The sequence below is a fragment of the [Micrococcus luteus] ATCC 49442 genome, assembly GCF_010367585.1.
GTDB lineage: Bacteria > Actinomycetota > Actinomycetes > Actinomycetales > Micrococcaceae > Arthrobacter > Arthrobacter luteus_A.
On record NZ_JAAAXP010000001.1, the window covers coordinates 2905972 to 3828717 of the forward strand.

Annotated in this window: 825 protein-coding genes, 4 tRNA genes, 6 rRNA genes, 11 pseudogenes and 5 riboswitches (2 of these 851 cut by a window edge); of the genes and pseudogenes, 468 read left to right on the forward strand and 378 right to left on the reverse strand. The window is 65.0% G+C overall.

The window, feature by feature from the left end:
* The 18 genes from GUV69_RS13230 to GUV69_RS13315 form a co-directional block, all read right to left on the reverse strand.
* Positions 1-262, reverse strand: partial view of a GAF and ANTAR domain-containing protein gene (locus GUV69_RS13230; protein ID WP_164203050.1) — the beginning only. It extends 449 nt beyond the left edge of the window; 262 of the gene's 711 nt are visible here — the first part of the coding sequence; it begins with the start codon at positions 260-262; its stop codon lies off the left edge, out of view.
* Between the two features lie 9 nt (positions 263-271).
* On the reverse strand, positions 272-967 hold the full coding sequence (locus GUV69_RS13235) for a GAF and ANTAR domain-containing protein (RefSeq protein ID WP_164203052.1): 696 nt from the start codon (positions 965-967) through the stop codon (positions 272-274).
* Positions 968-1072: 105 nt separating this feature from the next.
* Positions 1073-1342 (reverse strand): hypothetical protein, encoded by a 270-nt coding sequence (locus GUV69_RS13240; RefSeq protein ID WP_164203055.1) that lies wholly within the window; start codon positions 1340-1342, stop codon positions 1073-1075.
* A gap of 9 nt (positions 1343-1351) precedes the next feature.
* Positions 1352-1573, reverse strand: a complete 222-nt coding sequence (locus GUV69_RS13245) for a hypothetical protein (protein ID WP_164203057.1) — start codon at positions 1571-1573, stop codon at positions 1352-1354.
* 140 nt (positions 1574-1713) lie between these two features.
* Positions 1714-2643: a 4-phosphopantoate--beta-alanine ligase gene (locus GUV69_RS13250; RefSeq protein WP_164203059.1), complete on the reverse strand. Its 930-nt coding sequence runs from the start codon at positions 2641-2643 to the stop codon at positions 1714-1716.
* A 1-nt stretch (position 2644) separates the two neighbouring features.
* Positions 2645-3535, reverse strand: a complete 891-nt coding sequence (locus GUV69_RS13255) for a Rossmann-like and DUF2520 domain-containing protein (RefSeq protein WP_164203061.1) — start codon at positions 3533-3535, stop codon at positions 2645-2647.
* Positions 3528-5132: a PH domain-containing protein gene (locus GUV69_RS13260; RefSeq protein WP_164203070.1), complete on the reverse strand. Its 1605-nt coding sequence runs from the start codon at positions 5130-5132 to the stop codon at positions 3528-3530. Before GUV69_RS13260 ends, GUV69_RS13255 begins: the two co-directional genes overlap by 8 nt.
* Entirely contained in the window at positions 5129-5641 is a 513-nt protein-coding gene (locus GUV69_RS13265; protein ID WP_164203072.1) for a PH domain-containing protein, read from the reverse strand. The genes GUV69_RS13260 and GUV69_RS13265 overlap by 4 nt, the downstream gene beginning before the upstream one ends.
* The gene (locus GUV69_RS13270; protein WP_164203074.1) at positions 5622-6152 is read right to left on the reverse strand and encodes a DUF3180 domain-containing protein; all 531 of its coding nucleotides are present in this window, start codon (positions 6150-6152) and stop codon (positions 5622-5624) included. The genes GUV69_RS13265 and GUV69_RS13270 overlap by 20 nt, the downstream gene beginning before the upstream one ends.
* 2 nt (positions 6153-6154) lie before the next feature.
* The gene (folK, locus tag GUV69_RS13275; RefSeq protein WP_164203076.1) at positions 6155-6691 is read right to left on the reverse strand and encodes a 2-amino-4-hydroxy-6-hydroxymethyldihydropteridine diphosphokinase; all 537 of its coding nucleotides are present in this window, start codon (positions 6689-6691) and stop codon (positions 6155-6157) included.
* Complete coding sequence (gene folB, locus GUV69_RS13280) at positions 6688-7092, reverse strand: dihydroneopterin aldolase (RefSeq protein ID WP_164203078.1); 405 nt, start codon at positions 7090-7092, stop codon at positions 6688-6690. Before folB ends, folK begins: the two co-directional genes overlap by 4 nt.
* 13 nt (positions 7093-7105) lie before the next feature.
* Positions 7106-8026 carry a dihydropteroate synthase gene (gene folP / locus GUV69_RS13285; RefSeq protein WP_164203080.1) on the reverse strand — a complete coding sequence of 307 codons (921 nt, stop codon included), beginning with the start codon at positions 8024-8026 and terminating at the stop codon, positions 7106-7108.
* An 11-nt stretch (positions 8027-8037) separates the two neighbouring features.
* Complete coding sequence (gene folE / locus GUV69_RS13290; RefSeq protein ID WP_164203082.1) at positions 8038-8682, reverse strand: GTP cyclohydrolase I FolE; 645 nt, start codon at positions 8680-8682, stop codon at positions 8038-8040.
* Positions 8683-8692: 10 nt separating this feature from the next.
* A complete protein-coding gene (ftsH, locus tag GUV69_RS13295) occupies positions 8693-10759 on the reverse strand; it encodes an ATP-dependent zinc metalloprotease FtsH (protein WP_164203084.1) in 2067 nt (688 codons plus the stop codon).
* A gap of 121 nt (positions 10760-10880) precedes the next feature.
* On the reverse strand, positions 10881-11852 hold the full coding sequence (locus GUV69_RS13300) for a LacI family DNA-binding transcriptional regulator (RefSeq protein WP_164203085.1): 972 nt from the start codon (positions 11850-11852) through the stop codon (positions 10881-10883).
* A 93-nt stretch (positions 11853-11945) separates the two neighbouring features.
* On the reverse strand, positions 11946-12497 hold the full coding sequence (hpt, locus tag GUV69_RS13305) for a hypoxanthine phosphoribosyltransferase (RefSeq protein WP_164203087.1): 552 nt from the start codon (positions 12495-12497) through the stop codon (positions 11946-11948).
* A gap of 30 nt (positions 12498-12527) precedes the next feature.
* Positions 12528-13598, reverse strand: coding sequence for a tRNA lysidine(34) synthetase TilS (gene tilS / locus GUV69_RS13310; RefSeq protein WP_164203089.1), 1071 nt, complete (start codon positions 13596-13598; stop codon positions 12528-12530).
* Between the two features lie 102 nt (positions 13599-13700).
* Positions 13701-14834, reverse strand: a complete 1134-nt coding sequence (locus tag GUV69_RS13315; protein WP_164203091.1) for a zinc-dependent metalloprotease — start codon at positions 14832-14834, stop codon at positions 13701-13703.
* 190 nt (positions 14835-15024) lie between these two features.
* Here GUV69_RS13315 and GUV69_RS13320 point away from each other — a divergent pair, with 190 nt between their 5' ends.
* Positions 15025-15225: a hypothetical protein gene (locus GUV69_RS13320; RefSeq protein ID WP_164203093.1), complete on the forward strand. Its 201-nt coding sequence runs from the start codon at positions 15025-15027 to the stop codon at positions 15223-15225.
* A 59-nt stretch (positions 15226-15284) separates the two neighbouring features.
* On the opposite strand, the gene dacB is transcribed toward GUV69_RS13320, so the two are convergent.
* A complete protein-coding gene (dacB, locus tag GUV69_RS13325) occupies positions 15285-16706 on the reverse strand; it encodes a D-alanyl-D-alanine carboxypeptidase/D-alanyl-D-alanine endopeptidase (RefSeq protein ID WP_244292873.1) in 1422 nt (473 codons plus the stop codon).
* A 294-nt stretch (positions 16707-17000) separates the two neighbouring features.
* Between dacB and GUV69_RS13330 the strand changes: the two genes are divergently transcribed.
* From GUV69_RS13330 to GUV69_RS13340, 3 genes are all read left to right on the forward strand, one after another.
* The gene (locus GUV69_RS13330) at positions 17001-17489 is read left to right on the forward strand and encodes an inorganic diphosphatase (RefSeq protein ID WP_024818962.1); all 489 of its coding nucleotides are present in this window, start codon (positions 17001-17003) and stop codon (positions 17487-17489) included.
* A 214-nt stretch (positions 17490-17703) separates the two neighbouring features.
* Positions 17704-19032, forward strand: a complete 1329-nt coding sequence (locus tag GUV69_RS13335) for a carboxylesterase family protein (RefSeq protein WP_164203097.1) — start codon at positions 17704-17706, stop codon at positions 19030-19032.
* Positions 19029-19784 carry a DUF429 domain-containing protein gene (locus GUV69_RS13340; RefSeq protein WP_164203099.1) on the forward strand — a complete coding sequence of 252 codons (756 nt, stop codon included), beginning with the start codon at positions 19029-19031 and terminating at the stop codon, positions 19782-19784. Before GUV69_RS13335 ends, GUV69_RS13340 begins: the two co-directional genes overlap by 4 nt.
* Positions 19785-19799: 15 nt before the next feature.
* Here GUV69_RS13340 and GUV69_RS13345 read toward each other — a convergent pair whose 3' ends face one another.
* Positions 19800-22229, reverse strand: a complete 2430-nt coding sequence (locus GUV69_RS13345) for a phosphoketolase family protein (RefSeq protein ID WP_244292717.1) — start codon at positions 22227-22229, stop codon at positions 19800-19802.
* 184 nt (positions 22230-22413) lie between these two features.
* Here GUV69_RS13345 and GUV69_RS13350 point away from each other — a divergent pair, with 184 nt between their 5' ends.
* Positions 22414-23013 carry a hypothetical protein gene (locus GUV69_RS13350; RefSeq protein ID WP_164203103.1) on the forward strand — a complete coding sequence of 200 codons (600 nt, stop codon included), beginning with the start codon at positions 22414-22416 and terminating at the stop codon, positions 23011-23013.
* A gap of 55 nt (positions 23014-23068) precedes the next feature.
* On the opposite strand, the gene GUV69_RS13355 is transcribed toward GUV69_RS13350, so the two are convergent.
* Entirely contained in the window at positions 23069-23926 is an 858-nt protein-coding gene (locus GUV69_RS13355) for an HAD family hydrolase (RefSeq protein ID WP_164203105.1), read from the reverse strand.
* A 170-nt stretch (positions 23927-24096) separates the two neighbouring features.
* Positions 24097-25377 (reverse strand): serine--tRNA ligase, encoded by a 1281-nt coding sequence (gene serS / locus GUV69_RS13360; RefSeq protein ID WP_164203107.1) that lies wholly within the window; start codon positions 25375-25377, stop codon positions 24097-24099.
* Positions 25378-25466: 89 nt separating this feature from the next.
* On the opposite strand from serS, the gene GUV69_RS13365 reads away from it, so the two are divergent.
* Positions 25467-26525, forward strand: a complete 1059-nt coding sequence (locus GUV69_RS13365; RefSeq protein ID WP_164203109.1) for a diacylglycerol/lipid kinase family protein — start codon at positions 25467-25469, stop codon at positions 26523-26525.
* A 24-nt stretch (positions 26526-26549) separates the two neighbouring features.
* Here GUV69_RS13365 and GUV69_RS13370 read toward each other — a convergent pair whose 3' ends face one another.
* The 3 genes from GUV69_RS13370 to GUV69_RS13380 form a co-directional block, all read right to left on the reverse strand.
* Entirely contained in the window at positions 26550-26756 is a 207-nt protein-coding gene (locus GUV69_RS13370) for a hypothetical protein (protein WP_164203111.1), read from the reverse strand.
* Between the two features lie 84 nt (positions 26757-26840).
* Positions 26841-27821: a prephenate dehydratase gene (pheA, locus tag GUV69_RS13375; protein WP_164203113.1), complete on the reverse strand. Its 981-nt coding sequence runs from the start codon at positions 27819-27821 to the stop codon at positions 26841-26843.
* 42 nt (positions 27822-27863) lie between these two features.
* Positions 27864-28190, reverse strand: a complete 327-nt coding sequence (locus GUV69_RS13380; protein ID WP_164203115.1) for a rhodanese-like domain-containing protein — start codon at positions 28188-28190, stop codon at positions 27864-27866.
* Between the two features lie 155 nt (positions 28191-28345).
* Between GUV69_RS13380 and GUV69_RS13385 the strand changes: the two genes are divergently transcribed.
* From GUV69_RS13385 to GUV69_RS13395, 3 genes are all read left to right on the forward strand, one after another.
* Positions 28346-29788 (forward strand): amidase, encoded by a 1443-nt coding sequence (locus tag GUV69_RS13385; RefSeq protein WP_164206532.1) that lies wholly within the window; start codon positions 28346-28348, stop codon positions 29786-29788.
* Positions 29789-29873: 85 nt separating this feature from the next.
* On the forward strand, positions 29874-30077 hold the full coding sequence (locus GUV69_RS13390) for a hypothetical protein (RefSeq protein WP_164203117.1): 204 nt from the start codon (positions 29874-29876) through the stop codon (positions 30075-30077).
* 141 nt (positions 30078-30218) lie between these two features.
* Positions 30219-30608: a hypothetical protein gene (locus GUV69_RS13395; RefSeq protein ID WP_164203119.1), complete on the forward strand. Its 390-nt coding sequence runs from the start codon at positions 30219-30221 to the stop codon at positions 30606-30608.
* Here GUV69_RS13395 and GUV69_RS13400 read toward each other — a convergent pair.
* Together GUV69_RS13400 and GUV69_RS13405 are read right to left on the reverse strand one after the other, a co-directional pair.
* A complete protein-coding gene (locus tag GUV69_RS13400) occupies positions 30605-31159 on the reverse strand; it encodes a DUF4190 domain-containing protein (RefSeq protein WP_164203121.1) in 555 nt (184 codons plus the stop codon). The genes GUV69_RS13395 and GUV69_RS13400 overlap by 4 nt on opposite strands.
* Before the next feature lie 54 nt (positions 31160-31213).
* Positions 31214-32101: a nuclease-related domain-containing protein gene (locus GUV69_RS13405; protein ID WP_164203123.1), complete on the reverse strand. Its 888-nt coding sequence runs from the start codon at positions 32099-32101 to the stop codon at positions 31214-31216.
* Between the two features lie 256 nt (positions 32102-32357).
* Here GUV69_RS13405 and pgm point away from each other — a divergent pair, with 256 nt between their 5' ends.
* Entirely contained in the window at positions 32358-34016 is a 1659-nt protein-coding gene (gene pgm / locus GUV69_RS13410; protein ID WP_164203125.1) for a phosphoglucomutase (alpha-D-glucose-1,6-bisphosphate-dependent), read from the forward strand.
* Positions 34017-34195: 179 nt separating this feature from the next.
* Here pgm and GUV69_RS13415 read toward each other — a convergent pair whose 3' ends face one another.
* A complete protein-coding gene (locus GUV69_RS13415) occupies positions 34196-34801 on the reverse strand; it encodes a malonic semialdehyde reductase (RefSeq protein ID WP_164203127.1) in 606 nt (201 codons plus the stop codon).
* 200 nt (positions 34802-35001) lie between these two features.
* On the opposite strand from GUV69_RS13415, the gene GUV69_RS13420 reads away from it, so the two are divergent.
* Complete coding sequence (locus GUV69_RS13420; RefSeq protein ID WP_164203129.1) at positions 35002-36354, forward strand: uracil-xanthine permease family protein; 1353 nt, start codon at positions 35002-35004, stop codon at positions 36352-36354.
* Position 36355: 1 nt separating this feature from the next.
* Here the strand turns inward: GUV69_RS13420 and GUV69_RS13425 are convergent, their stop codons facing one another.
* The 4 genes from GUV69_RS13425 to GUV69_RS13440 form a co-directional block, all read right to left on the reverse strand.
* The gene (locus tag GUV69_RS13425) at positions 36356-37219 is read right to left on the reverse strand and encodes an SGNH/GDSL hydrolase family protein (RefSeq protein WP_164203131.1); all 864 of its coding nucleotides are present in this window, start codon (positions 37217-37219) and stop codon (positions 36356-36358) included.
* Complete coding sequence (locus tag GUV69_RS13430; RefSeq protein WP_164203133.1) at positions 37216-38034, reverse strand: GAF and ANTAR domain-containing protein; 819 nt, start codon at positions 38032-38034, stop codon at positions 37216-37218. The genes GUV69_RS13425 and GUV69_RS13430 overlap by 4 nt, the downstream gene beginning before the upstream one ends.
* Positions 38035-38179: 145 nt before the next feature.
* On the reverse strand, positions 38180-38695 hold the full coding sequence (locus GUV69_RS13435) for a hypothetical protein (protein WP_164203135.1): 516 nt from the start codon (positions 38693-38695) through the stop codon (positions 38180-38182).
* 42 nt (positions 38696-38737) lie between these two features.
* On the reverse strand, positions 38738-39637 hold the full coding sequence (locus GUV69_RS13440; protein ID WP_164203138.1) for an SDR family oxidoreductase: 900 nt from the start codon (positions 39635-39637) through the stop codon (positions 38738-38740).
* Between the two features lie 195 nt (positions 39638-39832).
* Here GUV69_RS13440 and GUV69_RS13445 point away from each other — a divergent pair, with 195 nt between their 5' ends.
* Together GUV69_RS13445 and GUV69_RS13450 are read left to right on the forward strand one after the other, a co-directional pair.
* Positions 39833-40330, forward strand: coding sequence for a DUF6328 family protein (locus tag GUV69_RS13445; protein ID WP_164203140.1), 498 nt, complete (start codon positions 39833-39835; stop codon positions 40328-40330).
* Between the two features lie 53 nt (positions 40331-40383).
* Positions 40384-41046, forward strand: a complete 663-nt coding sequence (locus tag GUV69_RS13450) for a DUF6766 family protein (RefSeq protein WP_164203142.1) — start codon at positions 40384-40386, stop codon at positions 41044-41046.
* A gap of 96 nt (positions 41047-41142) precedes the next feature.
* Here the strand turns inward: GUV69_RS13450 and GUV69_RS13455 are convergent, their stop codons facing one another.
* From GUV69_RS13455 to GUV69_RS13465, 3 genes are all read right to left on the reverse strand, one after another.
* The gene (locus GUV69_RS13455) at positions 41143-42267 is read right to left on the reverse strand and encodes a glycerate kinase (protein WP_164203143.1); all 1125 of its coding nucleotides are present in this window, start codon (positions 42265-42267) and stop codon (positions 41143-41145) included.
* A gap of 65 nt (positions 42268-42332) precedes the next feature.
* Positions 42333-43151 carry a class I SAM-dependent methyltransferase gene (locus GUV69_RS13460; protein WP_244292718.1) on the reverse strand — a complete coding sequence of 273 codons (819 nt, stop codon included), beginning with the start codon at positions 43149-43151 and terminating at the stop codon, positions 42333-42335.
* 54 nt (positions 43152-43205) lie between these two features.
* Entirely contained in the window at positions 43206-43592 is a 387-nt protein-coding gene (locus tag GUV69_RS13465; protein WP_164203145.1) for an STAS/SEC14 domain-containing protein, read from the reverse strand.
* A 146-nt stretch (positions 43593-43738) separates the two neighbouring features.
* Here GUV69_RS13465 and GUV69_RS13470 point away from each other — a divergent pair, with 146 nt between their 5' ends.
* The 3 genes from GUV69_RS13470 (at position 43739) to GUV69_RS13480 (ending at position 48147) form a co-directional block, all read left to right on the forward strand.
* Positions 43739-45355: an ATP-binding protein gene (locus GUV69_RS13470; RefSeq protein WP_244292719.1), complete on the forward strand. Its 1617-nt coding sequence runs from the start codon at positions 43739-43741 to the stop codon at positions 45353-45355.
* A 19-nt stretch (positions 45356-45374) separates the two neighbouring features.
* Entirely contained in the window at positions 45375-46919 is a 1545-nt protein-coding gene (locus GUV69_RS13475; RefSeq protein ID WP_164203149.1) for a putative bifunctional diguanylate cyclase/phosphodiesterase, read from the forward strand.
* Positions 46920-47094: 175 nt separating this feature from the next.
* Positions 47095-48147: an EAL domain-containing protein gene (locus tag GUV69_RS13480; protein ID WP_244292720.1), complete on the forward strand. Its 1053-nt coding sequence runs from the start codon at positions 47095-47097 to the stop codon at positions 48145-48147.
* A gap of 25 nt (positions 48148-48172) precedes the next feature.
* Here GUV69_RS13480 and GUV69_RS13485 read toward each other — a convergent pair whose 3' ends face one another.
* On the reverse strand, positions 48173-48373 hold the full coding sequence (locus GUV69_RS13485; protein WP_164203153.1) for a DUF6480 family protein: 201 nt from the start codon (positions 48371-48373) through the stop codon (positions 48173-48175).
* 143 nt (positions 48374-48516) lie between these two features.
* Between GUV69_RS13485 and GUV69_RS13490 the strand changes: the two genes are divergently transcribed.
* Positions 48517-48915: a hypothetical protein gene (locus GUV69_RS13490; RefSeq protein ID WP_164203154.1), complete on the forward strand. Its 399-nt coding sequence runs from the start codon at positions 48517-48519 to the stop codon at positions 48913-48915.
* A 41-nt stretch (positions 48916-48956) separates the two neighbouring features.
* Here GUV69_RS13490 and GUV69_RS13495 read toward each other — a convergent pair whose 3' ends face one another.
* The 3 genes from GUV69_RS13495 to GUV69_RS13505 form a co-directional block, all read right to left on the reverse strand.
* Positions 48957-49703: a glycerophosphodiester phosphodiesterase family protein gene (locus tag GUV69_RS13495; protein WP_164206536.1), complete on the reverse strand. Its 747-nt coding sequence runs from the start codon at positions 49701-49703 to the stop codon at positions 48957-48959.
* An 86-nt stretch (positions 49704-49789) separates the two neighbouring features.
* Positions 49790-50038, reverse strand: coding sequence for a hypothetical protein (locus tag GUV69_RS13500; protein ID WP_164203156.1), 249 nt, complete (start codon positions 50036-50038; stop codon positions 49790-49792).
* A 103-nt stretch (positions 50039-50141) separates the two neighbouring features.
* Positions 50142-50960, reverse strand: coding sequence for an HAD family hydrolase (locus GUV69_RS13505; RefSeq protein ID WP_164203157.1), 819 nt, complete (start codon positions 50958-50960; stop codon positions 50142-50144).
* Between the two features lie 214 nt (positions 50961-51174).
* Between GUV69_RS13505 and GUV69_RS13510 the strand changes: the two genes are divergently transcribed.
* Positions 51175-52353, forward strand: a complete 1179-nt coding sequence (locus GUV69_RS13510; protein ID WP_164203159.1) for an ABC transporter substrate-binding protein — start codon at positions 51175-51177, stop codon at positions 52351-52353.
* A gap of 101 nt (positions 52354-52454) precedes the next feature.
* Here GUV69_RS13510 and GUV69_RS13515 read toward each other — a convergent pair whose 3' ends face one another.
* A complete protein-coding gene (locus tag GUV69_RS13515) occupies positions 52455-53096 on the reverse strand; it encodes a DNA alkylation repair protein (protein WP_164206538.1) in 642 nt (213 codons plus the stop codon).
* A 190-nt stretch (positions 53097-53286) separates the two neighbouring features.
* Here GUV69_RS13515 and nhaA point away from each other — a divergent pair, with 190 nt between their 5' ends.
* Complete coding sequence (gene nhaA / locus GUV69_RS13520; RefSeq protein ID WP_164203161.1) at positions 53287-54627, forward strand: Na+/H+ antiporter NhaA; 1341 nt, start codon at positions 53287-53289, stop codon at positions 54625-54627.
* A gap of 29 nt (positions 54628-54656) precedes the next feature.
* On the opposite strand, the gene GUV69_RS13525 is transcribed toward nhaA, so the two are convergent.
* Positions 54657-55595, reverse strand: a complete 939-nt coding sequence (locus GUV69_RS13525; RefSeq protein WP_164203163.1) for a carbohydrate kinase family protein — start codon at positions 55593-55595, stop codon at positions 54657-54659.
* A 67-nt stretch (positions 55596-55662) separates the two neighbouring features.
* On the opposite strand from GUV69_RS13525, the gene GUV69_RS13530 reads away from it, so the two are divergent.
* The 10 genes from GUV69_RS13530 (at position 55663) to GUV69_RS13575 (ending at position 67914) form a co-directional block, all read left to right on the forward strand.
* A complete protein-coding gene (locus tag GUV69_RS13530; RefSeq protein ID WP_164203165.1) occupies positions 55663-57378 on the forward strand; it encodes a sialidase family protein in 1716 nt (571 codons plus the stop codon).
* A 163-nt stretch (positions 57379-57541) separates the two neighbouring features.
* Positions 57542-59164 carry an ABC transporter substrate-binding protein gene (locus GUV69_RS13535; protein WP_164203167.1) on the forward strand — a complete coding sequence of 541 codons (1623 nt, stop codon included), beginning with the start codon at positions 57542-57544 and terminating at the stop codon, positions 59162-59164.
* Positions 59165-59277: 113 nt separating this feature from the next.
* Positions 59278-60234, forward strand: a complete 957-nt coding sequence (locus GUV69_RS13540; protein ID WP_167525093.1) for an ABC transporter permease — start codon at positions 59278-59280, stop codon at positions 60232-60234.
* Between the two features lie 3 nt (positions 60235-60237).
* Positions 60238-62373, forward strand: coding sequence for a dipeptide/oligopeptide/nickel ABC transporter permease/ATP-binding protein (locus GUV69_RS13545; RefSeq protein WP_164203169.1), 2136 nt, complete (start codon positions 60238-60240; stop codon positions 62371-62373).
* Positions 62370-63176, forward strand: a complete 807-nt coding sequence (locus tag GUV69_RS13550; RefSeq protein WP_164203170.1) for an ATP-binding cassette domain-containing protein — start codon at positions 62370-62372, stop codon at positions 63174-63176. Before GUV69_RS13545 ends, GUV69_RS13550 begins: the two co-directional genes overlap by 4 nt.
* A gap of 37 nt (positions 63177-63213) precedes the next feature.
* Positions 63214-64131 carry a dihydrodipicolinate synthase family protein gene (locus tag GUV69_RS13555; protein ID WP_164203171.1) on the forward strand — a complete coding sequence of 306 codons (918 nt, stop codon included), beginning with the start codon at positions 63214-63216 and terminating at the stop codon, positions 64129-64131.
* Positions 64132-64165: 34 nt separating this feature from the next.
* Positions 64166-65113 (forward strand): ROK family protein, encoded by a 948-nt coding sequence (locus GUV69_RS13560; RefSeq protein WP_164203172.1) that lies wholly within the window; start codon positions 64166-64168, stop codon positions 65111-65113.
* Between the two features lie 29 nt (positions 65114-65142).
* Positions 65143-65826, forward strand: coding sequence for an N-acetylmannosamine-6-phosphate 2-epimerase (locus tag GUV69_RS13565; RefSeq protein ID WP_164203174.1), 684 nt, complete (start codon positions 65143-65145; stop codon positions 65824-65826).
* 65 nt (positions 65827-65891) lie between these two features.
* Positions 65892-67040, forward strand: a complete 1149-nt coding sequence (locus GUV69_RS13570; protein WP_164206540.1) for an N-acetylglucosamine-6-phosphate deacetylase — start codon at positions 65892-65894, stop codon at positions 67038-67040.
* Positions 67041-67185: 145 nt separating this feature from the next.
* Entirely contained in the window at positions 67186-67914 is a 729-nt protein-coding gene (locus GUV69_RS13575; RefSeq protein ID WP_164203176.1) for an IclR family transcriptional regulator, read from the forward strand.
* Here GUV69_RS13575 and GUV69_RS13580 read toward each other — a convergent pair.
* The gene (locus GUV69_RS13580; protein ID WP_164203177.1) at positions 67895-69829 is read right to left on the reverse strand and encodes an FAD-binding monooxygenase; all 1935 of its coding nucleotides are present in this window, start codon (positions 69827-69829) and stop codon (positions 67895-67897) included. The two genes, GUV69_RS13575 and GUV69_RS13580, sit on opposite strands and share 20 nt — an antisense overlap.
* A gap of 273 nt (positions 69830-70102) precedes the next feature.
* On the opposite strand from GUV69_RS13580, the gene GUV69_RS13585 reads away from it, so the two are divergent.
* The 13 genes from GUV69_RS13585 (at position 70103) to GUV69_RS13645 (ending at position 84893) form a co-directional block, all read left to right on the forward strand.
* A complete protein-coding gene (locus GUV69_RS13585; protein WP_164203180.1) occupies positions 70103-71338 on the forward strand; it encodes a CaiB/BaiF CoA transferase family protein in 1236 nt (411 codons plus the stop codon).
* Positions 71339-72214, forward strand: a complete 876-nt coding sequence (locus tag GUV69_RS13590; protein WP_164203182.1) for a hydroxymethylglutaryl-CoA lyase — start codon at positions 71339-71341, stop codon at positions 72212-72214.
* A gap of 113 nt (positions 72215-72327) precedes the next feature.
* Entirely contained in the window at positions 72328-73707 is a 1380-nt protein-coding gene (locus tag GUV69_RS13595; RefSeq protein WP_164203186.1) for a 2-hydroxycarboxylate transporter family protein, read from the forward strand.
* A gap of 93 nt (positions 73708-73800) precedes the next feature.
* Positions 73801-74340: a gamma carbonic anhydrase family protein gene (locus GUV69_RS13600; RefSeq protein ID WP_164203189.1), complete on the forward strand. Its 540-nt coding sequence runs from the start codon at positions 73801-73803 to the stop codon at positions 74338-74340.
* Between the two features lie 33 nt (positions 74341-74373).
* Complete coding sequence (locus GUV69_RS13605) at positions 74374-76056, forward strand: thiamine pyrophosphate-binding protein (protein ID WP_244292721.1); 1683 nt, start codon at positions 74374-74376, stop codon at positions 76054-76056.
* Between the two features lie 22 nt (positions 76057-76078).
* Positions 76079-76732, forward strand: coding sequence for an IclR family transcriptional regulator (locus GUV69_RS13610; protein ID WP_164203191.1), 654 nt, complete (start codon positions 76079-76081; stop codon positions 76730-76732).
* A gap of 133 nt (positions 76733-76865) precedes the next feature.
* Entirely contained in the window at positions 76866-78353 is a 1488-nt protein-coding gene (locus GUV69_RS13615; protein ID WP_164203193.1) for a fumarylacetoacetate hydrolase family protein, read from the forward strand.
* Positions 78350-79030 (forward strand): GntR family transcriptional regulator, encoded by a 681-nt coding sequence (locus tag GUV69_RS13620; protein ID WP_164203196.1) that lies wholly within the window; start codon positions 78350-78352, stop codon positions 79028-79030. Before GUV69_RS13615 ends, GUV69_RS13620 begins: the two co-directional genes overlap by 4 nt.
* A 28-nt stretch (positions 79031-79058) precedes the next feature.
* Complete coding sequence (gene hpaE / locus GUV69_RS13625; RefSeq protein ID WP_164203198.1) at positions 79059-80573, forward strand: 5-carboxymethyl-2-hydroxymuconate semialdehyde dehydrogenase; 1515 nt, start codon at positions 79059-79061, stop codon at positions 80571-80573.
* 112 nt (positions 80574-80685) lie between these two features.
* Entirely contained in the window at positions 80686-81771 is a 1086-nt protein-coding gene (gene hpaD, locus GUV69_RS13630) for a 3,4-dihydroxyphenylacetate 2,3-dioxygenase (protein ID WP_164203205.1), read from the forward strand.
* A 2-nt stretch (positions 81772-81773) separates the two neighbouring features.
* On the forward strand, positions 81774-82559 hold the full coding sequence (gene hpaH, locus GUV69_RS13635) for a 2-oxo-hept-4-ene-1,7-dioate hydratase (RefSeq protein ID WP_164203208.1): 786 nt from the start codon (positions 81774-81776) through the stop codon (positions 82557-82559).
* A complete protein-coding gene (locus GUV69_RS13640; protein ID WP_167525094.1) occupies positions 82544-83350 on the forward strand; it encodes an HpcH/HpaI aldolase family protein in 807 nt (268 codons plus the stop codon). The genes hpaH and GUV69_RS13640 overlap by 16 nt, the downstream gene beginning before the upstream one ends.
* A gap of 22 nt (positions 83351-83372) precedes the next feature.
* Positions 83373-84893 (forward strand): NAD-dependent succinate-semialdehyde dehydrogenase, encoded by a 1521-nt coding sequence (locus GUV69_RS13645; protein WP_164203211.1) that lies wholly within the window; start codon positions 83373-83375, stop codon positions 84891-84893.
* A gap of 110 nt (positions 84894-85003) precedes the next feature.
* Here GUV69_RS13645 and GUV69_RS13650 read toward each other — a convergent pair whose 3' ends face one another.
* From GUV69_RS13650 to GUV69_RS13660, 3 genes are all read right to left on the reverse strand, one after another.
* Entirely contained in the window at positions 85004-85771 is a 768-nt protein-coding gene (locus tag GUV69_RS13650; protein WP_208786643.1) for a glucosamine-6-phosphate deaminase, read from the reverse strand.
* 90 nt (positions 85772-85861) lie between these two features.
* Complete coding sequence (locus GUV69_RS13655; RefSeq protein ID WP_373458682.1) at positions 85862-86587, reverse strand: FadR/GntR family transcriptional regulator; 726 nt, start codon at positions 86585-86587, stop codon at positions 85862-85864.
* A 132-nt stretch (positions 86588-86719) separates the two neighbouring features.
* Entirely contained in the window at positions 86720-87523 is an 804-nt protein-coding gene (locus tag GUV69_RS13660) for an alpha/beta hydrolase (RefSeq protein ID WP_164206544.1), read from the reverse strand.
* A 415-nt stretch (positions 87524-87938) separates the two neighbouring features.
* Between GUV69_RS13660 and GUV69_RS13665 the strand changes: the two genes are divergently transcribed.
* The 5 genes from GUV69_RS13665 to GUV69_RS13685 all read left to right on the forward strand — a co-directional run bounded on the left by GUV69_RS13665 (position 87939) and on the right by GUV69_RS13685 (position 90857).
* Complete coding sequence (locus GUV69_RS13665) at positions 87939-88670, forward strand: GAF and ANTAR domain-containing protein (RefSeq protein ID WP_164203216.1); 732 nt, start codon at positions 87939-87941, stop codon at positions 88668-88670.
* Positions 88667-88912, forward strand: a complete 246-nt coding sequence (locus tag GUV69_RS13670) for a hypothetical protein (protein WP_164203219.1) — start codon at positions 88667-88669, stop codon at positions 88910-88912. The genes GUV69_RS13665 and GUV69_RS13670 overlap by 4 nt, the downstream gene beginning before the upstream one ends.
* 11 nt (positions 88913-88923) lie before the next feature.
* Complete coding sequence (locus GUV69_RS13675) at positions 88924-89700, forward strand: GAF and ANTAR domain-containing protein (protein WP_164203221.1); 777 nt, start codon at positions 88924-88926, stop codon at positions 89698-89700.
* A 142-nt stretch (positions 89701-89842) separates the two neighbouring features.
* Entirely contained in the window at positions 89843-90583 is a 741-nt protein-coding gene (locus tag GUV69_RS13680; RefSeq protein ID WP_164203224.1) for a GAF and ANTAR domain-containing protein, read from the forward strand.
* Positions 90570-90857, forward strand: coding sequence for a hypothetical protein (locus tag GUV69_RS13685; RefSeq protein ID WP_164203226.1), 288 nt, complete (start codon positions 90570-90572; stop codon positions 90855-90857). The genes GUV69_RS13680 and GUV69_RS13685 overlap by 14 nt, the downstream gene beginning before the upstream one ends.
* A gap of 168 nt (positions 90858-91025) precedes the next feature.
* Here the strand turns inward: GUV69_RS13685 and GUV69_RS13690 are convergent, their stop codons facing one another.
* The 5 genes from GUV69_RS13690 to GUV69_RS13710 form a co-directional block, all read right to left on the reverse strand.
* Positions 91026-91895 carry an IclR family transcriptional regulator gene (locus GUV69_RS13690; RefSeq protein ID WP_164203229.1) on the reverse strand — a complete coding sequence of 290 codons (870 nt, stop codon included), beginning with the start codon at positions 91893-91895 and terminating at the stop codon, positions 91026-91028.
* An 11-nt stretch (positions 91896-91906) separates the two neighbouring features.
* A complete protein-coding gene (locus tag GUV69_RS13695; protein ID WP_164203231.1) occupies positions 91907-92731 on the reverse strand; it encodes a creatininase in 825 nt (274 codons plus the stop codon).
* Between the two features lie 96 nt (positions 92732-92827).
* A complete protein-coding gene (locus GUV69_RS13700) occupies positions 92828-94084 on the reverse strand; it encodes an aminopeptidase P family protein (protein ID WP_164203234.1) in 1257 nt (418 codons plus the stop codon).
* 50 nt (positions 94085-94134) lie between these two features.
* Entirely contained in the window at positions 94135-95487 is a 1353-nt protein-coding gene (locus GUV69_RS13705) for an MFS transporter (RefSeq protein ID WP_164203237.1), read from the reverse strand.
* Positions 95488-95754: 267 nt separating this feature from the next.
* On the reverse strand, positions 95755-96426 hold the full coding sequence (locus GUV69_RS13710) for a GntR family transcriptional regulator (RefSeq protein WP_164203239.1): 672 nt from the start codon (positions 96424-96426) through the stop codon (positions 95755-95757).
* A 141-nt stretch (positions 96427-96567) separates the two neighbouring features.
* Here GUV69_RS13710 and glyA (GUV69_RS13715) point away from each other — a divergent pair, with 141 nt between their 5' ends.
* The 7 genes from glyA (GUV69_RS13715) to purU are packed head-to-tail and all read left to right on the forward strand — an operon-like array spanning position 96568 to position 105421.
* Complete coding sequence (glyA, locus tag GUV69_RS13715; RefSeq protein WP_164203241.1) at positions 96568-97917, forward strand: serine hydroxymethyltransferase; 1350 nt, start codon at positions 96568-96570, stop codon at positions 97915-97917.
* Positions 97914-99134 carry a sarcosine oxidase subunit beta family protein gene (locus tag GUV69_RS13720; RefSeq protein WP_164203244.1) on the forward strand — a complete coding sequence of 407 codons (1221 nt, stop codon included), beginning with the start codon at positions 97914-97916 and terminating at the stop codon, positions 99132-99134. Before glyA (GUV69_RS13715) ends, GUV69_RS13720 begins: the two co-directional genes overlap by 4 nt.
* A gap of 20 nt (positions 99135-99154) precedes the next feature.
* Positions 99155-99577, forward strand: a complete 423-nt coding sequence (locus GUV69_RS13725) for a sarcosine oxidase subunit delta (RefSeq protein WP_164203246.1) — start codon at positions 99155-99157, stop codon at positions 99575-99577.
* Positions 99574-102519 carry a sarcosine oxidase subunit alpha family protein gene (locus tag GUV69_RS13730; RefSeq protein ID WP_164203249.1) on the forward strand — a complete coding sequence of 982 codons (2946 nt, stop codon included), beginning with the start codon at positions 99574-99576 and terminating at the stop codon, positions 102517-102519. The genes GUV69_RS13725 and GUV69_RS13730 overlap by 4 nt, the downstream gene beginning before the upstream one ends.
* A complete protein-coding gene (locus tag GUV69_RS13735) occupies positions 102512-103147 on the forward strand; it encodes a sarcosine oxidase subunit gamma (RefSeq protein WP_164203252.1) in 636 nt (211 codons plus the stop codon). The genes GUV69_RS13730 and GUV69_RS13735 overlap by 8 nt, the downstream gene beginning before the upstream one ends.
* Complete coding sequence (locus GUV69_RS13740; RefSeq protein ID WP_164203255.1) at positions 103148-104521, forward strand: L-serine ammonia-lyase; 1374 nt, start codon at positions 103148-103150, stop codon at positions 104519-104521.
* Between the two features lie 3 nt (positions 104522-104524).
* Positions 104525-105421, forward strand: a complete 897-nt coding sequence (purU, locus tag GUV69_RS13745; protein WP_164203258.1) for a formyltetrahydrofolate deformylase — start codon at positions 104525-104527, stop codon at positions 105419-105421.
* A 146-nt stretch (positions 105422-105567) separates the two neighbouring features.
* Here the strand turns inward: purU and GUV69_RS13750 are convergent, their stop codons facing one another.
* Both GUV69_RS13750 and GUV69_RS13755 read right to left on the reverse strand, forming a co-directional pair.
* Complete coding sequence (locus tag GUV69_RS13750; RefSeq protein ID WP_164203261.1) at positions 105568-106524, reverse strand: DUF559 domain-containing protein; 957 nt, start codon at positions 106522-106524, stop codon at positions 105568-105570.
* 162 nt (positions 106525-106686) lie between these two features.
* The gene (locus GUV69_RS13755; protein ID WP_167525095.1) at positions 106687-108228 is read right to left on the reverse strand and encodes a helix-turn-helix domain-containing protein; all 1542 of its coding nucleotides are present in this window, start codon (positions 108226-108228) and stop codon (positions 106687-106689) included.
* Between the two features lie 107 nt (positions 108229-108335).
* Here GUV69_RS13755 and GUV69_RS13760 point away from each other — a divergent pair, with 107 nt between their 5' ends.
* A complete protein-coding gene (locus tag GUV69_RS13760) occupies positions 108336-109865 on the forward strand; it encodes a purine-cytosine permease family protein (protein WP_164203263.1) in 1530 nt (509 codons plus the stop codon).
* A 79-nt stretch (positions 109866-109944) separates the two neighbouring features.
* Here GUV69_RS13760 and GUV69_RS13765 read toward each other — a convergent pair whose 3' ends face one another.
* Genes GUV69_RS13765 through uriH form a run of 3 tightly spaced genes read right to left on the reverse strand, consistent with a single transcriptional unit; the run spans position 109945 to position 113350 of the window.
* Entirely contained in the window at positions 109945-110931 is a 987-nt protein-coding gene (locus tag GUV69_RS13765; RefSeq protein WP_164203266.1) for a ribokinase, read from the reverse strand.
* Entirely contained in the window at positions 110928-112352 is a 1425-nt protein-coding gene (uriT, locus tag GUV69_RS13770) for a uridine transporter UriT (RefSeq protein WP_164203269.1), read from the reverse strand. The genes GUV69_RS13765 and uriT overlap by 4 nt, the downstream gene beginning before the upstream one ends.
* The gene (gene uriH / locus GUV69_RS13775) at positions 112349-113350 is read right to left on the reverse strand and encodes a uridine-preferring nucleoside hydrolase UriH (protein WP_164206548.1); all 1002 of its coding nucleotides are present in this window, start codon (positions 113348-113350) and stop codon (positions 112349-112351) included. The genes uriT and uriH overlap by 4 nt, the downstream gene beginning before the upstream one ends.
* Before the next feature lie 291 nt (positions 113351-113641).
* On the opposite strand from uriH, the gene GUV69_RS13780 reads away from it, so the two are divergent.
* The 5 genes from GUV69_RS13780 (at position 113642) to GUV69_RS13800 (ending at position 119249) form a co-directional block, all read left to right on the forward strand.
* Positions 113642-114685: a LacI family DNA-binding transcriptional regulator gene (locus GUV69_RS13780; RefSeq protein WP_164203272.1), complete on the forward strand. Its 1044-nt coding sequence runs from the start codon at positions 113642-113644 to the stop codon at positions 114683-114685.
* A gap of 142 nt (positions 114686-114827) precedes the next feature.
* The gene (locus tag GUV69_RS13785) at positions 114828-115937 is read left to right on the forward strand and encodes a GTP pyrophosphokinase (protein ID WP_164203274.1); all 1110 of its coding nucleotides are present in this window, start codon (positions 114828-114830) and stop codon (positions 115935-115937) included.
* Positions 115938-116115: 178 nt separating this feature from the next.
* A complete protein-coding gene (locus GUV69_RS13790) occupies positions 116116-117438 on the forward strand; it encodes a glycosyltransferase family 87 protein (RefSeq protein WP_244292875.1) in 1323 nt (440 codons plus the stop codon).
* A 61-nt stretch (positions 117439-117499) separates the two neighbouring features.
* Entirely contained in the window at positions 117500-118726 is a 1227-nt protein-coding gene (locus GUV69_RS13795) for a glycosyltransferase 87 family protein (RefSeq protein ID WP_208786644.1), read from the forward strand.
* A gap of 310 nt (positions 118727-119036) precedes the next feature.
* Positions 119037-119249 (forward strand): hypothetical protein, encoded by a 213-nt coding sequence (locus tag GUV69_RS13800; protein WP_164203281.1) that lies wholly within the window; start codon positions 119037-119039, stop codon positions 119247-119249.
* Positions 119250-119292: 43 nt separating this feature from the next.
* Here the strand turns inward: GUV69_RS13800 and GUV69_RS13805 are convergent, their stop codons facing one another.
* The 3 genes from GUV69_RS13805 to mptB all read right to left on the reverse strand — a co-directional run bounded on the left by GUV69_RS13805 (position 119293) and on the right by mptB (position 122803).
* A complete protein-coding gene (locus tag GUV69_RS13805; RefSeq protein WP_164203284.1) occupies positions 119293-120504 on the reverse strand; it encodes an MFS transporter in 1212 nt (403 codons plus the stop codon).
* Positions 120501-121100, reverse strand: coding sequence for a TetR/AcrR family transcriptional regulator (locus GUV69_RS13810; protein ID WP_164203287.1), 600 nt, complete (start codon positions 121098-121100; stop codon positions 120501-120503). The genes GUV69_RS13805 and GUV69_RS13810 overlap by 4 nt, the downstream gene beginning before the upstream one ends.
* An 83-nt stretch (positions 121101-121183) precedes the next feature.
* Complete coding sequence (gene mptB / locus GUV69_RS13815) at positions 121184-122803, reverse strand: polyprenol phosphomannose-dependent alpha 1,6 mannosyltransferase MptB (protein ID WP_164203291.1); 1620 nt, start codon at positions 122801-122803, stop codon at positions 121184-121186.
* A gap of 214 nt (positions 122804-123017) precedes the next feature.
* On the opposite strand from mptB, the gene GUV69_RS13820 reads away from it, so the two are divergent.
* Complete coding sequence (locus GUV69_RS13820; protein WP_164203294.1) at positions 123018-124544, forward strand: SulP family inorganic anion transporter; 1527 nt, start codon at positions 123018-123020, stop codon at positions 124542-124544.
* Between the two features lie 19 nt (positions 124545-124563).
* Here GUV69_RS13820 and GUV69_RS13825 read toward each other — a convergent pair whose 3' ends face one another.
* Positions 124564-125715 (reverse strand): GGDEF domain-containing protein, encoded by a 1152-nt coding sequence (locus GUV69_RS13825; protein ID WP_164203297.1) that lies wholly within the window; start codon positions 125713-125715, stop codon positions 124564-124566.
* A gap of 260 nt (positions 125716-125975) precedes the next feature.
* Between GUV69_RS13825 and GUV69_RS13830 the strand changes: the two genes are divergently transcribed.
* Complete coding sequence (locus tag GUV69_RS13830) at positions 125976-126551, forward strand: NADPH-dependent FMN reductase (RefSeq protein ID WP_164203300.1); 576 nt, start codon at positions 125976-125978, stop codon at positions 126549-126551.
* Positions 126552-126679: 128 nt separating this feature from the next.
* Positions 126680-127183: a MarR family winged helix-turn-helix transcriptional regulator gene (locus GUV69_RS13835; RefSeq protein ID WP_244292722.1), complete on the forward strand. Its 504-nt coding sequence runs from the start codon at positions 126680-126682 to the stop codon at positions 127181-127183.
* Between the two features lie 41 nt (positions 127184-127224).
* Here GUV69_RS13835 and GUV69_RS13840 read toward each other — a convergent pair whose 3' ends face one another.
* Together GUV69_RS13840 and GUV69_RS13845 are read right to left on the reverse strand one after the other, a co-directional pair.
* Complete coding sequence (locus tag GUV69_RS13840) at positions 127225-127878, reverse strand: response regulator (protein WP_164203303.1); 654 nt, start codon at positions 127876-127878, stop codon at positions 127225-127227.
* On the reverse strand, positions 127878-129170 hold the full coding sequence (locus tag GUV69_RS13845) for a sensor histidine kinase (protein WP_164203305.1): 1293 nt from the start codon (positions 129168-129170) through the stop codon (positions 127878-127880). Before GUV69_RS13845 ends, GUV69_RS13840 begins: the two co-directional genes overlap by 1 nt.
* A 165-nt stretch (positions 129171-129335) precedes the next feature.
* Between GUV69_RS13845 and GUV69_RS13850 the strand changes: the two genes are divergently transcribed.
* Both GUV69_RS13850 and GUV69_RS13855 read left to right on the forward strand, forming a co-directional pair.
* A complete protein-coding gene (locus GUV69_RS13850; RefSeq protein ID WP_164203309.1) occupies positions 129336-130475 on the forward strand; it encodes an ABC transporter permease in 1140 nt (379 codons plus the stop codon).
* A gap of 32 nt (positions 130476-130507) precedes the next feature.
* A complete protein-coding gene (locus tag GUV69_RS13855; protein WP_164203311.1) occupies positions 130508-131269 on the forward strand; it encodes an ABC transporter ATP-binding protein in 762 nt (253 codons plus the stop codon).
* A 69-nt stretch (positions 131270-131338) separates the two neighbouring features.
* Here the strand turns inward: GUV69_RS13855 and GUV69_RS13860 are convergent, their stop codons facing one another.
* The 4 genes and pseudogenes from GUV69_RS13860 to GUV69_RS13875 all read right to left on the reverse strand — a co-directional run.
* On the reverse strand, positions 131339-132124 hold the full coding sequence (locus GUV69_RS13860) for an amino acid ABC transporter ATP-binding protein (protein ID WP_164203314.1): 786 nt from the start codon (positions 132122-132124) through the stop codon (positions 131339-131341).
* Positions 132111-132770 carry an amino acid ABC transporter permease gene (locus GUV69_RS13865; RefSeq protein ID WP_164206554.1) on the reverse strand — a complete coding sequence of 220 codons (660 nt, stop codon included), beginning with the start codon at positions 132768-132770 and terminating at the stop codon, positions 132111-132113. The genes GUV69_RS13860 and GUV69_RS13865 overlap by 14 nt, the downstream gene beginning before the upstream one ends.
* Positions 132771-132810: 40 nt before the next feature.
* Entirely contained in the window at positions 132811-133632 is an 822-nt protein-coding gene (locus GUV69_RS13870; protein ID WP_164203316.1) for an amino acid ABC transporter substrate-binding protein, read from the reverse strand.
* A gap of 258 nt (positions 133633-133890) precedes the next feature.
* A pseudogene (locus tag GUV69_RS13875) lies at positions 133891-134307 on the reverse strand (suppressor of fused domain protein); the annotation flags it as partial.
* Between the two features lie 579 nt (positions 134308-134886).
* Between GUV69_RS13875 and GUV69_RS13880 the strand changes: the two are divergent.
* The 5 genes from GUV69_RS13880 (at position 134887) to istB (ending at position 140348) form a co-directional block, all read left to right on the forward strand.
* On the forward strand, positions 134887-135702 hold the full coding sequence (locus GUV69_RS13880) for a hypothetical protein (protein ID WP_164203319.1): 816 nt from the start codon (positions 134887-134889) through the stop codon (positions 135700-135702).
* The gene (locus tag GUV69_RS13885) at positions 135702-136898 is read left to right on the forward strand and encodes an XRE family transcriptional regulator (RefSeq protein ID WP_164203322.1); all 1197 of its coding nucleotides are present in this window, start codon (positions 135702-135704) and stop codon (positions 136896-136898) included. The genes GUV69_RS13880 and GUV69_RS13885 overlap by 1 nt, the downstream gene beginning before the upstream one ends.
* 153 nt (positions 136899-137051) lie before the next feature.
* Positions 137052-137618: a recombinase family protein gene (locus GUV69_RS13890; protein ID WP_164203324.1), complete on the forward strand. Its 567-nt coding sequence runs from the start codon at positions 137052-137054 to the stop codon at positions 137616-137618.
* 403 nt (positions 137619-138021) lie between these two features.
* Entirely contained in the window at positions 138022-139563 is a 1542-nt protein-coding gene (istA, locus tag GUV69_RS13895) for an IS21 family transposase (RefSeq protein ID WP_164198843.1), read from the forward strand.
* Positions 139560-140348: an IS21-like element helper ATPase IstB gene (istB, locus tag GUV69_RS13900; protein WP_164198841.1), complete on the forward strand. Its 789-nt coding sequence runs from the start codon at positions 139560-139562 to the stop codon at positions 140346-140348. The genes istA and istB overlap by 4 nt, the downstream gene beginning before the upstream one ends.
* 91 nt (positions 140349-140439) lie before the next feature.
* Here the strand turns inward: istB and GUV69_RS13905 are convergent.
* Positions 140440-141704, reverse strand: a pseudogene (locus tag GUV69_RS13905) (ISL3 family transposase).
* An 872-nt stretch (positions 141705-142576) separates the two neighbouring features.
* Here GUV69_RS13905 and GUV69_RS13910 point away from each other — a divergent pair.
* The 3 genes and pseudogenes from GUV69_RS13910 to GUV69_RS13920 form a co-directional block, all read left to right on the forward strand.
* Positions 142577-143086 carry a flavodoxin family protein gene (locus GUV69_RS13910; RefSeq protein ID WP_164203327.1) on the forward strand — a complete coding sequence of 170 codons (510 nt, stop codon included), beginning with the start codon at positions 142577-142579 and terminating at the stop codon, positions 143084-143086.
* Entirely contained in the window at positions 143083-143970 is an 888-nt protein-coding gene (locus GUV69_RS13915; RefSeq protein WP_164203330.1) for a hypothetical protein, read from the forward strand. Before GUV69_RS13910 ends, GUV69_RS13915 begins: the two co-directional genes overlap by 4 nt.
* A 20-nt stretch (positions 143971-143990) precedes the next feature.
* Positions 143991-144200, forward strand: a pseudogene (locus GUV69_RS13920) (helix-turn-helix domain-containing protein); the annotation flags it as partial.
* Positions 144201-144319: 119 nt separating this feature from the next.
* Here GUV69_RS13920 and GUV69_RS13925 read toward each other — a convergent pair.
* Together GUV69_RS13925 and rarD are read right to left on the reverse strand one after the other, a co-directional pair.
* A complete protein-coding gene (locus GUV69_RS13925) occupies positions 144320-145339 on the reverse strand; it encodes a LacI family DNA-binding transcriptional regulator (RefSeq protein WP_164203333.1) in 1020 nt (339 codons plus the stop codon).
* Entirely contained in the window at positions 145312-146250 is a 939-nt protein-coding gene (rarD, locus tag GUV69_RS13930) for an EamA family transporter RarD (protein WP_164203336.1), read from the reverse strand. The genes GUV69_RS13925 and rarD overlap by 28 nt, the downstream gene beginning before the upstream one ends.
* Before the next feature lie 284 nt (positions 146251-146534).
* Here rarD and GUV69_RS13935 point away from each other — a divergent pair, with 284 nt between their 5' ends.
* The 6 genes from GUV69_RS13935 (at position 146535) to GUV69_RS13960 (ending at position 152609) form a co-directional block, all read left to right on the forward strand.
* Positions 146535-147365, forward strand: a complete 831-nt coding sequence (locus GUV69_RS13935) for a mycofactocin-coupled SDR family oxidoreductase (protein ID WP_164203339.1) — start codon at positions 146535-146537, stop codon at positions 147363-147365.
* A 23-nt stretch (positions 147366-147388) separates the two neighbouring features.
* Positions 147389-148165, forward strand: a complete 777-nt coding sequence (locus GUV69_RS13940) for an SDR family NAD(P)-dependent oxidoreductase (RefSeq protein WP_208786646.1) — start codon at positions 147389-147391, stop codon at positions 148163-148165.
* A complete protein-coding gene (locus GUV69_RS13945) occupies positions 148162-149172 on the forward strand; it encodes a Gfo/Idh/MocA family protein (RefSeq protein ID WP_164203342.1) in 1011 nt (336 codons plus the stop codon). Before GUV69_RS13940 ends, GUV69_RS13945 begins: the two co-directional genes overlap by 4 nt.
* Before the next feature lie 304 nt (positions 149173-149476).
* The gene (locus GUV69_RS13950) at positions 149477-150586 is read left to right on the forward strand and encodes an ABC transporter substrate-binding protein (protein ID WP_244292877.1); all 1110 of its coding nucleotides are present in this window, start codon (positions 149477-149479) and stop codon (positions 150584-150586) included.
* A gap of 239 nt (positions 150587-150825) precedes the next feature.
* Positions 150826-151407 (forward strand): TetR/AcrR family transcriptional regulator, encoded by a 582-nt coding sequence (locus tag GUV69_RS13955; RefSeq protein WP_164203348.1) that lies wholly within the window; start codon positions 150826-150828, stop codon positions 151405-151407.
* Positions 151404-152609, forward strand: a complete 1206-nt coding sequence (locus tag GUV69_RS13960) for an MFS transporter (RefSeq protein ID WP_164203351.1) — start codon at positions 151404-151406, stop codon at positions 152607-152609. Before GUV69_RS13955 ends, GUV69_RS13960 begins: the two co-directional genes overlap by 4 nt.
* Before the next feature lie 1032 nt (positions 152610-153641).
* Here GUV69_RS13960 and GUV69_RS13965 read toward each other — a convergent pair.
* The 7 genes from GUV69_RS13965 to mftA all read right to left on the reverse strand — a co-directional run bounded on the left by GUV69_RS13965 (position 153642) and on the right by mftA (position 160874).
* Complete coding sequence (locus GUV69_RS13965; RefSeq protein WP_164203353.1) at positions 153642-155348, reverse strand: GMC family oxidoreductase N-terminal domain-containing protein; 1707 nt, start codon at positions 155346-155348, stop codon at positions 153642-153644.
* A 72-nt stretch (positions 155349-155420) separates the two neighbouring features.
* On the reverse strand, positions 155421-156833 hold the full coding sequence (gene mftF, locus GUV69_RS13970) for a mycofactocin biosynthesis glycosyltransferase MftF (RefSeq protein WP_280113750.1): 1413 nt from the start codon (positions 156831-156833) through the stop codon (positions 155421-155423).
* A 376-nt stretch (positions 156834-157209) separates the two neighbouring features.
* Positions 157210-157965 carry a mycofactocin biosynthesis peptidyl-dipeptidase MftE gene (gene mftE / locus GUV69_RS13975; protein ID WP_164203356.1) on the reverse strand — a complete coding sequence of 252 codons (756 nt, stop codon included), beginning with the start codon at positions 157963-157965 and terminating at the stop codon, positions 157210-157212.
* The gene (gene mftD, locus GUV69_RS13980; RefSeq protein ID WP_164203359.1) at positions 157962-159164 is read right to left on the reverse strand and encodes a pre-mycofactocin synthase MftD; all 1203 of its coding nucleotides are present in this window, start codon (positions 159162-159164) and stop codon (positions 157962-157964) included. Before mftD ends, mftE begins: the two co-directional genes overlap by 4 nt.
* A gap of 59 nt (positions 159165-159223) precedes the next feature.
* Positions 159224-160408 (reverse strand): mycofactocin radical SAM maturase, encoded by a 1185-nt coding sequence (mftC, locus tag GUV69_RS13985; protein WP_244292725.1) that lies wholly within the window; start codon positions 160406-160408, stop codon positions 159224-159226.
* Between the two features lie 41 nt (positions 160409-160449).
* On the reverse strand, positions 160450-160746 hold the full coding sequence (gene mftB, locus GUV69_RS13990) for a mycofactocin biosynthesis chaperone MftB (RefSeq protein ID WP_164203365.1): 297 nt from the start codon (positions 160744-160746) through the stop codon (positions 160450-160452).
* Between the two features lie 17 nt (positions 160747-160763).
* Positions 160764-160874, reverse strand: coding sequence for a mycofactocin precursor MftA (gene mftA / locus GUV69_RS13995; protein ID WP_208786648.1), 111 nt, complete (start codon positions 160872-160874; stop codon positions 160764-160766).
* Between the two features lie 120 nt (positions 160875-160994).
* Between mftA and mftR the strand changes: the two genes are divergently transcribed.
* Positions 160995-161585, forward strand: a complete 591-nt coding sequence (gene mftR / locus GUV69_RS14000; protein WP_164203368.1) for a mycofactocin system transcriptional regulator MftR — start codon at positions 160995-160997, stop codon at positions 161583-161585.
* Position 161586: 1 nt separating this feature from the next.
* On the opposite strand, the gene GUV69_RS14005 is transcribed toward mftR, so the two are convergent.
* The 5 genes from GUV69_RS14005 to GUV69_RS14025 form a co-directional block, all read right to left on the reverse strand.
* Positions 161587-161913 carry a Dabb family protein gene (locus GUV69_RS14005; protein ID WP_164203371.1) on the reverse strand — a complete coding sequence of 109 codons (327 nt, stop codon included), beginning with the start codon at positions 161911-161913 and terminating at the stop codon, positions 161587-161589.
* A 74-nt stretch (positions 161914-161987) separates the two neighbouring features.
* Positions 161988-163160: an ABC transporter substrate-binding protein gene (locus GUV69_RS14010; protein WP_164203374.1), complete on the reverse strand. Its 1173-nt coding sequence runs from the start codon at positions 163158-163160 to the stop codon at positions 161988-161990.
* Between the two features lie 21 nt (positions 163161-163181).
* Complete coding sequence (locus GUV69_RS14015; protein WP_164203376.1) at positions 163182-164132, reverse strand: ABC transporter permease; 951 nt, start codon at positions 164130-164132, stop codon at positions 163182-163184.
* Positions 164125-165033, reverse strand: coding sequence for an ABC transporter permease (locus tag GUV69_RS14020; RefSeq protein WP_164203379.1), 909 nt, complete (start codon positions 165031-165033; stop codon positions 164125-164127). The genes GUV69_RS14015 and GUV69_RS14020 overlap by 8 nt, the downstream gene beginning before the upstream one ends.
* A complete protein-coding gene (locus GUV69_RS14025; RefSeq protein WP_244292726.1) occupies positions 165030-166172 on the reverse strand; it encodes an ABC transporter ATP-binding protein in 1143 nt (380 codons plus the stop codon). The genes GUV69_RS14020 and GUV69_RS14025 overlap by 4 nt, the downstream gene beginning before the upstream one ends.
* A 516-nt stretch (positions 166173-166688) precedes the next feature.
* On the opposite strand from GUV69_RS14025, the gene GUV69_RS14030 reads away from it, so the two are divergent.
* The 3 genes from GUV69_RS14030 (at position 166689) to GUV69_RS14040 (ending at position 169872) form a co-directional block, all read left to right on the forward strand.
* Positions 166689-167300 (forward strand): cupin domain-containing protein, encoded by a 612-nt coding sequence (locus GUV69_RS14030; protein ID WP_164203382.1) that lies wholly within the window; start codon positions 166689-166691, stop codon positions 167298-167300.
* 108 nt (positions 167301-167408) lie between these two features.
* Positions 167409-168044 (forward strand): 3'-5' exonuclease, encoded by a 636-nt coding sequence (locus GUV69_RS14035; RefSeq protein WP_164203385.1) that lies wholly within the window; start codon positions 167409-167411, stop codon positions 168042-168044.
* Positions 168045-168054: 10 nt separating this feature from the next.
* A complete protein-coding gene (locus GUV69_RS14040) occupies positions 168055-169872 on the forward strand; it encodes a putative nucleotidyltransferase substrate binding domain-containing protein (RefSeq protein WP_164203388.1) in 1818 nt (605 codons plus the stop codon).
* 169 nt (positions 169873-170041) lie between these two features.
* Here GUV69_RS14040 and GUV69_RS14045 read toward each other — a convergent pair whose 3' ends face one another.
* The 4 genes from GUV69_RS14045 to GUV69_RS14060 all read right to left on the reverse strand — a co-directional run bounded on the left by GUV69_RS14045 (position 170042) and on the right by GUV69_RS14060 (position 175504).
* Complete coding sequence (locus GUV69_RS14045) at positions 170042-171580, reverse strand: APC family permease (protein ID WP_164203391.1); 1539 nt, start codon at positions 171578-171580, stop codon at positions 170042-170044.
* Positions 171581-172030: 450 nt separating this feature from the next.
* Positions 172031-172894, reverse strand: coding sequence for a creatininase family protein (locus tag GUV69_RS14050; protein WP_164203394.1), 864 nt, complete (start codon positions 172892-172894; stop codon positions 172031-172033).
* Positions 172895-172940: 46 nt separating this feature from the next.
* On the reverse strand, positions 172941-174107 hold the full coding sequence (gene iolM / locus GUV69_RS14055) for a scyllo-inosose 3-dehydrogenase (RefSeq protein WP_164203398.1): 1167 nt from the start codon (positions 174105-174107) through the stop codon (positions 172941-172943).
* A gap of 59 nt (positions 174108-174166) precedes the next feature.
* Positions 174167-175504 (reverse strand): Tm-1-like ATP-binding domain-containing protein, encoded by a 1338-nt coding sequence (locus GUV69_RS14060; protein ID WP_164203401.1) that lies wholly within the window; start codon positions 175502-175504, stop codon positions 174167-174169.
* Between the two features lie 271 nt (positions 175505-175775).
* Here GUV69_RS14060 and GUV69_RS14065 point away from each other — a divergent pair, with 271 nt between their 5' ends.
* A complete protein-coding gene (locus tag GUV69_RS14065) occupies positions 175776-176393 on the forward strand; it encodes a cupin domain-containing protein (protein WP_164203405.1) in 618 nt (205 codons plus the stop codon).
* 60 nt (positions 176394-176453) lie between these two features.
* On the opposite strand, the gene GUV69_RS14070 is transcribed toward GUV69_RS14065, so the two are convergent.
* Complete coding sequence (locus tag GUV69_RS14070) at positions 176454-177467, reverse strand: mycofactocin-coupled SDR family oxidoreductase (RefSeq protein WP_280113751.1); 1014 nt, start codon at positions 177465-177467, stop codon at positions 176454-176456.
* Between the two features lie 49 nt (positions 177468-177516).
* Positions 177517-177611, forward strand: a riboswitch (glycine riboswitch).
* Positions 177612-177732: riboswitch (glycine riboswitch) on the forward strand.
* Between the two features lie 50 nt (positions 177733-177782).
* Between GUV69_RS14070 and gcvP the strand changes: the two genes are divergently transcribed.
* The 10 genes from gcvP (at position 177783) to treS (ending at position 192958) form a co-directional block, all read left to right on the forward strand.
* Positions 177783-180674, forward strand: coding sequence for an aminomethyl-transferring glycine dehydrogenase (gcvP, locus tag GUV69_RS14075; protein ID WP_164203408.1), 2892 nt, complete (start codon positions 177783-177785; stop codon positions 180672-180674).
* Positions 180675-180684: 10 nt separating this feature from the next.
* Positions 180685-181806, forward strand: coding sequence for a glycine cleavage system aminomethyltransferase GcvT (gcvT, locus tag GUV69_RS14080; RefSeq protein ID WP_164203412.1), 1122 nt, complete (start codon positions 180685-180687; stop codon positions 181804-181806).
* Positions 181807-181840: 34 nt separating this feature from the next.
* Positions 181841-182224: a glycine cleavage system protein GcvH gene (gene gcvH, locus GUV69_RS14085; protein ID WP_164203415.1), complete on the forward strand. Its 384-nt coding sequence runs from the start codon at positions 181841-181843 to the stop codon at positions 182222-182224.
* Positions 182221-183525: a serine hydroxymethyltransferase gene (glyA, locus tag GUV69_RS14090; protein ID WP_164203418.1), complete on the forward strand. Its 1305-nt coding sequence runs from the start codon at positions 182221-182223 to the stop codon at positions 183523-183525. Before gcvH ends, glyA (GUV69_RS14090) begins: the two co-directional genes overlap by 4 nt.
* A 97-nt stretch (positions 183526-183622) precedes the next feature.
* Positions 183623-185035, forward strand: coding sequence for an L-serine ammonia-lyase (locus GUV69_RS14095; protein ID WP_164203421.1), 1413 nt, complete (start codon positions 183623-183625; stop codon positions 185033-185035).
* Positions 185036-185048: 13 nt separating this feature from the next.
* On the forward strand, positions 185049-186047 hold the full coding sequence (gene lipA, locus GUV69_RS14100; protein WP_164203424.1) for a lipoyl synthase: 999 nt from the start codon (positions 185049-185051) through the stop codon (positions 186045-186047).
* A gap of 709 nt (positions 186048-186756) precedes the next feature.
* Positions 186757-187557 carry a hypothetical protein gene (locus GUV69_RS14105; protein WP_164203427.1) on the forward strand — a complete coding sequence of 267 codons (801 nt, stop codon included), beginning with the start codon at positions 186757-186759 and terminating at the stop codon, positions 187555-187557.
* Between the two features lie 163 nt (positions 187558-187720).
* Positions 187721-188887, forward strand: coding sequence for a scyllo-inosose 3-dehydrogenase (iolM, locus tag GUV69_RS14110; protein ID WP_164203398.1), 1167 nt, complete (start codon positions 187721-187723; stop codon positions 188885-188887).
* Between the two features lie 46 nt (positions 188888-188933).
* On the forward strand, positions 188934-189797 hold the full coding sequence (locus GUV69_RS14115) for a creatininase family protein (RefSeq protein ID WP_164203394.1): 864 nt from the start codon (positions 188934-188936) through the stop codon (positions 189795-189797).
* An 851-nt stretch (positions 189798-190648) separates the two neighbouring features.
* Positions 190649-192958, forward strand: coding sequence for a maltose alpha-D-glucosyltransferase (gene treS / locus GUV69_RS14120; RefSeq protein ID WP_164203431.1), 2310 nt, complete (start codon positions 190649-190651; stop codon positions 192956-192958).
* A gap of 284 nt (positions 192959-193242) precedes the next feature.
* Here the strand turns inward: treS and GUV69_RS14125 are convergent, their stop codons facing one another.
* Positions 193243-194565 (reverse strand): ISL3 family transposase, encoded by a 1323-nt coding sequence (locus GUV69_RS14125; protein WP_164200960.1) that lies wholly within the window; start codon positions 194563-194565, stop codon positions 193243-193245.
* Positions 194566-194823: 258 nt separating this feature from the next.
* Here GUV69_RS14125 and GUV69_RS14130 point away from each other — a divergent pair.
* Positions 194824-194934 (forward strand): annotated as a pseudogene (locus GUV69_RS14130) (IS481 family transposase); the annotation flags it as partial.
* Positions 194935-195069: 135 nt separating this feature from the next.
* Here GUV69_RS14130 and GUV69_RS14135 read toward each other — a convergent pair.
* The 6 genes from GUV69_RS14135 to GUV69_RS14155 all read right to left on the reverse strand — a co-directional run bounded on the left by GUV69_RS14135 (position 195070) and on the right by GUV69_RS14155 (position 202954).
* Entirely contained in the window at positions 195070-195942 is an 873-nt protein-coding gene (locus GUV69_RS14135) for a Gfo/Idh/MocA family protein (protein WP_164203434.1), read from the reverse strand.
* A gap of 424 nt (positions 195943-196366) precedes the next feature.
* Complete coding sequence (locus GUV69_RS14140) at positions 196367-198586, reverse strand: N,N-dimethylformamidase beta subunit family domain-containing protein (RefSeq protein ID WP_208786649.1); 2220 nt, start codon at positions 198584-198586, stop codon at positions 196367-196369.
* A gap of 95 nt (positions 198587-198681) precedes the next feature.
* Entirely contained in the window at positions 198682-199149 is a 468-nt protein-coding gene (locus GUV69_RS23690; RefSeq protein ID WP_488759612.1) for a N,N-dimethylformamidase alpha subunit family protein, read from the reverse strand.
* The gene (locus tag GUV69_RS14145) at positions 199124-200311 is read right to left on the reverse strand and encodes a sugar ABC transporter permease (protein ID WP_164203439.1); all 1188 of its coding nucleotides are present in this window, start codon (positions 200309-200311) and stop codon (positions 199124-199126) included. Before GUV69_RS14145 ends, GUV69_RS23690 begins: the two co-directional genes overlap by 26 nt.
* Entirely contained in the window at positions 200308-201891 is a 1584-nt protein-coding gene (locus tag GUV69_RS14150; RefSeq protein ID WP_164203442.1) for a sugar ABC transporter ATP-binding protein, read from the reverse strand. Before GUV69_RS14150 ends, GUV69_RS14145 begins: the two co-directional genes overlap by 4 nt.
* 25 nt (positions 201892-201916) lie before the next feature.
* A complete protein-coding gene (locus tag GUV69_RS14155; protein WP_164203445.1) occupies positions 201917-202954 on the reverse strand; it encodes a substrate-binding domain-containing protein in 1038 nt (345 codons plus the stop codon).
* 787 nt (positions 202955-203741) lie between these two features.
* Here GUV69_RS14155 and GUV69_RS23695 point away from each other — a divergent pair.
* From GUV69_RS23695 to GUV69_RS14165, 3 genes and pseudogenes are all read left to right on the forward strand, one after another.
* Positions 203742-203963: pseudogene (locus GUV69_RS23695) on the forward strand (DUF7973 family transport facilitator); the annotation flags it as partial.
* A gap of 205 nt (positions 203964-204168) precedes the next feature.
* Entirely contained in the window at positions 204169-204489 is a 321-nt protein-coding gene (locus GUV69_RS14160; protein WP_244292728.1) for a hypothetical protein, read from the forward strand.
* 481 nt (positions 204490-204970) lie between these two features.
* Entirely contained in the window at positions 204971-205675 is a 705-nt protein-coding gene (locus tag GUV69_RS14165; protein ID WP_164203448.1) for an alpha/beta fold hydrolase, read from the forward strand.
* Here GUV69_RS14165 and GUV69_RS14170 read toward each other — a convergent pair.
* From GUV69_RS14170 to GUV69_RS14225, 12 genes are all read right to left on the reverse strand, one after another.
* Entirely contained in the window at positions 205635-206690 is a 1056-nt protein-coding gene (locus GUV69_RS14170) for a HoxN/HupN/NixA family nickel/cobalt transporter (protein ID WP_164203451.1), read from the reverse strand. The two genes, GUV69_RS14165 and GUV69_RS14170, sit on opposite strands and share 41 nt — an antisense overlap.
* Positions 206691-207575, reverse strand: coding sequence for an urease accessory protein UreD (locus GUV69_RS14175; protein ID WP_164203454.1), 885 nt, complete (start codon positions 207573-207575; stop codon positions 206691-206693). It abuts the gene before it with no gap.
* Positions 207572-208189 carry an urease accessory protein UreG gene (ureG, locus tag GUV69_RS14180; protein ID WP_164203457.1) on the reverse strand — a complete coding sequence of 206 codons (618 nt, stop codon included), beginning with the start codon at positions 208187-208189 and terminating at the stop codon, positions 207572-207574. Before ureG ends, GUV69_RS14175 begins: the two co-directional genes overlap by 4 nt.
* Before the next feature lie 25 nt (positions 208190-208214).
* Positions 208215-208883 carry an urease accessory protein UreF gene (locus GUV69_RS14185; RefSeq protein ID WP_164203460.1) on the reverse strand — a complete coding sequence of 223 codons (669 nt, stop codon included), beginning with the start codon at positions 208881-208883 and terminating at the stop codon, positions 208215-208217.
* Between the two features lie 97 nt (positions 208884-208980).
* Entirely contained in the window at positions 208981-209466 is a 486-nt protein-coding gene (gene ureE, locus GUV69_RS14190) for an urease accessory protein UreE (RefSeq protein ID WP_164203463.1), read from the reverse strand.
* A 44-nt stretch (positions 209467-209510) separates the two neighbouring features.
* On the reverse strand, positions 209511-211289 hold the full coding sequence (ureC, locus tag GUV69_RS14195; protein ID WP_164203466.1) for an urease subunit alpha: 1779 nt from the start codon (positions 211287-211289) through the stop codon (positions 209511-209513).
* Positions 211286-211624, reverse strand: coding sequence for an urease subunit beta (locus GUV69_RS14200; RefSeq protein WP_164203470.1), 339 nt, complete (start codon positions 211622-211624; stop codon positions 211286-211288). Before GUV69_RS14200 ends, ureC begins: the two co-directional genes overlap by 4 nt.
* 8 nt (positions 211625-211632) lie before the next feature.
* Complete coding sequence (locus GUV69_RS14205; RefSeq protein ID WP_131134833.1) at positions 211633-211935, reverse strand: urease subunit gamma; 303 nt, start codon at positions 211933-211935, stop codon at positions 211633-211635.
* 104 nt (positions 211936-212039) lie between these two features.
* The gene (locus tag GUV69_RS14210; protein WP_164203473.1) at positions 212040-212990 is read right to left on the reverse strand and encodes a hypothetical protein; all 951 of its coding nucleotides are present in this window, start codon (positions 212988-212990) and stop codon (positions 212040-212042) included.
* Positions 212991-213100: 110 nt separating this feature from the next.
* On the reverse strand, positions 213101-215254 hold the full coding sequence (locus tag GUV69_RS14215; RefSeq protein ID WP_164203476.1) for an iron ABC transporter permease: 2154 nt from the start codon (positions 215252-215254) through the stop codon (positions 213101-213103).
* 12 nt (positions 215255-215266) lie between these two features.
* Entirely contained in the window at positions 215267-216244 is a 978-nt protein-coding gene (locus tag GUV69_RS14220) for an ABC transporter substrate-binding protein (protein ID WP_164203479.1), read from the reverse strand.
* Positions 216241-217098, reverse strand: coding sequence for an ABC transporter ATP-binding protein (locus GUV69_RS14225; protein WP_164203481.1), 858 nt, complete (start codon positions 217096-217098; stop codon positions 216241-216243). Before GUV69_RS14225 ends, GUV69_RS14220 begins: the two co-directional genes overlap by 4 nt.
* A gap of 83 nt (positions 217099-217181) precedes the next feature.
* On the opposite strand from GUV69_RS14225, the gene GUV69_RS14230 reads away from it, so the two are divergent.
* The 3 genes from GUV69_RS14230 to GUV69_RS14240 all read left to right on the forward strand — a co-directional run bounded on the left by GUV69_RS14230 (position 217182) and on the right by GUV69_RS14240 (position 220355).
* A complete protein-coding gene (locus tag GUV69_RS14230; RefSeq protein WP_164203485.1) occupies positions 217182-218300 on the forward strand; it encodes an aminotransferase class V-fold PLP-dependent enzyme in 1119 nt (372 codons plus the stop codon).
* A gap of 227 nt (positions 218301-218527) precedes the next feature.
* On the forward strand, positions 218528-219235 hold the full coding sequence (locus tag GUV69_RS14235) for an SDR family NAD(P)-dependent oxidoreductase (protein WP_164203488.1): 708 nt from the start codon (positions 218528-218530) through the stop codon (positions 219233-219235).
* A gap of 136 nt (positions 219236-219371) precedes the next feature.
* Positions 219372-220355 (forward strand): trypsin-like serine peptidase, encoded by a 984-nt coding sequence (locus GUV69_RS14240; protein WP_164203491.1) that lies wholly within the window; start codon positions 219372-219374, stop codon positions 220353-220355.
* A 93-nt stretch (positions 220356-220448) separates the two neighbouring features.
* Here GUV69_RS14240 and GUV69_RS14245 read toward each other — a convergent pair whose 3' ends face one another.
* From GUV69_RS14245 to GUV69_RS14280, 8 genes are all read right to left on the reverse strand, one after another.
* Positions 220449-221966, reverse strand: a complete 1518-nt coding sequence (locus GUV69_RS14245) for an aldehyde dehydrogenase family protein (RefSeq protein WP_164203493.1) — start codon at positions 221964-221966, stop codon at positions 220449-220451.
* On the reverse strand, positions 221963-222712 hold the full coding sequence (locus GUV69_RS14250; protein WP_164203497.1) for an HD domain-containing protein: 750 nt from the start codon (positions 222710-222712) through the stop codon (positions 221963-221965). Before GUV69_RS14250 ends, GUV69_RS14245 begins: the two co-directional genes overlap by 4 nt.
* A 40-nt stretch (positions 222713-222752) precedes the next feature.
* Positions 222753-224066: an NAD(P)/FAD-dependent oxidoreductase gene (locus tag GUV69_RS14255; protein ID WP_164203500.1), complete on the reverse strand. Its 1314-nt coding sequence runs from the start codon at positions 224064-224066 to the stop codon at positions 222753-222755.
* Between the two features lie 2 nt (positions 224067-224068).
* A complete protein-coding gene (locus tag GUV69_RS14260) occupies positions 224069-224389 on the reverse strand; it encodes a 2Fe-2S iron-sulfur cluster-binding protein (protein ID WP_164203502.1) in 321 nt (106 codons plus the stop codon).
* Positions 224390-224436: 47 nt separating this feature from the next.
* Positions 224437-225234: an SDR family NAD(P)-dependent oxidoreductase gene (locus tag GUV69_RS14265; protein ID WP_244292729.1), complete on the reverse strand. Its 798-nt coding sequence runs from the start codon at positions 225232-225234 to the stop codon at positions 224437-224439.
* Entirely contained in the window at positions 225227-227095 is a 1869-nt protein-coding gene (locus tag GUV69_RS14270; RefSeq protein ID WP_164203506.1) for a PEP-utilizing enzyme, read from the reverse strand. Before GUV69_RS14270 ends, GUV69_RS14265 begins: the two co-directional genes overlap by 8 nt.
* 71 nt (positions 227096-227166) lie before the next feature.
* Positions 227167-228246 (reverse strand): PEP/pyruvate-binding domain-containing protein, encoded by a 1080-nt coding sequence (locus GUV69_RS14275; protein WP_164203509.1) that lies wholly within the window; start codon positions 228244-228246, stop codon positions 227167-227169.
* Positions 228247-228251: 5 nt separating this feature from the next.
* Positions 228252-229529 (reverse strand): cytochrome P450, encoded by a 1278-nt coding sequence (locus GUV69_RS14280; protein ID WP_164203512.1) that lies wholly within the window; start codon positions 229527-229529, stop codon positions 228252-228254.
* Positions 229530-229782: 253 nt separating this feature from the next.
* Here GUV69_RS14280 and GUV69_RS14285 point away from each other — a divergent pair, with 253 nt between their 5' ends.
* The 3 genes from GUV69_RS14285 to GUV69_RS14295 all read left to right on the forward strand — a co-directional run bounded on the left by GUV69_RS14285 (position 229783) and on the right by GUV69_RS14295 (position 233170).
* Complete coding sequence (locus tag GUV69_RS14285; RefSeq protein ID WP_164203515.1) at positions 229783-230952, forward strand: hypothetical protein; 1170 nt, start codon at positions 229783-229785, stop codon at positions 230950-230952.
* 104 nt (positions 230953-231056) lie between these two features.
* Positions 231057-231947 (forward strand): helix-turn-helix transcriptional regulator, encoded by an 891-nt coding sequence (locus GUV69_RS14290; protein ID WP_164203518.1) that lies wholly within the window; start codon positions 231057-231059, stop codon positions 231945-231947.
* Between the two features lie 182 nt (positions 231948-232129).
* Positions 232130-233170, forward strand: a complete 1041-nt coding sequence (locus GUV69_RS14295; protein ID WP_164203521.1) for an NAD(P)-dependent alcohol dehydrogenase — start codon at positions 232130-232132, stop codon at positions 233168-233170.
* Between the two features lie 18 nt (positions 233171-233188).
* Here the strand turns inward: GUV69_RS14295 and GUV69_RS14300 are convergent, their stop codons facing one another.
* The 4 genes from GUV69_RS14300 to GUV69_RS14315 all read right to left on the reverse strand — a co-directional run bounded on the left by GUV69_RS14300 (position 233189) and on the right by GUV69_RS14315 (position 237346).
* Entirely contained in the window at positions 233189-234388 is a 1200-nt protein-coding gene (locus GUV69_RS14300) for a cytochrome P450 (RefSeq protein WP_164203525.1), read from the reverse strand.
* 46 nt (positions 234389-234434) lie between these two features.
* Complete coding sequence (locus GUV69_RS14305; protein WP_164203528.1) at positions 234435-235400, reverse strand: PDR/VanB family oxidoreductase; 966 nt, start codon at positions 235398-235400, stop codon at positions 234435-234437.
* A gap of 155 nt (positions 235401-235555) precedes the next feature.
* Positions 235556-236395 (reverse strand): IclR family transcriptional regulator, encoded by an 840-nt coding sequence (locus GUV69_RS14310; RefSeq protein WP_164203531.1) that lies wholly within the window; start codon positions 236393-236395, stop codon positions 235556-235558.
* A 150-nt stretch (positions 236396-236545) separates the two neighbouring features.
* Positions 236546-237346: an SDR family oxidoreductase gene (locus GUV69_RS14315; protein ID WP_164203534.1), complete on the reverse strand. Its 801-nt coding sequence runs from the start codon at positions 237344-237346 to the stop codon at positions 236546-236548.
* Between the two features lie 159 nt (positions 237347-237505).
* Between GUV69_RS14315 and GUV69_RS14320 the strand changes: the two genes are divergently transcribed.
* The 4 genes from GUV69_RS14320 (at position 237506) to GUV69_RS14335 (ending at position 242656) form a co-directional block, all read left to right on the forward strand.
* Complete coding sequence (locus GUV69_RS14320) at positions 237506-238885, forward strand: aldehyde dehydrogenase family protein (RefSeq protein ID WP_164203537.1); 1380 nt, start codon at positions 237506-237508, stop codon at positions 238883-238885.
* A 27-nt stretch (positions 238886-238912) separates the two neighbouring features.
* A complete protein-coding gene (locus GUV69_RS14325; protein ID WP_164203540.1) occupies positions 238913-239839 on the forward strand; it encodes an MBL fold metallo-hydrolase in 927 nt (308 codons plus the stop codon).
* Positions 239840-239886: 47 nt separating this feature from the next.
* Positions 239887-241170 (forward strand): MFS transporter, encoded by a 1284-nt coding sequence (locus GUV69_RS14330; protein ID WP_244292730.1) that lies wholly within the window; start codon positions 239887-239889, stop codon positions 241168-241170.
* Between the two features lie 79 nt (positions 241171-241249).
* A complete protein-coding gene (locus GUV69_RS14335; protein WP_164203543.1) occupies positions 241250-242656 on the forward strand; it encodes an MFS transporter in 1407 nt (468 codons plus the stop codon).
* Positions 242657-242722: 66 nt separating this feature from the next.
* Here the strand turns inward: GUV69_RS14335 and GUV69_RS14340 are convergent, their stop codons facing one another.
* The 6 genes and pseudogenes from GUV69_RS14340 to GUV69_RS14365 all read right to left on the reverse strand — a co-directional run bounded on the left by GUV69_RS14340 (position 242723) and on the right by GUV69_RS14365 (position 250116).
* Complete coding sequence (locus tag GUV69_RS14340; RefSeq protein ID WP_164203545.1) at positions 242723-243517, reverse strand: IclR family transcriptional regulator; 795 nt, start codon at positions 243515-243517, stop codon at positions 242723-242725.
* A 47-nt stretch (positions 243518-243564) separates the two neighbouring features.
* Positions 243565-244299: an HD domain-containing protein gene (locus tag GUV69_RS14345; RefSeq protein ID WP_164203548.1), complete on the reverse strand. Its 735-nt coding sequence runs from the start codon at positions 244297-244299 to the stop codon at positions 243565-243567.
* A 109-nt stretch (positions 244300-244408) separates the two neighbouring features.
* Positions 244409-246181, reverse strand: a complete 1773-nt coding sequence (locus GUV69_RS14350; RefSeq protein ID WP_164203551.1) for an acetyl/propionyl/methylcrotonyl-CoA carboxylase subunit alpha — start codon at positions 246179-246181, stop codon at positions 244409-244411.
* A 7-nt stretch (positions 246182-246188) separates the two neighbouring features.
* Positions 246189-247916, reverse strand: a complete 1728-nt coding sequence (locus GUV69_RS14355; RefSeq protein WP_164206582.1) for a 5-oxoprolinase subunit B/C family protein — start codon at positions 247914-247916, stop codon at positions 246189-246191.
* Positions 247917-247935: 19 nt separating this feature from the next.
* A complete protein-coding gene (locus GUV69_RS14360; RefSeq protein WP_164203554.1) occupies positions 247936-249288 on the reverse strand; it encodes an MFS transporter in 1353 nt (450 codons plus the stop codon).
* Between the two features lie 70 nt (positions 249289-249358).
* Positions 249359-250116: pseudogene (locus GUV69_RS14365) on the reverse strand (LamB/YcsF family protein).
* Between the two features lie 106 nt (positions 250117-250222).
* On the opposite strand from GUV69_RS14365, the gene GUV69_RS14370 reads away from it, so the two are divergent.
* From GUV69_RS14370 to GUV69_RS14395, 6 genes are all read left to right on the forward strand, one after another.
* Positions 250223-250915, forward strand: a complete 693-nt coding sequence (locus GUV69_RS14370) for a GntR family transcriptional regulator (protein WP_164203557.1) — start codon at positions 250223-250225, stop codon at positions 250913-250915.
* A 17-nt stretch (positions 250916-250932) separates the two neighbouring features.
* Complete coding sequence (locus GUV69_RS14375) at positions 250933-251268, forward strand: hypothetical protein (protein WP_164203560.1); 336 nt, start codon at positions 250933-250935, stop codon at positions 251266-251268.
* A 316-nt stretch (positions 251269-251584) separates the two neighbouring features.
* Complete coding sequence (locus tag GUV69_RS14380; protein WP_208786651.1) at positions 251585-252862, forward strand: ABC transporter substrate-binding protein; 1278 nt, start codon at positions 251585-251587, stop codon at positions 252860-252862.
* Between the two features lie 38 nt (positions 252863-252900).
* Positions 252901-253839, forward strand: coding sequence for a carbohydrate ABC transporter permease (locus GUV69_RS14385; RefSeq protein ID WP_164203563.1), 939 nt, complete (start codon positions 252901-252903; stop codon positions 253837-253839).
* Complete coding sequence (locus GUV69_RS14390; protein ID WP_164203565.1) at positions 253836-254726, forward strand: carbohydrate ABC transporter permease; 891 nt, start codon at positions 253836-253838, stop codon at positions 254724-254726. The genes GUV69_RS14385 and GUV69_RS14390 overlap by 4 nt, the downstream gene beginning before the upstream one ends.
* Positions 254727-254817: 91 nt before the next feature.
* A complete protein-coding gene (locus GUV69_RS14395) occupies positions 254818-256491 on the forward strand; it encodes a glycoside hydrolase family 13 protein (protein ID WP_431197131.1) in 1674 nt (557 codons plus the stop codon).
* 71 nt (positions 256492-256562) lie between these two features.
* On the opposite strand, the gene GUV69_RS14400 is transcribed toward GUV69_RS14395, so the two are convergent.
* A complete protein-coding gene (locus GUV69_RS14400) occupies positions 256563-257366 on the reverse strand; it encodes a LysR substrate-binding domain-containing protein (RefSeq protein ID WP_164206586.1) in 804 nt (267 codons plus the stop codon).
* Between GUV69_RS14400 and GUV69_RS14405 the strand changes: the two genes are divergently transcribed.
* On the forward strand, positions 257365-257769 hold the full coding sequence (locus GUV69_RS14405; RefSeq protein WP_164203571.1) for a DUF5997 family protein: 405 nt from the start codon (positions 257365-257367) through the stop codon (positions 257767-257769). The two genes, GUV69_RS14400 and GUV69_RS14405, sit on opposite strands and share 2 nt — an antisense overlap.
* 86 nt (positions 257770-257855) lie before the next feature.
* On the opposite strand, the gene GUV69_RS14410 is transcribed toward GUV69_RS14405, so the two are convergent.
* The gene (locus GUV69_RS14410; protein ID WP_164203574.1) at positions 257856-258236 is read right to left on the reverse strand and encodes a VOC family protein; all 381 of its coding nucleotides are present in this window, start codon (positions 258234-258236) and stop codon (positions 257856-257858) included.
* 159 nt (positions 258237-258395) lie between these two features.
* On the opposite strand from GUV69_RS14410, the gene GUV69_RS14415 reads away from it, so the two are divergent.
* Positions 258396-258986 carry a hypothetical protein gene (locus tag GUV69_RS14415; RefSeq protein ID WP_164203576.1) on the forward strand — a complete coding sequence of 197 codons (591 nt, stop codon included), beginning with the start codon at positions 258396-258398 and terminating at the stop codon, positions 258984-258986.
* 53 nt (positions 258987-259039) lie between these two features.
* Positions 259040-259642: a DUF6919 domain-containing protein gene (locus GUV69_RS14420; RefSeq protein WP_164203580.1), complete on the forward strand. Its 603-nt coding sequence runs from the start codon at positions 259040-259042 to the stop codon at positions 259640-259642.
* An 83-nt stretch (positions 259643-259725) separates the two neighbouring features.
* Here the strand turns inward: GUV69_RS14420 and GUV69_RS14425 are convergent, their stop codons facing one another.
* The 5 genes from GUV69_RS14425 to GUV69_RS14445 all read right to left on the reverse strand — a co-directional run bounded on the left by GUV69_RS14425 (position 259726) and on the right by GUV69_RS14445 (position 263851).
* A complete protein-coding gene (locus tag GUV69_RS14425) occupies positions 259726-260208 on the reverse strand; it encodes a pyridoxamine 5'-phosphate oxidase family protein (protein ID WP_164203583.1) in 483 nt (160 codons plus the stop codon).
* A gap of 102 nt (positions 260209-260310) precedes the next feature.
* Positions 260311-260715 carry a universal stress protein gene (locus GUV69_RS14430; RefSeq protein ID WP_164203586.1) on the reverse strand — a complete coding sequence of 135 codons (405 nt, stop codon included), beginning with the start codon at positions 260713-260715 and terminating at the stop codon, positions 260311-260313.
* A complete protein-coding gene (locus tag GUV69_RS14435; RefSeq protein ID WP_164203589.1) occupies positions 260712-262247 on the reverse strand; it encodes a tripartite tricarboxylate transporter permease in 1536 nt (511 codons plus the stop codon). Before GUV69_RS14435 ends, GUV69_RS14430 begins: the two co-directional genes overlap by 4 nt.
* Before the next feature lie 9 nt (positions 262248-262256).
* On the reverse strand, positions 262257-262841 hold the full coding sequence (locus GUV69_RS14440; protein WP_164203592.1) for a tripartite tricarboxylate transporter TctB family protein: 585 nt from the start codon (positions 262839-262841) through the stop codon (positions 262257-262259).
* Between the two features lie 5 nt (positions 262842-262846).
* Positions 262847-263851 (reverse strand): Bug family tripartite tricarboxylate transporter substrate binding protein, encoded by a 1005-nt coding sequence (locus tag GUV69_RS14445; RefSeq protein ID WP_164203595.1) that lies wholly within the window; start codon positions 263849-263851, stop codon positions 262847-262849.
* Between the two features lie 139 nt (positions 263852-263990).
* Between GUV69_RS14445 and GUV69_RS14450 the strand changes: the two genes are divergently transcribed.
* From GUV69_RS14450 to aceE, 15 genes are all read left to right on the forward strand, one after another.
* A complete protein-coding gene (locus GUV69_RS14450) occupies positions 263991-264878 on the forward strand; it encodes a LysR family transcriptional regulator (RefSeq protein WP_164203599.1) in 888 nt (295 codons plus the stop codon).
* 152 nt (positions 264879-265030) lie between these two features.
* Positions 265031-265945: a 5-dehydro-4-deoxyglucarate dehydratase gene (gene kdgD, locus GUV69_RS14455; RefSeq protein WP_164203601.1), complete on the forward strand. Its 915-nt coding sequence runs from the start codon at positions 265031-265033 to the stop codon at positions 265943-265945.
* Positions 265946-265970: 25 nt separating this feature from the next.
* A complete protein-coding gene (locus tag GUV69_RS14460) occupies positions 265971-267578 on the forward strand; it encodes an aldehyde dehydrogenase (NADP(+)) (RefSeq protein WP_164203604.1) in 1608 nt (535 codons plus the stop codon).
* Positions 267575-268903 (forward strand): enolase C-terminal domain-like protein, encoded by a 1329-nt coding sequence (locus GUV69_RS14465; protein ID WP_164203607.1) that lies wholly within the window; start codon positions 267575-267577, stop codon positions 268901-268903. The genes GUV69_RS14460 and GUV69_RS14465 overlap by 4 nt, the downstream gene beginning before the upstream one ends.
* 141 nt (positions 268904-269044) lie before the next feature.
* The gene (locus GUV69_RS14470) at positions 269045-269965 is read left to right on the forward strand and encodes an AEC family transporter (protein WP_164203610.1); all 921 of its coding nucleotides are present in this window, start codon (positions 269045-269047) and stop codon (positions 269963-269965) included.
* A 120-nt stretch (positions 269966-270085) separates the two neighbouring features.
* Positions 270086-271129, forward strand: a complete 1044-nt coding sequence (locus GUV69_RS14475; protein ID WP_244292732.1) for a LacI family DNA-binding transcriptional regulator — start codon at positions 270086-270088, stop codon at positions 271127-271129.
* Positions 271126-272100, forward strand: a complete 975-nt coding sequence (locus GUV69_RS14480; RefSeq protein ID WP_164203612.1) for an ABC transporter permease — start codon at positions 271126-271128, stop codon at positions 272098-272100. Before GUV69_RS14475 ends, GUV69_RS14480 begins: the two co-directional genes overlap by 4 nt.
* A gap of 7 nt (positions 272101-272107) precedes the next feature.
* Positions 272108-273067 (forward strand): carbohydrate ABC transporter permease, encoded by a 960-nt coding sequence (locus GUV69_RS14485; protein ID WP_244292733.1) that lies wholly within the window; start codon positions 272108-272110, stop codon positions 273065-273067.
* Between the two features lie 70 nt (positions 273068-273137).
* Complete coding sequence (locus GUV69_RS14490) at positions 273138-274742, forward strand: ABC transporter substrate-binding protein (RefSeq protein WP_164203616.1); 1605 nt, start codon at positions 273138-273140, stop codon at positions 274740-274742.
* 119 nt (positions 274743-274861) lie between these two features.
* The gene (locus tag GUV69_RS14495; RefSeq protein ID WP_164203619.1) at positions 274862-276367 is read left to right on the forward strand and encodes a glycoside hydrolase family 32 protein; all 1506 of its coding nucleotides are present in this window, start codon (positions 274862-274864) and stop codon (positions 276365-276367) included.
* Between the two features lie 28 nt (positions 276368-276395).
* Positions 276396-277373, forward strand: coding sequence for a carbohydrate kinase family protein (locus tag GUV69_RS14500; protein WP_164203622.1), 978 nt, complete (start codon positions 276396-276398; stop codon positions 277371-277373).
* A 215-nt stretch (positions 277374-277588) separates the two neighbouring features.
* On the forward strand, positions 277589-278230 hold the full coding sequence (locus GUV69_RS14505) for an AmiS/UreI family transporter (protein ID WP_164203625.1): 642 nt from the start codon (positions 277589-277591) through the stop codon (positions 278228-278230).
* Between the two features lie 28 nt (positions 278231-278258).
* On the forward strand, positions 278259-278810 hold the full coding sequence (gene uraD / locus GUV69_RS14510) for a 2-oxo-4-hydroxy-4-carboxy-5-ureidoimidazoline decarboxylase (protein ID WP_348272255.1): 552 nt from the start codon (positions 278259-278261) through the stop codon (positions 278808-278810).
* Positions 278807-279148, forward strand: coding sequence for a hydroxyisourate hydrolase (gene uraH, locus GUV69_RS14515; protein ID WP_164203628.1), 342 nt, complete (start codon positions 278807-278809; stop codon positions 279146-279148). Before uraD ends, uraH begins: the two co-directional genes overlap by 4 nt.
* A gap of 154 nt (positions 279149-279302) precedes the next feature.
* Complete coding sequence (aceE, locus tag GUV69_RS14520) at positions 279303-282062, forward strand: pyruvate dehydrogenase (acetyl-transferring), homodimeric type (RefSeq protein ID WP_244292881.1); 2760 nt, start codon at positions 279303-279305, stop codon at positions 282060-282062.
* Between the two features lie 258 nt (positions 282063-282320).
* Here aceE and GUV69_RS14525 read toward each other — a convergent pair whose 3' ends face one another.
* The gene (locus GUV69_RS14525) at positions 282321-282530 is read right to left on the reverse strand and encodes a hypothetical protein (protein ID WP_244292734.1); all 210 of its coding nucleotides are present in this window, start codon (positions 282528-282530) and stop codon (positions 282321-282323) included.
* Between the two features lie 325 nt (positions 282531-282855).
* On the opposite strand from GUV69_RS14525, the gene pucL reads away from it, so the two are divergent.
* Together pucL and GUV69_RS14535 are read left to right on the forward strand one after the other, a co-directional pair.
* On the forward strand, positions 282856-283764 hold the full coding sequence (gene pucL / locus GUV69_RS14530) for a factor-independent urate hydroxylase (RefSeq protein ID WP_164203634.1): 909 nt from the start codon (positions 282856-282858) through the stop codon (positions 283762-283764).
* 131 nt (positions 283765-283895) lie between these two features.
* Positions 283896-285404: a nucleobase:cation symporter-2 family protein gene (locus GUV69_RS14535; protein WP_164203637.1), complete on the forward strand. Its 1509-nt coding sequence runs from the start codon at positions 283896-283898 to the stop codon at positions 285402-285404.
* An 85-nt stretch (positions 285405-285489) separates the two neighbouring features.
* Here the strand turns inward: GUV69_RS14535 and GUV69_RS14540 are convergent, their stop codons facing one another.
* A complete protein-coding gene (locus GUV69_RS14540) occupies positions 285490-286245 on the reverse strand; it encodes an IclR family transcriptional regulator (RefSeq protein ID WP_164203640.1) in 756 nt (251 codons plus the stop codon).
* Between the two features lie 208 nt (positions 286246-286453).
* Here GUV69_RS14540 and GUV69_RS14545 point away from each other — a divergent pair, with 208 nt between their 5' ends.
* From GUV69_RS14545 to GUV69_RS14610, 14 genes and pseudogenes are all read left to right on the forward strand, one after another.
* Entirely contained in the window at positions 286454-287902 is a 1449-nt protein-coding gene (locus GUV69_RS14545) for an NAD-dependent malic enzyme (RefSeq protein ID WP_164203642.1), read from the forward strand.
* 38 nt (positions 287903-287940) lie between these two features.
* Positions 287941-289554, forward strand: coding sequence for a malate synthase A (gene aceB, locus GUV69_RS14550; RefSeq protein WP_164203645.1), 1614 nt, complete (start codon positions 287941-287943; stop codon positions 289552-289554).
* Positions 289555-289557: 3 nt separating this feature from the next.
* The gene (locus GUV69_RS14555) at positions 289558-290835 is read left to right on the forward strand and encodes a DUF6986 family protein (protein ID WP_164203648.1); all 1278 of its coding nucleotides are present in this window, start codon (positions 289558-289560) and stop codon (positions 290833-290835) included.
* 15 nt (positions 290836-290850) lie between these two features.
* Positions 290851-291663, forward strand: a complete 813-nt coding sequence (locus GUV69_RS14560) for a bifunctional allantoicase/(S)-ureidoglycine aminohydrolase (protein WP_164203651.1) — start codon at positions 290851-290853, stop codon at positions 291661-291663.
* Positions 291664-291882: 219 nt separating this feature from the next.
* Complete coding sequence (locus tag GUV69_RS14565; RefSeq protein WP_164203654.1) at positions 291883-292683, forward strand: hydroxypyruvate isomerase family protein; 801 nt, start codon at positions 291883-291885, stop codon at positions 292681-292683.
* Between the two features lie 102 nt (positions 292684-292785).
* Positions 292786-293685, forward strand: a pseudogene (locus GUV69_RS14570) (2-hydroxy-3-oxopropionate reductase); the annotation flags it as partial.
* A 153-nt stretch (positions 293686-293838) separates the two neighbouring features.
* Positions 293839-295617: a glyoxylate carboligase gene (gene gcl / locus GUV69_RS14575; RefSeq protein ID WP_164203657.1), complete on the forward strand. Its 1779-nt coding sequence runs from the start codon at positions 293839-293841 to the stop codon at positions 295615-295617.
* Between the two features lie 2 nt (positions 295618-295619).
* On the forward strand, positions 295620-296828 hold the full coding sequence (locus GUV69_RS14580) for a glycerate kinase (RefSeq protein ID WP_164203660.1): 1209 nt from the start codon (positions 295620-295622) through the stop codon (positions 296826-296828).
* Positions 296821-298164, forward strand: a complete 1344-nt coding sequence (gene allB, locus GUV69_RS14585) for an allantoinase AllB (protein ID WP_164203663.1) — start codon at positions 296821-296823, stop codon at positions 298162-298164. Before GUV69_RS14580 ends, allB begins: the two co-directional genes overlap by 8 nt.
* Positions 298165-298268: 104 nt before the next feature.
* Positions 298269-298856 carry a winged helix-turn-helix domain-containing protein gene (locus GUV69_RS14590; RefSeq protein WP_244292736.1) on the forward strand — a complete coding sequence of 196 codons (588 nt, stop codon included), beginning with the start codon at positions 298269-298271 and terminating at the stop codon, positions 298854-298856.
* A gap of 80 nt (positions 298857-298936) precedes the next feature.
* Positions 298937-299416: a thioredoxin-dependent thiol peroxidase gene (gene bcp, locus GUV69_RS14595; RefSeq protein ID WP_164203668.1), complete on the forward strand. Its 480-nt coding sequence runs from the start codon at positions 298937-298939 to the stop codon at positions 299414-299416.
* A 100-nt stretch (positions 299417-299516) separates the two neighbouring features.
* Complete coding sequence (locus tag GUV69_RS14600) at positions 299517-300644, forward strand: L-talarate/galactarate dehydratase (protein WP_164203671.1); 1128 nt, start codon at positions 299517-299519, stop codon at positions 300642-300644.
* A 10-nt stretch (positions 300645-300654) separates the two neighbouring features.
* Positions 300655-301359: a FadR/GntR family transcriptional regulator gene (locus GUV69_RS14605; protein ID WP_164203674.1), complete on the forward strand. Its 705-nt coding sequence runs from the start codon at positions 300655-300657 to the stop codon at positions 301357-301359.
* Positions 301360-301531: 172 nt separating this feature from the next.
* Positions 301532-302902, forward strand: a complete 1371-nt coding sequence (locus tag GUV69_RS14610) for an MFS transporter (RefSeq protein ID WP_164203677.1) — start codon at positions 301532-301534, stop codon at positions 302900-302902.
* 51 nt (positions 302903-302953) lie between these two features.
* Here the strand turns inward: GUV69_RS14610 and GUV69_RS14615 are convergent, their stop codons facing one another.
* Positions 302954-303892: a LysR family transcriptional regulator gene (locus GUV69_RS14615; RefSeq protein WP_164203680.1), complete on the reverse strand. Its 939-nt coding sequence runs from the start codon at positions 303890-303892 to the stop codon at positions 302954-302956.
* Between the two features lie 132 nt (positions 303893-304024).
* Between GUV69_RS14615 and GUV69_RS14620 the strand changes: the two genes are divergently transcribed.
* Both GUV69_RS14620 and GUV69_RS14625 read left to right on the forward strand, forming a co-directional pair.
* The gene (locus tag GUV69_RS14620; RefSeq protein ID WP_164206598.1) at positions 304025-305326 is read left to right on the forward strand and encodes a glucarate dehydratase family protein; all 1302 of its coding nucleotides are present in this window, start codon (positions 304025-304027) and stop codon (positions 305324-305326) included.
* The gene (locus GUV69_RS14625) at positions 305323-306405 is read left to right on the forward strand and encodes a 2-hydroxyacid dehydrogenase (protein ID WP_244292737.1); all 1083 of its coding nucleotides are present in this window, start codon (positions 305323-305325) and stop codon (positions 306403-306405) included. The genes GUV69_RS14620 and GUV69_RS14625 overlap by 4 nt, the downstream gene beginning before the upstream one ends.
* 5 nt (positions 306406-306410) lie before the next feature.
* Here GUV69_RS14625 and GUV69_RS14630 read toward each other — a convergent pair whose 3' ends face one another.
* The 6 genes from GUV69_RS14630 to GUV69_RS14655 are packed head-to-tail and all read right to left on the reverse strand — an operon-like array spanning position 306411 to position 312825.
* Complete coding sequence (locus tag GUV69_RS14630; protein WP_164203684.1) at positions 306411-307136, reverse strand: sulfite exporter TauE/SafE family protein; 726 nt, start codon at positions 307134-307136, stop codon at positions 306411-306413.
* Positions 307133-308155, reverse strand: a complete 1023-nt coding sequence (locus tag GUV69_RS14635) for an ABC transporter ATP-binding protein (protein ID WP_164203687.1) — start codon at positions 308153-308155, stop codon at positions 307133-307135. The genes GUV69_RS14630 and GUV69_RS14635 overlap by 4 nt, the downstream gene beginning before the upstream one ends.
* The gene (locus tag GUV69_RS14640; protein ID WP_164203689.1) at positions 308148-309305 is read right to left on the reverse strand and encodes an ABC transporter ATP-binding protein; all 1158 of its coding nucleotides are present in this window, start codon (positions 309303-309305) and stop codon (positions 308148-308150) included. Before GUV69_RS14640 ends, GUV69_RS14635 begins: the two co-directional genes overlap by 8 nt.
* Complete coding sequence (locus GUV69_RS14645; RefSeq protein ID WP_164203692.1) at positions 309302-310300, reverse strand: ABC transporter permease; 999 nt, start codon at positions 310298-310300, stop codon at positions 309302-309304. Before GUV69_RS14645 ends, GUV69_RS14640 begins: the two co-directional genes overlap by 4 nt.
* A gap of 8 nt (positions 310301-310308) precedes the next feature.
* Positions 310309-311238 carry an ABC transporter permease gene (locus GUV69_RS14650; protein WP_164203695.1) on the reverse strand — a complete coding sequence of 310 codons (930 nt, stop codon included), beginning with the start codon at positions 311236-311238 and terminating at the stop codon, positions 310309-310311.
* 27 nt (positions 311239-311265) lie between these two features.
* Complete coding sequence (locus GUV69_RS14655; protein ID WP_164203698.1) at positions 311266-312825, reverse strand: ABC transporter substrate-binding protein; 1560 nt, start codon at positions 312823-312825, stop codon at positions 311266-311268.
* Between the two features lie 306 nt (positions 312826-313131).
* On the opposite strand from GUV69_RS14655, the gene GUV69_RS14660 reads away from it, so the two are divergent.
* The gene (locus GUV69_RS14660) at positions 313132-314082 is read left to right on the forward strand and encodes a 2-hydroxyacid dehydrogenase (protein ID WP_164203701.1); all 951 of its coding nucleotides are present in this window, start codon (positions 313132-313134) and stop codon (positions 314080-314082) included.
* Positions 314079-314480 carry a universal stress protein gene (locus GUV69_RS14665; RefSeq protein ID WP_164203705.1) on the forward strand — a complete coding sequence of 134 codons (402 nt, stop codon included), beginning with the start codon at positions 314079-314081 and terminating at the stop codon, positions 314478-314480. The genes GUV69_RS14660 and GUV69_RS14665 overlap by 4 nt, the downstream gene beginning before the upstream one ends.
* Positions 314481-314497: 17 nt before the next feature.
* On the opposite strand, the gene GUV69_RS14670 is transcribed toward GUV69_RS14665, so the two are convergent.
* Positions 314498-316015, reverse strand: a complete 1518-nt coding sequence (locus GUV69_RS14670; protein WP_164206602.1) for an APC family permease — start codon at positions 316013-316015, stop codon at positions 314498-314500.
* A 99-nt stretch (positions 316016-316114) separates the two neighbouring features.
* Positions 316115-317515, reverse strand: coding sequence for a flavin monoamine oxidase family protein (locus GUV69_RS14675; protein ID WP_164203708.1), 1401 nt, complete (start codon positions 317513-317515; stop codon positions 316115-316117).
* A 108-nt stretch (positions 317516-317623) separates the two neighbouring features.
* Here GUV69_RS14675 and GUV69_RS14680 point away from each other — a divergent pair, with 108 nt between their 5' ends.
* Complete coding sequence (locus tag GUV69_RS14680) at positions 317624-318361, forward strand: TetR/AcrR family transcriptional regulator (protein ID WP_164203711.1); 738 nt, start codon at positions 317624-317626, stop codon at positions 318359-318361.
* Positions 318362-318425: 64 nt separating this feature from the next.
* On the opposite strand, the gene GUV69_RS14685 is transcribed toward GUV69_RS14680, so the two are convergent.
* Positions 318426-318508 (reverse strand) — tRNA-Leu (locus GUV69_RS14685).
* A 331-nt stretch (positions 318509-318839) separates the two neighbouring features.
* Here GUV69_RS14685 and GUV69_RS14690 point away from each other — a divergent pair.
* From GUV69_RS14690 to pknB, 7 genes are read left to right on the forward strand one after another with little or no spacing between them, the layout of a single operon-like run.
* Positions 318840-319583 carry an FHA domain-containing protein gene (locus tag GUV69_RS14690; protein ID WP_164203714.1) on the forward strand — a complete coding sequence of 248 codons (744 nt, stop codon included), beginning with the start codon at positions 318840-318842 and terminating at the stop codon, positions 319581-319583.
* Between the two features lie 5 nt (positions 319584-319588).
* The gene (locus GUV69_RS14695) at positions 319589-320071 is read left to right on the forward strand and encodes an FHA domain-containing protein FhaB/FipA (RefSeq protein ID WP_164206603.1); all 483 of its coding nucleotides are present in this window, start codon (positions 319589-319591) and stop codon (positions 320069-320071) included.
* A gap of 2 nt (positions 320072-320073) precedes the next feature.
* The gene (locus GUV69_RS14700; protein ID WP_164203717.1) at positions 320074-321732 is read left to right on the forward strand and encodes a PP2C family protein-serine/threonine phosphatase; all 1659 of its coding nucleotides are present in this window, start codon (positions 320074-320076) and stop codon (positions 321730-321732) included.
* Complete coding sequence (locus GUV69_RS14705; RefSeq protein WP_164203720.1) at positions 321729-323126, forward strand: FtsW/RodA/SpoVE family cell cycle protein; 1398 nt, start codon at positions 321729-321731, stop codon at positions 323124-323126. The genes GUV69_RS14700 and GUV69_RS14705 overlap by 4 nt, the downstream gene beginning before the upstream one ends.
* On the forward strand, positions 323123-324580 hold the full coding sequence (locus tag GUV69_RS14710) for a peptidoglycan D,D-transpeptidase FtsI family protein (protein WP_164203723.1): 1458 nt from the start codon (positions 323123-323125) through the stop codon (positions 324578-324580). Before GUV69_RS14705 ends, GUV69_RS14710 begins: the two co-directional genes overlap by 4 nt.
* The gene (locus tag GUV69_RS14715) at positions 324577-326304 is read left to right on the forward strand and encodes a protein kinase domain-containing protein (protein WP_164203726.1); all 1728 of its coding nucleotides are present in this window, start codon (positions 324577-324579) and stop codon (positions 326302-326304) included. The genes GUV69_RS14710 and GUV69_RS14715 overlap by 4 nt, the downstream gene beginning before the upstream one ends.
* A 15-nt stretch (positions 326305-326319) precedes the next feature.
* Complete coding sequence (gene pknB / locus GUV69_RS14720) at positions 326320-328272, forward strand: Stk1 family PASTA domain-containing Ser/Thr kinase (RefSeq protein ID WP_164203729.1); 1953 nt, start codon at positions 326320-326322, stop codon at positions 328270-328272.
* A gap of 48 nt (positions 328273-328320) precedes the next feature.
* Here pknB and GUV69_RS14725 read toward each other — a convergent pair whose 3' ends face one another.
* From GUV69_RS14725 to GUV69_RS14730, 3 genes are read right to left on the reverse strand one after another with little or no spacing between them, the layout of a single operon-like run.
* Complete coding sequence (locus GUV69_RS14725) at positions 328321-328962, reverse strand: aminodeoxychorismate/anthranilate synthase component II (RefSeq protein ID WP_164203735.1); 642 nt, start codon at positions 328960-328962, stop codon at positions 328321-328323.
* On the reverse strand, positions 328959-329129 hold the full coding sequence (locus GUV69_RS22870; protein ID WP_167525096.1) for a hypothetical protein: 171 nt from the start codon (positions 329127-329129) through the stop codon (positions 328959-328961). Before GUV69_RS22870 ends, GUV69_RS14725 begins: the two co-directional genes overlap by 4 nt.
* Complete coding sequence (locus GUV69_RS14730) at positions 329129-329935, reverse strand: class E sortase (protein ID WP_164203738.1); 807 nt, start codon at positions 329933-329935, stop codon at positions 329129-329131. Before GUV69_RS14730 ends, GUV69_RS22870 begins: the two co-directional genes overlap by 1 nt.
* A 174-nt stretch (positions 329936-330109) precedes the next feature.
* Between GUV69_RS14730 and GUV69_RS14735 the strand changes: the two genes are divergently transcribed.
* The gene (locus GUV69_RS14735) at positions 330110-330364 is read left to right on the forward strand and encodes a cell division protein CrgA (protein WP_164203741.1); all 255 of its coding nucleotides are present in this window, start codon (positions 330110-330112) and stop codon (positions 330362-330364) included.
* Between the two features lie 19 nt (positions 330365-330383).
* The gene (locus GUV69_RS14740; protein WP_164203744.1) at positions 330384-330998 is read left to right on the forward strand and encodes a DNA-3-methyladenine glycosylase I; all 615 of its coding nucleotides are present in this window, start codon (positions 330384-330386) and stop codon (positions 330996-330998) included.
* 241 nt (positions 330999-331239) lie between these two features.
* Here GUV69_RS14740 and GUV69_RS14745 read toward each other — a convergent pair whose 3' ends face one another.
* The 3 genes from GUV69_RS14745 to GUV69_RS14755 form a co-directional block, all read right to left on the reverse strand.
* Entirely contained in the window at positions 331240-331710 is a 471-nt protein-coding gene (locus tag GUV69_RS14745; RefSeq protein WP_164203747.1) for a carboxymuconolactone decarboxylase family protein, read from the reverse strand.
* Positions 331711-332525: 815 nt separating this feature from the next.
* On the reverse strand, positions 332526-333407 hold the full coding sequence (locus GUV69_RS14750; RefSeq protein WP_164203750.1) for a rhomboid family intramembrane serine protease: 882 nt from the start codon (positions 333405-333407) through the stop codon (positions 332526-332528).
* 9 nt (positions 333408-333416) lie between these two features.
* The gene (locus GUV69_RS14755; RefSeq protein ID WP_164203753.1) at positions 333417-333962 is read right to left on the reverse strand and encodes a peptidylprolyl isomerase; all 546 of its coding nucleotides are present in this window, start codon (positions 333960-333962) and stop codon (positions 333417-333419) included.
* A 155-nt stretch (positions 333963-334117) separates the two neighbouring features.
* Here GUV69_RS14755 and GUV69_RS14760 point away from each other — a divergent pair, with 155 nt between their 5' ends.
* Together GUV69_RS14760 and GUV69_RS14765 are read left to right on the forward strand one after the other, a co-directional pair.
* The gene (locus GUV69_RS14760; RefSeq protein WP_164203756.1) at positions 334118-335101 is read left to right on the forward strand and encodes a hypothetical protein; all 984 of its coding nucleotides are present in this window, start codon (positions 334118-334120) and stop codon (positions 335099-335101) included.
* A gap of 136 nt (positions 335102-335237) precedes the next feature.
* Positions 335238-336113, forward strand: coding sequence for a glycosyltransferase family 2 protein (locus GUV69_RS14765; protein ID WP_164203760.1), 876 nt, complete (start codon positions 335238-335240; stop codon positions 336111-336113).
* 66 nt (positions 336114-336179) lie between these two features.
* On the opposite strand, the gene GUV69_RS14770 is transcribed toward GUV69_RS14765, so the two are convergent.
* The 12 genes from GUV69_RS14770 to dnaA form a co-directional block, all read right to left on the reverse strand.
* Complete coding sequence (locus tag GUV69_RS14770) at positions 336180-337133, reverse strand: DMT family transporter (protein WP_164203763.1); 954 nt, start codon at positions 337131-337133, stop codon at positions 336180-336182.
* Positions 337134-337202: 69 nt separating this feature from the next.
* A tRNA-Ala gene (locus tag GUV69_RS14775) sits at positions 337203-337278 on the reverse strand.
* A 72-nt stretch (positions 337279-337350) separates the two neighbouring features.
* Entirely contained in the window at positions 337351-337518 is a 168-nt protein-coding gene (locus tag GUV69_RS23010) for a DLW-39 family protein (protein WP_244292738.1), read from the reverse strand.
* A gap of 19 nt (positions 337519-337537) precedes the next feature.
* A tRNA-Ile gene (locus GUV69_RS14780) sits at positions 337538-337611 on the reverse strand.
* 98 nt (positions 337612-337709) lie between these two features.
* On the reverse strand, positions 337710-338414 hold the full coding sequence (locus tag GUV69_RS14785) for a DUF3566 domain-containing protein (protein WP_164203765.1): 705 nt from the start codon (positions 338412-338414) through the stop codon (positions 337710-337712).
* Positions 338411-341089, reverse strand: a complete 2679-nt coding sequence (gene gyrA, locus GUV69_RS14790; RefSeq protein ID WP_164203768.1) for a DNA gyrase subunit A — start codon at positions 341087-341089, stop codon at positions 338411-338413. The genes GUV69_RS14785 and gyrA overlap by 4 nt, the downstream gene beginning before the upstream one ends.
* Positions 341090-341145: 56 nt before the next feature.
* Positions 341146-343236, reverse strand: a complete 2091-nt coding sequence (gene gyrB / locus GUV69_RS14795) for a DNA topoisomerase (ATP-hydrolyzing) subunit B (protein WP_164203770.1) — start codon at positions 343234-343236, stop codon at positions 341146-341148.
* 374 nt (positions 343237-343610) lie between these two features.
* On the reverse strand, positions 343611-344168 hold the full coding sequence (locus GUV69_RS14800; protein WP_164203773.1) for a DciA family protein: 558 nt from the start codon (positions 344166-344168) through the stop codon (positions 343611-343613).
* A complete protein-coding gene (recF, locus tag GUV69_RS14805) occupies positions 344161-345378 on the reverse strand; it encodes a DNA replication/repair protein RecF (RefSeq protein ID WP_164203776.1) in 1218 nt (405 codons plus the stop codon). Before recF ends, GUV69_RS14800 begins: the two co-directional genes overlap by 8 nt.
* Positions 345379-345423: 45 nt before the next feature.
* Positions 345424-346308, reverse strand: a complete 885-nt coding sequence (gene gnd / locus GUV69_RS14810) for a phosphogluconate dehydrogenase (NAD(+)-dependent, decarboxylating) (RefSeq protein WP_164203777.1) — start codon at positions 346306-346308, stop codon at positions 345424-345426.
* 103 nt (positions 346309-346411) lie between these two features.
* Positions 346412-347536: a DNA polymerase III subunit beta gene (dnaN, locus tag GUV69_RS14815; protein ID WP_164203780.1), complete on the reverse strand. Its 1125-nt coding sequence runs from the start codon at positions 347534-347536 to the stop codon at positions 346412-346414.
* A gap of 526 nt (positions 347537-348062) precedes the next feature.
* The gene (dnaA, locus tag GUV69_RS14820; RefSeq protein ID WP_164203784.1) at positions 348063-349484 is read right to left on the reverse strand and encodes a chromosomal replication initiator protein DnaA; all 1422 of its coding nucleotides are present in this window, start codon (positions 349482-349484) and stop codon (positions 348063-348065) included.
* 467 nt (positions 349485-349951) lie between these two features.
* Between dnaA and rpmH the strand changes: the two genes are divergently transcribed.
* From rpmH to GUV69_RS14860, 8 genes are all read left to right on the forward strand, one after another.
* Positions 349952-350089, forward strand: a complete 138-nt coding sequence (gene rpmH, locus GUV69_RS14825) for a 50S ribosomal protein L34 (RefSeq protein WP_003800212.1) — start codon at positions 349952-349954, stop codon at positions 350087-350089.
* A 40-nt stretch (positions 350090-350129) separates the two neighbouring features.
* Positions 350130-350540 (forward strand): ribonuclease P protein component, encoded by a 411-nt coding sequence (gene rnpA / locus GUV69_RS14830; protein WP_164203787.1) that lies wholly within the window; start codon positions 350130-350132, stop codon positions 350538-350540.
* Positions 350533-350928, forward strand: a complete 396-nt coding sequence (gene yidD / locus GUV69_RS14835) for a membrane protein insertion efficiency factor YidD (RefSeq protein ID WP_164203790.1) — start codon at positions 350533-350535, stop codon at positions 350926-350928. The genes rnpA and yidD overlap by 8 nt, the downstream gene beginning before the upstream one ends.
* A 16-nt stretch (positions 350929-350944) precedes the next feature.
* Entirely contained in the window at positions 350945-351919 is a 975-nt protein-coding gene (gene yidC, locus GUV69_RS14840) for a membrane protein insertase YidC (RefSeq protein ID WP_164203793.1), read from the forward strand.
* Positions 351919-352485, forward strand: a complete 567-nt coding sequence (locus GUV69_RS14845; RefSeq protein ID WP_164203796.1) for a Jag family protein — start codon at positions 351919-351921, stop codon at positions 352483-352485. Before yidC ends, GUV69_RS14845 begins: the two co-directional genes overlap by 1 nt.
* Before the next feature lie 20 nt (positions 352486-352505).
* Entirely contained in the window at positions 352506-353156 is a 651-nt protein-coding gene (gene rsmG / locus GUV69_RS14850; protein ID WP_164203798.1) for a 16S rRNA (guanine(527)-N(7))-methyltransferase RsmG, read from the forward strand.
* Between the two features lie 86 nt (positions 353157-353242).
* A complete protein-coding gene (locus GUV69_RS14855; protein ID WP_164203800.1) occupies positions 353243-354310 on the forward strand; it encodes a ParA family protein in 1068 nt (355 codons plus the stop codon).
* Positions 354311-354377: 67 nt separating this feature from the next.
* The gene (locus GUV69_RS14860) at positions 354378-355730 is read left to right on the forward strand and encodes a ParB/RepB/Spo0J family partition protein (protein ID WP_164203801.1); all 1353 of its coding nucleotides are present in this window, start codon (positions 354378-354380) and stop codon (positions 355728-355730) included.
* 5658 nt (positions 355731-361388) lie between these two features.
* Here GUV69_RS14860 and trxA read toward each other — a convergent pair.
* The 5 genes from trxA to GUV69_RS14890 form a co-directional block, all read right to left on the reverse strand.
* Positions 361389-361715 (reverse strand): thioredoxin, encoded by a 327-nt coding sequence (gene trxA / locus GUV69_RS14865; RefSeq protein WP_164203803.1) that lies wholly within the window; start codon positions 361713-361715, stop codon positions 361389-361391.
* A gap of 36 nt (positions 361716-361751) precedes the next feature.
* Positions 361752-362708 carry a thioredoxin-disulfide reductase gene (gene trxB, locus GUV69_RS14870; protein ID WP_164203805.1) on the reverse strand — a complete coding sequence of 319 codons (957 nt, stop codon included), beginning with the start codon at positions 362706-362708 and terminating at the stop codon, positions 361752-361754.
* 249 nt (positions 362709-362957) lie between these two features.
* A complete protein-coding gene (locus GUV69_RS23015) occupies positions 362958-364538 on the reverse strand; it encodes an ABC transporter substrate-binding protein (protein WP_208786653.1) in 1581 nt (526 codons plus the stop codon).
* Positions 364539-364720: 182 nt separating this feature from the next.
* Positions 364721-366880 carry a murein biosynthesis integral membrane protein MurJ gene (gene murJ / locus GUV69_RS14885; RefSeq protein WP_164203812.1) on the reverse strand — a complete coding sequence of 720 codons (2160 nt, stop codon included), beginning with the start codon at positions 366878-366880 and terminating at the stop codon, positions 364721-364723.
* Between the two features lie 98 nt (positions 366881-366978).
* Entirely contained in the window at positions 366979-367479 is a 501-nt protein-coding gene (locus GUV69_RS14890) for an NUDIX hydrolase (RefSeq protein ID WP_164206605.1), read from the reverse strand.
* A 207-nt stretch (positions 367480-367686) separates the two neighbouring features.
* On the opposite strand from GUV69_RS14890, the gene GUV69_RS14895 reads away from it, so the two are divergent.
* The 15 genes from GUV69_RS14895 (at position 367687) to GUV69_RS14965 (ending at position 386730) form a co-directional block, all read left to right on the forward strand.
* The gene (locus GUV69_RS14895) at positions 367687-369192 is read left to right on the forward strand and encodes a CCA tRNA nucleotidyltransferase (RefSeq protein ID WP_164203814.1); all 1506 of its coding nucleotides are present in this window, start codon (positions 367687-367689) and stop codon (positions 369190-369192) included.
* Entirely contained in the window at positions 369192-369776 is a 585-nt protein-coding gene (locus GUV69_RS14900) for a histidine phosphatase family protein (protein WP_164203816.1), read from the forward strand. The genes GUV69_RS14895 and GUV69_RS14900 overlap by 1 nt, the downstream gene beginning before the upstream one ends.
* 573 nt (positions 369777-370349) lie before the next feature.
* Positions 370350-370493: a hypothetical protein gene (locus GUV69_RS14905; RefSeq protein WP_164203817.1), complete on the forward strand. Its 144-nt coding sequence runs from the start codon at positions 370350-370352 to the stop codon at positions 370491-370493.
* Positions 370494-370555: 62 nt separating this feature from the next.
* Positions 370556-372022 (forward strand): glycosyltransferase family 87 protein, encoded by a 1467-nt coding sequence (locus GUV69_RS14910; RefSeq protein WP_164203819.1) that lies wholly within the window; start codon positions 370556-370558, stop codon positions 372020-372022.
* Positions 372015-373457 (forward strand): phytoene desaturase family protein, encoded by a 1443-nt coding sequence (locus GUV69_RS14915; RefSeq protein WP_164203822.1) that lies wholly within the window; start codon positions 372015-372017, stop codon positions 373455-373457. The genes GUV69_RS14910 and GUV69_RS14915 overlap by 8 nt, the downstream gene beginning before the upstream one ends.
* 51 nt (positions 373458-373508) lie before the next feature.
* Complete coding sequence (locus GUV69_RS14920; RefSeq protein WP_164203824.1) at positions 373509-375494, forward strand: penicillin-binding transpeptidase domain-containing protein; 1986 nt, start codon at positions 373509-373511, stop codon at positions 375492-375494.
* Positions 375495-375563: 69 nt separating this feature from the next.
* Positions 375564-377246, forward strand: a complete 1683-nt coding sequence (locus tag GUV69_RS14925) for an ABC-F family ATP-binding cassette domain-containing protein (RefSeq protein WP_164203826.1) — start codon at positions 375564-375566, stop codon at positions 377244-377246.
* A gap of 157 nt (positions 377247-377403) precedes the next feature.
* Positions 377404-378618, forward strand: a complete 1215-nt coding sequence (locus GUV69_RS14930) for an MFS transporter (protein ID WP_164203828.1) — start codon at positions 377404-377406, stop codon at positions 378616-378618.
* A 74-nt stretch (positions 378619-378692) separates the two neighbouring features.
* A complete protein-coding gene (locus tag GUV69_RS14935) occupies positions 378693-380189 on the forward strand; it encodes a bifunctional phosphatase PAP2/diacylglycerol kinase family protein (protein ID WP_164203830.1) in 1497 nt (498 codons plus the stop codon).
* A gap of 182 nt (positions 380190-380371) precedes the next feature.
* Positions 380372-381358: an ABC transporter ATP-binding protein gene (locus tag GUV69_RS14940; RefSeq protein ID WP_164203833.1), complete on the forward strand. Its 987-nt coding sequence runs from the start codon at positions 380372-380374 to the stop codon at positions 381356-381358.
* A gap of 5 nt (positions 381359-381363) precedes the next feature.
* Positions 381364-382260, forward strand: a complete 897-nt coding sequence (locus GUV69_RS14945; protein WP_164203835.1) for an ABC transporter permease — start codon at positions 381364-381366, stop codon at positions 382258-382260.
* Between the two features lie 20 nt (positions 382261-382280).
* A complete protein-coding gene (locus GUV69_RS14950) occupies positions 382281-383636 on the forward strand; it encodes a sensor histidine kinase (RefSeq protein WP_164203836.1) in 1356 nt (451 codons plus the stop codon).
* Complete coding sequence (locus GUV69_RS14955; RefSeq protein WP_164203838.1) at positions 383633-384322, forward strand: response regulator; 690 nt, start codon at positions 383633-383635, stop codon at positions 384320-384322. Before GUV69_RS14950 ends, GUV69_RS14955 begins: the two co-directional genes overlap by 4 nt.
* A gap of 94 nt (positions 384323-384416) precedes the next feature.
* A complete protein-coding gene (locus GUV69_RS14960; RefSeq protein ID WP_164203840.1) occupies positions 384417-385322 on the forward strand; it encodes an intradiol ring-cleavage dioxygenase in 906 nt (301 codons plus the stop codon).
* A 70-nt stretch (positions 385323-385392) separates the two neighbouring features.
* The gene (locus tag GUV69_RS14965) at positions 385393-386730 is read left to right on the forward strand and encodes a M18 family aminopeptidase (RefSeq protein WP_164203842.1); all 1338 of its coding nucleotides are present in this window, start codon (positions 385393-385395) and stop codon (positions 386728-386730) included.
* Between the two features lie 41 nt (positions 386731-386771).
* Here GUV69_RS14965 and GUV69_RS14970 read toward each other — a convergent pair whose 3' ends face one another.
* The 3 genes from GUV69_RS14970 to GUV69_RS14980 form a co-directional block, all read right to left on the reverse strand.
* Entirely contained in the window at positions 386772-387431 is a 660-nt protein-coding gene (locus GUV69_RS14970) for an acetyltransferase (protein WP_164203844.1), read from the reverse strand.
* Positions 387428-388594, reverse strand: coding sequence for a DegT/DnrJ/EryC1/StrS family aminotransferase (locus GUV69_RS14975; RefSeq protein ID WP_164203847.1), 1167 nt, complete (start codon positions 388592-388594; stop codon positions 387428-387430). Before GUV69_RS14975 ends, GUV69_RS14970 begins: the two co-directional genes overlap by 4 nt.
* Before the next feature lie 122 nt (positions 388595-388716).
* A complete protein-coding gene (locus tag GUV69_RS14980; RefSeq protein ID WP_164203849.1) occupies positions 388717-391407 on the reverse strand; it encodes a helix-turn-helix transcriptional regulator in 2691 nt (896 codons plus the stop codon).
* 536 nt (positions 391408-391943) lie between these two features.
* On the opposite strand from GUV69_RS14980, the gene rpsF reads away from it, so the two are divergent.
* From rpsF to rplI, 4 genes are all read left to right on the forward strand, one after another.
* Positions 391944-392249 (forward strand): 30S ribosomal protein S6, encoded by a 306-nt coding sequence (rpsF, locus tag GUV69_RS14985; protein WP_013602900.1) that lies wholly within the window; start codon positions 391944-391946, stop codon positions 392247-392249.
* A gap of 73 nt (positions 392250-392322) precedes the next feature.
* Entirely contained in the window at positions 392323-392901 is a 579-nt protein-coding gene (locus GUV69_RS14990) for a single-stranded DNA-binding protein (protein ID WP_131132000.1), read from the forward strand.
* Positions 392902-393028: 127 nt separating this feature from the next.
* Entirely contained in the window at positions 393029-393268 is a 240-nt protein-coding gene (gene rpsR / locus GUV69_RS14995; RefSeq protein WP_003800144.1) for a 30S ribosomal protein S18, read from the forward strand.
* Positions 393269-393285: 17 nt separating this feature from the next.
* Positions 393286-393738: a 50S ribosomal protein L9 gene (rplI, locus tag GUV69_RS15000; RefSeq protein WP_056341694.1), complete on the forward strand. Its 453-nt coding sequence runs from the start codon at positions 393286-393288 to the stop codon at positions 393736-393738.
* Between the two features lie 99 nt (positions 393739-393837).
* On the opposite strand, the gene GUV69_RS15005 is transcribed toward rplI, so the two are convergent.
* The gene (locus tag GUV69_RS15005) at positions 393838-394260 is read right to left on the reverse strand and encodes a DUF1801 domain-containing protein (protein WP_164203851.1); all 423 of its coding nucleotides are present in this window, start codon (positions 394258-394260) and stop codon (positions 393838-393840) included.
* Positions 394261-394342: 82 nt separating this feature from the next.
* Here GUV69_RS15005 and GUV69_RS15010 point away from each other — a divergent pair, with 82 nt between their 5' ends.
* The 3 genes from GUV69_RS15010 (at position 394343) to GUV69_RS15020 (ending at position 396355) form a co-directional block, all read left to right on the forward strand.
* Positions 394343-395203 carry a PhzF family phenazine biosynthesis protein gene (locus GUV69_RS15010; RefSeq protein WP_208786654.1) on the forward strand — a complete coding sequence of 287 codons (861 nt, stop codon included), beginning with the start codon at positions 394343-394345 and terminating at the stop codon, positions 395201-395203.
* 100 nt (positions 395204-395303) lie between these two features.
* A complete protein-coding gene (locus tag GUV69_RS15015; protein WP_164206609.1) occupies positions 395304-395933 on the forward strand; it encodes a CE1759 family FMN reductase in 630 nt (209 codons plus the stop codon).
* A gap of 59 nt (positions 395934-395992) precedes the next feature.
* Positions 395993-396355 (forward strand): TFIIB-type zinc ribbon-containing protein, encoded by a 363-nt coding sequence (locus GUV69_RS15020; RefSeq protein WP_244292739.1) that lies wholly within the window; start codon positions 395993-395995, stop codon positions 396353-396355.
* 14 nt (positions 396356-396369) lie between these two features.
* Here the strand turns inward: GUV69_RS15020 and GUV69_RS15025 are convergent, their stop codons facing one another.
* Positions 396370-396942 (reverse strand): hypothetical protein, encoded by a 573-nt coding sequence (locus GUV69_RS15025; protein ID WP_164203855.1) that lies wholly within the window; start codon positions 396940-396942, stop codon positions 396370-396372.
* 2 nt (positions 396943-396944) lie between these two features.
* Positions 396945-397400, reverse strand: coding sequence for a hypothetical protein (locus tag GUV69_RS15030; protein WP_164203857.1), 456 nt, complete (start codon positions 397398-397400; stop codon positions 396945-396947).
* A gap of 669 nt (positions 397401-398069) precedes the next feature.
* On the opposite strand from GUV69_RS15030, the gene dnaB reads away from it, so the two are divergent.
* Positions 398070-399452, forward strand: coding sequence for a replicative DNA helicase (gene dnaB / locus GUV69_RS15035; protein WP_164203859.1), 1383 nt, complete (start codon positions 398070-398072; stop codon positions 399450-399452).
* Positions 399453-399480: 28 nt separating this feature from the next.
* On the opposite strand, the gene GUV69_RS15040 is transcribed toward dnaB, so the two are convergent.
* Positions 399481-400449 carry an acyl-CoA thioesterase gene (locus tag GUV69_RS15040; protein WP_164203861.1) on the reverse strand — a complete coding sequence of 323 codons (969 nt, stop codon included), beginning with the start codon at positions 400447-400449 and terminating at the stop codon, positions 399481-399483.
* A gap of 81 nt (positions 400450-400530) precedes the next feature.
* Between GUV69_RS15040 and aztD the strand changes: the two genes are divergently transcribed.
* The gene (gene aztD / locus GUV69_RS15045; protein ID WP_164203863.1) at positions 400531-401841 is read left to right on the forward strand and encodes a zinc metallochaperone AztD; all 1311 of its coding nucleotides are present in this window, start codon (positions 400531-400533) and stop codon (positions 401839-401841) included.
* A 135-nt stretch (positions 401842-401976) separates the two neighbouring features.
* On the opposite strand, the gene GUV69_RS15050 is transcribed toward aztD, so the two are convergent.
* On the reverse strand, positions 401977-402411 hold the full coding sequence (locus tag GUV69_RS15050) for a DoxX family protein (RefSeq protein WP_164203865.1): 435 nt from the start codon (positions 402409-402411) through the stop codon (positions 401977-401979).
* A 138-nt stretch (positions 402412-402549) separates the two neighbouring features.
* On the opposite strand from GUV69_RS15050, the gene GUV69_RS15055 reads away from it, so the two are divergent.
* The 3 genes from GUV69_RS15055 to GUV69_RS15065 all read left to right on the forward strand — a co-directional run bounded on the left by GUV69_RS15055 (position 402550) and on the right by GUV69_RS15065 (position 404979).
* Positions 402550-403899, forward strand: coding sequence for an MATE family efflux transporter (locus GUV69_RS15055; RefSeq protein ID WP_164203867.1), 1350 nt, complete (start codon positions 402550-402552; stop codon positions 403897-403899).
* A 25-nt stretch (positions 403900-403924) separates the two neighbouring features.
* Positions 403925-404515 (forward strand): hypothetical protein, encoded by a 591-nt coding sequence (locus tag GUV69_RS15060; RefSeq protein ID WP_208786655.1) that lies wholly within the window; start codon positions 403925-403927, stop codon positions 404513-404515.
* Positions 404516-404619: 104 nt separating this feature from the next.
* The gene (locus GUV69_RS15065; protein WP_164203869.1) at positions 404620-404979 is read left to right on the forward strand and encodes a hypothetical protein; all 360 of its coding nucleotides are present in this window, start codon (positions 404620-404622) and stop codon (positions 404977-404979) included.
* Between the two features lie 91 nt (positions 404980-405070).
* On the opposite strand, the gene GUV69_RS15070 is transcribed toward GUV69_RS15065, so the two are convergent.
* Entirely contained in the window at positions 405071-405616 is a 546-nt protein-coding gene (locus tag GUV69_RS15070; RefSeq protein WP_164203872.1) for a CGNR zinc finger domain-containing protein, read from the reverse strand.
* A 71-nt stretch (positions 405617-405687) separates the two neighbouring features.
* On the opposite strand from GUV69_RS15070, the gene GUV69_RS15075 reads away from it, so the two are divergent.
* Positions 405688-406701: an EamA family transporter gene (locus tag GUV69_RS15075; protein WP_164203874.1), complete on the forward strand. Its 1014-nt coding sequence runs from the start codon at positions 405688-405690 to the stop codon at positions 406699-406701.
* 71 nt (positions 406702-406772) lie between these two features.
* On the opposite strand, the gene GUV69_RS15080 is transcribed toward GUV69_RS15075, so the two are convergent.
* Positions 406773-407036, reverse strand: a complete 264-nt coding sequence (locus tag GUV69_RS15080) for a WXG100 family type VII secretion target (RefSeq protein ID WP_164201313.1) — start codon at positions 407034-407036, stop codon at positions 406773-406775.
* Positions 407037-407249: 213 nt separating this feature from the next.
* Between GUV69_RS15080 and GUV69_RS15085 the strand changes: the two genes are divergently transcribed.
* Positions 407250-407522 carry a DUF2277 domain-containing protein gene (locus tag GUV69_RS15085; RefSeq protein ID WP_164203876.1) on the forward strand — a complete coding sequence of 91 codons (273 nt, stop codon included), beginning with the start codon at positions 407250-407252 and terminating at the stop codon, positions 407520-407522.
* A 26-nt stretch (positions 407523-407548) separates the two neighbouring features.
* Here the strand turns inward: GUV69_RS15085 and GUV69_RS15090 are convergent, their stop codons facing one another.
* The 6 genes from GUV69_RS15090 to GUV69_RS15115 all read right to left on the reverse strand — a co-directional run bounded on the left by GUV69_RS15090 (position 407549) and on the right by GUV69_RS15115 (position 413071).
* Positions 407549-409867 carry a heavy metal translocating P-type ATPase gene (locus tag GUV69_RS15090; protein ID WP_164203878.1) on the reverse strand — a complete coding sequence of 773 codons (2319 nt, stop codon included), beginning with the start codon at positions 409865-409867 and terminating at the stop codon, positions 407549-407551.
* A gap of 27 nt (positions 409868-409894) precedes the next feature.
* Positions 409895-410125: a heavy-metal-associated domain-containing protein gene (locus tag GUV69_RS15095; protein ID WP_164203879.1), complete on the reverse strand. Its 231-nt coding sequence runs from the start codon at positions 410123-410125 to the stop codon at positions 409895-409897.
* A gap of 74 nt (positions 410126-410199) precedes the next feature.
* Positions 410200-410547: a metal-sensitive transcriptional regulator gene (locus GUV69_RS15100; RefSeq protein WP_164203881.1), complete on the reverse strand. Its 348-nt coding sequence runs from the start codon at positions 410545-410547 to the stop codon at positions 410200-410202.
* Positions 410548-410822: 275 nt separating this feature from the next.
* Positions 410823-411341, reverse strand: a complete 519-nt coding sequence (locus GUV69_RS15105) for a universal stress protein (protein ID WP_164203883.1) — start codon at positions 411339-411341, stop codon at positions 410823-410825.
* Positions 411342-411406: 65 nt separating this feature from the next.
* Positions 411407-412123, reverse strand: a complete 717-nt coding sequence (locus GUV69_RS15110; protein ID WP_164206614.1) for a class F sortase — start codon at positions 412121-412123, stop codon at positions 411407-411409.
* Between the two features lie 213 nt (positions 412124-412336).
* The gene (locus tag GUV69_RS15115) at positions 412337-413071 is read right to left on the reverse strand and encodes an LPXTG cell wall anchor domain-containing protein (RefSeq protein WP_164203885.1); all 735 of its coding nucleotides are present in this window, start codon (positions 413069-413071) and stop codon (positions 412337-412339) included.
* 347 nt (positions 413072-413418) lie between these two features.
* On the opposite strand from GUV69_RS15115, the gene GUV69_RS15120 reads away from it, so the two are divergent.
* The 3 genes from GUV69_RS15120 (at position 413419) to GUV69_RS15130 (ending at position 415118) form a co-directional block, all read left to right on the forward strand.
* Positions 413419-413619: a hypothetical protein gene (locus GUV69_RS15120; RefSeq protein ID WP_164203887.1), complete on the forward strand. Its 201-nt coding sequence runs from the start codon at positions 413419-413421 to the stop codon at positions 413617-413619.
* Between the two features lie 73 nt (positions 413620-413692).
* Entirely contained in the window at positions 413693-414838 is a 1146-nt protein-coding gene (locus tag GUV69_RS15125) for a WD40/YVTN/BNR-like repeat-containing protein (RefSeq protein ID WP_164203889.1), read from the forward strand.
* Positions 414831-415118, forward strand: coding sequence for a MoaD/ThiS family protein (locus GUV69_RS15130; protein ID WP_164203890.1), 288 nt, complete (start codon positions 414831-414833; stop codon positions 415116-415118). The genes GUV69_RS15125 and GUV69_RS15130 overlap by 8 nt, the downstream gene beginning before the upstream one ends.
* A 2-nt stretch (positions 415119-415120) precedes the next feature.
* Here GUV69_RS15130 and GUV69_RS15135 read toward each other — a convergent pair whose 3' ends face one another.
* Entirely contained in the window at positions 415121-415357 is a 237-nt protein-coding gene (locus GUV69_RS15135; protein WP_164203892.1) for a hypothetical protein, read from the reverse strand.
* Between the two features lie 189 nt (positions 415358-415546).
* Here GUV69_RS15135 and GUV69_RS15140 point away from each other — a divergent pair, with 189 nt between their 5' ends.
* Entirely contained in the window at positions 415547-416026 is a 480-nt protein-coding gene (locus tag GUV69_RS15140; RefSeq protein WP_164203894.1) for a hypothetical protein, read from the forward strand.
* A 21-nt stretch (positions 416027-416047) separates the two neighbouring features.
* Here the strand turns inward: GUV69_RS15140 and GUV69_RS15145 are convergent, their stop codons facing one another.
* Both GUV69_RS15145 and GUV69_RS15150 read right to left on the reverse strand, forming a co-directional pair.
* On the reverse strand, positions 416048-417742 hold the full coding sequence (locus tag GUV69_RS15145) for an alpha-amylase family protein (RefSeq protein ID WP_164203896.1): 1695 nt from the start codon (positions 417740-417742) through the stop codon (positions 416048-416050).
* Positions 417739-418767, reverse strand: a complete 1029-nt coding sequence (locus GUV69_RS15150; RefSeq protein ID WP_164203898.1) for a TIGR03885 family FMN-dependent LLM class oxidoreductase — start codon at positions 418765-418767, stop codon at positions 417739-417741. The genes GUV69_RS15145 and GUV69_RS15150 overlap by 4 nt, the downstream gene beginning before the upstream one ends.
* Positions 418768-418873: 106 nt before the next feature.
* Here GUV69_RS15150 and GUV69_RS15155 point away from each other — a divergent pair, with 106 nt between their 5' ends.
* Complete coding sequence (locus GUV69_RS15155; protein ID WP_164203900.1) at positions 418874-419962, forward strand: ATP-dependent DNA ligase; 1089 nt, start codon at positions 418874-418876, stop codon at positions 419960-419962.
* Here GUV69_RS15155 and GUV69_RS15160 read toward each other — a convergent pair.
* Genes GUV69_RS15160 through GUV69_RS15175 form a run of 4 tightly spaced genes read right to left on the reverse strand, consistent with a single transcriptional unit; the run spans position 419919 to position 424960 of the window.
* Entirely contained in the window at positions 419919-421622 is a 1704-nt protein-coding gene (locus GUV69_RS15160) for an ATP-binding cassette domain-containing protein (RefSeq protein WP_244292741.1), read from the reverse strand. The two genes, GUV69_RS15155 and GUV69_RS15160, sit on opposite strands and share 44 nt — an antisense overlap.
* On the reverse strand, positions 421619-422449 hold the full coding sequence (locus tag GUV69_RS15165; protein WP_208786656.1) for an ABC transporter permease: 831 nt from the start codon (positions 422447-422449) through the stop codon (positions 421619-421621). The genes GUV69_RS15160 and GUV69_RS15165 overlap by 4 nt, the downstream gene beginning before the upstream one ends.
* Positions 422442-423383 carry an ABC transporter permease gene (locus GUV69_RS15170; RefSeq protein ID WP_164203904.1) on the reverse strand — a complete coding sequence of 314 codons (942 nt, stop codon included), beginning with the start codon at positions 423381-423383 and terminating at the stop codon, positions 422442-422444. Before GUV69_RS15170 ends, GUV69_RS15165 begins: the two co-directional genes overlap by 8 nt.
* A 20-nt stretch (positions 423384-423403) precedes the next feature.
* Positions 423404-424960: an ABC transporter substrate-binding protein gene (locus tag GUV69_RS15175; RefSeq protein ID WP_164203906.1), complete on the reverse strand. Its 1557-nt coding sequence runs from the start codon at positions 424958-424960 to the stop codon at positions 423404-423406.
* A gap of 199 nt (positions 424961-425159) precedes the next feature.
* Between GUV69_RS15175 and GUV69_RS15180 the strand changes: the two genes are divergently transcribed.
* Positions 425160-425834 carry a haloacid dehalogenase type II gene (locus tag GUV69_RS15180; protein ID WP_164203908.1) on the forward strand — a complete coding sequence of 225 codons (675 nt, stop codon included), beginning with the start codon at positions 425160-425162 and terminating at the stop codon, positions 425832-425834.
* 25 nt (positions 425835-425859) lie between these two features.
* Positions 425860-426846, forward strand: coding sequence for a D-2-hydroxyacid dehydrogenase (locus GUV69_RS15185; protein WP_164203910.1), 987 nt, complete (start codon positions 425860-425862; stop codon positions 426844-426846).
* 180 nt (positions 426847-427026) lie between these two features.
* On the opposite strand, the gene GUV69_RS15190 is transcribed toward GUV69_RS15185, so the two are convergent.
* Positions 427027-428346, reverse strand: coding sequence for an MFS transporter (locus GUV69_RS15190; RefSeq protein ID WP_164203912.1), 1320 nt, complete (start codon positions 428344-428346; stop codon positions 427027-427029).
* A 351-nt stretch (positions 428347-428697) separates the two neighbouring features.
* Here GUV69_RS15190 and GUV69_RS15195 point away from each other — a divergent pair, with 351 nt between their 5' ends.
* The 17 genes from GUV69_RS15195 (at position 428698) to GUV69_RS15275 (ending at position 444470) form a co-directional block, all read left to right on the forward strand.
* Entirely contained in the window at positions 428698-429438 is a 741-nt protein-coding gene (locus GUV69_RS15195) for an IclR family transcriptional regulator (protein WP_244292888.1), read from the forward strand.
* Positions 429439-429579: 141 nt separating this feature from the next.
* A complete protein-coding gene (locus GUV69_RS15200; protein WP_164203916.1) occupies positions 429580-430461 on the forward strand; it encodes a shikimate dehydrogenase in 882 nt (293 codons plus the stop codon).
* A complete protein-coding gene (locus GUV69_RS15205; protein WP_164203918.1) occupies positions 430461-432407 on the forward strand; it encodes a sugar phosphate isomerase/epimerase and 4-hydroxyphenylpyruvate domain-containing protein in 1947 nt (648 codons plus the stop codon). The genes GUV69_RS15200 and GUV69_RS15205 overlap by 1 nt, the downstream gene beginning before the upstream one ends.
* A 55-nt stretch (positions 432408-432462) precedes the next feature.
* Positions 432463-433362, forward strand: a complete 900-nt coding sequence (gene pcaH, locus GUV69_RS15210) for a protocatechuate 3,4-dioxygenase subunit beta (protein ID WP_373458714.1) — start codon at positions 432463-432465, stop codon at positions 433360-433362.
* A gap of 1 nt (position 433363) precedes the next feature.
* Positions 433364-433924 carry a protocatechuate 3,4-dioxygenase subunit alpha gene (gene pcaG, locus GUV69_RS15215; RefSeq protein WP_164203923.1) on the forward strand — a complete coding sequence of 187 codons (561 nt, stop codon included), beginning with the start codon at positions 433364-433366 and terminating at the stop codon, positions 433922-433924.
* Positions 433925-433935: 11 nt separating this feature from the next.
* Entirely contained in the window at positions 433936-435411 is a 1476-nt protein-coding gene (locus GUV69_RS15220; protein WP_244292742.1) for a lyase family protein, read from the forward strand.
* Positions 435404-436222: an alpha/beta fold hydrolase gene (locus GUV69_RS15225; RefSeq protein ID WP_164203928.1), complete on the forward strand. Its 819-nt coding sequence runs from the start codon at positions 435404-435406 to the stop codon at positions 436220-436222. The genes GUV69_RS15220 and GUV69_RS15225 overlap by 8 nt, the downstream gene beginning before the upstream one ends.
* Positions 436219-436680, forward strand: a complete 462-nt coding sequence (gene pcaC / locus GUV69_RS15230) for a 4-carboxymuconolactone decarboxylase (protein ID WP_164206618.1) — start codon at positions 436219-436221, stop codon at positions 436678-436680. The genes GUV69_RS15225 and pcaC overlap by 4 nt, the downstream gene beginning before the upstream one ends.
* Positions 436681-436761: 81 nt before the next feature.
* The gene (locus GUV69_RS15235; protein WP_164203930.1) at positions 436762-437958 is read left to right on the forward strand and encodes a thiolase family protein; all 1197 of its coding nucleotides are present in this window, start codon (positions 436762-436764) and stop codon (positions 437956-437958) included.
* A gap of 3 nt (positions 437959-437961) precedes the next feature.
* Complete coding sequence (locus tag GUV69_RS15240) at positions 437962-438621, forward strand: 3-oxoacid CoA-transferase subunit A (RefSeq protein WP_164203932.1); 660 nt, start codon at positions 437962-437964, stop codon at positions 438619-438621.
* Between the two features lie 2 nt (positions 438622-438623).
* Positions 438624-439292, forward strand: a complete 669-nt coding sequence (locus GUV69_RS15245) for a 3-oxoacid CoA-transferase subunit B (RefSeq protein ID WP_164203935.1) — start codon at positions 438624-438626, stop codon at positions 439290-439292.
* Positions 439293-439321: 29 nt separating this feature from the next.
* On the forward strand, positions 439322-440134 hold the full coding sequence (locus GUV69_RS15250) for an IclR family transcriptional regulator domain-containing protein (protein ID WP_164203937.1): 813 nt from the start codon (positions 439322-439324) through the stop codon (positions 440132-440134).
* Between the two features lie 121 nt (positions 440135-440255).
* Complete coding sequence (locus GUV69_RS15255) at positions 440256-441494, forward strand: Re/Si-specific NAD(P)(+) transhydrogenase subunit alpha (RefSeq protein WP_164203939.1); 1239 nt, start codon at positions 440256-440258, stop codon at positions 441492-441494.
* The gene (locus GUV69_RS15260) at positions 441494-441796 is read left to right on the forward strand and encodes an NAD(P) transhydrogenase subunit alpha part 2 (RefSeq protein WP_164203941.1); all 303 of its coding nucleotides are present in this window, start codon (positions 441494-441496) and stop codon (positions 441794-441796) included. The genes GUV69_RS15255 and GUV69_RS15260 overlap by 1 nt, the downstream gene beginning before the upstream one ends.
* Positions 441793-443166 (forward strand): NAD(P)(+) transhydrogenase (Re/Si-specific) subunit beta, encoded by a 1374-nt coding sequence (locus GUV69_RS15265; protein WP_164203943.1) that lies wholly within the window; start codon positions 441793-441795, stop codon positions 443164-443166. The genes GUV69_RS15260 and GUV69_RS15265 overlap by 4 nt, the downstream gene beginning before the upstream one ends.
* Positions 443167-443221: 55 nt before the next feature.
* Complete coding sequence (locus GUV69_RS15270; protein WP_164203945.1) at positions 443222-443476, forward strand: hypothetical protein; 255 nt, start codon at positions 443222-443224, stop codon at positions 443474-443476.
* Positions 443477-443552: 76 nt separating this feature from the next.
* Complete coding sequence (locus tag GUV69_RS15275) at positions 443553-444470, forward strand: diacylglycerol/lipid kinase family protein (protein ID WP_164203947.1); 918 nt, start codon at positions 443553-443555, stop codon at positions 444468-444470.
* A gap of 80 nt (positions 444471-444550) precedes the next feature.
* On the opposite strand, the gene GUV69_RS15280 is transcribed toward GUV69_RS15275, so the two are convergent.
* On the reverse strand, positions 444551-445390 hold the full coding sequence (locus tag GUV69_RS15280) for an ACT domain-containing protein (RefSeq protein WP_164203949.1): 840 nt from the start codon (positions 445388-445390) through the stop codon (positions 444551-444553).
* 165 nt (positions 445391-445555) lie between these two features.
* On the opposite strand from GUV69_RS15280, the gene GUV69_RS15285 reads away from it, so the two are divergent.
* The 3 genes from GUV69_RS15285 to GUV69_RS15295 all read left to right on the forward strand — a co-directional run bounded on the left by GUV69_RS15285 (position 445556) and on the right by GUV69_RS15295 (position 448711).
* The gene (locus GUV69_RS15285; protein WP_164203951.1) at positions 445556-446608 is read left to right on the forward strand and encodes an FUSC family protein; all 1053 of its coding nucleotides are present in this window, start codon (positions 445556-445558) and stop codon (positions 446606-446608) included.
* A gap of 42 nt (positions 446609-446650) precedes the next feature.
* Entirely contained in the window at positions 446651-447430 is a 780-nt protein-coding gene (locus GUV69_RS15290; RefSeq protein ID WP_164203953.1) for an IclR family transcriptional regulator, read from the forward strand.
* 90 nt (positions 447431-447520) lie between these two features.
* Positions 447521-448711, forward strand: coding sequence for a 4-hydroxybenzoate 3-monooxygenase (locus GUV69_RS15295; RefSeq protein ID WP_164203955.1), 1191 nt, complete (start codon positions 447521-447523; stop codon positions 448709-448711).
* 50 nt (positions 448712-448761) lie between these two features.
* Here GUV69_RS15295 and GUV69_RS15300 read toward each other — a convergent pair whose 3' ends face one another.
* The 7 genes from GUV69_RS15300 to GUV69_RS15330 form a co-directional block, all read right to left on the reverse strand.
* The gene (locus GUV69_RS15300) at positions 448762-449403 is read right to left on the reverse strand and encodes a thymidine kinase (RefSeq protein ID WP_164203957.1); all 642 of its coding nucleotides are present in this window, start codon (positions 449401-449403) and stop codon (positions 448762-448764) included.
* A 32-nt stretch (positions 449404-449435) separates the two neighbouring features.
* Positions 449436-449849 (reverse strand): hypothetical protein, encoded by a 414-nt coding sequence (locus GUV69_RS15305; RefSeq protein ID WP_164203959.1) that lies wholly within the window; start codon positions 449847-449849, stop codon positions 449436-449438.
* Positions 449850-449895: 46 nt separating this feature from the next.
* Entirely contained in the window at positions 449896-451749 is a 1854-nt protein-coding gene (locus GUV69_RS15310; protein ID WP_244292743.1) for an ABC transporter permease, read from the reverse strand.
* Complete coding sequence (locus tag GUV69_RS15315) at positions 451746-452813, reverse strand: ABC transporter ATP-binding protein (RefSeq protein ID WP_164203961.1); 1068 nt, start codon at positions 452811-452813, stop codon at positions 451746-451748. Before GUV69_RS15315 ends, GUV69_RS15310 begins: the two co-directional genes overlap by 4 nt.
* A gap of 67 nt (positions 452814-452880) precedes the next feature.
* Positions 452881-453945: an extracellular solute-binding protein gene (locus tag GUV69_RS15320; RefSeq protein ID WP_431197113.1), complete on the reverse strand. Its 1065-nt coding sequence runs from the start codon at positions 453943-453945 to the stop codon at positions 452881-452883.
* Between the two features lie 234 nt (positions 453946-454179).
* Entirely contained in the window at positions 454180-454614 is a 435-nt protein-coding gene (locus tag GUV69_RS15325; RefSeq protein ID WP_164203965.1) for an acyl-CoA thioesterase, read from the reverse strand.
* Positions 454615-454675: 61 nt separating this feature from the next.
* Positions 454676-455179: a GNAT family N-acetyltransferase gene (locus tag GUV69_RS15330; protein ID WP_164203967.1), complete on the reverse strand. Its 504-nt coding sequence runs from the start codon at positions 455177-455179 to the stop codon at positions 454676-454678.
* Between the two features lie 158 nt (positions 455180-455337).
* Here GUV69_RS15330 and GUV69_RS15335 point away from each other — a divergent pair, with 158 nt between their 5' ends.
* The 3 genes from GUV69_RS15335 (at position 455338) to GUV69_RS15345 (ending at position 457093) form a co-directional block, all read left to right on the forward strand.
* A complete protein-coding gene (locus GUV69_RS15335) occupies positions 455338-455847 on the forward strand; it encodes a MarR family winged helix-turn-helix transcriptional regulator (RefSeq protein WP_164203969.1) in 510 nt (169 codons plus the stop codon).
* A gap of 71 nt (positions 455848-455918) precedes the next feature.
* Positions 455919-456227 (forward strand): hypothetical protein, encoded by a 309-nt coding sequence (locus GUV69_RS15340; RefSeq protein ID WP_164198702.1) that lies wholly within the window; start codon positions 455919-455921, stop codon positions 456225-456227.
* Positions 456224-457093 (forward strand): serine/threonine-protein kinase, encoded by an 870-nt coding sequence (locus GUV69_RS15345; protein ID WP_244292744.1) that lies wholly within the window; start codon positions 456224-456226, stop codon positions 457091-457093. The genes GUV69_RS15340 and GUV69_RS15345 overlap by 4 nt, the downstream gene beginning before the upstream one ends.
* Here the strand turns inward: GUV69_RS15345 and GUV69_RS15350 are convergent.
* Positions 457090-457770 carry a histidine phosphatase family protein gene (locus GUV69_RS15350; RefSeq protein WP_164203971.1) on the reverse strand — a complete coding sequence of 227 codons (681 nt, stop codon included), beginning with the start codon at positions 457768-457770 and terminating at the stop codon, positions 457090-457092. The two genes, GUV69_RS15345 and GUV69_RS15350, sit on opposite strands and share 4 nt — an antisense overlap.
* 245 nt (positions 457771-458015) lie before the next feature.
* On the reverse strand, positions 458016-459458 hold the full coding sequence (gene purB, locus GUV69_RS15355) for an adenylosuccinate lyase (protein ID WP_164203973.1): 1443 nt from the start codon (positions 459456-459458) through the stop codon (positions 458016-458018).
* A gap of 549 nt (positions 459459-460007) precedes the next feature.
* On the opposite strand from purB, the gene GUV69_RS15360 reads away from it, so the two are divergent.
* A complete protein-coding gene (locus tag GUV69_RS15360; RefSeq protein WP_164203975.1) occupies positions 460008-461387 on the forward strand; it encodes a hypothetical protein in 1380 nt (459 codons plus the stop codon).
* Positions 461388-461448: 61 nt separating this feature from the next.
* Here GUV69_RS15360 and GUV69_RS15365 read toward each other — a convergent pair whose 3' ends face one another.
* The gene (locus GUV69_RS15365; RefSeq protein ID WP_164203977.1) at positions 461449-461877 is read right to left on the reverse strand and encodes a phage holin family protein; all 429 of its coding nucleotides are present in this window, start codon (positions 461875-461877) and stop codon (positions 461449-461451) included.
* A 139-nt stretch (positions 461878-462016) separates the two neighbouring features.
* Here GUV69_RS15365 and GUV69_RS15370 point away from each other — a divergent pair, with 139 nt between their 5' ends.
* The 5 genes from GUV69_RS15370 to GUV69_RS15390 all read left to right on the forward strand — a co-directional run bounded on the left by GUV69_RS15370 (position 462017) and on the right by GUV69_RS15390 (position 467712).
* Positions 462017-463135: a histidinol-phosphate transaminase gene (locus tag GUV69_RS15370; protein WP_164203979.1), complete on the forward strand. Its 1119-nt coding sequence runs from the start codon at positions 462017-462019 to the stop codon at positions 463133-463135.
* A 148-nt stretch (positions 463136-463283) separates the two neighbouring features.
* Positions 463284-464558, forward strand: a complete 1275-nt coding sequence (locus GUV69_RS15375) for a thiamine pyrophosphate-dependent dehydrogenase E1 component subunit alpha (RefSeq protein ID WP_164203981.1) — start codon at positions 463284-463286, stop codon at positions 464556-464558.
* Positions 464555-465535 carry an alpha-ketoacid dehydrogenase subunit beta gene (locus GUV69_RS15380; protein ID WP_164203983.1) on the forward strand — a complete coding sequence of 327 codons (981 nt, stop codon included), beginning with the start codon at positions 464555-464557 and terminating at the stop codon, positions 465533-465535. Before GUV69_RS15375 ends, GUV69_RS15380 begins: the two co-directional genes overlap by 4 nt.
* Before the next feature lie 52 nt (positions 465536-465587).
* Entirely contained in the window at positions 465588-467093 is a 1506-nt protein-coding gene (locus tag GUV69_RS15385) for a dihydrolipoamide acetyltransferase family protein (RefSeq protein WP_164203985.1), read from the forward strand.
* Between the two features lie 31 nt (positions 467094-467124).
* Positions 467125-467712 carry a phosphatase PAP2 family protein gene (locus tag GUV69_RS15390; RefSeq protein ID WP_164203987.1) on the forward strand — a complete coding sequence of 196 codons (588 nt, stop codon included), beginning with the start codon at positions 467125-467127 and terminating at the stop codon, positions 467710-467712.
* Positions 467713-467788: 76 nt separating this feature from the next.
* On the opposite strand, the gene GUV69_RS15395 is transcribed toward GUV69_RS15390, so the two are convergent.
* The 3 genes from GUV69_RS15395 to GUV69_RS15405 form a co-directional block, all read right to left on the reverse strand.
* Positions 467789-468136 carry a hypothetical protein gene (locus GUV69_RS15395; RefSeq protein WP_164203989.1) on the reverse strand — a complete coding sequence of 116 codons (348 nt, stop codon included), beginning with the start codon at positions 468134-468136 and terminating at the stop codon, positions 467789-467791.
* A 167-nt stretch (positions 468137-468303) separates the two neighbouring features.
* Positions 468304-468732: a universal stress protein gene (locus tag GUV69_RS15400; protein WP_164203991.1), complete on the reverse strand. Its 429-nt coding sequence runs from the start codon at positions 468730-468732 to the stop codon at positions 468304-468306.
* 52 nt (positions 468733-468784) lie between these two features.
* Positions 468785-470089 (reverse strand): aminotransferase-like domain-containing protein, encoded by a 1305-nt coding sequence (locus tag GUV69_RS15405; protein ID WP_164203993.1) that lies wholly within the window; start codon positions 470087-470089, stop codon positions 468785-468787.
* A 104-nt stretch (positions 470090-470193) separates the two neighbouring features.
* Between GUV69_RS15405 and GUV69_RS15410 the strand changes: the two genes are divergently transcribed.
* Entirely contained in the window at positions 470194-471030 is an 837-nt protein-coding gene (locus tag GUV69_RS15410) for an isocitrate lyase/PEP mutase family protein (protein WP_164203995.1), read from the forward strand.
* Positions 471031-471064: 34 nt separating this feature from the next.
* Here GUV69_RS15410 and GUV69_RS23020 read toward each other — a convergent pair whose 3' ends face one another.
* Together GUV69_RS23020 and GUV69_RS15420 are read right to left on the reverse strand one after the other, a co-directional pair.
* Entirely contained in the window at positions 471065-471898 is an 834-nt protein-coding gene (locus tag GUV69_RS23020) for a GerMN domain-containing protein (protein ID WP_244292745.1), read from the reverse strand.
* A 266-nt stretch (positions 471899-472164) separates the two neighbouring features.
* Positions 472165-472722, reverse strand: a complete 558-nt coding sequence (locus tag GUV69_RS15420; RefSeq protein WP_164203998.1) for an NAD(P)H-dependent oxidoreductase — start codon at positions 472720-472722, stop codon at positions 472165-472167.
* 124 nt (positions 472723-472846) lie between these two features.
* Between GUV69_RS15420 and GUV69_RS15425 the strand changes: the two genes are divergently transcribed.
* The 6 genes from GUV69_RS15425 (at position 472847) to GUV69_RS15450 (ending at position 481047) form a co-directional block, all read left to right on the forward strand.
* On the forward strand, positions 472847-473455 hold the full coding sequence (locus GUV69_RS15425) for a TetR/AcrR family transcriptional regulator (RefSeq protein WP_164204000.1): 609 nt from the start codon (positions 472847-472849) through the stop codon (positions 473453-473455).
* A gap of 359 nt (positions 473456-473814) precedes the next feature.
* Complete coding sequence (locus tag GUV69_RS15430) at positions 473815-474798, forward strand: ABC transporter permease (protein WP_164204002.1); 984 nt, start codon at positions 473815-473817, stop codon at positions 474796-474798.
* 2 nt (positions 474799-474800) lie between these two features.
* Positions 474801-475775 carry an ABC transporter permease gene (locus GUV69_RS15435; protein WP_164204004.1) on the forward strand — a complete coding sequence of 325 codons (975 nt, stop codon included), beginning with the start codon at positions 474801-474803 and terminating at the stop codon, positions 475773-475775.
* Positions 475772-478009, forward strand: coding sequence for an ABC transporter ATP-binding protein (locus tag GUV69_RS15440; protein ID WP_164204007.1), 2238 nt, complete (start codon positions 475772-475774; stop codon positions 478007-478009). The genes GUV69_RS15435 and GUV69_RS15440 overlap by 4 nt, the downstream gene beginning before the upstream one ends.
* 49 nt (positions 478010-478058) lie before the next feature.
* On the forward strand, positions 478059-479777 hold the full coding sequence (locus tag GUV69_RS15445) for an ABC transporter family substrate-binding protein (protein ID WP_164204008.1): 1719 nt from the start codon (positions 478059-478061) through the stop codon (positions 479775-479777).
* Positions 479778-479988: 211 nt separating this feature from the next.
* The gene (locus GUV69_RS15450) at positions 479989-481047 is read left to right on the forward strand and encodes a Gfo/Idh/MocA family protein (protein WP_164204010.1); all 1059 of its coding nucleotides are present in this window, start codon (positions 479989-479991) and stop codon (positions 481045-481047) included.
* Positions 481048-481123: 76 nt separating this feature from the next.
* Here GUV69_RS15450 and ald read toward each other — a convergent pair whose 3' ends face one another.
* Complete coding sequence (ald, locus tag GUV69_RS15455; RefSeq protein ID WP_164204012.1) at positions 481124-482242, reverse strand: alanine dehydrogenase; 1119 nt, start codon at positions 482240-482242, stop codon at positions 481124-481126.
* Between the two features lie 234 nt (positions 482243-482476).
* Between ald and GUV69_RS15460 the strand changes: the two genes are divergently transcribed.
* Positions 482477-483694 (forward strand): PucR family transcriptional regulator, encoded by a 1218-nt coding sequence (locus tag GUV69_RS15460; protein ID WP_164204014.1) that lies wholly within the window; start codon positions 482477-482479, stop codon positions 483692-483694.
* Here the strand turns inward: GUV69_RS15460 and GUV69_RS15465 are convergent.
* Positions 483691-484080, reverse strand: a complete 390-nt coding sequence (locus tag GUV69_RS15465; protein ID WP_164204016.1) for a helix-turn-helix domain-containing protein — start codon at positions 484078-484080, stop codon at positions 483691-483693. The genes GUV69_RS15460 and GUV69_RS15465 overlap by 4 nt on opposite strands.
* Positions 484081-484129: 49 nt before the next feature.
* Between GUV69_RS15465 and GUV69_RS15470 the strand changes: the two genes are divergently transcribed.
* Entirely contained in the window at positions 484130-484912 is a 783-nt protein-coding gene (locus GUV69_RS15470) for an alpha/beta fold hydrolase (RefSeq protein WP_244292746.1), read from the forward strand.
* Between the two features lie 98 nt (positions 484913-485010).
* Here the strand turns inward: GUV69_RS15470 and GUV69_RS15475 are convergent, their stop codons facing one another.
* Together GUV69_RS15475 and ptsP are read right to left on the reverse strand one after the other, a co-directional pair.
* Complete coding sequence (locus GUV69_RS15475; protein WP_164204018.1) at positions 485011-485289, reverse strand: HPr family phosphocarrier protein; 279 nt, start codon at positions 485287-485289, stop codon at positions 485011-485013.
* A gap of 53 nt (positions 485290-485342) precedes the next feature.
* Positions 485343-487028 (reverse strand): phosphoenolpyruvate--protein phosphotransferase, encoded by a 1686-nt coding sequence (gene ptsP / locus GUV69_RS15480; RefSeq protein ID WP_164204020.1) that lies wholly within the window; start codon positions 487026-487028, stop codon positions 485343-485345.
* A 161-nt stretch (positions 487029-487189) separates the two neighbouring features.
* Between ptsP and GUV69_RS15485 the strand changes: the two genes are divergently transcribed.
* The 9 genes from GUV69_RS15485 to GUV69_RS15525 all read left to right on the forward strand — a co-directional run bounded on the left by GUV69_RS15485 (position 487190) and on the right by GUV69_RS15525 (position 496336).
* The gene (locus GUV69_RS15485; RefSeq protein WP_164204022.1) at positions 487190-487918 is read left to right on the forward strand and encodes a TetR/AcrR family transcriptional regulator; all 729 of its coding nucleotides are present in this window, start codon (positions 487190-487192) and stop codon (positions 487916-487918) included.
* Between the two features lie 49 nt (positions 487919-487967).
* Positions 487968-490055, forward strand: coding sequence for a PTS mannitol transporter subunit IICBA (locus GUV69_RS15490; RefSeq protein ID WP_164204024.1), 2088 nt, complete (start codon positions 487968-487970; stop codon positions 490053-490055).
* Positions 490055-491218, forward strand: coding sequence for a mannitol-1-phosphate 5-dehydrogenase (locus tag GUV69_RS15495; protein ID WP_164204026.1), 1164 nt, complete (start codon positions 490055-490057; stop codon positions 491216-491218). The genes GUV69_RS15490 and GUV69_RS15495 overlap by 1 nt, the downstream gene beginning before the upstream one ends.
* A 293-nt stretch (positions 491219-491511) precedes the next feature.
* Positions 491512-492462, forward strand: a complete 951-nt coding sequence (locus GUV69_RS15500) for a siderophore ABC transporter substrate-binding protein (protein ID WP_164204029.1) — start codon at positions 491512-491514, stop codon at positions 492460-492462.
* 29 nt (positions 492463-492491) lie between these two features.
* Positions 492492-493499 carry an ABC transporter permease gene (locus tag GUV69_RS15505; protein ID WP_164204031.1) on the forward strand — a complete coding sequence of 336 codons (1008 nt, stop codon included), beginning with the start codon at positions 492492-492494 and terminating at the stop codon, positions 493497-493499.
* Positions 493492-494550, forward strand: a complete 1059-nt coding sequence (locus GUV69_RS15510) for an iron chelate uptake ABC transporter family permease subunit (protein WP_164204033.1) — start codon at positions 493492-493494, stop codon at positions 494548-494550. Before GUV69_RS15505 ends, GUV69_RS15510 begins: the two co-directional genes overlap by 8 nt.
* Positions 494547-495305 carry an iron ABC transporter ATP-binding protein gene (locus GUV69_RS15515; protein ID WP_164204035.1) on the forward strand — a complete coding sequence of 253 codons (759 nt, stop codon included), beginning with the start codon at positions 494547-494549 and terminating at the stop codon, positions 495303-495305. The genes GUV69_RS15510 and GUV69_RS15515 overlap by 4 nt, the downstream gene beginning before the upstream one ends.
* A gap of 212 nt (positions 495306-495517) precedes the next feature.
* Entirely contained in the window at positions 495518-495766 is a 249-nt protein-coding gene (locus tag GUV69_RS15520; RefSeq protein WP_164204037.1) for a hypothetical protein, read from the forward strand.
* Between the two features lie 54 nt (positions 495767-495820).
* Positions 495821-496336 carry a GNAT family N-acetyltransferase gene (locus GUV69_RS15525; protein ID WP_373458777.1) on the forward strand — a complete coding sequence of 172 codons (516 nt, stop codon included), beginning with the start codon at positions 495821-495823 and terminating at the stop codon, positions 496334-496336.
* Positions 496337-496345: 9 nt separating this feature from the next.
* Here GUV69_RS15525 and GUV69_RS15530 read toward each other — a convergent pair whose 3' ends face one another.
* Together GUV69_RS15530 and rraA are read right to left on the reverse strand one after the other, a co-directional pair.
* Positions 496346-497785, reverse strand: coding sequence for a sugar porter family MFS transporter (locus tag GUV69_RS15530; protein ID WP_164204039.1), 1440 nt, complete (start codon positions 497783-497785; stop codon positions 496346-496348).
* 218 nt (positions 497786-498003) lie between these two features.
* Complete coding sequence (gene rraA, locus GUV69_RS15535; protein ID WP_164204041.1) at positions 498004-498498, reverse strand: ribonuclease E activity regulator RraA; 495 nt, start codon at positions 498496-498498, stop codon at positions 498004-498006.
* Between the two features lie 130 nt (positions 498499-498628).
* On the opposite strand from rraA, the gene GUV69_RS15540 reads away from it, so the two are divergent.
* The 6 genes from GUV69_RS15540 (at position 498629) to GUV69_RS15565 (ending at position 504215) form a co-directional block, all read left to right on the forward strand.
* On the forward strand, positions 498629-499951 hold the full coding sequence (locus GUV69_RS15540) for an MFS transporter (protein ID WP_164204043.1): 1323 nt from the start codon (positions 498629-498631) through the stop codon (positions 499949-499951).
* 101 nt (positions 499952-500052) lie between these two features.
* Entirely contained in the window at positions 500053-500661 is a 609-nt protein-coding gene (locus tag GUV69_RS15545; RefSeq protein WP_164204045.1) for a TetR/AcrR family transcriptional regulator, read from the forward strand.
* Positions 500662-500953: 292 nt separating this feature from the next.
* Entirely contained in the window at positions 500954-502153 is a 1200-nt protein-coding gene (locus tag GUV69_RS15550) for an NAD(P)-dependent malic enzyme (RefSeq protein WP_164204048.1), read from the forward strand.
* Positions 502154-502300: 147 nt separating this feature from the next.
* Positions 502301-502801: a DUF456 domain-containing protein gene (locus GUV69_RS15555; protein WP_164204050.1), complete on the forward strand. Its 501-nt coding sequence runs from the start codon at positions 502301-502303 to the stop codon at positions 502799-502801.
* 33 nt (positions 502802-502834) lie between these two features.
* Complete coding sequence (locus tag GUV69_RS15560; protein ID WP_164204052.1) at positions 502835-503800, forward strand: hypothetical protein; 966 nt, start codon at positions 502835-502837, stop codon at positions 503798-503800.
* 55 nt (positions 503801-503855) lie between these two features.
* Positions 503856-504215, forward strand: a complete 360-nt coding sequence (locus GUV69_RS15565; protein WP_164204054.1) for a nuclear transport factor 2 family protein — start codon at positions 503856-503858, stop codon at positions 504213-504215.
* Here the strand turns inward: GUV69_RS15565 and GUV69_RS15570 are convergent.
* Positions 504212-504865 (reverse strand): LysE family translocator, encoded by a 654-nt coding sequence (locus tag GUV69_RS15570; protein ID WP_164204056.1) that lies wholly within the window; start codon positions 504863-504865, stop codon positions 504212-504214. The genes GUV69_RS15565 and GUV69_RS15570 overlap by 4 nt on opposite strands.
* A 105-nt stretch (positions 504866-504970) precedes the next feature.
* Here GUV69_RS15570 and GUV69_RS15575 point away from each other — a divergent pair, with 105 nt between their 5' ends.
* Positions 504971-505426 carry an Lrp/AsnC family transcriptional regulator gene (locus GUV69_RS15575; protein ID WP_164204058.1) on the forward strand — a complete coding sequence of 152 codons (456 nt, stop codon included), beginning with the start codon at positions 504971-504973 and terminating at the stop codon, positions 505424-505426.
* A gap of 18 nt (positions 505427-505444) precedes the next feature.
* Here GUV69_RS15575 and GUV69_RS15580 read toward each other — a convergent pair whose 3' ends face one another.
* Positions 505445-505912 (reverse strand): Lrp/AsnC family transcriptional regulator, encoded by a 468-nt coding sequence (locus GUV69_RS15580; protein ID WP_164204060.1) that lies wholly within the window; start codon positions 505910-505912, stop codon positions 505445-505447.
* Positions 505913-506234: 322 nt separating this feature from the next.
* Between GUV69_RS15580 and gluQRS the strand changes: the two genes are divergently transcribed.
* Entirely contained in the window at positions 506235-507134 is a 900-nt protein-coding gene (gene gluQRS / locus GUV69_RS15585; RefSeq protein WP_164204062.1) for a tRNA glutamyl-Q(34) synthetase GluQRS, read from the forward strand.
* Between the two features lie 47 nt (positions 507135-507181).
* A complete protein-coding gene (locus GUV69_RS15590; RefSeq protein WP_164204064.1) occupies positions 507182-507787 on the forward strand; it encodes a phosphohydrolase in 606 nt (201 codons plus the stop codon).
* Here the strand turns inward: GUV69_RS15590 and GUV69_RS15595 are convergent.
* From GUV69_RS15595 to GUV69_RS15635, 10 genes are all read right to left on the reverse strand, one after another.
* A complete protein-coding gene (locus GUV69_RS15595; RefSeq protein ID WP_280113753.1) occupies positions 507784-508995 on the reverse strand; it encodes a carboxylesterase/lipase family protein in 1212 nt (403 codons plus the stop codon). The two genes, GUV69_RS15590 and GUV69_RS15595, sit on opposite strands and share 4 nt — an antisense overlap.
* The gene (locus GUV69_RS23445; RefSeq protein WP_280113754.1) at positions 508995-509291 is read right to left on the reverse strand and encodes a carboxylesterase family protein; all 297 of its coding nucleotides are present in this window, start codon (positions 509289-509291) and stop codon (positions 508995-508997) included. Before GUV69_RS23445 ends, GUV69_RS15595 begins: the two co-directional genes overlap by 1 nt.
* Before the next feature lie 87 nt (positions 509292-509378).
* Complete coding sequence (locus tag GUV69_RS15600; RefSeq protein WP_164204066.1) at positions 509379-510626, reverse strand: low temperature requirement protein A; 1248 nt, start codon at positions 510624-510626, stop codon at positions 509379-509381.
* 62 nt (positions 510627-510688) lie between these two features.
* Positions 510689-512332 carry an HNH endonuclease signature motif containing protein gene (locus GUV69_RS15605; RefSeq protein WP_164204069.1) on the reverse strand — a complete coding sequence of 548 codons (1644 nt, stop codon included), beginning with the start codon at positions 512330-512332 and terminating at the stop codon, positions 510689-510691.
* A gap of 101 nt (positions 512333-512433) precedes the next feature.
* Complete coding sequence (locus tag GUV69_RS15610; protein ID WP_164204071.1) at positions 512434-513750, reverse strand: ATP-binding protein; 1317 nt, start codon at positions 513748-513750, stop codon at positions 512434-512436.
* 163 nt (positions 513751-513913) lie between these two features.
* Positions 513914-514162, reverse strand: a complete 249-nt coding sequence (locus GUV69_RS15615; RefSeq protein ID WP_164204073.1) for an SCO4226 family nickel-binding protein — start codon at positions 514160-514162, stop codon at positions 513914-513916.
* A 164-nt stretch (positions 514163-514326) separates the two neighbouring features.
* Positions 514327-515847: an amino acid permease gene (locus GUV69_RS15620; protein ID WP_164204075.1), complete on the reverse strand. Its 1521-nt coding sequence runs from the start codon at positions 515845-515847 to the stop codon at positions 514327-514329.
* Positions 515848-515856: 9 nt separating this feature from the next.
* Positions 515857-517290, reverse strand: coding sequence for an aspartate ammonia-lyase (locus GUV69_RS15625; RefSeq protein ID WP_164204077.1), 1434 nt, complete (start codon positions 517288-517290; stop codon positions 515857-515859).
* An 8-nt stretch (positions 517291-517298) separates the two neighbouring features.
* Positions 517299-518423, reverse strand: a complete 1125-nt coding sequence (locus GUV69_RS15630) for an asparaginase (RefSeq protein ID WP_164204079.1) — start codon at positions 518421-518423, stop codon at positions 517299-517301.
* A gap of 26 nt (positions 518424-518449) precedes the next feature.
* Entirely contained in the window at positions 518450-519184 is a 735-nt protein-coding gene (locus GUV69_RS15635; protein ID WP_164204081.1) for a FadR/GntR family transcriptional regulator, read from the reverse strand.
* 124 nt (positions 519185-519308) lie between these two features.
* Between GUV69_RS15635 and GUV69_RS15640 the strand changes: the two genes are divergently transcribed.
* Positions 519309-519722 (forward strand): hypothetical protein, encoded by a 414-nt coding sequence (locus GUV69_RS15640; RefSeq protein WP_164204083.1) that lies wholly within the window; start codon positions 519309-519311, stop codon positions 519720-519722.
* Between the two features lie 34 nt (positions 519723-519756).
* On the opposite strand, the gene GUV69_RS15645 is transcribed toward GUV69_RS15640, so the two are convergent.
* The 3 genes from GUV69_RS15645 to GUV69_RS15655 all read right to left on the reverse strand — a co-directional run bounded on the left by GUV69_RS15645 (position 519757) and on the right by GUV69_RS15655 (position 524023).
* Entirely contained in the window at positions 519757-521604 is a 1848-nt protein-coding gene (locus GUV69_RS15645) for a glycoside hydrolase family 15 protein (RefSeq protein ID WP_164204085.1), read from the reverse strand.
* 96 nt (positions 521605-521700) lie between these two features.
* On the reverse strand, positions 521701-522738 hold the full coding sequence (locus GUV69_RS15650) for a hypothetical protein (RefSeq protein ID WP_164204087.1): 1038 nt from the start codon (positions 522736-522738) through the stop codon (positions 521701-521703).
* A gap of 199 nt (positions 522739-522937) precedes the next feature.
* Complete coding sequence (locus GUV69_RS15655; protein ID WP_164204089.1) at positions 522938-524023, reverse strand: thermonuclease family protein; 1086 nt, start codon at positions 524021-524023, stop codon at positions 522938-522940.
* Between the two features lie 256 nt (positions 524024-524279).
* Between GUV69_RS15655 and GUV69_RS15660 the strand changes: the two genes are divergently transcribed.
* Both GUV69_RS15660 and GUV69_RS15665 read left to right on the forward strand, forming a co-directional pair.
* The gene (locus GUV69_RS15660) at positions 524280-524558 is read left to right on the forward strand and encodes a helix-turn-helix transcriptional regulator (protein ID WP_164204091.1); all 279 of its coding nucleotides are present in this window, start codon (positions 524280-524282) and stop codon (positions 524556-524558) included.
* Entirely contained in the window at positions 524555-525808 is a 1254-nt protein-coding gene (locus GUV69_RS15665) for a type II toxin-antitoxin system HipA family toxin (RefSeq protein ID WP_164204093.1), read from the forward strand. The genes GUV69_RS15660 and GUV69_RS15665 overlap by 4 nt, the downstream gene beginning before the upstream one ends.
* A 14-nt stretch (positions 525809-525822) precedes the next feature.
* Here the strand turns inward: GUV69_RS15665 and GUV69_RS15670 are convergent, their stop codons facing one another.
* The gene (locus GUV69_RS15670; RefSeq protein ID WP_164204095.1) at positions 525823-526755 is read right to left on the reverse strand and encodes a hypothetical protein; all 933 of its coding nucleotides are present in this window, start codon (positions 526753-526755) and stop codon (positions 525823-525825) included.
* Positions 526756-526823: 68 nt separating this feature from the next.
* Positions 526824-527441: a uracil-DNA glycosylase gene (locus GUV69_RS15675; protein ID WP_164204097.1), complete on the reverse strand. Its 618-nt coding sequence runs from the start codon at positions 527439-527441 to the stop codon at positions 526824-526826.
* Positions 527442-527567: 126 nt separating this feature from the next.
* On the opposite strand from GUV69_RS15675, the gene GUV69_RS15680 reads away from it, so the two are divergent.
* Positions 527568-528068: a hypothetical protein gene (locus GUV69_RS15680; protein ID WP_164204099.1), complete on the forward strand. Its 501-nt coding sequence runs from the start codon at positions 527568-527570 to the stop codon at positions 528066-528068.
* Positions 528069-528075: 7 nt separating this feature from the next.
* Here the strand turns inward: GUV69_RS15680 and GUV69_RS15685 are convergent, their stop codons facing one another.
* From GUV69_RS15685 to GUV69_RS15705, 5 genes are all read right to left on the reverse strand, one after another.
* Positions 528076-528456 (reverse strand): RNA-binding S4 domain-containing protein, encoded by a 381-nt coding sequence (locus GUV69_RS15685; protein WP_164204101.1) that lies wholly within the window; start codon positions 528454-528456, stop codon positions 528076-528078.
* Between the two features lie 54 nt (positions 528457-528510).
* On the reverse strand, positions 528511-529170 hold the full coding sequence (locus GUV69_RS15690; protein WP_164204103.1) for a GntR family transcriptional regulator: 660 nt from the start codon (positions 529168-529170) through the stop codon (positions 528511-528513).
* Between the two features lie 119 nt (positions 529171-529289).
* Positions 529290-530288, reverse strand: coding sequence for a transketolase family protein (locus GUV69_RS15695; protein ID WP_164204105.1), 999 nt, complete (start codon positions 530286-530288; stop codon positions 529290-529292).
* Entirely contained in the window at positions 530285-531151 is an 867-nt protein-coding gene (locus GUV69_RS15700) for a transketolase (protein ID WP_164206629.1), read from the reverse strand. Before GUV69_RS15700 ends, GUV69_RS15695 begins: the two co-directional genes overlap by 4 nt.
* A 50-nt stretch (positions 531152-531201) precedes the next feature.
* Positions 531202-532539: an MFS transporter gene (locus GUV69_RS15705; protein ID WP_164204107.1), complete on the reverse strand. Its 1338-nt coding sequence runs from the start codon at positions 532537-532539 to the stop codon at positions 531202-531204.
* A gap of 186 nt (positions 532540-532725) precedes the next feature.
* Between GUV69_RS15705 and GUV69_RS15710 the strand changes: the two genes are divergently transcribed.
* The 4 genes from GUV69_RS15710 (at position 532726) to GUV69_RS15725 (ending at position 536806) form a co-directional block, all read left to right on the forward strand.
* Positions 532726-533550, forward strand: coding sequence for a sugar phosphate isomerase/epimerase family protein (locus GUV69_RS15710; protein ID WP_164204109.1), 825 nt, complete (start codon positions 532726-532728; stop codon positions 533548-533550).
* Between the two features lie 153 nt (positions 533551-533703).
* Positions 533704-534477 carry an SDR family NAD(P)-dependent oxidoreductase gene (locus GUV69_RS15715; RefSeq protein ID WP_164204111.1) on the forward strand — a complete coding sequence of 258 codons (774 nt, stop codon included), beginning with the start codon at positions 533704-533706 and terminating at the stop codon, positions 534475-534477.
* Between the two features lie 41 nt (positions 534478-534518).
* A complete protein-coding gene (locus tag GUV69_RS15720) occupies positions 534519-536288 on the forward strand; it encodes a dihydroxyacetone kinase family protein (protein ID WP_164204113.1) in 1770 nt (589 codons plus the stop codon).
* Entirely contained in the window at positions 536285-536806 is a 522-nt protein-coding gene (locus GUV69_RS15725; protein ID WP_167525097.1) for an RpiB/LacA/LacB family sugar-phosphate isomerase, read from the forward strand. Before GUV69_RS15720 ends, GUV69_RS15725 begins: the two co-directional genes overlap by 4 nt.
* A gap of 24 nt (positions 536807-536830) precedes the next feature.
* On the opposite strand, the gene GUV69_RS15730 is transcribed toward GUV69_RS15725, so the two are convergent.
* The 5 genes from GUV69_RS15730 to GUV69_RS15750 all read right to left on the reverse strand — a co-directional run bounded on the left by GUV69_RS15730 (position 536831) and on the right by GUV69_RS15750 (position 542181).
* Entirely contained in the window at positions 536831-537937 is a 1107-nt protein-coding gene (locus GUV69_RS15730; protein ID WP_164204115.1) for a sulfite oxidase, read from the reverse strand.
* A 116-nt stretch (positions 537938-538053) separates the two neighbouring features.
* The gene (locus GUV69_RS15735) at positions 538054-538914 is read right to left on the reverse strand and encodes an SDR family oxidoreductase (RefSeq protein WP_164204117.1); all 861 of its coding nucleotides are present in this window, start codon (positions 538912-538914) and stop codon (positions 538054-538056) included.
* Between the two features lie 9 nt (positions 538915-538923).
* Positions 538924-539928: an aldo/keto reductase family protein gene (locus GUV69_RS15740; protein ID WP_164204119.1), complete on the reverse strand. Its 1005-nt coding sequence runs from the start codon at positions 539926-539928 to the stop codon at positions 538924-538926.
* 93 nt (positions 539929-540021) lie between these two features.
* Positions 540022-541086 (reverse strand): aldo/keto reductase, encoded by a 1065-nt coding sequence (locus GUV69_RS15745; RefSeq protein WP_164204121.1) that lies wholly within the window; start codon positions 541084-541086, stop codon positions 540022-540024.
* A gap of 192 nt (positions 541087-541278) precedes the next feature.
* Positions 541279-542181: a hypothetical protein gene (locus GUV69_RS15750; protein WP_164204123.1), complete on the reverse strand. Its 903-nt coding sequence runs from the start codon at positions 542179-542181 to the stop codon at positions 541279-541281.
* Between the two features lie 231 nt (positions 542182-542412).
* Between GUV69_RS15750 and GUV69_RS15755 the strand changes: the two genes are divergently transcribed.
* A complete protein-coding gene (locus GUV69_RS15755; RefSeq protein WP_223883812.1) occupies positions 542413-542814 on the forward strand; it encodes a YchJ family protein in 402 nt (133 codons plus the stop codon).
* Here GUV69_RS15755 and GUV69_RS15760 read toward each other — a convergent pair.
* From GUV69_RS15760 to GUV69_RS15770, 3 genes are all read right to left on the reverse strand, one after another.
* Positions 542811-543686 carry a TIGR04086 family membrane protein gene (locus tag GUV69_RS15760; RefSeq protein ID WP_164204127.1) on the reverse strand — a complete coding sequence of 292 codons (876 nt, stop codon included), beginning with the start codon at positions 543684-543686 and terminating at the stop codon, positions 542811-542813. The two genes, GUV69_RS15755 and GUV69_RS15760, sit on opposite strands and share 4 nt — an antisense overlap.
* A gap of 51 nt (positions 543687-543737) precedes the next feature.
* Positions 543738-545768, reverse strand: coding sequence for an acyl-CoA dehydrogenase family protein (locus GUV69_RS15765; protein WP_164204129.1), 2031 nt, complete (start codon positions 545766-545768; stop codon positions 543738-543740).
* A 63-nt stretch (positions 545769-545831) separates the two neighbouring features.
* On the reverse strand, positions 545832-546134 hold the full coding sequence (locus GUV69_RS15770) for a hypothetical protein (RefSeq protein WP_164204132.1): 303 nt from the start codon (positions 546132-546134) through the stop codon (positions 545832-545834).
* Between the two features lie 244 nt (positions 546135-546378).
* On the opposite strand from GUV69_RS15770, the gene GUV69_RS15775 reads away from it, so the two are divergent.
* The 4 genes from GUV69_RS15775 (at position 546379) to GUV69_RS15790 (ending at position 552978) form a co-directional block, all read left to right on the forward strand.
* The gene (locus tag GUV69_RS15775) at positions 546379-547842 is read left to right on the forward strand and encodes a DUF3375 family protein (protein WP_164204133.1); all 1464 of its coding nucleotides are present in this window, start codon (positions 546379-546381) and stop codon (positions 547840-547842) included.
* Positions 547842-548672 carry a DUF4194 domain-containing protein gene (locus tag GUV69_RS15780; protein WP_164206633.1) on the forward strand — a complete coding sequence of 277 codons (831 nt, stop codon included), beginning with the start codon at positions 547842-547844 and terminating at the stop codon, positions 548670-548672. The genes GUV69_RS15775 and GUV69_RS15780 overlap by 1 nt, the downstream gene beginning before the upstream one ends.
* On the forward strand, positions 548669-552100 hold the full coding sequence (locus tag GUV69_RS15785; protein ID WP_164204135.1) for an ATP-binding protein: 3432 nt from the start codon (positions 548669-548671) through the stop codon (positions 552098-552100). Before GUV69_RS15780 ends, GUV69_RS15785 begins: the two co-directional genes overlap by 4 nt.
* 194 nt (positions 552101-552294) lie before the next feature.
* Positions 552295-552978, forward strand: a complete 684-nt coding sequence (locus tag GUV69_RS15790) for a hypothetical protein (RefSeq protein ID WP_164204137.1) — start codon at positions 552295-552297, stop codon at positions 552976-552978.
* A gap of 146 nt (positions 552979-553124) precedes the next feature.
* Here the strand turns inward: GUV69_RS15790 and GUV69_RS15795 are convergent, their stop codons facing one another.
* Both GUV69_RS15795 and GUV69_RS15800 read right to left on the reverse strand, forming a co-directional pair.
* Positions 553125-553694 carry a TetR/AcrR family transcriptional regulator gene (locus tag GUV69_RS15795; RefSeq protein WP_164204139.1) on the reverse strand — a complete coding sequence of 190 codons (570 nt, stop codon included), beginning with the start codon at positions 553692-553694 and terminating at the stop codon, positions 553125-553127.
* Positions 553691-555664, reverse strand: a complete 1974-nt coding sequence (locus GUV69_RS15800; protein ID WP_164204141.1) for an MFS transporter — start codon at positions 555662-555664, stop codon at positions 553691-553693. The genes GUV69_RS15795 and GUV69_RS15800 overlap by 4 nt, the downstream gene beginning before the upstream one ends.
* A 205-nt stretch (positions 555665-555869) precedes the next feature.
* Between GUV69_RS15800 and GUV69_RS15805 the strand changes: the two genes are divergently transcribed.
* From GUV69_RS15805 to GUV69_RS15830, 6 genes are all read left to right on the forward strand, one after another.
* Positions 555870-556961 carry an iron-siderophore ABC transporter substrate-binding protein gene (locus GUV69_RS15805; protein ID WP_164204143.1) on the forward strand — a complete coding sequence of 364 codons (1092 nt, stop codon included), beginning with the start codon at positions 555870-555872 and terminating at the stop codon, positions 556959-556961.
* 10 nt (positions 556962-556971) lie between these two features.
* Positions 556972-558078: a FecCD family ABC transporter permease gene (locus tag GUV69_RS15810; protein WP_164204145.1), complete on the forward strand. Its 1107-nt coding sequence runs from the start codon at positions 556972-556974 to the stop codon at positions 558076-558078.
* A 119-nt stretch (positions 558079-558197) separates the two neighbouring features.
* On the forward strand, positions 558198-559181 hold the full coding sequence (locus tag GUV69_RS15815) for a FecCD family ABC transporter permease (protein ID WP_164206634.1): 984 nt from the start codon (positions 558198-558200) through the stop codon (positions 559179-559181).
* Position 559182: 1 nt separating this feature from the next.
* The gene (locus tag GUV69_RS15820) at positions 559183-559998 is read left to right on the forward strand and encodes an ABC transporter ATP-binding protein (protein ID WP_208786658.1); all 816 of its coding nucleotides are present in this window, start codon (positions 559183-559185) and stop codon (positions 559996-559998) included.
* Entirely contained in the window at positions 559995-561050 is a 1056-nt protein-coding gene (locus tag GUV69_RS15825) for a siderophore-interacting protein (protein WP_164204149.1), read from the forward strand. Before GUV69_RS15820 ends, GUV69_RS15825 begins: the two co-directional genes overlap by 4 nt.
* A 148-nt stretch (positions 561051-561198) precedes the next feature.
* The gene (locus tag GUV69_RS15830) at positions 561199-562041 is read left to right on the forward strand and encodes an SGNH/GDSL hydrolase family protein (protein ID WP_164204151.1); all 843 of its coding nucleotides are present in this window, start codon (positions 561199-561201) and stop codon (positions 562039-562041) included.
* Here the strand turns inward: GUV69_RS15830 and GUV69_RS15835 are convergent.
* On the reverse strand, positions 562038-562325 hold the full coding sequence (locus tag GUV69_RS15835; RefSeq protein ID WP_164204153.1) for a YciI family protein: 288 nt from the start codon (positions 562323-562325) through the stop codon (positions 562038-562040). The genes GUV69_RS15830 and GUV69_RS15835 overlap by 4 nt on opposite strands.
* A 69-nt stretch (positions 562326-562394) precedes the next feature.
* Between GUV69_RS15835 and GUV69_RS15840 the strand changes: the two genes are divergently transcribed.
* From GUV69_RS15840 to rrf (GUV69_RS15905), 15 genes and pseudogenes are all read left to right on the forward strand, one after another.
* Entirely contained in the window at positions 562395-562886 is a 492-nt protein-coding gene (locus GUV69_RS15840; protein ID WP_164204155.1) for a MarR family winged helix-turn-helix transcriptional regulator, read from the forward strand.
* A 2-nt stretch (positions 562887-562888) separates the two neighbouring features.
* Positions 562889-563650 carry an SGNH/GDSL hydrolase family protein gene (locus GUV69_RS15845; protein WP_164204157.1) on the forward strand — a complete coding sequence of 254 codons (762 nt, stop codon included), beginning with the start codon at positions 562889-562891 and terminating at the stop codon, positions 563648-563650.
* A 253-nt stretch (positions 563651-563903) separates the two neighbouring features.
* Complete coding sequence (rpmB, locus tag GUV69_RS15850; protein ID WP_011693744.1) at positions 563904-564140, forward strand: 50S ribosomal protein L28; 237 nt, start codon at positions 563904-563906, stop codon at positions 564138-564140.
* On the forward strand, positions 564140-564307 hold the full coding sequence (gene rpmG / locus GUV69_RS15855) for a 50S ribosomal protein L33 (RefSeq protein WP_164204159.1): 168 nt from the start codon (positions 564140-564142) through the stop codon (positions 564305-564307). Before rpmB ends, rpmG begins: the two co-directional genes overlap by 1 nt.
* Before the next feature lie 3 nt (positions 564308-564310).
* Positions 564311-564616: a 30S ribosomal protein S14 gene (rpsN, locus tag GUV69_RS15860; RefSeq protein ID WP_164204161.1), complete on the forward strand. Its 306-nt coding sequence runs from the start codon at positions 564311-564313 to the stop codon at positions 564614-564616.
* A gap of 676 nt (positions 564617-565292) precedes the next feature.
* A 16S ribosomal RNA gene (locus GUV69_RS15865) occupies positions 565293-566816 on the forward strand.
* Positions 566817-567343: 527 nt separating this feature from the next.
* Positions 567344-570482: ribosomal RNA gene (locus tag GUV69_RS15870) — 23S ribosomal RNA — on the forward strand.
* Between the two features lie 236 nt (positions 570483-570718).
* Positions 570719-570835 (forward strand): 5S ribosomal RNA (gene rrf, locus GUV69_RS15875).
* The 16S, 23S and 5S rRNA genes sit together here, the layout of an rRNA operon.
* Positions 570836-571234: 399 nt before the next feature.
* A pseudogene (locus GUV69_RS23285) lies at positions 571235-571832 on the forward strand (IS1634 family transposase); the annotation flags it as partial.
* Positions 571833-572524: 692 nt separating this feature from the next.
* The gene (locus tag GUV69_RS15880) at positions 572525-573847 is read left to right on the forward strand and encodes an ISL3 family transposase (RefSeq protein ID WP_164200960.1); all 1323 of its coding nucleotides are present in this window, start codon (positions 572525-572527) and stop codon (positions 573845-573847) included.
* 192 nt (positions 573848-574039) lie between these two features.
* Positions 574040-575362 carry an ISL3 family transposase gene (locus GUV69_RS15885; RefSeq protein ID WP_164200960.1) on the forward strand — a complete coding sequence of 441 codons (1323 nt, stop codon included), beginning with the start codon at positions 574040-574042 and terminating at the stop codon, positions 575360-575362.
* A gap of 81 nt (positions 575363-575443) precedes the next feature.
* A pseudogene (locus GUV69_RS15890) lies at positions 575444-575876 on the forward strand (dihydrofolate reductase family protein); the annotation flags it as partial.
* A 1324-nt stretch (positions 575877-577200) separates the two neighbouring features.
* Positions 577201-578723 (forward strand): 16S ribosomal RNA (locus GUV69_RS15895).
* A gap of 507 nt (positions 578724-579230) precedes the next feature.
* Positions 579231-582369 (forward strand): 23S ribosomal RNA (locus tag GUV69_RS15900).
* A gap of 236 nt (positions 582370-582605) precedes the next feature.
* A 5S ribosomal RNA gene (gene rrf / locus GUV69_RS15905) occupies positions 582606-582722 on the forward strand.
* Positions 582723-582935: 213 nt separating this feature from the next.
* Here the strand turns inward: rrf (GUV69_RS15905) and GUV69_RS15910 are convergent.
* Entirely contained in the window at positions 582936-584258 is a 1323-nt protein-coding gene (locus tag GUV69_RS15910) for an ISL3 family transposase (RefSeq protein ID WP_164200960.1), read from the reverse strand.
* A gap of 346 nt (positions 584259-584604) precedes the next feature.
* Between GUV69_RS15910 and GUV69_RS15915 the strand changes: the two genes are divergently transcribed.
* The 3 genes from GUV69_RS15915 (at position 584605) to GUV69_RS15925 (ending at position 589165) form a co-directional block, all read left to right on the forward strand.
* On the forward strand, positions 584605-584892 hold the full coding sequence (locus tag GUV69_RS15915; protein WP_056341443.1) for an HU family DNA-binding protein: 288 nt from the start codon (positions 584605-584607) through the stop codon (positions 584890-584892).
* A 107-nt stretch (positions 584893-584999) separates the two neighbouring features.
* Positions 585000-587147 carry a bifunctional copper resistance protein CopD/cytochrome c oxidase assembly protein gene (locus GUV69_RS15920; protein ID WP_164204163.1) on the forward strand — a complete coding sequence of 716 codons (2148 nt, stop codon included), beginning with the start codon at positions 585000-585002 and terminating at the stop codon, positions 587145-587147.
* A complete protein-coding gene (locus tag GUV69_RS15925; protein WP_164204165.1) occupies positions 587147-589165 on the forward strand; it encodes an NHL domain-containing thioredoxin family protein in 2019 nt (672 codons plus the stop codon). The genes GUV69_RS15920 and GUV69_RS15925 overlap by 1 nt, the downstream gene beginning before the upstream one ends.
* A 26-nt stretch (positions 589166-589191) precedes the next feature.
* Here the strand turns inward: GUV69_RS15925 and GUV69_RS15930 are convergent, their stop codons facing one another.
* The 4 genes from GUV69_RS15930 to catA form a co-directional block, all read right to left on the reverse strand.
* Entirely contained in the window at positions 589192-590184 is a 993-nt protein-coding gene (locus GUV69_RS15930) for a hypothetical protein (protein ID WP_208786659.1), read from the reverse strand.
* Between the two features lie 127 nt (positions 590185-590311).
* Positions 590312-592015: a helicase HerA-like domain-containing protein gene (locus tag GUV69_RS15935; RefSeq protein WP_164204167.1), complete on the reverse strand. Its 1704-nt coding sequence runs from the start codon at positions 592013-592015 to the stop codon at positions 590312-590314.
* A 9-nt stretch (positions 592016-592024) separates the two neighbouring features.
* On the reverse strand, positions 592025-593362 hold the full coding sequence (locus GUV69_RS15940; protein WP_164204169.1) for a benzoate/H(+) symporter BenE family transporter: 1338 nt from the start codon (positions 593360-593362) through the stop codon (positions 592025-592027).
* Between the two features lie 106 nt (positions 593363-593468).
* Positions 593469-594365: a catechol 1,2-dioxygenase gene (gene catA / locus GUV69_RS15945; protein ID WP_164204172.1), complete on the reverse strand. Its 897-nt coding sequence runs from the start codon at positions 594363-594365 to the stop codon at positions 593469-593471.
* 317 nt (positions 594366-594682) lie between these two features.
* Between catA and benA the strand changes: the two genes are divergently transcribed.
* The 5 genes from benA (at position 594683) to GUV69_RS15970 (ending at position 602060) form a co-directional block, all read left to right on the forward strand.
* Entirely contained in the window at positions 594683-596071 is a 1389-nt protein-coding gene (gene benA, locus GUV69_RS15950; protein ID WP_164204174.1) for a benzoate 1,2-dioxygenase large subunit, read from the forward strand.
* A 36-nt stretch (positions 596072-596107) separates the two neighbouring features.
* Positions 596108-596644, forward strand: coding sequence for a benzoate 1,2-dioxygenase small subunit (gene benB, locus GUV69_RS15955; RefSeq protein WP_164204176.1), 537 nt, complete (start codon positions 596108-596110; stop codon positions 596642-596644).
* A 124-nt stretch (positions 596645-596768) separates the two neighbouring features.
* On the forward strand, positions 596769-598340 hold the full coding sequence (gene benC / locus GUV69_RS15960; protein ID WP_164204178.1) for a benzoate 1,2-dioxygenase electron transfer component BenC: 1572 nt from the start codon (positions 596769-596771) through the stop codon (positions 598338-598340).
* A complete protein-coding gene (locus GUV69_RS15965; protein ID WP_164204180.1) occupies positions 598340-599167 on the forward strand; it encodes a 1,6-dihydroxycyclohexa-2,4-diene-1-carboxylate dehydrogenase in 828 nt (275 codons plus the stop codon). Before benC ends, GUV69_RS15965 begins: the two co-directional genes overlap by 1 nt.
* A gap of 61 nt (positions 599168-599228) precedes the next feature.
* Positions 599229-602060: an AAA family ATPase gene (locus GUV69_RS15970; RefSeq protein WP_164204182.1), complete on the forward strand. Its 2832-nt coding sequence runs from the start codon at positions 599229-599231 to the stop codon at positions 602058-602060.
* A 76-nt stretch (positions 602061-602136) separates the two neighbouring features.
* On the opposite strand, the gene catC is transcribed toward GUV69_RS15970, so the two are convergent.
* From catC to GUV69_RS15990, 4 genes are all read right to left on the reverse strand, one after another.
* Positions 602137-602415 carry a muconolactone Delta-isomerase gene (catC, locus tag GUV69_RS15975; RefSeq protein WP_164204184.1) on the reverse strand — a complete coding sequence of 93 codons (279 nt, stop codon included), beginning with the start codon at positions 602413-602415 and terminating at the stop codon, positions 602137-602139.
* A 25-nt stretch (positions 602416-602440) separates the two neighbouring features.
* On the reverse strand, positions 602441-603544 hold the full coding sequence (locus GUV69_RS15980) for a mandelate racemase/muconate lactonizing enzyme family protein (protein ID WP_164204186.1): 1104 nt from the start codon (positions 603542-603544) through the stop codon (positions 602441-602443).
* The gene (locus GUV69_RS15985; protein ID WP_164204188.1) at positions 603541-604500 is read right to left on the reverse strand and encodes a LysR substrate-binding domain-containing protein; all 960 of its coding nucleotides are present in this window, start codon (positions 604498-604500) and stop codon (positions 603541-603543) included. The genes GUV69_RS15980 and GUV69_RS15985 overlap by 4 nt, the downstream gene beginning before the upstream one ends.
* 127 nt (positions 604501-604627) lie before the next feature.
* On the reverse strand, positions 604628-606013 hold the full coding sequence (locus tag GUV69_RS15990) for an MFS transporter (protein WP_164204190.1): 1386 nt from the start codon (positions 606011-606013) through the stop codon (positions 604628-604630).
* 284 nt (positions 606014-606297) lie between these two features.
* Between GUV69_RS15990 and GUV69_RS15995 the strand changes: the two genes are divergently transcribed.
* Positions 606298-606996 (forward strand): maleylpyruvate isomerase family mycothiol-dependent enzyme, encoded by a 699-nt coding sequence (locus GUV69_RS15995; RefSeq protein WP_164204192.1) that lies wholly within the window; start codon positions 606298-606300, stop codon positions 606994-606996.
* On the opposite strand, the gene GUV69_RS16000 is transcribed toward GUV69_RS15995, so the two are convergent.
* Both GUV69_RS16000 and GUV69_RS16005 read right to left on the reverse strand, forming a co-directional pair.
* Complete coding sequence (locus GUV69_RS16000; protein WP_431197132.1) at positions 606982-607458, reverse strand: GNAT family N-acetyltransferase; 477 nt, start codon at positions 607456-607458, stop codon at positions 606982-606984. The two genes, GUV69_RS15995 and GUV69_RS16000, sit on opposite strands and share 15 nt — an antisense overlap.
* Positions 607459-607581: 123 nt before the next feature.
* Positions 607582-609597, reverse strand: coding sequence for an FAD/NAD(P)-binding protein (locus tag GUV69_RS16005; RefSeq protein ID WP_164204196.1), 2016 nt, complete (start codon positions 609595-609597; stop codon positions 607582-607584).
* 288 nt (positions 609598-609885) lie between these two features.
* On the opposite strand from GUV69_RS16005, the gene GUV69_RS16010 reads away from it, so the two are divergent.
* From GUV69_RS16010 to GUV69_RS16045, 8 genes are read left to right on the forward strand one after another with little or no spacing between them, the layout of a single operon-like run.
* Complete coding sequence (locus tag GUV69_RS16010; protein WP_244292748.1) at positions 609886-611001, forward strand: amino acid ABC transporter permease; 1116 nt, start codon at positions 609886-609888, stop codon at positions 610999-611001.
* Positions 610998-611855 (forward strand): amino acid ABC transporter ATP-binding protein, encoded by an 858-nt coding sequence (locus GUV69_RS16015; protein WP_280113760.1) that lies wholly within the window; start codon positions 610998-611000, stop codon positions 611853-611855. The genes GUV69_RS16010 and GUV69_RS16015 overlap by 4 nt, the downstream gene beginning before the upstream one ends.
* Positions 611856-611866: 11 nt before the next feature.
* Positions 611867-612916, forward strand: coding sequence for a transporter substrate-binding domain-containing protein (locus GUV69_RS16020; RefSeq protein WP_164204198.1), 1050 nt, complete (start codon positions 611867-611869; stop codon positions 612914-612916).
* Entirely contained in the window at positions 612913-614061 is a 1149-nt protein-coding gene (locus tag GUV69_RS16025) for an LLM class flavin-dependent oxidoreductase (protein WP_164204200.1), read from the forward strand. The genes GUV69_RS16020 and GUV69_RS16025 overlap by 4 nt, the downstream gene beginning before the upstream one ends.
* The gene (locus GUV69_RS16030; RefSeq protein WP_164204202.1) at positions 614045-614866 is read left to right on the forward strand and encodes a DUF1684 domain-containing protein; all 822 of its coding nucleotides are present in this window, start codon (positions 614045-614047) and stop codon (positions 614864-614866) included. The genes GUV69_RS16025 and GUV69_RS16030 overlap by 17 nt, the downstream gene beginning before the upstream one ends.
* Positions 614863-615990, forward strand: a complete 1128-nt coding sequence (locus GUV69_RS16035) for an LLM class flavin-dependent oxidoreductase (RefSeq protein WP_164204204.1) — start codon at positions 614863-614865, stop codon at positions 615988-615990. The genes GUV69_RS16030 and GUV69_RS16035 overlap by 4 nt, the downstream gene beginning before the upstream one ends.
* Before the next feature lie 10 nt (positions 615991-616000).
* Complete coding sequence (locus GUV69_RS16040; protein ID WP_164204207.1) at positions 616001-617374, forward strand: NtaA/DmoA family FMN-dependent monooxygenase; 1374 nt, start codon at positions 616001-616003, stop codon at positions 617372-617374.
* A complete protein-coding gene (locus GUV69_RS16045; protein ID WP_164204209.1) occupies positions 617371-617508 on the forward strand; it encodes a hypothetical protein in 138 nt (45 codons plus the stop codon). The genes GUV69_RS16040 and GUV69_RS16045 overlap by 4 nt, the downstream gene beginning before the upstream one ends.
* A 5-nt stretch (positions 617509-617513) precedes the next feature.
* Here the strand turns inward: GUV69_RS16045 and GUV69_RS16050 are convergent, their stop codons facing one another.
* A complete protein-coding gene (locus GUV69_RS16050) occupies positions 617514-618755 on the reverse strand; it encodes a multidrug effflux MFS transporter (protein ID WP_164204211.1) in 1242 nt (413 codons plus the stop codon).
* A gap of 75 nt (positions 618756-618830) precedes the next feature.
* On the opposite strand from GUV69_RS16050, the gene GUV69_RS16055 reads away from it, so the two are divergent.
* Positions 618831-619271, forward strand: a complete 441-nt coding sequence (locus tag GUV69_RS16055) for a MarR family winged helix-turn-helix transcriptional regulator (protein WP_164204213.1) — start codon at positions 618831-618833, stop codon at positions 619269-619271.
* 92 nt (positions 619272-619363) lie between these two features.
* Here GUV69_RS16055 and GUV69_RS16060 read toward each other — a convergent pair whose 3' ends face one another.
* The gene (locus tag GUV69_RS16060; RefSeq protein WP_164204215.1) at positions 619364-620311 is read right to left on the reverse strand and encodes an ABC transporter substrate-binding protein; all 948 of its coding nucleotides are present in this window, start codon (positions 620309-620311) and stop codon (positions 619364-619366) included.
* Positions 620312-620611: 300 nt separating this feature from the next.
* Between GUV69_RS16060 and GUV69_RS16065 the strand changes: the two genes are divergently transcribed.
* Complete coding sequence (locus GUV69_RS16065) at positions 620612-622957, forward strand: coiled-coil domain-containing protein (RefSeq protein ID WP_164204217.1); 2346 nt, start codon at positions 620612-620614, stop codon at positions 622955-622957.
* 231 nt (positions 622958-623188) lie between these two features.
* Complete coding sequence (locus tag GUV69_RS16070) at positions 623189-624199, forward strand: LLM class flavin-dependent oxidoreductase (protein ID WP_164204219.1); 1011 nt, start codon at positions 623189-623191, stop codon at positions 624197-624199.
* On the opposite strand, the gene GUV69_RS16075 is transcribed toward GUV69_RS16070, so the two are convergent.
* The gene (locus tag GUV69_RS16075; RefSeq protein ID WP_164204221.1) at positions 624196-625221 is read right to left on the reverse strand and encodes a DUF808 domain-containing protein; all 1026 of its coding nucleotides are present in this window, start codon (positions 625219-625221) and stop codon (positions 624196-624198) included. The genes GUV69_RS16070 and GUV69_RS16075 overlap by 4 nt on opposite strands.
* A gap of 283 nt (positions 625222-625504) precedes the next feature.
* On the opposite strand from GUV69_RS16075, the gene GUV69_RS16080 reads away from it, so the two are divergent.
* The 6 genes from GUV69_RS16080 to GUV69_RS16105 all read left to right on the forward strand — a co-directional run bounded on the left by GUV69_RS16080 (position 625505) and on the right by GUV69_RS16105 (position 633676).
* Positions 625505-626548, forward strand: coding sequence for a LacI family DNA-binding transcriptional regulator (locus tag GUV69_RS16080; RefSeq protein ID WP_164204223.1), 1044 nt, complete (start codon positions 625505-625507; stop codon positions 626546-626548).
* Positions 626549-626603: 55 nt separating this feature from the next.
* On the forward strand, positions 626604-627914 hold the full coding sequence (locus GUV69_RS16085; protein ID WP_164204225.1) for an extracellular solute-binding protein: 1311 nt from the start codon (positions 626604-626606) through the stop codon (positions 627912-627914).
* Positions 627915-627926: 12 nt separating this feature from the next.
* Complete coding sequence (locus tag GUV69_RS16090; protein WP_164204227.1) at positions 627927-628892, forward strand: carbohydrate ABC transporter permease; 966 nt, start codon at positions 627927-627929, stop codon at positions 628890-628892.
* Positions 628892-629824, forward strand: coding sequence for a carbohydrate ABC transporter permease (locus GUV69_RS16095; RefSeq protein WP_164204229.1), 933 nt, complete (start codon positions 628892-628894; stop codon positions 629822-629824). The genes GUV69_RS16090 and GUV69_RS16095 overlap by 1 nt, the downstream gene beginning before the upstream one ends.
* Positions 629825-629827: 3 nt before the next feature.
* Positions 629828-630913: a glycoside hydrolase family 130 protein gene (locus GUV69_RS16100; protein WP_164204231.1), complete on the forward strand. Its 1086-nt coding sequence runs from the start codon at positions 629828-629830 to the stop codon at positions 630911-630913.
* 123 nt (positions 630914-631036) lie between these two features.
* Positions 631037-633676 carry a trehalase-like domain-containing protein gene (locus tag GUV69_RS16105; protein ID WP_164204233.1) on the forward strand — a complete coding sequence of 880 codons (2640 nt, stop codon included), beginning with the start codon at positions 631037-631039 and terminating at the stop codon, positions 633674-633676.
* Positions 633677-633741: 65 nt separating this feature from the next.
* Here the strand turns inward: GUV69_RS16105 and GUV69_RS16110 are convergent, their stop codons facing one another.
* From GUV69_RS16110 to GUV69_RS16125, 4 genes are read right to left on the reverse strand one after another with little or no spacing between them, the layout of a single operon-like run.
* Positions 633742-634920: an FAD-dependent oxidoreductase gene (locus GUV69_RS16110; protein ID WP_164204235.1), complete on the reverse strand. Its 1179-nt coding sequence runs from the start codon at positions 634918-634920 to the stop codon at positions 633742-633744.
* 13 nt (positions 634921-634933) lie between these two features.
* Positions 634934-635860 carry an AEC family transporter gene (locus GUV69_RS16115; protein ID WP_164204237.1) on the reverse strand — a complete coding sequence of 309 codons (927 nt, stop codon included), beginning with the start codon at positions 635858-635860 and terminating at the stop codon, positions 634934-634936.
* Positions 635861-635911: 51 nt separating this feature from the next.
* Positions 635912-636337 carry an aspartate 1-decarboxylase gene (panD, locus tag GUV69_RS16120; RefSeq protein ID WP_191080222.1) on the reverse strand — a complete coding sequence of 142 codons (426 nt, stop codon included), beginning with the start codon at positions 636335-636337 and terminating at the stop codon, positions 635912-635914.
* Positions 636338-636389: 52 nt separating this feature from the next.
* Complete coding sequence (locus tag GUV69_RS16125; RefSeq protein WP_164204239.1) at positions 636390-637304, reverse strand: LysR substrate-binding domain-containing protein; 915 nt, start codon at positions 637302-637304, stop codon at positions 636390-636392.
* A 156-nt stretch (positions 637305-637460) separates the two neighbouring features.
* Between GUV69_RS16125 and GUV69_RS16130 the strand changes: the two genes are divergently transcribed.
* Together GUV69_RS16130 and GUV69_RS16135 are read left to right on the forward strand one after the other, a co-directional pair.
* On the forward strand, positions 637461-638924 hold the full coding sequence (locus GUV69_RS16130; RefSeq protein WP_164204241.1) for an amino acid permease: 1464 nt from the start codon (positions 637461-637463) through the stop codon (positions 638922-638924).
* Between the two features lie 270 nt (positions 638925-639194).
* Positions 639195-642674 (forward strand): bifunctional proline dehydrogenase/L-glutamate gamma-semialdehyde dehydrogenase, encoded by a 3480-nt coding sequence (locus tag GUV69_RS16135; RefSeq protein WP_164204243.1) that lies wholly within the window; start codon positions 639195-639197, stop codon positions 642672-642674.
* A 112-nt stretch (positions 642675-642786) separates the two neighbouring features.
* On the opposite strand, the gene GUV69_RS16140 is transcribed toward GUV69_RS16135, so the two are convergent.
* Positions 642787-643101 carry a hypothetical protein gene (locus tag GUV69_RS16140; protein WP_164204245.1) on the reverse strand — a complete coding sequence of 105 codons (315 nt, stop codon included), beginning with the start codon at positions 643099-643101 and terminating at the stop codon, positions 642787-642789.
* 145 nt (positions 643102-643246) lie between these two features.
* Positions 643247-644101 carry a LysR family transcriptional regulator gene (locus GUV69_RS16145; RefSeq protein WP_164204247.1) on the reverse strand — a complete coding sequence of 285 codons (855 nt, stop codon included), beginning with the start codon at positions 644099-644101 and terminating at the stop codon, positions 643247-643249.
* A gap of 158 nt (positions 644102-644259) precedes the next feature.
* Here GUV69_RS16145 and GUV69_RS16150 point away from each other — a divergent pair, with 158 nt between their 5' ends.
* Positions 644260-645651 carry an MFS transporter gene (locus GUV69_RS16150; protein WP_164204249.1) on the forward strand — a complete coding sequence of 464 codons (1392 nt, stop codon included), beginning with the start codon at positions 644260-644262 and terminating at the stop codon, positions 645649-645651.
* Positions 645652-645724: 73 nt separating this feature from the next.
* Here the strand turns inward: GUV69_RS16150 and GUV69_RS16155 are convergent, their stop codons facing one another.
* Positions 645725-646606, reverse strand: coding sequence for an SDR family oxidoreductase (locus GUV69_RS16155; RefSeq protein ID WP_164204251.1), 882 nt, complete (start codon positions 646604-646606; stop codon positions 645725-645727).
* Between the two features lie 16 nt (positions 646607-646622).
* A complete protein-coding gene (locus GUV69_RS16160; RefSeq protein WP_164204253.1) occupies positions 646623-647768 on the reverse strand; it encodes a N(5)-(carboxyethyl)ornithine synthase in 1146 nt (381 codons plus the stop codon).
* 207 nt (positions 647769-647975) lie between these two features.
* Here GUV69_RS16160 and GUV69_RS16165 point away from each other — a divergent pair, with 207 nt between their 5' ends.
* Positions 647976-648353 (forward strand): hypothetical protein, encoded by a 378-nt coding sequence (locus GUV69_RS16165; protein ID WP_164204255.1) that lies wholly within the window; start codon positions 647976-647978, stop codon positions 648351-648353.
* Positions 648354-648376: 23 nt separating this feature from the next.
* On the opposite strand, the gene GUV69_RS16170 is transcribed toward GUV69_RS16165, so the two are convergent.
* Positions 648377-648450, reverse strand: a tRNA-Gly gene (locus GUV69_RS16170).
* Between the two features lie 254 nt (positions 648451-648704).
* Here GUV69_RS16170 and GUV69_RS16175 point away from each other — a divergent pair.
* Positions 648705-649148, forward strand: coding sequence for an SRPBCC family protein (locus tag GUV69_RS16175; protein WP_164204257.1), 444 nt, complete (start codon positions 648705-648707; stop codon positions 649146-649148).
* 55 nt (positions 649149-649203) lie between these two features.
* On the opposite strand, the gene GUV69_RS16180 is transcribed toward GUV69_RS16175, so the two are convergent.
* Positions 649204-650922, reverse strand: coding sequence for a CAP domain-containing protein (locus GUV69_RS16180; RefSeq protein WP_348272256.1), 1719 nt, complete (start codon positions 650920-650922; stop codon positions 649204-649206).
* A gap of 143 nt (positions 650923-651065) precedes the next feature.
* Here GUV69_RS16180 and dcd point away from each other — a divergent pair, with 143 nt between their 5' ends.
* Positions 651066-651641: a dCTP deaminase gene (gene dcd, locus GUV69_RS16185; protein WP_164204259.1), complete on the forward strand. Its 576-nt coding sequence runs from the start codon at positions 651066-651068 to the stop codon at positions 651639-651641.
* A gap of 186 nt (positions 651642-651827) precedes the next feature.
* Positions 651828-652796: a type IV toxin-antitoxin system AbiEi family antitoxin gene (locus GUV69_RS16190; protein ID WP_164204261.1), complete on the forward strand. Its 969-nt coding sequence runs from the start codon at positions 651828-651830 to the stop codon at positions 652794-652796.
* A gap of 36 nt (positions 652797-652832) precedes the next feature.
* Here GUV69_RS16190 and GUV69_RS16195 read toward each other — a convergent pair whose 3' ends face one another.
* The 3 genes from GUV69_RS16195 to GUV69_RS16205 form a co-directional block, all read right to left on the reverse strand.
* Positions 652833-654014 (reverse strand): cation:proton antiporter, encoded by a 1182-nt coding sequence (locus GUV69_RS16195; RefSeq protein WP_164204263.1) that lies wholly within the window; start codon positions 654012-654014, stop codon positions 652833-652835.
* A 5-nt stretch (positions 654015-654019) separates the two neighbouring features.
* Positions 654020-654502 carry a cation:proton antiporter regulatory subunit gene (locus GUV69_RS16200; RefSeq protein ID WP_164204265.1) on the reverse strand — a complete coding sequence of 161 codons (483 nt, stop codon included), beginning with the start codon at positions 654500-654502 and terminating at the stop codon, positions 654020-654022.
* 81 nt (positions 654503-654583) lie between these two features.
* Entirely contained in the window at positions 654584-655990 is a 1407-nt protein-coding gene (locus GUV69_RS16205) for an MFS transporter (protein WP_164204267.1), read from the reverse strand.
* A gap of 191 nt (positions 655991-656181) precedes the next feature.
* Here GUV69_RS16205 and GUV69_RS16210 point away from each other — a divergent pair, with 191 nt between their 5' ends.
* The 6 genes from GUV69_RS16210 to mnhG are packed head-to-tail and all read left to right on the forward strand — an operon-like array spanning position 656182 to position 662688.
* Positions 656182-659280, forward strand: coding sequence for a Na+/H+ antiporter subunit A (locus tag GUV69_RS16210; RefSeq protein ID WP_164204269.1), 3099 nt, complete (start codon positions 656182-656184; stop codon positions 659278-659280).
* The gene (locus GUV69_RS16215) at positions 659277-659870 is read left to right on the forward strand and encodes a Na(+)/H(+) antiporter subunit C (RefSeq protein ID WP_164204271.1); all 594 of its coding nucleotides are present in this window, start codon (positions 659277-659279) and stop codon (positions 659868-659870) included. The genes GUV69_RS16210 and GUV69_RS16215 overlap by 4 nt, the downstream gene beginning before the upstream one ends.
* Positions 659867-661474 (forward strand): Na+/H+ antiporter subunit D, encoded by a 1608-nt coding sequence (locus GUV69_RS16220; protein ID WP_164204274.1) that lies wholly within the window; start codon positions 659867-659869, stop codon positions 661472-661474. The genes GUV69_RS16215 and GUV69_RS16220 overlap by 4 nt, the downstream gene beginning before the upstream one ends.
* A complete protein-coding gene (locus GUV69_RS16225) occupies positions 661471-662016 on the forward strand; it encodes a Na+/H+ antiporter subunit E (protein ID WP_164204277.1) in 546 nt (181 codons plus the stop codon). The genes GUV69_RS16220 and GUV69_RS16225 overlap by 4 nt, the downstream gene beginning before the upstream one ends.
* Positions 662013-662291, forward strand: a complete 279-nt coding sequence (locus GUV69_RS16230; protein ID WP_164204279.1) for an MrpF/PhaF family protein — start codon at positions 662013-662015, stop codon at positions 662289-662291. The genes GUV69_RS16225 and GUV69_RS16230 overlap by 4 nt, the downstream gene beginning before the upstream one ends.
* The gene (gene mnhG, locus GUV69_RS16235) at positions 662281-662688 is read left to right on the forward strand and encodes a monovalent cation/H(+) antiporter subunit G (protein WP_164204281.1); all 408 of its coding nucleotides are present in this window, start codon (positions 662281-662283) and stop codon (positions 662686-662688) included. Before GUV69_RS16230 ends, mnhG begins: the two co-directional genes overlap by 11 nt.
* A 13-nt stretch (positions 662689-662701) precedes the next feature.
* Here the strand turns inward: mnhG and GUV69_RS16240 are convergent, their stop codons facing one another.
* Positions 662702-662965, reverse strand: a complete 264-nt coding sequence (locus GUV69_RS16240; protein ID WP_164204283.1) for a DUF4235 domain-containing protein — start codon at positions 662963-662965, stop codon at positions 662702-662704.
* Between the two features lie 68 nt (positions 662966-663033).
* The gene (locus GUV69_RS16245; RefSeq protein WP_164204285.1) at positions 663034-663576 is read right to left on the reverse strand and encodes a heme-degrading domain-containing protein; all 543 of its coding nucleotides are present in this window, start codon (positions 663574-663576) and stop codon (positions 663034-663036) included.
* Between the two features lie 57 nt (positions 663577-663633).
* Positions 663634-663770: riboswitch (TPP riboswitch) on the forward strand.
* A 72-nt stretch (positions 663771-663842) separates the two neighbouring features.
* On the opposite strand from GUV69_RS16245, the gene GUV69_RS16250 reads away from it, so the two are divergent.
* Genes GUV69_RS16250 through GUV69_RS16260 form a run of 3 tightly spaced genes read left to right on the forward strand, consistent with a single transcriptional unit; the run spans position 663843 to position 666864 of the window.
* Positions 663843-664463 carry an ECF transporter S component gene (locus tag GUV69_RS16250; protein ID WP_164204288.1) on the forward strand — a complete coding sequence of 207 codons (621 nt, stop codon included), beginning with the start codon at positions 663843-663845 and terminating at the stop codon, positions 664461-664463.
* Positions 664463-666073, forward strand: a complete 1611-nt coding sequence (locus GUV69_RS16255; protein WP_164204290.1) for an ABC transporter ATP-binding protein — start codon at positions 664463-664465, stop codon at positions 666071-666073. The genes GUV69_RS16250 and GUV69_RS16255 overlap by 1 nt, the downstream gene beginning before the upstream one ends.
* Positions 666070-666864 carry an energy-coupling factor transporter transmembrane component T family protein gene (locus GUV69_RS16260; protein ID WP_164204292.1) on the forward strand — a complete coding sequence of 265 codons (795 nt, stop codon included), beginning with the start codon at positions 666070-666072 and terminating at the stop codon, positions 666862-666864. Before GUV69_RS16255 ends, GUV69_RS16260 begins: the two co-directional genes overlap by 4 nt.
* A 28-nt stretch (positions 666865-666892) precedes the next feature.
* Here the strand turns inward: GUV69_RS16260 and GUV69_RS16265 are convergent, their stop codons facing one another.
* Positions 666893-669805: a GNAT family N-acetyltransferase gene (locus GUV69_RS16265; protein WP_164204294.1), complete on the reverse strand. Its 2913-nt coding sequence runs from the start codon at positions 669803-669805 to the stop codon at positions 666893-666895.
* A 260-nt stretch (positions 669806-670065) separates the two neighbouring features.
* Here GUV69_RS16265 and GUV69_RS16270 point away from each other — a divergent pair, with 260 nt between their 5' ends.
* The 3 genes from GUV69_RS16270 (at position 670066) to GUV69_RS16280 (ending at position 674217) form a co-directional block, all read left to right on the forward strand.
* Complete coding sequence (locus tag GUV69_RS16270) at positions 670066-671589, forward strand: UDP-N-acetylglucosamine 1-carboxyvinyltransferase (RefSeq protein WP_164204296.1); 1524 nt, start codon at positions 670066-670068, stop codon at positions 671587-671589.
* A 78-nt stretch (positions 671590-671667) separates the two neighbouring features.
* Positions 671668-672891 carry a glutamate--cysteine ligase 2 gene (locus GUV69_RS16275; protein WP_164206646.1) on the forward strand — a complete coding sequence of 408 codons (1224 nt, stop codon included), beginning with the start codon at positions 671668-671670 and terminating at the stop codon, positions 672889-672891.
* A gap of 120 nt (positions 672892-673011) precedes the next feature.
* On the forward strand, positions 673012-674217 hold the full coding sequence (locus GUV69_RS16280; RefSeq protein WP_244292749.1) for a glycoside hydrolase family 26 protein: 1206 nt from the start codon (positions 673012-673014) through the stop codon (positions 674215-674217).
* On the opposite strand, the gene GUV69_RS16285 is transcribed toward GUV69_RS16280, so the two are convergent.
* Positions 674176-674802, reverse strand: coding sequence for a hypothetical protein (locus GUV69_RS16285; RefSeq protein WP_164204298.1), 627 nt, complete (start codon positions 674800-674802; stop codon positions 674176-674178). The genes GUV69_RS16280 and GUV69_RS16285 overlap by 42 nt on opposite strands.
* 45 nt (positions 674803-674847) lie before the next feature.
* Positions 674848-675471 (reverse strand): LysE/ArgO family amino acid transporter, encoded by a 624-nt coding sequence (locus tag GUV69_RS16290; RefSeq protein ID WP_164204300.1) that lies wholly within the window; start codon positions 675469-675471, stop codon positions 674848-674850.
* A 69-nt stretch (positions 675472-675540) separates the two neighbouring features.
* Between GUV69_RS16290 and GUV69_RS16295 the strand changes: the two genes are divergently transcribed.
* Both GUV69_RS16295 and GUV69_RS23645 read left to right on the forward strand, forming a co-directional pair.
* Positions 675541-676437 (forward strand): LysR family transcriptional regulator ArgP, encoded by an 897-nt coding sequence (locus tag GUV69_RS16295; protein ID WP_164204302.1) that lies wholly within the window; start codon positions 675541-675543, stop codon positions 676435-676437.
* 30 nt (positions 676438-676467) lie between these two features.
* Positions 676468-676662: a DUF1905 domain-containing protein gene (locus GUV69_RS23645; protein WP_164206650.1), complete on the forward strand. Its 195-nt coding sequence runs from the start codon at positions 676468-676470 to the stop codon at positions 676660-676662.
* On the opposite strand, the gene GUV69_RS16305 is transcribed toward GUV69_RS23645, so the two are convergent.
* From GUV69_RS16305 to GUV69_RS16315, 3 genes are read right to left on the reverse strand one after another with little or no spacing between them, the layout of a single operon-like run.
* On the reverse strand, positions 676625-677833 hold the full coding sequence (locus GUV69_RS16305; RefSeq protein WP_164204304.1) for an O-succinylhomoserine sulfhydrylase: 1209 nt from the start codon (positions 677831-677833) through the stop codon (positions 676625-676627). The two genes, GUV69_RS23645 and GUV69_RS16305, sit on opposite strands and share 38 nt — an antisense overlap.
* Positions 677834-678244, reverse strand: a complete 411-nt coding sequence (locus GUV69_RS16310; protein WP_164204306.1) for a rhodanese-like domain-containing protein — start codon at positions 678242-678244, stop codon at positions 677834-677836.
* A complete protein-coding gene (locus GUV69_RS16315) occupies positions 678241-678516 on the reverse strand; it encodes a DUF1737 domain-containing protein (protein ID WP_164204308.1) in 276 nt (91 codons plus the stop codon). Before GUV69_RS16315 ends, GUV69_RS16310 begins: the two co-directional genes overlap by 4 nt.
* A 13-nt stretch (positions 678517-678529) precedes the next feature.
* Positions 678530-678643, reverse strand: a riboswitch (SAM riboswitch).
* Between the two features lie 267 nt (positions 678644-678910).
* On the opposite strand from GUV69_RS16315, the gene opgC reads away from it, so the two are divergent.
* The gene (gene opgC, locus GUV69_RS16320) at positions 678911-681382 is read left to right on the forward strand and encodes an OpgC domain-containing protein (RefSeq protein ID WP_164204310.1); all 2472 of its coding nucleotides are present in this window, start codon (positions 678911-678913) and stop codon (positions 681380-681382) included.
* A gap of 39 nt (positions 681383-681421) precedes the next feature.
* On the opposite strand, the gene GUV69_RS16325 is transcribed toward opgC, so the two are convergent.
* Positions 681422-682660: an acetyl-CoA C-acyltransferase gene (locus GUV69_RS16325; protein ID WP_164204311.1), complete on the reverse strand. Its 1239-nt coding sequence runs from the start codon at positions 682658-682660 to the stop codon at positions 681422-681424.
* 191 nt (positions 682661-682851) lie between these two features.
* On the opposite strand from GUV69_RS16325, the gene GUV69_RS16330 reads away from it, so the two are divergent.
* Positions 682852-684456, forward strand: a complete 1605-nt coding sequence (locus tag GUV69_RS16330) for a flavin monoamine oxidase family protein (protein WP_244292750.1) — start codon at positions 682852-682854, stop codon at positions 684454-684456.
* Positions 684453-685175, forward strand: a complete 723-nt coding sequence (locus GUV69_RS16335; protein ID WP_244292751.1) for a Rid family hydrolase — start codon at positions 684453-684455, stop codon at positions 685173-685175. Before GUV69_RS16330 ends, GUV69_RS16335 begins: the two co-directional genes overlap by 4 nt.
* 58 nt (positions 685176-685233) lie before the next feature.
* Here GUV69_RS16335 and GUV69_RS16340 read toward each other — a convergent pair whose 3' ends face one another.
* Genes GUV69_RS16340 through GUV69_RS16350 form a run of 3 tightly spaced genes read right to left on the reverse strand, consistent with a single transcriptional unit; the run spans position 685234 to position 687136 of the window.
* A complete protein-coding gene (locus tag GUV69_RS16340) occupies positions 685234-685698 on the reverse strand; it encodes a pyridoxamine 5'-phosphate oxidase family protein (protein WP_164204313.1) in 465 nt (154 codons plus the stop codon).
* 10 nt (positions 685699-685708) lie between these two features.
* Positions 685709-686191 (reverse strand): NUDIX hydrolase, encoded by a 483-nt coding sequence (locus tag GUV69_RS16345; RefSeq protein WP_164204315.1) that lies wholly within the window; start codon positions 686189-686191, stop codon positions 685709-685711.
* Positions 686192-686197: 6 nt separating this feature from the next.
* Positions 686198-687136, reverse strand: coding sequence for an aminodeoxychorismate lyase (locus tag GUV69_RS16350; protein WP_164204317.1), 939 nt, complete (start codon positions 687134-687136; stop codon positions 686198-686200).
* Between the two features lie 97 nt (positions 687137-687233).
* On the opposite strand from GUV69_RS16350, the gene cls reads away from it, so the two are divergent.
* Complete coding sequence (gene cls, locus GUV69_RS16355; RefSeq protein ID WP_164206657.1) at positions 687234-688706, forward strand: cardiolipin synthase; 1473 nt, start codon at positions 687234-687236, stop codon at positions 688704-688706.
* A gap of 22 nt (positions 688707-688728) precedes the next feature.
* Here the strand turns inward: cls and GUV69_RS16360 are convergent, their stop codons facing one another.
* The 6 genes from GUV69_RS16360 to GUV69_RS16385 form a co-directional block, all read right to left on the reverse strand.
* Positions 688729-690894 (reverse strand): chorismate-binding protein, encoded by a 2166-nt coding sequence (locus tag GUV69_RS16360; RefSeq protein ID WP_164204319.1) that lies wholly within the window; start codon positions 690892-690894, stop codon positions 688729-688731.
* Entirely contained in the window at positions 690891-691451 is a 561-nt protein-coding gene (locus GUV69_RS16365) for a low molecular weight protein-tyrosine-phosphatase (protein WP_164204321.1), read from the reverse strand. The genes GUV69_RS16360 and GUV69_RS16365 overlap by 4 nt, the downstream gene beginning before the upstream one ends.
* A 128-nt stretch (positions 691452-691579) precedes the next feature.
* Positions 691580-692203, reverse strand: a complete 624-nt coding sequence (locus GUV69_RS16370) for a LysE family transporter (RefSeq protein WP_164204323.1) — start codon at positions 692201-692203, stop codon at positions 691580-691582.
* Between the two features lie 40 nt (positions 692204-692243).
* Complete coding sequence (locus GUV69_RS16375) at positions 692244-692705, reverse strand: hypothetical protein (RefSeq protein WP_164204326.1); 462 nt, start codon at positions 692703-692705, stop codon at positions 692244-692246.
* 90 nt (positions 692706-692795) lie between these two features.
* Positions 692796-693617 (reverse strand): methyltransferase domain-containing protein, encoded by an 822-nt coding sequence (locus GUV69_RS16380; RefSeq protein ID WP_164204328.1) that lies wholly within the window; start codon positions 693615-693617, stop codon positions 692796-692798.
* Positions 693618-693750: 133 nt separating this feature from the next.
* Positions 693751-694269: a MarR family winged helix-turn-helix transcriptional regulator gene (locus tag GUV69_RS16385; RefSeq protein ID WP_164204330.1), complete on the reverse strand. Its 519-nt coding sequence runs from the start codon at positions 694267-694269 to the stop codon at positions 693751-693753.
* A gap of 207 nt (positions 694270-694476) precedes the next feature.
* On the opposite strand from GUV69_RS16385, the gene GUV69_RS16390 reads away from it, so the two are divergent.
* Positions 694477-696678: an MMPL family transporter gene (locus GUV69_RS16390; protein WP_164204332.1), complete on the forward strand. Its 2202-nt coding sequence runs from the start codon at positions 694477-694479 to the stop codon at positions 696676-696678.
* 22 nt (positions 696679-696700) lie between these two features.
* Here GUV69_RS16390 and GUV69_RS16395 read toward each other — a convergent pair whose 3' ends face one another.
* A complete protein-coding gene (locus tag GUV69_RS16395) occupies positions 696701-697630 on the reverse strand; it encodes an NAD-dependent epimerase/dehydratase family protein (protein ID WP_164204334.1) in 930 nt (309 codons plus the stop codon).
* Positions 697631-697755: 125 nt separating this feature from the next.
* On the opposite strand from GUV69_RS16395, the gene GUV69_RS16400 reads away from it, so the two are divergent.
* The 14 genes from GUV69_RS16400 to betT (GUV69_RS16465) all read left to right on the forward strand — a co-directional run bounded on the left by GUV69_RS16400 (position 697756) and on the right by betT (GUV69_RS16465) (position 713369).
* The gene (locus GUV69_RS16400) at positions 697756-698493 is read left to right on the forward strand and encodes a TetR/AcrR family transcriptional regulator (RefSeq protein ID WP_164204336.1); all 738 of its coding nucleotides are present in this window, start codon (positions 697756-697758) and stop codon (positions 698491-698493) included.
* 127 nt (positions 698494-698620) lie between these two features.
* Positions 698621-698866 carry a hypothetical protein gene (locus GUV69_RS16405; protein WP_164204339.1) on the forward strand — a complete coding sequence of 82 codons (246 nt, stop codon included), beginning with the start codon at positions 698621-698623 and terminating at the stop codon, positions 698864-698866.
* Between the two features lie 256 nt (positions 698867-699122).
* Entirely contained in the window at positions 699123-701012 is a 1890-nt protein-coding gene (dnaK, locus tag GUV69_RS16410) for a molecular chaperone DnaK (protein WP_164204341.1), read from the forward strand.
* Between the two features lie 2 nt (positions 701013-701014).
* Complete coding sequence (locus GUV69_RS16415; RefSeq protein WP_164204343.1) at positions 701015-701707, forward strand: nucleotide exchange factor GrpE; 693 nt, start codon at positions 701015-701017, stop codon at positions 701705-701707.
* Between the two features lie 168 nt (positions 701708-701875).
* Positions 701876-702847, forward strand: coding sequence for a DnaJ C-terminal domain-containing protein (locus tag GUV69_RS16420; RefSeq protein ID WP_208786660.1), 972 nt, complete (start codon positions 701876-701878; stop codon positions 702845-702847).
* Positions 702848-702862: 15 nt separating this feature from the next.
* Positions 702863-703288: a heat shock protein transcriptional repressor HspR gene (locus GUV69_RS16425; RefSeq protein WP_164204345.1), complete on the forward strand. Its 426-nt coding sequence runs from the start codon at positions 702863-702865 to the stop codon at positions 703286-703288.
* Between the two features lie 56 nt (positions 703289-703344).
* Positions 703345-703794, forward strand: coding sequence for a hypothetical protein (locus tag GUV69_RS16430; protein ID WP_244292752.1), 450 nt, complete (start codon positions 703345-703347; stop codon positions 703792-703794).
* Positions 703795-704078: 284 nt separating this feature from the next.
* Complete coding sequence (gene urtA / locus GUV69_RS16435; protein WP_164204347.1) at positions 704079-705344, forward strand: urea ABC transporter substrate-binding protein; 1266 nt, start codon at positions 704079-704081, stop codon at positions 705342-705344.
* A 36-nt stretch (positions 705345-705380) separates the two neighbouring features.
* A complete protein-coding gene (gene urtB, locus GUV69_RS16440) occupies positions 705381-706265 on the forward strand; it encodes an urea ABC transporter permease subunit UrtB (protein WP_164204349.1) in 885 nt (294 codons plus the stop codon).
* Complete coding sequence (urtC, locus tag GUV69_RS16445) at positions 706262-707434, forward strand: urea ABC transporter permease subunit UrtC (protein WP_164204351.1); 1173 nt, start codon at positions 706262-706264, stop codon at positions 707432-707434. The genes urtB and urtC overlap by 4 nt, the downstream gene beginning before the upstream one ends.
* The gene (gene urtD / locus GUV69_RS16450) at positions 707431-708234 is read left to right on the forward strand and encodes an urea ABC transporter ATP-binding protein UrtD (protein WP_164204354.1); all 804 of its coding nucleotides are present in this window, start codon (positions 707431-707433) and stop codon (positions 708232-708234) included. Before urtC ends, urtD begins: the two co-directional genes overlap by 4 nt.
* Positions 708234-708926 (forward strand): urea ABC transporter ATP-binding subunit UrtE, encoded by a 693-nt coding sequence (urtE, locus tag GUV69_RS16455; protein ID WP_164204356.1) that lies wholly within the window; start codon positions 708234-708236, stop codon positions 708924-708926. Before urtD ends, urtE begins: the two co-directional genes overlap by 1 nt.
* A gap of 109 nt (positions 708927-709035) precedes the next feature.
* Positions 709036-710934, forward strand: coding sequence for an FAD-binding monooxygenase (locus GUV69_RS16460; protein ID WP_164204358.1), 1899 nt, complete (start codon positions 709036-709038; stop codon positions 710932-710934).
* Positions 710935-711107: 173 nt separating this feature from the next.
* Positions 711108-713369, forward strand: coding sequence for a choline BCCT transporter BetT (betT, locus tag GUV69_RS16465; protein ID WP_164204360.1), 2262 nt, complete (start codon positions 711108-711110; stop codon positions 713367-713369).
* An 86-nt stretch (positions 713370-713455) separates the two neighbouring features.
* On the opposite strand, the gene GUV69_RS16470 is transcribed toward betT (GUV69_RS16465), so the two are convergent.
* The 3 genes from GUV69_RS16470 to GUV69_RS16480 all read right to left on the reverse strand — a co-directional run bounded on the left by GUV69_RS16470 (position 713456) and on the right by GUV69_RS16480 (position 716597).
* Positions 713456-714313 carry a prephenate dehydratase gene (locus GUV69_RS16470; protein ID WP_164204362.1) on the reverse strand — a complete coding sequence of 286 codons (858 nt, stop codon included), beginning with the start codon at positions 714311-714313 and terminating at the stop codon, positions 713456-713458.
* 111 nt (positions 714314-714424) lie between these two features.
* Positions 714425-715837: an aldehyde dehydrogenase family protein gene (locus GUV69_RS16475; protein ID WP_164204364.1), complete on the reverse strand. Its 1413-nt coding sequence runs from the start codon at positions 715835-715837 to the stop codon at positions 714425-714427.
* A 166-nt stretch (positions 715838-716003) separates the two neighbouring features.
* On the reverse strand, positions 716004-716597 hold the full coding sequence (locus GUV69_RS16480) for a TetR/AcrR family transcriptional regulator (RefSeq protein WP_164204366.1): 594 nt from the start codon (positions 716595-716597) through the stop codon (positions 716004-716006).
* Positions 716598-716802: 205 nt separating this feature from the next.
* Here GUV69_RS16480 and GUV69_RS16485 point away from each other — a divergent pair, with 205 nt between their 5' ends.
* The 3 genes from GUV69_RS16485 to GUV69_RS16495 all read left to right on the forward strand — a co-directional run bounded on the left by GUV69_RS16485 (position 716803) and on the right by GUV69_RS16495 (position 720100).
* The gene (locus GUV69_RS16485) at positions 716803-717147 is read left to right on the forward strand and encodes a cupin domain-containing protein (RefSeq protein ID WP_164204368.1); all 345 of its coding nucleotides are present in this window, start codon (positions 716803-716805) and stop codon (positions 717145-717147) included.
* Between the two features lie 9 nt (positions 717148-717156).
* The gene (locus tag GUV69_RS16490; RefSeq protein ID WP_164204371.1) at positions 717157-718500 is read left to right on the forward strand and encodes a flavin monoamine oxidase family protein; all 1344 of its coding nucleotides are present in this window, start codon (positions 717157-717159) and stop codon (positions 718498-718500) included.
* A gap of 124 nt (positions 718501-718624) precedes the next feature.
* Positions 718625-720100: an APC family permease gene (locus GUV69_RS16495; protein WP_164204373.1), complete on the forward strand. Its 1476-nt coding sequence runs from the start codon at positions 718625-718627 to the stop codon at positions 720098-720100.
* A gap of 62 nt (positions 720101-720162) precedes the next feature.
* On the opposite strand, the gene GUV69_RS16500 is transcribed toward GUV69_RS16495, so the two are convergent.
* Together GUV69_RS16500 and GUV69_RS16505 are read right to left on the reverse strand one after the other, a co-directional pair.
* Positions 720163-721122, reverse strand: coding sequence for an AraC-like ligand-binding domain-containing protein (locus GUV69_RS16500; RefSeq protein WP_164204375.1), 960 nt, complete (start codon positions 721120-721122; stop codon positions 720163-720165).
* 142 nt (positions 721123-721264) lie between these two features.
* Entirely contained in the window at positions 721265-721855 is a 591-nt protein-coding gene (locus GUV69_RS16505) for a TetR/AcrR family transcriptional regulator (protein WP_164204377.1), read from the reverse strand.
* 122 nt (positions 721856-721977) lie between these two features.
* On the opposite strand from GUV69_RS16505, the gene GUV69_RS16510 reads away from it, so the two are divergent.
* From GUV69_RS16510 to GUV69_RS16550, 9 genes are all read left to right on the forward strand, one after another.
* Positions 721978-723939, forward strand: coding sequence for a primary-amine oxidase (locus tag GUV69_RS16510; protein WP_164204379.1), 1962 nt, complete (start codon positions 721978-721980; stop codon positions 723937-723939).
* A 7-nt stretch (positions 723940-723946) separates the two neighbouring features.
* Entirely contained in the window at positions 723947-724402 is a 456-nt protein-coding gene (locus tag GUV69_RS16515; RefSeq protein WP_164204381.1) for a hypothetical protein, read from the forward strand.
* Positions 724403-724527: 125 nt separating this feature from the next.
* Positions 724528-725865 carry an NADP-specific glutamate dehydrogenase gene (gdhA, locus tag GUV69_RS16520; RefSeq protein WP_164204384.1) on the forward strand — a complete coding sequence of 446 codons (1338 nt, stop codon included), beginning with the start codon at positions 724528-724530 and terminating at the stop codon, positions 725863-725865.
* 171 nt (positions 725866-726036) lie between these two features.
* The gene (gene glnT, locus GUV69_RS16525; RefSeq protein ID WP_244292753.1) at positions 726037-727491 is read left to right on the forward strand and encodes a type III glutamate--ammonia ligase; all 1455 of its coding nucleotides are present in this window, start codon (positions 726037-726039) and stop codon (positions 727489-727491) included.
* Positions 727492-727533: 42 nt separating this feature from the next.
* A complete protein-coding gene (locus GUV69_RS16530) occupies positions 727534-728442 on the forward strand; it encodes a class II glutamine amidotransferase domain-containing protein (RefSeq protein ID WP_164204386.1) in 909 nt (302 codons plus the stop codon).
* The gene (locus tag GUV69_RS16535) at positions 728430-729158 is read left to right on the forward strand and encodes a GltB/FmdC/FwdC-like GXGXG domain-containing protein (protein WP_164204388.1); all 729 of its coding nucleotides are present in this window, start codon (positions 728430-728432) and stop codon (positions 729156-729158) included. The genes GUV69_RS16530 and GUV69_RS16535 overlap by 13 nt, the downstream gene beginning before the upstream one ends.
* 9 nt (positions 729159-729167) lie before the next feature.
* Positions 729168-730535, forward strand: coding sequence for an FMN-binding glutamate synthase family protein (locus GUV69_RS16540; protein ID WP_208786661.1), 1368 nt, complete (start codon positions 729168-729170; stop codon positions 730533-730535).
* 82 nt (positions 730536-730617) lie between these two features.
* Entirely contained in the window at positions 730618-731250 is a 633-nt protein-coding gene (locus GUV69_RS16545; protein WP_244292754.1) for a helix-turn-helix domain-containing protein, read from the forward strand.
* Between the two features lie 204 nt (positions 731251-731454).
* Entirely contained in the window at positions 731455-732744 is a 1290-nt protein-coding gene (locus tag GUV69_RS16550; protein ID WP_164204390.1) for an ammonium transporter, read from the forward strand.
* 169 nt (positions 732745-732913) lie between these two features.
* On the opposite strand, the gene GUV69_RS16555 is transcribed toward GUV69_RS16550, so the two are convergent.
* Entirely contained in the window at positions 732914-734734 is a 1821-nt protein-coding gene (locus tag GUV69_RS16555) for an HNH endonuclease signature motif containing protein (protein ID WP_164204392.1), read from the reverse strand.
* A 326-nt stretch (positions 734735-735060) separates the two neighbouring features.
* Here GUV69_RS16555 and GUV69_RS16560 point away from each other — a divergent pair, with 326 nt between their 5' ends.
* On the forward strand, positions 735061-735804 hold the full coding sequence (locus GUV69_RS16560; RefSeq protein ID WP_167525098.1) for an HNH endonuclease family protein: 744 nt from the start codon (positions 735061-735063) through the stop codon (positions 735802-735804).
* Positions 735805-735816: 12 nt separating this feature from the next.
* On the opposite strand, the gene GUV69_RS16565 is transcribed toward GUV69_RS16560, so the two are convergent.
* Positions 735817-739275: a DEAD/DEAH box helicase gene (locus GUV69_RS16565; RefSeq protein WP_164206671.1), complete on the reverse strand. Its 3459-nt coding sequence runs from the start codon at positions 739273-739275 to the stop codon at positions 735817-735819.
* A 192-nt stretch (positions 739276-739467) separates the two neighbouring features.
* On the opposite strand from GUV69_RS16565, the gene GUV69_RS16570 reads away from it, so the two are divergent.
* Entirely contained in the window at positions 739468-740319 is an 852-nt protein-coding gene (locus GUV69_RS16570; RefSeq protein WP_164204394.1) for a DMP19 family protein, read from the forward strand.
* 87 nt (positions 740320-740406) lie between these two features.
* Here the strand turns inward: GUV69_RS16570 and GUV69_RS16575 are convergent, their stop codons facing one another.
* Entirely contained in the window at positions 740407-741000 is a 594-nt protein-coding gene (locus GUV69_RS16575; RefSeq protein WP_164204396.1) for a DUF5655 domain-containing protein, read from the reverse strand.
* 183 nt (positions 741001-741183) lie between these two features.
* Here GUV69_RS16575 and GUV69_RS16580 point away from each other — a divergent pair, with 183 nt between their 5' ends.
* From GUV69_RS16580 to GUV69_RS16590, 3 genes are all read left to right on the forward strand, one after another.
* The gene (locus GUV69_RS16580) at positions 741184-741864 is read left to right on the forward strand and encodes a protein tyrosine phosphatase (protein ID WP_164204398.1); all 681 of its coding nucleotides are present in this window, start codon (positions 741184-741186) and stop codon (positions 741862-741864) included.
* 93 nt (positions 741865-741957) lie between these two features.
* Entirely contained in the window at positions 741958-742536 is a 579-nt protein-coding gene (locus GUV69_RS16585; RefSeq protein ID WP_164206673.1) for an RNA polymerase sigma factor, read from the forward strand.
* The gene (locus GUV69_RS16590; RefSeq protein WP_164204400.1) at positions 742529-743341 is read left to right on the forward strand and encodes a hypothetical protein; all 813 of its coding nucleotides are present in this window, start codon (positions 742529-742531) and stop codon (positions 743339-743341) included. The genes GUV69_RS16585 and GUV69_RS16590 overlap by 8 nt, the downstream gene beginning before the upstream one ends.
* Before the next feature lie 18 nt (positions 743342-743359).
* Here the strand turns inward: GUV69_RS16590 and GUV69_RS16595 are convergent, their stop codons facing one another.
* Positions 743360-743890 carry a COG4315 family predicted lipoprotein gene (locus tag GUV69_RS16595; RefSeq protein ID WP_164204402.1) on the reverse strand — a complete coding sequence of 177 codons (531 nt, stop codon included), beginning with the start codon at positions 743888-743890 and terminating at the stop codon, positions 743360-743362.
* Between the two features lie 226 nt (positions 743891-744116).
* On the opposite strand from GUV69_RS16595, the gene GUV69_RS16600 reads away from it, so the two are divergent.
* Both GUV69_RS16600 and GUV69_RS16605 read left to right on the forward strand, forming a co-directional pair.
* Positions 744117-744617, forward strand: coding sequence for a sigma-70 family RNA polymerase sigma factor (locus tag GUV69_RS16600; protein WP_164204404.1), 501 nt, complete (start codon positions 744117-744119; stop codon positions 744615-744617).
* On the forward strand, positions 744614-745279 hold the full coding sequence (locus tag GUV69_RS16605) for an anti-sigma factor family protein (RefSeq protein WP_164204406.1): 666 nt from the start codon (positions 744614-744616) through the stop codon (positions 745277-745279). Before GUV69_RS16600 ends, GUV69_RS16605 begins: the two co-directional genes overlap by 4 nt.
* Before the next feature lie 37 nt (positions 745280-745316).
* Here GUV69_RS16605 and GUV69_RS16610 read toward each other — a convergent pair whose 3' ends face one another.
* Positions 745317-746135, reverse strand: coding sequence for a DUF1206 domain-containing protein (locus GUV69_RS16610; RefSeq protein WP_244292755.1), 819 nt, complete (start codon positions 746133-746135; stop codon positions 745317-745319).
* A 269-nt stretch (positions 746136-746404) separates the two neighbouring features.
* On the opposite strand from GUV69_RS16610, the gene GUV69_RS16615 reads away from it, so the two are divergent.
* Both GUV69_RS16615 and GUV69_RS16620 read left to right on the forward strand, forming a co-directional pair.
* Positions 746405-747979, forward strand: coding sequence for a hypothetical protein (locus GUV69_RS16615; protein WP_164204410.1), 1575 nt, complete (start codon positions 746405-746407; stop codon positions 747977-747979).
* A gap of 43 nt (positions 747980-748022) precedes the next feature.
* On the forward strand, positions 748023-748469 hold the full coding sequence (locus tag GUV69_RS16620; RefSeq protein WP_164204412.1) for a hypothetical protein: 447 nt from the start codon (positions 748023-748025) through the stop codon (positions 748467-748469).
* 71 nt (positions 748470-748540) lie between these two features.
* Here the strand turns inward: GUV69_RS16620 and trmB are convergent, their stop codons facing one another.
* Positions 748541-749464 carry a tRNA (guanosine(46)-N7)-methyltransferase TrmB gene (trmB, locus tag GUV69_RS16625; protein WP_164204414.1) on the reverse strand — a complete coding sequence of 308 codons (924 nt, stop codon included), beginning with the start codon at positions 749462-749464 and terminating at the stop codon, positions 748541-748543.
* A 137-nt stretch (positions 749465-749601) separates the two neighbouring features.
* Between trmB and GUV69_RS16630 the strand changes: the two genes are divergently transcribed.
* From GUV69_RS16630 to GUV69_RS16675, 10 genes are all read left to right on the forward strand, one after another.
* The gene (locus tag GUV69_RS16630) at positions 749602-750900 is read left to right on the forward strand and encodes an MFS transporter (RefSeq protein ID WP_164204417.1); all 1299 of its coding nucleotides are present in this window, start codon (positions 749602-749604) and stop codon (positions 750898-750900) included.
* A 359-nt stretch (positions 750901-751259) separates the two neighbouring features.
* Positions 751260-752456: a substrate-binding domain-containing protein gene (locus GUV69_RS16635; protein ID WP_244292757.1), complete on the forward strand. Its 1197-nt coding sequence runs from the start codon at positions 751260-751262 to the stop codon at positions 752454-752456.
* An 83-nt stretch (positions 752457-752539) separates the two neighbouring features.
* The gene (locus tag GUV69_RS16640) at positions 752540-753304 is read left to right on the forward strand and encodes an ABC transporter ATP-binding protein (RefSeq protein WP_164204419.1); all 765 of its coding nucleotides are present in this window, start codon (positions 752540-752542) and stop codon (positions 753302-753304) included.
* Positions 753301-754116, forward strand: a complete 816-nt coding sequence (locus GUV69_RS16645; protein ID WP_164204421.1) for an ABC transporter ATP-binding protein — start codon at positions 753301-753303, stop codon at positions 754114-754116. Before GUV69_RS16640 ends, GUV69_RS16645 begins: the two co-directional genes overlap by 4 nt.
* The gene (locus GUV69_RS16650; protein ID WP_164204423.1) at positions 754113-754988 is read left to right on the forward strand and encodes a branched-chain amino acid ABC transporter permease; all 876 of its coding nucleotides are present in this window, start codon (positions 754113-754115) and stop codon (positions 754986-754988) included. Before GUV69_RS16645 ends, GUV69_RS16650 begins: the two co-directional genes overlap by 4 nt.
* Before the next feature lie 119 nt (positions 754989-755107).
* Positions 755108-756175 carry a branched-chain amino acid ABC transporter permease gene (locus GUV69_RS16655; RefSeq protein WP_164206678.1) on the forward strand — a complete coding sequence of 356 codons (1068 nt, stop codon included), beginning with the start codon at positions 755108-755110 and terminating at the stop codon, positions 756173-756175.
* Positions 756172-757779 (forward strand): class I adenylate-forming enzyme family protein, encoded by a 1608-nt coding sequence (locus GUV69_RS16660; protein ID WP_164204425.1) that lies wholly within the window; start codon positions 756172-756174, stop codon positions 757777-757779. The genes GUV69_RS16655 and GUV69_RS16660 overlap by 4 nt, the downstream gene beginning before the upstream one ends.
* Positions 757776-758435: a TetR/AcrR family transcriptional regulator gene (locus GUV69_RS16665; RefSeq protein WP_164204427.1), complete on the forward strand. Its 660-nt coding sequence runs from the start codon at positions 757776-757778 to the stop codon at positions 758433-758435. The genes GUV69_RS16660 and GUV69_RS16665 overlap by 4 nt, the downstream gene beginning before the upstream one ends.
* Positions 758432-759337: an alpha/beta hydrolase gene (locus tag GUV69_RS16670; protein ID WP_164204429.1), complete on the forward strand. Its 906-nt coding sequence runs from the start codon at positions 758432-758434 to the stop codon at positions 759335-759337. Before GUV69_RS16665 ends, GUV69_RS16670 begins: the two co-directional genes overlap by 4 nt.
* Positions 759338-759443: 106 nt before the next feature.
* A complete protein-coding gene (locus tag GUV69_RS16675; protein WP_164204431.1) occupies positions 759444-760817 on the forward strand; it encodes an MFS transporter in 1374 nt (457 codons plus the stop codon).
* Here GUV69_RS16675 and GUV69_RS16680 read toward each other — a convergent pair.
* Positions 760810-761535, reverse strand: a complete 726-nt coding sequence (locus tag GUV69_RS16680; RefSeq protein WP_164204433.1) for an SAM-dependent methyltransferase — start codon at positions 761533-761535, stop codon at positions 760810-760812. The genes GUV69_RS16675 and GUV69_RS16680 overlap by 8 nt on opposite strands.
* A gap of 419 nt (positions 761536-761954) precedes the next feature.
* Between GUV69_RS16680 and GUV69_RS16685 the strand changes: the two genes are divergently transcribed.
* Positions 761955-763898 carry a DEAD/DEAH box helicase gene (locus tag GUV69_RS16685; RefSeq protein WP_164204435.1) on the forward strand — a complete coding sequence of 648 codons (1944 nt, stop codon included), beginning with the start codon at positions 761955-761957 and terminating at the stop codon, positions 763896-763898.
* A 96-nt stretch (positions 763899-763994) separates the two neighbouring features.
* Here GUV69_RS16685 and GUV69_RS16690 read toward each other — a convergent pair whose 3' ends face one another.
* The 7 genes from GUV69_RS16690 to GUV69_RS16720 form a co-directional block, all read right to left on the reverse strand.
* On the reverse strand, positions 763995-764645 hold the full coding sequence (locus tag GUV69_RS16690; protein WP_164204437.1) for an MBL fold metallo-hydrolase: 651 nt from the start codon (positions 764643-764645) through the stop codon (positions 763995-763997).
* 25 nt (positions 764646-764670) lie between these two features.
* Complete coding sequence (locus tag GUV69_RS16695; RefSeq protein WP_164204438.1) at positions 764671-765666, reverse strand: aldo/keto reductase; 996 nt, start codon at positions 765664-765666, stop codon at positions 764671-764673.
* Positions 765667-765824: 158 nt separating this feature from the next.
* Entirely contained in the window at positions 765825-766478 is a 654-nt protein-coding gene (locus GUV69_RS16700) for a nucleoside/nucleotide kinase family protein (RefSeq protein WP_164204440.1), read from the reverse strand.
* A gap of 9 nt (positions 766479-766487) precedes the next feature.
* Positions 766488-766850 carry a DMT family transporter gene (locus GUV69_RS16705; RefSeq protein WP_164206680.1) on the reverse strand — a complete coding sequence of 121 codons (363 nt, stop codon included), beginning with the start codon at positions 766848-766850 and terminating at the stop codon, positions 766488-766490.
* Positions 766850-767173, reverse strand: coding sequence for a DMT family transporter (locus tag GUV69_RS16710; protein WP_164204442.1), 324 nt, complete (start codon positions 767171-767173; stop codon positions 766850-766852). The genes GUV69_RS16705 and GUV69_RS16710 overlap by 1 nt, the downstream gene beginning before the upstream one ends.
* 10 nt (positions 767174-767183) lie before the next feature.
* Positions 767184-767249: riboswitch (guanidine-III (ykkC-III) riboswitch) on the reverse strand.
* A 145-nt stretch (positions 767250-767394) separates the two neighbouring features.
* The gene (locus GUV69_RS16715) at positions 767395-767925 is read right to left on the reverse strand and encodes a ferritin (protein WP_164204444.1); all 531 of its coding nucleotides are present in this window, start codon (positions 767923-767925) and stop codon (positions 767395-767397) included.
* Positions 767926-768007: 82 nt separating this feature from the next.
* On the reverse strand, positions 768008-768631 hold the full coding sequence (locus tag GUV69_RS16720; protein WP_164204446.1) for a HutD/Ves family protein: 624 nt from the start codon (positions 768629-768631) through the stop codon (positions 768008-768010).
* Positions 768632-768683: 52 nt separating this feature from the next.
* Between GUV69_RS16720 and GUV69_RS16725 the strand changes: the two genes are divergently transcribed.
* From GUV69_RS16725 to GUV69_RS16735, 3 genes are all read left to right on the forward strand, one after another.
* Positions 768684-769523: an aminoglycoside phosphotransferase family protein gene (locus GUV69_RS16725; RefSeq protein ID WP_164204448.1), complete on the forward strand. Its 840-nt coding sequence runs from the start codon at positions 768684-768686 to the stop codon at positions 769521-769523.
* A gap of 82 nt (positions 769524-769605) precedes the next feature.
* Positions 769606-770205 (forward strand): phosphoribosylanthranilate isomerase, encoded by a 600-nt coding sequence (locus GUV69_RS16730; protein ID WP_164204450.1) that lies wholly within the window; start codon positions 769606-769608, stop codon positions 770203-770205.
* Positions 770206-770294: 89 nt separating this feature from the next.
* Entirely contained in the window at positions 770295-770696 is a 402-nt protein-coding gene (locus GUV69_RS16735) for a YccF domain-containing protein (protein WP_164204452.1), read from the forward strand.
* A gap of 46 nt (positions 770697-770742) precedes the next feature.
* On the opposite strand, the gene GUV69_RS16740 is transcribed toward GUV69_RS16735, so the two are convergent.
* On the reverse strand, positions 770743-771612 hold the full coding sequence (locus tag GUV69_RS16740; RefSeq protein ID WP_164204454.1) for a DUF4031 domain-containing protein: 870 nt from the start codon (positions 771610-771612) through the stop codon (positions 770743-770745).
* A gap of 65 nt (positions 771613-771677) precedes the next feature.
* On the reverse strand, positions 771678-773012 hold the full coding sequence (locus tag GUV69_RS16745; protein ID WP_164204456.1) for an FAD-binding oxidoreductase: 1335 nt from the start codon (positions 773010-773012) through the stop codon (positions 771678-771680).
* Positions 773013-773206: 194 nt separating this feature from the next.
* On the opposite strand from GUV69_RS16745, the gene GUV69_RS16750 reads away from it, so the two are divergent.
* The 6 genes from GUV69_RS16750 to GUV69_RS16775 all read left to right on the forward strand — a co-directional run bounded on the left by GUV69_RS16750 (position 773207) and on the right by GUV69_RS16775 (position 778770).
* Complete coding sequence (locus tag GUV69_RS16750; RefSeq protein WP_164204458.1) at positions 773207-774814, forward strand: FAD-dependent oxidoreductase; 1608 nt, start codon at positions 773207-773209, stop codon at positions 774812-774814.
* Positions 774815-774848: 34 nt separating this feature from the next.
* Complete coding sequence (locus GUV69_RS16755) at positions 774849-775259, forward strand: TOBE domain-containing protein (protein WP_164204460.1); 411 nt, start codon at positions 774849-774851, stop codon at positions 775257-775259.
* Positions 775256-776053 carry a molybdate ABC transporter substrate-binding protein gene (gene modA, locus GUV69_RS16760; RefSeq protein ID WP_164204462.1) on the forward strand — a complete coding sequence of 266 codons (798 nt, stop codon included), beginning with the start codon at positions 775256-775258 and terminating at the stop codon, positions 776051-776053. The genes GUV69_RS16755 and modA overlap by 4 nt, the downstream gene beginning before the upstream one ends.
* Before the next feature lie 8 nt (positions 776054-776061).
* Positions 776062-776916: an ABC transporter permease gene (locus GUV69_RS16765; protein ID WP_164204464.1), complete on the forward strand. Its 855-nt coding sequence runs from the start codon at positions 776062-776064 to the stop codon at positions 776914-776916.
* Positions 776913-777977: a sulfate/molybdate ABC transporter ATP-binding protein gene (locus tag GUV69_RS16770; protein WP_164204466.1), complete on the forward strand. Its 1065-nt coding sequence runs from the start codon at positions 776913-776915 to the stop codon at positions 777975-777977. Before GUV69_RS16765 ends, GUV69_RS16770 begins: the two co-directional genes overlap by 4 nt.
* Positions 777978-778098: 121 nt before the next feature.
* Complete coding sequence (locus tag GUV69_RS16775) at positions 778099-778770, forward strand: hypothetical protein (protein WP_164204468.1); 672 nt, start codon at positions 778099-778101, stop codon at positions 778768-778770.
* Between the two features lie 6 nt (positions 778771-778776).
* Here GUV69_RS16775 and GUV69_RS16780 read toward each other — a convergent pair whose 3' ends face one another.
* Positions 778777-779118, reverse strand: coding sequence for a hypothetical protein (locus tag GUV69_RS16780; protein ID WP_164204470.1), 342 nt, complete (start codon positions 779116-779118; stop codon positions 778777-778779).
* Positions 779119-779351: 233 nt separating this feature from the next.
* Here GUV69_RS16780 and clpB point away from each other — a divergent pair, with 233 nt between their 5' ends.
* Entirely contained in the window at positions 779352-782006 is a 2655-nt protein-coding gene (clpB, locus tag GUV69_RS16785; protein ID WP_164204472.1) for an ATP-dependent chaperone ClpB, read from the forward strand.
* A gap of 9 nt (positions 782007-782015) precedes the next feature.
* Here the strand turns inward: clpB and GUV69_RS16790 are convergent, their stop codons facing one another.
* Positions 782016-782558, reverse strand: coding sequence for a GNAT family N-acetyltransferase (locus GUV69_RS16790; RefSeq protein WP_208786662.1), 543 nt, complete (start codon positions 782556-782558; stop codon positions 782016-782018).
* 170 nt (positions 782559-782728) lie between these two features.
* Here GUV69_RS16790 and GUV69_RS16795 point away from each other — a divergent pair, with 170 nt between their 5' ends.
* Entirely contained in the window at positions 782729-783802 is a 1074-nt protein-coding gene (locus GUV69_RS16795; protein WP_488759616.1) for a DNA polymerase IV, read from the forward strand.
* Positions 783803-783856: 54 nt separating this feature from the next.
* Positions 783857-785179, forward strand: a complete 1323-nt coding sequence (locus GUV69_RS16800) for an alpha-amylase family glycosyl hydrolase (protein WP_164204474.1) — start codon at positions 783857-783859, stop codon at positions 785177-785179.
* Between the two features lie 34 nt (positions 785180-785213).
* Here the strand turns inward: GUV69_RS16800 and GUV69_RS16805 are convergent, their stop codons facing one another.
* A complete protein-coding gene (locus tag GUV69_RS16805) occupies positions 785214-785651 on the reverse strand; it encodes a VOC family protein (protein WP_164204476.1) in 438 nt (145 codons plus the stop codon).
* 35 nt (positions 785652-785686) lie between these two features.
* Here GUV69_RS16805 and GUV69_RS16810 point away from each other — a divergent pair, with 35 nt between their 5' ends.
* Together GUV69_RS16810 and GUV69_RS16815 are read left to right on the forward strand one after the other, a co-directional pair.
* Positions 785687-786151 (forward strand): DUF1801 domain-containing protein, encoded by a 465-nt coding sequence (locus tag GUV69_RS16810; protein WP_244292758.1) that lies wholly within the window; start codon positions 785687-785689, stop codon positions 786149-786151.
* A 114-nt stretch (positions 786152-786265) separates the two neighbouring features.
* Entirely contained in the window at positions 786266-786847 is a 582-nt protein-coding gene (locus GUV69_RS16815) for a dihydrofolate reductase family protein (RefSeq protein WP_164204478.1), read from the forward strand.
* On the opposite strand, the gene GUV69_RS16820 is transcribed toward GUV69_RS16815, so the two are convergent.
* Complete coding sequence (locus GUV69_RS16820; RefSeq protein WP_164204479.1) at positions 786833-787192, reverse strand: iron chaperone; 360 nt, start codon at positions 787190-787192, stop codon at positions 786833-786835. The two genes, GUV69_RS16815 and GUV69_RS16820, sit on opposite strands and share 15 nt — an antisense overlap.
* A gap of 14 nt (positions 787193-787206) precedes the next feature.
* Positions 787207-788091: a class I SAM-dependent methyltransferase gene (locus GUV69_RS16825; RefSeq protein WP_164204481.1), complete on the reverse strand. Its 885-nt coding sequence runs from the start codon at positions 788089-788091 to the stop codon at positions 787207-787209.
* A 142-nt stretch (positions 788092-788233) separates the two neighbouring features.
* Between GUV69_RS16825 and GUV69_RS16830 the strand changes: the two genes are divergently transcribed.
* The 3 genes from GUV69_RS16830 to GUV69_RS16840 all read left to right on the forward strand — a co-directional run bounded on the left by GUV69_RS16830 (position 788234) and on the right by GUV69_RS16840 (position 791798).
* Positions 788234-789025 (forward strand): alpha/beta fold hydrolase, encoded by a 792-nt coding sequence (locus GUV69_RS16830; RefSeq protein ID WP_164204484.1) that lies wholly within the window; start codon positions 788234-788236, stop codon positions 789023-789025.
* An 816-nt stretch (positions 789026-789841) separates the two neighbouring features.
* Positions 789842-791140, forward strand: coding sequence for a vanadium-dependent haloperoxidase (locus GUV69_RS16835; protein ID WP_164204486.1), 1299 nt, complete (start codon positions 789842-789844; stop codon positions 791138-791140).
* Between the two features lie 292 nt (positions 791141-791432).
* Positions 791433-791798 (forward strand): YciI family protein, encoded by a 366-nt coding sequence (locus GUV69_RS16840; RefSeq protein WP_164204488.1) that lies wholly within the window; start codon positions 791433-791435, stop codon positions 791796-791798.
* 451 nt (positions 791799-792249) lie between these two features.
* Here GUV69_RS16840 and GUV69_RS16845 read toward each other — a convergent pair whose 3' ends face one another.
* Positions 792250-792804 carry a GNAT family N-acetyltransferase gene (locus GUV69_RS16845; protein ID WP_164204490.1) on the reverse strand — a complete coding sequence of 185 codons (555 nt, stop codon included), beginning with the start codon at positions 792802-792804 and terminating at the stop codon, positions 792250-792252.
* A gap of 592 nt (positions 792805-793396) precedes the next feature.
* Between GUV69_RS16845 and GUV69_RS16850 the strand changes: the two are divergent.
* Positions 793397-793840: pseudogene (locus GUV69_RS16850) on the forward strand (recombinase family protein); the annotation flags it as partial.
* 28 nt (positions 793841-793868) lie between these two features.
* On the opposite strand, the gene GUV69_RS16855 reads toward GUV69_RS16850, so the two are convergent.
* From GUV69_RS16855 to GUV69_RS16875, 5 genes are all read right to left on the reverse strand, one after another.
* Positions 793869-794705, reverse strand: coding sequence for a hypothetical protein (locus GUV69_RS16855; protein ID WP_164204494.1), 837 nt, complete (start codon positions 794703-794705; stop codon positions 793869-793871).
* A 57-nt stretch (positions 794706-794762) separates the two neighbouring features.
* Positions 794763-795827, reverse strand: a complete 1065-nt coding sequence (locus tag GUV69_RS16860; protein ID WP_164204496.1) for a spore photoproduct lyase family protein — start codon at positions 795825-795827, stop codon at positions 794763-794765.
* A gap of 34 nt (positions 795828-795861) precedes the next feature.
* Positions 795862-796473 carry a hypothetical protein gene (locus GUV69_RS16865; RefSeq protein WP_164204498.1) on the reverse strand — a complete coding sequence of 204 codons (612 nt, stop codon included), beginning with the start codon at positions 796471-796473 and terminating at the stop codon, positions 795862-795864.
* Positions 796470-797294, reverse strand: a complete 825-nt coding sequence (locus GUV69_RS16870) for a CPBP family intramembrane glutamic endopeptidase (protein ID WP_164204500.1) — start codon at positions 797292-797294, stop codon at positions 796470-796472. The genes GUV69_RS16865 and GUV69_RS16870 overlap by 4 nt, the downstream gene beginning before the upstream one ends.
* A 112-nt stretch (positions 797295-797406) precedes the next feature.
* Positions 797407-798051, reverse strand: coding sequence for a septum formation family protein (locus GUV69_RS16875; protein WP_164204502.1), 645 nt, complete (start codon positions 798049-798051; stop codon positions 797407-797409).
* Positions 798052-798325: 274 nt separating this feature from the next.
* Here GUV69_RS16875 and GUV69_RS16880 point away from each other — a divergent pair, with 274 nt between their 5' ends.
* Both GUV69_RS16880 and GUV69_RS16885 read left to right on the forward strand, forming a co-directional pair.
* A complete protein-coding gene (locus tag GUV69_RS16880) occupies positions 798326-798559 on the forward strand; it encodes a DUF3073 domain-containing protein (RefSeq protein ID WP_164204520.1) in 234 nt (77 codons plus the stop codon).
* A 237-nt stretch (positions 798560-798796) separates the two neighbouring features.
* Positions 798797-799576: a VOC family protein gene (locus GUV69_RS16885; RefSeq protein ID WP_164204522.1), complete on the forward strand. Its 780-nt coding sequence runs from the start codon at positions 798797-798799 to the stop codon at positions 799574-799576.
* 80 nt (positions 799577-799656) lie between these two features.
* Here the strand turns inward: GUV69_RS16885 and purM are convergent, their stop codons facing one another.
* The 3 genes from purM to GUV69_RS16900 all read right to left on the reverse strand — a co-directional run bounded on the left by purM (position 799657) and on the right by GUV69_RS16900 (position 802882).
* Entirely contained in the window at positions 799657-800814 is a 1158-nt protein-coding gene (gene purM / locus GUV69_RS16890) for a phosphoribosylformylglycinamidine cyclo-ligase (RefSeq protein ID WP_164204524.1), read from the reverse strand.
* On the reverse strand, positions 800811-802499 hold the full coding sequence (gene purF / locus GUV69_RS16895) for an amidophosphoribosyltransferase (RefSeq protein ID WP_164204527.1): 1689 nt from the start codon (positions 802497-802499) through the stop codon (positions 800811-800813). Before purF ends, purM begins: the two co-directional genes overlap by 4 nt.
* A gap of 68 nt (positions 802500-802567) precedes the next feature.
* Positions 802568-802882, reverse strand: coding sequence for a hypothetical protein (locus GUV69_RS16900; protein ID WP_164204529.1), 315 nt, complete (start codon positions 802880-802882; stop codon positions 802568-802570).
* Positions 802883-802976: 94 nt separating this feature from the next.
* Here GUV69_RS16900 and GUV69_RS16905 point away from each other — a divergent pair, with 94 nt between their 5' ends.
* Positions 802977-804236, forward strand: coding sequence for a GAF domain-containing sensor histidine kinase (locus GUV69_RS16905; protein WP_164204531.1), 1260 nt, complete (start codon positions 802977-802979; stop codon positions 804234-804236).
* Here the strand turns inward: GUV69_RS16905 and GUV69_RS16910 are convergent.
* From GUV69_RS16910 to GUV69_RS16925, 4 genes are read right to left on the reverse strand one after another with little or no spacing between them, the layout of a single operon-like run.
* Complete coding sequence (locus GUV69_RS16910; RefSeq protein ID WP_164204533.1) at positions 804233-804658, reverse strand: ATP-binding protein; 426 nt, start codon at positions 804656-804658, stop codon at positions 804233-804235. The two genes, GUV69_RS16905 and GUV69_RS16910, sit on opposite strands and share 4 nt — an antisense overlap.
* A complete protein-coding gene (locus GUV69_RS16915) occupies positions 804651-804983 on the reverse strand; it encodes an STAS domain-containing protein (RefSeq protein WP_164204535.1) in 333 nt (110 codons plus the stop codon). The genes GUV69_RS16910 and GUV69_RS16915 overlap by 8 nt, the downstream gene beginning before the upstream one ends.
* Positions 804973-806943 carry a glycosyltransferase family 2 protein gene (locus GUV69_RS16920; RefSeq protein ID WP_164204537.1) on the reverse strand — a complete coding sequence of 657 codons (1971 nt, stop codon included), beginning with the start codon at positions 806941-806943 and terminating at the stop codon, positions 804973-804975. Before GUV69_RS16920 ends, GUV69_RS16915 begins: the two co-directional genes overlap by 11 nt.
* Entirely contained in the window at positions 806940-808055 is a 1116-nt protein-coding gene (locus tag GUV69_RS16925; protein ID WP_164204539.1) for a PP2C family protein-serine/threonine phosphatase, read from the reverse strand. The genes GUV69_RS16920 and GUV69_RS16925 overlap by 4 nt, the downstream gene beginning before the upstream one ends.
* 205 nt (positions 808056-808260) lie before the next feature.
* Here GUV69_RS16925 and GUV69_RS16930 point away from each other — a divergent pair, with 205 nt between their 5' ends.
* Positions 808261-808587 (forward strand): hypothetical protein, encoded by a 327-nt coding sequence (locus GUV69_RS16930; protein ID WP_223883796.1) that lies wholly within the window; start codon positions 808261-808263, stop codon positions 808585-808587.
* A gap of 214 nt (positions 808588-808801) precedes the next feature.
* Here the strand turns inward: GUV69_RS16930 and GUV69_RS16935 are convergent, their stop codons facing one another.
* Positions 808802-809374, reverse strand: coding sequence for a GNAT family N-acetyltransferase (locus GUV69_RS16935; RefSeq protein ID WP_164204541.1), 573 nt, complete (start codon positions 809372-809374; stop codon positions 808802-808804).
* 38 nt (positions 809375-809412) lie between these two features.
* Complete coding sequence (gene bcp, locus GUV69_RS16940) at positions 809413-809892, reverse strand: thioredoxin-dependent thiol peroxidase (protein WP_164204544.1); 480 nt, start codon at positions 809890-809892, stop codon at positions 809413-809415.
* A 255-nt stretch (positions 809893-810147) separates the two neighbouring features.
* Between bcp (GUV69_RS16940) and GUV69_RS16945 the strand changes: the two genes are divergently transcribed.
* Positions 810148-810546 carry a cupin domain-containing protein gene (locus GUV69_RS16945; protein WP_164204546.1) on the forward strand — a complete coding sequence of 133 codons (399 nt, stop codon included), beginning with the start codon at positions 810148-810150 and terminating at the stop codon, positions 810544-810546.
* A gap of 57 nt (positions 810547-810603) precedes the next feature.
* Here GUV69_RS16945 and GUV69_RS16950 read toward each other — a convergent pair whose 3' ends face one another.
* A complete protein-coding gene (locus GUV69_RS16950) occupies positions 810604-811200 on the reverse strand; it encodes a dTMP kinase (RefSeq protein WP_164204548.1) in 597 nt (198 codons plus the stop codon).
* 172 nt (positions 811201-811372) lie between these two features.
* Complete coding sequence (locus GUV69_RS16955; RefSeq protein ID WP_164204550.1) at positions 811373-811711, reverse strand: hypothetical protein; 339 nt, start codon at positions 811709-811711, stop codon at positions 811373-811375.
* Between the two features lie 212 nt (positions 811712-811923).
* Between GUV69_RS16955 and GUV69_RS16960 the strand changes: the two genes are divergently transcribed.
* On the forward strand, positions 811924-812886 hold the full coding sequence (locus GUV69_RS16960; RefSeq protein WP_167525099.1) for an SMP-30/gluconolactonase/LRE family protein: 963 nt from the start codon (positions 811924-811926) through the stop codon (positions 812884-812886).
* Between the two features lie 19 nt (positions 812887-812905).
* On the opposite strand, the gene GUV69_RS16965 is transcribed toward GUV69_RS16960, so the two are convergent.
* Both GUV69_RS16965 and GUV69_RS23450 read right to left on the reverse strand, forming a co-directional pair.
* A complete protein-coding gene (locus GUV69_RS16965; RefSeq protein WP_164204552.1) occupies positions 812906-813565 on the reverse strand; it encodes an SRPBCC family protein in 660 nt (219 codons plus the stop codon).
* A gap of 104 nt (positions 813566-813669) precedes the next feature.
* A complete protein-coding gene (locus GUV69_RS23450) occupies positions 813670-813804 on the reverse strand; it encodes a hypothetical protein (protein WP_255527066.1) in 135 nt (44 codons plus the stop codon).
* A gap of 194 nt (positions 813805-813998) precedes the next feature.
* On the opposite strand from GUV69_RS23450, the gene GUV69_RS16970 reads away from it, so the two are divergent.
* Positions 813999-814610 carry an NADPH-dependent FMN reductase gene (locus GUV69_RS16970; RefSeq protein ID WP_164204554.1) on the forward strand — a complete coding sequence of 204 codons (612 nt, stop codon included), beginning with the start codon at positions 813999-814001 and terminating at the stop codon, positions 814608-814610.
* Between the two features lie 24 nt (positions 814611-814634).
* On the opposite strand, the gene GUV69_RS16975 is transcribed toward GUV69_RS16970, so the two are convergent.
* Positions 814635-815108: a sensor histidine kinase gene (locus tag GUV69_RS16975; protein ID WP_164204556.1), complete on the reverse strand. Its 474-nt coding sequence runs from the start codon at positions 815106-815108 to the stop codon at positions 814635-814637.
* Positions 815109-815297: 189 nt separating this feature from the next.
* On the opposite strand from GUV69_RS16975, the gene GUV69_RS16980 reads away from it, so the two are divergent.
* Both GUV69_RS16980 and GUV69_RS16985 read left to right on the forward strand, forming a co-directional pair.
* The gene (locus GUV69_RS16980) at positions 815298-815477 is read left to right on the forward strand and encodes a hypothetical protein (RefSeq protein WP_164204558.1); all 180 of its coding nucleotides are present in this window, start codon (positions 815298-815300) and stop codon (positions 815475-815477) included.
* Between the two features lie 128 nt (positions 815478-815605).
* A complete protein-coding gene (locus GUV69_RS16985) occupies positions 815606-816370 on the forward strand; it encodes a hypothetical protein (RefSeq protein ID WP_164204560.1) in 765 nt (254 codons plus the stop codon).
* 24 nt (positions 816371-816394) lie between these two features.
* Here GUV69_RS16985 and GUV69_RS16990 read toward each other — a convergent pair whose 3' ends face one another.
* The 7 genes from GUV69_RS16990 to GUV69_RS17020 form a co-directional block, all read right to left on the reverse strand.
* Positions 816395-817252 carry a 3-hydroxyacyl-CoA dehydrogenase family protein gene (locus GUV69_RS16990; protein ID WP_164204562.1) on the reverse strand — a complete coding sequence of 286 codons (858 nt, stop codon included), beginning with the start codon at positions 817250-817252 and terminating at the stop codon, positions 816395-816397.
* Positions 817249-818037 (reverse strand): enoyl-CoA hydratase/isomerase family protein, encoded by a 789-nt coding sequence (locus GUV69_RS16995; protein WP_164204564.1) that lies wholly within the window; start codon positions 818035-818037, stop codon positions 817249-817251. Before GUV69_RS16995 ends, GUV69_RS16990 begins: the two co-directional genes overlap by 4 nt.
* Entirely contained in the window at positions 818037-819248 is a 1212-nt protein-coding gene (locus GUV69_RS17000) for a thiolase family protein (protein ID WP_164204566.1), read from the reverse strand. The genes GUV69_RS16995 and GUV69_RS17000 overlap by 1 nt, the downstream gene beginning before the upstream one ends.
* 98 nt (positions 819249-819346) lie before the next feature.
* Positions 819347-819967: a TetR/AcrR family transcriptional regulator gene (locus tag GUV69_RS17005; protein ID WP_164204568.1), complete on the reverse strand. Its 621-nt coding sequence runs from the start codon at positions 819965-819967 to the stop codon at positions 819347-819349.
* Positions 819968-820017: 50 nt separating this feature from the next.
* A complete protein-coding gene (gene paaK / locus GUV69_RS17010) occupies positions 820018-821382 on the reverse strand; it encodes a phenylacetate--CoA ligase PaaK (RefSeq protein WP_164204571.1) in 1365 nt (454 codons plus the stop codon).
* A 6-nt stretch (positions 821383-821388) separates the two neighbouring features.
* Positions 821389-821871: a hotdog fold thioesterase gene (locus tag GUV69_RS17015; RefSeq protein WP_164204573.1), complete on the reverse strand. Its 483-nt coding sequence runs from the start codon at positions 821869-821871 to the stop codon at positions 821389-821391.
* 96 nt (positions 821872-821967) lie between these two features.
* The gene (locus GUV69_RS17020) at positions 821968-822414 is read right to left on the reverse strand and encodes a PaaI family thioesterase (protein ID WP_164204575.1); all 447 of its coding nucleotides are present in this window, start codon (positions 822412-822414) and stop codon (positions 821968-821970) included.
* A gap of 141 nt (positions 822415-822555) precedes the next feature.
* On the opposite strand from GUV69_RS17020, the gene paaZ reads away from it, so the two are divergent.
* The 8 genes from paaZ to GUV69_RS17060 all read left to right on the forward strand — a co-directional run bounded on the left by paaZ (position 822556) and on the right by GUV69_RS17060 (position 831144).
* On the forward strand, positions 822556-824667 hold the full coding sequence (gene paaZ, locus GUV69_RS17025) for a phenylacetic acid degradation bifunctional protein PaaZ (RefSeq protein ID WP_164204577.1): 2112 nt from the start codon (positions 822556-822558) through the stop codon (positions 824665-824667).
* A 107-nt stretch (positions 824668-824774) separates the two neighbouring features.
* Positions 824775-825800: a 1,2-phenylacetyl-CoA epoxidase subunit PaaA gene (gene paaA / locus GUV69_RS17030; protein ID WP_164204580.1), complete on the forward strand. Its 1026-nt coding sequence runs from the start codon at positions 824775-824777 to the stop codon at positions 825798-825800.
* Entirely contained in the window at positions 825797-826180 is a 384-nt protein-coding gene (gene paaB / locus GUV69_RS17035; protein ID WP_164204582.1) for a 1,2-phenylacetyl-CoA epoxidase subunit PaaB, read from the forward strand. The genes paaA and paaB overlap by 4 nt, the downstream gene beginning before the upstream one ends.
* Positions 826177-827091, forward strand: a complete 915-nt coding sequence (gene paaC, locus GUV69_RS17040) for a 1,2-phenylacetyl-CoA epoxidase subunit PaaC (RefSeq protein ID WP_164204584.1) — start codon at positions 826177-826179, stop codon at positions 827089-827091. Before paaB ends, paaC begins: the two co-directional genes overlap by 4 nt.
* Positions 827088-827612, forward strand: coding sequence for a 1,2-phenylacetyl-CoA epoxidase subunit PaaD (gene paaD, locus GUV69_RS17045; RefSeq protein ID WP_370590702.1), 525 nt, complete (start codon positions 827088-827090; stop codon positions 827610-827612). Before paaC ends, paaD begins: the two co-directional genes overlap by 4 nt.
* A gap of 9 nt (positions 827613-827621) precedes the next feature.
* Complete coding sequence (gene paaE / locus GUV69_RS17050; RefSeq protein WP_164204586.1) at positions 827622-828863, forward strand: 1,2-phenylacetyl-CoA epoxidase subunit PaaE; 1242 nt, start codon at positions 827622-827624, stop codon at positions 828861-828863.
* 20 nt (positions 828864-828883) lie between these two features.
* Complete coding sequence (locus GUV69_RS17055) at positions 828884-829675, forward strand: enoyl-CoA hydratase/isomerase family protein (RefSeq protein WP_164204588.1); 792 nt, start codon at positions 828884-828886, stop codon at positions 829673-829675.
* Positions 829676-829809: 134 nt separating this feature from the next.
* Positions 829810-831144, forward strand: coding sequence for an MFS transporter (locus tag GUV69_RS17060; RefSeq protein WP_164204590.1), 1335 nt, complete (start codon positions 829810-829812; stop codon positions 831142-831144).
* A gap of 286 nt (positions 831145-831430) precedes the next feature.
* On the opposite strand, the gene GUV69_RS17065 is transcribed toward GUV69_RS17060, so the two are convergent.
* The gene (locus GUV69_RS17065) at positions 831431-832366 is read right to left on the reverse strand and encodes an SRPBCC family protein (RefSeq protein WP_164204592.1); all 936 of its coding nucleotides are present in this window, start codon (positions 832364-832366) and stop codon (positions 831431-831433) included.
* A 285-nt stretch (positions 832367-832651) separates the two neighbouring features.
* Here GUV69_RS17065 and GUV69_RS17070 point away from each other — a divergent pair, with 285 nt between their 5' ends.
* The 5 genes from GUV69_RS17070 to GUV69_RS17090 all read left to right on the forward strand — a co-directional run bounded on the left by GUV69_RS17070 (position 832652) and on the right by GUV69_RS17090 (position 839163).
* The gene (locus tag GUV69_RS17070; protein ID WP_164204594.1) at positions 832652-834808 is read left to right on the forward strand and encodes an amylo-alpha-1,6-glucosidase; all 2157 of its coding nucleotides are present in this window, start codon (positions 832652-832654) and stop codon (positions 834806-834808) included.
* Positions 834809-835351: 543 nt separating this feature from the next.
* Entirely contained in the window at positions 835352-835732 is a 381-nt protein-coding gene (locus tag GUV69_RS17075; RefSeq protein WP_164204595.1) for a cupin domain-containing protein, read from the forward strand.
* Between the two features lie 137 nt (positions 835733-835869).
* Entirely contained in the window at positions 835870-836154 is a 285-nt protein-coding gene (locus GUV69_RS17080; RefSeq protein WP_164204597.1) for a hypothetical protein, read from the forward strand.
* Positions 836138-838234, forward strand: a complete 2097-nt coding sequence (betT, locus tag GUV69_RS17085; protein ID WP_164204599.1) for a choline BCCT transporter BetT — start codon at positions 836138-836140, stop codon at positions 838232-838234. Before GUV69_RS17080 ends, betT (GUV69_RS17085) begins: the two co-directional genes overlap by 17 nt.
* 341 nt (positions 838235-838575) lie before the next feature.
* Positions 838576-839163: a TetR/AcrR family transcriptional regulator gene (locus tag GUV69_RS17090; protein ID WP_164204601.1), complete on the forward strand. Its 588-nt coding sequence runs from the start codon at positions 838576-838578 to the stop codon at positions 839161-839163.
* A gap of 26 nt (positions 839164-839189) precedes the next feature.
* On the opposite strand, the gene GUV69_RS17095 is transcribed toward GUV69_RS17090, so the two are convergent.
* From GUV69_RS17095 to GUV69_RS17145, 11 genes are all read right to left on the reverse strand, one after another.
* Positions 839190-839627: a DMT family transporter gene (locus GUV69_RS17095; RefSeq protein ID WP_164206706.1), complete on the reverse strand. Its 438-nt coding sequence runs from the start codon at positions 839625-839627 to the stop codon at positions 839190-839192.
* Positions 839627-839950, reverse strand: a complete 324-nt coding sequence (locus tag GUV69_RS17100; RefSeq protein ID WP_164204603.1) for a DMT family transporter — start codon at positions 839948-839950, stop codon at positions 839627-839629. Before GUV69_RS17100 ends, GUV69_RS17095 begins: the two co-directional genes overlap by 1 nt.
* A gap of 262 nt (positions 839951-840212) precedes the next feature.
* Complete coding sequence (locus GUV69_RS17105) at positions 840213-840869, reverse strand: DUF5134 domain-containing protein (RefSeq protein ID WP_164204605.1); 657 nt, start codon at positions 840867-840869, stop codon at positions 840213-840215.
* Positions 840870-841018: 149 nt separating this feature from the next.
* On the reverse strand, positions 841019-842962 hold the full coding sequence (locus GUV69_RS17110; protein WP_164204607.1) for a primary-amine oxidase: 1944 nt from the start codon (positions 842960-842962) through the stop codon (positions 841019-841021).
* A gap of 291 nt (positions 842963-843253) precedes the next feature.
* Positions 843254-844255, reverse strand: coding sequence for a heme-dependent oxidative N-demethylase family protein (locus GUV69_RS17115; protein ID WP_244292760.1), 1002 nt, complete (start codon positions 844253-844255; stop codon positions 843254-843256).
* Positions 844252-845238 (reverse strand): PDR/VanB family oxidoreductase, encoded by a 987-nt coding sequence (locus GUV69_RS17120; protein WP_208786663.1) that lies wholly within the window; start codon positions 845236-845238, stop codon positions 844252-844254. The genes GUV69_RS17115 and GUV69_RS17120 overlap by 4 nt, the downstream gene beginning before the upstream one ends.
* Entirely contained in the window at positions 845235-845717 is a 483-nt protein-coding gene (locus GUV69_RS17125) for a dimethylamine monooxygenase subunit DmmA family protein (protein ID WP_164204611.1), read from the reverse strand. The genes GUV69_RS17120 and GUV69_RS17125 overlap by 4 nt, the downstream gene beginning before the upstream one ends.
* Before the next feature lie 9 nt (positions 845718-845726).
* Positions 845727-846107 carry a cupin domain-containing protein gene (locus GUV69_RS17130; protein WP_164204613.1) on the reverse strand — a complete coding sequence of 127 codons (381 nt, stop codon included), beginning with the start codon at positions 846105-846107 and terminating at the stop codon, positions 845727-845729.
* 307 nt (positions 846108-846414) lie between these two features.
* Positions 846415-847896, reverse strand: coding sequence for an APC family permease (locus GUV69_RS17135; protein WP_164204615.1), 1482 nt, complete (start codon positions 847894-847896; stop codon positions 846415-846417).
* A 362-nt stretch (positions 847897-848258) separates the two neighbouring features.
* Positions 848259-848966, reverse strand: coding sequence for a cache domain-containing protein (locus tag GUV69_RS17140; protein WP_164204617.1), 708 nt, complete (start codon positions 848964-848966; stop codon positions 848259-848261).
* On the reverse strand, positions 848963-849724 hold the full coding sequence (locus GUV69_RS17145) for a FadR/GntR family transcriptional regulator (RefSeq protein ID WP_164204620.1): 762 nt from the start codon (positions 849722-849724) through the stop codon (positions 848963-848965). Before GUV69_RS17145 ends, GUV69_RS17140 begins: the two co-directional genes overlap by 4 nt.
* Positions 849725-850021: 297 nt before the next feature.
* Here GUV69_RS17145 and hxlB point away from each other — a divergent pair, with 297 nt between their 5' ends.
* The 8 genes from hxlB to GUV69_RS17185 all read left to right on the forward strand — a co-directional run bounded on the left by hxlB (position 850022) and on the right by GUV69_RS17185 (position 858677).
* Complete coding sequence (gene hxlB, locus GUV69_RS17150; protein WP_208786664.1) at positions 850022-850621, forward strand: 6-phospho-3-hexuloisomerase; 600 nt, start codon at positions 850022-850024, stop codon at positions 850619-850621.
* Positions 850622-850704: 83 nt separating this feature from the next.
* Positions 850705-851328, forward strand: a complete 624-nt coding sequence (gene hxlA / locus GUV69_RS17155; RefSeq protein ID WP_164204622.1) for a 3-hexulose-6-phosphate synthase — start codon at positions 850705-850707, stop codon at positions 851326-851328.
* 238 nt (positions 851329-851566) lie between these two features.
* The gene (locus GUV69_RS17160; RefSeq protein WP_164204625.1) at positions 851567-851782 is read left to right on the forward strand and encodes a hypothetical protein; all 216 of its coding nucleotides are present in this window, start codon (positions 851567-851569) and stop codon (positions 851780-851782) included.
* Between the two features lie 46 nt (positions 851783-851828).
* Positions 851829-853397 carry a glucose-6-phosphate dehydrogenase gene (gene zwf, locus GUV69_RS17165; RefSeq protein WP_208786665.1) on the forward strand — a complete coding sequence of 523 codons (1569 nt, stop codon included), beginning with the start codon at positions 851829-851831 and terminating at the stop codon, positions 853395-853397.
* Positions 853394-854386 carry a glucose-6-phosphate dehydrogenase assembly protein OpcA gene (locus GUV69_RS17170; protein WP_244292761.1) on the forward strand — a complete coding sequence of 331 codons (993 nt, stop codon included), beginning with the start codon at positions 853394-853396 and terminating at the stop codon, positions 854384-854386. The genes zwf and GUV69_RS17170 overlap by 4 nt, the downstream gene beginning before the upstream one ends.
* A gap of 105 nt (positions 854387-854491) precedes the next feature.
* Positions 854492-855598 carry an S-(hydroxymethyl)mycothiol dehydrogenase gene (locus GUV69_RS17175; protein WP_164204627.1) on the forward strand — a complete coding sequence of 369 codons (1107 nt, stop codon included), beginning with the start codon at positions 854492-854494 and terminating at the stop codon, positions 855596-855598.
* On the forward strand, positions 855595-856215 hold the full coding sequence (locus GUV69_RS17180; RefSeq protein WP_164204629.1) for an MBL fold metallo-hydrolase: 621 nt from the start codon (positions 855595-855597) through the stop codon (positions 856213-856215). Before GUV69_RS17175 ends, GUV69_RS17180 begins: the two co-directional genes overlap by 4 nt.
* A 107-nt stretch (positions 856216-856322) precedes the next feature.
* Entirely contained in the window at positions 856323-858677 is a 2355-nt protein-coding gene (locus GUV69_RS17185) for an FdhF/YdeP family oxidoreductase (RefSeq protein WP_164204631.1), read from the forward strand.
* A gap of 84 nt (positions 858678-858761) precedes the next feature.
* Here the strand turns inward: GUV69_RS17185 and GUV69_RS17190 are convergent, their stop codons facing one another.
* Positions 858762-860030 carry a helix-turn-helix transcriptional regulator gene (locus GUV69_RS17190; protein ID WP_164204633.1) on the reverse strand — a complete coding sequence of 423 codons (1269 nt, stop codon included), beginning with the start codon at positions 860028-860030 and terminating at the stop codon, positions 858762-858764.
* A gap of 201 nt (positions 860031-860231) precedes the next feature.
* On the opposite strand from GUV69_RS17190, the gene tkt reads away from it, so the two are divergent.
* The 5 genes from tkt to fbaA all read left to right on the forward strand — a co-directional run bounded on the left by tkt (position 860232) and on the right by fbaA (position 865967).
* Entirely contained in the window at positions 860232-862385 is a 2154-nt protein-coding gene (tkt, locus tag GUV69_RS17195; RefSeq protein ID WP_244292762.1) for a transketolase, read from the forward strand.
* Between the two features lie 111 nt (positions 862386-862496).
* Positions 862497-863618: a transaldolase gene (tal, locus tag GUV69_RS17200; RefSeq protein ID WP_164204635.1), complete on the forward strand. Its 1122-nt coding sequence runs from the start codon at positions 862497-862499 to the stop codon at positions 863616-863618.
* A gap of 34 nt (positions 863619-863652) precedes the next feature.
* On the forward strand, positions 863653-864372 hold the full coding sequence (rpe, locus tag GUV69_RS17205) for a ribulose-phosphate 3-epimerase (protein ID WP_164204637.1): 720 nt from the start codon (positions 863653-863655) through the stop codon (positions 864370-864372).
* A gap of 10 nt (positions 864373-864382) precedes the next feature.
* Positions 864383-864856, forward strand: a complete 474-nt coding sequence (locus GUV69_RS17210; RefSeq protein ID WP_164204639.1) for a ribose-5-phosphate isomerase — start codon at positions 864383-864385, stop codon at positions 864854-864856.
* Between the two features lie 91 nt (positions 864857-864947).
* Complete coding sequence (fbaA, locus tag GUV69_RS17215; RefSeq protein WP_108598986.1) at positions 864948-865967, forward strand: class II fructose-bisphosphate aldolase; 1020 nt, start codon at positions 864948-864950, stop codon at positions 865965-865967.
* 7 nt (positions 865968-865974) lie between these two features.
* On the opposite strand, the gene GUV69_RS17220 is transcribed toward fbaA, so the two are convergent.
* The 3 genes from GUV69_RS17220 to GUV69_RS17230 form a co-directional block, all read right to left on the reverse strand.
* Positions 865975-867000 carry an ATP-dependent 6-phosphofructokinase gene (locus GUV69_RS17220; protein WP_164204641.1) on the reverse strand — a complete coding sequence of 342 codons (1026 nt, stop codon included), beginning with the start codon at positions 866998-867000 and terminating at the stop codon, positions 865975-865977.
* A gap of 147 nt (positions 867001-867147) precedes the next feature.
* Entirely contained in the window at positions 867148-867378 is a 231-nt protein-coding gene (locus GUV69_RS17225) for a hypothetical protein (protein ID WP_164204644.1), read from the reverse strand.
* Positions 867379-867392: 14 nt separating this feature from the next.
* The gene (locus tag GUV69_RS17230) at positions 867393-868886 is read right to left on the reverse strand and encodes a glyceraldehyde-3-phosphate dehydrogenase (protein WP_164204646.1); all 1494 of its coding nucleotides are present in this window, start codon (positions 868884-868886) and stop codon (positions 867393-867395) included.
* A gap of 249 nt (positions 868887-869135) precedes the next feature.
* Between GUV69_RS17230 and GUV69_RS17235 the strand changes: the two genes are divergently transcribed.
* The 3 genes from GUV69_RS17235 to GUV69_RS17245 are packed head-to-tail and all read left to right on the forward strand — an operon-like array spanning position 869136 to position 871571.
* Complete coding sequence (locus GUV69_RS17235) at positions 869136-869498, forward strand: cupin domain-containing protein (RefSeq protein ID WP_164204648.1); 363 nt, start codon at positions 869136-869138, stop codon at positions 869496-869498.
* A gap of 25 nt (positions 869499-869523) precedes the next feature.
* On the forward strand, positions 869524-870531 hold the full coding sequence (locus GUV69_RS17240; RefSeq protein ID WP_208786666.1) for an HAD-IIA family hydrolase: 1008 nt from the start codon (positions 869524-869526) through the stop codon (positions 870529-870531).
* A complete protein-coding gene (locus GUV69_RS17245) occupies positions 870528-871571 on the forward strand; it encodes a Gfo/Idh/MocA family protein (protein WP_164204650.1) in 1044 nt (347 codons plus the stop codon). Before GUV69_RS17240 ends, GUV69_RS17245 begins: the two co-directional genes overlap by 4 nt.
* 4 nt (positions 871572-871575) lie before the next feature.
* On the opposite strand, the gene GUV69_RS17250 is transcribed toward GUV69_RS17245, so the two are convergent.
* From GUV69_RS17250 to GUV69_RS17270, 5 genes are all read right to left on the reverse strand, one after another.
* Positions 871576-872001 (reverse strand): hypothetical protein, encoded by a 426-nt coding sequence (locus GUV69_RS17250; RefSeq protein WP_164204652.1) that lies wholly within the window; start codon positions 871999-872001, stop codon positions 871576-871578.
* A gap of 179 nt (positions 872002-872180) precedes the next feature.
* Positions 872181-873362 carry a cation:proton antiporter gene (locus tag GUV69_RS17255; protein ID WP_164204654.1) on the reverse strand — a complete coding sequence of 394 codons (1182 nt, stop codon included), beginning with the start codon at positions 873360-873362 and terminating at the stop codon, positions 872181-872183.
* Between the two features lie 64 nt (positions 873363-873426).
* Entirely contained in the window at positions 873427-874086 is a 660-nt protein-coding gene (locus tag GUV69_RS17260) for a DUF5134 domain-containing protein (protein ID WP_164204656.1), read from the reverse strand.
* A 127-nt stretch (positions 874087-874213) separates the two neighbouring features.
* Entirely contained in the window at positions 874214-875713 is a 1500-nt protein-coding gene (locus GUV69_RS17265) for an APC family permease (protein WP_164204658.1), read from the reverse strand.
* A gap of 201 nt (positions 875714-875914) precedes the next feature.
* Complete coding sequence (locus GUV69_RS17270; protein ID WP_164204660.1) at positions 875915-877855, reverse strand: primary-amine oxidase; 1941 nt, start codon at positions 877853-877855, stop codon at positions 875915-875917.
* Between the two features lie 629 nt (positions 877856-878484).
* Here GUV69_RS17270 and GUV69_RS17275 point away from each other — a divergent pair.
* Positions 878485-879957, forward strand: coding sequence for an APC family permease (locus GUV69_RS17275; RefSeq protein WP_244292763.1), 1473 nt, complete (start codon positions 878485-878487; stop codon positions 879955-879957).
* Positions 879954-880697, forward strand: coding sequence for an IclR family transcriptional regulator (locus tag GUV69_RS17280; RefSeq protein ID WP_164204662.1), 744 nt, complete (start codon positions 879954-879956; stop codon positions 880695-880697). The genes GUV69_RS17275 and GUV69_RS17280 overlap by 4 nt, the downstream gene beginning before the upstream one ends.
* 72 nt (positions 880698-880769) lie before the next feature.
* Here the strand turns inward: GUV69_RS17280 and katG are convergent, their stop codons facing one another.
* From katG to GUV69_RS17295, 3 genes are all read right to left on the reverse strand, one after another.
* Positions 880770-883064, reverse strand: coding sequence for a catalase/peroxidase HPI (gene katG / locus GUV69_RS17285; RefSeq protein WP_164204665.1), 2295 nt, complete (start codon positions 883062-883064; stop codon positions 880770-880772).
* Positions 883065-883171: 107 nt separating this feature from the next.
* Positions 883172-883492 carry a DMT family transporter gene (locus GUV69_RS17290; RefSeq protein ID WP_164204666.1) on the reverse strand — a complete coding sequence of 107 codons (321 nt, stop codon included), beginning with the start codon at positions 883490-883492 and terminating at the stop codon, positions 883172-883174.
* Positions 883489-883845 carry a DMT family transporter gene (locus GUV69_RS17295; protein ID WP_164204668.1) on the reverse strand — a complete coding sequence of 119 codons (357 nt, stop codon included), beginning with the start codon at positions 883843-883845 and terminating at the stop codon, positions 883489-883491. Before GUV69_RS17295 ends, GUV69_RS17290 begins: the two co-directional genes overlap by 4 nt.
* Positions 883846-884055: 210 nt before the next feature.
* Here GUV69_RS17295 and GUV69_RS17300 point away from each other — a divergent pair, with 210 nt between their 5' ends.
* From GUV69_RS17300 to GUV69_RS17315, 4 genes are all read left to right on the forward strand, one after another.
* Positions 884056-885189: a tyramine oxidase subunit B gene (locus GUV69_RS17300; protein WP_164204670.1), complete on the forward strand. Its 1134-nt coding sequence runs from the start codon at positions 884056-884058 to the stop codon at positions 885187-885189.
* A 130-nt stretch (positions 885190-885319) separates the two neighbouring features.
* Complete coding sequence (locus tag GUV69_RS17305; RefSeq protein ID WP_164204672.1) at positions 885320-885784, forward strand: MarR family winged helix-turn-helix transcriptional regulator; 465 nt, start codon at positions 885320-885322, stop codon at positions 885782-885784.
* The gene (locus GUV69_RS17310; protein WP_164204675.1) at positions 885781-887082 is read left to right on the forward strand and encodes an MFS transporter; all 1302 of its coding nucleotides are present in this window, start codon (positions 885781-885783) and stop codon (positions 887080-887082) included. The genes GUV69_RS17305 and GUV69_RS17310 overlap by 4 nt, the downstream gene beginning before the upstream one ends.
* Positions 887083-887300: 218 nt before the next feature.
* Positions 887301-888584 carry a M20 family metallo-hydrolase gene (locus GUV69_RS17315; protein WP_164204677.1) on the forward strand — a complete coding sequence of 428 codons (1284 nt, stop codon included), beginning with the start codon at positions 887301-887303 and terminating at the stop codon, positions 888582-888584.
* A 63-nt stretch (positions 888585-888647) separates the two neighbouring features.
* Here GUV69_RS17315 and GUV69_RS17320 read toward each other — a convergent pair whose 3' ends face one another.
* From GUV69_RS17320 to GUV69_RS17330, 3 genes are read right to left on the reverse strand one after another with little or no spacing between them, the layout of a single operon-like run.
* A complete protein-coding gene (locus GUV69_RS17320) occupies positions 888648-889913 on the reverse strand; it encodes an ArgE/DapE family deacylase (RefSeq protein WP_164204679.1) in 1266 nt (421 codons plus the stop codon).
* Positions 889914-889921: 8 nt separating this feature from the next.
* Positions 889922-891247: an MFS transporter gene (locus tag GUV69_RS17325; RefSeq protein ID WP_164204681.1), complete on the reverse strand. Its 1326-nt coding sequence runs from the start codon at positions 891245-891247 to the stop codon at positions 889922-889924.
* Positions 891248-891249: 2 nt separating this feature from the next.
* A complete protein-coding gene (locus tag GUV69_RS17330) occupies positions 891250-892938 on the reverse strand; it encodes an amidohydrolase (RefSeq protein ID WP_164204683.1) in 1689 nt (562 codons plus the stop codon).
* A gap of 125 nt (positions 892939-893063) precedes the next feature.
* Here GUV69_RS17330 and GUV69_RS17335 point away from each other — a divergent pair, with 125 nt between their 5' ends.
* The 3 genes from GUV69_RS17335 to GUV69_RS17345 all read left to right on the forward strand — a co-directional run bounded on the left by GUV69_RS17335 (position 893064) and on the right by GUV69_RS17345 (position 898176).
* The gene (locus tag GUV69_RS17335) at positions 893064-894263 is read left to right on the forward strand and encodes a PucR family transcriptional regulator (RefSeq protein WP_164204686.1); all 1200 of its coding nucleotides are present in this window, start codon (positions 893064-893066) and stop codon (positions 894261-894263) included.
* Positions 894264-894370: 107 nt separating this feature from the next.
* On the forward strand, positions 894371-896119 hold the full coding sequence (locus GUV69_RS17340) for an ABC transporter ATP-binding protein (protein ID WP_164204688.1): 1749 nt from the start codon (positions 894371-894373) through the stop codon (positions 896117-896119).
* Positions 896116-898176 (forward strand): ABC transporter ATP-binding protein, encoded by a 2061-nt coding sequence (locus GUV69_RS17345; protein ID WP_280113761.1) that lies wholly within the window; start codon positions 896116-896118, stop codon positions 898174-898176. The genes GUV69_RS17340 and GUV69_RS17345 overlap by 4 nt, the downstream gene beginning before the upstream one ends.
* Positions 898177-898246: 70 nt before the next feature.
* Here the strand turns inward: GUV69_RS17345 and GUV69_RS17350 are convergent, their stop codons facing one another.
* The 3 genes from GUV69_RS17350 to GUV69_RS17360 are packed head-to-tail and all read right to left on the reverse strand — an operon-like array spanning position 898247 to position 901517.
* Positions 898247-899362, reverse strand: a complete 1116-nt coding sequence (locus tag GUV69_RS17350) for a threonine aldolase family protein (RefSeq protein ID WP_164204690.1) — start codon at positions 899360-899362, stop codon at positions 898247-898249.
* Positions 899359-900117: an SDR family NAD(P)-dependent oxidoreductase gene (locus GUV69_RS17355; RefSeq protein ID WP_164204692.1), complete on the reverse strand. Its 759-nt coding sequence runs from the start codon at positions 900115-900117 to the stop codon at positions 899359-899361. The genes GUV69_RS17350 and GUV69_RS17355 overlap by 4 nt, the downstream gene beginning before the upstream one ends.
* The gene (locus GUV69_RS17360; RefSeq protein ID WP_164204694.1) at positions 900114-901517 is read right to left on the reverse strand and encodes a DUF6421 family protein; all 1404 of its coding nucleotides are present in this window, start codon (positions 901515-901517) and stop codon (positions 900114-900116) included. Before GUV69_RS17360 ends, GUV69_RS17355 begins: the two co-directional genes overlap by 4 nt.
* Before the next feature lie 487 nt (positions 901518-902004).
* On the opposite strand from GUV69_RS17360, the gene GUV69_RS17365 reads away from it, so the two are divergent.
* Positions 902005-903588: an amino acid permease gene (locus tag GUV69_RS17365; RefSeq protein WP_244292764.1), complete on the forward strand. Its 1584-nt coding sequence runs from the start codon at positions 902005-902007 to the stop codon at positions 903586-903588.
* A gap of 60 nt (positions 903589-903648) precedes the next feature.
* Here the strand turns inward: GUV69_RS17365 and GUV69_RS17370 are convergent, their stop codons facing one another.
* Positions 903649-903798: a hypothetical protein gene (locus GUV69_RS17370; RefSeq protein ID WP_164204696.1), complete on the reverse strand. Its 150-nt coding sequence runs from the start codon at positions 903796-903798 to the stop codon at positions 903649-903651.
* A gap of 272 nt (positions 903799-904070) precedes the next feature.
* Here GUV69_RS17370 and GUV69_RS17375 point away from each other — a divergent pair, with 272 nt between their 5' ends.
* The gene (locus GUV69_RS17375) at positions 904071-905891 is read left to right on the forward strand and encodes a glycoside hydrolase family 15 protein (protein WP_164204698.1); all 1821 of its coding nucleotides are present in this window, start codon (positions 904071-904073) and stop codon (positions 905889-905891) included.
* Between the two features lie 21 nt (positions 905892-905912).
* Here the strand turns inward: GUV69_RS17375 and GUV69_RS17380 are convergent, their stop codons facing one another.
* Positions 905913-907352 carry a GntR family transcriptional regulator gene (locus tag GUV69_RS17380; RefSeq protein ID WP_164204700.1) on the reverse strand — a complete coding sequence of 480 codons (1440 nt, stop codon included), beginning with the start codon at positions 907350-907352 and terminating at the stop codon, positions 905913-905915.
* Positions 907353-907724: 372 nt separating this feature from the next.
* On the opposite strand from GUV69_RS17380, the pseudogene GUV69_RS17385 reads away from it, so the two are divergent.
* Positions 907725-908339: pseudogene (locus GUV69_RS17385) on the forward strand (ABC transporter ATP-binding protein); the annotation flags it as partial.
* Between the two features lie 74 nt (positions 908340-908413).
* Here the strand turns inward: GUV69_RS17385 and GUV69_RS17390 are convergent.
* The 3 genes from GUV69_RS17390 to GUV69_RS17400 form a co-directional block, all read right to left on the reverse strand.
* Entirely contained in the window at positions 908414-909736 is a 1323-nt protein-coding gene (locus GUV69_RS17390; protein ID WP_164204702.1) for an ISL3 family transposase, read from the reverse strand.
* A 168-nt stretch (positions 909737-909904) separates the two neighbouring features.
* Positions 909905-911650, reverse strand: coding sequence for an ATP-dependent nuclease (locus GUV69_RS17395; RefSeq protein WP_164204704.1), 1746 nt, complete (start codon positions 911648-911650; stop codon positions 909905-909907).
* Between the two features lie 79 nt (positions 911651-911729).
* Positions 911730-913487: an AAA family ATPase gene (locus GUV69_RS17400; protein ID WP_164204706.1), complete on the reverse strand. Its 1758-nt coding sequence runs from the start codon at positions 913485-913487 to the stop codon at positions 911730-911732.
* A gap of 492 nt (positions 913488-913979) precedes the next feature.
* On the opposite strand from GUV69_RS17400, the gene metH reads away from it, so the two are divergent.
* Together metH and GUV69_RS22875 are read left to right on the forward strand one after the other, a co-directional pair.
* Positions 913980-917630: a methionine synthase gene (gene metH, locus GUV69_RS17405; protein WP_164204708.1), complete on the forward strand. Its 3651-nt coding sequence runs from the start codon at positions 913980-913982 to the stop codon at positions 917628-917630.
* 43 nt (positions 917631-917673) lie between these two features.
* Positions 917674-917826 (forward strand): hypothetical protein, encoded by a 153-nt coding sequence (locus tag GUV69_RS22875; protein WP_167525100.1) that lies wholly within the window; start codon positions 917674-917676, stop codon positions 917824-917826.
* 510 nt (positions 917827-918336) lie between these two features.
* Here GUV69_RS22875 and fdhA read toward each other — a convergent pair.
* Positions 918337-919554, reverse strand: a complete 1218-nt coding sequence (gene fdhA, locus GUV69_RS17410) for a formaldehyde dehydrogenase, glutathione-independent (RefSeq protein ID WP_164204710.1) — start codon at positions 919552-919554, stop codon at positions 918337-918339.
* Positions 919555-920304: 750 nt separating this feature from the next.
* Here fdhA and GUV69_RS17415 point away from each other — a divergent pair.
* Entirely contained in the window at positions 920305-921684 is a 1380-nt protein-coding gene (locus GUV69_RS17415; RefSeq protein ID WP_164204712.1) for an MFS transporter, read from the forward strand.
* A 289-nt stretch (positions 921685-921973) separates the two neighbouring features.
* Positions 921974-922746, forward strand: partial view of an amylo-alpha-1,6-glucosidase gene (locus tag GUV69_RS17420; protein ID WP_164204714.1) — the 5' portion only. The gene runs 1387 nt beyond the window's last position; only the first 773 of its 2160 coding nucleotides appear in the window; its start codon is at positions 921974-921976; its stop codon lies beyond the right edge, outside the window.

Here is a 922746-nt window from a genome sequence, read left to right on the forward strand (position 1 = left end):
AGTAGCACTCCACGCACGGGCCGGCCCCTGCCTGCAGCTGCAGGACCTCCACGAGCCGGCTCTCCTCGCTCGTGGACGCCACCACCTGCAATTCTCCGCTGGGATCAGCGAGCAGCAGTCCCGCGGCCGCGACGTCGAGGAGCCCCACAGACTCCTCCACCAGGGTGTGGAGGAGGTCCAGGACGTCATAGTCCGCCACCAGTGTGTCCGTGAGCTTCACGAAAGCCACACTGACGCGCTCCGCGCGCGTATTCGTTACCATGGCGCCATTTTACTGCAGTGCATGCCCGCCGGGCCGGTCATCCTGCGGGCCGAAGCTAAGCCGGCCATCAAGCACAGCGGCCGCAGTCGCCTTCAAGCTCAGGTCGTTGGCAAAGGCGTATGCGCGCAGCATGAGCAGGGATTCGGCCGCTGAGGCGCCGGACTGGGCCAGAACCATGCCGGTGGCCTGATGGATCTCCCGGCGCGACATCAAACCGGGCTCCAGAGAAGGATCGGCGTCAGCCGAATTGACGTTGAGGATCTTGCGCAGGAGATACCAGGCGGTCTGCCCCGCCAGCACCGCGGCAGTTGACTGGTCGGAACCGCTCAGGGCCCCCGGCGCGGTGTGATAAAGCTCCACGACTCCGAGGTCCACCGCCCCGACTGTCAAAGGGAAGACAAACAACGCCGCTGCCGCCGTTCCCTCGAGGGCTTTGTGGAACACCGGCCATTCGCCGTCTACGGTGGCCTGCGCGTCGCCAAGCAGGACGGGCAGCCGGGTCTTCAGTGCCCGCCACCGCGGGCCCTCCCCCAGGTTGAACTGCAACTCGTCCAGGCGCGCCGCCAGATCGTCGCTGGCGGCTACCAGAGTCTCAGCGGCTGTTCCGCCGAACAGGGATACAGCCACACCGGTGACGGGCAGGTTCGAGAGATAGGGAGCACAGAGGTCGTCTTCACCCTCGACCACGCCGGGGGCAATGTCCATGGTCTGCCTCTGATCCCTGATTCGTCCCGCTGTGTAGGGTCCGGCTGCAGGCTGAACCGGAACGGCGGAGTCGTCCCTTCAAGAATACATTTGCTGCCAACCGGCTCAGGCCACCGGCAGGCCTTCAACAGGCAGGCCGCCACCCTCGGCGTTAGCGATCCGGGAGGTTTCCATCAGGTGGGCCAGCAGCGCCCTCTCCGGGGCGTGCGGGTAGGCAGCCAGGCACCTCTGCAGCCGATGTTTAACCTCGTCCAATTCCGGGCACGGATCATCAAAGATGGAGGCGATGATGTCATACGCCTGCCCTTGGAGCGGGGTTCCTGCAGTCAATATATGGCGCTGCACGAGTTGCAGCATGCCATCAGCGTCAGGCATGAGTGGTCCCTAGAAATCCAGCCGTTCACGCGTTTCACCGAACGGCACGGCCTCGCTGACTGCCACGGTGTAGGTATCGTGCGCGTGGCGGGTCACCAGGATGCCGCAGAGGGCAGTGGTGGCCGCATACTGGCGGGCCAGATCCACGGCTGAATTCAGATAGTCATCCACCAGGGACGCGTCAGTGACTTTGACGAGGTAAGACAGACCGTCGTCTACGGTGCGGATCATGGGGTTTGCTCCTCCGGGGGTCGCCAAAGATGAGGCGATGCCAGGGTCCGGGGCACTACGTCCAGCCTAGCCGATCCGCAGGTAATCCAACAGATATCCGGGCCCGTACGGGCCTCAGGGGCGGGACCGCAGGGCAGGCATCAGGAACTCAGCGGCGCATTGTCAATCAGCCGGACCGGCCCGACTTTGGCCGCGATGAGAGCCAGCCCCTCACCGCGGAACGGGACTTTCCGGCAGTTTTCGGCGAGCGGCTCAAGGGTATCCGGGTCCACGACGTCGAAGTAGTCCAGCGCAACCAGAGGCTGGGACTCAATCAAGGCACGGGCGGAGTCCAGGTCCAGGGGCTGGTGGGCGTTGGCCCGCTCTTCGATGAGCCGCAGTGCGCGTGACAGTACCAGGGCCGCGTCCCGCTCCTCGTCGGAGAGGAACCGGTTACGGCTGGACAGGGCCAGCCCGTCGTCAGAGCGCACCGTGGGTACGGCAACTATCTCAACCGGGAAGTTCAGGTCCGCCACCATCCGCCTGACCAGCGCCAGCTGCTGGGCGTCCTTCTGGCCGAAGTACGCACGGTAGGCGGGCAGGCCGGCACCGGCACCCGAGACGAAGGCCCCGGCCGGCGGAAGTCCCGCCCCCGGGATGCCGTAGTGCAGCAACTTGGCAACCACGGTGAGGGCGCCGTCGAAATGCCCGGGGCGCGAGGCCCCTTCCCACTTCTCCCCCAGGGACCCGGCCGTCACGCGCACCAGCGGCTCGCCGCCGGGGTAGACCTCCTCCACCGAGGGTGCGAACACCAGGTCAACGCCTTGCTCCTCGAGCAGGGACACATCAGCCTCGAGCGTGCGCGGATAGCGGTCCAGATCCACCGCGTCACCAAACTGCAGCGGATTCACAAAGATGGTTGCCACCACCACGTCGTTTTGTTCGACGGCGATACGCGCCAACCGGGCGTGCCCCTCGTGGAGTGCGCCCATGGTAGGCACCAGGCCCTGGGACCTGCCACCTCGTTCGGCCAGAAGCAGGGCACTCGCTGCCCGCAGTTCCGCCGCCGTCCGCACCAGTTGCGCCACCATGTCAGTCTCCTTCTTCCAGGGCCGCACGCATGGCGTCCACTTGATCCTCTTTCAGCAGCCCGCGGCTTTCGGCCCGCCGTGCCGTGGCACGGGCCATGGCGAGGTACGCCTCGAGCACATCGCCGTGCGTCCCGGCGTCGTACTCCCGCAACGCCTCGGCATGGGCCGCCACGGTTCCCGCGTCACCCCTGGCCACGGGGCCGGTCAACGCCGATTCCCCGGAGGCGAGGGCGTTCTCCAGCGTGGCCCGCAGCAGCGGGCCAAGCATCCGGCCCGGTTCGTCCACACCCACATCGCGGAGCAGCTGCGATGCCTGGGCCACCAGCGTGACAAGGTGGTTGGAACCATGGGCAAGGGCCGTGTGGTAAAGCGTCCGGTCACCCTCAGCGATTGCTACCGGTTCCGCCCCCATCTCCACAACCAGGGCCTGCGCAATGGGCAGCATGGCGGCATCGGCTGTTACCCCGAAGGTGCAGTCAAGCAGTCGGGTGAGGTCGAGGCTCATGCCTGTGAACGTCATGGCCGGGTGCAGTGCCAGCGGAATGGCGCCGGCGCTTCGCACCGGGTGCAGGACGCCTACGCCAAACCGGCCGGAGGTGTGGGCCACCAGCTGTCCGGGCTGCCAGGCGCCAAGTTTCGCCAGCCCGTCCACCAGGCCGGCCAGCGCGTCGTCGGGAACGGCCAGGAGCACCAGTTCGGCACGCTCCACAATCTCCTGAATCTCAAGGACGGGAACTCCGGGCAGCAACGCTTCCGCGCGTTCGCGGCTGGCCTCCGACACAGCGGACACCCCGACGACGGCATGTTCTGCCCCGCGGAGGGCGGCGCCAAGCACCGCGCCGACTTTGCCGGCACCGATGATTCCGACGCCGAGACGTCCGGGCTTAACCACGGCGGGGGCCTTCCTGTTGGGGACTGGTTTCGACCGGCTCAACCACCGGGGGTTCGGCCGGAGGAGCCTTCGGGGCCGGATCAGCCACCGGGGCCACTTGCGCCAGCCATTGTTCGCTGGTCTGCCGTTTACGGGCCAGCCGTGCCCGTGCTGCCTGTTCATCAAAGAGAGCCCTCGCCTGGTCAACACCGGCCTGGGTCAGGCGCGGTGAAACCGGCCCCGCCGTGGTGTGGAGGACGAGGTCCGCCACCCCGAACCGGCGTGCAATGGGCCCCTGGTGCACGGCCAGGGACTGGGTGCGCTGGTGCGGGACCATGACCAGTTGCCGCCACCACCGGCCCGAACGGATCAACAGAGCCGTGCCGGTGACGGCGAACCCGTTGCGGCGCCAGCCAAGCGGGGCCAGGAACCGGCCACGGCGCGGCGTGGTGACAAATCCGCCGTCGGAATCCAGTCCGCTGAGCCCCGCCGCGAAAATGCGGCCGGGCTCCGGTGTTCCGGGGTCCGGCACGACCAGGGCGATCATGCTCATCACATCCGGCAGCTTACCCACGGGCAGGAGCGTGGTCCGCGGCGAGGCCTCGCCGTTGCTGCCCACGGCACCGTAGCCGGCAACATTGACCTGGATGCGGTACCAGCCAAAGATCCGCCAAAGCGGAGACTGGGTCACTGACAACGCCTGGATCCTGCCGGGCGGGAGGGTCTGTGCCTGTGTGTCCAGCAGGCCGTACCGGAGCCGGATCCCGTCCGGCGAAATGGCCGCCGTGAAGTTGTAGCCCTTGTTGAACGAGCCCCAGTAGGCAGCGGCGAGGCCGAGCGCGGCAGGGATCAGGTAAAAATAGAAGCCCTGGTTATCCGTCACAGCGGACAGGATCACTGAGGCAATGCCACCCACCACCACGAAGAAACTCTGCTCACTCAGCAGCAGCGAACCGACCAGGCGCGACGGCGGGACGGACAGCACCGGGTGTTCGGGCGCCTCGGGCGGGGCTTCCTGCGGCCGGGCAGGGTCCGGGACAATGCCGGCGGCCCGCGCCAGGATGGTGGCCCGAAGCTGCCGCGCGTCGTCCATCCGCAGGTAGGCAAGCTTCACCGCCGATTCGCCGGCGTCTGCCACCTCGAACTTGAGTTCTGCGAGGCCGAAGATCCTGGCCAGCAGGGGCTGGACGATGTCGATGGCCTGGACGCGGTCCAGCCGGGCCTGCCGCTGCTGGCGGAAGAGGAAGCCGGAGTTGACCCGGACGTACCCTTCGGCGACCTGGTACTTGGTGAAATACCAGGTCAGGATGAACCCCAGCACTGCCAGCACCAGCATGATCCCGCCACCGGCGACCAGCCAGGGTGCGCGGCCGGCGAAGTCCTCCTCGACGAGCGGCCTGCCCTGCAGCAGCCGTTCGAAGATATCCCGGCCAAAGAAATAACCGATGGCTGCCAGGGCTACCCACCCACGCACAAAAGGAGAGGCCGGGTGCACCCGCAGCCACTCGCCTTCGGGCGCTGACGCGGGCTCGGGTGCAGACCCGGGCTCGGGTGCAGGTGCCCCCGACGACGCGGGGGGAACGTCCGGCGCACCGCGCTCCGGAACCCCAGCGGTCACAGCCCTGCCAGCCTGGCTTCGCCCCGGGCGGCGAGCTGTTCACGCAGGCGCGCCCCCTCTTCGGCGGGCAGGCCGGGGATGATTGCCTTGGTGCCGGGGGCGGCGGTGTGGAGTTTGAGTGTGCACAGGCCGAGGCCGCGCTCCACCGGCCCTACGCCGATATCCACATACTGCATCCGGCCGTAAGGCACTGCCATGACCCGCTGGAAGAAAATGCCGCCGCGGATCAGCAAGTCGTCATCCCGTTCGGCATAGCCGATGGCGCGCACCTGCCGCGGGATCAGCAGCAGCCGCCAGATGGCCAGCACAAAGGTTGCCGCCGGCACCAGGATGGCCAGCCATAACGGCGGCCATCGCCACCAGCCCAGGAGCACGAAGACAAGGGGCAGGCTCAGGACAAGCACGGCAATGACGTTTCCGATGGCCCACTCCACCAGCCGGACGGTGACGTACTTCGGTGACACCCGCTGCCACGTCACGCCCGCCGGATCAATCGCCCCGGTATGCATATTCGCCTTCCCCTGCAGCTTCCCCGCGTACCTTGCGGCCGGGTTTCCCGTCGCCGGATGCTTCAGTGTCTTCGGGCGGGATCCTGCAGCACCTCTCCACCAGCAGGCCCACAACGATCATCACGAGCCCGCCGCCGGCTACGGCTACGGCTACCCAGGTAATGCCTTGGTCGCTGCGCAGGTTCCAGATGCGCAACTGGTCCAGAAAAATCCCCGCGTGCCAGCCGAGCAGAACGGTGCCGGCGTAGGCGCAGGCCTGCGCGAGCACCAGAGTTCTCGCGGCAAGGATCGGGTCCAGCGCTTTCTTGCGTTTGGTGCTGTTGCGCCACCGGAGGACCCTGATACCCAGAATCAGGGTGATGGCTACGATCACGGCCATGGTGGCCAATGCTGTGGCCGGCAGAACCGGAGTTGCCATGCTGTAGCGGGTGGTCACCACCGTGGCTGACCAGCCGGCCACGGTCAGGACCAGCCCGATGAACAGGAGGCGCAGGGGGTTGATGGGTTTCACGGCTACTCAACCGCCCCTGCGGTAGGGGCGCCGTCGTAGTCGCCGAAGCCGTCAAACGGGACCAGATCCGGGAAGTCGGCGGCGCGGGCGGCCAGCTCACTGATCCGTTCGCCGCCCAGTGTGGCTCCCGGTTCAATGAGGGACCAGGGGTACAGGACGAAGGCCCGCCCGGCAGCCTGCGGATGCGGCAAAGTCAGTATTGGATCGTCACTGGTGACATCGCCGTACGTGATGATGTCAACGTCGAGTGTCCGCGGCCCCCAATGCACTTCCCGGACGCGGTGGTGTTTGTTCTCCACAGCCTGGCAGTGCTCCAGGAGGGCCTCCGGGGACAGGGTGGTTTCCACCGTCATGACCATGTTCAGGAAGTCCGGCTGGCCGGCCGGCCCGCCAACAGCTTTGGTTTGCACCACCGGGGAAACAGCCAGCAGGCGTACCTCCGGCGGGTCCACGAGGTCCGCGACCGCCCCGGACAGGGTGTCGTTCCGTTCGCCCAGGTTACTGCCGAGGGCCAGGACCGCTTTGGTGTAGCCGGTCATGGCCGGGTTCCGTAATGCGGAGCGTGGTCTGGAGGGACATTGTGCTGCCGGGCACGGTGCACGCTGACCGCAACATCGCCAAAGGGCACCTCGATGGGCGCCTGGGGCTTGTGGACCGTGACGTCCACGGCCCCGATGTTGAACCTGGCCAGCAGGTCGTCTGCGATCCGGACAGCAAGGGCTTCGATCAGGTTCAGGGGCTCGCCCGTGATCCAGTCCTTGATCCGTTCGGCCACTTCACCGTAGTGCGCGGTGTCCCGGACGTCGTCGGATTCGGCAGCCTTGGTGAAGTCCAGGTGCAGGACGGCATCCACCACGAAGGGCTGGCCCTCACGGCGCTCAAAGTCGAACACGCCGTGATGGCCGACGGCGGTGACGCCGCTCAGCGTAATCCTGTCCATGGGTCCCCCGGCCCTAGTGTGTGGTGCGGGCAGCCGCCACGCGTGAAGCTACCTTAACAGCGTCAAGGCTTGGTCCGACGTCGTGCACGCGGACAGCCCAGGCACCGCGGAAGGCGCTGATGGCGGTAATGGCCGCGGTGGCGGCGTCACGTTCCTCCGGGGCGGCGGACTTGCCGGCCACGGTCAGCAGCGTACCCAGGAAGCGTTTGCGGGATGCAGCCACCAGAACCTTGTGCCCCAGGCTGTCCAGCTGGTCCAGGTGCTGCAGGAGCTCCCAGTTCTGGGCGTCGTTCTTGGCGAAGCCCAGCCCCGGGTCAACGATGATCTGCTCGGGGCTCACACCCGCGGCGTACAGCTTGTCCCGCACGCCGGCCAGTTCCGCCACCACTTCGCCTGCCACATCCTGGTACTCGGCCAGGGAATTCATGGTGCGGGCATCGCCACGGCGGTGCGTCAGAACATAGGGCACCTTGGACGAGGCCACCAGTTCCGCCATTTCGGGTTCCATGGTCAGCCCCGAAACGTCGTTGATGATGGCGGCGCCGGCCTTCAGTGCGGCCGCCGCTGTGGAGGTGTGCGTGGTGTCGATGGAAACCAGGGCGCCGGCCTTGACCAGGGCCTCGATAACGGGCACCACCCGGCGCTGTTCTTCCTCCGGGCTGACATCCTCGGCGCCGGGGCGGGTGGATTCGCCGCCGACGTCAATGATGTCCGCCCCCGCGTAGAACATCCGCAGGCCGGCCGCGATGGCAGTGTCCGCCGTCGCGTGCTTGCCGCCGTCACTGAACGAGTCCGGGGTGACGTTCAGGATGCCCATGACCAGGGTGCGGTCAGTGGGTAGTCCTGCGAACGTCGCGGCCCGGCGCGGTTTGCGCAGGATGGGCAGCGGAGAGGTTGCGGGCCCGGTTCCCGGGGCTGCAGCTAGTGAATCCATGGTCTGAGTAGTTACCTTCCGAGGATGAGGCTCATGGCTTCGGCGCGGGTGGCCGGGTCATGGAGCTGCCCGCGTACCGCGCTGGTGACGGTCTTCGCTCCGGGCTTGCGGACACCGCGCATGGACATGCACATGTGTTCGCATTCGATCACAACAATCGCGCCACGCGGCTTGAGGTGGCTGACCATTGCTTCAACAATTTGGGTGGTGAGGCGCTCCTGGACCTGCGGGCGCCGGGCGTAGATGTCCACGAGCCGTGCCAGCTTGCTGAGGCCGGTCACTTTGCCGTCGTGCGAGGGGATGTAGCCCACGTGGGCCACCCCGTGGAACGGCACCAGGTGGTGCTCGCACGTGGAGTAGAACGGGATGTCCTTGACCAGGACCAGTTCTTCATGGTCAAGGTCAAAGGTGGTGGACAGGACGTCGGCGGGGTCGTGGTGCAGCCCGGCGAAGACCTCGGCATAGGCCTTGGCCACGCGCTTGGGGGTGTCCTGGAGCCCGCCGCGGTCCGGGTCCTCACCAATCGCCAGCAGGATTTCACGGACGGCGGCTTCGATCCGAGGCCGGTCCACTTTCTCGTGCTTTTTGTGGTGGGATCCGTCCTCCGCCGGATGTCCGGCGGAGGCATGAGTGTCGTCGTCGTCGAAGTGGTTCACAGAAGAAAGCTTAGCCGCGCAGGGCGTCTGGCCCCGAGCCGGGGATGCCGCCCTGGAACGGAGCATCCTCCGGCACACCCTGCGGGTGCGGGGGCTGGGCGTCGAGCGGCTCGTCCAGGCGGGCCTGCTTGGCTTCCTCCTGGGCTTCGCGCTCTGCCTTTTCCTGGCGGGATTCCACGGGGCCTGCCTGCTGCACCGGGCGGGTCTCCTTGGACAGCCACACTTCGCGGAAATCGCGCTTGCGGATGTCGCGGAAGATATCGGCGATCTCGGCCTGGTTGAGGGTTTCCCGTTCCAGGAGTTCCAGTGCCAGGAAGTCCAGGACATCGCGGTTGTCAGTCAGGATGGCGTAGGCCTCGTCATGTGCCTGATCGATCAGGCGGCGGACTTCCTCATCGACGACGTACGCGATCTGGTCCGAGTAGTTGCGCTCGTGCCCTGCGTCGCGTCCCAGGAAGGGCTCGCCGCCGCCCTGGCCGAGGCGCACAGCGCCCACGCGCTCACTCATGCCGTACTCGGTGACCATCTTGCGGGCCGTGGCCGTGGCTTTCTCGATGTCGTTGGAAGCGCCGGTGGAGGGATCGTGGAAGACGATTTCCTCCGCCACGCGGCCGCCCATGGCGTAGGCCATCTGGTCCAGCAGTTCGTTGCGGGTGACGGAGTACTTGTCGTTGTCCGGCACCACCATGGTGTAACCCAGTGCACGGCCGCGGGGAAGGATGGTGATCTTGGTGACCGGGGCCGAGTTCCGCAGGGCCGCCGCCACCAGGGCGTGGCCGCCTTCGTGGTACGCGGTGATCTTGCGCTCGTGTTCCTTCATAACGCGGCTGCGCTTCTGCGGGCCGGCCATCACGCGGTCAATCGCCTCGTCGAGGGCACGGTCGTCAATAAGGTTGGCGTTGGAGCGGGCCGTCAGCAGTGCCGCTTCGTTGAGGACGTTGGCGAGGTCGGCGCCCGTGTAGCCGGGGGTCTTCTTGGCCACGCTCTTGAGGTCGACGCCGGGAGCCATCGGCTTGCCCTTGGCGTGGACCTGCAGGATCTGGTCTCGGCCGATCAGGTCCGGCGCCTCGACTGTGATCTGGCGGTCAAAGCGGCCCGGGCGGAGCAGCGCCGGATCCAGGACGTCGGGGCGGTTGGTTGCAGCGATCAGGATGACGTTGGTCTTGACGTCGAAGCCGTCCATTTCAACCAGCAACTGGTTGAGGGTCTGTTCACGTTCGTCGTTGCCGCCACCGATGCCGGCGCCGCGGTGGCGGCCTACGGCGTCAATTTCATCAACAAAGATGATGGCGGGCGAGTTGGCTTTGGCCTGCTCGAAGAGGTCGCGGACACGGGACGCGCCAACACCGACGAACATTTCGACGAAGTCGGAGCCGGAGATGGAGAAGAACGGCACGCCGGCCTCGCCGGCAACGGCGCGGGCGAGGAGGGTTTTACCGGTTCCGGGAGGGCCGTACAGCAGCACACCCTTGGGGATCTTGGCACCCACGGCCTGGAATTTCGCCGGCTCCTGCAGGAACTCCTTGATTTCCTGGAGTTCCTCAACGGCTTCGTCGGCACCCGCAACGTCAACGAAAGTGACCTGGGGCATGTCCTTGTTGACCATCTTGGCCTTGGACTTGCCGAACTGCATGATCTTGGAGCCGCCGCCCTGCATCCGGGTCATCAGGAACCAGAACAGCGCACCGAGCAGGATCACGGGAATCAGCAGCGAGAGCAGGCCGGAGAACCAGTTGCTTTCGATCGGCTGATCCGTATAGCCGTTGGCCGGCCTGGAGTCCGTGACTGCCTTGACGACATCTGCGGCGCGGGCATCAACGAAGAAGAACTGGACGCTCTTGCCCTTGTCCTGCCCGTCGAGATTCAGGCTGTCCTTCAGGACCAGGTCAACCCGGTTCTCGCCGTCGAAGATCTTTGCCTGCTCAACCTGGCCGTTCTCGGCGAGGAGCTCAAGGCCCTTGTCGGTGTCGATCCGTGCCGCACCGCCGGGAGCCAGTGTTGCAAAGGCCACAAGCAGCATGGCGATCACAACAACGATCCAGATGCCCGGGCCCTTGAAGAAACTCTTAGCTTTCATCTGATCGGGGGCTGGCCCCGTCCCTCCTGGTAGTGCTGCACGGCGAGTGGTCTTCGCACGTGTGGGTGCTGCATCAGCTACTAGCTATACACCGTTCCGAGTAAATCACGCACGGTGCCGCTCAAAAGTTCCCTCTGGGCGTAGCGGACAGGCCCGGCGGGGCCACCGATCCGCGGGCCGTCAGCGTCCAGGCGAAGACAGCGGAATGCTGCTTAAATACGGCGGGGCCGGTCTTTTCCTCGATGGCGTCAATCAGGATATCCGTGGCCCGGACAGCCATCTCATAACGGGACACTGTCACCGTGGTGAGCGCCGGGGCCAGGTTTTCGGCAAGGACGTCGTGGTCGGAGAGGGCAATGACGGACAGGTCTGCCGGGATGACGAGCCCCAGTTCGTCGGCGGCACGGTAGACCCCCATGACCATCGCCGCGTCCGTGCAGACAAGTCCGGTTGGCCGGTCCACACCGGCCAGGATCCGGGCGGCTGCAGCATGGGCGCCCGGATCCGGATCGCTGGTGTTGCCGATGAACCCTATCCGCGTGTGACCGGCTGCGGCGAGACAGTCGGCGGCGGCCCGGACGCCGTCGTCGTCATTCGCGATTACCGCAGCGATGCTGCCGGCGCTGCGGGCGGAGCCCAGCAGCACCGCGGGAACGCTGGCGAGGTTGGCGGGCGGCTGGAGCTGCCGGTGGCGCCCGGGGGCGTAAAGGATGCCGTCCACGCGGCGCGCCAGGAGGGACCCGACGTCGGACTCCCGGGATTCGGGGCCCGCCGCTCCGGAGGTGTTGAGGATCAGGAGGTTGTAGCCGCGGGCCCGTGCGGCGTCGTCGGCACCCAGGATGATTTGCCCGGCGTGGGGACTGGTCCCGACGTCCTCGACCACCAGCCCAAGCAATGTTGTCCGGTTGGTACGCAGGGCCCGGGCCACGCTGTCGGGCCCATAGCCGAGCTGCCCGGCCGCCGACCTGACCCGCTCCCGGGTTTCGGGGCTGATCCGGGCGGAGGCTACATCATTCAGGACATGCGAAACGGTGGTCGCCGAGACGCCGGCAGCGGCCGCTACATCCCTGATGCCGATGTTTTTGCCGCTCATCCGTCCCCGGTCCGCTTAAATGCCGCAGGATGGCACTTCACGGGATGCCCGGTACCGGGACTGCCGTGAGATGCCATCCCGGCGGGAGGAAGGTTACTCGTAGACGTGCGGGGCGAGGGTGCCCACGAAGTCCAGGTTGCGGTACTTCTCGGCATAGTCCAGGCCGTAGCCCACCACAAACTCGTTGGGGATGTCGTAGCCGACGTACTTGACGTCGATCTCCACCTTCGCGGCCGTGGGCTTGCGGAACGCAGTGCAGATCTCCACGGACGCGGTGCCGCGGGATTCCAGGTTGGTCTTGAGCCAGGACAGGGTCAGGCCGGAGTCAATGATGTCCTCGACAATCAGGACGTCCTTGCCCATCAGGTCCGTGTCGAGGTCCTTGAGGATGCGGACCACACCGGAAGACTGCGTGCCGGAGCCGTAGGAGGACACTGCCATCCAGTCCATCGAGACGTGGCTGTGGAGCGCACGGGCGAGGTCGGCCATGACCATCACGGCACCCTTGAGGACGCCGACGAGCAGGATTTCACGGCCTTCGTAGTCCTTGTCGATCTGGGCAGCGAGCTCGGTGATCCGCTGCTCGATCTGTTCCTTGGTGTAGAGAACGTGCTTGAGGTCTGCCTGGACGTCGTTTGAATCCACCAATGGCTCCTGTGTAGATGCGGGGTGCGACTATTCTTGGGGCGGCTTTTGAGGCCGGAATACTAGCTTCCCACAGCGGGCCGCTTCGCGGGGAACGGGAATGCCTTGCTCCTGCGCCCCTGCAGCCTTGCGCCCGGCCTTGCGTCCCTGTCCGGCGCCCAGCTGTGCCAGCGACAGCCGGTACACGCTCACTCCGCCCGGGAGCTCCACGGGACCGGCGGAACCCTGCCGCCGCAGCAGCGCTTCCGCCGCCAAAAGGCGCTGGTAGCTGGGTTGTTGACCCCCGACGTCGGCCGCTGCCTTGGCGATGACACGGAACCTGATGGCCGGGGAGAGTTCGCCGAGGGCATCCTCGGGAAGGCTGATTTCCGGGCCGGACCGCTGCGCCAAACCGGCGTATGTGCGTTCTGCCACGTCCTCCAGGTAGTCGGCATCCAGCTGCAGGATCGACGCCGTCCGGGCGAGGGATTCAGCCACGCCCGGTCCAAGTTTTTCCTCCAGGAGCGGGAGCACTTCCACCCGGGTCCGCGACCGGGCAAAAGCCGGATCTGCATTGCTGGGATCGTGCCAGGGCTCCAGCTCCTCGACGTGGCAGATCTCCAGGGTGTCCTCGCGGCGCAGCCCCAGGAAAGGCCGCATAAGCAGGCCGCGGGAGGGCCGCATGCCGGCCAGCGAGCGTGTCCCGGAGCCGCGGGCCAGGCCGAGGAGGACCTGTTCTGCCTGGTCGTCCAGCGTGTGGCCCAGCAGGATGGCGGCGGCGCCCTGTTCGCGTGCGGCTGTTTCCAGTGCTGCGTGGCGGGCATCCCGGGCGGCGGCTTCAGGACCCATGCCCGTGCTGGCGACGTCCACGGTCCTGACCTCCACCGGGGTGAGCCCCAGCTCCTTCAAGGCCTGGGCGGCGGCGGCGGCTACCTGGGCGGACCCCTCCTGCAGCTGGTGGTCCACTACCACGGCGCCTACCGTCAGCGGGTGTCCGTCAACGTGGCCGCGGCGGGCGAAATAGGCTGCCACGGACGCAAGTGCCAGTGAATCCGGCCCGCCGCTGCAGGCCACCAGGACGTGGGCCGGATAGCCGGCCTCCGCCAGGGCGTTCTGGAGCATTTTTCGCGCTTTGCCAACGACCGGCGCCAGCCTGCCGGGCCGCCGTCGGCCGCTCGCCTGCGGCGCCTGCGGCACTTCCTTCAGGCGGGGGGAATCCGGCACCTACAAACCCATCCGGTCAACCCAGAGTTTGGGCTCGTGGATCTCGGGCTCGGTGGGGAGGTTGTCAGCGGATTCCCAGACCCTGTTGAACCCGTCCATCCCGGCGACGTCAACCACTGCGCGGACAAACTTGGCGCCGTCGGAGTACTGGCGCATCTTCGCATCGAGGCCGAGCAGGCTGCGGATGAATTTCTCGATGACGCCGCGGTCCTTGCCGCGGTCGGTGAAGCGCTGCCGGATGGTTTTGACCGAGGGGACAATGCTGGCGTCGACGGCGTCCATCACCACGTTTGCGTGGCCTTCCAGCAGGCTCATCACGGCCGTCAGGTGCGAGAGGGACTCCTTCTCCTCGGGATTCTGCAGAAGGTCGAGGATGGCGCCGCGGCCGGGGGTATTGCCCGTGGCCGAGCGGTCCTTGAGGGAGCGGGCGGCTGCGGAGGCGCGCTCCATCAGGGAGTCGACGTTTCCGAGCAGGTGAACGCTGAGGTTGTCGATTTCGGAAAGCATGTGGTGGCGGAGCCAGGGTGCGGCGGCAAACTGGACGCGGTGTGTCTGCTCATGCAGGCAGACCCAGAGCCGGAAATCCTCGGGCGTGACATTCAGTTCCCGCTCCACCGACACAATGTTGGGGGCCACCAGAAGCAGCCTGCCACCGGCCGGGGCCGTGGAGCCTTCGGCCAAGGCGGCGAAGGGATCGTACTGGCCAAGGACCTTGCTGGAGAGGAAGGCCAGGACTGCGCCCAGCTGGCTGCCGGTGATGGCGCCGCTGACGCTGGCCGCTGCCGGGCTGACCGTGCCGCGGCGGCTTTCCAGCATTTTCTCCATGGCGGGCCTGAGCATTACCGCAAAGCTCTGCGTGTTGGCCTTGGCCCAGTTTGCCCGGTCCACCACCAGGACGGACGAGTCCCGGAGATCCCTGGCGGCTTCCAGGCCGGTGATCTCGTGGACATGCGGGACAGAGGCGTCAGCCAGGCGGCGAAGGCTGTCCACTGCCTCGCCGATTTCAGCCGAACCAAGCGTTGGCCCCGCGGAGGCCAGCCGGGCCGCGGTGGATGCGGCCAGGTCCCAGTTGATCAGGGCCTGGGCCGGGCTGGATGACGCCGGTGCGGACGAATCACGTGCAGTGGACTCCATAGCCCCATCACATCACAGCCCGCGGCGGATGGTCCTTAAGTTCGCTGACCGGCGAACGCCGGCAAGCCCGCTGCAGTTCCGCCGGCGGGTCCACAGGGTGCGCACAGGATGCCGAAAGCGGAGTGCTAAGGGGCGCTTGCACACTCGATGGAACAGGAAGCGTGACCACCGCCCTACCGAAGAGAACACCATGATTCCATACCGTCCCATCGCTCCGCTGGCCCTCGGACCCGGCAGGGGCTGGAAGTCGGTGGTGGCCGCCGTCGTGGTGGCCGCATTGCTGGGAACCAGCGGCACACCTGCCGTGGCCGCCGGGCGTGCCGAAACATCAGCGTCGGCCCCTGCGCCCGATTCCGGCGAGCGGTCCGACGTGCGGCAGCAGATGTCCTGACGCAGTTATCGCGCGTCGGCCCCTGCGGCCGGGTAACTGCGGCCGCCACTGCCGCCGCCTTACCGGCAGCCGCAGGCAGCGAGCGCCGCAGCGGCACGGTCCACGGCCTCGCGGTTCCCGGCGGCACCTGGCTTCAGGCCGTTCCCAATGAACGAGAACACCAGAAGGCGGCCGTCGGCGTCCACCACGTAGCCGCTCAATGCGGTCACCGTGTTCAGGGTGCCGGTCTTGGCCCGGACCAGACCGGCGCCGCGTGCCGTGGCGGCATCTTCGTAACGGGAGTCCAGGGTCCCGGTCAGCCCTGCCACCGGGAAGCCGTCCAGAGCTGTTCGCAGTCGCGGATCGGTCCCTGTAGTGATGGCCCGGACCACCTCGGCGAGCTGGCCGGCGGTGACCTGGTTCCCGATTGCCAGCCCGGACACGTCCGCGAACCGCATGGATCCGGTGGGAATGCCGAGCTCCCCGACCTGTGCGCGAACGGCGGCGGTGGCACCGTCGTTGCTGGCCGGCTCCCCCGATGCCGCAGCGGCCATCCGTCCCAGGACCTCGGCCAGGTAGTTGTCAGAGGACTCCAGCATCAGGCCCACCTGGTCCCCAACCGTGGCGGACTTCACCTCGGCAAGCACTGCGCCCGGGCCGGGGGACGCGGTTTCGGGTGCACTGGCGACAGCGCCGGGGGGTTGGGAACCAGGAGAACGCCCGACGCCGGCCGCTACCGTGAGTCCCACTGCGGCACCCGCCGCCTTGAGCTGCGCGGCGAACGCGTCCGCGGCGGTCACGGCCGGGTCCTGCGGGCGCGGACCCGTGGTGACGGCCGGGTTGTAGCGCGCCGAGTTCAGGGCGAGCGGAGACAACGGAGCAACTTCGCCGGCCGCAACATCACCGTCGGCCCAGGCCGGGTTGAGGGCCGGCCCGCTGAACAGGGAATCGTCCACCAGGACTGTGAGCTCGCCCGTGGTTCCGCGGGCTTGGAGTGCCGCCACGGTGGCGGCGGCCAGGGTGGCGAGTCCGGCGTGGCCCATAACCTGGCCAGGGGCGGATTCGCCGGCACCGAGAAGGACATCGCCGCCGCCTGTAAGCACTACCTGGTTGGCCGTGGCCCCGGCCACGGCCTTGGTGCTGAAGCGATGGTCGGGCCCGAGCAACCGCAGGGCGGCCGCTGCAGTGAAAAGTTTCATGTTGGAAGCAGGAACGCGGTTCTCCGACCCGCCCCGGTCAAACAGGACATCGCCGGTGAGCGCATCCTGGACCAGCCCTGTGAAGCTGCCCTCGCCGTCGGGCGTTAACACTGAGTCCAGCTGCGCCGTGACCGCGGACGGCAGCGGCACCGGAGCGTTAACCGGGACCGGAGCCAGTCCCTGCCGCGCGGACAGTGTGGCCGGCAGCAGCTGCCAGGCCGGAGTTGCGGGCGCGGCGGGCGGCTCAGGATTGATGAATCCCGGGGCAACCACCAACGCTGCAGGGAAGGCGAGCGCAAGCATCAGGGCAACAAGGAAGGCCTGAGGCAGCAACTTCCGCGCCCTGCCGTCGGCGCGCGTTACCACCGGGGCGCGTCTTATGACAGAGAGAAAAGCGTCCTTGAACCCCGCTTTGGAACCGCCGGGGCGCGATGTTTCCTTCATGCTGCTGCTGGTCCTCAAGTCCTGAAATTTCCCCGCAAGTTCCTGAAACCTGGGCCTCTCGCTATATCCTCAATAGTAGTCGGCGGCACCGACACTCCTTTTGTGGTTCGTCTCCTGTGCCGCGAACCCCCTGCAATTGCCGAGGAGCATTCCATGAAGCATGACGTGACCATCGAGATCCCCAAGGGATCACGCGTCAAGTACGAAGTTGACCACGAGACCGGCCGCGTCCGCCTGGACCGCGTCCTCTTCACCTCCATGCAGTACCCCACGCACTACGGATTCTTCGAGAACACGCTGGGCGAAGACGGCGACCCGCTGGACGCACTGGTGCTCCTGCAGGACTTCGATCTGCACCCGGGCGTCATCGTTGAGTCCCGCCCCATCGGCGTTTTCAACATGACCGACGACGGCGGCGGCGACGCCAAGGTCCTGTGCGTCCCCGTTGACGCCCGCTTTGACCACATCCAGGAAGTCAGCGACGTCAGCGAATTCCTGATCAAGGAAATCGAGCACTTCTTCACCCGTTACAAGGACCTGGAGCCGGGCAAGTGGGTCAAGGCCGAGGGCTGGGGCGACCGCGCCGCGGCCGAGGCCGAGCTGGAAGCCTCCATCAAGCGCTACGTGCCGGCAGCGCACTAGTCCCCACCGCGCTTCGCCCGGTCAGGGAATCCTGGCCGTGTTAGCGCACATTAACTACGACGGCGGGTGCCGGCTTGCGAGAGCCGGCACCCGCCGTCGTTGGTTCCCGGGTTTTTGTCCGGATCGCGTTTTTGTCCGGATAACGTCGCTTAGGCGGCCGCAAAGCCGCAGTAAGTGGACAAAAACTCTCAGCAAACTGTGGAATCGTTGGGCTGTGAGTTCTGAGCCTTCGTTTAATCCTCCGTGCGGGCCTGTCACCGGTTGGCGGGATGGTGGGGTGCTGCGCGCCACCGGCATTCCCTACGCCACCGCGGGCCGTTTCCAACCTCCTGTAGCTGCGCCTGGCTGGACCGCCCCCTTCGCTGCGACAAGCCTCGCGCCCGCCTGCCCCCAGGGACCCGTCCCCTTCCTCGACGACGTCCTGGGCACCCGCTACGGCGAACTTCCCGGCAGTGAAGACTGCCAGCGCCTGTCCATCACCATCCCGTCCGGGCTTGCCGACGACGAGCGGGTCCCTGTCATGGTGTGGCTGCACGGCGGTTCCTACACCTCCGGTTCCGGGGACCTGGCGATCTTCGATGCCTCCGCGTTGGTTCGCGAAAACCGGGTCATCGTGGTCTCCGTGACCTACCGCCTCGGCCTGTTCGGCTACCTGGCCACCGGAACCGGCCGGCCGGCGAACCTCGGCCTCCTGGACCAGCTGGAGGCCTTCCGCTGGGTGCAGCGCAACATAGCAGCCTTCGGCGGCGACCCGGGACGTGTCACCGCGTTCGGCCAATCGGCAGGCGGCGATTCCGTGGCCCACCTTATGGCGACGCCCGAAGCGCCGTCCCTGTTCCAGCGGGCCATCATCCAGAGCGCTCCCCTTGGCATTACGCGCGGCCGGCACAAGATGAGCCGCGCCATGGGCATTGCCGCGGAAGCGGTCACCGAGGACACCCCTGCCATGGACGTTGTGGCTGTTGAAAACCACGTCTCGCAGGTAGCCCGGAAGTACGGGCTGATTGCGGCCATGCCATTCGGCACCCAATACGGACATGCCCCGCTGCCCCCGGAAGCCGCAATCGAGGACGCCTGGAACGCGACGGCACCGGACATCGAGGTCCTGATCGGGCACACGTCCGACGAAGCCCGGCTGTTTATGCCTCGAAATGGCGTCCTCAGCCGGCTGGGCAGGGTTCCGTTGGCAGGCACCGCCGCGGTCAGGGCCATCAACTGGGCCGTGACGAACGCGGTGTATGGGAGGGCTGCGCGGAAGTTTGCCCGCCGCCACGCCCGGGCCGGAGGCAGAGCCCACAGCTATGTGCTGTCCTGGGGTGCGCCCGGGAACTTCTACCGTGCCGCCCATACGGTCGACCTCCCGCTGCTGTTCGGCAACCGGCAAACCTGGGCTGCTGCAGGGCTCCTGGCAGGCGCATCCTGGGAAGAGATCGACGCCGTTGGCCGGGAAGTGCGCAGGCTGTGGGCTTCCTTCGCCCGTGGCGAGAGCCTCGGCGGGACGGGCGGCATCCCGGGGGCACTCCAGTACCGCGCGGCTGCATGAGGACCCTGGGCGTCGATCTTGCGGCGGCGACCAAAAAGACGGCCGCCGCTGTCCTGGCCTGGGACGTCGGCACCGCACGCCTCGAGCACCTCGCCCTGGACGTGCATGACCGGGAAATCGTAGAGCTCTTCGGCAGCAGTTCGATGACGGGAATCGATTGCCCGGTCGGCTGGCCGGACGCGTTCCTGCCGTTCCTCGCCGGGCATCTGAACCTTGATGCTGGTCCGGTCCTGGACCACGACGGCATCGAAGGACGCCGCCTGCTGGCTTACCGGGACACGGACCGCTTCGTCACGGGGCACACCGGGCTGATCCCCCTCAGCGTCTCCGCCGACAGGCTCGCCCACCCGGCCATGCGGTGCGCCGTGATCCAGGCCAGGATCGCCGCGGAGCACGGGCCGCAGGCCAGGGACGGGTCCGGCCGTCTGGCGGAGGTCTATCCTGCCGCCTCCCTGAAAATCTGGGGCCTCCTGGCCCGTGGCTACAAGGGCCGGGGCGCCCCCGAGGCGGAGCGGCTTGGCGTGATCCTGGAACACCTGAAAGCTGCGGCACCCTGGCTGGACCTTGCCGGCCAGGAGGACCGGCTGGCCGCATCCGACGACCTCTTTGACGCGGTGATTGCGTCGTTGACCGCCCGGGCTGTCGCGATCGGCCAGACCCTGCGCGCCCCGGACACTCATGCCGCCGCAGCTCTGACCGAAGGGTGGATTCACGTGCCATCCGGCGGGCTCGCCAGCCTTGGCGGTTCCTAAGGACTCACCTCCGGCTCAGGCTTTTAGCGTCCAGTTGCGGATGTCCTCAGGGTCCTCGCCTTCGCTGCGTGTGTGTTCGCGGGCCTGCATCCGCCGGTCCTGGAGGTTCTGGCGCAGCAGCGAGTGCTTCTCTGCGAGTCCGGGCACGCGGTCGATCGCGTCGATGGCCAGCTGGAACCGGTCGATGCCGTTGAGCATGGCCATGTCGAACGGCGTGGTGGTGGTCCCCTCCTCCTTGTAGCCGCGGACGTGCAGGCCTTCCTGGTTGGTGCGCCGGTACGCCAGGCGGTGGATCAGCGCCGGATAGCCGTGATAGGCGAAAATGACGGGTTTGTCCGGAGTGAAGATGCCGTCAAAGTCCCGCGATGTCAGGCCGTGCGGGTGTTCACTCGCGTCCTGGAGCCTCATCAGGTCCACCACGTTGACAACCCGGACCTTCAGGCCGGGCGCCCCGTCCTTGAGGAGCCCGGCGGCGGCGACGGTCTCCACCGTGGGCACATCCCCTGCACATGCGAGCACCACGTCAGGCTCCTCGCCCGGCACTTCTGAACCCGCAAACTCCCAGATGCCCAGCCCCCGCCGGCAGTGGTTCGCGGCGTCGGCCGGCCCCAGCCATGTGGGTGACGGCTGCTTGCCGCTGACCACGATGTTGACGTAGTCCGTTGATGCCAGGCAGTGCTCCATGACCGAGAGCAGTGTGTTCACGTCCGGCGGCAGGTACACCCGGATGACCTCGGCCTTTTTGTTCACCGCATGGTCGATAAAACCCGGATCCTGGTGCGAGAACCCGTTGTGGTCCTGCTGCCAGACGTGCGAGGACAGCAGGTAGTTCAGCGATGCCACCGGCTGCCGCCACGGCAGTTTCCGGTGGACCTTGAGCCATTTGGCGTGCTGGTTGAACATCGAATCCACAATGTGGATAAAGGCCTCGTAGCAGCTGAACACCCCGTGCCGGCCGGTCAGCAGGTACCCTTCCAGCCAGCCCTGGCAGAGGTGCTCGCTCAGCACCTCCAGCACCCGGCCGGACCGCGCGAGGTGCTCGTCGACGTCGTCAATCCGGTACTGCCACACCTTGTCCGTGACCTCGTAGACATCCTGCAGCCGGTTGGACGCGGTTTCGTCCGGCCCGAAGAGGCGGAAGGTCTCCATGTTCAGCGAGATGACATCGCGCATCCACGAACCGAGCGTGATCATGGGGCTGATGCGCTCGGTTCCCGGCTGATGAACCTCGACGGCGTGGGCTGAGTAAGCGGGCAGCTTCAGCGGTGTGCGCAGCAGTCCGCCGTTGGCGTGCGGGGTGGCGCTCATCCGGAGGTTCCCGGCAGGCGCGTTGAGGGCGACCTCGGCCCTGAGCCGGCCGTCGGCGCCGAACAGTTCGTCCGGGCGGTACGAGGCCAGCCACTCCGCCAGCTGCCTCAGGTGCGTCTCGTTGGTGCGGACCTCTGAGAGCGGGACCTGGTGGCTGCGCCAGGTGCCCTCCACCTGCTTCCCGTCCACCGTCCGCGGCCCGGTCCAGCCCTTCGGCGAGCGCAACACGATCATGGGCCAGCGCGGCGCGGTGGCGCTGTCCGGTGTACCCGCGCCAGCACCGCCGTCGTCCGTCCCATCCGGCCGGGAGCCGGCGCGGCGGGACTCCTGGATGGTGCGGATCCCGGCCACACACTCGTCGAGTGCTGCGGCGAAATCTCGGTGCGCCTGCGCTGTGTCGTCGGGATCTTTGACCGTGACGAAGTAAGGCTCATGGCCGTAGCCGCGCAGCAGCTGCTCCAGCTGTTCCTCCGGCATTCGCGCCAAAACGGTGGGGTTGGCGATCTTGTAGCCGTTCAGGTGCAGGATGGGGAGCACGGCACCGTCGTGTACGGGGTCCAGGAAGTTGTGCGAGTGCCAACTTGCCGCCAGCGGCCCGGTTTCCGCTTCGCCGTCGCCAATTACGACGGCGGTGATCAGCCGGGGATTGTCGAACACCGACCCGTAGGCGTGGGCGAGCGCGTACCCCAGTTCGCCGCCTTCGCTGATGGACCCGGGCGTCTCCGGCGCGGCGTGGCTGGGAATGCCGCCGGGGTAGGAGAACTGGCGGAACAGCTCTGCTATTCCTTCTTCAGCGGGCCCCACCTGGCCATAAATCTCCGAGTAAGTCCCCTCAAGCCAGGCGTTGGCCACCACAGCGGGCCCGCCATGCCCGGGACCGGCCACGAAGAGCATGTCCTGGGAGTCGCGACGGATTACCCGGTTCAGGTGGGCGTACACAAAGTTCAAACCCGGGGTGGTCCCCCAATGCCCCAGGAGCCGGGACTTGGTGTGGTCTGCGGCGAGGGGGTCGCGCAGCAGCGGGTTGGCCCGCAGATAGATCTGCCCCACGGAGAGATAGTTCGCTGCCCGCCACCAGCGGTCCACCAGCTCCAGGTCTTCCTGCGTCATTCTGGCCTGGAACAATTTGTCCTGCATCAATTCGTCCTCCGGGTTCGCCACCATAACCGTCCTCACGTTGCTGCGCGCCGCCCGCGGGAAGCCGTTCCCCCATCGCAACACCTTCGGCGCAGCGGCACAACCCGGACGCGCCGTTGAACTGCTGCAGGACCCCTTATTGGCTTGCCCGGAGCGTGCTACTAGCGGGTAGTCTGTTTTTCACATGTTCACGTTGACCATCAACCAGACCGATAGCCGGCGCGACGGCGACCGCGTCCCTCAGCTGCTGAAGGACCTGCGGCACATTCCTGCGCGCCTGGATTTTGACCGCTCGGTGGAGGACGAAGTCCAGGGAATTGTGGACTTCCCGCACCAGGCCGTGGAGGCGGCGCTCATCGCCCTCCGCTGCGGCTCCTGGTACGTGGGCGTAGGGGTGGGACCGGTCAACGAGCCGCTGCCCAACCAGATCAAGGACGCCTCCGGACACGGCCTGGTCTACGCCCGGCGCGCCGTTGACCGGCTGCGGAACGGCAAGGAACGCATCCCGGTTGCGGTGGAAGGGCCCCTCACGGACCTCGCCCAGGAGGCCGAAGCTGTCCTCCGGCTCCTGGGCCACCTTGTCCGGGGCCGGTCCGGCGCAGAGTGGCGGGTTTTGGATCTTATGACGCCTGGGGTCCGCGGACAGCAGAAGGCTGTGGCGCAGGAACTGGGAATCACCACGCAGGCGGTCAGCAAGGCCGTGGCCCGGGCCCAGTGGACCGAGGAGCATGCGGCCCGTCCGGCAGCCGCCCGGCTGCTCGCGCTCATCCTCGAGGTTCGCTGAGCAGTTTTGCTGTTACTGGCGTGCGCTGCGTGGGCCGCCGCAGCCGGAAGCAGTCCTACGAAAGGAGGCTGCGCAGCACGTGCGCCGCGCCGTCCTCGAACACTGACGCGGTGACCTCGTTCGCGGCGGCGATGACTTCCTCCGGGGCCTGCCCCATGGCGACGCCCCTTCCGGCCCAGCCCAGCATTTCGATGTCGTTCCGGCCGTCCCCGATGGCAACGGTCTGGTGGGATTCGATCCCCAGCGTGCCGCGAAGCCGCTCCAGCGCACTGGCTTTGGTGACGCCGGCAGCGGCGATATCCAGCCACGCGGTCCAGCCGACGGAGTAGGTCACGCCGGCCAGGCCGATCTGCTGGATGGTTTCGGAGAACTCCTCTGGCGTGTTCTCGGTACTGAACACCACCAGGCGGACGGCAGTGGCTTCCAGCAGCGTGTGGAAGTCCACAGGGATGGACTCGACGCCGAAGCTGGCGTCCTGGAACCGCTCGGTGGCAAGGAAGTTTCCATCCTCGTCCTCCAGCGCGTACTTGGCGGTGGGAAGGCGTTCGCTGAGGGCACGGAGGGCCGGGGCGGGATCAAACGTGGACTTGTGGATGATCTCGTAGCCGTCGGCCAGCTCCGGATCCAGCCGGAGGGTGACGCCGCCGTTGCAACAGACGGCGTAGCCTGCGTCCATGCCGATCTGCTCGATGATGGGCAGCGTGGCGTTCAGGGAACGGCCGGTGGCGATCAGGACGTCGTGTCCTGCGGCCACCACGGCCCGCGCGGCGTCACGGACCGGCGCAGACATGTGGCCGTCATGGTCCACCAAAGTGCCATCCACGTCCAGGGCCACCATGAATTTAGTGACATTTTCGGTTGCGATCCGCTGGTCATCGGTGCCAGCAACTGTGGTTTCAGTCAATGTAGTCATACACCAAGTAGACCAGAGCCCCCTGATACCGGCTAGGACGCACGCCACAGCACTCCGTGAACAGGTGGTTAATACCCACAGGTTATCCCCGCTGTGAGTGTTAACGTTCGGCGCCGGGGCCCGCCACTCCAACTACGACGGAGTGGCGGACGCCCGTGTGTCAATGGGACCTAGAGGACCGGGAGGACTTCCAGTCCGCCGAGGTACGGCTGCAGTGCGGCCGGGACGTTGACCGAGCCGTCAGGGTTCTGGTGGTGCTCCAGGATGGCCACGATCCAGCGGGTTGTGGCCAGCGTACCGTTCAGGGTGGCCACGGCGCGGGTTCCCTTGGCTACGCCTTCGTCGTTGATGACGCGCTCACGGATGTTTAGGCGGCGGGCCTGGAACGTGGTGCAGTTCGAGGTGGACGTGAGTTCGCGGTAGGCGCCCTGGGTGGGGACCCACGCTTCGCAGTCGAACTTGCGGGCGGCGGACATGCCGAGGTCACCGGCAGCGGTATCGATGACCCGGTAGGGCAGCTCGCACTTGGCCAGCATTTCCTCTTCCCAGGCCAGGAGCCGTTCGTGTTCGGCGGCGGCCTCTTCAACGGTGGTGTAGATGAACATCTCCACCTTGTTGAACTGGTGGACGCGGATGATGCCGCGGGTGTCCTTGCCGTGGGAGCCGGCTTCACGGCGGTAGCACGAGCTCTGGCCGGCGAACCGGATGGGGCCGGCGGTCAGGTCGAGGATCTCGTCCGCGTGGTACCCGGCCAGGGGCACCTCGGAGGTTCCCACGAGGTAAAGGTCGTCTTCGGCGAGACGGTAGATCTCGGCGTCGTGCTTGACATCAAAACCGGTGCCCTGCATGGTCTCCGGGCGCACCAGGGTGGGCGTGATCATGGGCACGAAGCCGGCCTCGATGGCCTGGTCCATGGCCATCCGCAGCAGCGCCATCTCGAGGCGCGCACCCACACCGCGCAGGAAGTAGAAGCGGGCGCCGGATACCTTGGCGCCACGCTCCATGTCGATCGCGCCGATCAGTTCGCCAATTTCCAGGTGGTCCTTGGGCTTGAAATCGGGGAACTCGCGGGGCGTGCCGACGGTCTTGACCACAACGTAGTCGTCCTCACCGCCTGCCGGGACGCCGTCCTCAATGAGGTTGGGGATGCTGCGCAGCAGTTCGTCCTGCTTTGCCTGCACAGCGTCGGCCTCAGCGGAGGCGGCCTTGACCGTGTTGGCCAGTTCCTTCACTTCGGCCAGGAGCGCCTTCTTCTCGTCACCCTTGGCCTGCGCCACCTTCTTGCCGAAAACGTTCTGCTCGGCGCGGAGGTTTTCAAAGCGGATCAGGGCGGCCCTCCGGGCGGAGTCTGCGGCGATGATCGCGTCCACCACGGATTCATCGGCGCCGCGGGCGCGCTGGCTGGCACGGAACTTGTCCGGGTTTTCGCTGAGGTCTTTAACGTCGATCACCAGACAAGAGTATCGAATCCCGGGCGGGCAGGACCGCCGCGCGGACGCGGCAAGGGGCGGCGGCGCGGCCGGGATACTGTTGAGGCACCATGAACGACTGGCTCCTTTACCTCCTGAGTGCGGCAGCGCTGGCTTTCGCCGTCTCCAGCTGGTGGGGGGTGCGGAAGCTCAAAGCACTGCACATTCGCAGCGCCGTGCATGAAGACGCGCACGAAGCCGACCTCAGCAACCAGCGCGTGGCCGTCATCCTCAACCCCGTCAAGGCGCGTGCCGCCGAAGCGAAGGCAGCCATCCAGCGCGCGTGCCTAGCAGCAGGCTGGGACGATCCCCTCATTTTGGAAACCACGGCGGAGGACCCGGGGTACTCGCAGGCCAAAGCGGCGCTGGACTACAACGCCGACGTCGTCCTCGTGGGCGGCGGAGACGGCACCGTGCGCGTCGTGGCGGAGTCCCTCGCGCATACGGATGTGGCCATGGGGCTTATCCCGCTGGGAACCGGGAACCTGCTGGCGCGCAACGTTGACATTGACGTCTACGATCTCCACGCCAGTATCCACACTGCGTTGTTCGGTCAGCAGCGCTACATAGACACCGCACGGATGGGCATCGAGAATTCCCGCACCGGCCACTCCGCCGAACACTTGTTCCTGGTAATCGCCGGGATCGGCATGGACGCTGAGATCCTGGCGGACACCAACGATGGCCTCAAAAAAGCGGTGGGATGGCTGGCCTACACCGAGGCCGGCATGCGGCACCTGCCCGGGCGGCGGAGGAAAGTGTCCGTGGCCCTGGATGACAGCCCCGAGCAGGTCCGGAACATCCGCAGCGTGCTTTTCGCCAACTGCGGGCTGGTGCCCGGCGGCATCGACTTCATACCGGAAGCCATGATCGACGACGGCATGCTCGACGTGGTGGTCATGAGCCCGCGGAGCGCCATCGGCTGGCTGGCCATGTACGCCAAAATCCTCTTCAAGCACAAAGGCAACCTGCCCATCATGACGATGTACCGGGCAGGGACGATAGTCATCAAATGCCCGGAGCCAATGCCGACACAGATCGACGGCGATACGGCCGGCCTGGCCACGAAGCTCACCGTCCGGGTGGCGCCGCGGTCCCTCCTGATCAGGGTCAAGGGGCAGGCAGCCTGAGCAGGGCCTGCCCCCGCGTTCACCTTAAGCAGTGGCTTTCTTGGCTGCTTCCTCCGCGGCGGCCTTAGCGGCACGCGCTTCCGACTGCTCGCGGATCATGGCCTGCTCTTCTTCAAAGCGGAGGCGGTCGGCCCGGTCAGCCTCATCGCCGTCCCAGTCCTGGTTGTCAGCGGTCGGTTTGGGGTTAACGATCATGCCCTGGCCGTCATCGTCTGTGCTGCTGGTGTTCATGACATGCTCCCTTCGTTAGGGGCCGTCCCCCAAGTGGATCAAGCAAGCATACGCACAGTACCAATCGCGCGGAAGTACCCCGGCCTACGCTGTGGGCGAAGCTTCGGAAGCCGTTTCGGGCGCAGTGTATGCCCCGCCCAGTATTCCGCCCACCCATTGATGCGCTGCACGGAATGCCTCGTCAGAGGTGTGCGGGGCCACGAGAACGGTCTGCGCGTCCGCCCGCCCGTAAGAGCCCAGGAACCGGGTAGCCGGGCTGATGCGGTGCAGTCCGGCCAGCGCATCAGCCACCCGGGCGTCCTGCACATGTCCATCGGCGTCGATGCTGAAAAAGTAGTGGCCGAGATACTGGCCGGTGGGCCGGGATTCGATCCGGCTGAGGTTGACCCCGCGGGTGGCGAACTGGTCCAGGATTTCCATCAGGGCCCCGGGCCGGTCCTCGGGCAACGGGACCACCACGGTGGTCTTATCCGCGCCGGTCCGTTCGGGCAGGACACCGGGCCGGCTGACAAGAATGAACCGTGTCACGGCTCCCGGGTTGTCACCGATATTTTCCGCCAGGACGTCCAGGCCCGGCTGTTCCCGGGCGACGATGGGTGCGCAGATAGCGGCGTCGTAGTGGGTGTCCTCTTCCAGCAGCCCCATGGCTGCTGCGGCTGTCGAGGACCCGGGGACGTATTCTGCACCCGGAATGTTCGCGTCGACCCACAGCCGGCATTGCGCCCAGGCGTGGCCGTGGGTGGAGATGCGCCGGACCGCGGCGGCCGGCGTGCCCGGACGGGCCACCAGCACAAAGCTGATGGGGACAAGGACCTCGCGAATGATCCGGAGTTCCTGCCCGCTGGCAATGGCGTCCAGCGTGGCCGTGACTCCGCCTTCAACCGAGTTCTCAATGGGGACCATGGCCGCGTCCGCACTACCGTCGCGGACCAGGTCCAGTGCCGCGTTCACGTTAAAGGCCGGGATACGGTGAGCCGCCGCCGCGCCCGGCACCTGCATCAGCGCCGCTTCGGTAAAGGTTCCCTCGGGACCGAGGAACGTGTAGGTAGCGGGTGACGCCGGCATGGAATATTCCTCAATGGGGATGGACGGGAGCGGGGCCTGCCGCTAGAGAATGAGCGGCTTCAGCCCGTTGTCAGACACCAGAGGCTTCCCCGACTCAAGCCACTGGTCCATCCCGCCGGCAACGTTGATGGCCGCATAGCCCTGGCCGGTAAGCCACTGGGCGGCGCGGAAGGACCGTCCGCCAGTGCGGCAGATGACGTAGAGGTCCTGGTCCGGGTCGAGTTCGCCCAGGCGTGCGGGCAACTGGTCAAGCGGAATGTGAAGGGCACCCTCTGCGTGTCCCGCTACCCACTCGTAGTCTTCGCGGACGTCCAGGATGGCGGCGTCGGCCGGAACGTCGCCCACTGGCACGGATTCGAAATCGCTCACGGGAGTCCTCTTTCGGATGGTGTTGGTCTTCTTCCAGCCTAGCGCGAGCGGCAGCCATGACTGCCGAAACCCGGGCAGGTTACGCTTCTAGTTGATCCTGAGGAGGAGCCTTGCCCGCTGCGCAGACAACCGCTTCCACAGCCGAGATCCACGGCATGTCCGCCGTCCAGCTGCGGAACTCGCTTCGGTCCGGGGAGCTTTCGGCCCGGGAAGCCACAGGTCACTTCCTTGCCCGCATCGCCGAGCGGAATCCGCTGCTGGGCGCTTTCGTCACCGTCACCGCGGAACAGGCAATGGCCGACGCCGGCGCAGCCGACGAGCTTTATGCCCGCCTTCGGAAGGGCTTGGGAACCGCGGGGGCAGCGGACCACGCCGGAGGCACCGCCGACGGCCTCCCGCTCCTGCACGGCATGCCGCTGGCCTTCAAGGACCTGACTGATGTGGCCGGCGTCGTGACCACTCATGGCAGCGCAGCACTGGACCATAAACCAGCCCCCATCGACGGCGCGCTGGCGGCGGCCCTAAAGGCTGAGGGGGTGATCTCGCTGGGCAAGACCCAGGTTCCGGAATTCGGCCTCACCGCGTACAGCGAAAACCGCATCGCCCCGCCGTCGCGCAATCCGCATGCCCCCAGCCGCAGCTCCGGCGGTTCCTCCGGCGGCAGCGCTGCCGCAGTGGCCGACCGGCTGCTCCCCTTCGCGCCCGGGACGGACGGCGGCGGCTCCATCAGGATCCCCGCGGCTGCCTGCGGGCTGGTGGGCCTCAAGCCCGGACGCGGTGTGGTGCCGTCCGGCGAGAGTCTGGGAGACCCCGCCGGGCTGGTGGTGGCGGGACCGCTTGCCCGCAGCGCCGCCGATGCTGCGCTGCTGGTGGACGCGCTGGCGCCGTCCCCTGAAGGCAGCCGTTACCTCGACGCCGTCGCACAGCAACCCCGGCCGCTGCGGATCGGCCTCACCCTGGACAGTCCCTGGTCCGCCACCTTCCCGTTCACAACGGAACCGGAAGCCCTCGCGGCACTGCAGGCGGGCCGGGACATGCTGGAACACGCCGGACATGCCGTGACCGAAGCGGCCATCCGCTACGACAACCGCTACCCGGACGCCTTCACCACAGCCTGGACAGCCGCCGTCGGAAGCGCCCGGATCAGCCCGCACCGTGAAGCGTTGCTCGCACCCCTGACCCGGACGTTCCGGCGCAGGGCCCAACAGCGCAGCGCGTCCAAGCTGAACGAATCGCTGGCCTTCCTGCGGCAAATCCAGCGCGACTCCATCACCCAGTACGCGGCGTGGGACCTGATGCTGATGCCCTCACTTGCCCAGACACCAAGGCCGGTGGGCTGGTTCACCGGCGCCTCTCACGGGGACGGGCGCTGGCCCGCCGCGGCGTGGGCCGGCGACGCCGACGACGACTACCGGAGGCAGTGCGAGTTCGCGCCGTGGTCCTCGATGGTGAACGTCTGCGGCCTGCCCGCCATCACCATTCCCGTGTACTGGACCGGTGGCCAACCCGGCACCGGACTCCCAATGGGCATCCAGCTGGTGGGACCAGAGGGGTCAGAATTGCTCCTGCTCCAGGTGGCGGCGCAGCTGGGGTTCTGAAGCCGGTGCGGGCTGGCTAGAGGGTGTCGACTCCACGGCCAAACGGGTGGAACATTAAAAGGCAGTCACTTTGAGGAGGTCTGTGATGTGCTATTCATCAAGCAAGGATTTCGGGTGGGGCACTAAGAAAGAGTCCGCCCGCGAACCCGAAGTGCGCCAGCAAACTCCGCCGGACCGTACTGAACCGACATTCACGGCCAAGGATTTCACCTTCTGGGCGTTCCCGCGCCGGCGGAAGAACCACGAGGCCGGGGAACCCGCTGCTGAGCGCACCCGCGAGAGGGTCTGACCCGTTGGCCAAGCCCGCTTGACGAAAGGCCCCATACCGGGGCCTTTCCACTGCCCGGTCCGGCACCGCACCCGCCCGCCCGCCGAACAGCCTGGCCGGGAAACCCACACAAAACCCGTCGTGGAGCAGGAGGAACCCTGAATGCGCGGACAGTACGTTCACGAAGCATCGTTGCTGATGGCTGCCGGGTCCGATCCCGCGGCACCGGGTGCGGCCATCACCCTTGAACTATGCGGAAGCTGGGAGCATGAACCGCCGTGCCCCCTGGCCCCGCATCACACCGAACACTCCCGGGAAGGCGACGGGGTCCGGCTAAGGGTGGTCTTCGCTGCCGAGCCGGACAAGGAAGACGAGGTCCGCCGCCGGATCGAGAACGCCCTGGCCGGCGGGTCACTCACCGGGCCTGGCGGAGTAAAGACGAACTGGACTTTGCAGCACACAGGTTCCGGTGTGCTCACCGGGACAGAACGCGAACGGGCGCAACGGATCGCGGCCGCAAACCCGTCGCCGGAAACGTCTCCGGAAGCCTAGTAGCCGTAGCCTGAACTGGAGCTGTAGGCCGCCAGCCCGATGATGAGGAACAGCCAGATCGCTCCATACCCGACGAGGCAGAGGTAGCCCAGGACCAGCCCGGTGATGGAGAACCCCTTGCCGGCCGGTTCGCGGCTGAGGCCCAGGTGGCCGGTGATAATCGCAACGACCTGCGGAATCATGAACCAGCCCAGGAGGACCGAGGAAATTCCGCAGACCATGCTGGTGATGCTCAGGCCCTTGGGTTCGGCGGCCGGCATGCCGTAATAAGCCGGCTGGCCGTACTGATTGGGCTGGCCATACTGATTGGGCTGGCCGTAGCTGTTCGGCGGACCATACGGGCTGCCGGGCTGAGCGTAGGGCGCGCCGTACTGCTCGGCAGGCTGGCTGTACTGGCCTGCCCCGGGCTGGTTCCAGTCGTAGAGGGGCGGCGCCGGGTTGGTGGAACCCTGAGGCGGCACGAACTGCGGCGGTTCGTAACCGTATGAATCGCCCGATCCCTGGGCGCCGGACCCCTGCGGATCCGGGCGCGGCGTTGTCTGGTCACTCATTTTTTCCCCAATCGAAGTCTTCGCTTCCAGCCTACCGCCGCCTCCGGCCCAGTCCTACTGGCCAAAATACGGCAGCGCGTACACAGCGAAAACCACAAATCCGGCGAGGCACAGCAGCCGGGCCATCGCGCCGGCGGCGTGTTGCTGCGCCTTCGTTTTCCGGCCGGTTCCCGAGGCGGCCCTGTACACTCCATGGCCGCCATGGGCTGATTGCCTCGTTGGTTGCCTGTCATTTGGCCGCACGACCGGCCGGGTACCGTGCCGGGCCGGCGGATGCTGGGACGCGTCAGGCCGGACCGCGGACGGCGTCACCACCACGCGGTGGGCAGTCAAGGACTTCAGGGCAGGACTGTCCGGGGCCGGGTCCTGCGTGAGCTGCCGCGCAAGATGCGAATACAGGCCCAGCACTGACTGGTGGTCGAGCACGGCAGGCAGCGCCAGGACGGCATCCACAATCCGGTCGACACCGGCCACAGCAACGTCGGCGTTGGTGATGGCGAAGACGTCTGGCTGGCCCGCGAGGCAGATCAAGGGGCGGACAAAGCGCCGGTGCGGCGGCTCCAGCACCGAGGTGACGGCGGCACACTGGGCCAGGGCGCCCTCCACTGACTGTGTGCGGGCAAACCGGCCCTGCCAGAGGACCCCGCCGGACACACGGACTTCACCCGTCCAGTTCTTGGCATCCACGACCACCACGCCGCCGGGTCCCACCAGCACGTGATCCAGGTTCGCCTTCGGCCGGCCGGGCCAGTGCACGTCCTGCAGCAGGAACCAGCCGTGCGGGACGAGCTGGCTGAGCCGGTCGGCAACGATCCGCTCGCCCACGGCCCCGGCGTCCCAGGATTTTGTGGCCCGCTCGGCCTGGTCCAATTGGCGTTTCAGCCGCTGGACGCGCTCTGCCGCGAGTCGTGACTGTTCGGCTGCGCCGTCCCCTGCCCCCATGACCGGTCCCCACTTCCTGTAGCGGCTGCTTGCGCGCGCCGCTGCTGACTGCCGCAATGCGCGACGACGGTGCTGCCGCCGTCGTGCGCTGCTGCCTGACTTTTCCGAACGTAACAGCGGCGCGGTGAGCCGGTATATAGGTACTTTTCGACCAAGTACTCAGGTTTCACTACTTGTTCATGACATTCCGCGTCACAGGGTCCGCGATTTGGACCGGGTCGTATTGCCGCCCGCCCGGGTCTGGCATGCTGGTCCCATGGCTAGCCGCGCGGGCACAGTTGCCCAACCCCAGGACCTTGTTGACATCACTGCGCTCCTCGACGCGTACTACGATATTTCGCCGGATCTGGGTGATCCCGGCCAGCGCGTAGCGTTCGGCACCTCGGGACACCGGGGATCCAGCCTGAAGGCTTCGTTCAACGAAAAACACATCGTGGCCATCACGCAGGCCATCGTCGAATACCGGGCGGGCCAGGGCATTACGGGCCCGCTGTTCCTGGCGAAGGACACCCACGCCCTCAGCGAACCGGCACAGAACTCCGCGCTTGAGGTGCTGGCTGCCAACGGCGTGAACGTGCTGGTGGACGCCCGCCACGGCTACACGCCGACGCCGGCTCTGAGCCACGCCATCCTTACGTACAACAACAACCGCGCTGCCGGCGCCCCGGAAGCGGACGGCATCGTTGTTACGCCCAGCCACAATCCCCCGGCCGACGGCGGCTTCAAGTACAACCCGCCCCACGGCGGCCCGGCCGATTCCGACGCCACGGGCTGGATCGCCAACCGCGCCAACGAACTGCTCGAAAACGATCTTCGCGGCGTCAAGCGCATCCCCGTGGCGGACGCCCTCGCCGCTGACAGCACCGGCAAGTTCGACTTTCTCAGCAGCTACGTAGACGACCTCCCGTCCGTCCTGAACCTGGACGCCATCCGCGAAGCAGGCGTCCGCATCGGCGCCGACCCCATGGGCGGCGCCTCCGTGGATTACTGGGGCGAGATCGGCGAACGCCACCACCTGGACCTGACCGTGGTGAACCCCACCGTGGACCCGCAATGGGCATTTATGACCCTGGACTGGGATGAAAAGATCCGGATGGACTGCTCCTCGCCCGCCGCCATGGCGTCTCTTATCAAGCGGATGTCCGACGGCGGCGCGGGCTCCGCGTTCGATGTCGCCACCGGGAATGACGCGGACGCCGACAGGCATGGCATCGTGACACCTGACGGTGGCCTGATGAACCCGAACCACTACCTCGCCGTCGCCATCGATTACCTCTACCGCAACCGCAGCGGGTGGAACCCCAACTCGGTGGTGGGCAAGACCCTGGTGTCATCCTCGATCATCGACCGCGTGGCCGAGAGCCTGGGCCGCAAACTTGTGGAGGTCCCCGTGGGCTTCAAGTGGTTTGTGCCGGGTTTGCTGTCCGGTGAAGGCGCGTTCGGCGGCGAGGAATCGGCCGGCGCCTCCTTCAACAAACTGGACGGCAGCGTCTGGACCACGGACAAGGACGGCATCCTTCTGGCACTGCTGGCCTCGGAGATCACGGCCGTCACGGGCAAGTCCCCGTCGCAGCTCTACAAGGGGCTGACCGACCAGTTCGGCGCGCCCGTCTACGCGCGCATCGATGCAGCAGCCACGCGCGAGCAGAAGGCGGCACTCGGCAAGCTGTCGCCGTCGGACGTCACGGCCACGGAACTGGCCGGCGAACCCATCAAAGCCAAGCTGACGGAGGCGCCCGGCAACGGTGCGTCCATCGGCGGGCTCAAAGTGGTCACGGAAAACGCCTGGTTCGCCGCGCGCCCGTCCGGCACCGAGGATGTCTACAAGATCTACGCCGAGTCTTTCAAGGGCGAGGAGCACCTCAAGCAGGTGCAGGCTGAGGCCAAGGCCCTGGTGGACGGCGTGATCGCCTAACCCCCGCCTACCGCACCGCACCGGGACCCTGGCCCCCACCCCCACAGACGCTCTCTCACTTAATGCGCTTTAAACGCCGATGCTCTCTCACTTTCTTGAGGAAAGTGAGAGAGCATCGGCGTTAATGCCGCATTAAGTGAGAGATCATTCCCCGAAAAGCCGCATTAAGTGAGAGAGGGTCAGACGGTGCGGACGACGTCCTCGTAGGCGAACTTGGGCTTTGCTGCACCCCAGGCATCTTCACCGGGCTGGCCGATGTTGACCACCAGGAAGCTCTTCTGCTCGCCGGCCGGGAAGAGCTGGGCGTCGATGGCGTTGAAGTCGGCACCGGTCATGGGGCCTGCGGCGAGGCCGAGGGACCGGACGGCAAGGATGAAGTAGCCGGCCTGCAGGTGCGCGTTGTTGTTGCCGGTGGCCGCAGCCAGGTCCGGAGCGGCGTCGTACATGGCCTTCGGTGCGCCGTACTCGGGCAGGAAGGTGTCCCACTGCTCGGCCCAGGCGGTGTCGTAGCTGAGGACGGCAACCAGCGGAGCGGAGGCGGTCTTGGCCTTGTTTCCGTTCGCCAGGGCGTCAACCAGCTTGGCGCGGGCCTCGTCCGAGCGGACATAGGTGACGCGGAGGGGCTGGGAGTTGAAAGCCGTGGGGCCGAACTTGGTGAGCTCGTAGATGGCGCGGGCCTGGTCCTCGGTCACCTCGCCGGTGAAGGAGTTGGCGGTGCGGGCTTCGGCAAAGATGGCGTCGACGGCTGCTGAGTCGATGACTGCTTCTTCGTGGGCAATAGTCATGTGCGTACCTTTCGCTGGGCCCGCTCATCGGGAAGATGGGCCGGCGGTCTGCTTTCCATAGTTGCAACTTCAAGCGTTCGTGTCTTCTTCCCGTGACGGCACGTGACGTCCGGCACACCGGGTCACCGGACCCTGCATCGCGGTATTGTTGCACCGGAACATCCCCGGCCCAGCGGCCAACCCCCTGAAAGGCCCAGCCCATGAGCATGCTCGGAATGAAATGGAAGCTGCACGGCAACGGCAAATCAATCAAGCCGGGCCACGTGGTTGCCCCGGACGAGCGGCTGGCCTGGCCGCTGACCATCGGGGTGGGTATGCAGCACGTCGTGGCCATGTTCGGCGCGACGTTCCTGGTCCCCATCATCACCGGTATGCCGCCGGCCACCACCCTGTTCTTCTCGGGCATCGGCACGCTGCTGTTCCTGGTCATCACGAAGGGCCGCGTCCCCAGCTACCTCGGCTCGAGCTTCGCGTTCATTGCGCCCATCATGGCGTCCCAGCAGCAGTTCGGCGTACCCGGTGCGCTGGGCGGAGTGCTGCTTGCCGGCGTCGCACTGGCCGTGATCGGTGCGATTGTGCAGAAGTTCGGCGCGGGCTGGATCAACCGGCTGATGCCGCCGATCGTCACCGGTGCCATCGTGGCGCTGATCGGCCTGAACCTGGCCCCCGCGGCCAAGATGAACTTCGACGCCGCCCCTGTCACCGCCGTGATCACGCTGGCCACGATCATCCTGGTCAGCGTCCTGTTCAAGGGAATCATCGGCCGCCTCAGCATCCTGGTGGGCGTGGTGGTTGGCTACCTGGTGGCCATGCTGCGCGGCGAAGTGAGCTACGCCAAGATGGACGCTGCTGCGTGGATCGGCCTCCCCCAGTTCCAGACACCGGAATTCCACGTTGGCGTGCTTGGCCTCTTTGTCCCGGTGGTGCTTGTCCTGGTGGCTGAGAACATCGGGCATGTGAAGTCCGTGGCGGCCATGACCGGACAGAACCTCGACGGCGTCTCCGGCCGTGCGCTGATGGCCGACGGCGTCGCAACAGTCCTCGCCGGAGCCGGCGGCGGTTCCGGCACCACCACCTACGCGGAAAACATCGGCGTTATGGCGGCAACCAAGGTGTATTCAACGGCGGCGTACTGGGTTGCCGGCGTCTTCGCCATCGTGCTGAGCTTCTCGCCGAAGTTCGGCGAACTGATCGCCACGGTCCCCCAGGGTGTGCTGGGCGGCGCGGCCACCATGCTCTACGGCATGATCGGCATCCTGGGTGTGAAGATCTGGGTCCAGAACAAGGTGAACTTCTCCAACCCGATCAACCTGACTACCGCCGCCGTCGCCCTGATCATCGGCATTGCCGACTACACCTGGACCATCGGCGAGCTGACCTTCACCGGCATTGCCCTAGGCTCCGCGGCGGCCCTGGTGATTTACCACGGCATGAAGGCCATCGCGAGGGCCCGTGGCACGGTGGCGGAGCCGGAATCGGAAGTGGCAGGCCTGCCGCCCGCCGCGAAGGCCGCCCTCAACGCCGCCACGAAGCGGACCCCGAAGAAGCGCTGACTCAGGCCGCGTGGCTGCCCCCGATAAACGGGCCGGGCGGGCTGCCAATGCCAAAGACCGGCCCCGGCTCGGGCCGTTTGGGGGCCAGGGCCGCTTCTGCAGGGTGCCTCAGCTGCCGGATCACCCAGGGGACCAGGTATTCCCGTGCCCAGATCAGGTCCTCGGACCTGGCCTCCTTCCAGCTCCGGGCCCGCGGGGGTTTGGGTTCCAGGGGCACCAGCGTGTGCGGGACGCCGAGGGCCTTCAACACGGCCGCCGCGATGGTGTGGTGCCCCAGCGGCGAGAAGTGAAGCCGGTCCGGATCCCACATGCCGGGGCTTGAGAGCTCCCGCAGGAACCACAGGTCAACCATCACGGCGTCGTGGCGGGAGGCCACGGTGTGGAGGTTCTCGTTGAAGATGGCAACCTTGCCGCGGATCTGGCTGAAGACCGGTGTGGCGCCCCAGTCGGGTCCGGCGAAGAGGACCACCGTGGCGCCGGACCGGGTCAGCTGGTCAACGCCTGCGTCGATCTTTTCCGCGAGCCGGTCCGGGTCGCTGCGCCGGAAGACAATATCGTTGCCGCCTGCGGAGAGCGTCACAAGGTCGGGCTTGAGGGTCAGCGCGGGCTCCAGTTGCTGGTCCAGGATCTGCTGCACCAGCAGGCCCCGGACGGCAAGGTTGGCGTAGGCGAATTCCCGCTGGTTGGCACTGAGTTCTTCGGCCACACGGTCAGCCCAGCCGCGCAGACCTCCTTCGCTGCGGGGTTCGGGGTCGCCGATCCCCTCGGTGAACGAGTCACCCATTGCCACGAGCCGGTGCCAAGGGTGGGGCGGAGCCTCCGCAGCCGCGTTTCGGACTTCTTTGTCCTGCTTCCAGGCGTTCATCCTGTTCTCCCTGTTGTGTAGGGTCCCTCGTTTCGGCCTGGGGGTTTGGCCGAAATGAGTCCAGTGAAGCCGGCATTGTCCGGGCCCGGTTCTGCCGGTCCCGTGTGCGATGCGGCCACAATGTTCATGGCTGTTTCACGGAGTCCCTGGTTGGTGTGCCGTGCAACAGTCCTGAGGTATTGAAGTGCTGCTTCGTGGCCGAGCCCGTAGTCAGCCGTGAGGACGGTGACCGCCAGGTCCATCAGCACCATGGAGCTCTGGGCAACCGCCAACTGTGCGCTTGCCTCTGCCCGTTCCGCCACCCGCGCCACCATGTGCAGGGACCTGGCCACCTGCCGCACATACCGGCGCGTCTGGATGATGTCTTCGCTGGTGAAGGCGTGGGAGGTGGCCGCGTAGAGGCTTAGTGCGGCACTCCAGCCTGCGCGGGCCACGATGGGTATGGACAGCAGTGACCTGACACCGTGGTCGGCGGCAACATTGGCATAGCCGGGCCACCGGCGGTCACGGGCGACGTCAGCCAGATGAACAAAATCACCGGTGCGAAGGGATTCCAGCACGGGTCCGTCCGCAAACGAACACTGTTCTTCGTCAGCTGCCCGGGCGGCGGCGCTGCCCGCGGCGGCGGTCCGGGTTACGCCGGGGCGGAAAAACGTGACGGCCCAGCTGATGCCGCGGAGGTCACCGTCAATATCGCGCATGAACTCGTGGGTGACTGCAGCAAGGAAGTCCTCGACATCCGTGCTGTCGAACACCATATCCGGGGGGTCGGGAAGTGATTCCCAGACCGTCGCCCCGGGGGTTGCCGCGGCCATGAGCACGCCTAGCTTCGATACGCTCGGCCCACTGCAAAACCTGTTACTAGGATACGTCCTGAGATGGCTCCGCGGGCGGGACCGGGCACTAAAAGGTCCCGGTCCCGCCCGCGGCGGAAAGACTCAGTCAGCCCGCACCAGACTGTCAGCCGGCGTCGAAACTTTCGTCGCCGTCGTCGTTCGGTGACTTCTCCTTGGGCAGGTCGTTGCCGCTGCCGTCCGGCAGGCCTGCAGCGTCCTGGTCCGACTCCGATGAGAAAGGCTCCGAACCCTGCGAATCGGCGTTGGATTCATCGATTTCGGCCTCGGCGGAGGGCACGTCAGCGTCCCGCGGAACGGGCGGCTCCCCCGGTTCAAACCCGGGGTCATTTGAGTCCGTTTCGGCATGGTGCTGTTCGTCCGTACCGCCGAACCGGCCCGCCCCGGGCTCGCCGGCGCTGTCCTGGTCCTCTTCATTAAAGTGGCTGAGGTTGGGGGTTCCCGTGGCGAACGTTTCGCCGTCCGGGCTGTCCTGGTTCAGGCCCGCGGCGTCGAAATCCTCTTCGTCCCGCGGCTGGGCGAACTGCTTGTTGTCCGCTCCGCCCATCTCCTGTTCGGCCGTCGGCGTTCCGTATCCGCCCACTTCTTCTTCCGGCTCCGTGCGCTGGTTTTCCTGACTCATGGTTCCTCCTGTTGTGGATGTGGATGAATCTGACGGGCAGTTCTAGAGACCCTTGCCGCCGGTGACCGGCAGCACGGCGCCTGAGATGTAGGACCCCTGTTCGGATGCCAGCAGCACATAGGCGGCAGCAAGTTCAGCCGGCTGGCCCGCCCGCTGGAGCGGGGTGTCCTGGCCGAACGTGGGGAGCTTGTCCGGCCACTCGGTTGCCGGAATCAGCGGAGTCCAAATGGGGCCGGGGGCCACGGCGTTGACGCGGATGCCTTTGGGTCCCAACTCCTGGGCCAGCGCCTTGGTAAACGCCACCTGCGCGGCCTTGGTCATGGCATAGTCAATCAGCTGCGGGGACGGGTTGAAGGCCTGAATGGAGGCTGTTGTGATGATCGAGGCACCGGCCTTCAGATGCGTCACCGCAGCCCGCGCCGTCCAGAGCAGCGAGTACAGGTTCGTTTTGAACACCCGGTCGAATTCCTCGGTGGGGAGGGTTTCGAGGCTCTCACGGTTCTTCTGGTAGGCGGCGTTCAGCACCACCACATCGAGTCCGCCGAACTCAGCCACGGTGTCCGCCACGATCCGGGTGCTGAAGTCCTCTTCCCGCCCGTCACCGGCGAGCAACAACGCACGCTGGCCGGCTTTGCGGATCCAGTCAGCGGTGTCCTGGGCGTCTTCTTCCTCTTCGGGAAGGTATGAGATTGCGACGTCGGCTCCCTCGCGGGCGAACGCGATGGCGGCAGCCTTGCCGATCCCGGAGTCTCCGCCGGTGATCAGCGCTGCCTTGCCCTGGAGTTTGCCGTGGCCTTCGTAGCTGAGTTCGCCGTGGTCCGGTTTGGGATCCATGGGAGCGGTCAGTCCGGGCTGTTCCTGCTCCTGCTTCGGGAAACCGCCGGAATGGTAGCTGCCCCGGGGGTCTGCTGGCGGTTCTGTCTGTTTCTGGTTGTCGCTCATAGTCCACCTCTTCACTGAATCGGTTTCCAAAGGGCCCATGCTGTACCAGCCCTTCGAAACTATCCCGCCCGGAGGAGCAAGTCCACCGTGCGGAGCAAACAATAAGCAAGCTTAGCAATTGTTGATCTTGGCGCAACTTCGGCTTAGCTTTGGAGCACGCGGCTTGGCGGCCATGCCCCGGAGCTAGGAGAACCAATGTCGGATGTGGAGGACTTCACCGGCCATAACAGCGGACGGAACGAAACCCGCGAGGAGCAGCTGGACCGGAACTGGGCCGAGCTGCTGCAGGAACTCCGGGTGCTCCAGACCGGAGTCCAGATCCTCGCAGGCTTCCTCCTGACACTCCCCTTCCAGGACCGGTTCGAGGAATTGGACGAGTTCCAGGTGGTCCTTTACCTCGTCAACGTGGTCATCGCGACGCTGACAACGGCCTTCATCCTGCTTCCCGTCAGCGTCCACCGCCGCCTGTTCCGCCAGCGCCTCAAAGCGATGCTGGTCTCCAGCGCAGACAGCATCACCAAAATTGCCCTCGCCGGAGTGGGGATGCTCAGCGTGGGAACAGCAGCCCTGGTTTTTGATGTCACGGCCGGCCGAACAGCCGGGCTGACCGCCGGGGGAATCCTGCTGGCTGTCCTCCTGGTCCTGCTGATCTATGTCCCGCTCCGGCTCAACCGCCGGGCGCAGGGACGATAACCGGCCCGACCCAAGGCACGCGGCGGACGGGGCCATCGAGCGAAGGAGCGGACATGCGCAAGTGGGCCAAAGAACACGGACTCCTGCTCGCCAACGCCGGACTGTTCCTGGCCTTCTTCGGCGGCATGGTTCTCTCCGGTGCGGCCACCTACAGCGAGGAACAGGCCACCCACGGCCAGCCCGGCGTCTCCGTGCTGGAGTACCTGTCAACGGGCGATTTTGTGGAGGCCACGTTCGAGAACTGGGAGTCCGAGTTCCTGCAGATGGCCATGTATGTGATCCTGACCGTGTTCCTTTTCCAGAAAGGTTCCTCCGAGTCCAAACCCATGGGCAAGGCCGCGCCGCAGGACCAGGATCCGCGCGATGCCACCATCAAGGACGCCACACCGTGGCCGGTGAAGCGCGGCGGGCTGGTCCTGAAGCTCTACGAACACTCGCTCTCCATCCTCTTGCTGCTGCTGTTCCTTGCCTCCTTCAGCATGCACGCGGCCGGCGGAACCGCCGCGTACAGCGACGAACAACAAAGCCACGGCCAGCCCGCCGTGACGTGGCTGCAGTACCTGGCCACCAGCCGGTTCTGGTTCGAGTCCTTCCAGAACTGGCAGAGCGAATTCCTTGCCGTGGCTGTCCTGGTGGGCGCGTCCGTGTATCTCCGCGAAAGGGGCTCTCCGGAATCCAAGCCGGTGGCCGAGCCACACTATGAGACCGGCTCCTGAGCGGTCTCGCCGCCCGGCGCGGCCCGCGGCAGCCGCGCAGACCGGTGCGGGCGCGCAGACTGGTGCGGGCGCGCAGACTGCGGCGGGCGCAGGGCCCTAGGCGCCTTCCAGGACCTGGGTGGTAGCCCAGGCCAGATACTTCGCGGCGTGCGCGACGGCGTCTTCCGGGCTGGGAGCCACATCGAGCAGTTGCGCGGCGGCTACGACACCATGGGCGGCCAGGTCTTCCGGCGTCACCAGGATTCGTCCCGCCACCACGATCACCGGAATGCCCAGCTCCCGGGCGGCGTCGGCGAGCGCAATGGGCGCCTTCCCCGTCAGCGACTGGGAGTCCATGGACCCTTCGCCGGTAATCACCAGGTCCGCACTGTCGAGCTGCCCGGCCAGGCCCGTGAGCCCGGCGACCAGCGCAAACCCGCTTTCCAGCCTGGCGTTGCTGAAGGCAAGGAACGACGCCGGGAAGCCGCCTGCCGCGCCCGAGCCCGGGACGTTGACGTCCCGGCCGGTTGCTTCACGGAGCAGGGACGCCCAGTTACGGAGGCCGGCGTCGAGCAGTTCCACGGCCTCGTCGTCGGCACCCTTTTGGGGCCCGAAGACGTGGGCGGCTCCGGTGCTGCCGAACAGCGGGTTCTGCACGTCCACGGCGATCCGGAAGGACACCGCGGACAGCCGCGGGTCCAGGCCGGACGTATCCAGGGCCACTACCTCGGCCAGCGATCCGCCGCCCAGGGGGACCACGTTTCCCGCGCTGTCCAGCGGCTTCAGGCCCAGCGCACGCAGGGCGCCGCTGCCGGCGTCGGTCATGGCGGAGCCGCCCAGGCCCAACACAATTTCGGTGGCACCGGCGTCCAGGGCGGCGGCGATCAACTGCCCGCAGCCGTAGCTGTGGGCCCGCAGGGCATTCGCGGGCGTGGGCTCCATGTGCGCCAGGCCCGACGCCTGCGCGGTTTCAATGACGGCGGTAGCACCGCCGTCGGAAATTTTGCGGATAGCCCAGGCGGCGCCGACAGGCTTAAGGATGGGCCCGACGACGGCATTGAGCCGCTCCTCGTAGCCGGCAGCGACGGCCGCCTCCAGGGTTCCCTCGCCGCCGTCGGCGATCGGAAACTGGCTGGCCACCGCCTCAGGGTATACACGCAGTGCGCCTTCGGCGATGGCGGCTGCGGCCTCTGCGGCGGTGAGCGAGCCTTTGAATTTGTCCGGGGCGATGAGAATGCGCATGCCGCCCATCATGCCAGCAACGCGCCGGAAAGCGCTTGCCCGATCCGGGATGCGGACAGCCGCGCTTACTGGCCGGGGGCCTTCCCCTTGAGGACGGCGAAGTAGCCGGGGACCCTGCTATCGCCGTCGGCGTCCATGAGGGGGTTTGTTTCGATGGTGGCGGGCCCGTCCTCCACCAGGGTCCAGCGGTCCGGCGGCATGACCCGGGCAAGCTCCTCCGGGCCGAAGCGGCCGGGCATGGGCAGTTTCCGAATGGCCATCTCCAGCGGCGCCGGGATGCTCCGCCGTGACGCTCCCAGATGCGAGACGTATTCCACCGGGTTTCCGCTGAAGTTCGTCTCGGCCAGGAAAACCCGGCCGCGGACACCCACCAGGCGGCGGAGGTTTTCCAGCAGCGCGGCCTGGTCGGCTACGTTCAGGACGTGAAGTACGCCGCGGATGAACACGTTCGAGTCCATGGACTCAACCAGCCCGGCACATCCGCCCGGCCGCGTCATGTCGCGCGCCAGAAAGCTGACGTTGGTGATGCCGGCGGACTCGTGCCGCGCCCGGGCCACCGCATGGCCGGATACATCCACCCCGATGACCCGCGGGGAGAATGCGGCGAGGGCCCGGCTGAAGCCGCCGTGCCCGCAGCCCACATCCACCACGGGGAGACTGGAATCAAAGTGCCGGTCCAGAATGCCGCGGTAGCCGAGGAGTTCGTGGTCGGAGCCGGAGTCCCACAACACTTCGCTCTGGGCACCCGTACTGGCGATCCCGGCCCAATACCTGTCCCAGGCAATCGCCCGGTCCTTCGGGGCAGAGCGGGACAGGCTGAGGAGCTTCGGCAGGATCAGGTACTTGCGCCAGGCTGCGGGGATCGACTTCAACGGGGAGGACACCGTTCAAATATAGGTGCCCGGACCGTTGCGGCCTGCGTGCGGGACTGATTGCGGTCAGACTGTCTCCGGCTGACCCTTCCGCAGCCAGGCCATCGCCTCATCCCTGGCCGTAAAGAAACGCGTGGGGCAGGGCAACTTGTTCAGGCCAAGGATGAAGTTAGCCAGGACCTTGTCAACCGGGGAAGAGCCCAGCAGCGCAATGCGGGACGCCTGGCAGGGCCTGCCGAAGACGGTCCGTGCACCGCGGCTGACCTGTGCCGTGGTGGCCATGTCCACCAGCATGGGATGGCGCAGCTCCCCGCACAGTTCATTCACGCCGCGCATCGCTGCCTCGGCGTCGGTTTGTGAGATGGACACCCCGCGCGGCCACTTCAACTGGACAACACCCTGCGCGTCCAGTGTCAGATCCGCCTTGGCAGCTTCAGGAGGCTGACTCGTCACTATTACCCCTCCGCAGATCTTTTATAAGCACCAGGTGTGCCCCGTCACCCTACAATGTACTCATTCAGGACTGATCCGGTACTAAATCAACAGCGAGGGGGACGGGGTTGCCTACGGACACGCCACATGTTGCGACTGTGCCATACGTGGCCGTTGTTGCAGACCCCGACGCCGGCCGCCGGGACGTCAGCGCGGCAGCCCTGGAAGCCGGGGGCTTCACCGTCCGCACCGCCGGCAGCGCCGCCGGCCTCAGCGCCCTGCTCGATGACGGTGAGCCCTCCGTACTCGTCCTGGACAGTTCTCTTTCGGACATCGACGCCGCCGCTCCCGTGCTGGTGCTCGTAGACCTGGACAATCCCGCGGAAGTCAAGGCCGTGGAGCATGCCGGCGTGCGGGACTGCGTGGCCAAGCCGCCCTCGGGCAAGGAACTGGTGCACCGCGCCACGGCCCTGATCAACCTGGTTTCCCGCCGGGCGGAGGCACGCCAGGAAGCGGAGGCACTGCGGGAAAGGCTCCGCCACGTCTCCGCGGCAATCCGCGGAACCAACGATCCCCAGCTGATCGCCGACTTTGTGGTGAAAGGCTTCGGGGAGACTTTCGGCGCGGACCGGGTCTGGCTGACCACGTTCGACGACTACAGGGTGCCGCGCATTACCGCCCAGTGGCACCGTTCCCGGCTCGCGCCACTGCCTGACACCCTGTTCGCGGACGTGGACGACGCACGCACGGCCGCTGATCTCCTCTGGTCACGGGCAGAGTCCCTGACCGCGGAAGCTGCGCTGGTGCAGGGCGGCAGTAACGACGTCGTACTGCCCCCGGAACTTGCCTCGCTCGGCGCGGCGGCGTCCGTGGCCGTCGCGATGGGTGAGGGGAGCTCGTCGCTGGGCATCATCTGGATTGCGCTGCTGGACTCGCCGAGGGAATGGTCACGGGCCGAGCTCGGACTGATCCAGCACGTGGCTGGCAACGCCGCCCACGGCCTGATCCAGAGCCACCTGATCACCAGCCAGCAGCAGGTGGTCAAGCAGCTCCGGCAGCTGGACAAAGCCAAGACCGATTTCCTTGCCACGGTCAACCACGAGCTCCGCACCCCGCTGACCTCCATCATGGCGTACCTGGACATGATCCAGGAGAACACTTCCGACCCTGTGTCTACGGAGGTCCATCAAATGCTGGACATCGTGGTCAGGAACACCGAACGGCTGCGCTTGCTGATCGAAGACATGCTGAGCGTTTCCCGCAACGGGCATGAGCTAAGCCCCCTGCAGCTGACACCGTTCCGGCTGGACCGGACACTGGGGATTGTCACCGCCGCACTCACGCCGCTCGCGAAGCTGCAGAACGTCACCATCGCCCTCGCACCCTCGGCTGACAATCCGGAAATCATGGCGGATGAAGTCCAGCTGCAGCAGGTGTTCACCAACCTGGTCTCCAACGCCATCAAGTTCACGCCAAGCGGCGGCCGGATCGACGTCGCCAGCCGCTCGAACACGGAATCGGACGGCAGCCGCTGGGCGGTCATTAGCGTCTCAGACACGGGCATGGGGATCTCCAGCGACGAGATAGCCCATATCTTCACCCGCTTCTATCGCGCGTCCAATGCCATGTCCGGGGCGGTGCCCGGTACCGGCCTCGGACTGGCCATCACCCAGGACATCGTCGACCGCCACGGCGGGCGCATCGAGGTGGCGTCGGAACTGGGGCACGGCACAACGGTCACAGTCGCACTCCCGCTCACCGCCCGGGCATCGCAGAATCCCTGAACCCCGGAGAGGAGGACCCATGTTCGCGGACGATGACCCCAGGCTGTCCCAACTTTTGGAGGGCATAGTCCGGCTTGCCTCCGGCGACCTCCAATCGCGGATTGACGTCTCACCGGCCCGGGACGAACTCGATGCCATCATCATGGGCACCAACCTCCTGGCTGAGGACCTGCAGATCATCTACGAGGAACTTGAACAGCGCGTTGAGGACCGGACGCAGCTCCTCCATGAAGCCCACCGGGAAATGCAGATGATGGCCATGCAGGATCCCCTCACCGGACTTGCCAACCGTTCCGCACTCCTGGCCGCAATCAAGTCCGCCCAGGACGACGACGGCGGGGCTGCCAGCCAGCCCGTGGCATTGCTCCTGGACCTCGATGCCTTCAAATCCATCAATGACACCCTTGGCCATGATGCCGGGGACCAGGTGCTGATCACTGTCGCCAGGCGGATCCGCGACGCTGTCCGGACCACCGACGTGGTGGCCCGGCTGGGCGGGGATGAGTTCGCCGTCGTTATGCCTGCCACAGGAGCGGACCAGGCCGCCGTCGTAGGTCAACGCATCCTCGCCGCCCTGAAGGAGCCGATCGACCTGCCCGACCGGACCATCCGCTGCGGAGCGAGCATTGGGCTCAGCGTCGGGGAAGCCGGCGGGTCGGCGGAGGACCTGCTGATGGAGGCCGACGTTGCGATGTACGCGTCCAAGGCCGAGGGCCAGAACCGGCTCCATGTGTTCGAGCCGGGGCTCCTGCTGGTCCGCCGGCTCCGCAGTCAACTGCTTGATGACCTCCGGGCCGCCGTCAAGGGCGAGGGCCTGGTGCTCCATTACCAGCCCGTCATTGAGCTTGAAACCGGACGGATCGAAGGCGTCGAAGCGCTGGTCCGCTGGCAGCACCCCACGCGCGGGCTCATCATGCCGGACGAGTTCATCCCCCTCGCCGAGGACGCCGGGCTGATCTCGGAGCTGGGGTTGTGGGTCCTCACCACGGCTGTGGGCCAGTTGCGGCACTGGATCGACGAGGCCGTGGTGGACAGTACGTTTTCCGTCCGGATCAACATCTCGGCAACAGATTTGCAGAGCCTGCAGTTCATCGAAGACGTCCGGGGGGTGCTCAAGGAGACCGGTGTCCGGCCGGAGCAGGTGGTCCTGGAACTGACGGAAGTGGCCATCGTCAGGGGGAATGAACTGGACCGGTACTCGCTGGGCGGCCTCCGCGGACTCGGGGTGGGAATCGAGATCGACGATTTCGGCACAGGCTACTCCTCCATCAGCTATCTTCGCCGGCTGCCTGTGGACCGGGTCAAGGTGGACCGTTCCCTGATTGAGGGGCTTGGAACAGACCCCAGCCAGCCGGCGCTGGTGGCGGCAGTTCTGCAGCTTGTGCGGGCCTGCGGGCTGGAGGCTGTCTGGGAAGGTGTGGAGACCGCCGAGCAAGCCGAGCAGCTGCGGAACCTCGGCTGCCTCAGTGCGCAGGGATATTACTTCAGTAAGCCGGTTCCCCCTGAACAGATGCGCGGGCTGCTGGCCAAGGCCGCAGGGGAAGTAATTACGGATAATCGTTGAGGGGCTGCGCTTTTGGGCCGTAGCGATATACGATCAACATGCGGTATTCTATTCGCCGCGGCCAGGGGACCGGCCACATCACGCAGCAAATTCCGAAGGCGTCTGGAAATTTGAAAATAAAATGGCCAATGGGCCGTTACTTCGTCACTGGGGGGCGTTGCTAATGACTGTTCGGGTGCAAGCATGGGGAGTTATCGCTGCCGTATTGGCGGATTCGGATCCTGCAGGGGCAGCTATCCGCCAACGCCTTAGCGACCGCCTGGGCGAAAACCCGGGCGTGCCGGAACGGGCGTTGCTGGAATACCTTTTGGAGCGGCGCCAGCTGGACGCCGCACAAGAAGGCGCTGTTGACGCAGCACGCTTTCCTCAGCCCATGAACGCCATGCCGCCACAACTGGTTGAGCGGCTGGACTCGCTGCGGAGCCTCTCACGGATCAGCGCGCTGCTGGAGAAGCAAATGCTCATGACGGCTTTCCAGCCGATTTATGGCCTGGACTCCAAAACCGTGATGGGCGTAGAGGCATTGTCGCGGTTTGTCAGTGACGACGGCGCCGGCGCCGAACTATGGTTTGCCGAAGCTGCCGCCGTTGGACTTGGCGCCAACCTGGAATTCTCCGCTCTCGGCTCAGCAGCGTCAGCCGCCGCAAATCTCCCGGCGCACCTTTATGTCGCCATGAACATCTCCCCCACGTCCTGCCTCGATCCACGGCTGCCTGAATTGTTTGACCACATCGAGTTGCCGATAGACCGCATTGTGCTGGAATTGACGGACGGAATTCCCGACGAGCAATACTCGCATTTCATTTCCGCAATTACTCCCCTGCGGGACCGCGGACTGCGTATCGCCATCGACGATTCACACTCCAGCGCCGGCACCCTGAGCCGGATGCTCCACCTCCGCCCGGACTTTATCAAGCTGGGCAGAAGCGTGATCAGCGGTGTGGACCGGGACGCCTCCCAGCGGGCCGTTGCCGCCTGCATGGTGGATTTCGGGACGCAGCTCGGCACTGTCCTGGTGGCGGAAGGCGTGGAAACCGCCGATGAACTGCGTGTCCTGACCGAGCTGGGCTTCAGCGCCGGCCAGGGCTACCTGCTCGGCCGGCCCTCAGTACGGCCGAAGGACTGGGAGTCCTGGAACACTCCCCTCGATCCGGACGAACTTCGGCACCTCACCGCTTCCGAAACCGGGCACGCCTACCCGGGCCACGGCGGAGCTGACCGGCGCTGATCATCACGGGACCTGCGAAGCCGTGCTACTCGTCGTGCCCCTGATCGCCGCTCATCTGGTCCTCCATGGGAGGAGTCTCACCCGGCGGCACTCCCCCGCCGGGCTCCAGGCCGGTGACGTTCCCCTCCGCAGGGTCCGGGTTGGCCGAGCCCCCGGAGTCCTTCGCGGGCGGACGGGGCTCGTTCACTGAACCTGCAGGGTCTTCTTCCGGTTGGTTGCTGCTCATGGGACCGGTTCCTTCCTCGGGTCGGCTGCGGCTGGTCCCCAGCTCTGGACTAATTGTAAGCATGCTGATAATTCTGGAGGATAGGCTCCGGCGGGAATTCATTCGGTAGCGCCGGGCTCTCATTTTCAGGAAGGAGCGGTTTGATGGGCATTGGCGACAGCATCAGCAAAGCGGCCGAGAACGCGATGGAGGACCTGGCAGGTACCTCCAAACCGACTGAGGGCACAGACGTCCCGGAGCCAACGGATCCCAACAACGACGTTGAAGTGCACTCATCCATCAGCGAGGGTTCCAATGCCATGGAAGCCGAGAAGGAGAAGGCTCCTGGCCTGAAACCCGGCAGTGCCACTGGACCGGTGTCCGCCAACCCTGTCCCGGCCGCCAACGAACGCGGGACCACAGATTCCGGGGCCACCGGCACGCCTGATGCTCCCCGCCACGTTCCGGGCCCGGCAGGATTGCCGGAAGGCGATCCAGGCGGGCTTCGCGCCGATCCGGGAGAGGGCGACGAAGATCCTTCCACGGGGCTTGGCCGCGGCTGACCCGGGTTGGCGGGGGCGTAAGCGGCGGGCGCGTGGCACGGTCAGCTGCCCGGCCACTCGCCCCGCTCCTGCAGCACCTGCTTGAGTAGATCCGCCCGGTCCGTGACGATCCCGTCCACGCCGAGGTCCAGCAGCCGGTGCATCTCTGCTGGCCCGTTGATGGTCCAGGCATGGACCACCAGGCCGAGGCGGTGCGCACGCCGGACGAAGCCCGCCGTGACCACAGGAATGACACCGTGGCGGACCGGAACCTGCAGCGCCTGGACATCGCGCAACGGGCGCCGAAGCACAAGGCGCAGCAGGCCGGCCGGAAGCAGCGGGCCGAGCAGGACGAACAGTCCGTTCGTCATCACCCCTGCCGACGACGCGACCGGCCGGCTCAACAGTTTCAGCACCGCCCGGCGTCGGCGGTCCGAAAAACTTGCTACCAGGACCCGGTCGTGGGCCCCGTGCCGTTCAATGGCGGCGGCGAGGCTGCGGACGGAGGCCCGGTCTTTGACGTCCAGGTTCACCCGCGCGTGCGGGAACGCCGTAAACAGCTCATCGAACAGCGGGACGGGCTCGAGTCCGCCGATCCGGGCAGCTGCCACCTCGGCGGCCGTCAGGTCGGAGATGCGGCCGCGGCCGTCGGTGACCCGCTCCAGGGTGTCGTCGTGGAAGAGCAGCAGGACGCCGTCGGACGTGGTGTGGACATCCGTTTCGAGATGCTGATACCCGAGATCGACGGCGGCGCGGAACGCGGCCATCGAGTTTTCGAGTCCATTCCGGGAGAATCCCCGGTGGGCCATGGCCACGGGGCGCGGGGGACGCGAAGCATCGCCGGACGTTTCAAAGTAGGGCCAGGTCACGCTGTGAGCGTACCGGAACCGGCCCACTACGCCTCCTGCAGCACAATCTCCACATCGTCACTGCAGTGCAGCAGGGTGCGCCCCCGTCCGTCGTCGAGATCCACCCAGATGGCGGTGTGGTCCGAGGTTTTGGCGTCCACAAGTCCGCCGGTTTCGTAACCGGGGCTAAGGAAGACCCGCACGCGGTCGCCCTCTTTCAGCGCTTTCCAGTGGGCGGCCGGTTCTGCCGGCCGCAGCGGTGCGTCAGCCGCGCGTTGGTTGCCGTTCTTTGCCATAACTTCCCCTCGAGCTGTGGATGAGAATATCCACGGCCCACTTTAGGGCGTGAAAGTGAACGTCAGGTGAGCGGAAGCTGTGAAGACCGGCGTGCGTGCGGGATCAGGAGAGTTCCAGCCCCAGCGCTGCGAGCCGGGCCTCAAGAACCTGGGCAACGCCGTCGTCGTCGAAATGCGGAGCCTGCTGCCCTGCGGCGCGGATGGCTGCCGGATGGCCGCTGGCCATGGCGTACCCGTGGCCGGCCCAGCGCAGCATCTCGACGTCATTGGGCATGTCACCGAAGGCCACCACATCGTCGGCGTCGATGGCGAGGGACTTCGCGTACTCGGCCAGGGTGACAGCCTTGTTGACGCCGGGAAGGGACAGTTCCAGCATGGCAACGCTGGGGGCGGAGTGCGTCGCGTAGGCCAGGTGCGCCACGGCGGGCCGCACGGCAGCGAGGAAGTCGTCCGGGGTGCCCTCCCGGACGATGGCAAGGAACTTCACGACGGCGTCGTCCGCGGTCAGCGTGTCCGTCAACGGGGCGGGGGTGAATTCGGACAGCAGTTCGCTGGAGCCGTTCTCGATGAAGCCCGGCTCCAGGTGGAACCCGGTGAGGGTCTCTGCGGCGAACAGCGCGGCCGGGCGCAGGCCCTTGATGATCCGCCGGATCTCCCGCACCGCCTCCAGATCCAGGGTCTGGGCGGAGACCAGCCGGTCCGCTTCGAGGTCCCACACCACGGCGCCGTTGGAGCAGATGACAGTGCCGGTGTGGCCCAGCTGTTCCTCAAGGGGGTGGAGCCAGCGCGGCGGACGGCCGGTGACAAACACGAGTTCGATGCCGGCGTCCCGGCAGGCGTGGAAGGCGCGGATGGTGCGGTCACTGATCTTTCCATCGTGCCCAAGGATGGTTCCGTCAATATCACTTGCTACCAGCCGCATGCTGCCAGTCTACGTGGGGCAGCGGGCAGGCCGAACCGGCGGCTTTGGCTTGGGCGGAGGGTTCGTTGGAGTCCTCCCGAGACGTTTTCTTACTCTCCGCGACGCCGTGTTGAGCCTGCGCTACGTCCGGTGAACGCCCGTGTCCGGAACCGTTGTGGCGGGTCAGGGCCGTCCGTAATCTCGTTTCAACACCTCCCCCAGCAAAGGAATTCCAGTGAGCAATCCCCACGACCACAGTCCGCAAAACCAGCCGGCTTCCACCCGTATTGTGGCCGGGCAGGCAGCAACTCCGAAGCGGCCGCTGGGCCTGAAAGTCGGCATTGTGGCCGGCGTCCTGGCCCTGATCGGCGGCGGCGTTGCCGTGGCCTCGGCCGTCAACAACAACGCTGCCGCACCTGCCGCGTCCGTTGCGGCTCCGGGCAATGCCGCCGCCGAGCTGAAACTGGGCTACTTCGGCAATGTCACCCACGCCCCCGCACTTGTGGGCGTCAGCCAGGGTCACATCGCTGACGAACTGGGCGGGACCACGCTCAGCACGCAGGTCTTCAACGCCGGGCCTGCCGCGATCGAGGCCTTGAACGCCGGCGCCATCGACGCCACGTACATCGGACCGAACCCTGCCATCAATTCCTTCGTCAAGAGCGGCGGGGAATCGGTGAACATCATCGCCGGCGCGGCTGCGGGAGGTGCTCAGCTGGTGGTCAAGCCGGAGATCACCTCCGCGGCTGATCTCCGCGGAAAAACCTTGGCCTCGCCGCAGCTTGGCGGCACGCAGGACGTGGCGCTCCGCGCCTGGCTGGCCACCCAGGGCTACAAAACCAACGTTGACGGCAGCGGCGACGTCGCCATCAACCCCACCGAAAATGCGCAGACCCTGAAGCTGTTCCAGGACGGAAAGCTCGACGGCGCGTGGTTACCTGAGCCCTGGGCGTCCCGCCTGGTGCTGACCGCCGGAGCGAAGGTGCTGGTGGACGAAAAGGACCTCTGGGACGGTTCGCTCTCCGGCAAGGCGGGCGAGTTCCCCACCACCATCCTGATTGTGAACAAGAAGTTCGCCGCCGACCACCCGGACACGGTCAAGGCCCTCCTCCGCGGCCACGTGAAGTCAGTCGAGTGGCTGAACGGGGCGGCCGCCGGCGAGAAGGCCACCGTCATCAACGCGGCACTCAAGGAAGCAGCCGGAGCCGAGCTCAAGGGCGACGTGATTGAGCGGTCCCTGCAGAACATCGTCTTTACCGTGGATCCGCTGGCCGGAACCTACCCCAAGCTGCTGAAGGACGGCGTGGAGGCGGGCACCACCAAGCAGGCTGACATCAACGGCATCTTCGACCTCAAGGCCCTGAACGAAGTCACCGGAGAGAAGACCTCGGCGGCCGGGCTGGGCAAGGAGTAGCCTCTCGCTCGACGGGCCCGGCCAGGCCCGTCGAGTGGCGAGCTCTCGGCGCTAAGCGCCGGTCTTAGCGCCGAGAGCTCGCCGCTCGATCAGCCAACCCCCTATTGCTGCTGCCGCTTCACCATCTCGGTGATCCAGACGGGCGCGAACGGAGAGGTGCAGTTCGGCGGCGTCGGGTAGTCCTTGAGCACCTGCAGGCGCTCCCCGATGTCCAGGGCGCGGGCCCGGTACCCGGCGTGCTCAATGCCGATCTGTGCCAGGCAGTGGTTCATGGCCCACTGCAGCCGGTCCGGTGCGGCCTGCATCTCCGCTTCGATGATGTCCAGGAGTGCCGGCAGGTCGAGGCCCTCGGGCTTTTTCACCACACGGTCGCTGGTCAGAGCCCAGCCGGCACTGGCCACCACCGGATCCCGGTCGGTGAACCAGAGCTCACGCAGAGCCTCTGCGTGCGGGCTCTTCTTCACAACATAGTTCACCAGCCAGTCCTGTACTTTGGGCGTCCCCGCCTGGCGCAGCATGGCGTCCAGCTCAGCACTGTCGAACGCCTTCGGTCGGCAGATCAGCAGGGCCAACAGCCGGGCCGCTGTATCCCCGGTGGCCCACAGCTCAAGCGCAAGGTCCTGCCGGGTCTTGAGCCGCTTGGCCACTGCCCGCAGCTTGCCGAGGTTTATCCCGTGGTCGTCGCCGTGTTTGGCGTTTACCTCACGGGCCCTCGGGTCCTCCAGCGCGGCCAACTCGGCCATCACCTCATCCAACGTTGTTCCTGCCGCTGCCGTCGTCCGGTCCACCTCGGTCTCCTGTCCATCCTGTGGACTTCAGCCTACGACGGGCACGCCGCGGAAAGCGCAACGGGTCCCGCAGGTAGACTGGGTGGAGGTGAGCCGGGAAGTCTGGTCGGCATGATTTTGTCGAGCCTACTTAAGGACGCCTCCTGTGAGCCAAAACCGTACTCCACCCCGCATTTCTGTCTTCGGACGGGGAAGTTACGCCGAGTCGTTGAGAATTGGCGAGATTCTCCGGAAAGAAACCGTTGGCGGGGCCTTGCTCGTAGCAGGCGCCATCATTGCCCTGATCTGGGCAAACTCTCCCGCCTCGGAAAGCTATTTCTCCTTACGGGACTACCGGATCGGCTATGAGCCCTGGCATCTGGAGTTGAGCCTGGGCGCGTGGGCAGCGGACGGCCTGCTGGCTGTTTTCTTCTTCCTCGTGGGACTTGAACTCAAGCGCGAATTCGTCGCCGGGGACCTCCGCCGGTTCAGCACGTCAATTGTGCCCATCGCCGCGGCAGCCGGAGGCGTGGCCATCCCCGCGGTGATCTATGCCGCGGTCAATGCTGCCAGCCCGGAAACGCTGCGGGGCTGGGCCATTCCCACTGCCACGGACATAGCCTTCGCTGTGGCGGTACTGGCCATTATCGGGTCCCACCTCCCCAGCGCGCTCCGGATCTTCCTGCTGACGCTGGCCGTTGTGGATGACCTGATAGCGATCAGCATCATCGCCGTGTTCTACTCAAGCGACATCCAGGCGGGGCCGCTGCTGTTCGCGTTGGTTCCCCTGGCTCTCTATACCTTCCTGGCCCAGAAGTACCGACGCTTCTTCGGCATCAGGGCCGCCGCCGCCTGGGTCATCCTGCTTCCTTTGGGAGTGGCCACCTGGGCGCTGGTGCACGCGTCCGGTATCCACGCCACGGTGGCGGGGGTGCTGCTGGGATTCGCCGTGCCGGTGATCCGGTCCAAGGCAAGCGGCGGCCCGGCCGCCGGCCCCGGGCTCTCGGAGATCTTCGAACACCGGTTCCGGCCGATTTCCGCAGGCATTGCCGTCCCCGTCTTTGCCTTTTTCTCGGCCGGCGTCTCGGTTGGCGGCTGGGAGGGCCTCGGTTCTGCGCTCACCGACCCGGTGGCGGTGGGCATCATCCTGGCGCTGGTCCTGGGCAAGCCGGCCGGCATCCTGGGAACCACGTGGGTCCTCACCAAGGCAACCAGGGCGTCCCTCGACAAATCCTTCAAGTGGATCGACATTTTTGGCGTGTCACTGCTGGCCGGAATCGGCTTTACTGTCTCACTGCTCGTAGCCGAACTGAGCTTCGGACACGGCAGCCTGTATGACGACCATGCGAAGGTTGGCATCCTCACTGCGTCACTGCTCGCAGCCGCCCTTGCCTCCATCGTGCTGAGCACACGAAACCGCCAGTACAGAATCGCGGAAGCCGAAGAAGCCATCGATTCGGACCACGACGGCATCCCGGACGTCTACCAGGCTGACCGGCGCCCCTGAAAAGGGCGCAGGAGCCGCGGCTCCTGCGCTTACTCCTCGGGAACCGAGTTCAGTTCCGCCCGCGTGGGCGGGTTGGCGCCGGGCCGGGAAACTGTGACGGCGGCCGCGCGCGAAGCGTGGGCAAGGAGCTCGGCAAGGCCCTCGGCCGGAAGCTCACGCAGGTCCTTGCGGTTCTGCGCGCCATCCAGGCCGCGGTCAACGATGCCGGAGAGCAGGGCGGCCATAAACGAATCGCCGGCGCCGACGGTGTCAGCGACCTCGACGTCCGGCGCCGGGCACTCCGCCTCGCCCGCAGCGGTGATCCCCCACGGACCGGCCGCGCCCCGGGTCACCACCACCACCGCCGGCCCTTCGTCACCACCCAGGGCAAGCCACCGGCGGGCCGAATCCAGCGGATCTGCCCCCGGGTAGAGCCATTCCAGGTCTTCATCCGAGGCCTTAACTACATCCGCCAGGGACGCGAACTTCTCCGCCTGCTTCCGCGCATAGTCCACGTCGGTAATGATGCTGGGCCGGCAATTGGGGTCGAAGCTGATGGTGGCGGACGGGTGGGCGTACTCGACGGCGGCGAGCACCGCCGTCGCGCCCGGCGCCAGCATGGTGGCGATGGACCCGGTATGCAGCAGCGTGGTGCCCTGCAGCATAAAGGCGAGCCGGTCGGCCAGGTGGGGAAGCTCCCAGGTGAGATCGAACGTATAGGTGGCGGCGCCGTCGTCGTCTATCAGTGCCGTGGCCACGCTGGTAGGCAACTCATCGGGGCCCTGCGGCAGCATCACCGAACTGGTGCGCAGGTGGGCGGCAACGGCGTCCCCATAGGCATCGCGGCCGTAACGGCCGATGAACTGCACCGGATGGTCAAGACGGGCCAGGCCCACCGCAACATTGAGCGGGCTGCCGCCTACATGGGCTTCGATTCCGGAGGCGCGCTGGACAACGTCAACAAGGCCCTCGCCAATTACAGTGAGCATGGTCATACTCTGCCAGAGGAGCGGCCTGGCCACGCAGGTTTGTTTACCCATCACCTACCATAAAGATATGACATCCCATGTCCTGCCGATGGCGGCCGCAGTGCCCGACGTCGAACACGTGCTCGCAGTCCGGGGTGCCGGCGGCTACCGCCAATACAGGATCCCCGCCCTCGCCGTCTCGCGCACGGGCACCGTCCTGGCTGCCTATGACGGCCGCCCCAACCTCGACGACCTGCCCAACCCGATCGATCTCCTGCTCCGGCGCAGCACCGACAACGGCAGGACGTGGGGACCCCAGCAGGTGGTGCGGACAGGCGGCGGCCTCAACGGCTACGGCGACCCGAGCCTGCTAGTGGACATGGTGACGGGACGGATTTTTATGTTCCACGCTGCCGGAACCTGCGCCGGCTTTTTCGAGGCCGTGCCCGAACTCGAGCCGGACGACCTCGTCCAGCACTGCGACCTGAGCTTTTCCGATGACGACGGCCTGACCTGGCAGCACCGCCGGATCACCGCCCAGCTCAAGCTCCGGCCGCCGGTGCGCCCGGATGAGCCCGTCATCACCGGGATCTTCGCGGCGGCGGGCCAAGGCATCCAGGTCCATACAGGGCCATTCAGCGGCCGACTGGTGCAGCAGTTTGTGGTCCTTGCCGGCGGCGGGATCATGGCCGCATCCGCTTTCAGCGACGACCATGGCGAGAACTGGACGCTCGGGGAGCTGATCGGCGCCGGCACCCACGGCTTCAGCCCGAACGAAAACAAGGTTGCCGCCCTCGCGGACGGCCGGCTTCTCCTCCACAGCCGCGGTACACCGCGCCGACTGTCCGCAACGTCCGACGACGGCGGCGCCACCTGGAGTGCGCTGGTCCCCATTGAGGACCTCCCGGACCCGGGCGACAACGGTTCCCTGGTCCGCTTCGACGGCCGGCCATCGGTGACCTCCTTTGCCGGGGAAGGAACCGGTTCGTGGCTGCTGGCCACGAACAACCACGACACGGCTCTGCGACGGAACACCGTCCTGAGCCTGTCCACTGACGATGGGCGCAGCTGGCCGGCCAAGCTGGTGCTGTGCCCGGGAAGCTCGGCCTATTCGACGGCCGCCCGCCTTCCGGACGGCAACATCGGCATCCTGTATGAGCGGCAGGGCTACCGGGAGATTGTGTTTGCGTCTGTTCCTGCGGAGCAGCTGACGGGGCAGCTGACCGGGCAACTCAGCGGGGGCCTTTCAAGCAACGGCGCGGCGGACGGTGACGGCTTCCTGCCCGGCGAGGACGCCCTCGTCTTCGACATGGAGCTCCGTTCCATCACCCCCGGCCGTCCGCCTGTCTGGCAAAACGCGGGCGACTTCTACGTGATGCCGGCCGGCGGCGACGAATGGGGCGTGCACACCTGGAAGGAGATCGGCCAGGGCTACACGGCCGAAGCGGCTCAGGTGATCGGTACCCGGGAAGCGCAGGACCTCAACTACGGCCCCATTATTCCGGGCTATAAAACCGGCGACATCCTTGCCTTTACCGGCCGCGCCCGCAACGACGGACCCTCGCTGCTGACGGGCGTCCGGCTGTCCGGACCCGGCGCGGACGCCTTCGCCGCAGCGGATCTGGGCCCCGGCGAGGAAGCCCTCTACTTCAGTCCGGGCTACACCATCACCGAGGCGGACGCCGCACGCGGCAGCGCTGACGTGGTGTTCGACGTGACCGCCACGCGGGGCACCACAGCCGTGCGCCGCCGTCGGGCGTTCAGCTTTGACACCCGCACAGGGCGCGTCAGCACGTCGGACTGAGAGAGCGTCCGGGAAAAACCCACATTAAGTGAGAGAGCGTCCGGCCGGGGAACGGGCGAACGGGGCGGGCGGCGCTTGACGGGAGGCTGTGATGCGACTTACAGTCATCCTACGAGCTCGGACGTCCTACATCCGATAAACCTTCTGGAATGGCGAGGCTTTAATGAACAACATCACCAAGAATCTGCCGCTGGTCAATGACGCCAGCCGCCGGAACTTCCTCAAGCTGACCGGCGCCATGGGTGCCGCCGCAGCATTCACCGCCTCAGTTGCCGCCTGCGGCAGCCCGGCCCCCACCAGCACCGGAAGCTCCGCGAGCGCCGCTGCAGTAAACAAGGACCTCACCATCGAGGCGGGCATCTCCTACGCCCTCTCTACCGGCTTCGACCCGCTGAGCTCCTCCGGCGCCACGCCGATGGCCGCCAACCTGCACATCTTCGAAGGCCTCATCGAACTGCACCCGGCCACCCGCGAACCGTACAACGCCCTCGCCGCGGCAGACCCCAAGAAGGTCAACGACACCACCTACCAGGTGACCATCCGCGACGGTGCCACGTTCCACGACGGCACCCCGGTCACCACCGAGGACGTTGCCTTCTCCTTCACCCGCGTGATGGACCCGGCCAACAAGTCGCTGTTCTCGCAGTTCATCCCGTTCATCCAGGACGTGAAGCCCGTCGACGCCACGACGGTCGAGTTCACCCTGAAGTACGCGTTCCCCGGCTTCGGCCCCCGCATCTCCGTGGTCAAGGTTGTCCCCAAGGCCTTGGCCACGGACCTCAAGGCCTTCGACGCCGCGCCCGTCGGCACCGGCCCCTACAAGCTGATCTCCGCCGTCAAGGACGACAAGATCGTCTTCGAAGCCTTCGCCGGCTACAACGGCCCCAAGCCGGCACTGGCCAAGAGCATGACCTGGCTCCTCCTCTCCGACGCCGCAGCCCGCGTCACCGCCGTCCAGTCCGGCCGCGTCCAGGCCATCGAAGACGTTCCCTACCTGGACATCGACGGCCTCAAGTCCAGGGTCAAGGTTGAATCAGTCCAGTCCTTCGGGCTCATGTTCCTGATGTTCAACTGCAACAAGGCGCCGTTCAACAACAAGCTGGTCCGCCAGGCCCTGCACTACGGCCTGGACAAGGACGCCATCATCAAGAAGGCCCTGTTCGGCAACGCCAAGCCCGCCAGCTCCTACTTCCAGGAAGGCCACCCGGACTACGTCAAGGCCAAGAACGTCTACGGCTACGACGCCAAAAAGGCCGAGGACCTGCTCAAGGAAGCCGGCGTGACCAGCCTCGAATTCGAGCTGCTGACCACCGACACCGCCTGGGTCAAGGACGTCGCCCCGCTGATCCTCGAGTCCTGGAACAAGATCCCGGGCATGAAGGTCTCCGTCAAGAGCATCCAGTCCGGCGCCCTGTACACGGACCGTGTCGGCGCCGGCGATTACTCCGTGGTTGCCGCCCCGGGTGACCCGTCAGTCTTCGGCAACGATGCTGACCTGCTCCTGAGCTGGTTCTACTCGGGAGCCACCTGGATGGAAAAGCGCGCCTACTGGACCACCCCGGAACGCACCAAGCTGCAGGAACTGATGGATAAGGGCTCCCAGGCTTCCGGAGCTGACGCCAAGAAGATCACCGGCGAAATCGTGGACCTCGTCTCCGACGAACTCCCCCTCTACCCGATCTTCCACCGCCAGCTGCCCTCCGCCTGGGACGACAAGAAGCTCAACGGCTTCAAGCCGCTGCCCACCACCGGCATGTCGTTCATCGACGTCGGACGCACCTCCTAAGCAGCCCCCTTGCGTTGCGAGGCCTGCCCTGCGCCCCTCATCCCCGGGGGAGCAGCGCCGAGCAGGCCTCGCAGCATTCTGAACTGCAGCACCCAAACACACCGGAGAACAAATTGGTCACGATATTGCGTCTGCTCGGCCGCAGACTCGCAGCACTGCCATTGATGATCCTGGGCATCACCCTGCTCGTCTTCCTCGTACTGCAGGCCGCCCCCGGCGACCAGGCAAGCTCGGCCCTCGGCGATGGCGCCTCAGAAGAGGCGAAAGAGCAGTACCGCCAGGAGAACGGCCTGAACGATCCGCTGGTCCTCCAGTACGTCAGCTTCCTCGGCAAGCTGCTGCAGTTCGACCTCGGCGTCACCACCCCGCCGGCCAAATCAGTGGCCTCGATGATCGGCTCCGCGTTCCCCCTGACGCTCCAGCTGACCTTCCTCGGCGTCCTCATCGCCATCGTCCTGTCCCTGACGTTCGGCATCCTCGGCGCCCTCTACCGCGACAAGTGGCAGGACCAGCTGGTCCGGGTCTTCTCGATCGCCGCGATCGCCACGCCGTCATTCTGGCTGGGCATCCTGCTGATCCAGTGGTTCGCCCTGGGCGCCAGCCCGATGTTCCCCTCGGGCGGCATCGCGACGCCGGAATCCGGCTTCGGCGGCTGGCTGAACTCCATGGCACTCCCCGCCCTCGCGCTCGGCATCCCTGTCTCGGCCTCGCTGATCCGCGTGGTCCGCACCTCGATGGTGGAGGAACTGGACCGGGACTACGTCCGCACCGCCATCGGCAACGGCGTCCCCTACCGCGAGGTCGTTTCCAAGAACGTCCTCCGCAACGCACTGGTGACTCCCGTGACCGTGCTGGGACTGCGCGTGGGCTACCTGCTCGGCGGCGCCGTCGTGATTGAAATGATCTTCGCCCTGCCCGGCATGGGCCAGCTGATCCTCAACGGCATCACCAACCTGGACGTGAACCTGGTCCAAGGCGTGGTGCTCACCATCTCCGTCACCTTCGTTCTGGTGAACATCGTGGTGGACCTCCTGTACCTGCTCATCAACCCCCGAATCAGGACGGTATAGCTCATGCGCAGCAAGCTTGCTGAACGGCTGAGTGCCCCGGGCATCCGCTTCAAGGCCCTCCCGTGGGGCTCCCGCATCGCCCTCCTCTTCCTCATCATGATTGTGCTCGCGGCCGTGTTCGCCCCGGTTATCGCCCCGCACGATCCGCTGGAAACCTTCATCCCGGCCACCCCGCCCGGCGCCGAGCACTTCTTCGGCACCGACCGCCTGGGCCGCGACATCTTCTCACGCATCCTCTTCGGCGCGCAGTCCTCGCTGATGATCGGCCTCGGCGCCGTCCTCCTGGCCATCCTGGCGGGTGCCCTCCTGGGCTCCCTGGCCGCGACCTCCAGCAAGGCCGTGAACGAACTGATCATGCGCCTGATGGACATCCTGATGGCGTTCCCGGGCATCGCCCTGGCCGCGGTGCTGCTGGCCGCGTTCGGCAACTCGGTTCCGACCATCATCATCGCGATTGCCATCATCTACACGCCGCAGCTGGCCCGCGTGGTCCGCGCCAACGTGCTCTCCCAATACGGCGAAGACTACGTCCGTGCCGAGCGCGTGATTGGTGCCGGCCGCTTCTACATCCTGCTCAAGCACATCGTCCGCAACACCGCCGCCCCCGTGCTGGTGTTCGCCACGGTGATGGTGGCCGACGCCATCATCCTCGAAGCCTCGCTGTCCTTCCTTGGCGCCGGCGTCCAGGACCCCGCACCGTCCTGGGGCAACGTGATCTCCTACGGCCGCAACCTGGTCCTGTCCGGCGGCTGGTGGGCCACCACCTTCGCCGGCCTCACCATCCTGCTCACCGTGCTGTCCCTGAACATCCTCGCCGAGGGCCTCACCGATGCCATGGTGAACCCGAAGCTGCGCAAGGCACCCGTTGTGAAGGACGACGACGGCACCGCAGCCGCCGTGTCCGGCGCTGCGGTGGGTGCCGCCGTTGACACTGAGGTGGCCACCTCGGTTGCCCAGCCCTCGGTGGTGGAGGAGCACGAGCTCGACGGCGTCCGCGCCGCCTACGGCGACGTCCTCACCGAGGAGCGCTACACCGAGTCCGCCATCCTCTCCGATCCCAAACTGGCCGCGGTCAACCCGCACCTCCTGCTGGACAGGGAATTGGAACTGCTCGCAGCCATCGAGGCCAAGCGCACCGACCGGCTCCCCCAGGTCCCGGCGGATGCCCGCAACGTCCTGGAGGTCAGGAATCTGTCCATCCGTTTCCCCGGCCGCTTCGGCGACACCGCGATCGTGGATAACGTCTCCTTCACCGTCCGCGAAGGCGAAACCATGGGCCTGGTGGGCGAATCCGGCTGCGGCAAGTCCATCACGTCCCTCGCGGTCATGGGCCTGCTGCCCAAGACCGCTGTGGTCACCGGGTCCATCAAGTTCGACGGCAAGGAACTCCTCGATCCGGCCACCAAGCACAGCAGCGTCAAGGCCTACGAGGGCCTGCGCGGCGAGCAGATCGCCATGGTCTACCAGGACGCCCTGAGCTCCCTGAACCCGTCCATGAAGATCAAGGACCAGATGGTGCAGCTGACCAAGCGCGGCGGACGGAAGACCCCGGCGGAACTGCTGGAACTGGTCAAGCTTGATCCGGTCCGGACACTCGCCAGCTACCCGCACGAGCTCTCCGGCGGCCAGCGCCAGCGTGTCCTGATCGCCATGGCCCTGTCCCGCTCGCCCAAGATCGTCGTCGCCGATGAGCCCACCACCGCCCTGGACGTCACCGTCCAGAAGCAGGTTGTGGACCTGCTCAACGAACTGCGTGAGCAGCTCGGCTTCGCCATGGTGTTCGTCAGCCACGACCTTGCCCTGGTGGCCTCCCTGGCCCACCGCATCACGGTGATGTACGCCGGCCAGGTGGTCGAATCCGCGCAGGCTTCCGAGCTGCTGCAGAACCCCAGGCACGAATACACGCGAGGCCTGCTCGGCGCTGTCCTCTCCATCGAGGCCGACGCCGTCCGGCTGCACCAGATCCCCGGCACCGTCCCGTCCCCGCGCGACTTCGCCCCGGGCGACCGCTTCGCCGCCCGTTCACTGCGTGCCGACGCCGACCCGAATCAGCACCTGGTCCTCACCGCGGTTTCGTCCGCACAGGGCGGGGATGCCGACCACTACTGGGCCAGCCACCTGAAGGAGGACTCCAAGTGAGTGAATCAACCGGCAAGCCGGTCATCGAACTCAAGGACGTGAAGGTCTACCACCACGCCCGCGGCGGCGGGCTCTTCCGCCCCAACATCGTCAAGGCGGTCGACGGCGTCGACTTCAGCATCAGCCGCGGCGAAACCGTGGGCATCGTGGGTGAGTCCGGCTGCGGCAAGTCCACCCTCGCGTCAGTGCTCGTGGGACTGCAGACGCCGACGTCGGGCGACGTGCTCTTCCACGGCAAGCCCGCCATCAAGCGGAACGCCCACATGCGCAAGGAATTCGGCCGCTCCGTGTCCGTGGTCTTCCAGGACCCGTCCACTGCGCTGAACCCGCGCATGACAGTCCAGGACATCCTCACGGACCCGCTTCAGATCCACGGCATCGGCACGGCGGCAACCCGCGCGGCCAAGGTCAAGGAACTGTTGGCGCTCGTGGGCCTGCCGCAGTCCGCGGCCGAGGTTACGCCGTCGCAGGTTTCCGGCGGCCAGCGCCAGCGTGTGGCGATCGCCCGCGCGTTGGCGCTGGATCCGGACATCATCGTGGCGGACGAGCCGACCTCGGCCCTGGACGTTTCGGTGCGCGCGCAGGTGCTGAACCTGCTCTCCGACCTGAAGACCCAGCTGAACCTCGGCATGGTGTTCATCTCGCATGACATCCAGACCGTCCGCTACGTCTCCGACCGGATCTGCGTTATGTACTTCGGCAAAATCGTCGAACAGGGCACCGCCGCACAGGTCTTTGACAGCCCCACCAACGACTACACGAAGAAGCTGCTGGGCGCCGCCCCAAGCCTGCTCCACGTCTAACACTTCCCTTTATCAGTACCAACCAACGGAGAATTCTGTGTCTACCCAGTTCCAGGGCGTCATCCCGCCCGTCGTCACCCCCCGCCACGCCGACGGCAGCATCGACACGGCGTCGCTGACCAACGTCACCAAGCACCTGCTCGACGGCGGGGTGGCCGGGCTGTTCGTCCTGGGCTCCTCCGCCGAGGTCCCCTACATGACCAACGCCGAGCGTGAACTGGTGGTCAGCACCATCGCCGCCGCGAACGCGGGCGCGGTGCCGCTGATCGTGGGCGCCAACGAGCAGACCACCAACCGCGTGATCGAGGAAGCGCGCAAGGTTGTGGATTTGGGTGCCGACGCCATCGTGGTCACCTCCATGTATTACGCCATCGGCAACGCCGCGGAAACGGAAACCCACTTCCGCACCATCCACGCCGCCGTCGACACCCCGATCTTCGCTTACGACGTCCCGGTCCGCACCCACTTCAAGCTCCCCACCGACCTCCTGGTCCGGCTGGGCCGCGACGGCGTGATCGCCGGCGTCAAGGACTCCTCCGGCGACGACGTCTCCTTCCGCCAGCTGGTCCTGGCTGCCAAGGACATCCCCAGCTTCGACATCTTCACCGGCCACGAAGTAGTTGTGGACGGCGCCCTTCTCGGCGGCGCCCAGGGCGTTGTCCCGGGCCTCGGCAACGTGGACCCGGCCGGCTACCGGCGCCTCTTCGACGCCGCCCAGGCCGGCGACTGGGCAGGCGCGGCCCGCGAACAGGACCGCCTCGCCGACCTCTTCGAGATCGTCTACACCCCCAACGGCCGCGTCTCCGGCGGCGCGGCAGGACTCGGCGCCTTCAAGACCGCCCTCCAGGTCATGGGCATCATCGAATCCAACACCATGAGCGTGCCGATGCTGTCCCTGAACGACGACGAAACGTCAGCAATCCGCGGCATCCTGGAACGCAACGGGCTCGTCTAGTCAGCCGCGTTGGGTTGGCACTGTGAGGAAGAAAATGACGTACGCGATCGGTGTTGACCTTGGGGGCACTAAGACTGCTGCCGGGGTTGTTTCCGGGGACGGGACGGTCCTGTTTTCGGAGACTGTTCCGACGCTGAACCGGGATGGCGGGGACGCCATTTTGGATGCTACCGCTGCGCTGGTTTCTTCGCTCATGTCCAAGGCTCAAGCAGAGGGCCTGGAGGTGGCGGGGGTCGGTGTTGGTTCTGCCGGTGTGATTGATGCCGGGCGCGGCGTGGTGGTTTCGGCGACTGATGCGATCCTTGGGTGGGCCGGAACGGAGCTGACGGCTGGCTTGGCGTCGCGGCTCGGTTTGGATCCGGCGGCCGTGCGGGCGGTGAACGACGTCCATGCTCATGCAACCGGCGAGGCCTGGAACGGGGCCGCCGCGGGGACGGCAAGTTCGCTCCTGGTGGCCTTCGGCACCGGCGTCGGCGGCAGTTTTGTGCTCGACGGGCAGCCGGTCCTGGGGCACCGGTACGTTGGCGGGCACGTGGGCCACTTTGCGTCGCCGTACGCGTTCCATGACGGTAAAGCTGTTCCCTGCGTCTGCGGCGGAGCCGGGCATGTTGAAGCCATCGCCTCCGGCCCCGCTATCCGGGAGGCGTACCTGCGCCTCGGCGGCGCGTCACCTGCAGCCGACGCGCGGGCCGTGTTCGGCCACGCCGGACACGGAGATGCAATCGCTATCCAGGCCGTGGGCAGGGGCGCCGCCGCGGCAGGCCAGGCTGTGGGCGGCCTCGCCAATATCCTGGACCCGGAAGTGGTGGTGGTGTCCGGCGGACTGGCCGACGCCGGGGCGCCCTGGTGGCGCCCGATGGAACGCGCCCTCCGCGCCGAACTCCTGCCCGCTTTGGCCGGACTTCCCGTTCTCCCCGCTAAACTCGGCAACGCAGCCGCCATTGTGGGCGCCGCGCGGCTGGTCCTCACCGCAGACTCCTAATCCACTCCCGTATCCCAGAGGAATTCACCGTGATCCTGACCCCCGAAGCCCTCGAAGCACTCCGCGGGCAGCTTATCGTTTCCTGCCAGGCGTACCCGGGCGAGCCTCTGCGCGATCCCCGCACCACGGGACAGATGGCCGCATCGGCCGTTATTGGCGGGGCTGCGGCGATCCGCGTCCAGGGGCTGGCCGACGTGCAGTTCACACGGACCGCCGTCGAGGTTCCCGTCATCGGGCTGTGGAAGGACGGGCACGACGGCGTTTTTATCACCCCCACCCTCCGGCACGCCTTGGCTGTGGCGAACGCCGGCGCACACGTGGTGGCGATCGACGGCACCCGTCGCCGGCGTCCCGACGGGCTGACCCTGGCGCAGACCGTTGCAGGGCTCCACGCCGAATCGCACGCGCTGGTCATGGCGGACTGCGGCTCCTTCGACGACGCCGCTGCCGCCGTCGAGGCCGGAGCTGACCTGATCGGCACCACATTGTCCGGCTACACCGGCGAGCGCCCCAAGACCGACGGACCGGACCTCGAACTGATCGAGCAGATCGCCGCAGCCGGGTTTGGTGCGCCGCTCGTCGCCGAAGGCCGCCTCCACACCCCCGCGCAAGCCAGGCGGTGCCTCGATGCGGGCGCCTTTGCCGTCGTCGTCGGAACAGCCATCACGCATCCGGCCACCATCACCGGCTGGTTCGCGGAGGCCTTGTCGTGACACCGCAGGCGGCGAACCCCGGCAGCTTCCTGCTGGCGGGCACGGTCCTGACGGACGGACTGTCCATGGACAACGCCGTCGTAGCGGTTGCGGGCGGACGCATTGCGTATGTGGGACCGTGCGCCGGGCTGGACGCCGCCCTCTCTGACCTTGAGGAACTCGGTCTGCCGCCGGGCAGCATGATCCTGCCCGGCCTTGTTGACCTGCACTGCCACGGCGCTGCGGGCGGCGACTTCCCCACCGGCGACAGCCAGGCCGCACGCACCGCCGTGGACTTCCTGCACCGCAGCGGCACCACCACGCTCCTGGCAAGCCTGGTGACCGCGGGGCGCGGAGACCTGCTGAGTGCCTTGGGAACGCTCAAGGCACTCGCCCGGGAAGGCCTCATCGCGGGGATCCATTCCGAGGGCCCCTTCCTGTCCCACGCACGCTGCGGCGCGCAGGATCCCCGGTTCCTGCGCGACCCCGACGTCGGCCTGCTCGGCGAGCTGATCGACGCGGCCGGCGGATACCTGCGCACCATGACCTTCGCCCCGGAACTGCCCGGTGCGGACGCCGTGGTGCGGATGCTCGCCGAACGCGGCGTCACGCCGTCGCTGGGACACACCGATGCGGATGCGCGGACGACGGCGGCCTCCCTCACCGAGGCGGCGGAGTTGCTCGCGGCGTCCGGACTGGACACGGTGTCACGCCCCACGGTCACGCACCTGTTTAACGGGATGCCTCCGCTGCACCACCGCAGCCCCGGCCCGGTCGCCGCCTGCCTCCGGCTGGCAGGATCCGGAACGGCCGCCGTCGAGCTCATTGCCGACGGCGTGCACCTTGACCCTGAGACCACCCGGATGGTGTTCGACCTGGTGGGGGCCAAAAACGTGCTCCTGGTGACAGATTCGATGGCCGCCACCGGGCTGCCTGACGGCGATTACGAGCTGGGCCCCCAGTCCGTTTCCGTCAGCGGCGCCGTGGCGCGGCTCCGGAGCAACGGTTCCCTGGCGGGCGGGACGGCCACCCTGCTGGACGTTGTGCGGCGAACGATTGCAGCCGGTGTGGACCCGGCCGCCGCAGTCCGATCCGCCACCGCGGTGCCGGCCGCGATCATCGGCCGACGGGATATTGGCAGCCTCCGCGCGGGCCTGCGCGCCGACGTCGTGGCGGTGGACCGGGACTTCCGCCGGGTCATGGTCCTGCGCGAGGGGCAGCTGCTGAACGCGTAAGCGTTCACCAACGGCGTCCGCCGCAGCTCGTTCGGTAACCGCAAAGCATGTTCTAATATGGGACTGCCGGTCCTGGCCTGCTCCACCGAGCCAACGCACTGGACAACGGCAGGATGACCGGGCAACGACAGGGGGGCAGGGCGCAATGGCAGACGCAGCACTTCAGGGCGGGAGGGCGGCACCGGCCCACTCGCAGACGCTGTCCCGCGGCATCAGAATGCTTGAAATCCTGAGCGAGGCAACGACGGCGCTCAGCATCGGGGAAATTTCAGCCCGGATGGGCGTGCACCGTTCGATTGCGTACAGGATCCTGCGCACCCTTGAAGACCACGGACTCGTCGCCAGGGACAGCTCCGGGGGCATCGTCCTGGGCACCGGCCTGGCAACGTTGGCCCGCGGTGTTGCCCGCGACCTGCAGACCGCAGCACTCCCTGAGCTGACATCCCTCGCCAACGAGCTCGGTGCCACCGCCTTCCTGGTGGTGCTGGACCGCGGGGACTGCACCACGCTGACCAGCGTGGAACCGCGGCACAGCCGGGCCGCGGTGGTCCAGCGGCCCGGCACCCGCCACGCGCTGAACGTCGGGGCGCCGGGGCTGGCCATCCAGGCGATCCTGGACGATTCGCAGTGGGAGGCGATTTCTCCAGACCAGCCCCGCCGTCCGGAAGTAGCTTCCGTCCGCGAAGCGGGATTCGCCGTCAGCCACCACGAAGTCCTGCCGGGGGTCACAGGCGTGGCCGTCCCGCTCAAACCCACGCAGGGACTCCAGCCCGCCGCCATCGCCGTCGTTTATCCCAGCGCCCAGCTCGCTCCCGACCAGGTTGGAAGCTCAGTCAAAGAAGCAGCCCGGCGGATCAGCGAGCAGCTCCACTAGCCAGCGATGCCTCCAGGCGAGGGGCCAGCAAGGGAGCGAAGAAGGCCCCGAGCTCAGCTGTCGAGGTCAGCGGCAGGACATTTGCCACGTACTGGTCCGGCCGCACCACTACCACCACACCCTCGCGGCTTAGGCCGCGCAGCTCAAAAATATCGGCGGCGGGATCGGTGGCGTACACCTTTTCGTAGTCGGTGAGCTTGAACGGCCCGACCGCCGGTTTGAACACGGCCGGAACAGCGCCGAAGTCCAGGCCGGCATGCTCCTGCTGGTAGATCACCTTCACATCGAACCAGGCGTCAGGATCAGCGCCCGACGGCGTGGCGGCCAAGGGTGATTCCGGCGAGGTCGCGATCCACTCGGCAAACCGGTCCGTGGCGGATACTGTCCCCGGCTTCCCTCCTGACGGAAGGGCCTGGTCCGCGAAAACGTAGATGCGCCAGCGGCCGTCCGCCGTGGCGTGGTGGCCCAGGTGGACCGGGTTGGTATCTCCCACCCGCACAACGGGCGCTGACTTGAACCGCTTTCCCACCGGGAAACCCGTGGCAAGGTCCTGGTGGTCGGCGGGTGCCACCAGCAGGGACGGGGCATACTCTGTCATGAACCCGGCCGGAAACTCGGCTGTGCTGACGTAGAAGTTTTCAAGCTCGGCGGGGTCCCCGAATTCCTCCGGCTTCTTCGCCATCATCGTGGACCACTCTTTATCAAAGTCGATGAGGTTCTTCGCCACCACCTGCCGCTCTTCCGAATAGGTGGAGAGCAGGGCTTCCGGGCTGCGGCCCTCGAGCACGTGTCCCAGCTTCCAGGCGATGTTAAAGCCATCCTGCATGGAGACGTTCATGCCCTGGCCGGCTTTTGCACTGTGCGTGTGGCAGGCGTCCCCGGTAATGAAAACGCGCGGGGTACGCGTGCCGCGATCCTCCGGAAGGACGTCGTCGAACCGGTCCGTGAGGCGGTGCCCCACCTCGTACACGCTGTGCCACGCGACGTTCCGCACGTCCAGGGTGTAGGGGTGCAGGATGGCGTTCGCCTTCTGGATGATCTCTTCAATGGTGGTGTTGCGCACCGCACCGTTGTCGTCCGGGTCCACTTCGCCGAGGTCAACGTACATCCGGAAGAGGTGGCCGCCTTCGCGCGGGATCAGGAGGATGCTGCCGCCCGAGCCGGACTGGATGGCGCATTTGGTGCGGATATCGGGGAAGTCCGTGACGGCGAGGGCATCCATCACGCCCCAGGCGTGGTTGGCGGCGTCACCGGCAAGGGTGCAGCCGATCGCCTGCCGCACTTTGCTGCGGGCCCCGTCGGCGCCCACAACGTACTTTGCCCGGACGGTGCGCTGCCTGCCCTCAAGGGGACCGGACGTGTGGAGAAGCGTGACGGTGACGGGGTACTCCCCCTCGCTGGAGACCTCAAGGTCCTGGAACTCATAGCCGTAATCGGGTGTCATCCGGGTGGGTGAATTGGCCATGAACTCAGCGAAGTAGTCCAGCACCCGGGCCTGGTTCACGATGAGGTGCGGAAATTCGCTGATCCCGGCGGGATCGTCCGGCGTGCGCGCTGTCCTGATGATGCGTGAGGGGTCAGTGGCGTCGGGCTTCCAGAACGCCATCTCGGTGATGGCGTACGCCTCGTCGATGATCCTCCCGGCGAATCCAAAGGCCTGGAAGGTTTCGACGCTCCTGGCCTGGATTCCGTCGGCCTGCCCGATGGCCAGCCGTCCCGGCCGGCGCTCCACAATCCGGGTGGTGACATTCGGGAACTGCGACAACTGCGCGGCAGCAAGCATCCCGGCAGGTCCGGTGCCAACAATCAGCACGTCAACTTCTTCCGGGAGCTCAGCCGGGCGGTCGATGCCGACACCGGCGGCGGGCTGAACCCTGGGGTCTCCCGATACGTAACCGTGGTGGTGGAACTGCATGGACTTTCCTCACTTCGCTGTGGGTTCACTGATCATCCAGCTTCGTTCTATATAAGAACTTGCATTTCTATATTAGAAAGCAGTGGCTTGATCCACGACTGTACGGCATCTGTGACGCCGCCTACAAGTGGCGGGAGGCGGGGTGGGGGTGTCGGTCAACATGAGCCAATCTGTTGCGCACGTCACACAGTGGTGCCAATGTCTATCCGCCGAATGACAAGCATCTCCCACTAGGTGGGAAATCTTGCACTCGAAGACGCAGGCAGGAACCTCATGACGCAGGAACTTCATCTGGAGGGCAACGCCCTCCCCCTTCAAGGCATCCGTGTGCTGGAACTCGGCAGCTTCATCGCGGCCCCGTTTGCGGCGCGCCTTTTCGGCGATTTCGGTGCCGAGGTCATCAAAATCGAAAAGCCGCAGGGAGGCGACGAACTGCGGGACTGGCGCAAGACCCGCGGCACAACCTCCATGCTGTTCCGCACCATCGGCCGCAACAAGAAATCCGTGGTGCTGGACCTCCGCTCCGATGCCGGACGCGAGGCGGTAAAGAAAATTGCCGCACAGTGCGATGTGGTGATTGAAAACTTCCGGCCGGGCACCCTCGAGAAATGGGGCCTGGGCCCGGACGTGCTGCAGGAACTCAACCCGGACATGGTCATGGTGCGCATCTCCGGCTACGGGCAGACCGGCCCGTACAAAAACCGTGCCGGCTTTGGCAGCTCCGCGGAGTCCTTCGCCGGACTGCGCTACATCACGGGTGAACCGGACCGTCCTGCCGGCCGCGCGGCTGCCAGCATGGGTGATACTGTCGCCGGCCTCTACGGGGTGATTGGCGCACTGATGCTCATGCTGCAGAAGGCCCGCGGGCTGCCCTCCGGCCCGTCGCAGGTGGTCGATGTTGCGCTCTATGAAGGTGTCTTCAGCCTGCTTGAGTCCCTGGTCCCGGACTACGATGCGTACGGCATGGTCCGCAAGCGCACCGGCGGCGCCCTGCCCGGCGTCGTACCCACCGGCTCCTATCTGTGCGGGGACGACCTTGAGGTGGTCATCGGCGGAAACTCCAACTCGGTGTTCGTGCGGCTTATGCGGGCCATCGGCCGCGAGGACCTGGCCGAGGACCAGACCCTGCTCGCCACCGAGGCCCGCGGGGCCCGCGAGGCAGAACTCAACGGCGCCATCTCCGCCTGGACGGGAAGCATGCCCCTCACCGAAGTCCTGGACAAGCTCGACGACGCCGGCGTACCGGCCGGCCCCGTCTACGACGCGCCCAGCATCGCCGTGGACAAGCACTACCTGGCCCGCGACATGATCCAGACCCACGAAGTGGTTATCGAAAACGAGCCCGAATTGATCCGCTTCCCGGGCGTTGTTCCCAAGATCCCCGGCCACGAAGGCCGCGTCAAATGGGTGGGCCCCGAACTGGGCCAGCACACAGCAGAGGTACTCAAGGAGCTCGCCGGCATGACCACAGACGAAATTGCCGGGCTCGAACTGCAGGAGGTGCGGTAGATGAGCGTGGAAATCACCGACGTCTTCCTGCGCGACGGGCTGCAGGACGAACCGGTCATCGTATCAACGGCACACAAGCTCGAAATCGCGGAGGCCCTCGTCGAAGCAGGGCTCAAACGTATTGAAGCGGCGTCCTTCGTCAACCCGAAACGCGTGCCGCAGATGGCCGACGCCACCGACATCATCTCCACCCTGCCCGCAGTTCAAGGGGTCACATACACGAGCCTGGCGCTCAATGGCAGGGGCATTGAACGGGCCGTCACCGCCGGCGCAACCGACATCCAGGTGGTCACCTCCGCCAGCCAGGCGCACAGCAATGCCAACGCCGGGCAGGCCATCGAGGATGCCCTCGCCGGCCTCGCCTCGACAGTATCGAAGTACCCGGAGACGCGGTTTTTCGCCGGCATCTCCACCGCCTTCACGTGCCCGTTCGAAGGGAGCATCGACCCCGGCCACCTGCTGCGCGTGGTCCGCACCTTCAAGGACATGGGCATCAGGGACGTCGGGCTTGCCGACACCTTGGGCACTACGCCTACGGAGCAGGTGATGGCAAGTCTGCGCTACGTGCGCGACGCCGAACCGGACCTCATTTACTATCTGCACCTGCACAACGCCCACGGCCAGGCGCTGGCGACCGCCAGCGCCGCCGTGGATACCGGCATCATGCGTTTCGACGCCGCCCTCGGCGGATTCGGCGGCTGCCCGTTCGCGCCCGGCGCGCACGGCAACATCGCCACCGAGGAACTGGTCCGGCACCTGCACGCAGAAGGCCACGACACCGGCATTGACGAGGCCCGCCTTGCCGAAGCCGTCCGGCTGGCCAGGGACATCGTCGCGCACTCCCCCGCCGCCGGCCTGCTGGACCCGGCCCGCTAAAAGCCCCTCCCCGAAAAACAAGCGCATCTCACAATTCCTACTCACATTTGGAGACGATGATGTCTACAAGTCCACGCACCACGGAATCCTCTACCCAACCAACGGATCCAGCCATGAACGAGTCCTCCCACGGCCCCGCCGGCGGAATCGAACATCCGGTGACCCGGACCGCTGGCCCGCGGCCCGGGACGCACTACCCCGGCCGGCAGGGCCTACGCATCGCCAGCCTTCCCGCTCCGCTGTACCTCGTCCTCGCGGGCCTTGTCCTGACCGCCGCCTTCACCGGGAACCTTCCGGACACCATGGTGGCCGGCTTTGCCACCACCATCCTGCTTGGCGGCCTGTTCATCTGGATCGGGAACCTGTTCCCCGTGGTCCGCGACTTTGGGCTGCCGACCGTCCTGTGTACATTTGCCCCCGCCACGCTGGCCTTCCTCGGCCTGATGCCCGGGAACCTGGTCACCGTAGTGCAGAACTTCATCGACGGCCACGGCTTCCTGGACTTCTTCGTCGTCGGCATCATCGCCGGTTCCATCCTGGGCATGCCGCGGGCACTCCTGCTCAAGGCGGGACCACGCTTCGCGGTGCCCATCGTGGGGTGCCTCATCGCCACCTTCGTCCTGGTGGGGCTCATCGGGGCCCTGACCGGCTTTGGGTTCATCGAAGGCATTCTCTTCGTCGCCGCACCCATCATGGCCGGCGGACTGGGCGTCGGCGCGCTGCCAATGTCCGAGATGTACGCCTCCGCCACCGGCGGCGACTCCGCCACCTTTATGGGTGACCTTATGTCCGCCGTGGTTATGGCCAACGTCGTCTGCATCCTCATCGCCGGAATTTACAGCGGACTGGGCAAGCGCAAAAAGCAGCTCTTCGTTGGCTTCAACGGCCACGGCCAGCTGCTGCGGATCAAGGGCCGCTCCGACGAACTCACCCTGCCGCCGAAGCGGGACACCTCCTCCTTCATCGCTTTAGGCAAGGGCCTGCTCATCGCCGGCAGCCTCTTTGTGTTCGGCAACCTCGTCGCCGGCTTCCTTCCCGCACTGCACCCCTACGCCTGGGCCATCCTCGCGGCCGCCGCCGTCAAGATCTTCGGGCTGCTCCCGCAGGACGTCGAAGACTCCACGGCGGACTGGGGCGACCTGATCGGCGCCGTCCTGGTTCCCGCACTCCTGGTGGGCGTCAGCCTTACCTATATCGACATCACCGACGTCCTCGCCTCGCTGGGCAACCCGCTGTTCATCCTCCTGACCATCTGCACCGTGGTCATCGCGACCCTGACCTCCGGCATCCTCGGATGGCTGGTGAAGTTCAACTTCGTCGAAGCATCCATCACCCCCGGCCTGGTCATGGCGGACACCGGCGGCAGCGGTGACGTGGCAGTCCTCAGCGCCGCGAACCGCATGCACCTGATGCCGTTCGCCGCCCTGACCAACCGCCTCGGCGGGGCACTGGTCCTCTTCGTGACGTCACTGATCGTCCCGTTCCTCGCCTAGCAGCGGCCTTCTCACCCGGCACCACGGAATGACGACGGCGGTGCCCCGCACGTTCTGTGGGGCACCGCCCTTCCACCTCACCTAAGGAACCCCATGACCTCCCACGTCCTTGCCATCGACGGCCGCAACCCCGCACTCACGGAAGACACCTGGATAGCCCCCACCGCCGTCGTCGTCGGCTCAGCGACCATAGGCGCCGGCACCGGAATCTTCTACGGCGCCGTGGTGCGGGCGGACACGGAGGACATCAGCATCGGTGCCGGCAGCAACGTGCAGGACTGCGCCGTTGTCCATGCCGACCCGGGGTACCCGGCCCGCATCGGCAGCCGGGTCAGCGTGGGGCACGGGGCCGTGCTGCACGGCTGCACCGTCGGCGACGGGACCCTGATCGGCATGAATGCGACGGTCCTTAATGGCGCCGTCATCGGCGCCGGCTCCCTGATCGCAGCCAACGCGCTGGTGCTCGAGGGCATGGAGGTTCCGCCGGGATCGCTGGTTGCAGGAGTCCCCGGAAAGGTGCGCCGCCCGCTGACGCCCGAAGAAATCGAGCACTGCAGCCGGAACGCCGCCACCTACCGTGAGCTCACCCGGAAGCACCGCGGCGCCGCGCCGCTGGTCGCTTCCGCCAGCTAGAGCCTGCCCGGACCCAGGACCATGAAAGAAGCCATGACCAGCACCAGCACTGACCTTGCAGTCGACATGCCCGCCCTCCCCGACGAGGGTCACGTCTCAGCGATGGTCGCCGACGTGGTGGCCGAACGGGCCAGCCACCTGTTCGGCCTGATGGGCAACGGCAACGCCCACCTCATCAGCCGGCTCACCCGCCGGGGTTTCCCGTTCACGTCGGCCCGGCACGAGGCCTCAACGGTGGCCATGGCCGATGCCTACTACCGGGCCACCGGAGACATCGTCGCGGCCACCACCACCTACGGCGCCGGCTTCACCAACGCGTACACCACGCTGACCGAAGCCCGGATGGCCCGCATTCCGCTGGTCCTCGTGGTGGGAGACGCCCCATCCACCGGCCTGCGGCCGTTCGACATCTACCAGGTCAAGGCAGCCGAGGCCGCCGGCGTGGTGACCCTGGTAGCCGGCCCGGACAACGCCGCCGCCATCACCCACCGCGCGTTCGACCTCGCGCTGCAGACCGTCCAGCCCGTGATCGTGGCCATTCCCTACGACCTCGCCACCGCCCCGCCCTCTGACCCCGAACCGCTCGAACCCCTGCCGGCCAAGCCCTCGTGGCCCGCAGAACCGGGAGACCTGGACCGCGTCTCCAGCCTGCTCGCCGCGGCGGAACGGCCGCTGATCCTGGCGGGGCGCGGCGTCCTGCTGGCGCAGGCTGCGGAGGGACTTCGCGGCGTGGGGGACCGGCTCGGCGCGCTGTTCATGACATCGGTCATGGCCGCCAATGCCTTCAACAGCCCGTGGGACCTGGGCATCGCAGGCGGCTTCACCCGCAGCCACCGCCTCGACGTTGCCCGCCAGGCCGATGTTGTCCTCGTGGTGGGCGCCAGCCTGAACACCTTCCAGACCCGGTACGGAACCCTGTTCGCGGACGGCACCAAAATTGTCCGGGTGGACAACGAGCCGGACCCGGGACACCCGGACGCTGAGTACATCCGCGCGGACATCCTCCCGTTCATTGAGGGCCTGCTGGAGCGGGTCCCCGCGGCCGCCCCAACCTGGCGCGATCAGGTCCCGGAGGCGTCCGAGGCCAAGTTCCGGTCCTCCGTGCCGACCGAAGACCCGGGCGAGTACGGTGCTGATGGACGGCTGAACCCGCGTGCCGTCGTCGCCGCGCTGGACCGCATCCTCCCGGCAGAACGGTCAGTGGTCATGGACGGCGGACACTTCATCGGCTGGGCCCCGATGTACCTTTCGGTTCCGGACCCGCATGCCATGGTCCTGGTGGGCACCGCCTTCCAATCGATCGGCCTGGGTTTCGGCTCCGCCGCGGGCGTCTCGGTGGCCCGCCCGGAACGCACCACCGTCCTGGTCAGCGGCGACGGCGGCGGACTGATGGGCCTGGCCGATTTCGAGACTTTCCTCCGGGCCACCCGAAAAGGTGTGGTGGTGGTGCTCAACGACTCCGCCTACGGGGCCGAACTTCACCAGTATGCCGCCAAGGGACTCCACAGCGAGGCCATGCTGATTGACGAGGTGGACTTTGCCGCCGTCGGCCGCGCCTTGGGGGCGGAAGGCTCCAAGGCCCACACGCTGGCTGATCTGGGCCGGTTGCAGGAGTGGCTGGCCACCCATGAGGACGGCGTCTATGTCCTGGACGTTGCGATCTCCCAAAAAGTGGTGGCGGAGTTCATGGCGGAGTCCGTGGCCGCCAAGGGCTGAGCGGACGCCATAAGCTGGCCGTATGCCCTCCTCTGAGACCAACGGAAGCAACCGCACGCTCGAACGCGCCGCCGCCATCCTCGACGCCGTGGGCCGGTCCGCCGTGTCAGCCAGTGAGCTGTCCCGGCGGACCGGCCTGTCGCTGTCGACGGCGCACCGGCTTGCGCTGCAGCTGGCGGACTACGACTTCCTGCGCCGTACGGACAGCGGCGCCTTCCGGATCGGTGACCGGTTCGTCCGGTCAGCCTTGGAGAACGCGGGCATACCGGTCCTCAATGACCTCAGGGACCAGACCGGCGAGACCGCCCAGCTGTGGGTACGCCGGGGTGACGAACGCGTTTGCCTCCTTAGCGCCGACAGCCGGCACGAACTCCGCGCCACCCTTCCGCCGGGCTCCAGGCTGCTCCTGCCCCAAGGCTCGAGCGGCCGCCTCCTCGCGGCAGAGGAAGACGCCCTGTCCGAGCTGGACCGCACCGGGTGGATTGAATCGGTGGGTTCCCGCACGCCCGGGCTCGGCTCCGTCAGTGCTCCCGTGCGCACCGGGGAAGGAATTATCGCCGCAGTCTGCCTGGCGATGCCCCTTGCCCGGGTATCTGAATCGCCCGGCACGGACCACGGGAACCTGGTGGTCACGGCAGCGCGGCGAATCGCGGAGGCAGTGGAACTCCGGACCTAGAAACCAGGCAACGTTCCAGCCGGTTTGGACCTGAACTGACGCCCCTCAACTGAATTCAAGTTAGGGGTTGACAGCCCCCGAGTGGTGCGCAATAGTCATCGTATACGATTTCGTACTTGATGAGGAGACGGTTTTGGAGCAGGTCAACGGGGACATCCTCGAAGCGGCACGCAAGGTGATCGCGGTTCACATCAACTACCCCAGCCGGGCAGCGCAGCGCGGACGCACGCCGGAGCAGCCGTCCTACTTCCTCAAGCCGTCGTCCTCGCTCTCCCTCAGCGGCAGCGCCGTGGAACGCCCGGCGGGCTGCGAGCTTCTCGGCTACGAGGGCGAGATCGCCCTGATCATCGGCAAGCCCGCCCGCAGGGTAGGACTCGCGGACGCCTGGAGCCACGTAGCCGCGGTGACCGCCAGCAACGACCTGGGCGTCTATGACCTGCGCTACGCCGACAAGGGCTCGAACCTCCGGTCCAAGGGCGGCGACGGCTTCACCCCGATCGGCCCGGCACTGATTCCGGCCGACGCCGTGGACCCCGCCGGTCTGCGCATCCGTACCTGGCACAACGGCGGAATCGTCCAGGACGACACCACCAAGGACCTGCTCTTCCCGTTCGCCCGGCTGGTGGCGGACCTGTCCCAGCTGCTCACCCTCGAAGAAGGGGACATTATCCTGACGGGCACTCCGGCCGGCGCCTCCGTTGCCAAACCAGGCGACGTGCTCGAAGTCGAGGTCAGCACTGCTGACGGCCACCTCACCACCGGGCGGCTGGTCACCTCCGTGGAGGAAGGCACGACGGCGTTCGCCGAGTTTGGTGCCGCACCCAAGATTGATGATCTGCAGCGGGAGGAGGCCTACGGTTCTCGTGAAGCGGCGGGTCTGGCACCCGCGGAAGCGGCCGCCGTCGGGCCCTCCCTCTCCCCCGAACTGAAGGCGAAGCTGGAGAGCGTCGCCACCGCCACCCTGTCCTCCCAGATGCGCAAACGCGGCCTGAACAACGTCAGCATCGACGGCCTGCAGGCAACCCGCCCCGACCGGCGCGTGGTGGGACTGGCCCGCACCCTCCGCTATGTTCCTAACCGCGAGGACCTCTTCACGACCCACGGCGGCGGCTTCAACGCCCAGAAGCGCGCCATCGACTCCGTCAACGAAGGCGAAATCCTGGTCATGGAGGCCCGCGGCGAGAAGGGCACGGGGACGGTCGGCGACATCCTGGCCCTCCGCGCCCAGGTCCGCGGCGCCGCTGCCATCATCACCGACGGCGGCGTCCGCGACTACTCCGCCGTGGCCGGCCTGGAGATGCCTACCTACTTTGCCAACCCGCATCCTGCCGTGCTGGGCCGCCGCCACATCCCGTGGGACACGGACATCACCATCGCCTGCGGCGGTGCCACGGTCCAGCCGGGGGACATCATCGTGGCCGACTCCGACGGCATCCTGGTGATCCCGCCGGCCATCGCCGAGGAACTGGTGGAGGACTGCATCCAGCAGGAAAAGGAAGAAGCCTTCATCTTCCAGATGGTCCAGGAAGGCAACAGCGTTGACGGCCTGTATCCCATGAACGCCGAGTGGCAGAACAGGTACGCAGAGTGGGAACGAATGGGAAGCAGGCAAAGCCAATGACTGAGACTGCAGTGACAGAAACGACAGCGGCCACCGGCAGCAAGTCCCAACAGGCCTACGAAGCAGTCAAGACCCGGATAGTGGGAGGCGCCTACACTCCCGGTTACCGGCTGGTCCTTGGCAGCATCGCCAAAGACCTGGGCTTCAGTGTGGTGCCGGTCCGGGAAGCCATCCGCCGGCTCGAGGCCGAGGGCCTGGTGAAGTTCGAGCGGAACGTCGGCGCCACCGTCGCCGGGATCGACCCCACCGAATACCTCTATACGATGCAGACCCTGAGCATCGTCGAAGGCGCCGCCACCGCGTTGTCCGCCCCGCTCATCGGCGAGGCGGATCTGGTCCGGGCCCGCGCAGTGAACGAGGAAATGCGCGCGTGCCTGGAACACTTCGATCCCGTCCGCTTCACGCAGCTCAACCAGGACTTCCACAGCGTCCTCTTTGAACACTGCCCCAACCCCCACATCCTGGACCTTGTCCACCGGGGCTGGAACCGGCTCGCCTCACTGCGGTCCTCCACCTTCCGCTTTGTGCCCGGCCGGGCCCACGATTCCGTGGACGAGCACGAGCAGATCCTCCGGCTCATCGAATCCGGGGCCGCCGCCGAGACCATAGAGAAAGCAGCACGACTCCACCGCAGCGCCACCCTTGACGCCTACCTCTCCCAAGCCAAAAGCATCTAAGCAATCCCACAGCAGTAAGGAAACAACAATGACGTTCGCTGCCTCAGAAACCAGCACCCATTACGTGCCGCAGGACCTGCCCACCCACATCCAGCACTACATCAACGGACAGTTCGTTGACTCCGTGGGCGGTGCGACCTTCGACGTCCTGGACCCGGTATCCAACACCAACTACGCCACCGCCGCCGCCGGCCAGAAAGAGGACATCGACCTCGCCGTCGCCGCGGCCCGCGAAGCCTTCACGAACGGTCCGTGGCCGAGGATGAAGCCCCGCGAACGCGCCCGCGTGTTGAATAAGATCGCCGATGCCGTCGAGGCCCAGGAAGCCCGGCTCGCCGAACTGGAAACCTTCGACACCGGCCTGCCCATCACGCAGGCCAAGGGCCAGGCCCTCCGCGCTGCCGAGAACTTCCGGTTCTTCGCGGACCTGATCGTGGCCCAGTTCGACGACGCCATGAAGGTCCCCGGTTCCCAGATCAACTATGTGAACCGCAAGCCGATCGGCGTCGCCGGGCTCATCACGCCGTGGAACACCCCGTTTATGCTCGAGTCCTGGAAGCTGGCCCCGGCCCTGGCCACCGGCAACACCGTGGTCCTCAAGCCCGCCGAATTCACCCCGCTCTCCGCCTCACTGTGGGCGACCATCTTCAAGGATGCCGGGCTGCCGGACGGTGTGTTCAACCTGGTCAACGGCCTCGGCGAGGAAGCCGGCGACGCCCTGGTCAAGCACCCCGACGTCCCGCTGATCTCCTTCACCGGCGAGACCACCACGGGCCAGACGATCTTCCGCAATGCGGCCGCCAACCTCAAGGGCCTCTCCATGGAGCTCGGCGGCAAGTCCCCCTGCGTCGTGTTCGCCGACGCCGATCTGGACGCCGCGATCGATTCAGCCCTGTTCGGAGTCTTCTCCCTCAACGGCGAGCGCTGCACCGCCGGCTCCCGCATCCTGGTGGAACGCGCCATCTACGACGAGTTCTGCGACAAGTACGCCGCCCGGGCCAAAAACATCGTGGTGGGCGACCCCCACGACCCCAAGACCCAGGTGGGTGCGCTGGTCCACCCCGAGCACTACGAAAAGGTCGCCTCGTACGTGGAGATCGGCAAGTCCGAAGGCCGGCTCCTGGCCGGCGGCGGCCGCCCCGAACACCTCCCCGAAGGCAACTACATCGCACCTACGGTGTTTGCCGACGTCGCCCCCGACGCCCGCATCTTCCAGGAGGAAATCTTCGGCCCCGTCGTCGCCATCACCCCGTTCGACACCGACGACGAAGCCCTCGCTTTGGCGAACAACACCAAATACGGCCTGGCGGCCTACATCTGGACCCAGAACCTGACCCGGGCGCACAATTTCTCCCAGAATGTGGAGGCCGGCATGGTGTGGCTCAACAGCCACAACGTCCGCGACCTGCGCACCCCGTTCGGCGGCGTCAAAGCCTCCGGCCTGGGCCACGAAGGCGGCTACCGCTCCATCGACTTCTACACCGACCAGCAGGCCGTCCACATCACCCTCGGCACCGTCCACACCCCCAAGTTCGGCGCCTAACCACCGCTTGCAGCCCAACTGGGTAGCAGCAAATGTCGTTATGAGCCCCCAAAACGACATCTACTGCTACCTAGTTGGGTCCCCGCAACCCTTTCAAAGAAGAGAGAATCCCATGACAAACTTCGTCCCCACCCCTTCTGTCCCGGCACCGGACATCGTTCGTTGCGCCTACATGGAAATCGTGGTCACCGACCTCGCCAAATCGCGTGAGTTCTACGTGGACCTCCTCGGCCTGCACGTGACCGAGGAAGACGAAAACGCGATCTACCTGCGGTCCCTGGAGGAGTTCATCCACCACAACCTGGTGCTCCGCAAGGGGCCCATCGCCGCCGTCGCCGCGTTCGCCTACCGGGTGAAGTCCCCCGCCGAGGTGGACGCCGCCGAGGCCTACTACCGCGAGCTGGGCTGCCGGGTTGAACGCCGCAGGGACGGCTTCGTCAAGGGCATCGGCGACTCCGTCCGCGTGGAGGACCCGCTGGGCTTCCCCTACGAATTCTTCTACGAGGTGGAGCACGTGGAACGCCTCACCCAGCGCTACGACCTCTACTCCGCCGGTGAACTGGTCCGCCTGGACCACTTCAACCAGGTCACCCCGGACGTCCCCCGCGGCCGCAAGTACCTCGAAGACCTCGGCTTCCGGGTCTCCGAAGACATCCAGGATTCCGACGGCGTGACCTACGCCGCGTGGATGCACCGCAAGCAAACCGTCCACGACACCGCCCTGACCGGCGGCAACGGCCCGCGCATGCACCACGTGGCCTTCGCCACGCACGAGAAGCACAACATCATCCAGATCTGCGACAAGATGGGCGCCCTGCGCATCAGCGACCGGATCGAACGCGGCCCCGGCCGGCACGGGGTGTCCAACGCGTTCTACCTCTACATCCTTGACCCGGACGGCCACCGCATCGAGATCTACACCCAGGACTACTACACCGGCGACCCGGACAACCCCACCATCACCTGGGACGTGCACGACAACCAGCGCCGCGACTGGTGGGGCAACCCCGTGGTCCCCTCCTGGTACACCGAGGCCTCCCTGGTCCTGGACCTCGACGGCAACCCGCAGCCCGTGATCATCCGCGAGGAAAAGAGCGAAATGGCCGTCACAGTCGGTGCCGACGGCTTCTCCTACACCCGTAAGGACGGCTCCCCTGAAGGGGACCGGACGGGCTTCAAGCTCGGGGCGCAACTTTAGCCATGCTGGACGCGAAGACGATCGAGGCCATCGCGGACGAGCTGCTCGAGGCCGGGCGTTCCCGGACCCCCGTCCCCCGGCTCACGTCCCGCTACACGGACATGACGGTGGAGGACTCCTACGCCGTCCAGCAGTTATGGCGGCGCCGCAACGAGGAAGCCGGGCGGACGCTGGTGGGGCGCAAGATCGGCCTCACGTCCCGGGCGATGCAGGCCGCCACCGGCATCACCGAACCGGACTACGGCGCCATCTTCGATGACATGGTGCTGGAGACCGGCTGCTCGGTGGAATGGGACAAGTACACCCACCCCCGGGTGGAGGTGGAGCTCGCGTTCGTCCTCAAAGACGCGCTCAAAGGCCCCGGCTGCACCATCTTCGATGTCCTCAACGCCACCGACTACGTGGTTCCGGCCCTCGAAATCCTTGACTCCAGGATCGAGATGGAGGGCCGGACCATCGTGGACACCATCGCGGACAACGCCGCCATGGGCGCCATGGTGATCGGCGGCCGGCCCGTCAAGCCGGACGCCGTGGACCTCCGCTGGGTCTCTGCGATCCTCTACAAAAACCAGACCGTCGAGGAAACCGGCGTGGCCGCCGGTGTCCTGGACCACCCGGCCAACGGCGTGCACTGGCTGGCCAACAAAATCGCCGCCCACGGCGACGGCATGAAGGCCGGTGACATCATCCTCGCCGGCTCTTTCACCCGGCCGATGTGGGTCTACAAGGGTGACACCGTCCACGCGGACTACGGACCGCTGGGGGTTGTGACATGCCGCTTCGAATAGAGGACACCTTCCGGGATGCGCTTAGGGAGGCGGACCGGCCACTGGCCGGGATGTGGGTCTGTTCCGGCAGCCCGCTGATCGCCGAACTCTGCGCCGGGTCCGGCCTGGACTGGCTGCTGATCGACGCCGAGCACAGCCCCAACGGCCTCGAATCCATCCTGTCCCAGCTCCAGGCCGTCAACGGCTACCCGGTCCAGGTCCTGGTCCGTCCGCCGGTCAACGACACCGTGGTGATCAAGCAGTACCTTGACCTCGGGGTCCAGAACCTGCTGATCCCCATGGTCAACTCGGCAGCGGACGCCGAAGCCGCGGTGGCGGCCACCCGGTACCCGCCGCACGGTGTCCGCGGCGTGGGCTCTGCCCTGGCCCGGGCCGCACGCTGGAACCGGGTCCCGGACTACCTCTCCCGCGCCGGGGAAACCATCAGCGTCACGGTCCAGATCGAATCGACGGCGGCTGTTGAGGCCGTGGAGGAGATCCTGGCCGTCGATGGCGTGGACGCCATCTTCCTGGGACCGTCAGACCTCGCCGCTTCGATGGGGGTCCTGGGACAGCAGGAACACCCCGAGGTGCGCGCCGCCGTCGAACACTGCCTGGCAGCGGCAAAAGCGGCCGGGAAACCCGCCGGCGTCAACGCCTTCAACCCCGAAACCGCCCGGCACTACATGGACAACGGCGCCCGTTTCATCCTGGTGGGCGCCGACGTCGCCCTCCTGGCCCGCGGCTCCGAAGCCCTCGCGGCAGCGTTCATCCCGGCAGCCGAGCCCGCGGACACCAAAACCAGCTACTGACAACTCTTTAAGGACTTTTCCGATGACAGTTACTTCTGCGCTGCCCCCTGCCGTCATGCCAGCCGTCTCACCCGAGCGTGAGGCCGCGCTCCTCGCTTCCGTTCCGACCGGTTTGCTGATCGGGGGGCAGTGGGTGGACGCGTCCGACGGCGGCACGTTCGATGTGCATGATCCCGCCACCGGGGAGGTGCTCGCCACCCTCGCCTCGGCCACCAGCGCGGACGCCCTGGCCGCGTTGGACGCAGCCGACGCGGTGCAGGCCTCGTGGGCGCGGACCGCGGCCAGGACCCGGGCCGAGATCCTACGCCGGGCCTTTGACCTGGTCACCGAACGCGCCGAGGACTTCGCCCTGCTGATGACCCTCGAAATGGGCAAACCCCTGGCCGAGGCCCGCGGCGAAGTCACCTACGGGGCCGAGTTCCTGCGCTGGTTCTCCGAAGAAACCGTCCGCGACTACGGCCGCTACCTCACCACCCCTGAAGGCAAAAACAAGATCCTGGTCCAGCACAAACCCGTGGGCCCGTGCCTGCTCATCACCCCATGGAACTTCCCCCTGGCCATGGCCACCCGCAAGGTCGCCCCCGCCATCGCCGCCGGCTGCACCATGGTCCTCAAACCCGCCAAGCTCACCCCGCTCACGGCCCAGTACTTCGCGCAGACCATGCTCGACGCCGGCCTCCCGCCCGGGGTCCTGAACGTCGTCGCTTCTTCTTCGGCGTCCGGGATTTCCGGGCCGCTGTTGAAGGATTCCCGGCTGCGGAAGGTCTCCTTCACCGGCTCCACCCCCGTCGGCAAACGGCTCATGGCCGACGCGGCGCACAACGTGCTGCGGACCTCGATGGAGCTGGGCGGGAACGCACCGTTCATCGTGTTCGAGGACGCCGACCTCGATGCCGCGGTCGACGGGGCGATGGCGGCGAAGATGCGGAACATGGGGGAGGCCTGCACCGCGGCCAACCGCTTCCTCGTTCACGAATCGGTGGCCCAGGAGTTCACCCGGAAGTTTGCCGCCGCGATGGGCGCCCTGACCGTCGGCCGCGGCACCGACCCCGCCACCCAGGTCGGCCCGCTGATCGACGCCGGGGCACGGGATGACGTGCACGCCCTGGTCTCCGCCGCCGTCGCCGCCGGAGCCACCGCCATCACCGGCGGATCACCCGCGGACGGACCCGGCTACTTCTACCCACCCACCGTCCTCGGCGGCGTCCCCAACGACGCCGCGATCCTGGGCCAGGAGATTTTCGGCCCCGTCGCCCCCATCACCACCTTCGTCACGGAGGACGACGCGATCCGGTTGGCGAACGCCAGCGAATACGGCCTCGCCTCCTACCTCTACAGCCGCGACTTCAACCGACTCCTCCGCGTCGCGGAACAGATCGAATTCGGCATGGTCGGCTTCAACGCCGGCGTCATCTCCAACGCCGCCGCACCCTTCGGCGGCGTCAAACACTCCGGCCTCGGCCGCGAAGGCGGAACCGAAGGCATCGCCGAATACACCACCACCCAATACATCGGCATCAACGACCCCTACGCGAAGGATTAGGAGCAGACCAGGCAGGCCGCCTCGGTCCAGTGCGCCGGGCCTTCCCTGTCCCGGCACCTTGGACCGGGACGTACGACCGCGACGTAAGACCGCGACGTAAGAACGCGACCTTAGGCCGCGGCGGTTGCGCCCGCCACGCGGACCGCAACCTGGCCGCTTCCCGGTGTCAACCGGGAAGCGGCTGCTTCGTCGGCCACCACGGTCACGTGCGGGTGCCGCTGCAGGACGGACGCCGGGCAATCAGCGGTGACAGGGCCGTTCAGGGCGTCCGCCAGGATGCCTGCCTTGTCCGCGCCGTTGACCACAAGCAGGAGGTGTCCGGCTTCCATGATGGTGCCCAGGCCCTGCGTGATGCAGCGGAGCGGGACCTGTTCCGGGGTGCTGAAGTAGCGGGCGTTGGCCTCGCGGGTTCGATCGGTGAGGACCTCAACACGGGTGCGGGAATCCAGGGCCGAACCGGGCTCGTTGAAGGCCAGGTGTCCGTTGTGGCCGATGCCGAGGATCTGCACGTCAATGCCGCCTGCCGCCGCAATGGCCGCGTCATAGTCAGCGGCAGCACGCTCCGGGTCTGCAGCGCTGCCGTCCGGCACGGCAACGTTGGCCGGGTCCAGGTGCAGCCGTTCAGTCACTTCGCGTCGGATGACTTCGGCGTAGCTCTCAGGGTGACCGGCGGGCAGGCCCACGTATTCGTCCAGGGCGAAGCCACGGATTGCGGACATGTCCACCGTGTGGCCTGCGAGCGCAGCGTAGATGGGCAACGGCGAGCCGCCTGTGGCCAGGCCCAGGACGGCGTCGGGCTTGCTGCGGATGACGGCGGCAAGGATCCCGGCCGCAACGGAACCGGTGGCTGAGGCGGTAGGCACAACAAAAATTTCCACGTCAAAGGCACTTTCTACGAAATTCGGGCAGGACTGCATGCGCCCGGGCGGCGGGCGGCGGAAGAAAGAATGGGCTTAAGGAAGGGCGGGCTAGCTGGCCGCTACATCCTTCAGTTTCTGGCGGATGCCATCAAAGTGCCGCTGCAGGCGTTCGGAGGCCAGCGCCTTGTCCTTGTTGGCTACGGCCTCGTAGATTTCCCAGTGGTCCTTGGTCTGCTGCTCGAGGTTCACCGGCCCGGTACCGAGCGCCAGGTGGATCTTGCGGTACACCTGCCAAAACACGTCCATCAGGTTGATCAGCAGTTCGTTATTAAGCGGGGCGTAAAGGCGTCGGTGGAACTCGGCGTCGTGCACGTACAGGTGCTCGCCCGCCTTGGCGGCAGCTTCCATGGCCTCCATGGTGACGCGCAGATCGGCCAGGTGCTGGTCCGTGAGGAGGTCGATGGCGGAGCCGATCAGCCCGGATTCGAGGGCCTGCCGCACGTCGATGAGTTCCATGGCCTCTTCGCCCTTGTGGCGGAGGGACAGCCGGCCGCGGAAGGTCAGGCCGGACACCAGGGCGCTGAAGTTGTTAGGGGCCACAAACATGCCAAACCCGTGACGGATCTCGATGACGCCAAGTGCCTGCAGCACCTTCAGCGATTCACGGACGGTATTGCGGCCCACACCGAGTTCGGCGGAGAGCTCGCTTTCCGTGGGCAGTGCGTCGCCGACGTCCAGCCCGCGCTCAAGGATGAGGTCCATAATCCGCGTCTGCAGGGCATGCGAACGGAGCTGCGCGCTGAAGCGGGCGGGCGATACTTCTTGCGATGCGATGGCCACGTGATCTCCTCCTTGCGGCGCCAACGGGCGACGACTTCTCTTACGTATCAGAGTACAGGAGATGGGACGTCCAATGTCTAGGGTGAGGTACCTAATTCGTGGAGTTTGTACCCCCAGGAGCCGAATCTAACCCAAAAGGCTCCGAACCAGCTCGCGGCACGTCCGGTAGGCGGGTGTCTTCGTGTCAATCATTGCGTAATGATCGCCCGGGACCATGACCAGCCGGGTCTCCATGTGCGCTGCCGCTCCGGCGTTAACGTAGGACTCCGACTGGCTCCGCGGAACGTCGTCGTCGTGTGTTCCATGGACTGCGATGAGGGGCACGGCCAGCGGCAGCGTGGTCATCGGATCCGCGTATCTGTGGCGGAGCGGATATTTCGACGACGATCCGCCCAGGAGGTTGCTGACCGCACCGTTGCTGAGATTGAGCTGTTCTGCCTCCGCGAGATTCAGGACACCGGACTGGCTGACAACGCCGGTGAGGTGCACCGCGGAGGCGTCCTGCCGGCGCGGTATTTGCCGGTCCGCATCCGGCAGGCCCAGCTGGGCAAGCTTGCCGCGCCCGGCGGCCCAGGCCGCGAGATGCCCGCCGGCCGAATGGCCCAGCGCCACGACGTAGCCCAAATTCAACCTGTGTTTGGCGGCGAGATCGTGCAACATGTCAATTCCCGCAAGCACATCGATGAACGTGTTCGGCCAGCCCCCGCCATTTCCGGCCCGCCGGTATTCGAGGTTCCAGGCGGCCATGCCGTGGGCAGCAAGGTCCTTGGCCAGCGGCTCACCCAGTTCGGCGCCGTATTGCGGGCGCCAGTAGCCACCATGGATCACCACCACCACACCGCGGTGCTCACCGCCCGCGGGCACTTCCGGCAGGAAGAGTTCACCCCATTGGCTGGCATCCTCGCCGTACTGGTACTTGTGCCGCTTCACTGCATCCCCCTTGCCGCTCATATCCCCCTCGGCGGCTGGCGAACACGCGGCGGCCCGGCTTCCAACGGCCGCCGCTGCCGCGCCCGCCAGGGCGCGCACCACAAACGTGCGACGCCGGAACTCAGCCATGTGCCGAGCCTACAGCGAAGGGGCCGGAAGATTTCCGCACCCGTCCCGCTGTGGGCCTCCAGCGGGACGGGTGCGTTACCAACGTCCAGGTCCGCTGCTTGCGCCCTACGGCAACTAATACTTCCCCCGGCCGGCCCGCGGCGACCTGCAAAGAGCGTAGTGTCGATAGTAGGAGATTTCGGGTGGCACAGAGGTCCGGGATTATCTACCCGGGCCGCGCGCGCAGAGAGCGCACAGCCGTCAGCCGGGTCGTGTGACCCCCGGCGATCCATGGAATCGAGGCCGCATGGCCGAGAACGACGCCCTCCCCACGGCAGAACAGCTGCAGGACCTGCTACTCGAGAGCCCGGGCTTCACGGAATTCCTTCTGGAACTCACCGCTGTTTCCGCATCCTTGCTCGGCGGGGACGCGCCCATGCTTTGCGCCATTACGGTGGAACAGGAGACCGGCCCGGCAACGGTAGCCAGCAGCTCCGCGGAAGCCCGCAGCCTGGACGAACGCCAATACGCTTACGACGACGGCCCCTGCCTGACAGCCTTGCGGCATCAGCGCACCGTCCACATCCCTGACCTTCAGGCTGACGACGGCTGGGCCTGGTATGCGCAGGCCGTCTCCGACGAGGGAATCCAGACCATTTTGGCCGTTCCCATTCCCACCGACAACGGCTCGCGCTCGGCGTTGAACTGCTACTCCACCAAGGTCCATGCCTTTGCTCCGGAAACGGTGGCTGCTGTGGAGGAGCACGCCGCATCACTCTCAAGGATCCTTCGCCTGGCCATGCGTGTGCATGCTCCGGAGCCCTACCCTCAACACCTCAGGTCAGCGCTCCGCTCCCGGGCGATCGTGGACTCGGCCGTATCCCTGATCATGGTGCACAACCGCTGCGGCCGCGAGGCCGCCGTCGAACTCCTGCAGGTGGCCTCCCGCAGCAGCAACCGGCGGATGCACGAGATCGCGCAGGACATCCTGCGCAACGCTTCCGACATCCCGGTTGTTAGCGGACGTGGCGAGCCATGATCAACGACGGCGTGCCCGGTCAGGAGCCCGCCTTCGAACCGGACCCGCGCCAGATTGCCGCCGCACAGTTTCAGCGCGCAAACGTGACTCTCCCCGAGCTGTGGACCTACTACTACGGGATCGGCGGCAGTGCCGATGAAGTGGTGCTGGACGCCTATCTGAACGAAATGGCGGAACTGCCTCCCCTGCAGGTAGACCTCCTCCATACCGCCCTCAAAGAGATCACGGCGGAAGGAAACTGAAGGGAGTGCCCATGTCCGAAGGCATCGATACGAAGCAATTCCAATACGGCGGAGACCGTGCGGAGAGCCTGGAGGACTTTATCCTCCAGCTGCAGGACCTCGTCCTGGACAGCCCCGACGTCCGCGAGTTTATGACGGATATGGCCGCGATCATTGCCGATCGGCTATCGCACAGCGGAAATGCCATCTCCTGCGGGATCACGGTGATTCGGCACAAACGCCCCTCAACGGTGGCCACCAGCGATTCCAGGGCCCGGAGCCTGGACGAACTGCAGAACAGCTTCGGCGACGGACCGTGCCTGACGGCTCTTCGGACGAATACCGTGGTCTACGTACCGGACCTTGCGGCCGATCTTCGCTGGCCAAAGTACACAACGGCTGCCCGCGGCGCGGGAATCGGTTCCATCCTCGCCGTGCCCATGCAGCTCCAAACGCCCGCGCAGGCTGTGGTGAACTTGTATGCCGCCTATGCGCATGGCTTCCCGGAGACCGGCATTGACACGGCCCAAAGCCTCACCGGTACCGCCGCGAAAGCCCTGGACCTGGCCCTCAGCGTTGCCCACCTGCGCGATGCCCGTGACGACCTGTCCGCCGCGCTGCAATCCCGAACCGTCATAGACACAGCAATCGGGGTGATCATGTCGCAGAACAGGTGCAGCCGCGATGCGGCATTCCAGATATTGGCCAAGGCATCAAGCCACCGGAACCTCAAACTGAGGGACGTAGCAGCCATCATTGTTTCGTCCGTTTCCGGCGAGCAGGAGATTCGCACAAGATTTGACGAGTAGCGCGTCCGCCTGAAAGTCGCGCCGCCCGGGGCACTTAGTCCGGCAGAGGCGTTAGGCTTTATCTGAAGCGCTGAGCGGCCCAAAGACAGGGTTATCCGGCCCATTGCAGGCCGGTCACGCTGAATGGCCGGAGGCATTAACTATGATCAAAAAGTATCCCTTGGACGAACTTTCCACTGCCGTCGGCAGAATCATGGGGCTGCTCCTCACCGAAGAGAAGGTGGACCACGCCGTCCAAATCCTTTCCCGGGCCGTCAGGGACTCCATCCCCGGCAGCATCGGCGCCGGTATCTCAATTCTTGATCCACAGGCCCGGCCGCTCAGCTCCGGTTCCACTGATGCCACGGTGGAGCGTGCCGACGCGCTTCAGTACCAACTCGTCCAGGGTCCCTGCCTCACTGCCTGGGCAACCCAGCAAAGCGTGGTGATCACCGACGTCGCCGCGGACACCCGGTGGCCAAACTGGAGCGCCGCCGTCGTCGATATGCCAATCCGGTCAGTGGTGAGCAGCCCCCTCATGGCGAACGGCGAGGCCATTGGCGCCATGAAGATCTACGCTGCCATGCCGCGCGTCTTCGATGACGCCACGGCAGCGCTTATGGAGCTGTTTGCGGAGCCGGCGGCAACCCTCCTTTCGCACATCCAAACGTCCGAGGTACCTGAGCGCATCAGTGAGAGCCTCCAGGCAGCGCTGTACAGCAGGGACGTGATCAACCGGGCGTGCGGCGTGCTCATGGAGCGCCACACCCTCTCGGAAGAGGGCGCCCTTCAACTGCTGATGCAGGAAGCGCGCGCTTCGCGGTCCACGCTGGGTGAAGTCAGCGCCGCCCTCCTGGGTGTGGACTCTGATCCGCACAGAGGTACGAGTGATGGGCTTCGATAGCAGCGAACCCGAGCAGCGCCGCCGGCTTCAGGCAGCGCTGACGGCAGCACAGGTCAGCACCGGCGACCTGTGGCTCTACTACTTCGGCATCGGCGGGGCCGTGGGCGAGTATGAAGTGGAGGCCTACATGCAGGGACTCCTGTCCCTCCCCCAACTGCAGCGGGACCTCCTGGCCATGGCCGCCAACGAGCTTTTTACCGACCACAACGGCCCCCGCGCGCCCTACTCGGACGAGATCGACGCCGAGGATCCCCCCGGCTCCGAACAGGCCTGACGCTCTCTCACTTAATGTGGCTTTTTCCCCGACGCTCTCTCACTTAATGTGGCTTAAGCCGGGATCCTCTCTCACTTTCCTAAGGAAAGTGAGAGAGGCTCCCGGCTTTTCCTACATTAAGTGAGAGAGGATCCCGGCTTGGTCAGCGACTGGCGCGTTGGGGGTGGGTCAGCGGCTGGCGCGTCCGGCGCTGCCCGCTCCGCCGTCGCCGGGCACTTTGCCGCCCAGCCGGGCGGTGACTTTGTTGGCCGCTGCCAGGCAGGATTCGCCGAGGCTCTGCAGCCGCTCCTGGGAGACGCGGAACCGCGGAGCAGGAATCAGGACGGCGGCCACAACATCGCCGCGGTGGTCATAGACGGGCGCGGCCACGCCGACTTCATCCAGCGAGGACTCGCCGTAGTTGACGGCCCACCCGCGGCGGGCGTCGTCTTTGAGGCGGAGCAGGTAGCCCTCAAGGCTGGCCTCATCCAGCCCGTGAAATTTGATGGCTCCGCTGAGCAGGAGGGAACGGACGCGCTCCTCGGGCTCCGTCCCAAGGAACACCTGTACCGAGGAGCTCAGCGCATCGTTGTACCGGGCCCCCAGCGGAGTGGTGTGCTTGATCTGGTGGCGGCTAGCGATCTGCTCCACACAGATTGACTCGTTGCCCTCCCACATCATCAGGGCACTGGTTTCGCCCGTCAGCTCGGTGAGTTCGCGCAGGACCGGATAGGCAACCCGCCGTTCCTCCAGTTCGGCCAGAAGCGGCCCGGCGACGGCGATCAGTCCCAGTCCCAGGCGGAAGCGGCGGGTATCATCGTCCCGCTCCACGAGGTTTTCCTGCTCGAAGGTGGCCAGGATCCGCGACACCGTGCTTTTGTGCAGGCCCACCCTGTTGGCAATTTCCGTGACGCCCAACAATGGCTCGTCTGCGGTAAAGGACCGCAGGACGGCGATGGCGTTGACGATGACCGAGGTGCCCTTGGCGTCGCTCTTGCCGTTCAACTCGATGCTATTGGTGTCATTGCCGTTGGTGTCGCGGGAGGCTGTTGTGGTCATGGTGCTCACTATCATCGCGCATAGTCAGCGGAAAGCGGGGCAGCCGCCGGGGCAACGGGTTCGCGGTTCAGCTCGCGGGCCAGGTCCACGGCCAGATCTTCGACAACCTGCCGGTACAGCAGTTCGCCCTTGGCAGCGCTGGATCCGGCAGCCGAGGAGAGGCAGCCTGTGGCCGGCGTGCGTTCAGGGACCACCGGGAGCCGGTCGAAACGCGGCAGCACCGCGGCCGGACCATCGACCAGGCGGTCCATGCCAACCCGGGCCGGTTCAAGGTGGAGCATCAGCGAGGTTTCCAGGACGCCGCCGTGCTCGATGTCCCACCCCGGGAAGCCGTCGGGGTAGACCTCGGTGAGCGTGTCCTGGCTGACAAAGTCCCAGTAGGAGAGCAGCAGCACGCTCTGCTCCGCTCCGGGCTTGATTCCCAGGTCTTCCAGGGCCAGGTCAATGCCCTCGTAGAGGAACTGGTAGTTCTCGAAGTGGCCGTTGACAAAGACCACATGCCGGACGCCCTGGTTAAGGAAGGACTTGACCAGGTTGCGCGCCACACCGATCAGCGTGGCACCGTCCAGGCTGGTGGTTCCGGAGAGGTGATTGCCGCCCCCGGACTTCTGCTGCGATTTGTACCCGTACGCGATCGGCTGGGCAACGAGCGTCCCCAGGCGCCTTGCGACGCCCTCCGCAAAGTGCGACGACAGGAGGGTGTCAGTGCCCAGCGGCAGGTGCGGCCCGTGCTGCTCCAGCGACCCGACAGGTATCAGGACGATCGCGTCCCCGGAGGACAGGACTTCGCGGTAGGCAAAGGCGTCCAGGTCTTCCAGAAATACTGACTTGTCCATGCGGGTGGTGCTCCTTGGTGGGTGGTACGGAGTTCGGTGGGGGAAGGCGGTGCCGTGCCGGGCACGGCACCGCCTTCCTCGCCTGCTGTTAAGGTGTCAGGCTCCGATGATGTTGTATTCGGGGCCGAACGGGAACTTGGTGATGTTCTCCGCACCATCTTCGCCGACGACGAGGATGTCGTGCTCACGGTAACCGCCGGCGCCCGGCTGGCCGTCCAGGACGGTGATCATCGGTTCCATGGAAACAACCATGCCCGGCTCCAGCACGGTGTCAATGTCCTCGCGGAGTTCCAGCCCGGCTTCACGGCCGTAGTAGTGGCTGAGGACGCCGAAGGAGTGTCCGTACCCGAAGGTGCGGTTGGCCAGGAGGCCGTAGCCGACGTAGATCTCGTTGAGCTCGGCGGCGATGTCCTTGCAGACCGCGCCGGGCTTGATGAGTTCCAGGCCGCGCTTGTGGACCTCGACATTGATGTTCCAGAGTTCCAGGGAGCGGGCATCCGGTTCGCCGTAGAAGAGCGTGCGCTCCAGGGCGGTGTAGTAGCCGGAGGTCATGGGGAAGCAGTTCAGGGACAGGATGTCGTGTTCCTGGATCTTGCGGGTGGTTGCCCAGTTGTGGGCTCCGTCGGTGTTGATGCCGGACTGGAACCAGACCCAGGTGTCGCGGATTTCGGAATCGGGGAAGGTGCGGGCGATCTCGTGGACCATGGCTTCGGTGCCGATCAAGGCAACCTCGTACTCGGTGATCCCGGCGGTGATGGCGTTACGGATGGCTTCGCCGCCGAGGTCGCCGATGCGTGCACCGTGCTTGATGACCTCGATTTCCTCGGCGGACTTGATCATGCGCTGGCGCATGGCGGCCTGGGCCACGTCCACCAGGGTTGCGCCGGCGAAGGCGGCCTGGATCTTGTTGCGGTTGTCCAGCGGCAGCGAGTCGTCCTCGACGCCGAGGCGGCGCGGGTTGATGCCGCGGGTGCGCAGGACTTCCTGGATGGCGAAGATGTAGTTGTCCCGGCGCCAGTCCGTGTAGATGATGTTGTCGCCGTAGCTGCGGCGCCAGGGCATGCCGGCGTCGATATTGGCGGTGACGGTGACGTTGTCATCCTTGGTGACCACCATGGCGTAGGAGCGGCCGAAGGTGGTGAACAGGAAGTCGGAGTAGTACTTGATGGAGTGGTAGCTGGTCAGGACGACGGCGTCCAGGTCCTTCTCCGCCATGATGCGGCGGAGGCCCGCGAGACGGCGTTCGAACTCGGTGTCGGAGAACGTGAGGCTGACCTTCTTGCCGTTCTTCAGGACCTTGGTGCGCTCCAGTTCGGCGACGGTGGTTGCGTTTTCGGATGTTGTGGTGGTCATGGTGGTGCCTTTCTGTGGTGCAGTTTCGTGAGGTAGGAAGAAGAAGTCTGTTATTCGTGGCGCAGCGGTTCCTTGCACGTTTCGCGGGAGAGTGCGACGGCGATCAGGGAGATGACAGCTGCGCCGACGAGGTACCAGGCCGGTGCCAGGTCGTTGGCCGTTGCCGCGATAAGGAGCGTTGCCATGAACGGCGCGGTGCCGCCGAACAGGGCGTTGGAGAGGTTGAAGCTGACCGCGAACCCGCTGTAGCGGACCCGGGTGGGGAACATTTCGGCCAGGAAGCTGGGCAGTGTGCCGTCATTGAGGGTGAGCATCGCGCCGAGCAGGATCTGAACAAGCACGATGACCAGGAAATTGCCTGTTCCGAGCAGGGCGAATGCCGGCACCGTCAGCAGGATGAAGGTAATGGAGGCGCTGATCAGCACCTTCTTGCGCCCAAAACGGTCCGAGAGCATCCCCGTGAGGAAGATAAAGCCGATGTACGTCAGCAGCGCAATCGTGGTGGCCAGGAACGATTCGGTTTCGCCCAGGCCCAGTTCCGAGGACAGGTAGGTGGGCATGTAGCTGAGGATGACGTAGAACCCAACGGCGTTGAGCAGCACGGCTCCGACGGCCTGCAGCAGCTGGCGCCAGTGGTTGCGGAACAGGCTGGACACCGGCGCCTTGACCGCCTGGTCCTCCTTTGCCAGCTCGCGGAACACCGGGGTGTCTTCAAGCTTGGTCCGGATGTAGCGGCCGATCAGTCCCATCGGGGCGGCCAGCAGGAACGGCAGGCGCCAACCCCAGCTCTGCATCGCATCGGATGCCAGCAGGGTGGTCAGCAGGCCCGCGACGAGGGACCCCAGAAGCAGGCCGGCCGCGGTGCTGGCGGGAACAACCGCCGCGTACAGGCCGCGCTTGTTGGCCGGAGCGTACTCCACGAGGAAGGCCGAGGCGCCGGCGTACTCACCTGAAGCGGAGAAGCCCTGCACTACCCGGATGATCAACAGCAGGACCGGAGCCCAGATGCCGATCGTGTCGTACCCGGGAATAAGCGCAATACAGAAAGTTGCTCCGGACATGATCAGGATGGACAGCGACAGTGCCGTCCGCCGGCCGACCTTGTCACCGATGTGGCCCCAGACGAACCCGCCCAGCGGGCGCACCAGGAATGAAATGGCGAACAGGGCGAAAGTCAGCAGGAGTCCGGTCTGCGGATCCGATTCGGGGAAGAACACGGTGGCGATCGTGACGGCCAGGTAGCCGTAAACGGCGTAGTCGAACCATTCAACGAAGTTGCCGATAAAGCTGGCCGCAATAACCCGGCGGCGGGTTTCCTTGCTGACAGCGTTGTCAGCAGGCGCGGCGCCCGGCTTCTTGACCATTGTCCGGTCCGAAGCCAGGGAAGGATTTTCGTTACTCATGTATCCACCAAGTTGTTGTGGTTGCATTCAGCGCAACGCTGTTGCAACAGACTATGACGTGATTGAGGACACAGTCAATGGCTTTCTGAAAACAATTTTTAGCGTCTTCAGGCGCGGCGGCAGTCATCGGGGCACGGGCGCAGTAATGCCCATTGGTTGCGTGGGGTGAATCGTCGTTGCGCGAACAGCATCACCGGCAAACAAAAAAATGGCGACTCCCACGAATGCGTGGGAGTCGCCATTGCCAAAGAGTGGCCGGGTTGGGCCTTACAGCACCTTGCGGACCGTTTCCTCAAAGCTGGTGACATGGTGGAGGGCCAGCTCGGCAGCCCTGTCGGCGTCACCTTCAGCAACCGCCTTGAGCAATTCCACGTGTTCGGTGATGTGGCCGCTGACCGAGGGCAACTTGTCCAGGACCAAGCACCAGATGCGGGTGGCAAGGTTGTCGTAACGGATCAGGGTGTCTTCCAGGTGCGGATTCCCGGCCGCCTTGTAGATCAGACGGTGCACCGTCAGGTCATAGCGCATCAGGTCCCGGGATTCCGAGGGGCCGGGTTCCAGGGTGGCGATCGCCGCGGCAACGTTCAGGAGTTCCTGCCGCATGGAAACGGAGGCCCTTAGGGCGGCGCTTCGCGCGGCGAGGGGTTCCAATAACTCCCGGACTTCGGAGACATCTGCCAGCTCCGTAAAGTCCACGGAGGTGGCAAACGTCCCGCGCCGCGGATACGAGATGACCAGGTGGTCCACCTCAAGCCGCTTGATCGCTTCCCGCACAGGGGTGCGGCCGAAACCGAGCTCCACCGCCAGCTGCCCGTCATTGAGGGGCTCGCCTGGCCTGATCTCAAGCATGATCAGCTTGTCGCGCAACTGCCTGTACGCGGCCTCGGCCTGGGAGAGGACAGCATCCTCCACCTGCGGCAGGGCGGGAAGTGCGTTCACGTAAACTCTCCGATCTCATTTCCCGCGGCGGCGGGAAGTAACTTTGCCGGGCCTCTTGACTCTGCTGTGATCCTAATCATACCATTGACCTCACACTGATATATCAGTCATAACAGCAGTGGTATTTCAAAAGGAGCATCCGTGGTTGAGCAGTTGAACGAGCGACTTTCCGTAGTCGATCCCGAGGTCCAGCAGGCCATCGCCAATGAACTGGGCCGCCAGCAGTCCACCCTGGAAATGATCGCGTCGGAGAATTTCGCCCCGTCCGCCGTCATGGAGGCACAGGGATCTGTGCTGACAAACAAGTACGCCGAGGGCTACCCGGGCAAGCGCTACTACGGCGGCTGCGAACACGTGGACGTCATTGAGCAGCTTGCCATTGACCGCGTCAAGGCACTTTTCGGCGCAGAATTCGCCAACGTCCAGCCGCACTCCGGCGCACAGGCCAACGCTGCTGCCATGTTCGCCCTGCTGAACCCGGGCGATACCATCATGGGCCTGAGCCTGGCCCACGGCGGCCACCTCACGCACGGCATGAAGATCAACTTCTCCGGCAAGCTCTACAACGTGGTTCCATACGAGGTCCGCAAGGACACCCACACCATCGACATGGCCGACGTTGAAGCACTGGCACTGGAGCACCGCCCCAAGCTGATCGTGGCCGGCTGGTCCGCCTACTCCCGCCAGCTGGACTTCGCCGAGTTCCGCCGCATCGCGGACCTGGTGGGCGCCTACCTGATGGTGGACATGGCCCACTTCGCCGGCCTGGTTGCCGCAGGACTGCACCCCAACCCGGTGCCATACGCCGACGTCGTCACCACCACCACCCACAAAACCCTCGGCGGCCCCCGCGGCGGAGTCATCCTCGCCAAGGAGCAGTACGCCAAGAAGATCAACAGCGCAGTCTTCCCCGGCCAGCAGGGCGGTCCCCTGGAGCACGTCATCGCCGCCAAGGCCGTGGCCTTCAAGCTCGCCGGCGCCCCTGAATTCAAGGAACGCCAGGAACGGGTCCTGCAGGGCTCCAAGCTCCTCGCCGAACGACTCCTCCGCGACGACGTTGCCGCGGCAGGAATCTCCGTGGTCAACGGCGGTACCGATGTGCACCTGGTCCTGGTTGACCTCCGCAACTCTGAACTGGACGGCCAGCAGGCCGAAGACGCCCTGCACCGGATCGGCATCACGGTGAACCGCAACGCAGTCCCCTTCGACCCCCGCCCGCCGATGGTCTCCTCCGGCCTCCGGATCGGCACCCCGGCACTGGCCACCCGCGGCTTTGGCGCCGAGGAATTCACGGAAGTTGCAGACATTATCGCGACGGCGCTGATCGCCTCGGCGGGCGACGGCACCACGGGGACAACGTCCCTGAGCGACAGCACCGCCGTCGAACTCCGCGCCCGCGTCACTGCCCTGGCTGAGAAGTTCCCCCTTTACCCCCACCTCAATGACGGCACCGCCGTCCTCGACGCAGACCTGATTGGAGCAGCCCAGTGAGTGCAGATCTCCTCCCCGAGCACCCGGATTTCCTCTGGCGCAACCCGGAGCCCAAGTCCTCCTACGACGCCGTGATTGTGGGCGGCGGCGGACATGGCCTGGCCACCGCGTACTTCCTGGCCAAGAACCACGGCATGACCAACATCGCCGTCCTGGAAAAGGGCTGGCTCGCGGGCGGCAACATGGCCCGTAACACCACCATCATCCGCTCCAACTACCTCTGGGACGAGAGCGCGGCCATCTACGAGCACGCCCTCAAGCTCTGGGAGATCCTGCCCGAGGAACTCGAGTACGACTTCCTGTTCAGCCAGCGCGGCGTGATGAACCTCGCCCACACCCTGGGTGACGTCCGCGAGAGCATGCGGCGCGTCGGTGCGAACAAGCTCAACGGCGTCGACGCCGAGTGGCTGGACCCCAAGCAGGTCAAGGAACTCTGCCCCATCCTGAACATCAGCGACAACATCCGCTACCCCGTCATGGGCGCCACCTACCAGCCGCGCGCCGGCATCGCCAAGCACGACCACGTGGCCTGGGCCTTCGCCCGCAAGTGCGACGAAATGGGCGTGGACATCATCCAGAACTGCGAAGTCACCGGCTTCATCAAGGACGGCAACCGGGTCACCGGCGTCAAGACGAACCGCGGCACCATCAACACCGAAAAGGTGGGCCTCGCCGCAGCCGGGCACAGCTCCGTACTCGCCGAGATGGCCGGCTTCGAGCTCCCCATCCAGTCCCACCCGCTTCAGGCCCTGGTCTCCGAACTGCACGAACCGGTCCACCCCACGGTAGTCATGTCCAACCATGTGCACGTCTACGTTTCGCAGGCACACAAGGGTGAACTGGTCATGGGGGCCGGCGTGGACTCCTACAACGGCTACGGCCAGCGCGGGTCGTTCCACGTGATCGAGCACCAGATGGCCGCCGCCGTCGAGCTCTTCCCGATCTTTGCCCGGGCACACGTGCTGCGTACCTGGGGCGGCATCGTGGACACCACCCTTGACGCGTCGCCCATCGTGGGCAACACCCCGGTGGAGAACATGTTCGTGAACTGCGGCTGGGGCACCGGCGGCTTCAAAGCCACGCCTGCCGCCGGCATGACCTTCGCGCACAACATCGCCACGGGCACGCCGCACCAGCTGAACAAGCCCTTCGCGCTGGAACGCTTCGAAACCGGCGCCCTGATCGACGAACACGGCGCAGCCGCCGTCGCCCACTAGCACCCAGAAAGAAGACGCACATGCTGCTCATCTCCTGCCCCAACTGCGGCTCGCGCGACGAGACCGAATTCCATTACGGCGGCCAGGCCCACGTGGCCTACCCGGAAAACCCGAACGAACTGACCGACAAAGAATGGGCCCATTTCCTGTTCTACCGGGAGAACACCAAAGGCATTTTCGCCGAACGCTGGCTGCACAGCACCGGCTGCCGCCAGTGGTTCAACATGCTCCGCGACACCGTCACCTACGACATCAAGGCCGTGTACCAGATGGGCACGCCCCGCCCTGACCTGACGGCAAAGGCCGCCCCGGAATCCGGCACAGCGAGCCTGGCCGCGGACAGCACCACCACCGGCACCTCCGCGCCCAGCATCTCGGGCACCAGTATCGCCCCGGCCGATTCAGCCCCCAGCACCACCGCCCCGAAGGGAGCAACCAAGTGACTTCCCAGAACGCCCGCCTCGCCGCCGGCGGACGCATCGACCGCACCATCTCCTGGCGTTTCACCGTGGACGGCGAGGAGTTCACGGGCCACCCCGGCGACACCCTCGCGTCGGCCCTGATTGCCAACGGGCGGATCTCCGCCGGCAACTCGCTGTACGAGGACCGCGCCCGCGGCATCATGTCCGCCGGTGTGGAGGAATCCAACGCGATGGTCAAGATCTCCCCGCGCTTCCCGGGCGATGTTGCCGAGTCCATGCTGCCTGCCACCACCGTCACCCTGGTGGACGGCCTGAAGGCTGAACTGCTCAACGGCCTCGGCAAGCTGGACCCGGACGAGGACCGTGCTGAATACGACAAGAAGTACGTCCACACCGACGTGCTGGTCATCGGCGGCGGCCCCGCCGGCCTGGCCGCGGCCCGCGAGGCCGTCCGCACCGGCGCCCGCGTGATCCTCATGGACGACCAGCCCGAACTGGGCGGTTCCCTCCTGTCCGGCGCCACCGCCCCCGGCCTGGCCGAGACCATCGAAGGCAAGCCGGCCCTGGAATGGGTGGCGGATGTGGAAGCCGAGCTCGTGTCCGGCGCCGAATCCACCGTCCTGAATAGGACTTCCGCTTTCGGCGCGTACGACGCCAACTACGTCATCGCCGTCCAGAACCGCACCGATCACCTGTCCAGCCCGGCCGCCCCCGGCGTGTCCCGGCAGCGCATCTGGCACGTCCGCGCCAAGCAGGTAGTCCTGGCACCCGGCGCCCACGAACGCCCGCTGGTGTTCGAGAACAACGACCGCCCCGGCATCATGCTCGCCTCCGCCGTCCGCAGCTACCTCAACCGCTACGCCGTTGCCGCCGGGCAGCGCGTTGTCATCAGCACCACCAACGACAGCGCCTACGCCCTGGCCGCGGACCTGCGCGCCGCCGGCGTCAAGGTCGCCGCCGTCGTCGACGCCCGCCCGCAGCTCACCGCCGTGGCAACTGCCGCCGTCGAAGCCGGCACCCGGGTGCTGATCGGCAGCGCGGTGGCCGACACCGCGTCCAAGGCCGCAGACGGCCGCGTTGAGAGCGTCACCGTCCGCAGCATCAACGACGACGGCGAACTTACCTCCGGCGTCGAAGAGATCGCCTGCGACCTGCTGGCAGTGTCCGGCGGCTGGAGCCCGCTGGTCCACCTCCACTCCCAGCGGCAGGGCAAGCTGCGCTGGGACGACGAGCTGGCCGCTTTTGTGCCGAGCACCGTGGTCCCCAACCAGCAGACCATCGGTTCCGGCCGCGGCAGCTACGAACTCGCGGACGTCCTGGCCGAGGGCATCTCGGCCGGCGCCACGGCGGCGATCGCCGCGGGCTTCGCCTCGGAAACCAAGCCGTCCGTCATCGGCGAGCCGAAGGCCTCCGCCCCGACGCGCCAGCTGTGGTTGGTCCCGGGCCAGGCCGGCACGCCGGATGACTGGCACCACCACTTTGTGGACTTCCAGCGCGACCAGTCCGTGGCCGACGTCCTCCGCTCCACCGGGGCCGGGATGCGCTCGGTGGAACACATCAAGCGCTACACCTCCATCAGCACCGCCAACGACCAGGGCAAGACCTCCGGCGTCAACGCGATCGGCGTCATCGCCGCCGCGCTGCGTACGGCCGGCGAAGCGTCCCGGGGCATCGGCGACATCGGCACCACCACGTACCGGGCACCCTTCACGCCGGTGGCTTTCGCGGCGCTGGCCGGACGCCAGCGCGGCGAACTGTTCGATCCCGCCCGCAAGACCTCCATCCACCCGTGGCACGAGGCCAAGGGCGCCCTCTTCGAGGACGTCGGGCAGTGGAAGCGGCCCTGGTACTACCCGCAGGCCGGGGAAGACATGGATGCGGCAGTACTGCGTGAGTGCGCAGCAGTCCGCGACTCCGTGGGCTTCATGGACGCCACCACGCTCGGCAAGATCGAAATCCGCGGCAAGGACGCCGGTGAGTTCCTCAACCGGATCTACACCAACGCATTCAAGAAGCTCGCCCCGGGTTCTGCACGCTACGGCGTGATGTGCATGGCAGACGGCATGATCTTCGACGACGGCGTGACCCTGCGCCTGGACGATGACCGCTACTTCATGACCACCACCACCGGCGGTGCCGCGAAGGTACTGGACTGGCTGGAGGAATGGCTGCAGACCGAATGGCCGGAACTCGACGTGCACTGCACCTCGGTGACCGAACAGTGGTCCACCATTGCCGTCGTCGGGCCTAAATCCCGGGCGGTCCTCGCCAAGGTAGCCCCGGAACTGGCCAAGGACCGCGGGCTGGAAGCCGAAGCCTTCCCGTTCATGACCTTCCGCGAAACCACCCTCGCCTCCGGCGTGCAGGCCCGGGTCTGCCGGATCTCGTTCTCCGGTGAACTGGCCTACGAGATCAACGTGCCGTCCTGGTACGGGCTGAACACCTGGGAGGCCGTGGCCGCCGCCGGGGCCGAATTCAACATCACCCCCTACGGCACCGAAACAATGCACGTGCTCCGCGCCGAAAAGGGCTACCCGATCGTCGGGCAGGACACCGACGGCACCGTCACCCCGCAGGACGCGGGCATGGACTGGATCGTCTCCAAGGCAAAGGAGTTCATCGGCAAGCGCTCCTACGCCCGGGCCGATGCGCAGCGCGAGGACCGCAAGCACCTGGTCAGCGTCCTGCCCGTGGACGGCTCCATCCGGCTCCCGGAAGGCACCCAGCTCGTCGAGAAGGGCATCAGCACCAGCCCCGCCTACGGCCCCGTCCCCATGCAGGGCTTCGTGACCTCGAGCTACCACAGCGCCGCCCTAGGCCGCTCCTTTGGCCTGGCACTGATCAAGAATGGCCGCAACCGCATCGGCGAGACCCTGGTGGCCGCAGCCGGCGACCAGCTGGTTGATGTTGTTGTCGCAGAAACCGTACTGTTTGACCCCGAAGGGACCCGCAAAGATGGCTAATTCAGCAGCACTCGAAGGCATCAATGGACTCCGGGAAATCCGCCGCAGCCCCGCCTCGCACCTGGCGTCAGCACTGGAAGCGGGCTCCGTCCAGGGCAAGGTGGTCCTCGCCGAGGGCCCCTTCCAGACCATGGCCGGGGTCCGCGTAGACCCCAAGTCTGAAGAAGGCGCACGAATTGCCGCCGCCACCGGCGGCCTGCCGGCACGCTGCGGCGAGGTGGGCGGCGCAGACGGCGTCAGCGTCCTCTGGCTGGGACCGTCGGAGTTCCTGGTGGTTGCACCGGAAAAGGCCCACGACTCCCTGGGCGGAAACCTCATCGGTTCCCTCACCGAAGCGCTGGGCGACGCCCCGGGCCAGGTGGTGGACCTGTCCGCCAACCGCACCACGTTCGAACTGTCCGGTCCCCGCGCCCGGGCCGTCCTGGAAAAGGGCTGCGCCCTGGACCTGCACCCGCGCAGCTTCACCCCGGGAACCGCCCTGAACACCGAGGTAGGCAACATCCCGGTGGTCCTGCAGAAGACCGGGGAGGAAAGCTTCCGGCTCTTCCCCCGCGCCTCCTTCGCGGACTTCCTGGGCCGCTGGCTCCTCGATGCAATGCGGGAGTACGCCTCCCCCGAGGTCCCCTAAATGGCGCTCAGCGTCCTGGACCTGTTTTCTGTTGGCATCGGGCCCTCCTCGTCACACACGGTGGGCCCGATGCGGGCAGCGAAGCAGTTCGCCGACGGGCTCAAGGGCGGCGGGCTCCTGAGCTCCACCACCCGGGTCCAGGCTGAACTGTTCGGTTCGCTCGGTGCCACCGGCCGGGGCCATGGCTCCGACAAAGCCGTGGTGCTGGGCTTGCAGGGCCTGGACCCGGAAACCGTGGACACCTTCACGGCCGACGACCAGGTGGCTGCTGCCGCGCTCAACGCCGAACTCCTGGTGGGCGGCGACCACCGGGTGGATTTCAACTGGGATGAGGACGTGGTGCTGCACCGGCGCAAGTCCCTTCCGGCCCACCCCAACGGCATGACCTTCCGGGCGCTGGACCACGCCGGGACCGTCCTGAGTGAACGGAGTTTCTACTCCATCGGCGGCGGCTTTGTGGTGGACGGCGACGCGGACGCGGGCGACCGCGTGGTGGCCGACGCCACCGTCCTCCCCTACCCGTTCACAACTGCCGACGAACTCCTGGCGATCTGCAAGCGCGAGGGCATGTCCATCTCGGACGTTATGCTCGCCAACGAACTTACATGGCGCAGCGAAGCGGAGCTCCGGGAGAAACTGCTGGCACTCTGGGCAGTCATGCGCGAATGCGTGGACAACGGCTGCGCCGCGGAAGGCATCCTGCCCGGCGGACTCAACGTCAGGCGGCGCGCGCCGTCGTTATTCCAGACCCTGTCAGCGGACACGGGGGTCACCGATCCGCTGCGGGCGATGGAATGGGTGAACCTGTTCGCCCTCGCCGTCAACGAGGAAAACGCCGCGGGCGGGCGCATCGTCACGGCCCCCACCAACGGTGCGGCGGGAATCGTCCCCGCCGTCCTGCACTACTACGTCAAGTTCGTGCCGGGAGCCAACGACGACGGTGTGGTCCGCTTCCTGCTGGCCGCGGCCGCCGTCGGAATCCTGTTCAAGATCAACGCATCCATCTCCGGCGCCGAAGTGGGCTGCCAGGGCGAGGTGGGTTCCGCCTGTTCGATGGCTGCCGCCGGGCTCTGCGAGGTCCTCGGCGGAACCCCCGAGCAGGTGGAGAATGCCGCCGAAGTGGGGATCGAACACAACCTTGGCCTGACCTGCGACCCCGTGGGCGGGCTGGTGCAGATCCCTTGCATCGAACGAAACGCCATCGCCAGCGTGAAGGCGATCAACGCCGCGCGACTGTCCCTGCACGGGGACGGCAGCCACAAAGTATCCCTCGACAAAGCCATCAAAACCATGCGCGAGACAGGAGCGGACATGAAAACCAAGTACAAGGAGACCTCCCGCGGGGGTCTCGCCGTCAATGTAATCGAGTGCTGAGCCATGACTGCCATTCAGACTGAATCCTCCCCCGCTCCGGCGGAAACCACCGTGGAGCACGTCCTGACCCTCGACTGCGCGGAGACCCCCGGGATCGTCCACGCCGTCTCCGGGTTCCTGCTGGAGCACGGCTGCGACATCCTGGACAGCAAGCAGTTCGGCGAGCGCGACGAGCGGCACTTCTTTATGCGGGTGCATTTTGTGTCCGACGGCGATGCCTCCACCGCGGACACGCTTCGGGCCGGCTTCGCCCCGGTTGCCGAACGCTTCGGCATGCGCTGGCGCCTGGAGCCGCAGGGCGCCAAACGCCGCGTGCTGATCATGGTGTCCAAGTTCGGGCACTGCCTGAACGACCTGCTGTTCCGGGCCAGGACCGGTGAGCTGCCCGTGGAGATCGCTGCCGTGGTCTCCAACCACACGGACCACCAGGCGCTGGTGGAATGGCACGGCATCCCGTTCTTCCACGTCCCCGTCACTGCCGAGACCAAGCCGTCGGCAGAGGCCCGGCTGCTGGAACTGGTGGACGAGTACGACGTGGAGCTGGTGATCCTGGCCCGCTACATGCAGGTCCTCAGCGACGAACTCACCCGGAAGCTGGACGGCAAGGCCATCAACATCCACCACTCGTTCCTGCCCAGCTTCAAGGGTGCCAAGCCGTACCACCAGGCCTACGCGCGCGGGGTCAAGACCGTGGGCGCCACAGCGCACTACGTCAACGCCGAGCTGGACGAGGGCCCGATCATCTCGCAGCAGACCGTGGATGTGGACCACACCTACGGCCCCGAAGACCTGGTTGCGGCCGGACGGGACACCGAGTGCAAGGCACTGTCCAACGCGGTGCGCTGGCACTGCGAAGGCCGGGTCATCCTGCAGGGCAACCGGACAGTAGTGCTCCGCTAGCCCTCCCTGCCCACCCCGTCCCTCCAACCGCCCCCCCCGGACGCTCTCTCACTTAATGTGGGTTTCCGGGCGACCCTCTCTCACTTAATGTGGGTTTTGGCGTGACGCTCTCTCACCCTGGTGAGGGAGCGTCACGGCGTTAACGCTCAAACGCCGGCGAACCCAGACGCTTGAGGGTGGTCAAGCCAGCCGTTGCGCAGCCCCTTTTTGATCTTCACAAGTGCGCGCTGGAAATCGTCGGCAAGATCGTTCTTGTCGAAAACGAGGACTGTCCAGCCGGCTGATTCAAACGCTTTATCCCGCCTCCTGTCACTGAAGATCTGCGCGTCACCAAGGTGATGACCGCCGTCGTACTGGATGGCGATCCGGCGGTGACGGTAGCCGAGATCGGCCGACGGCGATCGCTCATCTCCGGTGCGCAATCGCACCTGGAGTTCGGGCTCGGGCAGCCCCGCATCGGTCATGGCCAGGCGAAGCAGCGATTCGGGGCCGGAATCGGCCCCAACCCTCATCAGGTCAAGTGCTTCACGAGCCCGCACGATCCCTTGGAGGTTCGGGTGGCGGTCAACCAGGATGCGCAGCCCGGCCAGCGTGTCGTAGGGCTGCATCCTTCCCTCGAGATCCACCCGCGGGATGCGGATCAGTTCATCGCCCATGCTCACCAGGTCAGGGAGCGGCAGGGTTCGGGCCAAATCGAGCCAGGTCCGGGACCGCGTGCTCAGCCGGATGCCGTCCACCGTTTCGAGCTCGTCTGCCAGCGTCAGCACGGTGTGGCCAAACACGCCCTTCCGGCGGACTGATGGCAGTGAACGCGGTTTGCTCAGGTGCAGCTCTGTCGAATCGGCAAGCCAGGGAGGCAGCACCTGACAACGAAGCCGGGCCGCGGTCACATGGGATATCCAAGCTCCCGGCGACGCCGCCGACAGCGCCCTGGCAGCACCCTCCAGATCAAAGTTCCAGTCAGCGGGCCGGTAGAGGCCGCGGCCCACGTTGACCATGTCCTTCCGCCGAAGCCGGTTCAGGGACACCCCGGCAGTCACGGCTGAGTCGAAAGTGAACGGAGCCGCCGCCAGCGGCCGGGGCAGAAAATCTTGCTTTCGCATGCTGGCATTGTGCACCGTATCGGCAGGAGGCTGCAGAACTTATCCACAGGGCGGCCCTGGCACCGGGGCAGGTGAGAGAGGGTTCCCCGAAAACCCACATTAACTGAGAGAGGGTTCGCCAAAAAACCCACATTAAGTGAGAGAGCGTCCTGGCTGTTTGGGCTAGACGGCGGCGAGGCGGGTGGCCAGGTGCAGCGCTGCGAGCCGGCCGGTGCCGCGGGGGTCGCCGCCGCAGAGGGAGAAGATCCGCTGCAGTCGCTGGTGCATCGACTGCCGCTCCAGGTGCAGTTCCCGTGCGGCCTGCGCCGTGTTGCAGCCCGAATTCAGCCAGACCCGCAGCGTCCCCACGAGGGCTGAATGGCGCAGGTCGTCGTGCTCCAAGAGGGCCCCGAGCTGCTGGCGGACAAAATCTGTCCGCTGCACCTCGTCCAGGGAGTGGAAGGCAAGCCGTTCCACGGCGAAGGCCTCGGCGTCGAGCACGGCACCGGTCTGCCGGGGTCCGGCTGGCCGCGGCTTATCGCCTGCCCCCACTTCCAGCGTCAGCCTGGCCTCCGTCAGGGACCAGGGAGCGGCAGTGATCCCGGCAGCTACGGGGCCAAGCGCACTGATGCTTCCCTCCGGCAGTTCCAGCGACTGGAGCCCGGCCAGGATATCGTTCCGGTCTTCCTGCGCCTTGCCCGTGCGAAGGACGGCGAGCGCCAGCAGCTCCTCATTGTCCGCGTAGCTGGCGCTGTGCCGGCCCACCCGGTCCAGCAGCTGTTCCACCGCTGTGCGGAGCTGCCGGGAGCCCGGGGACCGGATCACCACAGCCACCAGCTCGGCGGCCGGGGGAATCCCGGCGGCCGGCGCAAGCTGCTGGAGCCGCCAGTTCTGGGTGCCGGAGTCGACGGCGCGGATCAGGGCCGCACCGGCCATGTCCTTAAGCCCGGGCGGCATGCGCTGCAGCAGGGCCAGCGCCAGGATGTCTACCGAGCGGTTCCCGGCGATCCTCGCCAGGTTCACATCTCCTCCTGCCAAGGTGCGGAGGCTGAGGCGGGCGGACGGAATGCCCCGGACGGAGACATCGATGTGCGTGGTGCGTGCGCGGTCCTCCTCGGTGTCGGGAGCCGGTGCCTGGTCGGCCTCCGCGGCGTACTCAGCAGGCAGGGCGCTGCCCAGCGGAGCGCCCGAGTTGGAGGTCAGCACCACTTCCGCGCCGGTGGCATCGGCGAGGACAGCCAGGATCCGGTCAAGGCTGCCGCCGTGGGCCAGCTCCACCGCCATCGCGTGGCTTGCCCGGTCAGCCTGCTGCAGGTGCGCTGCTGATTCGCTCACCAGCAGGGAGTTGATGGCCTCCATCACGCCTACGAAAGGCACCACTTTGCGGAGCTCTATCAGCGGAAGCCCGGCGGCTTCTGCAGCGCCCACCATGGACGACGGAATGGATGGCAGGGCGGTACCCGTCTCGATGGCCAGCGCAGCCACGCCACGCTCCGCCAGCTCCCAGATGTAGCCAATACGCCGCTTGTCCGTTGCCGAAGCGAGCGCCTGGCCGCCGGTCAGCAGCAGTTCGCCGCCGCCAAGTAACGGGGCGATGTCCAACACCTCACTGGAGTGGATCCAGCGCAGCTGGGTCTGGGCCGCATTGGCCGCCGCTGCGCGGATGACAGGGTCCGCGGGGGTGAGCGTGGAATGTTTCAAAACATCCAGCAGGCGTATGGGCATGACACTCCGTCGTATAGAAGGCTAATCTTCATGACACATTGTATGTGGTGGATGTGGTCTGAGCCACATAATCTGGAACTATCCCTTTCACTCATGGAGGCTCCCCCATGCAAGACAACCTCTCCACCAAGCAGTCCGAGTCGGCAATGACGCCGGCCGAGGACTGCGAAGCCTGGCTCCAGCCCATTCCCGAGTCCCAGCGCACGCACAAAGTTTCCGGCCAGTTCTGGATCTGGGCCGGCGCCAACCTTGCTCCCATCAACTGGGTGCTCGGCGCCCTCGGCATCCACCTCGGCCTCGGCTTTGCCGATACCGTCACCGTTCTGGTTTTGGGGAACCTGATCGGCATGCTGCTGTTCGGCTGCTTCGTCCTCCTCGGCCAGAAGACCGGCGCCACCGGCATGGTCCTGGCCCGGGCAGCCTTCGGCCGCCGCGGCAACTACCTCCCGGCAACCATCCAGGCTGTCCTGGTGATCGGCTGGTGCGCGGTTAACACCTGGATCATCCTTGACCTGGTCATGGCCCTTTTCGGCACCCTCGGCTGGGTGGATCCCACTGCCCAGAACTACGCCTGGAAGATCGGTGTGGCCACCGCCATCATGGCCGCACAGGTAGCCATCGCCTGGTTCGGCTACAAGGCCATCGCAGCCTTCGAAAAGTGGACCGTGCCGCCCACCATCATCATCCTCGCCGTGATGTCCGCCGTAGCCTGGTTCGGCATGAAGATCGACTGGGGCTACGCAGGCCCGGCCGGCCAGATCCTGGAAGGCTCAGAGCGCATCGCCGCCATGAGCGCCGTGATGACCGCCATCGGCATCGGCTGGGGCATCACCTGGTTCACCTACGCCGCCGACTACTCACGGTTCGTCAGCACCGAAGTCCCCAAGAAGAAGGTCTACCTGGCCTCTGTCCTGGGCCAGTTCATCCCCGTGGTGTGGCTCGGCATCCTCGGCGCCAGCCTCGCCACCAACAGCGGCGAGATCGATCCCGGCAAACTCATCGTCCAGAACTTCGGCGTCCTCGCGCTGCCCGTACTGCTGATGGTGCTGCACGGACCCATCGCCACCAACATCCTGAATATCTACACGTTCTCGGTGGCAACCCAGTCGCTGGACATCACCATCAGCCGCCGCAAGCTCAACCTGTTCGTCGGCGTCTTCTCCCTCGCCGCCGTCATCTTCTTCATCTTCCAGGAAGACTTCGCCACGGTGCTCGACGCCTGGCTCATCGGCCTGGTCGCCTGGGTTGCCGCCTGGGGCGGAGTCATGCTGGTTCACTACTTCTGGCTCGAGAAGCGTCATCCGGGCAACCCGGAAAGGCTCTTCGACGCGGTGGGCACCAAGCGGCTCCCCGACGTCAACTGGGCCGGCGTGGTCTCCCTCCTGGTGGGCATCTTCGCCACGTGGCTGTTTATGTACGGACTGGTTCCCGCCATGCAGGGCCCCATTGCAGTAGCCCTGGGCGGCTGGGACCTCTCCTGGCTCGCAGGCGGCCTGGCGAGTGCCGGCAGCTACGCCATCCTGGGCCCGAGGTTCCACCGCAGGCACCTGGACTCCGCTTTGCCGGCCGCCACAGTTGCCAAGGCGACCGCCGACCTCCGCTTCGCCACCCAGCCCAGCGCACCGGCCGGACACTGACAACACCCCACACACAAAGAAGCGCCCGACGGCGGCAGGTCACCTGCCGCCGTCGGGCGCTTCTTGCGTTGTGAAACCGTCAGGCGACGCCCGCGGCGAGCACCCGCCTGACGTCACCCTCGTCCGGGTACGCGGCCTGCGTCCCCTTGCGGGTGGTGGCGAGCGCGGCAGCGATCGAGGCAAAGGCCGCGGCGTCGGCCAGGGACGCCCCGGCTGCCAGGCGGGCGGCCACGGCACCTGTGAACGCGTCGCCGGCGCCGGTGGTGTCCACCGCATTGACCTTGACCGGTGCAATCTGGACGAGCTGCCGGTCCTCGGCCGCGAGCGAATCAAGCACCACGGAGCCGTGGGCCCCGAGGGTGACCAGGACCTGCTGGAGCCCGCGCTCGGCAAAGCGAAGCCGGACCGCTTCCCAATCGCCGGCGTCCCCGCCGCTGCCCGGAATCTCGGCCGAGCCAAGGAACTGCGAGGCTTCGTGGGCGTTGACCAGCAGGACGTCAGTCAGGTCGGCCAGCCGCTGCGGGATCTCCGCATAAGGTGAGAGGTTCAGCACTACTGTTGCGCCGGCGTCGTGCCCCGCCTGTGCGGCCGCGAGCACTGTCTCCATGCTGACTTCCAGGCAGAGGCACATCACTGCGGCGTTGTTGATGTCATCCGCAGCCGCGGCGACGTCCGCCGGCGACAAGGTGCCGTTGGCGCCCGCCGAGATGATGATGTTGTTCTCGCCGTTGGCGTCCACGGCGATGACCGCGACGCCGGTTGCCGTGGGTGCCGTGCGGACATACCCGAGGTGGACTCCCGCGCCGGACGCCGAGGTGATCAGCATTTCGCCGTTGGAGTCGTCCCCCACTGCGCCGACAAGGCTGACGTCCGCGCCCAGCCGGCTGGCAGCCACCGCCTGGTTGGCGCTTTTGCCGCCCGGATTGACGGCAAAACCGTTGCCGTGCACCGTCTCGCCGGGCAGCGGCAGCCGCTCGCAGTAGATGGTCAGGTCAGCGTTCAGGGAGCCGACGACGACGATCCTGCCGTTCTTTTCGACGGCGGGGCCTGCAGTTGCGGCGCTCATTCGGTCACCTCAGCCTCAACGGGCTTGGGGATCAGGAGCGAGGCGCCGAAGGCGGCGACCGTGATCACGAGACCGGTGACCACAACGCTGAGGTAGGACGCCTTGGCATCCCCAAGCGCCGACGTCGCCACCAAAACTGCGGGCAGCACCAGGAAGCTCAGGCCGGCGCCGAGGTTGAAGGCGCCCGCGTTCATGCCGGGCAGGAAGCCCGGGTTTCCGGCGGGGGAAAGGACAACTCCGAGACCGTTCAGCATGATGTTGACCGTACCGGCGTACATGATGCCCAGCAAGACCGTGCCGGCGATCATCATGGGCAGGCTGCTGAGGCCGAAGAACGCGATGATGGCCAGGGCCACAATGCTGCCCAGCATGCCGATGCGCAGCACCTTGGTGTAGCCGAGCACGGGAGCGAGCCTGCCGCTGAGGGGGCCGACCAGCCAGCCGAGCAGGGCGTAGGGGGTGAGGATGATGAGTGACATTTCGGTGGGGCCGATGCCGAAGCCGGGGTCGGCCGCCTGGACGTAGGCCGGGACGATGCCGTTGATGACGGCGAAGATGCCGGTCATGGTCAGGGTGGTGGTCAGCAGCGGCGCCCAGGTGGAGCGCTGGCGCAGGTGGATGATCTCCACCATGGGCTGGCTGGCGCGCTTTTCGGTCCGCCAGAACAGGTAGAACGCGGCGGCGGCAACAACCACCAGCCCGATCGCCAGCATCAGGGTGCCGGATTCGAAGGCGCCGACAAGTTTTGAGCCTTCGTTGAGGGCCGTGAGCAGGGCGCCCACTGCAACCACGATGAAGAACACGCCCAGCCAGTCCATGGTGGTTCCGGCGGCCGGCTTGCTTTCGCCGGCGAGGAACGCGATCAGGGCGGTGGCGACGACCGCCAGGACCACCATCAGCCAGAAGATGCTGCGGAAGCCGTAGTGCTCGGCGAAGTATCCGCCCACGAAGGAGTCCACACCTGCCACGCCGCCGTTGACCGCGGTGATGAGGCCCATCAGCGCACCGTACTTCTTGGGGCTGCTGACGGCGGAGCGCAGCATGATGAGGCAGAGCGGGACAGTGGGGCCGCTGACACCCTGGATGATGCGGCCCACAAAGAGCCAGGTGACGTCCGGGGCCAGCGCGGCGATGACCGAGCCGATGGCCATCAGGACCATCATGCCCAGGAGGATCTTCTTGCGGCCGATGATGTCGCTCAGGCGGGGCAGGAAGAGGGAGAAGAGGGCGGCCGCGGTGAAGAACCAGGTCTGGGACAGGCCGATGGTTGCCTGGTCCGTGTTGAGCTCCTCGCCCATGGTGACCAGGGCGGGGCTGAGCATGGAGGCGTTGAGCTGGAAGGCCACGCAGGCAGCCAGCAGGGCCACCATCAGGGCGGTGACGTTGCTGGTTTTCGTGTTCGTGAGGGCGGTGGTGCTCATGCCGTGGCCCCTGCGGTAACGGTTTCAGCGGCGGCGGGAGCGCCGACGTCGGGCTCTCCGATGCGCACCAGAGCGTCCGTGACGAGATCCCAGAACTTCTTATGGTCCAGGTCGACAGCCACGGAGGTGTGGCAGTCCTCAGGCGCGGGGGCACGGAAGTCGGCCACGGTCATACCGAGGGTCAGCGTGCCCTGCAGTTCGATGTCCACGGGGACCTTGCGGGTGGTGACGATGCTGGGGTCGATCACGTACGCCACGGCGCAGGGATCGTGGACGGGCGGGTAGTCGAAGCCCTGCGCGTCCTTGTAGGTCTGGGTGAAGAACTCCATCAGTTCCATCACGAACTGTGCGGGCTTGGTGCCCACGGCTGCGATCTTCTCCACCACCTCGGGGGTGGCGAGGGCCTGGTGTGTGAGGTCCAGGCCAACCATCACCACGGGCCACTTTTCGTTGAACACGATGTGCGCGGCTTCGGGGTCGATGATGATGTTGAATTCGGCCACTGCGCTCCAGTTGCCCACGTGGTAACCGCCGCCCATCAGGACAACTTCTTTCACGCGTTCCACGATGCGCGGTTCCTTGCGGGCCGCCAGCGCGATGTTGGTGAGGCCGCCGGTGGGGACCAGGGTGACGGTGCCGGGTTCGTGGGCCATCACGGTGTCGATGATGAGGTCGACGGCGTGGCGCGGGTCCAGTTCGATGGCCGACTCGGGCTGGGCGGGGCCGTCCATGCCTGATTCGCCGTGGATGTCCGGCGCGTTTTCGATGGTGCGGACCAGGGGGCGGGCGCAGCCGGCGGCGAACGGAACACCGGTGATGCCGGCGATGGTGCCGACGGACAGGGCGTTTTTAGTGACCTTCTCGAGGGTCTGGTTGCCCACTACCGTGGTGACGGCCAGCAGGTCGATGTCAGGGTTGCCATGTGCAAGCAGCATTGCGACGGCGTCATCGTGCCCGGGGTCGCAGTCGAGGATGATCTTCCTGGGGGCGGGTTTCATCGAGTTGGATTCCACGTCTATTTTCTCCACGTCATTGGGGCCTGCAAGAGCAGCGGGCGCACTTATCACAGTGATCATGACATCCGAAAAGCGTCAACGTCAAGCGCTTAACGTCGCTGCAGGTCAAGCGCTTGACGTCAGTGGCCGCAATGAACTTGGCTGGCCTGGCTTGGTCCTGGACGTGCCCGCGCTATACCTGCGTGCGCAGCCCGGTGACGGGCCCCCTGGCTGAGTAGCGGTTGCCCTTGGGGAACGGCCGGAGACAGGCCCTCCCCCTATTACGATCGAGGTATGGAATCCGCGGAACAGTTGCAGCATCCCGCGCGGTCGCGGCGGGTCACGGCGGCCATGGTTGCGGCGCGTGCCGGAGTCTCGACGGCGACTGTGTCGCTGGTGGCCAACGGCAAGACCGCGGGCCGCGTCTCCGAGGAGAACATCAGCCGCGTGCGGGAAGCCATTTCGGAGCTCGGGTATGTGGTGGACGGGATCGGCAGCTCGCTGGCCAAGGGCGTCAGCTCGATCGTGATCCTGGTTGCCCCGGACATTTCCAACCCGTTCTTCGCCAAGGTGATCGCCGGGGTGCGGGAGTCCCTGGGCTCGGAGTATCAGCTGTTGCTGTCCGTCACCGACGCGGGCGAGTTTCCCCAGGCCGCCGACGTCCGGCGGCTGATGTCGCTGCGTCCTGCCGGGCTCCTGGTGGACGCACCCAACGCAGGCTTCCTGGAGGATCTCTCCGTCGCCGGCCCGCTGGTCCTGCTCGATGCCCCGGGCCTGGAGGCCTACGCGCCGTCGGTCAACCTGGACGTTGCCCATGGCGCGCGGCAGTTGGCAGCGCACCTGGCTTCGTCCGGCCACCGGAAGGTGGCTTACCTGGACAGCGTCACCGGAACCGCAACGTTTGAGGTCAGGCGCAGCGCCTTCCTGGCCGAGGCCGAGGCGCTGGGAATGTCGGTGCCGGACGGCGGGTTTGTCAGCACCACCATCGACGTCGGTGCGGCAGCGGCTGCCTTCGCAGACGCCTGGCCGCAGTGGCAGCGGAACGGAATTACCGCCGTCGTCTGCGCCACGGATACCCATGCTTACGGTGTGCTGCAGGAAGCCCGCGTGGCGGGTGTGCGGATTCCGGAGGAGCTGGCCATCGCCGGGTTCGACGATCTGCCGTATTCCGCCACGAGCAACCCCAGCCTGACCAGCGTGCACCTGCCCGCAACGTCTTTGGGAGCGCAGGCGGGCGGGCAGCTGCGGCGCCTGATGGAAGGCAGCCCGCTGGAACAGCCCCAGCTGACGCTCGAAAGTTCCCTGGTGGTCCGCAACTCCACGTCCGCCCCCTTCTGACGCTCTCTCACTTAATGTGGGTTTTTCGGCAACGCTCTCTCACTTTCTTGAAGAAAGTGAGAGAGCGTTGCCGTTTTTCCCACATTAAGTGAGAGAGCGTCCTGATGGGGGACGTGTCACACCGCCGCCGTAAGCTGGGACCATGCCGAGTAACTGGGACAGCCTGGACGTCAGCCTCCGCGAATCCGTGCAGGCGAATGTGGAGATCTACGAGCGCGTCCGCCCTGCGTTGAAGCTGGTCACCCGGGACGTCCTGCTCATCCTGCGCCGCATGCTCAAGGACAGCGAGGTGACGCCGCTGTTTGTCACCGGGCGCACCAAAACGGTGGAATCGTTCCGTGAAAAGATCTCCCGGATTGAAGAACCGCTGGAGCCCGGCGGGCCTCCGGTGCTGAAGTTTCCGGACCCGTTCCGCACGCTCAATGACATGGTGGGCGTCCGCGTCATTACCAAACTGCCGGCCGAAAACGCCCTGGCGGCCAACATCATCAAGCGAGAGCGGCAGGTGTTCGACTGCCGCGGGGACCGGGAGAAGGACATCGGATCCATCGAATCCGGCACCTACGGCTACTCCAGCCGCCACCTCATCCTGCGCACCATCCAGAACGAGACCGTCAAGGAGTATCAGCAGGTTTTCAACCCGGACCTTCCGCCCAACGGCAGCTACTTCTTCGAATGCCAGATCCGCACCGTGTTCGCCCACGCCTGGAGCGAGATTGAGCACGACATCCGCTTCAAGGCCGAGGACCCGCGTGCCTGGACACCGCACTTTGACCGCCAGTTCACCGCCACCGCCGCCATGCTGGAAACCGTGGAAACCGCCTTCGCGGACCTCCACGAACGGTACGAGGAAGTACGCAGTTACTGGGACATGGACGGAGAGGGCGCCGCGCAGCTCACGCCCAACCGCATCCGCGACGTCTGGCGCACGCTGCTGCCGCACGTGGACCGCAAGGTGGACGACGACTGGGGCTGGGCGGCCGAGCTGATGGCGGCGCACGGGCTGAACCAGACCGTCCAGCTGGCCGGCCTGCTCAGCGCCCAGCGCATCACCGAGGTCCGCAAGGCCCTGGACCACCGCTACTCCCCCGGCCCGGACCGGCTGCTGGATGACCTCCTGCTCTGGCAGTACGGCACCAAACATATTGACCTCACCGCGGAAGCGCCCGACGCCGTCCCGCACCCGCGGCGCGACAGCCTCCTGCGGCGCCTGAAACAGATTGAGCGCTACCGCCACGCCAAGGCCACGTAACCATTTCAAGCCGTGAAAAGAGACGGGCACGGGGCCGCAGGATTATTGGGCGCCCCGGACCGTCAACTACCCTTGACTGGTAGGGGCGGCTGTTGCAAACGTGCCCCCAATGCTTCCGGTTCCCGCCACGCGGCACGATCCGGCACCCGTTTTGCCCCTCTCTGACAAGGATTCCGCCATTTCCACGGACGCATTCTTCGCCTCGCTCACACGGATCCGCAACGTCATCCTGCCGGCACCCGTTCGGTCCTGGCTCAACACTTCCCGCGGGCTGCTCACGGGCTTCATCCTGGTGCACCTGGGGTTCCTGATTTTCGGCGCCCTGCTTTCCCTCCGCGGCGAAGCATTCAGCGATACGTTCATTTACCGCGACTGGGCAAGCGCCGGTTTCAACGAGGCGAACCTCAGCGGCGGTCCGAGCCCCTGGGTTTACCCCATCCTGGCGCTGATCCCCATGGCGCTGGCCGGTATCGCCGGCCCCGGACCGTTCTTCTTCCTCTGGGTGCTGATGACCACGCTCCTGAACGGCTGGGGACTGGCGAAGCTCACAGACCGTGGCCGGAACCAGGACGCGATCCCTGCGGGCTGGTGGTGGCTGATCTTCACGCTGCTGATGGGCTGGCTCGGGTTCGCCCGCGTGGACGGCCTCACGGCACCGATCGTCCTGGTGGCTCTTGCGTACGGCGTGGGCCGGCCGTTCATCGCCTCGGTCATTCTCGCCGCCGCCACCTGGGTCAAGGTCTGGCCGGCGGCAGTGATGCTGGCCCTGTTCGCCGTGGTCAAGAACCGGCTGCTCGTGGTGCTGGCAGGCGTGGCGACGTCGGCAGCCGTGGTGGCGCTGGCCGCCGTCGTAGGCAGTGTGCCCAAGCTGCTGAACTTCCTCACCCAGCAGGGCGACCGGGGCATGCAGCTCGAGGCCACCTTCACCACGCCGTGGCTGTGGCTTTCCGTGCTGAACATCGGCGACTCCCGGATGTACATGAACACCGACATCAACTCGATGCAGGTGGATGGACCCGGTACCGCCGTGATGTCCGTGCTGATGCAGCCGCTGCTGATCCTGGCGGCGCTGCTGGTGGCAGGCCTGACATTCTGGGCGCTGCACAACGGCAAGCTGAACCACGACGCAAACGGCGGCGGCGTGGACCGCACCGAGCTGCTGCTCGCCGGCGCCCTCACGCTCACCACCGCTTTTGTGGTCTTCAACAAGGTGGGCTCGCCCCAGTTCATGGTGTGGCTGGCCCCCGCGGTGGCAGTGGGCCTGGCGCACAGCTGGCGTGAATGGCGGGTCCCCGCGGCCATGCTCATCGCCATCGCCGTGGCCACCTTCTTCATCTACCCCTTGTTCTACGATGCACTGAGCCACAACAACCCGCTGATGGCCGGCGTGCTGACCATCCGCAACGTCCTCCTGGTGGTGCTGTTCCTGTGGTCTGTCCGGCGGCTGTACTCGCTGGGCAAGAAGGCTCCCGCGTCCGTCCCCGCGCTCAAGGAGTCCTGACATTTCCACGACGTTCTTCGACCGGCTGGTCACTGTCCGCAGCACGCTCCTGCCCGCCCGCGTGGTGGACTGGTTTGCCCGTCCGTCCAGCATCTGGTGGGGCTTCGCGGTTATCCACCTGTATTTCCTGGGCTGGATGGCGTCGTTCTTCCTCAGCGGCGATACGTTCAGCGACACCGAGCAGTACCGGCAGTGGGCCATGGACGGCTACAACCCGGACAGCCTCGACGGGAAGATCAGCCCGTGGGTCTACCCGGTGCTGGCACAGATCCCGATTTTCCTCGCGAACATCGCCGGATCCAGCCTGTACCTGCTCTGCTGGTTCCTGATTATCACGGCCCTCAACGCCGTCGGCCTCGTGTACCTGACCCGCGGTCCGCGGAAGGTGCGCGGCATTGCCCCGGCCTGGTGGTGGCTTTTTTTCACCGTCTTTATGGGGTATCTGAGCTTCGCCCGGGTGGAAGGGATCACCGCTCCCCTGGTGCTGATCGCCCTGCTCTACGCCGCTGAACGCCCCGTGGTGGCGGGCGTCCTGCTGAGCGTCGCCACGTGGATCAAAGTGTGGCCGGCGGCCGTGCTGGTGCCGATTGTGATCGCCAGCCGGAAGCGCATCCAGGTGCTGGCCTCCGGCGTCGCCGTTACCGCCGTGGTGGGCCTGGGCACGTACCTGTCCGGCGGTTTGCCGCACATCATGGACTTCCTCACCAACCAGGGCGAGCGGGGCATGCAGCTTGAGGCCACGTTCTCCACGCCGTGGGTATGGCTGAGCGTGTTCAACATTGCCGGCTCCAAAATGGCGGACAATACGGCCATCAACTCCACGGAGGTCTACGGCCCGGGCGCTTCGGTGGCGGCGTTCCTGATGCAGCCGCTGCTGATCGTCGCCGCGGTGGTGGCGGCCATCCTGCTGGTCCGGGCTCTGAAGCGCGGGGCCGAGCGGGAAGAACTCTTCCTCGAAGGCGCCCTGATGATGACCACGGCGTTCATCGTGTTCAACAAGGTGGGTTCGCCGCAGTTCATCATCTGGCTCGCGCCGGTGATCATCGCCGGGCTGACCCACGACTGGGACCGCTGGAAGGTCCCGGCCGCCCTGCTGATGGGGATCGCCATGACCACGTTCGTGATCTACCCGCTGTTTTACACCCCGCTCATCCACGCCCATCCGGTGATGGCCGCCATCCTCACCACCCGCAACGTGCTGCTGGTGGTGCTGCTGTGGTGGTCGGTGAAGCGGACGGCGGAGCTGGGCCGGAAAAAGGCGGCGGTGCCGGAGGCCAGGACCGCCTAAAGCGGACCGGCAAGGGTATGCGGTACCCGTGTTCTTCCTCGCTCACAGGCAGGGAGAGTACGCTGTGATGATCACCGTTATGCAGCGTGCGGCGCCACAATTTTTAGCTTGGGTGTAGATCTTCCCCGGCGTTCCGGAGTGATGCGTAGCAGCTGCCCAACCTCCCACCCACAGTCGTCTTCCGCTGCTGGTTGCCCTTAGGGATGCCAGCCACGTGTAGCGGGCAAGGTCATTACCCTCCCGTCCTCCAGCCAGCCGCGCGGCTTGCATCACGGCACCAAGGAATTACGAAAAGTAAAGAGGAGCCCCCATGGATCCCGGGGCAGTTTCGGCGTTGATTGTCGGGTACATCGCCGCTATATCTGGTGTTTTCCTGCTGTACTCACCACTGATTGTTCTCGCGGTCGTCTTGTTGCTCGCCGGCGGCCTGCTGCAGCTATTGGCCTGGCCCTTCCTTGCCCTGATCCATAAACTGCGCCGGAAGTCTGAACCGCCCCAGGACACATCATGGCTTCTGCACTAAATCGCCGCAGCAGGATTCGCTATCCGCCGCTACACGCCAGGCCTTAGACGGCGTGACTGGCGCTGATCACCCTGTCACGCCCGGCAAGAACCCCGGTCACCGCAAGGAGCACCATGATGCCTGCGGTGACGAGAAGCGGAAGCGTCCAATCTCCGCTTACGTCGCGAAGCGCGCCGAACATCACGGGGCCCACTGCAGCCAGGGCGTAGCCAACAGATTGCGCCATGCCGGACAAGGACGCTGCCTGCGGGTAATTCACCGACCGCAGGCTGAACAGCGACAGGGCAATGACGATCAGGCTTCCGCAGCCCAGAGCCCCAAGGAGGACCCACAGCAGGATGAGGTCCGGCGCAAGGGCCAGGCCGAGGAAGGTCACGAACATCAGCGCGCCGCTCGCGAAGGACACCAACCTCTGGTCCGAGCCCCGGTGGAGGATTCCGCCTGCAACGAGGCTGGCAAACACGCTGACGAGCAGGAAAAGGGACAGATGGAAGCCCGCAGTGGCTGCCGGGACACCGCGGCTTTGTTCGATGGTGGGCAGCCAGGCCATCAGGACGTAGAACGCGATCGACTGAAGTCCCATAAAGATCGTCACCTGCCAGCCCAGGGCTGAGCCCCAGGGCGAGCGGTAGGAGACGGCCGGCTTGGCGGCCTCGGCGGTGCCGTGGCTGTGCCGGCGCAGCCACGGCAGGAGCACGGCCATGGCGATGAGAGCCAGCCCCACCCAGATGCCGAGGGCAAGCCGCCATCCGGCCGGGGAGGTTTGGGCCAAGGGCACGACGACGGCGGCCCCGATCGCCGCGAACGCGGCCTGTGTGGCGGTGTAGCTTCCGGTGACCTGGCTGACCTTCATCGGGAAGTCACGTTTTACGAGGGAAGGCACCAAAACGTTGAGAAACGCGATGGCGAGGCCGATCAGTCCGGTGCCCGCCCAGATGAAGCCGGGCACGGGAAGTGAGCGAAGCACGATGCCCGAAGCGAGGATCAGCAGGGACATCCACAGCGCCCGGTCCAGGCCAAGCCTGGCAGCAAAGCCGGGCGCCACGGGTGAGAACACGGCAAAAACAATAAGCGGCAGACCGGTGAGGAACCCTGCCGCTGCACTGGAGAGCTCAAGTTCGCCGCTGATGTTCGCGAGGACCGGCCCCACGCTGACAAAGGAGACCCGGAGGTTGACTGCGATGAGCAGAACACCGATGAAGGCGACGCCGAACCTTGCAGTGCGATCCGGTGCGGTCCGGGTGGCGGGGATCATGAGTTCAGGCCATCGGGCCGGTGTTCGGCAATGAGTGCTGCGGCCATCTTCCGGGCCCGGCGAGCGGCCAGCTTGTCGCCTTCGGCAGCGGCAATAATGGAGCCCTTCATGAGGATGTGCCAGGACAGTGCGAACGCCTCGGAGTCCTCCAGTCCCGCTTCGTCGGCGAGGATCCGGACCTGCTGACGGATCCTGGCCAGGTACTCGATGCTGGCCTTCCCCAGCGGATGCGACGCCCCCATTTCCAGCAGCACCTTCACGAATGAACAGGCTTCGAAGTCGTCGTCCTGGAACCACTGGTGGTAGACATCGAAGATGGCCAGCAGCTGGTCCTCGGGGTTGTCCGCCCTGCTCTTGGCCTCCGGAACGACGGACCCCAACATCCACAGCTCGTCGCGCCGCTTCAGGAAGGCGAGCACCAGATCATCCTTCGACGGGAAGTGCCGGTAGAACGTTGCCTTGGCGACGCCTGACGCGCGGATCAGCTCATCCACACCGACATCGCGGATGCCGCGGCGCGAAAACAATCCGTAGGCCGCCACCACGATGCGGGTATGGACGTCAGGAGCTTCAAGGTCGTCGGCGATTGTCCTCATGCCAGCGAATTCTACCTTCGCCATACGAGATTCAACCGTCGGCTGAAGGTATGGCGACCGGCAGAGGACCCGCTCACCGGCAGTCAGCGCCGCGCGGCCCGCTGTTCCTGCAGCCAGCCCCACGCATGCCGGGCCCAGTCAAGCGGTTTGCCTTCGATCAGCAGCTTCCGCGTGTGGATGTCCAGGACCAGCAGGTAGAACGTGAAGAGCAGGGCCGTCACGAACGCCAGTGACGACGCATCAATGGGGAGCTCCACGAAGGACCAGACCGAGAGCTGGTCCTGGGCGCCGAACACCACAAAGAACGTGACGCCTACGTAGAGGCTTCGGATCTGCCAGTCGTTCCGGATGCCGGTGACGGCCAGGAACGGGAGGAACCACAGGATGTACCAGGGCTGGATAATGGGCGAGAGCATCACGACGGCGGTGAACGCCAGGGCCAGCCGGCGCACCGCCCGCGAGTAGTCGCCGCGGAACATTAGCAGCAGGACCAGCCCGATGGCAGTCCACTTCATCCCGGTACGCAGCAGGTCCGCGAAGGTGCCGCCGGGCAGACCCAGCACGTTGCCGAGGAACTCAACCTGCTGCCCCAGGAACCCGGACGGCGAATAGCCGGTGTACCCCGGCGTCGGGTCCATGATGGCCCATACCCAGCCGAGGCCAAGGTTGTACGGGATGCCGCTGAGGGCAAGCACAGCGAAGCTGATTCCCGCCGTCGCGCCCCAGATCAGGAACTTTCGCGTCCAGGACGCGGCGGGCCCGGCCCACATGACCCCGATGAACGGGAGCAGCAGGACGGTGATCGGCTTGATGCCGATGGACGCGGTGACCAGTAATATGCCGGTGAGGTAATGTTTCGTCGCGGCGAAGTAGACACCGGCGACGGCGAGGCCCACCATGAGTGCATCGTTGTGGGCGCTGGCCACGAAACTGATCAGGAACAGCGGGTTGGCCACCGCAATCCACAGGGCCCTCGCGCCGTTGATGCCGTGCAGTTCGGCAAGTTTGGGGACGTAGATGACGCAGAGCAGCACCCCGACACCGGCCAGCAGCCGGAAGAGGAAAACGGATACGTCAGGCTGGGCGCCGGTAAGCCCCACAACGCCGCGCGCGAGCCACAGGAAGTAGGGCCCGTAGGGAGTCCTGTTCTCGGCCCAGGCGGGGTCCGCGCCAAGCGAAAACCAGTTACTGAGGGTGGAGATGCCCACCTCGTAGGGGTTTTGGCCTTCCATGACCAGGCGCCCCTGGCCGGTGTAGGCATACACGTCGCGGGAGAAGATGGGAACGGCGAGGAGGAGGGGGAAGGACCAGGCGGAAATGGCGATCACCACCGACCGCAGGGAATGCTCACCCCAGTCCCCCAGCCGCTGGCCGAGCCGCAGCCAGGAACGCATCAGCAGCATGGCTCCCACCGTGAGCAGGACGGTGGACAGGGTGACGCCCCAGCCCTCGGTCCGCAGCGCGATGACCACCGGCTGGCGGATCATGGGTGAACCGTTGGCGATCCAGCCGGTGCCGATGGAACCGACGAACATCATCAGGGCGCCGAGGAACCCCTGCCAGATGGCGATGTAAGCCCGGCGCTTGGCAGGCACGGTGGCTGGGGGCGCGGCGGACTTCGGGACTTCCGTCGCGGCCGGCGTCTTTTTCGACGGGCCCGGGAAAGTCTCCGAAGTGCTGAGGTGCGAACCGCCTGCCGTCATGTTTTGTGTGGTCCCCTACTTACGTTACGGCGCTGGCTGAACCAGCTATAGGCCGGTCTACAACCCCGCCATTTTAGCAGTTGGGATGCGGCGTGCCCCAGACTGGTAGGGGCGGACGCGCCCGTCGTTATCCGAACGAAGCGGCATGCGGTCCCGCCAACTTATCGGCAGAAGCTGCAGATGTGCGCTTCACCAGCACGAATGGACGCACACCATGCCCGCACGCAGCGCCCGGGACGCCCGGACCGGCACACCCCAGCAGCTCCAATCCGTCCGCGCCACATTACGGTCTCCGCGTCGGCTGAAGACCGAGGCACTCGCCGGGCTGGTGGTGGCGCTGGCCTTGATTCCGGAAGCCATCGCTTTCTCGGTCATCGCGGGCGTGGATCCGCGGATCGGCCTGTTCGCGTCCTTCGTCATGGCCGTCACCATCTCGTTCGTGGGCGGCCGGCCCGCCATGATTTCTGCTGCCACCGGCGCCGTGGCCCTGGTCATCGCGCCGCTGATGCGCAGCCACGGCCTGGACCACCTCATCGCCGCCGTGATCCTGGCGGGCGTCTTCCAGATCCTCCTGGCAGTCCTGGGAGTGACCCGGCTGATGCGCTTTATCCCGCGCTCGGTGATGGTGGGCTTTGTAAACGCGCTGGCCCTCCTGGTGTTTATGGCCCAGATCCCGGAACTGATCGGCGTCCCCTGGATGGTGTATCCGCTTGTGGCAGTGGGCCTTGTCATCGTGGTGGGGCTGCCAAGAATTACGACGGCGGTGCCCTCACCTTTGGTGGCCATTGTGGTGCTCACCCTGTTTGCCGTCCTCGCCGGGGTGGATGTCCCCACGGTTCAGGACAAGGGCCAGCTCCCGGAGAGCCTGCCGTCCCTGTTCATCCCCAACGTCCCGTTGACGTGGGAGACGTTCCAGGTCATTGCCCCGTTCTCGCTGTCGATGGCCCTGGTGGGCCTGCTGGAGTCCCTGATGACAGCCAAGCTGGTGGATGACATCACGGATACGCGCTCCAACAAGACCCGCGAGTCGTGGGGCCAGGGCGTGGCGAACATCGTCACCGGCTTCTTCGGCGGCATGGGCGGCTGCGCGGTGATCGGCCAGACGATGATCAACGTGAAGGGCTCCGGCGCGCGGAGCCGGGTGTCCACGTTCCTGGCCGGCGTCTTCCTGCTGGTCCTCGTGGTGACGCTGGGCGACGTGGTGGGCCTGATCCCGATGGCCGCCCTTGTGGCCGTGATGATCTTTGTTTCGGCCATCACCTTCGACTGGCACTCCATCGCGCCGCGGACCCTGCGGAGGATGCCGAAGTCCGAGACCGGCGTCATGCTGATCACCGTTGCCGTGGTCTCCGTGACGCACAACCTGGCCATCGGCGTGGGCGCCGGCGTGCTGGCGGCCATGGCCCTGTTTGCCCGGCGGGTGGCGCACTTCGCTACGGTGGAGCGGACCGTCGTCGAGCTCAACGGCGAACACGTGGCCAAGTACACCGTGGACGGCGAACTGTTCTTCGCCTCCTCTAACGACCTTTACACCCAGTTCGAATACGCCCTGGACGCCGAGCCGGACATCAGCCGGGTAATCGTGGACCTGCACGCCTCGCATCTCTGGGACGCGTCCACCATCGCGGTACTGGACTCGGTCACTGAGAAGTACCGCCGGCATGGCCGGGACGTGGAGCTGATCGGGCTGAACGAGGCGAGCATCCAGATGCGCCAGCGGCTGGCAGGGAAGCTGAACTGACGGGCTGAGCCGCCGCGCATTATCGGCGGCGGTCGCTGTGTACCGTGCGGTTGCGGCCCAGGGATTTGGCCGTGTACAGGGCCTCGTCCGCGGCGGCGATGACATGGTCTATGTCCGTTGTCCCGGCATCATAAAGTGCCACGCCATAGCTGACGGTGGGCATTTCAAGTCCGTCGGCAGTAGGCACCTGGGCCAGGCGGCGGCTGATTTCCTCCGCAATGTGTTCAGCCCGTGCAGAGGAGGCGCCCGGAATCAGGAGCACAAATTCCTCCCCGCCATAGCGTCCTACAAGGTCCGTGGACCGGACGGTGTCCTGGCATGCCCCGGAGAAAGCCTGCAGTGCGACGTCGCCGGCAGCATGCCCGTAGGTGTCGTTCACTGCCTTGAAATTGTCCAGGTCGGCGAGGATCAGGGCGCCGGTTCCCTGCGTGACAGCGCGGTCATTGAGCAACCCGGCGGCGAGGTCGAGGAAGGCTTTGCGGTTCAGCAGGCCGGTGAGGTCATCGCGGGTGGCCACCATACGCAGGGCGCGGGTCTGCTGTTCGGTGCTCAGCCCGGCCATGCTGAAGGAGACCACCACCAGCAGCACCATGGTGACCATGGTGGTCACAGCGGACCCGAAGTATGTGACAAAAATGGGGCCGTCCTGGCCGTCCAGAAGGAAGAAAACCAGCCGGCCGAAGTAGAAGACGGCCATGACCGCGGCCGCGGCAGCCATCGGCACCCGGACCCGCGAATAGCCCGGCTCCAGGCGCCAGAGTTCCTGCGATGCCAGAGCCAGCGTAAGGCACATGGCCGCGAGGAACACCACGCCGCCGGCCCAGACGTTGGTCCCGGGATCGTCGAGGGCCGTGGCAAGCAGGGTGACAAGCGGCAGCCCCGTGAACAGCCAGCGTTTCGGCGCTACTTCCCGGAGCGACCGCGCCCCCGCCCAGACGGCAACACCGCCGTGGACCAGCAGCACGTTGCCCAGGATGTTTGCCCACCACTGGTGGGAGGTCCCGTTGAGGAGGAACGCGGCGGAGCCGCCAAGGAAAAACACCAGCGCGAGGCACCACCAGCCGCTATACGGAGACCGGGTGGTGCGGTACGACGAAAAGTAGAACAGCAGACCCAGCACCAAGGCCATCACGCCAAAGGCGATCCTCAAGGTTGCTGTATCAAGGACCATTTCCGAAGTTCCCCCAACGTCATTGTGATGCAACCCTCAGTATCGCACCGCCGTCGGACAAAATTGACGCGCTGGGGCACTCCCGAAACAGCACCCGGTGCAGCACCGGCGCGGGCAAGCGCCCTTCATCTCCCGAAGCAGCCCTCGGTGATGAGGACCACACAAAGATAGTATTTACAGAAATAGTTTCCACGGATATAGTTGTATCTTGAAGCGTTGCGGAGGATCGTCCGCGATTCGTTCCATCAGAGGAGTAGTTCATGACTAAGATCGCCATCGTCACCGGCAGCACCCGTCCCGGCCGCAACAACGCCGGCGTTGCCGAGTGGGTTCTCGCCCAGGCACAGCTGCGCACCGACGCTGAGTTCGAGATCGTCGACATCGCCGATTACAACCTGCCGATGCTGGACGAGGCCTACCCGGCCGCGTACCAGAACTACCAGAACGCCCACACCATCGCCTGGGCCGACAAGATCGCCGAGTTCGACGGCTTCGTCTTCATCACCCCTGAGTACAACCACTCCGTGGCGCCGGCACTGGCCAACGCCCTGTCGTACCTGAATGCCGAGTTCGCGAACAAGGCAGCCGGCATCGTTTCCTATGGTTCGGCCTTCGGCGTCCGCGCCGTTGAGCACCTGCGCGGCATCCTGTCCGAGCTGCAGGTCGCCCACGTGCAGAAGACCGGCATGTTCTCCCTGTTTACCGACTTCGAGAACTTCTCGGTCTTCAAGCCCACCGAACTGCAGGCACAGACCCTGGCTCCGGTCCTGGACCAGCTCGTGCCGTGGACCAAGGCCCTCGAAGCCGTCCGCGCCGAAGCATCTGTCGCCGCGTAACTTACGCACACCCCGAGCGCCGGTGCTTTCGGCGGGCCACCCGCCCGCCGGAAGCACCGGTTTTCGCTGTTAAGTGGGAGGCCAACCGGCCCTCCTCATCCTGAAATCTGACGAGAAAAGGCATTTACGTGGAGCGTATTATGGGCGTGGAAAGGGATTCCATGCCGGCCACGCAGAAGCACACCCCGACCACCGGGGACCTTGATGTGATTTCGCAGTGGGGGCTGGTCATCGAGGGCTTCCAGCACACCAACAAGAAGGTGCACGCGGAAGTTTCTTCCGCTTTCTCGCTGGAACCTGCCGAGGCCGAAACGCTCCTGCGGCTGGTCCGCACTCCCGGTGCGCGGATGCCGATGGCAAAACTGGCCCGTGAGGTGGCATTCAGCAACGGCGGCTTCACCAAGATCGCCGACAGGCTCGCTAAGCGGTCCCTGGTCCAGCGCAGCCCCTGCGCGGAGGACCGCCGGGTTGTTTACCTGGAGCTGAGCACCGAGGGTACGGCGACAGCCAACGAACTGGCCTGTTTTGTGGCCGGTCTGGTCTATGCCAACTTCGTGGACATCCTGGGAGCCGAACGGGCGCAGCTTGTTGCCGAAGCCATGGCCGAGCTGCGGGACGCCAACAACACCTGATTCGACGCCCACCCGCGCATCGTACGCGAAGGCGAAGGGCGCTACTGCCCCGGCGCCCGGATGATCCGGCGTTGCGCAGCCACGGCAATGGCGGACGTTCGGTTGTCGACGCCGAGCTTGCCGAAGATGTGCACCAGGTGGGTCTTGACTGTGGCCTCGGAGATGAACAGCTGCCGCGCGATGGCCCTGTTCGTCAGCCCGGTGGCCAGCAGTTCCAGCAGCTGCACCTCACGCGGCGTCAGGGCGGTTCCCGGGCTGCTGATCCGCCACATCAGCAGCGCAGCAACCGTCGGAGCGAGCGCCGTCTGACCAGCCGCAGCGGACAGCACCGCCTGGCGGATCTGCTCCGGCGGCGCATCCTTGAGCATGTACCCGCTGGCGCCCGCCTCCACCGCGGCCAGGATGTCCGCCTCGGTATCGTACGTGGTGAGGATCAGGACCGGCGGCGCGGAATCCAGCTGCCTGATCGCCGCCGTGGCAGTGACCCCGCCCATTCCGGCGCCCATCTGCAGGTCCATCAGGACAACATCCACGTGCTCCCCCAGCGTTCGGAGCCGGGCGAGTTCACGCAGCGCCGCGTCCCCGTCCGCGGCCTCGGCGGCAATGCTGAAGTCCTCGAATTCGGTAAGCATGGCGCGCAGGCCGGCGCGGACCACGGGGTGGTCGTCCACCAGCAGGATGCGCAACGTCCCCATCAGCGCTGCTCCCCTGTGAGCGGGAGCCGGATTGCGACGACGGCCCCCTCCCCCGGTGCAGACTCGACCTCCAGTGAACCGTTCAGTTCCGTCACGCGGGCGGCCAGCGAGCGCAGCCCGAAGCCGCTCCCGTCCGCGCGGCCAGCCACACTGGAACCCGGCGCGTCGGGCTCAAAGCCCGTGCCGTCGTCGTACACGTCCAGCGTGACCTCGTCACCGAGGAACGCGAGGGTGACGACGGCGGAGCTTGCCTTCGCGTGGACTCTCACGTTGGCGAGGCTGGCCTGCGCGGCGCGGAGCAGCGTGACGCTGTACTGCGGCGGCAGCTCGGCCGGGTCACCCACGAGCTCGAACCGGCAGTGGAGCCCTTCGCCGCGCGCGGCGGCCAGGGTTTCGGTTTCGGTGCAGAGCCTTTTAAGGGTTTCGGGCAGAGAGGACTCCTGGAGCCGGGGCGCGGTGAGGTCGCGGACGAAACTGCGGGCCTCGGACAGGTTTTCCGACGCCGTCTGCTGGACCAGCGCAAGCCGTTCGGCCGCCGTGCCAAGATCGCCGCTGGCCAGGGACTTCTCCGCGGCCCGGGCCACCAGGACGATGCTGGACAGGCCCTGCGCCAGGGTGTCGTGGATTTCGCGGGCCAGGCGTTCGCGCTCGGCGGCCACTCCGGCCTCGTGCTGGGTCCTGGCCAGCTCGGCGCGGGTCCGCCGGAGCTCCTCCGCGGCGAGGCGCTGCGCTTCGCCCTCCAGATACAGTGCGCGGTAGGCGAGCCCGGTGACCACGGCGAACCCGGCGCCCAGGACCGGACCCAGGACCATCGGCAGGGCGGGTGAGGGCAGCCCGCTGGCCACCCATTGCGAAGCCACAACTGCCGCTGTCATGACCGTGATGGTGACCAGGGCGGCGGGGCGGGGCAGCACATGCAGGTGCAGGAAAAACAGCGGGAAGGCCACCCAGGAGAACTCGGCACTGCCGGCGAGGAGGACACCCCACAGCGCCGTGACCAGGCCCAGCCACGGGACGGCGTAAGGATGGGGATTGAACGTTGAGCGGCCGGCGTCGTACCGCTTCTCCAGCAGGGTGCCGGCGAGGTAAGCCCCGGCCAGGGCGACGGCGAGCGCGGACCAGAGGTAGCGCCGCACACCCGCGTCCGCGCCGCCGTCGGCCATTCCCTGCAAAAGGTGAAGCCGCAGGATGGCGACAAGCAGCAGCACAGCGAAGCCCACATGAAGTGTCACCCGCAGGAACCGCAGGACAGCGGCACCCGACGGGGTGGTCTGTGGGTCCGCGGCAGGCATTCCTTCAGCTTAGGCGCCGAAGTCCGGGCCTGGATCAATCAAAAGGTTGACCGGCGCTTCAACCTTTCGTCACCGCGGGATCAACCGCCTTCCCGATGTGGGCCGGTCCGGCGCACGGGAGGGTGGATTCAGAAGGAAATCCACCCTCCCCGAAGGAAGTGCAACGTGTTTCTCGCTATTCGTGATATCCGGTTTGCCAAAGGCCGGTTCGCCCTGATGGGCGGAGTGGTGGCCCTCGTGACGCTGCTGCTCGTGCTCCTGTTCGGGCTCACTGCCGGACTGGGCGACCAGTCCACCTCCGCGATCGGCAAGCTCGGGGCCGGGACCGCTGGCGGGTCCGGCGACAGTTCACGGTTGGTGGACAGCATCGTGTTTGGCGCGCCGGGCAGTAACGAGCCGACGGCGTCGTTCACCGAGAGCGAGGTGACAGCCGCGCAGGTGGATGCGTGGCAGCGCGTTCCCGGCGTGGCGCGGGCTGAGCCGCTGGGCATCAGCCAGACGCGCTTCCAGGCGGGCGACGGCGGGACCACCGATGTGGCGGTGTTCGGCGTTGCGTCGGACGGCGGGCTGGCACCGTCACCGGTGCGGGCGGGGACGGTGGTGATCGGTTCCACGGTTGCGGCAGATTTGTCCCTCGACGTCGGCGACACCGCCAGGGTGGGCGGCAATGAACTGACCGTCACTGCTGTTGTGGATGACCAGTGGTACTCACACACCGGTGTGGTGTGGACGGCGCTGCCGTCCTGGGCTGAGGTGGCGCACATTTCACCGGCTGGTGGTGCGGCGGCGAATCCGCCGGTGGCCACCGTCGTCGCGGTCACCTACGAGCAAGGTGCCGCGGTGGACGAAGCGGCCGCCAATGCCGCGGCGGGCACGGTCAGCGCGAGCCGGACGGGCTCGTTCCAGGCGCTCGGTTCCTTTAAGAGCGAGAACGGCTCGCTGATGCTGATGCAGGGCTTCCTCTATGGAATTTCTGCGCTGGTGATCGTGGCCTTCCTGACCGTGTGGACCGTCCAGCGGACCCGCGACATCGCCGTCCTCAAGGCCATGGGCGCGTCCGGCAGGTATGTGCTGCGCGATGCGATGACCCAGGCCTTGCTTGTGCTCGTGGCAGGCGCGGGGATTGGCGGGGCGGTGGGTGTGCTGGGCGGGTTCGCCGCGGCGCAGGCCGCGCCGTTCCTCGTTACTCCGGCCACCACCCTGCTGCCTGTCCTGGGAATTGTTGCCCTCGGGCTGGCGGGCGCCGCGCTGGCAGTCCGCCGGGTCACCACGGTGGACCCGCTCATCGCCCTCGGCGGCAACTGAAAACCCCTCCCCTCCACGAAAGGTCTTTTTCGATGACTGTCTCTTCTTTGTCCGTCACACCGCTCGCCGCGTCGGCAGACAGCGCCTCACTCCCCCTGATCCTGGACAACGTCACCCTCGAATACCCGGACGGCGGCGGAACCATCAAGGCCCTGGACAGCGTCAGCCTGGGGGTCGCGGCCGGTCACATGGTCTCGCTCGTTGGCCCGTCCGGCTCGGGCAAGTCCAGCCTCCTGGCGGTGGCTGCCACCCTGGTCCGCCCCACGAGTGGGCGCGTGCTGATCGATGGGATCACGACGGCGGATCTGAAGGATGCCGACCGGACCGCCGTGCGCCGGGAGAAAGTGGGCATCATCTTCCAGCAACCCAACCTCCTGGCGTCGCTCACCGCCGTCGAGCAGCTGATGATTGGGCACCATTTGCGCGGAAAGCCGCTGAGGGCTGCGCGGTCCCGGGCTTTGGAGCTGCTGGGTCTCGTGGGGCTGGAGGCGTCTGCGGACAAGCGGCCGCACCAGCTTTCCGGCGGGCAGCGGCAGCGCGTGAACATCGCCCGCGCGCTGATGGGCAGCCCCAAAGTGCTGCTGGTGGATGAGCCGACGGCGGCGCTTGACCATGAGCGTAGCGCGTCGATCGTCGGGCTGCTTCGCCGGGTCACCGACGATTTCCGGGTGGCCACGGTGATGGTCACCCACGACACCGAATTCGTTCCGCTGACCGACGCGGTGGCGGTGATGCGCGACGGCGGGTTGGCGGCGCCGGCGGTGCCGACGCAGCCGGGCGCTGGCCTTGGGTGATACCGGACGGCCCTATGGTGCTCCGTTATCGTGCCCGCGCGAGCGTCGAGGTTGGCAGGGCAATGGCGATCAGAACGGGTTCAGCAGCCGGTCCACGAACTGCCGGGTGCGTTCCTCCCGAGGGTTACGGAGCACCGTGTCGGGGTGGCCGCGCTCCACCACCACCCCGCCGTCCATGAAGATGACCTCATCGGCGACCTCACGGGCAAACGCGAGCTCGTGCGTTACCACCACCATGGTCCAGCCCTCGTCCGCCAGCTCCTTGATGACAGTCAGGACGTCGCCGACCAGTTCCGGATCGAGCGCCGATGTGGGCTCATCAAAAAGCAGGAGCTGCGGACGCAGGGCCAGCGCCCGCACAATTCCGACGCGCTGCTGCTGGCCGCCGGAGAGTTCGAAGGGATAGCTGTTTTCCTTGTCTTCAAGCCCTACCCGGGCCAGCAATTCCCTGGCTTCCTTCACGGCCTCGGCCTTGGACCGCTTCTGCACCTGCACCGGGCCCTCAATGACGTTTTCCAGGGCGGTCCTGTGCGGGAAAAGGTTGTAGTGCTGGAACACCATCGCACTACGGTCCCTCAGCGCCGCCAACTGCTGCTTCGACACCGGGCCCGAAAAGTCGACGGTCAGCTCACCGGCGAAGTCCACCACTCCGGCGTCGGGAACCTCAAGCCCGTTCAGGCAGCGCAACACAGTGGTCTTGCCGGAACCGGACGGTCCAATCAAGGTGACCACTTCACCTCGGCTGACGTTCACGTCAATAGACTTCAAAACCTCATGGCCGCCGAACGCCTTGCGGAGTCCACGGACGCCCAGGAGCTGGGACCTCTCCGTGGACCCGGAATCAGTGGGCAACATAGCGGTCCAATCTCTTCTCAAGGGCGAACTGTCCGCCGGCGAGGACCAGGCAGATGATCCAGTAAATGACGGCCGCTTCCAAATACAGGAGCATGAATTCCTGGCTGAAGGCCGCTACCTGCTGCGCCTGGCGGAACAGTTCGGTCACGAGGATCAGCGAAGCCAGCGAAGTGTCCTTGACTAGGCTGATAAAGGTGTTGGACAGGGGCGGGACGGAGACCCGCGCGGCCTGCGGCAGGATGATCCGGACCAGCGACTGGCGGCGGGACATCCCGATCGTATGGCCGGCCTCCCACTGGCCTTTAGGTACGGACAGGATGGCTGCCCGGATGACCTCCGCGGCGTAGCCGCCCACGTTGAGGGAAAAGGCGATGATGGCGCTGGGCCAGGGGCTGATGGTGACCCCGATGGAGGGCAGCCCGTAAAAGATGACAAACAACTGCACCAGGAGGGGCGTACCCCGGATCACCGAAATGTAGATCCGGGCGGTCGTCGAGAGGACCCGGTTACGGCTTAACCGCATCAAGGCGACGATCAGGGCCAGCAGCAGCCCAAAGGCGAATGAGACCAGGGCCACAGGAATGGTCCCGGTAACGGCACCCAAGAGGATCGGTCCCAGTGCCCCCCAAACGAGTTCCCAGTTGATCATGACCCGGCGCGGCGTTCTTGAACGATGTGCATCGCCGCTACTTGGTCACGTCCGCGTCGAAGTATTTCTGCGAAATTTTGGCCAGGGTACCGTCGGATTGCAGTTCGGTGAGCGCCTTGTCGACAGCGCCCGTCAGGCTGGTTGAGCCTTTCCGAAGCGCGACGGCACTCAATGACTTGTCTGTGGTTTCGGCGGCAATCTTGATGCTGTCATCGCGTGAAGCCTTCTGCTGGTCCAGGTAGGTCAGTTTGTCGTTGATTGTTGCATCGACCCGTCCCTGCTTGAGCAGCGCGATGGCCTGCGCCCAGCCCTCAACTGCCTCGACGTTGGCGCCGCTCTGCTGGGCCAGCTTGTACCAGTTGCTGGTCAACGATTGCGCCGTGGTTTTGCCCTTAAGACTGTCAAAGGAAGTGATGCTGTTGTTATCGGCCTTCGTGACGATGACGCCCGTACTGACCGTGTAGGGGGTCGAGAAATCATATTTTGCCTTGCGTTCGTCAGTGATCGAGACCTGGTTGGCTACGACGTCGAACCTCTTGGCTTCCAGGCCCGCAAAGATGGCATCAAACTGGGTTTCCTGGAACGTGGCCTTGACGCCCAGCTTGTCGGCCACTGCCGTGATGATCTCCACGTCGAAACCGGTCAGTTCGCCGCTGCCGTTGGCGTGGAACGAGAAGGGCTTGTAGGTTCCCTCGGTGCCGACCTTAAGCACGCCTGCGCTCTTGACGTCACTCAAAGAAGTATCCGTCCCACCGGCGGGCGCCGAGCTGGCTGGGCCCGTGGACGCGGAACCGCATCCGGCCAGGGCCAGTCCCGCAGCCGCGATGAGGCCAATGACGGAAACTCGTGTGCGCTTCATAATGATCCTTCGTCCAGGAGCAGCAAGGGCTCGCCGACTTGGCGGCACCATCACTTGCGACGATAGCAACACTGCAGAAAGATCGCAGGCACCGGCTTCATCCAACCTCACGAAGTGGCTCCGACAACAGTTCACAGGGTTCGCCGATCACTGCCGCCGAGCCCGGGATCGCTGGCCCGCTATCGGCAAGTCGGTGTGCGAGGTGCGACTGCCGAGCTTTGAATGTGGAGCGTTGTTCCGGTGGAGCGGCCCTGAAGGTCAGATGATTGATTCCCGATCGGCCTGCCAGTAGCGCAAGCCGGCTTCCTCAAATCTGGACTCGAGGGCATCGAGTCCTGCAGACATCTTCAGCGTTCGCTCGCGCTCAGTAGTTGGAAGCAGCCAATGGAAGCCGATGTGACAGTCGCCGACATGGCAGGTCTGGAGGTCGGGGCCAAACGGATAGGGCAGGGAGATAAGCAGGTGATCACAGACCGACCCGGGTAGCCATGCCTCTCCGATGGGCACCGTGTGGCCGAGGCCGAGCTGGCCGGTTCTGTTGTAATACACAGTCATGGCTAGTAGTACGATTGCCCGGACATCGTCTGCCTCCGTGCAGAGAATGAACTCCTGCCCGTAGTTTGTGCCCTCCGTTGTGGCCCACCCTCCAATCGAAACATAGGTCCAAACGCCTCCGTCTGATGCGGGGCAACGCGTAGGACTCTAAAATGTGGATTCTCTTGGTTCGGGCCGCCGCTCAAGCTAAGTGCCTCTACTAATTGGCCCTCGAAGAAGTGCCGTACGTGGTCTTCCAAGGCGCTGCAGACGTCGTCGCAGGGAAGGATATCGGTCATCCCCCGAGTCTAGGACTCCGGCGAGAACAGCGCGGTCCCGGTCTACAGCGGCAAGTAAAGAGCTGCTGCCGCGGCGTCCAGAGAACATCTAAGGCCGGCGCGGCGCACGTGTGCCCTGCCGTCTGGCCGGCCGCGCCGAAGCTCTGTTCCGCCAGGTCGCGCATGAGCGTCTAGACCGAACGCTGATAACGGACGTTACGTAAACCTGTACTCTGCGTATCTCATCAGATGAATCATCCGGGTCCTCTCCCGCCGAGTCTCCCTGATCGCAAAAGTGAGCCATCAAGGAAAGACCGTTCCGCTACCGAAGCCCCCGCGGCCTACTCCCGTTGATTCCGCTCCCTAATCAAGATTTCCGCAAGATTTCTAGTAATGGTGTTGTTTGCGCACACCATTACTGCGAACCGTGTATGTTTGATCCATGACCGAACGAGAAGATCTTCTCCGCAGACTTGAACATGCAGGCATCCTTGGCGCAATTAGCTGGGCCTATCGCTCCGCTGCGCGGCAAGTGGCAGAAGATTATTCCGAGGAATCCGGACACGACGCGGCGTGGGTAGGACAGACGCGGTATACCCTGTTTCGCGATCGGCTAGACCGAGTGTTCTCCTGCGGCCGCTACTCACTCGCTGCGGACGCATTGCCCGGCGAAGGTCGAGATGTCGTAACAGCGACACTGCCCCAGGCTGAAATCGACTCGATGCCTCCGATCGAAGCGGACGTTGTCCGACGTTCAAACTTGAATAAAAGCGTCGGCTGGGCCTTTGAAGACATCCGGTGGTTGTTGGCATCCGGTCCATACCGGAAGCTGGACGCCATTCGGTGGGACAGGAAAAGTCAGACCAAAAAGCTAGTCGCGCAACAGCGAACTTTCAATCCAGACCAGGCCTCGCTGTTCGAGACCCTTCCCGAAGACGAAACAGCAGCGCTGTTCGACGCCACCGCATCCCCGGATATTGATGATTTGGATCGTCTGACCCTTGTTGTTGCTCATTCGCAAGACGTCCTGTCTTGGCTCGGCGAACTGGGGATCGGGATGCCTAGGCTAAGTCAGGGGGACGGATCGGCATGGAACTGGTTCTCAAACCTCCTCGCCGCACCCCCCGTCAGGACAAATTCTCGTCCTGTTGTCCAAGTTGCCTCGACTGACGACCATCTGAACGAGCCCGACGCGCCCGTCAAGCTAAAAAGCAGGAACACTGCAAGCAACCGACTCCAAAAGAACGCTAATAATTGATGAACAGCATCGTTGATGGACCCAGCCGAGCAGCCGACGTCGCCGCCTTTTTCGACGGTTCCCGTCTTACAATTGCGCGCAAATTAGCCGGTTGGCGGAAGAGCAGCCTTGCCACGGCAATCGGTATGAGTCCTGCAGCGGTTAGCTCATGGGAGTTTGGAGACAAGCGTCCTAGCCCAGCCGCGATTGCTCAACTGGCGCTCACACTGCAAGTGGACCCCAGCTTCTTTTCTTCGCGGCCGGGCTCGCTCTCTTTAGCGAAGAGCACCCCACATTTCAGGTCTCTCCGGTCGACCAGCCAGATTGCTCGGGACCAAGCGGACGCATACGGGCTACTGGCCGTTGATGTAGCCTCGGCGCTGGAAACTCGCGTAGAGCTTCCAGCTGTCAACATACCGGTCTTCCCCGTAGACGAAAGTGGTTTGGAAGGCAACGGTCCCGAGCTGGCCGCCAGGCATGTACGGGAGGGGTGGAGCCTGCCAGCCGGCCCCATCAGGAACATGGTCCGTCTGCTCGAGAACAACGGCGTCTTGGTGGTCTTCAGTCCTGAGCAGACTGCTTCCGTTGACGCGTACTCATTCTCTACCGCCGTTCGTCCTGCCATTGTCTTGAATCCAGTAAAGCGCGACTATTATCGCCAGCGATTCGATGCCGCACATGAACTGGGTCATCTAGTTATGCACGGAGATGCGGAACCAGGTGGCCGCCTTGTTGAAGAGCAAGCAAACAGGTTTGCATCCGAATTTCTTGTTCCCGAAGCCGAAATTAAGGATGAGCTGCCAACGGCTATAAACGCCGCCGCTTGGAGGACACTTGGACGGTTAAAGGAGGAATGGCGCGTGAGCCTTCAGTCGCTCCTGTTTAGGGCGCGCCAGCTCGGGCGGCTATCGGATGTCTCGTACAGAAACGCCATGATGACAGTCTCTGCAAAGGGTTGGCGTCGGGCTGAACCAGGCCTAATTTCAACCGTCGAAACACCGTCGCTACTCGCTCGTTCAGTCGAGTTGTTAACCGCAGAAGGAGTGAGTGAGCAGGCGCTGATACACGAGTGCGGAGTGCCCGCCGAACTCTTTCGCGTTATGACGGCGCGCACTCCTGAGTTGACGCTAGCGACGCCAGACTCCATGCACCCACCTGAGGGCAAGCCGCAGAAGGCACAAGTGATTTCGCTGCTCCACCGCCGCGAGCTTCATTAGAGCCGAGAATGTTCATGCCGCGTTATCCGTGGCCAGTAGCTGAAGGATCCCCGGCAGCATCCCGCGCCCTTATACGAGCCGGGCCGCATGTCTTGACTTTCTTTATGGGACGGGCTTAGAACTCAACCTGACAGGACGAGGTTTGGAGGTGCCATGGTCGGTCAGCGGATCGGGTACGTGCGCGTGAGCACGCTGGACCAGAACGAGAAGCGCCAGCTCGAAGGCCAGGTTCTGGACCGGATCTTCATGGACAAAGCCTCGGGCAGGGACACCGTCAGGCCAGAGCTTACGGAACTTTTGCGGTTCGCCCGAGACGGGGACACCCTGGTGGTGCACAGCATGGACCGGCTCGCACGCAACCTCGATGACCTGCGCGCCCTCGTCCATAATCTAACTCGCAAAGGCGTACAGGTAGAGTTCATCAAAGAGAACCTGGTCTTCACCGGCGAGGACTCCCCTATGGCTAACCTCATGCTCTCCGTCATGGGCGCCTTCGCTGAATTCGAACGTTCCCTCATCAGGGAACGCCAGCGGGAAGGCATCGCCCTGGCCAAGCAGCGCGGGGCGTACAAAGGCCGAAAGAAGACCCTGACGCCGGAACGTGCCGCCGAGCTGGTCCAGCGCGCCGGCCGCGGCGTTCCAAAAGCCCTCCTTGCCCGTGACTTCGGGATCAGCAGGGAGACCGTCTACCAGTACCTCCGGAACGCCAAGCTGGAATGAGCGTTACCCCGCACTCCCCATCGTCGTGCCCCATAAAGACGCAGCCATAGTTTGACGGAATCTTCATTATCGGCGTTTGGTATTGGGCAGGGGAGTGCCTGCAAGGGGGCGGCTTCGTGGCTCTTCCACTTTTAGCGTGGCGGCAGGTGTTCAGCATGCTTGTTGGGCTGCTGTGTACAACAATAACCGGAGCCTGTAATGGTCATGGTTGTTAGCGGCCATGAAAAACTGCCCATAGGCGGCCACGAAATTGCCCGCTGGCGGCCAGTAGAACTGCCTGCCGGTGGCCATGAGATCTGCCCACTTCCTTACTGAACCGACCGCGTCTTAAGCGGTGGGGGCCTCTCCCTGGGGTTTGATGACGGTGTCTAAGCGCACCAAGCGAACCAGGAAGAGGCCCTGTATGAAGTCTGACGGAGAAATCATGGAAATACTTGCTGCCTACGATCTGACCGGGTCGTTGCGCGCTACCGCGGAGCTCACCGGCTGCTCGCACCACACCGTTGCCAAACACGTCCAGGCCCGCGACGCGGGCCGGCCGATCGGGGAACCCGCGGCCCGCGGCCGGGTCACCGACGGGTTCCTGCCCAAGATCGAGGAATGGATCGAAGCCTCCAAGGGCCGGATCCGTGCCGATAAGGCCCACGAAAAGCTCCTCGCCCTGGGCTACACGGGTTCGGAACGCTCGACCCGCCGCGCGATCGCACAGGTTAAAGCCGCGTGGCGGCTGGGCCATACCCGCGTTCACCGGCCCTGGATCACCGAACCGGGAATGTGGCTGCAGTACGACTTCGGCGACGGCCCAAAGATCGGCGGGGTGAAAACCATCCTGTTCGTGGCCTGGCTGGCGTTCTCCCGCTTCCGGATCGTGATCCCGCTGCGGGACCGGACCGCGCCGAGCGTGTTCGCGGCCCTGGACCGGTCCTTCCGGATCCTCGGCGGGGCACCGACCTATGTCCTGACGGACAACGAGAAGACCGTGACCACGGCCCATGTTGCCGGGGTCCCGGTCCGGAACCAACAGACCCTGGACTTCGCCCGGCACTACGGGATCACCGTGCTGAGCTGCCAGCCCGCGGACCCTGCCACTAAGGGCGGAGTTGAAGCGTCCGTGAAACTCGCCAAGGCCGACCTCGTGCCGAAGGACACCAACCTCCGGGCCGAGTATGGCTCCTTCGCCGAACTCGAGGCCGCCTGCCAGGTCTTCATGGACGAGGTCAATCACCGTGAGCACCGGGTGACGCGGCGTAAACCCGCGGCGGTGCTCGCCGAGGAAGCCCCCAGGTTGCACCGGATCCCGGACACCGCCCACACGGTCGCGTTCGGCCTGGCCCGCAGCGTTCCGGAGAACACCCCGATGGTCACCTTCGAAAACGCCCAGTACTCGGTCCCGGCCCACCTGCTCGGCGCACGGGTGTTCGTCCGCACGCACGGCACCGGACCGGACGAGCAGGTCATCATCGTCCACCACGGCGCCGGGGGACCGGTCGAAGTCGCCCGCCACGGACGGGCACGGCCCGGCAGCCCCGCCATCAACGATGAACACTTCCCCGGAACCAGGGCAAAGGTTCCTGGCGATTATGAGGTCAGGGCCCGCAGCGCTGACGAAGCAGCGTTTCTGGCCATCGGCGAGGGCGCCAGGACCTGGCTGATCGAAGCCGCCGCGGCCGGGACGGCACGGATGAACGTGAAAATGGCCGAAGCCGTCACCCTGGCTAAAATCGCCGGCACTGACCACGTCGATCGGGCACTCGGCGATGCCGCCCTGCACGGCCGGTTCGCGCACCCGGACCTCGCCTCGATCCTGAACGCCAACATCCGCCGCACCACCACGCACGCCGCCAACGAAGCGACCTCCCTGACCCAGGGAACCAGCGCGTGGGCCGCTATCGGAAACCCCGCCCTGAACACCACCGCCAACATCACGCCGGAGGAGGCCCGATGAGTCCCGTGACCACGACCAACACCGCGGCTCCGCCGCTGCCAGCGGACCTGGAGGCCCTGATGCGGTCCCTGAAAATGCCCCACGCCCGGGCGCTGGCCCCTGAACTGATCGCGACCGCCCGCGCCCAGCGCTGGGAACCTGTCGAGGTCATCAAAGCCCTCTTCACCGAGGAAGCCGCCGGCCGGGCCCGGTCCATGCTCGCCTCCCGCCGCAAAGCTGCTGGCTTCCCGACCGGCAAAACCTTCGACGCCTGGGACCCGGACGCGTCCTCCATCCCCGCCCCGACCCAACAGGCCCTCCGGACCCTGGAATGGATCAACCGGCGGGAAAACCTGGTGGTCTGCGGACCCTCCGGAACAGGGAAAACCTTCTTCCTCGAAGCCCTCGGCCAGCAGGCCGTCGAAGCCGGGATGCGCGTGGCCTGGTTCAGGCTCGAGGACCTCGGCGTCCTGATCCGGGCGCACCGCACCGACGACAGCGTCACCCGCGCCGTCACCCGGATCCTCCGCGCGGAGCTGGTGGTGATCGATGACATCGGCCTGTTGCCGGTGGCCACGGACGCGGCCGAAGGCCTCTACCGGGTCGTGGACGCAGCCTACGAAAAACGGTCCGTCGCGATCAGCTCCAACCTCCACCCCGCCGGCTTCGACGAACTCATGCCGAAAACCCTCGCCACCGCCACCGTTGACCGGCTCCTGCACCACGCCCACGTCTGCCAGACCAGCGGCGATTCCGTCCGCCTCACCCAAGCCCTCGCCGGAAAAGGAGTCACCCGCCTGACCTAACCAACCCAAGAATGGCCAACCCCGCCGAACCAATCAGTGGGCAGATCTGTTGGCCATCACCGGGCAGTTTTACTGGCCACCAGCGGGCACATCAACTGACCGCCCGTGGGCAGAACGTAATGGCCATTGACACATGGTTCCGATATCCGCGTGCCGCGCGTTTGAGGTTTTTCGCGCTGAGGTTCGCCGCCTCGCTGCGGGCGTTTGTGACCCGTGTCCGGCAGAACGTGAGCAGCTCTCTCCGCCACATCCGCAGGGTCAGAAACAGTGATTTGGCCTCCCGCATCCTGGTTGCTTTCACGGCGTGTTCGAGTTCGGCCCAGGCGCGGTGGAACGCGTCGATGTGATCGGTCTTTAGCAGTTGGCGGACGTGTTCTTTGATGCCCCAGACGACGCCGAGCTCGATGTCGGAGGCGATGATTTCCTGCATCCGTCCGCGCTGGGCGCCGGACATATTTTCCTGATTGCACGTCAGCAGCTTCCGGGATTTCCATGCCGGATCCGTGGCCCGGCCGCGCCTGCCATGCAGGTCGTGGGCCGGCGCCGCCGGACCTCGGTGACCATCTGATTCGCCCGGGCCACCACATGCCAGTGATCGACGGTGATTGCTGCCTTGGGCAGGGCCTTGCGCACTGCCCGGCGGAACTCGGTGGACATATCCATCGCCACCAATTCCACCCTGTTCCGCCACCACCGCGGCCGGGCCCCGATCCAGTCCCGCACCGCCTGGCCGCGACGGCCATCCACGATATCGAGGATGGCCCCGGTATCCAGATCGGTGAACACGATCGACCAGGGCTCGACCCGGGTGACCTTGCCGGCCTCATCCTTCAAGTATCTGACCCGCCGGAAACGGTGTTCATCCACGCCCAGCCGGCGAACAAGTCTTCGGTCCACGCCCCCGTCCAGGACGGCCGTGTCAGCTGTGACCCGCATGACGGTCGTCCATGACACGCCGGCGGCTGCAGCGACCCGGGAGACGGCACGCAGCTCTGTGGACAGCCCGGTGACGATCCCGGCCACCAGCCTGCTGGTCAGCCGGGACCGCAACGGAATTTCATCTGTGGTCTGCACGAACGACCGCCGCGGACACTCTGGTTCCAAACAGGCCAGCCGCCGCTTCCGGACCCGGACTTCCAGCGGCGCCCCGCCGCACTGGACATCCCGGACGCGATGAATCGGGCGAGCCTGGACCCGGGACGACAGCACACCGCAGTCCGGGCAGGCGCCTTCGCGTTCGACGGGTTCGACCAGCACCGCCCGGGCCTCGCCGGAACGCTCGGCGGAGAGCACAACATGGCCCTCCAAATTGAACAGAATCGACGCGGCATCACACGTCTGCGTAATCTGTAACAAGGCTCGTAGTCCTCAGCAATAGATGTCTCGACAACACCTATGCTCGCAGGGCTACGAGCCCCTTCATTTGAAGGACACCACGCTAAAAGTTGATGAGCCGGTTTCGTCCCGCCCCGGAAGTCGGAACTTGTTCGGCATCCAGCGGCAGGGAGGTCCGAGAACTACCTCGGCGGTCTGGGAAACGAGGGCCTCCGACGCCTGCCGTTCAGGAGCTCCTGCCTAAGCCCGTTATTGACGTCTATGCCGTCGATCCTCAGACGTAATGGGGTGCTCAGTCATCTAAGTTGGTGGTGGTCTCGGAGTTCGCACGCAGGGAGAAATCCGGACGGCCGGGCCCCGCACTCGTATTCCTGAGTGCGGGGCCCCATCATGAACGTATGCAGGAACACGGCAAGTTAATCCAAGCGGTGAAGATGTTTCATACGCTTGCCTGGTTCATAATCGAGGCTTGCATGCTCTACGTCCTGTACTCGGGCATCCGCGGACGCACGGATCGGAGGGCAGGGCTTGCAGCCTCTGTCGTAGCCCTGGAGACATCAGTATTTGCCGCCAACGGATTTCACTGCCCGCTAACTGCCGTCGCCCGCAACCTCGGAGACAGCACCGGCTCCGTCACTGACATTTACCTTCCGCAATGGCTGGCGAGGAATCTCCCGGCCATCCATGTCCCGTTAATAATCATGGCGGTAGCTCTTCACTGGCGAAACCTTTCGGCTATGAGACGGCGATAAAGCCCAACGAACCATCGCGGGCGTTGCGCGTGTAGACGCGGGCACTGAACGTTTATGCCCCAGCAGCGCACGAAGCGTGTGTTGCTGGGGCATAGTCTGTGAGGACGGCCTTAATCGTGGGTCCTTACCTTAGGAGTAACGATGCGCGCACTTGTGGTCTACGAGTCTTTGTGGGGCAATACCGAGAAGGTTGCGCGGGCCATCGGCGCCAGGCTTGCCGCCAACGCCGACGTTGAAGTGGTGAACTCGGATGACGCACCAGAATCAGTTGCCGGATACGACCTTTTAGTGGTCGGTGGCCCGACGCACGCTTTCTCGATGACACGCAAAGCCACCCGGGCCGACGCAGTCAAATCCCACTCGGCCCCGCACGAGCCGACTCGTGGAATCCGGGAATGGCTCAATGTGGTTGAACGACCCAGTACCGTGATTGCCGCAGTCGCCTTCGACACCCGGGTCGACAGCCCGAGGCTGCCCGGTTCAGCGGCCAAGGCGGCAAAGCATGAACTGCGCTCACTCGGATTCGACACGTCCGTCAAGCAGCAAACCTTCCGCGTCCATGGCTACGAAGGGCCACTCCTTAACGGTGAGCTCGAACGGGCGACGGCGTGGACCGGCGATGTACTTGCGCGCCTTGGCGACGACTCATGAAGCCACACCTTGATCTCAAGGCCCAGGACCGCGTTGAAGTTTCCTCCGGCAGGTTGCCTCTTATTTGGACGTGGCTCTCTGCCTCCGCCGGTGTGCTCGCGTTCACCGGCAGCGTTCTTGGCCTCCTCCACCCGGCAGCGTTTTACGGGCGTGAGACGGATCTGCTATTCAACGCGGCTATTGCCCAAGATGTGGTGAACGGCCTGCTGGTTGCTCCGTTGCTCGTGATCCTCGCCTGGCTGGCCAGAAGAGGATCGATCAGTTCGTGGCTGTCATTGGCCGGTTTTCTTGGTTTTACCGCGTACAACTACTCGATCTACGCTTTCTCGATCCAGTTCGGTCCAATGTTCCTGATGTGGGTAGCCGTGCTTGGCCTCTCCATATTCGCGCTGGCTGGCACCCTGGCCAGCGTAGTGCCGGAGGCTACTTCCTTGATCGGGCGAACGGCTACCCGTCTTACCGGGTGGGTCCTTATCGTGACCAGTGTCCTGTTCACACTTCTCTGGCTGAGCGAGATCGTCCCTGATCTTCTGGCGGGTGTCCCGTCGACCAGTGCCTCGACCTGGAATGTGCCGACTAACCCGGTACACGTACTTGATCTGGCGTTCTTCCTCCCAGCGGTAATCACATCCGGAGTGCTCCTAATTCGTGAACACGTATGGGGACACGCAACAGCGGTAGGGTCCCTTGCTTTCCTTGGACTGACGACCCTACCGATACTCGCGACGCCCATCGTCTCTTATCTTCGGGCTAGCCCTCCCGGATGGCTGATAATGATGCCGATCGGCGCCCTCTCCGTAGCCCTCTGGGCGGTCTTCTTTCGGCAACTCCGCTCAACACGTCGACAACAACATACGCGTTCAATGGGTAGCGACCAGCGCTAGGAGCAAGGCGGAGGGCGGGCTCCCTCATTAGGGAACGCCAAAACGAAGGCATTGCCCTGGCCCAGCAGCGCGGCGCCTACAAAGGAAGGAAAAGGACCCTCACCACGGACCGGGCGGCCGAACTGGTACAACGCTCCGGCAGCGGTGTCCCGAAAGCCCTCCTTGCCCGTGACGACGGGATCAGCAGGGAAACGGTCTACCAGTACCTGCGCCACGCCAAGCTGGCGTGAAGCACTCCCCCGCCGGCACAACCGCATGCTTTGCCCGATTGGCGATAGCTTGACGAAAGGCTGGTTATCGGCGCTTAAAGCACGGGAGTAGTGCTGGCGAATTTCAACTTTTCCTGTGGCTATGAGGAATGGGGCGCTGTCCCTCGGACCATCAGCTCCGGCGTGAAGCGACGATGCTCGAAGGGCCGCTCCCTGTCATCAAGTCGCAGAAGCACCAAGTCCACGCCGAGGTCGGCGATCGCGTTGACCGGCTGCGTCAGGGTTGTCAGGTCAAAAACATCCCAGGACGCCATCTGAATGTCGTCATAGCCGATCACCCAGACATCGTCTGGAACCGCGAGTCCCAGTTTCCTCGCGGCATCGAGAACCCCAAAGGCGACAACGTCGTTCGTGCAAAAGATCGACCGCGGCCCATTCGGCTTGGCCAGGACCGTGAGGGCTACAGCCCGCGCTGAATCGTGAGAGAACTCGCTGTCGAGGATGTGCTCGGGAGGGACATCGATGCCATGGTCACGCAGATGATCGAGGAATCCTGCGCGCCTTTCGTGCCCAGTGCTGACGCTGTTATTGCCGCCGATCACAGCAAAGTCCGTCCGTCCAGCTGCCATAAAGTGCGCGGCGGCAAGTGCGCCGCCGGCACAGTTGTCGCTAGTCACCAGGTCACAGCTTGCGCTCTCGATGCTGCCGACCACCAACACGACCGGAAGATTCAACCGCATCGCGGCAGCCAAGCTGGCAGACCCCTCGGTCGCGGAAGTAAAGATCACACAGTCGATAAGGCCACCCTGCATTGCCTCTACAGCGGCAGTCTCCCCCGAATCCGCATCCGACGCCCACAACACCATCTGCAGGTTACGCCGGGTGAGCACCGTCCCGAGAGCATCAATCAACTCCGGATAAAAAGGGTTAGTGATACGCCCCGTCACGACCCCGACCGTGCCCGTCCGTCCAGTACGCATCGCGCGCGCCTGCTGGTTAGGGACATACCCGGTTCCCTCCAGAGCCGAGAGCACACGATCACGCGTCTCCTCACGAACATTCGGGCTATTCCGGAGGACTCGGGACACCGTCATCTGCGAAACACCGGCCAGCCGCGCAATGTCCCTGCTCGTCAGCACCGGCGGTTCTTCACAAGCCATCGATGATGGATGCTATCGGCGCTAAGGGCGAGCAGAGCAAGCCAGACGACTCCGAAGCCGATCCAGCGTTCCGTGCTTAGGCGCTCGTCAAGGACGGTTATGGCGATCGTGAACTGCAGTATGGGGGTCGTGTATTGCAGCAAACCAATGGTTGTCATCGGAAGTCGCCGGGCTGCTGCGCCGAAGAAGAGAAGGGGTACCGCTGTGATGAGTCCACCGGAAGCCAGCAGCCAAAAGTGGGTCGGTCCGTTCTCGAAAATGGTCAGCCTCTGGTGGGCAGCTAAGGCGCACATGACGGTAACGGCCAAGGGCGCCAGGATGAGTGTTTCGGCCGTTAGGCTTGTGGCCGCATCGACTAGGCCGCCGATTTTCTTTTTGACTAGACCATAGGAACCAAAACTGCACGCCAGGGTCAATGCTATCCAGGGCAGTTGGCCGTACGACGCTGTGAGGACGAAGACGGCCGCACCACCCAGACTTACGGCCACCCATTGCATGGGGCGAAGCCGCTCTTTGAATACAAGGACGCCTAGAAGAACGCTCACTAGAGGATTTATGAAGTACCCCAGCGAAGCTTCGACAGCTCTACCGCTGATGACGCCATAGGTGTAGGTAAGCCAGTTGATCGAGATCAAAACGGCGGCGAGCACGAGGGCGGCCAGGACCTTGGGGCTGAGGAAAGCGGACCGGAGGGCTTTCCAGGAACGGGACAGTGCGACGAGCAGGGCGCAGACAACAACGGAAAAGATGACCCGGGAGGCGACAATTTCTATTGGACCCGCTGGCACCAAAATCGTGAAGTAGAGGGGAAGCAGCCCCCATAGCCCATAAGCGCCCAATCCATATAGCAATCCGGATGGAATTGCTCGTGCCCCCAATACGGCAGTGGGTGCTTTTTGCTTTACGGACATGCCTGCTCCAACGAACGATCAACAGTCGAGCCGGCGGCTCATGAAGGGCGGGGTGGTTCCTGGCAGATATCGACGTGTTCCAGGCACTGCCGACCCCGCTTAAAGAACACCTGTTCCTTTCGACTATACCGAACGTTTTACCTTAAAAACTAGTTTCGGGTCAACTATTGACGGACGTATTTATCGCCCATAGCGTTTGCTATCAGCACCAGAGCACAAGTGTTGTCCGGTGTTATCGAACGATGCCGCATAGGGTGGGCACGCAAAACTTAAGGAAACAGGACATGGGTTTGCTTCAATCGAAGGTTGCTTTCGTAACAGGAATTGCCCGCGGTCAGGGCCGCTCGCATGCTCTCACACTGGCGAAGGAGGGGGCAGATATTATCGGGCTGGACCTTTGCGAAAAACTCGATTCCACGGTGTACCCCGGATCTACGCTTGCCGATCTACAGGAAACCGTCCGCTTGGTGGAAGAGACCGGCCAGCGGATCGTCGCGGAGGTAGCCGATGTCCGTGACCTCCCGCAGGTAGAGAAAGTATTCCAGCGCGGTATCGAGGAGTTCGGACACGTTGACTTCGTAGTCGCCAACGCCGGCATCTTCGCCTCCGGAAAGTTCTGGGAAATTGAACCGGCAGCATGGCAAGAAATGCTGGACATCAATCTCACCGGCGTATGGAACACGGTCCGCGTTGCGGCGCCCTCGATGATTGCCCGCAATCAGGGTGGTTCCATCGTCATCACAGGATCAACGGAATCTATCAAGGGCATGGCCAACACTGCCTCCTATTCGGCAGCCAAGCACGGCGTCACAGGGCTCATGCGGACGATGGCCAATGAGCTCGGTGAATACGGCATCCGGGTCAACACCGTCAACCCCACATGCGTGGATACCAACATGATTCAGAACGAAGGTGTTTACCGCCTGTTTCAACCGCAGGCCGAGACCCATACGCGAGAATCAGTTGCCGGCGCTTTCGCCTCCACAAATGTCATCCCGGTGCCTTGGATTGAGCCGAGCGACGTCAGCCAGTCCATTTTGTGGCTGCTGTCCGATGCCTCCCGGTATGTCACCGGCGCTGCCCTGCCCGTTGACGCCGGCTTCACAATCAAGTGAGCCTTGAACGAAGAGGACATGACATGAACGACTACGGGATGCGCCGATTTGAAGGTAAGAACGTCGTGGTAACGGGTGGAGCGCAAGGCATCGGCAAGGCCATCGCTCAACGCTTCACCCGGGAAGGGGCCCGCGTCTTCATCGCCGACCTCCAGGAGGAAAAGGCGAAAGAAGTTGCTCTCGAGCTGGGCGGCTTCAGTACACGATGCGATGTCAGCAGTGCCCAGGACGTGGACCAAATGATTGCAGAAGCCATTTCCGCTCTCGGCTCCATCGACATACTCTGCAACAACGCTGGAACCATCACCATGCGGTCAACAGTCGAATTAACCGAAGAAGACTGGGATCAGAACATGGACGTCAATGCCAAGGGGACATTCCTTTGCACCCGCGCCGTCCTCCCTCACATGCTTGAACGGAAGCAAGGCGCGATAGTCAATACGGCGTCCCAGGCCGGTAAACGCGGTTACAAGTTGTTCACCCACTACAGCGCCTCCAAAGCGGCAGTGATCCTCTTCAGCAAGGGTGTAGCGCTGGAGGTCGCGCCTTACGTTCGCATCAACTGTGTCTGCCCGGGAATTGTCAGCACAGACATGATGGAACGGGAATATGCCTGGGAGGAAGAGATGACGGGCGATTCCAAAGCCAGTATCCAGGAACGTTGGATGTCGGGGATCCCCATGCAGCGCTTTCAGACACCGGATCATGTCGCCGGGGTGGTTGCCTTCCTCGCCTCCGAGGACGCCAGTGAGATGACCGGCCAGGCCATCAACGTTACTGGCGGCATGGTTATGGAATGAGTGCCGCAACGAACCGCCCACTCCGATGGGGGATCCTTTCCCCGGCTCGCATCGCTGATGACGTCCTGCCCGGCTTGATTTCTTCAACCCGGAATCAGCCTGTGGGTGTGGCCAGCCGCGATCCACAACGGGCGAAATCATTCGCGAAACGGTTCGGCCTTGACCGCACGTACGCCTCGTATCAATCCTTGCTCGAGGATCCTGATATCGACTGCGTCTACATTCCTCTACCGAACAGCCTTCATGGCGAATGGGTACGACAGGCGATCAACCACGGGAAACATGTTCTCTGCGAAAAACCGCTCGTCACCACGGCGGCTGAGGCTCAAGACCTTTTCGCACTTGCTGATTCACAAGGCGTCCATCTGGCAGAAGCGTTCATGTTTCGCCATCACCCCAAGACGCGCACCCTGATTGATTTGGTCCAGTCAGGAGCCCTTGGTGCGATTCATACAGTCCGCTCATCATTCAATTTCATGACAGAGACTCCGGAAGACGACATCAGATTCCGGTCAGATTTGGGCGGAGGTGCCCTCCGGGACGTTGGGTCCTACTGTGTGAGCCTCAGCAACCTGTTACTCGGCGACGCTCCTGTTGAAGTCCAGGCAGCATCAGTACCATCCCCCCTGGGCGTCGCTGAGCGCTTTTACGGAACGATGCGCTACACGAATGGTGCCGTGGCACAGTTTGACTGCTCCATGCGTTCTCCCCTGTCGGTACATGTTTCCGTGCTGGGCGAAAAGGCAGAGGCGATCGTGTCCATGCCCTGGTACGCCCACAAGGCACCACACTCCATTCAGCTCAAAGCGCACGGAGGGGATGAAACGCTCCTCGCCGTGCCCGACACGAATGCTTACTTCCTCGAAACTGAAGCCTTCGCTGCGACAGTGCGCGGTGAGCGGCCACCGGAAATTCCGGGATCAGAAACAGTCAGAAATCTGGAGACCCTGGAGCGTTTAGCGGCATCGGCGACTCCAGGCCCCACCATTCCCGCAACCACGCCATAACCACCCGGGTTTGCCGGCGCTGTCCCAGCCGGCTTCCTGCCTGAATGCGCAGTCAACGGACATCAGTTTTCAACACTACGCAAAAGACCTTCCCTCGCTGTTTGCGCCGGCAGGCGAAGCACCACGGGGATAACAGTTATGCCGGAGAACCAGGGGGAGAAAATTCCCCGCTGCACGGCCGCACAGGGCCGGAGCAGCCTCCACCTCCACGAGCGACCAGGATTCATAATCCGATTGAGAGGAAGAGATGCGCAGATACAAAGCAAAGATGCTTTCAGCCGGCGCCCTCATAGCGTCAGCAGTGATGGCGCTGACGGGGTGTTCCGGCTCTACCGCCGGTTCAGGCAATGAGGGCGGGGAAACCTTGAACGTGCTGTCATGGGAGAGCTACCACGATCAGAAACAGATCGACAAATTCACTGCAGAGACCGGCATCAAGGTGAACGTGGTCAACGTTGGCTCGCCGGATGAAATGTTCGCCAAGGTGAAATCAGCACCCGGCCAGTGGGACGCTGCCCTCGTGACTTCCGGCTGGTACGACAACTACACCACCAATAACCTCCTGGAACCAATCGATCGCTCAAAGGTCGATGCTTTGAAGGACTTCAAGCTTGGCTTCGACTGGGAGGGGGCCGCAAGTTCGGAGGGCTCCCTGTACGGCGTCCTCTATAACTGGGGCAATCAGCCGCTGGCGTGGACGGACGACGAGGTGCTCAGCTCCCCGGCTCTGGATAAATACAAGAACGAAAAGGGACAGTTCGACGACTGGAATGTGTTCTGGGATCCTGCCCTCAAGGGCCGCCTCTCCATATTCGATGACAGCCAAGCCGTGATCACCATGGTCGCCCTGACACTTGGAATCGAGGACCCCTTTCGCTTGTCGGACCAGCAGTTCGAAGCAGTCAAGGCGAAGCTGGCCGAACTCCGACCCCAGATAAAGCGGCTCACCAGCGGCTACAACGACCAAACAGACCAGATTGCACGGGATGAGGTCTCCATGGCCTACCTGAATCTGTCGGTGGTGGTCGGGGGTGTTGAGAAGGCCGGCAAGACCTTGCACGTGAACAACATCATCAAACAGGGTGTTCCTGCATGGAGCGACAACTACTCCATCATCAAACACGACACCATGAAGCTCGACGCGATCTACAAATTCATCAACTACACACAGTCCACCAGTTGGCAGGCGGAATTCATTACGAGGACCGGAAGTGCCGGCATTCTGGACTACGAGCGGGCAACTTCTCCCGAAGGCGTGGAAGCAGGTCTTACCCCTGAGGCCCTGGAAGCCACTTTGATACCTGCAACGCGGGACGGCGAAGCCTTCTTCTCGAAGATGGTTTTCGGGAGGACCCCGGAGAACCTGGAAAAGCGGGTCGAGATGTGGAATGAGTTCAAGATCGGCACCAGCTGATATGACCGGGGTCGCTCTGCGGTTTCAATGGGGACGGAGCGACCCCTCCCACCGCGACGTTGCCAGGCACTTTCGCAAAGAAAACACCCAGCACCGGGACAGCACAGCAGGGCTGTCCCGGTGCTTCGTGCCTGGCTTACTCAGCGCCCCCAGCTCACCAGGGTCAGCAATAAAGGCAAACCAGCACTATATGCAGGTATCACCCGCCATTAGTACGAACGTTCTGATAGTTTGAGGCCATGGCTCGTAACCCTTCACCGGAACAAACCCGTCGCACTGATCCACTCCGCCGTGAGCGAATCATCGACTGCACCCTGGACATCATCGCCCGGCGTGGCACGCGCTTTGCCACGTACCGGACAGTGGCAGAGTCGATCCAGGTCCCCCTGGGCTCGATGACCTATCACTTCCCCAGCCACGACGACTTGATCTTCGCTGCCTTTGAAAAATTTGCTGACGAGCTGTTCACCCCCTTGAGGGGCTTAGAGGACGGTCAGGGCGGCGGTGATCCTCGGGAGCGGCTGGTGAAAGTCATCATCTCCACTGAGCGCGACCGTCAAAGGGACATGGTCATCCTCGCAGAGCTGTACGTGCTGGCTTTCCGGCACGAGCGGTACGCGGATCTGATGCGGCAATGGATGCGGAAGACCAGAGGTGTTATTTCCCGGAGTATCGACGATGAGCGTGCGCAGGTTATTGATGCCGTACAGGAGGGCTTGTCGCTTCACCGGTATTTCACGCCCGAAGAGTTCAGCGAGGATACCGTCCGGCGCACCTTGGTCGATCTTGTTCCGGAACTAAGCCGGAAGACTCGTCCATGACTGTTGGGACCGTCGGATCTGCTGACCACGTTCGAGCACTGGAAAGATGCCGTGCGGCACTCGTCGCGGCCTTTCTGATTACCGGCATTGGAATGTCCACTTGGATTACCCGGACGCCCGCTATCCGGGACACGATGGAGCTGTCCAATGCCGAGATGGGCCTGCTGCTTGCAGCCATCGCGGTGGGATCGGTAGCTGGCATCGCGTTGGGCAATCCGTTTTTGGCCTTCCGCGGTGCCCGGTTTGTAGTTGGGTGCGGCATGCTCAGCATGTCGACAGGTGTAGCCCTCATAGGACTGGGAACCGCCCTGCAATCCGGTCCAATGGCAGCGATGGGGTTAGCCCTTTTTGGCTGCGGCATGGCTTTTGGCGAAATCGGGCAAAACGTTGAAGCTGTCGGACTTGAAGCAGCAATGGGGCGGAGTATGGTTCCGGGACTGCAAGGCTGTTACAGCTTCGGCGTCTTCGGCGGGGGCCTTGCAGGAGTGTTGGCCAACAGCCTGGAAATCCCTGTCGTTACACACCTCGCGGGTGCAGGGCTGGTGGTCCTGGGGGTGTCCGGCTGGCTGATCGTCCGCTTGCCTGCCGCCACGGGGACCGCGCGGACGCCACGCCGCGGACCGGCAGGGGGCGGATCGACACGGGGCGGCTCCCCGTGGATTGATCGACGCCTCTTGGTATTGGGTGTCATTGCCTTGGTGATGGCGCTTTCGGAAGGGGCCGCCAATGACTGGCTTCCCTTGATTGTCGTGGATGGCTTCGGGCACACCGCCGCCACAGGTTCCCTTATCTATGCCTTCTTCGGTCTCGCTGTAGCAATCGGCCGGTTTTGCGGTGGACCCGCCATCGACCGATTTGGACGCGTACAAGTCATCCGGGTCAGCGTTCTGACCGCGGCGTCGGGCATCGCGCTTGTTGCTTTTGCGGCGGATCTCCTGCTGGGAGGAATAGGGGTAGTCCTTTGGGGCTTGGGCACTTCGCTTGGATTTCCGATAGCGCTTTCCGCTGCGGGTGATCACCCCACGCACGCAGCCAGACGCGTCGGCCTCGTGGTCGCGGTGGGCTATGCCGGCTTCCTCATTGGTCCGCCGCTGCTGGGCTTCCTGGCTGAACACGCTGGTCTTCGCGCAGCCATTCTGATTGTGCTCCTTGCTGTGGTTGCCGCATTGTTCTTCAGCAGATCGGTCCAGAAGGCGGGTTGAACCCAAGAACAAGTGTCGGACCCACATCTGGAGTTAGGCGCTCGTCCTGTCTGGAAGAGCCCCGGAATGGTATAGCAGCACGTTGCAGGCGGGATGGAAAACCCACAAGACCGACAGGATCCGGTTTCAAGTCTCATGCTGTCTGTTGTCCTTGTGAAAGGAAATGCGGCCGGTCGTAACCGCGGAGTGTTCCGTAACGATTGGGCACGAGCTGGTTGTGGATCGCGACGGGCGGCGCTGCAGATCTCCTGGCGGCAGTGCAGGCCTGCTCGCTGGCCTGATGCATCCAGCAGGGGGCGGCGTCGTGTGAGCGAAAGTTTCAGCCCGCTTAAAAGCTGGGCACTGATAGAAAGGCGAACACCGTTCCGGCCCCGGCAAGGAAGCAAGCAGCCGCTGCGGACGAAATATCTCCGGTCTCAGCAATGCTGCGTGCGGAGGCAGCCTGCGGGGTAGCACCAGGCCGCCGCAGCCCTGGCAGATTGCGCGATGGCGCCGTCTCTCTCTGAAGCCTGCCCACCAGCCAAATTCCCGCGGACGCCGCAAAAAGGAACAGTCCGATGAGGGCCGTATCAAGCTGGGTCATAGCCACAGGCCTCCTCCAACCGAGGGAAGCCTTGCCTCAACGCCCAAGGGCGGACAAAAGGACGAATGACATGCCGGTAGCTGCGGTGAGGAAGGCGGCAGCCTGAGGGCTTACTGCGGATTCGGAGGGTTTGGCCGGGACCCACGCCCTGGGCATCGATGCCTGCTTCAAAGCGCGCCGCGAAAACCACAAACCGGCAGCAGCAAGAAGCAGGAAGATTCCAAAGAACGCCATGAACGGACCGAACATCATTTCACTCCTGTTTCGTGCCGCTCACCGTCGAGTGGCCTAGGTATGGCACCAAGTGCCAGAAAACGTGTTATCCATCACTGTACGGTGTAATCGAACGAGCTGGCAAGGGATTGGGGTTCACTGCGGCTCAATTGGCCTACACCATAGCGATGAGGGCCACGGTGTTCGCTTGCACCACGCATGGCCATAAGCGGCACCTAGGGCGTCTTTTGGCCTTGCCTGGCGGATGGCAGTCGACGGATGAAATCGGCAACGCGTTCGCCGATGAGCACGGCTGTTGCTGCTGGGCCTCGGGTAGGGGCGGTGGGCAGGAGTGAGGTGTCGGCTATCCAGAGCCCTTCCGTGCCGTGGACCCGTCCGTACTGATCTGCCACTGCGTTTGGATCTGCCGATGGCCCTAATTTCGCACTGCCGCACAGATGGAAGGCAGTCCCAAGGTGGGCATGCATCCAGGCGTCAAGCAGGTGGTCCTCGCGCAGTGTTTTCTCCGGAAGGTTGGTTATGTGGTCGAAGATTTCTTCGTGGGCCGACGACTGGAGGAGGGCAGCTGCGACGCGGATGCCCTCGCGCAGCCGCTCCCGGTCGGATTGTGTGGACAGGTAGTTGAAGTCGATGCGTGGTTGAACAGCCGGATCTGCTGATTCAAGAGTAATGTCCCCGCGCGATGTCTCCGCCTGAAGGGAGACGAGTAGGACCAGGTCCTCTTGTTGAAGTACTTGGCGGGCGAATTTTTGTGGGGAGACGCCGGTCATTGCTGTCCGAAAGCGGTTCTCGTCCGGGATCAGCGGGGCAGCAGCGGTGTTGTTGTTGGGCGGGCCGCCGGTCAGCATGTAGCCCATCGGTTTAAGGAGCGGCAGTATCTCAAGATCGCCAACAAAGGGGGAGCCGGTGGCCGTGAAGTTGAGGACGCCTGCCATGGACTGTGTCGAGCAGTAGTCAACGAGAGGGATTTTGGGTTTCCAGCTGAGTGCGATGTTGGGGTGGTCACTGAAGTTTTTGCCCACGCCCGGCAGATCGCTGATTACGGGGATACCGAAGCGCTGCAGCTCCTTTTGGGGTCCGACTCCCGAGACAAGCAGGATGTGGGGGGTCTTGACTGCACCGGCGGCCAAGACGACTTCTCTTGCCTTGTGGGTAATCAGGGTGCCTTCGCAGACTGATTCGACTCCTGTCGCGCGGGTACCCTCAAAAAGGACGCGACGGACGTACGAGTTTCCTCGTATTGTGAGGTTGGGCCGGTTGGTTGCCGGGGTGAGGTAGCCAAGGTTGGTGCTGATTCGCACACCATTGAGGCTATTCGTGGGTACGGGGCCGTAGCCCGGTTCGTGTTGGCTGTTCTTGTCTGGTTCCGCAGGATAACCGGCTTCTTCGACAGCGCGGGCAAAGGCGATAGCGGCGGGATGGTCCTGGGCTGGGCGGGTGACTGTCATAGGCCCCGCATGGCCGTGCTCTTCACCGCCGCCAAAGTCGAGGTCGTTCTCAAGTTTTTGGTAGTAGGGCAGTGCTTTTTCCCACGTCCATTCGTCGTTGCCGCCTGCTGACCATCTTGCAAAGTCATCTTTCGCTGCCCGAATGAAGTAGGTCCCGCTAATGGATGTGGATCCGCCGAGGATGCGGCCCCGGGCAATCGAATAGGGCCGGTGCGGTGTCAGGTAGCCCATGAACGACCAGTTGTTGGGATGTCCAGGCATTGCGCCTTGCACTGTCCCGGCGTCGAGCAGTTCGGGCGGAACACCGTCTGGGCCTCCGGGTGCGGGCCCGGCTTCCAGCAGCAGAACGGACCGGCGCGGGTCCTCGCTGAGACGGGCGGCCAGAGGGGCCCCGGAGCCACCGGCTCCCACAACGATGACGTCGTACCCTTCGTGCGGATTTTCATCCGCGAGCCCACGCTGTGAGCTATTCATGGGCATTGAAACCGGGGCATCCGCCAAGGACGCGCCGAGGTCATCTTGGGGCGCGATCGCGTGCTGGACATGTCAGTTGGGGTTCTTGCGAATATCCGGAAGGAGGCATTTCAAGGATCTACCCTTGATGGCACTGAGCCAGACTCCTGCTCCATAGGCAAGGTCGTCCAACCGGCGTGCGATAGCAAACCTGAAGGGATCAAGTTGCGGGCGGGTGCGTCGGTATTCCCATGCGGCGTCAAGCAGACACGAAAAGAGGAGCGCTCGGCGCACTCGTCGGGAATAGAGGCTGGCGGTGAGGGCCAGCGGCCACCAGTGCCGTACCATCAAAGCCATCGTCTGGGTTTCCGCGGCCAATACTCCCCGCGCAGCCAGGCTGGCCGCCAGTAGTGCGGGGCGCTCACTTTTGCGGAGCTTCCGGTAGATCCGCCAGCCAGCAAAGGCTGTAAGGGCTCCAGCTGCAGGAACGGACCACGGGCGTTGGGCCATCGTTGCCGCGACAACCAAAACCGACCAGGGGGCGAACACTGCTGGCGCGACTGCCTTACCGTGACGCAGAGCAAGGGCATGTGCCGACGTTCCATAGAAGGCCTTTCGGGAGAGCCATTCACCGACAGTCTGCCGGTGTTCATGCCACACTTTCGCCTCTGGTTCAAAGCGCACGCGCCAGCCTTGTTCAACGACCCTCCAAACAAGGTCCACGTCTTCACCCACACGGCTGCCAGACGAGAAACCTTCCCCTATGGCCTCCCGCCGGGCGAGAAGGAAAGCGCCGGGCAGCCAAGACACCGGTGAGCGCGGGCGGACCGTTGCCGGGTAAATCCCCAGATCAAGGGATGACCGCGCCTCCTCGTAGCGCTCAATCCAGTTCATGCCCCGTCCGCTGTCCAGACCGAGGACCCGGGGCCCCGCCAAGCCGACTTGAGGGTCCTCGAAGTGCCGCAGCAGCACACCTATGGTGTCAGGGTTGACCACGACGTCAGAATCGGCGAAAGCAACAAATGGTGTTGTCACCCTGCTCAAGCCTTCGTTGCGCGCCTCGGCAGGTCCCCCATTGGCGGCAAGCCGCACCAGCTGGACATCGTACTTCTCTGTGACGGCCCTAATGGCTTCAGGCTGCGGAGAACAATCATCCACCACAATGACCTGGTGTTGGTTCCCGATACTGGCCAGCAGCCGGTCCAGCGCCCTGGGGCGCCCGAAAACCGGTACGACAACCGTAACCGAGGACGGATCCGGTGCAGGGAGGGAACTCAAAACAGGATCGGCCATTCCGGCCTCCAGAAGACGGTCAACCAGCAGCGCGCTGTTCCGGTCAGTGACTGTCACCGTCCTATCGGCAATCATTCGGCTGGCTGCCTCTGATAGGTACAAAACCCTTGTTGGAGAACCCCCGACCAGCTCCTTTCCTCCGCCTGCGACCTTCACCCGCCGGTTCAGCCTGACGTTTAGACCCAGCGGAAGACGTTGGGAGGATATTGTCACTTCGTACTTCCAGGTTTGTCGTGCCGGTCAGCAGGCGAAGGCTCATGCTGCGTGGCGCTGTCGTCCCTGAACAACTCCCCGCTGCCTGCGTCGGGGAGTGTCTCCAAGGCGTGTATGGAGTAGCCTTCGCCTTGCCAGATCAATTCCCGGCCGGCAGAGCCGTATGCGGCGAGCCAAAGGCCGGATCCGTCCGGCATCGAGTCCTCAACCCATCCCCGCCGGTATGGGCGGCAGTTATGGCGTACCTCAACGACTTGTCCTTTCAGCACATGCCATTCAAGCACTTCGGGCCCGGTTTCGGCTTCGTAGGGACCGGCCATTGCAGCGGTTGGCTGCCACAGTGCAGCCGCTTCAGTTCTGTTCTGTGTCACCGTCTTCATGCCGGCGTCCGCTCCAGCGCCTGGTCAGCGTCCATGGTCAGCATCCCATGGCAGTTGGTGGTGCCCTCCATGATGCGCAGGAAAGCGTCCTGCACCATGCTTTGCAGGATCCGTGAACCCTCGGCGGCGGTGGCCCCTGTGGGGTCACCTAGTACTCCTGATGGTGAAACAGCACGGACTCCGCCGGACCTGAGCGCCGGGAGTATATCCGGCAATGGTCTCCGGTCCCCCGGTGCTGATCGTTCCAACCGAACTTTTTGCGGCCGAAGATGAAGCATCAGTGATGTCTCCAGTCTTCCGGCGTGCAGGTCACCGCCTTCGCCCACGCAGGGAACCCAGGCGACATCGTGACTTTCCACAGCGAGTTGGTTTACTGCAGCGGAAAGCGCCGCAACATTGCCCCCGTGGGCGTTGACGAGGACGATGCGGTCCGCCCATGTTGACAAAGACCTTACAAGTTCAACGACCAGGAACCGCAGGGCGACAAACCCGATGGACGCGGTTCCGGGAAATGACTGGTGCTCACCGCTGGATCCATAATTCACAGGTGGTGCCACCAGTACGTCTTTGCGCGTCCGGAGGGCTATAGCGTCGGCAACTGCGTCTGCCACCGCGGCCGCCACAACGGTGTCGGTGTCTAAGGGCAGATGGGGACCATGCTGCTCTGTCGACCCAATCGGGACTAAAACGACAGATCCGCCCGGGATGTCGGGCCAGCTGGAGTCACCCAATGCGTGCTGGCTGAGGCTCATGACCGGACTGTTGTAGGAATGCCGAGTTCTCGGGCGAACCCGAGAGGAATGAGGACGTGCTCAGGCCGAAGGTCCTGCACGGAAGGGACGCCAAGGCCCAGCAGGGCAGAGTCGATACCGCCGTGAAGGATGTCGAGAACATTTTCGACACCGGCCTGGCCATTGGCGGACAGCCCCCACAGGTAGGCCCGGCCGATCATGACCGCCCTGGCCCCAAGAGCCAAGGCCTTGACTACATCGCTTCCGCGGCGGATTCCGCCGTCGAGAACGATCTCCACATGGTCGCCGACTGCGTTGGCGATCGATGGCAGTACACGGATGGCGGCCGGAGTCCCGTCCAGGTTGTTGCCGCCGTGGTTTGACACCGAGATGGCGGTAACACCTGCATCCACAGCACGCAGCGCGTCATCAACACGGCAAACTCCCTTCAACATTACTGGGCCGCCCCAGACGGTGACCATCCATTCAATGTCTTCCCAAGTTGGCGGGGGAGTTTTCATCCATTCGTAGTAGGCGCCAAAGAATGTTGGCCCCTTCTCTCCAATGGGGGCGAGATTGGGTGCGGTGAGGTCGGGCAGGCTCCGGGCGAACGATGCCAGCCACCGAGGTTTGAGGGCCACCTCGGGGGCGAGCCTGATGGCTGCCTTCAGATTGACCTTTTCCGGAACTTCCGGGCTTCCCCAGTCCCGGCCCATGGAAAAAGACCAGTCAGTGGTGATGATGAGGCCTTTGGCGCCTGCCGCCCGGGCGCGATCCATGCGGGCTACCATTTGCTCGCGCGTACCGGTCCAGTACATCTGATAGAACGTCTTGTCGTTCGCGGCGGTAACTTCCTCAACCGGCTTGGACGCGAAGGAACTGAGTCCGACGATAGTTCCCCGCGCCGCAGCCGCACGGGCCACTGCAACCTCACCGTCAGGATGGACAGCCTGAACCCCAGTCGGGGACATGATGACGGGGAGCGAGATTTGTTGGCCCATGACGGTAGTCGACAAGTCACGATGCGCCGCGTGTCCCACTACATGAGGAGCGAAACCGAGCTCGGCGAACGCGGCCGTGTTGTCGTCGACGGTGACACCACGCTCGGACCCGGCCACCAGAGCGGCATAAACGGAGGCGGGGAGACGCTTCTTGGCGCGGCGCTGCGCCTCTGCAACCGACTCAAACCAAGGATTCTGCGCCCAGGGATTCTTAAACATACTTACCTTCCAAACGATGATCTGTGATTAGGGCTGAAAGCCAGCCAGATGATCTGTGATTAGGGCTGAAAGCCAGCCAAGGGACTGGCCGCACAGGCTGAAACGGGTGGGGCGATGGGATCGGGCCGAGTCATGCTGAGTTGGACCATGACGGGCTGCGCCCGCTTAGGTAGGGCAGAGCGTGAATGGTCCTGGCTCGGTTGAGGCCGTGTACGGTCCCCGGCCAGAGCCGCTTCGCCGTAGCCCTGGACACATTCCGGGTCGGGCCCGTCCAGCGGCAAGCCGGTAAAGAACTTGGCCGCCATGCAGCCGCCTCGGCAGCTGTCGAAGAAAGCACACTTTGTGCACGCGCCGGAGGTCTGTGGGGAACGCAGTTCCGTGAAGAGTTCCGAGTCTTGCCAAACCTCCTTGAATCCCCCTTCGCCGAGCACGTTGCCTGCCAAAAAGGTCTCGTGGATCGCAAAGGGGCAGGCGTAGACGTCACCAATGGGGTCAATGAGGCACACGACCCTGCCGGCGCCACAAAGATTCAGGCCCGGAAGACTTTCACCAAACGCCGCCAGATGGAAGAAAGAGTCTCCGGTCAGGACGTTGTCGCCGTTGGCCATCAGCCAGTTGTATATGGTGCGCTGCTGTTCCGGTAAGGGGTGGAGTTCGTCCCAGACGTCCGCTCCCCGGCCGGAAGGACGGAGCCGGGTCAACCGCAGTGTGGCGTTATGCTCATCAGCGATCTTCTTGAACTCGTCGAGTTGGTCGACGTTCTGCCGGGTGACGACAACGGAAATCTTCGCATCTTTGAAGCCGGCGTCGTTGAGGTTCTCAAGGGCGCGGATTGCTGTGTCGTAAGATCCGGGTCCGCGGACATAGTCGTTTACTTCAGCCGTGGCGCCGTCGAGTGAGATCTGGACGTCGACGTAGGGGGTTGAGGCGAGAAAGGCGGCCTTTTCCTTGTCGATGCGGATGCCGTTGGTGGAGAATTTTACACCGACCTGATGATCAACCGCGTACTGAAGCAGATGCCAAAAATCCGGGCGTACCGTCGGCTCTCCCCCGCCAATATTGACGTAAAAGACCTGCATGCGCTGCAGTTCATCAATCACCGCTTCGCATTGCTCCGTGGTCAGCTCGCGCGGGTCCCGCCGGCCGGAGGAGGAAAGACAGTGGACACAGGCCAAGTTGCAGGCGTAGGTCAGCTCCCACGTCAGGCAGATGGGGGCGTCAAGGCCGAATTCAAACTGGTCCACCAGGGATCCGCCCACTGGGCGGGCTATGGGAGTGCTGAGAGTCATGAGTCTTTTCCTTCACTGGGGCGAATCATGTCGGTTCCGGCGAGGCCGCGCAGCGCCTTGACGTAGGCGGGCCACTGGCGCTCGGGGATGCCGACCTCGGACAGCACCTGCCGTAACGTCGCGCCGTCTTTCAGCGTGCGGATCACCTGTACGAGTTCGGGCCTTTTGAGAAAAGTGAGCTTGCGGTTACCGAAGTGGTAGGCCATCGCGCCGAACGGCTCCGGCCGCAAAGCGACGGCCGGGGACAGCACCCACACCTCATCAAGCATGGTGCCTGTGCTGACTGTCTCCATCGAAGTGGTCCCTGCTCTTAGTACACGCCGCACATGCCGTCAATTGACACGTCCTCGATGAGGTCATCAACAACCAGCTCGGTATCCTCTGCCTTCATTGCTTCAACATCCGGGTTGATGTGTTCCATGGGTCTCTCCTGTCCTGATGAACCTCCCTGAGATGTGTGGGAGGGATTACACACAAGAATAATGGCACTCAGCGCCAAAAAGCTAGAGGGGGTGGAAAGACTGCTAAATTTGTCTTCACCATGACCGCAACGATGAAGCGCCGCCGGGGGCGTCAAGCCATCACTGACCACGGCTCGATCGAGCGTGCCGCGTTCGCCCTCTTTGAGGAGCAGGGGTTCGATGAAACCACGATGGAGCAGATTGCTGATGCCGTCGGAGTAGGGCGAAGGACGTTGTTCCGGTACTTCCCCTCCAAAAACGACATCCCTTGGGGACAATTTGACGACAGTCTTCGCAATTTTGCTGAACACCTCGCTGCCGTCCCCCTGAGCGTGCCCGTTGCGGACGCCGTGCACCTTTGCGTGGTGGCCTTTAACGACTTCGATGAACAGTCGTTGCCCCAGCACCGGATTCGCATGAGGCTGATCCTGGAAACGCCGACCCTGCAGGCGCACTCCGCGCTGCGGTATGGCGCTTGGCGTGGTGTTATTGAGAACTACGTGGCATCCAGGCTGAGACTGCCCGTGGATACGCTTCTGCCGCGCCTGGCTGGCCATGTAAGCCTGGCATTGGCCGTCAGTTCCTACGAACAATGGCTCCTTGAACCTGACAGTGAACTGACGGACATCTTGGAGCTCGCGATGCAGGAACTGCGGCAGTATCTGCCCTAGTTCAAACGCGTGTGGCGTCACCGGCTGACGTTTCGACCTGTAAGGCGGCAACCCTGGCGGCCGCCGGCCGTAGGACTTCCTTGACGTACCTGCTGTGCTCGGGGTCTTCGCGGTAGGCGAGGTAGTCGTCGGCGGTGGCAAAGTCCGCCACCACCGCGAAGTCGAAGCTGGGTTGTCCGAGGCCCAGGGCCGGCCCTGCTTCAAAACGTATGGCCGCCGTTTTTGCGGCGATGATCATCAGCTCGCGGCTCACCGTTTGCGGATTGATGGCTGCCCCCTCGTTCCAGCGGAACAGGGCGATGTGGCGGATGTTTTTGACTGTAGACATGAACATGCTTTCCTTAAATGCGAAAACGGGGCTGCTTCGGGGTGTGATACCCCGAAGCAGCCCTATGGTGTGTCCTAGGAGCCCAGTCCGAGTTTGAATTCGTTCCAGATCTCGACCCGTTTACCAGCGTCTTCGGGAGTCTGGCCGAACACCATCTTCGAGAAGAAGGCCTCCCCGTCGCGTGTTGCAGGAATGAGGGTTCCGCTCAGCACCTCGTCGGTGAGCCCTGCGGATTTTGCGGCGTCGGATGTCGCCTGAGCGTAGTCCAAAATCCCGTTGTTACTGCTGTCTGTGACGAATTTGGCCTGCCATTCGGGCGTCATGGTGTAGTTGATGAACTCGTAGGCAGCATCGAGCTTTTTGCCTCCGCCTTCTTTGACAATGGAGTAGTTGTCGCTCCAGGCGGGAACGCCCTGCTTGATGAGGTTGTTGACGTTGAGCGTCTTGCCGGCGGCTTTCACTGCCTTGGCGCTGGCGATGTTGTTCAGGTACGCAAGGGAGGCTTCCCCGCCTGCCAGCTGGTCAGTTTGGTCGTTGAACCCACTGGTCAGCCGCTTTATTTGGGGACGGAGTTCGGCCAGCTTCGCTTTTACCTGGTTGAACTGTTCCTCGGACAGGTTGAACGGGTCCTCAAAGCCAAGAGTCAGGCAAACCATGTTCAAAACCGCCTGGGATTCATCGAACATGGACACTTTGCCGGCCAGGGCAGGATCCCAGAGTACGTTCCAGTCGTTGAACTGGCCCTTTTCGTCCTTGTACTTGTTCAGTCCGGGAGCTGCAAGTGCGGCGTCGTCGGTCCACGCGAGGGGCTGGTTGCCCCAGTTATACAGGACCCCATAGAGTTTGCCGTCTTTACTGCTGGCGGCAGCTTTCCAGTCAAAGCCAAGCTTCATGTCGTTCAGGGCAGTCACCTTGGACGTGTCGATGGGCTCAAGCAGGTTAGCGTTCGTGTAGTTGTCGTACCAACCGGAAGTAACCAGAGCCAGATCCCACTGCGAGGGAGCGGATTTCACCTTGGCGAACATCTCGTCGGGTGAGCCGACGTTGACGATGTTGACTTTTATTCCTGTCTTTTCCGTGAAGGCATCCAGCTGGGCCTTGTCGTGGTAGGTCTCCCACGACAGGACATTGAGCGTCTTGTCGTCTGTACTGCCTTGGCCGCTTGGCCCCCCGCAGGCTGTCAGGGCCATGGCAGCGGAAGCCGCAACCGCACCTGCGATCAACTTCAGTGATGCACGTTTGCGCATTTTTTGTCCTCTCAGACGGTCTCATTGATGGGTTGCCGGTTCCACGGCGCCAGGTGCGGGGATGGGCCCCGTGCCGGCATGTCCGAGTTCGCGTGCCAGGTCCTGCTCCTCGGCGGCTTCGAGCTGATCGTTGGTGAGGCTTGCCCTCCGTTTGCGGGCGTTGAACCACAAGATGATGCCTGCCAGCGCGATGCAGGTCAGTGAGCCGCCACCAATCAGCGTGAACGCGGCGTTTACCTCGGGCGTGAAGCCGAACCTCACCAGGCCCCAGACATAAACGGGAAGGGTTGGTTCGGTGCCGGCCAGGAAGAACGTGACGGCGATTTCGTCCATTGACATGGTGAACCCGAGCAGGGCTGCTGCGACGAGGGAAGCCCGGATGCCTGGGAGCGTGACGTGCCAGAAGGTGGCAATCCTGCCGGCGCCGAGGTCGAAGGATGCTTGTTCGAGGGACGGATCCGCGACCTTTAGCCGTTGGAGAACCAAAAACATGACGAGCGGTGTGATGAAGGCCGTGTGCCCGATGACGATGGTCCAGAAGCCGGTGTTGATTTTTGCGAAATTGAAGACGGCCAAAAATGAGATGCCCAGCACCATGCCCGGTGCCACAAGCGGGCTTGTCAGGAGCAGGTCAAGGAGTTTTCCGCCCCGCAAACGGATACGGTGCGACGTCAGCGCGAAGACGGTGCCTGCGGTGATGCTGATGACTACAGCCGTGAACGCCACCTGAAGGCTGTACAGGATCGCGGAGATCATCTCCGGGTCCCCGAAGAGGTCCTGATACCAGCGAAGCGTGAGCCCGGACATCGGGAGTGTCTGGATTCGACTGTCATTGAAGCTGAAAAGCGCGGTCACAATGAGAGGCAGGTAGAGGAACAGATAGACCAGGCCGAGGCCGAGAAGTCCGATACCGGTGCCGATGAACGCGAGATTCCGCGGCCGCCGTGCACCGGGGTGCAGTTGATTAGTCAAGGGGTGTCTCCAATCGCGTGAACAGCGACACTATGGCGAGAACGACGAGCCCTGTAGCAACGATGGTGAGACCAATCGCCGCTCCCATGGGCCAGTTGTTGGCCGCTCCGAACTGCTGCAGGACCAGGGACCCGAGCATGGTTCCCTCCAGGCCGCCGACCATTGCGGGCGTGACATAGTCGCCGAACGTCAGGACGAAGGCGATGCCGAAGCCCACGGCGGCACCGGGGCGGCTCAGAGGCCAAACGATGCGACGGAACGTTGTCCAGGCATTCGCTCCGCAGTCTGCGGACGCCTGAAGGAGGTGCCCGGGAATGCGGTCAAGCGAGGTGTAAATCGACAGAAATGCGTACGGGATGGCCACGTAAGTCAGAGTGATGATGACTGAGGTCTGTGAGTAGAGGAATGCTTTGGAAGCCTCACTTATGCCAAGGGCACCGGCAACCCCGGCCAGGACCCCTTCCTCGCCAAGGATGATCTTCCATGCAAAGACGCGCATAAGGTACGACACCCAGAGCGGTACGAGGATAAGCAAAGCGCCCAGCGCCTTGTATCGGCCGAAGGTGCGGACAACAACGTAGGCGGCGCCGTACGCGATTACGGTCGCTATGAGCGAGGAGGTTATTGCGATGAACAGGCTGCGTCCGAACAGACTTTGAAAGACTGAGGACGAAAAGGTTGCCTGGAAGTTCTCCAGGGTGAGTTGCGGTGTAACGGTTCCAAAGTCGTTGGTCCAGACGCTGTACAGCACCAGGAACAGGTTTGGCAGCAATACCAGGACGATGACCCAAACGATGGCAGGCAGGGCAAGGAGCTTGTGCTTCCAGCCCGGCTTGTGCGCCGGGCGGGAAGGAACAGGACCGAGCCGCTCGTCGGGCCGTGGTTGGGCCAGTGTGGTCATGGCTTCCCCTCAACCACTACTGATGCGTGTGAGGGCCAACCCACGGTGATGGTTTGTCCGCGACGAACATCAGCGCCTCTAACCCGGGCAACAACCGGTTCACCCTCAACCAGGAGCGAAAGCTCCTGCTCGTGTCCGAAGTAGATGACTTCTTCGACGACGGCGTTAAAAACGTTGTCGGACTGCTGGGCGGCGGCCCCGACTTCAATACTCTCTGGGCGGACGCTCACGGTTGCCTTTGCCGAGGTGAGGCTCTCGGAGACGGCGATGCTGAGGTTTCCCTTCCGGGCAGTGTGATCGGACTCGCGGTCGCAGTGGAACAGGTTTGTCTTGCCGATGAAGCTGGCGACGAAGGAGGTAGCGGGATTCTGGTAAATTTCCTGCGGCGAACCAATCTGCTCGATGGCGCCGTTGTTCATGACCGCGACACGATCACTCATCGCCAGGGCTTCCCCCTGGTCGTGGGTCACGTAGACGAATGTGATGCCCACATTGCGCTGCAGATTTTTCAAAACAACAAGCATGGTCTCCCGAAGCTTGAGGTCGAGAGCGCCCAGGGGCTCGTCGAGCAGCAGCAGTTTGGGGCGGCCGACCAGCGCGCGGGCAAGGGCGACGCGCTGTTTTTGCCCACCGGAAAGCTGGTGGGGCAGCCGCTGGTCGTATTCGGCCATCGCGACTTTCGACAATGCTTCATCCACCCGCGGCTTGATTTCAGCCTTGGGCACCCGTGCCATCTGGAGCGGATACGCAACGTTTGCCCTCACAGTCATGTGCGGAAACAGTGCATAGTTTTGGAATACGGTATTGACATCGCGTTTGTTCGGTGGGACACCCGTGACGTCCTGCCCGTCGAGCAGGATCACACCGTCTGTGGGGTGCTCAAAACCGGCGATCATTTTCAGCGTGGTTGTCTTACCACTGCCGCTAGAACCGAGAATCGAGAAAAATTCGCCCTTGCGGATTGCAACGTCCACCCCGGCGACGGCCGGCTTTTCGGTGTTAGGGTAGGTCTTCCTTACCGACTGGAGCTGCACTACAACCTGTGAATCGTCCAACGGCGGCCTTTCGGAAGCCAGTGTGTCACCGGGCTCTGTTTGAATTTGGGCTGCCGCAGACATGTTCTGCGCGGAATGGGTCATGAAGTTCTCCTGAAGAGCATCCGGGGGCCGGAATTGACGGTTCTAGCGGGACTGGCTGTCAGCGCCAAAGCGCGCTGGGGTGTGCAAATGTCACTTCCGCGTTGATCCCGGGATCCTGAGTTGCCGGCAATCCGGGACATCGTGAGCCTAGCGTCGGGGCATTGCCATGCATCGCGCAAGGACCAATCCGTTAACGTTCGGTTTGCTCGAACGCTGCTAAGCTTCATTGCTTGGCTCATGTAATACACGTTATGTTCACACCTAGCACAGGTCAAGACCTTTTTCGCAAAAATGTACGCTGGTATCGAACAATATTTGCATTTGATGGGGTAAGCGTTCGATTGCACATGTCGGAACCCTAGTTGAAGACCTATCGGCCGGGGTTACAGCGAGGTAAACTAAAATCCGGTGGCACCGAACGCATACGAGGTGTGGCAGGTAGCGCACGGATGTTTGGCCGCCCCTGCCGAGACTCTTGTCTCACTGCCCAGGGCCAGGACATGGAAAGTGATGGCTATGACTGACATCTTTGAAGTTGACGCGGAATCTAAATCGGCCGATCTGATTGGCGGGCGCCTGCATGAGCTGCGAACCCAGTACCAATACAGCATTCGCGGCCTGGCGACCCGGGCAGGGGTTTCGGCATCGCTTGTCAGCGATATAGAGAAAGGCAAGGTCGAGCCGTCAATATCGACGCTGAAGCGCATAGCAACAGCGCTGGGTACGACGCTTACCTACTTCTTCTCCGAACAGACCCAGGACAAAGGCAGGGTTATCCGGTCGACCGAACGCACCCAGCTGTCGGGCAGTAATCTGGGCAAACGTTCTGGCATGGCGTCAACAGGGGTCCGTTTCGAACTGGCTACACCGGCGGAATCGGAGGCGCTGGAAGCCATCTATGGGCGCTACGAAGTTGGAGCTTCCACCGGAGATGAACCGTACACCCATGAGGGCGAAGAGTGGGGCATGGTGCTTTCGGGAAGACTCAAAGTAGTCCTCGAGGATCAGGTTTACTTCCTGGAACCAGGTGACTCGATCTGGTTCCACAGCTCGATCCCGCACTACATGGAGAACGTGGCACAGACAGTGACCGAGTACATCTGGATAGACACACCAAAGAGCTTCTAGCGTGTCCGCATCCAGCTCGGGCCGCCTCTGGCCACTATTCGGCAGTGGCGCGATCATTTGGGGAGAGAGGTTCACAACGTGCGAAGGACTATCCAGGAAGGGACGTCCGTGCCCTGGACGCGGGCCCGGTTCTGCGTTCTTGACCTGGAAACCACTGGGTTGGATCCCAAGAGGGATGAGATTATCTCGTTTGGGGCGGTCCCCGTTGATGAAGGCCGGGCGCACCCCGCTGATGCCGTGCACTTCCTGGCGAAGCCGCGCCGACCCATTAACCCCGGTTCAGTCAAGATCCATACCATCCGCGATTGTGACCTGCAAAATCAGCCACCTCTTCAGGAACGGCTTCAGGAGATCAGATCTGCGGTAGAAGGCAGATTCCTGGTAGCCCATTCCGCCTGGCTGGACGCTGCCTTCCTGGCCAAGGCATTCAAAGGGCAGCCGGCATTTCCCCGGGCCATGATCGACACCGCTCAACTCGCAACAAAGAGCATGGAATGTCCCCCCCTCGGAACGGCCGACATTTCCCTGGAATATGCCTCCACCATGCTGAACCTGCCCGTGCACGCTCCCCACACCGCGCTCGGCGATGCGATGACAACCGCACAGCTCTTTTTGGCCCTGGCGCACCGGTTATCCAGGAACGAGGTTGTGTCGGTGGCTGACTTGCATGATTTATCCCGCCGCCAGCCTCTCCCATGGCATCAGCACCTCCCGCCTGCCCTTAAGTTTGGGCTAGGCCAGTGACGGGGACAGCGTGAAAGAATTTGTGGACTTCCTGGCCAGCCATTCCCCGTATTCCAACCTTGGCCCGGGAGACCTTGAGCGGCTTGCCAGAGTCGTGGAAGTAGAGTTTTTCCCCGCAGGACATGAAGTCATCAGGTCAGGTGAAACCGGGCTGGAACACATTTATGTCATCCGGACCGGTGGCGCAGAGGTTTCCGACCGCGGCCGCGTGGTTGACGTGCTGGGACCGGGCGACACGTTCGGGCATATAGCGGTTTTATCGGGACTACCCCCTGCGATGTCAGTTTCTGTTCTGGAAGACACATTGTGCTATCGACTTCCCGACCCGCGGTCAGTTGTCGCCGAACCGGCAAAACTCCAGTTCAGGCACTACAGCACGCTGGTGGTGCGTCAACGGCTCATTGAAGCGGCGAGTGTACACACCCGAACGGAGACCAAGGTCACCGCCGAAATGCGGCCGGTCACTTGGTGCGCTAAAGAAGCAAGCGTGCGCGAAATCGCGAGATTCATGACCGATCAAGGTCTTCGCTCGGTCCTCATCGGGATGGGCTCCGGCTTCGGAATCGTCACCGATGATGACTTCCGATCCAAAGTAGGAACCGGGGACGTGGGCCTTGACGCGCCCATCGAGCGGATAGCCAGCTTTCCCGTACACACAGCCCCTGAATCATCAACCATGTGGGAGGCCTACCTGCGCATGGTGAAGGAAGATGTCCACAACATGGTCCTCGTAGACCAGAACGACCGCCCGGTGGGAACGGTCAACGTCATAGATCTGGCAACGTCCGACGTTAGACACCCACTGTTAGTGCGGAGCATGGTGTCATCGGCACAAAACGTGCAGCAGCTCGGTGAAGCCTGCGATCTGCTGAAGCCGACAGTTGTGGAGCTGTGGGAAGCGAAAGTTCCCTCAGTGCAAATCAGCGCCGTCATCTCCACCGTTGTTGATGCAGTCCTGCTGAAGATCCTTGAGCTTGGGGTGGTGCCCCACTCAGAGCTCGACCAGTCGTGGATCCTTACAGGGTCAATGGCCCGGCAGGAACCTCTCCCGGACTCGGACGTGGACACAGCTGTTCTCTGGCGACCAGGAGGACCGCGGCCTGGCGAAATCATGCAGCAACGGGCTGAAGACTTCATATTCAAGCTGGACGGCACCGGGCTGCGGCCGTGTGCAGACGGTGCCAACGCTTCATCCCCCCTCTTCAACCGATCCAAAGAAAATTGGCGTGCGGCGATCGAGCAATGGGTCACCAACCCACAGGTGCCCAAACACCTGGTTATGGCTTCAACTGCCATGGACTCCAGGCCGATAACAAAACCCTATCTGGGTAATCTCATCAGCGAACACGTAGTTGACCTTGCCAAGACCCACCGGCCCTTTCAGCGTGCCTTGCTGCGCTCTGCCCTGCAGGATCGTCCACCGATGGGCTTTGTCCGTAACAGCGTGATTGGCCGTTTCGGCGAGGGACAAAGATACCTGGACCTAAAGAGTGCAGGCCTACGTCCAATAGCATCCCTGGCCCGGGCCCTTGCGGTCCAAACAGGAGAAACGAAAGGGTCAACGGTCCAGCGGCTCGAAACTGCAGCTTCCGCCGGCCTGCTCAGCACCGACGAATCGGACACCCTGATAACCGCCTTCACGATGTACCACGGTCTTCTCACTGAACAACGAATCCTGGGCAGTAGAAAGTCGCAGCAGCCCGGGACATCAATTGTTCCCGCTCAGCTGGACACCTTGACGCGGCGCCACCTTCGCGATGGCTTCCGGGCAACGGCGCAAGTACAGGAACGGGTCGGAAAAGAGATTGCGGGCCCATACCGCTTCTGACGAGCGCACTGTGTCCTGGTGGCTACTTTCCAAAACCAGTCAGGTTGTCCCGGCCTGAAGCTGAGACAGAACCGAATTTGGGATCTTAGCAGAGTTGACGAATTTGGCTCTGTGACCGCCCAATGGCGGTCACAGAGCCAAAGTCAAATGGAACAGGCAGAAGATCAGCTCAATCTGATGCCATGGCTCCCCGGCGCAGCTTGTCCGCTACCTCGATGGCGTCCCCTTCTGGCGCCCTTGAGCGGCGGTGCGGTTTGGCGATCAGCAGGTAGGCGATGCCAGTAGCGGCGACGATCGAGAAACCGAGAAGAGCGATCCACTGGTCGTACCAGGGAAGAGCGTCTGTGCTGAGGTCTGGCTTACCGAGCACCACCATTCCTGCAAGCAGGTATAAAAGGGCTCCGATGTTGGCGAGGAAGCCCCAGCGCCCGAGGCTGAACTGCCCGGCCGGCCGCCAGCCTCTGATGCGGGCTCGTAGGGCGGCCAAAATGACGATAGCGAAAGCGCAGTAGCCTGCGAGCATCTGGAATGCCGCGATGCGGAACAGCGCATCCGGGGAGAAATAGACGTAGATCACCAGGAGCACGGGGAGAACATTGGTAATCAGGAGGGCATTGCGAGGCAGGTGGGAGTCGCTCGTTTTGGCGATGATGTGGCTGCCAGGGAACATGTCGTCACGTGCGAATGAGTAGACGAGACGTGACACGGCTGTCTGCTGCCCCATAACTCCGGCCAGGAAGGAGATCAGCACGATGACCAGGAAGCACTTCATCCCGAAGGTCCCGAGCGAGCTCTGCAGGATGCCGGGAATGGGGTTGGTTTCCTCGCCGCTGACAATCTGTGCCAGGTTTGGCGCAGCCATGATGTAACCGGCGAAGGCAAAGACTGCCGCCACAGCACCAACACATACGGTAAGGACCATGGCCCGGGGAACGCTTCGAGCCGGATTGGGAGTTTCCTCGGCAACTTCCCCACAGGCTTCGAAACCGTAAAACATGTACAGGCCCACCAAGGATGCGCCCAGGAATACTCCGAAGTAGGACCCATCCCCCGCCGTACCCATGGCGTCAAAAAACACGGACCAGTCGTTCTTACGCTGAAAAACCATGAGATAAAAGCCAACTGCGATAATTCCGATCAACTCACCGGCCAAGCCAATCTGACTGATTCGGGCCAGGGCCTTGCCGCCGCTGAGATTGAAGAGAAGCGCTACGCCGATGACACAGAGGGTGATGATCAAGGTCTGCAGCGGGCTTGCCTCTAAAGAAGGTTCTTCCGCCGTTCCGAACAGGAGGCTGGCGATAAAGCCCGAGCTGAACAAAGCAGTGCTGGTAATACCGACGGTGATCCCGCCGATATAGATCCAGGACATAAGCCAGGCTGCCCGCCCGTTCCATAGACGGCGCGTCCACTGATAGAGCCCGCCGGCAATGGGGAACTGCGAGACAATCTCCCCGAATACGAGGGCTACCAGAAGCATTCCCAAGCCGACGATGAGGATCCAGAAGATGGATGCCGCCCCCGCCTGTGTCAGGCCCAGCCCAAAGATCGCCACGACACTGACCATCGGTGAAAGATAGAGGAAGCCGAGGGCGAAGTTGGCAACCAGGTTGATCTTGCGGTCCAGCTGGGGCTCGTAACCCAGGGCACGCAAATGGTCATCGTCACTGTGCCCGGCACGCTCAGTCGATAGGTCGGGGTGGGACATCAGTCCTCCTCGGAATAGTGAAATGCTCGAAATAAGAATGAGGCTTGCTCCCAGCCAAACATGAGCCCGGAGTCAAGCGATAAAACGAAATCACGCCCATCATGTTCTATGAGAAGCATTTAGGTCGAGTACAAATTTTTGGGTCCCTGACCGGTGCTCTCCCGCGGGAGGAACAACATCAGCTTCACAGCGGTCCGCGGACCTCGTTTTTCCAGCCAACTGGGCCCGATACTGTGCTCCGGTGCGGCTGACTGCTCTGCTTGATGTTCAGTGACCCCGGAAGATCATGGGCGACCTTGCGCGATGTAGCGCGAAGGCGGAAGGGAAAACACCGTCTTTGGATAACCGCCGCAAACTGCCAGGCCAGCAGGAGAAGGGTCTCTTTGATGATGTGGCAGCTCCGGCCCCAGCCATGGTGTGGATGGGGCCGGAGTCGTCGTTGTTTGCGGGTTAGGCTTTGAGGTCGAAGGCGCGCTGTGTGACGTTGACCTTGACGGTTTCGAGTTCGGCGATTGCTTCTGCGAGGTAGGTGGAGAAGCGGTCGAAGATCTGTTCGCCCTTTTCGGCGGTGGCGCGGAAGGGGTTGCCGATCACGCCGTGGTCGGCCATTTCATCGTGGTCCATGGGGAAGTAGAAGTATTCGTAGCCCTTGAAGGACGCGTCCGGGTTGGCGTCGTTCTTCTTGAAGCTGTCCGGCAGCCAGGCCGGGGCGTGGCCTTCGGCTGTGACGGCCCGTTCCATGTTCACGTTCTCGGGCCGGTAGGCCATCATGATGGAGGTTTCCTGTTCGCTGGCGTGCCAGCCCGGGGTTTCCTCTTCGGGGTTTTCCATCAGGTCATCAATGATGCCCAGGTAGCGCTCTCCGTAGGGCTTGAACATGCCCAGGAGTGCACCGGTTTCGTAGCGGAGGCGGCGGAAGACTTCGTCGGTGACCTTGGTGTTGGAGGTGTGGCCGTTGGCGAAGATGATCCGGTTGAAGCCGTGGTGGATCAGGGAGCGGACCGTGTCGTAGATGACGGCGCGGACGGTTTCACCGCGGAAGGTGAGGGTACCCATGCCGTTCTCGGGTTCGCGGAGGTGCTGGGGGCTGTAGCCGGTCCAGATCGGCGGGCCGTAGAGGACGCCGGCTTTTTCGGCAGCGCGCTTGGAGACTTCCATCGCGTTGTAGATGTCGGTGCCCAGCGGGCAGTGGTATCCGTGCATCTCTACCGAGCCCAGAGGAATGATGATGGTGTCCTTGCCGGAGGCCAGGTACTCCTGGATGTCCGGCGGTGCAAGGTCGGTGAGGAGCCGTGAGTGCAGTGGCTGAGTCATGTCATTTGCCTTTCGTGCGTATTGCTTTGGTTTATTGGTTTGATTTTTAGAAGAGCTGAGGTTTGACGAGGATTTTCCCGTTGCTCCGGCCCTTGGTTTCGTCAATGGCGGAGACGACCTCAGATAGCGGGAACTTTCGGGTTACTGCTTTTTCCATCTGGATCTTCCCGGATGCCATCAACGCGATGACGTTCGGGAAATCCCAGGAGCCGGAGTGGCCGACGGTTCCGTAGATAGAGCCTGCCTTCAGCTGTTGCCGGATGAGGTTCATTTCGACCGGTCGGGCATCCATTCCCACCACCGCGATTTTTCCGCCGACCCCGATGGACTCCTCAATGGTTCCCATGACCGCTTTGAAGTTTCCGGTCGTCTCCACTGCCATGGCCACGCCGTTGCCGCGGGTGAGTTCTTGGATCGTGGCAGCTACGTCGGTGGTCGCAGGGTCGAGGGTGGTCGTGGCACCCATCGCTTCGGCCAGCGCCCGGCGCTCCGGGAGCATTTCGGCAACGAACACCTGGGACGCGCCGGCGGCTGCCGCGAGGGCTGTTGCGGCGAGGCCGATGGGTCCGGCGCCGAAGACTGCCACGGCACTGCCTGGCTTGAAGCCACCGGCGCGGGTGAACATGCCTTCATAGGCGACGCTCGTTGGTTCGGTCAAGGCACCGATTTCAAGCGCTTTCTCTTCCGAGCCCACCCGCTCCGCCACAGCTGTCAGGGACCAGCAGAACTTTGCGTCCACCTTGACGTATTCAGCGAAGCCGCCATTGATGGTGAAACCCAGGTCTTCAATGTTGCGGCACTGGTTAAGAAAGCCGCCTCGGCATTCCCGGCAGCGGCCGCACCACTGGATTTCTTCGACCGCCACGAGCTCGCCGACAGCGATCTCTGAAACGTTGGAACCGACCGATACGACCTTCCCGGCGAATTCGTGTCCGATGACGACCGGGGCCTTCAGATGATAGGGAAGGAGGAGGTAGTTGTCCTCATCAGTTTCGATCATGTGAACGTCGGATCCACAGATTCCGCAGGCCCCGACCTGCACGATCACCTCGTCCGGGCCCGGAGCGCCCGGATCCTCGATGGTCTGCAGGGAGATGCTCGGATTGCGGTATGCCTGGCTGGCATTAAACGCCCACTGCCGGGCAGCGTCTGCGTCACTGATCCGGGCCCCATTACGGGGCGCCCATTCAGCTTCCAGGACGATGGCTTTCATCACTTCTCCTTCGGGGATATCCCCTGAATAAAACGGAAACAGGTCTAAGGGTTTCCAAATCAGTTGTTTGCGGCTGCTGCCGCATTAAGTGTGGATGGGGTGTCTGATAACAGGCGGCGCAGCTCCGCAACCACTTCGGACACAAACTCGTCGTCATTGATATGGCGATCGCTGTGTACGACTTTGATGTCGGGCCGAAGTTCGCTTCTGAGGGATTTGATGAACGCCTGGTTGGCTGAAGGGGACCAGAACCGGCCACCCTCGCGGTCATTGATGGAGAAGCCGCCCTCGGGGATGCAGATAACGGTGGGGCCGGTGGACAAGTTTGCCTTCTTAGCGAATTCCTGTCCGAGGATGCTCATCTCCCGGGCGTCCAGACGTACCAAGGTCAGCTCGGGGTTGTGGCCGAACATTGTTCGTCCGGGATACTGCCGCTGGGTCTCCGCCAAGTCGCCGCAGGTGATGAAGTCCAGGCACCCCGGAACCAGAACCTGCGGAAGGCCCAGGCGGCCAGCGGTTTCCATACGGTCAGGCCCGGCATCCATGAGCCCGCCGATCTTGGTACCGGCCAATTCGGTCAGGGTGAAGTCAAGGACGGCGGCGACCTCGCCGGAAGCCACAAAATTCTCCAGGGCCCGGCCGCCCACACCATTGGCGTGGAACGCCACCAGGTCAAAGCCGTCCCCTTCGATTTGGTCTCGGGCTCTCATCACCGCGTCCGTGGTGTTGCCATTCAGCGAGACGGCGATTGCCGGGCGGGGGTTTTCGTCGCGCTGGACATGGGCTGTGGCGGCGGCCGCGCCGACTACGTAGCCCGCTGCGGAACGAAAAACCGCGGAGGTGATGGAGTTCAGACCGACAATATCCGCGACCGAATGCAGGGTGGCGACGTCCCTCGTCCCGACGTATGGCTCGAACTTCCGGTTACCCGAGGCCAGGGGCGAAACGACCATTTTGGGAAAACCTACCGGGGATGCCTCAAACGCAGTGCGGGTGACGTAAGCGCCCGCTCCCCCGACACAGAGCGCAGCCTGGATGCGGCCGTCGCTTACCATCTTCGAGAAGGAAGCGGCGACGCCAGCCCGGAGTGCGGCGACAGCCTCACCACGGTCCATACTGTCAATTTGCTCGCTGGAATAGCCAGCCGCCTGGGCTACTTCCTCCCGGCTGATGAGCGGCCGTCCCCCGCTGAGCTGAGCCCCTGTGAGGTGAGGGTGCGCGCGGCCGGAAGTGTCGAGCAGGATCACGCTTGCGCCAAGCTGTTCTATTTCCGTCGCAACGGCCGCCAGTTCGACTGACTTAGTGTCCAGAGTGCCAATCACGAGAACCGTAAGCCAGGTTCCGATGCTGCCCCGTTCGACTTGTCGAACACCTTCAGGCTTCTTTGCTTGCTTCATGCCACTCACGTTATGTGGATTTGGCGTACAACGTCAAGAGCTTTTGCCACTTTTTGTTCGATCACGCCGAACACATAATGCTTTTTGGTTGCACAACGTTCGACGCAGCTTGTTGCAGGGAGGTCGAATTCCCGGCGTGGGTGCAGTGACGCCCGGAGCGCGATGCGTAAAATAGATTCGGTAAGACCGAACGAAGGTGCGTTTCAGGCTGTGAGCAGGTGTGATGAGCAGCGCTGAGCCGATGTACCCAGGGATGAGGGAGTGGACGCGGATGAGCGAAACCAGCGAGATCGAAGAAGAAGCGGACCCTACGGTCCAGATTGGCGCCCGCCTGCGCGAGCTTAGGAACCAGTACAAGTACAGTATTCGCGGGCTTGCCGGACGCGCAGGGGTTTCTGCCTCGTTGGTGAGCGACATCGAAAAGGGTAAGGTCGAGCCGTCAATCTCGACATTAAAGCGCATGGCGGCAGCACTCGGAACGAACATCACATACTTCTTCTCTGAGCCAACCCAGGACAAGGGCAGGGTCGTCCGGGCAGCCGAACGAACTCCCATGGGTCCAAAGTCGTACCTGAGCGGCAGCCGCTCAGGCATGGAATCCAGCGGCGTCCGCTTTGAACTCGCTTCCCCTCCAGAGTCGGAAGCCATCGAAGCCATCTATGGACGCTACGAGGTCGGCGCGTCCACTGGCGATGAACCCTATACGCACGAGGGCGAAGAATGGGGAATGGTCTTGTCCGGCCGGCTCAAAGTTGTCCTGGAGGATCAGGTTTACTTCCTCGAACCTGGCGATTCAATCTGGTTTCACAGCACGATTCCCCACAGGATGGAGAACGTGGCCACAACAGTCACCGAATACATTTGGATTGACACGCCCAAAAGCTTCTAAAAGCGTGGTTGGAAACGGCGGGCCGATACTGCTGCAATCAGCACCGGCCCGCCGGGTCTTTTACTTGGCCAGCAATCCCAGGTCAATGGGAAGCGTGATACCAGTGATGTAACGCGCTTCATCGGAAGCAAGCCACTTAACCGCGTTCGTGACATCTGCAGGCGCGATCATGGGAACCTTCATCAGGTGGTGCTCCACGAAGCCGGAGTGCGCGTCATCCGCGTCCGGGTTCTCCAGATCGGGGCGGAACATCTTGAAGACGCCCGGGTTATTCAGCATGATCGTGTCGACGTTGGTCGGCGCAAGCGCGTTGGCCCTGATGTTGTGGGGAGCGAGCTCGTTGGCCAAATTCCGCATCAGACCGATGACGCCGTGTTTCGCGGCGACGTAGTGGCCAAGGGTGTGGAGGGCCTTTAGCCCCGCCGTGGAACTGGTCAAAATGATGGACCCGCCGTTTCCGGCCTCGATCATCGACGGGACAGAAGCCCGCACTGTCTTCCAGACGCCGGTGAGGTTGACATCGATCATCGTCTGCCACGTCTCTTCATCTAGTTCGGCAAGCTGACCATAAGAGACGACGCCGGCGTTCGCCAGGATGATGTCCAGGCGGCCGAATTCGCTGACTCCGTCCTTGACGGTTGCTGTCAGGCTGTCCAGATCCCGAACGTCCACCTGGCGGGCCATAATTTTGCCGCCGACAGCTTCCACTTGACGGACTGTCTCATCAAGTTCCGCCACCGAGGCACCTTCATAAGGGATGGTGCTGATAGGCGCGCAGGCATCCACCGCGATGATGTGGGCCCCCTCGGAAGCCAAGCCGACGGCGTGCGAACGCCCCTGCCCCCGCGCAGCGCCGGTAATGAAGGCAACTTTTCCATCAAATCGTCCGGCCATCTGGACTCTCCAATCAGTAGAAATTCTGAACGCTCGGAGCGTACAGTTTGGTTTGATATCTCTTACGATACACGCCGCAGCCGAACAAAAGGAGGTCTTTTTGAAGAAAATACTCTCAAGACAGCCCAGCGACGAGTCTCCCGCGGCGCGGAAGCCAATATTTTCGGCACTGGTTGCCATTATGCTTGGCTCAGGTGTAAGTTGTGTTCGTAATCACGAAATGAGCCACTAAGCTGCAGCGGGAGAGCCTGGCACACCCCCGCCGGCGCCGTAGGAGCAAACCCTCCCTAGGAATCTCTCAGGCCCCCGTACCGCTGCAGCGCGGCAACTCTGGAAAGCAGCCCGCTAAATCCCTTCTTTGGGATGGGCTCACCGACGGTGCAAGCCGCTTCCCGCCACGACGAGGAGCAGCGGAAACTCTCAGGTCCAATACAGAGCGGGGAGGAACTCAAAATTACCGGCGCCTCATGGCGCAGGAGACAACTGGAGTTCCTAATGACCCCCAATTCCAAAGGCGCAACGTTCGTCGACCGGCATATCGGCACCCGCAAGCAGGATCATGTCGAAGTCATGCTGAAAGTTGTTGGCTACGACTCCGTCGATGCCCTGGTCGATATGGCAGTGCCGTCTAACATCCGGCAAGACTCCACCCTCGAACTGTCCCCAGCTCTTAGCGAGGTGGAGGTCCTGGCCGAGCTGCGCAGGCTCGCGGCCAAGAACAGGACCGCGGTCCAGATGATCGGGCAGGGCTACTACGACACCGTGACGCCTCCGGTGATTCGCCGCAACATCCTCGAAGCCCCGGCCTGGTACACCGCCTACACACCGTACCAGCCCGAAATCTCCCAGGGCCGGCTCGAGGCGCTGCTGAACTTCCAGACCATGGTCCAGGACCTGACTGCGCTGCCGGTGGCCAACGCGTCCCTCCTCGACGAGGCCACCGCCGTGGCTGAAGCCGTGCTGCTGATGCGCAGGGCCAACAAGGACAAGTCCGGAAAAGACGGCAGGACGGTCCTGGACGCCGACCTGCTCCCCCAGACCATCGCCATCGTCCAGGGGCGCGCCGAGGCCCTGGGCTTCGAGGTGGAAGTTGCCGACCTCACCGATGGCTTGCCTGAGGGCGCGATTAACGGGATCATTTTGCAGCAGCCAGGTGTGTCCGGCCGGGTGTGGGACCAGTCCGGTGTGATTGCCGAGGCGAAGGAACGCGGCGCGCTGGTCACCGTGGCTGCCGACCTGCTCGCCCTTACCCTGGTCACCCCGCCGGGTGAACAGGGCGCCGATATTGCCGTCGGCTCCACGCAGCGGTTCGGCGTGCCGCTGTTCTTCGGCGGCCCGCACGCCGCTTATATGGCCGTCCGGCAGGGCATGGAGCGCAACCTGCCCGGCCGGCTTGTCGGTGTTTCCAGGGACGACGCCGGTGTCCCCGCCTATCGCCTGGCCCTGCAGACCCGCGAGCAGCACATCCGCCGCGAGAAGGCCACCTCCAACATCTGCACGGCGCAGGCACTGCTGGCCATCGTCTCTTCCTTCTATGCCGTCTACCACGGCCCCGACGGACTAAAGGCGATCGCGGAAACAACGCACGGTCACGCCCGTACGCTGGCGGCATCCCTGAAGGCCGCAGGCCTTGACGTTCTGCATACAAGCTTCTTCGACACAATCACCGTACGGGTGCCCGGGAAAGCCATGTCTGTAGTCGCAGCCGCAAATGCCAAGGGAATAAATCTTAGGGCGATTGACCGAGACCTTGTCGGTGTTTCGACAGATGAAACGACTTCTGCCCAGACGATAGCGGACGTCATGTACGCGTTTTCGGTGGCCGCTGCTTACGGTGCGGGCCTAACGGACATCACAGACGGCTTTTCCTTGCCCGAGTCCGTGCTGCGCACATCGTCCTATCTGCAGCATCCGGTGTTCAACACGCACCGGTCCGAAACCCAACTTCTGCGCTACATCCGAAAGCTCTCGGACCGTGACCTTGCTTTGGACCGCACCATGATCCCGCTGGGTTCCTGCACGATGAAGTTGAACGCCACCGCCGAGATGGAAGCCATCTCCTGGCCGGAGTTCGCCTCCATCCACCCGTTCGCTCCGGACTCCCAGACTGCGGGCTGGCGTGAACTGATTTCCGGGCTGGAGGCTGATCTTGCGGAGATCACCGGCTACGACCAGGTCTCGGTCCAGCCTAATGCCGGGTCCCAGGGTGAGCTGGCCGGGTTGCTGGCGATCCGCGGTTACCACCATTCCCGCGGTGACAGCCAGCGCAACATCTGCCTGATCCCGGCCTCGGCGCATGGCACCAACGCTGCCTCAGCCGTGCTCGCGGGCATGAAAGTTGTTGTGGTGGCCACCGCAGCCGACGGCACCATCGATCATGCTGACCTCTACGCGAAGATCGACGCGCACAAGGATGCCCTGTCCTGCATCATGATCACCTACCCGTCCACCCATGGTGTGTACGACGGGGATGTCCGTGAAGTTTGTGACGCGGTGCACGATGCCGGTGGGCAGGTGTACATCGACGGCGCGAACCTCAACGCCTTGGTGGGCCTGGCCCAGCCGGGCAAGTTCGGCGGGGACGTGTCGCACCTGAACCTGCACAAGACGTTCTGCATCCCGCACGGCGGCGGCGGACCCGGTGTCGGCCCCGTCGCAGCCAAAGCCCACCTCGCACCCTTCATGCCCGGTGATGCCACCAAGGCGGCACATGAAGCGGGCCACGGTGTTGCCATCTCGGCTTCGCGCTTCGGCTCTGCCGGTGTACTTCCCATCTCATGGGCGTACGTGAAGCTGATGGGCGGCGAGGGCCTGACCGAGGCCACCAAGTTAGCGCTGCTGGCGGCAAACTACGTGGCATCCCGGCTGAACGAGTACTTCCCCGTCCTCTACACCGGCGAGGGCGGGCTGGTGGCGCACGAGTGCATCCTTGACCTGCGCGAACTCACCGCCAGGACCGGGGTCACGGCAGAGGATGTGGCCAAACGGTTGATCGACTTCGGCTTCCACGCCCCCACCCTGTCCTTCCCGGTGGCGGGCACGCTGATGGTGGAGCCCACCGAGTCCGAGGACCTTGCAGAGATCGACCGCTTCATCGAGGCCATGGTCACCATCCGCAAGGAAATCGACCAGGTGGCCGCCGGGGACTTCTCCGTGGAGAAGTCCCCGCTGCGCCGGGCACCGCACACCGCAGCCGCCGTCGTCTCCTCCGACTGGGACCGCACCTACCCGCGCGAACAGGCCGCCTTCCCCACGACCTCGCTCCGGCAGGACAAGTACTTCCCGCCGGTCGGCCGGATCGACGGCGCAGCAGGGGACCGCAACCTTATCTGCTCCTGCCCACCCCTCGAAGATTTCGAGGACAGCACCGCCGAACATGAAAACTAAAGGACTTCCCATGACTGAGAACTACACAGCACTTTATGAGCAGCACAAGAAGGCCGGCGCGTCCTTCACCGACTTCGGCGGCTGGCAGATGCCCCTGAAGTACACCTCCGAGCTGGCTGAGCACCACGCCGTCCGTAACGCCGCCGGCCTGTTCGACCTCTCCCACATGGGCGAAGTCTGGGTCACCGGCCCCGACGCCGCCGTGTTCCTGGACTACGCCCTGGCGGGAAAGCTGTCCGCGGTGGCCGTGGGCAAGGCCAAGTACTCGCTGATTTGCCAACGAGATGGGGGCATTATCGACGACCTGATTTCCTACCGCCGTGCAGAGGACCGCTACCTCGTGGTGCCCAACGCCGGCAATGCCAAGGGGGTGGCAAGGGCACTGGCCGAAAGGGCAGCCGCGTTCGACGTCACAGTCGAGGACGCCTCCACCGAGACGTCCCTGATCGCCGTGCAGGGGCCGAACGCGGAGAATATCCTGCTCAAGCTCGTCCCCACCGAACAGCACGCCCTTGTCACGGAACTGAAGTACTACGCGGCCGTCGAAGTAGAGATCAACGGTCAGCAACTGTTGCTTGCCCGGACCGGCTACACGGGCGAGGACGGCTTCGAGATTTACGCCAACAACGTGGAAGCCCCAGCGCTGTGGGATGCGCTGCTGAAAGCCGGGTCAGGGGAAGGTCTGGTCCCCGCCGGTCTCGCTTGCCGCGATTCGCTCCGCCTCGAAGCCGGAATGCCACTCTACGGCAACGAGCTCTCCCGGCACGTCAACGCCTACACAGCAGGGCTGGGCCCGGTGGTGTCGCTGGCGAAGGAAAGCGACTTCGTAGGCAAGGAAGCACTGGCAGCGGTCAAAGCTGCCGGCGTCGGCTCCACCGCGGGCCAGAAGCTTGTGGGCCTCAAAGGCACCGGCCGCCGTGCAGCCCGCGCGCACTACCCGGTCCTTATGGACGGCACCCTGGTTGGTGAGGTGACCTCCGGCCAGCCCTCCCCCACCCTCGGCTATCCGGTGGCCATGGCCTATGTCGACGTCGAACACGCCGCACCCGGCACCGTTCTGGACGTGGACCTCCGCGGCAAACCCGAACGCTTCGAGATCGTCGAACTCCCGTTCTACAAGCGCCAAAAGTAACCAAACAAGACCCAGCAAGCAAAGGAAAAGCATCATGAGCAAAGTTGTTGCAGAACTGAAGTACTCCGCCGAACACGAGTGGGTTGCTGGGGACGGATCCGGGCCTGCCGGAATCGGCATTTCCGCCGTCGCCGCCGATGCCCTGGGCGACATTGTGTATGTGGACCTGCCCGAGGTTGGCTCCACTGTGACTGCGGGGGAGACCTGCGGCGAGGTGGAATCCACGAAGTCCGTCTCGGACCTCTACGCCCCCGTCACCGGCGAAGTAGTGGAGATCAACGACGACGTGGTCTCGGACCCCGCCCTGATCAACTCCGATCCGTACGGTGCCGGCTGGCTGTTCAAGGTCACCGTGACCGAAGAAGGCCCGCTGCTCTCCGCCCAGGAATACGCCGAGGCCAACGGCGGCGAACTGTGAGCACGGCAACCACAGCTTTCGAGCAGGTAGTCTCCGCCAGCCTGGACGCGGACCTGTCCGCGCTGGACCCGGAAATCGCCGTCAAGATCAACGACGAACTGGGCCGCCAGCGTGACGGCCTGGAAATGATCGCCTCCGAGAACCACACCGCCGTTGCTGTTATGCAGGCGCAGGGCTCGGTCCTGACCAACAAGTACGCCGAGGGCTACCCGGGCAAGCGCTACTACGGTGGCTGCGAGCACGTTGACGTCATCGAGCAGCTGGCCATCGACCGCGTCAAGGCACTCTTCGGTGCCGAGTTCGCCAACGTGCAGCCGCACTCCGGTGCACAGGCCAACGCCTCGGTGATGCACGCGCTGATCAAGCCGGGCGATACCATCATGGGCCTGAACCTGGCTCACGGCGGGCACCTCACGCACGGCATGAAGATCAACTTCTCCGGCAAGCTCTACAACGTGGTCCCGTACCAGGTCCGCGAAGACACCCACACCATTGATATGGCCGAGGTGGAGCGCCTGGCGCTGGAGACGAAGCCGCAGCTGATCGTTGCCGGCTGGTCGGCCTACGCCCGCCAGCTGGACTTCGCCGAGTTCCGACGGATCGCTGACCTGGTGGGCGCTTACCTGATGGTGGACATGGCGCACTTCGCCGGCCTGGTGGCAGCCGGCCTGCACCCGAGCCCGGTGCCGCACGCCCACGTTGTCACCTCCACCACGCACAAGACCCTCGCCGGTCCGCGCGGCGGCATCATCCTCTCCAACGATCCCGCGATCGCCAAGAAGATCAACTCTGCTGTCTTCCCGGGCCAGCAGGGCGGACCGCTGGAGCACGTCATCGCCGGCAAGGCGGTGGCCTTCAAGATCGCCGCCACGCCGGAGTTCAAGGAACGCCAGGAGCGCGTCCTGTTGGGTGCCGGCATCCTGGCCGACCGCCTGGTCCAGCCGGACGTCACGGCCAAGGGAATCTCCGTGATTTCCGGCGGCACCGACGTCCACCTGGTCCTGGTTGACCTGCGCAACTGCGAGCTGGACGGCCAGCAGGCCGAGGACCGCCTGGCCGCTATTGACATCACCGTCAACCGCAACGCCGTGCCGTTCGACCCGCGCCCGCCGATGGTCACCTCCGGCCTCCGCATTGGCACCCCCGCCCTGGCCACCCGTGGTTTCGGCGAGGCAGCGTTCCGTGAAGTTGCGGACATCATCGCCGAGGCACTGATTGCCGACGCCGACGCGGACCTTTCCGGTCTCCGTCACCGCGTGGAGGCCCTCGCCGCCGCGCACCCGCTTTACCCGGGGCTCTAGCCCCAACCACGGATCGAGAGTGCAGTTCGCGGCAGTGTTTCACAAGAGCATCAGCGCGAACTGCGCTCTCGGCACAAACTTTAGTTAGGAAGTCATCATGGCCGTTGGAGTCTTTGATTTGTTCTCCGTCGGGATCGGGCCTTCGAGCTCGCACACGGTTGGGCCCATGCGGGCTGCTGCCGTGTTTGCCGAAGAGCTCCGGGGCGCCGGCGTCCTGGAGAAAGTGGCGGGGCTGCGGGTGGACCTGTACGGGTCGCTCGCTGCAACGGGCCACGGCCATGGCACCATGACGGCCATCCTGCTGGGCCTTGAGGGGTTCCACCCCGAAAAGATCCTGCCGGCCGAGGTGGAGGAGCGGCTCGCCGCGATCGCCGAGACCGGGATGCTGAACCTTGCCGGCGCCGGTGAAGGGGGAGGCGTGCAGCTTCCCTACGGCGTGAAGGACATCATCCTGCGCCCGCTGACCATCCTGCCGCGCCACACCAACGGCATGACGTTCACGGTCACCGACGAAAACGGCGAGGAGCTGCACAAGGCCACGTTCTTCTCCGTCGGCGGCGGCTTCATTGTCCGCGAAGGCGAAGAGGACGCGGCCCTGAAGGAGCTCGACGAGTCCAAGAAGGAGCTGCCGCTGCCCTTCCGCACCGCGGCGGAGCTGCTGGGCCGGTGCCAGTCCAAGGGCCTGTCCATCGGCGAGATCATGTTCGTCAACGAACGTGCCTCCCGCACCGAGGAAGAGATCCGCGAGGGGCTGCTGCACATCTACTCCGTCATGGAGGAGTGCGTGGAAGTCAGCCTCAAGCGCGAGGGGCTGCTGCCCGGGGGACTGAAGGTCCGCCGTCGTGCGCCTGACTGGCACGAACGCCTCCTCAAGGAGGACAAGGACCGGGACCCCAAGTACTGGCAGGAATGGGTGAACCTGATCGCCCTGGCGGTCAACGAGGAGAACGCGTCCGGCGGCCGCGTGGTCACCGCCCCCACCAATGGCGCGGCCGGCATCATCCCCGCGGTACTCTATTACGCGCTGCATTTTGCGCCCGGAATGGATAAGGCAACGCAGGAAGATCGCGACGACGTTGTGGTCAAGTTCCTGCTCGTGGCCGGTGCCATCGGGGTGCTTTACAAGGAGCAGGCGTCCATTTCGGGCGCCGAGGTGGGGTGCCAGGGCGAGGTGGGCTCGGCGTCGTCGATGGCGGCGGCAGGGCTCGCGGAGGTCATGGGCGGCACACCGCAGCAGGTGGAGAACGCCGCGGAAATCGCGATGGAACACAACCTGGGCCTGACGTGCGATCCGATCGGCGGCCTGGTGCAGGTTCCCTGCATCGAGCGGAACGCCATCGCGGCGGCGAAGGCCATCAACGCGGCAAAGATGGCGCTCTGGGGAGACGGCACGCACCGCGTGTCCCTCGACGAGGTGATTGTGACCATGCGGGAAACCGGCAGGGACATGAGCTCCAAGTACAAGGAAACAGCCATGGGCGGCCTCGCCGTCAACGTAGTGGAATGCTAAGGAAAGAGTACTGATGACACTGGCACCAGAAGGCCGGAAGCTGCTGCGCGTTGAGCAGCGTAACTCCGCTGTACCCGTGGAGCGGAAGCCGGAGTGGATCAAGGCCAAGGTCCAGATGGGTCCTGAGTATGTCCAGCTCAAGAACCTGGTCAAGAAGGAAGGCCTGCACACGGTCTGTGAAGAGGCCGGCTGCCCGAACATTTTTGAGTGCTGGGAAGACAAGGAAGCCACGTTCCTGATCGGCGGGTCCGAGTGCACCCGGCGCTGTGATTTCTGCCAGATCGATACCGGCAAGCCCTCCCCGGTGGACATGTTCGAGCCCACGAAGGTGGCCCGGAGTGTCCAGGCCATGCAGCTGCGCTACGCCACCGTGACCGGTGTGGCCCGTGATGACCTCGCCGATGAGGGGGTGTGGCTGTACGCCGAGACGGTCCGGAAGATCCACGAGCTGAACCCAGGCACCGGGGTGGAGCTGCTGATCCCGGACTTCTCCGGCAAGCCCGAGCACATCGCGGCGATCTGCGATTCCAAGCCCGAGGTCTTCGCGCACAACGTCGAGACCGTGCCGCGGATTTTCAAGCGGATCCGGCCCGCGTTCCGGTACGAGCGGTCCCTGGATGTCATCACCCAGGGCCGGGCCCTGGGCATGGTGACCAAGTCCAACCTGATCCTGGGCATGGGCGAGACCCGCGAGGAAATCTCCGAAGCCCTGCGGGACCTGCACGAGGCCGGCTGTGACCTGATCACCATCACCCAGTACCTGCGCCCGTCCGAGCGGCACCTGCCGGTGGACCGCTGGGTCAAGCCCCAGGAGTTCGTGGACCTCCAGGACGAGGCCAACGAGATCGGGTTCCTCGGTGTCATGTCCGGGCCCTTGGTCCGGTCCTCCTACCGTGCCGGCCGGCTCTGGGCCACCGCGATGCGCAAGAAAGGCTGGGAAATCCCCGCCGAGCTCGCCCACATCGAGTCCTCCGGCAGCACCCGCCAGGAAGCCAGCTCACTCCTCAGGTAATGGCATTCGCCCGCTTAGGAGGCCTGCATGAGCTTTCTGAGGCGGCATCCATAGCATTGCGTCCTTGTGTTCAAAGCAGGCTCTTCTGCAGGCACAGATAGCTCTTGTAGCAGACCGGACGATCCCGACGACAGCAGCACGGAAATGTCCCTGCTGGAGAAGCGAACCCTGCGCGCAGAATTGCTGATGCCTTCGCCCGGTTGGGAGTCGAGCCAGCCTTCCCCCACATCACGGCCGTTGCCCGACTGACTTGAATGTCGAAGCCTACGGCGTCGAGCACGTCATCCATCCGCTCCTGAGGGAAGCATGCGTCGAAGTTTGCCCGCAGCGCGCCCGAGAAGCCGCCAGCCGGCCGCCCCCTATGCGCGGTTTACACCGGGGATCCCGGGGTATTACGGCGAACTAGGCAAGTCCTTTCTCCAGCAGTGCGACCGAAGCGGGGTCACTCCCGTTCGGCGGATCACTCTTGGGGCGCAAGCCCAATCGTCACAGCCAGATACGTTTCCCTAATGTGTCCGCCCTGGGCCAACACTGGGTCTTGACTGTTCGGTACAACCGTACTAATCTTCCAACATAACGCAAATACGTTCGGTGGGAACCATCGAGCAGCGTCACTCAGAAGGAATGACGTTGTTGATCCGGCCAAACATTGACGCGTTGCGGCAGCGGCGGGAGTTGTGGTCCCAGCGCAGGGAAATGCACTGAAGCTGTGATCACAGTTCAAGAAATCGCCGCCTTAACCATGCCGACGAACGGTTGCGCCAACGCAACAGCAGACATCCCAGTGGACGAGTCGGTCCAGACCAAGAAACTTAGAAGGGGCATCATGACCGAATTGATTGCCATGCTGACGCACGACGACAAAACCGTCGAGAACGCTCGTGCTGTCTTCAATAGCGCCGTTGAGGCACCCACCAAGCAATGGGGATTCAAAGACACAGGACTCCCGCAGAAAGAGCAGGCACTGCTAGCACGCGACATGAAGCAGGCAGGCAAGACAGTGCACTTTGAATCCCTTAAGGAGGAAGAGTCGGAGTGCTTGGCCGCCGCGCAGTTCGCTGTCTCGGAGAACCTCGACTACCTCATCGGCATGGCATATCACCCATCTGTCGCTGACCTCCTGTCGAGTTCAGGAGTCCGCTACTTGCCCACGTGTGGCGCTCGAAGTGGAGTCCCTCGAATGCTTCACGGAACGATCTCCGAGATAGTGGCTGACGCACACTCGGTCCGTTCGAGCACAGACGGAGTGACCTTGTCACTCTATCGATGGACAGACGGCGACCCCTCAGATCTTGGCGAGACCTTCATCCGAGAGGTTCCCTCTCCAGTGATCGTCACGGGATCCATCAACAGCACGAAGCGTCTCGACGAAATCGCACGGTTCGCGCCATGGGGGATCACCGTAGGCTCGGCGATCTTCGATGACGCCTTCGGCGTCGGGGACTTTGCCGCAACCCTTAAATGGATGCGTGAATACCTCGACGTTCGCGACGCCTCTGACGTCCGGTAGAACTTCGTTGGTTAGGTACGGGCTGCCGAGGCCAGGGGCAGTGGCACGGTGACTGCAACCTAGAAGCATTTCAGGACCGGTGCGCCCACAGTTGAGGCAGCCGTCCTGGAAACCCTTAGACCTGTTTCCGTTTTATTCAGGGGATATCCCCGAAGGAGAAGTGATGAAAGCCATCGTCCTGGAAGCTGAATGGGCGCCCCGTAATGGGGCCCGGATCAGTGACGCAGACGCTGCCCGGCAGTGGGCGTTTAATGCCAGCCAGGCATACCGCAATCCGAGCATCTCCCTGCAGACCATCGAGGATCCGGGCGCTCCGGGCCCGGACGAGGTGATCGTGCAGGTCGGGGCCTGCGGAATCTGTGGATCGGACGTTCACATGATCGAAACTGATGAGGACAACTACCTCCTCCTTCCCTATCATCTGAAGGCCCCGGTCGTCATCGGACACGAATTCGCCGGGAAGGTCGTATCGGTCGGTTCCAACGTTTCAGAGATCGCTGTCGGCGAGCTCGTGGCGGTCGAAGAAATCCAGTGGTGCGGCCGCTGCCGGGAATGCCGAGGCGGCTTTCTTAACCAGTGCCGCAACATTGAAGACCTGGGTTTCACCATCAATGGCGGCTTCGCTGAATACGTCAAGGTGGACGCAAAGTTCTGCTGGTCCCTGACAGCTGTGGCGGAGCGGGTGGGCTCGGAAGAGAAAGCGCTTGAAATCGGTGCCTTGACCGAACCAACGAGCGTCGCCTATGAAGGCATGTTCACCCGCGCCGGTGGCTTCAAGCCAGGCAGTGCCGTGGCAGTCTTCGGCGCCGGACCCATCGGCCTCGCCGCAACAGCCCTCGCGGCAGCCGCCGGCGCGTCCCAGGTGTTCGTTGCCGAAATGCTCCCGGAGCGCCGGGCGCTGGCCGAAGCGATGGGTGCCACGACCACCCTCGACCCTGCGACCACCGACGTAGCTGCCACGATCCAAGAACTCACCCGCGGCAACGGCGTGGCCATGGCAGTGGAGACGACCGGAAACTTCAAAGCGGTCATGGGAACCATTGAGGAGTCCATCGGGGTCGGCGGAAAAATCGCGGTGGTGGGAATGGATGCCCGACCGGTCGAAATGAACCTCATCCGGCAACAGCTGAAGGCAGGCTCTATCTACGGAACCGTCGGCCACTCCGGCTCCTGGGATTTCCCGAACGTCATCGCGTTGATGGCATCCGGGAAGATCCAGATGGAAAAAGCAGTAACCCGAAAGTTCCCGCTATCTGAGGTCGTCTCCGCCATTGACGAAACCAAGGGCCGGAGCAACGGGAAAATCCTCGTCAAACCTCAGCTCTTCTAAAAATCAAACCAATAAACCAAAGCAATACGCACGAAAGGCAAATGACATGACTCAGCCACTGCACTCACGGCTCCTCACCGACCTTGCACCGCCGGACATCCAGGAGTACCTGGCCTCCGGCAAGGACACCATCATCATTCCTCTGGGCTCGGTAGAGATGCACGGATACCACTGCCCGCTGGGCACCGACATCTACAACGCGATGGAAGTCTCCAAGCGCGCTGCCGAAAAAGCCGGCGTCCTCTACGGCCCGCCGATCTGGACCGGCTACAGCCCCCAGCACCTCCGCGAACCCGAGAACGGCATGGGTACCCTCACCTTCCGCGGTGAAACCGTCCGCGCCGTCATCTACGACACGGTCCGCTCCCTGATCCACCACGGCTTCAACCGGATCATCTTCGCCAACGGCCACACCTCCAACACCAAGGTCACCGACGAAGTCTTCCGCCGCCTCCGCTACGAAACCGGTGCACTCCTGGGCATGTTCAAGCCCTACGGAGAGCGCTACCTGGGCATCATTGATGACCTGATGGAAAACCCCGAAGAGGAAACCCCGGGCTGGCACGCCAGCGAACAGGAAACCTCCATCATGATGGCCTACCGGCCCGAGAACGTGAACATGGAACGGGCCGTCACAGCCGAAGGCCACGCCCCGGCCTGGCTGCCGGACAGCTTCAAGAAGAACGACGCCAACCCGGACGCGTCCTTCAAGGGCTACGAATACTTCTACTTCCCCATGGACCACGATGAAATGGCCGACCACGGCGTGATCGGCAACCCCTTCCGCGCCACCGCCGAAAAGGGCGAACAGATCTTCGACCGCTTCTCCACCTACCTCGCAGAAGCAATCGCCGAACTCGAAACCGTCAAGGTCAACGTCACACAGCGCGCCTTCGACCTCAAAGCCTAACCCGACCTGATGAGCAGTAACGGAGCGTCCAGCCAAACCCATGGCTGGACGCTCCAGCTTTTCCAGCACCTCGTCCTGGCACCGCGGACCCAGAAGCTTCACTTGCGTCCGCTCAACAGGACAGCAAATTAGATAGAAGAAGGCTTAGGATGACGAACGACATGCTCATTGCAGACTTCGTTGTAGCAACTGTTCAAGAGCGGGACTTCGAACTCGACCGGGCGCTCACCACAGCAAAGTTCAGGGCGTCCATGGGCCGAAAACTAGGCATAGTCGTCACACGACATAACTTCTGCCGTTACTCGGTCACACTCACTGCTGATGTTTCGTACGGCATGATTCAGGAACGGGATCACGCACAAACACATTCGCGTCCCGGGAAACTCGCAGACTAAGTGTCGGTACGGAAAGATCGACCGGGGCAAGTTGCACCATCCATTCGAAAAGAGCTCACGCGGAAATGGGACTAACATCGCTCTATCGCCTGTCCTCCATTAGGGCCGTTACGGCAAGTCGCCGATTAATCGCCGAACTTATGGAAACCAGTGCGCCGAACTTTACGGTCAGCCCATTTACAAGGGTCGGCCGCTTCACCAGTTCCCCGGAAAGAGCAAGGTTGGAGGTTGCGTTTTCGAATGTGCTCCTTGGCCCTCCGACGCCAACCTCGATATCCCGACCTAAGGCCGGGACCGCAAGGGCAGTATTTGATCATTCAAACAGAGAAAACCAGATCGTTTCATATGACGAGCAAATCAGAAGCAGCCCCGACACCCCTGCACTGGATGGATCGACGCTCGGCCAGCGATAAATGGGGGCAGAGTGGAACGAAGTCGAATTGAGGGAGAAACTCAGTGTCTGAACCGGAAAAAGCTGCCCTTACCGTCTCTGAGGGTGATTCAGTAGAGCCGACGGCGGAAACCGGCGATGCGGCCGAAGTGGAGGCAGCGGAAGCTACAGAGCAAACGGAGGCCCCAGTCGCGCCGGAAATCACCTTCGATGAAAAGTTTTATCCCGCGCGGCCCAAAGCGTTGCGGCCCGTGGCCCGACGACGGCAGTACTCTGCCAACGCGCCGTCGCTGGAACTCGACGGGCTCAACAAAACCTACGTGGAGTGGCTCAGGAATCAGGCAATGCTTGGCGACGCCAATGTCCTTGCCAGGCAGCTGTCAGGGCAGGCGAGCATGTGGCAGCACTCATTCGCGCACCCCAATCCGCGGGCCGCCGTTGAGCGCGCCTCGGTGTGGTTCACGGCCTACCCGCTCTCTTTCATGACGGCGCCGGGGCAATCCTTCCTAGGGGCGCTCGGGGATCCGGAATTGTGGAAAATGTTCAGCCAAATTGGCATCAGAGCCATCCACACAGGGCCGGTGAAGAAGGCCGGTGGGCTGGAAGGATGGGCGGAAACGCCCAGCGTTGATGGCCATTTTGACCGCATCAGTATGGCTATCGATCCGCTGTTCGGCTCTGAAGATGAGTTCCGCCGGATGTGTGACGTTGCCGGTGAGTATGACGGCACCATCATCGATGACATCGTCCCAGGGCACACCGGCAAAGGTGCCGACTTCCGCTTGGCCGAAATGAATTACAGGGATTACCCCGGCATTTATCACATGATTGACATACCAGAATCGGACTGGGACCTGCTGCCGGATGTTCCGTCGGGAGCGGACTCTGTAAACATCAGCCCTCATGCGGAAAAGGCTCTCCAAAAGGCCGGATACATTATTGGACGGTTGCAGCGGGTCATTTTTTACGAACCCGGAGTGAAGGAAACCAACTGGAGCGCCACCCGGGCCATTATGGACACCAACGGCCAGAAGCGTCGCTGGGTGTATCTGCATTATTTCAAAGCCGGCCAGCCCTCGATCAACTGGCTCGATCCAACTTTCTCGGGCATGCGCCTGGTGGTGGGTGACGCACTGCATTCGCTTCTGGACTTAGGTACCGGGGCGCTGCGTTTGGACGCTAACGGCTTTCTTGGCGTGGAAAAGAGCGCAGAGGAACAGCCCGGTTGGTCCGAAGGGCACCCACTATCCGAGGCAGCCAACCAGCTCATCGGCAGCATGGTGCGCAAGGTGGGAGGCTTCTCATTCCAGGAACTCAACCTCACGATCGATGACATCAAGGCTACATCCGAAACTGGTCCGGACCTGTCCTACGATTTCATTACCCGGCCCGGTTACCACCACGCCTTGGTCACCCAAGATACGGAATTTCTGCGGCTGACCCTGCGGCTGGCGATGCAAATCGGCGTGGACCAGGCGTCGCTGGTACACGCGTTGCAGAACCATGATGAGCTGACCTACGAGCTGGTGCATTTCGCCACCCGGCACAAGGACGATGTCTTCCACTTGGCTGGTTCCGACCTGACCGGCGCGGAGATGACTGAACTCATTCAAGACACACTGCGGAACAAGCTCACGGGCGAAAACGGCCCGTACAACGCACTCTTCACTACCAACGGCATTGCCTGCACAACAGTCAGCGTCATCACTGCGGCCCTTGGCATCAAGGACATCTCTGCCGTAACTGACCAACAGATCCAGACAGTGCGGGAAGCCCACCTGCTCCTGGCGATGTACAACGCCCTGCAGCCAGGGGTCTTCGCGCTTTCAGGGTGGGACATGGTGGGCATGACAACGCTGGACAGGACGCAGGTAAGGGACCTTACAGCCCAAGGCGATACCAGATGGATTAACCGGGGTGCCCACGACCTGATGGGTACCAACGCCGAGGCCACGGTGTCGGCTTCCGGGATGCCCCGCGCACGCAGTCTTTACGGTCCGCTGCCTGAACAGCTCAAGGACGACCAATCCTTCGCGCGGAGGCTCCAGAAAATCCTCAAGGTGCGGGAGGGATGGGGGGTTGCCACGGGCTTGCTCCTTGACGTTCCGGACGTTTCCCATCGGGGTTTGTTGGTCATGGTGCACCGCCTAGCATCCGGGCAGGTCCAGGTGACCGTCCTGAATTTCTCTGGTGAAGACATCAACAGCAGCGTCAACTCCACTTACCTGAAGGCTGGTGCGAAGGTCCATGACCTCTTCGCCGAGAAGACAGTGGGCCAGGTGGACGACTTGCACAGTTTCTTCATCAAGCTCGGCGCATATCAGGGGACGGCATTGCTGATCGTGGATCCGCCCAACGTCGAGAATGAAGCGTAGGGGCAACAAATGCCGAGTATCGGCGTGGGTCGCACCCGGAATCATGATCCCAGAATCTGGCACAGAGGCTGAGTGTTCGTCCGACTAGGGCACCCCCGAACCCGACACAGTGTGCGTCGGCTTTCGGCGTGGGCGTGAGTCCGTGCTTCAGAGTTGGCTTCTTCCCAACTTGGAGCGCATGAGCCGGGACGGGTTGTTGTGTGATCTGAAATAGTGCCAGGCCGCTTCAATGAGAAGCCGGCGGGCGTATCTGTTGCCCGTCTTCGTAATCAGGCCCTTCGCATTTACGCATGGTTGGTTTGTTTGATCCGGTAGTGCCGGTGGCCGCCGGCGGCGAGTAGGCATCTGAGCCGGTAGTTGGTGAAGTTGCGGAAGCCTCGGGCTATTCTGCGGGTGGTTTCGATGACTCCGTTGATTGCTTCGGTAGGCCCGTTGGAGGCGCCGTTCGTTTCGAAGTAGGCCAGGATCGCGGTTTTCCATTGTTTGAGTGTCCGGCCGAGGCGGGCGACTTCCGGGATTGGGCAGGACGGGAAGGACCCAATGACTTCATTCACGAGTTCCCTGCCCCGCTCCGGCCGGGCGTGATAGATGTTGCGGAGCTTCTGGTAGCACTGCCATGCGAGGGTGACTTCGTGGTCGGGGTCTCCGGCATTGAGTTTCGCATCGAGCCGGGCGGACTGCTTGTCGGTCAGATGTTCGGCGCCGATCTGCAGGGTCCGGCGGATACCGTAGAGCGGGTCACCCTTGCGTCCGCGGTGGCCGAGAGTGTTCTGCTGGACCCGGCGGCGGACTTCGTCGACCATGGCCGATCCGAGTTTCACGACGTGGAAGGCGTCCAGGACCGTGATGGCTTCGGGCAGTTCGTCGCGGATCGCGTTGGCGTAGCCGCGGAACGGATCCAGCGCGGCGGTCTTGATCCCGGCGGTGAACCCGGGGCCACGGTCTTTGAGCCAGTCGGCGTAGGCCTTCCCGGACCGGCCTGGAACCAAGTCAAGTAGCCGTGCGTGCACCACGCCGTTCTCGTCGCGGGTGTGGTCCACGATTCCGGTGACCATGCCGGATCCCGGCGGGCCGGTGTGTGACCAGACGTGCTCATCCACCCCGAGCGCGTCAACGCCGGCGAGCCGATCGGAGTTCCTGATGCGGCGGGTGGCTTCTGCTCTGATGGCGTCCCAGACGGTGTGCCAGGAGACCCCGAGCTGGTGGGCCAGGGCCGAGACCGAGGTATCGAACCGCTGCAGCGCGTCGGTCGCCCAGTGGGCGGCTCGGGCGGTGAGTTTCGCCCGCGGCCCGGCCAGCGGGTGTTCTTCACTGAATGTTGTTTTTGGGCAGTCCAGGTCCGGGCAGCGCCAAACACGCTTGGCCCACAGCAGCCGCACCGGCTGGCCGAAACAGGGAATGTCATGGAGCCGGACCTGGCGGCGTCCGTGGCCGACCGCGACGACGCCGCAGTCCGGGCACCCGGCGAGGTCCACACCGGTTTCGACGCCCAGTACGAGGCCAGTCCTGGTTGCCGTGACGGAGCTGACGTGGACGCCCTCGACACCGAGCAGCGCATCCGCGCGCATGCACCAGCGGCCAGCAGAACAAGACATAGAGTTATTCATGTCAGGGTCTCTTTTTGGTTTTGGTTGCTTGGTCGCTACCAATTCAAAGAGGCCCTGACCTCTTTCCTGCCGCACCACGCCGCACCACAGAATACCTACGCGATGGCGCCATCCTCAGACTGCGCATCCATGCTTATCTGCGAAGGCCCCGTAATCAAGCCTTGGGACCGGGACGCGCCTGAGGAATGCTCAGTAGGAATCAGACCCAACTAAGCTCCGATCGTGGATCCTGACCGGCACCACGGCGAACCGACGACGGGGCTACGCTTTCCTCACAACGCTGTCGATGACCCCTCCCGGCTCGCCTGCACCGAGATCCTGGCCGGGGAGAAAAGGGACACCGCAGCAGGATTCTGGGCACGCGCCAACTAACATCCGTGGTCAATACATCTAGGCCCGGAATACTCCCCTTACCAACCCCGCTCCCTGCGGCCAGATTTGGCTTCGCGAATCACAGTCCTGCTGGGATCGCAGCGGCATTCTGGGACTCTAACTTCTAGCTCCTCAAGGCTTGGCCGCCTGTTCCAGGAGTCGCTGAACGTGAAGCGCTCGATTGACGTCAATTACGTGTGGGAGGTTGTTTTTGACGGCATTCACCAGATCGTCCCTAATTATCCTTAGAATCTCCGGGTCACCGTCGATTCCGCTGAACGCCACGGAGAGCTCACCCTCGTCGGTGAAGAGATGAACACCGGCTACATCCCTCCGGACCGGGGCGACAAGCGAGAGCGAACCGATGCTCTGCGCGCCAGACTCATGACGGGCCTGAAACGTGAAAAATTTCGTTGGATCGCCTTGTCCCTTTATGTCCACAATGGGGCCAGCGGTCGCGTCGAGAAGGTCAACGACATGTGGTCCCAGGTCGAGCAAGGCGCCAGCCTCTTTGCGCCAAGGCGCTGCAAAGAATCCGCCCGGCAGACATGAGCCATTGATGAACGTGCCAATAGCCCCGAGCGGTTTTCGCTGCCGTGAGCGGGAGACGAATTCTCGCACGGTGGGGCTGAATCGATTCGTAAGAGTGACCAAGTTGATTACGCCAGCCTCATTTATGTCATCGGCAAGCCGCTGCGCTTGGTCCAGATCAAGCCCCAAGGGCTTTTCCAACAGCAAAGCCTTTCCCGCTTTGGCAGCTAGCGATGCGTACGGTGCCTGAATGTCCGGAGGAACTGCAAGTACCACTGCCTCACACTGGTCAAGGAGCTCCTCGAAGGAACTCACACTGGTGGTGCCGAACTTTTGTGCGAGCTCTTCAGCCGACTGACTGCGCCGCGCCCAAACCGCCACCAGATCTGTTTCTTCCTGATTGGCAAACATTGGAGCATGGAATGATTGCGCCCATGCTCCGGCGCCCACCAAGCCAATCCGAAGCTTTGTCACGACGTTCCTCCAATAAACCGAGTTTTGATTCTGTTTTTATGAAGCCCAGGGTCTGAACGCCGCACAAAGCGCCGGCAGGTCCTTCGCCGCCCGCTACGCGGCTCTCTGCAGAGATACACTCCCGATCCGTGCTCCCGCCGATGTAGGAGAGCACGAGCTCCAGCTAGTGCCCTCCTGCCCTCCTCGCCGGGCCGCACCGTTTACTTGTGCCCCGGCTGTCCGAGCTGGCCATCCCTTCCATACTTGGCCCTGCCCTTGTGGCAGGTTGCCGTGCAGGAGGGTTTCGGGAAGCCAGTATTAATACCACGAACCATGTAAAAGCTGAAAGCCGGACGAGTTTGTCGTCACGGTGGCCGCCCTTGTTCAGGCCGGACCACCTAGTGGTGCAAGTACCTTTCGCGCTGGGACCTAAAACGCTATCTCATCAGAGGACCGGAGGGATGGGATCCTTCTCAGCGAAACGTCTCACGACGTTCGCGGTGATGCGAGCTACATCATTGTCGTAGCCGTCGGTTGGCAGGCTATGGATCCACGAGATCGACGATGTCGCGAACATGGCGCCACCTCCCGAGGTGGTGAAGTAGGTCATATCGGCTCGCACATTGTAGTTACGGTCCCCTTGCGTCTCCGTATCGGTGCCCGAATCCTCAGGGACAACGATCGCGTACGGGCCATGTTCGATTGAGCTGGCGAGCAGCATCGTGTTTGGTGGAGTCCCCAGGGACAAGTCGTAGCGGTCCAGCTCCACGCCTGCAGCACCCCCGTACTCCAGCCCGAAGTCCCCAATGCGCTCACGATCCCGTACCCCGTCGAGGATCCAAGCCACCCGTTCGTCGGCCGCGTCGGGCATGGGGACGAAGTAAGTGCCCTGCTCAAGGCCATGCGCGCAGTAGCTCGTGCCCCAAATCTTGTATCCCGCCCGGCCCCGGAAGCGCCAAGGACCACTGCGCTCTCCTGTAGAGCTCATGTAGCTCTCGCCAGGGGCATCTTCCCAGCCGCCGTCCCCGCCAATGCCGCGGCGCATCTCCATCACCCACGGCTTCTCGGGGTGTTCAGCCGTGACCCAATACATGCCATTGCCGCCCAGATAGAGCCCCCGCCCACCCTGGGCAAGGTAGTTCTCCCACGCGTCATTGAAGCGGTCGGTGCAGTATTCGGGATGCGACACAGTCAGCACGACGGAGTACTGGCCTAGTAGATCGGCGCCCTCGCTGTGTACGTCGTGGTCGGTGAGTACGTCGTAGCCGATGCCTTCGTTGTCCAGAAAATGCAAGAGCTGCAGGTCGGCCGGGAAGTTCCACGCGGGCATCGTACCCGGCCGCAGGGTGAGTAGTGGCCGTCGCCAAGTCACATATGCCGCGCCCTCGCCGTCCGCGTGGACGTCATAGCTTGACAACCCCCACGGAGCGGGGTGTCCGTGAACCACGACGTCGCGCTCATAGAGCGGCCGGAACCCCGCCCAAACAAGGTCACTTGTATCGACCCCGGTTGAGCCGACCTGAAATGGATTGTGCCCAGTCTCATTTCCGTATGCCATGTAGGTGTAGGTCGACATCAGGACCGCGACTCGGGCCCGCTGTGCCCCTGGCGAAGGCACCACGAAGAACGGGACGTAATCCTCCAATCCATCGCTACGCAGTCTTACCGCATACACCCCGCTCTGGAGATCCCCAGGAACATCAACGGAGAGAGAGGAGTCCCAGCGGCAGTCATCGAAGGAGTCATCATGGAACCAAAGGGCCCCGTACTGCTCAGGGGCCAGCCGGTAATTGTCGTCCCGACCACGCCAGTTGTGGCCTGTGCAGCCCCGGAAGGGCTGATTCACGCATTGTCCGTGATGGTCACCCGCGACATCCGTGATCCGGTCGGTGCCGACCCCTTCGGGGCCGATTTCCTGTGAGAAGTTCCAGAGGGCCAACGGATCCGAAGGGAACACTCCAGCGAGTGCGTCCGAGACCTCCGCCTCGGATAATGACCGTCCATAGACCCTGGGAGCCTCGATTTTTCCGTTGAAGGCAGCAGTCACCCAAGTGCGACCCGCCGTGTCGGGAGCCCCCTCGGCAAGACCCCCTATGACCAACGAAACACCGGGGTCGGTCAGCCGAATTCCGCTGGTGGACTGCTCACTGCCGGTTCCATCGAACGGGACGACAGGCCCGAAGCGACTGTTATATCCATTTACAACCCCGGTCTGGCGCAGCGTCAGGTTGCCCGATGCCGCGTCGTATGTAGTGACAACTGAGTACCAAACCCGAGTGAACAACGCCTGTGCGGAACGTACGCGCGCCACCCCGCCCTCACCGTCACCGACGGTCCATTCCAAATGTCCATCGGCATCCAATGACAACGCCCAACCCGCCGACTGGTCGTCTGCCCAGCAGGAGATGATTCCCTGCCTGCCACGATCCGGCAGGGTTGCCTGAATGTAGGCGTGTACCGTGATCCCCGTTTCTGGAACGAAGGCGGGATCAGCTGGCACTTCGACATAGCTGCCCGCTTGAGTGCGCTGCGGCCGTCCGCTGAATGTACCGAGCGGCATTACGTTCTCGATGACCACTCCCGCGCCGTTCGGGTCCGGGTTGATGTTTCGGAAACGAACCAGCGCCGCGTCATACTCGCTATCCGCCGCCACGTGTACCTGCACGGATGTTCCCTGAGCGACATTCGGGCGGTCCGTGTAGCCGACTAGGCCGCCAGTGACCGTACTTCCAATCGGCACGGGACGTCCCTCCGCCACGTTCACCGGCCCTCCTCCAAGTCCGCCTCGAGCTGTGCTACCCGGTGTAGGAAAGCGCCATGCCGCGCATCGTCTAGCGTCGCGAACCGGGCACCCGGCAGCGTCTGTGGTGTAAGACCTGGACGGGTCACAGCGATGCCCCAGACCTCATCCCCGCCCAATCGGCACGCGACGTAGCGGCCGTCGGAAGGGTGCGAGCGGAAGTATCCGAGGACTTGCTGCAACGCTTTGCTGTGGAAATTCGGCCGACGACCGATAGGGTCGTGCGCGTGCTCGGCTATCAGCTCATCGGTGATAAGGGCTCGCACGGCTTGCTTCTGTATGCGGTCCCTGAACGGGTACCAGTGCGCAGCATCTTTGTCGATGTAGCGATGCGGGTCACATACTTTCTGGGCCGCAGGTTGCTCTGACACGGACATAGATCCTTTCGAAGTTTTGGGCAAGTTAACGGCGGCGGAGCAGGTAGGCATTTATGCCTAGGGCTCCTAGCAGCACAAGCCCCTTGACGATCAGCTGGGCGGATGAGGAAACGTTCATGAGGCTCATGCCGTTGTCGATTGTTGCAAGCAGTAGGGCGCCGATCATTGCGCCGGGAATTGTTCCTACCCCGCCCACGAGCGCCGTCCCACCGATCACAGCGGCGGCGATAGCATCCAGTTCGAGGTTCGTACCACTGCTTGGGCTTGCCGCGGAAAGGCGGGCCGTCAGGAGAACCCCGCCGATGCCGTAGAGTGCTCCCATTATGAGGAAGCCCCCGAAGATGTGCTTCTTAACACTGATGCCTGCGAACTCTGCGGCTTCTCGGTTGGATCCGATGAGATAGGCGTTGCGGCCGAATGTGCTACGGCTCATCACGAACCAGAGGACAACACCGACTGCTACTGACCACATCAGCGTAAACGGAATGCCCAAGAAGCCGCCGGCAGCCCAGGCCAGCAGCCCCAGACCAATGGCGAAGACACCCAGTTGGGTGGCAGTACGGACAATGTCCTCGCGGCGCATCTCCGCTGGTTCACTACGATGTAGCACGAGGCGCCGAAGGGCGAGCCCGACCACTGCTACGAACACAACAACGATCAGCCCGATCGACCCGTTCGGCGGAATGAAGGCCTCGGAGAGTGCTTGGAGCTCAGGCGGGACTGGCCCGACCGTAGAGGAATTTGTCCACACGAGTCCGATGCCGCGGAAGGCGAGCAAGCCAGCCAAAGTCACGATGAATGACGGAATTCCGAAGCGTACTACCCAGAAACCCTGCCATAATCCCAGGGCCAATCCCAGGACAATGGCCGCCACGACGGCGACGCTAGTTGGGAGCCCCCATTGTACGGTAAGCACGGCGGATGCCACCCCGCAGAGGAAGACAGAACTACCCGCGGAGAGATCGATCTCCCGCATCACCATGAGCACACAGGCTCCAGCTGCAAGTACCGCTACAATGGACGCCTGACGCAGCAACAGCGACAGGTTACGGGGAGTGAAGAAAATTTCACCTGTCTGCAGGTGGAAGAAGATTGCTAGGACTACGAACACCAGGCCGAGCGAGATGGACAGTAGCTGCGGGCCTGTCAGGCGGGACAAATCGAGACGTCGACGGGATGACATCCTCGGCGGCCCTTTCAGGGAAGCTGTCATATCTGCCTCACCCCCGTAGCAGCAGCCATCAGCTCCGCTCGAGTGGCATGCGGTCCAAATTCGCCGGTTATCCGGCCTTTGTACATCACGAGTATCCGATCGCTCTCCGTAGTGACTTCCGCGATGTCACTACTAATCAATAGCACTCCGCGCGAGCTGTCGGTCAGCTCGCGGATAATGCGGAAAATCTCGAAACGGGCGCCGACGTCGACCCCGACGGTCGGCTCGTCGAGAATCAGAACTGAAGGATGAGCGGCTAAGCAACGGGCCAGCAGAACCTTCTGCTGATTACCTCCGCTTAGGGTCTCTATGTTGACATCCAGCCGTGGTGGCCGTACGTCCAGGTCCTCGATATAGGCGCGGTTGCGCTCCTGCTCCGCCGCTCGATCGAGGAGGCCACCTCGGGAGATCCTGCTGATGCTGCTGGCGCTCATATTTTTGCGAACGCTCTGGCCGGCGATGATCCCGTTGACTTTTCGGTCCTCAGGCAGCATCGCAATCCCACGCGACATTGCCTGTCGCGGAGAAGTCGGCCTCCCGAGTCCGTCTGCCAGTTCCACGCTGCCCTCGATGTGTCCAGACCATGCACCAAAGAGTGCCCTAGCCATCTCCGTCCGGCCTGCGCCGACAAGCCCATAAATGCCGAGGATCTCCCCGCCATGCAAGTCCAAGTCGACACCGTCGACCCGGGGGACGCTCTTTGTGTTTCGCCCTTCCCATGCCCGGAGTTCGCGGACCGACAGAACTCTGTCGTGCCGTTTCCCAGACTGGCGGTGGACCACCGTCGCGGGATCACGTCCAATCATGGCTCGGATCATCTCGGGCCGATTCCCCCGGGCTTCCTCCAGCTCGGCGGCCACACGCCCATTGCGAAGCACGACGACCTGGTGGGCATACTGCTCCACCTCGTCGAGTCGGTGAGTGATGTGGATGCAGCTAACCCCTCGGTCGTGCAAATTGGCAACGTGCTCAAAAAGACGCTCCGACTCGGGTTCTGTCAAGGAGGCCGTGGGCTCGTCAAGGATGAGCAACTTCGCGGATTCCGACAGAGCCGCAGCGATCATAGCTAGGCGCTGCGTGGCTGGAGAGAACTCCCCTGCCAGCCGACGGGGGTCGGCATCCACGCCGAAATCGGCCAGTGCATCGGCCGCCAAACAGCGAAGCCGGTCGCGGTCAACGGCAATGCCCATGCGCCGCGGAAGGCGCCCAGCGAACATGTTCTCCTCCAGACTCAGTCCAGGTGAAAACATCAGCTCCTGCGGCACGTAAACCACGCCAGCCCGCAGTGCGTCTCGCGGGTGGGCGAAGGCCGCTCGCTCGCCCGCGACCTCCACCTCACCTCCGTAACTCCCCGCAGGATGGATACCGGCGACGATCTTCATTAGTGTGGACTTACCTGCTCCGTTCTCGCCGACCAGGCCGAGAGTCCTGCCCGGCGCAAGCCCCCAAGTGACATCCGACAGGACTGTCACGCCTGAGAATGACATCGTTACGTCGCGTAGCCGGAGGATGTGGCCCTCTGCGTCTGCGGCAGGGCCACCAGCCTGTGAGCCATCAGTGATGTCGATCGGTGACGACATGGGTTCTTCCTTTGCTTCATTACGCTCAGGCCGCTGGGCAGGCATTCGCTTTGTCCGGGAAGACGTCCCCTACGGTCACCCATCCTGGCGGCGCGACCTTCGTGATGAACTCGCAGAGGTTGCTCTTGTCGACGGTCATCACGCCGATTTGCCTGGTCGGGACCGCCTTGAGACCGTTATCGGTCGTGGTGTCCGAAGCGACTGGCTCCTTGGCTGCCAGCTGGTGAGCACCGGCAGCGGCGGCCGCCGCCTCTTCCTGTATGTTTGTGAACACCGTCATCGTCTGGTCGCCGGATGCAACGAGCGCCAGTGACCCTGGCTCCGCATCGAGGCCAGAAACGAATACCTTGCCATTGAGTTTCCGGCCACGCAGCGCCTGCACGACTCCGCTCGCCATGTTGTCACTGGAAACGACGAAGGCAGCTATTTCGTCGTTGTGGCGGCTGAGAATGTTCTCGGCACTAGACAATGCAGTCTCTGTTGACCAACGCGGCGTCCATTGGTCGGAGACGACCTTCACCCCCGGTCCGGCAGCCCCGAGGATCTTGGCCGTCTCGTTGCCGATCTGCTGGGCGACGGTATTTGCCGAGTCGCCGCGCACTATTGCGAAGTTGCCCTCGGGATGTGCGGCGATCGCCGCCTTAGCCTGGAGCTCACCGACTTTGGCATTATCTCGGGTCACCTGGAGATCGACGTCCGCGTTCTGGATTCCGAGGTCGTAGGCGATCACGGGAACACCCTGGCTCTTCGCCCGTTGCACGGCCGTGGCTGCGGCAGACGCGTCAACGGCTGCAATTACCAACACATCAATCCCTTGGCTAAGCATGTTCTCAACCTGCGTGTTCTGCAGGTTGGGATCATTGTTAGCGAATTGCACTAGCGTCTTGTCGCCGGCTTTGGCGGCCGCATCCGTCAGATATTTCGCATCGAACGCCCATCGGCGCTGGACTTGGGACGGGAAGGCAACGCCAATCTTGTATTCCTTCCCTTCACCGCCAGAGGGGGTACCACCGCTGCCTGAGCATCCGGTGGCGACTACTGTGACGGCAAGCGTCGCGGCCACTGACCCGAGAATTCGGGCCCACATCCTTCTGGGGGTTCGTACCTTGGCGCAGTTCCTCATCAAGTCTTCCTTTCGATGGAACGGGGAAGGTGCACTTCTGCCCTTCGTCGAGCTAGAGATCGTGTGAGCCGTTCTCCCGGAAGGCGGCACTAGGTACGACGTCATCCAAGTGGGAGCGTAGAGCAGTTTTACGGGGGGACGAGCGTTCGGTCATATCGAACATCTAATGGAGGTGGCAACTCGCTGGTATGTCGATAAAGCTAGAACAGCACTGTGAGGGATGTCAATGATTTTTTCGATAGTGTCCGGTAGAACCGGGCATTGATGGCAATTGCATGTCAAATTGCTCGGTCACAACGAAATATTTGGCTGCGGCTATGATACGACTCCTTGTGTTGTAAGGTCGAACAACACGCGATGATTGGCGCTTTCCCGCCAGTTTGAATCGAACGCACGCTGAATGCTGCTGGCCTTATGCTTCGGGGCGGGCGTGAAACATTGCCGCCGGTACCGCGTCTATTCAGGCGCTGCTCACACAGGGTAGGGATCGGCGGAGCCGACCCTGCAGATATCCGTTCAAGCAGTACGACGACCTGACGCAAAGGATCCGCAATGGACGTCAGCTTTTTTCTCCATCCTCGCCGCCGCCGGTGGCGGCTTTTGGAGCCGCGCTAGGACGGCTTCAGGCATTCATTTTTACCGGGTTACTGGCGATCATCGGAGTGCTCGCGCTGGTGGCCGACCCGAATTCGACTGTTCTCAGTGAGATAACCTTCGGCCCCACGTTTCTTTCGCCGGCGCTGTGGCCGCCGCCGCTTGGGTCGCACGCAAGAGCGAAGTGTCCGGAAAGGATATCGTCACTCCGCTATCGAAGTTCGCCCGCCCTGATGTTCTCCTGGTAGGAGCAGCACTCGGCATGTTTGGCTATTTCATCCAGAAACTGCTCGCCCTGATCCCCTCGTTCGGCAGCAACACCGACTCAGGCGCGCTGACGGTTGTTATTTCGGCGATTGCGGTGCGGGGTCCTCTTTGGCGAGAGCGGCCTCTTTATGCCCAACGGCACAGGCGCCTCCGGATGGGCGCTTACTCCCCCACCGACAAGGATCGGTGGATTGCGGGGCAGGAGCGGTTCGTGCCCAATACGGTGCTCGGCATCTTCGTGGGCCTCCTGTCAGCTTTCGTTGGCTTGGAACGCGTGCGACCGATGCCGCAGCTTGGGGGTAACGCACCAGTTTTCATGTTCGGCAGGGATCAGTGCGGCCGGGTTCTCTATCACCACCGAACTGGCGCCCGAACAGCAGGCCGGATGGCGCCGGCTGGGCGAGCACCTGCTGCGCCTGCTGGACGCCCAGGGAACCGGGCTGGCCATCACGCTGGACGAGATCCACGGGGCCGACCGGGACGAACTGGCCCAGCTCGCCGCCGCCGTGCAGCACTTCATCCGCGACGGCCTGCCGATCGCCCTGGTGTTCGCAGACCGCCCCGTCATAGAACGGGCCTCCCGGGTGCTCACCGCGGCCGGAATCAGTATCTAGGCCGACCAGCGGAGAGCACTACCAGCCACAAGCCATGACCACGTCCAGCTAGGGCACACCCCAACCTGACGTCAGATAGCCGCTCACTCATCGTCAGAATAGGGTCCCTAAGGCGGTTCCCTTACACCCCCGGTGAACGGTCTCAGAGTCAAACCTGACAGAGGCCCTTCAAAGAGCCGCACGTCAATCTTTACCTTCAGTCGGGAAATCCGAACGCCGCGCGGCGCGCAAGCTCGCCCTGCGGTGGTGACCGGGTGCCTGTTCGGAACCGATCTGGAGGCTGCCGCCCTCCTTCCAATTCGTTCCCGGAACTGGCTCGGCAGTGCACGTCCGATCTGAGCTCGACTCCGCATACCTTCCGGAGCCGGCCAATCTCAGGACAAACGCCAAGGCGTCGTCCCGGTGCGGACACCACAGCTCGGGCCGCCTTGTCGCTCCGCCTCCTTACCCGCTGTCGGTACCGCGGAGTAGGGTTTCCGTCATGGACATCATCCTCGTACCCGGTTTCTGGTTGGACGCTTCATCGTGGGAGGAGGTGACCCCTGCACTGGAAGCGGCGGGGCACACGACCCACCCCCTGACCTTGCCCGGCCTTGAATCCGTCGACGCACGGCGTGCCGGCATCACGCTGAAGGACCACATCGCCGCCGTCGTGGACGTCGTGGATGGCCTCGAGGGAAAAGTGGTTCTGGTGGGGCACTCCGGCGGGGGCGCGGTGATCCACGGCGTGGCTGACGCCCGGCCCGACCGTATTGCGCGGAACATCTACGTGGACAGCGGACCGCTCGGCGAGGGCGATGTCATCAACAATGAGCTGCCCGCCAAAGGCGACGATGTGCCCTTGCCGCCGTGGGACGGCTTCGAGGACGCCGACCTGGTGGACCTCACCGATGAGCTGCGCAAAAAGTTCAGGGCACGCGCCATCCCCGAGCCCAAGGGCGTAGCCTACGGCAAACAGCGCCTGCACGACGTCCGCCGGTACGAGGTCCCGGCGACTGTGATCGCGTGCGAATTCCCGTCGTCGCTCCTCACCGAATGGATCGACGCCGGACACCCCTTCACCGCCGAACTTGCCCGCATCAATGACGTTGATTTGGTGGACCTCCCCACCGGCCACTGGCCCCAGTTCACCAAACCAGCCGAGCTTAGCCAGGCAATCCTGAGGGCGGTGGAGCAGACCTCTTAAGGCTGGCCGCGCCCCACACGGCGAGCAACAGGGCGATGAGCAACAGCCCGGCGTCGCCAAGGTCGATGGCACCAAGCCACGCGGTGAGCGGATCCTGCAGCCCGAACGCGGTGTTGACGAATCCACCCAGCGTGATCGCGGCGATGAACAGAGCCGAGAGCGCGGAAATCCCGGTCACCGCCGCGTTGAGGCCGAGCCTGCGCCGGGGATCGTCCAAGGCGGAGCGGTACATTCGCATCATGGCCACCCCGTTGAGCGAATCGCACAAGGTCATCGCGGCGGTGAACGCGAGGGGCAGCGCGATCAGGGCGAGTGGTGAAACGCCAGCCAGCGACGCCGCCGTCGTCATCACGAGCAAGCCGATGGTGGTGGCAGTGTCAAAGCCCAGCCCGAACAGGAATCCGATCACGTAGATGTTCCGCGGCCGCCGCACCTTGGACAGCGGCTTGGTGAGGAGCCGCGCCACGAATCCTTGTGACTCAAGATCGGCGGCGTCTACGTTGCCGCCGGCACGTGCACGACGGTACGCGCGCGTTGCGCGGACAAAAGCCGAGCCATTGAACAACCCCATCGCCAAAAGGAACAGCCCGGAAACCCCGCTGCCGACCAGGCCGAGTACCAGGTTCCCGGCCGAACCATCCTCCATAAACTGCCCCACCAGGCTGGCGCCGGCCACCACCAGGATGCCGGCCAGGATCACCACCGAACTGTGCCCCAGGCTGAACGCGAAACCCACGCTGACAGGATCCTGCCGCTGGGCCACGAACTTCCGGGTGGAGTTATCGATCGCGGCCAGGTGGTCCCAGTCGTAGCTGTGCTTCACTCCGGCCAAATAGGCAGTCAGAATCAGACCAAGTGCCAGCGGCTGGCCGCCCCCTGCGGTTCCGCCGAACAGAAGTACGACGGCGGCGAAGTGCAGTGCGGCCACCGCGCCGAAAGTGAAGAGCAGCCGGGTCCGGACCGGCAGTGAGTCCCGCTCGCGGTACATCACGGCGAACCGGGTCAGCGCAGTCATTCAGTACTTCCTCAGGTTTAGGGGCGCCTGCCCGTGCCAGCGGTCCCGCAGCAGCGCGGTGCACGCGCCCAGCAGGCTGTTCAGTTCCCCCGTGCTGCTGGACAGTGCCCGCAGCACTAGCCCGGTGGTTCCGGCCACGGTGCGCGTGAGGGAGATTCCCGTGTGGGCGTCGTGGCCAGCGGTCAGGGCGTGGAGCTCGTCGGCGAGCGCCTGGTTTACGCGCGTGTCCACCACCACCAGCGAGCCCAGGTGGCTGAAACCCTCCATAAAGCCCAGCCCGGTGACATCGTTCAGCGGCGGCCGGATCAGCAGATTATCCAGGGCAAGCAGCTCCGTCCCGCCGTCGGTTTCAACGTGAATCTCGTTACGCAGCCGCAGCTCCTCGTACTTGAACGACGCCCCGTCCGGCGACCACCCGGGGGTGATCACCTCAGCCATCACCAGGCTCGACGCCGGCCGCACCGTAATGTGCGTGTTCTGCCGGTAGCTGGCTTCTCGGTAAGCAATGAGCTGATCAGGCATCAGCTCCAGCCGGGCCCCCTCCCCCAGCCGCAGGCTCATCCGCTGCTCAGCAAAAGACCCGGGCGTCCGATAAACCTTCGTCGCCGACTGCGTAGTCAACAACAAAGAAGCCCCCTCCTCAACCTCCACATCAAGCAAAAAGAGATCGGCGCCCAAATAGGCCCCGCCAGGATTCACGAGAACATAACAAACCTGCCCGGACTCATCCAGGTAGTGTGGCCGAAGAACCCGGAGCGCGCCCTCATGAAACTGGGTGGAAGCGACGGACTTACCATCCCGGACTTTGATGCACAGCTCCAACCGCCCTCTAACTGGGCGACCCTCGGGCGCCGGGGAGATGACAGCGGAACTGGTTTGGCTCATGTCGCGAGGTCGAGCATCAGGACGTCCCGCCGCACCCAGTCGATGACGGCGTCGAGCCCTTCGTCGGTCTTGAGGTTGGTAAAACAGAAGGGCTTGGTGCCGCGGAACTCGCGTGAGTCCCTTTCCATCACGGAGAGGTCGGCGCCGACGTGGGGGGCGAGGTCGGTTTTGTTGATGATGAAGAGGTCGGACTTGATCATGCCCTGGCCCGCTTTGCGGGGGATTTTCTCGCCCTGGGCCACGTCGATGATGTAGATGGAGAAGTCCACGAGTTCGGGGCTGAAGGTGGCGGAGAGGTTGTCGCCGCCGGATTCGACGAAGATCACCTGCAGGTCCGGGTGCCGGGCTTTGAGTTCCTCGATGGCGGCGGTGTTCATGGAGGTGTCTTCGCGGATGGCGGTGTGCGGGCAGCCGCCGGTTTCCACGCCGATGATCCGGTCCTCGGGCAGGATGCCGTTGGCGGCCAGGATCTTGGCATCCTCGATGGTGTAGATGTCATTGGTGATGGCGGCCATGGAGATCTCGCGGCTCATATGGCGGGTGAGCCGCTCCACGAGCTGGGTTTTGCCCGCCCCGACCGGTCCGCCGATGCCGATTTTGATGGGTTCAGTCATGTGTCCTCCTCAGTGAAATGCACAGCTAGCTCATGAACATTCGGGCGCGCTGCCGCTCGTGCCGCATCTGCGAAATTTCCAGCGCGGGGCTGAGCGCCCCGAAATCGTCCGGCGTGAGGTGCGCGATCCGCTCGACGGCGGCAGTGACGTCGTCGGCCGCTTTCCGCAGCAGCCGCTGCCCGGCGTTCTGCCCCAGCGGGATCGCGCGCACCGCGTTCTGCGTCAGCGACGTGACCGTGGCGAAAAGGTAAGCGGCGAGCGCTTCCGCCAGCGGCACACCGAGGGAACGGGCGACGACGGCGAACGCCAGCGGCTGATGCCCTGCAGCCCGTCCCGTGGTCACCAGGTCCCGGTACAGTGCGAGCTCCGCCGACGGAAAAACCTCGGTCCCGATCTCCAGCAGCCGCCCGCCCATCTTCGAGCTCGCCTCCCGAACCTGCCGAGGCAACAGAGAGGCAGACAAAAGAGCATCCAACTCCCCCACAGCAACACCTTCATACAAGAACCGAATAGCCAGTCCGTCGGAGTAAGAAAGCTGCTGCCCCACAAAAGCAGAAAGCCAAACCCCAAAAGAAGCCTCGTCATGAACGAGCTCACGGTCGATGTACGTCTCAAACCCCAAGGAGTGTGCAAACGCCCCCGTAGGAAGCGCCGAGTCAGTCAACTGCTGCAGCGCTAACTGGTAGCTGGGCACAGCGGCGGAGGCGGGTGAAGGGGGCTGCGGTGTGGTGGGCACCGCGAAGCGGGCACAGCCCCCTTCACGCGCTGGAGCCGCAAGCGGCTCACTCGAGTCAGTGCGAGTGCTCGGCATGGCGGAAAGGCACAGGCATGACGCGTTCCTGGCGGGCATAGGCAACACCCACGAGCTGAAGGTAGTCCTCGACGGTGTGGTCATACGCGCACACCATGACCTCGGCCCCGTACTCCGACGAAGAGTCGAAGAACTGGGCCTGCAGGTGCCGGTTACCCAAAGAATGAGCCACGACCCCCATTTCGTAGACGGAGCGGGGCGTGATGATCAGGACGTCGGTGGGCAGCACGGAGACGATGATCATGTTGGTGTCGGCCACGTGGAGGATGTCGCCGTCACGCAGGTCGCCGGAACCTGACGGGAGCCTGATCCCGATCTCCTTCCCGTGGTCGGTGGTGACGCGCTGGATCCGTTTGACCAGCTGGGCGCTGGGCAGGACCACCTTCTCGCGGTGCAGGCCGACGTACGCCGCGAGGTCTGTGGCGGGCAGTTCGTGCAGGTTGCCAAGGACTTTTTCGATGATCACATCAGGCTCCGGTGGTCAGTGGTCGGTGGTCTCTGGGAAGGAGATCAGAAGAGGAAGTAGCGCTGGGCCATGGGCAGGACGTCTGACGGCTCGCAGGTGACGTCCTCGCCGTCGACCGTTACCTGGTAGGTTTCCGGGTCCACCTGGATGTCCGGGGTGGCGCCGTTGTATTTGAGGTCGGCCTTGGTCAGGGACCGGATGCCCGAGACGGCGCGGATGTTCTTCTGCAGGCCCAGCTCCTCGGGCACACCGGCGTCGATCGCTGCCTGCGAGAGGAACGTGATGGACGACTGCTGCACTGCCTTGCCGAACGCGGCGAACATGGGCCGCATGGTGCGTGGCTGCGGAGTGGGGATGGAGGCGTTGGCGTCGCCCATCAGCGCGTAGGCGATCTGACCGCCCTTGAGCACAAGTTCGGGTTTGACGCCGAAGAAGGCAGGATCCCAGAGCACCAGGTCCGCGAACTTGCCCTCCTCAACGGAGCCGATGGAATCAGCCATGCCCTGCGCGATGGCGGGGTTGATGGTGTACTTCGCCACGTAGCGCTTGAGGCGGAAGTTGTCGCTCTCCGCACCCAAACCAGCAGCGGAACCGTGCGTCCCGCCGTCGGGATCCTGCAAAACGCCGCGCTGCTTCTTCATCTTGTCCGCCACCTGCCAGGTGCGGGTGATGACCTCGCCCACGCGGCCCATGGCCTGGGAGTCGGAGGACGTGATGGAGAAGATGCCCATATCCTGCAGGACGTCCTCGGCGGCGATGGTCTCGGCGCGGATGCGGGAATCGGCGAACGCCACGTCCTCGGGGATGTCCGGGTTGAGGTGGTGGCAGACCATCAGCATGTCCAGGTGCTCTTCGATGGTGTTGCGGGTGTACGGCAGCGTGGGATTGGTCGACGCCGGGAGCACGTTGGGCAGCCCGGCGATCCTGATGATGTCCGGAGCGTGTCCGCCGCCGGCGCCTTCGGTGTGGAAGGTGTGGATGACGCGGCCGTCGATGGCGCGGATGGTGTCCTCCACGAACCCGCACTCGTTGAGGGTGTCGGTGTGGATGGCCACCTGGACGTCGTACTCGTCGGCGACCTTCAGCGACGTGTCGATGGACGAGGTGGTGGAGCCCCAGTCCTCGTGCACCTTGAGCCCGATGGCGCCGGCGCGGATCTGCTCCGCGAGGGGCTCGACGGCGGACGCGTGGCCTTTGCCGAACAGCCCGATGTTAATGGGCATCCCCTCGGTGGCCTGCAGCATCCGCTGGATGTGCCACTTGCCGGGCGTGACTGTGGTGGCCTTGGTGCCTTCGGCCGGTCCCGTGCCGCCTCCCACCATGGTGGTCACGCCGCTGGTGAGGGCGGTGGGGACCTGGTCCGGGGAGATGAAGTGGATGTGGGAGTCCACGCCGCCGGCGGTGAGGATCTTCCGTTCCCCGGCGATGATTTCGGTGCTGGCTCCGACGACAATGTCCACACCGTCGGTGATCTGCGGGTTGCCGGCTTTGCCGATCTTGAAAATGTGGCCGTCCCTGAGCGCCACGTCGGCCTTGTAGATGCCGGTGTAGTCCAGGATGACGGCGTTGGTGATGACGGTGTCCGGGACGTCGCTGCGGGAACCAATACCGTCGCCTTCCGGGCCGCCGTCGCGGGTGGCCTGGCCGTTCTGGCCCATGCCGTCGCGGATCACCTTGCCGCCGCCGAACACCACTTCCTCGCCGTAGACGGTGAGGTCCTTCTCGATTTCGAGGAACAGGTCGGTGTCCGCGAGGCGGATTTTGTCCCCGGTGGTCGGGCCGTAGAGGTCGGCGTATTGCCGGCGGGGAAGGTCGAAACTCACTGGACATCCTCTCCTTGGCGAGCGCCGCCGTCGAGCTTTCCGTTGACGGCGTTACTCAGGCCAAAGACTTCGCGGTTGCCGGCGAGTTCAATCAGCCGGACGCTCCGGCTGTCCCCCGGTTCGAACCGCGCTGCGGTTCCGGCCGGGATGTCCAGCCGGCGGCCGTAGGCGGCCTGGCGATCAAACTGAAGGGCGGCGTTCGCCTCGGCGAAGTGGAAGTGCGAGCCCACCTGCACGGGGCGGTCGCCGGTGTTAGTCACGACGATGGCGATCGCCTCCCGTCCGGCGTTCAACGTCACCGGTTCGGGCCTGAGGATGTACTCGCCTGGGATCATGGGCTGCCCTATCGGATGGGATCGTGGACGGTGACGAGCTTGGTGCCGTCCGGGAACGTGGCCTCGATCTGGACATCGTGGATCATCTCCGGGACACCTTCCATGACGTCCTCGCGGGTGAGGACGGTGGTGCCGTAGCTCATGAGGTCCGCCACGGTTCGGCCGTCCCGGGCGCCCTCGATGAGTTCATAGCTGATGATGGCAACGGCCTCGGGGAAGTTCAGTTTCAGGCCGCGCGCCTGCCGGCGCCTTGCCAGATCGGCCGCCACCACAATCATGAGCTTTTCCTGCTCACGGGGCATCAGATGCATCAGGTTCCCTTCGGCGGCGGGGCACAGTCCTACGTTTATAGACCCGGAAGATCCTGCACCGCCAGCATTTCCGGTGCATCGCCCTCCGTGGCGGCTTGTCGGGATCAGCGTAGGCCGGTCAGGTTTCCGTCAGATTTCCGGCGGCCGACAGGCCGGATCGCCTGAACGTAAGGCACCGCGACGAGGAGGACACCCGCCAGCGCCGCAGACAGCGCGGCAATACTGAGCGCGAACTGCGCCTGGCCCGTGTACGCCTGGAAAACACTGACCGCCAGAACCACCGCGTAACCGGCCGCTGCGCTCCACACCGCGCTTCGGCGCCGGGCGTCTGGCCAGGCGGAACGCTGGACGAGCCAGCCCAGCAGTGGCAGGACCTGGATGGCGTGCAGGGCTATGCCGTGCGGCGATTTGAGGATGCCGGCGGCACCGAGGACAACGCCCTCCGGGCCAAACACCGCCGCCTCGTTTCCGGACAGCGCCGCGGATTCACCGACGACGATGATTGCCACGCCGAGGACCTGGCCGGCGACCAGCAGCATCAGGCCGGCGCGGATGGCCAGGGTGAGGGCCGGGGCGCCTGGTTTAGCGGAGGTGAAACTCAGGACGGCCAGGCCGACAATCACCACCACGATGACCGCCACCGTCATGCCCATCGCCGAGAAGACGAGCGAGTCGAAGGGAGTGGCGGCGTTGAAATGCGACGGCACTCCACGCCAGGCCTGCAGGGTCACGAGGAAGGCCTCGAGCACAAAGGCCGCACTGAGGGCGCCAAGCAGGAGCCACGACACCACGGGTCTCAGCCGGAGGCGGGATTCGATCAGGGCCAGCGTGACGGCGGTGAGTGCCAGGGACAGGCCGAATGCTACGGGTTTCCGCCATGAGACGGCGCCTTCCCAGGCAGTGCCCGATTGAAGGAACACCACTGCATGGAACAGGGCGGACGCGGCCATGAGGAGGCCGACGGCGGCGAGCAGTTTGGCGGGCGCCGACAGGTGCTGCCAGCCGCGGAGGAGGTACGAAGCAAGGGGATGCCGGGTCAGGGTAGCTGTTTGCACCAGGTCAGATTAAGACTGCAGCCGTGCCGTCAGGATCGGGGACTCCCCTGAGCCGGGCCCTCGCAGCACCCTCGTTTAACCCCGATGGCCCGGAGCAATGGCTCCGGTGGTTACCCCGCCCGGTCCACCCGCGAGCGCCATAGCAGGTACACGAAGTACGGCGCGCCCACCAGGGCGGTCATGATGCCGGCCGGGATCTGGGCGGGCGCAATAACAGTCCGTCCGATCACGTCCGCGAACACCACCGTGCAGGCTCCGATCAGGGCTGCCACGGGGAGCACGCGCGTATGGCGCGCCCCTACCAGGGTCCGGGCGGCATGCGGCGCAACGAGGCCAACGAACGCGATCACGCCCACTGATGACACTGCGCCGGCGGTCAGCAGCACGGCCACGGAGAGCAGCAGGAGCCGGGAGCAGGACAGCCCGATGCCGAGCACGCGGGGGGAATCGTCGTCGACCGCTATCAGGTCAAGGTCGCGGCGCAGGCCGGCCAGCACTGGCAGCGCAATAACCAGCGCGGCAAGTGGCGGCAGGACGGAGGCGAACGTCCGCCCGTAGGTGGAGCCGGAGAGCCAGGTCAGGGCCTTCGTCTGGTTGTAGGGATCGGTGGTGACCAGGAGGACGGTGATCAGTGCGGCCAGGCCGGCCGAGGCGCCGATGCCGATCAGCACCAGCCGGTTCTGCTGCAGTCCCCCGCGGAACGCCAGCCCGAACACCAGCAGCGCGGCCAGCGCCGCCCCCACCAGCGCCGACCCGGTGACGAACCAGGCGCTGGCCAGCGGGACGGAGGTGATGACGATGATCGCGGCCAGGCCGCCACCGCCGGAAACGCCGATGATGCCGGGTTCGGCGAGTGAGTTCCGGGACACCGCCTGAATCAGGGCGCCGGCGATGGCGAGCGCCGCGCCGGCCAGCACTGCCGCCACAACACGCGGCATCCGGGTGCCCAGCACGGCGCTGACCAGGTTGCCGGACTGCCCTGTAAGCCAGTTGAGGAGGTCGCCGAGCAGAAGCTTCGCGTCGCCGAGGAGTGCACCGGCCACCAGAAGGCCAGCGAGCAAAACCAGAAGCGAAATCAGTACGGTCAGGAAGAACCTGCGGGAACGCAGCCGCGCCAGCGCATCCCCGGCAACGCTCAGGCCGGCGTCGGACATCCGCAGCGCAAGAACCACCAGGAACACCGCACCAAGCACGGTGGTGACCGCTCCGGTGGGCACTTCCACTCCGGCCTGCGCGCCGAACACAACGCGGACCAGCACGTCGGCGCCGATCACCACCACCGCACCGGCCAGGCCGGAAATGGGCAGCAGAGCCCGGTGCCTGCCCAGGCCGCGGACGCGGGACGCCAGCAGCCGCACGATGGCCGGCGCGCACAGGCCCACAAAACCGATCGGGCCCGCAACGGTCACCGCTGCTGCGGACAGCAGGACGGCAAGGACGACGGCGGCAATCCGGGCCAGGCGCGGATCGGCGCCGGCGAGCCGGGAGGCGTCGTCCCCCAGGCCGAGCAGATCCAGCCGGCGGCCGAGGACCAGCAATCCGGCGACAGCCACCAAGACCACCGGCGTGAACTGCAGCAGTTCGTCCGGGCGGGACTGGGCGAGGCTGCCCTGGCCCCAGGCGTAAAGACCTGTGGTTTCCTGGCTGAACAGCAGCAGCAGCGCGCTCGTGGCCGAATGCAGGCCCAGAGCGAGGGCGGTGCCGGCCAGCACCAGCCGGATGGGCCCGCCGTTGCCGTTGCCACCAGCGCCGGAAAGGGCAATCACCAGCAGCGCCGCGGCGAGGCCGCCTACAAAGGCGAGCCCTCCGGACAGCAGCGCGGGAAGGGTCACCCCGAAGGCAGCGACGGCCACGATCGCGAGATGGGCACCGGCGTTGACTGCCAGAGTGTCCGGCGATGCCAGGACGTTGCGGGTGGCCGACTGCAGGGCCGCGCCGGCCACCCCCAGGGCCACACCCACCAGCAGCCCCGCCATCAGCCGCGGCACGCGCGAGGCCACCAGGACGGCGGCCTCTTGGTCAGAGCCGCTGCCGGTGAGGAGCCCCAGCAACTCGGCAGGGCCGACGTCGGCCGTTCCCTGCGTGAGGTGGATCAGTGCGAAGAGGACCAGGACTATCAGTCCGCCGCCGGCAGCCAGCGCTGCGGGCGGACGACCCCGCGCACCCTTGGGTGCCGGAGCGGGCGCCCCGGCCACGGCAGTCGGCTCGACAAGGGCCGCCGGTCCAACGGCGGCCGGGGCGGTCCTCTTCACAGTTTCGGTCATGACGCGGACGAGCTACTTGGTGAGGGCGGCGGTGACGGCATCGACGTACTGGGTCATCGAGGCCGGGCCGCCGAACATCCAGATGCCGTCGGAGAGGCGGTGCACGTCGCCGGATGCCACGAACGGCAGCGACTTCCACACTGGGTTGCCGGCCAGTTCCTCAGTGAAGTCACCATCGGCGCTGTTGGTGATGTAGACAAAGCTGTCGGCGTCGATGGCGGTCAGGCCCTCGACGTCGGTGGAGGCCAGCCCGTAGGCGGGGTCCCCTTCCATGGTCCACGGTGTGACCAGGCCCAGCTCGGTGTTGATGTCGGTCAGCAGCGAGCCCTTGACGAAGGGGCGGACCGAGACCTTTCCGTCGGCCACCCAGCCGTCGGCGAAGGCCACGCGGGAGCCGGCCAGCCCGGCCTTGTCCAGTGCTTCCTTGCCCTTGGCAACGGCGGCGTCGAACGCTGCGATAGCTTCATCTGCCTTGGCCTCCGTGCCGGTTGCCTTGGCCACGAGGTTCAGGTTGTCCTTGGCCTGGTCGATCTGGCGGCTGGCATCGGCGGATTTCAGTACGACGACGGGGGCCAGGTCTTCAAGCTGCTTGATGACCGCTTCGGGCAGGTCAGCCGTTGCCACGATCAGGTCCGCGTCCAGGGAGGCGATGGTGTCGAGGCTGGGCTCGCCACGGGTGCCGATGTCGGTGGCAGCGCCGTCCAGCTTGCCGGCGGTGACCCAGGCGCTGTAGCCCTTGATGTCAGCGACGCCAACGGGCTGGACACCGAGGGTGGTCAGGTTCTCGACGACGTTCCATTCGGTGCCGACAACGCGTTTGGCCGGGCCATCAAGCTTCACGTCAACGCCGCGGGAGTCCGTCACGGTGACGGCTTCGCCGGTGCCGGCACTGTTCGACGCGGAACTGGCGGGGCCTTCGGTGGTGCCGCAGCCTGTCAGCAGCAGTGCCAGGGCGGCGGTGGCGGCCAGGGCGGCCTTGGGGATCTTCATGGACGAGGGGTCCTTTCGGTGTGGTGGGTCTGACTGTCGCTGTGCCGTCCGACGGCGCGGGTGCGCAGCCGGCCGGTGAGCGGGTCGGTATGGGTGACGATGGGAATGGAATAGACGTTCGTGAGCAGCCCGGCGTCGAGCGCCTCGTGCGCAGGGCCGGACGCAGCGATGCTGCCCTCTGAAAGGACCACCACGTGGTCGGCCAGCGCAGCAGCCTCGTCGAGGTCGTGCAGAACCACGCCGATCGCGACGCCGTGTATGCGCGCGAGGTCATACATCAGGTCGAAGATCTCCACCTTGTAGCGGAGATCCAGGTGGTTGGTTGGTTCGTCGAGCAGCAGTACGGACGTGTCCTGTGCCAGGCAGCTAGCCAGCCAGACGCGCTGCAGCTGGCCGCCGGACAGTTCGTGCACGCCGCGGTGGGCCAGCTCAGTGATTCCGGTGAGGCCCATGGCGCGGTCGACTGCGGCTGGCCCCTCGGGATCGGCGGCCCGCCAGCGGCCGCGGTACGGGTGGCGGCCGAACTCGACGACGTCCCGGACGCTGAGCCCGTGCGGCACTGGGCGGCTCTGCGACAGCAGTGTCACGTGCCGGGCGAAGTCGCTGCGCTTTATCATGAGCGCATCGGCGGCTTCGCCGCCGGCGGGCCGGACGGTGACGGTTCCGGAGGACGCCTCATGCAGCCTGGCGAGGGCGCGCAGCAGGGTGGATTTGCCGCTGCCGTTGGGCCCGACGAGGGCAACGATCCGGCCGGGCTCAAGCTGCAGCCCTGCACCGTGAACCACGTCCTTGTCCCCGTAGCGGAGCACCAGGTCACTGGCCTCGAGCCCGAAGAGTTCGCTTTGCTGAATCACGAAATGAAGATTAGCTTAGGCTTACCTAATACTTCTAATTCATGGCGTCACGTTAGGACGCCTCCGCGAGAGGGTGGTCGGACATGGACGCCAGTGAGATCCGTCAGCTGTTCCCGGGGCTCAAAAATACCGTCTATCTCAACACGGCCAGCATGAATGTCGGCTGCGCCCCTGCGCGGGCAGCCTACGAGGAGGCTCTCGAGCGCTGGTCCACGGGCCGGTTCGACTGGGCCGAGGCGGAGCGGGCGGGTGAGCATGCCCGCGCCCTGTTCGCCGAAATCGTCGGCGCCACGGCAGCGGAGATCGCCATCGTCCCGGCGGTGAGTGCAGCTGCCGGGCTGGTGGCTGCCAACCTGCCGCCGGCGTCATCCGGTGAAAACGTCATCGTGGCAGAAAATGAGTTCGCCTCGAACTACTACCCCTGGCGCATGCTGCAGGAGCGGGGCTACGAGGTGCGCGCCCTTGCGTCGCGAGGCACCGGTGTTTCCGTCGAGGATTTTGGCAAAGCGGCCGACGGCGGAACTCGCCTGATCGCTGTCAGCGCCGTCCAGTCGGCCAACGGCTACCGGTCCGACCTGGCCGCCATCGGCCGGGTGGCCGCGAGCTCGGGAGCCTGGTTCTTTGTGGATGCCTGCCAGGCGGCGGGAGCCGTGCCCCTGGACGTCGTCCGCGACGGCGTGGATTTCCTTGCGACGTCCAGCCATAAGTTCCTGCTCGGATCCCGGGGCATGGGTTATCTCTATGTCCGCCGGGAGTTGCTGGACGGCCTCCGTCCCGTGGGCCCCGGATGGAAGGCGGCCCGATCGCCGGCCGCGAGCTTCTATGGGCCGGCAATGGACCTCTCGCCCACCGCGTCGAAGCTCGATACCTCGCTGGCGTGGTTTCCGGCCATGGCCGATCAGGCCGCATTGGGCGTCTTCCGCCGCTTCGGAACCAGCGTTCTCCTGGAGCGCAACGCCCGGCTGGCCAAGCATTTGCAGGATGCGCTGGCCACGAGCGTTCCAAATTTCCGCCCGCTCGGTGACGCAGAGAGTTCAACCATCGTTTCCGTCCCGGTCAGCGATTCCGACGCAGTACTGGAGCGTTTCCGCCAGGACAACGTTGTGGCCTCCGTCCGCGCTGGAAGGATCCGGCTGTCCGTACATTTTTACAATCTGGAGGAGGAGCTCGAGCGGGTGGCCGAGCTGATCGGACGGCCGTGAACTATCCCGAGTGGCCCTCGCGGCCCGTTGCCCGGTAGCGCGCTCCAGTACGTCCGGCCCCCGGCCTGGTACCGGCAGCCGGTGTGGCATTCTCCGGTCTTGGGCAGACGGCGGCGCTCCGCGGAGCGGCCGGGAGCAGGCTCCGCGAAGCCTTCGCAAGCCCTGCCGAGCTGCTTAGCTGACCCGGTGTCATCGTTGGGGTGAATAACTAACTGAGGGAAGAAGCAATGGCACGCATTTTTATCACAGGTTCCGCCGGCGGCCTCGGACGGGCCACGGCAGAACAGCTCCTCGACGACGGCCACCAAATCATTGTGCACGCGCGCAGCGTTGACCGGCTGAGTGCGGTCCCGGATCTTCTGGACCGCGGCGCCGCAGGAGTTGTGGGCGACCTGTCAGACATGGAGCAAACGCGCGACGTCGGCAAACAGGTTAACAAGATCGGTCGTATTGATACCGTGATTCACAACGCCGGGGTTCTGGGCAGCCGGCACATCTTTCCGGTCAATGTGGTGGCTCCCTATCTCCTCACGGCTCTCATCCAGCGGCCGGAACGGTTGGTCTACCTCAGCAGCGGCATGCACCGCGGCGGCCACCCCGGACCTGGGACGAAGGTGATCTATTCGGACAGCAAGCTCTACATCACGGCCCTGTCAGCCGCCGTCGCACGGTTGTGGCCGGACGTCCTCAGCAACGCCGTCGATCCCGGGTGGGTGCCCACGAAGATGGGCGGGCCGGGCGCTCCGGATGACCTGCGGCTCGGCCACCTGACCCGGGAATGGCTGGCCGCCAGCGATGACCCGGAAGCACTCACGAGTGGCGGCTACTGGTTCCATCAGCGCCGGCACCAGGCGCACCCCGCAGTACAGGACGAGCAGTTCCAGAACCATCTACTGGCCCACCTCAAGGGCATCACCGGCGAGCGCCTTACCTGACTCTCAGGCAATACTTTTGAGGTTGCACAAATAACTAGTTTAGAAAATCTTATTTACAACTTTGTCATAACGCTATAGGTTCATCCCCAGCGAACCACACCCAGGTCCGCTGCACCCGAACCAACAGAGGACAGCTATGACATCAACCAGGACTCTGGCCACAAGCCTCATGAGCCTCACAACAGCAGCACTGTTCGCCCTTTGCTCGGCAGGGCAAGCCACGGCGGCGCCCGCACCGTCGGACAACAAAGACGTTGCCGGCGTCAGCAGCTCAACCGTCACCGATTCAACCGGCGCCGAGTACTGGACGCCTGAACGCATGCGCGCAGCCATCCCGGGCGACGTTCTGGCGAAGAAGGCCATGGACCGGGAGAAGGCCAACAAGCCCGACCTGCCGGCTCAGGCCAAGGGCGCCGAGACCAGGATCCAGGGCTCCGCACCGCAGGTCCAGCAGAAGGCCAACGCCAGCGAGACACCTGTTTCCCACATAGGCAAGGTCTTCTTCACCCTGGGCGGAGCGAACTACGTCTGCTCGGCAAACTCGGTTGCCTCCACGAACCGGAACACCGTCTCCACCGCCGGCCACTGCCTCAATGAAGGCCCGGGAGCCTTCGCCACCAAATTCACGTTTGTCCCTGCCTACCTCAACGGCGCAGCACCCTACGGAAAGTGGACTGCAAAGGCGCTCTACGCTCCCACCCAGTGGAGCTCGTCAGGCAGCATGCAGTATGACACCGGCTTCGCCGTGATGAGCCAGCTCAACGGCCGGAACCTCGCCGACGTCGTGGGGGCCTCAGGAGTCCAGTTCAATGCAGCCCGGGGCCTGGCCTACAAAGCCTTCGGCTACCCTGCAGCCTCGCCGTTCAACGGAGAATCCCTGAAGAGCTGCACCGGCACCGCCACGAACGATCCCTACAACCCCCAGTTCAACTCCCAGGGCATCCCGTGCAACATGACCGGCGGATCATCAGGCGGCCCCTGGTTCATCGGCTCCAGCTCCGGCGGGTACCAGAACTCGGTCAACAGCTACGGTTACGGCAGCAAGTCCACCACGATGTACGGCCCGTACTGGGGTTCAGTAATCCAGACCACGTACACCACTGCGTCTTCAGCCCCCTGAGCGCACATAGCGGGTGAATGAACGACGGCGGCCGTCCCCTCTGGAGCGGCCGCCGTCTGTTGCGTCGGGGTAAGTTGTGCTCAGGACATGAGCTCAGACCTTCCGGTGGATCGACTTGTAGCTCAGGTAGGCGTTCAGGCCCTCGATCCCGTACTCCGTTCCCAGCCCGGAATCGTGCCGGCCGCCGAACGGTGCGGCGTGGTTGGAGGCGAAGAAGTTCAGGCCCACCGAGCCTGTATCCATCCGGTCCGCCACGGCAAGCGCAGCGTCTTCGTCAGCGCCAAACACCAGCCCGCCCAGGCCGAACTCGGTGTTGTTGGCGAGCGCCACCGCCTCCTCAACGCTGCCGCCGGCGTCGTTGTACTTCAGGATGGTGACCACGGGCCCGAAGATCTCCTCGCGGGAAATGCGCATGTCCGGGGTGACGTCGGCGAACACGGTGGGTTCCACGAAGTAGCCGTTTTCCAGTCCCCCACCCAGGGATGCAGCCCGCCCGCCGGTGGTGGCGCGGGCGCCCTCGGACAGTCCGGATTCCACGTATTCCAGCACGGTCCGGTACTGCGACTCGGTGGCGCAGGGGCCGAACACAGTGTCGGGTTCCAGCGGGTCCCCCTGCTTGCCGGCGGCGATGGTGGCCGTGACCATGTCCACCACCTCGTCGTAGCGGCTGGCGGGCGCCAGGATGCGGGTGGAGATGTAGCAGGTCTGTCCGGTATTGCGCATGGAGGACTTGATGAGGACCTTGGACATGGCGTCCAGGTCCGCGTCGGGCAGCACGATGGCACTCGACTTGCCGCCCAGCTCCAGCGTGACCGGGCGCAGCAGTTCACCGCAGGCCGCGGCAATCTTCCGGCCCACCGGCGTCGAGCCCGTGAACGCCACCTTGGCGACGCCGGGATGCTTCACCAGCACATCGCCCAGCCTGCCGGAGCCGGTGACCAGGTTGACGACGCCGGCGGGCACCCCGGCCGCGGCGACGGCGTCGATGATCACGCGGATGGACAGCGGCGTGGGCGACGCCGGTTTGATCACCACTGTGCAGCCGGCGAGCAGTGCCGGCGCCAGTTTGATGATTACCAGGTTGATGGGGAAATTCCACGGCGCAATCAGGGCGCAGACTCCGAGCGGTTCGCGCCGGACCACTGACTCGCCGCCGCCGCGGGGGAACGGCCGGACGTCCTCCCGCTCAAGGTACTCCGCGAGGGTGGCGAAGTAGCGGAAGATGCCGGCGGCGTTGACTGCCGCCCCGGCGGATTCGGCCACCGGTGAGCCGTTTTCTCGGGAGTTTGTCAGGGACAGCTCCTCTGCCCGCTTCTCCACCTCGTCGGCGATCCGGAGCAGGTAGGCGGCCCGCTCCGAAGGGGTCAGCCGGGGCCACTCCCCCTGGAACGCGCGCTGGGCGGAGCCGACGGCGGCGTCCACGTCGTCCGGGGTTCCGTCCGGTACCGAGCCCCAGACTTCGCCCGTGGCGGGATCGGTGACGGGGTTCCGGCCGGTGCCCCGCGACGGCTGCCAGGCGCCGTCGACGAAGACGGTGTCCACATGGGTGTGCGGCAGGGACAGTTCCGTGCGGGCCAGCAGCGCAGGGGCATCATGCGTAGCGGAGGTCATCGGATCACTCCCGTCTTGAGCAGGGCGTTGGAGCGGCCGAGGTCGGCCGACGCCATGTCCACGGCGGCCTGGGTGATGAGCTCGGGCACAATTTCAGTGACCAGCCTGTCCGTGTAGGTGGCCGGATCCATGGCGAACCATGAGGACGCGAGTGAGATCCCGGCGCGGTCGAAGCGCCACAGCCTGTCGGCGTCGCGCATCAGGGCGTCCTCCAGTGACCGGGCCACCGGCCGGGTGTCATGGCCGTCGATGATGTCACAGACGCGTTCCACGAACTCCGCGGAGTAGCCCAGCCCCGGGAGTACCCGGCGTGCAACGTGGCAGCCCTGCTGCTCGTGTTCGTACCGGATGGCTGCCTTGCGCCAGTCGCCGGTGAAGCCTTCGGAAATGATGCGGGACTCGTCCACGTGGGCCCAGCCGGTGTCGTGCAGGAGGGTTGACACCCGCACCAGTTCGGCGTCGGCGTCGGGGTAGGCCCGGCACAGCCGTTCGGCGTAGGCCAGGGAGATGGGCAGGTGGATGTCGTTGCCGCGCGTCCGGGTCTCGTGGACAACGGCCTTCCACAGTGCGTCGAGCTCCTCAAGCGCAGCGGGAGTGTTGCAGATGGCGGAGGTGTCCACCGGGCCTGCAGCGGGGACGGGCCGGACACTGTATTCCGCGGCGAATGCCTCCGCCGGCACATCCGGTCCGGCGGCGGGAACGGCGTCTGTGGTGCCGGTAGCTACCGGAGTCTTGGGGGTGCTCATAATGCTCCTTCGGGTGTGCCAGCCGACTGTCTCAGTACGGCTAGCTGTCCGTGGTGATGGTCTTGAGTTGCGTGGCGGGATCCGCCGCGGCGTCGGCCGGGATGTTCCGGCCCTTGGCCAGGGCGTTCTTCACGGCCATAAAATCCAGCGGGGCGTTGACGCAGTCGGCCGCGATGACCTGGCCGTGACGGTAGTAGAGGACGCTGAACTTCCCGCGTTCCTCGTCGCGGCGGAGGACGGTCTGGTCGTAGCCGTTGCAGAGCCCGGCGATCTGGAGTTTGAGGTCGGCCTGGTTGGACCAGAACCAGGGGATGCCGGCGTACTCCTCGCGCCGGCCCGTCAGCGAGTAGGCGGCCACCTTGGCATGCTCGATGGCGTTGTTGACGCTTTCCAGCCGGATCCGCTCCCCCGGCTCCGAGCCGGGGACAGGGTTGGGCATGTTGGCAACGTCGCCCACCGCAACGGTGGTGCCGTCGGACGCCAGGGCAAAGCGGTCCACCACCACGCCGTTGTCCACGGCCAGGCCAAGCTGTTCGGCCAGTTGGGTATTGGGGATGACGCCGATGCCGATCAGCACGATCTGCGCGGGCAGCACCGTTCCGTCCTGAAGCTCGACGGCGGCGACGTGCGCCTGTTTTTCACCTGCGGCGGCATCAGCGGTAAACCGCGCCGCACTCGTGTTGAGCCGGATGTCCAACCCGCGGGAGCGGTGCGCCTGCAGGAAGTACTCGGCGGTCTCCTCCCCCACGGCCCGGCCCACCAGCCGCGGCCCGAATTCAAGCACGGTGACGTTCTTGCCCATTTTCTGCAGGCTGGACGCGGCTTCGAGGCCGATGAAGCCGCCGCCGATCACCACCACATCGGTGGCGTCCCCCACCCGGGCCTTGAGCGCCAGGGCATCGTCGGCGTTGCGCAGGTAGAGCACGCCGTCGAGGTCGCCGCCGTCGATCTCCAGCTTCCGGGCGCGGGCACCTACGGTGAGGGCCAGCCGCTTGAAGGGGAACTCCCGGCCGGAGGACGCGTGCGCCACCCCGGAACCGTCCGCTTCCTTGTCGATCCGGACGATGTATTCGCCCTTGACCAGGTCCACGTTGTGCTCGGCCCAGTACTCGTTGGAGCGGAAGATCAGCGATTCGCTCTCCACCGTGCCCTGTAGGAACTCCTTGGACAGCGCCGGCCGCTGGTACGGCCGGTGGTCCTCGTCTCCGAGGAGCGTGATGTGCTCATCGAAGCCGAGCGCCCGGAGGGACACCGCCAGCTGGACACCGGACTGGCTCGCGCCGATGATGAGGAGCCCGGTCCGGGTGGGCACGGTTGTGGCACTGGCTGGCTGCGCCGCTGCTTGCGTGCTCATCGCTACACCTGGGTTTCCGGGGTAGTGACAAACAGTTCGATCTCATCGGTCAGGCGCAGCTGGCAGGACAGCCGTGAGTTGTCCTCACGGTCCACCGCGGTGCCGTAGAGCATTTCGTCCTCCATGTCCTCCATGGGCGGGAGCTGCGACACGCAGTCCTCGCGGACAAAGACGTGGCAGGTGGCGCAGGACAGCGAGCCGCCGCACTCGGCCACGATTCCGGGAACGCCGTTGCGTACCGCGGTTTCCATGACCGAGTCGCCCACGTTGCCCTCGACGTCGCGGACGGCGCCTTCTGCATCAGTGAAGTGAACCGTTGGCATTGGTCCTCCTTGGGGTTGAAGTTGGTTGCTGGTGAAGGGACGGGCCATCAGATGAACTGCCGGCCGCCGTCCACCACCATGGTCTGTCCGGTGTAGTACGAACTGTCCGGTCCGGCGAGGAACAGCGCGGCCCCCACGATGTCCTCAGGCTGGCTGGCCCGCTTGATGGCACCGCGGTCCACGCCGTAGTTCTCGGCGTTTTCCATCAGCCCGTAGCTGGCCTCCGTGAGGGTGAAGCCGGGGGCGATCGCGTTGACCGTGATCCCCCGCCGGCCCAGTTCCTTGGCCATGACCCGGGTCAGGGCCACCACGCCGCCCTTGGAGGCGACGTAGTGCAGCCACTGCTCCGAGCCGCTGAAGATGGTGGCGCTGGAGAGGTTGATGACCCGCCCGCCCTCCGGCAGGTAGGGACTCGCGGCGCGGGTGACCAGCCAGGGGCCTTTGAGGTTTACGTTCATCACCAGGTCCCATTCGTCCGGGTCGATGTCCTCGAACGGCGTGCGGGTGACCGTCGCGTACACGGCGGCGTTGTTAAGGACGACGTCGATGCTTCCGTTTCCGAAGTCTGCGCACTTTTTTGCGAGGTCCTCGGTGGAGTCCACGCTGGTGACGTCCGCGGCGAAAGCGGCGGCTTCGGCGCCGAGCTCACGGACCAGTTTGGCGGTCTGCTCGGCACCTTCGAGGTTGATGTCCGCTACCGCCACGCGGTAGCCGCGGCCGGCGAAGCCAAGCGCGAACGCCCGGCCCAGCCCGCCGGCGGCACCGGTAATGAGGACGGTGCGGCTGTTCGCCGCATCCATGCCTTCAGTCGTATATTCCGTCTTAGGCATGTTCAGCTCAGACATGGCTGTGGCTGTGGGCGCCCGGACCGGTCACCAGCAGTTCGTCTTCGGCGTCGAGGATTTGTACGGTGCCCTTGGTTCCGTCAACGCGCAGCCGCTGGCCGGTTTTGATGGTGGTGGACGCCGAGCCCGTGCCGGTGACGGCGGGCAGGCCGTATTCCCGGCAGACGATGGCGGCGTGGCTCATCATGCCGCCGATGTCCGTGACGGTGGCCTTGATCTTGCCGAAGATCGGGCCCCAGGACGGTGCCGTCACCGTGGCCACCAGGATTTCACCCTGCTGGATTTCGGAGAGCTGATCGGCGTCAGTGATGACCCGGGCCAGGCCTTCCACCACGCCGGGTGAGGCGGCCATGCCGCGCAGTCCGCCGCCTTCCACTTCCTCGCCGGCACCGAGCCACTGCTGGACCTGCTCGGTGGTGATTCCCCACAGCATCCGGGTGAAAGGTTCGGTGATGGACTCCGGCGGCGTGTTCAGGGCCGGGGCCGGGCGGGCGGTCTTCAGCGCGTCCACGATGCCGCGGCGGCGTTCGATCTCCTCCGGCCAGTAGTCGGGACCGATGGGCTTGGCGCCCACGCCCCAACCGGTCACCAGGTCAAAGAGGGCGTCCCGGACCTCGTTGCGGCCCAGGTAAAGCAGGTCATCCGGTTCGGTCCAGAAGCCCTCTGCTTGCATCATGCGGGAGAGCTCACGGACCTTGCGCCAGAAGACGCCCATGGTCCAGTGCTCGATGTAGAAGTTGTGGTTCTCCACGTACGGGTAGGCGGTGGCGGCCAGGCCGCGCTTTGCGTCGAAGATGGCCTGGTTGTCGCCTTCGAGCAAGTCGCGGTATTCCTCGATGATGCGGTCGCGCTCGGCGATCAGGGCAGCGACGGGGCGCATGATTTCCTGGCCCTCGTCCACGCGGCGGATGTAGTCCGCGATGTAGCCCAGCGGGATTTCCTGGTGCTCGTTCCAGTACTTGTCGTGCCCATAGAAGCCGTTACCCACGGTGAAGTTGAACCACGGATCCTTGGCACCCTCGTACTGTGTCATCCACTGTTCGCCGCCGGGAGCCGCGGCGATGGCACCCAGGGTGGCATCGACGTCGTCCGTGTTCCCGAAGTGGGACTGCAGCCCCAGCTCCACGGCGAGCTTGGCGAGGCCCTTGAGCTCGTCATCCGGGCGGAAAAGTTCCATATCCACGCCCTGCACCATGGTGGCGATGGACTGGTCAGGGACGTTGGGAAAGACCTGCTTGCAGAAGTTGAAGAAGTCCAGGTACGCGATGTAGCCCAGGTTCAGGAACTCGAAGTGGTACTGCCAGTTCTGGTAGGCAAGCTGGATGAGGCGGTCATAGCTTTCCAGCAGCTTCTCGGAGCCGTCCTTGCCCTTGCCGGACGTGATGTCCTCCATGGGGACCATGTCCGGGAGCTTCGGGAAGGAGATGGTTTCCATCTCGGCGATGGTGCCCTTGACCTTGACGTGCCAGTCCTTGAGGAGCTGGTCCCAGTTCTGGAAGTAGTGGCCCACGCGCTGTTCGAACAGGGGAACACGTGCCGCGATCTGGTCCTCCGGCACCGGAATGGGTGACATGTAGAGGTAGCCCAGGTGGACGCGGAACTCGATGCCGTTGGCGTTGGGGATCATCAGGTGGCGGGCGTTGTACTGGCCCAGGCACTTGACCGCGAATTCGCCGCCAATGGTTTCGAACGGCTTGTACACGGTGGGCCAGTGCTGGCTGTCGCAGAACCAGAACTTGGCGTCTTCCTGCTCCTTGAGCTTGTCCTGGAAGACTAGGTAGTAGGGGTAGATCTTTTCCCAGCCCTCGGCGCCGGCGGGGACCGGAAGCTCGGAGGGTTTGGGGAAGGACTTCAGGGACATGGCGGTCCTTTCAGGAGGGCTCAGCGGTGAGCCTTGGTGGGGCCTTGCTGGTGTTCTTGCGCTGACACGGTTTAGGCGGAGGGTTTCAGCGTTGGGGTGCTGAATCCGCTGAAGTAGCCGCCGGTGACGACCGGCTGCGGGGCGGTCTGCGGGGCCGGCTTGGAGGAGTGCACGGTTTCGGGGCGGGACTGCAGCAGCAGCAGGTTTTCGCCGTCGGGCAGGTCCGCGTCGAGGGCCCATTCGATGTCCTGCGGGCACTTGTAGTGCTTTTCGGCGCGCTTTGCCATCTGCGCGACGGCGGTGAGTTCCGCGTCGGTGAGGCTGCGGCGGCCGCGGCGTTCGTCGTCGACCTCCCGTTCCACCAGGCGCTTGGCGCCGGCGTCCGGCACGAGTTCGGCGTGCTTGTCGCCGAGGTGGTCTGTGACGACGGCGAGCGTGACCTTGTCCAGGACGATGTTGTCCGGGGTGACCTGGCCCGAGACCACCATCTCACCTACCCCGTAGGAGGAATCGATGGTGATCTTGGAGCGGTCCCCGTTGGTGGGATCCATGGTGATGGCGACGCCGGAGACGCGTGCGTTGACCATCTTCTGGACCACGACGGCCATGGACAGGCCTTCGTTGGGGATGTTGTTTTTGAGCCGGTAGATGATGGCCCGGGACGTGAACAGCGAGGCCCAGCACTGGCGGATGTGCTCGGTGACTGCCTTGACGCCCTCGAGCCAGAGGTAGGTGTCCTGTTGGCCGGCGAAGGAGGCGTCCGGCAGGTCCTCCGCCGTGGCACTGGAGCGGACGGCCACCGGGACAGGGGCATCGAACCGGTTCATGAGGGATTCGTAGGCGCCCACGGTCAGTTCCCGCATAGCCTGCGGGACCGGGCGGGAGCAGATGTCCTCGCGGATCGCGGCAGAGACCTTATCCACCTGGTTCATGTCCTCGGGATCGAGGCCCGCGAGCAATTCGTGGATGTGGCGTGTGATGCCGGCTTCGTCCATAAACGTATCGAACTGCGCGGTGGTGACCACAAAGCCGGGCGGGACGGGCATGCCGGCGGAGGTCATGGTGACCAGGGATGCTCCCTTGCCGCCAAGGTTTTCGAGCTTGGGTTCGATGCCGCCGTCGAAGAACTGGATGTATTCATTGCTTTGCATGGTGGTTAGGCCTTCCAGCTGACAGGAACGGTCTCGGGGACACGGAAGGAGAGGTTTTCGCGGAACGCGATGCCGTCCGGATCCTCAAGCTGCAGCTCCGGGGCGAGCCGGGCCACTTCCTCGAGCGCGATTTTTGCCTGGAGCTTGGCGAGCATGTTGCCCAGGCAGTAGTGGATGCCGAACCCGAAGGAGAGGTGCTCGCGGGCGTTGGGGCGGGAGATGTCGAAGTCCTCGCCGGCTTCGAACTTGCTTTCGTCGCGGTTGGCGGAGCCCATCAGGAGCAGCAGCTGTGAGCCTTCCTCGATGGCCACACCGCCCACCTCGGTGTCCTTGAGGGCCTTGCGGCGCCAGCCGACGATGGAGCCGGCGTAGCGGAGGACCTCATCAATGGCGGCGGGGATTTTCTTGGGTTCCTCGACGAGCTGCTGCCACTGCTCGGGACGTGCCAGCAGCTCGCGCAGGGCGTTGGAGATCAGCGTGGTGGTGGTCTCGTGGCCGGCGAAGAGCAGGCTGTAGAGGACGGAGGCGATCTCGTGGTCCGAGATCTCAGCACCTTCCTGCTGGGCTTTGACGAGGTCTCCGGTGAGGTTATCGCCGCCCTTCTCTTTGGCTTCTGCGACGAGGCGCTGGCATTCCTGCCAGTACTCCACCAGGTTGTGGGCGTGCGGGATCTGTTCCTCATCGCTCAGGTCGCCCCAGGTCATGGCGGCGCGGGAATCTGACCAGCGCTTGAAGGTGTCCACCTGGGAGACGTCCGCGCCGATCAGCGTGAGGATGGTGATGGTGGGGACGTCGTAGGCGAGGTCCTTGACCAGGTCGCCGCGCCGCTCTTCGCGGGAGAGCATCTTTTCGAGCAGTGTGACGACGTTTTCCCTGATGAAAGGCTCCAGTGCCTTGTACCGGCGGGGCGTGAAGGCCTTCTGGACGACGGCCCGGATGCGGGTGTGCTCCGGCGGCCGCCTGGCAGAAAGGCCGGAGTAGGCCGTGAAGCCGCCCTCTTCCATGATCTTCTTCGCCGCGGGGCCGCGTTCGCGGACGGGCGCCTGGGCGTTTTCACTGGAGAAGGTTTCCCAGTCCTCGAAGACTGCTTTGATGTCGTCGTAGCGGGAGACAACGTAGAGGCCCATGCGCTCATCGAACATCACGGGCTGCTCGGCCCGGAGCTCGGCGTAGGCGGTGAAGGGATCCTTCATCTGGAAGGGCTCGTAGCCGTGGTGCCCGGCGGGGGCTTCGGCGCCGTATCCGAAGGGACAGCGGCCGGCCGTGTCTGTCGACGATGACATCTGGACTCCTGGTGTCTTGGTGGCGGCACCCGTTGGGGCGGCGGGGCTTCTTAAGGCACCAGTGTGGTCCACATCACCGGCCCGGGATACCATCGGCTTCCACTGAGCGGAAGCGAGATGCAAGGCTGCGAGTTGGATAACGCTGGAGTAACAGGCGACTCTCATAATGTGGCTGACTGCTCCCACAAAATTTCAAGGTGAGACTCGCACATGGCTGTTGGACAAGTATTGGAAGAAATGAGGACAGTCGCTGATGGCTGAACCAGCAGTGTACGGAGACCGTGAGGTGATGCTGAAAGACCATGCGGCTACTACAGATCTTTTCAAGACTCTTGTGGATATCAGGTTCAAGCTGCTGACATTCGTACCAACGGTGACAACCGTGGCCGTAGGAGTTATCTCTTTGGACAAACAACAAAAAATATTCGACGAGGGGGCGACGCTTGTTGTCGGCGCTGCGGGAGTACTCATATCGCTGGCGATCGTTGTGTACGAGATCAGGAATTCACAAATACATGATCGTGCAGCGCATCGCATAAAGCACCTGGAGCGACTACTGGGATTCACGCCTTCGTATGCGGGTGAAACCTCTCGGGGCATGTTCCAGGAGCGCGGAACAGGCAACCCCTTCTTGGGACTCTTCGTCGTGCAGCACGACCGTGCACTCTCCATTGTCTATGGAGTTGTCATGACGCTGTGGACTTGGGTTCTGCTGACAGGTCTAGGCGATTTTGTCGGGTGGTTCGACGGACAGAACGAGTGGCCAGGGCCCTGGGGGACGGCCGCTATTTCAATCGGAGTCGGCTTGACTGTTGGAGCCGAGATCACGCGCCACGGCGGAATGGGACGGGAGAAGGCGATCACCTACACGCTGGCAAACATCCTTCCAGCAGGAACAACGGACTCCGATGCACCCGGCGGCGAACAGCTCTGGAGAGGGCTCAAGCGCATTGATGAGCTGGTTTCGTGTCATTTGCGGGACAAGATCTCCGTCTATCAACTCCTCCAGAGATTGGATGAGGAGCCTTTCGATGCGAAAGGAATGATGGATCTCGCTATTGCCAGTGGTTTGCTCACGGTGCAACAGCGACTGCGACCTCCTTGGCAACCTGGGAGGGGCGAAAAGCGGGACGAGAGGAGAAATCGAGCCCTGAATATCAAAAAGGAACAATTACCATCCTCCGCACAACTTTGCGCGGCAATGGCCGGCGGCCAGGAGCTTTTGGAACACTTTACGCAAGGGCAAAAGATTGCCCTGAACAATAAGTTCACGAAGGAAAGAGCCATTGCCCTCGTCCGGGCTGATTTGATACAGCGGTACGGTGTTAAAGCACCGTGGTGTTCCCCTGAGGAGGTTCGTTTGCGCTGGGAACTCCTCGCCGCTGCTGCGGCTGAGCCGAAAACCGTCCTATCAGAGTCGTAACCCGCAACCGGCCAAGCATCTTCGACGCGGCGGTGAGCCCCTCTGCCAAGGCGTGCCCCAGCAGGGCCTCCCACCGCGTCCCGGATTCCCCGTAGCGTAGTCCCATGGATAACCGAGCAGAGGTACGGCAGTTCCTGTCCTCACGCCGCGCGCGAATTACCCCGGAGCAGGCAGGCATCGAACCCTATGGCGGCCGGCGCCGTGTACCTGGACTGCGGCGCGAAGAAGTGGCCCGCCTGGCGGGTGTGAGCGTCGAGTACTACACCCGCCTGGAGCGGGGAAACCTTGCCGGCGTCTCGGACAGCGTCCTGGATGCGATTGCGGGTGCCCTCGAACTGGACCGTGCGGAACACGATCACCTGTACGACTTGGCGCGCGCCGCCACCACCTCAGGCCGCACGAGGCGTCCCGCCCGCTCCGCGTCGAAGGGCGTGCGCCCCGTGCTGCAGCATCTGCTGGACGCCATCACCGGCGCGCCGGCGTTCATCGGAAACAACCGGCTGGACATCGTCGCCGCCAACACCCTGGGCTACGCCCTCTACTCGGACATGTACCGCGGTACCGCCCGCCCGGCAAACCACTCGCGGTTCATCTTCCTCGATCCGCGTTCGCACAACTTCTATACCGACTGGAACAGCGCGGCCAGCGCCAACGTGGCCATCCTCCGCCGTGAAGCCGGCCGCAATCCGCACGACAAAGGCATTGCCGAGCTTGTGGGTGAACTTTCCATGCGCAGCGACGACTTCCGCACCCGCTGGGCAGCGCACAACGTCAGGCGCCACTACTCCGGGACCAAGCTGTTCCAGCACCCCGTGGTGGGGCTCCTTGAACTGGACTACCAGGTCCTGGAACTGGACGAAGATCCCGGCCACACCCTGACTGTCTATCCCGCCGTACCCGGCAGCGCCGCAGAAGAAGCCCTCAATCTGCTGGCCTCCTGGGCCGCGACGGAAAACATCGTGCAGGCCTCACAGACACCTGCCCGGAACCTGTAAAAGGCCAAGAGCGCACGGCACAATCCAGGGGGACCCTGCCAGTACCCCTCAGGGCAGAGTCTCCCTCAGATCTGCGCAATGCGCTTTGATGGAATAGTGCCCGCGTGGCGCCACCCGCCGCAAAGTCCAGAAACCCGGCAGCGCCACCCAAACGCTGTCTGCCCTCTCACACAGGAGAAATATTGCTTATCGCTAACGCCTACGCCGCCCCGTCCGCCGACGGGGACCTCATCCCCACCACCATCGAACGCCGCGACGTCGGCCCCCACGATGTGCTGATTGAGATCAAGTACGCAGGCATCTGCCATTCGGACATCCACACCGTCCGCGGCGACTGGGGACCCCAGCAGTACCCGCTGACTCCGGGCCACGAGATCGCCGGCATCGTCACCGAGGTGGGCACCGCCGTCACCAAGCACTCCGTCGGCGACCGCGTCGGCGTCGGCTGCATGGTCAATTCCTGCGGCGACTGCGTCAACTGCAAGAAGGGTGAGGAGCAGTACTGCCTCGCCGGAAACACCGGCACCTACGGCGCCGTTGACCGCGACGGCACCATCACCCAGGGCGGCTACTCCACCCACGTGGTGGTCACTGACGACTTCGTGGTTACCATCCCCGAAGGCATAGAGCTCGACGTCGCCGCTCCCCTTTTGTGCGCAGGGATCACCACGTACTCCCCCTTGCGGCACTGGGGCGCAGGTCCCGGCAAGAAGGTCGCCGTCGTCGGCCTCGGCGGACTCGGCCATATGGCGGTCAAGATCGCGCACGCCATGGGCGCTGATGTCACGGTGCTGTCGCAATCACTGAAAAAGCAGGAAGACGGCCTCAAGCTGGGCGCGGACCACTACTACGCCACCAGCGACGAGACCACTTTCACGGACCTGGCCGGCAGCTTCGACCTGATCATCAACACCGTCAGCGCATCGATCGACATCAGCTCCTACCTGCAGCTGCTGTCCCTCGACGGCGCCCTGGTGAACGTCGGTGCCCCGGCCGAACCGCTGCCTGTGAACGCGTTCGCACTGATCGGCGGCCGCCGGTCCTTCGCCGGCTCCATGATCGGCGGCATCCGCGAAACCCAGGAAATGCTCGACTTCTGCGCCGAGCACAACCTGGGCGCCGAGATCGAGGTCATCCCGGCAAGCAAGATCAACGAAGCCTACGAGCGCGTCCTCGCGTCTGACGTCCGCTACCGCTTCGTCATCGATACCGCCACGCTCTAAAGCAACGGGGCCAAACCCCTAAGCGGCCGTGATCCGCACCGGCAGGGACTCGAACCCGCGGAGCACGTTGTGCAGGATCGGCACCGGCGCGCCGTCCGGTTCGATGGTGGCTACCCGCTGGAGCAACTGCTGCAGCACGATTTCCATTTCGAGCCGGGCGATGGGCTGCCCCACGCACTGGTGCAGGCCCATGCCGAACGCGACGTGGCCCGACGCATTGCGGTTGAGATCGAACTCATCGGCGTTCTCTCCCCACTTGCGCGGGTCACGGTTCGCGGCCCCGAGGAACACCAGGACCTTGGCCCCGGCGGGCAGGTGCACCCCGCCCAGAACGGTGTCCACGGCCACGGTCCGATGGAATTTCTGGAACGGTGACTCGAGGCGCAGCGCCTCATCCACGGCGAACTTCGCCATCTTCGGGTTCTCCCGCAGCTGGGCCCAGGCCTCCGGGTACCGAGCCAGCACCGACAGCGTGTTCCCGATGCCGAAGATGGTGGTGTCCACCCCCGCGGACAGCAGGGCCCTCACGAGCAGCGTGGCCTGCTGCTCGGTGATCAGGCCGTCCTCCACGCGCTTCCAGATCTGGGCGCCAAAGCCGACGTCGTCAAGGTTTTCGCGCTGGCAGTTCCGCATCACCGCGGCAGCGTGCTCATCGCCTTGGGCGAAAGCCTGCTTGAAGATGTAGTTTTCCGGGCCGAACGCGTTGAAAACCATGTTGCCGTAGGGCAGCAAGTGCTCACGGCCGACGTCGGGAATCCCCACCGCGTCCGGGAAGACACGCAGGGGGTACTTTTCGGCGAGGTCCGTGATGGCGTCGAACGTCTTGCGCTGCGCCAGCTGCTCCGTCAGCTCCACGGCGGGCGGCGTGAATGGCTCGCGGAGGGCGCGGACTGTGCTGGGATTGATCACGCCGGTCAGCGCCCGGCGCATCACGGTGTGGATGGGCGGATCCGATTCCAGGATGCTGGGCGGGCGCCAGCCCGAGTCCTTGCGGATGTCCCGCGGGCCCAGGCCACCGGAGGAGATGTAGGTTTCGAAGTCCGTCAGGACCTCATAGACCTCCTGGTAGCCGGCCACGGCGTAACTGCCGGTGCTTTCCAGGTAGGAGACTGCGCCGGCATCGCGGAGCCGCCCCAGGAACGGGTACGGGTCCAAGAGGTTCGCCGTCTCGAACGGGTCCTCGCCCAATACGTTGGCTTCATGGGTGGTAACGGTCATGGGAAACACTCCTGGTGAGGAAAACTTGGCGGGTCAGGGAAAGTGGCTAGAGGTCCAGGACAAGGCGCGGGCAACCGGCAGCTGCGCGGGAAACGCACACCAGCATGACTTCGCCGGCTTCACGGTCCTCTTCGGACAACACGGCGTCGCGGTGCTCCGGCTCACCCGAGATGATCTGGGTTTCGCAGGTCCCGCACAGACCGCCGCGGCAGGAGGACAGGACGCGCACGCCCACCTCCTCCACCGCTTCGAGGATGGTTTTGTCATTCGGTACGGTCACGGTGGTTCCGGTCCGGGCCAGCTCCACCTCAAACGGTGCGTTGGCGGCGGCGGCGCCCAGTGTGGAGGCCACGAAACGCTCTGTGTGCAGGGCGCCTGGCGGCCAGCCCATGCAGCGTTCCTCCACGGCGCCGAGCAGCCCGCCCGGGCCGCACGCGTACACCAGCATGTGCGCCCGCGGCATGCCCAGGATCTGGTCCAGGTCCAGCCGGCCAACTTCATCCTCGGCAATGATGCGGATGCGGTCCGGTCCGTATCTGTCCTCCAGCTGCTGCGCGAAGGCCATGGTGTTCCGGCTTCGGCCACCGTAAATGAGCGTCCATTCCTTGCCGGCGGCCTCGGCCGCCTCAAGCATCGGAATCAGCGGAGTAATGCCGATGCCACCTGCGATGAACAGGTAGCGCCGCGATTCACGCATGGGGAAGTTGTTGCGGGGTTCGGAGATGGTCAGCGGCGTTCCGGCCAGCAGCGCGTGCACTGCCTTTGACCCGCCGCGGGAATCGGGCACCTGCAGCACACCGATCCGGACGTGGTCCAGTTCCTCGGGCGATGAACAGAGCGAGTACTGGCGCACCAGCCCGTCGCCCACATGGACGTCAATGTGTGCGCCCGGCTGCCAAGGCTGGAACTGCCGGCCGTCGGCCCGGCGCAGCACCAGGGACACCACCTGGTCCGCCACAATGTCCACCTGATCGACCACTGCGTCGATGGTGGCTCCTGCAGATGCACTCATGGGTCTTCACTTCCTGTGGAACGGCTGGCCTGCCAGGCAGGCTTCGGCCGGAGATCCGGCCGCTATAGGGCTTACTTGAGGTTAGGTGTTCCACACCACAGGCAGGGTGCGCCTTTCCATCCAACGGAAAGATTGGAGGTAATCGGAGCCTTTGCCTACTGCGGAAGATGCTCCACACCCAGCCGTCGCGCGATTCCCCGGGAGGCGATGTTGAGCACGGGCACCACACTGCCCACCGGGGCCGGGCGACCCCGGGTGACGATGCCCAGCGCAGCCACCACCTGTTTGTTGGGCAGGAACACCGGGACGGCCAGTCCGTAGTTGTCCGGCCCGGCCTCCTCCTCGGTGGTGGCGTACCCATTGGCCCGGACCCGCTCGATCTCGGCGGCCAGCAGGCCGGGGTGCGTGATTGTCCTGGGCGTATGCGGCTCGAGCCGCTGGACAGCGGAGGAAAACAGGTCCTTGGCACCGTAGGCAAGCATGATTTTGCCTGCGGCACTTGCGTGCAGCGGCAGGCGCGCGCCCACGCGCCGGAAAGGCTGGCCCGCGCCGGTGCCGGACATCCGCTCCACCAGCAGGACTTCCTCCCCATCCAGGATGAACAGATTCACCACGTTGTGGGTGACAAAAAGGACGTCCTGCATAAACGGAGCCGCCACCTCGGCAATGTTCTGCTGCGCGGGCGCCAGCAGGCCAAGCCGCCAGATCCGCTGGCCTACCCGGTATTCGCCGTTCAGCTTTTCCAGGCCGCCCCAGGCCACCAGATCACCGGCAAGGCGGTGGGCGGTGGCCACCGGCAGCCCTGCACGCCGGGCCATGGAGCTGAGGCTCTGGACGGAGTGCTCGGTATCGAAGGTGCCGAGCAGGGCCAGGGCGCGCGAGGTGACACTGGCCGCGTGGTGGGTGGCAGCACCGCCCTCGTCGGCCGGACGCTTGGGCGCGGCAGCCGTACCCGGTCGGCGGGCAGTCCGGCCTGCCGGGGCAGCGTTTGCCATGAGGTACCCTTCTGAGCGCTAGACGGCGCGGAGCCGCCGTTGGCGCGGCACCGCATCCTGCCATTTTAAGGCCCGACGCCGGTGCCCCCTAGCGCGGGAGGTGAGGCACCGGCGTCGTACTTCAGTTCATCCTCCGCGGGATGGCGGCGCTCAGCCGGGCACAGACGTGAGCCCGGATCCGCGGTAGGCCCCCAGGCCGCCGTCCACGCGGATATCCGAGCCGTTCACCCAGCCCGATTCGGGGCGGAGCAGGAAGTCGATGACGGGCGCAATATCGTCCGGATCGCCGAAGCGGCCCAGCAGGGCACCGGCGCCCTCCACCTTGTCGCGGCCGTGGTCTTTTTTGAAGTCTTCAAGGATGGGCGTGGCCACGGGTCCCGGGCTGACGCTGTTGACGCGGATCCGCTGCGGCAGCAGTTCAGCGGACAGGTGCTCGGTGAGGACGCGGACGCACTGCTTGGAGAAGAGGTAGGACTCGGCGGTGACCTCGTGATCGTCCGCAACCGAATCCAGCGCAGCGGCCTGATCGTCAGCGAGTGCGAAAGCGGAACACTTCGCCTTCACTTCCCGCCAGTTCACGGCGACGCTGGAAGCGAGGTTCACCACGGCGGAGCCCTCGCCGAGCAGGGGTGCAAGCGCGCGGACCAGTCCGCGGACGCCGAAGACGTTGACGGCCAGCACAGTCCGCCACGGTGCGGTGCCGGGGACCCCGGCGATGTTCGCCAGGCCGGCGATGCCGCTCGGCGCTGCGGCTGCCACGGCGGCCGCGGCAGCATCGATGCCGGCCTGGCTGGAAAGGTCTGCCTGGACGAACGTGCCGGAAAAATCCGTGGGCGCGTTACGGTCGATGCCGATCAAGGGGACTCCGCGGCCGGCGAGGATCCGGGCCGTCCGGGCCCCGATGCCGGAGGAAACCCCGGTGAGTACGATGGGCAGTTGCTCGTGGGACATGCAGACTCCTCGTTAGTGCGTGACGTGCTTCACTCCATAGTGGCAAGCGGGCGGCGGTGCTCGCGGTTGACTTTCCGTTGGATGGAAAGCCCGCCCATGGATTGTGACCGGTGCCATGACACTGGGATAAGAATTCCCTCCCGGCCGAAAGGACAAACCATGACGGCAGCCCAGTATGAGGTCCATGACCCGGCCACCCTCGAGCTCATTGGATACGCTCCCGAAAACACCGCTCAGGATGTTGAGCTCGCGGTCACTGCCGCCCGGAACGCCTCGGCCGGCTGGGCCGCCGACCGGGAGGCGCGCCGCAGCGCCCTGCGCGCAGGTGCCGCCCTGATCCGCCGCGACCTGGATGCCCTGTCCACCCTGCTCTCCCGGGAACAGGGCAAGCCCAAGGCCGAGGCCGCCGGTGAATTCTCCGTAGCCGCAAATCTTTTCGACTACTACGCGGACCTCGGCTGGGACGAAGCGGAGTCACTCGCACCGCGGGCCGACAGGACGCTGGAAGTCCAGTACCGGCCCGTCGGCCTGGTCGGCACCATCACGCCGTGGAACTTCCCCATTTCCCTGCTCTGCGTAAAACTCGCTCCTGCCCTGGTGGCCGGCTGCACCGTGATCGCCAAGCCCTCGCGGTCCACACCCCTGTCCACCATCGCCCTGGTCAACCTGCTCAACGAGGTCCTCCCGGCAGGCGTCCTGCAGGCCCGCACCAGTTCACGGCGGACAGTGAACGTTGCCCTGAGCACCTCGCCCGGCATCCGCAAGATCTCCTTCACCGGCTCCACGGACGTGGGCATCTCCATCGCCCAGCAGGCTGCCTCAACGGTCAAGCGCGTCACCATGGAACTCGGCGGAAACGATCCTGCCATCGTCCTGGACGACGCCGACATCGCCGTCACCGCCCGCGGCATTGTGGGCAGCGCCTTCCGCAACGCCGGCCAGGTCTGCATGGCGGTCAAGCGTGTGTACGTCCCGCGCAGCCGCAGCGCGGAACTGGCTGAAGCCATCGCCGCCGAGGCCGCCCGCCATGTTCTGGGCCACGGGATCGCCGATGGCACCACCATGGGCCCGATGCACAACGAGTCCCAGCTCAAACTGGTCCACGGCCTGGTTGATTCCGCCGTGGGCGCCGGTGCCCGCATCCTCTCCGGCGGCACGGCCGGCTGCGACCTGCCCGGCTACTTCCTCTCCCCCACTGTGGTGATAGACGCCGAGCCCGGCATGGACCTGGTGGAACAGGAACAGTTCGGCGCGGCACTGCCCATCGTGGCCTACGACAACCTCGACGAGACCATTGCCGGGTTGAACGCCGGCGAATTCGGCCTCGGCGCTTCTGTCTGGAGCCCGGACCAAGACCGGGCCTACGCCACCGCCTCACGCCTCGAGGCCGGAACCGTCTGGGTCAACCAGCACACCCTGGTGGAACCGGACGCGCCGTTCGGCGGCTGGAAGGCCTCCGGCGTAGGCCGTGAACGCGGCCGCTGGGGACTCGAGGAATACCTGGAAACCCGCGTCATCAATGCCCGCCCCCACGCCTGACCCCGCACTTCTGCAGAAGGACTTCCTGTGAGCGTCGAACTGATTACTCTTGGCACCGCCGCCGGCCCGGCCATCCGCGGACCGGAAAACGGCATCTCCAGCGCACTGGTTGTAGGCGACGCCTTCTACATGGTGGACTTCGGCCTGGGCTGCTCCCGCGCAGCCCATGAAGCCGGGCTGCGGGGCAAGGACTTCGTAGCTGGTTTTGTCACCCACCTGCACTCGGACCACGTTGTGGAACTGCCCGGGTTCCTGCTGTGGAACTGGGGGAACCCGGTGGAAGGCTTCACCGGGCCCGTCTCCATTGTTGGTCCGGGCAAAGATGCCACCCGCGCCGGCGGCAGCGGACTGTCCGGCACCGGCGGGCTTGTGTCGCATTCCCTTCAGGCCTTCTCCTACGACATCGATATCCGGGTGCATGACGAGGCCCGCCCGGACCTTGCCTCCCTGGTGCGTACCGTGGATCTGGCCACGCCCGCGCACGGGTCCGCGGAGGCGGCCCGCCCCTTTGACGTGTACGAAGATGACAGGGTCAAGGTCACCGGCATCCTGGTGGAGCACCCGCCCGTCCGGCCCGCTTTGGCTTTCCGCTTCGAGACCGACGCCGGCTCCGTGGTGTTCTCCGGCGATACGGCCGAATGCGACGCCATGGTTGTGCTCGCCAACGGTGCGGACGTCCTGGTGCATGAAGCCGTCAATCTGGGCTTCTATGCGGACAAGGGCTTCGCGCCGGAGTTCCTGAACCACCAGCGGATCGCCCACACCGCACCGGACGGGGCCGGCCGGGTGGCAGCGGCCGCCGGCGTGGGCCGGCTGGTCCTGTCACACCTTGCCGGCCGCGCCGAGCCGCAGTGGTGGCGCAGCCAGGCCGCCTCTACCTTTGATGGCCCCGTGGACGTAGCCGTCAGCGGCCAGCGGTTCCGCATCGGCAGCCCCGTCCTGGCCCCCGCCTAAGAGGAGCCTGATCCCGGGAACCTGTCACCCTCCAGCTAGGACACCTTTTGGCACTGCCGTCGCACACCTCACCAGTCACTGACGCCAAAGCGACGGACGGGGCCTGGCTTGCCGTCCTCGCCGCAGGCATCGCAGCGGCCATGCACATCTGGAAGCTGCCTGCCGCACTGGCGGGCATCCAGGCGGATCTTGGGACTTCACTGGTCCAGGCCGGGCTGCTGCTGGGCATCATCCAGCTTGCGAGCGTGGTGGGCGGGCTGGCCACGGCCGTGGGCGGGGAGATGGCCGGCCTGCGCAGGCTCCTTGTTTCCGGGCTCGTCCTCCTGGCCGCTGCCTCCGCCCTGGGCGCAACCGCACCCGGCACCGGACTGCTGATGGCCGCACGCACGCTGGAAGGCGTCGGATTCCTGCTGGCCGTGGTGGTGGCCCCTGCCCTCATCCGCAAGGTGGCCCCGCCGCAGCGGTTGAATATCGCACTGGCGAGCTGGGCAACGTTCCAGGGAGCTGCCACGCTGATCGGCCTGTCCGCAGGTGCGTTGTTCCTGCAGGTTGCCGGCTGGCGGGAATGGTGGCTGGTGATGGCATTCCTGACACTGCTCCCGGTGCCGCTGCTTCTCCGCAGTGTCCCGACGGATCAAGCGCCTGCCGAAACCGGCCTCCGGCCCGCGCTGCTGCGGGTTGGCCGGACCGTGGCCACGCGTCCGCCCTGGATCATCGGCATGGTGTTCGCCTGCTACACCGCGCAGTGGATGGCGGTACTGGGGTTCCTGCCGTCGATATACCGCTCAGCAGGACTCGACGGCCCCTGGCCGGGCATCCTCAGCGCGGTGGTGGGCGGCGTGAATGCGATCGGCGCCCTCAGTGCCGGTCCGCTGATCCAGCGCGGACTCTCTGAGCGGAAGATTATCTTTTGGACCTTCGCGTCGATGTCCGCCGCCTCGGTGGCGACATTTGCCGTCGACTGGGGCCGCTTCGGGAACGGCCTGATAGTCCAGGTTGTCCTCATTGCCCTCTTTTCCGCCGTCGGAGGCCTCATCCCCGCCGCGGTGACCAGCTACTCGGTGCGCATCGCACCTTCGGACGGCTCTGTCACTGCCGTGCTCGGGCTGACGCAGCAGATCTTCAACGTGGGAAACTTTCTGGGGCCCATGATGTTCGCCCTGCTCGCCACCAGCACCGGCGGCTGGGGCACCACGTGGTGGCTGACGTGCGGACTGAGCGCCGTAGGGATGGTCCTGCTGGCATTCCTGGGACGGGCCCGCGGCGTGAATCCGGCCGCGGCGCGACGCGCAGAAAAGCGGCTTTCCGCCCAACGGAAAGCTTCAATGTAAGGCCGGTCACACGAGCCTAAAGTCAAGGAAACGCCGCTGAAATAACGGCAAAAGCTCCCCTTCAACGATTGGGCCAACTGTGTCTGAAACTCCCCTTTCCGGTGTGACGCCGGGCGCCGCGACCTCCCGTGATCCCCGGACCTGGTCCCGGGCCAAGCGCAACCGCTACGGCTGGTTCATGACGTTCAGCCTCCTTTTCCTGATGATGCTCAGCTGGGCGGACAAAGCCGTCCTGGGCATCGCGGCAGTGCCTCTGATGAAGCAGCTGGGCATCACGCCTGAGCAGTTCGGTCTCGTTGGCAGCGCCATGTTCCTGACCTTCGGCGTGGCCCAGATCGTCGCCGCCCCCATCGCCAATAAGGTCTCCAGCAAATGGATCCTGCTGGTTCTGTGCCTGCTGTGGTCCGTGGCGCAGGTTCCCATTCTGCTGTTCGCATCGCTGCCCGCGCTCTGGGCAAGCCGCCTGCTCCTGGGTGCCGGCGAAGGCCCGCTGGCTCCGGTGCTGATGCATGGCATCTACAAATGGTTCCCGGAGAAGAAGGGCGCCACGCCGGCGGCACTGGCATCGTCCGGCGTGACGCTGGGCATCGTGGCGTTCGCCCCGGTCCTGGCCTGGGTTATCGGACAGTTCGGCTGGCAGACTGCGTTTGCCCTGCTGGCCATTGTGGGCCTGATCTGGTCCGTCTTCTGGGTCATCGTGGGCAAGGAAGGCCCGTACACCAGCCGGAAGGCTGAACAGGAAATCGACGGCGTCGCACCGGCAGAGTCTCCCGTGGTGGCCGAAACCAAGATCCGCTACTGGCGCACCATCCTGTCCCCCAGCTGGATCTTCGCAGTCCTGGCATCCTTCTTCGGTTACTGGACCTTTACGCTCGCCATGTCATGGGGGCCGGCATATTTCCAGAATGTCCTGGGCTTCAGCGGGCAGCAGTCCGGCGCCATGATCGCCCTCCCGGCCGCCTGGGGCACCATTGCCACGGTGGGCCTCAGTGCCCTGACGCAGCGCCTGCACCTGAAGGGTGTTCCCACCAGGAAGGCCCGCGGCTGGGTACTCGGCGGCGCCGGAACCTTCGCCGGCGCGTGCCTGGTGGCCGCAACCATGACCGCGTCCCCGGTCCTGTCCATCGCCCTGATGGTCTTCGGCTTCGGAACGGCCCCGGCTCTCTTTGCCATCACGTACCTGGTGGTGGCTGAGCTGACCACCATCGCCCAGCGCGGCGCCAACCTCTCCATCGCGAACGCGGTCCTCACCACGGGCGGCGTCTTCGCCCCGGCAGTCTCCGGGTTCCTGATCGGTGGCGCAGCCACCCCGGGAGACGGCTACCGTGCGGCGTTCGCCCTGGCCGGCGGTCTGTTGCTGACGTTCGGCGTCCTGGCCCTGCTGTTCGTCAACCAGCAGCGTGACCGCCGTCGGCTAGGCCTGGATGCACCTGCGGTCCATGGTCCGGCCGTGGCCAGCCCGGCTGCTTCCAGCCTTGCTGTCTAGCCAATCAATCAAACAGGGACGGCCCCCGGACATCAAGTCCGGGGGCCGTCCCTGTTGAGGCGTGTGTCAGGCCTTGCCCTCGCGGTGCACGCCGATCAGCGTCTCCAGCGGGATGCGGGCGGTGGCCCGCTCAATCTGGGCTGAGATCCCTTTGAGGACGGGGAGGTGCCGTGTCAGGGTCGAAGCGTGCGACGTCGGCAGCACCAGCCCGAGAGCTGCGCCGATCCTGCCCGTGTGGAACACCGGGACGGCGATGGAGCACGAGCCCAGCCGCATTTCCTCCATGGTTGTGGCGTACCCCTGCTCCCGGATCCGGGCCAGCTCGTCGGCGAACCGCCGCGGGTCGATGTGGGTGTGCGCCGTGGGCCGCTCCAGGTCCCGGTTGAGGTAGGCGTCGCGGACCCAGTCGTCCTCGAACGCGAGAATGACCTTCCCGACGGCGGTGGCGTGCATGGGCAGCCGTCCTCCCACGCGGGAGGCGCGGGGGACGCGTTTGGAGCCGTAAACCCGGTCAATGTAGAGGACTTCGTGCCCGGCCCGAATGGCGAGGTGCGCGGTCTCACCGGTCAGGGAGAACAGGTCCTGGACGTACGGCCGGGCCGCGTCCCGCAGCTGGCGTCCGGTGTTCTGCGCGAGCTCCCACAGCCGGATGCCCAGCTGGTAGCGGCCGTTGGGCTCGCGCGAAAGGAATCCCCAGTCCGTCAGTTCGTTCACCAGGCGGTGCGCAGTGCTGAGCGGCAGTCCGGACCTTTCGGCGATGTCCGTCAGGCTCAGGGCACCGCGGGACGTCTCAAACGCTTCCAGGATGGCCAGCACCTTGGACGTGACGGTCCGTCCCGGTTCGCGGCTGCCGCCGGCCATCGTGACCTCCTCTTTCCGGGTCCGCGTGTCAGCGCCCGGCTTCGAGTCTAGACGGCAGTCCCGCCGTCGCCCCCGGCCGGATCTGCGGCGGCATCCCCGGCGCCCTGAAGCAGCCGCTGGCGCTGCGGCCACAGCGTCACCGATTCGAGCGCGGACAGCGCCCGCGCCATGGCCTGCGCCTCATCGGTAAAGAGGTGGCCATGGACGCGCTGGCTGCACAGACGCAGCGCCTGCCCGCGGTCCAGCCCGAACCAGTCCATCACCGTATTGATGCCGTGCGGGCTGAGCCGCCAGGTCTTGTCCGCATCCTTGACGATCGCGTCCTCGATGGAAAGGGCCTCGCGGCGGGAATCATGGCCATCAATAATCTCCAGGATTGCGGGGATTTTTGCTTCGTCATAGCCGCGCTCGGCGAGGATCCCGGCGGCCAGCCGGGCGCCCTCCTTTTCATGCAGCAGGACCAGGTCAGGCCTGCCGCCGCCCGGCGCGATCGCCTGCAGGACCTCCGCGGGCGGCACCTGGGACCAGCCGATGTCATGGAGCATGATCGCAGGAAGCACGACGGCGGCATCCGCTTCCGGGTGCGCTTCCAGCAATGCGCTGGCCAGGCCGAAGGCGTAGAGCGTGTGGGCGTCGTTGTCGCGCACCCGAAGCAAGGGGGCAGCGAGTTCCCAGATGGCCGCGAGGTCCGGATCCAAGCCGATCACGCCGTCAGGTTCCGCCTCGATGCCGGCCGAGACGTCCTGTCCGTAGCGGTTCGCTGCCGCCTGCAACTTCGTCATCCCTCAACCTTGTGCTGCCGAGGGCGCGGCGGCAACCGGACACTCCCGCTCAGCGGAAGCCGAACCGGTCCAGGCATCCGGCGAGGCCGGACCTTTCGCTTCTAAAAACCTACTGAATCAGCGCCAGCACCGCGCCGACAAAGACAACCCCGCCGGCCTCCGCCCGCATGTCAGTGACCGTCCCGTCGCGGTGCGCGGCAACCTGGGTCTCCATTTTCATCGCCTCAAGCACCACGATGGGGTCCCCGGCAGATACCTCGGCGCCCGGTTCCACCAGCCACTTCACAACGGTTCCGGCCATGTCCGCCCGCAACTCACCCGGATCGGCGGCACCTGCCGCAGCGCCGCCGTCGTGCTCCCCGTTCGAGGAATCCCCTGCCAGGGAAATCCCCGCCGGAACAGGACCGCCGGAACGCGCCCAGCCGTCCAACAGCGCAGCGGGAAGCCCGACGGCGAGGCGCCGGCCATCGACGTCAACGGTAATGGTGCGCCGCTCACCGTCCGGAACGGCCGTGCTGAACTCAGGGTCCGCGAGGGCCCCGGCAAAATCGGTCTCGATCCAGCGCGTATGGATCCCCAAAGCGGTTTCGGAGGTAAAGTCCGGCGCCTCCACCACCGCGCGGTGGAACGGCAAAACGGTGGCCACGCCGCTGATCTCCATCTCGGCGAGGGCGCGTCGGGCCCGGCGAAGCGCCTGCTGGCGGTCCGCGCCGGTGACGATCAGCTTGGCCAGCAGGGAATCGAACTGCGGCGCCACAACCGACCCGGCCCGGACGCCGGAGTCCAGGCGGATGCCCGGACCCGTGGGCCCGCTGAACGTGGCCACAGTTCCGGGCGAGGGCAGGAAGCCCCGGCCCACGTCCTCGGCGTTGAGCCGGAACTCGAACGAGTGGCCGCGCGGCGCTGGATCGGATGTCAGACGAAGCGGCTCACCCGCGGCGATCCGGAACTGCTCCTGGACCAGGTCCACGCCGGTGGTCTCCTCCGTGATGGGGTGCTCCACCTGCAGGCGGGTGTTCACCTCGAGGAACGCGACCGTGCCGTCGGCGGCCACCAGGAATTCCACCGTCCCGGCCCCTGAATAGGAGGCTTCGCGGCACACTGCCTTGGCGGCGTCGTAAATCTGCCGGGTCTGCTCATCCGTGAGGAACGGCGCGGGCGCCTCCTCCACCAGCTTCTGGTGCCGGCGCTGCAGCGAGCAGTCGCGCGTTCCCACCACCACCACGTTGCCGTGTTGGTCCGCCAGGACCTGCGCCTCCACATGCCGGGGCCGGTCAAGGTACCGCTCCACAAAGCATTCGCCGCGGCCGAAGGCCACCACTGCCTCGCGGACCGCGGAGTCGAAGGCCTCCTCGATCTGGTCCAGCTCGCGGACCACCTTCAGGCCGCGCCCTCCGCCGCCGAAAGCTGCCTTGATGGCGATGGGCAGGCCGTGCTCTTCCGCGAAGGCGCGCGCTTCGGCAGCCGATTCCACCGGGCCGTCGCTGCCCGCAACCAGCGGGGCACCGGCACGCACGGCGATCTCGCGCGCTGTGATCTTGTTGCCCAGCTGCCGGATGGCCTCGGGCGCGGGGCCAATCCACGTCAGGCCGGCGCCACGCACGGCCTCGGCGAACTCAGCGTTCTCGGACAGGAAACCGTAGCCCGGGTGCACCGCATCCGCACCGGACTCCGCGGCGACCCGCAGCAGGTTGGGGATATTAAGGTACGTGTCCGACGGCGCGTTGCCGCCCAGGCTGTACGCCTCGGTGGCGGCACCGACGTGCATCGCATCGGCGTCCACGTCCGCGTACACCGCCACGGATTCGAGCCCGGCGTCCTCACAGGCACGGGCAATACGGACGGCGATTTCTCCGCGGTTGGCGATCAGGACCTTGCGCATCAGTTGCTCACTTCGTCTGGGAATCTTGTGTCTGGGTTTCGGCGGGTGAATCCGGGGAAGAATCGGCGGACAGGCCGTAGCCGGGGGCCCAGCGGAACCGGATGGACCCGCCGATGGGAATCTGCGCGGCGAGGTCCAGCTGGTGGTCCACCACCACGCCGATTACGGGGTAGCCGCCGGTGATGGGGTGGTCGGCCAGGAACAGCACGGGCTGCCCTTCCGGCGGAATCTGGAGCGCGCCGGCCATGGTTCCTTCACTGGCCAGTTCGCCGTCGCGGCTCCGGGCGAGCGGTTCACCCGCCAGGCGCATGCCCACCCGATTGGAGCGGGGCGTCACTTCCCAGTCCTGGGCGCAGAGCGAGTCCAGCGCGGCGGCGTCGAACCAGTCGTCGCGGGGTCCGGGAACGATGTCCAGGACCGTCACGCCGGCATCCGGGAAGTCCGGCTGCAGTTCGGGATTGCCCACCACGTTGGACGATGTTGCGGCGCCGGCGCCCAGCATCTGCCCTGCGGCCAGGGGTGCCGGGCCGATTCCGGACATGGTGTCCGTGGACCGGCTGCCGAGCACCGGTTCGGCAGCTGCCCCGCCGCGGATGGCCAGATAGCTGCGGAAGCCGCGCTCGGGCGCACCGATGGTCAGGATCTCGCCGTCAAGCAGGGCGAACGCGGTTGCCATTGGCACCTCGCGCACCTGCTCGGGCTGGTTTTCTTCCTGGGTACTGTCGTCGTCTGCGTCCCCGGCGGAAGGCACGTCCGACGGCGTCACAACAGTCAGTGCCGCCGGCGCGCCTGCCACGGCCAGCACCTGGTCGCCCACGGCCTGTACGCGCAGCCCGCCGGCAACGGTTTCGACGGCGGCGGCCGAGGGCTGGTTGCCGACGACCCGGTTGGCGCGGCGCAGTGAGGCACGGTCCAGGGCGCCGGCGGCGGAGACGCCCAGGCCGGCGTGGCCGGGGCGGCCCAGGTCCTGGATCAGGCTCTGGAGTCCCGGCGACAAAATGCGGAGGCCCGACTGGATTTCGGTATCGCCGCCAGCAGGGGCTGCCGCCTCGGTTCCGGCAACTTCAATGAGTTCCCGCACAGCACGGAACTGCACCCGGTCACCCGGCGCGGCCAGGGCAGGCTGCACCCGGCTGAGGTCCCACATACGGGCTGCGGTGCGGCCGATCAGCTGCCAGCCGCCCGGCGATTTCCGCGGGTACACGGCCGAATAATTGCCGGCCAGGGCCACGGAACCGGCGGGCACCGCGGTCCGGGGCGAACTCCGGCGCGGGACTTCAAGCATCTGGTTCTCCCCCACCATGTACCCGAATCCCGGTGCGAAGCCGCCGAAGGCCACAGTCCAGACCTGCCCGGTATGGGCTGCCACCACTCCCTCGGCCCCCAGGCCGGTGAGCCGCCCCACTTCGGCGAGATCCTCGCCGTCGTACACGGTCTCGATGGTGACAAGCTTCCCTTCGGTGTGCGAATGGACCGTCAGGTCCATCTCCAGCAGCCGGGCCGCCATCCGGCGCGCGGCTGCGGGCGAGTCGGCCTTGACCATCACGGTTTCGGCGGCGGCCAGGACGTCCACCTGGCCGGGCAGCGGCTGCTCCAGCAGGAGGGCCTGCAGGGCCAGCACGTCGTGGAGCCCGGAGAGTTCGGCGAGTACCGCCGTCGTACCCACCGTCCTGACGGACAGCACGCGGGCGGCGAGCACGCGGCTCGCCGTGGCGGGGTTGCTGACTGTTTCCATGGGGATCAGGCCGCGCCGCTCAGGCGTGGCTGCCCTGGACGTTGCCGTCGTGGAGCAGCCGGAGGTCCGCTTCCGGCTGCGGGTCACGGCCAAGGCGCATGCCCACGATGGTGATGACGGCGGTCAGGGCGATGTATCCGGCGATCAGGTACCAGCCGCCGTTCGCTACCCCGTAGAGGGCGGTGAAGATCAGCGGAGCCACGGCGCCGCCGATGACACCGGCCAGGGTGTAGGCGAGGGAGCTGCCGGCGTAGCGGAGGCGGGCCGGGAACTGCTCGGTGATGAACGCGGCCTGCGGGCCGTACATAAAGGCGTGCAGGGCCAGGCCGATCACTACGCCGATGGACAGCATCACCACGGACTTGCCCTGGATCATCAGGAAGAACAGCGGAATGTAGAGGGCGGTCGCCGCGGCGGCAATGCCGTACACCCAGCGGCGGTTGAAGCGGTCCGTGAGGGCGCCGGCGAGCGGGATCAGGAAGAGCTGGAAGGCGGAGCCGATGAGGATGGCGGCCAGCACGTTGCCCGTGGTCATGCCCAGTTCCTTGGTGGCGTACACGGCCACGAACACGGTGAACAGTGCGTAGAGGACGTCGGGGCAGAGGCGGGAGAGGGCTGCCGACACCAGGGCCCGGGGCTCGGTGGTGAAGACTTCCTTGATGGGGGCCTTCGGCTGGTCGCCGTGGGCAGCGATGGCCTTGAAGACCGGGGTTTCCTCGAGCTTGAGGCGGATGATCAGGCCGAAGACCACCAGCAGGGCGGAGGCGAGGAAGGCTACGCGCCAGCCCCAGGAGAGGAAGGCTTCGGTGCTGAGTGAAGCGGCAAGGATGGCCAGGACACCGTTGGCCATGAGGTTGCCGGCAGGCGGGCCGATCTGGGCCGCGGAGGACCAGAAGCCGCGCTTGTTGGGGTCGCCGAACTCGCTGGACAGCAGCACAGCGCCGCCCCATTCGCCGCCGACGCCAATGCCCTGGGCCAGGCGCAGGAGGACCAGGATGATGGGTGCCCAGACGCCGATGACCGAGTAGTCAGGCAGCGCACCGATGAGGACGGTTGCGACGCCGATCAGCACCAGGGTGAACACGAGGACGTACTTGCGGCCCACCTTGTCGCCCAGGCGGCCGAACACGATGCCGCCGATGGGGCGGGCGAGGTATCCCACTGCGAAGGCCGAGAAGGACAGGAGGAGCCCCACGAACTCATCGTTGGAGGGGAAGAAGATCTTGGGAAAGACGAGGGCCGAGGCCACCGAGTAGATGGCGAAATCGTAGTACTCAAGCGAGGTGCCGGTGAGGCTGGCGACGTACGCCTTGAGGGCGCCGGCCGGCGGCTTCCTTGCCGCCGTTTTGGCTGCTTTGCTGGTGCTGGTCATGGGTTTCCTCCGGGGTGAGGTGATGCAGGGGGTCTGTGAATGCCCGTCGAACGGGGCTGGGCGAAACTGGCTAGACGAACGAGCCGATGCTGACACCGGCGTCGCCGAGAGCGGACTTCACTGCAGTGGCCATCGCTACGGCCCCCGGTGAGTCACCATGCACGCAGATGCTTTCTGCGCGGATTTTGAGGGTGGACCCGTCGATTGTGCGGACGGCGGATTCCGTGGCCATCCGCAGGACATGTTCCGCCACTTGGTCCGGATCCTCAAGGACTGCTCCCGGGATTGACCGGGAGACGAGTGTGCCGTCCGGGTTGTAGGCGCGGTCCGCGAACGCTTCCGTCACCGCCCGCAGGCCCGCTTTCTCCGCGAGCCGCAGGACTTCCGAGCCGGGCAGCCCCATGATCGGCAGGCTGGGGTCCACCGACTTCACGGCATCGACGACGGCCTGCGCCTGGGCATTGTGGGTCACGATGGTGTTGTAGAGGCCGCCGTGCGGCTTTACGTACCGGACCCGCGCTCCCTCAGCCGCGGCGAGGGCCTGCAGCGCGCCGATCTGGTACACGACGTCGTCGGCCAGTTCTCCGGGGCTGATGTCCAGGAAGCGGCGGCCGAATCCGGCGAGGTCGCGGTAGCCGACGTGGGCCCCGATGACGACACCGGCCGCGGCCGCCTCGCGGCAGGTCCGGCGGATCACGCTGGGATCGCCGGCGTGAATCCGCAGGCCACGTTGGCGCTCGAGACCGAGCGGAACATCGCTTGGTCATCGCCCAGGGTCCAGCGTCCGAAGGACTCGCCGACATCGCTGTTCAGGTCGATGGTAGTCATTTGTGATCCCCGTCTCATTGGGTGGTCTAACTAGGATGCACTAAATTTAGCGATTGTTCAACAATCCTTCGATTCAACGATGTGACGATCGTGTAAATTCTCGAGTATGGCCACTACAGATCCCACCGTCCGCACCGCCGCAGGCCGCCTTCGCGTAGCGGTTCCGTCCGTAGCAGAGCGGGTGGCTTCTGAACTTCGCCTGCAACTGGCCGAGGGAGCCCTGCTTCCCGGGGCGAGGCTGACCGAATCCACCATCGCCGAAGACCTGGGCGTCTCCCGCAACACCGTGCGCGAGGCCTTTGCCGAACTGGCCAGCGAGCGGCTGGTGGTCCGGCATCCCAACCGCGGCGTTTTTGTCGCCAGCCTGGAAGCGGGGGACATCCACGATGTCTATACGGTCCGCCGTGCCATCGAGGTCAGCGCCCTGCGCGGCGGCGGCAGCCCGCAGGATGTGGCCGCCGTCCGGGCCGCCATCGAAGAGGGCAAGCGGGCCGCCGCGGCCGGCGATGAGGAGGCCCTGGGCACCGCAAACCAGCATTTCCACGGCGCCATCGTTGCCCTGGCCGGAAGCCCGCGGCTGAACACCATCATGGCCCAGGTCCTGGCCGAGATGCGGCTGTTTTTCCACAAGGCCACCGTGGATGCGCAGTTTTATCGGCGTTACCTGCCGGATAACGAAGCGATCTGCGCGGCGCTGGAAGCCGGTGAACCGGACCGCGCGGCAGACCTTCTGCTGGCGTACCTGGACCGGTCCGAGGACAACCTGGCGGACGTGCACGGGGAAGCCGGAACAGCCTGAGCCGGTAGGCTGGACCCATGAAACGCCGCCTCGCCGCCCTGTCCACCGTCCCCCTGCTTCTCTTTGTTGCCGGCTGTGGTTCGGTGCAGGAAGTGGCCGAAAGCGCGGCGAACGATGCCGCTACCAAGGTGGCCACCGCCGCCGCGGACGAGGTACGGAAGCAGGTCTGCACAGTTGTGGAAGACGGGCTGGTCAGCGTCTCGGACAAGGCCCTCCTGGCCGGCTTGGTCTCCGCCGCAGACGCCGCCGGCGTGCCTGCCGAAATTACGACGCCGCTCGGCCAGATCGCCGAAGCCGGCGACCAGGTGCCGGCCGAGTCGGTCGACGCCCTGACGGAAGCCTGCGCAGCTTAGCAGCGGACCGGCAACAGAACCGGCGCCCCGGAACGCGGGCCGCTCCGCCGGCGTCCCAGTGACCCTGGCCCCCTTCGACCTTTCCTGAAAGAACAGAACTCCCTCGCGGGCTCCTGAAGCGCGCCCTGAGTTCCCCTGCCAGGCCGGCTGCCAATCGCCCGCCTGCGATCAACCCTGCCTCATTTTCTGCCGTGACAGCCGGGCCGGGATCACTGTCTTTCCAAAAATCCCTTGACGATGGCCCTACTGTCATCCATCCTTATATAGGACCTAAATATAAGTCCAAAATAAACTCTGTGAGACACCTGAGGAGCCGATGTTGCCACCTTTGACGTCCGCCGGGACGCAAGTCTCCCGACGCACCTTTCTAACTGCCGCCGGAGGCGCGCTGGCCGCTTTCGGCCTCGCGGGCTGCGCGCCGGGAGGTACCCCGGCGACCATCACGTTCCACCAGTCAAAACCGGAAGCCGTGCCGTACTTCCGTGACCTGGCGGCGAAGTTCACCGCGTCCCAGGACCGGTTCCGCGTTCTGCACGACATGGCGACCAATCTCTCTGCCAGCTTTGTGCGCAGCAGCCCGCCGGACCTCGGGTGCCTCAACTACAACCTCGAGATGGCCCGGTTCATGGAGCGCGGGGCACTCTCGGATCTTTCCGACCTCCCCCAGGCAGCTTCCATCCGGGACGACGTGCTCGACCTCACAAACTGGTACCCCACCTACCCGGGCCGTACGAGCGTCATCCCCTACTCGGTCATGGCTGCGTCGGTCATCTACAACCGCAGGATCTTCGAAGAGAACAGCCTGGCCGTCCCGACAACCTGGGATGAACTGATTGAGGTGTGCGAGGCGCTCAAGGCAGCTGGCATCACTCCGATTTACGGCACCTTCCGCGACCCTTGGACCATCGCGCAGGGCCTGTTCGACTACACGGTGGGCGGCATGGTCAACGTGCGCGAGTTCTACACATCAATGCACAGGATCGGCGAGAATGTCGGACCGGATTCGGAAGTGTCGTTCCAGAAAACGCTGCTCGAACCCGTGAAGCGCATGCTCCAGCTGGCGACGTACGTGAATCCCGATGCGTCGAGCCGCGGCTACGGAGACGGCAACACAGCCATGGCGCAGGGCCAGGCGGCCATGTACTTCCAGGGGCCCTGGGCCTTCGGGGAGATTGAAAAGTCCGGCACGGATGTCGACCTCGGCACGTTCCCGCTGCCGATGACCGATAACCCCGCCGATCTCAAGGTTCGCGTCAACATCGACCTCTCGCTGTGGGTCCCCGAAGTCGCGAACGGACGTGACGGGGCCCGCGCCTTCCTTCAGTACCTCATGCAGCCGGAGATCCAGAACCCCTACAACGCCGAATTCCTGGGTTTCGGCACGAGCAAGGACGCGCCGGCGGTCACCGACCCCCGCATCGTTGAAATGCAGAAGTACTACGACGAGGGCCGCTTCTACATGGGGGCCTCACAGTTCATCCCGAACTCGATTCCCGCAGCCAACTACTTCCAGTCGATCATCGGCGGAGCCGATGCCGAGAGTACGCTGCGCCGTCTCGACGCCGACTGGGCGCGCTTGGCTTTCCGCGCGTGATCACTCTTCCGATCTAATGCACGAAACGAGGACCATCCATGTCATCAATGACGAGACCTTCCACTGACGCGGGGGTGACGGCCCGGGCAGCGAGCAAAGCGACAAAAGCGAGCAAAAGCCGCGTCGATCCGCTCTACTACTTTTTCCTGTTCCCCTCACTGATCATTTTCACCCTCGCCGTCACGCTGCCGGCCGTACTCGGATTCATCTACAGCTTCACGAACTCTGTCGGCTTCGGTGAGTTCCAGTTCATAGGCATCCGAAACTTCATCGCTATCTTCCGCGATGAGGGAGTCCTTGGCGCCTACGGCTTCACACTCGGCTTTTCACTCGTGACGGTCATCATCGTGAACGCCCTGGCCTTCCTTCTGGCTCTTGGCCTCACGTCCCGTGTCCGCTTCCGGGCCGCCCTGCGCACGGTCTTCGTGATCCCGATGGTGATCTCAGGCATCGTTATCGCGTTCGTCTTCCAGTACCTCTTCTCGAACTCCCTGCCACTGGCCGGCCAGGGCCTGGGGATTGAAGTCCTGTCGACGAGCATCCTCGCCAACCCGGACCTCGCCTGGCTGGCGATCGTCGTCGTCACGGCGTGGCAGTCGATTCCGAGTGCCATGCTGATCTACATCGCAGGGCTCCTCACGGTCCCCACCGAGGTCTACGAGGCGAGCTCCATCGACGGAGCAACGCACTGGCAGAACCTGCTGCACATCACCTTGCCCCTCATTGCCGGGTATGCCGTGATCAATACGATTCTCGGCTTCAAGAACTACCTCAACGCCTACGACATCATCGTCGGCCTCACGGACGGCGGCCCCGGGGTCTCCACACGCAGCGTCGCGATGGCCATCTTCCGTGGCTTCGAAGGCGGCGACTACGCCTACCAGATGGCCAATGCCGTGATCTTCTTCCTCATCAGCATCGTCATTGCACTCATCCAGCTTCGCGTCACACGTGGCAAAGGAGGGATCGCAGCATGAGCAGCGCCCCCAGCACTATCCCCGCAGGACCCGCTACCGCCGGAAAGAAACTACGGGTCCGCGCCCGCCAGGAGAACACCAACTGGCCCGCTACCATCACCCTGATCGTCTGCGCCCTCAGTGTGCTCGTCCCCCTGTATGTCACCATCAGCATGGCGTTCAAAACCACAGGCCAGGCGGTGGAGGGCAGCGCCTTCTCGCTGCCGAACCCGCTGACTTTCGACAGTTTTGTCCAGGCGTGGACGCTCACCAACTTCCCACGCGGCTTCGCGATCTCGGTGTTTGTCTCTGTGATTGCAGTGGCCGGCGAGATTGTCGTGTCGGCGCTGGCGGCCTACGCCGTGGTCCGCAACTGGAACCGCCGGCTTTTCCGATGGTCCTTCTTCTACCTGCTCGCGGCGATGTTCATCCCGTTCCCCGTGGTGGCGCTGCCGCAAATCCAGCTCACCGGCCTCGTCGGGCTCGACAACCCGTTCGGCGTCGCCATCCTGCACATCGTCTTTGCGCTGGCCTTCAATACGATGCTCTTTACCGCGTACCTGCGCTCCATCCCGCTGGAACTGGAAGAAAGCATGCGGATGGACGGCGCCGGCACCTGGCAGGTGTTCTGGAAGCTCATCTTCCCCCTGCTCGGACCCATGAGCGCCACAATCGGCATCTTTGCCTTCATCGCATCGTGGAACGACTTTATGATGCCGTCCCTCATCATCTCCGACCCGGAACTGCAGACCATCCCCGTGCTGCAGAAGATCTTCCAGACACAGTTCAGCAACAGCTACAACGTCGCCTTCGCCTCATACCTGATGGCAATGGCGCCTGCGATCGTCGTCTACCTGTTCACCCAGCGCTGGGTGCTGTCCGGCCTCACCCAGGGCGCCGTCAAGTGACTCCAGCCGCGACACCGACCACCAAGAAAAAGTAAAGGAAGCAATCTTGTCCTCCACCGTCAGCACGGCAACCCGCACCGAGCCCAAGAACATGGCCGATCCCAACTGGTGGCGCCAGGCCTCGGTCTACCAGATCTACCCCCGCAGTTTCTCTGACTCCAACGGCGACGGCATCGGCGACATCAACGGCATCACCGCCAGGGTCCCCTACCTGAAGTCCCTGGGAATCGACGCGGTCTGGCTCAGCCCCTTCTACCCTTCAGCCCTCGCCGACGGCGGCTACGACGTGGACGACTACCGCAACGTGGACCCGCGGCTCGGCACGCTGGAAGACTTCGACGCCATGGCGTCCGCCCTGCACGCCGCCGGCATCAAACTGATCGTGGACATCGTGCCCAACCACTCCTCCAACCGCCACGAGTGGTTCCAGGAAGCCCTCGCCTCGCCCAAGGGATCCCCGGAACGCGACCGGTACATCTTCCGCGACGGGCTGGGCGAAAACGGTGAGCTGCCGCCGTCGGACTGGGACTCCGTCTTCGGCGGTCCCGCCTGGGAGCGCATCACGGAGCCGGACGGAACCCCGGGGCAGTGGTACATGCACATCTTCGCCAAGGAACAGCCGGACTTCAACTGGGACAACCCGGAGGTCCGCGAAGACTTCCTGCGGACCCTGCGCTTCTGGTCCGACCGCGGCGTGGACGGCTTCCGCATCGACGTCGCCCATGCCTTGACCAAGAACCTCGAAGAATCCCTGCCCACCAAGGCTGACCTCGAAGACCAGGGCGAGGCGCTTTACCTTGCCGGCTCGCATCCATACTGGGATCGCGATGAAGTCCACGAAATCTACGCCGAGTGGCGCAAGGTCTTCAACGAATACAACCCGCCGCGCACCGCCGTCGCCGAAGCGTGGGTCCACGCGGACCGCCGCGCCCGCTACGCCAGCCCGGAAGGACTGGGCCAGGCCTTCAACTTCGACCTGCTGCAGGCAGACTTCGACGCCGCCCAGTTCCGGAAGATCGTCACCAAGAACCTCGCCGAGGCTGCAGCCTCCGGCGCTTCCTCCACCTGGGTGTTCTCCAACCACGACGTCGTCCGGCACGCCACCCGCTACGGGCTCCCCGTGTCCGGGCCGTCGGCCGAGGGCGGGATCATGGCCGGCGAGGCAGGCAAGCAGTGGCTGCTCGCCGGCGGCAAGCAGGAAGACGTCGACGTCGAACTCGGCCTGCGCCGGGCGCGCGCCGCGTCGTTGCTGATGTTTGCCCTTCCGGGCTCCGCGTACCTCTACCAGGGCGAGGAACTGGGACTGCAGGAAGTCGGCAGCGAAATCCCCGATGCCAGGCGCCAGGACCCGGCCTTCTTCCGCAATAAGGGCGTGGAAATCGGCCGTGACGGCTGCCGCGTCCCGCTGCCCTGGACATCCTCGGGGAGCTCATTCGGCTTCGGGACGGGCGGCGCACACTTGCCGCAACCGGAATGGTTCGCCCGCCACTCAGTGGAAGTCCAGGAAGCCGAGGACGGCTCGACGTTGTCAATCTACCGCCGGGCACTGGCCCTGCGGTCAGAGCTACAAGCCGGCGAAACCCTGGAATGGCTGGAAACCGGACGGCCTGACGTCCTGGCCTTCCGCCGCCCCAACGGCTGGACTTCCGTAACGAACTTCGGCACGGAAGCCGTCAACCTGCCTGCCGGCACGGTACTGGTCTCCAGTTCGCCGCTGGAGGCGGATTCGCTGCCCGGAGCGACCACGGCCTGGCTGCAGGCTTAGCACTACCATTCAAGGAGATGCCTCCCGCCGTCCAGGCGCCGGGAGGCATCTCCTTGCTCATGAGCACGTCCCTAGCGCTTGCCCTTCTTCCGCGAACCCTTGCCGCGGCCTTTGTCCGGGTTGGGCGCATACCGTTGCGCAACCTTCGGCTTCTTGACGGCCGGTCCGCGCCGGTCCGGCTTCGGTTCCTTCTTGGGCTTTTCCTGCTGGGCCGAGGGCTGGCGGGAGCTCGCCGCGGTCCGGCCGCGGACAATCCCGACGAACTCCTCGATGATTTCGTCCGTGGAACCGCTCGGCCAGGCCAGCGCGATCTCCGTGACGGGCGCACCCGTCAGGCGCCGTGCCACGGTGTCCTTGACGTTAAAATGGCGGGCCACGGACATCGGCAGGATCACCAGGCCGGCGCCGGATGCCACCACCTGCATGGCCATTTCCGGGCCGCCGAGTTCCGCGACGTCCAGGAACGTCTCCTGGGCAAGGTCTTCCAGTGCGACTTCTTCAAACACCGAAATTTCGTGCCCCTTCGGTGCGACCACCACCGGCTGCTCCTCATACAGGGGGATCACGCTGAGGCCTTCGCGCTCCACCGGAAGCCGGACGAAGCTGAGGTCCGCGGAACCGTCCGTCAGGACGGACAGCTGCGCGCCGTCGTCGGACATAAACGATTCCAGCGGGATGTCCAGCACGCGTTCTTCCCAGCGGCGGATCCACTTCCCGGGCGTCACGCCGGCCACGTAAGCGAACCGCAGCACGCGGGGCGCTTCCTCCTCCGTCTCGTCGGACGGGCTGTTATCAAGGGGCCCGGTGGTCTGCGGGGATTCATTGTCGGCTGGCACGTCTTCACAGTACCGCCCGCCCGGATACCCTTGAAGCATGACCTCTGCAAACTCCCAGTCCATGAAGCCGGCCACCGTTGCCAAGAAACTCGGCATCTACCTGCCCGCAACACCGCAGGAGTTCCAGGATTCAACCATCAGCCGCGCCGATTTCGCCGAACTCCAGGCCAATCCGCCGGAGTGGCTCGCAGAACTCCGCCGCAACGGCCCGCACCCCCGCCCCGTCGTGGCGCAGAAGCTGAACGTCTCCATCAGCGGCCTCGCCCGCGGCGGCGTTGAAGAGGCGCTGACGACGGCGGAAATCACCGCGCTGCTGCAGGCTCCCCCGGCGTGGCTGGTCACCGAGCGCGCCACCCACGCCGCGGTCCGCGCCGAAGCCCAGCGCGTCAAGGACGAGGCCGCCAAGAAGGACGCGAAAAAAGCCCGCGCCCAGGCCGAGTAGAACCAAAGAACCCCCAGGCCTGTCCGCGGATCCGAACCTGTAAGGTCAGGATCCTCGGACAGGCTTTCGTTTTCTCCGGATCCGGCTCAGTCCTGGTGTATCTGGACCAGGTTGCCGCAGCCGTCCTCGAAAACGGCACTGGTTCCGTAAGGATCCTCCGTCGGCTCGCCCTTGAACTGGACGCCGGCAGCCACCAGCCGCTCGTACTCGGCCTGTACGTCCGGTACGCCGAAGACGATGGCCGGCATCCCGGCGTCGTGCACTGCGTTCATGTAGTCTGCGCCGATCGGGTTGTCGCTGGGCTCCAGCAGCAGCCCCGCAGATTTATCGTCCGCGCCGGGATCCTTGATGATGAAGAGGTTGTGTTCGGGCATCGCCATCAGCGTGTCGAACCCGAGGGTCTCCGTGTAAAAGGTGTGGGCGGCCGCGGGATCCTTGACGTGGATGCTGCACATTTTCAGTCTCATGGTCCCAAGCTACCCGGCCCGCTGCAGGCGTGAGAACCTCCGGCGCCGAATCCATGCCGCCGGCAGCACGGCGGCCCATTGACCCCAACGGCCGCAGGGGATGCAATGGAATCAGCAGTCCGGAATCCTGGGCCGGGCCTGATACGGGGAGGTGCCGCGGTGCCGGCATTTGCAGAATCCGCCCTTGTGGGAGCATTTCAGCTGGTGTTTTGGGGTGCGGTGCTGGTGTGCGCGGTGACGGCCACCGTCCTGGCTGTCCGCCACCATTCCGCCGCGGACCCGGAAACCCGGGCATCGGATCCTGTGTTCTGGGACCTGTTTATGGGCTCTGCCGTGGCCGTGCCGGCGCTCCTGATCCCCACGCTGGCGGCGCCCTGGTCCGGTGCGGTCCTTACGGCGCTCGGCGCCGGTGCGGGGGTGGCCGCGTACCGGGGCAGCCCGCGGATCCTCGCGTGGCACGCAAACCTCCGGCAGCAAAAGGAAAACCAGCCTGTGTACACGGCGGCGCAGGTTGAGCATGACACCTTGCTGGCCCGGTGGAGCCGCTACGAACTGGATCCGGCCTGCTGCATCGACTATCCGGCCATGACCGATGTCCGCCGTCCGGAGACATCGGCCCTGATCAAAGCGATGCGGGAGGCCGAGCAGCTGCGTTCCGGGCGGCACCAAGGGTACGCATCCGCCGTCGGGCGCTTTGCCTTGGCCCTCAGCGCAGCGGAACAGGCCGCGGGCATCCCGGCGCGAGGTTAACTGCTGTGTCGCTGCCACTGGAGTCCGGCCTCGGTGCCCCGTAGCATCCGAGGATGGAACCCACAGAAGCGGACATCCGTGACCAGTTCGGCAGGCGCCTTGAGGATAAGGGGGCCTGGCGCCAGGCCACTACCCTCGCCGCTGCCGGGGAGCTGACGGCCCGGTGGCTGGAGGGCCACAGCGAATACCAGGCCGCCACCTTCACCGTCCGCTACGACGACGAAACTGAACCGATCGCCGCCGAGTTGGCAGCCCTCAACCGGAACGGGCTGTTCACCAAGGAATCCCAGCCGGGCCTGCACTCCGACGGAACCTCCCAGCGCGCGTACGTCACGGCATTCTGCAGCGCTGAGATCGCGGCGGACCTGCTGGTCCTCTCCACGCGCACCGAGCTGGTGACCGTGGCGCATGCGCCCGGCGAATCCAGCAACGCGGCCATCCCGGTAACGCTCGACGGCGGCGAAGTAGTCACCGTCCTCGGCTCCAGTGAGAACCCGGTGGACGAAGAGCAGATCCAGGACTGGGCGGACGAAACGAACGACACCCTTGCCCTGCTGCTTGCCGACTCCTGGTACGTGGAGATCCTGGACCCCGTCTGGGGCCGGAATGACGTGCTGCTGCCGGCCGTCTTCGCCACGCTGACCGCGCGGCAGTAGATCCCCCGTTAACCACAGGCGGCCTTAACGAAAAGGACGGGCCCGCCGCTTGCGCGGCGGGCCCGTCCGCCTGCTTAAGATCCCTACAGCTCTACCGTGCCGCTTTCGCCCACGCTCATGCGGCTGTGCGTCACCTTGGACTTCACCCACTGGAAAACGGTGGCCGCGGTCCCGCCGGGGCTGGTCCAATACTCGGCAGAGTCCGAGTCCACCCGGAGCAGGCACACCTCAGGAGTGTCCGGTCCGTCCGGGAACCAGGCTTCAACGGTCTGGTTCCACATTTCGTGGATCTTGGCGCGGTCTGTCACGACCTCGGCGGTGCCTGCCAGGGACACCCACTCTGTGCGCTTGCCGAACGACACATTCACCCGCGGATCGGCGCGGACGTGAGCCACCTGCGACGTGCCGATGCCGGTGAAAAACCAGAGGTCGCCGTCTTCCTTGACTTCCTGGACGGCGAGCGGGCGGCTGACCAGCGCACCCTCTTCGTTGATGGTGGTCAACATCCCGATGTGGGAATCGTTGATGATGTCCGTAACTTTGCTGATGTTCTCAGTGTCCGTCATGCTCTCACCTCGTTCTGATTGGAAGGGAAGTTCCCTCCGCCCAGCCTATTGGTAAGCATGCTTAGAATCCACCCTCAGCACGCAATGCCCGCCGTCAGGCGCTTAGAAGTGGGAGTTGCCGGCCTTGACGGCGAGCACCGGCCGGTCGGCCTGCATCAGGATCCGCTGGGCGTGGCTGCCGAGGATGAACTTGCCCACCTGTGAGCGGTGGCGCAGCCCGATGACAATGAGTGACGCGTCCACCTGGCGGGCCACCTCAAGGAACTCATCGGCCAGGTCGTTCAGGTAGGGCGGCTGCATCACGGTTGCCTTGACCCCTGCCTCCGTCGCCCGGCGGGCCGCGTCTGCCAGCAGGTCCGACGGCGCCACGGACTTGTCCACCAAGGCGCCTTCGCGTGCTGAATTGACGATCACCAGGTCCTCTTTGCGGAGGGTGGCCTCAGCGATGCCCGCCACCAGCGCGGCCTCACCGGCAGGGGTGGGGACGAATCCAACGATGATGCTCATACCTTCTCCTTGATTTCTGTGGTTGCCGGGCCGGCCGGGGCGGAGGCGGCTTTGCGCTTTGCCATGGCACTGCGGATGAACGGCAGGACGGCTACCAGGACGAACACCAGCAGCAGGGTGGCCGAGATGGGGCGGCCGAAGAAGCCGGTGGGGTCGCCGCCGAAGACCAGCAGGGAGCGACGCATCGAGCTTTCCAGCAGCTCGCCCAGCACGAAGGCGAGGACCAGCGGCCCGGGCTCAAACCCGAACTTCTTCATGAGGTAGCCAACGATGCCGAAGACCACAACGAGTGTCACATCGAACATGCTGTTGTTGATGGTGTACGCGCCCAGCAGGGTGATCAGCGCGGTGACGGGTGCCAGGATGGCGGCCCGGACGCGGAGGATCTTTACGAAGATGCCCACGAGCGGCAGGCTCATGATCAGCAGCAGGATGTTGCCGATGTACATGGAGTTCACCACGCCCCAGAAGAGCTCCGGGTTCTGTTCCACCAGCTGCGGTCCGGGCGTGACGCCCTGGATGAGCAGGGCACCGAACATCAGGGCCATGGTGGCGTTGGCGGGGATGCCCAGGGTCAGCAGCGGGATGAAGGAGGAGGTTGCGGCGGCGTTGTTCGCGGTTTCCGGGCCGGCCACACCTTCGGGAGCACCCTTGCCGAAGCGCTCAGGCTGCTTGGCCCGCTTTTTCTCCATGGCGTAGGAGGCCATGGAGGCGATGGTTGCGCCGCCGCCGGGGAGGATGCCCAGGAAGAAGCCGAGGACCGAGCCGCGGCCGATCGCGCCGGAGGCCTGCTTCAGGTCCTTCCGGGAGGGCCAGACGTTGGCAACTTTCGACGGCGCCTTCGCGGCCCTGTGCCGTTCCTCCAGGTTGTAGAGGATCTCCCCGAGGCCGAAGATGCCCATGGCGATCGGCACGAAGTCGATACCGTCCGCGAGTTGCAGGCTGCCGAACGTAAAGCGGCTTTCACCGGTGAAGATATCCCGGCCCACCGTGGCCAGCAGGAGGCCCAGGGCCGCGGCGATCAGCGCCTTGGCCTTCGATCCGTTGCTGATGGTGGCCACAAGGAGGATGCCAAGCAGCGCCAGGGCGGTGTACTCGGGCGGCCCGAAATCCAGGGCGAAACCGGCCACGATGGGGGCGAGGAAGGTCAGGCCGATAATGGCTGCCGTGCCGCCGACGAAGGAGCCGATTGCTGCCAGGCCCAGCGCGGTGCCGGCCTTGCCCTGCTTTGCCATCTGGTAGCCGTCGAAGACGGTGACCACCGAGGACGCTTCGCCGGGGAGCCGGAGCAGCACGGAGGTGATGGTGCCGCCGTACTGGGCACCATAGAAGATGCCGGCCAGCATGATGATGGCGGTGACTGGCTCAACGTTGTAGGTGAGCGGAAGAAGGATGGCGATGGTTGCCGCGGGCCCCAAGCCGGGCAGCACACCGATCAGCATGCCGATCACAACGCCGATCAGGCAGTAGAGGAGATTGGTCGGCTCCAGGACAACGGAAAATCCGTTGATCACGGGATTAAGAAAATCCACGGGGGTCTCCTAGAAGAGGTGGGGAATGGAGGTGCCGAGCGCGAGGACGAAGATGCCGTAGAAGGCAATGACCACACTTGCACTGACAACGAGGGTGGAGCGCCAGGTTTCGCCGCCGAGGAAGCGCATCCAGATGACACACAGGACCAGGGCCGGGATTTCAAAGCCAATCAGCGGCATCAGGGCCACCATGGCGGCGAGCGTCACCAGCCCGGTCAGCGGAGCCGCCGACATGCGGGTGAATTTCTCCGCATCCCGGTTGTGCCTGCCGGCGATCAGCTGGAAGAGCCCAAGGGCCACCATGACGCAGCTGATGATGAACGGCCAGAGGCCGGGCTGCGGTGCCGCCGGTGTGCCCAGCCCCATCACGATGGCCAGGACGGCCGCGCCGGTCCCCACGCCGATGACCACCAGGGAGGAGGCCGCGTTGGCCAGGGCGCCTGCTGCCGGCGGCTTTTCTTCTTCCCATTGGGCAGCGAGCTGTTCGGGCGTCAGATCATCCAGGACGTCGTCGGGAAGTGATCGGGGGGCGTCCCCGCCGGCGGCAGCGGTTTCGCTGCTGCCACCGGCGGGCACTGCGGGTGTTCCTGTCATAAGAGTCACTTATTTCCGCTGAGGCTGATGTCGTACTTCTCCACCAGTTCCTTGTACTTGGCCGCGTAGGCCTTCCACTCCTTGACGACTTCCTCGCCGGAGATCTCCTTGGGCGTCAGCATGTTCTTTTTGTTGAATTCCTTGTAGGCGTCCGACTGGGTGGCCTCCTTGAAGGCGGCAGTCAGCTTGTCTTTGACGTCCTGCGGGGTGCCCTTGGGAGCGGCGACGGCGCGGTACTGGGCCACCGGAACGTCATAGCCGGCTTCCTTGGCCGTGGGGGTGTCCGGCAGGAACGTGTTCCGCTCTTCCGAGAAGACCAGCAGCGGGGCCACCTTCCCGGCCTCGATCTGCGGCATGGCTTCACCGAGCTGGATGGTGGCGAGCTCCACCTGGTTGCCCAGGGCTGCGGTCAGGGCGGGCTTGCCGCTGTCGAAGGGGATGTCGGTGCCGGTGACGTTGGCCTGCTTGAAGAGCACAGTCTGGGCCAGTTGGCTGCCGGTGCCTACGCCGGTGGTGCCGAAGGTGACGTTACGGCCGGCGTCGGTCACATCCTTGAAGGTCTTGAACCCGGATCCGGGGCTGGCCACCAGGACGTAGTCGTCCTGCGACAGGCCGGCAATGATGTCCAGGTCGTCAATGTTCACGGCTTCGTCGGCTGAGACGGCCAGCGGCGTGATGGTAATCAGGGATGCGTTCAGCAGGACCAGTTCCTGGCCGTCGGCGGGCTTGCCGGCAACTTCCTTGGTTGCGAGGGCGCCGTTGGCACCGGGCTTGTTGACCACCGGCATCGGCTGGCCAAGGGTTTTGGAGGCACCTTCGGCGAGGGCACGGGCGATCAGGTCGGTGCTGCCGCCGGCGGCCTGGCCAACGGAGAGGTTGACGGGGCCAGACGGGTACTTGGCTGAATCTGCGCCGCCGCTGCCTGCGACGTTGCCGCAGGCAGTCATCGCCAGCAGCGTGAGGGCCGACGCGGCTCCGAGAATGGTGCGGCGGGTGGGGAAGTGCTTCATTGGAACTCCTCATAGGGACTCCGGGATCATCCCGGACAGTTGTGAACCGAATCACGTTGGCTCGCTGGAACGAGTTTAGGGACGAGCTATGATGCATGTCTAAGCCCATGTAAGCATCGAGTGATACCCGGAAGGCATCATGTTTACGTTTGACCAGCTGGCCGGATTCATCGCCGTGGCCGAGGAACTGCACTTCGGCAGGGCCGCCGAACGGCTCAACATGACCCAGCCTCCCCTGAGCCGGCAGATCCAGAAACTGGAAAAAACCATCGGGACCGAACTCCTGGAGCGCGACAACCGGAAAGTCCAGCTCACCCCTGCCGGTGAAGCATTCCTGGAGGAAGCCCGGCGGCTGATGGCCCTGGCCACCCGCGCGCCCATCACCGCACGGCGGATTGCCACCGGCCGCTCGGGCATGCTGCGTGTAGGCTTCACCGCCGCCAGTGGCTTCAGCATCCTCGGCCCCCTGCTGGAGGAGATTTCGGAGATCATCCCGGATGTGGACATAGACCTGCAGGAACTCGTCACGGGCGAACAGATCCAGGGCCTCCTCAGCGGCGGTCTCGATCTGGGCCTTGCCCGGCCTCCGTTCGACCGGGAGATCTTCGACTCGCACCTGCTCTATACGGAGCCGATGATGCTGGCGGTTCCCAGCGGGCACCGGCTCGCGGATCTTTCCCGCCCGATTGAAGACACTAACCTCCGCGACGAGCCGCTGATTATGCACTCACCAACGAAGGCGACGTATTTCTACGACCTGGTGGTCAAGATGCTTCCCATCCAGCACGCCAACGTGGTCCACACAGTCAGTCAGATCCTCACAATGGTGTCCCTGGTGGCAGCCCGCCGCGGAGTGGCCTTCGTGCCACACTCGGCCACCCTGCTGGCCATTAAGGGCGTCGAGTATCTGCCATTGGCCGGGCTGGAAAGTGAGCAGCCCGTGGAGCTGCACGCAATCTGGAACCGCAAGGTGGTCAACCCCGCGCTGCGGCGACTCCTGCAGGATCTGGAGTTCCGCACCGAGTAGCAGCACCGCCGTCGGGAGCCAATACCCTTTGGGTATCAACAGATACACAAATACACTTAGACAGGCATCACGTCCTCTGCCTAACCTGATCAGGAACCAACACCAACCGCCCGCGGCACTCAGGACGCGGCGCTCTCACAGAGGACAACATCGTGGCAAAGTACACCCCTCAGGAACTGGCAGACACCCTCAAGGAAGGCCTGCTGTCCTTCCCGGTGACCTCTTTCGACGCCAACCTCCAGTTCGATGAAGAAAGCTACCGCAAGCACCTGGCCTGGCAGGCCAGCTTCCCGGTAGCCGGCCTCTTCGCAGCCGGCGGCACCGGCGAGGGCTTCTCCCTCACCCCCGCAGAATCAGAGCGCGTGGTCCGCGCCGCCGTCGATGAAGTCGGCAGCATTGTCCCCGTCCTCGCCTCCGCCGGCGGCTCCACCGCCCAGGCCATCGAAAACGCCCGGGCTGCCGAAGCCGCCGGCGCCGACGGCCTCCTGCTCCTCCCGCCGTACCTGACCGAAGCAGACCAGGACGGCCTCGTTGACCACGTCAGCGCCATTTGCAGCTCAACCTCGCTGGGTGTCATCATCTACAACCGCGCCAACGCCATCTACAAAGACACCACGGTGGCCACCCTTGCCGACCGCCACGAAAACCTCATCGGCTTCAAGGACGGCGTGGGCGACCTTGAACACGATGCCCGCGTCTACGCCAAGCTCGGCGACCGCCTGTTCTACCTCGGCGGCCTGCCTACCGCGGAAACGTTCGCCCTCCCGCTGCTGCAGCTGGGCATGAGCACCTACTCCAGCGCCATGTACAACTTCGTCCCGCAGTTCGCCCTGGACTTCTACCAGGATGTCCGCAACAACGACCGCGTGGCCGTGAACAAGAAGCTCAACGACTTCGTGATCCCGTACCTGGACATCCGCGACCGCGTAAAGGGCTACTCTGTCTCCATCGTCAAGGGCGGCCTGGACGCGATCGGCCGCTCGGTCGGCGGAGTCCGCCCGCCGCTGCAGAACCTGGCGCCGCAGGACCTCGCGGACCTCAAAGCCCTCATCGCCAGCATCTCCTGATCACCCTCTCCAAGGAGTAACCACAGTGACACTCACCGGACATTCCCTGATCGCCGGCCAGCCCGTCGTCGGCGGCGGCAAAACGGCCTTCGGTTTCAACCCCGCCACCAACGAACAGCTCGATCCCGCGTATTCGCTGATCACCGAAGATCAGCTCACGACGGCGACCTCCGCCGCCGCGGCTGCCTACCCGTCCTTCAGCACGCTGGACCCCGCAGCCCACGCAGCGTTCCTGGATGCCATCGCGGACAACATCGAGGCCATCGGCGAGGAACTCATCATCCGCGCCGGCCAGGAAACCGGCCTGCCTGCCGCCCGCCTGACCGGCGAACGCGCCCGCACCACAGGCCAGCTGCGCCTCTTCGCCAACGTTGTCCGCCAGGGCGACTTCCGCGGTGTCCGCGTCGATCCGGCGCTGCCGGAGCGCACCCCGATGCCCCGCGCCGACATCCGCCAGCGCCAGATCCCGCTGGGCCCTGTCGCCGTGTTCGGCGCGAGCAACTTCCCGCTGGCGTTTTCGACGGCGGGCGGAGACACCGCGTCCGCCCTCGCCGCCGGCTGCCCGGTGGTTTTCAAGGCGCACAACGCCCACCCGGGCACCAGTGAACTCGTGGGCCAGGCGATTGCCAAGGCTGTTGCAGATAACGGCCTGCACCCGGGTGTGTTCTCCCTGATCTACGGCCCCGGCGCCAGCATTGGCCAGGCCCTCGTGGCTGACCCCGCCATCAAGGCCGTGGGCTTCACCGGCTCCCAGGCTGCGGGCATCGCGCTGATGAACACCGCCGCCGCCCGGCCCGAGCCGATCCCCGTCTACGCCGAAATGTCCTCGCTGAACCCGGTGTTTGTGTTCGAGGGCGCCCTCAGCGGCTCCGCCGAGCAGATCGATGCCCTTGCCGCCGCCTACGTCACCGCCGTCACCGGAAGCTCAGGACAGCTCTGCACGTCTCCCGGACTCCTGTTCGCCCCCGCCGGCGAGCTGGGTGACAAACTTGCTGCCGCCGTCGGACGCGCTGTTTCGGCCTGTGCGGGACAGACGATGCTCACCGAGGGCATTGCCGGATCCTGGAACGCCGGCGCCGAGGCGCTGGGCTCCGCGGACGGCGTCACCGTCGTCGGGCAGGGCACCGCCGGCCCCACCGAGAACGCCCCGGCGCCCACCATTTTTGGTACTCAGGTCCGGGACTTTGTCACCAACCACGTCCTGCACCAGGAGATCTTCGGCGCAGCGTCCCTGGTGATCCGCTACGCCTCCACCGCCGAACTGCTGGAAGCCATCGGCCGGCTCGAGGGCCAGCTGACCGCTTCGCTGCAGCTCACCGAGGCGGACTACGCGACGGCGGCACCCCTGGTCCCGGCGCTCGAGCAGAAGGTGGGCCGCATCATCGTCAACGGCTGGCCCACCGGCGTCGAAGTGGGCCATGCCATGGTCCACGGCGGCCCGTTCCCGGCCACCTCGGATTCGCGCACCACCTCCGTGGGCACCCTCGCCATCAACAGGTTCCTGCGCCCCGTCGCCTACCAGAACCTGCCCCAGGAACTGCTGCCCGCTCCCCTGCGGGACACGAACCCGTGGCAGCTCAACCGGCGGGTTGACGGCACCGTGGTGGCGGCAGATGCAGAGGTCAGCGCATGAGCACCCAGCCCACTATTGCCCGCGTTGAAGTGGTTCCGGTAGCCGGCCACGACAGCATGCTGATGAACCTCAGCGGCGCGCACGGCCCGTTCTTTACCCGCAACGTGGTCATCATTACCGACTCCGACGGCCGCACCGGCCTTGGCGAGGTGCCCGGCGGCGAGAAGATCAAGGCCACCATCGAGGAAGCCGGCGCCCTGATCAGCGGCAAGCCGGTGGCACGCTTCCGGTCGCTCCTGCGCGAGATTGCCGCGGAATTCGCCGACCGCGACGCCGGCGGCCGTGGACTGCAGACCTTCGACCTGCGCACCACGGTCCACGCAGTCACCGCCGTCGAGTCCGCCCTGCTGGACCTGCACGGCCAGTTCCTTGGTGTTCCCGTCGCGGAACTGCTCGGTGACGGTCAGCAGCGCACCTCGGTCCCCATGCTCGGCTACCTCTTCTTTATTGGTGACCACGCCCGGACCGACCTTCCCTACCTGGTGGAGGACGCGCCGTCAGACCGCTGGGAGAAGCTGCGGCGCCAGGAGGCCATGACGCCTGAGGCCGTGGTGGCCCTGGCCGAAGCGGCGCAGGAGCGGTACGGCTTCAGCGACTTCAAGCTCAAGGGCGGCGTGCTGTCCGGGGACGACGAGGTTGACGTTGTTACCGCACTGCACAAGCGCTTCCCGGAAGCGCGCGTCACCTTGGACCCGAACGGCGGCTGGCTCCTGGAGGAGGCCATCCGGCTGGGCAAGCGGATGCAGGGTGTTGTGGCGTATGCCGAGGATCCGTGCGGTGCCGAAGGCCGGTTCTCCGGCCGCGAGGTGATGGCCGAATTCCGCCGCGCCACAGGCCTAAAGACCGCCACCAACATGATCGCCACGGACTGGCGCGAGATGTCGCATGCCATCCGCAGTAACGCCGTCGATATTCCGCTGGCTGATCCGCACTTCTGGACCATGTCCGGGTCGGTCCGGGTGGCGCAGCTGTGCAACGAGTTCGGCCTGACCTGGGGCTCGCACTCGAACAACCATTTCGACATCTCCCTGGCCATGTTCACCCACACAGGTGCTGCCGCCCCGGGTGAGATCACCGCGCTGGACACCCACTGGATCTGGCAGGACGGGCAGGGGCTGACTAAGAACCCGCTGGAGATTAAGGACGGGGCCATCGAGGTGCCCTCCGCCCCTGGGCTGGGCATCGAACTGGACCGTGCCGCCCTGGACAAGGCGCACGAGCTGTACCTGCAGCACGGCCTGGACGCCCGGGACGACAGCGTCGGCATGCAGTACTACATCGACGGCTGGTCCTTCGACCCGAAGCGGCCCTGCCTGGTGCGCTAGCCGCCTTTGCTGCTGCGGCCGCTGCGACTGCAGTACCGAAGCTTCCGCACGGCCGGACCTCCTTCGCAACAGGAGACGGCCGTGCGGGGTTCCATGCCCGAGAGCTAAACAGCCAGACAGCTAAATAGAAGGGCGCACTTTGTGGGCGGCGTAGTTTCCGGAATCCTGATTGTCTCCGCCGTCATCTTTGTGGGCTACCTCGCCGCCCGGCTGCGGATTCTGGGACCGGAGGTCCAGGGTGCCCTGACCCGCACCGCCTACTACGTCACCAACCCCGCCCTGCTGTTTACGGTGGTGGCGGGCAGTGACATCCGGGCCGCGCTCGGAACCGACGCCCCGCTGGCGCTGCTCTCGGCAGCGATAGTGGGGCTCCTCTATGCCCTGGCCAGTTTCCTGTTCTTCCGGCGCCCGGTGGCGGAGACCGCCGTCGGGGCCATGGCCAGCAGCTACGCGAATGCCAACAACATCGGCATCCCCGTTTCGCTGTACGCGGTGGGCACGGCGCAGCACGTGGCGCCGGTGCTGCTGGTTCAGCTCCTGGTGATGGCCCCGTTCTACCTCACCCTGATGGGGCTGGCTTCGGGGTCCCGGCTGTCGTGGCGGAAGGTTTTGCTCACGCCGTTCGCGAATCCCATGATCATTGCCTCGGCACTGGGCGTGGTGGTGGCACTGACCGGCTGGGATGCCCCTGACTTGCTGCAGAAACCCATCGACATGCTGGCCGCCGGTGCCGTGCCCATGGTCCTGCTGGCGTTCGGTTTGTCCCTCGCCGGCCGTGCGCCGCTGCAGAAGGGAGACGGCCGCACTGAAACGCTGGTGGCCACGTTCCTCAAGATTGCCGGGATGCCTGCAGTGGTGTGGGTGCTGGGCCGGTTCGTCTTCGGACTGGAAGGGCAGCACCTCCTCGCCAGCGTGATCATGGCCGCGCTGCCCACCGCCCAGAACGTGTTCCTCTTCGCCTCCCCCTACGGCCGAGGGATGACGGTAGCCCGCGACGTCATCCTGTGTACGACGGTGCTCAGCGTGGGGGCGCTGCTCGTGATCGCCTGGCTGCTGGGGTAGGCCGCGGCGGATCCTGCGGACCTCAGCCTGGGAAGCGCTCTTGACGCTCAAAGTGACGCAGGCTACAGTTATGCAAGTTATACGAATAACCAGACCCGAAGATGGCCCAAGGAGGTGCCCATGGCTGGATCACGGCCAAAGTCAGGACCGACAATGCACGACGTCGCTGCTGCCGCCGGCGTCTCCCAGGCCACCGTTTCCCTCGTATTGAATTCTGCTTCCGGATCACGCTTCTCGGAGGAGACGCGGAAAAAGGTCCAGGATGCCGTGACCCGGCTGGGCTACCGCACCAATGCCCACGCCAAGACCTTACGTGAAGGCGTGGCCGGGATGATCGGGTTCATCGGCGATACCGTTGCCACCACTCCTTTTGCCGGCGCCATCATCGAAGGTGCTCAGCAGCGGGCGTGGGAGGACGGGCTCCTCCTGCTGACGGTCAACACCGGCGGCGACAAGGAGCTTGAGGCCGCGTCCTTGGAGACCATGCTGTCCTACAAGGTTGCGGGCGTGGTGTACGCCGGCATGTACCACCGGCGACTGGACGTCCCGGAGGTTCTGGCGGGCGTCCGGTCCGTGGTGCTGAATTCCCAGGATCGGGCCGGGCGGGTTGCGAGCGTCGCTCCGGACGAAGCCAAGGGTGGATATTCGGCCACTCGCCGGCTGCTGGATGCGGGGCACCGCCGGATCGCACTCATCAACATCGAGAGCCTCGAAAGCGAACTGCCGGCAGCCGTCGGGCGGTACGACGGTTACCGGAAGGCCCTGGAGGAAGCGGGGCTGGAACTGGATCCGGACCTGGTCCGCTTCGGCTCGGGCGGCGAGGAAGACGGCTACAAGTACACGATGGAGCTGATGACCTCCGGCAACGTGCCGACGGCAATTTTCTGCGCCAACGACCGCGGCGCCTGGGGTGCCTACCAGGCCGTGTCGGACCTGCGCCTTTCCATTCCTGAGGACGTGTCCATCGTGGGCTTCGACAATCAGGCGACTTTGGCGCCGTTCCTCCGCCCGGGCCTGACTACCTTTGAACTGCCGTTCGTCGCCATGGGCCGGCGCGCGGTTGAACTGATCCTCCAGGACGCGGAACCCGATGGCCGGGTCGAGCTCATGGACTGCCCTCTGATCGAACGGAACTCAGTGACTCATCCCAAGGAGATGCCATGAGCCGCACCATCCCGGCCAGACGCGGGCGTCCTGCTGCGGCACCGCTGCCGCAGCGGAAAAATTCTCTTTCGCTCCGCCTGAAGAGAATTTCCCGTGCCTGGCAGTTATACGTATTACTAGCTCCGGCCGTGATCTACATCCTGGTCTTCAAGTACTGGCCGATGTACGGCGTGCAGATCGCGTTCAAGAACTACAACCCGGTGGACGGGTTCACGGACAGCCCGTGGGTGGGCCTGACCCACTTCATCAGGTTCGTGAACTCCTACCAGTTCGGCCAGGTGGTCGGGAACACGCTGTGGATCGCCGTCCTGGGCCTGCTGCTGGCCTTTCCCATCCCGATCATCCTGGCCCTGCTGGTCAACCAGCTGCAGAGCGAGCGGTTCAAAAAGTTCACCCAGACGGTGCTGTATTCGCCCGCCTTCATCTCCACGGTGGTGGTGGTGGGCATTATGTTCGTAGTCCTCTCCCCCAGGTCCGGGCTGGTCAACAACGCCATCCAACTGGGCGGCGGAGAGCCGGTCTTCTTTATGGGATCGGCGGAGTGGTTCCGCCCCATCTACGTGATCTCCGATGTCTGGCAGAACGCCGGCTTCTCCATGATCGTCTACCTCGCTGCACTGGCGGCCATCGACCCGGCCCTGCATGACGCGGCCAAGGTGGACGGCGCCTCCAAGCTCCAGCGCATCCGGCACATTGACCTGCCCGGCATCATGCCGGTGGTGACCATCCTGTTCATCCTGGCCATCGGAAACCTGCTTAACGTCGGATTCGAGAAGGCCCTGCTGATGCAGACGCCCCTGAATATCTCAACGTCGGAGATCATCCAGACCTACGTTTATCACGCGGGTCTGCAGCAGGCGCAGTTCAGCTACTCGGCCGCCATCGGCCTGTTCAACTCCCTCCTCAACCTGGCGCTGCTGCTTGTTTTCAACACGATTGCGCGCCGGGCCAATCAAGCGACCCTGTGGTGATGCCGAAATGTCTCTGACAACCAACCCCCGCCCCACCGACATCCCGACGCGGCCCGCCACCCAGGGCCGCCCCAAGCCGACCCTCCGGGACAAATATGGCGACCGGGCCTTCACCATCGGCGCCACCGCTGTCCTGCTGCTGTCCATCCTGGCCGTGGTGTACCCGCTGTACTTCATCGTCATCGCCTCCATCAGCGACCCGAACGCCGTCTACGAAGGCAAGGTCTGGCTCTTCCCCTCCGGCATCACCACCGAAGGCTACGAGCGGATCTTCGCCGACAGCCGGATCTGGAACGGCCTGGGCAACACCGTCATCTACACCGTGCTCGGCACGGCCATCAGCGTCAGCACCATCCTGTGCGGCGCCTACGCCCTGTCCCGCAAGGACATGCCGGGCCGAAAAATCCTGATGCTCCTGTTCGTCATCACCATGTTCTTCGACGGCGGGCTCATCACCAAGTACCTGGTGGTCCGCGACCTGGGCATGCTGGACACCGTCTGGGCCGTGGTCCTGCCGGGAGCGGTGGGCGTGTGGAACCTGATCATCGCCAGGTCCTTCTTCGAACACACGATTCCGAACGAACTGCGTGAAGCCGCGCAGATGGACGGGGCAACCGACTTCACGTTCTTCTTCAAAATGGTCCTGCCCCTGTCCAAGCCACTGATCATGCTCATGATCATGGTCCACGTCGTGGCCCAGTGGAACTCATTCTTTGACGCGCTGATCTTCCTCAACGACGACTCCAAATACCCGCTGCAGCTCGTCCTGCGCAACATCCTGATCCAGTCAGATGTCTCCTCCACCGGGACCACGGGCGGAGACATCGAATCCTATGCCGCCGCGCAACGGATCGCAGAGCTCACCAAATACGCCATGATCGTCGTCTCGAGCCTGCCACTCATGATTGCCCTGCCCTTCATGCAGAAGCACTTCACCAAGGGCGCCATGATCGGCGCCGTCAAATAGCTCCTCCCCGCATCGGCCGTCCGGGCACCCGCCGCCGGACGGCACCATCCCCCTCAGAATAGGAATGACCATGGCATTTAGCCGCAAATTCACTGCCCTCGGCGCCGTCCTGGCCGGAACACTGATGTTCACCGCCTGCTCCGGCGGCGGCTCAGGCACGGAGATCAAAGACGCCTCCGCGGACTTCGGCTTCCAGGAAACAGGCTTCCCCATCGTCAGCAAGCAACTCGACCTGACCTTCTCCGGCACCAAAGCCGCCCTGGCCCCGGACTACAACACCATGACCGTGGTGAAGGAATGGGAAAAAGCCACCAACGTCCACATCAAGTGGGAGAACCTGCCCGAGACGGTCTTCCAGGAGAAGAAGAACCTGATCCTCGCCAGCGGTGACCTTCCCGACGCCTTCTTCAATACCGGCCTGACCGATGCCGAGATCGCCACGTACTCCGCCAGCGGCACGCTCATCCCGCTCGAGGGGCTCATTGAGAAGAACGCTCCCAATCTCTCCAGGCTGCTCTCGGACCGGCCCGACATCAAAGCCGCCATCACCTCCTCGGACGGGCACATCTACTCCCTGCCGTCCATCGAGGAACTCGGCCTGGTCCAGTTCCCCAACGAACTGGCCATCAACACGTCCTGGCTGAAAAAACTCAACATCCCCATGCCAAAGACCATTGACGAGTTTCACGAAGCGCTGCTGGCCTTCAAGACCCAGGACGCCTCCGGGACGGGCAAGACCATCCCCCTCAGCTTTATGCCGGGCTCCTGGTGCGGGGACATTGTTGACCTGATCGCCGCCCTCGGCGGAGTGCCGGACAACATGGACCACCGCATCGTCCAGGACGACAAGGTCATCTTCACCCCCACCCAGGATGGCTACAAGAAGGCCATCCAGACCCTGCACGAGTGGTACCAGGAAGGCCTGATCGATCCCGAGTCCTTCTCCCAGGACGACAAGGCCTACCTGGCCAAGGGCAAAGCCGCCACCGAAAACCTCGGTTCATTCGTCTGGTGGGAAGTCCCCGAGATGGTCGGCGCTGACCGCGCCAACAACTACTCGCTCGTCCCGGTCCTGGAAGGCGTAAACGGACAACGCATCGCCAGCCAGTCCAACAACCAGGAAATCGCCCGCGGCGCTTTCGCCATTACGCGGAACAACAAATACCCGGCCGCGACCATGCGCTGGGCAGATAACCTCTACGACCCCATCCAGTCCGCCCAGGCGAACTGGGGACCCATCGGCGAAACCCTGCAAAAGGATGCCAGCGGGTTGCTGACCCAAATCCCCGCCCCGGCCGGAACCAGCGAAGGCGAACGCCGCCAGAAAGTCGCCCCGGGCGGCCCGAAGGCGAACACCGCCGAGAACTTCACCACCGTCGTCGCTCCCGAACCACGCGCCGCGGAACGCCAGAAAACCGTCAACGACCTCTACAAGCCCTTCGCCGGCAACGACGGCTACCCTCCGGTGGCCCTCTCCAACGAAGAGCTGCAGCAGATCAGCACCATTCAGACCGACACCACTTCACTGGTCAAGCAGAACATGGCCAAGTGGATCGTATCCGGGGGCATCGACCAGGAATGGGACGGCTACGTCGCCCAGCTCAAGAACGTCGGCGTCGACAAAATGATCGAGGTCTACCAGCAGGCCTACGACCGTTACAAAAAGAACTCCTAGACCGCGGAATGGGCGGGGCCGGCGATTCCGCCGGCCCTACCTCCCCCGCTCATCCGCGTGCAGCCTTCCCCCAAGGACCTGCAGAGACCAGCCCTGCCAAGAAATGAGACGTCATCTCCATGACTGCCGCGATCGCCACGACAGCCGAGACCTTCCGGCCGGCCCTGCACTATGCAGCCCGGAACACCTGGCTCAATGACCCCAACGGCCTGATTTTTCATGGCGGCGTCTACCACCTCTACTACCAGAGCAACCCGCTGGGCAACGTGTGGGGAAACATGTCCTGGGGACACGCCACCTCCCCGGACCTGCTCACCTGGACCGAACACCCGACCGCCATCGCCTGCGACGACAGTGAAGACATCTTCTCCGGCAGCATCGTCTTTGACCGTGACAACACCAGCGGCTTCGGCACCGGCACCATCGCCCCGCTTGTTGCCGTCTACACCAGTGCGTTCAAACCGGGCTCCCCGCATGAGGGCCTCCAGGCCCAGTCATTGGCCTACAGTTTGGATGGCGGCTACACCTGGACCAAACACGCAGCCAACCCGGTGCTGAACCGCGGATCAGCAGAGTTCCGTGATCCCAAAGTCATCAGGTACGACGGCGGCGCCGGCAGCTACTGGGTGATGGTCGCCGTCGAAGCCACAGACTTCCAGGTGGTGCTCTACAAGTCCGAGGACCTAAAAAACTGGGAGCTGCTGAGCAGCTTCGGCCCGGCAAACGCCACCGGCGGTGTCTGGGAATGCCCCGACCTGTTCCCCCTGCCCGTTGACGGCGACCCGGAAAACCTCAAGTGGGTCCTCACCGTCAACCTCAACCCCGGGGGCCCCAACAACGGCTCAGCCGGCCAGTACTTCGTGGGAGATTTTGACGGGAAAACCTTCGTCTCGGCCACCACCGTCACCGAAGGCCTCCAGGACGCTGACCGGCTGGGCGAGTACCAATGGCTGGACTGGGGCCGGGACTATTACGCCGGCGTCTCGTTCAGCGATGCACCGGACAACCGGCGCCTCATGATGGCGTGGATGAATAACTGGGAATACGCCAACCAGATCCCCACCTCACCCTGGCGCAGCCCAATGACGCTCGCCCGCGAAATATCCCTCCAGATCACCGACGGAAACCTGCGGCTGGTCCAGCAACCCGCAGGCGACTGGACTGCCCTGGCCGGCGCGGAGCCGTTCTGTCTCTCCGCGACGACCGTCCACGACGGCGTGCAGGAACTGACCGGCGCGGCCGGCACAGTCCAGCGCATCGACGTCGCCTTCGCCCCGGGAAGCGCCGAGGAATTCGGGCTCATCCTGCGTGGGGACGGCGTAAAGGGAACTCGTGTCGGCATCCGCCCCGGCGAAGGTTCCCTCATCGTTGACCGCCGGGAATCCGGCCGGACGGACTTCCACGAATCGTTTCCGTCCATCGACACAGCCCCCATCCAAGCCGCGGCAGGGTCCTACCACCTCACCATCTATGTGGACCGCTGCTCGGTTGAAGTCTTCGCCCGGGGCGGCCAGGTCACCCTGACGGAACTGATCTTCCCGGCCGAAACCAGCACCGGACTCTCCCTCTACGCCAGCGGCGGAACAGCAACCGTCGACGAACTCGTGGTCACTCAGTTCGCGTAAGGCGGCACCCAAGCCAGGAAAGACAGACATGCACAACACCGGCAAGCAGAACCCTCTGCGGCAGGTGACGGACGTCGTCGTGATCGGGGAAGCCCTTACCGACGTCGTCAGCACCCCCGCGGGCACCAGCAACCACCCCGGCGGGTCCCCGGCCAACGTCGCCTACGGCCTGGCCCGGCTGGGAGTCAGCACCGGGCTGCTCACCGCCGTCGGCGCTGACCGCCGCGGCGAGGCGATCGAAAACCACCTTGCAGGCGCCGGCGTGAGGCTCCTCCCCTGCTCCCGTTCCCTGGCGAGAACGTCCACGGCGACCGCCACCATCGCGGAGGACGGCTCAGCCAGCTATGCCTTCGACATCACCTGGGATGTTGAACCACAGGACCTTGCGCAGGCCCCGCCCAAAGTCCTGCATACCGGTTCGATCGCAAGCTTTCTGGCCCCCGGCGCCGCCAAGGTCAAGGCAATCCTTCAGCAGCTCCGCGGGGAATGCACCATCACCTACGACCCCAACATCAGGCCCGCACTGCTCGGAACCCATACCGAGGCAAAGCGCGTTTTCGAGGAACTGGTGTATCTCACCGACGTCGTGAAACTCAGCGACGAGGACGCACGATGGCTCTACCCGCTACAGGCACCCGAGGAAACCGCCACCCACATCCTGGGCCTGGGAGCGGAGCTCGCCGTCATCACCAAAGGCTCATCCGGCTCATTGCTGGCTACGCGAGCCACTCGCCTCAGCATTCCGGCAGCGGCATCAGAGGTCGTCGACACCATCGGCGCCGGCGATTCATACATGTCCGCACTGATCCTGGGACTCCTCACCCGCGGAACCGACGGCCTCGCACCCTCCGTCCTGGAACAAATCGGACGCACGGCAGCCATGGCGGCCGCCATCACCGTGGGCCGGGCCGGCGCAAACCCTCCTACCGGCGACGAGCTCCGCGCGGGCCTCCGGGCGTCAGGTGACCGCCGAAGGCGTCCCGGACCACCCCATTCCCGTTCCTGAAGCCGGCTGCCTGAGGCGGGACAGTCACAATCGCCAAATAGCGGAATTTCTTGACCCTGCCGAAGGGCGAACGTAGCCTGACTCACATCATCCTGTGGCACCACTGCGCGCCGGAAAATCCCCTAAACAGCACAGAAGCGGCACTTCAGGTGCGCCGCTTTCGTCGTGATCTCCGCCCTAAGCGGCGATCACTGCAATTCACGAGAGTAGGCCGCATGATCCATCTGTGTCTCCTTCTGTCCGGAGCGGCACTGCTGGTAAACGGGCTCGCGCTGCTCGGCCGGGTTTCCCTCCGGGACTCAGCTGTCTTCAGTATCCTTATCGGTTCCACCCAGCTTGCGCTGGGCCTTACCTATGCAGGGCTCATCGCCAGCCTTTCGCCCCAGCTCTTCCTGGGTGCATCGGGCGTGTTCCTGTTCGGGTTGACGTACCTATATGCCGGGCTGGACGTGCTCCTGGACCTCGGGTCCAAGGGCGTCGGGTGGTTTAGCGGGTTGGTGGGCGTACTTGGGATCATTCTTGCGATTGCGTCGTTTCCCGGGGATCCTCTGCTCGGTGTCCTGTGGCTGTGCTGGGCTTTCCTGTGGATGCTGTCCTATGTCCGCGCTGCGCTCGGCCGCTCGGGCATCACACCGTTCAATGGTTGGTCACTCGTGCTGACCAGTCAGATAACAACCACAATTCCCGCGCTCATGGGTCTGCTGGGGTCATGGCCCGTCGACTGGCCGGCCGCTGCGGGAACCGCTGCACTGGTCAGCCTCCTCCTTGTCGTGTCGGCGTACCTCGGCCGCGTCAAGCGCCTTTCCTGCGGGCGTCCCCTGCGGTTGACATCGAAAAATTCCTACGCTTCACTTTGATAATGGAATCAAAGTTTCACATTGTGAAATGTTGATTCAGTCATTGCCAGTTGTTGCCAACGCCCAGACAGAAGGATTTTTGATGTTTCTCCAAGAGTTCAACGAGGCCGGACGTGCAGAGATTACCGCCGTGCTGCGGCCCTGCCTCGACATCCCTCGGTGGTTCGAAGAGATTGCCGATGCCCGGCCATTCTCGTCAACTCCCGACCTCCTGCTCGCCGCCCGTCTCGCCGCTTCCCCGTTCACCAGTGGCGAAGTGCAGTCTGCACTGTCTCACCACCCGCGGATTGGCGAACGTGCCGAAGGCGATAGTTCCGAGGCCCGGTTCTCACGTGATGAACAAGATGCTCTCGGCGCTGCCTCCGCGGCCGTGACGGCCGCAATCTCCGAAGGAAACCGGACCTATGAAGAGAAGTTCGGACAGGTTTTCCTGATCCGCGCAGCCGGCCGCAGCAAGGAAGAAATACTGCAAGCCCTCCAGGACAGGCTCTCCAACACGGCAGGCGAGGAAGAGCAAGTAGTCCAGCAACAACTGCGGGAGATCGCAGTCCACAGACTTGAAGGAATGATTAGCCAGTGACAACTTCACATGTAACCACCCATATTCTCGATACCGCTACAGGAAAGCCGGCGGCGGGAGTTCCCGTCGGGCTGCACGCCCTGGTCAATGATTCGTGGTCGGAGATCGCCGTTGCACAGACAGATTCTGACGGGCGCGTAAAGGACATCGGGCCGGAATTCCTGCCCTCCGGGACCTACCGGCTAATGTTCACCACCGCAGACTACTTCGCAGAACGAAACACTCCAGCCTTTTTCCCCGAGGTTGTGCTCACCTTCACTGTGGACAGGAACGAACCGCACTACCACATCCCCCTACTGTTGAGCCCCTTCGCCTTCTCGAGCTACCGCGGGAGCTGAGCAGTGCCCGCGCCCGTAGCTTGACCCCATCCCGGCTTGTGCCGGGTTGGCGGAGCTGGGAGTTTCGCAATTTACCCGGCGACTCAGCTCAACTATTCTCATAAGACAAGAAATCTTTCTCGCAATGCGAAAAAGAACACTCGAATATTCAATGATGAAACGAGGCTTGGACGTGGCTGCAGGAGAAGATACCTCCCATATCCTCAGCGGGTTGACTAACCAGCTGCCTGATCGTGATCCGGAAGAGACCGCCGAATGGGTTGAGTCCCTGGATGCGTTGATCAGGGAACAGGGCACCGAGCGTGCCCAATACATCATGCGGAGCCTGCTGCAGCGTGCCGGCGCGCAAAGCGTGGGCGTGCCGATGGTGACCACCACGGACTACGTGAACACCATCCCGGTGGACCAGGAAGCACAGTTCCCCGGCAACGAGGAATACGAGCGCCGCTACCGGGCGTATATGCGCTGGAACGCGGCGATCATGGTGCACCGGGCGCAGAAGGCGAACATTGGCGTGGGCGGGCATATTTCCACCTATGCCGGGGCCGCGACGCTGTACGAGGTGGGCTTCAACCACTTCTTCCGCGGCAAGGACCACCCCGGCGGCGGTGACCAGGTCTTTTTCCAGGGCCATGCCTCCCCCGGCATGTACGCCCGGGCGTTTATGGAAGGCCGGCTGACCGAGCAGGACCTGGACGGGTTCCGGCAGGAGAAGTCCAAGGAAGGCCACGCGCTCTCCTCCTACCCGCACCCGCGGCTGATGCCCGGGTTCTGGGAATTCCCCACCGTGTCCATGGGCATCGGCCCGATGAACGCGATCTACCAGGCCCAGTCCAACCGGTACCTGCACAACCGCGGCCTGAAGGACACCTCGGACCAGCAGGTCTGGGCGTTCCTCGGTGACGGGGAAATGGACGAGCCCGAGTCCCGCGGCCTGCTCCAGCTCGCCGCGAACGAGAACCTGGACAACCTGAACTTCGTGATCAACTGCAACCTCCAGCGCCTGGACGGGCCGGTGCGCGGCAACGGCAAGATCATGCAGGAACTCGAAGCGTTCTTCCGCGGCGCGGGCTGGAACGTCATCAAGGTCGTCTGGGGCCGGGAGTGGGATGACCTGCTCACCCAGGACACCGACGGGTCGCTCGTGAAGATCATGAACGAGACCCCGGACGGTGACTACCAGACCTACAAGGCAGAATCCGGCGGGTTCGTCCGCGAGCACTTCTTCGGCAAAACCCCGCAGACCAAGGACATGGTCGCGGACCTTTCCGATGACGATATCTGGAACCTCAAGCGCGGCGGGCACGACTACCGCAAGGTCTATGCCGCGTACAAGGCAGCCACCGAATTCAAGGGCAAACCCACCGTGATCCTGGCCAAAACGGTCAAGGGCTACGGCCTCGGACCGAGGTTTGAGGGGCGGAATGCCACCCACCAGATGAAGAAGCTGACGGTGGAGGACCTCAAGGAATTCCGGGACTACCTCCGGATACCCATTTCGGACGCACGGCTTGAAGAGGACCCCTATAGCCCGCCCTATTTCCACCCTGGCCCGGACGCCCCCGAGATCGCCTATCTCCTCGACCGGCGGAGTGTGCTGGGCGGAGCGGTCCCTGAACGGCGGCCGAAGCACCAGCCTGTTGAGCTGCCGGAGGCCAAGACCTTTGAGGTCGCCAAGCGCGGTTCCGGGAAGCAGCAGGCGGCCACTACCATGGCGTTCGTCCGGCTCCTCAAGGACCTGCTCCGCGACAAGAAGTTCGGGCACAGGATCGTTCCCATCGTGCCGGATGAATCACGGACCTTCGGCATGGATGCGTTCTTCCCGACCGCCAAGATCTACAATCCGGGCGGCCAAAACTACCTGTCCGTGGACCGGGACCTGGTCCTGGCCTACAAAGAATCCGCCCAGGGCCAGCTGATCCACCCCGGCATCAACGAAGCCGGCGCCGTCGCAGCGTTCACCGCCGCCGGCACCGCGTACGCCACCCACGGCGTGCCGCTGATCCCGGTCTACGTGTTCTACTCCATGTTCGGCTTCCAACGCACCGGCGACGCCTTCTGGGCCGCCGCTGACCAGATGGCCCGCGGCTTCATCATCGGCGCCACCGCCGGACGGACCACCCTGACCGGCGAAGGCCTCCAGCACGCAGACGGACACTCCCCCATCCTCGCCGCCACCAACCCGGCCGTGGTCACCTACGACCCCGCCTACGGCTACGAAATGGGCCACATCATCCGGGACGGCATCGAGCGGATGTACGGACCGGAATCTGTTGACCGTAACCTCATGTATTACTTGACGGTCTACAACGAGCCCATCACCCAGCCGGCCGAACCCGAGAACCTCGACGTCGAAGGTGTGCTGAAGGGCATCCACCAGGTCTCGGCGTCGGACGTTGACGGTCCCAAGAGCCAAATCCTGGCGTCCGGCGTCTCCGTCCCCTGGGCCATCGAAGCCCAGCGGCTCCTCGCCGAAGACTGGGGAGTTTCCGCGGACGTCTGGTCCGTCACGTCCTGGAATGAGTTGCGCCGGGACGGGCTGGCCGCCGAGGAAGAAGCCTTCCTCAACCCCGGCCAGCCTGCCCGTGTTCCGTTCGTGGCGAAGCAGCTGGCGGATGCGCAGGGGCCCGTGGTGGCTGTCTCCGATTACATGAAGGCCGTGCCGGACCAGATCCGCCAGTTCCTCCCCCACCAGTTCGCCACGCTTGGAGCCGACGGCTTCGGCTTCTCCGACACCCGCGCAGCAGCCCGCCGATACTTCAAAAACGACACGCACTCCATCGTCGTGAAGACCCTGCAACTGCTCGCGGCGAGGGGCGACGTTGAGGAGGGCGCACCGTCGTACGCCATGGACCGCTACAAGCTCCTGGACGTGAACGCAGGAACCACCGGCGGAGCGGGCGGGGACGCCTAACCGGTAACACTGGAGGCAGGTTGGCAGCAGAGCTGGTTAGTGCGGCTGCCAACCTGCCACTTTCATGATTGACGAGCGGTTATGGCGACGGGAGCCGCACCAAGGCCCACGGATGATTCGCCCACGGAGGAGCACTGCTGGGAGTTCCCGGGGGTCGGGGCTCCGGGGCACTTGTCCGGAATTGTCGAAGTCGGCGGCACTGGAACAGTGCCGCCGACTTCACCTGCTTACGAACTGCAATCCTGCAGCCCTGGGACGCTACCGATTGAAAACGGGCAGCGCCCGAAGCCATCGGGAGAACCCGCCGCCCCGCCGAAGACGCTCCGCGTCTGTGGGCACATAAAAGTCCGGATCCGTTCCGCTGCCCAGGGGGAAGTAGAACTCCTGGGCTACGAGGGTTTCAGCTTGTGCCGGTATCACCGGCGTCTTGTCCTGCGGGCACATCTGATCCTCCTCTGGATGGTTCATATGGATTCCATATTATGGAACTAAAGTTTTACTATACGAAAAGCATAGATGTCCCGTCCCTACTCGTCAACGGATCCGGGGAGCCGGCAGTCACAAACCGATTTTTCAATTTGTGATGTACAACACGGCCAGGCTGGGCTACGCTAATTGTCAATTCGTGGCCGAAAGCCACGTAACCTGGGAGCAGCAGGCAGGGTCGTAATGAGCTGACATCTATCGATGTCGGCTCTTTTTTATGGGCCGACGGTACAAGAAACGTGCGGGTAACGCGCGCTTACTTTCTATGTGGACGCAGTGCCACGTACCTGAAGTTGGGAATCTGACCATGAGCAGCAAAATCATCCTCGGCCACAACCAGTACGGCAAGGCCGAAGTCCGGGTTGTAAAGATCACGCGGGACTCGGACCGCCATGAGATTGAAGACCTGAACGTCACCTCGCAGTTGCGCGGAGACTTCGCGGCCGCCCACCTGGCGGGCGATAACGGACATGTGGTGCCAACCGACACCCAGAAAAACACCATCTATGCCTTTGCCCGTGACGGCGTGGGCTCTCCCGAGGCCTTCCTCCTGCGCCTGGGCGAACATTTCACGTCCGGCTTCGCCTGGGTCACGGGAGGCCGTTGGGAAGCCGAGTCCTACAGCTGGGACCGCATCCAGGCGCACGGTGAGGGGCACAACCACTCATTCGTGCGCAACGGCCAGGAAGTCCGCACGGCGGTCCTGGTCCGGGACGGCGCCGACGCACACCTGATCTCCGGCCTGAGGGACCTGACCGTCCTGAAGTCCACGGAGTCGGGCTTCGTGGGCTACCCGAAGGACAAATACACCACTCTCGCCGAAACCACGGACCGTATCCTGGCCACCGACGTTTCCGCCCGCTGGCGCTTCAAGACCGGAACCGATTTCAATACCGTGGACTTCAACAAGAGCTACGACGACGTCAAAGCGCTCCTGCTCGAAGGATTCACGGAGAACTACTCCCACGCCCTGCAGCAGACCCTGTTCGATATGGGCACGAAGGTCCTGGAAGCCCACAGCGACATTGACGAGATCAAGTTCTCGATGCCCAACAAACACCACTTCCTCGTGGATCTTTCGCCATTTGGCCTCGACAACCCCAACGAGGTCTTCTTCGCAGCAGACCGTCCCTACGGCCTGATCGAAGCCACAGTCCAGCGTGACGACGCCATCCCCGCTGACATCGCCTGGTCCGGCATCACCGGCTTCTGCTAAATCATCGGTACTCCCGACGGGCTCAATCACAGGCCACCGGACGTCGCTGAGCAAGTGATTGAGCCCGTCGAATCCACAGCCAGACCACGTTAGACAGACGAAGACGTCTGCCATGAACCAGAAAGTCTGCCATGAACATCAAGAAACCTCTTAAAGCCGCCACTCCGCGCACCAAACGCCCTGTTGCGGATCGTCCGGAAGACCAGCGCCTTTCCGTCGGCAGCAGCTTTGCCTACGGCTTCCAGCACGTCCTCACCATGTACGGCGGGATCATTGCCGTCCCGCTGATCGTCGGCCAGGCGGCCGGCCTCTCCCCCGCAGACATTGGAGTGCTCATCGCTGCGGCACTCTTCATGGGTGGCCTTGCCACCCTCCTGCAGACCATCGGCGTTCCGTTCTTCGGCTCGCAACTGCCGCTGGTCCAAGGCGTCTCCTTCGCCAGCGTCGCCACAATGGTGGCCATCGTCAGCGGGGGTGGTGGCCTGCCCTCGGTCTTCGGAGCGGTGATGGTTTCGGCAGCAATCGGCCTGCTGATCGCGCCGGTCTTCTCCAAGATCGTCCGCTTCTTCCCTCCCGTAGTCACCGGCACTGTTATCACCACCATCGGGCTGACGCTGATGCCTGTGGCAGCCAACTGGGCCATGGGTGGAAACCGGAAAGCAGAGGACTACGGAAGCATGGCCAATATCGGGCTGGCGGCCATCACCCTCGCGCTCGTCCTCCTCCTGAGCAAGGTCGGCAGTGCCACGATCTCCCGCTTGTCCATACTTCTGGCCATGGTGGTGGGCACCATCGTGGCGGTGCTGGCCGGCATGGCGGACTTTTCCAAGGTGGGCAACGGGCCTATCGTGGCATTTCCCACGCCGTTCCACCTGGGTGCGCCAACGTTCGAAATCGCAGCCATCATCTCCATGGTGATTGTGGTGCTGGTGATCCTGACCGAAACCATGGCGGACATTCTCGCCGTCGGTGAGATCGTTGGCACACGGACGGACTCCAAGCGGATCGCAGCCGGGCTGCGCGCCGACATGGGCTCCAGCCTGATCGCACCGATTTTCGGCTCGTTCACCCAGAGCGCGTTCGCACAGAACGTCGGCCTGGTGGCGGTCACTAAAATCAAAAGCCGCTACGTGGTGGCGGCCGGCGGTGTGATCCTGGTGCTGCTGGGCCTGCTGCCCGTCCTGGGCCGCGTGGTCGCAGCCGTTCCGACCGCCGTTCTTGGTGGCGCGGGGATCGTCCTGTTCGGTACCGTCGCGGCCAGCGGCATCAGGACCCTGGCTAAGGTGGAATACCGCAACAACATGAACCTGATCATCGTGGCTGCTTCGATCGGCTTTGGCATGATCCCGATCGCCGCACCCACCTTTTACGACAAGTTCCCCACCTGGTTCGGCACCATCTTCCACTCCGGCATCAGCTCGGCAGCGGTCATGGCCATCCTGCTTAACCTGCTGTTCAACCACCTAAAGGCCGGCAACTCAGAGAACCAATCCGTGTTTGTTGCCGGCACCGGCCGTGTGGTCCGGGAAGAGGACCTCAAGTGCCTGGCCGACGGCGACCGTTATGAAGGCGGCAAGCTCATCGACTGCGACGGCAAGGAAGTTGCGGTCCAGTCATCCGGGAAGGCACCTGAACACTAGAAGCACAGTTAACGACGACGGCGGCCCTCACGAAAGAAGGGCCGCCGTCCGTCGCGCTGCAAGCCGAACCGCGTCAGAGACAGGATCAGGTGCGGTTGAGCTCGTCCGAAATCGCCTGCGCGGCTTCCCGAAGCATAGGGACGGCGCGGTCGCCGAAGGACCGGTCAACACGCGAAACAGGTCCGGAGACCGAGATCGCTGCGGGGGTGGGGGCGTTGGGTACGGCCATGGCAAAGCACCGGACGCCCAACTCCTGTTCCTCCTCGTCAATGGCGTACCCGCGTTCCCGGATCCGGCCCAAGTCCGCCAGGAGGGATTCGATGTCGCCAATGCTTTTGGACGTCGGCGTGGGCATTCCGGTACGCGCGACGATCCCGCGGACCGCCGTGTCATCAAGCTGGGCCAGGATGGCTTTACCCACGCCGGTGTCGTGGGTATGGGCGCGGCGTCCAACTTCGGTGAACATCCGCATGGAATGCAAGGAGGGAACTTGAGCCACGTAGATCACCATGTCCGAATCCAGCACGGCCATGTTGGCCGTCTCCCCCAAGTGATCCACGAGGGATTTGAGCTGCGGCCGGGCCACGGCACCCAGCTGCTTGTTAGCGCCGTCGCCGAGCCTGATCAACCGGGGGCCCAAGGCGTACCTGCGGTTGGGCAGCTGACGGATATAGCCAAGAGTGACCAGGGTGCGCAGGAGCCGGTGGATGGTGGGCAGGGGAAGGTCGGTCGAGGACGAGAGTTCACTGAGCGTGACATCCCCGCCTGCATCAGTAATCAGTTCCAACAGTTCAAAGACACGCTCAACAGACTGAACGCCTCCGGGGGATTTCTCAGCCATGGGACTGCTCCTGCGACTCGGTTTCCGACAAATCTTATCCGCATCGTGAAAAGAATGCCCTAGACGTCTCACGATACCGCATCGGACATAAGCCGGCGGGACTCGGTTTCGAGGCTTGTAATTCCACGAAGTAGATAATAATATCCATAATACGAAAACATCTTTCCAGTAGACCGGCCATCCATGGGCCAGAACAGAGGACTCTTCAATGGCGAACCCCAGCCCCGGAAATTCGATTACCCTGCGCGTGGAAGCGCCGTCCAGCTTCTCGGCCACCAGTGAGCTGGCCGCGGCAGTCGGAGCGGCAGGTGCAGCCATCACGGCATTGGACGTCACCGAGTCCCACCACGAGACCCTGGTTGTCGACGTCACCTGCAACACCACTGACGACGCCCACGCCGCGCGGGTCAAGGACGCACTCAACGCCCTCGAGGGCGTTTCCGTCCAGCACGTCTCGGACCGCACCTTTTTGATGCACCTCGGCGGCAAGCTTGAAGTTGTCCCCAAGGTCGCCCTGCGCAACCGTGACGATCTTTCCCGCGCCTACACTCCGGGGGTCGCCCGCGTGTGCATGGCTATTGCCGAGGATCCCGCATTGGCCCGCAACCTGACCGTCAAGCGCAACACCATCGCTGTGGTCACGGACGGTTCGGCCGTCCTGGGCCTGGGCAACATCGGCCCGGCCGCAGCGCTGCCCGTCATGGAAGGCAAAGCGGCACTGTTCAAGCAGTTCGCCAATGTCGATGCCTGGCCCGTCTGCCTGGACACCCAGGACACCGAGGAAATCATCAAAATCGTCAAAGCTCTCGCTCCTGTCTACGGCGGCGTGAACCTTGAGGACATCGCCGCACCCCGCTGCTTCGAGATCGAGAACCGCCTCCGCGAAGAACTGGACATCCCCGTCTTCCACGACGACCAGCACGGCACCGCGATCGTCACCCTCGCCGCCCTGGTCAACGCCCTGCGCGTCGTTGACAAAAAGCTTGAGGACGTGAGGATCGTCGTCTCAGGCGTCGGTGCCGCCGGCTCCGCCATCATCCAGCTCCTCAAAGCCCAGGGCGCCCGCCATATTGTGGCCGCCGGCCGTTCCGGGGCCATTCACGCCGGCCAGGAATATGCCGACGAGCACCGAACCTGGATCGCTGCCAACACCAACGAGGAAGGCTTCGCCGGCACGCTGCACGAAGCCCTCAAGGGCGCGGACGTGTTCATCGGCGTGAGCGCACCGCACGTGATCGGCGAGGAACACGTTGCCTCCATGGCCAAGGACTCCATCGTGTTCGCCATGGCCAACCCCACCCCGGAGATCGACCCCGCCGTCGCGGCACGCCACGCTGCAGTCGTAGCTACCGGTCGCAGTGATTTCCCCAACCAGATCAACAACGTTCTGGCCTTCCCGGGATTCTTCCGCGGACTCCTGGATGCCGGAGCCTCGGACATCACCCCCGAAATGCTGGTGGCCGCGGCCGAGGCAATCGCCAACCGGGTGGCAGACGATGAGCTCAACGCCAGCTACATCATTCCCAGCGTCTTCGATCCGCACGTTGCGGCCGACGTCGCAAGTGCGGTGGCACAAGCCGCAGGACATGCAGCAAACGCCGCCGCACCGCATGATGCTGCCCCGACGGGCGACGCGGTCTACGCCGCCGCACTCTGATGACACCGCCTGACCCGCAGCCAACGAAAGGACCAGAAATGGCCATCACCGTCACAGACCCCCGGCCAATCGAGCGGGCTGAGGAAATCCTCACCCCCGAGGCACTGGCATTCATCGAAGAACTCCACCAGCGCTTCGCCGGCACCCGCAACGAGACGCTCGCTGCCCGCGGCGCCAAGCGCCAGAAGGTCGCAGAAACCGGCAAGCTGGATTTCCTGCCTGAAACCCGGGACGTGCGCGACGGCGACTGGAAAGTTGCAGCGGCACCGGCACCTTTGCAGGACCGCCGGGTGGAAATGACCGGCCCCGCCTCCCCGGCGAAAATGGCCATCAACGCCCTGAACTCCGGCGCCAAGGTGTGGCTGGCCGACCTCGAGGACGCCAGCACGCCAACCTGGGGCAACGTCATTGATTCGATCCTGAACCTCCGGGACGCGGCCCGGGGCACGCTCAGCTACAGCTCCGCCGAAGGCAAGGAATACAGCCTGCGCACCGACGGGCCGCTGGCCATAGTGGTGGCCCGCCCGCGCGGCTGGCACCTGCCGGAGAAGCACGTGCTGATCGACGGCGAACCCGCGGTGGGTGCGCTGGTGGACTTCGGCCTGCACTTCTTCCACGTGGCCAAACAGCTGGTGGAGAACGGCCACGGCCCCTATTACTACCTGCCCAAGATGGAGAGCCACCTCGAGGCCCGCCTCTGGAACGAGGTCTTCGTCTTCGCCCAGGACTACCTCGGCATCCCGCAGGGCACGGTCCGGGCCACCGTCCTGATCGAAACCATCCCCGCCGCGTTCGAGATGGACGAAATCCTCTACGAACTCCGGGACCACGCCTCCGGACTCAACGCCGGCCGCTGGGACTACCTCTTCAGCATCATCAAGTACTTCCGCGACGCCGGTGAGCAGTTTGTCCTCCCGGACCGCGCCTCCGTGGCCATGACCGCACCGTTCATGCGCGCCTACACCGAACTGCTGGTCAAGACCTGCCACCATCGCGGCGCCTTCGCCATGGGCGGCATGGCCGCGGTGATCCCCAACCGCAAGGAGCCGGACGTCACGGCCGCTGCTTTCGAGAAGGTACGCGCGGACAAGACCCGTGAAGCCAATGACGGGTTCGACGGTTCCTGGGTGGCGCACCCGGACCTGGTGTCCACCTGCCGGGACGTGTTCGACGCCGTGCTTGGCGATCCGGAAAACGGCGGCCGGCCCAACCAGCTGGACAAGCAGCGGCCCGACGTCTCCGTGACGGCTGACCAGCTGCTGGATATCGCCTCGGCCGACGGCCAGATCACGGAGGCCGGGCTCCGCCTGAACCTCTACGTTGCCGTCGCCTACACCGGCGTCTGGCTCTCCGGGAACGGCGCCGTAGCCATCCACAACCTGATGGAAGACGCGGCCACCGCCGAAATCTCCCGCTCCCAGGTCTGGCAGCAGATCCGGAACAAGTCCCTCCTGGCGGACACCGGCAACACCGTGACCCGCGAACTCGTGGAGCGGATCCTGGCCGAGGAAACCGAGCGGCTCCGCACCGAAGCCGGCGACGAAGCTTTCACCCGCTACTACCGGCCGGCCAGCGACCTGATAGCGAAAATCTGCCTCTCCGAGGACTACACGGACTTCCTCACCACCCCGGCCTACGAACTGGTGGGCTGAGCCATGGCTGCCTCTTACACCCCGTCGCTCACCGCGGCGGATATCGCAGGCATCAATGCCCGGCTGGCCGCCACGGACCAACTGCTGGAGCGGAACTATCCGGGCGATGACGGCTCACGCCAGCCCGTCCACACCGTCTACGTACCCGCCGACCGGTTCACGCCCTCCTTCGCCGCCGATTGGGGTTCCCAGGCGCTGACCACGGCGGCAGCCCACGGCGGGCTCGAACGCCTGGGCGCGCTGCTGGGCCAGGACGCCCACCTCGCCGGAGCGGTTGCGTCACGGGTCAGGGCCAAGCTGGAAAGCGAACCCATCGAGGACCTCCGCCTGGACTTCGAGGACGGTTACGGGGACAGAGGCGATGATGCCGAGGACGCCGCCGCGGTTGCCGCCGCGTCCGCCGTGGCCGCCGCAGTCGCGGCCGGCGCCGCTCCCCCATTCATCGGCATCCGGTTCAAGTGCTTCGAGGCGCCCACCCGGGCCCGCGGGCTCCGGACGCTGGACCTCTTTGTCTCCGGGCTCGCAGCGGCCGGAGAACTGCCCGAGGGCCTGGTCCTGACCCTGCCCAAAGTCACCACCGTTGCCCAGGTCCAGGCCATGGATTATGCGGTCTCCCGGCTTGAGGAAGTCCACGGGCTCCCCGCCGGCCGGCTCCGCTTCGAGGTCCAGGTGGAAACCCCGCAGCTCATCCTGGGGCCGGACGGCACCTCCCCCGTGGCGCAGCTGCCGCACCTGGTCCCGGGACGCATCAGCGCCCTGCACTACGGCACCTACGACTACTCCGCATCGCTGCAGATCTCCGCCGAATACCAGTCCATGGAACACCCCGTGGCCGACTTCGCCAAGGAAGTCATGCAGCTCGCTGTCGCGGGAACAGGCATCCGGCTCTCTGACGGTTCCACCAACATCATCCCCGTGGGCGACAACGTCGAAAACGCCTGGGCGCTGCACGGCCGCCTGGTCCGCCGGTCGCTGGAACGCGGCTACTACCAGGGCTGGGACCTCCACCCCGCCCAACTGCCCAGCCGCTTCGCCGCCACCTACGCCTTCTACCGCGAAGGACTCCCGGCTGCCGCGGCCCGGCTGCGGAACTACGTGGAGCAAACCGACGGCGGCGTGCTGGACGAACCCGCAACGGCCCGCGCGCTGGCAGCCTTCGTGCTGCGCGGGTTCCAGTGCGGCGCCGTCGGTGCCGACGAGATCCAGGTGCTGGCCGGCGTCGAGCTCTCCCGGCTGACCGCACTGGCCCACCCGCGGCTCGCCGCCCCTTCCAACTCTTAAGTAAGGATCATCCCGATGGGAAAGTACTACTCCCCTGAGGGCGGCCTGCCGCCCCAGACCCACCTCACCACCGAGCGCGCCATCGTCACGGAGGCGTACACCGTCATCCCCAAGGGCGTCATGACGGATATCGTCACGTCCAACCTGCCCGGCTTCAACAACACCCGCTCCTGGATCATCGCCCGCCCCATCTCCGGCTTTGCCACCACCTTCTCGCAGCTCATTGTCGAGATCGGCCCGGGCGGAGGTGCCCCCAAGGCCGAGTTCGAGGCCGGGGTGGAAGGCGTCATTTTCGTTACCCGCGGCACAGTCAACCTCGCCCTCGACGGAGAACTGCACCAGCTGGAGGAAGGCGGCTACGCCTATCTGGCTGCGGGCTCGGAGTGGGGCCTGGAGAACGTGTCCGATGACGTGGTCTCGTTTCATTGGATCCGCAAAGCCTACGAACGCCTGGAAGGCTACGAAGCCAAATCCTTCGTCACCAACGAAAAGGACGTGGAACCGACGTCCATGCCGGACACGAACGACGTCTGGAAGACCACCCGCTTCACGGACTCCAACGACCTCGCCCACGACATGCAGGTGAACATCGTGACGTTCCAGCCCGGCGGCGTGATCCCCTTCCCGGAGACCCACGTGATGGAGCACGGCCTGTACGTCCTTGAAGGCAAGGCCATGTACCTGCTCAACAACGACTGGGTGGAAGTGGAAGCCGGGGACTTCATGTGGCTCCGCGCCTTCTGCCCGCAAGCCTGCTATGCCGGCGGCCCGGGCGAGTTCCGCTACCTGCTTTATAAGGACATGAACCGGCAAGTCCGCCTGACCTGACCGCGACCAACTGAAACGGGCGGCCCTGCCGGGGCCGTCCGTTTTTGTTTGTTGTGAATCCGGGAGGGGCCTCTCCGCTCCCTGCCGCCGCCCCTTGACTCCAGCTTCACCATTCCCTAGACTTTTCATAAAGCAGAATCTAAATTCCACAAAGCGGAAACGGATAAACCGGGACGCGAATGGGAATGTGGACACAAGCCCTCCCCGGAAGGACCTACGATGACGTACACAGTGAACTGCTCCATCCTCCTCACGGAGCTCCCCCTGCTCGAGCGCCCCGCAGCCGCGAAGGCCGCAGGCTTCGACGCGGTCGAGTTCTGGTGGCCTTTCGAAACCTCCGTCCCCACGGACGCCCAGGTCGCCAAATTCGAGAACGCCATCAAGGACGCAGGGGTCCAGCTCACCGGCCTGAACTTCAACGCCGGCAACATGCCCGGGGGCGACCGCGGCCTGGTCTCCTGGAAGGGACGCTGCTCCGAGTTCAAGGACAACATCGACGTTGTGGCCGGCATCGGTGAGCGCCTGGGTTGCCAGGCTTTCAACGCCCTCTACGGCAACAGGCAGGACGACTTCACGCCCGAAGAGCAGGACGAACTGGCGGTCAAGAACCTGGCCGCAGCCGCTGAAGGTGTCGCCCGGATCGGAGGCACCGTCCTCCTGGAACCTGTCAGCGGCGCCCCCCGGTACCCGCTTCTCACCGCAGCGGATGCCCTCAAAGTAATTGCCCGCGTCAAGGAAGCCTCCGGCGCAGAGAACGTCAAGCTCCTCGCCGACTTCTACCACCTGGCAGTCAACGGCGACGACATCGCAGCCGTCATCGACAACCACGCCAAGGACTTCGGCCACATCCAGATCGCCGACAATCCCGGCCGCGGCGCCCCCGGCACCGGCGAGCTTCCCCTCGGCGAATGGATCGCCCGCAGCCGCGAACTCGGTTACGAAGGCTACATCGGCCTCGAGTACAAGGAACCGCAGGAGACCGCGTTCAACTGGGCCATCCGCGAACACGCCTCCCGCTAACCAACCGCCCAGCCCAACTGAGTAGCGCTAACTGTCGTTTAGAGCACTCAAAACGACAGATAGCGCTACCTAGTTGGGTTCGGCTTCCGCAATCACCACAGACTTCCAGGAAAGAGAACCATCATGAGCAACGTTGCAGTTATCGGACTCGGAATCATGGGCCTGCCCATGGCCATCAACCTGGTCAAGGCCGGGCACACCGTCACCGGCTTCAACCGCAGCCAGGACAAGATCGACAAGCTCGTCTCCGAAGGCGGCAAGGGTGCCACGAGCATTGCTGGTGCAGTTAAGGATGCCGACGTCGTCATCACCATGGTGCCGGACTCCCCCGACGTTGAGGGCGTAGTCAGCGGCACGGACGGCGTCTTCGCCAACGCGAAGAAGGGCACCCTCTGGATCGACGCGTCCAGCATCCGCCCGGACGTTGCCAAGAGGCTCGCCGACGACGCCCGCGAAGCCGGTATCCGCCCGCTGGACGCCCCGGTTTCCGGCGGCGAGCAGGGCGCCATCGACGCCGTCCTGTCCATCATGGTGGGCGGCGAAAAGGCAGACTTCGAGGCAGCACAGGACATCCTGAACGCCGTCGGCAAGACAATCGTCCACGTGGGTCCGTCCGGCTCCGGCCAGACCGTCAAGGCAGCCAACCAGCTGATCGTGGCCGTCAACATCGAAGTCCTCGGCGAAGCCATCGCGTTCCTCGAGGCTTACGGCGTGGACACTGAAGCTGCCCTCAAGGTCCTCGGCGGCGGGCTGGCCGGCTCCAAGGTCCTGGACCAGAAGGGCCAGAAGATGCTCGACCGCAACTTCGAACCCGGGTTCCGCCTCGCCCTGCACCACAAGGACCTGGGCATCGTCACTGCCGCCGCCCGCGAAGCCAACGTCGCTGTACCCCTGGGCGCCGTCGTCGCACAGTTGGTCGCCGCCACTGTCAACCAGGGCGACGGGTCCCTGGACCACTCCGGACTCTTCAAGCAGGTCCTCCAGCTCAGCGGCCGGAAGTAACCCGGCGCACCCCAGCCACCAGAATTCCTTCGAGTTTTTGTCCAGATAATCGCCCCAAAAGGCGCCATATCCCCCATTATCTGGACAAAAACTCGCTTCAGCACACCCAAAAACAGCCCGCACGGGCCCCCAAAGTTTCACTAGGAGCACACCATGAGCAAGATGCGTACCGTTGATGCAGCGGTTGCCATCCTGGAAAAGGAAGGCGCCATCGAGGCGTTCGGCCTGCCAGGGGCAGCAATCAACCCCTTCTATTCAGCCATGCGGGCCCACGGCGGCATCCGCCACACCCTGGCCCGCCACGTCGAAGGTGCCAGCCACATGGCCGACGGCTATAGCCGCGCCAAGGACGGGAACATCGGCATCTGCATCGGTACCTCCGGTCCTGCCGGCACCGACATGATCACCGGGCTCTACGCCGCCTGGGCCGATTCCATCCCTATGCTGTGCATCACCGGCCAGGCCCCCGTGGCCAAGCTGCATAAAGAAGACTTCCAGGCCGTGGACATCGAATCCATCGCCAAGCCCCTCACCAAAATGGCCATGACCATCCTCGAACCCGGCCAGGTTCCCGGCGCGTTCCAGAAGGCGTTCCAGCTGATGCGCTCCGGCCGCCCGGGCCCGGTCCTGCTGGACCTGCCCATCGACGTGCAGATGGCCGAAATCGAATTCGACATCGACACCTACGAGCCCCTGCCCGTCGAAAAGCCCAAGGCCAGCCGCCGGCAGCTCGAAAAGGCACTGGACATGCTGACAGCCGGCGAGCGTCCCCTGATCGTGGCCGGCGGCGGCATCATCAACGCCGGCGCCTCCGCGCAGCTGGTGGAACTGGCCGAGATCCTGAACATACCGGTCATTCCCACCCTGATGGGCTGGGGCGCGATCCCGGACGATCATCGCCTGATGGCCGGAATGGTGGGCCTGCAGACCTCGCACCGTTACGGCAACGAAAACTACCTGCGCAGCGACTTTGTCATCGGCATCGGCAACCGCTGGGCCAACCGCCACACCGGCGGCCTGGACACCTACACCGCCGGCCGCACATTCGTGCACATCGACATCGAGCCCACGCAGATCGGCCGCGTCTTCTCCCCGGACCTGGGCATCGCCTCTGACGCGGGCGCGGCGCTGGCCGGCCTGATTGAACTGGCTGCCGAACGCAAGGCTGCCACGTCCCTGCCGGACTACAGCGCCTGGGTTGCCGAATGCCAGGAGCGCAAGGCCTCCCAGCACCGCAAGACGCACTTCGAGAACATCCCCATCAAGCCCCAGCGCGTGTATGAGGAGATGAACAAGTCCTTCGGCCGCGACACTATCTATGTGTCCACCATCGGCCTGTCCCAGATCGCCGGCGCCCAGATGCTGCACGTCTTCGGACCCCGCAAGTGGATCAACGCCGGCCAGGCCGGACCCTTGGGCTGGACCGGACCGGCAGCCCTCGGCGTCGTCCGCGGCAAGCCCGAGGAAACCGTAGTGGCCCTCTCCGGAGACTACGACTTCCAGTTCATGATCGAGGAACTGGCCGTCGGCGCGCAGTTCAACCTGCCGTACATCCACGTGGTGGTCAACAACTCCTACCTGGGCCTGATCCGCCAGTCCCAGCGCGGCTTCCAGATGGAACAAAACGTGTCCCTCGCGTTCGACAACATCAACAGCCCCGAGACCAACGGCTACGGCGTTGACCACCTCAAGGTTGCGGAGGGCCTCGGCTGCAAGGCCGTCCGGGTGCAGGACCCCAACGACCTCGCCGCAGCCTTCGACAAGGCCAAAGCCCTCATGGGCGAGTTCAAGGTCCCCGTGGTGGTTGAAGTGATCCTGGAAAAGATCACCAACATCTCCATGGGTGTTGAAATCAACGCCGTGAACGAGTTCGAGGAACTGGCAGCGACGGCCGCCGACGCTCCCACCGCGATCCTTGCGATGCAGGGCTAACCATGCGCATTGTGATCGCCCCGGACAAGTTCAAGGGATCGCTGTCCGCCCCGGACGTCTGCCTGCACCTGGAAAAGGGACTGCAGCGCGGGGCCGCTACGGCGCACATCAGCGACCTGGACATAGTCCGTATACCGGTGGCCGACGGCGGCGAGGGAACCCTCGATGCCGCCGTCGGCTCCGGCTTCAGCCGCCGCACCGCACGGGTCTCCGGACCTACCGGTGAACCGGTTGACGCGGAGTACGCTGTCCGGGGCAGCGAGGCCGTCATCGAGATGGCAACAGCATCAGGGCTCGCGGTTTTGCCCCGGGTCATCAGCGGAAACCAACCTGATACGGTGTCCGCCACTACCGCTACCAGCCTGGGAACGGGCCAGCTGATCCGGGCAGCACTGGATGCAGGCTGCCACCGGATCATCCTCGGTGTGGGTGGCAGCGCCAACACCGACGGCGGCGCCGGCGTCCTTCAGGGCCTGGGGGCGCGCTTTCTGGATGCGGACGGCAATGAACTGCCTGCCGGCGGCGCAGCCCTTGCCCGCCTTGACACCATCGACTTCACCGGCTTTGAGCCCCGGCTGAAGGACACACGCTTTGTGCTGGCTTCCGACGTCGACAATCCCCTGCTCGGCGCACAGGGCGCCGCAGCGGTTTTCGGCCCGCAAAAGGGCGCCGCACAACAGGACGTCGGCATGCTCGACGCCGCCCTGGCCAGGTTTGTCGAAGTCCTGGCCAGGGAAATCGGTCACCGCGCCATCAAGGCCGCGGAAGCTCCGGGCGCGGGAGCTGCCGGCGGAGTAGGTTACGCCGCCATTGCCGTGCTGGCAGCAACCCGCCGCCCGGGCATCGATGTTGTCCTTGAATTCACCCGACTCGCTGAACGCCTGGCCGGGGCGGACCTGGTCATCACAGGAGAAGGCAGCCTGGACGAGCAAAGCCTGCTGGGCAAGACTCCCATTGGCGTTGCACGGGCCGCTGCCGCTCAGGGCGTTCCGGTCATCGCCGTCTGCGGACGCACCACCTTGGCGCAGGAGCAGGCAACCGCCGCGGGGTTCGAGGACGTCTACGCGCTCACCGAGCTTGAAACCAACGTCACCACGTGCATGGCAGAGGCAGGAACGCTTCTGGAGCAGGTGGGAATTCACATCCGCGAACAGCTGGCAGCAAAAAAGCTGTCCCGTTCCCCCATCAGCAAGGAGGACCTCCATGTCTAAAGAAGGCTTTGACCTGGTCATCCGTGGCCAGCACGTCCTGACCACCGCCGGCCTTGCACCCCGTGAAGTGGGCGTCCGCGGCGGGAAAATCGTCGCAATCGCACCTCTCGGCAACGGCCTCTCCGGAACCGAGCTGATTGAGCTCGCCGACGACGAAACCCTGATCCCGGGTTTGGTGGACACCCACGTCCACGTCAATGAGCCCGGCCGCACCGAGTGGGAGGGTTTCGCCTCCGCCACCCGGGCTGCCGCCGCCGGCGGCGTCACCACCATCATTGACATGCCGCTGAACTCCATCCCGCCCACCACCACCGTGGACGGGCTAAAACTCAAGCGGGAGGTGGCCGAGGACCAGGCGTTCGTGGACGTCGGGTTCTGGGGCGGGGCCATTCCAGGCAACAAAGCGGACCTGCGCCCGCTGCACGACGAAGGCGTGTTCGGCTTCAAATGCTTCCTGCTGCATTCCGGTGTGGACGAATTCCCTCATCTGGATGCGGATGAGATGGAGGAGGATATGGCCGAACTCAGGACCTTTGACTCTCTCATGATCGTCCATGCGGAGGACTCGCACGCCATTGACCGGGCGCCGCACCCGGGTGGGGACCACTACGAAACATTCCTGGCCTCCCGCCCGCGCGGTGCAGAAAACAAGGCCATCGCCGAGGTCATTGAACGGGCACGCTGGACCGGTGCCCGTGCGCACATCCTGCATCTCTCGTCGTCGGACGCCCTGCCCATGATCGCCAGCGCGAAGCGTGACGGGGTAAAGCTCACCGTTGAGACGTGCCCGCACTACCTGACACTGACGGCCGAGGAAATCCCCGATGGCGCCACCGCCTACAAGTGCTGCCCGCCCATCCGCGAGGCCTCCAACCGGGAACTGCTGTGGCAGGGACTGCAGGACGGCACCATCGACTGCATCGTCTCTGACCACTCGCCCAGCACGCTGGACCTGAAGGACCTGGAAAACGGCGACTTCGCCGTGGCCTGGGGCGGCGTGTCCTCGCTGCAACTGGGCCTGCCGCTGGTCTGGACCGAGGCCCGGCACCGCGGCATCCCGCTCGAACAGGTCATCTCCTGGATGTCCGAAAAGCCGGCCGCCCTGGCCCGCCTGGCCACGAAAGGCCAGCTCGCCCTAGGCTACGACGCCGACTTCTCCATCTTCGCGCCCGACGACGCCTTCGTGGTGGATGTCGCCAAACTCAAACACAAGAACCCCATCACCCCCTACGACGGCACGGCCCTCTCCGGCGTGGTTCGAAAAACCTTCCTGCGCGGCAGCCTGGTGGACGGTCAGTCCCCCACCGGCAAGCTCATCCGCCGCGGCGGCATCTAAGGCAAGCCATGGCAGTACATGTGCATCACCCCGGGCGCCGTGCCGGTCAGGCTTTTCCCCGAGAATGCCCGCCTCCAGCCGTACGCGGTCTGGCGGTCTGGATCATGTGCGGATCCGAATCCGACGTGGATGGAGCGGCGCTGGCGCGTTCCGCCCGACTGGTTCTCGATTACGCCCTTAAGTTTGCTCCGGAGGCGGAAGTCCAATGGCCTGCCCCCGGGGCTGCCACGTCCGCCGTGGAAGAAGCCGCAGCCGACTCCTCTCAGCTTCCTTCCACGGCGGAGCTTCCTTCCGCTGCGGGAAAGGGTGCAGTGTGGGCACAAACCGCGGACGACCGCGGAATCCGGCTGCCGCCTTCCGCCGGTCCGGTCAGCCACGTGACTGTTGACCTCGCTGCCAACCAGGTCCTCCTGGACGGAAAGCCTGTGCACCTCACCGGTGTTGAATACAAGGTCCTCCGATATCTGGTGACGCACCTGTCCTGCATCGTGGGGCGGGAGGAGCTTCAGCAGTTCCTGGACACATTTGAAACCCCCGGCGCTGCCACCCGTTCCATTGATACGTACGTGGGCAGGATTCGGCGAAAGCTCGGAAACGCCCGCCAAGCCGTGGCCACCGTCCGCGGGAAGGGCTACCAGTTTGTACCCGGGGAACACGCCACCGTCCGCGGCCCCGCGGAATACTGCATTTGACACCGGCTCGGAGTCCCAGCGGAAACCCGCCCTCCTGCATGTCTGCCGGCTACCCCTACCATCCCGAAACGGAAAATCCCATGAACCCCACCATCACAACCAAACTGCAGCCCGGAACCCAGGCCCCTGAATTTATCCTCAAGGACGCCCGGGGCCACGAGACAGCCCTGGCCGGGTACCGCGGGAAGAACGTCATCGTGTATTTCTATCCCAAAGCCGCCACGCCCGGCTGCACCACCGAAGCGTGCGACTTCCGCGACAGCCTGGCCTCGCTGCAGGGCAAAGGTTACGAGGTTATCGGGATCTCCCCCGACGGGCCCGAAGCACTTGCCGGCTTCGCAAGCGATTTCTCCCTGACATTCCCCCTGCTCTCCGACGAGGATCACTCCGTGGCCGTCGCCTATGGCGCGTGGGGCGAAAAACTCATTGACGGGCGCATTACTGAGGGCGTCCTCCGTTCCACTGTGGTCCTGAACGCCGATGGAACGGTAAATTTCGCGAAGTACCACGTCGACCCGCAGGGCCACGTTGCAGCATTAAGGAAAGAGCTGGGCCTCTAAGGGCACACCGCAAACCGGAGCACTTGTAATACAAGCGGTACACTTGTATCCTAAGTAGCAGGGCACTGCAGCCCGGACAGCCTGCTTCCGAGGAGCATCAATGAGTACCGTCGACTTCATCCGGCACGTCAAACTTTCCACCGCGCGGCTCCCGCTGGCCGTCCCCATCAGCGACGCCAAGGTCTTCACGGGCCGCCAGAAGCCGATGACCGAGGTGGTGTTCCTGTTCGCGGAGATCACCACCGAGCTCGGCCACACAGGCCTGGGCTTCAGCTATTCCAAGCGCGCCGGCGGTCCCGCCCAGTACGCCCACGCCAAGGAAGTGGCCGAAGGCCTGATCGGCGAAGACCCCAACGACATCGGCAAGATCTACACCAAGCTCCTCTGGGCCGGCGCCTCCGTGGGCCGCTCCGGCGTGGCCACCCAGGCCCTCGCCGCCATCGACATCGCCCTCTACGACCTCAAGTCCAAGCGCGCCGGCCTGTCACTGGCCAAGTTCCTGGGTGCCTACCGGGACTCTGTCCAGACCTACAACACCTCCGGCGGTTTCCTCAACGCCTCGCTCGACGAGGTCAAGGCGCGCGCCACCGTCCTCCTCGAAGAAGGCATCGGCGGTATCAAGATCAAGGTTGGCCTCCCCGACACCAAAGAGGACCTCCGCCGCGTGGCTGGCATCCGCGAACACATCGGCTGGGACGTCCCGCTGATGGTGGACGCCAACCAGCAGTGGGACCGCGCCACCGCCCTGCGCATGGGCCGCCAGCTGGAGCAGTTCAACCTCATCTGGATCGAGGAACCGCTGGATGCCTACGACTTCGAAGGCCACGCCCACCTCGCCAACGTCCTGGACACGCCCATCGCCACCGGCGAGATGCTGGCTTCCGTGGCCGAACACAAGGGCCTCATCAACGCCAACGGCTGCGACATCATCCAGCCGGACGCACCGCGCGTCGGCGGCATCACCCAGTTCCTGCGCCTCGCCGCCCTCGCGGACGAACGCGGCCTCGGCCTGGCCCCGCACTTCGCCATGGAAATCCACCTGCACCTCGCGGCGGCCTACCCGCGCGAACCCTGGGTGGAGCACTTCGACTGGCTGGACCCGCTCTTCAACGAACGCCTCGAAACCAAGAACGGCCGGATGATCGTGCCGGACCGTCTCGGGCTTGGCGTCACCCTCAGTGACCAGGCCCGCGCCTGGACCACCGAGTCCGTGGAGTTCGGCGCGTAACCTTGAACGCATGACCCGGAACCTGACCGCGGACCTCACCGCAGAGCTTCGCACGCGCATCGTGGACGGTGCCATCCAGCCCGGCGACAAACTCCCGAGCGAGAACGAGCTGATGGGTGAGTTCAGCGTCAGCCGCACCGTGGTGCGCGCCGCACTGACGCGGCTCCAGGCCGAGGGCCTCGTGGAAACAGAACGCGGGCGGGGCAGCTTCGCACTGACCCCGCCCGACGACGGCCCCCAGCCGGTTCCCGGCAGCCGCCCGGTTGCGAGCGTCGAGGACCGCCTCCACCTGCTGGAGTTCCGGCTGGGCGTGGAGGCTGAGGCAGCAGCTCTGGCCGCCCGCAACCACTCGGACCGCCAGCTCAGGACCATCAACTCCGCACTGGACCAATTCACGGCCAGCGCTGATCATCCCGGTCACGCCATGAAGGCCGATTTCGAATTCCACCGCGCCATCGCGGCCGCCTCCGGCAACCCCTTCTACTCCGACTGCCTCTCAGCACTGGGCCAGACGATGATCGCGATGCCGCGTACGCGGCTGATGACCGGCGTCGAGCATTACGCGCGTGACCACTTCGACCAGGTGGTCCACGAACACAAATCAATCGCGGCCGCCATCGCTGACGGTGACGAAAGCGCCGCCGCCGCTGCCATGCGGAGTCATCTGGCGAATTCCCGACGCCGGTTCAAGGCGTCTGTGCGCCCGGCGCCGTAGTGCCGCCAAGTTACGAAGTGCTGTGATGCCCCCAAGGCATCAGGAGATGCAAAATGCGTGTTGGACGCGCATCGAAATCCCCGAATACAGTGGACCCATTTGCTGTGGTGCGCACCACAGCGCCCAAAATGGTCACCGGACCTACGCGCTAAGATTCGAAGGATTTTCCCCCATGCAGTCTGTCGACACCGCTGTCACGGATGTGGCCCTCGCCACGAAGAAGTTTTTCAAGCGGGTCCTGCCCCTCATGCTGGTCATGCTGGTGTGCAACCAGCTCAACCGCTCCAACATCGGCTACGCCCACGAGCACTTGGAAGCCGACGTCGGCATCGGGGCTGCGGCCTACGGCTTCGGCGCAGGCCTGTTCTTCATCGCCTACGCCATCTTCGAGCTTCCCAGCAACGTGATGATGGAGAAGTACGGCGCCAAGGTGTGGCTCGCCCGCATCATGGTCAGCTGGGGCATCGTCTCCTTCCTGATGGCCTTCGTCCAGAACGAAATGATGTTCTACGTCCTCAGGTTCCTGCTCGGCGCCGCCGAAGCCGGCTTCTTCCCGGCCGTTATCTTCTACTTCGCCCGCTGGGTTCCCGCAGGCCAGCGCGGCAAAGCGACCGCCATCTTCATTGCCGGCTCGTCCATCGCGGCCGCACTCTCCGGGCCTATCGCCGGCATGCTCCTGAGCCTGCACGATGTCCTGGGGATCCGCGGCTGGCAGTGGCTGTTCGGCTTCGAGGGCCTGCTCTCGGTGGTGGTGGGCATTGTGGTGTTCTTCCTGCTGGATGCCAGGATCCAGGACGCCAAATGGTTGTCCGCCGGTGAAAAGACGGCCCTCGTTGAGGCGATCGCCGCGGAAGACGCCCGGCACACCACCGAGACCGGCGGAAAGGTCAACCGCTGGAAGATGCTCCTGAACCCGCAGATCCTGCTGCTGTGCGGCATCTATTTCTCCATCCAGCTCTCCATCTACGCCAACACATTCTGGCTGCCCACCATCGTCAAGCAGATTCCCGGCACCACGGACCTGAGCGTTGGCTTCCTGTCAGCCATCCCGTGGGTGTGCGCCGTCGTCGCCATGTATTTCGCTGCCAAGATGCAGGACAAGGCGAAGTCCAAGCGGCCGCTGCTGGTGGTGGCACTCCTGGTGGCCGCCGTCGGAACCCTGGCCGCCGCCGTCGCCACCCCAGTGCTGGCACTGGTCTTCCTGGCCATTGCCGCCATGGGCTTCAAAAGCGCCTCGCCGCTGTTCTGGACCATCCCGCAGTCCGGCCTGCACCCCATGGTCCTGGCCCCGGCCATCGCCATCATCAACTCCCTGGGCAACCTCGGCGGCTTTGTGGCGCCGTTCGGGTTCGGCCTGATCAAGGAGGGCACCGGCAGCGTTGTGCCCGGCCTGTTCGCCCTCGCTGCAGCCTCCACGCTGGCCGCCGGTCTGGTGTACTTCCTGAAGGAACGCCGCAGCACCCCCACGCCGGACGGGGAGACGGGGCAGCAGCGCGAACCGGCAGCCGCCATCGCGGACCTGGAGCCCGCCCCCGCCCGCTAACGGTGCGAAGGGAAGCCCCGGCCCGCAGCGGCGGCCGCAGCAGCAGCCGCTTCAGCCCGCCGTCGGCAAGGCTGCTGCGGCGATCGGCTCGATCAGCTCCAGCAACCTCAGGACAGCCGGGTTGGCCGTCTCCTCATTCCACGCCACGTCCAGCTCCACCCGGTTCAGCTCAAACATGCCGTGCCGCCCGTCGATCTCGTGGAACTCCACGCCGGCGGGCGCGAAGGCCATCGCGGAGGCAGGCACCAGGGTCACGCCCAGTCCGGCCTGGACAAAGGCCAGGAGCGCCGGAACCTGACTGGCGTACTGGGTGATGTTGGCGTGGGCGCCGGCACTGGCAAACAGCCGCAGCACCAGGTCATGGAAGTAACGTGCCTCCTTGGTGGAGTACATCAGCAGCGGCAGGTGGTCCAGCAGGCCCAGCGGCAGCGGCTCGCCGGACGGCGGCGCCATGTTCCCCAGCAGGGTGCTTCCCATGGGCAGGGCCACCACCAGGCGGTCCTGCATCAGCGGCCGGCACACCACGCCGGGCCGGGCCACGATGGGCCGCAGCAGGCCAATGTCCACACTGCCCTTGACCAGCCCGTCCATCTGGTCCGTCGACACAAGTTCCCGGAGCACAAAGGACACTCCCGGCATCCCTTCGGCGGCCGAGCGCAGCATCAGCGGCAATGCACTCTGCCCGGCGATGGCTGTGTAGCCCACCGTAATGGTGCCCGCCTGGCCCGACGAAACCCGACGCACGTCCAGGTCGGTCTTGATACACATGTCCAGGATCTGGCGCGCCCTCGGCAGCAGGGTGGCGCCGGCTGCCGTGAGTTCCACCTTCCGACTGGTCCGGCCGAACAGCTGGGTCCCCAGCTTCTTTTCAAGCATCTGGATCTGGCGGCTCAACGGCGGCTGCGTCATGTTCAGCCGCTCGGCTGCGGCACCGAAGTGCAGCTCCTCCGCGACGGCGACAAACGCTTCTAACTGGGGCAGCGAAAACATCTATACCCTTACTGAATTGTTGAGTGCATAAATTAGCTTGGACTTGGATCGATGGCTCACCTTATGGTCGGTGAACAGGGCGCGGAAATCAACCCTCCGGAGCCCACAAGCCAACCCAAGGAGCACAGCGCAGTGGACCAGGCATACGATCCAGCCCGCAACCTCAACCAGGCCCGGATTACCGGCGTGACCATCACCCCGGTCGCCTTCAAGGACCCGCCGCTGCTCAACACCGTTGGAGTCCATGAACCGTTCGCCTTGCGGGCCATCGTGGAGGTCCACACGGATTCCGGCGTGTCCGGCATCGGCGAAACCTACGGCGATGCCGGGCACATTGCCCGGCTCCGGCTGGCCGCCGCCGCCCTGACGGGGACGGACATCTTCAACATCAACCAGATGTACAGCAGGATCTCCCAGGCGCTTGTCCAGGACACCATCCAAGGCGGCCACGGCATGAGCGGCATGGTCACAGGCTCCAGCACGGCGGACCGCGTGCTGTCAGCGTTCGACGTCGCCGCCCTCGACATCCAGGGCAAGCTCCTCGGCCGGCCGGTCAGCGACCTCCTCGGCGGCGCCGTCCGGGACACAGTCCACTTCAGCGGCTACCTCTTCTACAAGTGGGCCGGCCACCCCGGCCAGGAAGATGACGCCTGGGGAGCGGCCCTGGATCCTGCCGGGATTGTGCAGCAGGCCCGCACCATGGTGGACCAGTACGGATTCAGCGCACTCAAACTGAAAGCCGGCGTGTTCCCGCCCGAGGAAGAGATCGCAGCCATCCAGGCGCTCCGTGCGGAATTCCCCGACCTGCCGCTCCGTATCGATCCCAACGGCGCCTGGACCGTGGACACCTCCATCCGCGTGGGCAAGGAACTCGACGGCGTCCTGGAGTACCTGGAGGACCCCACCCCCGGCATTGAGGGCATGGCGGCCGTGCGCCGCGAAGTGGGCATGCCGCTGGCCACGAACATGTGCGTGGTCAGCTTCGCGGATGTGGCCCCCGCGGTGGCGGCCGGCGCCGTGGACGTCATCCTCTCGGACCACCACTTCTGGGGCGGACTCCGCCGGACGCAGTTCCTGGCCGGCATTACCGACACGTTCGGCCTGGGGCTCTCCATGCACTCGAATTCCCACCTTGGCATCAGTCTTGCCGCCATGGTTCACCTCGCGGCTGCCACCCCGAACCTCGACTACGCGTGCGACACGCACTGGCCGTGGAAGGACCCGTCCGAGGACGTTATTGCCGGCGGTGTTTTCACCTTCAAGGACGGCGCGGTGCGGGTGCCCACCGGACCTGGCCTGGGCATCGAGCTGGACCGCGATGCCCTCGAACGGCTGCACCGCCAGTACCTGGACTGCGGGCTGACGAGCCGGGACGACACCGGCTACATGCAGCGGCTCCACCCTTCCTACCAGCTGCAGAGTCCGCGGTGGTGACCGCCGCCCAGGGAAGCTCCCACGCCAGCATCCCCCCGAGGGACGCAGAGCGCCCGGAGTCCCTGAAGATCGTGGTCACAGACCCCATCATCAGCCGCTTCGAGGAGCGGTTAAAGGTCGACGGCGGTGCGCACCGATGGGACATGGCGGCGGCGTGGACTCCGGAACGCAGGCTGGACGCCCTGGCGGGTGCCGACGTCGTAGTCTGCTCCTCCCTCGGCCCCGCCGAAGCGGCGGCCGCGGCACAGGCGAGGCTGGTCCATGTCACGGGCGCGGGCTATGACAAGATTTCGTTTCCGCACCTGGCACCGTTCGCAGTTGTGGCCAACACGTTCCACCACGCACGGCCCATCGCCGAGCACGTCCTGATGGTCACGCTGATGCTGACCCGGAACGTGGCGGCGGCGGACAGGGCTGTCCGGGCGGGGCAGTGGCGGACCATTGCCACGGCCGACGACGTCCCGTTCCACCCCGTCCTGGCCGACCTGACGCTGGGGCTGGTGGGCCTCGGATCCATCGGCTCTGAGGTAGCGCGCGTGGCCACGGCACTGGGCATGAAGGTCCGCGCTGTGCGGCGCAACGCTGCAGCCCCGCCTCCGGAAGGAGTCAGCCTGGACTGGGTGAGCGGACATGACGGGCTCCACACTCTTTTGGCCTCCTCCGACGTTGTGGTGGTGACGGTCCCGCTGGATTCCGCCACGGAAGGGATGATCGGGCCCGCCGAGCTCGCGGCCATGAAGCCCTCGGCCTTCCTTATTAACGTCGCCCGCGGTCCGGTGGTGGACCAGGCCGCGCTGTTCGCCGCCCTGACGGAACGGCGCATCGCCGGCGCCGGGCTAGACGTCTGGTGGGGATCGCCTGCGGACGGTGTGGTGCCGCCGGCGGAACTGCCGTTCGCCTCCCTGCCGAACACCGTGCTGACCCCGCATCATTCCGGCCACGCCCGCGTGACCTTTGAGCGCCGGGCGGCAGACATCGCCGCCAACATCGGCCTGCTGGCCCGCGGCGGAGAACTCAGGAATGTGGTGGCCAGGCCGGCTCCGGTGATGAGTGTCGTGCCGGCCAGCCCGGCTAGATAGCCCCTCTAAATAGCCGCAAAAACCAGCTGCACCATCAGCAGGACGCTTCCCAACGCCGAGGCACCGAGGGCCAATGCCTTCAGGCGCCCGGCGTTGAGGAAGCGGTTCACGTACCGGGACGCCACGTAGCCGGCCACGGCCGCCGGAACCATCCACAGCGCCAGGGCCAGCATCTCAGCCGTGACGGCGCCCGTGATCCAGAGCATCATCATAGAAATTGACGATCCCACCATAAAGAAGGCGCTCATGGTGCCCCGCAGGCGTGGCCCGTCGTGCCCCTGCCAGACCAGGGCCATCGGCGGGCCGCCGATTGACGTGGCAGTTCCCATGATGCCTGAGGCCGCACCGGCAGCGATCAGGGTTCCCCGCACCGGCGGGGGCGCCCAGCCGCGCAAGGCCAGCACCAGGCCGGTCAGCACCACTGCCACCACCACCCAGGCCATGCCTTCCCTGGACAGAACCGTCACCAGCCACGCACCCAGGAAGCTGCCGGGTACCCGCCCCACAAGCGCCCAGCCCGTGCCCCGGAGGTCCAGGCTCTGCCGTTCCCGGACGGTCACCATCACGGTGACCAGGAACGCCAGGATGATCAGTGTGGCCGGCAGCAGCGCCGGATCCACCATGGCGATCACCGGCGCCGCGAGCATGCCCATGCCGAATCCGCTGGACGCCTGCAGGCAGGCGGCCAGGAAGATCACCCCGGCGATCAGGGCATACTCGCTGCCGGTCACTGGGCGGAGGCGATGGCGCCCGTCAGGCCTTTGATGGAGTCGAGCGGGAAGTGGCACTCCGCAACGTGCCGTGTGCCGTCCGGGGCGGCCAGCACCTGCGGTTCCGGTGCCACTTCGGCGCAGATGTCCTGCGCCTTCCAGCACCGTGTCCGGAACCGGCAGCCCGACGGCGGATCCAGCGGTGAGGGCAGCTCGCCTTTCAGGACGATCCGGTCCCTCGTGATTCCGCTGACGTCAAGCTTCGGCGACGCCGACATCAGGGCCGCCGTGTAGGGGTGCCGGGGGTGGTCAAAGACCTCCTCGGTAGCCCCTGTTTCGATAATCCGGCCGAGGTACATCACGGCCACCCGGTCAGCGACGTGCCGGACCACGGTCAGGTCATGCGAGATGAAGATGTAGGACACACCAAGCTCCTGCTGGAGCTCGTTGAGGAGGTTCAGGACCTGGGCCTGGACTGAAAGATCGAGGGCCGAGACGGGCTCGTCGAGGATGATGACATCCGGGTTCAGGGCGAGGGCGCGGGCGATGCCGATGCGCTGGCGCTGGCCGCCGGAGAACTCCTGCGGCGACTTGCGGGCGTCCGAAGGGCGGAGGCCCACCATGTGCAGGAGTTCGCGGACCCGGGCCTCGCGTTCCCGCGATGTCGGATACAGGCTCCGGTGCGTGGCCCACGGTTCGGCGATGATGTCCCCGGCGTTCATCCGGGCGTTCAGGGACGCGAACGGGTCCTGGAAGACCATCTGCACCCGCCGGCGCCAGGCCAGCAGTTCCTTTCCCTTGAGCCCGAACGGGTTGGTCCCCTCGAAGCTCACGGTCCCTTCATCAGGCGTTTCCAGCATCATCAACGTCCGCGCCAGCGTGGACTTGCCGCAGCCGGACTCACCCACCAGGCCAAGGGTCTCCCCGCGGCCCACCGTCAGGCTGATGCCGTCCAGCGCCTTGAGCCGGGTGTTGCCGCTGGCGCTCTTGGCCACGTGGAAGGTCTTGGTCAGGCCCTCAATTTCCAGAAGCTCAGGCATTGTTGATCTCCTCGCTGAAGTGGCACGCGGCGGTACGGGCGGGCCGCGGCTGATCCCCTGAAAGGGAGGTCCCCCGGGCGGCACTGACAGGGGCGGTGTGTACCGGGCCGCTGCCGTCCCCGTCGGGCACGCCCACCGGGCGGAGTACGGGCCGTTCGGCCCGGCAGATGTCCTGCACCAGCGGGCAGCGGGACTGATACACGCAGCCGCTGGGGATGTCGTGAAGCTCAGGCGGGCTGCCGGGGATGGACTTCAGCTGGGCGCCGCGTTCCAGGTGGACCGGCACGGATTCCAGCAGCCCCTTGGTATAGGGGTGCCGGGGGTCGGCGAAGACCTCGGAGACAGGGCCGCTCTCCACCACGTTGCCGGCGTACATCACGGCTACGGAGTCGGCTTCCTCTGCCACCACCGCAAGGTCGTGCGTGATGAGGATGACAGCCATCTGGCCCTCTTCGCGGAGTTTCCGCAGCAGCTGCATGATCTGCGCCTGGACCGTGACGTCCAGGGCAGTGGTCGGCTCGTCAGCGATCAGCAGGCGCGGGTTCAGCGCCACCGCCATGGCGATCAGAATGCGCTGCCGCATGCCGCCGGAGAACTGGTGGGGGTAGGAATTAACCCGTGATTCCGGCTCGGGAATGCCGACGCGCTTCATCAGGTCAATCGCCTCGGCCCGTGCCTGTTTGGCGTTCAGGCCGCGGTGGATGCGGAAGGCCTCCCCCAGCTGTGTTCCAACTGTATATACAGGGTTGAGCGCTGTCAGGGCGTCCTGGAAAACGATGCCCAGTTCCGGCCCGGCAAACTTGAGCCGCTCCTTCGGGCTCAGCGCAGCCAGGTCCGTTCCGTTGAGCATGATCTGCCCGTCAGCCAGGTCGCAGACCGGGTCCATGATCCCGGCCAGGGCCTTGGCTGTCATGGACTTTCCGCAGCCCGATTCGCCCAGCAGCGCCAGGGTCTCGCCGGCCCGGGCTTCGAAGGCCACGCTGTTGACGGCGCGCACGGTACCCCGGTGGGTGCGGATGTCCACGGCGAGGTCGCTGACCTGCAGGACGACGTCGTGGGCCTTAGCCTGGCCGGCTGCGGCACGGGCGCCTGCGGCGGATGCTGCGGCGCGGGTGCCCCGGGTGGGTACTTGTTCGGCAGCTGTTTTCACGGCTGTGCCTCCTTGGCTGGGATGCGGGCAATCAGCCGCTTGCGGGGAAGGGCCAGGCGCCAGCGCTGGGCCGGATCCGTGGCGATCCGCAGCCAGGCGGCGAGGACGTTGGCGGCGATGGTGGTCACCACAATGGCGACGCCGGGGAAGATGGACAGCCACCAGGCCGTCTGCAGGTATTGCCGGCCCTGGGAGACCATCAGCCCCCAGCTGACGTCCGGTGGCTGGATGCCGATGCCCAGGAAGCTCAGTGAGGATTCGGCGAGCATCACGTAGCAGAATTCCAGCGTGGCCAGCGTCAGCAGCGTCGGCAGCACCACGGGGATGACATGCCGGACAATGATCGCGTTGGGTTTGGCGCCGAAGGTGCGTGCCGCGTCCACGAACGTGCGGCTCTGCAGCTCGGCGCTCTCCGCCCGCGCTGTCCGCAGGTAGATGGGGATGCGGGTCAGGGCAAGGATCAGGACGATGTTCGCTGCGCTGGGGCTGAACACGTAAAGGACCACGACGGCGAGGAGCAGGGAGGGGAAGCTCATGATCACATCAGCGATGCGCATGGAGACGTTCTCCCGCCAGCCGCGGTGGTAACCGGCCCAGACCCCCCACAGGGAGCCGATCAGCAGGGCGACGGCCACCGCAGGCAGGGCGACGGACAGGGTGGTCCTGCTCGCCACCACGAGCCTGGCGAGCATGCTGCGGCCCAGGGAATCGCTGCCCAGGAAGTATTCCCAGCCGTATGCGGGATTGAACGGTGCTTTGTTGGCGAAGAGCAGATTCTGTTTTGTGGCGAGGTCACCCATCAGCGCAGGGCCCACCAGCGCTGTCAGGCCGATGAAAACCAGGATCAGTGCCGAGACGGTGGCGAAGCGGTCCTTGAGCAGGAGCCGGAAGAGGCCCGGCTTCGCGTCCTTGTTGTTGGGCCCGTCTTTCTCCGCGGGATGGAAATCGGCTGGCACGCGCTCCGGCGCCGAACCCTCGTTCAGTGAACTTTTCATGGCTACTCCTAGGCCTTTACCGTGACGGGACGGACGCGCGCGTCCAAGAGTGCGTAGCCCATGTCGATCAGGATGTTCAGCGCGAAGATCGCGACGGCGGTGAGCAGGACGGCTGCCTGCAGGACCGCGAAGTCCCGCTGCAGGATCGAATCGATCATGAGCTTGCCGATGCCCGGCCAGCCGAAGATGGTCTCCACCACCACGGCGCCGTTGACCAGGCCCACGGTCAGGTCACCGGCAACCGTGAGGGCCGGGGCAGCCGCGTTGCGGAGCGCATGGTGCGTGACCACGCGGAGCTCTCCTGCACCGCGGCTGCGGGCCAGCTTGATGTACGGCTCCGAGAGTGCGGAGACCATTGAGCCGCGGACAATCTGGACCAGCACACCGAACGGCCGCAGAAGCAGCGTGGCGATCGGCAGCACCCAGGCGCTGGCTCCCGACACACCGGATGTCGGCAGCCAGCCCAGGGTGATGGCGAAGACCCAGATGCCCACGATCGCCAGCCAGAAGTCCGGGATCGATGCGGCGGCCATGGAGACGAAACTTGAAATGCGGTCCGCGATGCCGTTCGGCTTCAGTGCCGCCCAGCAGCCCACCACCACGGCCAGGATAACGGCCAGCACCATGGTGGTGGCCGCCAGCTGCAGGGTGGCCGGGAAAGCACGCAGCGCCATCGCGGCGGCGTCCTGCCCGGTCCGCAGCGACTGCCCGAAGTCGAGCCGGAGCACGCCACCGAAATAGTCGGCCATCTGGACCAGCAGCGGCTGGTCCAGGCCGTTGCGTTCGGTGAAATCATCGCGCATCTGCTGCGTGGCGTTCAGCGGCAGGTACAGGCTGGCCGGGTTGCCGGTCATCCTGGCCAGCGCGAACACTCCGACAATCACCACCACCAGCGGCAGAGCGCTGGAGACTATCCGCTTCCTCAAGTAGATCAGCATGGCTGTCCTTCTCTCCCGGAGTACGGGTTAGCTTGCCGGGGTCATTTCCGAGACACGCAGTTCATCGCCGCTGGACGAATTGGGCGTGTAGTTCACGGATTTGGCCTTGCCGATGATGCCGGTCTGGTGGGAGATGTGGGCGAACTGGACAACCTTGTCGTTCTGGTAGGCGAAGATGTCCTCGAAAGCCTTCTTCCGCTCGTCGCCTGAGGCCGCATCGGCTTTCTTGATCATGGCGTCGAACTCCGGGGTGCCGAAGTAGCTTTGCGCCCCGGTTGAGAGCATGTACTGGTCCACCGTGAAGGCTGCGTCGCCGGCCTGGTTGCCGTGCTGGGTCATCAGCGCCACTGCGCCTTCGTCCCCGGGGAAGGGACGGACCTGGTAGGTCAGGTGCTGGCTGGTCTCAAGCATCTTGAGCTTGACGTTCAGGCCGGCCTGGCTCAGCTGCTCCTGCAGGACCTGGCCCAGTTCGGTGATCTTGGGGAACTGGGCGCTGCGGACCACCATGGAAATCTGCTTGGACGTGTCAACGCCGTCGGCCTTCGCTTCCGCAACGAGTGACTTGGCCTTGTCCAGGTCGAATGCCCAGCCTTCCAGCGCGGAGTTGTGCCCCACGATTCCCTCCGGGACCAGCTGCGCGGCCACCTGGTGCTTGCCCTGGTAGAGCGAGTTGACGATTCCCTCTTTGTCAATGGCGAAGTTGATGGCCTGGCGGACGCGGATGTCGTTCAGCGGCGCCTCGTTGGCGTCAAGGCGCAGGGCCACAGTCTCGTTGTTGGGATAGTCCAGGCCGAGGTCGCCGATGTTGTCGTCCGGGCTGAGCCCCATGGCCACGTCCGCTTCGCCGCTGGTGATCATGGCAGCGCGCACGGAACTTTCGGAACGCCACTGGTACTCCGCCTTGGCGTAGGCGGGTTTGTCGCCCCAGTAGCCGTCCCAGCTGGCGAGGGTGATCTTCTGGCCGGCGTCCCACGTCTCGATCTTGTAGGGGCCCGTTCCGATCGGCTCGCGGACCTTTTCGGTGGCGCTCGTGGAAGTCGGCACTACTTCAAGGAACGAGAGCCGCAGCGGCAGGATGGGGTCAGGCTCCGGAGTGGCGACGGTGAGGGTGGTGGCATCCACGGCCTTTACAACAAGGTCTGCATCACCGAAGACGTAGCCTTCCACGTTGCAGCCGAGCTTCGAATTGATGGCCCGTTCGATGGTGAACGCGGCGGCATCGGCGTTGAACGGCGTGCCGTCCTGGAAGGTCACGCCTTCGCGGAGCTTGAGTGTCCATTCGGTGTCACTGGTGGCTTTCCATTCGGTGGCGAGCTTGGGTTCCAGCTCGCCACTCTGGGGATTGCGCTCGATCAGCGGTTCGGTGACGTTGGACCGCATCACCACACCGGTGGACGTCAGGTTCGATTCACACGCTTCCAGGGTGGGCGGCTCCTGGCCGAGCACCACACGGACGGTGGTGGAGGAGCTGCCGGTCGCTTCGGTGTTGGCAACCGAACAACCGCTTAGGCCCAGCACCGCAACGGAGGCCAGGGCCGGCCATTTAAGTGCGGCAGCGGGAAAGGAGAGCTTTGAAGAAGACATCATTGGGTTCCTCCGAATTGGATATTGCGGCAGCGGGCTGATTCCGGAGCCCGGGACGGGTCATCGGGAACAGCTGCTTGGGCCGCGCTGGACTCAAGCTATTTCAGGTGAGGGGGCTCCACAAGGTTGGAGCGTCCCGCCGGGGACGTGCGGCCGGACCGCGGCACGGCTGGCAGGACCTGTGATGGCCGCCACTCCGCCCCGAAATCCGCGCCGTTCCGCCAGAGTCGTCCGATCAATCCACTTCGGGCATCGAACCATGCCATTTACATGTTGGACGCGTATGGATCAGAAACCTAGTGTGCAGATATGAAGAACATCGCCGTCCTCCAGGTAGGGCCCCTCATGCCAGCCGTCCAAGAACCCATCACCAGCGAGTACGGGGCTGTCCGGCTGCCGGAGCCCGGCCCGGGGCGGGAAGAATTCCTGCAGCAACACGGCGGCACCTTCGACGTCGCCGTGACGTCCGGAAAAGTCGGTGTCGGCACCGACCTTATGCGCGCACTGCCGAACCTTCGCGCCGTCGTCAATTTCGGCGTCGGCTACGACACCACGGACGTGGCTCAGGCCGCCGAACGCGGCATCGCCGTCAGCAACACCCCTGATGTCCTCAACGACTGCGTGGCTGACACTGCCATGGCTCTGTACTTGGACGTGCTGCGCCAGACCAGCGCGGCGGACAGGTTCGTCCGCCGCGGCGACTGGCTCGGCACGGGAAACTTTCCCCTTGCCACCAAAGCGAGCGGAAAGCGGGTCGGCATCCTCGGCCTGGGCCGGATCGGGCGGGTCATTGCGCGCCGGCTGGAAGGGTTCGATTGTGCCATCAGCTACCACAGCCGCAATCCCGTGGACGGCGTGGCATACGAGTACAAAGCGTCACCCCGCGACCTCGCGGAGGGCTGTGACGTCCTGATTGTCGCCGCCGCGGGCGGACCTGATTCGGCGCGGCTCGTTGACGCCGGTGTTATTGAGGCGCTCGGTCCCAATGGCTACCTCATCAACATCGCCCGGGGATCCGTGGTTGACGAGGATGCCCTTGTTGCTGCCCTGCTTGGCGGCCGGCTCGCAGGGGCAGGCCTGGACGTTTTTGCCGATGAGCCGAAGGTCCCCGAAGACCTCCTGGCACTCGACAACGTGGTGCTCCTGCCCCACTTGGGCAGCGGCACCCACGAAACCAGGGCGGCAATGGCTGAACTGACCCTCGCCAACCTTCGCCGGTTCGCGGCCGAGGGAACACTCGTGACGGCGGTCCAGCCATGAGCGTGGCGGTGGGCTACGTCGCCACGCAGGAGGGCCGGGCCGCCCTGAGCGCAGCAATCCGGGAAGCAGCGCTTCGGCGGACGGACCTGCAGATCCTGGGTCCGGTCCCCGGCCAGGGTTCCAAGGACGCGGAAGCGGACATCCGCAATGCCATCGCTGACGCAGCGGCAGCAGGCGTGCCGGCGTTCCTTCGCGAAGGTGACGGCGACGAGGCGGCAGACCTCATGATCGACATGATCGACGCGTCCTATGAAGAGGACGTTGAGCTGGTTGTCATCGGTGTGCGCCGGCGTTCCCCCGTGGGGAAGCTCTTCCTCGGCAGCACCGCCCAGCGGGTCATCCTGGAAGCCGGCTGTCCGGTGACCGCTGTTAAGGCCGACGTCGGCCCGCGCACCTGAGCGGCACGGCTGCCCGCTCAGTTTCCGCGGGCCAGCACCTGCCCCTTGAAAAACCCGGGCTGCAGCCGGGACATCACCAGCATGACCACCACGCCCAGCAGGATCACGCCCATGCCCAGGATGAACACCATCCCCACCCCGCCCACCGATGATCCGGAGCCGTACCCGGGATCCATGGAATCGGACGCGGTCTTGAAGAACATCACCAGCAGGATGACGCCGCCCAGCAGAGGCGCCAGGAACTTGAAGAAGAAGGAACGGCCGTTGCTGAATGCCTGGGCCCGGAAGAACCAGACGCAGGCCAGTGCTGTGATGCCGTAGTAGAAGCAGATCATCATCCCCAGCGCCGTGATGGTGTCCCAGAGTGCGTTCTCCGAGGTTGTCCGGGTGATGACGTAGAACGCTGCGGCGGCCACCCCGGCGGCGATCGTCGCGTAGCTCGGGGACTTGAACCGCGGGCTGACCTTGCCGAAGCGCCCCGGGAGTGCCTTGTAGTGACCCATCGACAGCAAGGTCCGCGCGGGCGAGACAAACGTGGACTGCAGCGAGGCAGCCGAACTGCTCAGGATCGCGAGGGACATCAGGATGGCGAACGGTCCCATCACCGGCCCGGCGAGGACAGCGAAGATGCTCGACTGGTTCTCCGGATTTCCGGCGCCCAGGCCCGTGTCGCCGACGCCCGCGAAGGACAGGGTGGCCAGCGCCACGGTCATGTAGATCGCCACGATCACCACGACGGTGACGGTGGCCGCCCGCCCCGGAGTCTTCTCCGGGTTCCTGGTTTCCTCGTTCATGGTCAGGGTGACGTCCCAGCCCCAGTAAATGAAGATGGACAGGGAAACTCCGGCCGCGAAGGCCGAGAAGGAGCCCACCGCGAACGGATTGAACCAGTCCGGGGAGATGGCCGTCGCATCAAACGCCGTCCCGTTGGCCACGTGGCTGAAGGCAGCAACGGCAAACCAGCCCAGCACCAGCAGCTGGAACGCCACCAGGACATACTGCACGCCCTTGGTGGCTTCCATGCCCCGGTACGAAATCCAGCAGGCCACAGCAATGAATACCAGCGTGGTGGCGATGTTCAGCGGAAGGTTCTTGCTCAGCTCGCCCAGCTCCGGGTTCCCGAACAGCTGGGCCAGCATGAGGTAGAAGAAGTCGACGGCGACGGCCGCCAGGTTGGACAGCACAATAATGGTGGCAGCGATCAGCCCCCAGCCGCCCATCCAGCCAATCCACGGACCAAAGGCGCGCGATGCCCACGTAAACGAGGTGCCGGCGTCGGGCATTGCATTGTTCAGTTCCCGGTAGCCGAGCGCCACCAAAATCATGGGGATAAAGCCCACCAGGAAGATCGCCGGCAGCTGGACTCCAACCTCCGAGACCGTTGGCCCCAGCGCCGCCGTCAGCGTGTACGCCGGCGCAATGCAGGAAACCCCGATGACGACGGCCCCCACCAGCCCCACTGCCCCGGCCTTCAGGCCCTTGCTGCTCAGGCCATTCCCGGCCGGATCTTTACCGGGCAGGTCATTACCGGGCATTTTGTCGGGGCTGCCGGGCAGCTGCGCAGTCACTTCTTTGGAACTCATGGCCTTGCCTCTCTTGGTTCATTCGACGCTGAATGGATGTGAGCGCTGCGCTCAGCCGACGGCTGCCACGGCCTCGTGAGCCGCGCGGGATGCCCCTGCCGCCGCCAGGATGGCCGCCGCCGTGCGCCGCCCCATGCGGACGGCGCCGTCAACATGCTGGTAGCCTTCTGCGGCGATGTCCGAGGAGCACCAGTAGATGGGGCCGACGGGGGCGTGCTGGTCCTTGCCGTAACGGTGCAGCCCGCCCAGGTCATAGCTCGCTGCATAGGCGCCCCGGGTCCACTCCTCAGAGCCCCAGTCGGATTCGTAGTACACCTCGGGCGTCAGGGCTTTGTCCCCCAGGAACCCGGCGATCGATTCCAGGATGGCGCGGCGGCGGTCTTCGGCACTCAGCTCGAAGACGGCGTCGGCCTTTTCATCCGACACGAAGCCCACCAGCGTTCCACGTGAATCACCGTGGTTGGTGTTGTCGTAGACCTCCTGGACCAGCGATCCGGCACCGAATCCCGTGCCGGACAGGCCCTCTTCACGCCAGAACGGAGTGCTGTAGACGGCATGGACCTTGATGACGAGGCCCAGCGACTGGTGCTGGTGCATCTGGTGCTGCCGCCGCGGAAGCGGGGGGTTAAAGGACACCCGTGAGTAAAGGTTCGGCGGCACTGCCATGATCACAAACCGGGCGCTTACTGTGGCGCGCTCCGAAACAACGGTGACGCCGTGCCCGCTCTCCTCCCAGATGACGGTGCCCACCGGACTGTTAAGTACGACGTCGGCGCCCAGCTCCTGTGCCTGCAGCAGTGAGACCTGCTGCATCCCGCCGATGACCCGTTTGTCCAGGATGAAGTCTTCGTCGGTGAGGTGGCTGAAGGACCCGGCGGAGGCTGCCATCAGGACCGCCTGCAGTGCCGAAAACGCGTGTGCCGGCTTGGTGAGCATGCCGCCGGCGATGAACAGGCCAATGTTGTTGCAGGCCTCCTCGTCGCTGGAGTTTTGGCGCAGCCAGTGGTGGAAGGAAATGGTGTCCAGTTCGCGGGCTTTGGGGTGTGCCCAGGGTTCGGTGGCGCCGATTTCCGCGGCGAGGCCGTCCAGGATGCCCACCAGCTTGTCCATTTCCATGCGGGTGGCTGCACTTACCGGAAAGGAATCGCCGGTATACCGGGTTTTCCGGCCGTCCGCTCCGATGTAGACGGACTCGCCGTCACGGAAGCGGGAGTAGGTCTCCAGGCCGAGTTCGGCCAGGAGTTCCAGCAGCGCTGTCTGGTCCGGCGAGACCCACTGGCCACCGATTTCCAGCATGGCCCCGTCGATGCTGTCGGTCCAGGTCCGGCCGCCCACGCGGTCCCGCGCTTCAAGCACTGCCACGCTGAGGCCGGCCTTCTTCAGCTCGCGGGCAGCGGTGAGCCCGGATGGTCCGGCGCCAACGATTACAACGTCGCGGTCAAAATTCAACATGATGTCCTCTCTCCGGCGCTTCGAGTGATACGAAGCACTAAATGAATGCTATTCATTTAGTAGGACTATAGCTGGTGCGCGACCGGCGGGGAAGGGGCCGGTGGAATAATGCTGGGGACACTGCCCGCAGAAAGGCCAGCAATGCCGGCATCACCAGCCGATTCGCCCAGCACGAGGGAACGCGCAACGGCACCGAATACCGGTGCGGCACGGCGCCGCGCGGGTCGGCCGCCTGCTGCCATCCTGGACCTGGCGGGAATAACCACTGCGGCGCTGCGGCTCGTCAGCAGGAACGGCTACGCCGGACTCACCATGGCCGCGCTGGCCCGCTCACTGAACGTGGCGCCGTCGGCCCTCTACAACCACGTGGCATCCAAACGGGACGTGCTACTGCTCGTCGAAGACCACCTGACTGCCCTGGTGGACGTGACGGCCTTCGCCGCGGAACCCTGGGAGTCGGCGGTGCGGAAATGGGCGTGGAGTTACCGGGACGTCTTCGCGGAGCACACGCCCCTGATCCCCGTCATCGCGGTACTTCCCGTGACGGACGCCCCCCAGACGCTTGCCATGTATGAGACGGTCAGCGCCGGCTTCCGGGCGGCCGGTTTTCCTGAGGAGCGGATTGTGTCCGCCATCGTGGCCCTGGAATCGTTCATCTTCGGCTCGGCCTTCGACGTCACCGCCCCGGCGGACATTTTCGATTCCGGCACCATGGCCGAATCTACGCCGAGCTTCACGGGGGCAGTCCGGAGCCTGGCCGCCCAGGGATACGAGAACCCTGCAGACGTGGCGTTCAGCCTGGGGCTCGAGGCCCTGATTGCGGGCTTCGGCGCTTTGCGGCAGTAGGCCGGCGTTAGACGGCGTTAAACAAAGGAACCCCGGTCCGAAGACCGGGGTTCCTTCAATTGCGTGCGCGAGGGGGGATTTGAACCCCCACGCCCTTTCGGACACTGGCACCTGAAGCCAGCGCGTCTGCCGTTCCGCCACTCGCGCGCAACTTCTTTTCCTCGAATCGCGGCCGGTTTCCCGTATCCGCAACCTTGTAAAAGCAGCGAGATCAAGCATAACGGACACCACCGGTAAAACACCAATTGAGCTCCGGAGGCCGCCGGGTCCGCCGCCGCGGAAGCCCCGCTTCGCGCGGAAATCCGAACTTTTCCGGCCGCCCGGCCGGTCGGGATTAAGGTCATTCACAGGCCTGCCCAGTAGTATCTGATGTAGTAGTGCCTGCCGCTGCACGGCGGAGCACTGCGTACTTAACTGCACTGCCGGTTGAGTTCCGGAACGAATACTGCCCCGCTGCCGGGGGGAAAGGAGAAGGACCATGGGATTGCTGGACAAGGTCGAGCGCGGCATCGAAAAGGCCGTCCGCGGTGTCTTCTCCACCGGCTCACGGGCCCAGGTGGAACCGGTGGAGATCGCCAGCCGCCTCCGCCGGGAATTGGACCACAAGTCACTCACGGTTGCGGCCGGCCGCACGCTGGCACCGAACGTGTTCGACGTCCAACTTAGTGAGAACGACTTCACCCGGGCGCAGGAGTGGGGCACACCGCTGGCTGAAGAGCTGTGCGACGTTGTCATCAACCACGTCCGCAGCCAGGGCTACACCCTGCAGGGTCCGGTCCGGATTTCTTTCCGCCGCGCCGAGGAACTCCGTGCCGGCGATTTCGAAATTGCCTCGTCCACGGAGAAGTCCTCCGGCGGTTCGGGCTCACCCGCCCCCCGGCCCAACATGCCGGCCGCACCAACCCGCCCGCCGGTCCGGCTGCAGCCCGTCCTGGACATCGACGGCCAGAGGTACTCCCTCAATGCCCCGTCCATCGTCCTGGGCCGCTCCTCGGAAGCCGACATCCTGGTTGACGACACCGGCGTGTCCCGCCGCCACCTGGAGATCCGCACAGCCAGCGGCGTCACCAGTGCTGTTGACCTGGGCTCCACCAACGGCAGCTACGTCAACGGCCACAAAGTAGCGGGCAGCACCGAACTGACCGACGGCTCCACCATCACGATGGGACGGACAAAGATCATCTTCCGCCTGCTTCCCGCCAACCCTGGTGGCCGCGCATGAGCGACATGAGCGAACTGACCATCACCGCCCTGCGGTTTGGTTTCCTGATCCTGCTCTGGGTCCTCATTTTCAGCATCGTGTCGGCCATGCGCCGCGACCTGATGGTAGGCCGGAAAGCGGCCGCCGGGACTCCCACCGCGAGGCAGGTCCGCAAAAACCCTGAGCTGGCCGAGGCTCCCCCGCAGCCGCTCAAACAGCAGGCCCACCAGCTGGTGGTCACCGAAGGCCCGCTGAAAGGCACCACAGTTCCGCTCGCCGCCAGCCCCATCCTGTTGGGCCGGGCCCAGGAAGCAACCTTGGTCCTCGAAGACGACTACGCCTCGGGCCGCCACGCCCGGCTGTTCCCGCAAGGCAGCCGCTGGTTCATCGAGGACCTCGGCTCCACCAACGGCACCTATCTGGCCGACCAGCAACTTACCCGGGCCCTGCCCGTTGAGCTTGGCGTACCCGTGAGAATCGGCAAGACGGTCATCGAATTGAGGCCATAGCAATGGCCGCCGAAACCCCCGCAGACGAGGCCCGGCCCGTTCAGCGGCCCCTCATCATGCGCTATGCAGCGCGATCCGATGTGGGCCGCATCCGGGCCAAGAACGACGACTCCGCCTATGTGGGCCGTCATCTGGCAGTGGTAGCGGACGGCATGGGCGGACACGCAGGCGGCGATGTTGCCTCGGCCGCCACCGTCCTGGACATGCTTCACCTGGACCACGGGGACTACCACGGTGACGCCCTCACGGTCCTGGCCGATGAAATCCAGACGGCAAACTCGCTGCTGTCCGAACTGGTCCACATCAATCCCAAACTTGCCGGCATGGGCACCACTGTCACGTCCCTTCTTCTTGCCGAGGGCAAACTGCACTTCGCCCATATCGGCGACTCCCGGGCCTACCGTCTCCGCGACGGTGAGTTCGAACAGGTCAGCGTGGACCACACCTTCGTGCAGCGCCTCATCGACGAAGGCCGGCTCCGGCCCGAGGAAGCCGAGACCCATCCGCACAAGAACGTCCTGATGCGCGTCCTGGGCGACGTCGATGCCAGCCCCGAACTGGATCTGGACACGCTGGACGTCAAGCCGGGTGAACGGTGGCTGCTCTGCTCTGACGGACTCAACTACGTGGCCGGGCACGTGGTGGAACGCACCGTCCGGGAAACAAAGGACCTGCGCGAGTGCGTGGAAACCCTGGTTGACCTCACCCTTGAAGCCGGTTCACCGGACAACGTCACCGTGATCATGCTGGAAATCGTGGAGGAAACGCACGACGACGTCAGTACCGCCGCCGTCGACGTCATTCCTCCCGGCCTGCCCGCCGCTGCCGCCACACCTGACGGGGCTGGCGAAACGGCGAAGAAAAAGGCCGCGGACGAAGAGGCGGCCACGGCTGGAACCACGCCGGCAACCAACCCGGACGGCCAGCCGGCGGCTACCGAACCGTCCGCCTCCACCGATCCCCATCTGGGCGAGCACCTGTCGGCCGAGGTCCTGCGCCAAGAGCTGGCCTCACGGCCCCATGAACTTGTCGGAGCTGCGGCCACTGCGGCGGAATCCGGGTCCATTCCCACCATTGCCGGCCGTACCGTAGCCAGGCGTGCCGCCACCGTCCTCACGCACAAGGCGGAGCCCGCCGACACCGAAACGGACGAGATCCTGGAGCCGGCCAAACCGCGCCGCTGGGTCACCTGGACCATCGCCGCCTCCGTGCTCCTGGTCCTGACCGTGGGCCTTTGGCTTGGCTATGCCTGGACCCAGACCCGTTACTACATCGGGGAATTCGATTCGCGCGTGGCAATCTACAACGGGGTTTCGCAGCGGCTTGGCCCCATCCAGCTCTCTACCCTCGAGGCCGTGACAGAAATCCGGATGGACTCCTTGCCCCAGTTCTCCCAGCAGCGGGTGCGGCAGACGGTGCCGGCACGGGACCTCTACGATGCCCAGCGGATCGTGAAGAACCTCGAAGGCACCGGCACCATTGCCCCGTCCGACGAATGCCTCACCGCGTCCCCGTCGCCGACCGCTGCTGCCACCACTCCGCCGGCTGATGAAGCGAGTCCCGCCGCACCCGCGCCGTCGCCGGCTGCGTCTGACCCGGCTGCCGCGCCGGCCCCTGCCGCAACACCCAGCCCGACCGTCACCTGCGAGGTGGGCCAATGAGCCAGCTGAACACCATGCCCAAACCCCGGCGCAATGTGGAGCTGCTGCTGCTCCTGCTGGCCCTTGCTGTCGGCATCGGCGCGAACATGCTGGTGGGTGTGGACCAGGAGAAGGCCTTCGACTCGGACTTCTGGTTCCAGTCCAGCCTCCTGGCGGTCGCCGCGATCGTCTTCCACCTGGTTCTGCGCGTCAGGGCGAAATATGCAGATCCGGTAATACTTCCAATTGTGGTTGCCCTGAACGGCATCGGCCTGGCAATGATTCATCGCCTCGATGCCCCCGGCGATGACACCGGCAACAACCAGCTGCGCTGGACCGTTATTGCCATGGCCGTTGCGATCGGCGTGATCTGGTTCCTCAAGGACCACCGGATCCTCCGCCGTTTCACCTACATTTCGCTGGCTGTGAGCGCATTCCTGCTGATCCTTCCCCTGGTCCCCGGCATCTCCGCCGGCGAAATCCTCGGCGCCCGCGTTTGGATCAGGGTGGGACCCATGACCTTCCAGCCCGGCGAAATTGCCAAGATCACGCTCGCCATATTCTTTGCCGGGTATCTCTCGTCAAACCGTGACCTGATCCTGCTGGCCGGCCGCAAGATCGGCCCGCTGCAGTTCCCCCGGTTCAAGGACATGGGCCCCATGATCACCGCCTGGCTGGTCAGCATCGGTGTGCTGATCTTCCAGCGTGACCTCGGGTCCTCCGTCCTCTTCTTCGGCCTGTTCATTGTGATGATCTATGTGGCCACCAGCCGCATCAGCTGGGTGGTGATCGGCGTCGCGCTGATCCTGGGCGGAGGCTTTGTTGCCTCGCGGGTCTTCTCGCACGTCGGCCTCCGCATTGACGGCTGGCTTAATGCCTTCACCGCCGAGGTCTACGACCGTTCCCCCGGCGGCAGCCACCAAATCGTGCAGGGGCTCTTTGGCATGGCCAACGGCGGACTGGTGGGGACCGGACTGGGCCAGGGCAGGCCCAACCTTGTCCCCTTCGCCAACAGCGACATGATCATCGCCTCCCTCGGTGAGGAACTGGGCCTGATCGGGCTCTTCGCCGTGGTGATGATGTACCTGCTGCTGTTCACGCGCGGTTTCCGGGCCGCGCTGGGCACCCGTGATGCGTTCGGTAAACTCCTCGCCTGCGGCCTGTCCTTCGCCGTGGCCCTGCAGTGTTTTGTGGTCATCGGCGGTGTGACCCGGCTGATCCCGCTGACCGGGCTGACAACCCCGTTCCTCGCAGCCGGCGGTTCCTCACTGCTGGCCAACTGGATCATCGTGGGCCTGCTGCTCATGATTTCCCACACGGCCCGGGGCCCGGTTGACACGACGCCCATGCCGCCGGGGGCCGGGACTGAAAACGAAGCAACCAAGACACAAACCGAGGCGGTGAAACCCCTGTGAACCAGGCCATCAGGAACTCATGGGTTGCGGCCATCGCGCTCTTCGCCCTGCTCTTCGGTGCACTGAGCTATGTCCAGGTGGTTGGCGCCGACGATCTCAAAGCCAACGCCTGGAACAACCGCGCCATCCTGCAGGACTACTGCAACGATCGCGGGGCCATCATTGTGGGCGGGGACCCCGTGGCCGAATCCGTTGAGGCTACGGAGCAGTGCGGGTTCCAGCGGACCTACCCGCAGCCCGAGCTGTATGCGGGCCTGACCGGTTTCTTCTCGCAGAACCACGGTGCCACCGGACTGGAGCAGGCCATGCGCGAACAGCTCGCGGGCAGCTCGGACCAGCAGTTCCTGGACCGTGTCGGACAGCTCTTCCTGGGCAGCCAGCCAAAGGGTGCATCGGTGGAACTCACCATCGACCCTGCGCTCCAGAAGCTGGCATATGACCTGATTCCGGACGGCCAGCGCGGATCCATCGTGGTTACCAATCCCAAGACCGGCGCCATCCTGGCCATGGCTTCCAAGCCCTCATATGACCCTAATCTCATCGCCGTCCAGGACCCCGCAGCCGAGACCGCCAACATCAATGAGCTGCTCCAGGTTCCCGGGATCAACCTGTACCAGAACGTCAGCGGACCCACGGGAGAGATGCTCGCCCCGGGTTCTGTGTTCAAGCTGGTGACCACCGCCGCGGCCCTGAGCTCCGGGAAGTACAACAAGGACAGCGAGCTGCCCAATCCAGCGCAGATGCCGTTCCCCGGAATCGCCTACACGCTGCCCAACTACGCCGGCGGCAACTGCTACACCCGGGACACCGCCGGCTTTGCCTTCGCCCTGCAGCAGTCCTGTAATACCCCGTTCGCCAGCATCGCCCTCGACATCGGCCGGGACGCCATCGCTGAACAGGCGGCGAAGTTCGGGTTCGGCGAGGACATGGGCGACCAGCTCAAGCTGGCCTATGCAAAGGGCAGCGGTTTCCCGGAAGAACTGGACGGACCGGGCCTGGCCCAGTCCGTGATCGGCCAGAAGGATGTGCGCACCACGCCGCTTCAGGTGGCCATGATGACCGCGGCCATTGCGAACAACGGCGTCCAGATGAGCCCCAGCCTGGTCAAGACCCTGCGGTCCCCGGATTTGCGCGTTATCGATGAGCCCAAGCCTGAAGCACTGCGGACGTCGACCACACCGGAAATTGCCAAGCAGATCACCGAGTGGATGACCAGCGCGGTGAGCCAGGGGATCGCCGGCGCCGCGGGCGTCCCCGGGGTCCAGGTGGCCGGCAAGACCGGAACCGCCGAATTGGGCAACGGCCTGAACAACTCCTGGTTCACGGGGTTTGCCCCGGCGAACAACCCGCAGGTGGGTGTCACCATCGTCATGGAGGGCGTAGACATCACCACCGGCGCACAGCTAACCAGTCCGAACGCGAAGAAGATTTTTGAGGCGGTGTTGAATAAGTGAGGCCAACAACAGGAATCACCCTCGGCGGCAGATTCCAGCTGACCACACGGATTGCGATTGGCGGGATGGGCGAGGTCTGGAAGGCCAAAGACCTGGTCCTGGGCCGCATCGTCGCCATCAAGGTGTTGAAGGAGGAGTACACCGGCGATCCCGGGTTCCTCCAGCGCTTCCGAGCCGAGGCACGCCACACCGCACTGCTGAACCACGTGGGCATCGCCAACGTCTTCGACTACGGCGAGGAAGAAGGCTCGGCCTACCTGGTCATGGAACTGGTCCCGGGCCAGCCGCTGAGCAGCATTATCGAGCACGAACAGGTGCTGTCCCCGGACCGCACCCTGTCCATGATGGCCCAGACCGCCCGCGCCCTCTCCGTGGCCCACGCCCAGGGCCTGGTGCACCGCGACATCAAGCCCGGCAACCTCCTCATCACGCCGGAGGGCCGGGTGAAGGTGACCGACTTCGGCATTGCCCGCCTGGCTGACCAGGTGCCGCTGACGCAGACGGGCCAGGTGATGGGCACTGCCCAGTACCTCGCTCCGGAGCAGGCCACCGGCCAGACAGCCACCGGCGCCTCGGACATCTACTCGCTCGGCGTGATCGGCTACGAGTGCCTCACCGGGCACCGGCCGTTCTCCGGCGAATCCCAGATCGCCATCGCGCTGGCCCAGGTCAACGATGCCCCGCCGCCGCTGCCGGAGTCCCTGCCCAAGCCGGTCCGCGCGCTCCTGATGTCCATGCTGGCAAAGGATCCCAAGAACCGTCCGGCCAATGCGATCAAGCTGGCTGAAGCCGCCGAAGCCATCCGCAACGGCGACATCAGCGCCGCACATGCCGCCGTCCCGGGCATGCTCCTGTTCGAAGCGGCCACGGGCCCCATCACGGCACCGGTGGACATTGCCACGGCTCCCACGGGCGTCATCGGGCCGAAGGACAGCAACACGACGTCGACGTCCGCGCTGCCGGTGCTCGGCGCCGCTGCCGGGGGTGCTGCCGCCGGTGCCGCCGCAGCGGGGGCAGCCGGTGCGGCAGCTGACGGCCCGGCCACCAGCGCCATGACCAGTACCGGAAGCACGCTGTCGCGGGCTGACGCGCTGGCCGCGGAGCGCAGCTGGATCCAGGAAGAGGATACGTACGACGACGAGCCCGCCGATGAGCCCGAACGCCGCGGCCGCAGTCCCTGGACCTGGCCGCTGATTGCGCTGATCCTGCTGGTGCTGTTTGCGCTGGTGGGGTTCTTCCTGACCCAGCAGGGGATTTTCTCCCCCGCCCAGAACGCAGCCACCACCTCCGCGTCGACCAGCCCGCCGGCGACGAGTGCCAGCCCCACCCGGACCTCACAATCCGCTACGGCTACGCCCACGCAGACCAGTGCTGCGCCCACCCAGACAACCGCAACGGTGAATATTATTCCCGAGGCATATCTTGGAAAGAACTTCCAGACGGTGCAGTCGGAGCTTTCCGCCATGGACCTGGACGTAACCGTCCAGTCGCAGGTGGACCCCAACTCCGCACCGAATACGGTCATCGCCCTGTCGCGGTCGGGACGGGTGGAAGTGGGTTCCCCGATCACAATCACTTACGCCGTCGCGCCCCCGGCCCCCGAACCGACGCAGACCACTGTGGAGCCCCAGCCCACCTCGACCCAATCAGCGCCGGCAACGGCCGGACTGCCTACCTGTAGCCCCGGCGCAGAGCCGGTACAGCCACCTACCTGCGCACCGTAGCCGCCTGGATTGCACGTGAACGATTCGCCCCGCACCCCGCTCCACCGGGAGGACAGCCTCCCGGTGGATAATCAGCGTGTCCTCAGCGGCCGCTACGAACTCGGCGCCCTGATCGGCCGCGGGGGGATGGCGGACGTCCACAGCGGACTGGACACCCGTCTTGGCCGGACAGTGGCCATCAAGCTGCTCCGCCCGGATATGGCCAGGGATCCGCAGTTCCAGGCCCGGTTCAAGCGCGAAGCCCAGTCCGTTGCGGCGCTGAACCATCCGTCCATTGTGGCCATCTATGACACGGGCGAACATCTGGTCCAGGACGGCTCCGAGGACAATGTCCGCGTGCCTTACATTGTGATGGAGTTCGTGGAGGGCAAGACTCTCCGCGATCTCATCCGGGCCAAGGAAGTGAGCATCGACCGGGCCATCGAGTTCTGCCTCGGTGTCCTCTCGGCCCTTGAGTACAGCCACAAAGCGGGCATCGTCCACCGGGACATCAAACCGGCCAACGTGATGTACTGCGAGGGATCCAACTCGGTCAAGGTCATGGACTTCGGGATCGCCCGGGCCATGGCGGATTCCTCGGCCACCATGACCCAGACCCAGGCAGTGGTGGGAACCGCCCAATATTTGTCGCCGGAACAGGCCCGGGGCGAAACCGTGGACGCGCGCAGCGACCTCTACTCGGCGGCCTGCCTGCTCTACGAAATGCTCACCGCACGCCCGCCGTTCGTCGGCGACAGCCCGGTATCGGTGGCCTACCAGCATGTCCGGGAGATCCCCCAGCCGGCCAGCAGCTTGAACCCCGAGGTGTCCCCGGCGCTGGACAGCGTCCTGGCCAAGGCGCTGCAGAAGAACCGCGACGACCGCTTCCAGGATGCCGCGGCGTTCCGTCGTGCGCTGCGGGCGGCCCGGGCCGGCGTCCCGGTTCCCGCGCTTCCCGCCACCGAGGCACCCACGGATCCCAACGACCACGTCCCCACGCCAGATTCACCCGCCACCGAGGCGTTCGGCCTCACCGGAGCCGGCCACTTTGATGACACACCCACGGGCCGGTACAACCTCGCGGACATGCACAACGAGGGCACAAGCGTCCTTGCGCAGTCGTCAGCACCGCTGGAAGTGCAGGAAGCGGACGTACTGCCCCTCGGCTTCCCGCCCGAACGTGAGCGGACTGTACGGCAGAAGTCCCGGCGTCGTACGTGGATTGCCACCCTGGTGGTTCTGACGCTGCTGGTCCTCGCGGGCGGTGGCCTGTGGCTGTTTCAGATCATGAACCAGCCCCCGCCCCCGCCGCCCAAAGTGGAGGTGCCCGTGGTTGCCTCCCTCACGGAATCGGCGGCCTTGCAGCGATTGTGGGAGGCCAACCTCCGCCCCAAGACAGAACGCCTGACCCATGAGACGGTGCCCAAGGGGTCCGCCATCGGAACCGATCCGGCGGCGGGCGCATCCCTGGATCCCAATGCCGAAGTGATCCTGAACATCTCCGAAGGTCCAAGCGCCCTGAAGATCCCCGAAAACCTTCCCGGCCAGACGGAGGCGGCGGCCCGCGATATCCTGCGCCAGACTGGGCTGGTCGGCGCCCCGTCCACTACCGAGGCGAACAGCGCCACGGTTCCCCGCGGCCGGGTGATCACCACCAGCCCGTCGCCTGGCCAGATGGTGGCTCCGGGCAGCACGGTGGAGATTGTCGTTTCCACTGGCAAGGTCGCCATGCCGGAGCTTCGTGGCCGCACCCGTGCAGAGGCTGAAACGGCGCTTCAGGACCTGGGACTGGTACCCAACGTGCAGGAAGTTGAGAACTCGCAGGTGGAACCTGGCCGGGTGACCGACCAGAGCGAGCCCGGGAACGTTGCCGTTGACCAGGGTACGACCGTCAACGTGGTGGTGGCCAAAGCACCACCGCCGCCGCCCACACCAACGCCAACACCCACTCCCACCCCGACCCGCACCGGCGACAGGGACAGGGACTGACCGCACCCGCCAAAGCAGCGCGGGACAAAAAGCCGCGCGGAGTTCCTGTCAGTGCTGGATAAGCGGGCTCAACGTGGCCGCCCGGGCGGCCGCACCCGTCATGCCGAGGGATTCCAGCCAGTTGCCCAGCATCTGGTAGCCGCCCTCGGTCAGGACTGATTCAGGGTGGAACTGCACGCCGACCAGCGGTGCAGTGCGGTGCTGCAGGCCCATGATTACGCCCGACGACGTCTCGGCAGTGATCTCCAAAACGTCCGGGATGGTGTCCCGCACCGCTGCCAGGGAGTGGTACCGCGTAGCCGTCACGGGGGAGGGGAGCCCGGCAAAGACACTGGTTCCGTTGTGCTCCACGAGGGACGTTTTGCCGTGCATCAGTTCCGGCGCGTGGGTCACCGTGCCGCCATAGGCTTCGGCCAGCGCCTGGTGGCCGAGGCAGACACCGAACATTGGCTTGTTGTTCGCGCCGCACCATTTGATCAGCTCAATGCACACCCCTGCTTCAGCGGGGTTGCCCGGGCCGGGCGAGACCAGGACGCCGTCGCGGCTCTCTGCGAGCTCGATGGCCTCGGCAAGGGTGACGTCATCGTTGCGGACAACGGTGGTTTCGGCGCCCAGTTCCTGGAGGTAGCCCACCAGGGTGTAAACAAAGCTGTCGTAGTTGTCTACGACCAGGATCTTGGTTGTGGTCATGGCTGGCTTGTGGCACCAATCGTTGAGTCGGTGAATTGGGTGAGATCGGACATCCAGGGGAACAGGAACTGGACCATCAGGACCAGGGCGCCGGCGATGAGCACCAGTGAGGTGAAAATGCGCAGCCAGAGGGGTCCCGGAAGGTGGCGGAAAATCCAGCCATACATCAGCTTCCCCCTACGGCTGCGGCAACCTGGGCCGCGATTTCGGCCGGCGGACCCGCCGAGGCAGGCCGCCAGCTGTCCAGCATCGCGTAGGCGATGATGCGTTCCTCGGCGCCGAAGCGCGGGTTGCAGCTGGTCATGGTGAGGTAGCTTTCGGTGGGGGTTACGCCCGGGCGGGTGGGCACCGGTTCCAGCACGTTGGTCTGGGACGGCATCACTATCTGGTTGTTCCGGAACACGTAGACGTAGTATCCGTCCTTGGTCTGGACGTAAATCTTATCGCCAGGCACCAGGGTGTGGATGTTGTCCAGGACAGCCCCGTGCGTCTGCCGGTGGCCGGCCACCGCAAAGTTACCCACCGAACCCGGCATTGCCGTGGTGGGGTAGTGACCCAGCCCAAGCGTGTCCAGGACATCGTGAGTGGTTCCCTGCACGATGGGCCGGGTGTAATTGGCGCCGAACCTGGGGATATACATGATGCCGATGGTGCCGGCGTGGCCCGGTGCTGTGCCGACCACGGGCTCTCCATAGTCCACCGGCTCCGCCTGCGTTCCGGTAACGGGGGCCGGCTCCGATGGGGCCGCACTGCCGAGTTCCTGGGCGAACTCCTTGATGACCGCACTCTGCCGGGCATCTGATTCCACGTTGGTCCACCACAATTGCCAGGCCACAAACAGCAGCAGGATGATCCCGGCCGTGATGAGCAGTTCGCCGAACACCTGCACGGTCCCGCGCAGAACGGAGGCGCGGGCCGGCCTCAAACCGGCAGGCGGCCTGGCGGCACGCCTCGCCCTCTCCTGCACTACCACGCGTTCTCCTCGGGGCTGCCGCCTCGGGCACAAGTGCGCCCTGAACTGCGGCTAGAATTGACTGCTAGTAAGAATCCAGATTTGACCAAGATCGCGCAGACCGCTGGCAACTTCCTTCTTGCAGGATATCAAGCCCTCGGCGCCGAGCTTGTTCCAGCCCGCCAAGGAGAGCACGTGCCCGAGTCAAAGCCACGCCGGAAGTCTTCCAGCGCAGCCCAGCCCGCATCCACGACGCAGGCGTACAAGCCCAACGCAGTCTGGTTCAAGCCCGTGATGTTTGGCCTGATGATCATTGGACTCCTGTGGATCATCACCTTTTACATCAGTGAAGGCCGGTTCCCCGTCCAAGCCTGGGAGTCGTGGAATATTGTGGCCGGCTTCGGCATCGCCATCATCGGCTTCCTGATGACAACACGCTGGCGCTCCTGACGCTGGCCGCGGTACCGGCATGACCCCCGCCGCCGCGCGTACGGACGGCACCATAATTGGCGACGACGGACTGGCCCGTCCGCCCTGGGCCTCCGTGGATCCCCTCCTGCGTGAGTACTACGACTCTGAGTGGGGCCTTCCCGTCCGGGATGAGCACGGACTGTACGAACGAATCAGCCTGGAAGGATTCCAGGCCGGCCTGTCCTGGGCCACCATCCTCCGCAAGCGTCCGGCCTTCCGGAGCGCCTTCCATCATTTCGACCCGGACGCTGTTGCCGCCTTCACCGAGGCGGATGTTGAGCGTCTCCTGCAGGACCCCGGCATTGTCCGTAACCGGCTCAAAATCCGGGCCACCATCAACAATGCCCGCGCCACCGTCTCGCTCCGGGAACGGGGAGGCCTGGTTGATTTCGTCTGGCAGTTCCAGCCCGGCACCACGCCCCGGCCGGCCACCCACGCCGACATCCCCACGCAATCTCCCGAGTCCGTAGCGCTGTCCCGGGCACTGCGCAAAGAGGGCTTTTCGTTTGTTGGCCCCACCACCATGTACGCGCTGATGGAGGCCATCGGCATGGTGGACACACACTTGCTGGCCAGCCACCGGCGCGGGTCCTCGGGTGTCTGGCCGGAATGACTGACCTCCTTGGCTGAGCTGCCTGATTTCCTGCGTGACTGAGCAGTATCACTGCCTGCCGTGGAGGCAGTTGTCCCCAGCTGTTGGGATAGTTATCCACAATGTGCATAACTTTTGTGCAAATGCGGGCCGCCGGTTCCTGCACAGGCCCTGACGCGCGGGAGGGAACCCTGCCGGTTCAGCGACGCAGTTATTAACAGTGTGGATTAGCTGTGGATAACACCGACGCGGGGCGTCCCCGCTAGGGCTCCTGGCGGACCGGGTGGTGGCTGGTGATGGAAACGCGGTTGAAGGCATTGATGGCGATCGCCAACCAGCTGACGGCGGAAAACTCCTCGTCGCTAAGATGTTCGCGCGCCTCTGCTTCGTTGTGCTCGCGGGTACCGTAATCCGGGAGTTCGGTAACGGACTCGGCCAGGGACAGGATCGCCCGTTCCTTGTCGGTGAACAGGGCAGTGTCACGCCAGGCGGGCAGCACGGCAAGGCGCTGCGGCGTCTCGCCGGCCTTGACCGCGTCCCCTACGTGCATATCAAGGCAGTAGGCGCAGCCATTGATCTGCGAGATCCGCACGTAAAGCAGTTCAATGGTCTTCCGGTCGATCCCTGCCTCTTCAGCGGCATCACGCACTTTCAGGCCGAGTCCGTTGAGAGCGCGCCACACCCCAGGGTGCTGTTTGTCGAGAAAGATGTGTTGCGGCGCGGTGGCGCTCATGGCGGGTCCTCCTGGCTGGGGGAGATCTTTTGAGTGGACGTCTACAGAAATACCCTCCCACAGGCCGTACTTTTCCACTTACTAACACGCGGCTACCCACAAGTTATCCACAGTTGTGGACAAGAATCCACAGGCCCGGCCTAAGTGAAGCTCTCACAGGCCACGAGCCGGGAAACCGGGATCTCTAACTACGCGTCTGTAAGTTATTAACACTGTGAATAAGCCTGTTGAAAGACGGTGGCGCCACGGCGGTCGACAGCCTGAAGAGGCCAAGAATCGTCCAGTTATCCACACTATGTGTCAAACCAGGCAGTTTTTCCACTTAACCACAGGCCCATCCCCAGAGGTTATCCACAATTGTGGACAGCCGAGACGGTACGGCATGGAAAACAGCTGGCTTTCGGGGGCTGGGAGTCCCACGCTCTGTGAACTACACCTGTGTAAGTTACCAACAGTGTGGATAACCCCTGTGGATAACCAAGTATGCGGCAGCGCGGAAAGTTTTTACGGTCAAAGAGCTGCGTGTGCCGCCTGCGTCAGGCGGCGTGAGCGCAGGCGCCGCAAGAGCCCTCAGAGGACGGGTGCAGTGCCCGGTCAGCCCCCCGCAGCCGGCAACGCGCCCACAGGCGGACAAGAGCCGTCACAGTCGAGAAACGGGGAGCACCGGACCCCGGATGTATCGACGCGGGCTGTTTCGAACCGGGGAACGAATCGCAGTTCAAAAAGGCGCTGCTTCCCCGGAGATACAGAAAGACCCCGCCGTCCACTGGGGACGCCGGGGTCTGCTGTCTGGATGTTCGCGTAGCGGGGCGCAGCTAGCCTGTGGAGACCTTGACCCAGCTCACGGCGATCAGGAGAACCAGCACGGCCACGAGCCCCGCCGCCTGGATCAGGCCTTGGCGTGGACCGCGGGGTGTGTAGGCAATGACGGCAGCGCAGAGGCCGCCGGCGATCAGTCCGCCCAGATGCGCCTGCCAGGCGATCTGCGGGACCACAAAACCAATGACGCCGTTGATGGCTATGAGTACCCAGAGCTGACGCGTGTCGCCGCCGCGGTGCCGCTGCACCAGGAGCATCGCCCCGAAGAGGCCGAAGATGGCACCGGAAGCACCCACCACCCCGGTGAGCGGTACGCCAGGCTGATAGCCGGGGGTAAGCGCAAGGTAGCCGACCGATCCGCCGATGGCCGAGATCAGATACAGCGCCAGGAAACGGATCCTGCCCATGAGCGGTTCGAGTGCCTGGCCGAAAATCCACAGCATGTACATGTTCAGCAGAATGTGGAGGACGAACCCTTGGGAATGCAGGAAAGCGGCCGTCACCATGCGCCACGGTTCGAACTGGCCGTATTCCGGCACAGCGAAGATGTTGGCGAATGCCAGGTTTTGGTACATCCAGTCGTTCGGAAGAATCCATTGCAGGACGTACATCACCGCGCACACCACAATGATGCCCAGCGTCACCATTGGTCTGCCCGTAGCGACGGCGCCGCCATAGACACTCTTAACAGCCGGCGTCGACCGTGCTGTTTCGTTAACGCAGTCAACACATTGGAATCCGACGGCGGCCGCCCGCTGGCAGTCCGGGCAGGCAGGGCGCCCGCAGCGCTGGCAGCGCACATAGGAGGGCCTGTCCGGGTGCCTGGGGCACACCGGAATCTGCGCGGACGGCTCAGCCGCCGGAATTCCGTAGCTCATGCGATGAGGTTAGAGCTGTTCGATGTCAATGCTGTTGATGGTGACATCCTCCACCGGACGGTCGCCCATGCCGGTACGGACGCCCTCGATGGCGTCGACGACCTTCTTGGATTCGTCGTCGGCGACCTCGCCGAAGATGCTGTGCTTGCCCTGCAGCCAGTCGGTGGGGATGGTGGTGATGAAGAACTGTGAACCGTTGGTTCCCTTGCCCATCTGGATGCCTGCGTTGGCCATGGCCAGCTTGTAGGGCTGGTTGAAGCTGAGCTCCGGGTGGATTTCGTCGTCGAACTTGTAGCCGGGTCCGCCGACGCCGCGGCCCAGGGGATCGCCGGCCTGGATCATGAAGTCCTTGATGATGCGGTGGAAGATGGTGCCGTTGTACAGCGGCGTGCCGGTCTTGTCCTCGCCGGTCTCGGGGTGGGTCCAGGCCTGCTCGCCGGTGGCCAGGCCAACAAAGTTCTTGACCGTCTTGGGCGCGTGGTTGCCGAAGAGGTTGACGACGATGTCGCCGAGGCTGGTGTGGATGGTTGCTTTTGCAGTTGCGATGGCAGTCATAGGCCCATTCTTTCACGGCAGGTCAACGCGGAAAGCTGCTGCACCGGTAGTTCCGCGCTGGGTGAAATCAGCCGTAAATCCCTTGGAAGAATAGCCGGTGCAGGTCAATCCACGTAGGCTAACAACAGAACCGTCACATTAATCGGGAGGTAGTTGTGAAGAAATCGGATCGTATTGCCCGTGACCTTGAACAGTCAGTCAACAACGCAGTTGAGTATGCGAAGGACTGGGCATCCCCCCGCGTGGAAGCAGCAGTGGATTGGGCAGTCCCGCGCCTGCAGCACAGCCTGGACACCGCATCCCCCCGAATTCAGGAGGGGCTCAAAACCGCAGCCCACAACCTGGCCGACGGCGTCGCAACAGTGACACCTCGTATCCAGGACGGTCTGGCGCACCTTGCTCCGAAGATCCATGACGCCGTGGAGGGCACCACCCCGCGGCTGCATGACGCCGTGGACAAAGCTGCCCCCGTCATCCTGAACGCCCGGGACCGCGTGGTGGTGGAATACCTGCCGCGTCTCTCGGACCAGATCGGCCACGCCTCCGAGGCTGTGCACCGGACACTGGAAAAAGCTCCCACGCATGTGGATGCTGTGGCGAAGAAATTGACCGACTCCGGTGTGGTGCATGCCCTCCAGGAGCAGGCACAGACAGCCGGCACGCAGTTCCGCGCCGCTGCACATGAAGCAGGCAAGGCTGTGGGCATCCAGATCGCGGAGCCTCAGAAGCCGAAGAAGCGCGGCTGGCTGGTATTCGGCATCATCGCGGCCGCCGTAGCCGCGGGGGTTGCCGCCTGGAAGGCGTCCAAGCCTGTAGAGGATCCTTGGAAGACACCCTCACCGGTGACGCCCACCCCGGCTCCGGTTCCCGCCACCACGGTGACCGATGCGAAGGGCACTACAGAGGACGCCGAGGCCAAGGCTGCAGCTGCCACGGCTTCAGCCACAGGCGCTGTTGCTGAGAAGGCGGAGGACGTTGCCGGAGAAGCCAAGGACACCGCGGATGAGGCTGCCGACAAGGCCAGGCACCTGGCCGATGAGTCAGGCGACGCCGAGGCCAAGGGTTCCACGGACGCCAAAACAGCCATGAAGAACATCGCGTCCAACATGAACGGTTCCGCGGACAAGAACACCATCTAGTTATTCCGGCGCTGACGCGCCGTCCACTGAAGGGGTTCCGCCTGGTGCGGGACCCCTTCAGTGTTTTCCCGGAGTTTGCCCGGGCCCGGCCCGGTCTCCGCCGGGGAGAACCCCGATGGGTGCTAAATTTGGACTGATGTCAGCCGATAAATCCTCCGGGGATGCCTTGAACGACGCAGCACAGCTGCCGCGCGTGTCCATTGTGATCCCGGCTTACAACGAGGAAAGTGTCATCCGGCAGTGCCTGATCGCTGCCGTTTACCAATCAGTGCCGGCCCACGAAATCATCGTGGTGGACAATCTCTCCACGGACCGTACCGCAGCGATTGTGGCGCAGATGCAGCTGGAGTATCCGGAAAGCCCCATCATCCTGCTCAGCCAGGACCGGGACCAGGGCCTCATCCCGACCCGAAACTTTGGCCTGAACCACGCCACCGGCGACATCCTGGGCCGCATCGACGCGGACTCCGTGGTGGAACCGGACTGGGTAGAACAGGTCCAGAAGGCATTCCAGGACCCGTCAGTGCAGGCGGCAACCGGCCCGGTGGTCTATTACGACATGCCCATGCGCCGATTCGGCCTCAAAGCCGACGACAAGATGCGCCAACTGATGCTGAAGCTGGCCAAGCACCAGTACCACTTCCTCTTCGGTTCCAACATGGCCCTGCGTGCCACCGCCTGGGAAACCATCCGGGATGAAACCTGCCGCGACGAGAAGGATGAGATGCACGAGGACATCGATCTCTCCCTGCACCTCGCCGACCACGAACTCAAAGTCCAGTACTGGCCCCAGATGGTCTCCGGCATGTCCGCCCGCAGGCTGGAAGACTCACCGCGGGACTACCGCTACTACGTGACCCGCTTCGACCGCACGTACAAAGCGCACAACGTCAAGAAGATGGCCCTCAAGGCCCCCATGGTGGTGTTTTTCTCCGTGTACTTCCCGGCCAAACTCCTGCGGGCCATCCACACGGTCAACACCGCGCAGCCGGTCCGCCGCGGCGGACAGTAGCCAGGGGCAACTGCCCTTTCGGCGGGCGGCAACGCCAGCGGGTTCCCGGCTCAGTCGGTTCCCAATTCAGTCGGTTCCCAGTTCGGCAAGACGGTCCGACGGCGGTTCCCCTGCCTGGGTGCCAGCGGCGGCCGCGGCACGCCGCTTACGGCTGAAGCCGGACTTCTGGCCCATCACCACCACGGCGAGGCCCACGAGGATAAGCGCCAGTCCGGCGTACGTACCGGCCGGAAGCGTCTCGTTCAAGAACACTGCCGCCAGAAGAGCCGCGCCGGGGATCTCCAGCAGGATGATCATCGATACCAGCAGCGGGCTCATGGTGGCGAGCAGATGGTTAAACGCGGTATGGCCAACGAGCTGGGCGCACACAGTGATCGCCAGGATCCCAAGCCAGCCTGCGGCGTCGAACCCCACCAGCGGCTGGCCGCTGAACAGCGCCAGCACCGCCACAACGGCGGCGCACATGCCGTAGCAGAGCGTGGTGTAGGTCCCCGTTGACATGGTCTGCCGGGCCTTGCCGCCAGCCAGCGTATAAAGGCCGGCCAGCGCCCCTCCGGCCACGGCCAGGACATCGCCCAGGAAGGCATCCGGCGAGGACCCCATGTCGAACCCTGTGATGGCAACGACGCCGCCAAAGGCTATCCCCAGCCCTGCCAGCACCTGCCAGCGGTGCCTGGTGCCGCGGAAGAGCTGGAAGACAGCGATCCATGCCGACTGCAGGCACACCAGGGCAGTGGCAGCAGCAACGGAGGTGAGTTGCAAGGAGGTGATAAAGCAGGCGAAGTGCAGGGCAAGGGCGATGGCGGCCAGCAGGGCCCAGCGGAACTCAGGTCCGGTGATGCGGCCGAACTGCCGAGGTTCGCGGACCAGTGTGGGAGTGGCCATCACGGCCGCTGCGATCGCGTTGCGCCAGAAGGCGATGGCGAGGGCACTGACTGTGGTGGCTCCGAGGGTAGCGGCGATCAGTGGCCCGGAGGAGGCCACACCCAGCACCCCGAGGGCTGCAAAAAGGAGATTCACTGTTCAACCCTACTGTCAGGCACAAACGAAAAGTCCCGGACAGCGTTTCCGCTGTCCGGGACTCTCTTATGGTGGAGGCACGGGGACTCGAACCCCGAACCCCCTGCTTGCAAAGCAGGTGCGCTACCAATTGCGCCATGCCCCCATAAGAAGCAACCCGTCAATCATACCCTAGAACCTCGAAGCCTTTAGCCAGCTTCCGTTCCGGCGATCCGGCCTAGTCGACCTGATCCGTCGACTCGCTCCAGACTGTTTTCCGGGCTTCGGATTCCTGTGCTTTCCTGTAGAGCAGGACGCCTGCGACCGCAGCTGCGAGTACCAGCAACTTCTTCACATGCAACCCCGTTCCGGCCCTGCCTGCCGCTAAGCAAACCGGACCTTCCATGAAACCTGCACAGGTTCCGTGGGCGTACCAGGACTTGAACCTGGGACCTCTTCGTTATCAGCGAAGCGCTCTAACCGCCTGAGCTATACGCCCCGATGCCTCATCGGGCCGAGATATGACTGTACAGCACATCCCGGCCCGATCTCAAATCGAGGCTTTTCGCCGGAAAATATCCGGCGAAATTGAGGATTTCAGTCGTCCGTGAGGGTCACTCCGATGCCGCCCACGAGGGTGGCAGAGATGTTGTACAGCACCGCGGACAGCATGGACAGGGCCGTCAGCAGGACAACGTTCACCACAGCGATGATGGTTGCAAAAGAAGCCACCTGGCCCAAGGATGCGACCTTCTTGAGTTCAAAGCCGCCGCCTTCGGAACCTGCCAGCGTGCCCAGGAGGCTGTCCACCTGGTCAAAGATCCCCGTAAGGTCCAGGACCGTCCACAGCACGATCGCAGCCACTACCGTGACGATTCCCAACGCCACGGAGAGCAGGAACGCCATTTTCAGCACGGACCAGGGATCCACCTTGCTGACCAGCAGCCGGGCACGCCTGACCTTGGCTTTGGGAGCAGGCTTGACCAGGCCGGGCTGGGCGGTCTGTCCCTGCCCGGGGCGGACACCGGGACCTGCCGGGCGCTGGCCGGGCTGGCCCTGCACGGGACGCTGCCCTGGCTGGCTTTGAACGGGCCGCTGGCCGGGCTGACCCTGCGCCGGCTGACCCTGCGCCGGCTGACCCTGCGAGGGACGCTGGCCGGGTGCGCCGGCAGGGGCACTGGCGGGAGCTCCCGGCCTCTGCTGCGGACGGGTGGGCGCGTTCACCCGGGGAGCGGCCGCGGGTTGCGGGGTTCCGCCGGGAACGGTGCTGCTCGGCTTGGGATATGAGTCGGGATTACTCACTCGTTACCTCCGGTGTAGTCTTCGTTCGGCTCAGCGTCGCCGGAGGCGTCCTCTGACTCAACAGCCGGTGATGCTTCTTGTGCTGATGCTGACTCTGCGGCTCCCTCGGGGGACCCTGCGTCTTCAGCCAACGTTACGTCATCCTCCGCGGATTCCTCGCCCTCAAGGCCGCGTTCGCTGTTGCGTGCCACCTCGATGATGCGGTCATTTTTGTCCGGTTTGGCGAAGATGACGCCCATGGTGTCGCGGCCCTTGGCCGGCACGCCGGCCACGGAGGAGCGGACAACCTTGCCGCCTTCCATAACCACCAGGACCTCATCCTCTTCCTGGACAATCAGGGCACCGACGAGATGGCCGCGTTCCTCCTGGTACTTGCCCACCTTGATGCCGAGGCCGCCGCGGCCCTGGAGCCGGTATTCCTCCACGGCGGTCCGCTTGGCATAGCCACCCTCGGTGACGATGAAGACAAACGAGCCGTCCGTGACGACGTCGGCGGCCAGCAGTTCGTCGTCTTCGCGGAACTTCATTCCGGTGACGCCGGAGGTGGCCCGGCCCATGGGGCGCAGCGCGTCATCGGTGGCGGTGAAGCGGATGGACTGGCCCATTCGCGAGACGAGCATCAGATCGTCCGTTTCGGAGACCAGCTGGGCGGAGACCAGTTCGTCCCCGTCCCGCAGGTTAATGGCAATGACCCCGGCGGAGCGGTTGGTGTCATAGTCCTCAAGCCGGGTCTTCTTGACCAGGCCCCGCTTGGTGGCCAGCACCAGGTACGGGGACTGCTGGTAGTCCTTGAGGTCCAGGACCTGGGCAATGTGTTCGTCCGGCTGGAAGGCCATGAGGTTCGCAACGTGCTGGCCCTTGGCGTCCCGTCCGGCTTCCACCAGCTCGTAGGCCTTGGCGCGGTATACCCGGCCCAGGTTCGTGAAGAAAAGGAGCCAGTGGTGGGTGGTGGTCACAAAGAAGTGCTCCACGACGTCGTCGCCGCGCAGCTGGGCGCCCTTGATGCCCTTGCCGCCACGCTGCTGCGACCGGTAGTTGTCACTCCGGGTGCGCTTGACGTAGCCGCCGCGGGTGATGGTGACAACCATTTCCTCTTCCGGGATCAGGTCCTCCATGGACATGTCACCGTCGAAGCCCATCAGGATCTTCGTGCGGCGGTCATCGCCGTGCTTGGCCACGATCTCGGCCAGCTCGGTGCTGATGATTTCGCGCTGGCGCGACTCCGAGGCCAGGATCGAGTTGTACTCAGCGATCAGGGCTTCGAGTTCCGAGTGCCGGTCCTGGATCTTCTGCCGTTCCAGGGCGGCGAGGCGGCGCAGCTGCATGTCCAGGATGGCCCGGGCCTGCAGCTCATCGATGTCGAGCAGCTGCATCAGGCCGTCGCGGGCAGCTTCGGTGGTGTTTGACGCACGGATCAGGGCGATGACTTCATCGAGCATGTCCAGGGCCTTCAGGAGCGCGCGCAGGATGTGCGCCTCTTCTTCGGCCTTGCGCAGGCGGTACCTTGTCCGGCGCGCAATGACGTCCATCTGGTGCGTGACCCAGTGGCGGATGAACGCGTCCAGGCTCAGCGTCCGCGGGACCCCGTCCACAATGGCCAGCATGTTGGCGGAGAAGTTGCTCTGCAGTTCGGTGTGCTTGTAGAGGTTGTTCAGCACCACCTTGGCCACGGCGTCGCGCTTAAGGACGATGACCAGGCGCTGGCCGGTGCGGCCGGAGGTTTCATCGCGGAGGTCCGCGATGCCGGAAATCTTGCCGTCCTTGACCAGTTCGGCGATCTTGATGGCCAGGTTGTCCGGGTTGGCCTGGTAGGGCAGTTCAGTGACCACAAGGCAGGTGCGGCCCTGGAGTTCCTCCACGTTGACCACGGCGCGCATGGTGACGGACCCGCGGCCTGTCCGGTAGGCGTCCTCGATGCCCTTGTGGCCAAGGATGGTGGCTCCCGTGGGGAAGTCCGGGCCCTTAACGCGGAGGAGCAGCTCTTCGAGCAGCTCCTCGCGTGTGGCCGTCGGGTTGGCCAGGTACCACTGGACGCCGTCGGCTACTTCGCGCAGGTTGTGCGGCGGAATGTTGGTGGCCATGCCGACGGCGATGCCGGAGGACCCGTTGACCAGCAGGTTGGGGAAACGGGCCGGCAGGATGGTGGGTTCCTGGTTCTTGCCGTCGTAGTTGTCCTGGAAGTCGACGGTTTCCTCGTCGATGTCCCGGACCATTTCCATGGCGAGCTGGGCCATCTTGGTTTCGGTGTAACGGGGCGCGGCAGCGCCGTCGTTGCCCGGGGAACCGAAGTTGCCCTGGCCCAGGGCCAGCGGATACCGCATGGTCCAGTCCTGGATGAGGCGGACCAGGGCATCGTAGATCGCGGTGTCGCCGTGGGGGTGGTACTGGCCCATGACCTCGCCCACCACACGGGCACATTTGTTGAACGACCGGTCCGGCCGGTAGCCGCCGTCGAACATTGCGTAAAGCACACGCCGGTGGACGGGCTTGAGCCCGTCGCGCACGTCGGGAAGGGCGCGGCCCACAATGACCGCCATGGCGTAATCCAGGTAGGACCGCTGCATTTCCGTCTGCAGGTCCACCTGCTCCACGCGGTCGATCAGCACATCGCCTTCAAGTACGTCTTCCGGAAGATCGGCGGAATCCGCCGGGTTCTCGGGTGTCTCGTCACTCATTTTATATTTTCCGTTTCAGGTATATGTCGGTTATGGAATATCTACGGATGAACCGGCTAGATATCCAGGAACCTGACGTCCTTGGCGTTCTGCTGAATGAAGTTTCGGCGGGATTCCACGTCCTCGCCCATCAGGGTGGAGAACGTCTGGTCCGCGGCGAGGGCATCGTCCATGGTCACCTGCAGGAGGGTCCGGTTGTCCGGGTCCATGGTGGTGTCCCACAGTTCGGTGTAGTCCATCTCGCCAAGGCCCTTGTAGCGCTGGATGCCGTTGTCCTTGGGGATGCGGCGGCCGGCGGCCTGGCCGGAAAGGAGTTTGGCGTCGCGCTGCTTGTCACTGAAGACGTAGTCGTGCGGGGCGTTGGACCATTTGATCCGGTACAGCGGCGGCTGTGCCAGGTAGACGTAGCCGTTTTCGATCAGCGGCCGCATGTAGCGGAACAGGAGCGTCATCAGCAGTGTGGTGATGTGCTGGCCGTCGACGTCGGCATCGGCCATCAGGACGATCTTGTGGTACCGGAGCTTGGCCAGGTCGAAGTCCTCACCGATGCCGGTGCCGAACGCCGTGATCATGGACTGGACCTCGGCGTTGCCCAGGGCTTTGTCCAGCCGGGCACGCTCCACGTTCAGGATCTTTCCGCGCAGCGGCAGGATGGCCTGGGTTTCGGGATTGCGGCCCCGCTTTGCAGAGCCACCTGCGGAGTCGCCCTCCACGATGTAGACCTCGCAGCGGGCAGGATCCTTGGAGGAGCAGTCGGAAAGTTTGCCCGGCATGCCGAAGGATTCCAGCGGGCTCTTGCGGCGGGCGTTGTCGCGGGCCTTGCGGGCCGCCATCCGGGCCTGCGCCGCGGAGATGGCTTTGCGGATCACGTCGCGTGCGGGGCCGGGGTTGCGTTCCAGCCAGTCGCCCAGGCCGTCGGTGACAACGCGCTGGACGAAACCCTTGACCTCTGAGTTTCCGAGCTTCGTCTTGGTCTGGCCTTCAAACTGCGGCTCGGCCAGTTTGACCGAGATAACAGCCGTCAAACCTTCACGGATGTCATCGCCCGTGAGGTTGTCGTCCTTTTCCTTGATGATTCCCTTCTCCCGCGCATAGCGGTTGATGAGGGAAGTCATGGCGGCCCGGAAGCCCTCTTCGTGGGTTCCGCCTTCGTGGGTGTTGATGGTGTTCGCATACGTGTGAACGCTTTCGGAGTACGCACTGGTCCACTGCATCGCCATTTCCAAGGCGATTTTGCGGTCCGTGTCCTCGGTTTCGAAAGCGATGACGTCCTCGTGGACAACGTCAACCTTCTTGCCCGAGTTCAGGTGCTTCACATAGTCCAGGAGGCCGTCGTTGTACTGGTACACCACAGTGCGGTGATCGGCGGTGACTTCACCGTCGGTGACAACGGCGTCGAGGTCAAGGTCCTCGTCAGAATCGGACTTCACCGCAACCGGACGCTCGTCCGTGAGGGTGATGCGCAGGCCCTTGTTCAGGAAGGCCATCTGCTGGAAGCGTGCCCGGAGGGTCTCAAAATCGAACTCTGTGGATTCGAAAATGTCCGCGTCGGGGTAGAACGTCTGGGTGGTACCGGTCTCGGTGGTTTCCTCACCCTTGACCAGGCTGCCCTGGGGCTTGCCGCCATCGGCGAAGGACATCCGCCAGACGTGGCCCTGACGGCGGACCTCGGTGTCCACGCGGCTGGAAAGCGCGTTGACCACGGAGATACCCACGCCGTGGAGGCCACCGGAGACCGCATATCCGCCGCCGCCGAACTTTCCGCCGGCGTGCAGGATGGTCATGACCACTTCGACGGTGGGTTTGTGCTCGGTGGGGTGCATGTCCACGGGGATTCCGCGGCCGTCGTCAACAACCTTCACGCCGCCGTCGGCCCGCAGGACGATTTCGATGTGCGTGCAATACCCGGCCAGTGCCTCGTCAACGGAGTTGTCCACCACTTCATAGACCAGGTGGTGCAGGCCGCGCGGGCCGGTGGAGCCGATGTACATACCCGGACGCTTCCGGACAGCCTCGAGGCCTTCAAGTACTGTGATGTCGCTTGCGCCGTATTCCCGTGGGGCCGCGGTCTCTGCGGGTGTGTCGGGGGTAGGGACATCCTCCGCTGCGCGTTCCATTTCCTGGGTATCTGTATTGTCGTTAGCCACAGGTGCTGTCGACTCCTCTTTTTCGATGATGGCCGGCGGTGCCCTTCCCTAGGGAAAGCGGCCGCCAACAGGCACAAGCTGATGGCGCTGACGAGTAGGTCGACCTGAAGAACCGAAGTCCGCTTGCTGAAAACGCGCGGAGAACGGACTCAGTCAACGTTTCACCGGCGCCCAGTTATCTGATGTGATTCTATCGTGAATCAGGCGGTTTACCCGCATTCCAGGGCCGATGCGGAGGGCCGACATGCCTGTGTGAGGCCATTGGCCCCGCCTTGGGCGCCCTCGCGGTCCCTCCTCCGGGTGCCTATACGCCTCATGGGCGTTAGACCGCCCTACACGCCGCCGGACCAATATTCAAGAGTCGACGGCGGTGGCTAGCCGTACGTATCCCTCGGACCACGGCCGTTGACTGTCCGTCCGCCCTTGCGCCAACTCGGTGCCGATGGTCCGAGCACCTGGATGCTGGTGACCACGCCGTCCCCGAGTTCGGTGCGAAACTTCTCCAGCAGGCTGATGCTCAGCAGCCGCAGCTGTGTGGCCCACGCCGTCGAATCGCAGCGGACGTGGAGTGTGGTGTCGGTGAAGCTCTCCGGCGTGCAGTGCGCCGAAATTTCCGGACCCACCAGCGTGGCCCACTCCGCCATGACTGACCCCACCGCCACCGGTGAGCTCCAGCCGCGTTCCGCGACAAGGCGCCCCACCACCTTGCCCAGCCCCAGCGGATCCCGGCCCGTGGAATGGAACTGGCTGAAGCCCCGGGTATCCCTGATGCCGCGTTTCGTTTTTGCGGCCCCGCCAGCGGGAGGTGCCTTGCGGCGGATTTCACCGCGTGCTGCAGCGGCCTCGCGCATTCTGTTCAATGCAGCCTGGGGCGCATCGATGTTGTCAGGATCGCGGCCGGGCTGCAGCCCGCCCTTGTCGTCCTTATTCATCGATTCCTCCCGGGATAACCTTCACCCGCCGGCCGGAGAGCTCCTCCGGAATATCGGCGTCGACGGCGGCGGTCACCAGGACCTGTTCCGCGCCTGAGACTATTGCCGCCAGTTTACGCCGCCGGTGGACATCCAGTTCGGCAAAAACGTCGTCCAGGATAAGGATCGGCGCGGACCCGCCGGTGCGGGCGTCGTCCAGCATCACGTAATAGGAAGCAAGCCGCAGCGAAAGGCACATGGACCACGTTTCACCGTGCGAGGCGTATCCCTTGGCTGGCGCTTCCCCGAGAACGAGTTCCAGTTCATCCCGGTGCGGTCCCACCAGGGAAATGCCGCGCTCCAGTTCTTTGCGGCGTGACGCCGCGAAAGCCTGGACGTAGCGGCCGGTGAGTTCTTCGACGGTGAGGAACCGAAGATCCTCAATTCCGGCAGAACCGGAAACGCCAGAGCCAGCCACCGCGGAACTGCCGGCGGCACCGGGTGCTGCGCCGCCGTCGTCGTCCATCAGGTTCTGCAGTGTGGACCGGTAGACCGCACCGGCTTCCTTGGAACCGTCTGTCAGCTGGGCGTAAGCCTTGGCCAGATGCGGGCGCAAGCGTTCCACCAGGTCCAGCCTGGCGTGGAGCAGCTCCGCACCCGCCCGGGCCATGTGCTGGTCCCACACATCAAGGGTGGCCTCATGGCCGGCGGTGAACTTGCCGGTGCGGGCGGATTTGAGGAGCGCGTTGCGCTGCTTCAGGACGCGGTCATAGTCCGTGCGTGTGGCGGAGTGCCGGGGTATCAGGCTGACAAGCAGTTCGTCCAGGAACCGGCGGCGGTTTGATGGATCCCCCTTGACCAGGGCCAGGTCCTCGGGGGCGAAGAGCACGGTCTGGCAGATTCCCAGGAGATCCCTGGCCCGGACCGGATTGCTGCGGTTGATCCGGCCGCGGTTGGCCCGGCTGGCGTTGATCTCGAGTTCCAGCACCGTGGTCTGGCCGCCGCGGACTACCCGTGCCCGGACCAGCGCGCGGTCCGTCCCGAACCGCAGGAGCGGTCCGTCGGAACTCACCCTGTGCGAACTGAGCGTCGCCAGGTAGCCGATGGCTTCCATGAGGTTGGTTTTACCGATTCCGTTGGATCCCACCAGCACGGTGACGCCGGGCTGGAGCGGAAAGTCAACCTGGGCGTAGCTGCGGAAGTCGGTCAGCGAAAGGTGTTCTAGGTACACTCGGTCTTCAGAATTCTCGGATCCCCCATGGATCCGGGGCGGTTGCTACTTGGCTGGGCGGGTGGCGTGCCCGCCGAACTGGTGGCGCAGGGCGGAAACCATCTTCATGGCAGGCGAGTTGTCTTCCCGGGATGAGAAGCGGGCAAAGAGCGCGGCGGTGATGGCCGGCGCCGGAACAGCGTTGGCGATGGCTTCCTCCACGGTCCAGCGTCCCTCGCCGGAATCCTCAACGTAATCATCAATGGAGGCCAGCCCCGGATCCTCGTCCAGCGCCTTGACCATCAGATCCAGCAGCCAGGACCGGACTACGGTGCCCTTTTGCCAGGCACGGAATGTTCCGGGCAGGTCAGTAACGATGTCCTTGGCGGCGAGCAGTTCGTAGCCTTCGGCGTAGGCCTGCATCAGGCCGTATTCAATGCCGTTGTGGACCATCTTGGCGTAGTGCCCGGCACCGATGCCGCCAACGTGGACAAAGCTGTCGGCGCGTTCGCCTTCCGGACGGAGGACATCAAACACCGGCAGTGCCCGCTCGATATCGGCAGCGTCCCCTCCGGCCATCAGCCCGTAGCCGTTCTGCAGACCCCAGACGCCACCGGAAACACCGCAGTCAGCGAAACGGATGCCCTTTTCGGCCAGCGCCGCGCCGTGCTTCTGGTCTTCCGTGAAGCGGGAGTTGCCGCCGTCGATTACGAGGTCGCCGGCGTCGAGCTTGGTTCCCAGCTCGGTGATGACGGTATCGGTGATGTCGCCGGACGGGACCATGACCCAGATCAGCCGCGGAGACGGGACCGCGGCGATGAGCTCGTCCACGGTCGCGACGTCGGTTACTTCGGGATTGCGGTCAAAGCCGGTGACTTCGATGCCGCCCTTTCGCAGCCGTTCGCGCATGTTGAACCCCATTTTGCCTAGGCCGATCAGTCCGATGTGCACGTGACTCTCTTTTCTGCGCGGGGTTGGCGGGTTCTGAACTGGTCAGCCCAACTAGGTCGCTCTAACTGTCGTTTTGGCGACTCAAAACGACAGTTGGCGCTACTCAGTTGGGGAGGCGGACGGGCATAACCAGGTACCGGTAGTCGTCCTGGTCCTCACCATCGGCGTCGGCCTGGGCCGTGATCATGGCGGGCTTCGGGGCGGTGGTGAAGGAGAACCTGACGAACTTCGTTTCGATGACGGCCAGCCCTTCCACCAGGTAGTGCGGGTTGAACGCCACAGTGATGTCGTCGCCGGAAAGCTGGGCTTCGAGTTCTTCGGATGCCTGGGCGTCCTCGCCGGTGCCGGCATCCAGGTGCAGAAGGCCCTGCGTGAAGGCGAGCCGGACCGGGGTGTTGCGTTCAGCCACGAGCGACACGCGGCGGACAGCCTCAACCAGCTCCTGGGTCTGGACTGTCGCATGGATCGGGGTTGAGTCCGGGAAGAGCGAACGGATCTTGGGGTAATCGCCGTCAACCAGCAGTGATGTGGTGGTGCGGCCGCCGCTTTCGAAACCAATCAGCCGGCTGTCGTCATCAGCGAGGGCGAGGTTGATGTCGCCGCTGTTACCGAGGGTTTTCGCCACTTCGTTGAGAGTCTTTGCCTTGACGAGCGCACTGGTGGAAATCCCGGGGGTGGCTGGTTTCCACGGCACTTCCCGCATGGCCAGGCGGTAGCGGTCTGTGGCCAGGAGGGTGATGAGATCGTCCTCGATCTCCATGCGGACGCCGGTGAGGATGGGAAGTGTGTCGTCCTTGCTGGCCGCGATTATCACCTGGGACACCGCCTGGGCGAAAGCGTCGCCTGGCACGGTGCCGCTAATGGTGGGCAACGCCGGCAAGGGCGGGTATTCGGCTTCAGGCATGGTGGCGAGATGGAAGCTGCTGCGCCGGCAAGTCAGCGTGACCTTATTGCCATCTGTCTCAACATCCACCGGAGCGGACGGAAGACTGCGGCAGATGTCAGCAAGAAGGCGGCCGGAGACCAGGATGGTGCCTTCGGTGCGGATGTCCGCCGGGATTTCCAACCGTGCAGAGGTCTCGTAATCGAAGCTGGAGAGACTCACGGTGCCGGCTTCAGCCTTCAGAAGAAGGCCGGACAGCACTGGAACCGGCGGCCGCGGAGACAACGACCGGGCTGTCCAGGTGACGGCTTCTGCCAGGACGTCCCGTTCGACTCTGAACTTCACGGAAGGGTGCCGCCTTTCATTGCTGCTGCCATATCTGAACCGGAAACTCCGCAGGGAGTCCAAAAGTAGTCGCGCTCCAACGACGGGACCTGCATGGTTCCCCGATTGCTGAACCACAAAGAAACCCAAGGATGGGAGCGCTGCTGACAGCTTAGCCGGAAGACCGCCGATTAACCCATCCCCGGCAAGGACCCCGTCGACGGCTTGGGCCCTTGGGCCCCTGCCGGTTTGGCGTGCGGATCGAGATTGTTATTTGAGGAACTCAATTAATTGGGATTAGTAGTGTTAATAACTGCTGTGGAAACTGTGGATAACTCGATCCGACCGCAGGATCCAGCGGTTAAGCCCTGTTCATCGATTGTGGGCTGACGAGTTTTAAACAGCCTGTGGATGGGGATAACTATTTTTGGGATTTTGCTGATCCACAGGCGGCTTAAGGGTTTTAAGCCCATTAAGCGCGGTTGTCCCCTTAACTATCCACAGGGTTATCCACATGCACCTGTTAATAAGGTATAGAGGCGACGCCTCAGGAGTCGCGCTGCTGCTGCTTGATGCGGTTGGTCAGCTCGGTGACCTGGTTGTAGATCACACGCCGCTCAGCCATCAGCTCCCGGATCTTGCGGTCGGCGTGGATCACGGTGGTGTGGTCCCGGCCGCCGAGCTCCTGGCCGATCTTCGGCAGCGACATATCCGTCAGTTCCCGGCAGAGGTACATGGCGATCTGGCGGGCGGTGACCAAAGTCCGGGTGCGGGACTTGCTGCAGAGTTCTTCCATGGTGAGTTTGAAGTAGTCTGCGGTCTGGATCAGGATCTGGCTTGACGTGATCTCCTGGGCTCCGTCGTCGGTGATGAGGTCTTTTAGGACCATCTCAGCGAGGGCGACGTCCACCGGCTGGCGGTTCAGGCTGGCGAACGCCGTCACCCGGATCAGCGCACCTTCAAGTTCCCGGATGTTGCTGGAGATCTTGGAAGCGATGTATTCGAGGGCATCGTCGGGGGCGGACAAGCCTTCGCTCAGGGCTTTCTTCCGCAAAATAGCAATGCGGGTTTCGAGTTCAGGCGGCTGGATATCCGTGAGGAGGCCCCACTCGAAGCGGGATTTCATCCGGTCCTCGAAACCGGCCAGCAGCTTGGGCGGCTGGTCCGAGGTGATGACCACCTGCTTGTTGTTGTTGTGCAGCGAATTGAAGGTGTGGAAGAACTCCTCCAGCGTCCGGTCCTTGCCGGCCAGGAACTGGATGTCATCAATCAGCAGCACATCCACGTTGCGGTACGTGGTCTTGAAGCTGGCGCCCTCGTCATCACGGATGGAGTTGATGAAGTCGTTGGTGAACTCTTCGGAATTTACGTAGCGGACCCGGATGCCGCTGTAGAGGCGCCGGGCGTAGTGGCCGATCGCGTGGAGCAGGTGGGTCTTGCCGAGCCCTGAATCCCCGTAGATGAAGAGGGGGTTGTACGCCTTGGCGGGTGCTTCGGCCACGGCCACGGCCGCGGCGTGGGCAAAACGGTTGGATGAACCGATCACGAAGGTATCGAAAACATACTTGGGGTTCAGCCGGCCGAATTCGTGCGAAGTGCTCGGCAGCATGGGCTGCGGCTTCTGCTCGATGAGCTGGTCAGGTGAGTAGGAAGGCTCGACGACGGGTTCCGGCTCCACGTGGAGAGGCACCAGATCGGTGTCCACGTCGATCGCGCAGCGGATGTCCTCGGAGAAGACGTTGTGCAGCGCGTCATCGAGGGCGTCCTTGACCTGGGTCTGCAGGACCTCGCGGGTCAGTTCGTTCGGGACGGCCACCAGGAGCGTGGATCCGATCAGGCCCTGGGCCTGGGCCAGGATGACAAAGCCCCGCTGCCGCGGCGAAACGCGATGGTCCTGCTCGAGGAGGGTCACAACGCGCCGCCAGGAACTTCCGACAGTATTGGCGTGGTTGGCTTCGTCTACTGTCATAAATCAGTTCCTCAAAACTTGCGTGCCTGCATTACGTGCAGCCCCAAGTCCGGAACCAGGATGTTGGTCCAGCTTCATCCACAGGGTTATGCACAGTCCGTGGATAATCGGCTACTGAGCCACTCTAGGGGATCAAAACGCTAGAAGATAGCTGGGAAGTAGCTTGTGGATAATTACACCGTTGTGGTTCGAAAACAGGCCCTGTGAGCCAGTTCATCCACAGGCTGTGGGGCAAGGTTAGCCACAGCCATGGGCAGGTGCGAAGGCACTGTCCGGTTTGACTCCGGGGCGCATTTTGCCTAATGTTGTGAAGTCCTTTGTGTGCGCTTTCCGCCCCCATCTGAATCTCTCCGACGCTTTGCGTTTGGGCAGCCGGGGGAAGCGCGCATATACAAAACTTAGCGTCGGCCAGTTCTTCCCTTTTACTGATCGGGTGGGCGCACCTTTGATCCACTGGAGTAACTAACGTGAGCAAGCGGACTTTTCAGCCGAATAACCGCCGTCGAGCCAAGAAGCACGGCTTCCGCCTTCGTATGCGTACCCGTGCCGGCCGTGCCATCCTGGCAGCCCGTCGTGGCAAGGGCCGCACCGAACTGTCGGCCTAGATTCTGACTCGTCGGTTTACTGTTTCTTTGCGAGTTTAAGGTGCTGGCCACCCGTAACCGTTTGAGGACCTCAACCGATTTTTCCACAACTGTACGTTCCGGTGTCCGCAATGGACGCCGGAACGTAGTGTTATATGCGGCAGCTCTGGCTGCCGACGAACCCAGCCGGATCGGGTTCATCGTTTCCAAAGGTGTCGGGAACGCTGTGGTCAGGAACCTCGTTAAGAGGAGACTGAGAGAAGCCGGTGCCGCCTCGCTGCGCGAGTACGGTACCGGGTTTGCCATAGTGGTCCGGGCCCTGCCTGCGTCGGCAACCGCGAGTTGGGATCAACTGCTCGCGGATTACAACGCCGCACTGGAATCGACCATGAACCGGTTGGGCAGCCGCCTTCCGCGGGCTGCTGTAAACGGTTCAACCGGTACAACACAGGAAGGGACACCGCGTGCGTAACGTGACTGCCGCCGTCGTCCGCTACGTTCAACCTGGTGTTGCAACTGTGTGCGCGTTCCTTTGGAACCTGCCCAAGAACATTCTTATTCTGGTGCTGATGGCCTACCGCAAGGTGATTTCCCCCTTGTACGGCCAGGTCTGCCGGTTTTTTCCTTCCTGCTCCGCCTACGCCCTTGAGGCGATCACTGTCCATGGCGCAGTGAAAGGCAGCTGGCTTGCCGCCCGCCGTCTGGCGCGCTGCCATCCGTGGAACGCCGGCGGCGTGGACCATGTCCCCGCCGGTCACCGCCACTGGCCCGATGACCGGACCCCCACAATTGTTGTGCTGAACAACCCGGACAAGTACTTGGCTGCTCAGACTGATGGAGAAGGCCGCGTTGCGGCCTGACGAATAGGGATATCGTATGGACTTCTTTGAAACAATCATGTTTCCGTTCAAGTGGCTGGTTTCCATCATCATGGTGGGCTTCCACGAGGGCCTGAGCACTATCGGCCTGCCTGAAGCGTCAGGCTGGACGTGGACCCTGTCGATCATCGGCCTGGTGCTGGTGATCCGCGCCGCCCTGATCCCGGTGTTCGTCAAGCAGATCAAGGCGCAGCGCGGCATGCAGCTGCTGCAGCCGGACCTGAAGAAACTCCAGGACAAGTACAAGGGCAAGACCGACCAGCTGTCCCGCCAGGCCATGGCACAGGAACAGATGGCCATGTACAAGAAGCACGGCACCAACCCGTTCTCGGCCTGCCTGCCCATGCTGATCCAGATGCCCTTCTTCTTCGCTCTCTTCCAGGTGCTGTCCGGCATCAGCGCTGCCCGCGACAAGGGTGCCGGCATTGGGGCCATGAGCCACGAGCAAGTGGTGCAGTTTGATGACTCCACCATCTTCGGTGCCACCCTGTCCGCTTCTCTCCTTCACGGTGGAGAAGGCAACCTGACAGCCGTCTGGATCCTCTCGATCGTGATGATCCTGGCCATGACGGCCTCGCAGTTCATCACGCAGAAGCAGATTATGGCCAAGAACATGTCCGAAGAGGCCATGGCCAGCCCGTTCATGCGGCAGCAGAAGATGATGCTTTACATCCTGCCTGTCGTGTTCGGCGTGGGCGGCATCAACTTCCCCATCGGTGTCCTCATCTACTGGACCACCACCAACCTTTGGACCATGGCGCAGCAGTTCTTCGTCATCCGCCGCATGCCCACGCCGGGATCCCCCGCTGCGAAGGCACTCGCCGAGCGCAGGGCGGCCAAGGGCCTGCCGGCCCTGCCCATTCTGGGCGGAAAGAAGGCCGACGCCGAAGCGGAGGCAGCTGCCGCTGCGGCGGTCATCGAGCAAAAGGGACAGCGCGTCCAGCCCCAGCGTAAGAACAGGAAGAAGAAGTAATGTCTGCTGAAAGCACCGAACACGCCCTTTCCGACGAGGTCATTGACGACCAGGACGAAACCACCACGGACACCGACGCCAACCCCAAGGGGACTGCCGCAAGCCGCCTCGAAGAGGAAGGCGACGTCGCCGCGGACTATCTGGAGGAGCTCCTCGACATCGCGGACATCGATGGTGACATTGACATCGAGGTGCGCAACGGCCGCACGTACATTTCCATCGTGGCTGAGGAAGAAACGGACGGCCTTGACGCCCTGGTAGGCGAAGACGGCGAAGTCCTCGAGGCCCTGCAGGAGCTGACACGGCTTTCCGTGCTGTCTGCCACGGAGAACCGCTCACGCCTGGTGCTGGACATCAACGGCTACCGCCAGCAGCGCGCCGGCCACCTGCAGAAGATTGCCGAAGATGCGGCCGCCGCAGTGAAGGAGACCGGCAAGGCCGTGGCTCTGGAACCGATGAGTGCCTACGAACGCAAGATTGTTCACGACGCCGTTGCCGACCTTGGCCTGGTCAGTGAATCTGAAGGCGAAGGCTCGGGCCGCCACATCGTAGTTTCCGCTGACTAGAGAATTGCTGAACGTTGACCATGGTTGATATCACGGCGGCAGAACTGCTGGCGGCTGAGAAGATCTTCGGTGACCGCCTGGATCTCGCCAAGCGGTATGTCGAGCACTTGGCTACTTCCGGTACTGAGCGCGGGCTTATCGGGCCTCGCGAGATCCCGCGTCTGTGGAGCCGGCACGTGCTCAACTGTGCCGTCATCGAAAGCGAGATCGCCCACGGCAGCCACGTTGCCGATGTGGGGAGCGGGGCCGGACTGCCGGGGCTCTGCCTCGCCATCGCGCGGCCTGATCTTGAGCTCACCCTGATCGAGCCGCTGGAACGCCGCGTGATCTGGCTCCAGGAAGTGGTGGACGATCTGGGCCTGACAAACGTCACCATCATGCGGACCCGGGCTGAACTTGCAGTCGGCATGGTTGATGCCGATGTGGTCACTGCCCGTGCCGTCTCCGCACTGAGTAACCTGGCCGGCCTGACCATCCCCCTGCTGGCCGGCCAGGGTGAAGTTGTGGCGATCAAGGGCCGCAGCGCCGGGGAAGAAATCGAAAAAGCCGCGAAGGTTATCCGCAAACTCGGCGGCGTCCAGACGTCGGTGTTGACCGTCGGGGAAAGCCTCTTGGAGGAACCCACCACGGTGGTCCGAATCGTTGTAAACAAGTCCCGAAAGATTGCGTAGTCCGGGCCCGGTAACCTTGGTCTGCAGGACGAAGCGGTTAGGCTAGACAACGGCAGCAACAGCTGAACGAGAGTGAGTGTGTCCCAGTGACCAGTAGCGAAGCCTCCACACAACGGATCCCCCCGTTTGTGTCTTTGGGGTCAGCACGTTCATTTGCTGGCATGGGTTCTGTACCGGTACGAGGGGAAAATCACCCTACTCCGGTTGCAGGCGTGGCAAAGTTTCCCGCTGTTTCACGTGAAACAGCGTCGGGCGGCAAGACAAACGTCATTGACACGATGGATGACTCCAGCCCCATAGCGCGTGAACTGGCACACGAGACGAAGCGCCGGGAGCGCCTGGTTGGCAGGGAACTGCCCAAGCCTGACAAGACACGTATTTTTACCGTGTCCAACCAGAAGGGCGGAGTGGGTAAGACAACCACTACCGTGAACATTGCCGCGGCCCTTGCCGCCGCTGGCTTGAACGTTCTGGTCATCGACATCGATCCGCAGGGCAACGCCTCCACCGCCCTCGGCGTGGAGCACCACGCGGATGTGGACAGCATCTACGACGTCCTGATCAACGATTTCCCGCTGGCTGATGTGGTGGCACCCTGCCCGGACATTCGCAACCTGATCTGTGCTCCTGCCACCATTCATTTGGCCGGCGCTGAGATTGAGCTCGTCTCCCTCGTAGCCCGTGAACAGCGGTTGCGCAGGGCAATCGACGTTTACGCCAAGACCCGGGCGAAGAATGGCGAGGAACGGCTCGACTACATCTTCATTGACTGCCCGCCAAGCCTGGGGCTTCTCACGGTGAACGCCTTCTGTGCTGCCGGCGAGGTCCTGATCCCCATCCAGTGTGAGTACTACGCCCTGGAGGGACTGAGTCAGCTCCTCAAAAACATCGAAATGATCCAAAAGCATTTGAACGCGGATCTCGTGGTTTCCACGATTCTTCTGACGATGTACGACGGCCGGACCAACCTAGCAGCACAGGTCGCGGCTGAGGTTCGCCAGCACTTCCCGGACCAGGTCCTGGGTGCAGTGGTTCCCCGCTCGGTACGGATCTCGGAAGCACCCAGCTACCAGCAGACTGTGATGACGTACGATCCTTCCTCCAGTGGTGCCTTGTCTTATCTGGAAGCCGCAGCGGAAATCGCTGAACGCTAAAATCTTCAAAATACTGCAACAACCGGAGTCCGGCAGTGCCTGACTCTTCCATCGGAGGGATTTATCCATGAGCGAGAAGCGACGCGGCCTGGGCCGCGGACTTGGCGCACTCATTCCAAGTTCCGCCGCTGGTAGTGGGTCGGGCAATGGGACTGCTGTTTCGCGGCCCGTGGACCTCTTCTTTCCCGAAGGCCGGAAGAAAATTGATTCCTCACCGGGCGTTGTAGAAGACGATGCGAAGCCGGGGGGCGCCAGGACCCGGTCGACCCCCGGCTCAGCACCGGCAGGGGCACCGCAAAAGCGGACAGCGGTTGCTTCGGCGAAGCAGACAACGCCCCGGGATGACCAGGCAGCCAAAGATGCGGCCGCCCCGGATTCCGGCTCCCCCATCAAGCCTGCGCCGACGGCGACTGACAAACCTGCCGTGACGGAGGCTCCGGCTAAGACCTCCGCCAAGGGTCCGGCCAAACCCACGACGTCCTCCGGTACCCCAGCAGCCGAGGAGGCTTTGGAAGCTGAGCCTGCCGCGACGCCGTCCTCTGTTGCCAATGACACTGAGGACCTCAACAACCGAGTGGACAACGGGGTTGACCTTATAGAGGTCCCCGGGGTTCGCTTTGCTGAGATCCCGGTCTCCGACATCCACCCAAACCGGAAACAGCCCCGTTCGGTCTTCGATGAGGACGACATGGCGGAGCTGATTCACTCTGTCCGTGAAATAGGCGTCCTCCAGCCAATTGTGGTGCGTACTTCAACCGAAAAGGGTGGAGAGCCATATGAACTGGTCATGGGTGAGCGCCGCTGGCGTGCAGTACAGGCCGCAGGTATGGAAACCATACCGGCCATCGTGCGGGATACCACCGATGATGACCTTCTCAGGGACGCACTCCTGGAGAACCTCCACCGCAGCCAGCTGAACCCCCTTGAAGAAGCGGCCGCCTACCAGCAGCTGCTCGAGGATTTCGGAACAACGCACGAACAGCTCGCTGACCGTATCGGCCGTTCCCGTCCTCAGGTATCGAACACGCTTCGTTTGCTTAAGCTGCCTCCCCTTGTGCAGCGGCGGGTTGCGGCAAACGTTCTTTCTGCCGGCCATGCGCGTGCTCTGCTGGCTCTTCCGGACGCGGCAGCAATGGAACGCCTCGCGCAAAAGATTGTGGCGGAAGGTATGTCTGTGCGGGCTACTGAAGAAGCCGTGACCCTGTACCAGGATCCGACCAAGCCTGCCAAGAACAATATCCCTCGTCCGGGGGCACGCCATGAGCGTCTTGACTACCTGGCATCGTCCCTCTCGGATCGCCTGGACACCAATGTGAAGATCTCCCTAGGTGTCCGCAAGGGCCGGGTAAGCATAGAGTTTGCCAGTGTTGAAGACCTGAACCGCATCATGGAGGTTCTTGCGCCGGGGGCCGAAAACTAGCCGGCATGACGATGCTTGCAGCCTAGACTGTGGGTTAGTCACCGAGGGAGGGACTGTTTCACGTGAAACAGCCCTCCCTTTTTGCTGTTCACATTGTGCGAGGTGAATCTCCCTTTTGGGCTGCTACGGTGCATTCGCTCCTGATAATGCTTCAATGGCCCGCCGCCCGCCGCACGCCGCCCGCCGCACGCCGCCCGCCGCACGCCGCCCTCCGCCGCCCGCCGCCGACTGCGATCGTCCTTTAGCTAAGTGCTGCCCTACTCCTGCTTGCCTTCCCTCGTATACACTCCGCTCGCTACCTCGGATGGCTCGCTGTTGCGTAGCATTAGTGGCACTTTGATTGCGTGCAAGGTAACCGTCCCTGACTGGGTGCGTGGATTCTAGTTCGCGGATCTGGTCGCTGGGCTTCTGGCTCCGTTGCTTTGGTTGATTGAAGTTGGTTCCGGTGCTCTTTAGCTTTGTACGTAGAGGAACGGCCATGGTTTGTTGGAGCACTCGATGACAATGACACCAGCGTAAGTAGGACTAGCGGCCAGGACACACGCATTTGGCTCCTATCCATGGCCTCGTCACTGCCTTCGTCTCTTTGCAGTGGCCCGTGCGCGGCAGTTTCACGTGAAACAAGCGACTTGAACCCCGCGGGGCTGCTTCTGTTTGGCAGACTGTTTGTCGCCGTCATCGGCTCCGTCTAACAAGCGCGTGCACTTTCGGAGCTTCGGCAGCACGGGCGAGGAGGTCACGTGGTGGCGATCTGTGTTCCCGATAGCTCTTGTAAACTGAATGTTTTCACAGCATCACACGACTACGCGGGCTGAAACTATCATTGACTCGACGCCGGCGGTCCCCCGGTGTATCCCGGATCTGCATGAGGGGCAGTAGCATTTGCCGAGTTAGCTGACATTCCATCCACGCCGTGGATGCGTTTCACGTGAAACGTCGCGCACGTTGGGCTGGTACCCTGGAGCAGACGTTCACGAATCCAGGCATCGATCCTCTATACCGGGACCCGTACCGCGTAGGTGTACAGATCTAAGGAATTCAGGATGGTGTTCGCGTAGCGCCCCCGAAAGCGCACCAGCTTGTCGCCTGCTATGTCGGTGGAGGCCCTGGATATGAATGGTCCTGCTGACTCCCATGATGGATGCACAGGATGATCCTCGGCGTGTTTGTGGGAAGGCAGCTGTCCCCTGCTGCGTGGACGTGTACTGCGTGGACGGCAGAACCTTACGAACGCCCTCTCAGGCGCTCTCAGGCGCTTCCACGGGCTCGCACATGCCGCATGTAGTCGTGGGCCGCTCCGCCAGGTCGGACGAATCAAAGGGCGGGCTGTACGGGGCAGCATCTGTATCTGTGAGGGCGCATAGATAGTCCACAGTGATCCCTGCCCTGCTTCGAAGCCCTTACGCGAAGCTACTACCCACGGCCCTTGTCCCGGGTTTCGAGCCGCGTCACCCCCTTAGCCACGTGGCAGTTATAGTGCGCCGGCAGACCAAGGCCGATGTTGGTCTCCTCGGGGTACCCATGGCTGTGCGGAGCCCCTCCCCCCGAGCTCGGCGTGGGCGGTTGTGGCGTTCCCGGGACTTCGTGGCCGGGTTCCGCTGAGCTGCTGAGGACCGCACGGCTGACTGGCACCTCATGGATAGTTTTAGTTTTTCATCAATAGAGCCGATGAGAAGGGCGATGATGGTCCCCGTACTTGCTTGCTGTGCGCAGGCACCAAAACCCGGGCCTCGTGGCACTGGTTGGTCACGGTCAGGGGATGGTAGCGGGAGGCACAGAAGACGTAACAGCGGATTCATACGAGTCCGACATTAGACCCGCTTTTAGTGCAGTGTCACGGTCCTTGCCTTGCCGGCATGAGGGAGTCTTTTCGGAACGCAGCTTGTTGCACAGCACGCCAAAATCGCGCATTAGATATATCGCGCGTTCCGGTGGTCGTCGGCTGGCGGAGCGGGCTTAACATTCGAAACGGTCTAGGGCCTGGGTGGCCTTGGGCTGTTGTTGTGACATGACGCCCTGCGATCGCGGGAACATCCACAAGATTCGTGAGGGCCAATTTCGAGCGGTGGGCCGTAGGAGGCTGCCCGGCTATGCGGGGGCTTCAAATGGTCGGAAGGGGTGCGACTCCGAGAAGCTGTACCTGCCCTTTGTGCAGTCCAGTCGCTCGCCTGTCTCATGGTCCCTCGCTCGACGGGGAGACGGGAGGGTCGTTCACGTGCGCCGATCGTCCACCGGGAAAGCACGAGCGCGTTCTTGGCGGTTCACCTTCCCAACGACTTCTTTCGATTTCGACGGTGGATATTCCTGTGGATAACTTTGTGGATAGTTGCCAGCGACGTGTGACGGTAAGGGAGAGCCCCAACGAATCCAATTAGCGACGCTCGTAGGCGAAGCAAACTCCTGACTCGCCCGGGCAGTAGCGTGTTTCACGTGAAACATCGCCGGAACTGCTGCAATCGTTACCAGAAGCGGCAAATCGTCCGTATATGACCGATTTAGCCCGCGTTTTCGATCCGACCAGCGGAATTTTCCGGCTGCCCGATTGGATGTGATCGGGCGTACACTCGGCAGCGCAACTTGGGAGATGCCTCACCTTCCCACGTGTAGCCGTGATCTCGATTATTGGCTGCTCGTATCGGTGGATAAGTCTGTGGAAATCGATGTGGATATTGCTGTGGATAACTCCTGGGGATAACTCGCGAGGAATGACGATCTCCAGGCCGAATTCCGCCGTGGAGATCGCTGGCTGCAGATGGAGCTTCCTCTGTACAGCTCCTATCGCTGGCGCCCTCCGTAGGAATTCACCGTGCGTGGACACAGGAGAACGATAGCCGAGTGATTGTCGATCACTGCTTCGCAGACCTGCGGAGCTCCGCGGTTTTGACATACCTTGAAGAGTTTTCAGGGTGCGAGGTCCGTACTTAGCGACGATCACACTCCGACTCTGACCCTGACTCTGACCCTGACTCTGACACTGCATCCACTCCCGTCGCCGTGATCCGAGGGCACCTACCCCCGTGGAGTGCCCGAGCTTCGGCCCTTCTTTCGGCGGTGAGGTGGGTTGGCTCGTGCGTACCGGATGCCGGTGCAGCTAATCCAGGGTCTTCGGCTGCACCTCTTGGGCGGATAGATTCGTGCGCTGTTCGCTCTCGTGCATGCAAGGACGGTGTCTGGCTTTAGAGGCTCGATGAAGCTCTTGGTGACGCCTACGCGTGTGCCCTCTCCTGGGTAGCCTCAAACGCCGCACACCGGGTCTTGCGGCCTTGGGCGGGGATGTCCCCTGACCGCCCTCTCATTGTGGGTGTGTTGACGTAGGAATTCGTTCCGTGGCATGTGAAGTGTCCGCCGTACGTGCCCGCGCTGGGCGCCAGCGACGTGGTGTGCCGGCGTCGTGATGTGCTGACCACCGTGGGTTGCGGTGCGCGGTGTGATGAGCAGAGGCTTGGGGTGTTAGCCGCGGTTAGACGTTGGGCGCGTTGTGTATGACCGCCCCGGGCAAGCAACGCTGCGTCCCCGTGCTATGGAGGTGCCGCGGTGGCTGCGTGGAAGGTCTGGCCCAGAGTACAGAGACTCCAGGCTCACGTTATCCGGGAGGGTCGTCGTTTCACGTGAAACATTGAAGGCCACGGAGCGGACCTCAGCTGGCCTAAACTACTTCGTTTCACGTGAAACATGAAGCTGGGCGGCGGATCTGACCTGGGTGCACGGCATAAAGAGGTGTTGGCAAGCGGGGTTTGCTCTCACCGCCGCCGGAGCTGAACTCTTACAGTACCTAGATATTGGCAATCCGGCATGCGCCCTGGAGGACCGCCTCTTCGGCAGACTGAAGCTTTGTACGCTGCCGGGTGGAGCCGACTGGGTGCTCCGCGTGGGCCAGAAGTGAGGATGCTGCTGTTGTCATGTTGTACGACGCGAATGCATGGGTCGCCACCGCCCCAACTTAAGGAGTTGGGCGAGTTTTCTGTCTGCGGAGTCCTGCTCGATCTTGGAAGTGGTCAACACACCGCCGGCCGGAGCCCTGTGCAGAGCCCCAACTGATCCCCTACGCTCCGGGTTTCCCGGTAAACTCTCCCAACGCCTGAGACGTCAACGTCGTCATCCTCTTTCGCCTTCATGGTGTTCTTGCATGGGTGCTTCATGTTCCGTTCGTTGCAGGCGACCTACTAGCCACAGAATCTGCAGGGCATATTGGGTATGATTTCTGCAATGGAACGCTTTGTCTCCTGCTCGACAACTCAGCCACAGGTTTCAGCGAAGGACCCTGTCCAAGGATTCATCTCGAGGAACTCGTGTCACCGAGTGGTCTCCCCCAATCGAAGCGGTTGGCGTCACCATTCCGGCGAGCTTGGTTCCACAAACGTGAACGGCATGAGTGGTGGAGCTCGTTTCCCGGTTCCATGAGTCCTGGCAAGCAGCCAATGGCCTACTAAGGGTTTCCCGCATCATTCCTTTGTGCCGGGCGTTGTTGTCCTGGCAGCGCCTTGTCCTTCTGCTGCGGCAAGGCCTTTCGACGAGTGGACCCTCGTCTGTTGTTGTTGTGCACTTGGGCTTTGACAGGATTGCCATGGGAAGTGGGCGGTTTAGCAGATGGAGTTTTCGAGAATCTGGGCGCTTTCAATCCGGTAAATCAATGGGTTCTAGTCGCATACCGCTAGATTCCGCGGCTGCGGGGCCCTGGTAGGACTTTGCAGATAGAACGTGGTGATCATCAGGTGTATCCTCGCTCTTCGTCTATTTAGAACCAGACAAGGTGTCCCGGTGGACCACCTCGGTGGTGAGGACGCGTCGATGGAGTCACCTCTTGTACCGGTGGCGCTTTGACTACGTTTCACGTGAAACAGTGCTGCAGTCGACGATTGATCCCGGCCGAGCCGTGACGGAGGTGAATCGCCCCATCGCCCAGGTTGTTCTAGGGGCCATATGGTCACCACGCTGTCGGATCGGATCGTGTTCCTGCAAAGGAGCTCTGTTGATTTGAGATGCCAAGGGAAAGGGATGTTAGAGCAGAAGAGTGCGGATTCGAATATTTCGCAGCACAAACCTTCTCTCACGTTTGAACCGGACAAGAAGCACCATTCCCTGATGTGCGGAAATGCGGGGAGCTTCAGCATCGTTCGTCGGTGTGTTTCACGTGAAACACTCTTACCCAAATTCGTCCCAAACCGACGGTTGAGGTGGGGCGGTTCGGAGTGGTCCCAGCCGAGGAAAAAACACTACTGTCGACGACGCCGCGCGAAACTGGCCATCCCGTGCCGACCGAGGGAAATGGCATACTTCAAAGTGCCCGCGGGCAAGAGTATGGCACAGTTCCGACGTCACACTCCCCGCAAGCCAGGAGGAGTTTCACGTGAAACATAGAGTCGCCCAGCGAAGAGAACTCATCGGGCTCTGACTGAGAAATCTCCCGCTAACTTGCCTGGACGCCGCCCATGGACTCAGGCAGTATCTGCCGCGGTTCACGCTCTCGTAGCAATGTGCCCAGGGCAGAATTTGTTCGTTCTGAAACCGTGTTTGTTTGTTTCGTCAGCACGGAAACCGCGACTTAAACATTTGTGGCCACTGCTTCAGGGAAGCAGTGGCCACAAACGCTATTAAACACTTATCGCAAGGACGCCTTCTTTGAGGGCCGGCGTCACGAACCGACAGCTTTGAGTCCGGTTACGACAGGACGTCAGCGAATTCCTTTTCAAAGAACTGTTTGGGTCGGGCTCCAATAACGGTGCCCTTCACCTCGCCACCCTGGAAAAGGTATACAGCCGGAATCGACGTGATGCCGTACTCGGCGGCAATGCCAGGGTTGTCGTCAACGTTGACCTTAACGACATCGACCTTCTCGCTGTACTCCACGGAGATCTCGTCGAGGATGGGTCCCAGCTTGCGGCAGGGGCCGCACCATTCGGCCCAGAAATCAACAATCACCGGTTTGTCAGCGGACAGCACGTCCGTGCCGAAGCTTGCATCTGTTACGTCTTTAGCGTTGCTCATAGCTTTGTCTCTCTCTTCGAATGGCGGTGACGCGGATTACGCGTGCAGGTCTGCGAGGTAATGTTCCACATCAATGGCAGCGACACAGCCGGAACCGGACGCCGTGATCGCCTGACGGTAGGTGGGGTCAACAACGTCGCCGGCGGCAAAGACGCCCGGGACACTGGTTCTGGAACTCCGGCCCTCCACGGCGATAGTGCCCTCTGGCGTAATCTCCAGCGTGTCTTTGACCAGGTCGGTGCGGGGATCGTTTCCGATGGCTACGAACACGCCCGTGACGGCGAGATCGGATACGGTCCCGTCCTGCAGGTTCTTGATCTTGAGGCCGGTGACTTTATCCTCGCCGATGACGTCGTCCACGGTGCTGTTCCAGATAAACGAGATTTTCTCGTGGGCCAGCGCCCGGTCGGCCATGATCTTTGAGGCCTTGAGGGTGTCGCGGCGGTGGACTACCGTGACAGACTTGGCAAACTTGGTCAGGAAGAGGGCTTCCTCCATGGCGGAGTCTCCCCCGCCGATGACCGCAATGTCCTGACCCTTGAAAAAGAAACCGTCGCAGGTTGCACACCAGCTGACGCCGTGTCCGGAGAGCCGTTTCTCATTAGGCAGGCCCAGCTCGCGGTAAGCGGATCCGGTGGACAGGATGATGGACCGGGCCTGGAAAGTCTCGCCGGTGCCGATGGTGACGGTCTTGATGTCGCCTTCGAGGTCGAGCGCGGTGACGTCCTCGAACTGGATCTCCGTCCCAAACCGGGCGGCCTGCTTTTCGAAGTTCTCCATGAGGTCCGGTCCCATAATGCCGTCAGGGAAGCCGGGGTAGTTTTCGACGTCGGTGGTGTTCATCAGTTCGCCGCCGGCGGTCACTGAACCCGCCAGGAGCAGGGGCTTGAGGTTGGCTCGGGCCGTGTAGACCGCGGCCGTATACCCTGCCGGGCCCGAGCCGACGATGATGACATCACGTACTTCGGACGCGGTGTTTTCTGCGTTGCTCACTGAACGGTGAACCTCTTCCTTAGTCGATGCGCCGGTTTACTGGACCGGCCACATGGCACAACTGAATCCTGGTGGTGAATATTCCGGGCACCGCGCGAACGGAGTAACCATGAATGGTCATGACGGAGTCGCCTCAACAGGTGCCCTCCCAGATTACCGCCTGAAAACAGCTGAGCCGCATCTGTTACCGTCGGGGCCATCCCCTGGCAGAACAGACGCGGCTCGGCGGCGGCGTGACGCAGGCCCCCGCTACTGGACCTTGATTTCTGCAAGGCGGATGCCGAAGCCGTAGCGGGTCTTCGGGGCCGCCAGCCTGGGCAGCGCCTTGATGGACACAATGACGTACTGTGCCTTCACGGGTTCAGCCAGCGGCAAGGTCAGATCGGTTGACGTGAAGCTGTTTGTTCCCACGAGCTTGGCACCATCCAGTGACGGACGGTCGTTCGTGTAGACACTCAGGTTTCCGCCGGAAGCTCCAAGCTGGGTCAGGGTGATGGAAGAAACCGTGGCCGGGCTCTTCAGCTTCACAAACAGCGGCACACCGTCGGCGGCCAGGCCGCCCCATCCTTCGGTAGCGAATTCCATATCGGACCAGTAGCTGGCTGCATTGCCGTCGAACGCCTTCACGAGGTCCACATCATAGGTGGCTGCGAAGTCGAAATTACCCTGGCGGGTGATGTTTTCGATGGACGGCGGGGCTGCCGGCGGTGCTGAACTCGGGTTGGCTGTGGGCGTCCCCGTGCCCGGACCTGTTGCCGGCGCGCCTGTCGAAGCCGGCGTGGGGTCGGCCTGCGGGCCGGACTGGAACAAGCTGCCCAGGTTGGTGAGGGCAAACACCAGCCCTGCGATGAGTACTACGGCAAGAAGGCCGCCCACGAGCCAGCGCATGGATCGCGGCTCACGCTCGGGCTCGTCGTCGTCGTCATCGTTGTAAGCGCCTGTACCGCCTGCGGGCGGTACTGCTGCCGCCGGGGAGGTCTTTCGCGCAAGGGAAGGGAAAGCGGCTGCGGCACGATTGGGCTTGGCCGGCTTGGCCTCCGCTGCTGTGTCGTAGCCGGTGTCCTGGTCCTCGTAGGAGTAGTCGTCCTCAGACCACAGCGAGACCTTGGGCTGACCCTGTTCCTGTCCGTTGTGCGGCCGGCTGGCAACCGGTGCACCGGAACCCGAAACCGGCTCACGCTCCGCCGGCTGGACTGGATGCGGGGCGGTGGCCTGTTGGTGGGCGGCAGCTGCTCCCGCGGCGGCACCTGCAGCAGCGCCAGCCGCTCCGGCACCGGCGGCCCCGGTCGATCCCCCGGCAGGGCGAGTGGTCGGACCGACCGGCGGCCGGGGCGGAACCACCGGCGGAACCGAAGGAGCCGACCGGTAAGGGTCCACCTGGCTGGGGTGGTGGTCGGCGTAGTTGATGTAGCCGGCGTCGACGTTCTCTTCTTCGTCGTACGGCTCGGGCTCGTGTGACCGCGCCTGGCCGAAAATCTCGCTGCCCAGGGTGTCGGTAAAGAAGGGCTCAACGTAGGGCGCATCGGAAGCGACGACGAGGTCGAGCAGGTCTGCCGCAGACGTGTGGTTCGTGATGAGGTAGGTGGCGGCTTCGGTGACGCCAAGATCGAGTACCTGGACGCTGCCGGGACGCTCCCCGGTAGCAACCTCGCGGGCACTCTGCGCAACCTGCTCCGTGTTGTGCGGGCCTGCAACCAGAATGCTGACAGGCCGGTTGAGTACCTGGTCCACCCCGTCCAGCACCAGATCATGGTCGTGTGAGGTCAATACCGTGGCTGTGACCTTGTAGCGGCCGCCGAGTACTGATCCAACGTCGATCGGGTGGGACACGTGTTCCTCCTAGACTGTCCGGGAATTACCGGCGTAGATGATGCCACCGGTGGTCAGAACCGGTCAGAAAGCCGGGCGTCGAGCCGGTTTACTCTTGCCTGCAACTACCCCTGTTCATTGTCGATCCTAGCCGATTGGCCCTACCCGCCGCGGGCGACAGGCAGCCGGAAACCCGGGGAAGGTCACTTTTTGCGGGGCCGCCGTGACCTGAAATGCGGGTTCCGTCCGGGCTGCCCCTGGAACGTGCGCCGGCCGGGGAGCGGGATCTCGTCGCGGAGGAAGCCGCCACGGGCAGTTCCCGGCACATCTTCGGCCGGAAGATATTCACCGGCAGGCATGTTTACGTCATCCGTGGAACCGGCAGGAATCGTAGGTGCCGCAGGCCTGTGCCGCTCTGGCTCTGGTCCGGCGCGGAAGGACGTCGCGTCGAATTCGCCCGAGATGCGCGGAATCAGTCCGGTGTCCACCGAGACGGTGGCGCGTTCCGGCGTCGGACGTTCCGATTCTGAGGAAGAGTCGGTGGCAGATGATGCCGACGGCGGCCCTCCCGCCGTGTCCGACGGCCCCCCGCCGCGGCGCCCAAGCCGCCCGAGGAGGGGGCGCAGCAGATCGCGGAGCTCCGCGACGTGGAAAACTTTAAGCAGGAGTACATAGACCACGAGCATGATGGGCCCGACGACGACCAGGGTCACCAGGGCCGCGAGACGGTCGGTCCAGGCGAAGCCGTCCGGGCTGTAGCTGCCCATTAGCCACAGGGCGCCGGCACCGGCAAGAGCGGAACCGAGCGCCGCGTAACCCATTCGGATGTACGAGTTGGCGATGCGGGGACCGTCGAGGTGGCCGAGCAGGCGGCGCAGGAAGAAGGCGCTGATGACCACCGAGAGGATGTTGCCCACCATGTACAGAATGGCGATCGCGTAGATGATCCGGCCCACCGGCATGAACTGGATGGCAAAAGCCCCGGCAACATAGACAACGGCGAGCAGGAGCTGGATGTAGAACGGTGTGCGGGCGTCCTCGTTGGCGTAGAAAACCCGCGACATCATGAAATTTGCACTCATAAACGGCGTGCTCAGCGCCAGAATGGTCAGCGTCTGGGCCAGCATCACGCCATCCTGGCGAAGGCCGCCGGAGAAGAACATACCCAACGGTCCGGCCAGGGCGAACAGTGCCAGCGCGCCGAAGACGGTGGCCACTGCCATGGTCCGGAGCCCGTGCGAGAGCGCATCACGCAGTTCGGCACGGTTGCCGTCCTGCGACGCGCGGGTCATCCGGTTAAAGAGGACGGTGGCGAGGGACAGGGCAATGATCGAGTGCGGCAGGAGATACAGCTGGCTGGCAACCTCCAGCACAGCGTTACCGGGGAGTATCTCAGCCGCCGGGTCCCCGGCCTGCTTCAACCGCAGGCGCTCCGCACCGGGAATGGTGGCAATACGCATGACATACAGGAACGCCAACTGCCCGACGGCGGCGGTCAGCAGCGTCCAGACGCTCAACTTCGCTGCCTGGCCAAGTCCCACTCCCCGCCACCCGAACTTCGGCCGGAGGCCTAGTTTCAGCCGGAATACCGGGATCATCAGGATGGCCGTCTGGGCCACCACGCCGATGGTGGAGAAGCCTGCCACGAGCAACGTCTGGTTGGGACCCCAGTTGTCCAGCGTGTGCGCGTTGACGGCGTTCTGGCCGAAAATCCAGATGAACATGCCCAGGCCGGCGATGCCCACCACGTTGTTCAGGATAGGGGCCCACATAGCCGGGCCGAACGCGCCGTTGGCGTTGAGGATCTGGGTGAGGAGGGCGTAGAGGCCGTAGAAGAAGATTTGCGGCAGGCACCAGAAGGCGAACGTAATGGCCAGGGCCTTTTGCTGCGGCGAATAGCCCTGGGTAGTCAGCTCAATGACCCACGGCGCGGCCAGGGTGACCAGCGCGGTCAGGCCCAGCAACAGCAGGACCGCCAGGGTCAGGAGCCGGCTGATGTAGTCGGCTCCCCTGTCCGGAGCCTTGCTCGCCTTGATGATCTGCGGAACCAGCACGGCGTTAAACACGCCGCCGGCCACCAGCAGGAAGATGAGGTTGGGCAGGTTGTTTGCGTTGATGAACGTGTCATTAACGGTGGAACCCAGGCCGAGGGCCGCACCCAGCATCCAGGTCTTGCCGAATCCCAGGAAACGCGAAACCAGGGTACCGGCGGCCATGATGGCGCTGGACCGTGTCTCACTCGCGCCTGTGGGAGGGCCGGGCTCGGCGGGACCCGGAGCATCGGCTGGAGCTGTTGGCACGGCCTCAGGCGCGGGCTGACCTGCCTGGCCTGTTCTATCGGAAGGGAAATTGGAAGCTGACATCGAGTTCATCGTCTCACCCGGACCCTGTTTGTTCCGCACCGGACGGCCTGCGCGGCCCGCATTCACCCGCAACGGGGCACAAGCCCCTGGCCGCAGGCTCAGAGGTGTTCGGGCAGGACGTCCCGGGCCAGGTCCGCGATGCGGCGCTCATTGGGAAAAGAGAGCTTCCGTGCAAGTTCCTTGATGGGCACCCAGGCAACGTCCACAGCTTCCTGGTCAGGATCGTTTTCGATGGTGAGCTCACCGCCGGTAGCACGCAGTAAATAGTGGTGGACCGTTTTGTGGACCCGGTGCCCGCTGACGGTGAACCAGTAGTCGATGCTGCCCAGCGGGGCGAGGATGTCGCCTTCGATGCCGGTTTCCTCGGCAATCTCGCGCACTGCCGCCTGCTCGTTGTTTTCCTTGCCCTCCGGATGGCCCTTCGGGAGGCACCACTCCAGACGCCCGCCCCTGTTAAGGCGCGCGATGATCGCAACCCTGAGTTCGCCGTCGGACGTGTCCACCACAACGCCGCCGGCGGAAATTTCCTCCACCGTAGGGAGCGAGGCCGGAGCCGAGTGCAGGGCAGGCGCGACGTGGGCACCGATTGCCGACGGCAATGGTGCGTTCGTCCTCCTGCCGGGAGCGCTCGGTACGGGATGGGCCATGCAGTCCACTCTAACGACTCTTGCCCAATCTTGATGACCGGAACATGACATCAAGATGGACTGCGTATGACGCAGTTTGAGAGACCGTGAGGGAATCGGCACGATCTTGACCGGATTTTGGCCTGCCAAGCCGCTGGTTTCTGCCAAGCTTAAGTAACTATGGCGCACGCACATCACAAGACTGATTCCCACACCGTCGATTTCCAGGTGGACCCGGTGGTCCTGGAGCTCGGCCAGCGATTTGTCGACGCCGGCCATGAACTGTCGCTGGTGGGTGGTCCGGTGCGGGACCTCTTCCTTGGCCGCACCTCCCCGGACCTGGACTTCACCACGGATGCCACGCCAGACCAGACCGTCGCCCTGATCAAGAAATGGGCGGACAACTTTTGGGAAATCGGCCGGGCCTTCGGGACCATCGGCGTGCGCAAGGCGGGTTTCCAGATCGAGATCACCACATACCGGGCCGAGGCGTACGATCCCGAATCGCGCAAGCCGGTCGTGGCCTTCGGCACCTCATTGACAGATGATCTGCTGCGCCGGGATTTCACCATCAACGCCATGGCGCTGCGGCTGCCGTCCCTTGAACTTGTAGACCCGTTTGGCGGCGTCCGGGACCTGCATGCTTCTGTTCTGACTACCCCGGGATCCCCTGAGGACTCGTTCTCCGACGATCCCCTGCGCATGATGCGTGCCGCCCGGTTCGCCTCGCAGCTGGGCATTTCCGTGCACCCTGCTGTCCGTCAGGCGATGACCCAAATGGCAGAACGCATCAAGATCATCTCTGCTGAACGCGTCCGCGATGAACTGGTTAAACTCATCTGCGGCGCCCGCCCGAGGATTGGTGTGGACCTGCTGGTGGACACCGGACTGGCCGAATTTGTGCTGCCTGAAGTCTCGGCCCTGCGTCTGGAATCAGACGAGCACCACCGCCACAAGGACGTTTACCAGCACTCCCTGCAGGTCCTGGAGCAGGCTGCCGCCCTGGAGACCGATGCGGACGGCGCCGTACCGGCTCCGGACTTTGTGCTGCGGTTCGCAGCGTTAATGCACGACGTCGGCAAACCGGCGACGCGTCGTTTCGAACCGGGCGGCGCGGTCAGCTTCCGCCACCACGACATGGTGGGCTCCAAACTCACCTCGAAGCGGATGAAGACCCTGCGCTTCGACAACGACACCATCAAAGCCGTAGCCCGGCTGGTGGAACTGCACATGCGCTTTTACGGCTACGGCGACGCCGGCTGGAGCGACTCCGCTGTCCGGCGCTACGTCACCGACGCCGGGCCCCTGCTGGAGCGGCTGCACCGGCTGACCCGGTCCGACGTCACCACCCGCAACCAGCGCAAGGCCGAACGGTTGGCCTTCGCGTATGACGATCTGGAGGACCGGATCGCCGCGCTGCGTGAGCAGGAGTCCCTGGAGGCGGTCCGCCCGGATCTGGACGGGGCCCGGATCATGGCTCTCCTGGACCTGAAACCCGGTCCCGTGGTGGGCCGTGCCTACAGGTTCCTGCTGGAGGAACGCATGGAGCATGGTCCGTTGCCGACCGAGGACGCCGAAGCGCGGCTGCTCGCCTGGTGGGCTCAGCAGCCCGAGGCGGCACCCCCGGTTCCGGACGCAACAGAACCAGCCGCCGCCGTCGAGCTTTCCCCGAATGAGGAGTCATAATGACTGTGTCGAATTTTGCGCCCCGCCCCCAGCTGTGGATCCTGCGCCACGGTGAGACCGAGTGGTCCAAGAGCGGGCAGTACACCGGTCTCACGGACCTGCCGCTGACCGTTGAAGGAGAGCAGCAGGCCGTGGAAGCCCGAAAGGTGCTGGACCAGGTGGACTTTGACCTGGTGCTGACCTCACCGCTGCGCCGCGCCCGGCGGACAGCCGAACTGGCAGGCTACCCTGACGCGCAGCATGAGCCGCTGGCTGTGGAATGGAACTACGGCGATTACGAGGGCATCAGCTCGGACCTGATCCGAAAAGACAACCCCGACTACCTGATCTGGACCCACGGCGTGCCCAACGGTGAAACCCTGGACGAAGTGGCGGCCCGCGCGGACAAGATTGTGGCCCGGGTACTCGAATCCGGACTCGACAACGTGCTGATCGTGGCCCACGGACACTTCTCCCGCATCCTGACCGCGCGCTGGCTTGAATTGGCCCCCACCGAAGGCCGGCACTTTATTCTGGGTACCGCCAAAGTCTGCACGCTTGGCTGGGACAAGAAGACCCCGGCCATTGTCCGTTGGGGCCTGTAAACCGTAATTCATAAACATTCTTGAAGATCTTTGTGAATTAGGTAGCGGATCGTCGCATTCGTAAGGTATTTTTATTCCTGACCCCAGAGCGTTCTGCCGGGGTCGTGGCGCACGTTGTACAGCCAATCAGCTGATGCGACGGCTTGAGCAGAAAAGGAGGTTGGGAAAAATGATTACTTTGACTAGCGGATGGAAGATGACCATCACCGCCACCCCGGCCCCTGACGCTTCTGCGCGCCATTTTCGCGGAGTGTTTGCCTCCTAGAGCCATTCTCTGATCAGCCTCCGGGCTGGATCACTGGCTCAGGGACCCACCTCCAGGCACATCCGGCTGACCGTCAGGTAGCGCTTCAGGCGCACCATCACGGCTGGTCGGGCGTGATCGCAGAAATCCCTGGTTCTGGTCCCTGCTTTTGTCGGGTCCCGGCAACCGCATTCGCCGGGCCTGCTTTCGCATTTGTAAACCATTCATAAGCACCGGGCATTTCTATGTCCAATTACCGCCTTTATTGTCCCGACTTTATGTGGCGCTATTTGCCATGCCCAATTACTTTTCGAAAGGAGGTGACCGCCATGATCAAGAAGATCAAGAAGGCGATGCTTCAGCTGCGCCGGCCTGTCCGGGCTGACCGCCGCGAATTCAACGGGGAGCTGCTGGACCAACGACGCGACGACGTGTACGTGCTGATGCATCAGCACATGGCCGGCATGTACTGAATCTTCCTGCCGAGGCCCTGTCCCCCGACCTGTCCGGATGCCACCCCGGTAAGCTCGGGGACATGCAGGAGACGAAGCCGCCGGGCCGCCCACAGCGTGCCCGCCTGGTTGTTCCCAGCCGCAGTGACCTGCTGCTGAAGAACTTCACGGAACTCATTGGCGGGCCGATGGGCGCCCGGTCGGCACCTGGCCTGGTCTCCCCCGGTGTGTTCACGGTGGAACGCGTGCTGATCATCCTTACAGTTCTGGCGGCGTTGGTGAGCCTTGCCATCAAGAACTACTGCCGGACCAACGGCTGGCAGACGCCCGGCCAGTTCTACTCCACGTGCTACTCGGACTTCCCTGAATTCTTCCGGAACCGGGGCCTCGGCGAAGATCCGTTCGCGTTCCTCAACCAGGGCAGCGTCTTCGACTATCCGGTTCTTGTGGGACTCATCGGCGGTGCCGCAGCCTGGCTTATTCCGGGTGAGGGGGTTACCGACGCCCGGGTCCTTGGATACTTCGACGTCAACGCGACACTGATCGCAGCCGTCTGGATCGTCGCAGTCGTGGCGACCGCCCGGATATCCCAGCGGCGCCCGTGGGACGCGGCCATGGTGGCGGTTGCTCCTGGCATCGTTCTGTCCGGCACCATCAACTGGGACCTCTGGGCAGTGGCGCTGCTGGCTGTGGGCATGTTGTGTTTCGCGCGGGACCGGCTGGTGCTCGCGGGCATCCTGATTGGCCTTGCCACTGCCACCAAGCCGTACGCCGCCCTGATTCTTGCTGCCGTCTTCCTGCTGTCCGTCCGCACAGGGCGGATCAGGGTATTCCTTGTGGCCGCCGGCGCTTCAGCGGCTGCCTGGCTGGCCGTCAATATCCCCGTAGCCCTCGCTAATCCGGCCGGGTGGGGGTCCTTCCTGGGATCCACGCAGTCCGGGGAAGCCGGCTACGGTTCGGTGTGGTTCGCCTACAATCTGGTGGCGAGGCGCCTCCGCTGGCAAACGCTTGATCCTGCGGTCATCAACGTGCTGGCCCTGGCCTGTTTCCTGCTGGCCTGCGCTGCGGTGGCCTATGTGGCGCTGACGGCGCCGAGGCGGCCGCGCCTGGCCCAGCTGGCATTCCTGCTGGTGGCTGCCTTCATCCTCACCAATAAGGTGTACTCTCCCCAGGTTGTGCTGTGGCTTATTCCGCTGCTGGCACTTGCACGGCCGCGGTGGCGGGACTTCCTGGTGTGGCAGGGCATTGAGGGGCTCTATTGGGCAGCCATCTGGATGTATCTGGGCCAAGTGACCAGCCAGGGCCCGACGCAGCACAATATTGACATGCCCTACTACGTTTTGGCGGTGGCAGCACACATGCTCGTGACGGCATATCTGATGATCCGGGTGGTGTGGGACATCTACGACCCCAACTACGACCCCGTACGCCGGCACCACGTAGACGATCCTCACGGCGGCCCGTTCAACGGGTTGCCTGACTGGTTGCGCTTCAGTCCGCGGAAGCCCTTGCTGGCCGTCCTCCCCTGGCGGGCGAAACACCATGCCTGATGTCGCCGTCGTAGGGTCCGGGCCTAACGGACTGGCCGCCGCCGCTGTGATGGCACGGGCCGGGCTGTCCGTAGAGGTCTATGAAGCTGCCGGAACCATAGGCGGCGGCACACGCACGCTCGAGCTGATGCAGCCGGGGCACTTCCACGATATTTGCTCGGCAGTGCACCCCATGGCTTCGGCATCCCCCTTCTTCCGTGCCTTCGAGCTCGAGCGCCGGATCGACCTGGTGGTCCCGGAACTCGGGTTCGGATCCCCGCTCGACGGCGGACGGGCAGCCCTGGGCTACCACTCGCTCGACCGGACAGTCGAGGGACTGGGCCGCGACGGTCAGGCTTACCGCAGGCTGCTCGGGCCCCTCGTGAGGCGCATTGACGGGGTCATGGACCTGACCCAGCACCAACTGCTTCGGATCCCGCATGATCCAACAGCGGCAGCACTCTTCGGGCTGGCGACCTTCGAACAGGGGTCCCGGCTGTGGAACGTGCGGTTCCGGGAGCCACTCGCGCCCGCCCTGCTCAGCGGTGTGGCAGCCCACGCGGTGTCCCACCTGCCCTCGCTGGCTGCCGCCGGTGCCGGCCTGATGCTGACTGCCCTGGCCCACGCCCAAGGGTGGCCCATCCCCCAGGGCGGATCGGCCGCCATCGCCGGCGCCTTAGCCGACGACATCAGGGCCCACGGCGGCGTGATCCGGACCGGTGAGCCCATTGACAGCCTTCAGCAACTTGGCCGGGCCCGCGCCACACTGCTCGACGTTGCGCCACAGGGGCTGCTGGACATCGCCGGCGACCAACTGCCCGGGAAGTACCGGCGCTCCCTCGAATCGTTCCGCTACGGAAGTGGTTCCTGCAAGGTGGATTACATCCTGTCCGGGCCCGTCCCGTGGGCAGCACCGGAACTGGCGGACGCCGGAACCGTGCACGTTGGCGGCACCCGGGAGGAGCTGGCGCGCTCCGAAAATGAGGTCATCGCCGGGAGGCACCCGGAGCGTCCCTACGTGCTGGTGGCCCAGCCGTCCCGGTTCGACAGCGGACGGGCTCCGGACGGGCGGCATATCCTCTGGGCCTACTGCCATGTTCCCGCCGGATCAACGCAGGATATGAGTGAGGCCGTCACCGCGCAGCTGGAACGGTTTGCGCCAGGGTTCCGGGATCTGGTGGTTCAGACGCACGTCACCACTGCGGCGGGACTCGCCAGCTACAACCGCAACTACATCGGGGGTGACTTCAGCGCGGGGATCATGGACGTGCGGGGCCTCGTGCAGCGGCCTGTGGTCTCGCCCGTTCCATGGCGGACACCCGTTCGCGGCCTCTACTTGTGCTCATCGTCCACGCCTCCCGGCCCCGGAGTAACGGGGATGCCGGGGTTCTTCGCCGCAAAACATGCCTTGAAGGACATATTCGGGCTGCAGGTCCCGGCGCTGGGGAAATCTTAAGGGTTACGCGGCCTCGACGGCGCAGTTGCCGCGCTGGGGGATAATAACGCCGTGGGGAACTCAAAGAAACTTTCACTTGCCATAGCTGGTCTCATTCTCGGCGCCTCTCTGGTGTCCTGCGACGACGGCAGAGGAGGTGCCGAAGCCGCGGCTGAACAGTTTGCCGCGGCGGTGTCCGCGCTCGACGTCGGCCCTGTCGCCTTTGACGGCAAGGACTCCGGCGTGGCCAGGCAGCAGGTCCAGGACATTTTCAAATCACTCGACCCGGACAGGCCCGCCGTGGAAACCGGTGACCTGTCGCTGGAGGGCAATACTGCTACTGTCCCCCTGAACTACATCTGGAAGATCGGCTCGGGTGAGTGGAAGTACACCACCTACGCGGAGTTCACGAAGTCCGGGGATAAGTGGCTCACGGTGTGGAACCCGTCGTCGCTCGTCCCGGATCTGGCAGAAGGCGAAATCCTCACCAAGGGCACTCAGTCACCCCAGCGGGCAGACATCCTCGGTGCGGGCGACGCGCAGCTGGTCACGTACCGCCCCGTGGTGAAGGTGGGTATCGACAAACCCCTCCTCGGTTCAGCGGATCCGGCCGCGTCGGCCACAAAACTCGCCGAACTGGTAGGCATAGACCCCGCCGGCTACGCCCAGCAGGTCTCCGCCTCCGGTGCCCAGGCCTTTGTCGCTGCCATCACGCTGCGTGAAGAAGGCCGCACCATTACGGACGAGCAGATCACGGCCATCCCCGGGGGCCGCGCCATCAAGGAAAGCCAGCCCCTGGCGCCGAGCCGCACGTTCGCCCGCGCTGTCCTCGGGTCCGTCGGCGAGGCCAGTGCTGAACAGATCGAAGCGTCGGACGGCGCCCTGACCGCCGGTGATGTGACGGGCATCGGCGGGCTGCAGCAGCAGTACGACGCCCAGCTGCGCGGCAGCGATGCCATAGTGATCCGGGCACACCGTGCGGACCTCACCCGCGAGCAGATCAACGCCGCGGCAACGGATCCGCGACGCGTGGTCTATGAGACCGCCCCGACGCCGGGCACACCCCTGAAGACCACGCTGGATCCCGCCCTCCAGTCCCTCGCGGAGAGCACGCTGGCCGGCGTGGGACCCGCCTCTGCCATCGTGGCCCTTCGCCCGTCCACAGGTGCGGTCCTCGCGGCCGCCTCGGGACCGGGAAGCAACGGGTACAACACCGCGATGCTGGGCCAGTACGCACCGGGATCCATCTTCAAGATCGTTGATTCACTCGCGATGTTCCGCAACGGACTCACTCCGGATTCGAAGGTGGAGTGCACTCCCACCCTCGAGGTGGACGGCCGGACCTTCAAGAACTCGGAAGGCTACCCGGAGGGATCCCTGGGATCGGTGACGCTCCGCGATGCCTTCGCCCATTCCTGCAACACGGCGTTCATCGCTGCAAGGGACACTGTCACCCAGACCCAGCTCGAGGCCGCCGCGGTGTCCATGGGCGTGGCCGTTGAAGCACCGTCCCTGGGTGCCGTGGCCTTCCTCGGTTCCGTGCCCGGCGAGGCTGCCGGTACCGAACACGCGGCGTCTATGATCGGCCAGGGCAAGGTGCTGATGTCCCCGCTGGCTGCCGCAATCATGGCAGGTTCCGTGGCCAAGGGGTCTCCCGTCTCACCGCAGCTGGTCCTGAACCCCAACGCCGGCGCCGCAGGAGGCACACCGGGCGAGCCGACCGCGGAGGCTGTATCGCCGTCGTCGGGCGTTACGCCTGAAGCACCCTCCGCAGCCTCTGACAAACCGATCACGGCTGAGGAAGCCGCGGCCCTGTCCGAAATGATGCGCGCGGTCATCACCTCGGGCCACGCCGGCTTCCTGTCCACCGTGCCGGGAGAACCCGTGGGTGCCAAGACCGGGACAGCGGAGTACGGCAAGGAAACCCCGCCGAAGACGCACGCCTGGATTGTGGCCGTCCATGGCGACCTGGCTGTCGCCGTGTTCGTTGAGGACGGCGGCCTCGGCGCCACCACATCCGGGCCGCTGCTCAAACAGTTCCTGACCGCGGCCGGCTAACCCGTGTGCTGACCCGCCTGTGCAGCCGGCCGATGAGCCCGGCTGCACGGGCGTGGGAAGATTGTTGGCGTGGCCCACATAGACGTTTCCGGTATTGACTACTTCCTCTCCGACGGCACCCAGCTCCTGAACGGCGTGACTTTCAAGGTCCCGGAAGGCACCAAAACCGCCCTGATCGGCCCGAACGGCACCGGTAAGACCACGCTCTTCCGGATCATTTCCGGGGACCTTGTCCCGGACGAAGGTGTGATCGGGCGGTCCGGGAACATGGGCATCATGCGCCAGTTCGTGGGCCAGGTCCGGGATGATTCCACCGTCCGCGACCTGCTGGTATCGGCCGCGCCGCCGGCCCTGGCCGCCGCTGCCCGCGAGGTGGACGAGGCCGAGCTTGCCATGGTGGAGCTCGACGACGAACCCTCCCAGATGCGGTACGCCCAGTCCATCGTGGACTGGGGAGACGCCGGCGGCTACGACGTGGAGACCGTCTGGGACGAGGTCTGCATGGCCGCGCTGGGACTGCCCTTTGACCGCGCACAGCACCGCCCGGCGTCGAGCCTTTCCGGCGGCGAGCAGAAGCGCCTGGTCCTTGAGGCGCTCTTCGCGGGGCCCGACGAACTCCTGCTTCTGGACGAACCGGACAACTACCTCGATGTGCCCGGGAAACGCTGGCTCGAGGACAAGCTCAACGAGTCCAAAAAGACGGTTTTCTTCATCAGCCACGACCGCGAGCTGCTCAACAATGCTGCCGGCCGCATCGTCACACTCGAACCGGGCATCAACGGCGCCGGCGCCTGGGTCCATGGCGGCAGCTTTGGTTCCTACGTGGACGCCCGTGCGGACCGGAACGCCCGGTTCGAGGAGCTGCGCAAACGCTGGGACGAGGAGCACGTCAAGCTCAAGGAACTCGTCAACATGTACAAAAACAAGGCGGCGTTCCGCTCGGACATGGCCAACCGGTACCACGCTGCCCAGACCCGGCTCGCGAAGTTCCTGGAGGTGGGTCCGCCCGAGGCGCTGCCCATCGAACAGAACGTGCAGATGCGGCTCAAGGGCGGCCGGACCGCCAAACGCGCCATCGTGGCGGAGAAGCTGGAACTTACCGGGCTGATGAAGGCGTTCTCCACCGAGGTCTGGTTCGGCGACCGCGTCGGTGTGCTCGGCTCCAACGGGTCAGGCAAGAGCCACTTCCTGCGGCTGCTTGCCACCGGCGGCACCGATCCGGAACGGGAGCACCTGCCCGTGTCCGACGTCGAAATCGCCGAAGTGCCGCACGAGGGCACAGTGAAACTCGGCGCCCGCATCCGGCCCGGCTTCTTCGCCCAGACCCATGTCCGGCCGGACCTCCTGGGCAAGACCCTGCTGGAAATCCTGCACCGCGGTGACGAACACCGCTCCGGACTGGGCCGCGAGGCCGCTGCCGGGGCGCTGGACGGTTACGGCCCGGCCTCACAGTCGGAACAGAAGTACGAGTCCCTGTCCGGTGGCCAGCAGGCCCGGTTCCAGATCCTGCTCCTCCAGCTTTCCGGTGCGACGCTGCTGCTGCTGGACGAGCCAACCGACAACCTGGACCTGCACTCGGCCGAGGCGCTGGAAAAGGCCATCGACCACTTCGAAGGAACCGTCCTGGCCGTGACGCACGACCGGTGGTTCGCCCGCACGTTCGACCGCTTCCTGGTATTCGGCTCCGACGGCAAGGTCTACGAGTCGGCCGAGCCCGTGTGGGACGAAAAGCGCGTCGTCCGCGCCCGCTAACCCCCGGACGCTCTCTCACTTAATGTGGGTTTAACACTGACCCTCTCTCACTCTCCTCAAGAGAGTGAGAGAGGGTCGGCTATTTAAGCACATTAAGTGAGAGAGCGTCCGGTGGGGGTGGTGGGTGAGGGCACCCGCCGGTTGCTAGTCTTCCAGCATGAAGACTGACATCACCAGAACCGCGGCCGGACCCTCGCTTCGGGCGGCGGCCGCCGCCACGTTTGTGGTCTTCGGTGTCAACGGATTTGTTTTTGCCAGCTGGGCGGCACGGATTCCGGCGGTCACAGAGACGCTGCACCTCACGTCCGGGCAGATGGGGACGCTTCTGCTGTGCACAGCCATCGGCTCGCTGCTGGCGCTTCCGACGGCGGGACTGGTGGTGGGCAGGATCGGTACGGCCAACGCCGTACGCGCCGCCGGGGTGCTGGCCGCCCTGGCGGGAGTCGGGATTGCCCTCTCCCTGTCGGCTGAATTGGTGGTGGGGACCGCCATTGCCCTGTTCTTCTTCGGCATCGGCATCGGGCTGTGGGACGTCTCGCAGAACATCGAAGGCGCAGACGTGGAGCACAGGCTGCGGCGGACCATCATGCCCCAGTTCCACGCCGCCTTCAGCGGCGGGGCCTTCGTTGGTGCGCTGATCGGTGCGGGGCTGTCGACCATCGGTGTCGGGCTGCCGGAGCACCTGCTGGTGATCGCTGTGGTTGTGGTGGTGGTGGCGCTGGTAACGCCCCGCTATTTCCTCCCCCACATGGCAGAGCCGGCTCCCCTCGACGGCGAGCCCAAGACCGCTAAGGGCCCATCCGCCTGGCGTGACAGCCGCACCCTGCTCATCGGTGTGGTGGTCCTCGGCGCGACCCTCACCGAGGGCGCCGGAAACGACTGGATCGCCAAGGCCACCGTTGACGGCCTGGGTACGTCCGAATCCACCGGCGCCCTCATGTTCGCCCTCTTCGTCCTTGCCATGACCGCAATGCGCTTCTTCGGCGGACAGGTCATCGACGCATACGGCCGCGTCGCAGTACTCCGGGCCAGCATGGCCGCCGCCGCCGCGGGCCTTGGCCTGTTTGTCCTCGCCGGGAACGTCTGGCTGGCGGGCCTGGGCGCCGCGCTTTGGGGCGTCGGCGCGGCCCTCGCGTTCCCGATGGGAATGTCCGCGGCCGCGGATGATCCGAAGCATGCAGCGGCGAGGGTTTCGGTTGTATCCACCCTGGGGTATGTTTCCTTCCTTGCCGGCCCGCCGCTTCTGGGCTATCTGGGCGACCTCACCGGAATCCATCTGGCCCTGCTGGCCATCCTCGCCCCCATCGTGGTGGCCCTGGTCCTGGCGGGAGCCGCGAAGCCGCTGGCATCCGGCCCAGCCAGGGAACACTAAGCAACGGCGCCAGGGAACACTAAGCAACGGCCGGGTTCCTCCCGGGCCGGAAGCACCGGCATTAGGGTGGGGAGATGCACACCAAATGGCGCAAGGGAACGGGATGGATCAGCCGTCTTGACCGGCATCTGGTCCGGGGCGTCTCGGCGTTCCCCGGCGGGAACCATGACACGTTCTTCCGACGACTCTCCGCGTCCGCCAACCACGGCAAACTCTGGATGGGCGCGGCCGCGGTCATGGCACTGTTTCCCGGGCGGCCCCGCCGGGCAGCGCTTCACGGTCTGATCGCCCAGGCAGTGGCTTCGGCCGTCACCAACGCAGGATTCAAGACGCTGTTGCCACGCACCCGGCCGCTGCCGGAACACCTTCCGGTGTTCCGGTTTGTCCACCCGCAACCCACCAGTTCCTCCATGCCGTCCGGGCACTCGGCGTCCGCCATCGCCTTTGCGCTGGGCGCGGGACTGGTCAAACCGGCCCTCGGTACGGCGCTGGCACCTGCGGCTTTGGGCGTTGCCTATTCACGCGTCCACACCGGTGCGCACTGGCCATCGGATGTGTTTTTCGGTTCCGCCATCGGCGCGGGAGCAGCACTTGCCACCCGGAAATGGTGGCCGGTCCGGCCACCCTTTCCCGAGGTGGCCCGCACCGAGGCTGACGCCCCTGAGTTACCCGGCGGCGCCGGCCTGAGCATTGTGGTGAATACACTTGGCGGTTCCTTTACCGAGCAGACTGCCGCAGCGCTCCAGGAAGTATTCCCGGAAGCGCATATAGAGTCGGTGCAGCCCGGCGAGAGCCTGGCCGAAGCAATCCAGGCTGCCGCTGCCTTCGACAACACCAAGGCCCTCGGGGTGTGGGGTGGCGACGGTACCGTCAGTGCGGCGGCAGCGGCCGCCATCGAGCATTCCCTGCCCTTGCTGGTGCTGCCCGGGGGCACCTTGAACCACTTTGCCCGGGACACCGGAATCGGGAGCCTCAAGGAAGCTGTTGCCGCTGCCACTAACGGTGAGGCCGCGTGGACGGACGTGGGGATAGTGACCGTGGAACGCGGGCTGGCAGAGAATCCGGAGACGGCAGAACTGATCATGGTCAACACCGCCAGCGTGGGCCTCTACCCCAACCTGGTCCGGCGCAGGGAACAGCTGCAGCCGGCGCTCGGCAAACCCCTGGCCGGAGTGGTGGCCATGTTCCGGACCTTCGCCGTGGGGACGCCCACCACGCTGGTCGTCGACGGTGTGAGGCACAAGGTCTGGATCGCGTACGTGGGCCGCGGCCGCTATTACCCCCGGGACCATGCACCCCTGCTGCGGCCCGTGCTCGACGACGGCGTCCTGGACGTCCGGATGATCACTGCCGATGAATCCTTTGCCCGGCTGCGGCTCCTGTGGTCCGTCCTGACCGGAACCGTGGCGACGTCACGGATCACGCACCTGAGGGAAGCCACGGACGTCCGCATCGAATCGGCGGGCCCCCCGATGGCCCTGGCAGTGGACGGGGAAGCGCTGGCAGGAGTCCGCAGTGTCCGGGTACGGGTGGAGCCTCGGGCCCTGGCCTACTACTCGCCCAGGTCCTGAATCCGGCTGACCAGGTCTGCACACCGGAGTGATCCCTGATCATCCGTCCGGATTACCCTGATTCGCCCCTGAATCATCCCTGAGACAGGCGAAATCGGCGATGGCCGTCGGTAGCGTGGAGCGTACACACCAAATGTCCGAGCATCCCGCAGCCCCTTGGCTGCTGTTCGAAGGAACACTCCATGATTGAGGCAACAGGCCTGAGCAAGGTCTATGGCAGCAAAACGGCCGTTGACGGCGTCAGCTTCACCGTCAACGCAGGGCAGGTGACGGGCTTTCTTGGCCCGAACGGCGCCGGCAAATCCACCACGATGCGCATGATCATGGGACTGGACCGGCCGACGTCGGGCTCGGTCACTGTGAACGGGCTGCCGTACGCGGACCACAGGGCGCCCCTGCATGAGGTGGGTGCACTGCTGGACGCCAAGGCGGTCCACACCAGCCGCAGCGCCTACAACCACCTGCGCGCCATGGCAGCCACCCACAACATTCCCACAGCCCGCGTCCATGAAGTCATCGAAATGACCGGGCTGGAAGCCGTCGCCAAGAAGAAGGCCGGCGGATTCTCACTGGGCATGGGACAACGCCTGGGCATTGCGGCCGCGCTCCTGGGGGATCCGCAGACCCTGATCCTCGATGAGCCTGTCAATGGCCTCGATCCCGAAGGCGTCCTGTGGGTCCGCAACCTGGTCCGCTACCTCGCCAACCAGGGAAAGACGATCTTCCTGTCCTCCCACCTGATGAGCGAAATGGCGCAGACAGCGGACCACCTGATCGTGATCGGCCGCGGCAGGATCATTGCCGACGCTCCCGTGCAGGAAATCATCGCCGGTACACGCCAGGTCCGGACCCTGGTGCGGACATCGGCCGCCACCCAACTCGCCGCGCTGCTGGCCGGCAACGGCGTCACTGTGGACCAGAACGAGCAGGAAACCCTGGAAGTGACTGGCCTGGATTCCCGTCAGATCGCCCAGGTAGCCCTGGAAAACCGCGTCCTGGTCTATGAACTCACCCCGCAGCACTCGTCCCTGGAAGACGCCTACTTCGACCTCACCAAGGACGAAGTGGAATACCACTCGCACCTGACCGGCGGACCTGCGGGCGCGCCTGCATCAGTTGCATCGCCGGCAGCAGCACCGGAAACAGCCCCCGCAACGGCAGGAAAGTAAGGACCATGACCACCATGACTGATACCCAGACTTCCCGGGTCCGTTCCACCGCCGGTACCAAAGGCGTGACTTTCACAGGCGTGCTGCGCTCCGAATGGATCAAGCTGTGGTCCCTGATGTCCACCCGCATCCTGCTGCTGCTGACCCTGTTGGCGATTGTCGGCGTCGGGGCCCTTGCCGTCCTCATCCGCTTCACCTTCCTGGACGAAATGTCCCGGCAGGCGCGGGAAGCCGGCCAGACCATGACGCCGGAAATGATGGCGGAGTCCTTCCCGCCCGGATCCGGCTTTGACCTGTACAACCTGCCCAACGCGGGCCTGCAGATCGGCATCCTGGTGCTGGGTTCGCTGGCTGTCCTGTTCATTTCCTCGGAATACGCCACCGGGATGATCCGCTCCACCATGAACGCCGTGCCGCGCCGTACGCCCGCGTTCGTGGCAAAGGCGATCATCCTCGCGGTGATTTCCTACGTCATCACCACCATCGCCGCCGTGGCCACCTTCCTGATCGCCATGCCGGTGTTCCAGGGGCTTGGGTTCGACCTTGACTGGTCCACGGAAGGGGTGCTGTACAGCGTCTTCACGGGCGGACTCTACGTTGCCGGTGTGGCACTGATCGGCCTCTCCCTGGGGGCGCTGCTGCGCAACTCCGCCGGCGGCATCACCGTGCTGGTGGGCCTGTTCTTCGTCCTGTCCATCGCCGCGAGCTTCCTGACGCTCATCCCCGGCGACTTCTGGAAGTACGTCCCCCAGTACATCCCCAGCGACGCCGGCGGACGGTTCCTCTCGATCGGCCACACGGACGGCGTCATTGACCCCTGGCAGGGCGGCCTGGTCTTCCTGGGCTACGTTCTTCTGTTCCTTGTGCCAGCCATGATCGTGATCAAGAAACGCGATGTGTGAGCTGAAACCAGGCTCAAAGCATGACTGAAGCGGTACAGGCAAAGGACGCGTCGGCCGGACTGGCCCACGCGTCCTTTGCCGAGCTCACGGCCAAGCGCCGTGGCCTGTTCCGGCGGTATCTCTACCAGCATCCCCGCGTGATGGATGCCGTGGTCGCCGGAAGCTACATCCTGCTGGTGGCACCCACCGTGGCGGACGCCGTCATGAAGGGCGCCTGGCTGGCGGCTGCCCTCCTGGGTGCCGTGGCGGGAGCGCTGTTTTTCCGGCGTACCCATTCGGTGGCAGTGGCCGCGTTTGTAGCGGTGATGGAGGTCGCGGTCACGCTCCTGCACCCGTGGGGCTCCAACGTCTCGGCCGGGCTGTGGTTCTCGCTGTACGCCGTGGCGGTGGTGCACACGCGCCGGTTCGCCCTGGTGGCCATGGCCGCGGCAACCGCACCGCTTGCCCTCCTCTACCTCCTGGCCGCCGTGGGCCCCATGGAGAATTCCTTCCTCCACGTTGAGGCCAATAATCCCGGCGACTTCCACCTCCTGACGAGCATCGCCACGGGTGCCACCATCGCCCTCTCCAACGTCATCGCCACCGGGATCGGCATTTCCGTGCGGCAGCGGCGGGAGCATGAGCAGGAAATCGCGGCGTGGGCGGCGCGGACCGCCAGCCTGGCCTCGGTCACCGAACGGAACCGGATCGCCCGCGAGATGCACGACGTCGTGGCCCACTCCCTGACGGTGATGGTCAGCCTCTCCGACGGTGCCGCCGTCGTGGTCCGGAAAAGTCCCGACCGCGCCGGCGAGGTGCTCGGCGAACTGTCGCGGACCGGCCGGACCGCACTGGCGGACATGCGCCGTGTCCTGGGTGTCCTCCGGGACGACGCCGGAACCATGCCGCTGCAGCCCCTCGCATCCGGCGACAGCCTGGCGAAGCTCCTGGAAGGCTTCCGCACGGCCGGCCTGCCCCTCCACTATTCCCACACAGGGCCCGCGCTGCCCAACGACGCAGCGTTCCAGCTGACCGTGTACCGGATTGTGCAGGAGTCGCTGACCAACGTGCTCCGCTACGGCCGGTCCCTGGGGCGGGTGGATGTGAGCATCGTCCGCGACGGTTCCGCCGTGACCATTGAAGTGCTCGACGACGGCGCAGGGGTTGGGGGGCCGGGCACCGCCGACGGAGGCGGTCCGGGTTCCGGGCACCAGGGTCCGGTCGGAACCGGGACGGGCCAGGGCCTGGCGGGCATGGCGGAACGGGCACGCATCTACGCCGGCACCGTGGAGGCCGGGCGGAGCGGCCGCGGCTGGCGCGTGCGGGCCGTCCTGAGCTGGCCGGGCGACGACACTCCGGAATCCCGCCACGTTCCCCAACTGCAAGGCAGAGCATGACTGAGACCCAACCGATCACCGTCCTGCTGGTGGATGACCAGCCGTTACTGCGAATGGGGTTCCGCCTCATCCTGGAAGGGGAGGATGACCTCAGCATTGTGGGGGAAGCGTCCGACGGCGCCGAAGCGGTCCGGCAGGTGCGGGACCTCGCGCCTGACGTGGTGCTGATGGACGTCCGGATGCCGGTGCTGGACGGCATCGAGGCCACCCGTGCCATCACTGCCGCCGGGGCGTCCGCACGGGTCATCATCCTCACCACCTTCGACGTGGATGAATACGCGTTCGCCGGGCTCCAGGCGGGGGCCTCCGCGTTCCTGCTCAAGGATGTGGCGCCGGCGGAGCTGATCCAGGCCGTCCGGGTGGTGGCCAGCGGGGATGCCGTGGTGGCCCCGCGGGTGACCCAGCGGCTGCTCGAGACATACGTCCGGGGCGCTGCGAGGCCCGCCGCCTCCACGCCCCGCGATCCCCTGCTGGAAGAACTGACTCCGCGCGAAACCGAGATGCTCGAAGCAATGGCTGAGGGCCTGTCCAACGCTGAGATCGCGCACCGGTATTTCCTGTCGGAAGCCACCGTGAAGACCCACGTCCGCCGGATCCTCACGAAACTCCACCTGAGGGACCGTGTGCAGGCCGTGGTTTACGCCTACGAGACCGGCCTGGTGGTCCCGAGCAACCCCGACTACTGACCCGGCTGTTTAACTCGCGCGCGGCCGGCCGAGGCACAGCGTCCGCACAGCCCCGCCCTATGCAAGCGACAGGGGCGGCGGGTTGGATAGAACCATGAGCAACCACGTTCCCCACCCCAACCATGACCGCGGCCTCGAGTTTGACCTCTCCACCCTCGTAAGCCGGCGCTCGCTCGGCATGTTCTTCGGCGCCGGCGGCGCGGCGGCAGCACTGGCCGCGTGCACCCCCGGCGGGTCGGGAAGCGGCGGGTCGGGCACCACAGCTGGCACACCGACGTCGACCGTCACCGGAAGTGCTACCGCATCCGCCGCAGCCAGCACGACGGCGTCGCCCACCGCGTCCCCGACGCTCACCCGCGCGATCGCCGAGTGCGGCGTGGAGATTCCGGAGGAGACGGCGGGTCCGTTCCCTGGCGACGGATCGAACGGGCCCAACGTCCTGGCCGCCTCCGGGGTGGTGCGGCAGGACATCACCGCAAGTTTCGGCACCGGCAGCGCCAAAGCCGAGGGCGTGCCGCTGACCTTCACCCTGACCCTGCTGGACAACGCCAACGGCTGTGTTCCGCTGGCCGGGGCCGCCGTCTACGCCTGGCATTGTGACCGCGAGGGACGGTATTCGCTCTACGATTCAGGACTGTCCAACGAAAACTACCTCCGCGGAGTGCAGGAAGCCGACGCCAACGGCCAGGTCACTTTCACCTCCATCTTCCCGGGCGCCTATTCCGGACGCTGGCCGCACATCCACTTCGAAGTGTTCGAGTCCATGAGCAACGCCACCGCGGCCGGACAGGTGCTCGCGGTGTCACAGATTGCACTGACCAAGGCCGCCTGCGACGACGTCTACGCCACGCCGGGATACGAGGACAGCGTCGCCAACATGAAGCGGACCACGCTGCAGAATGACAACGTCTTCCGGGACGACGGCGGGATCTACCAGCTCGCCACGATGACCGGCTCCGCCGCCACCGGCTACACGGCCGGACTGAACGTCACGCTGTAGGCGGGCACGCTGTGGTTGCAGGTTGCAGGCTGCGGGGTTCGCCGGCGGACGCGGCGTTAGACTCGGAACCATGCCTTCACCTTCCGCCGCTGCAGACCACATCCAGGACCTCGGCGCGTACGTCAGCGCATCGCCGTCGAGCTTCCACGCCGTCCACGAAGCTGCACGCCGGCTCGACGAAGCAGGGTTCACCGGCCTGGATGAGAGGCAGCCCTGGACCGGCGGGTCCGGCGCCTTCTATCTGGTCCGCGACGGTGCGCTGATCGCCTGGGTGATACCGGAGAACGCGGGGCCCACCACCGGGTTCAACGTCCTGGGGGCGCACACGGATTCGCCGTCCTTCAAGCTCAAACCCAAGCCCACCACGGGTGCGTTGGGCTGGCTGCAGGCCGGCGTCGAAATCTACGGCGGCCCGCTCCTGAACTCCTGGCTGGACCGCGAGCTGCAGCTGGCCGGCCGGCTTGTCATGCTGGACGGAACCGAGCACCTCACGGCCACCGGCCCCATGCTCCGCTTTCCGCAGCTGGCCATCCACCTGGACCGCGCCGTGAACGACGGCCTCACGCTGGACAAGCAGCGGCACATGAACCCTGTGTGGGGCCTGGGCAACCCGGCCGATTTCGATCTGCTGGCTGTTCTGGCGTCCCATGTGCCGGGCGGAACTGCGGTGCACGCTGCGGAGATCGGCGGGTACGACGTCGTTATTGCGGACACGCAGCCGCCGGCGGTTTTCGGGGCCGGCAGTGAGTTCTTCGCGTCAGGGCGGCTGGATAACCTTTCCGCGACGCATGCCGGGCTGGCGGCGCTGATCGCGCACGCTGCTGCTGCCTCTTCCGACGGCGGGGGATCCGACGGCGTCACGGGCGCGGGTGCGCCGATCGCCGTCCTGGCAGCCTTCGACCACGAGGAAATCGGCTCCAACTCCCGATCGGGAGCCTGCGGGCCCATCCTCGAAGACGTGCTGGTGCGGATCTCCGACGGCCTCGGCGCCACGGTGAGCCAGCGGCGGCAGGCGCTGGCGGCGTCGTTCTGCGTTTCGGCTGATGCCGGCCACGCCGTCCACCCCAACTACCCCGAACGGCACGATCCGGCCAACCACCCCGTCCTGAACGGCGGCCCGCTGCTGAAGATCAACGCCAACCAGCGGTATGCCACCGATGCCACCGGCGCTGCCTTCTGGGCACGGCTCTGCGGTGAGGCCGGTGTGCCTTACCAGGAATTTGTGTCCAACAACGTGATGCCCTGCGGCTCCACCATCGGGCCGCTGACCGCCACGCGCCTGGGAATCCGCACGGTCGACGTCGGAGTGCCGCTGCTCTCCATGCACTCCGCGCGCGAACTCTGCGGTGTGGAGGACCCGTACCGGCTTGCCACGGTAACTGAGCTGTTTTTCCGGACTGCGGCGTAGGCTCCTGCCGGGTCAGCTACCTTCCCCCGACCGGGGCAACCTCAGCGACCCTGCCCGTAACGGGAGGGTTCGTGGTCAATTCCGCGTGCCGGGACGCCGACCCAGGTTTCGCCGTCAGGCACGTTGCTGAGGACCGCAGCACCCATGCCCACGGTCGCGTAGGCTCCCACCGATGTCCCTTCGCGGACACTGGAATTCATCCCCAGGTAGGCTGACCGGCCAATCCGGACTCCGCCGCCCAGCGATACCCCGGCGTCGAACGTCGCGAAGTCCGCCACGTCGTCGTCGTGCGTGAACGTTACCGACGGCATCGCCACCACATGTGAGCCGAGCGTGACGGAGGCTGTCAGCGTCACATTGCGCATGAGGATGCTGCCCCGGCCAATCCGGCACCCCTCCGGGCACTCCACAGACGGATCTATCGCAGTCGCGTACCGCGCCTCGTGGAGTCCCAGGGCCGTGAGCCGCTCCACCACTTTTTCACGTGATTTGCCGGAGTTGAGACAGACCAGGACGAAGGCGTGCAAGTAGGCGGGGGCGTCGTCGATGGTTCCGAGGACCGGCGCACCGTCCACAGTTAGTCCTGCCATTTCCTTGTCATCATCAAGCAGCCCTACGACGTCGTATTGACCGCTGCTCCGCACCATCGCCAAGACTTCCCGGGCCAGCCCGCTGGCGGCAATCAGGATAAGTTCACTCACCTGCCACTCCAGTCGCCGGCGGTCTGGATAGTGTTGATAATGCGCTTGATGCTGACCGTATCCAGCTCGTGAAACATCGGAAGGATGACTGTGCTCTCAGTCAGCCGTTCTGTGTGCTGCAGCCGCGCGCCGCCGGTGTCACGCCAACGGTAAGCCGGTTGCCGGTGGGCCGCCATGATGCCACGGGTGGCCGAGATGCCGGCGTCGGAAAGACGGGAGAGCAGCCCTTCGCGGCTGGTGGCGAAACCGGGCAGGACCTCAACCCAGAAGGACTGGAAGTTGGTGGTGCCGTAGGGCGGGTCTGCCACCAGGCGCAGGCCCTTCAGTCCGGTCAGTCCGGCAGCATACATCGCGGCGATCTCGCGTCGCCGGGACACCACCTGCGCAAGCCGGCGCAGCTGTACGACCCCCACTGCGGCCTGCAGGTCCGTCATCAGATAGTTGAACCCGATCTCAAGATAGACATCCGGGCGGGGCTTGACCGACTCGTGCCCGTCGGTCGGGGTGGGGCCTTTGGAATGCTCCCGGAGCATACGGGCCCGAGCCGCCCAATCCGCCCGGTGTGTGGTGAGCATGCCCCCCTCACCTGTGGTGATGACGCTGTCGGAATGGAAAGACCAGACGGTCAGGTCCGCGCCGCTGCCGACAGGCCGGCCCTTGTAAAGGGAACCAACAGCGGCCGCGGCATCCTCGATCACGGTGATCTCGTGGCGGTCACAGAGTTCCCGGATGGGATCAAGGTCCACCGGCACGCCGCACTGGTCAACAACAAGGACGGCACGGGTATCCAGTGTGAGCGCCGCATGAATGGTCTCGGCCGTGACGTTACCCGTGGCCGGATCAACGTCGCAGAACACCGGCCGCGCGCCTACGTAGGTTACTGCGTTGGCGGTGGCTATGAAGGACAGCGACGGAACCACCACGTCGTCACCCGGACCTATGCCCGCAGCCACGAGCGCAAGGTGAAGCGCAGCCGTGCAGCTGGATGTTGCAATGGCATAGCGCAAGTCCTGCGCGGCACTGAAACCGGCCTCGAACTCCTTGACCTTGGGCCCCTGCCCTACGTGGCCGGAGGCAACCACTTCGGCCAGGGCCGTGGCTTCCTCATCCCCGAACCACGGCTTCACGAGGCTGATCCGGGCAAGGACAATCTCCGCCGTCATGGGGCACCAACTTTCTTGGTCGCGGTCATCTCGTGTGCTGAAAAGGTGGTCCTCAACTGGCCCTTCTTACTGGAAAGTCCTGGGCTGAGTGGATGGAAAAATGGTGGGAGTTTCGTTGGCGGTCACAGAAGAGGCAGGACGTACGGTTCCCGGGTGGCGGCCATCTTCCCGGATGCCAAGGCGGACAGTTGTGCGCGGGACTCCACGCCGAGCTTGCGGTAGATGCTGGTGAGGCGAACTTCCACGGTCCGGACGGAGACGAAGAGAGTGCCCGCAATTTCCTTGTTTCGCATGCCACGGGCAACCATCTGGGCAAGAGAGCGTTCGTGGTCGGTGAGCATCAGCATGGCCGGATTCGCAGGCACACCGGCAGGCCTGATCCGTTCGTCGAGAAGGAGGGAATCGACGCGCTGTGTCCAGGCATCAGCCCCGCATTCATCGAACAGGACCTTCGCCTGCAACAGGCCCTCCCGGCCTTCACCGAGCCGTCCGAAGGCGCTGAGCCGTTCCGCGTAGCAGAGCAGGGTCCTGGCGCGCTCAAGCAGCGACTCCTGGGAGCCGCTGCTCTCCAGCGCCGCGTTGAACAGCCGCAGCGACTCCTCCCCGTCGGACAGCATGGCGCGGCTGCGCGCCGTAGCTGTCATCAGCCACGATGATCGTCGCCCTATGGAACGGCTCTCCAGCCGGCCAAAGACCCGGATGGCTTCGCTGTGCCGCCCGAGCCGGATGAGAACTTCCACCAGGTCAGCTTCGCTGCGGAGAAGCGTGGGGTTGGCGAAGACGGTGCCGATCTCGGCCGCCCGTGACAACTGGGCGAAAGCCTCGGCCAGGTCGCCGCGCATCAATGCGAACTGTCCTTGGCAGGCGGCCAACTGAGCCGTGACGGCAGGATGGCTGGCCTCGCTCACGAAATGCTGGGCCTCGGCAAAAAACCTCTGGGCAAGGGCCTCATCGCCCAGTGAATGGGCGCGCCACACCCGGAAGATGTGCCGCATCCCCCGGTGGTACTTTGTTTCGGGGTCGGAATGCTCCAGGCGGTCGATGAGCAGGATGGCCCGCCGGACGTTTCCTGCCCTGATTTCGTTGTCCACGGCAAAGTGCGCGGCGGTTTGTCGCCAATTGAGGTCGACGGCCTCACCGGAGCTCCTCACGATCGCGTGCGCCTCATGGGCCGCGCCATGGTGCTCGGCGTAGGTGAGAGCGCGGCCCTCCACCAGTACGGTGGCCAGCGTGGTGCCGGCGGCTTCCCTGGTGCGTGGGAGAAGTACGGATTTACCCCGGATCGCGTCAACGAGCCGGGCTGCGCAGTCTGCCATGGCAAGGCAGTCGCTGGACGCGGCGTCCCGGAATTCCTGCACGTGCTGCAGCAGCGTGAGGGCATCGTCCAGCTCCCAACGCTCGGCGTAATACAGGGAACCGACAGCCAGTAGTCTGGCCGAATAAGCGGGATCATGCTGCCCGAACTCTTTCACCAGGCGCAGGACCATGCTGGGTCTCACGGAGGTGCCCTGCATGAACTGGAGTTCAAAGCCGAGTCCGGCCAGGCGCAGAACCAGGGCCGGGTTGCATGTCACCCGTTGTGCCCATTCCAGGTACCGCCTGGCGAAGACGAATTCCCCCCTGTTGAACAGGAGTTCGGCGGCAGTGGCCAGCCGGACCGCGGACTCCGCCCCGCAGGGGCCGACAGTGAGCGCACGCTCGATGTACTCCAAGGCAAACGGGACTTCTCCGGTGCGGATCAGGTCAACCGCGAGCCGGAGGAGTCCTAAAGGCGTCTCGCGCTCCGGCGCGCTGAAGCTCTGGTGCCACCGCTGGGCATAAGGGTCGTCGGCCCCCGCCGCTTCTGCGAGTGTGCGGTGCCCGGCGGTCCGGGCGACGGGCGGCATAGCGGAATAAACGTAGCCCCGCAGCAGCTGGTCCGGAATCCTCACGTGGGGCCCGGACTGGCTGGCCAGGCCGTTTCTCAGCAGCTCATCCAGGCCTGGCCAAAGCTCGCCACAGACCTTTTCCAAAGTGGCGATGTCGCTCCGGCGGGAGAGAGACAGGAGGTTCAGTACCTGCCGCGCTGCCGCACCAAGCGATCCCACTGCAGTGGCATATTCGGAGTCAAAACTGCTTCTGCAGGCCAGGGGAATAGGGAAGGCCCACGTTCCCTCCGCTTGCCGATCCAGCAGGCCGGTGTAGAGCTCGACGGCGGCGGCCAGGTTTCCCTGGCTGGCTGCTGCTACCGCATGGATCGCCGCTGTCGCGGTCTGCCTGGCCGGAAAAGACTCAAGTATGCGGACGGTGTCCTTGTAGTCCAGGGCAGAGAGGTGCAGGGCGGGGATGCTGTGGAACGGGCTGCCCGGCCCTTGCTCTCGCACACTGGTGAACAGGGCAATGTCCGTTCCGGCCAAGCGGCGCGAGAGGAATCCGAGGACGGCCTGAGTGCTCGGATCCAGCTGGTCGGCATCATCAACCACAATGACGGTCCGTCCAGATGAGCGCTTGTGGAGTCCGTCGAGCAGCATGGTGGAAACGGTGGAAACATTCATGTCCGCCGTCGAGGTGCGCAACAGTTGGTCTGTAAACCGGCTCAGGATTGGATCATCGATACCGTTGAGAAGCGCTGTGAGACCGGAAAATGGCCAGTCGGCCTCAGCCGCGTTTGCCTGCAGAAAGACGGTCCGATAGTCGGACAGGCGCGGGATCTGGGACAGCAGCGCTGATTTGCCCGCCCCCCGCCGAGCCACAATCGACAGGGCGGACTCCTTGGAAGCTCCGATCACTGACCGGATCCGGTCCAACTCGCTGGTCCGACCTGTCAAGTACATGGGTCCCCGTTCATCGATGAAGGAGACCTGTTCTTCTAGCGTGGCGGATCACATACAACCGTGCCCCTGCGGCCACGTAAATGACCGTTCGAGCCAACGCTGTACGCGTCACCGCGTTCAGTACGGTACCCAGCCGATGGGTGCAAATATAGCCGCCACGCCTGCCCTGCACCAGCGAAATTGAGCCCTTCCGGTACTCACTTTTCGGCCCCCGCAGCACTTGCTTGCGGCCGGTGTACGGAGGCGGTTCCCGGCCCCCACGGTCCCCGGAACTATGGCCGGGGACCGCCTGAGTGATGTCCCTGGAGACTACTCATTGTTATCCACATAGGAGATTCCCCGGCTTCCGGGCCGGATGAGCGCGGCATAGCCTCGAGTCAAGCGCGAATCGCCTATCCGGTCCAAATGCACTAAGATATTGAAGTCTGTGCTGCGCCCTGCCTTCGTTCCGTTGGCCGGGCATGCATGGCATCGCAAATGAACCTCCTGTTACGGAAATGCCGTAACCGCTTAGCCCAAAGGAGGTGGGTTCACATATGCGTCCTTACGAATTGATGGTAATCATCGACCCCGAGGTCGAAGAGCGTACCGTTGAGCCGTCGCTTCAGAAGTTCCTGAATGTCATCACCAACGATGGTGGAACCATCGAAAAGGTTGACATCTGGGGCCGTCGTCGACTGGCTTACGAAATCAAGAAGAAGTCCGAAGGTATCTACGCCGTGGTGAACTTCACCGCCAAGCCGGAAACCGCCAAGGAACTTGACCGCCAGCTGTCTCTTAACGAGACCATCATGCGCACCAAGATCACCCGTCCCGAAGAGCAGAAGGTTGTTGCTGAGTAATTTCAGCTCCGATTTTCATTCTTCACCCCGCAGGATCGAATTCTTCACCCAGGATCGAACAAGGAGGCAGTAGATGGCAGGCGAGACCACCATTACGGTCATCGGTAACCTCACCAATGACCCGGAATTGCGGTTCACACCGTCAGGTTCGGCAGTAGCGAACTTCACCATCGCTTCCACCCCACGCACCTTTGACCGCCAGTCCAACGAGTGGAAGGACGGGGAAACCCTGTTCCTCCGCGCAGCGGTATGGCGTGAAGCAGCCGAGAACGTCGCCGAATCCCTCACCAAGGGCATGCGCGTTATCGTTTCCGGCCGCTTGAAGAGCCGTTCCTACGAAACAAAAGAAGGCGAAAAGCGCACCGTTATCGAGCTCGAAGTCGATGAAATCGGCCCGAGCCTGCGCTATGCCAATGCCAAGGTCAACCGCACCCAGCGCTCCGGCGGTCAGGGTGGTCAGGGTGGCTTCGGCGGCGGCAACAGCGGCGGTGGCTTCGGAGGAGGCAACTCTGGTGGAAACCAGGGCGGCAACTCCGGCGGAGGCTTCGGTGGCGGCAACCAGCAGGCTGCACAGGAGGATCCCTGGGCAACGCCCGGTGTCTCCAACGCAGGCGGCTGGGGCAACGGCCCCGATTCCGAACCTCCCTTCTAAACCACCAAATTAAGGCCCGACGCCGGGACCGCCGAAGATGCCGCAAGGCACCAGGTGACTGCCGCCGTCGGACCACCACCATCCCGTGGATCACGATCCACGGGCTCCATAGAATAGGAGCTCCACGATGGCTAAGGCTGAACTCCGTAAGCCCAAACCAAAGTCCAACCCCTTGAAGGCCGCTGACATCACTGTCATCGACTACAAGGACGTAGCATTGCTGCGCAAGTTCATCTCCGACCGCGGAAAGATCCGCGCCCGTCGCGTCACTGGCGTCACGGTGCAGGAACAGCGCAAGATCGCCCAGGCAATCAAGAACGCCCGCGAAGTTGCTCTGCTGCCTTACTCCGGCGCTGGCCGCGGCTAAGGAAGGGATTAACTAACATGGCAAAGCTCATTCTGACCCACGAAGTAACCGGTCTCGGTGCTGCTGGCGACGTTGTCGAGGTCAAGGACGGTTACGCACGTAACTACCTGCTGCCCCGCAACTTCGCCCTGACCTGGTCGAAGGGTGGCGAGAAGCAGGTTGAGTCCATCAAGACTGCCCGTGCCGCCCGCGAGCACGCTTCCCTGGAAGATGCTCAGAAGCAGGCCGCTGCACTCTCCGCCAAGCCGGTCAAGCTCGTTGTCAAGGCTGGCGAGACCGGACGCCTGTTCGGCACCGTCAAGCAGGCCGACGTAGCCGACGCTGTTGAGGCCGCTGGCCTTGGCAAGATCGACAAGCGCAAGGTTGAACTGCCGGCACACATCAAGTCGGTTGGTTCCTACCAGGCCAACGTCCGCCTCCACGCTGACGTTGCCGCTGTGATCGAACTCAACGTAGTAGCAGGTAAGTAGTCTTCACGGCTACGCAGTCCTGAACTGCACGAAAACCCCCGTTGCCGGATTCCGGCGGCGGGGGTTTTCTGTGTCTCCTTCGCTGTTGGGCCCGGGATGTCAGGGGCTGTGAAGAACCGTGGTCACATGCCGGTAGCCGGCCCTGATCAGCTCGGCCAGTACGGCTTCGTCGACGTCGTCCAGCTTGTTCACGTACAGGCATCCTGCGCCGGTCTTATGCTTTCCGAGCCGGGGCAGCAGGTCCGCAGCCTCGGGCCCGTAGGTCAGCCCGTAGAGCGAGAGGCTAGCCTTCCGGGGTGAAAAGCCCACTGCGGCCGCGTCCCCTTCCCTGCCGCTCCCGTACTTGTAGTGGTACTGCCCGAAGCCCACGATGGTAGGGCCCCACATCTCGGGCTCTTCGCCGGTGATGTCCCGCATCAGCTTAAGCAGCCGCAGCCCGTCACGGTGCCTGACCGGGTGTTCCACTGCGGCCAGGAATTCCTCCACTGACGCGCCGGTTGCCTGGGTCTTGTTTTCAGCCATGACGGAAGTCTGGCAGAGCCAACGCCGCTTGTCAGTCGCGCCGCCCCGGTGGCTCGTCCCACCCAGGTGATAGCCTGCGGCGGTGACCCGGAACCTTGCCCCTGCCCGCCGCCGTCGTCCGTTCACCCAGGTGGACGTGTTCACGGACGAGCCGTACCGCGGCAACCCCCTCGCGGTGGTTGCCGATGCCGAAGACCTCAGTACGGAACAGATGCAGCAGTTTGCCAACTGGACCAACCTGTCGGAGACCACCTTCCTCCTGCCGCCCACCCACCCCGATGCCGACTACCGCGTCCGCATCTTCACCGCCCACGAGGAGTTCCCGTTCGCTGGGCATCCCACCCTGGGGTCGGCGCATGTCTGGCTGGAGGGGGGCGGTGTCCCGAAGCATGAGGGCGTCCTGGTCCAGGAATGTGCGGCAGGCCTGGTCCGGGTGAAGCGCGACGGCGGGCAGCTGGCTTTCGCCGCGCCGCCCCTGACGCGCTCCGGGCCCGTGGCCGAGGCGGACCTGGCACGCATCGCGGCGGGCCTGCGCGTGCCCCGGCAGGCGCTGCTGGACGCCTCCTGGCTGGTCAACGGGCCCGGCTGGATCGGCGTACTGCTGTCGTCCGCCGCGCAGGTGCTAGCCATCAGACCGGATCTTGCCGCCATGGGGGACCTGAAGGTGGGTGTGATCGGACCCCACGATGCTGACGCTGAGGCTGACTTCGAGGTGCGGACCTTCATCCCGGGTGACGCCGCGGCCGAGGACCCCGTCACGGGCAGCTTCAACGCCGGCGCAGCGCAGTGGCTGATCGGCAGCCGCCGTGCGCCGTCGTCGTACACCGCAGCGCAGGGCACCATGCTGGGCCGGGCGGGACGTGTCCGGGTAGAGGCCGTGGACGGCGACATCTGGGTAGGCGGCAGGTCCACCACCTGCATCAGCGGAAATGTGCTGCTCTAGCCCTGTGGATGAATCCCGGAATAAATGCGGAAGCCGCCCTGTTACCTCAGTACATGCAAACACATGTAATATGAAACTGTACCGATCTTAGGAGTCCATGGTGGAAACCCGCCGCATCACCGTATTGTCCGCCGGCCTGGGCGTCCCGTCCTCGAGCAGGCTGCTCGCCGACCAGCTCGCCGCTGCCGCAGAGCACCAGCTTGCCGACGCCGGCTATCAGGTGCGCGTGGACGTCGTCGAACTCCGGGACCTCGCCGTGGACATCGCAAACAACTTCGTGACCGGCTACGCCGCCCCGCGGCTGGCTGACGTCATATCCGGCGTGGAGGCATCCGATGGCATCATCGCCGTCACCCCGGTGTTCAGTGCGTCCTACAGCGGCCTCTTCAAATCCTTCATCGACGTCCTGGACCCCAAGTCCCTGGAAGGCAAGGCTGTCCTGCTGGGCGCCACCGGCGGCACGGACCGCCACCAGATGGTGCTGGACTACGCCATGCGTCCGCTGTTCACATACCTGCGAACGCGGATCGCCGCGACCGCCGTTTTCGCCGGCCCCCAGGATTGGGGAAACACGGACGACGGCGGCTCGCCCCTTTCGGAAAGGGTGCAGCGGGCAGCGGCAGAGTTCGCCGCGCTCCTGGAGGGTGCGCAGCCCGGCCGGAAGCCTGCCGTGGCGGAGTCCCTGCCGTTTGAACAGCTCCTCGCCGGCATCTCGGGCGCACGGTCCTGAAATAGCGCTTCCCGAACTAATCGGGGCTCCCGGTCGTTGACCGGGACATGAAATGTCCTGTGGATTCAATTGACCTGATCATGAGCGAACGCAGCGGCGTGGAGATCGATTATTGCCCGCAGTGCCGCGGCGTCTGGCTGGACCGCGGTGAGCTGGACAAGATCATCGACCGCGCCAACGAGGCAATGGGCGGCAGCGCTTCAACCCCACCCCGCACTGCGGCCGCGGCTCCGGCTCCTGTTCCGCCGCCCTTGTATCCGAACTTTGAACCGCGCCGCGAGCAGCCGCGGTACGACCAGCCCCGCCATGACGACCGGAAATATGATGACCGGAAATACGGCAAACAGGGCTATGACCGCGACTATGACCGGCGGCGTCCCAAGAAGAAGGAAGGCTGGCTGGGCGACCTGTTCGACTTCTGACCGCCCGGAGACTGCTAATCGTCCAGGAGGGCGATGAACTCCCGGGCCTGCTTAAGCGAAATATCTGAGTGCTTGGTCAGGGCAGTCGCCGCACCCTCGACGTCGCCACTGCGCGCCAGCGTCCGGATCCGCCCGTAGATCTCATCGTTGAGCATGTTGCTGCTGACCTCACGCGTCACATCGCCCTTGCTGGCGATGGCACGGTAGCGGTACGGGAACCGCTGGGGCGTGTCGTCGTCGTCCGGCTCCACGTCTGCGGGCGCGGCGTCCGGGCTCCGGTAAGGCTGCGGGTGGGCGGCCAGGGCGCCCACGGCGTCCCTGGCGGCCCGAAGTCCGTCCCCGGTGGACTCGTAGTAGAACTTGATGGCAGCCATGGCCTGCCCCTGCGCGATCAGGGCGTACAGCCTGCGGTGCTGGTCCTCACTGAGCTTGCCGGCTGCCACCCGGGCCAGCTCAGCCGCGTCCGGAGCAGGGGCGGCTCCCGCCTGGTGCGCCGTGGCCTGACGTTTGCTGAACGCACGGGCTGCCAGTGCTACTCCGGCGGCCACGACCGCAAGGATGATGACGGGGATCACGAGCGATTCCATTTCTAAAGCCGATCTATGTACTTCTTGGCGGTGGCCAGGTCTGTGTGGGTTGCTTGGCGCAGGAGTTTTATGGCTTGGATTTTGTGCCCGTCCCGCGCCATCGTCTGCAGCTGCATCGCAAGCTGCGGATTCAGCTGCCCGCCCGGGAGGGCGGAAAATCCGTACATGCCGTTGTGCGGCCCAGCCTGTCCGTGTTGTGCGGCGCGGGCGTGGGCTTCCTGCTGGGACTGCTGTTGCTCGTTCTGGCTTGGCCGCGTACTGGCTTCGAGGCGGGCGCGCACTGCCGTAGCCACCCGCACCTGCTCGGCGTAGTGTTCAGCGGAGCGCCTGGCGAGGTCCTGCTGGTACTTTTCAGCATCCGAGGTCCCGGAATCGCGTGGCCTTAGCGCTGTTGCGAGCGTCCACAGAACTGCCACCAGGATTCCGGCCGGCAGTAGCACCATCAGTATGTCGCCCATGCTTAGAGCTTATGCCAGATGGGCGTTATCCACAGCACATTTACCCGCGTTCCATACAGTGCTTTGGCCGCACGGTCAAAACCTCAGCAGCTGGTGTGAGGTTCATCATCAGGCCTGCACGGACCACGCTCCAGGCCTCTCAATACGCCCCGGTATCAACAGCGTCCCGCTGCAAGCTGTGGATGAAGGTTTCACATAAAAAAATCCCGTCCACATACTAGAAGGACGTTTGCGCAGGTCAGACGCCTGATGCACGTCAAAGTTTTTTTGTATCCACAGGGTCATGCACAGGCTGTGCACAAGCTACGCCGTGTAGTGCACAGGTTATCCACAGGCTGCGGTGACTGCTGGCTTGGAGGCTGGGGCGGGGACGGCTACCGTTGCGGAATACCTGTTTTTGGGGAGCGAGGGAACGCCGCCGCCGACGGGTGGGACCACCGCGCAGGCCTTGGTTCTTGGCACTGACGGCATCTTCTGTGGATAACTTGTGGATAGTGGGGATAACTCCCGCGCGCGCCGCGCTGATCCCGTTCAGGCCGGCCGGTCCTGGTTGTCGGTGGCCACTGGTAGACCTGAATGTACGCCGCTCTGTGGAAGCTCCACAGGACGGTCCCCGGCAGGATAAATGGCTTACCCGCCGCGTCAGCGGCACAACGGAGGACGGCAGCTTTGTCAGTAACGCACCTGGACTCGCTCGAGGGCACCCGCAGTTCGGAAGGCAGCCGAAAACCTCCGCAGGATATTCCGGCGGAACAGTCCGTCCTCGGCGGCATGATGCTGTCAAAGGACGCCATCGCCGATGTTGTGGAAATCCTCCGCGGCCAGGATTTCTACCGTCCCGCACACGAGACCATCTATGAAGCCATCCTCGATCTCTATGGCCGAGGTGAGCCGGCCGACGCCGTGACCGTCTCAGATGAACTGACCAAGCGGGCGGAAATCAACAGGATCGGTGGCCCCGCCTACCTTCACGAGCTCATCCAGACGGTTCCGACGGCCGCCAACGCCGGCTACTACGCCGAGATTGTGGCCGAGCGTGCCGTCCTGCGCCGCCTGGTCAACGCCGGTACCAAGATCGTCCAGCTGGGCTACGGTTCCGACGGCGAAGTGGAGGACCTGGTCAACCAGGCGCAGGCCGAGGTCTACGCCGTGGCTGAGCGGCGCACCGCCGAGGATTATGTGCTCCTCAAGGACGTCATGGAATCCACGGTGGACGAGATCGAAGCGTCCGGACACCGGGAGGAAGGCATGACCGGGGTGCCCACGGGATTCTATGAGCTGGATGAGCTCACCCACGGGCTCCACCCGGGTCAGATGATTGTCATCGCAGCCCGCCCGGCCGTTGGCAAGTCCACGTTTGCCTTGGATTTCGCCCGCTCGGCGGCGATCAAGAACAACCTGGCCACTGTGATGTTCTCGCTCGAAATGGGCCGGAACGAAATTGCGATGCGCCTCCTGTCCGCCGAGGCGACCATCGGCCTCCAGGACCTTCGCAAAGGCACCATCAAGGACGAGCAGTGGTCCAAGATCGCCACCACCATGGGCCGGATGAATGATGCCCCGCTGTTCATCGATGACAGCCCCAACATGTCGCTCATGGAGATCAGGGCCAAATGCCGGCGCCTCAAACAGCAGCATGACCTCAAGCTGGTCATCCTGGACTACCTGCAGCTCATGAGCTCCGGCAAGAAGGTGGAGTCGCGCCAGCAGGAAGTTTCCGAGTTCTCCCGCGCGCTCAAGCTCCTGGCCAAGGAGCTCCAGGTCCCGGTCATTGCCCTGTCGCAGCTGAACCGTGGCTCCGAGCAGCGCCAGGACAAGCGGCCCATGGTCTCCGACCTTCGCGAGTCCGGCTCCATCGAGCAGGACGCGGACATGGTCATCCTGCTGCACCGCGAGGATGTGTACGACAAGGAGTCGCCGCGTGCCGGTGAGGCGGACATCCTGATCGCCAAGCACCGTAACGGCCCCACGAAGGACATCGTGGTCGCATTTCAGGGCCACTACTCGCGGTTCGCCAACATGGCGGCCGACGCCGGCGGCGGAGGTTTCTAAGCGGCCCTCGGGGGCTGAGCCGGCCGGCTCAGCCCTGCTGCAGCAGGTGGTTGGGCAGCCGGTTCCCCGGCGCGGTCCCGCGGATCTCCAGCAGTTCGCGCGCATGGGCGTGCAGGCGTTTGTCCTCGTCCGTCACCGGCACCCAGGTTGGGACGGGCACTGAGTTGCCGTCGGCGTCGCGTGCCACCATTACGGTGAGGCAATACGTGGTGAGGTTCAGTTCCCTGCCCCTGGCGTCCCCGGAGCGGACGTGTACGGCAATGTGCATGCCTTTGGTCCCGGTGTAGACCAGCCTGGCTTCGACTTCCACCACGTGGCCGATCAGCAATGGCCGGTAGAAGCGGACGCCGCCGGAAAATACCGCGACGGTGTCCTTCCCGCAGTAACGTGACGCGCACACATAGGCCGCCTCGTCGATCCACTTCATCACGATGCCGCCGTGCACTTTCCCGCCCCAGTTCACGTCCGTAGGGGCGGCCATAAACCGCAGCGTCACGCGTTCGGCCGTCCCGGCGTCGGTATATTCCTGGGCGCTCATGGCTTCGACGATCTGCTCGCGGATCCTGATCCGCGCCAAGGCATGGTCGCGCTCTTCAATTTCGGCCGGAGTCACCGGTTCGAACTGCCTCACCGGCACGGGTTTGCCGTCGTCGCCCACCGCCACAAAGATCACCATGCACTGGCTGCGCATCGTGGCCCCGCCGCCTTTCGGATCACCGGATGACACAACGGTGCGGATATGCATCGAGGAGCGTCCCGTGTAGACGATGGTGGCTTCCACCTCCACCATGTCGCCAATGTTCACCGGGTCCGCGAAGTGGATGTTGCCCACGTAAGCCGTCACGCAATATGACTTGGCCCAGCCCACGGCGGCGGCGTACGCAGCCTTGTCCACCCACTCGAGGACAGTGCCCGCATCAACAGAGCCGCTGTGGCCCACATCCATGGGCGCTGCCAGGAATCGGAGGGTCACGGAGTTGGCGGCGGTCTCATTCATGCTGCGATCTTACTGAGGGAAAAGGGTTACTTAGCGGTAACGCCGATTTGCTACGCTAATGATAATCACTATCATTAAGCCATGCTGATAACTCCTCCTTCCCATAGCCGGGCCCACCGCCCGGCACTCCTCCTGCCGGCCTTGCTCGCCGTGACAGCTGTGGCCCTGGCCGGTTGCGGCACGGGTGCCCCCGGATCCGGGGCGGCCCAGGCGTCCGCCTCTGCCGCCGGCAGTGAAGAAGCCGTCGAGGCCAAGGAGACGCCCGGCCGCGCGCCGCGCCTTGTCCTGACCCACGACGAAGGCATCTCCGTCCTGGACGCCAAGACGCTCGAAGCCGTGGGGGAGCTGCCCCTGGCCGGCTTCAACAGGGTGAGCCCCGCCGGCGACGGCCGCCATGTCCTGGTGGCCACCGGGGATGCCTTCCGGATCCTCGACGCGGGCGTATGGACGGAAGCCCACGGAGACCATGGACATTCCTATGCCGGTGAACCGCGGATGAGGGACCGGGCCTTCGATGCCAGCAAGGCGGGCCATGTGGTTAACCACGCTGATCAGACAGTCCTGTTCAGTGACGGCTCGGGCAGGGTCGATATCTTTGACCCCGCCGCACTGACGGACGGCCTGGCCGCCGGCCTGCCTGCCACAAGCACATACATCACACCTGAAGCCCACCATGGCGTGGCCATCGGGCTCCAGGGCGACCAGTTGCTGGTTACGCTGGGCAATGCCGAGGGCCGCTCCGGCATGGCTCTGCTGGGCGCCCCGGCGGCTGGCGACGGACAGGACCGCGCCGAGCTCCTGCGGAACGAGGACTGCCCCGGCGTCCATGGCGAGGCGGTGGCTGGCGCGGACACGGTGGTGGTGGGCTGCGAGGACGGCATGCTGGTCTACCGCGCCGGGGCCTTTACCAAGGTGGCAAGTCCGGATGCTTACGGCCGGATGGGTAACCAGGCCGGCAGTGCTGCCTCCCCGGTGATCCTGGGGGACTACAAGGTGGACCGGGATGCCGAGCTCGAGCGGCCCACCCGGGTTTCATTGGTCAACACTGACACCGGCGAGCTCAAGCTGGTGGATCTTGGCGTCAGCTACTCCTTCCGCTCACTGGGCCGCGGTCCGGCAGGGGAGGCGCTGGTGCTGGGAACGGACGGCGCCCTGCATGTGATTGACCCGCTCACGGGCGCAGTCACTGCCAAAATCCCCGTAGTGGGAGCCTGGGAGGAGCCTGAGGTCTGGCAGGACCCGCGGCCTACGCTGTTTGTCCTGGGTTCGCGGGCCTATGTCACCGAACCGGCTACCTCCAGCATCCACGCCGTGGACCTGAAGGCGGGCAAGGTGGTCAAAAGCGCTGAGCTGGCGCACGCGCCGAACGAAATGACCGGAGTCACGGGCTGACCGTTCCCTCTCCCCATCGACGCTCTCTCACTTAATGCGCTTAAACGCGCAACGCTCTCTCACTTTCGTCAAGAAAGTGAGAGAGCGTTGCCGGTTTACCTGCATTAAGTGAGAGAGCGTCTGAGGGGGATTGGGTCAGGCGAGTACTGCCAGCTTGTTGTTCATGCGGCCGAAGAGGGCGCGGTCCACGGAAACGCGTCCGGCGCCGGTCAGGGCGAGGGCCAGGGCGGCTGCGCCGAGGAGCAGGACAAGCTCGTATCCGCCCTTGTCGGCAAAGACGCCGGCTGCGGCGTGCACCAGGAAGAGCGCGCCGATCATGTTGACGGCCAGCAGGGCGGCGACAACGCGGGTGAGCACGCCCAGGATGAGGGCGATGCCGCCGACGAGTTCGAGGCCTGCCACCAGCGGTGCGGTCAGGTTGGCAGCGGGCACGCCCATCTGGGTGAAGGCGGCCTGGGTGCCGGCGATGGTCCATTCGTTGAACTTCTGGAAGCCGTGGGCGGCGAAGAGGAAGCCAAGGGCAACGCGGAGGATGGTCAGGGCGGCGGTGGTGAGGCGTGACTGGTTCATGCTTCAAGTGTCCCCTGCAATTGGTTGAAGTGTCAACTAATTATGATGTTTTGTGTCCTTTGTCATGACGAGGGGAGTCATGAAGTCTGTGGCGTAACGCCGGGCGCGGATGCCGGTGGACCCCGTTAGGCTGGCCCTGTGCCGCACCAATCCGCCCCCGCCGTAGAACGTCCCGCCAGCAATACCCGCGACATTCTGCGCCTGGCTGTGCCGGCTTTCGGCGCGCTGATCGCCGAACCGCTCTTCCTGCTGGCGGATTCTGCCATTGTGGGCCACCTGGGCGTTGCCCAGCTGGCAGGAGTGGGGCTCGCCTCCGCCGTGCTGCACACCGCCGTCGGCCTGATGGTTTTCCTGGCTTACTCCACAACTCCCGCAGTGGCCCGCGCCATGGGCCACGGCCAGTTGGGCAAGGCCCTCGCTGCCGGGCGCGACGGCGTCTGGCTGGCGCTGCTGCTGGGGCTTGTTCTCGCGGTGGGCGGATTCTGGGCCGCCGAACCGCTGGTGACCCTGATGGGTGCCGAGGGCGACGTGCGTGCCTTCGCGGTGGACTATCTCCGCTGGTCAATGCCCGGGATGGTGGCCATGCTGCTGATTTTTGCCGGCACGGGTGTCCTTCGCGGCCTGCAGGACACCAGGACGCCGCTGGTGGTGGCCACGGCCGGCTTCACCCTGAATATTCTCCTCAACCTGTGGCTGGTTTACGGCCTGGGCTGGTCGGTGGCCGGCTCGGCGATCGGCACCAGCGTGGCGCAATGGGCCATGGCTGCTGTCTATCTGGTCATGGTTCAGCGGAATGCCGTCCGGCACGGAGTGAGCCTGCTGCCAAGCTGGAGGGGAATCCGGACCATGACGCGCGTCGGGTCATGGCTGATGCTCCGCACGCTGAGCCTGCGCATCGCGATCCTGGCCACGGTTCTTGTTGTCACCGGCCAGGGGGCCGTGAACCTGGCCGCGCACCAGCTGGCCATGACCATTTTCTCCTTTCTCGCCTTTGCCCTCGATGCCCTGGCAATCGCCGCGCAGGCCTTGATCGGCAAGGAACTGGGCGCATCCCACCCCGCCAAGGCGCGGCTCCTGACCCGGACGATGATCCGCTGGGGCCTCGGATTCGGGGTGGTTACCGGGGCAATGCTCGCCATTGCTGCGCCGTGGGCGGGGGCGCTGTTCACGTCCGACGCCGGTGTCCGGTCGGCCCTGATGTATGCGCTGTGGATCCTGGCGGCGGGCCAGCCGCTGGCCGGGTACGTTTTTGTCCTCGACGGCGTGCTGATCGGAGCCGGCGACGCCAGGTACCTGGCGCTGGCCGGCGTGGCCAACCTTGCCGTGTACGCCCCGCTGCTGGCGGCCGTGGCAGCCTCGGGAGTATCCGGAACCGCAGGGCTTGGGTGGCTGTGGGCCGCCTTCGCCGTGGCCTACATGGCTGCCCGCGCCGTGACGCTTGGGCTCCGCGCCCGGACGGACCGCTGGATGGTGCTGGGTTCGCCATAGCATCCGCGGCCACTAAACTGGACCGGTGAACCCACCACTGACACCCGCAAACACAGCCGCCGGCACCGCCCAGCGGGCTGATCTGTGGAAGCCGGTACTGCTCCGTGCCCTGGCTGCACTCGCCTTCGGAACCGTAACGATTTTCTGGCCCGCGCCGTCCATCCAGGTCATGGGCTGGGCCGGCGGCCTGTACCTGCTGGCCACCGGGCTTGTTTTGCTGTGGGGTATCCCCTTGGCGGGCTTTCCGCGGGACGGAATGCCGGGCAAGATCCTTTCCGCGGCCGGGGCCGGACTGACGGGTGCGGGCGCTGCGCTGGTCCTGCTGCATGGAGACATGGTCTTCGGAACAGTGGCGACCGTGGGCCTCGCGCTACTGGGAGCGGTGGAGCTTTACTGCGGTATCCGGTACCGGGGCCGGCACCTGCTGGCCCGCGATTGGCTGGCATCGGGCATCATTGGCCTCGGCACGGCGGCCATTCTCCCCTTTTTCATCAGCCTGGGAGCCCATGCGCTGCTCGGCGTCGCCGGCGGCGGGGCCATCATCTCCGGTGTGCTGTGGGTCCTGTCGGGGCTGACGCTGCGGCACGATGCCCGGACTGCCTCCGCGAAGCCGTAAACTAGAAGCAAACGTTTCTACCCTGCGTAGAAAACCCGGGCGGACAACCGCACACATTCAAGCCAGCAGGCCCATCCGGCCCGGCTGATAGGAGAGGAATTATCGTGGCAGACCAGAAACCAGGCAAACCGCGCAAGCTGCGGACCTCGGTGAAGGGGCCGCTGATGTTCTCCGCGTTCTGGGCCGTCCTCACCTTCGGTTCAGTGCTGATTTTCGCCTCCGGCGGCAGTTCCCGTGCCCCCCGGTTCGATCTTGCCTTCACCGGCGCCGGCATCGCGTTTATCGTCACGCTGGTGATCGCGGCCATGCTCTCGATGAGCCACAAGGAAAACGCCGAGTACCTGGGCAAGGGCTCCGGAGTGAACCTCAGCTCGGCCAAGAAGCCGTCCCACGGGGTCGGTGGCCACCGCCAGCCGGGCAGCACTTCGGGTGCCTCCGACGCTGACGGCCCGGGCAACCCGTAGCCGCTGACGGCCAGGGCAGCCATTACGGTCCGGGCCGCCCGTCGCCCCTAGGGTCCCGCCCTTAGCGAACCAGCGCCTGGCCAGCAGACCCCTATCGCACTGCAGCCTGCCTCGCTCGATAGGCCGCCACGTGTGCGCGGTTGGCGCAGTTCCCCGTATCGCAGTACCGTTTCGACCGGTTCCGGCTGAGGTCCAGCAGCACCGCGTCGCAGTCACTCGCCTCGCACACCAGCAGCCGGTCCATTTCCTTGCTACGGATGACATCCACCAGTGCCATGGCTGCTTCGGTGCTCATCCGGTCTGCCAGGGGCGCTTCCATCGTGGTGGCGTGCAGATGCCAGTCCCAACCGTCGTGCTTTATAAGCTGGGGGAGGGCGTTGGCGTCCCGCAGCAACTGGTTGACCGTGGCCACCGCGGTGTCCTCGTCAGCGGTCCAGAGCGCTGCCAACCTGCTCCGTAGCGCGCGGACGCCCTCCAGTTCCGCCGCGTCGCGCGTCCGGGACCCGCTGAATCGTTCCGTTTCGGTGAAATGGTCCAGGTCAGCCACGGTGGCCAGCGCTTCCCGCCCGTTCGCGGCCGTGTTGATCAGATTGACCACCGTGCGCAGGGCAACCTCGGTGTCAGGGGCAAAGACCATCTTGACTCCTTACTTAGTCCAAGCGTAGTGTCAGGACCAATACCCCACTTTACTCCTGACAGGAGGCGACGGTGTCAGCCGCCCTCAATCCCGCAACAGCGCGGGGAATCCTTGGTTCCGGCCTGGGCATCGCGTTGTTTTCTTCGGCCGTTTTCGGCCTGTCCGGCTCATTTGCCAAAGCACTCCTGGAGAGTGGCTGGTCGCCGGGCGCGGCCGTCACGGCCCGGCTGAGCGGCGCTGCGCTGATCCTAGCCATCCCGGCCATCCTGGCACTGCGGAGGCGGTGGCATCAGCTGCGGGACAACTGGGTCACCATCGGCCTTTTCGGACTGATCGGCGTGGCCGCGTGCCAGCTCTTCTACTTCAACGCTGTGGAGCGTCTCTCGGTGGGCGTGGCGCTGTTGCTGGAGTATCTGGCCCCCGTACTGATTGTGCTGTGGCTGTGGGCTGCCAGCCGCAAACGGCCCCGCGTTCCGACCATTGCGGGAACCCTGCTGTCCCTGGCCGGCCTGGTCCTGGTGCTGGACCTCACCGGGGCCGTCAAAATCGACGTCGTCGGGGTCCTGTGGGGATTGGCTGCCGCGGTCTGCCTGGCCATCTATTTCTTCATCACCGCAAAGAAGAACGATTCCCTGCCGCCCATCGTCCTTGCGTCAGCCGGACTCATGGTGGGGGCCGCTGTTATGTGGCTCTCGGCAGCGACAGGCCTGCTTCCCATGGCATTTACTACAACGGACACCCGGCTCGGTGCCTGGATCGCGCCATGGTGGGTTGCCCTGGCCGGACTGGTCATCCTGGCGACAGTCCTTGCCTACGTTTCCGGGGTCATGGCTGCGCGCGCACTCGGCTCCAAGGTGGCGTCCTTCGTGTCGCTGACCGAGGTGCTGTTCGCCGTCATTTGGGCCTGGCTGCTGCTGGGTGAGCTGCCCGGCGCCATCCAGCTGATCGGCGGGTTGCTGATCGTTGGGGGCGTGGTCCTCGTGCGCCTGGACGAACTGCGCACCGCTGCCGCTGCCCCCGATGCCGTACCCGCCGGGACGGTGGAGCAACTGGATCACTCGAATGACGTCGAACCCGTCCCCTGAGTGCCGACGCGCCTTAAATGGCCGAGGGCCCGGACACTTTGCTGTGTCCGGGCCCTCGGTTCATGCTGTGGTTAGCGTGAAGCCTGGTCCTGCTCGTTGGCGTTCTTGGTTGCCTTGGTGCCGGCATCCTTCAGCGCCTGGATGACCTGGTTCAGTGCACTGGTGTGCGTGCCGGACCATTCGCTGCGGAAGTGCTTCGCGTCCGGGCCTTCCCAGGTGGTGCTGTCCAGCAGGCGGGACAGGTTGGTCCGCTGCTGCTCGATCTCCGAAGCACCGGCCTGCAGCTTCGTGCCAAGAGTCCTGAGCTGCTCTACATCTGCGCCCCAAATAGCCATCAGTTTCTCCTCATGTGTTCGTTGGATCCGATCCAGATCGGCATCCCCAGCGGCCCCCGGCTCATCCGGAAGATCCATTACCTAGAACCTATCCCGGCCCCAAAACACTGTCGATGGGCACCGCTGCCCATGCACCACTCCCCATAAGCGGGCACCCCCAAAAAGCGTAAGGCAAGGGTCGATTCCAGGCGTTCCAGAGCCTAGCATGGCGGTATGTGCCGGAATATTCGAACCCTCCACAACTACGAACCGCACGCCACCTCCGAGGAGGTGCATGCCGCCGCCCTGCAGTACGTCCGCAAGATCAGTGGCAGCACCAAGCCGTCCAAGGCGAACGAGGACGCCTTCGAAGAGGCCGTGCACGAGATCGCCAACATCACCCAGCACCTGCTGGACGCCCTGGTGGCTCACGCGCCCGCCAAGGACCGGGACGAAGAGGCGGCCAAGGCGAAGGCCCGGGCCGCAGTCCGTTTCGGCACCGCCTGAGCAATCCCTGGTTGGGCCGGTCGCGCCTATTTACCGAAGCTTCGCAGCCGCAGCGAGTTGGCCACCACCAGGACCGAACTCGCGGCCATCGCAGCACCGGCAAGCATGGGATTCAGGAGGCCCAGGGCTGCCACCGGAATGCCGATGGCATTATAGAAGAACGCCCAGAACAGGTTGGTTTTGATGGTGGCCAGCGTCCGGCGTGACAGCTCGATGGCCTGGGCCACCTGGCCAAGGTCGTCACCCATCACCGTGAGGTCCGCCGCCTCAATGGCCACGTCCGTGCCTGAGCCCATGGCGATGCCGAGGTCGGCCTGGGCCAGCGCCGCGGCGTCGTTTACGCCGTCCCCCGCCATGGCTACGGTGGCACCGCCGGCCTGGAGTTTCCGGACGGCCTCGACTTTTCCGGCCGGCAGCACACCGGCGTAAACGTCGGCCGGGGCGATTCCGACGGCGGCCGCCACCTGGGTGGCCACTGCGGCGTTGTCCCCGGTCAGCAGAATGGGCCGCAGTCCCAGCTTCTTCAACCGTTCGATGGCGGCTGCCGAGCCGGGTTTAACGGTGTCCCGCAGGCTGATGATCCCGGCGGGGGTCCCGTCCACGGCCACCCAGATGGCGGTGGCCCCGGTCGCCTCCGCCCTGGCCAGCGCCTCCTGCTGCGCCGGGGAAATGCTGATGCCGTTTTCGTTGAGCCAGCCGGTCCGGCCCGCGAGGATGACGCGCCCTTCCACGGTTCCGGCGACGCCGCCGCCCGGTGCTGACCGGAAGCGTTCGACGGCGGGAAGCCGGCCGCCGTCGTCGTGCGCGGTTTCTGCCGTCTGCGCGGCAGCCGCGATGGCGTGCGCGATGGGATGCTCCGATGCGGCCTCCACCGCGCCGGCCAGCCGCAACACATGCCCGCCCTGGTAACCGTCAAACGCCAGCGTGTGGTCCACCGCGAGTCTTCCGCTGGTGATGGTGCCGGTTTTGTCGAGCAGGATGGTGTCCACAGTGCGGGTGTCTTCGAGGACCTGCGGGCCTTTGATCAGGATGCCCAGCTGGGCTCCGCGGCCAGTGCCGGTGAGCAGGCCTACCGGCGTGGCAAGCCCCAGTGCGCAGGGGCAGGCAATGACCAGGACCGTAACGGCGGCAGTGAACGCGGCGCGAAGCTCGGCCGGAGTGATCACCGGGCCGCTGAAGGCGAGCCAGAGGCCAAAGGTCAGCACCGCGATGGCGAGGACGATCGGGACAAAAACGGCGCTGATCCGGTCGGCGAGCCGCGCAATCGGTGCCTTGCCGGTTTGGGCCTGCGATACCAGCCGGGCCATCTGTGAAAGGGTGGTCTCGGAACCCACCCTTGTGGCCCGGACCAGCAGGCGGCCGGAGGTGTTGATCGTGGCGCCGGTGACTTTGCTTTCGGGTCCGACTTCCACCGGGACGGATTCGCCCGTCAGCAAGGAAGCATCGACGGCGGAGGTGCCGTCGATCACCACGCCGTCCGTGGCGATCTTCTCGCCCGGGCGGACCACCACAACATCTCCCACCCGGAGCTGATCGGCCGGGATCTTATGCTCGGATCCGTTGTGCAGGACGGTGGCGTCCTTAGCACCCAGATTCAGCAGGGCCTTGAGTGCGTCGCCTGCCTTCTGCTTGGCGTTCGCCTCCAGGAACCGGCCCAGCAGCAGGAAGGTGGTGACCACGGCGGCAACTTCGAAGTACAGGCCGCCGGTCTCCATTCCTTCCATGCCCGGGTGCTCCGTCATCCGCGGATCAAGGGCCAGCTGCCAGACGCTGAAAACGTAGGCGGCCGCCACGCCGATGGAGACAAGTGTGTCCATGGTGGACGCCAGGTGGCGCGCGTTGACGGCCGCAGCGTGGTGGAAGGGCCACGCGGCCCAGCTCACCACGGGAAGGGCCAGTACGCCCGCAACCCAGCCCCAGTTCGGGAACTGCAGCGCCGGAACCATCGAGATCAGGAACACCGGCACAGTCAGGATTGCGGCCACGATCAGCCGCGGCCTCAGCTCGGCTGCCGTGCCGCCGTGCTGCAGGTGATCTTCGTTGTCCTCGCGGGCCGGGTGTTCGTGGAACGGGTGTTCGCGGGTGCGGGGACTGGAGGCGTGGGACTGGCGGAGTGTGGCCTTATAGCCCGTGGCGTTGACCGTGTCCACGATCTGCTGGTCGGTGATGCCGGCCGGAACCGTGACGTGGGCGGACTCAAGGGGAAGATTCACCGAGGCTTCCACGCCGTCGAGCTTGCCGAGTTTGCGCTCCACGCGGTTGACGCAGGACGCGCAGGTCATGCCCTCGATGTCCAGCTCAACCACCCGGCTGGCAGTCGGGTTCAGGAGGTGTTCGGTGCTCACGCTGTGATCCTCGATTTTTGAATGTGGTTAGGCGTTGTTGGCTACGACCAGGTAGCCGGCCTCGGCCACGGCTTCGCCGATCTCCGCCGGGGACAGTTCCTGGCTGGACGTGATGGTGACAGTGGAAATACCGCCGGCGTTGAGGTCGATGTCCACCTCTTCAACCCCTGCCAGTGACTCAATTTCCTCGGTGACCGAGGAAATGCAGTGGCCGCAGGTCATGCCGGACACGCTGACTGTGGTGGTGATGGTGCTCATGATGGCTCCTTGGGGATGCGCCGGCGTGTTGCCGGCTGGGGAAATGGGTCTTGGGGGCCTGCAGGCCGGACACGTCAGCGAAGGAGGCGGCCGATGGCCTCCGCTGCCTCCTTGACCTTGACGTCGATGGCTTCCGCCCGGAGGTCAGGATCGGGTTCTGCGGCCGCGCCCACCACGCAGTGTCCTATATGTTCTTCCACAAGGCCGAGGCTGACGGCGTGAAGGGCCTTGGTGACCGCTGAGACCTGGGTCAGGATATCGATGCAGTACTTGTCCTCGTCCACCATCCGGGCGATGCCGCGGACCTGGCCCTCGATGCGCTTAAGCCTGCGAAGATAGGCCTCTTTGTTGGCTGTGTAGCCGGGCGACGGGGCCGGGACGGCGCCTTCGAGCCCGGCAACGGCTGCTGGGGGAGATTCCATAGACCCAACCTATACCCCTATGGGGTATCACGGCAAGTACCCCCTAGGGGTATTGCGGCGAGCCGTTTTCCGGGCACAAAAAAGCTCCGGAGTGCGTTATTGGGGGATACGCACTCCGGAGCAGTCTTTGGGCAGATTCGTCCCCGGCTAACAGCCGGATCTCTCTGCTTGAATTAGCTTACTTGCCGGTATGGCCGTCCGCCACCACCTCGAATAACTACTTTCGCTTTATTATCCCGGGGCCGCTCATCAGCCTTCGGCAGGGCTGATGGAGCCTATTCCCGGTCCTCGTGGGCCGGCCTCCGGTAAGGGACAACCAGCACCGGCCTGCTTTGATGATGGGTCAGCCACAGCCCCACCGAACCATTGAGCATCTCCGAGAGCCGGTGCGACAAACCCCGCTCCGACGTCCCCACGATGATCATGGGGACGTTGCTTTCCGCAGCGAGCCGGGCGAGGGCGCGCGCCGGGTCTCCAGCAAGAGTGCGCAGGGTCCACTCCACGTGCGCGCTCCCCGTCCCCGCGTTGGCCACAGCCTGTTCGATGGTTGCCCTAAGCCCGCTGGTTACCGCGCGGACATCGTCGTCATCCTGGCCCGGGTGGAGCGACAGCCGGTGCGCCGATTTGCCCGGATCCCATTCGACCAGGTAGCTGGCCTCGTCAACGTAGGCGCACAGCAGGGGCGCCGACAGCCGGGCCGCCAGGTTTGCTGCCGTGGTCAACACTTCGGGATGCTGATTGGGCAGCACGCCCACCAGGAGAGGGGCAGGGCCGCTGAACCGTTCTGGAGTCATAAACCCATTTTGTGCCCGTACGAAGCCCTTGAACAGTGCCGGCCGGGCAGCTACGGGCCAGCGAGCTACGGGCCGGCGGGGGACGCCGAAACCACCACGTTTTTCCCCCAGGGATCTTCGGTGTAACAGCTGATGAGCACAACGCGGTTGGGCACCATCTCCCAGATGGGGCTGTCCTTGAGGCTGTCCTTGAGGTACGTGGTGACAGTATCCACGCGGTAGCGGATGGTTCCAGTAGCGGTGATGACGTTGAACTCGTCGCCTGCGGCCGCGCTTGAACTGAGGTGGTTGAACGGCGCGTCCCGGTCTTCCCAGCTGTGTCCAATGACGTACGTGGTGTTGCCCGAGCCGTTGCCAGGGGTTCCGAACGGGGTCAGCCAGTAGCCGTCCATGGTGGACGGCGGCACCACGGTGCGGCTGGCCGCCGCGGCGCCGTCGGGTTCCAGCGGGTGGACCGCTGTGTCGATGGCCGCTCCGGGGTAGAGGATGCGCAGCGGCGCGGACGCGTCGGGCAGTGGGGGTTCGGCTGCCGGTGACGTCGCTGTGGCGGCAGCCGTCGTCTCCGGATCCGTTCCGGCCGGCGGCAGGGGAAGGGACGACGGCGGGCCAAGGGGGAGTGCCGGCCTTTCGGCCGCCGCGACGCTGGCAGTCCCGTGGTTGCCGGTGTTCATACCGTGGAGCAGCGGGCCGCCAAAGGTGAGCGAGAAGAACCCGAGGACCCCGCAGATGAGGATGGCGATGTCTCCCCGGTTCCATCCCCGGGCCCTGCGCGTCCCCCTCAGCCGGAGCCGGCTCCAACCCCGGGCGGGACTGGCGTCGGAGGTGGCGACGGGGCGCCTGCGGGGGACATGCCTGCCGGACGGCTTTGCCACGATACCCCCTTGGTATGCGGTGGTTGGTGGGATGGCCGGTGGTGGACAGCGGCCGTGTGCTGAGGGCGTCCCGCCCAGGTTCGGCGGGACGCCCTCAGTGGTGTCGGCGGTACTCCGGGGGCGTCAGCCCGCCGTCGGCGATTCCGAACGTGACCTGCGCCGGACCGCAACAACGCCGCCTGCACCCAGCAGGAGGCCCAAGCCAGCCAGCCAGGTGGTGCTGTCCCCGGCTCCGCCTACCGCCGTTTGTGCGTTGTAGCCCTGGTTGGTGCCACGGCTGACGGCTGCGGCCGGCGCCTGGACAACTGCACTCTGAGGGGCAGCGACATGGCCCGCGGGGGCCTGGACCGCCGGAGTTTCAACGACCGCTGGCGGCTGCTCCTCCTCCACTGGTGGCTGTTCCTCCTCAACCGGCGGGGGCTGTTCCTCGCCGGGAGGTTCCTCCACCGGCGGCTGCTCCTCCACCGGCGGCTGCTCCTCCACCGGCGGCTGCTCCTCACCCGGGGGTTCTTCTTCGCCCGGGGGTTCTTCTTCACCGGGTTCCTCGTCGACGGGCGGTGGCGGCGTCACGCAGTATTTGTAGTAATCGGCCATTCCGGCAGCCCAGTTGTGCCCGCCCTTCAGGACCGGATTGGGGGGAACAATGTCCCCGGTCTCCAGCCTGTGGCTGCCCAAAGCATTAAGGCTGACGGGGGTGGCAACATACGGGTTGCCCGCACTGCCGGTCATGTGGCAGACGATGACCTTCCCCAGGTTCCCGTCTGTATCCCCGTGCTTGTCATCCCCTGCGTAGGCCGGTGCGGAGACGCAGAGCAATGCCAGCCCCGCGACCCCCAAGATTGGTATGGCTCGTTTCATGGTGTTCTCCCCAGTCTGTTTGAAACGGACCATGGCGAGGGGGAGTGGCAGTTTGCTCACGCCCCAGCACGGTCAGCTTGCTTGCTATTTCAGGCTAGGGGCGTGGCCGGTACCGGTCGCGAGTAGCAGGTACTCGTCTTTCGCCGCGTTTGACCTGCGACGATACTTGTTCCTACGCAAATGTGGAACTCAACTCCCGAAAAGGTACGCGGACCGGAAAGACATGCAGGGGGCATGGAGGTGCACCCCGGACCTCACAGCGGCCGAGGGCGAAGTGAGAGCCGGCGCCCTTGAATGCCACCCTGCCCGCGCCTAACGTTGAATCATACGAAAGGTGCGTGACGGGCATGGAAATCTACATGTGGTGGCTGGACCTGGACCTGGACAGTAAGGAATGGCTGCGGGAGAACCTCCGCGCGGCGGAACTTCCGCTGAACGTGCTGCAGGGCATTGCCGAGGCAGGGGGGCCGCACCCCGATACTCCCGTCGCCGTCCTCACCGAGGCGGACTGGGACTTCATCGAGACCCAGTCTGAATTCGTTGACTGAGCCGTCCCCGCCTGGCGGGCCTGGCCCCACATAGCCGAAAAAACCGTTGCGGCCTCCCGGGCGGGGTGGTTGCATGGGGTGCATGGCTACCGCAGAGAACTTTGTCCTGGCGATCGGAACCAAAAAAGGCCTTTGGCTGGCAACGAGCCAAGACCGGCAGCAGTGGTCGTTCTCGGGCCCGCACTTTCTCATGAGCGAAATCCCCAGCATCGGTATCGACACCCGGGACGGCCGGACAAGGATCATGGTGGGCGTCAGATCCGAGCATTGGGGCCCCACCGTTGCGCACTCGGACGATCTTGGCGCCACCTGGTCCGAGCCCGAAAAAGGTGCCATCACCTTCCCCGAAGACACCGGTGCGGCGGTGGAAAGGATCTGGCAGATCTACCCGGACTCAGCGGCGCGGCCAGGCGTGGTCTGGGCGGGCGCCGAGCCGATTTCAGTCTGGAAATCCACCGACGGCGGCGAGCACTTCGAGCTCAACCGCGGGCTGTGGGACCATCCCCACCGGAGTGAATGGGGCGCGGGTTACGGCGGAGCGGCCGCCCACTCCATCGTGGTCAATCCTGCGGGGGACAACGTCCATATCGCCATGAGCACCGGAGGTGTGTATCGCTCGCTCGACGGCGGAACCTCCTGGGAGCCTCGAAACAAGGGGATTTCGGCCTACTTCATGCCGGACCCCAACCCTGAGTTTGGCCAGTGTGTCCACAAGATCGCGGCGGATGCCGCCGTCGAAGGCCGCCTCTACGCCCAGAACCACCACGGCGTCTACCGCACGGACGATAACGGCGAGAACTGGAATTCCATCGCCGAAGGCCTTCCCGCGGATTTCGGTTTTGTGATGCTGACCCATCCCCGGCGGGAGGGGACCGCCTGGGTTGTGCCGCTGAAGGCCGACGGGGAAAGGATCCCGCCGGACGGCAAGCTGGCAGTGCACCGCACTGACGACGCCGGAGCCACCTGGAAGCGGCTGGATTCCGGGTTGCCGGCCAACGAATATAACAGCGTGCTGCGCGACGCCGCGTCCGTGGATTCCGCCGAACCGGCAGGGGTGTACTTCGGGACACGCGGCGGCGCTGTCTACGCCAGCGCCGACGAAGGCGAAACGTTCGCGGAAGTGGCTTCACACCTTCCGGACGTCCTGTGTGTCAGGGCGGCCGTAATTTCCGGTGCGGTGCTGCCGGTTCCGGAAACGGCAGCGGCCCACGGTGCCTGAGATCAGTGTGGTGCTCCCCGGTGTCCTGCAGCCACTTGCCGGCGGGCAGTCCATCCTGACTGCGCCCGCCGAAGGGCCTCTGACGGTGGGGAAGTTGCTCGAAATGGTAACCGGGGACTACCCGGTGCTCGCTCGGCGCCTGCGGGATGAAACCGGGGCACTCCGACGCTACGTGAATATTTACGTGAACGGCGACGAAGTGCGGCGGCTCCAAGGCCTGGAGACCGAGGTGGCTGCCGGTCAGGAGGTGCTTGTCATCCAGTCAGTGGCCGGCGGCTAGCATCAGGCAACGCGCCATACGCTGCACTCGTCCGTATTGATGGCCTTCCGGGAACCGCTGTGGTGGTCCATGATCCACACAACGCCGATCCCCGGTGCGGTTTCCTGGACGCTGCCGCGGCGGATCACCACGTCGTCGTAGTTCGGGCCTACCGAGAGGCGGGCTTCGATTTCATCGCCGCGATGGAGCTGATCCAGGGCGCGGACTCGGGTCACATGGGCTTTGGCTTCCTTCAACATGGCGGGGGCCTCCTGGCTGGAGCTGGTGCCTGCACTTGCCGGCTATTCCAGTGTGGCTGCGCATTGTTGCGGCTTGGTTTCCGCGCTGTTAGGGCGCGGTTAGTTCTCCGCGCCGGGCTGGTTTCGGCCGCCGCTAATTCATTGGGCTGCCTCAGTCCCGTTGTCATGCTTCGAGCCTAAGGTGGTGGCATGGAGTTCGCAGAGGGGATCTGGACCGGGGTGCTGGCTGCGGCGGCAGTGGCACCGCTGGCAACATTCGGGGTGGTCCTCGTGGCATACCTGACCTACCGGCAGAAGGCCCACGCGGACAAGCGGGACCAATGGTGGAAACGCGCCCAGTGGGGCATCGACTCCGCCCTGAACGACGCCGATCCGCAGCGCCGGCTGGCCGGGATGAAAGTCCTGGTGCAGCTGATCGGCAGCGACCTCGCCACGCCGGAGGACGCTGACCTGATGAGCGCACTTGCCGTGGGAATCCAGGACCAGGAGCTCCACCGGCCGCCGCGTGCGTCCGCGACGGCGGGTGTGCCTGCCGGCGGGCCTGCCGAAACCCGTCACGAAGTGCGGCTGGACTCGCGGGACCAGACAGTGGTGGTGGAGTCCGCGGCGGGGGCCCGCATTCTCCGGGAGGCCGAGAAACTCATCGCAGCCGCCCGGCCACGGGCCTGACCGGTGCCGTGTGTCAGCCCCTCACGGCGCCAGCCGGTCGCCCGGCTGCTGCACCCGGAACCACCGGTAGCCGTAACGGCCCAACTCAACCGTGAAGCCGCCGTCGGGCTCCATCGGCACGTTGCCGCCGTCGAGGACATCCAGGAGCACGGCGCCCCTGTAGGTGCGCTTTGGGCCGTCCTCGGGTGCCACCGTCCCGGTGACCTTCACCTTTGCGGTGCCGAAGTTGTGGAGCAGGACCATCGTGCCCCCGTCCGAGGTGCAGCTGTGGGCAAACACCGCGGGCTCGGGCTGGTCGATCAACGCGAATTCGCCCCAGCCCAGCTCCGGCGACTCCCGGTAGCGCTGGATCAGCGTGGCCATGAAATTCCACAGGGACTCCGGGTCCCGTTTGGCGGCAGCAGCGTTCACGTGGTCCGGACCAAATTCTCCCCGGACCAGCGGGGCCACCAGTTCGGAAACCTTGGCGTCGGAGAAGCCGCCATTTTTGGTGTTGTTCCATTGCATGGGGGTGCGCACGGCTGACCTGCTCTTCTGCCGCAGGTCCTCGCCCATGCCGATTTCCTCGCCGTAGAAGAGAACCGGGGTCCCCGGGAGCGAGAACAGCAGCGAGTACACCATCCGGATCCTTTCGGCGTCACCGCCGAGCATCGGCGGGATCCGGCGGCGGAGGCCGCGGCCGTAGACCTGCATGTTCTTCTCGGGACCGAAGGCGGCGAAAACCTCTTCCCGTTCGGCGTCACTGAGCTTGTCCAGGGTGAGTTCGTCATGGTTGCGGACAAACATGGCCCACTGGTTGTCGGGATGCAGCGGCGGGCGGCTCTTCAGGTTTTCCGCCAGAGGACGTGCATCCTTCCGGGCGAGGGCAAGGTAGAGGTGCTGCATGGTCATAAAGTCGAACTGCATGTTCAGCTCGTTGCCTTCGGTGCCGCCGAAGTACTCCAGCTGCTCCTTGTACGGCAGGTTCACTTCGCCAAGCATCACTGCGCTGCCGTTGCGCCGGTTCAGGAAGCTGCGGAGCGCACTGAGGTACTCATGCGGGTCGCGGTTCGCGGCGTCGTCCTTCGGCTGGCCCCGGGTTTCGAGGAAGAACGGCACAGCGTCCAGCCGGAAGCCGTCCAGCCCCAGCTCCAGCCAGAGTCCCATGGCTTTGGCGATTTCGTTGCGGACTTTGGGATTGGTCACGTTCAGGTCCGGCTGGTGCTCGGCGAACATGTGCAGATACCACTCGCCCGTGGCTTTGTCTTTGGTCCACAGGGAGGTCTGTTCGCCCGGGAACACCACTTCCGAGGACGTGTCCGGGGGAGTGTCCGCGCGCCACACGTAGTAGTCCCGGTAGGGATTGTCCTTGGACTTCGTTGCTTCCACGAACCACGGATGCTGGTTTGACGTGTGGTTGACCACGAAATCGGCGATCACCCGCATGCCCCGGTCTTTCGCGCTGCGGATGAATTCCACCAGGTCCCCCATAGTGCCCAGCCGGGGATCCACGGTGAAGAAATCCGTCACGTCATAGCCGTCGTCGCGGTCCGGTGACGGGTAGAACGGCATCAGCCAGATGCACGTCACGCCCAGTGCCGCGAGGTAGTCCACACGCTGGGTCAGGCCGGCGAAATCACCGGTGCCGTCGCCGTCGTCGTCGAAGAAAGTCTCCACGTCCAGGCAGTAGATGACCGCATTCTTCCACCAGAGGTCAGAGGTCTCGGCAATTCTCACGGCCTGGCCTCCGCGGGTGACGGGGCCGCAGACGCCCGCGGCAGGGCCGCTGGCGCCGGGACGGGATCCGGGCGCAGCTGCGGCAGCACCTCGGCTGCGAACGCATCGATGAACGGGGCCTGGTGCTGCCCCACAAAGTGCAGGTACAGCTCGTCGAACCCCAGCGCGGCGTAGCCGGCCAGCCACTCGGCGTGCCGGTCCAGGCTGGCGGAGATGTTCACCGACTTCCGGACCTGCTCCTCGCCGATATGGTTGCTGACGCCGTCGAAATGCGCGGCTGTGGGCAGATCCCACGGGACGGGAGGGGCGAACGTGTTGGTCCGCCACTGGTCCAGCGCAACGGCCAGGGCATCTGCCTCGCGCGGCGCCCATGAGAGATGAACCTGCAGGACCGCCTTTCCCTGTCCGCCGTTGTCCCGGTAAGCGGCGAGCATGTGCTTCAGCTTTTCCGGCGGCTGGTTCACGGTGACCAGGCCGTCAGCCCAGTCTGCGGCCCGGCGGGCCGTCTCCACACTGATGGCCGGGCCGATCAGCGGCGGGGGAGGCCCCGGAACATCCCAGATCCGGGCCTGTTCCACGGTCACCAACCCGTGGTGGGTGACGTCCTCACCGCGATGCAGGCGGCGGATGATGTCCACGCACTCCTCAAGCCGCTGCTGCCGGGTCTCCTTGGGCGGCCAGGCATCCCCGGTAACGTGCTCGTTCATGTTTTCACCGCTGCCCGGCGCCATCCAGAACCGCCCAGGAAACATGGCTGCCAGGGTTGCCGAAGCGTGGGCGATGATGGCCGGATGGTAGCGCTGGCCCGGCGCCGTCACCACCCCGAAGCGAAGGCCTGTTGTTGCCAGCGCGGCTCCCAGCCAGGACCAGGCAAAGCCGGAATGACCCTGCCGGGCCGACCACGGCTCGATATGGTCGGAGCACATGGCGGCATCAAAGCCTGCCTGCTCCGCGTGCTGGACGTCCTTGAGCAGTTGTCGGGGGCTGATCTGTTCATGGGAGGCATGGAAGCCGAGGGTGACCATCCGTTAAGGTCTACAGTCCCCCGGCGTTCCGTGTCGAGGCTTTCAGCTGGGCTTTTGCCGGGCCGGGCCTTCCGCCCGCTGCCTTGCGCGGGCAAGAATGGGCAGTATGCGACTTCCCGTGATGCCCCCCGTCCTACCTATGCTCGCCAAAGCCGTCAGCGGCATAGACGGTATTCCCGGAGCGGGTGACTTCAGCTTCGAACCGAAATGGGACGGTTTTCGGTCCATCATCTTCCGGGACGGCGATGAGCTGGAGATCGGCAGCCGGAACGGGAAACCCATGACCCGGTATTTTCCTGAGCTTGTGGTGGCCCTGAAGGAGAACCTCCCCCCGCGGTGCGTCCTGGACGGGGAGATCGTCCTGGTGGGCCAGTCCGGGGACAGGCTGGACTTCGACGCCCTGCAGCAGCGGATCCACCCCGCCGCCAGCCGCGTGAAGATGCTCGCAGAACAGACCCCGGCCAAGTTCGTCGCCTTCGACCTGCTGGCTTTGGATGATGAGGACTACACCGGCCGGCCCTTCTCCGAACGTCGGGTTGCGCTGGAAAAGGCACTCGCCGGCAGCAAGGCGCCCGTCCACCTCACGGCCGCCACCCTGGACAAATCCACCGCCGGGACGTGGTTCCGGCAGTTCGAGGGCGCAGGCCTGGACGGGATCGTGGCCAAGCCGCTCGCCGGCAGCTACCAGCCGGACAAACGCGTGATGTTCAAGATCAAGCACGAACGCACCGCCGACTGTGTGGTGGCCGGCTACCGCGTCCACAAAAGCGGCCCGGATGCCATCGGCTCGCTGCTGCTCGGTTTATATAAGGACGACGGAGGCCTGGCCAGTGTGGGCGTGATCGGCGCCTTCCCGATGAAGCGGCGGCAGGAACTGTTCCGGGAGCTGCAACCGCTCGTCACGGATTTCGACGACCATCCGTGGGCCTGGGCCAAACAGGCGGAAGGCGAACGGACGCCGCGCAACGCCGAGGGAAGCCGGTGGAGCGCCGGCAAGGACCTGTCCTTTGTGCCACTGCGGCCGGAACTCGTGGTGGAAGTCCGGTACGACCACATGGAAGGCGAGCGGTTCCGTCACACAGCTCAGTTCTCACGCTGGCGGCCGGACCGGGACCCGGAGTCCTGCACTTACGCGCAGCTGGAAGAACCCGTTAACTTCGACCTGGCGTCGGTGCTGGAGACGGGCCGGCCGTAGCACCCAGGCCGCCCGCAACGGGCAGGCGTGGTGCGCGGGCAGGTTCCCCGGCGTCCAGGACCGTCCACAGGCCGTCGGCCCGGCACGGGATCGCCGCCGAGACCAGCGCCTGGCTATGCGGATGCCGGGGCGCAGCGAAGAACATCCCGGTTTCAGCCACCTCGATCACCCGGCCGTGCAGCAGAACGGCAACCCGGTCGCACATGTAGCGAACCACGTCCATGTCGTGTGAGATGACGATCAGGGACAGGTCACGCTCGCGCTGGAGCCGTAAAAGCAGGCTGAGAATGGTGCGCTGTGTGAGTGCATCCAGCGCCGACGTGGCCTCGTCGCAGATCACGATCTGCGGTTCAAGGAGGAGCGCGCGGGCGATCGTTGCACGCTGGAGCTGGCCGCCGGAGCATTGCCCGGGACGCTTGTCCAGCAGGCTCCTGTCCAGCTCCACCTCGTCCATGGCGCCGGTGATCCGGGCCTCGCGCTGCTGCGGTGAGAGGCCGGGACGTTTCCGGAGCGGCGCCTGCAGGCTCGTGCGCAGCGTCATGCGCGGGTCAAATGCGCTGTGAGGTTCCTGGAACACCAGCTGTACCGCCGTCGTATCGCCACTGCTTGCTTCCAGCTGCCGGATGATGGAGCCTGTGGAGGCCGCCTCCAGCCCAACGATGGTGCGGGCCAGTGTGCTTTTGCCGGATCCGGATTGGCCCAGGACGCCCAAGATCTCGCCGCGTTTGAGGGTCAGGGAGACGTCCGTCAAGGCGGTGTGGCCGGTTTTCCGCCGCCGCGGCCCGAACCGCTTGCCCACGCGATCCAGGACCAGGACCTCGCGTTCGGTGGACGGCGGACGGCGGCGGGTCTCGGGCGCCAGGCGTGCCGCCGCCAGGAGTTCCTGGGCGTAAGCGGTCCGCGGCCGGGTCAGCAGCTCATGTGCAGGACCCGCTTCGACGATGCTGCCGGCATTCATCACGAGCACCCGGTCGGCGTAGGAGGCCACCGACGCGATGTTGTGCGTGATGTACAGGACGCCCAGGCCGCGTTCCCGCCGTTCCCTGTCCAGCAGCTGCAGAACCTGGCGTTCCAGCACCTTGTCCAGTGCCGAGGTAGGCTCATCGGCCAGCAGGATCTCAGGCTCTCCGGCCAGCGCAAGGGCCGTCATGGCCCGTTGGGCCATGCCGCCCGAGAGCTGGTGCGGGTAGGCCCTGACCCCCTTGGCGGGGTCCGCGAAGCCCACCTCCGCCAACAGTTCCAGGGCCTTGGCACGCGCTTTCGCGCCCCTGAGGCCGGCGTGGAGCCGCAGCGGTTCCTTCAGGTGCTGTTCAATGGTCCGGTTCGGATTGAACATGCGCTTGGGCTGTTGGAACAGCATTCCCAGCCGGCCGCCGCGCACGGAATTGAGCTCACTTTCGGACGCCTTTGTCAGGTCCAGGCCCCCGAGCCGGATGGATCCGCCGGTGATCGCCAGCTGCGGAGGGAGGAGCCGGAGCGAGGACATTGCGGTCAGCGTCTTACCGGAACCGGAGCTGCCAACCAGGGCCACAAATTCCCCGGGATCTACCGACAGGGAGACACCGGAAAGCAGCGGGCTGCCCTGAGCGCCGCCGTCGGGCTCCCTGTGACTTACCTCGAGACCGTCCACTACCAGGCGGCTATTCCGTGTGGCGCTCAATTTTCTGCCGCCTGCGGCATGAGCAGGGGCGCCGCGGCCATGTGGGCTGCCCGCTGGCCAATGAGGGTCACGCAGAGAGCCGCGGTGAAGATGACCAGGCCGGGGGCAAGGATCCCCATCGGCGCGCGGTCCGCGAAAGGTTGGGCGGCTGCCAACATGGAGCCCCAATCCGATTGGGGCGGCTGGACGCCGAGGCCAAGGTAGGAGAGCGCGCCCACACTGATGAGCAAGTGCCCGAAACGCAGCGTCGCCTGGCCCAGGATCGGCGCGGCAAGGTGGGGCAGGACGTGCCGGAAAATGATGAACGACGGCGGGCAGCCCACGACGCGGGCTGCCTCCACGAAGCCGCGGGCTGACACGTCGTACGCCAAGGTCCTCGCGAGCCGGGCAAAGGGCGTCCATCCGGTGACGGTCAGGGCGAGCAGCAGCGGCCCGAAGCCGGTGCCGAGCGCCGCCACGATGAACAGCGCCACCACCATTTCCGGCAGCGCCAGGAGCACATCGTTGGTGCGGGTCAGGAATTCGTCTACCCAGCCGCGCCGCCTGGCACTGAGGATACCGATGCCGACGCCCAGCAGGCAGGTCAACAGGGTGGCCAACGCGGCCACGGACATGGAGAACTGGCCGCCCTCAAGGATCCGGCTGAGGGTGTCCCGTCCCAGGTTGTCCGTGCCCAGCCAATGCTCCGCTGAGGGCGGCGCCAGCCGTACTGCCAGGTTCTGTTCGGCGGGCGGGTAGGGCGAGATCCAGGGCGCCAGCACCACGGCCAGCACAATGACGGCAAGCACAGCGGCTGCGATGGTGGTAACTGTCAGCCGGCTACGCAAGGGTGCCGCCCACCGTGCGGCTGAGGAAACGGTGCACAAAGTCGGCCAGGGTGGTCACGCCGACTGCGAGGGCAACCACAACCACGACGCCGCCCTGGGCCAGGGGGATGTCGCTGTTGACGACGGCATCGAAGAGCAGCCTGCCCATCCCCGGTACGGCGAAAATGACCTCCACAATGACCGATCCTCCCAGCAGGCCCGCGAACCACACGGCGAACAGGGTTGTCAGGGGCACGAGGCCGTTTGGCACCACGTGGCGGAGGATGGCCTGGCCCTGGCTCAATCCCCTGGCGCGCGCCGCCGGCACGTGCTCCGCGGCCGCGGCATCAATGATGCCGGACCGTACGGCCGAGGTGAAGAAGCTGATGGGACGCAGGGCCAGGGTCAGGGCGGGCAGGACCGCGGACGAGAGATCGTTCCAGCCGGCGGTCGGCAGCACGGACAGCTTGAGCGCGAACACCAGCACGAGCAGAGGAGCCACCCAGTATTCCGGCATGGCGATCAGGGCCTGGGTGACCGCGGTGATGCCCTTGTCAGCGGCGCTTCCCGGCCGCAGCCCGGCAATAATTCCCAGGGGAAGCGACACCGCCGCCGCCAAAACCAGGGACATGGTGACCAGGCTGAGTGTGACGGAAAGTGCCGGCAGCACCTGCTCTGCCACGGGGGTACGGCTGACAAAGGAAAGCCCCATGTCTCCGCTGAAGAAATCCCCAAGCCAGCGGAGGTACCGGACCGCCAGGGGGTCGTTCAGGCCCAGGCTTTCACTCAGGCCCTGCACCGCATCCTCGTCCACCGCGTCCCCGGCCACCCGGGACCGGATGATTTTCCGGACCGGGTCACCCGGCGTGAAGTAGGGGATCAGGAAGACCGCAAACGAGGACACCACAACGGCGGCCACCAGGGTGGCCGTCCGTTTGGTGATGAACTGCAGCATTCGGGGCGGGCTTCGGGGTTCTAGGAGCCGGACTTCGCCGTCTTCGCCGTCAGGACGTAACGGGACAGCGGGTCCTGGACGTAGGAGAGGACGTTCGTGCCGATGGCGTCGGTTGCCTGTTCGTTGACAAGCCAGGCGTTGACCGCCTTGTCCTGGAGAATCCGGCCCGCCTCTGCGTAAAGCGTGTAACGCTCGGTGGTGTCCACAGTGGTGGCAGCCTGGGCGATGATCCTGTCGTACTCCGGGTCGCAGAAGTGGCTCAGGTTGTAGGTGCCCTTGCACGTGTAGTCGGCGGTGAGGAACCCGATGGGGTCGGCGATGTCAATCAGCCGGTTCCGCTGGCTGAGCAGCATGTCGTAGTTCCCTGCCAGGACGTCCGGCTCCGCTGCCGCGTACTCCTTGGACTGGATGGTGACGGGGATGCCTACGTTCTTGAGGTTTTCCTGTACGACGGCGGCCACGTCGGCGAATTCAGCCCGCTCCACGATGGCGATGATTTCCAGCGGACGGCCGGCGGTGTAGCCTGCGCTGGCGAGCAGTTTGCGGGCTTCCTCAAGGTTCTGCTGCTGTTTTTCCTGGTTTTCGCCCGCCCAGGGCTCGGATGGGGCAAACGGTCCGGTGGCCGGGAGGGCTGCACCTTCATAGACGCTGGCAGCGAGGGCATCGAGGTCCAGGGCTTCCCGGATCGCCTTGCGGGTGTCAACGTTGTCCAGCGGTGCGCGGCCGTTGTTCATGTAAAGCGTGGCAGTGCGGGGGGAATCGGCACCCAGGACGGTGACGCCGTCGTCCGCTTTCAACGCTGCGAGGCTGGCGACGGGAATGGACAGCGAGATGTCCGCTTCGCCGGTCTGGACCTGCGCGGCCCGGGTGGCGCCGTTGGTGATGAAGCGGATTTCGGCGCCGGCGAGCTGCACGTCCCCGCCCCAGTAGTTCTCATTGCGGTCCAGGGTGAGGGACTGCTTCGCCTTCTCGGAGACGGGGGTGAAGGGCCCGGTGCAGTGGCCGAAGGGATCTACGCCCTCCGCTTTGTAGGCAGCCGGTGACAGGATGCCGGTGTTGACGCTGGCGAGCCGGTAGGGCACCAACGGGTTTTCGGCGGGCGTGCTGACCCGGACGGTCCGGGCATCCACCGCGGCGACACTGCTGATCATGGCGCGGTTGAAAGCGCGCGCCGGAACCTTTGCGTCGAGCACGTGGTTCAGTGCCGACACTACGGATTCGGCGGTGAGCTCCGTTCCGTCCTGGAACTCTACGCCCTGGCGGATGCTGAAGTCCCAGTCAAGGGGTGTCGACTGCTTCCATTCGGTGGCGAGGGAGGGGACCACTTTGCCTGCGCCCCGGTCATAGCTGGTCAGCGTCTCCAGGCAGCCGGACAGGGACAGGATGTAGGCGGCGTCGGACTCAACAGCCCAGTTGGCGACGGGCGCCCGGAAATTGTCGACGACGATCCGCTGGCTGGTGTCTGCCGTGGCGGCCGGCTGTTCGGGCTGTGACTGGTTGCCGCTGAAACCGCAGCCCGCCAGGGTGAGTGTCAGCGCTGCAGCGATGAGGGGGAAGAGCCGAAGGGAGGAACGCACACGAAACCGCCTTGCAGGGCCGCCTCGGGGAAGGCAGCGAAAAATGATGACTACTTAGGGTAGCCTCACCTGAGCATGATCAAGAACTCCGTGTCATCCCCTTTCCGTTTCATGTCGGTTCATGTCCGTTCAGGCACGCCACCGTCGAAAGGGCAGCCTAAAATTCTGGGAGCCCCCTTGCGAACGGAACGGACCAGACATGGCTGACGCCACTTTGCGGCCGGAGTACATCTCCTTTGATTGCTACGGCACCCTGATTAACTTCAACATCGTCCCCGCCACCCGTCAGTTGCTGGCCGGGCGGATCCCCGAAGAGCAGATGCAGCAGTTTCTCCGTGACTTCCGGGCCTACCGCTATGACCAGGTGTGCGGTGACTACTACGGCTACCAGCAGGTGCTCCAGGACGCATTCGACCGGGTCTGCCGTAAGTGGGAGCTGGCCCGCAGTGACGATGCCGGCGCCCGGTTCGCCGAAGCTGTCCTGGGCTGGGGGCCGCACGCCGATGTCCCGGCGGCACTGAGCACCATGGGGGAAAACTACAAACTCGTGGTTCTGTCCAACGCGGACACAAGCTTCCTGGACGTCAGCGTGCCGAAGCTCGGCGCAGCTTTCCATGCCGTGTATTCCGCAGAGCAGGCGGGCGCCTACAAGCCCCGCTACCAGGCCTTCGAGTACATGCTCGATCAGCTGGATGCTGTTCCGGAGCAGTTCCTGCATGTGTCCTCGCACACCCGCTATGACCTGATGCCTGCCCACGATCTGGGGTTCACCAATACCGTCCTCCTGGACCGGGGGTATGACCCGCCGGGGCCGGGCTACAACTACGCCACCGTCCGTTCCCTCGAAGAGCTCAACAGGATTCTGGGCTTGTAGGCCGGCTGCGACAGGAAGGGCTCCCATGACATCGCGTCCCCTCAGCGGCAGGCGTCCGGCCGTTGCGGTCCTGTACCGGGAAGCACCGCCGCCATACCTGGCAGAGATCGGGGAACTGGCAGACGTCCGGCTCACGCGGGCGGACGGCCTGGCATCGGCGCTGGACGGGGCGGATGTCCTGTTCCAGTGGCACTCGTTCTCGCCGGCCCTGCGCGCGAACTGGAGCGCCGCTTCCTCGCTGAAATGGGTCCATGTTTCCGCCGCCGGCGTTGACAGGCTGCTGTTCGGTGAACTCGCCGGCAGCGGCGTCACCTATACAAATTCCCGGGGCGTGCTCAGCAGGGCGATGGCAGAGTTCGTGCTGGGGATGATCCTGGACCTCGCCAAGGACGTCCGCGGGTCCTTCAGGCTGCAGCAGGAGCAGCGCTGGCAGCACAGGCTCACCCGTGCCATCCAGGGCCGGCCGGTGCTTGTGGTGGGCACAGGCTCCGTGGGGCGGGAAGTGGCCCGGCTGTGCCGTGCAGTCGGTATGACGGTGGACGGCGCCGGCAGGACGGGACGGGCGGGGGATACAGATTTCGGACGAATTCACTCCTCGCAGGACTTGCGGCGTGTTATCTCGGACTATGACTATGTCATTCTGGCCGCGCCCCTGACGGCGGATACCAGGGGCATGGTTGACGCCGCTGTCCTTGCTGCCATGAACCCCGCGGCCTGCCTGGTCAACGTGGGACGGGGAGAGCTTGTGGAAACCGAGGCCTTGGTTGAGGTGCTCGCCGCCGGTGGGATCGCGGGGGCAGCGCTGGATGTGGTGGACCCTGAGCCGCTCCCTGCCGGGCATGCACTCTGGCGGATGGAAAATGTCATCATCACACCCCACATGAGCGGCGACACCGAGGGTCACCTTGAACGCCTGGGCGAGTTGTTCCTGGACAACCTGCAACGCTACTGCGGCGGCCGGCCCCTGCTAAACGTGGTGGATAAAACACTCGGTTTTGTTCCATCGACCTGACGCTAGCCCGGCCGCGGCCGGGTGGCCGCCGGTCGTCCGGCGCGAGCCCGAGCCCCGTGCGTTCCCGCCCGGTTCGTTCGACAGGGACACGGAAAAGCCCGCCGCGTCCTGGGACACGCCGGGCTTTTTCGGTGGGCAACCGGGCTGGAAGGGCCGGGCTGCCCGTCCAGAGCCGCAGGCCTACTTCAGGCCGAGCTGCTTGGTGGGGACCTTGAAGGTTTCCTTGGCCGTCAGGGCAGAGATCGCCGCAATACCGCAGATGATGGCGGTGAAGATGCTGATCTGGACCCAGCCGCCGGGCTTGATGCCGCCCATCGCTGCCACGATGGCGGGGGCGAAGCCTGCCATCAGGAAGCCGAGCTGGGTACCGATGGCCAGGCCGGAGAAGCGGACCTTGGTGCTGAACATCTCGGCGTAGAAGGACGGCCAGACGGCGTTGGAGGCTGCGTAGCCGAAGGAGAAGAACCCGATGGCGGCGAGGAACATCAGCGGGGTGCTGCCGGACTCCAGGCTGAGCAGGAACACAGGGGTGAGGATCGCGCTGGCCACCGCGCCGTAGATGAACACGGGCTTGCGGCCGATCTTGTCGGCGAGCATGCCGAACAGGGGCTGGGTGCCGAGTGCTACCAGGTTGGCGCCGACCACCAGCCACAGGGTGGTGGTGCCGTCAACGCCGGCGACGGTCTTGGCGTAGCTGATGGCCAGGGTGCCGAACACGGTGGAGACGGCCGCGATGAACGCGCAGGCAATAACGCGCAGGACGTCGCGCCAGTGTCCCTTAAGGAGGTCGGCAACGGGGAGCTTGGAGATCTGGGCCGTCTTCTGTGCTTCCGCGAATGCGGGGGGCTCGTGCAGCGTGCGGCGGATGAAGAACGCAACAACAACAACGGCGGCACTGAGCCAGAACGGGATGCGCCAGCCGACGCCGTACTTGATCTCGTCCGGGAGGGCGAGGACGGGGATGAAGACGAGGGCCGCCAGGATCTGGCCGCCCTGGGTCCCGGTGAGGGTCCAGGAGGTGAAGAAGGAGCGGCGGTTGTCAGGGGCGTGCTCCAGCGTCATGGAGGAAGCGCCGGCCTGCTCGCCGGCGGCGGAGAGGCCCTGGCAAAGGCGTGCCAGCACCAACAGGGCCGGCGCCCACCAGCCCACGGTGTTGAAGTCGGGCAGGCAGCCGATGAGGAAAGTCGAGGCGCCCATCAGCAGCAGCGTGAACATCAGCACCTTCTGCCGGCCCACGCGGTCACCGAAGTGGCCCAGGATCACGGCGCCCACCGGCCGCGCTACGTAGGCAAAGCCGAAGGTGGCGAAGGACATGACGGCCGCGTTGGCGCCGGCGTCCGGAAAGAACACCGTGGGAAAGATCAGTGCCGCCGCAGAACCGAAGATGAAGAAGTCGTAGTATTCGACGGCGCTGCCCAGGAAGCTGGCGAGGGCTGCTTTCTTGGGCGTCCCGGCCGGGGCAACAGTGCCCTGCCCGGCGGACGGAAGTGTCTGGCTCATGGAGTTCCTTTGATGTGACGACATTGTCGCGGATGGATCTGGGGAAGCGCAGCCGCACCTGCCTGTGGTGGCAGAGGGCGGTGCGGCTGGTGTCCGTGGAAAGACCCGGACCAGTAGCCACATAGTGGGAGCTACTTGTGTGATACGACAATGATGGCTGTGAGCGCAGTCACTTGTCAAGAAAATAATCACCATCTAGAAATAGCTCCCACGATGTGGCAACATCGAGCTATGAGTGTGAATCAAACCACAGCCCCCGACGGCGTTGTTTCCGGCGATGTTGCCTCCGGCGGTATTGGCGGTGACACCGTCCCTGCCGAGTCAAAATCATCCAAGGGTGATCGCACGGACATGGTGGGCAAGGCCCTGGGCCTGCTGGTCCTCCTGGGCGACGAGCCCCGCGGTGCCAGTGCCGCGGAGATCTCGCGCCGCGCCAACCTTCCCTTCAGCACCACGTACCGCCTGCTGGGCTCCCTGACCCGGGACGGCTTTGTGGACTATGAGCCGGACGGCCGCCGTTACCACCTGGGCCTGCGCATCTTCCAGTTGGGGCAGCGGGTGTCCCAGCATCACGGCTTCGCCGGCGCGGCCATGCCGGTGCTTCGCCGAGTGACCGAGCAGACGGGGGAGGCCACCATCCTCAGCGTCCGGGACGGCCATCACCACCTCACCGTCAACAAGGTGGACGGCCCGCAGATGTTCCGGGTGACCAGCGACCCTGGCCATCTGGGCGCCCTGCATGCGACCGCCGTCGGGAAGGCTCTCGTGGCGTTTGCGGACGATGCGGAGCGGGAGGCCCTCATCGAGGAGCTGGAACTCGAGCCGCTTACCGAGCGCACCATCACCGACCGCACCGCCTTCCGGGCGGAAATGGACCGGGTCCGCCGTCAGGGATATGCCGTGATGGATGAGGAAAACGAGAACGGGATGCGCGCAGTGGCCGTGCCGCTGCTCAACTCCCAGGGCCACGCCTTCGCGTCGCTGGCCACGGCGGTCCCTGTTTTCCGCCTCAGTATGGAAGGCCTTTTGGCCCACGTGCCCCTGCTGCAGGAGGCCGCTGCCGAGCTTGCTGCGCGGCTGCCCCAGCGCTAGCCGCAAATGTTCGCATGTTCGCATGTAGAACAAGCGTGCGATAAGTGAACAAGTGTTGTACTGTAATCCCTATCACCTGGCCCGCCGCGTCCTCCTTGAGCGCCGCCGCCCGCCACGTGCCGTATCAAAGGAGCTGCCCGGATGAGCAATCGAACTGAGTCCTACCTTGTGGGACTGGTCGGCGATGGCGTGATGCCGTCACTCACTCCTCCCATGCACGAACGCGAAGGCGATGTCCAAGGCCTGCGCTACCTCTACCGCCCCATCGACCTGCTGGAGCTCGGCCTGACCGGCGACGCCGTGGGGGAGCTCCTCAAAAGCGCCCGCAGCCTCGGCTTCAACGGCCTGAACATCACCCACCCCTGCAAGCAGCTGGTCCTCCAGCACCTGGACGAGGTCTCGCCGGATGCGCTCCGCCTCGGCGCCGTCAACACCGTGGTGATCGAGGACGGCCGCTTCATCGGGCACAACACCGACTTCTCCGGCTTTGCCGCCGCCCTGGCGTCCGGCCTTCCGGGCGCCCGGCTGGACCGCGTGGTCCAGCTCGGCGCAGGAGGTGCCGGGTCCGCCGTCGCCTACGCCCTGCTCACCGCAGGCGTGAAGGTGCTCGACCTGGTGGATACGGACGCAGCCCGCTGTGCGGCGCGCGCCGCGGAACTGGCCGGCTTCTTCCCGGACCGCACCATCACACCGCGTACGACGGCGGAGCTGCCGCAGCTGATGCCGCCGGCCGACGGCCTGGTCCACTGCACGCCGGTGGGCATGGCCGCCCACCCGGGCGTCCCGCTGGACCTTGACCTCCTCGAATCCCGGCACTGGGTGGCGGACATTGTCTACCGCCCCATCGAGACCGAGCTTGTCCTGGGTGCCCGTGCCAAGGGCTGCGCGGTCCTGGATGGCGGCCGCATGGCCGTGGGGCAGGCGGCTGACTCCTTCCGGATCTTCACCGGGCTGGAAGCCGATGCTGACCGCATGCGCGGACACTTCCTGGAGCTCGTGGCCCAGGAAGAAGTGGCCGCCTGATGCGCACCGGAATCGCCACCGTCTGCCTCTCCGGCACACTGAAGGAAAAGATGCAGGCCTGCGCCATCGCGGGCTTCGACGGCATTGAAATCTTTGAGCAGGACCTGGTCACCTCGCCCGTTAAGCCCGAGGACGTCCGCAAGATGGCGGCGGACCTTGGCCTCACGCTTGACCTCTACCAGCCGTTCCGTGACTTCGACAGCGTGTCCGAGGACCTCCTCACGGCCAACCTCCGCCGTGCTGAAGCCAAATTCAAGCTGATGGCCCGCCTGGGCATGGACACCATCCTGGTCTGCTCCAACGTGGCCACGGCCAGCATCGACAGCGACGACCTCCGGGCTGAGCAGCTTGGCCGGCTGGCAGCACTGGCAGGGGACCACGGCGTCAAGGTCGCCTACGAAGCCCTGGCCTGGGGCAAGTACGTCAGCGACTACGAGCACGCCCACCGGCTGGTGGAAGCCGTGGACCACCCCAACCTGGGCACCTGCCTGGACTCCTTCCACATCCTTTCCCGCAACTGGGACACCGCGCCCATCGAGGCCTTCAGCCCGGAGAAGATCTTCTTCGTGCAGGTGGCGGACGCCCCGAAGCTCTCCATGGACGTCCTGTCTTGGAGCCGGCACTACCGGGTGTTCCCGGGCGAGGGGCAGTTCGAGCTCGCCAAGTTCATGGGCCACGTTGTCAGGGCCGGCTACAGCGGGCCGGTGTCGCTGGAAATCTTCAACGACGTCTTCCGCCAGTCGGACGTGGAGCGCACCGCCGTGGACGGCATGCGCTCGCTCATCTGGCTGGAGGAACAGAGCGCCAAGTGGCTCGACGCCAACGCACCCGCTCTGTCCGTTGCGGGCGCCGGGCCCACCGGTGCTGGTGGTCCTGCGGCCCCGTTCCGCCGTCGTTATCCCATGGAACTGGCCACCCTCCCGCAGGTGGCCGAGCCGGCAGGCTACAACTTTGCCGAGGTCAGGGCCGCCGACACCAAGGGCCTCGAAACTGTCCTCGGCCAGCTCGGCTTTGAATTCAACGGCCGGCACCGCACCAAGGTTGTGCAGCTGTGGACCATGGGCCACGCCCGGGTGATCGTCAACGAGGCGGCCCCCGGGTTGGGGGAGAGTGCCGCGGATGCGTCACCGGCCATCGCGGCTTTGGGATTTGACGTCGACTCACCCGTGATTGCCTCCGCCCGGGCCCGGCAGCTCAAGGCCCCCGCGGTTCCGCGCACGAGCCAGGCCAACGAGGAGGTGTTCCAGGGCTTCGCGGCGCCGGACTCCACGGAGGTTTTCCTGTGCCAGGGCAGCCCGGACGGCACTGCCGCCTGGACAAGCGAATTCGGCGAGACGGCGGAGCCCGGCGAGGGGCCGGTAGCGCCCGCGGCCGGAGCCGCTGCGGTGATTGATCACGTCAACCTGGCCCAGCCATGGCAGCACTTTGACGAGGCCGTTCTCTTCTACACCAGCGCCCTCGCCCTGACGCCCCAGCCGTTCGCGGAGGTGCCGAGCCCCACCGGCCTGGTCCGCTCGCAGGTCATGGCCACGGACGACCGCTCGGTGCGGCTGGTGCTGAACCTGGCGCCGCTTATCCAGCAGGACGGTTCAGGCGCAGGCCAGCGCAAAACCTACCAGGAGCACATCGCGTTCGCCGTGGATGATCTGGTGGCCACCGCCCGGGACTGCAAGGCCCGCGGACTGGAGTTCCTGGAGATCCCGGCGAACTACTACGAGGACCTGGACGCCCGGTTCGGCCTGGCCCCGGACTTCCTGGCAACGCTGCAGGAGCTGAACCTCCTGTACGACCGGGACGCCGACGGCGAGTTCCTGCACTTCTACACCGCCACCGTGGGCAGCGTGTTCTTCGAAATGGTGGAACGCCGCGGAGCGTATGACGGCTACGGGGCGCCCAACGCGCCCGTCCGGCACGCCGTCCAGTACGACCTCCTGCACCGCCCCTAAGACCCGCTCCGGAACCAGCACAGCTACCAGAGCAACAAGCCCTACCAAACCAGCAATGCACCAACGAAAGGAGCCAACCGTGCCGCAGGACATCAAAGCCCACCAGCTTGAGACCGACGAGTTCGTACCGGCCGCCGAACCCCACGCCGCGCACCTCCCCCTGGACAGTGCCGTCGAAACCCAGGCCGATCTCAGTGCTGAGATCAACGCCCTGGGCGAGGCCTATGCGCGGGCGCTTAAAGACGGCGCCGCGGCCGAAACCCAGCCCCGGCTGGACTACGCCCCCTACCGCAGCAGCATCCTCCGGCACCCCACCAAGAGCCTGCACCACGCAGACCCGGAAACCATCGAACTGTACTCGCCCGCCTTCGGGCACCAGGACGTGCACGCGCTCGAAGCGGACCTGACCATCCAGCACAACGGCGAACCCCAGGGTGAGCGGATCATCGTGGCCGGCAAGGTCCTGGACGGCGACGGCCGCCCCGTGGCCGGCCAGCTCGTGGAGATCTGGCAGGCCAACTCGTCCGGCCGCTACATCCACAAGCGCGACCAGCACCCGGCACCGCTGGACCCCAACTTCACCGGCGTGGGCCGCTGCATCACGGGCCCGGACGGCTCCTACCGGTTCACCACCATCAAGCCCGGTGCCTACCCGTGGAAGAACCACCTCAACGCCTGGCGCCCGGCGCACATCCACTTCTCGCTCTTCGGCCAGGAGTTCACCCAGCGGATTGTCACCCAGATGTACTTCCCCGGCGATCAGCTCTTCCCGCTGGACCCCATCTACCAGTCCATCGTGGACCAGGACGCCCGCGACCGCCTCGTGGCCACCTACGACCACAGCCTCACCGAGCCCGAGTGGGCCCTGGGCTACAACTGGGACATCGTCCTGACCGGTTCCAAGCGGACCTGGACCGAAAACGAAGCGCTGGGCGCAGAAGGAGACCAGGAATAACGTGACCACCACCAAACTTGTTGCCACCCCCGGCCAGACCGTTGGCCCGTTCTACGGCTACGCCCTGCCGTACGAGAAGGACAACGAACTCCTGGCCCCCGGCTCGGCAGGTTCCATCCGCCTCCAGGGCACCGTGTACGACGGCTCCGGGGAAGCGATCCCGGACGCCATCCTGGAAATCTGGCAGCCCGACGCCGACGGCAAGATTGTGCAGCGGACCGGCTCCCTGGTCCGCGACGGCTACACTTTCACCGGCTGGGGCCGGGGCGCCGTGGGTAACTCCGGAGTGTTCACCTTCACTACCGTGAACCCGGGCCCCACCGAGCCCGGTGCAGCGCCCTTCATTTCCGTGGCCGTGTTTGCCCGCGGCCTGATGAACCGGCTCTTCACCCGGATCTACCTGCCCGAAAACGAGGAAGCCCTGGCCAAGGACCCGCTCCTGAGCTCCCTGGACCCGGAAAGCCGGAAGACCCTGATCGCGCGCCGTGATCCCGACGGCGGACTCACCTGGGACGTCCGCCTCCAGGGTGAGGGCGAGACGGTCTTCCTGGACTTCCAGTGACGGACGCCGCCTTGGGTGATTTCGGTAGCGCGGCGGACGGCGACGTCGGCCTGCTGAGTCCCGTCTCGGCGTCGCCCCTGGTGGCGGCGCTGACCGGTGACCGTGCGGTGCTCGCGGCGATCCTCGCCGTGGAGTCCGGCTGGGCCGCGGTGCTGGAGAAGGCGGGCCTCGCGCCCGCCGGTTCCGCCGCCGTCGTGGCTTCCGCCGCGCAGCCGGGCCGCTACGACGCAGCGGCCATCGCGGCCCGCGCCCAGGGCGGCGGCAACCCCGTCATCCCGCTTCTCGCTGACCTGCGGAAGCAGGTTTCGGCGCTTGACACCGCCGGCATCGGCGCCGGGAACGCCGTCCATATCTCACTGACCAGCCAGGACGTCCTCGACACGGCCCTGATGCTGCTCGCGCGCAACACCGTGGAAGCGCTGCTTGCCGACCTGAAAACCACGACGGCGGCGCTCGCAGCCTTGGCGGAAAAGCATGCGGACACGCTGGGGGTGGGAAGGAGCCTGACCCAGCACTCCCTCCCGTTTACGTTCGGGCTCCGGGCGGCGCAGTGGTTCCACGGTGTGGCCGCCGCGGCCCGGCAGCTGGAGAGCGTCACGTTCCCGGTGCAGTTCGGCGGGGCTGCGGGAACCCTCGCCGCTGGCACCGTGCTGACCGCCGGGAGCCGCGCCACTCCCTTTACGCTTGCCGATTCCCTGGCCAAGCAGCTGGGCCTGGCTCCCGCCCCCGCTCCCTGGCACACCAACCGGCTTGTCATCACGTCCCTCGGCAACGCCCTGGCGGCCGTGCTAGGCTCCGCGGGCAAGATCGCCACGGACGTCCTGTTCCTGAGCCGGCCCGAAGTGGCCGAACTGGCGGAACCGCGCGCCGCGGGCCGCGGCGTGTCCTCGGCCATGCCGCAGAAGCAGAACCCGGTGCTGTCGGTCCTGATCCGCAGCGCCGCCCTCCAGGCCCCGCAATTGGTGGCGCAGCTGCATCTGGCCTCGGCCAACTTCAACGACGAACGCCCCGATGCCGCCTGGCACACCGAATGGCCGGCCCTGCGTGAACTCCTGCGGCTGGCGTTGGGCGCGGCGGGGCACCTCCGCGAACTCGCCGCAGGACTCCAGATTTACCCGGACGCCATGCGCCGCAACCTGGACCTCGCCGGCCCGCTGCTTCTGGCGGAAGGGGTGGGCGCCGCCGTCGCCCCGCTTTTGGCAGAGAAGGACGGGCGCACCGGCAAGGAGCAGCTGCAGGACGTGGTGGACCGGACCCTTGCCGCGCCCGCTGCCGAGCAGGGTGCCACCTACCGGCGGCTGGTCCGGGAAGCGGTCCCCGTGGGTGCGCTCACGGACCTGCGGCTGGACGAACTCCTGGATCCCGCCAGCTACCTGGGCCAGGCCGCCGAAATTTCCCGCCGCATCCTGGCCGAGTACCCCGACTATTCCCGTGCCCGCCCCGCATCCTCAACAGACCCCGACCAGAACGGAGCCAACCGTGGCTAAACCGACCCTGAAGGCAGTGCTGCTTTCGCCCGAACGAGCCCTGGGCGAACGCCCGCTGCTGGTGGTGGGCCCCTCGCTGGGCACGTCCTCCGCCGTTCTGTGGGGCGGGACGGCTGCGCTGCTGGCCAACGACTACGACGTGGTGGCCTGGGACCTGCCCGGCCACGGCGTCTCACCCAAAGCCACCGAAACTTTCGATGTCGCCGCACTGGCTGACTCCGTGGTGGACCTGGTGGATTCGATCGCCCCTGGCGAATCCTTCCACTACGCAGGCGTCTCCCTCGGCGGAGCCACCGGCCTGCAGCTCGGCATCAAGCACGGCGAACGCCTTAAGAGCCTGTCCGTCCAGTGCTCCGGCGCCAAGATCGGCACCCCTGAAGGCTGGCTGGACCGTGCGGAACTGGTGCGCGGCCAGGGAACTCCGGTGGTCATCCAGGGTTCGGCGGAACGCTGGTTCGCACCCGGCTTTATGGACCGCCAGCCGGACCTGAGCAGCAAGCTCCTCCACTCCCTCCGTGATGCCGACCGCTTCAGCTACGCGTTCTGCTGCGAAGCGCTGGCCGGCTACGACGTCCGCGCGGAACTCGGCAGCATCACGGTCCCCACGCAGGCAGTGGCAGGCGCGGCGGATGCTGTTGTGCCGCCGTCGTTCGCGGAAGAAATCGCCGCCGGCATCACCGCCGGGGGAGGCACGGCGAATGCCGTTACCCTCGAAGGTGTGGCGCACCTTGCCCCCGCCGAGGCACCCGCCCACGTTGCAGAACTGCTGCGGAGCCTCATCACGTGGAGCGAATCGCGGTCTGCGAAATGAGCGGCACGGAACGCCACGGTGTGGTCCAGCCGGACGCCACCAGCCAGGAAATTTACGACGGCGGCATGGTGGTCCGCCGCGAAGTGCTCGGCACCGCGCATGTGGACCGGGCCAACGCCACCAAGGACGGGTTCACCGAGGACTTCCAGGACATGATCACGCGGATCGCGTGGGGTGGGATCTGGACCAGGCCCGGCATTTCCCGGCAGATGCGCTCGGCCGTGACCATCACGGCCATGGTGGCGCACGGTCACTGGGAAGAGCTGGCCATGCACATCCGGGCGGCCATCACCAACGGCCTGAGCCGGGACGAGATCAAGGAAATCCTGCTCCAGACCGCCATCTACTGCGGCGTCCCGTCCGCCAACACAGCCTTCAAGACCGCCCAGCAGGTCTTCCGCGCAATGGACGACGCAACCACGGACATCCCCACAGACACCCCCACCCCGCCCAACTAAGTAGCGCTAACTGTCGTTTTGGACCCCCATAACGACAGTTACTGCTACCTAGTTGGGACCCACAGAATCAAGAGGAGCATTTTGAACCAGGCATTTGTTTACGACGCCGTACGCACGCCGTTCGGGAAGTTCGGCTCGGGCCTCGCGGCCGTCCGCCCGGATGACCTTGCCGCGCACGTGATCAAGGAATCCGTGAAGCGCGCCCCGGGGCTGGACCCCGAACGGATCGATGAGGTCGTATTTGGCAACGCCAACGGCGCCGGCGAGGAGAACCGCAACATCGCCCGGATGGGCACGCTGCTCGCCGGTCTGCCGGTATCCATCCCGGGCACGTCCGTGAACCGGCTCTGCGGATCCTCCCTGGACGCCGCGATCATCGCCTCGCGCCAGATCAACGCCGGCGACGCCGAGCTGATGCTCGTGGGCGGGGCCGAGTCGATGTCCCGGGCCCCCTGGGTGCTGCCCAAGACCGAAAAGCCCTACCCGGCCGGGGACATGACCCTGGCCTCCACCACGCTGGGCTGGCGCCTGGTGAACAAGGCCATGCCCAAGGAATGGACCATCTCCCTGGGCGAGGCCACCGAACGGCTCCGCGAGAAGTACGGCGTGTCCCGCGAGCAGCAGGACGAGTTCGCCGCGAACTCGCACAACCTCTCCGCCGCCGCGTGGGACGAAGGCTTCTACGACAACCTGGTCACCCCGGTCCCGGGCACCGACCTGGTCCGGGATGAAAGCATCCGCGCCGGATCCTCGGCGGAGAAGCTCGCCGGGCTCAAGACCGTGTTCCGCACCGAGAATGGTACTGTCACCGCCGGGAACGCGTCCCCGCTGTCCGACGGCGCCTCCGCAGCCTGGATCGGGTCCGAGAATGCCGCCGGGCTGCTCGGGCTCGAGCCCTTGGCCCGCATCGCCGGCCGCGGCGCGCACGGCAACGATCCCCAGTTCTTCGGCTACGCCCCGGTGGAGGCCGCGAACAAGGCCCTCGCGAAGGCGGGCATCAGCTGGGACCAGGTGGGCGCCGTCGAACTTAACGAGGCGTTCGCCGCGCAGTCCCTGGCGTGCATCAACGCCTGGGGCATTGACCCCGCCATTGTTAACCGGCACGGCGGTGCGATCGCCATGGGCCACCCGCTCGGCGCGTCCGGCACCCGGATCCTGGGCACCCTCGCCCGGTCCCTGCAGGCCTCCGGCGAACGCTGGGGCGTCGCCGCGATCTGCATCGGCGTGGGCCAGGGCCTCGCCGTCGTACTTGAAAATGTAACTTCTGTGAAGGGCTGAGCAATGCTGACATTTGTAGACACCGTCAACGAGGCCGTAGCCGGCATCAAGGACGGCTCCACCGTGATGATCGGCGGGTTCGGCAACGCCGGGCAGCCGTTCGAACTGATTGACGCGCTGATGGACTGCGGCGCCAAGGACCTGACCGTGGTCAACAACAACGCCGGCCAGGGCGATCAGGGCCTGGCCCTGCTGATCAAGGAGGGCCGGGTGAAGAAGATGATCTGCTCCTTCCCGCGGCAGTCCGATTCCTGGCACTTTGACGCCAAGTACCACGCCGGCGAAATCGAGCTGGAACTCGTCCCGCAGGGCAACCTGGCTGAGCGCATCCGCGCGGCCGGCGCCGGGATCGGCGGGTTCTTCACGCCCACGGGCTACGGCACCATGCTGGCCGAGGGCAAGGAAACCCGGATCATCGATGGCCGCGGCCAGGTGTTCGAGACCCCCATCCACGCCGACGTCGCCCTGATCAAGGCGCTGAAGGCCGACGGCGTGGGGAACCTCGTGTACCGCAAGACCGCCCGGAACTTCGGCCCCATCATGGCCGCCGCCGCCAAGCACACGGTGGTCCAGGTCTCCGAGATTGTCCCCACCGGAGGCCTTGACCCGGAAAACGTGGTCACCCCCGGAATCTACGTCAACAGCATTGTGAAGGTGGCATGACCATGAGCACCGCAACTTCCATCCAGACCAGTGACAAGCCCCTGGGCCGTGACGCCCTCGCCGAACTGGTGGCGCGGGACATCGCGCCCGGCTCGTTCGTGAACCTCGGCATCGGCCAGCCCACCCTGGTGTCCAACTACCTCAAGCCGGAGCAGAACATCACGCTCCATACCGAGAACGGCATGCTGGGTATGGGCCCGGTAGCCGAGGGTGACCAGATCGACGGCGACCTCATCAACGCCGGCAAGATCCCGGTCACCGAACTCCCGGGCGCGTCCTACTTCCACCACGCCGATTCGTTCGCGATCATGCGCGGCGGCCACCTGGACATCTGCGTCCTCGGCGCCTTCCAGGTCTCGGCCACGGGTGACCTCGCCAACTGGCACACCGGCGCCCCGGATGCCATCCCCGCCGTGGGCGGCGCCATGGACCTCGCCACCGGCGCCAAGGACGTCTTTGTGATGATGACTTTGTTGACGAGGGAAGGGGCGTCCAAAATCGTGGACGCGTGCACCTACCCGCTCACCGGCGTCGGCTGCGTGACCCGTGTGTACACCGACAAGGCCGTCTTCCTGACCGGACCCGACGGCGTCACAGTCCGCGAGACGTTCGGCTGCACCTTGGAGGAACTCCAGGAACTCGTGCCCGTCCCGCTCAAGACCGCAGCCTAGCCCCATCCGCCACCCTAGAATTGATAACCATGACCAACGCGCCAGCAGCTGCACGCACCGCTCCCCAGGCGAGCGATCAGTACGTGCAGTCGCTGGCGCGGGGGCTCGCTGTCATCCGTGCTTTCGACAACGACCATCCCGTCATGACCCTCACAGAGGTGGCGGCCCGGACGGGCCTCACCCGTGCCACGGCGCGCCGGTTCCTGCACACCCTCGTTGAGCTGGACTACGTCCGGACCGACGGCAAAACGTTCGCGCTCACGGCCAAGGTCCTCCAGCTCGGCTACGCCTACCTCTCCGGGCTGTCCCTGCCCCAGCTGGCCCAGCCGCACCTGGAAGAGCTGTCCCTCAAACTGGGCGAATCCACCTCGGCGGCGGTTCTGGACGGGACGGACATCGCCTACATCGCCCGGGTGACCACACGCCGGATCATGAACGTCGGCATCACGGTGGGCACCCGGTTCCCGGCCTACGCCACGTCCATGGGCCGGGTGCTGTTGGCTGCCCTGCCGCCGGCTGCACTCAAGGAGTACCTGGCCGCCGCGGAGATCAAGCCGCTGACGCCGCGTGCCCTGGCATCGGTTCCGGAGCTGCTGGCGGTGCTGGAAACGGTCCGGGAGCAGGGCTGGTGCCTGCTGGACCAGGAGCTCGAGCCGGGCCTGATGTCCGTCGCGGCACCGGTCTACGACGGGCCGGCCAAGGTGGTGGCGGCGGTCAACGTCTCTCTGCAGGCCCAGTCTGTGGCGGACCAGGCGGACCCGCAGGCGTACCTGGCCGCGGTTGCCCGGGAAATTGTGGCGACGGCGAAGCTGATTTCGGCCGACCTGACCGCGCGCGGGTAGGCCCGCCCCAACACCGCCGGCCCCCAACACCGCCTGCGCCAAATACCGTCACCAAATGCGTGCGGATCCCGCATTAGGGGCCATAGACTCAAGCCAACTACGTCCGTAAGGGAGCTGGCGGTTGAAACTGGGCATACCGCGGGAACGGCATGAGGGTGAACGCCGTGTTGCCGCCACACCGGAAACGGTCACGCAACTTGCGGGGCTTGGCCTCGAGGTCCTGATTGAAGCGGGTGCCGGTGCCGCCGCCGGCCATTCCGACCACGAATATGATCACGCCGGCGCCCGGATTGTCCCCGCCCTCCAGCCCGCTGACCTGGACATCCTGGTCCACGTCCGCCCCCTGGAACCCGCGACGGCGGCAGCCCTGAAAAAGGGCGCGGTCACCGTGGGCCTGGCCTCGCCGTCGTCCGAGCTGGCCACGGTACAGGCGCTCGCCGAGGCCGGCGTCACCTCCTTCGCCCTGGAGCTGGTGCCCCGCATCTCCCGCGCCCAGTCCATGGATGCCCTCAGCTCCCAGGCCCTGGTGGCCGGCTACCGCTGTGTGCTGGAGGCCGCCATCCGGTTCCCCCGGTTCTTCCCGCTCTACATGACGGCGGCAGGCACCGTCCCGCCCGCCCGCGTCCTGGTACTTGGTGCCGGCGTGGCCGGACTGCAGGCCATCGGCACCGCCAAACGGCTCGGTGCGCGCGTCTCCGCCAACGACATCCGGCCCGCCTCCGCCGACGAAGTGGCGTCCATGGGCGGCACATTCATCAAACTGGACCTGGAAACGGCCGAGGCGTCCGGCGGCTATGCCCGCGAACTCAGTGCCGACCGCGGTGCCCTCCAGCGCGAACTCCTCGCCCCCCACGTCGCCCAGGCAGATGTGCTGATCACGACGGCGGCCGTCCCCGGCAGGCGCGCCCCGCTCCTGGTGAGCCACCAGATGGTGCAGGGCATGCGCCCCGGTTCCGTCGTCGTCGATCTCGCCGCTGAGTCCGGCGGCAACGTGGAGGGTGCCGTCCCGGGCGAGGACATCCTGGTGCCCACCGCCGACGGCCAGGGCCACGTCACCCTGGTGGGGCTGAAGGACGCGCCGTCCGCCATGGCCTCGGACGCGTCCCGGCTCTACGCCAAAAACGTGGCCAACCTGCTCGCCCTCATGGTCCGCGACGGCACGGTGGCGCCGGATTTCGACGACGACGTGATCGCCGGTGCCTGCCTCACGCACGACGGCGGGGTGCGGCATGCGCCGACGGCCGAGGCTCTGGCGGCGCTGATCCCCGCCCTGCCGGACCATGAGCCGAGAGTGCGGGACGACGCGCTGCAAGATGATGCTGTGCGGGGCACCAGGGTCCGGAACGAGGGGGGAATCTGATGGATGGCATGAGCCTGCTGACAGTCACCGTGCTGGCGGTGTTTGTGGGCTTCGAGGTGGTTTCCAAGGTCTCCAGCACCCTGCACACACCCCTGATGTCCGGTGCCAACGCCATCCACGGCATCATCCTGGTGGGTGCCATCATCGTAGCCGGCCAGGCCGCCGACCCCTGGGTCCTGGCCATTGCGCTGCTGGCCGTGGTGCTGGCCACCGCCAACCTGGTGGGCGGCTTTGTGGTCACGGACAGGATGCTGCACATGTTCCACGCCCGGAAGGAACCTGTCAGGGAGGACGGAAAGTGAGCCTCCTCGACCCGGTCTGGACCTCCCTGCTCTACCTCGCCGCCGCCGTCTTTTTCATCCTGGCCCTCCGCGGCCTCAGCTCACCGCGCACGGCACGGCGCGGCAACCTGATCGGCGCTTTCGGTGCGCTGCTCGCCGTCGTAACCGTCTTCCTGTCCGCCCGGCTGGAGAATATCCCCTGGATCATCGGCGCCATCGCGGTGGGCGCCGCCGTGGCCGCCCCGGTGGCCCGGCGCGTGAAAATGACCCAGATGCCGCAGCTGGTGGCGCTGTTCAACGGCGTTGGCGGCGGCGCCGCCGCTCTCGTCGCGCTCCTGGAGCTCGGGCACAATGCAGATCCGTGGGTCCGCCTGGCCATCGTGTTCACCCTCCTGGTGGGTGCCGTGTCCTTCGCCGGCTCCGGGGTCACCTTCGCCAAGCTCCAGGAACTCATGACCACCCGCCCGGTGGTGTTCCCCGGGCTCCCTGTGGTGATGGCGGCGGTCCTGCTCGCCGCGGTGGGCACCGCCGTCGCCGTTGTCCTCACGGGTTCCCTGGCGCTCGCGGTCCTGCTGATGGTGCTGGGCCTCGCCGCCGGCGCGCTGCTGGTGCTGCCGGTGGGCGGGGCCGACGTGCCAATCGTCATTTCGCTCCTGAACGCCTTCACCGGCCTGGCGGTGGCTGCGTCCGGCGTGGTGCTGGGCAACGTCCTCCTGGTGGTCGCGGGCACGCTGGTGGGCGCCTCCGGTACCATCCTGACGCGTGCCATGGCCGCGGCGATGGGCCGCAGTGTGGCGGGCATCCTGTTCGGCGCCTTCAAGGGCGGCTCGACGGCGGGGTCCACCGCCGTGAGCGAACGTCCGGTCAGATCCTCCAGCGCTGAGGACGTGGCAGTGCTCCTGGGCTACGCCCAGAGGGTCATCATCGTGCCCGGCTACGGCCTCGCCGTGGCACAGGGCCAGCACACTGCCGCCGAACTCGCGCAGGCCCTGGAAGCCCGCGGGATCGACGTCGATTTTGCCATCCACCCCGTAGCCGGCCGGATGCCGGGGCACATGAACGTGCTGCTGGCCGAGGCGAACGTGCCGTACGAGTCGCTCAAGGAAATGGGCGAGATCAACTCCGAATTCCGGACCGCGGACGTGGCGCTGGTGGTGGGCGCCAACGATGTGGTGAACCCGGCCGCGAAGACCTCGTCCGGCTCGCCCATCTACGGCATGCCCATCCTGGAAGTGTCCGACGCGCGCCAGGTCATCTTCCTGAAGCGCTCCATGCGGCCCGGATTCGCCGGCATTGAGAATGAGCTCCTGTACGAACCGCAGACGTCCCTGCTCTTCGGCGACGCCAAAGATTCACTCGCCAAGGTGCTCGGAGCCGTGAAAGCGCTGTAGCGTGCAGACCGTAGCCCTTTCCGCCGCGCCTTCACGAGTTCCAGGAGACACACCCATGAGCGACCCGCAGACCACCGGTTCCCCCGCCGACGCAACCAGCCCGGCCCGTCCGGTATGGCTGCTCCCCGTCATCATGACTGTTGCCACCGGGCTAGTGGGCATGTTCCTCGTGGCGGGCCGGGGACTGTACTGGCTGGTCGCCGTCATCGCCGTTGTGGATGCCCTTGGTGTTTACACCATCATCCGGTCAGCCCGGATCAACGCCCGCACCAAGGAAACCCGCAGCCAGGAACTCCCTAACCGTCAATAGGGCGGCGCCGACGGGGTACCGGAAAACGGCAAGTACCCTTTTCATAGAGGCACATTCACTTTCACCGAAGGACACCATGACTGCCAACCCGTCCACCGATCTCAAACGTGCGGCCATCATCATCAATCCTGCCAAGCCGGTGGACATTGATGTCGAGGCGCTCGCGGCAAAGCACTGCACGGCCAACGGGTGGGGGGAGCCCATCTGGCTCGAGACCACCAAGGAAGATCCCGGCGTCGGGCAGGCGAAGGAGGCACTCAAGCAGGGGGCCGACGTCGTTATTGCAGCCGGCGGCGACGGCACCGTGCGGTGCGTGGCCGAGGTCCTGGCCGGCGGCGATGTGCCCATGGGGCTGCTTCCGTTCGGGACGGGCAACCTCCTGGCCCGCAACCTGGGCATGGACGTCACGGACTTTGACGGTGCCATGGCCGGGGCTCTGGCCGGAACCGACCGGAAAATCGACGTTGTCCGTGCCCGCCGGAACGACCCCGACAAGGAGCAGATCTTCCTGGTCATGGCCGGCGTCGGCTACGACGCCACCATCATGGCCGACACCAACGAGGACCTCAAGGACAAGGTGGGCTGGCTGGCCTACGTGGACGCCGGGATCCGGAACCTTCCCGGCAAGCCCGTGAAGGCCACCATCGCGATCGACGGCAAAGACGTTGTGCACCGCGGTATCCGCAGCGTCATGGTGGGCAACTGCGGCAAGGTCCAGGGCGGTCTGGAGATCTTCCCCGACGCCAAGATGGATGACGGCCTGCTGGATGTGGCGGTGCTGGCCCCGCAGGGGAAGCTGGGCTGGTTCTCCGTGATCGCCGGCATGATCGGCAAGGGCCGCGGCAAGGACACTGCAGTGGAGTACTACCAGGGGAAGTCCGTGGAGATCACCCTGGAACACAACGACGACTACCAGCTGGACGGCGACCACGAGGGCGAAGGCAAGCACGTCCTGATGACCATGGAACCGGGGGCGCTCACCGTCCGCCTGTAGCCCTCCCAACTAAGTAGCGCTATCTGTCGTTTTGAGGGCTCAGAACGACAGATAGCGCTACTTAGATGGTCTGGGCCGGTCTACATGCCGTGCGCCGGGGCGGGGCGGTGGGCGAGGATCTCCGCGAGCTCGGCGAGCCGGTGCGCGCGGGCGGACTCGGCAGGCGTGAACGGCTCGCCGGGACGGGCGAAGATAATGGGTCCGTGCCAGGCGGTGGGGATCTTCAGCCGGGTGCCGGCGTCGTGGTGTTCCAGCACGGCCTCCGCCGGCGTGAGGACCCGGGCTCGCAGCAGTTCGGCCACCGCAAGCGGCAGCTCGTCCGGTGCGTCGGCGATCCTGGCCGCCAGGCTCAGCGCCTTGGTCTGCCCGTCCGCCATGGCCAGCGCTGTGGTGGGCCACACCTTGGAACGGGACCCGCCGCCGTCGTCCAGCGCCTCCAGCAGTTGGCGTTCAGCCAGGTTGCCCGGCGCCGAGAGCACAAATTCGTCCAGCACTCCGCCGGCCACCGGGTGGACGTGGATGCTCAGGATGTTGGTGTCCAGGCGGGCCAGCGCCCGGGTGACCTTCTGCAGCGCACCCGGCTGGTCCAGCAGGACAGTGCGTGCCCGCCACAAGGCCGGTGCGGTGCCCAGCTTCCTGCGGTGACGGAGCGCCGGCGCGTGCAGCCAGCCACGCAGGATCCGGGCTGCGGACGGCTCCGCCACCCAGATCACCAGAACGGTGGCCGTGAGCGTAAGCACCAGTACCTTGGCCAGATACGGCAGGTGGGTTTCCACCACAAGGGCGTGGACCAGCAGCTCAATGGGGAGCATCACGGCGACATTCGCCAAGGTCAGGCGGGTCTTGGTGGGTTCGGGCATCAGGCCGCAGACTTCGCAGCTCAGATCAGCCGTGGCAGGGATGCGTGCGGTGGGCGTCATGCCCTAAGGATTGCGTGGGGGTGTTTCGGTGGTGTTGCCCTGCCGTTCCGTTTATGGGAACAGGCCGCGGCGTAGGATCGATGTGGACGTCAGCGCGGCCGCCCGTCAGAGATGTACCAGTTTCTACTGGTGTACCGGTTGTTTGCAGGAAGGCGCCATCAGCACGTGAAGATCCTCGCTGAGATGTTCAGCATCGCTCCCGCCAACAAGGACCACCACCCGGCCATCCGGTGTGCGGTGGGGATCTTTGTCCCGTTGATCACGCTGGTGTTGCTGGGCCGGCTGGACCTGGCGATCTTCGCGTCTTTCGGTGCGTTCACGGGAATCTACGGGCGGGGAGAACCCCACGGCACGCGGTTTGTGCTGCAGCTCCGGGCAGGCCTGCTGATGCTGGTTGTCATCCTGCTGGCTGCGCTCGCGGCCCGCGCCGGAGCAGCCTGGGGACTGGACAGCGCCAACACCACCTGGCTCCTGGTCCTGGCCACAACGCTGGTGGCCGGAACATGTTCGGTGGCCATCTCCTGGCTTCGGCTGCGTCCTGCCGGCTCGTTGTTCCACATTTTCGCTTTCGCGGCCATCGCGTCCATTCCCAACCAGCCGCCGGTATGGGAAGGCATGCTGGTGGCAGCCCTCACCACCGCCTTCTGCCTGCTGATCGGGTTCTCCGCACGTGTCCTGCCGCGTCACCGCACGCCGTGGGTTCGTCCGCGCCCGATCCGGCGCACTGCTGATGAGCGTCGAACGGCCTGGCTCGAGGGCCTGGGTTACCTGGTGGCTGCCGGCCTGGCCGGTGCCCTCGCCACCTGGGCCGGGCAGTGGCTGGGTTTCGGCCACAACTACTGGGCGATGGTGGCTGCGGTGGTCCCGCTTGTGGGGCATTCCACCCGGCACCGTGTCAGCCGCGGTGTGCAAAGAATCATCGGTACCGTCCTCGGCCTGGCGCTGCTGGCGGGCATCCTGCTGCTCGGCCTCGCGCCGTGGCAGACCGTCCTGGTCATAGCCGCCTGCCAGTTTGGTGCGGAGCTCTTTATTGCCCGCCAGTACGTGCTCGCGCAGCTCTTCGTCACGCCGCTGGCGTTGATCTCCACGCTACTGGTGGTGCCGGCGTCGCCCACGGTTTTGCTGCGGGACCGCATCATCGAGACATTCATTGGTGCCGCCGTCGGAATTGCCGTGGTGCTGGCACCGGGCCTGTGGCGGCGCCTGCGCGGGGTGTAATCTGGGGACACTTCAGCGAAGCCATTCAATGGAAGGGGTATTGTGGCAAATTCTCTCTCCGGCGACTCGGTTGTTGACCGCGTCGTCCGCGTGATCTCCGCCTTCCCCGAGGGGTCCGGAAGCCTGCAGCTCTCCGAACTGGCCACCCGCTCGGGCCTCCCGCTCACCACTGCCCACCGGCTGGTCCGGCAGCTCGCCGCGCATGGACTGCTGGAAACCGGCAGCGGCGGAACAGTAAGGCTGGGGTTGCGGCTGTGGGAACTGGTGAACCGGAACTCGCCCACCCTGGCTTTGCGCCAGGCTGCCATGCCGTTCATGGAAGACATCCAGCAGGTCCTCAACCAGAACGTGAACCTGGCCGTGCTGGATGGCTGGGAAGCCCTCTTCGTGGAGCGGCTTTCCCGCAGGGGCTCCGTGGCGAACCGGGCCCGCATCGCCGGCAGGATGCCGGTCCACGTCTCGTCCGCCGGCCTCGCCCTGATGGCGCACCAGGGCAAGGCGGTGCAGGGAGAGTACCTGACGCAGTTCGTGGATCCGGACGGAAAGGTGACGGCGGAAGCCGTGCGGACGCTGCTCGCCGAGACCGCGCACACAGGCTTCGCGCAACTGGCCGGTGTGGTCGATCCGGACACGTGGGGCATTGCCGTCCCCGTGATCGACAGCCGGCAACACGCGGTTGCAGCCCTGGGTGTTGTGGTGCCGCTCCACGAGGTACGGCTACAGGCTCTGGTTCCAGCGCTGCAGACCGCGGCCCGGGGCATTGCGCGGCGGCTCGGGGATCTTAGCCCGCAGTTCGCCTTCCGTTCAACGGAATTCGTATAACGCTAATCACAGCTATCGGCGCAGACTGTTAGCCAGATCCACTTACCGGCCCCGGCAGCGCGGGCCCCGCAACGAAGCGAGAAAACAGTCATGGCAGCACGTAAAGTCATCACCACCCAGGTGGCCATCATGGGCGCCGGTCCCGCCGGCCTGATGCTCTCCCACCTCCTGGCCAAGGCCGGCATCGAATCAACCGTGATCGAGGTCCGCAGCCACAAGGAGATCTCCGAAACGGTCCGCGCCGGAATCCTGGAACACGGCACGGTGAACCTGCTGGTGGACAGCGGAGTCTCGGACCGTGTGCTGCGCGACGGCGACCGGCACGATGGCATTGAGCTGCGGTTCAACGGTGAAAGCCACCGCATCGATTTCAAGGACCTCGTGGGCGAATCCGTGTGGCTCTACCCGCAGACCGATGTGTTCCTGGACCTCGCCGCACGGCGGAAGGCCGACGGCGGCGACGTCCGCTACAGCGTTACCGACACCACTGTCCACGACCTCGAAGGCAAGCCGAAAGTCTGGTTCACCGACTCGGAGGGTGTGGAATACGAGATCCAGGCCGAATTCCTGGTGGGCGCCGACGGTTCACGCAGCCACTGCCGGTTCCAAATTCCGGAGGCCGACCGCAAGTGGTACTTCCACGAGTACCCCTTTGCCTGGTTCGGCATCCTGGCCGAGGCGCCGCGCAGCTCCGATGAGCTGATCTACGCCAACTCGGACAACGGCTTCGCCCTGATCAGCCAGCGGACCGAAACGGTCCAGCGGATGTACTTCCAGTGCGATCCCAAGGAGAACGTTGCCGAGTGGGACGACGACCGGATCTGGGCCGAGTTCCGCAGCCGGGTCAACGGCAACGGCTTCGAACTGAAGGAAGGCCCGGTCATTGACAAGATGGTCCTGCCCTTCCGGAGCTTTGTGCACACGCCCATGCGGCACGGCAACCTGTTCCTGGCCGGCGACGCCGCCCACACGGTGCCGCCCACCGGCGCCAAGGGCCTGAACCTGGCAATCCACGACGTCAAGATGCTCTTTGAGGGTCTGGAATCGTTCTACGGGAACGGGTCCATGGCCCTGCTGGACAGCTTCAGCGACCGCGCCCTTGAGCGCGTGTGGAAGGCGCAGCAGTTCTCCTACTGGATGACCACCATGCTGCACACGCCCACCGATGCGGACGACTTCTCCCGTGCCCGCCAGCTCGGCGAACTCAACTCGGTGGTTTCGTCCAGGCATGGCATGGCCTACCTTGCCGAGGCCTACACCGGCTGGCCCGGAGCGCAGTAGTCCCCGGCTGGCAGGTGTAAGCGGCCGGCAGGTGGGAAGCGTGCCGGAGGCTAAGCCTCCGGCCGCTGACCGCCGAGCCGTCCGCCGGATACCTCGAGATAGCAGGACCCGCACAGGGATTCGTACCAGACGTCCTGGCCGTCGATGGCTACCTGGTCGCCGTCGAACACCACCTCGTTGCCCACGCGCCGGGTGTTGAAGATGGCTTTGCGCCCGCAGCGGCAGATCGTCTTGAGCTCCTCCAGGGTGTGGGCCACCTCCATGAGCCGGCGCGAGCCCGGGAAGGCGTGCGTGAGGAAGTCGGTCCGGATGCCGTATGCCAGCACCGGCACGTTGTCCAGGACAGCAATGCGGAACAGATCGTCCACCTGGTCCGGGGTGAGGAACTGCGCCTCGTCCACCAGCAGGCATGCCACCGGCTTCTGGTCCACATGCTCCAGCAGGGCATTGGGGTCATCTCCCGCCGCGTGCGCCGCGTACAGGTCGCGGACGGACGTCTCCGGGGAGATCAGGAAGTCCACGGACCGGGTCATGCCCAGCCGGGACACGATGTCGGTATCGCCTTTGGTGTCCACATCGGGCTTGGCCAGCAGGACCCGCTGGCCCCGCTCCTCATAGTTGAAGGCAGCCTGCAGGAGTCCGGTGGACTTGCCCGAGTTCATGGCACCGTAGCGGAAGTAGAGCTTGGCCAAGGGGGTCCTTTCATAGGGTCCGGCTATTGATCCTATGCTTTTGAGCCCCGGGGATTCTCGTCGGGACCCCAGAGCGGGACGTCATATCTGCCTTTGTCGCCGCCGCGCCGGATCCAGTCCTTGTGCCAGCGCGGGGTGAGCCAGTGCGACCACCAGAAACGGGTCACGATCGCTGCAGTCATCGCCACAAGGGCGAATGCGGTCCAGAGGTTCCCGGCGTGCTCCCAATGCTCCAGCGTGGCTGTCAGCGGCACCATGGCGCAGAGGATTATGAGTCCTGCGAAGCCGACCTGCAGCGGCAGGTAATTCCTCTTTGTATGGAAGCGCCAGGATACATAGTTTGGCGCCCACGAACGCCACCGGCCACTCCACGCCACTGCACCGGTTCCCACGGCCCCCAGGCCGGGCACGCCCAGGAGCAGGGCCATCACGAGGTAGTCGTTCATCGGCACCCAGTGTAGCCGCGCTGAAGTGCGGCGGCGCAGGCGGACCTCATGGCCTGCCGGCAGGCAGCGGCGCGGCGTCGGGCACGGGAGCAGCCTCAGCCACGGTCACCCTGGCCTGCGAACTGCGGCGGCCCTTGCCGGACTTCCGCCCGCCGGACTTCCGCCCGCCGGACGTGCCGGCACCGCGCCGGTTGGTCCGGCCGTAGACCAGGTACATGGTCAGCCCCGTGATGACCATCAGCAGCACGGTGTACACAAACGTGTTCGCCACGCCCTGCACCCCTTCGGCGCCGTCGGTATTCGCTTTGATCACCAGGCCCAGCGGCTGGACGAGGGGGTGCGCCAGGAATATCGCGGTGTCGTAGTCATCCAGGAGGGTATTGAAGTTCAATGCCGCAATCGCAGCCGCTGCCGGAAGAACCAGTGGCAGCAGGATGCGGCGGAACACGTACAGCGTTTTAGCTCCCATGATGGCGGCGGCTTCCTCCATTGAGGAGTTGACCGACGCGAACGATGCTTTGAGCATGCGGAGCGTGAAGGGGATCTTGACTGTGACGAAAGCGATCAACAGGATCACGGTGGTCCCGGTCAGGACGGCGCCGCCCACGAGGGGGTTGGGGTGGTCATAGCTGATGATGAGCCCCAAGGCGAGCAACGCGGAGGGCAGAATCCAGGGGATGTGGAGGAGGTATTCGAAAGTGGTGGCGACCCAGTTTTTGTACTTCTGCAGCAGCCGGGCCACGAACAGCAGGCCGCCCACAGCTATCACCGTAGCCAGCGCACTGTACACGACGCTGACAACGAAGGGCCGCAGGCCCGACTCCTGGGTGAGGACCTGTACATAGTTGTCGAAGGTCAGGCTGCCCAGCGAGATCCGGCCTGTTTGGATCGCGGCGCCGTCGGCAAAGGAATACAGCACAATAAGCACAACAGGCAGTGTGTACAGCGCAAAAAGCAGGTAGGCGATGACGTGCACGGCAGCGTTGGCAACAGGACTGGTGATTTGCTGCTTCTGCAAGGCCGAGGACACCTTGGACAGCGAGTAATACGTGCCCCGCTTCTCCAGCCGCGACATGACCGCAAGCATGAGGATGGTGGAGACGCCCAGGATAACGGCCAGCAGGGCAGCCAGGTCCCGGGAGGTTGCGCTGTTGGCAAACGTCAGGATCATCGGCGTGATGGTCTGGAAATCACGGCCGCCGAGCACCTGCGGTGCGCTGAGGGCGCCCAGCCCGGTCAGGAAGGACAGGATGGTGACGGCGAACAGTGTGGGCTTGAGCATGGGCAGGACCACCCGGCGCAGGATGGTCCAGGTTGAGGCGCCCAGGTTCCTGGCGGCCTCGATGGTCTGGTAGTCAATGCCCTTGAGCGCATTGCCAACGAACAGCATGTGGTTGGTGGTGGTGGCAAAGGTCATGACAACCAGGACCGCGAAGAACCCGGAGAACCAGGCTGCGTCCATGCCCGGGAACACGCTCACCAGCAGGGACGTGACGATTCCCTTGTCCCCGTAGATGAATTTGTACCCGGCGGCCAGCACGATGCCGCCGTAGATAAACGTGGTGGCGTAGCCCAGGAAGAGGATTCTGGAACCGCGGATCTTGAAGTAGTGCGTAACCAGCACAATGAAAACGCCCACCACATTGACCGTGATGGACAGGGCCACGGCCAGCATAAAGCTGTTGCCGAGGGACTTCATGGCGCGCTGGGAGGAGAACAGCTTTTCCGCGGCCCGGCCGGAGAAGCTCCCGTCCGGGAAGAACGTTGCGATCAGGACGTTCACGTTGGGCCAGACCAGGAACGCGGCGATAAACCAGGTCAGCACTGCGCCCACGATAAGGACGAAGGGGGAGCGGAGCATGCTCTTGGTGGAGGGCCCGCCCGCCGAGGACCCGCTCATGGCAGGGTCACCGCTTCTTCCCGCCTGTCCAGGGCCTTGCCGGTATCCGGGTGGTACTGCAGCACGTGCCCCGGCTGGACGTACACAGTGGTTTCCGCTCCCGTGTCCGGGTGGGCGGCGCCGTCTTCCTTCACCAGCAGCCGGAGGTCTGCGCCGTGGCTCCGCACAATGTAGCGGCTGTGGAGCCCGTGGTAGGTGCGGGACACCACCTGTCCGGAAAGTCCGACGGCGGTGCCCCCGTCCGCGGGCTGCGTCAGTGACGCCTTTTCCACCCGGAGGTAGGAGTTGGCGGCGGGGCTGAGGCCGGCGCCTGAGAGCCTGTTGAGCTCAGCGATGAATTCCGGGGTCAGCGGCGAACTGTCACCGATGAAGTTGCAGACGAATTCGGTGGCGGCGGAATCGTAAATGGATTGTGGTGTTCCCACCTGTTCCACCACGCCCTTGTTGAAGACGGCCACCCTGTCACTCATGGCCAGCGCTTCGTCCTGATCGTGCGTGACGTACACGGTGGTGATGCCGAACTCGCTCTGCAGGTCCTTGAGCTGCTGCCGGAGCTGGTGCCGGAGCTTGGCGTCCAGGTTGGACAACGGCTCATCCAACAGGAGGATCTTGGGCCGCAGCACCAGGGCCCGGGCCACGGCCACACGCTGCTGCTGGCCGCCGGAGAGTTCCGCCACGTTTTTGTGCAGCTGCTCATCGCTGAGCTCCACCCGGCGCGCGATATCGCGCACCAGGCGGTCACTCTCGGCGGATTTCTCCTTGCGGACCCGGAGCCCGAAGGCGATGTTCTCCCAGACGCTCATGCTGGGGAACAGGGCATAGTTTTGGAACACCATGCCCACCTGACGCTTGTCACTCGGAAGCCGGGTGACGTTCTTCCCGTCCACATGCACCGTCCCTGCGGAAGGTTCGATGAACCCCGCCAACGTCCGCAACGCCGTCGTCTTGCCGCACCCGGAAGGCCCGAGCAGCGTGAAGAACTCGCCGGGTTTCACGTGCAGGTCAAGGTTCGGGATGGCTACAAAATCGCCGAAGGTAACTTCGATGTTGTCTAGGCGGATCATGGGGTACCTGTCTGGGGAAAGCCGGCTGACCCGGCTACGGTGCGGGGGCGGGGCGGTAGGGGGGGTCCTACTGCATGTATTCGAGCTCGATCTTTTCCACCCAGGCACCCATGTTCTCCTGGACGAACTCCCAGTCGATGTCCTGCTGCTTGACGGTGGCGAAAAACTCCACCACCTCCGGGTTGGCCTGCTCTGCCGCGACCTTGTTGACAGGCATCGAGTTGAACTGTTTGGCGAAGGCGGCCTGGACGTCCGCGCTGCCGAACCAGTCGATGAACTTTACTGCTTCAGCCTTCTTGTCCGTCCCCTTCACCAGGGCAATCTGTTCAACAGCAAGCGGAACACCGACCGAGGGAATCACCGTTTCGGCCTTGACGTTGAAGGACTTCTCCCGCTCGGCAATGATCGAGGAAGGCATCTGGCCCATGTCCACTTCGCCGGAGGCTATCCGTGCGAAAAGGTCGGTCTTGGCCACGGCCGGGCTGCCGTTCTGGAAATACTGCTCAACCTGCTTCCAGCCCTCATCGGAGATGCCAAGATCACCGGAATCGTCTTTGTAGCGGGAGAGGATGCCCGCGAACACCAGCTGCGCTGTTGCGGTTCCCAGGCCGGTGACCCGCTCGTAGCGGGACTTGAACTCGTCCTTGGTCCAGAGGTCTGACCAGTCCTTGGGGGCGGCGTCGGCGCTGAACTTGTCCGCGTTGTAGCCGAGGAGGATTGCCTGCTTCACCAGCGGCCAGTACGCCTTGCCGTCACCGGTGTCCCCTACGGCCGTGTCCACTTCGCCCGCCCACGCCGGGTCAAAAGCTTCGAGCGCGCCGGCGGCCTTGATCTGGGCGAAGTACATGTTGTTCAGCCCGAAGGCAACATCGGCAATGGGGTTGTTCTTTTCGGCGATGAGTTTGTTCGTGGCGTCTGCGCCGCCGGCCCCCACCACCTCGATTTTGAAGCCGGCTTTGGTGGCCTCCGCGGTCAGCCAGTCGCCGCGGCCTTCACCGTTTGAGTTCGTGTAAACCACCAGGGTTTCGCCGGAAGGAGCCGTCGAAGTGGAGGAGGGGGCTTCGGACGCTGCGGGGGTTGCGGTACCGCCGCCGCAGCCGGCCAACATGGTCGCGGCGACGGCGGCCGCCATTAAAGTCTGGAATTTACGCACGATCAGGACTCGTTTCTGGACTCGACTCGGAGCATAGTCCGGCAAGCCTATAGCTGGACTCGACTAATGGGGGCGTTTATAGCTATCAATTCGATAAACAGCCAGGCTGTCGAGTCTGGCCCCATTGAGGTAACATTCAGGGCACAGTGCGTAAACGCGCGGTGAACGTTGCGAAGCAGGTGCGCTCGGGCGCACAGGCGAGTCCCGCCGTCGTCAGTCCTGATTCAGGGTTTCAGTCAGGTGGTGCGTGGGAATCCTGTCACGGTCATACGTGATTTCGGTGTAGCCGTGCGGTTCAGGCTGGCCGGACGGGCTGAGGTTCACAAAGACGATCTGTTCGATGGTGAGGATGCTCTGCCGGGTGATCATGTTGCGTACTTCCGCCCGCATGGTCAGCGACGTCCGGCCAAACCGCGTAGCCGTCAGGCCCATCTCGATCAGGTCCCCCTGTACTGCCGAGCTGACGAAGTTGATCTCGGAGATGTACTTGGTCACCGCGCGCCCGTTGCCGAGCTGGAGGATCGCGTAAATGGCCGCTTCCTCATCGATCCATTTCAGCAGGCTGCCGCCGAACAGTGTGCCGTTGGCGTTGAGGTCCTCGGGCCGCACCCATTTGCGCGTCCGGAAAGTGATGTCTGCTGATTCCATAGGGCGAGGTTAGCCGACCCCGGCGCGCGGTGCGCATTGCCAGGCGCCGTGTGACGCATGGTTAGGCCATCGCAGTGTGGGCGGCACTGTGGGAGTCGATCAGCTTCGCATAGCAGTAGGAGTGCTCCACCCCGATGTAGGCGCCAAAATTGGGCACCGGTTCAAACCCTGAGTTCTGGTAGAAGTTCCGGCCATCGGGCTGGGCTGAGCCCGCTTCGGCCTTGATCCTGGTGATTCCTTGCTTGTAGGCCTCGGCCTCGAGGGCGGCGAGGATGGAGCTGGCAACGCCTGAACCGCGCGTGTAAGGGAGGACGTACAGCCGCTTGATTTCTGCCGTTGAGTCGTCCAGAAGCCTGAGTCCGCCGCAGCCCACGGGCTGGCCGGAACCCTTGTCATACGCCACAAGGAATACAGCGCAGTCAGCGCCCGACGGCGGGGTCCCGGGTTCGTGGTCCGGCGTACCGAAGCGGGCGTCCAGTTCAGCCTGCTGGGCCCTGCGCAGATCGGCGCCAACAGGGTTGGCCCAGGTAACGGCCCTGATGTTGAGACGCGGGTTGGTCTGCATGACTGCCTCGATTCGCCGAAGGGATATGCCTGATGAGCCTACGGGCGCCGGGTTACGCGGGTGTTTCCCCGTCGTAAGGGTTTGGCTAACAGGCCGGTGCGGCCGCGCTAAGGCAACATTCTCGATGGCCTAGTTATAAGACCGTCTAAGATCATTGCATGGGCTCCAAAAATGAAGGTTCCGGATATTGGTACGGGCCGGACGGCCAGTTGGACTACAGCGCGTTAGTGCTCAAGTCCCTGCGCGACTACCGCACCGCCGAGACGGCCGTCCGGCGCTCCACGCGCGACTCCATGGGGATGGGGGAGACGGACATCCTGGCTTTGCGGTACGTCCTGCGCGTCCAGGCGTCGGGAGGTGCCGTGGTGCCGAAGGATCTGAGCCTGTTCCTGGGCATAACAAGCGCCTCCACGACATCCCTCATCGACCGGCTGGTGGCCAGCGGCCACGTGCGGCGGGAGTCGCACCCCACAGACCGCCGCTCAGTGGTGGTGGTACCCACGGTGGAATCCGACCGTGAGGTGCGCGAAACCCTTGGGGCGATGCACCGCCGGATGATGTCCGTGGCGGAGGGCCTGTCCGCTGAGGAGGCGAGGGTGGTTGTGGAGTTCCTCGCGCGGATGACCCGCGCCATCGAGGCGGAATCCGGCGACACGGAAGCCAAATAGCTAGGGCAACTAGTTAGCCCGTCTAGTAATATGTATGCTTACGACTAGTCCTGAATATTCCAAGGGGAGTCATGAGCGCGATCAACATTTGTTTTGAGGCAGTCCCGCCGGGTTCTTCATCGGCACCTGACACCTACGACGGAGCAGAATGGCCCGTTCACTGCGCCACTGAGATGGAAATGGTGATTCCTGCGGTAGGCGCCACCGCCGTGGGCTACACCTTCGAGGCTGCCGACGGACCCGTCCAGTTGCCTCCGGTCTGGCGCTGCGGCTGCGGCTTCCAACTCGACGCCTGGGCCACCGGATGGCCGGACCTTTCCAACGAGCCGCAGGCGCCGGAGCGGCGGCTGCCGGTCCTCACCGGCACCGTCGCAGAGTGACGGCCCTGGCGGTAGCGCCGTCGGCAGTTGCCTCCGGGCATGGCACGATGGCCGGGGAGATCCTGGTGTCGGGACGCTTCCTACTGAAGGAGCGGCTCGGGCGGGGTTCCATGGCCGAAGTCTTCCGTGCCGTGGACCTCGCCGGCGGCCGTGAAGTAGCAGTGAAAATCGCTGCCGACCCCTCTCCCAAGCACCGGGAACGGATCGCCAACGAAGCCGGCATACTGGCCGGCCTCGATCACCCGTCTGTCATCAGCTTCATTGCGGAAGGAACCGTGCCGCCGAGGGGGCCGCTGTCGGGAAGGCCCTACATTGTGGAAGAACTCGCATTTGGACCCAGTCTCGCGGACGTGTCCCGGGGCCCGCTGCGTTCTCCCCATGACGTAGCCGGATGGGCCGGCGCCCTTTATGACTCGCTGGGCTACCTTCACGGCAAGGGTGTGGTCCATCGGGACATCAAGCCCGGCAACCTTATGCTCAGCGGGCTCCGCCGCAGCCCTGTCCGGATTGTTGACTTCGGCATTGCGGCGGCTGCCGGTGCCGCGCCCGAGCCCGGAATGTCATCGGGGACCGTGCATTACATGAGTCCTGAGCAGGCGTCCGGTGGAACGGCGCAGCCTGCCTGGGATGTCTATGCACTGGGCCTGGTCCTCCTGGAACTCCTGACCGGGGCCAGGGCCTACACGGGTACGGCAGTGGAATCCCTCGTGGCACGGACACTGCGCAGTCCTGTCATCCCGGCCGGTCTGGGCCCGGGCTGGGGCACCTTGCTGCGTGCAGTGACAGCCATGTCCAGCGCTGAACGGCCGTCCGCAGGTGAGGCTGCAGTCATGGCCCGAAAGCTGGCCGGTTCCCCGGTGCGTTAGGGCCCGGCCACATCCGTGCCCGTAGGGTCCCCGGCTGTGGGATCCGCGAGGGCAAGGCCACCCACGGGGCTGCCGTCCCAGTGGATCAGCTTCCATCCGGAGTCGGGGTCGCCTTCAACAGCAACGATACCGGTGTTGGCCAGAACGTGGCGGGCCGCGAATTCGTGGTCGGCGCCCTGTGCACGCAGGCCTGCCCAGGTACGGATCGCTGCGCCGTGGCTGACTACGGCGGCCACGGCAGAGTCCCCGCCTCCGGCCACGCGTTCGGCAATCCGGGCGATATCGGCGTCGTACCGTGCAAAGAACTCGCGGCCGTCCGGGCCGGCAGGCATGCGGCGGTCAAGGTCGCCGGCGGCCCAGGCAAAGACGGTGGTCATGTACCGCTTGTGGGCTTCATGGTCTGTCAGCTTCTCCAATGCCCCGGCCTCGATTTCGTGGAGGCCGTCCAGTACCTCAACTTCAATGCCGTGCAGCCGGGACAGCGGGGCAGCGGTGATCTGGGTCCGCACCAGCGTGGACGCGTACAGCGCGCCGATCTGCTCATTGGCCAGCGAGCGTGCCATCGCCGCAGCCTGCCGCTCGCCGAGCTCCGTGAGCCCCGGCCCCGGGTGGGCGGTGTCCAACTGGCCAAGTACGTTGCCGGGGGTCTGTCCGTGACGGATGAGGAGCAGCTTCATGAGTCCAGTTTCGCACCCCGGAGTGGGCCGTGCCGCCAGGACGTCTGGGGCGTCGTGCGTTCCCGCCCGGTTGCTGCTGCGCTTACGCGGCGGGACACGGCGTGTTGGACCCGAAATGCCGGAATCCGGGCCGGCAACCGGGCAGGAACGCACCGGCCCGCGGCCACAACAACCCAAAACGGCGGCGCCGGGCCCTGATGAGCCCGGCGCCGCCGTCGTACTTTTCAGTTGTCCGGGAACACGGCCTACTTGAGGTGGTCCACCAGCTGGTCCGCGATGCCGGTGTATTTTCCGGGCGTGAGGGCGAGCAGCCGCGCCTCGGCGTCGGCGGAAAGGCCCAGGCTCTGGACGAATTCCTGCATGCGGGCAGCATCAACGCGCTGTCCGCGGGTGAGGTCCTTGAGGCGCTCGTACGGGTTCTCCATGCCTTTGACGCCGGCGATCGCTTCGGCGCGCATGACCATCTGGATGGCCTCGCCCAGGACTTCCCAGTTGGTGTCCAGATCCCCGGCGAGGACGTCTTCGGCAACATCCAGCCGGTCCAGGCCCTTGGCCACGTTGGAGATGGCAAGCAGGGAGTGGCCGAATGCCACGCCGATGTTGCGCTGGCTGGAGGAATCCGTGAGGTCGCGCTGCCAGCGGGAGGTCACCAGGGTGGAACCGAGGACGTCCAGGAGGCCGGAGGAGATCTCCAGGTTGGCCTCGGCGTTTTCGAAGCGGATCGGGTTGACCTTGTGCGGCATGGTGGAGGATCCGGTGGCGCCGGCAACGGGGATCTGGGCGAAGTAGCCGATGGAGATGTAGCTCCAGATGTCCGTGCAGACGTTGTGCAGGATCCGGTTGAACCGCGCGACGTCGGCGTACAGCTCGGCCTGCCAGTCGTGGCTTTCGATCTGGGTGGTCAGCGGGTTCCAGGTCAGGCCCAGGCCCTCAACGAACGATTTGGCCACCTGCTGCCAGTCAGCGCCGGGAACGGACGCGACGTGCGCGGCGTACGTGCCGGTGGCGCCGTTGATCTTGCCCAGGTATTCGGTCTTCGCGATCCGGTCCAGCTGGCGGGTCAGGCGGTGGGCGATTACCGCCAGCTCCTTACCCAGCGTGGTGGGAGTGGCGGGCTGGCCGTGCGTGCGGGACAGCATGGGAACGGCGCGGTTCTCCTCGGCCATCGTGCTGATCTGGGCCACGAGGGCACGGGCGGCGGGCAGCCACACATCCTCCACAGCGCCCTTGACGCCGAGGGCGTAGGAGAGGTTGTTGATGTCCTCGGACGTGCAGCCGAAGTGGACCATGGCGGTCAGGTTTTCGATGCCGATGCCGGGCAGGCGGCGGCCGATGTAGTACTCCACGGCCTTGACGTCGTGGACCGTAACGGCTTCGATTTCGGCCAGCTCGGCTACTGACGCCGCGTTGAATTCCGTGACGACGGCACGGAGTTGGTCCTGCTGCTCCTGGGTCAGCGGGCCGGCCCCGGGGAGGACGTTGTTGCTGGTCAGGTGGATGAGCCACTCGACTTCCACTGCCACGCGGTCACGGTTGAGGGCCGCCTCGGACAGGTAATCAACGAGGGGTGCGACGGCGGACTGGTAGCGGCCGTCCAGCGGGCCCAGGGCGATCGGCTCCGGGGAGGCGGCGAGGGCCAGGCGTCCGGAGGGCGTGCGGGTATCAGCTGGGGCGGCAGTTTCAGGCATGTGCTGATTCTTTCATGAACTCCGGCCGCGGCTTAAGCGGCAGGTTCCGCGTGACCTGTCCTCCCCCCGCGGGGTGTTCCGTTTATCGGCGCTGCCGCCGTGTTTGTCCACATAGCCGACGGCGGTGCTTCCGTAGCGTGAGCGGCGGACCGTAGCGTCGGGGTTCAGTAGATCGGGTTCAGGAGACAGGGGTTCGGGTGATCCGGCAGGACGTGCTGTGCAGCAGGGAGGGGGACGCGTGGGCGGGGACTTGACGGCCGCTGATCTGGCGGCGCAACTGAGTCGCGGATACGAGGTTCAGAATTTGGCGCGGCGGGTAGCCGTATGCGGGGACAGTGTGGCGCGGGTCCTTGCCGGGTTCCGGGAGATCCAGTTGTTGGAGTGGCAGTCACCGGCCGGGCGGGCGTACCGGGATTCCGTGGCCCTTCAGGAGGTAGTGCTTGGCAGGGCGCGCGTCGCGATTGAGGAGGCGGTGGCGGCAGTGAGCCGGCACGCGCAGGACGTTGCCTCCGCTCCAACCGCCGCGGCTGCTCCCGCGGGGCAATTTCCGTGGCCGAGGTAACGCCGTCCGGTGCCGGCGGGCCCATAAGGCTCACCGGCCCTGCTGTGGACAGCGGCCTGGAAATCAGGGGCGGAATTGGCGGCATGACCTTCCAGCTTGAGGAACTCGTGGGCGGTGCAGAGAAGCTTGACCTCCTTGCCGAGGAGTTGGCCCACACAGAGGGCGAGGTGCAACGTATCCAATCCAATCTGGGGTCTTACCAACTCAGCCAAACACCCACGTGGACAGGGGCGGTGTCGGCCCTGAGCTGCGCCAGGCTGGGAGTCCAGGCCGTCCGCTTGGAACTGCAGGCAATCAGCAGCCAGGTCCGTGCCAGCAAGCGGGACTATGAGGCTGCCGAGGCGGCGACAAGCCTGTTCGCCACCATGGGCATTCCTTCGTTCCGTGACTTCGAACATGTCCGCCTTGACGATCCGCTGTGGCCCGACCTTCGCGGCACGGATTTGGCGCTGCGCAACATTGTGAAGGCCAGGCACCACATCCTGGGCATCGCCGGCGCCCTCGTTCCAGCCTTGGAACCGCGCCGCATTGTGGTGGACCGGAAGGAAACCATGCCCGTTGATTTCGATGGATCCCCTGCTGCCCTCCTGGAGCGGGCGCGGATTATTGACGAAAGGGGCCCCGGCCATATCGAGGTCATCGAAACAGATACGGGCGGGCACAAGGCCTATGTCGTTGTTATTCCCGGAACCCAGGCCGGGGATGACATCGGGGGAGCGAACCCGTTCGATCCGGCAGGCATCGCGGAAGCCGTCGGTCACCGGTCTGCTGAGGTCAACGTCGCTGTGCGGGCTGCGCTGCAGGAAGCCGGGGCAGAAAAGGGGGCGCCGGTGGTGGCGGTCGGCTACAGCCAGGGCGGGATCCATGCCATGAACCTTGCGGCCGATCCTCTGTTCCGCAAGGAATACGCCATGAAATACGTGCTCACGGCGGGCTCCCCGGTCGGAAGCATCGAGCCGGCCGGTGATGTCAGCGTCCTCCATCTCCAGCACCGCCAGGACTGGGTGCCCGGAACGGACGGGACCGCGAACCCGGATACGCGGAGCCGGGTGACGGTAACGCTCCTGGACCAGGTGACAACGCCGGAAGGCAAGGATCCGGGACTGGGCCCCGGCCACAATCTGGGCAACTACCAGGAGGCGGCCAGGCTGGTGGGTGCCAGCGAGGACCCCACGCTGGTGCATTCGACCGCGGTCCTTGCCGGCGTCCTCGGAGCCGGCGGCACGGCAACGGCCACACGCTTCGCTTTGTCACGGACCCCGATCCAGGAGGCGAGTGCGCCCGGGCCAAGGCTGCAGCCCGCCCAGCGGTCACCACAGCGGTCCGAGGCAGAGAACCAGGTGGCCACCGGAAGGATGCAGGGCTGAACGGCGCTGCCCGGCAGCCGCACCGGCGACCTGCTGAAAGCCGTTCGGTCTTGCTCGAGGCTTAGCGCCGGCGGCCGCCCGGAACCCTGCCTGCGACCAGGGAGATGAGCGTGATGATGATCGCGGCGAGGACCGCCGTCCAGAAAAAGGAGTCAATGGAGAAATGCACCGGCGTGTAGCTGCTGAGCCAGGACGTCAGGTACAGCATGGCGGCATTGATGACGATCGTGAACAGGCCCAGTGTCAGGATGGTGATCGGCAGCGACAGGAAGCTGACCAGGGGCCGGACAAAAGCGTTCACCACGCCAAAGATCAGTCCGATGAACAGGTAGGCCAGGATGATGCCGATGGTCTCCGTGCCCTGCGTTACGCCCGAGTTGGCCACAGCCTCGGTGGTGGCGGACGTGGAGATATCAAGGCCGGGCAAAATCCAGCTGGCAATCCAGAGGGCCAGCCCGTTGATCAGGACCCGAAGAATAAAAGAGCGCATAGCCCAATGCTTTCACACGGCCCTGTGAGGTGCCGGGCCGCACTGCGAGGCCCCGGTGTGCTGTGCCCGTTCCGCCGCCGTGTATCAGCCCCGGGCGGGGGCGGCGCCGCACGACGCGGGAGAAAGTAGGCTAGTTTGCATGACGTCATCAGAGATTCTGTCTGGGGAAATCCGGCCTCGTCCCGTAGTGGGCCGGCTTCCCCGTTACGCCGCAGGGAAGCCCCCGGCCGCCGTGGAAGGCCTGGCCAGCTACAAGCTGTCCTCCAACGAGAACCCCCTGCCGCCGCTCCCGGCCGTGCTTGCGGCCATTGCCGGACAGACGGACTTCAACCGCTACCCGGACCCGCTCAGCAGCAAGCTGCGTGCGGCGCTCGCGGACTTCCTGGACGTCCCGGCAGCGGACATCGTCACCGGCGCGGGCAGCCTGGGTGCCCTCAGCCAGATCCTGTCCACGTTCGCCGGACAGAACGACGACGGCAAAGCCGACGAAGTGATCTACGCGTGGCGGTCCTTTGAGGCCTACCCCATCAGCGTCGGCCTGTCAGGTGCGGAAAGCGTGCGGATCCCGTTGACGGCTGAGGGCCGCCACGATCTTGCAGCCATGGCTGCAGCCGTCACGGTCCGAACCAAGGTCATCCTGCTGTGCACACCCAACAACCCCACCGGCCCCGCCCTGACTGCTGCTGAAACGGAACGCTTCATTCAGTCCGTCCCGTCAGACGTTGTGGTGGTTATCGATGAGGCCTACCAGGAGTTCGTGCGTGCTGAGGATGCTGTGGACGGCCTGGCGCTGTACCGCAAATATCCCAACGTTATTGTGCTCCGGACGTTTTCCAAGGCCCATGGACTGGCGGGCCTTCGCGTGGGCTACAGCGTCTCGAACCCCGGCCTGACAGAGTACCTGCGGGTGGCCGCCACACCCTTTGCGGTGTCACAGATCGCGGAAAAGGCCGCAATAGTGTCCTTGCAGAACTACCCCCAGGTTGTAGAAAGGGTACAAAGCATTGTGGACGAACGAACCCGCGTAACGGCCGGGCTGAAGGAGCTGGGCTGGTTTGTGCCGGAGGCGCAGGGCAACTTCGTCTGGCTGGATCTTGGTGCCAACAGTATGGAATTTGCCGATCTGGCCGGGGAACAGGCGCTCTCGGTGCGGGCATTCGGCAGTGAGGGAGTGCGCGTGAGCATCGGCGAACCGGAAGCCAACAGCCGTTTCCTCCAGCTCTGTGCAGGCTATACAAAGCCGCCACGGCGTTCCTAGCGCTTAACATGCGTCAGCAGCGGCACCTACTGAAGATAAAGTAAGGACCAGTAAGCCAAATATATGCCAACAAAGGAATGCATTCCTTGCGGGGCATATATCCCAGCGACATTGCAACGCATCCGCGTGCAGCAAGCAAGGAGACGGTATGGGCGCCACACATCTGCCCTCCACCGAGTTCGAAGGAACAGCGGTAGACGACCAGCTCGAAGCCGAGGCTGAGGCCAGGCTGGGCGACCCGGCCGAACCGATGGTGCAGCTGTTGGCGCCGGACGGCACCCTAAGAACAGACCCGCAATTCTCCGCGTACGCGGACCGTCTGGACGCCGAAAAGCTCCGGGGCTTCTACGCTGACATGGCAAGGATCCGCCGCTTCGACGTTGAGGCAACGGCGCTGCAGCGCCAAGGCCAGCTCTCGCTGTGGGTCCCGCTCACGGGCCAGGAAGGCGCGCAGATCGGATCCGGGCGGGCCAGCCAGCCGCAGGACTACATCTTCCCCACGTACCGGGAACACGGTGTGGCGCTGACACGCAACGTGGACCTTGCCGAACTTCTTCGCCAGTTCCGCGGCGTCTCCAACGGCGGCTGGAACCCCAAGGACACCAACTTCCACCTCTATACGCTGGTCCTTGCTGCCCAGACCCCGCACGCCGTCGGCTATGCCATGGGGATCCAGCGGGACCAGAAGCTCGCAGCCGCAGCTGCCGGCGGAGAGCCGGGCCGGCCGGCTGAGCCGAAGGCCGCGGTCATGGTCTACTTCGGTGACGGCGCCAGTTCCGAGGGCGACGTCCACGAATCCATGGTTTTTGCGTCCTCGTACAATGCGCCTGTGGTGTTCTTCTGCCAGAACAACCACTGGGCCATCTCCGTACCCAGTTCCGTGCAGACCCGTATTCCGCTGTCCAACCGGGCCAAGGGCTACGGCTTCCCTGGCGTCCGGGTGGACGGAAACGATGTCATCGCCGTCCATGCCGTCACTGAGTGGGCCCTGGAGCATGCCCGCGAAGGTAACGGCCCGGTGCTGATCGAGGCCTTCACATATCGTGTGGGCGCGCACACCACCGCCGATGACCCCACGAAGTACCGGGAATCATCCGAGGAAACGCTCTGGCGGGCCAAAGATCCGCTCGACCGCCTGGAAAAGTACCTTCGTGCCCAGGGCCTGGCGGACGACGCCTTCTTCGAGAAGGTCAAGGCCGACGGCGACGAACTGGCCGCCTACGTCCGCAAGACCACGCACGATCTGGAAACCCCTGACATCCGGACTGCATTCGCCAACACGTACGTCGAGGCCCACCCGCTTGTGGCCGAGGAACTGGCCTGGTTCGAGGAATACAGTGCCGGCTTCGCTGACGAGGCAGAGACCGGCCCGGCCGGGCCCGGGACAAACGATGACGCAGCGACAGGAGCGGCCCGCTCATGACCACCATGACCATAGCCAAGGCCATCAACGAGGGCCTGCGCGAAACGCTGGGCAGTAACCCCCGTTCCCTGCTGATGGGCGAGGACATTGGCGCCCTGGGCGGCGTGTACCGCGTGACCGACGGCCTCCTTGCGGAGTTCGGTGAAGACCGCGTAGTGGACACTCCGCTCGCCGAATCCGGCATCATCGGGACGGCAATCGGACTCGCCCTCCGCGGTTACCTGCCCATCTGCGAGATCCAGTTCGATGGCTTTGTGTTCCCCGGCTTCAACCAGATCACCACCCAGCTCGCCAAAATGCACGCCCGCAGCAACGGCAACCTGACCGTTCCCGTGGTCATCCGCATCCCGTATGGCGGCGGAATCGGCTCGATCGAACACCACTCCGAATCGCCGGAGGCGCTGTTCGCCCACACGCCGGGCCTGCGGATCATCACGCCGTCGAACGCCCATGACGCGTACTGGATGATTCGCCAGGCAGTCGAGTGCCAGGACCCCGTGATCTTCTTCGAACCGAAACGCCGCTACTGGCTCAAGGGCGAGGTGGATACGGTGTCGCCGGGAGCATCGGCCGATCCGTTCAAAGCCCACGTGGTCCGCGAAGGTACAGACGCCACCGTTGTTGCCTATGGGCCGCTCGTGCCTGTGGCCCTTGCGGCAGCGGACGCCGCTGCCGAGGACGGACACAGCATCGAGGTCATCGACCTCCGCTCCATTTCCCCGATCGATTTTGATGCCGTCACGGCCTCCGCCAAGAAGACCGGCCGCCTTGTGGTTGCCCATGAGGCGCCGACGTTCGGCGGCATCGGCGGGGAGATCGCGGCCCGGATCAGTGAACGTGCGTTCCTTTCCCTGGAGGCACCCGTGATCCGCGTGGGCGGGTTCCACATGCCGTACCCCGTGGCTAAGGTCGAGGAAGACTATCTTCCCGGCATTGATCGCATCCTCGAGGCGCTGGACCGCGCCTTGGCCTACTAGGCACCCCGCCCCGCCTGCGCCCGCCGCAAAACCCGTCGCAAAAGAGGACACCATGGCTCTCAACAAGTTCAATCTGCCCGATGTGGGCGAAGGCCTTACCGAGGCGGAAATCGTCACCTGGAAGGTCAAACCCGGGGATATGGTCGCCGTCAACGACGTCCTGTGCGAGATCGAAACCGCCAAGTCACTGGTTGAGCTGCCCTCACCTTTTGCCGGTACGGTTACCGAACTGTTGGTTCCCGAAGGCGTCACGATCGACGTCGGGACCGCCATTATCAGCGTCTCGGATGCCATCTCCGGTGATCCGAGTCCCGCCGACGTGCCGGCTCCCGCAACTCCGGTTCAGCCGTTGTACGGCAAACTTCCCGCGGACGACGGCGATGCATCCGGTGGTGCCCCGGCCGGCGGACCGCTGGTGGGGTCAGGTCCCAAGGCAGACGCGGTCAAGCGCCGCCCCCGCAAGTCGGCGCCTGCCGCCGTCTCGCCCGCCGACGCCGTGTCGCGCAATGCCCCCGAGGTGGAACCTGTACAGCCCCATACGGCGGCGGAAGTCTCCCCGCCGGTGGCCGCGCCTGCCGGGGCGCGGATGTCGGCTGGCACAGTCACCGGAGCGGTCGACAACCGGCCAACCCTGGGCGGAACCATCACAGGCCTCGTGAACCGCGTCCTGGCCAAGCCGCCCGTCCGCAAGATCGCCCGGGACCTGGGGATCGACCTCGCCGACGTCGTGGCCACCGGTTACCGCGGCGAAGTAACACGCGATGACCTGGTCAGCTACCAGGCCCAGCGTGACGCCGAGCTCGACAAGGCAGACGGCTTCTGGGGCAAGGCCGGCAAGCCGCAGGACCAGCGGATTGAACGCATCCCCGTCAAGGGCGTCCGCAAGGCGACTGCCAAGGCCATGGTGGAATCGGCGTTCTCGGCGCCGCACGTCAGTATCTTCGTTGATGTTGACGCCAGCCGCACCATGGAGTTCGTTAAGCGGCTGAAGGCTTCCCGCGATTTTGAGGGGATCAAAGTTTCACCGCTGCTGATCCTTGCGAAGGCCGTCATCTGGGCCGCAGCCCGGAACCCCAGCGTCAACGCCACCTGGGTGGACAACGTGGACGGGACCGACGCCGCCGAAATCCAGGTCAAGCACTACATGAACCTGGGCATCGCCGCCGCCACCCCGCGGGGACTCATGGTCCCCAACATCAAGGACGCGCAGGACCTCTCGCTCAAGGAGCTGGCGCTGGCGCTGAACAACCTGGCCACCACGGCCCGTGCGGGCAAGACCCAGCCGGCTGAGATGCAGGGCGGGACACTGACCATCACCAACATTGGTGCGCTGGGGATCGACACCGGAACACCCATCATCAACCCGGGCGAAGTAGCTATCGTGGCCTTCGGAACCATCAAGCAGAAGCCGTGGGTCCTGGACGGCGAGGTCATTCCGCGCTGGATCACCACGCTGGGCGGCTCCTTCGACCACCGGGTGGTTGACGGTGACCTGTCAGCCCGCTTTATGGCCGACGTCGCCGCCATCCTTGAGGAGCCGGCGCTCCTTCTTGATTAGGGATTCCAGAGCCACCGCCGCGGCGCTCCGGGTGAGGAACCGGACCGCCAGATGGCTGACCGAGGTGTTCCAGCCGCCCGTGGTGGTGACGCTGCAGTTGCTCATCAGCCCGGTGATTGAACCGGGTTTCCCGGGCACGCTCGGTTACGGCGCGCTGGCGGCACTCTTCGTGTGCGTCCTGCCCCTGCTTGTGCTGCTTGGGCTCGTCAGGCTGGGCAAGGTCACGGATCACCACGTCAGCAACCGCCGCCAGCGTGCGCCCGTCCTTCTCATGGCGCTGGCATCCGTCATCGCCGGGCTGGTGGTGCTCGGGGCCGTTGGTGCGCCGCGGAGCGTGGTGGTCATGGTGCTGGCGATCGTCGCGGGCATTGTGGTGCTGGCCGCTGTCAGCCCGTTCTGGAAGATCAGCGGGCACGCGGCGGCCATGTCGTCGGCGGCCGCGATTTACGTCCTGATGCTCGGTCCGGCCTGGCTGCCGCTGCTCCTGCTGATCCCCGCCGTCGGCTGGTCCCGTGTGGTGCTCCGGGCGCACACGCGGGCCCAGGTGGTCGCCGGCTCGCTCTTCGGCATGCTGGTGATGGCTGGCCTGTGGTGGCTGCTGCGCGGCTGGCTGCTTTAGCTGCCGGCCGCGCTGGCGAGCTCAACGTCACGTCGGCGCACAGGCCATACGCCGTGTCCGCGCGAGAGGTCAGGGCTCAGTACGTGTAAGAGGAATAGGCCGTCAGGACTTCGACCATCTCCGGGCTTCCGGCCCAGGTTCCGGCAAGGGCCGCGCATGTGCCAAACAGGAGGCCGCCCAGGATGACGGCGCCGGATGAAACGGCTGCGAAGAGCTTCCAGTCCTCGCGCAGCACGCTCCGGATGGTGGCCGGCAGGCACAGGTCCGGTGAGATGAGGTTGGGGGCGCTGTCCAGAGAGCCGTCGTCGAGGAGCGCGATGACCCGGCCGTTGCTGTGGTCCACGCGCATCGAGCAGATGTGGTTGCCGTGACGGGCAAGGAGGATGTCGTGGCCGACAAGCTGGCGGCGCTGAAGAGTAATCAAGGGGCCCCTTTGGGTGACGTGGAGAGTGGTGACCGCTCCGTTGGGGGCACTTCCATTTTATCGCCCGGCCCATGCCGAATGTGGCCTTGCGGGGGTGAGAACGGACACCATGGACCGGCGCCGGGGCGGTCCATGGTGTCCGGTGTCTCAGTCCGTGAGGGAGGCTCTCAGTCGGCGTCGTACGTGTTGGCAATGTAGACGTCGCAGGTGGCGTTATGGGCCACGCTGTTGGCGACGCTTCCGAGCACCCGGCCGATGCCGCGCATCCGCCGGTTGCCCACCACGATCATCTTGGCGCCAAGGCGCTCGGCTTCGCTGATCAGCGCTTCGGCCGGCTTGCCGCGGGCGGCTGAGTACGTCACCTTGATGGAACCGGCGAGGGAATCGGCAACGGTCTTCGCAACGTGCTCGGCGCCGTCGGCGTCGGAGACGATCCACTGGTCGCTGCCGGAGCCGAACACCTCCGTGCGGTCACTGTCGAAGGCTGAGACTACGTGCAGCGAGGCACCCACGGCGACGGCGAGATCGCGGGCCGCTTCGGCGGCCTTCTTGGCGGTTCCGCTGCCGTCAACGCCTACAACAATAATTCCGCTCATGCTTGTGACTCCTTGGTCGAGGTAAAACTGGCCGTTCTCAGTCCCGCCAACGTTACAACGCAGCGAGCGATTCCCGCAGTACCCCGGCCAGCCGTCGCACGCCTTCCCCGATGGCGGCCGGCGGCACGGCGCTGAATGCCAGCCGGAGCCTGTTGGACGGCCCGTCCGAAGGGGTGAAGGCGGCGCCCGGGATAAAGACGACGCCGGCATCGATCGCCTTCTGCAACAGGGGGTACGTGTCCACGCCCTCCGGCAGTGTCACCCACACAAAGAAGCCGCCTTCGGGGCTGGTCCAGCTGGTGCCTGCCGGCATGTGTTCGTCCAGGGCGGTCAGCATGGCCGCGCACCGCTCGGCGTAGAGGCCGCGGTAGGTCTCGATCTGGCCCTGCCAGTCGTACTCCCGCAGGTAGGCGGACACAAGCATCTGGTTGAAGGTGGGCGGGCACAGCGTGACGGACTCGGAGGCCAGGTAGTAACGTCGCTGGAGGTGCTCCGGCACAAGCGCCCAGCCGATGCGCAGCCCCGGGGCGAAGATCTTCGAGAACGAGCCCAGGTAGATGACGTCGGCGGGGTTGGCTGCGCGCAGCGGCTCCAGCGGTTCGCCGGTGTAGCGGAGCAGGCCGTAGGGATTATCCTCCAGCACGAGAATATTCGCGTTGCGGCATATATCGACGATCCGCTGACGGCGCTCCCTGGCCAGCGTTATCCCTGAGGGGTTGTTGAAGTTGGGGATGGTGTAGAGGAACTTGATGCTTTTGCCGGCCGTCTGCAGCGCTGCGATCTTCGCCTCCAACAGTTCAGGCACCAGGCCGTCCTGGTCCATCGCCACAGTGGCCACTTCCACCTGGTAGGACTCGAACGTGTTGAGGGCCCCGACATAGGTGGGGTCTTCCACCAGCACCACGTCCCCGGGGTTGCAGAACACCTTCGTTGCCACGTCCTGGGCAGACTGGGAGCCGGCAGTGATCACCACGTTCTGCGGCACGGCGTCCATGATTCCTTCGGCCGCCATGACCTCGCAGATCTGGGCACGCAGTTCGTCGGTGCCCTGCCCCCCGCCGTACTGCAGCGCTGTCAGTCCGTCCGTGGCGATGATGCCGGCTGCCGTGGCCGCCAGCCGCTCCAGCGGGAGGGATTGCAGGTAGGGGCTGCCCCCTGCCAATGACACCAATCCGGGCCGCAGTGAGATATCGAAGACGTCCCGGACGGCGGATTGCTTAATGTTGGCCGCCCGCTCGGAGAACAGCGCCTCGTGCGGATGCGCCGCCCGGTGGGCAGATGTCGCCGCACGTTCGATTGCGTCAATGGCTTCGGCTGGAAGCGCCGCTGCTGCAGCGTCAAGTGTTTCGTGGGTCACACCCACAGGATACAGCCGCTAGTTGCTAATAAGGCAACACCCGTTGTTCAAGATCACCCCGGACGCCTCTTTACGGGCGGGCCGGGAGGAGTTGGAATGGACCAATGACAGCTTCCGCCGCACGCACAGCCGAGTTCCACGCCCTCCACCAGGCCGGCCGTCCGCCGCTCCTGCTGGTCAATGTGTGGGATGCAGCCTCGGCAAAGCTGACAGAGGAGGCCGGAGCGGCCGCGATCGCCACGTCCAGTTCCGCCATCTCATGGAGCCTCGGATATCCGGACGGCAACAACCTGCCCCGGGGACTCGCGCTGGACGCGCTAAGGAGGATTGTTGCGGCCACCCGCCTTCCCGTCACGGCGGATATTGAAAACGGCTATGCGGGCGAGGCTGGCAACTACCGCCAGGCCCTCCTCGGGGACACCATTCGCGCGGTGATTGACGCCGGCGCTGTCGGCGTGAACTTCGAGGACGCCAGCGGCGGGACGCTCACCGCGATCGACGAACAGTGCCGCCGTCTCACCGTAATCCGGGAGACTGCCGCAACAGCCGGCGTCGACCTTTATCTCAATGCCCGCACGGACACATACCTGTCCGGCACCTTCGCCGATCACGCCTTTGAGGAGACGGTGCGCCGCGCCGAGGCGTATCTGGCAGCCGGGGCCAGCGGCATCTTTGTGCCCGGCGTGACCGATCTTCATGTGCTGCATGAGCTCGCCCGCCGCCTTCCCGCGCCCCTGAATGCACTCGCAGGAGTGGGAGCGCCGTCGGTGGGGGAACTGCACGACGCCGGTGTGCGGCGCATCAGCATTGGCGGCAACACTGCGAAGGCCGCCTATGCAACTGTCTTCAGGGTGGCCGAAGAAGTTTTCGGTGACGGCAACTGGTCAGAGCTGGCCGGAGCCCGCAGCCACGCCGACATGGACGCGTTGTTCGAAAAATGAAAACCGAGGATCCGGACTGCTGGGCGGTGCAGCGCTACTTGAGGCTGAGGGCCTCTGTCAGGCCCACGCCGTTGACGTAGATATCTGCGCGGACGGCGCCGACCGAGGCCACGGCGGTCTGGGTGAGTTGGGCTTCGATCCGCGGGACGTCGCACACACCGCCGGGACGAAGCGCGCCGGACAGGTAGACGGTGACGGTGGTGCCGTCGAAGGTACCGGACAGGAACGTCAGCGTTGAGGTCGCCAAAGCGTTGTAAAGCCCGGGCGCAGGCTTAGTGGATCCGTCCAGCAGGGCGTTCATGGCGGCGGGCAGCGGTTCGGCCGGTCCTTCCGCGGTGCGGCGGACACTGGCCAGGCTGTCATTGCAGCCAAAGCGCACACCGGCGGCACCGCCGTCGTCAAGCAGCACATAGTAGGCCGTGACCTGCCTGGTGCCGGACTCCTGACCGGGCGGAACGGCGGAGGACCCGGCGGATGACGGGGCCTGCGGCGGCGCGGAAGTCTCCGGCGTTGGCGACGGTTGGGGCACTGCGGAGGGGGTGGCACTGGGAGCAGACACCACGCCGGGCGCAGGAGTGGTGACGGTGCCGGTCTCCGGCGACTCAGCGGAGCGGGTAGGTGTGGCCGATTGCTCCGGGGGCGGCGCGGCGGCGTCGACGGTTGCCGACAGCGGCGGCGGAGGTGCCTGCGGCTGTGGAACGGGAACCGGAACCTGCGCGGCAGGCGCCGCGGGTTCAACGGCGGTGGCACCGGCGGGGATGCCGCTGCCGATGGACGGAGGGGGGGCGGGAGTGCAGGAGCCGAGCCACAGCGGAAGCGTCAGCGCCGCCGTCGCCATGAATGTCCCGGACCTCAGGATGCCTGCCATGCCCGCACCGCGTTCCCATCCCCGTGCTTACCGTGTATTAACGTTACGGCTGCCTTGGACGCTTGAGTATGTCCGCGGGGTACCGGTTGGAGCAAGAGTTGGTCACGCCCGGTCCCGATAGGCGCCCGCGCGCTCACGGTGCGGTAACAGAATGCCCCGGACAGACTGATGCCCCGGGCACCTCGTGGGTGTCCGGGGCATCAGCCGGCATGCCGGGGGTTGTGGCCCGCGGCGGGCCTGACAGGGCAGGCCTTGCCGGGCGGGCCTTAGGCTGCCGGCCGGGCTGCGGTCAGCGGGGCGAAGATGCCCTTGATCTGGTCAACAACCTCGGCGTCGTCCTTCGGGTGCAGTTCGGCGAACCGGACCATCGAACCCGGAACGGCCAGCTTGACGTCCTCGAGGACCTGGGCGCCGGCGATGCCGACGGCCTTGCGGGCCTCGTCCTGGGCCCAGACGCCGCCGAACTGGCCAAAAGCGGTGCCGACGACGGCGGTGGGCTTGCCGGCGAGGGCGCCTGCGCCGAAGGGGCGGGACAGCCAGTCGATGGCGTTCTTCAGGGATGCCGGCAAGGTGCCGTTGTGCTCCGGGGTGACCAGGAGGATGGTGTCGGCTTCGTTGGCGGCGGCGCGGAGGGCGGCGGCGGCAGCGGGGACCTGGCCCTCGACGTCGATGTCTTCGTTGTAGAACGGGATGTTGCCCAGGCTCTCGTGGATGACCACATCAACCTGCTCGGGGGCGTTGAGCTGGATGGCCTCTGCCAGCTGCTGGTTGGTGGATCCAGCGCGGAGGCTGCCAACAAGGGTAAGGACGGTGTTCTTTGACATGCGGACTCCTGTGGTCGGGCTGCGGCGGGGACCGCTGGCCGGTGGAAGGGTAGAGGCGTTGCTGCCTTCATGGACTAAACGGACTGCGGTCCGATTAAAATTCCCCAGCCGCTAAGATATGGGTGTGAGTTACATCCCATTGCTGCCAGGCTCCCTGTCGGGCCCCGTTGCGGAGCGCAGTGACGCCGCGCGGAACCGGGAGCGGCTACTGGGTGCGGCACGGGAACTGATCGCAGAATGCGGCGTGGACGCCCTCACAATGGACCGGCTCGCCGAGCGCGCCGGCGTGGGCAAGGGGACCGTCTTCCGCCGGTTCGGCAGCCGGACCGGCCTCATGATGACGCTGCTGAGCGACGCCGAGGCCGCCTTCCAGACCGGTTTTATGTTCGGCCCCCCGCCCCTGGGTCCGGGGGCTTCCGGGGTGGAGCGGCTGGTCGCTTTCGGAGCGGCGAGGATTGAGTACGTCCTTGAACACGGGGACCTCGTACGCGCCGCGGAGAGTACGGCGCCCAACCGTTTCGAGGTGCCCGCGGCCCTGCTGTGGCAGCGGCACGTCGAGGTCCTGCTGCGGGCGGCGGGGATGGAGGCTGACCCCGCGGTGATGGCCGCTGCGCTGATCTCCACCCTTGAGCCGGAGCGGCTGCTCTACCTGGTCCGCATCCAGGGCCTGGCACCCGAGAGAGTGATTGGCACATGGCGCGAACTTGTCACACGCGTTATTGGCGGGCCGTAGGCTACGCGAGATTTCGGGCACCCGTCCAGTCACATGAGTTTTACTGATCCATTCATAACAATCTGATACGGTCGGGCGGATTTGGTGCTACGGCCCGTACTTAGCCTCCCTCTATGTGGTAGTTTCCTCTGGAATGTGACCCAAAACATAGCCCGCTAACCCGGACATGACTGTGGTCACTGGAGGCCGGCAGCGCGCTGGTGGACACCTGGCAGCCGCGAGACCCGCGGTGAGCCGGACATCGGAAGGATCTGGGACATGGATGTAGTCAAGGCGAATAATCCGGGGCCAGCCCAAGGCGATCCCTTGGGGTTTCCTTCCGCATCCCGGGTGGCCCCGATCCTGAAGTAGACGCCCCTATGCTCAGGTACCTCGCCAAACGCGGCATCACGTACGTATTCATGATCTTCCTGACCACTTCGGCCGGATACTTCCTGGCGGTCAGTTCCCTCAAGCCGGCGCTCCTCGAACAAGAGCGGATTCCCCGCCCCACACCGGAGCAGGTTGCAAATTCCATGCGACTGAAGGGCCTGGACCCGGACCTTAGCCCGTGGGAGCGCTACGTGGAGTGGCTGACCGCGGTGGTCACCCGGTGGGACTGGGGACGCAGCCCCAACGGGGCCTTCATCAACGCCGAATTCGGCGACCGCGTCTGGATTTCCACCCGGCTTTTCCTCGCCTCCATCATCCTGACGCTCGTCATCGGCGTTGCCCTCGGCGTGTACTCGGCTGCCCGCCAGTACAAGTTCCAGGACCGGGTGATCACGTCCTACAGCTACCTCGCCTACATTGTGCCCGCGCCCATCGCCTACTTCCTGGTGCAGCTGGGGGCCATCAACATCAACGAGACGGTCGGCGAACGTATCTTCTTCGTCACCGGCATCTCCACGCCAGGCATGGCGCCGGGATGGGCACAGTTCGTGGACATGCTGGCGCACTACGCGGTGCCCACCATCGCCATCACCCTGGTGGGCTGGGGCTCGTACCAGATTGCCCAGCGGCAGTATCTGCTGGACAACGTCAACGCCGACTTTGTCCGCACAGCCCGTGCGAAGGGCCTGACCCGTAACCAGGCCATCACCAGGCACGCCCTCCGGGTGTCCTTCATCCCCGTGGCCCAAAGCATCGCCTTCACCATCCCCGCCATCTTCGCCGGCGGTTTCTTCGCGGAGAAGATCTTCGCCTGGCCCGGCGTGGGTTCCTGGAGTATCGACGCCATCTCGCTGCAGGACGTGAACGCCGCCACGGCCACGCTGGCCTACGGATCGGTCATTTTCGCCCTCGGCGCTATCCTCGCCGATTTCGCCACCACGCTTGTTGACCCGAGAGTGCGGGTGCAGTAGCCATGACCAACCTCAATGCCGTAGACCCGGCAGCTGTAGCCCAGGACGCGCACCTGGAGGGCGACGATGTGGTGATCGCCAAATCCACCATCATCTTCCGCCGATTCATGCGCAACAAGACCGCCGTGGCGGGGCTGGTAATTTTCCTGGCACTGACTCTCTTCTCCTTCGTGGGCGGTTTCTTCACGTCGTGGGACAAGGAGACCATCGACCCCTTCAACATCGGTATGCCGCCCTCCGGCGATCACTTCCTGGGCACATCCCAGGCAGGCATCGATCTCTACGCCCTGACCGTTGAAGGTACCCGCATATCCATCCTCATCGGCCTGATTGTTGGCCTCGTCTCGGTCCTGATTGCCGCCGTTTACGGCTGCACCATGGCCTACTTCGGCGGGAAAGTGGACAAGGTGATGCTCTTTGTCCTGGAGGCGCTGATCATGATGCCGGCACTGCTGGTGGTGGCGGTGGCCACGAGCGGCGGCGGGGCTACCCTGCAGCAGAACCTCCCCAGCTGGCTGCTCCTGATCATCGTGCTCCTGGTCTTCAGCTGGATGGGCACGGCCAGGCTGATCCGCTCCCTGTCCATGTCGCTGATGCAGCGGGACTTCGTCAAGGCGGCCCAGTACATGGGTGTCCCGCCGCGCAGGATCGTCTGGCGGCACTTGGTGCCCAATATCGGGTCGCTGCTTGTCCTGGACATCACCCGCGGCGTCACCGGCGCCATCCTTGCTGAAGTTGCCTTCTCATTCATCGGCATTGGCATCAAGCTCCCCGATGTCAGCCTGGGCGTGCTGATCGGCGGGGCTACGTCCCAGGTCCAGACCTTCCCGTGGATGTTCTGGGTTCCTCTGACGGTGATGTTCCTGCTGACGGGGTCCCTGGCCATGATGAACGACGGCCTGCGTGACGCCTTCGACCCGAGCTCCAGTTCCGTTGGCCGGGCAAGGAAGAACAATGGACGGAGGAAGGGCAAATGAGCAACGGAACCTACATCGAGCCGGCTGACCAGGCCCCCGCGCCAGCCGAAAGGCTCCACGTGGCAGGCCTGCACTCGCAGTCGGACGCGGTGCTGTCCGTCCGGGACCTGAACGTCAGCTTCAACTCGGAAAACGGGTCAGTCCACGCCGTCCGCGGCGTCAACTTTGACCTCCTGCCCGGCAAAACGCTGGGAATCGTCGGCGAATCCGGGTCCGGTAAATCAGTGACGTCGCTGGCCATCATGGGCCTGCTGCCGGCCACTGCCGATGTCTCGGGCTCAGTCCGGCTCAACGGAAAGGAACTGCTGGGCCTCAGCGACAAAGCCATGTGCGCCTATCGCGGCAACGATATAGCCATGGTGTTCCAGGACCCGCTGTCCTCCCTCACCCCCGTGTACACGGTGGGAACCCAGATCACCGAGGCCCTCACCATTCACAACCCCGCCATGAGCAAACTGGCGAAGGAGGCCCGCGCCGTCGAACTTCTGGCGATGGTGGGCATCCCCAGCCCCAAGAACCGGCTCAAGGCCTTCCCGCACGAGTTTTCCGGCGGCATGCGCCAGCGCGTCATGATTGCCATCGCCATCGCCAACAACCCGCGGGTGCTGATCGCTGACGAGCCGACGACGGCCCTGGACGTCACCATCCAGGCCCAGGTGCTGGAGGTGCTGCATACCGCGCAGGAGGAGACGGGTGCCGCCGTCGTGATGATCACCCACGACCTGGGTGTGGTGGCGGGCATTGCCGACGACATCATGGTGATGTACGCCGGGAAGCCGGTGGAAACCGGCAGTGTGGACGACATCTACTACAACCCCCGGATGCCCTACACAATGGGGCTGTTGGGCGCCGTGCCGCGTGTTGACGTGGCGGAGAAATCCTCACTCGTCCCCATCGACGGCATCCCGCCGAACCTGCTCCATACGCCCACGGGCTGCTCCTTCGCCCCGCGCTGTCCCCTGGTGAGCGACGCCTGCCTCGACGGCGAACCGCCGCTGCTTCCCGCCAATGGCAGCACCGTGCACAAAGCGGCCTGCATCAAGTCGGATGACCTCGGCACGGACGTGGACGTGCTCGAAATCTTCTCGGCACCGCCTGTTGCCGTGTCCCGGTTTGACGCCATCCCCCGCGGGGAACGCGCCAAGGTGCTCGAACTCAAGGACGTCCGCAAGCACTTCCCGCTGACCAAGGGTGCCCTCCTGAAACGGCGCATCGGCACCGTCAAGGCTGTGGACGGCCTCAGTTTCGATATCCGCGAAGGCGAGTGCTTCTCCATCGTGGGGGAGTCCGGCTCCGGAAAGACCACCACCCTCCTGGAAATCATGGAATTCCACAAGGACCAGGACGGTGAGGTGATCATCGGCGGGATCAGCAACAAGCAGGCCGCTGATGCCAGGGCCAAGAGCGCCATGCGCAAGGAAATGCAGATGGTCTTCCAGGACCCCACCGGTGCCCTGGATCCGCGCTTCACGGTCTATGAGGTCCTCGCCGAACCGCTCCAGAACGCGGGCATGGACAAGAAAGCCATCAGGAAGCGCATCATGGAACTGATTCAGCTCGTGGGGCTCCAACCGGACCACGTCAACCGTTTCCCCAACCAGTTCTCCGGCGGTCAGCGGCAGCGCGTCGGCATTGCCCGTGCCTTGGCCGTGAACCCGAAACTGGTGGTCCTGGACGAGCCGGTGTCCGCGCTGGACGTCTCGGTCCAGGCAGGTGTGATCAACCTGCTTGATAAGCTCCGCGCTGAACTGGGCCTCAGCTACCTGATGGTGGCGCATGACCTTTCCGTGGTGCGGCACATTTCCAACCGGGTGGCCGTGATGTATCTCGGCAAGATCGTGGAGATCGGCGAGGTGGACCGGGTCTTCGACAACCCGCGCCACCCGTACACGCGTGCGCTGCTCTCCGCCATCCCCGTTCCGGACCCGCAGATTGAGCGCACCCGGGAGCGGATCATCCTGAAGGGCGACCTGCCCTCCCCGCTGGATGCCCCGAAGGGCTGCAACTTTGCCACCCGCTGCCCGGTGTTCGCCGCCCTGCCGGCAGCCAAGCAGGAGCGCTGCCTCACGCTGGAGCCGCCGCTTGAGGCGGTCCTGCCGTCGCCGGCGGTCAAGGTCCTGGAAGCAGGTCCCGTCCCTCCACTGGACCAGCAGTTCGCCTGCTTCTTCCCGGACGGCGAACTGGACGAGGACATGCTGGTGGTCCACGAAACGGCGGACCCCCATGCGCCCTAGGTTTTCTATACCCATCACAAGCACCACCCGCACCTATGAAGGGAAAACAATGAGGAATCTGACCAAGATCGGCGGAGCCGCGGCAATTGCCGCGGCGCTGACGCTAACAGCCTGTGGCGGTGGTGGCACTCCCACCGGACCGGAAACGGCTAAGGGACAGGAATCGGGCAGTGATCTGTCCAAGCTCATCAGCATCAATGAGAAGCCTGCCGCGGATCTTGAGCAGGGCGGCAAGGTCACCCTGCCGCTGGGCAACATCGGCCCGGATTTCAACGGGTTCTCGAACAACGGCAACAGCGCAGACAACTCTGCCCTCCAGATCCCCATGAACCCGGTGGCCGTCAACAGCGGCGGCATCGGCGGCTGCTGGAAGGTCAGCTTCATCGGCAAAGTGACGCCGAATACCGATTTCTGCGAGTCTGTGGAAAGCGAAGTCACCGATGGCAAGCAGACCATCACCATCAAGGTCAACGACAAGGCCACGTACAACGACGGCACCCCGATCGACGTCAAGGCCTTCCAGAACACCTGGAACATCCTGAAAAGCCCGGATGCCGGCTACGACATTGTCAGCTCCGGTGCCTACGAATTTGTTGAGTCCGTTGAAGCCGGCAGCAGCGACAAGGAAGTCATCGTCAAGACTTCCCAGCCGGTCTACCCCGTGGACTCACTCTTCTTCGGCCTGATCCACCCCGCCGTAAACACCCCCGAACTCTTCAATGAAGGCTTCAACGGCGAACTCCACCCGGAGTGGATGGCCGGCCCCTTCAAGCTGGACCAGTACGACTCTGCTGCCAAGACCGTCACGCTGGTCCCGAACGACAAATGGTGGGGAGCCAAGCCGGTCCTTGAGAGCGTGGTCTTCCGCCAGCTGGAAACCAGCGCGCAGATCGCGGCCTTCAAGAACGGTGAGATCGATGGCATGTCCGCCAACACCATCTCCCTCTACAAGCAGCTGGAAGGCACCAACAACTCCGAGGTCCGCCGTGGCCAGCGCCTCTTCGCCGGCGGCATGAACCTGAACGCCCAGCGGATTACCGATGTGGCCGTCCGCAAGGCCATCTTCGCTGCCGTGGACCGTGAAGCTCTCCGCAAGGTCCGCTTCAACGGCCTGAACTGGGAAGAGCCCAGCTCCGGTTCCATGATGCTCCTGCCGTTCTCCGAGTACTACCAGGACAACTACCCCGTCAAGGAAACCGGCGCGGACGCGGCCAAGAAGGTCCTGACCGACGCCGGCTACACCGCCAACGCCAACGGCATCATGGAGAAGGACGGCAAGCCCGCCGCCTTCAAGATCAGCAACTTCGGTGATGACCCCACCACCCTCGCCTTCACCCAGACCCTGCAGAAGCAGCTTCAGGCCGGCGGCATGGATGTCGGGATCGACCAGCGCGCCTCCGCCGACTTTGGCAAGGTCCTTGGCAGCCGCGAGTTCGATATGAGCGTCTCGGGCTACACGGTGGGCCCTGACGCCACGGATGCCGTCAAGCAGTACTACGACTCCAAGACGAACGAGAACCAGCTCGGCGATGCCGAACTGGACAAGAAGATCGCCGACCTCGCTTCCATCGAGGACAATGCCGAGCGCAACAAGGCGGCCATGGAAGTTGAAAAGGAGCACATGGCGAAGTACTACTCCATGGGCGTGGTGATGAACGGCCCGCAGATCTCCTTCGTCCGCACCGGCCTGGCCAACTACGGCCCGTCCCTGTTCCAGAGCCTGTCCCAGGTCCCGGACTGGACCACCATCGGCTGGGAAAAGAAGTAACTCCTCCCGCCTTAACGGCTAACTGAACAAGGCACCACGGCCAAGGCCGGCACCTCCGGAACTCCAGGAGGTGCCGGCCTTCGCTGTTGCCGCCCGCCCCGTCAGACGCTCTCTCACTTAATGTGGGTTTTTCACGGACGCTCTCGCACTGATCGCCCGGTTGCTCCGAAACATGCAGTAAGTGGGAGAGCGTCCGGGTACCGTTCTCCCTATGACTTCGACTGAACCTGAACGCATGATCCGGACCGCCGTCGTCGGGTATGGCCTCTCGGGCAGCGTTTTCCACGCGCCGCTCATCGCGGCGGACCCGCGCTACTCGCTGGACGTCATCGCAACGTCCGACGCCGGCCGGCAAGCGGCCGCGACCCAGCGGTACCCGGGCGTCAAAACAGTGCGCGACGGCGGTGCTGTCCTTGAGCTCGCCGGTGACCTTGACCTCGTGGTGCTAGGGACCCCGCCGGCCACGCATTTCCCGCTGGCGCAGGCAGCGCTGGAAGCCGGCCTGGACGTGGTGGTGGACAAGCCGTTCGCCGTCACCAGTGCCGAGGGCCAGGAACTGATCACCTTGGCTGAGCAGCTCGGCCGGGTCCTTACCGTGTTCCACAACCGGCGTTGGGACGGTGACTTCCTGACAGTCCGGAAGCTCCTGGCCGGCGCAGCACTGGGCACCGTCACCCGCTTCGAGTCCAGCTTCGAGCGCTGGTCCCCGGAGATCGCCAAGGCATGGAAGGCCAGTGCCACGGCGTCAGACGGCGGCGGCGTGCTCTTCGACCTCGGCACACACCTGATCGACCAGGCCCTGCACTTGTTCGGTCCGGCCGCGGTGATCCACTCCGAACTGCGGATCCGGCGTCCCGATGAGAAGGCCGACGACGACGCGTTTGTGGCCCTTCAGCACGAATCGGGCGTTGTCAGCCACCTGACCATGAACATGCTCTGCGCCCAGCAAGGCCCGCGTTTCCGCGTGCTGGGCACCACCGGCGCCTTCACCAAGCACGGGATCGACCCGCAGGAACCCTACATCCTTGCCGGCGGCAGCCCGCTGGATTCCGACTACGGCGTTGAGGCGCCGGAATGGGCCGGATCACTGGGCCGCGACGGACACCTGGACGCACTGCCCACCGAACGAGGCGCCTACCCCGAGTTCTACCGGATTCTGGGAGACAAGATCCGCGGCGGCGGAACCACCTCCGAACTCCCGGTCCCGGTAGACCCAACTGACGCCGTCGAGGTCCTCAAGGTAATAGAAGCAGCCCGGGAACTGGCTTAAGAAAGAAATCGGCTGCTCCGTAACGGCCGTTCTGGGGGTCCAAAAGGGCGGTTACGGAGCAGCCGATGAAAACTGACTAGGCCGAAACGAGTTCGTGCCAGTCCGCGACGAGGGGCAGGTTGTGGGCCTCGGAGACGGAGTGGTGCGCCACGTGGCCGCCGGCGATGTTGAGCCCTGCGGCGAGGGCGGGATCACGGTCGAAGGCTGCCCGGACACCCAGGTTGGCCAAGGCCACGGCGTAGCGCAGGGTGACGTTGGTCAGGGCGTACGTGGAGGTGTTGGGAACGGCGCCGGGCATGTTGGCTACGCAGTAGAAGATGCTGTTGTGCACCTTGTAGGTGGGTTCCTGGTGCGTGGTGGGGTGGGTGTCCTCGAAGCAGCCGCCCTGGTCCACGGCGATGTCCACGAGGACGGAGCCCGGCTTCATGCGGGACACGAGTTCGTTGGTGACCAGCTTGGGGGCCTTGGCGCCGGGGATCAGCACGGAGCCGATGACCAGGTCGGCATCAACGACCGACTTCTCGATCTCGTACTTGTTGGACGCCACGGTCTTGAGCCGGCCGGCGTACTGGGCGTCCAGTTCGCGGAGGCGGTTGATGTTGATGTCCAGGATGGTGACGTCGGCGCCGAGACCAAGGGCCATTGCGGCGGCGTTGGTGCCGGCCACGCCGGCGCCAAGGACAACGACCTTGGCCGGGCGGACACCCGGGACGCCGCCGAGGAGGACGCCTTTGCCGCCGGCGGGTGCCATCAGGGACGTGGCGCCAACCTGCACGGACAGCCGGCCGGCTACCTCGGACATCGGTGCCAGCAGCGGCAGCGCGCGGCCTTCCTGCACGGTTTCGTAGGCGATGGCGGTGACGCCGGAGTTGATGAGCTCCTGCGTAAGTTCGGGCTCCGCGGCGAGGTGGAGGTAGGTGAACAGCACCAGGCCTTTGCGGAAGCGGTGGTACTCGGCCTTGATGGGTTCCTTGACCTTCATGACCATGTCTGCCCGGCCCCAGACGTCATCGGCGTCGGCCACGATCTCTGCGCCGGCGATCGCGTATTCCTCATCCGTGATCCCTGATCCGAGCCCGGCACCGCGTTCCACCAGGACGGTATGGCCGCTGCTGCGGAACTCGTGAACCCCGGCGGCGGTGATGGCGACGCGGAATTCGTTGTTCTTGATCTCTTTGGGGACACCGATGATCATTTGGGGCTCCATGTTCTCGGACCGGATGGGTCCGAAATTGCGGGGAAAGGTTGTGATTCCAGAATAAATCCGGCTGTGACCCACCTGACAGGAAAGTGGGATCCTGCCCTGGCGGCATCCGCGTAATTCCGGGCTTTTCGGTTTTCTTAGGTCGACAAATGTTTAGCCTGGGGGCGTCAGGTGTCGCCTCGTGTTTGTTCGCCGGAAGAGCCTGCTGAGCAGTACTGTTAGCCCATGCAGCAGGATGTGGAAGCGCTCGTAGAGCAGGTGGCCCAGAAGCTCGGACGCGGTCTCTCACTGGAAGATCTGGACGGCCTGCTGCTCGCCTACAGCTCCAACCAGTCCCACGCCGACCGGGTCAGGGTGAACTTCCTGTTGAGTAAAAGGGTGCCGGCCGATGTCAGTGCCTGGCAGCTCTCCCATGGCATCGCCACAGCCGTCCGCCCGGTGATAATTCCCGCCAACCCGGACCTGGACATGCTCGGCCGCGTCTGTGTTCCGCTGATGGTCCGCGGGTTCCGCGTGGGGTACCTGTGGGTGCAGCAGGACTCCGCAGAGGAAAGCCCGACGGCGATTGTCTCCCAGTTGCCGGCGGTGACCCATGAGATTGAGCTGCTTTCCGGCATGCTCCTGGACTCCAACACCGCAGAGTCCGAATTCCGGCGCAGCCGCGAACGCGAGTTCCTGGCGGCCTGCTCCGGCGAGGCGAACGCGGTGGCGGCCATTGCCGGCTGGAAGGAAATCCAAGGCAAGGGTCCGTGGCAGGTGGTCACAGTGCTCGACGCCGACGGCTGGGCAGGCGGTCCTGACCCCATCGCCTCCACGCTGATCCACCGCTCGGCCGCGCTCCAGGCCACCATCGGTGTGGACAAGGCGTTGTTCAGCGCGGGTACCGAAACCCACTCGGTGGTGCTGTTCAGTGAGTCGGTGGGCCGCGCCAACCACGCCCAGGTCCTGGTCCACTACCAGTTGGAGCTCGCCAAACGTTCCGGCCGCCCGGTGCACCGCATCATCCTGGGCATCAGCGAGGGTTTCGCGAAGCCGCGCGAGCTGGCAGAGGCCTACCGGCAATCCCGGCAGGCGGCCCAGGCGGCCGCGGTGGATCCCCAGCTGGGCGAACTGGTGGACTGCCGGTCCACCGGGGTCTACCAACTGCTGGCATCCGCCGGCGGCGGCGCGGGCGCCTGGGCCGACTCCGCGTCCGTCTACGTCCGGATGCTGGAGGACCACGACCGGAACCATGAGCTCCTCCCGGTGCTGGAGCTCATCTACGACAACGACGGCTCCGTCCAGGACGTTGCCACCAAACTCCACCTGCACCGCAGCAGCGTCTACAACCGGCTGGGCCGCATCCGCCAGCTCCTCGGCGTCGACCCCCTGAAAGGCATGCCCCGCCTGGAACTCCACGCCGCGCTGAAGATGCGGCGCTGGGCGCTGCGTCCCCGGATCTAGCTGGTCCCGGCCGCCTGCTCGTTTTTCTTCTGCTGGTCCAGCCACGCCATGATGGCCGCCAGCCTGATCCTGCGGTGCGTGCCGCGGTATTCCACCGGGATTTCGCCGCGGTCTGTCATGTTGCGCAGATACGTGTGGGAAATGCCGGCGAGTTCGGCCGCCTGGGAGGTGGTGAGCATCTCCTCCACGCTGCTGACAGTCACCGCTTCGCCGCGGCTGAACCGGCTGAGAAGGTCGACGACGGCGTCCCTCGCCTCGGGCGTCAGCCGGTGGACGGTGCCGTCCACAAAGACCGTGATGTCGTGGCCGCCTTCCAATGCCTGCCGCAGTTTTCCTGCGTCTTCGGCCGGCAGGCCGGCAGTCATTCGGGGAGCTATCAGTGCCATGCCAACAGCCTAACCCGGCACCTGCAGGGGAGGGCGGTATGCTCGCTGGGTGAAGCTCACCGGTGGCAGGGACATTGAAACAGGCGGCCTGACAGGCCGTTTGTACGCTTCAGTTGCGCCCGGGGACGACGGTCCGCGCCGGACCTATGTCCTGCTGCACGGAATTGGTGTCTCCCACCGCTACCTTGCACGGCTGCACCAGGAGCTTTCGCTGACGGCCGACGTCTATTCCTTTGACCTGCCGGGTTTCGGCGATGCGCCCAAGCCTCCGCGCCAGGTACCGGTGGGTGAGTTCGCCGCTTTTGTACGCACCGCGCTCGCGGCTGCCGGCGTGACATCCTGTGTGGTGGTCGGCCACTCCATGGGCACCCAGCATGCTGTGGAACTGGCGCTGCAGGAGCCGGATCTCGTGGCCGGGCTGGTGCTGATGGGACCGGTGGTGGACCCCCGCCGCAAATCAGTTGCGAGGCAGGCGCTCGCCCTGACCCGCGACGCCATGTTCAGCGAAAGCCTGTCCGCGAACGCCATTGTCTTCTCGGACTATTTCCGGGCCGGCCTCCGCTGGTACCTCACCGAGTTGCCCGTCATGATGCAGTATCCGCTGGAGGCCCGGATCAGCGGCGTCAGCCAGCCGCTGCTGGTCCTCCGCGGCAGCAAGGACCCGATTGCCGGCCGCGACTGGTGCCGCCTGCTGGCAGCCCGGACCCCCCAGGGCAGCGCAGCCGAAATCCCCGGCCACGGCCACGTTTTCCAGCACACCGCCACGGGGCCCGCGGCCGCAGCGATCAGCAGTTGGGCCCGGGCAGTGGACGGCTTCGGCGTGACAGCCTGAACGGCGGCACCTTCTGAATGCGCCACCGCCGCAATGAACCGGCAACCGGCGCGCACCGCGTGAGGTGAGCGCCGGCGTCGTACTCTTCGTGGCGCCGCCTATTCGGCGTCCAGGTCCGTTTCCAGGAGCTTGACCAGGGAGTCCAGCGCCGCGTCGGCGCCGTCACCTTCGGCGCGCAGCACCACCACATCACCCTTTGCGGCACCGAGGGTCATCAGCGAGAGGATGCTCGAAGCGTCCAGCGCGTCATCCTCCGGGTCGCCCTGCATGGCGATGGTGACGTCCACTCCCACATCGCCGGCAGCCTCGGCGAAGAGCGCGGCGGGGCGGGCGTGCAGGCCGGAGCGGCTGGCGATGGTGGCGATGCGTTCGGGCATTGTTCCTCCTGGTAGGTGTTTGTAGTGGTTGGCGGGGCGCCGGAGCCGGCTGCTCAGAGCCCGAGCTCTTCAAGCACGGGAAGCTTTTCGCGGACCCAGGCACGCGCCTCGGTGGCGCTGGGCGCGGACAGTGCCAGCTTGGCCAGCTGCTGCGCCTCGGCCAGGGTGACCGTCTTCAGGACCGCGGCCACGGCGGCAAGGGAACGCGCCGTCATGGACAGCGTGGTGACGCCCAGGCCGGTGAGTACGACGGCGAGGGCCGGATCCGCGGCAGCCTCACCGCAGACGCCCACAGGCTTGTTGTTCCCCTCGGCGCGGGAGCCTTCCACCGTAAGCCCCACGAGGCGGAGGACAGCCGGCTGCCACGGCGTGTTCAGGTTGGCGAGCGGGCCCAGCTGGCGGTCGGCGGCCATGGCGTACTGCGTGAGGTCGTTGGTACCCAGGCTGGCGAAGCCCACTTCACGCAGGATGGCTTCGGCGGTCAGTGCAGCGGACGGGACCTCCACCATCACGCCGGGGGTCCTGATCCCGGCGTCGGCGCACATGGACGCAAAGCGCGCAGCCTCTTCCGCGGTCGAAATCATCGGAGCCATTACCCAGACGTCCGCGTCGGACTGCGCCTCTGCCAACGCGATGGCTTCCAGCTGGCGGTCCAGGACGCCGGGGGTGGTGAAGTCCGTCCGGTAGCCGCGGACGCCCAGGGCCGGGTTGGGTTCCGTGGAGTCGGTCAGGAACGGAAGCGGCTTGTCGGCGCCGGCGTCGAGCGTGCGCAGGACCACCTTCTTGCCCGGGAACGCATCAAAGACGCTCTTGTACGCGGCGGCCTGCTCTTCGACGCTGGGCTCGGTGTCCCGCTCCAGGAAGCAGAACTCGGTGCGGAACAGGCCCACGCCCTGGGCGCCAAGTTTTGCGGCTGCCTCGGCATCCTTGCCGCCGCCAACGTTGGCGAGCAGGGGCACCAGGTGGCCGTCCGCCGTCGCACCCGTGCCGCTGAATTCAGCCAGCAGGGAGGCGGTGGCCGCCCACGCCTCCGCTGCGGCACGCAGGGATTCATCGGGCTCGGCCGTGATGGTCCCACCCGCGCCGTCCACGTAGACTTCCGTGCCCTCCTCGAGTTCGTCCACGCCGACGGCAGCCACTACTGCCGGCAGGCCGAGGGAGCGGGCAATGATGGCGGTGTGGGACTGCGGGCCGCCGCCGGCTGTCACAAGTGCCAATACCTTGTTCGGATCCAGCGTGGCGGTGTCCGCCGGCGCCAGGTCCTCGGCCACCAGGACGAACGGGGTACTGGAGGCCGGAATGCCGGGCGCGGGGACGCCGCGCAGCTCGGCAACGATCCGTGCACGCACGTCCAGGACGTCGGTGGCGCGTTCGGCCATGTAGCCGCCGAGGTTATGAAGCATTTCGGAAACGGAGGAACCCGACTCCCAGATGGCGCGCTCGGCGGAGGTGCCGCGGGCCACGAGCTTCGCCGCACCCTTGATCAGCATGGTGTCCTTGGCCATCAGTGCCGTGGCTTCCAGGACTGCCTTGCCGTCACCGGTGGCGTGGGCGGCACGGTTCTTCAATTCGTCGTGCACGGCCTGGGAGGCGGCCTTGAGGGCGGCTGTCGCGTCCTCGGCGGTGACTCCGGCGGGCAGCGGCTCACCTGCCGGGGGTTCGCTGATCGGTTTGGGCATCTGGCGGATGGTTCCGATGATGCGGCCGGGGCTGACGCCTACTCCTGGGAAGGTCTGCACTGAAGGTCCTCATTCTCTGCCGTTTGCCAGGCCCGCCCAAGGTGGTCCCGGCGCCATGCCGGGGCCGCCGCGACAACCATGTGCGACGGCGGAAACGTGCCTGAAAAAATTGTATGTGATTCAGTTCATATAGCAATGCTATAGGTGATAGGGTAGCGGCTATGAGTTTGGATGGCCAGCTTCCCCCCAAAATGCGACTGCTCAAAGCAGCGGCAGAATTGCTGGCAAAATCCGCGGGGGCATCCGTTTCCACCCGCCAGATCACGCAGCTGGCAGGAGTCACGGCGCCCACGCTGTACCACCACTTCGGTGACAAGGAAGGTCTTTTCGACGCCGTTGTCGCCGCGGGATTTGAGGAATACGTTGCGGGTGAGAGGGATTTCGCCCCGTCCGGACAGCCGCTGGAAGACATCCGGCGGATGTGGGACAACCACGTCCAGTTCGGGCTCAACCAGCCCGAACTGTATTTGGTGATGTTCGGCAATATCCGTCCGGAAAGCCGCCCCGCCATCGTTGCCGATGCCGAGGCTTTGCTTGAAGAAATGTTGACCAAAGCAGCAGCGGCAGGCCAGCTGAACGTCCAGCCCCGGGAGGCCGCCAGGTCCATCCTGGCCGCCAACGTGGGTGTGACGCTCATGCTGATCGCTGAGCCCGTTGCTGAACGAAACCTTGAACTGTCCACCATGACCCGGGACGCCATGATCTTTGCGGTGTCCACGGAGCAGGCCGCAGGAGCTTCCCCGGAAGACTCGGGAAAGTCCTCGGTGGTGGTGGCTGCGATCGCCCTGAACGCCGCACTCCAGGCATCGCACTCGGACCAGCTCTCCAGCTCGGAACTCAAACTGTTCCTCGAATGGCTCCACCGGATCTCCACCAGCACTTCGTCGTAAATATCGGACCCATCCTGCGCAGCAGCAGGAATGACGGTTAGGAAATCACATGGCAACAGAGACAGTTGCAAAACCCCGCACCAGCGTGCGGGTCGGCGTCCAGAAGTTCGGGACGTTCCTGTCCGGAATGATCATGCCCAACATGGGGGCGTTCATCGCCTGGGGCCTCATCACCGCGCTCTTTATCGAGAAGGGCTGGATCCCGGTCCCAGGGCTGGGAGGCTTCGGCACCAACGCTGACGGCGATCCCAACGTTGGCCTGGTTGGCCCCATGATCACCTACCTGCTGCCCCTTCTGATCGCGTACACGGGCGGCCGGATGGTCTATGACGTCCGCGGCGGCGTCGTGGGTGCCATCGGCACCATGGGCGTCATTGTGGGCGCCGGTATTCCGATGTTTATCGGCGCCATGATCATGGGTCCGCTTGGCGGCTGGACCATGAAGAAGATCGACTCCCTCTGGGACGCCAAGATCCGGCCCGGCTTCGAAATGCTGGTCAACAACTTCGCCGCAGGCATCTGGGGCGCCCTGCTGGCCATGCTTGGCTTCTACGGCATCTCTCCGCTGGTCACAGCGTTCAGCACAGGCGCCGGAAACGTGGTGCAGTTCCTGGTCAACAACGGCCTGCTGCCGCTCACCAGCATCTTCATCGAGCCAGCCAAGGTGCTGTTCCTGAACAACGCCATCAACCACGGTGTGCTGACTCCGCTGGGCATCCAGCAGTCACTGGACCAGGGCAAGTCCATCCTGTTCCTGCTCGAGGCCAACCCCGGCCCCGGCCTGGGCATCCTGCTGGCGTACATGTTCTTCGGCAGGGGTGTGGCCAAGGCGTCAGCCTCCGGTGCTGCCATCATCCACTTCCTCGGCGGCATCCACGAGATCTACTTCCCCTACGTCCTGATGCGCCCGCTCCTGATCCTGGCTGCGATCGCCGGCGGCATGACCGGCATCGCCACCATGGCCATCACCGGTTCCGGGCTGGTTGCCCCCGCGGCGCCCGGATCGATCCTTGCAGTACTCGCCCAGACCTCGCGTGACAGCTACGTCGGGGTGATCCTGGCGGTAATTCTTGCCACCACGGTTTCCTTCCTGGTGGCCTCCGTGATCCTCAAGACCACCAAGCACAGCGACGAGACGGACCTGACTGACGCCACGTCCAAGATGGAATCCATGAAGGGCAAAAAGAGCTCAGTTTCCTCGGCCCTGACCGGCGCGGGTGCAGGCGCCGGTGCGGGTGTTGGCACGGCCGTCCTCGCAGGCCCCATTAAGAACATTGTGTTTGCCTGCGACGCCGGCATGGGCTCCAGCGCCATGGGCGCCTCGGTACTGCGGAACAAGATCAAGGCCGCCGGTTTCCCCGACGTCAAGGTCACCAACGCGGCCATCGCCAACCTCAACGACACGTACGACGTTGTCATCACCCACCAGGACCTGACCGAGCGGGCCAAGCCGGCCACGTCCAGCGCGGCGCACTTCTCGGTGGACAACTTCATGAACAGCCCCCGCTACGACGAAATTGTGGAACTGGTCAGAGAGCACAACGCCGGGGGTGCAACGCCCGACGCCGGTGCTGCCGCCGCCAGTGCTGCCACTGCCGGAGCAGCCGCGGCAGGCCACGGCGCCCACGTCGCCGATGCCCCCGTTGACGGCGCAGGTGCTGCCGGCAGCGGGACCGCAGCTGCCGCCGGGACCCAGGCGCCGCCGTCGGACATCCTGGTTGCCGAGAGCGTCATCCTCAACGGCCGCGCCACCACCCGTGACGCCGCCATTGACGAAGCGGGCCGGCTCCTGCTGGACCGCGGCGCTGTGGACGAGGGCTACCTCGCGGCGATGCACGAGCGCGAAGAGTCCGTGTCCACGTACATGGGCAGCTTCCTGGCCATCCCGCACGGCACCAACGCAGCCAAGGACCACATCATGAAGTCCGCGGTGTCCGTGATCCGCTACCCGGACGGCATCGACTGGAACGGCAAGCAGGTCAAGTTCGTGGTGGGCGTTGCCGGCATCAACAACGAGCACCTCCACATCCTGTCCTCCATCGCAAAGGTCTTCACCAACAAGGCCCAAGTGGCCCAGCTGGAGGCCGCGACGTCCGTGGACGAAGTCCTGGAGCTGTTCGGAAAGGTCAACGCATAGTGAAGGCAGTACATTTTGGCGCCGGGAACATCGGCCGCGGGTTTGTTGGGCTGCTGCTGCACCAGGCCGGGTATGAGGTGGTGTTCGCCGACGTCGCGGACGACCTCATCACCCAGCTGGCGGCAGCGGACAGTTACAACGTCAACGAGGTGGGCGAAAACCCCACCGTCCGGACAGTGGACAACTTCCGGGCGCTCAATTCCGCCACCCAGGAAGCGGACCTGGTGCGGGAAGTCGCGACGGCGGACATGGTCACCACCGCCGTGGGGCCGCACATCCTGAAATTCGTGGCGCCCGCCATTGCCAAGGGCATCGCCGCGCGGGACGCCGGACTGGCGCCGCTGCAGGTCATGGCCTGTGAGAACGCCATTAATGCCACCGACATCCTGCGGACCGAGGTGGCAGCCCTCTGGGACGACGCCGCCGGCTCGCTGGACTCCCTGGCGGTGTTTGCCAACACGGCCGTGGACCGGATCGTGCCCAACCAGGAACCCGGCCAGGGCCTGGATGTCACGGTGGAGACGTTCTACGAGTGGGTCATTGACCGGACCGCGTTTGGCGACGCGGCGCCGGTGATTCCGGGTGCCACGTTCGTGGACGAGCTCTCGCCCTACATCGAGCGGAAGCTCTTCACCGTGAACACCGGGCATGCCTCCGCCGCGTACTTCGGGTTTGAGGCCGGGCTGGAGAAGATTTCCGACGCCATGGCCGACCAGGATGTGGCGGAGGACGTCCGCGCCGTCCTGGAAGAGACCAAGCAGCTGCTGGTGGCCAAGCACGGATTCAACAACGACGAGCAGGAGGCCTACGTCCAGAAGATCCTGGTCCGGTTCTCCAACCCGCACCTGCCGGACACGGTCAACCGGGTGGGCCGCGCCCCGCTGCGGAAGCTCAGCCGGCACGAGCGGTTCATCGGTCCGGCGGCTGAGCTGGCCGAACGCGGAATCGTGCCGGAGGCCCTGCTGGGTGCCATCGCCGCTGCCCTGCGCTTCAACGATCCGGCCGACGCCGAGGCCACGGAACTCGCGCAGATCCTGGCATCGTCCACGCCCGCGGATGCCACCGAACGGATCACGGGGCTGGAACCCGGACACCCGCTGTTCGCCGCCGTCTCCACCCTTGTGGAGGAGCGCCAGCAGGAAGGGGCAATAGCCCCGGCCTAACGCGGCCGTGCCCCTCCTCCCGTCCACCCATACCCCCGCCCACACCCGGACGCTCTCTCACTTAATGCGGGTTTTTCGGGAACCCTCTCGCACTTAACGTGGGTTTTCGGGCAACCCTCCCGCACCAAACCGCGACGCCGGCACTCACCCGAGTGCCGGCGTCGTGCGTTGTGATCCCAACCACAATCAGCCCGCTATGGCCGTTACGTTTTGAAGTTAGCCTCACCTTACTTATAGAGTGCAGGTACATTAGGCAACAAACGTGTGACCTATTAGCGGACTGGAGAATTGACGTGAAGAAGAAGCTTTCGAGCTACCTGGGGGCACTGGCGGCGGGAGCTGCGCTTCTGACCATAACCGCCTGCGGCGGCGCTGCCACCGCAACCCCCGCCTCCGAGGCGGCCCCCAGCATCACGGTGGAGCATGCCCAGGGCAGCACCGCCGACGTGCCGGTCAACCCGGAGAAGGTCTTCACGTTCGATCTCGGCGTTCTGGACACCCTCGACGCACTGGGCGTCGAGCCCGCCGGCGTCCCCGAGGCCAGCTACCCGGAGTCGCTCTCGAAGTACGCGGACGCGAAGTACGAGAAGATCGGTTCGCTGAAGGAACCCGACTTTGAAGCCGTCAGCGCCGGCGCCCCGGACCTCATCATCATCTCCGGCCGCACCGCCGGCGCCTACGAGGAACTGAGCAAGATCGCCCCCACCATTGACCTTTCCATCGATGCCAAGAACCCGATGGAGAGCTTCAAGGACCAGACCAAGAAGCTAGGCACCATCTTCAACAAGTCGGCGGACGTTGAAGCCAAACTGGCTGACGTGGATGCCACCATCGCCGAGACGCAGTCCAAGGCCAAGGACGCCGGCAAAGGCCTGATCGTGCTGACCTCCGGCGGCGAAGTCACCGCCTACGGCGCGGGCTCGCGCTTCGGCATCATCCACGACGTCCTGGGCGTTCCCACCGCTGCCGACGTCAAGTCTGAAGGAAGCCACGGCGAGTCCGTGTCCTTCGAATACATCAAGCAGGTCAACCCCGACCTCCTCTACGTCATCAACCGCGACACGGCCATCGGTGCCGAGGCCGCAGACGCAAACCCGGTCCTGGACAACGAGCTGGTCCAGTCCACCAACGCCGCCAAGAACAACAAGGTCATCAGCCTGGACCCCGCCGCCTGGTACATCGTTGGCTACGGCCTGAACAACGTCCAGGCAATGGTTGAGGCCGTTGCCGAATCGGTGGCCTGAGCTCCCTGACCACTGACTAACGCCCAATCATGACAACGACGGCGGTGCGGACCGCCGCGCCGGTAAGCCGCAGCCGGTCCCGCGAGTACGTGGGGCTGGTTGCGGCTGCCGCCGTTGTGCTGGCCCTGGCCACCGCGAGCATGTTCGTTGGGGTCAGTGACGTGTCGTTGCCGGCGCTGCTCGCCGGCGATCCCGCCGCCGTCGAAATCTTCTGGGTTTCCCGCGTCCCGCGCACCATGGCCGTGGTCCTGGCCGGCATGGCGGTGGCCGTGGCCGGGCTGATCATGCAGCTGATGGCCCGGAACCGTTTTGTGGAGCCGTCCACCGTGGGGACCGTCGAGTCCGCCACGCTGGGCATCCTGGTGGTCACTGTGGCCATTCCGACGGCACCGATCCTCCTGCGGATGGGTGTTGCCAGCATCTTCGCGGTCCTGGGCACGGCGCTGTTCCTTGCCATCCTGCGGCGCCTGCCCACCCGGAACACCCTCCTCATTCCGCTGGTGGGCATCATGCTGGGCGGGGTCATCGCGGCCGTCACCACGTTCTTCGCCTACCGCTACGACCTGCTCCAGACCCTGAGCAACTGGATGATCGGGGACTTCTCCGGCGTGCTCCGCGGCCGGTATGAGCTGCTGTGGATCGTGGCCGCGCTGATGCTCGTGGGGCTGCTGGCCGCCGACCGGTTCACGGTGGCCGGCATGGGCGAGGACTTCACCACCAACCTTGGCCTCAACTACAGGGTGACCATGCGGCTGGGCCTCATCATCGTCTCGCTGATCTCGGCCGTGGTGGTGACCACCGTGGGCGCCGTGCCGTTCCTTGGCCTGGTGGTACCCAACATCGTTTCGCTCCTGTTCGGCGACAACCTGCGCCGCGCCGTACCGTGGACGGCCCTCTTCGGGGCCGGATTTGTGCTGGTCTGCGACATCATCGGCCGCACCATCCGCTATCCCTACGAAGTTCCCGTGGGCATGGTGATGGCCGTGGTGGGGGCCATCCTGTTCCTCGTCCTGATCCTGAGGAAACGCAATGCCTGAAACCGCCACACCCAGTCCTGCCATTTCAGGCACGCCCGGTGCGCCCACGCTGAAACCTGCCGCGCCGAAGCCCGGCGCGCGCCTGCGGAACAGCATCCGGAACGCGCCGCCGCGCCTGGTGATCGGCATACTGCTGGCCGCCACCGTCGCCGCAGTCGTGTTCTTCCTGTTCAGCGACCTCAAAGGCAACGTGGGCTACGTGCTTCCACGGCGTGCCCTGAAAGTGGCCGCAATGCTGCTGGTGGCCGTCGCCGTGGGCGTTTCCACCCTGCTGTTCCAGACCGTCACCGCCAACCGGATCCTGACGCCGTCCATCATGGGCTTTGATTCGCTCTACATCCTGGTGCAGACGGCGCTCGTCTTCACCGTAAGTGCCGCGGCAGTGACCGCTGCGCCGCCCACGCTGCAGTTCGGCGTCGAAGTTGTCCTGATGGTGGCCTTCAGTGCCCTGCTGTACCGCTGGATGTTCACCGGCGCCACCCGGTCGCTGCACCTCCTGCTGCTGGTGGGCATCATCCTGGGCAGCCTCTTCCGTGGGTTCTCCTCGCTCCTGCAGCGGCTCATGGAGCCCAGCGAATTCATCATCCTTCAGGACCTCTTTTTCGCCAGCTTCAACAACGTGGATCCTGCCCTGCTGGGCGTCTCGGCCGTAATCATCGGCGTTGTCTGCGTCGGCGTATGGCGGGCGCGGCACACGCTGGACGTCCTGGCCCTGGGCCGGGAACTGGCCATCAATGTGGGGGTGGACCACCGCCGTGTGGTCATGCGGAGCCTGCTGGCCTGCTCCCTGTTGGTTGCCGTGTCCACCGCTCTGGTGGGGCCCGTGACGTTCTTTGGCCTGCTGGTGGTCAGCCTCGGCTACCAGCTCTGCCGCGACTTCAACCACGCCCGGCTGATCCCCATTGTGGTGCTGATCGGTGCCGTGGCGCTGGTGGGCGGGCAGCTGATCCTGGAGCGCGTCTTCGGCTTCGCCACCGCCCTGAGCGTGGTCATCGAGTTCGCCGGCGGCATCCTGTTCCTCTACCTCCTGCTGAAAGGCTCGCTGAAATGATTGACGTCCGGAACGTCTCCAAGAGTTACGGCGGCCAGCAGGTCCTCGACGACGTCACCTGCATGATTCCCCGCGGCGGCATCACCTCAATCATCGGGCCCAACGGCGCGGGCAAGTCCACGCTGCTGTCGCTGATCAGCCGGCTCCAGCCGCTGGAAAGCGGTGCCGTCTCCGTGGCCGGGCTGGACATCGCGGCCACGCCCAGCCGCGATCTGGCCCGCACCATGGCCATCCTCCGCCAGGAAAACCACCTGACCATGCGGCTGACGGTCCGCGACCTCGTGGCCTTCGGCCGCTTCCCGCACTCGGGCGGCCGGCCCACTGTGGAGGACCTGGCCAAGGTGGAGGAGGCCATCGCGCACCTGGACCTGAGCTCCATGGCGGACAAGTTCGTGGACGAGCTCTCCGGCGGCCAGCGCCAGCGCGCCTACATCGCCATGGTCCTGGCGCAGGACACCGAATACCTGCTCCTGGACGAGCCGCTGAACAACCTGGACATGAAGCACTCGGTGGAGATGATGCGGCTGCTGCGCCGGCTGGCTGACGAGTTGGGCAAGACCATCGTCCTGGTGGTCCACGACATCAACTTCGCGTCCTGCTACTCGGATACCATCCTGGCCATGAAGGACGGCCGCCTGGTCCATCAGGGCACTCCGGCGGAGATCATGCAGGCCGCCATGCTGCACGACGTCTATGACATCGACATCCGCATCGAAGAGATCGACGGCAACCGCATCGGCGTCTACTTCGCCTGACCCCCGACGCTCTCTCACTTGATGTCGGTTTTTCGGCGACGCTCTCTCACTTAATGCGGGTTTTTCCGAAACGCTCTCGCACTTAACGCACGACGCCGGCACTCACCGTGAGTGCCGGCGTCGTACTTCATCTGTGGCTGGCCTAGTCCGTTGGCGGCAGGGCGTCGAGTGGTGTCTGCGCCCGCGGCGCGAGTGCCGCGTCAAGATGGCGCATGACCAGCGAGGCAGCAACAGGGCGGCGGAAAACGCAGGAAGAAGAGCGTGACGAGCTGAAAAAGCACTTGGAGGACTGCGCCGAGTGCCTGGGAATAGCTGGGACCAAGCACCAACAGCTGCATGATCTGTGGAGCAAGAATGACTGCGAACGCGCCGATGGCACCCGTGATAATTCCCGCGTGCAGCGTCTTCCTTGGCAATCCGGAAACCGTGGTGTGATCCATGACAGGCTCTCCCCCAATTGACTGTAGGTGCCAGCGTACGGTCCTCCGGCGGTGGCGGTGTGGAATGCTGGTGGGGTGAATACCGGTGCCGTTGCCCCCTTGCTGACTGCCGACGTCGACGGCGGGGCGATCAGTCTCCGGCGCGCCTTACCGGCGGACCTCCCGGCCATCGTGGCGCTGTTGGCCGACGACTCGCTGGGCGCAGGCCGTGAACAGAGCCAGGACATGACGCCGTATGAGCAGGCCTTCGAAGCGATCGACGCCGACCCGGCCCACCTTCTGGTGGTGGGGGAGCTGGTTTCCCCAGGCGCTGAGACAGGCCAGGTGATCGCAACTTTCCAGCTGAGCTTCCTCCCCGGCCTCTCGAGGCAGGGCGCGTGGCGCTCTCAGCTTGAGGCGGTGCGGGTGGCCGAGAGCCTCCGTGGCCAGGGCATCGGCAACCTGATGGTGCAGTGGGCCATCGACGAGTCGCGCCGCCGCGGCTGCACTCTGATGCAGCTGACCACCCACAAATCCCGGACGGCCGCCCACCGCTTCTACGAACGGCTCGGCTTTGACGCCAGCCACGAGGGCATGAAGCTCACGCTCTGAGGGTGGCGGTCAGGCCTTCCTGGAACCCTTGGCCACAAAGAGGGTCTCTGCCTGCTCCAGGGACATGCCATTGGTCTCCGGCACCTTGAACATCACAAAGAAGAACGATGCCGCAGCGAACAGCGCGTACATGGCGTAGGTCAGGGGCAACGAAGCGGCGGCCATCACCGGGAAGCTGAGTGTGATGGCGAAGTTTGCCACCCACTGCGCCGCGGCAGCCAGGCCGAGGGCACGGGCACGGATCCGGGACGGGAAGATCTCGCCGAGGAGCACCCAGACCAGCGGGCCCCAGGACGCCCCGAAGCTGACCACAAAGATGTTGGCCGCGACCAGGGCCACCGGACCCCAGGCGCCCGGCAGGGAAATTTCGGACGCGGTGCCCACTGCAGAGGAGAATGCCAGCGCCATCGTGCCGAGTGAGGCTGCCATGCCGATGGAACCGGCCAGCAGGATGGGGCGGCGGCCGATCCGGTCCACGAGGGCGATGGCCACGAGGGTAACCAGGATGTTGGTGATGGAGGTTGCCACGGAAATGGTGAGCGAGTCCTTCTCCTGGAATCCCACGGCCTTCCACAGGGTGGTGGAGTAGTAGAAGATCACGTTGATGCCCACAAATTGCTGCAGGACGGAGAGGATGATGCCGATCCAGACCACGGCCTGCAGGCCGAAGGTCTTGCCCCGGAGCGAGCCCTTCTGGCCGGCCAGCTTGTCCTCTTCGATGGCGTCCTGGATCTCGCGGATGTGCCGGTCCGTGACCTCAGACGGGGCGATGGACTCGAACACCTTGCGGGCTTCGTCTTCCTTGCCCTGGACCACCAGGAACCGAGGGGATTCGGGCAGCGTGTAGGCGATCCAGCCGTAGACCACGGCCGGAACCGCTGCGGCGAGAAACATCCACCGCCACGCCTCGATGCCCAGCCAGAACGCCTGGTCTGCGCCACCGGCACTGGTGGCGAAGACGGCGTCGGACAGGAGGGCGGCGAAGATACCCGTGGTGATGGCCAGCTGCTGCAGCGAGGCCAGCCGGCCGCGGACGTGCCGCGGGGAAATCTCGGAAATGTAGGCCGGCGCAATCACTGAGGCGAGGCCGATGCCCAGGCCGCCCACCAGGCGCCAGAAGATCAGGTCCCAGACGCCGAAGGCGAAGCCGGTCCCGATGGCGCTGACCAGGAACAGCAGGGCGCCGAGCTTCATCGCGGGGATCCTGCCGTAGCGGTCGGCGACCTTTCCGGCGAGGAAGGCGCCGGCCGCGCAGCCCAGGAGGGCAATGGCCACGGCGAATCCGGTAACGGCCTCTGACAGTGCGAACTCATCCTTGATCGCATCCACCGCGCCATTCACCACGGAGGAGTCGAAGCCGAACAGGAAGCCGCCAACAGCACCCGCAAGTGCCAGCCAGATCACCCGCTGCGGGATTTTGGCGGCTGTCTGCTCCGTGGCGGTGGACATAGTTCTCCCTGGGTTTGGGGGTGGGTGGCTGCGGTGCGGACGTCGTCGGCTGCGGTACCGGCGCAGATTGGCCGGTGTGCACGTGCCAGTGTGGCACGTCACCGCCCGTCGTTCCACTTGGCGGCGGGCCGCCCGCCTCGCGATCGAGCGGTGAGATCCCGGCGCTAAGAGGCGCGCTTAACGCCGGGATCTCACCGCTCGATCGGGAGGGGAGGACCTCAGCGCTCCACGAGGATGCCGTCCGGATCGCACCAGACGGTGACACCGGGACGGAAGGTCACGCCGTCGAGCACTACATCCACGTCCACCTCGCCGGCGCTGGCCTTGGCGCTCTTGCGCGGATTGCTGCCCAGCGCCTTGACGCCGAGGTCCAGCCCGGCGATCGCCTCACGGTCGCGGATGGCGCCATTAATAACGACGCCGGCCCACCCGTTGGCGACGGCACTCTCGGCAATCATGTCCCCCATCAGGGCCGTGCCCAGGGAACCGCCGCCGTCCACCACCAGGACGGCGCCGTTGCCCGGGGTGGCCAGGGTGGACTTGACCAGCCCGTTGTCCTGGAAGCAGCGGATGGTCCGGACCGGGCCGCTGAAGTGTGAGCGTCCGCCGAGGGACTGGAACTGGAGGGACACGGAGGCGAGGTCCTCGCCGCGCTCGTCGTAGAGATCGGCGGTATTGACGGCGTCGGCGGGGCGTTGGGCGGGTGCGTTCATTGCATCTCCAGGTGTCCGGTGTCTGGTGTCCAGGGCGGTCCCCGCACGGCGTGCGCCGTATGACAAGCGGGGCTTGATGCCCACGATAGTCTGTCTCCAGAATTACCTACCGTTCCAGGGGGAACCAGCTATGAGCCTGCCCGACACACCCGCAGCGGCCGATCCCGGCCGTGCATCGGATCCAGGCTCCACGGGACAGCCCTTGGCAGGAGCAGGAAGTACGACGGCGGCGCTCGCCGAGCCGACGCAGAGGGTCACCGCGCGCTGGGTGACCGGCTTGGTGCTGGTTAACGTTGGCATCAACGCCGCGTTCTTTGGGCCCATCAACGTCTTTATCGCCGAGCAGGCCATTGGCATCGACGAAGCCAACAAGGAAGCCATCGCCTCCCTCGTACTTGGGTGCGGCGCCGCCGTATCCCTGGTGGCCAATCCGCTGTTCGGGGCGCTGTCCGACCGGACGGTTTCGGGTTTCGGCCGTCGTTCCCCCTGGGTCCTGGCCGGTGCCGTCCTGGCCACGGCAGCGTTGCTGGCAATGTCCGGGGCCACCTCTGTGGCCCTGATGGTCCTGTTCTGGTGCCTGGTCCAGCTGGGCGCCAACGCAGCCTACGCGGCCATCACCGCCGCCATCCCGGACCAGGTGCCGGTGCTGCAGCGCGGCGGAGTGGGGGGACTGGCGGCCCTGGGCCAAACGGCGGGCATCCTCCTGGGCGCCGTCTTCGGGGCGGTGGTGTCGGGAAACTTCATGGTGGGCTACACCATGTGTGCGGCCGCCCTGCTGTTCTCCGTGGTGCCGTACCTGTTCCACCGCAATGACCCGCCGCTGTCCAGGGAACTCCGGCCGCCGTTCTCGTGGGGCAGTTTCCTCAGCGGCTTCTGGATCAGCCCGGCCCGCCACCCTGACTTCGCCTGGGCGTGGCTCACCCGCTTCCTGGTCAACGTCTGCAACCAGCTGACGATTGTGTACCTGATCTTTTTCCTCGGGGACGTCCTCAAGCTGGAGAACCCGGCGCTGGGAGTCCTGATCCTGACCGGCATTTATGCGGTGCTGGTGATGATTACTGCGGTGATTGCGGGGCCGTGGAGCGACCGGGTGGGCAAGCGCAAGCCCTTCGTGATCGGATCCTCAGCCCTCATTGCCCTCGCGGGCCTGACCATGGCCTTCTTCCCGGTGTGGACCGGCGCCCTGGTTGGCGCCGCCATCCTGGGCATTGGGTTCGGCGCCTACCAGGCCGTTGACTTCGCGCTGCTGACGCAGGTGCTGCCGCAGGCCGCTGATCGTGGCAAGGATATGGGGGTCATTAACGTGGCCGCCTCGCTGCCGCAGGTGTTCGCGACCGGCCTCGCGTTCCTCGCGGTGACGTACTTCGGAGGGTACTTCACGCTGTTCATTACTGCGGCCGTCCTTGGGTTGCTCGGCGCCGTGTTCGTGGTCAAGATCAAAGGCGTGGACTGAGCCGGTAAGTTACCGTGCCGTATAGTTGAGGCCGACTGCAGGGCAACCGGGATGGGGACCCGCCTGCCGCTGCACCGTAAGTTCACTACCCCGGAATGCTGATGCCCGAGACCTTTCCCGACCATCCGCCCATGGCCGCCCGGCCCTCCACTCCACGGCAGAGGCTGCGTTATACACGCGTCCTCGAATCCGCCGGAGGGTTTGCCCGGAAGGGGCTGGAGTCAGTGGACCTGGCCGGGATCTCGGAGAAGTCAGGTGTTCCGCTGGGCACCGTCTACCGGTATTTTCCCTCACCCGCACACCTGATGCTGGCCCTCTATCGCCAGCAGTTGGATGAGCTCCAGTCGCGTGCCAGCACGTCAGCTGCCAGCTTTGGCGGCCGCGCCCTCACCGGCGTGGTTATGGAGATCTTCCACATGCGGGTGATGCAGCCCGCCGTTGAACAGTGCCTGGCCCGCAGCGTGTACCTCAAGGGCAGGGACACCACGGCCCTTCTGGAGGAGATCGACACCCTCAGCGAAAAGGCAGTGACAACCGCCTCCGCCGACGCCGTGGCGGCCCGGGTGCTCCTGCTGACGGTCACTGGTCTGGTCCAGTCCGTCCGAAACCGCCGGTTATCGCTCTTCGAGGCCGAAGAGGACCTGAAAAAGGCCTGCACCCTGCTTGCTCCGGTCGCTCCAGGCGCCCGCAGGGCCCATCGATCAGCGTAACTGGTCTAGACCAATGGGCGATTAAATACGCCTTTATGCAGTGATGTGGATCACAAATTGCAGTGACAAAACGATTTGGCGCGCTCTTCCGGTCACGAAACACAACTTTGCGCCAGTGAGCGCTGTTTATTATTGCAGGACCGGAGAGGATGGGAACCTGCCTCTGCAAAGGACTTCACCCCGGGCCCGCCACAACTGGGCCCACGAAGCGCCGAATTAGACCACCTTGAGCCTCCCTGCGCTTGAGCCATTCCGCGCCGTACGCCCACGGCTAGCACCAGGAGACAACGAAGTGTCCATTGACGCAATCGCACCCACTGACAACTCCGCCGCAACGGCCCTGACCGAAGCCGAGATTTTCGATGCCCACCAGGGCGGCAAGCTTTCGGTCACCAGCACCGTCCCCCTGTCCAACAAGCGCGACCTGTCCATCGCCTACACCCCGGGTGTGGCCGAAGTCAGCCGTGCCATCCACGCCAACCCTGAGCTCGCCAAGACCCTCACCTGGGCTCAGCGCCTGGTGGTAGTGGTCAGCGACGGCACCGCCGTCCTTGGCCTGGGCAACATCGGGGCCAGCGCCTCACTGCCGGTCATGGAGGGCAAGTCCGCCCTGTTCAAGACCTTTGGCGAACTGGATTCCATCCCGCTCGTCCTCAACACCACGGACGTGGACGAGATCGTGGAAACCCTCGTCCGGCTCCGCCCCAGCTTCGGCGCCGTCAACCTCGAGGACGTCTCCGCCCCGCGCTGCTTCGAACTCGAAGAGAAGCTCATCGAAGCCCTGGATTGCCCCGTTATGCACGACGACCAGCACGGCACCGCCGTGGTGGCCCTCGCTGCCCTGACCAACGCCGCCAAGGTCACCGGCCGCGAACTGTCCGGCCTTCGGGTGGTTGTTTCGGGTGCCGGCGCGGCCGGCATCGCCGTGGCCGAAATCCTGCTCACCGCAGGCATCGGGGACGTTGTGCTGCTCGACTCCAAGGGCGTCATCAGCAGCGCCCGGGCGGACATTGTGGCTGATCCGCAGAGCAAGAAGTCCCAGATGGCCCAGCGGAGCAACCCGCGCGCCATCACCGGCGGCCCGGGCGATGCACTGCTCGGCGCGGACGTCTTCATTGGTGTCTCCTCCTCCAAGCTGGATGAAGAGCACCTGAAGCTGATGAACGCCGGTTCCATCGTGTTCGCCCTCTCCAACCCGGACCCCGAAGTCCTGCCCGAGGTTGCGGTCAAGTACGCCGCCGTTGTGGCCACCGGCCGCAGCGACTTCCCCAACCAGATCAACAACGTGCTGGCTTTCCCGGGCATCTTCCGCGGTGCCCTGGATGCCGGCGCCCGCCGGATCACTCCCGCCATGAAGCTTGCCGCGGCACGCGCCATCGCCGAGCTCGCCGAAGAGGACCTGTCCGCTGACTACATCGTGCCCAGCCCGCTGGACCCGCGGGTTGCCCCCGCAGTGACGGCCGCCGTGGCTGCCGCTGTGGAAGCTGAGTAACCTCACCAGCCACACAGTTCCCTAACGTCCGACGGCGGTGCCTCCCATTCAACGGTGGGGCACCGCCGTCGTGCGTTGAGCCGGGCACAAGCCGGAGTGCCCGCCCCGTTGCCGGCGGGCCGGCGACGCCACCCTAAACTGGGGCTCATGAACTCCGAAACTGTTGTAAGCATCCTCTGTGGCCTTGCGATCCTGGTGGGAGTGGCCGGGACCATCATCCCGGTCTTGCCGGGCAGCTTCCTGATCGGCCTCAGCCTGCTGGCGTGGGCCATCTGGGGCGGTGCAGGAACGCTGGGCTGGGTGGTCTTCGCGGTGGGAATGGTGTTTGTGGTTGCCGGCATGTCCGCCAGCGCCGTCCTGGCCGGCCGGAAGCTCAAGCAGCACGGCATCCCGAACCGGAGCGTGGTCGTCGGCCTAATTGCAGGCGTCATCGGGATGTTCATCATCCCCTTCGTGGGCCTCTTTGTGGGGTTCGCCGCCGGTCTGCTGCTCAGTGAGCTGCACCGGACGCGACACATCCACACCGCAACCACCACCAGCTGGGCGGCGCTGAAGGCCACCGGACTGGGCATCCTCGTAGAGTTCGGGCTGGCCTGCCTGGCCGCCAGTACCTGGGTGATCGGGCTCTGGATCGCCGCCGTCACGTAGGGCGGCGACGCGCTCTCGCCGTAGCATGGAGAGATGACCGTGGGGGATGCCAGAGGACCGATTTACCGGGACACCCGGGATTTGACGCCGTTCGGAAACGTCCAGTTCCAGACTCCCGTCCGGGAGCTTGCCGGCAGCGTGGGCGGGCTGATCAACGGTGTTTTCGGTGGCCGTGATGCTGCGCTGATCGCCGTGGACGGCGACGTCCCCAGGCTGGGGATCATGCCCGGCCGGACGGTCAAAGCAATCCATAACGCCATCTTTACGAGCCGGGAACCGGAGCGGCTCATTGCCGTGGGCCGCACGTACCCGGGCTGGGCCGGCCTGTGTTCCGTTATGGCCGGCCTCCTGGCATACCAGCACGGCGGCTACCTGCGCGCTTCCGAGCTTCTCCAGCGGGGCCTGTCCATCAGGAACGACGACGACGCCAACCAGTATGCGGCCACGTACCTGACGCGGGTGGTCACCCGGGTCGAGGTCGCCGAGCGCATTGAAGTCCCCGTCCTGTTCGGGCAGGAATCCGTCTTCCTGGCACTGTCCCACTCCCTGCGCGAGACGGGCCAGCTGGAAGCCGCCCTCCAGACGGTAGCCGGCCTGCCGCCGTCGCTGCCCTCAGCGCTGGCCCGCTGTTCACTGGCGTTCGCGCTGGGGCGGGACAAGGAGGTGGTGATCTGGACTGAGGGCCTGATGAATTCCGATGACCTCTCGGCTGCGCTGCTGCTCCTGCGGGGCCGTGCGCTGCGGCGGCTCGGGGCGCACGCAAAGGCACACGAGGCGCTGAAGGAGGTGCTTCGCCGTCGGAAGACGGACGTGGTGCTCCGCAACGACGCCCTGACGGACCGCGCTCTTCTGGTGCTGGACAACGGCCGCAAATCCCTCAACCCGCGGGACTGGCTCCGGGGCAGGCCGGCGGAGCTGGAAACGTTCGAGGTGATCCGCAAGGACGTGGACGAACGCAGGCTGTGGGAGCAGGAGTGGGAGAACCTGGACGGGAAATAGGCTTGCCGGCCGCGGACGCCTTGTGGTGCCATCTGCCCCGGAGTACAACGGAGGGATGAGCGACGCAGTCCGGACCTGGATGGAAAAGTACATCGCGGCGTGGACCACCAACGAGCCCGCGGACATCAAGGCACTGTTCACTGAGCAGGCCGTCTACGCCACCCGGCCGCACGATCCGGATGCCTGGCGGGGGCGCGAGCAAATCGTCGAGCGCTGGCTGGTTGAGCGGGATGAGCCGGACGAATGGTCGTTCGACTGGAACCTGCTGGGGACCGACGGCGGCCTGGCGTTCGTTCAGGGCTTCACGCACTATTTTGGCGACCGGCCCAGCTATGACAACCTGTGGGTGATCCGGTTGGAGCCGGACGGCCGCGCGTCGGAGTTCACCGAGTGGTTCATGGAGCGCAAGGTCTAGGCGTGCCGGGCAAGGCCGGCCACCACGGGGACCACCTGCTCGGCCAGGAGTACTGAACCCAGCCCGATCATGATGATGCCGCTGGTCAGTGTGACTGCGCGCGCGGCGCCGGGGCGGGACTGCAGGAGCTTCCGGGCCATGAGTGCCACGCAGGTGTAGACGGTTCCGGCAAGCAGGACGAAGGTCAGTCCCAGCAGTCCGGACTGGACGGGCAGCGGGAAGGCGGCGTCCGGGCTGACGAACTGGGGGACCAGCGCGACGTAGAAGAGCAGTCCCTTGGGGTTGATGCCGCTGGTGCCCATGCCCTGCAGGAAGGTCCGGAGCTGGTTGACGGGCTTCCCGACGGCGTCTGCCGCACTGAAGGAGGCCCCGCGCCAGGAGCGGAGGGTACTGATGCCCAGCCAGAGGAGGTACCCGGCCCCCGCCACGGTGAGCCAGCCGAGGAGGCCTGGCATCCCCGACAGGAGCGCCGCCAGGCCCACCACCATCAGCAGGGTGTGCAGGACGTACCCGCCACACAGTCCGGCCACTGCCGGGACGAAGCTGCGCTGCCGCAGTCCGGCGGTGATCGAGTACGCCCAGTCCAGGCCGGGCGTGCAGGCGAGGGCCGCGGCAACCAGCACGAAGGCGAAAAACAGCTGGGGGTTCATGGGTGGGCTCCTGTCCGATGGCTACAGCACAAACCCTATGAACTTTCCGGCCATAAGTGCTTACCTTTTTCGCTGTCATCGGATCTAAATTGGTAAGCTTCTTGCGTGATCGACCATATTGACAGGAATATTTTGCGCTATCTCAAAGAGGATGGCCGAATGACTGCCACGGCGCTCGCCGCCAAGGTGGGTTTGACGGTGGCGCCATGCCACCGGAGGCTCCGTGACCTGGAAGCGTCCGGGGTGATCCGCGGCTACAAGGCGGACATCGATCCCGCCGCCGTCGGGCTCGGTTTCGAAGCAATTGTTTTCGTCACCCTGCGCCAGGTGGACCGCTCCACCATGGAGATCTTCGAGAACCGCGTGGCTGACTCACCCAACATCGTGGAGGCGCAGCGGCTCTTCGGCTCACCGGACTACCTGCTGAAGGTCATCGCCGAGGACCTGCCGGCCTATCAGCGTTTCTATGACGCCGAGCTCACGTCGCTGCCCGGCGTAGAACGGCTGACATCCACGCTGGTAATGAAGAACCTCAAGTCCAACGCGGGGCCGCCCGTCTAGATTCAGCCCCCGGGACCTCTACTCCTTCAGCAGCCCCGTGGTCCTGTATGGGATGACCTCGCGCAGGAACATGCTGGTGGACGTCCGGACGATCCCCGGGCAGAGTCTGATTTCCTCCGAGACGCGGTACAGATCGTCAGGGCTCGTGGCCACTACCCGGATCACCAGGTCGGTGTCGCCGGCGGGGGCGTGGCATTCCAGGACTTCGGGTATTTCACGGAGCGCGGCGATGGCTTCGTTGAGGTGGCTTTGGTCCAGTTCGGCACTTACTGCGGCCGCCACGCCGCGGCCCAGAGCGGACGGAAGCACGCGGCTGCTGTTGGGCCGGAGCGCACCCGACGCCGTCATCCGCTCCAGGCGTGACTGAACGGTTCCACGCGCCAGGCCCAGCCGTTGGGCCAGAACCATGATCGGAAGGCGGGGATCCTCGTCGAGGGCGTTAAGGATCCGCTTGTCGGTGGCATCCAATTCCTGCAATGTGATCATTCTCCGTCGGTCCATGCCATCTGCATTGATCAGTCTGACCAATGATTCCTATGCCGGTTGTGCCAACTGTAGGCTGTCTGGTCAAATGGTGGCAACAAGCAGGCAAAGGCTACCGCCGAATCCTGCTGGCTGACAGGCTCCCCGGCACACCACCCGGAAACTGGACACCGCTTCCCGCAAGGAGGCTGCCGCTGATGACACTTGTTCACACCACGGTCATTCTGCAATCACGACAAGAGCCCCTGAACTCCCGGGCGCCGAACCTTCGGCGTCAGCGGTAGCTGAGGGGCTTTTGTGTTGCCCCAATGCGTAGGGTTGATTCATGACTCCAGCCGGGCGCTTTGCCCCCAGCCCCTCAGGGGAACTCCACGTCGGCAACCTCCGCACCGCCATCCTTGCCTGGCTGTTTGCGCGTTCCACAGGCCGGGACTTCCTGCTCCGCGTTGAGGACCTTGACCGGGCTCGTGCGGGCGCGGAGGCAGAGCAGCTCCGCGATCTGGCGGCCATCGGCGTGACCTGGGATGGCGCCGTCGTCCGCCAGACAGACCGCGGTGCGGTGTACGACGAGGCAATCCGCCGTCTCAGTGACGCGGGACTGACGTACGAATGCTTCTGCACCCGGCGCGAGATCCAGGAGGCGCCATCGGCGCCGCACGCACCGCAGGGCGCCTACCCCGGAACGTGCCGCAATCTGAATCCCGCCGAGCTTGAATTCAAACGCTCCATCCGGCCTGCGGCGATAAGGCTCCGCGCGGACGTCGCGGAGTTCACGGTGCACGATGTATTGCACGGCGGGTTCACCGGGGTGGTGGACGATTTTGTCCTCCGCCGAAACGACGGTGTGACCGCGTACAACCTTGCGGTGGTGGTGGACGACGCTGCGCAGGGCGTCGATCAAGTGGTCCGCGGGGATGACCTGTTGCCCTCCACCCCTCGTCAGGCGTACCTTGCGTCTTTGCTGCATATTCCAGTTCCGGAATATGCCCATGTGCCGCTGGTTGTTAATCACGACGGCGCGCGGCTGGCTAAGCGCGACGGCGCCGTCACGCTGGCCGACCTCGCGCTGGCCGGCGTTGATGTGGCGGAGGTCCGGAATCACCTCCTGCAGTCCTTGGGGCTGCCGGCCGGCAGCCTGGAGAAGGCCCTTGCCGCATTCGTGCCGGGCAAGCTCCCGCGCGAACCGTGGGTGTGGAGTGGCTTGGGTGCGGACCGCCCGCGCTAGTTTAGGACGTGCCCGGCTAGGACGTGCCCGGCGCGTAGGCTGGAACCATGTCGGAACCTGAATTCACTGAAGCGCACGTCCCCCAGCCGGGATTCACCGTCGAGACCGCCCGGGTTTTGGCAGAGGTGGCGCACAACCGGCAGAAGGACAAGCTCAAGCGGCCCTACCGGGACCACGTGATCGCCGTCGGGGATGCCCTGGCGGATTTCGACGACGATATCCGGATTGCCGGCTATCTCCATGACATCGCTGAGGACACCCCCATCACCCGGCAGGCACTGCTGGAGATGGGCGTTCCGGAGCGGGCCGTGGACATCATCGAGCGGGTCACCAACCGGCTGCACGACAACCCCGATGACTATCAGGCCGGCATCCGCTACATTGCTGAGGACCACGACGCCGCCCTCGTGAAGATCGCGGACAACGCCCACAATTCCATGCCAGAGCGCGTGAAGGCGCTCGCCGAGAAGTGGCCGGACAAGCCGCCGGTAACGAAATACCGTGACGCCCGGCCGGTGCTGTATGCAGCCGTGGAGACGGAAGAAATCCGCAAGATCCTTGCCCGCGTCAACCCGTGGCTGCTGGAGGAACTTGATGACCGGTTGGATGAGCAAGACGACACTGACTACGAGAACCTCTCCTACGAGTCCTAGCGGACGTCCCTCCAGAGGTCCCGTTCCCAGGCGCGGGGGTCACGGATGAGGCGTGGTTCGGCCTCAAAGAGCATGGTGGTCCGGCTCCCGTGATTGTAGCGCGGCCAGCCCGGATCCCCGGTGGCGGCGAACGAAATCCAAGCGGAGTGGACGGTGTTGGCCAATTCCTGCGGCGGATCTGTGCCCAGGAGCGGCCCGAACAGCCTGGAGCCCTTGTGCAGGGCGTCGAAGACGAACGGCACTTCCATGGCGTGGACCGCGCCGAGCCCCGGGGCGGGCCAGCCAAACTCGTACATGTAGGTGCGGGCGGAGGCGGCCTGCGCCCCTGCGTGCGCGTCTGCCAAGCGGATGACCGGAATCCTCACCCACCAGTCGGTCTCCACGGCGGCCAGCAGTTCGCCGGGGGAGCTCGCAGGGTAGTGGGAACGATACTCGCGGAGTGCCTTTTCGGCCGGAAGGCCGTACGCGGATATGCGTGAGAAGACATCCACGCTCCTGACTTCCGCGAGGTCCTCTTCCGTGACTTTGGCAAGCACGCCGGTGATTGCCAGGAACAGCTTCCAGTCCTCGGCATTAGTGCCCACTATGAGGTCTACGGCCGCGCCTGAGCCGGCAGCGATCCGATCGATGGGCCGGCCGGGAATGACGTCGCCATCGATGGTCGGCTGCCACAGCATCAAGCTGGCAACGGCATCCTGTCCCCAGTGTTGCGGATCGGGCCGGGCGATGAGATCGGCCTTTAGCTCCGCTTGCGCTGCGAGCAGGCGCTGGGTGGGCACCGCCGCCATCGCGTCCCGGGTTGGCGGTACTCCGAGCTTTTCGGCGAGGAACCCTGCGATCCTCCGGGCGGTCCCGGTGGGGATCGCGTGGTGGGCAGCGCCGCTTTGCAGGATGGCCCGCCGGAACAATCCTTCTGCGCGGGGCGTCGCGAGGAGCACTCCGATGCTCATGGCGCCTGCGGACTGGCCGAAGACCGTGACATTGCCGGGATCACCGCCAAACGCTGCAATGTTGTCCCGGATCCATTCCAGGGCCGCGACCTGGTCGAGGAGACCGGCATTGGCGTTGCCGTCACCAAGGTCCAGGAAGCCGTCGGCACCCACACGCCAGTTGATCACGACGCACACCACACCATCCCTGGCGAAAGTTGTCCCGTCGTATGCGGCCGTTGAGCCGAATTCGAACGCGCCGCCTTGAATCCACACCATCACGGGCAGTCCTGCTGCGCCCGGGCCCGGGTCCAGACATTTAGATTCAGGCAGTCCGCGCCGCCCAGCCCGCTGTCCCACTCCGTACCTGCACTTTCCGGGGGCGCCAATTGGAAAGGGGCTGCACCGTACTGGCCGGCATCGCGGATTCCGCTCCAGGGCTGCAGCTGCTGCGGCGGACGGAACCGGTTGGCACCAGACGTTGGCGCCGCGTACGGAATGCCAAGGAAACGGTGGATGCCGCCGTCGGCGGTCCCGCGCAACTGCCCCTGCTTCGTTCTAACTACCGTGCTCATGCCTGCCGCCTCCACGGCCCGACGTTTCGGGTCATACCGTCACGTTGGCAGCTGTTGCGGGGCCGGTGCAGGGCCGAAAGTCACAGCCTACGAAGCAGCCTCCGCTTCCAGCTTCTGAAGGGCCTGATGGAGCCGTTCCGAGCCCCGGCGTTCGTCAATGACGATTGAGGCGGCAAGCGCCAGGACAATCACCAATAAGCACACCGGGACGGATGCCCCGGCGGCAGCCAGGCCGATGGATCCGGCCAGCACCACCAGCACGAAGGCGGCGACGGTGATGATGGTTCGGTCCGCGCCGACCATCGCGCTGTAAAGCCACGTCAGTGAGAGTTTGAACAGGGCGACGGGTACGGCGATGCTGGCCACAGCTATTGCCGCACTGATGTGCGCCTCATGGTCGATGAAGTAGGCGGCCACGTGCAGGCCTGCGCCGGTGGCCGCTATTGCCGCGAAGATGGGGATATGGCCGTAGCCGAACAGATATGACCGGTGCCGTCTCAAGTGCAGGGCACGGCCGGCGGGAAGCATGAAGTAGATCCACCACATGCCGAATGCCAGGGCGGTTCCACCGAAGCCAACAAGGGCGGCGTCAACGCTCCAGCCGTGATTGGCCACTATTGCCCGCAGGGTTTCAATCGCCCCGATAAGGCATTCACCCAAGGCGATGATGGCGAGGAGCCCGTAGCGTTCGGCAATGTGATGGGCGTGCCATGGCGTCGTAGCCTTACGTTCCGCGGCGTATGGTGTGGCCATCTCCAGCACGATCAGCGGCACCGTCATGGCGAACGTGGTGGAGATGTCCGCTTCGATGATGAGCACAGCGATCCAGCCAAGCTGGACTACGGCCAGGTACTTCGCGTAGCGCAGGCAGGTCTCGCGGCGGGCAGGGTCCTGTCTCGAAGCCCGCACCCACTGCGTCACCAGGGCAAGGCGCATCAGCACGTAGCCGGCAACAATGACCCTGTTGTCGACGTGGTCTCCTTCCACGAGGGAGTGGAACATGGGTTCGATGCCCATCGTCAGGATCAGAACGCCAACTATCTGCACCATGGTGACTACACGGAAGACCCAGTCGTCGGTGTCGTAGGCGCTCGCGAACCAGGTGAAGTTGATCCAGGCCCAGATCACCGCGAACATCGCAAAGGAGAATCCCAGCAGGCCAACGCCGACGTGGGCTTCCGCGATTTCGTGGGCAAACTGGCTGCCTGCGACTCCGAAGGCAATGACGAAGGTCAGGTCAAAGAAGAGTTCCAGTGGTGTGGCGGCACGGTGTTTTTCGTGCGGGTCCCGGCCACCCATGCTGGCCAGGGCGTGCCGGAGGGGATTGGAGGGCATGCGTCAAAGATTACCGCCGCAGAAACGGGCCTGCCCTATATTTCGAGGCTGCGCGACACGGCTCATCCGGTGCTGCCGCAGAGGCCTTGATGCGGCGCGGTGCCCCTCGGCTGTTCAGTCAGCCACAGAAAATCAGGGACGGAAGGACAAAGAAACGATTCCGGTTCCTGGAGCCGGCGCCCTAACCAAGCCCACTCCGTCACCGGATCTGCCTGTAGCTGGCTGTGGGGCAGTGAGGAGCCAAATTCCCCGTTGTGGAGTCCGTCCGCCATTTGGTCCGGCCAGTGGGGTGGTTCCCGGTCGGGTTGTTCGCTTTGGTAGTGGCGGCCGGTGGGTGAGATCCAGCCGGGCGGCTCGTCCGTGGTGGCTTCGGTGGGTTGCCAGGGTCTGGCGTGTTTGAGTCGGTGATGTTTGGGGCAGAGCTGGGCCAGGTTTGAGATCCCGGTGCTCCCGCCGTTGGCCCAGGCCTTCAGGTGGTCTGCTTCGTTGTCCAGGGATGGGTTGGAGCAGCCGGGGAACTGGCATTTGCCGTCCCGGAGGCGGAGCCATTGACGCAGCGCTTTGGGGATCCGGTAGCTCTCCCGGCCGATCTCCAACGGTGCCCCGTCCCGGGGATCGGTCAGGACCCGGCGGAACGACTCGGCACCATTGGCCACGAGAGCGCGGGCCATGGACGGCGGGATCGGTCCGTATCCGTCGAGGATGGCGGGTTCATCGGTCAGGCCCATCAGCGCGAACACCGGAACCGTGACGAGGACCTGGGCTGTCGGCGACGGGATCATCCCGGAAGCACCATTCAGAGTGCCGTCCCGAGTGCTGTTCAGGCCGCTTGCCCCACCGGTGGTCCCGTCCGTGTGATGGTCCGCGCCGAGGAGTAAGCCGGCGAGGATGTCCGTGCGTAGCTGGGTGAGGGTCCGGCCTTCGGTAGGGCACTGGAGGGCGCGGGCGTCTGCGGTGGTCCGTGCCCAGATCCCGGAAGCCTGATCGGCGGGCAGGTAAGCCGAGAGCCAGGCCATCCCGTCCCGGTCCGGACAGAATTCGACCCGACGGTCCGCGGCAGACCGGGTGTGGCGTGTTTCGATACTGACCGGGTGATGCCGCTCCCGCCACGTCCGGGCTTTGGCCCGGAACCGGCCCGGGACCATCCCGCCGGCCGCACCGCGGGCCGGGTTCGGGGCCTCCGGGTCCAGGAAGTGCGCTTCCAGGGCGTGGGCGGCGGCGGGCTCGAGGTTGGTAGTTTCGTCGACCATGATCCGGGCATGCTGCCACGACAACGTCCCCGCCTCCAGGGCCGCCAGCGTCAGCGGCAGAGCACGACGTAAGCGGTGAGCCTCGCCCAGCAGACTGCCGGCCGTGCGTTCACTGACCGTCAGGGCACAGGCGACCTCAGCCACGATACTCATGTCCTGGGCGGTGTGCTCCTGCGGGGACATGATGGGCCCCGCGATCACTTGGGCGGCTTCGTCGTAGCCGCCGGCCGCATGGACCTTCACAGCGGCGACCATCGCCTCCAACGCCGCCGCGCCGGACAGGACCGTCAGACACGCCTCAGCCTGCCAGCCCAACGGGTCCGAGTCAGCCGCCGAAGGGCCAGCTACACGACGTGCGTCGGCCGGTATATCCGCCAACCCCCGGAGCACACCGGCCAGCTGTAAAGCAGAAGCCGCGATGGCCTCCAACACCTCTGCACCTGCCCTGTTATCCATACCTCCAGCATGACAAGGGGGTACGACATTCAAGCGGTGCCAGGGGGTCCACCTCTAAAAGGAAATTGAAAAGTTCTTCGTGTCTCCGGGCCAGACCCGGGCTAGACCCGGCCGAGTGCGTCGATGTCCTCGAGGAAGTCCTGGTGCACTTCCTCGCTGACGGTGGTCCGGGTCTCCCCGATAGCGTCCAGGTAATCCTGCGTGGAGGGCCCCTTCCGGACCGCCTCCCGGACTGAAACGCTGCCGCCGGAAGCAGCGCCGCCGTCGTCGTACACTGCCTTTTCGAGCGCCCGCTGGGAGGCGCTGCGGGCGGCGTATTCGATGTCTGCGGGGGAGAAGCCCTCGGTCCGCTCCACGAGGAGTTCCACATCGACGTCGTCCACCACGGCGGCGGGGATGAAGCGCTGCCACATGGCTTCGCGGGCCTGGCGGTCGGGGAGGCCGATGGGGATGACGTAGTCGAACCGGCCGTGCCTGAGGAAGGCGCTGTCCAGGGCCTTGATGAAGTTCGTGGCGCAGACCAACAGGCGGCCCGGCTGCTCACGGAACGCCGGGATGATTTTCAGCAGCTCGTTGGTGACCCCCTGCAGCGGCGACGGCGGCTCGCCGGACCGCTGGGAGGCGATCTCCTCCACCTCGTCGATAAACACCACGCAGTGCTCCAGCTCGGCGATCTCCAGGAATGTTTCGCGCAGGGCACCGGCGAGTCCCTGGGGATCGGAGGCCAGGCGTGACGGGAAAACCTCCACGAACGGCCACTCCAGCCGGGACGCGATCGCCTTCGCGAACGTGGTTTTGCCGGTTCCCGGGGGACCGAACAGCACCACGGCGCGGGGCGGCACCACGCCGTATTCGTCGGCGAGATCGGCTTCCGCCAGGGGGAGGACCAGGCGCCGCTCGAGGAGCTCTTTTTCCTTGCGCATGCCGGCAACGTTTTCCCAGAGGTCCCGGGCCAGGATCCGGCCTCCCAGCTGGCCCAGCGCGCCGAGTTCCTGGCGCTGCACGGGAATGGTCCGCTCAAAGTAGCGGAGGTTTTTCTTGAGCGCGAAGCCGCGGCTAAGGAACGCCTCCACGCGGGTTTCGGCCTCGGGCATCAGGGCGGACAGCTTGTTGAGGCCGTGCGGCGCCATCCGGTTTTCGACGGCGGCGAGCAGCGAAGTGCCGATGCCCCGGCCGCGGTACTCCGGCAGCGTGGCGAGGAAAACGATCCAGCCCTGGTCATGCGCCGCACGTCCGACGGCGGCGCCCACCACCATGTCTCCCTGCACCGCCACCACGGCGTGGTCCTTCTCGCACGACGCGAGGACTTCGGAGAGGGCATAGACGGGCTCCACGTCGGAGGCTTTGAGGGTCTCCCACAGGTGCAGGATCCCGTCCAGGTCCGCTGAGTGGAAATCCCTGATCCGCCAGTTGGTCATGCAGTGTCTCCCGGGTGGTTCGTCGTTGAACTGCAGGTCGTGATGCGCGCAGAGCAGCTAGCCAGGCGCTCTGCTGAGCATAAGCGATCTGCCCGCCACGATGGGTTGCGGGAGGGTTGCGTTACACGGCGGACCCTAGGGGCCGCGACTGCGGTGGTCTGAATCAGACCTTGATCGGGACAGGGTGGATCTCGTCGGCGGGATGGCCTGCCCGCTCATGTATGCGCCGAACGGCATCCGCTGAGGGGGCCTCCGAGAGGCAGTAAACCAGACCCGATTCGGGGTCGGCCCAGGCGGATTTGAAGTCAACCTTCTCGTCTTCTTGGATGGCGAGATCGGCGTTGTGGGCTTCCCGAAGGGCCTCCTGGGTGATGCCAACCATGTTGCGATGTACATCCATGAATTCAGGCATAGTGCCAATGCTCCTTGACTTGGTTTCGCCGTTGAAACAGCCGGATGTGGCTGACGTTAGACCCGCATCTTTTCGGCGTCAAGAGGATCCGTTAAGCGACGACGGCGGCACCCGGGTTCTGTGGAAACAGAACCCGCGTGCCGCCGTCGGGCGTTACTGCCGCCTTACTTCCTGAAGGTGTCTGCGGCCGGGTTGGCGACCACCGGGGCGATGCCCGTGAAGCCGTCGCGGGCCTCGGCGATTTCGCGGATGCGGTGGCGGCAGGCGTACCAGCCGAACACCATCAATACCGAGGCGATGGCCGTGACCAGCATGGTGAGCGGGGACTCGATGAAGACCATAACCAGCACGCCCACCAGGAACAGCAGGGAGAGGTAGCCGGTGTACGGGGCGCCGAACATGCGGAAGGAAGGGCGTTCGAGCCAGCCCTTGTCAGCCCAGCGTTTGAGCTGGATCTGGCAGAGCACAATGGTTGCCCAGGTCATGATGATGCCCACGGACGCCACGTTGAGCACGATCTCGAAGGCCTGTGCGGGCACCAGGTAGTTCAGCGGAACGCCCAGCAGGGAGACTCCGGCGGTGATGGCAATGCCGCCGTAGGGGACGCCGGCTTTGTTCATCCGCCCCGCGAACTTCGGCGCGGAGCCGTTCACGGACATGGAGCGAAGTATGCGTCCGGTGGAATATAGGCCTGCATTGAGGGAGGAGAGCGCGGCGGTGAGGACCACCAGGTTCATGATGACGTCCACGCCCTGGATGCCGATGGAGCCGAAGAAGGTCACGAAGGGGCTGACGCCCTTCTCGTACGACGTGTACGGCAGCAGCAGGGCGAGCAGGATGACGGAGCCGACGTAGAAGACGGCGATGCGGAAGACCACCGAGTTGATGGCCTTGGGCATGATCTTTTCGGGGTTCTTGGTCTCGCCGGCTGCGGTGCCCACGAGTTCGATGGAGGCGTAGGCGAACAGGACACCCTGCATCAGGATGATCATGGGCAGGAGGCCGTTGGGGAACACGCCGCCGTTGTCGGACAGGAGGCTGAGGCCAACCTGCTGGCCGTCCACGGGGGTGCCGAAGATGACGAAGTAGGTTCCCACCACGAGGAAGACCACCAGCGCGGCGACCTTGATCAGGGCGAACCAGAATTCCATTTCGCCGAAGACCTTGACGGAAACGAGGTTCAGGGCGAGCACCACCAGCAGGGCGATCAGTGCCCATGCCCACTGCGGAACCGCTGCCATCCAGGGGATGTAGTTGCCGAAGAAGTTCATGTACAGGGCGGCCGCGGTGATGTCCACGATGGTGGTGGTGGCCCAGTTGATCCAGTAGAACCACCCGGAGACGAACGCGGCCTTCTCGCCGAAGAATTCACGGGCGTAGGAGACGAACGAGCCCGACGACGGCCGGTGGAGCACCAGTTCGCCCAGCGCCCGGAGGATGAGGAAGGCGAAGAAGCCGCAGACCGCGTAGGCGATGACGAGGGACGGCCCGGCGGCGTTGAGCCGGCCGCCAGCTCCAAGGAACAGGCCGGTGCCGATGGCCCCGCCGATGGCGATCATTTGGATCTGCCGGGGCTTGAGGTTCTTGTGATAGCCCTTGTCCTCCGCGTGCAGGGCGGATTCGGTGGCGTGGGCGTGGCCGCCGTCGATGATGTGGTCGGGGAGGGGGGTGGGGGGATTAGTCATGCGTGTGCCTTACTTGCTGAGGTTGGCGAGGCGTTCGGGGCTGAGCAGGTCCTGGAGCTGGGTGTCCGTGAGCAGGCCGTGTTCGAGGACGAGTTCCGCTACGCCCTTGCCGGTGGCGAGGGCTTCCTGGGCGATGGCGGTGGCGGTGGCGTAGCCGAGATGGGGATTCAGGGCGGTGACCAGGCCGATCGACTGCTCGACGGTGAGGCGGAGGTGTTCGGTGTTGGCGGTGATTCCCCGGACGCAGCGGGCCGTGAGGGTGCGGCAGGCGGCTTCCAGGTGGGAGATGCTCTTGTGGAGGCTGTGGACAATGATCGGTTCGAAGGCGTTGAGCTGGAGCTGGCCGGCCTCGGCGGCCATGGTGATGGTGACGTCGTTGCCGATGACCTCGTAGGCCACCTGGCTGACCACTTCCGGGATCACCGGGTTGATCTTGCCGGGCATGATGGAGGAGCCGGACTGGACGGCGGGGAGGTTGATTTCGCCGAAGCCCGCGCGCGGGCCCGAAGAGAGAAGGCGGAGGTCGTTGCAGATCTTGGAGAGCTTCACGGCCACGCGCTTGAGCACGCCGGACAGGTGCACAAAGGCGCCGACGTCCTGGGTGGCCTCGATGAGGTCGACGGCGGTGACCAGGGGCAGGCCGGTGACTTCGGCGAGGTGCCGGCAGGCTGCCTCGGCGTAGCCAGCGGGGGCGTTCAGGCCGGTGCCGATGGCTGTGGCGCCGAGGTTGATTTCGTGGATGAGCAGTTCGGCCTCAGCCAGGCGCAGGCGGTCCTCGCCAATGGTGATGGCATACGTGCCGAATTCCTGGCCCAGGGTCATGGGTACGGCATCCTGAAGCTGTGTTCGGCCCATTTTCACCACGGTGCGGAATTCCAGCGCCTTCTCACCGAACGCCTCCTCGAGTTCGGCCAGTGCGTCCAGCAGTTTCCGGGCGGCGAAGATGGTGCCCAGCTTCACGGCCGTGGGGTAGACGTCGTTGGTGGACTGGCTAAGGTTCACGTGGTCGTTCGGGTGCAGGCGGGCGTAGTCGCCCTTGGGGTGGCCGAGGATTTCCAGCGCCCTGTTGGCAATGACCTCGTTGGCGTTCATGTTCGACGACGTCCCGGCCCCGCCCTGGATCACGTCCACCACAAACTGGTCGCTGAGTTTCCCAGCCATAACGTCCTGGCATGCCTGTTCGATGGCTTCGGTGCGTTCGGCGTCCAGCAGGCCCAGCTCGTGGTTGGTACGTGCAGCCGCGAGTTTCACGGCCGCAAGGCCGCGGACCAGGTGCATGTTGGAGGACAGCGGCTGCCCGGTGATGGGAAAGTTCTCCACGGCGCGCAGCGTGTGGACGCCCCAGTATGCGTTGAAAGGGATATCCCGGTCGCCCAGGAGATCGTGCTCGGAGCGGGTTTCCGGTACAACGTCAGTGGACTCAAGAGTGGTCAGGGTTGGCATGAGGGTCCTCAGCGGGTTTCGTTGTCGGGGTTGGACAGTGTTGGTGCAGCCAGGAAATTCAGGGATTGCAGCAGGCCGACGTGGTGGCCGCCGCCGAAAACGGGGGCCGTGCTGATACCGGCCAGCGGCGCAGTATTCACGCCGAGGAACTCAAGCATGTGGACGGCGGCGGGCATCCGGGCGCGATCGCCGCCGTCTGAAATCTTGATCGCGACGGCGCGGCCGTCGGGCAGGCCCACGAGCTGGACACCCTCAAAACCGTCCTTCGCCACGGCGCCGGGGAGCAGCCGCATCAGTTCGGTGACGTCGCGGCGCTCGCCGGCCACCATGTCCGGGTGCTGCCGCATGGCAAGTCCGACGGCGGCTTCCGCCAGCAGCGGGGCCGCCCCGCCGTCGTCGGGGGTTCTTGCAGGAGTATTGGCGGCGGCGGCAGCTGCAGCGATGGTGCCGAAGGCGCGGGCCATGCCGCGCAGGGTGAGGGCGAACAGCGGAGTGCCGCAGCCGTCGGTGCTGAGGGCCAGTGGCTGCTCGCCGGTCAGGTCGGCGACGGTGGCCGCGACAGCCTGCTGCAGCGGGTGCGACGGGTCCAGGTAGCCCTTGACCGGCCAGCCGTTGATGACGCAGGTGGCGGCCATGGCGGCATGTTTGCCGGAGCAGTTTTGGGTGACCTGTGTGGCGTGGAGTCCGGAACGCAGCCAGTTTTCGCGCTCGCTGGTGCCGTAGGGGAGGTCGGTGCTGTTCTCCAGGTCGTTGGCGGTGAGGCCGTGCATGGCGAGGATGCGCTGGGTACCGCCGCGGTGCCTGGCTCCGCCTGAGTGGCTCGCTGCAGCCAGGGCGAGCAGGTCGGCAGGCAGTTTCAGGCCGGCGCGGACCATGGCCACGGACTGCAGCGGCTTGAGCGCAGAACGGGGGTAGAACGGAGCCAGGGGATCACCCGCCGACGCCAGGATAGAGCCGTCCGGGGCCGTGGCGATGGCCGATCCGTAGTGGATGCTTTCCACGAGTCCGTCGCGTGTGGCAACCACGAGGGGTGCGTGCTGCGGAAGGTTTCCGCTGTTGATTCCGGACCGGAATCCGTGTGGAGCTGTGCCGGGGACGGCGGTTTGGGCAGCAGAAAGGGCAGCGGCAGGCATGAGGTCCTAGGAGTCTTGTTCAGGGATTACTTGCTGAGGATGGAATCGAGGGCAAGGCCCACGGCGCGGAGATGTTCTGCCATCGCTTTGCTGGCTTCGTCTGCTGAGCCTGCTTCGATGGCTTCAAGGATCCGCTGGTGTTCGGTGTCCGAGGCGTGCTGGCGGTCGGCCACCATGTTCAGCGTCTCGGACTGGAAGGCCAGGGCTCCCCGGATATCCGCAACCACGCTGGCGAAAACCTTGTTGCCGCTGGCCCGGGCGATGGCGGCGTGGAAGCTGGAGTCCAGGGCAACCCACGATTCCGGGTCGGTTTCGGCGGTCATCGCGGCGACGATGCTCCGCAGCGTCTCCAGTTCCTCGCCTGTCCGCCGCTGGGCGGCCAGTCCGGCGGCGGGGACTTCGATGTGGGGCCGGGCCTCGGTGAGGTCCCGTGCGGAGTACTGTCCCAGCGTGAGGTCGTTTGCGACCTTGTCGGCCACCACAAAGGTGCCCTTCCCGGTCTTGGTTACGGTCAGGCCTAAGGCCGTGCAGGAACGCAGGGCTTCCCGGATCACTGAGCGGCTGACGCCGTACTGCTGCGAGAGGGACGCCTCGGAGCTGAGCTTCCCACCCACGGCCACTTTGCCGGATTCGATGTCAGCCCGGACGGCATTGAACACCGCTTCGGCAGCGCTGAGCCTTGCGAGAGGCAAGGTTCCGGCACTCTGCTCGTCGTGGGTGCTAGCAGGCTGTCCTGCTGTCCGGCTGTCTGACAGGTTCACGCCTTAAATATGGCACGGGTCACAGGGCGTGTCAATGTCGGCGCCAGGCCGCGGGCGGTATCTGCCCGGAGTGTCACCTGCCGTAAGCAGCATTTTTGCAGTGGCGGGAGGTTAGCCTCCTGCCATGGATGAATACTCTGAGGAACTTCGCAACCTGGCCTTTATGGCTCTGGACCATGCCATCGACTCTGTTGTCTCTTCCGGCACCGACCTGGTGCCCTTCGTTATTCGGGAAACCGGAGATCAACGGAATCTGCAGCGCTATCTCGCCGGAAATCAGCTCGAGGAAGGCGTGGCCGCAGCCAGGCGGTCGGTCAGTGAGGATCCACGTCCTGACCGTGCAGCCCTTGCCTGGGATGGATTTATGACCACCTCGGAAGGCCGGCAGGAGGCCGTCTTTGTTGAGTCCTACGAACACGGCACGCCCGCCGGGTTCATCCTGGCCCAGCGCTACCAACGGGCCGGTTTCCTTAAACGGAAGCGGGAACCGGTGGGGAATCCCGCTCTGGTGGAGAAGAATACGGTGCCGCTCTTCTAGCCTTCAGCGTTGGGATTCCGGGGCCCGCAGCGGATCAGGACTGCGAGGCCTTGCGGCGTTGCGCTTTCAGGAGCCGCAGTCCGCTGGACAGGACGCCCACGTGGCTGAAGGCCTGCGGGAAGTTGCCGAGGAACTCCCCGGTGTCCGGATGGATCTGTTCGGGGAGCAGGCCGAGGGGATTCGCCCGGCTGCACAGGGATTCGTACAGTTCATGCGCCTCATCCAACCGTCCTTGCCCCGCCAGGTTATCCACCAGCCAGAAGCTGCACAGCAGGAAGGCGCCTTCGCCGCCGGGCAGTCCGTCCGGCGACTCCTCGGGCAGGTAACGGAAGAGAAGTCCGTTGCCTGCATCCAGACCGGAAGCGATGGCCCTGGTGGTGGAGACCATTCTTGGGTCGTCGAACCTGATGACATTCCGGATGGGCAGTGACAGCAGGGCAGCGTCCACGCCGCCCGTCCCACCGAGCTGTTCAGTAAAAGTGCGGCGCTCCGGATTCCAGGAGAGTCCCAGGGCGGCGTCATGGATCTCCCGTGCGGCGGCAGCCCAGCGCCGGGTGGGATAGGGCAGCTTGTGCTTTCGGGCGATCTGGATTGCCCGGTCCAGGGCCACGTGGCACATGGCCGCCGAGTAGGTGAAGGGACGCCCGGCGGTCCGGACCTCCCAGGGGCCGCTGTCCGGCGTCTTCCAGCTGCTGATGGCTGCTTCCACGATGGGGATGAGTGCCGCCCAGAGGTGCTTGTCCACGGGCTGGCCGCTGTTGGACCACTGGTAGGCGATGTCTACGATTTCACCGTAGACATCGTGCTGCACCTGGTGGATGGCGCCGTTCCCCCATCGCACCGGGGCGGAGCCCCGGTAGCCCCGCAGAATTGGATCCACAACTTCCTCGGGCGGCTGCGAACCGTCCAGCGCGTACATCACGTGTGGAACGCCGTCGCGCTCTACATTGGTGAGCACCCAGGCGAGGAACACGTCGGCATCACTGCGGTCACCGATCCGCCGGAAGACGTAGTTGGAGAAGGACGCGTCCCGCACCCAGGTGTAGCGGTAGTCCCAGTTGCGCGGGGCGCCCGGCCATTCGGGCAGGGACGAGGTGGCCGCTGCCATGATGGCACCGGTTTCCGCATGATCGAGGAGCTTCAGGGTCAGGGCCGAGCGCTTCATCAGCTCGGCCTGCGAGCCCTCGCAATTGAGGCCGGAGGACCACTCCCGCCATGCCCGTACTGTCTGGTCGATGAGCTTTTTGGCATCCGGCCGTTGCCGCAGCCGGAAGCGCCCTGACCAATGCAGCGAGACCGTCAGTGTCTCGCCTGCGCGGAGCGTCAGCTCGGCGCTAAGTCCCCGTCCGTCAGGCCGAAGCTCTACGGAGGACCATAGGTAGACCTCGGCCGTACCGTTCACCGGCCAGTCGAACCTCCACCCGCCCGCAAGCTGGTCAAAAGTGGTGCCAATCTTGGGGACCAGGCGAACGCGCACCCGGATGTCACCGCCCACCGCCTCCGCATAACGCAGAAGCTCATGCCTGCCCGCCGGAACCGGTTCAGCGAGATTGGCACCGGAGCGGAGGGTCATGCAGGCCGTCACCTTGAGCATGCCGTGGTCCGATAGCAGAGACGTGACAACGACGCCGGAGTCCTCCGTGTACCGCTGCGTGGAGGAAAGGAGCGGCAGGGGAGCGATCTCCAGGAGGCCGCCGGCGTCCGTGTCCAGGATTCCGGCAAGGAACGGCGGGCTGTCGAACTCGGGGAGGCAAAGCCAGGAAATACCGCCGTCGCGCCCCACCAAGGCACACGTGGATCCGTCGCCGATGAGGCCGTGATCCTCGATGGGCAAGTACCCGTCGAGGCGCTCCACCGGGCGCAGCGATGCCGGAGCATGCATGCTCGCTGGCTCCTTCAGATTCTGCTTACCTGTGACTTAATTGTCTCGCCATATCGGGTGCGGCGCCACCGGCCGGGGACGGTCTGGGACGGTTGTTCACCCGTAGGTTTCGACTGTGGGGGCGATGGTTTCGCGAACCTCAGGGCGGTCTTGGAACGCCGCCGGCAGGCTTCCCACTGCGCCATCTCCGATAAACGTCAGGATCTCATCAGCCGTAAAGAGACCGACGCCGCGTGGCGACCATCTCTCGGGTCCGATGGTCGCTGCTCCGGAGGCGATGGCAATGATGGGGACAACGTTGACGCCGGGGCCCAGAGCTGAGCGGTAGTGGTCTGCGGCATCAGCGATTTTGGTGTGCCGGTGACCGTCATCGCCTTTGGAAAAGACCGCGAGCCCTTTCCTGTTCGGGTGCCAGCTGTAATGCGCGGGCAGGTCAATCCATGAGTCGATCAAATAGACACTGTTTCCGTGGGTTACCGCGTGCTCCACGCCGATCCTCTTGGCTCCGGGCGACTTCAACCCGTGGAATACGTAGATGCCGGGAATCCTGACGAGCCTATTCAAAAGCAGGCCCATCACCCATATGCCGCTGCGACTCGAGTCACCGGAACCGCGGCCCCATTCGGTTGGCTGCGTCCCGTAGACATACTGGCTGTTGGAAGCCGCAACCTCAGTCCTTCTAAAGAGCGGGGCTCCGAACAAAGCCACCGCAAATGCGGCAGCGAGAGTGCAGAGCCCAATCACGCCGTCGGCGCTGGCACCCGCGCCGAACAACGAAGCCAGGAAGCCAACCGCAAACAGGGCGGATACCGCGGCGCCGAGGATGACGAATATCCGGCTCCTGCCCCAGACCATAAGCGCCGCTATCAGCATCACGAAGGAGCGCAACATATGAATGGGGACGTCGTCATATCCCAATAGAGGGGTAAGAAGAAAGGGGACCAGGAAGACAAAAGCCACGAATGCTGCAAGAAAGCAGATCGCTTTACCGGACATGGCCGGCTCCTTAACGACCGCGCTCCCCACGGCTGATCTGGCTGACGAGTCTCTGTATCCGGCGAAATCGGTGCTTAGCCACCTGCCCTGCGTGATTGTAATGCCGCGGTTGGCCAATTCCTTCTCCGCGTTTTCCACGAGATATTCCACCTAGGGTTTGATGAGTGCGTGTCTACTTCCTATCACTCCACAAGACATCCAAAGCTCAAGGAGCTTTCATTCCCTGAGGTGCCCGCCGCGTGCCGGCATTCTAAGTGGGCACCTTCGGCTCCTCACCGGCTCTGATGAAAACAGCGGGCCCCCAACGCACTGGTGACCCGCTGCCATCCCTTTATCGCTAACAGGGTCGCCAGCTCTTCCCGCCCGGTGCGTAGCAGCGCGGGCCCGTGTACTTCGTGGCCGGTGGTACATAAGGGGCGGGAGCGGGCGGAATGTACGGTTGCGGTGCCGGCGGGACGTAGGGTGCGGGTGCCGGCAGCCTGCGCAGGCGCTCGGCTTCGGCCTGACGGGCCGCTTCAGCTGCTGCCGCGTCGTCCACCGCCTTCTTTTCAGCCGCCGCACGTTCCTCTGCAGCTTTCTTTTCTGCTGCAGCCTGCGCTTCTGCGGCCACGCGGTCCTCGTGGGCCTTCTTCTCCGCTGCGGCGAGGGTGCCTTGCAGCGTCACCGTTTCGTCCCGCTTCTTCTCTGCGGCTGAAACCTTGCTATCCAGCGTCGAAAGGTACGCGGCGGTGACGGTGGCGGTCAGGCCGGCCCAGTAGATTGCCCTCTGGGCGTCCTTGCCTGCGGCAATAACTGCTCTGAGGGCCTTTGCGGCCGCCAGCTGCGTGACTAGTGCTGCCGCAGCCGCGCCGGCATTAGCTGACGTGGCTGCGGGCTCGGCTGTAGCCGCGGCCTCGAGCGCCTCTGTCGTCTGCGCAAGCCGGGCAGGTATCGTGCAGTCGACCTGATCGGAAAAGAGTCCGCTCTTCGCCGCCCTGGCCTCCGCGTACGCCGCTTCGACCGGCGGCAGGAACTTAATGTTGCCGTCGAACTGCACGGGGATGCCCAGACCTTCCCGGGCTATGTTGGCGTTGACAAGTGATCCGTCAGGCGCAAAAACCCCAGCGAGAGTCCGGCCGTATTTGTCGTGGCGCTTGGCGTCGAACTCTAGCCTGACCTGCGTGCCTTTTGGCAGCAGGCCCTCCAAGTATTCCGTGGCTTGCGGGCCGAGGCACTCGACAGGCTGGGCGGGGTCCTTCGTCTCCGGGGTGTCTATATTGAGCAGCCGAATCGTGTGGTCCCCGTTATTTATCGACACCACCAAGGTGTCACCATCGATGACCCGGACCACGGTTCCGGAATCTGCATTCGCTGCAGACGCGACGACCACTGAGCCCGCCACCAGCGCGGCCGTGGCGACTGATGCGACGAGTAGTTTCTTCATTCAAAACTCTTTTCTGAAACAGGCGGTCGGGGTGGAAGGCTACGGGCAACCTTGGTTGAACCTGAAAGTTTCCTTCCAACATGCTGGACGCTCCCGGACAAGGAATCGTCAAGACTTGCTCAAGATGTTGCAAGCTGTCAGTGAAAGCGATGCTTGAGCGGTACGTTCGTACCGTTGTTACCCTTTTACTTCATCCGCTACCGGCGTAGACTCCCGGTGAGCACAGAAACGGCACGATCGTACCTATTGGAGAGTCATGGCTAAGCAACTCGCGGGCCTCCTGGCCGCTGAGGTCCGCTCGCGGCGCGGGCAGCTGGGCCTCACCCAGCGGGATCTTGCCGATATGGCCGGAGTCTCCGAACGCTTTGTCCGGTTCGTTGAGCAGGGCAAGCCGAGTGTGCAGCTGGATTCGCTGACTGCGGTCCTGGAGACCCTGGGTCTCGAACTCCGGCTCGCCACCAGAACCAGCCAGGCAGCGCTCACTCCCGGCGGCCCCGCGGCTGCCGCAGGCAGCGTCAAAGAAGCACAGCCATGAAGCACCGCGTCGCCGACATCTACAAGGCGGGCGTTCTGGCCGCGAGGCTGGAACGGCACGACGGCGGCACCCGGTTCAGCTACCTGCCGGGGTACCTCACCTCCGGGGGGCCCGCCGTCGCCAGTTCCCTCCCGCTCACCAGCGAGCCGGTGCTCTCAGCGGCGGGAGCGGCACCGCCGTATTTCACCGGGCTGCTGCCGGAGGGCCGCCGGCTCAATGCGCTGCGGCGCTCCATCAAGACCAGCGCCGATGACGATCTGTCCCTGCTCATCGCTGCCGGCGGGAACCCGGTGGGTGACGTTCAGATCGTGGGTCACGGCGAACCGCTGGACCCGGACGAGCACGCCGTCGAATTGGACCCAAAGCTGCCCATGGACTTCGACCAGCTGCTGGGGGATTCGGACCTGATCGATCCCGTGGCCCTCGCCGGTGTGCAGGACAAGTTGTCCGCCGGCATGATCTCGCTCCCCGTGGCCAGGGCCGGCAAGCGCTACATCCTCAAGCTCAACGCGCCTGAGTTCCCGCACGTGGTGGAGAACGAGCTGGTGATGTTCCGGTATGCGGCCAAACTGCGCATCCCCGTGAGCCCGGTGCAGCTGATCCGGGACGTAGCGGGCCGGCCGGGTCTGCTGGTGGAGCGGTTCGACCGGATCCCCGTTCCCGGCGGAGGGGCCAACGAGGTCCAGCGGCTGGCCGTGGAGGACGGCGCCCAAGTGCTGAAGCTGTACCCGGCAGACAAGTACAACGTGGGGTACGGGACGGTGTGCCGGGCGCTGGCCGATCACTGTTCTGCACCGCTCCCCGCGCTCCGCAACCTCGCCATCCAGGGGGCATTCGCGTGGCTAAGCGGCAACGGGGATCTGCATGCCAAAAACGTCTCCATGGTCCAGCTGCCGCACGGGGAGTGGACCATCGCCCCGGTGTACGACATTCCCTCCACAGTGGTCTACGGCGACAAAACCCTGGCGCTGACGTTGAACGGAAAGCGGAGCGGCATCTCGCGCCGGCACTTCCTGACCTGGGCCGAAGACCTTGGGCTCACCCACCGCACCGCCACGCAGGTGATCGAGCTCGCCCTGAAGGCATCAGGCCCGCTGATCGCCGATCTGGACGCCGGCACCGCCTTCGCCGCCGCGCCAAGCGCGCCAGGTAAGGGAAGGAACGACGACGGCGGCTCACCCTTTCCGGACATGGTCACCAGGGCATGGGTCAAGGAACTGAAACACCGCCGGAGGCTGCTGGAGGGCTGAACGGGGGAGGACCATCACAAACCGTCGAGCCACTTGAGGACACGCAGGGCGCGGAGGGTATTCCACCGGCTTGGTTGCCCGTCGCCGTCGTCCACGGCGAAGTGGACCTTGCCCGGGTGGGTGTTCTCCAGCAGCCAGGTGCCGTCGGGCTGCTGCTTGGAGCGCACCACCTCCGCTGCTTCCCGCAGGCGTTCGTCCGGGCTGCATCCCGTGGCGCGGAAGTAGTCCAGGCCGCGGAGCACGTCGTAGAACCAACGGGTGGGGTAGGAGAACTGCAGCCAGTCGGGGCTGATCAGCTCGCCGGAGGACTTTCGCCGCAGCAAGCTGCGTTCCATCAGGAATTCTTCTCCGGCCCGGCGTACGTCCCGCGACCGGGAGTTCCCGCCGGTGGAACGTTCGTGTTCCAGGAAGCCCTCCAGGACACAGATGGTCGTGTGGAACGAGGATCGGGTGGATCCTCTTTCCGCCTCACAGTTCCAGCCCCCGTCGTCGAGCTGTTCCCGGCACAGCCTCTCCACCACGGAGTCAACGTTTTCGCCGAAGTACGCGCCGAGTGCCACGGTCATGCCGTTGATGCAGGGTTCGGTTTCGCCCTCGAAGAACGGCTGGTTGCCTTCTTCCCAGCGGCTGTTGTCCCGCACCAGGGTGATCGCGTGCCGGGCCTCCCGGCTGCCGGGGTCCAGCCCGAAGTCCCGCAGGAGCAGCAGGCTGTAGGTTGTGGCGGTCCAAGGCTGGCTGTCCGGATCGTCGTCCTGCGCCGGCCAGTAGGTACCGCCGTCCCATTGTCCGTCGGGGCCCTGGAGCTGAAGCAGCCGGGCGCCCCAGCCATGAGTGGCAATGCGGCTCCGCTCGGCCAGGATCTCTTCAGCCGGAGCCCCGGTAAGGTCGCGCAGGACCTGCCAGCGGATCGCGGGATCGGAGTCCAGAAGCCAGCCGAGCACGTCCATTCGCCCAACCTAGCACCGCGGCGGGCGGCGCCACAGAGGGGAGTCCCGTCGCGGTGCGTTCCCGGGAACTAAAGGTGCTGGATGCCCGCCCGCTGCATGGCGTCCTTGTAGACTTCCACGCTCTTGGCCAGCAGATCCTCCTGCTTCGCTTCGGAAACAGCAAAGGCCCGCCCGCCGAGCGCGCTGGCCTTATAGATCTTGATGCCGCTGTTCTTCAGTGAAGAGTGGTAGGTCTTCTCGAACAGGGTGAGGAACGTGGACGCGTCCGTGCCGTGCGCAATGACTGCGGAAACGCGGCGGTTGATTTTCAGGAATTGCCGGAACGGGCGCAGGCCATCGGTTTTTTCCTGGACGTTCAGGGCCGAGGGCAGTTCCGGATCGCGGACCCACGGGTAGGCGTTCCACGGCATGACGTACCGCGGATCGAGTTCCGCGAGTTCGTAGATCTGGGTGGCGCGGCGGGCTGCCTCGTCATCGTTGAAGTGGGAGACAAACCCCGATTCAGTGCCCTTGCCGGGGCTCACATGGAGGCTGACGATCCGGCATTCGTCCTCGTCATGCACGGGGTCGATGTACGGGACGACGGACCCTGGCTTCTTTTCCATGAGTTCATCGCAGAGCTGCGTAACAGCCGCGATGTTTGGTTCCTGTAGCAGGGCCTTTTTTTCGTCCCAGTCAATCGTCACGATCTCTCCCTCAGCAGCACGGCGTCCAGAATCAGGCGTCTTAACCCACTCTACGCTTTTGGACGTTTGGGTGCGCGGTGCTGATTCCTGCACCCGCGCCGGGCCGGGCCGGGTAACGTCGTCAGGATGAACAGGAAAACGCTCAAGTCTGACGGCTTTGTTGGGTTCAGGCCGTTCGACAGCCTGGAGATCATCAGGGTTCCCCAGGGCCCCGGCCTTTTCGCCGTCCTGCGGCCCAACGAGTTCGAGCCGCACTTCCTCAAGAGAAGCACCGCAGGGGTCTTCAAAAAGAAGATCCCCACCCTGCCGGCGGACGCTATTTGGACTGAATGGGTGGACGGCGCGGACATTCTCTACATCGGCAAAGCGGGGCCAGGCAGCAAAGGCAACCGCGGGCTCCGCATCCAGATCAAGGAGTTCCTGGACTTCGGGCGCGGCCTGCCACCGGGCCATTGGGACAGCCGGCTGATCTGGCAGCTGACCCACGCGGACGAGCTGATCCTCGCGTGGAAGGAACTCCCCGCGGAGGAAGTGAGTCAGGCCGAGGCCCGCTATCACGCCGCCTTCGTTGCGGACCACGGCAAGCTGCCGTTCGCGAACCTTGTGCAGGCGAAATCCAAGAACTAGCCCGGGCCTAGGAACCTTTGAGCCGTTCCATTTCGCGCCGGTCCTTTTTGGTGGGCCGTCCCGCGCCACGGTCCCGCTGCGGGAGACCCAGTGCCGGCGCGACGGGCCTGGGCGGGGTGTGGTCGGTGAAGCAGTGCGATGCCGCTTCCGCCCCCACGCGTTTGGCGATCAGGCGGCGGACTTCGAGGATGCGTTCAAAGCCGGACATGCGAATGGTGACGGTCTCGCCGGTGACAAGCGTGGCCGATGCCTTCGCAGGGCTGCCGTTAAGCCGCACGTGCCCGGCCCGGCACGCGGCCGTGGCTGCGGAACGGGTTTTGTAGGCGCGGATCGCCCACAGCCACGCGTCGAGACGGACGCTGGCGGGGGAGGCGGGAAGGCTGGTCATGGCTGGCACCGAGTATACGGGCTTTGGTTGGGGCGGCGACTAAAGCCCGCCCGCCTACGCCACCAGGTTCGCGGCAGCAGTGTCCATGTGTTCGCGGATAGTATTCCGGGCCAACGTGGCATCGCCGGTCTCGATCGCCGCAACGATGTCGTAGTGCCGGTCAGTGCTCATGTTCCTCACGCCCTTCTCCTGGCCCGCGAACATGATGGACATCCGGATGGACCCCTCCAGGGCCTCCCAGGAATGCAGCAGTGTCTCGTTGCCTGTGAGCCTGCACAGGGTCCGGTGGAACTCCAGGTCGGACTCAACCCTGTCCTGCATACTGGATTTCTCGGCTGCGGCCATGGCCTCGATGGCGGTCTTCAGCGAGCCGATGACGTGCTGGCGGTCCGGGAGTTCACACAACGTGCGTGCCGCCAGGGATTCCAGGGCCGCCCGGACGGAGTAGATGTCCCGGATTTCCTTGGCGTCCAGGTGCCGGACGGACAGCCGGCCGCGGGGTCCGGCTGACAGCAGGCCTTCCTGTTCCAGCTGGCGCAGCGCTTCCCGAAGGGTGCCGCGGCTGATCTGGAGCATTTCGGACAGTTCGGTTTCCACCAGGTGCCGGCCCGGTTCCAGTTCCCCGCTGGTGATGGCGGCGCGCAAAGCGGCAAGTGCCTGCTCGCGCAGGCTCTTCTTCTGCAGTCCAAGCAATGGTGCTGTAGCTCCGGCCATGGCGATACTTCCTCAATGTCAGTGGTCGACTGTTTACAGTCGATCTGTTAACAATCGATGGTACGGCAGAAGCGCGACGCCGGGTGGTTTCGGCGCCGCGCTTCTGATCTGGATGGGTCCTACTTCAGTTCGGCGAGTACCTTCGCCACGATCTTCTGGACGGTCAGTCCGTAGCGGTCGTGCAGGGTGGGCAGCGCGCCGGCGTCGAGGAATTCGTCCGGCAGTGCCACGGGCACTACGCGTTTGCCGATTCCGGCGGTAACGACGGCGGAGGCGACGGTTTCGAAGAGGCCGCCGATCACGCTGTGGTTTTCCAGGGTGACGGCGAGCCGGTCGGTGTTGATTTCAGCCAGGACGGTCTCGGCGTCGAACGGCTTGATCGTCGGCGTGTGGACCACCGCGACGTCCACGTTGTGCTCGGCCAGGGTCTTGGCCGCCTGCAGGGCGCGCATGGTCATCAGTCCGGAGGAGATGAACACAACGTCGTTGCCGCCGCGCAGGACCTTGGCTCTGCCGAGTTCGAAGGTGTAGCCGTACTCATCCAGGACGGTGGGCACGTTGCCGCGGAGCAGCCGGAGGTAGGTGGGGCCCGCGGAGGCGGCGAGCTGCGGCACGGCCTGTTCGATGTCGATCGAGTCGCAGGGGTCCACTATGGTCAGGTTGGGCATGCCGCGGAAGATCGCCATGTCCTCGGTGGCCTGGTGGCTGGGGCCATAGCCGGTGGTCAGGCCGGGCAGGCCGCCCACGATGTTCACGTTCAGGTTCGGCTCGGCGGAATCGAGGCAGAGGAAGTCGTAGGCCCGGCGGGCCGCGAACACGGAGTAGGTGGACGCGAACGGGACCAGGCCGGTTTCGGCGAGGCCGGCGGCGGCGCCGAAGAGCAGCTGTTCGGCCATGCCCATCTGGAAGAACCGCTCCGGGAAGGCCTGGGCGAAGATGTGCATGTCCGTGTATTTGCCCAGGTCCGCGGTGAGGCCCACGATCTTGTCGTTCTCCTGCGCGGCCTTGACCAGGGCGTGGCCGAACGGTGCGGACGCGGTCTTCTGGCCGGGGTCCGCGAAGGAGGCGATCATCGCCGAGGTCTTCAGCTTCGGCTTGGTGACGGCTGAGGTGCTCATGCTGAAGCCTTTCCTTCGTATCCTGCGGTGAGTTGTTCGCGGCAGGTCTGCCATTCGTGTTCTTCGATGCGCATGAAGTGCGCCTTTTCGCGCTCCTCCAGCAGGGTCACGCCGCGTCCTACCTTGGTGTCGCAGAGGATTACGGAAGGACGTCCGACGGCGGCGGCCTGGGCGGCTGCGTTGTCGAACGCTGCGAGCAGCGCGGCGATGTCGTTTCCGTCCACCCGCTGGGTGTACCAGCCGAAGGATTCCCACTTTTCGGTGACGGGTTCGGTGCGGAGTACGGTGTCGGTTTTGCCGTCGGCCTGGAGGGCGTTGATGTCCACCATGGCGGTGAGGTTGCCGAGCTGGTGGTGGTGGGCGCCCATGGCTGCTTCCCAGGTGGAGCCTTCGTCGAGTTCGCCGTCCGAGAGGAAGTTGTAGATCCTCGCGTCGGAGTTCTGGTAGCGCAAGCCCAGGGCCATGCCCACGGCGATGGTGAGGCCGTGGCCCAGGGAGCCGCCGGAGATTTCCATGCCGGGGGTGTAGGTGGACATCCCGGACATCGGCAGGCGGGAATCGTCTGATCCGTAGGTTTCCAGTTCGGAGACGGGGACGATGCCGGCTTCGGCGAGGGCTGCGTAGTGGCCGATTGCGTAGTGGCCGGTGGAGAGCAGGAACCGGTCCCGGGCCTCCCATTCTGGGTCCTCGGCGCGGTAGCGGAGCTGGTCCGCGTAAACCACGGCGAGCATGTCCGCGGCGCCGAGGGCCTGGCCCACGTAGCCCTGGCCCTGGACCTCGCCCATGTTCAGGGCGTGGTGGCGGATCCGGTACGCCGCGGCGCTGACGCGTTCGAGGCGTTCTGAAGCAGTTTCCTGGGGCATTCGTTCCTTCTGCGGGAGTTCGGGCGTGTGCAGTTCGTGCGTGGCAGTCATCAGACGTTCACCGACTGGGGGGTGCTTTTGGTGGCCTCATCTGCCAGCTGGCGTTCGCGCTTGCCCCAGGTTTCCCGGGTGACGAGGGCGGCCCAGAGGCCGATCGCTGCGTAGAGGCTGAAGAGCAGGGCCGGGCCCATCCAGCCGAGGGCCACGAACAGCAGGGTGGTGATGAAGGGGGTGAAGCCGGAGACCATGGCGGAGATCTGGTAGGCCAGCGAGGCACCGGAGGAGCGGGTCTTGGCCTGGAACAGTTCGGGGAACCACGGGCCCTGGGCGCCGGCCAGGGAGTTCTGGCAGACGGCGTAGGAGATGACGATGGTGGCGATGACGAAGATGAACATGCCGGTGTTCACCAGCAGGAACATCGGGATGCCGAAGAGCAGGGCGAAGGCGGTGGACCAGATGTACAGCGGCCGGCGCCCGATCCTGTCCGTGAGCCGTGCCCACGCCATGGTGGCGAAAATACCGATGAAGGACGCGATGCAGAGGGCCACAAGGGTCTGGGTCTTGTCAGCGAGCTGCTGGGTGTGAAGGTAGGAAATCATGTACGTGATGGAGACGGCGTAGCCGGCCGTCTCGGCGATGCGCAGGCCGATGCCGCGGACGATGTTGCGCCAGTCGGTCTTGATGACCTCGATGATGGGGTTCTTGACGATCGAGCCGCTGTCCTTGACCTCATCGAATACGGGGGACTCGGGGACCTTCGAGCGGATGATCAGGCCAACTGCCACCAGCACGATGCTGGCCAGGAACGGGACGCGCCAGGCGAGTTCGCCGCCGAGGTTCACGCTGACCAGGAAGACGAGGTTCGCCAGGAGAAGGCCGACCGGGAAGCCGGCCTGGACGATGCCGGTGTACTTGCCCTTGGACTTCCAGGGTGCGTGCTCGTAGCTCATCAGGATGGCGCCGCCCCATTCAGCGCCGAAGGCCAGGCCCTGGACCACTCGGACGAAGACCAGCAGGGCCGGAGCCAGCAGGCCAACCTGCTCGTAGGTGGGCAGGAGGCCGATGAGGAAGGTGGCCACACCCATGAGGATCAGGGAGGCTACCAGGACGGGCTTGCGGCCCACCTTGTCGCCGAGGTGACCGCCGATGATGCCGCCGATGGGGCGGGCAGCGAAGCCGACGCCGAGGGTGGCGAAGGCGGCAAGGGTTCCCGTGACTGGATCGCCGGTGGGGAAGAATGCCGTACCGAAGTACAGGGCAGCGGCCGTACCGAAGCCGATGAAGTCATATGTCTCAATAACGGCGCCAACACCGGAACCAATAGCGACGCGCTTGGCGTCCTTGGTGCCATGCACGTGGCCGCGCATCTTCAGAGCTTCATTGCTCATTGCTGTTTCCCTTTCGAAAAGCCGCCAACGCTTCCGCGCCGCTGTCGACTGTTAACAAATGATATGCCCCAGTGTGACCCGCATCATGCTGCAATGTCAACAGTCAATGTTTGAGGTTGACTGTCAACAATAAAATGACCTACAGTGATTCACATCACCACCCGCTCATCCAGAGGATCAACGACGATGTTCAACTCCCGACTCGGCTGCTCGTCCATCAGCTTCAGGCATCAGGACCTGCCGGCCGCCCTGCGGACCATCAGCGGCCTGGGCTTCGAAGAAATCGATCTCGGGGCCCTCCCGGGTGTGTGCGACCACGTGCCGTACAACCTTGACGCAGCCGCGGTTACCGCGGTGACAGCGGAGGTGGCCGCTTCCGGCCTACGGGTCCGTTCAGTCAACGGGGACATCGGCGACCTGAATGCAGTGCTCGACGCCGGCGCAAGCGAAGCGCGCGAACGGCACCTCGAGGCGCTGCTTACCCTCACCCGCAACACGGGTGCCAAAGCGCTGGTCCTCCCGTGCGGCGCACTAAACCACAACCCGGTGCGGAGTCTCGACGAGGACCTGGACCTCATCGCCGCCCAGCTGACCCACGCCGGACAGCGTGCGGCGGAGTTCGGCGTCGAACTGTGGACCGAATCCCTGCACTTCCTCCGTTTTTGCTGGAACCTTGAGCGCGCGGAACTGCTGGCACGGCGGCTCGCGGGTACCGGCGTCGGCATTGTGATGGACTTCAGCCACATTGTTGCCGCCGGCGAAGACCCGCTGCAGTACCTCAAACGCCACCAGGGCCGGATCTCCCACGTCCACCTGCGGGATGCCGTGCCGGGAAACATCAACCTCAGCATCGGCAACGGGCAGGCGGACTTCGCCGCCGGGCTCCGCGCCCTCGCCGTCCAAGGCTATGCGGGCCACTTCTCGCTCGAACTCGAAACCCGGGACGTCACCCACGACGAACGCCCCGCCGCCGCAGCCAAAGCGGCAAGCTTCATCACCGACCTCATCTGACCCATCGATTGTCCCTACCGGCTCCCGGCCTTCGCAAGCTCAGGCCGGGTCCCTCGCCGGCAGGGGCCCACCCCGCCGTTTTGAGCACTCAAAACGGCGCTTGTGGAGCAACCGATTCCAAACACACACCACCCACGCAACCCAAGGAGCATCATGACCACCATCCAGCGCACCGCCGTCCTCACCGGAGCCACCTCCGAGCGGGGCATCGGCATCACCACCGCCCGCCGCTACGCCAGCCAGGGCTGGGGTGTGGTGATCCTGGACCTCGACGGCGAGAAGTCCGCCAAGGTCGCCGCCGAAATCGGCAATGAATTCAACGTGCCGGCATTCGGCCACGAGATCGACGTGGCCAACGAGGGCTCCGTCAACGCCGCCTACGCTGCCGTCAAGAAGGAAATCGACGCCGGCATCCTTCCCCCGGTGGGCGCCCTTGCCAACATCGCCGGCATCACCTCGCCGGTCCCGTTCCTCGAGACCACGCTTGAGCTCTGGCACAAGGTGATGGACGTCAATGCCACCGGCACCTACCTGGTCACCAAGGCGTTCCTGCCGGACATGATCGAGAACGGCTGGGGCCGGATCGTGAACATGTCCTCCGTCTCCGCCCAGCGTGGCGGCGGAGTCTTCGGCAAGGTCCCCTACTCCGCCGCGAAGGCCGCCATCCTCGGCTTCACCAAGGCCCTGGCCCGCGAACTCGGCACCGCAGGCGTCACGGTCAACGCCATCACCCCCGGCGCCGTGGACACCAACATCCGCGTGGGCAGCACCGAGGAACAGGAAGCCGCCATCAATGCCGGCATCCCCCTGGGCCGCAACGCCACCACCGAGGAAGTGGCCGCCGTTATCACCTTCCTGTCCTCCGAGGAATCCGCGTACCTCACCGGCACCACCATCGACATCAACGGCGGAAGCCACATCCACTAGCAGCCCGCCCCGAAGACCAAGTCCACGTCAGAGAGCCCACCATGACCAAGATTTTCAACGATCCCTCCGAGTTCGCGGAAGAAGCCCTTGCCGGGTTCTGCGACATCCACTCCGGCCTTGTCCGCCAGGTCCCCGGCGGCGCAGTGCGGCGCCACCGTCCGGCCAAGGCAAAAGTGGCGGTCCTCGCCGGTGGCGGGTCCGGGCACTATCCCGCGTTCGCCGGGCTGATCGGGCCCGGACTGGCCGACGGCGCCGTGGTGGGCAACATCTTCACCTCGCCTTCCGCCCAGCAGGCCTACGCCGTGGCCAAGGCCGCGGAGTCGGGCGCCGGCGTCGTGTTCACCTACGGCAACTACGCCGGCGACGTGATGAACTTCGGCATGGCCAGCGAACGCCTCGCCGCCGACGGAATCCGGGTTGAAAATGTCCTGGTCACGGACGACATCGCCAGCGCACCGCCGTCGGAATCAGAAAAGCGCCGCGGCATCGCAGGTGACTTCACGGTCTTCAAAATCATGGGAGCCGCAGCCGAAGCCGGCGCGGACCTGGCGGACGTTGTCCGGCTGGGCCGGAAGGCCAACAGCCTGACCCGCACCATCGGCAGCGCCTTCCACGGCTGCACCTTCCCCGGCGCGGACGCACCGCTGTTCGCGCTCAAGGACAAGCAGATGGGTCTCGGACTGGGAATCCACGGCGAGCCGGGCCTGTTCGACACCGACCTGCCGTCCGCCAAGGAACTAGGCCAGGAGTTCGTCACCCGGCTGCTGGCGGAAACGCCGGAAGGCGCCGGTGACCGGCTGGCCGTCATCCTCAACGGACTTGGCTCCACCAAGCATGAGGAACTTTTTGTCCTTTGGCTGACGGTGGCTCCGCTGCTCCGGGAGGCCGGCTACACGCTGGTCATGCCCGAGGTGGGCGAGCTGGTCACCAGCCTGGACATGTCCGGTGTGTCCCTCACCATCACGTGGCTGGATGACGAACTGGAGCCGCTCTGGACCGCACCGGCCGAGACACCCGCGTACCGCCGGGGAAATGCCGCCATTCAGTCCGGTGATGCGTCCGGTGAGGAAACGTCCGACGACGCCGGCGAACCGGCCGCCTTCGAGGCCACGCAGGATTCGCGTGAGTACGCCGTCCGTTGCGTTTCGGCGCTGGACGCCGCCCGTGACTGCCTGCACGGCGCCGAAACGCGGCTAGGGGACATGGACGCCATCGCCGGCGACGGCGACCACGGCCGCGGAATGGTCCGCGGGATCGACGCCGCGACCTCCGCCGCGTCAGCCGCGGCCGGGCAAGGCGCCGGGGCCGGTTCGGTCCTGATCGCCGCGGGTGACGCGTGGGCGGACAAGGCCGGCGGCACCTCCGGCGTCCTCTGGGGCGCGGGATTGCGGGCGTTCGGGGAGTCGCTGGGGGACCTGCAGAGCCCTGACGCCGACGAACTGGCAGCCGGCGTGCGTGCCTTTTCAGACAGGATCACCGGTCTCGGCAAGGCAGAGCCCGGCGACAAAACCATGGTGGATGCCCTGGTGCCGTTCACACAAACCCTCACCCGCCTGGCAACCGAAGGCGCGGAGCCGGGCCGGGCGTGGGACGCAGCGGCCCTTGAAGCAACAGCGGCGGCCGGGGCCACAGCATCGCTGCGCCCCCTGAAGGGGCGGGCGCGGCCGCTCGCGGAAAAGAGCGTGGGCACACCGGATCCCGGGGCTACCTCCCTGGCGATGATCTTCACCGTGATGGGACCGTTCCTGGCCGCGTCCGGGCAGCCCGCCGCCGCAACCACCAACAGCCAGCCGGCAGGAGCACTCTCATGACCACCACAGCAGCACGCACAACGGCAGCACCCCCCGCGGCAGGGAAGGCCGGGCTGCGTCTGGTCCTGGGCGCCGACGAAGCCGGCGTCGACTACAAAAACCGCATCCTGGCCGACCTGCAGGCCGATCCAAGGATCAGCGAAATCATCGACATCGGGGTCAACCGGACCGACGCCCCGGCGGACTTCGTCAGGCCCTACCCCTATGTGGGCATCGCCGCGGGCGAGATGATCCGTGACGGTAAGGCGGACCGGGCCATCCTGTTCTGCGGCACGGGTATCGGGGTGGCCATCGCTGCCAACAAGGTGGACGGAATCCGCGCCACCACGGCCCATGACTCCTTCTCCGTGGAGCGCTCGGTCCTGTCCAACGACTGCCAGGTGCTCACCATGGGGCAGCGGGTGGTCGGTGTGGAACTGGCCAGCAGGCTGGCGAAGGAATGGATCGGCTACACCTTTGATCCCGCATCGGCCTCGGCGGACAAGGTCAAAGTCCTCACCGACTTCGAAGGCTGCTGACGCGGCTGGACTCCGGAGCGGAGGTTATTCCACCGTGACCCTCACCCGCTGAACCATGTTGTTGCCCATCCCCTGGTAATTCCAGTTCTGCGCCAGGGGCTGGCTGGCGCCGGTGCTGTCGGTAGCCCGGCAGGCGAGTTCGTGTTGGCCTGGATCCGCCACCCACGGCAGTGTCCATTTACACCAGGCAAACGGCCCGGCCGGCTTCTCCAGGTGCGCCGGAATCCACTGCCCGTCAATCCCCACCTCAACTCCGGTCACCGCACCCTGTCCGGACCAGGCCCTGCCCTGCAGCATCACGGGCCCGTGCGGCAGGACGCGCTTGCGTTCGAAGAAGTCCGGGATGCCCGGGGGGACCATCAGCGAACGGATCCGGATCCGCGAAACCGGCACACCGGCGTCGTGCGCGGTCTCCTGGTACCGGTACGCGACTGCCTGCTGGTAACCCCCGAACGGGACAGTCACCACGTCGATCGACTGCAGCCATTTAACACTGGCCATGCCGTACCAGCCAGGGACCACCAGCCGCAGCGGATAGCCGTGCTGCGGCGGAAGGTCGCTGCCGTTCATCCTGTAGGCAAGCACGACGTCGGGACGCATCGCCTCGCGGATCGGGAGGCTGCGCGCGTACTGTTGCGGGACGCCGCCCTGGATGCCGGCGTCGGCTCCGGTGAACACCACCTCCACCGCACCCGGCAGGACCCCTGCCTTCGCGAGCAGGTAGGCCAGCGGCACGCCGGTCCATTCGGCCGTCCCCACCGCTTCGAGGACCCAGGGCTGGCTGAGCGGCCTGGGCTTGAGCAGTGAGCGGCCGTTGCCCGCGCACTCAAGGGTGACAGGCACAGTAATGGCAGGATCCCGTTTCAACGCTGCGAGGCTCAGCTCCAGGCATTGCTTTACGGCGCCCTTGATCTGCAGGTGCCAGCCCGCCGCCGCGGTGTCCGGGATGTCGAAGTGCGTGAGCACATAGTGCAGGCCCGGGGGAGTGAGGTTATGGCGGAGGGCTTCGAGCGGCATCGAATGGTTTCGTGCCGCCAGTTGCAGTTCCTCCGCAGTCAGGGGGCCCGTGGTGGGCTCGCCGGGATGCAGGGTGAGGCGGTCGGACAGCCGGTGCTTGTAGATCTGCTTCATGGCGGTGCGATTCTGCTCGGTGCGGCCAGGCGTTCCCCCTCTTCACAGGTTTACGCCCGGCCGCCCGCCGGGTCAACGGCGTCTTGCTTTCCGCCTCCGGCAGAAGCGTCCGCCGGCTACAGCTGCGGCTGCGCGAGGAACTCCGCCAGGCTCAGCGGGTCCCGGCCGGTGAGCGCGCGAACGTCCGGTGACAGTCCGGCAAGCTCGCCGGCGGCAATGGCCGTGTACGTGCTCACCCACGCGTCCACCTGCCAGGGCGGTGCCCCGTAGGAAGCGCGGGAGGCGTACGCTTCCTCAACGGTTTCCGGGTGATACGTGACCGTCCGCCCGGTGTGGGCCGTGAGGACTTCCGCCGCGGTGCCCAGCGAAATCTCCTCGGGCCCGGTCAGGTTGTAGGTGGTCCCCACATGGAGCGCAGGATCCCGCAGAATGGATACCGCTGACCGGGCGACGTCCTCGCGGGAGACTGCCGAGACCAAGCCGTCCCCGGCCGGCCCGCGGATCACGCCGTCCTCCCCGGCCAGGAGCGGCAGGAAGTCCAGGTAGAAGTTGTCCCGGAGGAACGTGAAGTCCATCCCGGATGCCCGGATCCTCGCCTCGGTGGCGTAGTGGTCCCTTGCCAGGGTGAATGTGGCGTCCGGGGCCGCGCCGTAGAACGACGTGTACACCACGTGCTGCACTCCGGCGCCGGCCGCGGCATCGATGAAACTGTAGTGCTGCTCCAGCCGGTCCTCGGCCTCGGCCGCGGACACCATAAACAGGACCTTGGCTCCCTCCAGGGCCTGGCCGGCCAGGACGCTGTCCGCATAGCTGAACACCAGCGGGACCGCACCCTCGAGCTCAGGGGCGCGGCCGGCGTCGCGGACCAGCAGGCGCTGGGCGGTGCCGGCGTCGGCGAGTTGCCGGGCCACCATCCCGCCCAGGGCACCGGTGGACCCGGTGACCGCCAGATCGGGCAGGGCCGGAACAGGCGTCAAGGGATCCCCTTACCTTTCGCGGGTAGCGGGGGACGTGGTCTTCGCCGGATCGCGCTCCGCGAGCGAGCCGATGGCGTCGTCGATCTTCTTCAGCACCTCGGGCTCGAGGGTCACCCCTGCCGCAGCGACACTGTCGGCGATCTGCTCCGGGCGGGAGGCGCCCACGATGGCAGAGGCCACGTTCGGGTTCTGCAGGACCCAGGCCACCGCAAGCTGCGGCATCGAGAGCCCGGCCTCCTCGGCGATGGGCTTGAGGGCCTGGACGCCGGTGAGGACGTCATCGCGCATCCAGCGTTCGATCATTTTGGCGCCGCCCTTGTCATCGGTGGCGCGGCTGCCTTCAGGCGCAGGCTGGCCGGGCAGGTACTTTCCACTCAGGACCCCCTGCGCCATGGGGGACCAGACGATCTGCGAGACGCCCAGCTCTTCCGATGCCGGCACAACCTCAGCTTCGATGACCCGCCACAGCATGGAGTACTGCGGCTGGTTGGAGATCAGCTGGAAGCCCAGTTCCCTGGACAGGGCATGGCCTTCGCGGAGCTGCTCAGCCGTCCATTCGCTGACACCGATGTACAGGGCCTTGCCCTGCCGGACGATGTCCGCGAACGCCTGCATGGTCTCTTCCAGCGGTGTTTCAAAGTCGTAGCGGTGGGCCTGGTAGAGGTCCACATAGTCAGTCTGGAGCCGGCGCAGCGAGCCGTTGATGGACTCCATGATGTGCTTGCGGGACAGGCCCAGATCGTTCTTGCCTTTGGGGCCGGTGGGGCCGAAGACCTTGGTGAAGATCTCCAGTGATTCGCGGCGCTCGCCCTTCAGCGCCTCGCCGAGGACGGTCTCCGCGGCCGTGTTGGCGTAAACGTCCGCCGTGTCAAAGGTGCTGATGCCGGCGTCGAGCGCTGCCCGGACGCACTGGGTGGCGACGTCGTTCTCCACTTGGGAGCCGTGGGTCAGCCAGTTGCCGAACGTGATTTCCGAGACTTTGAAGCCGCTGTTTCCGAGGTATCTGAATTCCATGGTTTCCACGCTAACGGAGTTGGTTGCTCAGGGTAAGGGCTTGGCGGGGTGCGGCTTGGGGAACCTACGACGACGGTGCGCCAGGTACCGCGGTCAGCGGCGGCGGAGCTCCGCGTACTCAAGGGACGGCACCACGGCACCCGCATCACGTTCCACGAAGTTGGTCCCCGGCGGGACCAGTTCGTCGATTGCATCCAGCACGGGCTCACTCAACAGGGTGTCGGCGGCCTTGAGGTAGGCCTGGAGATGGGGTTCGGTGCGCGGGCCGATGATCACGCTGCTCACTGCGGGGTGGTTCAGGGCGAACCCGATGGAGAGGTCCACCAGGGAGATCTCCAGCTTGTCGGCCAGCCGGGCCAGCGAATCCGCGGCCAGGAGCTTCCGTTCGCTGCTGGGCCCGGAGATGTCGTAGCGTCCCGGCAGCGAATGAACGCGGGTGGGCGGCTGTCCGGGGTCCAGGACAAACTCGCCGGACAGCCAGCCCCCGGCCAGCGGACCGTAGGCGAGCACGCCAAGGCCGTACTGCTGGGCGATGGGAAGGACGTCGCGTTCGTTGCCGCGGACCAGCATGGAGTAGGGAACCTGGTTGGCCACGGGCGGGATCAGGTGGTTTGTGGTGGCAAGCCACTGGGCCTCCACCAGCTGAGCCGGGGTGAACACGGACGTGCCGTAATAGAGGATCTTGCCCTGCCTGATGAGGTCGTTCAGGGCGGTGATGGTCTCAAGGACATCCGTGTTGTAGTCCGGCCGGTGCGCCTGATAGAGATCGATCCGGTCGGTCTGCAGGCGGCGGAGGCTGCCTTCAACGGCCTGCATAATCCAGCGCCGGGAGTTGCCGGAGTGGGCCGGGTTGGGGCTCATCTGCCCGTGGAATTTGGTGGCCAGGAAGACGTCGTCACGGCGGCCGCGCAGCGCCCGGCCCACCACTTGCTCGGACTCGCCCTGCGAGTAGACGTCGGCGGTGTCCACGGCGGTGATGCCGGCGTCCAGTGCCGACTGGATGATGCGGATGCTTTCGTCCGCCCCGGTAGGAGCCGCGCTAGTCAGGCCGCCGCCCGAAGCACCGCCGGGGCCTTCGCCAAAGTTCATGGTGCCCAGCGTGAGCGGGCTGATGGGTGTGCCCGAGCGGCCGAACACCCGAAGTTCGCTGAGGCTCATCCCCGGCTCCTGACGGTTGATTTCCACGCGGATTGCTGTGGATCGTCATGACGCTACACAAATTCGATGGAGCGGAAAACGATTCGCGCCTTAGTAGTTCGCTTTTCGTAGCGGGACGTAACGCGGCCGGGCGCCGTGACGTTTTGTGAACGTTTCCTCGCCCTGTAAACGTTTCCTTTAGCCCGGCCGGGCTCAGGTGTCCGCGGGCAGCTTGGCTTTGAGGACCGTCGCATGGCCGGAGAGCGACACCAGGGAGCCGGTGTTCAGCAGTGACATGGGCGCGGCGGCCGGTGGCTTCGTGAAGGACCGGGCCGCGCCGCGGCCGTCCCGTCCAGGACTGACGCGCTCGGGAACGTCCCTGTGCAGAGCCGACTCCACCAAAGGTGCCACGGCCTCCACCTTTGCCGCGGGGACGGACGGGGCGGGAAGCTCGCGGACAGACACTTTGATCTCCGGGGCGGAGGCTCGCGCGCGGGCCATGGCCCGGGCGTCGGCTTCGGCGACGGCGGCCGCCCAGTCCTCGGCGAGCACGGGCTGCTCACGGCGGGCGGCGGTGAGCAGGGGGTGATGCTCCACGGCCTCCCGCAGCCGGGGGCGGAACTCGGATGGTTTCAGGAGGTCGCGGCCGTTCCGCGCAGCCTGACGCCAGTCCCGGGGCGCAAGGAGCGCGGCGGTCATGGCACTGCACCAGGCAGCCGCCATCGAGAATGCTGCCCTGCACCGGGCACGGGCTTTGGACAGGGCCGCGCGGGTCCTAGCCCGGAGGGCAGCAGCTTTGGCCCGGAGGGCAGCGGCTTTTGCGCGGAGGGCGCGGGCGCGGAGCACCCCGGCGCGCGGCGGTTTGGCGGAGGAGGGGGCAGCGTCGTCGTCGTGTGACGGCGTGCCCTGTTCTCCGGTAAGGCGGACCAGCGGGAGGGATTCGTGCTTGGGGAGGCGGCCAAACAGGGCCAGGACGGTCAGGACCATCAGGCGCCCGACACCGGCCAGGACCAAAGTGGCCACCACCAGCAGGAACAGGCCCAGGAACATCAGGAACGCCAGCCCCAGTGTGCCGAAAAACGTCAGGTTGAGAGCGATCGTCGTTGAATCTCCCACGTCATCTCTCCAATCTGCCACCGGCGGAGTCCGTCCCGGCACTCATCACCACGGGCACCAAAACCCCCTACTACCTTACGGACTAATTTTTGGCCGCGCCGCCGCCTGCAGGGTGATTCAGAGGTTGTTTCAAAGCTGTTACCGGATATGACGAAGGGCCCTTCGGCCTATAGTCGGAAGAGACCACCACGCCGCCGCGATGCGGCCCGGACCACTGCCGAAGGAGCACCATTGCCCGAGAACCCAGGCACGGCCGGCAACTGCTTTTGCCTTTCCGGCGAGGCATACACGGACTGCTGCGGACGCTTTCACAGCGGCGGTGCAGACGCCGCCACGGCAGAACAGCTCATGCGCTCCCGCTACAGCGCGTTTGTCCTGCTGGACGCCGGTTACCTCAGGAAAACATGGCATCCGGACACGGTGCCGGCGGACCTGGAACTGGACCCGGCCATGGAATGGCGCCGGCTGGATATTCTCGCCACGCACCGCGGCGGACCGCTGGATACGGAAGGCACGGTGGAGTTCAAGGCGCATTTCCGGCACGACGCCGAACGCGGCGTCCACCACGAAACCAGCCGTTTTGTGCGCGAAAACCGGCGCTGGTACTACGTGGACGCCGTTCTGCCCGCCTAGGCCTCGCTGTACGTTTCGTCCGGGGTGAACCCGGCTTTGTCCACCTTGCGGTGGAAGTGCATGCCCGCCAGGCCGCCGAGCACCGCCCCCACGAGGGCAACCGCGGCCACCACTACTGCGGCGATGATGCTGGTTACTGTCAGTTCGCCCTCGTTGACGGGGATCCGCGGAAAGCTGTTGAGGTTGGCCAGGACGTTGAACTGCTGCCCGGCAAGAAGGCCCAGCAGCGCCACCACAACAGCGGCGATCAGGGCCCAGACCCACACCATCATGCCCTGCTTGGCACCGTTGAACCGGGCCATCCGGCCGGCCACGTAGCCGCCTGAATAGTAGGAGACGAAGAGGATCACCAGCAGGATGACGATGCCCGCCACGCCCACGGTGCCGTTGGTGGCCATCTGGTTGACGGCCTCATTGACATCCGTGTTGTTGGCCAGCCCCACCGCAGTGCCCGCCGCGGCCACGAAGGCCGTCAGCAGGACAGCCATGCCGGTGGCGGCCAGCCAGCCAAAGAAGGCAGAGCCAACCTTGACGCCGCCGAACTGTTCCTTCTCGCGGGCGACGGCGGTCTGGCGGTCGGTCAGGCGCGGGTCGGTCAGCCGGGGGTCGATTACCGGTGTGGCCCCTGCCGGTTCGGCGGCGTACGGCTCAGCCCGGTAGGACCGCTCCGCGCTTGGCTCCTGATCCCCGGTGGCCCGCGCCGCGTACGGCTGCTCCACGGTGGACTGCTCAACCCTGGGCGGGTTGGTCTGATCGAGAGCACGCGTTGGCTCACCACCTGCGAAGGACGCATCACGGGCAGTTTCGCTCCGCAGATTGTCATTGCGGGCGCGCCGCGGAAGACCGTCCCCTGGTTCCATGTGGTTGCTCATAGGTCAACTCAACCACTGCTGCCCGGCGATAACAAGGATGCTTACTATTCGCTAGCGGTAGTCCCGGTGCAGGTTTTCCTTGGTGGACGCGCCCGGCGTCGCATCCGCGATCCACGGCCCGGTGCCCTCCGACTGGTCCAGCACGCCGGCCTCAAGCCAGGTGTAGTCCCCGGCCAGGACCTTGCGCGTGAGCCCCTGGTCGCCGTCGTCCGTGTTGCGCCAGAGCTGGTCGAAGTACTCGTCCACGCGGACCCGGGCCTGCTCGCAAAACGCCTCCGCCAGTTCGTAGGCGCTCGCCGCATTCTCCGGCGCCGTGTGCAGGATCATCTCGGCGCGTGAGCAGCATGCCGCCATGGCAAACAGTTCGGCACCGATGTCCACCACCCGGCCCAGGAACGCCTGCTTGTACGCCAGGTTGGCCTGCCAGCGGCCCATTCCGTAGAAGGTCTGGCGGGCAAGCCGGCGCGAAGACCGCTCCACAAACCGCAGTTGCTTGGCCAGCCGCCCGAACTCCCCGTAGGAGCGGGGATCCATACCGGCGCCGGCCACCAGCTTTGGCAGCCACTTGGCATAAAAACCTGACGCCCCGACGGCGGCCTTCGCCTTGTCCTGCAGGCTCGCCGTGACGGAGGCGAGGTCGCCGGCCGCGGCGAGGTGGGCATCCACCGCCTCGCGCGCGATGAGCAGTTTCATGATCTCCGAGGATCCCTCGAAGATCCGGTTGATCCGGAGATCGCGAAGCTGCTGCTCAGCCGCGACGGCCCGCTCGCCCCGGGCTTCCAACGAGTCCGCTGTTTCGAAGCCGCGGCCGCCGCGGATCTGCACCAGTTCATCCGCGATGCGGTAGCTGATCTCCGTGGACCACAGCTTGGCCAGCGCGGCTTCGATCCGCACGTCCTTCTGCCCGGCGTCGGCCATTTCGGCAGACAGTTCGAAGACGGCGTCGAGGGCGAAGGCCGTAGCCGCAATGAACGCGATCTTCTTGCTGACGGCCTCGTGCATGCCCACCGGCTGGCCCCACTGAACGCGGGCACTTGACCACTCGCGGGCAATCTTCAGGCTCCAGCGTCCGGAAGCAACGCACAGCGCCGGAATGGAAAGCCGCCCGGTGTTCAACGTGGACAGGGCTATCTTCAGCCCCTGGCCTTCACGCCCCAGCCTGTTCGCTGCAGGCACGCGCACCTGATGGAACCGGGTCACGCCGTTTTCAATGCCGCGGAGCCCCATAAAGGCGTTGCGGTTCTCCACAGTGATGCCGGGGGAATCCATCTCGACCACAAAAGCGCTGATGCCGCCCTTGTGCTCAGTGCCCTGGGCATCGGTGTGCGCGGGGACTACCGCCATCACCACCACCAGTTCGGCGATCACCCCGTTGGTGGTCCACAGTTTCACGCCGTCCAGAATGTAAGCCCCGCCGTCGTCCGTTGGCACTGCCGTGCTGCCCATCCGGGCCGGATCGCTGCCCACGTCCGGTTCCGTCAGCAGGTAGGCGGTGATGGCTCCCGCTGCGCACCGCGGCAGGTATTCCCGCTTCTGCTCCGGGGTGCCAAACTCCTTCACCGGCTCGGGGACACCGATCGACTGGTGGGCGGACAGCAGTGCACCCAGGCTGGGGTGGACGCTGCCCAGGAGCGCCAACGCCCGGCCGTAGTACACCAGCGACAGGCCCAGTCCGCCGTACTCCCGGGGGATCTTCATGCCAAAGGCGCCCAGGTCTGCCAGGCCCCGGAGGTATTCGTCCGGGATCTTGGCGTCGCGTTCAATCCTCCGGCCGGACATGGTGCGGGCGTATTCCGTCAGCCGCTCCAGAAAGGCTTCGCCGCGCTCCACGTCTTCGGCCTTCGCCTTGGGCCACGGGTGGACCAGGCCCAGGTCAAAGTTTCCGAGGTAGAGCCCCTTGGCAAAGCTGGGCCGGTCCCAGCCGGTCTCGCGGGAGGCCTCGGCCAGCGCGCGGGCATCCTCTGCAGTGGCTTCCGGGCCGAGGTTGTCCGCGGCCACGGGAACGTCACTGGCCGGAGCATCCTTGGGAGGGGCGTCGGTGACTACTGCCTTGGTTGCGGGACTGTCAGTGGCGGAGCTCATGGGGTATCTCCTCTGCCCGGGATGGCCGGCTCAAGCCATGGATCCGCCGGGTTGGAGAACCCTTTAGCTGTCTCCCAACATTACCCGCGGGTAGCTTCCGGTGCTAGGGGAAGGCTGCCCCTGAAACTCCCCGGGAAGCTCAACCGTGGCGGCCTTGCGGACCAGCCGTTCCCAGCCCAGGTTGATGCCGTGCACCGTGGCCACCAGCGACGTGGAGACAACAACCCAGGCCAGCTTGCCCAGCCCCACCAGGATGAGGGCCAGGAAACCCGCCACCAGGACGAAGGCCGTCAGGGCCACTGCGAACACCAGTGTTCCCATAAAGACCATGGTGGCCGTTTCCATTGAACTTAAGTCGAACTGCATTGTTCCCCCTGCTGCGCCGTTGCCTCGGTTGAATCAGTAGGACTGAGCGTAGGGGGTCCCGGACGTCCCAAACCAGACACAGGCCGCGCGGAATCCGGGTTGATACGGGATCGAAATGCTACCCGCAGGTAGGTCACGGCGCGGTCGCGGAACGCTCACTGTTAGGGGTGCAGGGCGTCTGCGTTAACCTTGTAGTTGGCAGTTTTCCTGCCCAACCATCCCCTTAACAGTTGAAGGAGAGTGCGTGCCCCGCTCCGCCAGGTCATCCGCTGACGCAATCAGCGCCCGGCTCCGGGACCTTGAACTCCTCACGAAAGGACCCGCCTGGGCCCTGACCCGCTCCGCACCGTGGGTCATCGCCGTGCTGCAGGCTTCCTTTACCCGCACCCGTCCGCAGCTTCCGCTCGAGGAGTTCCACGCCGACGTCGACTCCTTCCTTGAGCAGCTGCGGCGCCAGGAGCAGGAGCTGGGTTCCTCCGCCCCGGGGACGTCCTCCGGGCGGAACTACGCGGACGAATGGACCCGTAAGAACTTCCTGACCCGGCGCAACCAGTCAGGGCAGATCGTGTACGAGGTCACCGAGCCGGCCGCCCGCGTGCTCGCATTCCTGGACAGCCTGTCCAGCGAGCGGTCCACGCTGAACGGTTCACGGCTGGGCACGCTCCTGGGCGACGTGGAGAAGCTGGCCAACGAGACCAACCCGGACCAGAGCGCCCGGCTGGAATCCCTCGGCGAAGAGATCGAGGAGAGGCAGCAGCTGATCCAGGACATCAGCTCCGGCGACTTCGACGGCCTGCTGGACGATGACGAAGCCGTGGAGGCCGCGGGCAACATTCTTGACCTGGCCGCGAGCCTGCCCGCCGATTACAAAAAGATGCGCGACCGCATCGAGGAACTGGTGGGCGCCCTGCGCAACCAGATCATCGAGGAGTCGCTCAGCAAGGGTGCCACCATGGCCCAGGTGCTGGAGGCGGACAAGCGGCTCAGGCAGAGTCCCGAAGGCAGGACCTTCCGCTCCTTCACCGCATTTCTGGAGGATCCGCAGCAGCAAATGCGGTTCCGCTCGGCGATCGGCGAGGTCCTGAGCAGGCAGTTCGCCGATGACCTCTCACCGGAGGACCGCGAGACCCTGAAAAACCTCGTGGCCGAGCTCCGCCACCAGCACGGCCAGATCCAGCGCATCTACGGCAAGCTCAGTGAAAGCCTGAACACCTACGTCCAGAGCGACGACTTCCGCCAGTCCGTCCGGCTCCGGAAGGTCCTCCGCGAGGCCGAACAGGCCATTAGGTCGCTGCCCTACGAGCGCGAACGGCCCGGCCTGGTCCGCGGCCCGGCACTGTTCAACGCAGGGTTCGAATCCCTGGCCATGGTCAAGCTCTACGACCCCGACGAGTTCGCCGTCCCGCCCAGGCTCGCGGACCCCATCGCCTTCAGCGACTCGGACCGCGTGCGCTCGCCGAGAACGCGGAAGGCGAGCCCCGACGCCATCCGCACCGCCGTTGCCGGCGCGTCCACCCTGGCCGAAGCCTGGGAGCAGCTGCCGGCCGGGGAACAGCACATCAACTCCATCCGCGCCCTCCTGTCCCACGCACTGCACGAAGGCGCAGCCTTCGACCGCGGAGCCTGGGACGGCCTGGACTTCGAACAGATAGACGGCACCACCCGCAAGGCGTACCTGCCCGTGGTCACGCTCACAAAGGATTCATGATGACTGAAGAGATCACGACGGAGGCGCCTCCCGTTGAAGCAGACGCCCCCCGTTCGGAGGTGCCCGGGCACGCGGAACGTCCTTTCGCCGTCGCGCCCCGTGACACTTTTGTGGACGGCGCAGCGCTGTTCCCCGGTGACACCGGCGTGCTGTCGATGAAGGTGCGGCAGGCACTGGTGAAGCTCCTGAAGGGCCCGTACGTCGATGGTGGCCGGGACGAAAAGCTGTGGACCACGCTGCTGGACAACCAGCTCATCCTGCGCAGCCGCCTGTCCGAGGTCTTCCTGACGCTGCAGCTTGATCACGAACGCAAAATCGCAGTCCTGCGCCCGGTCGACCCCGAGGCCATCGGCGGCAGCACGCGGTCGAGCATCCTGCGCCAGCAGCGTGCGCTGAGCCGGGTCGAAACCATCGTGCTGCTCCGCCTGCGCCTCCTGCTGAACCGCCACGTCACGGCCCAGACCGATCCCACCATCACCCGCGAAGAAATCGCAGACCTTGTGGCCCACTACCAGCCGGCCGGCCAGCAGGACGCCCTGCGCGATTCAGATGTTGTCACCCGCGCCATCACCAAGCTCCTGGCCCGCCAACTCCTCCTCACCACCGGCCTGGAGGACGTCTACACCATCTCCAATGCCCTCCCACTGGCGCTCCCGTTCGAAAACATCGGCGACATCCCGGCCCAGATCGAAGCCCTGGTGGCAGCCACAACAGATCCGACAGGCACCGAACCGCTGCTGGACCTCGACAACGACACGGGTGCCGAGGACGACGACGCCGATGCCGCCCCCGCCGACGCGAACCCAGCCACAACAACGGAGAACAAGTGAGCATCGCATCCATGTTGCCGATGGGCGACGTGACGAACCCCGGCCAGATGCGCCTGGCGTTGGTGCAGGTAGTCAACTGGGGCACGTTCCACGGGGCACACACGATGCATGTGGACCGCAACGGAACGCTGCTGACGGGCAACTCGGGCGTGGGAAAGTCCACGCTGTTTGATGCCATGCTGCGGGTGTTCGATGCCCGGCCGCGCTCCAACGAGGCCGCGGCACAGCGCTCGGGCGGGGCCGTGGAGGACAAGAGGACCACCTTTACCTATATGCGCGGCAAGGTGGGCGACAAGGCTGTGGGCGAAGGCTCGGCCAGTGCCTTCCAGCGCCCTGGGGCCACGTGGTCAGCCGTCGCGCTGACGTTCGATAACGCCGCGGGCACGCGCGTGACCGTGTCGGCACTGTTCGATGTGCCGAAGAACGGGACGGAGTCCAGCGTCGGGCGCTTCTACCTGATCGACAGCAAGCCGCTGGACCTGCCCGCCATCGAGGACATCGCGGACAAGCGCTTCACCAAGGCAGCGCTGGAGGCCGTCTTCCCGGATGCCCAGATTTTCGACGTCCATAAAGCCTTCGCCGAGCGCTTCCGCCGGCTGCTGGGCATCAGCTCGGACCAGGCCCTGCCGCTGCTCCGCGTGATCCAGGCCGGCAAGGGCCTGGGCGGCAGCGTCAATACGTTCTTCCGTGACCAGGTGCTGGACGCCCCGGCCACCCTTGCGGCGGCGGACGATGTGGTGGAGGAATTCAGTAACCTCATGTCCATCCGGCAGCGCCTGGAGGATGTGCGGCAGCAGCGGGACCAGCTGGCCCCCGTGCCCGGCCTGAACAAGGAGTACGCACAATCGCTGCTGGACGCGAACCGGCTGCGGGAGCTGGCCGGCGAGGAATTCGAGGCCTACAAGCAGCAGCTCGCGGTCACGGTGCACCAGAAAACCCTCGTGCGGTTCAAAGAACTGGCCCAGGCCAAGGCCAGGGAACTCGGCGCGGAGCGCCTGGTGCGCGATGGGCTGGCCAAGGAACTCCGCCAGCTCGAAACCGACTACAACAACCAGGGCGGCAACGCGATCTCCGCGATCGAGCAGTCGCTGGAAAACGCCAAAGTTGGCCTGCGGCTCCGCGAACAGGTGGAGGAGGCCGCCCGCAAGGCCCTGTCCGACGCCGGGCTGAAGCTTGAGTGGACCGCCGAGGGCTGGGAACAGGCCCACGAGCAGGCCGCCGCCAGATCTGCCGAGCTCCAGGACGACTCCCAGGCCCTGCAGGAACTCCGCTTCGAAGCCTTCGACGGCCACGCCACCAAGAAACGCGAGCTGGCGGCGGCACAGCAGGAACTGCTCTCGCTACAGACGCGCAAGTCCCTGCTGCCGCCGTCGAGCATTGAAAACCGTGCCGCCATCGCGGCAGCCACCGGGGTGCCCGAGGACCGGATGCCGTTCGGCGGCGAGCTGATGGACCTCGCCGAGGGGGAGGAACAATGGCGGCCTGCCGCTGAGCGGGCGCTCCGCAACCTGGCCACCACCCTCCTGGTGCCCGGCGAGCACTTCGCCGCAGTGACCCGGTACCTGAATGAGAACAGGGTGCGCGGTGCCCTGCGCGCCGTGGACGTCTCCAAGCCGCTTGCCGGCGGCGCGCTGGCCGTGGAGGACGTGCGCGACGGCGACCTGCTGACCAAGCTGGACATCCTCGCCAGCGGCGCGGCGGCCGACGCCGGGGAATGGATCCGTGAGCGGATCGCCCTCGACTTCGCATACCCGTGCGTGGAGGACCCCGACGAGCTCGCGAAGCTGGACAAGGGCCTGAGCCTGGGCGGTGTGGTCAAGCGCAACCGCCACACGGTGGAAAAGGATGACCGCTTCACCGGCCGCCAGGACTACGTGCTGGGTTTCGACAATGCCGCCAAGCTGGAGCTCGTGGCCGCCCAGGTGGCGGATCTGCAGCAGGAGCTGGCGAAAGCGGCCGAACTGGCGCAGAGCCGCGAAGAGTCGCACCAGGGCATGAGCCGGCAGTTGGACGCGCTTCGGCGCATCGCCGAGGACCACCGGCCCTGGGAGCAGGTGTCAGCTGCCGTGGCAACGGAGGAACTCAGCCGGATTGAACAGCGGCTCAAGGACGCCCTGGCGGCCCAGGCGGACCTGGAGCCGCTGCGCGCCAACATCGAGACGGCGCGGCAGAAACACCAGGCCAGCACCGAGGCCGCGGCAGTCCTGCAGAGCGAATACAAGGCACTCGACCGGCAGCTGACCACCGCCGATTCACTGCTGGAAGGTGCGCGCGCCCGCCTGGAGCAGGCGCCGCCGTCGGACGCCACCATCACCGCGCTGGCGCCGTACTTTACGGACTTCGGCGACGTCAGCGAGATGCATGAGCTGGACAACCTGGCCAACCGCGTCCGGACCGCCCTGCTGGGGGAGCTGCACACCGCCGAAACGCGCGGGCAGGCCACGTCGGAGCGCCTGACCCGGATCTTCGAGGGCTTCGTTCGTGAATGGGGCTCGGCGATCTCGGCGGACCACGGCACGTCCATCGGCGCGGCCGGCGAGTTCGAAGCCCGCTACCACGCGATTGTCAGCGACGGCCTGCCCGCACAGGAGACCGAGTTCCGGCAATTCTTCAACCAGCGGACGCACGAATCGTTCAGCACCCTGCTCCATTTGCTGGACGAGGAGCGGCGCTCGATCACCAGCCGCATCCTTCCGCTCAACGGCATCCTGTCCGAGGTCAACTTCCACGAGGGCAGCTTCCTGGAACTCGACATCAAACAGACGCTGCCCGCCACGGCGAAGCAGTTCAAGGACGCCATCCAGAATGCTTTGAAGGCCCGGCACACGCGGCCCGCCCGCGGTGCTGCGGACTCCGGCGGGGACGACGACGCCGAACTGACCGCGCGCTACAAGACCCTGGAAACGCTGGTGAAACGGCTGGGATCGCCCACGCCCGAGGACCGCCGCTGGCGTGCCGAGGTGCTGGACGTCCGCGGCCACCTGTTTATCCAGTGCAAGGAGCACCGGGAAGCAGGCAAGCGCACCGACGTCTACATGCACGCCGATACCGGCTCCATGTCCGGCGGCGAGCGTCAGCGCTTCACCGCGTTCATCATGGCCGCGGCACTGAGCTACCAGCTGGGGATCGCCGAGCAGGGGTTCACCACGTACGGCACGGTGATGATGGACGAGGCATTCGTGTTGGCGTCCGAGGAATTCGCCGGCGCGGGGATCAAGGCGCTGCACGAGTTCGGGTTCCAGCTGCTGCTGGCAGCCCCGGAAAACGTGATCGACCTGTCCCGGCACCTGGGCTCGGTCACCGAAATCCTCCGCGACAAGCGCACCAACCGGTCCGGGGTCCTGACGGCGCCGGTAGTCCGGCCCCGCCCCGGCAGCGAGGGAGAATGGCGGTCCGAGGCGAACCCCGTGGACATTATTTTGCGCTAGCCGTTATCAGCGGACCGCGGTTATAACAAATCGATGGATATATTGTCCGGATGCTGTTGGAGGGCGTTGTCCTGGTGCCATGCTTGTCGGCATCAAACACTCGCCTTCATCCTCTTACCGGGTACATGCGGAACGCTGGGTCCTGCATCTGACGCCTGATGAGGTTGGCGGCCTTCCCTTGAAAGGCATGACAAATGCGCCCAGCACGCCGCGCCGCCACCTACATGGCGCTCACCGCCGTCGCAGCCCTCACCCTCGCAGGCTGCGCGGCCAACGTCTCGTCGGAAAGCCCTGATTCCCCGGTCCCCGAGGCATCGGCCCCGGCATCTCCGAGCCCCTCTCCCGCGGCCGGCACGCCACAGCCGGCTGTCCCTGGCGACAGCCTGGCGACCTACACCTTTCCGGACGGCCGGCTTTCCTTCCAGCACCCGAAGGACTGGCGGGTGGAGCTCTTCGAGGCATCCGCCTCGCCCTTCGTGGGCACTGCCACGGTCTACGACCCTGCCGGCCGGATGCGGGTCACCGTCTACACCGGCGAGATTGCCGACGTGGTGGCCGGCTCCGGCGCCCGGACCGTGCTCGAGACGGACCCGGTCCTGGGCCCGCGGGGCCATGCTGTTCCAACGCCCCATTCGTCGTTCTTTGTTGATCGCAGCGGTGGCGCTGCACAGTATCGAATGGGTCTTACAGCAGGATTGCCCGTCTCGCCGGACGGTCAGGTGCAGAACGGGCTCATTATGCTGGGCAACCGCGTCCTGACTGCCGACGTGCTGTTCGACGGTCCGCCCTTCGCAGGTGATGATGCGGCGAAAGACTGGTACTGGGGAGCTGACGGCAAAACCCTGAAGGCTATTCTGATGAGCTTCACCTACCGCTGACCCCACCCCCGGACGCTCTCTCACTTAATGCGGGTTTGACGCCGACGCTCTCTCACTTTCCTAAAGAAAGTGAGAGAGCGCTGGGGAATTTCCCACATTAAGTGAGAGAGCGTCGGTGTTTTAAGCGCATTAAGTGAGAGAGCGTTTCAGGGGGTGGAGGTGGCGGCAGGGGCAGTGGGGGTGGTGCAGGCATCGATCTGGGTCTGGACAATTTCCCCGTAGTGCGCCACCAGGTCGTCAAAGTCCCAGCCGGCGAAGAGATTCAGGGTGCGGACGGTCTCGCCGAAACCCGTCATCAGGGCGGTCACGGTCGAGGCGTAGCGGCGGTCCGGCGTTGTGTCACCGATCAGCCGGGCGATGGCGGTGACGTAGCGTTCGCGGATGTCAGCCCGGGCGGCTTCGGGGTCGGGGGAGTCCAGTACGGCGAACGGAATGATGGCCCACGGCTCCTGGACGCCGCGTTCCCGGCGCATCAGCACCCGGAACACGAGCGCCCTGCCGAGTTCCGGCGTCGGGACCTCCAACTCGGCGAGCAGCGACTCGTCCGGCTGCACGGCAGCGTACAGCTTTTCCTTGGACAGGAACAGTTTCATGACCAGGGCGGCGGAAACTCCGGCGTCCGCCGCGATGTCCCGGACGGTCACGGCCCGGTATCCGCGTTCCCCGAAGAGGCGTCCGGCGGACTGGAGGATCGCGTCGTGGCTGGGGCTGCTCACGCTCCCACCCGCTCGCCGGAGGTTTCCTCCACGGGCGGAGCGGCGAAGTCCAGCGTCACCGAACGGTTGTCGACAGCGAGCTTCCGCGCCACCGCCTGAAGCGTTGAGGGGTGAAGCATTGTCACGACGTAGCGTCCGGCGATGGGCAGGGGAAAAGCGTACATCCCGTTGTCGTCCGTCCGGGTGGTGGCCAGATGCTCGCCGCTGGCTTCCAGGAGCGTCACCATGGCGCCGGCAACGGGCGTGCCGCCGGCTACAACGGAGCCGCCGAGCTCCAGGCGTTCCCGCAGCATGAAGTTCTGTGTAAGGGTGCGGCCGTCAAAGTCGAAGACTTCGGCCATCGGGGCCCACCCGCCCGCATTGGCCACCATAAGGTATTTCCCGGCGCCGGGCAGGGCCACTGAGTAGTTGCCCTCCGTGTCCACGCGGCTCCAGTCCACCGGATCGCCGTCGGTCCGGAGAACGGTGACGACGGCGGGGGTGAGGGGGCGGTGATCCGGCGCCAGGACGCGCCCCTGCACCACCAGTTCGGCGGCGCCGGCAACGGTTGCCGGCGGGCGGCGGACACCGGCGGCGCGGGGGATGAAGACGGCGGCCAGCATCGATGCTGCCGAAGCGGCGGCCGCCAGCCAGAAGATATCCCGGAACGCGTCGAAGGACGGAAGCCGGGCATCGCCCACTGCGATGGTGACCGACGTGAAGACCGCGGCGATCGCCGCGCTGGATGTTGAGGTGCCGATGGCACGGACCAGGCTGTTCAGGCCGTTCGCGGACGCCGTCTCGGTGATGGGCACCGCGCCCATGATGAGGGTGGGCATCGCCGCGTACGCGATGGCAGTGCCCACGCTCACCACGGTGGAACCGATGATGACCCAGGCGATGGAATCGTAGAAGAAGACGCGGCCCACATAGCCCACAATCATCACCAGCGCCCCTGCCATGAGCGCCGTCTTGCCGCCGAAGATCCGGATTATGCGTCCGGACAGCGGTGCGAACACCACCATCGCCAGCCCGGACGGGACCATGCACAACCCCGCGGTGATCACATTCAGTTCGAAGCCGTAGCCGGTGACGGCGGGAAGCTGGAGCTGCTGGGTGGTGAGGAGCATGTTGGCGAACATGGCGAAGCCGATCAGCAGCGAGGCCAGGTTGGTCATCAGTACGGGGCGGCGGGCAGATGTCCGCAAGTCAACCATCGGCTGGCGGACTTTCAGTTCATACGGGACCCAGACGGCCAGAAGTATCGCAGCGGTCAGGAACAGCAGCAGGACGGGTTCGGATCCCCAGCCCCAGGAGCCGCCCTTGGAAATCGCCAGGAGCAGGGCTGCCAGCGCCGCAGACAGCACCAGGGCGCCTGCATAGTCGAAGCTTCCGCGCGTGCGGACCTTGGATTCCGGAACGATCAGCACCACGGCGAGGAGCAGCAGCACTCCCGCGCCAGCCGAGACCCAGAAGATCGAGGCCCAGCCAAGGTTTTCGTACAGAACTCCTGCCAGCGGCAGGCCCATGGCGCTGCCGATGCCCAGGGTGGCGCTCATGAGGGCTACCGCGGAGCCCATCTTCTCCTTAGGCAGTTCATCACGCATGATGCTGATGCCCACCGGGATCAAGGCCGAGGAGAACCCCTGGAGTGCCCGGCCGATGATCAGCCACACGAAGGCCCCGCCAACGGCTGCCATGACGGATCCCGCCACCATGATGGCGAGGCACACCACCATCATTTTGCGCTTTCCGTACATGTCCGCACTGCGGGACACAATCGGCGTTGCCACGGCGCTGGACAGGAGGGTGGCGGTCACCAGCCAGGAGGCGTCGTCGGCCGTGACGCCCAGGATCCCGGGGAAGTCCGGAAGGAGGGGCACCACCAGAGTCTGCATCAGCGCCACGAGCGTGCCACTGAGGGCCAGGACTGCGGTGATGGCGGACGGAGACGGGCGCCGTCGCGAGTCGGGGGCTTGGGAGCGCGGCATGTACTGCTTTCAGGGGTCAGGCGTGGATTGGGCGGGGTGAACGCACGTTTACCCGCTTCCAGTGAACCACCGTTCACCCCACGCCAGCAATGTCGGCGTAGTGTTTATTGCGTCACAGGAGCAATTAGGCAACGCAAAGCTTTCGTAATAGTGAGCAGGCTAGGCTACCCTTACTTAGGTTTGCATCATTCACCTAAGGAGTTCCGTGACTTCCCCCCTTTTCCGTGGCCCCGGCGCCACCCGCCGTACGCTGTTCAAGTCAGCCGGCAAGGCCACAGCGGTCCTGGCCGCCGCAGCGCTCACGCTCTCTGCCTGCTCCACCGGGCCCGCGGCCGGCACCCCTGACGCCAGCGCCTCCAGCTCAAGCAGCGCCCAGTTCCCCGTCACCATCAAGCACGTCTTCGGCGAGACCACCATCAAGGAACAGCCCACCCGCGTAGCCACCGTCTCCTGGGTCAATGACGACGTCGCCATTGCCCTCGGCGTTGTACCCGTGGGCGTCCCCAAGAACGAATGGGGCGGCAATGAACAGGGCTCCACTCCGTGGAAGGATGCGGCACTGACAGAACTCGGCGCCGGCTTCGGCACTGAGAAGGCTCCGGTCCAGTACTCCGACGCCGACGGCATCAACTTCACCGAGATCGCCAAGCTCACCCCTGACGTCATCCTGGCCGCCTACTCCGGCCTGACCGAAGAGGACTATAAGAAGCTCAGCGAGATCGCCCCTGTGGTGGCCCACCCCGAGGTCGCGTACGGAACCTCCTGGCAGGACTCCACCGCCATCATCGGCAAGGCCCTGGGCAAGGAGTCGGAGGCCACCAAACTTGTCTCCGACACCGAAGCCACCATCAAGGACAAGGTCTCCAAGTACCCGCAGATCGCCGGCAAGAGCTTCATCTACGGCAACCTCGAGCCAGCATCGGCTGAGGGCGTCAACGTCTACACCGCCAACGACAACCGCCCCCGTTTCCTGAGCGCGATCGGCATGAAGCTCGCTTCCGTTGTGGAGGAAAACTCGAAGGGTTCCAAGGAATTCTTCATCCCGTGGTCCGCCGAGAAGGCCAACGAACTGGACTCCGATATTTTCGTCACCTGGGTTCCGGATGCCGCCACCACCGATTCCATCAAGGCAGACCCGCTCCTCGGCCAGATCCCGGCCATCAAGGACGGCGCCCTCGTGGCTGATTCGGACAACACCCTGACGCTGTCCATCTCGGCATCCTCGCCGCTGAGCCTGCCGTGGTCACTGGACACGTTCCTGCCGCAGCTTGCCAGCGCAGCGGATGCAGTGAAGTAAGCACCGTCCCATGACGGAAAGTACGACGACGGCGGCCGCCCAGGGGCGAGATCTCACCGCTTTGGCGTCGCCAAAGCGCCGGGATCTCACCTCTCGAAACCCCGACGCCGCCCGCCCGGGCTCCCGGGGCAGGCAGGCAGCCTGGCTGCTGGCCGCCGTCGTCGTACTTATGGTCCTGACCGCCGCTTCGTTGGCCATCGGCGCCCGGGGACTTTCCCTCGCCACGGTGTGGCAGGCCCTCACCCAGTTCGACCCCGCCAACGGCGACCATGCGGTGGTTCACGCCCGCATTCCGCGCACTATCCTCGGGATCCTTGCCGGCGGTGCCCTGGGCCTCGCGGGCGCCGCCATGCAGGGCGTCGCCCGCAACCCCCTGGCTGACCCCGGCATCATGGGCGTCAACGCCGGAGCTGCGCTGGCCGTGGTTACCGGCATCTACCTCTTTGGCGTCACCTCCCTCAGCGGCTACATCTGGTTCGCCTTCATTGGCGCCGCAGCAGCCGCCGTTGCGGTGTACCTCATCGCCTCGATGGGCCGGGACGGAGCGACGCCGGTCAAGCTGGCCCTCGCCGGGGCGGCGCTGAACGCCGGACTTTATTCGCTGATGAGCGTCATTCTCGTCTCCAGCCAGGACACCTACGACCGCTTCCGCTTTTGGCAGGTAGGCGGGATAGCCGGCCGCGACTGGGCAGTGGTCCTTCCGGGCCTGCCCTTCCTTGCCCTTGGTGCCCTCATCATTCTTTGCACCGGCCGAATCCTCAACAGCCTGGCACTCGGTGATGACATCGCCCGCGGCCTCGGCCAGCGCGTAGGCCTTTCACGAGGCCTGACCGCACTGGGCATCGTCCTGCTGTGCGGGTCAGCCACCGCGCTGGCCGGACCGATCGGCTTCATCGGCCTGGTGATCCCACATGCGGTCCGGTCACTCACCGGCCCCGACTACCGCTGGATCCTGCCGTTCTCCCTCGTCCTGGCACCGGCACTGCTGCTGGGCGCGGACATCATCGGCCGCGTGGTCCTGCTGCCGGGCGAAGTTCCGGCCGGCATCATGACCGCCCTGGTTGGCGCGCCCGTCTTCGTCTGGCTGATCCGCCGCGGCAAGGGGGTTGGACTGTGAAGGCCCTCAACGCTCCCGCCACGGTGGCACGTGCCGGCAACCCAACACGCAAACATTGGCGCGAGCTGCCGTCCCGCGCACTGACCCGCACCGCGCTTCTTGGGTTTGCCGTCGTTGTCATGTTTGCCGTCTACGTCCTGCTCGGCAGCTACACCGTGACCATCCCCGACTTCTTCACAATTCTGATCGCCCACCTCACCGGCGGCGAAAGAATCCCCGGCGCCAGCTTCATCGTGATGGAGAACAAGCTGCCCCGTGCGGTCATCGGCATCCTGATCGGCGCCGGATTCGGCCTGTCCGGCGGACTGTTCCAGACCATGCTCCGCAACCCCCTGGCCAGTCCGGACGTGATCGGCATCAGTTACGGTGCCAGCGCCGCGGCCGTCACCGCCATCGTGGTCTTCGGCGCCACCGGTCCGGCCGTGTCCGGGGCGGCACTCGGCGGCGCGCTGGGCATTGCCGCCCTCATCTACGCCATCTCCCGCGGGCCTGCGCTGGGGTCAGGCGGCGGCAACCGTGGAAACGCTGCCGGGAGCAGGCTCATCCTGGCGGGTGTGGGCATCGCCGCCGCCCTGCACGCCGTGGTCAACTTCCTCATGACCCGCGCGGACATCCGCACGGCAGCCGACGCACTTGTGTGGCTCAACGGGTCCCTCAATTCAGCCAACTGGGAACGCGCAGGCCTGCTGGCACTGGCACTTCTGGTCCTGGTCCCTGCGGTCATCACCCTGGCCGGCCCGCTCCGCATCCTGGAACTGGGCGATGACGCTGCGGCCGGCCTGGGCATCCGTGTCGGGTTCACCCGCCTCGCCGTGGTGATCACCGCCGTCGGACTTGCAGCGGTGGCGACGGCGGCAGCCGGCCCGGTCTCGTTCGTCGCCTTCCTCTCCGGTCCCATAGCCCGGCGCTTCACCCGGAAAGCCAGCCTCCCGGCGTCGGCATTTGTCGGTGCGCTGATTGTCCTCGCGGCCGACTACTTCGCCGCCAATATTGCCCCCTTGCTGCTGGACGGCACCGTGCTTCCCGTCGGCGTCATTACCGGTGCCCTGGGTGCCCCCTTCCTGCTGTGGCTCCTGGTCACAGCCAACCGAAAGGATGCCTGACATGGCCGTTCTCAAGGCTCAGGACCTCACGCTGAAGTACGACCAGCGCTGCGTTGTGGAAGGGCTCACCGCGGAGATCCCGGAGGGCAAGGTGACCATGATCGTGGGCGCCAACGCCTGCGGGAAGTCCACGCTGCTCCGCGGCCTGTCCCGCCTGCTCAAACCCGCAGCCGGCGCCGTGACCCTTGACGGCAAGGACATCCACTCCCGCCCGGCCCGGGAACTGGCCCGCACGCTTGGCCTCCTCCCGCAGCACCCCACCGCGCCGGACGGCATCACCGTCCGTGACCTCGTGGGACGCGGGCGGTACCCGCACCAGGGCTTCTTCCGCAGCTGGAGCCCGGACGACGACGCGGCGGTGCGCCGAGCGCTCGAAAGCACCGAAACGCTGGAACTCGCTGACCGCAACGTGGACGAACTCTCCGGCGGCCAGCGGCAGCGCGTGTGGATTGCCATGGCCCTGGCCCAGGAAACCGACGTCCTGCTGCTGGACGAACCCACCACGTACCTTGACCTGGCCCACCAGGTGGAAGTCCTGGACCTGGTCACGGACCTGAACCGCAAGCGCGGCACCACGGTGGCGATCGTCCTGCACGACCTGAACCTTGCCGCACGCTACGCGGACCACGTCATCGCCATGAAAGCCGGCGGGATCGTGGCCCTCGGCGCCCCCGGAAAAGTTGTTACCGAAAAGCTGGTCCTGGACGTCTTCGGACTCGAGTCCAGGGTCATCCCCGATCCCGTGTCCGGAACCCCGCTGATCATTCCCATCGGCCGCCACCACACCACCGCCAACGAACTGGAGCTCGTTTCATGAAGACCCGCGAAACTGCCGCCGCAAAGACCATGAACACCGAGCCCATGACCCTCGCTTTTGAAGTGACGGTTTCCTCGGTGGAGGAGCTCAGCCCCAACTTCCGACGCATCACCTTCGGCGGCTACTCACTGCGCGACTTCGGCGTTTCCGGAGACACGCAGGACCTGCGGATCAAACTGATGATCCCCTCGCTTGACGACTCCGGCCAGCAGATCCCGCTGCCCGCCTTCGATATGAATGCCTCCGGCTGGTACCAGGCATGGCTCGCGATGGACCCCGCCCTCCGCGGTTCGATGCGCACCTACACGGTTCGCCGCGAACGCCTGGATGCGGTCTACCCGGAAATCGACGTGGACTTCGTGATGCACTTCGACGCCGATGGCCACGGCGGGCCTGCCGCCAACTGGGCGCAGAGCGCCAGGCCCGGCGACGCCCTCACCATCATCGGACCCAACAACCGTGCCGCGCAGTGCCAAACCGCCGAAACGTACGGCGGCATCGAATGGCGTCCCGGCCTGGCCCAGCGGGTGCTGCTCGCCGGCGACGAAACCGCCGTTCCCGCCATCTCCGCCATCCTTGAGAGCCTGCCGTCCTATATGAGCGGCCACGCCTTCCTGGAGGTCCCGGAGGCCGGTGACTTCCTGGATCTCAAGACCGACGCCGACATCGAGATCACCTGGCTTGCCCGCGGCGCGGCCATCGGCCGCTCACGCCCGCACGGCGAGCTGCTGCAGCAGGCCGTGCAGAGGGCGGTGCCGGTGCCCGGCTGGGTAGGCATCAAAGCGGCCGACGGCGGTGCGGGCCCCGAGCCCGAGGACGTCAACGTGGACGTGGACATCCTCTGGGAGACTCCCGCGCGGATGGAGACGGCCGAGATCGAGGCCAGCCGAAACCCCGCCCTGCCCGCCGGTGCCATGCCCTTCTACGCCTGGATCGCCGGCGAAGCAGCCGTCATCAAGGACATGCGCCGGTACCTCGTACGCGACGTCGGCATTGATCGGAAGCAGGTCGCGTTCATGGGGTACTGGCGCAAGGGGAAGGCCGAGGGCTGAGTCTTCCAGGCACGGAGGGGACGCATCCTCGGCGTGCTCGCTCGTTCCTCGCTTAGACGCACGCTGCCGGATGCCTCCCCTCCGTCCAGTCACCTTGCATTCACCTCACCTTTCCCTGGCCGCTTTTTCGGATAGTTAGGGTGGCCGGGTGGTTGGTGATCCTTTGTTGCCCCAAAGCGGGCGGCGCGTCTTCGTAGCCCTGGGGGATTCCTTTACCGAGGGCGTCGGGGACCGGGATGAGCGGCTGCCCAACGGCGTGCGTGGCTGGGCCGACCGGGTGGCTGAGAAGCTGGCAAAGGCCGAGCCGGGCTGGGAGTACGCCAACCTGGCCATCCGGAGCAAACGCCTGTGCCACATCTCGGGCGAACAGCTGGAACCGGCGCTGGCCATGAGACCGGCACTGATCACCCTTTACGCCGGCGGCAACGATCTCCTCGACATCGGCACGGACATGGCCGTCCTGATGGATGAGTACGAAGACCTCGTGGCGCGGCTTGCCGGGAGCGGAGCCACGCTGGTCCTGTTCACGGGCTTCGACGTCAAGGTGTCGGCAGTGCTGGAGCTGCTCAAGAAGCGGAACACCATCTACAACCAGCGGGTCCGGGAGATCGCCGCGAAATACGGGGCCGTCCTCGTGGACTACTGGTGCCTGGACGCCTTCCATGACCGGCGGATGTGGGATTCGGACCGGCTCCACATGTCCAAGGCGGGCCACAAGTACCTCGCCGGGCAGGTGCTGGACCATTTGGGGGTGCCGCACAAGATCCGGCCCAAGGAATGGGACCCGCCGGCGAGGCTGAGCCTGCGCGAGTGGGAGCAGCGGCAGCGGCGGTGGGTGAGTGACTGGGTGCTGCCACTCTTCGGCCGCAAGATCAGGGGAATCACGCTGGGGGATACGCTCAGTCCACGCTGGCCCGAGCCCGTCAAGGTACCGCGGAAAGGCGGCCTCAGGAAGCTGGCCGGGAAGCGCGCAAAGGCGAAAAAGACCTAGGTGTCCAGCAGGTTCTCGTAGCCCTCCGCCACCGTGGTGGCAGTGAACTCGATGACCTCGAACTCGGCCACGCCGTTGCTGTAGAAAGGGTCCTTGGCCAAAGCCGCATCAAGGGTGGCCCGGTCCGCCTTGGACAACAGCACACCGCCAACGGCTGGAACTAAACGTCCGGACGCGAGGAAGACGCCGTCGTCGAACGCCTGTTTAACCCAGGCCATGTGCGCGGGGCGGTGATAATCGACGATGTCTTCGGGCACCTTGTAGGTCAGCGACACAACAAACATAGGGCCAGCCTACCCGTGCCCGCGCGGGGCACTTGAACCGTCAAGGAGTTTGTCTCCTAGACTGGACCTATGACCGAACCGCGCTGGCTCAACGCCGATGAACGCCGTGCCTGGCTGGCGATCCTGAGCATCAACACATTGCTTCCCGCCGCCCTGGACAGCCAGCTCCACACTGCCGGCAAAGTGTCGCTGTTCGACTACAACGTCATGGCCATGCTGTCAGAGGCCGAGGGCCATTTTCTCCCCATGAGCCAACTGGCAGCCCGCACCAGTTCCTCGCTGTCCCGGCTTTCGCACGTCGTGTCCAAGCTGGAAAAGCGCGGCTGGCTGGAGCGGCGCCCGCATCCGCGTGATGCGCGTGTCACCACGGCGCACCTGTCCGACGTCGGGATGGCCACCCTGGTGGAACTCGCACCGGGGCACGTGGAGGCAGTGCGCACCAAGTTCCTGGACGCCCTCACCGACCGTGATGTCAACGACCTGGCCCGCATCAGCGAGAAAATCGTTGCGCGCCTCGACGAGGACCACTGGATCCTCCGCGAAAAGGACGGCCAGGCTTAGGCATGGATTTCTCCGCCCGCTATGTGGCCCTCGGTGATTCGTTCACGGAGGGCGTCGGCGATGATGACCCCGGCCGCCCCAACGGGCTGCGTGGCTGGGCCGACCGTGTGGCGGAGCAGCTGGGCGCGGCGGATCCCGCCTTCGGCTACGCCAATTTGGCGATCCGCGGCAGGAAGCTCCGCCAGATCATGGCAGAGCAGGTGGACGCCGCCGTCGAACTTAACCCCACCCTGGTGACCATTTATGCAGGTGCCAACGACATCCTGCGGCCCAGGATCGACATCGATGACCTGCTGACTGAGTACGATGCCGGCATCCGCAAACTGGCTGCAACCGGTGCCACCGTGGTGATGTTCACGGGCTTTGACGCCCGCGGTTCCAAGGTGTTCAGCACCATGCGCGGCCGCACTGCCATCTACAACGAGCTGGTCCGAGGCATCGCCGGTGACCACGGTGCGCTGCTGGTGGACTACTGGCGGTTCAGCGAGTACTACGACTGGGGCATGTGGGCCAAGGACCGGATGCACATGTCCGCAGCCGGGCACGCCAACATGGCCAAGCGGGTGCTGACTGTGCTGGAACACGACCACTCGATCGATGTTCCGCCCATGACCCCGGTTCCGGAACTGAGCCGCGCCGAAGCCATTCGCGCAAACGCCCGGTGGGTCCGCGAATTCGCCGGCCCGTGGGTGGTCCGCCGCGTCACTGGCAAGTCCTCCGGTGATGGACTGTCACCGAAGTACCCCCGGCTCACACGCCTCTGAAGGGCCGCCGCCTTATACACCGTCCGAGCCCGGATTGGTCTTTAATTGCGTGAACTCGTAGACTTGGTAGGCGCTAAGTGCGCGGAGCGTGCGCAATTGCTCCGGTGGCCCGGTAAATTTCTCCAGGGTAGCCGGTAGTTAGGGGCTCAAGTTGCGTGACTAACCGTTCACCCTGATCATTTTGGGTCGCACTCAGACGCATGATCCTGCAGCAGATATGCGGATCATTACTTTCAATTCTTGAGGAGAAGTCATGGCAGCACACTGCCAAGTGACCGGAGCCGAGCCGGGCTTTGGGCACAGCATTTCGCACTCGCACCGCCGCAACAAGCGTCGGTTCGATCCGAACATTCAGAAGAAGCGCTACTGGGTTCCGTCCCTGCGCCGTAACGTCACGCTGCAGGTTTCTGCTCGTGGCATCAAGACCATCGACGTACGCGGCATCGACGTTGTCGTCGCCGCAATCCTGGCTCGTGGGGTGAAGCTCTAGTGGCTAAGGACAAGGACGTACGTCCGATCATCAAGCTCAAGTCGACTGCGGGCACGGGTTACACCTACGTAACGCGTAAGAACCGTCGTAACAACCCGGACCGTATGGTTCTGAAGAAGTACGACCCCAAGATCCGCCAGCACGTCGAATTCCGAGAGGAGCGCTAAACCATGGCTAAGAAGTCCAAGATTGCTCGCAATGAGCAGCGCAAGGTCATCGTTGAGCGTTACGCTGCAAAGCGCCTCGAGCTGAAGAAGGCCCTGGTTGACCCCAACTCAACCGACGAAGCACGCGAAGCTGCACGCCTCGGCCTGCAGAAGCTGCCCCGCAACGCGTCCCCGATCCGTCTGCGTAACCGCGATATCATCGACGGCCGTCCCCGCGGTACCTTCCAGAAGTTCGGTATCTCCCGTGTTCGCTTCCGCGACATGGCTCACCGCGGTGAGCTTCCGGGCATCACCAAGTCTTCCTGGTAATCCAGCACCGCTGATTCCAGCTGCTTGAGAAGGGCCGGCAACCGTTTGGTTGCCTGCCCTTCTGCTTTTAACCGCCGCAAGTGCATTTGCTCCGGATTGTCGGGATCCATGGCTGTGCTGCACCACACAAAGGGAATGCACGACGGCGGCGCCTATCCTGGGTGCCTAGTGACCGCATCTTCCGCGGAATCACGGGGAACAGGACCTCTGCCGGGGATGATTTGCGGTGGGGCGCCAGCGGGTGTATTGTTTTCTAAGTCGCCGCAGGGAGACAGCGAAGAGCTGGTAACCGCGGATGGCAAAAACCCCCAAATTCAAGACCAAATTCTGGTAGTTCTTTCGAGCGCTTCAGATTGGGTTGAGAATGTGTTTTCCGCTGATGCGGGTCCTGAAAGATGGATTTGCATCGCAGCGAGGAACCGGGTAAGTTTGAAAAGTTGCTCCGGAGCGATCCACGGCTGTTTAGTGCTGGTGGTGGTGCCGGGTGTGTCTGTTGTTTGAGAACTCAATAGTGTGCCAAGTTTGTTGATACCAATTTATTGTATTGAATTGGTTGAATTTGCCGGGTCATGCCGCCCCTGTGGTGTGGTCTGGTTTTTACAGCTGGTTTCAAATTTTGCAGCCTTCGTCTTCCGTTATTTCCGGGGGTGTTGGTTGTGTTCGTTTTTGTTTTACTTCAACGGAGAGTTTGATCCTGGCTCAGGATGAACGCTGGCGGCGTGCTTAACACATGCAAGTCGAACGATGAACCTCACTTGTGGGGGGATTAGTGGCGAACGGGTGAGTAACACGTGAGTAACCTGCCCTTGACTCTGGGATAAGCCTGGGAAACTGGGTCTAATACCGGATATGACTCCTCATCGCATGGTGGGGGGTGGAAAGCTTTTTGTGGTTTTGGATGGACTCGCGGCCTATCAGCTTGTTGGTGAGGTAATGGCTCACCAAGGCGACGACGGGTAGCCGGCCTGAGAGGGTGACCGGCCACACTGGGACTGAGACACGGCCCAGACTCCTACGGGAGGCAGCAGTGGGGAATATTGCACAATGGGCGAAAGCCTGATGCAGCGACGCCGCGTGAGGGATGACGGCCTTCGGGTTGTAAACCTCTTTCAGTAGGGAAGAAGCGAAAGTGACGGTACCTGCAGAAGAAGCGCCGGCTAACTACGTGCCAGCAGCCGCGGTAATACGTAGGGCGCAAGCGTTATCCGGAATTATTGGGCGTAAAGAGCTCGTAGGCGGTTTGTCGCGTCTGCCGTGAAAGTCCGGGGCTCAACTCCGGATCTGCGGTGGGTACGGGCAGACTAGAGTGATGTAGGGGAGACTGGAATTCCTGGTGTAGCGGTGAAATGCGCAGATATCAGGAGGAACACCGATGGCGAAGGCAGGTCTCTGGGCATTAACTGACGCTGAGGAGCGAAAGCATGGGGAGCGAACAGGATTAGATACCCTGGTAGTCCATGCCGTAAACGTTGGGCACTAGGTGTGGGGGACATTCCACGTTTTCCGCGCCGTAGCTAACGCATTAAGTGCCCCGCCTGGGGAGTACGGCCGCAAGGCTAAAACTCAAAGGAATTGACGGGGGCCCGCACAAGCGGCGGAGCATGCGGATTAATTCGATGCAACGCGAAGAACCTTACCAAGGCTTGACATGGACTGGAAATACCTGGAAACAGGTGCCCCGCTTGCGGTCGGTTCACAGGTGGTGCATGGTTGTCGTCAGCTCGTGTCGTGAGATGTTGGGTTAAGTCCCGCAACGAGCGCAACCCTCGTTCTATGTTGCCAGCGCGTTATGGCGGGGACTCATAGGAGACTGCCGGGGTCAACTCGGAGGAAGGTGGGGACGACGTCAAATCATCATGCCCCTTATGTCTTGGGCTTCACGCATGCTACAATGGCCGGTACAAAGGGTTGCGATACTGTGAGGTGGAGCTAATCCCAAAAAGCCGGTCTCAGTTCGGATTGGGGTCTGCAACTCGACCCCATGAAGTCGGAGTCGCTAGTAATCGCAGATCAGCAACGCTGCGGTGAATACGTTCCCGGGCCTTGTACACACCGCCCGTCAAGTCACGAAAGTTGGTAACACCCGAAGCCGGTGGCCTAACCCCTTACGGGGAGGGAGCTGTCGAAGGTGGGACTGGCGATTGGGACTAAGTCGTAACAAGGTAGCCGTACCGGAAGGTGCGGCTGGATCACCTCCTTTCTAAGGAGCACCTACAGTCACCGTGCCTCACGTTATGTGAGTGTGGCGGGGTTGTCAGGAGTATATGCCCGTTGCGCAGACGTAAGTTCTGCGGCGGGTGCTCACGGGTGGAATATCAACAAATAGGTGCCTGGTGGCACGGACCGGTTGTTAGTACGGACATTGTTTTTCTTCGGAAGATCAGTTGTCCTGGAACGCTCGCTGGTTCGGGTTGCTGGGTAGTGTTTGGCACACTGTTGGGTCCTGAGGCAACAGGGCCGGGGAGGGATGCGTCGTGGCTTACGGGTTGTGATGTGTTGTGTTCCTGGTACTTGTTTGTTTCTGGTTTCCTGGCTGCACCGATCGCGCATGTTGTGTGTGTGGGGTGTGTGGTTTGGGGTTGTTGTTTGAGAACTACATAGTGGACGCGAGCATCTTTTATAAGAAGCAATTTCCAAGAATATGAACCTGGATCTGTTGTTCTGTCTTTCGGGATGGAGTGATGGTTTTCATGGTTCTCTCGTGAAGTAGTTTTTTTGATCTTTTGTGGTCAAGTTTTTAAGAGCACACGGTGGATGCCTTGGCATTAGGAGCCGAAGAAGGACGTAGGAATCTGCGATAAGCCTGGGGGAGTCGATAACCGGACTGTGATCCCAGGGTGTCCGAATGGGGAAACCCCGCCAGGGGAGCGATCTGCCTGGTGACCCGCATCTGAACACATAGGGTGCGTGGAGGGAACGCGGGGAAGTGAAACATCTCAGTACCCGCAGGAAGAGAAAACAATAGTGATTCCGTTAGTAGTGGCGAGCGAACGCGGATCAGGCTAAACCGTTCCATGTGTGATAGCCGGCGGGCGTTGCATGGTCGGGGTTGTGGGACTTTCCATACTGTCTCTGCCGGGACAGTGGGGTGTGATGTGCAGGCATAGGTGAACGGTCTTGAAAGGCCGGCCAGAGAGGGTGTGAGCCCCGTAACCGAAATGTTTTGTGCCGCCTGGAGAGTATCCCAAGTAGCACGGGGCCCGAGAAATCCCGTGCGAATCTGTCAGGACCACCTGATAAGCCTAAATACTCCCTAATGACCGATAGCGGACCAGTACCGTGAGGGAAAGGTGAAAAGTACCCCGGGAGGGGAGTGAAACAGTACCTGAAACCGTGTGCTTACAATCCGTCGGAGCCAGTCTGATTCTGGTGACGGCGTGCCTTTTGAAGAATGAGCCTGCGAGTTAGTGTTACGTCGCGAGGTTAACCCGTGTGGGGAAGCCGTAGCGAAAGCGAGTCTGAATAGGGCGTTGCAGTGGCGTGATCTAGACCCGAAGCGAAGTGATCTACCCATGGCCAGGTTGAAGCGACGGTAAGACGTCGTGGAGGACCGAACCCACTTCAGTTGAAAATGGAGGGGATGAGCTGTGGGTAGGGGTGAAAGGCCAATCAAACTTCGTGATAGCTGGTTCTCCCCGAAATGCATTTAGGTGCAGCGTTGCGTGTTTCTTGCTGGAGGTAGAGCTACTGGATGGCTAATGGGCCCTACAAGGTTACTGACGTCAGCCAAACTCCGAATGCCGGTAAGTGAGAGCGCAGCAGTGAGACTGTGGGGGATAAGCTTCATAGTCGAGAGGGAAACAGCCCAGACCACCAACTAAGGCCCCTAAGCGTGTGCTAAGTGGGAAAGGATGTGGAGTTGCGAAGACAACCAGGAGGTTGGCTTAGAAGCAGCCATCCTTAAAAGAGTGCGTAATAGCTCACTGGTCAAGTGATTCCGCGCCGACAATGTAGCGGGGCTCAAGTACACCGCCGAAGTTGTGGATTTCAAATATTAGCCAAGCCGCTCCCTTGTGGGGTTGGTTCAGGCGTTTGGAGTGGTAGGGGAGCGTCGTGTGGGCAGTGAAGTCGCGGTGTAAACCAGCGGTGGAGCCTACACGAGTGAGAATGCAGGCATGAGTAGCGAAAGACGGGTGAGAAACCCGTCCGCCGAATGATCAAGGGTTCCAGGGTCAAGCTAATCTGCCCTGGGTAAGTCGGGACCTAAGGCGAGGCCGACAGGCGTAGTCGATGGACAACGGGTTGATATTCCCGTACCGGCGAAAAACCGTCCATGTTGAACAGGGGATACTAACCGCCCGAAGCCTGCCTGACCGCCCTTGTGGTGGAAGGGTTTTGGTGGAGCGCGGGACCTGATCCTGGGAGGCAAGCGTATTAACAGGTGTGACGCAGGAAGGTAGCCAAGCCGGGCGATGGTTGTCCCGGTCTAAGGATGTAGGGCGAACGGTAGGCAAATCCGCTGTTCATGATGCCTGAGATCTGATGGGACCCCCGTGAGGGGGGATTTGGTGATCCTATGCTGCCGAGAAAAGCATCGACGCGAGGTTTTAGCCGCCCGTACCCCAAACCGACACAGGTGATCAGGTAGAGAATACTAAGGCGATCGAGAGAATTATGGTTAAGGAACTCGGCAAAATGCCCCCGTAACTTCGGGAGAAGGGGGGCCCCAACCTTGAACACCACACGCTGGTGGGAGGGGATCGGGGCCGCAGAGACCAGGGGGAAGCGACTGTTTACTAAAAACACAGGTCCGTGCGAAGTCGCAAGACGATGTATACGGACTGACTCCTGCCCGGTGCTGGAAGGTTAAGAGGACCGGTTAGCCCTTACGGGCGAAGCTGAGAATTTAAGCCCCAGTAAACGGCGGTGGTAACTATAACCATCCTAAGGTAGCGAAATTCCTTGTCGGGTAAGTTCCGACCTGCACGAATGGAGTAACGACTTCCCCGCTGTCTCAACCATAAACTCGGCGAAATTGCAGTACGAGTAAAGATGCTCGTTACGCGCAGCAGGACGGAAAGACCCCGAGACCTTTACTATAGTTTGGTATTGGTGTTCGGAGTGGCTTGTGTAGGATAGGTGGGAGACGTTGAAGCCCGGACGCCAGTTCGGGTGGAGTCATCGTTGAAATACCACTCTGGTCACTTTGGACATCTAACTTCGGCCCGTAATCCGGGTCAGGGACAGTGCCTGATGGGTAGTTTAACTGGGGCGGTTGCCTCCTAAAAAGTAACGGAGGCGCCCAAAGGTTCCCTCAGCCTGGTTGGCAATCAGGTGTCGAGTGTAAGTGCACAAGGGAGCTTGACTGTGAGAGAGACATCTCGAGCAGGGACGAAAGTCGGGACTAGTGATCCGGCGGTACATTGTGGAATGGCCGTCGCTCAACGGATAAAAGGTACCTCGGGGATAACAGGCTGATCTTGCCCAAGAGTCCATATCGACGGCATGGTTTGGCACCTCGATGTCGGCTCGTCGCATCCTGGGGCTGGAGTAGGTCCCAAGGGTTGGGCTGTTCGCCCATTAAAGCGGTACGCGAGCTGGGTTTAGAACGTCGTGAGACAGTTCGGTCCCTATCCGCTGCGCGCGCAGGAAATTTGAGAAGGGCTGTCCTTAGTACGAGAGGACCGGGACGGACGAACCTCTGGTGTGTCAGTTGTACTGCCAAGTGCACCGCTGATTAGCTACGTTCGGATGGGATAACCGCTGAAAGCATCTAAGCGGGAAGCTCGCTTCGAGATGAGATTTCCATACACCTTGTGTGTGAGAGGCCCCCAGCCAGACCACTGGGTTGATAGGCCGGATGTGGAAGCGAGGACTAACGACTCGTGAAGCTGACCGGTACTAATAGGCCGATAACTTACACCACACACTCTCCTCGTGAACGGATTCAAAAGACGTTCACACCCATGGGGAGAGTACAAAGATAACAAGACTGCTTGCGTCCACTATGTGGTTCCCAAACAACAAACCAATTTGTTGCAGGGAACAAAAAACACAACACAATAATCAACACCACACCTGCCATCACCGGCAGGAAGCATGTTGTAACCACAGATTTCCCACCCCACACGGCCCTAGGCCCGAAGGGTGCGGAGCAAGGGTTACGGCGGTCATAGCGTGGGGGAAACGCCCGGTCCCATTCCGAACCCGGAAGCTAAGACCCACAGCGCCGATGGTACTGCACCCGGGAGGGTGTGGGAGAGTAGGTCACCGCCGGAACACCATTAGGTCGAGACCCCCCAACACACACGTGTCGGGGGGTCTCCCACATTTAACCGTCCAGAGCCTCCAGCCACACCCTGGAGGCTCTCCCGCTTTAACCACCCCACCAAAAAACCGGCCAAACCAAGCCCACCCGCAAACCCTCTCTCACTTAACGTGCGAAAACCGCTGACCCTCTCTCACCCAACGCGGGCAAAATCACCCCGAGGTGCACAGGCCTAGTGCCCCACACCCACAGCACCGCCGTCGAACATTTAGCCGGTACCGCTCGGCCAGGTCATACGGGCAGATCGTGACAGCGTTTAGCTTGACGACATGTCGGGAGCCATAATCGGTCGTTGCATCGGAGCAGTGCCTTGAGAGGGGACGGATGTTGCCTCCATCATCGACGGCACGTTACCCACCCGCTGCTTCGAGGGCAACAAGGCCGAAACCGGGACCATCGTCCCGATCATCGAGCAGTTCCAAGCCCGCCACGGCTTGGCCGACATGGTCGTTGTCGCCGATGCCGGCATGCTCTCAGCGGGCAACCTGCGCGAGCTGTACGAGGCGAACCTGCGGTTCATCGTCGGCTCCCGGATGACGAAAGCGCCGAATGACCTGGCCTCGCATTTCCGCTGGCACGGCGATGCGTTCAGCGCCGGGCAACTGATCGACACACAACTCCCAGGACCGGCCACACGAACGAGAACAACCCCGACCTGGGCGCAGAACCCGTCTGGGAACCTGCCGCGCACCCCGGCTCCTGGCGGGCAGTTCGGGCGTACTCCCGCAAACGGGCCGTCCATGACAACACCCCGCTCACGGCCCAGGAGAACCGGGCCCGCGAGGTCATCGAGGGACAGAAATCAGCCCGGACCCCATGTCCCACCGCACCCGCGACGCTATCGAGGCGCACCTGACCACCGTTTTCACCGCGATTGCGGTCTCCCGGACTGTCCAGAACAAGACAGGCCTGGCAGTTCGTAACGTCATCAAACAACTCAGGTCCCTGTGATCAGCGACCATCGCCATCAACGGCGCCAACCAGGCATTTTGCCCGGGACATCGCCGCCGAGCAGCAGGCCATTCTCGACGCCCTCCACAACCCGAAACTCACGCGCAAAGCAAATGAGCCAAGTCAGGTCGAAGACTTAGCCAGTACCGCTCGGCCAGGTCATGCAGGCAGGTCGTGACAGCGTCTATCTTGACGACATGTGCGGAGCCACAATCGGTCGTGGCATCGGAGCGGTGCCTTGATAGCGGACGGATGTTGCCGCCGTCATCGACGGCGCGTGCCCAAGCCCCAAGGTACCTAACGGTGGCTACACCGTTCTCGAACGCCCCTCGCGGGAGCTGCCGTCGGTTGGGCCGCGAAGATCGCCGTCGCCTGCCGATGCCCGCAAGAGCTCCGACAGTTCCAGTACGACCCGGCCAGCTGCGGCGGGCAACTATCACCCGGCACCCCGCGCGTTTGCCGTTGATCGGCGCCGGTCGGCCCTGGCGCCCAACCGACAACCGGAAACACCCCGGTGCCTCCCGAGGAGCCCCGTAAACGGGGCCTTCGCAGATAAGCATGGATGCGCAGTCTGAGGATGGCGCCATCGCGTAGGTATTCTGTGGTGCGGCGTGGTGCGGCAGGAAAGAGGTCAGGGCCTCTTTGAATTGGTAGCGACCAAGCAACCAAAACCAAAAAGAGACCCTGACATGAATAACTCTATGTCTTGTTCTGCTGGCCGCTGGTGCATGCGCGCGGATGCGCTGCTCGGTGTCGAGGGCGTCCACGTCAGCTCCGTCACGGCAACCAGGACTGGCCTCGTACTGGGCGTCGAAACCGGTGTGGACCTCGCCGGGTGCCCGGACTGCGGCGTCGTCGCGGTCGGCCACGGACGCCGCCAGGTCCGGCTCCATGACATTCCCTGTTTCGGCCAGCCGGTGCGGCTGCTGTGGGCCAAGCGTGTTTGGCGCTGCCCGGACCTGGACTGCCCAAAAACAACATTCAGTGAAGAACACCCGCTGGCCGGGCCGCGGGCGAAACTCACCGCCCGAGCCGCCCACTGGGCGACCGACGCGCTGCAGCGGTTCGATACCTCGGTCTCGGCCCTGGCCCACCAGCTCGGGGTCTCCTGGCACACCGTCTGGGACGCCATCAGAGCAGAAGCCACCCGCCGCATCAGGAACTCCGATCGGCTCGCCGGCGTTGACGCGCTCGGGGTGGATGAGCACGTCTGGTCACACACCGGCCCGCCGGGATCCGGCATGGTCACCGGAATCGTGGACCACACCCGCGACGAGAACGGCGTGGTGCACGCACGGCTACTTGACTTGGTTCCAGGCCGGTCCGGGAAGGCCTACGCCGACTGGCTCAAAGACCGTGGCCCCGGGTTCACCGCCGGGATCAAGACCGCCGCGCTGGATCCGTTCCGCGGCTACGCCAACGCGATCCGCGACGAACTGCCCGAAGCCATCACGGTCCTGGACGCCTTCCACGTCGTGAAACTCGGATCGGCCATGGTCGACGAAGTCCGCCGCCGGGTCCAGCAGAACACTCTCGGCCACCGCGGACGCAAGGGTGACCCGCTCTACGGTATCCGCCGGACCCTGCAGATCGGCGCCGAACATCTGACCGACAAGCAGTCCGCCCGGCTCGATGCGAAACTCAATGCCGGAGACCCCGACCACGAAGTCACCCTCGCATGGCAGTGCTACCAGAAGCTCCGCAACATCTATCACGCCCGGCCGGAGCGGGGCAGGGAACTCGTGAATGAAGTCATTGGGTCCTTCCCGTCCTGCCCAATCCCGGAAGTCGCCCGCCTCGGCCGGACACTCAAACAATGGAAAACCGCGATCCTGGCCTACTTCGAAACGAACGGCGCCTCCAACGGGCCTACCGAAGCAATCAACGGAGTCATCGAAACCACCCGCAGAATAGCCCGAGGCTTCCGCAACTTCACCAACTACCGGCTCAGATGCCTACTCGCCGCCGGCGGCCACCGGCACTACCGGATCAAACAAACCAACCATGCGTAAATGCGAAGGGCCCGTAAACGACGACCACCCCACCCCGATATGGGGGCCTTCGCAGATAAGCATGGATGCGCAGTCTGAGGATGGCGCCATCGCGTAGGTATTCTGTGGTGCGGCGTGGTGCGGCAGGAAAGAGGTCAGGGCCTCTTTGAATTGGTAGCGACCAAGCAACCAAAACCAAAAAGAGACCCTGACATGAATAACTCTATGTCTTGTTCTGCTGGCCGCTGGTGCATGCGCGCGGATGCGCTGCTCGGTGTCGAGGGCGTCCACGTCAGCTCCGTCACGGCAACCAGGACTGGCCTCGTACTGGGCGTCGAAACCGGTGTGGACCTCGCCGGGTGCCCGGACTGCGGCGTCGTCGCGGTCGGCCACGGACGCCGCCAGGTCCGGCTCCATGACATTCCCTGTTTCGGCCAGCCGGTGCGGCTGCTGTGGGCCAAGCGTGTTTGGCGCTGCCCGGACCTGGACTGCCCAAAAACAACATTCAGTGAAGAACACCCGCTGGCCGGGCCGCGGGCGAAACTCACCGCCCGAGCCGCCCACTGGGCGACCGACGCGCTGCAGCGGTTCGATACCTCGGTCTCGGCCCTGGCCCACCAGCTCGGGGTCTCCTGGCACACCGTCTGGGACGCCATCAGAGCAGAAGCCACCCGCCGCATCAGGAACTCCGATCGGCTCGCCGGCGTTGACGCGCTCGGGGTGGATGAGCACGTCTGGTCACACACCGGCCCGCCGGGATCCGGCATGGTCACCGGAATCGTGGACCACACCCGCGACGAGAACGGCGTGGTGCACGCACGGCTACTTGACTTGGTTCCAGGCCGGTCCGGGAAGGCCTACGCCGACTGGCTCAAAGACCGTGGCCCCGGGTTCACCGCCGGGATCAAGACCGCCGCGCTGGATCCGTTCCGCGGCTACGCCAACGCGATCCGCGACGAACTGCCCGAAGCCATCACGGTCCTGGACGCCTTCCACGTCGTGAAACTCGGATCGGCCATGGTCGACGAAGTCCGCCGCCGGGTCCAGCAGAACACTCTCGGCCACCGCGGACGCAAGGGTGACCCGCTCTACGGTATCCGCCGGACCCTGCAGATCGGCGCCGAACATCTGACCGACAAGCAGTCCGCCCGGCTCGATGCGAAACTCAATGCCGGAGACCCCGACCACGAAGTCACCCTCGCATGGCAGTGCTACCAGAAGCTCCGCAACATCTATCACGCCCGGCCGGAGCGGGGCAGGGAACTCGTGAATGAAGTCATTGGGTCCTTCCCGTCCTGCCCAATCCCGGAAGTCGCCCGCCTCGGCCGGACACTCAAACAATGGAAAACCGCGATCCTGGCCTACTTCGAAACGAACGGCGCCTCCAACGGGCCTACCGAAGCAATCAACGGAGTCATCGAAACCACCCGCAGAATAGCCCGAGGCTTCCGCAACTTCACCAACTACCGGCTCAGATGCCTACTCGCCGCCGGCGGCCACCGGCACTACCGGATCAAACAAACCAACCATGCGTAAATGCGAAGGGCCCGATATGGGGTACTTCGGAGATACTGAGGCGCTAATCCGGGGCACCTCAAAGCATAAAAGAGCTCCCCCATGGGCAAGGTGGTCATGTACGGCTCGGTGTCGGTGGACGGGTTCATCGCGGACGGAAACGACAAGCCCGGACGCCTGTTCGATTGGTTGTCCAGCGGTGACGTGGGTCGGACGATAACGGGGCATTTGAAGGTGTCGCAGCGGTCCTCCGACTACACCCGGGCGCACTGGGCCCAGATCGGGGCGACCGTTGCCGTCCGCCACGTTTTCGACACGGCGGACGGCTGGGACGGGAAGCCTCAGGCAGGGGCCGACTATGTGGTCGTGGTGACGCATCGGCCCGAGTGACTCTGAGGGGTGGAACGCCGCGGCGCCGTTTCGCTTCGTCGGCGGCCAGGTGCTTGCCGCGGGTCTGGTCGACGAGGTGCGCATGGACGTCGTACCTATCGTGTTCAGGTCCGGCAGGCGCTACTTCGGGTCGGTCCACGCGCAGCGGTGACACAGATCAGGCCTCGCTCGCTGGCCTAGCACCTGTGCGGCTGCCCGGTGTACGTGCCGCCGTTGCCCCCACAACCAGCGGTTCGCCGGTAGGCGGCAGGATTACGAACGTTCAGTTCGCGGGCTCTCAGTCGAGGGCCTCTGGTACGGGAATCTGGCCAGGCTCTTGCGGTTGGCGGCGGATCTCGCCTCCGGCTCGGTTGTCGCCGGCAGGGGTTCTACCGTTGGCGACCTAACTGGTACGGGTGCGCCAAATGGCGTCCGCAACTTGGGGGGCGGCCGGTAAAAGCTCCATGCCAGCCTGGCTGCCGTCACTCATCGAGCCGGCGTATCCCTTGCTGGTCAGCGCCATCGCTATGTTCCACCGGCCGGCAAGGAGATCACCAGGCTGCCTCGCGACAACCGGCTCCTCTATCGGAACGAGTACGTTCATAGGCGAATTTCGCCTCATTTTACCCGCGGAGGATGCATACGCCATCGGGCGGCCGCATTTCTGCATTGGTTGTCTTGGCCCTAGACCTCTGACGCGATCCGAGGCTTAGTGGTCCTCTTCGGTGTGACTCATGCCTGGAGCGGAAAGCCAACTTAGTTTGGGTGACTTGGTTAGCGTGCCTGAAGGCCTTGCCCCGGTCAGCCTGGCCGTTAAGGCCGGGACGGTCTTCCACGGGGCAGGCTAGTTTGCCGGGCGCTTGCGGTGACGGTTCGGTGTGACCCATAGGAAATGGGGTGGAGCGCCGCTGGCTTGGAGGCACCATGGGGTGTGATTCAGGGAACAGTGTCGGATGCCGGCTGTGGGGGCCTGTTTTGCGTTGGGGAGGGTCCGGGTTTGGTGTGTTGGCGGGGTTTTTGGGGGTTTGGGGGTGGTGTTGGTGGTGGATTTGCGGTGTGGGTTGGGGGCGTGTATTGTTTTCTGAGTCGCCGCCGCTGATGCGGGAAAATAGCGACAAGCCCCCTTCTTCAACGGCCTGAGAATGGCGCACTTTCTGGTGTGCCAGGTACGGGTGGGGCCGGTTCGTCGGAGCAGGAAATCGCGGAAACGCTGATTTGCAAAGCTTCCTGGGATCGGGTAAGTTTGAAAAGTTGCTCCGGAGCGATCCACGGCTGTTTAGTGCTGGTGGTGGTGCCGGGTGTGTCTGTTGTTTGAGAACTCAATAGTGTGCCAAGTTTGTTGATACCAATTTATTGTATTGAATTGGTTGAATTTGCCAGGCCTGTCCACCCCGTGGATTGGGTCTGGTTTTTACAGCTGGTTTCAAATTTTGCAGCCTTCGTCTTCCGTTATTTCCGGGGGTGTTGGTTGTGTTCGTTTTTGTTTTACTTCAACGGAGAGTTTGATCCTGGCTCAGGATGAACGCTGGCGGCGTGCTTAACACATGCAAGTCGAACGATGAACCTCACTTGTGGGGGGATTAGTGGCGAACGGGTGAGTAACACGTGAGTAACCTGCCCTTGACTCTGGGATAAGCCTGGGAAACTGGGTCTAATACCGGATATGACTCCTCATCGCATGGTGGGGGGTGGAAAGCTTTTGTGGTTTTGGATGGACTCGCGGCCTATCAGCTTGTTGGTGAGGTAATGGCTCACCAAGGCGACGACGGGTAGCCGGCCTGAGAGGGTGACCGGCCACACTGGGACTGAGACACGGCCCAGACTCCTACGGGAGGCAGCAGTGGGGAATATTGCACAATGGGCGAAAGCCTGATGCAGCGACGCCGCGTGAGGGATGACGGCCTTCGGGTTGTAAACCTCTTTCAGTAGGGAAGAAGCGAAAGTGACGGTACCTGCAGAAGAAGCGCCGGCTAACTACGTGCCAGCAGCCGCGGTAATACGTAGGGCGCAAGCGTTATCCGGAATTATTGGGCGTAAAGAGCTCGTAGGCGGTTTGTCGCGTCTGCCGTGAAAGTCCGGGGCTCAACTCCGGATCTGCGGTGGGTACGGGCAGACTAGAGTGATGTAGGGGAGACTGGAATTCCTGGTGTAGCGGTGAAATGCGCAGATATCAGGAGGAACACCGATGGCGAAGGCAGGTCTCTGGGCATTAACTGACGCTGAGGAGCGAAAGCATGGGGAGCGAACAGGATTAGATACCCTGGTAGTCCATGCCGTAAACGTTGGGCACTAGGTGTGGGGGACATTCCACGTTTTCCGCGCCGTAGCTAACGCATTAAGTGCCCCGCCTGGGGAGTACGGCCGCAAGGCTAAAACTCAAAGGAATTGACGGGGGCCCGCACAAGCGGCGGAGCATGCGGATTAATTCGATGCAACGCGAAGAACCTTACCAAGGCTTGACATGGACTGGAAATACCTGGAAACAGGTGCCCCGCTTGCGGTCGGTTCACAGGTGGTGCATGGTTGTCGTCAGCTCGTGTCGTGAGATGTTGGGTTAAGTCCCGCAACGAGCGCAACCCTCGTTCTATGTTGCCAGCGCGTTATGGCGGGGACTCATAGGAGACTGCCGGGGTCAACTCGGAGGAAGGTGGGGACGACGTCAAATCATCATGCCCCTTATGTCTTGGGCTTCACGCATGCTACAATGGCCGGTACAAAGGGTTGCGATACTGTGAGGTGGAGCTAATCCCAAAAAGCCGGTCTCAGTTCGGATTGGGGTCTGCAACTCGACCCCATGAAGTCGGAGTCGCTAGTAATCGCAGATCAGCAACGCTGCGGTGAATACGTTCCCGGGCCTTGTACACACCGCCCGTCAAGTCACGAAAGTTGGTAACACCCGAAGCCGGTGGCCTAACCCCTTACGGGGAGGGAGCTGTCGAAGGTGGGACTGGCGATTGGGACTAAGTCGTAACAAGGTAGCCGTACCGGAAGGTGCGGCTGGATCACCTCCTTTCTAAGGAGCACCTACAGTCACCGTGCCTCACGTTATGTGAGTGTGGCGGGGTTGTCAGGAGTATATGCCCGTTGCGCAGACGTAAGTTCTGCGGCGGGTGCTCACGGGTGGAATATCAACAAATAGGTGCCTGGTGGCACGGACCGGTTGTTAGTACGGACATTGTTTTTCTTCGGAAGATCAGTTGTCCTGGAACGCTCGCTGGTTCGGGTTGCTGGGTAGTGTTTGGCACACTGTTGGGTCCTGAGGCAACAGGGCCGGGGTTCTTCCCTTGGGGAGGGTTCCTGGTACTTGTTTGTTTCTGGTTTCCTGGCTGCACCGATCGCGCATGTTGTGTGTGTGGGGTGTGTGGTTTGGGGTTGTTGTTTGAGAACTACATAGTGGACGCGAGCATCTTTTATAAGAAGCAATTTCCAAGAATATGAACCTGGATCTGTTGTTCTGTCTTTCGGGATGGAGTGATGGTTTTCATGGTTCTCTCGTGAAGTAGTTTTTTTGATCTTTTGTGGTCAAGTTTTTAAGAGCACACGGTGGATGCCTTGGCATTAGGAGCCGAAGAAGGACGTAGGAATCTGCGATAAGCCTGGGGGAGTCGATAACCGGACTGTGATCCCAGGGTGTCCGAATGGGGAAACCCCGCCAGGGGAGCGATCTGCCTGGTGACCCGCATCTGAACACATAGGGTGCGTGGAGGGAACGCGGGGAAGTGAAACATCTCAGTACCCGCAGGAAGAGAAAACAATAGTGATTCCGTTAGTAGTGGCGAGCGAACGCGGATCAGGCTAAACCGTTCCATGTGTGATAGCCGGCGGGCGTTGCATGGTCGGGGTTGTGGGACTTTCCATACTGTCTCTGCCGGGACAGTGGGGTGTGATGTGCAGGCATAGGTGAACGGTCTTGAAAGGCCGGCCAGAGAGGGTGTGAGCCCCGTAACCGAAATGTTTTGTGCCGCCTGGAGAGTATCCCAAGTAGCACGGGGCCCGAGAAATCCCGTGCGAATCTGTCAGGACCACCTGATAAGCCTAAATACTCCCTAATGACCGATAGCGGACCAGTACCGTGAGGGAAAGGTGAAAAGTACCCCGGGAGGGGAGTGAAACAGTACCTGAAACCGTGTGCTTACAATCCGTCGGAGCCAGTCTGATTCTGGTGACGGCGTGCCTTTTGAAGAATGAGCCTGCGAGTTAGTGTTACGTCGCGAGGTTAACCCGTGTGGGGAAGCCGTAGCGAAAGCGAGTCTGAATAGGGCGTTGCAGTGGCGTGATCTAGACCCGAAGCGAAGTGATCTACCCATGGCCAGGTTGAAGCGACGGTAAGACGTCGTGGAGGACCGAACCCACTTCAGTTGAAAATGGAGGGGATGAGCTGTGGGTAGGGGTGAAAGGCCAATCAAACTTCGTGATAGCTGGTTCTCCCCGAAATGCATTTAGGTGCAGCGTTGCGTGTTTCTTGCTGGAGGTAGAGCTACTGGATGGCTAATGGGCCCTACAAGGTTACTGACGTCAGCCAAACTCCGAATGCCGGTAAGTGAGAGCGCAGCAGTGAGACTGTGGGGGATAAGCTTCATAGTCGAGAGGGAAACAGCCCAGACCACCAACTAAGGCCCCTAAGCGTGTGCTAAGTGGGAAAGGATGTGGAGTTGCGAAGACAACCAGGAGGTTGGCTTAGAAGCAGCCATCCTTAAAAGAGTGCGTAATAGCTCACTGGTCAAGTGATTCCGCGCCGACAATGTAGCGGGGCTCAAGTACACCGCCGAAGTTGTGGATTTCAAATAATAGCCAAGCCGCTCCCTTGTGGGGTTGGTTCAGGCGTTTGGAGTGGTAGGGGAGCGTCGTGTGGGCAGTGAAGTCGCGGTGTAAACCAGCGGTGGAGCCTACACGAGTGAGAATGCAGGCATGAGTAGCGAAAGACGGGTGAGAAACCCGTCCGCCGAATGATCAAGGGTTCCAGGGTCAAGCTAATCTGCCCTGGGTAAGTCGGGACCTAAGGCGAGGCCGACAGGCGTAGTCGATGGACAACGGGTTGATATTCCCGTACCGGCGAAAAACCGTCCATGTTGAACAGGGGATACTAACCGCCCGAAGCCTGCCTGACCGCCCTTGTGGTGGAAGGGTTTTGGTGGAGCGCGGGACCTGATCCTGGGAGGCAAGCGTATTAACAGGTGTGACGCAGGAAGGTAGCCAAGCCGGGCGATGGTTGTCCCGGTCTAAGGATGTAGGGCGAACGGTAGGCAAATCCGCTGTTCATGATGCCTGAGATCTGATGGGACCCCCGTGAGGGGGGATTTGGTGATCCTATGCTGCCGAGAAAAGCATCGACGCGAGGTTTTAGCCGCCCGTACCCCAAACCGACACAGGTGATCAGGTAGAGAATACTAAGGCGATCGAGAGAATTATGGTTAAGGAACTCGGCAAAATGCCCCCGTAACTTCGGGAGAAGGGGGGCCCCAACCTTGAACACCACACGCTGGTGGGAGGGGATCGGGGCCGCAGAGACCAGGGGGAAGCGACTGTTTACTAAAAACACAGGTCCGTGCGAAGTCGCAAGACGATGTATACGGACTGACTCCTGCCCGGTGCTGGAAGGTTAAGAGGACCGGTTAGCCCTTACGGGCGAAGCTGAGAATTTAAGCCCCAGTAAACGGCGGTGGTAACTATAACCATCCTAAGGTAGCGAAATTCCTTGTCGGGTAAGTTCCGACCTGCACGAATGGAGTAACGACTTCCCCGCTGTCTCAACCATAAACTCGGCGAAATTGCAGTACGAGTAAAGATGCTCGTTACGCGCAGCAGGACGGAAAGACCCCGAGACCTTTACTATAGTTTGGTATTGGTGTTCGGAGTGGCTTGTGTAGGATAGGTGGGAGACGTTGAAGCCCGGACGCCAGTTCGGGTGGAGTCATCGTTGAAATACCACTCTGGTCACTTTGGACATCTAACTTCGGCCCGTAATCCGGGTCAGGGACAGTGCCTGATGGGTAGTTTAACTGGGGCGGTTGCCTCCTAAAAAGTAACGGAGGCGCCCAAAGGTTCCCTCAGCCTGGTTGGCAATCAGGTGTCGAGTGTAAGTGCACAAGGGAGCTTGACTGTGAGAGAGACATCTCGAGCAGGGACGAAAGTCGGGACTAGTGATCCGGCGGTACATTGTGGAATGGCCGTCGCTCAACGGATAAAAGGTACCTCGGGGATAACAGGCTGATCTTGCCCAAGAGTCCATATCGACGGCATGGTTTGGCACCTCGATGTCGGCTCGTCGCATCCTGGGGCTGGAGTAGGTCCCAAGGGTTGGGCTGTTCGCCCATTAAAGCGGTACGCGAGCTGGGTTTAGAACGTCGTGAGACAGTTCGGTCCCTATCCGCTGCGCGCGCAGGAAATTTGAGAAGGGCTGTCCTTAGTACGAGAGGACCGGGACGGACGAACCTCTGGTGTGTCAGTTGTACTGCCAAGTGCACCGCTGATTAGCTACGTTCGGATGGGATAACCGCTGAAAGCATCTAAGCGGGAAGCTCGCTTCGAGATGAGATTTCCATACACCTTGTGTGTGAGAGGCCCCCAGCCAGACCACTGGGTTGATAGGCCGGATGTGGAAGCGAGGACTAACGACTCGTGAAGCTGACCGGTACTAATAGGCCGATAACTTACACCACACACTCTCCTCGTGAACGGATTCAAAAGACGTTCACACCCATGGGGAGAGTACAAAGATAACAAGACTGCTTGCGTCCACTATGTGGTTCCCAAACAACAAACCAATTTGTTGCAGGGAACAAAAAACACAACACAATAATCAACACCACACCTGCCATCACCGGCAGGAAGCATGTTGTAACCACAGATTTCCCACCCCACACGGCCCTAGGCCCGAAGGGTGCGGAGCAAGGGTTACGGCGGTCATAGCGTGGGGGAAACGCCCGGTCCCATTCCGAACCCGGAAGCTAAGACCCACAGCGCCGATGGTACTGCACCCGGGAGGGTGTGGGAGAGTAGGTCACCGCCGGAACACCATTAGGTCGAGACCCCCCAACACACACGTGTCGGGGGGTCTCCCACATTTAACCACCACACCAAAAACCCACGGCACCCACGGTCCCCGCACCGCGGCACCCCCGCCCGCACCGCCGTCGGACACCACACACTGCGAGAGCGTTCCCCAAAACCCCACATCAAGTGAGAGAGCGTTCCCCAAAAAACCCGCATTAAGGGCCCTTCGCATTTACGCATGGTTGGTTTGTTTGATCCGGTAGTGCCGGTGGCCGCCGGCGGCGAGTAGGCATCTGAGCCGGTAGTTGGTGAAGTTGCGGAAGCCTCGGGCTATTCTGCGGGTGGTTTCGATGACTCCGTTGATTGCTTCGGTAGGCCCGTTGGAGGCGCCGTTCGTTTCGAAGTAGGCCAGGATCGCGGTTTTCCATTGTTTGAGTGTCCGGCCGAGGCGGGCGACTTCCGGGATTGGGCAGGACGGGAAGGACCCAATGACTTCATTCACGAGTTCCCTGCCCCGCTCCGGCCGGGCGTGATAGATGTTGCGGAGCTTCTGGTAGCACTGCCATGCGAGGGTGACTTCGTGGTCGGGGTCTCCGGCATTGAGTTTCGCATCGAGCCGGGCGGACTGCTTGTCGGTCAGATGTTCGGCGCCGATCTGCAGGGTCCGGCGGATACCGTAGAGCGGGTCACCCTTGCGTCCGCGGTGGCCGAGAGTGTTCTGCTGGACCCGGCGGCGGACTTCGTCGACCATGGCCGATCCGAGTTTCACGACGTGGAAGGCGTCCAGGACCGTGATGGCTTCGGGCAGTTCGTCGCGGATCGCGTTGGCGTAGCCGCGGAACGGATCCAGCGCGGCGGTCTTGATCCCGGCGGTGAACCCGGGGCCACGGTCTTTGAGCCAGTCGGCGTAGGCCTTCCCGGACCGGCCTGGAACCAAGTCAAGTAGCCGTGCGTGCACCACGCCGTTCTCGTCGCGGGTGTGGTCCACGATTCCGGTGACCATGCCGGATCCCGGCGGGCCGGTGTGTGACCAGACGTGCTCATCCACCCCGAGCGCGTCAACGCCGGCGAGCCGATCGGAGTTCCTGATGCGGCGGGTGGCTTCTGCTCTGATGGCGTCCCAGACGGTGTGCCAGGAGACCCCGAGCTGGTGGGCCAGGGCCGAGACCGAGGTATCGAACCGCTGCAGCGCGTCGGTCGCCCAGTGGGCGGCTCGGGCGGTGAGTTTCGCCCGCGGCCCGGCCAGCGGGTGTTCTTCACTGAATGTTGTTTTTGGGCAGTCCAGGTCCGGGCAGCGCCAAACACGCTTGGCCCACAGCAGCCGCACCGGCTGGCCGAAACAGGGAATGTCATGGAGCCGGACCTGGCGGCGTCCGTGGCCGACCGCGACGACGCCGCAGTCCGGGCACCCGGCGAGGTCCACACCGGTTTCGACGCCCAGTACGAGGCCAGTCCTGGTTGCCGTGACGGAGCTGACGTGGACGCCCTCGACACCGAGCAGCGCATCCGCGCGCATGCACCAGCGGCCAGCAGAACAAGACATAGAGTTATTCATGTCAGGGTCTCTTTTTGGTTTTGGTTGCTTGGTCGCTACCAATTCAAAGAGGCCCTGACCTCTTTCCTGCCGCACCACGCCGCACCACAGAATACCTACGCGATGGCGCCATCCTCAGACTGCGCATCCATGCTTATCTGCGAAGGCCCGCATTAAGTGAGAGGGCGTCCGCTGTGGGCGCAATTCCCCCGCAAATGCCCGGAAATCCCGTGATTTAAGTCAAAAAGTCGCGGAAACACGCGGAATTTGCGGACCTCGGCGGCCCAAGCTGGTAAGTTTTCGAACAGTGGCTTGCACGCATGCCGCGTTCAGGCTCCAGAAATCGTGACCGTCCAGGAGGACATCAATGGCTAAGAACCGTAGTGAACTTGTTTCAGAGGTAGCAGGCAAGGCCGGCACCAGCCAGGCAGCCGTCAACTCCGTCCTCGATGCACTGTTCGAGGTTTTCGAGACGTCTGTCGCCGCCGGCGAGAAGATCACCATCCCGGGCTGGCTTGCAGTGGAGCGCACCGACCGTGCAGCCCGCACCGGCCGTAACCCGCAGACCGGCGAGACCATCCAGATCGCAGCAGGCCACAGCGTCAAGCTGACCGCCGGCTCCAAGCTGAAGGCTGCCGTCGCCAAGAAGAAGTAGTCTTCTTCAGCACCAGCAAAGGAGCGGCAACCTCAGGGTTGCCGCTCCTTTGCGTGGGCGGCGATGGCCGATTCGCCGCCTCGGCACGCTTAGCGGACAATGGATAAGTGCCTTCTGCAGCAAAGTCCCGTTCCACAGCACCCCAACCGGCCTCCGGCAGGGGCGATACAACGCTGGCTGCCGGCGCCGTGGGCATTTCCCGGCGGTGGCAGCTTCTGGGGCTCGCAGCCCTGTTTGTGGGACTGGCAGCAGCACTCCTTTTCTCCGGCGCTGCCGCAGCCCGGGCCGTATCAGACCCGGGCGCCCTTGTGCGGTGGGGACTCCCCATCAGCAAGGCCGTCCACAACGTGTCCCTGGCTACGGTCATCGGCGGGCTGATCTTTGCGATCGGCATCCTGCCCCGGGCCGCAGGACCACGAACCCGGACCCACGATGGTGAGGCTCCGGAACACCCGGCCTTCGCCCGTGCCCTGGCCATAGCGGCCGCCGCCGGTGCAGCCTGGACGCTTTCAGCGATTACGGTACTGGTGCTCACCTACTCGGACGTCGCGGGCCAGGGGCTCTCCGGGGACGCTGAATTCACCCGTGCCCTGGTCTACTTCATGACCGATATCGACACCGGCAGGGCCTGGCTCGCCGTCACGATCATCGGGGCCGTCGTGACCACGGCCCTGTTCGGGGTCAGGTCCCTTGGAGGCCTCGCGCTCACGCTGGCCCTGGCGCTTGGCGGGCTGGTACCTGCCGCCCTGATCGGCCACTCGTCGAGCTCCTCGGACCACTCCGCGGCGGTCAACTCCCTGGGCCTGCACCTGGTGGGCGTCAGCGTCTGGGTTGGCGGCATCATCCTGCTCGCGTTGCTGTCCGGCATCCTGACCGGTTCGAAGCCGGGATCGGGTGCCGACATCACCGAGCCCACGCTGCGGCGCTTTTCAGCCCTGGCCGGTTTTGCCTTTGCCCTGGTGTTCGCCTCCGGTGTCATCAACGCAAGCGTCCGCATCACCAACTGGGCGGACCTCTTTGGGTCCCCGTACGGCCAACTGATCCTCGCCAAGTCGGCCGCCACCCTGGTGCTGGGCGGCATCGGCCTTATGCACCGGCAGTGGGTTATCCCGCAGCTGGGCCGGAAGGGCTCGTCTCTGTCGTCCCGGCATGTGCTCTGGCAGCTTGTGCTTGTGGAACTCCTGATCATGGGAGCCACTTCGGGGGTCGCCGTCGCGCTGAGCCGCTCGGCGCCGCCGGAGCCCACCACATTCGCCCCGGATGCAACGCCGGCATTCATCCTCTCCGGCTACGAGCTGCCGCCCGAACTGACCCCGGAGCGCTGGCTGACCGAGTGGCGCGTCGACTGGCTCTGGGCAGCCGTGGTGCTCTTCGCCCTGGTGTCCTACGTCCTCGGCGTCGTCAAGGTCATGCGGCGCGGAGACAAATGGCAGTGGTTCCGTACGGTGAACTGGGTGATCGGTCTGCTGGTGCTGACCTACATCACGTCCGGGCCGCCCACGGTGTACGGCATGGTGCTCTTCTCCGCCCACATGGTGGGCCACATGGCGCTCACGATGGTGGCGCCCATCTTCCTGGTTCTTGGTGCTCCGGTGACGCTGGCCATGCGGGCCCTGCCTGCCCGGACTGACGGCTCCCGTGGCCCGCGAGAGTGGCTGCTGGTCTTTGTGCACTCCAAGTTCTCGCAGGTAGTCACCCACCCGCTGTTCGCCGCAGCCAACTTCGCCGGCTCCATCGTGCTGTTCTACTTCTCGGACGCCTTCGGCTTCGCGATGCGCGAGCACGTGGGACACGAACTGATGAACCTGCACTTCCTGCTCACGGGATACATCTTCGTCCTGAGCATGATCGGCACGGACCCGCTGCCGCGCCGCGCCCCCTACCCCATGCGGTTGCTCCTCCTGCTGGCCACCATGGCTTTCCACGCCTTCTTCGGCGTCACGATCATGGGCGGGACCGGCCTGCTGGCTGCGGATTACTTCGGAAACCTCGGACGCCCCTGGGGACCGTCGGCCCTCGCGGACCAGCAAATAGGCGGTGCGGTGACGTGGGGCATCGGTGAAGTACCCACGCTGCTGGTCGCCCTTGGTGTGGCGATTATGTGGTCCCGGTCCGATCAGCGGGAGACCAAACGCGTAGATAGGGCGGCGGACAGGAATAACGACGCCGACCTGACTGCTTACAACGATATGTTTGCCAAATTGGCCGAACGCGATGCCAGATTGGCTGAACGCAACAAGCTGGAAGGACGCTGATGAGCGAAACCGTACGCACCCAACTCCGGGTCCGCGCCTCCGAACTGGTGGGCCGTAACTGGCTTAACACCGGCGGGAAGTCGCTGGACCTCGAAGCCCTGCGCGGCAAAATCGTCCTGCTCGACTTCTGGACTTTCTGCTGCATCAACTGCCTGCACGTCCTCGATGAGCTGCGCCCGCTCGAGGAGAAGTTCTCCGACGTCCTGGTCACCGTGGGTGTTCATTCGCCCAAGTTCGAGCACGAGGCCGATCCTGTAGCCCTGGCCGCAGCCGTCGAGCGCTACGAGATCCACCACCCGGTGCTGGACGATCCCGAGCTGGACACCTGGAAGGCGTACACGGCGCGCGCCTGGCCCACCCTGGTGGTCATCGACCCCGAGGGCTACATCGTGGCCCACCTGTCCGGTGAAGGCCACGCCGACGGCTTGGCGGTACTCATCCCCGAACTGATCGCCGAACACGACGCCAAGGGCACGTTGCACCGCGGTTCCGGCCCCTACGTGGCGCCGGAAGCCACCTCGGGCACGCTGCGCTTCCCCGGCAAGGCGCTTTTCCTCCCCGCCGGCCGCGGAACGTCGGATGCCCGCACTTCCGGGACGGGAACTCCTGACGCTGAAACGTCCGACGCCGGTACCTGGCTCGTGACGGATACCGGCCACCACCGTCTCGTGGAGCTGGGCACCGACTTCCAGACGGTGCTCCGCACCTACGGGGCAGGCACCAGGGGCTTCGCCGACGGAGACGCCGCTGATGTCGACTCGGTGACACCGGCCGCCCGGTTCAACGAACCGCAGGGCCTGGTGCTGCTTCCGGAGGACGTGGCAGCGAAGGCGGGGTACGACGTCGTCATTGCCGACTCCGTCAACCACCGCCTGCGCGGACTGTCACTGACGGACGGAACAGCCACGACGGTTGTGGGCAACGGCATCCAGAGGCTCCTGGAAACGGGCCCGGCACGGGTGGATGAGGACGCGGCAGGGTTCACCGGCCAGCTCAGCGACCACCCGCTGGATGTTTCACTCAGCTCCCCGTGGGACGTTGTCTGGTCCACCAAACTCAACGCGGTGCTGGTTGCCATGGCCGGCACACACCAGATCTTCAGCTTCGACCCGCTGACCGGGACCGTGGCGATTGTCGCGGGCACCGGCCTGGAAGGTCTGTTGGACGGCCCCGCCCACCAGGCCTGGTTCGCCCAGCCATCCGGCCTCGCCGAGGACGCCGACGGCAACGTCTGGGTGGCGGACTCCGAAACCTCCGCCCTCCGGAAGCTGGCAATTGACGACGCCGGCACGGTCACCGTGGAAACCGCCGTCGGCAAGGGTCTCTTCGACTTCGGTTTCCGTGACGGTGAAGCGGCCGGGGCGCGCCTGCAGCACCCGCTGGGCGTGACGGTCCTGCCGGACGGCTCCGTGGCCATTGCCGATACCTACAACGGCGCCGTCCGCCGCTACGACCCGGCTGCAGGCAAGGTCTCCACGCTTGCGCGGGGCCTCTCCGAACCCTCCGACGTGATTGTGGACCACACACACGCGACCGGCTCCGAGCCGCTCCTGGTTGTGGTGGAGGCCAACAAACACCAGCTGGTCTACGTGCCCATCCCCAAGGAAGCCCAGCAGGTGGACGAGGGCGCATCGCAGACGCAGCGGCCCAAGAGCCCGGTAGCCCCTGGACTGCTGGAGCTGAACGTCCGGTTCACAGCGCCCACCGGCCAGAAGCTCGACGACCGCTGGGGCGATCCCACCCAGCTGAAGATCTCCTCCACACCGCCGGAACTCCTGGTGGCCGGCGGCGGGACCTCAGTGGGCCTGCTCCGGACGTTGGAACTGGCTGAGGGGATTCCGGAGGGTGTCCTGCACATCACCGCCCGTGCTGCGGCCTGCGACGGCCCCGAAGACGCGGACGGCGAAATTCCGGACCACGCCGCCTGCCACCTGTACCAGCAGGACTGGGGCATCCCGGTGCTGCTGACCGACGACGGCGACACCGAGCTGGTCCTGGACCTGCGCGGCATGGACTGATCACCGGGCAGTTTTCGGAGCGGGGCCTAGTAGGTCAGGAGCGGGGTGACCTTGATGGTGTCGCCGTCCACGTCCAGGCGGGTGGTGAAGCTGAAGTCCACCTCTTCGTCCAGCGGAAACCAGGCCCCTGTGAAAGCGCTCTGCTGGACGGCCTCCACGCGGGCTTTGCCATCGAGGGGAGCAACCACCCACCGGCCGTCAAAGGGCTCGATGGAAATCTCCGGGTACTCCGTGATGGTCCACTTGATGGTGCCGTCGTCCACGTTGTTGGTGCTGGAGAAATAGAAGGGACAGTCCGGCTGGAGTTTCTGCTGTTTCACGGCCTCGGCGGCGCAGCCATCGAGGAACTCCCGCACGCTCCGGCCCACGTCCTCCCGCAGCCGGTCCGTCGCCTCGGTCAACAGGTTCAGCGGAGCCGCCGGAGCATCACGGGACGTGATGGTGGCGCGGGTGGCAGGGGCGGCGAAGTATTCACCGTTGAGGGACGCTTCGTACTCGCCGGGATAGAACACGGCGAACGAGTTCTTCCCGTCGGGCATGTTCACCGGGACGCCGTTGAGGCTCGCTTCGCTGGCGTTGACCACCGTGACGCCCACTGTGGGCAGCCGCGACGGCACAAACGCCCACGTATTGAAGAACAGCCATTCGGTTCCGGTCTGCTGCAGCAGGAAGTCGGTGCGGAGCCTGCTGCCGTCAATTGTGTACTGGACCGGGACCATGACCTGGCTGTTCGGGCGTTCCTCGGGCTCGCCGATGGTGATGTTCGCCAGGCGCGACGCAGCCGTCTGCAGCCCCGTCCCGTCAAGCATGGCGGCATTGCCGGGCGGCACCGTGGCGCGGAGCAGGCCGAGGGCCTTTCCGCCGTCACCCGCGCGCAGCGCATCCAGATATTCGCGGACCGGCTGCTGCGGGCTGGCCACGGTATTGTTCACCACGTTGATGGCCACAATGGCAGCGGCCACGGCAAGCATGAGGCCCAGCAGCCACCCTGCCGCTATCCTCACCAACGCCTGACTCATCTGCACGCCCCTTACGTTACCTGTAAGCCCGGTGAACACAGGTGTAGGGGCTACCCCTTCTGAAGGGGGCGGGGGCTTCCTGACGCCCGACGGCGGGGGCGCAGAGTGAGACATCGTCCGGTTTTGCCTAACGGCGGCGCCGGGACGAAGTGCCAAACACGCCGCGGAGCAGTTCGCGGCCGAGCTGGGTGCCCATGGACCGGACCATGCTCTTGAGTCCGCCGCCTAACGCTCCGCCGAGGGCACCGGCGAGATCGCCTGCGAACCCGCCGCCCGCCGGTGCGGCCCGTTCAGGTGCGCGCCGTGCCCGTTCGGGGGCGCGGTCCGGGGCCGGTGCCGGGCGGCTGCTTGGCCGGCCGAGGATCTCTTCTTCGATGCGGCGGGCTTCAGCGTCGACGTCGGCCTGGCCGGTACCGGCGTCTCCCACGCTGCCGGGGACCGGGGGCTCACCCGGGGCGGCGTCGCCGGTGGAGGCTGCGGCCTTGCCGGTGAGCTTCTCGTAGGCGGAGACGTTGTCCACGGCGGTACCGTACTTGGCCAACAGTGCGGACCCTGCGACGGTGTTTTTGATGAGCTCGTCAGTGCTGGGGCCCATCACGGATTCCGGGGCCCGGAGACGGGTGTGGGCCACCGGCGTCGGCGCACCCTTCTCGTTCATCACCGTGATGACAGCCTCACCGATTCCCGCGGATGTGAGGGTTTCCTCGAGGTCGTAGTCGCTGACCGGGAAGGTGGAAACGGTGGCTTTCAGGGCCTTCGCATCCTCGGGGGTGAACGCGCGGAGGGCGTGCTGGATGCGGTTGGCCAGCTGGCCCAGGACGTCGGCGGGCACGTCCTTGGGGGTCTGGGTGACGAAGAAGATCCCCACACCCTTGGACCGGATCAGCCGGACGGTGGTGGTGATGGCGTTCAGGAAGGCCTTGGATGCGCCGTTGAAGAGCAGATGGGCCTCGTCCAGGAAGAACACCAGCTTGGGCTTGTCCAGGTCGCCCGCTTCAGGCAGGTCTTCGAACAGGTCAGCCAGCAGCCACATCAGGAAGGTTGAGAACAGCATCGGCTTGGTCTGCAGCGTGGGCAGCTCCAGGCAGGTCACCACGCCGCGGCCGTCCGGGGCGGTCCGGAGCAGCTCGGCGGTATCGAACTCGGGCTCGCCGAAGAACCTCTCCAGGCCCTGGGCCTCAAGATTCACCAGTTCCCGCAGGATGACGCCGGCCGTGGCCTTGGACAGGCCGCCGAGTTCCTCCAGGTCATCCTTGCCTTCGTCCGAGGTGAGGAACTGGATGACGGCGCGGAGGTCCTTGAGGTCGATCAGCTCGAGGTTGTTTTTGTCCGCAAAGTGGAAGACCAGCTGCAGGCTGGACTCCTGGGTGTCGTTGAGCTCCATCACGCGGGAGAGCAGGATGGGGCCGAACGAGGTGATGGTGGCGCGTACCGGAATGCCGTTGCCGTCCCCTCCCAGGGCAAGGAACTCCACCGGGTAGGTCTTGCCTGCCCACGCCTGGCCGATGCTGTCGGTGCGGGCCTTCAGTTTCTCGCTGCCGGTTGCCGCCGTCGCCAGGCCGGACAGGTCGCCCTTGATATCTGCAAGGAACACGGGAACGCCGGCCGCGGACAGCTGCTCAGCCATCATGTGCAGGGTGACGGTCTTGCCGGTGCCGGTGGCGCCGGCCACCAGCCCATGGCGGTTCATCATGGCCAGCGGCAGCCGGACCTGCGCTTCCTTGTGCAGTTCGCCGTCGACGATGGCGGCACCCAGTTCGATGGTGGCACCTTCCAGGGTGTAGCCCTTCTGGATGGTGGCGAGCTTCTCTGCAGCGGTTTTGTTGGCCATGCCGCTAGCTTAGTTGGCCGAGGCCTTTACCGGTGGTGCAGACGTGCGGCTTGTCGGTTTGGCGTTGTGGGCGGCATGGTCTGCGTGCTCAAGGACGCGGGACACCGTGTAACCGATGACCAGGCCCCAGAACGCGGGATGGATGTTGAAAAGGCTCAGGCCGGACATGGTCACCACGAACGTCACCAGGGACCCCAACGTGAACGCCGTGGCGAATGCGGCCACGAACGCCTGCTGGAGAGCCCGCAGCATGGCAATGCCGCCCAGGGCGAGGATGAATTCCGTAGGCGCGGCGAGCATGAGCTGCGTGAGCGCGGGAGCCAGGAGTGCACAGGCCATTGCCAGGACGCCGAACACCACGGCAGCAGTGTACTGGCGCCCCTTTGTTCCGGAAGACGTCAGGAGGGCGTTGGTGGGGCCGGTCACGCACGCTGAGACAGCGCCGCAGCCTGCGTTGAGCAACGAAAAGGCGCCCGAAACGATGGCGAAGACGTTGACCGGCGGATGGTGGCCGGCGGCGCGGAGAACGGCGATGCCCTGGCCATTCTGAACGAACAACACGGTGAGGGCCAGGGGAACCACGAGCTCAAGCTGGGCGGCCCAGGTGAACTCCGGAAGGGTGAAGACCGGGGCGGCCAGGACCGGTCCGCCCGCATGGAAGGAGAACTGACCGCTTGCCGCGACGGCGAGGCACCCCGCCACCAGGGTGCCGAGTACCGGTGGAAGGTACCGGCCAAGGGCGGGCACGGCGGTGAGGACCAGGAAAGCGACCACCATGGGGGCGGCCACCACCGGGTTCGCCTGGGTTGAGGCGACGATGTCCGTGCCGAATTTGAGGAACACGGCGGCCACCATGGCCATAACAATCGGCATCGGAACCGCTGCCATGATCCGACGGATTACCCCGGTGGAGCCCAGCGCGAGGACGAGAAGTCCGGACGTGAAGAAGGCCCCCACCACTTCCGCGAAGGACAGGTGCTGCAGGGACGGACCCAGGAGCACGGTCCCGGGAATGGACCAGGCGAAGCCCAGCGGCTGTCGGTAGAGGAGGGACATCACCACGGTGGCCGCCCCGCCCGAAAAGAGGATGCCGAACACCCAGGACGCGAGCTGGGCTTCGGTCAGTCCTCCCGCGGTCCCGACGGCCAGGGTTACTGCTATGGGACCGGAGGCGGAGAAGACGAGGCCGATTACCCCGTTGGAGACATAGGGCAGGCCCAGGTCGCGGATAACCTGGCGTACGCCTGCAGGGCGCACACCCGGGCGCTCCAGCAGTGGCTGGCGGCCGTGGGCCGCAACGTTTTCCGCGGGAGGGGTGACGTGCGGGTCCTGATGGGATGGCAGCATTGGGGCTCCTGGCGACGGCGGCAAAAAACAGGCGCCCCGGAGTTTTCACTCCGGGGCGCCTGCGGTGCCGGGCCGAGGCGCCGGCACCGATTGTCAGCGGTGGTTCTTACTTGTGCTGGCCTTCCTTGGCGAGGACGTAGTCGTAGACCACTTCCTCCCCGGCGCCGCCATCCGTGCGCGGCTTGGGGTCGAGCATCAGTTCGGGCTTGACTGCCGAGGCGATGTCGTCAGCGTTGTGCGGGTCGCCGGGGAAGTACAGCTGCTGGGTTACGGGCTGGAAGCCGGGTGCGGAAACCTTGATGTGGATGTGTGCAGGGCGCCAGGCGTGCCAGCCTGCGGCGTTGATCAGCTGCCCGCAAGCACCGTCCGTCGGAATCTGGTATGGCGCAGGGCGCATCGTGTTGATTTCGAAGCGGCCGTCGTCGTCTGCCTTGATGGTGCCCCGGAAGAGCCAGTCGGGCAGGCCCGGTGCGTACTGGGAGTAGAACCCGGCGCTGTCGGCGTGCCAGATTTCCACCTGGGCATTCTGGATGGGGTTACCGTCTGTATCGGTGAAGCGGCCGCTGAAGTGCAGCGGTGTGCCCTCCTCGTCCTCACGCATTTCGACGGTGCCGGGGGTCTGGAGCACCGGGGAGTCCGGGACGTAGTAGGGCCCTTCGATGGTGCCCACGGTGCCGGGACGGTCCTGGGAGTTGACGTCCTCCACGGTGTGCTCGAGCCACACGTCAAGGAACAGGGGCCATTCCCCGTCAGTTCCCACCTTGATGAGCCAGGCTTTGAGTGCGTTGTACTCCTCGTAGGTGACCTGGTGTTCCACGACGATGTCGTTGGCGGCCTTGATGAGTGCCCCTGCCAGCAGGCTCACTCGTTCCTTCGGTACATCCAGGTGGGAGAGCTTGCCTGAGGCGGCGAAGCGTTCGGTGGCCTTGGAGCCGGCTTCGACGGCAGTGCCCTCGTCCTCTTTGCGGGTGTCTGCTTGGGTCTCGGTCATGGTGATGTCCATACTCCTCTTTGAATGGGGACAGGAACTGCTCCTGGACCCGGAGTCAACCGGAGGGGGCAGGATCTGAACCTGCCGCGGCGCAGTTCGGTGATGTCAGTTTCATCGTAGGCGTGAAATAAGGACGCTACAAATATCGATTTGGCCTGTTTTCTGTCATTAACCAGACATAAAGACACCCTTGGCCGAAGCTAGGTGTTTGCCTGATGTGAGTGCGGTCACCGTAAGGAAGACTGGCGTAACAACGTCCCCCTGGGCACCGCGGGTTGGCCCGGACCTCCCGCTCATCCGTCCAGCACCCTCCATCGAAGGAGCACGCCATGACCGAGAACCTGGCCCATGTCCGCGAGGTCCTTGCCGACGCCGTGATCGATGACCGTGAGAACGGCGTCATCCGAGCCAAGCGCGAAATTTTCACCGACGAAGAGATCTTTGAACTGGAGATGAAGCACATCTTCGAGGGCAACTGGGTTTATCTCGCCCACGAATCCCAGATCCCCAACGTGGGGGACTACTTCACCACCAACATCGGCCGCACGCCGGTGATGATTACCCGCGACAAGGACGAAAAGCTCAACTGCCTCGTCAACGCCTGCTCACACCGCGGCGCCATGCTGTGCCGCCGCAAGACGGACAACCGCACCACTTTCACGTGCCCGTTCCACGGCTGGACGTTCAAGAACTCCGGTGAGCTGCTGAAGGTGAAGGACTCCCGAAACGCGGGCTACCCGGAGACCTTCAACAAAGAGGGCTCCCACGACCTCACCAAGGTGGCCCGCTTCGAGTCCTACCGCGGCTTCCTCTTTGGTTCCTTGAAGGCGGATGTGCTCCCGCTCGAAGAACACCTGGGTGACGCCACCAAGGTGATCGACTCCATCGTGGACCAGTCCCCGGAGGGACTGGAGGTGCTGCGCGGTGCGTCCACGTACACCTATGACGGCAACTGGAAGGTGCAGGCAGAGAACGGCGCGGACGGTTACCACGTCACCGCCGTGCACTGGAACTACGCCGCCACCACGGCACGCCGTACCGCCGGTGACTCCGCCAACAAGACCAAGGCCATGGATGCCGGCAAATGGGGCAAGGTCAAGGGCGGTTTCTATTCCTACGACCACGGGCACCTGCTGCTGTGGCAGGAATGGACCAACCCGGAGGACCGCCCGCTGTGGGACCGCCGTGACGAGCTCGTTGAGAAGTACGGCGAGGAGATGGCCAACTTCATGATCAATATCTCGCGCAACCTCTGCCTGTACCCGAACGTCTACATCATGGACCAGTTCTCCTCGCAGATCCGCCACTTCCGTCCCATCTCTGCGGACCAGACCGAGGTGACCATTTACTGCATCGCGCCCAAAGGTGAATCGCAGGAGAACCGGTCAAAGCGGATCCGCCAATACGAGGACTTCTTCAACGCCACCGGCATGGCCACTCCCGATGACCTCGAGGAGTTCCGGTCCTGCAACAAGACCTACTGGGCCACTTCGGCGCCCTGGAACGACATGACCCGCGGTTCCACGCACGAGATCGCGGGCCCCGATGAGCAGGCGCAGGCGCTGGGCATGACCAGGGTCATCGCGTCCGGCATGCGCACCGAGGATGAGGGGCTGTACCCCATTCAGCACGGGTACTGGAAGGAAGTCATGGACCGGGCGCTGGCGGAGGCCGAGACCGAAGCCTCCGCGCTGGACGCCGTTCCAGTCATCGCCTGACCCAGCCCACGTGGAACCAGAGAGAGTGCAGAACCCATGACCAACCTGACAAAACCCGCTTCGGCGCTCAAGAGTGCCGAGGAGATCGCCGCCCTCGAAACCGTCCGCTCGTTCCTGTACAAGGAAGCCCGCCTGCTGGATGACCGCCGGTTCGATGAGTGGCTTCAGTGCTACCACCCGGACTCTGAGTTCTGGATGCCCGCCTGGGACGTCGATGACCGTCTGACCGAGGACCCGCAGAACGAGATCTCGCTCATTTACTATGACAACCGCGGCGGCATTGAAGACCGCGTCTTCCGGATCAAGACGGACCGCTCCTCGGCCACGTCCCTGCCGGAGCCCCGCACGGGGCACAACCTCACCAACATCGAAATCATGGAGCACGACGGCGACCAGGTGAAGGTGCGCTTCAACTGGTTCACCCTCTACTTCCGCTACAACACCACGGACACGTACTTCGGGACCAGCTTTTACACGATCGATCTCTCCGGCGGCGAGCCGGTCATCATGAAAAAGAAGGTTGTCCTCAAGAACGACTACATCCACCACGTTGTGGACGTCTACATGATCTGACGGCCAGCGCCGGTGCCCGGCATGTGCCCGGCACCGGCCTTGGCCGTTTCACCACCCGTGCCCCCGGAGGGCACATCCGCACTACCCCGGGTCGCATCGAGGCGCCCCCAGCCAGGAGGAAACCATGGGCCACAAAGTAGCCCTCAGCTTTGAGGACGGCGTCACCAAGGTCATCAAGGTCGGCGATTACGAGACCGTGATGGACGCCGCCTATAAAGCACGCATTAACATTCCGTCGGACTGCCGGGACGGGGCATGCGGCACCTGCAAGGCTTTCTGCGACTCCGGCACCTTCGATCCGGGCGACTACATCGACGACGCGATGACGGAGGAGGAACTCGACAAGGGGTACCTGCTCACCTGCCAGGCGGTCCCTGAGTCGGATCTGGCCATTCAGATTCCTGCCACGTCGGAATCCGCCAAAACCTCAGCAACCACCTTCACTTCCACCATGACGGAACTCAACAAGCATTCGGAAACGACAGTTTCCTTCACCCTGGCGGCGGAAAACCGGGAGGCCCTGGCTTTCCTCCCGGGCCAGTACGTCAACATCAAGGTCCCCGGAACGGACGCGGAGCGCTCCTATTCGTTCAGCAGCGGCCCCGAGGTGCAGGATGCGTCGTTCATGGTGCGGGTGACGCCGCAGGGTGCGATGTCCGAATACCTGCGGGACAGGGCGGCCGTGGGCGACACGATCGAGTTCACGGGTCCCTATGGATCCTTCTTCCTGCGTGAGCCCAAGCGGCCCCTCCTCCTGCTGGCAGGCGGCACCGGCCTGGCCCCGCTCCTGTCCATCCTCGAGAAGCTTTCCGAGAACCCGGCGTCGGTGCCGGTCCACCTGATTTACGGCCTGACCAGGGAAGCGGACATCGTTGGCCTGGACTGGTTGCGCGAGTATGAGGCGAAGCTGCCCGGATTCACCTGGGACTACATTGCCTCCGAGCCGGGCACGTCCGCTCCGCACACGGGTTATGTCACCCAGATCATCGAGCCAAAGCACCTGAACGACGGCGACGTCGACATCTACCTGTGCGGTCCGCCTCCCATGGTGAACGCTGTGTCGAAGTGGCTGGATTCTGAGGGCATCAAGCCCGCTAACTTCTACTTCGAGCGCTTTGCCCCGAAGGAAACCACCGGGGGCGACGCGGAAACAGGCGCACCGGCACCAGCAGAGAAGATCGAGGCCGAGGGCGACAAGATGAGCCGCAGCGAGGCGGTCTCTTCCCTCGAAACCGGCCGGCTGGACTTCCGCAAAGAGGACAGCTTCGCCCAGCTGGACGCGCGCATGGGACTGGAGCTCGCGGTGAGCGAACTGATGCTGGGCCGCCTCAGCGAGGAGCAGCTGCAGCAGTTCCGGCGGCTCGCCGAGGCCACCGGCCGCTCGGTGGCTGCCGGCACCATCCAGGAACCGGATGAGTTCGCACGGACCAACGAGGAGTTCCACGAATACCTTTTTGTGGTCTGCGACAATCCCATGCTGCTTGAGTCCTACCGCCGGCTCGACGTCCACGCACAGATGGCTGCAGCCTTCGAAGCCGGAACCGCAATCTTTGAGCGGGTCACACAGGACCATCTTGATGTGGTTGACGCCTTTGAGCGCAAGGACAAGGCACGGGTCCGGGAGGTCATAATGGCCCACGCCCACGATGCCAAGGAAACGATGGCCGGAGCGATCGACGCGAAGGCGGGCCGCTGATGACCCGGGCATACGCGGGACAGTTCATTACTCCCGGCCGGTACGCCGGCAAGGTCGCCGTGGTGACCGGTTCCGCCCAGGGCATTGGCCGGAAGGTGGCCGAGCGCATCGGTGCCGAGGGCGGCGCCGTCGTCCTCGTAGACCGGGACGAATCGGTCCATGAGGTGGCGCAAGGAATCCGGGACGCCGCACAGGGTTCCGGTTCGGAAGGCTCTGCCACATCGGTGACCGCGGACCTGGAGACTTTCGCCGGAGCGCAGCAGGCAGTGGACGCGGCACTGGCCGCCCACGGCCGGGTGGACGTCCTGGTCAACAATGTTGGCGGCACCATCTGGGCCCGCCCGTATGAGGAATACGACGAGGACAAGATCGAGAAGGAGATCCGCCGCTCACTCTTCCCTACCCTCTGGACCTGCCGCGCGGTACTGCCGGCCATGCTGGAGCAGGGTTCGGGCACCATCGTCAACGTTTCATCCGTGGCCACCCGCGGCATGCACCGTGTGCCGTATGCGGCGGCGAAGGGCGGTGTCAACGCCCTGACCCAGTCACTGGCGATGGAGGTTGGCGGTCGCGGCATCCGCGTGGTGGCGGCGGCCCCCGGCGGCACGGAGGCGCCGCCCCGCAGGGTCAAGCGGGGACCCGAGGCCGAATCTGCCACGGAAAAAGCCTGGTACCAGGTGATCGTTGACCAGACCGTGGACTCGTCGTTCATGAAGCGCTACGGGACATTGGACGAACAGGCTGCACCCATCGTGTTCCTGGGTTCGGATGAAGCGTCCTACGTGACCGGCAGCATCCTCCCCGTCGCCGGCGGCGACCTGGGCTGAGGACAGCATGTCGGATGGCCGCCGCCGGGGCCGGAACGGCGGCTCCGGTAGAGTTGCGGCCATGACGGCGCCCTCCATCCACGGTGAAATGGCGGAGGACTTACCGCTTGTTGGCCGGTCGGGGGTCTTTGAGGAACTGTTGGCGGTTTTCCGGACCGTCCGCAAAGGCAAGGTGGGTGCCGTGGTGGTCTCCGGTCCCGCCGGGTCCGGGAAAACCGCGGTTCTGGAGCTGTTCCTTGAGCACTGCCGCACCGGGGCCCGTGGCGTCCGGGTGCTGTCCGCCATGGGCGACGAGTGGGAGGCGCAGTTTCCCCTCGCCGGCTACTCCCAGCTCATGCTCACCTCGCCGCTCCGTTCGGCCAAGGATTACGACGGCGGACCGGCCCTCCCCGCGGGTCCCGTCGCGGCTCTTACCCCCGCCCAGGTTGTTAATTACGCTGCCACCCTCAGCACGCATCTGGAGGCACTGCAGTCCCACGGAAGCGTCGTTGTCGCCGTGGACGACGTCCACAAACTCGATGTGGAGAGCCTGCGCATCCTGACTTTCGTTATGCGGCGGTTGCACGGAAAACGGGTTCTGTTTGTCCTGACGCTCAACCCCGACGATTCCTTACGCGTTCCTACCGGTGTGCTGGACTTCCTGACGGGCCATCAGGTGGCCACTATCCCGCTGGAGCCGCTCACGCCGCAGCAAGTGCAGGATCTCGCCAGGAGGATGCTCGGCATCGACCTGAGTGCGACGGCTGCCCACGGCCTGGTCCGGCACACCGGAGGGCTTGCACAGCCGGTCGTGGAGCTGCTCCAGGAGTTGCCGCCGGAAACCTGGCAGACGTGGTTTCCCTCTCTGCCTCCAACGTCCCGTGTGCGCGCCCGGGTGCGGAGCGTCCTCGCTGCAGCGTCCCCCGGGCTGGTTGCCGTCGCGGAGGCCGCGGCAGTGCTCGGGAGTGCCCCAAGCATGGCAGACGTTTCCCAGGTCAGCGGGGCGGAATCCGTGATGGAAGCACTCGATGAGGGACACCGTGCCGGGCTGCTGGGGCTGACGGTTGACCAGGCCCGTTCCGCCGTTGTGTTCTTTGGACCGGGCACCGCGGAGGCCATCTATGAACAGATCGTTCCCAGCCGGCGCATCGCGCTTCATCGGCTGGCCGCTGAGGCGGTGCAGCCCGAGGGTGAGCGGTTGGGCCACCGCGTCTCCGCCACACCGGGCGCGGATGAGGCCCTGGCGGAGGAGCTGGAGGAATTCGCCCGGCGTCAGGCCCGGGTAGGGGCGTGGCAGGATGCCTCCACGGCTTTGTTCTCGGCGTCCCGGCTTTCCCTGGACATCCGTTCCCGGAATGACAGGCTCCTGAGGGCCGTGGATGCCCTGGTGGGTTCCGGCAACATTGCCCAGGCCCAGATGTGGACGGCGGCAGTGGACGCCCTGCCGCCGTCGCCGCTCCGTTCCTCCGTCCTGGGCTACCTCTCGACAGCGTCGGGACAGAACGACAGCGCACAGACGCAGTTGGAGATGGCCTGGCGCACGTCCAGCCCGCAGCATGATCCGGCAGCCGCCGCGCAGGTGGCTCAGCGCTTCGTCCTGCACGGCGTGGCATCCTGGGACGGCCCGATGATCACAACCTGGGCTGAACGGGCCATGGAACTTACCGAGCCGGAAAGCCCCGCCCACATCGAATCGGAGGCCATCTACGGCCTGGGCCTGTATGCGCAGGGCAGGCTTTCGGAGGCGGAGGCCTCCTATCACCGGGCCTTCGAACACGCTGCGGAGAACGCCCAAAAACAGCGGGTCCAGATGGGCGCGGGCTGGCTGGCACTGCGGCTGGACAACGCTGAGACGGCGCTGGTGAACTTCGAGTCAGCAGCCCCCACGGAATACCGTGGCGGCTCGATGCGGATTTCCCTCTGGGCCGAGGCCTGGCTGGCGCGCACCCACCTGGTGCTCGGCAACTGGGATGCTGCGGCCGCTACAGTGGCACGCGCCTCCGTACGCCTGGAGACCTCGCGAATGCCGCTGATCCGCCCGCTGCTTTACTGGACTGCCGCTGAGCTGTGGTCCCTGCGCGGAGACTGGGAGCGCGCCCGTTACTACGTCTCCCAGGCCGCCGTGCAGCCCGGGACATACCGCGCCATGCAGGTGCCGGCGAGCCTCGCCCGCGCCCGCTTCCACGAGGCGAGGGCGGATTATGAAGGCGCTTTGGCCGTCCTCCAGCCGCTGACGGAGCTTGACCCGTGGACCGAGCACCGGGTGTCCTTCTGGCCATGGCAGGACACCTACGTCAACGCCCTTGTCATGACGGACCAGCTCGACGCCGCCGACTCCTTCCTCACCGCGTTCGAGCGGGTGCCCCGCGAACGGGAGATACCTTCGGATATGGCGCGGATGGCGTGGGCGAGGGGACGGCTCGTGGCGGCGCAGGGAGACCCGGACACCGCCAGGGAACATTTCGAGGCGTCCCTGGGGCACCTCAGGGGCCTGAACCGCCCATATCTGCGGGCACGGGTTAGTTTCGCCTTCGGCCAGAGCATGCGGCGGGCGGGCAAGCGGCGCCTGGCGTCGACCGTCCTCCGCGCGGCCCGCGACTTATACGACTCCCTGGGGGCGGCCACCTACGTGGAACGGTGCGACCGGGAGCTCAAGGCAACAGGGCTCGACGCCGGAAACGTTCCGGACCCTGCCGACCCCGTTCTGACCGCAGTCAGCAACCACCATCTCCAGCTCACGGCACAGGAACGGGCGGTGGCCGAACTGGTGGCGGGCGGTGCCACCAATAAGGAAGCGGCCCGCGCGCTGTTCCTGGCCGAGAAAACCGTGCAGTACCACCTGACCCGGCTCTACCGAAAAATGGGGATCCGCTCCCGCAGCGAGCTCGCGGCCGCGTTCCGGGCCAAGGATTGACGCTGGAACACGGCCGCGCTTTACGTGCTTCTGCACCGGCGTTTACTTGACGCCGGTGACTACCTGACGCCGGCGTCTACTTGACGTCTGAGGGGTGCTTCGCGAGCGGCACCACCGAGATGTCCATGTAGGGGAACAGCGGCAGGTTCTGCAGGATCTCGTGGAGTTCGTCGTTCGAATCGACGTCGAAGATCGAGTAATTGGCGTATTCGCCCACCACGCGCCAGATTTCCGGCCACTTGCCGGAGCGCTGCAGCTGCTGCGAGTAGGCCTTCTCCGTGGCCTTGATCTCCGCGGCCTCATCGGCCGGCAGGTCGGCGGGAATGTTTACGTCCATGTGGACCAGGTACTTCATGAATGTCCCTTCGGTAAAGCGGTTGCTATTTGTCGGTGCGGTAGAGGGAGAGCTTGTCTTCGTCAACGGCGGTACCCACACCGGGGCCCTCAGGGACACGGATGCGTCCGCCGGTGATGGCCAAAGGCTCAGCCAGCAGGTCGTCGGCCATGTCCAGGTAGTTGGAAAGTTCCGCTGCACGTTTGGCCGTGTGGGCGAAGGCTGCGCCGAAGGTCACCGAGGCGGCCGTCCCGACCTGCGTGTCGATCTGGTTGCCGATGTAGACGTCGATGCCCATGCCCTCGGCCATCCCGACGATTTTGGCGGCCTCCGTAAAGCCGGACCGGGCCGTCTTTACCGCCAGGAGGTTGGCGCCGCCGGTGAGGATTTCCCGTGCGGCTTCACCGAGGTTCGGGGCGGATTCATCTGCGGCGATGGGAATGGGGGAGCTGGCCACCAGGCGGCGGCGGCCCAGGACCTCGCGGGCGTCGTCGGGCTCCTCGAGGAACTGCAGGCCCAGATCCGCCGTGCGGCGAAGTACTTCGGCCGCCTCGTTGGCGGACCAGCCGCGGTTGGCATCCATATAGAGCTCGGCGTCTTCGCCCAGGCCTTCGCGCAGTACCCGGGCGGCCTCGACGTCGAGGTGGAGGGGGCGCCGGCCGGTCTTGAGTTTGAACGTGTTGATGCCGTACGTCCCGCGGAACTCCAGGGCCAAAGCCAGCAATTCCTCGGCCGGCTTGAAGCCGAGCATGTGGGAGACGCGCAGCGAGTCCGTGTACCCGCCCAGCAGTTTTGTCACGGGCTGACCGAGCGTCTTGCCGATGACGTCCCAGAGCGCGATGTCCACTGCGCCCTTGGCGGTCTGGTTGTGCACCGTGCGGTACAGGATGGCCTGGACCTTTTCGCGGTCGAAGATGTCGACGCCGATCAGCTGCGGGGCAAAAATGTCCTCCACCACCGCAACGATCGACTTTTGCGTCTCACCGTAGGTGTACGGGCGCGGCGGGGTGTCAGCGATGCCCACCACGCCGTCGTCCGTGCGAAGCCTGATCAGCACGTGGTCCGCCTCGTGCACGGACCCGGACGCGAAGTGCAGCGGATGAAGGTAAGGGATCGAGTACGGAATCGCCTCAATGGCTGCGATCTTCATGCGTGGGTAAGCCTTTCATCTGTAGGAAACTCATCCGTGGGAACCGGCGCAGGGCCGGGGGCCGGGGCAGGCGCCGCGGCTCCCGCGGTTGCGGTCGCCACGACTTCCAGGAAGTTGTGCAGCAATGCTGAATGATGTCCGCGCAGCCAGGCGACAGCGAGCTCCACTTCGGGGACGTTTTCAATCTCCCGGTAGGCCACGCCTTCAAGCTGGAACGCCTGCACGCTGGACGGCATGACCGCCACCCCGCCGCCTGCGGCTACGAACGCCAGCATGGTCGAGGTTTCCCCGACCATCTGGGTGATGCGCGGCTGGAAGCCCGCCTGGCGGCACAGGTCCGCGGTGGTGCGGTAGAGCACGGACTCGGGTCCGTAGGCGATGAAATCCTGGTCCTGCAGCTCGTGCATCGCCACCGGCCGGTCCACGGCCAGGGCGCTGAACGAGGGAAGGGCGACAACCAGCGGCTCCCGGGTCACAGTCCTGTAGTCGATGTCCTGCGAAGCGACGGGGGGCCGGAGCAGTGCTGCGTCCAGGGTGCCGTCCCGCAGCCCCTCTTCCATGGAAGGTGTGAGCATTTCGCCGTGCAGGGCAAGGGACAGGCCCGGCAGGACCTGTTTCGCAAGCCGGGCGATCCGGGGCATCACGCCGTACGTTGCCGACCCTGAGAAGCCCACCCGCAGGACCCCGGTTGCGCCCCGCCCCACCTGGTAGACATCGGCCTGGAGGGTGGCGACGTCGTTGACGATCTGCCGCCCGCGGTCCAGCAGGAGCTGGCCTGCCGCTGTGAGGTCAACCCTGCGGGTGGTCCGGTTGAGCAGCTTGACGCCCAGCTGATCTTCCAGCTGCCGGATCTGCTGTGAGAGGGGTGGCTGGGCCATATGCAGGCGCTTGGCGGCACGGCCGAAGTGCCGCTCCTCGGCGACTGCGATGAAATAGTTCAGCTGGCGGATGTCCAAAGGTGGTCCCGTCCTTCCGCTCACCGGCCCCGATGCCGTTCTACGATTTATTCAAAGAATAACCATAATAAGCCCCACTAGGATATTTTGCAGACGTAATGTTGCTCAGCCGGCCATGCCAAAGCACCTACTTCAGCTGCACCGCCGGAATGCTGTCCTCTGTCCGGCCTTCGACGAGCTCCTCCACCTGGTGCCCGGCCTCTTCCAGCTTGCGCTGGCGGGGCACCAGGACAGTGACCAGGGCGCCGACCAGGGCCACGGCCCCGTAGATGTAGAAGGCTGTGGATCCGCCGATGCCTGCGGCGGCCAGCCACCCGCCGATGATCGGACCGAGCACCCCGCCGAGCCGCCCCACGCTTGCGCACCAGGCCACACCCGCGGCCCGGGCATTGGTGGTGAAGTAGTTGGACTGGAAGCCGTAGATCAGCACCTGGGTTCCCAGTGTGCCCACGCCGGCGAGGGCGATGAAGGCAAAAAGCAGCGGCAACGGAAAGCTGAAGGTCATGAGTGCCAGGGAAATGGTGGCCAGCGCGAACGTGGCCGCGATGACCCGCTGGGGGCCGCTCTTGTCCGCCAGCCGGGATGCGAGCAACCCGCCCGCCACCGCGCCGAGGTTCAGTGCCAGCGGGAAGAACAGGGAGTACGTCCGCCCGTAACCGTAGCCCTCCATGATTTTGGGCAGCCACGTGTTGAGCCCGTACGTCAGCAGAAGGCCGCAGAAGGACATCAGGCCCAGCAGGACGGCCGCCACAGCGAACTGGCGGGAAAACACGGCTGCAAAGCCTGATTTCAGCGGCGCGGCGCCAGCCTGCAGGATGACCCGCTCTTCGATCAGCGGGACGCCGGTGCGCTGTGCGGCGGCCAGGGCCTCCTGTTCGCGGCCACGGGACAGCAGCCACCGCGGTGACTCCGGGAGTTTGCGCCAGGCGATGGGCAGGAGGATGACCAGCGGCAGCGAGCCGATGATGAAGAGCCCGCGCCAGCCGATGCTGTCGAGGAAAAGAATGCCCAGGACGGAGGCAAGGACACCGCCTGCCGGGATGCCCGAATACACAATGGCGTTGTAGAACTGCCGCCTTCCCGCTGGCGCGAATTCGGCCATGGTGGCGCCGGCGCTGGCGATGACTATGCCCAGCCCGAGCCCGGTCGCAAACCGCAGGGCACCAAAGGCAGGGACGCTGGTGGCAAAGGCCGTGGCGAACATGCCGACGGAGAACCAGGCGATGCCCAGGAGCATCAGCCGGCGACGGCCGAAAAAGTCACCGATAGCCCCGCACACCAGGGAGCCGACGAGTACCCCGATGAGCGCCCAGGATCCCAGGAGGCCGGCGGTGACTGCATCAAACGCTCCGATCTGGCCTGCGTCCGCGAGCAACCCTGGCAGGACCGTGCCGTAAATGACGAGGTCGTAGCCGTCGAACAGGAGGGCTGTGCAGATGATGAAGGCCACCCAGTTGGCAGTGCGTGCCTCCTTTTGTGGGTTTTCGGCTAGTACGGCATGCGGTTGTGACATGGTCTCCGAGTCCTCTCTGACTGAAGGGGAAGCCGGCGGCGCCGGAAGTGTCCGGCGGGGCCGTCCTCTGATTGCTTTCAGCCTGACAGGAGTGTGACCCAAGCCATATGAGGGGATTCCCCGGCTTTCCGCCCGGGGGGTATTCATAGGCTGCCGGTCTCAAACGGACGGTTTTGGGGAGTCAGTGCCCCGGGTGCGCTGTCCGTATCAGTCCAGACGATCTGGATATGGAAGGCGGGGCCGGAACGGTGGTTTGTCAACCGGCCCGTGGGTAGGCTGGCAAAATGATCAACCCTGCGCGCCTTTACTCGGACCTGTCCCGCCTCGGCCGGGAATCGGACATGTTTTTTGCCACCGTTGAGTCCCTTGCCGACGACGAGCTGACCGTTCCCTCGCTGTGCGAGGGATGGACCCGCGCCGAGGTCATTGCCCACGTCGCATCCAGCGGCCGGGCGCTGGTAAACCTCATCGACTGGGCAACCTCCGGCGAGGAGCGTCCCCTGTACGCCTCAGGCGAGGCCCGCGCCGCGGAGATCGCAGCCTTGGCGGCACTGCCGCGGCAGGAGCTCATCGGGGAAGTGCGGGAGTCCGCCCGTAATTTTGCCGAACAGGCACAGCGGCTCAGCGGGGAACTCGCAGCCACGGAACTGCAGGTAAACGGCAAGGCAGTCCCTGCCACGTCCATCGTGGCGCTCCGGATTGCCGAGGTGGTGATGCATCACCATGACCTCGACACCGCCTGGACCATCGAGGAGGCGGATCCGGATTCGCTGCTGAACGCCCTCGAAGCCGTAGTGCGGTCCCTGCGCGCCAAAGGCGCTCCCGGGATGACGCTGGTGACCGAAGAGCGTGACGAATGGGTCATCGGCGACGGCGGAGTGCGCGTTGTGTCCGACCGCGAGGGCCTGCTCCAGTGGCTGGCGCGCGGCGACGCTGAACATGTCGACATTGAAGGGCCCGTGCCGGTGCTACCGGCCTGGTGAGGCACACCCCCGCAGGTCCTTGGTAAATGCGAGGGACCCGATTAGTTCAGGGTCCCGGTCAAGGTCGAACTGTGCCTCATATCCCGTGGTGAGGTACAGGTGCCTGGCTTCGGGCTGCCGGGGACCGGTGGTGAGATACACGCGCCGGTAGCCGCGCCGCGCTGCCAGCGATTCCAGTTCCGCCAGCACCAGGCGGGCCAGTCCGCGCCGGCGGTGCGCCGAGTGTGTCCAGATCCGCTTGAACTCCGCGGTGTCCGCGTCATAGTGGCGGAACGCACCGCCCGCCACGGACGCGCCGTCCTCCTGGATCACCAGCAGCGCACCGCCCGGCCCTTCGAATTCCGACGCCGGGTAGCGGTTGAGCTCCTCGGCGGCGGCGCCGCGCCCAAACCGGTCGCCGTACCGGGAATCGTATTCCACGGCCAGCTCGTCCAGGAGGGGGCGGACGCGCGGATCGTGCATGGGCAGGTTCAGGACTGTCAGCGCCGCAGGATTCAGCGGCGGCCGCAGGGTGCCGGCCGGATCCGCTGAAGCATGCTCCGGCACGTCCGGTCCGGCAGGAAAACGGGTTGTTGCATTCATCCTTCAGGGCCTTCCGACGGCGGCAGGTTGGGCAGGTGCGTCCTGTCCGGGGGAGTGGGTGGACGTTGGGCGCCTGGACGTCGGGCGTCTCGAGACCAGCGACGCGGCAACGCCCAGCACTGTCCGGGCGAGGGCGTCATTTTCGCGGAACGGGGCCGCGTTTGTCCCCGGCCGGGCAAAGGCGCCGGCGCCCCAGCCCGACGTTCCCGGGCCCACGGCGAAGAGGCGGCCTGCCGGCCGGCCCTGCCCGTCCAGGAGCGCGTGCCGGTCAGAGACGAGCAGTTTTCCGGTTGAATGGATGCCGTCCGCGGTGAGCAATTGCTGCTCGGTACCCAGCCCGGCGGAGTGCAGCGCGGCCAGCATCGGGTTGAGTGAGCGGACCACGGACGTTGAAGGCAGCCGGGCCTCGATGAAGGCCTTGGCCCGGACAACGAAGCCGGTCTGCGCCGACCCGGCCACAAACTCCCCGGTGGACTCGTCGGCCGTCACGCTCAGCCCGGGACCCAGGAAGCGAAGCAGTCCGGCCCGGTGCAGTGCCAGCATCTCGCGCAGCCGGCGCGGCGGCGGCCCGGAGTCCACAAAGCTGAAGAATCCGTGCCACCAGCCGTGGACCGTCTGCTGGGACCTGGCGTTGAGCCGCTCGGCCGGGACAAGCCGGCCAAGGTCCATGTACACCTTCAGGAGCGCCACAAAAAGGGCCATCGTCTCGGGATGGTCCGGGCTGTCGCGCAGCGCCAGATCCTCGTCAATGTAGCGGGCCACTGCCTCCTGGACGTCGGCGGATCCGCCGAACTGCCTCCGGGCGAAGGGCCGGTCCAGGGCGTCGAGGTCAAGGCGAAGGGCAGGGTCCGGAACGGCCGAGGCCACCAGTTCCTCCCGTGCGGGGCTGTCCCAGTCCAGTCCGGCAAAACGCGCGGAAAACTCCGGCCAGCCCGTGCGGACCCGCTCCGGGCTGCCGGTGAACAGTTCCCGGTAATACCCGTACCCGGCCTCCTTGGCGATGAGTGGCCACAGGTGCTCCCGGAAATCCAGCTCGGCATGGCTGTCCAGCAGGGCGTCCACCGCGTCGGAGGTGAAGAAGCGCAGCGCGCCGGGCGCCTCACCCTGCAGGGAGGCGGAGATTTTGGAGTGGTACGGCACGCCGCGCCTTGATCCGGCCCACAGCCGCGGTTCGCGGCCGGACGCCAGATACCTCAGGCCGCCGCCGGCGGTTTCCTCGAACCGGCCGCCGCGCCCCTCCATCAGCAGGACCAGCAGGTCCACAAACGCCAGGCCCATGCCGGCGACAATCACGTCCTGGCCGGGTGCCAGGGGTGAATAGTCGACGTCGGTGGTGTAGCTGGGTGGCACATGGAAACCGCCGTGCCGGGCGGCAAAGCCGGACCAGGAAGCGGACGCGGCATCGGGCCGCGAGTCTGTGTGGCCCAAGGCGTTCACCACGACGTCGGCGTGCAGCGTCCCGCCGTTGGCCAACCGCACGACGTGCGAACCGTCGTCGTGCGCGTCCAGGTGCGGACCGTCTTCGGGGGCGCGGCGGGGCGCAGGCTCCACCGCCACCGCGGTGGAGCGGTGGACCGTGACGGTGCCGCCGAGCTTCGCAACGGCCCGGCGGAAGAACCACTCCAGGTACTGGCTGTTCAGCTGGCGGGTGGGGAACGTGGCGCCGGTGAGCGTGCGAAGCTGCTCGCGCAGGGCCAGGGGAAAGTCCGGGACGTCCGTGATGGACCCGTCCAGCACGCCGGCCGCCCACTCGGCGAGTCCCGGCCCGTCGGCGGCGGGGCCCTCGCAGGCAACGGAGGAGTCGGTGAACATGGTGACGTCCGCGGCCGCCGAGTTCAGCATCAGGCCCGGGTGCTGGTCGTACCGCCAGATGCGGCCGGAGCCGGGCTCGTAGGGTTCCACCACATGGATATCCAGCGGTCCCGGGAACAGCGCCCGGTTGGCGGCAAGCCGCTCCAGCACTCCTGCCGTCCGCGGACCGCCGCCGACAAAAACAACGGAGGGTGCGTGCGCTGGCATGGGGGCTCCTGGTTCCGGACGGCGGTTGAGTGCCCATGCTAGGCAGCGCGTCCGACGTCGGTCGAGGGCCTGGTCACGCCCGTTAACTCCGCGTCACAGCACGTCAAACGGCGCAAGAAACCGACTCATGACGCCGCATGTAGCCCGGTGAAGTAATGCAACCAGGCGCCTTGCTGCCCCTTTCCCGGCGGCCCTAGATTTGCAGCCAGCACGCCGGAGCTTCCCGCTCCGGCATCCTTTCCGGGCATCCCTCCGCGGACGCCCCCGACAGACGAAACGAGGTGGCGCATGAGTTCAGCAGCAACCAACGTGGCCCGGCCGGCAGAGTCAGCACGGACCGAGCCAGAGGCAGCACAAGCACAGCCGGAACAGTCGCTGTCCGCCCAGGCCCGGCCGGCTGCCGGACCGTCGCCTGCCGGGGCAGGAGCGTCGGGTCGAGGCCCGTCCGGCCCGTCCGGCACCAACCCGGGACGCGGGCCCGCCACCGACTACTCGGGGTACCCGCTGGTGGCTTCAAAGCATCCCTGGCGGTGGGCGGGAACAGCAGTGGTGGCCCTCGGTGTGGCCGGGATAGCGTGGTCGCTGGCCACCAACCCGCGCTGGGAGTGGGGAGTGGTGGCGCAGTGGTTCACCGCCCAGTCCGTGGTCAACGGGCTCCTGGAAACCCTGAAGCTGACGGCCATTTCCGGCCTGCTGGGGTTTGTGCTGGGCTTCATCCTGGCGCTGATGCGGCTGTCCGCGTCACCGCTCCTGGTCTCCGTCTCGTGGACGTTCTCCTGGATCTTCCGCTCCACGCCGCTCCTGGTCCAGATGCTTCTTTGGTACAACCTTGGCTACCTGTACGAGAAAATCAGCCTGGGTGTCCCGTTCACGGACGTCCGCTTCTTCGAGGTGCAGACCACCACCCTGATCAGCCAGTTCGCGGCGGCAGTGCTCGGCCTGACCCTGAACCAGGCCGCCTACTCGGCGGAGATCATCCGCGGCGGGATCCTCTCCGTGGACCAGGGGCAGCTTGAGGCAGCCGCCGCGCTGGGCATCCCGGCCTGGCGACGCTCCACCCGGATCGTCCTGCCGCAGGCCATGCGCGCCATTCTGCCCACGGCCTTCAACGAGATCATCGGCCTGGTCAAGGGCACCTCGATTGTTTACGTCCTGGCCTATTCGGAGCTCTTCTACACCGTCCAGGTCATCTATAACCGGACCCAGCAGGTGCTGCCGCTGCTGCTCGTGGCCACGCTCTGGTACGTGGTGATCACCTCCGTCCTAAGCGTTTTCCAGTACTACATTGAGCGGCACTACTCCAAGGGTGCACTGCGGAGCCTGCCGCTGACGCCGCTGCAGAAAGCCCGGAAATTCTTCGCCACCCACGCCGCGGCACCCAGCCGAGCAAGGAGCCCCCGATGAGCACCGCCGTCGCACACGCCACGTCCGGAACGGCCACGGCCGCCGGCAGCGCTGAATCCGCCTCCCCGGCAGCCACCCGCGGCCTGGTGGAAATCACCAAGGTCCGGAAGTCGTTCGGCGCCACCGAAGTCCTGAAGGGCATCACCCTGACGGTCGAGCCCGGGGGAGTGGCCGTGATCGTGGGTCCGTCCGGCTCCGGCAAGTCCACCCTGCTGCGCACCATCAACCACCTTGAAAAGGTGGACGGCGGGCACATCGCCATCGACGGGAAGCTGGTGGGCTACGAGGTCCGGGGCAAGCGGCTGCACGAGCTGCGCGAGCGGGACGTCCTGAAGCAGCGCACCGAAATCGGCATGGTGTTCCAGAACTTCAACCTGTTTCCGCACCTCACCGCGCTGGAAAACGTGGTGGAGGCGCCCGTTGTGTCGCAGGGCCGTTCCAAGGAGGAAGCGCGGCGCCGCGGACTGGAACTGCTGGACAGGGTGGGCCTGAAGGACCGGGCCGGCGCCTACCCCCGCCAGCTCTCCGGCGGCCAGCAGCAGCGCGTCGCGATCGCCCGGGCGCTTGCCCTGGATCCCAAGATACTGCTGTTCGACGAGCCCACCTCCGCCCTTGACCCGGAACTGGTCAACGAAGTGCTGGACGTGATCCGCGAACTGGCTAAGTCCGGCACCACCCTGATCATCGTCACCCACGAGATGGGGTTCGCCCGCGACGTGGCGGACACCGTGGTGTTTATGGACGAGGGCCGGATCGTGGAACAGGGCAGCCCCCAGGAACTCTTCACCAACCCCCAGGAACCACGCACCCGGAGCTTCTTCTCCAAAGTGCTCGAACCGGCTTTCAACATCTAAAGGAACATCCCATGGCTTTCTTCACCCACACCACCCGCCGCAACGGCCACGTGCGCACCCTGGCGGCCCTGCCCGCCGTTGTGCTGCTTGGAACTGCGGCGCTCGCCGGCTGCGCTGATCCCGGCGCAACGGCTGCCGGGTCCGCCACCGGAGGCGCGCAGACGACGGCGGCACGCAACGGCGTGGTCTACAACACCGCCCCTGACCAGCAGCGCATCCGGGCAGAGAAGGATGCGGCGCTAGCCGCCAAGGTCCCGGAGCTGATCGGCAAGGACGGCAAGCTGACCGTGGCCACCACGGCCGGTTCCATCCCGCTGTCCTTCCACGCCACCGACGACAAAACGCCGATCGGTGTGGAGCTGGACCTGGCCCAGCTGGTGGCGGACAAGCTGGGGCTGGAACTGGACGTCCAGATCACCTCGTGGGAGAACTGGCCGCTGAAGACCCAGTCCGGCGATTTCGAAGCGGTGTTCTCCAACGTGGGCGTCAACAAGGACCGCGTGAAGCTGTTCGACTTCGCCACCTACCGCGCGGCGTACATGGGCTTCGAGGCCAAAAAGTCAGCAACCTATGACATCAAGGGCGCGGATGACATCTCCGGGCTGAAGGTCTCTGTAGGCTCCGGAACGAACCAGGAGAAGATCCTGCTGGCGTGGAACAAGGAACTGGAAGAGAAGGGCAAGGCTCCCGCGACGCTGCAGTACTACTCCTCCGACGCGGACACCATCCTGGCTCTCTCCTCCGGCCGGACCGATCTCAACATCGCCCCGTATCCCTCCACCGTGTACCGGGAAAACACCCGCGATGACCTGAAGGTCGTGGGCAAGGTCAACGCCGGCTGGCCCTCCGAAACGCTGGTGGCCGCCACGACGCTTCGCGGCAACGGCCTCGCGCCTGTCCTCGGGGACGCGCTGAACTCAGCCATCAAGGACGGGTCCTACGCCAAGGTCCTGGAACGCTGGGGACTGACCGAGGAAGCCCTGCCGGAATCCAAGACCATCACGGAGGAAACCTTCGCCGCGGCCCAGGCCAGCGCAACCCGGACCGGGGCGGCAAAATGAAGTTCCAGGTCCTGGACATCATCCCGCACCTGAAGAATCCGCTGACGGGAGAGATCGTGTCCACCGCGGACCGGCTCAACCAGGTGGTGGAAACGGCCCTCCGAGCCGAAGAGCTTGGCTTTGACAGCTTCTCGGTAGGGGAACGCCATGCGGGCGAGTTCATTTCCTCCTCGCCCAGCACGGTCCTGGCGGCCATCGCCGCCGTCACGGACAGGATCCGGCTGCAGAGCGGCGTCACGGTGCTGGCTGTGCTGGATCCCGTCCGGGTGGCCGAGGACTATGCCACCATCGACCAGCTCAGCCGTGGCCGGCTGGAACTGGTGATCGGCAAGGGCAACGAAGTCCTCCAGTACCCGCTCTTTGGCCTGGACCTGGATGACCAGTGGGACCTTCTGGCCGAGAAGTACGGACTGCTGCGGCGGCTCTGGCGCGAGGAGGGCGTGACCTGGTCCGGCCGGTTCCGCGCGCCGCTGACCGAGCCAACCACCACCACGCCCAGGCCCTTCGCTGGTCCGCCCCGGATTTGGCACGGGTCGGCTACAACGCTGACATCGGCCGCGCTTGCTGCCCAGTGGGGCGACCCGCTGTTTACCGCGAACGCCATCCAGCCGCGCGAAAACTACAAGGTCCTGATCGAGCATTACCGCGAGGAGTATGAGCGCCACGGCCATGATCCCAAGCTGCAGTTCCTGGGTTCGGGCAGCGGTGCCGGCGGTGTGTTTATCGCGGACACCACCCAGGAGGCCATCCGCCAGTACGGCCCGGTCTACGAGGCCCTGACGGCCAACCGCAACGTGCCCGGGAACAATTCGCCGTTCCGCGACATCCAGCACGCCGTGGCAGAAGGCCCCGCCCTGGTGGGCAGCCCCGAACAGGTCATCGACAAGATCCTCAGCTACCACGGGCTCTACGGACACGACCTGCAGTCCATCTCCCTGCCCACCACGCTGCCCTTCGAGCAGCAGCTGGACATCCTGGAACGGTTCGCCCTGGACGTCATTCCCGCCGTCCGGGCAGCAGCGCCCACCACTTTGTGGGAGGCCGGGGATCCTTACGGCAGCCGCCCCGAATCCGCCGCCAGCCATGCAAACAGCCTTTCAAGCAGCCATCTAAGCAGCAGGAGTGAGAATGCCCTTGTCCACTGAAACAGCCCAGGAATCCTTCGACGCCGACTGGCAGGAATGGCACGCGGCGCACGAGCGCCACCGCGCACACCCGCACGGCTTCCTTGCCGTAACCCACCTGCACTGGCTGGGCAGCGAACCCGCCCGGCTGGAAGGTGCCCCCGGCACCTGGAGTGTGGAGGACGACGTCGTCCGTGTGGTCCTCGAGGCGGGCGAAAGCCTGCAGCGGGACGGGCAGGAGCTGAACGGCGCGGTGACGCTGGGCTCCATCGAGGAGCGCGGCGGCATCAACCTGGTGGCCGGCGAGACGGTCATTGAGGTGGCCAAGCGCGGCGGCGAGTACATTGTGCGGCCGCGGAATCCGGAGAACGGGCTGCTGCGTGACTACCAGGGGACGCCGGCCTATTCGCCGGATGCGGCGTTCGCCGTCCGTGGAACGTACGTGCCGTTCGAGGTGCCGCGGCCCACCACGGTGGGTGCCGCCGTCGAGGGCATTCAGCATGTCTACGAAGCGCCGGGCGAAATCCGCTTCAAGCTGGCCGGCCAGGAGCTGGCGCTGACGGCGTTCAACGGCCAAGCCCCGGGCTCGCTGTCGGTGCTGTTTACCGATCAGACCTCCGGCACGACCACGTACGCAGCCAACCGCTCACTCTCGGTGGTTCCGGCCGCGGACGGGTCTGTGCAGCTTGATTTCAACAGGGCCGTGAACCTGCCCTGCGCCTACACCGGCCTCGCCACCTGCCCGCTGCCGCCGGCGGAAAACCGGCTGCCGGTGGCCATCGCGGCCGGCGAGAAGATTCCCTACGAACGGCAGGACCAGCTGTGAGCACCTCTGAATCATCCGCAGTAGAACCACACGCCGCTAAAACACGCCGGGCGGGATTCCTCGCCATCGAGCTCGACGGCGCCGGCCGGGAGGGCGTGGACATTTCCCGTGCCGTGCTTGCCGCGGAGTCCGCCGGATTCCACGTAGCCACTTTTGCTGACGCGCCCGCTCCCGGCCGGGCCAACGCGCTGCAGCGTGCCGCCTTCGCCGGCCCGGTGACCCGCACGATTGCCCTGGTCCCGGAACTGGACACCGTCTACACCGAGCCGTTCCACGTCTCCACCCAGCTCGCGAGCCTCGACTACGTCTCCGGCGGCCGGGCCGGGTGGATTGCCACCGCAGCAGAGTCTCCCCAGGCGGCCGCCGCCGTCGGACGCACCAGCGCCACGGGTGGGGCCCTCAGCCAGGAAGCCGCGGCATCCATCGAGGTGTCCCGCCGGCTGTGGGACTCCTGGGAGGACGACGCCGTGATCCGCGATGTTGCCACCGGGCGGTACATCGACGTGGACAAGCTCCACTATGCGGACTTTGAAACGCCGGCCGGGTTTGCCGGCGCCGGCTACTCGGTCAAGGGTCCGTCCATCATTCCCCGGCCGCTGCAGGGTCAGCTTCCGGTGATTGCCGCCGCGTCCCTGGTGGGCGAAGGGCAGGTTCCCGCTGACGCCGTGGACGGCGTGCTTGTCAGCGCGCCGACACCTGAATTGCTCGCCGCCGAGGTGCGCGATGTCCGCGTACGGCTGGGCGGGTCCGTGGCGGTCATCGCCGAACTCGACGTCGTCCTGGACTCCCGCGGGCAGGCTGCCGCTGAGCGGGCGGCCGCTGGTCGGTTGGCGGGCTCCGGTTCTGATGGTTCCGAAAGTGGCCGCGCGCGTTACGCAGGCACTGCGGCCGGACTGACTGACCTCCTGGCGGAGCTGCTGTCGGAGGCCGACGGCGTCCGTCTCCACCCGGCGTCGCTCGCCCTGGAGCTGGACGAACTTTCCCGCCTGGTCCTGCCGGAGCTTCGGCGGACCGGCGCCCTGCGGGCGCCGGTCCAGGACGGAACCTTCCGTGACCTGCTGGGCCTCACCCGCCCGGCCAGCCGCTACGCACACTCAGCCGCGGCCGTTGCCGCCGGAAACTAAGGGGCAAACCATGACACAGCACAACCGTGCTAAATCCTCGGTCTTCACGCCGTCGGGCAGGATCCAGTTCGGCATCTTCTTCCAGGGCGTCAACTCCGGCACCATATGGAAGGCGGCCGAATCCGGCTCGCAGACCGATTTCGAATCGTTCCGCCGCCTGGCTCAGACCGCCGAGCGCGGGCTGTTCGCAGCTTTCTTCCTGGGCGAGGGCCTGCGCCTGCGCGAGCACCTGGGCCGGCCGCATGCGCTGGACGTGGTGGGAAGGCCGGACGCCCAGACCATGCTGGCAGCACTGGCATCGGTGACCAAAAACATCGGGCTCGTGGCCACGCAGAACACCACCTATAACCACCCCGCGGACCTGGCCCACCGCCTCTCGTCCCTGGACCTGATCTCCGGCGGCCGGGCCGCGTGGAACATCGTGACCACGGACAACGCCTGGACCGGCGCGAACTTCCGCCGCGGGGGCTACCTGGACCATGCCGACCGCTACAAGCACGCCGAGGCCTTCGTGGAGACCGCCAAGCGGATCTGGGATTCCTGGGAGACCGGGGCAGGTCCCGCCCGCCGGGTGCTTCATGAAGGTCAGCACTACACCGTGGACGTCACCCCGCGGCTGCCGAGAAGTGCGCAGTACAGGCCGGTGCTCTTCCAGGCCGGCGACTCCCCGGCGGGCCGGGACTTTGCCGCCCGCCAGGCGGACGTCATCTTCTCGGCACACCCCAAGTTCGAGGCCGCCGTGGAGTTCCGCAAGGACCTTGTTGAACGTTCGCTGGCCGCCGGCCGGGGAGCCAACGCCGTGCAGATCATGCCGGCCAGCGAGTTCATCCTGGCCCCGACTGCCGAAGAGGCGGCCGCGAAGAAGGAATGGGTGCGCAGCCTGCAGATCGGCCCGCAGCAGGCAGTGGCTTACCTGGAACAGTTCTGGGGCCGCGAGCTGTCCGACTACGATCCGGACGGCCCGCTGCCGGAGATCGATCCCGTGGTGGAAGAAACGTCCGAGACCCGCGGCAGCGGCTTCCACGGCGCCAAGGCGCGGCAGCTGGCAGACCAGTGGCGGGCTGAGGCCAAGGACAAGGGCCTGTCCATCCGCCAGTTCGTCACATCCAAAACGGCCCGCATTGATGCGACGTTCACGGGTTCGTACACGGCGGTTGCCGACCAGTTGGCCGAGTACGCCCGCGTAGGCGCTGTGGACGGCTTCAACATTTCGCCGTGGCTGGTTCCCACCGGCCTGGACGATATCGTGAACCACCTTGTCCCGGAACTCCAGGAGCGGGGTGTGTACCCGACGGAGTACGCGGGCGCCACGCTTCGGGAGAACCTGGGCCTGGAGATTCCGGCGCGTACTGCGGATGAGGCCGCGGAGACGGTCCGGGCGTGATGCACGTGGCTGCTTTGGGGAGAAGGGCGGCCGACGGCGGCGGGGCGGGTGACGCCGTCGACCGTTCCGCCGACGACGCCGGCACCCGCGGTATTGTCAGGCTGCAGCTGACGGTGTGGGAGCTGTTGCTGTAGCGGGGTCAGCGGGCAGCAGTTTCCAGGTGCCGTTCCGCCTGCCCGGCGGCCGGCAGGGCCGGGCCGCCGCGGGTGAGCGCCAGCAGGCTCAGCAGGGCGATGATGCCTGCCACGAGCATCACGATGGCCATCGGCACGGCGCTCTCTTCGCCGGCGAGGCCCACCAGCGGCGAGGCGATGGCGGCCAGCGTGAACTGGAGCGCGCCCATCATTGCGGATCCGGTGCCCGCGTACTTCTTGACCTGGTCCGTCGCCAGGGCTGCGGCGTTGCCGAAGATGAAACCCAGTGAGGAGATCGCCAGGAAGAGCAGCACCAGGGTCGGGAACAGCGGGGTGTTCCCTGCCGTGACGACGGCGAGGAGGCCGGCGCTGAAGACCACCAGGCCGGAAACGCCGATGTATGTCATGCGAAGCGGACCCAGCGTACCGACCAGCCTGACGCCAACGATGCTGGTGACGGTGATGCCCAGCGCGTTCAGCGCGAAGAGCAGCGAGAACGCGGTGGGGTTCAGCCCCAGGATATTTTGGTAGACAAAGGGCGAGGCTGAGATGTAGCCGAACATGGCCGCCATGGCGAAGGCGAACGCGAACGTGAAGCCAAGGTAGCGCCGGTTGCCCAGCACGCGTCCGGTGCTGGCGAACAGCTCCTTCACGCCGCCCTTGCTGCGGTGTTCCCGCGGCAGGCTTTCCTTCACGATGATGATGGAACCGATCACCATCAGCAGGTTCAGGACAGCCAGGGCCCAGAACACACCGCGCCATCCGGCGAAGCCGATGACACCGCCGCCGGCCAGCGGCGAGAGGACCGGAGCGATGCCGCCCACGGCCATCAGGATGCCGAATTGCTTGGCGGCGTGCACACCGCGGGCTGAATCAGAAACGATGGCGCGGGCCAGGACCACGCCTGCCGCTCCGGCGAACCCCTGGAGGAAGCGCATCCCAATCAGGGTTTCGATGTTCGGTGCCACGGCGCAGAGCACACTCGCAGCCAGGCAGACGAAGGCGCCGATCAGCAACGGCTTGCGCCTCCCGAACTGGTCCGACAGCGGGCCGATGACCAGCTGGCCGACTGCCATGCCGAGCATAAAGGTGGTGAGCGTCAGTTGGATACTGGCTGCGCTGGTGTTCAGGTCCGCCATCATTTTCGGGAAGGCGGGCAGGTACATGTCGATGGCAAAGGGGCCCAGGGCGCTGAGCAGTGCCAGCATGGTCATCAGGGATGCTGATGCTTTTGTAGACGTGGTCATGTGATGGATCGGTTCACTCTCGTTCGACGGCTTCATTATGTTGACATATGTATGTCTGCATAACAAAATTGAAGAATGGAAAAAGTGCATGAGGTAGCGAAGGCGCTCCTTGACCTCGCCTGGTGGGTTCAACGCAAGGGACCCATTCGTGCCGGGTTGGAACCACTGCCTGTCACGGAGCGGGTCATCCTCGGATATCTGGAAGGCCATGACAGGTCCAGCGTCACGGAAGTGGGGGCCGCGCTGGACATCAAACCGTCGAATGTTTCGGCCGCCGTCCGTGAACTGGGCGCACGCGGGCTGGTGGAAAGGGTCCCGGATTCGGACGACAAGCGGAAGTCGTTGCTCTCCCTGACGGAGGAGGCGCGCCGGAACAAGCGCAGCATCGACGCCGCGGTGACGGGTTCGCTCGAAGACGTCCTGGAACAGCTCCCGCCCGAACACCGGGAAGCCCTCTACGCCTCCTTGGAGGCCTTCAGTGACGTCGTTGACCGCCTGCGGACCACGGACCGGTAGCGCAGCAAAAATCCCCGCCTCTTTGGAGCAGGACGGGGATTCTTCGCGCGGGCGGGCTACTTCTTGGGCAGGCCGGGCGGGTTGAGTTCGGACTACTGGATGGCCTCCGAGGACAGGCCCCAGCGGTCCAGGATTTCGGCGTAGCTGCCGTCCCCGATGATCGTGTTCAGCGCTGCCTGGGCTGCGGCGGCCAGGCCGTTCCCTTTCTGGGTGGTGAACGCGATTTCGGCCGTCAGCGGCCAGCCGCCGTTCAGCGTTCCCACTTCCTTGGTCTTGCCGTCTTTGGCGGCCTTGTAGGCGGCGCCGGCGTTGGGGCCGAACGTCAGGTCCGCACGGCCGGACTGGAGGGCCAGCGTGGAGGCCGAATCGTCGTCGTAATACTGGAACTCAACCGGCGCGAGGCCCTTGGCCTTGTTCTCCTCATCCCAGCGCACCAGGATGGCTTCCTGGTTGGTGCCCGAGCCGACGATGATGCGCTTGCCGGCAACATCCTTGGCTTCCTTGATCTCGCCGATGGATGAATCAGTCTTGGCATAGAAGCCCAGCAGGTCGTTGCGGTACGAGGCGAAGTCGAACTTCTCCTTGCGTGCCTCCGTGACCGTGACGTTGGACAGGACGGCCTCGTACTTGCCGGATTCGACGCCCAGCGGCCAGTCGGCCCACGCCACGGGAAGCACCTCCACCTCCAGCCCCAGGGTCTCGCCCACCGCGTAAGCGATGTCCACTTCGCTGCCGATGAGCGTTTTGTTATCCGTGGCGAACAAGCTCAGCGGCGCGGTGCCGCCGGTGGTGACCACGGTCAGTCTGCCATCGGCCTTGATGGCTTCCGGGACCAGCGCTGCAGCGGCCGCATCCACGGTCACCTTGACGCGGTTCTGTTCCGGCGTCAGGTTGAACGTCTTGCCGCCCGCATTGGCGGCGGAGGCCGACGACGGTGCTGTCGCCGCCGTTGCGCCCGGGTCCGAGCAGGCGGCAAGCGCCAGCAGCGACGAAATTGCGAGGGCCGTCCCGACAGCCTGTTGTATCTTGATCCTGACCATGATTGCCCCTTGGAAGTGAGTAGTGATGCAGCGGAAATTCGCTTGTTGCAGCAACTATCCGGGAGCCTCCGGGGCCAATCAAAGCCCGCCGAAACGGAGCGAGACGAGGGGTAACTCCGGTTAATCGGACGTCAGGGTCCGTCACAAAACAAGTAGTGCCCTGGGTGGTTCCTTCGAATGTGAGTACTCGCGGCAAAAAGACGGGTGGCGACTACGCGTGTGCACCTTCGGCTATCCCTCTACGGTGGGGTGGAAGCGGCCGGAGGGGGCCGCATCCACGGTCTCACCAGGAGTATCTTCATGCCTACTGCAGCGCCCAAGTCCGTCTTCGCCCGTCGCCTCGCCGCCGCGGTTGTCCTGCCTGGTCTGCTGACCAGCACCCTGGTTTTTGCGATGCCGGCCACCGCCGCGCCGGGCCCGGCCAGCGGTATCTGCAACGGGGTGGTGAACCAGCAGGCGCACCGGGGCTTCGTGCAGGAGAACCTGCTGAAGGCCGCAGCCAGGAAGAATGCAGCCGTCATCGCTGACCTGCAGGCCGAACGCGCCACGCTTGAGACTGCTGCCGAATCCCTGAAGGCTGAAATCGCCGCTACGGACCAGCAGATTGCTGGCTTGGAGGCGGAGGAAGAAAGGGTGGCTTCGGCCGAGGCGGCTGCACAGAAGGAGCTCACGACTCTTGATGCCGACGCAGCAGCCATGCGGCAGGCCGTGGCAGATGCCGAGGCCGCCATCAGTAAGCTGCAGGCGGACGGGGACGCTGTTGCCGCGGAGCTGTCGCCGCTGCAGGCGGAGCTGGACGCCGCGAAAGCTGACGCCGCTGTCCTCCATAAGGAGGCTGATGACCTGACCCGACGGATTGAGGCCAACATTGAAGCCCTCGTTTCAGCCGAGGCTGACCTCACCGGGCTGCAAGAGGCCGCCACTCGGGCCAGCAATGACCTGTCCGTCAAAGAAGCCGAGATCCTGGCTGCAGAGGGCCAGCTCGAGACGCTGGTGACGCAGGCGCAGCAGGCGGCTGCCGCCGCCGACACTGCTGCCACGGCCGTGAGTAACGGGGAGGCAACGCTGACCGACTTGGAACAGGCTGGCACAACCGCCCAGACAGAACTGGACGAGCAGCTGGACTGGGTAGCCGGCGCCCGCGCACTACTCACCAGCCTCCAGGGAGCTGCCGCAGAGGCGGACGCAGCCGTGACGAACAAGAAGGCGGAGATCAGCACTGCGGAGGGTCAGTTGGCCATCCTTGTGGCAACGGCAAACGATGCCGACGCGGCCCTCGACAACCAGAACACCACGATCGGGGCAGCCCAGGAAGAACTGAAGGCGCTGCAGGTAAAGGCGGCAGCCGCAGCCGCGGCTGCGAAGGCCAACGCTGACCAGTTAGCGACGGCCCAGGCTGCCATCGCCACTCTCCAGGGCCAGATTAATACCGCTAACGCCGCAGTCACCGCCAAGCAGTCGGAGCTCACCCAGGCCAAAACGGAGCTTACGGCTTTGGAGGCAAAGAAGGCTGGCCTTTTATCGGACATTGCTGACTTGGAGGCTCAAATCGCCGCCATCAAAGGCGGTGACAACTCGAATTCGAGCAAAAAGCGCGAGCTTCAGGAGAAGCTCGCAGGCAAACAGGCGGAGCTTGCCAATGTAACCATCGACATCAGCGGCAAGAACAACCAGATCGCGCTCCTTTCTGGTGATCTCACCAAGCTGCAAGCTGCCGTCGATACGCTCAACGGCCAACTGCAGGCCAAGCAGAAAGAAAGCAGCGCCCTCCAATTGCAGACGGTGCCGCTGCAGGCAGCGCTGGATGCTGCGAATGCCGCCGTCACGTCCAAGGAAACGGCGATCGCAGCACTGAAACTGCAAGTGCCAGCGCTCCAAACAGCCGCGAGGGAGGCGTACAGCGCAGTTGAGGACAAGCAGGACGAATTGACCGACCTTTACCATCAGCTGCCCGGCCTGGAGGACGCTGTCGCAACTGCCGCCAGCGCCGTGGCAGCCCAGGGGAAAGTCGTAGCAGACCTCGAAGCGGAACTGCCGACCCTCAGGGAAGGCGTGGAGGCGGCGAACGCGGCAATCGCCACTCAGAAGGAAACCCTGAAAAGCCTCAATGCTGCCCTCACTCAGGCACTGGACGCACAGGCGGCCGCAGACAAAGCTGTCGCGGACAGGATCGCCGACCTCGACTCCCTGCGGGAACAATTGCCGGCACTCCAGGCAGCTCTGATCGCAGCCGACGACGCCGTCACACAGCAGGCCACCGAAGTTAACTCGCTGAACACGCTTGGAGAGGCTCTTGCAGGGAACCTCGCCGGCCTCAACGCAAAGATCACGGCCAGGGAAGACGAAGTCCTGGACCTGCAGACCAGGGTGGCGCCGCTTCTGGACCAGCTGACGAAGATCAACGGAGAGATCGATGCAGCAGACGCCGCCCTCAAGTCCCTACAGGCGCAGCTCACCACAATGGACGGGCAGGTTACAGCAGCCCAGGACACTCTCCGGGTTCTGCAGGCGAAGAAGGGGAACAACAGCGGGCCGATCAAGGTGCAGAAGGACGTCGTAGCCGACCTCCAGTCCAAGATGGCGGACGTCCAGAACCAGATCAAGGCCATTGACGGTTCAATCCTGTTGGGCGGCTGCGTCGCCTGACCTGATTCAACCTGCATCCCGGCGCGCGATGGAGGGCGTCAGGAAGGGAGGGGCCCGGCCGGTGGATCAGTCCACCAGGCCGGGCCCCTCTCGCACGTCCTGCAGGCGGACGTGACCGGGCAAACGTGCAGGGCAGAAATATCCCGGCGCCCGTGGCGGTTGACCACAGTGAGCGCGCCGTGACCCGGCGTGCCCACAACTACGCAACGCATTCGAAAGGCCGGCACCGACGTGACGCTTCCCCTCTCCATCCTTGACCTGGCAACCATCGGCAAAGGCCAAACGGCGGCGGAGAGCTTCGCGGGCAGCGTCGCCATGGCGCAGCGGGCGGAGGAGCTTGGCTACCGGCGGATCTGGTACGCCGAGCACCACAACATGTCCGCCATAGCATCCTCGGCCACCAGCGTCCTGATCGCACACGTCGCTGCGCACACCAGCACCATCAGGCTCGGCGCGGGCGGGATCATGCTGCCCAACCACTCGCCGCTGACCATCGCCGAGCAGTTCGGCACCCTGGAAACGCTCCACCCGGGCCGGATCGACCTTGGCCTGGGCCGCGCCCCCGGCAGCGACCAGAACACCATGCGCGCACTGCGCCGGGACCCGATGTCCGCCGACAGCTTCCCGCAGGACGTCCTGGAACTGCAGGGCTACCTCACCGGCCCCACCCGGATCCAGGGCGTCGAGGCCACCCCTGGCAAGGGCACCAACGTGCCGCTGTACATCCTGGGATCCTCGCTGTTTGGCGCGCGCCTCGCGGCCCAGCTGGGCCTGCCCTACGCCTTCGCTTCGCACTTCGCCCCCAACGCCCTGCAGGACGCCGTGGCTCTCTACCGCCGCGAATTCAAGCCGTCCGCCCAGCTCGATGCCCCGCACGTGATCGCCGGCGTCAACGTAATTGCGGCCGACACCGCCGCCGAAGCGCAGGCAGCCTTCCGGGCAACACTGCGCGCCAGGGTGGGGCTGTTCTTCGGCGGTGGCCGCGAGTTCACCGATGACGAGGCGGACATGGTCCTGGACTCACCGCAGGGCCAGCATGTTTCACAGATGATGACGTATTCGGCTGTGGGCACGCCGGACGCGGTGATCGATTACCTGGACGGGTTCGCCAAGCATTCCGACGCCGATGAACTCATTGTGGCGCACCAGAACACCGGCACCGAAGCCCGGATCCGCTCCGTTGAGCTGCTCGCCGAGGTTGCCGGGCTGGCCCGGGTAGGAGCTAATTCGGCTGGGAGCTAGGCGGGAGGATCGGCCTTGTGCGGCGCCGGCGGGTGGCCGGTGGCCGCTGCATCGGTGCCGCCCTCTTCGTGGCCGGCCTCCTTCTTGCCGAACGGCAGTGCCTTGAGCAGCGGACCCACGACGGCCATGACCACAAGGCCCCAGGCGAGCCCCAGAACGGCCGAGCACAGGGTGTTGACGAGCCAGGCCAGCGAGGCGCCCACTACCGCGATGCCCTCGACAGGGTGCTCGAGGACATGGACCAGGTCGTACGGCGCGTGCCAGCCGAGGTCGTACGCCCCCTGCAGCATGATGTGGCCACCGACCCACAGCATGGCGACGGTCCCGATCAGGGTGATGCCGGCCAGCACGGCGGGCATGCCCTTGACGAGCAGCTCACCGAAGCGCTGGGAACCCGCGGAGTCCTTGGCGGCCAGGTGCAGGCCGATGTCGTCCATCTTGACGATGAGGGCGACGGCTCCGTACACAAGCACCGTGATCACGAGGGCCACGAGCACCAGGATGAACGCACGGACCAGCAGGGACTCGGCGGCCACCTCGTTCATCGAGATGACCATGATCTCGCAGGACAGGATGAAGTCGGTGGTGATGGCGCCCTTGGTGACCTTGGCCTCGGCCTCCGGGCCCCGGTCGACGGCCGGCGCGTCTTCCTCGGCCTCGTGGTGGCCGCGGAACTTGTGCCAGACTTTCTCGGCTCCCTCGTAGCAGAGGTAGGTGCCGCCCGCCATGAGGATGAACGGGATGGCCCCCGGAATAAAGGCGCTGATGAGCAGCAGCGCCGGCAGGATGATCAGTAGTTTGTTCCGCAGCGAGCCCCAGAAAATCTTCTTGATCATGGGAAGTTCGCGGGACGGGTCCCGCCCGGACACGTACTGCGGGGTGACGGCGGCGTCGTCGATCACCACGCCGGCGGCCTTGGCCCCCGCTTTGGCAGCTCCGGCTGCGACGTCGTCCACAGAGGCGGCCGCTATCCGGGCCAGTGCTGCGACGTCGTCCAGCAGGGCAACGAGACCGCCGCTCACAGCTGGTCCCCGGACGGCTTGGGGGCGGGCAGTTGGAGGCGGATGGCTCTGTCTTGGCGCGTGATTGGCATGCTCCGAGTCTATGGCGGCTGGCGGCCCGTCGAGAATGCCGGTTACCCGAAATGTGGCGTCGGAAGTGACCATGCCCCGTGGGACCGGGCTGCGGAACGCCCTCACGAGCGTCGGCAGGACCTTGACAATCACTAACTGAACCGGTTTAGTTGAATTTACTGAACCGGTTCAGTGGCCCATCTCACGGAACCATGACTCCGAAGGGCCCCACATGGCAGTAACCATCAGCGACGTCGCCCACGCGGCCGGCGTCAGCAAGGGTGCTGTCTCCTATGCCCTCAACGGCCAGCCGGGCGTCAGCGACGCAACCCGGGAGCGGATTCTCCGGGTGGCGAAAGACCTGGGCTGGAAGCCGAGCCTCCGCGCCAAGGGCCTCTCCTCCGCCAAGGCCTATGCGCTGGGTCTGGTGGTGGCCCGGGATCCCAAACTCCTGGGCACGGATCCCTTCTTCCCCGCCTTCATCGCAGGCATCGAAACCACCCTGGCGGAGCATGATTACACCCTGGTCCTGAGTGTGGCCACAGCAGCCGGCGCTGAAGAACGTGCCTACCGCAAGCTGGCCGACGGCGGCCGCGTGGACGGCGTCATCCTCACCGACGTGCGGCACAACGACTCGCGGATCGGACTCCTGCGGGAACTCAGCCTGCCTGCGGTGACGCTCAACCGGCCGGACCCGGACTCGCCCTTCCCCGCAGTGTGCATGGACGACACGGACGGCATCACGGCCGCCGTCGAACATTTGATCTCGCTGGGCCACAGGAGGATCGGGCATGTGGGCGGTGCCCAGGAATACATCCACGGCCGCAGCCGCCGCGAGGCCTGGGAGTCAGCCATGACCCGCGCCGGACTGGCTGCGGACCTGTTCGCCGAGGCGGACTTCACTGCGCCCGGGGGAGTGGCCGCCACCGCTGAACTGCTGGGCCGGGCGGACCCGCCCACCGCGATTGTCTATGCCAACGACCTGATGGCCACCTCCGGCCAGTCGTACGCGAAAACGCAGGGCCTGAACGTTCCTGGCGACCTGTCAGTCACCGGTTATGACAACGCCGAGTTCACCCAGTACCTGAACCCGCCCCTGACCACCATCTCCACCGACCCGATGCGATGGGGCAGGGTGGCCGCACAGGCACTCCTGGACCAGCTCAACGGCACGCATTCAGGCGAGGACACCGTCCTGCAGGCACCCGCCCTGCTGGTCCGCGCGTCCACCGGGCCCGCCCCGGCCGCCTCAATTCCGCACACCACCTCCACCTAAGAACCCACCCCGACCAGTCGAAGATCCCTACCGGGATCCGTACCAAGGAGTCGCAATGAAGCGCTTTACCCAAGCCACGCGAATATTGTCAGTGACCGCCCTGACCGTCATGGGGGCGGGCCTGGCGGCCTGCGGCGGCGGCAGCGGTGGCGGTACCGGCGGCGGTTCCGGCCCCGCCACGGAGGCCAAGGGCCCCATCAAAATCTGGTACTCCAACAACGAGTTCGAGGTGAAATGGGGCAAATCCATGGTGGAATCCTGGAACGCCGCACACCCGGAGGAGAAGATCGACGCCCAGGAAATCCCGGCGGGCAAGAGCTCCGAGGAAGTCATCGGAGCCGCGATCACCGCCGGCAACGCCCCCTGCCTGGTCTTCAACACGGCACCTGTTGCCGTTCCCCAGTTCCAGAAGCAGGGCGGGCTGGTGGCCCTGGACGAGTTCCCGGACGGCGCCCAGTACATCAAGGACCGCACAGGTGACCTCGCGGACCAGTACAAGTCCAGTGACGGCAAGATGTACCAGCTGCCCTGGAAGTCCAACCCCGTCGTCCTCTTCTACAACAAGGACATCTTCGCCAAGGCCGGCCTGGACCCGGAGAGCCCCAAGCTGGGGAGCCACCAGGAACTGCTGGACACTGCCCGAACCCTGGTGTCCTCGGGTGCCGCCACCACAGCCATCTGGCCCTCGCCTGCCAGCGATTTCTTCCAGTCCTGGTTCGACTTCTACTCCTACTACGCGGCCAATTCTGACGGCACTCCGCTGGTGAAGGACGGCAAGGCCACCTTCGACAGCGAGCAGGGCAAGCAGGTGGCCACGATGTTCCAGACCCTCTACAAGGAGAACCTGGCGTCCAAGGAGGTCTACCAGGGCGACTCCTTCGCCGAGGGAAAGGCAGCCATGTCCATGGCCGGTCCGTGGGCCATCGCGGCCTACAAGGACAAGGTGAACTGGGGCGCGGTTCCGGTCCCGGCAGCCCAGGCCAAGGCCGAGACGTCAACCTTCTCCGACGCCAAAAACGTGGCCATGTACTCCGCGTGCGAGAACCAGGGCACCGCCTGGGAAGTGATGAAGTTCGCCACCAGCCAGGAGCAGGACGGCAAACTGCTGACCGAGACCGGCCAGATGCCGATGCGACAGGACCTCCCCACGGTTTACGCGGATTATTTCGCCAAGAACCCGGCGTACACGCAGTTCGCCGAGCAGGCAGCGCGGACCGTGGAGGTCCCCAACGTCGCCAACTCGGTTGAAGTCTGGCAGACCTTCCGGACCGCCTATTCCAAGGCTGTCATTTTCGGCAACGAGAGCATCGACACCACGTTCAAGGACGCGGCGGACAAGATCAACCAACTGGTAGCCCAGAAGTAGCGGTGACCGCCAATGTCACTCCCCTCCTCTGATGGGCGCCCCGTCACAGGGAAGCCGGTTGGCGGGACGGCGGACCGGCGGCTGGTGCCCGGGAAGCGCAAAAGTTTCCTGGGCCCCCAGCCGCTGGGCCTGCTGTTCAGCGCCCCCTACGTCATCTATGTCCTGGCCGTCCTGGCGTTCCCCCTCGGCTACGCCGTCTACATGTCCTTCCACGATTTCTTTTTTACCGCTCCCCGCGTCACAGTGGACCGGCCGTTTGTAGGTTTCGAGAACTACGTCACCGTCCTGTCCGACCCCGCCGTCCAGCGCTCCTTCCTGAACATCGGCATCTTCCTCATCATCAACGTCCCGCTCACCGTGGGCCTGTCCCTGCTGCTGGCAAACGCCTTGAACCGCGTCACCCGGTTCAAGACGTTCTTCCGGCTCAGCTACTACGTCCCGTACGTCACGGCGAGCGTGGCCGTCGTCGGGGTCTGGCTGTTCCTGTTCCAGGAACGCGGGCTCCTGAACACCGTGCTCGGCCCGCTCGCTCCCACGCCGTCCTGGCTGGTCAACTCCTGGCTGGCCATGCCCACCGTGGCGCTGTACGTGACGTGGAAACAGCTGGGATTCTTCATCCTGCTCTACCTTGCTGCGCTGCAGAACATCCCCGATGAACTGTACGAATCGGCGTCCGTGGACGGCGGCAGCAAGTGGGTCCAGTTCTGGAACATCACCGTTCCCGGTGTCCGGCCCGCCAGTGTGCTGGTCACGCTGCTGGCCACCATCACCGGCGCGAACCTGTTTACCGAGCCCTATCTGCTCACCGGCGGCGGCGGTCCGGACGGAGCCTCGGCGTCACCCGTTTTCATCATGTACCAGCGGGGACTCCTGCAGGGTAACCCCGACGTCGCGGCCGCGCTGGGCGTGGTGCTGGTGATCGGCGTGCTGCTGATTGCCCTGATCCAGAAACGCCTCGTGGGCGGGAAGGAGGACTGATGTCCGTCACCAACGCGCAAAACGCCAAGAACGACGACGCCGCCAGCCAGCGTCCGGAACAACCGGAACCGGCCCTCCGTCCCGACTCGGGCGTCGAAAAGCGCCGCAACCTGGGCGTGGGCAGCTTCATCCTGCTGGCCCTCGGTGCCTTTGTTTTCCTCTTCCCGTTTTACTACATGCTCATCGGCTCGCTGCAGACCTCGCCGGACACGTCCGTGGCGGGCGCGTTCCCGGATCCGGGCAACATCACCGGCGCGAACTATGTGCAGATCAACGAGTCCATCAACCTGTTCCGCGGCCTGCTCAACTCGGGCATTTTCACCGGCGGCGTCATCTTCTTCACGGTGGTCTTCGGACTGCTGGTGGGCTACGCCCTGGCGCAGATGCAGTTCCGTGGCCGGGGTGTGGTGTTCGGCATGATGCTGCTGGTCCAGATGATCCCGTTCCAGCTTCTCCTCATCCCGCTCTACGTGATGATCGTCCGCGACTACGGCCTGGCGGACAGCTACCTGGGCATGATCCTGCCGTTCGCCATCAACTCCACGGCCGTGTTTGTGTTCCGCCAGTACTTCCTCCAGCTGCCCTCGACCCTGTTTGAGGCGGCCCGGATCGACGGCGCCTCCGAGCTGCGGATCCTGTGGCAGATCGCCATCCCGCTGGTCCGTCCCGCGATTGTCACAGCTGTCCTGCTGACTTTCATCGGCCCGTGGAACGAGTTCCTGTGGCCCTTCCTGGTCACCAAGGAACAGTCCCTCCAGCCGTTGGCCGTTTCCCTGGCCAACTTCATCTCCAACATCGCCGGCCAGGCCGGCAACCCGTTCGGCGCCATCCTTGCCGGTGCCTGCGTCCTGGCGGCGCCCGCCGTCGCGCTGTTCATTTTCTTCCAGCGCCAGTTCATCTCGACCAATATCGGTTCCAGCGTAAAGGGCTAATTCATGACCTCCCCCCACACTTCCGCACTCCCCACTGTCCCGTTCACCCTCACCCGCGCCGGCGTCATCATGACCCCCGAACCGGGAAACGAGTTTGAAGCCGAGGGCGTCCTCAACCCCGCCAGCGGCCGCGGCCCGGACGGCGAACTGTATCTGCTGCCTCGGCTTGTCGCGTCGGGCAATGTGTCCCGCGTGGGCCTCGCCAAAGTGGTCATCAACGACGACGGCGTCCCCACCGGAGTTGAACGCGAAGGCGTTGTCCTGGCTCCGGACGAGGGCTGGGAACGCGGCCTGAACAACGCCGGCACCGAGGACCCGCGGACAACCTGGGTTCCGGCCCTCGGCAAGCACCTCATGACGTACGTGGCGTACGGTCCGCTCGGTCCCCGGTTGGCGTTCGCGCACTCCGAGGACCTCCGGACCTGGGACCGCCTTGGCCCCTGCTTCTTCGAATACCAGGCCGAGCTGTCCATGGACCTGAACCTGTTTCCGAACAAGGACGCAGTGTTCTTCCCGGAGCCGGTCAACGATCCCGACGGCGTGCCCTCCTACGCCATGCTGCACCGCCCCATGTGGGACCTGGGCTGGATCCGTCCCGGCGAAGGCGAGCACCTGCCCGCCGGTGTCACGGACAACCGGCCCGGCATCTGGATCTCCTACGTGGCCGTGGCCGACGTCGGGCGCGACCTGCGCAACCTCGTCCACATGGGCAAGCACCGCCTGGTGGCCCTCAGCGAATTCCCGTTCGAGGAACTCAAGATCGGCGGCGGCCCGCCCCCGCTCCGCGTGGACGAAGGCTGGCTCCTGATCCACCACGGGGTGGCCGGCAAGATGGCGGCCTCCGCGTTCGATCAGCAGCAAAACGTCAACTACACGGCGGCGGCCATGATCCTGTCCGCGGAAGACCCGTCCAAGGTCATCGCCCGCAGCGACAAGCCGCTGCTGGCGCCCGAAACCGAGGACGAGATCTCCGGCATTGTGCCGAACGTGGTGTTCCCCACCGCCATCGAGAAAATCGGCGATCAGCTGTTTGTGTTCTACGGCATGGCGGACTCAAAAATCGGCGTGGCCACACTGGACCGCGTCTGAGGCGCGCCGCCGTCGGACTTTACGAAAACGCAACAATGGGGACTTTCGGGGGAAACCGCAGCGCCGCAGAATGAGAGAAGCGGCTGCCGTACCGGGCCGTTTTCCGCTGGAAAGGTTATGCAAATGCCTACTCCGTTAAACCAGAGCGTGGCGGATTCAGCGCTCCTGACCAAGTCACTCCCACTGGGCCTGCTGCGGGCGTTCGTCCAGTCGGATGCCGCAGATGAAGGGTTCACCCCCACCCTGCTGGCCGAACTCAAAGTCCTGGCCCGCGTCCCCGGGCTGCTCGTTGCCTGCAATTACGGCGGAACCCTGTGCGACGCAGAGGGTATTTCCACCGAAACCCTGCCCCTGGGCAGCGCGGCGATCGCACTCCGTGCCCTGGCCGCCCTGCCCAACACCCATGCCGCCGTCATCTCAGGGCGCTCCCTGCGTGACCTCGCCGCCGTCTCCCGGCTGCCTGCGGAAGTCCACCTCGTCGGCTCGCACGGCGCTGAATCGGACATGCAGTACGCGCACGTCCAGCCGCTGGCCACAGAGGTGATCCTCCAGAAAGTCAGCACCGCGCTGTCCGAGGCCGTGGGCTTCCAGGAAGGTATCTGGATTGAGCGCAAGCCAGTTGCGGTGTCGGTGCACACCCGTCCGGCAGCGCCGAATGTTGTGGAGTCCGTGACAGAGACTGCCCGCGGGATCGCCCGGGCCCACGGACTGTTCTTCATCGTGGACGGGTCCGTGCTGGACCTCTCTGTGGTGGAACCGTCCAAGGCCGACGCACTGGAGAACCTCCGGTCCCGGCTCGGTGCCAGTGCCGCCCTGTACGCCGGTGATGCCTACAGCGACGAACTGGCCATCGCCACCCTCCGCGGTCCGGACCTTGGCCTGCACGTTGGGCCGGGGGATACCCGCGCCGCGCACCGGCTGCGGGACCCCGAATCGTTTGCCCGGGTCCTGGCCATCCTCTTTGAGCTCCGGCGCGCCTGGCTCTTCGGTGAGGACGCCGTGGGACTCGAACGGCACACCCTGATCGGGAACGGTTCCTCCACCGCGCTGCTCACCCCGGACGCCAAAGTCTGCTGGATGAGCCACCCGCTGCCGGATTCAGGGTCGCTGTTTGCCCACATCCTCGGCGGCGACGCCGCCGGGCACTTCTCCGTGGAACCGCTGAAGAGCTCGCAGGTGCTGGGCCAGAGGTACGTCGACAGCACCATGATTGTGGAAACCCGGTGGGCGGACGTCACCGTCACTGACTACCTCGAACCCGCGCCGGAAGGCATCACCAGCCTGGTCCGGGTACTCTCCGGGACCGGCGCCGCAAGGATTGTTTTTGCGCCACGGCCGGACTATGCCAACGTGCCCTTCAGCATGGAGGCCCGCGGCGACGAACTGCACATTGTGGGCACGTCGGACCCCGTCGTTCTCTTCGCGCCGGGTGTCACGTTCGTCATTACCTCCGACGGCCGGCACGCTACGGCCACCGCCACTGTGAACCTGCAGGACGGCCCCGCGGTCCTTAACCTGCGCTGCGGGGACACCGAACCGCAATGTGCGGATCCGGACGGCGAAGTGGACCGGCGTTCCGGCGTGGCCCTGCACTCCCGCCGCTGGGTACAGGACCTGGACCTGCCGGCGGTGAAGCCCTCGCTGGTCCGCCGTTCCGCCCTGGTGCTGCGAGCCCTGGTTCACGAGCCAACCGGTGCTGTCCTGGCTGCCCCCACCACCTCATTGCCTGAGGGGATCGGCGGGACGAGGAACTGGGACTACCGGTACTGCTGGCTGCGGGACGGTTCCATGACAGTGCACGCGCTGGTGGATCTGGGCTCCACGGCCGAGGCGTTCGGGTTCCTGGCCTGGCTGGGCAGGATCCTGGAGCATGCGCCGGGCCCGGAGTGGCTGCACCCGCTGTACTCGGTCACGGGCGCCCAGCTATCCACCGAAGCCGTGATTGACAGCCTGCCCGGATATGCCGGCTCGCGTCCGGTGCGGATCGGAAACGCCGCCGACCATCAGGTCCAGCTGGACGTCTTTGGGCCGGTGGCCGAGCTGATCGATGCGCTCAGCGAACGGAACGGCGACCTGGCCGACGACCACTGGCACCTGATAGTGGAGATGGCCTCCGCCGTGCTGGCCCGCTGGCACGAAGCGGACCACGGCATCTGGGAAGCCCGGCGGCCGCCCCGGCACCACGTGTACAGCAAGGTGATGTGCTGGGTGACGCTGGACCGGGCACTCCGGACGGCCGCCCGGCACGGCCGGACCCCGGACCCCGCGTGGGAAACCACCGCCGGCACCATCCGTGACGAAGTCCTGCGTGAGGGCTGGGATGACTCGGCGAAGTCCTACACCGTTGCCTACGACAGCCCCGACCTGGATGCTGCCGTCCTGCACATCGGGCTGTCCGGCCTGCTGGACGTCCGCGACCAGCGGTTCCTGGACACGGTCACGGCCGTGGAACGTGAACTCCGGGTGGGGCCCACGGTCTTCAGGTACCGGTACGACGACGGCCTGCCGGGTTTGGAGGGCGGCTTCCACATCTGCACCACCTGGCTTATAGAGGCGTACGTTGCAGTGGGCCGGATCGAGGAAGCCTGGGACCTGTTCGACCAGCTGGTGAACCTGTTCGGACCCACCGGGCTGCTGCCGGAGGAGTACGATCCCAGCACGGAAACCCACCTGGGGAACCATCCGCAGGCCTACTCCCACCTTGGCTTCATCCGCTGCGCCCGGCTCCTGGACCTGCACAGGCCGGAGGTGAAGGCCCCGTAACGTTTCGAAACCAGCGGAGGGATTCCAGGCCTCGGGCTGGCGGGCTGCTGGGCCCGGGACCGGGGCTACCGGGATGCCGAGAAAATCGCTGGCGCCTCGCGGGTGCCGGTGGCCAGGTCGGCCAGGATCCGTCCCACGACGGGCGTGAACTTGAAGCCGTGCCCGGAGAATCCGGCGCCGATAACGAGGGGGCCGATCCGGTCAAGGATAAAGTCCTCGTCCGGGGTAGTGGTGTACGTGCAGCTAATCGGCTCGAAGGAGTCAGCATCAACGCCAGGCAGCCAGGTCCGGGCGTAGTCCTGCAGCGCCGCGAGCTGGACGGGCTCCGGGAGGAAGGACCGCCGGTCCGGGTCCACTTGCGGGCCAACGCCGTGCCAGCCTGCCTTGATTCCTTCGCCGGGCGTCTGCATTCCGTAGACCGGTGAATACCAGTCTTTGTATTCCGGGCCGGTTCCGGGCATGTGGTTGAAGCCCAGCCACACGGCGCCTTCGTCGGCAACACCGAAGTGCGCCGGCTGTTCCTGCGTGACCCTGAGCCGGGGAATCCTCAGCTTCCTGGTCCCTGTGTCGCGGCCGGCCGCGCCGGACAGAAGCTTCTCCGTCCAGCCCCCGGCGGTTACCACTGCCTGCGCTGCGGTGACCACCTCGGTCCCGCCAGCGCCGCCGGAGGCCCCGCCGGATTCCACGCCGCCCGATTCCACGGTGAGACGGACGCCGTCGTCCATTACTTCCAGGGCCACCACTTTGGTGTGGTGCCGGATCTCGGCGCCGCGGGCCGCGGCGAGCCGCTGGAAGGCGGGCAGTGCGGCCTCAGGGTTCAGCTGGCCGCCGTCGGGCATGTACAGGACCTGCTGGTCGAACCGGATGCCGCGCCAGCGCTCCGCGGCCTCGTCAGGGCGCAGAAACTCTGCCCGGAGGCCTGCTTCGGTGAGCGCGGCCTGTACCAGCGTGAAGTGCGGATCGGGACCGTGGTTGACGATGCCCGTGCGGGTGAGCAGCCGCTCGCCGCTGTCCACCTCGAGTTCCTCCCAGAGGGCCAATGCCTCGGCCAGCATCGCAACGTACTCCGGCCGGTGGTACCCGGGATTCAGGTTCCTGGTGGTGCCGTGGGACGCGCCGATATGGTGGCCCGGCCCGAACTGCTCCAGCAGCGTGACCTGCCGGCCGCGGCGGGCCAAAGCCCAGGCAGCAGCGGAGCCCATGGCCCCGCCGCCGATCACAACAGTGTCCAGGATCGTTCCCATGTCACTCCTTCGGTCAGCTCAGCAGCAGGGCAACACCGATCATGGCCGGTACGGCCACCACGGTGGTAATCAGCACGGTGTCCTTGGCCACCGTGAGGCCGGTGGAGTAGCGGCTGGCGGCAACAAAAACATTCTGTGCCGTGGGGAGGGAAGAAACCACCACCACGGCAAACAGGGCCTGGCCCTCCATCCCCAGCGCAAAGCGGGCAAAAAGGTAGGCAATGGCCGGCTGGATCACCAGCTTAAAGGCACTGGCCAAGAGCGTGTCCAGCCGTCTGGCGGTCGCGGCCTGCAGCGGTTTGCTGCCATTGAGGCTCATGCCGAACGCGATCAGCATGGCCGGGATGGCCGCCCCGCCGATCAGGTGGATCGGTTCCAGGACCAGTGCGGGTACCTGCCAGTCGAGTCCGGCCACCAGCAGGCCCAGTGCGGAGCCCACGATCATCGGATTCCGGAGGATCATGAGGATAAAGCCCGCGGGCGTGGTGCGGTGGGTGCTGGTACTGGAGTCCAGGATCATGAGGAACAGGGGGGTGAAAAACGCCAGCTGGAAGATCAGCAGCGGTGCCACGTAACTGGCGTCGCCCAGGACGTAGACCGCGATGGGGATACCCAGGTTGGCGGAGTTGGCCAGGGAAGCGGCCATCGAAGACATCAGGGCTTCCGGCAAGGCACGCTTCAGGATGAACTTCACGATGCTGAAGAACATCAGGGCGCTGGCGATGGCCGCCACCGCGGTGACCAGGAGGGGTTCGGCGAAGACTTCCCGCAGTTCGGCCTTGCTCAGGGTCTCAAACAGAAGGGCCGGGCTGGCGACGAAGAAGGTGAGGGCGCTGAGGACCTGCCGTGCGTTGTCACCCAGAATCCGCTGGCGGCCCACAAACCAGCCCACCATGATGATGGCCCAGACCACAAAAAAGCCCTGCAGCACGCCTACCAAGAGATGCCTCCGGGGATGCGGAGGCTGGGTGTGCCGGGATTCACGCTCCGGCTAGACGGTGGCGTTATTGAGTGCGAACGGCGGGCGCATCAGGCCCGGTGTGTGGCCCTCCGCCGGATCGTTGCCGATCTGGACAATCTTGTTGTCCTTATCCACGTGGACAACCTTCGGGTCGTAGGCCGCGGCCTCTTCGGTGGTCATCTGGGCGTACGTGATCAGGATGACGATGTCGTTCTCGTGCATCAGGTGCGCGGCGGCTCCGTTGATGCCGATCACGCCCGAGCCGCGCTCGCCGGCGATGGTGTACGTTTCCAGTCGCGCACCGTTGGTCACGTCCACGATTGCCACGAGCTCGCCGGGAAGAATGTCGGCAGCCTCGAGGAGGTCCAGGTCAACAGTGACCGAACCTACGTAGTGAAGGTCAGCGTGCGTGACGGTGGCCCGGTGGATTTTGGACTTGAACATTGTGCGATTCATAACCAGCCCAGTCTAGCGTCGGCCCCGGAATCGCGCTGTGACGCACTGAACACTATGACGTCCCCGCGGTTGCTATGGACGCGGCCGTCGCGGCAAGCGTCTCGCGGGCAGCCAGGATGGCGGGCCGCTGCGCGCTGGAGCGGCGCACCGAGGTGAACACGGTGCGGTGCGGATTGCCGGGCAGCTCCAGCAGCCGGGCGGTGGTGTCGCGGCCGGTCCAGACCAGGTCAGGCATCAGGGCCACGGCATTGCCGGACTCAATCAGCCTGATCTGGGCCTGCAGGTCAGCCGTTTCGAACCTTACATCGGGCTCGAACCCGGCGCTCCGGCAGGCCTGCTCTGCCCAATGCCTGGAGGCCGCACCGCGGGGCTCCATGACCCACGGGAGCGTCGCGGTGTCCTCGAGCGCACGGACGGCGGGACCGCCGTCGGACGCTGGCGGAACGGCGAGCCGGATGGCGTCGGTGGTCAGTTTGACCCGGTCCAGTTCCGGGTAGCGCGGGGCGGCGTGGCCCGGATATTGTTCGGCAATCACCAGGTCGAAGTCGCGGGCCCATGTTTCGTGCAGCGCGGTTTCCGGTTCACGCTGGGTCATCTCGATCCGCACCTCGGGGTAGGCCTTCCGCATGCGCGTGAGGGTTCCCGGCATGAGGGCAAGGGCCGCGGACTGGAAGACGGCGATCCGCACCGTTCCGGTGACCGTGGTCAGCGACGCCGCCAGGTCCGCCTCGGCCTGTTCCAGGGTCTCGAGAAGCTGGGCCGTATGCGCCACCAGCACTTCGGCCTGCGGTGTCAGCTGAACCCTGCGCCCGGTCTTCCGGAGCAGCTCCACGCCCACCTCTTTTTCGAGCAGTGCGAGTTGCTGCGATACCGACGACGGGCTGTACTGCAGTGCCTCCGCCACCTCCGCCAGCGTCCCCCGGATCTTCAGTTCACGGAGCAGTCTGAGGCGCCGGACATCGAGCATGGCCACATTCCTTGACGAATCTAATGAATATTGGTTAGAAGTAGTCACTTTATCTAATGCAATTGCACTTGCATACTGGTGTACCTGAGTTACCCCCGTCACAGCCGGTTTTGACAGGCGCCGCGATGGGGCCGCACCCCCACGCAGGAGTTCCTCATGAGCACTAGAGATATGTCCCAGTCGATCATGCGGCGCAAGCCCATCGACGATATCGAAGAAGAAAACAAACACAGCGGCCTGTTCAAATCCCTCGGACTCTGGCAGCTGACGGCCATCGGCGTCGGCGGCATCATCGGCGTCGGAATCTTTTCCCTCGCCGGGCTGGTGGCCCACGGCAGCGAATCCGAACCAGGTGTTGGCCCCGCAGTGCTGTTCTCCTTCCTGATCGCAGGCCTGGCGTCCGCGGCGGCCGCCCTGTCCTACGCCGAGTTTGCAGGCATGATTCCCCGCGCGGGTTCTGCCTATACGTATGGCTACGTGGCGCTGGGCGAGGTGATCGGCTGGTTCATCGGCTGGGACCTGCTGCTCGAATACATTGCGATTGTGGCCGTGGTGGCCATCGGCATCTCGGGCTACTTCGACGCGTTCCTTTCGGGCATCGGCGTCCACATGCCGGTCTGGATGACCTCGACGCCGGATGAGGGCAAGGGCGGCATCGTCAACATCCCCGCGATCGTCGTCTGCCTGATCGTGACCTGGATCCTCTCACGCGGGACCAAGGCCTTTGGCCGGTTCGAACTGGTGGCCGTTGCCGTCAAGGTCATCCTGATCCTGTTCATCATCGGTCTGGGTATTTTCTACATCGACACCAACAACTACAACCCCTTCATGCCCAGTGGGTTCGGACCCGTCCTGGCCGGCGCTGCCACCGTCTTCTTCGCAGTGTTCGGCTACGACGCCATGAGTACCGCAGCGGAAGAGGCGACGGACGGCAAGAAGCACATGCCGAAGGCCATCATCCTGTCCCTGATCATCGCCATGCTGCTCTACGTTGCCGCCACGCTGGTGCTGACCGGCATGCAGAACTACAAGGACATCAACCCCACGGCAGGCTTCGCGTCCGCCTTCACCGGGGTAGGCCTGCCTGTCATTGCCACCATCATTTCCGTCTTCGCTGTGCTGTCCATCCTCACCGTGATGCTGACGTTCCTCCTGGGCGTCACCCGCGTCTGGTTCTCCATGAGCCGCGACGGCCTCCTGCCTGGCTGGTTCGCCAAGACCGACCGGCACGGCACCCCGCAGCGGGTCACCTGGATTGCCGGCGTCGCTTCGGCCCTGCTGGCCGGTGTGTTCCCCATCAAGGCTGTTGCGGACCTCACGAACATCGGCATCCTTGCCGCGTTCGTTGTTGTCTGTTTCGCCGTGATCGTGTTCCGCTACAAGAAGCCGGACGCCCCGCGCACCTTCCGCCTGCCGTTTATGCCTGTTATTCCGGCCTTCGGTGTCCTGGCATCAGGATTCCTGATGCTGCAGCTGCACTGGGAAACCTGGCTGCGGTTTGGTGTGTGGCTGGTTGTGGGGCTCGCCATCTACTTCTTCTACGGCAAGAAGCACTCGCTGATGAACCCGAACAGCCCGCGCCACGAGGAGGCCGTGGAGATGCACCGCCCCCTCGCCTGACCGCGCATCCCCCAACCCCCTACCCAACCCTCTGCGACGCTCTCTCACTTAATGTGGGTTTTCCTGAAACGCTCTCTCACTTTCTTCAGGAAAGTGAGAGAGCGTTTCCATTTTTCCTGCGTTAAGTGAGAGAGCGTCCGGGGATGGGTGGGGGACAAAGCATTGGGATTTCCAACCTGTATTCCTTAGAAAACATCGCTTTATCTTAAGTGATTGGAAGCTCATACTGATGGATAAGAGCCCCTCACACCACGGAAAGAACGAGCGATCATGACTCACACTGCAACGGAAATCTCCGGGCGAACCGACGTCCCGGAAGCCCGTGCCCTCGCGGCGGAAACCATCACTTTGGTACGCCGCTGGCTCACCGAGGCTTCGAAAGTTCCTGTTGACGCGTCGGCCGAGCAGCTCGCCGGTGTGCTGAAGGACCCGAACGGCCTGGACTTCACGGTGGGATTCGTCGACGGCGTGGTCCGCCCCGAGGACCTGAACGTCGCCGCCCGCAACCTTGCCGCCCTCGCCCCCAAGGTCCCGGCCTTCCTGCCCTGGTACATGCGCAGCGCCGTAGCCCTCGGCGGCACCATGGCACCGGTCCTGCCTCAGGTTGTCATCCCGATCGCCCGCCGCGTGCTCCGTGAGATGGTGGGTCACCTGATCGTGGATGCCACCGACGCCAAGCTGGGCCCGGCCATCGCCAAGATCCGCAAGGACGGCATCAAGCTCAACGTCAACCTCCTCGGCGAGGCTGTCCTGGGCGAGCACGAGGCCTCCCGCCGGCTTGAAGGCACGCACACTCTGCTGGCCCGCCCGGACGTTGACTACGTCTCCATCAAGGTTTCCTCCACGGTGGCCCCGCACTCCGCCTGGGCCTTCGACGAAGCCGTGGAGCACGTCGTGGAGAAGCTCACCCCGCTGTTCGAGCGCGCAGCCTCCTTCGCGCACGGAGGCAACAAGGCCAAGTTCATCAACCTGGACATGGAGGAATACAAGGACCTGGACATGACCATCGCGGTGTTCACCCGGATCCTGGACAAGCCCGGGTTCAAGAACCTCGAGGCCGGCATCGTGCTCCAGGCGTACCTCCCGGACGCGCTCGCTGCCATGATCCGCCTCCAGGACTGGGCCGCGGAGCGCCGTGCCAACGGCGGCGCCGCCATCAAGGTCCGCGTGGTCAAGGGTGCCAACCTGCCAATGGAACAGGTGGAAGCCTCCCTTCACGACTGGCCGCTGGCCACGTGGCACACCAAGCAGGACTCGGACACCAACTACAAGCGCGTCATCAACTACGCCCTGCATCCGGACCGGATCAACAACATCCGCATCGGCGTGGCCGGCCACAACCTCTTTGATATCGCCTTCGCGTGGCTCCTGGCCAAGAAGAGAGGCATCGAAGCGGGCATCGAGTTCGAGATGCTGCTGGGCATGGCGCAGGGCCAGGCTGAAGCAGTCAAGAAGGACGTCGGCTCGCTCCTGCTCTACACCCCCGTGGTGCACCCGGCCGAGTTCGACGTCGCCATCGCCTACCTGATCCGCCGTCTCGAAGAGGGCGCCAGCCAGGACAACTTCATGTCCGCCGTGTTCGAACTCAGCGAGAACGAATCGCTGTTCGAGCGCGAGAAGCAGCGCTTCCTCGCTTCCCTGGACAAGCTCGACGACGCCGTCCCCCCGCCCAACAGGCAGCAGAACCGCAGCCTCCCGCCGGAGCCCCTGCCGCACGACTCGTTCAAGGACACCCCGGACACCGACCCGTCGCTGCCGGCCAACCGTGACTGGGGCCGGGCCATCCTGCAGCGCGTCCCGTCCTCCACCCTGGGAAACGCCGCCGTGGAGGCCGCCACCATCACGGAGGCCGACACCCTGAACCGGGTCATCGGCACCGCCGTTGAGAAGGGCAAGGCCTGGGGCGCACTGTCCGGCGACGAGCGGGCCGAGATCCTGCACCGCGCCGGCGACGTCCTCGAAGCCCGCCGCGCCGACCTCCTCGAGGTGATGGCCAGCGAAACCGGGAAGACCATCGACCAGGGTGATCCCGAGGTCAGCGAAGCAGTGGACTTTGCCCACTACTACGCCGAGTCCGCCCGGAAGCTGGAAAAGGTCGACGGCGCCACGTTCGTCCCGGCCAAGCTCACCGTGGTGACCCCGCCCTGGAACTTCCCGGTGGCCATCCCGGCAGGGTCCACCCTTGCGGCACTCGCCGCCGGCTCCGCCGTCGTGATTAAACCCGCCAAGCAGGCCCGCCGCAGCGGCGCCGTCATGATCGAGGCCCTCTGGGAGGCCGGCGTGCCGAAGGACGTGCTCACCATGGTGCAGCTGGGTGAGCGTGAACTCGGCCAGCAGCTGATCTCCCACCCGGCCGTGGACCGCGTGATCCTCACCGGCGGCTACGAAACCGCAGAACTGTTCCGGTCCTTCCGCAAGGACCTGCCGCTCCTGGCCGAAACCAGCGGCAAGAACGCCATCATCGTCACACCCAGTGCGGACCTGGACCTCGCCGCCAAGGACGTGGCCTACTCCGCCTTCGGCCACGCCGGGCAGAAGTGCTCCGCCGCCTCACTGGTGATCCTGGTGGGCTCAGTCGCCAAGTCACGTCGGTTCCACAACCAGCTGGTTGACGCTGTGACCTCACTGAAGGTCGGCTACCCGCAGGATCCCACCAGCCAGATGGGCCCCATCATCGAGCCCGCGAGCGGCAAGCTCCTCAATGCCCTGACCACCCTGGGCGAAGGGGAATCCTGGGCCGTGGAACCGCGCAAGCTCGATGAGACCGGCCGGCTCTGGAGCCCGGGCGTCCGCTACGGCGTCCGCCGCGGGTCCTACTTCCACCTCACCGAATTCTTCGGACCGGTCCTCGGCGTGATGACCGCCGAAACCCTCGAAGAGGCCATCGCCATCCAGAACCAGATCGAGTACGGCCTCACGGCCGGCCTGCACTCGCTGAACCCGGACGAGCTCGGCACCTGGCTGGACTCGATCCAGGCCGGCAACCTGTACGTGAACCGCGGCATCACCGGAGCCATCGTGCAGCGCCAGCCCTTCGGCGGCTGGAAGAAGTCCGCAGTGGGCGCCGGCACCAAGGCAGGCGGACCCAACTACCTGGCCGGCCTCGGCGACTGGACCAGCAAGGCCGGCACCGCCGACGCCCCGATCACCAACGCGGGCGTCCGCCGGATCTCAGCCGCGGCCGCAGGAGCCCTGCAGCCCGGTGAACTCGGATACCTGCAGCGTGCCCTGGCCTCGGACGCGCAGGCGTGGGCCGACGAATTCGGCACGGCCAAGGACGTGTCCGGCCTGACCGCCGAGCGGAACATCTTCCGGTACCGGCCGCTGCCCGTCACCATCCGCCTCTCCGAAGGCGCCCCGCTGGTGCACCTGGCGCGGACCGTCGCCGCCGGCGTCCAGGCAGGTTCGGCACTCACCGTGTCCACCGCCGTCGAACTCCCCGCACAGCTGCGCTCCGTGCTCACCGGCCTGGACATCACCGTCACGGTGGAGTCCGACGCCGAGTGGCTGGCATCGGCGTCGCGGCTCGCCAAGGCGGGCAAACTGTCCGGCGCGCGGATCCGCCTGATCGGCGGCGATGCCACCGCACTCGCGGAGGCCACCGACGGGCGCCCCGACGTGGCGGTCTACGCCCACCCCGTCACTGAAGCAGGCCGCGTGGAGCTGCTGCCGTTCCTGCATGAGCAGGCCATCAGCATCACCGCCCACCGGTTCGGCACGCCGAACCACCTTTCGGATTCCCTGATCTAGGACTCCGCTACGCACCACAAAGGGAAAGTCCCGGCAGCCACGTGGTGGCTGCCGGGACTTTCGTTGTTGTTGGTTGGCCGCGTTTTATGCCGCGGGCTGAGACCGTTGGAAGTTAGCCCAGGTACCAGCCCGGGGGAGTCCACGACGTCGGAACGCTGTGGGCGGAGAAATCTTCGCAACGGGTGCAGGTGTAGGCGACTTCACCCAGTGTCCTGACCGCCCCGTCACGCCGGTAAACCGGCGGGACATATGACTCAAGGTAGATAAATTCGTCCGTGCCGCATTTGTCGCACGTGGGCTTGCCTACGTACTCTGCGGCGTGGGTGATGCCGGTGCCGTAACTGGAGTGGTGTGTGACCAGCGGGCGCACGGTGCTATGTCGGGGAGCAAATGCGGTGTGTGAATGGGTGTTCTCGGCTGTCGTCATTGGCTGCCTATCCCGAGTACGGCCGCCCCATGGGCCGCGGGGCGCACTCGTAGTGTTGAACCGGCCACTGCTTGACCCCATGGAGGAATCCAGCATAAAGGAGGCCGGGTTTTTTCTCAATAGTTTTTAGGAAACACGGGTGTGGTCAGGCGGACTTCTTGAGCGTCCGGCCTACAATGGCCTGCGTCAGGGCATCGATCACCTCGGCGTTGGCCAGCGGGTTGCGGATCAGGGTGAAATCGACGTCGCCAACAGGCGGCAGGTCAAAGGTGCGCGTGATGATCTTCAGGTCGTCCGGGACCAGTGATGTTGGCATCACGGCAACGCCGATGCCGGCCCGAAGTGCCGCCAGTACGCCGCTGATCTGGCGGGTGGTGCAGGTGATCCGCCAGGTGCGCCCGCGGGATTCGAGCGCGTCAATGGCCAGCTTCCGGCTGAGGCTGGGGGAGGGGTAGGCAATCAGCGGCACGGTTTCCCCGGGCGTGAGGACCGTTTGTTCCAGCCCCACCCAGGAGAACGTGTCGTGCTGGACCACCGTGCCGTCCTTGACCCCCGCCACCCATTTCACAAAAACGAGGTCCAGCTGGCCGGCGTTGAGCTTCTTGTACAGCTGATCACTCTGGCCCACTGTCAGTTCAAGGTTGATCTGGGGGTAGACCTGCCGGAACTCGCGCAGGATCCGCGGGAGCCCGGTGATGGCCAGGTCATCGGCCGTGCCGAAACGCAGCCGCCCGCGCATGGCCGAGCCGGAGAAGTATCGGGTGGCGGCATCGTGGGCCGACAGGATGCTTCGGGCGAAGCCGGCCATGGCGTCGCCGTTATCGGTCAGGCGGACATCGCGGGTATCCCGGGTGACCAGGATGCGTTTCGCGGCAGTCTCCAGCTTCCGGACGTGCTGGCTGACCGTTGGCTGGGCAAGACCCAGCCGCTCGGCAGCCTTGGTGAAGCTCAGGGTCTCGGCCACGGCAAGGAAGGAGCGGAGCTGGGCAGGTTCGAACAAGGTGGCCTCCTGTGGCCCGGCTTGCCTGTCTTCGCAGGTCCGGAACCGGTGTCATTATGCTTTGTAATACTAGTTATAGGCCCAATAGGTCTACATAATCACTGTGTGCCAGCCTAGCGTGGGAGCATCCCAACCACCGCTTCCTTGAGGACACATCCGTGGCACCCCCACCGCCAACGTCGGCAACCGTCAGCCAGCCCGTCATCGATTCCGCCAGCGCAGTCTCTGCGACCTCCGCTTCCCCCCAGACCCAGCCCGTCGGCGTCGTCAGCGAACATCTTCCCTGGCGGCAGACCTTTATCTCGCTGAAGGTCCCCAACTTCCGCATCTTCGCCATCGGCCACTTCGTGGCCGTGGTGGCCCTGTGGATGCAGCGGATCGCGCAGGACTGGCTGGTGCTGGAACTATCCGGCTCTGTCACGGCAGTGGGCATCACCGTCGCGCTGCAGTTCATGCCGTCGCTCTTTCTGGGGCCGTGGGGCGGCATGATGGCCGACAGGTTCGCCAAGCGGAAGATCCTGATGCTGTGCCAGGGCATGGCCGGTATCCTCGCCGCAGCCCTCGCTGCGCTGTCCCTGACCGGCGCCATCCAGGTGTGGCACGTGTACGTCATCGCGCTCGCGCTGGGACTGGTTACAGTGCTGGACCAGCCCGCCCGCCAGGTCTTTGTCAACGAACTTGTTGGCCCCGCGTACCTGCGCAATGCGATCAGCGTCAACTCCACCACGTTCCAGCTGGGCGGGCTGATCGGCCCGGCGCTTGCCGGTCTGCTGCTCACCGCCGTGGGCGCCGGCTGGGCCTTCGCCGCCAACGCCCTGGCGTGCTGCTCCACCGTGACCATGCTGCTACTCCTGCGGAAGGACCAGCTGTTCATCAGTGCGCCGGCTCCGAAGAAGAAGGGCATGCTGCGCGAAGGACTGAGGTACGCACTGAGCAAGCCCACCATTTACTGGCCGTGGCTGATGGCCGGGTTCATCGCCGTGTTCGCCATGAGCCTTCCGGTGCTGCTCGCTGCTTTCGCGGACCACGTGTTCGACGTCGGTGCAGGCGGCTACGGACTGCTCAACGCGCTGGTGGCGCTCGGCGCCCTCGCCGGCGCCGTCGCGTCAACCCGCCGGCGGCAGCTGCGGCTGCGCTCCGTGGTGTTCTGCGCCGGAATGTACGGCCTGATGCTGTGCCTGGCCGCGCTGGCGCCGTCCATGATCTGGTTCGGAGCGGTCATGGTGCTGTCCGGGTTCTGGTGCCTGATGTTCCTGACCGGCTCCAACCAGCTGGTCCAGATCAGTTCGAACATGGGGATCCGCGGACGCGTGATGAGCCTGTACATCATGGTGCTGATCGGCGGGCAGGCCATCGGCGGGCCCATGCTCGGCTGGATTGCAGAGCACGTTGATCCTCACGTTGCGCTGCTGGTGTCCGGCGGCGTTCCGGCGCTCGCGGCGGTGACTGTCGGCGTCGTGCTTGCCCGGAAAGGTGCGCTGAAGCTCCGGCTGGACCTGAAGGACCGGCGCCATCCGGTGCGGATTGTCAGCCGGGTAGCCCCGGCCTAGCCGCTCCCTGGCCTGGCCTGGCTCTCCCTGGCCTGGCCTCTCCGCCGACCGGACCATCCGCGGATGCGGAAACCTAGGCGGGCCGGTCCGGAACGGCCAGCGCCTCGCGGACCGGGGTGAACGGGACGCCGGGCAGCCTGATCCGTTCGGGGGCCGCGTCGAAGGTCATGTCGGCGGCGCCCAGATGGACGGCTCCACCCAGGACCCGGCCCCAGGACGGTGCCACCAGCCGTGCCCCTGCCGCGGCGGCCCGGAGCAGCGGCAGCGGAATATGGACGGCCCGCCCGCGGCCGTTGCGTTCGATGAGGAGGGCTGCAAGTTCGTTCAGCGGCATGTTGTCCGGCCCGCCGACGTCCACCGCCTGGTTTCCCAGGCCGCCTCGAAGGGCGAGCACCACTGCGCCGGCCAGGTCCAGGGCACTGACGAAATTGACCGGGTTGTCCCCGCGTCCGAAGACCACGGCAACCCCGCTTTTGCGCAGCGAATCACCCATGATCGCCGTGTACGTTTCCAGGATGGTGGTGGGCCGGATGACGGTCCAGTCCAGTCTCCCGGCCATGAGCCGTTGCTCCGCCGCGTATTTCATCCGCGCCACTTCCAGGGGGTGGGACGGCGACGCCCCGTGCATGGAGAAATGGACAAACTGCCTGACGCCGGCCCGCTCGGCGGACTCCATCAGGTTGATGCTGGCGTCGCGGTCCACGGCCGAGGGCGTGCTTCCGGATTGCGGGCCGAAGCCACTGATGGCGGACACGACGGCGGTGCAGCCGCTGAGCGCGCGGGTCAGGTCCGCAGGGTTCGCGACATCCCCAATGGCAACGTCGAGTCCGGCCACTTTGAGTGACGCGGCGCGGTGGCTGCTCCGGGTGAGGACCCGGAACGGCATGTTGGCGTCCCGCAGGGTGTGGACCAGGACGCCGCCGAGGGTCCCGGTACCGCCTGCCAGCAGAATCACGGCCGGACCCTTTCGGCTAAGCAGGCAGGTGCGGGTACTCGGCCTGGCGCTGCTGGAACTCCAGCACGTCCTTGTTCAGGACTACACCTTCGCGGATTTCGATGGCCCTGGCAATGGTCTCGTTTCCGTCCCAGGCATCGGGTCCGCTGATGACCGCCTCCAGGAAGGGCAGGAGCGCCTGGCTGATCTCCCAGGTAGCCGAATTCCAGAGGTAGGACGGGCTATGGTCCACGGCGTAGTAGTTGATGTGGTCGCCGATGGTGAACATGGGCTCGGCGAACGTGGTGGAGCGCGCCCAGCTGAAGCCCATGCCCTCATCGCACGAAACGTCCACGATCAGGCTGCCCGGAGCGAACGCCGCCAGGTCCTCGGTCCGCAGGTACGTCAGCGGATTGTTCGGATCCTGCAGCGTGCAGTTGACCACAATGTCGCTTTCGGCCAGGAACGGCGCGAGCGGAACCCGGCCCCGTTCGGCGATGACCTGGCTCAGGAAGGGGGCCTCGTCGTCGTGATCAAACTGCACGATGTTGACCGAGTGGATGGGTGCGCCCACCGCGGCGACTCCGCGGTTGGTCAGCACCTGGACGTCATGGATGCCGTGCGCGTTCAGCGCGGTCACAGCACCGCGGGCAGTGGCACCGAAACCGATCACCACGGCACTGAGGCGGCGCCCGTAGTCACCGGTTGAGCCCGTCAGCGAGAGGGCATGCAGCACCGAACAGTACCCGGCGAGTTCGTTGTTCTTGTGGAACACGTGCAGGCCGAAACCGCCGTCGCTCGCCCAGTGATTCATGGCCTCAAAGGCAACGAGGGTGAGCTTTTTGTCGATGGCGAGCTGGGTGATGGCGCGGTCCTGGACGCAGTGCGGCCAGCCCCAGAGGACCTGGCCGTCGCGCAGTTCGGCAAGGTCTTCCGGCTGCGGTTTGGGCAGGAGCACGACGTCGGCCTCCGCCAGCAGCGCTTCCTTGGTGTCCACTCTGCCGACGAGGGTGGAGAGGTGGTCATCCGAGACGCCGAAGCGTTCGCCGTAGCCCTGCTCCAGGATGATGTGCCGGCGCAGTTCCGGGGCGATGCGTTCGAAGTGCAGGGGATGGATGGGGAGGCGGCGTTCGTCCGGTTTCCGGGTTGATGCCAGTACGCCCAGGGTCAGCTTGTCAGCCATGATTGCTCCTGTAGCGGAACCGAAGAGGTTCCTGACTTCTGACGATACACGTGGGGACCTAACGCGCCGGTTGCGCAATCTGCGCAGTGGCGGGCCCTGCCCGGAGGCGAGGGGCGCGTCGGTAATTGTGCCGTGGCGTTGCCGGTGTGAAAATGACGCTCTGGGCTCTGCGCCGGGCAGACCCTGCGGAATTACGGGAACAGCACCATGGGATCCATCACGATCGAAAGTACCGTCCTTATCCCCTGTGGACGGCAGGAGGTCTACGCGTTTTGCGTGGACGGTGAGGCGCGCGCCGCCGTTCCCGGGCAGGAGGGGGTTTCCGTGCACGTCCAGGACGAGGTGCAGGACCGCTCCTGGACCGAGACCCATGAGACCCGCGCTGAGACGATGACGTGCACGTGCGTGGTGTACCCGGTTGCGGACAGCACGCGGCTGACTGTCACCGCGCAGTACACCCCAAAGGGGCTGGGCCGGATGTTTTCCGCGGCCAAGGAGGGTGCCTACCGGAAGCAGGAGGCGGCCCGGTTGGCGGCGCTGAAGAAGGCTGTGGAGCGTGCGGTCAGGAAGGCGAAGAACGTCTGAAGACGGCTGAATCTGCCTGTCATTGGAGCGGCTGACGGGAATCGAACCCGCGTATCAAGCTTGGGAAGCTAGCGCTCTACCATTGAGCTACAGCCGCGTGGCCCCGTGTGCGCGGGGCAGAACTTAGCTTAGCGCAGTTGCGTCCCTGAGCCGGCAACGGTGCCCGAGGGGCGGACCGTGTCTGCCTCACATCCTGCCGCGCGGCGTCATCCAGTAACTCTTCAATAACGGCCCCGCCCGTTGCCGCGTGCGGGCCAAAACCACTGGCTACTGTGAACCCGTTAGCTGCAGTGTCATGGGGGTGGGGCGGGCTATCGCCGCTGGCCCGACGCTACCCAAAGGATCTTTCCCATGGCATTTGCAGAACACGAGGTACTCATTCCGCGTGACGCCATGGACGTGTACAGCTTCCTGATCGACGGCATGAACCTGCCGCAGTGGCGCACCGGCATCCGGAGCATCAGCCTGGCATCCGGCCCTGCACAGACCAAGGGTGCGGTGTATCGCCAGACCGTGGCGGGCCGGGCCGGGCTCACGGTTGCGGCCGACTTCGAAATCACCGAGGCCAGGCCCGGTGCAGAAATCCGCTTCCAGACCATCGCCGGGCAGACGCGACCCTCCGGCGGGTATTACCTGAGCACTGAACCGGCAGGAACCCGAGTGCGGTTCGCCCTCGACTACCAGCCCAAGGGCCTCCTCGGCCTGATGAACACAGGCATCCAGCGGGCCATGAAGGCTGAGGTGGTCCAGCTGGAGCGCCTCAAGGACGTGCTTGCAGTCCGCTCAGCCGCCTAGTCTCCCGCTTTCTCCGGCTTCGGGCACCGTTCGCTGGCCAGCCGGTGCTCGGTAACTACTGCGCCAGCCGCTGGCCCGCCCAGGTTCCAGGAATGTTCGACGGCGATGCAAGGGTTCCGCCGGTCAGGTCCCAGTACTGCACCACGTCATTCGCGCGGCGCAGTGCCACCCCGGTCGAGTTCAGGCCGGTGACGTCCCGCAGTGGCCGGATGCCGGTCACATCCCCCCACCCGGTGGCTACCGCGGGCCGGGCTTCGGCGCGCGGCGCCGGTGTTCCGGCGCCGCGGTAAAGCTGCACCACGCCATCGGACCTTCTTGCCAGGATGTCCTGGAAACCGTCGGCGTCGTAGTCCACCATCGCCAGCCTGGTGGCCGCTACCGCGCCGGCCATCAGCGTGCGGGAGGACATGTCTCCCATGCCGGCGTTCGGGTAGAGCCACAGGTTGCCTGACGTGTCCAGGGCGACGAGTTGCGGTAGGCGGTTGTTGGCGCACCAGCCCCCGACGGCGAGGGTCATGCCGGCCCAGCCGGACTGGCCGAGAGTGACCGCAGCGCCGAAGCCGCCGCCCGCATACCCGGGATGAAGCGTCAGCCGGCCGTCGTTCCACTGGGCGAGGATGTCGTAGGTACCGTTACGGTCCCAGTCGGTGACGAAGACTTCCTTGACGTTGCTGAAGAAGGAGTTGATGACCTTTGCGGGGCCGTACGTCCTGTTCCCGGTGGAGGGGCGGTTGATGAGCTCGCCGCCTGTATTCACGGAGACGAGGTCGGCGGCGCTGGTGATTGCCGCGCTGCTCAGATCCAGTGTTGGCGGCATGTGCTTGACGGTCGGATCGCACATGGTCGGCGTGGCTGGAGGGAAGACGGTGCCGCTGGTGCTGCCGCCGGGCGAGGACACGGTACCGGCGGGGAGTGTGGTGTAGCCGAAGAAGTTCACCACGCCCCAGATCCTGTACAGGCTGTCCGTGTAGGAGATTCCCGCGCCCATGACGTTGAACCGCGGATCGAGCAACATGGCGTTGTGGCCCGGTGATCCCTTCCACCACTCCACCAGCAGCGCTGCATCGCGGTCTGTGCGGATGGCGATCACCTCGCCCGCGCTGCTCGGACTCATGGCACGGGCGTCGGTCCAGAAACTCGCGCGGTGCTCGATGACGTCGCGGGAGGCGATGCTGTTGGACCACTCCTGCGCCAGCCCTGCCACCGTGGGGTGGTACTTGACCGGCGCCAGCTTGTTTGCCACCCGGTACTCATTGATTTTGTTGAAGACTGTCAGGATGGCGGCCGCGTTGCTGTCCGGGACCAGCGCTTCGGTGGCAAGTCCCTCGGAGGCGAGGGACTCTGCGGCGAAGGTCTGCGGGGCGGGAACCAGGGTGTTGTTCTGCGCCAGCTCGTCCTCGGGGGCCCAGAGCGGCGGGATGGAAGGCGCCTCGGGCGGCAGGGGTTCGGAGGATGTGGTCACCGGGGCTGTCACTTCGGCCGATTGTGCCGCTGTTGTGCCGGCCGGGGTTTGGTCCCCCGCGGGCGACGCCCGCGTGATCACAGGTTCCACGGCAGGGGCGAGCGGGGATCCGGTGCCGGTGTCCGCTCCGGGTGAGGCGGCGTCGTCGGCCGTTCCTGCAGCACCCAGGGTCACGCTTCGCGGCCCTGTTGCGCTGACTGCAGCGGCTGACGGCTGGTGCCCGGGCGGGCCGTGATACAGGCCCGCGGCAGGGGACACCAGAGCGAGGGCGCACAGCATTGCCACAACGGCAGGCGCCGCAAATTTTCTCAAACCAACCCCAGATCAGTTCAGTTCAGTTGTACCGGCCGGGAGACCATCCGGCGGCTGTCATTCTGAGGCAACATTAGCCCCACTAGGCGACAGCAACAACGAAAGAATGTGCCCTGTGGACAACGCATAGTAATTTGGGAGGCGTGCTGATCAGTGACCGCGATATTCGTGCCGAAATAGACTCCCAACGGATTGTCCTCGAACCTTACGATTCCGCGATGGTCCAGCCATCGTCGGTGGACGTACGGATCGACCGGTTTTTCCGGCTTTTCGACAACCACAAGTACGCCCATATCGACCCCGCGGAAGAGCAGCCTGAGCTGACCCGGCTGGTGGAAGTTGAACGCGGTGAGGCGTTCATCCTGCACCCCGGCGAATTTGTCCTGGGCTCCACATACGAGACCGTCACGTTGCCGGTGGATATCGCCGCGCGGCTGGAGGGAAAGTCATCCCTGGGCCGCCTGGGCCTGCTGACTCACTCCACTGCCGGGTTCATCGATCCCGGATTTTCCGGCCACGTCACGCTGGAGCTGTCCAATATGGCCACCCTGCCCATCAAGCTGTGGCCGGGCATGAAGATCGGCCAGCTGTGCTTCTTCCGCCTGACCTCTGCTGCCGAGCACCCCTACGGCTCGGGCGACTACGGCAACCGCTACCAGGGCCAGCGCGGGCCGACCGCCAGCCGGAGCCACCTGAACTTCCACCGCACGGAGATTTAGCCGGGCTCCTTCCGGGACTTCTACGTCGAGGGGCGAGGCCCGGGTGCCTCGAGTGGCGACGTCTCGGCGCTAAAGCCCCGGTTTAGCGCCGAGATCTAGCCGGTCGATGCGGCGGCGAACCCTGCACTGCTCCTCCACACTGTGGATAACCGCCGCGGCCCGCCGCGGCTGTGCCAACAATGGGTCATGCGGCAGCCCTCAGCCCTCCCGGACCACCTCGCGGGACGCTCCTTCACCTTGGCACAACAAGTCCAGGCCGGCGTCCCGGCAGGGCGTGCGTGGCGGAGCGATCTCCGGGTGTCCAGCCGGGGCGTGCGCGTCCCTTGGGGCCAGGAACAACCACTGCACCACACCTGCACGCTGTTGTCCGCGCTGACCCCGGGCGCCGTCTGCTGCCTCGCCACCGCCGCGCAGCTATGGGGCTGCCAGCTGCCGATGCCCCTCCAAAATGACCTCACAGTCCATCTGGCAAAGGCGGGCGGCCGGACCCGTCCCGTGCGCAAGGGAGTGGCGGGCCACCGGCTGTCCCTGCGCCCGCAGGATGTGGCAATGCTCGACGGCGTCCCGGTCACCTCGCCTGCGCGGACATGGCTGGACCTGGCCGCGGTCCTGGACTTTGAGTCGCTGGTGGCGGCCGGGGACTACTTCATCTGCAGCCAGGCGAGGAGCTTCGGTCCCAGGAAAGAGGCGTTCTGTTCCCTCGATGATTTGCGGGAACAGGTGGTTGTTACTCCGGGCGTCCGGGGGATCAGGAAGGCGCGGCTGGCGTTGGAACTGTGCCGGGTAGGGGCCGATTCAGCACCCGAGACCCGCCTGCGCCTGGCTCTTGGCCGGGTGGGCCTGCCGGAACCGGCCCTGAGCTATGTGGTGCTTGACCCGACGGGCGGGGAACTGGCCTGGCCGGACATGGCGTTTCCGAAATTCAAGGTGGCCGTCAATTACGACGGCCGGCACCACCTCGAGGCGCGGCAGCGCGAATCCGACATCCGCCGGGACGAGTCGATCGCCGCAGCCGGCTGGCAGTCCGTGACCGTAACGGCAGGTCACGTGCGGACCTGGGGCTTCGACGGGTGTGCGCACCGCGTGCTGGACGCCATGGTTCGCTCAGGCTGGCGGATCGATCGGGGAGATCCCGGCGCTAAGCTCCGCTCTTAGGGGCGAGACGTCGCCACTCGATGATGATGAGGGGAGCTACGCGCGGGCCGGTTCTGTGGCCGGGGGCCGGAAGGCCTTGACCACGGGCTCCACGTAGCGGGCGGCCAGTGGACCGAAGATGGCCATGAGCAGGACGTAGGCCGTGGCAAGTGCCGCGAGTTCGTCCGGGACAACACCGGAGGCCACGGCCAGGCCGGCGATGACAATGGAGAACTCGCCGCGGGCGATCAGGGCCGCGCCTGCGCGGAACCGGCCGGGGCGGGCAATGCCTGCCTGCTTGGCCGCCCAGATGCCGGTCAGCATCTTGGTGGCCGCCGTGATGACGGCAAGGATGAGCGCCCAGCCCAGGACCGGCGGGATGGACGCAGGGTCCGTGTTGAGCCCGAACGCGACAAAGAAGATAGCGGCGAACAGGTCCCGCAGTGGTTCAAGGATGCGGGTGGCGCTGTGGGCCGTTGCCCCGGAGATGGCGATACCGAGCATAAACGCTCCCACCGCCGCCGAGACCTGCATGGCCGATGCCAGGCCGGCCACCAGCAAGGCCGCGCCCAGCAGGTTGAGGAGGAACACCTCGGAGTTCTCGCTGTGGACCGCCTTGGACACACGGTGGCCGTGCCGCAGCGCCACCATCAGGACAACGGTGACCACAGCCAGTGAAATGGCTACCGTGGTCAGCCCGCCCAGGAAGCTCACGCCCGCGAGGGTGGCAGTGAGGATGGGCAGGTACACGGCCATGGCCAGGTCCTCGAACACAAGGATGGAGAGGACCACCGGTGTTTCGCGGTTGCCAAGCCGGCCCAGGTCCGTGATGACTTTGGCGGCGATGCCGGAGGACGATATGTACGTCACGCCGCCCATAACCATGGCGCCCACCGGGCCCCAGCCCAGGAGAAAGGCGATCGCGGCACCGGGCAGGAAATTGAGCACCAGGTCAAGAACACCGGCCTGCCAGGACCTGCGCAGACCGGTGAAAAGCTCGGCAGCCGTATATTCCAATCCGAGCATAAGCAAAAGCAGGATCACGCCGATTTCGCCCGACAAATGTGCGAACTCGTGCATCCCATCAAGCTTGACCACCCCGCCCGCACCAAAGGCGAGTCCGCCCACGAGATAGAGGGGGATGGGTGACATTCCGATCCGTCCGGCCAGCCTGGCCAACAGGCCAAGGCAGAACACAACGGCCCCCAGTTCAATGAGGGTCAGGGCCAGAGGGTCCATGGCGTTCAGCCGTTGCGGAGGATATCGGCCGCCAGATCGAGGCCTTCTTGCGTTCCCACTGCAACGAGCAGGTCACCGGAATGGAGGACAACGTCGGGTCCGGGCGACGGGACCACCTCGCCTTCGCGCATGATGGCCACAATGGAGACCCCGCAGCGGGTGCGGATGCACGCCTTCCCCATGGGCTGGTTCTGGAACGGGGAATCCGGGGCAATGGAGAATTGCCGGGTCACGATGCCGGGAACGTCCCGGTGCTCCTCGGTCAGCTTCATGGCCAGGTGCTGCCCGCCCAGGAGGTTGCCCAGGGTGGCTGCCTCATCCCCGGTCAGGGGAATGGAGGCCTGGCAGGTATCGGGATCGTCCCAGGTGGAAACGATAAGTTCCGTCTGGCCCTCCCGCAGCTCCACAACGCCAATGCGGCGGCCGGAAGCCGTCATGAAATCCTTCCGCCGGCCCAGGCCAGGGAGATCGGTCTCGTCCACGTTCATACCTCCAGCCTAGTCTTCGCACGCAGTTTTCGGGCGGCGTGCCGGGACGAAGAACAGGCAGGCGCGGGGCATGGCCGCACGTCAGGACGCGGGGACCAGTGCGATGGAGGTCTTGTTCGGCGGCTTCACCGGCAGGAGGACCAGCAGGCCGGCGAGCAGCACCACCATAATGCCCAGGATGCCCCAGCGTTGGGCCTCGCCGGGAGCAACCAGCGGTGTGGCCAGCGTGATGCACAGGGTGAACAGCGCCGGCGCCAAAAAGCTGACGGCCCGGCCGGTGGTGGCGTACAGGCCGAACAGTTCGCCGGTCTCGCCGGTGGGGGCCAGCCGGGCCAGGTAGGCGCGCGATGAGGACTGGGCCGGACCCACAAAGAGGCAGAGGAACAGGCCGAAAACCCAGAAGGTGGTGCTGCCGGCCCACGCTGTGCCGAAGAAGACGTAATCGCCGTTGCCAAGAACCAGGATCATGGTGCCGGCGAGCAGCAAACCCACCAGGGAGCCCATGATCACGGCCTTGGGTCCCACCCGGTCATCCAGGAAGCCGCCGACGATGGCGCCCACTGCAGCCACCACGTTTCCGAAGATGGCGAAGAAAATGACCTGGGACAGTTCAAAACCGAACGTGCCGGCCGCAATGATGCCGCCGAACGTGAAGACGGCGGCGAGGCCGTCACGGAAGACGGCACTGGCGAGGAGGAAATAGATGGTGTGCGGGCTGGTGGCGTAGATGGCTTTGATCCGGCGGAGGAGCAGGCCGTAGGAGGCCAGGAAGCCCAGCGGTCTGGCCCGCGCCGGCCGCGGGAGTTCCGGCACTGCGAACAGGACAGGGAGGGCGAAGATGAAGAACCATAGGGCGGAGAACACCGCCACCAGCCGGATGTTCAGGCTGTCCTCCGTGGAGGAGCCGAACCAGTCAAAGCTCGGCTGCACAAAGAGCTGCAGCACTACCAGCAGGGCCACAATGCCGCCGAGGTAGCCCATGCCCCAGCCAAATCCACTGACCTTGCCGATGTTCGTCGGTGTGGAGACCTGGGCCAGCATGGCGTTGTAGTTGACGCCCGCGAACTCAAAAAACACGTTCCCCAAGGCAATCAGGGCGACGCCCAGGAGCAGGAACTCGGGCCGTGGAAACACAAAGAAGCACAGCCCGGTCAGGACGGCCACCGCCACGGTGTTGACGCCCAGCCATAGTTTGCGCCGCCCGCCGTTATCCGAGCGTTGCCCTGTCACGGGGGCGAGCAGTGCGATGGCGAGGCCGGCGATGGACAGGGCGCCGCCAAGCACGGCCGAGGCCTGATCCTCGCCGCCGAAGGCTTTGGAGGTGAGGTAGACGGTGAAGACGAAGGTGGTCATGACCGCGTTGAAGGCCGCCGAACCCCAGTCCCAGGCGGCCCAGGCCAACACCCGGCCCTTACCGGCCGGCTGGTTTCCGGACGCGAGTTCCGACGGCGGCTGCGTGGCCTCAGGAGGGGCGCTGGCGGTGTTCATAGGCTGAATGGTATCCGCCCGTGGCGAACAAGCCGGGCATGGTACGCCGGACACCCGGCAAAATCGAGCCGCCAGCCTTCCTCGCGGGGAAAAAGCCCGAAACCACTTGGTAAACTGGCCACCGAACCTAACGACTGACCGCCTGCCCTAACTTTTTGACATTCGAATCCCTGACGTTGCGGAGATAAACAGTGATCACAGTCCTTGCCGTGCACTTTACGGTGGCTGCTGTGGCTCCCCTTCTGTTCAGGGCCTGGGGCCGCAACGCCTTTTATGCGCTGGCTGCTGTGCCCGCTGCGTCCTTTGTCTGGCTGCTCTTCCAGCACGGTGCGGTGTATTCGGCTGCCGGAGCTGTTTCCGAGGTCAACCCGTGGATCCCCGGACTGAAACTGGAATTCGCGTTCCTGCTGGATCCCCTGGCCTGGGTGATGTCCCTTCTTGTCCTCGGCGTCGGGGCCCTGGTGCTTGTCTACTGTGCCCGGTATTTCGGCACAAAGGACCAGGACCTGGGCGGCTTCGGGGCACAGCTCCTCGCCTTCGCCGGCGCCATGTTCGGCCTGGTGGTGGCGGACGATCTTCTCCTGCTGTTCATCTTCTGGGAACTCACCACCATCCTGTCCTACCTGCTGATCGGTTTTGCCCGCACCAGGCTGGCGGCCAGGCGGTCCGCGCTCCAGGCCCTGATGGTCACCACCGCCGGCGGGCTGGCCATGCTGGTAGGCCTGATCATGCTCGGCCACACCGCCGGAACGTACCGCATCTCGGAGATCCTCGCCCAGGCTCCCACGCTCACAACCGGGCCAGGCAGCGCGATCGTGGCTGCCGCCGTCGTCCTGATCCTTGTGGGCGCCATCAGCAAGTCCGCACTGGTTCCCTTCCACTTCTGGCTGCCCGGAGCGATGGCGGCACCCACCCCCGTCAGCGCCTACCTGCATGCTGCCGCGATGGTGAAGGCCGGCATTTACCTGGTTGCCAGGCTTGCTCCGGGCTTTTCGGAGGTGGCGTACTGGCAGTCGATAGTGCTTGGGCTGGGCCTGGCCACCATGCTGGTGGGCGGCTACCGGGCGCTGCGCCAGACGGACATCAAGCTCATCCTGGCGTATGGAACGGTGAGCCAGCTGGGCTTCCTGACCATGGTGGTGGGCCTGGGCACGCCGGACGCGGCCCTCGCCGGCCTCGCCATGCTGCTGGCACACGGCCTGTTCAAGGCCACCCTGTTCCTGGTGGTGGGAATCATCGACCACCAGTCCGGAACCCGCGATGTCCGCCAGCTCTCGGGCGTGTTCCGCTCCTCGCGCGCGCTCGGCATCGTGGCCGGCATTGGCGCCGCGTCCATGGCCGGTGTCCCGCTGCTGGCAGGCTTTGTGGCCAAGGAATCGGTCCTGGAAGCCTTCCTCCACCATGCCGACGGCGGGGAGCCCTGGAGCACGGTGGTCCTTGCCGGGATCGTGCTGGGCTCCATCCTCACTTTCGCCTACAGCGCCCGCTTTATGTGGGGCGCGTTCGCCGTCAAACCCGCGGTGGAACCCACGCCGTTCAAGGCGGTCAAGCCTTCCTTCCTCGCCGCTCCCGCCCTTCTCAGCCTCCTCAGCATCGTGTACGGCCTGTGGCCTGCCCCGGTGGACGCCTGGATCCAGCCGTACGCGGCACTCTTCGCCTCCACCGCGCCCGACGCCGGAACCCCGGCCGAGCAGGCAGGGCACCTTGCGCTGTGGCACGGGATCAACCCGGCGCTTGGGCTCACCGCGCTGACGTTCGCGCTGGGCCTGGCCATGCACTTCGGCCGGACGCTGGTGGACCGTGCGCAGTCCCGGGTACCCGGCTGGATCGACGGCGACCGCATGTACCAGCTCACCATCGGCGCGCTGGACGACGTCGCGGTCTGGATCACGGGCCGCACGCAGCGTGGTTCGCTGTACTTCTACCTCTCTGTCATCCTGTCCATGGCGTTCGCACTGCCGCTGACTGTCATGCTCTTAGCGGGCAAGCCGATCCCGGAAAACCTGTACTTCATCGACCCCTACTCGCCGCTCCAGCCCGTGGTGGGCGCGGCGATTGTGATCGGTGCCCTGGCCGCGGTCAAGGCCAACAGGCGCTTCCTCGCGGTGCTGATGGTGTCTGTGACCGGATACGGGATCGCCCTGATGTTCGCCCTCCAGGGTGCGCCGGATCTTGCGCTGACCCAGATGCTGGTGGAAACCATCATCCTGGTGGCCTTTGTGCTGGCGATGCGGAGCCTCCCGGCCGAGCTCCGGGACCGGACAGGCGGCAGGTACCGGGTGGTCCGTGTGATCATCGGGGCGGCGTTCGGCGTCACCATGGTCTTCGCCGCCATCTTCGCCATGGACGCACGGGTGGCAACACCTGTGTCGCTGGAGTTCCCGCGCCTGGCGTACGAAGGCGGCGGCGGACTGAACATCGTCAACGTGACGCTGGTGGACATCCGCGCCTGGGATACGTTCGGCGAAATTTCCGTCCTGGCCCTCGCCGCCACCGGCGTCGCCAGCCTCATCTTCGTCCGCGGCCGCGGCGACCGGAACCTGCTCTCCGCCATCGTTGCCGAGGGCAGCGTAGGCCGGCGGGCCGCGGCGGATCCGGGGTCGCGGGACGCCGCGGCGCTGGCCATCAGCAGGAAGTTTGCAGCGTCGACCCGGGACGCCTGGATCGTGGCAGGCCGCACCCTGGCACCGGAACGCCGTTCCATCATCTTTGAAGTCGTGACCCGGCTGATCTTCCACTCCCTGATCATTTTCTCCCTGTACCTCCTCCTGGCCGGGCACAACCTGCCGGGCGGCGGATTCGCCGGCGGTCTGACAGCCGGCCTTGCCCTCGCCATCCGTTACCTGGCGGGCGGCCGGTTTGAACTGCGGGAGGCCACACCGGTGGGTGCGGGTACGCTCCTGGGGATCGGGCTCGCGACGGCGGCCTCATCGGGTGTGGTGCCGCTGCTCCTGGGCGGCCAGGTGTTCCAGACCGCCATCATTGAGATCTGGCTGCCGGTATTTGGCGACATCAAGTTCGTCACCTCCACCCTCTTCGATATCGGTGTGTACATCGTGGTGGTGGGCCTGGTCCTGGACGTCCTGCGCAGCCTGGGCTCCGAGATCGACGAACACTTTGACGAACAAACGTCCGGGCCCGCCGAGGAAGCACCAGCCGAGGAAGCACTCGCGGAGGACGCCCTGGCGGAGGACGCCCTGGCCGGCGACGTGCTGGCCGCCGCGGGGCCCGCCGAAGGCCACGAGCCCGTGGCCATGTCCACCGAAACCACAGCGAAGGGCCACGGATGAGTGTCAACCTGACCCTGCTGATTGTGATGGGTGCCCTGTATGCGTGCGGCATCTACCTGATCCTGGAACGCAGCCTCACCCGCGTGCTGCTGGGGCTGATGCTCCTGGCCAACGCCACCAACCTGCTGATCCTGGCAACGGGTGGCTACGCCGGCCTGGCGCCGTTCTTCAACAAGGACACCGGTGCCAACGAATACGCCGACCCCCTTCCGCAGGCCCTGATCCTGACCTCGATCGTGATCTCGTTTGCGGTGACAGCGTTTATGCTCGGCATCATCTACCGCACGTGGGTCCTTGCCCGCCAGGATGAGATCCAGGATGACATCGAGGACCTCAGGGTCGCCGAGACGCCGCGGTTCGACGCCGAGGACGACGCCCCGATTCCGGCCGAAACATCAGAATTCCCCCTGACCATGCTTGGCAGCGACGGCAGCAGCATCTCCGACCATGCAGGCTCAGGGCACGCAGACGCCGCGTCCGGCGCAAAAGTTTCGGCCGGCGCCAAGGAGATGCCGGCCGCAGATGCCGCCGCCGAAGAGCAACCCGGTTCACGGAACGTGACCCCTGGCCCCGAAGGAGGTGTGAAGTGAACATCGCAAGCTTTGCCCCGCTCGCCGTCCTGCTTCCCATCCTCGGCGCCGCACTGGCCTTCCTGCTGTTCCGGCACTCCCGTGCGCAGCGGGCCGTGAGCATTGCTGTACTGTCCCTGACGCTTCTGCTGGAATGCTTCCTGCTTGCGTCGGTCTGGGACGGCGGCACCGCCGCGGTGAACATCGGCGGGTGGCTGCCGCCCTGGGGCATCACCATGGTGGTGGATCAGTTCTCGTCCCTGATGCTGGTGGTCTCTTCCGCCGTCAGCCTCGCGGTGCTGATCTACGCCACCGGCCAGGGCATGGCCGACGGCGACCAGGACGCCCCGGTATCGATCTTCCACCCGACCTTCCTGATCCTCGTGGCGGGTGTGTCGAACGCGTTCCTGTCCGGGGACCTGTTCAACCTCTACGTCGGCTTCGAAATCCTCCTGACCGCAAGCTACGTGCTGATGACCCTGGGCGGTACCGGCCCCCGGATCCGTGCGGGCGTCACCTACGTGGTGGTGTCCGTGGTGTCCTCCGTCCTGTTCCTGATCTCCATCGCGATGGTCTACGGGGCCACCGGAACTGTGAACATGGCGGACCTCGCCGTGAAGCTCGCGGACCTGGATGAGGGAACGCAGACACTGCTGCACGTGATGCTCCTGGTGGCCTTCGGGATCAAAGCGGCTGTTTTCCCGCTCTCCTTCTGGCTGCCTGACTCTTACCCCACCGCGCCGGCGCCGGTCACTGCGGTGTTCGCCGGCCTGCTGACCAAGGTGGGCGTGTACGCGATGGTCCGGACAGAAACGCTGCTCTTTCCCGGCGACAGCCTGAACACTCCGTTGATGGTGGCGGCGTTGCTGACCATGGTGGTGGGGATCCTTGGTGCCCTGGCCCAGAGCGACATCAAACGTCTCCTGTCCTTCACCCTGGTCAGCCACATCGGCTACATGGTGTTCGGCCTGGCCATGTCTTCCGTGGCCGGCCTGGGTGCTGCCGTGTTCTACGTGGCGCACCACATCACCATCCAGACCAGCCTCTTTCTTGTCACGGGCCTGATCGAACGGCGTGGCGGCAGCTCCTCGGTGGACCGGCTGGCAGGCCTGGCCAAGCTCTCGCCCATGCTTGCCCTGCTGTTCTTTGTGCCGGCGATGAACCTGGCCGGCATTCCGCCCTTCTCCGGGTTCCTGGGCAAGGTGGGCCTGATCCAGGCCGGGATCGGACTGGGCACTCCGCTGGCCTACGCCCTGGTGATCGGCGGCGTGGTCACCAGCCTGCTGACGCTCCTGGCCGTCGCGAGGGTGTGGAACCGTGCCTTCTGGCGCAAGCCCTCGGACGCCGAACACCCGGATCCGGTCCTACTGGCCGTACCCGAGGATTCTGACACCGGCCGTCGGGCAGGCCGCAACAACGTCACGCTGCTGCCGCGGACCATGGTGGGCTCCACCTTCGGCCTGGTGATCCTTGGCGTGGCCCTCACGGTTTTCGCCGGGCCGCTGTTCCGGGTCTCGGACCAGGCTGCCGAGGAAATGCTTGACAGGTCCTCCTACATCCAGGCCGTGCTGGGTGAAGACACCGAGGTTCCGCTGCTGGCGCTGAAGCCGGGAGGCGGCAAATGAGCCGCCGCCGGATCTCCCTGCGCCAGGAACTTCCGCTCCTGGTCTGGCTGGTGATTGTATGGGGTGCGCTGTGGCAGGACTTCAGCCCCGGCAACCTGCTCTTTGGCGCGCTGCTGTCCGTGCTGGTGGCACGCATGTTCTACCTCCCCCCGGTGGAACTCAGCGGCCGCTTCAACATCCTCTACGCCGTGCCCTTCGCCCTGCAGTTCGTGTGGCGGGTGGCGGCAGCGAGCATCGAGGTGATGTACCTGGCGGCCATCCGCGGACCGAAGGTGATCAACGCCGTCGTGGCTGTCCGGCTGCGAAGCCACCAGGACCTGATCGTCACCGCCGTGGGGCACGTGATCTCGCTGATCCCCGGATCCCTGGTGGTGGAAGTGGACCGGTCAACGTCCACCCTGTACCTGCACGCGCTTAATGTCAGCACACCAGAGGACGCAGAGAACCTGCGCAACGAAGTCCGTTCCATCGAAGCCCGCCTGATCAGGATTATGGGCAGCCCGGAAGAACTCGAACTCGTCCGGCAGGAGGCCGCAGCATGATGCAGACCGTCCTGACTGTCACCGCAGTCATTCTTTCGCTGGCTGCGGCGGGCGCTATCATCCGGATCGCCCGCGGCCCGTCGCTGCTGGACCGCGTGCTGGCCTCCGACGTCCTGCTCGCCATCCTCGGCGCGGCACTGTGCGTTGACATGGCCGTCAACAGGCACCTGAACAACCTGATGCTGCTCGTGGCGCTTTCCGTTGTCGGTTTCATCGGCTCGGTCACGGTGGCACGCTTTGTGGCCGACCGGCGGGAGCAGACCCATGAGTCCTGAACCGAACGTGGTGGATGGCATCATCGATACCCTGACGGCGGTTTTCCTGGTGGTGGGTGCGCTGATGTCCCTGGCCGCCGCCGTCGGCCTGCTGCGCTTCCCGGACCTGCTGAGCCGGATGCACGCGGCCACCAAGCCGCAGGTGCTGGGCCTCTTCCTGCTGCTCGCGGCCATCGGCCTGCAGATGCGGACGCTGTGGGTATGGCCGGTGCTCCTGGTGGCGTGGATTTTCCAGTTGCTGACGGTGCCGGTGTCCGCACACATGGTGGGCCGCTCCGGCTACCGCACCAAGCACCTGCACCGCGAGCTGCTCAGCTCCGATGACCTGGACGCCGTGGTGGAGAAAGCCGCGCAGTCGTCCAGGGATAACGCCTCCGACGCCGGCGGGCGGGACTGATTCCCGGCCGGGACTAGACGATGTCCTGGCTCTTGGCGAAACGCGTGATGGCCCGCTGCGTGCCGCGGTTGGCGAGGACCTGGATGATGGTGCTGACCGAGGCTGAAATGAGCGCAAACGTCAACGCCGAGCGCAGGCTTGTGGGGGTGTCTTCGTCCTTGCCTGTGGGGGGCTTACGGCCGGTGGACTTTTCCCACACGGTATTAACCACCTTGGTGCCGACAAACCCGGCGGCGAGGCTGATTCCTGTGCCGAGCAGCTTGATGAACAGGTTCATGGGTTGAACTCCTTGTGGCGGATCGGGGACTGCCTTTAGCCTAACGTGATCAGGCCGGCGGTCAGCACCTAGGGCTGCCCCATGGAGGCCAGTATTTCCCGCAGCGCCTCCACCACGAGGTTGTGGTCCTGCATCTGCGGGAGTCCGGAGACAGCCACCGTCGCCACCGCCCCGACTCCCGTGACATAGACCGGGAAGCAGCCGCCGTGGGCCGCGTAGGTCGATTCGTCGTACCAGCCCTGGTCCTCGATCCGGCCGCCGCCCAGCCTTCCGCGCAGGCCCACCAGCAGGGACGGGACGTCGTAGCGCGCGGCGGTGCGCTGCTTCGCCCGGATCCAGTGCCCGTTGTCGGGCGTGGCGCCGTCAAGGGCCACATGGAAAAGGACGTGTTCACCCTTGGTGATGTCGATGGCGATGGGCAGCTTCCGGGATTTGCCCAGCTCCACCAGCAGCAGCCCAAGGTTGAGGGCGTCGTCCTTGGTAAACCGGGGGAACTGCAGCTCGCTGACCTCAGCCTCTATCCGCGCGATCAGCGCCTCGAGCGAGCCTGGCGGCTGGGCTTCGCTGGAGTCGGGATCGAACACGGTCACATTCGAGGCGTCGGCAGTCATGGCCCACAATCTACCGCGCCTGCGGTGTAAACTGGGTCACGCCCATCAGGGCAGATTTATTTACGACAGGGGAGCGCCGCCGTCGGGCACTGCAGGGATGCAGCCGGTGGATGGGCGCTGAGAGTGCGGACAGCCGCAGACCCTCGAACCTGATCCGGTTAGTACCGGCGCAAGGGAGTCGAGCTTCTCAGAGTGTCCGGATCCGGGCGGCGCAGGCCGGGCCGAAACCGCGAATACTCTCCCCTCCTGTACCTCAGGAGGCAGAAATGACAACAGCAGGACTCAAGAAGGCCAGCTATTCCTGGCGCGTTGTGGACATTGTGGTGGCGGCTTTGATCGCCATCGCCGGCGGCGTCATTTTCTGGGCCTGGTCCCAGGGTGCCGCGCTGGTGTCCGCGCCGATGAATGCCACGTACCCGCCCCTCACAGGCCTGATCGCGGGCGGCTGGATGATTCCGGCTGTGCTGGGCATGCTCATCATCCGCAAACCGGGCGCAGCGCTGTTCTGTGAGGCCGTGGCCGCGACCGGTGAGCTCATGATGGGTTCCCAGTACGGCACCACCGTGCTGATCTCCGGCATCCTGCAGGGCCTCGGCGCCGAACTGGTGTTCGCCGCCTTCGCCTACAGGAAGTTCAATCTGCCCGTGGCCCTGCTCGCAGGCGCCGGCGCCGGACTGTTCTGCGGCCTGAACGATTCCTTCGCGCCCTGGGGCTGGAACATCGCCTACGAGGCCGGCGACAAGGCCGCGTACATTCTGTTCTGCGCCATCTCCGGTGCCGTCATTGCCGGCGCCGTGTCCTGGATCGCCACCCGCGGCCTCGCCAAAACCGGCGTCCTGAGCTCCTTCGCGTCCCGGAAGGCCTTCTCGGAACCCGTCTTCAACTGATGACCGCTTTCGACGCCGGTGCTTCCGCGGTGCGCCCCGCTGCGGTATCAGCCCATGGCTGGGGCTGGCGGCACGCCGGCCGTGCCGCCCCCGCCGTCCAGGGGCTGGACCTCGACATCGCCCCTGGTGAGCGGGTGCTGCTTTTGGGCCCTTCCGGCGCAGGCAAATCGACGCTGCTGCACGCCCTCGCCGGGGTGCTGGGGGACGAAGGGGACGACGCCGACGAGACCGGTTCGCTGCTGATCGACGGCGTTGCGCCGCGGAGCCGGCGCGGCCGTGCAGGGCTGATGCAGCAGGATCCTGAAACGCAGGTGGTCCTCTCGCGGCTGGGCGACGACGTCGCCTTTGGCGCCGAAAACCTGGCCGTTCCGCGGGACGAGATCTGGAAGCGGGTCCACGAGGCGCTCGACGACGTCGGGCTGCGCAGTGCCGGCGGATCCCCGGGTGCCGCCCGGCTCCCGCTGGACCACCCGACGTCGGCACTGTCCGGCGGGCAGAAGCAGCGGCTGGCGCTGGCGGGCATCCTGGCCATGCGGCCGGGACTGATCCTGCTGGATGAGCCGACAGCCAACCTCGACCCCGCAGGCGTCCTTGAGGTGCGGGACGCGGTGGGCCGTTGCCTCGACAAGACGGGTGCCACGCTGGTGGTTGTTGAACACAGGGTGTCCGTCTGGAAAGACGTGGTGGACCGGATTGTGGTGCTGCAGCCGGGCTCGGCAGCGGCCTCCGGCGCTCCCGGCAGTTCGTCGGGCGTGCTGCTGGACGGTCCGCCGGACCGGGTGCTCGCTGAGGCGCGGGACATGCTGATCGGTGCCGGAGTGTGGGTGCCGGGCTATGTTCCGTCCACCCGTCCCCGGCGCGGCATTTCCGCCGGCAGTTCCGCCGTTGCCGGGCAGCTGCTGCTGGCCGCAGAGAACGTCGCAGTCTCCCGCGAGCGGCCCCGCCGCCGCGGCTTCCGCAGCATCGCGCCGGTGCCGGTGCAAACGGGCATCACCGCGCAGGTCCGTGCCGGCCAGGCACTCACGGTTACCGGACCCAATGGCGCCGGCAAGTCCACGTTCGCCCTGACGCTCGCCGGACTGCTGGCGCCGGTGGCAGGGAAGGTGTCAGCCGCCGTCGAACTGTCCGAAGGCGCCGGAATCGATCCCTTCAGGTGGAAGGCGAAGCAGCTGATATCCCGCATCGGCACCGTGTTCCAGGAGCCCGAGCACCAGTTCGTCACCGGGCGCGTCCTGGACGAGCTGATGTTTGGTCCGCGCCATCTGGGGCATGGCGAGGAACGGGTGGACGAATTGTTGGAGCGGCTCCGCCTCACGCACCTTGTGGACGCCAACCCGTATACGCTCTCCGGCGGTGAAAAACGGCGGCTGTCGGTGGCCACGGTCCTCGCTGCCCACCCGCGGGTGCTGGTGCTCGACGAGCCCACGTTCGGCCAGGACGCCAACACCTGGGCAGAACTCGCCTCTTTCCTGTCTGAAATGCTGGACGCCGGGACGTCCGTGGTCTCGGTGACCCACGACGAAGAATTCAGTGCCGTCCTGGGCGGCGCCGAACTGCGTCTGGGCCCGGCCTTGCGCGGCGGCGCCCGCCAGGAAGCAGAGGCGGCATGAGGGACACCCTGACCCTCCGCGGCAACCAGGCGCTGCTGACGCGGGCCAACCCGCTGGCCAAGTTCGGCTCGGTGTTCCTGATCACCCTGGTGCTGGCACTCTCCATCGACTGGGTGTCCGCCTCGGTGGCGCTCGCGGCTGAGCTGGCGCTGTTCCCGCTCGCCGGGCTCACGCTGCGCCTGCTCTGGCAGCGTGGCTGGCCGCTGATCCTGGCGGCAGCGGTAGGCGGGTGGAGCACGGCGATCGTCGCGGCGGACAGCGGCGCTGTACTGCTCGACGTCGGGATCTGGTCCATCAGCGAAGGTTCGCTTCAGCTGGGGCTCGGGTTTATGCTCCGCGGACTCGCTATTGCGCTGCCCGCGATCCTGCTGATGACCTGCACGGATCCCACCGACCTTGCCGACGCCCTGGCGCAGAAGGCCCGGCTGCCGCACCGCTTTGTCCTGGGCACCCTGGCCGCCATGCGGCTCGTTGGACTCCTGGCCGAGGAATGGCAGACCATCGGCATGGCCCGGCGGGCCCGCGGCGTGGGCTCCCATGGCAGCCCGCTGCAGCGGCTGCGGGCCACCCTCGGCCAGAGCTTCGGGCTGCTGGTGCAGGCCATCCGCCGGGCTTCCCGGCTTGCCGTCACCATGGAAGCGCGCGGCTTCGGCACCGGCCAGCGGACGTGGGCCCGTGAATCGACCTACTCGCTGCTGGACGTCTGGGTAGTGCTGGGCGGCGTGCTGATCGCTGCGGCCGCTGTGGCTGCCGCGGCCGGAGTGGGGACCTGGAACTTCGTCTGGCGTTAGCGGGTCGACGGCGGGCTGGTTTAGCGGGTCAGCCGCGCCCTGAGCGGGACCGCAGCGGCTCGGACCGGTCGAAACCGGCACGGGTCAGGAACGCCAGCTGAGCTTCCTTTTCCGCCAACCGGACCACGGGTCCGAGCTCAAAGCAGGTGGCCTCGAGCCGGCGCCGTGCCTTGGCGTTGCGGGCATCGGGCTCCACAACGATCCTGTCCTTGCCGGGCGTCGAGAACATATAGCGGATGAGCGATGCGCCCAGCTGCGGCGTGAAGTTTGCGACGGGCCGGGTGGCCGGAGCCAGCAGCAGATGCATGCCGATGTCTTCTTCACGGGCAGGGTATGCCTCGCCGACGGGATCGTGCAGTGGCTCGTAGGTCTGGAAAAGTGCCGTTGGTTCGCCGCCGAGCAGGACCAGGAAGGCATGGTGTGTGTCCAGTGAGTCGAGGAACTCGTAGATTTCGAGCACGTCCCCGCGGGAGTGCCCGGTCATGCCCCAGAACCTGGCCCGGGGCTGGGTAACCCACCCATGGATGAGATCGATGTCTTCCGCCGGAACCAGCGGGACGATCCGGAGCTCCTTCCGGCCTTCGAACTCTTCGGCGTAGACAGTTGTTCGGACGGCGAAGTCTTGGGTCGGGGTGGTCATGATTTCCTTTGCAGGCATAGGTTCCTTCGTGGGCATGGGTTGCTTCGGAGGATGGGTAGTTGCGGGGGAGCCCGGGCCGGGCGGGGTGCCCGGGGCTGGCACGGAATCAAGAGTGAGCAGCGTCCAGTCCGTGACCACGGGAAGCAATTCCCCTGCTGCCCACAGGGGTAGCTGGTCCGCGAAATGGGGGTGCCCCGGGGTGCCCGCGGCGCCGAAAGGAACAACCCAGCGGCTCTGCTGCCGGTCGGCCAGGTCCCACACATAACGGGCAGCCGGCCCGCGGAAGCTTCGGTCTTCGACTCCAGGCAGGCTTTCGGTGGACAGCACACACCCGGTGTCGCCGGAGAGCGGCACGGTGGGCGCTGCGTTGGCCAGCGTGCCGGGGAGCTCGTGCACTGCAAGCAGCCGGTGGCGCCTGCCCCAGCCTTTTCTCTGTGTGCCAGCAACGTCCCGCGCGGCTTCTCCCAGGACAGCTTCCTCCAATGCTGCAGCCTCCTCCAATGCTGCAGCCTCCTCCAGTGCCGCAGCTGCTGCGGCGTCCGGGCCGATGCCGAGCTCGGGCCCCCGCACAAGCAGGGTTTCGAGGGCGAATCCCACCCGCGAAGCCGCTGACAGCCATGGCCCGAACACCGGCGCGTAGCCCGTGGGCCCTGCGAGCGGGGCCAGGGCGGGGTGCCGGGCAATCTCGCGGACCAGGAGGCCGCGCCACGTTGCGAAGACTGCCGCGTCCGTACTGCCGGCGTCCATGCGCCCGTCCCACGCCAGAAGCCGCGCGCGGAGCCGGACCGCGGCGGCACTCAGCGAACCGCCATCGAGTGTTCCGAGCAGAGCCCGGTATTGGGGCCAGGGTCCAAGCAACGTATCTGAATGGATCGCCTGCATGCTGTCCGCCGTGTGCGGCCCCGTCCGGGCTTCAAGGAGCTGGCGGATGCGCCGGGCGCGGTGTACTGGCGCGAACTCCATGGCAACCGCATCCCCGCCGCCGGCATCGCGGTCGTTCGCACTCACTGCAGTGTGTGTCACGTCAGAACTGGGCAGCGGCGTGTATATGCCGGTCCAGGAATATGCAGAGTTCCGTGCAGGTACGGGTGTCCGGCGGTTAGCGTGGTTCCGCTCCGGTACCAGCCCTGCCACGAAGTGCCTGACAGTGCCGGAGGCGTCGGCCGCGACCACGCTGTTGACTGGTTCCACCCATGCCGCCAGCGCCCCTTCCACGTCCGCCACCGAACGGCTCCGCAGCAGTGGCAGGAGGGCTTCGAAACCCAGCCGCCCTTCCACCTGCGCCGGAAACCGCAGACTCAGGGCGCCGCCGTCGGGCCCTCCCGCAATGACCGGACCCCGGGCAGTCTCGATAATGTCCACCTCCACGGGGCGGCCGCCGCGGACGTGGATGGTTTCCATGCCGACGACGGCGGGCTCCCAACCGAGCGGGCCTCGCGCTTCGATGCCCGCGGGCCTCGAAGCGGCGGGCTCGGTGCCCGCAGGCGCAGCGCCCGCCGAGACGCGCCGCAGTTCCTCCTCGAAGAGGTCCTGGTAGTCGGCCATGGCGTTGGTGATGGCCCAGGCGGTGTGTCCGGTGTGGCCGAAGTGCGGCAGCCCGGGCACGCCGGGGAAGGCGAACCCGATGGCGTCGAACTCCGGGCACGCGAGCCGCACCTGCTGGTACACGCCAGGCAGTTCCAGCAGGCGATGGGGGTCGCCGGCGATAAGTGGCCTGCCGCTAGCCGTCGCGGAACCGTGTGCCGCCCACGCGTTGCTGCCGGACCATACCGGGGCCTCGATGCTGAACAGGCCCACGGCATCGGGACCCAGTGTTTTGGCCACGTGCGCACGGAAGAGTTTGTTGGGGAACGTGGAGAACAGGATGTGCTGGACCAGGAAGATGCCAAGCGGCGTCCACGCGTGCCACGGCGTAGGCGCCGTACCCGATTCCTCGAACTCGGGCCCGCCGCGCAGCCCGTCTTCCAGGGCCTGGTTGATGCCTGTCACGTAACTTTCGCACCACCGTCTGGTGCCGTCGTCGAGCCCTTCGAAGCAGCGGCGCGCCGTGTCATCCAGCCTGGCCTGCCTGGCGAAGCGGTCCCAGTGGAGGCCGTCCGCACCCATCATTTCAGCGGTGCGGCCTTCCGAGCGCCAGCGTTCGAGCTCGATCTGCCACGAGCGGTCCGCCGCCGCATTCATGCCCTGAAGGCGGGCGAGCTGGTTGGCGGACTCTGCCCACAAGTGCGGAATTCCCCACCGGTCGCGGTACGTTCCGGCGCCGCCTGCGGGAGCGGGGCCGTGCGTCGGGGATTGCGGCATCGTCGCGGGCTACTTTCAAAGGTTAGGTAAGGCTTACTTTGGTTCAAGATAAGTGGACTCGGTCCTGTTCGCAAAATCCGGCCGGTTCGTGAAGGAAGTGTTGCTTGGACTGCGGATGGCGACGCGTTGCCCTCGCCGACGCCGGCGAAACGCTGCCGCGGGGGTGGCGGATATCGCATGAAGCGGGTAGGTAGGTCCCTAGTCGATGCCTTAGGGGTAGCATTCCGGCGTTAATAGATCATTTGTGATATTTTTTAGCCATGAGTCAGGAAACCGCCGAGCACATTGCTGCCACGCTGAAAGACGCCCGCATGGAAAAAAACTGGACCCAGGGCCAGCTCGCCGAGGCGCTTGGAACCAGCCAAAGCGCCATCGCACGGATGGAGCAGGGCAAGCAGAACCTCAGCCTCAAGATGATCCAGCGGCTCGAGACGATCTTCGAAAGGAGCATCGTCAAGGTGGGCAAACCCCAAATGACCCACCTGCGGATCGAGGGTGGCCGCACACTGTCCGGAGCCGTGGATGTCAACAGCAGCAAGAATGCCGGCGTCGCCCTGCTTTGCGCCAGCCTGATTAACCGCGGCACCACCGTGCTGCGCCGCCTCGCCCGGATCGAAGAGGTCAACAGGATCGTGGAGGTGCTGACAAGCATAGGCGTCGAATGCACCTGGCTCAACGACACGGACCTCCGGCTCCGCCGCCCTGCCGTTCTGGACCTTGCCGCCATGGACGTGGACGCCGCCCGCCGTACGCGCAGCGTGATCATGCTCCTCGGCCCGCTCCTGGATGAGTCTTCTGAATACCGCCTGCCGTACGCCGGAGGCTGCGATCTGGGCACCCGCACTGTGGAGCCGCACATGCAGGCACTGCGCCAGTTCGGGTTGTCTGTGGAGGCAACCGCCGGTTACTACACGGTGCAGGCTCCGAAGCCGGACGCCCGGCACCGCTCCTTCGTGCTGACGGAGCGCGGGGACACCGTTACGGAGAACGCGATCATGGCCGCCGCGCACCGCGAGGGAACCACCGTGATCCGCAACGCGAGTCCGAACTACATGGTCCAGGACCTCTGCTTCTACCTGGAAATGCTCGGCGTGCAGATCGATGGCGTGGGTACCACCACGCTGAAGATCACCGGGCGGCCGGTGGTCGATGCCGACATTGAATACTTCCCGTCCGAGGATCCCATTGAAGCGATGAGCCTGATCACGGCCGGCATCGTCACAAACTCCGAAGTGACCATCCGCCGCGTTCCCATCGAATTCATGGAGATTGAACTGGCCACGCTTGGGCAGATGGGCCAGCAGCTGGAGATTTCCGGGGAGTACATGGCGCGGAACGGCCGCACCCGGCTGGTGGATGTGACCACCAAGCCCTCCGAGCTGCGGGCGCCGGAGGACAAGATCCATCCCATGCCGTTTCCGGGGCTGAACATTGACAACCTGCCGTTTTTCGCGGTCATCGCCGCCAACGCCAACGGCCAGACCATGATCCACGACTGGGTCTACGAGAACCGTGCCATCTACCTCACCGAGCTGAACCGGCTCGGCGCGCAGGTGCAGCTGCTGGACCCGCACCGGATCTACGTCAACGGTCCCACCAAATGGCGTGCCGCTGAGGTGGGCTGCCCGCCGGCCCTCCGCCCGGCCGCCTGCCTGTTGCTGGCCATGCTGGCCGCGCGGGGTGTGTCGGAGCTGCGAAACATCTACGTCATCGAGCGCGGCTACGAAGACCTGGCCGAACGGCTCAACACCATTGGCGCCAAGGTGGAGTACTTCCAGGACTAGGTTCCGGGACCGGCCAGGGGCGCAGCCCGTCCCTGGCCGGTCTGCCGCAGCCTTGGCCGCGTGACGCACAATATAGACATGCGAACATTCGGCGTCGAGGAAGAACTCCTGATCGTTGATCCAGAGTCGGGGCTGCCGCTTGCGTTGGCGGATGCCCTGCTCGCGGAGCATCGACTTGCGGCCGACGACGCCCCGGCAGACCAGCAAACGCTGGAAACCCGGAACAAGGCCACCTACGACGACGAAATGGGCTTGAGCGCCGAACTGAAGCTTGAGCAGATCGAGACCCAGACGCGGCCGTGCCTTGAGTACGCCGATCTGCTGCCGCAGATCCGTGCGGGCCGCCTGCTCGCAGACCAGGCGGCCCGGAAGTACGGCGCCCGGGTGGCCGCACTGGCCACCTCCCCGTTTGGTTTGGCGAGCCACACCACCCCGGACCCCCGGTACGCCCGCATGCTGGAGCGGTTTGGCCTGACCGCGCAGGAGCAGCTGACCTGCGGCTTCCACGTCCACACCTACATCGAGTCCGAAGACGAGGGCGTTGCCGTCCTGGACAGGATCAGGGACAAGCTGGCCGTTCTCACCGCCCTGAGCGCCAACTCGCCGTTCTGGATGGGGCTGTCCACGGGGTTCGAGAGTTACCGCACCCAGGCCTGGAACCGGTGGCCCACCTCGGGGCCGTCCGCCATTTTCGGCACGTACTCCCAGTACCGGCGGGTGGTGAGGCGCCTGCTGGACAGCGGCGTGATGCTGGACGAAGGCATGATCTACTTCGACGCCCGGCTGTCCCGGAACCACCCCACCGTTGAGGTCCGCGTGGCCGACGTCTGCCTCCGGGCCGAGGACGCTGCCCTGATCGCCGTCCTGGTGCGGGCTTTGGTGGAGTCGGCCAGCCGGGAATGGCGGGAGGGGGTGGAGCCCGCGCCGGTGCCCACCGTGCTGCTGCGGATGGCGGCCTGGCAGGCGAGCAGCAGCGGCATGGGCGGCGAGCTGCTGGACTTTGGCACCTTCCGGCCTGCCCCCGCGGCGGACGTGGTCCGGTCCCTCGTGGACTACCTGGCGCCCGTCCTTGCCGAGCAGGGCGAGCTGTCTCTGGCCCGCCAAGGCGTGGAGGACATTATTTCGCGGGGCACCGGCTCCGCCGAGCAGCGCCGGGTCCGGGACGCCGCCTTGGAATCAGCGCCCGACGACGGCGGGCTGGGTGCCGTCGTTGCCCACGCCGTGGGTATCACGATGCGGGAAACCTCCGGCCTTCCGGACGTTGATGAGGCACCGGATTTGCTGCGGGTGCGCCAGGTCTGACCTGTCCGTTCGAATCGTCGCTGCCCATTCCCAATGGATCCGCCTGCTGGCTACTATTGGCCAACGGCGCGTCACTGTGCGCACGGAACACCATTTGCGCACGGAATGACAAGGGGGACCATGGAACATCTGACGCGCCGCGGCGCCATGCTGGGATTTGGGCTGGCGGCTGTCCACGCCGGGTTCAGCGCGGCAAGCGCCTCCGCAGCCCCAATTCCTGCCGTCAGCCTCACGCCGGCGTCGGGTCCGGCCGGCACCAGGGTTGCCTTGGCAGGATCAGGATTCCCCAAGTCCGCCGCCGGAACCGTCACCGGCGGCGCAGCGACCGTCACCTTCCAGACCACAAAATCCGGGGCCTTCAGTGCACAGGCCACCATCGCGGCAACAGCCCAAGGCCAGGCCGGCCTGAGTGTCGCTGTTGGCAGGACTGCGGTGACCACTTCCTTCGTTGTCCTCGCCGGCGCCCCTGCTGCCGGCACACCGCTGCTCCGCTTCGGCGTCGCCACTCCCGGTGGAGCGGCGGCGGGGGCGGAGCTTGACGCCGTCGCGGATCTGGTTGGTGAAAGCCCTGGCATTGTCCTGTCCTACAAAGATTTCCGCCAACCTCCTCCCGTGGCGGAACTGGACTCGGTGGTGAGCCGGGGTGCGACGCCGCTGGTCACGTGGGAGCCCTGGATCGCAGGGAGCGGGGTGTCCCAGCCCGCCTACTCGGTGGCCCGGATCGCTGCCGGCGACTTCGACCCCTACATCACCCAGTGGGGAACCACCCTTGCTGCCTGGGGCAGGCCGCTCATGCTCCGGTTCGCCCACGAAATGAACGGCGACTGGTATCCGTGGTGCGAGGCCGTGAACGGAAACCAGCCCGGCGATTACGTCAGGGCCTGGCGGCATGTTCACGATCTGGTCACAGCGGGCGGCGCCGCCAACGTCAACTGGGTATGGGCACCCAACGGCGGCGGATCCGTGGACCCCGCGCTGCTTTACCCCGGGAATGCCTTCGTGGATACGGTGGGCCTGGACGCCTACAACTGGGGGACCACGCAGGCCTGGAGTTCCTGGCAAATGCCCTCTTCCTTGTTCGGACCCCACCTGGCACAGCTCCGCACCATCGCACCGGGCAAGCCGATCATCATTACGGAGACGGCCAGCGCTGAGGCCGGCGGGAACAAGCCGGACTGGAACACGGCCCTGGTTTCATACTTGCGCTCGCAGCCGGATGTCACCGGGCTTGTCTGGTTCAACTTCACCAAGGAGACGGACTGGCGGATTGACAGCAGCCCTGGCTCAGCCTCGGCTCTCGCCGCGGCGCTGGCCGCCCGGCGGTAGCCCGGCCTCCTCATACCGCATCAACTGGACCCCCACGGCAGCCTCCACCAAGTAGAAAACAAGCGGCGGGATGTCCCTGGTTCCCGCCAGGATGATGCCGAACACGGGAACGCCGGCCAGCGCAGTGGCGCCGGTCCAGGGTTTTAGCGGCAGCAGCAGGAGCGCGGGCCCCAGGGCCGCGAGGGCGCCGATATGCAGGACTGCGTAGGTCAGGAACGGCCAGTTTGGACCCCGCCGGTAGGCGAACCTTTCCAGGTCCGCGGCACGCCCGGCGAGGGCAACAATGAACAGCGGTGCACCGGCGAGCAGGGCCCCTGCTGCTCCGGCGGCAAGGTTCTCGGCGGGCCCGGACCGGACGGACCGGGCGAAGCGGACAAACCCGACGGGTACCGCCGCGGTGCCTGCCGCGGCCAGGAACTGACCGGCCACCCAGCGTCCGCGGCCCCGCTGCAGCATCGCCAGCCTGGCTGCCGGGTCCTTCGTGACGTGCACCGTCCCTACAAAGGAGATCCCCGCCAACCAGCAGCAGCTTGCCGCGACGATGACCGCGCCGGCGCGTTTGTAGTCAACAGTCCGGAGAACCAACAGTCCCGCGGGTCACACAGCCCGCGTGGCAGCGGAATCAGACGGTCAGGCGCCTACCGCCAGCCGGATCCCCAGCGTGAGCATTACCACCGCGACGAAGCCGTCGAGGACGCGCCACGAGGAAGGCTTCGCAAAGAAGGGCCGCAGGATCCGGGCCCCGAATCCCAGGGCGCTGAACCAGGCGAGGCTGGCGGCGATTGCGCCCGCGCCGAACAACCAGCGCAGGTCCTGCGTCTGCTGGTTGGCCACCGATCCCAGCAGCAGAACCGTGTCCAGATAAACGTGGGGGTTGAGCCAGGTCAGGGCCAGCACCGTGCTCAGGGCAGCGCCAAGGCCGACGGCGGGCTGCCGTCCTGATGCCGTCAGGGTGCCCGGACGCACTGCCCGGCGCGCGGCCATGACGCCGTACGCCACCAAGAACGCGGCTCCGGCAAACCGGACCACATCCACGATGACCGGGTTGGCCTGCAGCAACGCCCCTACCCCGGCGATGCCCGCGGCGATGAGGACCGCATCGGAAACGCCACAGACGATGACGACGGCGGCCACATGCTCGCCGCGGATACCCTGCCGCAACACAAAGGCATTCTGGCTGCCGATGGCAACAATAAGGGCGAGCCCTGTGCCGAAGCCCAGCGCGGCCGGTGCCAGCAGTCCTGCGAAGTCCATGTCCTCCAATTTAGGGCGGGGCATAGAATTAGGCCAGCTAAATATTCTTACTTCTATTAAGGAATGCTAATGAAGTCCTTCCAGCTGGAGCAGCTTCGGACGTTCGCCGCGGTGGTGGAAGAAGGCACCCTGGAAGCGGCCGCCCGCAGCCTCTACGTCACGCCGTCGGCCATCTCGCAGCGGCTGAAGGCGATGGAGGATGCAGCCGGCCAGATCCTCCTGCAGCGCACCAGCCCGGTCCGCCCCACCACCGCCGGCGAGGCCGTGCTGCGGTTTGCCCGGCAGGTGCGGCAACTGGAATGGGATGCCCGGCAGGAGCTCGACGGCACCGTGGCCACACCCGGCTCGCCCATCCCGCTGGTGGTCAACGCCGACTCCTTATCCACCTGGTTCCTGCAGGCGCTGGCCAGCCTTCCCCCCGACCTCGGCGCCTGCTTTGAACTCCACCGGGAAGACGAACAGCATTCCGCACGGCTGTTGCGCACCGGAGCGGTGATGGCTGCCGTCACCGCAACGCCGGAGCCCGTCCAGGGTTGCAGCGTCGAGCCGCTGGGCTCCCTGCGCTACCGGGCGGTGGCGAGCCCGGGCTATGTGCGGCGCTGGTGGCCGGGCGGCCCCGGGCTGGCAGCCGGCAGCCGGGCGCCGGTGGTGGACTTCGACCGCAAGGACGATCTGCAGACCGGTTTCTTCCGTAACCTGACGGGCGCGGACCTGGCAGCGCCGCGGCACTATGTGCCGTCGTCGGGCGAGTTCGCGCAGGCCATCCGGCTGGGTCTGGGCTGGGGGCTGCTGCCGGAGCAGCAGTGCATGGCCGACGTCGGAAAGGGGGACCTCGTGGAGCTTGCGCCCGGGAAACCCGTTGATGTCGCGCTCTACTGGCAACGCTGGAAGATCGACTCCCCGGTGCTCAACCAGCTGACCGGCGCCGTGCATGCGACGGCCTCCACGCACCTCCGCCAACCCTGAGCCTCCGGTCAGCAGTACCACTCGCCCGCCATAGGCGGGCCGGGAGCGGCGGCGTTCCGGAAAGGCTTTGGCTCGATCAAAGTCACGGCTGAGATCGCCGGCCACATGTGGCAGACCTCGGTATTTCCGGACAGCACGAGCGGCTCGAAATCCGGCGCGACGGTGAGCCACCCGGCGCGGCCCGCCCCTAGGCCTGCTTCAGCGCCTGTTCGAGGTCGCCGATGAGGTCCTCCACATCCTCCAGGCCCACGGACAGGCGCACCACACCGTCGCTGAGCCCGATGGCCGCACGGCCTTCGGGGCCCATGGCGCGGTGGGTGGTAGTGGCCGGATGGGTGATGAGCGACTTGGCGTCGCCCAGGTTGTTGGAGATGTCGATGATCCGCAGGGCGTCCAGCAGCGCGAAGGCGGCATCCTTGCCCGTGCGGCCGCCCGTCGCGGCAAGTTCGAAGGTGAGCACTGTGCCGCCGGCCTTCATCTGCCTGGCCGCGAGCTCGTACTGGGGATGTGATTTCAGCAGCGGGTACTTGACCCAGCTGACGGCCGGCTGCTGTTCGAGCCACTCGGCCAGCCGCAGCGCGGAGGCGGAGGAGTGGTTCACGCGGAGCGACATGGTTTCCAGGCCCTTGGTGAGCACCCAGGCATTGAACGCGGAGAGGGCCGGGCCGGTGTGACGCATGAGCTGCTTGACCGGGCCATTGATGAACTCTGCCGTACCAAGGATGGCGCCCCCCAGCACCCTGCCCTGGCCGTCGATGTGCTTCGTGCCGGAGTACACAATCACGTCCGCGCCGAACTGCCCGCAGCGCTGCAGCAGGGGAGTGGCAAAGACATTGTCGACGACGACGGTGGCCCCGGCGGCGTGCGCCAGCTCGCTGACCGCGGCGATGTCCACAATCTCCTGCATGGGGTTGGACGGCGATTCGAAGAACACGGCAGTAGTGGGTTCCGACAGGGCTTCGCGCCACTGGTCCAGGTCGGGCCCGTCCACAAACACGGTCTCCACACCCCAGCGCGGCAGGATCTCGTTCAGGATCACAAAGCAGGAGCCGAACAAGGAACGCGCAGCAACCACGCGGTCCCCGGCAGCCAGCAGGGCACCCAGGGCGGTGAATACCGCTGACATGCCCGACGCCGTCGCGAAGCACGCTTCGGTGCCTTCAAGCAGGCGGAGGCGCTCCTGGAAGGTGGCCACTGACGGGTTGCCGTACCGGGAGTAGACAAACCGTTCGTCTTCGCCGGTGAAGGCGCGCTCGGCCGCGGCCGCGGACTCGTAGACAAAGCCGGAGTTCAGGAAGACCGGCTCGGTGGTTTCCTGGAAGTTGGTGCGGTCCAGGCCGCCGCGGACTGCCTGCGTGTCGGCGCTCCAGCCGGCGGCTTCTTCGTTGAAGGTCATCTAGCGGCTTCCCAGGTTGGTGGGCAGGCCGCTGTTCTTCCAGCCGTTGACGGTGCGCTCGCCGTAACGGTCCGGCACACCTTCAAAACCCTCCAGGACGTTGTAGGACGTGAACCCTGCCTGCGTCGCTGCAATGGCGGCGGCGACGGAGCGCTGGCCCGAGCGGCAGATGAACAACAGTTCCGTTGCGCTGTCCTCGGGGGCCTGCTGCGTGAGGTCGGTGATGAAGTCGGCGTTGGGGATGCCGCCGGCGAACGTCCATGGAATGAACAGGGGATCGTTGTCCGTGGCCTTTGTGTCCGGAATGCCGATGTGCGCCCATTCGCCTTCGGTGCGGACGTCCACCAAAATGGCGCCCTGCTCCAGCTTGGCCCACGCTTCGTGCGGGGTGAGGTCTCCGGCGTAGCTCATGCGTGGCCCTCGCCGTCGAACTCGAGGTCCTCGCTGGCGGACAGGTCATCCACGGCGGTGGCGACGGCGGCATCCGCGCTGGCGATGGCCGACGGGAGGATAAGTGCCTGCGCGACGATCACCTGGCCGCCGTTGGACGTTGCGGCCGGGCTGCCGTGCAGGACATACCCTTCGGCCAGGGCCGTGGAAATCCGTTCACAGAAGGACCTGTCATCCGGCCCGGTCACAAGCCGGTACGACAGTTTTTCTTCAGGGGCAGGTGCGTCAGACACGACGGATCTCCTTCTCTCACGCTTGCAGCTCGAATGTCGATATGCCGAGTATTCACCTGAGGCACCCCGCCGCGAAAGGGAGGGTTGCCGACCGGCCAGTCAGGGCTTGGCGCCGGTTCTCATTACTCCCCAAAAACGTAACATCCGGGGCACCCGGCTGCACCGCCGCCGTCGTCATGTTCCGTAACCAATCCGGGGCCTCCAGCCCCGGCCAGGGGGCCGGACAATCGAGGCATCGGGAACACGGCGGTGAACCTTGTGACAGGAGCGTGCACGCAGAACCTGGCAGCGGTGCGGTGACGATCAGCAGGCACGCCTGCGAAGACCGATAGAGTTTTCGCGGCGGCACCGGCCGCCAGCACAAAAGCCGTCCTGGGGGAGGGTCCACACCGCTATGCCAACACTCTTCGCAAACAGGGGCGTGCCGCCGTCGGCCGTGCCCGGAGTACGGAGCACTTTGCCGGCCGCCCTTGTTGCAGCCCTGCTCCTCCTGGTCAGCCTGTTGTCCGCGGGCCCGGCCCACGCGGCCCGGCCTGAGCCGGAGGAGGGCAAACCCCTGCTCGGAGCTGTCCTTGAATGGGGCGAGGACTCGGCGGCGGGATTTGCCGAGCGGCTGGGGGCTTCGCCCGCGCTGCTGGACCACGAAATCTCGCTGCCCGTGCGGTCCGGGGAGGAACAGAACGTCCGGGACTTCTTTGACCAGGCTGCAGGGCAGGGGGCCCATGCCATGCTCACCGTGCGCCCCTCCATGGCGCTGGGCCAGGTGGATGCCGCAGCCGCAAGGGCCTTCGCGGCCAAGGCTAAGGAGCTGGCCTCTGCTTTCCGGGGCACGCTGCTGATCCGGTTCGCCCCCGACATGAACTCAAGCTGGGTGGAGTGGGGTCAGCAGCCGGCCGCCTACAAGGAAGCGTTCCGCACCATTGCTGCGGAGTTCAAAACCGGGGACGACGCCGGCACCGTGATGGTGTGGCAGCCGTACCTTGGGCGGGACTACCCGTTTGAACGCCACCGGGACGCCCCCGCCGCCGGGTCCGAGGGATACGCCCTGCTGGACACCAACGGGGACGGAAGCTGGAACGGTGCAGACGCAGCATACGCGCCCTACTACCCCGGCGATGACGCGGTGGAGTGGGTGGGGCTGACGGCCTATCACGATGACACCGGCGGCAAGGCCGCGGTCAATACCCTCCCCGCCGGCGGTGAGCTCACCGCGATGGTGACGCAGGCAGGGAGCGAAAATTTCTACGCCACATACGCCGCCGGCCGGGACAAACCGATGCTCCTGCAGACGGCCGCCTTTTACAGCCCTGTTGCTGGCGGCGCTGCGGAAGCGGACATCAAGGGGGCCTGGTGGGACCAGACCCTCGCGGCCGCCACAGCGGACGAATTCGACCGGATCGCCGCCGTCGTCTGGGACGAACGGACCAGCACCCGTGATACCGGTGTGGTCAGCATCGACTGGCGAATTACCGGCAACGCCGGCATCGCGCAGGCTGCCGGCGACGGTCTGGCCGCGTCCGGCCTGACCACCGGCCCGGTCACTGCTGTCAGCGGAGGGCAGCAGGCTACGCAGGCCAATTCCCTGGCCGGTCCTGCTGCCTGGAGTGTCGGGGCGGCCATGGTGATCCTCCTGATTGCCTTGTGGCAGTTGCCACGGCGCGTAGGCGTGATTTCCGGCTGGGGCTACGGGGATCCGTCCAAGCGGGATTTCAGGGTGGACCTCCTCCGGGGCCTGGCCATTGTTTTTGTGGTGGTCAACCACCTGGGCATGACATCGCTCTTCCAGCTGCTGACCCAGGAAGCGGTGGGGTTCGTTTCCGGCGCAGAGCTGTTTGTGCTGTTCTCCGGCCTGGTGGTGGGGATGGTGTACGGGCCGAGGGTGAGGGACGATTTCGGCAAGGTGGTGGATCTGACGTCCCGCCGGGCCGGAAAGCTGTACGTCACCGCCCTCGCGGTCCTCATCGGTGTCTTCCTGCTCTCGCTGCTGCCCTTCTTCCAGACCGACGCGCTGACCACCTACGTTGACCAGGGCACCGGCGGCGCGGGACACAACGCCGCCGGCCGGACCTATGACCTGTACGCAGGAATGGAAACTCTCCTGCAGTTCCCGGTGCCCGCCCAGGTCCTGCCCGCCATCGTCCTCCTGCAGTTCGGTCCCTGGCAGTTCAACGTGATGGGCCTTTACGTGGTGCTGCTGCTGGCCAGCCCCCTGATCCTCGCCGCGCTCAACCGCGGCAAGGCCCTGTGGGTTCTGGGCGGCACGCTGGGGATCTACGCCGCGGGTGCTGCCACCCGGGTCAGGCTGCTGCCCTCCCAGTTCGAGGACTCCTTCCCGCTCCTTGTCTGGCAGGTCCTGTTTGTGGTCGGCCTGGTGGCGGGCTACCACCGGCGCCGCATCGTCGCCTGGCTGTCGGCGCACCATTGGGTCGTGGTGGCGTCCACGGTGCTGGCGTTTGTTTTCGCCTTCCTGTCCTGGTGCAACCCCTACCTGGCCAACGGATTCGACCTGCGCCTGGCCGTCATTCCGGACACCGCCTACCGGGCCATGTACGACGCCTTTTTTGCCCGCACCTACCTGGACCCCGGCCGGCTCCTCAACGTCCTGGTCCTGGTGGTGGCGGCCTATGCGTTCCTGACCGCGTACTGGAAGCCGGTGGAGCGGGCCCTGGGCTGGTTCCTGATTCCGCTGGGGCAGGCCACGCTGTACGTCTTCATCATGCACGTTGTGCTCATCGCCGTGATCGCCAACATCCCGGCACTGCGGCAGGGCGACATCCTGGTCAATACGGCCGCCTATGCGGTCATCCTGGGGCTTCTCTGGGTGATGGTGAAGAAGCGGGTCCTGTTCGGCATCATCCCCACCTGAGCCGCTGTCCGCTGACCCCTTAAGCCCGCTTACCGGGCGTCAGGCCTTAAGGATCAGGGCCTCGCCCTGGCCGCCGCCGCCGCACAGGGCCACCACGCCGGTGCCGCCGCCGCGGCGTTTCAGGGCGAGGGCCTGGTGCAGCACGAGGCGGGCCCCAGAGGCACCCACCGGATGTCCCAGGGCAATGGCCCCGCCGTCGGCGTTGATTCTTTCGGCGTCGATCCCCAGGTCCTTCGCAGACTGCACCACCACCGAGGCGAAGGCCTCATTGATCTCGATGAGGTCCAGATCTGCCACGGTCAGGCCCTCGAGTTTCAGGGCGCGCCCGATGGCCCGGGAAGGTTGGGAGTGCAGGGAGCCGTCTGGTCCGGCAGTCTGGCCGTGGCTGCCGATCTCAGCGATCCAGCTGAGCCCGGCCGCTTCCGCCGCTGCCTTGCTGGCCACCACCACGGCGGCTGCGCCGTCGGACAGCGGCGAGGAGGACCCGGCGGTGATGGTGGCGGTGTCCGCTGTGGAGAAGGCGGGTTTCAGCGCCGCGAGGGTCTCGGGCGTCGTGCCCGGCCTGATCCCTTCGTCTGTATCAATCACGACGGCGGCGCCGCGGCGCTGCGGGACCTCCACCGGAGCGATCTCCTCGGCCAGGTACCCGGCCGTCCGGGCGGCTTCGGCCCGTTGATGGGAACGGGCAGCGACGTCGTCCTGGGCCTGGCGGCCGATGCCAAGGCGTGCATTGACGGCGTCCGTAGCGGAACCCATCAGCTCGCCGGTGCGGGGGTCCTGCAGGCCGTCAAAGTTCAGCGCATCCAGCAGCGGCGCATCGCCGATGGCAACGCCGCTCCGGAGCCGGGGCAGCAGGTGCGGAGCGTTGGTCATGGATTCCTGGCCCGCTGCGACAATGAAGTCGGCCTCGCCGGCGCGGATCATCCGGGCGGCATCGATCACGGCGGTCAGCCCGGACAGGCACAGTTTGTTGATGGTCACGGCGGGCACGTCCCACCCGATTCCGGCGGCGAGGCTGGCCTGCCGTGCGGGTCCCTGGCCGGCGCCGGCCTGGATGACCTGGCCCACGATCACGGCCTGGACCTGCTCCGGTGCCACGCCCGTCCGGTCCAGCGCATGGCGGATGGCGTGGGCGCCAAGTTCGGTGGACGTCAGCCCGGCCAGGCCGCCGCGGAACCGGCCGAAGGGAGTGCGGGCGCCGCCCAGGATGACCGGGGTGCGGTCGGCGGTGCCGCCGGCTGCTGCTGGGGACGGATCAACCTTGGCGTCGTTGCCCATGATGGTGCCTTTCGGTGGTGCGGTACTGCCAGCATTTCACGATTTCCGGCTGTTCGGCGCGGGTTTACTGACCGTAGCCGACGTTTACCTCAGCGAAATATGAACGGTACAACACCGAAATTGTCACGTCCTTTGATGAAACATTCTGTCCCTACGCTCACTGTTGTAACGCTTCGGTGAAAGGGAAAAAATTGACAGATGCGACTCGCAGGAATTTCCTCCGCTACGTAGGCATGGTGGGTGGCGCCGGGGTTATGTACCAGACCATGGAGGCCATGGGACTTGCCCCTGACTCGGCAACACCGGCGTTTGCCGCCCCCCGGAAGGGCGACGTCAACGGGGCGGGCAAATCGGTGGTGGTGCTGGGCGGCGGAATCGCGGGCCTGACCACCGCCTACGAGCTCGGCAAGGCCGGCTACAAGGTGACCATCCTGGAAGCGCGCATGCGTCCGGGCGGGCGCAACTGGACGGTCCGTGGCGGCACCGAGGAAACCGACCTGAAAGGGGTCACCCAGCGGGCCACCTTCTCCAAAGACCAGTACATGAATGCCGGGCCAGGCCGGATCCCGCAGCACCACATCACCCTTGACTACTGCAAGGAACTCGGCGTCGCCATCGAGCCGTTCACCAACCAAAACGCGGACGGCTACCTTTTCCGCGAGGGCAGCTCCAAGCTCTCCAACACTCCGGTCCGCCACCGTGCCGCCAAGGCAGACGTCTACGGCTACGTGTCCGAACTGCTCGCAAAAGCCACGGACCAGGGTTCGCTGGACAGCTACCTCAGCCCGGCCGACAAGGAAAACCTCATCTCCTTCCTGGGCAACTTCGGCGCCATCGGAGGCAAGGTCCCCGGAAATGCGGCGGCGAGCTACAAGTACTCGGGCAGCGGACGGAAGGGCTACTCCGTGGCTCCCGGAGCGGGCCTGGAAGCCGGCACACCCCTGGCCCCGGATGCCTTGTCCGACGTCTTCGCCAGCGGCGTCGGGAACTACTTCTCGTTCGAATTCGGCTGGGACCAGGCGATGATGATGTTCCAGCCCGTGGGCGGCATGGACAAGATCCCCTACGCCTTCGAAGCAGCCATCGGCAAGGACAAGATTGTGTACGGCGCCAGGGTCCTCTCGCTGAACAACACCGCCACCGGGGTCTCCGTGGACTACACCAACCCCGGCGGCCAGACCAAGAGCCTTGAAGCCGACTTCGCAGTCAACACACTGCCGCCCCACATCGCCGCCAAAATTCCCGGCAACCTCCCCGCCGACGTGCTTGATGCCCTCAAATTCGCCACCCCCAGCGACGCGGGCAAGATCGGCATCGAGTACTCGAGGCGGTGGTGGGAAGAGGACCACCGCATCTACGGCGGCATCACCAACACCAACATCGACCTGGGCAACATGTGGTACCCGTCCACAGGATTTCATGGCCAGCGCGGCACCATGGTGGGCTACTACAACACGGGCGCCAGCGCCCGCGCCTACCAGCCCCTGTCGCCCGAAAAGCGCCTTAGCCGCGCCCTTGACCAAGGCGCGCGCATCCACGGCGACGTATACAAAAAGGACGTCTCGGCGTCGTTCTCGGTTGACTGGGGCAGCACCGAATTCTCCGAAGGCGCATGGGTGGGCTGGCCGTCGCAGACGGATGCCAAGTACGTCAAGCTGCTGGAGCCCACTGGCAACATCTACTTCGCCGGCGATCACCTGAGCCACGCCATCGCCTGGCAACACGGTGCCATGACCTCCGCCAGGGCGGCAGTCACCGCGCTGCACACCCGCGTGGCCGCGGCGGTGGCCGGATGAGCGCCCCGTCCGAACACCGCGACAGCACCCCGACCCCCGGAAAGAAGCCCATGATCCGCCGCACCTCCCTGATCGCAGCCGGCGTTGCCGGCCTGTGCCTCACCGCCACCGCCGCTTTCGCCGGACCGGCCGTTTTCGAGGACCTCACCGCGCCCAAACCGGGAACCACAGTCTCCAACCTGCCGGCCGGCCAGGACAACCCGATGATCGCTTCGGGCGTCGCCATCGGCGCCAACACCGCCATCTACAAGACCAGCGGCCTGGGCCCGTCGGCACTGAACAGCGCGGCGCCCGCCGGCAGCGAACAGCGGTACATCGATACGGCTGTCTTCCCCGGCGGTGTGCTTCCCGCCGGGGTCACCATTACCGAGGCGCAGGGGATCAACGCCCTGCGCCGGATTGGCGAGAACCTCGCGCAGGCAGGATTGGATTACGACGACGTCATCACCATGCGCGTCTTCCTCCAGAACCCTGCCGGAACGGAGAAAGCCGACTTTGACGGCTGGAACCGTGCGTACCGGCAGTACTTCGCAAACACGAGCCTCGCCGATGGATCCCCTGTGAAGGTTCCGCTCGGGTCGGCGGCTCCGGCGGACCCCCTGGTGGTGAACGACGCGAGGCCCTCACGGTTCGCCCTGGAGATCGAGAACCTGCCTGTCAACGGGTGGCTGGTTGAAGTGGAGGTGGACGCAGCCTACCCGGCCCCCTCAGGGAAGTAGGCGGGACAGCAGGAAGGGCCGGGGTGACCCGGCCCTTCCTGCTGTCCTGTGCTGTTCGTTATTCGAAGGATGCGCGGCGGCGGTCCGACAGCCTGGTGTTCCAGACGTCAGGCTTGATGACCTGGAAGCGCCGGCCGGTCAGGGCTTTGACGGTCAGCCGGATGTAGTTGTCCTTGGGGCCGGCCTGCCATGGTTCCAGGCTCAGGGCGTCGACGGCATCCTTGTCGGCCTGATCCTCGATCACCTCAGTGTCTCCGCGTGCCACAACGCTCCAGGCCTCTTCGGTGTGGGGATCGTAGCCGTCAATCTCCAGCGCGGCCGGGCGGGCCGCCTCGGCGCCCCAGAGCTTGGAGCCGCCTGCGGTCCGGAAAACGATGCTCCGGCGGTGCACAACGTAATTCACCGGAAAAATCTCGGGATGGCCGTCCACCACAAGAGCCAGGCGCCCTACAGTGTCGTCTTCAAGCAATTCCCAGCACTGGTCGAAGGTCAGGTTGTCAGCGGGCTGCGTGTGCGAGTTCATGGACCACACCTTACGGATGATCCTGCCTTTGCAACAGGGCCTTGACGAGGGCGTCAAGGATGGGAAGCTGGCCCTTGACGAGCTTGTTCCGGGCCTCCGCTTCACTGACCCACCGGGCGTCGTCGATCTCCGGAAAATCTTGGATGGTCCCCGAGCCTTTCGGCCATTCCAGGGGGAACGTGTTGCTGACAATCCTGGCGGGCTGAAAGTCGGTCTCAGCGGCGAAGACCGTGATGAGCTTCCCGGACGGCTGCCGGAACTCGCCCAGGGAAACGTAGTCAACGGCAGGTGGCGGTGTGCCGATTTCCTCGGTGAACTCCCGCCGGGCAGCCACCAGCGGATCTTCGTCGGGCTGGTACTCACCTTTGGGGAGGGACCAGGAGTGGGCCTGCTTGCCGGCCCAGAACGGTCCGCCCATGTGCGCTATCCAGAGTTCCAGCCCGCCTGCCGGACCGTGCCGGTAGAGCAGGATGCCCGCGCTTCGAACAGGCACGGCGGCCTACTGGATCCCTGCGTACAGCGCGTTCAGTTCGGCAGTCAGCTGTTTCTGCAGGGCCGGCGTACCGATTTCCTTGCCGTCGATGTGGTTCACGGGCGCCAGCAGCCGGATGCTGGAAATCAGCCATACGGCATCGGCGTCCAGCAGGTCCTGCGGCTCCAGCGGGCCGTAGCCCAGCTCCCAGCCCGCCGCCTTCGCTGCGGTGAAGAGCGCATTCTGGGAGGTGCCGGGGAGGATGCCGGTGTCCAGCTGGGGTGTAATGAGCCGGCGGACGGTGCGGGCGCCTGCGCCGTCGTCGACCGTTTCCACGTGGGCCAGCAGGACCGTTGACGTGGGGCCCTCCAGGACGCGGCCGTCGGTGGACAGGAAGATGACGTCGTCGGCCCCTTGCTTGTGTGCGTGCCGGAGCGCGGCCATGTTCACCGCATAGGACAGGGTCTTCGCCCCGAGCAACAGCCACGGTGCGCGTTCGGCGGCGTCACTGTCGTACCCGCGGTCCAGCAGGATGACGTCGATGCCGGCCTCGCGCTGGCGCCGGCTCAGGGCGCCGACCGGAGAAACCTGGACCCAGCACGTGGGGGAGTCGGCACCTTCGGGGCCGCGCGTGGCCACGAGCTTGACCACCACTTCGTCCTCGGCCGCGGAAGGTGCCGGGTGCTGGCTGCGGTGCTCCGCCACGCCTGTGGCGATGGCCGCGCGCCATTGGTCCTGCGCCGGGATCACCAGGTCAAGGGCCTTCGCGGAGCCGCCCAACCGGTCCAGGTGAGCCTGCAGCTTCCGCACGTCACCGCCCACCGCGAGCATGGATTCGAAGATGCCGTCACCGCGGGTGGCACCCTGGTCCGTGGCCATCAGCTGTGGCTGCGAAGCGTCGGCAAGCCGGCCGGCCGGGACCCCAGGGTCAAGGAAAACGAGCACCACGGGAGCAGGAGAAGTCATGGCTCCAGCTTAGTCGGGCCCGGCGCGGCTAAGCTGTGGTTCATTGCCCGGCCGAAACCCGTCCGCCGGTGCGCATATCCCGGGGGTTTTTCCAGTGTTGTGGCCAGTTTCGCTTGCCGGTACCGCGCCGACGTGGATTGTGGTGGTGCTGAGCATCGCGGACCTGGTGATCCGGGTCCTCGCCGTCGGCATCATTCCAGGCAACAGGCGTCCCACCACGGCCATGGCATGGCTGTTGGGAATCTTCTTTGTGCCGTTCGTGGGCCTGGCGCTGTTCCTGCTGTTCGGCAACTTCAAGCTCTCCAGCCGCCGCCGCCAGCAGCAGGAGATTGTCAACACCCGGGTGCGGGCGGGCATCTCGTCCCTGGCTGACGTCGAAAGCGACTACCCGGGCCCGGAATGGGTCAAGTCCGCCGGTGAACTGAACCGCAGGCTGGGCTCCCTGCCCATGGTGGACGGCAACTCCGTTGACCTTATTCCCGGCTACCCGGACTCGATCTTTGCCATGACCGAGGCGGTGCGGAAAGCCAAGAAGTTCGTCAATGCCGAGTTCTACATCATGAGCACGGACCACATCACCGACGAACTGCTGACGGCGATGGAAGAGGCTGCAGAGCGCGGCGTGGAAGTCCGGGTCCTGTTCGACCACATCGGCACTCTGCGGGTCAAGGGCTACCGCAACCTCCTCCGGCGGCTCAGAGCTAGCAAGATCCAGTGGAAGCGCATGCTGCCCCTGTTGCCCATCCACGGTCAGTGGCGCCGCCCGGACCTGAGGAACCACCGCAAGATCATGGTGGTGGACGGCGAACTCGCGTTCACGGGTTCACAGAACCTGATCGAGCCGTCCTACAACAACCCGAAACACCGCAAGGCCGGCCGTGAATGGGTGGAACTAATGGCCCGCCTGAGGGGCCCGATCGTCACCACCCTGAACGTGGTTTTTGCCACCGACTGGCTCAGCGAGACGGACGAGAACCTCGAACACCAGCTGCAGCTTCCGGCCAATCCGGAGCCGGGCAACGTCACAGCCCAGGTGGTGCCCAGCGGTCCCGGGTTCATCACCGAGAACAACCTGCGCCTCTTCAACACGCTGATCTACTCCGCGCAGCACCGGATTTCCATCTGCAGCCCGTACTTCGTCCCGGACGACTCGCTGCTCTATGCCATCACCACTGCCGCCCAGCGCGGCGTGGACGTGGAGTTGTTCGTCTCCGAGAAGGGCGATCAGTTCCTGGTCCATCACGCCCAGCGTTCGTACTACGAGGCCCTGCTTGAGGCCGGCGTCCGGATCTACCTCTACAAGGCGCCGTATGTCCTGCACGCCAAGCACTTCACCATTGACGACGAAGTGGCCGTTCTCGGCTCCAGCAACATGGACATGCGGTCCTTCTCGCTGAACCTGGAGGTCTCGGTCATGCTGCTCGGCGAGGACATTGTGAACGATATGCGGGCGGTGGAGAACACCTACCGGGACATCTCGCAGGAACTCCTGCTTGAGGACTGGGTCAACCGGCCCCTCGCAGCCCGTTACATCGACAACGTGGCCCGGCTGACCGCGACGGTCCAGTAACGCCCGGCTCCAGGCAGGCAGGTTAGCCGCCCGGGAAGTCCGCGCCGAGGGCGGACAACACACCGTAGGCCTTCACCCGGATCTCGTCGTACTCCTCGTCCGGCACCGAGTCGGCAGTGATGGCACCGCCGACGCCGAGGGTGAGTTCCGCCGTCGGCGCGTCCAGGGTGCCGTCCCCGGCGGTGAGGTCTCCGGCGGTGTCATCTCCTGACCGGATCACCAGCGTGCGGATGGCCACGGCGAGGTCTGATGCTCCGTTCATGGAGAAATAACCGATCGCGCCGGAGTACAGCCCGCGGGGGCCGTCCTCCAGCCGGTCAAGGATCGCCATGGTGCTGATTTTCGGTGCGCCGGTCATGGACCCTGCCGGGAAACAGGCGGCTACCGCCTCGGCCCGCGGTGAACCGGGCAGCAACTGCGCGTCGATGGTGCTCACCATCTGGTGCACCGTGGCGTAGCTTTCGATCTCGCACAGCCTGCTGACCGTGACGGAGCCCGGCTCCGCGAAATGGCTGAGGTCGTTCCGCAACAGGTCAACGATCATGATGTTCTCGGCGCGGTCCTTGACCGATGACGCCAGATCATCCCGCAGTTCCTTGTCCTGCGCAGGATCGGAACCCCGGCGGCGGGTGCCCTTGATCGGTTCGGCACGCATGCCGCCGTCGGATGTGATCCGCAGGAACCGTTCCGGCGACGTGCTGGCCACGGTCAGCCCGCCAAAACGCAGGTAGCTTGCGAACGGCGCCGGGTTTTTTGCCCGCAGGGCAAGGTAGGTACTCCAGGGCTCCGCCGCGGTGGCGGGGAGCCGGGCGGTGAGGGTGGTGGTCAGGCAGACCTCGTACGAGTTGCCCTCGTGGATTTCGTGCTGCGCGGCCGCAATCTTCTGTTTGTAGGACAGCGCTGTGTCCCGGCTGCTGAACGCCGGCCCGCCCTGACGTCCGCCGCCGTTGCTGCCGGCGGCCTGGGCGCTCGCGGTGGTGGGGCTGCTGCTGTGGGTGCCGGTGTTACCGGTGCCGGAGGCTGGTCCGGCGGTGTGGCTGACGGAGGTCCCGCGGACGGCGCTGCGCGCCGCTGCCAGCCAGGTGCCGGCGTCGGGAGCCTCCAGGGCAAGGAGCCACACCGTGCCTTCAACATGGTCCAGAACCACGGCCCGGCCAGCGAAGATCAGCGCCGCGTCGGGGGTCTGTGCGGTCACGTCCGAGCCTCCTGTTTCACGCTTCAGCTCATACCCCAGGCAGCCCAGCCAGCCGAGGGTGAAGTCGCCGGGGTAGCCGTCCGGGGTGCGGACAGCCCGGCGTCCCCAGACCGTGTCCAGCCAGCGGAAAAACGGGCCGGGCACGCGTACCGTTGCGGAGCCGGCGGTGACCACGGTTTCGCCGGTGCGGTGCATGACGGACTGGCCGTACGTCCCGCCATCGTCCGCGAGGATGCTGAAGCGGCTCCGCCCGGTGGCGGGCGACTGCTCCAGGGGCTGACCGGCGGGGGCATTGGAGGAGTCCAGCCAGACGGCGTGCGCCGAGCGGCCGTAGAGCGTCCCGAAGAGGGCGGCGGCGTCCGGCCTGCCGTCCAGCCGCTCTGCGCGGAGCCTCAGGCCGCGGCGGGCGGCGAACTCAGGGACCAGCGCTGCCCTGAGAACGGGAAGGTAGGAGAGGGCCTGCAGCACGTCCGCCGGGGCAGACCCGTCGGCATGATTAAGCACGCGGATATCGGCCTGGCCCGGGACGTCGTCGTCGGCGAGCCACTCCTCTTCCTGCGCCGCCCACTGCTCCCAGAACGGCTCATAGGTGCCGCCATCACGGTCCAGCGCCCGCTTACGGCGGACCTCGTCCGGTGAATCGGCCCAGATGACGGCGCTGAGCAGCGGCCGGGCCTCAGCGGCGGCCGCTCCCACTCCCTCGATGATGACGATCTCAGCGGGGAGCGTGACGCGCATGTCGCCGTCGTAATGGTTTGCCCAGTCCCAGCTGGTCCAGGTGGCCGACTCGCCGCGGCTCAACGGTGCCAGGACGGTGGCAACGTAGCGTTCAATTCCAGCGGCGAGGCCGTTCCAGCCCGGGTAAATGTCCTCAAGGTGAAACAGGGAGACCTTGTGGTGGTTCCGCAGTTGAGCGGCGAGTTCGATGGCCAGAGTGGTTTTGCCTGCGCCGGATCGCCCGTCAATGGCGATGATCACAGGTGCGGGGGTCATGAAATAGAGCGTACCTTCTGCTGCATCTGCTCCCGGTGCGGGGCGGGACGGCGCACTGCCGCCTGTACGTACTCGACGATACCCGGCACCGCACCGTGAATCTGCTGCCAGACGGCGTCAAAGTCCGCATGGCCGCCGTACCAGGGATCCTCGATCCCCTGGTCCAGCAGGTCACTGCCGGCGACCAGAGGGTCGAAGCTCCGGAGCATACGCACCTTGTCCATGGATTCCTGGTCCGGGGCAGCGTCGCGCAGCCAGGCATAGTGGTCGATGTCCAGGGCCAGAATCAGATCGCGCTCGCGGAACCAGCCTGCTTGCCATTCGCGGGCGACGTGATGCTGCGAGCTCAGTTTGGTGATGGCCAGCCGCCGGGCCGCGCGCTGATCGATGGGCCGGCCCACTTCGTAACCGGTGGTTCCCGCGGAATCGACGCTCACCTCATCGCTCAGCCCGCTGGCGCGGAACGCCGCGGCCAGCATGATTTCGGCCATCGGTGACCGGCAGATGTTGCCGGTGCATACGGTGATGATCCGGTACGGCCTCGACAGTGGGTTCATGGGGTTAAGCATGCTCGCTCCAGACGTTCATGGCTAGGAGTTATTCACGTGTCTTTACAAAGTTGTGAATCTTCATCACAGTGTGAGTCAAACATGGGCTGACGGGGCCAGGCAGGGCCGGGGGCAGCCTAGTGGATGACGGCGAGGAGAACGCCCACCGCAACAAAAAGGACGCCGAAGATCCGGTTCAGGATTTTCTGGCCGCGGGCGTTGTGGGTGAATCGCTGGAAGGACTTGGCGGCCAGGGCAAAGAAGAACCACATCACGAGGATGTCGATCACCACCACGGTGGCCGTGAGCATCACGTACTGCGGCAGGAGCGGCTGTTCGGGCCGGATGAACTGCGGCATAAACGCCAGGAAAAAGACAATGGCCTTGGGGTTCAGGAGATTGACCCAGAGGCCGCGCCGGAACATCGACCAGGCTGGTTCGTTCCGGAGGGCCGCGGCCTGTTCCTTGTCCAGTTCCGGTTTGCTCAGGAACTGGCGGATGCCCAGGTACACCAGGTATGCGGCGCCGGCGTAGCGGATCACGTTGAAGGCCACCGGTGAGCTGGCCACCAGCACCCCGACACCCAGGGCCACGATCACCACGTGGACCACCAGGGCGGCCTGCTGGCCAAGGATTCCCCAGATGGAGCGGCGGAAGCCTGACGTGAGGGAGTTGCTCATGGTGTTGATGGCACCTGCCCCCGGTGTGAAGCTGATCAGGGCGCCGGCGCCCGCTAGGGCGAGCCAAAGGGAGAATTGCACCAGCCAAGTTTAGTGGCACTCCGGGGCAGGTACTCACGGGTCACGGACCCCGGAGCTGCAACTGCCGTGAACCATGCATCCAGTGGTCCATGGTGCACGGGAGGCCGAGGTGGTAGCGGTCAAAGTAGTAGTGGGGCCCGTTGGACATGTATTCGGCACCTTCGAGGCCAAAATGCCCGATCATGAGGAACCCGCGCTGAAGGGCAAGTGTTCGCAACGCCTCTGCTTCTTCAAGAATCGGCGCGTCTAAGGCCGGGCACTCCGGCCAGGCCCCGGCATGGGCGATAGCAAAGTAGCGTGTCCTGTCCGTATCCAGTTGGCGCAGGATGGAGCCGAAGTGTGGCTCCATCCGCCCGGCGAATTGATGGCTGACAACCTGAATGTCCGCGAACTGCATGTTGGCATCCAGCTCAATGACAACGAGCTTGGGCAGGACAATACCTTTGGGCGCTATCAGCAGACGGGCAAGAATCTCGAGGTCAAAGCCTGCTTGAATGATCATGATCTGACGCTATTCGGGCGCAGCCGCGGGTGTCAGGGCTGAATGTTCCTATGTGGAAAAAATCAGGCAAACCGGGATGGCGGGCGCAGGTCAGGCCCGCGCGATGACCTCGCCGTTCGGGATCAGGAACCAGCCGTCGTCGGTGGATCCCCACCGGTGCCAGCCCGCGGAGATCCGCGCCAGGTCCGCGGCGTTGGCAAAGCCGTACTCCAGCGCCTGCTCCGCGAAGGCCGAATGCAGCACCCGCTCGCCCCAGACGCGGGCCTGCCATCGCCGCTGCTGTCCGGTGGCGTAGAGCCAGTTGCTGCTGGTGGGTGCGACGTCCGTGAAACCTGCGGACTGGGCCCAGGAGACCAGGCGGCGGCCGGCGTCAGGTTCGGCCCCGTTGCGCCGGGCGATCCGCTGGTACAGGTCCATCCATTCGTCCAGCTCAGGAAAGGACGGATACCAGCTCATGCCATGGAAATCGGCGTCGCGCACGGCCACAATGCCGCCCGGCTTGGCCACCCGCCGCATCTCCCGCAGTGCCTCCACCGGGTCGGTCAGGTGCTGCAGGACCTGGTGGGCGTGGACCACATCGAACGTTTCGTCGTCGAAGTCGAGGTCATAAATGTTGCCGGCTACGAACTCTGCGTTGGCCACCCCCCGTTCAGCGGCGAGCGCCGTGGCTTGGGCGATGATGTCCGGCGACCTGTCCAGGCCCGTGACCTTGCCCGGCGCCACCAGCCCCGCGAAATCGCACGTGATGCTTCCTGGCCCGCAGCCGACGTCGAGCACGGATGTTCCCGGTGTCAGGTGCGGGACGACAAATGCTGCGGAGTTCTCCGCGGTCCTGGAAGCGTGGGCGCGGACCACCGATTCGTGGTGGCCGTGCGTGTACACATCGTCGTCTTCGGGCTGCTGCGCACTCATAGACAAACGCTACCGCCGCGGTAGCGCGAATGGGAGGAGCCGGCGTCGTGCGTTCGGCCCAACTGGGTAGCAGCAGGTGTCGTTTTGACCGCCCAAAACGACATGTGCTGCTACTTACTTGGGGGCGGGGGGCTCAGGTGAGGGGCGCAGCCGGGGAGGAGGGGCCGCCGTCGGATGCTTCCTGGCGGGCGGCGATTGTGGCTTCCACCATGGCCGTCATGAAACGGGTGACCAGATCCAGCTCCTCGGGCGAGAATTCAGCCATGGCCGCGCCCATGTGGCGCGAGAGCGGCATGAACATGGCCCCGCCGTCCTGGAACGCCTTGGGCGTCATGCGGAGCTGGACCTGCCGCCGGTCCGAGCCGTGGCGTTCGCGGATCACATGGCCCGAGCTGTCCAGCCGGTCGATGAGGGCGGTGGTGGCCGGCGAACTGAGGTGCAGTTCCTTGCGGAGGACGCCGGGGGTGACAACAAGGCCTTTGGCAGTGTGGCGCATGATGACGGCGAGCGCGTTCAGGTCCGTACGGTGCATGTCCTTCCGGCTGCCGGCGGTATCGACATAGCGGTTGGCCTCGAGGCTGAAGTCCTGCAGCAACCGCACCAACGACTGGGGTGCAGAGTCAGGCGGGCGCTGGAACGCTTCGTCCGTCATGTTCCGCCTCCTTCGCTCTCGTGTGGATCCTCCAGCCCCCATAAATTATGGGCTGATCCTCGCTGCTGCCCTGACGGATATTACTGCAGCACACCCGTCACGGCGCTCTTCGCCAGATAATTGCTCGATAGACACTTATCTCTATCATGGAGATAGTCTATTATTGAAGCAATTCTACCGCTCCCGCCCCGAACCCCCGAAGGAATCATGAAAACCAGTCCCCAACACAGCGCGCGGGTTCCGTTCTGGCTGCGCTGGCTCCTTCCCGTGCTGCTGGTGCTGACGTGGATGGCGATCGCCGGCGTCGGCGGACCCACGTTCGGCCGGCTCGACGAGGTCTCGTCGAACGACCAGGCTTCCTTCCTCCCCGCCAGCGCAGAAGCCACGGCTGCGCAGGACTGGCAGGCGAAATTCCGGGACTCCAACGAAGTCCCGGCCGTCATCGTCATCGAGAATGCCGAAAAATTCACGCCGGCGCAGCTGGGCGAGGCCGCTGCGCTCAAAGCCGGGCTTGAAGGACTGGGGCTCGGCAGCGCCGTGATCGGACCCATCCCGTCCGAGGACGGCAAGGCGGTCCAGTTCATCGCCCCCATCGATTCGTCCGGCGAGGTCAAGGAGGCCGTCAAGGAACTGCGCGACACCGTCGCCGAAGCCGCCCCTGACGGCATGCAGACCTTCGTTACGGGACCGGCCGGCCTGGCCGCCGATCTGACCAGCGCCTTCGCCGGGATTGATGGCATTCTTCTGCTCGTGGCCCTGGGGGCCGTTTTCGTGATCCTCCTGATTGTGTACCGCTCCCTGCTCCTGCCCATCGCGGTGCTGCTGACTTCAGTGTTTGCGCTGTGTGCGGCCATCCTGCTCGTGTTCGGGATGGCCAAACTCGGCTGGATTCAGCTGAACGGCCAGAGCCAGGGCATCCTGTCCATCCTGGTGATCGGCGCCGCCACGGACTATGCGCTGCTGTACGTTGCGCGGTTCCGCGAGGCCCTGACCCACACCCGCAACCGGACTGAAGCTGTGCTGACTGCCTGGAAGACGTCCGTGGAGCCGATCGTGGCCTCCGGCGCCACGGTCATCATCGCCCTGCTGTGCCTGCTTTTCTCCGACCTGAACTCCAACAAGGGCCTGGGTCCTGTGGCTGCCGCCGGTATCCTGTGCTCGCTGTTCGCCGCCCTCACACTGCTGCCCGCCCTGATGGCGCTCCTGGGCCGGGCCGCCTTCTGGCCGTTCCGCCCCAAGCTGGTCCCGGAAGATCAGCGGGAACCCGAACTTGTCACCGGCCTGGAAGGGCAGAAGGGCATCTGGCGTGCCACCGGCTTGCTGGTCTCCCGCCGTCCGCGCACCGTGTGGATCGCGTCCGTCCTCCTGCTGCTGGTCGCCTCGACAGGCATCCTGCAGCTCAAAGCCAACGGCGTCCCGCAGACCGACGTCATCCTCACCGCCTCCAACGCCGTGGACGGCCAGGACGCGCTGGCGCGGCATTTCGACGCCGGCAGCGGCAGCCCCGCCGTCGTGGTTGCGGACGAAAACAAAGCTGACACGGTGCTCGCGGAGGTCAAAGCGGCCGACGGCGTGGGAGACGCTTACCTCCTGGCTGCGGGGAGTGTACCTATCACCGGCGCCCCCGGAACTCCCGGCGACCCCGATGTCCGCGAGGGCAAGGTGCTGATCAATGCCACGCTCAACTACGCGGCGGATTCCATCGAGGCCGAGGACGTCGTCAAGGCCTTGCGTGCGGATTTGAAGACGGTGGACGCCAGCGCACTCGTAGGTGGTGTGACCGCCACGGCCCTGGATACCAACACCACGGCCCAGCGCGACCTGGTGATCATCATCCCGGTGGTTCTTGTGGTGATCCTCTTTATCCTGATGCTGTTGCTGCGTTCGGTGCTGGCGCCGGTCCTGCTAGTTCTCTCCGTGGTGCTGTCCTACGGCGCAGCCATGGGCGTCTCGGCGCTGGTCTTCAACAACCTGCTGGGTTTCCCCGGGGCAGACGCGACAGTGCCGCTGTTCGGGTTCGTCTTCCTGGTGGCCCTGGGCGTGGACTACAACATCTTCCTGATGAGCCGGGTCCGCGAGGAATCGCTGAAGCACGGGACCCGGCCGGGCATCCTGCGCGGGCTGGGCGTGACCGGCGGAGTGATCACCTCTGCCGGTGTGGTGCTGGCCGCCACCTTTGCCGCACTCGGCATTATCCCCATCATGTTCCTGGTGCAGCTGGCGTTCATCGTGGCCTTCGGCGTGCTGCTGGATACGGTCCTGGTGCGATCGCTGCTGGTCCCCGCCCTGGCCTACGACATCGGCCCGCGCATCTGGTGGCCCAGCAAGCTGGGGCGGCCGGAGCTTGATAGTGCCGCGCAGCGCGCCGACGAGCCGGAGCTTGAAGCGGAGGGTGCCGGGCTACGGTAGGGCGGCTGGGCGACAGGGCGGCTCAGCCCTGCGTCCGCCACCAGGCGACAGTGTCCGCAGCCGCCTCCGCCAGAGGCGTGGGGTGCAGGCCGAGTGCGGCCTGGCTCGCGGCCGAGTCCATCACGAACGGTTTCTGGAACTGGTACAGGGTTTCGGCAAGCTCCCGGAGGTCCTTCGAGAAGACACCCATGGCCCTGAGCGCCCGGCCCGGAATCGCCCCGACCCTGGGGGCGGCCACTCCACCGGCCTCGGTAAAGGCGGTTGCCAGCTGCCGCTGCGTCACTGCCGGACCGGTGGGCGCGTGCCAAACCTTGTTCCACAACGACGGCGTCTGCGCGGCGTGGATCATCGCAGCCGCCAGATCCGGGACATAGGTGAACGAGTGGGGCTGGTCGGCGCTGCCGATGACCCACACCTTCTTTCCGGCCAGGACGGGCAAAACCATGCGCTCGCCGCCGTGTGAGTTCCGGACCCGCGGGCCGAAAAAATCGCCGGCAACCACGCTGGCGGTGCTGGTGGGCGAGGCGTCCCTGGCACTGAGCAGCTCCGTGCGGACGCCGCGCTTGCCGCCCTGTGCTGTCCGCGGGCCCGCCTCCGTCATGGGACGGTCCGGTTCGCTGTAGGAATAGAGGCTTTCGGGGAAGACAACGACGGCGCCCGCCTCGCCGGCCGCGGCCAGCACCGTTTGCTCGGCCGGGGGCAGTTCCGCCCGCCATGCGTCCGCCGTGTACGAGGAGCCGTGGATGCAGTGGAAAACGGCGGTTGCGCCGCTGAACGCGTCCCGCACCCGGTTGGGGTCCTGGACGTCGGCAGTCAGGCGATCCACGAGGGGATGCTCCGGACCGCTGCCCGAGCGGGTGAGGATCCGGACGCGTTTACCTTGCCCGGCAAGCTGCTCTGCCACCGTCCAGCCAACGGGACCTGCCCCGGTGACAACAAATAGTTCGTCCATCTTCGTCCCTTCTCACGGCTGATTGAGAGCACTGCTCTCTAACAGCGTGCGCCCCCCGATGGTGCGCTGTCAAGAGCGGTGCTCTCGATTGTTTGCACTGCTCTGGCCTATGCGATGCTGGGTTCATGAGTGAGGCTGCCACGAAGACAAAAACCATCCCGCGCACCCCCCGCGAACGTGCCCGTGCGCAAACCATTTCGGACATCGTTCGGCTGGGCAGGGAGCACCTGGCAACCCACGGCGCCGCCGCCTTGTCGCTCCGTGCCGTGGCGAGGGACTTGGGTGTGGTGTCCTCCGCCGTCTATCGCTACGTGGCCAACCGCGACGAGCTCCTCACACTCCTGGTGGTGGACGCCTACAGCGAACTGGGCGACGCGGTGGACGTGGCTGTCAGTGCCGGGCTTGACGCTGACTTTGCCGGGCGGTTCCACGCGCTTGGCCAGGCGGTCCGGGGATGGGCGCTGCGCGAGCCTGCGCGCTATGGCCTGCTGTTCGGCAGTCCGGTTCCCGGGTACCGGGCGCCCGCAGATCGGACCGAAGCGCCCGGCACGCGGGTGATCTACAGCCTCGTGGGGATCCTTGACGCCGCGTTCCGCGCCGGCGAGCTGAAGGCACCGCACGCGGGTGCCGCCGTCGTACCCCCTGCACTGTCAGCTGATTTCGAAGCGATCCGCACGGGACTTGGGCTCGCTGTACCTGACGGTGTGATCGCCAACGGTTTACTCGTGTGGACCTCGCTGTTCGGTGCCGTCAGCTTCGAGGTGTTCGGCCAGTACGGCCCCGACACGTTCAGCGCCCGCGAAGAACTCTTTGAGCACCACCTGGCCGTCCTTGCGGGCATTGCAGGCTTCGGCAGGAGCTGAGTCCGCCCCTGGCGCGCCACACCGCGCACGCTTCTGGCCGGCCTCCGGCCCCTGTTTCGCCCGGCCCATGCTGGGTAAACTCCAAGTGCGCCCAGGTGGACGCGGAACCTCGAAGGAGAGACCAGTCATGACTGAGAACACCGCACGTGACGAAGAGCCTCGCAAGGCCAGCAGCGCCCCTGGCCTGGAGGGTGAGGGCGGCCAGTATGTGGAAGGCGATTACGGTGATGCCGGCGTAGTGGGCGGCGCCGAGGAGTTGATCGAGGAGGGCGAGTACCCGGAAGGCAACTACGGCGACGCCGGCACGCTCGGAGCAGCCCGCGGAGCGGAGACCGCCCGCGAGGTTGAGGAAGACGAGGATAGGAAGTCCTAGCAGCGCCTCCCAGCCCCCTTATTGAGTCATTCGGCAGCCCGTTCACGCACAGCGAACGGGCTGCTGCTGCATTAATACGCCATTCGCAGGCCCGGATTTCCGGGGATTTTCCGGACATGGCCGTGATCAGTAACCCAAAGTTGAGCGTATGCCGCTCAACTTTGGATTGACACGGCCCGAGCCCGGAGTAAAGTTGAGTGCAGAACGCTCAATGAGTGGGCGCCAGCAAGTTTCCAAGGAAAGAAGGAAGCAACACATGTCACGTGCAGTAGGTATCGACCTCGGAACCACCAACTCCGTCGTCTCTGTTCTCGAAGGTGGCGAGCCCACCGTTATTGCCAACGCCGAGGGTGGCCGCACCACGCCGTCCGTCGTTGCGTTCTCCAAGTCCGGCGAAGTCCTTGTGGGCGAGATCGCCAAGCGCCAGGCCGTCAACAACATCGACCGCACCATCGCCTCCGTCAAGCGCCACATGGGCACCGACTGGTCCGTCGCGATCGATGACAAGAAGTACACCGCGCAGGAAATCTCCGCCCGTGTGCTGATGAAGCTGAAGAACGACGCCGAGTCCTACCTCGGCGAAAAAGTCACCGACGCCGTGATCACCGTTCCGGCCTACTTCAACGATGCCGAGCGCCAGGCCACCAAGGAAGCCGGCGAAATCGCGGGCCTCAACGTCCTGCGCATCGTCAACGAGCCCACCGCCGCAGCACTCGCCTACGGCCTGGACAAGGGCAAGGAAGACGAACTCATCCTGGTCTTCGACCTCGGCGGCGGCACGTTCGACGTCTCCCTGCTCGAAGTGGGCAAGGACGAAGACAACTTCTCCACCATCCAGGTCCGCGCCACCGCCGGTGACAACCGCCTCGGCGGCGACGACTGGGATCAGCGCGTCGTGGACTACCTGCTGAACCAGCTCAAGGTCAAGGGCATCGACCTCTCCAAGGACAAGATCGCCCTCCAGCGCCTCCGCGAAGCCGCTGAGCAGGCGAAGAAGGAACTGTCCTCCTCCACCAGCACCAACGTCTCCCTCCAGTACCTCTCCGTCACCCCCGACGGCCCGGTGCACCTGGACGAGCAGCTGACCCGCGCCAAGTTCCAGGACCTCACCAAGGACCTGCTCGAGCGCACCAAGAAGCCGTTCCACGACGTCATCAAGGAAGCTGGCATCAAGCTCTCCGAGATCGACCACATCGTGCTCGTCGGCGGTTCCACCCGTATGCCCGCCGTCTACGAACTGGTCAAGGAACTGGCCGGCGGCAAGGAGCCCAACAAGGGCGTCAACCCGGATGAGGTCGTCGCAGTGGGCGCCGCACTCCAGGCCGGTGTCCTGAAGGGCGAGCGCAAGGACGTCCTGCTGATCGACGTCACCCCGCTGTCCCTCGGCATCGAAACCAAGGGCGGTGTGATGACGCACCTGATCGAGCGCAACACGGCCATCCCCACCAAGCGGTCCGAGACCTTCACCACCGCGGATGACAACCAGCCGTCCGTGGCCATCCAGGTCTTCCAGGGTGAGCGCGAGTTCACCCGCGACAACAAGCCGCTGGGCACGTTCGAGCTGACCGGCATCGCGCCGGCCCCGCGCGGCGTCCCGCAGGTTGAGGTCACCTTCGACATCGACGCCAACGGCATCGTGCACGTCTCCGCGAAGGACAAGGGCACCGGCAAGGAACAGTCCATGACCATCACCGGCGGCACCGCGCTCTCCAAGGAAGACATTGACCGCATGGTCAAGGACGCCGAGGAGCACGCAGCCGAGGACAAGGCCCGCCGCGAGGCCACCGACACCCGCAACACGGCCGAGCAGCTCGCCTACTCCGTGGACAAGCTCATCGCCGACAACGCCGACAAGCTGCCTGAAGAGGTCAAGACCGAGGTCCAGGCCGACGTCGACGCCCTCAAGAAGGCCCTCGAAGGCACCGATGACGCAGCTGTGAAGACCGCGTTCGAGAAGCTGCAGGCTTCCCAGGGCAAGCTCGGCGAGGCCATCTACGCCCAGGCCGGTTCCCCGGACGGTGCCACCGGCGCTGCAGGTGCTGAAGGCGCCGCCGGTGCTGCAGGCGGCGAGAAGGCTGGTTCTGCCTCGGGCGATGAGGACATCGTTGACGCCGAGATCATCGACGAAGACGAAGCGAAGAAGTAGCCATGCCGCACCACGGTAACGAGGAAGAGCACAACTCATCCGCCAGCCGGGAAGCCGAGGAGCGTCAGGCCGGCGGCCACCAGGAACCGGTCATCCGGGACAACCGCAAGGTTGACCCGGTGACCGGGGCGGCCAGGCACCCCGAAGGAGAGCACCACGCTGAGGCGTCCCCGCTGGCGGGTTCGGAGGATTCCGACGGCGATGCACTGGCCCAGGCCGAGGAGATCCTCAACGGCATCGAGGTGCCGGCGGAGGAATCCGTGGCCCAGGGTGCAGGGCACGAGGAGGCTGCCGAGCTGAAGAACGACCTCCTCCGCCTGCAGGCTGAGTACGTCAACTACCGCAAGCGCGTTGAACGCGACCGCGCTGTGGCAGGGGAGATGGCCGTCATCGGCGTCCTGAACTCCCTGCTTCCGGTACTGGACGACATCGACGCGGCCCGCCAGCACGGTGACCTGGCCGACGGTCCGTTCGCGGCCATCGCCACCAAGCTGGAAACCGCGCTGAAGACGTACGGCCTGGTCCGCATCGCCGACACCGGCGTGGAGTTCGATCCGAACATCCACGAGGCCCTGATCCAGCAGCCCGGCGAAGACATCGAGGTTGACACCGTCAGCCAGGTGCTCCGCTCCGGCTACAGGTCAGGCGACCGCGTCCTCCGCGCAGCACAGGTTATCGTCGCAGTCCCTGCGTAAGGTGAGATAACCACAAAGCTCGCAGCGGTACAGGGGCCCCGGGAGTGGCATCGGGCCTACCGGAGCTGGGTGGCGAAGGATCGCAGATCCTTCGCCACCCAGCGTAGGGGCGGGGGCCCCTGTACCGCGGAGAGCTGTCAGTTGCAAGACTTCTGAAAGGAAACGCCATTGGCTAGCCAGGATTGGGTGGACAAGGACTTTTACGCGATCCTTGGTATCGCCAAGGACGCTTCCGACGCCGACATCAAGAAGGCGTACCGGAAACTTGCCCGCCAGCACCACCCGGACACCAACGCCGGGAACGCTGCGTCGGAGAAGAAGTTCAAGGACATCTCCGAGGCCTATTCGGTGCTCTCTGATCCGGACGAGCGCCAGCAGTACGACGCCATCCGTGCCATGGGCGGCGGGGCCAGGTTCGCGCCGGGCGGAGCCGCAGGCGGCAACGGCGGTTTCGAGGACATGTTCGGCGGCCTGTTTACCGGCAACGCCGGCCGTCACTCGGGCGGGTTCAGCACAGCCGGCGGCATTCCGCCCGAGTTCGCCGACCTGTTCGGCGGCGGCTTCGGCGGCCAGACCGGCTTCCAGCGCGGACCGCAGAAGGGCGCAGACCGCACAGCGACCACCAGCATCTCCTTCGCGGGGTCGATCCGCGGCACCACCATCGGTTTGCGCGAACCCAGCGGCGAAGTCATCGACGTCCGGGTTCCCGCAGGCATCAAGGACGGCCAGAAAGTACGCGTCCGCGGCAAGGGCCAGCCGTCCCCGGCCGGCAACGGCGACCTGGTCGTTTCCGTGTCCGTCAAGCCCCACGATTTTTACACGCGCGACGGCGACAACCTCCGCATCCACGTCCCGGTCACCTTCCCGGAAGCTGCTTTGGGCGCGGACATTGAGGTGCCCACCATCGACGGCGAAAAGGTTAAGGTCCGCGTTCCGGCCGGCACTCCGTCGGGCCGCACGCTCCGGGTCAAGGGCCGCGGTGTAAAGACCAGCAAAGCGACCGGCGATCTCCTGGTGACCATCGACGTCGCGGTTCCCAAGAACCTGAACAAAGAGGCCGAGGCGGCCGTCAAGGCGTTTGCCGAAGCCACCGCCGACGCCGATGTTCGACAGGGCCTGGCCGCCAAGGCCCGGCTCTAAGCAGCGGAGCAGACCGTGGACATCAGTGCTGACCAGCCGATCTTCGTGATCTCGGTGGCGGCTGAACTGGCGGACATGCATCCGCAGACACTCCGGCAGTACGACCGGCTGGGCATTGTCTCGCCCAGCCGGGCACCGGGGAAGTCCCGCCGCTACTCGCAGCGCGACGTGAACATGCTGCGCCAGGTCCAGCGGCTCTCCCACGAGGGCGTCTCGCTTGAGGGCATCAAACGCATCCTTGAGCTCGAGAACCAGGTGGCCGCACTCCAGCGCAGGGTGAGCGAGCTCACCGAGGAGATTGCCCGCCGTCGTGATCCCCTGGACTCCAGGATCTTCGCCGCCGGTGCAGCGGGAGATGTGGTGAGCCTTGCCCGTGGACAGCGGCCCCGCGCACGGTCCCAGGCCGTTGTCGTCTGGCGCCCCAGGGCCCTGGGAACCTAGGCACCGGAAAAATAGAGTACTCACTACTCGTGACGGGTCCGCCCGAAATGCCTTGAATGGAACTATTGCTGGTCTCACAGCACAGGTTCGTTCAAGCCTCTGGGGGGTTTAACGTGTTTGGTTCTTCTGTCGTTAATTTTGCAGGTTCCGGTGTCGGGCTGATCCTGCTGGCCATCGGCCAGACCGTGGTGGTGATCTGCGCGTGTTCTGACATGGTGCGCGCGCTGTCGGTGCCGAGATCGCACCGGCGTTACCTGGCGAGCACGGTTTTCCGGACTCTTGCCATCCCGTCCATCATCGCCACCGGCATGAGCGTGCTGATCGACGCACTGTCCTGGTCCTGGACCGACGTATGTATGTCCATGTTTGTGATGGTGGCGATCATCTTCCGCCTGCATCATGACAAGGACGAAGACAGCTGGTGGAAGGGCAAGGGCAAAAGACTCGCCCGTTGGGCCCGCCACCAGTTCAGTTCCGGTACAAGGGTGGCGCCGGCGGCAGGCTAACGTGCTCCGACCCGCAGTGTGTCCGGCGGTGCGGCCAAAGTTACGGTGCGGAATATTTCCCGCAGGTTTAACTTTCCGGCCGTCCCTGCACGCTGTTTATTCCACACGTTTGCGGTAAGCCCGGACCTCCGCCGGGGCCGCGGGCCCAACCCGAAACGGCCTCGAAACCAACCAGGCAGCCCGCTGAAACAATTCGCTCCTACATTCAACGCAAGGGGTTACTTCTCAAAACCCCGGAGGCGAGCCGCTGACCAGTGCAGCGGCGGAGTGAGAAGCAGGTACACATGAGGGTTTCGGTCACCAAACGCGCGTTCCTTCCCCTGGCGGCGGCCGCCATGGCCACGGTCCTGGCAGGCTGCGGCAGCCAGATTGCGGACCCGGCGTCGGCAGGCTCTACCGCCAGCAGCGGCACGTCCTGTGTCAACACCTCCGGCAGCAGCATCAAGGTGGGGTTCATCAACTCGCTGTCCGGCACCATGGCCATCAGTGAGAGCACGGTCTTCGACTCCCTGTCCCTTGCCGCCGAAGAGATCAATGCTTCCGGCGGCGTTTTGGGCAAACAGCTCGAAGTCATCAGTGAGGACGGCGCCAGCGAACCGACCAAGTTCGCGGAGCGTGCCGGGAAACTGATCCAGCAGGACTGTACCGCCGCGGTGTTCGGCGGCTGGACCTCCTCAAGCCGCAAGGCGATGCTCCCGGTGTTTGAGGCCAACGACGCACTGCTCTTCTACCCCGTGCAGTACGAGGGCCTGGAGTCCTCGAAGAACATCTTCTACACCGGTGCCACCACCAACCAGCAGATCATTCCCGCGCTGGACTACCTGGCCGAGCAGGGTACCAAGTCCCTCTTTCTGGTGGGCAGCGACTACGTCTTCCCGCGGACAGCCAACAAGATCATCCAGGCCTACGCCGCGGCCAAGGGCATCGAAATCCTCGGCGAAGAGTACGCCCCGCTGGGCTCAACGGAATTCTCCACCATCGTCAACAAGGTCCGGGACTCCAAAGCCGATGCAGTCTTCAACACCCTCAACGGCGACAGCAACGTGGCCTTCTTCCGCCAGTACAAGAGCGTCGGCCTGACGGCGGACAGCATGCCCGTCGTCTCGGTTTCCATCGCCGAAGAGGAAGTTCCCGGCGTCGGCCTGGATAACGTGCAGGGCCAACTGACTGCCTGGGATTACTACCAGACCCTGGACACGCCCGCCAACAAGAAGTTCGTCGCCGCGTTCAAGGCCAAGTTCGGCGCCGAGCGCGTCACCAGCGACCCCATGGAAGCTGCCTACACGTCGCTGTACCTGTGGAAAGCGATGGTGGAGAAAGCCGCCTCATTCGACGTGGACAAGGTGCAGGCCGCCGCGGACGGGGTGATCTTCGAAGCCCCTGAAGGCCTGGTCACGGTCAACGGGGAAAACAACCACATCACCAAAACCCCCCGCATCGGCAAGATCAACGCCGACGGCCTGATCGACACCGTGTGGTCCTCGCCCGCGGCCGTTGAACCGGATCCGTTCCTTGCCACCTACGACTGGGCCAAGGACCTGGCCAAGTAACGGACCGCGGAAACATCGAGGGGAAGGCCTGTTGGAATGGAACTCCTTATAGGGCAGATGTTCGCCGGACTCAGCCTCGGCTCCGTGCTGCTCCTGGCGGCGCTGGGACTGTCGCTGACCTTTGGCCAGATGGGGGTCATCAACATGGCCCACGGGGAGTTCATGATGGCCGGGGCCTACACGGCCTTTGTGGTCCAGCAGGCCATCTCCGACGCCGGCGCATCGCTGCTGGTGTCCATTCCTGCAGGCTTCCTGGTAGGAGGTGTCCTGGGGCTGGTGCTCGAGGCGGTGCTGTTGCGCCGCATGTACCACCGGCCCCTGGATACCCTCCTGGTTACCTTCGGGGTGGCGCTGATCCTGCAGCAGGCCGCGCGTGACATCTTCGGTGCACCCAGCGTGGACGTCCGGGCACCCGCGTGGCTGCAGGGGAACATCGAGCTGCTGGGCGCCCCCATCCCGCTGACCCGGCTCTTTATCCTGGGCCTTTCGCTGCTGTGCCTGGCCGGCCTGGTCCTTCTCCTGAAGGCCACCCCGCTAGGGCGCCGCATCCGGGCTGTTGTCCTGAACCGCGACCTCGCCGAAACGTCCGGGGTCTCCACCCGGCGCAGCGACCAGCTGACGTTCTTCATCGGTTCCGGCCTGGCCGGTATCGCCGGTGTCGCCGTCACCCTCATTGGCTCAACAAGCCCGTACCTGGGCACCAACTACATTGTGGACGCCTTCCTGGTGGTGGTGGCAGGAGGCATCGGCCAGATCAAGGGGGCCGTCATCGCCGCTTTTGCCCTGGGCGTGCTTCAGTCCGTCTTTGAGTACTCGACGACGGCCAGCATCGGCAAGGTCCTGATCCTGATCGTGATTGTGGTGTTCCTGCAGCTTCGGCCGCAGGGCATTTTCAGCCTCAAAACGAGGAGCCTGGCATGAAAACACTCTTACGCGGCCCGGTGGGAACCGCAGCCGGATTCACCCTGGGGGCGGTCCTGCTCCTGGGCGTTGCCCCCGCGATCCTTCCGGCGTTCAACCTGGGCCTGCTGGGGAAGTTCCTCTGCTTTGCCATCGTGGCGGTGGGCATCGGCCTGGCCTGGGGACGCGGCGGCATGCTGACCCTGGGCCAGGGGGTGTTCTTCGGACTTGGCGCCTACATCATGGCCATGCACATGAAGCTGGCCGACGCATCACTGTTCGGCGGTTCCGGAGTGCCGGACTTTATGTCGCTGTACGGCAGCGGGGAGGTGCCCGGCTGGTGGGAACCGTTCCGGAGCCCGGCGGTGACGCTCCTGGCCGTGGTCCTGGTTCCGGGGCTGGTGGCACTCGTGCTGGGCCTGGCGATCTTCAAGCGCCGCGTGAAAGGCGCCTATTTTGCGATCCTCAGCCAGGCCCTCGCGGCCGCCTTCGCTGTGTTCCTGATCGGCCAGCAGGCCACAACCGGCGGTTCCAACGGACTCAACGGCTTCCGATCCTTCTTCGGGTTTGACCTGAAGGACCCGAACAACAAGCTCATGCTGTACATGATCGCGGCGGTGGTGCTCCTGCTCTCGCTCGCCGTTGCCCGGCAGCTGATGCACAGCCGGTTCGGCGAGTTGCTGGTTGCCGTGCGCGACCAGGAGGAACGCGTCCGGTTCCTGGGCTACGACCCGGCCACCGTCAAGACTGTCATTTACGTGGTGGCCGCGGTGCTGGCAGGCGTTGCCGGGGCGCTCTTCGTCCCGCTGGTCGGGATCATCTCACCGGCGGACGTGGGTGTGATCCCCTCCATCGCGTTCCTTATCGGTGTTGCAATCGGAGGCCGGGCCACCCTGCTGGGGCCGGTGGTGGGCGCCGTCTGCGTCGCAGCGGCCCAGTCCGGTCTGTCCTCCACCTTCCCGTCCTTCTGGGTCTACTTCCAGGGCCTGCTGTTTGTCCTGGTCATTGGCTTTATGCCGGGCGGGCTTGCGTCTTTGCCGGCCCTGGTCCGCAGGCGGCGCGAAGTCCCGCGTGGAGCGCAGCCCCCAGTCCCGGATCCGCCAGCGCCCGGGCCGGTTAAGCCGGACCCCGGTGTGCCGAATCCAGAAGCTCACGGCAGGGCAACAGCGCCTGAGGAGGTCACCAGATGAGCACACCCACGCTGCTCCCAGAGGGGGAGCCCCAGGCGGGCGGCCTGCGCCACGGCCGGCCCAAATACCTTGAAGTCCGCAACCTCTCGGTGTCCTTTGACGGGTTCCTCGCCGTGGACAACGTCAATCTTGATGTGATCCAGGGGGACCTGCGGTTCCTGATCGGGCCCAACGGTGCCGGGAAAACGACCGTGATCGATGCCATGACCGGCCTGGTGCCAGCAACGGGATCGGTGAACCACACAGGCACGGAGATCCTCGGCCGCAAGGTTCACCGGATCGCCAGGCTGGGTGTGGGGCGCACTTTCCAGACCGCGAGCGTGTTTGAGAACCTTTCCGTGCTCCAGAACCTCGACATCGCTGCCGGCTCGGGACGAGGCCCGCTGCAGATGCTGCGGCGCCGGAAGGCCGTGGAGCCGGCGGTGGAGGAGGCGCTGGAAATCATCGGCCTGGAAGGTGCGGCGGAGAAGCAGGCGGGGATCCTGGCGCACGGGCAGAAGCAGTGGCTGGAGATCGGCATGCTGCTGGTGCAGAATTCGGACGTCCTCCTGCTGGATGAGCCGATCGCAGGGATGAGCCAGGACGAGCGCGCGGAAACAGGCGCACTGCTGCGCCGCATCGCGGCCAGCCGGATCACGCTGGTCATCGAGCATGACATGGACTTCGTCCGGGAATTCGCCACGTCAGTCTCCGTCCTTGCCGCAGGCAAGGTCCTCAGTGAGGGAAGTGTTGCGCAGGTGCAGGCAGATCCGAAAGTGCAGGAGGTCTACCTCGGGACCTCTGGAACGGAAGGCCACTGATGCTGGAAATCGAAGACCTGCAGACCGGGTATGGCCGTACCCAGGTGATCTCCGGGGTGAACGTCACCGTCCCGGACGGTGCCGTTGTCTCTGTGCTGGGGCACAACGGTGCCGGCAAAACGACACTGCTGCGCGCCGTCGTCGGACTCCTCAAACCCACGGCCGGACGCATCACCCTGGACGGGGAGGACATCTCCGGCCTCCGCCCGCACCAGCGGGTGGCGAGGGGCATGGCCTATGTTCCGCAAGGCCAGCAGTCATTCGGGCAGCTTTCTGTGCTGGAGAACCTGCAGCTCATCGCGGATGGCCGCAGGAAAGGCGCCGAACGCCTGGCGGAGGCCCTCGACATGTTTCCCGCGCTCCGGCCGCTGCTGGCGCGGCGGGCCGGGCTGCTGTCCGGCGGCCAGCGGCAGCAGCTGGCGATCGCCCGCGCCTTGATCACCAGCCCGCGCCTGCTGATCCTGGATGAACCAACCGAAGGCATCCAGCCCAACATTGTGGCCGAGATCGAGGCGACAATCATCAACCTGTCCCGGCGCGACGGCATGAGCATCCTCCTGGTGGAGCAGCACATCGGCTTCGCACTGCATGCTGCCGACAGCTACTACGTCCTCGCAGCAGGAAGGGTCTCCTCGTCAGGCGACGGCGGCGCCGCGTCGGCCGCCAGTGTGCGGCAGGCGATGCTCATCTGAGGGCGATTGGGGCCTGCGGCACTGTACAGTTCCGGCTCAACGCTCGATGCTGATATTCAGAGGGTGTTTGCCCTGCAGTGAGTCCGCACAACGAAGTGAGGAAATCCAAATGCAGTTCCACCACTACGGTTACGTATCCGGGGACCCAAGGGTCCTCCCGGCAGCCGGCGTTGGCCTTGACCGGCCCGAAGAACTTCCCGACGACGTGGATGTGCTCATCGTCGGAACGGGCCCGGCCAGCATGCTCACCGCCGCGCAGCTCTCCCGGTTCCCGGGCGTGACCACCCGCATCCTGGAGCGTCGGCCCGGGCGGCTGGTGATCGGCCAGGCCGACGGCATCCAGGCCAGGAGTGTTGAGACCTTCCAGGCCTTTGGCTTCGCCGAGCGCATCATCGCGGAGGCGTACAGAATCACGGAGATGGCCTTCTGGAAACCGGATCCCGCAGACCATACCCGGATCATCCGCGCCGCCCGGACCGAAGATGACCCGCACGGGATCAGCGAATTCCCCCACCTGATCGTCAACCAGGCGCGCGTGCTGGACTACTTCGCCGAGTACATGGCGAACGCCCCCACCCGCATGAAACCCGATTACGGCTATGAGTTCGTAGATCTCGCAAGGGGCGACGGCGACTATCCCGTCACCGTGACGCTCCGCCATACCGCCGGTCCCAACGAGGGGCAGGAACGCGTTGTCCGTTCCAAGTACGTGGTGGGCGGGGACGGCGCGCGCAGCAAGGTGCGCGCCGCGATCGGCTGCACCCTCAAAGGAGACGATGCCCACCATGCCTGGGGCGTTATGGACGTCCTGGCAGTGACAGACTTCCCCGACATCCGGACCAAATGCGCCATCCAGTCCGGTTCCGGCGGGAGCATTCTGCTCATCCCGCGCGAGGGCGGCCACCTGTTCCGGATGTACGTTGACCTGGGCGAGGTGGACGCAGAAGGCCACACGGCGGTCCGCAGCACCACCATCGAGCAGATTATCCACAAGGCAAATGCCATCCTCCACCCGTACAGCCTGGACGTGCGCAACGTCGCATGGCACAGCGTGTACGAGGTGGCCCACCGACTCACAGACCGGTTCGACGACGTCCTGCCGGAGGAGCGCGCCACCCGCACGCCCCGCGTCTTCATCATGGGCGACGCCTGCCACACGCACAGCGCCAAGGCCGGCCAGGGCATGAATGTCTCGCTGCAGGACGGGTTCAACCTCGGCTGGAAACTTGGCCACGTGCTGGAGGGCCGCAGCCCGGCCAGCCTGCTGTCCACCTACTCGACGGAGCGCCAGGTGGTGGCAAAGAACCTCATCGACTTCGACAAGGTCTGGTCAACGATGATGGCCAAGAAGCCGGAAGAATTTGAGAGTCCGTCCGAGCTGGAGGACTTCTATGTGCGCACTGCCGAGTTCCCGGCCGGGTTTATGACCCAGTACGAGCCGTCCCTGCTCACCGCCGAGGCCACCCACCAGGAGCTTGCCACCGGGTTCACCATCGGGAAGCGCTTCAAGTCCGCGCCGGTGCGCCGGGTCGGGGACACCAATCCCGTGCACCTCGGCCATCACGCCACGGCAGACGGCCGCTGGCGGATCTACGTTTTCGCGGATCCGGCCGGTGCAGGTTCCCCGTCACCCACCACGGACCTGGCCGAGTGGCTCGCGAACTCGCCGGAATCACCGTTGGCCGCGACGCCGTCGGACGCTGACCTCGACGCCTGGTTCGACGTCAAAGTGATCTACCAGCAGGACTACACCCACGTGGACATCGGAGCCGTGCCAGCGGTGTTCAAACCGCACGTCGGGCCGTTCCGGCTGACCGACTATGAGAAGGTGTACGCCGCCGATCCGGCCGCCGACATCTTCGAACTGCGCGGCCTGGACCGGAGCGGTGTTCTGGTGGTGGTCCGCCCGGACCAGTACGTCGCCAACGTGCTGCCGCTGACAGCGACGGCGGAGCTCGCCGCTTTCTTCGCACCCCTTCTGCCGGCCTTCCAGGGCAAGGGGACCTAACCCGACGCACACCTCCCCGGTACCGATTTCCGGGCCTGTACTAGCATGGGAAGGCAGGTCGCACGACAGGGTGCACTTCTGTGCACCGCCTCCTCTCCGCTGGGACTGAGGCTGCTGGCGGCCTTTTTACGCTGCCGCCGGCCCAAGCTCGTCGCCCAATCGGAGGAGGATTTATGGCTGAAGAAGAAGGAAAATCGCGTCGCCCCGGAGACCAACCACCCCAGGCGCTGATTCCCCGCAGCCAGCTTGGCGGTACCGACAGGCGGCGCGGCGGGCCTGAAATCGAAAACCGTCCCCCGGTTTCCAGGCAGGAGCTCAGCCGCGGGCCCGCTGAACTCGTGGAGGAGCGCCAGCCCAAGGTCAACTGGCGTGTGTTCATCATCGCCTCCGTCATCATCATCGCGTTCTCAGTCTGGGCGATGCTGGTCCCGGCCAGCGCGCAGTCCACCATGAAGACCGTGGTGGCATGGATCGCAGAGAACCTCGGCTGGTTCTACGTCCTCACCGTCACCGTGGTCATCGGCTTTGTGCTGTGGGTTGCCCTGTCCAAGGAGGGTTCAGTCCGCCTCGGCCCGGACCACTCCCGTCCGCAGTACAAGCTCTTCACCTGGGTGGCCATGCTTTTTGCCGCCGGCGTGGGCATCGACATGCTCTTTTATTCCGTCACCGGGCCCATCACCCAGTACATGATGCCGCCCGTGGGGGAAGGCCAGACGCCGGCCGCCGCCCAGGACGCCGTGGTGTGGACCATGTTCCACTACGGCATTGCCGGCTGGGCCATGTATGCGCTGCTCGGCATGGCCATGGGCTACTTCGCCTACCGGTGGGGCATGCCGCTCTCCATCCGGGCTGCCCTGTACCCGCTGCTTGGCAAGCGCGTCCGCGGCGGCATCGGCGACACGATCGACATTGTCACCCTGGTGGGCACCGTCTTCGGCGTGGCCACATCCATGGGCATCGGCGTGGTGCTCCTGAACGTCGGCTTCTCCATCCTGTTCGGCCTGCCCGAGGGGCTGGCCCTGCAGATCGCCCTGGTGATTGTCGCCGTCGTGCTCACCATCGCGGCCTGCACCTCCGGCGTGGACAAGGGAATCCGCTGGATTTCCGAGCTGAACATCTGGAGCGCCGCGGCCCTGCTGCTGTACATCCTCGTGACCGGCCAGACCTCATTTTTGCTCAACTCGATGGTGGAAAACATCGGCCGGTTCGTCTTTACCCTGCCGGACCGCACGCTCCAGACCTTCGCCTACGAGGACGGCGGCTCCGAATGGATGGCCGGCTGGACCCTGTTCTTCTGGGCGTTCTGGCTGGCCTGGGGCCCGTTCGTGGGCCTGTTCCTCGCGCGCATTTCCCGCGGCCGGACCCTGCGCGAGTTTGTCATCGCAGCGATCACCGCCCCGGTGCTCTGCGACTTCCTGATCGTGAGCATCTTCGGCAACAGCGCCATGCACGAGGTCCTGAACGGGAATTCGGAGTTCGCGCAACTGGCCATGGACAGCCCGCAGGAGGGTTGGTACGCCCTGCTGAATATGTTCCCCGGCGCCAGCTTCCTCATCGGCCTGGGCACCTTGTCCGGCATGCTGTTCTACCTCACCAGCGCCAACTCCGGCGCCATGGTGATGTCCAACTTCTCCTCCACCATCCCCGATCCGTCCCAGGACGGCGCCAAGTGGCTGCGCATTTTCTGGGCAGTTCTGACGGCAGTGCTCACCGTGGCCATGCTGGTGGCAGGCGGCGTGACCACCATGGAGTACGCCACCCTGATTTTCGCCCTCCCGGTGACGGTCATCGCGTGGCTGGTGATGGCCTCCTTCTCCAAGGCGCTGCGGATGGAACGGGCCGAGCGGGAGGGCCAGGTCCTGCGCAGGCAGTCGACGGCGGCGCACGGCGGCATGGTGCCGGACCGGACCTGGCGCCAGCGGCTGGCCGGAATGCGTTCCTACCCGTCCAAGAAACAGGTGGCCCAGTTTATGGAACGGGTTGTGCAGCCGACGCTGGCCGATGTGCTCAGGGAGTTCAGGAAACAGGGCTACGAGGCAACCCTGGATGTCTTCCCCAACGAGGAAGCCAACATTTCCAGCCACGCCCTGGTGGTGAGCATCCCCAACCACCGCGATTTCCACTACCAGGTCCAGGCTGTTGAAGCGCCGGTGCCCATGTTCGGCGGGCGCATGTCCCGCGAGACCGACGTGTATTACCGGGTGGAAGTGTTCGCGCAGACAGGCTCCGAGGGTTACGACCTGATGGGTGTGACACACCAGCAGATCATCGACGACGTCCTGGACCGCTATGAGGCCCACCTCGGGTTCCTGACTTACTCAACGGAGCACGATTACGCCTCGGTCCTCACGCCGCCGATGCCCACCGCGACGGGCTCCATCGCCGTCGTGAAAGCTGCCGGGGACGACGCCGCGGACACTGCACAAAAAGAGTGACGCGCCCGCCGGCGGGTCGGCGTCGCCCGCCCGCCCGGTGCCGGCCCGGCCGCCCGCTCGGTGCCGGGCGGCTCGGCGTCGCGCGTTCAACTGCTGAGCGCCCGCGCCGTCCGGTGGTCGGCTGCGGGGTAGACGCCCAGGATCCGGACTTCCGTCGTGAAGAAGTCCAGCTCCTCGAGGGCCAGCCGCAGCGGCAGGTCTTCGGGGTGGCCCTCAACGTCCACCATGAACATGGTGGCGGCGAACTCGTCGCCCACCATGTAGCTCTCCAGCCGCGTCATGTTCACGCCGTTGGTGGCAAAGCCGCCGAGTGCCTTGAACAGCGCAGACGGGACGTTCCGGACGCGGAATACAAAGCTGGTCACCGCCGGGCCGGGCAGCTCTTCCCGGGTTGGCAGTTCCTTTTCGCGGGCCAGGACCACAAACCGCGTGGTGTTGGACGGATCGTCCTCAACGCGCGAAGCCAGCACTTCCAGGCCGTAGATCTCGGCTGCGAGCGGAGGAGCGAGCGACAGTTTGGTGGGGTCGTTCCATTCGCGGACTTCCCGGGCGGAACCGGCGGTGTCGCCGGCAATGACGGGCCGGAGCCCGGCGTCGCGGATCAGGCGGCGGCACTGGCCCAGGGCATGGATGTGACTGTGGACCTCGGTGGCCGCCTCGATGGTGGCCCCCGGGATGCCCAGCAGGTCGAAGTGGATGGGCAGGAAGAATTCGCCCACAATCTGCAGGTGCGACTGCGGCAGCAGGATATGGATGTCCGCCACCCTGCCTGCAATCGAGTTCTCGATGGGGATCATCGCCAGCTCGGCCTCACCGCTGGAGACAAGCTCGAAGGCGTCCTCGAAGCTGGCGCACGGAACGCTCTCCATGCCGGGGAACATCTGCTGACACGCGATATTGGAGTTGGCGCCGGGCTCACCCTGGTACGCAATCTTTTGGGCCATGATCCGTATGGTTTCACGCGCTGCGCCTGCCCACACAACTGAGTCGCATTTAACGCGCTCTAACGACGATTTGAGTGCGTCAAATGCGACTCGGTCGGGCCGGGGCGGGACTCAGCCGTTGATGACCTGGGGGACGCCGAGGGCTTTGAGGCCTTCGGCGCCGAATTCGAGGCCGTAGCCGGACTGTTTGGCGCCGCCGAAGGGGACGCGGGGGTCCACGGCGCCGTGCCGGTTGATCCAGACGGTGCCGGCTTCGAGGCGTGCGGCCACCTTGCGTGCTTCGGTGAGGCCGGGGGACCAGACGGAAGCGCCGAGGCCGACGTCGAGCGCGTTTGCCATGGCGACCGCCTCGTCGATGGTGGTGTAGCGGATGATCGGCAGGGCGGGGCCGAACTGTTCCTCGGCGACGAGGGGGTTGCTGTTGTCGATGTCGGCCACGAGCGTGGCGGGGTAGAAGAAGCCGGGCTGGTCAGCGTCCGGGTTCCCGCCGAGCAGGATCTTGGCGCCGGAGTCGCGGGCTGCCTCCACGAGCCCGGCCACGACGTCGTACTGGGCTTTGTTCTGCAGCGGGCCCAGGACGTTGCCCTCGTCCAGGCCCGCGCCCATGGGCATCGCCCGGGCCACTGCGGTGAGTTCGTCGCAGACGGCATCGTAGATGTCGGCGTGGACGTAGAGGCGCTTGAGGGCGGCACAGGTCTGGCCGGTGTTGATGAAGGCGCCCCAGAACAGGTCCCGGGCGATGGCCTTGGGGTCGGCGTCGGGCAGGACGATGCCGGCGTCGTTCCCGCCCAGTTCCAGGGTGAGGCGCTTGACGGTGTCCGCGGAGGATTTGATGATCGCTTTGCCGGTGGCGGTGGAACCCGTGAACATGATTTTCCCGATCGCGGGGTGGCCGGCCAGGGCCTCGCCGACGTCGCGGCCGCCGGAGACCACCGTGAGCAGGCCTTCGGGCAGTTCCTCGTTGAGGACCTTGGCCAGGGCAAGGACGGACAGCGGGGTGTATTCGGACGGCTTGACCACCACGGCGTTACCCATCCGCAGGGCGGGGGCGATTTGCCAGATGGTGATCATCATGGGCCAGTTCCAGGGGCCGATGGCGCCGACGACGCCGATGGGCCGGTAGTGCATTTCGGCGTAGGTTTCGCCGTCGTCCACCACCGTTTCGGGGGCCAGGGGTGTGGTGGCGGCAGCGCGGAGCCAGGCGGCGCAGGCACCGACTTCGAAGCGGGCGTTGGGGCCGTTGAGGGGTTTGCCCTGCTCGCGGGAGAGCAGGCGGGCGAGTTCCTCCGCGGAGCGTTCGACGGCGTCGGCTGCTTTGAGCAGCGCAGCCCCCCGGGCGTCGTGGCCCAGGGCTGCCCAGGCGGGCTGGGCTGCCCGGGCGGCGGTGATGGCCTGCTCCAGGTCCTCGAGGGTGTGGACGGGGGCTTCGCCGACCGGGGTGCCGGTGGCAGGGTCAAACATGGTCCGGCTGTCCTGGCCGGGGGCTGCGGTGATCGAGGCCAGCAGGGCGTCGTACGTTTCCATGGGGTACTCCACTTCGAGTAGTTGGTGCGAACTGTCCGGTCCGGCCGGCGTGGCCCGGGGCTATGCCTCGAGTCTGCCTGCCGCAGGGTGAACCGGTCTTGTGTATCCGCGAACGGCCCTTGACACGGCGCGAACGGTTGCGCCGGGCGTACGGCCTGCGTGGGAATTACACCGAGGGCTTTGGTCCGGTCCGCAGGAGCAGCACTTCATGGACTTCCTCAAGCGACTCCGCAATGAGTGCGCGGTCCACTCCGGCCAGATACTGGAGCACCAGGCCGTCCAGGGCGGCGAACAGGGTACGCGCGACGACTCGCACGTTCTCCGTCACACCGGAGGCGCGGAGCCCGTCGGCCAGGGCGTTGACATAGTTCTCGTAGAGGGTGCTGACCGCGTCCGCGAGCTCGGGGCGGCGCCGCGCCTCAAGGATCATCTCGTACTGGAAGACCTGCAATTCCGGTTCGGCCAGCAGTAATTCCAGGAGGGCCGTGGTGAAGGACTGCCCCGCGGCCGTTGCTTCGCGCAGGTGGGAAGCGTTGATCGACTGGTCTGATGCCCAATCGAGGGCCGCCGCGATCAGTGCCTCGCGGGACCCGAAGTGGTGGGCCACCAGCGTGTTGTTCACTCCCGCGGCCTCCGCCACCGAGCGGTACGTCAGACCGCGCAGTCCCTTCGCCGCCACCACGGCCACAGCGGCGCGCAGCAGGGCTTCCTTTCCCGTCCCGTATTTTGAAGGCGCGGGAGGGACTGCAGAGGTTTTCATACGCCGAGTCTAACCAGCGCCTCTGGCGATAGCCGCAGCAGTTTCGGGCCGTCTCTTGACTTAAACTAAGCAACTGCTTAGATTCATCATCAGGGGTGACGCAGCTCACGGCCACACGCCGGTAGCGCCGCTCATTCATCACCTCACACCCCACAACCACGCCTGCGCCTGCACCATTGACGGCGCCCGTCCTCCTGGAGCCAACATGCCCGAAACCACAGCATTCACCACCTCGTCAGCCCTCGATCCGAACAAAAACGAACCGTTCGAGCTCGGTCACGTCCAGTGGGTCCGCCGGTTTGGTGAGGGCGGCCGCGCTGCCCTGGCCTGCGGATACTGGCACGTTACGCCGGCTGAGGCACCCGAGCCGTTTGATCTGGTGATCGATGCCGACGAAACCATCTCCATCGTGGAGGGCCATCTCCGCATCGAGGTGGAAGGCGGCGATACCTATGACCTCACCGCCGGCTGCGCCGCCTCCTTCAACACGGGCGCCCGCACCAGATGGGCCGTTCTTGAGCCAACTGTCGAATTCTTCGTCTACTCCTAGGGGACCGCAATGGAAGACGAACTGTACGACGTTGTCGTGGTGGGTGCAGGCTTCGCCGGACTCACCGCCGCCCGCGAGCTTAGCCGGCAGGGCCTGTCCGTCCGGATTGTGGAGGCCCGGGACCGGATCGGCGGACGGACCTGGACGGACCACCGCCTGGGGCGTGATCTCGAAATCGGCGGCACCTGGGTGCACTGGACCCAGCCTTATGTCTGGGCCGAGCTGAAACGCTACGGACTGGACACCACGCCCAGCCCCGAGCCGGAACGGGCGTATTGGTGGGCCGGCGGCAGCCGCCACGAGGGCGGGCCGGACGAACTGATGGAACTCATCGGCGGGACGAACGCGGCCTTTGTCCAGGACGCACGGAAGTACTTTCCGGTGCCGTTCAGTCCGATGTCCCGCGACGACTTCAAGGCCATTGACCACGTGTCCGTTCAGGACCGGATCCGTGAGCAGTTCCCCGCCGGTGCTCCGCGGGACATCCTGGAATCGTTCTGGGCGCTGAATTTCAACGGCCCGCTGAACAACGCGGCCCTGACCCAGGCCCTCCGCTGGGTTGCCCTGACCAACGGCGATTGGGCCGTCAACTTCGAGGCGTGCGCCACCTACAAAATCGTTGGCGGTACTGCCGCGCTGGCTGCGGCGATGTGCGGGGACTCAGGGGCCGGCGTTGAGTACGGATTCACCGTCCGCCACATCAGCGACGACGGCGGCGCCGTCAGCGTGCACAGCACCGACGGGCGGACCGTCAGCGCCCGGACAGCGGTGGTCACCGTTCCGCTGCACGCCCTGCGCGCCGTGGATTTCGATCCGCCGCTTCCACGTGCCAAGAACGAGGGAATCAGCCTCGGCCAGGTGTCCCGGGGGACCAAGGTCTGGATCAGGCTGCGGGGATGCCGGGCGCCGTTCGTGGCCCTGGGCGGCGCCGACTGGCCGCTGAATTTCTTCCAGGCGGAATACGGGATCGACGGCGACACCATCGTGGTGGGATTCGGTCCGGATGCGTCAAAGATCGATGTGGAGGATGCCGCTGCCGTCCAGCATCAGCTGGCCCGCCTTGTTCCGGATGTTGACGTTGTGGCAGTAGCCAGCCATAACTGGGTGGCAGATCCGCTGTCCGGCGAGACGTGGCCCATGCACGCCACCGGCTTTCTGTCCCGTTACCTTCCCGCGCTGCAGGAGGCCCACGGCGGCGTCCTCTTTGCGGGGTCCGATATCGCCAACGGCTGGGGCGGCTTCATCGATGGCGCCATCGAGAGCGGCATGGAATCCGCCCGCCAGGCCGCCGCCGTCCTGGTCGGCCGCCGTCGCACTCATGACGTCACTGCCGTTCAAGCGTCACTGCGCTGACGCACAACAACTGATCGCTGCAGGACAAGGCCGGGCCGGAGGCCGCTGCCATGCTGGATTCCATGGTGCCTGTCCCTTCGCGCGGCACCCTTCCCCAGAGCTCATGACCGTTAAGAAGGATCAAATGAGTATTTCGAATTCCGAGTCCCGGACCACCGAGGCCGCTCCCCGCACAGAGCACTCCACCGCACTCCGCGCAGGCAGCATCGGCGTGATGGGCATCCTGTTTTTTGTCCTGTCCGCACAGGCGCCCCTGACGGGAATCGTCGGAGCATCCCCGCTCGCGGCAGCGCTCGGCAACGGTGCCGGCGCCCCGGGGGCCTACCTGGTGGTGGGCATCGTCATTGTCATCTTCGCTGTCGGGTTTGTGGCCATGAGCCGGAAAATCCAGGCCAACGGCGCTTTCTACGCCTACGTCACCGCCGCCTTCGGGCGAAAGGTCGGCGCCGGTGCGGCCTGGCTGGCGCTGCTGGCCTACAGCACGGTGCAGGCCGCCATGTATGGACTCTACGGTGCGGCCTTTTCCGGCCTGCTGGCCTCCGTAGGCCTGACGGTTCCGTGGTGGCTGCTGGCCCTGGCCACCATGGCCGGAGTCCAGGTTCTGGGTTCCCTTAATATCGAACTCGGCGCCAAGGTACTGGCCCTGCTTGTAGGCCTGGAAGTCGCCGTCCTGTTGATGTTCGGCCTCACGGTCCTGTTCCGCGGCGGTGGCCCCGAGGGGCTCAGCCTTGCGGCGTCGTTCTCGCCGGAAGCCATCGCCAGCGGCGCCCCCGGTGTGGCCATCATGTTTGCGGTGGCCTCCATGTTCGGCTTCGAATCCACGGCGATCTACTCCGCCGAGGCCAAGGACGCACACCGCACCGTAGCCCGGGCCACCTACCTGTCCGTCGGTGTCATCGCGGTGTTCTTCTCCTTCATCTCCTGGATGCTGGTCAGCTATTACGGCCCCTCCCAGGTCATCGACGCGGCCGGAGCCGCGTTGGAATCCGGCGATTCCACTGCCTTTGTGCTCACGCCCATGGTGGAGCTGTTCGGTCCGTGGGCCGGTATTACCACCGGCATCCTGCTGGTCACGTCCCTGCTGGCGGGCATCATCGCCTTCCACAACGGGATCAACCGCTACCTGCACTCCTTGGCGCTGCGCGGTTCCCTGCCCGCTGTCGTCGCGCGGACGAACCGGCACCGCGCACCGGCCGTGGCGGCCTGGATCCAGACCGCCACCGCCGTCGTTTTGGTGGTTCCCTTCGCCATTATGGCCCTGGACCCGGTCCTGACACTGTTTTCGTGGTTCAGCGGGCTGGCCGTCGCGGCACTCCTGGTGCTCTACATCATGTGTTCCGTGGCTGTCGTGGGGTTCTTCCGCCGTGAACCGTCGGCCGGGCAGCCGTGGCAGACGCTTATCGCGCCGGCGCTCGCCTCCGTGCTGCTGGCGTGGGTCCTGTCCCTGGTGGTCAGCAACTTCACCTCACTGATCGGCGGAAGCGCCGAAACGGCCGCCGCTTTGCTCGTCTCCGTACCGGTGGTGTTTGCGGCCGGCCTGCTGGTGGAGGCGAAGGTTGAACGGCGGCACAAGGCCGCTGCTTTCGGCAAGGTCAGCTAGCAGCCAAACATCAGGCCCGGCACGGAATTCCGTGCCGGGCCTCAGCTGTGAACCTGGGGGCTTTAGCCGTTGCGTCGCCATTCACTCGGCGAAACGCCGAACGCGTCGCGGAATGTACGGCTGAAGTGCGCGGCATCCAGGAATCCCCACTGGGCGGCCACGGCGCCCACGGACTTTCCTGCGTGCAGTGGATCCTGGAGGTCGCACCGCGCACCCTCCAGCCGTTGGCTCCGGATGAAGCCGGCCACGGTGGTCCCTGACTCATGGAAGACGTTGTGCAGGTGCCGGGTGGAGATGAAGTGCGCCGCGGCGATGCTGGCCGGCGACAGCTGCGGGTCCGACAAGTTGGCTTCGATGTATTCGCGCACTGACACGGCAAGCATCGCCTGCGGCTTCATCCTGTCCGGGGCGATGTCCATTTCGGCATGCAGCATGGTGGACACCAGGTCCAGGGCGTTCGTGGCGAGCCTGGATCCGCTTGGTCCGCTGAGCACATCCAGGTTTTCGGACAATTGCCGGATGAACTGCCCCACGATTCCACTGAGGCCGGTGCTCCCGGCCATCCGCACGGCCGCCAGTTGGCCAACATAGTCGGTGGGCAGCGAAAGTGCGTCACACGGGAACATCACCACCATCATCCGGGCCTGTTCCTCGAAGGCGAGGGTGTAGGGCCGGTTGGTGTCATAAATCGCCAGGTCGCCGGGCAGGAGGAGGGCTTCGCGGTTGTCCTGGATCAGGAGCCCGGTGCCTTCAAGCTGGAGGTTGAGCTTGAAATAGCGCTCGCCGGCCCGGGCGATCAGGGCGGGGGTGCGGTGGACTTCGTGCGGCGCTGCGCTGACTTCGACGACGGACATCCTGTCCAGCACCCTCGACCTCAAGAGACCGCGGAATCCGTCCACGTCCGATGTCTGCGCAGCGAGCGGCACGAAGGACTCGGCCACGAGGTGTCTCCAGTGGTCGAACGAGCGGGCAACGCTGGACGTGACGTTTTGGCTGACGGGCCGGGCTGTAGCTGCTGGCATGAATTGTTCCTGACGACGGATGGCCATCTGACCTTGATTCCCCCGATGTGTGTCCTGCGACACAGTCCTCACAGGTTAACGCCGGGCGGCATCTTTTTTCAACGCTTGGCGAAAAAAGACCGGGTCATTGCGGATGCCCCGTCTACCGCGACAGCAGGGTAAAGAATCCCTCGAGCTGTTCCTCCAGCCCGGGGCCAGAGTGGCCCGCAGGGGCCAGGGCGGCGACAATCTGGGCTCCCAGCAGCATGTTGAGCAGCTGGCCGGCCAGCGCGGCGTCGTCGACGGCGGCGCTGACGTCTCCGTTGTCCCGCGCCTCTGCCAGGTAGCGCTTGATCGTGGCCAGCCACTCGTCCATGGACTGCTGGTGGAGTGCCGCCTTCCGGGCGTCGTTGACGGCCTTTTGCCAGAAGGGGATCACGATCCGCGCTTCGTTGATGCGTTCTTCGTCGAGCGGGAGGACCTCCACGCTGAAGGCGCGAAGCGCCGGTAGTCCTGTTTTGCCTTCCGTGACCCTGGCGATTCGCTGGTTGGTCCGGTTGAAGACGTGGCCGAAGGCGAACTCCAGCAGGGTGTCCTTGGTGGGGAAGTAGGGCTTGAGTGCCCCGTTGGCGAAGCCTGCCTCCAGTGCGATCTCGCGCATCGTGGCGCCCTCGAGGCCGTTGCGGGCGATGATCCGCCAGGTGGCATCCACCAGCTCCAGGCGGCGCTCGTCATGGTCAACTATCTTTGGCACCGCGGCCACTCCCCGGAAATATTTTTGCTCAAGCCCTTGTGAGCCATCTTACGGACGCTTATTCTCTACAACTATAGAAAATAAAAAACCCGACCCGCAAGGGTCCCGGACAAAGGTCATCCATGACGCTTGCATCAGTTGACACCGCAGCCCCGTACCGCCTGGCAACAGGCGAGGAAATTTCCCAGGTCCAGGCCATCCTCGGCGCCGCCGGTCTGCTGGGTCCGCAGAAGCGCATCGCGTACCTCGGCCTATTGGATCCCGCCCGGGGGAGTGCCGGTGAGGACCGGCGCTTCCGCATCTTCATCCATGACGTCACCGGCGCTGCGCCCACCGACGTGGTGGTCTCGGTAACCCGCCAGCACGTGGTGTCAGCCGTCGAACTGGATAGCGCGGTGACCGGCGAGCTTCCCGTCCTGGAGGAAGAATTTGAGGTGGTCGAATCGCTGCTGGCTACTGACGGACGCTGGCTCAAGGCGCTGGCTGAGCGCGGCCTTGATGTCGCCAAAGTCCGCGTTGCGCCTCTTTCCGCCGGCGTTTTCGAATACCCGGAGGAAAAGGGCCGCCGCATCCTGCGCGGTCTGGCGTTCGTCCAGGATTTCCCGGCGGACAGCGCCTGGGCGCACCCGGTGGACGGACTGGTGGCCTACGTGGACGTGGTCAGCAGGGAGGTCACCCAAGTCCTGGACCTCGGCGCCATGCCTGTCCCGGCCGAGCACGGAAACTACACGGACCCCGAGCTGACCGGTCCGCTCCGCACCACCCAGAAGCCCATCAGTATCACCCAGCCGGAAGGTCCCAGTTTTACTGTCTCCGGCGGCAACCACGTGGAGTGGGAGAAGTGGAGCGTGGACGTGGGCTTCGATGTCCGTGAGGGCGTTGTCCTCCACAACCTCGCCTTCCAGGACGGTGACCGCAAACGCCCCATCATCAACCGGGCCTCGATCGCCGAAATGGTGGTGCCCTACGGTGACCCCTCGCCCGTCCGGTCCTGGCAGAACTACTTCGACACCGGTGAATACCTGGTGGGCCAGTACGCCAACTCCCTGGAGCTCGGGTGCGATTGCCTTGGCGAGATCACCTACCTGAGCCCGGTCATCAGCGACGCCTTCGGCAACCCCCGCGAGATCCGCAACGGCATTTGCATGCACGAGGAGGACTGGGGCATCCTGTCCAAGCACAGCGACCTCTGGACCGGCATCAACTACACGCGCCGCAACCGCCGGCTGGTGATTTCGTTCTTCACCACCATCGGCAACTACGACTACGGCTTCTACTGGTACCTCTACCTGGACGGCACCATCGAATTCGAAGCCAAGGCCACCGGCGTCGTCTTCACCAGCGCGTTCCCCGAGGGCGGTTCGGACAACATCTCCCAGCTCGCGCCGGGACTTGGCGCACCGTTCCACCAGCACCTCTTCAGCGCCCGCCTGGACATGGCCATCGACGGCTTCACTAACCGTGTCGAGGAAGAAGACGTGGTCCGGCAAGCCATGGGTGACGGCAACGAGCGCGGCAATGCGTTCTCCCGCAAGCGCACGGTGCTGGCCCGCGAGTCCGAGGCCGTCCGCGAGGCCGATGCACGGAGCGGCCGGACATGGATCATCTCCAACCCTTCGTCGCGCAATCGTCTGGGCGAACCTGTGGGCTACAAGCTGCACTCAGAGAACCAGCCCACGCTGCTGGCGGATCCGGAGTCATCCATCGCCCGGCGTGCCGCTTTTGCCACCAAGGACCTGTGGGTTACCCGCTACGCCGACGGTGAGCAGTACCCCACCGGTGACTTCGTGAACCAGCACTCCGGCGGAGCGGGCCTCCCGGCCTATGTTGCCCAGGACCGGGATATCGACGGGCAGGACATCGTGGTGTGGCACACCTTCGGCCTGACGCACTTCCCGCGCGTTGAGGACTGGCCCATCATGCCTGTGGATACGGTCGGCTTCAAGCTCCGCCCGGAGGGATTCTTCGACCGCAGTCCCGTTTTGGACGTGCCGGCCAGTTCGTCCGGTGCGGCAGCGTGCCATAGTGCCGCCGGCGGTGCGGCCGGCCACAACGATCCTGCCGCCAGCCACTGCCACGGCTAGGAGTGCCGTGACTTTGGCAGCGGGACGGGCCCGGAATGCCGGGCCCGTCCTGCACTCCCGGCTGTGCGCCATCATCACGGCCGCATCATGCATCGCCCACCTGGCGCTCGCCGTCGAAAATCACCACGGTGCCTGGCTGAATGTCCTGATGCTGGCGCTGGCTGCCGTCTGCGTTCCCTGCGTCGTGCACATCTGGCGGCACTGCAGGGTCACCGCGCTCCGGCGGGTCATGGCGTCGGCGTTGCTGATGGTGGTGGTTCATGGCGTCCTGTTGCTGGCAAGCGGAGCGTCGGGCCACGGCCATTCCACCGGCATGTCGAGCGTCTTACCTACGTCCGGGGCGGCAGCCTCAGGCGCGGCCGGGGCGGCCGGGCTGCTGGCCGTCATCGGCATGGAAATCACGACGGCGTTGCTCGCGGCAACGCTCGTCGCCCGGCTCCGGAGCTCCCCGCCTTCGCTATAGGCCCCAGCGCGCAGCCCGCTGCGGCGTCAAATGGAGAATCTTAGGACCAGCGACACAAAAAGTTCAGCAGGAACAAACGTTGTTATCATTTCATGTTGAACATTTAACAAATTTGAGGAGACGGTGTGGACGCGCGGCTTGAAGCTATCCGGAATACGGTCCTGGCGCGAAACCCCGGCGAGGCTGAATTCCACCAGGCCGTGACCGAGGTTTTCGAGAGTCTGGGCCCCGTCCACGACAGGCACCCTGAGCTGATCGAAGCTGCCATCCTTGAGCGCCTGTGCGAGCCTGAGCGCCAGATCATCTTCCGGGTGCCGTGGACCGATGACTCCGGACGCGTGCAGATCAACAGGGGCTTCCGGGTGGAATTCAACTCCGCCCTCGGCCCCTACAAAGGCGGCCTGCGCTTCCACCCGTCGGTCTACCTCGGCATCGTGAAGTTCCTCGGTTTTGAGCAGATCTTCAAGAATGCCCTCACCGGCATGCCCATCGGTGGCGGCAAAGGCGGCTCCGATTTCGATCCCCGCGGCCGCAGCAACGCCGAAATTATGCGGTTCTGCCAGTCCTTCATGACTGAGCTGTACCGCCACATCGGCGAGTACACGGACGTGCCGGCCGGCGATATCGGCGTGGGCGGCCGCGAGATCGGCTACCTTTTCGGCCAGTACAAGCGCATTACCAACCGCTACGAATCCGGCGTCCTGACGGGCAAGGGAATCTCCTGGGGCGGCTCCCTGGTGCGTCCGGAAGCCACGGGCTACGGAACCGTCATCTTCACGCAGGAGATGCTGAAAACCCGCGGCATGTCCTTCGACGGCCAGCGCGTTGTGGTGTCCGGCTCCGGCAACGTGGCAATCAACGCCATCGCCAAGGCGCAGACCCTCGGCGCCAGTGTGGTGGCCTGCTCGGACTCCTCCGGCTACATCGTGGATGAGGCCGGCATCGACGTCGCGCTTTTGCGTGAGATCAAGGAAGTGGAGCGCGGACGCCTCAAGGATTACGCCCTCCGCCGTCCCGGCGTTTCCTACGTGGAAGCCGGGTCCGTGTGGGATGTCGACGCCAGCGTGGCGCTGCCCTGCGCCACGCAGAACGAGCTCGACGGCGATGCCGCCGCCCGCCTGGTCCGCAACGGCCTGGTGGCGGTCGGCGAGGGCGCGAACATGCCCTCCACCCGTGACGCCGTGTCCGTCTTCCAGGAGGCCGGGGTGCTCTTCGGCCCGGGCAAGGCAGCCAATGCCGGCGGCGTCGCCACGTCGGCGCTGGAAATGCAGCAGAACGCCAGCCGCGACTCGTGGACCTTTGAGCACACTGAGCAGCGCCTGACAGAAATCATGGTGGGCATCCACGACCGCTGCGCGTCCACCGCCGACGAATACGGCGAGCCCGGCAACTACGTGCTGGGCGCCAACATCGGCGGCTTCGTCAAGGTAGCTGACGCCATGCTTGCGCAGGGACTTATCTAGCAATACCGCTTCAGAGCGGCCACCGACCCCGGCAGGGGGGTCGGTGGCCGCTGGCGTTTAAGCGGGAAACAAACACTTAACATTCCTGTCCGATGCCCGTAACGGCCTATGGATACTGTGGTGCAACAAGATTTACTAATAGCTAACACCAAGCAGAACAGGAATGTTTCGATGACAAGTGTCGCAACCCCTGCTGTATCCCGATCGCCGTTACCGCCGGCTCGCGGACCCGAGGGCCTGCCGACGCCGGTCCCGCTGCCCGTGAACGGAAGGATTTCCCTCTCAGACATTGCCCGCGCCCACGATGTCCGCTTCCTGCTGGCCACCTTTGTGGACATGACAGGCAAGCCCTGCGCCAAGCTCGTCCCGGTGGAAGCCGCCGATCAGCTGGAGTCCGGTGCCCTGGGCTTCGCCGGGTATGCGGCGGGGCTGATCGGGCAGAAGCCGCAGGACGCGGACCTGATCGCCGTCCCGGACGTCGCCTCCTTCACTCCGGCGCCCTTTATCAGGGAGGGCCTGGCCATCGTTCACTGCGACCCGCACGTCAACGGCAAGCCCTGGCCCTACGCGCCGCGGGTGATCCTGAAGAACACCCTGGCCCGGCTGGCCGCAGAGGGCATGCAGGCGAAGATCGGCGCCGAGGTGGAATACTTCCTGGTCAACAAGAACGACGACGGGACCCTACGTACCGCGGATGCGCGCGACGATTCGCCCCGCCCCTGCTACGACGCCCGCGGCGTCACACGCATGTATGACCACCTCACCTCCATCTCCGAGGCGATGAATTCCCTCGGCTGGGGAAATTACGCCAACGACCACGAGGACGCCGCCGGCCAGTTCGAACAGAATTTCAACTACGCCGACGCACTGACCACGGCGGACCGGGTTGTCAGCCTTCGCTACATCCTCAACATCCTGGCAGAGCAGCGCGGCATGACCGCCACGTTTATGCCGAAGCCGTTCACGGACCGGACCGGCACCGGCCTGCACTTCCACCTGTCGCTGTGGTCAGGCGCCGAGGCGCTGTTCCCGGGTGATGACGGAACAGTGAACCCGGAAGGAGCGGTGAACCCGGATGAAGCAGGCGGCCGCGGCCTTGGGCTGTCCGGGCTCGCCTATTCGTTTATCGGCGGCATCCTGGAACATGCGCCCGCGCTGCAGGCCTTCCTGGCGCCGACCGTGAATTCCTACAAGCGCTCGGGGGCAACCACCAGTTCCTCCGGCGCCACCTGGTCGCCGCGGAAGGCGTCCTTCGGCGGAAACGACCGTACACACATGATCCGCGTCCCGGACAACAAGCGGATCGAACTCCGCTCGGGTGACGGCTCGGCCAACCCCTACCTCGCCATTGCCACCGCCATTGCGGCGGGCCTGGACGGTGTGCAGCGGGGTGTGGATCCGGGGCCGCCTTCCGGCCCGGGGGAGTCCAGGCCCGATGCCCACCTGCTGCCGGCCACCCTGCTCCACGCCGTCGAAGCGCTCCGCCGGGACCCGGTGATCCTGGCCAGCCTCAGCGGGGACCCGGAGATCGGCGGGTACTACGCGGACGCCAAGGAAGAAGAATTCCTGAGCTGGCACAACGAGGTCAGCGACTGGGAAATCCGGACGTACCTGACCTCGATCTGACCACCAAGGCTCTTTAGAACCGCCACAAGTAAAGGACACACCATGTGTGGAATTGCCGCGCTGCAGCTGCGCAACCCCCTGCTGTACCCCCGGATGGGCAGCCTGCTGTCCTCAATGCTCTGCCAGATTGTGGACCGCGGACCGGACTCGGCCGGCCTGGCCGTCTACAACACCCCGGGCCTCGTCTCGCCGGGGATCTCCACCCTCAGCCTCCTTGGCAGGGACCAGGGAATACCGCTCGACGCCATCACCCGTGAACTGGAGAAGCTGCTGCCGGCCTCCGCCGCCGCTGCCGTGCAGGTGGTGGGCGACACCACTCTGGTGAGCGCCGCCGTCGGGACTGATCTCCTGGTGAAAGCGGTCAGCGAGACCCTTCCCGGCTCCACTATCATCGGCCGCGGCGAGCATGTTGCGGTGATGAAGAGCGTGGGCCACCCGATGGAAATTGCGGCCGAGCACGGGCTCGAAGCGATGGCCGGAAGCCAGGGCCTGTCCCACACGCGGATGGCCACCGAGTCCGCTGTGACAGCCGGCGGCTCCCACCCCTTCTCCGTGGCGGACGATCTCTGCCTGGTGCACAACGGCTCCTTCTCCAACCACGCCACGGTGCGGCGGGACCTCAAGCGCGAAGGCGTGGTGTTCGATTCGGAGAACGACACCGAGGTGGGCGCCCGCTACGTGGCCTCCCGGCTGCAGCAGGGCGACACGCTCGAGGAAGCCCTGGTGAACCTGGGCAAGGTCCTCGACGGTTTCTACACCCTGGTGGTGACCACCGCGGACAGCATGGCAGTGGTCCGCGACCCCATCGCCTGCAAGCCCGCCATCATCGCCGAAACGGACGATTACGTGGCCATGGCCTCCGAATACCGTGCCCTGGCAGCCCTGCCGGGCATCGAAAACGCCCGCATCTTTGAACCGGAACCCGGAAAGGTCTACACATGGTCACTCTGACAGCCCCTGAAGCCCCCACACTGGGAGCCCTGGCGGAAACCGCCATGGCGGTTGACCTTGCCGGGAGCCCGGTCCGCGAACTCAACCAGGCCCTCCATGACGCCGTTGACGGACAGTCGTGGACGGTCACCAGCCCCGGTGGGAAACACAGCCTCGCCGTCGGCATCAACGCGGACATCCAGGTGACCATCGAAGGCCACGCCGGATATTACGCCGCCGGGATGCACCAAAAGGGCGACGTGACCATCAACGGCAATGCCGGCGTCGGCCTCGCCGAAAACATCATGTCCGGCCGGGTCCACGTAACGGGTGATGCGTCCCAGTCCGCAGCGGCTACAGGCCACGGCGGCCTGGTGGTCATCGACGGCAATGCCAGCGCCCGCTGCGGCATCTCGATGAAGGGCGTGGACATTGTGGTGGGCGGAAACATCGGCCACATGTCCGCGTTTATGGCACAGGCCGGACGCCTGGTGGTCTGCGGCGACGCCGGCGAAGCCCTGGGCGACTCCATCTACGAGGCGCGCATCTACGTGAAGGGCACGGTGGCCTCGCTCGGCGCGGACTGCGTCGAAAAGCCGCTCCGGGACGAGCACCTGGCCGAACTCGGCGAACTGCTCGCCGCCGCCGGCCGCACGGACAACCCGGCCGACTTCAAGCGTTATGGCTCAGCCCGGAACCTCTACCACTTCAACGTCGACAATTCGACTGCCTACTAGGAGGCCACCATGACCATTACCTCCATCCCTGCCCCCGCCTCTGCGCCGGACGTCAGCGCGTCCGACATCGCTGCACTCGGCCTCCGCGAGTCCGCCACATTCGACCGCGCCACCATCGCGGACATCCAGCGCGCCGCCGCCACGGGCGTGTACGACATCCGCGGGTGGGGCGCCAAGCGCAAGGTCCCGCACTTTGATGACCTGCTTTTCCTCGGCGCCTCCATGTCCCGCTACCCGCTGGAGGGCTACCGCGAAAAGTGCGATACCGACGTCGTCCTCGGCGACCGGCACGCCACCCGGCCGCTGCACCTGCAGACTCCGGTGACCATCGCGGGAATGAGCTTCGGGGCGTTGTCCGCCAACGCGAAGGAGGCGCTGGGACGCGGCGCATCGGAGGTGGGGACCTCCACCACAACGGGCGACGGCGGCATGACACCTGAGGAGCGCGGCCAGTCCAAGCACCTTGTGTACCAGTACCTCCCGTCCCGCTACGGCATGAACCCGGACGACCTCCGCAAAGCGGACGCCATTGAGATCGTGCTGGGCCAGGGCGCCAAGCCCGGCGGCGGCGGCATGCTCCTGGGGCAGAAGATCACCGAACGCGTCGCCGGAATGCGCACCCTGCCCGTGGGCATCGACCAGCGCTCCGCCAGCCGTCACCCGGACTGGACCGGCCCGGACGACCTCGAAATCAAGATCGGCGAACTCCGCGAGATCACTGACTGGAAGACGCCTATCTACGTCAAGATCGGCGCTTCCCGGCCGTACTACGACACTGCGCTGGCCGTGAAGTCCGGGGCTGACGTTGTGGTGGTGGACGGCATGCAGGGCGGGACCGCCGCGACGCAGCAGGTGTTCATCGAGAACGTCGGCATCCCCACGCTCGCCGCCATCCCGCAGGCCGTCCAGGCGCTGCAGGAACTCGGCGTGCACAGGAAAGTCCAGCTGATCGTTTCCGGCGGCATTCGCACCGGGGCCGACGTGGCCAAGGCCATGGCACTGGGTGCGGACGCCGTCGCCATCGGCACCGCGGCGCTGATCGCACTCGGCGACAACGACCCCCGCTACGCCGCCGAATACTCGGCGCTGGGCTCCGCCGCCGGTTTCTACGACGACTTCCAGGACGGCCGCGACCCTGCCGGGATCACCACCCAGGACCCGGAACTGTCCTCGCGACTGGATCCGGTGGCCGCCGGCCGCCGCCTGGCCAACTACCTGCGCGTGCTCACCATGGAAGCCCAGACCATCGCCCGGGCCTGCGGCAAATCGCACCTGCACAACCTGGAACCGGAGGACCTGGTGGCCCTGACCATCGAAGCATCGGCCCTGGCCCGCGTGCCGCTGGCCGGCACCAGCTGGATTCCCGGAGCCCCGTAACCCTGGAAATGGTGGCTCTTCTGCCTGGAGGGTGTGGCGGCGCCGGCTTGGCCGGCGCCGGCACAGCCCTATGATGGCTCCTATGACCAAACACGCCCGGGATGACGCCGACGCCGCGACCGGCGAGGGCGAAACTGCCGACGCTGCTTCCCTCCCCGGGAAACTGGAACAGGTCATCGCCACGCAGGTCCGGCGTTACCGCACGTCCCATGGTCTCTCCTCCGCTGAGCTTGCTGCCCGCACGGGTCTGTCGAAGGCCATGATCTCCCGGATCGAAACGGCAACCACGTCGTGCTCGCTGACCACGCTGCAAAGGCTGGCCGACGGCCTCAATATTCCGGTCACCGCACTCTTCCGCGGAGCCGATACAGACCGGGACGCAACGTTCACCAAGAGCGGCGAGGGCAGCCTCACCGTCCGCAGCGGAACGCAGCACGGCCACGAGTACCGGGTTCTGGGCACGCTCAAGGGCAGGACTGACGCGCTCGAACCCACGCTCGTTACCCTGACCAATGCCTCCGACGTTTTTCCGCTTTTCCAGCACCCGGGCACGGAGTTCATTTACATGCTGGCCGGGAAAATGGTCTACGGACACGGGTCCTACGAGTACGCCATGGAGGCGGGGGACTCCCTGCTCCTGGACGGCGAAGGCCCGCACGGCCCGCTTGAGCTTCTGGACCTGCCCATCCGGTTCCTGGCGATCTCTGCCAAGTAGGTTTCGGAACCCGAAACACATCCGCCCGGTGACTGCAACGTTGATTTAACCAGCCGGAAACCCACCGCGGAACTGCCGCCCTACAGTGGAAACAGACGGCAATAGCTGCCCTCCGACGAACGTGGCTCTGACTCCGCGTCCCTCCTCCGGAGTGGTCTTGACGGGCAATTCCGTTCTCTCTTCGCATCACGAAAGGGGTTTCCCATGGATTCGGGAAATGTCGCTTGGATTCTTGCCAGCTCTGCGCTGGTTTGTATGATGATCCCCGCCCTCGCCCTGTTTTACGGGGGCATGGTGGGGTCTCGTCGCATTCTCAACATGATGATGATGTGCTTCGGCGGCGCCAGCCTGGTGGCGGTGCTCTGGGCGCTCTTCGGTTACTCCATGGCTTTCGGAAATTCAGTGGGTGGCCTGGGGTTGATCGGTGACATCACGGAATTCCCGGGGATGGGCCAGCTGCTCGCCGCTGATGAGGCGGCCTCGATCCCGGTGGCACTGTTCGCCGCGTTCCAGCTGTTCTTCGCCTGTGTGACCACGGCCCTGGTGGCGGGAGCGGCAGCTGGCCGGATGAAGTTTGGCGCGTGGATGCTGTTTGCCGGAATCTGGGCAACCGTCGTCTATTTCCCCATCGCACACTGGGTGTTCGCGTTCTCTTCGGCCGACGGCAGCGTCACCGGCGGCTGGATCGCCAGCGGCATCAAGGCCGTCGACTTCGCCGGTGGAACTGCCGTGCACATGAACGCCGGCGCCGCAGCCCTTGCCCTGGCTCTGGTCCTGGGTAAGAGCTCCGGCTGGCCCAAGATGGAACACACCAAGCCGCACAGCCGGCCGCTTGTGCTTATCGGGGCCGGGCTGCTCTGGGTTGGCTGGTTCGGCTTTAACGCCGGTTCCGCACTCTCGGCAGGCCAGTCTGCTTCAGTTGTCTTCCTTAACACTGCCGTTGCTGCTGCCGCCGGCCTGCTTGCCTGGGCACTGGTTGAGCGTCTCCGCCGCGGTGCGGCCACCAGCATGGGCGCAGCGTCCGGCCTGATCTCGGCCCTCGTAGCCATCACTCCGGCCTGTGGCGCTGTGAGCCCGCTGGGCGCACTGGCCATCGGTGCCATCGCAGGCGCCGTCTGCTCCCTGGCCATTGAGTTGAAGTTCCGCCTCGGTTACGACGATTCCCTCGATGTTGTCGGTGTCCACCTCGTGGGCGGCATTCTGGGAACCCTGCTGATCGGCCTGTTCGCGACGGACGCAGCACCCAACGCAGTCAACGGCCTGTTCTACGGTGGCGGTGTTGAGTTGCTGGGTGTCCAGTCGCTGGCAACCGTGACGGTCCTTGCCTACTCGTTCGGAATCACGTGGATCCTGGCGAAGATCCTGGACAAGACGATTGGCCTGCGCATCAAGCCCGAGGACGAAATGCGGGGCATCGACCTCGCAGCCCACTCGGAACTGGCGTACCTGACGGACGAAGATCCCGTGGAGCTCGGGTCACCGCAAAGGAGCTGATGCCGTCGCGCCGACAAAGGCGCGTTGGATCGCACGACTGACAAATCAATAACCACGAGTCCGGCCTAGGGCCGAACTGCGGACCGGTGCCGGTGCTGGCTGGCTTATAGTTCCGCGGTTCGGCCCACGGTCGTGGGTGCTGCCGGGTCAGGCCAGTGATCGTGCCCGGTCAGGCTAGAGATCGCGCCCAGTCAGGCCAAGGGTCCTGGGGGAGGGGCCGTCCCGGCAATGCGTCGTCCGGGTACAGCACATAGTCCGGAAGATCGACGTCGGGCAGCGGAACGCGGGCCGGGTTAGGCTCCGGGAAGGGATCTCCCGGAAACGGGTCCTCTGGCAGTGAACTTTCTTCGATGACGTAGCCATCTAAACGATCGGCAGCCAGGTTGTAGTCACCCCATAGGTCGTCCGAGGGCACAGCGTTGCCCGGAGGTGGACCGGGTAGGCCGGGATCTGCCTGTAGTTGGCTTTGAGGCAGTGAGGAGCCAAGCTCCCCGTTGTGGAGTCCGTCCGCCATTTGGCCCGGCCAGTGTGGTGGTTCCGGGTCGGGTTGTTCGCTGTGGTAGTGCCGGCCGGTGGGTGAGATCCAGCCGGGCGGCTCGTCCGTGGTGGCTTCGGTGGGTTGCCAGGGTGTGCTGTGTTTGAGCCGGTGGTGTTTCGGGCAGAGCTGGGCCAGGTTTGAGATCCCGGTGGTCCCGCCGTGGGCCCAGGCCTTCAGGTGGTCTGCTTCGTTGTCCAGGGATGGGTTGGTGCAGCCGGGGAACTGGCATTTTCCGTCCCTGAGGCGGAGCCATTGACGCAGTGCTTTGGGGATCCGGTAGCTTTCCCGGCCGATCTCCAACGGTGCCCCGTCGCGGGGATCGGTCAGGACCCGGCGGAACGACTCGGCACCATTGGCGACGAGGGCGCGGGCCATGGACGGCGGGATGGGTCCGTATCCGTCGAGGACGGCGGGTTCATCGGTCAGACCCATCAGCGCGAACACCGGAACCGTCACCAGAACCTGGGCTGTCGGCGACGGGATCATCCCGGAAGCACCATTCAGAGTGCCGTCCCGAGTGCTGTTCAGGCCGCTTGCCCCACCGGTGGTCCCGTCCGTGTGATGGTCCGCGCCGAGGAGTAAGCCGGCGAGGATGTCCGTGCGTAGCTGGGTGAGGGTCCGGCCTTCGGTAGGGCACTGGAGGGCGCGGGCGTCTGCGGTGGTCCGTGCCCAGATCCCGGAAGCCTGATCGGCGGGCAGGTAAGCCGAGAGCCAGGCCATCCCGTCCCGGTCCGGACAGAATTCGACCCGACGGTCCGCGGCAGACCGGGTGTGGCGTGTTTCGATGCTGTCCGGGTGATGCCGCTCCCGCCAGGTCCGGGCTTTCGCCCGGAACCGGCCCGGGACCATCCCGCCGGCCGCGCCGCGGGCCGGGTTCGGCGCCTCGGGGTCCAGGAAATGGGCCTCCAACGCCGCTGCCCCGTCCCGGTCGAAATTGGTGGTTTCGTCGACCATGATCCGGGCGTGCTGCCACGAAATCGACCCTGTCTCCAGAGCAGCCAGCGTGAGCGGCAGGGCACTACGTAAGCGCTGGGCCTCGCCCAGCAGCCCGCCGGCCGTACGTTCGCTGACGGTCATAGCGCACGCAACCTCGGCCACGATACTCATGTCCTGGGCGGTGTGCTCCTGCGGGGACATGATGGGCCCCGCGATCACTTGGGCGGCCTCGTCATACCCGCCGGCCGCATGGACCTTCACAGCGGCGACCATCGCCGCCAACCCCGCCGCGCCGGACAACACCGTCAGACACGCCTCAGCCTGCCAACGCACCGGGTCCGAGTCAGCCGCAGAAGGGCCGGTTGCGAAAGCGCCAGGCACCGGGCCTTCCGCGGGGCAGTCCGCCGGCGCGCCTGCCGGGATGTCGGCCGGATCCGTCCCCCGGAGCACACAGTCCAGCTGCAAAGCAGAAGCCGCGATGGCCTCCAACACCTCTGCACCTGCCCTGTTATCCATACCTCCAGCATGACAAGGGGGTACGACATTCAAGGGCCCGCGAAGACCTTCCCCGGAAAGTTTCCGGAAAAGTTTTTGGAGGCGGCGGACGCCGCGTACCTTTGGGTCTGCCGCAGTGTTGGGCCCCGCCGCGTACCTTTGGGTCTGCCGCGCAATGCCGGGCCCCCGCCGCGTACCTTTGGGTCTGCCGCGCAGTGCCGGACCTGCCCCGCAGTGCCGAGCCATGTCGCCGCGTCCCGTAGAGTGACCGACTCCACACGCAGCCCGGAACGGTTAAAGGAGCATGCCCTAGTAGCCTGTTCACCTCCGCCGCACTCCTGAAGGACATGACGATCAACCGTTCCGCCGCCGCCAAGGCACTCACCCTGTTCACCGGCCTGCTTCTCGCAGGGGCCCTCGCCGGCTGTGACGCCGCCGCGCAGGCGGCAACCCAGGCGGCCAGCGGGATAGCCGAGGCAGTCAGGGAAGCGCCGTCGTCGGGAAGCCCGGCCGAACCGCTAAGCCCGGAGGAAATTGCTACGGCCCAGACCCAGCTGGAATCCATCCCGGTCAAGGGACGCGCCCCAAAGACCGGCTACGCCCGTGAGGAATTTGGCCCCGCCTGGGCCGACGTCGACCGGAACGGCTGCGACACCCGCAACGATATCCTCGCCAGGGATCTCGACGGTGAGACGTTCAAGCCCGGCACACAGAACTGCGTTGTCACCACCGGCATTCTGGCTGACAAGTACACAGGCGCAACCATCAACTTTATCCGCGGCAACACCACCAGCTCGGCCGTCCAGATCGATCATCTCGTGGCCCTCAGCGATGCCTGGCAGAAAGGCGCGCAGCAGCTCAGCGCCGAACAGCGCCGGCAGCTGGCGAACGATCCCCTCAACCTGATGGCCGCCGATGGCCCCACGAACGGTGCCAAGGGCGACAAGGATGCCGCCACCTGGCTGCCTCCGAACAAGGGCTTCCGGTGCGAATACGTCGTCCGCCAGACCGCCGTCAAAGCCAAGTACCAGCTGTGGGCCACCCAGGCAGAGCACGATGCGATCGCGGGGATCCTGGCTAACTGCAGCTAGCCGAGACTGACCTCAGTCCTTGAACAACCCCGCCAGGTCCTCGGCCGTGATGGAGCCGCCGGAAAGGGCGTCGCCCTCCATGACGTCCGCAAACAGCTGCGACTTCCGCGCCTTCAGGGCCATCACCTTCTCCTCGATGGTGTCCTTGGCGACCAGCCTGTAGACCATAACGTTCCGCGCCTGGCCGATCCGGTGTGTCCGGTCCACGGCCTGCGCCTCTGATGCCGGGTTCCACCAGGGGTCCAGCAGGAAAACGTAGTCGGCCTCGGTCAGGTTCAGGCCGAACCCGCCGGCCTTCAGCGAAATCAGGAACACCGGGGCGCTGCCGTTCTTGAATTCATTGACGACGTCGGTGCGGTTCCGGGTGCCCCCGTCCAGATAGCAGTACTCGATTTTCTCCTCGTCGAGGCGGTCGCGGACCTTGCCCAGGAAACCGGTGAACTGGCTGAAGATCAGCGCGCGGTGACCTTCGGCCACCAGGTCCTCCAACTGCTCGAACAGTACGTCCAGCTTTGATGACCGGACGCCGGACAGTGATGGATCCACCAGCGACGCGTCCAAACTCAGCTGCCGCAACAGCGTCAGCGACTGGAAGATCGTGAACCGGTTCTTGTTCACGTCCTCGATCAGGCCCAGGATCTTCTGCCGTTCACGCTGCAGGTGCGTCTGATAGACCTTTTGGTGCCGCGGGTTCAGCACCACCTCAAGGATCTGCTCCTGCTTGGGCGGCAGGTCCTTGATGACCTGGTCCTTGGTGCGGCGCATCATCAGCGGACGGACCCGACGCCGGAGCTTCTCCAGCTGCCCCTTGTCGCCGTTCTTCTCCACTGGCTTCTGGTAGTACTCCGCGAAGCGTTTGGGGCTGGAAAACAAGCCCGGCGCCACGATGGACGTCAGAGCCCAGAACTCCATCAGGTTGTTCTCCAACGGCGTGCCGGTGATGGCCAGTTTGAAGGCCGCGGGCAGCTTCCGGGCGCACTGGTACGCCTTGGACTGGTGGTTCTTCACAAACTGGGCTTCATCCAGCACCAGCCCTGCCCAGGTCTTGGAGGCGTAGGACTCGTAGTCGATCCGGAAGAGGGCGTAGGAGGTGATGACGATGTCCGCGCCGCCCAGTTCAACCGCCGCGTCCTGGCCGTTTTTCGCGAACGTTTCACTCACGGTGCGGACTGTCAGGCCGGGGGCGAAGCGCGCGGCTTCCGCGGCCCAGTTGCCCACGACGCTGGTGGGGGCGACCACCAAAAAGGGTGTGCCGCCGTCGGGCAGTGTTACTTCAGCAATGTCAGAAACAGCGGCTGACTGCTCCTTGGCGGCGCACATCAGCGCGAGGGCCTGCACGGTCTTGCCGAGGCCCATGTCGTCAGCGAGGACCCCGCCCAGGCTGTGCTTGTAAAGGAAGCTGAGCCAGTTGAAACCCTCAAGCTGGTAGGACCGGAGTTCGGCGTTCAGCGAAGCAGGCAGCGGCAGCCCCTCGATCCCGCCCTCCAGAAGGCCCCCAACGGCCGACCGCCACGCGGCGGCCTGCTCGTCCACGATGCCCAGCTGGGCAAGCTCGTCCCAGAGCCCTGCCTGGAAGCGGCTGATCTGCAGCGGCGCGTCCTTGTTGTCCTGCAGCGAGCGGGCTTCCTCGATCAGGGCCCGCAGCTGGTGCAGTTCGGGCAGGTCCAGGGAGAAGTAGGCGCCGCTGGGGAGGAGCATCTTGGTCTGGCCGGCGGCAAGGGCGGAAAACACGGCCGCGAAGGAGACCGGCTGGCCTTCCAGAGTGATCTGGATGCCGAGGTCAAACCAGTCGCGCTGTTCGGTGGCCTTGGTGGAGATGGAGACCACGGGCGCTTCCTCGGCCTCGCGGTAGTCGGCGATGTCCCCGGCGGTGTCCACAGAAACGTCCGGTGCCTGGCGGAGCATGGGCAGGACGTCCTCGGTGAAGGCCAGCGTGTCCAGGCCGCTCAGTTCAACGGACGCAGCCAGGCGCGGCGTTCCCCAGCCGCCGGTGGCGGATTCGCCCAGCGTGGGGACGACGTTCCACGGCTGGCCGATGCCCTCCAGGATGCGGGCCTCAGCGGTGTCGTCGCGGTAGCCGTGGTCGCCGGGGTGCCGCCAGAGCGGCTGGGCGGTGACCATGGTCCCGGACTTGTAGTGCCATTCCCAGTGCAGCCGCACGCGGTGGTCAGCGCCGTAGTTGGCCAGCAGCGACAGGGTGGGCACGGCGAGGGCGGGCAGTGCCACCGACTCGTCCTTCGCGGTGACCCGGGCGGCCTGCTTGAGCTTGGGGTAGAACCCGGTGAGGAAGCGCGTTTCGTCCTTCGCCGGAATGTGCAGGGTGCTGCCGGCGGTGACGAAGGTCAGCAGTTCCTCGCTCAATCCGCTTTCCAAGGGGGCCAGCGTGATCACGTTGTCGGCCGCGACGCCCGGCAGCGCCTCGCCGCCGGTGGTCAGGAAGATGCCGTGGGCGGGGCGGCCGATGGTCCCCACGGTCGCCGGATCAACCTCTTCACCCTCCACGGTGATGGTGGGTGCGAGCTCCAGCCCGCCGTCGTCGGCCGTTCCTGCGGCACCTCCGGCAGCGGCACCCCCGGCAGCAGCGTTACTGGGGACCGCAGTGCCGTAACGGCTCAAATTAAGCCCGACGGCGGCTGGAGACTCCGCGAGCCGCACCGGTTCGGTGCCGCGGCTGTGGACGAGCGCGAGGCCGATCTTCCTGGCATCGGCGAGCAGGCTCCACATGTTCTTCCCGGCGAAGGTGTTCAGGCCCAGCCAGAGCGCGGAAGAGTTGTGGACCCGGTTGGCGGCGGCGGTGTGCGCGGCGAGGAAGGTCTGCATCCACTCGATGTGCGCCTCGTTGCATTCGCGGCGGAAGTTCAGGTAGCTCAGGGTGTTCCAGGAGACGTCGCCGCGGATCCACTTGCCCTTGGCGCCCATCACCACGGGCCGGGCCTTGAGCTGGCGCACGCTGCGGAGCGGGTCGCGGCGGCCTGTGTAGGAGAAGTGCGGCGCCGGCTCTTCGATCTCGAACTGGAGGGCCAGCGGGATGCCGTTGCTGGACTGGGTAATGCCGGGCTGGGAGATGAGCGGGCTGAGGGCCTGCTCCCAGTCGGCCAGGTCAAGGCTGGCGGGCTGGCGGGACAGCCGGGAGACCTCGGCCGGGGCCAGGAGCTGGACGCGGATGGCGGGGTTGTCTTCGGCGGCGAAAAGCAGGGCGGCAACGTGCTTGCAGTCTTTGCGGACAGGGCAGCTGCAGACGCCCACGGTGCAGCTCCAGCCGCCCGATTTGCGGACCAGCTTGGCCGTGGTGGAGTAGGGCACGTCCGCGCCTCCGCGGACCTTGCCCAGCATGAGCCCGGTGGCGGCGTCGAACGACATTCCGGAAACCCGGCTGCCCATGGCATACGCCAGCCCGGCCGCCAGGGAACGGTCGTTGATGGCGGGAGTCTGTATTGCCAGTGCCGCACTCTCGTCCGGATGGGATGGCATGGTGCGCGCTACTTTCAGTGGCCACGGCGCGGCCGTGTCCGATTCGGTGGTTATCTGATTCATCTTAGTTCGCCCGGCGGGGGCCTGAAACTTCGCCTGACGTTCACTTCCGCCTCAGCCAACCGCCGTCCCGGCCCACGTAGCGTGAAAGTGTCCTGAGCATCACCGAAGCCAACAGCCGTAAGGAATTCCATGACCACGAGCCAGAACCCTGTCGTCCTGACCAAGGCCAGTATCGAAGCTGGCAGCGAGGACGTTGTCGACGCCAACGTCCACGTAGTGAATGCCATGTACAGCAGCCTGCTGGACTCCCGCGAAATCGCCCCGGTGGCACTCCGCAGCTACTACGTGGACTTCTACGTCACGCAGTCCCTGGAGGGCGGCTTCGCCCAGTACGTGTTCACGGCCGACCGTGACGAAGTGGATCCGCTGATCCGCGAAGGCCTCGAGAGCATGGGCGCAACGGCGCACCTGGAGCTCTTCAACCGGACCGTGGAAGTCTTTGATGCCCTGTCCGAGGAGGACGAGGAACGCTACCTCGACGGCGACCTGGACGCCGAGGAAGAGTCCAACGACGCCGTCCGCACCATGGAGGAGCTCGACGGCGAGTTCGAGGAACTGTTCGAGACCGAGAACATCACCGCCCTGAATGCCAGCTGGCTCCTGGGCCAGGAAGGCCTTCTGGTCCTGGATGACGAGGAGCTCAGCGCCTACATCGAACGCCAGGTTGCGCTGCTGCCCGACCTTGAAGAGCGCCAGGCCCGCGCCGATGAGGAAGCGCTGGACAACGCCCCGGACTTCGAAATCATCATCCGCGAACTGTGCGATGTTGCCGGTTACGAGCTCGAGAAAATCTCCATGGGTGACCCCAACTACGTGCACAACGGCGAGAAGACGCTGGCCTGGCACTTCAGCACGGACCACGGCGACTTCCTGATGGTCGAGGAAGAGGACGAAGCCTTCATGATCAACCCGGAGACCCAGGAGATCGTGGCCGCTGTTGAGTTCGAGGAAGCGGACGACGACGAGATGGCAGACGCGTAGCGCGCCGCGCCTTTAGGCCTCAGCCACAAGCACGGGCCGGGTTCGTCGGAAGGTTCCGGCGGACCCGGCCCGCCGTCGTTCCAGTTCTTAGGTGTTCTGGTCCAGTGCCCGGGCCAGGATGTCCAGCAGTTCCCCGTCCACCTGGTCCACGGACGTGAGGCGGACCCGCCGGCCAAAGGGGTCGTCCGCGCGGGTCTTCAGCGCTTCCACGCGGCCTCCGGCAGGGGCATCGAGGCGCAGCGCCACGTCCACGGCGGAGTTGGTTGTCCTGGTGAGCTGGGCGAACTTCCGGCGCGGACTGTGCAGCGAGACATACCCCTTCCGCATTTGGATCTCCACACCCTCAGTGGCCGACGCCCACGCAAGAAGGGCGTCCGCGATGGGCCGCAGCTCCGGGTGGTTGGCGTACTGCCCGTCGATGAGTTCGTCGGCGTCCCGCAGCATAAAGTCCGGATAGCCGAACAGCTCCCAGGACACCGCGTATTGTGCGTACCCCGTGACTCCGTGCTCGTCGCGCATCCAGGCGCGGAGCCCGGCGTCGTTCTTAATGCCCGCGCTGCGTGCGCGGTCAGCCCAGAACGCCACGTCCTGGCCGGTTTTCCGCAGCAGCAGCGCCTGGTTGCTGTCCACCATGGTCTGCCACGTCCTGGCGGTTTTTTGCGGTTCTGAGGTGTTGGGCATGCCTCGATGGTAATGCGGCCGGCCGTCATGGCGTCTCGAGGCTCGGAGGGCGGACGGGGCGGGCCTGGGAAAAGAATTTTCAGGAGGGCCGTAACTTTCCCGGTCCGGCCAGCGATGTAGGGAGTGATGGGTTCCTCGCGGGAACCCGATCTGAATTGTTCTCTAGCTTTTGGAGTGTCTTTTATGTCGTTGTTCACTGTTCTCGCCACCAGCAAAGTCGCCGCCGGAGTTCTCGCCGCAGGCACCCTGGCCGTCGGTGGAACCGGCGTCGCAGCTGTTTCCGGAGCCCTTCCCACCGAAGCGCAGCAGACTGCCCACGAACTGCTCGGCGCTCCCGCCCCGAAGCTTGCCAGCGAGGCCGCTGCTGAGGCCGCCGGTACCGCCGCCGGCTCCGCAGACGTTGCCGCCGACGCTGCGGCTGACGTTTCCGCCGATTCTTCCGCTGACGCCGCTGTGTCCGGGGACGAGGTTGCCGCCGAGGCCAACGTCTCCGCTGCCGCCGAAACTGCCGTGGACGCCGCCGGCGCAGCAGCTTTCGGCCTGTGCACCGCCTTCACGAACGGCGGACTGAACGCCTCCTCCGAGGGCTTCTCCTCGCTGGTCATCGCCGCTGAAGGCGAAGCCAACATTAAGCCGTTCTGCACCGACGTCGTGGCCGAGGGTGCCGCTGCCGCCGACGCCACTGCCGCCGCCGAGGGTTCGGCCGCCGTCAACGCCGAGCGCCCCGAGCTGCCCGCAGTCCCCGCTGTTCCGGCCGTTCCGGGTATCGACGGCGAGCCTGCAGTTCCCGCTGTTCCTGCAGGTCCGGCCGTGCCCGCCGTGCCCGGTGACGTAGTGGACGTTCCCGCCGTTTCGGGCCGCTAGGACCCCCTCGGCTAGTCTGGACTGCGGGAAGCGCCCCTTAAGGCAAGGCTTCCCGCAGTCCAGGACGCCGGGATGCAGCAGTCCACCGCCCGGATGGAGGAGCCATTGGTGCTAGACACTCTGGCTGAAGAAGACATCGACATATTTGCAGACACAGCCGGCACTGACCCGGCGGTGCTCTTCGGCGTTGTCTACCGCACCTTCTCCGGAGCTGTCCTGGGCTACCTCAAAGCCCGCGGTGTGGACGACGCCGAGGCCGTCACGCAGGACGTTTTCCTGGCAGTCTTCCCCAAGATCGGGGACCTGACCGGCGGCCTGCCGGGCGCCAAATCACTGGTGTTCTCCGTCGCCCACGCCCGCATGGTTGATTACTACCGGCGGGTGGAACGCAGGCCGGACTTCACCCCCTACGATCCGTCGCAGGACGGGCGCAGCACGGCCTCCGCGGAGGACCACGCCCTTGGCCACGACGGCGGCGCGGCCAACCTCCTCGACGGCCTCGCCGACGACCACCGCGAAGTCCTGGCCCTCCGGGTCGTGGCCGATCTGTCCATCGAACAGGTGGCCGGCATCATGGGCAAGTCCCATGGCGCCATCAAGCAGCTCCAACGCCGGGCGCTGCAAAACCTCAAGGACCAGACCCTCAGAAGAAACCAGGCAGACCATGAGTGACACCGCAGGTCCCCGCAACGACCGGACAGTCGAAAGCCTGTTGCGCGACGCCGGGTTCGACGACGACGCCGTGCTCCGTGACGCGCTCCAGGACCTCCGCGGCCTGGCCGGCGGACAGCCCGAGCCCTCCGCCGCAGTGGCCGCGTTGATGGTCCCGGCCGGCGGCCAGTCCGCGGACCGGGCTGCAACGCGCCAGCTCGCCGCTGTGCCTGCAACGCGCCACCTGGCCGCTGTGCCTGCACTTGCCGTCGAGGCTGAAGAAACCCCTGCCACTCCGTCGGCAACGCCACCCTCCGATGAGCTGGCAGCCCGCCGCCGCACGAAGCGCCGGATCACCCTCACCACGTTGTCCGTGGCCGTCTCGCTGGCCGCAGGCGGCGCTGTAGCCGTTGCCTCGGATCAGGGGATCAGGGACTCCATCGGCCAGGTCAACCAGGCGGTCAGTTCCTTCGTCGCCGGTGTGGGCGGCGGGTCTGCACCCGCGCCCGTGGACTCCCCGGTCCCTTTGCCGGCCCAGCCTGGCGCCCCGGCCACTGTGCCGGCCGCACCAGCTGCCCCGGAACCTGTGCCGGCCGCGCCGGGATCAGGCTCCAGCCGGCTCCCGCAGCAGGCTCCCGACCAGCCGGGCAAGGCGGGCCAGCAGGGCTCAGCCCCCGCAGTGCCCCTCCCTGACCTGCCCGTCCCGGACAACCTGGCGCCCGGCCTCCCCGGCGTGCCGGACGCGCCGCCGAACCGCGAGGGACAGCCCCCAGCGCTGCCCCTGCCGTCCGCCCCTCCAGTCCAGCTCCCCGGTGTCCAGCAGTAAGTGCTGCGGGCAGGAGCCTTAGCCTGCCGTCCTGATCATTTCCCCGGCCGGGTCCGACAGGAACCAGACGCCGCCCACGCCCTGACCTGTAACGTCGCCGGGACTCTTGTCCTTCTCGTAGTAGTACAGCGGCAGTCCGTTCAACGTCAGCTGCTTTGCGCCATCCGGCGTCGTTATGGTGCCCGGCGTGCCCGTGACGCCTTCAGCCGACGGCGCCGCGGCCGTGCTGAGGACCGGCGGCCACGCCGTCAGGCATGCCCCCGTGCAGGCGCTGGCGCCGGAATCCTTCACGTCCTTCGTGAAGAAGTAGACGCTCATTCCGTTGGCGTCCACCACGATGGTGCCTGCGGTGGTGGCCGCCGTTTTGAGGTCGACGGCGGCAGCTGCAGTTGTGGAGCTGGTGGTAGGGGCTGCGGATGTCGCCACGGGACTGGTGGCTGACGCCGTGGGTGCCGGTGTTGTTGTGGTGGTGCCGGGGCTGCCCGCGCAGCCCGCCAGCGCGGCCATGAGCGCCATGGCGGCAAGACTCGTGCCCGGATGCTTGTTCATGGAATGCTCCTCGGCTGGGCCCGGCGTCGGATCACCGGACGCTAACCCGTACGACGCCTCAGGGTGAAGAATGGTTCAAGGGGCGGCCCCCCCTGTTTTGCGGCGCCCCTTAAAGCGGCCCTTCCGCCGTAGCCGGTTCCGGTGAACCATTTCCGTGCGGAGGACGTCGTATCAGCCGGAAGGCAGAGGGCCCGCCGGGCCAGGGACCGGGGACAGGAGACGCGGTATGCCGCTGGACGAGGACGTGGTGGCCGCGATCTACCGTGATCACGGCCCCGCCCTGCGCCGGTTTGTCCTTAGTGCCTCCCGCGATCCCCAGTTCGCGGAGGATGTGGTCCAGGAGACGGTCCTTCGCGTCTGGCAGCAGGCACCGGAGATTACGGGCAGCCTGCGCAGCTACCTGTTCCGGACGGCACGCAACATCATGATCGATAACTACCGCAAGGCCCAGCGGCGGCCCGCCGAGGCAATGCAACGCGAATTCGCCGATCCCGCGGAAGCGGTTGAGCGGGTGGACGAGCTGCTCAACCGCGTGCTGATGGAGGAAGCCCTGCTCCGGCTCAGCAGCGAACACCGCGACGTGCTGGTGGCACTCCACTACCGCCGTTTCACAGTCAACGAGGCCGCTGTGCAACTGAACATTCCCAGCGGAACCGTGAAATCGCGGGCGTACTACGCGGTCCGGGCGCTGCGGACCATCCTGGACGAGATGGGGGTGGAGCGGTGAACGCCGCTGAACTGCACCAGCTGCTGGGCGCGTACGTGCTGGGCGGACTCGACCCCGCTGATGTGCAGCGTTTCGAAGCCCATCTCGGCGAGTGTGCCGGCTGCCGGGCAGAACTCTCCGAGCTGGAAAGCCTGCCCGCCCTGCTCGACGCGCTTCCCGTGCCGGACGCCGTGGGACTCACCGGGACGGCCCGCCCCGGGGCCGCAACGCAGCCGGCCACCTCCGTGGCGCGCACGCTGCTCTCGGAACTGGCCGCCCGCCGTCGTACATCACGACGGCGGTGGGCGGCGCTGGTGGGCGCCGTCGCCGTCGCATGCCTCGCGTTGGGTGTGGCAGCGGGACCGCTGCTGAACCGGCCGCCGCAGCCGGATGCCAGCTACTCGGTCCAGGCCGATAGCGGCCTGCGGTTTAGTGTGGACCTGGCCCGGAAAAACTGGGGCACGGAGCTGGCGGTGAACGGCAGCAGCATGCCGTTGGACGGCACGTATTCGCTGTGGGTGCGGGACCGGGCCGGCGGGGGGGACCGTGCTTGTGCGTGGGCCGCCACGCCCAGCGGACGGATCAGGGTCACCGGGGCAACACCGGTCCAACTGGCCAGCATCGCCAGCGTGGAACTGCGCGACGACGATGAACAGACCGTCGCCGTGATCACGGTGCCGTAGCTCCGCCCGCCGGATGACCGGCGGGCGGAGTCCCGGGTCATTGGTTCATTTTGGCAAGGCGGGCCCTGACCACCATGTACACGCCATAAAAGATCAGGCCCGCTCCCACAGCGGCCAGCAGATACACACCGAAAGGCTGGTCACGAAGGGCCCTGAGCCCGCCGTCCAGGCCGGTGGATTCCTCCGGATGGGCGCGCAGTGCAGCGATGGCGATCAGCAGGCCCGACAGCAGCAGGACAACGCCCTTTGCCACGTAGCCCACCACACCCAGGACGGTGACGGCCTTCCGGGCCGAGGGGGAGGCCGGCATGGTCAGGTGTTTCTCAAAGGACTTCTTGAAGCCCCTGATCGCGTAGATCACTCCGGTGACCGCGATGCCCGCGCCTACGAGGACCAGCAGCGCCACGCCGCCGGGCGCCTTCATCACCGCGGCAGTAAAGTCGCTCGCGGACTTCTGGTTATCTGCGCCGGATCCCGTGCCCATGGCGAAGTTGGCCAACGTCAGGGCCAGACCGGCAAACACCAGCGCCTGAGCTGCGGCCTTGGCCTTCTTGCCGGCCTTTTCCTTTGTTGGGAGCCGGTTGTAGTCGAAGATGGCATCGCTGGCCTGCCACACGGCAAGGGCGGCGCAGGCGGCGAAGCTTGCCCAGAGGAGGAACGGCCCGGCAGGCTGGCTGGCCAGTTCCGAGACAGCCCCGCTGAAGTCTGCATTTCCCGAACCGCCCATTGCCAGGCGGATGGCGATTGCCCCCAGCAGAAAATGCAGGACGCCGCTCGCCGCAAACCCCGCCCGGGCCAGTAACTCAAACGTGTGTGAGTTGGTGACGTCCTCGGCCGCGTTTGCGGCCTGTCTCAATTCTCTTTTGATGGTGCTTCCTTTGGCCGGCGCCGGGGAGGCGCAATTGCGCGCCCCCCGCACAAACCCCATCGTGCCACGCAATCCCGGCCCCGAACAGTCCCGCCTTCCACCGGCGGATCTGACCCGCGGGCAACAGTGGTATTCGCGCCCTGGCCTGCGCATTCATGACGAATGATGGGGAGTGTTCCCCATCGCCGGGGCGTGGCCGGCGTGCGACCATATGTGCAGCGATAAACCCATTCGTATTACTCTCCGGGGGAGAAACCATGACTTTTTACGGCGCTGACGTTAACCAGCTGCGCGAGCTGGCGAGGGCCGTTGACAAGGCGGCCACACTGCTCAGCAGCCGGGCCGGCTCGCTGCAGGGCCAGATCCAGTCTGCGCCGTGGAAGGGCATGGACGGCGCACAGTTCCGGCAGGACTGGACCGGCAGCCACCGCCCCGCCCTGGAACGGGTGGCACAGAGCCTCCGCCATAACTCAAAGTTGCTTCTCCAGCACGCCGACGAGCAGGAAAAGGCCTCCGACGCGTCCGGCGGCGGGGGCAGCTTCCTGGACACGCTCAGGGGCCTCGGCGGCCGCGCGCAAACGTGGCTTGAGCAGCAGATGCAGGCGATTGCCGCGGCCAAGGCGCACCGCCAGGAGCTGGAACAAGGCCTGAGTGACATGCTCAAGGCCAGCCCGGAGGAACAGGCCACGTGGTGGGCCGGCCTGTCGGAGGCGGACCGGCAGTACCTGATTGAAGCTGACAGCGGAAACGGGGCCCTCGCCGAAGACCTGATGAGGATGGACGGCGGCATCCCCCTTTCGGCCCAGGACCAGGCCGAGGCACACCTCAGGGAAATGGCCCGGACAGAGACCGCCATCTACACCGAGACCGGCAAGGCCTCCGTTGACGGCCGTGTTGCCTGGTTCCATGCCGGCGCGGAAGTCGGCACCGTGGTGGTTGAGAACGCCGATGGTTCAGCCACGTTGAAGGTGTACGCCAACGGCGGCGTGGGTGTGAATGATCCCTCCGGAACGGCCGGCGTCACGCTCAACGGGGAAGGCTCCACCGAGTTCAAGTTCGGCAGTGTTGAAGAGGCTATAGCCGCCCGGGACCAGATGTACAGGGAACTTCCCCCGGACGATCTCGGTGATGTGAAGGACATGGCCAGCAACGCGCCCATCTACATTGCGGCCACCGTCGCGGATGCCGCGAACGACAACGGCACAACGGGCGCTGAAAGCAAGCTCAAGGGAACCATGTCCTTTGAAGCCGAGGGTGAATCCGGCCCGGCCTCCGGCTCTGCGAAGCTGGACCTCGCCTACGAGCGGAACCTGACCGACGGCACCGCAACCGCCAGCGGCGAGGTGTCCGCGCAGGGCAAGCTGGACCTCGATGGCCAGATTTTCCAGGCCTCAGGCAAGGGCGGCCTGGAAGTAAACCTGGACAAGGACAGCAAGATTGAGTCGATCGGGGTGTCAATGGACGGCACGGTGGCGCAGGGCGCAAGCGCCGGACCGGATCTGAAGGGCGCCAAGCTGGAGTCGAACGTGACCGTGGGCGCGCAGGGCAGCGTCAAAATCAACGTGGAGTACTCGCCGGAGAACAAGCCCCTGATCGATAGCTACATGCGCAATGTGGCCACGGGGAACGACCTCGCAGCCGCCGCAGACGCCGCCAAACTGTACGAGGCAGGCTCTGCCACCGTCCAGGTGAACAACGTGGTGACCGTGTCCAACGAGGCAGGGGTGGACTTCAAGGCGGGCGAGGTGGAGTTCAAGACAGAGAACCAGGTATCCACCAATGTGTCCACGTACTATAAGGTCGCCAATGACTCGAAGCTCGAGCGGCTCTAACGTCCCCGTGCCTGAACCCAAGACTTACCGCTAAGGAGCACCCATGTCAGTGCACATCGAATCCCCGCTGGGGTTTACGGCAGACTTTCCCGAGCACACCCAGGTCCTCGAGGACTCCGCCGCGGGGCCGAATACCGAGCAGTACGGCCTCCTGGGCGGCATCCTCGTCACCGTCATCAAGGACGACACCTCCGTTGCAGACGCGCCGCAGGCCAACGGCTGGGCGCACCTCATGTCAGATTTTTACCTGGAGGAACGGGCCGGGACCGTCCTCACCGAGGGCGAACTGAACCTCCCAGGCAAAGCCGCGTACGGGGTCCTGGTGGGCTACACGGACCCTGCCGGCACAGCGCGGGTGGCAGCCACGGTGGGCGTCTGGGAGAACAAACGGTTCATCGGCGTTGTGGTGATCTGGCCGTACGTGAACCCGGAGATCGAACCACGCGTGGACATGCTGAAGGAAATCGTCTCGTCCATCAGCGTGGCCTGACCCAACTAGGTAGCAGTAAGTGTCGTTTTGACCGCTCAAAACGACACTTACTGCTACCTACATGGAGAAGCTCAGTGCCGGCGGTAGCAGAGGTCGAAGATCAGCCGGCCGGCCTCGTGGGCTTTGGCTTCAAAGCTGGTGCGGATCCTGCCCTCGAAACGCGGCGCCCAGCCGCCGGTTTCGTCCACGCCCTCGTTGGGGCCGGTGTGTTCGGTGCTGACCGGCGCCCGGCCCTCACGGACGGGTGCGCCGCCCACCAGGGACTCGACGCCGGACTGCCACACCTGGGTCAGCGGGCTTTCCGGCCCGTGGCGCTCGCCGGTGTGGAGGTTCTCGAAGTCCGGCGAATCCGCCAGGACGTCGCGGACGTGGACCGCGTAGTTGGACCAGTCGGTGGCAATCCGCCACAGGCCGCCGGGCTCAAGGGCCCGCGCGGCCAGAGCGGCAAACTCGGGCTGGATGAGGCGCCGCTTGTGGTGCCGTGACTTGTGCCAGGGGTCCGGGAAGAACACCCACAGTTCGCTGACCGATCCGGCCGGCAGCATGGTGGCGAGGACCTCGGGCGCGTTGGCTTCCACCACGCGGACGTTCTTCAGCCCGCGGCTGTTGATCTTGATGATGGTGTTGGCAAGCCCCGGGGTGTAAACCTCCACGGCCAGGAAATCCGTGTCCGGATTCTCCTCGGCTGCATGGCAGATGGCATCACCCAGCCCGGACCCGATCTCCACGATCAGCGGTGCCTTCCGGCCAAACTCCGCCTCGGCGTCGAACGTGTACTCCGGGTGGACAGACGTGTTGGCAATGTGCCGCGGCACGTCGACGGCCCACCGGTCCGCATGCTCTTCCCACGCCGTCTGGCGGCGCCCCTGCAGCCGCGTTCCGCGGCGGACGAAGCTGACAGGCCTGCCGCCGTAGGTGCCGAAGGACGCCTGGGTTCCGGGAGTTACGGGCCGCGGGACATGCGGAGGCTGGGGGGTTTCTGGGGATTCGCTCATCCCTTCCAGAATAGAGGAGTTTTTGTCCGGACAACCGGGCTTCGCGGCGCCTCAGCCGGCACTAGGCGGACAAAATATCCACGGCGACAGACGGGCGGGCACGCGTCGTCACCGTGCTTAGTCTGTCGCCTGACAGAATGGGTGCCGTGACCCGTGCTGACAACGTTGACGTACCCGGACTGCTCGTCGACGCCGAAATCGACGACCTTCCCGCACCAGGACCAACCGTGCTCCCGGCCGGTCGGCCCAGCCGCCGCGCCCTCGTTTACCTGGGCCTGTGCCTGGTGCTTATCGGCCTGAACCTGCGCACGGTTTTTTCCAGTTTCGCGGCGGTACTCCCGGAGGTCACGTCCGACGCCGGCCTGCCGGGCTGGGCGGTGGTTGTCCTCACCACCGTGCCCGTGACGCTTTTGGGCGTCTTCGCGCCGCTGGCCCCTTTGCTGGCCCGCCGTTTTGGCGCGGAACGCGTGCTGCTGGGCGCGATGGCGGTACTCACGGCCGGGCTGCTGCTCCGGCCCGCGGACCTTGGTGGGCTGGTGCCGGGTGCAGGCCACCTCCCTGCGCTCCTGCTGGGAACGGCAGCATGCGGTGCCGCCATCGCCCTTTGCAACGTGCTGCTCCCGGGGCTGGTGAAGCGCGACTTCCCGCACCGGCTGGGCCTTATGGGCGGGCTCTACACCACCGCCATCTGCGCCTCCGCCGCCCTCGGTGCCGGCTTTACCTACCCGGTCTTCACGGCGACGGGGGAGTGGACGGCGGGGCTGTGGTTCTGGGCGGCGCCCGCCGCCGTCGTGCTTTTGCTCTTCCTCCCGGTGGCGCTCCGGCAGCACCCCGTCCGGCACCATGCCGTCGCCGACGGCGTCAACGTGTGGCGCTCCGCGGTCGCCTGGCAGGTGACCATCTTTATGGTGCTGCAGGCCATGATGTCCTTCAGCGTGTTTGCGTGGCTGGCGCCCATCCTGCGTGAACGCGGCGTGGACGGCGGGACCGCCGGCCTGATGGTGTCCATTTCCATCGTGCTCCAGATGCTTGGCTCGCTGTTCGCGCCGGCGCTGGCTGCACGGTTCAGGGACCAGCGGGCCATCAATGTGGTGGTCGCCCTGATGACCGGGGGCGGCTTCGCGTTGAGCATCTTCGGGCCCCTGGAGCTGATCTGGGTCTGGACCGGGCTGCTGGGCCTGGGCCAGGGGAGCCTGACGGCGGTGGCCTTGACCATGATCATGCTGCGGACCCGCGACGGCCACACCGCAGCGCACCTGTCCGGGATGATGCAGGGCGTGGGCTACGGCGTGGGCTCCACCGGAACGCTGATGGTGGGCCAGCTGCACCAGGCCACGGGCTCCTTCACGGCCGCCGGCCTGCTGTTCCTCGTGGTGGGCTCGCTGGCGGCAGTGTTCGGCTACCGCGCAGGCCGGAACCGGTACATCGGCGGCTAGCGCCCCACCTGCCTCCGCGCCCACCAACCCCCAACCCTGGCGCCCACCCCCACCCCCAGGACGCTCTCTCACTTAATGCGGGTTTTCGGCCATCGCTCTCTCACTTTCTTGAAGAAAGTGAGAGAGCGTCCGGGTTAAAGCGACATTAAGTGAGAGAGCGTCCCGGTGGTAGGGGGCGCCGGGGGCGGTTGGTTGCCGGAACGTTGCAAAGCCGGCCTGAGAATCCATTGACACCTCCTGAGCTGCACCCTAGATTTGCCGTAACGTGAATCACCTTTCAGGTTCACTCGAGATTCTTATCGCACCCACTGCTCAGACCCGCTTCTCGCATCCAGCGGGTTCTCAACGAAAGGCATCCCGTGAAGGATACAAAGAGGTTCCTGCTCGCCGCCGTGATGGTCGCGGGGCTTGCCCTCAGCGCCTGCGCTCCCACCCCCGGCGCCGCCACCCCGGCTGAGTCCGGCAGCACCACGGCCGCCGAGCCGGTTGATGTTGGCATCATCTACTCCAAGACCGGTCCGCTTGCCGCCTACGGCGCCACCTACTACGAGGGCCTGCAGGCAGGCATCGATCACGCCACCGGTGGCACCGGCGAGGTGAACGGAGCCAAAATCAACCTGACCTACGCGGACGACGGCGGTGACCCGGACAAGGCGGTCACGGCAGCCAAGGACCTGATCGGCAAGGGCTACAAGATCATCGGCGGCACCGTGGTCTCGGGCATCGCGCTGAAGCTTGCCGAGCAGGCAGTGCAGAACAAGGTCCTCTACATTTCCGGGCCCGCCGCCACCGACGCCATCCAGGGCATCAACAAATACACGTTCCGCTCCGGCCGCCAGAGCCTGCAGGACGTGGCCACCGCCGGCTCCTTCATCGACACCAACGGCAAGAAGGTGGTGGTCTTTGCCCAGGACAACGCGTTTGGCCAGGGCAACGTTGCCGCCGTCAAGGCGGTCCTCGGAGCCAAGGGCGCCACGGTGGAGTCCGTCCTTGTCCCGGACGGACAGGAACTGACCCCCTTCGCCCGCCAGCTCGTTGACGCCAAGCCGGACATGGTCTTTGTGGCCTGGGCAGGCGCAACTTCGGGCACCATGTGGCAGACCCTCAGCCAGCAGGGCGCCTTCGACGTCGCCCCGGTGGTCACGGGCCTCGGCGACGCGTCCACGTTCGGCGCGTACGGGGAAGCCACCGGCAAGATCAGCTTCCTGAACCACTACTTCCCGGGCGCCGCCGGCAACGAGGTGGAGAAGAAGATGATTGCCGCCGTCGAAAAGGCCGGCCAGAAGGCTGATCTCTTCACCCCGGACGGCTTCGTGGCCGGACAGATGATTGTCCAGGCCATCAAGGAGGGCGGCTCTGACGCCGACGCGATGGTGAAGGCACTGGAAGGCTTCAGCTTCGATGGCCCCAAGGGCAAGCAGACCGTCCGCGCCTCGGACCACGCCCTGATTCAGGACATGTACCAGGTAAAGCTCGTGCAGAAGGACGGCGCTTTCAGCCCCGAACTCGTGAAGGTGGTTTCGGGCGAGGCCGTTGCGCCGCCCGAAAAGAAGTAGCCGAGGGTGCAGCGCTGTCGAACCGGCAGCGCTGCGCACCTCCCAGCGAACCCCAGTTCCAGCCACACACGAAGGATCCAACGATGGATACCCCAGCCCTGCCCGCCCTCGCGGTGGACGGCCTCGGCCTGCAGATCGGCGGCGCCCGCATCCTCCAGGATGTGAGTTTCGCGGTCGGCGCCGGCGAAATGATCGGCGTCATCGGCCCCAACGGTGCCGGCAAAACCACCCTGTTCAACCTGATTTCCGGGGTGATGCGGCCTACCGACGGCAGCATCAGCCTGAACGGCAGGGACATCACGGCAGCACCCATCCACCGCAGGGCCAAAGCCGGGCTGGGGCGGACCTTCCAGACCTCCAACCTGTTCCCCCGCCTCAGCGTGCTGGAGAACGTCCGGCTCGCCGCGCAGGCCAAGATCGGCGGCAGCCTCAACCTCCTGCGCTTCCCGTCCGCAACGGATGAAGCCACCCGGATCGCCCGCGGCACCATCAGCGAAGTGGGGCTTACCGGCCAGCTCACGACGGCGGCCGGTGACCTTTCGCACGGCGAGAAGCGCAAGGTGGAAATCGCCGTACTCCTGGCGACCGATCCCGCGGTCGTCCTCCTGGACGAACCGATGGCGGGCGTCGCGTCCGGGGACGTTCCGTCCCTCACCGCGATCATCCGCGGCATGCACCGCGACCGCGGCTGCACCGTGATGATGGTGGAGCACCACATGGACGTGGTGCTGGGCCTCGTGGACCGGGTGGCTGTGATGCACCACGGCAGCCTGCTCGCGCTCGATAGTCCGGATGCCGTGATGGCCGATCCCACCGTGCAAAGCGCCTACCTTGGAGAACCCGTATGACCCCCGGACCGGCCCAGAGCCCTATCCCCAACGGCCCTATCCCCAACGGCGCCGTTCCAAGGCCCATCCTTAGAATCGAAGGACTCAACGCCCACATCGCCGGCCAGCAGGTGGTGGAGGACGTGTCCTTCACCGTCCCGGCCACCGGCATCACCGCCCTGCTGGGCCGCAACGGTGTAGGCAAGACCAGCACCATCAAAGCCATCATCGGGCTGATCGACCGCAGCGGTGTGGTGGAACTCGACGGCGTCCGCGTCGAAAAGGAACCGACGTACAAGATCATCCGCAGCGGCGTGGGCTACGTCCCCGAGGACCGCGAAGTGTTTTCCAAGCTCACCGTGGCCGAGAACCTGCGCCTGGCCGAACGCGACGCCGCACCCCGGCGGCAACTCGTGGAGGAACTCTTCCCGGACCTCCTGGCCCGCTCCGGCCAGATGGCCGGCACCCTGTCCGGCGGCCAGCAGCAGATGGTGTCCCTGGCACGGGCGCTCCTGAACACCAACAAAATCCTCCTCGTTGACGAACCCACCAAGGGCCTGGCACCAAAGATCGTGGCCGAAGTGGCCGAAACCCTCGCGGAGGCTGCCAAGACTGTCCCGATCCTCCTGGTGGAACAGAACCTGCAGGTGGTCCGCCAGCTCGCGGAAGGCGCCGTGGTCCTCTCCGGCGGCCGCGTAGTTCATACCGGGAACGCCCTGGAATTCCTCGACGACGACGGGCTGACGCACCGGCTGCTGGGGGTTTCCACGGAAACGGCGCACACCGGGACCGCAGCACCCGCGGCGGCAACCGAGAAGGGAGCGGCCCTGTGAGTACCGTTGTCCTCCTGCTCTTCACCGGCCTTGGCCTGGGCGCACTGTACTTCCTGGTGGCTGCCGGCCTGTCCCTGATCTACGGGCTGATGGGCGTGCTGAACTTTGCCCACGGCGCGTTCCTCACGCTCGGCGCCTTCACAGGCTGGGAAATCGCCCGCAGAACCGGCGCGGACAACTGGTGGACGTTCCTGCTGTCGCTGCTGGTGGGGGCCGTGGCCGGGGCCGTGTTCGCCGCGTTCACCGAGTTCGTCCTCATCCGCCGGCTCTACCAGCGGCACATCGAACAGGTCCTGATCACGGTGGGCCTCTCGCTCGCCGCGGTGGCCCTGTTCGACGGCATCTGGGGCACCGATCCCGTGTTCATCCAGGGACCCGCCTGGTTCAAGGAGACCACCGAAATCCTTGGCGCCCGCATCCCCAACGACCGCTTCATCTGCATCATCGCAGCCGTCCTGGTGCTGCTGGCCCTGGTGTTCTTCCTCAAGAACACCCGCTACGGCATGATCATCCGGGCCGGCGTGGAGAACCGGTCCATGGTGACGGCCCTTGGCATTGATGTCCGCAAGGCCTTCACTCTCGTGTTCACCATCGGCGGCGCCGCGGCGGGGCTCGGCGGGGTCCTCGCCTCGCACTACTTCGGCTACGTCTCCCCGCTGCTGGGCGGCTCGCTGCTCATCTTCGCCTTCATTGTCACCGTGATCGGCGGCCTGGGGTCCCTGACCGGCGCGGCCATCGCAGCGGTGGCCGTCGCCGTCCTGCAGCAGTTCGCCAACTTCTACCTCGGCGGCACCGGCGACTTCGTTGTGGTGCTGGCCCTGGCGCTTGTGCTGCTGTTCCGTCCCTCCGGCCTGCTCGGGAGAACCTCATGACCACCGAAACCGACGCCACAGAAACCCAGGATACGCAGGGTGCATCCCCGCACCCGGCGGGGTCCCGCCGCACGGCGAACGACGGCGGTGGCTCGCGCAGGCGCTTCACCCGCGGCAAAATGGTGGGCGCCGCCGTCGGAATCGCGGGGATTGTCCTGCTGGTCCTTCTCCCGCTGCTTAACCTGTCATTGCCCGGCGTGCTGCCGGGGCCCACCTACACCCCGGGATCCCTGCAGCTGCTGGCCATGTGTATGCTGATGGCCGCTGCCGCCCTGACGTACCACCTGCTGCTGGGCGTCGCCGGGCTGCTGTCCTTCGGCCACGCCCTGTATTTCGGCGCCGGCGTCTACGGACTGGCGATCATCCTGCAGAACCTCGATATCCCGCTGCTGCCGGCCATGGGCCTGACCCTGCTGGTGGTGATTGTGCTGGCCCATGTGGTGGGCAGCATCAGCCTGCGGGTCAGCGGCATCCCGTTCGCCATGGTCACGCTGGCCTTCGCCCAGGCGGGGTCGGTGGTGGTGGGCCGCAACCCGGAAGGTGCCACCGGCGGCGACGAAGGCCTTACCCTCCGGACCGACAACCTGCCGGACTTCCTGGTGGGCGTGGTCAATACCCGCAACCTCTACTGGCTGGCGCTGGCCGTGCTGGTGGCTGTGTTCATCATCGTCACGTGGGTCCAGTCCTCCCGCGCCGGCCACGTGGCGGCAGCCGTCCGCGAGAACGAGCTCCGCGTCCGGGTGCTCGGCCTGCAGCCTTATCTGGTCAAACTGCTGATCTTTGTGGTCTCCGCCGTCCTGGTCTGCATCATCGGCATGGTCTTCCTGCTGCTGCAGAGCGGCGCCGTGCCCCGGGCCGTGTCGGCGGACCTCACCATCACCCTGCTGGTCATGGTGGTGCTGGGCGGCGTGGGCTCCCGCTGGGGCGCGGTGATCGGCGGCGTTTTCTACACCATCCTGGACCAGCGGCTCACCACGCTCGCGAACTCGGACGCCATCGATGCGCTGCCGGACATCCTGCGCGTACCGTTGTCAGAACCGCTGTTTATCCTGGGCACCCTGTTCATCCTGGTGGTGCTCTTCCTGCCCGGCGGCCTCACGGGCACTGCCCAGCGGCTGGCCCGGCGCCGCACCCGGCGCGGCGACCGCGTGCAGAAGTCCCGCGACATCCTGGAGGAGGCAGCATGACCGGCACGCCGGGCCCGGCAGACGGACTGCATACCCTGGGCCGCTGGACCACTGACCGCAGCCTGGCCACCCCCAACCGGATCGCGATCGATGACCGCGGCCTTACTCTGAGCTACGCCGAGCTGGAACGCCGGGCAGCCAAGCTCGCGGCAGCCCTGCACGCCGCCGGGTATGTCACCGGTGACAGGATCGCCACCCTGACCGGGAACAGCTCGGACCACGTGGTGGTGTTCTTCGCCTGCGCCAAGGCCGGACTGGTCCTGGTGCCGCTGTCCTGGCGGCTCTCGCCGCGCGAACTCTCCGCCCAGCTCGGACTCGCGGACCCGCAGCTGCTGCTGGTCGAAGATGACCTGGACGCCCTGGCGGCCGCGGCCTGCTCCCTGTTGCCCCAACCGCCGCGGACAGCGGCGCCGGGACCCGGCGGCGTCGAAAAATCCGTGCCCGCCCCCTCCCGGGTGCTCCCCGGCGCGGAAGCCGTCCCCGCTGCCGCGGGGCTGCGGAGCCCAGTGCGCGACGACGACGCCCTCCTGATGGTTTTCACCTCCGGTACCGAGGGGGCCAGCAAAGCCGCCGTCCTGACCCACGCCAACTGCTTCTGGACCAACCTGGCGCTGTCCCGGACCCTGGACATGGCGAGCACCGATGTGGTGCTGGCGGTGCTGCCCCAGTTCCATGTGGGCGGGTGGAACATCCAGCCGCTGCTGGCGTGGTGGGCCGGCGCCACTGTGGTCCTGGAGCGGGGTTTCGAACCGGGCCGGGTGCTGCAGCTGATCGCCGAGCGCCGTGTCACCATGCTGATGGGCGTCCCCACGCAGTACCTGATGCTGGCCGAGCACCCGGACTTCGCGCAGACCGATCTCGGCAGCCTGCGCCATGCCGTGGTGGGCGGGGCGCCAATGCCGGCGCCGCTGCTGCGGATCTGGCACCGCCGCGGGGTTGCACTGAGCCAGGGATACGGCCTGACCGAGGCCTCGCCCAACGTGCTGTGCCTGGCCAACGAGGACGCCGAACGGATGGTGGGCTACTCCGGCAAGCCGTATCCGCACGTCGCGGTGGCCGTCGCTGATCCTGTCACCGGTGAAATCTACGACGGCGCCGCCACGGGCGAACTCTTGGTGGGCGGCCCCGGGGTCTTCGCGGGCTACTTCCGGGACCCTGCCGCCACGGCTGCCGTCCTTGCCGATGGCTGGCTCCGCACCGGCGACCTGGTGGAACGCGACGCCGACGGGTACATCAGGGTGGTGGACCGGCTGAAGGACATCTACATTTCCGGCGGCGAAAACGTTGCCCCGGCCGAAGTTGAGGCCGTGCTGCTGGCGCATCCCGCGGTAGCCCAGGCCGCCGTCGTCGGTGTACCGGACGAACGCTGGGGCGAAAGCGGAGCGGCCTTTGTGGTGGTGCGGGCCGGGATGGCCACCGACGAGCAGGAACTGCTGGAACACTGCGCTGCCCAGCTGTCCGCCTTCAAAGTCCCCGCCAGGATCTCGATGGTGGGAGCGCTGCCCCGCACGGCGCTGAACAAGGTGCTGCGCGCCAGGCTGCGGCAGGAACTCACCGAACACACACGGGCACAAACCACCTACGCGGAAGGAAGCCGGCCATGAGCGCCCAGCCACGCACGGCACGCGGCACCCGCACCCGGGCCAAGCTGCTCGAGGCAGCCGAAACGGTGTTCGCTTCGGTGGGCTACCACGAAGCCTCCATCGTCAAAATCACGGAAGAGGCCAGCGTCGGACTGGGTACTTTCTACCTGTACTTCGACGGCAAGCAGGCCATTTTCGACGAAGTGGTGGAGGACCTCAACCGGCGGGTCCGGCACGCCATGACAGAGGCCGCCCGCAGCGGCAGCACCCGGCTTGAGGCCGAGCGGGCCGGCTTCCGGGCGTTCTTCCGGTTCACGGCGCAGCATCCGGCGCTCTACCGGATCATCCGCCAGGCCGAGTTCGTTTCCCCCGGCGCCCTGAGGCTGCACTACACCCGGATTGTGGAGGGCTACATCGCCGGGCTGAAGGCCGCCCAGCTTACTGGCGAGGTCCGGGAGATGGATCCCACCGTGGCGGCCTGGGCCCTGATGGGGATCGGCGAACTCATCGGCATGCGCTGGGTGCTGTGGGACGAGGAAGGCGCCGACCCCCTCCCGGGGGCGCGCCCGGACGTGCCGGAGGACGTCTTCGAAGAAATGATGCAGTTCATCGAGCGGGCCCTCGCGCCCAGGCCCGCCCCGCCCATCTCCGCCCCGAACGAAGGGAATGCCCCATGACGCGAGCAGCCAGCAGCACCGGGTACCGGACCACCGACGTCGAGGTCCGCGGCGGCACCCTGCACACCGCCCTCTGGGGCCCCGACGATCCGCAGGCACCCACCATCCTTGCCGTCCACGGCGTGACGGCGTCGCACAAGGCGTGGCCGTACCTGGCCGAAGCACTGCCGGGCGTCCGGATCATCGCCCCGGATCTGAGGGGCCGCGGCCGCAGCAACTCCCTGCCCGGCCCCTACGGCATGCCCACCCACGCCGGGGACCTGGCCGCGGTGCTTGGTGCGCTCACGACGGGACCGGTGGTCGTCGTCGGGCATTCCATGGGCGCCTTTGCCGCCCTGGTCCTGGCCAACCTGTTTCCGGACCGGGTGCAATCGCTGGTGCTGGTGGACGGCGGGCTGCCGTTGCAGGTGCCGGCCGGAATTTCGGACGAGGACGTGGTATCGGCGGTGCTGGGACCGGCCGCCGAACGCCTGAACTCCACGTTCCCCAGCCGCGAGGTCTACCGGACCTTCTGGCGGCAGCACCCCGCGTTCAGCGCTGACTGGACCCCGCTGGTGGAGGAGTACGTCGACTACGACCTGACCGGGGAGGAGCCCGACCTGAAGCCTGCCACCCGCTACCAGGCCATGGCTGAGGACACCGCCGAACTGCACCGGGGAGCATCGCTGCTGAAAGCACTGGACGAGCTGGCCGTTGATACCCAGGTGCTTCGCGCGCCGCGCGGCCTGCTCAACGAACCGGCCGCCCTCTATGCACCCGGCTACCTGGAGGGCTGGGCGGAAAAACTGCCGTCCCTCCGCATCCGCGAGGTGCCCGACGTCAACCACTACACCATCGTGATGGGCCAGGCCGGCGCCCGCGCCGTGGCCAACAGCGTCCAGGAAGCGCTCGCCATCCGGTAGCTGGCGGGTTGCCAAACGCCAGTCCGGCACCTGGCGGGTTGCCAAACGCCGGCCGGGCACCGGCCTGATACGGTGGCGTCCACAACAAGAAGATCAGGCTGGTGCCGTGCGAGATTCCACCCTCCCCTCAACAGAGGCCACCGCCGGGATCCTGCAGCGGCCGTACCTGTGGGTGACCATCGGCGCGTGCTCGCTGGTGTTTCTCGCGGCGTTCGAATCCCTCGCCGTCACCACCATCATGCCCGTGGTCAGCCGCGAACTGGACGGTGCCAGCCTGTATGCGCTGGCCTTCGCCGGGCCGCTGGCCACCGGAGTGATCGGTATGGTGGCGGCCGGGAACTGGTCTGACCGCCGCGGGCCAAGAGTCCCGCTCTACGCCTCGGTGGCCCTGTTCGTACTCGGCCTGATCATCGCGGGCACTGCGCTGTCCATGCCCATGCTGGTCACAGGGCGCCTGGTGCAGGGCCTCGGCGGCGGTGCGCTGACTGTCGCGCTGTACGTGGTGGTGGCCCGTGTCTATCCCGCAGCCCTCCATCCGGGAATCTTCGCTGCGTTTTCCGCCGCGTGGGTGGTCCCGTCCCTGGTGGGGCCGTTCGCGGCCGGCATCGTGGCGGAGGTCCTGAGCTGGCACTGGGTGTTCCTCGGCGTGGTGGGGCTAGTGGTTCCCGCGCTGGTGATGATCGTTCCGGTGCTCCGCGGCATGGACCCGCCGGCGGTGCAGCACACGCCGCCGCCGTGGGCAGTGGGCCGGATTGCCTGGGCTGCGCTGGCCGCGCTCGCCGTCCTGGGCCTGAACCTTTCCGCCGACGTCACCATCGCCGGCGCCCCCGCCGCGCCCGCACTCCTGGCAGCGGCCGCCGTCGTCATTGCCCTTGTTGCCGTGCGCCCGCTGGTGCCGCGCGGAACACTGCTTGCGCGCCGCGGCCTGCCCAGTGTGATCCTGACGCGCGGCCTGGCCGGCGCCGCCTTCTTCGGGGCCGAGGTGTACCTGCCGTACCTGCTGATCGAGGAGTATGCCTTCCCGCCCGCCTTTGCGGGACTGGCGCTCACCATCGGAGCGGTGGCGTGGGCCGGCGCCGCCGCCATCCAGGGCCGCCTCGGCACCCGGCTCCCGCACCGCAGGGCAGTGCGGATCGGAGCAGCGCTGGTGCTGGTGGCCATCGTCCTGGCACTGGCGACGGCGGCATTCCACCTGGTTGCCGCCGTCGCGATCATCGGCTGGACCATGGCCGGCGCTGGCATGGGGCTGCTCTACCCGCGGCTGAGCGTGATGACGCTGGCGCTGTCCAGCAAGGACAACGAAGGCTTCAACAGCTCGGCCATGTCCATCGCGGACTCCCTGGGCGGCGCGCTCGCGCTCGCCACCACGGGCATTGTGTTCACGGCATTTACGACGACGGCGGAATCGTTCGCGGGGGTCTTCGCACTGGCGGCGGTGGTCGCCGTCGCCGCGGTGGTGGTGGCGCCGCGGGTCAGGTAAGCCGGGTGGCCCTGAGCACGGTGTCGCCGATGACGGCTTCCTGTCCGTCCGGGCCGGTGACGACCCGGTCGCGCGTTGTGTTGACCTCCACCTGCCAGCCGGGGGAGGCAATGCCCAGCTCCTGCACAAGCTGCGCCGGCGTGTAAAACATCTCGTGGGCGGTGTGGGTTCCCCAGGGCGGCAGCCGGTCCGGATGATGCCCGACGACCAGCAGCGTGCCGCCGGGTTTGACCGCCGCAGCGGCCATCCGCAGCGGACCCTGCCAGACGAGGTTGGGGCCGTGCAGGAACTGGGAGGACACCAGATCGTAGGCCTCGCCGGGCTGCCACTCGTCCAGGTCGCACTGCTCCCAGCGGATGCGGCTGGGGATGGCGCCCGCCCCCTCGGCATGCACGCTTTCGCGGTCCAGGGCGGCTTTTTCGTGTGTTGCCGCCCGTTCCAGTGCGACGGCGGAGACGTCGACGGCGGTGACCGTCCACCCCTGCTGGGCCAGCCAGATGGCGTCGGCTCCTTCGCCGCAGCCCAGGTCAAGGGCCTTGCCCGGCCGCAGCCCGCCGCATTCCCGGACCAGTTGGGGGTTGGGTTTGCCGCTCCAGATCTGCGGCTTACTGCCGTATTTTTCGTCCCAGGCCTCAGCGGCAGTCTGCTGCCGCTGATCTCCTTCGCGGAGGTCGCCGTCGTGCGCTGAGTGGTGGTGGATGTCGCCCTGTTCAGTCATGTCCCAAGCCTGCCCCGGCCCGCCGTCGAAGGCAACGGTCCCGGCCCAGCGCACTCCCGGCCCAACTGGGTAGCAGCAGATGCTGTTATGGGGCCTCAAACCAGCATCTGCTGCTACCTACATGGGGTGGCGGGTGGGGACGAATCGGGGCTATGGGTGCGGGGATGCTATGCTTGTGAAACTTGATGTGCAGTGATGCCCGCTTGCTCCTTCGCCGGAGTCCCAACATTGGGAAGCGGGTTTTTTCATGTGAGAGGCACATCCTGCGTCGATGAACGCGTTCCATTTGGTCCCTGCAGCCGCCCTGAATTGGGCAGCAGCCCGGTTGATCACCTGACTTTTCTTCGGCGAAACCCTTGAGCCAACCGGCATCGGGGGCCGATATCCGCACGGATACCGCCTGAAAGACCTTGAAATATATGACTACTTTTGCTGCCCTCGGCACGCCCAAGGCCCTTGCCGAGACACTCACCGCCCAGGGAATTGTTGAGCCGTTCCCCATCCAGGTCAAGACCCTCCCGGACACCCTGGCCGGACGCGACGTCCTGGGCCGCGGCCGCACCGGCTCCGGCAAGACCATCGCTTTCGCCATCCCGCTTGTAGCACGACTCGCTGAGCGGGAAGCCAAGCACTTCCGCAAGCCGGGCCGCCCCATGGGCCTGGTCCTCGCACCGACCCGCGAGCTGGCCACACAGATCAACGCCACCATCGAGCCGATGGCCAAGGCCATGGGCCTGAACACCACCGTGATCTACGGCGGCATCTCCCAGGCCCGCCAGGAAAAGGCCCTGCGCGCCGGCGTCGACATCGTCATCGCCTGCCCCGGCCGCCTGGAGGACCTGATCCGCCAGCGCATCCTGACCCTCGAAGCCGTTGAGGTCACCGTCCTGGACGAGGCCGACCACATGGCCGATCTCGGCTTCCTGCCCGTGGTCAAGAAGCTCATGGACATGACCCCCAGCCAGGGCCAGCGCCTGCTCTTCTCCGCCACACTGGACAACGGCGTGGACAAGATCGTCCAGCGCTACCTGTCCAACCCGCTGACCCACTCCGTGGATGATCCGCAGGCCGCGGTGACCACCATGGAACACCACGTGCTGGTAGTGAACGACCAGACCGTCAAGAAGCAGCTGATCGTCGAGCTCGCCTCCGGTGCCGGCCGCCGCGTACTTTTCATGCGGACCAAGCACCACGCCCGCAAGCTCGCCAAGACCCTGACCGACGCCGGGATCCCCGCCGTCGATCTGCACGGCAACCTCTCGCAGAACGCCCGTGACCGCAACCTGGCCGAGTTCTCCTCCGGCGACGTCCGCGTCCTGGTGGCCACCGACGTCGCCGCCCGCGGCGTCCACGTGGACGACGTCGAACTGGTGATCCACGTGGATCCGCCCACAGAGCACAAGGCCTACCTGCACCGCTCAGGCCGTACCGCCCGCGCAGGTTCGGACGGCACCGTTGTGACGCTGACCCTCCCGGAGCAGCAGAGCGACGTCAAGAAGCTGATGAAGGCTGCCGGCGTCGAGGTTAACTTCGAGCGCGTCACCGCCAACTCCCCGCTGGTCGCTGACCTCGTGGGCGAAATGGCCGACAAGATCGATCCCCGCACCCGTGCGGCACTGCTGGCCACCAAGGCCAGCCAGCAGGGCGGCGGTAGCTCCACCGGCGCCAACGCCGAGCGCAAGCGCGCCCGCCGGAGTGGCCAGGCCGCTCCGACCGCGGGTGGCCGCGGCGGCCGCGGCGGACGTGGACGCGTCTCCGCCGAGGCTCCCCGCACCGATCTGCCCCGTGCAGAGCGCCGCGCCGTGGCTTACGAAGGCCGCACCGAGGCACGCGCAGCATTTGACCGCGTGGCAGAGCAGAACGAGGACCGCGCCATTGCGGCCGCCGCTGCTCGCCGCAACGCCCGCGGCACCACTGGTTCAACGCACCGCAACGACGTCCCCGGGGCAGGTGGCCGTGCATCGGCCGGCCGCGGTTCAGACGGACGCAGCTCTGAGGGCCGCACGGATTCCCGCATCACCCGCAGCGATGCTCCCCGCGGCGGAACCGGTCGTCCGGCTTCCTCCGGCCGTCCGGCGTCGTCCGGCGGCCAGCGTAACGGCCGTCCGGCAACGGGCCAGCGCGCAGCCGGCGCCCGCACCGCAGGTGCAGGGGCAGCTGGCCGGACCGGTGGGTCCGGCCAGCGCTCCGCAGGCGCGGGTGCAGCCAGCGGCGGCAACGCCGGCAACAAGGCTGTCTGGTCCTCCAACACCGGTGGTACGTCGGGTGGATCGTACGCAGGCAACGGCGGCAGCGGCCGTCCGGCCCGCAGCGGCCCCCGCCGCGCGTCAGCTCCGGCTTCGAACGAACGCCGCAGCCGCTAGGCCCCAACCGTTCTAAACACCATCGAGTGCTCCGTAACCGCCGTTTAGAAGGTTCATAACGGCAGTTACGGAGCACTCGATTGGTTGTTTACCGGCCTACCAGCCGCGGGCGCGCCACTCGTCAAGGTGCGGGCGTTCGGCGCCGAGGGTGGTGGGTTTCCCATGGCCCGGGTGCACCAGGGCGGCGTCCGGGTAAGCGTCGAACAGCCGCTCGCTGACGTCATTAATCAGCTGGGTGAACCGCTCGGGATCCTTCTGGGTGTTGCCCACGCCGCCGGGGAAGAGTGAATCCCCGGCGAAGATGTGCGCGGGCCCGGCAGGGTCCTGGTAGACAAACGCGATGGATCCCGGCGTGTGCCCGCGCAGGTGCACGGCGGTCAAGTCGAAGCCCTCGAAGTTGCCCACGTCGCCGTGACTGAGCAGCACGTCCACTCCTACTGGCAGCGCCTCGGCGTCGTCTGTTCCGGCAGCGGTGCGTGCTCCGGTTGCCTCCACAAGCTCCTTCAGCGCGCGGACGTGGTCCCAGTGCTGGTGCGTGGTGGCGATCAGTTTCAGCGCGGGCGTTGCCGTGGTGTCCGCGGCGGCGTCGCGCAGCAGGTGCCGGATGGCCGGAAAATCATCCGCGGCATCGATCAGCACCTGCGCGCCGCTGGCTTTGGCGGTCAGGAGATACACATTGTTGTCCATCTCGCTGACCGAAATCCGGCGGATGGTGATGTCCTGTAGGTCGTGAATGAGCGTGTCCATGGGCTTCAGTCTAGGCATGGCCCTGTTATTCGCGGCCTTGGGACACCCACGTGGGATCCGCCGAGCGGGAGCCGACGACGGCGTCCGCGGCCTGGTCCAGCGCCGCCAGTTGCGTCGGGGTAAAGGCAAGGGACAGGGCACCCAGGTTCTCGTCGATCCGGTGCGTTTTGCGCGTGCCGGGGATGGGAACGACGGGCAGGTTCAGGCGCTTCCCCTGTTCCAGCAGCCAGGCCAGGGCCACCTGCGCCGGTGTTGCGGAAAGCTCCGCAGCAACCGCCCGGACGGTGGCCACCACTGCCTGGTTTGCGTCGGCGGCATCCTCTGCGAAACGGGGGATCCGGCGTCGGAAGTCCTGCGCTCCGAGGCTGGACGCGTCAACGGTGCCGGTGAGGAATCCCCGGCCCAGCGGCGAATACGGCACAAAGCCCACGCCCAGGGCGGCCGCGGCCGGAACAACGTTGCGTTCCACGTCGCGGCTCCAGATGGACCACTCGCTCTGCACTGCGGCGATCGGATGTACCGCGTGGGCTTCGGCAAGCTCCTGCGCGGTCACCTCAGACAGGCCAAGGTGTTTGACCTTGCCCTGCTGTACCAGCCCCGCCATGGCCTCCACGGTTTCCACTATCGGAACGCGGAGGTCACGGCGGTGCATGTAGTACAGGTCGATCACGTCAGTGCCGAGCCGTTTCAGGCTGCGGTCCACGGCCTGCCGGATGTAGGCGGCGTCGCCCCGGATCTCCGTGTAGCCGTCCGTCGGCGTGCCAACGAGGGAGAACTTGGTGGCAAGCTGCACCTCGTCCCGCCGGTCCTTTAGCAGTTGCGCGATGAGTTCCTCGTTGCTGCCCCCGCCATAGATGTCCGCGGTGTCAATGAAGCTGACGCCGGCGTCCACGGCATGGTGCAGCGTTGTGAGGGCCTCCTGCGGATCAACCTCGCCATAGACCGGCGTGAGGGCCATGCCGCCGAAGCCGAGTTGGCTGACGTTGAGGCCGTCGCCGAGGTGTACCGATGGTCCAGTCATGAGTGTGCTCCGTTCGTTGGGGGCTCTTGAGGCGGTGCGTTTCCCAGCCAAGAACCCCGCCGTGTGCAGAGGTATTCCGCGCCCACCCATCCAGTGGCGAGGTCTCGGTGCCTTGGGCGACGCTTAGCGCCGAGATGTCGCCGCTCGATGAGAAAAACCTAGCCCCAGGGGATGATCCGGTCAGCTCCCTGGCGCATGGCGTCGATCAGCACGGCGTTGGCCTCATCGGGACCCGATGCCCAGGCTTGCGCGGCAGCCCGGTCCATCCCGAACTCCACGTGCCGGTCCGCCAGTCGGGCCAGCCGCAGGGCCGCAGGCGTGTCCATAAACCAGACCTCGTCCAGCTGGGCCCGGACCTGCTTCCACTCAGGAGTGTCCGCCAGCAGGTAGTTACCCTCGGTGATCACCAGGGGAACAGCCGCCGGGACGGCGATGGACGCGGCCACGGGCTCGTCAAGAGTCCGCCGAAACTCGGGAGCGTAGACCACCGACTCGTCCCGGCGCACCAACCGCTGCAACAGCGAAAGATACCCGCCGACGTCGAACGTGTCCATGGCGCCCTTGCGCTGCCGCAGCGGGGTTCCGTCGATGATCGCGTTGCCCAGGTGGAAGCCGTCCATGGGCACCACGACGGCCAGGTCCGGGCCGAACTCCTGCTGCAGCCGGGCCGCGAACGTGGACTTGCCGGAGCCCGGTGCGCCGGTGATGCCCAGCAGGATCCGGCGTCCGCCGTCAAGCTTACCGGCGTGCCCACCGCCGTCGAGCCGGTGCCTCAGCGCATCTATGGCCAGGGTGATTTCGGGGGAGTCCATGGCAAAAGCCTAGACCGGCTGCTTCTCCCGGGCTTTGGTGTCCGCCGGCAGGGACTTCAGCCCGGCTGCGCAGCCCACAATCCCGGCGATGAACAGCACCTTCAGGACACTGAAGGGTTCGACGCCGGTGGCCATGGCCCAGCCCACCGTCAGGGCCGCCCCGATTCCCACCCAGACGGCGTAGGCGGTGCCGAGGGGAATGCTGCGGATGGCCAGGCCGAGGCCGATCATGCTCAGCGTGGCCGTAACGGCGAAAACCAGTGTGGGGACGGGCAAAGTGAAGCCATTGGACAGGCCCAAAGCGGCGGCCCAGACGGCTTCGAGGACGGCGGAGGCCAGCAGCAGCAGCCATGCAACGGAACGCTTGGTCATCATGCCACCACCTTCAGGCCAACCACGCACGCGGCGATGCCGGTGAGCAGCAGCAGGCGCGCCGTCGTCGGGCGTTCAGCCTTGGTGAGCATGGCGTAGGCGGAGGTCAGCACCACGCCCACGCCCACCCAGACGGCGTACGCCGTCCCGGTGGGGATGGTCTGCATGGCAAAGGCGAGTCCGGCCATGCTGGCGAGGACGGAGACAAGGAACAGGAGCGCGGGGGCGATGCGGCGCCGGCCGGTGGCTTGGAAAGTCCGGTGCAGGGCCGCGGCCCAGACGGCCTCGAGCGCCCCGGAAAGAATGAGGATTAACCACGGCATGACAAGATCCTTTGGCCAGTCTTGTCGCGTGCCGGGTACTGAACCGTCGTCCGGAGGCCCGTTTGCGGGGCCTTGATTTCCAGCGTAGCAAACCCCGACGGCGGGTGGCCGGGTTGGTGGCCAGCCTCACCGCCGGGGTCCGGGCCCAAGTAGGTAGCGCTATCTGTCGTTTTGGACGCGCAAAACGACAGATAGCGCTACTCAGTTGGGGGAGGGGGAGGCTAGAGCGCGCCGCCGGCCGCCGGAGGGGCGGAGGAATCGCGGCCGCCGTCGCCGATGGTCTCGCGGGCGATGAAGTTCTCAATGTCGAACAGGTTGTCCGCACGCTCGGCGATGTTCAGGAGGGTGGTCATGGAGGCGACCTCCTCCACCTGCTCCTTGAGGAACCAGAGCATAAACTGCTCACCCAGGGCGTCGTCCTCGGCGCGGGCGGCACGGAAGAGGGCCTCGATGTTGCCCGTCACTTCCTTCTCCTGCTGCAGCGCCAGGGCCAGCGGCTCGGTCACCGAGGAGAAGTCGTTGCGGACGGCGGGGACGCCAGGGATGGAGAATTCGATGTCGCGGTCCAGCATGTACTGCACCATCATCATCGCGTGGTTCCGTTCCTCCACGGACTGGCGGTAGAAGTAGCGGGCCAGCTGCGGGAGATCCTGGTTGGCGAACCACGTGGCCACGGCAATGTACTGCTGCGAGGCCGCGAATTCGTTGCCGATCTGGGTGGACAGGAGCGCATTAAAGGGGGTGGAAGTCATAGCCCGAGTCTAGGAGCGCCGCCAGCGGCTGACCAGTGTGGGAAGGCTCAGATAACGAAGGCGAGGCTAGCCTGCAGCCGCGTCAGCCCGCCACGCGATCGATCGAAACGACTGCCAGGAAGCCGCGGCCCAGAATCTCGGGGGAGCGGACATCGGAACCCACTACGGCGTCATAGCGGTTGAGTGCCTCGGGTTCCGCTGGGGCGGCGGCTGTGCCGCCGTCTTCGGCGTTTTCCGTAGCCTCGGCGGCACCCGGGCTGACGGTGGCCTGCCCCTGCAGGAGGACCGCGAGCTGGCCCTCAAAGACCGGATGCGCGCGCTTCTTGGACAGCTCGATGATGGACGTGAACCCCTTGAACGAGTCCGCCCGTGTGATGACATTGAGGTTCCGGATGTCGCCGGTGGGCAGGGCGCCGTGGGCAGCAGCTTCGCCGGAGAAGCGGAACGGCCGGTACTTTTCCAGCGGATGCTCGGCACCGTCCACCGTCAGCAGGAGCAGCTCGCCGTCCACCACGGTCAGGACCCGTTCCATGCCCGGGAACGCCGAGAAGTCGCCGGCCTTGGTGAGATCTGCGATGCTGACGCGCCAGTCCCAGGCGCCGTCCTGCGCGGAGGCTGCCTTGGGATGGCTGGCCAGTTCGCGGGTTACCCCGCCGCCGTTGCGCCACGGTTCGGACCTGAGTTCTGCGAAGCGGATGATCTCCATCCGTCCAGCCTAGTTCGTCGGCAGGCCGGTCCACGCGTGGCATGCTGAGTGGATGTGCCCAAGGATCACTGACGAGCAGCGCCGGCTACTGGCATCCTGGCTCGGTACATTCAGCGTGGTGGGGGACTACAGCTGGCCCCTGCAGGACACCGCAGTCCTCCACGTTGCCACGCCCCGCGGCGACGAATTCGTCATCAAGGCGAGCACCACCAGTCACCATATCCGCCGCGAAATCGCAGCCCACGGGGTCGGATTCGAGGGGCTGACTGGCCGGGTTCCCCTACTGCGGCACGCCTCTGCGGAGGCCGGCATCCTGGTGACGGAGTTCCTGCGCGGCACCCTTGTGGAAGGCACACCGGCCGAAGATGCCCCGGAAACGTACCGCCAGGCCGGGGAACTCCTGCAGAAAATCCACCGGCCGGCCGGGGTCTCCGGCCACTATGCCAGGGCCCTAAGGGCCAAAACCCGCTCCTGGATGAAGCGCGCCCACGGGCTCGTGCCGGAAGGGCAGATCGGTAGCCTCGCGCGGGAGCTGGAGGCGCTCGACCCGGGTGCCGTGGAGCTCGTGACCACGCACGGCGATTACCAGCCGCGGAACTGGCTCCAGGAGAACGGGCAGGTCAAGGTCATCGATTTTGGCCGGGCGGACAAGCGTCCGTGGGTGCACGACCTCGTGCGGCTCAGCCACCAGCAGTTCGTTGGCAGGCCCGAACTGGAAGCGGCGTTTTATGACGGCTATGCACGGATGGTGGGAGCCCGCGAGGCGGACCTCTGGCGTTTGGAGCACCTGAACCAGGCCATCGGCACGGTGGTCTGGGCCAACCAGGTGGGGGATGCCGCCTTCGAACAGGCCGGACGGAGCATGCTGGAGCGCGTGTTGTCGGGCCCCTGAGGCGGCACCTCTCGGCGCGGCCCCTATTCCCTGCTAGTGTCCTCCCGGGGGACACTGCGAAGACAGCCTGAAGGAGCCCGGAATGTTCGTCAAAATATGTGGTCTCAGTACATCGGAATCGGTCCGCGCTGCCGTCGAGGCCGGGGCTGACGCCGTTGGGTTTGTGCTGACCGCGAGCCCGCGGGCGGTCTCACCGTCCCAGGTTTCCGGCCTCCTGGCCGACGTGCCTGCCGGAGTGGCCGCCATCGGAGTGTTCCGGCACGAACCTGTGGCCGACGCCCTTGCAATCGCCCGCGCCGCCGGACTCGAGTGGATCCAGCTCCACAGCGACGTCACCCCTGAAGACGTCAAAACGGTGCATGACGCCGGCATGAAGCTGATCCGGGCGATCACCATGGCAGCCACTGCGGACGCGTTCGCCGACTGGGGTGAGGATGTCCTGCTGATCGACGCCGCCGTTCCCGGTTCCGGAGAGACCTGGGACTACGCCTCCATGGCGGACGTCACCGAGCTCCAGGGCCGTAACTGGCTGCTGGCGGGCGGGCTGAGCCCGGACAATGTCCGCGAGGCCGCCGCAGCCTCCGGTGCGTGGGGCGTGGACGTCTCCTCCGGCGTCGAGGCCTCGCGTGGGGTGAAGGACGTGGAGAAGATCAGCGCTTTCGTGAAGGCTGCCAAGGGGTAGTCCGCCAGGGCCATCCCGGCCGGGATTTCAGGGCACAATCAGGGCAGACCCCTACGTTGTTGTCGGACCCCGCGGGGCACAATGGACAGATGAAGACACTGCTCAACATCATCTGGCTGGTTTTCGGCGGACTGTGGCTTGCCTTGGGGTACTTCCTGGCCGGCATCATCTGCTGCCTGCTCATTGTGACCATCCCGTGGGGCATCGCCTCGTTTCGGATTGCGGCGTACACGCTTTGGCCGTTCGGACGGATGGTGGTGGACAAGCCGGGCGGGAACGGCGTCTTCTCGCTCCTGGGCAACGTCATCTGGCTGGTGGTGGCGGGCATCTGGATCGCGATTGGCCATGTGGTGACGGCCTTCGCCATGGCCATCACCATCATCGGCATCCCGCTGGCCATTGCCAACCTGAAGCTCATTCCGGTGAGCCTGATGCCGCTGGGCAAACAGATTGTGCCCACCAACACGCCCTTCATTACCGCGTACCGCTAGCCGGCGCGCAGCACGCAGAACTCGTTACCGTCCGGGCGGGCGACGCTTAGGCCAGCTCGCCCTGTAGGTTCCGGCGGGCGGCGGCCAGCCACAGATCCCGGGCCCGCGCGGTGTGGAAGAGCGGGTCCAGTGCCAGCAGCCGGCGTACGACGGCGGCGCGTCCCGCCGCGAAGTCGGCGTCGCCGATGTGCGCGTAGTCTTCCCGGACGGCCGCCACATACCGGGCGTACGGCTCAGGCTCGCCGCCGAGGACCGAGAGGTCCGCGTCGCACAGGAGGGCGCCGTCGTCGTCCCCTGCTTCCGGTTGGTGATCAGAGGTCAGCCGGACAAGCCGGGCCACTTCCTCCACCTCGGCCGGCGGAAGCCCGGCGTCAGCCAGCCGGTCCTCGGCCAGCCGCGCCGATTCTTCCTCGTCCTGGCCTGCGATCCCGCGGTAGACGGCATCGTGGAACCAGGCTGCCAGCAGCACGGTGCGCGGCGGGTCGGCGGGATCGGTGAGCAGGTCCAGGGCCTCGAGCACAGCCAGGAGGTGGGTGCGGCCGTGGTACTTGCGGTGATCTTCGCCCCACCGGTCCAGCAGGTCCAGGAAGAGGGCATCGTGGCCGGGCATGATGCTTTCCCACCGGTTCAGGAGCGGCAGTTTCAAGGATTTGCTTCGCTGCCGGGCGGGGATGCGGAGCCCGCTGGCGATCAGCCTGCGGACCAGGATCCGGGCCTCGACGGGGATGGCGCCCGCGGCCACAAGGTCATCAAACCGACGCTCGGGGACGTCGTAATGGTCGCCGTCGAACGCCCGCTCCGGGATGCCGGCCGCTGCCGCAAAGGCGTGCAGCTCCGTCAGCGAGGTGTCCGAGATAAGGTGCGAAAAGTGGGTGTCGTGGGCAGGCCACAGGGGCGGATCCAGGTAAATCGCCATGAAGGAAGTCTAGTTCGGGCCGGTCTGCGGGCTGGAACGCACGGGCACGAAAGGGAAACACAGGATCAGGAGCCCGCCGGGAGGATGTTCTGGTTGCCTTGGAACACGTTCTTGGGGTCGAAGTCGCGCTTGACCCTGGCCAGCCGTGCATAATTGCCGTTGCCGAAGGCGGCCCGGATCCGGTCCTGCCCCTCGTTGCCGATGAAGTTCAGCCACACCCCGCCGGTGGCATAGGGGGCGATTTTCTCGCGGAAATCCTTTACCCAGGCCTTGGCCCGCTGGCCTTCTTCGGGTGTGGGGGAGATGCCGTATGGATGGCTGACCCAGGCGGCATTGCGGTTGATCAGCGGAGTGGCCGCGGCCGCGTTACCGCCTACGGCGCCGCCCCAGCGGGCGATCAGCTGCTGTGAGGTGGCATCGGGGAGGTTCCGGGCCGAGTCCACAAAGAGGTCCAGGGCGGCATCGGGCAGTTCGTCGTGATAGTCCGCGCTCCAGTAGTTGTAGTGGTCCGGCGGGTCATCCAGGGAGCCGTTGAAGTCTGCGTAGGGTGTGTCACTTACCAGGTCGATGGCCGGGCCGAGTTCGCGGAACGGCCTGGCGTGTTCGGAGCCTTCCTCGGGATCTCCGGCGTAGACGTAAACGATGAGCGGGGCCATCTTTCCGACCATCCGCTCCGGCACAAAGGGTTCGGCGGGTGCGGTCACGTAGAGGAGCCCCAAGCCCACGCCGTCCGGTGCCGCGAGGGCCAGGTCGCGGAACGCACGCGAGACATCCCGGGCCTCCTCGCCGGGCCACAGCCACATCCCGGCATGCACCACGGGGCTCAGGCGGTGCGCCTGGAACGTAAAGGACGTCGCGACGCCGAAGTTCCCGCCGCCGCCGTGCAGGGCCCAGAAAAGCTCCGGATTCTGTGTGGCACTCGCGGTGACCCTGTCGCCGTCGGCCGTCACCAGGTTCACCGAGACGAGGCTGTCGCAGGCGAAGCCGTAGGAGCGTTCCAGCCAGCCGGACCCGCCGCCCAGCGTGAAACCGGCGATGCCGGTGGTGGACGCGCGCCCGCCGGTGACCGCAAGCGCGTGCTCCTGGGTGGCGCGGTCGAACTCGCCCCAGGTGACGCCCGCGCCGGCGGTGACGATGCCGGACTCCGGGTCCACGTCGATCGATTTCATGGGCCGGACGTCGATCACCAGGCCGCCGTCGTTCGTGGACATGCCCGCCACCGAGTGCCCGCCGGCCCGGACGGCAATCGGGAGGGAAATCCCGCGGCCGTATAAGAGGGCCTCGGCCACGTCTTCGTCGTTGGAGCACTGGGCGATGATGGCCGGGCGCCTGTCTATCATGGCGTTGAAGACCTTGCGGGCCTGGTCAAAATCGGGGCTGTCAGGCTTAATCCACTTCATCACAAACGCTCCTCAGCGACTGCGGCCCCTCCCCTCCCCATAGCGTAGGACGGCCGCCCGGGTAGTTTCTATAGTCATCCGCTGACCTGCGGTTACTCCGCAGCGTGCAGCGTGCCGGAAGCGTTGATATTCCGCCGGGGACGGGGGATGATCAGCACCTATGGCCAGGCGCCCACGGGCATCGGGAGGTTTAGATGGACGCACCAGGCGGTGACCTCGAAGGGGAACCGGAATCCCTCTGGCTCGCTTCCGCGGAGGACACCGGCTATCCGGCTCTGGACAGGGATCTGGAGGCGGATGTAGCGGTGATCGGGGCCGGCATCGCAGGGCTGACGGCCGCGCTGGCGCTCAAACGGGCCGGGCGAACTGTCGCTGTCATGGAGGCGGCCCGCGTTGGGACCGGTGTCACCGGCCACACCACCGGTAAGGTCACCTCCCTGCACCGGCTTGCCTATACCGACCTTGACCGCATCCACGGCACAGGGACGGCGCGCGTCTACGGCGAGGCCAACCAGGCGGCGATCGGCCACATACAGCGGGTGGTGGCTGAGGAGGGCATCGACTGTGACCTTCGCGTGGTCAGCAATTACACCTACGCCGAAACCGACGACGCCCTGGAGCGTGTCCGTGCCGAAGCCGCCCTCGCCGCCCGCCTGGGCCTTCCCTCGGCGTTCACCACGGACGTGCCGCTGCCGTTCCCGGTCAAGGGCGCGGTCCGCTTCGACGGGCAGGCACAGATCCATGCGGTCAAGTACCTCCAGGGCCTGGCCCGCGCGGTCCACGGCGACGGCAGCTTCGTTTTCGAGCAGACCCGCGCGCTGCAGGTTCACGACGCCGGCCCGGGCGTGGTGGACACCGAGGGCGGCAGCGTGCGTGCGCGAAACATCATCGTCGCCACAAACGTGCCGTTCGGCGACGACGGCGCCTTCGGCTCACGGTGCCGGCCGCACCGTTCCTACATCGTCGCCGGACGCGTGGACGGGCCGCCGCTGGACGCTACATTCATCAGCGTGGACGAACCGATGCGTTCCATCCTTACTGTCAGCGCCGACGCCGGTGCCGGCGGCCGGAATTACGTGCTGGTGGGCGGCGAAGGCCATCCCGTGTCCGAGGCGGGCGACACCGCCGGCCGGTACAACAGGCTGGCCGCCTTCGCCCGTGACAGGCTCGGCGTGAACAACGTCGCCTACCGGTGGTCAACCCAGGACAACATGCCAGTGGACGGGCTGCCCTACGTCGGGCTGATGTCCGCCGATGCCCGGCACGTGTACGTCATCACCGGGCTGCGCAAATGGGGCCTGACCAATGGAACAGCTGCCGCCCTCATCCTGGCCGACACCATCAGCGGGAGGGTTAACCCCTGGGCCGCGGTGTTCGACAGCAACCGGGCAACGCCGGACCGCCCTGCCACCCCGGACCGCCCTGCCACCGCGGAAGGCACAGCCACCCCGGAAGGCACAGCCTCCCCGGAAAACGTTTCAGAAGCGGAAAACGACTCGAACCAGTCCGGGGAAGCCAGCCCGGTGACACCGGACCGGATCACGCTGGCCCCCGGCGAGGGAACGGTCCTTGACGTTGCAGGCAAAAGTACCGCCGTCTACAAAGACGCCGACGGAATCATCCATTCCCTGTCCGCCATCTGCACCCATCTTGGCTGCACTGTCGAGTTCAACCCTGCCGACACCACTTGGGACTGCCCCTGCCACGGTTCCCGCTTCGCCGTTGACGGCACCGTCATCCATGGCCCGGCCAACAGAGACCTCCCGCCCGGACCGGAACACCTTCCGGAGAGCCTCACCTAGGGAAGGAGACGCAAATGCGGACTATTATGGGCAAATGCCCACGATTCGCGTTTCCGAAGCGGCCCGGTTCCTCGGCGTCAGCGATGACACCATCAGGCGCTGGACGGACAACGGCAGCCTCACCGCCATAAAGGACGACGCCGGACGCCTGGCAGTGGACGGCCTGGAACTGGCCAGGCACGCGCAGAAGCTCGCCCAGCTTCCCGACGATCCCCACCGCAGCGGCAGTTCCGCGCGCAACCGGTTCGTCGGCCTGGTCACGGGCATCACTGCGGACAAAGTCATGGCGCAAGTGGAGCTTCAGTGCGGCCCGTTCCGGGTGGTTTCACTCATGAGCAGCGAAGCGGTCCGCGACCTCGGCCTGGAACTCGGCTCCGTGGCCACCGCGGTGGTCAAGGCCACCACCGTCATCATCGAAACCCCGCACGGCAAGGGCTCCGCATGAAGCGCGCCGCGGCCGCTGCCCTGGCTGCCCTGGGTCTGGTGCTCGCCGCGTGCGCCCCGGCGGGCCAGGGGGGAACAGCCGGCCAGGGGGGAACGGGCGACGGCGGCGCGGCAAGTCAGCGAAAAACGCTCACCGTGTTCGCGGCCGCCTCCCTCAAGAAAGCCTTTACGGACCTGGCCGGAAAGTTTGAGGCGGCCAACCCGGGAACGGACGTCACCCTCAGCTTCGCCGGCTCCGCGGACCTCGTCACCCAGATCAGCCAGGGTGCGCCGGCCGACGTCTTCGCCTCCGCGGACACCCGGAACATGGACAAGCTAAAGGGGGAAGGGCTGGCTGACGGCGAACCCGGGAACTTTGCCACCAACACCCTGACCGTCGTGGTCCCGCCCGGCAACCCCGCCGGTATCACCGGCTTCAAGGACCTCGCCAAGGCCGGCGTCAAAGTGGTGGCCTGTGCCCGCCAGGTGCCGTGCGGTGCTGCCGCCACAGCCATTGAACAGGAAACCGGCACCACCCTCAGCCCGGTCAGCGAGGAATCCTCGGTTACCGACGTCCTGGGCAAGGTCACCTCGGGGGAGGCCGATGCCGGGCTCGTCTATGTCACCGACGCTAAAACCGCCGGCGACAAGGCGGAGGAGATCCCGTTCCCGGAGGCAGCCAACGCCGTCAACACGTACCCCATCGCCGCCGTGAAGGGCGCCCGGAACAAACCCGCGGCGGACGCGTTTGTGGATTTCGTCCTCGGGTCCGAAGGCCAGGCGGCCTTGGCTGCAGCCGGTTTCGGCAAACCGTGAGGCGTGCCATGACGGCCCGCAAAGCGGTTACCTACACCGGCATTCCAGGCTGGATCTACGCCGTCGCGGGAGCCGGGGCGCTGCTCGTGGTGCTTCCGCTGGCGGCCATGGTGGCGAAGGTCAACTGGGCCAACTTCATCCCGCTGGTCACGTCTGAATCCTCGCTGACAGCGCTGGGCCTGAGCCTGCGCACCTCGGCAGCGAGCACCGTGCTGTGCATCGTCCTGGGTGTCCCGCTCGCGCTGGTGCTGGCCCGCGGCAGTTTTCCGGGCCAGCGGGTCCTGCGCTCGCTGGTCCTCCTGCCGCTGGTCCTTCCGCCGGTGGTGGGCGGCATCGCGCTGCTGTACACGTTCGGCCGGCAGGGCCTGCTGGGCAGGACATTGGAGGTGGCCGGCCTGCAGATCGCTTTCTCCACCACAGCCGTGGTGCTCGCCCAGACCTTTGTGGCGCTGCCGTTCCTGGTGGTCAGCCTCGAAGGTGCGCTGCGCATCGCCGGGGCCAAATACGAAGCCGTGGCCGCCACCCTCGGCGCCGGTCCCGGCACTGTCCTGCGCCGGGTGACGCTTCCGCTGGTGCTGCCCGGACTCGCGTCGGGGGCCGTCCTCTCATTCGCGCGCAGCCTCGGCGAATTCGGCGCCACCCTCACGTTCGCGGGCAGCCTGCAGGGGGTGACCCGGACCCTGCCGCTGGAAATCTACCTGCAGCGCGAGACGGACGCCGATGCCGCCGTCGCGCTTTCCCTGGTCCTTGTTGCGGTCGCCGTGGCCGTGGTGGCGCTCGCGTACCGCAGCCCCCGCGCGGGCAGGTCCGCAAGCGCGGAGAGTACGACGCCGACGGTCGCCGCGGGCGGTGCAGTCCGGTGACGTTTCGGGTCCAGGCAGCCGTGGAGCAGCGCGGTTTCGACGTGTCCCTCCACCTCGGACCTGCTGAAACGGTGGCCGTGATGGGGGCCAACGGTGCAGGAAAATCCACGCTACTCAACGTCGTCGCGGGCTTGCTGCACCCGGACTCGGGCAGGGCGGAGCTTGACGGCAGGACCCTTTTTGACCTCACCGACGGACGCGGGCAATGGACGGCCCCGCACCGCCGCGGCACCGCTCTCCTGGCCCAGGAGCCCCTGCTGTTCCCGCACCTGAACGTGCTGGACAACGTGGCGTTCGGGCCCCGGAGCGCCGGCGCCTCGAAACAGGCCGCCAGGGAAACAGCGCTGCGGTGGCTGGCTGAGGTGGAGGCGACAGACCTCCAGGCCCGGCGCCCGGCGGAGCTGTCCGGCGGCCAGGCGCAGCGGGTGGCAGTCGCCCGGGCGCTTGCCGCAGACCCGGGGCTCCTGCTGCTGGATGAGCCGATGGCCGCACTGGACATCCATGCCGCGCCGCTGCTCCGGCGCCTGCTCAAACGTGTGCTGGCCGGCCGCCGGGCCATCATCATCACGCACGACGTCCTCGATGCCCTGATGCTGGCCGACCGCGTGGTGGTCCTTGAGAACGGCCGGATCAGCGAGGAAGGCCCTACCCGGGAGGTCCTGCAGCGGCCGCGCAGCCGGTTCGCCGCCGGGCTCGCCGGGCTCAATTTTCTGGCCGGCGAGGTCACGGAACACGGCCTTCAGGCTGGCGGGCTGAGCCTCTACGGACAGCACCGCGACCTTCCCGGCCCGCTGCCCGCCGGACTGCCGGGGGTGGCGGTCTTCCCGCCGTCGGCCGTTTCCGTTTTCCTGTCCGAAGCGCACGGCAGCCCGCGCAACGCCTTCCCGGTAACCATCACGGACCTGGAGCCGCACGGGGACCAGGTCCGCGTCCGCGGGGGCGACAGCGGGCAGCTGAGTGCGGACATCACCCCGGAGGCTGCGGCCGATCTGGGGCTCGCGCCAGGGATGCGCGTGTACTTCGTGATCAAGGCCGGTGCCGTGGCCATCTACCCCGCCTAACCACCGACGCTCTCTCACTTAATGCGGGTTTTTTGCCGACGCTCTCTCACTTCCCGCACTCCCGGCAGGGGTAGGCTGGTCAGCGTCGTCCGAATGCGGCGGCGGTATTGGGGGATACAAGATGAGAAAAATTACGACGGCGGCTGCCGCACTCGCGCTCCTGGCAGGCCTCAGCGGCTGCAGCCTGTTCCCGTCGCCGACGCCATTGCCGGACATCGCGCCGGCCAGTCCCGTGTCCGTATTGCCGCCCGAGTGCCCGTTCGTTGCCGAGGTGTACCTGACCCCGGTCCGTATCCCGCTGGGCACTCCCCGCGAGACGATCGGCAGCGTCCTGAACGCCTACAGCGGCTGGCTCAACGCCGGTTCCGAGCTGGTCACGGCGTGGAGTCCCGGCACAGCCGTCCCGGAAAACTGCGTTGAGCGGCTCGCGGCCAGGAACGCGGAGGCCTACTCGACCACCCTGTTCACCACGCACAGCGATGTGGCCTGGCAGGAATATTTTGCCTCCGTGAAGGCGATGAACCAGCAGAACCTCGCGGCCGTACGTCGTGCCGAACCCGAAGCAAGCGGGCGCGGGACGTTCGAACTCCTCCAGGAGATAGATTCCAGCGCCACGGACAGCGGGACGTTCCTGAAGTTCGACGCCGTCTACCGCCCCGTGATGGCCGGTCAGGGCAGCTGGGAGGACCTGGACAAGCCGACCCGCTGGTACGTGGAACTGGTCCCGGCGGGGGAGTTCCTGGTCATCAACTACATCGAGACCAAGCCCGCCGCAGGCTACCCGGCGGCCTGACGCCCCCTACATCCCCGGCAGTTCGAGGAACTCGTAGACCTGGATGCTGGCGCCGGGCATCATGAGGTGCGGGTGTCCTTCGAGCAGCGACTCGGCGCCTGCGAGGTCCTCGGCCTGCAGGATGCCGTATCCGCCAACATGGTTGCTGCTGCTGACCTCGGAGGCGCCTGTAGCGGTGATTTCCCGGCCTTCTCCCAAAGGGCTGCCCATGTCCACAATGCCGCTTCCGGCACGGTCCGCCCACTCCATCCACGCCTTCATGCCCTCCTGTGCGGCCTCCGGCGAACTCTGCGCCATCTGGGCCTGGGCTGACTGGGGTGCGATGTAAAGAACGGCAAACTTCTTCATGGCAAACCTCCGCTGAAGTGCGCCGGCGGAGCTGTGGTCCCCGGTCACACATCGATCCTAGGTTGATCCAATGGGCGGCGATACAGTGCAAGGACACTACTTCCCAGGCTGCCGCCAGGAGGCCACGGAAGCCGGGTTCGCTGTGGGCAAAAATGCTCCCGGTGTTGCGCGGTTCAAAGTTGAGCGTAGTAGACTCAACTTAGCAAATATGCACTTCCCGGAAGGAGCTCTCTTTGGACGTCAAATTCACCACCAAGAGCCAGGAGGCTCTTTCGGCTGCAGCCATGAACGCCTCCACGGCAGGGAATCCGCAGGTTGAACCAGCCCACCTGCTCAAGGCGCTGATGGACCAGCGGGAAGGTGTGGCCGTCGCACTCCTCCGTGCCACGGGCGCCGACCCGGACGCCGTCAGTGTCCAGGCGAGCAGCGCCATCAAGGCGCTGCCGGCTACATCGGGCGGCTCAACGCAGCAGGCCCAGCTGTCCCGCCCCGCCCTGCAGGCAATCCAGAACGCCAAAAACGAGGCCGAGCGCCTCGGTGACACCTTTGTGTCCACCGAAGTGCTGCTGCTGGGACTCTCCGCCGGAAGTGACGCCGTCGGGAGGTTAATGCGCGACGCCGGCGCCTCCCATGAAGCGCTGCTCGCCGCCCTGCCGGGTGTCCGCGGCGACCGGAAGGTCACCAGCCCGGATCCGGAGAACACGTTCCAGTCCCTGGAGAAGTTCGGCACTGACCTCACTGCGATGGCGCGGTCGGGCAAGCTGGACCCCGTGATCGGACGCGACACCGAGATCCGCCGCATCATCCAGGTCCTGAGCCGCCGCACCAAGAACAACCCGGTGATCATCGGTGAGCCCGGCGTGGGCAAAACGGCCGTGGTGGAAGGCCTGGCCCAACGGATCGTGGCCAATGACGTCCCGGAAAGCCTGCGCGGCAAGACCCTGATCGCCCTGGATCTTGCGTCCATGGTGGCCGGCGCCAAATACCGCGGCGAATTCGAGGAACGCCTGAAGGCTGTCCTGGAGGAGATCAAGAACTCCGAGGGGCAGATCGTCACGTTTATTGACGAGATCCACACGGTGGTGGGTGCCGGCGCCACGGGGGAGTCCTCCATGGACGCGGGCAACATGCTCAAGCCCATGCTGGCTCGCGGCGAGCTGCGGCTGATCGGCGCCACCACGTTGGATGAGTACCGCGAGAACATCGAAAAGGACCCTGCCCTGGAGCGCCGGTTCCAGCAGGTGTATGTGGGCGAGCCGAGCGTGGAGGACACCATCGGCATCCTCCGCGGCCTGAAGGAACGCTACGAGGCGCACCACAAGGTGACCATCGCCGACTCTGCGCTGGTGGCAGCCGCCACTCTGTCCAACCGGTACATTTCGGGCCGGCAGCTGCCGGACAAGGCCATCGACCTGGTGGACGAGGCTGCCTCCCGGCTGCGCATGGAGATCGACTCCGCGCCGGAGGAGATCGACCAGCTGCGCCGCGCCGTGGACCGGCTCACCATGGAGGAGCTGGCCCTTGAGAACGAGAAGGACGCCGCTTCAGTGGAGCGCCTCGCTGCCCTGCGCGCGGACAAGGCGGACAAGACCGAGGAGCTGGACGCTCTCAATGCCCGGTGGGAAGCCGAGAAGGCCGGCCTGAACCGGGTGGGTGACCTCAAGGCGAAGCTGGATGAACTGCGGTCCGCCTACGATAAGGCCGCGCGTGAGGGCGATCTGGAGACGGCGTCGCGGGTGCTCTACGGTGAAATCCCGGCAGTGGAACGCGAACTGGCTGCCGCCGCAGCCGCCGAAGCAGCGGCAGACAAACCCGCGCAGATGGTGGCTGAGGAAGTGACCGCCGATGACATCGCGGAGGTCATTTCAGCCTGGACCGGCATTCCCGCCGGACGCATGCTGCAGGGTGAAAGCCAGAAGCTTCTGCACATGGAGGAGGAGCTGGGCAAGCGCCTGATCGGCCAGTCCAAGGCCGTGACCGCGGTGTCCGACGCCGTGCGGCGTGCCCGGGCCGGCATCAGCGACCCCAACCGGCCCACGGGTTCGTTCCTATTCCTGGGCCCCACCGGCGTGGGTAAGACCGAGCTCGCCAAGGCGCTCGCGGACTTCCTGTTCGACGACGAACACGCCATGGTGCGGATCGATATGTCCGAATACGGCGAGAAGCATTCGGTGGCCCGGCTCGTCGGCGCCCCTCCGGGCTACGTCGGCTACGAGGAGGGCGGGCAGCTCACCGAGGCCGTCCGCCGGCGGCCGTACTCGGTGATCCTGCTCGACGAGGTGGAGAAGGCCCACCCGGAAGTCTTCGACATCCTCCTGCAGGTGCTCGACGACGGCCGCCTCACCGACGGCCAGGGCCGCACCGTGGACTTCCGCAACGTCATCCTGGTCCTGACCTCGAACCTGGGCAGCCAGTTCCTGGTGGACCCGACGCTCTCCGCTGATGCCAAGCGGAACGCCGTCATGGCCACCGTGAATGCCTCCTTCAAGCCGGAGTTCCTGAACCGGCTGGACGAAGTGGTCCTGTTCGATGCCCTGACCGTGGACGAGCTGTCGCACATCGTGGAACTGCAGGTGGCCGAACTTGGAAAGCGGCTGCATGACCGCAGGCTCACCCTGGAAGTGTCCGAGGGGGCCCGCGCCTGGCTGGCACTCTCCGGTTTCGATCCCGCCTACGGTGCCCGGCCGCTCCGCCGGCTGGTGCAGCGCGAGATCGGCGACCGCCTGGCCAAGGCCATCCTGGCCGGAACGATCACGGATGGCGACACCGTTCTCGTGGACACCGCGGCCGACGTCAACGAACTCACCGTCGAGGGCCTCGAGGCAGTGGCAGGGCCTGACGGCGGGGCTCCCGCCGCCACCGGCCTGGTGGTGCGGCGGAAGGAGTAGGACGCGTCGTTATTGGTGTTCGCCGGGCAGGACGGAAAAGAGCAGGGAATCCCGGCGGACACCGTTGACCAGCCGGTGCGAACGCAGCCGCCCTTCCAAGGTGAACCCGCTTTTTTCCAGGACGCGAATGGAACCCGCATTGCCCGGATGGCAGGTGGCACTGATGCGCTCCAGCCGGAGCGTGGTGAAGCCAAATAGCAGTAGTTGGCCTACAGCCTCGGTTGCGTAGCCGTTTCCCCAGTACGCACGGTGAAACGTGTAGCCCAGTTCGCCGTTGCGGTCGTGCGGATCGGTGGTCCAGATGGACACCGAGCCGATCGGGTCCCGGTCCAGCACGGCAGCTAGCGTGAAGGCTGATCGTTCCGGGCTGGCGTGCTGCTGCGCGGCAAACTCGACGAAGGAAGCAGTCTGTTCCAGGGTATTCGGGCCCCATGCGGACCAGCGGGTTACTTCGGGGTCCGAGGTGTATTCGTGAACAGCTGCGATGTCCGGTTTTTCGAAATCACGAAAGGTGAGCCGGGGTCCGCGCGGGTAAGACATGGACGGGCTCATGGTTCCACCTGATCAGTTGACGGCCGAACTTCGATCCTAAAGGACGCGTCACCGGGCAACCGCGGCGATGGCTGCGTGCGGTCGTGTGACGAAGTCAGCGCTTGGTCCTGGGACGACGATGCGCTGGAGAAGTCGGTGCCTGCCAGGGACGTTTAGGGCAGACTGGTGGCGTGAGCGGAATCCGGTGGGTGCTGCATGTCGATCTCGACCAGTTCATCGCGGCGGTCGAGGTGCTCCGGCGGCCGGAACTCGAGGGCAAGCCGATCATTGTGGGCGGCCGGGGTGACCCCACAGAACGGGCGGTGGTGTCCACGGCGTCCTATGAAGCCAGAGCGTTCGGCGTGGGTTCCGGAATGCCTTTGCGCATTGCGGCCAGGAAAGTGCCCGACGCCGTGATCCTGCCGGTCGATCATGAGGCGTACCTCGCGGCATCTGAAACAGTGATGGCCACCCTGCGCGAGCAGCCCGGCGCCACGGTGCAGGTGCTGGGTTGGGATGAGGCCTTTGTCGGCATTGAGACGGAGGACCCGGAAGCCTACGCCCGGCAGATGCAGGCCGCTGTCCTGGTGCGAACGCAGCTGCACTGCAGCGTGGGCATCGGTGACACTTTGGTCCGGGCCAAGGTGGCCACTGGCTTCGGCAAGCCGGCCGGCGTCTTCCGGCTGACTGCCGGGAACTGGCTTGACGTCATGGGCGGCCGGCCTACCAAGGACCTGTGGGGTGTCGGAACCAAAGTGTCGGGCCGGCTGGCCAAGCTCGGCATCAAGACAGTCGCCGAGCTCGCCGCGTCCGACCCCCAGGATCTCGTCCCGGAGTTCGGGCCCAAGATGGGTCCTTGGTATGCGGAGCTCGGGCGCGGGGACGGCGCCAGTCTTGTGGATGACACCCCGTGGGTTGCCCGCGGACATAGCCGGGAGACAACATTCCAGACAGACCTGACCGATCCCGCGCAGGTGGACGACGCCGTCAGGGAGCTGACAGCGCGTGTCCTGGAGGATGTTGTGGCCGAAGGACGGCCCGTGGTTGGGCTGACCCTCAAGGTTCGGTATGCTCCGTTCGTCACCAAGACGCACGCGAGGAAGATTCCCGAGACATTCGACCGGGACGATATCCTTGCGCGGGCCCTGGACCTGGCAGCGGGGATCGAAGCGGGCCGTCCCATCCGGCTCCTGGGCCTGCGCGCCGAAATGGCCATGCCCGACGACGCCCGAAAAGGACATTCGCCGACGCGCGGAGGCTGGTGACGGCGTCGCACGTCTGGCTCCAGGGCCGGGAACTAACCGAAAGGCATCATCGCCATGAACGAACCCGCCTGGATCCAGCACGCCATCTGGTGGCAGATCTATCCCCTCGGCTTCGTCGGCGCGGAGAAGACCGCGACGGCGGAACCCGCCCGTGAGCACCGGTTGCTGGACCTTGTCCCGTGGCTCGATTACGCGGTGGATCTGGGAGCGTCAGGGCTGGCCCTCGGCCCCATCTTCGCGTCGGAGACGCACGGCTACGACACCACGGATTACTTCCGGATCGATGCCCGGCTTGGATCCGAACAGGACTTTGACACCCTGGTTGCCGAGGCACACAGGCGTGGACTTCGCATACTGCTCGACGGCGTCTTCAACCACACCGGGCGTTCTTTTGCCCCGTTCCAGGACGTCCTCGCACGCGGGCCGGAGGCGGACACAGCTTCCTGGTTCTCGCTGGAGTGGCCCGGCGGTGCCGCACACGGCGTCGAACCCGCGTACCGCGACTTTGAGGGCCACCGCCACCTGGTGGCGCTCAACCATGACGAGCCGGCCGTCGCCGATTTTGTCGTTGATGTCATGGAGCACTGGCTGCGCCGGGGTGCGGACGGCTGGCGGCTCGACGCCGCCTATGCCGTCCCGTCGTCGTTCTGGGCCGCAGTCACGGCCCGCGTTCGGTCATCCCATCCGGACGCGTATTTCGTGGGCGAGTACATCCACGGCGACTATGCGGCGGAGGTCCGGTCCGGCGGACTCGATTCGGCCACGCAATACGAGCTCTGGAAGGCTGTCTGGAGTTCCCTCAACGACGCGAATTTCTTCGAACTCGCTGCCGCATTCGAAAGGCACAACGCGCTCTTGGGCTCCTACGCACCGCTGACCTTCATCGGCAACCACGACGTCACCCGCATCGCGAGCAAGCTAACCGATGCTGCACTGCTGCCGCACGCCGTCGTCGTCCTGCTCACGGTCGGCGGAACGCCGTCCATTTACTACGGCGACGAGCAGGGCTACCGGGGCGTCAAGGAGGACAGGGCAGGGGGCGACGACGACGTGAGGCCGCTATTCCCTTCTTCCCCCAACCAGCTCTCGACCGTGGGAAGACCCATCTTCGCAATGCACCAGGAGCTCATCGGGGTGCGGCGAAGGAATCCATGGCTGCACCGTGCCACCACGGACGTCCTTCATCTCTCCAACGAGGTGCTGGCATACCGCATCGCGGTTGACGCCGATGCGCTCGTGGTCGTATTGAACCTCTCGCACGACACCCAGCGGGTCAGCGCCGAGGGCGCCACCTCCGTCGTCGCCGGACAGGCGACCGTCGACGTCGGTGGCAACGCCGTCCTGGTGCCGCCGCGAGGATGGGCTGTCCTCGGCTAAGACAGATTGCGGAGAGGCAGGCGCGATCTGCGTATCAGTCTTTCTTCATCTCCTCGGCGAGCATCACGAGGATTCCGCTGGGCCCGCGGAGGTATGTGAGCTTGTAGGAGTCGCCATAGGTCGCCACCCCGCGTAGCGGATGGCATCCGTGCTTCGCCGCTACCCCCAGGGCCTTGTCGATGTCGTCGACCGAGAAGGCCACCCGGTGCATGCCGATGTCATTCGGACGCGTCGGGTTCGTCTCGTTCGCTTTGGGATGGATGTATTCGAAGAGCTCGATTCGACCATGCCCGTCCGGGGTCTGGAGCATCGCAATGTTGGCGTGGTTACCATCAAGTCCAACGGCGGTATCGGTCCAGTCGCCGCTGACTGTGTCACGGCCGATGACCACGAGGCCGAGATCGGTGAAAAAAGCGATTGCTGCTTCAAGATCCCCAACAGCGATACCCACGTTCTCAAGTTTGATAGCCATGCCTGAAAGCTACCAAGGGGGACTGATCAGCTCCAGTGGCGTGGGGTCGTTGCTGCCTTTTTGGATTTGCTGTCGACGCCGCCACCACGCTGCCCGAGGCCATGACCGGCCGGGCAAGCCCCGCGAAAGCGGCAGTCGGCAACGAGCCGGTCTTCGCGTCTATCGCCAGCCTGCCTCAGCCGCAGCGCGGCATCGCAGAGACGGTGGATGCGCTGGCGGCAAGGACGCTGCCTGATCTCCGGCGCTCAGTGAAGTGGGGCACCTCCTACTGTGGCGTCGGCGACGGGTGGTGCTTCAGCTGCGGAGGTTTTGCCGGCTATGTGAAGCTCATGTTTGTGAATGGTGACGCTCTGGAGCCTGTGCCGCCGGTGACACCGGCGGGCAGGGGCCAGTCAACGCGGGGTGTGGAACTCGAGTCCATTGACGACGTCGACGAACTCCAGATCGTGGCGTGGATGAAACAGGCAACGTCCGTGCCGGGCGTTGGCAAGAAGCGGTGAACTAACCTCAGTCGCCGCCACTGACGTTCTTGGGCGGGGCGGTGTGTCAATAATTGTGACTGACGCCCACCCTAGTGCGCGCTCTCCAACAATCCTGAGGTCGCGGTCCGGTCCGTGGATGGGTTCTATGCTGCCTCTGACGGTAACCCGCTCGTTCTGAACATGGACGAAGCCTTCGACAAATACAACTGCACGCGGATCGAGGCGGCGGATATGGTGCTCCTGGGCCGTAAATCCTTCGAGGGCTTCAGTTCCTACTGGCCTGGAATTGCCACCGCCCCTGAGGACCCCGGGAACCGTGCGGTCAGCGAGGAAAACCGCCGCGTCATCAGGGCATACAACACCCTGCCCAAAGTGGTGGTTTCGGACACCTTCACGGTACCGGCCGGGAACGCTTGGCAGAGTACAACGTCGGTTATCCCGGGCTGGGAACTGCCGGAATGGATACGCGCCCGCAGGCAGGAAGGGGAGGGCGACATCCTGATTTTCGCGAGCAGGACCCTATGGAACAGCTTGCTGGAGCCGGGACTGGTTGATGAGATCCACCTGATGGTCGGCCCTGACGCTCTGGCGGAGGGTACACCGGTCTTCATGAGGCCAGCGGCCCTCACTCTTCTGGACATCGAACAGTTCAAGGGCTCATCCAACGTACTCCTGCGGTATCAACTGAGGCGGAAGAACTCAGACCTTGTCTGAAGGCAGCTGTTGTAGCCGCCACGCGATTATCTCTCCGATGAGCTCGGTCGGGAGCGGGGCACTATGGGGCAGCTGGATAGCGTGCTCGGTGGTTCCATATGCGGCCAGCTCTGTCGAGAAATGCGCGATCGCGCCTGACGTCGGATAGAACCCGAGATGGCGCTTTGTTCCGGTGAAGAAGAACAACGGCTCCGTGCCGAGTTTGAAGGTCGGCATACGCCAACTGATCGACTCCACAGCTTCAGCGGGCACGGCCGACCGGATCAGTTCGTACACGGTCAGCAGCCGATGCCGCACATCACCGTCGTACTGGTCGATGTACTCGATGATTGAACTCGCTGTCATGGTGGTCTCCCCTTTCACCGACCCATAGCCGCTGATTTGCCGGGTTCGCGAGGCGCCTCGTTCTCCCTCGCCTTCGACAGCGTGAATATCCCATAGCGCATTGCACCGGTGCGGTAGGCGAAGATCAGGCGGGGGATGCTCAGAACGAAGATGCGATTGCGCGCGCCAAGGGCGAGACGACGGGTTTCGCGATCGACAAGCAAGGCCTTCACAAGCCGACGGGCGCAGATCGTCCATGTGCGCGCGACGCGGTGGCTGACATCCTCATAGCCATCGATGGCAAAGCCCGCTGCCATTGCCATCGCCTCATACTCCTCGCGCGTGCCCATCGACGGCAGGCGCCCCTCGCGGCAGATCGGCTCAAGCAGGTGGCGAACCTTCCAACCTTTCGCATCAGTCTCGGCGAGCCACGCGCAGACAACGAAGCGGCCGCCCGGCGACAGCACGCGATGCGCCTCGGCGAAGAACTTGGGCTTGTCGACCATATGCTCGCTCGACTCGATCGCCCATGCGGCATCGGCCGAGGCATCGGTCAGTCCGTTGACCATCCAGTCCCGGAGATGGATGTCCACGTCGGGTACCGGATGCACGGCGGCGTAGTGGGCCTGCTCAGCCGAAAGCGTTAACCCGGTAACACGGACCCCGCGTGTCACCGCGAGCTGCCTTGCGGTGGAACCATAGCCGCAGCCGATGTCGACGCACGCCTCTCCGGGCACAAGGCGCAGCCGATCGCCGACCGTGTCGACGAGCGCCTCGACGGCGTCGGCGGGCGTCTCCCGACCCGTCGACCATAGCCCGTGATGGACATGCTCACCCCATACCCGGCGATAAATCGGATCGAGCTCGTCGTAGTGATCCGCCACCGCCGCGGCGTTCTGGGAAATGTTGGGGACGATCACGCCATCACACTACAACGCGCTGCTTACAGCCCGGCGAACGCGAAGGGAACGCCACGCTTAGGCCAGCGGTTCGCCAGCCCGTCATCTTCAACTGGCTATTCTTCGCGCGGTTCGCGTCAACGGCATGGATTAGGGTGTGGGAATGGAGTGCCGGATCAACGACGTCCTGGTCCACTACGTCGAGCATGGTGTCGGCGTGCCGCTCGTTGCGTTACACGGCGCCGGTGTGGATCATCGCGAGATCGAGGCGGCGATCGAGGCCATCGTTCCCGACACGCGATACAGGCGAATCTATCCTGATCTGCCCGGGATGGGCCTTTCGACGGCCGGCGGCTTGAACTGCAACGATGATGTGGTGACGCTGCTCGGCGATTTCATAGATCACCTGGATGCGGGACCGGTGATGCTGCTCGGGCACTCGTACGGAGCCTACCTGGCTCGTGGTGTGGCTGCGCAGCGGCCAGACATCGTGCTCGGCATGGCTTTGTTGTGCCCCCTTGCCGGGCAGGCGCGAAGCGTGCCTGACCTCGAAGTGGTCCGCCAGGACGCCGATGCGTACGACGAACTCGAACCTGCACAGCGGACGGGGTTCGATGACTACTTCGTCTTGCGCACACGGGCCACAGCTCGCAGGTACCGTGACAGCGTTGCGCCGGGTACGGCACTTGTGGACGAGGCTGCGCTGGGACGTATCTTCGCAGGGTGGACGGTCGACGTCGGGTCGACCGTCTTCTCTGCGCCGACCTTGGTCGTGGCAGGGCGACGCGATTCGGTCGTCGGGTATGCCGACGCGGCCGAATTGCTCGAACACTACCCGCACGCGACCCTGGCTGTCATCGATGACGCCGGACATGCGCTCATCCACGAACGGCCGGAACTACTCGCCGCGTTGTTCGACGACTGGCTCGATCGCGGTCGACCAGAAGACGAGTGACCGACCTTCTGCAAAATCTGGTGAAACGTCAGACGCTGACTGTTCCCGATCTTGTTGGGCAACCTGTGCATATCGCACAAGCGTCGTCCTTCTGGGGCTGCTTGTCCTTTGGATGGCGCAGCCTATTTTTGCCGAGCTGGGGATGTGCGGTTAGCGTTTCGGCGATGTGGCCGCCGCACTGGCCGCCTGTTCGTGCGTCGCTGGTTAGTGCGGGCATCCTCGTGGCACTGCTCGCGACTGTCATCATCGGGCTAGTGCTTCGGCCGTCCCGGGCAAGCACCTGGCTGGGAGGCATGTACCGAAGTGTCGTCCTCGCAGTTCCTGTAATCCTGGTCCTGACAGTCGTCGCGCACTTCGTGATACCGCAGCCCTGAGCCAATCCTGCGCATCGTGGATTGCCGTTGCAGACGTCGAAAACGCGTGGCTGCAACCGGTCCCTAATTTTGACATATCACTTGTCATCCGGCATCTGAGGTCACCGACACAGTTCCTGGAGAGTGTGACCCAGGCCTGACCCGCGGCCTGCCAGGCTGCCGGACGCGGTTCCACTGGACAACGCGCTGGCAGAGGCTCACCCTTGGAGTAACCGCACCGACTGCGCATCGCGCTGACCTCGGGCGGTCGCGTGCCGCCGGTGTCGGGCACCCATGAGATGTCGACTCCGTCGGGTCCGCTTGAACATGGCTCCCGGGTCCGCTTGAACATGGCTCCGACGACGGAAGGACCGACGCCATGACGAACAGCAACGCTAACCATCATCGCAGACGACCATCGCGGACTTCGGGGAACGGTCCACGCCGACGGTGGGCGCTCTGCTTGATCCCTGCATTGACCGCCGCACTCGTATTACCGGGAGTCTCGGGCGCCGGCGCCTCGAACGCACGGAACACTACGCCGGCGAACACTGACGTCCTCATTGAGTGGAACACCATCGCCCAAGACCACGTAACCCCGCTGCGTCCCACGGCTCACGGCCAGCTCCGCGGCATGGCGATGGTTCAAGCCGCGGTGTACGACGCAGTGAACGCCATCGACCGCGGGTACCAGCCGTATCTGCTCGACGGCGACTCGGTCGGCGTTGGGCCGGAGGCATCGTTTGATGCGGCGATCTCGACCGCCGCACACCACGTGCTCGTCACTCTGGTCCCGCCGGCCCAAGTAGCTGGCCTCGACGCTGCTTACGAAGCAACGCTCGCGGACGTCACCGACGGCCCGAACAAGGACGAAGGAATCGCCGCCGGTGAGTCCGCCGCGGCGGCGATGATCCTCGCGCGCACCGATGACGGGTTCATGGCCCCGTTCCAGTTCGACGTCGGACCTGATCCCGGCGATTGGCGGCCCGTCGCGCCCGGTGCGCTCGATCCAGACGCCTGGGTGGCCAATCTCCAACCATTCATCATCGAGAGTCCCGACCAATTCCGCTCGGAGGGTCCTAACCCGCTGAGGAGTGCCGAGTACACAGCGGACTTCAACGAGGTAAAGGAGATCGGTGCTCTCGTGAGTACCACTCGAACAGACGACCAGACCACTGCGGCCATCTTTTGGCAAGCCACGCCGGTGGCACTCTGGAACGGCGTGTTCCGCAGCCTCACCTTGGAGCACGGACTCGACCTGGCCGACGCGGCTCGGCTCTTCGCGATGACCAACCTCGCCGCCGCTGATGGCGCGGTCGCTTGCTGGAAAGACAAGTCCTACTGGAACTTCTGGCGTCCGATGGCGGCGATCCGCGAAGCCGACACCGACGGCAATCCGGAGACGGAAGCCGATCCGACATGGAAACCGCTCTTCGATCCATCGACAGCGACCGTCCCGCCGCTCGGCACACCGCCGTTCTCCGACCACCCGTCCGGTCACGGATGCGTCAGCGGCGCCGCTCTCTACGCAGCGCAGGAGTTCTTCGGCAGGGACGAGGTCGCCTTCGACGTGAACTCCGGTCGCTTCCCGGGCGAGCCACGACACTTCGACGGATTCTCCGCGGCAATACAGGAGATCGTTGATGCTCGCGTCTGGGGCGGCATCCACTTCCGCACCGCCGACGTACAGGGCGCCGAGATCGGCAACGAGGTGGCGTTGTGGCTCAGCAGTCACTACTTCCAGCCGGCGCCATGTAAGTAACAGGGTCCTGCGGCTGCTCGAGCATTTCCCCCAATCGACGTGGTTCATTTTGTGGTCAGAGGACGACGCCCTGCCGGAGGGAGTAAGTGTGGCCTGACCAGCTACGCGAAGATCGAGCGCCCGTAAGTTGGCCCGGGGCATCGGTTGGGTTCCAAGCGTGGGGCACAGTCATTTTCGACCAGCCCCTCCACCGATCAGAATGTTCAAAGGGTCCAGCACCGTCATCCCACCAGGGGGGGGCAGTTGCGTGCGAAGAAGTCTGCGGCCCCCCCAGGCATGGAGGCATCAGCATATGAAGCACTTTCTGCTGAGCATTCAGCAACCCGATGGTGGTGAGGCGCGGCCGGAGATTCTGGAACCCATCATGCGGAACGTGGACGCCTTCAACAGCGAGCTCAAGGCCGCGGGTGCATGGGTCTTCGCCGGAGGCTTGGACCAACCTGTCGCGGCAGTGGTGACCCGCGTTAGCGGCGGCGACGTGATCACTTCGGCTGGCCCTTACCTTCAGGGTGAGGAGCATCTCGGCGGGCTCTCCATCATCCTGGCCCCGGATCTGGATTCCGCTCTGGAATGGGGGAAGAAGCTGGCTGGTGTGACGATGCTCCCGGTGGAGATCCGGGAATTCCAAGGCGATCCGGGAGATCACCAAGCCACTTGAACGACGTGTCCGAATTGGCCCGGTAATCGCTGCAGGAGCCTTGCCGCCCTGCCACCTTCCAAGGTGGGTAAATGGACGTAGCTGTGACTGCGTTGGTGGTGGGCCGCGGCGGCTTCGGCTGTTCCGGACCGGCATCAATGCCTGTTCCCACGCTGGACATGGCAATGGCACCGATAGTGTTCACGAGAAAATCCAGGTACTCGCCTCCCCAACTTCAGGTCGGATACTCAACGGTCCGGTCACTGGCGGAGCCCTCTACGGGACACCCGGCTCAGTCGTCGCTCGAAGGCCAGGATTCAAGACGTAGCGGGCCACGGCCCGTTCTTATTGGGAGGATATGAAGATGGCATTCTGGCAATTGCCGCTTGCGTTTTGACCGCCTCATTGCATAGCCCTTCTTGCTCATGGAACGGGCAAAAACCAGAACGGGAACGGCTCTGGGACAGCTAGGTCACCAGGGCGTGCCCCGAAGGTCGATGTCACCTTCCGGCCACTCGCTCGCATCGCGTTGTGCGGAGCAGATGAGAATTGGCCCACCCTGAGTCACAACGATGGTCCTCTGATCTGTACGAGACAAACACCGTTCCGTGGCATAAACGTGAACCCACCCCACTGACTCATAAAACGGCACGACTTCCTTTCGACATCCGAGAAAGCCAAAGTCGGCGCCAGGCTTATCGCGCATCACCTTTTGAGCGCGTCGCATTACTCGCCTGCCGAGACCCGTACCGCGTGAGGGTTCATCGATTAAGACACCTCCGGTGCCGGCCACCACGACGTCATCTGTGCCCACTGCGATCCGGCGCCGTTGAAAGCCCACATGAGCCGCCAAAGCTTGTCCGCGGAACGCCAGGACGTGAGTGTCTGCAGGCGAATAGCCGTAAGGCGCATGAGGGTTCCACGGGCCAAATTCGGTCAGGTACTCCCTATCGAAAAGACTTTGGAGCGCATCAATTTCCGTTGCAGCGAGGTCGACGTGTCGTCGCACTCGAATGACTTCACCCATAGAAGCAGCATATGTCTCCGCGTCAGCACTGACCCGACCAATACCCTCAAGTCGGTCGTGGGACAACCGTTTGCGGGACGACTTTCCGCCACCTTTTTGGGAAGCAGCGAGCGACCGGAAGGCGTCAGCCCTGTCAGGGGCCCTCGAGAGATGATCCATACCTATACCTGTCCGCCATATGCCTAGACGTGTCGCAAATGATCCAACAATTCTGACATTCACCCGCAAAGGGCGAGCCAAGGCACACTACAAAGGGGTCGAAGCAGGATCTCTCAGTTCTCAGAGGTGTAACCCTCTACTTGACACATCCGTCCCTTTTGCAACTTAGGAGAAATGCAAGCCGGGAAATAGCTATTTCTAGCCGCAGTCCTTTAGAAATTCGTCGTGGAAGGATTGAGAGCATGACACGACAGGGTGTCCGGATCGAAAGATTGCATTCTTCCTGTGCGGAGGCGAGGACCGTGGTTACAACGAAATGACGCTGAAACTCATGCCCCTCCCGGTGATGGGGCTCACGCCCCAAGTCCAATTCACGACCCGGAGCTAATGGCTCCATCCAAACACAGCAACGCTCGTTTGACGTCGCCCCCTGCGCGAACGCCCCGGGCTCCGTGAAGCAATGGCTGCCTGCCGGGACGGTGACACCCTCGTGGTGACCAATCTCGACCGGCTGGCGCGATCCCTGCCTGATGCCAGGGACATCGCCGACGAGCTGACGGCCAAGGGCGTGGTCCTCAGCCTTGGCGGCAGCACCCATGATCCCACTGATCCGGTGGGCAGGCTGCTGTTCAACGTCCTGGGAATGGTTGCCGAACTTGAGTCTGACCTCATCCGGATGCGGACCCGCGAAGGGATGGCGGTGGCCAAGGCCAAGGGGCGGCTGAAAGGCAAACAGCCCAAATTGTCCGCGATCCAGCGGAAGCTTCTGCTGAAGTTGTACGACGCCGATGAACACACTCAGGCTGAGCTGGCGGAGCTGTTCCGGGTGTGCCGGACCACGATCTACCGTGAGATCCAACGACGACACTCCACGTGACGTCCAGTGCCGTAGTGGGACGGGCTAATCAGGCCCCGGCGACCGGCAGCACCAGCAGGTACCCGGCGGGCAAATCGCTGCTCCAGCGTCGTGGCTCGCGGACCACGAACTGCGTGGCCAGTTGCTCAGGCGAGAGCAGGCTGTTGGGCTCGGGCGAAGGGCCCCACTGCCCGCTGCCGTGCGGGTAGAGAGGATCCTGGACGCGGACGCCGGTGACCGTAAAATCCGGAAACTGGCCGGGATCACCGAGCGACTCGAACCCGCTCATCACCCACGCGTGGCGGCCGCTCCACATGACCAGCCCCACCGGCCGGCCAGTGTCCGCGATGGCGCGCGCCGCAGTCTGCAGCGCATCCCCGTAGTCGGCGATGCTGACCACTTTGTACGGCCCCATCCCCACCTCGGTCAGAACCTCCGCCCAGCCCAACGGGTTGGCGCCGTTGAAGGAGTTGGACGACCGTGCCCGCGCCATCTCCCACAGCTCACCCTGCTGGGCGCTGTCGGTCCACGTCCCGCCACCCGTGTCATCGATGAGGTTGTGCGCCATCTGGATGCTCGCCGCAACGCACCAGTCGAAGGTGTACTGCGGCACGAAATCGCCCTCTTGGTAGAGGTTCAGGGCGAACGCTTGAGGCTCCACGGCTGGGGCAGTCGCGGGGGGCGGTGCAGGCGCGGGGGCAGACGCTGGCGCTGGGGGAGGGGCAATGGTCTGCCGCGGGGCAGGATCGACGTCGACTGCTGCGGGGGATGCTGCGACTGATTGATTGGTGCCGGACGCGTCGGAGCTCGCCGCCGGTGTGCAGCCCGTAAGGAGGGTCGCCAGCACGGCGAACCAGGCAAGAAGACGGCGGGGCGCACCTGTCATGATCGGTCCAGTTTAGCGCGAGCGCGTCGGCGACGTGCGGCCTGCGGAAACAGTGCCTCAGAAGGCGTAGCGGATGCGGCAATAAGGTGTGATCTTGTTGATAAGCGCCGTCAGCTGCCGCACATAGCCTGACTTGGTGCCTGACCGGTAGCGGACGTTGGTGAAGCCGTTGGAGGAGACCTTCGATTCCTGCAGGTCCGGCCGCCACAGCACGGTTTCGGCCTGCGGATGCCATCCCAGGTTGACCCCGTGGAGCCGCTCGTTGTGGGTCAGGAAGATGACTTCCGCGGCGAGCTGGGCTTTTGCGGCGTCGGTCAGCGTGTCATCTAGTTGGCGCAGCAGCTCCTCCCAGTCCTGGAGCCACGTGTCCGTAATGATGACCGGGGAGAAGTTCACGTGCACCTCGTACCCGGCCTGGACGAAGTCATTGATGGCAGCCATGCGTTCCGCCACCGGCGAGGTCCGCACGTCAATCGATTTCGCCAGGTCCGCCGGCATCAGGGAAAAGCGGACCCGGGTGTGGCCGCCGTGGTCCCACCCGAGCATGGCAGGGTTCACGAACTTGGTGGCGAAGGACAGTTTAGCGGTGGGCAGGTCGCGGAAAAGCGTGACGAGATCCTCCACATTGTCGCTGATCAGCGCGTCCACGGAGCAGTCGCTGTTTTCGCCGATGTCGTAGACCCAGAGTTCGGGGTCGCACTGGTTGGGCTCCAGCTTGATGCCCTGGCGCGTGACGTGCCGCTCGACCGCCCGGGCAATCTGGTCGATATTCGCGAACACCGTCACCGGGTTGCTGTACCCCTTGTGGCGGGGAACGTAGCAGTAGGCGCACGCCATGGCGCAGCCGTTCGCAGTTGAGGGCGCAATGAAGTCCGCGGACCGGCCGTTCGGCTTGACGGTCAGCGCTTTCTTGACGCCAAGGACCAGCGCCTCGGTCTTGATCCGGGACCAGCGCGGCACGTTCGTTTCATCGCCGTGCAGTTCCGGGATGTTCCAGTGATTGTCGACAAGGACGACGTCGGCATCCGGCCAGCGTCCGATGATCTCCTTCCCGCGGGGAAGCTCCAGTGCCGCTGGCTGCGCGTAAACGCGCCGGATCTGCAGCAGCCGGTTGAATTCCATAGCTCCATTCTGCTGCCAAGTGCCATCCCGGGCGTTACGAAGCCGTTCGTGCCTGCGCCGCCGGCGCGCCCGAGCGGCTAATCCACCATCCCAGTGTGGCCATGGCCAGGCCGATGGGGATACCGTAAGGCGGCAGCCCGGCGTTGTAGCCAAGGAGGCCCGCCACAACGAACAGCACGCCGATCCACGCGGGGAACATGTGTGAACGCCAGCCCGCAATGCCGAAAACCACCCACCCGATGGCGAACAGCACGTAGCTGGACAACCCGCCGACCGCGAGCATGCCGGAGCCGCCAGCCAGGATGGCGCCGGGGGCGACGTCGGCGATCCAGGGCCCGGCGAAGCCGTCGAACCACATGTTCCCGGCCATGTCCAGGGTGCCCACCAGGGCGAAGCAGAAAGCCACCGCACCCAGTCCCCGTGCACGGCCGCCGAGCCTGAAGTAGACAGAAACCAGGGCGAGGACTAGCCCGATGAACACCACCCAGTACAGGGCATTGGTCACTATGAAGGGCCCCTGCCTCATCATCTCAATCCGGCTGAGGCTCCGGTCGGCAGCGAGCAGCCGGGCCACATCAACAGCCGCGAAAAGGACGCCGGAGACCAGCGGGATAGGTCCGGCAGCCCGGGCGAGTGGTGAGGTCATTGTTTCCTCCTGACGTGGATGGAGAAGCGCCCGACGGCGGTAGCCTGGCGGGGTGCCCTGCGCCAGGCCCGGCGGTCCAGCGCCAGAGTGGCCAGAACCGTGAGGACGACGACCACGAAGTAGATAAACTCCGCACGCCCCGCGTCTGTGCCGGTGAATCCAAAGGAGCCCATGGTGAAGGTTCCCTGGCTGTTGTGGAACAGGAACGTCAGCAGAACGCTCCCGCCTGTGCGATTGAAAAGCCATACGTAGAGGAAGGTGATGGCGAACGTCGTCGGCAGGCCGGTCAGGCTTAGTCCGCCAAAGAGGACCAGGGGCAGGTGCCACACGGCCACGAGCACGCCGAGAACAGTCGCGGACAGCAGGGGAGTGCGGGACGCCTGCAGCAGCGGGAGGGCGTAGCCGCGGAACCCGGGCTCTTCGCCCAGCGGCCCGTCAAGAGGATTAACCAGCCGGACGGCGAAGACGGTCAGCAGCCCGCTCCACGTCAACTGCGCAAGGCCCGGAGCCGGAGCTCCGAGAACCATGTTTATCAGCCCGGTGAGCGAAACAAGTGCCACCGGAACAAGGAGCGCCACGGCATACCAGACCCAACCGACGCGCCACCGGACGAGCCTCTGTCCCCAGGCGCGGAAGCCGGCACGGCCCTCGGCGACGGCGATGACAAGGATTGCCGCAGCAAGCGGGCCGATGGGCAGGAACTCCACACGGGGAATCAGCCCCGCACCGTACGCAGGCCAGGATGCCCAGGAAATTGCGTAGGTCAGGACAAAGAATGCCAGAAGCCTGTGGTGTCTTAGCAAGCCAGATGAACTGCGCATGATGGCTCCAAACAGTCACTGCAAGGTGCACCAATTGTCCGCCCCTGCGCGCCTGCGCACCAGTGGAGGCGCAGGCTGGGACTGCTGCGCCGCCGTCGTGCTCCCTTGAAACCTAGGGGAGCACGCTGGCGTTAATGACGTTTCCGGCGTCGGCCGTCACATAGCAGTCCACGCGGCGGTCGCCCGAGTCCCAACTTGTGCCGCTGGGGTACGCACGCTGGAAGTTCAGCGTGTAGTCATTGGCCGCCGGTGCCAGTTTCGCCGCCTGGCAGGCTTCCAAGGCCTTGGCGGCGAGGGCCTCCCGGCCCGGATACAGATCGCTGCCCGGGTAACGGTACACGGCCACCAGTTGGGCGGAATGCGGGGCATCGCAGGCCACCACAGTTGACCGCAGCGCCTCAGGGTCAAAGTCCTTGAAACAGTCTCCCAGCCGGTAGTTCGGAGGCGTCACGCCTTCCCGCGGGAGTGCGGGCGGGGTGGCTAGCGGAGTGGGCGACGTTTCCACGATGCCCGAGCCGGGATCCGAGGAGGAGGTGGCAGGCGGCTCGGAACCAAGCCAGTTGGCGAGCCAAACCAGGCCGCCCACAACACCCAGCAGGACCACAACAAACACTGCTTTGAGGAGGGTGGACACGGCGCGCCGCTGCTTTACCGGCGGATCCGCCGCAGGGGCAACGGGTCCTGCCGCCTTCGGAAATCCCGCGGCCGGCGGCGCGGCAGGCCTGGGCGGAATGCGGCGCTGTTCCTGGCTGTCCATCCGGATGATCCTCCCGGGTTCAGTCGCTTTGGAATGCCGTTCCGGGCGCGCGGAGCGGCATCTGTTGAAGAGACTCTATCCAAGAAAAAAGCCAGGAAGCCCGCTGTCCGCGGGGGGAAGGGTACCCGACATGGCCTGTGGACCCACAGGCTGGCAAGCACCCGCCACCGAAAGCATGTAATCTAGGTGTACGACAAATTGACCAAACATTCCGGGGCCTCACCGATAGCCAAAGGTGACCACCTCCGGTCCGAGTACAAAAGGGGGTCACGCCATGGGGCGCGGCCGTCAAAAGGCAAAAGCTACAAAGCAGGCTCGGGACATTAAGTACTACTCCCCGAACACTGACTATTCAGCCCTCCAGCGCGAGCTCAAGGGCCGTGAAGGTCGTGCCACGAGCCATTTCGCGAATGACCCGGTTGAACCGGACTATTCGGCTTATGTGGATAAGTACGCGGATGATTTGGAAGAAGACGACGACGAGGTACACACCCGTCGGATCGGCTAGCTGTCACAGCCGGTTCCGCCGCAAGGCAGCCGGTCCCGTGACACCGCAGTACACTCGGACGCCACATCTGTTCGCTGGTACAGCGCTTCTTTTCCAGCACCCCTGATCCAGACGGATCCGAGGTGCTGGCCTCAGTTATCAGGCCCGTTGCCTGCGCCGGAATCCGGTGCAGGTGGCGGGCTTTTTGGTGTTGACTGGAGTCTTGATGCGATCTGCCGCCCGCGAAAGGACCTCACAATGACAGAGAACTCCCCGTCTCCGCGCTTCCGCCACGGCGAACCGTGCTGGGCTGACGTCCAGACCCGGGACGTGGAAGCTGCCAAGGCCTTCTACACGGCGGTGTTCGGCTGGACGTTCAAGGACCTGCCCACGCCCGATGGCCGCAGCTATGCGCAGGCGTTTGCGGGTGAGGACCTGGTGGCCGTGGTGGCCCCTCAGAACCCCCATCAAGAGGCGCTGGGCACCCGCGCCCAGTGGAACATCTACTTCGCGGCAGAAGACGCCGCAGGGCTTGCCGAGGAAGTTCCCCACGCCGGCGGGTCCGTGGAGTTTGGTCCCGAGGAAGTGGGTGACACGGGTGTCATGGTGTTTGTGGATCCTCCCGGCGGCGGCACCACCGGGGTGTGGCAGCCCGGAACGCACACCGGCACCGGCCGGTACAACCAGCCTGGCGCGCTGTCCTGGACGGAACTGCTGACGCCCGAGCCGCAGGCCGCCGTCGGATTCTTCCAGCAGCTGTTCGGCCACGAGGTGACCGAGTACCCCCAGGACGACGGCGGCACCTACTCGACGCTGATGGTCAACGGTGCGGAGGTGGCGGGGATAGTCGCGGCCGCGGCGCCGGCCAGGTGGCAGATCTACTTCGGCGTCTCCGACGTGGCTGACGCGGTGCGGAGGGCTGTGGCGGCCGGTGCCGAGGCGCTGATCGCGCCGGAGTCCGACGACGACGAAACTCCCGGTGCGACGGCCACGCTCAAGGATCCGCAGGGCGGCGAGTTCAGCCTGCTGGAGGTTTAGACCGGTTAAACACATCGAGTGCTCCGTAACCGCCGTGTTGAGGGTTCAAAAGGGCAGTTACGGAGCACTCGATGGAGTGTTTAGGCGTAGGCGTTGACCAGGCGGACGGCGCCGCCGTCCACGCCCTTGGCACCCTGGACGTAGTCCGGGCCGGACTTGAGGATGGAGTCCGAGTCGGCCGTGACCGTGCCCATGACCCAGGACGGCAGGCCCCGGTCGTTGAGGCGGGCCACGGCGGCGTCGGCAGCCTCGGCTGACACGATGGCCACCATGCCCACGCCGAGGTTCAGCGTGCGCTCCAGGTCGGCCAGCGGAACGTTGCCCAGCTCGGAGACCAGCTTGAAAATGGCAGGCAGTTCCCAGGTGGCACGGTCAACCGTGGCCACGAGGCCCTGCGGCAGGACGCGGGCCAGGTTGGCGGCCAGGCCGCCGCCGGTGACGTGGCTGAACCCGTGCACGGCCGCACCTCCAGCGGAGCCGCTGACCGGGAAGGCGCGGGCCAGGTCCAGGCAGTCCGCGGCGTACACACGGGTGGGTTCCAGCAGTTCCTCGCCCAGGGTGCGGCCGAGTTCGGAGACCTGGCGGTCCAGGGCCCAGCCGGCGTGGTTGATCACGCGGCGGACCAGGGAGTAGCCGTTGGAGTGCAGGCCGGAGGACGCCATGCCGATCACCACGTCGCCTGCGCGGACGCGGTCCGGGCCCAGCAGGTCGGAGGCTTCCACCACACCGGTGGCAGCACCGGCAACGTCGTATTCGTGTTCGCCCAGCAGGCCGGGGTGCTCGGCGGTTTCGCCGCCCACCAAAGCGGTTCCGGCCACGGAGCAGGCCGCGGCGATGCCACGGACGATGTCCGCGATGCGCTCCGGGACAACCTTGCCGCAGGCGATGTAGTCGGTCATGTAGAGCGGCTCGGCACCCACGACGACGATGTCGTCAACCACCATGCCCACCAGGTCAAAGCCGATGGTGTCGTGGATGTCCATGGCCTGGGCGATGGCAACCTTGGTGCCCACGCCGTCGGTGGACGTGGCCAGCAGTGGGCGCTTGTAGGTCAGCAGCCTGGAGACGTCGTACAGTCCGGCGAAGCCGCCCACCCCGCCGATGACGGAGGAGTTGTGGGTGGCCTTCACGGCACCCTTCATCAGCTCTACGGCGCGGTCGCCGGCTTCAACGTCAACACCGGCAGAAGCGTAGGTGATGCCGGCGGCGTTCCCGGAGGCGGGGGTTGCGGAAGTCATACGGACTCTTTCTTGTCGGCGCCGGGGGTGGTGGCTGCGTGGTGGATCTCGGGCACAAGGTCAGCTTCGGTGAGCAAGTTCTCGAACTCGGCGTCCGGTCCCGGATCGCAGCCGGTGGCTCCGGCCTTCCCGGCCGGGTCCTCGTCGCTGTCGACGGCGGGAACAGCCAGTGCGGCTGTGGCACCCGGGAGGGCAGCGGGCGACGGCGTGAGGCCGCCGAGGTCGGTGCGCTCCAGCAGGTTCTTGCCCAGTTTGTCCGAGCTGGGGAGCTCGATGGGGTACTTGCCGGTGAAGCAGGCGGTGCAGAGCCGTTCCCGGGGCTGCCGGGTGGCTTCGATCATGCCGTCTTCGGAAATGTAGGCAAGCGAGTCGGCGCCGATGGCCTGGGAGATTTCCTCGATGGTGGCCCCGTTGGCGATCAGCTCCGCCCGGGAGGCGAAGTCGATGCCGTAGAAGCAGGGCCATTTGACCGGCGGGGAGGAAATCTTGATGTGAACCGATGCGGCGCCGGCCTCGCGGAGCATCCTGACGATGGCGCGCTGGGTGTTGCCGCGGACGATCGAATCGTCCACCACCACAACACGCTTGCCGCGGATCACGGACTCGAGGGCGTTCAGCTTGAGCCGGATACCGAGCTGGCGGAGCGTCTGGGAGGGCTGGATGAAGGTGCGGCCGACGTAGGAGTTCTTGACGAAGCCGTGCGCGAACGGGATGCCGGATTCCTCGGCATAACCCACAGCGGCAGGGGTGCCGGACTCCGGGACGGGAATGACGATGTCCGCTTCCTGGGTGTTTTCACGGGCCAGCTGGCGGCCCATCTCAACACGGGACTCGTACACGGAACGGCCGGAAATGGCGGCGTCCGGGCGGGCGAGGTAAACGTATTCGAAAACGCAGCCGGCCGGCGTCGGCTCGGCGAAGCGCTTGGAACGCACGCCGTCCTCGTCGATGGCGATGAATTCGCCCGGTTCGATCTCCCGGATGAAGCTGGCACCGACGGTGGCCAGGGCGGACTGCTCGGAAGCGACAACCCAGCCGCGTTCCAGCCGGCCGAGGACCAGCGGGCGGATGCCGTAGGTGTCGCGTGCCGCGTAGAGCGTGCCTTCGTCCATAAAGACGAAGCAGAAGCCGCCCTTGATCTTGGGCAGCAGCTCCATGGCGGTCTCTTCGAGGGTCTTGCCCTCCTCGCCTTCAAGAAGTGCGGTGACAAGGGCAGTGTCCGAGGTGTTGCCCTGCTTCATTTCACCGCTGAGCTGGCCGCCGTTGCGTTCCTGGATCATGGCGTTGAGCTCGGCGGTGTTGGTGAGGTTGCCGTTGTGTGCCAGGGCCACCGTGCCGGTGCTGGTTGCGCCGAGAGTGGGCTGGGCGTTGGCCCAGTGGCTGGCTCCGGTGGTGGAGTAGCGGCAGTGTCCCACCGCCAGGTGCCCGGTCAGGGTGTTCAGCGTGGTCTCGTCGAAGACCTGGGAAACGAGGCCCATGTCCTTATAGACGTTGATCCGCTTGCCGTCACTGGTGGCTATACCAGCCGACTCCTGACCGCGGTGCTGCAATGCATACAGCCCGTAATAGGTTAGTTTTGCTACTTCTTCACCTGGTGCCCAGACCCCGAAAACGCCACAAGCGTCCTGAGGGCCTTTTTCGCCAGGGAGAAGATCATGAGAAAGTTTTCCATCGCCGCGTGCCACTGGTCGATTATCTCATGAGATGCGGTAAGACTTTTCCGGGCCCGCGTTTGTGACCGCCGGGCGGAAGCCTACTGGCCGGTACCGTCGTCGGGCTCGGAATCGGGGACGGCCTCAACAACCGCGCGCTGCTGCCGCCTGACGCTGCGGCGGTCAAGGATGAGGGCCGCCACGGCGCCCAGGATTGCCCCGCCGCCGCCGAACATCACCAGGAAAAAGCCGAACACCGCTCCACGGTCAAAGCTTTCATCGCCGGGGAGCGCGTACGCCACCACTGCTGCCACGGCCACGCCCACCAGTGCCCCGAGGATGAGGAACGGCACATACTTGGGTGCCCGGCGGATAGTGACCTCGCGGCGCTCGGCCGGTGTTTCTTCAGAAGGCATGCCATCTAGCCTACTCATCATTACGGTTGCCGGGTGGCCCGATAGGATCGGCGGAGAACCGGGGGCGTAGGACACACAAGGGGGACAGCACTGCATGGATACCGTCGTGCACGGGCGGACTGTGGCGGAGACGGACCGCACGGCGGCGATCCGGAACTACGGGCTGGATTCAGCAGCCGCCGGCGGGCCGCCGTCGCCGGCCGATGGCGATGCCGCCGGCGCGCTCACCAACCTGGTCCGGCTGGCCGCGCGGTTGTGCGGCGTGCCCTTCAGCGTGGTCAACATCATCACCGAGGACCGGCAGGTGCAGATCGCGGCGTCCGGCGTGGACCCGGCCGTGTGCTCCCGGGACGACTCAATGTGCGCCAAGGTATTCCTGGCGGGCAGGACAACCGTGGTGCCGGACGCATCCCGGGACCCGAGGTTCGTGGACAACCCGTTTGTCACCGGCGAGATCGCGAGTGTCCGGTTCTACGCGTCCGTACCACTGGAGACCGCCTCAGGCTTTGTGCTGGGCTCGCTCTGCATTTTCTCGGATGACCTGGAAAGCCCCACGGCGGAGCAGATCGGGATGGTGGAAGTGCTGGCTCGCCAGGTGGTGGAGGTGCTGGAGCTTCAGCACCGCACCCTGCAGCTGAGCGACGCGCTGGCGGAACTGCAGCGCAGCAACGCCATGCTCGGTGAGTTCGCGGGGCGGGTCAGCCATGACCTCCGCATTCCGCTGACCACAATTCTGGGCTACGTGGAGCTCGCCGAGGACGATCCGGACATCCCGACCGGCCATCCTGCCCTTGAGTACCTGGAGTTCATCGGCCGCGGCGGACGCCGCATGCTGAGGACGCTCGAGGACGTGCTGGAGTACTCCCGCGTGGACGGGGGCCTTTGCCGGGAGCGGGTTTCGCTGCTGGCGGTGGCCGAAGAGGCGGCTCACGATCTGGGCGTGGAGCTGGGGTTCGCGTCCGGCATCTCCTGTGCTGATGCGGAACTGCTGGCAGACCCGGTCCAGCTGCGGATGCTGCTGCAGAACCTGCTGGCTAACTCTCTGAACTACCGCAGCCCCGAGCGTGACCTGAAGGTCGCCGTGGGCGCCGTCGTCACCCGGCAAGGGGTGACGGTCAGCGTCGCGGACAACGGCGTGGGCATCCTCCCCGCAGACCGGAAACGTGCAGTGGAGCCGCTGGTGAGGCTGCACCGGGCAGGAGACGGCCCCGGCACGGGACTTGGCCTGGCGACCTGCCGGCGCATCGCGCACGCCCACGGCGGGGAACTGGACATCCAGGACACCCCCGGCGGCGGGGCAACCATCTCCGCCCTGTTCAGCTGGGAACTGTCAGAACCCGCAGTCCGGCCCTAGGACTGGGACGTCTTGGACAGGATCCAGGTGTTGGTGCCGTCCTGACGCTCGAAGGTCACGGTGGTCACCAGCGCCTCGATGAGCGCCAGGCCCCGGCCCGACTCGGATTCGTCATCCGGGGTGCCCGGTGACAGCGGCCCGAAGGGAGGCTTCGCGTAGAAGGCGCTGACCCTCGCCTGCAGGAGCGTGGGCTGGACGCTGATGTCCACGCCCAACTCCACAGGCCGCTTCGCTTTGGCAGGCAGCGCATGCTGGACGATGTTTGACGCCGATTCGATGACGGCCGTGGTGAACGTCATCTGGTCCATGTCCTGGACGAAGGGGGCGTCGTTCCACAGACCGTCCAGTTCGTCGTGGACGGCCTCGATGGCCTCCGCCGCAGCGAGGCCCCTGAAGCTGCGCTGCGCCAGGACCTCAGTCATTGCTGAACGCGTCCTCGGCGGTGGCGTAGGCGTTGAGCACCCGGTCCATGCTGGTCAGCTCCAGCACCATTTTCACCTGGGGCTGGACGGCCGCGATGCGAAGGTCCCCGCCGGCCTGGCGGGCGGCCTTGAGGCAGCCGATCAGCGCGCCGAGTCCGGACGAATCCATAAACGCCGTGTTTTCCAGGTTCACCACGATCCGTGACGAACCGCCGGCAATGACATCGGTGACGAACTCGCGCAGCTTGGGCGCCGACACCATGTTCAGCCGCCCGTCCGCTTTGACCTCCGCGTACGAATCCCTGACCTCGTAGCTAAACTCCATCGGCTTCCCTCTCTCCAGCATCAACGTCCCCCGCGGGTTCGTAGCCCTTATACAAAACAGCCCGAACCAGGATGCTCATGACCACCAGGTCAAAAATAACCCAGGCGACGTTCACCAGGGTGCCAAGGGGCTCGGCCAGTCCCGTGGCGAGGCGGATAATTCCGACGACGGCGGCCACAGCCAGCAGCGCCGCCACAATAATCTGCGGCCGGATCAGGCTCCAGCTTGGGCCGCCGGTCTGGCGGGCCTTCGGGGTCACCGCGAATCCCAGGGGACGGCCGAACCAGACGTTCTTGGCCGCCGTCGAGCACGCCTTGATCCAGGTGGGGAACAGGGCCAGGCTGTACTGCTGGCCGCGCCAGGTGGGGATCCCGCGCCCGGCCACCGCGAACAGCAGCTGGTTGGCCACCATAAACGGGATGAACCGGAGGAAGAAGTCCCAGCTAAGGCTGGTGACGGGCAGGACGCCCAGCAGCAGGTAGATGATGGGGGCGGCGAAGTAGATGACCGCCGCGTAGCCGCTCAGGTACGTCCACATGGTGGCGAAGTACATCAGCCGCTGGCCGATCTTCAGGCCCTTCTGCACCAGCGGGTTTTCGCGGAGGAGCACCTGGATGGTTCCCTGCGCCCAGCGGAGGCGCTGGGTGAGCATGGTTGCGATGTCCTCCGGCGCCAGCCCGTAGGCCAGGATCTCGTGGTGGTAGACGCTTTCCCAGCCCATGGCGTGCATCCGCATCGCGGTGGCCATGTCCTCGGTGACGGAAATGGTGGCCAGCGGCATGACCGGCTGGGCTTCGTCGTTCCGCTCCACGTTCAGGGCATCCAGGACCGCCTGCACGGATTCCAGCGCGCCGAGCGGGGACCAGTCGCGGGCGGCCATGCGCTGTACCGCGTCATCGGCCACCACCGGCACGCCGGCCTCGCCCACATGGGCCAGCTCCATGGCGGCGATTTCCTCGAGGTCGGCCTGCAGGGCGGACATATCGGCCATGACCAGGGTCTGCACGGCGGCGTCCACCCGGCGGCGGACCCGGTACGTGATCTCACCCAGGGGCTCGCCGGCGGCCAGCTGCTCCTGCGCTTGAAGGGTGGCGGCCTCCACCTCATCCAGCACTTCCGAGACCAGGGGAGTGCCGACGTCGGCCGATTTCCGTGCCTGCCGGATGGCGGAGCGTGAGGCGGCAAGGGCGCGGCGGATGCTCTTTTCGGTCTCCTTGACGTAGCCCACCAGGCCCAGCTGCATCAGCGCTTCACGGCGCAGGATGGCATTGGAGCCGCAGAAGAAGGCCGCGTTCCAGCCGTCCTTGCCCTGCTGGATGGGGCCGTAGAACAGGGGCGCCTGGCTGCCCAGCGGATCGTCCGGGGGAACGTTGCTGAAGTACTGGGGAGTCTGGACGAGGGCAACCCGGCGGTTGTTGAAGTAGCCGAGGGTCTTTTCCAGGATGTCCGGTTCGGGGATCTGGTCCGCGTCCAGGATGAGCAGGAACTCGCCGTGGGTGACCATCAGGGCGTTGTTCAGGTTGCCGGCCTTGGCATGGCGCGGCACGTTGGCGGTCCAGTCCCCGCTGCGGGTCACATACCCCAGCCCGTGCTCTGCGGCGAGGGCTTCCAGCTCGGGGCGGGCGCCGTCGTCAAGGATCCAGGTGCTGTGCGGGTGCCGGATCTTCTGGGCGGCCAGGGCGGTGGTCATCACCATGTCCAGGTCTTCGTTGTACGTGGTGATAAAAACGTCAACCGTGGCGTCATGCGGCGGCGCGGGTGCCGCCTTGCGGATCTTCAGCTTCCACACCGTCATACCGAACAGCATCACGTCGATCAGGCTGTAGGTCTCGGCCACCACCAGGGGCACGGCGATCCACCAGGCGTCCCAGTTCAGCGAGGCGGCCCAGCGCCAGGCCACGTAGTTCAGGCCGAAGATGACGGTCAGGACCACCACCAGGCGGGTCCAGAAGCGGGTCATGCCGCGACAGCCCCGGCCAGGCGGCGCACCACGACGACGGTTACATCATCATCAGCCGTTTCGGCAGGCGCCAGTGCCAGGATGGCATCGCTGGCGGACTGCGCGGAGTTCTGGCCGTGGGCCGCGGAGTACACGGCCCGGGTGAACGACTCCACCGAGTCGAAGACGTCCAGCACGCCGTCGCTGACCACCACCAGGGCGTCGCCCGGGGCGAGACCGATGGCGGACTGCGGCCATGCCGAGTCCGCCCACGCTCCCACCGGCGGGCCGCCGCTGGGAAGACGGTGCACCTCACCGTTCGCTGTCACGTGCAGGGCAAGGCCGTGGCCGGCATCGACGTAACGTACGACGCCGGACGCGGCATCCAGCCGCGCGTGGAAGAGGGTGGCAAACGAGTTGGAGGAGTCGAGGTCCGCCGCGATGGTCCGGGCGGCCGAGGCGAAAGCTGCGTCGAGGTCCTGGCGGTGCCCGGTGGAGCGCATGACTGCCCGGACAGTGGCGGCAATCAGGGCAGCCCCCATGCCTTTGCCCATGGCGTCGGCGAACGTCAGGTGCAGGCCGTCCGGCGTGGGGTACCAGTCGTAGAAGTCCCCGCCCACGCTGCGGGAGGGACGGAAGACGCCGGCGAGGTCGTAGCCCTCTACCCGGACGTCCTCCTTGGGCAGCAGGCTTTGCTGGACCTCGGTGGCGCGCTCCAGCTCGCTGCGGGCGGCGGTATCCACGGCCGGGGACTGGCCCCTCCGGCGGAACAGGGCGTTGATCCTGGACTGGAGTTCCCGGGGGCTGAACGGCTTGCTGATGTAGTCATCGGCTCCGTTGTCCAGGCCTGTGAGTTTGTCCAGCTCGTCCGTGCGCGCTGTAAGCATCATGATGAACGCATCGGAGAACCCCCGCAGCAGCTTGCAGACCTCCAGGCCGTCCAGGTCCGGGAGGTTCAGGTCGAGCGTGACCAGGTCAGGCCGGACGCGGCGGACCTCTTCCACACCGGGGAGGCCGGCTTCGGCCTGCGTGACCTCGAAGCCCTGCTTGACGAGGATCCGGACCAGGAGGCCCCGGATGTCCGGGTCGTCCTCGATCACAACGGCACGACGTGTTTCGGGCATGGATGGCATAGCTCTACTTTTACCGTATTAAGGACACCGGGGCATGTCACAGGCCTGACGCCGCGAGTTGATTGGCCGTGCGGCGGCCGCTTCCGGCTACAAGCACCGTTTTTGGAGTGACAGGTCTTGTGGGAATACTTGCGCTGGCTTGATGGGACCTTGAGCGTCGCTGGCCACACTCGAAGGAGGAGCTTCAAGGAAGGGCTTTGAAGGCATGAGCGGCTTGCCGGAGGACGGTGCAGGAGTTATGGAAGAGACTGAATTCAATAACGGACTGCGGGGCAGGGTGGCTCAGTCGTGGCGGCTCTTGAAGCAGGGCCGACGCCCCCGCCGGACGGTCCATTACCTGAGCCATTCCTGGAAGCTCCGCTCTCTTTCCCGCTCGCTGGCTGAGGCGCTGGGGGAATCGTGGGAAGCCTCCAGCTGGCCCGGCGACCGGCTGGCGGTGGGCGTTGAACTCTCCGAAAAAGTCGAAAGGCTCACCCGCCTGCTCAACCGTGAAACCGAGGTTCACGGCCGCCTGGCAGGGCTCCTGAAATAGCCGTTCCCTCCTGACCCGATCCATGCCAGACTTACCACCATCGAGTGGCTGGGGTTACCGGGTCAGGAGATCACCGTGCATTGGTACACAGGTTGGGCTTACCTCTTAGCTGGGCTGATGACAATGGACGCGCTGCTCCTGGCCTTGTGGGCGATCGACTCGGACTGGCCCAACAACTGGCGGAAGAAACCCTGAGCCACACCCCGGGTGCCGGTCAGCGCAGGTCAAGGCGCATCAGCACCCGCGGGAAGCCGTTGAGCACTGACCCGGTGTCAGCGGCCTTGACGAACCCTGCGTCCTCAAAGAGCTTGCGCGTTCCCACGTAGGCCATGGTCAGATCCACTTTGGCGCCCTGGTTATCCACCGGGTAGCCCTCGATGGCCGGTGCCCCGTAGCTGCGGGCCAGTTCCACGGCACCTTTGAGCAGATGGCGGGAGATGCCTTTGCCGCGGTGGCCGGGACGGACCCTGATGCACCAGACGCACCACACGTCCAGGTCGTCCACATGCGGAATCCTGCGGTTGCGGGCGAAGCTGGTGTCAGCGCGCGGATGGACAGCTGCCCACCCGACCACGTCGCCGTCGTCGTACGCCAACACCCCTGGCGGGGGATCCTGCTTCACCAGTTCCTGCACGAGGTCACCACGGGCGGTCCCGCGCAGTTCCACGTTCTGCTTGGACGGGATGCGGTAGCTCAGGCACCAGCACACGGTGGCGTCGGGCCGCTTGGGCCCAACGATGGTCCGGACGTCTTCAAAAATGGTGCCCGGGCGAATTTCGATCGCCATCCCTGACTCCGATCCGCGGCCGCTTGTAACCGGCCTTGCTAGATGCCGAGCGTCTCCCGAAGGGCGGCGACGTGGCCCTGTGCCTTGACCTGGTACTGGGCCAGGACAACGTTTCCGTCGCGGTCCACCACCACGGTGGAGCGTACGAGTCCTTCGGTGATCTCGCCGTTGACCAGCTTTTCGCCCCAGGCCCCGTACGCGAGGGCCACGCTGTGGTCCTCATCGGACAGGAGCGGGAAGGTCAGGCCGAAGTCGCCGGTGAACGCGGCCAGCTGCTCGGGGGCGTCGGGGGAGATGCCCAGCACTTCATAGCCGGAGCCCTGGAGGGATGCGAGGCTGTCCCGGAAATCGCAGGCCTCGGTGGTGCAGCCCGGTGTTGCCGCGGCCGGGTAGAAGTACACAATGACGTTCCTGCCGCGGTAGTCGGACAGGGAAGTTGCCTTGCCGGCGGCGTCCTGGAGGGTGAATTCCGGGGCCTGGGTACCTGGCTGAAGCTTGACTGTCAGTTGGGGGCTCATGGCGTTCCTTCGGGAGACTCTTGCGGTTTAGGGCAAAACCAGTGAAGCGGGCTTTGCGCTCTTGGAACAACTCGGGCGTCATGTGAAGTATTCCGCTTGCACAGTCTTTTCCATTGACTTCGGCGGCGGCATGGATACGGTTAAAGATACTCAGAAATGGTCTCTGCAGTACGCTCGTCGCCCGCCCTTAGCCACACCTGACCGTGTGGTCCCTGCCCTCATACGCCCGCGAATCATTTCCTAGGCTGTGTCCTAATGACCGCAAATTTTATCAGAGCCCTGGCCGTTAAGTCCCTGGACGTCCCGGACAAAAAGAGATGCCCTGATAAGGCCGAGTTCGATCTCGTCACCGTCGACGATTACTCCGTGGTCCGCTTGATCCTCGCCCCCGGCTGGCGGTGGTCCGAGTCCGCCAAGCCTACGGAACTGACGGATTTCTGCGAGCACAACCATCTGGGCTACTGTGTCTCCGGCTCGCTGGAGATTCAAACGTCCGACGGCGTGAGGTCCACTATCCGCGCCCATGACACCTATGCGCTGCCTCCCGGGCACGATGAGTGGGTGGTGGGCTCCGAGCCGTTCGTCGCCATCGAGTTCCTCGGGGCGGCGTCCTTCGGCCGGCCGCGGAGCAGGGGCCTGCACGCGCTGATCTAAGCGGGCTCAGATCCGGTGACCCGGCTCAGATCTCGTGACCCTGAGATCCAAGCGGGCTCAGGCAGACGCGGGATCCGCCGCGCGCAGAATCATCTCGCGCATGATGTTCTTCAGCGCAGCCAGCACCTCTGCCGGCGGACGGCCGCCGTCGACCTCCAGGAAGGCCCCGTACTCGGGCATGGAGCGGTAGGCGTCCCGGAAGGCTGAAAGGTCGGCCAGAGTCTCGGCGTCAGTGCCGCGCGCCATGATGCGCCGGTGGGCCAGTGCGGGCTCGATCTCCAGGTGCACCACCGCGTCCGGTGCCGGCAGCCGGGACAACAGCCAGGGGAGCAGGCGGCCGCGAGGCAGGCCTTTCGCAGTGCGCAGGGCGAGCTGGCAGTACAGGTGCCGGTCCATCACCACCAGGCCGTCGAAGCGGCTGGCCTTCGCGTGGGAAACCAGGACGTTAATGACGCGGAGGGTGGTTTCCACGGCCTCGCCCAGCCGGAGCGGCCAGCGGATCCCAAGCCGTTCGCCCAGCACGGACATGCTGCGCCGGCCGGCATGGTTGTTGAGCAGCAGCGCCTTTTTGCCCTCTGCGCGGGCCGCGGAGACCAAGGCGTGGGCGGCCCTGGATTTGCCCGAGCCGTCGATTCCGGTCAGAACAATGAGCACGTGGCCTCCTCCCGCCGATTGTTGAACCGACTGTTAAACGGCGGAGCGGGCGCGATCGTCCCGCGGTGAGGCACATTTCACAGGATCAGTGGCGCGGTAAGGGGCTTGCTGCAAACCAAAACCGCACGTATGGCGGCCAGCTTGCCGCCATACGTACGGTTCCTCTGGGTGCTTACTGGCAGTAAGTGGACAGCGCCGTGCTGGCCGCCTGGTTGTTGGCCTGCATGTCTCCGAGCTTGCCCTCGTCCGGCGTCTCCTTGGAGGCTTCGTCGGCGTACTCGATGAAGGATCCGAGCGCAGGCTTGAGATCGTCCGACGCCACTGCTTCAATGGGCCGGATCTGGTTGGCGAGGCGCACCAGGCCCGTCTTGCCGGCGTTGTTCGCGGGGTCCGAGAGGACAACCTGCACGCGCTCGCAGGTTTGGGCGTTGGAAAGTTTGGTGGGCACGGTGCATGCCGATGCGGTCAGCACAAGGCCGGCGGCAATCAGGGCGGTGGCGAGTTTCTTCATGGGTCCCTCAGTAGGCGGTTGAGGATTCGATTGTAAGCAGAATGCGCGGCACGGCGCCTTTCCCGCGGCCCCGGCGGCCCGAGTATGACCGCGCCAGAGAGGGGGTTTTCGACTCTGGCGGGCCCTGGCGCGGGGTGCATAAACTGGCAGGACAACCGTGCGGGCCTGCCGCATGTTGGCCTGTGCGGATCAGCCGATTCAAGGAAAGCAAAATGGCCCGCACAATCCGGAATTCAGGAAGAGTACAACGCCGTACCGCCATTGTGTTCTTCGCACTTATGGGGCTGCTGGCTCCTGCCAGCCCGGCGTTAGCCACGCCGCCCGGGGACTCAGTCATTGTGCTCGAGGGAGCAACATCCGCTGAAGGGATAGCCGCCGGCCGGGGAACAACCTTCTACGCCGGTGACCTGATGCTCGGTGACATCTACCGCGGCGACCTCCGGGGCGGCCACGCGGAGCTCTACATTGACGTTTCCGATTTTGATGCAACGCCGCGGATGGCCGTCGGTATGAAGGCAGACATCCGGAATGACCTGCTGTTTGTGGCCGGCGGCTCCACCGGCAAAGCCTACGTCTACGACACCGAATCCGGTGAGCCGGTCAAGGACTTTATGCTGGCTTCCGGCTTCATCAACGATGTTGCCCTCACCCGGGACGGCGCCTGGTTCACCAATTCGGCCGCCGGGGAGCTCTACTTCATCCCCGTGGGCAGGCACGGCAGGCTGGGCGACATGCAGAAGCTGACGCTGAACGGCCCGGCTGCGGCGCTGCCCGGAGCCTTCAATATCAACGGCATAGCTGCTGCCCGGGACGGCGATGTGCTGATCGTTGCCCACTCCGGCTTCGGCAGGCTCTTCACCGTTGACCCGGAGACAGGCGGGAGTGCGGAGATTGCCGGAGTGGATGTGCCCAATGTTGACGGGATCGTGGTCCGCGGCAACCAGCTCTGGGCGGTGCAGAACTTCAAGAACCAGATCAGCCGCATCCGGCTGGCTGACGATCTGTCCTCCGGAGAGCTCAGGAAGGTGATCACCAACGGAAACTTCAAAGTTCCCACCACCGCTGCCCTCTTCAGCAACACACGGCACGGCAGCACGCTGGCCGCTGTGAACGCAAAATTCATGGACACAACGGCCGCGCAGTACGAGGTGGTGCTGGTACCGGCCTGGGATTAGCCGCGGCTAGCTGTCTGGATTAGCGGTCGAACAGGGTGCCACCCGGCGGCGGATAGTCGCCGCCGTCGGACATCCTGCGGGCCCGCCGCTCACCCCTGCTGTAGTACTCGCCCTCTGCCGATCCATCCGATTCGCCCTCAAGGTCCACCAGGCCGCCGGTCTGGTCGAACGGATGCGCGAACCGGTTGTACTCCTGCGGTGCATCGCCCGTCAGACTCTCAGCGGTACTGGAGGCAGGCTGACGCCATGCCCCCGAGGCGTGGCCCTGGTGTTCGATGAAGGTCTTGAATTTCCTGAGGTCGTGATCGGCCTGGCGGCCCACCACGTGGAGAAGTTCGCCTATTTTTTCAAGCATGCCCTCCGGCAGGTATTCCAGGGTGAGGGCCACCTCGGTCCTGTTCCCGCCGGCGTCGGTAAATTCCACGGCGCCGGAGTTGGTGGCACCTCCGGTGGAAGCCCACGCCACCCTCCGGTCCGGGACGTGTTCCAATATGGTTGCTTCCCACTCCCGGCGCACGCCGGCAATGCGTGCCACCCACTTCAGCCGGTTATCGCCGAGCCGGGTGACGCTTTCCACGCCGTCCATAAAATGCGGGAAATCTTCGAACTGCGTCCACTGCTGGTAGGCCGTGCTGACCGGCACGTCCACCACAATCCTCTTCTGCACTTTGCCGCTCATGGCGTCTCCTTCGACTGGAACGGGCTGCTGGCCACGATCAATATGGTCAGTATGCTTACGGTATCGCCGCCGCGGACCAGTTTCCAGAGGGTTACAGTGCAGCGCTAATCGTCGTCCGGATCGGCGCCTTCGGCGGGTTCCTGCGAGTGCATGCGGATGTCCGTGGGGTCCGCTGCCTCGTCCCCTTCGGCCGGGGCTTCGCTGTGGATCCGCTGCGGTGCTGCTGGTTTGTCCTTCATCGCTGATGCTCCCTTTGGTGTGTTGTGGCTAGCGGGATATCCCTCATTCAGCCCCTCCCGCACCGGGGTGTCAATAACCCCGGCACAGCTATGGCTGCGGCAGGGGTTATGTGCTGGACTGAGGGGGCACTGTGCCGCTTCACCGGCCAAAACTTACCGGCCAGCCGGCCCGCCGGCTGTGGGAAGGAACTCGCATGGCAACGTACAGGATCGGATATTTCGTGGGCAGCCTGGCTTCAGGCTCCATCAACCGCACACTCTCGCAGGCGCTGATCAAGCTCGCCCCGGATGAGCTGGAATTCACTGAGATCCCCATCAAGGACCTGCCGCTCTACAGCTACGATTACGACGCCGATTTTCCGCCGGCGGGACGTGCCCTCAAGGAAGCCATCGAGGCTTCGGACGGCATCCTGTTTGTGTCCCCCGAATACAACCGCTCCATTCCGGGAGCACTCAAGAACGCCATCGACTGGGCATCGCGGCCCTGGGGCACCAACTCTTTCGCCCGCAAGCCGACCGGCATCATCGGGGCCTCGCCGGGCAGCATCGGCACGGCGGTGATGCAGTCCTCCATGCGCAGTGTTTTGAGCTTCCTGGACGCGCCGCAGCTCAATGCCCCCGAGGTCTACATCCAGTTCAAGCCCGAGGTTTTCGGGGCAGACGGCGAAATCCAGGATGAATCGACGGCCAAGTTCCTCCGGCACTACATGGAGGAATACAGCGCGTTCGTCCAGCGCGTGCTGGCGGCCAATGCGCCGGGCCACATCGGCGATCCGGAACCGGACCCTGACAAGCTTTCACGGTAAGCCACCCGTCCCAAACCCACAGGCTCAGTCCAAGGGGAGGGTCACCGTGACGGTGGTGCCCTTCCCTGGCGTGGAACAGACCTCGACGGTGCCGCCGGCCTCGTGCACGGCAACGGACATGAGCCGCAGCCCGTACCCGTGGTGCCGCCCGCTGAAGGCCAGATGGCTGTCAAAGCCCGTTCCGTCGTCGGACACCACCAGGCGCACGCCGTGACCCAGGGCGGCAAGCTGGACGGTAAGTTCGGAGGCCTCTGAGTACTTGAAAGCGTTGCTCAGCGCTTCGCGGGCCGACTGGTACAGGAGGGACGCGCAGTCAGCCGGGATCTCGATGCCCCAGTGCGGAGTATCCCAGCGGACTGCCGTCCCTTGTTGGCGGAGAGGGCCTGTCAGCCGGTCAATACAACCGGCCAGCCCCAAGCTGTAGAAGTCGAGCGGATGGTGATCAGTGATCACTCCTCCCACCGCAACTACCTCGTCGAGAGCTGATTCGTTCCCCATTGAACTGCCTTCCCCGCCGTCTTTCTGTTAATAAGTCCAGAGTGAACCGCAAACTGCATGGGTTGCGAAGGGTTCGCTCAAGATCGCATCAAATTTTTGGGAATCCGGTCACGCAGGGAACTTTTCCGTCAAGTGTTCATTCTTGTTGGCCCGCTTGGTAGCGTGATTCCCCCACATCTAGGAGGAGACATGAGCATCAACTCACCTGAATCCCTGCCTGACGACGAGCCGAAGGATGCCGCTGCTGACGGAGCGGAAAAGCGCGACGGCGGGATCCCCACCGGGAGCGACGGCGTGGGCCTGGGCGCCACCCATGAGCCCAACACGTTCGAGCCGGAGGAGGACCCGGAGGCTGCTGACGAAGGCTGAAAGCCCGGCGGCACAGCCCATTTGTTACACCTTGCAACAGTTCGGTGCCAATGCACGCGTCCGCGGATCTTTTCGCGCCGGGCGCCCGGACAATTTAAGGACCAAAGTCAGGCCCAAAGGAGGGTGTGATGCGTAGTCCCGCCGCACCACGCGCGGCATTTCCCACGGTTCTTCTGTCTGCGTTGCTGCTCACCGGCTGCGGTCCGGAAGCGGGACCGCCGGCGCCGGTCACACCAACGGCAACAGCAGCCACGTCCGCGGCCGCCACGCCAACGGCAACGGCAACCCCGGCGCCCACAGCCGACGGAACACCCACAGCTACCGCAACCGCGCAGGCGTCGGCGGCGTGGACAAGTTTCACCACGGCGGACGGTGCGCTGACCTTCGACCTCCCCGCGACGTGGAGCGTCAGGGATCCTGCCGGGGAACTGCCGCTGGGCGGGGGCGCCTTCGCGGAGGTCACCAACCAGGCAGGCAAGACGCTGGCCACGCTCCGGACGAACATGGCCACGGGGTCTACGTGCATGGAGCGCTATCCGTATTCGGTGCTGGAATCACAGGAGCTGCCGGCGCTGACGCACAACGGCACGACGCCCCGGTTTATCTTCGAGACCCGCGGGAATGACGACGTGCCGGGTCCGGACGACACCCCGGCAGCGGCCTACGGCATCCAGACCAGTCAGTTGCCCGCCGGAGACTCAGCCTGCGCCATGTTCCATTTCTTCACCTGGCCGCCCACCGCTGCAATGTTCGGGGCGTTCTTCCACCCGTACAACAACGTGATACCGGGTGCCGAGTCCCTGCCATATATGGAGCAGGTCAAGTTGTACCTCGGGACCGCGGAGTACCAGGACATCAAGCGGATGATCACGTCGCTTCGGCCCGCGACGTAGGTGCTCAGCATGGCGGAGGCGAGGTTAGGACCAGTCGAAGAAGCCCTTGCCTGACTTCCGGCCGAGCTCGCCGCGGGCCACCTTGTCCTTGAGGATCTGCGGCGGGGCGAAGCGGTCCCCGAGCGTGGACTGCAGGTATTCGGCAATGCCGAGCCGGACATCCAGACCCACGATGTCAGTGGTCCGCAGCGGGCCGGTGGGGTGCTTGTAGCCAAGGACCATGGCGTTGTCGATGTCCTCAGCCGAGGCGACGCCTTCCTCCACCATGCGCATCGCTTCCAGGGCGATGGCCACGCCCAGGCGCGAAGAGGCAAAGCCGGGGGCGTCATTAACGACGACGGCGGTCTTGCCGAGTGCCTCCACCCACTTTTTCGCTGCGGCGGCTGCGTCCGGGGAGGTTTGTTCGCCAAGTACCACTTCGATGAGGGTGGACGCGGGGACGGGATTGAAGAAGTGCAGGCCCAGGAAGTTCTGCGGCCGCTTCAGCTCACGGGCCAACCCGTTGACGGACAGGGACGACGTGTTGGAGGCCAGGAAGGCGTCCTCGGCCAGCCGCGCTTCGATGCCCCGGAGCGCGGTGACCTTCAGGTCCCAGTCTTCGGGGACAGCCTCCACAACCAGCTGGCGGTCCTTGAAGTCGTCGTAATCCACCGTGACCGCGAGCCGGGACACCATCTCATCCAGGTTGGCATCGGTGGCGCCGCGTTCGATGCTCTTGGCGGCGGCGGATTCCACGCGTTCGCGGGCGGCTTCGGCGGACTCTTCATCACGCTCCACCACCAGCACGTTGGCCCCGTTGAGCAGGAAGGCGTGGGCGATTCCCGCACCCATGCGGCCACCGCCGAGGACGCCGACGGTGGAGGGGAGGTTCGGGTTTTTCATGGCTTCTTCTTCTCTGTCTTGTCCGTTTTCTTCTTGTCCAGGAACGCCTGCATGCGGTCGAACTTGGCCTGGGATTCAAACAGGATTCCCTGCGCCAGCTGATCAATCAGGGGATGCGCCTCGGCCGGGGCATGGAACACCGACTTGGTGATCCGTACGGCCAGCGGGTCCTGGCGGCCGATCCGGTCCGCGAGGTTGTGGGCGGCGTCCATCAGCTCAGGGGCCTCGTGGATTTCGGTGATGAGGTTTGCGGCCAGCGCGTCCTCTGCCCGGAGCACCAGACCGGCGAGCAGGATCTGCTTGGCCAGCGGTTCGCCCACCAGTTCCTTCAGTCGCCAGCTTGCACCTGCGGCGGCAAGGATGCCCAGCCCGGTCTCGGGGTTGCCGATCCGCACGCTGGGCGTGCCGATCCGGAAGTCCGCAGCGTAGGCAAGTTCGGCGCCGCCGCCCAGGCAGTAGCCGTCCAAGGCTGCGATGACCGGCATGGGCAGCTTGGCGATCCGGACGAAGATGGTTGAATTGATGCCTTGCAGCGCGTCATCCCGGCGGCGCTCACGGAGCTGGGCGATGTCCGCCCCGGAGGCAAACACACCATCCACGCCCGCGATGATCAGGACCTTGGGATTCTGCTCCAGCGCAGCACAGACCAGGTGCAGTTCATCGACCATCTGCTGGTCAATGGCGTTCCGGACCTCCGGGCGGTTGAGGAGAACCACCACCCGGTCCTCCCGTTCTTCCACCAGGAGGGTGCTGAACTGTCCGGACGCGAGATCCGCGGCCGCCACTAGACGCGCTCCAGCAGCATGGCCGTGCCCTGGCCCACGCCGATGCACATGGTGGCGAGGCCGATCTTCGCGTCCTCGCGCTCCATCCTGCCCAGCAGGGTGATGGCGATCCGCGATCCGCTGGAACCAAGCGGGTGCCCCAAACTGATGGCGCCGCCGTCGTTATTCACAATCTCCGGATCCAGGCCCAGCCGGCGCATGCACGCGAGGGACTGCGTGGCGAACGCTTCGTTGAGTTCGACGGCGCCCAGGTCGCCGACGCTGAGCCCGCTCCGCTTGAGGATCTTCTGCGTGGCGGGGACGGGCCCGATGCCCATGATTTCCGGTTCGCAGCCGGCCGAGGCGCCGTCGATGATGCGGGCGCGGGGAGTCAGGCCCAGCCGTTCGATGGCAGCTTCGGACGCGATGATGATTGCGGAGGCGCCGTCGTTCAGGGTGGAGGAGTTGCCGGCGGTGACCACTGAGCCGCCCGGGATGACGGGGCGCAGGCCGGCGAGCACGTCCATGGTGGTGCCGGCCCGGGGGCCCTCATCGGTGTCCACCACGGTTTCGGCCTTGCGGGTCCTGACCGTCACCGGAACGATTTCGTCCGTGAACCGGCCCCCGGCGATGGCGGCGAGGGACCGCTCATGGGACCGGACCGCGAAGGCGTCGGCGTCCTCGCGGGAGATGCTGTCCACGCGGGCCAGTTCTTCCGCGGTTTCGGGCATGGAGTAGGTCATCTTGCCGTCGCGCGCCAGGTCACCCTTTTGGAACTTCGGGTTGGCGAACCGCCAGCCGATGGAGGTATCAAAGATCTGGCCGGGCTTGGCAAAGGCGGTGACGGGCTTTTCCTGGACCCACGGCGCGCGGCTCATGGATTCCACGCCGCCGGCGATCACAACGTCCGCAGCGCCGGACTTGATCATGTGGCTTGCCTGGATGATGGCGCTCAGACCGGACGCGCAGAGCCGGTTGACCGTGATCCCGGGGATGTGGAGGGGGAGTCCCGCCAGCAGGGTGGCCATCCGGGCCACGTTGCGGTTTTCCTCGCCGGCGCCGTTGGCGTTGCCGAGGATAACCTCCTCGATGCTGTCCGGATCCAGCCCGGCGCGGGAGACGGCCTCACGGACCACCAGCGCGGCCAGGTCATCCGGGCGGACAGAGGACAGCGCGCCGCCGTAACGGCCAACCGGCGTCCGGACGCCGCCAACAAGAAAAGCCTCAACCATAAGAACAGATCCTTTACACCGCAACCGGGGCCGGACTCGAATTAGTTACCGACCGTTCGTTCTATAAAGATTGCATGCCCAGCCGTGGAGGTCAACTGTTAGTGCGGTGCGTGAAGCCCGTCGAAAGCGATGGTGATGACGTCGTCGGCCAGTTTTTCGGGGGAGAGCGATCCGCCGGGTTTGTACCATTCCACGATCGAGTTGATGGTGCCGAACAGCAGGCGGGTCACGGTGCGCGGATCGATGTCCTGGCGCAGTGATCCTTCGTCGCGGGCAGCAGAGATGAGCGCCGCCACCTCGTGATCGAAGGTGCGGCGGCGTTCGAGGGCGTCACGCTCAATTTCGGTGTTGCCGCGCAGGCGCAGGAGGAGCGTGACGAACGGCAGGCGCTCCACAAGCACGGCCACGGTCTGCCGCAGCACGAACTCGAGCCGGGAATCGGCCGGGCCGGAGGTGGCCTCGGGCTGTTCCAGGATGGCTTCGAGGCCGCCCAGGGCGTGATCCAGCGCCAGCTTGAGGAGGTCGCCCTTGGAGGGCACGTGGTGGTAGATGGCCGACTTGGAGATGCCCAGGTTCTCGGCCAGGATGCCCATGGACGTGGCGTCATAGCCGTGCCGGTTGAACACGTCGACGGCGATGAGCAGCACAGACTGCTGGTCGTAGCCGGGGCGGCCGCGCTTGGTGGCGGTGGTACTGGCGGTTTCGGTGGTGCTGGGCATGGTGCCTAGTTTCTCACGAACGGTCGGTCAGGCTGCGCCGCCTGAACCTTTTACTGCTGTGGCCGCATGTCGTAGATCCGGCGCAGCTTGCCGTTGGACCGCTCAAGGGAGCCGGGCTCCACAACGTCCACCCGGCACGAAGAACCCACGTGGATCTTGATCTGCTCCTGCAGGGTGCGCGCCGCCGTCGTGCTTTGTTCAAACGAGACGGTCTCACGGCGTTCGATCTTGACGGTCATCTGGTCCATCCGCTGGCCCTCCGGACGGGTGAGTTCGAGCTGGAAGTGCGGGCTCAACTCCGGGATGCGGAGCGCGATCTCCTCGATCTGGGACGGGAAGACGTTCACGCCGCGGAGGATGATCATGTCGTCACTGCGCCCGGTGATGCGGCCCATCCGGCGGTGCCCGGGGCGGGCGGTGCCCGGGAGCAGGCGGGTGAGGTCCTTGGTGCGGTACCGGATGATCGGCAGCGCTTCCTTGGTCAGGGACGTGAACACCAGTTCGCCGTGTTCGCCGTCGCGCAGCACATTCTCTTTGCCCACCTCGGGGTTGAAGGCGTCGATGATCTCAGGGCGGAAGTGGTCCTCCCAGATGTGGCTGCCGTCCTGGGTTTCCACGGCCTCGCCGGCGACGCCCGGGCCCATCACTTCTGACAGGCCATAGATGTCGCAGGCCTTGATGTTCATTGTGACCTCGAGCTCGTGCCGCATCTCCTCGGTCCACGGCTCGGCACCCAGGACGGCGTACTTCAGGGAGGTCGACGTCGGGTCGATGCCCATGTGCGCCATCGCATCGGCGATGGTGAGCAGGTACGTGGGGGTGGCCAGGATGGCGTCCGGCTTGAAGTCCTGGATGAGCTGGATCTGGCGTTCGGTCTGGCCGCCGGAAATGGGGATGACGGTGCAGCCGAGTGCTTCGGCGCCGGCGTGGGCGCCCAGGCCGCCGGTGAACAGACCGTAGCCGTAGGCGTTGTGGACCTTCATGCCGGGGCGGACGCCGGAGGCGCGCAGCGAACGGGCAACCAGCTTTGCCCAGTCGGCCAGGTCCTTTTTGGTGTACCCGACGACGGTGGGCCGGCCGGTGGTGCCGGAGCTGGCGTGCACGCGGGCTACTTCTGCCTGCGGGACGGCGAACATGCCGAACGGGTATTCCTCGCGCAGGTCATCCTTGGTGGTGAAGGGGAAGTTGCCCAGGTCGCTGAGTTCGCGCAGGTCATTGGGGTGGATGCCGGCGTCGTCGAATTTGCGCTTGTACAGCGGGACGCGGTCATAGGCGTAGGCCACGGTGTGCTGCAGGCGGCCCAGCTGGAGGGCCTCGAGCTCGTTGCGGGACATGGTTTCCTCAGGGTCCAGCACGGCATCGGTGCCGGCTTCGGTGGACTGGGAGGTGGGCGTTTCGGGGACGTGGAGGCTCATGGTTTCCTACTTCTTGGGGATGGTGCGGCTGCGGCCGCGGAACTCGGCGATGAGTTCACCCGGCTGGCCGGCGCCAAGCGGGGAATCGGGCGAAGAGCCGGTTTGCACGGGATCTGCGGCGAAAATTTGGATGTCATACAGTCCACTGCGTCCTGCGCTGGAGCGGCGGTCAGCCACCGCCGTGACCACTTGGCCGCGGTAGGCAGGTTTGAGGAAGTTGATGTCCACGCCGGCAGCCACGGTGATGCTGTCCGTGTCACCGGGTCCCGGGTGCACAGGGTTGCAGGCGAGGGCAAATGCGGTATCGGCGAATGCGAAGATCATTCCGCCGTGGGCCATGCCGAACCCGTTGAGCATTTCCTGCCGAAGGGTCATGCGGATGGTGGCATGGCCATCGCTGACGGCGAGGACTTTGATGCCCATCCATTCGGAGGCGTAGTCGTTTTCCAGGATCGGATGGGTGACCCCGGAGAGGGCTGCTTCAGTCATGCGTCATTGCCTCCAGCTTTATTTACCGAATGTTCATTAGGTAATCCCACATGGGGTGCCGGTGTCAAGAGTGGGGCGGCCTGCAGGCTTTCTGGCCTAGTGCTTCCGCTTCATCAGCAGGTTGGTGATGCGGAGGGTGCAGAGCCGCTGGCCTGCCTCGTTGGTGATCAGGACTTCGTGGGTGGTCAGCGTCCCGCCGAGATGGATGGGGGTGGCGGTGATGGTGATCAGTCCCTCGCGGGCTGAGCGGTGGTGGGTGGCGGACACGTCTACGCCCACCGCGGTTTTCCCCAACGTGCTGGCGTGGATCACCGCGGCCCAGGAACCCACGGCCTCACCGACGGCCAGGGAGGCCCCGCCGTGCAGCAGTCCGAATGACTGCCTGTTCCCCTCCACGGGCATGGTGGCCACAACGCGCTGCATCGATTCCTCGATGATCTTCACGCCCATCTTCTCGTCGAGCTCGCCCAGGGTGATCTTCCAGGGGGTGTGTTCGTTCAGTTCGGGGGCTGCGTCTGAGCTCTTCTGGGATGGGGTGTTCATGGACTCTCCTTGGTAGGCGGCGGCGATCGAACTTCCAGTGTGCAGCACAGCGCATTCATGTACTGTAGGTATATTACCGAACGGCCGGTCAGTAATGATCTGGTGTACCGTTTGTCCCCGTTTTGGAAGGACCTGTCAACGATGACCACCACCGCAACGGCTGAAGCCGCAGTCAATACCGTCGAGACCGTCCCCAGCTTCGTGCAGGATTCCTGGTGGACGCCTGATGCCGGTTCGGCAGCTTCCGCCGTCCCTGTCCGCGATGCGAGCACCGGGGAAGTCCTGGCCAAGGTAAGCGCCGACGGCCTGGACCTGGCCGCCGTCGTGGAGTACGGCCGCACCACCGGCCAGGCGGAGCTGGGCAAGCTGACCTTTCACCAGCGCGCGCTCAAGCTCAAGGAGCTGGCGCAGTACCTGAACGCCCGCCGCGAGCACTTCTACACCTTCTCCGCCCAGACCGGCGCCACCAAGGTCGACTCGATGATCGACATCGACGGCGGCATCGGCGTGCTGTTCACCTTCGGCTCCAAGGGCCGGCGCGAACTCCCCAACTCCCAGGTGGTGGTGGACGGCCCCATGGAGGTGCTGTCCAAGGACGGCTCGTTCGCAGGCGAACACATCTACACCCGCATCCCGGGCGTCGCCGTCCAGATCAACGCATTCAACTTCCCGGTCTGGGGCATGCTGGAGAAGCTCGCCCCCGCCTTTATCGCCGGGGTGCCCACCATCGTCAAGCCCGCCACCCCCACCGGGTACGTGGCCGCGGCCGTGGTGAAGGCGATCATCGAATCCAACATCCTGCCCGCGGGCTCGCTGCAGCTGATCTCCGGCTCTGTACGCGGCCTGCTGGACGTCCTGGACTACCGCGACCTGGTGGCGTTCACCGGTTCCGCCTCCACCGCCCTGACCCTGAAGTCGCACCGCAACGTGGTGGAAGGCGGCGTCCGGTTCACCTCGGAAACGGACTCCCTCAATGCCGCGATCCTGGGCACGGACGCGGTGGAGGGTACGCCGGAATTTGATGCCTTTATCAAGTCCGTGGTCACGGAGATGACAGTTAAGGCGGGGCAGAAGTGCACGTCCATCCGGCGCGCCATCGTTCCGGAGGGGCTGGTTCCGGCGGTGATTGCCGCCGTCGGTAAGCGCATCCAGGAGCGTGTTGTCCTCGGTGACCCGCGCGCCGAGGGTGTCACCATGGGTGCCCTGGCGTCCGTCGAGCAGCTCGCCGATGTGCGTGCGGCGGTGCAGTCCATGATCGACGCCGGCGGTGAGCTTGCGTACGGAACGCTGGATTCGCCGTCGGTCACCGCTGCGGACGGAACCACCGGCGTGGTGGCGGAGGGCGCCTTTATGTCACCCGTTGTCCTGGGCTGGAATGACCCGGAAGCGGAGGCGATCCACTCGCTGGAGGCGTTCGGTCCCGTCGCGTCGGTGATCGGCTATAAGGACCTTCCCGACGCCGTCCGCCTCGCCGCCCGGGGTGGCGGCTCCCTGGTTGCCACCGTCTGCACCAATGATCCGGCCGTCGCACGGGAACTGGTCACCGGGATCGCAGCCCACCACGGCCGTGTCCTGATGCTCAACCGCGAGGATGCCCGCAGCTCCACAGGCCACGGCTCCCCGGTCCCGCACCTGGTCCACGGCGGCCCCGGCCGGGCCGGCGGCGGCGAGGAACTGGGCGGCATCCGCTCGGTCATGCACCACATGCAGCGCACCGCCATCCAGGGCTCACCCAACATGCTCACCGCAGTCACCGGGGTGTGGCATACCGGTGCTGACCGGAACTTCACGGCGGACACCGAGGGCACGCACCCGTTCCGGAAGTCGCTGTCGACCCTCCACATCGGCGACGCCATCCGCTCGGAGCTGCGCGAGGTGACCTTGGAGGAAATCACCAAGTTCGCCAACTCCACCGGGGACACGTTCTACGCCCACACCAACCAGGAAGCGGCCGAAGCCAACCCATTCTTCCCGGGCATCGTGGCGCACGGCTACCTGCTCCTGGCCTGGGGCGCGGGGCTGTTCGTGGAGCCGGCGCCGGGTCCGGTCCTTGCCAACTACGGGCTTGAGAACCTTCGCTTCATCACGCCCGTGGCCGCCGGCGATTCCATCCGCGTCACCCTGACGGCCAAGAAAATCACCCCGCGCGAAACAGACGAGTACGGCGAAGTTGCCTGGGACGCGGTACTGACCAACCAGAAGGACGAGATCGTGGCCACCTACGACGTCCTCACGCTCGTGGAAAAGGGCTGAACAAAAAAGCCCGCGTCACTTGCCCGCATCACCATCGGCCCATATACTGAACGAACGGTCGGTAAATAATTGAGCGCCTTTCGAAGGCCTTTGCTAGAGGAGCAACCATGGCAGTGCAGAATCTGCAGTCAGTGACCGCTGAACTGTCCCCGGAAGAACTGGATGCGGCTGCCCGGCGTGACGCCGAGGGCCAGGCAAACTTTGACCGCGTAATCGCCGACGATTCGCGGATCGAGCCGAAGGACTGGATGCCGGCGGCCTACCGCAAGACCCTGCTGCGCCAGATCTCCCAGCACGCGCACTCGGAGATCATCGGGATGCAGCCGGAAGCCAACTGGATTTCCCGCGCACCCAGCCTTAAGCGCAAGGCCATCCTGATGGCCAAGGTCCAGGACGAGGCAGGCCACGGCCTGTACCTCTACTCAGCCGCCGAGACGCTGGGCCAGTCCCGCGACGAGATGATGGACGCGCTGATAGCCGGCAAGGCCCGCTACTCGTCCATCTTCAACTACCCGGCGCGCACCTGGGCGGACATGGGTGCCATCGGCTGGATGGTGGACGGCGCCGCGATCTGCAACCAGGTGCCGCTCTGCCGGGCGTCCTATGGTCCATACGGCCGCGCCATGGTCCGGGTCTGCAAGGAAGAGTCCTTCCACCAGCGCCAGGGTTTCGAGATCCTGCTCGAACTCGCCAACGGCACCCCCGAGCAGAAGCAGATGGCGCAGGAGGCCGTCAACCGCTGGTACGCCCCGGCCCTGATGATGTTCGGCCCGCCGGACGACGATTCGCCCAACTCCAAGCAGTCCATGGCCTGGAACATCAAGCGCTTCAGCAACGATGAACTCCGTCACCGCTTCGTGGGCATGATGGCCGAGCAGGTCAAGGTCCTGGGTCTCACCCTCCCCGATGACCAGGTCCGCTTCAACGAGGAAACCAAGAAGTGGGAGCACGGGCCGCTGGACTGGGACGAGTTCCACGAGGTCCTCGCCGGCCGGGGACCCTGCAACTCCCAGCGGCTTGAGCGCCGCCGGGAGGCGCACGACGACGGCGCCTGGGTCCGCGAGGCAGCCGCCGCATATGCGGCAAAACAGCAGGCAAAGCAGTCAATGGAGACGAAGGAATACGCAGCATGAGCCCCCACGGCAACCCGGAAGTCCCGGCCAGCTCGGCCACCGAAATCAACCGCAGTGCGGAAAAAGTCAGCCCGGCGCCTGTCGAGGCGCAGGCCCCTACGCGTGCGTGGGGCCTATGGGAGGTCTTCGTCCGGTCCAGCCGCGGCCTGAGCCACGTGCACGCCGGTTCCTTGCACGCGCCGGACGCCGCCATGGCCCTGCGCAATGCCCGTGACCTCTACACCCGCCGTAACGAGGGCGTCTCCATCTGGGTGGTCCCGGCCGACGCCATCGCAGCCAGCGATCCTGATTCCAAGGGTTCCTTCTTCGAGTCGCCCCAGGGCAAGGACTACCGGCACGCCACGTACTACACCAAGAGCGAAGGGGTGAAGCACCTGTGAGCACCCCCGCAACGAACACCGAAGCAGCCGAGACGCACGGCCACGGTGACATCTCCACCGGTGTAGCCGGCGGCGACAGTAACGCCTCCGCCACCCGCATCACCCCCGGCAACGCCCTCCGCCCCGAGGACATCGCCCTGGAGGTCCGCACCGGCCTGGCCAAACCCACCGAAGACGCGGCCGAGTTCGCGCTGCGCCTGGGGGACGACGCCCTGATCCTGTCCCAGCGCCTGGGCCACTGGATTTCCCGCGCACCGGAGCTGGAGGAGGATATTGCCCTGGGAAACATCGCCCTGGACCAGCTGGGCCACGCCCGCAGCTTCCTGAGCTACGCCGGCGGCGCCTGGGACAAGACCGAGGACGAGCTCGCGTACTTCCGCAGCGAAACCGAGTTCCGGTCCATTCAGATCTTCGAGCAGCCCAACGGCGACTTCGCGGCCACCATCGCCCGCCAGTTCGTGGTGAGCTACTACCAGTACGAGCTGTACCGCAGGCTCACCCAGTCCACCGACGCCACGCTGGCCGCCATCTCAGCCAAGGCCGTGAAGGAAGTGGACTACCACCGGGACCACAGCGCCCAGTGGATCCTCCGCCTTGCCGGCGGCACGGACGAATCCCGCCGCCGGATAATCCACGGCCTGAAAATGCTGTGGCCGTACGTGGAGGAACTCTTCCGCGACGACGAACTGACCGGCCGCCTCGCCGCGGCGGGCGCCGCCGTCGAGCCTTCCAGCCTGCGCCCCGAGTTTGACCGCCTGACCGGTGAGATCCTCGCCGAAGCCGGACTGGACGTTCCGGACGTTCCGGCCGCCCCCGGCGGCGGGAGGAGCGGCAAGCACTCGGAGCACCTGGGCTACATCCTCGCGGAGATGCAGGTGCTGGCCCGGGAGCATCCCGGGGCAAGCTGGTGACCGCCGTGGCTACACGTACAGACCGGCAGGTCGACCAACGGCAGAAAGCCTGGGACATTGCCGCCACGGTCTGCGATCCGGAAATCCCCGTCCTCACCATCGCGGACCTGGGCATCCTGCGGGACGTCCAGGTCACGCAGGATGCAGTGCGGGTCACCATTACACCCACCTACTCGGGCTGCCCCGCGATGGATGCCATCCGCGACGACCTGAAGGCCGCTTTCGCCAAGGAAGGCTACGCCAGCGTGGACGTGGACCTGGTCCTTGCCCCGGCGTGGACCACCGACTGGATGACCGATGCCGGGAAGGCCAAGCTGCAGGAGTACGGGATCGCCCCGCCGTCGGGGATGTCCAATGCCGCCCGGCACGCAGGACCCATCCGCCTGACAATGGCCGTCAAATGCCCGCAGTGCTCGTCGCTGAACACCAAGGAACTCACCCGCTTCGGTTCCACCTCCTGCAAAGCGCTCTACGTGTGCCAGGACTGCAAGGAACCGTTCGACTACTTCAAAGTCCTGTAAGGAAACCCCATGCCTGTTGTCCGCCAGACCGCCGCCGAGACGGCGCAGGCCACCGGCCGCCGTCGTCCCTCCTTCCACACGCTCGCCGTCAAGGAGGTGCGCCGGCTCACCGAAGACGCCATTGAAGTCTCCTTCCATGTTCCGGCCGGCCTCACCGGCCAGTTCGACTACCTGCCCGGCCAGTACGTGGCCCTTCGCACCAAGCTGCCGGACGAGACCGGTGAGCTGCATGAGGTTCGCCGCAGCTACTCCATCTGCGCCGAGCCGCGCAGCTTCGAGGACGGCAGCAGCGAGATCCGTGTCGCCGTCAAGAAGGACCTCGGCGGGCTGTTTTCCACGTGGGCCAACGCCGAGCTGAAGGCGGGAGACACCCTGGATGTTATGAGTCCCATGGGCGCGTTTGTGTCCAAGCACGGCCGGGACGGCAAAGCGGTGGAGCAGAACCGCATGAACTCCATGAACCACCCCGAGGAACTGGCCGGGGAAATCGCTGCGACCGGGGAGGCCAGCTTCGTGGCGATCGCCGCGGGCTCAGGCATTACTCCGGTGATTGCCATTGCCCGAACGCTGCTGGCGGCCAACCCGGACAGCAGGTTCGACCTGATTTACGCCAACAAGGCCGCCATGGATGTGATGTTCCTGGAGGAACTGGCGGATCTGAAGGACAAATACCCGCAGCGCCTCGCCATCCACCACGTGCTGTCCCGCGAGCAGCGGATTGCGCCGCTGCTCAGCGGCCGCATCGATTCCGAAAAGCTCCAGCAGCTGCTGGACACCGCCATCCACGCCGATGATGTGGACGAGTGGTTCCTGTGCGGGCCCTTCGAACTGGTGCAGCTGTGCCGGGACACCCTGGCCGAGCGCGGCGTCAGCCCGGACACCATCCGGTTTGAGCTGTTCAGCTCGGGCAAACCGGACCGCCCGGAAGGCAACGCAGGCCGGCCCGTGCTGGTGGACGAGTCCAAGGAGACGTACAAGATTACGTTCAAGCTCGACGGCCTGCAGGGCGAAGTGGCCAGCCCCACGCACGCCCGCGAGTCCATCCTCAACGCCGCGCTGCGGGTGCGCCCGGACGTACCGTTCGCGTGCGCCGGGGGAGTGTGCGGCACCTGCCGCGCCAAGGTTGTTACCGGCAGCGTGACCATGGATGAGAACTACGCCCTGGAACAGGATGAACTGGACAAGGGCTACGTACTGACGTGCCAGAGCCACCCCACCAGCAAGGAAGTCAGCGTCGACTTCGACGTCTAAGTACTAACTTAAGGAGCCCCATGATTTCCCTCTCCATCAGCAACAACGTCGCCGAAGTAGTGCTGGACGCGCCGCACAAGCTGAACTCGCTCGACGAGCAGGCGCTGGCGGATTTAGCACAGGCGTACGACGACGCCGCTGCCGCCGCCGCGCGCGGGGAGGTGCGGGCGCTGCTCCTTAGGGGTGAGGGCCGGGCCTTCTGCGCGGGGCGTGACATTCAGAACGTGACGCCGGAGAGTGACGACGCCGAGGCTTACCTGGCCGGTCTGGTGCAGCCCTTGCTGAAAAAGATGAGTGCTTTCCCGGCGCCGACGTTTGCGGCCGCCCAGGGTGCCTGCCTCGGCGTGGGGCTGGGCCTGCTGCTCGCCACCGACGTGGTGTACGTGGCGGAGAATGCGAAGTTCGGTTCGCCCTTTGCCAAGCTCGGCGCCACCCTGGATTCGGGCGGGCACTGGTACTTCACGGAGCGGCTGGGCATGCACCGGACGCTGGACCTGATCTACACGGCCGAACTCATCTCCGGCGCGGAGGCTGTGGCGCGCGGGATGTTCAGCCGGGCCATGCCTGCGGATGAACTTCTGCCGGGCACACGGGAGATCGTGTCCACCGTGGCCTCGGGGGCCACTGAGGCGTTCAATGCGAGCAAGGAGCTGGTGGCGCATATCCGCGACCAGCGGCTGGGACTCTGGGACGCCATGGCAGAGGAAAATGCCGAGCAGGCGCGGCTCTGCAAGAGCGAAGACTACGCCGAGGGATTCCGCGCCTTCCAGGAAAAGCGTTCACCGGTGTTTACGGGAACGGCGTCGCGCTAATTCTTCCCCTGCGGAAGGTTTTGGATGTGCTCCGGGCCACATCCATAGTACTATCATCGGTAACTGAACGTTCGATCAGTAAATAGCTTGACATCATCCCGGGCAGCATTGCTGCCCCCAGCCATGGAGTTCCAATGACCGCAACTTCACGCGTCGATTCCGAGATGGGCCCCAGCAGCAAGCACGAGGAACGAAAAGTCCTTGCCGGGACGCTCGTGGGCACCACCATCGAGTGGTACGACTTCTTTATCTTTGCCCAGCTGACCGGCACGCTGCTGTCGCCGCTGTTCCTCGCGCCGTTGAATGACTCCAATCCGGGCCTGGCGCAGATCCTGTCCTTCGCACTGATCGGCATCAGCTTCCTGTTCCGGCCGCTCGGCGCCATTGTTGCCGGCCACCTGGGTGACCGCCTCGGCCGCAAGGCCATGCTGGTTTTCACGCTGATTATGATGGGTGCCGCCACGGCGCTGATCGGCATGCTGCCCACCTACGCACAGATTGGCTTCTGGGCTCCGGTCCTGCTGATCCTCCTGCGGATCGTCCAGGGCTTCTCTGCCGGCGGTGAATGGGGCGGCGCGGCCCTGATGGCTGTGGAGCACGCGCCCAAGAGCAAGCGCGGCCTCTTCGGTGCGTACCCGCAGATCGGTGTTCCGGTGGGCATGATCCTTGCCACCGGCCTGCTGTTCGTCCTTAACTCCAACATGTCCAAAGAGGACTTCGCGGCCTGGGGCTGGCGGGTGCCGTTCCTGCTGTCCATCGTGCTGATCGTTGTTGGCTACCTGATCCGCCGTGCCGTTGCCGAGAGCCCGGTCTTCAAGGAAATGACCGCACGGAAGGAACAAAGCAAGGCGCCGCTCGGTGTGCTCATCCGGAACCACAAGCTGCCCGTTCTGTACTCCACCATGATCTTCATCGGCAACAACGCTGCCGGTTATCTCCTGATCGCCTTCTTCATCTCCTACGCCACCCGGACACTGAAGATGCCGGTGCCGGAAATCCTGCTCGCCACCACGCTGGCGTCCTTTGGCTGGCTGATTTTCACCCTGGTGGGCGGCTGGCTCTCAGATAAGATCGGCAGGGTCAAGACCTTCCTGATCGGCTATGCAATCGTGTTTGTGTGGATGATCCCGATGTTCGCCCTGATCGACACCCGGAACATCACCCTCTACGGCGTGGCACTGTTCGTCCTGACAATCGGGCTCGGCCTCTCGTACGGGCCGATGTCCGCCATGTACGCCGAAATGTTCCCCGCCAACGTGCGCTACTCGGGCATCTCCATCGGGTACGCCTTCGGTGCCATCCTCGGCGGGGCGTTCGCGGCCACCATCGCAGAGACCCTGCTGCAGAGCACCAAGTGGACCGGATCCATTGGTATCTACATCATGATCCTCTGCGTCATCTCCGCCATCGGTGTGCTGCTGGCCAAGGAGACGAGGGGCCGCCCGCTGGGCATCAGCCACCACCACTAATTCCCGCCAGGGCGCGGCGGGCTCAAGGTTCACTCAAGATTTCCACGAACCCCCTGTTGCCGGGCTAATCGCCCGCGCCGAGCCGGTAGATTGATCTCGGTTTCGGCCCCCCAACGAAACCTGGAAGCCCCTGCGCTGGAGTTCACCTCGCGCGGGGGCTTCCTACCAATCAGCCTCCGACACGTAAAAATGGCCCTGCCCCGCACCGGAGTGCGGGACAGGGCCATTTTCGCTGCCAATCCCGGATTTTCGCTGCCAATCCCGGGCGGGCAACCCGCCTGGAAGGTCAGCGCTGGACGTTGCCTCCCAATGGAGGGATCGTCCCCGGCTCGTCATCCCCGCGGCGCTCGGCGGCGCTGTGAATCTCACCGTCAGCCGTTCCGTCGGACTCGCCCTCGAAATCCACCAGGCCGTTTGTCTGGTCGAAGGGCCGGCCCGGCGCGCGATCTGAGCCGACAGCCGCTGCGCCTGGTACGGAACTGGCTCCCGCCGCTGCCGCTGAGGCGGGTGCCGCCGTCGTGCTGGTAACTGAATCGGCCGGAACAGGCTGCACCGGTGCGGGCTCGACTACCACCGGTGTGACGGGCGGCGTCACGGTGACATCGTGCGTCTCTGAGGTGTCCTTTTTCCCGGCGCTCATTGCAGCAGCTGCGCCTGCAACTGCAGCCACACCAGCGGCTGCAGCCACCTTCCCGGAGATACCCGCCTTGCCCGAATCTCCGCGTGAGGCTGCCGCATCCTCCACCCCGGGAGTGCCTACGGAAGCGCCCCCGTGGACTGACTCACGCCAGGCACCTGTGGCGTAACCCGCATCCTCAATGAACTCCTTAAATCGGTTGAGGTCAGCTTCCGCCTGCCGGTCAACAACGTGGAGCTTGTCGCCGACTTTTTCGATGATGCCCTCGGGATCGTATTCGAGGGAGAGCCGGATGGAGGTCTGGCCGCCTCCGACGTCTTCGAATTCCACTGCCCCGGCGTTTGTGGCGCCTTCCGTGGCGGCCCATGCCACCTTACGGTCGGGGACCTGCTCCAGGATCTTGGCGGTCCACTGCCGGCGTACCCCAGCGATTTCGGCTACCCATTCGAGCCGGTCGTCGCTGGTTTGCTTTACACTTTTCACCCCGCCCATGAAGTGGGGAAACTCTTCGAACTGCGTCCACTGGTTGTAAGCGGTGCTCACCGGCACATTCACCAGAATGCGTTTTTCGACCTTCGTGCTCATTACGTCTCCTTCGAGAGTTGAACCGGGGCTGATGAGGGAACCAAAAATTCATCAGTATGCTTAGCATATCTACCGAGTCAATCCCGCGGCCAGTCCAGCGGGGCATTTCCCGTGCCCGCGGGCATCAGACGGGCCCGGCCCGGCCCCGATTTTCGGACGGGCACACTGCTTATTACCAAAGCGCCGTCAGAGGCGTAGCGTTGCCAACGGAGTATGGCGGCGATCGACGGTTCGGCCCAGGGCCGCATGCCGCCGCCCGGTCTTGAGCCGTTATAGGAGGCGGGGATGGCTGGCTGGAATGCTGACACGGCTGCGGGGCCTGTGGGGTCCGGCACGGTTACTTTGGTGGAGGGTTCATCTTTCTGCATTTCCTCCGCCAACGGAGACATCCACCCTGAGCGTCCTCACGGGGTTTTCCACGAGGACACCCGTATCCTGTCGCGCTGGAACCTGTCCATCAACGGGCAGGCCCTGGAGCCGTTGACCGCCTCAGAGAAGGAACCTCATCGGGCTTTGTTTATTGGGCGTGTTCCCCGCTCTGACGGGTACGCGGACAGCCCCCTGATCGTGGAGCGGCTGCGGGAAGTCGGCGCGGGGATCCTGGAGGAGATCACCATTCGGAACTACTCGTCGGACGAGGCCGATTGCGTGGTCACCCTCGACGTCGAATCGGACTTCGCGGACCTGTTCGAGGTCAAGGAGGCGCGTGTCCAGCGGCTCTGGGAACAGTCCCGCCACCCGGAAGGCGACTCCTTGAGTATTCGTGCCGACTGGCAGGGCGTCCGGAAGGGCATTGTCGTTAACGCCAGCGGTGCCGACGTCAGTGCGGAGGTGCTGACGTACCGGGCTGTGGTCCCGGCGCGGGGCCACTGGAGTACCCTGCTGACAGTGGTGCCCACCGTCGACGGCGTTGGACCCGTGGCGTCGTTCGTCCGTCCGGCTGGCGGTGAGATGTCTCCGAGTGACCGTCGCCGCCAGGAATGGGTGGCGAAGATTCCCAGGCTGCACATGGGCAACCGCTCCATGGAACGGACCCTACGCCGCAGCTACGACGATCTGGGCGCACTTCGCATCGAGGATCCGGCCCATCCGGAGCGGGTTGTAGTGGCCGCCGGAGCGCCGTGGTTCATGACGCTCTTCGGCCGGGACTCGTTGTGGGCCTCGGAAATGGCACTGCCGGTGGATCCCTCCCTTGCACTCGGCACCTTGCAGACGCTGGCTGACAGGCAAGGCAGCGTAGTGGACCCGATGAGCGAGGAGGAACCGGGCAAAATCCTGCACGAAGTCAGGCTGGGAGTCTCCAGCGGGCTCTCCCTGGGTGGAAAATCCGTTTACTACGGCAGTGTCGACGCGACTCCACAGTTCGTGATGACCCTCGCATCGGTGAGCCGCTGGGGCTTTGCCAAGGACACCATCGCCGCCCTGCTGCCCCACGCAGACCGGGCACTGGATTGGATCAGGAACTACGGTGACAAGGACGGCGACGGGTTCGTCGAGTATCAGCGACTCAACGAACAGGGCCTTATCAACCAGGGCTGGAAGGACTCCTGGGACGGGATAAACTTCGCTGACGGACGCGTGGCCGAGCCTCCCATCGCACTGTGCGAAGTCCAGGCATTGACCTACTCCGCGTTCTTGTCCCGGGCGTGGATGGCGTACGACGGCGGCGATCCGGCGTTGGCGGCCCGGCTCACCGAAGAAGCGGTGCGGTTGAAGAAAAGGTTCAACGACGAGTTCTGGATGCCTGACCGCGGCTACTTCGCAGTCGCCCTCGACGCCAACAAGCGGCAGGTCGACGCATGCGCGTCCAACATGGGTCAATGTCTCTGGCACGGAATTATCGATGAGGACAAGGCGCCCCAAGTGGCCGAACGGCTGATGTCACCCGAAATGTTCAGTGGCTGGGGCGTGCGAACCCTCTCAAGCGATATGGGCGCCTACAACCCGGCCAGTTACCACAACGGATCAGTTTGGCCGCATGACAACGCAATCATCGCCGCGGGCCTGATGCGCTACGGATTCGTCGAAGAAGCACAGCGGATCTCCACCGCGCTATTTGAGGCCGCCGATTACTCCGAGGGCCGGCTCCCCGAACTGTTCTGCGGCTTCGGCCGCGACCAGGTAGCCGAACCCGTGCCGTATCCCACCGCGTGCTCTCCTCAGGCGTGGGCAGCGACCACGCCAATCATGTTGGTCACCAGCCTGATGCGGTATGACGCCCATATATCCCGCGGCGGATTCTGGATGGATCCGGCGCTCCCGAAATCCTATGGGGACCTGCACATCACCAATGCGCCCCTGGCGGGGAGCCGGATCACCATCGATATCACGGGCTCCGAACCCTCCGTGCAGGGACTGCCCGAAGGGGTGGCGTTCCATCGTGAACACCGGCCATGGCTGACAGAACTAATAGAGCAGGCCGCACGGAAAAGCGATGACTGACTGACACCCTCGAAGCTTTCGTGGTTGCGGGCCGGAAACCGGTACCAGGAATCGTGCCTGAGTCGCTGAATGAACATGGCGTTCACTTGCTTATGCTGCTCAGATCGTGACGCGGTTCACGCCCGAAAGTCGTGCTTCCGGCTGTTGACTGCATAACACCCCCAATGCCCACGCGCAGCTGTGGGTTCATTTTCGAACGTAACGTTCACCCTCCTTTGGTTTTGCTCTTGCCAGAAAGAGTGTGGTTTGGAGATAAAAAAGCCTTGGAAATGTTGTCTTGAACGGTTGACTTGAACTGGTGTTCATGTCAAAGTTTGTGGGACGGACAACGTGATTGGTGTCACATCGGCAGATGCTCAAGCAGACCTCGGCCGGTTGGTACCGATGACAAACTTCGGGTTGCAGGCGATCCCTCAGGAAGCCCCCATGCGGGTTCCAGCCCGGTTCTTCAAGACAGTCTTATAGGCACCAAAGATTGAACAGTTCTGCCAAAGACGTACAGCTCTGACATATCTTTCCCGCACTTATTTAGGAGACAGCACCATGGAAACTGCACTCGTAGGATCGCTGACCAAGGCCGGATCCATCCACAAGGTCGAAAACGGCTTCATCGGCCTGCCGTCGATGAACGAGCCGGGCACGATCTCCGCGATCGGCGACTCGCTGCACAACCCGGAGGGCTCGGTCATGTGCGCCGGCTTCTTCGAGCTGAAGGCGTCCGAGCCGCTGGTCTACACCTACACCTACGACGAGATGAAGGTTGTCATCAAGGGCGAATTCATCCTCACGGACCAGAGCACCGGCGAAGTCACACACGCGAAGGAACGCGACGTGCTGTTCTTCCCCAAGGGCACCACCGTGAAGTTCGAAACCCCCGAGTACGGCCTGGGGTTCTTCGCCGGCGACCGCACCTTCGCACCCTAAGGGCCCGTCGGCCCGCGTCATCCCAGGGGCACCACACACGGGCCCCTTTTGAGAAATTTCCTCGGTCCTCCGCACTGTGCTCCCGCTTGTGCGGGATTTGGCTGGCCGCGTGGCTCGCCGTATGCATACCCCTCGGCGTGGCCGAAATTGACGAGGGCCAACGGTTCGCTGTGAACCCGGCCCGTACCGGCATCAGATTGGACGTTCCGGCCGGCGTCCCGCTGCCGGAGTCCCTCGAAAAAGCAGGAAAGCGTCCCCGGCCTGTGCCTGAGGGCATCTGCTCCCTGCCGGAAAACCGAGGCCTCCAGCAACGGAACCCCTACCTGACTGACCAGCAAACGGCCGCGAACACCATCATGATGTGCTGCGTTCACGCAGCAGAGACCAAGAATTGGAGTTGGACCTTTGAGTATCATCACTGACAAAGAGCCAGACACTGTGCCCGGCGAACTTATCAAGGACGGCGGCCCCAAGGTTAATTGGCGCGTCCTCATCATCGCTGCAAGCATCACCGTAGCCTTCTCTATCTGGGCGATGCTGGCGCCCACCACCGCGAAGGGAACCATGAAAACGGTGGTTTTCTGGATCGCGGAAAATCTCGGCTGGTTTTATGTCCTCACCGTCACCGTCGTCATCGGTTTTGTCCTGTGGGTAGCGCTGTCCAAGGTCGGCTCCGTCCGGATGGGCCCGGACCACTCCCGTCCGCAGTACAAGCTTTTCACCTGGGTGGCCTACCTGTTCGCCGCCGGTGTGGGAATCGACATGCTCTTCTATTCCGTCACCGAACCCATCACCCAGTACATGAAACCGCCGGAGGGCGCAGGCCAGACGGCTGAGGCGGCCCACGAAGCCGTGGTGTGGACCATGTTCCACTATGGCGTGGCGGGCTGGGCTATGTACGCGCTCCTTGGCATGGCCATGGGCTATTTCGCCTATAGGTGGGGCATGCCGCTGTCCATCCGGTCGGCCTTGTATCCGCTGCTGGGCAAACGCGTCCGGGGCGGGCTCGGCGACGCGATCGACATCGTCACCCTGGTCGGAACCGTCTTTGGCGTGGCCACGGCGATGGGCATCGGCGTTGTGCTCCTGAACGTCGGCTTCTCGATCATGTTCGGTCTGGAACAGGGCCTGGCACTGCAGATCGCACTGGTGATTGTAGCGGTGGTTCTCACCATCGCGGCGTGCACCTCCGGCGTCGACAAAGCGATCCGCTGGATTGCGGAGCTGAACATCTGGAGCGCCGCCGCACTGCTGCTGTACATCCTGGTGACCGGCCAGACCTCCTTCCTTCTCAACTCCCTGGTGGAGAACATCGGCCGCTTTGTCTTCACCCTGCCCGAGCGCACCCTGCAGACGTTCGCGTACCAGGACGGCGGTTCGGAGTGGATGGGCGGCTGGACCCTGTTCTTCTGGGCCTTCTGGTTGGCCTGGGGCCCGTTCGTGGGCCTGTTCCTGGCCCGCATCTCGCGTGGCCGGACGCTTCGGGAATTCGTCATCGCCGCCATCACCTTTCCGGTGCTGTGCGACTTCCTGGTGGTAAGCATCTTCGGCAACAGCGCCATGCACCAGGTTTTGAGTGGCAACTCGGAGTTCGCGAAACTGGCGGTCGACAGCCCGGAGCAGGGTTGGTACGCCCTGCTTGGAATGTTCCCCGGAGCCCCTCTCCTGATCGGCCTGGGCACCTTGTCCGGCATGCTGTTCTACCTCACCAGCGCCAACTCAGGCGCCATGATGATGTCCAACTTCTCCTCCACCATCAAGGACCCGTCCCAGGACGGCCCCAAGTGGCTGCGAATCTTCTGGGCCCTTGTCACCGCGCTCTTGACCATCGCGATGCTCGTGGCAGGCGGTGTGACCACCATGGAATACGCCACCCTGATCTTCGCACTGCCAGTGACGATCATCGCCTGGCTGGTCATGGTTTCCTTCACGAAGGCGCTGCGGATGGAGCGGATCGAACGTGAGGGCCGCATACAGCGGCGGCAGTCGTTAGCGGTGCACGGCGGCCACACGGCGGACCGCACGTGGGGCCAGCGACTGGCGAAGATACGCTCCTACCCGTCCAGGGACGAGGCGGCGAGGTTCATTGAGTTCACGGCACAGCCGGCGCTGGCCGAGGCTGTCGAGGAGTTCACCAAACAGGGCCATAATGCAACCCTGGAAACCATCCCGAACGAAGACACGGGTGTCTCGGGCCATGTGCTCGTGGTGGCCATCCCGGACCACCGGGACTTCCACTACCAGCTCCAGGCTGTCGAAGCTTCAGTACCGAAATTCGGCCGCGGCATGCATAACGAATCCGATGTCTACTACCGCGTGGAAGTGTTCGCGCAGACCGGCTCCGAGGGTTATGACCTGATGGGCGTGACCCGGCAGCAGATCATGGAAGACGTGCTGGTCCGTTACGAGGCCCACCTGGGCTTCCTGGCCTTCTCGAGCGAATACGACCATCCTTCGATCATCACTCCGCAGCTACCACCGGCCACCGGTTCCCCCGCATAGGAGGAGCCTGCGGATGCAACCAACGAACACGGTGGGCGATTTCATCGCCCACCGTGTTCGTTTCTGCGTCCGCAGTGGCTCAGACTTCGGAGTATCGGAACGAATGCGATTCGGCGCCGTCCGGATTGGGGCCGTAAACGGTGACCATGCGCGCGTAGACGGGTGCCCGGTATCGGCAGGTTCTGCCACTGGTCCTTCACGGGGGCCCGGGCCTGCACCAGCCAGAAATCAATCCCTTCCCCGTCGCCAGGGCCGGGGCTTGGACCTTTTTTGGACGCTCACGCAATAGTCTTTAAGGAAGTGTCCCTGTCGGGCCGAAACGGGAGACTGGAGAGTGAGCCATGCGGGTATCCGCCGAAGAACGAAAAGAACAGTTAATTGCAGCAACGGTTGAACTAATGCGCCGCGAGGGGGTTCAGTCCGTGACTATTCGGGCCATCGCCAAGGAGGCTAACGCTCCCCTTGCCACGGCTCACTATTGCTTTAGCAATAAAGAAGAACTGATGGACGCAGCCGCCGAGGCCTGGTTTAAGAACCTAAGCCGCTTTTCCCGTGACGTTCCCGCCCATCTGGGCCTCCGAAAAGCCGTGGAACAGGTGGCCGAAGGCTACTGGCGTGCTTTGGAGGAAGAGCCCGCCAGCATCCTTTCCGAGATCGAACTCATTCTGTGGGCAACGCGCAATGCGGCAGTCAGCCCGCTGGCCGCGAAGATTTATCCCGCTTATGAAGTGGAACTGGGAAACATATTCTCCGCCGCCGCCCAAAGCAACGGCGACCGCTGCCTCATAGAATTCCCTGCGCTGGTGAGGCTTTTCCTGATGATTTACGACGGCGCTGCCATCCAATACATGACCGACCCCAAAGCCACCGATCACCGCGCCCAGTTCTTCATGATGATTGACGCGCTTCTCCTCAAAGCGGGCGTCTGAACCGCTGGAACGATCCAGCGTGAGGCTCAGGCGGGGATTCCGGCGTCGGAGTGATCCGCATCTGATCGGTCCGCCTCGGATCGGTCCGCGTCGGATCGGTCCGCGTCGGAACCTCCGGCACCGGGCGTGGTGTCCGCCGGCAGGGACTTCAGCCCGGCGGCGCAGCCAACGATCCCCGCGATGAAGAGCACTTTCAGGAGGCTGAAGGGTTCGACGCCGGTGGCCATGGCCCAGCCCACCGTCAGGGCCGCCCCGATTCCCACCCAGACGGCGTAGGCGGTGCCGAGGGGAATGCTCCGGATGGCGAGCCCCAAACCGATCATGCTCAGGGTAGCCGTGACGGCGAAAACCAGTGTGGGGACGGGCAAAGTGAAGCCATTGGACAGGCCCAAAGCGGTGGCCCAGACGGCTTCGAGGACGGCGGAGGCCAGCAGCAGCAGCCATGCAACGGAACGCTTGGTCATCATGCCACCACCTTCAGGCCAACCACGCACGCGGCGATGCCGGTGAGCAGCAGCAGGCGCGCCGTCGTCGGGCGTTCAGCCTTGGTGAGCATGGCGTAGGCGGAGGTCAGCACCACGCCCACGCCCACCCAGACGGCGTACGCCGTCCCGGTGGGGATGGTCTGCATGGCAAAGGCGAGTCCGGCCATGCTGGCGAGGACGGAGACAAGGAACAGGAGCGCGGGGGCGATGCGGCGCCGGCCGGTGGCCTGGAAAGTCCGGTGCAGGGCCGCGGCCCAGACGGCCTCGAGCGACCCGGAAAGAATGAGGATCATCCACGACATGACGGATCCTTTGGCTGCGCTTGCAGCGCCCGACGGCGGGTGGCCAGTTTCACGATGAACCTTCCCAAGGGTTGGAACCGGGGCCTCCCGCTATCCGAACGGAAGGCCCCGGGCTGTGTCGCGTACTCAATCCGTCTCGGGCCCGGTACAGAAGAAGCACTCCCCGGGTTCGAGGTTTGAGTCGCAGGTCTTTTCGATGAGGTGTTCGCCGGCATCGCATCGGGGGAGGAGCTGACCGCAGGGTTCATCAGGGGATCATCCCCTAGGCCATAGTGGCGAACATGAGGGCCATTGCGGCGGCGCCCACGGCTTCGAGGCCGTGTTGTTTTCGGGGCGAGTGCCTTGCGGCTGCTGTGCCGCGGGCTGCGGTTGACGGTTTCCGGTTGCGCACCAGGAGGGAGACAAAGACCAGTGCCGCGGCCGCGAAGACGATTGTCAGGGGCGTGGCGAGGCCGGGCAGATGGTCAATGGTGGCCGTGGCCATGGCGGGGGTTGAATGCGACATTCCGTGATGGGCGCCGGGAAGCGCTGAGGCGTCCGCGGGGCCGGCCCCAGGGCCAGTGGTGATGTGGCTAGTCATCATGGTGACCATGACGGCGGCCCCGGCCATGCTGAAGCCGTGGTACAGGCATTTCAGGCGGCCCTGGCTGCCTGCACAGAGGATTTTGAATTCGGGCCGGGCGACGGCCTGGATGACGAACCAGAGGGCTGCGCCCGCGAGGACAGCGATCTGGGCGAGCACGGTGGAAGGTGCGAAGTTCCAGAGCATGAGCGCCATCAGGATGTTCATGACGGCGTGGAGGGTGTTGTTGACCCGGTCGGTGAGCTGGTGCGGCTTGGCAGCCTGCAGGAGGTGGTAGCTGCCGCTAAGCAGCAGGATTACCGTGAGGGTCCAGGTAATTGCGGGGATATTGAACACGCGGATCACACTCTCGCTACAGGTTTGGGTTGGGTACAGGCGGTCCCCGGTGCTTTTCTTACAGCACCGGGGACCGCCTGTTTGAGGATGTTCGTTTCCAGCTTTAGTTCATGTCCGTGGTTCGTGGTTTTCCTGAAGCTGGTTCCGGATTATTTATCTGAGGTGCAGCAGGTGTCGGTGGTGGTGTTGGTGCGGTTTTCGTTGGTGGGGAGGTTGAGGGTGGGGTTTTGGTCGAAGAAGCCGTGGGGTTCGAGCATGAAGCCGATGTTTTGGCGGGGCATGATGGGCCAGTCTTCGAGGCGGACGACGTGGTGCATGCCGAAGGTGTACCAGACGACGAGGTCTTGGTCGACGATGTTGCGGTCTTTTTGGGTCCAGATGTGCAGGCCGTCGTCTTCGCCGGTGGCTTGGTTGGGGAATTCGCCGGCGGCGAAGCGTTCGGTGCGGTCGTAGGCGGTGACCCAGAGGTTGTTCCGGGCGAATTGGGCTCGTTTGGAGACGTAGGATTCATCGCCGGCGGCGAGTTGGATGCCGTCGGTGGGGATCAGGCGGTAGGCGACGGGTTCGTTGACGATGTTTTTGCTGTCGCGGTTGGCGATCTTCCAGAAGCGGTGTTTGGAGGTGTCGGTTTTGCGGATGGCGGCTTGTTCGGTTTCCAGGAGCCGGTCCACGGCCATGAAGGCGGTGTGGGTGGGGTTGTGTTCGGGGATTTCCATGTCGACTTCGTAGACGGCGTTGGTGGGGCCGTCGATTTCGAAGTCCATGCGGACGTTGAACATGTGCTGGTGGATGGGGGCGTAGAGTCCGTCGTTGTTCAGGTTCTGGCCGTAGGGGCTGTTTTCGCCGGGTTTCTGGCCGGCGGTGGAGAGGATGCCGGTGGCTTTGACGAGGAATTCGATGGATCCGTCGAGGAAGAGGTGCCAGTAGAAGGCGTATTCGTAGTTCGCGACGGTGGCGATGAAGGAGATGACGAGTTTGCGGGAGCGGCGGGTTTCGGTGGTGCCTTCGCGGAAGTCGAAGTGCTTCCAGAGGATGGAGTCGTCTTCTTCGTGCATGCAGATGGCGTTTTCGATGGTGAGGGGGTTGCCGTGGCTGTCGGCGGTGATCCCGTCGAAGTATTTGATTTCGCCGAGGCAGTCACAGCCCAGGGTGAGGGAGTTGGCCATGTTTCCGATGTTGTATTCGCCGGAGTCGAAGGCGTTCTTTTTGGCCTGGACGGGGGCGGTGTCACCGTAGGGGACGACCATTTCGGAGAGCGAGGCGCGGTTGAGCACGGGGCGTTCGACGCCCTTGTTGCGGAATTTGAGCTGGTGCAGGACCAGGCCTTCGCGGGGGGTGAAGCCGACGCGGAAGGACCAGTCGGCCCACTGGACGTGGTTGCCGGTGACGGTGAAGGAGGCGCCTTCGGGCTGGGTGATGGAGATGGGTTTGAGGTCGGTGCGGGGTTCGCCGACGTATTTGGGCAGGTAGTTCCCGGACGCGGAGGGGACGGGGATGGCCTGGTCGTCATCGACCTTGACGACCTCGCCGGAGTTCAGGTCCACGATGACGATGAAGTTCTCGATCGGGTGGGCGTAGGGGCTGTCGTCGGCTTCTTCGCGGACGAAGACCAGGGCGCGCATCAGGCGCCGGCCCAGGTCGTCTTCGCCGAAGTAGCCCACGGACCAGGGTTCGAAGCAGACCAGGGACATGTCGGTGATCCCGCGTTTGGCCAGGGCGGCCTGGACCTCGGGGTTCTGGCGGCAGGACTCTTCGCCTTCGGCGAATTCATCGAGCATGAACGGGGGGTGGATGTGCGCGGCGAGCTGGGTCCATTTGGAGACGATGCCTGATTCGAGGTCCACGATCGCTTCGTAGGACCGTGCTTCGGCTCGGTTGACCAGGACTGCGTCGGCTTCACGGGTGACAGCGGCGCCGGTGCGGAGCAGTTCCTTCTCCGGTTCGCGCAGTTCAATGCTGATGAAGCGGAATGATTCCGCGGCGGCCGGGCCGTCCTTCAGGATCGCGGCGGCCCGGGAAATCTCCTCGCGGGAGAGCGGATCAAGCGGGTGGGAAACCCCTACCCCGGTGTGAATTTCAGTGTTGAGAGTCATGGTTTTCTCCTTGGTTCTTTCGTGAGGATGAAGATCCCTATGGCCTGTTAGGCGAGTTGCCCCGTGACATGAGTGGCGTTTGGCAAGTACCTGGCAGACCGCTCATGTTCTTGAAACCTGCCTGGAGGAGACCGGACCCGGGCTTTGCCAGCGGAGCTCTGCACTGAACTCCGCCGGCGTGATGCCGGTCACGTATTCCTCTTGCAGCCAAGCTACGTGAAATAAATCATTTAGTCTAGCTTTTTTTAGGGATATTCTCTTATTGCTCTATTTATGGCGCGCTAGCGGGAGCTAGCGGCCCAGCAGCCAGTCAGAAGCGGCTTTGCGGTAGCGGATGATGCCCTTGTATTCGGCCATGTCGTCCGGCAGTTCGGCCAGCACATGGCCCATCTTTTCCCGCCACGCCGGCACCCGGGCGATGTCGGAAAGGGGCAGGAGGTGGGTCCTGACCAGGAACAGCAAGGCGCCGGAGTGCGGAAGGCGGACCAGGTGCTGAACTTCCACGCGAAGGTGGAGCTTCTCCGGCATGGCAGGGTCGTCGGCAATGGTGCTTCGGCCCGGACCCCACTCCGGGTACGTTTCCGTGGAGGTGTCCATGCGCCGGCCGATGGTCATGGTCCAGTTGGTCCGCCGGAACTGTTCGCCGGGCTGCAGGCGCAGCAGGAACTGCTCAGCCCGGCTGATGATGCGTTCTTCCTTCACCCGCGGGACGGGATGATGGATTTCCATGAAGTTCATGCCGACATCGAAGCCGAATGACCAGTCAGCGGCGAAGGTCACGAGGCCGGCATCGAGCCACAGGGTATCGTCCCGGACGTCGAGAAGAATGATGTCGTCCTGGACCTGGCTGCCGAGGAACCGCAGTGGACCTTCAGGCAGTGAGCTGTCGTCGCCGACGGTAAATTCGACGTCGAGATTCTGCAGGCCGTTATGCCAGCGGCAGATGTTGCCTTCCCGGTGGAAAGACATCGTGTCCGGGTAATCATCCGCCATGGAGGACAGCAGGGTGGTCAGGGCGTCCCACACTGCCGGTCGCATATGGGGGAGGACATTCACGCGGGAAGCGTCGCGTTCCAGCACCTTGGCGCGCTCGGACAGTTCGTCCAGGTAGTGTTCGTCGATGTCCACCAGGTGGGCTCCCCAGGAGCCTGCTTCTGTCGGTGCGGTCTTGGTGGCCGGTTCGACGTTAGCGCTGTACCGGTACGTGTCGTTGGCAAAAGGAAAAGGGAAGCGCCTGATCCGTTCGGGGAGGAGGGCTGCGTCCGGATCGGTTTCGATGATCGTGCTACTCAAAGGTCCAACTCCAATTCTGGGTCGTTGCTGCGCGAAACACAGCACATCATTGTGGTGTTCTCGGCTTTTTCCTGGTCGGACAGGTATAGGTCGCGGTGCTGCGGTGCGCCACGAAGAACCGGCAGGACGCATTCCCCGCAGATGCCCTTGCGGCACATGTTGGGGATGGTCTTCCCTGCTGTTTCGAGTGTCTCCAGCAGCGAAACGCCGGCCGGAACTTCCAAACTAACGCCGCTGCGTGCCAGATGCACCGTAAAGGGTTCACCCGCGTCCAGTTCGGTTGCGCCAAAGGCTTCTGAGTGAAGCCGGGCGGCTGACCAGCCCTGGCTCCGGGCCTCTTCCAGGACCGCATCCATGAAGACAACGGGACCGCACACGTAGAGGTGGGTGCCGAGGGGCTGCGTTATGAGCGCTTCGGCCAGAACGCTTTGGAAACTGCTCCGGCTGGTGCACTCCACCAGAGCGGTCAGCCCCGGCCCCAGCAGTTCCCGTGCTTCCGTCACGTGGGCGCCGGCGTCCGGCCGGTGCACGTAGATCATTGATGCTGTGTTGCCCCGCTCCACTGCGGCCCTGGCGTGCGAAAGAATCGGCGTGATCCCGATTCCTGCAGCAACCAGCAGATGATGCGACGCGGTTGATGCGGGAGCAAATGCGCTCCGGGGGCGCGAAACGTTAACACGGTCGCCGACGGAGAGCCGGTGCATGGCTACCGAGCCGCCGGCGCCTTCATCGACCCTCAGGACAGAGATGGTGTAGTCGGACGGTGCGTTGCCTGAACCTGTCAGCGAGTATGCATTGACGCCGCTCCCGTATTGGACCACCAGGTGGCTCCCCGGGACGTAGGAGGGCAACCGTCCACCCTCCGGAGCGGCGAAGGTAATGCTGACAATCGATTCCGTCTGGCGGCTGATGTCTGTCACCTCCAGGTGGAGGCCTCCCTCCACCGCCGGGTGGACCTGGGGCTGGAGCGCTATGGCGGTCATGCTGCCTCCTCGGCATGGGCTGAGTAGCCCAGGTATGCGCCTCTTCGTCGGGAAAAGTGATCAGTGACGGCCAGGACGGTGGAGCACCCGTGACACGTCACCTCGGTGCCGCCTGTCCGGTCAGCGGTGGTGGAGAGGCAATGCGGACAATAAACAAACCGGGGTCCGGTTTCCTGGGACAGCAGCGTTACTTCCTCCCCCAGAAGTCCGCAGTCCGCTGCGACTGCGGCGGCTGCCCGGATATCTGCCGGGGGTCCTGCAAGGACAAGGCGGACGCCAACACGGGAACTGCTGAAGACGGACTTGAGTTCCAAGAGGGTGTCGGCTGTTGCTGCTTCGAAACGGAGATCGTAGCGGGGCTGGCCATCGGTGTCTGGAACTGCGGTGTCACCTGTGGATCCGAAAGATACACAGATGACACCGCGGAAACCAGGTTCCAGGCCGTTGCCGGCTGCTGGCGGCGTGGACGCGGAACGCATGGTCGGTCCTTACGGGTTGAAGGTGCGGTCGCCGGCGAAGAACCCCAGGCCGTACTCGGGGGTTTCGAACTTCACGGTGGTGCCCTTGGGGAAGAACAGCACGTCGCGTTCCTTGGCGTGTGTGACTTCGCCGGTGCTCTGGTCGGTGAGGATGAATTCGCCCTTGATGACAACCTTCATCTCGTCGTAGGTGTAGGTGTAGACCAGCGGCTCGGACGCCTTCAGTTCGAAGAAGCCGGCGCACATGACCGAGCCCTCCGGGTTGTGCAGCGAGTCGCCGATCGCGGAGATCGTGCCGGGCTCGTTCATCGACGGCAGGCCGATGAAGCCGTTTTCGACCTTGTGGATGGATCCGGCCTTGGTCAGTGATCCTACGAGTGCAGTTTCCATGGTGCTGTCTCCTATGACTGGTGGTGTGAAAGATGGGATTCGGGAAGGGACGTCTTCCGGAGGACCGGCCTGGCCGACCTGCGTGAGATGTGATGTGAGTCACGCTTCCTGCCCCACAAGCAAACCTACGGGACTTAATTCATCTAGTCCAGACTTTTTAAAAGTTAAGGCCAAAATTCCGTTTTATTTCTTCGTGGCGCGGTTGACAGGCCCGGGCCCCCGAACGCACTCACGGCGGATGCCGGGCCTTGGAAAGGCCCGGCATCCGCCGTGAAATATGCGCTGAAAAGCCCGGGTGTTTTCCCTGTCAGGGACTTGGAACCCTTTCAAGATCTCCGGCGTCCTCGTCCGAGGAGGGAGCGGTAGCTGCCTTGCCGCTTAAGCGGCGGGATTCGCGCTGGGTATACAACCAGATGGGTATGTATAGCGACAGCACGAGGAAGCCCACCCAGGTTGAAGTCCAGCCGACCTCCAGGCTGTTCAGGTACACCACGCCCACCAGGCACAGGGGGAGGTTGAAGAGGCCGAAGATCAGGGCCACCTTTTTCCAGCCCTTGGGTGCCTTGAAGGGCCGTTCCAGGTTTTTGAAGGCAGGGTGATTTTTGGCCCTGACATAGGCAAACAGGCTGATGCCGTTGGCGCAGGTGTAGCCGATCGCGGACGCCGCAAGGATTGCCGCCGGCGTCCCCATGGAAATCAGCACGAGGTTGAAGGCACCGATGACCAGCATGGCAACAAACGGTGTACCCTGGCGGTTTGTTTTGCCGAACACCCTGGGCAGGTTGCCTTCACTCGACATGGAGTGCATGGCGCGGGAGGAGCCCAGGTAGGCCGTCTGGATGATGAGGATCATGGCAGCGATCAGCATGATGATGGTGACCATGGTGCCTGCTTGGCCGAAGACGGCCAGGGCCACTGGAATCAGTGGCGACAAGGGCTCGGCCAGTACGCCCTCAACTCCCAGCACGCCGATCACTGCAGATTGCACCAAAACAAACGAGAAGAAACAGATGATGCCGCACGCATAGAGCGCTTTGGGAACGTCTCTCGACGGGTTTTTATACTCGGGACCGTAGATGGCTGCCGTTTCCCAGGCGCATGCACTCCACTGGGCAATCGCAAAGATGCCAAAGAGGATCAGGATGTGGTGCATGTCCCAGGCCCAATCGGCCGGCATCCAGCTGCCGGTGATATTTGAGAGCTCCACCTTCCCGGTGGCGAAAGGCGCTACGGTCAGGACCACCAGGGGTATAAGAGAGAGCGCAGCCAGGACGTAACCCAGCTTGGCGCCATCCTTGAGGCCGAACCAGTTCACGACGAACAACCCGGTGAAAATCACCAGGCCGGAGATTAGCGCCAGCTGGTACTCGGTGAAGGTCTCGGCCAGCACAGGAAACAGCCCGTGCAGGTATCCGCCCACCAGGATGGAAAAGATGGCCAGTACAGGGTTCCAGGCAAACCAGTAGCTCCAGGCGCTGAAGCCGCCGATCAGCTTGCCCTTGTCGTACTTGCCCTTGTAGTTCTCCGTCCGGAAGACATGCTGTGCAAAGCCCGGCAGGCCGGATGCTTTGGGGAAGGTGGTGGCCATCTCGGCATAGGCGGTGCTCTGCATAAAACCCTGCAGGACCGATATTCCCCAGATGAGGATTGCTGCGGCAGACACGTACATCGGCAGGTAGCCCAAGGAAGGCAGAATCAGCAAGGGAACGCCCAGCGCAATGGCCAAACCCTGCTTCCAGTCGATCGACCTTTCCAGGTGATCGGTGCCGTCTAAACGATTTTCACTCATTGAATCTCCCTAAAACTACTGAAGTCGTCTCTGACTTCTTCGTTATGGAACTCGGTTTTGGATCCCCCGTTGGCGGTGAATGATCAGCTCTGTCCAGTCAGGCATGCAGTGCCGCGGCGACATGCTGCCGCGTGAAATTTCCGGACGGCGCGCGCCGGCATGCAGGATGAGGAGGCTGCGGTGCTCAGGAGTGGACCCAACGGGCTATGCCGAAGGACTCATGACTGTTCCGCACTAACGCGATGTGAAGCAGATCACTCCCAGAGGTTACAGCTTAAAACCTCTATTGCGATAGCTTTTGTACACAATAAGTCTGGCCAGCGTCTTGCCGGTCTGCTCCGTTGGCAGCGCGAGTCCGAACGCTAGGCGATATAAATCAAGGAAAGCCCGAGGTGGGGGACGTCCAGGGCGGTCCGATGCTGATTGGGGTAGTCGGACTTTATCCGCTCACCCACAAGATATAAGCCGGAGTTGCCGAGAATGACGCGGTTGCTGGCGTTGACGAGGGCGGCGTCGGCCGAGATAGCGCGCAGGGTCGGCATGATGATGGGTTCCAGGTCCTTGATCCTGATGTCGCAGGCAGCTACACCGGTGAACCGTCCCTGGACAGACAGCGGAGCCGCAAATGTCAGGATGTATTCCTCGAAGCCAAGGAAGTCCACGTACGGCCCCCAGAGGCTCTGTTCACCTGTGGACGCGGCGGTGGAGAAAAACGGCAGCTTTTCATAGTCGTAGTAGCGGCTGCTGCCGGGAGTCACGTCCAGGTCGAGCCTGCCGACGGTGCCGTATTCCTTGCGGGCCCACCAGTCCAACGCCGGAAGCCCCGGCGCGAGGGTGTCCACCGCAAAGAACGTTCCGGCTCCGGCCGCAAAGGTATTCCGTGTCAGGAAGTCGCGGGGATATTCGTCCAGCCCTGCCAGTGCAGCCATGTCGATGCCGGGCTTGCCGGCCAGATTTCCCTCCAGGAGGGAGGAAATGTCGCTGGCGAGTCTATTCACCTCCGCGCAGACGCCGCTCAGCCAGGAAGAAAGGGTAGCGGCAGCGTGTGCGACTTCAGCGGCGGGCATCATTGACCATCCTGGGTTGATTGGGCGTAGCCGAGGGTGAGCTTCTTGTCGATGAGGTGGAAAATGTTCCGCCGGATGTGCTCAAGGACAAGGTTCTGGGCTTTCTCCGGCTGGTCCTGGGCAACTGCCCGGACCAGTTCCAAGTGTTCAGCGGTTGCCTGCTCAGGGTCAAATGCCACGGTGAGCGGAGTCCAAAGCTGCTGCACTGTTTCTTCCTGAAGCCGGATCTCGGCATTGGCAAGCCGTGGTGACTGTGCGGCGATGGCCATTTCTATGTGGAAGCGGCTATCCGCAGGTGCGCGCAGTTCAGGGGTATCGGCCAGGACCAAAGCCCGGGCAAGTTCCTGCAGGCGTTCGCAGTCGTGTGCTTCGGCACGCTCACATGCGAGGCGGACGGTGGTGGCGGCGATGGCGGAATGTTCGTCACCGATGTCACGGATTTCGGAGATCGACGTCGAGAGGAACCAATCGCGTATCGCATCGGTCTGCGTACGCGGCTGGCTGACGACAAAAGTTCCACCGCTGCGGCCCCTGCGGGTCTCGACAACTCCGCTCTCACGCAGTTCCCCCAGTGCTTCGCGAAGCGTGGCCCCGCCAACGCCAAACATTTCGGAGAGCGCCGCTTCGGGCGGCAGGCGTTCACCTACTTTGAGCAGTCCCAGGCTGATGGCCTTGGTAATTCTGTCCACGATCGCGTCGGCCCTCTCGATTTCCGGCAGGGACCGGTAGATCTGGGACTGGAATGAGGACGGCGAGGCCAAAAGTCTGCGCTCCGGGGAATGAGATATGGGGTGGTTCGATGACAAGCAGTCCGGACAACATAGGCAGGACTTAACTCGTTTCCCAGAGTCTATGCAATAAATCCCTCAAAACTGCGGTTTTCCGGGCCCTGTCCGGTCCACCTACCCTGGGCCGGTAGGGAGCACCAATCCTTAAGTGTAGTTAGAACCGTCAGAAAACAGTGTTACCCCTGCCCGTTCCCTTCGGGAGTATGGATATCAACCAGAAAGCGTCGTTCGGCTCCACAGGCCAACGACCGAATAGAAGGGGAAAACATCGTGACTACGACAGCAAGTGCAGTTCGTACCGGGTACAGCAGCACAGATGACATTGTCCGGAATCTCTCTCTTGTCAGGGACGAGATCACGGACACCGCGGCCAAGCTCGACGAGCAGCAGCTGGCCGACCTGGCCCGTCACCTCAGCCATCCCGGCCGGGTGTTCGTCGCCGGAGCCGGCCGCAGCGGCCTGGTGCTCCGGATGGCTGCCATGAGGCTGATGCACCTGGGCCTGAACGTCCACATCGCCGGTGACACCACCACACCCGCAATCGCTTCCGGCGACCTGCTCCTGGTGGCCTCCGGATCGGGAACCACCTCGGGCGTAGTCAAGTCAGCCGAGACAGCAGCCAAGGCGGGGGCGCGGATTGCCGCGTTCACCACGAACGCGAGCTCACCGCTTGCCGGCCTGGCCGACTCCGTGGTGATCATTCCCGCCGCGCAGAAGACCGACCACGGCTCGAGCGTTACCCGCCAGTACTCAGGGTCCCTCTTCGAGCAGGTCCTGTTCCTCGCCACCGAAGCCATCTTCCAGTCCCTGTGGGACAACACGGATGTACCTGCCGAGGAGCTTTGGCTCAGGCACGCAAACCTCGAGTAATCGAGACACAGATTTCACCAACCGCAGTACCTGATCAAGTTTCAACACCAACCGCATTTCTCAACAGAAGGAAAAACACCATCATGAAGCTCCAAGTTGCTATCGACCTGCTGACCACCGAAGCCGCCCTCGAACTCGCCGGCCAGGTCGCCGAATTCGTTGACATCATCGAGCTGGGCACCCCGCTGATCAAGGCCGAAGGCCTCTCAGTCATCACGGCGATCAAGAACGCCCACCCGGACAAGGTTGTCTTCGCTGACCTCAAGACCATGGATGCCGGCGAGCTCGAAGCCGACATCGCGTTCAAGGCCGGCGCTGACCTGGTCACCGTGCTCGGTGCTGCCGATGACTCCACCATCGCCGGTGCCGTCAAGGCCGCCAAGGCCCACAACAAGGGTGTTGTCGTTGACCTCATCGGCATCGAGGACAAGGTAACCCGTGCCAAGGAAGTCCGCGCCCTGGGTGCGAAGTTCGTTGAGATGCACGCCGGCCTGGACGAGCAGGCAAAGCCCGGCTTCGACCTGAACGGTCTGCTCCGTGCCGGCGCTGAAGCCCGCGTTCCGTTCTCCGTTGCAGGCGGCGTCAAGCTCGCCACCATCGGTGACGTCCAGAAGGCCGGTGCCGATGTCGCCGTTGCCGGCGGTGCCATCTACGGTGCAGCCGACCCGGCACTGGCAGCCAAGCAGCTCCGCGCGGCCATCAACTAACCAGCCGGTTGACGGAGGCGTCCCGCACTCCCAACACGTCGCGGGATGCCACCTCCGGGCTGCAGGACCTCGTTTTTGAGGGCCTGCAGCCCGGAATGTCTTTCCTGTACTGCCCGCGGAGATACGTTTCCGCGGGCAGTACGGTTCCGTGCTGAATCCGATTCCAAAAACACAACACCCCAATGACGTGGGGTTGGCACATGGGCGCACCAAGACCCATGGGAAGGAACTGTTCATCATGCGTAGTCAGGCCACACATAATTTAGAAGTAGTTGTTACCGAGCCAAGCCGTCTTTACGAGCTGCTCGACGATGCCGAGGCCACCCTCCGCCAGGTAGCCAGGCCCCACTGCTATTCCGGCATTCTGGTCACCCGCCACACTCCCAGCCGTTACACCCTCGCCCTCAGCGACACCGTTCCCTACGGTGAGACCCGCGAGCAGATCCTCTCCTGACCGCCGGTCCGCGGCCGCGCCACCCTGTCGAAAGTTAGAAGCCACCATGTCACTTACGTACGTTGATCCAAGTGTGAGGCCCGTGCAGAAGTCCGTGCGTAATCCGTTGCGGGATCCGCGGGATCGTCGTTTGAATCGCATTGCGGGTCCGTCCTCCTTGGTGCTCTTTGGGGTGACGGGGGATTTGGCACGGAAGAAGCTGATGCCGGCTGTGTATGATCTGGCGAACCGGGGGTTGTTGCCGCCGAGTTTCGCGTTGGTGGGGTTTGGCCGGCGTGAGTGGTCGGATGAGGATTTCGCGGCGGAGGTGAAGGCTGCGGTGCTGGCGTCTGCGCGGACCCCGTTTGATGAGGCGGTGTGGAACCAGCTCGCGGAGGGTATCCGTTTTGTCCGGGGCGCGTTTGATGATGATGACGCGTTTGAGCGGCTTGGTGAGGTCATTGATGAGCTCGATGAGGTCCGCGGGACGCGGGGGAACCACGCGTTTTATCTCTCGATCCCGCCGAAGGCGTTTGAGCAGGTCTGCCGGCAGTTGTCCAAGCACGGCCTCGCGCAGGGTGATGGGGAGAAGTGGCGGCGGGTGGTGATCGAGAAGCCGTTCGGTCATGACCTGGACTCTGCCCGGGCACTCAATGACATTGTGGAGTCGGTGTTCCCGGCGGATGCGGTGTTCCGGATTGATCATTATCTGGGCAAGGAGACGGTTCAGAACATTCTGGCGTTGCGGTTCGCGAACCAGTTGTTCGAGCCGTTGTGGAACGCGAATTACGTGGACCATGTCCAGATCACGATGGCCGAGGATATTGGCACCGGCGGCCGGGCGGGGTATTACGACGGTGTGGGCGCGGCCCGCGACGTGATCCAGAACCACCTGCTGCAGTTGCTCGCGTTGACGGCGATGGAGGAACCGATCTCCTTTAACGCCGATGATTTGCGGGCGGAGAAGGAAAAGGTCCTCGCCGCGGTGAAGCTCCCGGAGGATTTGTCCACGCATTCGGCGCGGGGTCAGTTCGCCGGCGGCTGGCAGGGCGGGGAACAGGTCCAGGGCTACCTGGAAGAAGACGGGATCCCCGCGGATTCGAAGACCGAAACGTTCGCGGCGATCCGGGTCGATATCCACACGAGGCGCTGGGCCGGGGTCCCGTTTTATTTGCGGGCCGGGAAGCGGCTGGGGCGTCGGGTGACGGAGATCGCGGTGGTGTTCAAACGCGCCCCGAACCTGCTCTTCCGTGACCACGGGGAGGATGATTTCGGGCAGAACGCTGTGGTTATCCGGGTCCAGCCCGATGAGGGCGCGACGATCCGGTTCGGGTCCAAGGTTCCGGGCACGCAGATGGAAGTCCGGGACGTGACGATGGACTTCGGCTACGGGCATTCGTTTACCGAGTCCTCCCCGGAGGCGTATGAGCGGCTGATCCTGGACGTGCTCCTGGGCGAACCGCCGTTGTTCCCGCGGCATGAGGAAGTGGAACTGTCCTGGAAGATCCTGGACCCGTTCGAGGACTACTGGGCCTCCCTGGCGGAGCAGCCCGAACCCTACGCCCCCGGGTCCTGGGGCCCTGCCAGCGCCGATGAGCTGCTGGCCCGTGACGGACGAACCTGGAGAAGGCCATGATCGTAGACCTGCCGGACACCACCACCTCGAAGATCTCCAAGAAGATCATGTCCCTGCGCGAGCAGGGCGGCGTGATCGCCCTGGGCCGGGTCCTGACCCTGGTGGTCGTGACCCGGTCCGGGCTCGAGGAAGAAGCGATCGAGGCCGCGAACGAAGCCAGCCGGGAACACCCCTGCCGGATCATCGTGCTCGCCGACGCCGGCGCCGAGGCCCCGAACCGGCTCGACGCCCAGATCCGGGTCGGCGGGGACGCCGGCGCCTCGGAAGTGATCGTGCTGCGCGGCTACGGGGAACTCGCGCACGAGTCCGAGTCCCTGGTCGCGGCACTGTTGCTCCCGGACGCCCCGATCGTGGCCTGGTGGCCGCACGGGGCACCGGAGAACGCCTGCGAAACCTCCGTGGGGAAGATCGCGCACCGCCGGATCACCGATTCCGCGAACGAACCCGATCCCCAAAAGGCGCTCGAGAACATCCGGGCCACCTACAAAGCCGGCGACACCGACCTCGCCTGGACCAGGCTCACGAACTGGCGGATCCAGCTCGCCGCCGTCCTGGACCAGACCGACGGGTCCCCCGTCACCGCGGTCGCCGTCGAAGGCGCCTCCGACTCCCCGTCCACGATCCTGCTCGCGGCCTGGCTGACCCTGGCCCTGGACGCACCCGTAACCATCGTCGCGGACCCCGCCGGGACCGGGATCCGCCGCGTCCGGCTCACCCGCCCCCACGGCGAGGTCCAACTCTTCCGCCCCGGCACCTCCATCGCCGAACTCACCCAGCCCGGCCAACCCGCCCAACGCATCTCCCTGCCCCGCCGCAGCCTCAAAGACTGCCTCGCCGAAGAACTCCGCCGCCTCGACCCCGACGAAGTCTTCGGAGAAGTGATTACCAACCTCCCCACCGCAACGATGCAGCAGGACCCCCTGATGACGTTCACGTGCAGCGGGGAACCGGAACGTAACAAGGACCGCCAGTCACTGATCACCGTTTAACGGGACCGCGCAACCGAAGACGTGGAACCCCAACGCGTCAGTTAGATTGGCACTTGGTGCCGATTCACCGGATCCGGACGGATCCAGGAAAGGAACACAAGAATAATGGTCCACAAAGTACAGGCCGTCATCGCCAGGGAGAAGAACGCCCCGGTTTCGCTGGAGACCATCCTGGTCCCGGATCCAGGGCCGGGAGAGGCCCTGGTGGACATTCTCACCTGCGGGGTCTGCCACACGGACCTGCACTACAAGCAGGGCGGCATCGGCGACGACTTCCCTTATCTGCTGGGCCATGAGGCCACGGGCATCGTCAGCGCGGTGGGTCCGGACGTCACCCAGGTTGCGCCGGGTGACCGGGTGATCCTGAACTGGCGGGCCGTCTGCGGGGAATGCCGCGCTTGCGCCAAGGGTCAGCCGCAGTACTGCTTTAACACGCACAACGCGACCCAGAAGATGACGCTCGAGGACGGTACGGAACTCTCGCCCGCGCTGGGCATTGGCGCCTTCGCGGAGAAAACGCTTGTTGCCGCCGGGCAGTGCACCAGGATTGACGACGACGCCGATCCCGCCGCCGTCGGGCTGCTCGGCTGCGGTGTGATGGCCGGCATCGGTGCGGCCATTAACACGGGCGAGGTCAAGCGCGGCGAATCCGTGGCCGTCATCGGCTGCGGCGGCGTGGGCATCGCCGCGATCGCGGGCGCAAAGCTGGCCGGCGCCACCACCATCATCGCGGTGGACATCGACGCCAACAAGCTGGAGATGGCCAAGTCCCTGGGGGCCACCCACGGGGTGGATTCCGGCAAGGAAGACCCCATCGAGGCTATCCGGGCCCTCACGGGAGGCAACGGAGCTGACGTGGTGATTGACGCCGTCGGACGCCCTGAAACGTACAAGCAGGCGTTCTACGCCCGCGACCTCGCCGGCCGCGTGGTGCTGGTGGGTGTCCCGACGCCGGACATGAAGCTTGAGCTGCCCCTGCTGGACGTCTTTGGCCGGGGAGGGTCGCTGAAGTCCTCCTGGTACGGGGACTGCCTGCCGTCCCGCGATTTCCCCATGCTCGTTGCGCACTACAAGCAGGGCAACCTTGACCTGGATGCCTTTGTCACCGAGCGGATCACCATCGACCAGGTGGAGGAAGCCTTCGCCAAGATGCATGATGGCAAGGTCCTGCGCTCGGTTGTTGAAGTTAAGACACTGAAGGAGTTCTCATGACAGTCACCATCGAAAACCTGGTCACCTCGGGCACATTTTCGCTCGACGGCGGCACCTGGGACGTGGACAACAACGTCTGGATCGTGGGCAACGACGATGAGTGCGTGATCATCGATTCCCCGCACGATGCTGCCGCGATCATCAACCAGGTCCGCGGCCGCAAGGTCCTGGCCATCCTGCTGACCCACGCGCACAACGACCACATCGGCGCGGCACGCGAGGTTGCGGCCGCCGTCGGCGCCCCGATCATCCTGAACCCGGAGGACCTGGTCCTCTGGAAGCAGGTTTACCCGGATGCGGACCCGGACCGTTACCACGGCGACGGGGACGTCTTCGAGGTGGGCGGCACGGCGCTGCTGGCCATCCACACCCCGGGCCATTCCCCGGGCTCCACCTGCTTCTACCTCGAAAGTGAGGGGACGGTCTTCACCGGCGACACCCTCTTCAACGGTGGACCCGGAGCGACGGGACGCTCCTACAGCGATTACCCCACCATCCTGACGTCCATCAGGGAACGGCTCCTCACCCTCCCGCCGGAGACCGTGGTCCGCACCGGACATGGCGATAACACCACCATTGGTGCGGAACGGGAAACGCTGGCTAAGGTTTCCCAGTAGGCAAGGACTTGAACAGCAGGATTCCGATGAGGCGCGCCAGGTCAGCTGGCGCGCCTCAACGGGCGTTTTGAACAAGAACGGCGCGAGCCGCAAAGGAAGTTGGGACAATGAAGTTCGGTAAGCAGCCCGCCCCCGTCGACGACATCAACGAGGACCACCTCGCCGTCCATAAGCCCAAAAAGGAAGCGGCCGGTGTCAAGGCTGTGCTGGTTGCCCTGGAACGCGCCGTGGCCCAGGCCGGCGTGACCCGGACCGCGCAGTCCCTGCTCCGGCTGAACCAGCAGGGCGGCTTCGACTGCCCCGGCTGCGCCTGGCCGGAATCGGCCACCAAGCGCAAAGCAGCCGAATTCTGCGAGAACGGGGCCAAGGCGGTGGCCGAGGAAAACACCCTCCGCACAGTGGGCGCGGAGTTCTGGGCCAGGCATTCCATCGCCGAGCTCTCCGGAAAAACGGAGTACTGGCTGGGCAACCAGGGCCGGCTGAGCGAACCTGTAGTGATCCGTGAAGGGGAGTCGCACTATTCCCCGATCTCCTGGGCCGACGCCTTCGACCTGGTGGGTGAACACATCCGCGCCTCCACACCGGACCGTTGCGTCTTCTACACCTCAGGCCGCACCGCCAACGAGACCGCGTTTATGTACCAGCTGTTCGCCCGCGCCCTGGGTACCAACAACCTCCCGGACTGCTCCAACATGTGCCACGAGTCCTCGGGCTCGGCGCTGAACCCGACCATCGGCATCGGCAAGGGCACCGTGTCCCTGGAGGACATCCACGACTCCGAACTCATCTTTGTGGTGGGGCAGAACCCCGGGACGAACCATCCCCGGATGCTCTCCGCACTGAAGGAATGCAAGGACAAGGGCGGCAAGGTGGTGGCCGTCAATCCGTTGCCGGAGGCCGGCCTGTTCAACTTCAAGGATCCGCAGACCGTCTCGGGTGTGGTGGGCGGCGGTACGCCGCTGGCCGACGAGTACCTGCAGATCAAGGTCGGCGGTGACCTGGCACTCTTCCAGGCACTGGGCCACCTGCTCCTGGCGGAGGAGGAACGCAACCCCGGCACCGTCGTCGACCGTTCCTTCATTGATGCACAGACCGACGGTTTCGATGCCTACCGCGACGCCCGCGGCGAGCTGGACTGGGCAGAAACCGAGAAGGCCACCGGCCTGACCCGCGGACAGATCGAAACCGTTGCCGGGATGCTCATCAAGTCCAAGGCCACCATTTTCTGCTGGGCCCTGGGCGTCACGCAGCAGCCGCACTCGGTGGACACCATCAAGGAAATGGTCAATGTCCTGCTCCTGCAGGGCAACTTCGGCAAGCCGGGCGCCGGCGCCTGCCCTGTGCGCGGGCACTCGAACGTCCAGGGTGACCGGACCATGGGCATCTGGGAAAAGCCCAAGGAATGGCTCCTCGAAGCACTGGACACCGAGTTCGGGATCGAGTCCCCGCGGCACCACGGCTACGATGCCGTGGAGTCCATGGAGGCGTTTGAGCGCGACGAGGTGGACGTTTTTGTGTCCATGGGCGGCAACTTCTCGCTCGCCTGCTCGGATACCGAAACCCTGGAAGCCGGGATGCAGCGGATCGGCCTGACCGTGCATATCTCCACCAAGCCCAACCGGTCCCATATTGTGCACGGCCGCACGTCCCTGATCCTGCCCACGCTGGGCCGTACGGACAAGGACGACAAGCACCCCAAGGGCGCGCAGTTCCTGTCCGTGGAGGACTCCATGTCCGTGGTCCACTCCACCCAGGGCAGGCTCCAGCCTGTGTCCGAGCACCTGCTGGCCGAACCGGTCATCGTGGCACGGATGGCGGAAGCGACCTTCGGGCCGGACCACTCCGTGGACTGGAAAGCCATGGCCGAGGACTACGACGTGGTCCGCGACCACATCTCGCGCGTCCTGCCCGGGTTCGAGGATTTCGACACCCGGGTCAGGACCAAAAACGGCTTTGTGCTGCCCAACCCGCCGCGCGATACCCGCTCCTTCCAGACGGACATCGGCCGGGGCCGCTTCACGGTCAGCCCGCTGGAATACCTGACCCCGCCGGACGGCCACCTGGTACTGCAGACCATCCGCAGCCACGACCAGTACAACACCACGTTCTACGGCCTGGATGACCGGTACCGCGGCATCTCGGGCGGCCGGCGCGTGATCCTGGTACACCCTGAGGACCTGGCGGAACTCGGGTTCGAGGACCGGGACCTCGTGGACGTGGTCAGCACGTTCCGCGGCCACGACCGGCAGGCGGACAAGTTCCGCCTCGTTGCCTACCCGACGGCGAAGGGCTGCGCCGCGGCGTACTTCCCCGAAGCCAACGCCCTGGTCCACAAGGAAAACGTCGCCAGGGAATCCAACACCCCCGGCTTCAAGGCGATGTTCGTCCGGTTTGTGCCGCACATGGCGGAGCCGGAATCAGCAGACGAATCGGCCTCGCTGTCGGCGGCCACTGCCGGCTGACGGGACAGCACAACGGCCCCGCCTCCGAAGCTGTTCAAGGGAGGCGGGGCCGTTGGGTGTGCGTTTGTTCAGCCGGTTAAGCCGTCACCGAAGTCCGTGGCTGTGCGCCAGGGCGATCGCCTCGGTGCGGGAGCCGACGTCGAGCTTCCTGAACAGGTTCCGCACGTGGAACTTGACCGTGTTCTCGCTGATGCCCAGCGTGGACGCGATGGTCCGGTTGCGGTGCCCGGCAACAAGGTGCTCGAGCACCTCGAGCTCCCTGGCAGCAAGATCCCAGCCGGCGACATCCCCGGCCGGGCTCGTCTTCTTAAGGTCCAGGGGGAGGGTGACAAACACGTCCGCACCCCAGCCCGGCATAACGTCGATCCGCAGCGTTCCGGTGAGGGCCTGGACCCGGCGGTCCAGGCGCGCGATGCTCGGCGCGTCGGCTTTGAGCGCACCCCGGCCGTCGTCGCGGACGTTGATCAGCAGGTTTTCGCCGTCGCAGTCCCACTGCGTCCGCACGCGGCTGACATCCGGCTGCTCCGTCATGGTCAGCACCAGTCCGCGGACGATCGCCCGGGCCGCGTGGGCCACCTCGCCTGGCAGGGCCCGTCCGTTGAGCGGCGGTTCGATGAATTCGATCTCGATGCCGCTGTAGCGTGTGAGCGGCCGCAGGTCATCCCGCAGGCGTTCGAAAGCCTTGGCGACAGGCTCCTTCACCAGGTCTGTTGTGCGGTCGCTGTGGGTCCGGAGCCCGATCAAAGCCTTGGCGGTGAGGTCGGTGACGGTGGTGCGGGCTGCCGCATCCTCCAAAGAGGATGAACGCAGGGCTGCAAGGAGTGTCTCCAGGGTGGTGGAGTGCAGATCGGTCAGTTCCGCCGTTACGCGGAGGCGTTCCGCGGACGCCGCGCGCGATTCGAGGAGGTACGACGGCGGCGCATCGGCCACTTTCTCGCGGATCCTCCGCGCAGTGAGCCGCCACAGATAGGTCACCAGCTCCAGCCCGTCCTTGCGCCCCGGATCGGCAGGGGGATCGGTGAGGACCAGGAGGGCGTTGCTGGAGGCGTGCTTCAGGGCGAGCACGGGGCGGGTCTTGCCGGCGAGTTCGGCCTCCCCGAACCAGGGCCCCTCATCCTTAAGGGTGGCGCGCAGCGTGTCCAGTTCGGTGATGGAGACCCGGGAAATGATGTCCTCATCGCCGGCTTTCTTCTGCGGCCGGCCCGTGCAGTCTTCGGTGAAGATCACTAAGGCGCTGCTACCCATGTAGGGCAGCGTGGCTTCGCGCAGGCGTTCTGCTATCTGGGAAAGGGGGGCATCGGCCAAGGCTGCCACGCTCTGTAACAGCGGCCACGGCAAGTCTGGAAGAGGCATTATGGATTCCTTCACGGGCTGATGGGCGACGTTGCCCATCCGGACAGCTTACCCGGGCAAAAACGTGCGTCCAACCCAAAAGGGTAGGAACAACCGTCAGAAAACAGTGTTACCCCTGCCCATTTGGTTCGCAATCATGGATATCAACCAGAAAGCATCCGTCCGGCCGCTCCAGGCCGACCAGATCCAAAAGGACAAACCGTGAACCCGACAACAAATGTGACGATCCCCGGTGCTGCAACTGCAGCAACACTCAACTGGACGCCCGCAGACGACCGCGCCGTGGACACCGCCCGTGTCCTGGCTGCGGATGCTGTGGAAAAGGTCGGCAACGGCCACCCCGGCACGGCCATGAGCCTTGCCCCGGCCGCGTACCTTCTTTTCCAGAAGCTGATGCGCCACGATCCCCGTGACCCGGACTGGCTGGGACGTGACCGGTTCATCCTGTCACCCGGCCACTCCTCGCTGACCCTGTACATCCAGCTGTTCCTTTCCGGCTACGGCCTGGAACTGGACGACCTCAAGGCGCTGCGCACCTGGGATTCGCTGACCCCGGGCCACCCTGAGTACAAGCACACGGCCGGTGTGGAGATCACCACCGGTCCGCTGGGCCAGGGCCTGGCCTCCTCGGTGGGCTTCGCGTACTCCCAGCGCCGGATGCGCGGCCTGTTCGACGCCGACGCTGCCGAGGGCACGTCCCCGTTTGACCACACCATCTGGGTCATCGCCTCCGACGGCGACATCCAGGAAGGCGTGACCTCCGAGGCTTCCTCGCTGGCCGGCCACCAGGAGCTGGGCAACCTCGTTGTGGTCTACGACGAGAACCACATCTCCATCGAGGACGACACCGACATCTCCTTCACCGAGGATGTCCTCAAGCGCTACGAGGCCTACGGCTGGCACACCCAGCGCGTGGACTGGACCGAGACGGGCGAGTACGTCGAAGACGTGCAGGAGCTCTACTCGGCCCTGCTCGCGGCGAAGGCAGAGACGTCCAAGCCGTCCATCATCTCGCTGCGGACCATCATCGGCTACCCGGCACCGAAGAAGCAGAACACCGGCAAGATCCACGGTTCCGCCCTCGGCGCCGAGGAAGTGGCCGGCCTGAAGTCCGTCCTGGGCTTCGACCCGGAGAAGTCCTTCGAGGTGGACCAGGACGTCCTGGCCCACGCCCGTGCCGTGGTTGACCGCGGTGCAGCCGCCCGCAGCGAATGGGATTCCTCGTTCGAGGCTTGGCAGCAGTCCAACCCGGAGGGCGCAGCCCTGCTGGAGCGGATCGAAGCCAAGCAGCTTCCCGCGGGAATCGACGCCGCCCTGCCGGTGTTCGAAGCAGGCAAGGACGTTTCCACCCGTGCAGCGTCCGGCAAGGTCCTGAACGCACTCGGCCCGGTCATGCCCGAACTCTGGGGCGGCTCGGCTGACCTCGCCGAATCCAACAACACCACCATCGAAGGATCGGCGTCGTTCATCCCGGTTTCCCGCTCCACCGATGCGTGGAAGGGTAACCCCTACGGCCGTGTCCTGCACTTCGGCATCCGCGAGCACGCCGCGGCCTCGATCGTGAACGGCATCTCGCTGCATGGCCGGACCCGCGCGTTCTCCGGCACGTTCCTGATCTTCAGCGACTACCAGCGCCCGGCCATCCGCCTTTCCGCCCTGATGGGTGTCCCGTCCATCTACGTCTGGTCGCACGACTCCATCGGCCTGGGCGAAGACGGACCCACCCACCAGCCGGTGGAACAGCTCTCCACCCTCCGTGCCATCGTGGGCCTGGACGTTGTCCGCCCCGGTGACGCGAACGAGGTGGGCATCGCGTGGAAGACCATGCTGGAGAACCACGAGAACCCGGCCGGCATCGTCCTGACCCGTCAGAACGTCCCCACCTTCGCCCGTGGCAACGGTGCGGCACAGGGTGACACTTTTGCCTCCCCGGCGGGTGTGGCCAAGGGCGGCTACGTGCTGGCCGAAGCGGCCAAGGACGGCGCCACCGTCCCGGCCGACGTGCTGCTGATCGCTACCGGTTCCGAGGTCCAGCTGGCCGTCCAGGCCCGCGAAGCCCTCCAGGCCGAAGGCATCGCCGCCCGCGTCATCTCCATGCCGTGCGTTGAGTGGTTCAACAAGCAGGACGCCGCCTACCGCGAGTCCGTGCTGCCCGCCGCCGTCAAGGCCCGCGTCTCGGTCGAAGCCGGCCTTGCCCTGGGCTGGCGGGAGTTCGTCGGCGACGCCGGCCGCTCCGTCTCGCTTGAGCACTACGGCGCTTCGGCTGACTACAAGCGCCTCTTCAAGGAGTTCGGCATCACCGCGGAGGCAGTCGCCGCCGCAGCCAAGGACTCCCTGGCCGCTGCCCGCAACTGACCAAAACCAGCACTGCGGCCAGCGCCGCGGGACGGCCTCATGGGGGACGTCCCGCGGCGCGGCCGCGAATTGTCACCAGTCCATAATTTTTTGAAGGAAGTAGCAGAAGCCATGACCAACGCAACCCCCACTGCACAGCTGTCCAACGCCGGTGTGTCCATCTGGCTTGATGACCTCTCGCGTGAGCGTCTCGCCAGCGGCAGCCTGCAGAAGCTCATCGACGAAAAGAACGTGGTGGGCGTAACCACCAACCCGTCCATCTTCCAGGCCGCGATCACCTCCGGCTCGGACTACGACGCAAAGATCGCAGAACTCGCAGCCCAGGGCGCCGGCGTCGAGGAGACCATCTTCGAAATCACCACCACCGACGTCGCTGACGCCTGCGACCTGTTCGCACCGATCGCAGCCGCCACCAACGGCGTCGACGGCCGTGTGTCCATTGAGGTTGATCCCCGGCTGGCCTGGGACACGGCCGGCACCATCGCCGAGGCCAAGAACCTCTACAAAAAGGTGGACAAGGACAACGTCCTCATCAAGATCCCCGCAACGCTCGAAGGCCTCGAAGCCATCACGGCAACCCTGGGCGAAGGCATCAGCGTCAACGTGACCCTGATCTTCTCCCTGGACCGCTACCGCGCCGTCATCAACGCCTTCCAGTCCGGCCTCGAACAGGCCAGGGAAAACGGGCACGACCTGTCCACGATCCACTCGGTTGCCTCGTTCTTCGTCTCCCGCGTGGACTCCGAAATCGACAAGCGCCTTGACGCCCTCGGCACCGACGAAGCCAAGGCCCTCAAGGGCAAGGCCGGCGTGGCCAACGCCCGCCTGGCCTACCAGGTCTACGAGCAGCTCTTCTCCACCGACCGGTGGGAGGCCCTGGCCGAAGCCGGAGCCCGTCCGCAGCGTCCCCTGTGGGCTTCCACCGGCGTCAAGGACCCGGCTTACCCCGACACCCTGTACGTGACGGGACTGGTTGCTGCCGACATCGTCAACACCATGCCGGAGAAGACCCTGGACGCCACGTTCGACCACGGCGTGGTCACCGGGGACACCATCACCGCCACCTACGCGGAGTCCAAGGCCGTGCTGTACGCACTGGACGCGCTGGGCGTTTCCTACAACGAGGTAGTTGCCCTTCTCGAATCCGAAGGCCTGGACAAGTTCGTGGCCAGCTGGAAGGAACTGCTGGCCGACGTCGAAGGCGCCCTCGCCACCGCACGGAAGGCATCCTGACCCGAGCTCTGACTGCTACCGAAAGGCAGACATCATGTCCGCATCACCCCTGAACTGCTGCATCAACCCCAGCATCCTCTCGGCCGACTTCGTCAACCTCGAGGCCGAGCTCGCCCGCATTAGCAACGCCGATGCCGTGCACGTGGATGTTATGGACAACCACTTTGTGCCGAACCTGACCATCGGCCTGCCTGTTGTGGAACGTATCCAGAAAGTCAGCCCCGTCCCCCTGGACGCCCACCTGATGATCGCCAATGTGGACCGCTGGGCACCGCTGTACGCCGACGCCGGCCTCAGCTCGGTGACCTTCCACGTGGAGGCATCGGAAGCCCCCATCAAACTGGCCCGGGAACTGCGGGCCCGCGGGGCCAAGGCGGGCATGGCACTTCGCCCGGCCACCCCTGTGGAGCCCTACCTGGACATGCTCTCCGAACTGGACATGCTGCTGATCATGACCGTTGAACCGGGCTTTGGCGGCCAGGCATTCCTGGACGTTATGCTGCCGAAGATCCGCCGCGCCCGCGCTGCGGTGGACGGTTCAGGGGTGAACGTGGCCATCCAGGTGGACGGCGGCATCACCGAGGAAACCATCACCCGGGCCGCGGAGGCAGGTGCCAACGTCTTCGTGGCCGGGTCCGCCGTGTACGGCAAAGCCTCACCGGAGGATGCCATCGAGTCACTGCGCACCAACGGGCAGCTCGCCTTCGGCCGGACGGCCCTCAACCTCAGCAACCCTGCACCCCAACCAGTCTGAAGGACCCCTCATGCGCGTTCATATCGCAACCGACCACGCCGGTCTGGAGCTAAGCTCCCACCTCATCGATGCACTGTCTGCCAGCGGCTACGAGATGGTGGACCACGGGCCGGCCGCCTATGATCCCGAGGACGACTACCCGTCGTTCTGTATTAACGCAGCAGCAGCTGTTGTGGCCGATCAGGCCGCCGGCGTTGACGCCCTCGGGATTGTGCTGGGCGGCTCGGGCAACGGTGAGCAGATCGCCGCAAACAAGGTTAAGGGGGTCCGCGCCGCGCTGGCCTGGAACCTCGACACGGCGAAGCTTGCCCGCGAGCACAACAACGCCAACGTTGTGGCGGTGGGCGGGCGGCAGCACACCGTTCAGGAGGCCACCGAACTGATCGAAGCGTTCCTGGCGGAACCCTTCAGCAATGCCGAGCGCCATGAGCGCCGCATCGGCAAGATCGCGACCTACGAAACCACCGGTGAGGTGGCCGAGTAAAACCCTGGCCACGTCATTGCCCCGTCCCATGCGGCGGGGCTATGACGTGGCCGCTTTCTTTTAACAACCAAAACCAACAGCAGGAGTCAGCATGCCCATTGCAACCCCAGAGATCTACTCCGAGATGATTGACCGTGCCAAGGCCGGCGGCTATGCGTTCCCGGCCGTCAATGTCACGTCCTCGCAGACGCTGAACGCCGCGCTGCGCGGCTTCGCCGAGGCCGAGTCCGACGGCATTGTCCAGGTCTCCACCGGCGGTGCCGCGTACTGGTCCGGCGCCGCGACCAAGGACATGGTGGCCGGTTCGCTGGGCTTCGCCGCGTTCGCCCGCGAAGTGGCGAAGAACTACGGCGTCAACATCGCCCTCCACACGGACCACTGCCCCAAGGACAAGCTGGACGGTTTTGTCCTGCCGCTGCTGGCAGCATCGGAGGCCGAGGTCAAGGCCGGCCGGAACCCGATCTTCAACTCGCACATGTGGGACGGCTCGCACGAGCCGTTGAACGAGAACCTGAGCACCGCGCGGGAGCTGCTGGAGCGCACGGCCGCCGCAAAGATGATCCTCGAGGTTGAAATCGGCATCGTCGGCGGCGAGGAAGACGGCGTGGAAAACGCCATCAACGACAAGCTGTACACCACCGTTGAGGACGCCCTCGCCACCATTGAGGCCCTCGGCGCCGGCGAGAACGGCCGCTACATCACCGCCCTGACCTTCGGCAACGTGCACGGTGTCTACAAGCCCGGCGGGGTGAAGCTGCGCCCGGAGATCCTGAAGGACATCCAGGCCCAGGTGGGTGCCAAGCTCGGCAAGAACAGCCCGTTTGACCTCGTGTTCCACGGCGGCTCCGGCTCCTCGGACCAGGAAATCGCGGACGCGGTGTCCTACGGTGTGATCAAGATGAACATCGACACCGACACCCAGTACGCCTACACGCGTCCGGTGGTGGACCACATGTTCCGCAACTACGATGGCGTGCTCAAGGTCGACGGCGAGGTGGGGAACAAGAAGCTCTACGATCCGCGCGTCTGGGGCGCCTCCGCCGAAGCCGGCCTGTCCGCCCGTGTGGTCGAAGCCACCAAGCAGCTCGGTTCCGCCGGAAAGACGTTCTAAAGAAAGGTCAGCCGAACAGGACCGCTGCTTCCTCGTAGCGGTCCTGTGGGACTGTCTTCAGCTTGCCCAGGGCCTCCTGGAAATTCACGTGCTGGATATCGGTTCCCTTGAGCGCCACCATGGTGCCCCAGCGGCCCGCCACCACTGAATCGACTGCGGCCATGCCCAAACGGGTGGCAAGGACCCGGTCAAAAGCCGACGGTACGCCGCCGCGCTGGATGTGCCCCAGGATGGTGGCACGGGTTTCGATGCCGGTACGGGATTCCAGTTCCGGGACCAGCTGGTCCGCGATGCCGCCCAGGCGGGGCCGGCCGAAGGTGTCCAGGCCGCGCTCGGAGTGGGCGGACTCCATGTGGTCCGGAACAAACCCTTCGGCCACCACAACCAGGGGTGCGCGGCCGCGGGCGTGGGCTTCCTTCACCCACTGGGCGATCTGTTCGATGCTGACCTTCTGTTCCGGGATCAGGATGGCGTGGGCGCCCGCGGCCATTCCGGCGTGCAGGGCGATCCAGCCCACGTGGCGGCCCATGACCTCGGCGATCATGCAGCGGTGGTGGGATTCCGCGGTGGTGCGCAGCCTGTCAATCGCTTCGGTGGCGATCTGGACGGCGGTGTCGAAGCCGAAGGTGTAATCGGTGGCGTCGAGGTCGTTGTCCACCGTTTTGGGAACCCCCACGATTTTCAGCCCGGCGTCCGTGAGGCGCTTCGCGGCAGCCAGTGTGCCTTCGCCGCCGATGGCGATGATGGCGTCGATGCCGAGGCGGTCCATATGGGCCTTGATGACTTCAGGGCCGCCGCCGTTGTCGAAGGGGTTGGTGCGGGAGGTGCCCAGGATGGTGCCGCCCTGCTTGGCGATGCCGCGGACCATCGTACGGGGGATCTCGATGACGTCGCCCTCAACCACACCGCGCCAGCCATCCAGGAACCCGACAAACTCATGGCCGTGGACGGTTATGCCCTTGAGCACGGCGCCGCGGATGACCGCGTTCAGGCCGGGGCAATCGCCGCCGCTGGTGAGGATTCCAATTTTCATGTTCGGCTCAAATTCTGGGAGATGGTTTACACGCAGAACGCCATACTGAGGCGGCTGGAAGTGTTGTGGACGACAGGCGGCAGGGCATAAACCTGCTGCAGATCCGGGGTGCGCCACACCGGACAAGCCGGAGCTGCACGTGCCGCTTCACGGTGAGACTCCTCTGGGTGACTGCCCGCCACTGACCTGCTGGTCATGTTTGGCCGCCAGGACGGCGAGATCGTGGATGAGCTGTTGCATTTCCCGGTCGCGGCCCCGGACGGGCCGGACCTGGGAGAGGGGAACAGGCTTCCTGAAGGGTGTGGGAACGGGCCGCCGGCCGGCGGGAGGCGGTGTGCGAGGCGGCTCCTTGCCCGCAGAGGGATCAATAAAGAGCATTGAGTCTCCTTAGGCTAGGCGGATTTCAACGCGGCGAGTACTGACATGGCCTCCTGAACCACGTCCCTCGCGGGGAACGACGGCCGGTTGACGCCTGCCATTTCCTCCATGACCCGGACCACCTGGCAGCTGTAGCCGAACTCGTTGTCATACCAGACGTACAGGACGAGGTTCTTGCCGTTGGAGATGGTGGCCAGGCCATCCACGATGCCGGCATGCCGGGAACCGACGAAGTCCGTGGAGACAACTTCCGGTGAATCCATGAAGTCGATCTGCTTGCGCAGGTCCGAATGGAGCGACATGTCGCGGAGGAAGCTGTTGACCTCCTCTTTGGTGGTGCCGTTTTCCAGGCTCAGGTTCAGGATGGCCAGCGACACGTCCGGGGTGGGGACGCGGATGGAACTGCCGGTGAGTTTGCCCTCAAGTTCGGGGAGCGCCTTGGCCACGGCGGTGGCGGCCCCGGTCTCGGTGATCACCATGTTCAGCGCCGCGGAACGGCCGCGGCGGTCACCCTTGTGGAAGTTGTCGATCAGGTTCTGGTCGTTGGTGAACGAGTGGACGGTCTCAACGTGGCCGTGGATCACTCCGAACCTGTCGTTGATGGCCTTCAGCACCGGGGTGATGGCGTTGGTGGTGCACGACGCGGCGGAAACGATCTGATCCGAGTCCAGGATGCTGCCGTGGTTGATGCCGTACACGATGTTCTTCAGCGCGCCCTTGCCCGGTGCGGTGAGCAGGACACGGGCCGCGCCCTTGCTCTGCAGGTGCTGGGACAGGCCCTCGGCATCGCGCCAGCGGCCGGTGTTGTCCACCACCAGGGCGTCCTTGATGCCGTAAGCGGTGTAATCGATGGTGGCAGGGTTATCCGAGTAGATGACCTGGATCCGCACGCCGTTGGCGGTGATGGTGTTGGCTTCCTCGTCCACACGGATGGTGCCCTCGAACGGGCCGTGGACCGAGTCGCGGCGCAGCAGGCTGGCACGCTTGACGATGTCCTTGTCCGAACCGCGGCGCACCACGATGGCGCGCAGTCGCAGGCCGTGGCCGCCGCCTGCCTTTTCGATCAGGAGACGGGCCAGCAGGCGGCCGATGCGGCCAAACCCGTACAGCACAACATCGGCGCTGGTGCGGTCATCAGCGCCGCGGCGGCCGACGACGTCGGCGAGTTCGTTGCGGAGGAACTCCTCCAGCGTTGCCCCGCCGCCTTCTTCCTTGAACTTCTGGTTGAGGCGGGCGATGTCGATCGCTGCCGCGCCGAGCTCCAGGCCGGCGAGGGCGTTCAGGAGCGGAGCGGTCTCCTCCAGGAGAAGCTCCTCTTTGCTGACCCGGCGTGCGAAGCGGTGGGCCTTCAGGATGTTCATGGTGGACGTGTTCACCAGGCTGCGCCCATGGATGCTTGTCACCACGTTGTTTTCGCGGTACAGCCGGCCAATCACCGGAATCATCGCCTCGGCAAGGGCCTCACGGCCCATCCACGTCACAAGGGCAGAATCTGAGGGTTGTAGCATGGGGCGTCCTTTCGCAATGGGCGGTTCTGGTGGAGCTTGGCCTAGCCTCCATCGTCCTGTCATTTGCGGATAGGGGAAACGCCATTTCGGGATGGTTTTGACTACCCCAATGGGTAGTCTGAACGGCGCGCCGAGGCGCTGTACCGACGCTTCCCCACCCGAACAGACTGGGCTACAGTGCCTCTAACTGGTCAGCCACCAGCCCGCCGGAGACGTTGCCGGCGAGTATAAGCAGAAAGGCATAATCACATGAGCATTACTTTCCAGCCCACCGAACTGTTCAAGGGGAAACTGGACGAGGGCCCGCTCGGCCCGCCGTTGGCCGATGTGTTGGGCGACGAGATCCCAACACGAATTGGCATTCCCTTCACCAGCGAGGACTCCCGCATCCTCTCCGGCGTCTGGGAAGCCGATCCGGGCCTCTCACGCTGGGAGTTCCTCGAGCGCGGCGAGGCGATTCACGTTCTGGAAGGCCGCATGGTGGTCACCGAGGACGGCGCTGAGCCGATCCCCCTCGAGGCCGGAACCGCCGCGATCTTCCCGATCGGGTGGCAGGGGACATGGGAGATCCAGGAGCGGATCAGGAAGTTCTTTGTGATTTTCGCGGCCTGATCAACATCAACGGAGGGTGGGTTCAATGAGCAGACGGTTGATTGACGGCTTTGACGGAGTGCTGGCGGACCTCGACGGCGTCGTGTACACCGGACCGAGGGCCATCGATGGCGCTACCAATGCACTCGATAAGCTCGAAGGTGAGGGCAAGAGCCTGGCTTACGTCACAAACAACGCGTCGCGCTCATCAGAGGAGGTTGCCACCCACCTCCGGGAATTAGGGGCGCCTGCCACCGCTGGGCAGGTGTTCGGATCCGCGCTGGCCGGTGCAGAACTGCTGGCCGCCAAGATGCCCACAGGCGCCACTGTGCTCGTCGTAGGCAGCCAGATCCTTGCAGACGCCGTCAGGGCCCAAGGGCTCGTCGTCGTACCAAGCTCGGATCACCGGCCAGACGCGGTCATCCAAGGATTTTCCCCTACCCTCGGCTGGAAGGACCTGGCAGAAGCCGCTTACGCGGTCACAGCAGGTGCCACTTGGGTAGCGACAAACATGGACATGACCCTCCCGCGGGAGCGGGGGTTCGCTCCCGGCAACGGGTCGCTGGTGGCCGCTGTTGCCGCTGCCACCGGCAAGTCGCCCCTGGTAGCAGGAAAACCAGAAGCAGCTCTTTTCGAGACGGCGGCCCGCCACTCCGGCGTTGAGCACGCTCTCGTCGTCGGCGACCGGCTGGACACCGATATCCTCGGGGGGAACCGCGCGGGCATGGCCACAGTTCTGGTTCTCACCGGCGTGGACTCCGTCCAAACGGCGCTGGCTGCGCGCGTGGACGAGCGGCCGGACTACATGATTCGTTCTCTGGGCGAAATCTACGACGAGTACCCAGCGATTACGGCCGACGACGGCAGCTACTCCTGTGGGACGGCAGTGGCCCGGGTTACGGGACCAGCGGTAAGTGTCCATGGCAGTGAAGGCGACCTTAACAGCTGGCGCGCAGCGTGCGCCGCCTGGTGGGCAGCCCACCCGGATATGACACCGCATTCTGCGCCGGAAGTCATGTTTGCCACGGCTGGATTGGAAAGAGAAAATCAATGAGCGACATGCTGCGTTGGGGCATTCTGGGAACTGCCCGCATCATCCGCAAAAGTGTTCCGGCGTTGCAGGAAACGAAAAACGGGGAGGTAGTAGGCATCGCGTCCCGCACCGAGGAAAAGGCCCTGGAGTATGCCGATAAGCACGGCATCCCACAGGCGTTTGGCTCGTACGAGGCGCTGCTCGCTTCGCCGGACATCGACGCCGTGTACATCGCCTTGCCGAACGCACTGCACCGTGAGTGGATCCTCAAATCCTTGGACGCAGGCAAGCATGTCCTCTGCGAAAAACCCCTGGCGATGAGCGCCGCCGAGTGCGGGCAGATTGCGCGCAAGGCCGAGGCGACCGGGCTTAAAGTCCTGGAAGGCTTTATGTACCGCTTTCACCCGCGTTTCGAAAAGCTGCAAGAGCTGCTGGCAGCCAACGCGGTGGGCAAGCTGACATTTGTCCACGTCGCGCATTCCTTTGACGCGGGCTTTGACGCGGGCGGAGAGGATAACATCCGCTGGTATGCAGGGCTCGGCGGTGGCGCACTGTTTGATACCGGGTGCTACGTCGTCAACATGAGCCGGATGGTCACGGGGCAAGAGCCGGCTCACGTCGCCGCCTTTGGCAACTACCGGGACGCCAACGACGGCGGCCGGATCGACACGAGCATTGCGGGCATGCTCCGCTTTCCCGGCGGCGCAACCGCGCTTTTTGATACCGGAGTCAACCTCGAGCGCCGTAACTTCCTGGAAGTAACCGGAACTGAGGGACGGCTCTATCTCGACAATCCTTTTGGGCTCCTGGAAGAGGATTCGGTTTTGGAGGAGCATCACTTCGGACAGGACACCATCCGTCACACGATCAAGGGTGCAAACCATTTCGTCCGGATGGGCGAACATTTCGCCGACAGCGTCCTGAACGGTACCCCGCTCCGCTACGACCTCGCCGACGCGGCAGGCAACGCGCGGGTGTTGGAAGCTCTTGACCAAGCGGCGCGGCAGCATGAGGCGTCTGTACAGGAGCCGCTTTCTGTTACTGGCCCAGGCGTCAGCTGAGAACTTAACGCTCGAGCCCCCGGACCGCTCCGGTTCCGGGGACGTGCACCCAGCCTATTCCGCCGCCGAATCGGACGGCGCAGCCGCATGTAGTGCACCACCATTTGCCGTGCAACCACCGGCGTTCAGTTCCTCTTGGGCAGGGGCTGAGCTCCCGGTTATCGGTTTCAATGCCGGCCCGCACCATGGCGGCCAGCATGACACGGACATCGGTCTCGTAGACGTCCATCGCGTGGAAGTCGCGCAACCCGCATCCGGCACCGTGCAGGCACGCGGCGTCGTGCAGCTGACGGGCAATCGCAACCACCACGTCGTTGTTGACGGTGACGTTCAGGACGGGCGCCGTGAAGCCTTGATCTGGGTAGGTCGAGGGGGCTGGGAGGTCCGCAAAAGAATCATCATCGAACAGGTCGTTCATCGTAGCGGTCATTGGAGCTCCTGGTTATTGCTTTGCCGGCCCTGCGGCATCGTGTAACGCAAGTCACTTCTTGCGTGCAAGCAAACCTACGCCCTCTAAATCATCTAGTCCAGAGTTTTTTATTTGTTGCTGAGGTGCGGACCTATATGTCCCCCAGGCTTGGTCAGCGCGCCCCGTCGGAAGCACTAGCGCTACGCGTTCGTGGGGACGCTTTCGGCGGGCCGCACGATTTCCACCAGCGGTTCGATGTAGCGGGCGGCCAAGGGGCCGACGACGGCCATGATGAGCACGTAGGCAGTGGCCAGGGCAGCCAGTTCCTGCGTGACGGCGCCGGATGCCACTGCCAGTCCGGCGATGACGATCGAGAATTCGCCACGGGCTATCAGCGCAGCGCCGGCACGGAGACGGCCGGGGCGGGCAATGCCGGCCCGCTTCGCGGCCCAGATGCCGGTACCCATTTTGGTCGCCGCTGTGACAAGAGCGAGGACGAGCGCCCAGCCAAGTACGGGTGGAATGGTGGCAGGATCGGTGTTCAGCCCGAACGCTACAAAGAAAATCCCGGCAAAGAGGTCGCGCAGCGGTGTAAGGACACGCGTGGCTCTGTGTGATGCGGCACCGGAGATGGCGATGCCAAGCAAAAACGCGCCCACTGCCGCGGATACCTGCATTGATGATGCCACGCCGGCTACGAGCAGGGCCGCACCCAAAATGTTCAGGAGGAACACCTCGGAGTTCTCGCTATGGACAGCCTTGGAGACCCGATGTCCGTGGCGCAGCGCAACCGTGAGGACCACGCTGACCACAGCCAGCGCAATACCCACCGTTGTGAGGCCGCTCAGGAAGCTGGTGCCCGCAAGAATGCTGGTGAGGACGGGAAGATAGACCGCCATGGTCAGGTCTTCAAACACAAGGATGGAGATCACCACGCGGGTTTCGCGGTTGCCCAGCCAGCCCAAGTCAGTGATCACCTTCGCCGCGATTCCGGACGAGGAGATGTACGTGACACCCCCCATCACCACGGCTCCCACAAACCCCCAGTTCAGGAGGAGGGCGAGGGCTGCCCCCGGCAGGAAGTTCAGGACGAGGTCAAGGACTCCCGCCTGCCACGACCGCCGCAGCCCGGTGAAAAGTTCCGATGCCGTGTATTCCAGCCCCAGCATGAGCAGCAGCAGGATGACGCCAATCTCGCCAAAAAGGTGCGCGGAGTCCTTCATGCCTTCGAGCTCGACGATCCCTCCTGTGCCAAAGGCGAGCCCACCCAGGAGATAGAGCGGGATGGGCGACATTCCGAACCGTCCGGCAAGCCTCGCTAACAGGCCGAGGGAAAATACAACGGCCCCCAGTTCGATGAGGCTCAGGGCTAAGGGATTCATGGCCACTTCCCGGGGTAGGACGGCTTCCGCTCCGGAGCTTTCATCAGGGCAAAATATGCACTGGTTATGCCGACATGGTGGCGAACATCAGCGCCATGACAGCAGCGCCGAGAGCCTCGCGACCATGGTCGGCGCGGACGGAGTGCTGCGGAGCCGTTCGGCCGCGGGCAGCGGGTTCTGCTGCCCGGCGGCGCAGTAGAAGAAGGAGGAAAACCACCGCTGCAGTTCCGAAGAATACCGTGAGCGGCATGGCAAGAGTGGATAGGTGGTCCAGTCCTGATGCCACCGGGTTTTGGACCCCCAGTGCCAGTGCGTGATGGGCGTGCGGCGTTGACGATGCAGCTGCAGGAACGATTTCCTGGCCGGTGCCGGGAGCGCGGGCCATCATTGCGAGCATGAGGGCCGCGCCGGCCATAGTGAGGCTGTGATAAACGCATTTCAGGCGGTCCTGGCTGCCCGCGCAAAGTATTTTGAATTCCGGCCGGGCGACCGCCTGAATCACAAACCACAGTGCCGCGCCGGCGAGGACTGCGATCTGGGCCAGCATGGTGGACGGCACGAGGTTCCACAACATGGCGGCCATCAGGACGGTCATGAGGGCATGGAGGCCTTTGTTTACTTGGTCCGTGAGGTGGCGGGACCTTGCCGCCTGAAGAAGGTAATGGCTGGCGCAAAGCAGCAGGACGGCCGTGAGAGTCCAGGTAACTGCGGGGTCATTGAACACGCGAATCACGCTCTACTTCGATGGGGGGTTAATGGGAGCGGTCCCCGGTGCGACTGTCGACAGCACCGGGGACCGCCTTCCGGGCTATCCCGGCTCCAGTTTCCTGGAGCCGGGAGTACCGGTTCCGCTATGCGAGGTCCAGGACCTTTTCCCGGCCCGGTGCATCCTGATCGGACGCATCGGCCGAAGCGGCAGCAGCGGCTTCTGCTTTGGCTTTTTCGCGTCGGGTTTCATGCAGGGAATACAGCCAGATAGGCAGGTAAAGTGCCAGGACGAGGAAGCCCACCCAGGTTGAAGTCCAGCCGATTTCCAGGCTGTTCAGGTAAACAACGCCGATCAGGCACAGGGGCACGTTGAACAGGCCGAAGACCATGGCCACATGCTTCCAGCCCTTGGGGGCCTTGAAGGGCCGTTCCAGGTTTTTGAAGGCGGGGTGCTTTTTGGCCCTGACGTACGCGAAGAGGCTGATGCCGTTGGCGCAGGTGTAGCCGATTGCCGAGGCCGCAAGGATTGCCGCGGCGTTTCCCATGGAGATCAGCACCAGGTTGAAGGCGCCGATGACCAGCATGGCAATGAAAGGCGTGCCGTGACGGTTGGTTTTGCCAAACACCCTGGGCAGGTTGCCTTCCATGGACATGGAGTGCATGGCGCGGGAGGAGCCCAAGTAGGCCGTCTGGATGATCAGGACCATCGCGGCGATCAGCATGATGATGGTGATGACGGAGCCGGCCTGGCCAAAAACGGCCTGGGCCACGGGGATCAGGGGCGAGACAGCCTCGGCCTGAACGCCCTCGACACCAAGCACGCCGATGACTGCAGCCTGCAGCAGGACGTAGAGGGCGAAGCAGATGATGCCACAGGCAAGCAGCGCCTTGGGGAGATCCTTGGACGGTTTTTTGTATTCGGGGCCATAGATGGCTGCCGTTTCCCAGGCGCAGGCACTCCACTGGGCGATCCCGAAGATGCCGAACAGCATCAGGATGTGGTGCATGTCCCAGGTCCAGTCGGCGGGCCACCAGTTGCCGGTGATGTTGGCCATCTCCACGTGTCCGGTGGCAAACGGTGCCACGGCCAGGATGACCAGGGGGATCAGGGAAATCGCGGCAAGGACGTATCCCAGGATTGCGCCGTCTTTGAGGCCGAACCAGTTCACGATGAACAGCATGCTGAATATCACCACGCCGGAGACCAGTGCGAGCTGGTACTCGGTGAAGGTTTCGCTCAGGACCGGGAACATTCCGTGGAGGTAGCTTCCGGCCGTGATGGCGAAGATCGCCAGGATGGGGTTCCAGCCGAACCAGTAGCTCCAGGCGGTGAAACCGCCGATCAGTTTGCCCTTGTCGTACTTGCCTTTGTAGTTCTCGGTGCGGAAGACATGCTGCGCGAAGCCTGGCAAGCCGGAAGCCTTGGGGAAGGTGGTGGCCATTTCGGCATATGCGGCGTTCTGCATAAAGCCTTGAAGGACGGATACGCCCCAGATGAGGATTGCTGCGGCAGATACGTACATTGGCAGGTAGCCCAGCGAGGGCAGAATCAGCATGGGAACACCCAGCGCGATGGCCGCGCCCTGCTTCCAGTTAATTGACCTTTTCAGGTCACCCACTTCATCCAAATGCTTGTCACTCATAACATCTCCTTCGATGAACTGAACGTCGTGTGATCTTTACTGCCGGGACGCCCGTTGGCGGCCAGCGAGTATGGGACGGACCCCGATGCGCGAACGACCAGGCACGTAGGAAGGTCCGAGGGAATTTCGCCTTGTGGCGAGGCGGCTCCGCGGGAGCGCTGTGACGAATCACTGCGCCCCCGCGGAGTGGGTTAAGGAGTGTTAGTCCTTGGTGCAGCAGGTGTCGGTGGTGGTGTTGGTGCGGTTTTCGTTGGTGGGGAGGTTGAGGGTGGGGTTTTGGTCGAAGAAGCCGTGGGGTTCGAGCATGAAGCCGATGTTTTGGCGGGGCATGATGGGCCAGTCTTCGAGGCGGACGACGTGGTGCATGCCGAAGGTGTACCAGACGACGAGGTCTTGGTCGACGATGTTGCGGTCTTTTTGGGTCCAGATGTGCAGGCCGTCGTCTTCGCCGGTGGCTTGGTTAGGGAATTCGCCGGCGGCGAAGCGTTCGGTGCGGTCGTAGGCGGTGACCCAGAGGTTGTTCCGGGCGAACTGGGCTCGTTTGGAGACGTAGGATTCATCGCCGGCGGCGAGTTGGATGCCGTCGGTGGGGATCAGGCGGTAGGCGACGGGTTCGTTGACGATGTTTTTGCTGTCGCGGTTGGCGATCTTCCAGAAGCGGTGTTTGGAGGTGTCGGTTTTGCGGATGGCGGCTTGTTCGGTTTCCAGGAGCCGGTCCACGGCCATGAAGGCGGTGTGGGTGGGGTTGTGTTCGGGGATTTCCATGTCGACTTCGTAGACGGCGTTGGTGGGGCCGTCGATTTCGAAGTCCATGCGGACGTTGAACATGTGCTGGTGGATGGGGGCGTAGAGTCCGTCGTTGTTCAGGTTCTGGCCGTAGGGGCTGTTTTCGCCGGGTTTCTGGCCGGCGGTGGAGAGGATGCCGGTGGCTTTGACGAGGAATTCGATGGATCCGTCGAGGAAGAGGTGCCAGTAGAAGGCGTATTCGTAGTTCGCGACGGTGGCGATGAAGGAGATGACGAGTTTGCGGGAGCGGCGGGTTTCGGTGGTGCCTTCGCGGAAGTCGAAGTGCTTCCAGAGGATGGAGTCGTCTTCTTCGTGCATGCAGATGGCGTTTTCGATGGTGAGGGGGTTGCCGTGGCTGTCGGCGGTGATCCCGTCGAAGTATTTGATTTCGCCGAGGCAGTCACAGCCCAGGGTGAGGGAGTTGGCCATGTTTCCGATGTTGTATTCGCCGGAGTCGAAGGCGTTCTTTTTGGCCTGGACGGGGGCGGTGTCACCGTAGGGGACGACCATTTCGGAGAGCGAGGCGCGGTTGAGCACGGGGCGTTCGACGCCCTTGTTGCGGAATTTGAGCTGGTGCAGGACCAGGCCTTCGCGGGGGGTGAAGCCGACGCGGAAGGACCAGTCGGCCCACTGGACGTGGTTGCCGGTGACGGTGAAGGAGGCGCCTTCGGGCTGGGTGATGGAGATGGGTTTGAGGTCGGTGCGGGGTTCGCCGACGTATTTGGGCAGGTAGTTCCCGGACGCGGAGGGGACGGGGATGGCCTGGTCGTCATCGACCTTGACGACCTCGCCGGAGTTCAGGTCCACGATGACGATGAAGTTCTCGATCGGGTGGGCGTAGGGGCTGTCGTCGGCTTCTTCGCGGACGAAGACCAGGGCGCGCATCAGGCGCCGGCCCAAGTCGTCTTCGCCGAAGTAGCCCACGGACCAGGGTTCGAAGCAGACCAGGGACATGTCGGTGATCCCGCGTTTGGCCAGGGCGGCCTGGACCTCGGGGTTCTGGCGGCAGGACTCTTCGCCTTCGGCGAATTCATCGAGCATGAACGGAGGGTGGATGTGCGCGGCGAGCTGGGTCCATTTGGAGACGATGCCTGATTCGAGGTCCACGATCGCTTCGTAGGACCGTGCTTCGGCGCGGTTGACCAGGACAGCGTCGGCTTCACGGGTCACAGCGGCGCCGGTGCGGAGCAGTTCCTTCTCCGGTTCGCGCAGTTCAATGCTGATGAAGCGGAATGATTCCGCGGCGGCCGGGCCGTCCTTCAGGATCGCAGCGGCCCGGGAAATCTCCTCGCGGGAGAGCGGATCAAGCGGGTGGGAAACCCCTACCCCGGTGTGAATTTCAGTGTTGAGAGTCATGGTTTTCTCCTTGGTTCTATTCAAAGTGAAGGCTCGCTGGCTTGTGGCCGGGATGGTTTCCCGGGCTGCGGCCGGCGGAATTGCCATTGCGGAATATATAAACGCCAGGATCCGCGGAATAACAGAACTATTTGTCTTTTGGCTTTGTCCGAACAACTAATTCATGTGTTCATGCGCGGCTGCATTAGAGATCACTCTCGTGCCCGTTTGAGGCTGGAGAATAAATCCTTTGCAATCAGCATCCTCATTTTCTGAGTGCCGGCCGGACCCCACTCTGGGCCCTGTTGGCGTGATGCAGATCACGTGTATTCCGTCTGTGTAAGAAAAGCTACGCCATTCAGTTCACTGCGGGCGAGCCTTTTCGGGATATCTGCGTGAGAACTTCGCGGAGGCATTTTCCCACCCCAGTTAACATGTTGGAAACATTCGGGACCGGGCCTGGAGGCCGTGGTGAGTGAGAAAGTCCGGGCAGATTTTTCCCACTGCAGTTAACATGCCGGAAACATTCACAATCACGCTCGGAGTCACCATGGGGGGCGGGGAATGCTAATGTTTTGCATCTCTGGCCGGTGACTTGTGTCACGCAAAATCAACGACGATCCTGCACGCCGGAGGGAAAGTTGGTCCCAGTGTCTGCCCGCGGTGATCGCTTCATCACGCCCCGCTCTCCGGTGGAGGGCCTGCGGCGGCGGAAGCTTTCCTTCCTGCCGGTGTTCGCGCAGTCAGTTGCTAACGTGGCGCCCGCCGGCGCCATGACCGTCATCCCGGCCTTGATCTTTCCGGGGCTTGTCTTTGGATCCGGCGGAACAGGCCTTTTGCTCACCTTTGGCGTAGCCATGGCGGTCATGGTCCTGGTTGCCTTCTGCCTGAGGCCGATGGCAAAGCGCATGGCTGCCGTCAGCGGCCTCTACAGTTACACCGCCAAGGGGCTGGGCCAGCGGACGGCAATCACCGCCGGCTGGTCCGCCATCTTCGGGTATGGCCTTGTTGCCATGGCGAGTCTGCTGGCCGTTGGCACCTATGTGTTGGAGCTGTTCATCAACCTCGGCATTCCCGCCGCAGATCCCAAGGCTTTCACGGTGCTGGTCATTGTTGCCGCCGCCGGCGCCGCCTGTTTCCTTATGATCAGGGGGATCCAGCTATCCGCATGGTCCACCCTTTTAATGGAAACCATCTCCATCGGAATCCTCGCCGTCCTGATGATCGTCTACTTCGCCGTCAATGGGCCGACGCTTGATTTCACGAGTGTGTTCGCCTGGAACGGACACCTTGATTCGTTGTCGATCGGAATCGTGGTGGCAGTCAGTGCCTTCGTCGGCTTCGAGAGCCCAACCACCCTCGGAGGGGAAGCGCAGAAACCCTTCGTCAGCGTGCCGCGGGCCATTACCTGGACTCCCATCCTGGCCGGTGTCCTCTATCTCCTCGCGGCCACAGCACAGGACGTAGCCCTCAGGGATGCGCCAGCCGGCATAACAACCAGCTCCACGCCGTTGTCAGACCTGTTTTCGCAGACGTCCCCCGCGTTCGCGGCCCTCCTCGATCTCGGAATCGCGGCATCGTGGTTTGCCTGCGCCATCGCCTCCGTCAACGCCCTGGCCCGGATATTTTTCTGCATGGGCCGCGAGGGAGTTGCCCCGCGTGCTGTCGGGCGGACACATCCTGCTTTTCGGACACCCTCGACGGCGATACTCGCCGTCATGCCTGTCGTCGCCATAGTTCCCATCGCCATCATCCTCTCCGGATCCAGTCCTGAGCAGGGACTCGCGAACCTCTTTACGCTCGGCGCCTACGGGTACCTTGGGTCCTACGTCCTTGCCAGTGCGTCCATGCCGTTTTTCCTGCGCAGGATCGGGGAGACCACTTATGCCAGCTGGATACTTGGAGCGGCAACCTCCCTGGTTCTCGGGGCTGTGCTGTGGATGGCTGCCGCCGCGTCAATTGGGACAGGGAACCTGCAGACGCTCATCTACGGCGGCGTCCTCCTTGCCAGCGTCATTTACGCGATGTACCTTCACCGCCGGTTGCCCCTTCGCCTGGCATCAGTGGGCATCTACGACGAGACCCGGCAATCGGACCTGTTCCATGGGGGCCCGGCCACATGAGCTACAGGCCAACGCACGCCGGTTCCGGACCGGCGTCGAACTCGCTCAGGATCCTGGAGACGGTGGCCCGGTTCGGCACCGGAACAACGGCGAAAGAGATCACCGATGCCCTGCGCATGCCTCCGGCCACTGCCTACAGGCTGTTGAATGCCCTTGTCGGGGACGAATACCTGGTCCGCACCTCCGATCTCCGAGGCTTCGCCCTCGGCCACGCCCTGTCAGGTCTGGTCGCCGCAGCGACCCCGCCAACCGTATGCACCGCAGCCCGCACCATCATCGACGAGTTCCGGCAGGGGGTCCGTTTTGCCGTCCACCTCATGATGTTCAGGAGCGCTTCGCTCAGGGTCGCCGAAGAAGATCCTGACTATCCGCTCCATTCAGTATTCGAGCTGCTCCGGTATCCACACGCTTCAGCGGCGGGGAAACTGATGCTCGCCGAGCTTGGTGATCCGGCCCTTGCGCTTCCGGGCGGTCAGCTGGTGAAGGTGACGGACCACACCATTACGGACAGTGGCCGGCTGAAAGAACAACTGGCAGAAATCAAGGTCGCAGGCCAGGCCTCGGAGATCAACGAACTCGAAGAAGGATCCGCCAGCCTGGCACTTCCCGTGCAGTTGCCGGACGGGTCAGCGGGCGCGGCACTGTGCCTCACCGGCCCGGCGGAACGGTTCACCGCAATCTCCGAACACGCGGAAGCAGCCCGTGAACTGACGGTACGACTGAAGCCGCTCCTGTTCTGATTCAGGAACCGTATCTGATCCAGGAACCGTGCTCCGGGCCGGCCGCGTCTGCAGCCGGCCCGGACGCATCGGTCAGCGCAGGTCGAAGCGGTCCAGCTCCATGACCTTCACCCAGGCGGACACGAAGTCATTGACGAACTTCTCCCCGCCGTCTTCGCTTGCGTAGACCTCGGCCAGTGCCCGGAGCTGGGAGTTGGAGCCGAAGACCAAATCCGCGGGCGTGGCCGTCCACCTCAGTTCGCCCGTGGTGACATCGCTGATCTCGTAGACGTTCTCCTCCGACTCCGACGCCTTCCACTTGGTGCCCGGCGAGAGCAGGTTCACGAAGAAGTCGTTGGTCAGGACCTGCGGCCTGTCGGTGAGGACGCCGTGGGTCGAACCGCCGACGTTGGTGCCGAGGGCGCGCATGCCGCCAACCAGCGCCGTCATTTCCGGGGCGGAAAGGTCAAGCAGGTATGCCTTGTCCAGCAGGAGGGTTTCCGGCTGGAGCTTCTCGCCGGGGCGCACGTAGTTGCGGAACCCGTCCGCCCGCGGCTTCAGGTACTCGAAGGACTCGACGTCGGTCTGGTCCTGGGTGGCGTCGGTACGGCCCGGACGGAACGGCACAGTGACAGGGAAGCCGGCGTCACCCGCCGCCTTCTCCACCGCTGCACAGCCACCGAGGACAATCAGGTCTGCCAGCGAGACCTTCTTGCCCCCGGCCTGGGCGGAGTTGAACTGCTGCTGCACCGCTTCAAGTGCCTGCACCGCCGTCGAAAGCTGCTCGGTTTCGTTGATCTCCCAGCTGCGTTGGGGCTCCAACCGGATGCGCGCCCCGTTGGCACCGCCGCGCCTGTCGGTCTTGCGGTATGTGGACGCGGCTGCCCATGCCGTGCCGGCGAGCTGCGAGACGGATAGTCCCGAATCCAGCAGCTTTGCCTTGAGCGAGGCGATGTCATGCTCGCCGATCAGCTCGTGGTCCGCCGCCGGGACGGGGTCCTGCCAGAGCTGCGCCTCCGGGACCCACGGCCCCAGCATGTGCGGGCCGACCGGACCCATGTCGCGGTGCAGCAGCTTGTACCAGGCCTTCGCGAAGGCGAGCGCGAAGTCGTCGGGATTCTCCAGGAAGCGCCGCGAGATCTTCTCGTATTCCGGGTCAACACGCAGCGAGAGGTCCGTGGTGAGCATTGTGGGACGGTGCTTCTTCCCGGGATCGTGGGCGTCGGGGATGATCTCCTCCGCGTCCTTGGCCACCCACTGGTGCGCTCCGGCGGGGCTTTTGACGAGCTCCCACTCGTGCCCGAACAGGATCTCGAAGAAGCGGTTGCTCCACTCGGTGGGCCGGTCCGTCCAGGTGACCTCAAGGCCGGAGGTGATGGTGTCGGCGCCCTTGCCGGTGCCGTAGGTGCTGAGCCAGCCCAGGCCCTGCGTCTCAAGGTCGGCGGCCTCGGGTTCGGGGCCGACGTGCGCGTCGGCGTCACCGGCGCCGTGGGTCTTGCCGAACGTGTGGCCGCCGGCGATCAGTGCCAGGGTCTCTTCATCATTCATCGCCATGCGCTTGAAGGTCTCGCGGATGAAAGCCGCGGCCGCCAGCGGGTCCGGGTTGCCCATCGGACCCTCGGGGTTGACGTAGATCAGGCCCATCTCCGTGGAGCCGACCTCCTCCGACATCCGGCCCTCCCCGATGTACCGCTCATCACCGAGCCAGGTGTCCTCCGGTCCCCAGAAAATCTCCTCGGGCTCCCACACATCCTCGCGGCCGAAAGCGAAGCCAAAGGTCTTGAAGCCCATGGACTCGAGCGCCACGTTGCCTGCCAGGACAATCAGGTCAGCCCAGGAAAGCTTCCGGCCGTACTTCTGTTTGACCGGCCACAGCAGGCGCCGGGCCTTGTCCAGGTTGGCGTTGTCCGGCCAGCTGTTGAGCGGCGCGAAGCGCTGGCTGCCGTCCCCGGCGCCGCCGCGGCCGTCATGGACGCGGTAGGTTCCGGCCGCATGCCAGCTGAGGCGGATCATGAGGCCGCCGTAGTGGCCGAAGTCCGCGGGCCACCAGTCCTGGGAGGTGGTCAGGACCTGCGTGATGTCCTGCTTCAGCGCGTCGACGTCGAGCTTCCGGAACTCCTCGCGGTAGCTGAAATCTGGGCCCAGCGGGTTGCCCGCCTGGTTGTGTGCGTGGAGTACGGAGAGGTCCAGCTGGTTCGGCCACCAGTCCGCAACGGTGCGTGGACGGTGGGCCTTGGGTTGCGGCGAGTCGATCGCCGGGTTTTCGCTCTCGCTGCCGTGCGAGGTGGCGCTGCCAGGGGCAACCGGGCAGCCGCCTTCAACTTTGCTGTCCAGGCCCTGGGCACTTCCTGGGGTGGGGATCGGGGGGTGTTCCGGGCGATCGGTCATGAGCTTCCTTCCATGTGGCCGAGGCCGTGGAGCGGACTCGGGCGGCCGGTTCAACCTTCCCATTTGACCATAGACAGGGTGTGCTGGGGAGGCCCTTCACAGTGCCCTTAGTGGGCTGCACCCAGCTCGATGAGGAGAACTCCGCCGATGATGAGGCCGAGCCCGAGCATCATGACCGGCGTGATGGTCTCCTTGAAGAAGACACGGCTGGCGAGGGCCGTCAGGGCAACCCCGGCAGCGGCCCAGATCCCGTAGGCGACCCCGAGGTTCATTCCCTGGTCCAGGGTCAGGGTGAGGAGCGTGAACGCCAGGAAGTAGCCGACGCCCACAGGGATGTACCAGCGGCGTTTGCCGGTGGACGCGACTCGCAGCAAGAGGGTGGCGGTGACCTCGGTGAGGATTGCCGCCGTCAGCAACAGCCACATCATGCGGCAACCGCCTCGTGTTCCGGTTCTTTTGCCGGCTCCTGGCGTGACCCGAGTTCAACGCAGAGCACGCCGCCGATGACCATGGCCACGCCGATCATCATTACCGGGGTCAGTGCTTCGCCAAAAAAGACGGCGGCCAGCAGCACGGTGAGTGTTACTCCCAGCGCAGCCCAGATCCCATACGCCACGCCAAGGCCCAGGCCTTTGCGGAGGACTCCGGCGAGGAACGCGAAAGAGGCGGAATAACCGAGGACCACCACGATGAAGAAGGCAGGGTTTTCAAGGGCCGCCTTTAAGGAGAGGGACGCCGTCACCTCGCTCAGGATCGCGCCGGCGAGAAGAATCCACTTCATGTACACAGTCCTTCGAACTTATTGGGGACTGTTCCCCGTGGGTGCAACGGCGCGCATGCTGCTGGTGTTCCCTGACCGCCCAGGTGGGGACAGGTACGAGGCCGGGGAAGAAGTTACACGCCGGAAACCCGGGCTTGATGGGTCGGAAATGTGCGATCGATTTACTGATATTAGTCAACGTTTACCGCCATGAATCACGAAGGAATCCAGATGTCCACCAGAATCAACTTCCGTTACCTGAGCGAACCCGACATGGTCGAGGCCGGCGTCGGCGACGTTGTCCGCTGCACTGACGTGATGGAGGAGGCGCTCGTTCTCCTGCGCCAGGGTGACTACCGGATGGCGGGCGATAACGGCAATTCCCACGGTGCCATGATCACGTTCCCGGAGGCGCCCGGATTCGACGGCATGCCGAAGGACGGGCCGGACCGCCGGTTCATGGCAATGCCCGCCTACCTGGGCGGCCGCTTCGGCACCTCGGGCGTCAAGTGGTACGGCTCCAACACGGAAAACCGGCAGAAGGGGCTGCCCCGCTCGATCCACGTATTTGTCCTGAACGACAGGGACACCGGGGCACCGCTTGCCATCATGAGTGCCAACCTCCTCAGCGCCTATCGCACCGGCGCCGTACCCGGCGTCGGGGTCAAGCACCTCGCGAGGGCCGACGCGAAGGTTGCGGCGGTTGTCGGCCCGGGCGTCATCGCGCGCTCCGTGCTTGAGACGACGCTGGCGCTGCGCCCCTCGATCGACACACTGCTGGTGAAGGGCCGAAGCGCCGGCAGCACGCAGACGTTCGTTGACTGGGCCAAGGCCAAGTTCCCGCAGCTCAGCAGCGTCACGTCGGCCGAGACGATCGAGGAGGCCATCGCCGATGCTGACATCGTAATGGCCACCACATCCACCGATGCAGCAGGAAGCGATGCGTTCCCCTACTTCCCGAAATCGGCCATCAAGCCCGGCGCCCTGCTGCTGCTTCCCGCCGCCGCCCGTTTCGACGACGACTTCCTCCAGGGTGACGCGCGCCTGGTGATCGACGCCGAGGGCCTGTATCAGGCGTGGCTCGAGGAATACGGCCCCACCGCGTACCAGATCCTGGGCATCCCGGGCTCGCACTGGTTCGGCCTGCTCGACGACGGAAAAATTCCCGCGTCGAAAATCGAGGAGATCGCCGACATTGCAACGGGCAAGCTCCCCGGCCGCCGCAATGACGAGGAAATCATCCTCTATTCCGTAGGCGGGATGCCCGTGGAAGATGTTGCCTGGGCGACAGATCTCTACCGTGCCGCCGACGAGCAGAACATCGGCACCGTCCTGAATCTCTGGGACACGCCGGCCCTCGCCTGATCACAGGCCGGCCTCCTGCTCCGTCCGGGCAGGAGGCCGGCTACCTCCGGTTGACCATTGTGCGATTGAAGCCGGATAATAGTTAGCAAGGCTAAGTAGCGATGCTAACTATCATGACGGCGGCAACAACATGACAACTGAGGTTTCTTCCGGCACCGGCGGCGGGCCCGGCGAGGGTATCGAGCCGGACACATTGGCAATTGACCTTCGGATTGCCGTGATGCGCACATCCCGCCGGCTGCGCATCGAAGCGACCGGGGATGTCATCACGCCGGGCCAATACACGGTGCTGGCGCACGTCCGCGGCGGCGCCCTGACCCTCCGTGAACTGGCAGAACGCGAGCACGTGCAGGCGCCCTCAATGACGCGCATAGTCAATGCACTGACAGAACAAGGTCTTGTGTCGCGGACAGCGCATCCCAAGGACGGCCGCCAAATCCACGTAGAGATCACGCCGGCGGGCGAGGCCGTCCTTAACGAGGCCCGCAGCCAGCGGACAGCCTGGCTGGCCCGGCGCGTGGCCGGGCTCAGCGAAGAGGACCGTCTGACGCTGAGCCGGGCCGCGCACATCATGCAGGAATTGAGCGCCCGATGAGCGCCATGTTCCGCGCCCTCGAGAACCGCAACTACAGGCTGTGGGCCGGTGGGGCGCTCGTCTCCAATATCGGCACATGGATGCAGCGGATCGCCCAGGACTGGCTTGTGCTGACAGTCCTCACCGATCACTCCGGAACCGCCGTGGGCATCACCACCGGACTCCAGTTCCTTCCCATGCTGCTGCTGGGTCCATACGCCGGAGTGCTCGCGGACCGCTACCGGAAACGTGTGATCCTGCTGTGGGCGCAGACGGCCATGGGCCTGATCGGCTTGGCGGTCGGGCTGCTGGTGGTGTCCGGGTCCGCGCAGCTGTGGCAGGTCTACGTTGCCGCCCTGTGCCTGGGCCTGGCCAGTGCCGTTGACGGTCCGGCGCGCCAGGCCTTCGTCTCCGAACTGGTGGGCCAGGAACACCTGGCCAACGCAGTTTCACTGAACGCAGCGTCGTTTAATACAGCCCGGCTCACCGGCCCCGCCATCGCCGGCCTGCTCATTGCCTGGATCGGCACCGGCCCCGTGTTCCTCCTCAACGCGGCCAGCTTTGCGGCGGTCCTGCTTTCTTTGTGGCGCATACGCACCTCGGAACTCTCACCTTCCGTGCCGGCCTCCCGTGGCGGGCATCAGGTCGCCGAGGGACTGGCGTACGTCCGGCGGCGTCCGCATCTGATGCTCATCCTCACTATGGTGGGGATCCTCGGAGCATTCGGGATGAATTTCCCCATTACCAATGCGCTGATGTCAACGGCGGAATTCGGAATGGGACCGGAGGAATTCGGGCTCCTGGGCTCCATCATGGCCGTAGGGACACTGGCCGGCGCCCTGCTCGCAGCCCGGCGGTCGGGGCCGCGGCTTCACCTCCTGCTGGGCGGGGCGCTCGCGCTAGGCATCTTCACGCTGGCCGGCAGCGTGTCGCCGACCTTCTGGCTCTACGCCGCAGTCCTGGTACCCGTTGGCCTGGCGTCAATCACCTTCCTCAACAGCTGCAACACAAGCATCCAGCTCACGGTGAATCCGCAGTTCCGCGGGCGGGTGCTTGCGCTGTACCTGGCTGTCCTCCAAGGCGGCACCGCACTGGGGGCGCCCCTGATGGGATGGATCGGCACGGAATTCGGCGCGCGCTGGGCGGTGGCCTTCGGCGGGGCTATCGTCCTGCTGACCGGCCTGGCGGCCACCATCGTGGTCAGCCGGCGCAGCAGCCTGTCATTTCGGCAGCAGCTTGGCGCTGTCATCGCGCGCCGGCGCCCACGCAGGTGGCGGCCCCGGGGCGGGGAGGCCGCCGGCCAGGCGGAGGGCGCCTAAAACGAGCCGCAGCGCACGGAAACGAACGACGGCGGGAAACTTCCCGCCGTCGTCCGCTGCTGTTTGACCGGGGTGCCGCACGCCGAAGCGGATCTCCCCTGAGCCTGCTGTGCAGAATCACAATTCAACCAACTGAATTGGTTGTCCGGAGCCAGTGCTTGCGCCGCGCTGCCCTGCGACGATTATGTAAACCATCAATCGAGCACAAAGGACTAATCATGAGCAACGGTGCTGTGCCGGAACCTGATCCCACCAAGTTCACAGGAGCTGACGCCGCGTTCCTGCAAGACTTCGCCACCCTGTGCACCTTCGGCGCTACCGTGGGCGGGGGAGTAGAACGGCAGGCCGGCTCAGCCGCAGACGGGATGCAGCGGGCCTGGCTGACCCGGATTCTTCAGGACAAGGGATTCGATGTCTCTTTTGACCAGGTCGGGAACCAGTTCGGCCTGCTGGAACTGCAGTCCGGTGCGCCTTACGTGCTGGTCGGGTCCCACCTCGATTCCCAGCCAACGGCGGGACGCTACGACGGCGCCTACGGTGTCCTTGCCGCCGCCCACGCCGCCTTCCGCCTTGCAGCAGAATGGCAAGCCGACGGAACTGCTCCCCGCTACAACCTCGCAGTAGTGAACTGGTTCAACGAGGAGGGTGCCCGTTTTAAACCGTCCATGATGGGCAGCTCCGTCTACACCGGAAAGATGACGCCCGAGAACGCCCTCGCCACCAGGGACGCGGCAGGCATCACTGTTCGGGAGGCACTGGAAGCCACCGCCGCACTCGGCCAGGGAACCGGTCCGACCGCCGCCTACGCCGCAGAAATCCACATCCAACAGGGCCGCAGCATGGAACGCGACGGCATCACCATCGGCGTCGTCGACTCCAACTGGGCGGCCAACAAGTACCAGTTCGAGGTCCACGGCGAACAGGGCCACACCGGCTCAACCGTCATTGCCGACCGGCGCGATGCGCTCCTCGGTGCGTCGATGCTCGTGGTCGCTGCGAGGGAGATCGCGGACCACTTCGCCGACGGCGCCGTCCACACATCCGTAGGCCAGCTGGACGTTTATCCCAATTCGCCCGTCGTTGTACCGTCGCTGGTTACCTTGCTCCTTGACCTGAGGTCCGCCGACGAGGATCTCCTCGCCGCGGCCGACCGGATGCTCCACGACCGAATCGGCCAGATCGAACAGGCCGCCCGGGTGGACATCACCAAGACCGGATCCCATTGCTGGCCGGTCACTCCGTACCAGCCGGAAGGTGTGGCACTGGCCGAGAAGACCGTGGCGAACCGCGGACTGGCCTATGCGCGGGTGAAGACGTTGGCCGGACACGACTCCACCAACCTGAAGGACGTCGTTCCCACGGTGATGCTGTTCGTCCCGTCGGTGGAGGGCATCTCCCACAACGAGCACGAATACACCACCGACCAGGACATTATCAGCGGCCTGCACGTGCTCACCGACGTCGTCCGTAGCCTCTGCCTCGGGGAACTCGACCCCCGCTAGCAGCCCACACAACAGAAGGCGCCCGGGCCAGTGGCCGGGCGCCTTCAGTGTTCCTGTGAGGCGTTACACGGTTTCGGTTACACCGCACCAGTCCGCGATGAACAGGGCGATCGCCTTGGTCACCTTACGTACGGATTCGATATGCACGCGTTCATCGAATCCATGGATCGCCTCCGACACGGGCCCGTAGACCAGCGCCGGGATTCCCCCGTAGAGGGCGAACACCCGCCCGTCGAGATATCCAGGTGTCGTGAAGCTCTGCAGGGCGGAACCGAAGACCTCCTGGTGCGCGGAGGCCAACACCGATTCGGCCTCCGATCCCTCCTCCAGGACGTAGCCCTCGGAGAAGAAGCCCGTCCGCTCGGCCGACACTTCGGCCCCGACCCCGGTATTCCGGAGGCACTCCTGGATCTCGCCCCACACATCAGCGGCGGGGATCCCCGGATATAGGGCCGCACGAACATCGAACTCACACCAGGACGGCACGCTCGAGGGCCAGTCACCGCCGGAAATCATGCCGACATTGACGTTGATCGGGTGATCAATATCCTCGAAGTACCGGTGACTGCCCTTATCGGCGTTCCACTTGGTTTCCAGCTCCCGGAGCGCGCCCATGACGGTGTAGGCAGCATCGATTGCGTTGAAGCCCGACGCCATCTCCCGTACATGGGTTGGCTGGCCGGATACACGCACCCGGAACCAGATCACCCCCACGTTTGCCCGCACCAGCATGTTCTCTTCGGGCTCAGGGATGACGACGGCATCCGCTGTGTAGCCGCGCTGCAGCGCAGCCAGCGACCCGTTGCCCGTGCACTCCTCCTCCACAACGGACTGAATGTGGATGGTCGCTGCCGGCGCAAGCCCGGCAGCACGGATGGCGTCGAACGCAAAGACGTTGGCTGCGAGACCGGCCTTCATGTCACCGGCACCCCGCCCGTACATCCAGCCGTCCTTGACCTCGGCATCCCACGGGCTGCGTTCCCAGGTCTCCTCAGGTCCGGTGGGAACAACATCGATGTGCCCGTTAAGAATCAACGACCTGCCCGTCTCCTCCGCCGGAGTGTAGGTGCCCACCACGTTGGTGAGGTCCTGGAAGTCAACCGTGCAGGGACCGTAGCCCACGTGCGCGGCGAGAGCTTCGCCGTCGAGCGTCCATCGGTCCATGGCAAGCCCGCGGGACCCGAGCTCAGCGAACATGAAGTCCTGGGCGGTGGACTCGGCGGCCCTCAGCGAGGGATGCCGGACCAGCTCGGCCGTGAACTCGAGCTGTCGGTCGAAGGCTGCATCAACGGCGTCGGTAATCCGACGCGCTGTTTCTGAATTCAGCATGGCGCTCCTTACCGTACGATCGCTTTGTCCTTGACGCGGAGGCGCTCGCCGAAGAACCCGCCGGCAGCGGTAATCAGCGACACGACAATCAGCAGCAGGGAAGCGGTCCAGGACGCTCCACCGGACACACCGAGCAGGGCGACGGCGATCAGCGGCAGGAACCCGCTCAGGGCACCGGCCAGGTTGTAGCCCAAAGCGACACCGCTGTAGCGCAGCTGGGGCGGGAACATCTCGGTCAGCAGGGCTCCGGTGACCGAGTAGGCCACGGAAAGCAGCGCGATGCCGAGAGTGACGGCGAGGATGATGGCTGCTGGGTTGCGTGTGTCGATCATCCAGAAAAGCGGGAAAGCTGCGGCCGCAGTGACGAGGCCTCCTATGAAGGTCATCCGTCCCGGTCCAACCTTCTCGCTGATACGGCCAATGACCAGGATGACTCCAATCTGCACAACGGCGGCGATCAGGGTTGCGTTGACCATAAGTCCGCGGTCCATGCCCAGAGTGGTGGTGCCATAGCTGATAACGAAGGTGGTCATGATGTAGAACCCGCCAACGCCGAGGAAAGCGGCCGCGATGGCAACGATCAGCCGGCCCCAGGCCTGGCGGAAGACATCAATCGCCGGGATCTTGGCGCGCTCTTCCAGCTTGACCAGTTCGTTGAAGATGGGCGATTCCTCGACCTTCAACCGGATGTACAGTGCGATCAGAAGCAGCGGGAAGGCTGCCAGGAACGGCAGGCGCCAGCCCCACGAATCAAAGACCTCCGCGGGCATGAGCAGAACCAGGGCGAACGCACCGGAGGACATCAGCGTGCCGACCGGGGAACCAACCTGGACGAGCGCTGCATACCGGCCGCGCTTCTCAATCGGGGCATGTTCGACCGCGATGGTCATGGCCCCTCCCCATTCCCCGCCGACCGCAAGGCCCTGCACCAGGCGCAGGATGGCAAGCATGATGGGGGCGGCGAGGCCGATGGTGCCGAAATCGGGCAGGACACCGATAAGGCCAGTAGCCACGCCAATCGCGACGATGGTGATCAGCAGTGCTGGCCGGCGTCCTACACGGTCACCGATGTATCCGAACAGGACAGCACCAAGCGGCCGGGCAGCGAAGCCGACGCCGAAGGTAGCGAACGCTGCCAGCGTAGCGGCCGTCGGATCGAGCGACGTGAAGAACAGGCGGTTGAACACAATGGCGGCGGCGGTGCCGAAGAGGAAGTAGTCATACCATTCAAGGGCGGTGCCGACGAAGGCCGCGCGGGCAATTTTGCCCGCGTCGGCTCCGCTGACAACGGGTACGGCCGCTTCCTCTCCCTGGGATGTCTCATGTGGTTGCATGATCAGTCTTCCTGCCTCTCAAGGTGGAACGGGGATGGGACGGTGTTGTGGGTGGTCTGCAATTCACGGAGATAGTCGTGCCCAAATATGCAACTGCCGTCGAGCACAGTCGCCAGCACAGCGATCCGGCCGATCTCTTCGGCAGGCACGTCTGCCGGGTGGGCCGAGAGAAAGACAAAATCGGCGAGTTTTCCCGGTTCCAGCGTCCCTCGGCGGTCCTCCTCGCCTGCGGTCCAGGCGGCGTCGACGGTGTACGCACGCAGGGCAGTCATGGCGTCGACACGTTCCTGGGGGCTGAGTGTTGCGCCGGCGGACGTACGGCGAGTGACCATCGACTGCATGCCGAGCAGCGGTGCACCGGACGCAACCGGGCGGTCTGAGCTGCCGGGAACCCGCACCCCGAGGTCCAAAAAGGATTTGTGGCGGTAGACCCATGCTTCCCGCTTCGCGCCGACGGCAGCCGCCATCGTGTCGCCCACCTCAAAAAGGAAATGCGGCTGCGGAACCGGCGTGATTCCCAACGTCGCGAACCGCGATATCTGGTCGGGCCGCACCATGCCGGCGTGCTCAATGCGGTGCCGCGCTTCGGTCCGTGGCAGCTTCTGCTGCGCAGCCGCGAAGGCGTCCAGGGCGACGTCGACGGCGGAATCTCCGATTGCGTGTGCCGCGACGTTCCAGCCCGAACAGTGGGCGTCCACAATCCGACGTGTGAGCTCCTCAAGGGAGAGCTGGAAACTGCCGGTGCCATGGCCGTGATCGCAGAACGGCTCGGTCACTGCAGCAGTCCGGCCAATGAGGGAACCGTCGATGAAAATCTTCATGGCACCGAGCCGGATCTGGTCGTCGCCGAACCCCGAGGCGATGCCGAGGTCAAGGCCGAAAGTGATCCCGTCGGCAGAATGGGACTGCAGCGGGTGCAGGACATCGCTGGACGCCATCAACTGAACGCGGGTCTTCAGCAGGCCGCGGCGTCGGGCTTCGGCGTAGGCGGCGAGTTCCACGGGGCTGCGGCCAATCCAGCCTGAACCGATGCCTGCCTCCACCACGTGTGTCAGGCCTTCAGAGGCGTAGACCTCGCTCGCCGCGCCGATCGAATCTGCCAGATCCGTCACGGCGTAGGGGACTACCAGCGCGGTAACCAGCTTCTGGGCCTGTTCCTCAAGTAACCCTGTGGGTCCCTCGGGATCCCGGGCAATCATGCCGCCCTCAGGGGTAACAGCTGAACCGTCCAGAATACCCGAGCGTTCAAGCACCTCGGTGTTGACGGTGCACATGTGCCCGGAACGGTGCTTCAGCCAGACCGGACGGCCGGGCGCGGATGGGTCTAGCCCGCTGCGGTGCGGGTGCCCGCCCATTACGGTGTCGTCGTAGCCTGACCCCACCACCCATGCGTCTTCGGGGAGGTCGTGCGCAAACCGGGAAACGGCGTCGTACAACTCGTCAAGGGTCCGGCAGCCGGACAGATCCAACTCGGCCAGGGACTGCCCAAACCACGCCATGTGATTGTGCGAATCGCCAAAGCCCGGGACGACGACGGCGCCAGCGCAGTCGAGCGTGCGGCGCGCCGGGAGGGGAAGGACATCGTCGTCAAAACCGACGATCCGCCCGTGAAGCACCCCCATGGAGTGCGCCGTAGAAGGGGCGTCGGCAAGGGTGAAAATACTGGCGTTTACAAGTTTCAGATCAAGCATGGTCTTCGGGTATGCCTTTCCGGACAGCAGACGCAGCCGCGCAGAACCGGCTCACTCAATGGTGGTCCGGATCACTCCCGTAAACAATGGATGAACACAGTGCAGTCCGGTTTTAGAATGGGCATATGCCCAGCGAAGCGTCCACAGACGCCACACACGCGTCCCATGAGACCGCTCCGCGCTCTGTGGTATCGGATGTGGTAGCCGACTGCCTTGCCGATATCGACCGGATAGCGCACGAGTACCTGCTTGAGGTGGAGAAGATCGAAGGCTACGCGGGCTCCCTGGTGGTCACCCGGGACCTCGAAGAGACAGCCGTTGCGTCGATGGAACTCCTCCTGCGCCTCGTGGGAAACCTTCCCATACCCGACCGGCTGGCCGGGATATCCGATGCCCTCGGCCACCGGCGCGCCCAGCAGGGCCTGCCCCTTGAATCCCTCCTGCGGGCGGTGCGCATGGACTTCCGAGTCCTCTGGACCGCGATGCTGGAGAAAGTTCCCGTCTCGTTCCTGCCGGACTTCACCAAGGACGCGGTGCGTGTCTGGGAAGCGGTCGAGTTCCACACCATCCGCGTGCATTCGGGTTATCTGAACGAGCTAGCCACGATGGCACAGGAGAAAGAGACTCAGCGGGCGTTCCTCCTGTCGCGGCTCATCAACTCGGACGGAAAGGATCCACAACTGCTGGGGCAGGCTGCCCGCGCACTCGGCGTGAAGCCGGAAAGCAACTTCATCGTTGCCGTTGCCGCAGGACATGCGCAGAAGACATTCCGGGCCGGCGTGCTACGCGCCGGCGTCGACCAGTTTCTGCACGAGCGCGACGGCGCGCTGATACTCATTCTTGAGGACGTTCCAGCCCGGGCCGGACGGCAACCGGAAGGGACGCGCACATGGCTTGCCGCAATGGACTGTTTTGTGGCGCCTCCCGCCCGGTCATTGGCCGAAGTGCCTCCCATGCTACGGATCGCACTGGAATCATTACCGGTGGTAACGGCGGACCGTCCCGGTCAGCGAACGGTGCGTGATGCCTGGGGATATGTTGCCGCCAACCGACTGGGTGAATACGGAACCGTTCTGGCGGAGACCGTACTGGGACCGCTCACGGCCATCACTGCCCACGAGAGGGATCGGCTGATCGAGACGGTCCAGGCATACTTTCGTTCCGGGTCGGTGTCCGAAACTGCCGGGGAGCTGTACTGCCACCGCAACACGGTGCTCAACCGGCTCGCCCGGTTCGGGCAACTCACGGGCTTCGACCCCGCCAATCCCCAGGACGCCGCTACAGTGATTGCGGCCTTTCACATTCAGCAGGCGCTCGGCGACTAGCCGTGCGTGCACCCACCCCGCCAGAGAATAACTCCAACTTCCAGCCTCCGGACGTAAACTGACCCTCGCACCACGTTTTGTGGACACTGCGCCAGGTTGGAGCCCGGATGCTCTGGAAACTGCTAGTTGAATACCTGCGGCCGCACCGGCAGCTGCTGATCGCCGTCGTGGTTTTCCAGCTGGCGCAGTCCATCGCGTCCCTCTACCTGCCCACGCTGAACGCGGACATCATCGACGAGGGCGTGGCCAAAGGCGATACCGGCGTCATCCTCAGCCTGGGCGCCCTGATGCTGGGGATCACGCTGCTGCAGATCGTGTGCTCCGTGATCGCCGTGTACTTCGGGGCTAAGGCGGCGATGGGCGCGGGCCGCGACCTGCGAGGCGCCATCTTCACCCGGGTCGGCGAGTTCTCCGAGCAGGAAGTCACAAGGTTCGGCGCGCCCAGCCTGATCACCCGTTCCACCAACGACGTCCAGCAGGTCCAGCAGCTGGTGCTGATGGGCGCCACCATGATGGTGGCCGCCCCCATGCTCGCCATCGGCGGGGTGATCATGGCCGTGCGGCAGGACCTGCAGCTGTCCTGGCTGATCGCCGTGGCCGTGCCCGCCCTCATAATCGGCGTGGGCCTGATCATCATCCGGATGGTGCCGCTGTTCCGGAAGATGCAGAAGCGGATCGACACCGCTAACCGGGTGCTCCGCGAGCAGCTCACCGGCATCCGCGTGGTGCGCGCGTTCGTCCGCGAGGACATCGAGACCGCCCGCTTCGGCCAGGCGAACGACGACGTTACGGACACCGCGCTGCGTGCCGGCCGGCTGATGGCGCTCGCCTTCCCCGTGGTGATGCTGGTGCTGAATGTCTCGTCCGTGGCGGTGATCTGGTTCGGCTCGTTCCGGATCGAGGACGGCTCCATGCAGGTGGGCACCCTGATCGCGTTCCTGAGCTACCTGATGCAGATCCTGATGTCCGTCATGATGGCCACGTTCATGGCGGTGATGATCCCGCGCGCCGCCGTCTCCGCGGACCGGATCGGCGAGGTACTGAACACGAAGTCGAGCGTGCGGCCCCCGCTGCATCCCGTCAGCTCGGCCGCCTCAAAGGACGGGCACCGGCGCGGCCAGCTGGAAATGCGCGACGTCGGATTCGCCTACCCGGGTGCCTATCAGCCCGTCCTGTCCGGGATCAGCTTCACCGCCACGGCAGGGCAGACGACGGCGATCATCGGCAGCACCGGCGCCGGCAAAACCACCTTGGTGAACCTCATGCCGCGGCTGTTCGACGCCACCACCGGCTCGGTCAGGATGGACGGCGTGGACGTGCGCGAGCTGCACCCGGACCTGCTCTGGGGGCACATCGGCCTGGTCCCGCAGCGGCCCTACCTCTTCAGCGGGACCGTCCGCAGCAACCTGCAGTACGGCAAGCCGGACGCCACCGAGGACGAGCTCTGGAAAGCCCTGGAGATCGCCCAGGCGCGCGACTTCGTGGACGAGATGGAGGGCGGACTCGATGCGCCCATCTCCCAGGGCGGCACCAACGTCTCAGGCGGGCAGCGGCAGCGGCTGGCCATCGCCCGGGCCCTGGTGAAACGGCCCGAGCTGTACATCTTCGACGACTCGTTCTCCTCCCTGGACACCGGCACCGACGCCCGGCTCCGCCAGGCCCTCAAGCGCAGCACCGCCGGCGCCACGCTGGTGATCATCGCCCAGCGCGTCTCCAGCATCGTGGACGCGGACCAGATCTTAGTTCTCGACGACGGGCGGATCGTCGCGCGCGGAACGCACGCGCAGCTGCTGGAAACCTCGGAGACGTACCGCGAGATCGTCTCCTCCCAGCTGGCAGCGGAGGAGACGGTATGAGCACGCCGCACCGGCCGACGTCGGGCGCTGCTTCCGGGAACAGCGCCGGTCCCAGCCCTGCCGCCCCCGCCGGCACCGCACCCGCCTCCAAAACCGCGACTGCCGACGTCGTACGCATTCCGCGTCCGGCACGCGGACCCGGACAGGGCGGACCGTTCGGCGGGATGAACATCCCGGCGGAGAAGGCGATGAACTTCTGGCCGTCGGCCAAGCGGCTGCTGGGCACGCTGCGGCCGGAGCGCGCGTGGCTGCTGCTGGTGCTGGTGACGGGCATTGCCAGCGTGGCGCTCTCGGTGATCGGGCCGCGGCTGCTCGGGGAGGGCACCAACCTGATTTTCGCCGGGGTGGTGTCGCGCGAGCTGCCCGCCGGGGTGAGCAAGGCGGAGCTGATCGCGCAGCTGCGGGCCGCGGGGGAGAACCAGAAGGCGGACATGCTCACGCCCATGGCGCTGACGCCGGGGGAGGGGATCGACTTCGCGGCGCTGTCCAGCGTGCTGCTGTGGGCGCTGGTGCTGTATGTGCTGGCGTCGGCGTTTATGTGGGTGCAGGCGTATGTGCTGAACGGGGTGGTGCAGCGGACGGTGTTCGGGCTGCGGGAGGAGATCGAGGCGAAGATCCACAGGCTGCCGCTGCGGTATTTCGACTCGATCCAGCGCGGCGAGCTGCTGAGCCGGGTCACGAACGACGTCGATAACGTGTCCCAGAGCCTGCAGCAGTCCATCAGCCAGGCGGTCACGTCGGTGCTGACCGTGGTGGGTGTGCTGGTGATGATGGTGATCCTTTCGCCCACACTGGCGCTGATCGCCCTTGTGACGGTGCCGCTGACGCTTGGGATCACGGCGCTGATCGCCAAGCGCTCGCAGAAACTGTTTGTGGCGCAGTGGAAGCACACAGGCGAGCTGAACGGGCAGATCGAGGAGACATACACCGGGCATGCGCTGGTGAAGGTGTTCGGCCGGCAGCGCGAGGTGGAGGAACGTTTCCGGCAGAAGAACGTGGAGCTGTACGACGCGAGCTTCGGGGCGCAGTTCATTTCCGGGCTGATCATGCCGGCCATGACGTTCATCGGGAACCTGGTGTACGTGGGGATCGCGGTGGTGGGCGGCCTGCAGGTGGCGTCCGGAGCCATGCAGCTGGGCGATGTGCAGGCGTTCATCCAGTACTCGCGCCAGTTCACCATGCCGCTGGCGCAGCTGGGGTCCATGGCGAACCTGCTGCAGTCCGGGGTGGCGTCGGCGGAGCGGGTGTTCTCGCTGCTGGATGAGGAGGAGGAGTCGGCGGAGCCTGCGCCTTCTGCGGGTCCGGTGTTTGGGCGGGGGCGGCTGGTGTTTGAATCCGTTTCGTTCTCGTATTCAGCGGACAAGCCGCTGATCTCTTCGTTGTCTCTGGTGGCGGAGCCGGGGCAGACGGTGGCGATCGTGGGGCCCACCGGGGCGGGCAAGACGACTTTGGTGAATCTGATGATGCGGTTCTACGAGCTGGATGCGGGGCGGATAACGCTCGACGGCGTGGACGTCACCTCGGTGCCGCGGCGGGAGCTGCGCTCGCGGCTGGGGATGGTGCTGCAGGATACGTGGCTGTTCGGCGGGACCATCCGGGACAACATTGCGTACGGCCGGCCTTCGGCTACCGAGGACGAGATTTTGGAGGCGGCGCGGGCAACGTACGTGGACCGGTTCGTGCGGTCCCTGCCGGAGGGGTATGACACGGTTTTGGAGGACGAGGGTGGCAACGTGTCTGCGGGGGAGAAGCAGCTGCTGACGATTGCCCGGGCGTTCCTGGCCCGGCCGTCCGTTTTGATTTTGGACGAGGCGACGTCTTCGGTGGATACACGGACCGAGGTGCTGGTGCAGAAGGCGATGCGTGCCCTGCGGTCCGACCGGACTTCATTCGTGATTGCGCACCGCCTGTCCACCATCCGCGACGCCGACCTCATCCTGGTGATGGAGGCCGGCCAGATCGTGGAGCAGGGGACACATGCCTCACTGTTGGCAGCTGGCGGGGCTTACGCCCGGCTATACGAGGCTCAGTTCGCGGCTCCCGTGGCGGAGGTTTAAGGAGCGGGCGCGGCCTCGTGAGACCGCGCCCGCTGGAAAACACCGCCACCCGGATGGCAGTTGCGTCTCCTTATTGAGGCGTGTCTTCGGCGGGAGAGCCTAAGGCAGCCTTCACTGCAGCAACGAGAGAGCGGACGTCGGCCTCGGTGGTGTCCCACGAGCACATCCACCGGACTTCCCCGCGGGCCTGGTCCCAGTCGTAGAAGCGGAAGGATTCCCGGACTTTCGCCGCTGCTCCGGCTGGAAGGACGGCAAAGACGCCATTGGACTGAGTTGCTTGCGTCAGCGCGACGCCGTTAATGGCCGAGATTCCTTTGCTGAGAAGTTGAGCCATGTCGTTGGCGTGAGAGGCGGACCGCAGCCACAACCCATCCGTTAGCAGGGCTACGAGTTGCGCAGAGACGAAACGCATCTTTGAGGCCAGCTGCATGTCCATCTTGCGTAGGTATTTCATGCCCGGGTCGGACTGTGAGCCGAGCCAGATAACGGCTTCGCCGAACAGCAGCCCGTTCTTAGTGCCGCCAAAAGACAGGACGTCCACACCGACGTCGGTGGTGAATGCCCGCAAAGGAAGCCCGAGATGTGCAGCGGCGTTGGCCAGCCTTGCTCCGTCCAGGTGCAGTTTCATTCCCTTCGCATGGACGTGTTCAGCGATCCGTTGGATTTCCTCCGGCGTGTAGCAGGTGCCCAGTTCGGTGGTCTGGGTGATCGATACCACCAGCGGTTGCGCCCGGTGCTCGTCTCCCCACCCCCAAGCCTCGGCGTCGATCAATTCCGGGGTGAGTTTGCCGTCCGGCGTGGGGACCGGGAGGAGCTTTATTCCGCCAATCCGTTCCGGGGCGCCGTTTTCGTCGGTATTGATATGCGCTGTTGCTGCGCAGATGACAGCGCCCCAGCGCGGGAGCAGGGCCTGCAGGGCAAGGACATTGGCCCCTGTTCCGTTGAAGACCGGATATGCGGTAGCAGCTGCCCCGAAGTGGGACTTAACCACCTCCTGAAGCGCTGCTGTGTAGACATCCTCGCCGTATGCGGTGACGTGGCCTTCGTTGGCTGCCTGAACTGCTTTGATGATTTCGGGGTGAGCCCCGGCGTAGTTGTCCGAGGCGAAGCCCCGGCGGGTCGGGTCGTGCAGGCGCGTCGACAATAGCTGCCGGACGCCTGCTTTGGAATCAACGCTGACGCTCATGCCGGTAAACCCGCGAACTGGCCGGCAGTGAGGGGCAAGCGCTGCCCGTTGATCAGTTCTGCCTCCAGATCGAAGATCCGCTGTACAGCGTCGGCTAGGACACTGACATCGGTGTAGCCCGGAAATTTCCGTTCCGGCTGGGCTGCGCGCATCCGGTCATCAACCAAAGCCTTGACGACGAGGACCAAGGCGGCTGAGTGCTGGGCGGAGCGGGTGCTTTCATTTCCGCCCTGCAGGCGTCGGAATCCTTCGGCCACGGCCAGGGTCCATGCCTCGGCGGCGGACTTGACGGCGGCGTAGGCGGCGCCGCCCGCTGTCGGCGAGGAGGCGGATTCTGCGGAAACGATGGCCAGGCGGCCCGCAGGGGAGGCAGCCAAATCGTCGTAAAAGACGCGGCTGGTGTTCCTCAGTGTGGTGAGGACGCTGGTGTGCAGGAAGTCCCAGTCCTCATCCGTCTGGCCTGCAATTCCGGTTCCGCCCCGCCACCCGCCTACAAGGTGGATCAGGCCGTCCACGGGACCCAGATCGTTCTGGACAGACGCCTGCAAGCCCTCAACGGCTTGCAGGTCCGCTAGGTTGCAGGCATAGCCCGTGACGTTGTTGTACGCGGCCGCGAGCTCCTGAACCCGGTCCTCAAGGATGTCCACGGCGGCCACGCGTGCCCCTGCCTGCGAAAGGGTGCGGACTACCGCGACGCCTGCGGCGCTTGTGGAACCGGCCACGACGACCGTACGTCCCGAGAGGTCCTGGCTCATGCGCCCGCCTCGCCCTCAGTCTTGACAGGGCTCTTCCCGGTGATTCCGGCAGTTGATGCAATGACCGAGGACATCTTCTTCTCCAGTGCCTCGTAGAACATCGACAGGGGGAATTCGTCATCAAGGATCTGGTCCGTCAGATCCCGGAGAGGACCGTTCAGCGGAAGGGCCTCCGGTCCCTTGGCCCACACGGACGCCGGGTGGGGAGTGAGGGTTTCCGAGACGAGCTCGTAGGCAGCCAGCCAGTGTGCGATCTTCGGCCGGTCAATTGAACGCCAGTAGAGTTCCTCGATGCGGAGACCCAGTTCGATCACCACGCCGGCGACGTCGGCCCAGTCGATGCTCAACTTGCCGTCGGTCCAGTGCAGGACCCGGTGCTGGTGCATCCAGGCGAACAGCAACTGGCCGCCCACGGCGTCGTAGTTGCGGACCCGGTTCCCTGTGATCGCGAAGCGGAAAATGCGGTCGAAGATCACGGCGTACTGGACCAGCTTGGCGTGCTTGCGGGCGTCCTCGGAAGCCGTTTCGTCCCGCTCGATGAGCACGGATTCGCGGAAGGCGGTCAGGTCGCAGCGGAGCTCCTCCAGGGAGTACAGGAAATACGGCATCCGCTGCTTGATCATGAACGGGTCAAAGGGCAGGTCACCGCGCATGTGGGTCCGGTCATGGATCAGGTCCCACATCACGAAGGTCTTCTCCGTGAGGTGCTGGACCTCCAGCAGTTCCGCGGCGTCAGCCGGCAGGTCCAGGGAAGTGATCTCGGCAGCAGCTTTGAGGACGCGACGGAACCGGGCAGCTTCGCGGTCCGCGAAGATGCCTCCCCACGTGAAGGAGGGTGTGCTCCGGACCGCTACGCTCTCGGGGAAGAGAACTGCGGAGTTCGTGTCGTAGCCGGGCGTGAAATCGATGAAGCTGATGGGGACGAACAGCTTGTTGGAGTAGCTTGTTGCCTCCAGGTCAGCCACGAATGAAGGCCAAATGACCTCGATGAGGACGGCCTCGAAGTAGCGGTTGGTGCTGCCGTTCTGCGTGTACATGGGAAACAGAACCAGGTGCGGCAGCCCGTCGATGCGCCACTGCTCGGGGTGGAAGGCTACCAGTGAGTCGAGGAAATCCGGTACGGCGAAGCCCCCGGACGCCCACCGCTGGAAGTCCTGCATGAGCAGGTCAAGGTAGTCCGTGTCGTGGGGGAGGTGGCGGCGCAGATCGTTGAGTGAGTCCGTAATGATGCCGACATTCCGGCGGGCCTGGTCATGGTCAGCGGGTTCCGGGACGGAACCGTCCTGCACTTGAACCTGCTGCAGCCCGACGACGGCTGCCTTCAGAGCCTGCCATTCGGGGAGTGCCTTGAGGTCTTCTGCCCGGACGGTTGTCACTTCAGACGTTGCGATTACAGACATGCTGGTTCCTTCCAGTTGTGGGGATTCCTGAAGAAACTAGCAGTGCATAAGCATTCGTGAAGGGTGATTCGCATATGCATAAGAAATTCTTTTGCTCAGGGAGTCCCCTCGAGTGCGATGCGTGCGTCTGACCTGTGGGTCGAGGGTTTTAAGACAACTCAGGACGGTGCATCACCATCAGCAACCAGTGGTATCCGGACAAGTGGCGCTTCCGCCTGGGCCGGCAGCAGGAAATGTCCCTTTCCTTTCCTCGTTGACGCCATAGCAGGTCGTCAGAGCTGCTTATCCACAGCGGAGCATCAGATCAGCAACTCTTGTCCTCAGGCGGGATTGCGGCCGCCTATGCGTAAGGATCTGGCCGGTTGGACATGCAACATTCGCCGCGCCAAATGTCGCTTCCCTTGCTCGTGTTAGCTTGATCACCATCCTTCCGGCCCGCGGGCTTCGGAAGGCCCCACCTCACCGCAGCTACCTTTTCGGAGGCACCATGGGACTTGGCTCCCACACGCAATTAAGTGATCGGGTTATTGATTTCGACGAAGAGATCAAGCCCGATGGAACACAGGGGTCCTCCCTTGCGATAGCGGCAGATCGCCCTACCGGCGAATCCACCAACGAACTCAAGCGCGGGCTAAACCACCGCCACCTGCAGATGATCGCCATCGGCGGTGCGATCGGTACCGGGCTGTTTGTGGCCTCGGGCAGCACGATTTCCCAGGCGGGTCCCGGCGGTGCGTTGGCAGGTTACGCGCTGGTCGGGCTGATGGTCTTCCTGTTGATGCAGTCACTGGGCGAGATGTCGGCCAAAATTCCGGTTGCCGGTTCGTTCCAGTCCTTTGCCACCCGTTTCGTCTCCCCGTCCTTTGGGTTCGCGATCGGCTGGAACTATTGGTTCAACTGGGCCATCACGGTGGCCGCAGAGCTGGTCGCGGCCGGAATCATCATGGACTTCTGGTTCCCGGGGGTCCCGGGATGGGTGTGGGCCGGGATCTTCCTGCTGGTGCTGACCGGGCTCAATGCCCTCTCGGCCAAGGCCTTTGGTGAGTCGGAGTTCTGGCTCTCACTGATCAAGGTCAGCGCAGTGGTGCTCTTCCTGATCGCCGGCGTGCTGATGATCTTCGGCATCCTCGGGGATAACTCGCCGGGACTGAGCAACTGGGAAAACCGCGATGACGTGTTCCACGGGGGCTGGGTCTCGATCATCTCGGTCTTCATGGTTGCCGGGTTCTCCTTCCAGGGCACCGAGCTTGTCGGTGTCGCCGCCGGCGAAGCGAAGAACCCGCGCCGCGAGGTGCCGAAGGCCATCCGCACTGTCTTCTGGCGCATCATGCTTTTCTACATTGGCGCCATCTTTATCATCGGCTGCCTGATTCCGTTCACCGATCCGAGCCTGCTGGCCTCCGGTGAGTCCGATATCGCATCTTCGCCCTTTACCCTGGTCTTCTCCCGCGCCGGAATCGCCTTCGCGGCCGCCTTGATGAACGCCGTGATCCTGACCGCAATCCTGTCCGCTGGCAACTCCGGACTTTATGCCTCCACCCGGATGCTTTACGCCATGGCCCATGACGGCATGGCTCCCAAGATCTTCGGCCGAACCAATGCGCGTGGTGTGCCGATCGCGGCGTTGCTCGCGACGGCGGCCGTGGGACTCTTCGGGTTCCTCTCCGCGATCGTCGGGCAGGGTGCGGCTTACTCCTGGCTGCTGAACATGTCGGGGCTGTGCGGCTTCATCGTCTGGGCGGGAATCGCGGTTTCCCACTACCGTTTCAGACGCGGCTTCCTGGCCCAGGGAAACAAGGTCAGCGACCTGCCGTACAAAGCATCCCTGTTCCCCATTGGCCCGTTGCTCGCCTTCACCCTGCTCATACTGGTCATCGCGGGGCAGAACTACGAGGCTGTGCTTGCCGGACGGTCCGTGGAGGTGCTTTCCTCCTACATCGGGTTGCCGGTCTTCATCGTTCTATGGCTGGGTCACCGCTACCTCACCAAATCCAAAGTAGTGCCGCTGCTCGAGATGGATCTCACGGCACCTAAGGACGTCGAGGACGAACTTATGGTTGCCACCCGGTAATAAGGCCAGAAGAAGCGAGGCCGGGTGCGAACAGCACCCGGCTCCGCTCCTTCCCATCGATCAACGGCGGGCGCTGCGGCGTTCGCCCGGTAGACACGTAAAGAAGGCGGGCTGCTGGACGGGTGCAAGCGGGACGACGAGCCATTGGCCGCCATAAAATTCCACATACGAATCCGAGGGGCACCGTGCGTAGGCTTCTTCTCGTGTCATGGTGATCAGTCTTTCTCGCTAGGTCATGCGTCGCTGGGATGGGAACTGCTTTTTCCTCTTTCGCCGGAGGTGGGCTTGTCATCCATGGTCCCGTCATCGGGAGGTAGGCGAAACGCTATTTCTGGATGGTTCGAACCACCCCTTTAGGTAGGTAGCATGATCGGGCCCACCATCCCTGACATGGAAGCGGCCGCTGGGACGGTTCCGGGCCGGTCAGGGTGGGCCGAAAACGGGCCTAACCCGGGTGAAAAAATTGTGGTTGAGTGGGGAGCATGGCTTCCCCCATCGAGGATTATGCGTTGCTGTCGGACCTTCAGACCGGGCCTCTTATCGCCCGGGAGGGCAGCGTGGACTGGCTGTGTTTCCCGCGCTTCGACTCGCCGTCGGTGTTTAGCCGGATCCTGGGCACCGAGGAGCATGGCCGCTGGCTGTTGGCCCCCAGTGGAGCCGACGCTGAAGTTGTGGAATGGCGCTATATCGACTCGACCTTTGTGCTCCAAACCGTCTGGAAGACCGGCAGCGGATCTGTCCGGGTCACCGATTTCATGCCGCTGGGCGACAGCGGGTCATCCCTTGTCCGCCGTATCACCGGTGTTGAAGGCAGCGTCGAAATGCGCCAGGAACTGCGGATCCGGCCGGGATATTCAACGGTCCTGCCCTGGATGAGCCGGGTACGCGACCAGGAGCCGACGGCGGCGCCGGTCCTGCTGGCGATGGCCGGTCCGGATGCCCTCGCCCTGAGGGGGCCTCATCTTCCGCACGCCCACGCGCACGGGCACGAGGGAGAGTTCCTTGTTTCGAAGGGCGAGCAGCTTGATTTCGAACTGACGTGGTTCCCCTCGCACCGGCCCCTGCCGCCGGCCACTGACGTGGATGCGGCCCTCGAGGAAGCCACGGACTATTGGAGCCGCTGGGGAAGCCACTGCCGGCAGGACGGCGAATACGGCGGTGCGGTAAAGCGTTCATTGCTGGTGCTGCGGGCCCTGACGCATTTTGAAACGGGGGGTATTGTCGCTGCGCCGACGACCTCCCTTCCCGAGGATTTCGGCGGGCCGCGGAACTGGGACTACCGGTACTGCTGGCTGCGCGATGCGGCCCTGACGCTGGAATCGATGCTGACCCACGGCTACGAAACCGAGGCGCTGCAGTGGCGGAACTGGCTCCTCCGTGCCCTCGCCGGCGATCCCGAGCAGATGCAGATCATGTACGGGGTGGGGGGAGAACGGGAACTCCCTGAACGCGAACTGGCGCACCTGCCCGGCTATGAAGACTCCAAGCCTGTGCGGATCGGAAATGCCGCCGTCTCGCAGTTCCAGGCTGATGTTGTGGGCGAAGTGATGGTGGCATTGGAACGACTGCGCATGGCCGGAGGCAAGGAAGACCATTTCTCCTGGGCCCTTCAGAAGGCACTCCTGGGATTCGTCGAGAAACACATCGATGACAAGGACTTCGGCCTGTGGGAGATGCGCGGCGCCGCGCAGTACTTCACGCACTCACGCGTAATGATGTGGGCTGCCTTCAATTGCGGGATCCGGGCCATCCAGCTCCACGGACTCCCGGGCGATGCCACAAAGTGGGAGAAGCTGCGGGACCGGTTACGGGAAGAGATCATGCGCGAGGGCTTCAACCAGGACATCAATTCCTTTACGCAGACCTATGGCGGAACGCAGACTGATGCGGCCCTGCTCGTGATGCCCCAGGTCGGCTTTCTCCCCTACACGGACAAGCACATGCTCGGCACCGTCGCACGGCTGGAAGAGGAACTCCTGACCGACGACGGCCTGCTGCTGCGCTACCGGACGGAAACGGGCGTTGACGGCCTGGCACCGGGCGAACATCCTTTCCTCGCCTGCTCTTTCTGGCTTGTGGAGCAGTATGCGCGCACAGGCCGGCAGGACGACGCAAAGGTCCTAATGGACAGGCTCGTGGGGTTCGCCAATGAGCTGGGTTTGCTGAGCGAGGAGTACGCAACGGACGAGGACCGGATGGCCGGGAACTTTCCGCAGGCCTTCTCGCACCTGACTCTCGTCCGGGCGGCCGATGCCATGCACGGGGTGGACCGGCTCAGCCTGGCGGTCGACGCGCCCGACTAGCGGGCCGTCGTCGGACGTGTTTTATTCTCCGGTAGGTTCGGCGAGTGGGGTGCCCACAAACAGCCGCCACGGCATGGCGTGGAGCTCTATCTGCTTCCCGGCATATTGTCCGGGCGAGTAGGTGCCCCCCATAAAGCGTCCCGTGTTGGTTGCGATGATCGCATCCTGCTGGTCGACGAGGCACGTATTGGGTGCCAAGGCCCGCAGGTGCGGTTCGAGGTGGCTTTGTATGCCCCGGACCAGGACATCGGCCGCCACGATCCCGACCATTTTCTGGTCCACAAAGACAGCTTTGCTGAAGGTGACGATGTTCTCGTTGCTCCCGTTGGCATCCAGGTACGCATGGCTGATGTGGACGGCTCCGTCGCCGTAGTCCTCGGGCCGCCACGTTGCGGTGCCGCCCTCATAGAGGTCCCAGTCGATCACGAGCCGCTGAAGTGACTGAGGTCCGGCCGGGGCATAGCACCACGCCGCGCCCGCAGGGCCGAATGCGGTGTCAGGCAGGAAGCCCGCTCCGTACAGCAGCGGGACGGCCCCTTCGAGAGTCCGCCGCGACGCGTCGTAGATGGCGTCCAGGTCAGAGCTGCCGCCCTGCCGCTTCGACTCGAGCTGGACGCGCACCGCGTCTTCAATCGCACGGATCGAGGTTGTGGCCGTGTCCGCCAGCAGCTCCACGAAGGATTCGATCAGCGCGACTTCGCGTTTTTCCTTTGCAGGATCGGTAAAGGCGTCTTTCCGGGATGCATCCACGCTCATGCGCAGGTCGAGTACCCGGTTCATGTCCGCACGGACGTGATCTTCGGCCAGAGCGCGGGCACGTGTCCCGTCACCGGACCGGATCGCCTCGACGATGGCGGCATGTTCTGATGCCGCGTTCCCGTATCCGGCGGGGGCAGCCCAGATCAGTGGCCCCACCTGGGCCTGCATCGTCATTTCCTCGCGGGTGAGCCGTACGGAGCCTGAGCTGGCGGCAAGTTCGATGTGGAACCGGCTGTCGTCGCGGATCGCCTGTGCAGAATCCTCAGCCAAATCGATCTTCGCAGCCATGGATGCCAGACGTGCAAGGGAAAGCCGTCCGCTGCGCTCCGCTGCGGCAGCGGCTGCGGAGCCTGCCAGGAAGGCCCAGTAGTCGCGGATGTCGCGAAGGTCGTCGAGGGAGTAGGTCATGACCGATTCGCGCTCGGCCTTGATGATGTCGCCGGTGCTGGCTTTGACGAAGCTTCCGCCGCCCTTGCCCCGCCGCGTCTCGAGCAGGCCGCGCCCCCGCAGCTCGGCCAGCGCCGAGCGGAGAGTCAGTGTGGAGACGCCCATCTTGGCTGCCAGCTCGTTTTCGCTGGGCAGCTGGGTCCCGTCTTCTAGAACGCCGAGCTCGATGGCGTACCTGAGGCGCCTCCCCACCTCTTCCCCCCGGTCAAAGGTGGCCAAGGGGGCGAAGGCGAGCTGCTCTCTCCACGTGTTCATGGACGGGTTGCTCCTTCGTCAGGCGTGCTCGGCTGCGCCACCTCCATTCTCTAACCTTTAACATCAAATGTCTATTGACATGTAACGTTAAAGGTCTAAGACTTATAGCAGACAAGGAGATGTGGACATCTCCCTCAACTGGGGTTTGAAAGGGATTGATCAGCATGACACGTGAAGAAGCCTATGCAGGTTGCCCTTCCGACTCGTACGTGGAGTTCTACGGAGGCCAGTGGCTTGTGGTCCCGCTCGCGCCGGTTGAGCAGCCCTCCTTCTTCACCTGCCTGCCCCGCAGCAGGCGCGGCGCTCGGCACTAGGTTGGGCGTCTAAGCAGCCTGTCAGCCGGTAGGCCTCCAAGAGCCGTCTCCGCCGGACACCACGTTGGTGAATTTGATGATGCGGTTCTATGAGATTGATGCGGGGCGGATAACGCTCGACGGCGTGGACATCAGCTCGGTGCCGCGGCGTGAGCTGCGCTCGCGGCTGGGGATGGTGTTGCAGGATACGTGGCTGTTCGGCGGGACCATTCGGGACAACATTGCGTACGGCCGGCCTTCGGCTACTGAATCCAAAATCCTGGAAGCCGCGCGGGCGACGTATGTTGACCGGTTCGTGCGGTCCCTGCCGGAGGGGTATGACACGGTTTTGGAGGACGAGGGCTTTAATGTCTCCGCCGGGGACAAGCAGTTGCTGACGATTGCCCGAGCATTCCTGGCCCGTCCGTCTGTGCTGATTTAGGGATGAGGCGACGTCTTCGGTGGATACCCGGACCGAGGTGCTGGTGCAGAAGGCGATGAGTGCGCAGCGGTCGGACCGGACCTCGTTTGTGATTGCGCACCGGCTGTCCACGATCCGCGACGCCGACCTCATCCTGGTGATGGAGGCCGGCCAGATCGTGGAGCAGGGCACGCACGCTTCGCTGCTGGCCGCCGGCGGGGCTAAGCGCGGTTGTACGAGGCGCAGTTCGCGGCTCCTGTGGCGGAAGTGTGATTCGAATCGACGGCTCCTGTTGAATCTTGGCTGAGCAGGTTCTAGCCGTCATTGGATAATATGGGCCTTCGCATTTAGGCATGGTTGGTTTGTTTGATCCGGTAGGGCCGATGGCCGCCGGCGGCGAGTAGGCATCTGAGTCGGTAGTTGGTGAAGTTTCGGAAGCCTCTGGCGATGCGGCGGGTGGTTTCGATGACGCCGTTAATCGCTTCGGTAGGCCCGTTGGAGGCGCCGTTTGTGTCGAAGTAGGCCAGGATCGCCGTCTTCCACTGTTTGAGGGTCCGGCCGAGACGGGCGACTTCCGGGATCGGGCAAGTCGGGAAGGACCCAATGACCTCGTTGACAAGTTCCCTGCCCCGCTCCGGACGGGCGTGGTAGATGTTCCGGAGCTTCTGGTAGCACTGCCAGGCGAGTGTGACTTCATGGTCAGGGTCCCCGAGAGCGAGTTTCGCGTCCAGCCGCGCGGATTGCTTGTCGGAGAGATGTTCCGCTCCGATCTGTAGGGTCCTGCGGATGCCGTAGAGCGGATCTCCCTTGCGTCCGCGGTGCCCGAGTGTGTCCTGCTGGACGCGGCGGCGGACCTCATCGACCATGGCCGATCCGAGTTTGACGACGTGGAAAGCGTCCAAGACCGTGATGGCTTCGGGTAGTTCGTCGCGGATGGCGTTGGCGTAGCCGCGGAAGGGATCCAGCGCGGCGGTCTTGATCCCGTCGGTGAACCCGGTGCCGCGGTCTTTGAGCCAGTCGGCGTAGGCCTTCCCGGATCGTCCCGGAACGAGGTCCAGCAGCCGGGCGTGGACCAGACCGTGGGCGTCGCGGGTATGGTCCACGATTCCGGTGACCATGCCGGTTCCGGGCGGGCCGGTGTGGGACCAGACATGCTCATCGACGCCGAGCGCATTCACCCCTTTCAGCCTGTCGGCCGCCGCGGTGCGTCGGGTGGCTTCTGCCTTGATCGCGTCCCAGGCTGTGTGCCAGGAGACCCCGAGCTGGTGAGCCAGGGCGGAGACCGAGGTGTCGAAACACTGCAGCGCGTCGGTCGCCCACCCAACAGCCCGGGCGGTGAGTTTCGCCCGAGGTCCGGCCAGCGGGTGGTCCTCGGTGAATGTGGTCCTCGGGCAGCCTGTGTCAGGGCAGCGCCAGACACGCTTGGCCCACAACAGCCGCACCGGCCTGCCGAAACAAGGAATGTCATGAAGGAGGACCTGGCGCCGTCCGTGGCCAACCGCGACGACGCCGCACTCCGGACAACCCGTGACTTCCTCGCCGGTTTCAACGCCAAGAACCAGGCCGGTCCCGGTGGTCATGACAGTACTGACGTGGATGCCGTCGACACCGAGCAGCGCATCAGCCCGCGTGCACCAGCGGCCATCGGAACAAGACATAGAGTTATTCATGTCAGGGTCTCTTTTGGTATTGGTTTGCTTGGTCGCTACCAATTCAAAGAGGCCCTGACCTCTTTCCCGCCGCACCATGCCGCACCGGAAACCGCCCTACCCGCGGCACCAGTCTCAGACCGCCCTAACCACGCTCATCTGCGAAGAGCCGATAATATTTCTGGTGGATTAGTTTGGTCTCGCTGCTTTCGCCATAATGGGAAGCTGGGTCCGAATCTTTCTATATGAACGCGGAAGCTTGCCCGTAGGTACTCCGGTGCAAGCTTTCAAGAGATACGCCTGATCTTTCAGTGCATCTTTCTTGCTGAGTAGATTAATCTCCGTCCGATCATCGCCGTCCAGGCCCGTCATATCATAGAGCCGTTCGCGTGCCGTTGGGGTTGCCACAAGGTCGATCTCAAGAGAATATTGAAAGCAAAAAAAGTTGGCGCTCAGCAGTATTTCCATGGCGTTGGTGTGATGATTCACCAAGGCATCCAAGAGTGCCTCACGTTCTTTTGGACTTGGGAACAAAATAGGGAGCAGGCTCTTGCTTTTCAACGTGGGGCTATAGGTGGGGTACCCCTTAGAGTTCAGGCTCTTCTTTCGCTCGTTATTGTTACTGTACGGAACGAAGTAGTCCTTATCAACGACAAAGGCGGCCGGGATCTGCAGTGTCTTTAGGAGATGAAACATATGTGGGAGGGAGGGTATCCCGTCAATAGAAAAAATCGTCATCCCTATTTCCTCTAAAGAAACATCTGCTTCGCGAAGTACTTGCTCAATGACATTTGAGTCAATAGGGCTCTCAGTAACGACCACAAAATCCGCAAACAGGAATTGGGAGTTCTTTCGCCTGTGGAACTTGTAGTAGTTATCCCGGTTTAGACCGTGATCTGAGAAGAACGTTGATCCAATTTGGGTAATGTTTACTTCAAGTGCACGTCGCGTAGACTTCTGGCGTCTGCAGAGCACCACTTGTTCATGATCGAGAGTGTCGACTATTGTCGGCGAATGCGTCGTGAACACAACCTGCAAGCCGAGTTTCGACAGGTTGAGCATCAGTTGTTGTTGAGCCTGCGGATGGAGATTCTGTTCCGGTTCTTCGAGGCCAAGAATGTAGTTCTTATTCTCTAACTCTGCTAAGTAGGCGTAAAGAGCGAAAACTGCCATACTTTGCGTGCCACTCCCACTGTCTGCGAGGGGGATGGTCTGACCGCCTTCATTGACAGAAAGTTGAATGTTCTGCAACAGGAGTCGATAGTCTGGTGGGATATTGTAGCCGAGTTCGAATGAGAATGGTCCCCGGAGTGGCGCGATAGTCCTAAGGTGTTTTTGTAAGCCATCGAGTGATCGCGTTTGAAGGTCCTGCGCAACACGCGCAATCTGTGGGCTGCGACGATCTCGAATATGGTTGGAGAGGACCCACTGTTCAATAGCTTTTTCCAGAAGTCCCCCGGAAGAGTCGTGAGCAACCTCATGGTCCCTCCGGATGGGTATCACGGCAAATGACAAATATTTCCGTAACTTGGGGTGAAAATCCGCAGGCATGGCGCTCCATTTTCCGCCGTTCAAACACTCCCACTTTTTTGAAGATGCATACTTTAATCGAGCGCGCACTTCGCCGGTAACGGCATTAGAAATGGGAAGTCCAGACTCCCCAAGACCAGCTAAAGTAACTTCGATAACCGACTGGGACTTGGGCGTGTACCTATGTCGGCCTTCTGCAAAATCGGCCGCTTCGGCATCAAAGTTAAAAAATGCATTCAACGCTCGCAAAACAGATGACTTACCGGATCCATTTTGGCCAACAAGAGCAACGGAATCGCCAAATTCAATATCTGCAGACCCGATAGCCCTGAAGTTTGTTATTTTGAGTCTAGTCAACCGTGGCTTAGTTGCAGCCCCGGTCGCTGGATGCGAGAGTGTTGTCACGATGGTCTCTTTCACTATGAAGCGGTTAAAGTTGGACAGGAGATCACCAAAGGATATTTCAGAAGGGTTGAATGGGCCGTCAATGCATGTCGTTTGAGTCCCGAATGGCTTCAGCAAGCGCCGCTACCTGAGGCCAGAGATCCTCATGCCAGCCGTCCTCGGTTTGGGCTCGTTCGGCAACTGCCCGCGCTACGGTTATCTTGCTGGGTTTAGTCGCGAGTCCATTAAAAGTACTGGCTAGTGGAGAAGAGTGCCGGCTTGACGGAACCCTATACGTTTTCCCGGGGTATTCCGCAGCGATGACGGTTTCAAGTGCCTCTTTTCGGGCGTAGTTCTCCACGGTGTAGCCGTGGGTGACCCATGCCAGTGCATCGATGTCCTTTATCTCCCGGAGGATCCGTCTTTTCGTGTCGTTGAGGTCATCGTCAGGCTGTTTCCGGTCGGAGTCGATCAAGATCGCCAAGTTGCGGTTTATATTTAGCAGCGAGATGAATTCGTCGGTGGCTTTATCGTCCACGGCTAGGTGGTTTAGGAGCGCACCGCCATAGAACATGATGGAATAATGAGCGCCTTCGACTAGATCGGGATGTTTCGTATGGAGCCAGTGGTTCACATAGATTCTGTCGGAGGGCCCTTCCACCCACACCAGGAAGTTTGACTGCACCAGGTCCGATGCCCTATTACCTAAATCGGACACGGCGTGAGCAATTGTTGCCGGCGACGAGGCAGCACGGACAACGCTGAACCCTGAGTCGGAGGTGACATGAGAAATTGAGGCAAGTTCTGCGTTCAGCAGCGCTGCTGAGTGAGTGGAGATAAGGTATCTATTCGTCGTTTCACGATGAAGGTAGGCGATGAGCTTTCGCTGGAGGGTGGGATGGAGATGCAATTCGGGCTCCTCCATGCAGACCAGCGTGTCTTCTATTATCGTTGACACTGCTGCCAGCATCACGACTTCGTGTATTCCTGTTCCCAAAGAGTCCAAGGCCATCGCTTCACCTTGGCTGAAAACCACGTGAATGGTGTCCTGGGATTGCGGTATTTCGACTTCTGCATCCGGATCATCTACCACGTCCCTGACGAAATCTTGGAGCGCTCGAAATTTCGCTTGGTCAGCTTTTCGTGTGGCAATCGAGGGTCTGGCGAGTTTGGCCAGCCGTGGAACTAGACCACGCCCGTTCCTCAGGCCTGTATCGGACCCCTTCGCATCCACTTCAGCGGTTAATTCTCGAATGGCATCGACCCACTCAGTGGCGGGGATGAAGCGCCAAGGCCGCACAGCGTTGAATACATTGTTAAGGTTTGTCTGCGGCTCAGAACTGGAACTGCTCGTCAACTGGCTGCTGTAACCCTGCAGGTGGCTGGTCGAAATGCCCTGCCCTTGACTAGCAGCCGCAGCGTACTGCGTAAGGCTCGGGATCATAGAGAGTGTCGTATCGTTCACCTGGACTAGGTCAAATTCCAGCCAAATGCTACCCTGCGTGCCTGTTGTGTAGGCCTCCCGCTTGAACAACTCATTGAAAGGGTTGTTGGGATTTCCGAGTTGGAAAGCCTGTTTGACGTCTTCGGTCAGAAAAAGGCCAAGAGTTACTGCTCGTTGATACTCCCACGGGAGAGGTGTGTCCTCTCTACGGGGGAACAAGCCGTTCGCTGGCGCTGACCCCGTGTCTCGGAGGTGAGGCAAAACATCGTTCATGACCTTTAGTAAGTTGGATTTACCGACATTGTTTCGTCCGACAACCAAGTGAACTTTTTCCATTGGCCCAACGACTGCAACGTTTTCGCCACCGTAGCTTCTGTATCCTCTGATGCCGAAGCCCGCCCAACTTTCCAGCAAGTCCGCTCCTATCGGCTGTCCCATTGCAATGACTACTCCAGAGCCTAGTCGTTGCCTGTCCAGCTGCTGTAATAACCGCTGCCGAGGCTGAAGAATAAGGCAGCCCACTTTGAGACGGCAGTGGCCCGTGCGGTTCGAGAAGATCAACGGAGCACACCCTAGTTGACCCGAGGCAACTGAACAGGGTAAATCGGGACTCCTATGGACACCATAGGCGGCAGGGGCTTGATCTGTTCAAGCCCCTGCTCACGAAATCAGCATTTATCTCAAATAGCCAGCAATATCCTCTAGGGAGCCGCGCGAGTGTATCGCTAGCACATCCGGCCGGGCGGTTGAGTGGCCAGATTTGGTTTGTGCGGCTCGTCGGTATGGCACTATGCGACTTCGGCGGCGGCGGCGGCGTGGGTCTGGGCTATGTGGCTCCCACTACCCCCCGTCGTAGCACACGGACACACAGCGCAACCTTCCAGCCCCCAGACGTAATCTGTTTAGATGCCTCGTTTTGCGCTTGATATTGAGTCCGTCCCCCGCCCCGTCCGTGCCCAGGAGCTGCTGGATGCGGTGAACCACCGGGTCGTCATTGCCGACGGGGCCATGGGCACCATGCTGCAGGGCCGGGAACTCTCCCTGGAGGACGACTTCCTGGGGCTGGAAGGCTGCAACGAGATCCTCAACCACACGCGCCCGGACGTCCTCGCGGACATCCACGACGCATACTTCTCCACCGGCATCGACGCCGTTGAAACCAACACCTTCGGTGCGAACTGGTCCAACCTCTCCGACTACGGCATCGACGACCGTATTGAGGAGCTCGCCCGCAAGGGCGCCGAGATCGCCCGCGAGCGGGCGGAAGCGGCAGAGAAAACAGACGGCCGCATGCGCTGGGTCCTGGGCTCCATGGGCCCCGGTACCAAGCTCCCCAGCCTCGGCCACACCACCTACGACTACCTCAAGCAGACCTTCGCCCTGCAGGCCGAGGGCCTCATCGACGGCGGCGCGGACGCCTTCCTCATCGAAACCAGCCAGGACCTCCTGCAGACCAAAGCCGCCGTCAACGGCTGCAAGCAGGCCATCGTCACCCGCGGCATCCGGCTCCCCATCTTCGTCGAGGTGACCGTCGAAACCACCGGAACCATGCTCATGGGCTCCGAAATCGGCGCCGCACTCACCGCGCTCGAGCCGCTCGGCGTCGACGCCATCGGCCTGAACTGCGCCACCGGCCCGGACGAGATGAGCGAGCACCTCCGCCACCTCTCCAAGCAGTCCTCCGTGGCCATCGCCTGCATGCCCAACGCCGGCCTGCCCGTCCTCGGCCCCAACGGCGCGCACTACCCGCTCTCACCCACCGAGCTCGCCACCGCGCACGAGCAGTTCGTGCGCGAATTCGGCCTGGGCCTGGTAGGCGGCTGCTGCGGTACGACGCCGGAGCACATGGCCGCCGTCGTCGAACGTCTTGCGCCGTTGCGCGCCGCCGCCGCGGTCACCAGCGGCGGGCGGGGCGCCGACGGCAGCCGCGTTCCCACCGAGCGTGAAGCCGGCATCGCGTCCCTCTACCACCACGTGAATTTCGACCAGGAGTCCGCGTACCTCGCCATCGGCGAGCGCACCAACGCTAACGGTTCCAAAGCGTTCCGCCAGGCAATGCTGGAGGAGCGCTGGGACGACTGCGTGGACATCGCCCGCGAGCAGGTCCGCGTCGGCGCCCACCTTCTGGACGTCTGCATCGACTATGTGGGGCGCGACGGCGTGGCCGACATCAAGGAGGTCGTCTCACGTTTCGCGTCGGCCTCCACCCTCCCGCTCGTCATCGACTCCACCGAACCGCCCGTGCTGCGGGCCGGGCTCGAACTCATCGGCGGACGCCCGGTGGTCAACTCCGTCAACTACGAGGACGGCGACGGCCCGGACAGCCGCTTCGCCCGCATCATGCCGCTCGTGAAGGAACACGGCACCGCCGTGATCGCCCTGACCATCGACGAACAGGGCCAGGCACGCACCACCGAGGGCAAGGTGGCCATCGCCTCCCGCCTCGTCGACGCCCTGGTGGGCGAATGGGGCATGCGCGTCGAGGACATCATCGTGGACGCACTGACCTTCCCCATCGCCACCGGCCAGGAAGAAACACGCCGGGACGGCATCGAAACCATCGAGGCCATCCGCCAGATCACCGCCAAGTACCCCGGCATCAACACCACCCTCGGCGTCTCCAACGTGTCCTTCGGCCTGAACCCGGCAGCGCGCATGGCCCTGAACTCGGTGTTCCTGCACGAGGCCGTGCAGGCGGGCCTGACCAGCGGCATCATCGACGCCGCCAAGATCGTGCCGCTCGCTTCCCTGCCGGAGGAGCAGCGCAAGGTGGCCCTGGACCTCGTCTATGACCGCCGCGAATACGACGCCGACGGCAACGTCACCTACGACCCCCTGAACATCATGCTGGACATGTTCGCCGGCGTCGACACCGCAGCGCTCAAGGACCAGCGCGCCGCGGAACTCGCGGCGCTGCCCACCGGCGAACGCCTGCAGCGGCGCATCATCGACGGCGAAGGCAAGGGCCTCGAAGAGGACCTCGACCTTGCCCGCAGCGAAGGCATGACCCCGCTCGGCATCATCAACGACCAGCTGCTCGAAGGAATGAAGGTTGTGGGTGAGCGCTTCGGCGCCGGCGAGATGCAGCTGCCCTTCGTGCTCCAGTCCGCCGAGGTCATGAAGAACGCGGTGGCCCTGCTCGAGCCGCACATGGAGAAATCTGATGCCTCCGGCAAGGGCACCATGGTGATCGCCACCGTCCGCGGCGACGTGCACGACATCGGCAAGAACCTGGTGGACATCATCCTCACCAACAACGGCTACAAAGTCATCAACATCGGCATCAAGCAGGGCATCGCCGAGATCATGGCCGCAGCCGAGGAACACAACGCCGACGTGATCGGCATGTCCGGGCTGCTGGTGAAGTCCACCGTGGTGATGAAGGAGAACCTCGCCGAGCTCCAGTCCCGGGGCCTGGCGAAGAAGTGGCCCATCGTCCTCGGCGGCGCAGCCCTGACCCGCGCCTACGTGGAGCAGGACCTGGCAGAGCAGTTCGAAGGCACCGTCCGGTACGCCAAGGACGCCTTCGAGGGCCTGGCCCTCATGGAACCGCTGGTGCAGGTGGCCCGCGGCGCCGACCCCGCCGCCGTCGGCCTTCCGCCGCTGAAGAAGCGGATCCACAAGGGCGGCCCGAAGTTCACGGTGACCGAGCCGGAGGCAATGCCCGGCCGGTCCGACGTCGCCGCCGACAACCACGTGCCGTCGCCACCGTTCTGGGGCACGCGCATTGTGCGCGGCGTCTCGCTGCACGACTACTCCACCTTCCTCGACGAGCGCGCCACCTTCATGGGGCAGTGGGGGCTCAAGCCCGGCCGCGGCGACGACGGCGCTTCCTACGAGGAGCTGGTGGAACGCGAGGGCCGGCCGCGCCTGCGGTACTGGCTGGACCGCATCCTGGGCGAGAGCATGCTGGATGCGTCCGTCGCCTACGGCTACTTCCCGGTGGTCTCCGAGGGGGAGCAGGTGGTGGTGCTGCACCACGGGGAAGACCGCGACGGCGTCCTCGGCACCCCCGGACTGCTCGCCCCCGACGGCGGGTCAGGCGGCCCGATCGGCACCGACCGGCTGCGGTTCAACTTCCCGCGCCAGCGCCGCGACCGGCACCTGTGCCTCGCCGACTTTGTCCGCTCCCGCGAATCGGGACAGATCGATGTGCTGCCGGTGCAGCTGGTCACCGCCGGCTCGAAGATTGAGGAAGTGACGTCCGAGCTGTTCGCCGGGAACCACTACCGCGACTACTACGAGCTCAACGGCCTGGTCATGCAGCTCACTGAGGCGCTGGCGGAGTTCTGGCATGCCCGTATCCGCTCCGAGCTGGGCTTCGCGTCCGAGGAGCCCAAGGACAAGGCCGGCCTGTTCAAGCTGGACTACCGCGGTGCACGATTCTCACTTGGCTACCCCGCGTGCCCGGACATGGAGGACCGCCGCAAGGTCACGGAACTCCTGAAACCCGAGCGGATGGGCGTGGTCCTCAGCGACGAGCTGATGCTGCACCCGGAACAGTCCACCGACGCGTTTGTGTTCCACCACCCGGAAGCCAAGTACTTCAAGGTGTGAGTTGGGGGCCGGTTTCCGCAGGGACAGGGATTAAGCTTCCCCTATGGGAATTATCATCACACTGCTTATCATCTGGCTTGTCCTCTCGATCCTCGGCTTCGTGGTGAAGGGCCTGCTGTGGCTGGCCTTCATCGGCCTGATCCTGTTCGTGGCCACGGGCGTGTGGGGCTGGCTCAAACAGCGGTCCAACGTCTGACGCCCTGCAGGGCAATGCCGCGCGGGCCTGAAACGGCAGGCAACAACCTGGATTAGTGCGCTGGCCGTGTTGGGCGCATGGCTTCGGCCGGCTTGGGCCGGGGAGCAATACCGGTGGTCCAGGTGGCCCGCACTTTTACATCCTGCACCTTTTACATACGGAAGCGGCCGACGGCGGGAGGTTCCCGCCGTCGGCCGCTTTCCTGTGTGCGCACTTCAGCGCCTATCTGAGTGGTCCCGGCCTCAGGGCTGATGCCGAATGGCCGGTGCAGCCACTGTCAGCGGACGCCGAGGTCGCTGTCAACATACGAACCGGGGCGATTTTCAGTGCGATGGTGGCAATTGCAGCCACCATCCAGCTGCAGCCGAACGGTCACCGGACTCGATGCTTCGAGCCGGATGTCAACAGGCTTTTCCCCGTTGCTGCTAAGCCGGAGAATTGATTCTTGGTCGGTGCGATGGGTCATGTGATTACCTTTGCTGGTGCTGGGAGAGTGGATGCGCTGCGGTTCTACGCCTTGACGTATCCGTTCGGATTCAGCACGAATTTCGTCGCCGAACCGGCGTCAAATTCGGCGTAACCGCGCGGTGCATCCTCAAGCGGGATCGCTTTCGCGTTTACTGCCTTGGCGATCTGAACCTTGTCGTGCAGGATCGCCATCATCAGCTGGCGGTTGTACGACATGACGGGGCACTGTCCAGTGGTAAACGACAGGGACTTCGCCCATCCGGTACCCAAGGACAGCGAGAGGGAGCCGTGCTTGGCTGCCTCGTCAACTCCACCAGGGTCGCCGGTGACATACAGGCCGGGAATGCCCAGAGCCCCGCCTGCAGCGGTGATGTCCATGAGCGAGTTCAGCACGGTGGCGGGGGCCTCGTGGGAGGCGTCCTTGCCGTGACCGCGGGCTTCGAACCCTACGGCGTCGACGCCGCAATCAACTTCGGGGACGCCAAGGATTTGCTCGATCTGGTCCTTCGGATCGCCGTTTGTGACGTTCACCGTTTCGCAGCCGAAGGATCGGGCCTGAGCCAGGCGGTCTTCGTTCATGTCGCCGACAATCACCACGGCTGCACCGAGCAGCTGCGCGCCGACGGCGGCCGCGAGGCCCACCGGGCCGGCACCGGCAATGTAGACAGTGGAGCCGACGCCCACCCCGGCGGTGACGGCGCCGTGAAAGCCTGTGGGGAAGATATCGGAAAGCATGGTCAGGTCCATGATCTTTTCCAAGGCCTGATCGCGATCCGGGAACCTGAGCAGGTTCCAGTCAGCATAGGGGACCAGCACGTATTCGGCTTGGCCGCCCACCCAACCGCCCATATCCACATAACCATAGGCGCTGCCCGGGCGGTCAGGGTTGACGTTCAGGCAGATGCCCGTCTTGCGCTCCTTGCAGTTCCGGCACCGGCCGCAGGAGATATTGAAAGGTACGGAGACTATGTCTCCCACCTTGATGAACTCCACGTCCGGACCGACCTCCACCACTTCACCGGTGATTTCATGGCCGAGGACGAGGTCCTTTGGGGCTGTGGTCCGGCCCCTCACCATGTGCTGGTCCGAGCCGCAGATATTGGTGGTCACCGTGCGCAGGATCGCGCCGTGGGGTACTTTTCGGCCCACATTGGCGGGATTAACGCCAGGCCCATCTTTGAGTTCGAACGTCGGGTAGTCGGTGTTGATGATTTCGACGACACCGGGTTCTTTGTAGGCGACGGCTCTGTTTCCTGACATGGACACTCCTTTGTGTAGGGGTATTTGGTGCCAGGCCTTCCGTTCGGATGGCCTTGCACTGACCGGCAAATTTGCAGGCGCTGCCCCATGGCCCGAGAGCGGTGCTTCGATGAGGATACCTCCCCAGGTTTCAGGCCACCGAAGCACCCTTCACGGACACGGGACAGCTCTACTGATGAGACTAGGGTCACAAGAGCTGCAATAAAAGCGCAAGAATTTGAAGATAACCATGCAGAATCAATGCATGAAGGATCCGTGGCTCATACTTCGGGTGGTCGCCCTGAAAACGCAGATGCCTGACGCACGGGATCAACCAGGGGGATGGTGGGGGCGGCGGTGCTTGCCACCCGCACCGCGGAACCGACCGCAGCCAGCACGCCGAGCCGCGCCCCGCCCGTGTACCGGCTTGAGGTCTGCAGCGTACTTTGCAGGCCCTGCACGGCCTGGCCTGTGCGATTCCTTGCGCGTGAGTTCGCTAATAAAGTTCTGGACTGGGCCCTGGGGGAGTCCTCTCCGGTCAGGACTCAGGACATGCCCGCGGAATTGCTGACACTGCAGAATCCCTTCAGGTCCCTTCCTTCGTGTGACAGGAAGAGTCATGCCCTAATCATTGACTTGTTGCTGCCAGAGGAAATAAGTTGTTGTATGACCAACGGTGATCCAGATCATATGTGCGACGCATTGCCCAGTGGCTAGGCTGAGAGTGAAGCACCTCGCGGTCTTGGCGCCATCCCCCTGAATGGAGACAACATGGAACGCGATCTTGCAGACAATTCGCTGGAGAAGGTGAGTCCGGAGCGCCTGCGTAAGGTCGTGCGGGCATCTTTTGCCGGAACGGTGGTGGAGTGGTTCGACTTCGCTATTTACGGCTACATGGCAACCCACATTGCCGCCACATTCTTTTCATCGACGGATCCGGTGGTGGGTTTGCTGGAGACGTTCGCCGTGTTCGCTGTCGCGTTCGCGCTCCGGCCCTTGGGCGGCATCTTCTTCGGACGCCTGGGTGACCGCCTTGGACGAAAAAAGATCCTGGTGCTGACCGTCCTGCTGATGTCCGGATCTACGGCTGCAATCGGGCTCATCCCAAGCCACGAGACGATCGGCATCTGGGCCGCCGTCCTACTGGTGCTGGCCCGGTGCCTACAAGGCTTTTCCGCCGGCGGCGAATACGCGGGCGCCACCATCTACGTCGTCGAGCACAGCCCCGACAGGCACAGGGCACGCTACTCGTCCGCCATGTCCGCGGCGACGTTCTCCTCATTCGCCCTCGCAGCTGGACTCGGAGCGCTGCTCAGCTTCCTCCTGCCCCCCGAGGCTATGGGCGATTGGGGCTGGCGCATCCTCTTCCTGCTGTCAGTACCGATGGGCCTGATTGCCTTCTACATCCGGGCCAAACTCCATGAGTCCCCCGAGTTCCAAGCGATGATCGATGATGCCGCTGCCCGGCCCGCCCCGTCTTTGGGAGTCGTCTTCCGCACCCAGTGGCCCGCGATGCTCCGCCTCGGCGGGTTCGTGATGCTCACGGCGCTCTCCTTTTACATTTACTCCACGTACATGTCGACCTTCCTGATTAAGGTGGTCGGCCTGCCCCCGCACCTTGCCCTGTTCTCGAGCTTGATCTCGCTGAGCATGGCGACGGCGCTGGCCCCCGTGATGGGCCGTGTCTCGGACCGCATAGGGCGCCGCCGCACCATGCAGACCGCCGCCGGTCTCCTGGTCGTTCTCACCATTCCGGCGTACATGATCGCCGAGCAGGGGACGTTCGCGACCGCCGTTGTCAGCCAGCTGCTCATCGGACTCGGTGCCGTGACCGCTAACGTGGTGACCTCGGTCCTGATGTCGGAGATGTTCTCCACCGACGTGCGTTTCGCGGCGTCGGGCACCTGTTACAACATCACCTACGCGGTGTTCGGCGGTACCGCACCCTTCCTGGCAACGTGGCTTGTCGCGGGAACCGGATACTCGCTCTCCCCGGCGATCTACGTCTCTGTTATCGCCGTCGCATCATTCCTCGTCGCCACCCTCCTCATGCCCGAGACCGCAGGACGGCCTCTGCGCCGGTACCACGACGACCCCGTGCCAGCAGAGCCTGTGCGCGCCGCGGCCTCAAAAGCGCTGCACGGGGCCTGAGGTCCCACGGCAAGTAAGATGGTGGGCCGCTGCCGGGACCTGCACGGGTCCCGGCAGCGGCTGGCGATCGCGATGGCACAGATCCGCCGGTAGCTACAAGGGACGATTTGAGGAAACCAGGCCTAGTCTCGGCGGCCATATTGAATTCTTTCGGGCCCCTTCGAGGCCCTGCTCTGGCAACCGCGAACCGACGCGCGTAGCGTTCGAATAGAACGATGGCGGCGGTGGCAGCCTGACCAAGGACCGGCACGCTGCCGTACTGTGTGCCAATCCTTTCGAGGAGCCGGAAATGGCTGGATGGAATGCCGATACGGCGGCCGGGCCGCTGGGCGCCGGGACGATCACGTTGGTGGAAGGTTCGTCCTTCTGCATCTCCCTGCAGAACGGGGACATCCACCCCGAACTCCCGCACGGGGTCTTCTTCCAGGACACGCGCATCCTGTCCCGCTGGAGCCTCACCGTCAACGGCCAGGTGCTGGAGCCGTTAACGGCGGAAACGAAGGAACCCTATCGGGCGCTGTTCGCGGGCCGTGTTGCCCGCTCTGACGGGTATGCGGACAGCCCGCTGCTTGTAGAGCGGCTGCGCGAGGTGGGCGTCGGCATCACCGAAGAGATTACGGTACGGAACTACTCGCTGGATCCGGTTGAATGCGTGGTCTCCCTCACCGTCGAAGCGGATTTCGCCGATCTGTTCGAGGTCAAGGAGGCGCACATCCAGCGGCACTGGGATCAAACCCGGCAGCCGGACGCGGGTTCGCTGACGATCAGGGGCACTTGGCAGGATGCCCGCAAAGGGATCGTCGTCAACGCCGCCGGCGCCGACCACGTTAGTGCGGACGCCTTGACCTATAGCACCGTTGTCCCGCCGCACGGCCACTGGAGCACCGTGCTGAGCGTCATGCCCACTGTGGACGGAACCGGCCCGGTGGCACCGTTTACTCATCCGGCACCGGGCGATCTCTCTCCCCGGGACCGTCGCCGGATGGAGTGGGTGGCCAGGATTCCGGCGCTGCAGATGGGGAACCGTTCGATCGAACGGACCCTGCAGCGCAGCTACGACGA

Coding starts and splice junctions, on each gene's coding strand:
- GUV69_RS13235 (WP_164203052.1), bottom strand. CDS start 967: ATGGACATTGCCCCCGGCGTGGTCGAGGGTGAAGACGACCTCTGTGCT.
- GUV69_RS13240 (WP_164203055.1), bottom strand. CDS start 1,342: ATGCCTGACGCTGATGGCATGCTGCAACTCGTGCAGCGCCATATATTG.
- GUV69_RS13245 (WP_164203057.1), bottom strand. CDS start 1,573: ATGATCCGCACCGTAGACGACGGTCTGTCTTACCTCGTCAAAGTCACT.
- GUV69_RS13250 (WP_164203059.1), bottom strand. CDS start 2,643: ATGGTGGCGCAACTGGTGCGGACGGCGGCGGAACTGCGGGCAGCGAGT.
- GUV69_RS13265 (WP_164203072.1), bottom strand. CDS start 5,641: ATGCATACCGGGGCGATTGATCCGGCGGGCGTGACGTGGCAGCGGGTG.
- folK (WP_164203076.1), bottom strand. CDS start 6,691: ATGACCGGCTACACCAAAGCGGTCCTGGCCCTCGGCAGTAACCTGGGC.
- folB (WP_164203078.1), bottom strand. CDS start 7,092: ATGGACAGGATTACGCTGAGCGGCGTCACCGCCGTCGGCCATCACGGC.
- folP (WP_164203080.1), bottom strand. CDS start 8,026: ATGGATTCACTAGCTGCAGCCCCGGGAACCGGGCCCGCAACCTCTCCG.
- ftsH (WP_164203084.1), bottom strand. CDS start 10,759: ATGAAAGCTAAGAGTTTCTTCAAGGGCCCGGGCATCTGGATCGTTGTT.
- GUV69_RS13300 (WP_164203085.1), bottom strand. CDS start 11,852: ATGAGCGGCAAAAACATCGGCATCAGGGATGTAGCGGCCGCTGCCGGC.
- tilS (WP_164203089.1), bottom strand. CDS start 13,598: ATGCTCCAGAACGCCCTGGCGGAGGCCGGCTATCCGGCCCACGTCCTG.
- GUV69_RS13315 (WP_164203091.1), bottom strand. CDS start 14,834: ATGGAGTCCACTGCACGTGATTCGTCCGCACCGGCGTCATCCAGCCCG.
- GUV69_RS13320 (WP_164203093.1), top strand. CDS start 15,025: ATGATTCCATACCGTCCCATCGCTCCGCTGGCCCTCGGACCCGGCAGG.
- dacB (WP_244292873.1), bottom strand. CDS start 16,706: ATGCTTGCGCTCGCCTTCCCTGCAGCGTTGGTGGTTGCCCCGGGATTC.
- GUV69_RS13330 (WP_024818962.1), top strand. CDS start 17,001: ATGAAGCATGACGTGACCATCGAGATCCCCAAGGGATCACGCGTCAAG.
- GUV69_RS13340 (WP_164203099.1), top strand. CDS start 19,029: ATGAGGACCCTGGGCGTCGATCTTGCGGCGGCGACCAAAAAGACGGCC.
- GUV69_RS13345 (WP_244292717.1), bottom strand. CDS start 22,229: ATGCAGGACAAATTGTTCCAGGCCAGAATGACGCAGGAAGACCTGGAG.
- GUV69_RS13350 (WP_164203103.1), top strand. CDS start 22,414: ATGTTCACGTTGACCATCAACCAGACCGATAGCCGGCGCGACGGCGAC.
- GUV69_RS13355 (WP_164203105.1), bottom strand. CDS start 23,926: ATGACTACATTGACTGAAACCACAGTTGCTGGCACCGATGACCAGCGG.
- GUV69_RS13365 (WP_164203109.1), top strand. CDS start 25,467: ATGAACGACTGGCTCCTTTACCTCCTGAGTGCGGCAGCGCTGGCTTTC.
- GUV69_RS13370 (WP_164203111.1), bottom strand. CDS start 26,756: ATGAACACCAGCAGCACAGACGATGACGGCCAGGGCATGATCGTTAAC.
- pheA (WP_164203113.1), bottom strand. CDS start 27,821: ATGCCGGCGTCACCCGCTACCTACACGTTCCTCGGTCCCGAGGGAACC.
- GUV69_RS13385 (WP_164206532.1), top strand. CDS start 28,346: ATGTCCGCCGTCCAGCTGCGGAACTCGCTTCGGTCCGGGGAGCTTTCG.
- GUV69_RS13390 (WP_164203117.1), top strand. CDS start 29,874: ATGTGCTATTCATCAAGCAAGGATTTCGGGTGGGGCACTAAGAAAGAG.
- GUV69_RS13395 (WP_164203119.1), top strand. CDS start 30,219: ATGCGCGGACAGTACGTTCACGAAGCATCGTTGCTGATGGCTGCCGGG.
- GUV69_RS13400 (WP_164203121.1), bottom strand. CDS start 31,159: ATGAGTGACCAGACAACGCCGCGCCCGGATCCGCAGGGGTCCGGCGCC.
- GUV69_RS13405 (WP_164203123.1), bottom strand. CDS start 32,101: ATGGGGGCAGGGGACGGCGCAGCCGAACAGTCACGACTCGCGGCAGAG.
- pgm (WP_164203125.1), top strand. CDS start 32,358: ATGGCTAGCCGCGCGGGCACAGTTGCCCAACCCCAGGACCTTGTTGAC.
- GUV69_RS13415 (WP_164203127.1), bottom strand. CDS start 34,801: ATGACTATTGCCCACGAAGAAGCAGTCATCGACTCAGCAGCCGTCGAC.
- GUV69_RS13420 (WP_164203129.1), top strand. CDS start 35,002: ATGAGCATGCTCGGAATGAAATGGAAGCTGCACGGCAACGGCAAATCA.
- GUV69_RS13425 (WP_164203131.1), bottom strand. CDS start 37,219: ATGAACGCCTGGAAGCAGGACAAAGAAGTCCGAAACGCGGCTGCGGAG.
- GUV69_RS13430 (WP_164203133.1), bottom strand. CDS start 38,034: ATGGCCGCGGCAACCCCCGGGGCGACGGTCTGGGAATCACTTCCCGAC.
- GUV69_RS13435 (WP_164203135.1), bottom strand. CDS start 38,695: ATGAGTCAGGAAAACCAGCGCACGGAGCCGGAAGAAGAAGTGGGCGGA.
- GUV69_RS13440 (WP_164203138.1), bottom strand. CDS start 39,637: ATGAGCGACAACCAGAAACAGACAGAACCGCCAGCAGACCCCCGGGGC.
- GUV69_RS13445 (WP_164203140.1), top strand. CDS start 39,833: ATGTCGGATGTGGAGGACTTCACCGGCCATAACAGCGGACGGAACGAA.
- GUV69_RS13450 (WP_164203142.1), top strand. CDS start 40,384: ATGCGCAAGTGGGCCAAAGAACACGGACTCCTGCTCGCCAACGCCGGA.
- GUV69_RS13455 (WP_164203143.1), bottom strand. CDS start 42,267: ATGCGCATTCTCATCGCCCCGGACAAATTCAAAGGCTCGCTCACCGCC.
- GUV69_RS13475 (WP_164203149.1), top strand. CDS start 45,375: ATGTTCGCGGACGATGACCCCAGGCTGTCCCAACTTTTGGAGGGCATA.
- GUV69_RS13485 (WP_164203153.1), bottom strand. CDS start 48,373: ATGAGCAGCAACCAACCGGAAGAAGACCCTGCAGGTTCAGTGAACGAG.
- GUV69_RS13490 (WP_164203154.1), top strand. CDS start 48,517: ATGGGCATTGGCGACAGCATCAGCAAAGCGGCCGAGAACGCGATGGAG.
- GUV69_RS13495 (WP_164206536.1), bottom strand. CDS start 49,703: ATGGCCCACCGGGGATTCTCCCGGAATGGACTCGAAAACTCGATGGCC.
- GUV69_RS13500 (WP_164203156.1), bottom strand. CDS start 50,038: ATGGCAAAGAACGGCAACCAACGCGCGGCTGACGCACCGCTGCGGCCG.
- GUV69_RS13505 (WP_164203157.1), bottom strand. CDS start 50,960: ATGCGGCTGGTAGCAAGTGATATTGACGGAACCATCCTTGGGCACGAT.
- GUV69_RS13515 (WP_164206538.1), bottom strand. CDS start 53,096: ATGGCCGAGTTGGCCGCGCTGGAGGACCCGAGGGCCCGTGAGGTAAAC.
- GUV69_RS13525 (WP_164203163.1), bottom strand. CDS start 55,595: ATGCTCACTGTAATTGGCGAGGGCCTTGTTGACGTTGTCCAGCGCGCC.
- GUV69_RS13530 (WP_164203165.1), top strand. CDS start 55,663: ATGACATCCCATGTCCTGCCGATGGCGGCCGCAGTGCCCGACGTCGAA.
- GUV69_RS13535 (WP_164203167.1), top strand. CDS start 57,542: ATGAACAACATCACCAAGAATCTGCCGCTGGTCAATGACGCCAGCCGC.
- GUV69_RS13545 (WP_164203169.1), top strand. CDS start 60,238: ATGCGCAGCAAGCTTGCTGAACGGCTGAGTGCCCCGGGCATCCGCTTC.
- GUV69_RS13560 (WP_164203172.1), top strand. CDS start 64,166: ATGACGTACGCGATCGGTGTTGACCTTGGGGGCACTAAGACTGCTGCC.
- GUV69_RS13570 (WP_164206540.1), top strand. CDS start 65,892: ATGGACAACGCCGTCGTAGCGGTTGCGGGCGGACGCATTGCGTATGTG.
- GUV69_RS13575 (WP_164203176.1), top strand. CDS start 67,186: ATGGCAGACGCAGCACTTCAGGGCGGGAGGGCGGCACCGGCCCACTCG.
- GUV69_RS13580 (WP_164203177.1), bottom strand. CDS start 69,829: ATGCAGTTCCACCACCACGGTTACGTATCGGGAGACCCCAGGGTTCAG.
- GUV69_RS13585 (WP_164203180.1), top strand. CDS start 70,103: ATGACGCAGGAACTTCATCTGGAGGGCAACGCCCTCCCCCTTCAAGGC.
- GUV69_RS13590 (WP_164203182.1), top strand. CDS start 71,339: ATGAGCGTGGAAATCACCGACGTCTTCCTGCGCGACGGGCTGCAGGAC.
- GUV69_RS13595 (WP_164203186.1), top strand. CDS start 72,328: ATGAACGAGTCCTCCCACGGCCCCGCCGGCGGAATCGAACATCCGGTG.
- GUV69_RS13600 (WP_164203189.1), top strand. CDS start 73,801: ATGACCTCCCACGTCCTTGCCATCGACGGCCGCAACCCCGCACTCACG.
- GUV69_RS13605 (WP_244292721.1), top strand. CDS start 74,374: ATGACCAGCACCAGCACTGACCTTGCAGTCGACATGCCCGCCCTCCCC.
- GUV69_RS13610 (WP_164203191.1), top strand. CDS start 76,079: ATGCCCTCCTCTGAGACCAACGGAAGCAACCGCACGCTCGAACGCGCC.
- GUV69_RS13620 (WP_164203196.1), top strand. CDS start 78,350: ATGACTGAGACTGCAGTGACAGAAACGACAGCGGCCACCGGCAGCAAG.
- hpaE (WP_164203198.1), top strand. CDS start 79,059: ATGACGTTCGCTGCCTCAGAAACCAGCACCCATTACGTGCCGCAGGAC.
- hpaD (WP_164203205.1), top strand. CDS start 80,686: ATGACAAACTTCGTCCCCACCCCTTCTGTCCCGGCACCGGACATCGTT.
- hpaH (WP_164203208.1), top strand. CDS start 81,774: ATGCTGGACGCGAAGACGATCGAGGCCATCGCGGACGAGCTGCTCGAG.
- GUV69_RS13640 (WP_167525094.1), top strand. CDS start 82,544: ATGCCGCTTCGAATAGAGGACACCTTCCGGGATGCGCTTAGGGAGGCG.
- GUV69_RS13645 (WP_164203211.1), top strand. CDS start 83,373: ATGACAGTTACTTCTGCGCTGCCCCCTGCCGTCATGCCAGCCGTCTCA.
- GUV69_RS13665 (WP_164203216.1), top strand. CDS start 87,939: ATGGCCGAGAACGACGCCCTCCCCACGGCAGAACAGCTGCAGGACCTG.
- GUV69_RS13670 (WP_164203219.1), top strand. CDS start 88,667: ATGATCAACGACGGCGTGCCCGGTCAGGAGCCCGCCTTCGAACCGGAC.
- GUV69_RS13675 (WP_164203221.1), top strand. CDS start 88,924: ATGTCCGAAGGCATCGATACGAAGCAATTCCAATACGGCGGAGACCGT.
- GUV69_RS13680 (WP_164203224.1), top strand. CDS start 89,843: ATGATCAAAAAGTATCCCTTGGACGAACTTTCCACTGCCGTCGGCAGA.
- GUV69_RS13685 (WP_164203226.1), top strand. CDS start 90,570: ATGGGCTTCGATAGCAGCGAACCCGAGCAGCGCCGCCGGCTTCAGGCA.
- GUV69_RS13690 (WP_164203229.1), bottom strand. CDS start 91,895: ATGACCACAACAGCCTCCCGCGACACCAACGGCAATGACACCAATAGC.
- GUV69_RS13695 (WP_164203231.1), bottom strand. CDS start 92,731: ATGGACAAGTCAGTATTTCTGGAAGACCTGGACGCCTTTGCCTACCGC.
- GUV69_RS13700 (WP_164203234.1), bottom strand. CDS start 94,084: ATGACCACCACAACATCCGAAAACGCAACCACCGTCGCCGAACTGGAG.
- GUV69_RS13705 (WP_164203237.1), bottom strand. CDS start 95,487: ATGAGTAACGAAAATCCTTCCCTGGCTTCGGACCGGACAATGGTCAAG.
- GUV69_RS13725 (WP_164203246.1), top strand. CDS start 99,155: ATGCTGCTCATCTCCTGCCCCAACTGCGGCTCGCGCGACGAGACCGAA.
- GUV69_RS13735 (WP_164203252.1), top strand. CDS start 102,512: ATGGCTAATTCAGCAGCACTCGAAGGCATCAATGGACTCCGGGAAATC.
- GUV69_RS13740 (WP_164203255.1), top strand. CDS start 103,148: ATGGCGCTCAGCGTCCTGGACCTGTTTTCTGTTGGCATCGGGCCCTCC.
- purU (WP_164203258.1), top strand. CDS start 104,525: ATGACTGCCATTCAGACTGAATCCTCCCCCGCTCCGGCGGAAACCACC.
- GUV69_RS13750 (WP_164203261.1), bottom strand. CDS start 106,524: ATGCGAAAGCAAGATTTTCTGCCCCGGCCGCTGGCGGCGGCTCCGTTC.
- GUV69_RS13755 (WP_167525095.1), bottom strand. CDS start 108,228: ATGCCCATACGCCTGCTGGATGTTTTGAAACATTCCACGCTCACCCCC.
- GUV69_RS13760 (WP_164203263.1), top strand. CDS start 108,336: ATGCAAGACAACCTCTCCACCAAGCAGTCCGAGTCGGCAATGACGCCG.
- GUV69_RS13765 (WP_164203266.1), bottom strand. CDS start 110,931: ATGAGCGCCGCAACTGCAGGCCCCGCCGTCGAAAAGAACGGCAGGATC.
- uriT (WP_164203269.1), bottom strand. CDS start 112,352: ATGAGCACCACCGCCCTCACGAACACGAAAACCAGCAACGTCACCGCC.
- uriH (WP_164206548.1), bottom strand. CDS start 113,350: ATGAAACCCGCCCCCAGGAAGATCATCCTCGACTGCGACCCCGGGCAC.
- GUV69_RS13780 (WP_164203272.1), top strand. CDS start 113,642: ATGGAATCCGCGGAACAGTTGCAGCATCCCGCGCGGTCGCGGCGGGTC.
- GUV69_RS13785 (WP_164203274.1), top strand. CDS start 114,828: ATGCCGAGTAACTGGGACAGCCTGGACGTCAGCCTCCGCGAATCCGTG.
- GUV69_RS13800 (WP_164203281.1), top strand. CDS start 119,037: ATGGATCCCGGGGCAGTTTCGGCGTTGATTGTCGGGTACATCGCCGCT.
- GUV69_RS13805 (WP_164203284.1), bottom strand. CDS start 120,504: ATGATCCCCGCCACCCGGACCGCACCGGATCGCACTGCAAGGTTCGGC.
- GUV69_RS13810 (WP_164203287.1), bottom strand. CDS start 121,100: ATGAGGACAATCGCCGACGACCTTGAAGCTCCTGACGTCCATACCCGC.
- mptB (WP_164203291.1), bottom strand. CDS start 122,803: ATGACGGCAGGCGGTTCGCACCTCAGCACTTCGGAGACTTTCCCGGGC.
- GUV69_RS13820 (WP_164203294.1), top strand. CDS start 123,018: ATGCCCGCACGCAGCGCCCGGGACGCCCGGACCGGCACACCCCAGCAG.
- GUV69_RS13825 (WP_164203297.1), bottom strand. CDS start 125,715: ATGGTCCTTGATACAGCAACCTTGAGGATCGCCTTTGGCGTGATGGCC.
- GUV69_RS13830 (WP_164203300.1), top strand. CDS start 125,976: ATGACTAAGATCGCCATCGTCACCGGCAGCACCCGTCCCGGCCGCAAC.
- GUV69_RS13840 (WP_164203303.1), bottom strand. CDS start 127,878: ATGGGGACGTTGCGCATCCTGCTGGTGGACGACCACCCCGTGGTCCGC.
- GUV69_RS13845 (WP_164203305.1), bottom strand. CDS start 129,170: ATGCCTGCCGCGGACCCACAGACCACCCCGTCGGGTGCCGCTGTCCTG.
- GUV69_RS13855 (WP_164203311.1), top strand. CDS start 130,508: ATGACTGTCTCTTCTTTGTCCGTCACACCGCTCGCCGCGTCGGCAGAC.
- GUV69_RS13860 (WP_164203314.1), bottom strand. CDS start 132,124: ATGTTGCCCACTGATTCCGGGTCCACGGAGAGGTCCCAGCTCCTGGGC.
- GUV69_RS13870 (WP_164203316.1), bottom strand. CDS start 133,632: ATGAAGCGCACACGAGTTTCCGTCATTGGCCTCATCGCGGCTGCGGGA.
- GUV69_RS13880 (WP_164203319.1), top strand. CDS start 134,887: ATGACCGAACGAGAAGATCTTCTCCGCAGACTTGAACATGCAGGCATC.
- GUV69_RS13885 (WP_164203322.1), top strand. CDS start 135,702: ATGAACAGCATCGTTGATGGACCCAGCCGAGCAGCCGACGTCGCCGCC.
- GUV69_RS13890 (WP_164203324.1), top strand. CDS start 137,052: ATGGTCGGTCAGCGGATCGGGTACGTGCGCGTGAGCACGCTGGACCAG.
- istA (WP_164198843.1), top strand. CDS start 138,022: ATGAAGTCTGACGGAGAAATCATGGAAATACTTGCTGCCTACGATCTG.
- istB (WP_164198841.1), top strand. CDS start 139,560: ATGAGTCCCGTGACCACGACCAACACCGCGGCTCCGCCGCTGCCAGCG.
- GUV69_RS13910 (WP_164203327.1), top strand. CDS start 142,577: ATGCGCGCACTTGTGGTCTACGAGTCTTTGTGGGGCAATACCGAGAAG.
- GUV69_RS13915 (WP_164203330.1), top strand. CDS start 143,083: ATGAAGCCACACCTTGATCTCAAGGCCCAGGACCGCGTTGAAGTTTCC.
- GUV69_RS13925 (WP_164203333.1), bottom strand. CDS start 145,339: ATGGCTTGTGAAGAACCGCCGGTGCTGACGAGCAGGGACATTGCGCGG.
- rarD (WP_164203336.1), bottom strand. CDS start 146,250: ATGTCCGTAAAGCAAAAAGCACCCACTGCCGTATTGGGGGCACGAGCA.
- GUV69_RS13935 (WP_164203339.1), top strand. CDS start 146,535: ATGGGTTTGCTTCAATCGAAGGTTGCTTTCGTAACAGGAATTGCCCGC.
- GUV69_RS13940 (WP_208786646.1), top strand. CDS start 147,389: ATGAACGACTACGGGATGCGCCGATTTGAAGGTAAGAACGTCGTGGTA.
- GUV69_RS13945 (WP_164203342.1), top strand. CDS start 148,162: ATGAGTGCCGCAACGAACCGCCCACTCCGATGGGGGATCCTTTCCCCG.
- GUV69_RS13950 (WP_244292877.1), top strand. CDS start 149,477: ATGGCGCTGACGGGGTGTTCCGGCTCTACCGCCGGTTCAGGCAATGAG.
- GUV69_RS13955 (WP_164203348.1), top strand. CDS start 150,826: ATGGCTCGTAACCCTTCACCGGAACAAACCCGTCGCACTGATCCACTC.
- GUV69_RS13960 (WP_164203351.1), top strand. CDS start 151,404: ATGACTGTTGGGACCGTCGGATCTGCTGACCACGTTCGAGCACTGGAA.
- GUV69_RS13965 (WP_164203353.1), bottom strand. CDS start 155,348: ATGAATAGCTCACAGCGTGGGCTCGCGGATGAAAATCCGCACGAAGGG.
- mftE (WP_164203356.1), bottom strand. CDS start 157,965: ATGAGCCTCAGCCAGCACGCATTGGGTGACTCCAGCTGGCCCGACATC.
- mftD (WP_164203359.1), bottom strand. CDS start 159,164: ATGTTTAAGAATCCCTGGGCGCAGAATCCTTGGTTTGAGTCGGTTGCA.
- mftB (WP_164203365.1), bottom strand. CDS start 160,746: ATGGAGACAGTCAGCACAGGCACCATGCTTGATGAGGTGTGGGTGCTG.
- mftA (WP_208786648.1), bottom strand. CDS start 160,874: ATGGAACACATCAACCCGGATGTTGAAGCAATGAAGGCAGAGGATACC.
- mftR (WP_164203368.1), top strand. CDS start 160,995: ATGACCGCAACGATGAAGCGCCGCCGGGGGCGTCAAGCCATCACTGAC.
- GUV69_RS14005 (WP_164203371.1), bottom strand. CDS start 161,913: ATGTCTACAGTCAAAAACATCCGCCACATCGCCCTGTTCCGCTGGAAC.
- GUV69_RS14010 (WP_164203374.1), bottom strand. CDS start 163,160: ATGCGCAAACGTGCATCACTGAAGTTGATCGCAGGTGCGGTTGCGGCT.
- GUV69_RS14020 (WP_164203379.1), bottom strand. CDS start 165,033: ATGACCACACTGGCCCAACCACGGCCCGACGAGCGGCTCGGTCCTGTT.
- GUV69_RS14025 (WP_244292726.1), bottom strand. CDS start 166,172: ATGACCCATTCCGCGCAGAACATGTCTGCGGCAGCCCAAATTCAAACA.
- GUV69_RS14030 (WP_164203382.1), top strand. CDS start 166,689: ATGACTGACATCTTTGAAGTTGACGCGGAATCTAAATCGGCCGATCTG.
- GUV69_RS14045 (WP_164203391.1), bottom strand. CDS start 171,580: ATGTCCCACCCCGACCTATCGACTGAGCGTGCCGGGCACAGTGACGAT.
- GUV69_RS14050 (WP_164203394.1), bottom strand. CDS start 172,894: ATGACTCAGCCACTGCACTCACGGCTCCTCACCGACCTTGCACCGCCG.
- iolM (WP_164203398.1), bottom strand. CDS start 174,107: ATGAAAGCCATCGTCCTGGAAGCTGAATGGGCGCCCCGTAATGGGGCC.
- GUV69_RS14060 (WP_164203401.1), bottom strand. CDS start 175,504: ATGAAGCAAGCAAAGAAGCCTGAAGGTGTTCGACAAGTCGAACGGGGC.
- GUV69_RS14065 (WP_164203405.1), top strand. CDS start 175,776: ATGAGCGAAACCAGCGAGATCGAAGAAGAAGCGGACCCTACGGTCCAG.
- GUV69_RS14070 (WP_280113751.1), bottom strand. CDS start 177,467: ATGGCAACCAGTGCCGAAAATATTGGCTTCCGCGCCGCGGGAGACTCG.
- gcvP (WP_164203408.1), top strand. CDS start 177,783: ATGACCCCCAATTCCAAAGGCGCAACGTTCGTCGACCGGCATATCGGC.
- gcvT (WP_164203412.1), top strand. CDS start 180,685: ATGACTGAGAACTACACAGCACTTTATGAGCAGCACAAGAAGGCCGGC.
- gcvH (WP_164203415.1), top strand. CDS start 181,841: ATGAGCAAAGTTGTTGCAGAACTGAAGTACTCCGCCGAACACGAGTGG.
- GUV69_RS14095 (WP_164203421.1), top strand. CDS start 183,623: ATGGCCGTTGGAGTCTTTGATTTGTTCTCCGTCGGGATCGGGCCTTCG.
- lipA (WP_164203424.1), top strand. CDS start 185,049: ATGACACTGGCACCAGAAGGCCGGAAGCTGCTGCGCGTTGAGCAGCGT.
- iolM (WP_164203398.1), top strand. CDS start 187,721: ATGAAAGCCATCGTCCTGGAAGCTGAATGGGCGCCCCGTAATGGGGCC.
- GUV69_RS14115 (WP_164203394.1), top strand. CDS start 188,934: ATGACTCAGCCACTGCACTCACGGCTCCTCACCGACCTTGCACCGCCG.
- GUV69_RS14125 (WP_164200960.1), bottom strand. CDS start 194,565: ATGAATAACTCTATGTCTTGTTCTGCTGGCCGCTGGTGCATGCGCGCG.
- GUV69_RS23690 (WP_488759612.1), bottom strand. CDS start 199,149: ATGCCTACCTGCTCCGCCGCCGTTAACTTGCCCAAAACTTCGAAAGGA.
- GUV69_RS14145 (WP_164203439.1), bottom strand. CDS start 200,311: ATGACAGCTTCCCTGAAAGGGCCGCCGAGGATGTCATCCCGTCGACGT.
- GUV69_RS14150 (WP_164203442.1), bottom strand. CDS start 201,891: ATGTCGTCACCGATCGACATCACTGATGGCTCACAGGCTGGTGGCCCT.
- GUV69_RS14165 (WP_164203448.1), top strand. CDS start 204,971: ATGGACATCATCCTCGTACCCGGTTTCTGGTTGGACGCTTCATCGTGG.
- GUV69_RS14170 (WP_164203451.1), bottom strand. CDS start 206,690: ATGACTGCGCTGACCCGGTTCGCCGTGATGTACCGCGAGCGGGACTCA.
- GUV69_RS14175 (WP_164203454.1), bottom strand. CDS start 207,575: ATGAGCCAAACCAGTTCCGCTGTCATCTCCCCGGCGCCCGAGGGTCGC.
- ureG (WP_164203457.1), bottom strand. CDS start 208,189: ATGACTGAACCCATCAAAATCGGCATCGGCGGACCGGTCGGGGCGGGC.
- GUV69_RS14200 (WP_164203470.1), bottom strand. CDS start 211,624: ATGATCCCAGGCGAGTACATCCTCAGGCCCGAACCGGTGACGTTGAAC.
- GUV69_RS14205 (WP_131134833.1), bottom strand. CDS start 211,935: ATGCATCTGATGCCCCGTGAGCAGGAAAAGCTCATGATTGTGGTGGCG.
- GUV69_RS14215 (WP_164203476.1), bottom strand. CDS start 215,254: ATGACCGAAACTGTGAAGAGGACCGCCCCGGCCGCCGTTGGACCGGCG.
- GUV69_RS14220 (WP_164203479.1), bottom strand. CDS start 216,244: ATGAAGATCCCCAAGGCCGCCCTGGCCGCCACCGCCGCCCTGGCACTG.
- GUV69_RS14230 (WP_164203485.1), top strand. CDS start 217,182: ATGGACGCCAGTGAGATCCGTCAGCTGTTCCCGGGGCTCAAAAATACC.
- GUV69_RS14235 (WP_164203488.1), top strand. CDS start 218,528: ATGGCACGCATTTTTATCACAGGTTCCGCCGGCGGCCTCGGACGGGCC.
- GUV69_RS14240 (WP_164203491.1), top strand. CDS start 219,372: ATGACATCAACCAGGACTCTGGCCACAAGCCTCATGAGCCTCACAACA.
- GUV69_RS14245 (WP_164203493.1), bottom strand. CDS start 221,966: ATGACCTCCGCTACGCATGATGCCCCTGCGCTGCTGGCCCGCACGGAA.
- GUV69_RS14250 (WP_164203497.1), bottom strand. CDS start 222,712: ATGAGCACCCCCAAGACTCCGGTAGCTACCGGCACCACAGACGCCGTT.
- GUV69_RS14255 (WP_164203500.1), bottom strand. CDS start 224,066: ATGAGCACGCAAGCAGCGGCGCAGCCAGCCAGTGCCACAACCGTGCCC.
- GUV69_RS14260 (WP_164203502.1), bottom strand. CDS start 224,389: ATGCCAACGGTTCACTTCACTGATGCAGAAGGCGCCGTCCGCGACGTC.
- GUV69_RS14265 (WP_244292729.1), bottom strand. CDS start 225,234: ATGTCTGAGCTGAACATGCCTAAGACGGAATATACGACTGAAGGCATG.
- GUV69_RS14270 (WP_164203506.1), bottom strand. CDS start 227,095: ATGTCCCTGAAGTCCTTCCCCAAACCCTCCGAGCTTCCGGTCCCCGCC.
- GUV69_RS14275 (WP_164203509.1), bottom strand. CDS start 228,246: ATGCAAAGCAATGAATACATCCAGTTCTTCGACGGCGGCATCGAACCC.
- GUV69_RS14280 (WP_164203512.1), bottom strand. CDS start 229,529: ATGTCATCGTCGACAGACACGGCCGGCCGCTGTCCCTTCGGATACGGC.
- GUV69_RS14285 (WP_164203515.1), top strand. CDS start 229,783: ATGGCTGAACCAGCAGTGTACGGAGACCGTGAGGTGATGCTGAAAGAC.
- GUV69_RS14290 (WP_164203518.1), top strand. CDS start 231,057: ATGGATAACCGAGCAGAGGTACGGCAGTTCCTGTCCTCACGCCGCGCG.
- GUV69_RS14300 (WP_164203525.1), bottom strand. CDS start 234,388: ATGACCGTTACCACCCATGAAGCCAACGTATTGGGCGAGGACCCGTTC.
- GUV69_RS14305 (WP_164203528.1), bottom strand. CDS start 235,400: ATGAGTGCATCTGCAGGAGCCACCATCGACGCAGTGGTCGATCAGGTG.
- GUV69_RS14310 (WP_164203531.1), bottom strand. CDS start 236,395: ATGGCAAACGCTGCCCCGGCAGGCCGGACTGCCCGCCGACCGGGTACG.
- GUV69_RS14315 (WP_164203534.1), bottom strand. CDS start 237,346: ATGTCCCACGAGCAACTGCCCATCGTACTCACCGGGGTTTCCTCCGGC.
- GUV69_RS14320 (WP_164203537.1), top strand. CDS start 237,506: ATGACGGCAGCCCAGTATGAGGTCCATGACCCGGCCACCCTCGAGCTC.
- GUV69_RS14340 (WP_164203545.1), bottom strand. CDS start 243,517: ATGGCCGGCGGCAGCCGCGAACCGGGACGGACCGTCACGTCCAAGGTG.
- GUV69_RS14345 (WP_164203548.1), bottom strand. CDS start 244,299: ATGACGAAGTTGCAGGCGGCAGCGAACCGCTACGGACAGGACGTCTCG.
- GUV69_RS14350 (WP_164203551.1), bottom strand. CDS start 246,181: ATGCGCAAGGTCCTGATCGCCAACCGCGGAGAAATCGCCGTCCGTATT.
- GUV69_RS14355 (WP_164206582.1), bottom strand. CDS start 247,916: ATGGAAACAGTCAGCAACCCCGCCACGGCGAGCCGCGTGCTCGCCGCC.
- GUV69_RS14360 (WP_164203554.1), bottom strand. CDS start 249,288: ATGACCAGCACCAGCAAAGCAGCCAAAACGGCGGCAAGGAAGCCGCCG.
- GUV69_RS14370 (WP_164203557.1), top strand. CDS start 250,223: ATGGCCACTACAGATCCCACCGTCCGCACCGCCGCAGGCCGCCTTCGC.
- GUV69_RS14375 (WP_164203560.1), top strand. CDS start 250,933: ATGAAACGCCGCCTCGCCGCCCTGTCCACCGTCCCCCTGCTTCTCTTT.
- GUV69_RS14380 (WP_208786651.1), top strand. CDS start 251,585: ATGTTGCCACCTTTGACGTCCGCCGGGACGCAAGTCTCCCGACGCACC.
- GUV69_RS14385 (WP_164203563.1), top strand. CDS start 252,901: ATGTCATCAATGACGAGACCTTCCACTGACGCGGGGGTGACGGCCCGG.
- GUV69_RS14390 (WP_164203565.1), top strand. CDS start 253,836: ATGAGCAGCGCCCCCAGCACTATCCCCGCAGGACCCGCTACCGCCGGA.
- GUV69_RS14395 (WP_431197131.1), top strand. CDS start 254,818: ATGGCCGATCCCAACTGGTGGCGCCAGGCCTCGGTCTACCAGATCTAC.
- GUV69_RS14405 (WP_164203571.1), top strand. CDS start 257,365: ATGACCTCTGCAAACTCCCAGTCCATGAAGCCGGCCACCGTTGCCAAG.
- GUV69_RS14400 (WP_164206586.1), bottom strand. CDS start 257,366: ATGCTTCAAGGGTATCCGGGCGGGCGGTACTGTGAAGACGTGCCAGCC.
- GUV69_RS14410 (WP_164203574.1), bottom strand. CDS start 258,236: ATGAGACTGAAAATGTGCAGCATCCACGTCAAGGATCCCGCGGCCGCC.
- GUV69_RS14420 (WP_164203580.1), top strand. CDS start 259,040: ATGGAACCCACAGAAGCGGACATCCGTGACCAGTTCGGCAGGCGCCTT.
- GUV69_RS14425 (WP_164203583.1), bottom strand. CDS start 260,208: ATGACGGACACTGAGAACATCAGCAAAGTTACGGACATCATCAACGAT.
- GUV69_RS14430 (WP_164203586.1), bottom strand. CDS start 260,715: ATGAGCATCATCGTTGGATTCGTCCCCACCCCTGCCGGTGAGGCCGCG.
- GUV69_RS14440 (WP_164203592.1), bottom strand. CDS start 262,841: ATGACAGGAACACCCGCAGTGCCCGCCGGTGGCAGCAGCGAAACCGCT.
- GUV69_RS14445 (WP_164203595.1), bottom strand. CDS start 263,851: ATGAAGCACTTCCCCACCCGCCGCACCATTCTCGGAGCCGCGTCGGCC.
- GUV69_RS14450 (WP_164203599.1), top strand. CDS start 263,991: ATGTTTACGTTTGACCAGCTGGCCGGATTCATCGCCGTGGCCGAGGAA.
- GUV69_RS14465 (WP_164203607.1), top strand. CDS start 267,575: ATGAGCACCCAGCCCACTATTGCCCGCGTTGAAGTGGTTCCGGTAGCC.
- GUV69_RS14475 (WP_244292732.1), top strand. CDS start 270,086: ATGGCTGGATCACGGCCAAAGTCAGGACCGACAATGCACGACGTCGCT.
- GUV69_RS14480 (WP_164203612.1), top strand. CDS start 271,126: ATGAGCCGCACCATCCCGGCCAGACGCGGGCGTCCTGCTGCGGCACCG.
- GUV69_RS14485 (WP_244292733.1), top strand. CDS start 272,108: ATGTCTCTGACAACCAACCCCCGCCCCACCGACATCCCGACGCGGCCC.
- GUV69_RS14490 (WP_164203616.1), top strand. CDS start 273,138: ATGGCATTTAGCCGCAAATTCACTGCCCTCGGCGCCGTCCTGGCCGGA.
- GUV69_RS14495 (WP_164203619.1), top strand. CDS start 274,862: ATGACTGCCGCGATCGCCACGACAGCCGAGACCTTCCGGCCGGCCCTG.
- GUV69_RS14500 (WP_164203622.1), top strand. CDS start 276,396: ATGCACAACACCGGCAAGCAGAACCCTCTGCGGCAGGTGACGGACGTC.
- GUV69_RS14505 (WP_164203625.1), top strand. CDS start 277,589: ATGATCCATCTGTGTCTCCTTCTGTCCGGAGCGGCACTGCTGGTAAAC.
- uraD (WP_348272255.1), top strand. CDS start 278,259: ATGTTGATTCAGTCATTGCCAGTTGTTGCCAACGCCCAGACAGAAGGA.
- aceE (WP_244292881.1), top strand. CDS start 279,303: ATGAAACGAGGCTTGGACGTGGCTGCAGGAGAAGATACCTCCCATATC.
- GUV69_RS14525 (WP_244292734.1), bottom strand. CDS start 282,530: ATGAACCATCCAGAGGAGGATCAGATGTGCCCGCAGGACAAGACGCCG.
- pucL (WP_164203634.1), top strand. CDS start 282,856: ATGAGCAGCAAAATCATCCTCGGCCACAACCAGTACGGCAAGGCCGAA.
- GUV69_RS14535 (WP_164203637.1), top strand. CDS start 283,896: ATGAACATCAAGAAACCTCTTAAAGCCGCCACTCCGCGCACCAAACGC.
- GUV69_RS14540 (WP_164203640.1), bottom strand. CDS start 286,245: ATGGCTGAGAAATCCCCCGGAGGCGTTCAGTCTGTTGAGCGTGTCTTT.
- GUV69_RS14545 (WP_164203642.1), top strand. CDS start 286,454: ATGGCGAACCCCAGCCCCGGAAATTCGATTACCCTGCGCGTGGAAGCG.
- aceB (WP_164203645.1), top strand. CDS start 287,941: ATGGCCATCACCGTCACAGACCCCCGGCCAATCGAGCGGGCTGAGGAA.
- GUV69_RS14555 (WP_164203648.1), top strand. CDS start 289,558: ATGGCTGCCTCTTACACCCCGTCGCTCACCGCGGCGGATATCGCAGGC.
- GUV69_RS14560 (WP_164203651.1), top strand. CDS start 290,851: ATGGGAAAGTACTACTCCCCTGAGGGCGGCCTGCCGCCCCAGACCCAC.
- GUV69_RS14565 (WP_164203654.1), top strand. CDS start 291,883: ATGACGTACACAGTGAACTGCTCCATCCTCCTCACGGAGCTCCCCCTG.
- gcl (WP_164203657.1), top strand. CDS start 293,839: ATGAGCAAGATGCGTACCGTTGATGCAGCGGTTGCCATCCTGGAAAAG.
- GUV69_RS14580 (WP_164203660.1), top strand. CDS start 295,620: ATGCGCATTGTGATCGCCCCGGACAAGTTCAAGGGATCGCTGTCCGCC.
- allB (WP_164203663.1), top strand. CDS start 296,821: ATGTCTAAAGAAGGCTTTGACCTGGTCATCCGTGGCCAGCACGTCCTG.
- GUV69_RS14590 (WP_244292736.1), top strand. CDS start 298,269: ATGTGCGGATCCGAATCCGACGTGGATGGAGCGGCGCTGGCGCGTTCC.
- bcp (WP_164203668.1), top strand. CDS start 298,937: ATGAACCCCACCATCACAACCAAACTGCAGCCCGGAACCCAGGCCCCT.
- GUV69_RS14600 (WP_164203671.1), top strand. CDS start 299,517: ATGAGTACCGTCGACTTCATCCGGCACGTCAAACTTTCCACCGCGCGG.
- GUV69_RS14605 (WP_164203674.1), top strand. CDS start 300,655: ATGACCCGGAACCTGACCGCGGACCTCACCGCAGAGCTTCGCACGCGC.
- GUV69_RS14610 (WP_164203677.1), top strand. CDS start 301,532: ATGCAGTCTGTCGACACCGCTGTCACGGATGTGGCCCTCGCCACGAAG.
- GUV69_RS14615 (WP_164203680.1), bottom strand. CDS start 303,892: ATGTTTTCGCTGCCCCAGTTAGAAGCGTTTGTCGCCGTCGCGGAGGAG.
- GUV69_RS14635 (WP_164203687.1), bottom strand. CDS start 308,155: ATGCCTGAGCTTCTGGAAATTGAGGGCCTGACCAAGACCTTCCACGTG.
- GUV69_RS14645 (WP_164203692.1), bottom strand. CDS start 310,300: ATGAAAAGTTCACTGAACGAGGGTTCGGCGCCGGAGCGCGTGCCAGCC.
- GUV69_RS14650 (WP_164203695.1), bottom strand. CDS start 311,238: ATGCTGATCTACTTGAGGAAGCGGATAGTCTCCAGCGCTCTGCCGCTG.
- GUV69_RS14655 (WP_164203698.1), bottom strand. CDS start 312,825: ATGATGTCTTCTTCAAAGCTCTCCTTTCCCGCTGCCGCACTTAAATGG.
- GUV69_RS14660 (WP_164203701.1), top strand. CDS start 313,132: ATGAAGAACATCGCCGTCCTCCAGGTAGGGCCCCTCATGCCAGCCGTC.
- GUV69_RS14665 (WP_164203705.1), top strand. CDS start 314,079: ATGAGCGTGGCGGTGGGCTACGTCGCCACGCAGGAGGGCCGGGCCGCC.
- GUV69_RS14670 (WP_164206602.1), bottom strand. CDS start 316,015: ATGCCCGGTAATGACCTGCCCGGTAAAGATCCGGCCGGGAATGGCCTG.
- GUV69_RS14675 (WP_164203708.1), bottom strand. CDS start 317,515: ATGTTGAATTTTGACCGCGACGTTGTAATCGTTGGCGCCGGACCATCC.
- GUV69_RS14680 (WP_164203711.1), top strand. CDS start 317,624: ATGCTGGGGACACTGCCCGCAGAAAGGCCAGCAATGCCGGCATCACCA.
- GUV69_RS14690 (WP_164203714.1), top strand. CDS start 318,840: ATGGGATTGCTGGACAAGGTCGAGCGCGGCATCGAAAAGGCCGTCCGC.
- GUV69_RS14695 (WP_164206603.1), top strand. CDS start 319,589: ATGAGCGAACTGACCATCACCGCCCTGCGGTTTGGTTTCCTGATCCTG.
- GUV69_RS14700 (WP_164203717.1), top strand. CDS start 320,074: ATGGCCGCCGAAACCCCCGCAGACGAGGCCCGGCCCGTTCAGCGGCCC.
- GUV69_RS14705 (WP_164203720.1), top strand. CDS start 321,729: ATGAGCCAGCTGAACACCATGCCCAAACCCCGGCGCAATGTGGAGCTG.
- GUV69_RS14725 (WP_164203735.1), bottom strand. CDS start 328,962: ATGACCACAACCAAGATCCTGGTCGTAGACAACTACGACAGCTTTGTT.
- GUV69_RS22870 (WP_167525096.1), bottom strand. CDS start 329,129: ATGTATGGCTGGATTTTCCGCCACCTTCCGGGACCCCTCTGGCTGCGC.
- GUV69_RS14740 (WP_164203744.1), top strand. CDS start 330,384: ATGACCCCCGCCGCCGCGCGTACGGACGGCACCATAATTGGCGACGAC.
- GUV69_RS14745 (WP_164203747.1), bottom strand. CDS start 331,710: ATGAGCGCCACCGCGCCGCAACACATCTTTCTCGACAAACAGCACCCT.
- GUV69_RS14750 (WP_164203750.1), bottom strand. CDS start 333,407: ATGAGCTACGGAATTCCGGCGGCTGAGCCGTCCGCGCAGATTCCGGTG.
- GUV69_RS14755 (WP_164203753.1), bottom strand. CDS start 333,962: ATGACTGCCATCGCAACTGCAAAAGCAACCATCCACACCAGCCTCGGC.
- GUV69_RS14765 (WP_164203760.1), top strand. CDS start 335,238: ATGTCAGCCGATAAATCCTCCGGGGATGCCTTGAACGACGCAGCACAG.
- GUV69_RS23010 (WP_244292738.1), bottom strand. CDS start 337,518: ATGGAAGGTCCGGTTTGCTTAGCGGCAGGCAGGGCCGGAACGGGGTTG.
- gyrA (WP_164203768.1), bottom strand. CDS start 341,089: ATGAGTGACGAGACACCCGAGAACCCGGCGGATTCCGCCGATCTTCCG.
- GUV69_RS14800 (WP_164203773.1), bottom strand. CDS start 344,168: ATGAATAAGGACGACAAGGGCGGGCTGCAGCCCGGCCGCGATCCTGAC.
- dnaA (WP_164203784.1), bottom strand. CDS start 349,484: ATGACAGTAGACGAAGCCAACCACGCCAATACTGTCGGAAGTTCCTGG.
- yidC (WP_164203793.1), top strand. CDS start 350,945: ATGGACTTCTTTGAAACAATCATGTTTCCGTTCAAGTGGCTGGTTTCC.
- GUV69_RS14845 (WP_164203796.1), top strand. CDS start 351,919: ATGTCTGCTGAAAGCACCGAACACGCCCTTTCCGACGAGGTCATTGAC.
- rsmG (WP_164203798.1), top strand. CDS start 352,506: ATGGTTGATATCACGGCGGCAGAACTGCTGGCGGCTGAGAAGATCTTC.
- GUV69_RS14860 (WP_164203801.1), top strand. CDS start 354,378: ATGAGCGAGAAGCGACGCGGCCTGGGCCGCGGACTTGGCGCACTCATT.
- trxA (WP_164203803.1), bottom strand. CDS start 361,715: ATGAGCAACGCTAAAGACGTAACAGATGCAAGCTTCGGCACGGACGTG.
- murJ (WP_164203812.1), bottom strand. CDS start 366,880: ATGTCAGCTTCCAATTTCCCTTCCGATAGAACAGGCCAGGCAGGTCAG.
- GUV69_RS14895 (WP_164203814.1), top strand. CDS start 367,687: ATGGCGCACGCACATCACAAGACTGATTCCCACACCGTCGATTTCCAG.
- GUV69_RS14900 (WP_164203816.1), top strand. CDS start 369,192: ATGACTGTGTCGAATTTTGCGCCCCGCCCCCAGCTGTGGATCCTGCGC.
- GUV69_RS14905 (WP_164203817.1), top strand. CDS start 370,350: ATGATCAAGAAGATCAAGAAGGCGATGCTTCAGCTGCGCCGGCCTGTC.
- GUV69_RS14910 (WP_164203819.1), top strand. CDS start 370,556: ATGCAGGAGACGAAGCCGCCGGGCCGCCCACAGCGTGCCCGCCTGGTT.
- GUV69_RS14915 (WP_164203822.1), top strand. CDS start 372,015: ATGCCTGATGTCGCCGTCGTAGGGTCCGGGCCTAACGGACTGGCCGCC.
- GUV69_RS14930 (WP_164203828.1), top strand. CDS start 377,404: ATGAAGACTGACATCACCAGAACCGCGGCCGGACCCTCGCTTCGGGCG.
- GUV69_RS14935 (WP_164203830.1), top strand. CDS start 378,693: ATGCACACCAAATGGCGCAAGGGAACGGGATGGATCAGCCGTCTTGAC.
- GUV69_RS14940 (WP_164203833.1), top strand. CDS start 380,372: ATGATTGAGGCAACAGGCCTGAGCAAGGTCTATGGCAGCAAAACGGCC.
- GUV69_RS14945 (WP_164203835.1), top strand. CDS start 381,364: ATGACCACCATGACTGATACCCAGACTTCCCGGGTCCGTTCCACCGCC.
- GUV69_RS14950 (WP_164203836.1), top strand. CDS start 382,281: ATGACTGAAGCGGTACAGGCAAAGGACGCGTCGGCCGGACTGGCCCAC.
- GUV69_RS14955 (WP_164203838.1), top strand. CDS start 383,633: ATGACTGAGACCCAACCGATCACCGTCCTGCTGGTGGATGACCAGCCG.
- GUV69_RS14960 (WP_164203840.1), top strand. CDS start 384,417: ATGAGCAACCACGTTCCCCACCCCAACCATGACCGCGGCCTCGAGTTT.
- GUV69_RS14965 (WP_164203842.1), top strand. CDS start 385,393: ATGCCTTCACCTTCCGCCGCTGCAGACCACATCCAGGACCTCGGCGCG.
- GUV69_RS14975 (WP_164203847.1), bottom strand. CDS start 388,594: ATGACGGCGGAGATTGTCCTTGCCCGGATCAGCCTCGTGAAGCCGTGG.
- GUV69_RS14980 (WP_164203849.1), bottom strand. CDS start 391,407: ATGTACTTGACAGGTCGGACCAGCGAGTTGGACCGGATCCGGTCAGTG.
- rpsF (WP_013602900.1), top strand. CDS start 391,944: ATGCGTCCTTACGAATTGATGGTAATCATCGACCCCGAGGTCGAAGAG.
- GUV69_RS14990 (WP_131132000.1), top strand. CDS start 392,323: ATGGCAGGCGAGACCACCATTACGGTCATCGGTAACCTCACCAATGAC.
- rpsR (WP_003800144.1), top strand. CDS start 393,029: ATGGCTAAGGCTGAACTCCGTAAGCCCAAACCAAAGTCCAACCCCTTG.
- rplI (WP_056341694.1), top strand. CDS start 393,286: ATGGCAAAGCTCATTCTGACCCACGAAGTAACCGGTCTCGGTGCTGCT.
- GUV69_RS15005 (WP_164203851.1), bottom strand. CDS start 394,260: ATGGCTGAAAACAAGACCCAGGCAACCGGCGCGTCAGTGGAGGAATTC.
- GUV69_RS15025 (WP_164203855.1), bottom strand. CDS start 396,942: ATGGAATCGCTCGTGATCCCCGTCATCATCCTTGCGGTCGTGGCCGCC.
- GUV69_RS15030 (WP_164203857.1), bottom strand. CDS start 397,400: ATGGGCGACATACTGATGGTGCTACTGCCGGCCGGAATCCTGGTGGCA.
- GUV69_RS15040 (WP_164203861.1), bottom strand. CDS start 400,449: ATGAATGAGACCGCCGCCAACTCCGTGACCCTCCGATTCCTGGCAGCG.
- aztD (WP_164203863.1), top strand. CDS start 400,531: ATGCTGATAACTCCTCCTTCCCATAGCCGGGCCCACCGCCCGGCACTC.
- GUV69_RS15050 (WP_164203865.1), bottom strand. CDS start 402,411: ATGAACCAGTCACGCCTCACCACCGCCGCCCTGACCATCCTCCGCGTT.
- GUV69_RS15070 (WP_164203872.1), bottom strand. CDS start 405,616: ATGGTCTTTGCCCCTGACACCGAGGTTGCCCTGCGCACGGTGGTCAAT.
- GUV69_RS15080 (WP_164201313.1), bottom strand. CDS start 407,036: ATGGCTATTTGGGGCGCAGATGTAGAGCAGCTCAGGACTCTTGGCACG.
- GUV69_RS15085 (WP_164203876.1), top strand. CDS start 407,250: ATGTGCCGGAATATTCGAACCCTCCACAACTACGAACCGCACGCCACC.
- GUV69_RS15095 (WP_164203879.1), bottom strand. CDS start 410,125: ATGAGCACCATCACCACCACAGTCAGCGTGTCCGGCATGACCTGCGGC.
- GUV69_RS15100 (WP_164203881.1), bottom strand. CDS start 410,547: ATGGAATCTCCCCCAGCAGCCGTTGCCGGGCTCGAAGGCGCCGTCCCG.
- GUV69_RS15105 (WP_164203883.1), bottom strand. CDS start 411,341: ATGACTCCAGAACGGTTCAGCGGCCCTGCCCCTCTCCTGGTGGGCGTG.
- GUV69_RS15115 (WP_164203885.1), bottom strand. CDS start 413,071: ATGAAACGAGCCATACCAATCTTGGGGGTCGCGGGGCTGGCATTGCTC.
- GUV69_RS15120 (WP_164203887.1), top strand. CDS start 413,419: ATGGAAATCTACATGTGGTGGCTGGACCTGGACCTGGACAGTAAGGAA.
- GUV69_RS15125 (WP_164203889.1), top strand. CDS start 413,693: ATGGGGTGCATGGCTACCGCAGAGAACTTTGTCCTGGCGATCGGAACC.
- GUV69_RS15135 (WP_164203892.1), bottom strand. CDS start 415,357: ATGTTGAAGGAAGCCAAAGCCCATGTGACCCGAGTCCGCGCCCTGGAT.
- GUV69_RS15140 (WP_164203894.1), top strand. CDS start 415,547: ATGGAGTTCGCAGAGGGGATCTGGACCGGGGTGCTGGCTGCGGCGGCA.
- GUV69_RS15150 (WP_164203898.1), bottom strand. CDS start 418,767: ATGGTCACCCTCGGCTTCCATGCCTCCCATGAACAGATCAGCCCCCGA.
- GUV69_RS15155 (WP_164203900.1), top strand. CDS start 418,874: ATGCGACTTCCCGTGATGCCCCCCGTCCTACCTATGCTCGCCAAAGCC.
- GUV69_RS15170 (WP_164203904.1), bottom strand. CDS start 423,383: ATGCTGCAGTTCATCACCAAACGGACGGCCACCCTGGTGGCCGCCGTT.
- GUV69_RS15180 (WP_164203908.1), top strand. CDS start 425,160: ATGGCTGACGCCACTTTGCGGCCGGAGTACATCTCCTTTGATTGCTAC.
- GUV69_RS15185 (WP_164203910.1), top strand. CDS start 425,860: ATGACATCGCGTCCCCTCAGCGGCAGGCGTCCGGCCGTTGCGGTCCTG.
- GUV69_RS15190 (WP_164203912.1), bottom strand. CDS start 428,346: ATGAGCCAGACACTTCCGTCCGCCGGGCAGGGCACTGTTGCCCCGGCC.
- GUV69_RS15195 (WP_244292888.1), top strand. CDS start 428,698: ATGGTGGGCAAGGCCCTGGGCCTGCTGGTCCTCCTGGGCGACGAGCCC.
- GUV69_RS15200 (WP_164203916.1), top strand. CDS start 429,580: ATGAGCAATCGAACTGAGTCCTACCTTGTGGGACTGGTCGGCGATGGC.
- GUV69_RS15205 (WP_164203918.1), top strand. CDS start 430,461: ATGCGCACCGGAATCGCCACCGTCTGCCTCTCCGGCACACTGAAGGAA.
- pcaH (WP_373458714.1), top strand. CDS start 432,463: ATGCACCAACGAAAGGAGCCAACCGTGCCGCAGGACATCAAAGCCCAC.
- pcaC (WP_164206618.1), top strand. CDS start 436,219: ATGAGCGGCACGGAACGCCACGGTGTGGTCCAGCCGGACGCCACCAGC.
- GUV69_RS15240 (WP_164203932.1), top strand. CDS start 437,962: ATGCTGACATTTGTAGACACCGTCAACGAGGCCGTAGCCGGCATCAAG.
- GUV69_RS15245 (WP_164203935.1), top strand. CDS start 438,624: ATGAGCACCGCAACTTCCATCCAGACCAGTGACAAGCCCCTGGGCCGT.
- GUV69_RS15250 (WP_164203937.1), top strand. CDS start 439,322: ATGACCAACGCGCCAGCAGCTGCACGCACCGCTCCCCAGGCGAGCGAT.
- GUV69_RS15260 (WP_164203941.1), top strand. CDS start 441,494: ATGGATGGCATGAGCCTGCTGACAGTCACCGTGCTGGCGGTGTTTGTG.
- GUV69_RS15270 (WP_164203945.1), top strand. CDS start 443,222: ATGAGCGACCCGCAGACCACCGGTTCCCCCGCCGACGCAACCAGCCCG.
- GUV69_RS15275 (WP_164203947.1), top strand. CDS start 443,553: ATGACTGCCAACCCGTCCACCGATCTCAAACGTGCGGCCATCATCATC.
- GUV69_RS15280 (WP_164203949.1), bottom strand. CDS start 445,390: ATGACGCCCACCGCACGCATCCCTGCCACGGCTGATCTGAGCTGCGAA.
- GUV69_RS15295 (WP_164203955.1), top strand. CDS start 447,521: ATGGCAGCACGTAAAGTCATCACCACCCAGGTGGCCATCATGGGCGCC.
- GUV69_RS15305 (WP_164203959.1), bottom strand. CDS start 449,849: ATGAACGACTACCTCGTGATGGCCCTGCTCCTGGGCGTGCCCGGCCTG.
- GUV69_RS15310 (WP_244292743.1), bottom strand. CDS start 451,749: ATGAGCGGGTCCTCGGCGGGCGGGCCCTCCACCAAGAGCATGCTCCGC.
- GUV69_RS15315 (WP_164203961.1), bottom strand. CDS start 452,813: ATGATCCGCCTAGACAACATCGAAGTTACCTTCGGCGATTTTGTAGCC.
- GUV69_RS15320 (WP_431197113.1), bottom strand. CDS start 453,945: ATGGCGGCCGCCGTCGCCGCGACCATGTTGGCCGGCTGCGGCGGCGGT.
- GUV69_RS15325 (WP_164203965.1), bottom strand. CDS start 454,614: ATGGAATCAGCAGACATCACTTTCCGGACGCGCAAATGGGTGCGGCCC.
- GUV69_RS15330 (WP_164203967.1), bottom strand. CDS start 455,179: ATGCAGACCAACCCGCGTCTCAACATCAGGGCCGTTACCTGGGCCAAC.
- GUV69_RS15335 (WP_164203969.1), top strand. CDS start 455,338: ATGGGCTCCAAAAATGAAGGTTCCGGATATTGGTACGGGCCGGACGGC.
- GUV69_RS15340 (WP_164198702.1), top strand. CDS start 455,919: ATGAGCGCGATCAACATTTGTTTTGAGGCAGTCCCGCCGGGTTCTTCA.
- GUV69_RS15350 (WP_164203971.1), bottom strand. CDS start 457,770: ATGAAGCTGCTCCTCATCCGTCACGGACAGACCCCCGGCAACGTACTT.
- purB (WP_164203973.1), bottom strand. CDS start 459,458: ATGCCTGAAACTGCCGCCCCAGCTGATACCCGCACGCCCTCCGGACGC.
- GUV69_RS15365 (WP_164203977.1), bottom strand. CDS start 461,877: ATGCGCTCTTTTATTCTTCGGGTCCTGATCAACGGGCTGGCCCTCTGG.
- GUV69_RS15370 (WP_164203979.1), top strand. CDS start 462,017: ATGACGTCATCAGAGATTCTGTCTGGGGAAATCCGGCCTCGTCCCGTA.
- GUV69_RS15375 (WP_164203981.1), top strand. CDS start 463,284: ATGGGCGCCACACATCTGCCCTCCACCGAGTTCGAAGGAACAGCGGTA.
- GUV69_RS15380 (WP_164203983.1), top strand. CDS start 464,555: ATGACCACCATGACCATAGCCAAGGCCATCAACGAGGGCCTGCGCGAA.
- GUV69_RS15385 (WP_164203985.1), top strand. CDS start 465,588: ATGGCTCTCAACAAGTTCAATCTGCCCGATGTGGGCGAAGGCCTTACC.
- GUV69_RS15400 (WP_164203991.1), bottom strand. CDS start 468,732: ATGAGCGGAATTATTGTTGTAGGCGTTGACGGCAGCGGAACCGCCAAG.
- GUV69_RS15410 (WP_164203995.1), top strand. CDS start 470,194: ATGACAGCTTCCGCCGCACGCACAGCCGAGTTCCACGCCCTCCACCAG.
- GUV69_RS23020 (WP_244292745.1), bottom strand. CDS start 471,898: ATGGCAGGCATCCTGAGGTCCGGGACATTCATGGCGACGGCGGCGCTG.
- GUV69_RS15420 (WP_164203998.1), bottom strand. CDS start 472,722: ATGTCAAAGAACACCGTCCTTACCCTTGTTGGCAGCCTCCGCGCTGGA.
- GUV69_RS15430 (WP_164204002.1), top strand. CDS start 473,815: ATGCTCAGGTACCTCGCCAAACGCGGCATCACGTACGTATTCATGATC.
- GUV69_RS15435 (WP_164204004.1), top strand. CDS start 474,801: ATGACCAACCTCAATGCCGTAGACCCGGCAGCTGTAGCCCAGGACGCG.
- GUV69_RS15440 (WP_164204007.1), top strand. CDS start 475,772: ATGAGCAACGGAACCTACATCGAGCCGGCTGACCAGGCCCCCGCGCCA.
- GUV69_RS15445 (WP_164204008.1), top strand. CDS start 478,059: ATGAGGAATCTGACCAAGATCGGCGGAGCCGCGGCAATTGCCGCGGCG.
- GUV69_RS15450 (WP_164204010.1), top strand. CDS start 479,989: ATGACTTCGACTGAACCTGAACGCATGATCCGGACCGCCGTCGTCGGG.
- ald (WP_164204012.1), bottom strand. CDS start 482,242: ATGATCATCGGTGTCCCCAAAGAGATCAAGAACAACGAATTCCGCGTC.
- GUV69_RS15460 (WP_164204014.1), top strand. CDS start 482,477: ATGCAGCAGGATGTGGAAGCGCTCGTAGAGCAGGTGGCCCAGAAGCTC.
- GUV69_RS15465 (WP_164204016.1), bottom strand. CDS start 484,080: ATGGCACTGATAGCTCCCCGAATGACTGCCGGCCTGCCGGCCGAAGAC.
- GUV69_RS15475 (WP_164204018.1), bottom strand. CDS start 485,289: ATGCCCGAACGCATCGCCACCATCGCCAGCCGCTCCGGCCTGCACGCC.
- GUV69_RS15485 (WP_164204022.1), top strand. CDS start 487,190: ATGAGTTTGGATGGCCAGCTTCCCCCCAAAATGCGACTGCTCAAAGCA.
- GUV69_RS15490 (WP_164204024.1), top strand. CDS start 487,968: ATGGCAACAGAGACAGTTGCAAAACCCCGCACCAGCGTGCGGGTCGGC.
- GUV69_RS15505 (WP_164204031.1), top strand. CDS start 492,492: ATGACAACGACGGCGGTGCGGACCGCCGCGCCGGTAAGCCGCAGCCGG.
- GUV69_RS15510 (WP_164204033.1), top strand. CDS start 493,492: ATGCCTGAAACCGCCACACCCAGTCCTGCCATTTCAGGCACGCCCGGT.
- GUV69_RS15515 (WP_164204035.1), top strand. CDS start 494,547: ATGATTGACGTCCGGAACGTCTCCAAGAGTTACGGCGGCCAGCAGGTC.
- GUV69_RS15520 (WP_164204037.1), top strand. CDS start 495,518: ATGACCAGCGAGGCAGCAACAGGGCGGCGGAAAACGCAGGAAGAAGAG.
- GUV69_RS15530 (WP_164204039.1), bottom strand. CDS start 497,785: ATGTCCACCGCCACGGAGCAGACAGCCGCCAAAATCCCGCAGCGGGTG.
- rraA (WP_164204041.1), bottom strand. CDS start 498,498: ATGAACGCACCCGCCCAACGCCCCGCCGACGCCGTCAATACCGCCGAT.
- GUV69_RS15540 (WP_164204043.1), top strand. CDS start 498,629: ATGAGCCTGCCCGACACACCCGCAGCGGCCGATCCCGGCCGTGCATCG.
- GUV69_RS15545 (WP_164204045.1), top strand. CDS start 500,053: ATGCCCGAGACCTTTCCCGACCATCCGCCCATGGCCGCCCGGCCCTCC.
- GUV69_RS15555 (WP_164204050.1), top strand. CDS start 502,301: ATGAACTCCGAAACTGTTGTAAGCATCCTCTGTGGCCTTGCGATCCTG.
- GUV69_RS15560 (WP_164204052.1), top strand. CDS start 502,835: ATGACCGTGGGGGATGCCAGAGGACCGATTTACCGGGACACCCGGGAT.
- GUV69_RS15565 (WP_164204054.1), top strand. CDS start 503,856: ATGAGCGACGCAGTCCGGACCTGGATGGAAAAGTACATCGCGGCGTGG.
- GUV69_RS15570 (WP_164204056.1), bottom strand. CDS start 504,865: ATGAACCCCCAGCTGTTTTTCGCCTTCGTGCTGGTTGCCGCGGCCCTC.
- GUV69_RS15580 (WP_164204060.1), bottom strand. CDS start 505,912: ATGATCACATTGCAGGAATTGGATGCCACCGACAAGCGGATCCTTAAC.
- gluQRS (WP_164204062.1), top strand. CDS start 506,235: ATGACTCCAGCCGGGCGCTTTGCCCCCAGCCCCTCAGGGGAACTCCAC.
- GUV69_RS15590 (WP_164204064.1), top strand. CDS start 507,182: ATGTCGGAACCTGAATTCACTGAAGCGCACGTCCCCCAGCCGGGATTC.
- GUV69_RS15595 (WP_280113753.1), bottom strand. CDS start 508,995: ATGGTGTGGATTCAAGGCGGCGCGTTCGAATTCGGCTCAACGGCCGCA.
- GUV69_RS23445 (WP_280113754.1), bottom strand. CDS start 509,291: ATGAGCACGGTAGTTAGAACGAAGCAGGGGCAGTTGCGCGGGACCGCC.
- GUV69_RS15600 (WP_164204066.1), bottom strand. CDS start 510,626: ATGCCCTCCAATCCCCTCCGGCACGCCCTGGCCAGCATGGGTGGCCGG.
- GUV69_RS15605 (WP_164204069.1), bottom strand. CDS start 512,332: ATGGATAACAGGGCAGGTGCAGAGGTGTTGGAGGCCATCGCGGCTTCT.
- GUV69_RS15610 (WP_164204071.1), bottom strand. CDS start 513,750: ATGACCAACTGGCGGATCAGGGATTTCCACTCAGCGGACCTGGACGGG.
- GUV69_RS15615 (WP_164204073.1), bottom strand. CDS start 514,162: ATGCCTGAATTCATGGATGTACATCGCAACATGGTTGGCATCACCCAG.
- GUV69_RS15620 (WP_164204075.1), bottom strand. CDS start 515,847: ATGACTAATCCCCCCACCCCCCTCCCCGACCACATCATCGACGGCGGC.
- GUV69_RS15625 (WP_164204077.1), bottom strand. CDS start 517,290: ATGCCAACCCTGACCACTCTTGAGTCCACTGACGTTGTACCGGAAACC.
- GUV69_RS15630 (WP_164204079.1), bottom strand. CDS start 518,423: ATGCCTGCCGCTGCCCTTTCTGCTGCCCAAACCGCCGTCCCCGGCACA.
- GUV69_RS15640 (WP_164204083.1), top strand. CDS start 519,309: ATGGATGAATACTCTGAGGAACTTCGCAACCTGGCCTTTATGGCTCTG.
- GUV69_RS15645 (WP_164204085.1), bottom strand. CDS start 521,604: ATGCATGCTCCGGCATCGCTGCGCCCGGTGGAGCGCCTCGACGGGTAC.
- GUV69_RS15655 (WP_164204089.1), bottom strand. CDS start 524,023: ATGAAGAAACTACTCGTCGCATCAGTCGCCACGGCCGCGCTGGTGGCG.
- GUV69_RS15660 (WP_164204091.1), top strand. CDS start 524,280: ATGGCTAAGCAACTCGCGGGCCTCCTGGCCGCTGAGGTCCGCTCGCGG.
- GUV69_RS15665 (WP_164204093.1), top strand. CDS start 524,555: ATGAAGCACCGCGTCGCCGACATCTACAAGGCGGGCGTTCTGGCCGCG.
- GUV69_RS15670 (WP_164204095.1), bottom strand. CDS start 526,755: ATGGACGTGCTCGGCTGGCTTCTGGACTCCGATCCCGCGATCCGCTGG.
- GUV69_RS15680 (WP_164204099.1), top strand. CDS start 527,568: ATGAACAGGAAAACGCTCAAGTCTGACGGCTTTGTTGGGTTCAGGCCG.
- GUV69_RS15685 (WP_164204101.1), bottom strand. CDS start 528,456: ATGACCAGCCTTCCCGCCTCCCCCGCCAGCGTCCGTCTCGACGCGTGG.
- GUV69_RS15690 (WP_164204103.1), bottom strand. CDS start 529,170: ATGGCCGGAGCTACAGCACCATTGCTTGGACTGCAGAAGAAGAGCCTG.
- GUV69_RS15695 (WP_164204105.1), bottom strand. CDS start 530,288: ATGAGCACCTCAGCCGTCACCAAGCCGAAGCTGAAGACCTCGGCGATG.
- GUV69_RS15700 (WP_164206629.1), bottom strand. CDS start 531,151: ATGCCCCAGGAAACTGCTTCAGAACGCCTCGAACGCGTCAGCGCCGCG.
- GUV69_RS15705 (WP_164204107.1), bottom strand. CDS start 532,539: ATGAGCAATGAAGCTCTGAAGATGCGCGGCCACGTGCATGGCACCAAG.
- GUV69_RS15710 (WP_164204109.1), top strand. CDS start 532,726: ATGTTCAACTCCCGACTCGGCTGCTCGTCCATCAGCTTCAGGCATCAG.
- GUV69_RS15715 (WP_164204111.1), top strand. CDS start 533,704: ATGACCACCATCCAGCGCACCGCCGTCCTCACCGGAGCCACCTCCGAG.
- GUV69_RS15720 (WP_164204113.1), top strand. CDS start 534,519: ATGACCAAGATTTTCAACGATCCCTCCGAGTTCGCGGAAGAAGCCCTT.
- GUV69_RS15725 (WP_167525097.1), top strand. CDS start 536,285: ATGACCACCACAGCAGCACGCACAACGGCAGCACCCCCCGCGGCAGGG.
- GUV69_RS15730 (WP_164204115.1), bottom strand. CDS start 537,937: ATGAAGCAGATCTACAAGCACCGGCTGTCCGACCGCCTCACCCTGCAT.
- GUV69_RS15740 (WP_164204119.1), bottom strand. CDS start 539,928: ATGGAATTCAGATACCTCGGAAACAGCGGCTTCAAAGTCTCGGAAATC.
- GUV69_RS15745 (WP_164204121.1), bottom strand. CDS start 541,086: ATGAGCCTCAGCGAACTTCGGGTGTTCGGCCGCTCGGGCACACCCATC.
- GUV69_RS15760 (WP_164204127.1), bottom strand. CDS start 543,686: ATGAGCAACCACATGGAACCAGGGGACGGTCTTCCGCGGCGCGCCCGC.
- GUV69_RS15765 (WP_164204129.1), bottom strand. CDS start 545,768: ATGAGCTCCGCCACTGACAGTCCCGCAACCAAGGCAGTAGTCACCGAC.
- GUV69_RS15770 (WP_164204132.1), bottom strand. CDS start 546,134: ATGCAGTTCGACTTAAGTTCAATGGAAACGGCCACCATGGTCTTTATG.
- GUV69_RS15780 (WP_164206633.1), top strand. CDS start 547,842: ATGACTGAAGAGATCACGACGGAGGCGCCTCCCGTTGAAGCAGACGCC.
- GUV69_RS15790 (WP_164204137.1), top strand. CDS start 552,295: ATGCGCCCAGCACGCCGCGCCGCCACCTACATGGCGCTCACCGCCGTC.
- GUV69_RS15800 (WP_164204141.1), bottom strand. CDS start 555,664: ATGCCGCGCTCCCAAGCCCCCGACTCGCGACGGCGCCCGTCTCCGTCC.
- GUV69_RS15810 (WP_164204145.1), top strand. CDS start 556,972: ATGACGGAAAGTACGACGACGGCGGCCGCCCAGGGGCGAGATCTCACC.
- GUV69_RS15815 (WP_164206634.1), top strand. CDS start 558,198: ATGTTTGCCGTCTACGTCCTGCTCGGCAGCTACACCGTGACCATCCCC.
- GUV69_RS15820 (WP_208786658.1), top strand. CDS start 559,183: ATGGCCGTTCTCAAGGCTCAGGACCTCACGCTGAAGTACGACCAGCGC.
- GUV69_RS15825 (WP_164204149.1), top strand. CDS start 559,995: ATGAAGACCCGCGAAACTGCCGCCGCAAAGACCATGAACACCGAGCCC.
- GUV69_RS15835 (WP_164204153.1), bottom strand. CDS start 562,325: ATGTTTGTTGTGTCGCTGACCTACAAGGTGCCCGAAGACATCGTCGAT.
- GUV69_RS15840 (WP_164204155.1), top strand. CDS start 562,395: ATGACCGAACCGCGCTGGCTCAACGCCGATGAACGCCGTGCCTGGCTG.
- GUV69_RS15845 (WP_164204157.1), top strand. CDS start 562,889: ATGGATTTCTCCGCCCGCTATGTGGCCCTCGGTGATTCGTTCACGGAG.
- rpmB (WP_011693744.1), top strand. CDS start 563,904: ATGGCAGCACACTGCCAAGTGACCGGAGCCGAGCCGGGCTTTGGGCAC.
- rpsN (WP_164204161.1), top strand. CDS start 564,311: ATGGCTAAGAAGTCCAAGATTGCTCGCAATGAGCAGCGCAAGGTCATC.
- GUV69_RS15880 (WP_164200960.1), top strand. CDS start 572,525: ATGAATAACTCTATGTCTTGTTCTGCTGGCCGCTGGTGCATGCGCGCG.
- GUV69_RS15885 (WP_164200960.1), top strand. CDS start 574,040: ATGAATAACTCTATGTCTTGTTCTGCTGGCCGCTGGTGCATGCGCGCG.
- GUV69_RS15910 (WP_164200960.1), bottom strand. CDS start 584,258: ATGAATAACTCTATGTCTTGTTCTGCTGGCCGCTGGTGCATGCGCGCG.
- GUV69_RS15915 (WP_056341443.1), top strand. CDS start 584,605: ATGGCTAAGAACCGTAGTGAACTTGTTTCAGAGGTAGCAGGCAAGGCC.
- GUV69_RS15925 (WP_164204165.1), top strand. CDS start 587,147: ATGAGCGAAACCGTACGCACCCAACTCCGGGTCCGCGCCTCCGAACTG.
- GUV69_RS15930 (WP_208786659.1), bottom strand. CDS start 590,184: ATGAGTCAGGCGTTGGTGAGGATAGCGGCAGGGTGGCTGCTGGGCCTC.
- GUV69_RS15935 (WP_164204167.1), bottom strand. CDS start 592,015: ATGGCCAACAAAACCGCTGCAGAGAAGCTCGCCACCATCCAGAAGGGC.
- GUV69_RS15940 (WP_164204169.1), bottom strand. CDS start 593,362: ATGCTGCCATCCCATCAGGACCCGCACGTCACCCCTCCCGCGGAAAAC.
- catA (WP_164204172.1), bottom strand. CDS start 594,365: ATGGACATCACCATGACCGAGACCCAAGCAGACACCCGCAAAGAGGAC.
- benA (WP_164204174.1), top strand. CDS start 594,683: ATGACCGAGAACCTGGCCCATGTCCGCGAGGTCCTTGCCGACGCCGTG.
- benB (WP_164204176.1), top strand. CDS start 596,108: ATGACCAACCTGACAAAACCCGCTTCGGCGCTCAAGAGTGCCGAGGAG.
- benC (WP_164204178.1), top strand. CDS start 596,769: ATGGGCCACAAAGTAGCCCTCAGCTTTGAGGACGGCGTCACCAAGGTC.
- GUV69_RS15965 (WP_164204180.1), top strand. CDS start 598,340: ATGACCCGGGCATACGCGGGACAGTTCATTACTCCCGGCCGGTACGCC.
- GUV69_RS15970 (WP_164204182.1), top strand. CDS start 599,229: ATGACGGCGCCCTCCATCCACGGTGAAATGGCGGAGGACTTACCGCTT.
- catC (WP_164204184.1), bottom strand. CDS start 602,415: ATGAAGTACCTGGTCCACATGGACGTAAACATTCCCGCCGACCTGCCG.
- GUV69_RS15980 (WP_164204186.1), bottom strand. CDS start 603,544: ATGAAGATCGCAGCCATTGAGGCGATTCCGTACTCGATCCCTTACCTT.
- GUV69_RS15990 (WP_164204190.1), bottom strand. CDS start 606,013: ATGTCACAACCGCATGCCGTACTAGCCGAAAACCCACAAAAGGAGGCA.
- GUV69_RS15995 (WP_164204192.1), top strand. CDS start 606,298: ATGATCAACCCTGCGCGCCTTTACTCGGACCTGTCCCGCCTCGGCCGG.
- GUV69_RS16000 (WP_431197132.1), bottom strand. CDS start 607,458: ATGCACGATCCGCGCGTCCGCCCCCTCCTGGACGAGCTGGCCGTGGAA.
- GUV69_RS16005 (WP_164204196.1), bottom strand. CDS start 609,597: ATGCCAGCGCACGCACCCTCCGTTGTTTTTGTCGGCGGCGGTCCGCGG.
- GUV69_RS16010 (WP_244292748.1), top strand. CDS start 609,886: ATGAGTTCAGCAGCAACCAACGTGGCCCGGCCGGCAGAGTCAGCACGG.
- GUV69_RS16015 (WP_280113760.1), top strand. CDS start 610,998: ATGAGCACCGCCGTCGCACACGCCACGTCCGGAACGGCCACGGCCGCC.
- GUV69_RS16020 (WP_164204198.1), top strand. CDS start 611,867: ATGGCTTTCTTCACCCACACCACCCGCCGCAACGGCCACGTGCGCACC.
- GUV69_RS16025 (WP_164204200.1), top strand. CDS start 612,913: ATGAAGTTCCAGGTCCTGGACATCATCCCGCACCTGAAGAATCCGCTG.
- GUV69_RS16030 (WP_164204202.1), top strand. CDS start 614,045: ATGCCCTTGTCCACTGAAACAGCCCAGGAATCCTTCGACGCCGACTGG.
- GUV69_RS16040 (WP_164204207.1), top strand. CDS start 616,001: ATGACACAGCACAACCGTGCTAAATCCTCGGTCTTCACGCCGTCGGGC.
- GUV69_RS16050 (WP_164204211.1), bottom strand. CDS start 618,755: ATGACCACGTCTACAAAAGCATCAGCATCCCTGATGACCATGCTGGCA.
- GUV69_RS16055 (WP_164204213.1), top strand. CDS start 618,831: ATGGAAAAAGTGCATGAGGTAGCGAAGGCGCTCCTTGACCTCGCCTGG.
- GUV69_RS16060 (WP_164204215.1), bottom strand. CDS start 620,311: ATGGTCAGGATCAAGATACAACAGGCTGTCGGGACGGCCCTCGCAATT.
- GUV69_RS16065 (WP_164204217.1), top strand. CDS start 620,612: ATGCCTACTGCAGCGCCCAAGTCCGTCTTCGCCCGTCGCCTCGCCGCC.
- GUV69_RS16080 (WP_164204223.1), top strand. CDS start 625,505: ATGGCAGTAACCATCAGCGACGTCGCCCACGCGGCCGGCGTCAGCAAG.
- GUV69_RS16085 (WP_164204225.1), top strand. CDS start 626,604: ATGAAGCGCTTTACCCAAGCCACGCGAATATTGTCAGTGACCGCCCTG.
- GUV69_RS16090 (WP_164204227.1), top strand. CDS start 627,927: ATGTCACTCCCCTCCTCTGATGGGCGCCCCGTCACAGGGAAGCCGGTT.
- GUV69_RS16095 (WP_164204229.1), top strand. CDS start 628,892: ATGTCCGTCACCAACGCGCAAAACGCCAAGAACGACGACGCCGCCAGC.
- GUV69_RS16100 (WP_164204231.1), top strand. CDS start 629,828: ATGACCTCCCCCCACACTTCCGCACTCCCCACTGTCCCGTTCACCCTC.
- GUV69_RS16105 (WP_164204233.1), top strand. CDS start 631,037: ATGCCTACTCCGTTAAACCAGAGCGTGGCGGATTCAGCGCTCCTGACC.
- GUV69_RS16110 (WP_164204235.1), bottom strand. CDS start 634,920: ATGGGAACGATCCTGGACACTGTTGTGATCGGCGGCGGGGCCATGGGC.
- panD (WP_191080222.1), bottom strand. CDS start 636,337: ATGAATCGCACAATGTTCAAGTCCAAAATCCACCGGGCCACCGTCACG.
- GUV69_RS16125 (WP_164204239.1), bottom strand. CDS start 637,304: ATGCTCGATGTCCGGCGCCTCAGACTGCTCCGTGAACTGAAGATCCGG.
- GUV69_RS16130 (WP_164204241.1), top strand. CDS start 637,461: ATGAGCACTAGAGATATGTCCCAGTCGATCATGCGGCGCAAGCCCATC.
- GUV69_RS16135 (WP_164204243.1), top strand. CDS start 639,195: ATGACTCACACTGCAACGGAAATCTCCGGGCGAACCGACGTCCCGGAA.
- GUV69_RS16140 (WP_164204245.1), bottom strand. CDS start 643,101: ATGACGACAGCCGAGAACACCCATTCACACACCGCATTTGCTCCCCGA.
- GUV69_RS16160 (WP_164204253.1), bottom strand. CDS start 647,768: ATGGCTGACAAGCTGACCCTGGGCGTACTGGCATCAACCCGGAAACCG.
- GUV69_RS16165 (WP_164204255.1), top strand. CDS start 647,976: ATGGGATCCATCACGATCGAAAGTACCGTCCTTATCCCCTGTGGACGG.
- GUV69_RS16175 (WP_164204257.1), top strand. CDS start 648,705: ATGGCATTTGCAGAACACGAGGTACTCATTCCGCGTGACGCCATGGAC.
- GUV69_RS16190 (WP_164204261.1), top strand. CDS start 651,828: ATGCGGCAGCCCTCAGCCCTCCCGGACCACCTCGCGGGACGCTCCTTC.
- GUV69_RS16195 (WP_164204263.1), bottom strand. CDS start 654,014: ATGGACCCTCTGGCCCTGACCCTCATTGAACTGGGGGCCGTTGTGTTC.
- GUV69_RS16200 (WP_164204265.1), bottom strand. CDS start 654,502: ATGAACGTGGACGAGACCGATCTCCCTGGCCTGGGCCGGCGGAAGGAT.
- GUV69_RS16205 (WP_164204267.1), bottom strand. CDS start 655,990: ATGAACACCGCCAGCGCCCCTCCTGAGGCCACGCAGCCGCCGTCGGAA.
- GUV69_RS16215 (WP_164204271.1), top strand. CDS start 659,277: ATGAGTGTCAACCTGACCCTGCTGATTGTGATGGGTGCCCTGTATGCG.
- GUV69_RS16225 (WP_164204277.1), top strand. CDS start 661,471: ATGAGCCGCCGCCGGATCTCCCTGCGCCAGGAACTTCCGCTCCTGGTC.
- GUV69_RS16230 (WP_164204279.1), top strand. CDS start 662,013: ATGATGCAGACCGTCCTGACTGTCACCGCAGTCATTCTTTCGCTGGCT.
- mnhG (WP_164204281.1), top strand. CDS start 662,281: ATGAGTCCTGAACCGAACGTGGTGGATGGCATCATCGATACCCTGACG.
- GUV69_RS16240 (WP_164204283.1), bottom strand. CDS start 662,965: ATGAACCTGTTCATCAAGCTGCTCGGCACAGGAATCAGCCTCGCCGCC.
- GUV69_RS16245 (WP_164204285.1), bottom strand. CDS start 663,576: ATGACTGCCGACGCCTCGAATGTGACCGTGTTCGATCCCGACTCCAGC.
- GUV69_RS16250 (WP_164204288.1), top strand. CDS start 663,843: ATGACAACAGCAGGACTCAAGAAGGCCAGCTATTCCTGGCGCGTTGTG.
- GUV69_RS16255 (WP_164204290.1), top strand. CDS start 664,463: ATGACCGCTTTCGACGCCGGTGCTTCCGCGGTGCGCCCCGCTGCGGTA.
- GUV69_RS16260 (WP_164204292.1), top strand. CDS start 666,070: ATGAGGGACACCCTGACCCTCCGCGGCAACCAGGCGCTGCTGACGCGG.
- GUV69_RS16265 (WP_164204294.1), bottom strand. CDS start 669,805: ATGCCGCAATCCCCGACGCACGGCCCCGCTCCCGCAGGCGGCGCCGGA.
- GUV69_RS16270 (WP_164204296.1), top strand. CDS start 670,066: ATGAGTCAGGAAACCGCCGAGCACATTGCTGCCACGCTGAAAGACGCC.
- GUV69_RS16275 (WP_164206646.1), top strand. CDS start 671,668: ATGCGAACATTCGGCGTCGAGGAAGAACTCCTGATCGTTGATCCAGAG.
- GUV69_RS16280 (WP_244292749.1), top strand. CDS start 673,012: ATGGAACATCTGACGCGCCGCGGCGCCATGCTGGGATTTGGGCTGGCG.
- GUV69_RS16290 (WP_164204300.1), bottom strand. CDS start 675,471: ATGGACTTCGCAGGACTGCTGGCACCGGCCGCGCTGGGCTTCGGCACA.
- GUV69_RS16295 (WP_164204302.1), top strand. CDS start 675,541: ATGAAGTCCTTCCAGCTGGAGCAGCTTCGGACGTTCGCCGCGGTGGTG.
- GUV69_RS16305 (WP_164204304.1), bottom strand. CDS start 677,833: ATGACCTTCAACGAAGAAGCCGCCGGCTGGAGCGCCGACACGCAGGCA.
- GUV69_RS16310 (WP_164204306.1), bottom strand. CDS start 678,244: ATGAGCTACGCCGGAGACCTCACCCCGCACGAAGCGTGGGCCAAGCTG.
- opgC (WP_164204310.1), top strand. CDS start 678,911: ATGCCAACACTCTTCGCAAACAGGGGCGTGCCGCCGTCGGCCGTGCCC.
- GUV69_RS16325 (WP_164204311.1), bottom strand. CDS start 682,660: ATGGGCAACGACGCCAAGGTTGATCCGTCCCCAGCAGCAGCCGGCGGC.
- GUV69_RS16335 (WP_244292751.1), top strand. CDS start 684,453: ATGAGCGCCCCGTCCGAACACCGCGACAGCACCCCGACCCCCGGAAAG.
- GUV69_RS16340 (WP_164204313.1), bottom strand. CDS start 685,698: ATGAACTCGCACACGCAGCCCGCTGACAACCTGACCTTCGACCAGTGC.
- GUV69_RS16350 (WP_164204317.1), bottom strand. CDS start 687,136: ATGACTTCTCCTGCTCCCGTGGTGCTCGTTTTCCTTGACCCTGGGGTC.
- GUV69_RS16360 (WP_164204319.1), bottom strand. CDS start 690,894: ATGACCCCCGCACCTGTGATCATCGCCATTGACGGGCGATCCGGCGCA.
- GUV69_RS16365 (WP_164204321.1), bottom strand. CDS start 691,451: ATGAACCCACTGTCGAGGCCGTACCGGATCATCACCGTATGCACCGGC.
- GUV69_RS16375 (WP_164204326.1), bottom strand. CDS start 692,705: ATGATCATTCAAGCAGGCTTTGACCTCGAGATTCTTGCCCGTCTGCTG.
- GUV69_RS16380 (WP_164204328.1), bottom strand. CDS start 693,617: ATGAGTGCGCAGCAGCCCGAAGACGACGATGTGTACACGCACGGCCAC.
- GUV69_RS16385 (WP_164204330.1), bottom strand. CDS start 694,269: ATGACGGACGAAGCGTTCCAGCGCCCGCCTGACTCTGCACCCCAGTCG.
- GUV69_RS16390 (WP_164204332.1), top strand. CDS start 694,477: ATGAAAACCAGTCCCCAACACAGCGCGCGGGTTCCGTTCTGGCTGCGC.
- GUV69_RS16395 (WP_164204334.1), bottom strand. CDS start 697,630: ATGGACGAACTATTTGTTGTCACCGGGGCAGGTCCCGTTGGCTGGACG.
- GUV69_RS16400 (WP_164204336.1), top strand. CDS start 697,756: ATGAGTGAGGCTGCCACGAAGACAAAAACCATCCCGCGCACCCCCCGC.
- GUV69_RS16405 (WP_164204339.1), top strand. CDS start 698,621: ATGACTGAGAACACCGCACGTGACGAAGAGCCTCGCAAGGCCAGCAGC.
- dnaK (WP_164204341.1), top strand. CDS start 699,123: ATGTCACGTGCAGTAGGTATCGACCTCGGAACCACCAACTCCGTCGTC.
- GUV69_RS16415 (WP_164204343.1), top strand. CDS start 701,015: ATGCCGCACCACGGTAACGAGGAAGAGCACAACTCATCCGCCAGCCGG.
- GUV69_RS16430 (WP_244292752.1), top strand. CDS start 703,345: ATGGAACTATTGCTGGTCTCACAGCACAGGTTCGTTCAAGCCTCTGGG.
- urtA (WP_164204347.1), top strand. CDS start 704,079: ATGAGGGTTTCGGTCACCAAACGCGCGTTCCTTCCCCTGGCGGCGGCC.
- urtB (WP_164204349.1), top strand. CDS start 705,381: ATGGAACTCCTTATAGGGCAGATGTTCGCCGGACTCAGCCTCGGCTCC.
- urtC (WP_164204351.1), top strand. CDS start 706,262: ATGAAAACACTCTTACGCGGCCCGGTGGGAACCGCAGCCGGATTCACC.
- urtD (WP_164204354.1), top strand. CDS start 707,431: ATGAGCACACCCACGCTGCTCCCAGAGGGGGAGCCCCAGGCGGGCGGC.
- urtE (WP_164204356.1), top strand. CDS start 708,234: ATGCTGGAAATCGAAGACCTGCAGACCGGGTATGGCCGTACCCAGGTG.
- GUV69_RS16460 (WP_164204358.1), top strand. CDS start 709,036: ATGCAGTTCCACCACTACGGTTACGTATCCGGGGACCCAAGGGTCCTC.
- betT (WP_164204360.1), top strand. CDS start 711,108: ATGGCTGAAGAAGAAGGAAAATCGCGTCGCCCCGGAGACCAACCACCC.
- GUV69_RS16470 (WP_164204362.1), bottom strand. CDS start 714,313: ATGGCCCAAAAGATTGCGTACCAGGGTGAGCCCGGCGCCAACTCCAAT.
- GUV69_RS16475 (WP_164204364.1), bottom strand. CDS start 715,837: ATGGAAACGTACGACGCCCTGCTGGCCTCGATCACCGCAGCCCCCGGC.
- GUV69_RS16480 (WP_164204366.1), bottom strand. CDS start 716,597: ATGAAAACCTCTGCAGTCCCTCCCGCGCCTTCAAAATACGGGACGGGA.
- GUV69_RS16485 (WP_164204368.1), top strand. CDS start 716,803: ATGCCCGAAACCACAGCATTCACCACCTCGTCAGCCCTCGATCCGAAC.
- GUV69_RS16490 (WP_164204371.1), top strand. CDS start 717,157: ATGGAAGACGAACTGTACGACGTTGTCGTGGTGGGTGCAGGCTTCGCC.
- GUV69_RS16495 (WP_164204373.1), top strand. CDS start 718,625: ATGAGTATTTCGAATTCCGAGTCCCGGACCACCGAGGCCGCTCCCCGC.
- GUV69_RS16500 (WP_164204375.1), bottom strand. CDS start 721,122: ATGCCAGCAGCTACAGCCCGGCCCGTCAGCCAAAACGTCACGTCCAGC.
- GUV69_RS16510 (WP_164204379.1), top strand. CDS start 721,978: ATGACGCTTGCATCAGTTGACACCGCAGCCCCGTACCGCCTGGCAACA.
- glnT (WP_244292753.1), top strand. CDS start 726,037: ATGACAAGTGTCGCAACCCCTGCTGTATCCCGATCGCCGTTACCGCCG.
- GUV69_RS16530 (WP_164204386.1), top strand. CDS start 727,534: ATGTGTGGAATTGCCGCGCTGCAGCTGCGCAACCCCCTGCTGTACCCC.
- GUV69_RS16535 (WP_164204388.1), top strand. CDS start 728,430: ATGGTCACTCTGACAGCCCCTGAAGCCCCCACACTGGGAGCCCTGGCG.
- GUV69_RS16540 (WP_208786661.1), top strand. CDS start 729,168: ATGACCATTACCTCCATCCCTGCCCCCGCCTCTGCGCCGGACGTCAGC.
- GUV69_RS16545 (WP_244292754.1), top strand. CDS start 730,618: ATGACCAAACACGCCCGGGATGACGCCGACGCCGCGACCGGCGAGGGC.
- GUV69_RS16550 (WP_164204390.1), top strand. CDS start 731,455: ATGGATTCGGGAAATGTCGCTTGGATTCTTGCCAGCTCTGCGCTGGTT.
- GUV69_RS16555 (WP_164204392.1), bottom strand. CDS start 734,734: ATGGATAACAGGGCAGGTGCAGAGGTGTTGGAGGCCATCGCGGCTTCT.
- GUV69_RS16560 (WP_167525098.1), top strand. CDS start 735,061: ATGACGATCAACCGTTCCGCCGCCGCCAAGGCACTCACCCTGTTCACC.
- GUV69_RS16565 (WP_164206671.1), bottom strand. CDS start 739,275: ATGCCATCCCATCCGGACGAGAGTGCGGCACTGGCAATACAGACTCCC.
- GUV69_RS16570 (WP_164204394.1), top strand. CDS start 739,468: ATGACCACGAGCCAGAACCCTGTCGTCCTGACCAAGGCCAGTATCGAA.
- GUV69_RS16575 (WP_164204396.1), bottom strand. CDS start 741,000: ATGCCCAACACCTCAGAACCGCAAAAAACCGCCAGGACGTGGCAGACC.
- GUV69_RS16580 (WP_164204398.1), top strand. CDS start 741,184: ATGTCGTTGTTCACTGTTCTCGCCACCAGCAAAGTCGCCGCCGGAGTT.
- GUV69_RS16585 (WP_164206673.1), top strand. CDS start 741,958: ATGGAGGAGCCATTGGTGCTAGACACTCTGGCTGAAGAAGACATCGAC.
- GUV69_RS16590 (WP_164204400.1), top strand. CDS start 742,529: ATGAGTGACACCGCAGGTCCCCGCAACGACCGGACAGTCGAAAGCCTG.
- GUV69_RS16595 (WP_164204402.1), bottom strand. CDS start 743,890: ATGAACAAGCATCCGGGCACGAGTCTTGCCGCCATGGCGCTCATGGCC.
- GUV69_RS16600 (WP_164204404.1), top strand. CDS start 744,117: ATGCCGCTGGACGAGGACGTGGTGGCCGCGATCTACCGTGATCACGGC.
- GUV69_RS16615 (WP_164204410.1), top strand. CDS start 746,405: ATGACTTTTTACGGCGCTGACGTTAACCAGCTGCGCGAGCTGGCGAGG.
- GUV69_RS16620 (WP_164204412.1), top strand. CDS start 748,023: ATGTCAGTGCACATCGAATCCCCGCTGGGGTTTACGGCAGACTTTCCC.
- trmB (WP_164204414.1), bottom strand. CDS start 749,464: ATGAGCGAATCCCCAGAAACCCCCCAGCCTCCGCATGTCCCGCGGCCC.
- GUV69_RS16630 (WP_164204417.1), top strand. CDS start 749,602: ATGGGTGCCGTGACCCGTGCTGACAACGTTGACGTACCCGGACTGCTC.
- GUV69_RS16640 (WP_164204419.1), top strand. CDS start 752,540: ATGGATACCCCAGCCCTGCCCGCCCTCGCGGTGGACGGCCTCGGCCTG.
- GUV69_RS16645 (WP_164204421.1), top strand. CDS start 753,301: ATGACCCCCGGACCGGCCCAGAGCCCTATCCCCAACGGCCCTATCCCC.
- GUV69_RS16655 (WP_164206678.1), top strand. CDS start 755,108: ATGGTGGGCGCCGCCGTCGGAATCGCGGGGATTGTCCTGCTGGTCCTT.
- GUV69_RS16660 (WP_164204425.1), top strand. CDS start 756,172: ATGACCGGCACGCCGGGCCCGGCAGACGGACTGCATACCCTGGGCCGC.
- GUV69_RS16665 (WP_164204427.1), top strand. CDS start 757,776: ATGAGCGCCCAGCCACGCACGGCACGCGGCACCCGCACCCGGGCCAAG.
- GUV69_RS16670 (WP_164204429.1), top strand. CDS start 758,432: ATGACGCGAGCAGCCAGCAGCACCGGGTACCGGACCACCGACGTCGAG.
- GUV69_RS16680 (WP_164204433.1), bottom strand. CDS start 761,535: ATGACTGAACAGGGCGACATCCACCACCACTCAGCGCACGACGGCGAC.
- GUV69_RS16685 (WP_164204435.1), top strand. CDS start 761,955: ATGACTACTTTTGCTGCCCTCGGCACGCCCAAGGCCCTTGCCGAGACA.
- GUV69_RS16690 (WP_164204437.1), bottom strand. CDS start 764,645: ATGGACACGCTCATTCACGACCTACAGGACATCACCATCCGCCGGATT.
- GUV69_RS16695 (WP_164204438.1), bottom strand. CDS start 765,666: ATGACTGGACCATCGGTACACCTCGGCGACGGCCTCAACGTCAGCCAA.
- GUV69_RS16700 (WP_164204440.1), bottom strand. CDS start 766,478: ATGGACTCCCCCGAAATCACCCTGGCCATAGATGCGCTGAGGCACCGG.
- GUV69_RS16705 (WP_164206680.1), bottom strand. CDS start 766,850: ATGACCAAGCGTTCCGTTGCATGGCTGCTGCTGCTGGCCTCCGCCGTC.
- GUV69_RS16710 (WP_164204442.1), bottom strand. CDS start 767,173: ATGCCGTGGTTAATCCTCATTCTTTCCGGGGCGCTCGAGGCCGTCTGG.
- GUV69_RS16715 (WP_164204444.1), bottom strand. CDS start 767,925: ATGACTTCCACCCCCTTTAATGCGCTCCTGTCCACCCAGATCGGCAAC.
- GUV69_RS16720 (WP_164204446.1), bottom strand. CDS start 768,631: ATGGAGATCATCCGCTTCGCAGAACTCAGGTCCGAACCGTGGCGCAAC.
- GUV69_RS16725 (WP_164204448.1), top strand. CDS start 768,684: ATGTGCCCAAGGATCACTGACGAGCAGCGCCGGCTACTGGCATCCTGG.
- GUV69_RS16730 (WP_164204450.1), top strand. CDS start 769,606: ATGTTCGTCAAAATATGTGGTCTCAGTACATCGGAATCGGTCCGCGCT.
- GUV69_RS16735 (WP_164204452.1), top strand. CDS start 770,295: ATGAAGACACTGCTCAACATCATCTGGCTGGTTTTCGGCGGACTGTGG.
- GUV69_RS16740 (WP_164204454.1), bottom strand. CDS start 771,612: ATGGCGATTTACCTGGATCCGCCCCTGTGGCCTGCCCACGACACCCAC.
- GUV69_RS16745 (WP_164204456.1), bottom strand. CDS start 773,012: ATGAAGTGGATTAAGCCTGACAGCCCCGATTTTGACCAGGCCCGCAAG.
- GUV69_RS16750 (WP_164204458.1), top strand. CDS start 773,207: ATGGACGCACCAGGCGGTGACCTCGAAGGGGAACCGGAATCCCTCTGG.
- GUV69_RS16755 (WP_164204460.1), top strand. CDS start 774,849: ATGCCCACGATTCGCGTTTCCGAAGCGGCCCGGTTCCTCGGCGTCAGC.
- modA (WP_164204462.1), top strand. CDS start 775,256: ATGAAGCGCGCCGCGGCCGCTGCCCTGGCTGCCCTGGGTCTGGTGCTC.
- GUV69_RS16765 (WP_164204464.1), top strand. CDS start 776,062: ATGACGGCCCGCAAAGCGGTTACCTACACCGGCATTCCAGGCTGGATC.
- GUV69_RS16775 (WP_164204468.1), top strand. CDS start 778,099: ATGAGAAAAATTACGACGGCGGCTGCCGCACTCGCGCTCCTGGCAGGC.
- GUV69_RS16780 (WP_164204470.1), bottom strand. CDS start 779,118: ATGAAGAAGTTTGCCGTTCTTTACATCGCACCCCAGTCAGCCCAGGCC.
- GUV69_RS16790 (WP_208786662.1), bottom strand. CDS start 782,558: ATGAGCCCGTCCATGTCTTACCCGCGCGGACCCCGGCTCACCTTTCGT.
- GUV69_RS16800 (WP_164204474.1), top strand. CDS start 783,857: ATGAACGAACCCGCCTGGATCCAGCACGCCATCTGGTGGCAGATCTAT.
- GUV69_RS16805 (WP_164204476.1), bottom strand. CDS start 785,651: ATGGCTATCAAACTTGAGAACGTGGGTATCGCTGTTGGGGATCTTGAA.
- GUV69_RS16820 (WP_164204479.1), bottom strand. CDS start 787,192: ATGACAGCGAGTTCAATCATCGAGTACATCGACCAGTACGACGGTGAT.
- GUV69_RS16830 (WP_164204484.1), top strand. CDS start 788,234: ATGGAGTGCCGGATCAACGACGTCCTGGTCCACTACGTCGAGCATGGT.
- GUV69_RS16840 (WP_164204488.1), top strand. CDS start 791,433: ATGAAGCACTTTCTGCTGAGCATTCAGCAACCCGATGGTGGTGAGGCG.
- GUV69_RS16845 (WP_164204490.1), bottom strand. CDS start 792,804: ATGGGTGAAGTCATTCGAGTGCGACGACACGTCGACCTCGCTGCAACG.
- GUV69_RS16855 (WP_164204494.1), bottom strand. CDS start 794,705: ATGACAGGTGCGCCCCGCCGTCTTCTTGCCTGGTTCGCCGTGCTGGCG.
- GUV69_RS16860 (WP_164204496.1), bottom strand. CDS start 795,827: ATGGAATTCAACCGGCTGCTGCAGATCCGGCGCGTTTACGCGCAGCCA.
- GUV69_RS16865 (WP_164204498.1), bottom strand. CDS start 796,473: ATGACCTCACCACTCGCCCGGGCTGCCGGACCTATCCCGCTGGTCTCC.
- GUV69_RS16870 (WP_164204500.1), bottom strand. CDS start 797,294: ATGCGCAGTTCATCTGGCTTGCTAAGACACCACAGGCTTCTGGCATTC.
- GUV69_RS16875 (WP_164204502.1), bottom strand. CDS start 798,051: ATGGACAGCCAGGAACAGCGCCGCATTCCGCCCAGGCCTGCCGCGCCG.
- GUV69_RS16880 (WP_164204520.1), top strand. CDS start 798,326: ATGGGGCGCGGCCGTCAAAAGGCAAAAGCTACAAAGCAGGCTCGGGAC.
- GUV69_RS16885 (WP_164204522.1), top strand. CDS start 798,797: ATGACAGAGAACTCCCCGTCTCCGCGCTTCCGCCACGGCGAACCGTGC.
- purM (WP_164204524.1), bottom strand. CDS start 800,814: ATGACTTCCGCAACCCCCGCCTCCGGGAACGCCGCCGGCATCACCTAC.
- GUV69_RS16900 (WP_164204529.1), bottom strand. CDS start 802,882: ATGCCTTCTGAAGAAACACCGGCCGAGCGCCGCGAGGTCACTATCCGC.
- GUV69_RS16905 (WP_164204531.1), top strand. CDS start 802,977: ATGGATACCGTCGTGCACGGGCGGACTGTGGCGGAGACGGACCGCACG.
- GUV69_RS16910 (WP_164204533.1), bottom strand. CDS start 804,658: ATGACTGAGGTCCTGGCGCAGCGCAGCTTCAGGGGCCTCGCTGCGGCG.
- GUV69_RS16915 (WP_164204535.1), bottom strand. CDS start 804,983: ATGGAGTTTAGCTACGAGGTCAGGGATTCGTACGCGGAGGTCAAAGCG.
- GUV69_RS16920 (WP_164204537.1), bottom strand. CDS start 806,943: ATGACCCGCTTCTGGACCCGCCTGGTGGTGGTCCTGACCGTCATCTTC.
- GUV69_RS16925 (WP_164204539.1), bottom strand. CDS start 808,055: ATGCCATCCATGCCCGAAACACGTCGTGCCGTTGTGATCGAGGACGAC.
- GUV69_RS16930 (WP_223883796.1), top strand. CDS start 808,261: ATGAGCGGCTTGCCGGAGGACGGTGCAGGAGTTATGGAAGAGACTGAA.
- GUV69_RS16935 (WP_164204541.1), bottom strand. CDS start 809,374: ATGGCGATCGAAATTCGCCCGGGCACCATTTTTGAAGACGTCCGGACC.
- bcp (WP_164204544.1), bottom strand. CDS start 809,892: ATGAGCCCCCAACTGACAGTCAAGCTTCAGCCAGGTACCCAGGCCCCG.
- GUV69_RS16945 (WP_164204546.1), top strand. CDS start 810,148: ATGACCGCAAATTTTATCAGAGCCCTGGCCGTTAAGTCCCTGGACGTC.
- GUV69_RS16955 (WP_164204550.1), bottom strand. CDS start 811,711: ATGAAGAAACTCGCCACCGCCCTGATTGCCGCCGGCCTTGTGCTGACC.
- GUV69_RS16960 (WP_167525099.1), top strand. CDS start 811,924: ATGGCCCGCACAATCCGGAATTCAGGAAGAGTACAACGCCGTACCGCC.
- GUV69_RS16965 (WP_164204552.1), bottom strand. CDS start 813,565: ATGAGCGGCAAAGTGCAGAAGAGGATTGTGGTGGACGTGCCGGTCAGC.
- GUV69_RS23450 (WP_255527066.1), bottom strand. CDS start 813,804: ATGAAGGACAAACCAGCAGCACCGCAGCGGATCCACAGCGAAGCCCCG.
- GUV69_RS16970 (WP_164204554.1), top strand. CDS start 813,999: ATGGCAACGTACAGGATCGGATATTTCGTGGGCAGCCTGGCTTCAGGC.
- GUV69_RS16975 (WP_164204556.1), bottom strand. CDS start 815,108: ATGGGGAACGAATCAGCTCTCGACGAGGTAGTTGCGGTGGGAGGAGTG.
- GUV69_RS16980 (WP_164204558.1), top strand. CDS start 815,298: ATGAGCATCAACTCACCTGAATCCCTGCCTGACGACGAGCCGAAGGAT.
- GUV69_RS16985 (WP_164204560.1), top strand. CDS start 815,606: ATGCGTAGTCCCGCCGCACCACGCGCGGCATTTCCCACGGTTCTTCTG.
- GUV69_RS16990 (WP_164204562.1), bottom strand. CDS start 817,252: ATGAAAAACCCGAACCTCCCCTCCACCGTCGGCGTCCTCGGCGGTGGC.
- GUV69_RS17000 (WP_164204566.1), bottom strand. CDS start 819,248: ATGGTTGAGGCTTTTCTTGTTGGCGGCGTCCGGACGCCGGTTGGCCGT.
- GUV69_RS17005 (WP_164204568.1), bottom strand. CDS start 819,967: ATGCCCAGCACCACCGAAACCGCCAGTACCACCGCCACCAAGCGCGGC.
- paaK (WP_164204571.1), bottom strand. CDS start 821,382: ATGAGCCTCCACGTCCCCGAAACGCCCACCTCCCAGTCCACCGAAGCC.
- GUV69_RS17015 (WP_164204573.1), bottom strand. CDS start 821,871: ATGACTGAAGCAGCCCTCTCCGGGGTCACCCATCCGATCCTGGAAAAC.
- GUV69_RS17020 (WP_164204575.1), bottom strand. CDS start 822,414: ATGAACACCCCATCCCAGAAGAGCTCAGACGCAGCCCCCGAACTGAAC.
- paaZ (WP_164204577.1), top strand. CDS start 822,556: ATGACCACCACCGCAACGGCTGAAGCCGCAGTCAATACCGTCGAGACC.
- paaA (WP_164204580.1), top strand. CDS start 824,775: ATGGCAGTGCAGAATCTGCAGTCAGTGACCGCTGAACTGTCCCCGGAA.
- paaB (WP_164204582.1), top strand. CDS start 825,797: ATGAGCCCCCACGGCAACCCGGAAGTCCCGGCCAGCTCGGCCACCGAA.
- paaE (WP_164204586.1), top strand. CDS start 827,622: ATGCCTGTTGTCCGCCAGACCGCCGCCGAGACGGCGCAGGCCACCGGC.
- GUV69_RS17055 (WP_164204588.1), top strand. CDS start 828,884: ATGATTTCCCTCTCCATCAGCAACAACGTCGCCGAAGTAGTGCTGGAC.
- GUV69_RS17060 (WP_164204590.1), top strand. CDS start 829,810: ATGACCGCAACTTCACGCGTCGATTCCGAGATGGGCCCCAGCAGCAAG.
- GUV69_RS17065 (WP_164204592.1), bottom strand. CDS start 832,366: ATGAGCACGAAGGTCGAAAAACGCATTCTGGTGAATGTGCCGGTGAGC.
- GUV69_RS17070 (WP_164204594.1), top strand. CDS start 832,652: ATGGCTGGCTGGAATGCTGACACGGCTGCGGGGCCTGTGGGGTCCGGC.
- GUV69_RS17075 (WP_164204595.1), top strand. CDS start 835,352: ATGGAAACTGCACTCGTAGGATCGCTGACCAAGGCCGGATCCATCCAC.
- GUV69_RS17090 (WP_164204601.1), top strand. CDS start 838,576: ATGCGGGTATCCGCCGAAGAACGAAAAGAACAGTTAATTGCAGCAACG.
- GUV69_RS17095 (WP_164206706.1), bottom strand. CDS start 839,627: ATGACCAAGCGTTCCGTTGCATGGCTGCTGCTGCTGGCCTCCGCCGTC.
- GUV69_RS17100 (WP_164204603.1), bottom strand. CDS start 839,950: ATGTCGTGGATGATCCTCATTCTTTCCGGGTCGCTCGAGGCCGTCTGG.
- GUV69_RS17110 (WP_164204607.1), bottom strand. CDS start 842,962: ATGACTCTCAACACTGAAATTCACACCGGGGTAGGGGTTTCCCACCCG.
- GUV69_RS17120 (WP_208786663.1), bottom strand. CDS start 845,238: ATGACCGCCATAGCGCTCCAGCCCCAGGTCCACCCGGCGGTGGAGGGA.
- GUV69_RS17125 (WP_164204611.1), bottom strand. CDS start 845,717: ATGCGTTCCGCGTCCACGCCGCCAGCAGCCGGCAACGGCCTGGAACCT.
- GUV69_RS17130 (WP_164204613.1), bottom strand. CDS start 846,107: ATGGAAACTGCACTCGTAGGATCACTGACCAAGGCCGGATCCATCCAC.
- GUV69_RS17135 (WP_164204615.1), bottom strand. CDS start 847,896: ATGAGTGAAAATCGTTTAGACGGCACCGATCACCTGGAAAGGTCGATC.
- GUV69_RS17140 (WP_164204617.1), bottom strand. CDS start 848,966: ATGATGCCCGCCGCTGAAGTCGCACACGCTGCCGCTACCCTTTCTTCC.
- hxlA (WP_164204622.1), top strand. CDS start 850,705: ATGAAGCTCCAAGTTGCTATCGACCTGCTGACCACCGAAGCCGCCCTC.
- GUV69_RS17160 (WP_164204625.1), top strand. CDS start 851,567: ATGCGTAGTCAGGCCACACATAATTTAGAAGTAGTTGTTACCGAGCCA.
- zwf (WP_208786665.1), top strand. CDS start 851,829: ATGTCACTTACGTACGTTGATCCAAGTGTGAGGCCCGTGCAGAAGTCC.
- GUV69_RS17170 (WP_244292761.1), top strand. CDS start 853,394: ATGATCGTAGACCTGCCGGACACCACCACCTCGAAGATCTCCAAGAAG.
- GUV69_RS17175 (WP_164204627.1), top strand. CDS start 854,492: ATGGTCCACAAAGTACAGGCCGTCATCGCCAGGGAGAAGAACGCCCCG.
- GUV69_RS17180 (WP_164204629.1), top strand. CDS start 855,595: ATGACAGTCACCATCGAAAACCTGGTCACCTCGGGCACATTTTCGCTC.
- GUV69_RS17185 (WP_164204631.1), top strand. CDS start 856,323: ATGAAGTTCGGTAAGCAGCCCGCCCCCGTCGACGACATCAACGAGGAC.
- GUV69_RS17190 (WP_164204633.1), bottom strand. CDS start 860,030: ATGCCTCTTCCAGACTTGCCGTGGCCGCTGTTACAGAGCGTGGCAGCC.
- tal (WP_164204635.1), top strand. CDS start 862,497: ATGACCAACGCAACCCCCACTGCACAGCTGTCCAACGCCGGTGTGTCC.
- rpe (WP_164204637.1), top strand. CDS start 863,653: ATGTCCGCATCACCCCTGAACTGCTGCATCAACCCCAGCATCCTCTCG.
- GUV69_RS17210 (WP_164204639.1), top strand. CDS start 864,383: ATGCGCGTTCATATCGCAACCGACCACGCCGGTCTGGAGCTAAGCTCC.
- fbaA (WP_108598986.1), top strand. CDS start 864,948: ATGCCCATTGCAACCCCAGAGATCTACTCCGAGATGATTGACCGTGCC.
- GUV69_RS17220 (WP_164204641.1), bottom strand. CDS start 867,000: ATGAAAATTGGAATCCTCACCAGCGGCGGCGATTGCCCCGGCCTGAAC.
- GUV69_RS17225 (WP_164204644.1), bottom strand. CDS start 867,378: ATGCTCTTTATTGATCCCTCTGCGGGCAAGGAGCCGCCTCGCACACCG.
- GUV69_RS17230 (WP_164204646.1), bottom strand. CDS start 868,886: ATGCTACAACCCTCAGATTCTGCCCTTGTGACGTGGATGGGCCGTGAG.
- GUV69_RS17235 (WP_164204648.1), top strand. CDS start 869,136: ATGAGCATTACTTTCCAGCCCACCGAACTGTTCAAGGGGAAACTGGAC.
- GUV69_RS17240 (WP_208786666.1), top strand. CDS start 869,524: ATGAGCAGACGGTTGATTGACGGCTTTGACGGAGTGCTGGCGGACCTC.
- GUV69_RS17245 (WP_164204650.1), top strand. CDS start 870,528: ATGAGCGACATGCTGCGTTGGGGCATTCTGGGAACTGCCCGCATCATC.
- GUV69_RS17250 (WP_164204652.1), bottom strand. CDS start 872,001: ATGACCGCTACGATGAACGACCTGTTCGATGATGATTCTTTTGCGGAC.
- GUV69_RS17255 (WP_164204654.1), bottom strand. CDS start 873,362: ATGAATCCCTTAGCCCTGAGCCTCATCGAACTGGGGGCCGTTGTATTT.
- GUV69_RS17265 (WP_164204658.1), bottom strand. CDS start 875,713: ATGAGTGACAAGCATTTGGATGAAGTGGGTGACCTGAAAAGGTCAATT.
- GUV69_RS17270 (WP_164204660.1), bottom strand. CDS start 877,855: ATGACTCTCAACACTGAAATTCACACCGGGGTAGGGGTTTCCCACCCG.
- GUV69_RS17280 (WP_164204662.1), top strand. CDS start 879,954: ATGAGCTACAGGCCAACGCACGCCGGTTCCGGACCGGCGTCGAACTCG.
- katG (WP_164204665.1), bottom strand. CDS start 883,064: ATGACCGATCGCCCGGAACACCCCCCGATCCCCACCCCAGGAAGTGCC.
- GUV69_RS17290 (WP_164204666.1), bottom strand. CDS start 883,492: ATGATGTGGCTGTTGCTGACGGCGGCAATCCTCACCGAGGTCACCGCC.
- GUV69_RS17295 (WP_164204668.1), bottom strand. CDS start 883,845: ATGAAGTGGATTCTTCTCGCCGGCGCGATCCTGAGCGAGGTGACGGCG.
- GUV69_RS17300 (WP_164204670.1), top strand. CDS start 884,056: ATGTCCACCAGAATCAACTTCCGTTACCTGAGCGAACCCGACATGGTC.
- GUV69_RS17305 (WP_164204672.1), top strand. CDS start 885,320: ATGACAACTGAGGTTTCTTCCGGCACCGGCGGCGGGCCCGGCGAGGGT.
- GUV69_RS17310 (WP_164204675.1), top strand. CDS start 885,781: ATGAGCGCCATGTTCCGCGCCCTCGAGAACCGCAACTACAGGCTGTGG.
- GUV69_RS17315 (WP_164204677.1), top strand. CDS start 887,301: ATGAGCAACGGTGCTGTGCCGGAACCTGATCCCACCAAGTTCACAGGA.
- GUV69_RS17320 (WP_164204679.1), bottom strand. CDS start 889,913: ATGCTGAATTCAGAAACAGCGCGTCGGATTACCGACGCCGTTGATGCA.
- GUV69_RS17325 (WP_164204681.1), bottom strand. CDS start 891,247: ATGCAACCACATGAGACATCCCAGGGAGAGGAAGCGGCCGTACCCGTT.
- GUV69_RS17330 (WP_164204683.1), bottom strand. CDS start 892,938: ATGCTTGATCTGAAACTTGTAAACGCCAGTATTTTCACCCTTGCCGAC.
- GUV69_RS17335 (WP_164204686.1), top strand. CDS start 893,064: ATGCCCAGCGAAGCGTCCACAGACGCCACACACGCGTCCCATGAGACC.
- GUV69_RS17340 (WP_164204688.1), top strand. CDS start 894,371: ATGCTCTGGAAACTGCTAGTTGAATACCTGCGGCCGCACCGGCAGCTG.
- GUV69_RS17345 (WP_280113761.1), top strand. CDS start 896,116: ATGAGCACGCCGCACCGGCCGACGTCGGGCGCTGCTTCCGGGAACAGC.
- GUV69_RS17350 (WP_164204690.1), bottom strand. CDS start 899,362: ATGAGCGTCAGCGTTGATTCCAAAGCAGGCGTCCGGCAGCTATTGTCG.
- GUV69_RS17355 (WP_164204692.1), bottom strand. CDS start 900,117: ATGAGCCAGGACCTCTCGGGACGTACGGTCGTCGTGGCCGGTTCCACA.
- GUV69_RS17360 (WP_164204694.1), bottom strand. CDS start 901,517: ATGTCTGTAATCGCAACGTCTGAAGTGACAACCGTCCGGGCAGAAGAC.
- GUV69_RS17365 (WP_244292764.1), top strand. CDS start 902,005: ATGGGACTTGGCTCCCACACGCAATTAAGTGATCGGGTTATTGATTTC.
- GUV69_RS17370 (WP_164204696.1), bottom strand. CDS start 903,798: ATGACACGAGAAGAAGCCTACGCACGGTGCCCCTCGGATTCGTATGTG.
- GUV69_RS17375 (WP_164204698.1), top strand. CDS start 904,071: ATGGCTTCCCCCATCGAGGATTATGCGTTGCTGTCGGACCTTCAGACC.
- GUV69_RS17380 (WP_164204700.1), bottom strand. CDS start 907,352: ATGAACACGTGGAGAGAGCAGCTCGCCTTCGCCCCCTTGGCCACCTTT.
- GUV69_RS17390 (WP_164204702.1), bottom strand. CDS start 909,736: ATGAATAACTCTATGTCTTGTTCCGATGGCCGCTGGTGCACGCGGGCT.
- metH (WP_164204708.1), top strand. CDS start 913,980: ATGCCTCGTTTTGCGCTTGATATTGAGTCCGTCCCCCGCCCCGTCCGT.
- GUV69_RS22875 (WP_167525100.1), top strand. CDS start 917,674: ATGGGAATTATCATCACACTGCTTATCATCTGGCTTGTCCTCTCGATC.
- fdhA (WP_164204710.1), bottom strand. CDS start 919,554: ATGTCAGGAAACAGAGCCGTCGCCTACAAAGAACCCGGTGTCGTCGAA.
- GUV69_RS17415 (WP_164204712.1), top strand. CDS start 920,305: ATGGAACGCGATCTTGCAGACAATTCGCTGGAGAAGGTGAGTCCGGAG.